Below are 905,856 nucleotides of genomic sequence, written 5' to 3'. Positions count from 1 at the left end.
CTGAACGATATCGGTTCGGTGCAGATCTCGCTGCAGAAGCCGATCGTGTGCGATGCCTACGGCGACAACCCGGCAACGGGCGCCTTCGTGCTGATCGACGAAGCGACCAACCACACGGTGGCCGCGGGCATGATCCGTGCGTTCTCCTGATCGGTAACGAACAGGATGGGGCAAGAGATGGACAAGCAGGCGCAGAAGACTTACGGCAAGGTGACCCTCATCGGGGCAGGCCCCGGTGCGGCAGACCTCATTACGGTGCGTGGTGCACGGCTTTTGGGCGAAGCCCAGGTGGTGCTGCACGATGCACTGGTGTCGCCGGAGATGCTGGCCTGGTGTCCGCAGGCGGAACTGGTGGAGGTGGGCAAGCGCTGCGGCCAGCGCTCCACCGCGCAGCTGTTCATCAACCGGCAGATCGTCGACCTGGCCAGCAAGTACGAGCGCGTGGTGCGCCTGAAGGGCGGCGACCCGATGCTGTTTGGCCGTGCCGACGAGGAGCTGCAGGCGCTGGAAGCGGCCGGCATCGAGTATGAGGTGGTGCCGGGCATCACTGCCGCGCTGGCCGCTGCGTCGGCCATCGGCAAGCCGCTGACCAAGCGTGGCGTGTCGCGCAGCGTGGCGTTTGCCACGCAGGCCAAGGCCGCGGACGGCGAGGGCTCGCCCGATATCGAAGCCGCGGTCAAGGCCGATACGCTGGTCTACTACATGGGCCGCGACCAGGCCGCCTCGATTGCCGCGCAACTGATCGCGCACGGCAAGCCCGCGTCGACGCCGGCATGGGTGGTCGAAGCCGCCACCACGCCGCAGCAGCGCAGCCGCGAATTCACGCTTGGCCAGATGGCGGCGGGGGAAGCGGCGGCCTGGATCGATCCGGTGCAGCCGAGTCTGCTGATGATCGGCGCGGCACTGGCCGCACGCGCGACGGAAGCGCCGCGCGACGAAGCCGGCGAGACCATCGACCGGACGCCGCGCGCCGCCTGACTCTGCACGATCCCCGAAAAACAAGAAGCCCTGTGACGGCATGTCGCCGTCACAGGGCTTTTGTCATTGGGAGGCCGGGTCAGGCCTGTCCGGTAGCGGCGCCCGGCAGCGAGGCGATGCAGTAGGCTGCGATCGCATCCAGCACCGCATCCGCTTCGCCCACCGCGGTGGCGCAATGGATGCGCAGGCGGGGATGGGTTTGCCGGCATTGGTCGAGCAGCGCGGGCAGGTCGCGCCGCAGGTGGCCGCCCTGGCCGAAGAACACTGGCACCACCGTAACCTCGGTCACGCCGTTTGCCGCAAGATCGGCCAGCGATTCCGGCAGGCTGGGCGACATCAGTTCGAGGAAGGCCAGCCGCACCTCGCACTGGGGCAGGGCGGTGGCCAGCTTCTGCTGCAGGCGGTCGAATGGTTCACGCCAGCGTGCATCGCGCGCACCGTGCGCGAACAGTACCAGGGCCTGGGCGGAGGCGGTCATGGCAGTGCGTCCGTCAGTGCCGGCTCAGTGACGATCCACCCAACGCAGCGCCAGCAGCGCCACCATCAGGTAGAGCGTGCCTGGCACCAGCGCCGAGATAATCGGCGGCCACGTATGCAGCAGCCCCACGTGCGAGAACAGCGTATTCGACAAGTGGAACGACAGCCCCAGCATGATGCCGCCGAACACCTTGACGCCGACCGCGCCGGCACGGGCGTGCAGATAGGCGAAGGGCAGGGCCAGCGCCACCATCACGAACAGCGTCAGCGGATAGATCACCTTCTTCCAGAACGCGATCTCGTAGCGCTGCGTGTCCTGCTTGTTGTCGCGCAGGTGGCGGATATAGCGGAACAGGTCCACCGTCGACATGCGCTCGGGCGTCACCAGCAGCACCGACAGGATCTGCGGCGTCAGCTCGGAATGCATGGTCACGCGCGGGAATTTCAGTTGCTCGGCACGGAACACCGGCGCCAGCGCGTCGCTGCGCGCGGCGGGCTGTGCCGCCTGCGTCGGTTGCGCCGTCTTGGCCAGCTCGGCAAAACGCGTTTCGCTGACGTTCTGCAGCTCCCACGACTGGCCGCCCTGGTAGCGCCCTTCCTGCGCCACGCGGATCACGCGCAGGCGGTACTGGGGATCGAATTCGTAGATCGTGATGCCGGTGATGGTCTGGTCCGGACGCAGCCCCGCCACGTTGACGAAGCGGGTGACCTCGCCGCCGTCGGTGGCGTCCTTGTCGCGGTCCTTGACCCAGACCCCGGAGCGGAAGCCCGCGGACACCGTCGCGCCGATCGCCTCGAGCTTGACCTTCTGCGCATACTGCTCCGCACGCGGGCCAATGAATTCCCCGAAGATAAACGTCACCAGCGCCAGCGGCACCGCCAGCTTGAACAGCGAGAACAGCGCCTGGCGCGTGTTCAGGCCGGCCACGCGGAAGATGGTGTACTCGGACTGGCTGGCGAGCTGCGAGAACACGTAAATCGCGCTAATCAGCACCGCGATCGGCAGCACCTCGTAGACCCGCGTGGGCGCCTGCAATAGTACGTGGAACAGCGCCACCAGCGAGGTGTACTTGCCGTTGACGCTCTCCAGCTCGCTGAGCATGTCGAAGAACACGAACAGCGACAGCACCGCGAACAGGATAAAGGCGAACACGCCATAGACCAGCCGGCCGAAGTAGCGTTCGTAGACGTGCAGGATCCTCATGCCCGGCCTCCGGTGGCTACGGCACGGCGGCGCAGGCCGAACACGGCCCTCCAGCCGCCCAGGCTGCGGTTCTGCCGGTAGCGGAACAGCATCAGCGCCCCCAGGAACACCACCAGGTGGATCGGCCACCACGCCAGCCAGAACGGGATCGCGCCCGAGCGCACCCATGACTGCGACAGGTTGATCAGGTTGCTGTAGGTCAGGTAGATCAGCACCGCGAACACCAGCGGCGTGTAGCGGCCCAGGCGCGGGTTCACGTAGGCCAGCGGGATCGCGATCATCACGAAGTTGAAGGCCAGGATCGGCAGCGACATGCGCCACACCAGCTCGCCCAGGTTCTCCGGCGTCGGATTGCGGATCAGGTCGATGGTGTCGCGGCTCTTGGGCGGCAGGCTGGCCTCCGACTCAGGCGGCTTGCTGTCCACCTTGACCGCATAGCGTTCGAACTCGACGATGCGGTAGTCGATCTGGCCGGGCGTGCCGGAGTAGCGGCGGCCGTTCTCCATCACCACCAGCCGGTCGCCGTTGGGCATGGTCTCGAACTTGCCCTGGTGCGCCAGCGCCACGCCGATCTTGTCGGCCTCGGAATTGGCCACGAAGACATTGCGCGCATGCTTCATGTCGGCGTCGATGCCCTCGATGAACAGCACGTAGTTGGCCTTGGCGGGCTCGATAAAGCGCCCGGCGGCGATCATCGAGATCACGCCGCGCTGCTCGAAGCGGTCGCGAAAGAGCGCACTCTGCTGGTTGGCCCACGGCCAGGCGAACACGCCCAGCAGCAGCGACAGCACGATGAGGGGCGCGGCGAACTGCAGCACCGGCTTGATAAGGTCGCGCAGCGAGATGCCGGCCGAGAACCACACCACCATCTCCGAATCCTTGTACCAGCGCGTGAGCACGATCAGGGTGGAGATGAAGAGCGTGGCCGACAGCAGGATCGACAGGTAGCCGATGGTGGCCAGGCCGATCAGCATCAGCACGTCGTTGGGGCTGGCCTTGCCGTTGGCGGCCAGGCCCAGGATGCGGATCACGAGCGACGTGAGCATGAAGGTCAGCATCACCAGGAACACCGCCCCGGCGGTGTAGGCGAGCTCGCGTCGCAGGGCTTGTTGAAGGATCATGCGGGTTCGGTTCCGGTCTGCCGGCCGGAGCGGGCGATGTGCCGTGCAAGATGTGCCTGGGAGAACAGCTGACAAGACAGCGGGCTGTCAGCGGGACGGATCAGCAGCGGCAGGTCGCGGGTGAAAATCGCGGATAATGGAGGCTTTCGTGTCTAACGAGCCCCTGGAAGGAAGCGCGATGGAATTTAGCACAAAAGCCCTGGATTGGAGCAAAGCCGGCCAAAATGGTTTCCTGGCGACCAAGACCGACTGCCTGGTCGTCGGCCTGTTCGAAGGCCAGAACCTTGCCGGCGTGGCCAAGGCGCTGGACGTGGCGACGAAGGGCTTGGTGGCGCGGCTGGTCAAGCAGGGTGACTTCGAGGGCAAGCGCGGCACGCACCTGATGCTGCACGAAGTCGCCGGCGTGGGCGCCGCGCGCGTGCTGCTGGTGGGCCTGGGCAAGGAAGCCGAGTTCTCGGACAAGGCCTTTGCCGATGCCGTGCGCACCGCGGTGCGTGCCTTGTCGTCCACGCGTGCGGCCTCGGCGCTGTGGTGCCTGGCGCAACAAGCCCCGCAGCAGCGCGATGTCGCCTGGTCGGTCATCACCACCATCACGCTGGTGCGCGACGCGGGCTATCGCCTGCTGGAGCGCCACCCCGGCCTGAAGCGCGCCAATGCCCACAATGCCGCCAACGGCAAGCCCAACGGCACTGACAAGTCCTCGCTGCGCAAGGTCGTGATCGCGGTGGACAGCGACGACGCCCGCGCCGCCACGCAGGCCGCGGTGCGCGGCACCGCCATCGCCAACGGCATGGAACTGACGCGCGACCTGGGCAACCTGCCGTCCAATATCTGCACCCCAACCTACCTGGCCAACACCGCGCGCGGCATCGCCAAGCGCCACAAGCTCAAGGCCGAAGTGCTGGGCCGCAAGCAGATCGAGGCGCTGAACATGGGCGCCTTCCTCGCCGTGACCAAGGGCAGCGAAGAGCCGCCACAGTTCATCGTGCTGCGCTATGACGGCGCCGGCGCCAAGCACGCACCGGTGGTGCTGGTGGGCAAGGGCATTACCTTCGACACCGGCGGCATCTCGCTCAAGCCGGGCGAGGGCATGGACGAGATGAAGTACGACATGTGCGGCGCGGCTTCGGTGCTGGGTACCATCCAGGCCGTGGCGGAAATGGGACTGAAGCTCAACGTGATCGCCGTGGTGCCGACCTGCGAGAACATGCCCAGCGGCATCGCCACCAAGCCGGGCGATGTCGTCACCAGCATGTCGGGCCAGACCATCGAGATCCTGAATACCGACGCCGAAGGCCGCCTGATCCTGTGCGATGCGCTGACCTACGTGGAACGCTTCAAGCCGGCCGCGGTGATCGACGTCGCCACGCTGACCGGTGCCTGCATCATCGCGCTGGGCCATGTCAACAGCGGCCTGTACGCGCGTTCCGACCTGCTCGCCGACCAGCTGCTGCAGGCCGGCCGCCGCGCTATGGACACCGCCTGGCGCCTGCCGCTGGACGACGAGTACCAGGACCAGCTCAAGTCCAACTTTGCCGACATGGGCAATATCGGCGGCCGTCCGGCGGGCAGCGTCACCGCGGCCTGCTTCCTGTCGCGCTTTACCGAGAAGTACGACTGGGCCCACCTGGACATCGCCGGCACCGCGTGGAAGAGCGGCGCGGCCAAGGGCGCCACCGGCCGCCCGGTGCCGATGCTGGCGCAGTTCCTGATGGACCGCGCGGCCTGACCGCGGCGCGCAACACAGGCATCGACAGTCCATGACGCGCATCGACTTCCACAGCAACGTGCCGGACGTGCTCGGCTATGTCTGCCGGCTGGTCCGCAAGGCCTACGGCGCCGGGCAAAAGGTGGTGATCCACGGGGCGCCGGCGCAGCTGGCGGACCTGGACGCTCGCCTGTGGACATTCTCGGCGCTGGACTTCCTGCCGCATTGCGGGCTCGAGAGCCCCAATGCGGCCGTCACGCCAATCCTGCTGGCCGCCACCACCGAGGGCGTGCCGCACCACCAGCTGCTGATCAACCTGGCCGACGAGGCGCCGGCACAATTTGCCAGCTTCGAACGCCTGATCGAGGTGGTGGGCGCCGGCGATGCGGCCCGCGAGGCCGGCCGCCAGCGCTACCGCTTCTATCGCGAACGCGGCTATCCGCTGACGCACCACGACATCGGCCAGCCCAAGGGAGACGCCACATGAGCGAACGCACCACCTCGCGGGTGATCCCGCGGCCCGGGCCCAACGACAGCATTCCGTTGCTGACCGAGGTTGTCGACCTGCCGGATGTGGAAAAAACGGGGGAAACGGCGGCGCCGGCCGCCGCTGCGCAGGAGGGGGTGATCGATACCTTCGGCATGGCCGAATCCGGTCTGGTCATGCATGTCGGCGATACGGGCGATGCCGTGGAGGACGAGGGCGTCGCACCGGCATCGGCTGCAGATACGGGCGAGCCGGGCGAGGACGACTTGCGTGCCGTCCGCACCGAGTTGCTGACGCGCGTGATGATGCGCTTTCGCACCGAGTGGCCGCAGGTGGTGGCTGCTCACACCGAAGCCACGTTGCAGTCGCGGCTGGCACCGCTGACGGCGCAACTGGCGAGCGAGCTGACGCAGTCGCTGGAAGCGCGGCTGGTGGAGTGGCTGGATGCGACGCTGGAAGAGATCGAGAGGACGCCGGGCGGGGATTGAGCCTACGGGTCATTTCCAAGAAAAAAGCCTGCGAGCGATCGCAGGCTTTTTTGCATCAGCGCGGACGAAGATCAGTCCGTCACCGCCCCCTTGCTCGCCGTCGAAGCCAGCTTCGAGAACTTGGCCAGCACCCCACGGGTATAACGCGGCGCCGGCTGCTTCCAGTTGGCGCGGCGCTTGGCCAACTCTTCGTCGGCCACGTTCAACTGCAGCAACAGCTTGTGCGCATCGATGGTGATCGAGTCGCCTTCCTGCACCAGCGCGATAGTGCCGCCCACGTACGCTTCCGGCGCGACGTGGCCAACCACCATGCCCCAGGTGCCGCCCGAGAAGCGGCCGTCGGTGATGAAGCCGACCGACTCGCCCAGGCCCTTGCCGATGATGGCCGAGGTCGGGGCCAGCATTTCCGGCATGCCGGGGCCGCCCTTGGGGCCGAGGTAGCGCAGTACCAGGATGTCGCCGGCATTGATCTTGTCGGCCAGGATGGCTTCCATCGCGCTCTGCTCGTCCTCGAACACGCGCGCCGGGCCGGTGATGACCGGGTTCTTCAGGCCGCTGATCTTGGCGACCGCGCCTTCTTCGGACAGGTTGCCCTTCAGGATGGCCAGGTGGCCCTCGGCGTAGAGCGCCTTCTCGATCGGCAGGATTACGTCCTGGTCGGCACGCGGGGTGTCGGGCACGTTTTCCAGTTCTTCAGCCAGCGTGCGGCCGGTGATGGTCAGGCAGTCGCCGTGCAGCATGCCGGCCTTGAGCAGGATCTTCATGACCTGCGGAATGCCGCCTGCCTTGTGGAGGTCCGTTGCCACGTACTGGCCCGACGGCTTCAGGTTGCAGATCACCGGCACCTTGCGGCGGATCCGCTCGAAGTCGTCGATGGTCCATTCCACTTCGGCGGCATGGGCGATCGCCAGGTAGTGCAGCACGGCGTTGGTCGAGCCGCCGGTGGCCATGATCAGCGCCACGGCGTTCTCGATCGACTTGCGCGTGATGATGTCGCGCGGCTTGATGTCCTTCTTGATGGCTTCCACCAGCACGCGCGCCGATTCGGCGGCGCTGTCGACCTTCTCCTGGTCCGGGTTGGCCATGGTCGACGAGTACAGCAGCGACATGCCCAGTGCCTCGAACGACGAGCTCATGGTGTTCGCGGTGTACATGCCGCCGCACGAGCCGGTCGACGGGCAGGCATTCTTTTCCACGCCTTCGAAGTCTTCTTCGCTCATGCGCCCGGCGGTGAATTCGCCCACGGCCTCGAACGACGACACGATGGTCAGGTCCTTGCCCTTCCAGTTGCCCGGCTTGATGGTGCCGCCGTAGACATAGATGCCAGGCACGTTGGTGCGAGCCAGCGCGATCATGCCGCCCGGCATGTTCTTGTCGCAGCCGCCGATCACGACCACGCCGTCCATCCACTGGCCCTGCGCGGCGGTCTCGATGCAGTCGGCGATGACTTCACGCGAGATCAGCGAGTACTTCATGCCCTCGGTGCCCATCGACATGCCGTCCGAGATGGTCGGGGTGCCGAACACCTGCGGGTTGGCGTCCGATGCCTTGATGGCGTCGATGGCCGCATCGGCCAGGCGCTGCAGGCCGGCGTTGCAGGGGGTGATGGTCGAGTGCCCGTTGGCGATGCCCACCATCGGCTTGTCGAAGTCTTCCTTCTTGTAGCCGAGTGCGTAGTACATCGAACGGTTGGGGGAACGCGCCACGCCTTGCGTGATGTTCTGCGAGCGTTTGTTGAATGCCATGGTGGGGAATCTCCGGGGGATCTTCAGTGCCGCCCTGCGCGGGTCGCATGTGCAAATGGCGCACGGCGGCGATGTTGTGGCCGAAAGGATGCCGCTTGCGTTTTGGTGTGTCAAATATATTATTTGACCTTTATTGAGTCGAAAAACATATCAGGAGCCGGATTGGACCTGCGCCAGCTGCGTTACTTCGTCACAGTGGCCGAAGAGTTGCATTTCGGCCGTGCGGCCCGTCGCCTGTCGATGACGCAGCCGCCGCTGTCACAGCAGATCCAGGCGCTTGAAGAGGAAATCGGCGTGCAGCTATTCGTGCGCACGCGCCGCTCGGTGGTGCTGACGCCGGCCGGCCAGCAATGGCTGCCTGAGGTGCGCCGGGTGCTGGCCGACGCCGCGGCGCTGCCCGGGCTGGCGCAGCGGCTGGCGCGCGGCGAGGTGGGGTCGCTGTCGCTGGCCTTCGTCAGTACGGCCGACTACGGCATCCTGCCCGATCTCTTGCGGAGCTTCCGCGCTCGCCACCCGGAAGTGCAGTTGCAGTTGCGCGAGGCCACCAGCGACGTGCAACTCGAAGCGCTGATGGAAGGCGCGATCGACGCCGGCCTGGTGATCCGCCCCCAGCTCCCGACCATGCCGCACGGGCTTGCCTACCTGCCGCTGGTGAGCGAACCGCTGGTGCTGGCCGTCCCGGACGGCTGGCGCCCGGCGGGCGGGGTGTTCGCGGCGAATGGCACTGTCTCGCTGCGCGAGGCGGCCCACGAGCCGCTGATCATCTTCCCGCGCCGAAGCGCCCCGGCGTTTTATGACATCATTACGGGCTACTATGCGCGCGAGGGCCTGGCGCCGGTGATCGCGCAGGAAGCCATCCAGATGCAGACCATCGTCAGCCTGGTGTCGGCCGGCATGGGTGTGGCGCTGGTGCCGTCGTCGCTGTGCAACCTTCGCCGCACCGGCGTGTCATACCTGGCGCTGCGCGAGACCGGCCCGCAGATCGAGACCGGCCTGGTCTGGCGCGATGGCGCGCCCACTGGTGCGGCCGGCGCCGCCGGCGTGGCGCCGGTGCTGCGTTCCTTCATCGAGATCGCGACCGCGCTCGCGCACGAGGCGGCCGCCGCTGCCGGGCCCGAGCGACGCTGACTACGTGCGGGCCCAGGCCCGTCCCCAACTCCATTCACGCCAACATGCTGATTCATCCCCAGTTCGACCCGGTTGCCATCCACCTGGGCCCGCTTGCCATCCGCTGGTACGGGCTGATGTACCTGGCCGGGTTCATCATGTTCCTGGGCTTCGGGCGCCTGCGCATCCGCCAGCCGCATATCGCGGCCAAGGGCTGGACCACGCGCGACCTGGACGACATGCTGTTCTTTGGCGTGCTGGGCGTGATCCTGGGCGGGCGGCTGGGCTACGTGCTGTTCTACAAGCCGTCGTACTACCTGGCGCACCCGCTGGAGATCTTCAAGGTGTGGGAAGGTGGCATGGCCTTCCATGGCGGCTTCCTGGGCGTGATCGTGGCAATGTGGCTGTTCGGCAAGCTGCGCCGGCGCCACTGGATGGAGGTGACCGACTTCATCGCGCCGATGATCCCGTGCGGGCTGGCCGCCGGGCGCATCGGCAACTTTATCAACGGCGAACTATGGGGCCGTGCGACCGACCTGCCGTGGGGCATGATCTTCCCGCAGGCGGGCGACAACATCCCGCGCCATCCGTCGCAGCTCTACCAGTTTGCAGGCGAAGGCGTGGCGCTGTTCATCATCCTGTGGCTGTTCGCGCGCAAGCCGCGGCCGATGGGCGCGGTCTCGGGCGTGTTCCTGATCGGCTATGGCGTGTTCCGCTTTGCCGCGGAGTTCGCGCGCGAGCCCGACAACTTCCTCGGGCTGCTGGCGCTGAAGATGTCGATGGGCCAGTGGCTGAGCCTGCCGATGATCCTGGCCGGCATCGCCATGGTGATCTGGGCCTATCGCCGCCAGCCCGGCGCGGACGCGCCGCAGCCGGTGGCCTGAGCGGCCGGCGCCGCAGCGCTTACTTGCCGGCGCGGCGCAGGGCCTCGATCCGGGCGCGGGTTTGCGGGTGCGTCGACAGGAAGTCCTGGCGGTGCTCTGCCTCGGTGTCCGACGCCGCACCGCGACGGTTCTCCAGCCTGACCAGCACATCGGCCAGCGCCGCGGGCGGCAGGCCGTTGCGCTGCATGACCGCGATCGCAAAGTCATCGGCTTCGCGCTCGTGGTTGCGTGAATAGCGCAGCGTCAGCATGGCGGCCGGCACGCCGGCCAGCACCGTCGAGATATCCCCGAACAGGTAGGCCGACAGCACGCCCAGCGCGGATGCCTGGATCACCTGCTGCAGCCCGTGGCGCAGCGCCACGTGGCCGGCCTCGTGCGCCAGCACGCCCATCATGCCGGCGCCGGTGCCGGCCAGGCTGACCAACTCGTCGGTGACCACGATGGTGCCGCCGGGCAGCGCCAGCGCATTGGCACCGAGTTCTCCGCCTTGGCGGAACAGGATCTGGTAATCGTGCCCGGCATCGTGCGGACGCACCAGCGCGGCGAAGCCGGAACGGATGCGCTGCTGCTCGGCAGCCGGCAGCTGCGACGGCTTGACGATGCCATTGTCCAGGCTCGCCAGTGTCAGCCTGCCGAGGTGGGCCTCGACCTGCGCCGGCACCGCACGCGCCATCACGCCCGCCCCCCACGGCAACAGCACGTAGTAGCCCAGCACCAGCACCGCCAGCAGCGTGGCCAGCGCCAGCCCGGCCACGCGCCAGCTGTTTTGCGCGCGCGACACCAGCCCTTCGCGATGGCCGCTCGCGGCCAGCATATGGTCGAAGGCGGCGTGGTCGGTGATTTCGCAGAAGGCGCCGTCGGCAAAGGTGACCAGCCGCGGCGCGCGGCGCACGCGTTCGGACACGCGCACGTCCGACAACGGCGCACGGCGCAGCTCGGCGCCGGTGTCGTCGCGCAGCACCGCCTGCTGCGCCTCCACCGCCAGCGTGGCGGGGTGCGCGCGCGAGGTGCGGCCGTCGAAGAAGGTGACGGAAATCATGGTGCTGGCGATGGGGCGCCCGGGTTCAGAGCGCGATGTCGATGTCGTACCAGTCTACCGCCGCCTCGCCCAGCGCCCCGACTTGCTCGGCCTCGCCGGCGATGAAGCTGTCGAGCGGGCCCGCTGCCAGCATCGTTACACATTCGAGCCGGTAGCGCGCCGCGCGCACCCGGGCAAAAGGCAGGTACAGGCCCAGCGTCAGCGCGATGGCGAGCAGGTTGGTGACAAAGATAAAGACCATGCGCCCGGCCCTGACCTCGCTGCGGAACGCGTGCGGCGCCAGCGTGGTGTGGCTCCACACGATGTTCTGCAGGCGCGCCATCAGGTAGGGGCTGACCGCCAGCAGCGCCAGGTAGAAGCCTGCGATGCCGATGCCGAACGACAGCGCCGCGCCGAGTCTGCCTGACGCGCTCGCGCCCAGCACCAGGCTGCCCACCGCCGCGATGGCGACCACCGCGACCATCATGCCGAAGGCGCGCAGGTAGACGCCGTAGAAATCGCCCGCGTCCGCGCTGAAGGCAAACGGCGCCGTGCCGAAGCGCGTATGGTTGTGCTGGTAGCGTTTGAAGCGCTGGTGCGCCAGCGGGCCTAGCAGGCCCAGCGTGAACACCGCCGCCAGCGGCCACAGCACGAACACCTTGTAGGCCTCGGCATCGCGCCCGGCAAAGGCGAAGCGCAGGCCGCGGTAGCTGGAGTTGGCCATGCGGAAGCGCAGCGAGCGCACCAGCAGCAGGGGGAACACCGCCAGCAGCGCGACCAGCATCGCCAGCGAAAGGAAGGGCGACACATTGGTCGCGACCTGGAACGCGAACGCCAGCGCAACCACGATGGCCCGGCCCTTCAGGATGGCCGAGGGCTTGCCGTGGTAATCGAAGCTGGCGCCGTCGAGCCGGGTATTGCGATAGAAATACTGCAGCGTGCGCACCTTGGCCCAGGCCGAATAAAAGCCGAAGGTGACGATGCTCAGCAGCACATTGACGATCCAGATGCGGAAATACTCCGAGCCGCTGCCGGTAAAGGAAAGGCTCAGGGGCCGTAACGCGCCATCGTGCGGATCGGCGGGGGCCGGCGGGGCGGAGAGGGTGAAATCGCTACTGCCAGCGTGCATGGCGCAAGCTCCGGATGTGTTGGAAAAGCGACGGCAAGAGAAAAGAGGCGTTTGCTCCGCTTCATTTATGAAACAAAATAATTTGGTACCTTTGCGGCGTGCCGCACACATTCTCGCATCGATAAACAAAGGCTACGGCACATTCTGCATATGCATTTGCCGCCAGTCGATTTCTCTCGTCGGCGCTGTGGGAAAACCCTCGTAACATGCCGGAAACATCCTGTTACACTAGACGTATCCTGTAACAAGTTTCGGATAGTAGTCATCAATGGAATCAGGGACTTAGCATCCCTGGCACGTTAATCGCTAACTATCCTGTTACAAGATGAGCGGCATGCCACAGGCCGCCAAGGGGGAGCGCGAGGGAGGATCCAGGCATGGCCCGCAAGGGCGGCACAGCCAGCGCGCTTCACGAAAATACAAGGGCAAAAGGGAAAATCCGCGCGTCAGCGCGTCTTCAAAGGGGTGGCGCCGGGCCAGCGCCAGGTTGTTCAATGACCCACGCGGCAGACACTGCTATCAGTGCCTGCCTGCGATGAAGCAGTCTGGCAGTTCTTTCAGGCGCGGGCGTTTCCTTGCAGGGAGGCTGGGAAACGTCCGCCGCACCTCTCCCGCCGGTGCATTCTCCGGCAGCCAAAATCCCCACGCCGAATACCGCAATCCCCGTCCGGGCTGGTTTGCGCCGCAACATCGAAATTGCTTGTATCGTTCGCGGCCTAATCCATAATTATGAATTATGACGACCGGGGCGCATTCGCGTGGCCGGCGCAGAAGGGGATTGGGGTCCCTCGATCCTCGCATTCATCCCGGGGTTGGGCATGCGCATCATCCAGCAGGCGTTGTACCTGGAAGTGGCGGACCGGCTGCGCGCCATGATCGACGCGCACACGCTCGCGCCCGGCGCCTGGATCGACGAAAGCGCGATGGCCGAAGCGCTGGGCATCTCGCGTACGCCGCTGCGCGAGGCGCTCAAGGTGCTGGCCGCCGAAGGACTGGTGCGGCTGGAGCCGCGCCGCGGCTGCTTCGTCAACGAGCTGTCCGAGCAGGACCTGGACGAGATCTTCCCGCTGATGGCGCTGCTGGAAGGCCGCTGCGCCTTCGAGGCCGCCCAGAACGCCACGCGCGCCGACCTGGACGCGCTCGAGGGGCTGCATGCCGACCTGGCGCGCTATGCGCAGGCCGGCGACATCGACGCCTACTACGAGACCAATGCCCAGATCCATGAAGGGATCCAGCGGCTGGCGGGCAACCGCTGGCTGTCGGGCCTGATCAGCGACCTGCGCAAGGTGCTGCGGCTGTCGCGCCACAAGAGCCTGAAGCTGCCAGGCCGGATCCACGAATCCTGCGCCGAGCACCTGTCCGTGTTCGCCGCGCTCAAGGCGCGCGACGCGGAAGGCGCCGAGGCGATGATGAAGACCCACCTGCTGCGCCAGCGCGTCGCGCTCAAGGCGCTCGATGCCGGCGGCGCCGATGCGCAGGCCGGCCGCGCGCCGCCCGCGCTTCGCGTGGCGGTTGGCGAGGAGTAAGGGCAGGGCACGCACGCCGCAATGGAAACAGCCAGTTCCTTCACGTTCCGATCGATGCACCAAGGCAGGCAAGGCATGAATTCCTTCGACACGGTTGACCAGAAAATCAGCGCACCGCTGGGCGAGAGCGAGCCGGCGGGCACGAATTTCCTGTCGCGGCTGGGCCGCTGGTGGGGGCGCAAGGGCGAGGGCGAAAACAAGGCGCCCACCGCCACGCCTGCCGATGGCGAGGCGCCGCTGGCGCCGCGCGTGGCGCGCCGCCAGCGCGAGCAACTGCGGCTGTGCTTCGATGCGCGCCTGACCGATGGCGCCGCCAACGCCGCCGCGCACGCCTGGCAGGCGGAGTATGAAGCGGCCGGGGAGGCCGCGCGGCGCGGCATGCTGGCGGTGCTGGCCGAGGTGGCCAGCGGCAGCGGCAGCGACGACGCTGCGGCCGACGGCGACAAAGGTGCGCGCAGTGCCCGCGTGCACACGGGAAATTCCGGCCTGACCCAGGCGCTCTCCAACGCCCGCATCCGCTTCTTCAAGCGGCTGGCGGCGCTGCACGGCCAGCGCGGCAACAGCGCCTGCGGCCTGCACTTCTTGATCCAGCTGCGCGCCGACATGCTGCGCTGGCAGCGCCGCGTGCCGGGCCTGCGCGCGCTCGACGACGACCTCGAGGCGCTGTTCTCCAACTGGTTCGACGTGGGCCTGCTGGAGCTGCAACCGATCACCTGGGACTCGCCGGCGTCGCTGCTGGAAAAGCTGATCCGCTACGAAGCCGTGCACGAGATCGCCTCGTGGACCGACCTGCGCAACCGGCTCGACTCGGACCGCCGCTGCTATGCGTTCTTCCACCCGCGCATCCCGCGCGAGCCGCTGATCTTTGTCGAGGTGGCATTCGCGCCGGAGATGGCAGCCAATGTGCATACATTGCTCGACGAGGCCGCGCCGCTGGAAGACCTGCGCCGCGTCAAATGGGCGATCTTCTACTCGATCAGCAATACTCAGGCGGGCCTGCGCGGCGTCAGCTTCGGCAACTTCCTGCTCAAGCGCGTGATCGAGGAGGTGCAGCGCGAATTCCCGAAAGTGAAGCAGTTTGCGACGCTGTCGCCGATCCCCGGGTTTGCCGACTGGCTGCGCAAGCAGGACGGCGCGGCCGTGTCGCGCGTGCTCGGCGACAAGCGCGTGGCGCGCTGGAGCGAGCGCCACGGCAACGCGCCAGCGGACGGCGCGGCATGGCTGGAGGCGCTGGCGCCCGATGCCGCCGACGCGGTGACGCGCGATACCGCCATGACCCTGGCCGCGCACTACCTGGTGCGCGAACGCAACCAGGCCATGCCGGCCGACCCCGTGGCGCGCTTCCACCTGGGCAACGGCGCCTGCGTCGAGCGCCTGAACTGGGCCGCCGACCTGTCGCGCAAAGGCCGCAGCCAGAGCTGCGGCATGATGGTGAATTACCTTTACGTGCCCGAGGCGCTGGATGACAATCTGGCACGCCTGGGCGCAGGCAACCCGCGCATCAGCCGTAGCGTCGGGAAGCTGCTGTGACCCTGGTCCGGTCACGGGGATCGCCCCCGCACAGGCGGCGCCTGGCGTGCCGTGTTCTTTTGTCGGGATTCAAGCAGTACTCGGATTGACTTTCCGGAAGAGAGAGAGGAGACATTAGATGAATCGTCGTCAGTTCAGCCTGGCCGCGTGCGCGCGGGCAGCAGGCATGGCTGTGGGTCTGGCAGGCATCAGTGCCGGTGCAATGCTTGCGGCACCCGCCGCACATGCGGACACCTGGCCGTCCAAGCCCGTCACCGTGATCGTGCCGTTCCCCGCCGGCGGCGGCACCGATGCCTTTGCGCGGCCGCTGACCGCGCAGCTGTCCAAGCAGCTCGGCAAGCAGTTCGTGATTGACAACCGCGGCGGCGCCGGCGGCACGGTCGGCGCGAGCATCGCGGCCAAGGCCGCGCCGGATGGCTATACGGTGTTTATCGGCGGCGCCCACCACGCGATTGCGCCGTCGTTCTACAAGAAGCTGGACTACGACATCGAGAAGGATTTCATCCCCGTCACGGTGATCGCCCAGCCGCCGCAGGTGGTGGTGGTCAACCCCAACCGCGTCAAGGCCAACACGCTGCAGGAGCTGATCGCCAACGCGAAGGCCAATCCCGGCAAGCTCAACTACGGCTCCGCCGGCAACGGCTCGGCCCACCACCTGGCCGGCGAGCTGTTCAAGATCCAGACCAAGACCTTCATCACCCATATCCCCTACAAGGGTGCCGGCCCGGCGCTGTCCGACCTGATCGCGGGCCAGGTCGACCTGATGTTCGACGGCCTGGGCTCGTCGGCGCAGCATATCCGCGCCGGCCGCATCAAGGCGCTGGCGGTCGCTTCGAACAAGCGCTCGGCAGCCTTCCCCAATGTGCCGACCGCGGCGGAGGCGGGCGTGCCCAACTATGAAGTGTCGACCTGGTATGCGATGTGGGTGCCCAAGGGCACGCCCAAGGAAATCGTCGACCGCCTGTACGCCGAGACCGAGAAGGCGCTGAACACGCCGGATATGAAGCAGGTCTGGCTCAACAACGGCTCCGAGACGCCGGCCTTCACCCAGGAACAGTTCGCGCAGTTCCTGCGCGCGGAGATCCGCCGCTGGGCGCAGGTGGTGCAACAGTCCGGCGCCAAGATCGACTGAGCAAGATGAGCGGCACCGTCATCTTCGCCACCGCGGACAGCATCGCCACCGTCACGCTGTCGCACGCCGGCAAGCTCAATGCCATCTCCGCGCAGATGTGGCGCGAGCTGGCCGCGGGCTTTGCGCGCCTGTCGGCCGATACCGCGCTGCGCTGCGTGGTGGTGCGCGGCGCCGACGGCAATTTTGCCGCCGGTGCCGACATCGCCGAGTTTCCCGCCGAGCGCGGCGACGCAGCCGCAGTGCGGCACTACCATATGGCCACCATCGCGCCGGCGCTGGCGGCGATCGCCCAATGCCCGCACCCGACCGTGGCGATGATCGAAGGCGTGTGCGTGGGCGGCGGGTTGGAGATCGCCTGTCACTGCGACCTGCGTATCGCCGCTGCGGACAGCCGCTTCGGCGTGCCGATCAACCGGCTGGGCTTCCCGATGGCGCCGGGCGAGCTGCAGGGCCTGCTGGCGCTGGCAGGCCGGGCGGCAACGCTGGAGATCCTGCTCGAGGGCCGTGTCTTCGACGCCGCCGAGGCGCGCGACAAGGGCCTGCTCACGCGCGTGGTCGCGCCCCGTGTGCTGGCGGCCGAGGTCGATGCCACCGTGCGCCGCATCACCGCGGGTGCGCCCGCGGCGGCCCGCATCAACAAGGCCACCATCCGGCGCCTGGCGCCGCTGCCCGCACCGCTGTCTCCCGCCGAACTCGACGCCCACTTTGCCTATGCCGAGGGCGCCGACCACGCGGAAGGGGTGGCCGCCTTCCTCGCGCGCCGCCCGCCGCAATTCCGGGGAGCCTAGCGCCACCCGGTAAGATGCTGCCTTGCCGCGGTTGCCGCCCGAGGGGTGGTGACCGCTTATCCCGTTTATCCCCGAATTCCGCAGTCTTTCGTTCGATCCCCACCATGAACGCCAACCTGTTCGCCCTGTTCGAATCCCGCTTTCCCGCCGACCGCACCGCCTGCTGCATCGAGACGCATGACGGCCTGTACTACAGCTGGGACGACCTCGACCGCGCCACCGCCAAGCTGGCCAACCTGCTGGCCTCGCTGCACCTGCCCGAAGGCGCGCGCGTGGCGGTGCAGGTGGAGAAGTCGCCCGAGGCGCTGTTCCTGTACCTGGCCACGCTGCGCGCGGGCTACGTCTACCTGCCGCTGAACACCGCCTACCAGGAGGCCGAGATCGACTACTTCGTCGGCAACGCCGAGCCGTCGGTGGTGGTGTGCAGCGGCAAAAATTTCGCCTGGGTGTCCAAGGTGGCGTTCCGCCATGGCGTCAACCACGTATTCACGCTGGACGACGACCGCAGCGGCTCGCTGCTGGCACGCGCGGCCGCCAAGTCCGACGACTTCACCACCGTCGAGCGCGCGGACGACGACCTCGCCGCCATCCTCTACACCTCCGGCACCACCGGCCGCAGCAAGGGCGCGATGCTGACGCACCGCAACCTGGCTTCCAACGCGCAGACGCTGCACGAATACTGGGGCTGGCGCAGCGACGACGTGCTGCTGCATATGCTGCCGATCTTCCACGTGCACGGCCTGTTCGTGGCTTCGCACGGCGCATTGCTGGCCGGCGCCAAGATGATCTGGGCGCCCAGGCTCGACATGGCGCAAGTGCTCAAATTCCTGCCGCGCTCGACCGTGATGATGGGCGTGCCGACCTATTACGTGCGCATGTTGCAGGAGCCGCGCTTCGACGACGACACCTGCCGCCGCATGCGTCTGTTCGTGTCGGGCTCGGCGCCGCTGCTGCTGGAGACCTTCGACGCCTTCCGCGAGCGCACCGGCCATACCATCCTGGAGCGCTACGGCATGAGCGAGACCGTGATGCTGGTGTCCAACCCGTACGATCCGGCGCTGGGCGAGCGCATCGGCGGGACCGTCGGCATGCCGCTGCCGGGCGTGTCGGTGCGCGGGGTCGATGGCGAGGGCAAGGCGTGTGCGCCGGGCGAGATCGGCAATGTCGAGGTCAAGGGCCCGAACGTGTTCAAGGGCTATTGGCGCATGCCGGAGAAGACTCGCGAAGAATTCACCGAAGACGGCTGGTTCAAGACCGGCGACGTGGGTCGCTTCGGCGGCTCCATCGTCAGCCAGTCGGGCGAGCGCCCGGTGCCGGACAACTACCTGACCATCGTCGGGCGCAGCAAGGACCTGATCATCTCGGGCGGCTACAACGTCTACCCGAAGGAGATCGAGAGCTTTATCGACGAGATGCCGGGCGTGGCCGAGAGCGCCGTGATCGGCGTGCCGCATGCGGATTTTGGCGAGGCGGTGGTGGCTGTGGTGGTGAAGAAGCCGGGTGCGGAGATCGATGAGTCGGCGCTGATCGGCACGCTCAAGGACCGCATCGCCAACTTCAAGGTGCCCAAGCGCGTGCACGTGGTAGAGGAGCTGCCGCGCAATACGATGGGGAAGGTGCAGAAGAATGTGTTGCGGGAGCAGTTTGCGGTGCTTTGAAGGACGCTGCTGGCCTTTCAGGCGCTGCGGGTTTGCTCCCCTCTCCCGCTTGCGGGAGAGGGGCCGGGGGAGAGGGCAGGAGTGTCAAGGGCTGACGCCCGTGGGTTTAAACCGTTGGGCCCCGCTTGATGTGGCTCCTTGCTAGCGCTAGCCCACCCCTCTCCCCGACCCTCTCCCCCTGAGGGGAGAGGGAGAACACCTTGCTTAGGCCAGCTCGAGCGGCTTTGGAGCACCCAAAACCGCGCGCCTCTTCTACGTTGGCGCCTTACTTCAACATCTGTACCGACCCATTCACCGACACCGTCACCTGCGTCTTCCCGCCTTCAACCGGCACCGGCGCAGCCGCATCGGCCATCATCGCCTTGGCAGCCCCATACATCCGCGGCACCGGCGGCACCACGCCAGTCTCGTTCAGGTTCACTTCCCGGATGGTATAGCTGTTGTAGCCGAACAGCTTGGTAGTCGCCTGCGCCTTGTTGCGGAACGAAGCAGTGGCCTGCTCGGCCAGCTTGGTCTCGGCCGCCTCGCGCGCTTCGCGCGACAGCGAGAAGGCGATGTTCTGCACCTGCATCTGGTTGGCCACTTCGCCGGCCAGCTTCGATACCGCGGCGAAGTCGCGCGACTTCAGGATGACCTCGGAACGCCCGCGCCAGGTGCTGATGCGGCCGTTGCGGTCGGTGCTCGGATGGATGGTGAAGCCGCCCGATTCCGCGGTCACGCCTTGCACGCGGCGCGCCTGCGCGATCACCGCCTGCGTGCGCGTCGACAGCGCCGACGAGATCGCACCGGGCTCGGCGCCTTCCTGTTCCGCGGCCAGCGTCAGGTGGACGATATCGGTCGGTACTTCGGCGACGGCCTGTGCGTTCAGCGACAGCACGCCCGAGGGCGTTTCGGTGGGGCCGCCATGCGCGGAGGCGACGATGGCGGTGGTACCCAGCAGGGTGGCGGCAAGCCATTGCTTCATATTGTTCTCCCATTTAAACGTGATGGGTATCAGACGGAGCAGGCCGGCGAAACGTTCCGCGACAATGCAAACGATTGTTACGAAACCTCCGGGGGGTGAATCAGAACGCCTGCCACGCCTTCCACAGCATGTACGACGCCAGGCACAGCAGCAACACCGCAAAGACCTTGCGCAATTGGCCGACATCCATCCCGTGCGCCGTGCGCGCACCCAGCGGCGCGGTCAGCACGCTGGCCCCGGCGATCACCACCAGCGCCGGCAGGTAGATATAGCCGAGCGAGCCCGCGGGCAGGCCGGGCATCTGCCAGCCACTCCAGATGTAGCCGGCCACGCTGGCCGCGGCAATCGGGAAGCCCAGCGCGGCCGAGGTGGCCACCGCGTTGTGGATCGGCACGTTGCACCAGGTCATGAACGGCACCGAGACAAAGGCGCCGCCCGCACCCACCAGGCTCGACAGGAAACCGATGAACCCGCCCGCGCCCGCCATCCCGGCGAATCCGGGCAATTGCCGGCCAGGGGTAGGGCGCCGGTTGCGCAGCATCTGCAGCGCCGAGAAGCCGACGAAGACGGCAAAGGCCAGCGACAGCCAGCTGGTCTTCAGCGCCGCGAAGACCTTGCCGCCGCCGATCATGCCGCCGACCACAATGCCCGGTGCGAGTGCCAGCACTACCGGCCAGCGCACCGCGCCGCGCTGGTGATGCGCGCGCACGGACGATAGCGAAGTGAACAGGATCGTGCCCATCGAGGTGGCGATCGCCATATGGACGATGGCTTCGGCGGGAAATCCCAGCGACGTGAACAGAAGCGTCAGGAACGGCACCATCATCATGCCGCCGCCTACGCCGAGCAGGCCGGCGCAGAAGCCGGTGAAGGCGCCGAGTGCGAGCAGCGCGGGGACCAGGAACAGCAGGCTGTGGAGCTGCATCAGCGCATCAGCTTGCCGGTGATAAAGCGCCATTCGGCCGGCGTCACCGGCGTAATCGACAGCCGGTTGCCGCGACGGAGCACCACCATGTCGGCGAGCTCCTCGTGCTCGCGCAGCTCCGCCAGCGAAATCAGCTTGCTCTTGCGCTCGAAGCGCACGTCGACCAGCAGCCAGCGCGGGGCGTCCGGCTTCGAGGCCGCGTCATGGTAGGGGCTCTTGGGATCGAACTGAGTCGGGTCGGGGTAGGGGGTGGAGCAGACTTCCGCCAGCCCGGCGATACCCGGCTCGGGACACGACGAGTGGTAGAACAGCACGCCGTCGCCGATCTGCATGGCGTCGCGCATGAAGTTGCGCGCCTGGTAGTTGCGCACGCCGGTCCACGGCAGCGTGCCTTCGCGGGACAGGTCGTCGATGCTGGCCTCGTCCGGTTCGGATTTCATCAGCCAGTACTGGCGGGCGCGTTTGTTCTGGTTCGGGCTCACGGCGCGGCTCAGGATGCAAGGCAGCTCAAGGCACCGGGTGCGCAGGGTCGGCACGGGTGCAGACAACAAAGAAAAAAGGCGATGGTTCAGAAAACCACCGCCTTTTTAGGGGGTCCCCGCCTCGGCCGCTGGGTCGGCATCCTGAACCCAAGTGAGGTTCAGAGTGGCTGCGGAAGTCGCATTTCGGGTACATCATCCACTCAGGGAGTCCAAGCCAGGCCCAGACTGTGAGTGCGACGACGCGCTCGCCCACGCGACATAATCCCGCACCATGCAATGCATATCGGTTCAAGGAGTTTATGACCCTCACGAACCAGGCAGGGAAACTGTCAAACGTCTGACGCTCTGACCACATCATCGTGCCGGAAAACCGGTCCGCGTGCGGGATGTCAGACGTTTGCCGTTTCTAACTAGGATGGGATGAGAACGGCGGCCGGGCGCGATAACCCAACCTGTCAACTGCACATCTGTGGTGCCTCGCGCAGTCTGGCTACACTATACACCGCGTTGCAGGCCATACCAAGTCCACTCGCGCGTACCGTTACATTTTGCGCGACAGCGCGGCATCCACTGCACATCCACCACATATCGGCATATCGGTGGTGCCGCGCACGGACGCCGTCAGCCGCGCGTGCCAGTGCCCACGTGCGCGTACTGCCGCAGCGCCTCGTCGGCGCGCTCGTTCAGTTCGCGGATGCGTGCGCGGATCGCCTCCACGGGAATCGTGCCGTCGGCCTGCTGCTTGCGCTGCAGGGACAGCAGGTCAGAGGCGATGCTGATCGCGGCCATCACCGCGACGCGCTCCACGCCCTTGGCGGCGCTGCCGTTGCGCAGCTTGTTCATCTGCGTGTCGACCAGCGCCACCGCGTCGAGCAGTGCAGCCTCGTTCTCGGGGGCGATGGCAAAGCGGTACGGCTGGCCGGCGATATTGACTTCGACTTGCTTGTTGCTCATGCGTGTTCTCCGGGGGCCTTGTGCGGCTCCGCGCCCTCGCCAAGCAGGTCGAGCTGGCGCGTGTCGCTGGCGGTCGGCAGCTTGTCAAGGATGGACTGGATGCGCAGCTGCGCTTCCTCGATCTTGATATTGAGCAGCTCGCGGTCGGCAGCCATGGCCTCGCGCTCGCCGCGCAACTGCGCGGCTTCGCCCTCCAGCCGGGCGATCTCGTCGCGCAGCCGCTGGTTCTCCGCCGCCAGGGTGTCCGCATGGTGCAGCACGCGCCCGATCTTGGCGGCCAGTTGTTCGAGTTCGGTGAGCATAGGGCCTGTCATGATGGGAGTAGTGTCAGGTAACGCGATTCTAGCCGATGCGAAGCCGCGCACAATGCGAAGGGAAGCGTTTGTGACCCGTCAGCGGTGCGGAAGTTGCAGTCTTCTGCACCCAAAACCCCGCGAGAGTTGTGACAAAAGCCTACGGAGGCCCGCGTTGACGCGGGGTGCGAAACTGCCTACACTCGCGCACGTCTCAGGTGCTCGCCCTTTTCGTCCCTGGCGAAAGGGCAGTTCAACGGGAAACAGGGAGCCGGGCCGGCAGCGTGCCGGAGAGGTCAACCTGTGCTGCCCCCGCAACGGTAAGCGACCGCGTGCGCATCTGCCAGCCCGATCAATTCCGGGTGCTGGCAATGCCGGGATCCGTTCCCGGCTCCATGCCGCGCAGGACCGGCCACACGCCACTGAACCGCAGGTTCGGGAAGGCGCCGGCCCCGTGTCGCCAGCCCGGATACCGGCCTGAACGCGGGCTGCCGCCCGTGCGCGGCACGCCTCATCGCCATATGGTCCGCGGGGGAACGGGCCCGGCCGTTCTATCCAGTCCTGCATCATGCGTTCATCGCTTCACAGGTCGACCCGCCCGGCAGTCCCGGCGGTGCGTCCGTCCGTGCCCGCCATCCTGGCGGCCATCGCCTCGTTCACCCTGGTTCCGGCCACCTCGTTCGCGCAAGCGGCCGACAGTGGCACCGCGCAGCTCGCGCCCGTGGTGGTTACTTCCACCCGTACCGAGCAAGCCATTACCGAGGCGCTGCCGCACACCACGGTGGTCACGCAGCAGGACATCCAGAACTCGCAGGCGCCCGACCTGCGCTCGCTGCTGCGCAACCAGGCCGGCGTCGAGTTCTCGACCAACGGCGGCATGGGCAGCAACACGACGCTGTTCATGCGCGGCGCCAACTCGAACCAGACGCTGATCCTGATCGATGGCGTGCGTGTGTCGTCCGCCAGCAGCGGTACCGCGCAGCTGGCCAATATCCTGCCCGACCAGATCGACCATATCGAAGTGGTGCGCGGCAACGTCTCGGCGCTGTACGGCTCCGATGCGATCGGTGGCGTGGTGCAGATCTTCACCAAGAGCGGCGCCGGGCAGGCACCGGCGGCCAATGCGGCGGTGGAGTACGGCAGCAACAATACGCGCCAGGGCACGGTCGGCTATGGCGGGCAGATCGGCGATACCTCGTTCAACCTGACCGGCTCGGCATTCAAGACCGACGGCTTCTCGTCGATCAATACGCAGCAGGCGCCGCGCGCCAACCCCAACGACAACCCGTACGAGAACCAGAGCGTGTCGGGCCAGGTCAAGCACCGCTTCACGCCGAACTGGGATGCGGGCATTACCGGCTATTACTCGAAGAGCAAGGTGTCGTTCGACAGTGCCTTTGGCCGTCCCACCGACGACAACCGCACCAACAGCGAGCTGTACACGCTGTCGGCCTTCGTCAACGGCAAGGTGGGCGCGGACTGGACCACGCATTTCAAGCTGGCGCAGAGCGAGGACCGCAGCGACACCTTCCTCAACGGCAATCCCAACGGCACCTTCAATACGCGCAACCGCCAGTTCAACTGGCAGAACGAGTATGCGCTGGCCGCCAGCCACACGCTGCTGTTCGGCACCGACTACCTGCAGCAGGAGCTGGACTCGACCACCTACGGCGCGCCTACGCGCAATGTGTTCTCGGTGTTCGGCGGCTATGACGGGCGCTTCGGCAAGCACCAGCTGCAGCTCAACGCGCGCAACGATCATTACTCGGACTTCGGCAACCAGGGCAGCTTCTTCGCCGGCTACGGCTACAACCTGACCGATGCGCTCAAGCTGATCGCCAACGTCAGCAACGCCTTCCGCGCGCCGACCTTCAACGAGCTGTACTTCCCCAACTTTGGCCAGCCCAACCTGCAGCCCGAGCGCGCCAAGTCGGTCGAAGCAGGCGTGCAGTACAGCACCGCCAGCGCTGGCCTGCTGCGCGTGACCGCGTTCGAGACGCGCTACAACGATCTGATCGTGGCGGCGCTGCAACCCAGTGGCCTGTTCCTGGCGCAGAACGTCAACAAGGCTAAGGTGCAGGGCATCGAGGCTTCGTGGCGCGCCACCGTGTACGGCACCGACATCGGCGCCAGCGTGACCTTCCAGAACCCGGTGGACGAGCAGTCCGACACCCAGCTGCTGCGCCGCGCCCGCCGCCACGCCGCGCTGGACGTGGGTCGCAACTTCGGCAACTGGCGCTTCGGCGGCGAATGGCTGCTGTCGTCATCGCGCATGGATGCCGGCTCGCGCCGGCTGGGCGGATACGGTATCGTCAACCTCAACGCCCGCTACAACATCGACAAGCAATGGTTCATTGGCGCCCGCGTCGAAAACCTGTTCGACAAGGACTACCAGCTCGCCTTCCCCTACAACACGCAGGGGCGCGCGGGCTTTATCACGCTGGGCTGGCGCCAGCGATGAGCGCACGGGCGCGCCATGTCTGAGCTGCGGCGCGCCCTGGCGGTCTGGCTGGCGCTCGCGCTGGCGGCGCTGTTCGTGTTCGCGGCCTCACTGGCGCTGGGCAGCGTCTCGCTCGATGCGCGCGAGCTGTGGCTGGCGCTGAGCGGCGCGGACACTGGCACCGCCGGTGCGATCGTGCGCGAGCTGCGCTTGCCGCGCGCGGCCGCGGCCTTTGCCTGCGGCGGGCTGCTGGCCCTGTCCGGCGCGCTTATGCAGGTGCTGCTGCGCAATCCACTGGCCGAACCTTACGTGCTGGGCGTATCGGGCGGCGCCTCCACCGCCGCATTGCTGGCCATGCTGCTGCTGGCGCCGTGGTGGGGCGTGCAGGCCTCCGCCGCCGTGGGGGCGCTGCTGTCGATGGTGCTGGTGGCGTCGCTGGCGCGGCGTGACCTGCTGCATCCGCAAGTGCAGGGCGGCCACCGCGAGGCCGGCGCGCGGCTGCTGCTGACCGGCGTGATCCTGGCCGCCGGCTGGGGCGCGATGATCACGCTGATCCTGGCGGTCGCGCCGGAATCGCGCCTGCGCGGCATGCTGTTCTGGCTGACCGGCGACCTCAGCGGCACCGCCAGCTACGGCGGCGCGCTCGCGATGCTGGTCGTGGCGCTGCTGCTGGCGATGCCGATGGCGCGCGCGCTCAACGTGATGCTGCTGGGCGAGACCGTGGCGCAGTCGCTGGGCGTGCGCGTCGGCCGCGTGCGGCTCGCGACCTTCATGCTGGCGTCGCTGTGCATTGCGGCTGCGATTACCACGGCCGGCTCGATCGGTTTTGTCGGGCTGGTGGTGCCGCACCTGGTGCGGCTGGCGTGGGGCAACGACCAGCGCTTGCTGCTGCCGGCCGCGGTGCTGCTGGGCGGTGCGCTGCTGATGGCCGCCGACCTGATCGCCCGCTCCGTGATCGCGCCGGCGCAGTTGCCGGTGGGCGTGATCACCGCGCTGCTGGGCGTGCCGACTTTCCTTTACTTGCTGCTGCGGAGGCCGCGATGACGTCGGGCGCGCCCTGGTCCCATCCGCTGACCGCGTGCCCGGCGCTCGCGCTGCGCGATGTGCGGCTGCGCGCCGGCCAGCGCGTGCTGGTGGAGCGCCTGACGCTGAGCATCGGCGCCGGCCAGCTGTGGTGCATCGCCGGGCCCAACGGCGCCGGCAAATCCACGCTGATGACGGTGCTGGCCGGCCTGCGCCATGCCGATGGCGGCAGCGTTGAGATCGACGGCATCGCACCGACGCAGGTTGCGCCCGCGGTACTGGCGCGCCAGCGCGCCTACCTGCCGCAGGCGGTCCATGACACCTTCTCGATGTCGGTGCTCGACGCGGTACGCGTGGGCCGCCACCCGCACCTGTCGGGCTGGGGCTGGACCGGTCGCGAGGACGAGCGCATCGTCCACGACGTGATCCGCGCGATGGATATCGAAGCGCTGGCCGCGCGCGATGTGCTGACGCTGTCCGGCGGCGAGCGCCAGCGCGCCTCGCTGGCCGCGGCGCTGGCGCAGCAGGCGCCGCTGCTGCTGCTGGACGAGCCGGTATCGCACCTGGACCTGCGCCACCAGATCGTGGTGCTGGAGCAGCTCGCCGCACTGGCCCGTGCCGGGCGCCACGCCATCGTGGTGATCCTGCACGACCTGACACTGGCGCTGCGCTACGCCACCCACGCGCTGCTGATGGCCGAAGACGGCACCGCACTGCACGGTCCGGCCGCTGAAGTCCTGACCCCCGAGCGTTGCTCGCGTGCGCTGCGCACCCCCATCGTCAGCGTGACCGACGGCGTGCATACTGCACTGATTCCCGATGGCGCCGCGGCGCCACGTACCGATAGGCAAGACCCCTCCCTATGACCGATTCCAACAATCCCTCCACCGAAGACGCGGACCGCGACGCCCGCCACAAGGCGCGCATGGTGCGCAAGAAGGAAGTCGTCGACGCAAAAATCGCCGCGGCGCAGGACGAGCGCGGCGTGATCGTGATCACCACCGGCAACGGCAAGGGCAAGTCCAGCTCCGGCTTCGGCATGGTGGTGCGCGCGCTCGGCCACGGCATGCGCACTGGCGTGGTCCAGTTCATCAAGGGCGCGCAGCCCACCGGCGAAGAGATGTTCCTGCGCCGCTTTCCCGAGGAATGCGCCTTCCACGTGATGGGCGAGGGCTATACCTGGGAAACCCAGGACCGTTCCCGCGACGTGGCCAAGGCCGAAGCCGCCTGGGAAGTGGCGCGCGGCATGCTGCGCGACCCGGCGATCGGCCTGGTGCTGTTCGACGAACTCAACATCGCACTCAAGCTGCACTATCTTGACGTGGAGCAGGTCATCGCCGACCTGCGCGCGCGCCCGCCGATGCAGCACGTGGTGATCACCGGCCGCGGCGCGCCGCCGGCGCTGGTGGAGGCGGCCGACACCGTCACCGACATGACGCCGGTCAAGCATGCCTTCCAGCAGGGCATCAAGGCGCAGCGCGGCGTGGAAATGTAGCCGCAACTTCAACACACGGAGCTAAGCTATGCAGTTTCCGGAAATCGCCCCACTCGACGAGACCCTGCGCCCCACGTTGCAGGCCGCCATCGACGACAAGACCAAGCCGCTCGGCGCGCTGGGCCGGCTCGAGTCGCTGGCGCTGCAACTGGGCCTGATCCTCGGCACGCAACGCCCCGCGCTGCAGCGGCCCACGGTGATCGTGTTTGCCGCCGACCACGGCGTGGCCGATGCAGGCGTCAGCGCCTACCCGGCCGAAGTCACCGCACAGATGGTGCAGAACTTCCTGAAGGGCGGCGCGGCGATCAATGTGTTCTCGCGCCAGCATGGCATTGCGCTGGAGATTGTTGATGCAGGCGTGCGCCTGCCGCTGCCGGCGGCGCCGGGGCTGGTCAACTGCCGCATCGCCGACGGCACGCGCAACTTCGCGGTCGAGCCCGCGATGACGGCTGAACAGGCCGCCGCCGCGATGACGGCCGGCATGGCGCGAGTGTTGCGCCATGCGCAGCAGGGCTGCAATGTGATCGGTTTCGGCGAGATGGGCATTGCCAATACCTCCGCAGCTGCCTGCCTGATGCAGCGACTCACCGGGCTGCCGCTTGACGACTGCATCGGCCGCGGCACCGGCCTCGACGATGCCGGCCTGGCGCGCAAGCGCGAAGTGCTGGAACGCGCGCTCGCGCTGCATGCCGGCGCCCAGTCGCCGCTCGAGGTGCTGGCCACCTTCGGCGGCTTCGAGATCGCGATGATGGCCGGCGCCTTCCTGGCCGCCGCTGCCAGCCGCATGGTGATCCTGGTCGACGGCTTTATCGCCTCGGCCGCGCTGCTGGTGGCGCAGCGCCTCGACCCCAACGTGCTGCAGTACTGCGTGTTCACGCACTGCTCGCACGAGCGTGGCCATCGCGCGCTGCTCGCGTATTTCGGCGCCGAGCCGCTGCTGGCGCTGGACCTGCGCCTGGGCGAGGGCACCGGCGCCGCGCTGGCATGGCCGCTGGTGGCGGCCGCGGCCGCCTTCCTGAACGAGATGGCGACCTTCAGCGGCGCCGGGGTCAGTACCGCATCGCCATGAGTGTGCCGTCCGACCCGGTGCCCGCGCCAGGCGCCCCCACGGGGCTGGCAGGCGAGCTTCGCTTCTTCCTGACAGCGCTGGGCTACTTCACGCGCGTGCCGTTGCCCGGGTGGCTGGCGCGCTGGGTCGGATTCGAACCGCATTACCTGCACGCTGCCGCGCGCTATTTCCCGCTGGTCGGGTTGCTGGTCGGTGGCGTGGGAGCACTGGTCACCTGGGGCGCGATGCTGTGGTGGCCCGTCGGCGTCGCCGTGCTGCTGGGCATGGCCGCCACGCTGCTGCTGACTGGCGCCTTCCACGAAGACGGGCTCGCCGACTGCATCGATGCCTTCGGCGGCGCGTGGCAGCGCGAGGATGTGCTGCGCATCATGCATGACTCGCGCATCGGCGCGTTCGGCGCGATCGCGCTGGTGGTGGCGCTGCTGCTCAAGTGGCAGCTGCTGGTGGCGATCGGCGCGCGCGGCGGGCTGGCGGTGCTGCTGATGGTGATCGTGGCCGCGCATGCCGCCAGCCGCGCGATGGCTGCGAGCTATCTCGCCACGCTCACTTACGTGCGGCCCGAGGGCAAGGCCAAGCCGGTGGCACAGCGTCTGGCCGGCGCGGGACTGGTGTTCGCGCTGCTGTGCGGGCTGGTGCCGCTGTGGCTGCTGTCGCCGCTGTTCTGCGCCGCGGCCGTTGCCGCGCTGCTGGTGCTGCGGTGGCTGCTCGGCCGCTATTTCGTGCATCGCATCGGCGGCTATACCGGCGACTGCCTGGGCATGGCCCAGCAGTGCGCGGAAATCCTGCTCTACCTGGTGGCCGCGGCATGGATGTGGTCCTGATCCGCCACGCGCAGCCGGAGGTGCCCGCGGGCACCTGCTACGGCTGTCTCGACCTGCCGCTGGTGTCGCCGCTGACGCCCGCGGTGGCGCAGATCGCGGCGGGACTGCCGGCGCCTGCGCGCATCGTCACCAGCCCGTTGGCCCGCGCGAGCGGGACCGCGCAGGCACTGGCGCAGACGGCCGGGGTGTCCGCTATCGACAGCGAGCCGCGGCTGCGCGAGATCGACTTCGGTACCTGGGAGGGCATAGCGTGGGATGCGATCGATCGCGATGCGCTCGACCAGTGGGCGGCAGACCTGCTGCATGCCCGTCCGCACGGCGGCGAATCGCCGGCGCAGGCGATGGCCCGTGTCGCCGGCTGGGCCGGATCGCTCGATGTGGACAGCGGTGACTGCATCTGGGTGGTCAGCCACGCCGGCCCGATGCGCATGCTGGCCGCGCACTGGCTGGGCGTGCCGCTGGCGGTCACCGTCAACTGGGCGCTTGGCTTCGGTGCCAGCTGCCGCTTCCGGCTTGGCGCGGGCGGCGTGCGGCTGGACTGGTGGAACCGCGGCGGTTGATCAGCGCGCCGGGCGTCGTTTGCGGGCCGTGTCGAGGTCTTTGCAGATCTGCTCGGCACCTTGCACCACGCGTGGACCGGCGCGGTTGACGAGGTCGCCGTCGATCACGAACAGGTTGTTGCGCGCGACCGCGGTGACCTGCTTCCAGCGCTGCCACATCTCGAAGTCCGGCAGCGGCTGGTCCGAACGCGTGGCGCCCATGCCCGCGGTCAGCATCGCTTCAGGATTGCCCGCAATCACAGCTTCCACCGATACCGTCGGCACCAGCGGCGCCTCCGCCGCGAACAGGTTGCGCCCGCCGCACAGCGCCAGCATGTCGCTGACCAGGTGCTGGCCGTTGAGCGTCATCAGCGGCTGCTGCCAGACCTGGTAGAACACTGTCACCGGTGGGCGCGCCGCGTAGGTCTTGCGCAGCGTCTCCACCTGCTGGCGGAAGCTGTCGGCCGCGCGCCGCGCCGTGGCCTCGGTGCCCAGCAGCGTGCCGAGCTTCTCCAGGTTCTCCGGGATCGACGCCAGCTTGCGCGGCTCGCTGTAGAACAGCGGCAGCCCGAGCGAGCGCAGCCGGTCGGTCTGCTTCTGCGCATTGCCGTGGCGCCAGACCACGATCAGGTCCGGCTTGAGCGCGGCGATGCGCTCCAGGTCCAGCGCCTTGTTGTCGCCCACGCGCGGGATCTCGCGCGCCTGCGGCGGATAGTCGCTGTAGCTGACCGTGCCGACGATGCGGTCGCCGCCGCCCGCGGCGAAGATCATCTCGGTCACGTGCGGCGCCAGCGAGATCACGCGGCGCGCGGGCTGCGCCAGTGTCACGGTCTGGCCTGCATCGTCGACGACCGACACCGCGGCTTGCGCGGGCAGGGCAGCGGCCAGTGCGAGGACGATGGCGGACTTCAGGAGGTTCAGCATGGATGTAGGGGCTGCGTGGATCAGGCAGTGACGGCGGCCAGCGCTGCATCGAGACGCTGCCAGGCTTCCGGCTGGTCAGGCGGCAGGCCCAGGCGCAAGCTCGGCGGGCAGCCGCCGGCCGCGTCGAACAACCGGGTCCAGACACTGTGTAATGCCAGGGCTTCATGCAGCCGTGCGGCATCGGCATGCGGCACCCAGCAGAACAGCGGGTGCATCACGGGCGCGAACCCGCGGCGCCCCAGCAGCGCGGCGAGCCGGGGGCCTGCCGCGCACAGCCGTGTGCGGGTCGCCTGCTGCCAGCCTCGGTCCGTCAGGACATGGCGCGCAACTTCGCGCGCCGGGCCCGATACGGTCCAGTGTCCTAGTCGCTCGCGCAGCGCGTCCAACAGCTCCGGTTGCGCCAGCACGAAGCCGCAGCGGATTCCGGCGAGGCCATAGAACTTGCCGATCGAGCGCAGCACCACCAGCCCGGCCTCGCCGCAGTGCGCGGCGACCGATGACGCAGGCATGCAATCGATAAAGGCTTCGTCGACCACCAGCGTGCCGCCGCGCGCCGCCAGCAAGGCATGCCAGCGCAGCAGCGTAGCGGGCGGCAGCAGCCGTGCGGTCGGGTTGTTCGGGTTCACCACGACGAGATGGTCAAGTTCGTTGGCGAGGTCTTCCCGCGCGAAGTCCGCTTCGTCCAGCGGCACCACCGTGTGGCCCGCCGCGGCAAAGGCGGGCGCATATTCGCTGTAGCCCAGCGCGGCGATGCCCACGCGGCCCGCGCGCAGCAAACATGGCAACATGCGGATCGCAGCCTGCGAGCCGGCGACGGGCAACGCCTGCGGCGCACCGCAAGCCTGCGCCGCCAGTTCGGCCAGCCCGTCATCATCCTGCGGTAGCCGTTGCCACGCCTGCGCGGGCAGCGCCGGTACCGGATAAGCGTCGGGATTGATGCCGGTGGACAAGTCGAGCCAGTCAGCGGCAGGACGGCCGTAGCGGCGCACCGCGGCCAGCAGGTTGCCGCCATGGCGGATCGGGGGAAGGGCGGTACTCACGTCGGCGTGGAAACGGCAAGGATGGCCAGCGCGCTGGCGCCTGCCAGCGCGAGCCACAGCCACAAGGTGCGCTCGACCAGCCGCAGGCAGGCCATCACATGCGCGGCCTGCGGCGCGGTGCCTGCGCCCAGCGGCGGGCGTTGTTCGATTTCACCGTGATAGCGCGCCGGACCGCCCAGCTGAACACCGACCGCGCCCGCGCCCGCGGCCATCACCGGGCCGGCATTGGGGCTGGACCACGCCGGCGCCTGCGTGCGCCAGCAGTGCAACGCCTGCGCGGTGGCGCCGAGCAGCGCGTAGGACAGCGCTGTCAGCCGCGCGGGAATGAGGTTGAGCAGATCGTCGATGCGCGCCGCGGCCCAGCCGAAATAAAGCAGCCGCGGCGTGCGGTAGCCCCACATCGCATCGAGTGTATTGGCCAGCCGGAACACGATCACCGCGGGTGCGCCGCCGACCAGGAACCAGAACAGCGCGCCGAAGATCGCGTCATTGCCGTTCTCCAGCGCAGATTCGCAGGCGGCGCGCGCCAGCGCTTCGGCATCCGCATCGGCGGTGTCGCGCGAGACGATGCGCGCGGTTAGCGTACGCGCCGTCAACAGGTCCGCGGCGGCGAGGGCGGCGGCAATCGGGGCGATATGCTGATGCAGGCTGCGCGCGCCGAGCGCGGCATACAGTGCCAGCGCATGCAGCGCCAGCGCGACAAGCGGATGCCAGCGCGCGGCAGCTTCGACCAGCCACCACGCCAGCGCGGCCGGCACCAGCACCAGCGCGCACCAGCCGGCAAGGCCGGCCAGGCGCTGCCGCCACGGCGAGCCGCGATGCGCGGGATCATTGATGCGTCGTTCGAGTGCGTTGGCGACGCGGCCAAATCCCACCAGCGGATGCCAGCGGCGCGGCTCGCCCAGCCAGCGGTCCAGCAGCACGCCTGCCAGTGCAGCGGCAACGCAGGCCGGCCAGGCCTGCATCAGCATGCGGGATCGGCGCCCTTGACCGCAACCGGGATGCCTGCCACCAGCAGCCGCACGCGGTCGGCGGCAGCGGCCAGCTTCTGGTTCAGGCGGCCCAGTTCATCGACATAGAAGCGGGTGATCGCGCCCATCGGGATCACGCCGAAGCCGATCTCGTTGGAGACCAGGATCACGTGGCCGGGCAGCGTGGGCAGCGCGGTGAGCAGCGCTTCGATTTCCTCGGAGAAGGGATCGGGCGGCGTGATCACGCCATGTTCGGGATAGCTGCGGCCGTCGGGAAAGAGCAGATTGTTCAGCCACAGCGTCATGCAATCCACCAGGATGCAGCCGTCGTGGCGCGCGTTGGCATAGAGCGCGTCGGCCAGGTGCACCGGCTCTTCGACCAGGCGCCAGTCGGCCGGGCGGCGCGCGCGATGCAGCGCGATGCGGACTTCGAGTTCCTGGTCGGCGTGCGCCGGGTCTTGCCGCGCGGTGGCGACGTAAGTGATCGGGCCGCCGATGACGGTGGCGTGGTCGGTGGCGAGCTGTTCAGCGTAGTGGCTCTTGCCGGAACGCGCGCCGCCCAGCACCAGCGTGAGCTGGCGCGCGCCGTTCCCGCTGGTGGCGGCTCGCGGCTGGGTAGCGGCGGCCGTGCCGGGCGCGGAGGCGGGTGCGATGGCCGGGGTTTCCATCCGCGTATTGTAGCCGCCGCATCCGACCCTCGCATCCTGCTCTTGCAAGGCCCCGGTGAGATAATCCGCCGATGCAATCCGATTCCCCGCAAACGATACTGCCGGGTGCCCTGCGCGGCACGCTGATGATCCAGGGCACGACCTCCGATGCCGGCAAGAGCACCGTGGTGGCCGGCCTGTGCCGCGTGCTGGCCAGCGCCGGCACCCGCGTGGCGCCGTTCAAGCCGCAGAACATGGCGCTGAACAGCGCGGTCACCGCCGACGGCGGCGAGATCGGCCGCGCACAGGCGCTGCAGGCGCAGGCTGCGGGGCTCGCGCCGCATACCGACATGAATCCGGTGCTGCTCAAGCCCAGCAGCGACACTGGCGCCCAGATAATCATCCACGGCCGCGCGCGGCTCGACCTGGATGCGCGCGCCTACCACGCCTACAAGCCCGAGGCGATGAAGGCCGTGCTGGCCTCGCATGCGCGCCTGGAACAGGCGTATGACGTGGTGCTGGTCGAAGGCGCGGGCAGCCCGGCCGAGATCAACCTGCGCGAGCGCGATATCGCCAACATGGGCTTTGCCGAGCGCGTCGACTGCCCGGTGGTGCTGGTGGCCGACATCGACCGCGGCGGTGTGTTCGCGCACCTGCTCGGCACGCTCGACTGCCTGTCCGAGAGCGAACGTGCGCGCGTCACCGGCTTCATCATCAACCGCTTCCGTGGCGATATCACCCTGCTGGAGCCCGGGCTCGACTGGCTCACCACGCGCACCGGCAAGCCGGTGTTCGGCGTGCTGCCCTACCTGCACGGCCTGCACCTGGATGCCGAGGACGCGATCATCGGCACGCAATCAGACAAGGCCGGCACGCCGGCGCAGCGCCTGCGCGTGATCGTGCCGGTCATGCCGCGCATCGCCAACCATACCGACTTCGACGCGCTGCGCGCGCATCCGCAGGTCGACCTGCAGTTCGTCGGGCCCGGCATGCCCATCCCGCCTGCCGACCTGGTGGTGCTGGCCGGCAGCAAGAGCGTGCGCGCCGACCTGGTGTTCCTGCGCGAGAACGGCTGGGAGCCGGCACTGCGCCGCCACCTGCGCTATGGCGGCAAGCTCATCGGCATCTGCGGCGGCATGCAGATGCTGGGCCGGCAGCTGCACGATCCCGATGGCCGCGAAGGGCCGGCCGGCAGCAGCCCGGGCCTCGCCTTGCTGGACTACGAAACCACGCTGGCCGCGGAGAAGCAGCTGCGCCAGGTCGGCGGCAGGCTGGCGCTGGACGATGCCGACGCGCCGGTGCGCGGCTACGAGATCCATCTTGGCGTCACCACCGGCGCGGGACTCGAACAACCCGCGCTGTGGCTCGACCGCGGCGACGGCACGGTGCGGCCCGACGGCGCGCGCTCCGACGACGGCCAGGTGCTGGCCACCTATGTCCACGGCCTGTTCGACGACCCTGCCGGCTGCCAGGCGCTGCTGCGCTGGGCGGGGCTGGACGGTGCCCAGGCGGTGGACCTCGATGCACTGCGCGAGGCCTCGATCGAGCGGCTGGCCGACACCATGGCCGCGCACCTTGACCTCGGTGCGATGCTGGCGCCGCTGCGGCGCTGCGGCGCTGAGGCACATCTCACGGGCCACGGGGCAGGGCCCTGTTAGAATCGCGAATCCTTCGCATTTGCATTCTGCGTGGATGTGGCTGATACGTCATATCTCGCGCTTTGCAGCGCCCGCTCAACGCACTTCCACCCCGTCATGGTCACCGGCCGCCTGCGCGTCGTCCTCGTCAAGCTGCACCTGTATATCGGCCTGAGCCTCGGCCTGCTGTTCGTCCTGATGGGGCTCACCGGCATGGCCATCGCGTGGCGCGAAGAACTGGACGCGTGGCTCAATCCCGACCTGCTGGTGGCCTCCGCGCCAATGGTGGAGGCGGTCTCGCCGGCTACCGTCCAGGCCGTAACCGAACGGCTGGCCGCACCGCCGTATGGCAAGCCCAACCTGCTGATGCTGCCGAACCATGCCGATGGCGTATTCATCGCGTGGTACCCGGTGAAGGGGCCGGATGGCGTCGTGCCGGGCCGCTCGCGCCAGGTGATGGTCGATCCGGTGACGCTGGACGTGAAGGGCGAGCGCGTCTGGGGCGAGGCGGGCGTGTCGCGCCGCCTGCTGCTGCCGACGCTGTTCCACCTGCACCGCTACCTGCTCTCCGGCGACACCGGCAAGACCATCACCGGCGTGGCCGGCATGCTGCTGCTGCTGACGACGCTGGTCGGCATGGTGGTGTGGTGGCCCAAGATGAAGCTGCGCTCGGTGGTACAGGCGTTCCGCATCACCCATGGCGGGTCGTGGTCGCGCTTCAACTATTCGCTGCACCGCGCCGGCGGCATCCTGGCCGCGCCGGTGCTGGCCATCATCGCCTTTTCGGGCTGGTACCTGAACCTGCCGAAATGGGTGACGCCCATCGTGGCGGGGGTGATGACCGTGACGCCGCCGGCCAAGCATGTGTCCGCCCCGGCGCCCGCCGGGGCCCGCCCGCTCAGCGCGGCCCAGATCATGGCGGCCGCGCAGGCGCAGTACCCGGATGCGCAGGTGACCCGCATCAGCTTCCCGCGCAAGCCTGGTGACGCCTTCGAGGTGCGGCTGCGCCAGCCCGACGAGGTGCGCAAGGACAGCGGCGCCACGCGGCTGTGGCTGGACGCCTGGACCGGCCAGCGCCTGGGGGCGCGCGACCCGCACGATGCGCCTGCCGGCGACACGCTGCTGAACTGGCTGTTCCCCCTCCATACTGGCGAGGCCTTCGGCCTGCCGGGCCGGTTGTTCATCACCCTGTTCGGGCTGGCGCCGCTGACCTTTGCCGTGACCGGCGTGCTGATCTGGTGGAAGCGGCGGCGCGGCCACCAAAGGCATGTGATAAAGACCGCACAGCGCTCCAGTATGCGCGGGGCATGAAAAAAGCAGGCCGCGGCCCTAGCCGTTAAGAAAAATCGGCTGAGACCGGCTGGGATCCCTTGCCCAGCCTAAGGCTTCTTTGCCGACCGTGCCGACGAATTCTTCCGGTGATCTCGCTGATGAGCCGTGTGATTAATAAGGTACACCAACACGCCCCGGTTTGTCTCGCACCTTGCCCCCAAGACACAATTTGTCTATGTTTACGTTAACAGATTCTGTAAAGGATAAGCAATGTCGATTCGTGCTCAAGATGTTGTTCCCATCAGCGAGGCCCGCTCGCGGTTGACAGAGCTGGCCGAGGACGTGGTGGCAGGTGCCGAGAAGTTGCTGACAAAGAATGGCACCGCCTTCGTCGCCCTTGTCGATGCCAAGAAGCTGGACTACTACCACAACCTCGAACGCAGAGAACGGGGGCGACTGCTGATGTTGGCCGACGCCGAAAGGGGTATCAAGGACGCACTTGAAGGTCGCGTTAAGTCTCTAGAGGAGATCCAAGAATCCATGCGTCGACGAAATGGGTCTCGCAAATGACATGACGCGAGTCGACTTTGCGGATACTTTCCAGGAGCGGATGGAGACCATTGAAGAGTTCATGCTGCTCCAGGACGTGAGTTCAGCGCCGGAGCGAATGGATGCGCTATGGGAACAGATGTTCCGTGATTTAGTGATGACGCATCCCCAGCTTGGCCGTCCCGCTGAGATCCTCGCCGCAGGCTCCGATCGGGAATCGGCGCGACTCAACGATCTGCTCCGACTGGCCGTTGAGGCGGGGGTGCCAGATTTTCGGGAGTACGTCCTTCATTCGCATGTCATTCTGTATGCGCACTCCGACTCACGTATCCTCGTACTCTCGATTCGACATCAGCGAGAGCTGGGATACGCACCGGACGACGAGTGACCCCAAGCGCCGGCGCCCTGCGTGCTAGGGCTCCAATCGGAGGGGGCAGCGCCGCATCCGACCCTATAGTACCCACAGCAGCAGACGGGATTCAGTGCAACTCTTGCAAGAGCCGGGCGTGCCAGAACATCGGCGTTCCCGTGCCCGAGACGACGATCACGGGCGCGGCGGATAATTTCAGAGACGTTCCGCAAGCCACGGGGAGCGCTGCGCCCCCCAAACAAACCGCGCCAGTTACTAAGACTGGCCCCGTTTGACCTTTCAACACTTTTTGTTAACGGCTAGGGCCGCGGCCTGCTTTTTCTTTACCTCGGACGCGGCGGCTGCCGCGTGCCTCAGATCTCCAGGTTGTCGATCAGCCGGGTCGCACCCAGCTTGGCCGCCGTCAGCACCACCAGCGGCTCGCCCGCGGCGAATTCCTCGCGCGTCGGCGGCTGCAGGTCGACGCGCTTGCGGATCGACACGTAGTCCGGCTTCCAGCCGCGCTTGGCCAGCGATTCCTTGGCGCTGGCCTCCACCGCCAGCAGGTCGGCCGCGGCGCGGTCGCTGCCCAGCACGGTGTCACGCACGTCATGCAGCGTGCGGTACAGCACCGGCGCCTCGGCGCGCTCGTCCGGGCTCAGGTAGCGGTTGCGCGACGACAGCGCCAGGCCGTCTTCGGCGCGTATGGTCTCGGCGGGAATGATGTCGATCGGCAGCGCGAACTGCTGCACCATGCGGCGCACGATCATCAGCTGCTGGTAATCCTTCTTGCCGAACACGGCCACACGCGGCTGTGCGCACGAGAACAGCTTCATCACCACCGTGCATACGCCCTTGAAGAAGCCGGGGCGGAACTCGCCTTCCAGGATGTCGCCGAGGTCGTGCGGGGGCTCGACGCGGTATTCCTGCGGCTCGGGGTACATGTCACGCTCGGAGGGCGCGAACAGCACATAGACGCCTTCCTTTTGCAGCTTTTCGATATCGTCCTGCAGCGTGCGCGGGTATTTGTCGAAATCCTCGTTCGGGCCGAACTGCAGGCGGTTCACGAAGATCGACGCCACCACCGGGTCGCCGTGCTGGCGCGCCAGGCGCATCAGCGACAGGTGGCCTTCGTGCAGGTTGCCCATGGTGGGGACGAAGGCAGCGCGGTTCTGGCCGCGCAGCTGGTCCCGCAGCTCTTGGATGGAGGAAATGACTTTCATCTGGCTAGGTGTGCTGGTCGTGGTGGCGGTGACCCGGCGCCGGTATCAGGGGCGGCGCATGGACAAACCGGTCTCGGCCTCTGTCGGGCGTTGGACCCTCAGGCGCTTGCCGTCGGGGCATGTAAAGCCGGCTGTCGGCGGATTGTAGATCAACTGGGGCGGGGCCGGACCCCGCGCCATGGGTGGGTCAGGTGGGGCTGTACGCCAATCGCACATAAATTGGCGCGAACGGCTCGGCCTGGGTGATCTCCACCAGCGACTCGCGTGACAGCTCCAGCATGGCGATAAAGTTCACCACCACCACCGGCACGCCCTTGCCGGAGCGGATCGCGTCCTCGAACAGCTCGCTGAACTCCATGAAGCGCGCATGCTGCAGCCGGCGCAGGATCTGGCTCATGTGCTCGCGCACCGACAGTTCCTCGCGCGAGATCTTGTGGTGCTGGTTGAGCTTGGCACGCTTGAGCACATCGGCCCAGGCGGCCTTCAGGTCGATCGTCTCCACCTCCGGGAAACGCGGCGCCAGGCTCTGCTCGATATAGACCTGCGAGCGCAGGAAGTCGCGGCCCAGCTGCGGCACCGTGTCCAGGCGCTGCGCGGCCAGTTTCATCTGCTCGTACTCCAGCAGGCGGCGCACCAGCTCGGCGCGCGGGTCCTCGGCCTCATCGTCGCTGTCGGCCTTCTTGACCGGCAGCAGCATGCGCGACTTGATCTCGATCAGCATCGCCGCCATCAGCAGGTATTCCGCCGCCAGCTCCAGGTTGGTCTTGCGGATCTGCTCGATGTAGGACAGGTACTGCCGCGTGACCTGCGACATGGGGATGTCGAGGACGTTGAAGTTCTGCTTGCGGATCAGGTACAGCAGCAGGTCCAGCGGGCCCTCGAACGCTTCCAGGAAGATCTCGAGCGCATCCGGCGGGATATACAGGTCCTGCGGCAGCTTGAACAGCGGCTCGCCGTACAGGCGCGCGAACGCCATCCCGTCGACCATGTCGGCGGGGCCGGCCGGATTGGCCGTGCCGGGTGGCACCGCCGCGGGCAGCTCGACGGGCAGTGGCAGCTTGTCCTGTTCGGCGCTCATGGCCGGGTTTTGGACGACGCGGCGGGACGACGGGGCGGCGGGGATCAGTCGTCCTGCGAGTAGACGTAAGGCTTCTGCGCCACGCGCGAAGCCTCGGCGCGGGCGCGCTCTTCCAGGTTGATCGGGGACTTGTCCCACAGCAGGGCGCGGCCGTCGCGCTGCTCGGCTTCCAGCGTCGGGCGCTCTTGCTTGAGCTGCTTCAGGAACTGGGTGATATCGGATTCGTAGATGGCCATGGTGAAACCGTGATGCGCCGGGCGGGCGCTGATTGGATGCGGTGGGGCAGGATTTTACAGTATCGGCCCGGCCCGGTAAGCATTTAGGCCGGGGCAGCGCCATCGCGCGACCGGAAAGTTCCGGCAGCAAGGCCGTGTGTGGTCAAATACCGACTTCGTATGTGTGGACAAACGGCGATGCCGAAAGACACCGCTAGCACTGCTAACACCGCTCCCGACGCTCCAGGCGACATCAACGGATGAGGACCGATCTGGCAAGGATGGCAGGCCACCCGGCCAGCGCCGCTATGCCGAAGGCAGCACCCGCAGGCCGCGCGCCCTGGTGGGCGCGTGCGGCCGCGGCCGTGCTGTTGACCTTGGCCGCCATCCTGGCGCTGCCCGCGGGCGCCGCCTACAAGGTCGAAGTCGAGGCCCCCAAGCCGATCCGCGAGATGCTGGAAGAGCACCTCGACCTGGCGCGCTACAAGGACCGTACCGACCTGTCCCCGGACCAGTTCGACTACATGGTCGAGACTGTCGGCGAGCAGGTGCGCCAGTTCACTTCCACCGAAGGCTATTTCGACCCGACCACCACCACCCGCGTGGAAGGCGAGGGCGACAAGCGCGTGGTCCACCTGATGGTCGATCCCGGCGCGCGCACGCTGATCCGCAATGTCGACGTCCAGGTGACCGGCCCGGCGGCCACGCGCTCGCCCGCGCAGGTGGCGGAACTGCGGTCCAAGTGGGGGCTGCCTGTGGGCGACCCGTTCCGCCAGGCAGACTGGGACAAGGCCAAGGAAGACGCGCTGGTCACGCTGCAGAGCCATAATTACTACGGCGCGCGGCTGGCAGCGTCGCAGGCGCGCGTGGAGCCGGACGAGCTGCGCGCCGACCTGTCGGCCCACTATGTCAGCGGGCCGGCCTACCTGATTGGGCCGCTCAAGGTGACTGGCACGCGCCGTTATCCGGAACAGATCATCTATAACGTCAACCCGCTCAGCGAGGGCGAGCCGTACCGCGTGGAGCGGCTGCTGGAGCTGCAGCGCGCGATCCAGAACCAGCCGTACTTCTCCAACGTGCAGGTCGACCTGGAGCCGCCCCCGGATGCCGACAAGGCGCCCGACGGCGTGGTCACCGCGCCGGTGTCGGTGCGCGTGCGCGAATATCCGGTGCACCGGCTCAACAGCGGCGTGGGCTTTACCACTGATACCGGCGCGCAGGTGGAAGGGCGTTACTCGTACTACAACATGTTCAACCGCGGCTGGACCTTCGACTCGCAGGCGCGGCTGGAACAGAAGCGTTCCTACCTGTTCGCCGAGACCGCGATGCCGCCGGACAGCCGCAACTACCGCAACAGCGTGTACAGCAGCTACGAGCGCACCATCGATATCGAGAACACCGATACCACCAGCCTGCGCGCTGGCCTGAAGCGCTCGCGCTCGCGCGAGCGGTATGACATCACGACCTCGCTGGACTTCTACTACGACAAGCTGGAGCCGGAGGGCCAGCCCAGCCAGATCAGCAAGGCGCTGGTGCCGGCCTTTGCCTGGACACGGCGCGACGTCGACAACCCCGTGTTCCCGCGCCGCGGTAACGTGATCAACACCCAGATCGGGGTGGCCGCCAGGGGCTTTGTCAGCGATGCCACCTTCCTGCGGCTGTACGGCCGTATCCGCCAGTACATACCGGTGGGCAAGCGCGACCTGGTGGTGGCACGGCTGGAGCTCGGCGCCGACCTCACCGGCGACAGCTCGAGCCAGATCCCGGCCACGCTGCGCTTCCGTGCCGGCGGTACCGATTCGATCCGCGGCTATACCTACCAGTCGATCGGCACGCGCAGCGGCGCCAGTGTCCTGCCCGCCAAGTACCTGGGCACCGGCAGCCTGGAGTACCAGTACTGGTTCAAGCCGGACTGGGGCGTGGCGGTGTTCTGGGATCTCGGCACGGCCGCCGACAACCTGCACGGCGTGAAAATCTACAACGGCGTGGGCGTCGGCGTGCGCTGGCGCACGCCGGTCGGCCCGCTGCAGCTGGACGTGGGCTACGGCATCCAGGAGCAGCAGTTCCGTCCGCATATCTCGTTGGGGGTGGCGTTCTGATGGCCGCCCGCGCGCACCAGATGCCGGCATGAGCATCCCCGACCAGCCCGGCCTGCCCGGCGAGGGCACGCCCACGCAACCGACACCACCCGCGCCGCGCAAGCGCCGGCGCGTCTGGCGCGTGCTCGCCTGGCTGGTGGGCGTGCTGCTGGTGCTGGTGGTTGGGCTGCTGGCCACCGGCGTGGCGGCACTGAGCACCGAGACCGGCACGCGCCACCTGTGGACGCTGGCCACGCGGCTGTCGGCCGGCATGCTCAGTGGCACGCTGGACGGGGGCACTGTGGCGCACGGCCTGCGCCTGCGCGACGTGGTGTTCACCAGCGGCCAGACGCGCGTGGCGGTGGACCGCGTCGACGCCAGCTGGGCGTTGAGCTGGCAGCCGCGGCGGCTGCATGTGGAATGGCTGCGCATCGGCAAGGCCGAGGTGAAGCTGGGCCCGTCCGAGCCGAGCACCGAGCCGATGCAGATGCCGAAGTCGCTCGAACTGCCGCTGGTCATCGATGTCGATACGCTGACGCTGGAGCGGCTGTCGCTGCTGCAGGGCACGGCGCCCACGGCCGAGCCGATGGTCTTCAGCAACCTGTCCGGTGGCGTGCACAGCGACGGCCAGCACCACCGCGTCAGCGTCGACAAGCTCGAGACGCCATATGGCAAGCTCGCGGCCAACGCCCAGATCGGCGCGCGCGCGCCGTTTGCGCTCAGCGCCGAGGCGCTGCTCGAGGCGAGCTGGCAGAAGGAATCGTTTGCCGTCAACGCCACTGCCGACGGTACGCTCGAAGCCTTGCGCGCCGAACTGCAGGCCAATGGCGACCGTATCCACGCGCGCGCCGGCGCCGACGTGACGCCGTTCGGCAAGGTGCCGTTCACGCACCTGCTGGTCGATGGCGAGCGCATCAACCCGCGGCTGTTCAGCCCGACGGCGCCACAGGCCAACCTGACCGTGCATGCCGAGCTGCGGCCGGTGGACGGCGTGGCGGCGGGCGCGCCGCCGCAGGCGGCAAGCGCACCCGCGGCCTCGGCTCCGCCAGCGGCTTCGGTCCCCGCGGCCTCGGCCCCCGCGGCGGCACCGCCCCCCGCACCGCTGGCCGTGGCCGGCGACGTCGAGATCCGCAACCTGGAAGCCGGCCCGCTCGACAAGGAACGGCTGCCGGTGCACTCGGTGCGCGCCCATGTCGAACTCAGCGAAATGGCGCAGGCCATCAGCGACCTGCGCGTGGCGCTGACCGGCAAGGCCGAGATCACCGGCGGCGGCACGCTGCGCGGCGGGCGTGGCGGCTTCGACCTGGACGTGCACCGGCTCGACCCGGCCGCGCTGCATGGCTCGCTGACCAGCGCCAGCCTGTCGGGTCCGGTGGTGGTGCGCCTGGAGCCGGGCCGGCAGAGCCTGGCGCTGGACCTGTCGGGCGCTGCGCTCAAGCTGTTTGCCGATGCCGATATCGACGCCGAGGCGGTCACGCTGTCCACGCTGCGCGCTACAGTCGGCCCCGGCGTGCTGACGGCCGAAGGCAAGCTCGGCCTCAAGGACAAGCAGCCGTTCAGCTTCAAGGGCAAGCTGGCGTCGTTCGACCCGTCGCGGCTGGCCAAGGTGGCAGCCGGCCGCATCAATGCCGACTTCACCGCCACCGGCGAGATCGCCCCCGTGCTTGGCGTCGCGCTGGACTTCGCCGTGCATGAAAGCGAATACGCGGGCCTGCCGATGACCGGCGGCGGCAAGGTGCGCCTGGCCGGCGAGCGGCTGCTGCCGAGCGAGGCCTCGCTGAACATGGCCGGCAACCAGGCTGACCTGCGCGGCAGCTTCGGCGCGCGCGGCGACCAGCTCAAGCTGGCGGTCAATGCGCCGCAGCTCGACCGGCTCAAGTTTGGCGTGGCCGGCAAGCTCAAGCTCGACGCCACCATCACCGGCACGCTGAAGAAGCCTGAGGTGGTGGCCGACTACAACGCGCAGGCGCTGGAGGTGGGCCCGCACAAAGTGGCCACGGCCAGCGGTCGCGCCGAAGTGCGCGGCGGCCTGGACGGGCCGCTGTCGGTGCAGCTGGCCGCGCGCGACTATCGCGGGCCGCAGGCGAGCCTCAGCACCCTCGATGCCACGCTCAACGGCACCCAGGCCAGCCATGTCTTTGACGTCAAGGCGGCCGGCAGCCTGCACCGGCGGCCGCTGCAGCTGGCGCTGTCGGGCCAGGGGGCGTGGAAGGGCAAGGACGGCTGGAACGGCACCATCCGCACGCTGGAGGAACGCAGCACCGTCAACCTGCGGCTGGCTGCGCCCACGCAGCTGCTGGTGGCCGACCAGCACGTGCGCCTGGGCGCCGCGCGGCTGCTGCTGGACCGCGCCACGCTCGCCATCGACAGCCTGGACTGGGATCACGGCCGCATCCGCACGGCGGGCAGCCTGGACGGCGTGCAGGTCGGCCACATCCTGGAACTGATGGAAACCATCACCGGCGAGAAGCCGCCAGTGCGCTCGGATCTGGTGCTCGACGGCCGCTGGAACCTGGCGCTGGCGGAGACCGCGACCGGGTTTGCCGAGCTGCGCCGGCGCAGCGGCGACCTGTCGGTCAATGCGGGCCGGGGCTTCACCACGCTCGGCCTGGGCGAGACCAGCTTGCGTGCGGACGCCGGCGGTAACCGTATCGCCCTGCGCGGCGGCATGGTGTCGGGACGCATCGGCAAGGTGGTGGTCGATGCCTCGGCAGGGCTGGTGCAGGAGCAGGGGCTGCAGACGGTGGGGCCGGCCTCGACGCTGGGCGGCACAATTACCGTGGACGTGCCGCGCCTGAAGTCGCTGGAGGCATTTACCGGGCCGCAGTACGCCTTCGAAGGGCGCCTGGCCGCGGCGATGCGCCTGGCCGGCACGGTCGGTGCTCCGCTGCTGACCGGCACTGTCAACGGCGACAACCTGGCGGTCACGCTGTATGACCAGGGGCTGCGCCTGACCGACGGCACCGTGCGCGTGGTGCTGGACCAGAACACGGTCGAACTCAGGCACGTGGAGTTCCACGGCGGCGACGGCAAGATCGTCGCCACCGGCAACGTCAAGCTGGGCGAGGCCGATCCCAACCTGACCGGCAAGATCATCGCCGAGAAGCTGCAGCTCTTTGCCAGCCCGGAGCGCACGCTGATCGTCTCGGGCGATGCCACCATCGCCAACGAGAACAAGCAGATCGTGATCCGCGGCAAGTTCCGCGTCGACCGCGGCCTGTTCGATTTGCCCAAGGCAGGCGCCCCGGTGCTTGGCGACGACGTGGTGGTGATCCGCCGCAAGGACCAGCGCGCGGTGAAGACCGCCGCCACGCCGGTGCCCGAGACCAAGCCTGCCAGCAAGTTCAGCCCGGTGATCGACCTGACGGTGGACCTTGGCAACGACTTCCGCTTCCGCGGCGCCGGCGCCGACCTGCTGCTGGGCGGCCAGATGGGCGTCAAGAGCGAACCGCTGGTGCCGATGAAGGCCACCGGCACGGTGCGCGTGACCGACGGCACCTACGAGGCCTTCGGGCGCAAGCTCAATATCGAACGTGGCATCATCAACTTCAACGGGCCGATCGACAATCCCAACATGAATATCCGCGCCATGCGCCGCAACCAGGAAGTGGAGGCGGGCGTGGAGGTGACCGGCACGGTGCGGCTGCCGCGCGTGCGGCTGGTGTCGGAGCCCAATGTGCCGGACGAGGACAAGCTCTCCTGGCTGATGTTCGGCTACGGCGCGGAAAGCGCGGGGGCCGGCCAGCAGCGCCAGCTGAGCGGCTCGGCACTGGGCGGCGCGGCGCTCGGCATGATCGGCAGCAAGACCGGCAAGGGCATCGTGCAGCATTTCGGCATCGACGAATTCTCGATCGGGCCCAGCACCGCGGGCCTGAACGACCAGCAGGTGGTCAGCATGGGCAAGGCCATTTCCGAACGCATGTCGGTTGGCTATGAGCAGAGCCTGACCTCGGCCTCGAACGTGGTGAAGCTGACCTGGCAGTTGTCGCGGCGCTGGTCGCTGATTGCCAAGGGTGGCTCCATCAACGGTTTGTCGGTCTTGTTCAACCGCCGCTTCGACAGCTGGGCGACCCTGTTCAGCGGGACCTCGGGTCGCAGCGGCACCAGAAGGAGCCAGGATGACAGTCAGCCACTCGATCCCGAAAGCGCCGCGCAGGCAGCCTCGGCAGTCATCGCCGAGCCTGTGCGCCGCTGACGGGCGCCCCTCCACTTTTGCGTCGCCGCGACGCCTTGCCGCCATGGGACTGATTGCCTCCTTGCTTGCGCTGTTCGGCTGCGACCAGCAGAAGGTCGATGAAGCGATGAAGAAGGCGGGCGAGACCGCCCGCAATACCTGGAATGCGATCAAGCCCGACAGCGAGCTGTTCAAGGGTATCGTGCCGGGACAGTCCACCGAGGAAGAGCTGCGGCGCCAGGCCGGCAAGCCGGAGATCGTCTGGGAAGAAGCCGATGGCGGCCGCCGGCTGGAATATCCGCGCGGGCCGGAGGGCACGACCACCTGGATGGTCACCATCGGCGCGGACGGCAAGGTGGTCAAGATCGAGCAGGTGCTGACGCCGGAGAACTTTGCGCGCGTGCGTGCCGGAATGAGCAAGGACGATATCCGGCGGCTGCTGGGCAAGCCGACCAAGGTGGAGGCGTTCAGGTTGAAGAAGGAGGAGGTGTGGGGCTATCGGTGGATGGAGAGCTCGACCGACAAGGCTTTCTTCAATGTGCATTTCAACAGCGAGGGCACGGTCACGACCACCTCGCGCAGCGACGATCCGTCGAAGATGCAGGGTGGTTGAGGCGCGACCGAATCGGCGGGCGTAAAAAAACGGCGGTCGCCCGAAGGCGCCGCCGTTTTTTCATCCCGGGCGGGATCAGCGGATCCGCATGCCCGGCACCGCGCCGCTGTGCGGCTCAAGGATATAAAGCCCCGGCTCCGCCTTCTCATCGGCAGCCGAAGCCGCCAGCACCATCCCTTCCGACATCCCGAATTTCATCTTCCGCGGCGCCAGGTTGGCCACCACCACCGTCAGCTTGCCCACCAGCTGCTCCGGCGTATAGGCCGACTGGATCCCCGAGAACACATTGCGCGTCTTGCCTTCGCCCAGGTCCAGCGTCAGTTGCAACAGCTTGTTCGAACCTTCCACCTTCTGGCATTCCACGATCTTCGCCACGCGCAGGTCCACCTTGGCGAAGTCGTCGATGGTGACGGTGTCAGCGATCGGCTCGATCGACGATGCCGCGGCGGCCGGCGCGGCAGTCGCCTGCAGCGACTCGCGGTTGGCGGCCAGCAGTGCATCGACCTGCTTGGCATCGACGCGCGTCATCAGGTGCTGGTACGCCTGCACCGGGCTGGCGGCCGACAGCTGCCTGTCGATGGCGCGCCAGTCCAGCGGCTCGATGTTCAGGAAGCGCTCAACGCCCGCGGCCACGTTCGGCACCACCGGCTTCAGGTAGATCGTCAGCAGGCGGAAGGCCTCCAGCGATACCGAGCACGCCGCATGCAGCGCCGCGCGCTTGCCTTCATCCTTGGCCAGGTCCCAGGGCTTCTCGGTGTCGACGAAGGCGTTGACCGCGTCGGTCAGCTCCATCACCAGGCGCAGCGCCTTGCTGTACTCACGCGCCTCGTAGAGATGCGCCACCTGCGGCGCGGCCTGGCGCAGCTGCTCGAGCAGCGGATGGGCCAGCGCGGCTTCATCTACCTTGCCCTCGAAGCGCTTGACCAGGAAGCCGGCCGCGCGGCTGGCGATATTGACGTACTTGCCGATCAGGTCGCTGTTCACCCGGGCAATGAAGTCGTCCAGGTTCAGGTCCAGGTCTTCCATGCTCGCGTTGAGCTTGGCCGCGAAGTAATAGCGCAGCCATTCCGGGTTCATGCCGGTGTCGATATAGCTCTGCGCGGTGATAAAGGTGCCGCGCGACTTGCTCATCTTGGCGCCGTCAACGGTCAGGAAGCCGTGGGCGAACACATTGGTCGGGGTGCGGTAGCCCGAGAAGCGCAGCATCGCCGGCCAGAACAGCGTGTGGAAGTACAGGATGTCCTTGCCGATGAAGTGGTACTGCTCGGCGGTCGAATGCGGGCCGACCCAGGCGTCGAAGTCGATGCCCCGCTTCTGCGCCAGGTTCTTGAAGCTCGCGTAGTACCCGATCGGCGCGTCCAGCCACACGTAGAAGTACTTGCCGGGGGCGCCGGGGATCTCAAAGCCGAAGTAGGGCGCATCGCGCGAGATGTCCCAGTCGGACAGCGTCGAAGTCTCGCCCTCGCTGCCCAGCCATTCCTGCATCTTGTTGGCGGCTTCGGGCTGCGCCAGGTCGGCCACCCACTCGCGCAGGAAGGTCTCGCAGCGCGGGTCGGACAGCTTGAAGAAGTAGTGTGCAGACGACTTGCGCACCGGGGTCGCGCCGGACACGACCGAGTACGGGTTCTTCAGGTCGGTCGGCACATAGGTGGTGCCGCATACCTCGCAGGAATCCCCATACTGGTCCTTGGCGCCGCACTTGGGGCACTCGCCCTTGATGAAGCGGTCCGGCAGGAACATGTTCTTGACCGGGTCGAAGAACTGCTCGACCTCGCGCTCGGCGATCAGGTCCTCGGCCTTCAGGGCCAGGTAGATCTTCTCGCACAGCTCGCGGTTTTCTTCCGCGTCGGTGCTGTAGTAATTGTCGAACGACACCAGGAAGCTGTCGAAATCGCGCTTGTGCTCGATCCACACGCGGTCGATCAGTTCCTTGGGCGTGATGCCTTCCTTCTCGGCGCGCAGCATCACCGGCGTGCCGTGAGTGTCGTCCGCGCCGACGTAGTAGACCTCGTTGCCCATCATGCGCTGGAAACGCACCCAGATATCGGTCTGGATGTATTCCACCAGGTGGCCGATATGGATCTGGCCGTTGGCATAAGGCAGGGCGGATGTGACGAGGATGCGACGTGCGGTCATAGACAGGGCCGGTCAGGAGCGGGGAAATATCGTGGGGACGGCGCCAGCCAGAAAGGCGAGCGCGTGCCGGGAAAGGGCTATTTTAGCAACTGGGCGCGGCGCACGCGCCGGTTCCGCATGGCGGAATAGTCTGAAAGACCTCTGCTTAGCGCAAACCTTCCGGGCAAAAAAAAAAGCGCCGGTCAGTGCCGGCGCAGCTTTCCACAACGGAAAAGGAGGAGAAATCAGGTACCGCCCGGGAGGTCAGCCACCCATCGCGAGCCAGCAACGGTGGCAAGCGGCACCTGTTTCTATGACCGGGTCACCCCTGAATTGGTTTCAAAAAAATTTCGACGCGGCGATTTTGTGCCCGGCCGGCCTCGGTAGCGTTGTCCGCCACGGGCTGGGATTGCCCGCGGCCCTCGGCCGATAGCCGGTTGCGTGCGACGCCGTGGTCACCCAGGTAGCCGGCCACGCTCTGGGCGCGGCGCTGCGAGAGCTGCATGTTGTAGTTGGAGTTGCCGGTGCTGTCGGTATGGCCGACGACACTTGCGCTCACGTCCTGGTGCTGGCCCAGCGTCTGCGCAACCTGGTCGAGCACCGAGCGGAACGACGGCTTGATCGTGGCGCTGTCGGTATCGAAGGTCACCTGGCTGGGGATATTGACCTTCAGCGAGCCGTCCGGCTGCTCGGTGATCTGGGTGCCCGTGCCGGCGGTGTCCTTGCCCAGCTTGCCGCGGATGGTGTTCCAGTTGTAGCCGGTCGCACCGCCAACGGCACCGCCCACGGCCGCGCCGACCAGCGTGCCCGTGGTATTGCCGCCGATCAGGTTGCCAAGCCCGGCGCCAACTGCGGCGCCCACGCCGGTTCCGACCGCTGTATGGGTCTGCTGTTCGGTGGCGCAACCGGCGGCCAGCAGCGTGGCGGCGGCGAGCGAGACGGTGACAAGCTTGATCTTCATGCTTTCTCCTTCTGATGTTCCCGTAAATGTTCTGGGTACCGAATCGCGATGGTACCCCCAGGGCGGTGCTCAGGTAACCCTTTGTGCGCCTTTGTGCGCGTCGGGTCCCGTGCGGCGGCGATGTGCCATGCCGGGCCGCCCAACCGCACTACAATATGGATATGACGGCGCGCGCACAAGTGCAAGGTTGTGAGATTTGTAATTGTCTGTAATCCCCCACCCCGCGGAGGGTATTGCGCGCGGATTACCGCCCTCATGGCCGGTGCTGCATACTTTGATACATTACGCGCCAGTCGTGACGCGTGTTAAGCGTCCGTCCCCACATCCAATCAAAGCGGAGTTTGTCTTGAGCGTCAGCACTGAGCAGGTCACCGAAATCCTGCGCACCGTCATCGACCCCAACACGGGCAAGGATCTGGTGTCCACCCGCTCGGCCAGGAATATCCGTGTCGACGGCGGCGATGTGTCGCTGGAAGTCGAACTCGGCTACCCCGCGCGCAGCCAGTTCGACCCGATCCGCAAGCTGGTGGTTGCCGCGTTGCGGGAGCTGCCGGGCGTGACCAATGTCAGCGTGGCCGTGACCATGAAGATCGTTGCGCACGCGGTGCAGCGCGGCGTCAAGCTGCTGCCGGGCGTGAAGAACGTGATCGCGGTGGCATCGGGCAAGGGCGGGGTGGGCAAGTCGACCACCGCGGTCAACCTGGCGCTCGCGCTGGCTGCCGAAGGCGCGCGCGTGGGCATGCTCGACGCCGATATCTACGGCCCCAGCCTGCCGATGATGCTGGGCATCGACGGCCGACCGGAATCCGCCGACGGCAAGACCATGGAGCCGCTGGAAGGCCACGGGCTGCAGGCCAACTCGATCGGCTTCCTGATCGAGCAGGACAACCCGATGGTGTGGCGCGGCCCGATGGTGACCTCGGCGCTGGAACAGCTGCTGCGCCAGACCAACTGGCACGACCTGGATTACCTGATCGTCGACATGCCGCCGGGCACCGGCGACATCCAGCTGACGCTGTCGCAGAAGGTGCCGGTCACGGGTGCCGTGATCGTGACCACGCCGCAGGACATCGCGCTGCTCGACGCCAAGAAGGGCCTGAAGATGTTCGAGAAGGTGGGCATCCCCATCCTCGGCATCGTCGAGAACATGGCGGTCTACTGCTGCCCGAACTGCGGCCACGTCGAGCATATCTTCGGACACGGCGGCGGCGAGAAGATGTGCGCCGACTACGGCGTGGACCTGCTCGGCAGCCTGCCGCTGACCCTGCAGATCCGCGAGCAGGCCGACTCCGGCCGCCCGACCGTGGTGGCCGAGCCCGACAGCCCGGTGGCCGAGATGTACCGCGGCATCGCGCGCAAGGTGGCGATCAAGGTCGCCGACAAGGCGCGCGACATGACCAGCAAGTTCCCGAGCATCGTCGTGCAGAACACCTGAGCGCGCGGCTCGCCGCGCCGGCAGACCATGGAAACCGAAGTCATGCCCGTGCCAGAGACGCCACCCCCGGGCGCCCGCCCCGCCGTCACGATGGCGGTGGTGATGCGCAAGGTGGCGCTGGCCAACCGCTGGCAGCCATGGAAGTGGCAGCTCGATGCGGTGCTGCCGGACCTGGGCGAGTTCGGCACGCACCCGGTTTGCCTGGAGCACGATGAACACGGCGCGCGCTGGCTGTACCCCGGTTTCGAGGTCGAGCTGTTCCGCGACCAGGGCGAGGGCTACTACCTGAACCTGACCTCGACCACGCCGTGCTGGTTCGTGCTGTGGCGCACGCCCGAGGACGAGGATGGCGGTGGCACCGGCGAAGACGCACACCCGGTGCCGATGACCGTCACGCTGTCCTACAACGAAGCCGGCCGCTGGCTCGACGCGGGCGAGATCGTCGAAAACGTGCCGCTCGCGCCCGAGCAGCGCGAATGGCTGCAGGCCTACGTCAACGAGCACTACCGGCCCGAGCCCAAGCAGCGGCGCCGGCCCGAATCCTTCAAGGCGCCGCAGGACCGCGCGCGCTACTGAACCGACCTCGCGCCAATGAGTGATCCGTCCTTCCTGTCACGCTGGTCGCGCCGCAAGGCCGCGGTGCGGGAGGGCGTAGCCGTGCCGCCAGAGCCAGCGCCAGAGCAGGTCCCGGTGCCGGCCGAAGCCGCCGTGACCGCAGCCCCGGCCACCGAAGCGGTGCCTGAGGTGCCCGCGCCGACGCTGGACGACGTGGCCGCGCTGCGCCCCGGCGATAATATCGCGCGCTTTGTGGCCCGCGGTGTCGACGACTCGGTCAAGCGCGCCGCGCTCAAGACGCTGTTTGCCGATCCGCACTTCAACGTGATGGACGGCCTCGACACCTACATCGACGACTACAGCAAGCCCGACCCGATCCCGCCGGAGATCCTGCGCCAGCTGCGCCAGGCTGAGACGCTCGGGTTGTTCGAGCCGACCGACGAGGAGCGGGCCGCCGCGCAGGCCGCTGCCGCAGCCAGGGCCGAGCCTGCAGATGTACAGCCGACGGCGCCCGCCGACGCGGGCAACACCGCCGACACCAGCGCCGACACTACGGACATACCCGCACCAGTCGAAACGCCGCAGCAAACAGCAAGTCAAAGCGCAAGACAAAGCGAAACAGCAAGCGAAGAACAGGGCCCGCGAGACCCGGATAAATGCGCGTAGCCCCAAAAGTGCACCGCAGCCTACAATAGGCATCCTCACAATCCGCTGGCCCGCAGACCCCTCGCCAAGAAGGACGTCCGGGCCGGTCAGCCGCATTCGCCATGCCGACGCTGATCTGCAATTGCAACGACACCATGCCGCTTGACGGGGCGGCACTGTCCGAAGCGAACCAGGGCCCGCTCAAGGTCCACCGCCTGCTGTGCCGGCGCGAGATCGGCGACTTCACTGCCGCGCTCGACGGCACCGACGACGTGATCGTCGCCTGCACGCAGGAGCGCCAGCTATTTACCGAAGTGGCCGCCCAGGCCGCGCGCGGCGAAGATGGCCGCGCGGTGGTGACCGCGCCGGTGCGCTTCGTCAATATCCGCGAGACCGGCGGCTGGTCGCAGGGCGCCCGGCGCGACCCCAAGACAGCCAATGCCAAGGTCGCCGCGCTGCTGGCCGTGGCCGCGCTGCCCGAACCGGACCCGGTGCCGGTGGTGGACTACCGCTCGGACGGCGCGGTGCTGGTGATGGGCCCGGCGCAGCGCGCGCTGCCGTGGGCCGAGCGCCTGGCCGCGATGCAGCTCGAAGTCACCGTGCTGCTGACCGGCGTCGACAAGCCCGAAGCGAATGGGACCAACCCGGCGGCGCAGCCCGCCGCGCGCAACTATCCGGTCCACAGCGGCCGGCTCGCTTCGTTGACGGGCTGGTTGGGCGCCTTCGAGGCCAGCTGGGAAACCGGCGCGGGCCGCAGCAACCCGATCGACCTGGACCTGTGCACGCGCTGCAACGCCTGCATCGAGGCCTGCCCGGAAGACGCGATCGACTTCACCTACCAGATCGACCTGTCGCGCTGCCGTTCGCACCGCGAGTGCGTGCGCGCCTGCGGCGCCGCCGCGGCGATCGATTTCGACCGCCCGCAGGGCAGCACGCAGGGGCGTTTCGACCTGGTGTTCGACCTGAGCGATGCGCCGGCCTTTACCATGCACCAGCCGCCGCAGGGCTACCTGCACGCTGGTGCCGACACGGCGCGCCAGCACGAACTCGCGCTGACACTGGCGGGACTGGTGGGCGAGTTCGAGAAGCCCAAATTCTTCCGCTACAAGGAAAACCTGTGCGCGCACGGCCGCAACCAGACCACCGGCTGCACCGCCTGCATCGACATCTGCTCGACCCAGGCGATCACTTCGCGCTGGCATGACGGCAAGGGCCGCATCGAGGTCGCGCCCAACCTGTGCATGGGCTGCGGCGCCTGCACCACGGTCTGCCCGAGCGGGGCCATCAGCTATGGCTACCCGGGCCCGGAAACGATGGGATCGCGCCTGCGCACGCTGCTGTCCGCCTACCGCCAGGCCGGTGGACGCGATGCGGTGCTGCTGCTGCACGGCGAGGAATACGGCACGCCCGCGCTGCTGGCGCTGGGCCGCGCCGCCCGCGGCGGGAAGGCGAAGGGCGTGCCCGCCAATGTGATGCCGCTGTCGCTGTTCCATCCGGCCTCGGCCGGGCTGGAGTTGTGGCTTGCCGCGCTGTGCTGGGGCGCCAGCCGCGTGGCCGTGCTGCTGACCGGCGACGAGGCGCCGCAGTACCGCACCGCGCTGCTGGAGCAGATGGAAGTCGGCGGCGCCATCCTCGCGGGCCTGGGCTATGACGGCGAAGTGCTGTCCCTGGTCGAGGCCGCCGATACCGCCGCGTTGGACGCCGGCCTGTCAGCCCTGCGCCCCGGCCGCAATGTGCTGCCGCCCGCGCCCTTTGGCGCGGTGGCGGCCAAGCGCGAGATGCTGGACTTTGCGCTGGATCACCTGGCACGCCACGCTCCGGTTCCGGCGGAAATCGTGCCGCTGCCACACGCCTCGCCGATCGGCGCGATTGCCGTGGATACCGGCAAGTGCACCCTGTGCATGGCCTGCGTGGGCGCGTGCCCATCGCAGGCGCTGCGCGACAACGTCGAGCGCCCGGTGCTCAGCTTTATCGAACGCAACTGCGTGCAGTGCGGGCTGTGCGAAAAGACCTGCCCGGAAGACGCCATCACGCTGGTGCCGCGCCTGCTGGCCGGCGACGCGGCGCGCCAGCCGGTCACGCTCAACGAGACCCAGCCCTTCCACTGCGTGCGCTGCGGCAAGCCGTTCGGCACCGCACAGATGGTGGAGTCGATGCTGGTGCGGCTGGCCGGGCACCCGGCCTTTGCCGGCGCCGCGGCCGCGCGCCTGAAGATGTGCCAGGACTGCCGCGTGATCGACATGATGGAAAAGGACATGGGCACAGTCAGCGGCGGCACGCTGCGTTGAGCCTGGCCGAGCCGAGCCGGGCCATTAATCAGCACAATTCATCACGACATGACAGATTTCCAGCCGATCCAGCTTACCGCCATGCCGCCGGCAGACGACGCCGAGGACACCGCCCGCGCCGACCTGTATGGCCTGCTGGCCACGCTGTTCTATAGCGCACCCGATGCCGCTTTGCTGCACCAAATCGCCGCCAACCGCGCGGTGGGTGACGATGCCAACACCGTGCTCGGCAAGGCGTGGAACGGGTTGTGCGACGCAGCATCCGAAACCACCGCGGCCGAGGCCGAAGAGGAATACCGGCAGCTGTTCGTCGGCGTGGGCCGCCAGGATGTGTTCCTGTATGGCTCCTTCTACATGACGGGCTTTCTCAACGAGCGCCCGCTGGTGGCATTGCGCGAAGACCTGGCCCGCTATGGCCTGGAGCGCCACGAAGGCGTGATGGAGACCGAGGACCATATCGCCACGCTGTGCGAGGTGATGCGCTTCCTGGTGGCGGGCGACGACCTATCGGTGTCCAACCTGGGCGAGCAGCAGCGCTTCTACGCGCAGCACTTGCAGCCATGGGTGGAGAAATTGTGCGATGCAGTGAGGGCGCACCCGCAGGCGCGCTTCTATCGCAGCGTGGCCGGGTTGCTCAGCGCCTTTGCCGGCGTGGAGGCGGTCGCGCTGGAGATGAACTGAAGGCGAACCGGAGCGGGGCGACTTATTCAGGGTGTCGCGCCCGGTCCGACACATCTATCTCAAATTTAGTTCGAAAGTCAGGAAAAACCCGTGCATATCATGGTCTTTCCTGCCAGTTGTTTCTAGAATATGCATAACAACGCATAACGGCTAACACCATCGGGCTTGGACAGCCGAGGAGCCCCCACATGACAGTGAAGCAAACCAGGGTCGCGCGCCGCACGTTTCTCGCGGGCGCTGGAGTTGTGGCTGCCGCTACGGGTGCGGCAGCACTGACAGCGCGTGGACCGGCCATGCCGGGCCCGACCGCCGCGCTACCGGAACCCTCCGACACCCCGTCGGACAGCAAGGGTTACCGCGTAACCGACCACATTCGCAAGTACTACCGGACCACGCTGGTGTAAATGCCAGGGCGGTGTGGTCAGCCGCGCCGCCTGCAACCGGACGCAACCATCGTCCGCATCTGAGGTGAGACATGATCTTGACCCGCAAACGCGCGGCGCAGGGCGCCTCCGCCCGCCTCGCTGACGGCCTTGCCAACCATGCCGGCACGTCTGCCGCGTCCGGCAGCCCTGGCCGCCTCTCCCAGCGGCTCGCGACCAGCCTGGCCGGCGCCATGCCGACCATGGACCGCCGCAGCTTCCTCAAGCGTTCAGGTATCGGCGTCGGCGTCGGCCTGGCAGCCTCGCAGCTGTCGCTGATCCGCAAGGCCGATGCGGCCGACGACAAGAAGGCGGCCGCCGACGGCAAGACCGGCATCGTCGTCAGGCGCACCGTGTGCGGCCACTGCTCGGTGGGCTGCGCCGTTGACGCCGTGGTGCAGAACGGCGTGTGGATCCGCCAGGAGCCGGTGTTCGATTCGCCCATCAACATGGGCGCGCACTGCGCCAAGGGCGCGGCGCTGCGCGAGCATGGCCACGGTGAATACCGGCTCAAGTACCCGATGAAGCTGGTCGACGGCAAATACCAGCGCATCAGCTGGGACAAGGCGCTGGACGAGATCACCGCGAAGATGAAGGAGATCCGCCAGCAGACCGGCCCGGACTCGATGTTCTTCGTCGGCTCGTCCAAGCACAGCAACGAGCAGGCCTACCTGATGCGCAAGTGGGTGTCGTTCTTCGGCACCAACAACACCGACCACCAGGCGCGCATCTGCCACTCCACCACCGTGGCGGGCGTGGCCAACACCTGGGGCTACGGTGCGATGACCAACTCGTATAACGATATGCAGAACTCGAAGGCAGCTCTGTATATCGGCTCCAACGCGGCCGAGGCGCACCCGGTGTCGATGCTGCACCTGCTGCACGCCAAGGAGAACGGCTGCAAGGTGATCGTGGTCGATCCGCGCTACACGCGCACCGCGGCCAAGGCGCACCACTACGTGCGCATCCGCTCGGGCACCGACATCGCGTTCCTGTTCGGCATGCTGTACCACATCTTCCAGAACGGCTGGGAAGACCAGAAGTACCTGCAGGCTCGCGTCTACGGCATGGACAAGGTCAAGGAAGAGGTGCTGGCCAAGTGGACCCCCGACAAGGTCGAGGAAGTCACCGGCGTGCCCGAGGCGCAGGTCCGCATGGTGGCCGAGATCATGGCCAAGAACCGCCCCAGCACGCTGGTCTGGTGCATGGGGCAGACCCAGCACACCATCGGCAACGCGATCGTGCGCGCCTCGTGCATCGTGCAGCTGGCGCTGGGCAATATCGGCGTGTCGGGTGGCGGCGCGAACATCTTCCGCGGCCACGATAACGTGCAGGGCGCCACCGACGTGGGCCCCAACCCCGACTCGCTGCCGGGCTACTACGGCCTGGCCACCGGCGCGTGGAAGCACTACGCCGCGGTCTGGGGCGTGGACTACGAATGGATCAAGAAGCAGTTCGTGTCGCAGACGATGATGGAGAAGTCCGGCACGACGGTGTCGCGCTGGATCGATATCGTCACCGAGAAGAACGAGCTGATCGACCAGGACAACAACGTGCGCGGCGTGTTCTTCTGGGGCCATGCCCCGAACTCGCAGACGCGCGGCCTGGAAATGAAAAAGGCGCTGGACAAGCTCGACCTGCTGGTGGTGGTCGACCCGTACCCGTCGGCCACCGCGGCCATGGCCAACATGCCGCCGGCCGAGGGCGACAAGGTCAACCCGAAGCGCGCCGTGTACCTGCTGCCGGCGTGCACGCAGTTCGAGACCTCGGGTACGTGCACCGCGTCCAACCGCTCGCTGCAATGGCGCGAGAAGGTGATCGAGCCGCTGTTCGAATCGATGCCCGACCAGACGCTGATGCAGGCGTTCGCCGACAAGCTCGGCTTCGGCAAGGAACTGTCGAAGAACTACAAGATGATCGAGGTCAAGCGCGCCGGCCGCACCTGGATGGAGCCGGAGCCGGAATCGATCCTGCGCGAGATCAACGCCAGCAACTGGACCATCGGCTACACCGGCCAGTCGCCGGAGCGGCTGAAGTCGCATATGCGCAATATGCAGATGTTCGACGTCAAGACGCTGCGCTGCAAGTCGGGCAAGGACCCCATCACTGGCTACGACCTGACCGGCGACTACTTCGGCCTGCCGTGGCCGTGCTATGGCACGCCGGAACTGAAACACCCGGGCTCGCCTAACCTCTACGACACCAGCAAGCACGTGATGGACGGCGGCGGCAACTTCCGCGCCAACTTCGGCGTGGAGCGCGACGGCATCAACCTGCTGGCCGAGGACGGCTCGTATTCGCAGGGCGCGGAGATCACCACCGGCTATCCGGAGTTCGACCACGTGCTGCTTAAGAAGCTGGGCTGGTGGGACGACCTCACCGACGCCGAGAAGGCCAAGGCCGAGGGCAAGAACTGGAAGACCGACCTGTCGGGCGGCATCCAGCGCGTGGTGCTGAAGAACCATGGCTGCCACCCGTTCGGCAATGCCAAGGCGCGCGCGGTGGTGTGGAACTTCCCCGACCCGATCCCGCAGCACCGCGAGCCGCTGTACTCCACGCGGCCCGACATGGTCGCCAAGTATCCGACCCACGACGACAAGATGGCGTTCTGGCGGCTGCCGACGCTGTACAAGTCGGTGCAGCAGCGCAATATCGAGAACAAGGTCTACGAGAAGTTCCCGATCATCCTGACCTCCGGGCGGCTGGTCGAGTACGAGGGCGGTGGCGAGGAAACCCGCTCCAACCCGTGGCTGGCCGAGCTGCAGCAGGAGAACTTCGTCGAGATCAACCCGCGCGCGGCGTCGGACCGTGGCATCCGCAACGGCGACTTCTGCTGGGTGAAGACGCCGACGGGGGCCAGGCTCAAGGTGCGTGCGCTGGTGACCGAGCGCGTCGGGCCCGATACCGCCTTCATCCCGTTCCACTTCTCGGGCTGGTGGCAGGGCAAGGACCTGAGGGACTACTACCCCGAGGGCGCGATGCCGGTGGTGCGGGGCGAAGCGGTCAACACCGCGACAACCTACGGCTATGACTCGGTGACGATGATGCAGGAAACCAAGACCACCGTTTGCCAGATCGAGCGGTTCGCCTAAGGGCAGGGGAACATCATGGCACGCATGAAATTTATCTGTGACGCCGAGCGCTGCATCGAGTGCAACAGCTGCGTCACCGCCTGCAAGAACGAGCACGAGGTGCCCTGGGGCGTGAACCGGCGCCGCGTGGTCACCATCAACGACGGCATGGTCGGCGCCGAGAAGTCGATCTCGGTGGCCTGCATGCACTGCTCCGACGCGCCCTGCATGGCGGTCTGCCCGGTCGACTGCTTCTACCGCACCGACGACGGCGTGGTGCTGCACGACAAGGATGTGTGCATCGGCTGCGGCTACTGCTCGTATGCCTGCCCCTTCGGCGCGCCGCAGTTCCCGTCGGCCGGCACCTTCGGCGTGCGCGGCAAGATGGACAAGTGCACCTTCTGCGCCGGTGGTCCGGAAAAGAACGGCAGCGAGGCCGAGTTCGAGAAGTACGGCCGCAACCGGCTGGCCGAAGGCAAGCTGCCGCTGTGCGCGGAGATGTGCTCGACCAAGGCGCTGCTGGGCGGCGACGGCGACGTGATTGCCGACATCCTGCGCAACCGCGTGACCAAGCGCGGTACCGGCGGCGACGTGTTCGGCTGGGGCACGGCCTACGGCGTCCCCAAGACCGCGCCCGGAGCGCCCGCTGCGCCAGCCGGGCCCACTGCGCCGGACGCCCCAGGTGCACGCACCGCACCCGCCAAACCGGGAGGACAGGCATCATGAACCGCGCCCGCGTGATTGCCCTGCTGTCGCTGTGCGGCGTGCTGCTGGCCGCCTGCGGCGAAAAGCCGCAGACCATCGGCCCGTCGCACCGCAAGGCCGACGCCCAGGCGTTCCAGGGCGCGCCCGACGATCCGTTCGTGGCCAAAGGCTGGACGGCCGGCGACAAGACCAGCTGGCATAACCAGATCCGCCAGCGCAACCAGTACCAGAACGAGTACAACCGGGTGCAATGAACGCGCCGCTGCGAATCCCGGGACGGCGAGTTCCGGGAATGCGGGCATATGTGCCCGCTGAGCTGAAGGAGGGCCTATGACGCCGTCTCACAATCGATGCCAGGCGCGTGCCGCGGACTGGCGTGGCTGGCTGGCCGCCGGCGCGCTCGCGCTGATGGCCGTGGCCGGCGGTGCCGCCGCGCAGGCGCCCACACCCGCACCCGGGCCGTCGACCGGTCCGGCGGCATCTTCGGCCAATGCCGACGCCAACAACCCGGCCACGCACCCGGCGCAGCCGCTGGCCGGCATTGCGTCGGAGAACATCTTCAACGTCCCGCGTCGCGACGTTGCCGCCGAGGCGCAGTCGCAGCAGCAACGCACCGTCACGCAGCCCGGCAATAACGCGCCGGTCTGGCGCGAGGTTAATTCCGACCAGCGCCACTACAGCAGCCTGCCCGACAAGGAAGCCGGCGTACTGATCCAGCGCACCGGGCAGAAGTGGCGCCTGTTCCGCAACGGCGTGATCACCGTCTGGGGCGGCTGGCTGCTGCTGGTGGTGCCGGTGGCCATCCTCGGCTTCTTCCTGTGGCGCGGCACCATCCCGCTGCGCACACCGCGCACCGGCCGCATGATCGAGCGCTTCACGCCGCTGGAACGCATCGTGCACTGGACCATGGCGATCTCGTTCGTGGTGCTGGCGGTGTCGGGCATCGTGATGCTGCTGGGCAAGCATTTCCTGCTGCCGCTGATGGGGCACATGCTGTTCGGCTGGCTGACCTACCTGCTGAAGAACCTGCACAACGTGGCGGGGCCCATCTTTACCCTGTCGGTGATCGTGGCCTTCGTCGTGTTCCTGCGTGACAACCTGCCCAGCCGCGACGACATGCGCTGGGTGACCAGCCTCGGCGGCCTGGCCTCCGGCAAGCATGTGCCGAGCGGGCGCTTCAATGCCGGCGAGAAGTTGTGGTTCTGGGTCGGTGTGTTTATCTTTGGCGTGGTGCTGTCGGCCTCGGGCTGGGTGCTCGACATGATCGTGCCGGGCATGGACTACTACCGCTCGACCATGCAGATCGCCAACGTGATCCACGGCATCTCGGCCGTGCTGATGATCGCGATGGCGTGCGGCCATATCTACATGGGCACCATCGGCATGGAAGGCGCCTACCGCGCCATGCGCGACGGCTGGGTGGACGAGGCCTGGGCCAAGGAGCACCACGAGCTCTGGTACGACGACATCAAGTCCGGCAAGATCCCGGCGCAGCGTTCGACCGGGCCGGATGCAGCGGCGGGGCGCCCCACGCGGCACAGCCCTGGCGAAGCCTGATGCCGGCGCCAACCAGATAACGCGGGAACAATCGACGATGACACGCATCCTGACGCTGATCGCCGTGGCCGCCGGCGCCACCTTCACCACCGGCGCGCTGGCCAGGTTGCCGGCGCCGACCGAAGCCCAGCAGGCCAAGGCGGCCGAGACCAGGGCGCGCGCCGCCTGGTCCGACAAGGTCGCCGCTTACCAGCTGTGCCTGGCACAGGACAAGACCGCCTCGCATTACTACGCCGAAAGCAAGGCCCACGGCAAGGAAACCCGGGCGCCGTCGCAGACCGCGGCATGTGCCGATCCGGGCCCGTTCGTAGCGCCGACGGCCGCCACGCCGGCGGCTCCGGCGCCTGCCGTGGCGGCCACCGCGGGCACCGCCAAACCGTCCACTCCCGGCGCGGTACAATCGTCCGCGAAGGCGCCGTAACCGCAGCCCCGATGCACGCCTGGACGGCGCGGGGCCCTCACCAGCAGTCCCCGATCCCTCCCGTCATGACCTTGCGTCCCGAACTTACCCAGGCAGCCGTTCCCCTGATCGAAGAGGTTGAAGTCGTCGACGAGCAGGGGCGCGTGCGCGCGGCCTTCCTGCCGGGAGAGCGGCCGCTGACGGTCTACCTCGACAAGCGCGAACTGGTCACGCTGATGACGCTGGGCGGCGCGCCCGAGCACCTGGTGCTGGGCTACCTGCGCAACCAGCGCCTGGTGGAATCGATCGAGGACATCGCCGCGGTGCAGGTCGACTGGGAAACCGAGTCGGCCGCGGTGACCACGCGCACTGGCGTGGACCGCATCGAGGAACGCACCGCGCACCGCGTGGTGACCACCGGCTGCGGGCAGGGCACAGTGTTCGGCTCGCTGCTGGACGAGGTGGACAGCATCCGCCTGCCGGTCGATACGATCCTCGACCAGGACACGCTGTACGGCATCATCGACACCATCCGGCTGCAGCAGTCGGTCTACAAGCAGGCCGGCTCGGTCCATGGCTGCGCGCTGTTCAAAGGGACCGAGTTGCTGATGTTCGTCGAGGACGTCGGCCGCCACAACGCGGTGGACGCCATTGCCGGGCGCATGTGGCTGGAAGACATGCGCGGCGACGACAAGATCTTCTACACCACCGGGCGGCTGACCTCCGAGATGGTGATCAAGGGCGCGCAGATGGGCATCCCGTTCCTGCTGTCGCGCTCGGGCGTGACGCAGATGGGCTACCAGATGGCCCGACGCGTCAACCTGACGCTGTTCGCGCGCTGCACCGGCAAGCATTTCCTGCTCTATACCGGGCGCGAGCGCTTCCGCCACCGGCTGCCTGAAGTTGCGGTGGCGTAAGCACCACTTTAGTACTTGCGGCAGTGCAACGGTGATGGGGCGGAATGGTTGTACAATGCGGCGCACTCCGAGCAAGTGTGTCTACCTCCCAACCCTATGAGCATCAAATCCGACAAGTGGATCCGCCGCATGGCGGAACAGCACGGCATGATCGAGCCGTTCGAGCCAGGCCAGGTCCGGGAGGCCGACGGGCGCAAGATCGTGTCCTATGGCACCTCGAGCTACGGCTACGACATCCGCTGCGCCGACGAATTCAAGATCTTCACCAATATCAACAGCACCATCGTTGACCCGAAGAACTTCGACGAGAAGTCGTTCGTCGACTTCAGGGGCGAGGTCTGCATCATCCCGCCGAACTCGTTCGCGCTGGCGCGCACGATGGAATACTTCCGCATCCCGCGCAGCGTGCTGACCATCTGCCTGGGCAAGAGCACGTACGCGCGCTGCGGCATCATCGTCAACGTGACGCCGTTCGAGCCGGAATGGGAAGGTTATGTGACGCTGGAGTTTTCCAACACCACGCCGCTGCCCGCCAAGATCTACGCCGGCGAGGGTTGCGCCCAGGTGCTGTTCTTCGAGAGCGACGAAGTCTGCGAGACCTCGTACCGCGACCGGGGCGGCAAGTACCAGGGTCAGCACGGTGTCACACTGCCGAAGACCTGAGCGCATTACAATGCCGGCGTTTGCCGGAACGGCTGGCCCCCTTCGATGTCGATTGTGGCCGCCATACCTGACGTCAGAGCCACATGTCGCCGCTGCGGGGAACCTCCCGCCGGCCATGTGGCTCAAGTCCTTTATGTCCTGCTTTCCATCAAGGATGCCCGATGAAATTTCGCTTCCCCGTCATCATCATTGACGAAGACTTTCGCTCCGAGAACATCTCCGGCTCGGGCATCCGCGCGCTGGCCGAGGCGATCGAGAAAGAGGGCATGGAGGTCATGGGCCTGACCAGCTACGGCGACCTGACGTCGTTTGCGCAGCAGTCCAGCCGCGCATCGACCTTTATCGTGTCGATCGACGACGACGAGTTCGTGCGCGACGGCGACCAGCCCGAAGCCGCCGCGATCGAGAAGCTGCGCGCCTTCGTCGCCGAAGTCCGCCGCCGCAACTCGGACCTGCCGATCTTCCTGTACGGCGAGACCCGCACCTCGCGCCATATCCCCAACGATATCCTGCGCGAGCTGCACGGCTTCATCCACATGTTCGAGGACACGCCGGAATTCGTGGCGCGCCACATCATCCGCGAAGCCAAGGTCTACCTCGACACGCTGGCGCCGCCGTTCTTCAAGGCGCTGATCGACTACGCGCAGGACAGCTCGTATTCGTGGCACTGCCCGGGCCACTCGGGCGGCGTGGCGTTCCTGAAGAGCCCGGTGGGCCAGGTGTTCCACCAGTTCTTCGGCGAGAACATGCTGCGCGCCGACGTCTGCAACGCGGTGGATGAACTGGGCCAGCTGCTGGACCACACCGGCCCGGTGGCGGCGTCCGAGCGCAACGCGGCGCGGATCTTCAATTCCGACCACATGTTCTTCGTCACCAACGGCACCTCGACGTCGAACAAGATGGTGTGGCATGCCAACGTGGCGCCGGGCGATATCGTGGTGGTGGACCGCAACTGCCACAAGTCGATCCTCCACGCGATCATGATGACGGGCGCGATTCCCGTCTTCCTGATGCCCACGCGCAACCACTACGGCATCATCGGCCCGATCCCGAAGAGCGAGTTCGATCCCGAGACCATCAGGCGCAAGATCGCCGCGCACCCGTTCGCCAGCAAGGCCAAGAACCAGAAGCCGCGCATCCTGACGATCACGCAGGGCACCTACGACGGCGTGCTGTACAACGCCGAGCAGATCAAGGAGATGCTGGCGGCCGAGATCGACACGCTGCACTTCGATGAAGCCTGGCTGCCACACGCGGCCTTCCACGACTTCTATCACAACATGCACGCGATCGGTAAGGACCGCCCGCGCAGCAAGGACGCGCTGGTGTTCGCCACGCAGTCCACGCACAAGCTGCTGGCCGGCCTGTCGCAGGCTTCGCAGATCCTCGTGCAGGATTCCGAGACGCGCAAGCTGGACCGCTATCGCTTCAACGAGGCGTACCTGATGCACACCTCGACCAGCCCGCAGTACTCGATCATCGCCTCGTGCGACGTGGCCGCGGCGATGATGGAAGCCCCTGGCGGCACCGCGCTGGTGGAGGAGAGCATCCAGGAGGCGATGGACTTCCGCCGCGCCATGCGCAAGGTCGAGGGCGATTATGACGACGGCAAGAACGGCGACTGGTGGTTCAAGGTGTGGGGCCCGGACGCGCTGATCGAAGACGGCATCGGCGATCGCGACGAGTGGATGCTCAAGGCCAACGAACGCTGGCACGGCTTCGGCGACCTGGCAGACGGCTTCAACCTGCTCGACCCGATCAAGGCCACCATCATCACCCCGGGCCTGGACGTGGACGGCGAGTTCAGCGAACGCGGCATCCCGGCGGCGATCGTCACCAAGTACCTGGCCGAGCACGGCATCATCATCGAGAAGACCGGGCTGTACTCGTTCTTCATCATGTTCACCATCGGCATCACCAAGGGCCGCTGGAACTCGCTGGTGACCGAGCTGCAGCAGTTCAAGGACGACTACGACCAGAACCAGCCGCTGTGGCGCGTGCTGCCGGAGTTCGTTGGCAAGTACCCGCAGTACGAGCGCATGGGCCTGCGGGACCTGTGCGATGCGATCCACAGCGTGTACAAGGCCAACGACGTGGCCCGCGTGACCACCGAGATGTACCTGTCGGACATGGAACCGGCGATGAAGCCGTCGGACGCGTGGGCGATGATGGCCCACCGCGAGATCGAGCGCGTGCCGGTGGACGAACTGGAAGGCCGCGTCACCGCCATCCTGCTCACGCCGTACCCGCCGGGCATTCCGCTGCTGATCCCGGGCGAGCGCTTCAACCGTACCATCGTGCAGTACCTGAAGTTCGCGCGCGAGTTCAACAAGCTGTTCCCGGGCTTCGAAACCGATATCCACGGGTTGGTCGAGGACGAGGTCGACGGCAAGAAGGCGTACTTTGTCGACTGCGTAAAGCAGGGCGCCTGAAGCTCGGTAGGAAACGCCAGTATGAAGAGCCCCCGCGCAATGCGGGGCGTTTCTTCGTCCGGCCGGCCTTATGTATGAGTTGGGCCAAGGGGTGAGTTCTGCGGAAATGCAGATGAGAACCCGCATGCGACGGCTGCCTTCTGGCAGCCGTTGGTTTTTCTGCCTTCAAGATTCCAGAAAAGGAAGAGGTTTCAGAGAAAATGTCGTTTTCCAGCGAAGTAAAGCCAGTCCAAAGAGGAATTTGTCGTGCAGGAGCGAAGTAGTTGACAGTTTTGTCGCGCAGCAGCGAAAACCAGCTTGAGGGTCTCATGGGCGACAACCCTGGCGGGCGCCTCACAAGAGACATGGGTGTGAGGCGGTAGCTAGGACCATCGATTTTGGAACTCCTAGACAAAGCTTCGTCTTGGACTACCCCGCTCGCGCTTGCGCAGTTCGCTGATGACATTGGTGTCAATCAAATACACGCGCCGCCTTTCCGGAGTCTTCCGTCCGCTCGAAATCCGGCGTCTTCGCCCACATCCGGAATGCAGGTGAGGACCTCCGCGAACGTCTTGCGGCTGGTGGTGCGCAGCGCCTGCGCGAGGATCTCGCGATGTTCGGCCTCGGCACTGCGGCCGTGCGCGGCCGCCTGCTCGCGCAACCTTTGGACCAGGGATTCATCAATGCCACGGACGAGTAGTGTTGCCATTCTTCGCTCTTCAGCATCGGATGGCGGAATGACGGCATTGATGTCACCTCGGCGCTCAAGCCCAGGAAGCTTGCCGTGAACCCGCTTGGCGCCAGGGATGATTGTTGTCGTGGCTTGCATGTCGAATGCACTCGCGTTGAACCGGGATATCCCAAGTCTGGTCCGTCACCGACGGAGGGGCGATGAGGCAATTCGCAAACGGCGGGAAGACAGTCGCGCAGACGCTAGGCGTTGCGCCCTTCAAATACCACCCGCAGTCCGGTCGGCGTCATCGTGAAGCCAAATGACTCGTCGACCGGCCCCGACCCCGGCGCATGGCTGAGCGTGAATTGCCGGCAGACCATCGATAGCGCGGCCTTGATTTCCAGCAGCGCCAGGCTGCGCCCCGGGCACAGGCGCGGGCCTGAGCCAAAGGGCACGAAGCCGCTGCGGTGATGGGCGGCGGCAGAGTCCTCCAGCCAGCGCTCCGGACGGAACTCGCGGGCCGCGGCGAAACTGCTCTCCCTGAGCGCGCCGGGCCGGGTCAGCAGCATCATGAAGGTGCCCCGCGGCAGCCGGTATCCGCCGATCTCGACGTCTTCGTTGGGTTCGACAAAGAAGAGCGGCGCGACCGGCTTGACGCGCAGCGATTCCTGCGCCACCGCGTCGATGTAGGCGAGCCGCGCGGCATCCCCGATGTCCCCCAGGACGTCGCCCTCGCCCAGCACCGTATCTGCCTCCTGCTGCATCTTGCGCTGGACCTCGGGATGGAGGCACATGAAATGCATCATCCAGGCGATGGTGTTGGCCGTCGTGTCTTCGCCCGCCAGCAGCATGGTGAAGATATTGGCGTACAGCTCGTCATCGCTGAGCGGGGCTTCGCCAGCGGCCTGCGCGGCGATCATGGCTTCCAGGAAATTGCTGGGATGCGCGGCGAGTGCCGGGGATTGCGCCAGCCGCTGGCGTGCCGCCGCGATGAACTCGCCGATCGCCTCGCGCACGGCTGCCACGGCCCGGTCGTATGCGCGGTCGGCCGGCAGGCGGAAATAGTGCCAGTATGGAAAGGGCGCGTTCACCCGCCGGTCGATCATCGGCAGGATCCGCACCAGATGTTGCTGAATGTCGCCGCCCTCGCGCTCCAGCGTGTTCATGTCGTAGCCGAAGGCAAGGTTGGTGGTGACATCGACCGTGTATCGCATCAGGTCGTGCTGTACGTCGACCGGCCGTTTTCTGGCGGCCGCCTTTTCCCAACGCTGCTTCAGCCTCAGGGTGACGATGGCCAGGGTGGGAAAGAAGTCGCGCAGATGGCGTGCGTCGAGTGCCTGCGCAACCGGGCGGCGCTGCCTGCGCCAGTCCGCACCTTCCGCGGAGAATACGCCCACGGAGCCAATTTCGCGGGATAGCGCCTCGATGGCTCTCGCGCGGCGAAAGGTTTCCGGCCGGTCATGGAGGATGCGGTCGATCCATTCGCCATGCGCGACCACCACGACCGGACGTCGCATCAGGTTGATGCGGTAGATCGGGCCGTACGTTTCGCACCAACGTTCGAGATCGACATGCATCTGCGCCTTGTGCAGTTGCAGCACGTTGCCCAGCCAGGGCAGTCCCCTGGGGCCTGGCAGCTGCGACAGCGAGCGTGCCGGGGCGCCGGTCGCTGCCCGCGGCTCGTGGCGGCCACTGTCAGCCGATTCGCGCTTCCACGCGAGAACCTCGGCACGATCCAGCAACACTTCTGCGCTTGCCACCGAGGCCGTGAAGCGCCGCAGGCAGACCTCAGGCTGGTCGACTTTCACGCCCGAGGCACAGTCGAAGCGCCAGCCGTGCCCGCGGCAGGTCAGGATGCCGGCTTCGAGCGTACCCTCCGCCAGCAGCGTGCCCCGATGCGGACAGCGGCCCTGGTAGGCAGAGACCGCGCCGCGGTGGCGCACCAGTACGATTTCGACGCCCTCGGCCTGAACCGGCAGCAGACAGCCCTCCTTGAGGGAGGCCGCGGACGCCACGCGCACCCTGTCGCCGGCGCTCACTGCTTCATGCTGTCCGCCCATGTTCGCCCCCTCGTCGGCACGACAGTTCGGCTTTCCCGATGTCATCGCTTGCCTGAAGGATCATCCTTGGGGTCCAGGTAGTTGATATCAAGCGGGCCCATGCCGTGGATCTGGACGACGGTCGGCACCTTGGAGAAGGCAAAGTGGTGCGCCTTGCCCGGCAGGTAGTGGAAGCCACCTGCCTTCAGCGCGTGCGCCTGGGAGGCGTCCATCTTGTCTCCGCCGCCCAGGTAGAGCGCTCCCGAGATGACGGTCAGGTACTCAGATTGCGTGTGCCAGTGGGGCGGCACCTTGTACCCGCCTGGTGTCTTGAGCCGGATCACGAACGGGCCTTCCTTGCCGGGATCGCCATAGAGCACGGCAAGCTTGGCACCCTTGGGCAGTGACGCGGGCGCGTCGCCCCATTTCATGGCGGCGGGATTGACCATTTCCATGCCGGCCGTGGTGGGCTCTTCGGCGCCAGCCGGCGGGGATGCGGCGAGCGGGGTAAGCAGGACTGCGGCTGTGAGCGCAAGCCGCGGCGCAGATTGCAGGATGTGCGTGTTCATCGTCTTCTCCTTCTTGTCTCAGCGCCTCTTGTCAGGGGCGCCTTGCAATCATCGTAGTGAGGCGCGCGCGGCTTACAAGCATGCAATGGCTCGATGAAGGCAGCGTTGGTGTCCCGTACCGAATTCGCCCCAGACCCTGGCGGAAAGTCACGGTTGCGCCATTCCGGCCAGGCGCGCACCAATGAAAAAGCCCCGCATCGCTGCGGGGCTCGTGTTGCATCCAATATCGATGGGTGCAGCTCAGTTCTTCTTCTCGAACTCGAACTGCGGCGCGGCCGGCTCGCTCGGCTCGGCAGCGCCAGGCAGTTCCAGCGTACCGGGCGCGGAGGCCTCACCCGGCCCCGGCCGTGTGGCTGGCTTCTCCGGCTCGCCGCCGAGCGGGATGCTCACCTCCGCCGAACCGCTGTGCTTGAGCGCACCCTTGTCCAGCAGCCCCGTCACCATGCCGGGCAGGAACATCACCATGACCACCATCACCATCTGCAGACCCACCCAGGGCAGGGCGCCCCAGTAGATGTCCGAGCTCTTCACTTCCTTCGGCGCAATGCCGCGCAGGTAGAACAGGGCAAAGCCGAACGGCGGATGCATGAACGAGGTCTGCATGTTCACGCACAGCATCACGCCAAACCACACCAGCGCCGCCGTAGCCGCGGCTTCCGGGTTGCCGCCCATCGAGTCGGCCACCACCGGCGCCAGCACCTTGACCGCCACCGGCGCCAGCATCGGGACCACGATGAAGGCGATCTCGAAGAAGTCGAGGAAGAAGGCCAGGAAGAAAATGAACAGGTTCACCACAATCAGGAAGCCGATCCAGCCGCCCGGCAGCGAGGTGAACAGGTGTTCCACCCACGCACCGCCGTCGACGCCCTGGAACACCACCGAGAAGCAGGTGGAGCCGATCAGGATGAACACCACCATCGCGGTGAGGCGTGCGGTGGACTGGTAGGCATCGACGATCAGCAGGCGCAACTCGGTCATCTGGCCGGCGCGCACCAGCAGCCAGAGGATGACCAGGTACACCACCGCCAGCGGGATACGGAACACGTGCGAGCCGAAGGCGAAGATGCCGACGGCCGCGGCCACCAGTGCGGCGGCGATGCCGACGCGATAGACCTGGCGGTCGATGCGGCTGAAGGCCTTGTCGCGGATCACGGCCAGCACCAGCGCGCCGACTGCGCCCATGGCGCCGGATTCGGTCGGCGTGGCAATGCCCATCATGATCGTCCCCAGCACCAGGAAGATCAGCACCGCGCACGGGATGATGCCGCGCAGACATTTGCGCCACAGCGCCCAGCCGCGCAGCGTGCGCGCCTCCGGCGGCACCGGCGGCAGCCAGTCGGGCTTGAAGCGGGCCAGCATGAAGGTATAGAGCGCGAACAGCGCGATCTGCACCACCGACGGGCCCCACGCACCCAGGTACATGCTGCCCACGTCGGCGCTGCCCAGCGGGGTCTTGAGCTGGTCGGCCAGCACCACCAGCACCAGCGACGGCGGCACCAGCTGCGTGATGGTGCCCGATGCGGCCAGCACGCCGGTGGCGTACTTCATGTTGTAGCGGTAGCGCATCATCACCGGCAGCGAGATCATCGCCATCGCGATCACCTGTGCCGCCACCGTGCCGGTAATCGCGCCCAGGATGAAGCCGACGATGATCACCGAATAGCCCAGGCCGCCGCGCACCGGGCCAAACAGCTGGCCCATGGAGTCCAGCATGTCCTCGGCCAGCCCGCACTTCTCCAGGATGGCGCCCATGAAGGTGAAGAACGGGATCGCCAGCAGCAGCTCGTTGGCCAGCACGCTGCCGAACACGCGGCTCGGCACGGCCTGCAGGAAGCTGAGCGGGAAGTAACCCCATTCGATCGCCAGGAAGCCGAAGGCCAGGCCCACCGCCGACAGCGAGAATGCGACCGGGAAGCCGATCAGCATGAATACCACCAGGCCGCCGAACATCAGCGGCGGCATATATTCCAACGGAATCATTGAACCGGCCTCTCGTACTTGGATTCGATGCGCACCAGGCCCTTGAGGGCGGCGAAGCGCTTGATCAGCTCGGACACGCCCTGCAGCGTCAGCAGGGCGAAGCCGATGGGCACCACCAGCTTGATCGGGTAACGCGGCAGGCCGCCGGAATTGCCCGATTGCTCGAGGATGCGCCACGAGGGCAGGAACAAGGAATCCCACGACAGCCAGGTGAACAGCAGGCACGAGGGCAGCAGGAACACGACGATCCCGAAGATGTCGATCCAGTGCTGCGCGCGTTCCGAGACGTTGCCGTAGATCAGGTCTACGCGCACGTGCTCATTGCGCTGGAAGGTGTAGGAGGTGCCGAACATCACGGCGATGGCAAACATGTACCACTGCAGTTCGAGTGGCCAGTTATCGCTCAAGTTGAAGCCATAGCGCAGAAGGGCGTTGCCTGCGCTGATCAGGCACGACAGCAGGATCATGATGTTTGCAAGCCTGCCCGTGTGCTGATTCAACCTGTCGATCTGTCGTGACAGACCAAGCAAGTAATACATGGGTTGTCTCCCCGGTTTTTGCGGCGCTTAGTTTATCTGTAACAAAATTTGGCGGCGCTAGGGGCTACTACCTACAGGGATCGACGAGATTGCGCCAAAGTGGGGAACATCCAAGAAAAAAGCCACCGGGCTCGCGCCGCGGTGGCTTTTTCTTGCGCAAACTTACGCGAAACTTACAGCGCTGTCCGGGATTACAGGGCTGCGCGCGCGGCCGCGATGGCAGCGCGCACCTGGTCCGGCGCGGTGCCGCCGATATGATTGCGCGCGGCGACCGAGCCTTCCAGGGTCAGCACGGTGTGCACGTCGTCGCCGATCAGCGCGGCCTTGTCACCCAGGCCGGAGACCTCGCGCAGCTCGGCCACGGTCAGGTCGGCCAGGTCGCACTGGCGGCTGTCGCAGGCGCGCACCGCGTGGGCCACGGCCTCGTGGGCGTCGCGGAAGGGCAGGCCCTTCTTGACCAAGTAGTCGGCCAGGTCGGTGGCGGTGGCGTAGCCCTGCAGCGCAGCGGCGCGCATGGCTTCCGGCTTGACGGTGATGCCCGGCACCATGTCGGCAAAGATGCGCAGCGTGTCGACCACGGTATCGACCGTATCGAATAGCGGCTCCTTGTCTTCCTGGTTGTCCTTGTTGTATGCCAGCGGCTGGCCCTTCATCAGCGTCAGCAGGCCGATCAGGTGGCCGTTGACGCGTCCGGTCTTGCCGCGCGCCAGCTCGGGCACGTCCGGGTTCTTCTTCTGCGGCATGATCGAGCTGCCGGTGCAGAAGCGGTCGGCGATGTCGATAAAGCCCACGCGCGGGCTCATCCACAGCACCAGCTCTTCCGAGAAGCGCGACACGTGCGTCATCACCAGCGCGGCGGCGGCACAGAATTCGATGGCGAAATCGCGGTCCGACACGGCGTCGAGCGAGTTGCGGCACACGCCGTCAAAGCCCAGCTGCTGCGCCACAAACTCGCGGTCGATCGGGTAGCTGGTGCCGGCCAGCGCGGCGGCGCCCAGCGGCAGGCGGTTGACGCGCTTGCGGCAGTCGGCCATGCGCTCGGCGTCGCGCGTGAACATTTCCACGTAGGCCAGCAGGTGGTGGCCGAAGGTGACCGGCTGCGCCACCTGCAGGTGGGTGAAGCCCGGCAGGATGGTGTCGGCGTTCTGGTCGGCCAGGTCCAGCAGCGCGCCACGCAGCGCGCCCAGCAGCGCGATGATGTTGTCGATCTCGCTGCGCAGCCACAGGCGGATGTCGGTGGCGACCTGGTCGTTGCGCGAGCGGCCGGTGTGCAGGCGCTTGCCGGCATCGCCCACCAGCGCGGTCAGGCGTGCCTCGATATTCAGGTGGACGTCTTCCAGGTCCAGCTTCCATTTAAAGCCGCCGGCCTCGATCTCGCCACGGATCTGCGTCATGCCGCGCTCGATCTCGGCGCGGTCGGCCTCGGCGATGATGCCCTGCTTTGCCAGCATGGCCGCGTGGGCCAGCGAGCCCTGGATGTCGAACAGGGCCAGGCGCTTGTCGAAGAACACCGAGGCGGTGTAGCGCTTCACCAGGTCGGACATCGGTTCGGAGAAGCGGGCGGACCAGGCTTCGCCTTTCTTGGCAAGTTGGGAGGTGGACATGGACGTCAGCGGCAGTGGCTCGCGGCAGGCGGGCGCCGTGGGGACGGCGGCGGGCGCGAGAAATTGGAGAATTTGGGAAAAGGGCGATTATATCGCCGGCCGGCCGGCTGGCGGCGCTGGCCGGCACGACGGCGCCGTTCGTCAGAGCCGGCTGTGGATCACAGGTCCCTTGAACACCACCGGGCCGCTCGGCCCGTCGGCATTGGGCGAGCCGCCGGGCGGCTCGATGCTGACCGCCAGCGCGGGCACGGCCTCGGGCAGATGCGCCAGCGCCAGCCGCACTTCCGGCGCCCGCCCGATCACGCCGAGCGACCTTGGCTTGCCGCCGGCCGGCAGCGCCCAAAGCTGCAGCACCTGCCGCTCGCTGAGTTCCATGTGATCCAGGCGCCTCACGATCAGGCTACGCGCGCCGGCATCCCAGGACACCAGCATGGCCGGCTGGGCGCGGTCGTCGTTCAGCACGGCGACCACCTCGGCCGGCGCCGCTTCGCCCTGCTGCGCCAGCCGCACGCCAATGCCGATGGCCAGTACCGCCACCAGGGCCATCGCCGCCGCCGCGCCACGCCAGAAGACCGGGGTCGACCACAGGCGCTGCCACCAGCCGCCGGCGGGGTCGGCAGGGCGGAGGGGGCGCGCGGGCTGGGCGTGAGCCTCAGCGGGCTTCCAGCCAAGCCGCTCCTCGATGCCGCACCAGACCTTGTCGACCGGCTCGGCGGCCGCCTGCAATTCGGCCACGCCCGAGAGCCTGGCCTGCCAGCGGTGGATTGCCGCGCGCACCGCGGGATCTTCGCGCGCCAACTGTTCCAGGCGCCGGCGCGCGCCGCCGCGCAGCACGCCCAGCGCGTACTGGGCGGCGACGCGGTCGAGCAGTTCGGGATGGGCGGCCAGCTTCATGTTGCCGCCTCCATGCAGCTGCGCAGCCGCTCCAGGCCGCGGCGCACCCATGATTTGACCGTGCCCAGCGGCACGCGCAGCCGCGCGGCCAGCTCGGCGTGGCTCAGGTCCTGCAGGTAGGCCAGCACGATGGCCTGTCGCTGCGACTGCTCGAGCCGCTGCAGGCAGCGGTTCAGCGCGCGTGCCTGCTGGCTGGCGTCGGCCAGCTCGGCCGGGCCGGCGGCGTCGTCGGCAAGCCATTCGCCCAGGTCTTCCTCCAGCTCAACCGTCTGCGACACGCGCGCGGCCGCGGCGCGGCGCAGGCAGTCCAGCGCCCGGTTACGCACGATCGTGGTCATCCACGTCATCGGCGCGGCGAGGTGCGGCCGGTAGTCGCCGGCGTGGTGCCAGATGCTGACAAAGCTCTCCTGCACGACATCCTCCGCCCAATCGCGCCTGCCAGTAATACGCAGCGCGAGGCCAAACAGTTTCGTTGCGGTGAGGTCATAGATGCCGCGCAGTGCCTGGCGGTCGCCCAGGGCCACGGATTGCAGCAATGCCGCGAGCCGGTCGGGATCGGCCGGCATGGCATAGGACGGCTGGGTAGAAGGGGGCACCGGGACGGGTCCTCGCAGGGGCTCTGCGGGATTATAGGTAGCTATGCATCCAAACGCGCGGCGCGTGCGTAGAAGTGACAGGCGCAAGCCAGGCACCCCGGACCGGGGCGCCACGTCTTCATCCCTCACAGGAGATCATCATGGACCGCATGTCACAGATGCCCGCGCGCGAGCCTGAAACCATCGTCACGCTGCCGGATGCCCGCCGGCGCGGGCTGCTCAAGGCGCCGGGCTTGTTCGCGCTCGGCTCGCTGGCCGTCATCACCCTTGGTGAGTCCATGCCCGCCTGGGCGCAGACGCAATCAGGCAGCACCAAAGACGACATCAATATCCTGAATACCGCGCTGGGGCTGGAATACCAGGCGATCGCCGCCTACCAGGTCGGCGCGGAAAGCGGGCTGCTGCAAAAGCCAGTGCTGGATACCGCCGTGAAATTCCAGGGCCATCACAAGGCCCATGCGCAGGTGCTGGCAGGCACGGTATCGAAACTGGGTGGTTCGCCGGTGATGGCGAAGAAGCCGTCGGAATATTCTTTCCCGACCGACCAGCTCAAGACGCAGGCCGATGTGCTGCGCTTTGCCGCCGGGCTGGAGAAGGGCGCCACCGCGGCCTACCTGGGCGTGCTGCCAAACTTCTACAACCGTGAGCTGACGCGGGCCGCCGGCAGCATCCTTGGTGACGAGGCCATGCACTGGGCCGTGCTGCTGCATGCGCTGGGTGAGGACCCGGTGCCGGGCGCGTTTGTGGGGTGAGAAGGCGCAAGCCTGCCGCCGGTTTGCTCCCCTCTCCCGCTTGCGGGAGAGGGGCAGGGGGTGAGGGCAGGCGTTGGCAGTACTGCAGGGGTCGAAGTTCCGGCAGAGCCGGGCCCGGCGCAGGGGAGGCCGTCGCCCGTTGCAGGCGCCAGCCCTCACCCCCAACCCCTCTCCCACTGGCCCGGGAGAGGGGAGAGACCCGGCCGCAGTGCGCGCCGATCAGCCCGTATTGCGCAACCCGGCCGCCACCCCGTTGATGGTCAGGTGGATACCCCGCCGTACCCGGATGTCATCCCCATCCTTGCCCGAGCGGTAGCGCTTCAGCAACTCCACCTGCAAGTGATTCAGCGGATCAAGATAAGCAAAGCGGTTCTTGATCGAGCGCGCCAGCAGCGGGTTGTCCGCCAGCCGTTCCTGGTGGCCGGTGATCAGCGCCAGCATTTCGCAGGTGAGGTGCCATTCCTTGCTGATGCGGTTGAACACATTGCGGCGCAGCGCCGCGTCGTCGCACAGCTGCGCGTAGCGCGAGGCCACCGCCAGGTCGGTCTTGGCCAGCACCATGTCCATATTGGACAGCAGCGTCGAGAAGAACGGCCAGGTCTTGACCATGCGGCGCAGCGTGGTGACGGCCGACTTGCGTGCCTTCTCGTCCGGCGCGGTGTCCAGCAGCGCCTTGACCGCGCTGCCGAAGCCGTACCAGCCCGGCAGCAGCAGCCGGCACTGGCCCCACGAGAAGCCCCACGGGATCGCGCGCAGGTCTTCGATGCGGCGGTGCTTCTTGTCCATCAGCTTGCGCGAGGCCGGGCGCGAACCCAGGTTCAGGTCGGCAATCTCGGTGATCGGCGTGGTGGCGAAGAAGTAGTCCTTGAAGCCCGGGGTCTCGTACACCAGGTCGCGGTAGGACGTAAAAGCGCGGTCCGACAGCTGCTGCATCACCGCCTCGAAGATGTCGAGGTCCTTGGGCGCGTTCTGCTGCGGCAGCAGCGACGCTTCCAGCGTGGCCGCGACCACCGTCTCCAGGTTGCGCCGGCCGATCTCGGCGTTGGCGAACTTGCTGTTGATGATCTCGCCCTGCTCGGTCAGGCGGATCTGGCCGTTCACGGTGCCCGGCGGCTGCGACAGGATGGCCTGGTAAGTCGGGCCGCCGCCGCGGCCGACGGTGCCGCCGCGGCCGTGGAACAGGCGCAGCTTGACCTTGCGCTGCTCAAAGAGCTGCACCAGCGCCAGTTCGGCCTTGTACAGCTCCCAGGTCGAGGTCAGGAAGCCGCCGTCCTTGTTCGAGTCCGAGTAGCCGAGCATCACTTCCTGCTCGACGCCATGGTGCGCGATCACCGATTCGAAGCCCGGCAGGTCCAGCAGCGACTGCATGATGCCGGCGGCATTGCGCAAGTCTTCGATGGTCTCGAACAGCGGGATCACCATCAGTTCCATGCGTGCCGGGTCGGTCTTGCTGCCCAGCGTGCCCTGCAGCATGCCGGATTCCTTCTGCAGCAGCATCACTTCGACCAGGTCCGACAGCGTCTCGGTGTGCGAGATGATGTAGTTGCGTGCGATGCGCTTGCCGTAGCGGCCACGCAGCTCGCGTGCGGCGGCGAAGATCGCCAGCTCCTTGCGGGTCTGCTCCGAGTACTCGTGCCAGGGCAGCGTCAGCAGGCGCGGCTGGCGCAGTTCGGCCAGCAGCAGTTCCAGCTTGCGTTGCTCGGGCAGCTTGGCGTAGTCGGCGGCGATGCCGGAGGCGGCGAACAGCTCGGCGATGACCGCCTCGTGCACGTCCGACACCTGGCGCATGTCCACCGAAGCCAGGTGGAAGCCGAACACGGCGATCGCGCGCGCCAGCGCGTCGATGCGGTTGCTGGCCAACGCCTGGCCGTGGTGGGCGCGCAGCGAATCGATCACTACCTGCACGTCGGCGGCAAAGGACTCGGCGCTGTCATACGGCTCGGCAGGCGCCACCGGGCGGCGCGGCGCGGCGTGGCCGGTCAGCGCTCTGCAGGTCGCGGCCAGGCGCGCGTAGATGCCGATCAGCGCGCGGCGGTAGGGTTCGTCGGCGCGGTGCTCGGAATGGTCGGGCGAGCGCTCGGCCAGCGCCAGCAGCTCGGGGCTGGCGTCGACCATCAGCATGGACATCGACAGCTCGGCGCCGAGCGCATGCACTTCGTCCAGGTACCAGTCCAGGATCAGCTGGGCCTGCTGGCTGGCGGCATGCTCGAGCGTCTGGGCGGTGACGTTGGGATTGCCGTCACGGTCGCCGCCGATCCACGAGCCCATCTGCATGAAGGGCGCGAGCGGCGTCGACGCGGCGCCTGCGGGCGTGCCCTTGCGCTTGCGCATGGCCGGGAACACCGCGGCGATGTCTTCTTCCAGCTCGCTCATCAGCTGCGGGATGCCGCGCAGGAAGGTGGTGCGGTAGTACGACAGCGCGTTCTCGATCTCGTCGGCCACCGTCAGGCGCGCGTCGCGCAGCATGCGGGTCTGCCACAGCGTGGTGACCTTGGCGCGCAGCTGCGCGGTGTTGTGCTCGCGCTCGCGCGCCGTCATCGGCAGGTCGCGCTCGGCCAGCAGGCGGGCGATCTCGCGCTCGGCGTCGAGAATACTCTTGCGCTGGACTTCGGTCGGGTGCGCGGTCAGCACCGGCACGATCAGCGCCTCGTCCAGGAACTTGCGCAGCTGCTTGCCGGTCACGCCGGCGGCGTCGATGGCCTCCAGCGCGTGCGGCAGGCTGCCCGCCTGCGGCGGCGAGCCGGCCAGCGCGTGTACGCGGCGGCGGCGGTTGTGGTGCTGGTCCTCGGCGATATTGGCCAGGTGCGAGAAATAGCTGAACGCGCGCACCACCTGGTTGGTCTGGTCCCGCGACAGGCGCTTGAGCAGGCGGTCCAGCTCGGCGCCGGCGGCGCGGTCGTTCTCGCGGCGGAAGCGCACCGCGGTCTGGCGGATGGTCTCGACCACCTCGAAGGCGGCGTCGCCTTCCTGCTCGCGCAGGCAGTCGCCCAGCAGGCGGCCCAGGAAGCGGATGTCCTCGCGCAGCGGCAGGTCCTTGTCGGCAGTGCGGCGCGCGGGCGCGGCGAGGGTGGTTCCGTTGCTCGACACGATCGAAAGCTGTGGCTGGGTAGCGCGCTTGGCGCCTTTGCCAGGAGCCGAACGGGGGGATTTGGGGGGGGATGCGCCTTCTGCGCCACTATGGCCGGAGGCCGTGACTGGGGTCTGGTCTTTGGCGGCCGAACCGGTCCGCCGGCCACCGGGGCGCGCAGCATGCTGCGTCATGCAATCTCCTCGTATGCTTATCTCTAATGGGGCGGAGGGGCTATTGGGTCGCGTGCTACCATTGACAGATGCAAGCACCCGTCGTTTTGTCTGCCACCTCTTCCTCTACCGCTGTCGTGTCTCGCAATCTTCCGCAAACGCTCGTCATCGCCTCCCGAGAGAGCCGCCTGGCCATGTGGCAGGCCGAACATGTGCGTGCTGCGTTGCAACAATACTATCCCGCGTGCGACGTGTCCATTCTTGGCATGACCACGCGCGGAGACCAGATTCTAGACCGTACGCTGTCCAAAGTCGGCGGCAAGGGTCTGTTTGTCAAAGAACTGGAATTCGCGATGGACGAAGGCCGGGCGGACCTGGCGGTGCATTCGCTCAAGGATGTGCCGATGGAGTTGCCCGCCGGCTTCGCCCTGACCGCGGTGATGGAGCGCGAGGACCCGCGCGACGCGCTGGTGTCTTCTACCTACGCCTCGCTGGACGAGATGCCGGCCGGCACCGTGGTCGGTACCTCCAGCCTGCGCCGTGAGGCGGCGCTGCGCAGCCGCTACCCGCACCTGGTGATCAAGCCGCTGCGCGGCAACCTCGATACCCGGCTCGGCAAGCTCGACCGCGGCGAGTACGGCGCCATCATCCTGGCTGCCGCCGGGCTCAAGCGCCTGGGTCTGGGCGAGCGCATCCGCGCGCTGATCCCGATCGAGGCGTCGCTGCCTGCCGCGGGGCAGGGCGCGCTCGGCATCGAGATCCTGGCCAAGCGCCCCGAACTGGCCGAATGGCTAGCGCCGCTGAACCACCAGCCGACCCTGCTGGCGGTGACCGCCGAGCGCGCCGTGTCGCGCATGCTGGGCGGTTCGTGCCAGGTGCCGCTGGCCGCCCACGCCCGCTGGGACGGCGACCAGCTGAAGCTGGACGCCTTTGTGGCGCTGCCCGACGGCACCCGCGCCATCCGCGCTTCGGCCACCGGACCCGCCGCGGACGCGGCCGCTGCCGAAGCGCTCGGCCAGGCGTGCGCGCGCGAACTGGTCGCGCAGGGGGCCGAGGCCATCCTCGCGGCGCTTGCCGATCCCGCCGGCTCCCAAGCTCCTGCCTGAGGCCCGCCCGATGCCCCGCCCGACCGTCGTTGTGACACGACCCGCCGGGCAGTCCCGGCAACTGACCGAGGCGCTGCAGGCCGCGGGTCTCGACGTACTCAGCTTTCCCTTACTGGCAATCGGCCCCGCCGCCGACAACGTGCCGCTGCGCGCGGCGCTGGCGCGGCTGCCCGAGTTTGCGCTGGTGGTCTTCGTCAGCCCCAACGCGATTGCCTATGCGCTCGATGCGCTGGCGGCCGTGCACGGCCTGCAGGGCAGCAGCGTGGCCCAATGGCCGGCGCAGGTGCCCGTGGCCGTGGTCGGTCCGGCCAGCGTGGCCGCACTGGCCGACCGCGGGATCGCGCCGCCAGCCTTCCACGTGATCGCGCCGGCCGGCGCTGCCACCAACGGCAACGGCACCGACGAGGGCAGCCACGATGCCGACGCGCCGCGTTTCGATTCCGAAGCCCTGTGGGCGCGGCTCGAACCCGCCGCGCTGGCCGGCAAGCCAGTGCTGATCATTCGCGGCAACGGCGGGCGCGACTGGCTCGGCGACCGGCTGCGTGAAGCCGGTGCACGGGTCGAGGCGGTCGAGGCCTACCGCCGCACGCTGCCCGAGCCCACCGCGATGCAATGGCAGGCCGTGCGCGAGAGCCTGCGCCCCGGCGCGCCACCCTACGCCTGGCTGCTGACCAGCTCCGAAGCGGTGCGCAACCTCGATGCGCTGGCGCGGCAACACCTGTCTGCGGAGGAAGCCGCCGACCTGCGGCAGGTGCAGTGCATCGCGCCGCATGCGAGAATCGCCGAACAGGCGCAGGCGCTGGGTTTTACCCATATCCTGCGTGCCGCGCCCGGCGATGCCGGCCTGCTGGCGGCGTGCCTGCAGTGGGCCGATGCCCATGCCGGCCCGGCACCGGCCGGCACGCCAGCCGAGGCCGGGCCGGCCCCAGCCGATGCCGGCGCGCCACCGCTACCCGTGCCGGCCGCCACCCCGGCACCAGCGGCAGTACCTACAGCAGTCCCTGCAACGTCAACGAAGGTCGAACGCGTGACGCAAGAAACCACGTCCTCCTCCGCTACGCCGCCGCCTACCGCGGCCTCCGCGCCCGCACCGGGCCCAGGCAATTCCGCCGTCAACGGTGCTCCCGGTTCCGCCGCGCGCCGTCCCGCCGCGCTGTGGGCGCTGGTCGCCATACTGGTGGTGGCCACCGCCGGCGGCTTCTGGTGGCTGCAGCAGCGCGTGGACCACCTGACCGGGGAGCTGGCCCGCCGCCAGCAGAGCAACGATGCGCTGGTGCAGGAGTCGCGCGTGCTGACGCGCAACGCGCAGGACACCGTCAAGGAACTGCAGGCCAAGGTCGGCGCGCTGGAAAGCCAGGTCGGCGAGACCCGCGACAAGCAGGTGGCACTGGAGCAGGTCTACCAGGACCTGATGCGCAACCGCGATGACTGGGAAATCGCCGAGATCCAGCAGCTGCTGACCAATGCCGGCCAGCAGCTGCAACTGACCGGCAACGTGCAGGTCGCGCTGGCCGCGCTGCAAAGCGCCGACACCCGCCTGGCGCGCACCGACAAGCCGCAATACAACCTGCTGCGCCGCGCGATCGGGCGCGATATCGCGCGCATGAAGGCCGTGCCCGACACCGACCTGACCGGCGCCGCGATCAAGCTGGACGAGGCCATCAACCAGGTCGACGTGCTGCCGCTGCTGTCCAGCGAGCGCATGCTCGAGCGCAGCGAAGCCGACGCCCGCAAGGGCGCCGCGCGCAACGGTGCAGGCGGAGCCAGCGCGCCGGCCGCCAACGGCAATGGCGCCACCGGCGGCTGGTTCACGCGCCTGTGGGACTACCTGCGCGAAGAACTTGCGCAGGTAATCCGCATCCGCAAGGTCGACGACGCCGAAGCGCTGCTGCTTTCCGGCGACCAGGGCTGGTTCCTGCGCGAGAACGTCAAGCTGCGCCTGCTCAATGCGCGCCTGGCGCTGCTGTCGCGCAACGAGCCGGTGTTCCGCAACGACCTGGCGGCGGCGCAGGCCATGATCAGCCGCTATTTCGACACCAAGTCGCGCCGCGTGCAGGGCGTGCTGACCCTGCTCAAGCAGGCGCAGGCGGGCGCGGTCACGGTGCAGCTGCCGACCATGTCCGAAAGCCTGGGCGCGCTGCAGGCCCTGAAGAAGGAGTAAGCCCATGCGCCTTCTGTTCTGGGTTGCGGTCCTGTTTGGCGGTGCCGTCGGGCTGGCGCTGTTCACGCAGTTCAACCACAGCAATGTGGTGCTGTTCTATCCGCCATATCGCGTCGAGCTGTCGCTGAACCTCGCGCTGGCGTTGCTGCTGCTGGTGTTCTTTGTGGTGTGGACGGTGATGACCACCATCCGCCACCTGTCCGAGATGCCGCGCCGCGCCGCCGCCTACCGCGAGCGCAGCCGCATGAACAAGGCGCAGGCGGCGCTGCGCGAATCGATCGAAAACCTGTTCGCCGGCCGCTTCGCCCGCGCCGAGCGTTGCGCACGCGAGGCCCAGTCCTGGGAGGACCAGGCCCAGACCGCCGCGCTGATCGGCGCCCGCGCCGCGCACCGGATGCAGGAGACCGACCGGCGCGACGCCTGGATGTCGCAGGTCACGGATCCCGAGCGCGAACAGGCGCGGCTGGTATCGATGGCCGAGCTGCTGGTCGATGCCCGCGACGCCGACGGCGCGCTGGAAACCATCGCCCAGCTGCAGGCACAGGGCGCGCGCCAGATCCACGTGCAGCGCATTGCGCTGCGCGCGCACCAGCACCTGAAAAACTGGTCCGAGGTGCTGCGCCTGGCGCGCTCGCTGGAGAAGCGCAACTCGCTGCACCCGGTGCTGGCGTTGCGCCTGAAGCAGATGGCGGTCGAAGCCATGCTCGAAGAGCGCCGCCACGATGCCGACGCGCTGACCGAGTTCTGGCGCTCGCTGTCCGCCGACGAACGCCGCGCCACGCGCATCGCCGAGCCCGCGGCGCGCTACTTTGCCGCGCTGGGACGCCAGAACGAAGCCCGCCGCATCGTCGAGGACGCGCTCAAGGTCAACTGGGACAGCCGCCTGGTGCTGCGCTACGCCGATTGCGCCGTGCCCGGCCACGCGCTGCCGCAGATCCAGCAGGCCGAGAAATGGCTGGCCGCGCATCCCGCCGACGCCGACCTCTACTACACGCTGGGCGTGCTGTGCCTGGGCGAGAAGCTGTGGGGCAAGGCCCAGTCCAGCTTCGAGCGTGCGCTGAAGTATGCCGATCCCGACCAGCAGCGCCGCCTGCGCGTGCGCACGCACCTGGCGCTGGCGCGGCTGTTCGAGGAAACCGAGCGCTTCGAGGAGGCGCAGCGCCACTATCGCGAGAGCGCGATGCTGGCGGCCTGAGCCGCCGGCATTTCTTCCATCCCGAGGTGCCTCAGTCCTCCATGATGCCGGCCGCGTCGCGCTTGCCGGCTTCCTTCACCACCCCATAACGCGCCAGCGTCTGCCTGCGCGCCACGTCATGCTGCACCAGCGGGCGCGGGTAGTTGTCGCCCAGGCGCACGCCGGCAGCCGCCAGCACGTCCTCCGGCGCCGCCCACGGCGCATGCAGGTACTTGTCCGGTAGCGCCGCCAGTTGCGGCAGGTACTTGCGGATAAAGCGCCCCTGCGGATCGAACTTCTCCGACTGCGTCACCGGGTTGAAGATGCGAAACCACGGCTGCGCATCGCAGCCGGTCGAGGCCGCCCACTGCCAGCCGCCGTTGTTGGCGGCGAAGTCGAAATCGTTGAGCTGGTCGGCAAAGTACTGCTCGCCGCGGCGCCAGTCGACGCCAAGGTCCTTGACCAGGAAACTCGCCGTGAGCATGCGCAGCCGGTTGTGCATATAGCCGCTCTGCCGGATCTGCAGCATGGCCGCATCGACCAGCGGATAGCCGGTGGCGGCATCGCACCAGGCGAGGAAATAGCGCTCCCCGGTATCGCCGTCCTGCCAGCGGATCGCGTCGTAGGCGGGATGGAAGGCCGCGCCGTCCGCCACGCGCGGATGGTGGTCCAGGATCATGAAATAGAAATCGCGCCAGATCAGCTCGGATAGCCATACCGCGGCGCCCGCGCTGTCGGCGCCGCCGCGCAGCACGGCTTCATGGGCGGTGCGCGCGAACGTGCGGATCGAGATCGTGCCGAAGCGCAGGTGCACCGACAGGTAGCTCGGGCCGCGCAGGGCAGGGTAGTCGCGCCGGCGGCCGTAGTCGCCGATGCGGCTGGCGAATTCCTCGAACAGAGCCAGCGCGCCCGAGGCGCCCGTGGGCATGGCGATCTCTGCGAGGTTGCTCTCGCGGAAACCGAGCTGTTCGAGCGTCAGCACGGGCTTGCGGTGCGCCTGCGGCAGCGGCGCCAGCGCCTGCAGATACGGGTCGATCGGATAGGGGCGCAGGTCGAACGGCTGCACCGTACGCAGCCAGGCATTCTTGTAAGGCGTGAACACCGAGAACGGCTTGCCCTGGCCGGTCAGAACCTCGTCGCGCTCGAACACCACCTGGTCCTTGAAGCTGAAGAACACGCGCGCCTGCGCCGCCAGAGCGCGCCGCACGGCGTCGTCGCGGGCGTTGGCGGCGGGCTCGTAGTCGTGGTTGGCGAAGACGGCCTGCACATCGAGCTCGCGCGCCAGCGCCGGGATGGCGTCTTCGGCGCGGTCGTGCAGTACGATCAGGCCACCGCCGGCCGCAGTGAGTGTGTCGGCCAGCTCCAGCAGCGATTGCCGGATGAATTCGACGCGCCGGTCGGCTTGCAGGCCGCGTGCCAGCAGCGGATCCAGGATGTCGCGGTCGAATACGAACACACACCACACCCGGGCACAGTGCCTGAGGGCATAATGCACCGCCGCGTGGTCGGCGGTGCGCAGGTCGCGCCGGAACCAGACCAGCCCGCGCTCGAAATGCTGGCCGATCCGGTACGGTTTGCGCGCCGATGCCGGAGTGTCTGCTGCCTGCATGCTCGCTTGTCGATTGACGGAAACGGGGACAATGGGAAGTCGCGCGAACGCCGGGGCGGTCGCCGCGATACCCTAACATAGCGGTACGGCGAAGCAAGGCGGCAACGGCAAGCCGCCGCGCTGCCACCCCGGACACCACTGCAACTTTCTCACCGAAGCACACATGACACTCGACCGAATCCTCCAATCCCAGGGCTTTGGCACGCGCCGGTACTGCGGCGACCTGATCGCCGCCGGCCTGGTCGAGGTCAACGGCGAACTGTGCGAAGACCCGCGCGCGCAGTTCGAGGTGGACAGCCTGCGGCTCACCGTCGATGGCGAGGAATGGCTTGCCTGCACCAAGGCCTACCTGATGCTGAACAAGCCGGCGGGCTACGAGTGCTCGCAGCGCCCGCGCCACCATGAGAGCGTGTACAACCTGCTGCCGGTGCCGCTGCGCCAGCGCGAAGTGCAGGCCGTGGGCCGCCTCGACCACGACACCACCGGCCTGCTGCTGCTGACCGACGACGGCCAGTTTATCCACGCCCAGACCTCGCCCAAGCGCAAGGTGCCCAAGGTGTATGAAGTGACGACTGCCGAGCCGGTCACGCAGGCGCAGGCCGAGGCGCTGTGCACCGGCGTCCAGCTGATCGACGAACCCGTCCCGATCGCCGCAGAAGCCTGCGAGATCACCGGCGAACGCAGCCTGCGCCTGACCCTGCTACAAGGCAAGTACCATCAGGTCAAGCGCATGGTGGCCGCGGCCGGCAACCACGTCGACGCGCTGCATCGCAGCGCGATCGGCGGGTTGCAACTCGATCCCGCCCTGGCCGAAGGCGAGTGGCGCTGGCTGACGGCGCAAGACCTGGCGCTGCTGAGCGGCAAGGAATAAGGCGAACGGCAGTTTGATGACAAGCGAACAGCGTGGCCGGGCGCTCATTGCTGCACTGCAACGCCCGCCAATCTTTTCCGGAAGACCCCCGGCGATTTGATAAAATGCAAGGCATGGCGAAGCCCGAAGCACCCATCAATCTGACCAATCAGTTCCTGATTGCCATGCCTGGCATGGCCGATCCGACCTTTTCGGGTTCCGTCGTCTACATCTGCGAACACAACGAGCGTGGCGCGCTCGGGCTGGTGATCAACCGGCCCATCGATATCGACATGGCCACGCTGTTCGACAAGATCGACCTCAAGCTCGAGATCCAGCCCGTGGCGCACCAGCCGGTCTACTTCGGCGGCCCGGTGCAGACCGAGCGCGGCTTTGTGCTGCACGACCCGGTCGGCGTCTACGTCTCGTCGCTGGCGGTGCCGGGCGGACTGGAAATGACCACCTCCAAGGACGTGCTGGAGGCCGTGGCCAACGGCAGCGGCCCGCACCGCTTTTTGCTGACGCTGGGTTATTCCGGCTGGGGTGCCGGCCAGCTGGAGGAAGAGCTCAGCCGCAACGGCTGGCTGACCGTCCAGGCCGATCCCGAGATCATCTTCAGCGTGCCGCCCGAAGGGCGTTTTGCCGCGGCCATCGGCCTGTTGGGCGTCGACGTCAACATGCTGTCGGGCGAGGCCGGGCATGCCTGACGCCGTGGGGCGCGAACTGCCCCGCGACGGCACGGTCCTGGCATTCGACTATGGCGAAAAAAAGATCGGCGTCGCGCTGGGCAACTTCATCACGCGCGAGGCGCGTGCGCTGACCATCCTTCCCAATATCACGGTTGAAGGCCGCTTCGAGGCCGTCGGCGAGCTGATCCGCGAGTGGAACCCGGTGCAGCTGATCGTCGGCATGCCAGTCAACCCGGAAGGCGGCGAGCAGCCGATGATGCGGCTGGCGCGGCGCTTTGGCAATCAGCTCAACGGCCGCTTCAACCTGCCGGTGGAATGGGTGGACGAACGTTATTCCTCGCGCGCCGCCTCGATGGCCGGCGCCCGCCGCGGTGAGCTGGACGCCGAAGCCGCCCGCATCATCCTGCAACAGTATTTCGACCAATTCCCGCTATGACGCAGATTTCCGTTCCCGACGCCGAGTCGCTGTACCGCAAGCTGCTGGACCAGGCCCGGGCGCTTATTCCCGACGCCGAGCGCGCGCGCTGGTCGGTGGCCGGCATTCATTCCGGCGGCGCATGGATCGCCGCGCGACTCGCCGCCGACCTGAATCTGCCCGATCATGGCGTGATCAACGTCGCCTTCCATCGCGACGACTACGCCAAGAAGGGCCTGCACAGCCAGGCCCAGCCGACCACGCTGCCGTTTTCGGTCGAAGACCGCAACATCCTGCTGATCGACGATGTGCTGGCCACCGGCCGTACCATCCGCGCCGCCGTCAACGAACTGTTCGACTACGGCCGCCCCGCGCGCGTGGCGCTGGGCGTGCTGGTCGACCGCGGCGGGCGCCAGCTGCCGGTTGCCGCCGACCTGACCGCCGCCGAGATGGCGCTGCCGCCCGGCACGACGCTGGTGCTGTCGCGCCAGGGCGAGGGCGCCGCGGCGCGCTTCGCCTTCGCCACCGAACCGACCGCCGGCAACTGAGCCGGCTTGCATGCCAGATTGCCTGACGCGCACCCGGCGCGCCTGACACCACGCCCTGAGACCAGATCACTCCGTTTTTTGCCCGCGCCCGACCAGCCATGACCAAGACGTTCCGCAACCCGCAGCTCACCAAGAACGGCGAACTGAAGCACTTGCTGTCGATCGAGGGGTTGTCGCGTGACATGATCACGCACATCCTCGACACCGCCAGCCAGTTCGTATCGCTGTCCGACTCAGACCGCGATGTCAAGAAGGTGCCGCTGCTGCGCGGCAAGAGCGTGTTCAACCTGTTCTTCGAGAACTCCACCCGCACCCGCACCACCTTCGAGATCGCGGCCAAGCGGCTGTCGGCGGACGTGCTCAACCTGAACATCAACGCCTCGTCGACCAGCAAGGGCGAGTCGCTGCTGGACACCATCAACAACCTGTCGGCCATGTCCGCCGACATGTTCGTGGTGCGCCATGCCAGCTCGGGTGCGCCTTACCTGATCGCCGAGCACGTCGCGCCGCACGTGCACGTGATCAACGCCGGCGACGGCCGCCACGCGCACCCGACGCAGGGCCTGCTGGATATGTACACGATTCGGCACTTCAAGAAAGACTTTACCAACCTGACGGTGGCGATCGTCGGCGACATCCTGCACTCGCGCGTGGCACGCTCCGACATCCACGCGCTGACCACGCTGGGCGTGCCGGAAGTGCGCGCGATCGGGCCGCGCACGCTGCTGCCGACCGGGCTGGAGCAGATGGGGTTGCGCGTCTTCCACAACATGGAAGAGGGCCTGAAGGGCGTGGACGTCGTCATCATGCTGCGGCTGCAGAACGAGCGCATGAGCGGCGCGCTGCTGCCGTCGGCGCAGGAATACTTCAAAGCCTACGGCCTCACGCCGGAGCGCCTGGCGCTGGCCAATCGCGACGCCATCGTGATGCACCCGGGCCCGATGAACCGAGGCGTGGAGATCGACTCCGCCGTAGCCGACGGCCCGCAATCGGTGATCCTGAACCAGGTGACCTTCGGCATTGCAGTGCGCATGGCCGTGATGGGCATCGTGGCCGGGAACAGCGACGAATGACGATGCCGTCGAGCCAGAACATACCGAACACGCCAAGCGACACGACAAGCCAAGCTATGAAGATTCACATCCAGGGCGGCCGCCTGATCGATCCGGCCAGCAACACTGACGCAACGAAGGACCTCTATATCGCCGCCGGCAAGATCGTCGGCGTGGGCAGCGCCCCGGCGGACTTCACCGCCAACAAGATCATCGACGCCAAGGGGCTGATCGTGTGCCCGGGCCTGGTCGACCTGTGCGCGCGCCTGCGCGAGCCCGGCTACGAATACAAGGCCACGCTCGAATCCGAAGTCGCCGCGGCCGCCGCCGGCGGCGTCACCAGCCTGGTATGCCCGCCCGACACCGACCCGGTGCTGGACGAGCCCGGCCTGGTCGAGATGCTCAAGTTCCGCGCCCGCACGCTGAACCAGACCCATGTCTACCCGCTGGGTGCGCTGACGCTGGGCCTCAAGGGCGAGATCCTGACCGAGATGAACCAGCTGACCGAGGCCGGCTGCGTCGGCTTCAGCCAGGCTGAGCAGCCGGTGCGCAACACCCAGGTGCTGCTGCGCGCGTTGCAGTACGCGCAGACCTTCGGCTTTAGCGTGTGGCTGCGCCCGGAAGACCCCTTCCTCGGCGGCGGCGTGGCGGCGAGCGGTGCGGTGGCGTCGCGCCTGGGCCTGTCCGGCGTGTCGGTGATCGCAGAAACCGTGCGCCTGCATACCATCTTCGAACTGATGCGCAGCACCGGCGCGCGCGTGCACCTGTGCCGCCTGTCGTCGGCCGCGGGGCTGGAACTGGTGCGCCAGGCCAAGCGCGAAGGCCTGCCGGTGAGCTGCGACGTCAATATCCACCACGTCTCGCTGACCGACATGGATATCGGCTACTTCAATTCGCAAATGCGCTTCTCGCCGCCGCTGCGCAGCACCCGCGACCGTGACGCCATCGTCGCCGCGCTGGCCGACGGCACCATCGACGCGCTGTGCTCCGACCACACCCCGGTAGACGACGACGAAAAGCTGCTGCCGTTCGCCGAAGCCACGCCCGGCGCCATCGGCCTTGAACTGCTGCTGCCGCTCACGCTGCGCTGGGCCAGCGAGCACAAGGTGCCGCTGGCGCAGGCGCTGGCGCGCATCACCTCAGAACCCGCGCGCGTGATCGGCCTGAAGGCCGGGACGATTGCCACCGGCAGCGCCGCCGACATCTGCCTGTTCGATCCGAAGCAGGTGTGGAAGGTCGACCGCCGCTCGATCAAGAGCCAGGGCAAGAACTCGCCGTGGCTCGGCTACGAGATGGAAGGCAAGGTGCGCATGACGCTGGTCGGCGGCCAGGTCGTCTACGGAAACCACGCAAACGCATGATCTGGCTGCGCAAGATCGCGCTGGTGCTGCACCTGCTGCGCGGGCTGCTGACCTGCGCCGTGCTGTTCCCGTGGCTCGGCGTGCGCTCGCGCGAATGGCATATCCGGCGCTGGTCGCGCCGGCTGCTGCGCATCCTGGGCGTGGAACTGGAAGTGGTCGACGCCACCGGCACCGCGGTGCACGGCGCGGCGCGCCAGGGCGCGATGGTGGTCTCCAACCATATCTCCTGGCTGGATATCTACGTGATCCACTGCTGGCAGCCGGTGCGCTTCGTGGCCAAGTCCGAGATCCGCGGCTGGCCCGTGATCGGCTGGCTGTGCGACAAGACCGGCACCATCTTTATCGAACGCGGCCGCAAGCGCGATGCCCACCGCGTGCTGCACAACATCACCGATGTGATGTTGCAGGGCGACCTGGTCGGGGTGTTCCCGGAAGGGACCACCACCGATGGCACCGCGGTGCTGCCGTTCCACGCCAACCTGATGCAGGCGCCGATTTCCGGTGGGTTGCCGGTGCAGCCGCTGGGGCTGAATTATCTCGATGCCGCGACGGGCAAACCGACGCTGGCAGCCGCCTATATCGGTGACACCACGCTGCTGCAATCGCTAGAGGCCGTCCTGCGCGCGCCGGGGATCAAGGCCCGGCTGGTGATCGGGCCGGCGCTGGTGCCGGTCTCGGGGGATCGCCGCGAACTGGCGGGTTCGGCCAGGGAAGTGGTGGTCCACCTCAGCCAGGGCGCGGCCGAGCAGGCCCTTGACGCGGCCCGCAGGCTAAACCAACCTGTATCGGCCATCGAGCCCGAGCCCGCCACCGCTGCCATCAGCTAGCCATCCTGTCGTCCCCGCCAAGGCGGGATTGCGAATCAGGCGAGCGGATCACAATATAGCGGGCAATCGACTTGGATAACCGTCCGCTGCGCCGGATTCGGCGCCAGCCGAGCCGCGGTCAGCTTGCCGCCCCAGACGCAACCCGTATCCAGCGCCATCAGGTCCGGCCGCATCACCAGCCCCAGTGTCGACCAGTGCCCGCACACCACGGTCACATCCGCCGTGCGTCGTCCCGGCACGTCGAACCACGGCATGAATCCGTCCCGCGCCTTGCCCGGGCCTTCCTTGGTCTTGAAGTCCATCACACCATCGACCGTGCAGTAGCGCAGCCGGGTGAGGGCATTGACCACCACTCGGTGCCGCTCGATGCCGCGCAGGCCATCGTGCCAGCGATCCGCGGCATTGCCGAAGACGTCGGCCAGGAAGCCTTGCCAGTTTGGGCCTTGCAGTTGCTCTTCGACTTCGCGGGCGAGGTCGATAACCTGGGCGGCAGTCCACTGGGGGAGGACGCCGGCGTGGATGAGCAGGAAGTCGTTTTCCAGCAGGGCCAGCGGGCGGTGGCGCAGCCAGGTGAGCAAGTCCTCACAGTCGGGGGCGGCGAGGATGTCGTCGAGCGTGTCCGACTTGCCCGGCTTGCGCACGCCGGCGGCGACGGCAATCAGGTGGATATCGTGGTTGCCCAGTACGGTTTCGGCCCGGCTGCCCATGGCGCGGACGGTGCGCAGCGTCCGCAGCGCGGCGGGGCCGCGGTTGATCAGGTCGCCGACGAAGCGCAGCGGTGTTTCGGGGTGCAGCTGCGCGAGGAGAGTGTCGAGGGAGGGGGCACAGCCCTGGAGGTCGCCGACGGCGTGAGGTGTTGTAAGGGGCACTTTGGTGTTGGGCATCAGCGGGTGGGAGAATTATTTCGCTTCTATTTGTAGTTTTGTGACCGATATACCGAGGCACGGTTACATGAGGCTACAAAATGAGGGGGGGTGGACGTAGGTTAGGGCATTCCGTCGGATAGAATACCGCCACTTCTGCAGGCACTTAACGCCCCGCCCGTCCTGAAGGGGACAAGGTGGGCGCTCGGCTTTTGTCGGGTCATCGAAACATATCGAGGCAAGGAGCAAGTTTTGTCGCATATTTTGGTCACAGGCGGCGCCGGATTCATCGGTGCCAATTTCGTTCTGGCATGGTTGGGCGACAAGTCGGCTGACGGGGTCATTAACGTCGACAAGCTCACCTATGCGGGCAACCGGAAGACCCTGGCGTCGGTGGAAAACGATCCGCGCCACGCGTTCTCGCAAACGGATATCTGCGACCGCGCCGCCCTGGACGAGCTTTTCGCCACCTACAAGCCGCGTGCAGTCGTGCACTTCGCGGCGGAGAGCCACGTCGACCGGTCCATTCACGGGCCGGCGGAATTCATCGAGACCAATATCGTCGGCACCTTCACGTTGCTGGAAGCGGCGCGCGCCTACTGGGGCAGCCTGGAAGAACCGGCCAAATCCGAATTCCGCTTCCTCCACGTCTCCACTGACGAGGTGTTCGGCTCGCTGAGCGAAACCGACCCCCAGTTCTCCGAGACCACGCCGTACGCGCCCAACAGCCCCTATTCCGCCTCGAAGGCAGCATCGGACCACCTGGTGCGCGCCTACCACCATACTTATGGCCTGCCGGTCCTGACGACGAACTGTTCGAACAACTACGGCCCGTACCACTTCCCGGAAAAGCTGATCCCGCTGATCATCGCCAATGCGCTGGCGGGCAAGCCGCTGCCGATTTATGGCGATGGCCTAAACGTGCGCGACTGGCTGTACGTGCGGGACCACTGCTCCGCCATCCGCGAAGTGCTGGCACGGGGCCGCCTGGGTGAAACCTACAACGTCGGCGGCTGGAACGAGAAGACCAACCTTGACGTGGTGCACACCCTGTGTGACTTGCTGGATGAACTGTCTCCCAAGGCAACCGGTTCGTACCGCGACCAGATCACCTTCGTGACGGACCGTCCTGGCCATGATCGCCGTTACGCAATCGATGCCCGCAAGCTGGAGCGCGAGCTTGGGTGGAAGCCGGCCGAGACGTTTGAATCCGGCCTGCGCAAGACGGTGCAGTGGTATCTGGACAACCAGGCATGGGTGCAAGACGTAATGTCCGGCGAATATCGGCACTGGGTGGCCAAACAATATGCAGCGTAAGTTGGCGGCCCCCACCATCCTTGTGACCGGCAGTAATGGCCAGGTCGGCTTCGAGTTGCGCCGCAGCCTGGCGCCGCTTGGCCGGGTCGTGGCGCTTGACCGCGCCAGTCTGGACCTCTCTCGCCCAGATGGAATCCGGCGCGTCGTGCGCGAATGCCGCCCCGATGTGATCGTCAACCCGGCGGCCTACACCGCAGTCGACAAGGCAGAGACAGAAGCCGAACTGGCTTTTGCCGTCAATGGCACGGCAGCAGGAGTGCTTGCGGAAGAAGCGAAGGCGCTCGGCAGCCTGCTGGTCCACTATTCGACCGACTACGTCTTCGATGGCAGCAAGGCTGATGCATACGTTGAAGATGACCCGGTCAACCCCCAGTCGGTGTATGGCAAGAGCAAGCTGGCCGGGGAGCAGGCCATCGCAGCGGCCGGTGGCTCAGCCTTGATTCTCCGGACCTGCTGGGTAGCCGGTGCTCACGGTGGCAACTTCGCAAAAACCATGCTGCGGCTGGGTCGCGAGCGCGACAGTCTGCGTGTGATTGCAGATCAGTTCGGTGCGCCTACCACGGCCGCGTTGATTGCTGATGTGACCGCGCAAATTGTGGCGCGGCACTGGTGGTTTGGTGACAGGCAGGCCTTCGCCTCCGGCATCTACCATCTCGCCGCTGCCGGCGAGACCACCTGGCACGCCTATGCCACCGAAGTGCTGCGCTATGCCGCCGCCAAAGGCATAGCGCTGAAGGTAGATCCGACGCGCATCGAAGCGATCCCGACCACGGCATATCCACTGCCAGCACCGCGCCCGGCCAACTCTCGCCTGAGCACCGCCAAGCTGCGCCAGACCTTCGGCATCCATCTTCCAGACTGGCAGCAAGGTGTGCACCACCTGCTGGACCAGATCTATTCCTGAGCTAGACATCATGCGCAAGGGCATCATTCTCGCCGGGGGCTCCGGCACTCGGCTTTATCCGATCACGCGATCGGTCTCCAAGCAGCTGCTGCCGGTCTATGACAAGCCGATGATCTACTATCCGCTGTCCACGCTGATGCTGGCAGGGATTCGTGACATCCTGATTATCTCGACACCGGAAGACACGCCGCGCTTTGCCGACATGCTTGGCGATGGCAGCAAGTGGGGGATCAATCTGCAGTATGCGGTGCAGCCTTCGCCGGATGGGCTGGCGCAGGCTTTCATCATCGGCCGCGACTTCATTGGCAATGATCCGTCCACGCTGATTCTGGGCGACAACATCTTCCATGGCCACGACCTGGTCAGCCAGCTCACGCGTTCCGCCAAGCAACAGGAAGGTGCGACCGTCTTCGCATATCACGTGCATGACCCGGAGCGTTATGGCGTAGTGGAGTTTGACGAGAATTTTCGCGCGCTGTCGCTGGAAGAGAAGCCGGCCAAGCCGCGTTCCCACTATGCAGTGACCGGCCTGTACTTCTACGACAACCAGGTCTGTAACATTGCTGCCGATATCAAGCCTTCGGCGCGTGGCGAACTGGAGATCACCGACGTCAACAAGCGTTATCTGGAGATGACGCAGCTGGAAGTGGAGATCATGGGCCGCGGTTATGCATGGCTGGATACCGGCACGCACGACTCGCTGCTGGAGGCCGCCAGCTTCATCGCCACGTTGCAGAACCGGCAGGGGCTGATGGTGGCGTGCCCGGAGGAAATTGCCTACCGCAGCAAGTGGATTGATGCGGAGCAGGTAGCCGCGCTGGCGGCGCCGCTGGCGAAGAATGGTTACGGCAAGTATCTGCAGCAGATTATTTCGGAAGCGATCAAATGAGTCTTACCGTCATTCCTACTGCACTGCCGGAAGTCTTGATCATCGAGCCAAAAGTCTTTGGCGACGCACGAGGCTTCTTTTTCGAGAGCTACAACGAGCGAGCGTTCGAAGAGGCAACTGGAATCAAACGCAGCTTCGTCCAGGACAACCACTCGCGCTCGGCGCGCAATGTGCTACGCGGCTTGCACTATCAGATCCAGAATCCGCAGGGCAAGCTGGTGCGTGTGACAGCCGGTGAGGTATTTGATGTGGCTGTGGATATCCGCCGGAGCTCCCCCAATTTTGGAAAATGGGTCGGCGTCAGCCTGTCGGCAGAGAACAAGCGCCAGCTCTGGATCCCGGAGGGATTCGCGCACGGTTTCCTGGTGGTTTCAGACTCGGCGGAGTTTCTCTATAAGACGACTGACTACTATGCGCCGGAATTCGAGCGGAGCCTGCTTTGGAATGATCCGGACATTGGTATCCAGTGGCCGCTTGACGTTACCCCGCTGCTTGCAGCGAAGGACCAGGCCGCGAGCCCGCTGAGCCACGCCGAAGTGTTCGCTTGAGGCAGGTGACTGAGAAGAGGGGGCGGCAGGTTAGTGAAAGGGCATTCAGGAGTGCATATGCAGTGTGATCTATCTGTTCTGATTCCGTTCAAAGACAAGGCGGAAATGACACTGCAGTGTGTCGACTCGCTGTACAGTTTTGGCCCGGGCTGCCGGGAGGTTCTGCTGGTCAGCAATAATTCCTGCAAGTCTGAACTCGACGCAGTCAGGGCTGGATTGGCAAAGTACGACAATGCCAGCGTGCTTGTGTACGACGAGCCGTTCAACTACCAGAAACTGAACAACTGGGCAGTCGATCATTCGAGCGGCAGTGATCTGCTCTTCCTGAACAACGATACCGAACTGGTAGAGCGATCCAGGGGACTGCTGGAAACCATGGTCACGCGAGCCCATGACCCGGCGGTGGGCGCTGTGGGCTGTGTACTGCTGTACGGTGATGCCAAGACGATCCAGCATGGCGGCGTGTATCTGGTGTCGGGCGGGCTTGCCGATCATCTTTTTGTCGGCCAACGCCTGTCAGATGTCGTCAAGCGCTGCGCCGATGGGTCACTACACCCGGACATTCGCAGCGAAGTTGGCCTGAGTGCGGTGACCGGCGCGGTAACCGTCGTGCAACGGGACAAGTTCGCGGCCGTGGGTGGATTTGACGAGAGATTCATCATTTGCGGCGGCGACGTGGACCTGTGCATCCGACTGGAGAAGGCCGGTTACGCAACCGTGATGGCGGGTGCCGATTCTGGTTTCATCCTTCACAAGGAGAGCCAGTCGCGGGCGCATAAGCCAATCCCCTATAACGATTTCTACCGCTCGTACCTGTCATACCTGGAAAGCTATGACCCGGAAAGAGGGGATCGCTTCGTCCACGTAGATTCAAAGATTTCTCATCAATGAGCAAAAAGACATTCCTGCTGCGTGTCGTACGACGCCTGGTTTTTATCGGCCGTAAAGGGCTGCACAAGCTCTATCAGGCGGCGTCCGAGACGGAGCATCGCCTGAGTGCCGTGATCGAGGGACGCCCTGTGGTGGCAGGGGACAAGAGCGTCACCCGAGCCAGGCAATTTGCCGAGGTCTACTACTCGGCCAATCCCTCCGTGACCCCCGTAATGCCCGCCCTGCCGCAGGCCGGGCGCCGGCCAGCCGTGGTAGTCCTGGTGCCGACGCTATCGGATTCTTCGCTGTTCGGCGGCATTGCTACAGCATTGATCTTTGGCGCGCTGCTGAGCCAGAAGACTTCGCGGGGCCTGCGCATTGTGCAGACGGTAGTGAATGGCAAGGCTACGCGGCTGCAGGGGCTGTTCGATAAATACAACATCAGTATCGATGCTTCTGCCATTGAAGTTCTGAGTGTCGCCGAGCGTCGCCATAACTACTATGGCTATCTGGACCTGCATCCTGCCGACCAGCTTGTCGTCAGTGCCTGGTGGGACGCGGCACTCGCCGCCGAATTTCCGCTGCGCCGCAAGTTCATCTACCTTGTGCAGGACTACGAGCCGATCTTCTATGCGAATAGTGATGCGCGCCTGCTTGCAGAGCAAAGTTACCAGTCCGCCAACTTTGTCGCGGTCTGCAATACCGAGTTGATGGCGCAGTGCATCACCGAAAGCGGAATGCTTTCGCCCGATACGCCTGTCCTGCACTTCGAGCCCGCAGTGGCTCGCATGGCAGGCCGGCGCTCTCCTGGCTCGCCCGGCAAGGCAAAGCGGACGCTATTTTTCTACGGTCGCCCCAACGTCGAGAGGAACCTGTTCCATTTCGGCTTGCGAATCCTTAACGAAGTCTTCGCGCGCAATCTGCTCAGCGGAGCTGAGTGGGATGTTGTGATGGCGGGCGAGACGACGGCTCCGAACATTCAGCTCGAGTCAGGCGTGGTCATTCGTAATCTGGGTAAGCTTTCGCTCGATGAGTACGACGAAGTCAAGTTGAAGACAGACGTCGCCTTGTCTCTGATGATGGCTCCCCATCCCAGCTACCCGCCTCTCGAACTGGCTTTGGCGGGGGCTGCGGTCGTTACTTCAAGATATGGTCCTAAGCAGGACCTGACCCGTTATTCCGAGAACATTCTTTGCGTGGCCCCGGACCTGGAGTCGATGATTGACGCCATCGTCCACGCAGCGCAAATGACTGAGGCGGAGCGGGTCCGCAATGCTGCGCGCACGGTCCTTCCGGTCGACTGGCAAAGCGCGTTCGCACGATGCCTTGATCAACTCGATCCGTTACTCGAAGGCAAGAGCCTCGCCGTGCCAGCTGCAAAGGCCGAGTCACCTATTGCGGCCACACCGACTTCATAAGTCTCTGGTGGCAAGGGGCACGGCTACCTGAGCTGCACGCAGCAGCAAGAGCTTCACTGCCGGGAATACCGGTAATTCCAACCCGAACTAACACGATCCGTCATTCAACGCATGCCTCCAGAATTTTCCGCCCTGGCATCGCTTTCGGGCACTAGGCCCGAAGGCAACCGCCTCGTCAGCGGGGTAGCCATGTGCACCTGCAATGGAGGCAGGTTTCTCATCCCGCAACTCGAATCCATCGTTGCTCAGACACGGAAGCCTGATCACATCGTGGTCAGCGACGATCTCTCGACCGATGATACGTGGACGAAGCTGCAGGACTGGGCGTCGGCGGTGCGAGCCGCGCACGGCATCCGCGTCACGCTCATCCAGAATGTTGTCAGGTTGGGGGTCACCAAGAATTTCGAGCAGGCGATTCGGGCGCTCGATACTGATATCGTGTTTCTGGCTGACCAGGATGATGTCTGGTTGCCGAACAAGATCGAACTGCTGCTTGCCCGCTTTGCGGATCCGGCGACGATGCTGGCACATTCCGATGCGACCCTGATCGACGAGAACGGCAAGGATCTAGGCAAATCCTTGTTCGAGGCATTGCGTTTGTCCGACCGTGAGAAGGAGTTGGTTCAGCGCCAACACTTTTTCGAGATCTATTGCCGCAGGAATCTCGTTACCGGTACCACTGCGGCGTTCCGCCGGGAATTGCTTGGCATGGCGCTGCCGTTTCCGGAAGACTGGATCCACGATGAGTGGCTTGCCGCTTGCGCGGCGGCCGAATCCAAAGTGGCCATGCTGACGGACAAGCTGACGCAGTATCGCCAGCATGGGACCAATGCGATCGGTGTACCTGTTACCGCCGTGTCGCGCCTGACTCTGTACGCGATGCGCGTCGCCCGTACCCCCCGCGACGAACACCTGCGGTATAAGTTGCGCCGCCTGGATGCCTTGCGCGAGCGGGTGGTGAACGCGAATGCAGTCGACGGCGACAAGCTTGCGCTGCTTGACGAAGCGAGGGCTCATTTTGAGCGCCGCATACGATTCGGGCGTTCGCCCACCTCCCGGGTCACCAGCATCCTGCGGGAATACAAGGCGAGCGGATATCATCGGTTCGCCGATGGCTTCGCGGGGATGGTGCGTGATGTCATCCACCTCTGAGGAGGCGCGCATGCTCGCCTCCCCCCTCCGGGGCCCGCGCCTGACCGTGTCGGTGGTCAGTCATGGCCAGGGACAACTGCTGGCGCCTTTACTGTTGCAATTGCAAGAGGCGTCCGCTTTGCTGCCGATGCAGGTCATCGTCACGCTCAATCTGCCAGAGGCTGCGCCGCTTATCGATGAGGACGACAATTTCCGGCTCACCTTGATCGTCAACAAGTCGCCGCAAGGGTTCGCAGAAAACCACAACGCTGCCTTTCGCCATGCGTCTGCCCCATTTTTCTGCGTGATGAATCCGGACGTCAGGATAGAGCCTGAAAGCTTGCTGCCCTTGCTCGATTGTGTGGAACACCTGCCGGGCGTCGCAGGTCCGCGCGTACTGGCGCCGGATGGCGATGTCGAGGACAGTGCGAGGCGCGTTCCATCCGTACTTCGGCTGGTGGGACGGCGCTGGCGCAGGCGATCGACCCCGGACTATTCGACCAGACGGATGATCCAGCGGGTGGATTGGATGGCAGGCATGTGCCTGGTTTTCCAGGCGCAGACATTCCGGGATATCGGCGGGTTCGATGAACGTTTTCATATGTACTGCGAAGACGTCGACATATGCCTGAAAATACATCTTGCTGGCGGTCACGTTTCGTGGGTGCAGGATTCCGTCATCGTCCATGATGCGCAACGCACCAGCCACCGCAACTGGCGATACCTCGCTTGGCACATTACCAGCCTGATGCGCCTGTTTGGGTCGAGTACATACTGGCGCTACAGGCTCTCCGGCTCAGGTCACGATAAGAAGGCCATGCATGTTTGATTTCTTCTGGGTACCGTCCTTCGTGTTCCTCGTGAGCGTGTTGGGCATTGTGATGCTGCGGCCCGTGGCCAGGACGATAGGACTGGTCGATCGCCCCGATGCGCGTAAGCGGCATTTGGGCGACGTGCCGCTCGTGGGCGGCATTGCAATTACGCTGGCCGTGTGGACCGGTGCGCTACTGTTTATGCGAACCCAGGGCTACTACGTTGCGTTGCTGGCAGGCCTCACGGTGCTGGCCTTGGTCGGCATGCTGGATGATCTCAAGGGGATGTCGCCCCTGGCGAAACTGGTCGTGCAACTGCTCGCCGCCATCCTGATGACCTCCTGGGGCGGCGTCTATCTTTCCTCACTTGGCGACCTGTTCGGCCGTCGCGAGATCGAGCTGGCCAACTGGGGCATACCGCTGACGCTTTTTGCGGTGGTGGCCGTGGTTAATGCCATGAATATGTGTGATGGCATGGACGGCCTCGCAGGCGGGCTTGCGTTCTTTATCTTTGGATGGCTGGCGTTTGTCGCCGGGGAGCTGGGAAACAACGCGGCGCAACGAATCTGCGTCATCTTCTGCGGTGCGATTCTCGGTTTCCTGGTGTTCAACATGCGCAATCCGCTGCGGGGCAAACGGCAGGTCTTCCTTGGCGATGCGGGCAGCCTTATGCTCGGCTTCGGCATAGTCTGGTTTGCGGTGGAACTGTCGCAACCGGTCTACAATTCCGGCCGCAGCGCGCCGCCCGTGATCATGCTTTGGATCGCAGGATTCTTGCTGATCGACCTGCTTGCCGTGGTGATCCGGCGCGCACTCCAGGGCAAGAATCCGCTTTCCGCCGACCGGACCCATCTGCATCACATTTTGCTCAGGCTGGATCTTGGCCATGGCTCTATCGTGTGGATCCTGCTGCTCAGCAACGCGCTGATGGGAATGGTCGGTGTAATTGGGTGGAAAATGGGCGTTTCGGAGCAGGTGCTGTTCCTGACGTTCCTTGCGGTAACGGCAGTCCATTTGCTGGTAATGCGCAATGCATGGCGCTTTATCCGTTTCGGACGCCGTGTGTTGAAAGTGCGGAGACTGAAGCGTGGCTGAAGGAGGCGCCGTTTGCGCTGACCCCGGCGACGCCCGCGTGCTCCCGGTCATATTCATCGGAGCATTCTCGCCGCCTGCTGAAAGGCTGTCCGCAGCGGCTTACCTTTGCTGAAGTACCTTTTATGTTATCGATTGCTATCACAGACCTCAGAGCCAGCCTTTCATCGTGGCGCCTCTGGTCCTTGCTTGGATGGATTGAAATCCGTCAACGTTATGCTCGCTCGGCCGTGGGACCGTTCTGGCTGACTATCAGTATGGCGGTGATGATCGCCTCGATCGGCGCCGTGTACGGCACCCTGTTCGGCCAGGAGCTGCGCGAATATCTGCCGTTCCTGAGCGTCGGGCTGGTCATGTGGTTTCTGCTCGCCCAGATTGTCAATGAGGGATCGACGGTCTACATCCACAGCGCGCATTACATTAGGCAGGCGGCAACGCCGAAGCTTCTTTATGTGCTACAGGTGGTCTGGCGCAATCTGATCATCCTCGCCCACAATTTCGTCATCGTGATTGCGCTGCTGGCGATTTTTGGTGTGAAGAACTGGGCAGTTCTGCCCCTGTTCATACCGGCGTTCATTCTGTTTGTCCTCAATGCGATGTGGATGGCAATGATCTCGGGTCTTCTTTCCGCCCGATTCCGCGACCTGCCGCAGATTATTGCGTCCCTGTTCCAGGTGGCGTTCTACGTCACGCCGATCATGTACCGGCCGGATTCGCTCGTCAGATTCTCCTGGATCGTCAATCTCAACCCGTTGTCCTATCTGTTGCACCTGGTACGGGGGCCGCTGATGGGCGAGGTACCCACGCTGCTGACCTGGGGAGTCAGCGCCGGCATGGCTGCGATTGGCTGGACCGCGGCCATGTGGCTGACCGGTCGCTACCTCAAACGTATCCCGTATTGGGTCTGACGGAAAGGAATTGAAGCATGGCGTACATTGAACTGCGGAATGTCGGCCTGGAGTTGCCGATCTATGATGTGCAGGGGCGGTCTCTGAAGAAGCGAGTCCTTCGCCTTGGGCGCAAAAACAAGCTCGCGGAGGAAGCGAACGGCGTGGTGGTGGTGAAGGCGCTGGACGGAATCGATCTGCGCCTGGAGGCTGGCGATCGCATCGGTCTGATCGGACACAACGGCGCCGGCAAGTCGACCCTGCTGCGTCTGCTCGCCGGCATCTATGCCCCGACTTCGGGAACCTATGAACGGCAAGGAAAGGCCGTGCCGCTGCTGGATATCAGCCTCGGCATGGACGAGAACTCGACGGGTTACCAGAACATCCGGCTGCGGGGCCTCCTGCTCGGGATGAGCGATGAAGAGGTGCGCAGGAAGGAAAGGGACATTGCCGAGTTTGCCGACCTTGGCGATGCGCTCGACCTGCCGTTGCGGACCTATTCCAGCGGCATGCGCATGCGGTTGGCGTTCGCTGTGTCGACGGCAATTGATGCGGATATCCTGTTGCTGGATGAGGTGATCGGCGTCGGCGATGCCTCTTTTCAGGATAAGGCGAACGAACGGTTGCATGACTTGCACAACCGTGCACAGATCGTCGTGTTGGCGATACACTCCAACGAAGTGATCCGCCGGATGTGCAACAAGGTGGTCTGGCTTGAGCACGGGCGAATTCGAATGGCCGGCACGGTCGAGGAAGTGCTGCCAGTTTACGAGGCACACCACTGATCGCGAGGTTGGGCCGGAGGCAGGACGCGATGCCACTGGCTTGCGGCCCCGTGCGGCCACCCTGCACACGGACAGTCCCATACTTAAGAGCGGAATGTAGAAGCGGGTCATGACAGTTGATATCTCGTGCGTAGTCACCTTTCATGCGGAAGGCCTGCTTGCCCACAAGACCTTGGCAAGTATCGCCCGGGCGATCCGCTTCGCCAGCGATGCCAGCATCAAGGTTGAATTGCTGGTAGTGGCTGACCGGGCGAATCAGGAAACCGTAAGCTACCTTGAGCGATGCAAATGGCTGCCCGCTGGAACCCGGATTCTGCATACGCAGCATGGCGATCCCGGATTGGCGCGCAATGAGGGGATTCAGGCCGCATGCGGCGAATATGTCGCGATCCTGGATGGCGACGATCTCTATTCGCAAGACTGGTTGCTTGAGGCGCTGCGCCTTAATCGCTCCAATCCCTCCTTTGTCGTTCATCCCGAGTACAACATCTATTTTGGCGCTAAGCGCTGGATTTCGCGGCATCCAGATCAGCGCGATGCTGGCTTCCGCTCTTGGCAACTACTGACTGAGAACGCTTGGACCGCACTAAGTTTTGCACGCCGGGAAATCTTCCTTACCCAACCCTACGCGCCTACACCAGCGTCGGCCGGTTTCGGATATGAGGATTGGCATTGGAACTGTGATGCTATTGCAGCAGGTCTTGTCCACGTGGTAGCTCCTGGTACTGCGCATTTCATCCGCTTGAAGTCATATGGGAGCCGTAATGCCGAAGCTCTCGAACAGGGTAAGGTGCTTCGCCACTCGTCGCTCTTCGACAGTGAACAGTTGATGGCTCTCAATCGGCCGCTCAATCTGCCGGTTGCATCGCAGGCGTCTGGGGCGGCGGACAAAGACTGGGACGAAGATGCCTATCTGACAGTGCACGCGGACGTGCGGGCCGCGGTCCGCAGTCGAGCATTCCGTTCCGGCAAACTCCACTGGGAAAGGTTCGGGCGCGCCGAAGGCCGGCTACTGCCGACGTCCGAACAACGGCCGGTCGTCCATGCGTGGAACGAAGAGGCATACCTGGCTTGCAACGAGGATGTGAGGGACTCTGTAAGCCGGGGGCTGTTCGAGTCAGGTCTCCAGCATTGGCTGCGCTATGGGCAGGCGGAGGGCCGCGAGTTGCGCGAGCGACCCCTTCCATCCGAGATTGTGAGCGAGATGCTTGCGCTCGCCGGCTATGAACTGCAACTGTTTCCCTCGAGTCAGTTCTTTAAGGGTGCCTCGCGCCACACTTACCGGCCATCCTCGTCCCTTGGCGAAGCATACGGCTCTATGCTGCATGCAATTGGGGAGGGCGAAGTAACCCATGTTTTCCTGCTGCCTTGGCTGAAGCGAGGTGGCGCTGATCTTGTGGCACTGCAACATATCACTTACCTCGTGAGGGAGTTTGGTGCGAAAGTGCTCCTAATTTCAACGGAAAATTCGGATTCGCCGTGGTTGTCTCGCCTTCCGGAGCAGGTGCGAGTGATTGACTTCGGCAGATTCGCTCCCCTCCTAAATGCTGAGGCGCTGAGGCTCTTGCTGATGCGACTCCTGCTTAGGTTGGCCCCGCAGGTAATTCACAATATTAACAGTCCCATTGGTTGGGACATCTATGCGCGGTACGGACGTGCCCTATCCCAAGGATCCGGGCTATATGCCTCGTTGTTTGGTTTCGACTACACGGACGAACAGGAACCATATGGCTATGGAGGCGCTCTGGAACTGTCATATCGCTATCTCGCGAAAGTAATGACAGATACCGATACATTCGTCGAGCGGCTGATTGACATGTATGGCTTCGAGCGCGAATTGTTCCAGCGTCTTCGCTATCCACAGGTCCCAAATCGCCGCTTCCTCTTCGACAGCGCGCGCCCAGCGCGCATCTTGTGGGCTGGCCGGTTCGATCGCGAGAAGCGGCCGGATTTGTTGCTAGCCATCGCGAAGCGGCTACCGGAATGCCACTTCGACGTGTATGGCGAGCCGACGCTTTCCACACCGCCGGAGATTCTGGCGATTCGGGACGAGCTAGCAGCGATGAGAAATGTGTCTGTACTGGGCGCCTACGGGGGGTTCGAGAACCTGCCGGCTGCCAACTATGCCTTGCTGCTCTACACGACGCAGTGGGATGGCTTGCCCAATGTCATCCTCGAAGCCCAGGCGTCGGGGTTGCCGGTACTGGCCCCTGATGTCGGCGGGATTAGCGAGGTGATCCCGGCTGAGAGTGGATTTTTGCTCGAACGGTTCGATGACATTGAGGGCTACGTGCGCCGCATAAAGGGGCTGCTACGCTTACCGGAGCAGCTCTTGTCGGAGCGAAAACGTGCACTCGCTATGATCGAGGACATGCACTGCCCGGAGCAGTTCAGAAACGCACTCTCACAAACCGAGCAGTATGTGCAAGCGAGCGCGCCTCAAGGATTGTAACTGCCCATACATGCCCGAAGCAGGACCTTCAGCACCGAAAGGTTACCTCTTACACTGCTAATTTTTGTCGGTACTTCGCCCTTGGGGTAGCGCCTCGTCGTTGGGAGTTCTACGCAACGGTGGCCGAGTCTTGGTACGCGGTATGAGAGGTAGGCAAGTAGCTCATATGTGGCGAAGATATTTCTAAAAGGCGCCACCCTTGGGTCGAGCAAGACCTTCTTGCTGTACGCTCGGAATCCTTGGGTGGTATCTGTCCAGCGGAAGCCAGATGAAACGCTCAACAATGGTGCATGGATAAGGCGTATAGCAAAATCACGAGACTTCGGCGTATTTTCGGCAATACCTCCCGGCACATAGCGAGAGGCCTGGACGAAGTCATAACCTTGCTCCAGGGCTTCAATAAAACGTGGTATGGCTTCAGGGTCATCCTTATCATTTCCGTCGATCGTAATGATTCCCTCGTAGCCTTGGTCCATCGCAAAGGCGTAAGCGCAACGCAACTGTGCGCTCAGTCTTCCCGGCCCGGTCTTCAGCAGTAAGCCCCGTACACCTGTCTTCTCAAGAAAGTCGAATGCAAGGGAATCGTCTGAACTTCCGCCATCCACAATGATGATGTCGGCGATTGCTTCAATTTTCAAACTCGCCATCCGATCGAGTAGGTTCCGAATACGGTCGCCCTCATTAATGACTGGAATCGCTACACACCATCGATGGCTGCGCCCGAGAAACATCAGTGACTCAAAGTTAGGTACCTGCCATTTGGCTCGTGCTTCGGGAGAGATATGCAAGGTCATGATCGATTGTCTATTGTCCGTTAGCCAACGCGTATTGTGATCAATGCGACGCCTGCGATGACCAGTAGAATGCCTGCGCCGGTAGTCCACTGGAATGGCTCGCGGAAAATAAAAAGCGAGCACAGCGCTACCGATCCGATTGCGCCGGCGGTGAGAACCGGATGAGCGACATTAAGCGGTAGGCGGGAGAGCGCTGCTGCGTAAAGAAGAAATGCGGCACCATAGAGCGAGAGGCCCGCCCAGAATGGCCAGTTAGCAAGTGCCGCCATCGGCTCGCTGAGGCTAGGAAACCGGCGCGGTGGCAGCATCGCAATCTTCACAAGAACACTGGCCGATGCGTTGGAGATAATTCCCAATGCGAGGATCAACCACTTCATGCGGGATTTCCTCTAATTTCGCGATATTGTGCGACGGCAAAGTCAAGCGCTCGGTCCACTGCCAACAACGCCGGCTCGCGTTTTGAAATAACCATTTCGACAGCTACTATCTGATTCGGCATAACAGAGCGCAGGGCAGCTGCAGCACTAGCATGATCTGAGTGGCCATCACCCAGTGTTACAAGATCGGGCTCGCTGGCGTGTACATGCCCGATTAGTTGCGAATGGGTCTCGACGACCTCTTGAGCGTCTTCACCGTTTATTGCGACGGCACCGGTATCGAACTGCATACGGATAGCTGGATGTCCTACCGCCGCGACGACCGAGGCTGTCTCGTCGCTATTTGTCATGAAATTTGCTCCATAGCGCGGCGGATTGGGCTCGAGACAAACGGTCACTCCATATGTGCTCGCGATTTGGCCAAGTCGGTAGAAAAATGCCACTGCTATCTCATGGGCCATTGCATCGGATAAGCCAGAACGATCACGATTCTTGGGCGACCCAAACACAAGTCTCGTTGCGCCAAGCTCGGCAGCGATACGACATACAGAAATCAAATGATTCATCATGCCGGCCCGTGACTCCGTTGAGCCGAAAACGTTAAGGCCTGTTGTACCGAACAGCAGGGCCTGCATGCCTACAATGCCTATGCCCCGACTCTCCCACCATCGGCGCACAATGGCTATTTCGTCAGTGGTGGCCGCCGTTGGATGAGGGAAGTATTTCCCTGGCGCGATATCGATTGCATCAACGCCGTGCTTCTGAAGCAATGCAACAACGTGTGCATCGTCTGCAACTTCCCATGCAATATTGGAGATCGAGATTCTCATGACTCGTCTAAAGGTCGGTTTCATTCACTTTGCAGCGGCTCGGATTGCGCGTACGCGCGTATGGCCTGAAGCGTTTCACGTCGACTGTACTGATAATAGCCGTGACCACCGAAGAGGCTCGCGTATTTCGTCCTGAAGTCATAATTTGAGACAGCACCGGTCAATGCATGCTCGAAGTGCTTGCCAAATCCTTGACTCGCAACGTCGAAGACGCTGACCGGCTCTGCGGTCAAATGAACGAGGCTGAGACCGGCAGAGATCGCCGTCTGAATGTCCGCCCACAGGTTCACCATGGGGTAAAATTGGAAAACTCCGCGGCTATCAATCGCCTGGACATTGTTATTGTTGAGAAGGTCAAAAATAACATTCTTGCGCAGACCGGGACCAACGAGCCCGGGAAGCCTCACTATCAGGTGCCGAGGGAATTTCTCTTCAATGAACCTCTCGAGCAGTCTGCGATGCAGGCCATAGGGATGTAGCTCTTCTTCGTCGATAGGGGTGGCTTCGTCGACATTCCGCGGGGTCTTGAAAACATCGACGGTGCTGACCAGGACAAACTGTTCGCATTGCACGGTACGGAGCTGCGTGATCAGGCTTTCCACCTTTTGACGATCCTGCATGGGGTCGCGATTCGCGATCCATTTCTGCGCTGGCGCGCCAGCGCAGACCAACAGCCTATATCGCTTTCCCCCGATGGCTCCGATATTTGAGGATCGATACAGGTCGTCAAAGTGCGTCTGGCGCATAAGTGTGCTGCCGACGTAGCCTGAGTGACCGATGAGTGCGGTTTTGATATTTATCATGTCCTAATAGTCCAGTTCATTTGCTGCTCGCAGCCAAGCGACGGCCCTGATAACCAGGATACGAACACCATTGTAAGTGACGAAAAGGCATGCTGCCACGAATCCAAAGTACCAGAGTGCATAATTAAGGTGCGTATGGATGAAGGAGTGGCCCTTTGCAAGAATGAACCAACTCAATGGCCCTAATGCGAATGCCAAGAGAACACCCAGGTCACGAAATCGACTCAAATGCTTTGAAGAGAATTTATAGATTACTGTGGCCACAGACGTTGCCACCAGCAGTACAAAATACTTCCCGCTGACCCCTTTGATTACCTCTGTGTCCCAATCAACTAGATAGATCTTTACAACCTGCCATGGGCTCGCCAAGAGCGATTGGGCGAAAGCTGGTGGAAAAGACGCAGGATCGGCATACGTTCGCCTCTTCACGTCCTGCTCATAAATCGCAGCCAGACCTTTAAGTATGGTGTCTCCACGCATACCAGCATGCAATAGTAAGGCAGTCATGAATCCGAGCACACCAACTATGCATACCAGAAGGAATTCTTTTAAGGCCTGTGTCTTGTCGGTGCGAGATTTGGAGGCAATTAATGTGAATCCGAAGGTTGAGGCAGCAAATAGGATAACGGACGAAATGTACTCGTATCCAGATAAGCATTTGATCACAAACGAAAGATACAATAGTGCAAGAAGCGCAACTCGGACGATCGGTTTCGTTGTCAAATGGTACATTGCCGCAATCAATGCCGGGAGAAACCATGTAAAAGGAACCCAATAGAGATTCCTTGCGTAAGATGTCATCCAGGGTGAGAGAATCACTGATGCGAAGAACAGAATGGAGAATTCGAAACTCACTATTCGCGCATAACAGAAGGCAAGTCCAGTGATAATCAATGCCAATAATGCAACATTAAGCTTGTAAAGATCCCGGATTTCGAACGCGGCCGTATTATGAAGAGCCGAGAATAACTTGCCCTGTAAGCCGTACTGGCTGACGTAGGGGTAGGCAGCCAGAATGTTATGAGGTGCCGGGTGACCTGAGATCTTAATGCGATTCGGGAAGCCGATCGCTGCGCCATCGATCTTTGGGCCGAGCAACTTGACATTCACATACTGGCCTTCATCCTCCACGCTCTCGACCCTGCGATCGATTCCATCCCCAACGGTTATCGTGTGGCCAACATATTTCTTGATTCCTTTCTGACTCGCTGGAACGACCAAGCCTGCCGAGGAACGCAGGAAACCATGAATCCAGTTGTTATCGCTGAGATCCAGGGTGGAGATTTCCAGGTCTGGCAGGGGACTGTCATCTAGCAATTCGTATGCTTGATAGACGTGGGCCGGGTCATAGCTGAATTCGCCGACAGTGACATAACTAAGGTTGGCTCCGTGCGCAATCTTCAGGCCAGCCTTGTCCGCAATTATCTTTCCTAGCACTAGCGACTCGGAATCGTGTTGGAAATCGTTGAAGTATTTCGGTGGGGCGATCGATAGAGTATTCTTATAGAAGACAAAAAAGCATAGCAGGACGCCACCTAACCATAGGTGGAGATTGCTTATATGCCTCCGCTCAAAGAGTTTCGGCATCTAATTTCTCCAGCACGTCGTAAATATTGTCGATTTTTCCACCGAGGATGGAATAACATCCAGGCAAGTTCGGGTGCGCCTCGAACAGTATCGGTCGGCCGTCGTCGACTTCGTTTTTCACAAGCACCGTTTTCACCTCGAACAGAGAGTCTACATACTTGGCTTCTTGTATGGCCGGTAGGTAGCGGGCTACATCCCTAACCATACGGTCCACGCGAGTATCATGGCGGTATTCATCCATGCGTTGGTAGGGATCGACACTAGGTTGATCTTCCCATGAAAGATGAGGCGTGTATCGTACGTGCGAAAACGTATGGAGGTCCCGAGCCGGAAAGGGCATGATGGAGAAGAACGGGCCGTCCATCACGGTAATGCCCATCTTGGATAGGGCCGGTGGCGGCTTGATCAGCGCCATTTCTGTGATCTCATGCTTCAATGACGCATTCGTGCCTGGAAAGTCGCCCCCAATTCGATTGAGGCCACTATAGGTACAGTTAAAGATCCGTCGTGTGAGCACAGTCTGTTCCGAATTGCCGTGCCTGAGGCTGACCGCTAACATGCCATTTCTTGCCTTGACGATATCGATCACCTTTGTTTGGAATCGTACATCAATGCCACAGTTTTTTAGTTCCCCTTGCCCCCAAGCCGCTAGTTTGGTGGAATCAAATGCGTATTCCTCTACCAGAAACACACTTTCGATAAGCCTCGGTTCAAAAAGTGAGTGCAGCGACGTATCGGCCAATTGGATGCGTGCGCCAATTTGATGACAAAAGCGCTCGAACTGCCTTGCGTTGACTTTGGAGTTACGGCGGGCAATAGCGTATAGTTTGGTGAAATCCTGTTTCACCGCATCTGGCCAGTCGCGAACAAAGTGCGGCAAATTGATCCGGCTGCGATACGCTGTGGTGAAGCTGCGAGGGTAGTGATATCCGTTATGCACCCGCGCTTGATTACTGTATGAGGCACGCGTCATTAGGGACGCCTCTTGCTCTATCAGCGCTATGGAACCCATGCCGCGGTGCCGATTAAGGTAGATCGCGATAGTGCAGCCGTAGAAGCCCCCGCCGATAACAAGAGCATCTAAGCCAGAATCATTAGTTAGCATCGGCACGTCCTGGCGCCCTGAAATTACTGGCTCTTTCTTGTGCCACCGACTCCTCAATATTGAGTCGTTCATATTTAGTCATGCGTGCGCTGTTAAACTCTTGCGCTACGTGGTAGAGCGGCCCCTCGTTGCTTAGTCTCGACATGTGTAATATGTATTCTCCAAGCACAAGTAATACCAGAGAAATCAGAAAGAACATGCCCGACTGCTGCAGTGACAAAGTGACCCATCCCGGCGCAACGTCCGCCTTGAAGACCCCAATCGCGATGACGTATGCGGAGTAAAGCAGGTTTGACATCGCACCGAGGAGCGAAAGCGATGTCACTAATCGCATCGGCCCGCGTGTGCTAGAAACAAGGAGGCGCATTCCCCTATCGAAGCTTTCGCCGAGGTGCTTCGTTTGATTTGCCTTTGGACTAGAACTGTAGATTAGGTTTGCCCGTGCAAAGCCGCCGGTTACCGGTAAATGTCGGTAAGTCATCGAGGGCATCGGATGCTGCAATATGAAATTGATCACGCGTTTGCTAAGCACTCGATAAGGTGGCGCTTCCTTTGCCAGATGAACGTCGTTAAAGGTCTTGTATAGTGCGTTGAACGCAGAGAAACAGGCTCGGTATGCCATGCTCCGCTTGGGCTTTTGCGTATTCGTTGCAAAAACGACATCTGCGCCCTCGACGGCGGCTTCTAGCATGGAAGGCAAGAAGGTGACGTCATCGGCATTGGGATCGAGCACAGCCACGAAATCACCTAATGCGTTCTCGAGTCCGACCCAAGCCGCGGTATCCGAATCAACTTCCTTGGTTAGCGCATAGACTTGTAAATTGGGTAGTCCATTGACACTAGTCAATTCCTTAAGGACTGTGATGCTGTCGTCTTGCGAAGCGTTGTCAACTACAATTAGCTCGTAGTCAGCTGCGAGAGGCGCAATGCTGGCGCTTGCGTCAGCGAGTGCCTGAGGAAGTTCTTCGGCGCTATCACGAACGACGAAAACTACCGACAAGAAAACTGGAAAGAACGCCATCTAGCCCCCATAGCTGCCCATGGCAGCTATTAGTTGGAAAATCCCGTATTTTAACCGCGGAAGCAACATGACACCACCATTGCATGGCCCGGATTGGCTGCCGAGCGCGGCGCCGTTGACAGGCGCGTGCCAAATGTGGTTTTCGTCGCGGTGTTGGATCGACCATTTGGATGGTCGGACGAGATTTCTAGTCATTGCGGAATGCATGCAGGTCGGCCGTGTAGCACAGCCGGTCAACGCTATGTGGAGAGAGGCTCCGAATTACTACAGCGTTAGTGAATTTCGTCCGGTAGGTTCAAGAATGCCCTTTGATGCGGCCTGCACAGTTTGGCATGCCCAACAGCACGGAGGGCGGGGCTGCAAAGCCGGGGAGCTTTCCGCCTAAGGCGAAGCGTGGAGCGTCTTGATGGCGGCGAGTGGTCGCAATGATTAAGTTTGCCGAGCATATCCGGTGCAGATATCTGTACCGCGGTGCTTCTCACGCTAGAGCGCTCTCGGATACTCCCAGTCAGCTACTGCCAAATGCTCGCGGATAATTCAAGAAAAAGCTGCTATAACGGCTCACGAGCCACCTATTCGGCTGGTTTTTGGGTGATGCTTTTTTTTAACTCCTCAAAAGCATTCTCCCAATTCTTCGCCTGCGTCCTGTGCCACTGAGTAGTTTCAACTGATTCTCGATAGACATTTTCCCAATTCCTTGCTTGCGTCTTATGCCACTGAGCGCTTTCTGCGGCAGTGCAGTCGGAGTGCCATAATTGAATAAGGCGATTTATTAGACTTGTGCTGTATGCGTTCTGAAGCAGGAGTGGGAGTGCAAGTACCCGTTCTGGAGTTGATTGAAACGAGTGGATGACATTATATGAGAGATTGAGAATAATCTCGTCATTATTCAGATCATTGAGGTTGTTTTGCCTCATGATCTTAAATAGATGCTCTAATTTTGAAAATGTCATGGCGCTACGGGTCACGGCGCCTATATATGTCGAGCTGTACCCTTCTATTTCAGATTCAAATCCTAGGTGGAAGAGGTCGCCTGTATTGGATAGCAGCGCCTCTACACTCTGCACTGTTGGGTAATAAATATGTTCATAGGAACCATGAAGCCAATCTTTGTTATCACGTACTTCGGAGATAAGAGGTACCTCGAAAATTAGCGCGCCGTCGGGCTTGAGGGCGTCCACGCAAGCCGAAAATGCGCTGCGCAAGTCTAGAACATGCTCAAATGTTGCGATGGATGTGATGATATCGAACGAATTGCGGAAGTTCTGTTTGAATGCGTCGGTAAGCACATCGCTCGCGATTATTTGTACCCCATATTCTCTCGCGCGAGTAGCTGCCTGCGAATTCATTTCAATGCCATATCGCTCAAAGTTTGAGCCGAGCTTACGAAGCAGAAAGCCATCAGCACAGCCAACATCCAGCACGCGCCCACCGGTTACCAGGGCTTCGATCAAAAACTTTACCCATAACAGACTGTGCTCTGCTGTATAGGCGTAATCACTATAACCAAGCTCGCCACCGGATTCGCTGCCATAATAACCATCTTCATAGAAGGTGCTGGTATCCGTGGGTGGTGACTCAATTATGCCCATTCCACAATTTTCGCAAAACAGGACGCGTTTCCCATCTCCTCGCATTAGGATGCGGGAGACGCGGGAATGTGAGCATACGTTGCAAAGAAAATTCGCATTAGCGTCGTTTGTCATCATAAGGGCTCAGAATATCGGATCGGTCAATCCTTCCAAAGGAAATTAGCACTGGCCAATTTGCAGTTAGCTAAGGAACGGAAGTCGCGAGGTTCGTGATGTCAAGAAGGTTGGCATCGCTCTTGTGCTCAGTGCGCCGAAGTTGCGAATGCAGCTATCTGCGCAATATATTCGTGTTGTTTGTTTGGATCCAGAGGGATTAAAGTCATCACCAGCAGGAAAACGCCACATTGGTTCTCATAGCTTGATTGAGGGGGCGTTCGCGGACGCAAGTGCGCTAGGTGAGTCTGCGCGCCGTTGTGAGTCCGCAGAACTTCCGCCGCACGATGTCCGCAACCTCTGCAAGAGCACCTTGCCTATCGCCTGCGAATTTGATCTCAAAGAGTGGCACATGACATCCCTTGAGTGACGTCGGTGGCATCTGACGGACGACTTGCGGCGGTGGCGCCGACGCCGTATGTGTGCGAATATACTGCCCATTTTGTAGCCATGAGGATGTGATGGTAACAGGTCGCAAGTACCTTGTAACGGGCGCGGGTGGTTTTATCGGCAGCCACCTTGTGGAAGCGCTTGTCCGCCGTGGAGCCGATGTCACGGCCATGGTTCGCTATGGTTCGTCTTCGAGCTGGGGCCATCTAGAGACGGTCAGCGATGATGTAAAAGGGCAGTTCCGCGTCATCTCCGGCAACGTGGATGATGGCGACTTCGTTATGCATGCCATGCAGGGGATCGAGGTGGTGTGTCATCTAGCCGCGCTGATCGCCATTCCGTATTCGTACGTCGCGCCGCGCAGCTATGTGCGCACCAATGTCGAAGGTACGCTCAACGTGCTGGAGGCTGCTCGTCGCCTCTCAGTAAGCCGAGTTGTGCACACCAGTACCTCCGAAACTTATGGGACCGCACTGCGCGTGCCCATTGGCGAAGAGCATCCTCTGCAGGGCCAGTCGCCGTATTCGGCATCAAAGATCGGCGCCGACAAGATCGCCGAAAGCTACTATCGCTCCTTCGATACTGGCGTGGTGACGCTCCGTCCCTTTAACACTTACGGTCCGCGACAGTCTGCCCGCGCATTTATTCCTACCATTATTTCGCAGGCTCTAACGCGTGATGAGATTGAGCTCGGCTCGCTGACGCCGGAGCGCGACATGACTTTCGTGTCGGATACCGTGGAGGGCTTCATCGCCGCCTCGACCACTGAAGGCATCGAGGGGGAAACGATCAACCTCGGCACAGGCGAAACCTTTACCATCGGCCATTTCGCTGAGCGCATCCTCAGGCTAATGGGAGTGGATAAGCCGATCGTGCAAAGCGCAGTGCGCATGCGTCCGGACAAGAGCGAAGTGCTGAAGCTCGTGTCCGATAACTCCAAGGCGGCAAGGTTGATGGGCTGGTCGCCGGTGGTCAGTGTAGACGATGGCCTACTTCAGACTATCGAGTACGTGCGCCGCAACATCCATCTTTACAGACCGAACGTCTACAACGTGTAAGCCCGATTTGGCCGCACACGGTATGGAGAACACATGCAAGCAGTGATCATGGCCGGCGGGAAGGGCACTCGCCTTCAACCCTACACGGCACTCTTTCCTAAGCCGCTGATGCCGCTTGGCGACATGCCTGTGCTGGAGTTGCTACTGCATCAGCTGCGCGAAGCCGGAGTGACTGAGGTGTTCCTCGCGGTCAACCATCTCCATCACCTGATCCGCGCGTTTTGCGGAGATGGCTCGCGTTTTGGGTTGAAGGTGGAGTACAGCCTCGAGAACACTCCGCTGGGCACGGCGGGCCCATTGGGCAGCCTGATGGGGAACCTAGAGGGCGATTTCATCGTGACCAATGGCGATCTGCTAACTACGCTGGACATTCGGCGCATGATTGCTGAGCACCGGGCAACTGGTGCCGCCGCCACTGTGGGAACGTACGAGCGCGAAGTCAAGATCGACTTCGGCCTGTTGCAGACGGATGCCAATAATCGGCTGCTGGGATATCTCGAAAAGCCTGTGACTCGCCATCTTGTGAGCATGGGGATCTATGTACTGAGGCGCGACGCAGTCCAGTCGCATTTGAAGCCAGAGGTGTATCTGGACATGCCCGACTTGGCCAGGCTATTGGTTGCGGAAGGCAAGACCGTGCTTTGCCACAAGCAGGACAACAGCTTTTGGCTGGATATCGGTCGCCCCGATGACTACGCGCTGGCGCAGAAGATGTTTGATGAACAGCGCGAACTTTTCCTGAGGACTTGACTGATGCGAGTGCTGGTGACGGGAGCTAGCGGCTTTCTTGGGCGACATGTGGTAGCCCAACTTCGGGCTAGCGGCGCAGACGTCATTGCGCTTAGCCGGCAGCCCCGCGTCTCCATGCACGGAGAAGTCTGTACGACACTGATGCGACCTGACGACGCAGTTGAGGTTGTGCGTGTCGTTGAGCAGGCCGCACCACAGTTGATCCTGCATCTTGCGGGTCTCTCGAGCGCGACAACTGTTGCCGAACTATATGTGGCGAACGCTGTGTTTGCATCTCACTTGTTAGACGCTGCGGCGGCGTTGAAGCCATCGCCGACGGTGGTGCTGGCGGGAAGCGCGGCTGAGTATGGGCCGGTACAGGATGCTGAGCTTCCTGTCTCCGAATCGTATGCTTGCCGACCGGTATCGTCTTACGGCATCAGCAAGTACGCCCAGACCTTGCATGGCCTGGCCGCTGCTTCGCGGGGGTTGCCGGTGGTTGTCGCGCGGATCTTTAATCCCATCGGGCCGGGAATGTCGGCAACGCTTGCGCTGGGTAGCTTCGCTCGCCAAGTTGCGGGAATCGGTGACACGGGCGGGGTGCTTCGCACAGGTGATCTGGATGTCGAGCGAGATTTCATTGAGGCGGGTGAAGCTGCCCGTTTGCTGATCGGGCTGGGCGGCGTAGCCGGCGCTTCAGGAGAAGTGGTCAATATCTGCACCGGCCGCGGCTGGAATCTTGGCGATGTCACGCGTCGGCTTATCGAGCTATCTGGTGTCCCGATCCACCTGGAGTTTGACATCGCTCGCAAGGGTAACAGTACCTTTTCCCGCTTTTGTGGTGACCCGGCCAAGCTGAAGAGACTTGGTTTTGAACCCGCGCTCCCCGATATGGACGCGGTTCTGGCAGCCATGCTGGCCGATGCCCGGAGCCAACTCGACGTGGTTCCGGCTCCTTGATTCCCGCAAGGCGTACGAGGTTGGCAAAGAACCGCGGACTGCACAGCTCCGTCCATGACGGGATTCCTTCTACATCGGCATCGTAGTAGACAGCGAGTACACGTGAAACAGGTTGAGCAAAAGTCTCAGGGCAAAATGTCCCTGATCGAGGGGAACAAGCTGTTCTCGTCTGAACGCCGTACCACGTACGACACCGTCGATCCTGACGCAGCAGTGGAGGGCGAACTGCCCTTACAAGCGCCAGAGGCTATTGAGTTGCAGGGACGGCTTGAGGAAATCCGTGTACTGAAGGCCGAGCTCGAACTCTGCCGTAACGATGCCCGTCTGAACACAGCCCAGGCTGCGCGGGCCATTGCTCGTGAGATTGAACGTGCGGCAATGTTCGAGACACTGGCTGCCAAGGCCAATGCGAGGGCGGCTAGCGTCAATTCCCGCGTTGAGCAGGCCGAGGCAGCGCGAGCTGCCATTGAGCAGCATTTGCATGCGATTACCAATAGCACTGCTTGGCGTCTGACGTCGCCACTGCGGCGCTTCGGCACGCGCCATCCGTATATTGCGCGCCGTCTACGCCAAGTCCTGAAGCTGGTTTGGTGGAGTCTAAAGCTGAAGCTGTTTGCAAACCTACGTGAGGTTAGCCGCCGCCGAAAGGAGGCTGCCGCTGCCCAGGCGGCAGCGGTAGCCGCGAAGCTGCGCGCCCCGGCAGCATTGCTGCCCTCAGCCGGCATATTCGAGGGCGCAGCGGACAGCATCGATCTTGAGGAGTGGCCGGTTGATCGTCCGCTCGTTAGCATTGTCATCCCTTGCTTCAACTATGGGCACCTGGTTGCCGAAGCAATCGAGTCGGTAGAAATGCAGACGCTGAAGGATGTCGAAATTATCGTCGTGGAGGGAGGCTCGAGTTCTATCGCTTCGCGGCAACAGTTCGCAGAACTGGCCGAACGGGTCTCGTCTCGAGTGCGCATCCTGCTTCAAGACAAGCCTCATCGCGCGGGTGCCAATCGCAATTTCGGCATCAGTCACGCGCGCGGCAAGTACATCTGTTGCCTTGACGCGGACGATCGCCTTATGCCGACCTACGTGGAGAAGGCTGTTTTCCTCCTCGAGCATTATGGCTACGACGTCGTCTCGACAGGTCTACAGTTCTTTGGCGAGAGAAGCGATCGCTGGATTCCCCTGGAGCACCCGAATGTCGATGTGCTGATGGAATCCAATCAGGTGTTGACCTGTGCCGTATATCGGCGCCGGCTGTGGCACGAGGCAGGGGGGTATCGCGACTCGGATCCCGCTACCGGCCATGTCCATGAAGATTGGTTGTTTTGGACTCGCCTGGCCGCGCTGGGCGCCCGCTACATTAACATTACGGGCGAGCCGCTGCTGCTATATCGCAGTCATGGTGTCACACTCAGCAACAGCGACTCGGTGCTTGATATGGAAACGCAGCGCGCAGCAGTGCTCGCGTTCAACGCCGACGTGCTGACACCGGAAGCCATCCACAAAGCCCGGCATCGCGCCGAGACGGCGTACCGAGAACCTCGCCCATTACGCAATCTCGCACGTCGTCATATACCCGACGGACGGGCGCCCATACTGCTACTGGCCGTACCGTTTCTTGTCCTTGGCGGGGCGGAGCGGCTGCTGAGTGCGATCGTTACCCACTTGTCAAGATGCGGGTGGCGCGTAATTATTGTCAGCTCGATTCCGACCAACGAAGCAAACGGGGAAACCACTTCTTGGTTCGCGGAAGCGACCGATGAGATTTATCATCTGCCGCGTTTCCTTTCACCGGAACGCTGGCATGACTTTGTCGACTACCTGTTTGCCACCAGGAATATTCAGTTGCTTTGGATCGTAGGCAGTGCCTTTTTCTACGATCGTCTACCGGCACTGAAGATGTCATATCCCAATCTACGCGTAGTCGACCTGCTATTCAATACAGTGGGTCACACGGGTAATAATCGCCGCTACGCGAAGCTGATTGATCTCAATCTCGTGGAGAACAATGAGGTAAGGGAGTGGCTGCTGGCAGCCGGCGAGACGGCAGACAAAATCAAGGTCATTGAGAGCGGTGTGGACCTCATGGTGAACGCGCCTGGGCCAAAGGATGCCAGTTTGTTCGCTAAACACGATGTCGTGCCAGGCACGGTGGTCGTAGGTTTCTCCGGCCGATGGTCGTCCGAGAAGGACCCGCTTGGTTTCGTTGAAATCGCAAAGCGTGTGCCAGCCCATATGCCCGTGACTTTCATGATGACGGGTACAGGCCCCTTGGAAGCCGCGCTGCGCCAGGCTATTGATGATGCCCATTTTGCGCCTGGCCGCTTCGTCATGTGTGGATCTGTGCCGGACGTTGGCCCTTACCTGCGGCTGTATGACATGCTGGTGCTCCCGTCACGCCTTGATGGACGACCAAATGTCGTCATGGAGGCGCTGGCTAATGGTTGTCCGGTGTTGGCGTCGCGCGTCGGTGCGCTACCCGACATGCTTGAAGAAGGGTGTTCCGGCTTTTTATTCGAGCCAGGCGACTACGATGGGTTTGCCAAGAGCATTATGGAATTGTGCAGCGCTCCCCAGCGACTCGCAGATTTGAAGCGCGAGGCTCGCAGTTTCGCGGAGCGCCGACTAGACGTTAGACGCATGCTCGAAACATATGAGTACACGCTTAGGGAGCGCTTGCTGATTTCAGGGGCATGCTCGACTTGGGACGGTGGCCGAGTGAGCTAGATATGAACAGGCTGCGGGTCAGACGGGGTCACACACGTTCGTGTCTCGCAGCAATGAACCAGTTTTGGTGCCTGCCCCCGACGTACGCCGAATAATTCGAATGCTAGTCGAACCTGCCGCACGTGGGGAGCGCTGCCGATCCGACCTTCGGGTGTCCAGTCGGTAAGTTCCGGTGTGAGAGCCAATAGCAATGTGCCCTGGCATGTCACCGACCTGTCATTTCCCCCCAATTGGGAGAGCGGCGACAAAGGCAATACAGAGTACGCGCTTGCGCCACCCTAAGACTTAAGCTTTTTGAAACAGTAGGAACCTGGATGAGACATAATTGACACTCAAACCCGCCAGGCTTCCAATGGCGACCCCGATAATAGGGTGAGCTGCGACTCTCGTGCTAATCGATATGCTTACAGCGTAAGCCCCATAGTTGACAGCTCCTCCGCCGCACATTAGCAATAGATAGCTTAAGTACTCACGAAGCATCGACTGACCGGAATGTCGACCGCTAAACGTCATAGATCTGTTAATTATCCAGGTGATCGATGCGGCGCACAAAAATGAAGCGGCTCGACCCCAATAGAGACCGAGTTGAGCTTTAAGGAGATAGAGAACGCCAGCATCCACTAAGAAACCGAGGACGCCGACAAATGCGAAGCTGCAAATCTCGGTTGCGACTTTCTTCACTGGATTGACTTCCGCGTTGCCGGTATCGACAGGTAAATAAGTCTCTTATATTCATGGCGGCCCCGTGTAACGGTGTCCAGCACAAACCCGCACACGAATGAAAGCAGCCCCGAAAGCATAATGCCGGTGGACAGCACGGCCAGCGGCAAATGCGTCACCTTGCTGGTCTCGACATATTCGAGGATCACCGGTGTCGCGCAAAGAAGGGATAATAGTACAGATATGGTTCCAATCAGCCCGAAGAACGAAAAAGGGCGCTCGGTCATATAAAGCTTGATGATGGTTTTCAGAATCCTGAAGCCGTCGCGATACGTAGAAAGCTTGCTGGTGGAGCCTTCCGGCCGCTCGCCGTAATTGGTGCTGACCTCGCCATAAGGCATCCTGAGTTCCAGTGCGTGCACCGTGAGTTCTGTTTCAGTCTCGAACCCGACCGCCAGCGCGGGGAAGGACTTGGCGTAGCGCCGTGAGAATGCCCGGTATCCGGACAGCATATCGGTGAAGCGGCCATTGAAGATCCGCATAACAGTGCTCGTCAGCAGCCAGTTCCCGAAGCGGTGACCCTGACGATAGGCGCCCTTGCACTGATCGACGCGGCAGCCAACCACCATGTCGAGCCCCTCGTTGAGGAGCTTCGCTATCAGCTGAGGCGCGGCAGCGGCATCGTAGGTGGCGTCTCCGTCGGCCATCACATAAACGTCGGCTTCGACATCGGCGAAAATCCGGCGGACCACATTTCCCTTGCCTTGCAGCCCGACGTAGAACACCTCCGCTCCGGCATTTGCCGCGACCTCCGAAGTCCGGTCGGAAGAGTTGTTGTCGAACACGCAGATGCGCGCGTGCGGCAGCGTGGCCCGGAATGAGGAGACCACGCTGCCAATGGCGACCTCTTCGTTATAGCAGGGGAGCACAACAGCAATTTTGAGATCGGGCGGCACTGTGGAATACATGTTTGGCGGTTCCGACATCGGTCGGACGCATCAGTTACGGTTTGGCGTGGATTGGAAAGTGCGCGGAAGCGGTGCTGCTGTAATCGAACAAATGTCGGGGTACGCCGACATTGTCCGGGCCCAGTAATTTTGGCGTATCGGATGCTATCAAAGTGATATGGGAATACCGGTTGAATATGCCGTCCACTTCGCTGCCGGGAAGATTGGCGAAACATTGTCGCCACAAATCCAGGGCGGGTACCGGCGTGACATGCGAAGCGGATCGGTAACCCAGCCCGTTCAGCGTGGCGCCGGGAAAACCTTCAGCGGCGAGGACTCCGCCATTGGCCTGTGCCTGTTGAGAGAGCCGCTCCAGCACCACCGTATCGGGAAGGTTGAAAATTGGCCAGGCCGATTGCACCGGGTTGAACGGAAAGAACGTCACGGCGGCCCCAAGTGCCGCCAGGCCGGAAATGCTGGTCAGCGGATTCAGTCTGCGGGCCTTCTGCACCAGGATGCAGAGCACGACCGCGGGAACGATGTACAAGTCATTCCAGTACCTGGGGTGGTAGCCGTTTTTTGACGCCTTGAACAGCAGCCACGCGGCGACCACGACGCCGATGAAAACCAGTGCGCGCCTGGTTGACCAGGCCAGGCCCACGACGCGCACAACGGCCAGCGCGAACATCAGCAGCAGCACGCCGGCAGCGAACACCATTCGCTCGGGTTGGACGTGGTTCCAGAGCAATGGCTTGCCAAGGGCGGCCGGCACAGGAAGCATCATCCAAGCCGTTACTAACACCAGGGCGGCCAGAAAGATGGCCGGATGCATCCACTGGCGTTTCGCGGCAAGCGCAGTGCGCGCATTGCGGTAATCAAGGAAACACAGGCAAAGCACGACGAACCACGTTCCTGCTACGCCAATCTCGGAGATATTTGCTCCGATCAGGGAGTTGTATGACCGGTCGAACGTGCTTGCAGGAAAAAACTGCGAGAGCCAGCGCTCCACAGGCAGCGCCCCGCCCGAGAAGTTGCGCTGGCCCGGATAGAGGGTCTGCATGGTGCTCAGCAGGTAGTCCTTCAGGTAAAGGACCGCTGTCGCCGCAGCCAGCACCGCAGCGCCGGCAAGACCTGCCAGACGGGCCGGACGCCACCACTCCCGGCCGTAGCAGAGGAAGAAAACGGCCCCCACGAAGGCCAGCGATATGAACAGTGGCGGATAGAAATCGGTTACCAGCCAGCTTGCCGCCAGCCAATAGAAGAGAACCAGCCGCAGTGCGATCGGGGCCTCGATGAAGAGCACGGCCAGGGCGCCAGCGAACAGCGCGATGATTGGCCCTTTCTCATTCCACCAGAATTGCGAGAACCCGGTGAAATAGAGAGACAGCGCAAGCAGCAAGGATTGTGGCCGCGTCGCCCCGGCAACGCGGAACAGCTTGGCGTAGCCGACGATGAAGACCGCGAATATCGCAAACCAGTGAAACGAATACGCGTACGCCGCATTCACGAACGGGTACAGCCACATGGTCGGCTTGAACAGCAACCCCCAGTCCGCAATCGGCAGGCCATAGTTGATGCGCAGGTCCTCGCCATACAGAGATGTGGAATTGAAGCGTTGCAAGCCGTTGCGCACGGTGGCCTGGGTGAGCGGCGTGACCACCGACCACTCATCGCTGCGAATCGGGCGCGGCGTGCCAAAGTGCAGCCCGTCGCCCTTTGCGCCGATGCGTTCCAGCACCACGCCATACGAGGATGGCGACCAGGTATTGCCGACATAGATCAGGCCCAGCAGCAACAGCATGAAACCGACCAGGTGTTTTCGCATCAGCGCGGATAAACGCATATTTGGCTTGTGACGTTCGCGGCGAACAAAGGCCGGATTTTACCTGCCGCCCCGCGTCAGGCGCAGCGCGTCGGCTGACTTAGGCGGAGGCGGTGGCGGCTGCCGTTTTCCGGCTTGAGAGAAGCACAAGGGTGATCCCGAAAACGACGGCAACCGCATTTCCCACCGCGTATCCCAGGACTGCGCCTCGGGTGCCAAGGCGTGGCACGGCGATGGCGTCGACAACCACTGTCGTGGCGAGTACAAGGGCCCACTTTGCCGCGACCCAGCGTGGCTTGCGCAAGTAGATCGGCAACAGGCCCAGGCCGACGTCTGCAAAGATCAGGGCCGATGCCAGGGCGGCGAGTTGCAGCAGGACAACCGTTTCCCCGAATGCTTGGCCATAGAGAAAGTGGACGATCCATTTGGAACAGAGCCCAATGAGAATGGCGCCGCAAAGTCCGACTGCCGCCATCCCGCCGGTGGCGCGTAGCACATTGCGGCGCGCAGCCGCGATGGATTCTTGTGCAAACACGTAAATCGGGGCGACGCCCGCCGCCAGAATGGTCGCAATGGCGGTGAAGTTGTCGAGCACCTGCATGGTGGCCGCGTAGGCGCCCAGCTCGGCAAGCGGTACGGCGGGCTTGAGGATCAGTTGATCGGCGCGGCGCGCGGCGACCATCAGCATGAAGCTGAGCCAGAACAGTGCGCCGTCGCGGATCAGTTCGCGCCTGAGCGACGCATCGTTGGCCGGCACGGCGCGCGGGGCGCGAGACAGGTAATACCAGCTCAGCAATACCGCGGCGATCAGCGGCTCGATCGCGAAGGCGGCGGCATACGCAGGCAGGAGTTGGGTGCCGGAGAGGAACAGTGCCGTGACAAGACCGGCCTTCGCCGTAAGCCCAACCAGATTGAAGACGACATTTGGCCGGTTGTGGGTGCGAGCCTGCATCCACGCGATGACAATGCCGAACGGCTCGCGCAGCACGACCGCGGTTCCCAGTATGGCTGCTGGAACCCAGGTGTCAGCAGGCTGTTGCGTCAAGGCCAGGTAGGCGCACATCAGCGCATAGCCCCCGAGACCGGCCGACAGCCGGATCGCGAACGCATGGGCGATCAGCTTGTGCCTGGCCTCGGGCGTTGGAAGGGCGACCAGGCGTGGCACTACCACCTCGGCGGCGCAGATCAGCGGGACCGATGCCGCGATGAAGACCAGCGACTGCGCGTACTGGAAATGCCCGAAGCCTTCGGCCCCAAGCGCACGCGCCAGCATGCCAACGATGACGATGCCGATCACCACCTGCAAGCCACGATCGGCGAGCATCCACAGCAAGTTGCCGGCAACTCTGCGCCGCATCAGTGGCTGTCCCTCAGTTTTTGGTAATTGACCAGCCATTGCCGTGCGACGGCAGACACGTCGAAGCGGCTGACAATCTGCTGCCTGCGCCGGTCCCGTTGGGCCTGCGTGCCAGGCAGTTGGCGGATTGCTTTCTCGAGCGCGGATGCCAATGCTGCGGCGTCGCCGATGGGGGTGATGGTGGCCGTGTCACCCGCCAGCTCGGCCACGCCTGCGGCGGCGGTCGCCACCACGGGCAGTCCGGTCGCCAGCGCTTCGCCAACGGCGAGCGGCATGCCTTCAATCCGCGACGAGAGCGCGAATACATCGGCTGCGCGCAGCAAGTCCGGAATATCGCTTCGTGCGCCGGCGAGGGTCGCCAGCGTTGCCAGACCGCCCTGTACGATCCGGTCTTGCAGCGTCGGACGCAGCGGACCTTCGCCAGCGATCACCAGCCTGGCATTTGGCACAGCCCTGGCAACAAGCCGGAACGCCTCGATCAGCGTGGCCTGGTCTTTCTCGGATACCAGCCTGCCCACATTCAATACCAGTATGTCCTCCGCATCGAGGCCAAGATCGCGCCGCGCTCGCTCGCGCACCGCGTCATCCGGCCGGAATCGGGTGGTATCGATGCCGTTGGGCATCACGATCACGCGCTGGGCCGGCGCGGCCCCGCTTTCCACCATCGCCTGCCGGCCGGCCTCGCTGACATGGGTGGTCAGCGCGCACCAGCGGTCTGTCAGGCGATAGGCGAGGGTGCGCAGCGTGCCGCCTTCCCGTGCGCTATGCGCGGAGCAGACGACCGGTGGCATGCGGCCGGTCCGGGTCAGTGCCCGTGCAAACAGGTTGCCGTGGACCATATGCGAATGGATGACGTCCGGGCGCCATTGGCGGACGACCTGCCGGGTCTTTCGCAGCGCTGCCAGCATCGACAGCGGGGTCTTGCGCATGCCCAGTTCGGTGATCGCGATGCCGGCAGGAAGATCGATCTCCTGTCCTTCGGTCAGGCTCACGATGGCCACGCTGTTGCCCAGCGCGACAAAGGCGCGGGCGAGTGCGGCGATCTGCTGTTCCGCGCCGCCTAGCCTGAGGCCAGTGGTGATGACAAGGATGCGCAAAGGCTGTGCCACGGTGGCCGGTTCTTCGGCCGCCATCAGCGCGCCCCGTAACCGGTTGCCAGCGTCCGCAGCGTCTTCACCGCAATCAGCAAATCCAGCGCAAGCGAACAGTGCTTGACGTAGTACAGGTCGTAGCTCAGCTTGGTCACGGTTTCCTCATGGCTGCCGGCATAGCCCTGCTGCACCTGTGCCCACCCCGACAGGCCCGGCCGCACCAGGTGGCGGTACGGATAGTAGGCGATGGTCTCGGAGAACTGCTCGACCATCGGCGCCTGTTCGGGTCGGGGGCCGATCAGGCTCATATGCCCCAGGAGAACATTCCACAGCTGCGGGATCTCGTCCAGGCGGTACTTGCGGATGACTCGCCCAACGCGCGTGACACGCGGATCGCGGCGTGCGGCGAACATGGCGGGCGCGCTGCCGTCCACGCCCATGCTGCGGAACTTGAGCATCACGAAGGGCTTGCCGAAGAGGCCGACGCGCTGCTGGCGGAAGATGGCGCCGCCAGGCGTTTCCAGCCGGATCGCGAGCGCGACGGCCAGGCCCAGCGGCACGGCGATCGGCGCCAGGCACAGGACGGTGACGATATCGACCACACGCTTCAGATAGCCGTACAGGTAATGGGCCGCGTAGTCGTCCAGGAAGTTCTCGTCGATATGTGCCAGGCCGACCCGGCCGGTCAGCATTTCGCCAACGCGCTCCACCGAATACATCCGCACATGGCTCATCTTGTAGTGCGCGAGCAGGCGCGTGCGTTCTGGATCGCCGGTGACGCTGCGCTCGACCATCAGGCCGTCGAAATGCCCGGCGTCCTCCAGCGAGCCAACCGGCTCGAAGCGGATGCGGGCTGCCGGCGCGGCGCCGGGCATGGCGAGTATGGCTTCGAGCTGCGTCAATGTGCGCGGATCGGTATACCCGAACAATGGCACATAGTTCTGCACGAAGCGGCGGTACCCGGCCCAGACCCAGGTCAGCGTGATGATATAAGCCAGCAGCAGGGCGCCTCGTGAATACTCGATGTGGAACGCGGCAAAGGCAAAAAGCAGCCCGCAGAAAGGCAGCGTGACCGCCAGCCCTGCCAGGCTGTTGCCTTCCATGGCCGGCAGGTGCAGCGAGCGGTTGAGCAGCATGAACGCGAACAGGTACGGCACCACCGACCACAGCAACGTGCGCGTAAATACGTAGGTGACAAAGCCCGCACGATGGGCCATCTCGGCGAATACCGCGCTGATCGCGAACAACGCCAGGCCGAGCACCGCCCAAGTCAGCATCCGGCTCACCCGGCGCACCGTCTCGGAGCCGCCGATGTGGCGGCGCAGGGCGTGGCGGCGCAGGCTGTCGGATTTTGTGTCCATCATGTCGGCACCCGAGCGGCGCGAGGCGTGCGCGCCAGTGCATCGCGATAGACGGACCAGGTCGCTTCGGTCATCCGTTCCAGCCCATAATGTTGCTCCCAGCGCTGCCGTGCGGCACTGCCGAGCGCGCCGCGCAGCGCGGCGTCTGAGGCAAGGCGTTCCAGCGCTGCAGAAAACCCGGGCTCGTCATTGTGGTCGACCAGCAGCCCATGCTTGTTGTGCCCGATCTGTTCGCGGATGCCGGGCAGGTCCGACGCGATCACGGCGAGTCCGGCCCGCATGGCTTCGAGCACCGACAGCGGCAAGCCCTCATGGTCCGAGGCCAGCACAAAGGCCTGCGCGGACGCCAGCAGGGCGGCAATGTCCGCTACATTGCCCGGGAAACGTATGCGCCCGGGCGCGAGCTGTTGTGCGAGCTGCTCCATGGCTTTGCGCTGCGGGCCGTCGCCTGCCAGCACCAGTTCGCAATCGTGCAGATTTGCTCGCGCAACGGCGCGGATGACCGCGTCGGGTCGCTTTGGCGCGGCAAAGCGCGCGACCATCACAATCCTGCGCAGCGGCGCTTGCGGCGCCGCGCGATGAGCGGTGTCCGGAATGCCATTGGCAATCACCGCGATGCGATCGGCGGGAACCGGCAGTGACCGGGCCAGCTGGCGCTCGGCCTCGGCAACGCAGATCACGCGCGACGCCAGCGGCGCCAGCAGCCACTCCGCCGCGCGCGCGGCAAGACGTTGGCGCCATGGCGCTTCGGGCTTGAAGGCAAAACCGTGCACCGTGTAGACCACGGGGATTCTCAGCAGCAAGCCGGCGATGCGGCCAAGCGCGCCTGCCTTGGCGCTGTGCGCATGGATCAGGTCAGGGGCCGCCGTCTTCAGCGCTTGCACCAGCTCGCGCAAGGCGGTAACGGCGCGCCAGGGAGAAAGGGCGTTGTCGAGCCGAGAAAGCCGCATGATCTTCGCCCCCGTACGGGTGGCGATATCGAACAGCGGCCCCTCGCCGCCCGCCAGCAAGACGGTCTCGGCGCGGCCCTGCATTGACTGCAGCAGGTCACCGACATGCGACTGCGCTCCCCCAATCTCCGAATTGGTGATCAGATAGGCGATGCGCAGGCGCGGCGAGGGCTGTGCGGTGGACGTCAAGTGTGCGTACGAAATTAGCTAGGTCGCAACCGCCACTTGGCCGGAAAGTGCCGGCAAGTTATGGCAGCTTCTGGATGTCGGGCAATCGCAGCCGGAACCGACGGGACCGGACGGCGAAAGGCGGCGCGCCTGGCGGGCGGTAAAGTGTAGCCTCGGGTGTAGGACAGACGCTGAAAATTGCGCCCGTCCGGTATATTGCGGCGATTATACCGCCCGCCAGTCGCGCAATCCGGCAAAATAGCCCCTTTGATTCGTTCCAAGAGCCCGATCTGGCGTCGTCGTCCATGCCTTGGCAGTGTGCGTCGCGCCCGACAGACTGACAGGAAGCCATATGCAAATCGAACCTTCTATTTTCAAAGCCTATGACATCCGCGGCATCGTAGGCAAAACGCTCACCCGAGACGTCGCACGCCTGATTGGCTTGTCGTTCGGTTCGGCCGCGGCAGAACTCGGCGAAAAAACCGTCGTAGTCGGCCGCGACGGTCGCCTCTCCGGCCCCGACCTTATCGCCGGCCTGGTAGAAGGCCTGCGCGCCGCCGGCCTGGACGTGATCGACATCGGCCTGGTCGCCACCCCGATGGTCTACTTCGCCGCCAACATCGAGATCGACGGCGTGCGCGCCACCTCCGGCATCATGGTGACGGGCAGCCACAACCCGCCCGACTACAACGGCTTCAAGATGGTCCTGGCCGGCCAGGCGATCTACGGCGAGCAGATCCAGGCGCTGCGCAAGCGCATCGAGGCCAGCGCATTCGCCAGCGGCAGCGGCGCCTACAAGCAAGTCGATGTGCGCCAGAAGTACCTCGACCGCATCATCGGCGACGTCAAGCTGGCCCGTCCGATGAAGATCGCGCTGGATGCCGGCAACGGCGTGGCCGGCGCCTTCGTCGGCGACCTGTTCCGCGGCTTGGGCTGCGAAGTGACGGAGCTGTTCTGCGACGTCGACGGCAACTTCCCCAACCACCACCCCGATCCCGCGCATGTGGAGAACCTGCAGGACCTGATGCAGTGCCTGCGCGAGACCGACTGCGAGCTGGGCCTTGCCTTCGATGGCGATGGCGACCGGCTGGGCGTGGTGACCAAGGACGGGCAGGTGATTTTCCCGGACCGCCAGCTGATGCTGTTCGCCGAGGAGATCCTGTCGCGCAATCCGGGCGCGCAGGTGATCTACGACGTCAAGTGCACCGGCAAGCTGGCGCCGTGGATCCGCCAGCACGGCGGCGAGCCGCTGATGTGGAAGACCGGCCATTCGCTGGTGAAGGCCAAGCTGAAGGAAACCGGTGCGCCGATCGCCGGCGAGATGAGCGGCCACGTGTTCTTCAAGGACCGCTGGTACGGCTTTGACGATGGCCTGTACACCGGTGCGCGCCTGCTGGAAATCCTGTCGCGCCACGCCGATCCGAGCGCGGTGCTGAACGCGCTGCCCAACGCCAACAACACGCCCGAGCTGCAGCTCAAGTGCGCCGAGGGCGAACCGTTCACGCTGCTGGACAAGATCAAGGCGAACGCCAAGTTCGAAGGCGCTCGCGAGGTGATCACCATCGATGGCGTGCGCGTGGAATATGCCGATGGCTTTGGCTTGGCGCGTCCATCCAACACCACGCCGGTGGTGGTGATGCGCTTCGAGGCTGACAACGACGCGGCGCTCGCGCGCATCCAGGCGGAGTTCAAGCGCGTGATCCTGGCCGAGAAGCCGGATGCTCAGCTCCCGTTCTGAGCGCACGGCGGTGCCACAGGCATCGCCGGACGCGTCCGGGGTGGTGCAACCCATGCCGGTGGCGGCGCCGTTTCCGTTGCCGGAGCGGCCGCGCATCCTGCTGGTCAAGGTGTCGTCGCTGGGGGACGTGGTCCACAACATGCCGCTGGTTCACGACCTGCGCATGCGCTGGCCGGACGCCGAGATCGACTGGGTGGTGGAAGAAGGCTACGTCGAACTGGTGCGCCTGTTGCCGGAAGTGCGCCGCGTGATCCCGTTCGCGCTGCGGCGCTGGCGCAAGCGCATCCTGCAGGGCGGTACCTGGCGCGAGATCGGCGCGGTGCGCGATGCACTGCGCGCCGAGCGTTACGACGCCGTGATCGAAAGCCAGGGTCTGCTCAAGACCGCGGTGGTCGCGCGCGTGGCGACGCGCGCGCCGGGCGCGCCGATCATCGGGCTGGGCAATGCCACGCAGGGCTCGGGTTATGAGCCGGCGGCACGGCTGCTGTACACCGACCCGGTGTGCGTGCCGCGCCAGACCCATTCGGTGCGCCGCTCGCGCTTGCTGGGCGCGGCGCTGACCGGGACGGCGCCGGCGGAGCCGCCGCGATTTTTCGGGCCGGCCGCGCAGTCCTTGCATGTCGACGATCCGTTGTGGGCGGACCTGCCCGCGCGCTATGCGGTGTGCTTCCATGCGACGGCCGGCGCGCGCAAGAAGTGGGCGGTGCAGAACTGGCACGCGCTGGGCAACCGGCTGCGCGCCGAGGGCCTTGCCATGCTGCTGCCGTGGGGCAACGACAAGGAGCGCCAGGCCGCCGAAGAGATCGCCGCCGGCGTGCCGCAGGCGCAGGTGCTGCCGCGCTTCTCGGTGATGCAGGGCTTCGGGCTGATCAACCGGGCCGAGGTGGTGATCGGCGTCGATACGGGTCTGGTCCATATCGCCGCGGCGCTGTGCCGCCCCACGGTGGAAATCTACACCGCCACTTGGCGCTGGAAGACCGAGGGCTACTGGTCCGATCGCATCGCCAATGTCGGCGACGACGGCGTGGTGCCGTCGGTCGATGAGGTCTACGAGGCCGCCTGCCGCGTACGCGGGGTGCCTGCCTGATGCTGCGCCTGATCTACAGCCTGTTGTGGCTGGCCGTGTTGCCGCTCGCGCTGCTGCGCCTGGCATGGCGTGCGCGCAAGGAGCCGGGCTACGTGCAGCACGTCGGCGAGCGCCTGGGCATCTACGGCAACCTGCCAAGGAAGGGCCCGTGGCTCTGGGTCCACGCCGTGTCAGTCGGCGAGACCCGCGCCGCGCAGCCGCTGATCGAAGCCCTGCTCGGTGCCTATCCGCACCACCGCCTGCTCCTCACGCACATGACGCCGACCGGCCGCCAGACCGGCGCGCAGCTGTTCGGCAAGGAGCCGCGCATCCTGCAGTGCTACCTGCCGTATGACCTGCCGTGGCTGGTGAGGCGGTTTATGCGGTATTTCCGGCCGGAGGCGGGAGTGCTGATGGAGACCGAGGTGTGGCCCAATGTCGTGCACGGTGCGCGCAAGGCGGGGGTGCCGCTGTACCTGGTCAACGCGCGCCTGTCGCCGCGCAGCTTCCGGCGCACGGCACGCTTCGGGCGCGCGGCGGCGTCGATGTACCGGGACTTTGCGGGCGTGCTGGCGCAGACGGCCGGCGATGCCGAGCGCTTTCGCGCGCTGGGCGTGCCGGCGGTGCAGATCACCGGCAACCTGAAGTTCGACATGCAGCCCGCACCGGCGGGCGTGGCGCTGGGCGAACGGCTGCGCAAGGCGTTCGGCGCACGCAAGGTGCTCGCGGCCGCCAGCACGCGCGAAGGGGAGGAGCCCCTGCTGCTCGACGCCTTCTCGCGCTGGCAGGCGTTGGCTGGCGACGTACCGCGTCCGGCCTTGCTGCTGATCCCGCGTCATCCGCAGCGCTTCGATGAAGTGGCGGCGATGGCGGCGCGGGCGGGGTTTTCGGTCGAACGCCGCAGTGCGCTGGATCTCGACAAGGTGCAGGCCCCGATCACGGCGGATATCGTGCTGGGCGATTCGATGGGCGAGATGGCGATGTACTTCGCCGCGTCGGACCTCGCCTTTATCGGCGGCAGCCTGATGCCGCTGGGCGGGCAGAACCTGATCGAGGCCTGCGCGGTCGGCACGCCGGTGCTGATCGGCCCGCATACTTTCAACTTCGCGCAGGCGACGGAGGATGCGATTGCCGCGGGTGCTTGCCTGCGCGTCGGCAATGCCGATGAGCTGGTACGTACCGCCGCCGGTGTGCTGGCCAAGCCGGCGCGCCTGGCCGACATGCGTGCGCATGCGCAGACCTTTGCCGGCCTGCATCGCGGCGCGACCGTCCGCACGCTGGCCGCGCTGGCGCCCGCGCTGGAAGACTGAGCTGACGACTAAGGCGCCGCGCTGGATGGCGGCGCCTTGACCAGCCCATCCCACTGCGCGGAAATCCGCTCCAGCGCAAATCCGTTCGCCTTGGCTCGGCCCCTGGCGGCAAGCCGGCTTGCGGTTTCCGGCTCCCGGATCACCGTCAGCAGCGCCGCGGCCAGCGCCTCGGCGTTGTCCGCCGGAACGACCAGTGCGTCCTGTCCCGGCGCAAGCAGTTCGCGCGGCCCGGTCTCGCAATCGGTCGATACGATCGGCAGGCCGAAGGCCATGGCTTCGATCAGCACCAGGCCAAAGCCTTCATAGCGCGAACTCAGGCAGAACACCGACGCACGCCCATAGGCCTGCTCCGGATCGTGGCAGACGCCCGGCAGGCTGACCCGGTCTTCCAGGCCGAGCTGCGCGGCCAGCGCGGTCAGGGCAGCGCGCTCCTCGCCTTCGCCGTGGATGAGCAGTTGCCATTCCGGCTCCTGTGCCGCGACCTGCTGCCAGGCGTGCAGTAACACATCGAAGCCCTTTGCCGCCACCAGCCGCCCCATGGCAAGCACGGTCTTCTGCGTGCGCGGCGCGGGCGCGGCGGGCATGGGAAAGGGCAGCGGATTGGGCAGGCAAACCACGTCGCAGCGCGGGCGCAGGGCTTCCAGCCAGCGGCTGCGGTCCCGTTCCGTCAGCACCACCACCTGCCGGCAGAAGCGCGCCGCCAAGCGCCTGGCGAGCTTGCGTGCCGGCTTGCCGAGATCCTCGTCGAAATGGCAATGCTCCCAGGCGATATGGTGCAGTCCCATGCCGGCGGTGGCCGGCAGCACGAACAGCGCGAGCATGGTGTCGACCTGTACCAGCACCTCGGTCCGGTGCGCGGCGCAATGGCGGCGGATGCCGGCCACGGTGGCGAGATATTCGCGCCGGAACGACGGCCTCTGCGCGAACAGCGCTTCATGGCGGATGGCCGGATGCAGCGGGAACTGGCTGGCCGCATCCCACAGGCTCAGGATGGTGACGTGGTGGCCGAGCGCCGCGAGCGCGTTGGCGATGGTCGCGGTCATGCGCTCGGCCCCCGCCATCGCGTTGAGCGTGCCGGTCAGGAAGCAGATACGGCGTCCCGTCATGGGTGCGGCTGTGGCGCGGCGTAGCGGCTGGCTGCGCGCGGGTTGTGGCGATGCATGGCTACCAGGGCGATAGAGTCGGAGGGCAGGGCCGGGCCTGCAATTATCCTTGGCTTTGCGCCGCGATGGTGGCGATCGTGGTGTGAAATGCCAGCGCGGTACACTACGCGCAGCATTGTGCAGCCGGCAATGCTGAACTTGCATGAATCCGCCAGGCTCTAAGCCAGCATGAAGCGCCGATGGCCGCAAATGGCCCCGGCGCCTTGTCACAGGAGCTTACCCCTATGCAGACATCCCTTCGCGGTACCTGTCGGACGATCGGCCTGCGCAGCGCCGCCTTTGCCCTCGTCACCGTTGCCGCCACACTTGCCGCCTGCACCACCGGCCCGGCGCCGGGCCTGCCCAGTGCCGGCGCCAGCCTGAACCAGACCCAGCCCTCCGGCCCGAGCCGCTGGGAACTGGTGCGCTGGCAGCAGGCCGACGGCACGCTGCGCGACATCCCGCATGGCGACAACGGCCAGCCCATCATCTTCGAGTTCAACGACGGCATCGATGCCGCGCAGGGCACGGTCAGCGGCACCAGTGGCTGCAACCGCTTTACCGGCAGCTATGGCAAGACCGACACCGGCATCCGCTTCGACCGCATCGCCGGCACGCGCATGGCCTGCCCGCCGCCGCGCATGGAACTGGAATCCGCGCTGCTCAAGGCCATGCAGACGCCGTTCGCCACCATCGGCACGCAGCCGTCGGCGGGCAGCACCGGCCGGCAGATCGTCTGGAAGACCGTCAGTGGCGACCTGCTGCAGTTTGTCGAGCGTGAAGGCGTGGGCAAGCGCGGCGCGCGCATGGATGCGGGCGGCGTGGAGAAGACCGTCTATATCGATGCGCAGCGCGTGGAGTGCACGGGCGTTGGCAAGACGATGTGCTACCGCTGGCGCGAATCGCCCGATGCGCCGTGGCAGCTCTGGTATGGCCCGATCGAAGGGCTGGACTTCGAGCAGGGCGTGTCCTACAAGCTGCGCGTGCGCGAGTACCAGGTGCCGAACCCGCCGGCGGATGCGTCGTCGATCCGGTGGCAGTTGCTGAATGTGGAGTCGCGCACGCGGGCACGGTAGGGTAAGCCGTCACCAAAGCAAAACGGGCCAATCGCGGCCCGTTTTGTTTTGTGCCCGCCGCTCAGGAGCGCGGCGTGCCTGCCGCAATCGCGTCACGCCGCCCGCCCCGGCGTTCGGCCGCGGACGCGGGTTTTGCCGGCACCTTGCCGTTCGCCTGCGCCGGCAGCTTGTACAGCGCCCCCGGCGCCGAGGTCAGCAGCGTATTGATCTGCACCACGTCCGACTCCTGCAGCACGCCGGTGGAAGCCTTCAGCCGCAGCCCGTTCATGATGGTGTCGTAGCGCGCCCTGGACAGGTCGCGGCGGGTGGAGAACAGCTGCGCCTCGGCATTGAGCACGTCGATATTGATACGCACACCCACTTCGTAGCCGAGCTGGTTGGACTCCACCGCGCTCTGCGCCGAGCGTTCCGCCGCTTCCAGCGCCTTCACCTGCGCCAGCCCGTTGGACACGCCCGAGTAAGTCTGCCGCGCCGTCTGCGCGGCGGTGCGGCGGGCAAATTCCAGGTCGCTGGCGGCCTTGTCGGCGAGCGCCAGCGTTTCGCGCACGCGCGACTGGATCTGGCCGCCGGCAAAGATCGGCATGGTCAGCTGCACGCCGATCTGCGACGCGTTGTAGTGGGTCGAGATCGCCTGCGTGGCGCTGCCGGTCTGGTTGGTGAAGCCATACGACGCCACCAGGTCGACCGACGGCAAATGCCCGGCCTTGGCCTTGTTGGTCTCGCGCTGCGCGGTCTCGAGGTTGTAGCTGGCGAGGTTGACTTGCAGGTTGCTGCTCTCCGCCTGCGCGGCCCACGCGTTGACGTCGGGCGGCTGCGGGCCGGGAAGAGGGGCTTCGGGGCGCAGACCGAGCAGTTCGTCGACCGGCTTGCCGGTGATCTGCTGCAGCGTGGCGCGCCGGATCTCCAGGTCGCTCTGCGAGGCGATCTCGGTCGAGGTCGCCAGGTCGTAGCGGGCCTGGGCGTCGTTGGTATCGGTGATGGTGGCGGTGCCGACCTCGAAATTGCGCTTGGCCTGCTCCAGCTGCTCGCCGATGGCCTTCTTCTGCGCGCGCGCCAGGTACAGGTTGTCCTGCGCCGCCAGCACGTCGAAGTACGCCTGCGCTGCGCGCGTGATCAGGTCGAGCTCGGCCTGGTGGAAGGTGACTTCGCCCGCCAGCGCGGCCAGTTCGCCCTGCTTGTAGGTTTCCCAGCGGTCCCAGCGGAACAGCGGCTGGCTCAGCTGCAGCTGCCAGTTGTTGTTGTTGAAGAAGCGCGTGCCGGAGGCACTGGCGCCGGTGCCGAGCGGCAGCGACGCGGTCTGGTCAAGCTTGGTGCGCGACGCGCCAGCGGTGCCGATGACCTGCGGCAGCAGCCCGGCGCGCCCCTGCGGCAGCCTCTCGCGCGTGGCCAGCAGCTGCGAGCGGGCGCTGGCGAACTGCGCGTCATTGGCTTGCGCATCGCGATAGACCTGCAGCAGGTCGGCCGCGCTTGCCGGTGCCGCGGGCAGCACGGCCAACAGCGGGGCAAGCAGGGAAACCGCGATCGCCAGGCGTGTCCGGATCGCTCCGGGCAGGGCGTTGGGCGCAAACGTCATGACACCTCCAGGTTGCCGGGCACAGCCACGGCCTACGGTCGTTTCTTCTTCGGATTGCTGCCTGGGTGCCTGCCCAGGACTGCCGCGGTCGCGGCCGGCCCGCCGGTTGGTTACCGGCGGGCCGCGGCTGGCTTCAGTACTTCGGCATGGCCGGGTCGATCTCGCTGGCCCACGCGTCGACGCCGCCGGTCAGGTTGTAGACCTTGCTGTGGCCCTGGCGCTCCAGGTAGGCGGCCACCTGCATGCTGCGCATGCCGTGGTGGCAGATGCAGACGATGTCGGCGTCCTCGTCCAGCTCGGCCGCGCGCGCGGGGATGTCTCGCATCGGGATGTGAGTGATGCCGGGCATGGCGCAGGTCTGCACCTCCCAGCCTTCACGCACGTCGAGCAGGACCGGTTTGGCGCGGCTGGCGTCGGCCAGCCACTGGGCCAGTTCGGTCGGCTTGATGACCTGCATGATGACTCTGTCCTCAGAACTGGAACTGCGAGGGCCGGGCCGCGCCCTGCAGGGGCTTGACCGCGGTCTCGAACAGGTTGACGACCTGGTATTCGGTCTCGGACAGGCGCGTGATCAGACGCGCTTCCATCACCGGCAACTCGCCCACAAACGCGGCGATGCGCCCGCCCACCTTGATCTGCGACAGGATCGACTGCGGGATGGCCGGCAGCGAGCCCGAGATGCAGATCACGTCGTAAGGCGCGGCGGCGCTCCAGCCGTCGGCGGCGTTGCCTTCGGCCACGTCGACATTGGTGACGCCGGCATTGGCCAGGTTGGTGCGGGCCAGCTCGACCAGCTCAGGCACGATGTCCACGGTCAGCACGTGGCGGGCGCGGTTGGCCAGCAGGGCGGCCATGTAGCCGGAGCCGGCGCCGATTTCCAGCACGTTTTCATGCTTGCGCACGGCCAGGTCCTGCAGGATGCGGGCTTCCACCCGCGGCGGCAGCATGTTCTGCCCGGCGGGCAGCGGAATCTCCATGTCGACGAACGCCAGCGAGGCGTACGCGGTCGGGACGAACTGCTCCCGCTTGACCACCGCCAGCAGGTCCAGGATTTCCTGGTCCAGCACGTCCCACGGGCGGATTTGCTGTTCGATCATGTTGAATCGGGCTTTTTCGAGATCCATCTTGCCATTCCTTACCAAGGCCAACCGCTGTCGTTCTGTGCGCCGGCCGCGCGGTGCCCACGGCCGGACAGTCTTATCAAACTCTCTATTTTAACCTTGCGAACGCCGCCAGGCTCATTCCGCGCTGGCCTCCCTGGGCGCCGGCAGTTCCGGGGCCGCGGGCTGGCTGGAACTTGCCTGCGGAAGTCCTGAGGGGGGCGCCGCAGGCTGCACCGCGGCCGTGCCGAACCACAGCCGCCGCAACCACGCCGCCAGGTCGTCCAGATACGTATAGATCACCGGCACCACCACCAGCGTCAGGATCGACGAGGTGATGATCCCGCCGATCACGGTCTGGCCCATCGGTGCGCGCTGCTCGGCGCCTTCGCCCAGGCTGAAGGCCAGCGGCACCATGCCGAAGATCATCGCCAGCGTGGTCATCAGGATCGGGCGCAGCCGCACGCGGGCCGCCTCCACCAGGGCCGCCTCCCGCGACAGCGGCTGCCGGCCGTCGGCGCCGTCCACATGGCCGTGCCGGGCCTGGTTGGCAAAGTCCACCAGCAGGATCGCGTTCTTGGTCACCAGCCCCATCAGCATGATGAAGCCGATGATCGAGAACATGTTCAGCGTCGAGCGGAACAGCAGCAGCGCCGCGAACACCCCCACCAGCGTCAGCGGCAGCGAGGTCATGATGGCGACCGGCTGGAAGAAGCTGGCGAACTGCGAGGCCAGGATCATGTAGATAAAGACCACCGCCAGAGCCAGCGCCGACACGGCGTAGCCGAAGGACTCGTTCATCGACTTGGTCGAGCCGCCGAAACGGTACTTGTAGCCGGCCGGCCAGGTCATGCCGTCGAGCGTGCCCTTGACGTCGCGCGCCACCTCGCCGGCCGAGCGCCCGGCGACGTTGGCGGTCAGTTCGACCTCGCGGTTCAGGTCGCGCCGGCTGATCTGGTTGGCGCCGGTGGTGGGCACCAGCTCGGCGATCTGGCGCAGCGGCACCATCTTCGGCGAGCCGTCGCTGTTGGTCTGGCTGCTGGCGATCATCAGGCCGTTCAGGTCGGCCATGCCGGTGCGCGCGTCCTTGGGCAGGCGCACGCGTACGTCGTAGTTCTCGTCGTTCGGTGCGCGCCACGAGCTGATGGCGTCGCCGGCCAGCAGCGGGCGCAGGGCGTTGCCGATCTGCGCCACGCCGACGCCCAGGTCCGAGGCCAGTTCGCGCCGGATGCGGACCTCGATGGTGGGGCGGTCGTCCTTCATGCTCGAATCCAGGTCTGCCAGTCCCTGGATCGCCCGCATGCGGCGGCTGGCTTCCTGAGACAGCCGGCGCAGTTCGTCCAGGTTGTCGCCCTGGATCGATACCTGGATCGCCTTCTGGCCGCCGGCGCCGTCGGGCATGCCGACCATGGTCAGCGTGATACCGGCGATGCTGGCCAGCCGCTCGCGGATCAGCGGGTTGAGTTGCGCGGTGGTCAGCTTGCGCGCGCGCCGCTCGGTCAGGCGCACCGACACCAGCGCGTTGTTGCGGCCCGAGGCGTTGCCCGAATTGATGGTGGCGTAGGTGTAGGCGACTTCCGGGAAGGACTTGAGCGCCGCCTCCACCTGCCGCACCTTGGCCTCGGTGACTTCGATCGACGTGCCGACCGGCGTGGTGAAGCCGACCTGCGTCTCGCCAAAGTCCGCATTGGGCACGAACTCCGTGCCGATCAGCGGCACCAGCGCAAAGCTGCCGAAGAAGGTCGCCACCGCGATCATCGCGGTCGCCAACCGGTGCTTCAGCGCCCAGCCCAGCATGGCGGCGTAGCCGTTGCCGAGGCGGTCCATTCGTGCGGAGAACCAGTCGAGCAGCCGGCCGATGGTGCGTCCGTACCAGCTCTTCTTGTTGCCGGTGCCGTGCAGGTCAGGATCGTGCCAGACCGACGACAGCATCGGATCGAGCGTGAACGAGACGAACATCGAGATCAGCACCGCCGCTACCACGGTGATGCCGAACTGGTGGAAGAAGCGCCCGATGATGCCGCCCATGAAGCCCACCGGCAGGAACACCGCCACGATCGAGAAGGTGGTGGCCAGCACTGCCAGCCCGATCTCGTTGGTGCCGTCCAGCGCCGCCGTGCGGTGGTCCTTGCCCATCAGGTTGTGGCGCACGATGTTCTCGCGAACCACGATGGCATCGTCGATCAACAGGCCCACGCACAGCGACAGCGCCATCAGCGTGATCACGTTGAGCGTGAAGCCGCACATATACATCACGCCAAAGGTACCGATCAGCGCGATCGGCAGCGTCAGGCCGGTGATCACCGTGCTGCGCCAGGAGCCGAGGAACAGGAACACGATCGCCACCGTCAGGAATGCGCCTTCAAGCAGCGTCGATCGGACTTCCTTCACGCTGCTGCGGATGCCGCGCGCGGTGTCGTTGACCACGTTGAGCTGCACGCCGGCCGGCACCAGCTTGCGCACCTCGTCGGTCATGCGCACCAGGCCGTCGACGGTATCGACGGTGTTCTGGCCCTGCGCCTTGACCACGGAGAGGAAGAGGGCGCGCTTGCCGTCGAGCAGCGCCAGGCTTTCCTGCTCTTCCTGGCCGTCGCGCACGTCGGCGATCTCGCCCAGCGTGACCGGCTGGCCGGCGCGGCGCGCCACGATGATCTGGCGGAAGGCGTCAGGCGTGGGTACGCGGCCCTTGATCTGCACCACCGTTTCCGTCGCCGAGGAACGCAGCTCGCCCGCGGGCAGCTCCTGGTTCTCACTGCGGATGGCGTTCATCACCTGGTCGACGCCGATGCCCAGCGCCTCCAGCTGCGCCGGCCGGATGCGGATCTCGACCTCGCGCCTGGTGCCGCCGACGATATTGATCGCACCCACGCCGCGCACCGTCTCCAGCCGCTTGCGCACGATCTGGTCGGCAATGGTGGTCAATTCGCGCTGGCTGCGGCTGGCGCCGGGCGCATTGGACACCGACAGGTAGAAGATAGGCGCGTCGGACGGGTCATAGCGCAGCACGCGCGGTTCCTTGACCTCGTCGCGGAACTGCGGGCGGATCAGCGCGATCTTGTCGCGCACGTCCTGCGCGGCCTGGCCGACATCGACGCTGAGGTCGAACTTGATGACGACGACCGAGGTGCCCTGGTACGAGTGCGAGAAGATCTCATCGATACCCGAGATGGTGTTGACGATCTCCTCGACCTTGCGCGTGACGTCGGACTCAACCGACTCCGGCGCGGCGCCCGGGTATTCGGTCTGCACCACCACCACCGGGAAGGTGATGTCGGGAAACTGGTCGACCGGCAGCCGCTGGTAGGAGAACAGCCCGACCACGATGAAGGCCAGCATCATCATGGTGGCCAGCACCGGGTTGCGGATGGACAGGCGGGTGAACCACATGGCGGCGTCAGGCCTTCACACGCCTGACCTGGCTGCCGCTGCGCAGCGTGCCCAGGTTGTTGCGCACGATCTCCGCGCCGGCGTCGAGGCCGGAGACGATCTCCACCAGTCCGCTGGCCTCATCGCGGATGCCCAGCTGCACCGGGCGTTCGGCCAGCGTGTCCTTGTCGATGGCATAGACGAAGGCGCGCTCGCCTTCCATGCGCACCGCCGACACCGGCACCGCCACCACGCCCGCGCGCTCGCCCAGCACCAGCGCGCCACGCGCGAACATGCCGGCGCGCAACCTGGCGTCGCCATTCTCCACGCGGATATAGACCATGATGCTGCGCGTGCCCTGGCTGACCGCAGGGTTGATGCGCACCAACTTGCCGGTAAAGCGGCCGGCGCCTTCCACGTCGAGCTCGACCGGCTGGCCGACCGCGGCGCGCGCGACGTCCGCCATGGGGATCGGCGCTTCCAACTCCAGGATGCGCAGGTCGACCACGTCGACCAGGCGCGTGTCCGGCGACACCTTCTCGCCCGGCTGCACCGCGCGCGCGGAGACCATGCCGTCCAGCGGCGCCTTCACCACCGTGTCGGCCAGCGCCTTCTGCGCCACGGCCAGCCCGCCCTGCGCGGCATCGAGGTTGGCGCGCGCCACGTCGAGGTCGGACTGGAACTTGTCGAACGCGGTCTTCGAGATAAAGCCCTTGCCGACCAGCTCGCGGTTGCGCTCCCAGGTCTGGCGCGAGTTCTGGAGCTGCCCGCGCATGGCCAGCATCTGCCCGCGCGCCTGCGCCACCTTGGCCTCGTACTCGGTCGGATCGATGCGCACGATCACCTGGCCGGCGCGCACGGGCTCGCCTTCGCGCACCAGCACCTGCTGCACCTCGCCGGAGACCTTGGCCTTGACCGACGCCTGGTTCAGCGCGCGCAGGCTGCCCGACAGCGGCAGCGAGGCTTGCAGGTCCTGGCGGCCGGCGCTGACCAGGTCGGTCTGCAGGAATTCCACCACGTTCACCGCAGCCTGCGCCGGCGGCTGCGGCCGGCGCGCGCTGCCGGCCTTGCGCACGGCGAGCGTGGCGCTCAGCGCAATGACGGCACAGGCGGCGGTGATCAGCAGGGTCTTTCCCTTCATGTTCTGGGGGTGGGCTCGGGCTCGGCGGCGCGCTGCGCCAGCATTTCGTCGCGGACGCGTTCCCAGACATAGGGGCCGTTCTGCGGCGGCAGCGGGCGATCGCGCGCTTCGCCGGCGGTCAGCCCGAACAGCAGCGTATCGAGCAGGTTGTCGAGGAAGGCTTCCGGATCGATGTCCTTTTCCGCGGTGGCGCGCAGCGCACGCTGCCACAGCATCAGGAACACCAGCGGCGCGCAGATCAGCGTGGTGGTGGGGTTGGCCGGCATCGGGCGGAATTCGCCACGGGCCACCCCGCGGGCCAGCACTTTGGCGAACAGCTCGTCGCCCGGCACCATCACTTCCTCGTTGTAGAAGCGCGCGATGTCCGGGAAATTGCCCGACTCGGCCATGATCAGCTTGGTCAGGCCCGCCACCGTGGTGGCACCGATCAGGCCCCACCAGCCGCGCAGCAGCTCGCGCAGCAGCTCAGGGGTGCTGCCCTCATAGCTGTCGACCAGGTCCGTGCCGCGCGCCAGTGCCGGCCCCAGGTTCTCGCGCACCACCGACTTGAACAGCTCTTCCTTGTTGGCGAAATACAGGTAGACCGTGCCCTTGGACACGCCCGCCGCGGCGGCCACGTCTTCCAGGCGCGTGGCGGCGTAGCCGCGCTCCACGAACAGTTCGAGCGCGGCGGCCACCAGCTCCTGCGGGCGGGCGGCCTTGCGGCGGCTCCAGCGCGGGGCGTCGGCGTCTTTGTGCGGATCGGCGGGCGTTTTCACGGGTGTGTTGCGGATACTGCGGGGCACGGGGGAGGTAATGGTTGTTAATAACTTGTGGGTCAGTAATGTAGAGTAGCGCTATGGGAGGGTCAAGCGCCCGGCAGCCGCCTCCGGGTACACACCGAGGCCAATGTGATACATGTGATGCTGGATGCCCTTAATAAGGGGGTGAGCGCGCTGGCTTGCACGGCGCTTGCCTTTTCTTACAGGACGCCAGGGGCCCTTCGGGCACAATGGCGACTTCAAGCGCGCCGCCGGTTCCCTTTTTCGTGCGGCCGTTCCCCTGAACCATTGCGATGAGTTGTCGGTCAGACCACCCCTGCCGCGCGGGCTGCGGCGCCTGTTGCATTGCCCCGTCGATCGCCTCGCCGCTGCCCGGCATGCCCGACGGCAAGCCGGCCGGCGTGCCCTGCGCGCAGCTGTTGCCGGATATGCGCTGCGCGGTGTTCGGCAGGCCCGACCGGCCCGCGTTCTGTGCCGGCCTGAAGCCGTCGGCCGAAATGTGCGGCGACACGCGCGAAGCGGCGCTGCACTGGCTGACCCGACTCGAAATTCTGACCGCGCCGCAGGCCACGTCCGCCCGGCCCGGTCCGCGCGTGTGACGCCCGCCGCCGTGCCGGCGCGCACGCCCGACATCCTTTAATCGGAGGCGATATGATCCGGACTTCCCGACGGCGCTGGCTTGCCGCGTCGGCCGCGGCCACACTGGCGCTGGGGCTGGCCGCCTGCAGCGCCTTCCGCAACGAGTACACCTTCTCGCAAAGCCAGCTGCAGGCGGCGCTGGAGCGCAAGTTCCCGTTCAACAAGCGCTATATGGAGCTGTTCGACATCCAGCTGACCAACCCGCGCCTGACGCTGGACCCGGCGCGCAACCGCGTCAACGTGCAGTTCGACGCCACTGTCGACAACAAGCTGTTCTTCCCCCGTGCCCTGAGCGGGCGCTTCGCGCTGGACAGCGGCCTGCGCTATGACGAGCCCACGCGCTCTTTGGTGCTGCAGGATCCCGAAGTGCAACGCTTTGACGTGCAGGGCATGCCCGCGCAGTTCTCGCGCCAGCTCAATTTGCTGGGCGGCATCCTGGCCGAGCAGCTGCTGCAGGGCTATCCGCTCTATACCTTCCGCGAAGATCAACTGCGGGTTGCCGGCACGCAGGTGGAGCCCGGTACAATCACGGTTTTGCCTGACGGCATCAACGTCAAGATCAACCGTCCCTGACCGGGGCGCTCAAACAACAATACAGGCGGCCCGGCACGCATCCCGGGCAACGCCCATGACAACGTCTCTCTCCGTTCCGCATGGACATCGCACTTGCCCTGAAAGCCGTGATACTCGGCATCGTCGAAGGACTGACCGAGTTCCTCCCCATCTCGAGCACCGGCCACCTGATCCTGGCGGGCCAACTGCTCGACTTCAACGACGAGAAGGGCAAGATCTTCGAGATCGTGATCCAGTTCGGCGCAATCCTGGCGGTCTGCTGGGAGTTCCGCGCGCGCATCGCCAGCGTGGTGCGCGGCCTGGGCTCCGACCCGCAGGCACAGCGCTTTGCCGCCAACGTGGTGATCGCCACCGTGCCCGCGATCGTGCTGGCCCTTGTCTTCGGCAAATGGATCAAGGCCCATCTGTTCAACCCGATCACGGTGGCGCTGGCCTTTATCGTCGGCGGCGTGGTGATCCTGCTGGCCGAATGGCGCGACGCGCGCCGCGGCACGGTCTCGCACCCGCAGGGCAATGCACTGCTGGAAGCCGCCAAGGCCGGCGCGCCGCGCATCGAATCGGTCGACGATCTTAACTGGCGCGACGCGCTCAAGGTCGGCCTGGCGCAGTGCTGCGCGCTGGTGCCCGGCACCTCGCGCTCGGGCGCCACCATCATCGGCGGGATGCTGTTCGGGCTGTCGCGGAAGGTGGCGACCGAGTTCTCGTTCTTCCTGGCAATCCCGGTGATCTTCGGCGCCACGGTCTACGAGCTGTACAAGGCGCGCTCGGTGCTCAATGCCGATGACCTCGGTATTTTCGCGGTGGGCTTCGTCTTTGCGTTCCTGTCCGCCTTCCTGTGCGTGCGCTGGCTGCTGCGTTTTGTTGCCACGCACGACTTCAAGCCGTTTGCGTGGTATCGCATCGCCTTCGGCATCGTGGTGCTGGCGACGGCGTACTCTGGCCTGGTGACCTGGCACGCCTGAGCGGCCAAGCCGTTCGGGCAACGAAAAAGGCGTGGCCGGTGCCACGCCTTTTTTGTCGGTCCCGTCTGGACTCAGCCGCGCTTGCGGAACACCACGTCCCACACGCCGTGCCCGAGGCGCACGCCGCGCCGCTCGAACTTGGTGACGGGCCGGTAGTCCGGCCGCTCGGAAAAACCGTCCGGGGTGGTGGAGGTGTTTTCCAGCAACGGCTCGCCCGACAGCACTTCCACCATCTGGTGCGCGTACTCTTCCCAGTCGGTCGCACAGTGGATATAGCCGCCCGGCTTCAGGCGCGCGGCCAGTAGCTTCACCAGCGGCGGCTGCACCAGCCGGCGCTTGTTGTGACGCTTCTTGTGCCACGGGTCGGGGAAGTAGATATGCACGCCGTCCAGGCTGTCGTCGGTCAGCATATGGGCGATCACTTCCACCGCATCGTGCTGGAGGATCCGCACGTTGTTGAGACCACGCTCGTCGATCAGCTTGAGAAGCGCGCCCACGCCGGGCTCGTGCACCTCGCAGCCGAGGAAGTTGTCCTGCGGACGCAACCCGGCGATATGCGCGGTGGTCTCGCCCATGCCGAAGCCGATCTCCAGGATCGCCGGCGCCTTGCGGCCGAACACCGCCTCCCAGTCCAGCGGCTGCGGCGCATAGGGCACCATCATGCGCGGCCCGACTTCATCGATGGCACGCTGCTGCCCCGTCGACGTCCGTCCCGCGCGACGCACGAACGAACGGATCCGGCGCGGATGCGCCACGCCTTCAGGATCGGCAGGGGAAGGAGCGGACGCTTGTCCGGCGCTGTCTACCGGCGCTGCGGCATCGGCCGGCGTCGGTTCGGTGCTGGGGTCTTGGGGAAGCATGGCAACAAAAAAGCCGCCGGGCAGATCACCATGACGGTGGCAAAGGCGGCTTGTCTCGACTGGAGGTGGGGCGGGTGATGGGAACATAACACTGCCCAACCCATGGATTAAAAACAGCTACTTTTTTGCTTGCCCAATGGGGGCAAGGCCACATTATGTACCGCTCCGTCCTTCTTCGGCAAGTCAAGCTGTCTGCCCACATCTTTTGACGTCCACCTACTACCGCCAAGGCTTGAGTCACTGAGCGACTTGCCCAGGACGCTCACTGTGCTCGATAGGCAGAGCCATGGTTTGTTCCGGAAGACCTCCCACCGAAATTCTTCGCGAAGCAATCGATCACCTCTGCGGCCTGCGTACCTTGCCGGAACCACTTCTGCTCATCGAAGTCGAGCGATGGCAGCAAGAGTGGATGAGCTGATGGACAATCTTTACGCAATCCTGACAAAGCGCTAACACTCTCCTAGCCCAACGAACCTCTTCCTTCAGATCCAATACAACGCAATCAGTTCTTACGGGCACTTTTGCATGATTTGCCAATGAGAAGATCTTTGTCGGAAGCTGTAGGCGCTGCCGTGGACGGCATCCTGGGTCATCGCCGCGGGGGCAGTCGGTACCCAGATAGCTTCGCACATCGACAGCGCGATGAACCAGCGACACAAGGTATCGGCTCCGCACCTGGGATGTCAGAGGCTGAGTCGTGTCGAGTTTTCATATCAACCCGATCCGCTGACTCGTGTTCGCGGTACTTCAGTAACGTGCCGCATGGTGTTGATCAGCAAACTTGTGGTGAGTCCGCAATTAAGAATCCAGGCGCAACAACTCTTGCAAAATGAGTCCTTGTTAAGCCCCCGCAGAGCGGGTCTACTCGCGCAGGTACGCACACCGCATATGTCGATGTTACTGCTGCGCACCGCCCGCGCAGCGGGACCTGACCCAGTATCGGTGATTGCAGACAAGCGGTCTTGGGGGATCCTGCGTACGACAAGTTCAAGACGCCGAAGGCAACAGGCGATAAACAGCCGGGCGGGAGGTCTCCGCCGCACGGGAGCGAACCAGGAGACAAGGACTGGAGCGAAGATGCGAATCCATAGGCGACTTCGTGTTCGGCGCAGGACGTCTTAGCGCCATTGATAGTACTGATGACGCCGGGGAACACTGCTCGGGTGGATCCGGTCGAGGAAAGCCAGGCATCGTTGTAACAGAATCGCTCCCGAGAAACACGGAGGTGCTTTGAAATCTGGCAGCGTGTCAACGTGGATGGACCCGGCCATGGCATTCACCACCCCGAATCAATATCCAAAGTTTGGTCGGATCCGTCGTGCTGATCGCGAGGCGCGTTGCACCCTCGATGACGAGGCGAAGGAGGGTAGTCGTGGTTGAGATGAACCCTCGGAACAAGGCGGACAAGTTGCTCGCCGCCGGGTTTCAGCGAGCTGGCCCTTCTGCGACGGCTTTGACCGATCCCATTGCCGACACACCAATGATCGTGACGCTGGACCAGTTGCGCCCGTATGACCACGATCCGCGCGTCAAGCGCAATCCGGCTTATGAGGAAATCAAGGCGTCCATCCGAGAGCGCGGTTTGGATGCGCCACCGGCGATCACGCGGCGCCCAAGCGAAGCGCATTACATCATTCGCAACGGTGGCAATACGCGTCTGGCAATTCTTCGCGAGCTGTGGGCTGAGACCAAGCAGGAACGGTTCTTTCGCATGTCCTGCCTATTCCGCCCCTGGCCGGAACGGGGCGAGATCGCCGCCTTGACGGGCCACTTGGCGGAAAACGAGCTGCGCGGCGGATTGACTTTCATCGAGCGCGCCCTGGGGGTCGAGAAAGCGCGCGAATTTTACGAGCAGGAAACGGGTAGCACACTGACCCAGTCCGAACTCGCCAGGCGCCTGACGGCCGATGGGTATCCGGTGCAGCAATCGCGCATCAGCCGCATGCAGGACGCGGTGTGTTATCTGCTGCCAGCGATTCCAACCGTGCTGTACGGCGGGCTCGGCCGGCATCAGGTGGAACGGCTCGCAGTGCTGCGCAAGGCGTGCGAGCGCACCTGGGAACGCAGAGCGCTGGGCCGTCACCTCGCCGTGGACTTCGCCTCGCTGTTCCAGGATGTGCTGTCGCAGTTCGACGCGCAACCGGATGGCTTCTCGCTCCAGCGGGTGCAGGACGAACTGGCGGGCCAGATGGCCGAGTTGCTGGACACAGACTATGACACACTGAGCCTGGAGATCGACGACAGCGAAAGCCGGCAGCGCGCGCTGAGCAGCGAGCCCTTGCCGGTGAGGCCAACAGCCTCTACCGTGTCTGCGACGCCAAGGCCTGCATCGCCACCTCCGGCGGCAACACCGGCACAGCAGGCCGGCGTACCGACTGGACCCGTTGCCGCGAGGCCCTCGACACGGACTGCTATGGCGCCTGCGGCTGGCAGCGGACAAGCCGGGGAAGTAGGCGCCGAGCCAGTACGGGCCGACCGTGATGCGCAGCGCCTGCAGGGACACATCGTGTCCCCGGCGCCGACCACCGAACGCCTGCAATCCATTCAGCGCCTGGTAGCGGACCAGTTGGGCGACAGGCTACCGGACTTCGAGACCAATGCCTTGCGCGCGATCCCCGTGCAGGTCGGTGGCCTCTACCCCGTCTCGGATGTCTGGTATATCGAGCCAGGATTGGACGTGCCGGACCGGCTTCGGGTGCATATCGCACAGTTCGCCCGCGAGGTCGCCGAAGAGGCGGCGGTCGGCGAGCAGATCGAGCCCAGTGACGATGGTATCGGCTTCGTCTGCGTGACTCCGCCCGTTGCGCAGGCGAGGGCCATGCCTGACTTCGCTCGTGCCGTGCTGGCGCTGTTGCATGCGTTGAGCACCGCTCAGCCAACCGCGACAGGACCGGATCGTGCGCGACTGGCTGACGACCTGGCGCCGCTGCTGCACGGCAGAGGCCGAACGTCCATGCGCCTGAGCGACACTGGCCTGGTGAAGTTGTTCCGGCTGCTGCGCCTGGCGCGACGGCTGCTGGATCTGGAGAACGGTACGGCGTTCGCCGACCCGGGCCACGATTCCTGAGGGCGGGAGGCCACCATGTCGTCACCTCATCCGCTCAACCAGGCTGTCATCGCCCAAGCGCTGCACGATCTGCGCAATGGCCAATTGCGTCGCTGCAAGGCGATGGGCTTCGGCGAGGAGGAGCTGGAGGCGCTCAAGCATCCGGCGCTGGTCAGTGTGCTGGTCAATGCCGCGGTGTCGTGGTGTTCGGTCTCGGTCAACCGCGAGGTACTGAAGCGGCTGCTGAGCCAGGTACATGACGTGGAGCAGGAAATCGCCACGGTGGATCGCATGCTGCGCCTGGGCGCGAGCACGGAGATGGTAAGCCGCTTCTACGGCCTCACGCATCAGGAAGTCGCACTGCGTCGCGACATTCTCGGGCTGCCCAAACGCAAGGGTCGGCACCCGGTGCTGGACGAGGCACAGGGCACCATCCTGTGGAAGCGTTGGAAAGCCGGAGTCAGCGAGCGTCATATCGCGCTGGACGACGATCTGGCCATGCTGGGCCTGACGATGGACCTGGCCGAGACCCTGACGTTGCCGATGTCGGTGGTCTGGGCGGCGATACGGAATTGGATCGACGAGGGGCTGGTGTAGACCATGGCGACGGGCGGCGCACCACGGCGCGATGGTCCCATAGCGCTGTCGGCGTTGTTCGGCGCTGAGAGAACTGGCATCGGACCAAGTACCGACCCAAGCGGTCGGACCGGGCAGTGACGGCTTCCTCTACAACGGTAACCGCCACGAGAGCGTGCCACGTGCGCGATTCCTCGACCGGCGCCTGACGCCGCTGGAACGCAATGCCTAGGAGGTGTTCCGCCGGCAGCTCAACGACAGCGGTGTGAGCGCGTTCCCGACCTACGATCAGCTCCGCCCCTACCTGGCGCTCGATGCCGTGCGCTGCCCAGGCCTCAGGGTCGCTATCCCCAGGGGATAGTTGGAACAGACGTCCTTCCACTGCATTCGATTGCTGCCTGTCGTATTGGCCGGTGGCCGGCATCGTTCGCGTTTTGCGCGAGGTGGCCGGGGAACTTGCCGTCGATGGATGGACGCGCCGAGCAACTGCCCGCCAAGTACGGATGCAGCAGTTGGCGGCGGTGGTACATGAGTGACGGCTGTTCGAGCTTCGCTACCGAGACGTGGATGGTCAGCGGGCCGCCTGGTACTGGGCACGAGAGGTATAGCGCCCACTGCGCGCATGGCGCTGTGCGAGCGCTCCATGAACTGGCCGGGTGTGCCAGCTATCCCCAGGGGATAGCTGGCACACCCGGCCCTCCGCGTCGAACAATGCGGGCAGGCTCGGGCTGCGGTTTGTTGACTGACGGCCTTCCGGCCGACGCCGATGCTGGCGACTCGTTCCTTCTTCTCGAGTCGTCCCCATGGCTAATGAACCCCTGCAACTGAATCTCGGATCGTTGCGCAGCGCGATGTCGCTGACGCTGCACACCCACCACGCGTCCCGCGTCTGGCATGGCCGCGCCGCCGCCGAGGGGCGTCCCGGCATCATCGGCCTCAACGGCTACATCAGTATGATGAACAAGATGAAGCGCGGCGCCGAGCAGGACGATCCCTACTCGGACTGGTGGATGCTGCGCATCGAGGACAAGCTGGCCGACACCAAGACGCGTCTGCAGACGCTGCGCGAACAGGTGGACCAGGCGCTCGCCGGCGTGCCTCCGGCGCTCAGCCTGGGCGAGAACCTGAACGTGCAGCCGGTGAAGCTGCCGCTGTTCATCAACGCCCAGCTCGGCTTCGCCGCCGTCTACTTGCTGGCCGACTACGATGACCTCGCGCGCAAGCTGATCCTCGCTCACCACACGGCGCTGATCGACCGCAGCACGCTGGAGCGCTGGCTCAACGATGGCGCGCACGCAATGCGCAGCCTGTTTTCGCTAGCCCAGCAGTATCGCTACTCCGGCACGACGCGCGATGATTTCGCGGCGAAGAACGAGGCGGCGCGTGCGGCGGTGGAGAAGTTCGGCGAGCTGCCGCAGGACGTGCTCGAAGGCACGCGCCGCTCGCGCTTTGCGCCACCCGTCGCGCGCCGGGACGGTCGCTCCGAATCCTCGGCCGCGCCCACCGCGGTGGACCCGACTTCCAACACCATTGATGGCCCAGCCGACGCCGTTGCACGCGACGAGGATGCGACGGAATGACGGCACCCACCATTCCCGTCCAGCCGACGCGCTTCACGGCGCTGGAACAGGCGGACTTCCAGCGACTGGAACACGCAGGCTACCTAAAAGGCCTTTTACAACCTTTTAAAGGTAAGGGGAGTCTGGAGGCCTGGGCCAGCCAGTGCCTGGCGCTGCGCGATAGCTTGATCGTCCTGGCACAGCGGCGCGTGCTGCCCCAGGCGAGAGCCTATCCATTCAGCCTCCTCGATGTGCAACTGGCCCAGCAAACCACTGGAGCAGGGACGACCTTCCTGCGCTGGCGCAATCTCGACCGCTCATCCATGGGCGTGGCCTTGTGGGAATCGCTGCTCGGCCGGCCCGCAGTACCGGCCTCGCTGATCGACGACCTGTATGCGATGGAGCTGCAGCGCATCGCGCTGAACATGCAGATCAGCCTGACCCATAGCATCGCCCGCCACGCCCTGGAATGCGCCAACAAGATGGCCCAGGCCGAGGCGATTCACCTGCGGCGTATCCATGGCCATGCCGCGTTCGCTGCCATCATTCCCAAGGATTCACCATGAGCACACACTTCGTCGGCGAGGGCAACATCGGTTCTGCGCCGGACGACCGCGAATTCCCCAATGGCAATCGCGAGCTGCGCCGGCTGCTGCGCCTGAACGTCTATTTCGACAACCCGATCCCACGCAAGGACGGCGAGGAGGGCCGCGGCGGCTTCTGGGCGCCGGTGGAACTGCGGCACCGCGATGCCGAGCACTCGAAGACGCTGTACCAGAATGGCATGCGGGTGCTGGTCGAGGGTCGTACGGTTCGAGACAAAGGGGAGGATGCCAACAAGAACGAGCGCGTCACGTTCAAGGTCGACGCCCGGCGCGTGGGCATCCTGCGGTACCGCGTCGACGCCGTGACGCTGAGCGCCAAGCCCGCCGGCCGCCAGTCGTCGCTGTTCTCGACAACCGCGACGCCTTTGTCGCCCAAGCAATCCGCCTGGGTGGCGCAGCTCGTGCAGCAGTACAGCGGCGCGACGCTCGCCATCATGTTGGCGCCATCGCCGCCGTGTCCTCAGTGTGGCGCGCCCATGCGCCAGCGCACCGGCAAGAGCGGCGGCTTCTATCCATGCAGCCGCTACCCGGACTGCAAGGGAACGCAGCCGATCGAGACCTCGGAGGGGCAGCGCGGCGCATCGCGCAGGCGGTGTGCATCTTCCAGGTCGTCATAACAGGGCACGCTGACGCCCACGAATCCCTGCGCCACTCCGGCCGCATTCGACGGTGGGGCCAAGCTCCCGCATCCCGCGGGATATCCCAGCGCATGTCACCTTCTGCAACGGTGCGCGCGCCTCGCGGTGCTGTCATGGACATGCGAGGCGAGAAGGCCATTCTTCGGCAGACCGCGCTCGGCGCGGTTCCATTGATCCAGGTGCTTCCGTCGATGGCGGTGGGTCTCCTGGCGGCTGGCCGGCCTGTGCCGCAGCGAGCCGCCAGGAGACCCATCGGGTCGCCGGTATTCGTTGCCGGTGCCCGCCGGTGGAACAACGGGCTCCCTTTGTGCGCGGATGTGTGCCGAAGGATGTCGACCCCAGCCACGATACGGGTCGAGTGCGACTGCTGGTGCAGCACACGGCTTTGACAACGGCCAGGACTGCGACAGCCCACAGGTGGTCTCTTCGTCCAAGGCTGAAGGCTTCGTGCTTTCGGCCTGTTGTTCTTTGCCTGATCAGAAAAAAAGGCGCCGCGCCGGCACAAAGCGGCACGAACACGATGCGGTTTGGCGCGCGACCCGGGCATGGCTTCGCGACCATGCTGAGGCCATGCGCTGCTGACCACCGTCAGCGCCATGCCCAGGCAGCTCCGATCTTCAAGGCTGCAACGCGTGATCGCCGCGTGGATCGAACCAGCCCGCATCGCATCGCCCACCGCGGACGAGCGTCTTCCCGACGCCGATGCTTCTTTCCTCAACCCTTCGGGACGTTTCCGCTCCCGTCAGGGCGTGGGGCTCCCGGTCCTTCCGCCAGTAGAAGCCATGTCCCTTGCTATCGCATCGGCGCCCCTGAGCGCCGGCACAGGCCCGTGCCGCGTCTATCGGCTATCTGGCCAGGCCCTACACGGGCAAGCGCCTGCCCCTGCCCCTGCAGGTGCTCCTCAGCGCCGCCGGCTACTACATCGGCACTGCCGACCGTGAAGGGCCGGTATCGTGTGAGTCCGTCGAGTATTTCCGCTCGCAGCAGGCGGCAGACCTCGCCCTGGCGACGGGTCGCTGGCAACAGCGGACCCATCCCTGATCCCGATCACCTGGAGGGGTGTCATAAACGAGTCTTTGCATCAAGACGTGCTTGATCGGCTCGCGCCGGAAGAACGGCGCTTCGCCAATGCGCCACAGGCATTCTTCGAGGCCTGGAAGCGCAGCGTGGACATCGATGGTTGCGGCAGCAGCATCGCAAGAAGCGGATGCCGGAATCCCTCGTGGAGGCGCTGCATCTGGCTGACGCCGCCGACGTGCGCATGCTGATCTTCGATGCAGACGCGCAGGTGCTGGACGGACTGCCCTTGTACGACGATGAATAGGGCCTTTCCCCTTTGAGCCCCGCACGGGGCTCCTTCTATTCTAACGAGGTGGCGGCGGGGTGCCGATTTTGTCGCGACACGCGCGGATGCTTGCCGCAGGCTGGTCCGATGTCCGCTGGTGTTGCCAGCAGCATGCCCAGGCAGTCGAGACCTTAAAGACTGCGGTCCGGCTCGCCGTTCCGGTCTTCTTCTATCGTCGGACGCATCCAGCGTCCATTCACCTGCAAGGGACATACCTCCCTTGCGGGCGGGAGTCCCTTGGTTGCTACAAGGAGTTCACCCATGGATACCCAAGCCATCCGCGCACAGATGCCGACGCTGGTGCGCGGCCACGTGCCTTCCAACGTCCGCAGCTTCAAGTTCAACATCTTCGATGGCCAGCCCAAGGTTTCGACGCTGGGCTTCCATATCGATCCGAAGCCCTTTGAGGGCAAGGTGATCGCCAAGACCGACGAGGTCATTGTTGTCAAGACGGGTCGGGCTGAGTTCGCGGTACTCGATCGATCGCTCGTGACCGAGGAGCCCGACGAGGGCGCCAAGGTCCAGGTCGAGCCCTACGCCAGACGCCGTTTCGACGGCCTGCGCGCGGATACGCCCGAGGAGAGCACGGAGTTCACCGCCGAGGGCCAACCCTACACGGTTAAACGATACGTGCTCGGCTGCGCGCTGGCGAAGCTGCCGATTCCCGAGCCGCGCTGCTCCGAGCTGCAGGCGCTGATCCAGCAACTGGAACAGTTGCCAGCACCCGACGGCTTTCGCCGCATCACCCACATGCTGGTGGATGCCGGCGCGCGGGACTTTACCTGGGTGGATCCTCTACCCGACGACATCGCGACGCCACCGGCCATCGGCTTCACCGTGTCCTCGGCGAAGTTCCAGGGGCATGTCACTGTGCTCTACGAGCGCGGCGACGACCTCTACGCGGTGGAGCTACGCCGCGACGGCGAGCTGGTCGAACGGGTCGACGAAGTGTTCTTTGACACCCTGGGCGAGACGTTGGAGCAGCTGATCGACGACGGGAACTGGCGTCTCATCCGCGTGCATTGCCTGTCCGCTCGCAAACCTGTCCAGAACTGACTGCCATGCGCCCCCGTCCTCGCGACGGGGGCTTCTCATTCCTTTCTCTGGAGATCACACCCATGTCTGTTCGATTCAAAGGCTCGGACCTGCGGCCCGTGCTCGCCGAAGCGGTGGTCAACCATGTCGCATCATCCTGGTCAAGGACCAGGGCGTGTACTTCCTGGCCGAGCGCGGCGAGCGTCGGCCCGATGGGCGGCAGAAGGCCGTCGCCTATGCCATTGGCTGCAACCCGGACGTCGATGCGTTCGATGACTGGTGGGAGCTGGGGCGCGCCGAGTTTGGCGGTGACGATTTCGCCGAGTTCTTCGATCCGCAGGATCGGGTCTTCGCCATCATCCAGCACGGCGAGGGCGACCTTGAGGTGTCCGCTACCGCCACGCATCTGTCGTTGCAGGCAGTGGCTTCCACGTCCAACGGTGGCTGACCGTATCATCCGCGGCCCCCGATCGGGGGCCCATTTTTTCTTGCCGCTGTTGTTGCCCAGATCGATCCAGTGGATCGCATCTGCGCATCACCAGAGGAGATCACCACGGTTCCAGCGACGACGTCTCGCACGTGTGTTTCGACACGCGCGCAACGGGTTCGTGAAGCGCAGCTCCGGGGGCGTCGCCGTCGCTGCATCCAAGCGGTCGACGCCGAGAAGAAAGTGATGATCGGTTTGCGCCTGGGCGACCTGTGGACCGACACCTCCACCTACTCCAAGGAGAAGCGTGCCGGCGAGGGTGTTCAGCCTCGATGCCGCCTGCTGGCATCGCCAATCCGGTGGCAGTGTGTTTCCCATTTGGTGCTGCCATTGGCATCGAGTGAGGCGAAGGTAAAGGCTCCATGTTTCGGGGAGCCGATTCAAATGCGACTGTCCACCTGTTCCCTTCGCCCTCTTACCTGTCTCGCCGGGCTGGCAGGGGCCATCCTCGCCACGGGCTGTGCGACCACGGTACCACCGCCGGATCTGACGCAGACGCCCAGCACACGCGAGCGGCCCCAGGCGCCGATGTCCGCTATGGAGACGCCAGCCGGCCCGGTGCCCGTCTACCGCTACGGGCGCTACACCTTGGTCGAACTGGTGCCGGAGCCGGCGCAGCGCGACCTGATGCAGCAGGTCGTGGAAATCACCATCCCGCCTGCGCTCGACACCACGGTTGGCGACGCCATGCGCCACGTCCTCCAGCGCTCGGGCTACCGGCTGTGCGAGGACTTGGAGGCTGCAAGGCTGTACACGCTGCCGTTGCCTGCTGCCCATCTGCGGTTGGGGCCGCTGGTCCTGCGCGATGCGCTGCTGACCCTCGCTGGTCCGGCGTGGGATATGGCGGTCGATGACACCTCCCGCCAGGTCTGCTTCAAGCACGAGGTGGCGCCCATTACCACCCCCCCGGCGGGGCACCGGCTGTGAATCGCGCCGAATACGTCGAGCGCACCGACACTCCGCAGGTGCAACCATGAACGTCCCGAACATTCCGGCCCCGTCCGACCGCGAAGGGCGGGCACGCTGGCCCTGGATCGCCGCGGGCGTCTGGCTGCTGTTCGTCAGCGCGCTGACGATCGTCAACAGCGTCGGGTTGTCGCGTCTCACCGATCAGAGCCGCGACAGCGCCCGAGATGCCCATGTCCAGGCATTGGCGAGCCGCGTCGACGATCTGGAAGCGCAGGCCGAGGCCGTCAAGCGTCAGCCCAAGCCCGTCACCCAGGCCGACCTCGACGCCACGCGCCAAGCGCTGGACGAGCGCCTGGCGCGTGTCGAGCAGGCTCATACCGCCGATGACCGCGCCAGCGAGGTGCAGGCGTTGCAGGCGCGCGTCGGCGCCATCGAGGATCGCCTGAAGAGGGCCGCACCCACCGTGGCCGTGGCACCCAGGCGCGCCGCTGAACCTCCCAAGCCCAAGGTGCCCGAGCCGCCGTTCAACGTCGTCGGCCTGGAGCTGCGCGGTGGAGAGCGCTTCCTGTCCGTCGTGGCGCGCGGCGCAGCTTCGGTGCGCGACGTGCGGCTGCTTCGCGAGGGCGACACCCTGGGCGCCTGGCGCCTCCAGTCCATCGAAACGCGTGACGCCGTGTTCCGCATCGACGGCCACACGCTGCGCATCGCGATTCCGTAGGAGCGGGCCATGAAGCAAGATTGGCTGCCTGGGGCTGTTCTTGCCATGTTCCTGGCTGCCGGCTTACCCCGCGCATACGCACAGGCGGCGCCGCTGGCGACCTCCCGCGTAGTCCAGAGCCAGGTACTGAACAGCGCCGACGCCGCGCTCAACGAGCGCCAGGCCAAGGATTGGGGGCTGCGTCCCGAGGAATGGGCGCGCTACCGGCAACTGATGCATGGGCCGCTGGGTATCTATTCCCCCAACCTTGATCCGCTCACGGCCCTGGGCATCGAGGCGCGCAGCGCCGAGGAGCGCGACCACTACGCCGAGCTGCAGGTTCAGGCCGAGTCACGGCGCGTGGATAAGACGCTCGCCTACCAGCGGGCCTACGACGCGGCTTGGAAGCGCCTCTACCCGGGCCAGCAGCGCGTCAATCTGCCGGGTGCACAGGCACCTAGCGCCGGCAACAGGGGCTCCGGTCGCCTGGCCGTCTTCGTCAAGGCCGACTGCGCGCCGTGCGACCAGCGCGTGCGCCAGTTGCAGGCGGCGGGCACGGCCTTCGATGTCTATATGGTCGGCAGCCGCCAGGACGATGTGCGCATCCGCCAGTGGGCGACCCGGGCCGGCATCGACCCGGCCCGGGTGCGCGCACGCACGATCACGCTCAACCATGATGCCGGGCGCTGGCTGTCCCTCGGCGTGCCGGGCGGGCTGCCGGCCGTGGTGCGTGAGGTGAAGGGCGAATGGCAGCGGCAGTAAGTGCGCCATCCGCGTTGCGTGCCGCGCTCCTGCTTGGCGCCTGCCTCTGGGCATCGGTTGCTTGCGCGCAAGAGATGCCACCACCGGCCTACCAGATTGCCGCGCAGCACGCGGGCGTGCCGTCGCCGGTGCTGTACGCGGTGGCCTTGCAGGAGAGCGGCACCAGGCTGCGTGGCCGTTTGATCCCTTGGCCGTGGACGCTCAATGTCGCTGGCAAATCCGAGCGTTATGCCACGCAGGCCCAGACCTGCGCCGGCTTGCGCAGGGCGCTTGCCCGCATCCCGGCCAACCGGATCGACGCCGGCCTCGGGCAGGTCAATCTCGGCTACCAGGCGCACCGCTACAGCCACCCCTGTGAGCTGCTCGACCCTTACCGGAATCTCGCGATCGCCGCGGAAATCCTCAAGGAGCAGCACATAGAGGGCGAGGACTGGCTGGTCGCCATCGGGCGCTACCACCGTCCAGCCGGCGGCGCACCGGCCGCCCGCTACCGCCGCAGCGTGCGCCAGTACCTCGTCCGCGTGCTGGGGCCGCGCACAACCCTTTCCGTCACCAACGTTACCACGCCATGAACCGCATGCTCTTCATTACCGCCCTGGGGCTGCTCATTGCCACCACCGCCACGGCGCAATCGACCACCGAACCGCTGATCGTCGTCGAGGACCGCGGCGGCGCTTCGGCGCTGCCGTACTACCAGGCATTCAATTCCCAGGACGCGGGTCTGGCCAGGCCGGCCGCGCCGATGCCGGCACCCCGCATCGCAGGTCCGGCCGAAGCCGAGGCGGCCATGCTGCCGGTGCGCTCGGCACGGCTGTCGCCGGGTGATGAACCGCGCCGCGTCATCCGCGCGGCGGGCCTCACACCGTTGTTCCTGATCGGCGACGATGACCGCTCCCGCGCTTGGCTACTGCAGCGCCGGGGGGCGTTGCAAGAGCTGCGCGCGGTGGGGCTGGTGGTCAACGTGGCCTCGCCCGAGGTGCTGGCCGCGCTGCGCCGCCTCGTGCCGGGCCTGATGCTGTCGCCGGCCTCGGGCGACGACCTCGCTCAGCGGCTGGGCATCCGTCACTACCCGGTACTGATCACCTCCACCGGCATCGAGCCGTGACGTGAAACGCCGACCATGGCCCAGTCCCAGACCATCGAGGTTTTGCTGCGGCCAGCGGTGGAGCTATACACCGTCGCGGTCTGTGTGGGCGCCGCACTGCTGTGCCTGGTGGCACCGTGGTCGCTCGCGCTGAGCCCCTTGCTGGGCCTGGGCAGCGCGCTGGCGTTCCTCTCCTTCGGCGCCATCCGGCTGCGGGACGCCTGGGCCATCCTGCGCTACCGGCGCAACATCCGCAGGCTACCGCGCTACGTGATGACCAGCCGCGACGTGCCCGTCAGCCAGCAGCGGCTATTCGTCGGCCGGGGTTTTCGATGGGATCAGCGCCACACCCATAGGCTCCTGCAGACCTATCGGGCGCAGTTCCGTCGCTACGTGGAACCGACGGTAATCTACAAGGTGGCACGGCGGATCGAGGAGCGGCTGGAGTTCGCACCGTTCCCGGTGTCCAGGCTGGCGAAGGCTCTGGCCTGGGACAGCCCACTCAATCCGGCGCGGCCGCTGCCGCCGGTCGGCGGCCTGCCACGCCTGCACGGTGTCGAGCCGCACGAGGTCGACGTCACCCTGCCGCTGGGCGAGCGGGTCGGCCACACGCTGGTGCTGGGCACCACGCGCGTGGGCAAGACCCGCCTGGCCGAACTGTTCATCACCCAGGATATTCGCCGCAAGGCGGGCGGCCAGCACGAGGTGGTGATCGTCTTCGATCCCAAGGGTGACGCCGATCTGCTCAAGCGCATGTACGTGGAGGCCAGGCGTGCCGGGCGGGAGGGGGAGTTCTACGTCTTCCACCTGGGCTGGCCGGACATCTCGGCGCGCTACAACGCCGTGGGCCGCTTCGGCCGCATCTCCGAGGTTGCCACGCGCATTGCGGGCCAGCTTTCGGGCGAAGGCAACAGCGCTGCGTTCCGCGAGTTCGCATGGCGCTTTGTCAACATCATCGCGCGCGCTCTGGTCGAGCTGGGGCAGCGTCCCGACTACCTGCTGATCCAGCGCCACGTCATTAACATCGACGCACTGTTCATCGAGTACGCCCAGCACTTCTTCGCCAAGAGCGAGCCGAAGGCTTGGGAGGTCATCGTCCAACTCGAGGCGCGGCTGAACGACAAGAACATTCCGCGCAACATGATCGGGCGCGAGAAGCGGGTCGTGGCGCTGGAGCAGTATCTCTCGCAGGTTCGCATCTACGATCCCGTGCTCGATGGCCTGCGCAGCGCGGTGCGCTACGACCGCACCTACTTCGACAAGATCGTTGCGAGCCTGCTGCCGCTGTTGGAGAAGCTGACCACCGGAAAAATCGCGCAACTGCTCGCGCCGAACTACTCGGACCTGAACGACCTGCGGCCCATCTTCGATTGGATGCAGATTATCCGCAAGCGCGCAGTGGTCTACGTCGGCCTGGACGCGCTGTCGGACGCGGAGGTCGCCGCTGCCGTGGGCAACTCGATGTTCAGCGACCTGGTATCAGTCGCCGGCCATATCTACAAGTTCGGCATCGACGAAGGTCTGCCGGGCGCATCGACTGGCGTGAAGGTGCCAATCAACGTTCACGCCGACGAGTTCAACGAGCTGATAGGCGACGAGTTCATCCCGATGATCAACAAGGGCGGAGGCGCCGGGGTCCAAGTGACGGCCTACACGCAGACGCTCTCTGACATCGAGGCGCGTATCGGCAACCGCGCCAAGGCCGGGCAGGTGGTCGGCAACTTCAACAACCTGTTCATGCTGCGCGTGCGCGAGACCGCCACGGCCGAACTGCTGACGCGGCAACTGCCCAAGGTCGAGGTGTATGCCACCACGGTGACGAGCGGCGCGACCGACAGCTCCGACCCGAGCGGCAACACCGCGTTCACGTCCAACACCCAGGACCGCATCAGCAGCACCAGCGTGCCGCTGATCGAGCCAGCGCACGTGGTCGGCCTGCCCAAGGGGCAGTGCTTCGCGCTGATCGAGGGCGGCAATCTGTGGAAGATCCGCATGCCGCTGCCGGCACCCGCCCCCGACGAGGCCATGCCCAAGGATCTGCAGGAGCTGGCCGGCTACATGCGGCAGCACTATGCCGAGGCCGGCGACTGGTGGGAGAGCCAAGGCGTCCCCGACTTGCTGGACCAGGCGCTGCCGGACGATCTGCTGGCGAACTTCCAGCAGATGGCCGCGGCCGATGAGGCTGGCCACGAAGGAGACCTAACATGAGCGATCCGGCCGTCGCAGCGCAGCGCCAGCAGGTCCACCAACAGGGACTGATCGCGGGCCTCATCACCTTGCCGTTCCGCTTCTTTGGCGTGCTGTGCGGCTCGCTGCTCCTCTGCATCGTGATCGAGTGCATCGGGTTGCACTTCTTCTGGCCGCAGGAGGGCTGGCGTCACGCCCAGGGCATGCTCAACCACGAGCTGGCCCTGGTATCGGAGAGCTTTACGCGAAGCGTGCTGGTGCAGGAACCCGGCCGCACCGCCCGGCAGCTTGTCGAGCTGACCTACGACTGGGTCTTCGAAAAAAGCGGACTGCTCGACTGGATACGCGATGCCGCCACGCAGGCCAGCGCCGGTGTCCGCAGCCAGGCCCATGACTTGCGCTACTACCTGGGGATGGTCTATGTGCATGTGGAGAGCTACCTGATCGCCTCGGCCTACACCGCGCTCGTGTTTCTCGTGCGGCTGCTGGTGCTGACGCTGACCTTGCCGCTGTTCCTGATGGCCGCCTTCGTCGGCCTGGTGGATGGGTTGGTTCGGCGCGACGTGCGCAGCTTCGGAGCCGGCCGAGAGTCGGGATTCGTCTACCATCGAGCGAAGGCCAGCCTGATGCCGCTGGCCATTCTGCCCTGGGTCACGTACCTGGCACTGCCGGTGAGCGTCCATCCGCTGCTGATCCTGTTGCCCAGCGCAGCTATGTTCGGCGTAGCCATGTGCATCGCAGCAGCGACGTTCAAGAAGTACCTCTAGGCGGTGGCGAGGTCGGGCAGCGCTACGCGAAGACGTTGTCTGGCTTTGCCTACAGCACGTTCATCAAGCTCGTCACCCGCTGCGCCGCCAGGCGCGGCGTGAAGGTCATCACCGTCAATCCGGCGTTCACCAGCGTGCTGGGTTGGGTGAAGTTTGGCGTCGATCGTCTGACGGTCGACGAATAAGTGGGCCGCTGGCGGGGCATGGCGCCATCAATCCGGTCGCACAGAAGTTCTTTTTCTCTACTGCGCCTGATCGGCGCGCGCCGCAGCATCGACGCCATTCACTTCACCGGGGAATGGCACGATGAAACAGACCTGCCGACGCACTGGCGCGTGCCCGCGCGCAATGGTCATGCTGCTGCTGGCGCTGGCCCTCTCGTTTTCGGTCGTGCGTGTGGCCATTGCCTCCGATGGCGCCCTGGAGCGTGAGCAGCTCTGCGCTCTGGCACGCCAGATCGAACTGGCTGACCGCTTGGCCGAGCACGCCGCCAACACCGCGCTGAATGAACGAGCCCGCTACCACTTCGATTACGCCCGGCTGCGTGCGGACCTCAAGCGCGTGCGCGCAGGCGTGCAGGACCACCTCGTCCCGCAGCGCGCCCAGCCGCGCGATCCCGTTCCCCTGGCCGGCGACTACGTGCACCGCGATGAACGCCAGGAGTCAACACCATGACGCCTTCCGCCGATCAGGTCGCCGCCTTCCAGGCCAGCGGCGGTTTCACGCCCGCGAGCGTCTCCACCGTTGTCCTCGGCTTCGTCTTCGCCGTCCTGCTGCTGTGGGGCGTGTGGGCGATGCGTACCGCCTATGTCGGTTGGGCCGAGAACCGAATAACCCAGCGCCAGTTCCTCGGCGTGGTCGTACGCTTCGTCGCGATATACCTGGTGCTGAGCTTCTTCCTCCTGTCCTGACCACCACGAAAAATTGAACGCCATGAACACTTGTTCGACTTCCCATCGCGCCACACGCATTGCCGCCGTGCTCGTTTTGCTGGGCATCACGGCCACGCCGCTGGCCTCGTTCGCTGCCCTGCCGACCATGGAAGATCCATCGCGCGGCGCGGGTAAAGGCATCCTGCAAACGCTGCAGAACTACGGCTACGACATCGTGCTGCTGGTCGCGCTACTCGTGGTTGCCTCGATGTTCATCGGAGTCTGCTACCACGCTTATACGCGTTACGCCGAGATCCACACCGGCCGCGCTACCTGGGGCCAGTTCGGCCTCACTGTGGCGGTGGGCGCCATGCTGCTGGTCATCGGTATCTGGCTGGTGACCAAGGCCACCGGTGTGCTCTGAGGGCCGGCACCGATGGTCGGCTACCCGCGGATCCCGAGGCAGGCCCCAGATGATGGCCCCGGTGATGGGCTCGTGACCTTCCTGCCGCATCGCTTGAACCGCCATCCGGTGGTGGTGCGCGGATTGACCGCCGATGAGCTGTGGGCCTGCGCCGGCCTGTCAGGTGTGGCCGGCTTCCTGGCCGGTTTGCCGGTTGCCTGGCTGACCCACAGCATCGCCATGGTCCCGACGCTGATCGTCGTCGGCATCGGAATCGGCGTCTTCGCAGGTGGCGCCTTGCTGCGCCGGCAGAAGCGCGGTCGGCCCGACACCTGGCTGTACCGCCAGCTCCAGTGGCGGCTCGCGCTGCGCTACGCCGCGCTTGCGCCCCACGTGGGGGGACGACAGCTGATCACCTGCTCGGGCTGGTGGACCACGCGGCGCCAGCGGTCTTCCACGTCCGGCCGTCGAGGTGCCGGATGAGTCGGTTCAAGAACGAAGTCAAGCACCTGCAGGCGCACGTCAAGTCCCTGCGCTTGGGTGCCGCCGCGCTTTTCGTCGTGGCGCTGCTGCTCGGCTTCGGCTGGTGGAGTTCGCCGAAGAGCCTGACCATCCATGTGCCCCCGGACCTGCGTTCGGGTAGCACCCGTAAGTGGTGGGACGTGCCCCCGGAAAACGTCTACGCCTTCACCTTCTACATCTGGCAGCAGGCCCAGCGCTGGCCGGCAAATGGCGAGGAGGACTATCCGCGCAACCTCAAGGCGCTGTCCGCTTACTTAACGCCGCGATGCCGGTCCTTCCTACAACAGGACTACGAATTGCGGCGCAACAACGGCGAACTGCGCCAGCGCGTGCGCGGCATCTACGAGATTCCCGGCCGGGGCTACGGCGACGATCCCACGTCGCGCGTGCAAGCCGTGTCGGCGAACGATTGGATCGTCACGCTCGAGGTGAGCGCCGACGAATACCTGGGATCCGAGCAGGTCAAGCGCGCACTGGTGCGCTACGCCTTGAAGGTCGTGCGCATGGATGTCGACCCGGAGCACAACCCCTTCGGCCTGGCCCTGGACTGCTATGCGAGCGCGCCACGGCGCATCGAACCGGCGCCAGCACCTGCGTCGGCCAGCCAGCCTGCCGCTGCCACCCATCTGCAAGGAGGAGCCCCATGAAGCGCCTTGTCCTGCCAGCCCTGGCTGGCATCCTGCTCGGCATGGGGCTCGTCTGCACTGGCCACGCCGTGGAGATCCTGCGCTGGGAGCGCTTGCCCCTGGCCGTGCCGCTCGTGGTCGGCCAGGAGCGCGTGATCTTCATCGACCGCAACGTGCGCATCGGCCTGCCGGAGAGCATCGGATCGCACCTGCGCGTGCAGAGCGCGGGCGGTGCGATCTATCTGCGCGCAAGCGAGCCGATTCCGCCCTCTCGGCTGCAACTGCAGGATGTGGACTCCGGGGTGCTGATCCTGCTCGACATCGCTGCCGAGCCGGCCAAGGCGGGCCAGCCGGCGCTGGAGCCCGTGCGCATCGTCGAGGGCGATGGGGCGCCGCTCCGCGCTGACGACTCAGCCGGTACCAGCGCGAGCGAGGGCGAGCGTCGCGACACGGCCAGCGCGGCCGCCCGGCGCGCGACCCCGGTGCCTGTGGTGCTGACACGCTATGCGGCACAGAACCTCTATGCGCCGCTTCGGACTGTGGAGCCGTTGACCGGCATCGGCCGCGTGAACCTGCACCGGCATCTCAAACTGGATACCTTGCTGCCCACACTCCCGGTGCGCGCGCAGGCGCTGGCTGCGTGGCGGCTCGAAGACCAGTGGGTGACGGCCGTAAAGCTCACCAACACGTCGGCACGGCGCTTGGCGCTGGACCCGCGCGTACTGCAAGGCGATTTCGTCGCGGCAACCTTCCAGCATGCGACCCTGGGGCCGGCCGGCCAGTCGGCCGACACCACCGTGGTCTACTTGGTTACCCGTGGCCATGGCCTGGCCGAGTCGCTGCTGCCGAAGGTGGCACCCATCGACGCCGCCGTGAACCTGCCGGCGGCAGCCGCGGCCGGCCAGGCCGAAGGAGGAGGTGCCCGTAATGAAAAGTAACCCCCTCCTCAAGTGGTTGCTGATACCGATGGTGCTACTGGTGGTCTTCGTCGGTATTAAGCTCTTCTCGGGTGATCGTGGCGCCAAGCCCGGTCAGCCCGGTGCTGCCAACCCGCTCACGCCTGAAGAGATGAAGGCCTTGGGTATCGAGGGCGACACGGCGCGCGACACCGTTGCCACGCTGGTCGCCCAGGTCAAGCAGTTGCGCAACGAGCTACAAGCCGCGCTCAACGACAACAAAGACCAGAAGGCCGAGAACGAGCGCATGCGTGCCCGCGAGAGCGCGATCGACCAACGCATCCAGACCGCATTAGATGGCGAGCGCGGCCGCCAGCAGCAGGACCGCGATCAGATTGCCAACGATCGCCAGCAGACGCAGGGCCTGTTGCAAGACCTGCAGCGGCGCCTCGACGGGCTTTCCGGCAAGGGCGCGCAGTCCGACCTGCCCATCGGGCTGGGCCTGGAGGAGGGCGATGGCAAGAATTTCGGCGGCGGCCACGGCAGCGGTGCTCGCAGCAGCGGCGGCACGCGCTGGGTGGAGCCGGACGATGCCAAGCCCGCCAAGAACGGCGGTGCAGGTGGCGGCCTGAACTTCCCCACCAGCTTCGGACCCGCGCAGAAGACCCTGACGAATACGGCCGACCGCGTTGCGATCACCGTCGCCGATGCAGGCAGCCGTGCCGTGGGGGCTTCGGTCAAGCCGGTCTACACGGTGCCGTCCAACTCGACACTGATGGGGTCAATTGCCATGACGGCGCTGATCGGACGCGTGCCGATCGACGGCACGGTGAACGACCCGTATCCCTTCAAGGTGCTGATCGGTCCGGACAACCTCACCGCAAACGGCATCGACATCCCCGACGTGGCCGGCGCCGTGGTCAGCGGTACCGCCTCGGGCGACTGGACGCTTTCGTGCGTGCGCGGCCAGATCCGCAGCGTGACCTTTGTTTTCCAGGATGGGACCATCCGCACCGTGCCGGAGAACAGCTCGCGCAGCCAGGGCGCCAACGGTGGCCAGGCAGGCAGCAACGGCGCGGACGGCAGTGCCGCACGGGGCGGCTTGGGCTGGATCAGCGATCCCTACGGCATTCCCTGCGTTTCCGGCGAGCGGCGCAGCAATGCGCAGCAGTACCTCGGTTCGCAGGCGCTGATTACCGCCGCCGGTGCCGGCGTGGCCTCGCTCATCAAGTCCGACAACGGCAGCGTGGCAGTGGTCTCCAACAGCAACGGCTCGCTCGGCACGGTGGGCATCTCCGGCAACGAGGCCATGGGTCGCATCCTGGCCGGTGGCGTGCGCGACATGGCCGATTGGGTCAACAAGCTCTACGGGCAGGCGTTTGCCGCCATCTACGTGCAGCCTGGTGCCAAGGTCGCCGTCCACCTGGAGCAGCCCCTCAACATCGACTACGACGCCAAGGGGCGGCGGGTCAATCACCGCATCGGAGAAGCTCATGCGTCGGATCTGGACTGAAGCGGCCGCAACCCTGATCGCAGTCATGGTGCTGGGAGGGTGTGCCACCAGCAAGGACAAGCTGCTGGCGCAGGGCGATCACACCATGCTCGATGTCTGGAACCAGGAGACCGGCGGCAGTGCGGGCGGCGGCCAGCCCGCCCGGCAACTGCTCGATGCGCGCCAGGGCTTGCGCCGGCCGCTGACCGAAGCCGAGGTACAGGGCATGCCCGCGACCAATGCGGCCTACACCCGCACCGCCGCCAACGAGATCTATCGCCAGTTCCACCGACTGCCGAACCCGGACCTGGTGATGTACGTCTTCCCGCACCTGGCAGGCAGCGATCCGGTGCCGGTGCCCGGCTACACCACGGTGTTCCCGCTCTACCAGCGGGTGCCGTACGCCATGCCGGGCGAACGCCTGGAGGACTACTGATGATCCGGTCCGTTCCCTTCCTTCGGGCACGCCAGGCCGAGACGCCAACGGGCGCCGACGCGCCGGCCGACGACACCTGGACCCGGCATGTGTCGTCGCTGGCCGCGCAAGGCATTGCCGAGCCCGGCAGCGCGTTGGCCGCCGGCCGCCGCAACCCGGCCACCGAGGCGGAAGTCCAGGCGCTCTACGACGTGGCCCCGTCCTTCGCGGACTTGCTGCCTTGGGTCGAATACCTGCCCGAGTCGAAGAGTATGCTTCTGGAAGACGGGCAGTCCGTCGCCGCCTTCTTCGAGCTCGCGCCGGTGGGCACCGAGGGGCGCGAGATGGCTTGGCTGTGGCAAGCGCGCGATGCGTTGGAGAACGCGCTGCAGGACTCGTTCGACGAACTCGACGAGAACCCCTGGGTGGTCCAGCTCTACGCCCAGGACGAGGCGACCTGGGATGGCTACCTGCGCAGGCTGGCCGGCTACGTGCGGCCGCGCGCCCAGGGCAGTGCCTTCAGTGAGTTCTACCTGCGCTTGTTTGCGCACCACCTGCGCGCGATCGCCAAGCCCGGTGGCCTCTTCGAGGACACCACGGTGACGCGCCTGCCGTGGCGTGGCCAGGTCCGGCGGGTGCGCATGGTGGTCTATCGGCGCGTACCAACGGCTACCTCGACGCGCCGAGGCCAGTCGCCCGAGCAGGCACTGACGACGATCTGCGACCGCCTCGTCGGCGGGCTCGCAAACGCGGGCGTGAAGGCTCGCCGCCTGGATGCCGCCGACATCCACGACTGGCTGCTGCGCTGGTTCAACCCCCATCCGACCATGTTCGGCCCGAGCGACGAGGATCGGGAGCACTTCTACGCGCTGACCCGTTATCCCGACGAGCCGGAAGAAGGGGAAATCGAGCTGGCCGGCGGCGACTTCGCACAGCGTCTGTTCTTCGGCCAGCCGCGCTCGGATGTGGCGAACGGCACCTGGCTCTTTGACGGCATGCCGCACCGAGTCATTGTGATGGACCGGCTGCGCACGCCGCCGGCGACGGGCCATATCACCGGCGAGACCCGCAAGGGAGGCGATGCGGTCAATGCGCTGTTCGACCAGATGCCGGAAGACACGGTGATGTGTCTCACGCTGGTCGCTACGCCGCAGGACGTGCTGGAAGCGCACCTGAACCACCTGAGCAAGAAGTCGGTGGGGGAGACGCTCGCCTCGGAGCAGACTCGCCAGGACGTGCAGCAAGCGCGCAGCCTGATCGGCAGCGCGCACAAGCTCTACCGCGGCGCGCTGGCCTTCTACCTGCGCGGGCGCGACCTGCAGCAGCTCGACGCCCGCGGCCTGCAACTGGTCAACGTCATGCTCAACGCCGGTCTGCAGCCGGTGCGCGAGGAAGACGAGGTGGCGCCACTCAACAGCTACCTGCGCTGGTTGCCCTGCGTCTTCGACCCGGCCCTGGACAAGCGGCAGTGGTACACCCAGCTCATGTTCGCGCAGCACGCTGCGAACTTGGCGCCGGTGTGGGGCCGCAGCCAGGGCACAGGACATCCGGGCATCACCTTCTTCAACCGTGGCGGCGGACCGATTACCTTCGATCCATTGAACCGCCTCGACCGGCAGATGAACGCCCACCTGTTCCTCTTCGGCCCCACCGGCTCGGGCAAGAGTGCCACCTTGAACAACATCCTGAACCAGGTGACGGCGATCTATCGGCCGCGGCTCTTCATCGTCGAGGCGGGCAACAGTTTTGGTCTGTTCGGCGACTTCGCCACGCGCCTGGGCCTGTCGGTGCACCGCGTCAAGCTCGCTCCCGGCGCCGGGGTGAGCCTGGCCCCGTTCGGCGACGCCTGGCGCCTGGTGGACACGCCTGGCCAAGTGCAAACGCTGGATGCCGACGACCTGGACGAGGACCGCGACGAGACAGCGCAGGTCACGGACGCTGATGAGCAGCGCGACGTGCTTGGCGAACTGGAAATCACCGCGCGGCTGATGATCACCGGCGGCGAGGACAAGGAAGAGGCCCGGATGACGCGCGCCGACCGCAGCCTCATCCGCCAGTGCATCCTCGATGCGGCCCAGCGTTGCGTGGCCGACAAGCACACTGTGCTCACGCGCGACGTGCGCGACGCGCTGCGCGAGCGCGCCCACGACATGACGCTGCCCGAGGTGCGCCGCGCCCGGCTGCTGGAGATGGCCGACGCGATGGACATGTTCTGCCAGGGCGTGGACGGCGAGATGTTCAACCGGCCCGGCACGCCCTGGCCTGAGGCCGACATCACGATCGTCGATCTGGCGACATTCGCCCGCGAGGGCTACAACGCCCAGCTCTCGATCGCCTACATCAGCCTCATCAACACGGTGAACAATATCGCCGAGCGCGACCAGTTCCTCGGCCGGCCGATCATCAACGTGACCGACGAGGGCCATATCATCACCAAGAACCCGCTGCTCGCGCCCTACGTGGTCAAGATCACCAAGATGTGGCGCAAGCTCGGCGCCTGGTACTGGCTCGCGACCCAGAACATCGACGATCTGCCCAAGGCGGCCGAACCGATGCTCAACATGATCGAGTGGTGGATCTGCCTGTCGATGCCGCCCGACGAGGTGGAGAAGATTGCGCGCTTCCGCGAGCTGAATGCGGCGCAGAAGGCGCTGATGCTGTCGGCACGCAAGGAGGCCGGCAAGTTCAGCGAGGGCGTGATCCTGTCCAAGTCGATGGAGGTGCTGTTTCGCGCAGTGCCGCCCAGTCTCTACCTTGCGCTGGCCCAGACCGAGCCGGAGGAGAAGGCCGAGCGCTTCCAGTTGATGCAGCAGTACGGTATCGGTGAACTGGATGCAGCCTTCAAGGTGGCTGAGAAGATCGACCGCGCCCGCGGCATCGAGTCGCTTGCGCTCGATGCGCTGGCGCCGTAAGGAGCGCACGATGCAGCTACCTGGCTTTGCCCGCTCCCGGACCTTCCTTGCCGCGCTGCTCGCGGCCGTCTTGCTGGTGGGCGTGTCCGCCTGGCTGGCACTGCCTCCCCAAGCCTCGGCGCCGGTCACCGTTCAACCTGAGTCCCATACCGACGCGAAGCCTGCGGCACGGCCTCCGGCGGTGCCCGGACCGCCCTGGCGCTACGGCCGTTCTGATGCGCGCTTCACCGTAGTCGAGTATGCGGACTTGGAATGCCCGTTCTGCCGGACCTACTTCCCGGTCCTCAAGCGTTGGATCGATAAACACCCAGAGGCAGTCTTGCAATGGCACCACCTGCCGCTCGCGATGCACGAGCCGGCTGCTTCCGCCGAAGCCCGCCTGGTCGAATGTGTCGGTGTTGCCGGCGGCCACGCCGCGTTCTGGCAGGCGGTCGAATGGGTCTATGCCCATACGCGCGGCGACGGGCAGGGCCTACCGGAGGGGCTGCGCTATCCCGACCTCGCGCCGGCCGTGCAGCAGTGCTTGGCTTCCGAGCGGCCCGGTGCATTGATCCACGCCCAAGCCGAAGAGGCGGCCAAGAGCGGCGTCACCGCGACGCCAGCCCTGCTGCTGCGGGACCGTGAGACCGGTAAGACTGTGCTGCTGCACGGGCCTGTCGAAGGCGATGCCTTGCTTTCGGCTCTCGATCTGCTCGCCGCGGGTGGCCAGGCCGCCGCCGAACCGTCCCGCTCTCCAGACATGCCCGCCGCATCCGTCGGCGTCATGCCCAGGTAGTCCTCGATCTTCAAGGCTACGGCGCGGCTCGACCGCGCTGATCGAAACCCCGTTCGCATCGCATCCCTGGCCGCGAACAACCATTGCTCCTGCGGTGGCGGATGCCTGCCGGTCCCCTGTCTTATCCCGTCGTCCCCTGGAGGGTTTGCCCTCCTGGGCATGCGCCCTCCGATCTCAGCCCATAGGAGGTTTGCCATGTCGTTCGTCGTTGCCGATTCCAGCCCGGAGTCGCTTACCCTGATCGCCGCCCAGCACGAGGACTGGATTATCCAGCAGGCCATCACCTTGCTGGAAAAGCGTGTCTTCAAGGCCGGTCCGGCGCTGAACGGTCCCGCCGCCGTGCGCGACTACCTGCGCCTTAAACTGGTTGCGGAGCCCAACGAAGTCTTCGCCGCCGTGTTCCTCGACAGCCAGCACCGGGTACTCGCCTACGAGCCGCTGTTCAAGGGCTCGGTCAGCCAGACCACGGTGTATCTGCGGGTGGTTGTCCAGCGCGCCTTGGCCCTCAACGCCTCGGCGCTCATCCTCGCGCACCAGCACCCGTCCGGCATGACCGAGCCCTCGATGGCCGATTGTGCGCTCACGGACCGGCTTAAAGCCGCCCTGGCGGTGGTGGACGTCCAGGTGCTGGACCACCTCATCATCGGCAAGGGCACACCGTACTCGTTCGCCGAGTCGGGGCTGCTGTAACCGGTCGCCACGCCAGCGCGTATGTTCCACCCCAGCGGGAGCTTCGGCTCCCGCCTTTCTTCTCGCCGTTCCAGAGGACTTCGGTGCTGACCCAACAAACGGAGCGCGCGCAGTGCGCTTTGTTTGTCGAGGCAATGCCGCCTTCAACGTTTGACTATGGCCTTGATCAACTCCAAGGGCGCCTGACATGCCGGTCTTTCTCTTCAAGTCCATGCCGGGGTGGCCGGCCCTCAGCATCGCCGCCGTACTGCCAGCCATGCTGCTTACGTTCAGCACGGCCACCTTCGCCGCCGACGTGCTTGTCGTTACCGACAGCCGCCATCCAGTGCGAGCCATGGGCGGTGAGAGGGTCATCGAACTGGACCTTCCCTCCCGGATCGAGGCCGAGCTGTCTGCGGGCCTGCCCGCAGATGCCAGCCTGGCCGCCGACCTCGTGCGTCAGCGCATGAGGGAGGGCAAGGACGAACTTCAGCGCCGGATTGGCCGAGCCTACCAGGGCGTCGCCGATGCCTGGGGGCTGGGCATTGTCAAGGTGCCCGCCGTAGTGGTCGACCGCCGCTATGTGGTCTACGGCGACCCGGACGTCGCGCGCGCCGTAGCATGCATCGAGGCCCATAGGAGGACACAGCCATGAACCGCCTGCTATCGGTGTCTTATCGCCGGGTTCGGCTCGCCATCGTGTCGGTGCTCCTGGGCGGTGCCGCGTCAGCATTCGCCTTGAACACAGCCACCATCGTGGCCTCTGCCGCGTCGCCCGACTGTCTGGAGTACCGCGTCGTCGGCATCTGCTACTGGCTGTATTGCTCCTGGTCGGGTTGCAGGGTGCGCACGTCGGTGAAGGTGCGCCACTACGTCCCGGATGCGGTGGTGTCGAGCTACTCGAACACTGGCGAGAACCCGTGGATCGAGGTGCGCGCGATGAGCATGCCGAATCCCACGGCCCAGGCCGGCGGCGATGGCACCACCAACCACGACAACGAGAACAATCTGGGGAAATTCAAGAACGCTGACGTGATCGGGCATCCCGCGGGCTCGGTGTTCAGCCAATTCGCCAGCGCGTCTGGCTACGCGTGCCAGGGCGCGGGCACGGCCTTCATGCCGTACCTCCTGAGCACGCTCGACACGCTGGCCTGGCGCTACAACGTGCCCGAGATGGCCTACCCGGAGGCGCTGATCCCCGGCATGCGTGAGATCGGCGGGCGCACGACGCGGAACCTGTGGGGCAACGTCTATCCGCGCGGCGGTTTCATGCATCAGACCGACGACTACAAGAGCGGCGCCGTCGTCGTGCAGCGTGCGGGCGACATCGTGACCCGGCGCACCCAGCCCCACGTCTATCAACCGCTGCTGGCCAATCCCCGCGGTGGTTACTGGCCGGCCGGCGCCCTGATGGAAGGCGATGCCTCCACCGGCAAGTGGCAGGAGCTGACGCCGACCCTCTCAAACTCCTGTGCGGTATTTCCACACAACAGCCGGCGCGTGCAGGCCCAGCGGGGCGACTACGCCTGGGCGCTGTGGCGACCCTATGCCTGTTGCCAGCGCCGGGGGCAGGTCTTCCTCGGTAGCGTCGATTTCATGTGAGGTATTCCCGGCCAACTACCCCGGCCTAAAGGCCGGAGCTTGAAAGGCAACTGACAAGCTCGGGTTGACCAGGCAAAGCGGTAACCAACCCGCTACGTTGCGAATAGGTGCAAGACCGACGTTGGGATGCTTCACTTAGTCCCAAACTCTCGAAGCCCCGGTTGCAGACAAGCGACAGGGTAAGCACGAAACGGACAGGGGCAGATCGCCGGTTCGCAACCTTGCCGAAGGGAGACGCCCCGCAAGGGGCGCGTAACCAGGCCCGTAAGGGCAACCATATAGGAGAGATTGCCATGGCAGTCTTTGTGTTGGACAAGCACGGCAAGCCGTTGATGCCGTGTAGTGAGAAGCGAGCGCGGTTGCTGCTCGAGCGTGGCCGCGCTCGCGTGCATCGGCTGATGCCGTTCGCGATCCGGCTGATTGACCGGTGCCTGAACGACAGTGAAGTCCCGCCCCTGCGCCTTAAGCTGGATCCGGGCAGCAAAGAGACTGGTGTCGCTATCGTCCGCGAGGCGACCTTTGGCGCAGACGGAGCCCGCAGGGCTTACGTTCTTTCGCTGGCCGAGATCATCCACCGTGGCCGGCAGATCAGCGAGGCGTTGACTGCCCGCCGTTCGATGCGGCGCGCCCGCCGCGGGCGCAAGACGCGCTACCGCGCAGCGCGATTTGACAACCGCCGCCGGCCCGAAGGCTGGCTTGCGCCTAGCCTTCGCCACCGCGTCGTCACCACCGAAGCGTGGGTGCGCCGCTTCATCAAACTCGCTCCCATCACTGCTCTGAGCCTGGAATTGGTCCGCTTTGACATGCAGGCGATGGAAAATCCGGAGATCTCCGGGGTCGAATACCAGCAAGGGACACTCCTTGGCTATGAGGTCAAGGAGTATCTCCTGGCGAAGTTCGGGCGAACCTGCTCCTACTGCGACGCGGCCGATCGTCCCTTGGAGACTGAGCACATTGTCGCCAAGGCTTGCGGCGGCTCGAACCGCGTTTCCAATCTCACGCTCGCTTGCCGGCCCTGCAATGAGAAGAAGGGAAAGTTGCCGCTGGAGGTATTTCTGCGCAAGGATCCAGCGCGCGCCAAGCGAATCCTGGCGCGCGCGAAAGCACCATTGCGGGATGCCGCTGCGGTGAACGCCACCCGCTTGGCCCTCCTGGACGCCCTCAAATCCTTCGGCCTGCCGGTCGAAACAGGATCAGGCGGCCAGACCAAGTACAACCATCGGCGCCTCGAAATCCCCAAGTCGCATGCGCTCGATGCAGCCTGCGTTGGGCAAGTGCATTCCGTCCTGGACTGGCAACGACCCGTGCTGCGTATCCAATGCACTGGCCGCGGGAGCTATCAGAGGACCCGGCTGAGCGCCAACGGCTTCCCGCGCGGCTATCTAATGCGAAGCAAACGCGCATTTGGGTTTCAGACCGGCGACATGGTCAAGGCAATCGTTCCTACTGGCAAGAAGGCCGGCACGTATGTCGGCCGGGTCGCCATCAGGGCGACTGGCTTCTTCAACATCCAAACTGCTGCTGGCGCTGTGCAGGGCATGCACTGCAAAGTGATCCAGCGCGGCGACGGATACGGATACCAACTCGTAGTGCAAACAGCAAAGGAGAGCGAGAACAGGGGCGACGCTTCGCGTCGCGCTCTATCCCTCCCCGGCCTGAAGGCCGAGGTTTCTCGCGCAAACTGATGAAGGCGTCCCATTCCCGTATGACAGAGCGTGCCAAGCCCTACGCGCTAGCCATCGCGCTCGTTTGCGCCGTCACGGCCGCAACTGGTATCGCCTGGGCGCAGACCCGTATCGACCGCAACGGCGCGAGCGTGAGCGGCAGCGTCATTGGCGACGACGTGCTCTACAGTGTGGGCGGCGGCCGGGCCGTGTCCATGGGCGGGGCCGGCAACATGCAGAGCATCGGCGTCGGGGCCGGCTGGAACAGCAACCTGATCTGCGGCGACATGAGCATCACGACGACGCTGCAGAACCAGCTCAACGGCATCACCAACGGCTTCCAGGCCATCATGTCCTCGGTAATCCAGAACGCCACCAGCGCCGTGGCGTCGCTGCCGGCGCTGATCATCCAGCGCGCTGATCCGGGCCTCTACAACCTGCTGACAAACGGCGTGCTGCAGGCGCGGCTGGATTTCGATCGCTCCAAGATGACCTGCCGCGCCATCGCCAACCGCATGGCGGACATGGCAGGCGGCCAGGCTGGGTGGGATCAGCTCGCCGAGGGCATGGCACTGCGCAATGCGGTCAGCAGCGCCGATGCCGTGTCGGCCATCGAGCAGGCCGAATCGAACAAGGGCAACAACGGCGTGCCTTGGGTCGGCGGCGGCAATGCGGGCGGCTCGGGCCAGAGTTCGATCAAGGTGGTGAGCGACGTAACCCGCGCGGGCTACAACCTGCTCAATGGCCGAAGCGTCACGGATACCTCATCGATTCCGCGTGCTTCCTGCGGCAATCGGCTGACCTGCCTCACCTGGTCCTCGCCGCAGGCCGCTACCAACTTCGCCACCCGTGTGCTGGGCGAGCGCGAGCAACGCACTTGTGATAGCTGCACCAAGACGCAGACGACGCCGGGCGTCGGCCTCACGCCGGTGATTCAGGAAGAGTACGAAGCCAAACTGCAGGCGCTGCAGGAGCTGGTGACAGGAGCGAAGCCGACAACCGTCGCGAATCTCGAGGCGGCCGGCAGCGATTCGCTGCCGATCACCCGCGGCGTGATCGAAGCCCTGCGCGACGAGCCCGACCAGGATTTACTGGGCAAGCGGCTGGCTTCCGAGGCGGCGCTGTCGAGTGTGTTGGAGAAGGCCTTGCTGTTGCAGCGCACGCTGCTGACCGGCAAGAAGGAGCCGAACGTTGCAGCCAATGAGCTGGCGGTGAAGGCTGTCGACCAGGAGAACAGCACGCTGGAGCAGGAGATCAACAACCTCAAGACCGAGCTGGAGCTGCGGCGCACGCTGGCCGGCAACTCCGCCATGGCGATCATGCAGCGCCACGACGCCCGCGCCGGCGGTTCGCGCGGCATCTTCGAGGGCGACACCATGCGCGATCGGCTCAAGGAAGTGCAGAAGCCTCGGAGCACGCCGTGACCACCCGGAACTGGCTGCGGCCGGCCTGGCTGCTCAACCGCCGCGTGGGCATTGCGCTGCTGTGGCTACTGGTGGTAGCCGGCATCTCCGCGGTTGTGAATGTGACCGGCATCCACGTCCTCGGCAGCATCGACGGCTGGGAGCGCTGGCTGCGTGCTCACGCGGCCCACTTCTTCATCTGGCGGCTGCTTCTCTACGCGGCGACGGCCTATGGATGGTGGTGGATGCGCGGGCGCCTGCGGCAGCGCGAGCCGTCGCGCGAAGCGCATCAACGCCTGCTGCGAGTCGAGATCGCGGCCGTGATCACCATCGTGCTGCTCGAAGGCAGCCAACTGCTGCGCCATGGCTGAAGCTGGGAGGACCTCATGACCCTCTACACGACCGACTACCTGGAGTATTACCTGACCCTGGTGGGGTGGGTGGTCAACAACGGCATCTGGAACATCCTCGTGGCCAGCGGCCTGTTCGCGCTGCCGTTCGTTGCCATCGTGATCCACGAGTGGCTGCGCGCGAGGGCCGAAGGCGCGGACGAGGGCAACAAGGGTGTGTTGTCCTCGATGCGTATCGAGAACCGTGTGTGGGTAGCGATCGTGGTCATCCTGTTCGCCGGCATCCCGTTCATTCCGGTGGACCTGAGCACGATCAAATTTGACACCACGCGCTCTGCACAGTGCCAGATCAGTGTTCCGCAGGCGAGCTCTACGGGCTGGTCCAACGCCTACACCACGCTCAACAACCAGAGCGCGCTGGTGCCTGTGTGGTGGTTCTTCATGCACGCCATCTCGAAGGCCGTCACGGGCGCGGCGGTCGCCGCGATCCCCTGTGGAACGGACCTGCGGCAGATGCGCATGGATGTCAATGCCACGCGCATCGATGACCCGGTGCTGGCTCAAGAGGTGGGTGACTTCGTGCACGACTGCTATGGCCCTTCGCGCGCCAAGCTGTTCATGAGCCGGCCAACGCTCTCCGAAGAGCAGATGAACGACGTGACCTGGATCGGTTCGGGTTACTTCCTCAACACTGCAGGCTTCTACGACACCTACCATTCGAGCACGCCGCGCACGGCCTGGCCTTACGACGCGGCCCGCGATGCGGGACTGGCCCAGGTGGACAGCGGCGGTGGTTATCCGACCTGCCGGCAGTGGTGGTCCGATGGCAGCAGTGGGCTGCGTGCACGCCTGCTGGCCCAGGTCGATCCCGATCTGCTCTCTCGCATAGGGCGATGGGCGGGGTTCCTCTCGCAGAATGAGGTCAACGACTCGGTGATCCGCGCCGTCGTCTCGCCCCGGCAGCAGAAGATGAACCAGGGTGCCGTCTATACCGACTACGGTGGCCAGATCGAGAAGACGCTGCCAAACATCGTGACGCGCGGTGCTGGCGATCTCGGCCTGGCCGCCGGGTCGCCTGGTTTCTTCCCGGCCATGGACGTGGCGCGCCAGGCGCTGCCGATGGTGCTGTCGCTGCTCAAGATGGCACTTGTCATCTGCATCCCGCTGGTGCTGCTGTTCGGCACCTACGAGCTGAAGGCCGTGGTCGCCGTGAGCTGCGTCGAGTTCGCGCTGTTCTTCGTGGATTTCTGGTTCCAGCTTGCGCGCTGGCTGGACAGCACGATCCTCGATGCGCTCTACGGCTGGGGGTTCGGTGCGAACCGGCCGCACTCGAACTTCGATCCCTTGATCGGTCTGAACAACGCCTTCGGTGACATGCTGCTGAACTTCGTCATGGCGACGATGTTCATCATCTTGCCGACATTCTGGGTGGCCGCACTCGGGTGGGTAGGCGTGCAGGCTGGCGCCGTGCTTCAGTCATTGAGTGTGGGATCTAAGGAGGCGCAGGCTGCAGGTGGGAAAGGCTCTGGTATCGCCATGAAGACTTTTAAGTGACCTGCTTCGTCTTGTTCGTCTTCAGGATCGTGAGGATCGATTCGATGATCATCATAAGAATACAAGCCATACCCGGCAGGACCGTGCCTCCATTCTGCCTTGTGTTCCTCATCATAGCTTCCATCATCGTTCCGAATGATCCAGGCGCCGGCCAGAGCGAATGCAAGCAGCAAGGCTAGCCATAATGTGGTGTAGAGCAACACGCCGAGCGCGGCGAGCTTGAGCGCCATCAGCAAAGCCATCGCGACGCCAGGCGCCGATCCTCGCGCCACCAGCCAATTCGTCGCCTTCCGATCCAGCCGCACACAACGCTGCCACAGCCGGCCCAGGGTCCGGCCCACGCGCTCCGCAAAGGTTGTCTGTACAATGGGTTTCATTTTGGCTACCTCATGCTTGTCCTGCCGTGTCCCTCGATTCGTTTTTTGGTTCGCTTGATTGAATCCTGCACGGTTTTTCAACCGAGGGGCTGATTTTCCTGCAACATCCAATCAGACTTCGTGGCGTGCCCAAAATTCCGCAGGCGTGAGGCTGGGGTACTGGCTGGCCAGCGCCGGCAGCTCCTTGTCGCCGGTGGTCACCGCCAACAACGTGAGCAGCAGGGGGCTGGTCGGCGGGGTCGCGCAGGTTCGTCCTTGGCGCCCTCCGGCTCGACGACTTCGGCGATATGCTGCTGAACTTCGTCATGGCGACGATGTATATCGTGCCGCCACCCTTTTGGGTTGGCGCCCTGAGCTGGGTCGGCGTCCGTGCCGACAGCATGATCAAGCCTGTTGGAAGGAACCAAAGGGGGGCTGCGAGCGCCGGAGCAATAGATCCTGGAGCAATATCGGGGAAGATGAAGTAGTCGGCGGAATAAGTTGCGCGTCAGTTGCCCTTTTCATCAGGAAAATCAGGGTGTTCGATGTCGTTGTAGGGCACAGGGTCGTATCCCGGAGTCTTCTGCAGTTCGTCTAACGTCGAGAAAGACCAGTCATCCCTCGTCATCTTGGCGATCTTGCCCTGCCACCCAGGCCGCGATTACAGCGAAGACGAGCAAGAGCGCCACCCACAACGCCGCGTACAGCAGCACCGCCAGCACCAGCAGCTTGAGTACTCAAGGCAGTGCCTGCCGCATCGGTGGGGACTCCCCGTCCGACCATCCAGCGCACGGCACGCGCCTCCTGACGCAACCCTTCCCGCCACGCGCGACCGAGCGCGGCTGAGCCGCCAGCCATGCCGGAACGCGGGCATCCGGTGTCGGACGCAGCAACTCCGACAACACATTGGTGTCGAGGACGATCATGTACCCAGATCCACGGGTTCGCGCATCGGCTCGCGTGCCGGCAATTCCAGTTCAATGCCGCCCAGCCGGTCGATCCGGGCACGAATGGTCTCCACGAGAGTTTTGCCTTGGACCGGTTCGACCGACAACGCGGCGCGCAGGATATCGCGGGCCTCGCCCTCCATGGACCGGCCATGGACTGCAGCCTGTATCCGCAGACGTGCCTTGAGCTCGTCGTCGATGTTTCGGATGGTCATGGTTGCCATTCGAACCTCCGTTAGTCATTGACTGCATTTTAGTCAATGACTGCAAACATCATCCCAGCCGCTCTTTACCTCGCTGCGGCTCCAAATACCGTCGCCTACAGCCAGACTACCGGCCATGTCGGGACCAGAACCCCGTTGGCGTGACGATGGGGGGTACCTGGCTGGCCAGCGCCGGCAATTCCTTGTCACCAGTGACAAGGTAATCGGCTTTCGCGGCCAACAGCGTAAAAGCAGCACAGGCTGATCAGCAGGGTCACGCAGGTTCGCATCCTGCGCACCCTCAGGCTCGGCGATATCGGCCAGGAACATGATGCTGTCGGCCAGATCTCAATCCGACCTGGTCCAGGCCCGCATTGGTTGTGGCCTGAGAGGAGCCGTTGCCCTATATCCAAAGGTCCGAAGACAAGAAAGGGCTGGGAAGGGCAAGGGAATGGGTCTTACTCAGCAGTCCGAAATATAGGCGACAGATGGGGCGTCGAAGAATGAGCGCACAAGCCGGCGGTTCTTCTTCACCTCGTGCAGGTGCTGCTCAACGCGGATTTCCAGTTTCTCGCCCGCTCGCAACGGATTGCGCGCCACACCAGTTCGCTTGAGATGACTCCACACGAACTCGTCGGGATTCAGGTCGGGCGCGTAACCCGGCAGCACATGCATCGTGAGCTTTCCCTTGGTCGATTCGATGTACTCGCGCACATTGGCCTTCTTGTGTGCTGGCAGTCCGTCAACGATCAGATGCACTGGGCGGTTGCGGCCCTTCATCATCTTCTTGAGCAATTCGATGAATAGCTCCGCGGTCAAGGCCCCTTTGTAGGTCGCAAACCAGAAGGCACCTTTGGCGTTCACCGCGGACGCGGCGGAAATCGATTGGCGCTGCCCGGGGCGCTCAATCACCGGTGTCTCGCCTTTGACCGCCCAGGTCTTGCCATGCACCGCGTCGGCTCGAAATCCTGATTCGTCCCAGAAGTAGATGTCCGCACCGCTTTGCTTGGCCGCAGCCGCAATACCCGGAAATGATTCACGCTGCCAGCGCTCGACGGCCTGCGGATCTCGTTGGTACGCCCGCTGCAATGGCTTTTGCGGGCTCAAGCCCAGTCCCGCCAGCAGCCTGCCCACCGCTGTGACACCCATCTTCACACCAAATTTCTCATCGATGAGCGTGGCCACAATCTGTCGTGTCCACAGCCCGAAGTCCAGACCGTACTGCCGAGGATCCCGCCCGTTGATCCACCGAAAGACCTGCGCCTGTTGCGCTCGCGTGAGCTTGCGTGGCCGGCCTGTCGCTGGACGCGATGCCAGCGCCCGCGCGCCTTTGCCCGAGCCCGAGGCCGCCTTGAGCCAACGGTAGATTGACGTTCGGTTCATGCCCAGCGACTTCACCACCACCGATGGTTTCTCGCCTTCGCGAACCCGGCGCAAGGCAAGCCGGCGGAATTCCTCTTGCGTCGCGCGATCGAGTGTACGGCCATCTCGTTTCATGTTGAATGAGACTAAACGGTCGTCACGAGGTTCCAATTTTTGTCGCTTTATTTACGGACTGGTGAGTAAGGTGAATGGCCATCCCGAAAAGGCCAAAAGGCGTCCCTGATCTGCCCATCATCCGGGATTCGCCATGCTCTCGTTGTTCTTACGCAGAAGAGTGCCGCCAAACACCGACACTCCGTCCACGCCCACCATCGAGCCTCCTAAAGGGCTGACGCGACCGGAATCGGCCGCGTCCCTGCTGGCGACGCCTCGCCGGCAGAAGCTGCTGGAGCACATTTGGCAGCGCACGTCCGTCTCCCGTGACCTGTTCGCGACGTTGTACCTCGCACCGTTGGAACGCTACGCCGAACTGGTCCAGCAGTTCCCCGCCTCGGAAAGCCATCACCATGCCTACCCAGGAGGCATGCTGGACCACGGCCTGGAAATCGTGGCCTACGCACTGAAGTTGCGACAATCCCATCTCCTGCCGGCCGGCGCCACGCCGGAAGCCCAAGCCGCGCAGGCCGAGGCCTGGACCGCAGGGACCGCCTACGCGGCACTGCTGCACGATGTCGGCAAGATCGCCGTGGATCTGCATGTCGAGTATGGGGACGGCACTGTCTGGCACCCCTGGCATGGCCCGCTGCGGCGGCCGTACCGCTTCCGCTACCGCAAGGATCGCGAGTATCGGCTTCACGGTGCTGCAACCGGGTTGCTGTACGCACGCGTGCTCGATACGGACATCTTCGACTGGCTGAGTGGGTATCCCGACTTGTGGTCCGCCTTGCTTTACGTCCTGGCCGGCCAGTACGAGCGCGCCGGCACGCTGGGCGAGCTGGTGGTTCAGGCCGATCAGGCCTCGGTCGCGCAGGAACTCGGCGGCGATCCGAGCAAGGCTCTGGCTGCGCCCAGGAACGCGCTACAGCGCAAGTTGCTGGACGGCCTGCGCTACTTGCTCAAGGAGGAGTTCAAGCTGAACCAGCCTCAGGCTTCGGACGGCTGGTTGACCCAAGACGCGCTCTGGCTGGTGAGCAAGACTGTTTCCGACAAGCTGCGCGCGCACCTGTTGTCGCAGGGCATCGACGGGATTCCGGCCAGCAACACGGCTGTGTTCAACGTGCTGCAGGATCACGGTATCGCCTTGGCCACGCCGGACGGCAAGGCGATCTGGAAGGGAACTGTTACGAGCGACGCCGGCTGGTCCCATACCTTCACGCTCCTGCGCCTCGCGCCCTCCCTGGTCTGGGAAGGTGATGATCGGCCACCATCGTTCACCGGTACGGTGACGGTGGTGCAGGAAGAGGGGGAGGGAGAGGCAATGATTCTCGCATCCCTGCCAATCGCTGCGAGTTCGCCCGCATCTGGGCCGTCGTCAGCCAGCCAGCCAACGGGCGATGGCGTCGAAGCGTTGCTGGATCTGCTCGTCGCTCCCGGCGCGGCGTCGGCTGCTTCCTTATCAGCCACCGAATTCCATCCCCCGGCTCTGGACGACCGGACCCTCGAGTCCGGAGAGTCGAGGGCGCCGACCGGCTCGGTGCCGCTCGCGCCCGCGTTGACTTCGGGGCAGGAGGAAACGCCGTCAGGCGAGCATTTTGTTGCCTGGCTGCGGCGGCGCATCGAAGAGCGCGCGCTCATCATCAATGACGCCAAGGCATTGGTGCATACGGTCGCCGATACCGTCTATCTGGTCAGTCCCGGTGTGTTCCAGCGCTATGCCCAAGAACATCCCAAGACCGCTTTCCTTACCAAGCAAGACCAATTGGCAGATTGGCAATGGGTGCAGAAACGGTTCGAAAAGCTGCAACTGCACCGCAAGCAGCAGGACGGCCTGAACATCTGGACTTGCGCAGTCACGGGGCCGCGGAAGTCGCGGAGACTTCACGGCTACCTGTTGGAAGACCCGCGAGTCCTGTTCTCCGATATGCCGCCGAACAACCCTTACCTGTCGCTATCCCCGTCCGCCGGTTCTGGGCAGGAGTCACCGCGTGTGGTCCCGACCTAAACAGCATAAGCTTGCGCAGTGGGCATCTTCCATGGTGCTGCCGCGCTTTCCGAGCCGTACCGCACGAATTGGAAGGTCTGCTTCCTCTTTCAAGTACAAGTCAATCCGGCAAGGCTGAAACGCCCCGCCCAGCGGCGACGAGCTGTAGCATCAGGTCCGTCGCTTCCGCGGTCCTGTGAGTTCTCGGTCTGCAATGGGCAGGTGTTCTTCCACGACGCTGGAACGCGACGACATAGGCGCAGCCCAGACCGATCCGCTCATGATTGCGATGCGCCGCGTCTGCCCGCTACATGGCATGGCGCGAGACGACTATGACATCTTCTGCGGCCTATTAAACCGACTCGGAACGCTTGACGCCTTCAACGAAGGCCGCGACACGATCGGCTGGCTGCGCCATTTGTAAATGCGGGCGCGCTGATATTCAAGGGTAGCGGAAGTGCCAAGCCTTGGCGCCGTTGGCCGATACGGGAGTGGCCGTCGAAATCGGCGATGGTGTACGGCTTGCTGGTGGCCTTGGCCTGCCGGACCGTCCTGTCTGTGAACATGAGTCCAACTCCTGGAAAGCGAGATGGGTACCATGTTCGTTACCGGACCCCCTGGCTTCTCCAGCAACCATGCGCGAAGGCTGCTCACCGCATTGATGTACCACCAAATGTACCGGTCAGGGCCCGGCTGTCAGTGGATTTCGCTGGACGTCACTGGATCAAAATCTTAACGAGATCAGTGACTTACAAGACCTTCCAATGGAAGTTTTTGGAAAGTTGAAGTGGAGCGGGCGATGGGAATCGAACCCACGTCTTTAGCTTGGGAAGCTAAGGTAATAGCCATTATACGACGCCCGCTATGGCTTACTGGGAGCGGATTCTAGCACGATTCGGCGGACCGCCAAATTTCCGCAATCCGGCCCCAGTTCCGCAATTCACTATGTTGGCGCTACCCGCTTGGCGCGCCGTAGTTGTGCCGCTTCGCCGTCAGGACGTCTGGTCGCCGCCAAAGGGGCAGTAGCCGTAAACGTCCGTGCCCGGGTCGATGGTGTCATCGCGGCATCTCGCTCTGCTGATCAGAGTAGGGCCGCTGACACCCGGAACCTCACCGGGGCGCCCAGTATATGAACCGCCTTATCTGTTGTGCCATCCGGATAGCTGATAAGGCGGGGGATGACAACCGCATCGGGTACAAGCTTTTCCGTGCGGTCTCCAGACCAAGAGCACGTCCTTGCGGAGATTGTGAGCGAACACTTCGGGTCTGACCTTTCCTATGGCAATTTTTTTAGACCGACCTGTGCGAGATATTGCCGGCTTCGAGGCGGGCAGCCTTGCTGGCGAAATGGTGCGTCGAATCTGGAATGCTTAAGGTCGGCAAGGTCAGTAGCATCTGCTCGCTATTGCATGTGAGCGTCACTTGCGCCGTGGACTGCGCAAGGAATGTTTGGACCGCAGGAGATCAGTGAACTGCTGAACAAAGCTGATCACAAGCGCTCGTTCGTCCGGCTCTAGGTCCTTCAAGGCATCTGACACCACAGCAGTCTGGTCATCAACATGCCTTGAGCCCCGACGCAATAGATCATCTACCGTGCATTCCAGTGCATCGCTGAGTTGCTGGAGGCGATATAGCGTTGGAACACGAGTGCCGCGTTCCCAGCGGCTGACCGCTTCCTGTTCCAGGTTGATCATCTCCGCCAGCTTCGCCTGAGTCAGGCCGCGAGCACGTCGTTGCTCGGCAATAGCAGATCCAACACGGGCCGCAATGGCTGCGTCCTGTGCATCTTCGCCAAATGGTGTTGATCGAATAGGCATAGGACACAATGGTGGTTTCTATTCCATTTGCGATGAACATCCTAAATGGAATAAAGCAGGCCAATATGGTTGATTTTTCGCTCGGCTTAGGATAAGGTGGAGTACCGATGCCGCCACCAACGGTGGCGGCCGGGGGACTGAAGCTACGGAACATCGAGCGGGGCCGACATTGCTACCGCCGAGGCAGCAGTAGTGGAGGCTGCCTTTGAGAAGGCAGTCTGGTTGTCCGTGCATACGGGATGCGTGGATCCTGCTTGGCACTCCTGTGAGGCCCCGGCAAGCTCATCCGCGTTTGCTGGGTTTCGTGCCGGTAATGACCGCCATTACGATTCACTCCACCGCGTGAAAGTGCTCAACGCTGGCGCACGCCGCTTGCCGTCAACGCCGGCCCGCACCGGCCCGCACCGGCCCGGTTTGGGGGGTGACGGCCCGCGCTAAGGGCATGCCCCAGTTCTCCTCGCTCCGCCGTGGAGCGGACCTTTCAGGAGGCAACGACCATGATCCAACCCCTTATTACCGCGGAACAACGCGCGCATTGCTCGCAAACGGCAAAGTGTACGCAGCTGGCCACGCTAGCGACCCGCTCCCTGTGGTGCGGCTGTTTACCCCGGATGCGCATGCGACCTGGCTACTGGCCGCGCTCGACCCGGCCGATGGTGACACCGCCTACGGCCTGTGCGACGTGGGTATCGGTATGCCCGAGCTCGGCCATGTAAAGCTGTCCGACCTTGCATCCATCGTGGGGCCGCGCAAACAACCGATTCTTCGTGATCGGTACTTTCGGCCAACGCGGTCGTTAGGCGAGTACGCTCGGCTGGCACAGTCCAGTGGGTCGATCGTCGATTGATCGAGTGGGCAATCTGCAGAACCCCCGTTGTTCGCGTCAATGCGATGCGGCATACCGCATTTGAGGTCAAGCAACCGCTGCATGCTGCAACGCGAGCGCGGGGAATTTCCATGTCAAAGGGGCACCGAGGTAGCGGCTCATGTGGGTCGCGCTTCACCGAGGAGAGAGACATGAACCCGTCAGGGAAAGGGCTGAGCCATGGACTCAAGCCGCGTCACGTCACGATGGTTTCGATTGCAGGCGTCATCGGCGCCGGACTGTTTGTAGGCTCCGGGCGAGCTATCGCCGAAGCCGGCCCGGCCGCGCTGCTGGCCTATGCCGTTGCCGGGCTGCTGGTGGTGCTGGTCATGCGCATGCTGGGCGAGATGGCTGTGGCACAGCCGGATACCGGATCGTTTTCGACCTACGCGGACGGCGCCATCGGACATTGGGCCGGTTTCACGATTGGCTGGCTGTACTGGTGGTTCTGGGTCCTGGTGATCCCGATTGAAGCGACAGCGGCGGCGGCAATTCTGAACGGCTGGTTGCCTGCCGTACCCCAGTGGATGTTTGCGCTGGCGATCACGCTCGCGCTGACCGGCACCAATCTGTTCTCGGTCAGGAACTACGGCGAGTTTGAATTTTGGTTCGCGCTCATCAAGGTGGTCGCCATCGTGGCGTTCATTGCCGTAGGCGGTCTGGCGGTGCTGGGTTTGCTTCCGGGGGCTCAGGTATCGGGCGTGGCGCGGCTGGTTGACTATGGCGGGTTCATGCCGAATGGCGCAAATGCTGTCATCGCTGTCGTCCTGACAACGATGTTCGCATTCATGGGGGCGGAGATCGTCACCATTGCGGCGGCCGAAGCGGAACACCCGGCCCGGCAAATCGTGCGCGCGACGCGATCGGTGGTGTGGCGCATTTCGCTGTTCTACCTGGGCTCGATCTTCATTGTTGTTGCACTGGTGCCGTGGAATGACCCGCTGCTCGTCACCCATGGGGCGTACCAGCGCGCGCTGGAGATCCTCGGCGTGCCGCACGCCAAGGCTATTGTCGACGTCATTGTTCTGATAGCGGTAATGAGCTGCCTGAACTCGGCGCTCTACACTGCCTCCCGCATGCTGTTCTCGCTGTCGACGCGGGGCGATGCCCCGAGCGGCCTAAGCCGGACTGCCGCGTGTGGCACACCGCGCGCTGCGGTACTGGTTTCCACCGCATTCGGCTTCGTGTGCGTGCTGGCGAACTACCTGATGCCAGAAGGCGTCTTCGCGTTCCTGCTGGCTACCTCAGGCGCCGTGGCGCTGCTGGTGTACCTCGTGATCGCGATATCGCAGTTGCGCATGCGCGCAGTACTAGAACGACGCGCGGCAGAGCTGCCGCTGCGTATGTGGTGCTACCCGTGGTTGACGTGGTCGGTTGTCGTGGTGATTCTCGGTGTCCTCGCGGCCATGGTCTGGCATCCCGCCCATCGCATGGAAGTTCTCGCGACAGCGACGCTGCTTGCGGGTGTGCTGGCTGGCGCTTGGCAAAATGCGCGTAACCGAAGCGCAGTCGGGCGTGCATTTGCGATCGATGACAGCCTCTGAACCGGTACCTTCTTCGGCCCACGCGGGCGTTAGGTGAGTACACCAGCCTGGCACGGGCCAATGGCTCGAAAGTCGACTGAGCGAACCGCTGAGCGAACCGACTTGCCCACTGTGGCGGCCCGCAAGACCCACACGAAGCCGGGTACTGACCGGCGGCGTACAAACCACTATGCAAGGAGACCTGAACGTGACCACACTCGGAGAGCTCAATGAGATTTCCCTGGACGCACCGGACGGCACTGCACCGCCACGCAGGCTAAATGCTCGCGACTACAAGACCCTGGCCCTTGCCGCCCTCGGCGGCACGCTTGAGTTCTACGACTTCGTCATCTACGTCTTCTTCGCCACTGTGCTGGGGGCGCTATTCTTCCCGGCCAACATGCCAGACTGGCTGCGGCAACTGCAGACGTTCGGCATCTTCGCCGCTGGTTACCTGGCACGCCCGCTGGGCGGCATCGTGATTGCACACTTTGGTGACCGGCTCGGCCGCAAGCGCATGTTCACCCTCTCGATCTTGCTGATGGCCGCGCCCACGCTGATTATCGGCCTGCTGCCCACCTACGCCAGCATCGGCGTAGCGGCGCCGCTGCTGCTGCTGGCGATGCGCGTGCTGCAGGGCGCGGCCATCGGTGGCGAGATGCCCGGTGCCTGGGTGTTTGTCGGCGAACACGTGCCGAGCCGGCATTACGGTTTCGGCATCGGCACGCTGACGTCTGGCATCACCGGCGGCATTCTGCTGGGTTCGCTCGTTGCCGTCGCCATCAATCGCCATTACTCGCCTGCGCAGGTGAGCGATTTCGCCTGGCGCATTCCCTTCATCCTGGGCGGCGTGTTCGGACTGGTGTCCGTGTACCTGCGCCGGTTTCTGCACGAGACACCCGTGTTCCGCGAGTTGGCTAGCCGCAGCAACCTGGCGCGCGAATTGCCAATCCGCACCGTGCTGCGCGAGCACCGCTCGGCCAGCCTGTTCGTCGCCCTGCTGACCTGGGTACTTTCTACCACTATCGTCGTGGTGGTGCTATACACGCCCGCCTACCTCCAGAAGGTGCACCACATTCCCGCCGCGCTCGCGCTCGAGACCAATGCTTTCGCCACCCTGACGCTAACCATCGGCTGCGTGATCGTCGGTTGGGCGAGCGACCGCATCGGCACCCGCGCCGTCATGCTTATCGGCTGGGGCGGCCTGTTCGCGGCCGCTTACCTTTTCTACAGCAGCCTGCCGGGCACGCCTGCCACGTTGTTCTGGCATTACGGGCTGCTGGGCCTGTTTGTCGGCACCATCGCCACCGTGCCGATTGCCGCAGTGCGCGCCTTTCCCGCACCGGTGCGCTTCACTGGCCTCTCGTTTGCCTACAACATGTCGTACGCCGTCTTTGGCGGCCTCACGCCGATTCTCCTCACGCTCTGGCTACAGCACGACACCATGGCACCTGCTCACTACGTGGCAGGTCTGGCAGCTGTCGGGTTCTCGCTAGCGCTCTGGCCACTAACCAAGTGCGGCCATGCCATGCGCAATGGCGTGGCTAGCACGGGTCGGTGACTGTTTCCGGGCTGGTCGGCTGGCTGTCGGCTTCCTGTCGCCTTGCCTCTGGCTCGCCATACCTGGCCACGTCGGTCGATAACGATGGAGCTACGAAATGAACGCTACTGAAAACACGCAACAAGTCCGCCTGCTGACGCCCGCCGAGCTGGCTGTGTGCATCACGGTGTTCCGCGATGCGCGGCAATGGTCACAGGAGCAGTTGGCCGCCATCTCCGGGCTCAACGTGCGATCCATTCAGCGCGTCGAGCAAGGTTGGTCCGCCTGCCTCGACACCCGCCGCGCCCTTGCCAGCGCGTTCGAGTTCGCGGACATCGACGCGCTCAACAAGCCATTCGCCATTCCATCCGAAGACGAACTCAAGGCTGCGCAAGAACAGTTCGACCAAGAGCACGACACCTTCGCGGCGATTCCGCTGACCACGGGTAAGCAGTTGGCCAAGCTGGCGGAGACCTGCCCAATGGTCATGTCGGAACTGGCTTTCGAGATGAGCCGCGAAGTGGACGAACGCTTCGCCGCGCTGATGGAATATTTCCGCAACTACAGGGATTGCGCCGATGCCTACACCGAAACGCAGAAGTTAGAGGTGTACGACGAGATGCAAGCCAACATCGACGTGCTCAAGACGCTTGGCATCTCGCTACGCTACGCCGAGCGCGCGGTGCTGGTGAAGTGGGGATCCGACCCGGACAGCACGCCTATGCCAGTTAATGTCCTCTACGTGATCGGCTTTCCGCTCGGCAAGGAACCCGAGCTATTCGCAACGCCAGAGTCTGCCGGCATCCGCCTGTAGGCAGGAGGCAACGACCATGATCCAGCCCCTTATTACCGCCGAACAACGCGCGCAACTGCTCGCAAACGGCCAAGCGTACGCAGCCGGCCATGCTGGCGACCCGCTGCCTGTGGTGCGACTGTTTACTCCGGACGCGCATGCGACCTGGCTACTGGCAGCGCTCGACCCGGCTGATGGTGACACCGCCTACGGCCTGTACGACGTGGGTATCGGCATGCCCGAACTCGGCCATGTGAAGCTGTCCGACCTTGCATCCATCGTCGGGCCGCTCAAACAGTCGATTCTTCGCGATCTGTACTTCCGGCCAACACGGCCGTTATCGGCGTACGCGCAGCTGGCTCAGCTCAACGGTTCGATCATCGACTGATCGAACCGGCTGGCCCAGGTGGGCCGGCCTGACACAGGCTGCTGCGGCGCCCTATGTCTCTTCTCTTCTGTGGTGCGGTATTACCGCGTCACGGGGCGGCATTGCGCCTGCCATGTCTGTCAGATGCAGATCAGACGACGCCTTCGCCAGCGTAGGTGGATATCAGGCAGCGTATTACGTGATCCCTGGATGGTAGAAGTTCGACGCGAGCGGATGCCTTTTTCAGGGTCCCGATGTGGGCAATTTTTGCTATGCAGTTCGTGAAGAGCCTTAGGGCGGGAAGCGGGATAACCGGTATGCAAAGCCGGAAATTTCCAGCGGGAATTTACCGGAGAACCGCACCAGTGCCAGATACCTTGAAAGCTTGGGAAGCTAAGGTAATAGCCATGATACGACGCCCGCCAACCCGGGATTCTATGCGGATTTCTGGGGAAAGCGCTGGCGGTATGTGTGCCCATTACCAGAATAAGTGGCATATAAGGCACTAAAAATGCAGTGTCTTACCAGGTGGAAATCGCCTTTGGCGTAAAGACCGGCAATCCGATCCCGGCCGCCGCGTCCGTCAGCGGCTCGATCTCTACCAACGGCCGCTCGGATTCCACCTTGCCGAATATGGCGGCAAACGGTATGTCCGCGGCATCCCGGCCGGTGCCGATGCGAAGCAGTCCCGTGGGGATGGAAATCCCCGAAGGATCCAGCAGGTACCAGCGGTGCGACAGGTAGATCTCCACCACCGCATGGAAATCCGGCGCCCCCATGCGCACATCCGCGCCGTAGTCGAGGCTGCTGGACATGCGCGCCGGGATGCTCAGCGCACGGCACAGGGCGATCATCAGGTGGGCGAAATCCCTGCAGACCCCGGTGCGCTCCACGATGGTATCGGCCGCGGAGGTGCGTTCGTTGGTGGAGCGCGACAGGAAGCGCACGTGATTGCGTACCCACTCGCGGATGGCGTAAACGCGTGAATAGCCCGGGTGCATGCCGCCGAACTCGCGGTTGGCGAATTCCATCAGGCGGTCGGATTCGCAGTAGCGGCTTGGCGCCAGGTATGGCAGGACATCGGAGGGCAGCTCGGCGATGGGCACCTCCGACAGCTTATTGCCATCTTCGAGGTGATGAGCGATGTCGACGATCGCCTCATAGCGGATGCCGAGACGCCCCTGTGGCGCGCGCAGCCTGAGCAGCCGGTTGGCCAGTACCGGGTCGGTGTAGCGGGCAGCCTCGATCGCGGGCGGAATCGTCAGATGCTCCGAAACGATGGACTGCCTGGGCGTGCTCGCGGCTTCGATATTGAGCAGGAAGTCTGCCATAGGATCGAGGACCTCGTAGGACAGGCTTACCGCATACCTGAGTCGGTTCATCTGGTGGTCCGGTTGGCGAGGACTGCCACAAGAAGGCGGTTCCCCGGGATGAGGAAAACGGCGCTGTGTGCGTTTCCAGTGTAGTGCTGCCGTACGCGCGGCAAGGGCGCGTTGCGCCAGTCCGGGTGCGGGCCGGGCCTCATGCCGGCATCTTACTGGTGGCCGGAAAGGCCATGGCGGGCACCTATACTGCCGATGGCGGCAGCTCGCTGCCAAGCTTTTTCCGCCGGGCAACGACCTGTCCCATGGAACGGAGGTAGCCATGCAAAGAGAAGTTGTCGTTGGCCAGTATCTGGTTTCGATCCAGGCGCAGCCAAAATGCGAGGCCGGCGAGTTCGGCAAGGTCACGGGATACTCTGTGCGGTACACCCTGGCGCGCACCGACGGTACCCCGGTACGCCCGGGTTTTCTGACGGTGAACTCCTATGAGCTCAACGTGGGTACGGACCTTTTCCCGACCGTGGAATCCGCCCTTGACCATGGACTCGCCAAGGCTCGCGACGATATCGCGACATTCGATGCACAGCAGCAGGCTGCCAGCCGTAGTGGCGAGGCCAACCAAGGTTGAAGTACTGGCCGCGGCCACAGGCGTCGATTGACACTGCGGGCCAGCGTATAGTTGCTGGCAATCTGGCGCACGGCAGCGTGATGCCATAGCCCAACCCGCAACGTCAGGACGCCCACACCTTGACCACGGATCTTTTCGCCCGCTTTGAAGCGGAATGTCTGCCGCGCATTGCCGAGACCATCGGCAAGCTGCATCGGCGCGTGCAGCTCCACACCTTGCCGGCCGATGGCCCAAACCGGCCCGCGCGCCTGCGCCTGACTGGCGACGGGCCGGCCGACCTGCGGCGCCATCCATTTGCCCTCGACATCACCCTGGCCTGGGACGGGCTCGAAGTGCAGCGGTTGTTCGCGACCGGTGGCGAGGCGCGCTTTGCTGGCTATCTCGCGGCGCTGCCGGGCAAGCTGCGCGCGTGGCAGGAGCCGCGCGGCATCGACTTTGGCTCGCTGTCGCAGGTGGACCCGGCGATCCTGATCGGCGGGCTGGATTTCGAGCACTGAAGCGCCACGCAGGCGCGGTTTGTCAGGCCGATACCCGCAGCCGGCACACCGCGCTTTCCGTTTGCCCCGGTTCGATCCACCGCAGCCCGTGGCCGTGGTGGATGGCATCGGGCAGTCCCACCCACGGTTCCACACAGTAGAAGTCCGAAGCCTCGCTCTCGGACCACGTCGTCACGGCATGCCACGATGCGCTGCCGGGGAGGTCGAGTTCGAAGGCGATGGTGCGAGCGGGCATCGCCAGCGTGGCGGCGGGGCCGTCGGTAAAGACGTGGAAGGTGTCCTGCAGGCGTGGATCGTCGAGCCGGTATGTCGTCTCGCCGGCTTCGGCGGGGCCAGGCTTGCCATCGGGCAACTGGCGCACGCGATCGGCGCGGGCCAATCCCAGGGACGCGGAGGCGCGCTGCGTGTGCGGCAAGGCGAAATAGAAATGATGGCCCGGGTAGCAGGGCAGGCGCCGCTCGCCGGTATTGGTGGTGCGCAGCGTGACTTCCAGCCCGTCAGGCAGCAGAGCGTAGACCGCGTCGAAGACAAACGCGTACGGGTAGCCCGCCCGCGTCGCATCGCCCTCGCGCAGCGTCATGGTGATCGCCTGTGCATCGATGGCGCTGATGTCGAAGGGTAGGTCGCGTGCAAAGCCATGCTGCGCCAGCGTATGCACGACACCGCTCTCGTCCCGCCATTGTCCGGCATTGCCCTCGACGAAATGCCTGCCGATAAACGGGAACAGCAGCGGGTTGCCCCCGCGCACCTTGGCCGGGCGGCTCCAGTCGGCGTTGCCGGGCCAGTGGAGGATGTCTTGCCCGCGATGCACCCAGCGGACCAGGCGGCCGCCGTGTCGCGGGGCCAGCAGCAGGAAGGAGTCGGCATCGCCGACCCGGACCAGCGGCTGGCCCTGGAAGTCTTGTGTCGGAAGCAATGGCATGTTGATCGTTGGCGCAGCGCCGGTCGCGTGCCGCCCGGCGCAGCCGCCATGATAAGCCAGCGCGCTGGCGGCAGCGGTCTCAGCTGGTGGTGTAGATGGTGCTGCGCACCAGCGGATACACCTGCGTCTCCCACCGCCTGCCGTTGAATACCCCATAGTGCCCGACCCCGGTCTGCACGTGATGCATGCGCATGTAGGGAGGCAGGTCGGTGCACAGCTCCTGCGCGGCCACGGTCTGGCCGATCGCGCAGATGTCGTCGCGCTCGCCTTCGACGGTGAGTAGCGCGGTGCGGTGGATGGCGCGCGTGCTCACACGGCGCCCGCCCACGTCGAGCAGGCCCTGCGCCAGCAGGAAGCGCTGGAAGATCAGGCTGACGGTTTCCAGGTAGAACTCCGCCGTCAGGTCCATGGTGGCGAAGTACTCGATGTAGAAGTCGCGGATGGTGTCGGCCTTGTCGTGCTCGCCGCGCTCGCGCAGCGCGTAGAGCTCGCGCAGCGCCTGTTCGTGCCGCTCCAGGTTCATGCTCATGAAGGCCAGCAACTGCACGTGGCCCGGGTAGACGCGCCGCGCCGCGCCGGCAAAGCGCAGCGGCACCATGCCGATCAGCGTGCGCTCGAACCAGTCGAGGGACCGGCTGGTGGCCAGCTCGTTGACCTTGGTTGGGTTGACGCGCGCGTCGATGGGGCCGGCCATCAGCGTCAGGCTGGGCGGCTGGGCGGGGTCGCCGTCCTCGGCCATGATGGCCGCCGCCGCCAGCGCCGCCACGGTAGGTTGGCAAATGGCCACCACGTGTGTTCCGCCGCCCAACGCTTGCAGGAAGCCGATCAGGTGTTGCACGAATTCATCGAAGCCGAAGCGCCCGGCCAGCAAGGGAATGTCGCGGGGGTTGTGCCAGTCGGTGATATAGACGTCGTGGTCGGCCAGCATGGTCTGGACCGTGCCGCGCAGCAGCGTGGCGAAGTGACCGGACATTGGCGCCACCAGCAGCACGCGCGGCTGGCCGACGATGCCGTGGCGGCGGAAGTGCAGCAGCGAGCAGAACGGCGTGCGCGCGACGACCTCCTCGGTGACCTGCACCGGCCGTCCACCAACAGTTGCGCTGTCGATGCCGAAGGCGGGCCGGTGGTGCGTGAGCCGCGCCAGCGCGATGAGCTCGCAGACCGCGTGCAGGCGGTGCGCGGCGTCGAAACCGGCTGGCCTGGGGCTCGCCGCCAGCGTCGCGGCAGCCAACTCCGCCACCGTGCACGCCGGCAGTATCATGTCCGCGTAGGTCTGGTACGCCTGGTACAGCATCGCTCGGCCCCCGTCATTCTGGTTTCCGTATGCCGCAATATATATGCCATCGGCACGCGCTTGGCACGCGCTTTGCGCGGTGCCACGCGAAAGGCGGGCACGAGCGTGCACAAGTTGTGCAAGATGCGCCTGCGGCAGCTGTATCGCGCCGCATTGTGGCACGAACCGGGCCGCCGCGTCAGACTGGTGCCGCATGAGCGCACCGCATAGGTGCGCGGCGCGCTGGCCTCAGGATGCGACACCGATATCGCGAACGCGCCGGCGGGCTCCGAGGCGCGGCTAAGGAGGCGTGATGAGCAAGACCACACTCACAATCAGCAGCAAGACCTATTCTTCGTGGTCGTTGCGCGGCTGGTTGCTGGCGCGCTTTGCCGGCCTGGAATTCGAGGAAGTGCTGGTGCCGCCCGACGACGCCGCGGCGCGTGCCGAGATCCTGCTGCTGTCCCCGTCGATCCTCGTTCCCTGCCTGCGCCACCAGGGCGTGACGGTGTGGGACACGCTGGCGATCGCCGAATACCTGAACGAGATCCGCCCCAAGGCCGGCCTGCTGCCGGAAGACCGCGCCGCGCGCGCTCACTGCCGCGCCATTTGTGGCGAGATGCACTCAGGGTTTGCCGCGATGCGCTCGGCGCTGCCGATGAACCTGAAAGGGCATTTCCCGGGGATGAAGGTGTGGTCGCGTGCGCAGGCGGACATCGACCGCATCACGGCGATCTGGACCGAATGCCTGACGCGCTACGGCGGGCCTTACCTGTTCGGCACGCGCACCATGGCGGACGCCATGTACGCGCCGGTGGTGACGCGCTTTGTCACGTACGGCGTGATGCTCGATCCGGAGCCGGTCGCCTATTGCAAGCAGATCCTGGCGATGCCGGAGCTGCAGGAATGGATTGCGGCGGCGCGCGAGGAACCCGACGAAATCAGCGAACTGGATGTGGAGTTCTAGCGGCCGCGCGCTAACGCTACACCGTGGTGGATTCGGCTTGCCGCGCCTTCAGGAAACGCGCGGCGTAGTCGAAGTACCAGTCGAGCGTATCCGGGTTGGCCATCGCGTCGCGGTTGGCGATGCTCTGCGGCGCATGGCCGAGCAGCAACTTCTTGATCGGCACTTCCATCTTCTTGCCCGACAGCGTGCGCGGCACGCCTGGCACCTGCACGATTTCGTTGGGCACGTGGCGCGACGACAGTGCGTCGCGGATGCGCGCGCGCAGTGTGTCGCGCAGTGCATCGTCCAACACCAAGCCTTCACGCAGCACGACGAACAGCGGCATATAGGATTCGCGGCCCAGGTATTCCAGGTCGACCACCATGCAGTCGAGCACTTCCGGCAGGTCTTCCACCACGCGGTACAGCTCGCTGGTGCCCATGCGGATGCCGTGCCGGTTGATGGTCGCGTCCGAGCGCCCGTAGATGACCGCGCCGCCTCGCTTTGTGATCTTGATCCAGTCGCCATGCCGCCATGCGCCGGGATAGGTGTCGAAATAGCTGTCGCGATAGCGCTTGCCATCGGTGTCGCCCCACAGGAACAGCGGCATCGACGGCATCGGCTCCGTGCACACCAGTTCGCCGACCTCGTCGATCAGCGGCTGGCCGCTGTCGTCGAAGGCCTGCACCTTGGCGCCCAGGCAGCGGCACTGCATCTCGCCGGAGTAGACCGGCAACAGCGGGCAGCCGGCGACAAACGATCCGGCGAAGTCGGTGCCGCCCGACATCGGCACCAGCCAGATGTCTTCGCGCACATGGCGGTAGATCCAGTCGTAGGCCTCCACCGGCAGCGGCGAGCCGGTCGAGCCCAGCCCGCGCAGGCGCGACAGGTCGGCAATGCGCGCCGGCTCGATGCCGGCCTTCATGCAATTGGTGAAGAACGCCGCGCCGCCGCCGAACATGGTCACGCCGGCATCGTCGACGAAGCGCCACAGCACGCCCGCATCCGGGAAAGCCGGGTTGCCGTCATACAGCGCGATGGTGGTGCCCAGCAGCAGCCCGGCCACCTGCGCGTTCCACATGATCCAGCCGCTGCTGCTGTACCAGTGGAAGACGTCGTCCGGGCCGAGGTTGTTATGGAAGGCCATCAGCTTGAGCTGCTCGATGACGATGCCCCCATGGCCGTGCACGATCGGCTTGGGCATGCCGGTGGTGCCGGACGAATAGACGATCCACAACGGATGGTCGAACGGCACCGGCTCGATCGCCAGCGGCAGGTCGTGCGCCAGCACGTCCGGCCAGGCATGCATGCGCACACCGGCGGGGGGCGGCGCGGTGCTGCCGATCTGCGGCACGAGCACCAGGTCGGTCAGTGAGGGCAGGGCGGCGACCAGTTCGGCCACCACCGGGGTGCGGTCGAAGGCCTTGCCGCCGTAGCGGTAGCCGTCGACGGCGATCAGGACCCTGGGTTCGATCTGGCGGAAGCGGTCGGTTACCGCCACCTGGCCCATGTCGGGCGCGCAGCCGGACCACACCGCGCCGAGGCTGGCCGTGGCGAGGAAGGCGACGATGGTGGCGGGGATATTGGGCAGGTAGCCGGCCACGCGGTCGCCGCGCTGCACGCCCATCTGGCGCAGCGCATGCGCGACCGACGCGACCTGGGCTTCGAGCGTGGCCCAGCTCACTTCGGCCAGCGGCTGCGCCTCGGCGGCGTAGCGGATCGCGGCGCGCTGGCGCGCGTCGCCGCTGCCGGCGTGGCGGAACACCTGTTGCACGTAGTTCAACGTCGCGCCTTGGAACCAGCGCGCGCCCGGCATGGTGCGGCGATCCAGCACCCGCGCCGCGGGCGTGTCGAAATGCACGTCGAAATAGGCGTGCACGGCGTCCCAGAAGGCTTCCAGCTCGGTAACCGACCACTGCCACAGGCCGTCGTAGTCGTCAAAGGCCAGCCCGCGCTCGGCCCGCAGCCAGCGCATGAAGGCGGCGATCTGGCTGCTGTCGCGGAACGCCTCGGAAGGCGTCCACATCAGGTTCCCTTCGGTGAGAGGGGCGGGGGTGCTCATGTCTCCTCCTCCTTGGGCCCGTCTGGCGCGGGCATTGGATGGTGGCGATGGTTATTCCGGGCGCCTGTGGCGGCACCCGGCATCAGCCTGCCATGATAACGGCGCTTGGGCTCGGCTGCCCGTCAGTTCCCTGCCGGCCGCTCGAACAGCGATTCCCACATGGTGTCGACCTTTGCCTTGACCGCGGCATCCATCCTGATGGGCGTGCCCCATTCCCGCGTGGTCTCGCCGGGCCACTTGTCGGTGGCGTCGATGCCCATCTTGGAGCCGAGGCCGGACACGGGCGAGGCGAAGTCGAGGTAGTCGATGGGCGTGTTGTCGACCAGCACCGTGTCGCGGCTCGGATCGACGCGGGTAGTGATGGCCCAGATCACTTCCTTCCAGTCGCGTACGTCGATATCGTCATCGACCACCACGATGAACTTCGTATACATGAACTGCCGCAGGAAGCTCCACACGCCGAACATCACGCGCTTGGCATGGCCGGCGTACTGCTTCTTCATGCGCACCAGCGCCATGCGGTAGCTGCAGCCTTCGGGCGGCAGGTAGAAGTCGGTGATCTCCGGGAACTGCTTCTGCAGCAGCGGCACGAACACCTCGTTCAGCGCCACGCCCAGCACCGCCGGTTCGTCGGGCGGCTTGCCGGTGTAGGTGGAGTGGTAGATCGGGTCGCGCCGCATGGTGATGCGCTCGATGGTGAACACCGGGAACCAGTCCTGCTCGTTGTAGTAGCCGGTGTGGTCGCCGTACGGGCCTTCCAGCGCATGCTGGTAGCCGGAGGGGTGGTTCGGGTCGGGCTGGATATGGCCTTCGAGCACGATCTCGGCCGACGCGGGCACGCTCAGCTCGGACAGCGTCGGCGTGAGGCAGCCGGCCAGCGCGGTGCGGCTGCCGCGCAGCAGGCCGGCGAACTGGTATTCGGACAGCGTATCCGGCACCGGCGTCACCGCGCCCAGGATGGTGGCCGGGTCGGCGCCCAGCGCCACCGCGATCGGGAAGGGCTTGCCGGGGTTGGCCAGCGCATGCTCGCGGAAGTCGAGCGCGCCGCCGCGGTGCGCCAGCCAGCGCATGATGACCTGGTTGCGACCGATCACCTGCTGGCGGTAGATGCCCAGGTTCTGGCGCTTCTTGTGCGGGCCCTTGGTCACCACCAGGCCCCACGTGATCAGCGGCGCCGCATCGCCGGGCCAGCACGTCTGGATCGGCAGCTTCGCCAGGTCGACGTCGTTGCCTTCCCATACCACCTCCTGGCAAGCCGGGCTGCTGACGCGCTTTGGTGCCATATCCCACACAGATTTGGCGAGCGTGAAGAGCTTGCCGGCCTCGCGCAAACCGCGCGGCGGCTCCGGTTCCTTCAGCGCTGACAAGACCCGGCCGATGTCGCGCAGGTCGTCCATCGATTCGGCGCCCATGCCGAGTGCGACTCTGTGTGTCGTACCGAACAGATTGGCCAGCACGGGGACGCTATAGATACCTCCATCGGTGCCGGCACCCGAGGGTTTCTCGAACAGGACCGCGGGGCCACCGGCGCGCAGCAGGCGGTCGCAGACTTCGGTCATCTCCAGGTTGGGCGCGACGGGCCGGGCGATGCGCCGCAGCTCGCCGATGCCTTCGAGCTGGCCGATGAAATCGCGCAAGTCTTTGTATTGCATAGTGAATTCTGTTGTGGTGCGGGGCCGGGGGAAGGCGTCCGCAAGACGGCGTCCAAGTCGGTGACGATACACATTCACCGGCGCCGCGGCAAAAAAAATCGTCAAAGCGAAGCCGCGTAAATTGTAAGTTTTTTGTCTCTGACAGCGTACTTTTCCCGGCGACCAGCCAAGGCCAGGCCTGCGTTTGCGGGCAATCGGGTGATCCGATGCCGACATGGTGACCATTGTTACAAATAACTAAAAGTAGTATAAGACGTAGTTTTTATTCTTGACGAGATATAACAGCGTTCCTACAATCCGGTCTTGCTCAAGGAGTGTTGCGTTGCAACATGGATTTTCCCCCTGTGTCAAGGGGTGCACATAAAGAAAACGTGCTTGAAAGTCCCTCCAGCAAGGACCGATGTCTGGACCCGAGCGGGCCGACCGGTCGCCTCCGGCGGCGTGCCGGAGTAGTGAGTTTGTCGTGGCAGGGTGCGCTCCCCCAGAGCGTACGCTGTTTCCAGTTGGGCGCACGGGGAGCGCCTGCCAACAGATGCTTGGTCGTCACTGCTAGACGGCGCGGCATCCTTACTTGAGTACGTTGAGATCGGGCGCTTGCCGCAGTCTGGCATGCGAAGCGGGCAACGGATGGAGGTAAGCATGAGCGGTTGGAAAACCCTTCATCTTCCCGGCATCGGGCGTGCCTTGCAGGTTCGCCTCCGACAGCCGGTACCCGGAGTGAGGCGGGCATTGCAGGTCCGTCTCGCGCATCCGGTCGCGGGCCGCGCGTTGCGCGGTGGCCGCACAACATTGAAGTACGCGCTGAACGGCCTCGGCGTGATGGCGGTGGTCTCGGCCATCTCGCTGTCGCTGAGCCAGGAATGGCGCACCACGCTGGCTGCCTTGCTGGCTGGCGACGAGGCTCCGGCCGTGCTGGTCAGCGCTGCCGTGCCAGCCGCGCCTGCCGTGGCGGCCGCCGCTGCGCCCAGCCATAGCGTGCCGCCGAGTTCGGCGGACGTTGCCGCGACCAAGCTCGGCCTGGGCAGGGCCGGCCTGCCGACGGTGTCGGGCGTGGACGAACACAGCCTGGCGGCATCCGGCAAGGTGCCGTCGGTCGCGCACCTCGCCGCGCAGATCCCGGTCACGCGCGTGGCGCAGGACGCCCGCAACACTGCCACGCTCGGCTCCGCGCGCGAGCAGGCGGCCGTGGCCGACTATATCGCCCGCAAGTACCGCGTGGCGGCGCAGGCCACCGCGCAACTGGTCAAGGCGGCCTACCTGACCGGCCGCGAGGTCGGCATCGATCCGCTGCTGATCCTGGGCGTGATCGCGATCGAGTCCAGCTTCAACCCGTACGCCGAGAGCGGCGTGGGTGCGCAGGGCCTGATGCAGGTCATGACCAAGGTGCACCGGGACAAGTACGAAGCCGTCGGCGGCGTGGCCGCGGCGCTCAATCCGTACGCCAATATCAAGATCGGCGCGCTGGTGCTGAAGGACTGCATCGCCCGCGCTGGCTCGATCGAGGGCGGGCTGAAGTACTACGTCGGCGCCACCACCAGCACCGACGGCGGCTATGGCGCCAAGGTGCTGGCCGAGCGTGCCCGCCTGCGCCAGCTGCTCGGTGTGCGCGGCGCGCCCGCCAATGCCGACAAGCCCATCGAGGTCAAGGCCCCGGCCGAGCACCAGGCACCGACCGAGAAGCTGGAAGCCAACAACGGGCCGCACAACGCCTGACGCCAAGCTCCACTGGCAGCGCCAATAAGAAAAGCACCCTGCGGGGCTAGCCGTTAACAAAAAATGTTGAAAACGTAGAAAAAACACCCTGGGATCCTTGTCAGGCCTAGGGTCGCTCTTCCCAAGCTGCCAACGAATTTGTCGGCAGCTTTCTTCTGAAGCCTCCCCCTCAAGTCTGGCTCGCCGGAGGAGACGTCCATGTCCTTTCCGCCTTGACCGCCGACCAGATCCGCGCCGGGCTGGCCGCGAAACACGCCGAGAAGACGAAGGCACGATGAGGACCTATCCCGTCGAATTCACGCCAGAGTTTCGGGAGCAGATTGAAAACCTCTACGACTACATCGCCGAGGAGGCTTCGCCGGACATTGCGGAGAGGTACACCGGCGCGATCGTCAGCTATTGCGAGAGCCTGTGCACGTTCCCGCATCGAGGCACGATGCGGGACGACCTGCTGGTTGCGTATCACCCACTACAAGGGCAGAGCCGCGATCGCCTTCGCTGTCGATGAAGATTCCGCCAAGGTTTCTATCATTGGTCTTTTCTACGGTGGCCAGGACTACGAATCGATCCTGCGCGACACCGACTGATCGAGCCCCACCCACTGCCTGCAAAGAGCCAAAAACTGGGGCACCAGCCAGCCTTAATTGCCTGGCGCCCCAGTTTTCAACACTTTTTGTTAACGGCTAGCCTGCGGGGTGCTTTTCTTTTGCCTGCCTGGCGCGTTGTGCCGCTCAGGCGAACAGCTTGCCCAGCCGCGCCATCGCCTCCTCGATATTCTCGCGCGAGGTCGCATACGAGATCCGGATGTAGTCCCTGGCCGTATGCGGCCCGAAATCCTGCCCCGGCACCATCACCACGCCCGCGTCGTACAGCATCGCCTGCGTCAGCCGGTCGGCATCGCCGGCGGCGGGGTGGTTGACGCCGCGGCAGTCGGCGTAGACGTAGAAGGCGCCGTCCGGGCGCACCGGCACGCGCAGGCCGAGCGACTCCAGCGCCGGCACGATCAGGTCGCGGCGGCGGCGGAATTCGGCCTTGCGTTCGTCGTAGATCGCCAGCGCTTCCGGGGTAAAGCAGGCCAGCGCCGCGTACTGCGCCACGGCCGATGCGCAGATAAACAGGTTCTGGGCGACTTTCTCGAAGGCCTCGACCAGCGCCTCCGGCACCACCAGCCAGCCCAGGCGCCAGCCGGTCATGTTGAAGTACTTGGAGAAGCTGTTCACCGTGACCACGTCGTCATCCAGGCTCAGCGCCGAGACCGGCGGGGCGTCGTATGACAGGCCCTGGTAGATCTCGTCGACAATGGCAAAGCCGTTGCGGGCGCGCACGGCCTGCAGGATGCGGGCGAGCTCGTCCGGCAGGATCGAGGTCCCGGTCGGGTTGGAGGGCGAAGCCAGCAGCACGCCGCGTGTTTGCTCGCGCCAGTTGGCCTCGACCTGTGCGGCGGTCAGCTGGAAGCGCTCGGCCGGGCCGCTCGGGATCATGCGCGCGGCGCCGTCGAAAGCGGCGACGAAGTGCCGGTTGCACGGATAGCTGGGGTCGGGCATCAGCACCTCGGCGCCGATCTCGACCAGCACCGCGCACGCCAGCAGCAGCGCGCCCGAGGCGCCGGCGGTGACGATTACGCGCCGCGCCGGGATATCGAGCCCGTAGGTGGTCTTGTAATAGCCGGCGATGGCCTCGCGCAGCGGGTGGATGCCGAGCGCGCCGGTGTATTGCGTGACGCCGCGGCGCATGGCAGCTTCCGCCGCCCGCACCACGGGCTCGGCGGCGGTGAAGTCAGGCTCGCCGATGCCCATGTGCACGATGTGGCGACCGGCGCGCTCCAGTTCGGCGGCCTGCTTGGCCAGCTCCATCACGTGGAAGGCTTCGATATTGGCGAGGCGGGAGGCGGTGGCAAGGCGCTGCAGGTCCATGGTGATCCGGGGTTCAGCAAAAGTGTTGGTAGGAACGAAAACACCCGCCTGGGCGGGTGTCGTCTTCATCCGGGGCGCGCGGGCGCCCCGTGATGCATCGGCCGGCCGCGCAGGCCCGGCCTGGGTCCGGCTGCTTGCGGCTCAGCGGCGCGCCGCGACCTCGGCCGCGCGCACCTGGGCGGCGAGCTTGTCCAGCACGCCGTTGACGTACTTGTAGCCCTCGACGCCGCCGAAGGTCTTGGTCAGCTCAACCGCTTCGTTGATCACAACCTTGTACGGGATGTCGGTGCAGTGCACCAGCTCGTAGCTGCCGACCAGCAGGGCGGCGCGCTCGACTGGCGACAGCTCGTCCACGGTGCGGTCCAGGAAGGGCTCGAACGCAGCGGTCAGGCGGGCTTCCTCGCGCACGGCGCCGTTGAGCAGCGCGTCGAAGTGCTCGCGGTCGGCTTTGTTGAAGCCCTGGGCGTCATGCAGGTGGGCCTGGATCGCGCCGATATCGTTGCGGTTCAGCAGCCACTGGTACAGGCCCTGCAGCGCTAGTTCGCGTGAGCGGCGGCGCGCGCTCTTGGGCGGCGCCTTGGCTTCGGTGCGGGCCGCGGCCTTGCCGCCGGCCGGCTTGCCGGCGTCATTGCTGGACGTATCACTCATCGTCGTCCTCGTCTTCGTCCTGGCCGCGCAGCGAATCCAGCGCGACGACCAGGTTGGCCATCTCCACCGCGGCGCGGGCGCAGTCGCGGCCCTTTTCGCGGGTGCGGGCGTGGGCCTGCTCGTCGGTGTCCACGGTCAGGATACCGTTGGCGATGGGCACGTTGAAGTCCAGGCCGACGCGGGTAATGCCGGCGCCCGACTCGTTCGAGACCAGCTCGAAGTGGTAGGTCTCGCCGCGCACCACGGCGCCCAGGGCGACCAGGGCGTCAAACTGGCCGCTCTCGGCCATCTTTTGCAGCGCCAGCGGCACTTCCAGCGCGCCGGGGACGGTCACCACCAGGGTGTCCTCGCCTTCGACGCCGAGCTTGTCCAGCTCGGCCACGCAGGCTTCCAGCAGCTCGGTGCAGACCGGCTCGTTGAAGCGGGCCTGCACGATGCCGATACGCAGGCCTTCACCGTCGAGGTTGCTGGGGTAGAAGCCGTGATCCATTGTTCAGTTCTCCAGTTTTCGGGTTCGGCAGGGGCGCCGTTGCGCCGCTGCAGGTGTGTTCGGGTGGCCCGGGCTCAGTCGGCCTGGCCGGTCATCGGTTGGTAGCCGGTCACTTCCAGGTCGTAGCCAGTCATGCTGGGCATGCGCTGCGGCGAGGCCAGCACGCGCATCTTGCCCACGCCCACGTCCTTGAGGATCTGCGCGCCCATGCCGTAGGTGCGCAGGTCCGGCTTGCGGCGCGGGCGCGACTGCGGCGTGTCCAGCGCGCTGAACTGCGTGAACAGCTGGTCGGCCGAGTCGCCGCAGTTCAGCAGCACGATCACGCCGCTGTCGGCCTCGGCGATGGCTTTCATCGCCGCCGGAATGCTCCACGAATGCGTGGTGCACTTCACTTCCAGCAGGTCCAGCACCGAGAAGGGCTCGTGCACGCGCACCAGCGTCTCCTGCTCCAGCACCGGCATGCCCTTGACCAGCGCCAGGTGCGCCTGGCCGGTGGGCTTGTCGCGGTAGGCGATGCTGTGGAAGGTGCCGTAGGGCGTCTGCATGGCGCGTTCGCCGACGCGCTCGATGATGCTCTCGGTGCGGCTGCGGTAGTGGATCAGGTCGGCGATGGTGCCGATCTTGAGGTTGTGCTCTTGCGCAAACTCGACCAGGTCCGGCAGGCGGGCCATGGTGCCGTCATCCTTCATGATCTCGCAGATCACGGCGGCCGGCGTCAGGCCGGCCAGCGCGCCCAGGTCGCAGCCGGCTTCGGTATGACCGGCGCGGATCAGCACGCCGCCGGGCTGGGCCGTCAGCGGGAAGATATGGCCGGGCTGGACCAGGTCGGAGGCCTTGGCGTCGCGGGCGACGGCGGCCTGCACGGTGCGGGCGCGATCGGCGGCCGAAATGCCGGTGGTCACGCCCTCGGCCGCCTCGATCGACACCGTGAAGTTGGTGCCGTGCTGGGTGCCGTTGCGGCTGACCATCGGGTGCAGGTTCAGCTGGCGGCAGCGGTCGGCGGTCAGCGTCAGGCAGATCAGGCCGCGGCCGTGCTTGGCCATGAAGTTGATGGCTTCCGGCGTGACGAAATCGGCAGCCAGGACCAGGTCGCCTTCATTTTCACGGTCTTCCTCATCAACCAGGATAACCATGCGGCCGGCACGGATGTCGGCAATGATGTCTTCGGTACGGGCGATTGTCATGGCGTGCTGGACGGCAAATTGAAGCGAAACGGGCGAATGAAGCGAAGCGTAAGCGGGCAGGGTGGCCGCTTTTGAATGCAGCCGGACTGAGGCGGGGCGTCGGGGCCGGGCCGGCCAGGTCATATACGCCCGGCAGGTTGCCCAGTCAAGCCGGCTATTGTACGCCAAGGCAGGCAAGGCAGGAGCGGACGGCGCCGGAAAGTGCGGCGCCTGCCCGAAGCGGGTGGGGCGGGGAGGGGTAATGCCGGGTTGTGCCGGGTTGTGCCGGGTTGTGCCGGGTTGTGCCGGGTTGCCCGGCAAGCGGCAGGCCGCCGCCGGGCCATGCCGGTGACTACGCGGCGGCAGCCAGCGGCGTGTTGCCAGCGGAGCTCGCGCGCAGGCGCGAGGTCCTGGCGATGCGCGACTTGGCCGCGCGGGTCGCGTCGGCCAGCGCCAGTTCGCGTGTCAGGAAGCCGGCGTCGCGCCGGGTGAACCTGGCATGCGCGTCCAGCGCATAGGACCACTCCCAGCTACCGAACGTAACTTCGGACAGCGTCACGACGACGTGGCATTTCTGATAGAAAAAGCTCTCATTCATTGTCAATTCCGGTTGGTGACGGCACGTTGGCCGTGGCCGAAGGGCCATGCGGGCCAGTGGCGGTCCGCCAGCCAGCCGCGGTTGGGCAGCAGGCCATTGTGTGGGGCGTTGTGCGGGTCGATGTTCGGGGCCGCGCTGGCCGCGCCCAGCTCCTTGGCGGCCTCGCACAGCTGTTCCCTGGCATCGCTTGCGCAGGCGCAGATCATCAGCATCTGGCCCTCCGCCATTTGCCGGTACTGCCGCCGCAGAGGGGCGCGCGTGACTTTGGCACCGAGCACGCCGCCAAGCCAGCCTCCAATCACGGCGCCCAGCGCCATGGCGCCGACACACGCCACGACACCCGCCGCCACGCTCGCCGGTGTGCCATAGCGGAACACCACCCACGCTGCCAGCAGCGCTCCGATGACGAGGCCGCCCATCGTGGCGCCATCGCGGTACGTGGTCTGGCCGGCGTCCGGTGCAGGCAAGCCGTCGACGGGCTGGTGGTCGACCCGGGAGAACCATGGCCCCGTGATGCGGTCAGGCGCATCCGCCAGTTCGCCCAATCGCGTCTGCGCGCGCCTGGCCGTATCGATGTCGTCCAGCCGGAAATAGAGCAGCGTGCGCATGGTGGTACCTCACTTCGGGTCAGTTGAACTTGCCGTGGAACCACGGAAAGCCGGCGTAGCGCCTAGTGCCAGGACGCCGGAATTGCCTGGGTAATGGCAGGGATGGTGTCTGCAGCCGGGGCCAGCCCTGGTCGACGGCGCTATCCCAGTCGATCAGCAGCGTGACGGCGCGGTGCATGCGGGTGGCGGTCAGCCGGACCAGGCCCGCGCTGGTGTGCGTCCGGGTAGTCGGGTGCCGGCCGCGCAGCAGGCGCATGGCCGGAACCATCCGGTAAATGATCTTGGTCGCGTGAACTGGCACGGTGCCTCCTTCAAGGGTGGCCGGGCCGGCCGGCGGATGCGCGCAGCGGGGCGGCATGAGGGTGGGCGGGATGCCACTGCGACCAGCTCAGCGCAAGCATCCGGGTCCCGTTGCCGAGGATCAGCAGGGCATCCGAATCCGCGCGCCATCCGGGCGCCAGCCTCCACGGCCGGGCCAGGCCGCCGAAGACGGCGCGGATCAACGCGGCGATCGGCTTGCGCAGGGCGGTGGGCGGGAACCTGACCAGTTCTCCGGCGAGGTCGCCGGCAAACGAAAATAGCGGCGGAAGCGTCAGTTCGCGGGCGAACGGGGGACGCGGCAGGGCAGCTTGCATGGAGGTTCCGGAAGTCCCCGTGAGTGACTTCAGGAGTCACCGGTCCTAAGACGTTGTCGAGGGGGAAGCCCGGAAACGAGTTGCGTGCGCCTGGGGGCATACATGCCCTGACGGCGGAGCCTAACCAGTGTAGGCCCGGGCGGGCCACGAACCCAGCACACTTACAACAAAGGGGCACAGGCCCCGTATTGCGCACCCCGCTGCCGGTCGGGGGCGTGGATTGCTCAGCCTGCGCAAGGGCCCTTGCCGGGCGGCAGAGGAAGTTAATCGCCACAGAGGCGGGCTGCCAGCGTATGCTCAGGGAAGAAGGGAACGAGGCCTGTCCCGGATCCGCCGGATCAGAGATCCGGCGCTACGTTCTTCGAATCAAGGCGCCAGCCTGACCGCGCCCGCAGGCTTTGCATAACCAAGGGAGGCAAACATGTCGGAAGCAACCATTTCGAGGCAGATCAAGAACAAGGCCGAAATCCGCGCCATGGTGCGCGCCGAGCAGGCGAAGATCCCGGCCTGCGAGGGCACCTGCTTTGGCGATGTGGTCTGTCACGCGCCAGACGCCAGCGGCTGCAACTGGAGCCTGTCGACGATGGAAGGCGGCAACAGTGCCGCCTGTGTCGAAGCGATCCGCCCGTTCACTGACCAGCTGCGCGCGTTGTACAACGTGCCGGACGAAGGCAAGTAGCCGCCTCGTTCTTCGCTGCCCTGGCCGCTTACGACGCGGCCTGGCCTGCCGACAGCATCCGTTCCACGTACCGGGCGATCAGGTCGATCTCCAGGTTCACGCGCGCGCCCGGCTTGAGCTCCTGCAGCGTGGTGACTTCCACGGTGTGGGGAATCAGGTTGATGGAAAACACGCAGCCGTCGGCTTCATCGCTGACGCGGTTGACCGTCAGCGACACGCCGTTGACCACCACCGAGCCCTTGTAGGCCAGGTAGCGCGCCAGTTCGCGCGGCGCGCGGATGCGCAGTTCATGCGATTCGCCAACCGGCGCGAAGTGCACGACTTCGCCCAGGCCGTCGACATGCCCCGAGACCAGGTGGCCGCCCAGGCGGTCGGCCAGGCGCAGCGCCTTTTCTAGGTTGACGCGGCCGGCGCGCTCCAGCCCGACGGTCTTGTCGAGCGATTCGCGCGAAACCTCCACGTCGAAGCTGTCGGGGCCCATGGCGATCACCGTCATGCAGGCGCCCTGGATGGCGATGCTGTCGCCGATGATCACATCCAACAGGTCCAGCCCGCCGGCGGCGATGCGCAGGCGCACGCCGGCATCGGTGGCGCCCAGCGGGGTAACGGATTCAATGCGGCCGACCGCCGCGACAATGCCTGTAAACATGATGGTGTCTTCTGCTTTCGTGAATCTTGGGTATCTGGTGGATAGGCGCAGTCCGATGCAAGGCCTCACGCATCGTTGCGCCGCGCGATCAGCCGCAGGTCGTCGCCGATCTGCCGGATCTCGTGCCAGCGGAACTGGGCTGCGTCCTGCAGCCGCGCCAGCGGCGGCAGGTTGAACATGCCCTGGGCGTCGCCCAGCAGCTTGGGCGCCAGGTAGATCAGCAGCTCGTCGGCACAGTGCTCGCGCACAAGCGAGCCGTTGAGCTTGAAGCCGGCTTCCACGTGCAACTCGTTGATGCCGCGCCGGCCGAGTTCTTCCAGCATCTTGCGCAGCTCGACCTTGCCGTGGGGATTGGGCAGCACCACCACTTCGGCGCCGCGCGCGGTCAGCGCCCGCTGGCGTTCGCGGTCTTCCACCGCGCAGAACACGAGCACCGGCTTGGCGAACTCGCCGGTGTCGGGCGTCAGGATCTGCGCGTCGAGCGGCACTTCCAGGCGCGAATCGACAAGCACCCGCTGCGGCTGACGCGGCGTGGCGATTGCGCGTACGGTCAGCGCCGGGTTGTCGTCGCGCACCGTGCCGATGCCGGTCAGGATGGCGCAGGCGCGCGCGCGCCAGGCATGGCCGTCGTCGCGCGCGGCCTTGCCGGTGATCCACTGGCTGGTGCCGTCGTGCAGCGCGGTGCCGCCGTCCATCGACGCGGCCACCTTGACGCGCACCCACGGCAGCCCGCGCGTCATGCGCGAGACAAAGCCGATGTTCAGGTCGCGCGCTTCCTTTTCCAGCAGGCCGCAGCGCACGTCGATGCCGGCGTTGCGCAGCCGCTGCAGGCCGCGCCCCGACACCGAAGGGTTGGGATCTTCCATCGCCGCCACCACGCGGGCCACACCCGCTCGCACCAGCGCATCGGCGCACGGCGGCGTGCGCCCGAAATGGCTGCACGGCTCGAGCGTGACATAGGCGGTGGCGCCGGAGGGGTCCAGGCCGCGCGACAGCGCATCCTTTATCGCCTGGATCTCCGCATGGTCCTGGCCTGCAGGCTGGGTATAGCCCTGGCCGATGACCTGGCCACCCTTGACCAGCACACAGCCGACGCGCGGATTGGGCGTGGTGGTGAACATGCCCCGCGCGGCGAGCGCGAGTGCCTGTTGCATGGCGGCGTGGTCGGTATCGGAAAACATTGCGCCTGTAGCTCTTGGCCGGTTTGCTGTCGATCGGAGGGTGTCTTTCCAGGGTCACGGCGGCTCCGGGCCGTCCGCTGCGTCGCAATCGCTGTCGCGCTCCGGCGTGCAGAGCCGGATGCGCCCCTGCGCGCCAAGACGGACCTGGCGCTGCGCGCCGCGACAACTGAGCGAGAAGGTGGCAGCCTGGAAGCCGCCCTGCTCCGACCGTGAGTATCCCACAGCTGTGAAGCGCACCGCATGGCTGCCACGCGCGGTCTGCCGCAGCGCAACCCGCAGGCATGGCGCGGCGGGCTCGACCACGGACAGCACGGTTGCGGCCGCCCCGGCCGCTCCGGCCTCGCTTGCCGCCACCACCTGCCAGCCCTGGTCCAGGTCCTGCCGTCCGTCCAGCGGCTGAAGCGCCACATCGACGCGCCGTGCCATCGCCATCGAGCGCGCGAGCGCCAGAGACGCCGCCAGCCGGTCGACGGCCTGGTCGACGGTCTGGCGGGCGAGCAGGCCGGTGTAGGCCGGCCAGCCGGCTGCGGCCAGCACGGACAGGATAGCCAGGCTTGCCAGCAGTTCGGCCAGCGTCAGGCCGCCGCAAACGGGCAGGGCGTTAGTCCGCACGTCAGCACTGCGCCGGCAGCCGCCGGGGGCTGTCTTTGCCCTCCGGCCGGGACAGCCACTGGCCGGTGCTGCGCAGGATCAGCACGCCGCAGCGCGGGTCCGCGAACAGCGGCGCGGTATGCAGTTCGACGCAGACATCGAGGCTGGTGGCCGGGCACGGGCCGGCAGAGACAGCATGGCGCGCGGCCGGCCGCCGGCACCAGGCGCGGCCAGTCGCCCGCGACGGCGTCGCCGCCGGCCTGGGTGGCGAAGCTCATCGCGACTGCGGCATGCCGTTCGAGCTCGATTAGGGCGCCGGCCAGTTCCGCCCGCGCCTGGGCGCGCCAGCCGCGCATCAGGTGCTCGGTCCAGGCCGGTACGGCCAGCGTTGCCAGGATCGCCAGCACGGTGAGTACGAGGATGTGGCGGACGCGTGCGGCATCTACCTGCTCGCCCAGGCGGGCACGCGCCTGAACACGGTCGGGGCCAACCCGGCCGTGTACCTGCAGAACTGCTGGGAGCGGTAAGAAGCGAGGGGGAAGGGCTAGCGCTTGCTGTTGCCCGCGGTCACTTCCGCGAGCACGTCGGAGAACTCCGACACATCCTCAAAACTCCGGTACACCGAAGCAAAGCGGATATACGCAATCTTGTCGAGCTTGCGCAGCTCGCGCATCACCAGTTCGCCGACCTGGCTGCTGGGGATTTCCTTCTCGCCCAGCGACAGCAGTTTCTCTTCGATCCGGGTGATGGCTTCATCGATGGCCTCGGCCGAAACCGGGCGCTTGCGTAGCGCCAAGCGCATCGAATCCTTCAGCTTGGCGCGCGTGTAGTCCACGCGCGAACCGTTTTTCTTGACGATGGCGGGGAAGAACAGCTCGATCCGCTCATAGGTGGTGAAGCGGCGGTCGCAGGCCTCGCAGCGGCGGCGCCGGCGCACGGCATCGCCGTCTTCCGACATGCGCGTGTCGAGTACCTGGGTATTGGAATGACCGCAAAAGGGACATTTCATGCCGGACCACCTTCAGTTGAACCCCGTCGCCTTGTCCGTGTTGTCGTTCTTCGGTGGCGGGGGCGGGTTGGCCAGGCCCGCAAGCCGGGCGCCGGATGACGGCGTGGCTTGCGGGGCTGCCGGCCGCCCCCACGACATGCGGGGGCGGCCTCGATGCATCAGCCGTAGACCGGGAAACGCTTGGTCAGGGCGGCCACCTGCTCGCGCACGCTGGCGATGTTGGCGGCGTCGTGCGGGTTGTCCAGCACATCGGCGATCAGGTTGCCGACGACGCGGGCTTCTTCTTCCTTGAAGCCGCGCGTGGTCATGGCCGGCGAGCCCAGGCGGATGCCCGAGGTCACGAACGGCTTTTCCGGATCGTTGGGGATGGCGTTCTTGTTGACGGTGATATGCGCCTCGCCCAGGATGCGCTCGGCTTCCTTGCCGGTGATGTTCTTGGCGCGCAGGTCGACCAGCATCACGTGGCTTTCGGTGCGGCCCGAGACGATGCGCAGGCCGCGCGCGATCAGGGTCTCGGCCAGCACGGCGGCGTTCTTCACCACTTGCTGCTGGTATTCCTTGAACTCAGGCGTCAGCGCTTCCTTGAACGCCACCGCCTTGCCGGCGATCACGTGCATCAGCGGGCCGCCCTGGATGCCGGGGAAGATGGCCGAGTTGATGGCCTTCTCGTGCTCGGCCTTCATCAGGATCACGCCGCCGCGCGGGCCGCGCAGGCTCTTGTGCGTGGTGGTGGTGACGAAGTCGGCGTGCGGCACCGGGTTCGGGTAGACGCCCGCGGCGATCAGGCCGGCGTAGTGGGCCATGTCGACCATGAAATAAGCACCGATCGACTTGGCGACCTTGCTGATGCGCTCGAAGTCGATGCGCAGCGCGAAGGCCGAGGCACCGGCGATGATCAGCTTGGGCTTCTTCTCTTGGGCCAGCTTTTCTAGTGCGTCGTAGTCGATGTCTTCGCGGGCGTTGAGGCCGTAGCTGACCACGTTGAACCACTTGCCGCTCATGTTCAGGGCCATGCCGTGGGTCAGGTGGCCGCCTTCGGCCAGGCTCATGCCCATGATGGTGTCGCCCGGCTTGAGCACGGCGAAGAACACGCCCTGGTTGGCCTGCGAGCCCGAGTTGGGCTGCACGTTGGCGGCGTCGGCGCCGAACAGCTGCTTGACGCGGTCAATGGCGAGCTGCTCGACCATGTCGACGTATTCGCAACCGCCGTAGTAACGCTTGCCGGGGTAGCCCTCGGCATACTTGTTGGTCAGCTGCGAACCCTGCGCGGCCATCACGGCCGGCGAAGTGTAGTTTTCGGAGGCGATCAGCTCAATGTGATCTTCCTGGCGCTGGTTTTCCTTCTGGATGGCGGCAAAGACCTCGGGGTCGATCTGGTCGATCGTAAAACGGCTGCGTTCGAACATGGCGAAACTCGTCTGAAAAAGGGAATCCGATTAGCGCATCGGGGGTAGGGCGCGCGGGGAAGGCTGATGGCGTCCGGTACCGGCGGTTCTATATATGACCGTCGCTACAGGGCGCACCCTGCTTCCCATTCGCTGCCCAGGCGAGCGGCAGGCATGACTCACGTCAACGCCAAGGCGTAAGGAACTTCACGCCAGAGAACTTGCGCTTCCTCGTGGTAGTACCCACTGACATCGCCAGTCGCGCAAGGTGGAATGGTTGCGCGCAGTGTAGCGCGGAGAGTGCGCCCGCCGCAAGCCGTCGGCCCGCCAGCCAAGCCCTGGCAAGGGCTGGCCAGCAACTTGCTGTTGCAAACTAGTCGTGCGGGTTTACACGAAGCGCCAGCGCTCTCCGTTACAATCGCGGCCATGACAAACTTTGTCTGGACCCTGCGGGTGTACTGGGAAGACACCGACGCGGGCGGCGTAGTGTTCTACGCCAACTATCTGAAGTTCTTCGAACGAGCCCGCACCGAGTGGCTGCGCTCGCTCGGCATCGAACAGCAGGCGCTCGCCGACGAGGCGGGCGTGGTGTTTATCGTCCGCAGCACGACGGTGGACTACAATGCGCCCGCCCGGCTGGACGACCAGCTCGATATCCGCACCCGCATCGACCGGGTCGGACCGGCCTCGGTCCAGTTCGCCCAGGAAGCGTGGCGCGACGAGCTGCTGCTGGCCACCGGCGCCATCCGTGTTGGATGTGTCGATCGAAGCACTTTTCGTCCCGCCCCGATTCCCGCCCCCGTCCTAGCTACCATCAAGTCCGCCCGATGAATCCCGTGACCGTCACACAAGACCTGTCGATCGTAACGCTGGTACTCCACGCCAGCCTGCTGGCACAGGCCGTCATGGTGCTGTTGCTCGTCATGTCGCTGTTTTCGTGGACCTACATCTTCCGCAAGCACCTGGCGGTGCGCTCGGCGCGCACTCAGACCGAGGGGTTCGAGCGCGACTTCTGGGCCGGCGGCGACCTGCAGGCGCTATATAACAGTGCCGTCAATAATCGCCACAATACCGGCGCGCTGGAACGGATCTTCGAATCCGGCATGGGCGAGTTCCTGAAGGCGCGCGAGCGCGGCAACGAAGCCGGCGCGCTGCTCGACGCGGCCCGTCGCGCCATGCGCGCGGCCTACCAGCGCGAGATGGACGTGCTCGAGTCGCACCTGCCGTTCCTGGCTTCGGTTGGTTCGGTCAGCCCGTATATCGGCCTGTTTGGTACGGTGTGGGGGATCATGAACGCGTTCCGCGGCCTGTCGAATGTGCAGCAGGCGACGCTCGCATCGGTGGCGCCCGGCATCGCCGAAGCGCTGGTGGCCACGGCCATCGGCCTGTTCGCGGCCATCCCGGCGGTGATCGCCTATAACCGCTACGCCACGGAGATCGACCGCCTGGCGATCCGGTTCGAGAGCTTCATGGAAGAGTTCCTGAACATCCTGCAACGCCAGGCCCGCTAACCAAATCCAATGCAAACGGCCCGGGCGCAAGCCCGGCCGGTGTTTCCAGGAGTCCTGCAATGGCAGCCATTCAGCGCCGCGGCGGCTCGCGCCGCCGGGCAAGCGCCGACATCAATGTCGTGCCCTATATCGACGTCATGCTCGTGCTGCTGGTCATCTTCATGGTGGCGGCGCCGATCGTGAGTCCCGCCACCGTGGACCTGCCCACCGTGGCCAACGCCACGCCCCAGCAGAAGGCGCCGCCAATCGTCGTCACCGTGCACGAGAGCGGCCAGCTCACCGCGCGCGGCAAGGACAACGCCGGCAATGCCTTCGAGCGCAAGCTCGACAACCAGGGCCTGCTCGAGTTCGTGCGCCAGCGCCAGAACGAGAATCCCGACCAGCCGGTGGTGATTGCCGCCGACCGCTCGGTCAAGTACGAGGCGGTGCTCGACGTGATGTCGGTCCTGAAGGCCGACGGCATCAAGCGCGTCGGCCTGATGGTCAAGTCCAAGACCTCCTGAAGCATTGAAGCGCCTATCTGATTGCCACTGCGATTGCCGTTGCGCCCGATGAATACCGTCGCCGCCTATCCCTACCAGCCGGTCAAGGAGCGGGGAACCCTGCGTTCCTTCCTGCTCGCGCTCGTCATGCACCTGCTGCTGGGTATCGTGCTGTATTACGGCGTGCGCTGGCAGAGCAGCACGCCGGTCGGCGCCGAGGCCGAGCTGTGGGAAGAAATCCCCGCTACCACAGCGGCGCCACCGCCGCCGCCCCAACCTGAGCCGGTGGTGCAGCCACGCCCGGTGCCGCCGCCGCCCCAGGTGAAGAGCAAGGTCGAGGAAGAGGCCGACATCGCGCTGGAACGCCAGAAGCGCCGTGCCGAAGCGGCCGCGCGTGAAGAGGCCGAGCGCAAGGAAGCCGCCGCCCGCAAGGAAGCGGAGCGCAAGGAGGCCGAACGCAAGGAAGCCGCCCGCAAGGAGGCCGAGCGCAAGGAAGCCGCCCGCAAGGAAGACGAGCGGCGCGAGGCCGAGCGCAAGGAAGCGCAGCGCAAGGACGACGCGAAGAAGAAGGCCGCGCAGCAGGGGGAGCAGCAGCGCAAGGAACTGGCCGAGCGCAAGGAAACCGAACGCAAGGAAGCGGACGCCAAGGCCAAGGCCCAGGCGGACGCGAAGGCGAAGAATGAGGCCGAGGCAAAGGCCAGGGCCAAGGCGGATGCCGACGCCAAGGGCAAGCGCGAGGCCGCGGCCAATGCACAGCGCCAGAGCGAACTGGCGCGCCTGCAGGCGCTGGCCAGCGGCTCGAGCGCGGGTGGTGGCGGAGTCGGCAGTTCGGCCGGCGCGGGCGCCGGTGGTGGCGGCAAGGCGTCGCCGGGCTATGCCGACCGCGTGCGCCGCCGCGTGAAACCGAACATCGTCTTTACCGACGACGTGCAAGGCAATCCGACCGCGGTGGTGTCGGTGCGGCTGGCGCCGGATGGCTCGCTGATGTCGGCGCGGCTGTCCAAGTCCAGCGGCAATTCGGACTGGGACAACGCCGTGCTGCGCGCGGTCGAGCGTTCCGACCCGCTGCCGCGCGACGAGGATGGCAAGGCGCCAGGCAGCTTTACCATCACCTTCCGGCCGAAGGACTGAGTGACCCGGGCGTCATGATTTGCAACATAATGCAACCATCATCGCCGGGGTCCGGTCCCACCGCTACCATGGCAGGTTGCCTGACGCAGCCGGCAGTGTGCAACACGCACGCAGAACGGGAGTGCGCCATGCGCAGCGCCCGACCTGCCCGTGTTGCCGATTGCCTGCCGTGCCCGACGAATCTTGAAATCGACTGAGGAGCAGCATGCGAAAGCTTTGGGCCCCCAACTGGCTGTCCGCGAGGCGGCACAACGCAACTCAACCCGCAACCCTACCCGCATTTTCCGCCAGTCCCCTGGTGGGCCGCCGCGCGCTGATGGCGTGGCTGACTGCGGCGCTGACGATGGCGGCAGGCGCCGCGCACGCGCAGCTCAACGTTGAGATCTCCGGCGTCGGCTCCAGCCAGATCCCCGTCGCCACCGCCAACTTCCAGGGCGAAGCCCAGGCCCCGCAGAATCTGACCGCCATCATCCGCGCCGACCTGGCGCGCAGCGGCCGCCTGCGCAACGTCGATCCCGGCGGCGCCACGGTGGCGGAATCCGCCAACGTCGACCTCGGCAGCTGGAAGTCGCGCGGCGCCGACGCCTTCGTCGCCGGCAGCGTGACCCCGGCCGCCGGCGGCCAGTATGAAGTGCGCTTCCGCCTGTACGACACCGTCAAGGGCCAGAGCCTGGGCGGGTTGGCCTTCACCGTCAACCAGGGCCAGCTGCGCGTGACCGCGCACAAGATCGCCGACTACATCTATGAAAAGCTGCTGGGCGAGCGCGGCGTGTTTGCCACGCGCCTGTCCTACGTGTCGCGCGTGGGCGGCCGCTACCAGCTGCTGATCTCCGACTCCGATGGCCAGAACTCGCAGGTGGCGCTGACCAGCAACGAGCCGATCATCTCGCCGTCGTGGTCGCCGGACGGCCGCCGCGTGGCCTATGTCTCGTTCGAGGCCAAGAAGCCGGTGGTGTACGTGCACGACCTGGCTACCGGCAAGCGCACGCTGGTATCGAACCAGAAGGGCAACAACAGTGCGCCGTCGTGGTCGCCTGACGGCCAGCACCTGGCACTGGCGCTGTCGCGCGATGGCAATACCCAGGTCTACCAGGTCAATGCTGACGGCTCCGGCATTCACCGCCTGTCCCGCAGCAGCGCCATCGACACCGAGCCGCAGTACTCGCCCGACGGCAAGAGCATTTACTTCACCAGCGACCGCGGCGGCGCACCGCAGGTCTACCGCATGCCCGCCGGCGGCGAAGAAAGCGGCGCGGCGCAGCGTGTCACCTTCAAGGGCAGCTATAACGTAAGCCCGCGCATCTCGCCGGACGGCAAGTACCTGGCGTACATCTCGCGCGCGGGCGGCTTCAAGCTGCAACTGCAGGACCTGAGCAACGGCGACGTGACCTCGCTGACCGATACGGCCAACGACGAGGCGCCGAGCTTCGCCGCCAACGGCAAGTACATCCTCTATGCCACCCGCGTGGGCGGTCGCGCGGTGCTGGCGGCGGTTTCCACTGACGGGCGTACCCGGCAGGTTCTGTCCCTCCAGTCCGGCGATGTTCGCGAGCCGTCCTGGGGTCCTTTCATGCAATAACAGGAGTCATTCACCATGCCCCAACTGATGAGCAAAACCCTTGCCGTTGCCGCACTGCTGGCCCTTGGCGCCTGCAGCTCCGGCGTCAAGCTGGACGACACTGCCAATGCCGGCGCCGGCAAGGGCGGTGCCGGCACGGATCCGCGCGCCGTCACCCCGGTGACTGCCGCCGACCCGCTGAACGACCCGAACAGCCCGCTGGCCAAGCGCAGCGTGTACTTCGACTTCGACAGCTACTCCGTCAAGTCTGACTACCAGGGCATGCTGACCGAGCACGCCAAGTACCTGGGCGGCAACAAGGGCCGCAAGATCCTGATCCAGGGCAACACTGACGAGCGCGGCACCAGCGAGTACAACCTGGCGCTGGGCCAGAAGCGCGCCGAAGCCGTGCGCCGTTCGCTGGGCTCGATGGGCGTGCCCGACACCCAGATGGAGGCCGTGAGCCTGGGCAAGGAAAAGCCCAAGGCCACCGGCCATGATGAAACCTCGTGGGCTGAAAACCGCCGCGCGGACATCAACTACTGATCTGCGGATTGCCATCCATGAAAGCACGCGTTTCCACCTTGTTGTGGCTCGCCGCCGTCGCCGGCGGCGGCATGCTGCCGCTCACGCAGGCGCATGCCGGAGTGTTCGACGATGACGAGGCGCGCAAGGCGGTCATCACCCTGCGCGACCAGTTCAACGGTTTCCAGGCGACCGCGACCCAGCGCATCGAGCAGAACAGCCGCACCACGCTCGACATGGAGAACCAGCTCGAGGGCCTGCGCCAGGAAGTGGCGCGGCTGCGCGGCCAGAACGAAGTGCTGCAGAACACGGTGGACACGCTGCAGAAGCAGCAGAAGGACTACTACGCCGACCTGGACGCGCGCCTGAAGAAGTTCGAGCCGCAGCAGGTCACGGTCGAAGGCCGCGAAGGCGTGTCGCAGCCGGGCGAAAAGCCCGAATACGATGCCGCGCTCAAGCAGTTCCAGGCGGGCGACTTCAAGAGCGCCGGGAGTTCGTTCTCGGCCTTCGTCAAGAAGTACCCGCAGAGCCCATACGTGCCGCTGGCGCAGTACTGGCTGGGCAACTCGCTGTATGCGCAGCGCGACTACAAGGGGTCCACCTCGGTGCTGCAGACCATGATCAATAACAATCCGACGCACCCCAAGGTGCCGGATGCGATGATCGCGGTCGCCAACAACCAGCTCGAGTCCGGCCAGAAGGCGGCCGCGCGCAAGACGCTGGAGCAGGTGGTGGCCAAGTATCCAGGCACCGAAGGCGCCCAGGCGGCGAGCAACCGGCTGAAGACGCTGAAGTAGGGCGTGTGAGGGGCGAGCGGTTTTGGGTGCTCCCAAGCCGCCCGAGCTAGCCTAGGCAAGGTGTCTTCCTCTCCCCTCATGGGGAGAGGGACCGGGGTGAGGGGTGGTCTAGCTAGGAACCACATCAAGCGGGGCCAACGGTTTTAACCCACGGGCGTCAGCCTTTGACACTCCTGCCCTCTCCCCCGCCCCTCTCCCGCAAGCGGGAGAGGGGCGCAACCCCTCGGTCTGCAAACGTAGCCGGTCCTCAAAGGCCCGCCATTCAGGCGGGCCTTTTCCTTTGGTCGCGCGCTAAAATATGCGATTCGCCTGAATGTCTTGCGCGTCGCAAACCGCGCCCCCGATCATGACCAAACGCGCCATCGTCCTGCTTTCCGGCGGACTCGACTCCGCCACCGTACTCGCCATGGCCCGCGCCCAGGGCTTCGAGACCTATGCGCTGTCGATGCGCTATGGCCAGCGCCATTCGTCCGAACTGGAAGCCGCCAAGCGCGTGGCAGCGGCGCTGGGCGCCACCCGCCATGAGATCGTCGACCTGGACCTGCGCCGCTTCGGCGGCTCGGCGCTGACCGACGATACGCTCGAGGTGCCGACCGACGGCGCTTCCACCGGCATCCCCATTACCTACGTGCCGGCGCGCAACACCATCATGCTGTCGCTGGCGCTTGGCTGGGCCGAGGCCGTCGGCGGGCGCGACCTGTTCTTCGGCGCCAATGCGGTCGACTACTCCGGCTATCCGGACTGCCGCCCGGAATACGTCGCCGCCTACGAGACCCTGACCAACCTCGCCACCAAGGCCGGGGTCGAGGGCGACCGCTTCCGCGTGCACGCGCCCATCATCGACCTGACCAAGGCCGAGATCATCCGCGCCGGCATCGGCCTGGGCGTGGACTACAGCCTGACGGTGTCGTGCTACCAGGCCGACGACGACGGCCGTGCCTGCGGCGTGTGCGATTCGTGCCGCATCCGCCGGGCCGGCTTCGAGGCCGCCGGCGTGCCCGATCCCACGCGTTACCAGGGCGCCGCCTGAGCACCCAGACCGCCTGATCATCCGCCGCCGTTCCGTCCAAGACACATGCCCGATATCGACCTCGCCGCGCTCTCGCGCACCGTGCTGCTGAGCACCTTCGTCCTGACCTTCCTGTTCGGCGCCGTGCTGCAGCGCACGCACTTCTGCACCATGGGCGCGGTCTCCGACGTGGTCAACATGGGCGACTGGACCCGCATGCGCATGTGGGGCCTGGCGATCGGCGTGGCCATGATCGGCACCGGCGCGCTGGCCTGGACGGGCGCGGTCGACCCGACCAAGACCATCTACACCGCCAGCAAGCTGGGCTGGCTGTCGGCGCTGGCCGGCGGGCTGATGTTCGGCTTCGGCATGGTGCTGGCGTCGGGTTGCGGCAGCAAGACGCTGGTGCGCATCGGCGCGGGCAACCTGAAGTCGCTGGTGGTGTTCGTGTTCCTGGGGCTGTCGGCCTATATGACGCTGCGCGGGCTGTTTGGCGTGGTGCGTGTGAACACCGTTGATGCTGTCGCGGTAACGCTGCCGACCACGCAGGACCTGCCTTCGGTGCTGGCGCAGGGCACGGGACTGGCGCGCGGCGCGCTGCAGCTCGGCCTGGGCCTGCTGCTGGGCGGCGTGCTGGTACTGTGGGCGCTGGCGGGCCGCGGCTTCCGCTCGTTCGACAACCTGCTCGGCGGCATCGGTGTCGGCCTGATCATCGTGGCGATGTGGTACGTGTCGGGCCATCTCGGCTATGTGTCGGAAGACCCGAACACGCTCGAAGAACTGTTTGTGTCGACCAACAGCGGGCGCATGGAAAGCCTGAGCTTCGTCGCGCCGTATGCCTATACGCTCGACTGGCTGATGATGTTCAGCGACAAGAGCAAGGTGCTGACCATCGGCATCGTCAGCGTGTTCGGCGTGATCGCCGGTGCGGCGGTCTATGCGCTGGCCACCCGCACCTTCCGCTGGGAAGGCTTCGGCAACGCCGAGGACGTCGCCAACCATATGGTCGGCGGCATCCTGATGGGCGCCGGCGGCGTGACCGCGCTGGGGTGCACGGTGGGGCAGGGGCTGTCGGGCGTGTCGACGCTGGCGATCGGCTCCTTTATCGCGCTGGGGGGTATCCTGTCTGGGGCGGTGCTGGCGTTCCGCTACCAGATATGGCGGCTGGAGCGCATGGCCTGAGCCGCCTTGCGCTTGACACATCGGGAATCGTGTCACTATAATCGCGGTTCTGTTTTTTCGGGTCGTTAGCTCAGTCGGTAGAGCAGCGGACTTTTAATCCGTTGGTCGCGTGTTCGAGTCACGCACGACCCACCAGCATTACGAAGGGCCTGTGGCGCACGTCACAGGCCCTTTTTGCATTGGCGCGCAGCCGCTTTAACTTGTTCGAGGTAGAGACTTAGGGACGGACGCACAGGACAATGGGGCAACTGCGGCTGTGTCGGCTGCATACTACAGAGGGGCCGGCAAGACACGGCCCCCAACGTCCCAACCAGTCCCTATGCGGCGAGCAGGCCTTTCCTTGCCGGCCAGTGGGCACGTGCTGCGCATCATCTGGCCGTTCGTTCCGGTTGTCGTCGCGCTGGCCTTGTTCAGCATCGCCAGCCTGGACCTGCTTTCGGCCGCGCGTGCGTTCGTGGCGGGGGAGAGCCAGTGGTCCAAGGGCCAGAAGAACGCCGTGCTGCACTTGCTGCGCTATGGCGAGGACCGCAACCCCGAAGACTTTGCCTCTTACCTGGCGGCCATCGCCGTCCCGCTGGGCGACCATCGCGCGCGCCTGGAACTGGACCGCGCCGAGCCTGACCTGGAGCGCGTGCGCGAGGGGTTGCTTGCCGGCGGCAACCATCTGGAAGACATTCCGCGGATGGTCCGGCTCTACCGCAATTTCCGCAATATCCAGGAGGTCGATGCCGCGATCCGCGTGTGGGCAGCGGGCGACCAGGAAATCTTTGCCTTGCACGAGCAGGCGCTGGCGCTGCGCCGTCTCGTCGAGCAGCCGGGATGCGGCGACGAATGCGTGGCGCCGGTGCTGCGCAATATCGCCCGCATCGATGCCAGGCTGTCGCCGCTCGAGCGAGCCTTCTCCGAACACCTCGGCCAGGCCTCGCGCCGGGTGACACGGCTGTTCACGACCGGCAGCGCGGTGATGGCGACCTTGTTGCTGATGTCGGCGATCGTGCTGTCACATGGGCCGCTGCGCCGTGAGCGCCAGCTGCGCGAGGCGCTGGCGCAGCGCGAGGAGCAGCTGCAGCTGGCGGTGGAGGGCAGCAACGACGGCTTGTGGGACTGGCACCTGGGCCGCGGCGAGCTGTATTTCTCGCCGCGCTGCGCGCAGATGCTGGGCTACCAGGCCGACCAGCTGCCGCATGCGCGCGAGACCGTGCTGGGCCTGCTGCATCCGTCCGACCTGGTCGCCTTCGAGGACAAGCTCGCACGCCACCTGCGCAGCGGCGAGCCCTATGACGCCGAGTTCCGGCTGCGCACGCGCGCCGGCCATTACCTGTGGGTGCGCGCACGTGGCCGGCTGGTGCGCGGGGCGGGGCGGCGGCGTGCCCGCATGGCGGGATCGCTGACGGATATCTCGGACAACAAGCGCTACGAGACACAGCTCTTTGCCGAGAAGGAGCGCGCCCAGGTCACCTTGCAGGCCATCGGCGACGCGGTGGTGACCACCGATGTATGGGGGCGCGTGCAGTCGCTCAACCCGGTGGCCGAAGCGCTGACCGGCTGGCGCGAAGCCGACGCCCGCGGCCTGCCGCTGGCCCAGGTCTGCGTGCTGCGCGACGAAGACAGCCAGGCGCCGCTGCCCGATATCGTCACGCTGGCGCTCAGGGAGCGCTGGCACGGCCAGCCGGCGCAGCTGGTGCAGCGCGCGGCGTTCGGACAGCCCGGGCAGCCCGGGCAGGTGGTGGCGGTAAAGCCTTCGGTAGCGCTGATCCGCGACCGCGGCGCGCAGGCCATTGGCGTGGTGGTGGTGCTGCACGATGTCAGCCAGGAACGCGCGCACGCCGCGCGGCTGGCGTACGAGGCCAGCCATGATGCGCTGACGGGGCTGGTCAACCGCGCCGAGTTCGAGCGCCGCGTGGGCGCGGCGATCACGCGCGCGCGGGCGCAAGGCACCCCCCATACGCTGATGTACCTGGACCTGGACCAGTTCAAGGTGGTCAACGATACCTGCGGGCATGCCGCCGGCGACGAGCTGATCCGGCAGATGGCGGAAGTCATGGGCAGCCAGTTGCGCAAGAGCGATACGCTCGCCCGGCTGGGCGGCGACGAGTTCGGCATCCTGCTGGAGCACTGCGCCGGGACCGATGGCGAGCGCGTGGCCGAGGCGCTGCGCTGCGCGATTGCGTGCTTCCGCTTTGCCCATCGCCAGCGCACCTTCGCGCTGGGCGTCAGCATCGGCCTGGTCACGCTGGACCGCCAGACCGGCAGCGTGGCCGAGGCCCTGAGCGCGGCCGACGCGGCCTGCTACGTGGCCAAGGAGGGCGGTCGCAACCGCGTGCAGGTCTACCATCCGCTGGACAGCGTGGTGCAGGCGCGCCACGGCGAGATGGAGTGGGTCAGCCGCGTGCATGCGGCGCTGGCGGCGGGGCGCTTCTGCCTGTTCGCGCAGGAGATCGTGCCGGTGCAGCCCGGCGCGGGCGCTGCAGCGGCCGGCCGCCACATTGAGCTGCTGCTGCGCCTGGTGGACGAGCGCGGCCGGCTGGTGCCGCCGATGGCATTCGTGCCGGCCTGCGAGCGCTACAACCTGATGCCGATGATCGACCGCTGGGTGGTGGAGACCGCCTTTGCCACGCTGGCGGGGCGGCAGGGCAGCGCTGGCGAGGGGGCCATTGCCACCTGCGCGATCAACCTGTCCGGCTCGTCGCTGGCGGATTTCCATTTTCCCGAGTTCGTGCGCGAGCAGGCGCAGCGCTTCGGCATCGCGCTGGAAGGGATCTGCTTCGAGATCACGGAAACCGCGGCCATCGCCAACCTGGCGCAGGCGGGATCGTTTATCCAACAGCTGCAGCAACTGGGCTGCAGCTTCGCGCTGGACGACTTTGGTGCCGGCATGTCGTCGTTCACCTACCTGAAGCACCTGCCGGCGGCCTACCTGAAGATCGACGGCAGCTTTGTGCGCGACATGTTGGCCGACCCGGTCAACCTGGTGATGGTGGAGGTGATCCAGCGCATCGGCCATGCGATGGGCAAGAAGACCATTGCGGAATTCGTTGAAAGCGAGGCGATGCTGGAGCGGCTGCGGGAGCTGGGCGTGGACCTGGCGCAGGGCTACCATCTGGCGCCGCCGGTGCCATTCGCGCCGGCCGAGCCGGCGGCCGGCGACGAACCGGCGGTGGCGCTGGCGGGCTGAACTGCCAGCCCGCCAGCAAGCCAGCACCATGGAGATCAGGGAACGAGCGGGTCGCGAAAGCCGGTATCGGTGGCGGGTGGTGCCGCGTTGCCGGCCGTCGATGGCGGGGCAGGCGGCGCGGCAGGCGCCGGCACGATCGCGGGCGGGATGGCCTGCCGCCTGGCATCGCGCCAGGTGTTGTAGACCCAGTACGCCGCGCCGGCGACAGCGCCGATCTTGCCCAGCTTCCAGGTCCAGCGCAGCACCGGCGTGCGCTTGACCAGCGGCAATGCCAGCGTGATCACTGTGCTCAGCAGCGGATATTCCTTGGTCATGCCGACCACCTTCATCCACGAGCCGGGCCGCGCAATGCGCGGCAGCCAGTGGGCGACGGTGCCCAGGCGCCGGGCGCCGCCACGCACCTCGTGCAGCGCCTGCAGGCAGTCATAGCGTTCCAGCGCGGCGCGCGTGAGCAGCAGCTCCTTGCGCACGGCCAGCGGCAGGCGCACCTCGTGGTTGAATCGGACCGGCCGCGGGTGTTCGCGGCGGTTGCGCCCGCTGGCGCCTTCCTCGGGTTCCAGGGTGCTCATCGGCGCAGGATCTCCCGGTCTTTGTCGAGTTCGGCGAGCGTGGCCTCGAACATCGGCGGGGCGTTGCGCACCAGGTTGCGTGCGTACGCCAGGCAGCCGGCGCACAGCAGCAGGTAGAGGACAGCCAGCACGCCCAGGGCCTGCCAGCCATAGGCATTCCAGAACAGGATGGCGATCAGCGCGGTGAAGGTGACCAGCGCAATGCCGAAGAAGACCAGGCCGAAGCAGGCCAGCAGCGCGACCTTCATCAGGCGCGAGCGCTCCTCGGAAAACTCGACGCTGGCAAGTTCCAGGCGGGTCTGGACCATGGCGACCACCGAGTTGGCGAGGTTGCGCACGGATTCCAGGAATTTGGGAGAGGGAGTGGGTTCGCTCATGGATTCGCTCGACGGCTCCGGCGTGAAAGAGCGGCGCGCCGGCATGGCCGTGCGCGCCTTTCCTGCGGGCGGGGCCGGGTGGCGCCGATGTGCGGGCTCCCGGGCCACTGGCAACCCGCGCAGCGCGCCGGGTTGCCGCTCTGACGCGGCTCCAGCGGGCCGCGCCGGGACTTCAAGCGCTGGCTGGCAGCGCTTACTTGCGGTTCAGCAGCAGACCGATCAGCAGGCCCACGCCGGCGGCCACGCCCACGGCGCGCCACGGGTGGTCATGCACGTAGTCGTCGGTGGCGCGTGCAGCGGCCTTGCTCTTGGTCACGACGGCATCTTGCAGGTCCTGGGCCTTTTCTTTGGCTTGCTTGAGCAGACCCATGCCGCGCTCGCGCAGTTCGGCGGCCTTTTCGCCGGTGGTCGAAGCCGCTTGCTTAAGCAGTTCTTCGGCGTCGGACAGAACGGTCTTGACATCGCTCATCAGTTTCTCCTGTTTGCGGGCGGTTGGTTCGGTTTGTGCGGATTCTGACATTTTCTTACGCTCCGAGGCTAACGGCAATTGTCGGTCTGTTACTTAGCATATGTGGCGAGCGGCCGTGGTTTCAAGGCCACGCGCCGGAGCCAGCAATCGGCGATGCCGATGATGACAGCATGCCGTAAAGCCCGCGCGATGAATGTCGGAAAAAGTCTTTATGACTTGGAGTGATTTTGTAGTGACTTTATATTCGTTTGGGTTGGATATCAATCCGGATACTCTGGTTCCACCCAGAAATAAGGAGAACAGAGCATGGCATTGCGTCTTGGCGACATCGCCCCGGACTTCGAACAGGATTCGAGCGAAGGTCGGATCCGCTTCCATGAATGGCTTGGCGACAGCTGGGGCGTGCTGTTCTCGCACCCGGCGGACTACACCCCGGTGTGCACCACGGAACTTGGCCTGACCGCGAAGCTGAAGGACGAGTTCGCGCGCCGCGGCGTCAAGGCGATCGCGCTGTCGGTGGATGGCGTGGAGTCGCACCATGGATGGATCCGCGACATCAACGAGACCCAGTCGACCACGGTCAACTTCCCGATCCTGGCGGACGGCGACCGCAAGGTCTCGCAGCTTTACGACATGATCCACCCGAACGCGAACGAGACCCTGACGGTGCGCTCGCTGTTCATCATCGACCCGAAGAAGAAGGTGCGGCTGATCATTACCTATCCGGCCAGCACGGGGCGCAACTTCAACGAAATTCTGCGCGTAATCGACTCGCTGCAGCTAACCGACAACCACAGCGTGGCTACGCCGGGCAACTGGCAGGACGGCGACGACGTGGTGATTGTGCCCTCGCTGAAGGACGAAGCGGTGATCCGCGAGAAATTCCCGAAGGGCTACAAGGCGGTACGGCCGTACCTGCGGCTGACGGCGCAGCCGAACAAATGAAACGCGGCCCCGCTTGAAGGCGGGGCCGGCGTGAACGACAGGTGTTTTATCGACGGGGGCAGCCTCGTCGTCTCCTTGGTAGTGTGCTTGGCCCGGCTTCGCAGCCGGGCTTTTTTATGGCGCAGAGCCTGTCCGCAAGTCGTTTATTTCGGTCAGAAGAAGGCCTGGATGCCGGTCTGGGCGCGGCCCAGGATCAGCGCGTGGATATCGTGCGTGCCTTCGTAGGTGTTGACCACTTCCAGGTTGACCACGTGGCGGATCACGCCGAACTCGTCCGAGATGCCGTTGCCGCCCAGCATGTCGCGCGCCACGCGGGCGATGTCCAGCGACTTGCCGCACGAGTTGCGCTTCATGATCGAGGTGATCTCGACCGCGGCGGTGCCTTCATCCTTCATGCGGCCCAGGCGCAGGCAGCCTTGCAGGCCCAGCGTGATCTCGGTCTGCATGTCGGCCAGCTTCTTCTGCACCAGCTGCGTGGCGGCCAGCGGGCGGCCGAACTGCTTGCGGTCCAGCGTGTACTGGCGGGCGGTGTGCCAGCAGAACTCGGCGGCGCCCAGCGCGCCCCAGGCGATGCCATAGCGGGCCGAGTTCAGGCAGGTGAACGGGCCCTTCAGGCCGCTCACGCCCGGCATGATGTTCTCTTCGGGCACGAACACCTGGTCGAGCACGATTTCACCGGTGATCGAGGTGCGCAGGCCGACCTTGCCGTGGATGGTCGGTGCCGACAGGCCCTTCCAGCCCTTTTCCAGGATAAAGCCGCGGATCTCGTCCTTGCCGTTGTCCTCTTGCAGCTTGGCCCAGACCACGAACACGTCGGCGATCGGCGAGTTGGTGATCCACATCTTGGCGCCGGTCAGCTCGTAGCCGCCGTCGACCTTCTTGGCGCGGGTGACCATCGAGCCCGGGTCGGAGCCGTGGTTCGGCTCGGTCAGGCCGAAGCAGCCGATCCATTCGCCGGTGGCCAGCTTGGGCAGGTACTTCTGCTTCTGCGCTTCGGTGCCGAATTCATAGATCGGAACCATCACCAGCGACGACTGCACGCTCATCATCGAGCGGTAGCCGGAATCGACGCGCTCGACTTCACGCGCGATCAGGCCGTAGCTGACGTAGTTCAGGCCGGGGCCGCCGTATTGCTCGGGGATGGTGGGGCCGAGCAGGCCCAGTTCGCCCATCTCGCGGAAGATCTCGATGTCGGTCTTTTCATTGCGGAACGACTGAAGCACGCGCGGCATCAGCTTGTCCTGGCTGTACGCCGCGGCGGCGTCGCGCACCATGCGTTCTTCGGCGGTCAGTTGCTGGTCCAGCAGCAGGGGGTCGGCCCAGTGGAATTCGGCGTTGGCAGCCATGCAGGTCTCCTTCGGTAGCGCGGGGGAAGCATCGGGGGCGGGGCGAATGGTCGCTTGCCGCACCGGCGCTTCCGGGAATCATGATGGGTTCGGTGATCGTCGCGGAGGGTTTTTGTGGTTCCGCATTGCGGAACTGTGTTCCGTTGAATTAGTATATCGCAATGGGTTTGCCGTGCAACAGGCAAAACCCGGAGCTACCGATGCCGTGTGCGATGAGCGGACAGCCGCCGACCTGACAGGAGCCGCCTTGACCAATTCGTCACTTTCTACCGATATCGCGCCACCGTCCGCGGTGCGCGACAGCGATCCCAATTTCGTTACGGCGCTGGCGCGCGGGCTGGAGCTGCTGCGCTGCTTCCGCACCGGCGAGGCGATGCTGGGCAACCAGGACTTCGTGCGCCGCACGGGTTTCCCGAAGGCGACGGTGAGCCGGCTGGCGGGCACGCTGGTGCAACTGGGGTACCTGCGCTATGACGAAAGCCTGGGCAAGTACGCGCTCGACGCCGGCGTGCTGGCGCTGGGCTACTCCTACCTGTCGGCGTCGGACGTGGTGGCGCTGGCGCGGCCGCATATGCTGGCGTTCGCGCAGTCGTACGGTGTCTCGGTGTCGCTCGGCAAGCGCGAGCGCATGGAGGTGATCTACCTGGAGTCGATCCGCAACGATGCCGGCGTGATGTTGGGGCTGGGGGTTGGCTCGCGGCTGTCGCTGGTGTCGAGTTCGATGGGGCGGGCCTATCTGGCCGCGTTGCCTGCGGCGCGGCGCGAGCGCGTGCTCGCCGAGTTCAGCCAGGCCTTCCCGGAGCAATGGAAGCAGCAGGAGGCGCCCACGCGCGTGGCGCTGGCCGAGGCGCAGCAGCGCGGCTATGCGGCGTCGTTCCGTGACTGGCACCCGGCCATCCATGCCTGTGCGGTGGCGTTCCGGCCGGTGGGGGAGAAGGAGCTGCACATGCTGAGCTGCAGTGCATCGTATGGCGCGGTGGAGGAAGCGGTGTTCCACCAGACGCTGGCGCCGGCGTTGCAGGCGCTGGCGTCAAGGTTGTCGGACCCGGCGGGCTGACAGCCAGGTCCGACGTGCGCAGGCGTTACAGGTCCGTGCGCAGCTTCCACAGCTCCGGGAACAGCACCACATCCAGCATCTTGCGAAGATAGCTGACACCCTCGGTGCCGCCGGTGCCACGCTTGAAGCCGATCACGCGTTCGACCGTGGTCACATGGCGGAAGCGCCATTGACGGAACGAATCCTCCAGGTCAACGAACTTCTCGCCCAGCTCGTACAGCTCCCAGTGCGCCGTCGGATCGCGATAGACCTCCAGCCACGCCGCCTCGACTGAGGCGTTGTACGCAGTCGGCTGCGTCCAGTCGCGCTCCACGCAATCGGCATCGACCGCAAAACCACGCCGCGCCATCAGCCGGATCGCCTCGTCATAAAGCGACGGCGTCTTCAGCGCGGTCTCCACCAACGCAAGATGCTCTGGCCGGTGCGCGTGCGGCTTCAGCATGGCCGCGTTCTTGTTGCCGAGAATGAACTCAATCTCGCGATACTGGAACGACTGGAAGCCCGACGACATCCCCAGGTAAGGGCGCATCGCGGAATATTCCGGCGGTGTCATCGTCGCCAGCACGTTCCACGCCTGCACCAGCTGGTCCATGATCCGCGACACCCGCGTCAGCATCTTGAACGCCGGCGGCAGGCTGTCGGCCTTGACCGACTCGCGCGCCGCGCGCAGCTCGTGCAGCATCAGCTTCATCCACAACTCGGTGGTCTGGTGCTGCACGATAAACAGCATCTCGTTGTGATCCGGCGACAGTGGGTGCTGCGCATTCAGGATCTGGTCCAGGCCGAGATAGTCGCCGTAGCTCATCTCCCTGGCGAAATCCATTTGCGCGCCGTGCCAGCCATCGCCCTGTGCTGTCGTGCCAGCCTCGCTGGCAGTTCCGGAGAAGGGGCATCCCTTGAATTCACTCATGATGCGCTCCCGATCAGGTCACCTGGCCGCGCGTCTGGAAGCGCGCGTCGCGATAGGCGCCGCTGTCCAGCACATCGCGCAGGATTTCCACAGCATCCCATACATCGGTGAAGCTGGTGTACAGCGGCGTGAAGCCGAAGCGGGCGATGCGCGGCTCGCGGTAATCGCCGATCACGCCACGCTCGATCAGGGCCTGCACCAGCGCATAGCCTTCCGGATGCTCCAGGCTGACCTGGCTGCCGCGGCGCGCATGCTCGCGCGGCGTGATCAAGGTCAGCGGGTGGTGGCCGCAGCGCGCCTCCACCAGTTCGATGAACAAGTCGGTCAGCAGCAGGGACTTGGCGCGCAGCACCTGCATATTGGTCTGGGCGAAGATGTCCAGCCCGCACTCGACCATCGCCAGCGAAGTCACCGGCTGCGTGCCGCACAGGAAGCGGCGCACGCCGTCGACCGGGCGGTATTGCGGCTCCATCGCGAACGGCGCGGCATGGCCCCACCAGCCCGACAGCGGCTGCCAGAAGGCATCGCGCAGCGCCGGCGCGACCCAGACGAAGGCGGGCGAACCCGGGCCGCCGTTCAGGTATTTGTAGGTGCAGCCGATGGCGTAGTCGGCGCCGGCCGCCTTCAGGTTGACCGGCACCGCGCCGGCGGAGTGGCACAGGTCCCACACCGTCAGCGCGCCGCGTGCGTGGGCGAGCTCGGTCAGCGAGGCCATGTCGAGCATCTCGCCAGTCTTGTAGTTGACGTGCGTGAGCATCAGCACGGCGGTGTCGGCGCCGACGGCGGCATTGAGCTCGGCCGGTGAATTGACCAGGCGCAGCGAATAGCCCTGCTGCAGCAGGTCGGCCAGGCCCTGCGCGATATACAGGTCGGTCGGGAAGTTGCTGGCCTCGGACACGATCACCTTGCGCGCCGGGTCGCGCGTCTGCTGCACACGCAACGCCGCGGCCAGCACCTTGAACAGGTTGATCGAGGTGGTGTCGGTGACCACCACTTCATCCTGTCCGGCACTCACCAGCGGGGCGAGCTTGTTGCCCAGCCGCTGCGGCAGTTCGAACCAGCCGGCGGTGTTCCAGCTGCGGATCAGGCCTTCGCCCCATTCCTCGGCCACCACCTGGGCGGCGCGCGCGGCGGCGGCGCGCGGGCGGGCGCCGAGCGAGTTACCGTCGAGGTAGATCACGCCCTCGGGCAGTGCGAACTGGTCGCGCAGCGGGCGCAGCGGGTCTTGCTGGTCGAGCCGGATACATTGCTCGCGGTCAGTTGTCGTCATGTCGTGATGCGTTGTCATGGGTTGTTGTTCAGGCCAGGCTGCGCAGCACCGCGCGTACCGGGCTGGCGTCGAGCCCGGCAAAGCGCAGCGGCAGCGCGATCAGTTCGTAGTCGCCTTCGGCGACCTCATCCAGCACGATGCCTTCCAGGATGGCGAGGCCGTGCCGGCGCACGGCGTTGTGCGCATCCATGGTCTTGGATTCCTGCGGGTCGAGCGAGGGCGTGTCGATGCCGACCAGCTGCACGCCGTGCGAGGCCAGCAGCGCGATGGTGTCGGCGGCGACCGCGCAGAAGCCCGGGTCCCACTGCGCCAGCGGCGCCTGCGCGTAGGTGCGCAGCAGCACGCGCGGCGGCAGGTCGGCCAATGCGTGTTCGATATGGCGCGGCTCCACCACCGGCGAGGCGCCGATGCAGTGGATCACGCGGCAGGTGCCGAGATACGGCGTCAGCGGCACGGCGCCGATCGGCGCGCCGTCGGCCGCGTAGTGCAGCGGCGCGTCGGCATGGGCGCCGGTGTGCGGCGACAGCGTGATGCGGCCGACATTCACCGGGCAGTGCTCGTCCATCTGCCACGCGGGCTCCTGCCGGAACGGCGTGTCGCCGGGCCAGACCGGGGTGGCGGGGGAGAGCGGCGGGCTGATGTCCCACAGCCGGCGCGGGTCGTGATTGGGGGCGGTCATCTGGGTGCGCGGCGTCTTTGCAAAGCGCCGTCCTTGTCTGCCTCGATGTCGGGAATCATAGTCAAAATCGGCAGGAAGAGGCTTGCGAAATGGGCCGTCGGCGGCGTCATCTTTCGCATAAAATGCGAAGAATCACCGATTCATCGAAGGAAATTCGAATGACCCTCGATCCCACCGATTTACGCATCCTTGCGTGCCTGCAGGAGAACGGCCGCATCAGCAACCAGGACCTGGCCGACCGCGTGGCGCTGTCGCCTTCGGCATGCCTGCGGCGCGTGCGCCTGCTGGAAGAGTCGGGGGTGATCGGCGGCTACCGCGCCTGGTTCGATGCCGAGCAGCTCGGGCTGGAGCTGGAGGCGATCGTGCAGGTGTCGATGCGCCATGATGTCGAAGGCTGGCACGACACTTTTATCGCCGCGGTGCAGTCGTGGCCGGAAGTGCTGTCGGCGTACATCATCACCGGCGACAGCAACTACATCCTGCGCGTGCAGGCGCGCAACCTGAAGCACTACTCGGACTTCATCGTGAACCGGCTGTACCGCACCAAGGGCGTGATGGACATCCGCTCGAATATCGTGCTGCAGCGGATCAAGGTGGACAGTTCGCCGCTGGCGATCCTGAAGGCGGGCGCGGAGGACGCCTAGCGCTGGGTATGCAGCGCAATCAGCTGGCGCAGCGTTTCCTTGAGCAGCGCGCCCTGCTGCGGGCCGAAGTCGTCCAGCACCGCACGTTCATGCTCGGCGGCGCGTTCCAGCAGCGGCTGCGCCAGCGCGCGCCCGCGCGGCGTGATCGAGATCAGCGCCTGGCGGCGGTCTTCCTTGCCGGTGCTGCGCTTGACCAGCCCGTCGGCGGCCATGCGGTCGACCAGCTTGGTCAGCGTCGGCTGCTTGGTCAGCGTGATCTCGGCGAGCATGCCGATGGTGCAGTCTGGGCGGTCGGCAAGCGTGGCCAGCACGCGCCACTCCGGTACTGACAGGCCGCTGGCTTCCACCTCGCGGTGGAATTCGCCCGACACCAGATGGCTGGCGCGGGCCAGCAGGTAGGCCAGGTAGCCGTCGACGAAGGGCAGGGCATCCTGCGCGGACTGGTCAGCCATGATGGGCCGGGGCTGCTCAGGGCTCGAGCGGGACGGTGGTGGAGAACTGCCCGCCCTGGAACACCAGCGGGCCGTCGGGGCATTCGAGCACGCCGCAGCGTTCCACTTCGCCGACGAAGATCACGTGGTCGCCCTCGTCGTAGCGGCTGCGGTTATGGCATTCGAACCACGCCAGCGCACTGGACAGGATCGGCAGGCCGGTGGCCGAGAGCCGGTAGTCCACGCCCGCGAAGCGGTCGCCCTTGAGCGTGGCGAAGCGCTGGCACAGGTCCAGCTGCGAGGCCGACAGCACGTTGATGATGTAGTGGGTGCCGTCGCGGAACATCGGCAGGCTGTTGGCGCGCGTGGCCATGCTCCACAGCACCAGCGGCGGGTCCAGCGATACCGAGTTGAACGAGCTGGCGGTAATGCCGATGAACGGCGGCGCGCCCGCGGCCACGGAATGGTCGCTGGCGCGCGTGGTGATCACCGTGACCCCGGTCGCGAACTGCGACAGGGTGCGGCGGAAGTGCTGCGTGTCGAAGTCGGGGGCGGCGGCGCTGGTGATCCGTGGCTGGGCCTCAGGCATGCCCATGGGGGCTCCACTGGAGTTCATGAAATTTCATATATATTATTCGCGCCAGGGACAGTGAGTACAAGTCCGGCGACGAATGCCCGCGCGGCAGGCGCTGGGTGGCGCACAAAACCAGGCGGTCCCTGCCGCCATACAAGAACAAGCAGGAGACAAGACATGCTCATCGAGCAGATCGAACACCGCTGGCTGGCGGCGTTCCGGCGCACCCTCGAACTCTGTGCCCTCAAGGGCGGCGAAGTTGTTGGAATTGTAACGGAGTCGCAATCCCGCCCTGTCAACGTGGCCTTGGCCGAGCTGGCGGTGCAGTCGCTGGGCGCCACCCCCGTACGCATCCAGGTGCCGACACCGGCACTCAGCGCGCCCGCGCCGGTGCGCTCCACCGGCGCCAGCGATGCCCTGCAGGAACTGCCGCCGGTGGTCGCGGCGCTGTCGCGCTGCCAGCTGGTACTGGACTGCACGGTGGAGGGCCTGCTCCATGCGCCCGAACTGCCGCAGATCCTGCGCGGCGCCGACGGCGTCGTGCCGCGCCTGCTGATGGTCAGCAACGAACACCCCGAGATCCTGGAACGCTGCCAGCCCGACCCGGCGCTGGAAGGCGCCGTGCGCGCCGCGATGAAGCGCCTGCGCGGCGCGCGCGAGATGCGCGTGCATTCGGCCGCCGGCACGGAACTGCGCATCGGCCTGGCCGATGCGCGCGTGGGCGGCGTCTGGGGCTACTGCAACAAGCCCGGACAGGTCTCGCACTGGCCCGGCGGGCTGTGCCTGGCCTTCCCCGCCAGCCGCCAGGTCAACGGCACGCTGGTGCTGGCGCCGGGCGACGTCAACCTGACCTTCAAGACCTACCTGCGCGATACCGTGGTCTGCCATATCGAGGACGACTACATCGTCGGCGTGGAGGGGCAGGGCGTGGACGCTGACATGATGCGCGGCTACTACCAGGCCTGGGCCGACCGCGAGGGCACGCGCGACGCGTATGCGGTCTCGCACGTGGGCTGGGGGCTGAACCGGCTGGCGCGCTGGGATGCGATGACGTTCTACGACAAGCGCGACTGCAACGGCACGGAGCTGCGCGCGTTCGCCGGCAATTTCCTGTTCTCGACCGGCGCCAATGAGGTGGCGGGGCGGCATACGCTCGGCCACTTCGATCTGCCGCTGCGCAACTGCACGGTGTCGCTCGACGGCCGCAACGAGGTCGACGCCGGCACGCTGGTGGAGGTGGCGGCATGAGCGCGATCCCGACGACGCAACGCCGCGCCAGCGGCATCGCCACGCTCGCCTGGGGCGACGGCCCGGTCGCGGTGGTGATGCTGCACGGCATCGGCGGCGGCAAGGCCGCGTGGCCCGCGCAGGGCGAAGCGCTGGCGCAGGCCGGCTACCGCGCGCTGGCGTGGGACATGCCGGGCTACGGCGACAGCGCGCTGATCGACCCCTACGGCTTCGACGGGCTGGCGCGCGCCCTGGCACCGCTGCTGCAGGCCGAGCGCGACGCGGGCCGCCGCGTGGTGCTGCTCGGCCACAGCATGGGCGGAATGGTCGCGCAACAGGCCTATGCCGCCACCCCGGCGCTGGTCGACGGCATGGTGCTGTCCGGCACCTCGCCCGCCTTCGGCAAAGGCGACGGGCCGTGGCAGCGCGAGTTCATCGCCGCGCGCACCGCGCCGCTGGACGCGGGCAAGACCATGGCGGAGATGGCCGCCGGGCTGGTGCGCACGATGGTGGCGCCCGCTGCCGATCCGGATGCGGTGGCCTTCGCCACCTCGGTGATGGCCGCGGTGCCGGCGCCCACCTACCGCGCCGCGCTGGGCGCGCTGGTGCGCTTCAACCAGCGCGACGCGCTGCCGCGCGTCGCCGTGCCGGTGTTGGCGCTGGCCGGGCAGCACGACACCAATGCCTCACCCGAAGTGATGGAGCGCATGGCGCAGCGCATTCCGGGCGCCGAATACCGCTGCCTGCCCGATGTCGGCCACCTGGCGTGCATGGAAAAGCCGGCGGCCTTCAACGACGCCGTGCTCGATTTCCTGCGCAGGCATTTCCCCGTGCGCTGAGCCCCACCGCACGTCTGGCATCAACACCGCTGCACCAGAACAACGCCGCGCGCTCCCCCGTCCGGCACAAAAGGAGACTGCGACATGCCATCCGGCCAGCTCGACTTCATCCCCGCCGTCGGTACGGCGGATTTCACCCCGCGCCAGGCGCGCCTGCTGACGCTGGCCAACCGCCTCGGCCGCGAACGCTTCGCGGCGCGCGCGTCCACCTGGGACCGCGAGGCCAGCTTCCCGTTCGCCAACTATGACGACCTGCGCGACGCCGGGCTGCTGGCGCTGTGCGTGCCGGAGGCCTTTGGCGGCGAAGGCGCGGACTTTGCCACCTACTGCATGGTGGGCGCGGAGATCGGGCGCTTCTGCGGCGCGACCGCGCTCACGTACAACATGCATATCTGCTCGACCATGTGGACCGGCATGCTGTCCGATGGCATCGACATGACCCCGGAGCAGCGCGCCGAACACGAGGCCCGGCGCGCGCTGCATTTCGCACGCGTGGTGCGCGACGGCGCGGTCTACGCGCAGCCGTTCTCCGAAGGCTCGGCCGCCGCGGCGGGCAAGGCGCCGTTCGGCACCACCGCACGCAAGGTCGAGGGCGGGTGGGTGCTGAACGGGCGCAAGATCTTTGCCTCGCTGTCGGGCGCCGCCGACTACTACGGTATCCTCTGCACCGAAGACCGCGGCGACCACCATCCCGACATGCGCGACACGCTCTATATCGCGGTGCCGGGCAAGGCGGACGGCCTGACCGTGACCGGCGAATGGGACCCGATGGGCATGCGCGGCACGGTCTCGCGCACGCTGCTGCTCAAGGACGTGTTCGTGCCCGACCACGAGCAGCTGATGCCGCGCGGCGTCTACTACCGCGCCGCGCAGACCTGGCCGGCGATGTTCTTCACGCTGTCGCCGACCTACCTGGGCGTGGCGCAGGCGGCGTACGACTTCACCGTGCAGTACCTGCGCGGGGAGGTGCCGGGCCAGCCGCCGGTCAAGCGCCGCATGTATCCGACCAAGCAGATCGCGGTGGCGCAGATGCGCATCCAGCTGGAATCGATGCGCTCGCTCTTCTGGCGCGCGATCCATGAGGCAAAGCCCAACCCGTCCAAGGACGAGCGGCTGCGCCTGTACGCCGCGCACTACACGGTGATGGAAGGCGCCAACGATATCGCGCGGCTGGCGATACGCACCTGCGGCGGCCAGTCGATGCTCAAGGACCTGCCGCTGGAGCGGCTCTACCGCGACTCGCGCTGCGGCGCGCTGATGCTGCCCTGGACCGCCGAGCTGATCCTCGACCGGATGGGCCGCGAAACGCTGTATGAAGCCGGCGAGCGCGACGAATGAGCGCCACCCCGCGTCCCGGCGCCGCCGGGCTTGGCGCGCTGCCGGCCATGCTGTATGGCCATGCCGCGGCAACGCCGCAGTGCCCCGCGCTGCACTACCTCGGACAGGCCTTCTCCTACGGCAAGCTATGGCGGCGAGTGGAGCGTGCCAGCGCGCATCTTGCTGCGACGTGGGACGTCCGTCCCGGCGACCGCGTCGGCACGCTATGCCTGAACCACGAGTTGCAGCTGGTGCTGCTGTTCGCCTGCGCGCGGGTGGGTGCGATGTTCGTACCGCTGAACTACCGGCTCGCCGCGGCAGAGCTGCAGGCAATCGCCACGCATGCGCAACTGGCGCTGCTGTTCCACGACGACGCGCACGCCGCGCTGGCACAGGAAGCCTGCGCCAGCGGCTGCCGGCTGGCGCATCTCGATCGCGTGCTCGACCATCCCTCGCCCTACGGCATCGACTTCCCTAACGTGCCGGACGATGCGCCGCTGCTGCTGGCCTACACCTCCGGCACCACCGGCAAGCCCAAGGGCGCGGTGCACACCCAGGCCGGCCTGCTGGCCAATGCGCGCGCCAGCTGGTGGGCCCATGGCATGACGCCGGACGACCACGTGCTGTCGGTGCTGCCGATGTTCCACGTCGGTGGCCTGTGCATCCAGACGCTGCCGGCCTTGCTGGCCGGCGCGCAGGTCACGCTGCACGACCGCTTCGCGCCGGGCGCATGGCTGGATGCGGTGGCGCAGGCGCGGCCGAGCCTGGCGCTGATGGTGCCTGCCACGCTGCGCGCGGTGCTGGCGCATCCCAGCTGGCCGGATGCGGATCTGTCGTCGCTGCGCGGCGTGATGGCCGGCTCGTCGACCATCCCGCTGTCGTACATCGAGGCTTTCCATGCGCACGGCGTGCCGCTCGGGCAGGTCTACGGCGCCACCGAAACCGGCCCGGTGTCGGTGGTGCTGAAGCTGGAAGACGCCATGGCGCGTCCCGGCTACGCCGGCTGGCCGCAGCCGGAGGCTGAAGTCCGCCTCGCCGGCCCGGACGGCGCCGAGGTGCCGCCGGGCGAGGTCGGCGAGCTGTGGGTAAGCGGCGCCAACGTGATGGCCGGCTACTGGGGCCAGCCTGACAATGGCCTGCCCGGCGGCTGGTTCCATTCCGGCGACCTGGCGCACCGCGACGCCGACGGCTGCATCGAGGTGGTCGGGCGCAGCAAGGACATGATCATCTCCGGCGGCGAGAACATCTACCCGGCCGAGATCGAAAACGTGCTGGTCGGCCTGCCTGGCGTGCAGGAATGTGCGGTGGTGGGGGTGGCCGACGCGCGCTGGGGCGAGGTGCCGGTGGCGGTGATCGTGCCGGCGCCGGGCGCGCCGCGTGACACGCTGGCGCCCGGGCCGGTGCGCGAGGCGCTGGCCGCGCGCATCGCCCGCTTCAAGCTGCCGCGCGAGGTGCTGCTGCTGGACGACCTGCCGCGCAGCGCGCTGGGCAAGGTGCTCAAGCCGCGGCTGCGGGCGATGCTGGAGGCCCGGCGCCAGCCTGGCTGAATCCACTGCAAGGGCGCCGATCTGCGCTTATGCTTGAGGCCGTGACACGACACCACACAAGGGAGCGGCGCAAATGGAACATGAATTTGAAACCGCCACGCTGGGCGGCGGGTGCTTCTGGTGCCTGGAGGCGGTCTACCAGCAGGTCAAGGGCGTGGTGGCGGTGGAGTCCGGCTATACCGGCGGCTATGTGGATCACCCGACCTACCAGCAGGTGTGCGAGGGCAATACCGGCCACGCCGAGGTGGTGCGCGTGACCTTCGACCCGTCGGTGATCAACTTCCGCGAGATCGTTGAGATCTTCTTCGCCATCCACGACCCGACCACGCCCGACCGGCAGGGTAACGACGTCGGGCCCCAGTACCGCTCGGTGATCTTCACGCATTCGGAAGCGCAGCGCGCCACCGCCGAATACGTGATGCGCCAGCTCACCACGGCCAAGGTCTTCGACGCGCCGATCGTGACCCAGGTTGAGCCCGAGCAGCCGTACTGGCGCGCCGAGGAAGGCCACCAGAACTACTTCCAGGACAATCCGAGCCAGGGCTACTGCGCCTTCGTGATCTCGCCCAAGCTGGCCAAGTTCCGCAAGCAGTTCGCCAGCAAGCTGCGCGTGTAAGGACGGGCTAACGCGGCGCCGCGTCCAGCCGTGCGGCGATGGCCTCGGCCAGCCGCACGCAACTGATCGGGGCGCAGCCTTCGGCGTTGTTGCTGACGATGACGATGGCGGGCTGGCCGGCGCGCAGCGTGCGCACGACCACGTCGGCGATGGCGTGGCGCGTGCCGGGATCGTCGTCGACGATGCGGTCGAAGGGCGCATAAAGCTTTTCAGCATATGCGTACGGGCGGCCCGCATGCAGCATCCAGCGCAGCACCAGCGGGCCCGGCGTCTCCTCATCCATCAGCGCCTGCGCCGCGGCCTGGCGCGGCACCGGCGGCAGCCGGTCGCGCGCCGCCAGGCAGAAGCGCGCGCCGTGGCGGCGCAGCAGCCGGATATAGCGCGGCGTCAGCAGCGCCGGGTCGCGCAGTTCCACCGTGTAGCAGGCGTGCGGCGTGAGCGATGGATCCAGCGGCGGCAGCGCACCCAGGAAGGCGTCGAGCCGCTCCAGGAACACCGCGCTGTCCGCGAGCGCGCCCATCGGCGACAGCTGGAACAGCAGCGGCCCGCACTTGCTGCCCAGGCCGCTGGTGGCCGGCGTGATGAAATCGCGCACAGCGATCTCCGCATCCAGGAACGCCGTATTGGCCAGCCGGCCGGCGCCGTCCGAGCCGCGCAGCCAGGCATCGCAGACGCCGGCCGGCGCCTTGACCAGGAAGCGGAAGCCGTCAGGCACCTGCGCCGCGTAGGACAGGTAGTCCGCCAGCGGGATCGGGCCATAGAAGCCGCGGTCGATGCCGGCAGCGTGCAGCAGCGGATGGCGCGAATACGCGGCCAGTCCCTTGCGCGACAGCAGGCTGTCGCCGTACTCGCCGTCATAGACCATGCCGTTCCAGCCGGGGTAGGCCCAGGAGGATGTGCCGAAGTACAGGTTCGTCGGCAGCCGCGCGGCCAGCGCCTGCAGCGCGTCGTCCGCGCGCGTGGGCTGCACGCTCTGGGCGCGCGCGGGTTTGCCGGAGGGGGTGGGCGAAGCGGGCCGTTCCTGCTGAGCGGGCACGGCGGGCAGGGGCAGCCCGCCAAACAGATCTTCAGTCAATCGCGAGGGGCGCCGTCAGTCATTGCGGCCGATGGGTTGGTCGTAGATGTAGTGGCGTGACCACGGCAGCGTGCCGGAGGGCAGCTTGGCCTTGTGGCAGACCACCTGGTAGATCGACATCTTGTCGGTCTCGAAGGCGTGCGCGCAACCGGCAAGGTAGACACGCCAGATCCGGTATTTCTTCTCGCCGACCAGGCTGAGGATGGTCTCGCCCTGGGCTTCGAAATTCTCCGCCCAGTGGCGCAGCGTCTGCGCGTAATGGCGGCGCAGCAACTCGACGTCATACGCTTCCAGCCCGCCTTTCTCCAGCGTGCTCAATACCAGCCCGATATGCGGCAGTTCGCCCTGCGGGAACACGTAGCGGCCCATGAATTCGGCGCCGTCCATCGGCGTCTCGCCGTTGTCCGGGTCGGGCGAGGTGATGCCATGGTTCATCGCATAGCCGTCGTCGGCCAGCAGCTCGCGCATGCGCGCGAAGTACCCGGTGAGGTTGTCCTTGCCCACGTGCTCGAACATGCCGACGCTGGTGATGCGGTCGAAGGTGCCGGCGGTGTCGCGGTAGTCCTGCAGCCGGATCTCGATGCGGTCCGACAGGCCCGCAGCCCTGACGCGCTCGGTGGCCAGGTCGAACTGGTTCTGCGACAGCGTGATGCCCACGCAGCGCGCACCGAACTTCTGCGCGGCGCGCAGCACCAGCGCGCCCCAGCCGCAGCCGATGTCGAGCAGCGTCTGGCCCGGCTGCAGCCGGATCTTGGTCAGGATGTGGTCGATCTTTTTGAGTTGCGCGGTCGCCAGGTCCTCGTCGCCGTTCTCGAAGTAGGCGCAGGAGTAGACCATGTTGGGGTCGAGCCAGAGCTTGTAGAAGTCGTTGGAGACGTCGTAGTGGTACTGGATCGACTCCTTGTCTTTCTGCTTGGTGTGCGAGAAATGCTGCGCCACCTTGGCCAGCGCGCCGCCGGCGTGGCGCGTGGCTGCGGCCGACAAGCCGTAGCCGACCTTGATGATGTCCGCCAGCCTGCCCTCGAAGTCGATCTTGCCCTGAACGTACGCTTCGCCCAGGTTGTCCAGGCTAGGTGTCAGCAGCAGCGGCAGCGCCGCGGCCTCGCGCACCGTCAGCGTGACTTCCGGCTTGTCGAAATGCCCGAGCGGGTATTCCGTGCCATTCCACAGGCGCAAGCTGACCGGCAGGTTGGCATTTTCACGCAGGTCAGCGATCCAGTTGTCGAGTTGCTTTTCCAGGGCTTGCTTGAAAAACATGCGCTTTACCTCCCGATGGGTTGCGGCACACGCTTCGCACGACGCATCGGGCAAGGCTGGTACTGCCTGCTTCACCGGACTAGCCTTGCCCAGGTCCGTCGCGAGCGCTTGCGAAAAAGTCACCAAGCGACGCCAGTCTCACTTTAGTCGAATTCCGCATCCTGTGCAGCGCACTGCTCCGAAGGCTCCGGCACAGAGCCTTGCGTGTGCATCCGGGCACTTGCGCCAGCCTCTTCAGGGCGACAGGCGCACGATCTGCCAGCTACCGGCCGGCTGGACCCGGTAGGCGATGCGGTCGTGCAGGCGCGAGGGGCGTCCCTGCCAGAACTCCAGCGCCGTGGGCACCAGGCGGTAGCCGCCCCAGTGCGGCGGGCGCGGCGGGTTCTCGCCGAACTTGCTGCGGTATTCCAGTTCGCGCTGCTCGAGCACGTCGCGGCCGGGCACTTCGCGGCTCTGTTCAGAGGCCCACGCGCCCACGCGCGAGCCGAGCGGGCGCGAGGCGAAATAGGCATCGCTCTCGTCGTCGGAAACCTTCTCGACGTAGCCTTCGACGCGCACCTGGCGCTCCAGCTGCACCCAGTGGAACAGTAGTGCGGCGCGCGGGTTGGCGGCCAGGTCCAGGCCCTTGCGGCTTTCGTAGTTGGTAAAGAAGGTGAAGCCACGGTCGTCGATACCCTTGAGCAGCACGATGCGCGCTGACGGCTGGCCCGTGGCGTCCACGGTGGCCAGCGTCATGGCATTGGGTTCGGGCAGCTTGGCCGTGACCGCCTCGTCGAACCAGCGCTTGAACTGGCTCAGCGGATCGGGGGCCACGTCGGTTTCGGACAGCGAGCCCAGGACATAGGTACGGCGAAGGTCGGCGAGTTGAGTCATGTCGCAATCATCAGGAAATCGGTCGGGATGCGCGGTGCGCCCGGGGGCGGGGGCCGCAGGTCCGGCTGATTTGAGTATAGCGAATGCGTCGGGAGTCGCATTTGTGTGGCGACAAGGCGCGGCGCACGCACCACCCTGCGTGCGTGGCGCATGGTGTACGTAACTCAGGCCGGCGGCGGCAGCGCCTTGCGCCCCTGGCGGCGCGAATAGTAGCCGGCCGCGCCCATCGCACCCGCCATCGACAGGAAGATCGGCAGCATCCCGAGCGCCGTGCCGACCACGCCGAAGGTCAGCGGCCACACCACCTGGCTGGTATTGAGCACCGCCGAGCGCAGTCCCAGCGCCTCGCCGGCGCGGCCGTGCGGCGAGGCCCGGTGCAGCAGATTCATGACATTGGGCTGCGCACTGCCGAGTGCCAGGCCCAGCACGAAGGCCAGCCCGCACATCAGCCAGAAATGCGCGACGAAGGGGTAGACCAGGTAGGCCAGCGCGCCCACCAGCAGCGCGGTGCGGATGATCTTCCACTCCGAAAGCCGGCGCGACACCATCGGCATTGCCACGCGGATGGCGAAGGTGGCAATGGCAAACGCGCCCAGTACCCAGCCGATCGAAGACGGCGACAGGCCGATGCGCGAGCCCTGGATCGGGATCAGGAAGGCGTGCAGGTCCCACGCCGCCGACAGCACCGCACTGGCGACGAAGACCGCGCGCAGCTCGGGATGCTGCAGCAGGTCCAGCGTGGAATGGCGGCTGCCGTCTTCGATGGCGATGCGCCCGGCGTTGCCGCCGTGCGCCGGCAGCCGCGGGCGCACCCATTGCAGGCCGGCCTGGCCGACCAGCGCCACCGCCACCAGCACCATGAAGGCGGGGCGGAAGCCCGCGTGCTCGATCACATAGCCCATCGCCACCGGCCCGAGCGTGCCCGAGACCGACAGCCCGAGCGCATGCCAGGTGTAGTTGCGCAGCCGCGTCTCATTGGTGGAGACCAGGCCGATCAGCAGCTGCATCGCCACCTGGACCAGCATGAAGCCCACGCCGATCAGCGCGCACGACAGGTACAGCGCGCCGATGTCATGCCAGACCGCCGGCAGCAGCGTGCCCGTCACCACCATCAGCGAGCCCGCGGTCATCGGCTTGCGCGGGCCGATCTCGTCGATGCGCTTGCCGGCGCGGATCGCCAGCAGCATCGGCAACAGCGCATACAGCGACATCAGCACGCCGAGCGTGACGGTGGAAGCCTTGAGGGAAATTGCGAACAGCGACACCACCACGCGGCTGGCGTTGTAGGCCACGTGGTTGCACACCGTCAGCGCGATCAGCCAGGTGATCGGCGGGACGGCGGCGTGCGGCAGCGACATGGCGGGGGCGGGCGAGTGGCGTCGTGTGGCCGCGCTCGTGGCGGCCGGCGGCCGTGCCGAGGCGGGAAAACAAGGGCGGCCGGAGCCGCGCCTTCCGAAGGATGCAGACGGGCGAGCCCGCACCGCATCCGATGCTTGCCATTGCTTAAGTTTCTTGTAAATGGCCGTTTAATTATGCGCCTGGCGCGGGCGGGGCACAACGGCAAAGTGCGGCAGGATGACGCAGGGGCGCAACGTGTTGCGAATTTGCTTCAGACAACCTTGATGACATTTCATGGCCGCCGGGGCATTGCGGCCATCGCTGGCGGCTGGTCGCAACGCCGCAGGGGATGGCAGGGATGGCAGGGGGTCAGCCGCCCTTGTGCAACGCATCGCTGTCCGTGCGCGCCGGCGCGCGCTGGTCAGCCGCACGCGCGGGCTTGCCCGGCTGGGCCGCGGCTTCGGCCGGCGTGCCCGGCGTGGCGCCCGGGGCCGGCTGGCCGGCGACCGCGCTGGCAGCCTTCGGATCCTTGTAGGTCTTGCCCGGCGGCGGCGCGGTCGGGCGCTTGCGCAGTTCGGCCAGCAGTTTGGCGCACTGGGTGTTCTCGCTGCCGGGCGAGATGTCCAGCAGCGGCAGCACCGCGGTCGCCACCGGCGCCAGCAGCGCCAGCGACAGCGCGCCGCCGGCGCGCAGCGCCAGCACGCCGATGTCCGGGCTCACGGTCGGCTTTTTCATGGTGCCGCCCACGTACAGCGGCGAGCGCAGCGAGAACACACGCAGCCCCTTGGAGTCGGGGTGGATGGTCAGCGCCAGCCGTTCATCGCGCAGGTCGATGCCGCCGGTGGTCTCGATCACCGCATCCTGGGTATCTAGCACGAAGGTGCGCGCCCGCGCGATGCCGTCGGTAAACGCAAAATCGCTGACGCCACAGTGGATCTGCACTGGCTTGTCGCCGAACAGCTTGGAAATCACCAGGCTGCCCACGTTCAGGCCGATGGCTTCGAGCAGGAACTTGCTGACGGTGCCGTTCTCGACCAGCAGCCGCGCCTCGCCGTTGGACGAGCCCAGCAGCGCCGCCACCGAATTGCCGGTGGCCGACAGCTTGGCCTTGCCATTGAGTTCGCCGATGCTGGCGCGCATCAGGTCGAAGGTTGGGAACAGCTGCTTGAGCTTCATGTGGCGCGCGGTCATGTCGATCATCGCCCCCATCGGCTCGCGCTTGCCGTCCAGCCGCACGGTCGACACCAGGTTGCCGCCGGCGACGCCGAAGTTGAGCGGGTCGAGCAGCAGCACGCCGTCCTGCAGCTTCAGGTGGGTGACCAGGTCCGTGATCGGCAGCTCGGCGTCGCGGATGATGCGCTTGCCGGTGAAATGCACGTCGGCGTCGATCTCGTCCCAGCGCTCAGTGCGGAACGGCGCCACCGGCAGCACCTTGGCGGGCGGCTGCGTCACCGGGCTGTCCTTGGCCGGCCGGCCCGGCTTGGCGTCGGCGCCGATCAGCGGCGCGAGGTCGACGAAGCGCAGCTGGTTGGACACCAGGCTGCCGGCCAGCAGCGGGCGTGGGTCGCGCTTGGTGAAGGTCAGCGTGCCGGACAGGTCGCTGCCGCCGACGCGGCCGGTGAACTTCTGGTACTCGTAGATCGAGCCTTCCTTGCGCAGCGTCGCCATCAGCCGGCCGCGGGTCTGGTACGGCGGCGTCGACGGCAGCACCACGCCGGTCAGCGCATAGAGCTTGGACATGCTGTCGCCGGTCAGCGTCAGGTGCATATCGAGCGCGGCCAGGTGGGCGGGATTGGTGACCGTGCCTTCGATCACCGCGCGCGTGGTGCCCACGCGCACGTCGGCCAGGATCGGGAAGGGCACGTCGGTATTGCGCAGGCTCAGCACCGTGCCGGCCTTGCCGGTGGCGTTGATGGTGGCGTCGTTGTAGCGGCCGGTGGCTTGCCAGCGCACCCCGTAGCGGCCGTTGGCGCCCTTGGCCGTGGCTGCCGGGGTGGAAGCGCCAGGCGCCGAGGCCGGCGGCGCGGAAGCTGCCGCCACCGCGCTGGCGGGCGGCCCGGGCGGCACCGCGGACGCCTCGGGCGCGACCAGCGCGCCGTCGCGGGCCTTGTCGTACAGTGCGCTGTCGCCGATGGTGTCGAGCTCGGCCTGCAGCTCGATCTTCTTGAACTGGTCCGACAGCGCCAGGTTGCCGCGCGCCAGCACCACCTCGCCGATATCCAGCTCCCATGCGGAGGGGCTTTTCTTGGGGCCGAACTCAAGGGTCCAGTTGTTGCGGGCGTCCTCCAGGCGCTCCAGCCACACCGCCGGGCTGTCGACGACGATGGTGGGCACCGCGATCTGGTGCGCCAGCAGCGGTATCGGGCGCAGCACGAAGATCAGCTCGCGCACGGTGGCGAGATTGGGCTGCTTGGCCCAGTCGGGATTGCCGATGGTGATGTCGCGCGCCGCCAGCCGCGGCCACGGCACCAGCGTATGCCAGCCTCTTTCGCCCTCGCCGCGGCGCCAGGTCACGGTCAGGTCGCCGTTGATGGCAAAGGGGCGGCCGATGGCCTCGGAGACGCGGTCGTTGAGCCAGGGCTTGAGTCGGTTCCAGTCGAAGGTCAGGATCACGACCACCAGCAGCGCGATCAGCGCGATCGGTGTCAGGACACTCCACAGAACGACCTTGCGGCGCACGGGCATGAGGCGGGCTCCAGTCTGGCGGGCGCGGGCCCGGAGCTGCCGACCGGCACGCGGGGCGGCGAACGGACCACTGCACGTCTATTGTATAGTTGCGCGCTTCCCGTCTTTGTCGGGGATTGGCTGACATCGCCGCCGGAGAATGCCGGATTTTTGCGCCGGATTTTTGCGGCGGATTGAGCGCGGCGGCATGCCCGCGCGACGCGTCCGCCAGCCCTTCGAACCGAATTCCAGCATGAACGATGCCGCACACGACCTGGCTAGCCTGCCCGAGCCGCTGACCCACGAAAGCCCGGCCGATGACGACTACCATCGCCGCTTTGGCGGCGTGGCGCGGCTCTACGGCGCCGCCGGGCTGGCGCGGCTGGAGGCGGCGCATGTTTGCGTGATCGGCATCGGCGGTGTCGGCAGCTGGGCCGCCGAGGCGCTGGCGCGCAACGCGGTCGGCCGCATCACGCTGATCGACCTCGACCATATCGCGCTGTCCAACACCAACCGCCAGATCCACGCGCTGGGCGACGCCTACGGCCTCGCCAAGGTCGAGGCCATGGCCGAGCGCATCATCGCCATCAACCCGCGCTGCCGGGTGACACAGGTCGATGACTTCGTCACCCCGGACAACGTGCCCGAGTTGCTCGGCGCCGGCTATGACTACGTGATCGACGCCATCGACTCGGTCCGCGTCAAGACCGAGATGCTGGGCTGGGCGCGGCGCCAGGGCGTGCCGGTGATCACCTGCGGCGGCGCCGGCGGCCAGCTCGATCCCACCCGCGTGCGCATCGACGACCTGGCGCGCACGATCCAGGATCCGCTGCTGTCCAAGGTGCGCGCCAACCTGCGCAAGCAGTGGGGCTTTACCCGCGACCCGAAGAAGAAGTTCGGCATCGCCGCGGTGTATTCCGACGAGCCGCTGCAGTATCCCGAGCCGGAGCAGCAGGCGTGCGAGATCGACGAGGCGCCGCCGCCCGAAGGGAAGTCTACTGCGCACGGCCCGCAGGGGCTGGCCTGCGCGGGCTTCGGCTCGTCGGTGGCGGTGACGGCGGTGTTCGGCTTCGTGGCGGCGTCAGCAGTGATCGGGGAGATCGCGCGCGGCTGAAGGGCTCAGGCGCTCATGCAGGCGCTCATTCAGGCGCTCAGTGCGCGCAGCAGCCCGTCGAGCTCGGCTTCGCCCGGGGCGAGATTGTCGAAGAAGATCAGTTCCGGGTATTCCGCCGCGGTCGGCATGAAGCGCCGCGTGCGGTAGGCCTCCCAGTGGTGCAGCTTGTAGGCATCGTTGGGATTGCCGCGCTTGATGATGCGCGCATGCGCCTCGTCTTCCAGCAGGTGGACCCACACGATGCGCACCGTGGTGCCGTCGGGCACGTGCAGCCAGTCCGGATCGTGCAGCAGGTGGGCGCGCACTTCGCGCGACAGCGGGCCGATCACCAGCACGCTGATGCCCAGCATCAGGTTCTCGCGCGCGGTATCGAGCAGCCCCTGGTATTCCGGGTCGCGCAGGTTGTCCAGGTAGGCCGGGCTGTCGCGGTCGTTGGGATCGCCGGTGATGGCGGCCATCGCCGCGGCGCTGTAGCGGCCGTACAGGGTGTCCTTGTCGAGCAGGCAGAAGGGCTCGCCGGTGGCCTGCATCAGCGGGCCGATCAGGCGGTGGGCGAGGGTGGTCTTGCCAGTGCCGGCATGGCCGCAGAAGAAGATCAGTCGTGGCATGGGATCCTGGGGTGGCGGGCGGGGCGCATAGCCCACAGCATACCGCCCGGCTTGCGCGAGATCAGGTCCGGGCCGCGGCGATTGGGTATCCTTGCCGTTTTTCCTACGTTTGCAGCCGATCCCATGGACGCCAAAGACCAGCTTTCCTCCGCCGGCCTCCCGGACCACCTCCACCTGGGCGAGCCGGTCACCGATGCCACCCATGCCGAATTCGTGCAGCTGCTGGCGGCCGTGGCCAGCGCCGACGACGCCGGCTTCCTGGCGGCGATGGACGAGTGGATCGACCACACCCGCCATCATTTCGCGCAGGAAGAACAGTGGATGGAAGCGATGGGCTTCGGCCCGCGCCATTGCCACGCGGGCGAGCACCAGCAGGTGCTGGCCGTGGCCGTCGCGGTGCGCGACAAGGTGCACACCGATGCCGAGTTCGGGCTGGGTCGGCGCCTGGTTGCCGAGCTGTCAGGCTGGTTCGACCATCACGTCAAGTCGATGGACGCGATGATGGTCGAACATATGCGCGAGAACGGCTTTACGCTGGTCGAGGGGCCGGCCACCACGGCCTGAGCGTGAGCCCGGCAGCGTTCAGAGCGGCCGCGCCGCGTCGCGGTCGATCACCACGAAATACTTGCGCACCGGCTCCAGCACCTGGAACAGCCCGGTAAAGCCGGCCGGGATCACGCAGGCGTCGCCCGGGCCGAACTCGCTGGCCTGGCCGGCCTCGTCGCTGATGCGGATGCGGCCGCTGATCACGTGGAAGAACTCTTCCTTGCCGGCCGGGAAGGCAATGCGCCACGCGCCCGGCTCGCAAGCCCAGATGCCGCAATCGAAATCGCCATGCTGCGCGCTGTAGTGCGTCCAGGTAGTGCGGTCGGGGTTACCTGACACCAGCCGGTCTTCGCGCGGGCGGTCGTGGGTCGGGGCGGGGTCGGTCTTGAAATCGATCAGGCGGGGAGCGGGCATGGCGGGGACGTAAAAAAACTGGCGGGTCTGAGCCCGCCAGTTTACCGCGCCAGGGACGTAGCCCTGCCGCTCAGTTCAGCGACGTGCTGAGCTGGCGGCGCCAGTGCGATACCACCTCGGGCCGGTCGGCCAGCATCTCGAATACCGACAACATGGTCTTGCGGCCGATATCGTCCTCATAGCCGCGATCGGTGCGCACGATCTCCAGCAACTGCTCCAGCGCCGGCTCGTACTGCTGGCGCGCGATCAGCAGCCGCGCCAGGTCCAGCCGCGCCGCCAGGTCGCGCGGGTCGGCGTCGATCCGGCGCGTGAGGGTGGCCTGGTCGGGCAGGCCGGACAAGTTTTCCATCGCTTCCATACGCGTGCGCAACGCGGCGTAAGCGTCCAGCTGCGCGGCGCGCGGCGGCAGCGCTTCGAACTGCGCCTTGGCCTCGTCGATCGCATTGCCGTCCAGCAGGAAGGCGATATAGGCCAGCCGTGCCGTGTCGGCCGCTTCCGGGTCGAGCGCGATGGCTTCCGCGAACTTGGCCTCGGCGCCGGCGCGGTCGCCTGCGGCGGCCAGCTCCTGCGCCTCGTACAGCGCCAGCTGGGCGGGCTTGGGCATCAGCCGGCCCAGGAATTCGCGCAGGCCGGATTCCGGCAGCACGCCGATGAACTGGTCCACCGCCTGGCCTTCGGCGATCGCCACCACATGCGGGATGCTGCGCACGCCGAAGTGTGCGGCCAGGTCCTGGTTCTCGTCGACATTGACCTTGACCAGCTTCCACTGGCCGTCGGCCTCGGCTTCGAGCCGTTCCAGCATCGGGCCCAGCGTGCGACACGGGCCGCACCAGGGCGCCCAGAAATCGACCAGCACGGGCGCGTGGCGCGAGGCGTCGATCACTTCGGTTTCGAAATTCTGCAAGGTGACGTCGCTCATGGGGTATCCCGGTGAGGAAAAAGGGGCGCGAGCAACCCGGCGATACCGGGCCGCCCGGAAGAGGCATTCGATAGCCCTATTGTGAGGGCAAAGGCGCCGAATGCAACCGCTCGCCCCAATTACTGCCGGACGAGGTTCGGGAAAGCCTGCGGTTGAAAATAGAACGATCGTTCGGTTATAGTCCTTGACCATACCGACAGACCCGGTCCCGAGACCGACGCACAGGAGACGTTCCATGCAGACCCCAGCCCGCCCGCATTTCCAGTTCTGGCCGAAGCGCCTGCCGACCGCTATCGTGCTGCCCGAGACGTCGCTCTGGTACAACCTGGAAGTGTCGGCGCGCCGCTACGCCGACAAGGCGGCGATCCGCTACTTCGGCAACGCGGTCACCTTCCGCGAGCTGGAGGCGCAGGCCACCGCGCTTGCGGGCTGGCTGCAGCAGAAGGCCGGCGTGACGAAGGGCGACCGGGTGCTGCTGTACATGCAGAACTGCCCGCAGTTCATCGTCAGCTACTACGCCATCCTGCGTGCCGACGCGGTGGTGGTGCCAGTCAACCCGATGAACCGCGCCGAGGAATTCAAGCACTACGTCACCGATGCACAGGCGCGCGTGGCGATCTGCACGGCGGACCTTGCAGCGGGCGTCGAACAGGCCGTGTCCGAACTGGCGCCGGCCGAGCGCCTCCAGCACCTGCTGGTGACGCAGTACGCCGACGCGCTGCCGCCCACGCATGTGCATCCGGAAGACGCCCCGCCGGCCTGGCTGACCACGCCGCACCCGCTGCCCGCGGGCGCTACCGCGTGGACCGAGGCGCTTGGCGCCGGCCTGCTGCCCGGCCCGCACATTGCCGGGCCGGATGACATGGCGGTGATGCCCTACACTTCCGGCACCACCGGCTTCCCCAAGGGCTGCATCCATACGCATCGCTCAGTGATGCACAACATCGTCGGCGGCGCGACCTGGTCGGGCTCGGGCGCCGAGTCCGTGATCCTGTCGGTGCTGCCGCTGTTCCACGTTACCGGCATGCAGTACGGCATGAACGGGCCGATCTACAGCGGCGCTACCGTGGTGATGCTGCCGCGCTGGGATCGCGAGGTGGCCGGCCGCCTGATCTCGCGCTACCAGGTCACGCACTGGACCAATATCCCGACCATGGTGATCGATTTCCTGGCAAGCCCCAACCTGGCGCAGTTCGACCTGTCGAGCCTGCGCTATATCGGCGGTGGCGGTGCGGCCATGCCGCAGGCCGTGGCCGAGCGGCTGCGCGAGCAGTTCGGGCTCAGCTACCTGGAAGGCTACGGCCTGTCCGAGACCATGGCGCCGACGCACGGCAACCCGTCGGACCGGCCCAAGCTGCAGTGCCTGGGCGTGCCGACCTTCAACACCGATGCGCGCGTAATCGACCCGGTCACGCTCAAGGAACTGCCGCCCAACGCGATCGGCGAGATCATCGTCAGCGGCCCGCAGGTGTTCAAGGGCTACTGGGGCAAGGAAGACGCCACGCGCGACGCCTTTATCGAGTTCGAGGGCAAGACCTTCTTCCGCACCGGCGACCTGGGCCGCATGGATGAAGAGGGCTATTACTTCATCACCGACCGCCTCAAGCGCATGATCAATGCGTCGGGCTTCAAGGTCTGGCCGGCCGAGGTGGAGAACCTGCTGTACAAGCACCCCGACGTGCAGGAGGCCTGCATCATCGGCACGCGCGACCCGTACCGCGGCGAGACGGTCAAGGCGGTGGTGGTGCTGCGCGCGCATGCCAAGGGCAAGACCACGCCGGAAGCGATCATCGAATGGGCCAAGGAGAATATGGCCGCGTACAAGTATCCGCGCGTGGTGGAGTTCGTGGACGCGCTGCCGAAGTCGGGCACCGGCAAGGTGATGTGGCGGCATCTGCAGGAAAGCGAGAATGCGCGCAATGCGCAAGGGGAGAAGCCGGCGGCTTGAGGAAGTAGTAAAAGGAAGCCAACGGTTTTGGGTGCGCCAAGGCCGCCCGAGCTAGCCTAAGCAAGGTGTTCTCCCTCTCCCGCATGCGGGAGAGGGGTGCCTGCTGCGCGCGGCATCGCGAGACCTCAATGCCCCCGCACCCGCATCAGCATCTTCACCATCGTCTTATACCCCCGCTCCCGCGCATGGCGCGTCGGCGTCACGCCTTCGCGGTCAGCCAGGTTGGCATCCGCACCCGCATCCAGCAGCAACTGCACCGTCTCCTCATAACGCGCGCTGCCATCGCCCAGCACCACCGCCTCCAGCAGTGCAGTCCAGCCCAGGTCGTTGACATGGTCGATCGCAACGCCAGCCTTCAGCAGCAGCTTCACCACCTCCACATGCCCGTGCTGGCTGGCGGCGATCAGCGCGGTACCGTGATAGCGGTCGGTGCTGGCAAGGTCGGCGCCATGCGCCAGCGCTAGCTGCACCATCTCGGGCTGCCCCGTGGCGGCGGCCAGCAGGAAGGGACTGTTGGCGTCGGCGTCCTTGCAATTGACATCGGCACCGGCCAGGAGCAGCATGCGCGCGACCTCGAGATGCCGGTTCTGCACCGCCGCCAGCAGCGCGCTGCGCCCGCGTTCGTCAATCGCGCGCGCCGTCGCACCCGCGGCCAGCAGGCGCGCCACCATGTCCTGGTCGCCGATCCCGGCGGCCGTGATCAGGTTGCGGTCCAGTGCGCTGATGCCGTCGCTGTGCACCGGCGCGCGTGCAGTGGTATTGCGCGGCGGGCGCGCCGCGCCGGGCTGGCTGGCCGCGCCGCCGGCGGGGCGGGCCAGGGTCTGGCTGCCCTGGGCCGCCAGCAGCCCACCGCCCACCAGCATGCCCATTAGCCCCAGCAGCTCATTGAGGGCCTGTCTGCGGGTGCGGGCGGCGGGGCGCATCATGGCGGCTGCTCCTGGGCTCAGACGGTTTCGCGTGATGTGGCCGGCAAGGGCGGCGGCGCGACATCCTCGGCCTCGGCGCAGTCTGCGGGGTGCGTCGAGCGTTCCGCATCGGCGGCGTCGCCGGCCTGCAGCTGCCGCCACAACCGCCCGAGATAGGGATCGTCGACGCCGTTGGTGGCCAGCCCCAGCAGGGTTTGCTGCAGGTACTCGCGCGCCGGACCGTACAGCCCGGCGGCATGGCGCAGGCGTTCGACCACGTCGGCATCCGGCAGCCGGCCGGCGTAGGCCTCGTGCGCCCGGTTCATGACGAAGGCGAGGGCGCGCTGTTCGGGACCGTCGCCGGTGCGGATGCGCAGCCAGCGCGGATGGTAGGCGCCGGTCAGCATCTCGCGCCGCCACAGCACGCGAAACTCCTGCTCGACCACGTGGCTGGGGATGCGGAACACCATGCCGTGGCAGCAGCCGCCGCGGTCCAGGCCGAGCACCAGCCCCGGGTTGTCCCAGGTGCCGCGGTTGATGCGGGAATAGAGATAGAAGCCGCGGTGATAGCCATGCACCGTCGCGCGCCGGCGGTCGGTGTGCACCACCATCGGGTTCCAGATCAGGGAGCCGTAGCCGAATACCCAGACATCACCGCCGAGCGCGGGATCGTCCGGCCGGCACGCCAGGGTGTCGCAGAGGGACTGCTCGAGCACGTCTTCGGGCAGCAGCGAGGACGCGACCGGCGTACTGCACAGCGAGGTGCGCAGCCGGTCGGATTCGAGGTCCTGTCGCGTGATGGCCATGGTGCAAGCATAAATCAAAGCCGCGCCACGGGCAGGTGGGGGAAATGACATAAGTGCCAGTTTTTCTCGGAATTACCTGAGCAACCGGCGTGGGTGTGGGCGCCTGACAACGGTTCTCGCGGCGTGCCGCCTGTGCCACGCGCGCGGGCGCGGTCTGGCGCACGCTTGTCCGCGATCAGGCGCCCGCGATTCGCTCGCCCGCGGGGCGGCCATGTCTTTACAATGGGAGCCTCAACCTGACCAAGAGGAACCTGCGATGGCGCGTACGCTTACGGTGGTGTTCGGCAGCGGCAAGGAATATGACTTCACGATCGGCACGGACGAGCTTGCCGCGGTCAGCGAGGATGCCGCGTGGCGCTGGTTCGACCATGAGTACACCGAGCTGGACTGCCAGGCGTCGAGCCCGGTCGGCAAGGTGCTGGTGATCGACAAGATCCTGAATGTCGCCAAGTTCTCGGGAGAAGCCCGCTTCTCCGGCGATCCTGCCTGGGCGCAGGACTATGCGCGCCATGCGGCGCGGCTGCTGGACCGCGACAAGGTCCGCGTCGATGTCGGCAACGCCGCCATCGGGTTCTGAGGCGCGGAGGGCGCCTGACAGCTTGCGATTCGCTTCCTCGTCGTCCCCGCGCCAGCGGGGACGACAGCCAGGCCTTTAGACGGCCAGCAATTCCACTTCAAACAGCAGCGTCGCGTTCGGCGGGATCACGCCGCCGGCGCCGCGCGCACCGTAGCCCAGGTCGGCCGGGATCACCAGGCGGCGCACGCCGCCGACCTTCATGCCCTCCACGCCTTCGTCCCAGCCGCGGATCACATGGCCGGCGCCCAGCGGGAACACGAACGGGTCGTTGCGGTCCTTGCTCGAGTCGAACTTGCGGCCGGCCTGGCCGTTCTCGTACAGCCAGCCGGTGTAGTGCACGGTAACGTGCTTGCCGGCGGTGGCTTCGGCGCCGGAGCCGACGGTGGTGTCTTCGTATTGCAGGCCAGAGGGCGTGGTTTGCATGGCGTATTTCCTTCCGATGGGAAAAGACGGGGTTGGGGAATGCAGCGCTGAGGCCGCGTTCAGGCTTGGGCGCGCTGGAGCACGTCCAGCCGCAGTTGCACGTTGTGGTCGTCGTCGGCGACCCAGATATCGCCGTCCTGGATCGTCACCGACAGGCGCATCGCGCGCTGCGCCAGCGCGGCCAGCGCTTCGACCGCTTCCGTCGGGACATTGTAGACGGTGACGTTGCGCAGCTTGCCGGCCTTGCCCGCCATGCCCTTCCACCATTCACGCGCGCTCGGGCCGTTGTAGGTGTAGACGTTCACACGCTCGGCGCGGGCGGCGGCGCGCTTCAGGCGCGCTTCATCGGGCTGGCCCAGTTCGACCCAGTTGGCGATGTCGCCGGTCAGGTGCTTGTCCCACAGGTCGGGCTCGTCCGGCTCGTCCAGGCCGCGCGTGAAGGCCAGCGTCTCGGTGGCTTCGCAGGCGAAGGCCAGCAGGCGCACCATCATGCGCGCGTCGTTCTCGGACGGATGCTGGGCGATGGTCAGGCTGTGGCTGCCGTAGTAGGGCCGGTCCATGTCGGACACGGCCAGTTCGGCTTTGAAGATGGTGGATTTAAGCGCCATGAAGTGAAGTGAGCAGCAGGCGCCCCGGCGCGGGAGGGCGGCGCGGGAGACGCAAAAGGCCGCATCATACGCGATTCGATGGTGGGGCCGTGCGCATGGCGGCGCAGGGAACGTGGGCAAGGCGGCACAGCGGGCGTTCCGCCGCGCGCCGCACGTATCAGCGCTTGCGGTATTCCTTCAGGTAGAAGCGCAGCAGCGCCGACAGCAGCAGCGTGGCCAGGAAGGCCGCCGCCACCACTAGCGCCTGTCCGGCGGGGGTGTCCAGCTGGCCGGCCATCCCGAGGCGGAACAGCCACGTGCCGACCATCATCACCAGGAACGGCATCAACAGCGCGCCGCGGCCGTAGGTGCGCACCGCCCACAGCGGGAAACGGCGCAGGAAGTCGCCGGGGATGCTGCAGGCCAGGCAGGCGCCGGCAGCCGCCAGCGCGGCGGCCACGATGTCGCCGGATGTGATCTCGAACATGTTCTCTGTCTCGCGTCGCCGCACACGCAGGCGCGCGTGGCAGGGAATTGGCAAAGCGCTGATTCTACAAGAGAAGTTCGTGCCGAAGGTGACGCTTCGGGGACGCTTCGGGTTATTGCGCGGGGCTGCCCGCGGGCGATGCCTCGACCGCCACTTGCAGCGTGATGGTGTCACCCACATCGGGCAGGAAGCGGGTTATGCCGAAGGCACTGCGCGCCACTTCGGCGCGGAAGTCGCCGCCGCAGGCCTGGCGGCTGACGCCGAACAGCGTGACCTCGCCACAGCGGAAGCGCTCGGCCTGCAAACGCAGCGGCTGCGTCACGCCGTGCACGGTCAGTTCACCCTCGACCGCGATCAGCCGGCCGCCCTCGACGATAAAGCGCTGCGCGCGCACTCGCGCCACTGGAAACTGGGCGACATCGAAGAATTGTGCGGAACGCAGCACACCGTCTAGCGTGCGATTGCCGGTGTCGACCGAGGCCAGGTCGACGGTCACGTCGAACGCGCCGGCGCCGCTGTCGGCGTCATAGAGGATGCGCCCGTCGATCTTGCCGAAGCGCCCGCGCACCGAGCTGCGTTCGAAATGGCTGGCGGCGAAATAGACGGTGGTGTGGGCCGGGTCGATGGTGTATTCGACCGGCGCGGCCTGTGCGCCCAGGGCACAGGACATGGCGACGGCAAGGGCCAGCGTGCGTACGGTCATGGTTCAGTAGAAGAAGACCGGCAGCAGGAAGATCCCCACCACCGACAGGTACCCGATGGTCCAGCACAGCGTACGCAGCGTGGCGCGGTCGGCCAGGTAGCACACCGTGTAGAGGATGCGGGCGATGATGAAGACCACCGACAGTTCGTCGATGCGGGCCTGCGGCGCCTCCAGGTAACTGGCGGCCAGCACGGCCACGGCAAAGAACGGGAAGGCCTCGAAGTGGTTGCGGTGCGCCATGTCAGCGCGGCGTGCGCGGCCGGTCTGGCGGTCCAGCCAGCCGCGTGGGTCATGGTTGTCAAAGCCCGGCGCGCTGGACTTGGCGATCGCCACTGTCACCAGCGGCAGCACGCCGGCCAGCAGTACGCACCAGAACGCGATCGGCATGGTCCCAGTCCTTTCGGTTGCTACGCCGGCGCGCTTGCGATGGCCGGCCCGGCCCGTGCGGTCAGGCGGCGACCACGCGGATCTCGATACCCGCCAGGCCCACCACCTGCCCGGCGCGAATCTTCGCAGTCTTGCGCGATTCGGGCGCGCCGTCCACCGAGACCTCGCCCGCGGCGACCAGCGCCTTGCCGGCGCCGCCGCTGTCGCACACGCCCGCCAGCTTGAGCAGGTCATTGAGGGCGATGAACTCGCCCTCGAGCGGGAAGGTAATGGTCTGCATGCCTGGCTTGGCCATTACTTGCCCCAGCTGTCTTTCAAACCGACGATGCGGTTGAAGACCGGCTTGCCCGGCTGCGAATCGGTGCGGTCGGCGACGAAGTAGCCGTGGCGCTCGAACTGGACGCGGTCTTCCGGCTGGGCCTCGCGCAGTCCTGGCTCCAGGTAGGCGGTAATTACCTTCTTGGAATCCGGGTTGAGCGCATCCAGGAAGTTCTTGCCGCCGGCATCCGGATTCGGGTCGTTGAACAGTCGGTCGTAGAGGCGCACCTCGGCCTCATACCCGTGCGCCGCGCTGACCCAGTGGATCACGCCCTTGACCTTGACGCTGTCGGCGCCCGGTGTGCCGCTCTTGGTATCGGGCAAGTAGTCGGCATGCACGGCAATGATGTTGCCGTCGGCGTCCTTTTCCACGCCGGTGCACTCGATGACGTAGCCGTATTTCAGCCGCACCTTGTTGCCCGGGAACAGGCGGAAATAGCCCTTGGGCGGGTTCTCGTTGAAGTCCTCGCGCTCGATCCACAGCTCGCGCGACAGCGGGAACACGCGGCGGCCGAGTTCCGGCTGCTTCGGGTGCACCGGTGCCGAGCACTCTTCGCTCTGGCCTTCGGGGTAGTTGTCGATCACCAGGCGCAGCGGGTCCAGCACGGCCACGCCGCGCGCGGCACGGCCGTCGAGGTCGTCGCGCACCGCGCCTTCGAGCGTGCTCATGTCGATCCAGCTGTCGGCCTTGGCCACGCCGACGCGGTCGCAGAACAGCTGGATGGCCTCCGGCGTGTAGCCGCGGCGGCGGATGCCGACGAGGGTGGGCATGCGCGGATCGTCCCAGCCGTCGACGCGCTTATCGTCGACCAGCAGCTTGAGCTTGCGCTTGCTGGTGATGGCGTAGGTGAGGTTCAGGCGCGCGAACTCGTACTGGTGCGGCAGCGGATCCTGGAACACGCCGCAGTCGCGCAGGTGCTCCAGCACCCAGTCATACAGCGGGCGGTTGTTCTCGAACTCCAGCGTGCACAGCGAGTGCGTGATGTTCTCGATCGCGTCCGAGATGCAGTGGGTGAAGTCGTACATCGGGTAGATGCACCACTTGTCGCCCGTGCGGTGGTGATGCGCATGGCGGATGCGGTAGATCACCGGGTCGCGCATCACGATGTTGGGCGCGGTCATGTCGATCTTGGCGCGCAGCACGTGTTCGCCGTCGGCGTACTTGCCGGCACGCATGTCGCGGAACAACTGCAGATTCTCTTCGACGCTGCGCTCGCGGTACGGCGAGGGCTTGCCCGGCTCGGAGAAATTGCCGCGGTTGGCGGCGATCTGCTCGGCGCTCTGGCTGTCGACGTAGGCGGCGCCGCGCTCGATCAGCTTCTCGGCAAATGCGTAGAGCTGGTCGAAGTAGTCGCTGGCGTAGTACAGGTGCGCGTGCTTTTCGCCGTCCTTGCCCTGGCTGTCCCAGGAAAAGCCAAGCCAGTGCACGGCGTCGATGATCGAATCGACGTATTCGGTGTCTTCCTTGACCGGGTTGGTATCGTCGAAGCGCAGGTGGCAGCGGCCGCCGTAGTCGCGCGCCAGCCCGAAGTTCAGGCAGATGCTCTTGGCGTGACCGATATGCAGGTAGCCGTTGGGCTCCGGCGGGAAGCGGGTGATCACGGTCGGCAGCGGTTCGCCGGCCTTGTCCTGGCGGCCGGCATAGGTGCCGGCGGCGAGGTCCTGGTCGATGATGCTCCGCAGGAAGTTGGAGGCGGCGGGGGTGCTGTCGGTAGGCTTGTTGTCGTGGCTCATGGTGGCGCCGGTTGGCCGGTCGTCGTGTAGGGCGACCGGGTCGTCAGATTGCGTGGCGGAATGCCAATACCGGGATTTTACCGTGCCGGCGGCGCCGCACGCCGCGAGCAGCCGCGGATTTCCGGCCATATCCCGGGTTTGCGCTGCGCCGAAGCATGCCGGTGCGACGAAAGTGATGCGTGGGAGTAGCATAAAGGCCCATGCCGGCTGACCCCTGGCGGCCGGTTTCCGACCCATCGCTGCTGGAACGCTCATGACCACCCATCCTGATGCGGCACCCACGCCGCCCGAGCCCTCCGAGGTTGTCGCCGCGCTGTGGCGCGACGCCGGCCTGCCGGCCGAGGCGCTGGCTCACCTGAACCTGGACGGCGCCGAGCCGGTGCTGCCTTCGAGCTTCGCCGTCGGCACCGCCGCCCAGGCCAGCCTGGCAGCCTCCGCGCTGGCCGCGGCCGCGCTGTGGCACAGCCGCACCGGCCGCTGGCAGCAGGTCGGCGTCGACATGCGCCATGCCATCACCGAATTCCGCAGCGAGCGCTACCTGCGCGTCGACGGCGGCGCCGCGCCCGAACTGTGGGACAAGATCGCCGGCACCTACCGCTGCGGCGACGGCCGCTGGGTCCGGCTGCACACCAACTTCCCGCATCACCGCGACGGCGTGCTGCGGCTGCTGGGCTGCGCCAACGACAAGGCGGCGGTGCAGGCCGCGCTGGAGAAACGGGAAGCGGAAGCCTTCGAGACCGCGGCGTCCGACGCCGGCATGGTGGTCGCCGCGATGCGCAGCTTCGACGAATGGGACCGCCATCCGCACGCGGCTGCGTTGCGCGGGTTGCCGCCGCTGACGCTGGAGCGCATCGGCGACGCACCGCAGCCGCTGCCGGCGCCTGCGTCACTTGACGCGCAGCCACTGTCGGGCGTGCGCGTGCTCGACTTCACCCGCATCATCGCCGGGCCGGTGGCGGGGCGCACGCTCGCCGCGCACGGTGCCGACGTGCTGCTGGTCACCGCCGCGCACCTGCCGTCGATCCCGCCGCTGGTGATCGACACCGGCCGCGGCAAGCGCAGCTGCCAGCTCGACCTGCGCGATCCCGACGACAAGCGCACATTGCACAAGCTGCTGCACGGTGCCGACGTGATAGTGCAGGGTTACCGCCCCGGCGGGCTGGCCGAGCTGGGCATGGGTCCGGAAGCCGCGGCGCGGGCGCGGCCGGGCATCGTCTATGTGTCATTGAGCGCATATGGCCACGTGGGGCCGTGGGCGCACAAACGCGGCTTCGATTCACTGGTGCAGACCGCGACCGGCTTCAACCATGCCGAAGCCGGGGCCGCCGGCAGCGATACGCCACGGCCGCTGCCGGCACAGGTGCTGGACCATGCCGCGGGCTACCTGCTGGCATTCGGCGCGATGGCGGCGCTGCACCGGCGCGCCATCGAGGGCGGGAGCTGGCATGTGCGCGTGTCGCTGGCGCAGGTCGGACAGTGGTTGCGCGGATTGGGAAGGGTGCAGGACGGCTTGAAGGCGCCCGAGCAGAAGATCGACGACATCGCAGACCTGCTCGAAGCGGTGCCTTCCGGTTTTGGCATGCTGACGACGGTGCGGCATGCGGCGCGGCTGTCAGAGACGCCGGCGCGCTGGACGCTGCCGTCCGAGCCGCTCGGCACCCACGCGCCGGAGTGGCTGCCGCGCGGGTAGGCGGAATCAGGCGCCCCGCGCGTGGACATGGCGCTTTGCGGTAACGGGTTAGTAGAGGGTGGTGCGCTGCCGTTCGGGCAGGTCGCGGTCGTAGGCGGCGCCGTCGATGGCGTTCCCGCTCAGCGTGGCCAGGATCTCGCCGTCGCTGGGCAGCGTCCGGCGCGCGACCTGCGCATCGACGGCCCAAAGCCGCGAGCGGATCAGCGCGCGGGCGCACTGGAAGAACACCGACTGCACCGTCACCACCAGCACCGTGGTCGGCGCCTTGCCATCGACCACGCAGCGCGCGATCAGCGCAGGATCGACGCTGATCTGCGCGGTGCCGTTGACGCGGATGGTCTCGTTGACGCCGGGGATCACGAACAGCAGGCCCACGCGCGGATCGGCGACGATATTGCGCAGGCTGTCGATGCGGTTGTTGCCGCGCCGGTCCGGCAGCAGCAGCGTGCGTTCGTCCAGCACCTGCACGAAGCCGGGCGCATCGCCGCGCGGCGAGCATTCGGCCCATTGCTCGCCCACGGTCGACAGCAGGCAGAACGGGGCCGCCTCGATAAAGGCGCGGTAGTGCGGGTGCAGGTGGTCGACTTCCTTGGCCAGCGACGGGGCGGCGGGCTGCGCATAGAGCGCTTCCAGTTCGGCCAGGGTAGTGATGGCGTGCGAGGTCATGGCGGTTCGGGCGTTGGACGTTGGGCGCAAGCCGTCAATGTAGCGCAGGTGCGCTCACAGGGTGACGGACCCGCGGCCGATCTCGATCACGCGGCCGCCGACGCGGATCGCGCCGTCCGCGTCGACCGCCAGCCGCAGCCGGCAGGGGCGGTCCACGGCCTCGCCCTGGTCGATCGCGTATTCCGCCGGCAGTGCGTGGCCGGTGGCCAGCAGCCAGCCGCCGAGGTTGGCGCAGGCCGAGCCGGTGCCCGGATCCTCGGCCACGCCGCCGCCTTGCTTGGTGAAGAAGTAGCGCGACAGCACCCGGCCCGGTCGCTCGGGGTCGAAGGCAAAGACATAGGCGGTCTTGCGGCCCAGGCTGCTCTGCGGCCAGATTGCCAGGCGCGAGCTGTCCGGGCTGGCACGGCGCACGGCCTCGGAGCTGCGCACCGCGACCAGCAACTGGTCGGCGCCGGAATCGACCCACATCGGCGACGCCAGCAGGTCGCGTTCTTCCAGGCCGAGCAGGCTCGCCATTTCGGAATCGGGCAGGCCGGTCGGTGCGGTCCTGGGCTTGCCGCTGTGCGGGGCGGTGAAGGTCCAGACATCGCCCTGCGCGGTGACCGGCACGATGCCTGCGAGGAATTCCAGCGTCAGTGCGTCGCCGGTGCCGGCCAGTTCGCGTACCACGTGCGCGGTGCCCAGCGTGGGATGGCCGGCAAAGCGCATCTCGTAGCCGGGGGTGAAGATGCGCACACGCGCGCTGGCGTTGTCGGACGGCAGGATGAAGGTGGTTTCCGACAAGTTGAACTGCAGCGCCAGCGCCTGCATGCTGGCATCGTCCAGGCCGCGCGCGTCCTCGAACACGCACAGGGGATTGCCGCCGAAGGTGGATTCGGCAAACACGTTGAGCAGGCGGAAGGCGTAGGTGTTCATGGCGCGGGGGCTCCGGAGGCTTGTTGATCACAAGTGTACGGAGGCAGGGCGAGCGCGCCATGCACAGTTGGGGCGATCGCGGGCGGGCCAGTTGTATCGGTCGACCGACGGGACAAAAACAAACGCCCGGGGTGTCCCGGGCGTCCTCGGTACCGCAGGTGCTGCAGTCAGGCTGGATCAGAACCCCACCGCCTGCCCATCACGCCGGCTGTCGCTGGCAGCGACGTAACCATGCTCGGCATCCTCCGACATGCGCCAGATGAACTGCCCCGAGCCGAAGTCCATATACGGATCATCCACCGACTTGAGCTGGTGCCCGCGCGCCTTCAGTCCCTCGACCGTCGCCGCGTCCATCGTGCTCTCCACATCCAGCGTGAAGTCGCGGTTGACCTTCCAGCGCGGCGCGCAGCACGCGGCCTGCGGTTGCTGATTGTAGTCCAGCATGCGCACCACGGTCTGCAGGTGCCCCTGCGGCTGCATGTCGCCGCCCATCACGCCGAAGCTCATCACCGGCTGGCCGCCCTTGGTCAGGAAGGCCGGGATGATGGTGTGGAACGGACGCTTGCCGCCGGCTACCACGTTGGCCGACTTGGGGTCCATCGAGAAGCCCACGCCGCGGTTCTGCAGGCTGATGCCGGTGCCCGGCACCACTACGCCCGAGCCGAAGCCCATGTAGTTGGACTGGATGAACGAGATCATCATGCCGTTCTCGTCGGCGGCGGTCAGGTAGATGGTGCCGCCGACCTTGGGCATGCCGAAGCTGAAATGCGTGGCGCGCTGCATGTCGATCAGCTTGGCGCGCGACTTCAGGTACGCGTCATCGAGCATGGCCTCCGGCGTGACTTCCATGCTGCGCGGATCGGCCACGTAGCGGTAGAGGTCGGCAAAGGCCAGCTTCATCGCCTCGATCTGCAGGTGCTGCGAATCGACCGAATCCACCGGGATCGACGCCATGTCGAACTGGTCGAGGATGCCCAGCGCGATCAGCGCGGCGATGCCCTGGCCGTTGGGCGGGATCTCGTGCAGCTCGTAGCCGCGGTAGGACTTGCTGATCGGCTTGACCCAGTCGGGGCGGTAGTTGCGCAGGTCGTCCAGCGTCATGGCGCCGCCGCATTGCTTGCTGAACGCCGCGATCTTCTCGGCGATCTCGCCTTCGTAGTAGGCGCGGCCGCGCGTTTCACCGACCTTGCGCAGCGTTTCGGCGGCGGCTTTCATGGTGAACTTTTCGCCGACCAGCGGCGCGCGGCCGTTGGGCATGAAGGTCTCGGCATAGCCGGGCTGGTCCTTCAACTCAGGCACCGCAGCAGCCCACTTGTGCGCGACCACCGGCGGCACGGCGTAGCCGCGCTCGGCGATCTCGATGGCGGGCTCCATCAGGTCGGCGAACGGCAGTTTGCCGAAGCGCTCGTGCAGCGCGGCCCAGCCGGCGATCACGCCGGGCACGGTGACCGAATCCCAGCCGCGGACCGGGCGGTTGGCGAGGCCGTTGGCGTCGGTGCCGTATTTGTTCTTGAAATACTCCGGATTCCACGCGGCCGGCGCCACGCCGGACGAGTTCAGGCCATGCAGTTCCTTGCCGTCCCACAGGATCGCGAAGGCATCGCTGCCAAGGCCGCACGACACCGGCTCGACGATGGTGATCGCGGCCGCCGCGGCGATCGCGGCATCGACGGCATTGCCGCCCTTGAGCAGCATGCGCAGGCCCGCCTGCGCGGCCAGCGGGTGGGAGGTGGACACCACGTTGCGCGCAAACAGCGGGATGCGCACTGAGGGGTAGGGGTTGGTCCAGTTGAAGTTCTGCATGCTTGTCTCTGTCCTGGTGATCGCTGCACGACGCCGCGACCAAAGCCGATTGTGTTCCCCTCGCCCCTCATGGGGAGAGGGTAGGGTGAGGGGTGGTTTAGCAAGGCATCACGCCTGATCAGGCTCCTGCCCTCACCCCGGCCCCTCTCCCGCGCGGGAGAGGGGAGCACACACAAGGTGTGATTATTCTGCCGTGATCTTGCGATCCTTGATCAGCTTGCCCCAGCGGGCGCTGTCCTTCTTCACCATGGCGGCGAACTGCGCCGGCGTGCCGCCGACCGGCTCGGCGCCCAGCTTGCCCAGGCGTTCCTTCACCTCGGGCGACTGGATCGCCTTGTTGAACTCGGCATTCAGGCGGTTGATGATATCGGCCGGCAGGCCCTTCGGACCGTAGATGCCGAACCAGGTATCGGACTCGAAGCCGGGCAGGCCCGACTCGCTGGCGGTCGGGATTTCCGGTGCCAGCGGCGAGCGCTTGGCGCTGGTCACCGCCAGGGCCTTGAGCTTGCCGTCCTTCACATGCGGCAGCCCCGACACGATGCTGTCGAACAGCACCTGCACCTTGCCGGAGATCAGGTCCGGCACGGCCAGCGCGGTGCCGCGGTAGGGGATATGGGTGATAAACACGCCCGCCTGCGCCTTGAACGCTTCCGCCGTCAGGTGCACCACGGTGCCGTTGCCGCTGGAGGCGTAGTTGAGCTCGCCGGGATGCTTTTTGGCGTAGTCGATCAGCTCGCGCACGTTCTTCACCGGCAGGCCGTTGGGCACTACCAGCACGTTGGTGGCGATCGCGACCTGGCCCACCGGCGTGAAATCGGTCTCGGTGTTGTACGGCAGGCGGGTGTTGATATACGGCCCGATCGAATGCGTGCTGGTGGTGGCGATCAGCAGCGTATAGCCGTCGGGCGCGGCCTTGGCGGCCATGTCGGAGCCGATCGCGCCACCCGCGCCGGGGCGGTTGTCGACCACGATCTGCTGGCCCATGTTGGCGCCGACCTTTTGCGCGATCGCGCGCGCCAGCAAGTCGGTGGCACCGCTGGCCGGGAAGGGCACGATCAGGCGGATGGGCTTGCTGGGATAGTTGTCGGCCAGTGCGGGCGTGGCGGCCAGGCACAGGCCGGAGGCAAGGCCGATGCCGAGAAGGCGCAGCCAGGATTTCATACTCATCTCCGGTGTCAGGCGAAAGGAAAAGCAGGAAGACCGTTGCGGGGCAGGCGGCAGTCATGCCGGCAGTAATGCCATGGGCCGCCGCTTGTGGCGGCCGGCCCCGCTCGCCCGGGCCCAGATTCATGAGCCGGCCTTCATTATTCCGCGCCGCCGGTCACAAAGAAAGCTAATATTCCTTTCCGATGTCACAAGGAAAACTTAAGTGTCACACTCTTGTCGGCATCGTCATTTCTACCCTCCACGGGTGCGCCACGATGAGCACTATCCGCTTCCTCCGAACCCTCGTCGCCGTGGCCGAACACGGCTCCTTCGCCGCTGCCGCCGGCCAGGTGGCGCTGACCCAGGCCGCCGTCAGCCTGCAGATGCGCGCGCTCGAGAATGAGCTGCGCCGCGAACTGTTCGACCGCAACGGCCGCGTGGCGGTGCTCAATGCAGACGGCCGCGCCTTGCTGCCGCAGGCGCGCAAGCTGCTGGCGCTGTATGACGAGATGCGCCTGCCGCTGGCCTCGGCCGAGGCCATGGCTGGCGCCGTCGCGGTCGGCGCGGTGGTGTCGGTGATGGGCGGGCTGTCGCACGCGGTGGCGCATATGAAGCGCACCTATCCGGCGCTGGACGTGCGCCTGGTCGGCGCCAAGTCGATCGAACTGGCCGCGCAGGTGGAGGCGGGCGAGCTCGACGCCGCGATCCTGGTCGAGGGCACCGCGCGCGTGCCGGGCTCGCTGCGATGGACGCCGCTGTATCAGGAGCCGCTGGTCGCCATCGCCGCGCGCGGCAGCCCTGGCCGAGATGCGCGCGAGGCACTCGCCGGCAATCCCTACCTGCGCTTTGACCGGACCCAGCGCACCGGCGTGCTGATCGAGCGCGCATTGCGGCGCGCGCACCTGAAAGTCAATGAATTCCTGGAACTGAATGCAATCGAGGCGCTGGTCGAACTGGTGCGGCAGGAGGTGGGGGTGACTGTGGTGCCGCTGCTGCGCCGCGCCCGCTGGCGCGACGACGAGGCCCTGCGCGTGCTGCCGCTGCTGGTTAATGGCGAGCCGGTGATGCGTCACATCGGCATGCTGGAGCGGCGCGACCACGGGCGCGGGCAGGTGACCGCGGCAGTGCGGGCCGCTTGCAGCGAGCTGTTCGGCGCCTAGTGCGCGTTGCGTCCACGCCATAACCAGGGTCTATCGGGAGGATAGTAAGAAACGCATTCTCCTGGCGTCCGCCTGTGCATATATTTGGGTTGCGGACAGCCGCTCACGCGGCCGCATTGCCATGGGCGCCCGGCCTACCGCGTCGGGGCGTGCCCGCGCGCGTCCGCGCACCGGCAGTAATAAGCCGGCATGCTTTTGAAGGAGATTCCCGGCGTTGATCCGCAAGATCCGCCGGAGCGGGATCGCCGACCAGCGAACCCCCGCGCCATAGCTGCAGGCGTGTTCAGTACGTCCCCACAAGGAGAGAACGCATGTCTAACGAAGCAAAGTGTCCCTTCACTCATACCGCCGGCGGCGGTACGACCAATCGCGACTGGTGGCCAAAGCAGCTACGCCTGGACCTGCTCAGCCAGCATTCCAGCAAGTCCAACCCGCTGGGCGCGGACTTCAACTATGCGGAAGCCTTCAAGAGCCTCGACCTGGCGGCGGTGAAGAAGGACCTGGCGGCGCTGATGACTGAATCGCAGGACTGGTGGCCGGCGGACTTCGGCCACTACGGTCCGCTGCTCATCCGCATGGCCTGGCACAGTGCCGGCACGTACCGCATCGGCGATGGCCGCGGCGGCGGTGGGCGCGGCCAGCAGCGTTTCGCGCCGATCAACAGCTGGCCGGACAACGCCAGCCTGGACAAGGCTCGCCGCCTGCTATGGCCGGTCAAGCAGAAGTACGGCCAGAAGATCTCCTGGGCCGACCTGATGATCCTGAGCGGCAACGTCGCGCTCGAGACCATGGGCTTCAAGACCTTCGGCTTCGGCGGTGGTCGCGAAGACACCTGGGAGCCGGACCTGGATGTGTACTGGGGCAATGAAAAGACCTGGCTGGGCGGTGACTTTCGCTACGGCAAGGGTGCCGCCGGCAAGGACGACGACGAGGGCGTGATCGTCGCCGACGAGGAATTGCATGGCGCCGAGGCCAGCCGCACCGAACAGGAACGCAACCTGGAGAACCCGCTGGCCGCCGTGCAGATGGGCCTGATCTATGTGAACCCGGAAGGCCCGGAAGGCAACCCGGACCCGCTCGCGGCGGCACACGACATCCGCGAAACGTTCGCGCGCATGGCCATGGACGACGAGGAGACCGTTGCGCTGATTGCCGGCGGGCATGCCTTCGGCAAGACGCACGGTGCCGGTCCCGCGGACAACATCGGGGCCGAGCCCGAGGGCGCCGACCTTGAACTCCAGGGCCTGGGATGGTCAAGTACCTATGGCACCGGCAAGGGCGCCGACACCATTACCAGCGGCCTGGAGGTGACCTGGAGCAATACGCCGACGAAGTGGGGCAATAGCTATCTGGAAAACCTGTTCGGCCACGAATGGGAACTGACCAAGAGTCCCGCAGGCGCCAACCAGTGGGTGGCCAAGGATGGTGGGGAAACCATCCCGCACGCGTACGATCCCTCGAAGAAGCTGCGGCCAACGATGCTGACCACGGATCTCTCGCTGCGTTTGGACCCGGTTTACGAGAAGATCTCGCGGCGCTTCCTGGAGCATCCTGACCAGCTCGTCGATGCCTTTGCCCGCGCCTGGTTCAAGCTGACCCACCGCGACATGGGCCCGCGCGCCCGCTACCTCGGCCCGGAAGTGCCGGCCGAAGAGCTGATCTGGCAGGATCCCATCCCGGCGGTCGACCATCCGCTGGTCAGCGAGCAGGACGTCGCCGCGCTCAAGCAGAAGATCCTGGCGTCGGGGCTGCCGGTCTCGCAACTGGTGCAGACCGCCTGGGCCTCGGCATCCACCTTCCGTGGTTCGGACAAGCGTGGCGGCGCCAATGGGGCGCGCATCCGCCTGGCGCCGCAGAAGGACTGGGCCGCCAACGAACCCGAGCAGTTGGCCAAGGCGCTGAAGGTGCTCGAAGGGATCCAGGCTGAGTTCAACGGCGCGCAGTCCGGCGGCAAGAAGATTTCGCTCGCCGACCTGATTGTGCTGGCCGGTGGTGCCGGGATCGAGCAGGCGGCGCAGAAGGCCGGCCAGCGCGTGACCGTGCCATTCACGCCGGGCCGCATGGATGCCTCGCAGGAACAGACCGACGTGCAGTCGGTCGGCGCGCTCGAGCCGAAGGCAGACGGCTTCCGCAACTTCCTCAAGCAGAAGTACAGCATCCCGGCGGAAGCGCTGCTGATCGACAAGGCGCAATTGCTGACCCTGACCGCGCCCGAGATGACGGTGCTGATCGGCGGGCTGCGCGTGCTGAACGTCCATACCGGGCAGGATGCGCACGGCGTCTTCACCGACCGGCCGGAAACGCTGACCAACGACTTCTTCCGCAACCTGCTCGACATGCGCATCGAATGGAAGCCGGTGTCCCCGGAAGCCCGGGACGTGTTCGAAGGGCGTGACCGCAAGACCGGTGCGAAGAAGTGGACCGGCACCCGCGTCGACCTGGTGTTCGGCTCGCATGCCCAGCTGCGGGCGCTTGGCGAGGTCTACGCAAGCGAGGACGCGCAGGAGAAATTCGTCCGGGACTTTGTCGCTGCCTGGGTCAAGGTGATGAACCTCGACCGGTTCGACGTCGCTTAAGCGGTCGCCTGGTCCCGTCAGGGCTGTCATTCCCCTGACGGGGCCTGGTCCGCGAGGTGAAAGAAGATTCTTCGCCGGTCGGCGTGACCGGCGGCGACAGCTTTTGCCATCCGCGCGTGAGCGGCTTGGTGAAGCGATCGCGAACGCAAAGACAAGCGGCCGGCAAGCGCCGGTCGCTTGGCCTGTCAGGGCATGATTTCCTACATCATCCGGTGCGCGAAATGCCCGCGCCGCGCGTCGGCCATCAGCTCGAGGAACTGATCGGTGCTCATGTGCACCAGTTCCTGGTGGTCGCCCGCCTCGAAGTAGACGTCGGGATGCGTCAGCAGGCTGTCGTCGAGCCAGGTCTGCGTGCCGTACGCCATGCCGACCGGTGGGATCGCGCCGTGGTCGCAGTCGCTAAACACTTCGCGCACGCCATCCTCATGCGCCAGCGACAGCTTGCGGCCGGTCTGCTCGCAGATCTCCGCCAGTTTCAGGTGGTGGGTGGAAGGAATCACGGCTGCGACGTAGCCGCTGCCGTCTTCCAGCAGGACGGTCTTGGCCAGTCGGTCTCCGGGAATGTTCGCAGCCTGCGCAGTGGCTATGCTGCTGCTGGGGCTGTAGGGGTGCCGGACGGTGTCGAACCGGCTCTGCTTCTTGCTCAGGCATCTCGCCAGCGTGGTAGCCATGGTCATGATATTTAACCTCCGACGCGCTCATCGCGACAATTGTCCACGTGTCAGTAATATAGGTCGTGGCGCGCCGGGCGGCGGTCGCGCAGGGCCAACCTCCACCTACCGGATTTTTGTTGTGTTGCAACGTCAGGATAACAGCCGTGTGCGGCTGGCCCTTTTTGTTCCTGAACGGTCACGCAGATCGGCGAAGAAATAAAAAAAGGGCACCTCGCGGTGCCCTCAGTCTTGCGTTGAGCCGCCGGCGCAAGCGCCGGCGTAGTTCTTCCCTGCTTATTCTTCCTGGAACGCCTCTTCGCGCTTGGCCTTGATCGACGGCATCGCCACGATCAGCACCAGCACCGCCGCGGCGATCAGCAGCCCCAGCGACAGCGGACGCGTCACGAACACGCTGAAGTCACCACGCGAGAGCAGCAGCGAACGGCGGAAGTTCTCTTCCATCATCGGTCCCAGCACGAAGCCCAGCAGCAGCGGCGCGGGTTCGCAACGCAGCTTGATGAACAGGTAGCCGATCACGCCGAACGCGGCGGTCTGGAACACGTCGAAGGTGGTGTTCTGGACCGAGTACACGCCGATGCAGCAGAACGTCAGGATGGCCGGGTACAGGTAGCGGTAAGGCACCTTCAGCAGCTTCACCCAGATACCGATCAGCGGCAGGTTCAGCACGATCAGCATGAAGTTGCCGATCCACATCGAGGCGATCAGGCCCCAGAACAGCGCGGGGTTGCTGGTCATCACCTGCGGCCCGGGCTGGATATTGTGGATGGTCATCGCACCGACCATCAGCGCCATCACCGCATTGGGCGGGATGCCCAGCGTCAGCAGCGGGATGAACGAGGTCTGCGCCGCGGCGTTGTTGGCCGATTCCGGACCTGCCACGCCTTCGATTGCGCCCTTGCCGAATTCGTGCGCGAACTTGGAGGTTTTCTTCTCCAGCGAGTACGCGGCGAACGAGGCCAGCGACGCACCACCGCCCGGCAGGATGCCCAGCGCCGAACCCAGCACGGTGCCACGCAGCACGGCGGGGATCATGCGCTTGAAGTCGGCCTTGGTCGGGAACAGGTTGGTGATGTGGTCGGTGAAGGTCTCGCGGTGTTCCTTCTGCTCCAGGTTGGCGATGATTTCAGCAAAGCCGAACACACCCATTGCCACCGAGACGAAGTTCAGGCCGTCGGTCAGTTCCGGCACGTCGAATGAGAAGCGGGCGGCGCCCGAGTTCACGTCGGTACCCACCAGGCCCAGCAGCAGGCCCAGCACGATCATGGCGATCGCCTTGACCAGCGAACCCGAAGCCAGCACCACGGCGCCGATCAGGCCCAGCACCATCAGCGAGAAGTACTCGGCGGGGCCGAACTTGAACGCCAGTTCCGACAGCGGCGCGGCAAACGCGGCGAGGATCAGGGTGGCCACGCAGCCGGCGAAGAACGAGCCCAGGCCCGCTGTCGCCAGCGCCACCCCCGCTCGCCCTCGTCTTGCCATCTGGTAGCCATCGATGGTTGTCACCACCGAGGACGATTCACCAGGCAGGTTCACCAGGATGGCGGTGGTGGAGCCGCCGTACTGGGCGCCGTAGTAGATACCGGCCAGCATGATCAGCGCCGCCACCGGCGGCAGCGTGTAGGTCACCGGCAGCAGCATGGCGATGGTGGCCAGCGGCCCCAGGCCCGGCAGCACGCCGATGAGCGTACCCAGCACGCAGCCCAGGAAGGCGTAAAAGAGGTTCTGGAAGGTCAGGGCGGTGGAGAAGCCCAGACCCAGGTTTGCGAGTAGTTCCATGTTGGCGGGCTCCTTAGCTTGCCAGGAAAGCCGGCCACACCGGCATCTGCAGGTTGATGCCGTACACGAACGCGCCCAGGCTGATCAGCACCAGGATGATCGAGTTCAGGATCGCGCCCTTCCAGCTGAACTCGTGGCTGGCCATCGACGACACCAGCACCAGCACCAGCACCGACAGCACCATGCCCAGCGGCTTCAGCAGCAGGCCGAACAGCACCACCGAACCGAGGATCCACAACAGCGTCTTGATATCCCAGCGGGCCAGGCTGTCTTGTTCCATCTTGGACGACAGCGAACCCCACAGCACCAGCACGCCCAGCAGGGCGAGCACGATGCCGAGCCAGAACGGGAAATACCCCGGTCCCATTTTTGCGGCAGTTCCCATGGAATAACCGCGTGCGACCCAGGAAAAGCCGAATCCGACCAGGATGAACAGCAGGCCGGAGGCGAAGTCCTTTTGGCTACGTATGCGCAAAGTGAATCTCCTCGAAAAGACGCTTGAAATCTGTGGCGGGTCCCTTGCTGCACTGCGTCAATGCGCGATGAAGAAGGGGGGCCCTCCTGCGGGCAGGGTGGAAGTTAAGGGCGCGACCTTTCAGCTACCTTTCAGATGTCTGCAAACAGGGTCATGCTGAGGGTATCCCCTAGTGAATCAGCGCTTAAAAGCGCCGCCGGGCCAGACTGGAGGCGGCTTCGCGGGCAGATAGGCGGGGCTGCGTCGGGGCGCTGCGCTATCATCCGGGGCAGCCTGCGCGGACCTGCCGCGCGGCGCAAGGGTGGCGTGCTGTCAGGTTTGTAAGGTTCCGCAAGGCATCTCAATGCAACGAAAGGAGCGCTTTGGAGAGCATCGACCACGTCATCCTGATCGGCGCCGTCGTGATGTCCCTGGGCATCGTGCTGGGCGCCTTCTCGGCACGCCTGGGCGTGCCGTTCCTGCTGGTCTTCCTGGCCGTGGGCATGCTGGCCGGCGTGGACGGGCCGGGCGGCATCCGCTTTTCCGACACCTGGCTGAGCTTCCTGGTGGGCAACCTGGCGCTGGCGATCATCCTGCTCGATGGCGGGCTGCGCACGCGCTTCGCCACCTTCCGGGTGGCGCTCCGGCCATCGCTGTCGCTGGCGACCGTGGGCGTGCTGGTGACGGCGGCGCTGGTGGGGGTGTTCGCTGCGTGGCTGCTGGGCATCGACTGGCGGCTCGGGCTGCTGCTCGGCGCCATCGTCGGCTCGACCGACGCCGCGGCGGTGTTCTCGATGCTCCACAGCAGCGGCATCCGCCTGAAGGACCGGGTGGCGAGCGTGCTCGAGATCGAGTCGGGCATCAACGACCCGATGGCGATCTTCCTGACCCTGACGCTGATCGAATGGCTGACCGCGCCCGGTGGCCTGACGCCGCTGGGCCTGGTCACGCGGCTGCTGGTGCAGTTCGGCGTGGGCGGCGTGCTTGGCCTGGCGCTGGGCTATTGCCTGGCGCGCGTGCTGGAGCGCATCCAGGTCGCCGAAGGGCTGCAGGCGATCATGCTGTGCTCGGGCGGCGCGATGGTATTCGCGCTGGTGCAGAGCGCCGGCGGCAGCGGCTTCCTGGCGGTGTACCTGACCGGCATGCTGGTCGGCAACCGCGAACGCGCGGTCACGCCCGACACCATGCGCGCGATGGACGGCATGGCCTGGCTGGCGCAATCGGGGATGTTCCTGCTGCTCGGCCTGCTGGTGTCGCCGCACCGGATCTGGGAAGTGGCCGGCGCGGCGGCGGCGGTGGCCGCCTTCCTGATGCTGGTGGCGCGCCCGGTGGCGGTGTGGGTGGCGCTGCTGCCGTTCCGCTTTAATGCGCGCGAGCAGGGCTTTATCGCTTGGATGGGCCTGCGCGGCGCGGTGCCGATCGTGCTGGCGCTGTTCCCGCTGCTGCGCGGGGTGCCGGAATCCGGGCTGCTGTTCCGCATTGCCTTTGCCGTGGTGCTGGCCAGCCTGCTGTTCCAGGGCACCACGGTGTCGGTGGCGGCGCGGCTGGCGCGCGTGCGCCGGCCGGGCTACCCGGAGCCGGTCGCGCGTTCGCGCCTGCGCGGCACGCGCGCGCCGATCCTGGAAGTGATGCAGTTCTGCGTGGGCCCGAACGCACCGGTGGAGAACGTGCGCGCCGACCAGCTCGAACTGCCGCCGCACAGCCGGCTAATGACGGTGGCGCGCGACGACGCGCTGGTGGCGCCTGAACAGACCATGCTGCGCGCCGGCGACAGCGTCTGCGTGCTGGCGCCGACCACGACGCTGCCGATGCTGTCGGCGATGTTCCAGACGCCGGGACGCGCGCCGACCTGGGAAGAGGTCTCGCACGATTTCCTGCTGTCGGGAGATGCGCCGCTGCGGGACGTGGCGGCGATGTATGGCACGCGTGCACTGACGCCAGAAGAAGAACCGCTGACGCTGGAATCGGCGATGCAGCGGGTGTTCACCTCGCCGCCGGTGGAGGGCGACAGTGTCGAGATTGCGGGGTTGCCGTTGACGGTGATGCGGATGGAAGGGCCGCAGATCCTGCAGGTCGGATTGCTGTTGCCGCGGCTGGAAGGGGATTCTGGGGGGCGGTTATGGAAGCGGCGCAAGGCTGCGCAGGCGCGGGGGGCGGAGTAGGGCGCCCCTTGTGCAAAGACGCAGGCGCAAGGAAAAAGGTGGCCGCGGCCACCTTTTTCCTTGCGTGAAAGACTCTCTGGCTCAGTCGACCTTCGCCCCGGACACCTTCACGATCTGCGCATACTTCTTCAGCTCCCGCTGGATCAGCGCGGCAAACTGCTCCGGCGTCGTCGGTGCCGGTTGTGCCCCGATGCGCGCCAGCCGCGCCTTCATATCGTCCGTCTTCAGGATCGCCACGATCTCGTGGTTAAGCCGCTCGACAATCTCCCGCGGCGTATTGGCCGGCGCGAACACGCCGAACCAGGTCGAGATATCGAAGCCCTCCAGCCCCAGGCCCTTGCCCGCCTCGGCAATGGTCGGCAACTCCGGGAACGCCGCCGCACGGCTCGCGGTGGTCACGGCAAAGGCCTTGAGCTTGCCTGCCTTGATATTCGCCGACGCCGAAGCGAGGTTGTCGAAGATCAGGTCCGTCTGGCCCGACAGCACCGACAGCTGCGCCGGTGCGGCGCCGTTGTACGGGATATGGACCATGCTGACCTTGGCCATGCTCTTGAACAGCTCGCCCGACAGGTGGCCGGCGCTGCCGTTGCCGCCGGAGGCGTAGTCCAGCTTGCCCGGGTTCTTGCGCGCATACGCAACCAGGTCGCGCACATTGTTGATATGCAGCTCGGCCGCCTTGCCGGGGTGCATCACCAGCACGTTGGGCACGTCGGCCACCAGCGTGATCGGCGCGAAGTCTTTCACCGGGTCGTACGGCATCTTGCTGAACAGCGTCGGGTTGATGGCATGCGTGGCCACCGCGCCCATGACGATGGTGTAGCCATCGGCCGGCTGCTTGGCGACGTAGTCCGCGCCCAGGTTGCCGCCGGCGCCCGGCTTGTTCTCCACCACCACCGGCTGGCCCAGGCTGTCGCGCAGCTTCTCGCCGATGGCGCGCGCCACGGTGTCGAGCGGGCCGCCGGCCGGGTAGGGCACCACGAACCGCACCGGCTTGGTCGGGTAGGCATTGGTCGCTGCCACGGCAACGGTTGCGGGCAGCAGGGCCGCGATCATGGCGGCGGCAAGCAGTTTCTTCAGCATGTCGGGACTACAGCGGGATTGGAATTGTTATCGGGCACCGATGCCGCGCGCCATCATCACGGCGCATAACGGCAGCAGGATCAGCAGGTGGGCCTCGATCATGACCCAGCGGCGCGCCGCCTTCAGCTCCGACGGCGGCGGCACGTAATCGGGCAGCCGGCGCGCCTGCTTGCGCCAGCGCGCAATAGCAAAGGTCGGCGGCAGCGAGCACAGCGCGATCAGCACGAACACGCCCACCTTGGCGTGGAACCACGGATTGTGCAGGTAGAAGTCGAGACCCTTGGCGCCGTAGAACAGCCGCAGCAGGCCGGTGCCCAGCACCACCATCGCGGACAGGAAGTAGAACAGGTCGTACAGCGACAGGCGCCGCACCGCGGCCGGCGTGATTTCTGGGCGCAGCACCACCGCCTCGGCGGCCATCAGGGTGATCAGGACAAAGATGGCAAGGAAATGCAGGAAAGCCAGAATGGCATCGGTCAGCATGGTTTCTCCTTGGCTTTGCGCGGGCCGGCAGGGCGCCAGCCCGGGGAAGGGATTTCGGTCGGGGACAGAACGGCTTCCGGAAAGCGCCGACGGCAAGACGTTGCCGCCGGCAGGAGGAGAATCTTACAGCACACCCTTTGCACGTAGTGCTTCGATCTGCTCAGCACTGTAGCCCAGCGTCTCGGTTAGCACCGTGTCGGTGTGCTCGCCCAGCAGCGGCGGATGGCGCAGCGCCTCGGGCGGCGTCGCGCTCATCTTGATCGGGCTGCCGACCAGCTTGACTTCTCCGGCGCTCGGGTGGGGCAGGTCCACGCGCAGGCCGCGCGCCTTGACCTGGTCGTCCTGGAACACATCGTCGAGCGAATTGATCGGGCCGCACGGCACGCCGGCCGCCTCCAGGTCCTGGATCCACTGGGAGCGGGTGCGCGGGCGCACCATCTCGGCCAGGATCGGCACCAGCACGTCGCGGTTGGCCACGCGCTGCGGGTTGGTGGCAAAGCGCGGGTCGTCGGCCAGTTCGGACTTGCCGCCGTCGGTGACGAACTTGCGGAACTGGCCGTCATTGCCCACCGCCACGATGATCCAGCCGTCGGCGGCCTGGAAGGTCTGGTAGGGGACGATGTTGGGGTGCGCGTTGCCCCAGCGGCGCGGCGCGGCGCCGCTGGCCAGGTAGTTGGTGTTCATGTTGGCCAGCATCGCCACCTGCACGTCCAGCAGCGCCATGTCGATGTACTGGCCCTCGCCGGTGCGGTCGCGGTGCGCCAGCGCCGCCAGTACGGCGATGGTGGCGTACTGGCCGGTCATCAGGTCGGAGATGGCCACGCCGGCCTTCTGCGGACCGCCGCCGGGCAGGTCGTCGCGCTCGCCGGTCAGGCTCATGAAGCCGCCCATGCCCTGGATGATGAAGTCGTAGCCGGGGCGCGCGGCGTACGGGCCGGTCTGGCCGAAGCCGGTGACCGAGCAGTAGATCAGGTCGGGCTTGACCTGCCTGAGCGATTCATAGTCCAGGCCATATTTCTTCAGCTGGCCGACCTTGTAGTTCTCCAGCACCACATCGCTCTGCGCGGCCAGTTCGCGCACGATCTGCTGGCCTTCCGGCGTGCTGATGTCGCAGGTGACCGAGCGCTTGTTGCGGTTGGCGGCCAGGTAGTAGGCGGCCTCGGCGGTGTCGCGCCCGTCCGCGTCCTTGAGCCAGGGCGGGCCCCAGGTGCGGGTGTCGTCGCCCGCGCCGGGACGCTCGACCTTGATCACATCGGCGCCGAAGTCGGCAAGGTTCTGGGCGCACCAGGGCCCGGCAAGGACGCGGGTCAGGTCGAGGACGCGGAGATGGCTTAAGGCTCCCATGGCGGTAGGCGAAGGCTGAGGTAGGGCGGGGGAAGAATCGGATATCCGGCTGCCGGCGCTGCGACGCAGATGGGGTCGGCGCGGGTTGCCTGCAATGTACCACCGGGGCTGGGCGAGGCGCGGTGTCGGGTGGCGCATCAGGCGCTTTGCCGCGTGGGATTTGGGCGATAGCCGGACGAGCCCGAGGCGCCGGCGCCGGTGTGCCTTGCGGGCTGGCTTGCCCGTATAATCAACGGTTTGCAAATCCAACATCGACTCGTCGCGCCCTGCCATGCAGCAGCGGCAAGCGTCCGCCATCCCATGAAAGTCTCAGACATTCGCAGCAAGTTCCTGCAGTTCTTCGAATCGAAGGGCCATACCGTGGTCCGCTCGTCCAGCCTGGTGCCGGCGAACGACCCGACGCTGCTGTTCACCAATTCCGGCATGGTGCAGTTCAAGGACGTGTTCCTGGGCACCGACAAGCGTCCGTACACCCGCGCCACCTCGGCGCAGCGCTCGGTGCGCGCCGGCGGCAAGCACAACGACCTGGAGAACGTGGGCTACACCGCCCGCCACCATACGTTCTTCGAGATGCTGGGCAACTTCTCGTTTGGCGACTACTTCAAGCGCGACGCCATCCTGTACGCGTGGGAACTGCTGACCAAGACCTACCAGCTGCCGGCCGAGAAGCTGTGGGTGACGGTCTACGCCGAAGACGACGAGGCTTACGACATCTGGGCCAAAGAAGTAGGCGTGCCGGCCGAGCGCATCGTGCGCATCGGTGACAACAAGGGCGCGCGCTACGCCTCGGACAACTTCTGGCAGATGGCCGACACCGGCCCGTGCGGCCCGTGCTCGGAAATCTTCTACGACCACGGCCCGGAAGTGTGGGGCGGCCCGCCGGGATCGCCCGAGGAAGACGGCGACCGCTACATCGAGGTCTGGAACCTGGTGTTCATGCAGTTCAACCGCGACGAGCAGGGCAACATGACGCCGCTGCCCAAGCCGTGCGTGGACACCGGCATGGGCCTGGAGCGCATTGCCGCGGTGCTGCAGCACGTGCACAGCAACTATGAGATCGACCTGTTCCAGGCACTGATCAAGGCCGCCGCGCGCGAGACCCATATCGACAACCTGAACCAGAACTCGCTGAAGGTCATCGCCGACCATATCCGCGCGTGCTCGTTCCTGATCGTCGACGGCGTGATCCCCGGCAACGAAGGCCGCGGCTACGTGCTGCGCCGGATCATCCGCCGCGCCATCCGCCACGGCTACAAGCTGGGCCAGAAGACCCCGTTCTTCCACAAGCTGGTGTCGGACCTGGTCGGGCAGATGGGCCAGGCCTATCCCGAACTGGCTGAAGCCCAGTCGCGCGTGACTGAAGTGCTGAAGGCCGAGGAAGAGCGCTTCTTCGAGACCATCGAAAACGGCATGTCGATCCTGGACGCCGCGCTGGCCGACCTGAAGCTCAAGGGCGGCAAGACGCTGGACGGCGAGCTGGCCTTCAAGCTGCACGACACCTTTGGCTTTCCGCTGGACCTGACGCAGGACGTGTGCCGCGAGCAGGAAATCGGCGTGGATGAAGCGGCGTTCGACGCCGCGATGAACCGCCAGCGCGAGCAGGCGCGTGCTGCCGGCAAGTTCAAGATGGCTGCAGGCTTGGAGTACACCGGTGACAAGACCGTGTTCCACGGCTATGAGAAGCTGGAACTGCCGCAGGCCAAGGTCACCGCGCTGTATGTGGACGGTGCCGCGGTCGACGCCATGCAGCCGGGCCAGACCGGCGTGGTGGTGCTCGACAACACCCCGTTCTACGCCGAGTCCGGCGGCCAGGCTGGCGACCAGGGCGTGCTGAAGGCAGGCAATGCAGTCTTTGCCGTGGCTGACACGACCAAGATCCAGGCCGACGTGTTCGGCCACCAGGGCACGCTGGCAGGCGGCGCGCTGACGGTGGGCGATGCCGTGACGGCACAGGTCGATGCGCAGCGCCGTGCGCGCACGGTGCGCAACCACTCGGCCACCCACCTCATGCACAAGGCCTTGCGTGAAGTGCTGGGCAGCCACGTGCAGCAGAAGGGCTCGCTGGTGGATGCGGACAAGACCCGCTTCGACTTCTCGCACAATGCGCCGCTGACCGACGAACAGATCCGCCGCGTGGAAGAGATTGTCAACGCCGAGATCCTGCGCAACGAAGACACGCATGCCGAGATCATGCCGTTCGATGATGCGGTCAAGAGCGGTGCGATGGCGCTGTTCGGCGAGAAGTACGCGGATGATGTGCGTGTGCTGTCGATCGGGACGTCGAAGGAACTGTGCGGCGGTACCCATGTGCACCGCACCGGCGATATCGGCCTGTTCAAGATCGTGATGGAAGGTGGTGTCGCTGCCGGCATCCGTCGCGTGGAAGCCATCACCGGCGATAACGCGCTGCATTACCTGCAGAAGCTGGATGCGAAGCTGAATGAAGCTGCGGCGGCGCTGAAGGCTCAGCCGTCGGAGCTGGTGCCGCGTATCGGCCAGGTGCAGGACCAGGTGCGTGCGCTGGAGAAGGAGCTGGAGCGCCTGAAGAGCAAGTTGGCGGCGTCGCAGGGCGACGAACTGGCTGCGCAGGCGGTCGACATCAAGGGCCTGAAGGTGCTGGCTGCCCAGCTCGACGGCGCCGACGTCAAGACGCTGCGCGAGACCATGGACAAGCTCAAGGACAAGCTGCAGAGCGCGGCCATCGTGCTGGGTGCGGTGTCCGATGGCAAGGTCAGCCTGATCGCTGGTGTGACTGCCGATGCGACGGGCAAGGTCAAGGCCGGCGAGCTGGTCAACTTTGTGGCGCAGCAGGTTGGCGGCAAGGGTGGTGGCCGGCCGGATATGGCGCAGGCTGGTGGTACCGAGCCGGCCAAGCTGCCGCAGGCGCTGGCTGGGGTTAGTGAGTGGGTGGCTTCTAAGGTTTGAATGCCTTGGGATGTTGGATGAATGAGGGGCGCTTCGGCGCCCCTTTTTTTCGGATAGGCATTTGGGTGATGATCGACCGACGGCCCGGCCCGGCGCGGCTGGTGACATGTTGTCGTTGTTTGAGAGCCGTCGAGCCCAGCAACGCGGGCCCTCGATCATCGACAAGATACAACCCGCACCGCGTGGCCTCCCCCATCCCCTTCATCCCCCTTGATCCACCTTCTTCCCTAACACCGTCAACAACTCCATCGGCAACGGAAACACGATCGTAGAACTCTTATCCCCCGCAATCTGCGTCAACGTCTGCATATAGCGCAGTTGCATCGCCTGCGGCTGCCGCGCCAGCATCTGCGCGGCTTCGAGCAGCTTCACGGAAGCCTGCAATTCCCCCTCGGCATGGATCACCTTGGCGCGCCGCTCGCGTTCCGCTTCGGCCTGCCGCGCAATCGCGCGGATCATGGTTTCGTTCAGGTCGACATGCTTGATCTCGACGTTCGATACCTTGATGCCCCAGCCGTCTGTCTGCGCGTCCAGCGCCTGCTGGATGTCGAGATTGAGCTTCTCGCGCTCAGCCAGCATTTCATCCAGTTCGTGCTTGCCCAGCACCGAGCGCAACGTGGTCTGCGCCAGCTGGCTGGTGGCTTCGAGGAAATTCGCCACCTGGATGATGGCGCGTTCCGGGTCGACCACGCGGAAGTACACGACCGCGTTCACCTTCACCGAGACGTTGTCGCGCGAAATGACGTCTTGTGGCGGCACGTCCATCACCACCGTGCGCAGGTCCACCCGCACCATCTGCTGCACGGCCGGGATGATCAGCACCAGGCCCGGCCCCTTGACCTTCCAGAAGCGTCCCAGCATGAACACCACGCCGCGTTCGTACTCGCGCAGCACGCGGAATGCCGTGATGACGAGCAGTGCCAGCAGGAAGATCAAACCGCCGAAGCTGAATCCGAATGCCATGGTCAGGCTCCCTTGTCTGGAGTCGGTTGGGGTGGAGTTGGAGAGAGCGGGGCGCTGCCGGCGGCGACCACGTCAAGCACCAGGCCGTGCCGGGCGGTGACCAGCACCGGCGTGCCGCGCGCCAGCGGGGTGGCGCTGCGCACGCGCCAGTTCTCGCCGTGCACCGAGGCCCAGCCTTCATCGCGCAGGTCGTCCAGCAGTTCGCCGCGGCTGCCGACCAGCGTGTCGGCGCCGCTGACCACTGGCCGCTTGCGCGAGCGCACCAGCACCGCCGACATGCCGAACACGAAGATCGCCGACATCGCCGACAGCGCCGCCACCATCGGCAGCGGCACGCCGAAGCCCGGCACGTCGGTGTCGATCAGCATCACCGCGCCGAAGGCAAAGGCGATGATGCCGCCCACGCCCAGCGCGCCGAAGGTGGGCAGGAACAGCTCCGCCACCATGCAGCCGATGCCCAGCGCCACCAGCGCCAGCCCGGCGTAGTTCACGGGCAGCATGTGCAGCGCAAACAGCGCCACCAGCAGGCAGATCGCGCCGGCGATGCCGGGCACCACCATGCCGGGGGTGGAGAACTCGAAGATCAGTCCGTAGATGCCGATCATCATCAGCATCAGCGCGACGCTCGGTTCGGTGATCACGGCCAGGAAGCGGCTGCGCCAGTCGGGCTCAAGCTGCACCACCGGCGCATTGTGCGTGTGCAGCTCGCTCGTCTTGCCGCCGGCGGCGATGAGCTTGCGGCCCTCGACCTGGCGCAGCAGGGAGGGCAGGTCGGGGGCGACGATGTCGATCACGCGCTGCGCCAGCGCCTCGTTGGCGGACAGGCTGACCGATTCGCGTACCGCACGCTCGGCCCACTCGGCATTGCGCCCGCGCAGCTGCGCCAGTCCGCGGATATAAGCCGAGGCGTCGTGCATCTGCTTGCGCGCCATGGTGTCGGTGCTGGCCGGTTCGCTGGCCGGGGCGGAAGCGGGGCTGGCGCCGGGCAGGGCGTCGGGCCGCTGCGGTCCGCCGATGCCGACTTGCACCGGGGTCGCGGCCCCCAGGTTGGTACCGGGCGCCATCGCCGCGATGTGGCTGGCGTAGAGGATGTAGGTGCCGGCGCTGGCGGCGCGCGCGCCGCCCGGGTAGACGTAGCTGGCGACCGGCACCGGCGAGGCCAGGATCGCCTGGATGATCTCGCGCATCGACGCATCCAGCCCGCCGGGGGTGTCCATTTCCAGCACCACCAGCTGGGCGCCGGCCTCGCGGGCGCGCACCATGCCGCGCAGAACAAAGCTGGCGCTGGCGGGGCCGACCGCGCCTTTGAGCGGGATCACGTAGACCGGCGCCGTGGCCGTGGCGGCCGGTGCCGAAGCAGGGCCGGACGGCGGTGCGGCGCGCGCGAGGAAACTGGCGAGCGCGGCGGCGCAGCACGCGAGTGCCAGGCCGGTCAGCAGGCGGCCGTGCAGCAGCCGAAGGGCCCGCGCGAGCGCGGTGGCAGGTTTCATCAGGAGGGCGTGGCACGCAGGGTGCCGTGGTGGCGCCACTTCCAGTGTAGGCCACCGGGCACATCTTGCACGGGGACGTGCCGCTGCGCTCAGGCTGCCGCCAGTTCAGGGTTGCCGGCCGGGCCCGGCGCTTGCGCGGTCAGGGCATCGACCAGCGCATGCAGTGCCGCGCTGGCCATGGCCGGATGCCACGCCAGCATGGTGCGCACGCAGCCCGCCGCGCCCAGGCTGTGCTGGCTGATGGCCGGCAGGTCGCGGTAGAGCCCCAGCACCGAGCGCGGCACGATTGCCGCGCCGATGCCGGCCGCCACGCAGGCGACGATGGCGTGATACGAGCCCAGTTCCAGCACGCGCGGCGGCGGCGCATCGCCGGTGGCGTACCAGGCTTCGACCCGCGCGCGGTAGTTGCAGCCCGGCTCGAACGCCAGCAGTGTCGGCACTTCCAGGTCGGCGGCGGTGCGGATCGGGCGATGGCACTCGCGCGCGATCACCACCAGTTCTTCCTCGAAGGCCGGGATGGTGGACAGCGCCGGGTCGGGGATCGGCTCGGCGACAAAGGCGCAGTCGACCTCGAAGCGCGCCAGCGCATCCAGCGCCTCGCGCGTGACGAGCGTCACCAACTCCAACTGCACCTCAGGCCAAGCCTTGTGGTAAGCGGCGAGCACATTGGGCAGGCGGCTGGCCGCCGTGCTTTCCATCGAGGCGATGCGCAGCCGCCCATGCGGACGCGCCGGCAGCACCGCTTGGCGGGCCTCATCGCTAAGCCTGAGGATGCGGCAGGCGTAGTCGAACAGGGTCTGGCCGGCGGGCGTCAGCACCATGCGCCGGCCGTCGCGAACGAACAGCTCGACGCCCAGCGACTGCTCGAGCTGGCGGATGCGGGTGGTCACATTGGACTGCACCCGGTGCAGCCGCTCGGCCGCGCGGGTGATGCCGCCGGCTTCTACAACGGCACGGAAGATTTCCAGGGCAGCGAGATCCATGGCCGGCGGCTCCTTGAGATTACATCTCGTATCAGGATGCTTGGCATCTTGATAATTCATTTTTCGGGATGGTTTCCAAAGCGTAGCATACAGAGACCGCAATGCAACCGCTGCCCTAAAGCCCCCGACATGCCCAACCTGCACAGCATCGATCCTGAACACGCCGCGGCCACCGGCGCCGCCCCTGCCGCACGCAGGATGGCGCGCAAGGCCGGGCCGGTGGCGGTAGCAATGGCCGGGTTGGTGTCGCTGGCGGTCGTGATGGGCATCGGCCGCTTCGCCTTTACGCCGCTGCTGCCGATGATGCTGCACGACGGCAGCGTCACGCTGCACCAGGGCGGATGGCTGGCCACGGTCAACTACATCGGCTATTTCCTTGGTGCCGCCGTGTGCATGTTTATCCGGCCCGACGCGGTGCGCATGCTGCGCTGGGGGCTGGTGGCCACGGTGCTGCTGACGCTGGGCATGGCACTGCCGGGCGGCATGCCGGCCTGGTCGCTGTGGCGCGCCGCGGCGGGCGTGGCCAGCGCGGTGGTGATGGTCTACACCGCCGGCTGGTGCCTGCAGCGGCTGGCAGAGCTGGGCAAGCCTGAACTCGCCGGGCTGATCTTCTGCGGGCCGGGGCTGGGCATCGTGGTCACCGGGCTGGGCACCTCCGGCATGGTTGGCGCGGGCTGGCATGCCGATTACGGCTGGCTGGCGTTCACGGCGCTGGCCGCGGTGCTGGTGGCGGCGGTGTGGCGGGTGTTCGTGTCGGAGCCGGCGCCGGTGCCGGGCGCCGCCGTGCAGGAAGACGTTCCGGCAGACAGCCACGCCGCCCGGCTCGACGCACAGACCTGGACCCTGACGCTGGCCTACGGCCTGGCCGGTTTCGGCTACATCATCACCGCGACCTTCTTGCCGGTGATCGCGCGTGAAGCGCTGCCGGGCACAGTCTGGGCCGACCTGTTCTGGCCGATCTTCGGCGCCGGCGTGGCGGTAGGCGCCTTGCTGGCCACCCGGATCGGCATGGCGCAAGACAGCCGCAAGCTGCTGACGATTGCCTACGGCATGCAGGCGCTGGGCGTGGCGCTGGCGGTGGTGTTGCCGACCGTAGTGGGCTTCGCCCTGAGCAGCCTGCTGGCGGGCCTGCCGTTCACCGCGCTGGTGGCGTTTGCGATGCGCGAGGCGCGCCGGCTATGGGGCCCGCACGCGCCACGGCTGATGGGCCTGATGACGGCGTCCTACGGCCTCGGCCAGATCGCCGGGCCACCGCTGGCGACCGGGCTGGTGGCGCGCACCGGCGGCTTCGCCAGCTCGCTGGCGTGCGCGGCGGCGTCGCTGCTGCTGGGGGCAGTGGTGTTCGCCTGGATGCGCCGCGCCTGGCCGCTGGAAGGCGCCCGGAGCTGACCCGGCAAGGTGCGCTACAGTATTGCCTTTGCCGCCTGAAGCGCCACGCTTTGCGGCTGCGCCCCGCAGCCGCGCGGCCGGTGGCGCGGCACAGAAGGCCGGGGGCGTACCCGGCACGCGAGACCGGGCGGCGCAGGAGCGACCCCCATGTCTTTTGCCTTGCAGCCCGCGCGTGCCGCGGGCACCGCCCAGCCCGTTTCCGCCGAAGAGCAGCGCGTGCGCGTGGATCTTGCCGCCGCCTACCGCCTGGCCGCGCGCGAGCTCTGGGATGACCTGATCTACACCCACATCTCCGCCACGGTGCCGGGCGAGCCCGACCACTTTCTGATCAACCCCTTCGGCTTTGCCTTCGACGAAATCCGCGCCAGCGACCTGGTCAAGATCAACGGCCGCGGCGAGGTCGTCGGCGAAACGGTGCATCCGGTCAATGTGACCGGCTTCGCGCTGCATGCCGCGGTGCATGCGGCACGCCCCGACGCGATGTGCGTGATGCACCTGCATAACACCGCCGGCATCGCGGTGTCGGCACAGGCCGCGGGGCTGCTGCCGCTGTCGCAGCACGCGATGCGCTTCCACGGCCGCATCGCCTATCACGACTACGAAGGGCTCGCCTTCACCCCGGCCGAAGGCACGCGCCTGACCGCGTCGCTCGGCGAGCATCCCGCCATGCTGCTGCGCAACCACGGCACGCTCACAGTGGGCCGCACCGTGGCCGAGGCCTATGTGCTGATGGCGACGCTGATCAAGGCGTGCGAGATCCAGATCGCCGCACAGGCGGGCGGCGCGCTGGTCCAGCCCGATGCCGCGGTGGCGCACAAGGCGTCGGAACAGCTCTACGACAACGGCGCGGTCGAGGGCGTGATGGAGTGGCCCGCGTTGCTGCGCAAACTGGATAGAATCGATCCCTCGTACCGGGACTGATCCCCGGCGACAAGATCAATCAAGCACAGGAGCATTGCATGCCGACTTTCCACGTAGAAATGTTTGAAGGCCGTACCATCGAGCAGAAGCGCAAGTTCGTCGAGGAAGTGACGCGCGTCAGCTGCGAAACCCTGGGCTGCTCGGCCTCGGCCGTCGACATCATCATCACCGACATCAAGCGCGAGAACTGGGCCACCGGCGGCGAGCTGTGGGCCGACAAGAAGTAGGACCCGACCCAGCTTCGCACCGGACACCATGCAGCACTTCGCCTCTGACAACTACGCCGGCTTCTGCCCGGAATCGCTGAAGTATTTCCTGGAAGCCAACGCCAGCGGCCACGAACAGGCTTACGGCGACGATACGTGGACCCAGAAGGTCTGCGACCGCATCCGCGACCTGTTCCAGACCGACTGCGAAGTGTTCTTCGTGTTCAACGGCACGGCGGCGAACTCGCTGGCGCTGTCGGCGCTGTGCCAGTCGTACCACTCGGTGATCTGCCACGAGCTGGCGCATATCGAGACCGACGAATGCGGCGGCCCGGAGTTTTTCTCGAACGGCTCCAAGCTGCTGACCGCGCCCGGCGCCGACGGCAAGCTCACGCCCGACGCGGTCGAGGCGCTGGTGACGCGCCGCTCGGATATCCACTATCCCAAGCCCAAGGTCGTGTCGCTGACGCAGTCGACCGAAGTCGGCACGGTCTACACGGTGGAAGAGGTGCGCGCGATTGCCGCCATCGCCAAGCGCCGCCAGCTGCGCGTGCATATGGACGGCGCGCGCTTTGCCAACGCGGTGGCGTCGCTGGGCGTGCATCCGTCCGAGATCACCTGGCGCGCCGGCGTCGACGTGCTGTGCTTCGGCGGCACCAAGAACGGCCTGCCAGTGGGCGAGGCGGTGGTGTTCTTCGACCGCCGCCTGGCCGAGGACTTTGCCTATCGCGTCAAGCAGGCCGGCCAGCTGGCGTCGAAAATGCGCTTTATCTCGGCGCCGTGGCTGGGTTTGCTCGAGAACGACGTATGGCTTGCCAACGCGCGCCATGCCAATGCGATGGCACAGCTGCTGCAGCAGCGCATCGCCGATATCCCGGGCGTGAGCATCATGTTCCCGACGCAGTCCAACGCCGTTTTCGCCGAGCTGCCGCTGCCGGCGATCGAGGCGCTGCGCGCGAAGGGCTGGCGCTTCTACACCTTTATCGGCGCCGGCGGCTGCCGCTTCATGTGCGCGTGGGACCTGCAGCCGCAGACGGTGGAGGCGCTCGCCGCCGACATGCGCGCGGCCTGCACCGCCTCAGCCTAGTAATCCCGCCAGATCCATACCTATAACGACGAGACCCCTTCAGGAGCCCCCAAATGCAATACCGATTCTGCCCGCAGTGCGGCGCGCCGCTGGAGGTGCTGCCGCTGTCCGGGCGCGAACGCCACGCCTGCGTGCAGCAGGACTGTGGCTTCGTGCACTGGAACAACCCGCTGCCGGTGCTGGCGGCGGTGGTGGAGTACCAGGACAAGCTGCTGCTGGCGCGCAATGCCGCCTGGCCGGAGAAGATGTTTGCGCTGGTGACGGGTTTCCTGGAGCGCGACGAGCCGCCCGAACTGGGCGTGGCGCGCGAGCTGAAGGAGGAGACCAACCTCGATACCGAGTCGGTGTCGCTGATCGGCGTCTACGAGTTCATGCGCAAGAACGAGCTGATCATCGCGTACCACGTCAAGGCGACCGGCACCATCGCGCTGTCGGAGGAACTGGCCGAGTACAAGCTGGTGGCGCCGGAAGACGTGCGCGTGTGGTCGGCCGGCACCGGCTTCGCGGTGGCCGACTGGCTGGCTGCGCGCGGCTACCCGGTGCGCTTCTTCGATCGCCAGACTGGCGAAGACATCCCGGATCCGCGGCACCCGCACGACTTCAGCCTGCTCGGGGCTTCGCTACAATACCGGTTGTAGACCAACCAAAGTCCCCGGACATCGAAGGAAGAGACGAATGGAGTTCCAGAAAGAAGTGGATGCGCGCGGCCTGAACTGCCCGCTGCCGATCCTGCGTACCAAGAAGGCACTGGCCGACATGGCCAGTGGCGACGTGCTCAAAGTGCTGGCGACCGATCCCGGCGCCACGCGCGATTTCCAGGCTTTTGCCAAGCAGACCGGCAATGAGCTGCTGTCGCACTCGGAAGTCGACAAGGTGTTCGTGTTCTACATGCGCCGCCGCTGACCCGCGCGCCGCAGGGTTGCCCAGACAGAAAAAGCCGCTCGAAAGCGGCTTTTTCTTCGACTGCGCGATACGCCGGGATCAGGCGGGACCCGTCAGGTGCTCGCGCGATTCCAGGTAGGCGCTGAACTCCTCGCCGACTTCCGGGTGCTTCAGCGCAAACTCCACGGTCGCCTTCAGGTAGCCCAGCTTGCTGCCGCAGTCATAGCGGCGGCCCTGGTAGCGATAGGCCAGTACCTGCTCCTGGCTTAGCAGGGACTGGATCCCGTCGGTCAGCTGGAACTCGCCGCCGGCACCCGGCTTCAGTTCGCGCAGGTGGTCGAAGATGCGTGGCGTCAGGATGTAGCGGCCGACCACGCCGAGGTTGGACGGCGCGTCTTCCGGCGCCGGCTTCTCGATGATGTTCGACACCTTGATCACGCCCGGTTCCCACTCGCGGCCCTCGATCACCCCGTACGAACGGCTCTGCTCCGGCGTGATTTCCTCGACGCCCAGCACCGAGCAGTTGTAGTGGTTGTAGGTATCCACCATCTGCTTCATCACCGGCGGGTTGCCGTCGATCAGGTCATCGGCCAGCATGACCGCGAACGGGGTGTCGCCGACCAGCTTGGCCGCGCACAGCACCGCATGGCCCAGGCCCAGCGCCTCGGGCTGGCGCACGTAGTAGCACTCCACGTTGGCGGGCTTGATCGAGCGCACCACGTCCAGCAGCGCCTGCTTGTTCTTGGCCTCGAGTTCCACCTCCAGTTCGAAGGCCTTGTCGAAATGGTCCTCGATGGCGCGCTTGGAGCGGCCGGTGACAAAGATCATCTCGGTAATGCCGGCGGCCATGGCTTCTTCCACCGCGTACTGGATCAGCGGCTTGTCCACCACCGGCAGCATTTCTTTCGGGCTGGCCTTGGTGGCTGGCAGGAAGCGGGTGCCCAGTCCCGCAACCGGGAAGACGGCCTTGGTGACGCGATTTTCCATATCTTGTGTACCTCTCGGATTCTGGTTCATAACCCTGCCAGCCATTGCCGGCGCCGTCTGTCCGGTTCCGTCCGACGAAGCGGACGGAATCACGGCCTGGCAGGGGCGTCCCGGCTGCCCGTTAGGCTGGCAGCCGTTGCAGCTGGCCCTGCAGCTTGGCCAGCGTCTGCTCGAAATCGGCGAGGCGCTGCGTCTCTTGCGCCACCACGGCGGGCGGTGCCTTCGCCACAAAGCTCTCGTTGGAGAGCTTAGCGCGGCACTTGCCGATTTCTCCACCGATGCGCTCGACTTCCTTCGACAGGCGCGCCCGCTCGGCGGCCACGTCGATCTCGATCTTCAGCAGCAGGTGGTTGCCCCCGGCGATGGCGACCGGCGCGCCGGCGCCTTCCGCCTGCAGGGACACTTCATCTTCGAAGACCTGAACCTCAGAAAGTTTCGCCAATGCCTGGATATGTGCGCTTGCCGCCTTCAGGAAGGCGCTGTCGCCCTCGGCGTAGAGCGGGATGCGCTGGGCCGGCGAGATGTTCATTTCGCCACGCAGGTTGCGGCACGCATCGATCACTTCCTTCAGGCGCGCGACCCATTGCTCGGCTTGCTCGTCGATCTTGGCGACGGCCGGCAGCGGGTAGGGCTGCAGCGCGATGGTCTCGGAGCCATCCCCCTTGGCGCGGCCAGCCAGCGGCGCAACCTTCTGCCACAGCTCTTCGGTGATGAAGGGGATGATCGGATGCGCCAGGCGCAGCACCGTCTCCAGCACGCGCAGCAGCGTGCGGCGGGTGGCGCGCTGCTGGGCGTCGGTGCCATTCTGGATCTGCACCTTGGCCAGTTCCAGGTACCAGTCGCAGTACTCGTCCCAGACGAACTTGTAGATCGCGTTGGCGATATTGTCGAAGCGGTACTCGGCGAAGCCCTTTTCGACGTCGGCCTCCACGCGCTGCAGCAGCGACACGATCCAGCGGTCGGCCTGCGAGAAGTCGAGGTAGCCGTCCGGGCCGCAGTCGTTGTTGCACGGGCCCATGCCGCAGTCATGGCCCTCGGTGTTCATCAGCACGAAGCGGGTCGCGTTCCACAGCTTGTTGCAGAAGTTGCGGTAGCCCTCGCAGCGGCCGGTGTCGAAGTTGATATTGCGGCCGAGCGTGGCCAGCGACGCGAAGGTGAAGCGCAGCGCGTCGGCGCCGAAGGCGGGAATGCCTTCAGGGAATTCCTTCTTCGTCTTCTTCTCGATCTTGGGCGCGTCCTTGGGACGGCGCAGGCCGGTGGTGCGCTTCTTCAGCAGCGTGTCGAGGTCGATGCCGTCGATCAGGTCCACCGGGTCGAGGGTGTTGCCCTCGGACTTGCTCATCTTCTTGCCTTCCGAATCGCGCACCAGGCCGTGCACATAGACGGTGTGGAAGGGCACCTTGCCGGTGAAGTGCTTGGTCATCATGACCATGCGCGCCACCCAGAAGAAGATGATGTCGTAGCCGGTGACCAGCACCGACGACGGCAGGAAGTGCTGCAGCTCGGGCGTTTCCTCGGGCCAGCCCAGCGAGGAGAACGGCACCAGCGCCGACGAGAACCAGGTGTCGAGCACGTCTTCCTCGCGGCGCAGCGCGCCGGTGCTGCCGGCGGCCCTGGCCTTGGCGACAGCTTCCTCTTCGGTGCGGGCGACGAAGCAGTTGCCGGCATCGTCATACCACGCCGGGATCTGGTGGCCCCACCAGAGTTGGCGCGAGATACACCAGTCCTGGATATTGCCCAGCCACTGGTTGTAGGTGCTGATCCAGTTCTCCGGCACCAGCTTGATCTCGCCGCTCTGCACGGCTTCGAGCGCCACCTCGGCGATCGAGCGGCCGGGGTAGAAGGTGCCTTCCGGCGCCGGCTTGCTCATCGCGACGAACCACTGGTCGGTCAGCATCGGCTCGATCGCGCTGCCGGTGCGCTCGCTGCGCGGGGTCATCAGCTTGTGCTTCTTGACCTCGACCAGCAGGCCGCGCTTGTCCAGGTCCTCGACGATGGCCCGGCGCGCGTCGAAGCGGTCCAGGCCGGCGTAGGCGGCCGGGGCGTCGGCAACGATTTTGGCGTCCAGCGTCAGGATCGACAGTTGCGGCAGGTCATGGCGCTGGCCGACGGCATAGTCATTGAAGTCATGGCCCGGGGTCACCTTGACCACGCCGGTGCCGAATTCGCGATCGACATATTCGTCGGCGATCACGGGGATCTGGCGGCCGGTCAGCGGCAGGTGCACGAACTTGCCGATCAGGTGCGCGTAGCGCTCATCTTCCGGGTGGACCATCACGGCTACGTCGCCGAGCATGGTTTCCGGGCGCGTAGTGGCCACGGTCAGGTCGGTCAGGCCGCCCTTGGAGTCAGCCTCGACCAGCGGATAGCGGATATGCCAGAGCGAGCCTTCTTCCTCGACGCTGTCGACTTCCAGGTCGGACACGGCGGTGCCCAGCACCGGGTCCCAGTTGACCAGGCGCTTGCCGCGGTAGATCAGGCCCTGCTCGTGCAGGCGCACGAAGACTTCGGTCACCGCCTGCGACATCTCCGGCGACATGGTGAAGTACTCGCGGCTCCAGTCGATCGACGCGCCCATGCGCCGCACCTGGCGGGTGATGGTCGAACCCGACTCTTCCTTCCAGGCCCACACCTTCTCGGTGAACTTCTCGCGGCCCAGGTCGTGGCGCGACACGCCTTCGCCTTCCAACTGGCGCTCCACCACGATCTGCGTGGCGATGCCGGCGTGGTCGGTGCCCGGCACCCACAGCGTATTGGCCCCTGCCATGCGCGCGTGACGCGTCAGCCCGTCCATGATGGTCTGGTTGAAGGCGTGGCCCATGTGCAGCGTGCCGGTCACATTGGGCGGCGGCAGCTGGATCGCAAAGTCCGGGCGGGCAGGGTCGAAGGTCGGCTTGGCGATGCCGCGCTTCTCCCACTCGGGGCCCCATTTCGCCTCGATGGCGGCGGGTTCGAAGCTCTTGGCAAGCGATTGGTCTTGGGCGGTCATGCTGGGATGTCGATGTTGGCGTCTGGGTGCGTCGCAGGGTTCAGCGCGGGGCTGCGGCCTGCGCCTGGCGGCCGGCGCCGGCCCGCGGGCCGGCCTTGCGCCAGTGAAACGCCAAATTATACGGGGGCAGGCCGGGCGGTGCCTATTTTGTGGACGGCGGGCCCGGCCGGCCAGAGGTTGCCGGCGCTGGTTCCCGGCTCGGGCCAAGATGGTTTTCGTCCAGCGGATGTGACGGATCGGGCAGGGCCGACCGGTATAATCGACGCCATTCCACAAGGCCCCTCCGATGTCCGACCTGCTTGCCAACCTGAACGCCGAACAACTAGCCGCCGTGACCCTGCCTGACGAGCCGGCGCTGATCCTGGCGGGCGCTGGCAGCGGAAAGACCCGCGTGCTGACCACGCGCATCGCCTGGCTGATCCAGAACGGGCATGTCTCGCCGGCCGGCATCCTGGCGGTGACCTTTACCAACAAGGCCGCCAAGGAAATGCAGACGCGCTTGTCCGCGATGCTGCCGATCAACACCCGCGGCATGTGGATCGGCACCTTCCACGGCCTGTGCAACCGCTTGCTGCGCGCGCATTTCCGCGACGCCGGGCTGCCCCAGACCTTTGCCATCCTGGACAGCCAGGACCAGCTCTCGGCAATCAAGCGGCTGCTCAAGTCGCTCAACGTCGACGACGAGAAGTACCCGGCCAAGAACCTGCAGTACTTCATCAACAACGCCAAGGAACAGGGCCTGCGCCCGGCCGATGTCGAGGCCAACGACGACTTCAACAAGCGCTTCGTCGACCTCTACGCCGCCTACGACACGCAGTGCCAGCGCGAGGGCGTGGTCGACTTTGCCGAGCTGCTGCTGCGCTGCTACGAGCTGCTGCGCTATAACGACGCGATCCGCCAGCACTACCAGCACCGCTTCCGCCATGTGCTGGTCGACGAGTTCCAGGACACCAACGTGCTGCAGTACCGGTGGCTCAAGCTGCTGGCCGGCCATGGCACGCAGAACCCGGCCGCGGTGTTTGCCGTAGGCGACGACGACCAGAGCATCTACGCCTTCCGCGGTGCCAACGTCGGCAATATGCGCGACTTCGAGCATGAATTCCGCGTGCGCCGGATGATCAAGCTGGAGCAGAACTACCGCTCGCACGGGCATATCCTGGATTCGGCCAACCACCTGATCTCGCACAACGCGCGCCGCCTGGGCAAGAACCTGCGCACCGACGCCGGCCATGGCGAGCTGGTGCGGGTGTTCCACGGCGGCTCGGATGGCCAGGAGGCCGCCTGGATCATCGACGAAATCCGCGACCAGATCGCGCAGGGCGCCAGCCGCGCCGAGATCGCGATCCTGTACCGCAGCAACGCGCAGTCGCGCGTGATCGAGCATGCGCTGTTTTCCGCCGGCATCCCGTACCGTGTGTACGGCGGCCTGCGCTTCTTCGAGCGCGCCGAAATCAAGCACGCGCTGGCTTACATGCAGTTGCTGGAGAACCCGCGCAACGATGCCGCCTTTGGCCGCGTGGTCAATTTCCCGGCGCGCGGCATCGGCGCGCGCTCGCTTGAAGTGCTGCAGGACATGGCGCGCCAGTACGACTGCGCGCTGGCCGAGGCGGTGGCCTACGTGCCCGGCGCGGCCGGCAGCAAGCTGGCGGCGTTCACGCGGCTGATCGAGCGGATGCGCGACGAGACCCGGCGCATGACACTGGCGGAGACCGTCGAGTACGTGATCAACACCAGCGGCCTGATCACCCACTACCAGGGCGAGAAGGAAGGCCAGGACCGCATCGAGAACTTGCAGGAACTGGTGACCGCGGCGCAGGCCTTCGTGGTCGAGGAGGGTTACGGGCTGGATGCGCTGGCCGCCGCGATTCCCGTGGACCGCGCCGCGCCGACCCCGACACTGGCCCAAGGCGACCAGTCACAACAGGTGCTGGATCCCGAGGCGCTGCCGGTGGTGATGACGCCGCTGGTCGCGTTCCTGACGCATGCCTCGCTGGAGGCTGGCGACAACCAGGCCCAGGCCGGCCAGGACGCGGTGCAGATGATGACCGTGCACGCGGCCAAGGGGCTGGAGTTCGACGTGGTGTTTATCACCGGGCTGGAGGAAGGGCTGTTCCCGCACGAGAACAGCATGATGGACCCGGACGGTCTGGAGGAAGAACGGCGGCTGATGTACGTGGCGATCACGCGCGCGCGCCAGCGGCTGTTCCTGTCGTTCGCGCAAAGCCGCATGCTGCACGGCCAGACGCGCTACCACGTGCGCTCGCGCTTCTTCGAGGAACTGCCCGAGGCCTCGCTCAAGTGGCTGACGCCGCCGGCGCAGAGCTACGGCGGCGTGCGCAAGCAGGAGCGGGACAACGCGTGGGGCAAGGACTGGTTCCGCAAGCCCGAAGACGTGCCCTACACCGGCACGCGCCCGACCGGCGGCATGGACAACGGCAATGGCTACGCGGATGCCAAGCGCGAGGCCGGCACCGGCTTCCGCGTGGGCCAGTCGGTGTTCCACAACAAGTTCGGCGAAGGCGTGATCACCGCGCTGGAGGGCGAGGGCGCCGATGCGCGCGCCAATATCAACTTCAAGCGCCACGGCGCCAAGTGGCTGGCGCTGTCGGTGGCGAAGCTGGACGCGATCGACTGACCGGTCCCGCTTCGCGGGCAGGCGCACCGCATTCAGGCGCCTCGGGTTGCGCCTCAGCCTGCTTCAGGGCAGGGCATGGCGCACCTCGCTGTCCTCCTGCTCGGGGCTGTCCACCGTCTGCAGAGGGTTGATAAACAGCGAAGCCAGCGCGCCCACGCCCAGCAGCGCTGCCGAGATCATGAAGGGCAGGTCATAGCTGCCGGTGCGCTCGATCAGGTAGCCGAACACCACCGGCGACACCATGCCGGCCAGGCCGAAGCCGGTGTTCATCATGCCGCCCGCGGTGCCGGCGTACTTGCCCGCGATGTCCAGCGGCAGGCTCCACAGCACGGCATTGGTCAGCTCCAGGAAGAAGAACGACAGCGACAGCAGGATCACGGCGTTGACGGCATCGGCCGTGGCGGTCATCGGCACGATAAACATCAGCGAGCCGGCCAGCCCCAGGAACAGGATCGCGCCGCGCGCCAGCCGCAGGTTGCCGGTGCGCCGGAAGATGCGGTCGGACAGCACGCCGCCAAGGGTGTCGCCCACCACGCCCGCCATCAGCGGCAGCGCCGTGAACAGCGCCAGCTGCTTCAGGTCGAAGCCGCGCGCTTCCTTCAGGTACGACGGCAGCCAGGTCAGGTAGACCCATAGCGACCAGCCGTAGCAGAAGTCGACGAAGGTCACCAGCCACATGCGCCGGAACAGCCGCCGCCAGGGCGTGGCCGCCTTGGCCGCCTGCTGGCATTCGCCGCGCTGGTAGCCGATTTCCTGCAGTTCCTGTGCGCTCACGCGGCTGTGCTGGTCGGGCGAATCCTTGAACACGAAGGCGTATAGCACGGTCCAGCCCAGGCTGACCGTACCCAGCACGATAAACGCTTCGCGCCAGCCGGCAGCTGCGACGATGGCCAGCACGACCGGCGGCGTGATCGCGCCGCCCAGCCGCGCAAAGCTGTGCGTGATGCCCTGCGCGAAGCCGCGCTCGGCCACCGGCATCCAGTAGGTGAAGGCGCGCGTCGCGGTCGGGAACGCGCCGCCTTCGCCGATACCGAGCGCAAAGCGCAGCACCACCAGCATCAGCACGCTGCCGGCGAAGCCGGTCAGCACCGTGGCCACGCCCCAGATCAGCGACAGCGCGATCAGCACCTTCTTGGGCCCGAACTTGTCCGACATCCAGCCGCCGAGGATCTGCATGGCGGCATAGGGATAGGCAAAGGCCGAGAACACCAGCCCCAGCTGCGACGAGGTCAGCCCCATTTCCTCACGGATCAGCGGGGCGGCGACCGAAATGTTGACGCGGTCGATATAGGCGATGAAATACATCAAACACATGACGCCCAGGATCATGTGCCGGGTCTTGAATCGTTGCTTCATACCACCTCCTTTGCGCGGTGCGTGCGCGTGGCGATAACGGGGCGGGCGGCCGGCGCTGGTCCATAGCCATGCGCCTTCGGCTCGCCGGGGGCGCGGCGTTTGGCCGCGCTGCCCCGTCCTTGAGCAAACTGTCTGGTGTTGAGTCGTGTATCGGTCGGCAGGCTCCTTCGCAAGGGTTGTGGAAAGGCAGGCGGGACGCTCAGGCGTGGTCCAGCAGCCTGAGCCGCTGCACCTTGCCCGACGGGCCGCGTGGCAGTTCGGCGATAAAGCGGAACTCCTTCGGCGTCTTGTAGCGGCCCAGCTCGCGCAAGCAGTGCGCGCGCAGCGCCGCGTCATCGCAGGGCGCCGCCTCGCGCATCACCACGTAGGCGACGATCTCCTGCCCGTAGGCGGGGTCCGGCACGCCCACTGCCGCGGCTTCGAGCACGGCCGGGTGGCGCAGCAAGGCCTCGTCGATCTCGCGCGGGGCGATGTTCTCGCCGCCCTTGATGATCAGTTCCTTGGCACGGCCGGTGATGTAGAAGTAGCCGTCGGCATCGCGGTAGCCGAGGTCGCCGGTGCGCAGCCAGCCATCGGCGGTGAAGCTCTCGAGCGTGATCTCCGGCGCCTTGTAGTAGCCCGCCATCACGTTCTCGCCCTGCAGCACGATCTCGCCGACCTCGCCGTCGGGCAGCGGCTGGCCGTCGCGCCCGAGCACGCGCGCCCGCGTGCCGGAGGGCCGGCCGATGCTGCCGATGCGCCGCCGCCGCGGATCGAGCGGATTGCTGAAGGCCGGCGCGGCGGTCTCGGTCATGCCCATGGTCTCGATCACGCCGATGCCGAAGCGCGCCTCGAAGGCGCGGTGGTGCTCGGGCGGCAGCGCGGCCGAGGCCGAGCGGCAAAAGCGCACGCCACCGGGCGCCTGGCCCTCGGGATCGTTCAGCAGGTAGGCGATGATGGTCGGCACCACGTTGAGCCAGGTGCAGCCATGGCGCGCAATGTCCTTCCAGAAGCCGCTGGCGGAGAAGCGCATCGGCATCACCACTGAGCCGCCGTGCACCAGGGGCGCGATCGCCGTCACGACCAGGCCGTTGATGTGGTACAGCGGCAGCGTCGCCAGCACGCGGTCGTCCGGGCCGAGGCAGTGCTCGCGGCTGACGTTGGCGCCGTTGGTCACCAGGTTGTGCTGGGTGAGCAGCACGCCCTTGGGCGTGCCGGTGGTGCCGGACGTGTACATCAGCAGCGCCGGGGCATGGGGCTGTGGTGGCGACAGCGGCGCTGTTGCTTCGCGCATGGCGGGCAATGGCGGCAGGCTGTCGCCGTCCGGCTTGGTGACGACCACCGGCACGTCCAGCCCGGCTTCGCACAGCGCCGCGCGGATGGCTGCTTCACCGTCGGGCCAGGTGAAAACCAGCCGCGTGTCCGAATGCGCGAGGATGTAGCGCAGCTGGGCCGGCTGGCACAGCAGGTTGATCGGATTGACGACCAGCCCGCAGGCCATGGTGCCGAGCAGCAGCCGCGCGGTCTGCTCGCCGTTGGGCAGGTACACCGACACCGTCTGGCCGCTGGCGAGGCCGGCTGCCGCATAGCGGCGGCGCAGCGTGTCGGCGTCGGCAGCCAGCGCGCTGAAGGTGAGTACGTTGCCGCTGTCCGGGGACAACAGGTACGGCTTGTCGGGCCATTGCGCGGCACGCGTGGCCAGCAGCCCGGCCAGGGTGTCGACTCGGGGATCGGTGCGCGCGTTCATTTGCCGACCCTCGCGAAGTAGTCGCCCAGTAGCTCGGCTTCATCGGGCACGCGCTCGGCAATCGGCACGGCGATGCGGGTGATGTTGAGGTACTGGCGCCAGCCGAGGTTGTCCGAGAAGTTGTTGCCGCCCCAGGTGCCGCAGCCCATCGACAGCGAGAACGGCAGGCCGTTGTCGAAATTGCCGCCGGTGGCGAAGCAGTGAGCCTGGTTGACGATCACGCGCGCGACCGGCAAGTCCTGCCCCAGCTGCAAGGCCTGGCGCGGATTGGACGAATGCAGGCCGACCGAATGCCCGGCGCCCATATAGGCATAGAGGCGCGCCACGCATGCGACTGCCGCGGCAAAGTCGGCGGCGCGGTAGAGCGTCAGCACGGGCGAGAGCTTTTCGCCGGAGAAGGGATAGTCGCTGCCGACTCCGGTTTCCTCGACCAGCAACATGGTTGGCTGCAGCGCGCGCACGCGCTCCAGCCCGGCGAGTTCGGCGATGCGCGTCGCGCTCTGCCCGGTGAAGGCTCCGGCCAGCTTGCCGTCGCGCCACATCAGCGCCTGCAGCCGCGCCTTTTCCGTGGCCGTGAGCAACACGCCGCCGACTGCGGCAAGCGCTTCGAGCATGGGCGTGTAGATGACGTCGAGCACGACCAGGCTGTTCTCGGACGAACAGCTGGTGGCGTTGTCAAAGGTCTTGGAGCGCACGATCCTGGCCGCGGCGTCGGCCGGCGCGGCGCTCGCGTCGATGACCGAGGCCACATTGCCGGCGCCCACGCCGAAGGCCGGCGTGCCGCAGGTGTAGGCCATGCGCACGTTGGCCTGCGAGCCGGTCGCGACCACCAGGTCGGCCTGGCGCATCAGCGCCGCGGTGGCGGCCTTGGAGACCGGTGCCGGCAGCATCTGCACGAGGTTGGCGGGCAGGCCGGCGCGGGCGAACTCGGCATGGATGAACGACAGCAGCAGCTCGCACGTGCCCTGGCCCTTGGGCGACGGCGCCACGACCACGCTGTTGCCGCACTTGAGTGCGTTGATGATCTTGTTGGCGGGCGTGGCTGCGGGATTCGTCGACGGCGTGATGGCCGCGACCACGCCTACCGGCCGCGCGATCTCCGTGATGCCTGACGCGGCATCCTGCGCGATCACGCCCACGGTCTTGCGGCCATGCAGGTCGCGCAGCAGCCCCAGCGTCTTGCGGTGGTTCTTGCGCAGCTTGTCGTCGATGTTGCCCAGCCCGGTGTCGGCTACGGCACGCTCGGCCAGCGCGCGGTTGCGCGCGGGCTCCATGATGGCCCACGCCGCGGCGGCGACGGCTGTGTCAACGGTGGCCTGGTCGGCACGCGCGAACTCGCGCTGCGCTTGCCGCGCCCTGGCCACGATCGCTGTGACGGCTTCGGCTGCCTGGTCGGGCAGTGAGGCCTGCGGTAGGGGCAAATCGGAATTGTTGGACTGCCGGGGATGCAGTAATTGCACACTCATGGATCGACTCCGCGGTTTGGACGGGTGGGGTCGTCGCGGCTGCTGTGTCGTGCACTTCGCGGCAGGTGAGCCGCGGTGCGTCGCGGTGAGTAGCAGGTTTGGCCGGCCCCGCATCGAATCTAGTGAAGCTGGCCGGACAGTCAGTCCCAATTTGTGCGCTTTCGCGAGCGCGCAGCGGGCGTGCGAAGGAGTTATCAGTTTTCGGGACGCGCAGGCGTCCCGGAATCTTCTAAATTCAATCCATGAGCAATCATTCGAACGCCGCCGCGGTGCGCGCTTTCCGCATTCTCGAGATCCTGTCCGCTGCCGATGCACCCATGTCGCTGTCGGCCATCGTGCAGGCCATCGGGCTGCCCAAGCAGACCGTGCACCGCCTTCTCAAGCAGCTGGAAAGCACCTGGCTGGTGTCGCGCACGGCCGGCAACCGCCATTACGAGTGCTCGTCGCGGGTGCGCCAGCTCGCTGTCAACGTGCTGATGCAGGCCGGGCCCGCAGCCGCGCGGCACGCGATCCTTCAGCAACTGGTCGACAAGGTCGGGGAGACCTGCAACCTGACCATGCTGTCGGGCGACGACGTGGTGTACCTGGACCGGGTGGAAACACAATGGCCGCTGCGCATGCACCTGCAGCCGGGGTCGCGGGTGCCGCTGCACTGCAGCGCCAGCGGCAAGCTGTTGCTGGCGTTCCTGCCCAGCGCGCAGCGCGAGCGCCTGGTGGCCAGCCTGCCGTTGCGCGCGCACTCCGCGCACACCATCACCAATGCCGAGGCGCTGCACGCGGAGTTGTCCGAGACGCGGCGGCGGCGCCTGGGCGTCAATAATCAGGAAAACCTGGAAGGGATGATTGCGGTCGCGGTGCCGGTGATGCGTGACCGCAACCGTGCCTGCGCGGCGATTGCCGTGCAGGTGCCGCTGGCGCGCATGTCGATGGACCAGCTGATGACGTTTGTGCCGGACCTGCGCCAGGCGGCAGAAGCGATGGTGAAGACGTTCAGTGAATAGGGGGCGGCGCGAAAGGGAATCACGTGCCGCTGGTTTGCTCCCTCTCCCGCTTGCGGGAGAGGGAGCACACACTCAGCGAGTGGGAGGCTCTCAGGCGCCCGGCGCCATCGGCGCCGAAGGTTCGACCCCCGGCGGCGTCACGTTGAAGCAGCCGCGGTAGGTAGCGTAAAACGAGCAGTACAGGATCGCCAGCATCAGCAGCGAATACGGTGTGACCAGGAACGACAACACCGTCTCCGCTCCAAACGCGCTGAACACCGCCTCCAGCAAGAACGGAATCGCCACCAGCAGCATCGCGAACAGCACGGCATAGGTGAAGAACGCCCCGCGATTGCGCCAGCACGCAGTCCAGCTGAAGAACAGCGCCTTGACCGGCGGCACGCCGTGCCAGGCGGCCAGCAACGGCGCGAACCAGAACATCATCGCGATCGGCGTGTACAGCAGCGCGCCGATCATCATCGCGTAGTAGAGCTGGCGCACGGCCTCGGCCGACGGCGCCTCGTCCTTCAGCACGATCGGCACCAGCGCGCTCATGTCCACCACCGAGCCCGCGACCAGGCCCAGCACGAACACCAGCCCGGCATAGATGCCACCCAGCACCAGCAGGTTGCGCGTGGCTTCCTTGCCGTTGGTGCGAAAGCCCGCCAGCAGCACGGTTGGCATCACGCGCTTGTTCTGGATCACGTCGCGGCACGCGGTCATCACGCCGACCGACAGGCCGGGCGTGAACACCAGCAGCGCGATGATGCCGATCAGCGGCACCACGATCGCCAGTTGCGCGGCGATCAGGTAGACGAACAGCAGCATCAGGAACGTGAGCGGATTCTTGCGGAACAGCCAGATGCCCTGGCGGAACCAGACGTAGCCTTCCTTGGCAGGGACTTCCAGTAATTGCATTGATCAGATCCAGGGGAGCGGGGCGTGCGCGGGGTTCGCGTCCAGGCGCCGGCGCAGGATACGTTCGAAATGGGTCGGATCGTGCGGCTGCAGCATGTCGGCCTCGCGCGGCAGGTAGAAGTCCCACAGTCGCGATACCCAGAAGCGCAGCGCACCCGCGCGCAGCATGTCCTGCCAGTGCGCGGCCTCGGTGCCGGTCAGCGGCCTGACCGCATGATAAGCCCGCAGCAGCGCCTGCGCGCGCTCGTGGTCGAGTTCGCCGCTGGCCAGGTCGATGCACCAGTCGTTGACCGTGACCGCCAGGTCGAACAGCCACTTGTCGTTGCCGGCGAAGTAGAAGTCGAAGAAGCCGCCCAGCCGGTGGCGCCCGCTGCCGTCCTCTTCGAACAGCACGTTGTCGCGGAACAGGTCGCAGTGGCAGGGGCCTTCGCCCAGGCCGGCGTAGTCCGCGCTGGCGAAGAACGCGGCCTGGTGGGCGATCTCCTGCTGCAGCAGCGCGCGCTGGCCGGCATCGAGGAAGGGCAGGATCTCGGCTTCCGTCTTCTGCCACCACGGCAGGCTGCGCAGGTTGGGCTGGCGGCGCGGGTAGTCCTGGCCGGCCAGGTGCATGCGCGCCAGCATGTCGCCCACTTCGGCGCAGTGCTGCGCGTCGGGCGCCAGCTGCGATGCCCCGGGCAGCCGCGTGACGATGGTGGCGGGCTTGCCCTTGAGCGGGCGCAGGATCTCGCCGTCGCGCGCCGGGATCGGCGCCGGCACGCGGATGCCGCTTTCGGCCAGGTGCGCCATCAGGTGCAGGTAGTAGGGCAGCTGCGCGAACGTCAGGCGCTCGAAGATGGTCAGCACGTACTGGCGCGTCTGGCCCTCGTGCTCCATGGTGAGGAAGAAATTGCTGTTCTCGATGCCAGTGGCGATGCCGCGCAGTTCGCGCACTTCGCCAAGGTCGAAATCCAGCAGCCAGCGGGCGATCTCGTCCTGCGAGACCGTGGTGAATACGGCCATACTCGTTGTGTGAAGCAAATCGGAAAGCGGCGGAGGCAGTTGCGGACAAAACGCGGTCCGCCGCCGCGGCATGACTGCCGGAGGGCCGGCGCGGCCTGGCTCTACGCCAGGCCGTGGGTAAGGGGGTTCAGAACTTCAGGTTGACCGACGGCACGCGGTTGACGTCGTGCTCGCGGATCCTGGGCGAGCTGTCTTCCGGCTTGCTCATCTCATACTTGGTGCCGAAACCCGATTGGACCTGGATATCGGTGGCCCGGCCCTTGTTGCGGTACTCGCGTACCTGCGTGCCGTCGCGCTCGTTGAGCTGGAAGCTCGGCTGGCGCGGCTGGTTCAGCTGCGACTTGGCCGCCGGGGCGATCGGCTGGTTGTTGATCTGGTTCAGCTCCTGCTGGGTCAGCGCGTTGCTTTGCTGACTTTCCTGGGCCAGCGCCAGGCCGGGGGCGGCCAGCGCCAGCGCGGCGGCCGCGATGGCGGCGATCCGGGCCAGGGACAGCCTGGCAGGTTCAGGTTCGTCAGCCACGGCGACGAACCGGTTGGACCGGACGGGTGAAGGGGAGGTCATCAGGTGCTCCTGTGCAGCGCTGTGGCGTATCGGGCGCGCAGCGCCGCGGCATGCGGCAGTTTGACTGGCGGTGGGTCTGCGCCCCGGCGGCGCCGGGACTGGCAGACGGACAAGTTCCATTCTAGCAATTCCTGCCGTGCGCAGGCCGCCGCCGTGCCCCGTGGGGCACCTGCGCAACGGCGCGGTGTGCCGGGAACGCGCCTTGCGGCAGGGCGTCGCGCGCCGCGTCCGGCCCGCCGGCCTTACAGGTAGAACATTTCTTCCTTGGGCGGAATCGGCTTGTCGCCGCCGCGGCGCTCGTAGTAGTCGTAGACCGCTTCCAGCACTTCATGCGGTTCGTCCACGATCTTCATCAGGTCCAGGTCGTGCTCGGCGATCAGGCCCATCGGCAGCAGCGTGAAGCGGAACCAGTCGAGCAGGCCCTTCCAGAAACGGCTGCCGAACATGATCACCGGCACCGAGCGCGACTTGCCGGTCTGCACCAGCGTCAGCACCTCGGCCAGCTCGTCGAGCGTGCCGAAGCCGCCCGGCATCACGATAAAGGCGTCCGAGTTCTTGACGAAGGTGACCTTGCGCGTAAAGAAGTGGCGGAAGCGCATGGCAATGTCCTGGTACGGATTGCCCTGCTGCTCGTGCGGCAGTTCGATGTTCAGGCCCACGCTGGCGGATTTGCCGGCATGCGCGCCCTTGTTGGCCGCTTCCATGATGCCCGGGCCGCCGCCCGAGATCACGGCAAAGCCGGCATCCGAGAACAGCCGCGCGATCTCGATGGTGCGCTGGTAGTACGGCGAATCCTCGCGCAGGCGCGCGCTGCCGTAGATCGACACGGCCGGGCGGATCTCGGAGAGGTACTCGGTCGCCTCGATGAACTCTGCCATAATCGTGAACATTTGCCACGAAGCGCGCGCCTTCTTTGCGGTAGCGCGGTCTTCGTCGGCCAGCGCACGCAGGCTGGGAATCATCTTGCGCGGATTGGCACGCGCGGCCGCCGCGGCGGCTTTTTCAGCCGCCACTTCGGGCGGATGGCCCGCGGCGGCGGCATCGGCTGCGGCGGCTATGGCCGCGGCGTGTTCGGAAGCAGCCTCCGGCGGGGGTTGTACGGTATCGCCGGAGATATCGGAAACATCCGGATCAGCAAGGGGGGCGGTCGAAGCACCGCCTGCAGCGGCACCAGTCAATTTTGAGTCCATGGGAATGTCGGATAGTCCAAAAACACTCTTGCTCGTCGATGGATCGAGCTATTTGTATCGCGCTTATCACGCTCTGCCGGACCTGAGGAATGGAGAGGGTCTGCCCACAGGGGCAATCTACGGCATGATCAACATGCTGCGCAAGCTGCGCAACGATTACCCGGCAGAGTATAGCGCCTGCGTATTCGACGCAAAGGGCAAGACCTTCCGCGACGATATGTATCCGGCCTACAAGGAACACCGCCCGTCCATGCCGGAAGACCTGGCGCGCCAGATCGAGCCGATCCACGAAGCCGTGCGCGCGCTGGGCTGGCCGATCGTGGTGGTGGACGGTGTCGAGGCCGACGACGTGATCGGCACGCTGTCGCGCCAGGCCGCCGAGCAGGGCGTGCGCACGGTGGTGTCCACCGGCGACAAGGACCTGGCGCAGCTGGTCAACGACCAGGTCACGCTGGTCAACACCATGAGCGGCGAGGTGCTCGATCCCCCCGGCGTGGTGGCCAAGTTCGGCGTGCCGCCCGAGCGCATCATCGACTACCTGTCGCTGATCGGCGATGCGGTCGACAACGTGCCGGGCGTGCCCAAGGTCGGCCCCAAGACCGCGGTCAAATGGCTGGCCGAGCATGGCTCGCTCGACGCCGTGATGGCCTCCGCGCCCGGCATCAAGGGCGTGGTCGGCGAGAACCTGCGCAATACGCTGGAGTGGCTGCCGATGGCGCGCAAGCTGGTCACGGTCAAGACCGACTGCGACCTGAGCGCGGCGGTGGCGGACTTCCACGCGCTGCGCGAAACCGGCGAGGACAAGGAAAAGCTGGTGGCGTTCTTCTCGCGCTACGGCTTCAAGAGCTGGCTGCGCGAAGCGACCGGCGAGAGCCTGCCCGATGCGCGCGCCCAGGCGCGCGCCCGCGCGGCCGCGGCGCCGGCGCAAGGCGGCCTGTTCGATGCGCCGGCAGCCCCGGCCGGCAGCGAAGCGCAGCAGCCCGAGGAAGCCGCGCCCACGGAGATCCGCTACGAGACCGTCACCACCCAAGGCATGCTCGAGGACTGGATGCGCCGCATCGAAGCCGTGCCGCTGGTGGCGATCGATACCGAGACCACCTCGCTGGACCCGATGCAGGCGCAGCTGGTGGGCATCTCGCTGTCGGCCGAGCCGGGCGTGGCCTGTTATATCCCCGTGGCGCACCGCGGCCCGGACGTGGCCGGGCCGCCCGACCACGGCCAGCTCTCGCGCGAGTTCGTGCTGGAGCGCATGCGCGCATGGCTCGAGGATGCCAGCCGCCCCAAGCTGGGCCAGAACCTCAAGTACGACATCCATGTCTTCGCCAACCACGGCGTGACGCTGCGCGGCGTGCTCCACGACACCATGCTGCAGAGCTACGTGCTGGCCTCGCACCGCAACCACGGCATGGACAGCCTGGCCGAGCGCCTGCTCAACCTGAAGACCATTACCTATGAAGAGGTGTGCGGCAAAGGCGCGGGCCAGATCTGCTTTGACCAGATCGACCTGGCGCGCGCCACCGAGTACGCCGCCGAAGATGCCGATGTAACGCTGCGCCTGCACCGCAAGATGTTCCCGCAGGTCGAGGCCGCGGCCGGCCTGCGCCACGTGTATGGAGAGATCGAGATGCCGGTCTCGGTGGTGCTGCAGAAGATCGAGCGCAACGGCGTGCTGATCGACGCCGAGCGCCTGGCCGCGCAGAGCGCCGAGCTGGGCCAGCGCATGCTGGCGCTGGAGCAGTCCGCCTACGAGGCCGCGGGCCAGCCGTTCAACCTGGGCTCGCCCAAGCAGATCGGCGAGATCCTGTTCAGCCAGATGAAGCTGCCGGTGGTGAAGAAGACCGCCAGCGGCGCGCCTTCGACCGACGAAGAGGTGCTGCAGAAGCTGGCCGAGGACTACCCGCTGCCCAAACTGCTGCTGGACTATCGCGGCCTGTCCAAGCTCAAGTCCACCTATACCGACAAGCTGCCCAGGATGGTCAACGCGCGCACCGGGCGCGTCCACACCAGCTACGGCCAGGCCACCGCGGTGACGGGCCGGCTGGCGTCGACCGAGCCCAACCTGCAGAACATCCCGGTGCGCACCGAGGAAGGCCGCCGCATCCGCGAAGCCTTTATCGCCGAGCCGGGCAGCGTGATCGTGTCGGCCGACTACTCGCAGATCGAGCTGCGCATCATGGCCCATATCTCGGGCGACGAGAACCTGCTGCGCGCCTTTGCCAACGGCGAGGACATCCACCGTGCCACCGCCGCCGAGATCTTCGGCGTGGAGCGCGACGCGGTCAGCAGCGAGCAGCGCCGCTATGCCAAGGTGATCAACTTCGGGCTGATCTACGGCATGAGCGCGTTCGGGCTGGCCAGCAACCTGGGGATCGAGCGTGAGGCCGCCAAGCACTATATCGACCGCTACTTCATGCGCTACCCCGGCGTGGCCCACTACATGGAAGAAACCCGGCAGACCGCGCGCGACCAGGGCTATGTCGAGACCGTGTTCGGCCGCCGGCTGTGGCTGCCCGACATCAAGGGGGGCAGCGGCCCGCGCCGCCAGGCCGCCGAGCGCGCCGCCATCAACGCGCCGATGCAGGGCACCGCCGCCGACCTGATCAAGCTGTCGATGATCGCAGTGCAGGGATGGCTGGAGCGTGACGGCTTGCAGACGCGCCAGATCATGCAGGTCCACGATGAACTGGTGCTGGAAGTGCCGGAGCACGAACTGGAGCTGGTCAAGGTGCGGCTGCCCGAACTGATGTGCACGGTGGCGGAGTTGCGCGTGCCGCTGGTGGCCGAGGTCGGCAGCGGCGCGAACTGGGAGGAAGCGCACTGAAGGCCACCCGGGCCACCTGCCTCCTGCCTGGCGGTATCGAATGTAGCGACTGCTGAGTCGGGCTTTGCGGCTTGCAAGGCATGCTGCGATGCAGCAGACTGTGGAAATGCCTCAGGCAAAGATTTCACAAAACGCATCGGGTAGACCATGACAGAAGCAAAGGCGCACCGCATCGTTGTTGTCGGCGGCGGGGCAGGAGGGCTGGAACTGGTAACCAGGCTGGGCGACAAGCTCGGCCGCAAGGGCGCGGCGCAGGTGGTGCTGGTGGACCGCCTGCCGACCCATATCTGGAAACCGCTGCTGCATGAAGTGGCTGCCGGCAGCATGGATCCCAACACGCACCAGCTGGAATATGCAGCGCAGGCGCGCTGGCATCATTTCGAGTTCCAGCAGGGCGAGCTGACCGGCATCGACCGCACCCGCAAGACCATTGCGGTCTCGGCCTGCTTCGACCAGGACGGCGCCGAGCTGCTGCCGGCGCGCGAATTGCCTTATGACACGCTGGTGCTGGCGATCGGCTGCGTCACCCATTTCTTCGGCGTGCCCGGCGCGGCCGAGAACGCCATCGCGCTCGACACCGTGGCGCAGGCCGAACGCTTCCGCAAGCGGCTGATCGCGGCCTGCGTGCGCGCCCAGAACGGGCGCGGGCGCATGGGCGAGGACGGCCGTCCGCGCGTGGACGTGGCCATCATCGGCGCCGGTGCCACCGGCGTCGAGCTGTCGGCCGAACTGCGCAACACCGCCCACGTGCTCAGCGCCTACGGCCTGCACCGGCTCGACCCGCGCCGCGACGTGCGCATCCACGTGATCGAGGCTGGCCCGCGCATCCTGCCGGCGCTGTCCGAACGGGTGTCGGCCGAGACCGCCAAGCTGCTCCACAAGCTCGATGTCAGCGTATTTACCAGCGAGCGCGTCACCGAGGTCACGCCGCAGGCCGTGCTGACCGCCAGCGGCAAGCATATCGATGCCGACCTGACGGTGTGGGCGGCCGGCATCACCGCGCCGCAGGTACTGGCCAACCTGGACCTGCCGGTCAGCCGCCAGGGCCAGATCGTGGTCGGCCCGACGCTGCAGAGCGAGGGCGACCCTGATATCTTTGCCTTCGGCGACTGCGCCAGCTGCCCGTGGCCGGAAAAGCAGACGAGCGTGCCGCCGCGCGCGCAGGCGGCGCACCAGCAGGCCACCTTCCTCTATGAGGCGCTGCGCGCGCGGCTGGACGGGCGGCCACTGCCGAAGTTCGGGTTCAAGGACTTCGGCTCGCTGGTGTCGCTCGGGCATTTCAGCGCGGTGGGCAGCCTGATGGGCGGGCTGATCGGCGGCTCGATGTTTATCGAAGGGCTGATGGCGCGCTTCATGTACACCTCGCTGTACCGGATGCACATCATGGCGTTGCATGGCGCCGTGGGCATGGCGCTGGATACGGTATCTCACTGGCTGCGCAGCAAGACCAGCCCCCGGGTCAAGCTGCACTAAGGCGATCGCGCCCCTTGCGCATCCGGCTTGCCACCATGGCAGCCGGGTGTGCGCCCGGTGCCATGTTTTCTCCATGTCTGCTTAAAATCGGCGGCTGGCGCCGCACATCGGCCCAGCCACCAACGATCCTTGGAGACACGCATGCTCAAACCGGAAGTGGAAAGCCTCGTCCCCGGCCAGACGTTCGACCGCCGCGGGTTTGTCAAGACGGCGCTGGGTTCCGCCTTTGCGGCGGCCGCGTTGCCGGTGATGGCGCAGCAGGCCATCAAGACCGACTTTGCCGGGCTCACCGCCGGTGAGGTCACGATCCCGTCGGGCGGCTTCAACATGCCCGCCTACCGCGCCCAGCCTGAAGGCAAGAAGAACCTGCCGGTGGTGCTGGTGGTCAGCGAAGTCTTCGGTGTGCACGAACATATTGCCGATGTATGCCGGCGCTTCGCCAAGCTCGGCTACCTGGCGATTGCGCCTGAGCTGTTCGCCCGGCAGGGCGATCCGCAGAGCTTCGGCACCGTCCAGGAGCTGCTGCGCGAGGTCGTTGGCAAGGTGCCGGACGCGCAAGTCATGGGTGACCTGGATGCGGCAGTGGCATGGGCCGGCGCCAACGACGGCGATGCCTCCCGGCTGGCGATCACCGGTTTCTGCTGGGGCGGGCGCATCACCTGGCTCTACGCCGCGCACAGCAAGCGGCTCAAGGCCGCGGTGGCCTGGTATGGGCAGCTGGTCGGCGTGCCCGACCCGCTCAAGCCGAAGAACCCCATCGATATCGCCGGCCAGCTGAATGCGCCGGTGCTGGGTCTGTACGGCGGCAAGGACACCGGCATCACGCACGAGCATGTGGAGAAGATGAAGGCCGCGCTGGCAGCTTCGCCCAATGCCAATGCCAAGGCGTCGCGCTTTATCGTCTACCCCGAGTCCGGCCATGCCTTCCATGCCGACTACCGGCCCAGTTACCGCGAGGCGGATGCGAAGGACGGCTGGCAGAAGTGCCTGGCCTGGCTGAAGCAGCGCGGCGTGGCCTGACTCGCCCCGGCCTGTCCCAGGGCCCTCCGGCCAATCGCAGGATTGCAAAGTCCCGGCGGATACGTACAATGCGGCCTTTGAGTAATTGCAACATTGTTGCGTTAGCCGCCCGGCGCAATGCGGGCGGAACGGCGGGGCCGCGGCACCGTCACCCCGGGAGCCCATCATCCATTCGACGCTTTTGTACATCCTGCTTGCCGCCACGATCTCGGGCGTGGGCAGCATCTTCGGGGCGGCGCTGCTGTCGCTGACGGTGGCGTCCCGCGTGGTCGAGCGCATGGTGAGCTTTTCGGTAGGCGTGCTGCTGGCCACGGCGCTGCTGCATTCGCTGCCGGAGGCGTTCGAGTCCGGCGCCGACCCGCGCGCGCTGTTCGGCACGCTGTTGGCCGGGCTGCTGGGCTTCTTCCTGCTGGAAAAGATCTCGCTGCTGCGCCACTCGCACCACCACGAGGGCGACGGGCACCACCACCATCACGGCCATGACCGCGAGGAAGCAGGCCGCAGCGGCCTGACCATCCTGGTCGGCGACACCTTCCACAACTTTGCCGACGGCATCGTGATCGCGGCGGCCTTCCTGGCCGACCCGCATATCGGCGTGGTTACCGCGCTGGCAATCGCGGCGCACGAAATCCCCCAGGAAGTGGGTGACTTTATCGTGCTGCTGAATGCCGGCTTCTCCAAGGCGCGCGCCTTCGCCTTCAACCTGCTGTCGAGCCTGGCGGCGATCGCCGGCGGCGTGGTCGGGTATTTCCTGCTCGACCAGCTGAGCGGCTGGATCCCTTACGTGCTGGTGATCGCGGCCAGCAGCTTCGTCTATATCGCCGTCAGCGATCTGATGCCGCAAATGCAGCGCAAGCCGCGCTGGCGCGAGTCGGCGATCCAGGTGGTGCTGGTGGCCGCGGGTATCTCGGCGATCGTCTTCATCACCAACGGCGTGCACGAGCGGCACAGCCACGGGCACGGCCAGGCCGCGCCCGTGGCCACATCCCACTAGGTTCAGGCGGCGCCGGTGGCGACCGGCCGCGCCGGGTCGCTGCACCATTCGCTCCACGAACCGGGGTAGAGCGCCGCGCCGCCCAGGCCCGCCGCTTCCAGCGCCAGCAGGTTGTGGCAGGCCGTGACGCCTGAGCCGCACTGCATCACCGCCTGCGCCGGCGCACGCTCGCCGAGCACGGCGCCGAATTCCGCGCGCAGCGCCTCGGCCGGCTTGAAGCGGCCGTCGGCCTGCAGGTTGTCCTTGAAGAATCGGTTGACGGCGCCGGGGATATGGCCGCCGACCGGATCCAGCGTCTCGTTCTCGCCGCGGAAGCGGTCGGGCGCGCGCGCATCCACCACCAGCAGCGCGGCGCGGCCCAGGTTGTCGACCAGCGCGGCCGCATCGACGGTCGGCACCAGCGACTCGCGGCGCGTGATCTTGCCGGGGAATTCCGGCTCCGGCGTGGCCTCGTGCTCCAGCGGCAGGCCGGCCTTGACCCAGGCATCCTTGCCGCCATCGAGCACGGCCACGGCATCGTGGCCGATCCAGCGCAGCAACCACCACAGGCGCGCGGCGTACATGCCGCCCTGCGCATCGTAGGCCACCACCGGGGTATCGTCGTCGATGCCCAGCGCCTGCAGGCGCGCGACGAAGTCATCGGCGTCGGGCAGCGGGTGGCGCCCGTTGCGGCCGGTCTTGGGGCCGGACAGTTCGTTGTCCAGGTGCAGGTAGAAGGCGCCGGGCAGGTGGCCGACGTGATAGGCCTCGCGGCCGGCGGCCGGGTTGGCCAGGTCAAAGCTGCAGTCGATCATGACGCAGCGGCCGGGGCCGGCCAGCAACGATTGCAGCGCGGTGACGGAAATCAGCGGTTTCTGCATGGGAATCCTGTAGCGATCGATGGACGGGCAGGGTGGGATCAAAGGGATGCTACACCTCGGGATGCACTTCCGCCTCGGCCGACTTGACTGGCGTGGCGGGCGTGGGTTTGGCACTGGTGCCTTCACGCGCGCGCATCAGCGTGGTGGCGATGCCACTGGCGACGATCAGCGCCATGCCCAGCCACGACAGCCAGTTGAGCTTGTCGGACCAGATCAGCATGCCCCACACGCTGGAGAACACGATGCCAGCGTACTGCAGGTTGGCCGTCAGCAGCGTGTTGCCGCGTTTGTAGGCGCGCGTCATCGCGGTCTGGCCGAGCGTGGCCAGTATGCCGATGGTCAGCAGCAGGCCCACGCCGTACCAGGTATGCGTGCTGGTGCCCCCCAGCAGCATCCACACCAGGCCGGCTACCATGCCCACCAGCGAGAAATAGAACACGATGCGGCCCTCGGGCTCGCCCAGCTGGCCGAGCTGGCGCACCTCGACATAGGCCAGTGCGGTGAACACGCCCGAGATCAGCCCGACCAGGCCACCGGTGAGCTGGTCCTTGCCGACCGAGGGCTGCAGCAGGCAGATCACGCCGGCGAAGGACATCAGGATCGCCACCACCAGGCGCCGGTCGGCGGTGCCGCCGGTGCCGGCCAGCGTCGCGCTCGCGCCCAGGATCAGCGCCATCCACACCGGCGACATGTAGTTCAGCGTCATCGCTGTGGCCAGCGGAAGCAGCGAGATCGAGGTGAACCACAGCATCAGCGAGGTCACGCCGAACACGCTGCGCTTGATATGCGACAGCATGTGCGGCGTGCGCACCGAGACGCCGCGCGAGGACAGCAGCACCCATATGATCACGACGCTGATCAGGCCGCGGTAGAAGACGATCTCGCCCGTGGTGTAGAGGTCGGATGCCAGCTTGACGCCCACCCCCATCAACGAAAAGGCGAAGGCGGCGAGCAGCATCCAGAGCGATTGCATGGCGAGGGCTTGGTGAAGCGAAAGGTGCGTAAGAAGAGAGGTACTGCGCGCGAGCGGGGCTTCATCGCGGCCCCGCGCCGCGGAACGAACTGGTGCGGCAGCATGCGCTGGCCGTCGTCGGACGATGATTCTAGCAGCGCACATCGGCCCGCAATGCAAAACGGACCGCAGGCGCGGTCCGTCGTTGCGTGCGCCGTGCGGTTATCGCACTAGCCCGCGTACGCCATGGCGCGGCGGTACCACTCGTGGAAGTGCTGCATGCCATCTTCCATCGGCGACTGGTACGGGCCGACCTCGCTGGTGCCCCGCTTGAGCAGCGCCAGCCGCCCGGCGTCCATGCGCTCGGCGATCTCATCGTCCTCGACGCAGGTTTCCATGTAGGCGGCGCGCTCGGCCTCGACGAATTCGCGCTCGAACAGCGCGATTTCCTCGGGGTAGTAGAACTCGACGACATTGCGCGTCTTGCGCGGGCCGATCGGGTGCAGCGTCGAGATCACCAGCACGTTCGGGTACCACTCCACCATGATGTTGGGGTAGTAGGTCAGCCAGATCGCGCCGTGCCTGGGCAGTACGCCGTTATTGAAGCGCAGCACCTCGTCGTGCCATTTCTGGTACGTCGGGCTGCCGGGCCGCTTCAGGCCGGCATGCAGGCCCACCGTCTGCACGCTGTGCCACTCGCCGAACTCCCACTTCAGGTCATCGCACGACACGAAGCTGCCCAGCCCCGGATGGAACGGCACGACGTGGTAGTCCTCGAGGTAGACCTCGATAAAGGTCTTCCAGTTGTAGTCGCACTCGTGCACCTCGACGTGGTCCAGCATATAGCCGTCGAAGTTCAGGTCCTTTGCCACGCCCAGCCTGGCCAGGTCGGCGCGCACGTCGCGCTTGCCGTCGAACAGCAGGCCGTTCCAGTTCTGCAGCGGCGAGCGCTTCAGGTGCAGGCAGGGTTGCTGGTCGAAATGCGGCGCGCCGAGCAGGTCGCCCTTGAGGTCGTAGGTCCAGCGGTGCAGGGGGCAGACGATGTTCTGCGCATTGCCGCGGCCATTGAGCATGATGGCCTGGCGGTGGCGGCAGACATTGGACATCAGTTCGACACTGGCGGCATTGCGTACCAGCATGCGGCCTTCGTCCTCGGCCTTGAGCGTGTGGTAGTCACCGACTTCGGGAACCATCAGCTCGTGGCCGACGTAGCCCGGGCCATTCCTGAACAGCAGTTCGAGTTCTTGTTGATGCAGCGCTTCGTCGAAATAGACGCCGACGGGCAGTTGCGTATCAGCCGGCGCCAGATTGAGCGCGGTGCTGAGATTGGACATTATCCCCACTCCCAGATGAACAGGTGAAAGCAGTGAACAACCCAACCATCGAAAATTGAATCGATTTGGGAAAGACTTCCGCCAGGTCAGCAACGTCCGGTAGCCCCCTGGCGGCGAGGGGGAGATTGTACCCGACCCAAAAAGTTAAGGGACTGATTTTTTTGCCTTTTTAGCGAAAAAGTCGACCCGGGTCGTCATCGGGGTGCCGTACCGGGCGCATTCGGAAAGACGACCCGAGCGCACAAGTCACATATGCCCCAAAGGCACTCATCGGAGGCTGCCCCGCGGATGCGCAAGGATGGGGCAAGGGCCCGCTTTGGCGTAAAATCCGGGCTTCACCATCCGGGTTTCCTTATGATTCGACCGGATTCCATATTTCCAGGGCCAGACATGCCAAAAACGATGACCGCTCCGGTCCAGACCGACGACACCACCGCGGCCTCGGCCCCGCCCGCTTCCTACGAAGCGGCAATGGCCGAGCTCGAGACCTTGGTGGCCAGCATGGAGAGCGGCGAACTGCCGCTCGAGGCATCGCTGGCGGCCTACCGCCGAGGCGCCGAGCTGGTGCGCTATTGCCAGCAAAAGCTGGAGCGCGTGGAGCAGCAGGTCAAGGTGCTGGAGGGCGACGTGCTCAAGCCGCTGGCCGGCGAAGGTAGTGGTGCAAACGGTGGCAATGGCGGCGCGCTGGGGGCGGACGACGAATGACCGACTTCGCCCAATGGATGCAGGCGCAGGGCGCCCGGACCGAAGCCGCGCTGCAGGAAGCGTTGCCCGATGCCAACACCGTGCCGCATACGCTGCACGAGGCGATGCGCTATGCTGCACTGAGCGGCGGCAAGCGCGTGCGGCCGCTGCTGGTGCATGCCGCCGGCGAGGTGAGCGGGGCCGATCCCGCCGCCTGCGATGCGGCGGCGTGTGCGGTGGAGATGATCCACGCCTACTCGCTGGTGCACGACGACATGCCCTGCATGGACGACGACGACCTGCGCCGCGGCCGGCCCACCGTGCACAAGGCCTATGACGAGGCCACTGCGCTGCTGGTGGGCGACGCGCTGCAGACCCAGGCCTTTATCGTGCTGGCCGGCGCCGTGGCCGTGGCGCCCGCGGCGCGGCTGAAGCTGGTGGCCGAGCTGGCGCTGGCGTCGGGCTCGACCGGCATGGCCGGGGGCCAGGCGATCGACCTGCAGAACGTGGGCCGCGCGATGACGCGCGACGCGCTCGAGGCGATGCACCGCATGAAGACCGGCGCGCTGTTGCGCGCGAGCGTGCGCATGGGCGCACTGTGTGGTGAAATCGACGCGCAGGGATTGGCCGCGCTGGACCGGTACGCGGCGGCGGTGGGATTGGCGTTCCAGGTGGTTGACGATATTCTGGACGTCACCGCGGATACGGCCACGCTGGGCAAGACCGCCGGCAAGGACGCCGCCCACGACAAGCCGACCTACGTGTCGCTGATGGGGCTGGCAGCGGCACGCGAACTGGCCGGGGCATTGCGCGCCGACGCCCACCAGGCGCTGGCTGGCTTTGGGGGACGCGCGGCCCGCCTGGCGGACCTGGCGGACCTGATCGTGCTGCGCACACACTGAAATGACGAGCCGGACGCAAGAAACCGGCGGCCGAACGGACATCATGACCTACGCACTCCTCAAGAAGATTGACGCCCCCGCAGACCTGCGCAAGCTCGACCGGCGCGAGCTCCAGACCCTGGCGGAGGAATTGCGCGCCTATGTGCTGGAGTCGGTTTCCCAGACCGGCGGCCACCTGTCGTCTAACCTCGGCACGGTCGAGCTGACCATCGCGTTGCACTACGTCTTCAACACCCCGGACGACAGGCTGGTGTGGGATGTGGGCCACCAGAGCTATCCGCACAAGATCCTGACCGGGCGCCGCGAGCGCATGGGCACGCTGCGCCAGTGGGGCGGCATCTCGGGCTTCCCGCGCCGCAGCGAGAGCCAGTACGACACCTTCGGCACCGCGCACTCGTCGACCTCGATCTCGGCCGCGCTGGGCATGGCGCTGGGCGCGCGCACGCTGGGCGAGCAGCGCGTCTCGGTGGCGGTGATCGGCGACGGCGCCATGACCGCGGGCATGGCCTTCGAGGCCCTGAACAACGCCGGCGTCTACAAGGACCTGCCGCTGGTGGTGGTGCTCAACGACAACGACATGTCGATCTCGCCGCCGGTGGGCGCGCTCAACCGCCACCTGGCACGGCTCCTGAGCGGCCAGTTCTATGCCGCCACCAAGAAGGGCATCGAGAAGGTGCTGTCGGTGGCGCCGCCGGTGCTGGAGTTCGCCAAGCGCTTCGAGGAACATGCCAAGGGCATGATGGTGCCGGCGACGCTGTTCGAGGAATTCGGCTTCAACTACATCGGCCCGATCGACGGCCATGACCTGAATTCGCTGGTGCCGACGCTGCAGAACATCCGCCAGCGCGCGCTGGAGGGTGCCGGCCCGCAGTTCCTGCATGTGGTCACCAAGAAGGGCCAGGGCTACAAGCTGGCCGAGGCCGACCCGATCCTGTACCACGGCCCGGGCAAGTTCAACCCGGCCGAGGGCATCCGCCCGGCAGCCAAGCCGGCGCGCAAGACCTACACGCAGGTGTTCGGCGAATGGCTGTGCGACATGGCCGCCGCCGACAAGCGCCTGGTCGGCATTACCCCGGCGATGCGCGAGGGCTCGGGCATGGTCGAGTTCGAGAAGCGCTATCCGGACCGCTACTACGACGTCGGCATCGCCGAGCAGCACGCGGTGACCTTTGCCGGCGGCCTGGCCTGCGAAGGCCTGAAGCCGGTGGTGGCAATCTACTCGACCTTCCTGCAGCGCGGTTATGACCAGCTGATCCACGACGTGGCGCTGCAGAACCTGCCGGTGGTGTTCGCGCTCGACCGCGCCGGGCTGGTTGGCGCGGACGGCGCCACGCACGCCGGTGCCTACGATATCGCCTACCTGCGCTGCATCCCCAACATGATGGTGATGGCGCCATCCGACGAGAACGAATGCCGGCAGTTGCTCACCACGGCGTTCCACCAGAATTGCCCCACCGCCGTGCGCTATCCGCGCGGCTCCGGCCCGGGCACGGCCATTGCCGCCGAACTGACCGGCGTGCCGGTCGGCAAGGGCGTGGTGCGCCGCGAAGGCGCAGCGCGCGCGGGTCATCGCGTCGGCTTCCTGGCGTTCGGCTCGATGCTGCATCCGGCCATGGGTGCGGCCGAGGCGCTGGACGCCACCGTGGCCGACATGCGCTTCGTCAAGCCGCTCGACGTGGAACTGGTCAAGCGCCTGGCCGCCGAGAACGACTTCCTGGTGACGGTGGAAGAGAGCAGCGTGATGGGCGGCGCCGGCAGCGCGGTGCTCGAAGCGCTGGCCGAAGCCGGCATCGACACGCCGGTGCTGGTACTGGGCCTGCCCGACCGCTTCGTCGACCACGGCGACCCGGCCTACCTGCTGCAGCAATGCGGGCTGGACGCCGCTGGCATCGAGCGTTCTGTGCGCGAGCGCTTCGGCCTGGACCAGCCCAAGGTCACGGTCGCTTCGCGCGTGGCGTGACCCACCGCTTGCAGGTGACGCCGGTGCGCCGGTGATCACCTGCTCCGCAAGGGGATTCTGGGCGCCGCACCACGAGTGCGTCCGAATTCCCTTAAACTCCCCCTTTTTGTGTTCGCAGCTGCGGGTCGGCGTGCCATATGCCGGGGCCCGTGGTTTCACACTCGTTGCGCGGCATGGATGGACTGCGAAAATGCCGCGACCGTAAGGAACTGTGCCGCCCCCCTGTGGCGCAGCCCTGGAGGAAACCGTAGATGAATGACATCAATCCCGCCTTCGTGATGCCCGACGTCCAGTCGAGCCTCGACACCCGCCAGATCCCCATCCAGCGCGTCGGTGTCAAGGGCGTGCGATATCCCGTGACCCTGAAGACCCCGACCGGCGTGGTGCCGACCGTGGGCACCTTCAACCTCGACGTGCACCTGCCGGCGGACCAGAAGGGCACGCATATGTCGCGCTTCGTCGCGCTGCTGGAAGAAGAGCGCGAACCGCTGGAGCTGGCCAGCTTCCGCCTGCTGCTCGACAAGATGCTGGAAAAGCTCGAAGCCGAGGCCGGCCGCATCGAGGTCACCTTCCCGTACTTCATCAGCAAGATCGCGCCGGTGTCGGGCGTGCAGTCGCTGCTGGACTACGAGGTCACGCTGACCGGCGAAGTGCGCAACGGCGTCACGCGCGTGTTCCTGAAGGCGCTGGTGCCGGTGACCAGCCTGTGCCCGTGCTCGAAGAAGATCTCGCAATACGGCGCGCACAACCAGCGCTCGCATATCACCATGAACGTGGAGCTGGCCGATGATCTGCCGGTGGAAGCGCTGGTGCGCATGGCCGAGGAAGAGGCTTCGTGCGAGCTGTGGGGTTTGCTCAAGCGCCCGGACGAGAAGTTCGTGACCGAGCGTGCTTACGAGAACCCCAAGTTCGTCGAGGACCTGGTGCGCGATATCGCGATGCGGCTGAACGCGGACGACCGCATCGTCGCCTATGTGCTGGAGGCAGAGAACTTCGAGTCGATCCACAACCACAGCGCGTATGCGGTGATCGAGCGGGATAAGCGGGTGAACTGATCCCGTTGTCGCTGCTATGGAAAAAGCCACCGCATGCGGTGGCTTTTCCTTTATCGTGAGCCTCAGCGTACTTTGCTCCCTCTCCCGCACGCGGGAGAGGGAGCACCCAAGCGCTCATTCGACACGCTTGGGTATGCCAACGGTCAGGCCGCCGACGGCAACCGGATATCCGCCAGATCCCACCGCGGCGTCACCCCATAGCCATACTCATGCCGCGCCAGCTCCGGTGCTGCCTGCAACCGCATCGCCCCGGCAAACGCAATCATCGCGCCGTTATCCGTGCAGAAGGCCAAATCCGGGTAATACACCTCGATCCTGCGCTGCTTGCCGAGTTGGTCCAAGCGCTCGCGCAACTGCCGGTTGGCACCCACGCCGCCGGCCACCACCAGCCGCTTGTGCCCGGTCTGCTTGAGCGCCGCCATCGACTTGGCGGCGAGCACGTCGACAATCGCATCGACAAAGGCACGCGCCAGGTTGGCCCGATCCTGCTCGCAGGTATTGGAGAGCTTGCGCGTCTGCGTCAGCACCGCGGTCTTCAACCCCGCGAACGAGAAATCCAGGTTGCCTGAATGGAGCATCGGCCGCGGCAGGGCGAACGCACCGGGCGTGCCGAACTCGGCCAGCCGCGACACTTCCGGGCCGCCGGGATAGCCCAGGCCGAGCAGCTTGGCAGTCTTGTCGAAGGCCTCGCCCGCGGCGTCGTCCAGCGTCTCGCCCAGCAAGGTGTAGTCGCCGATGCCGCGCACTTCCATCAACTGCGTATGCCCGCCGGACACCAGCAGCGCCACGAACGGGAAGGGCGGCGGTTCGCGCGTCAGCAGCGGCGACAGCAGGTGGCCTTCCAGATGGTGCACGCCGACCATCGGCACGTTCAGCGCAAAGCCCAGCGCATTGGCCACCGAGGCGCCAACCAGCAGCGCGCCGGCCAGTCCCGGGCCCTGGGTGAAGGCGATGGCGTCGATGTCCTTGCGCGTGCGGCCAGCCTCGGCCAGCACCTGCTCCAGCAGCGGCAGCACGCGCCGGATATGGTCGCGCGAGGCCAGTTCGGGGACCACGCCGCCATAGTCGCGGTGCATGGCGATCTGCGAGTGCAGCGCATGCGAGAGCAGGCCGGCCTCGGTGTCGTAGAGGGCCAGCCCGGTTTCGTCGCAGGAAGATTCGATGCCGAGGACAAGCATGGGTGAGGAGCATACGGCCGTCCCGGTCAAGGAAACGGCTGTGGAAACAACAGGTTGCAGGAAGCGCGCAGGGTAGCACAGCGGCGCGCCGCGTGCTTTTCGCTACAATCTGCCCTTTCTCTGGCGGTGGCAACACAATGGATTTTCGAGGCGGGCAATGAGCGGGGTGGCAACGACCCGGACGGGCCGGTATGACGTGGCCGTGCTGGGCGCGGGCGCGGCCGGCATGATGTGCGCCGCCGTGGCCGGCCAGGGCGGCGCGCGCGTGGTGCTGATCGACCATGCCACCAAGCTCGCCGAGAAGATTCGCATCTCCGGCGGCGGGCGCTGTAATTTCACCAACGTGCAGGCCGGCCCCGCCAATTACCTGTCGTCCAATCCGCACTTCTGCCGCTCGGCGCTGGCGCGCTACACGCCGCAGGATTTCCTCGACCTGATGCGCCGGTACGGCATCGCCTGGCATGAGAAGCACCGCGGACAGCTGTTCTGCAACGACAGCGCCGAAGACGTGATCGCCATGCTGCGTGCGGAATGCGACACCGGCCATGTGCGCTGGCAGACCGGCTGCACCGTGGCCGAGATCCGGCGCGAGGGCGACGACTTCCTGCTGCTGACCTCGACTGGCACAGTGCGCGCCGGGGCCGTGGTGGTGGCCACCGGCGGGCTGTCGATCCCCAAGATCGGTGCCACCGACTTCGGCTACCGCATTGCCCGGCAATTCGGCCTGGGCATCGTCGAAACGCGGCCCGCTCTGGTTCCGCTGACCTTCGACGGCAAGGACTGGGCGCCGTTCGCGCCGCTGGCCGGGGTCTCGCTTGAAGTCGATGTCGCCACCGGCAGCGGCACGACGGCCGGCGCCTTCCGCGAGGATCTGCTGTGGACGCACCGGGGCCTGTCCGGCCCGGCCGTGCTGCAGATCTCCAGCTACTGGCGCCCCGGCACGCCGATCGCCATCGACCTGTTCGACGGCGAGGACGCCGCCGCCTGGCTGCTGGAGCAGAAGGGCGGCAGCCGCAAGCACCTGGGCAACCTGCTGGCGCAACGGCTGCCGGCGCGGCTGGCCGATGCCTGGTGCGCAGCGTCGGGCGTGGATGCCACGCTGCCGCTGCACGATATTACGGACAAGGCGCTGCGCAAGCTCGGCGCCACGCTCAATGACTGGCGCATCGTGCCGTCCGGCACCGAGGGGTATCGCAAGGCCGAGGTGACGATCGGGGGCGTGGATACGCGCGCCTTGTCCTCGACCACGATGATGGCCCGCGACGTGCCGGGGCTGTATTTCATCGGCGAGGTAGTCGACGTGACCGGGTGGCTGGGCGGCTACAACTTCCAGTGGGCGTGGGCGTCCGCGGTAGCGGCCGGGGAGGCGGTTGCCGAGGCGGCACGGACGTCGGCCGCGGGGCAATCGGTGGCCTAAGCAGCCGTGGGCCGTCTGGTGGAAACGCGGCGCAAACGGCACGGGGTCAGTGTCCGTTGTGCGCCACTTCCGTGGCAGATCGTTGGTGCTACAATCCAATGCTTCGTAAAGCCGTTATCCCGAAAATTCCCTTATTTTCTGGCCAAATGACCACGATCCGTCTCAAGGAAAGCGAGCCTTTTGAAGTCGCCATGCGCCGTTTCAAGCGCACCATCGAGAAAAACGGGCTGATTCCCGAACTTCGGTCCCGCGAGTTTTACGAAAAGCCCACCGCCGCGCGCAAGCGCAAGAAGGCTGCCGCCGAAAAGCGCCACTACAAGCGCATCCGCAGCCAGATGCTGCCGAAGAAGCTCTATTGACCAGCCTCTTTCCGCCTGCATCCGACCCGCTGTGGCGTACGCTTCGGCGGGTTTTTGCGTTCTGGGCCTTGCAGTGCGCGGCCACCGCCGCAACCTGTGAGTGTCCACCCACTTTCTGGAAGATCACGATGTCCCTCAAAGCCCGTATTAGCGAAGACATGAAGACCGCCATGCGCGCCCGCGAAACGGATCGCCTCGGCACCATCCGCCTGCTGCTGGCCGCCATCAAGCAACGCGAGGTCGATGAGCGCGTCGAACTGGACGATACCGCCGTGCTGGCCGTGGTCGAAAAACTGATCAAGCAGCGCAAGGACTCGATCTCGCAATTCCAGCAGGCGGGCCGCAACGACCTGGCCGACAAGGAACTGGCAGAGGTCGAAGTGCTCAAGGTCTACATGCCCGCGGCGCTGTCGGATGAGGAAGTCGCCGCCGAGGTGCAGCAGGCCGTGGCCGCCACCGGTGCCGCCGGTCCGCAGGACATGGGCAAGGTCATGGGCGTCCTCAAGGGCAAGCTGGCCGGGCGCGCCGACATGACCGCCGTGTCGGCCCTGGTCAAGGCCGCGCTGGCTCCGAAGTAAATGCTGATTTAATCGGTTGTAAGCGCGATGAGTGTCGGATCGGCGAGATTCGGCGCAGATGCACGGAGTTGAAAACAAGTCCGGGCGGCCTTATCGTCGCTGCACTACAATAATCCGATAGCAACCGGGCGCGCACCGGTCACGCATTCCTAGAAAAACGCCGCCCGCCGCGGGACGGCCATGCCTCAGGACGGTCAGTCGGGTGATTCCGCAATCCTTTATTCAGGACCTGCTCAACCGTGTCGACATTGTCGATGTGGTGGGAAAGTACGTACAGCTGAAGAAGGGCGGCGCCAATTTCATGGGGCTGTGCCCCTTCCATAACGAGAAGTCCCCGTCATTTACGGTGTCGCCGACCAAGCAGTTCTACCACTGCTTCGGCTGCGGCGCCCACGGCTCGGCCATCGGCTTCCTGATGGAGTACTCGGGCCAGTCTTATCCGGAGGCGGTGCGCGAACTGGCCCAGTCGGTCGGCATGTCCGTGCCGGAAGAGCGCGACCGGCTGCCGCCGGGCCAGCGCGCCGAACAGCAGGCCCGTTCGGTGGCGCTGTCCGATGCCATGAGCCGCGCGACCGACTTTTACCGCCGCCAGCTTCGGACCGCCCCGCAGGCGATCCAGTACCTGAAGGGGCGCGGGCTGACCGGCGAGATCGCCGCGAACTTCGGCCTCGGCTATGCCGCGGACGACTGGCAGGGCCTGGAGGCCGTGTTCGGCAGCTATCGTGACGACAATATCGCCGGCCCGCTGGTCGAGGCCGGCCTGCTTATCGAGAGCGACAAGCGCGATGCGGACGGCAAGCCACGCCGTTATGACCGCTTCCGCGACCGCATCATGTTCCCCATCCGCAACACCAAGGGGGCCGTGATCGGCTTCGGTGGCCGCGTGATGGGGCAGGGCGAACCCAAGTACCTGAACTCGCCCGAGACCCCGCTGTTCAGCAAGGGCACGGAACTGTACGGGCTGTTCGAGGCTCGTCATGCCATTCGGGAAACCGGCTACGTGCTGGTGGTCGAAGGGTATATGGACGTCGTGGCGCTGGCCCAGCTCGGTTTTGCCAATGCCGTTGCCACCCTCGGCACGGCGTGCACTCCTGTGCACGTGCAGAAGCTGCTGCGCCAGACCGACGCGGTGGTGTTCTCGTTCGACGGTGACGCGGCCGGGCGCCGCGCCGCGCGGCGCGCGCTGGAAGCCTGCCTGCCGCATGTAGCGGACAACAAGACCATCCGCTTCCTGTTCCTGCCGGCCGAGCACGACCCGGACAGCTATGTACGCGAAGAGGGCACCGAGGCCTTTGCCACCCAGGTGCGCAATGCCATGCCGCTTTCGCGATTCTTGCTGCAATCGGTGACGGAAGAGCTCGACATGCGCCAGCCCGAAGGCCGCGCTCGTGCCCAATACGACGCCAAGCCGCTGCTGCAGGCGATGCCCTCCGGCGGCCTGCGGCTACAGATTGTGCGCGAACTTGCCGATGCCACGGGTACGACACCCGCGGAGATCGAGGCGATCTGCGGCCTGCGTAGCGACCCGGCCCGGGTCGGCCGCTTTGAAAAACCGCGCCCGCGCGCGCGGCGCCAGGCCCCGACCGGCCTCGAGCAGCGAGTGATCCAGCTGCTGATGTGCTATCCGGCGCTGTCGGCCCGGCTCGACGAGGATGCGCGCGCGCTGCTGCTCGATGGCGAGAGCGGCGGTGAAAGCGAAGTGCTGGCTCACCTGGTGTCGGCGTGTGACGGGATCCAGGGTGAGGTCAACTTTGCGGCCTTCAGCGAACATCTGGCACAGTCGCCCTACGCTGAGATGTATGCCGGGGCGCGCACCTCGGTGTTGCGGGAAGAGATCGAAGAAGAACCAGCGACCCATGAATTCGACGCGGCCATCACCAAGCTGCTGGCCGAGCCGCTACGGCGCGAACTCGACGGCCTGCAGGCGGAAGTGGTGGCCGGCACGGCCGATGAAGCGGCCAAGCAGCGCATGCGCTGGCTGGTGAGTGAAATCCACCGGCGGCGCCAACTTGGCTGAGGCGCCGCTGGGCGCACTGGCTATCACACTGGCTATCAACCAGGAGGCGGCAGTAAGCGTTGATTGAGGGGCTTGGGCCGGCACCGCCGAGCTTAAGCCTTGATTTTTCAGGTGAAAACCTCACCTGACCGGAAGCTGGCTATCTGTGGCGTGCTACAATAGCCGGTTTGGATTGCGAAATCTTTCTTCCCAGTTCTGGTGAAAGTGAGCGTGCCAATGGCAAAGGCCAAAGCAACCGAAACGGTTACCTCGAAAGCTCCCCAATCAGGGGGCGGCAAGGCGTCTGTGAAAACAACGGCGGCGAAGACATCGACCGCGTCAGTCAAGACACCAGCCCGGTCTGCGCCATCAAAGTCCGCGCGTAGCGTTGCAAAGACGCCCGCCGAGACGACTCACACCAGGACTCGCACATCCAAGGAAACACAGGCCTCGACTTCGGCACGCGAGACCGGCAAGAGCGCCAGTACGAGCGGCAAGGTCGCCGCATCTGCACCAGTGAAAGGCAAGAGTATCACCGTGGCGAAACAGCAGAATACCGAAGTCGAGAGCAAGCGAGCGGCAGCAGCCGGCGCCAAGAGCGGAACCGCCAAGGCGGACACCACCGCGACGGCGTCCAAGGCGCGCGCCGCGACACCTGCATCCGTTGCATCCGAGCGTCCCGCTGCGCCGGCAATCAAGCCGGAGCCGAAAAAGCGTGGCCGCAAGCCCAAGGCCGAGATGCAGCACGACGACAGCACAACAGACGACGTGACTGAAGAGTTTTACGAGAACGATACGCCGGCGGCGACCCCCACCGCGGCACCGAAGACCGAAAAGCAGAAGGCCAAGGACCGCAAGGCCAAGGAAAAGGCCCTGCTCAAGGAATTCGCTTCGACCCAGCAGGGCACCGAGGAAGAGCTTGAACTGCGCCGCCAGAAGCTCAAGGCGCTGATCAAGCTGGGCAAGTCGCGCGGCTACCTGACCTACGCGGAAATCAACGATCACCTGCCGGACGACATGGTCGATTCGGAAACGATCGACACGCTGGTCGCCACGCTGAACGACATCGGTATCGCTGTCTACGAACAGGCGCCGGATGCCGAGACGCTGCTGCTCAACGACAACGCCCCGTCGGCCACCAGCGAGGAAGAAGCCGAGGAAGAGGCCGAAGCGGCCCTGTCCACGGTGGACTCCGAGTTCGGCCGCACCACCGACCCGGTGCGCATGTACATGCGGGAAATGGGCACGGTCGAGCTGCTCACGCGCGAAGGCGAAATCGAGATCGCCAAGCGCATCGAGGCCGGCCTGAAGGACATGGTGATGGCGATTTCGGCTTGCCCGGTCACCATCTCCGAGATCCTCGCCCACGCCGAGCGCGTCGCCAGCGACGAGATCAAGATCGACGAATTCGTCGACGGCCTGATCGACCCGAACGCCGATGAAGCCCCTGAAGCGCCCGCAGCCCCGGCTGCAGCGGCCGACGATGAGGATATCGAGTCCGACGACGAAGAGGAAGGCGACGAGGACGATGACGACGAAGGCGGCGCCGGCGCCGGTGCCTCCGCGCGTCAGCTCGAAGAACTGAAGCAGAACGCGCTGGAGAAATTCCGCGTGATCGCCGAGCAGTTCGACAAGATGCGCCGCGCGTTCGAGAAGGAAGGCTACAACTCCAAGCCCTACGTCAAGGCGCAGGAAGCGATCCAGGCCGAACTGATGGGCATCCGCTTCACCGCCCGCAATGTCGAGCGCCTGTGCGACACACTGCGCGGCCAGGTGGACGAAGTGCGCAAGCTCGAGCGCTCGATCCTGAATATCGTGGTCGACAAGTGCGGCATGCCGCGCTCGGAATTCGTCGCCCGCTTCCCGGGCAACGAGACCAACCTCGAGTGGATCAACACCGTGGTGGCCGACGGCAAGGGCTACAGCGGCATTGTCGAGCGCAACGTGCCGGCCGTGCATGAACTGCAGCAGAAGCTGATCGACCTGCAGTCGCGCGTAGTGCTGCCGCTGAAGGAACTGAAGGGCGTCAACCGCAAGATGGCCGAGGGCGAGCGTCGTGCCCGCGAAGCCAAGCGCGAGATGACCGAGGCCAACCTGCGCCTGGTGATCTCGATCGCCAAGAAGTACACCAACCGCGGCCTGCAGTTCCTCGACCTGATCCAGGAAGGCAATATCGGCCTGATGAAGGCGGTGGACAAGTTCGAATACCGCCGCGGCTACAAGTTCTCGACGTACGCCACGTGGTGGATCCGCCAGGCCATCACGCGCTCGATCGCCGACCAGGCGCGCACCATCCGTATCCCGGTGCACATGATCGAGACGATCAACAAGATGAACCGCATCTCGCGCCAGATCCTGCAGGAAACCGGCAATGAGCCGGATCCGGCAACGCTGGCCGAGAAGATGGAGATGCCGGAAGACAAGATCCGCAAGATCATGAAGATCGCCAAGGAACCGATCTCCATGGAAACGCCGATCGGTGACGACGACGACTCCCATCTGGGCGACTTCATCGAGGACACCAACACGCTGGCCCCGGCCGAAGCGGCGCTGCACGGCTCCATGCGCGACGTCGTCAAGGACGTACTGGACTCGCTGACGCCGCGCGAAGCCAAGGTGCTGCGCATGCGCTTCGGCATCGAAATGAGTACCGACCATACGCTGGAAGAGGTCGGCAAGCAGTTCGACGTCACGCGTGAACGGATCCGCCAGATCGAGGCCAAGGCGCTGCGCAAGCTGCGCCACCCGAGCCGCTCGGACAAGCTTAAGAGTTTCCTGGAAGGCAACTAAACGCTTCCAAGGGCCTCTAGCTCATGCCTGGTTAGAGCAGCGGACTCATAATCCGTTGGTGCCGTGTTCGACTCACGGGAGGCCCACCAATGCAATTGAAAAAGGGGTTACGGTGAACGCCGTAACCCCTTTTTTAATAAGCTGCGCAGATGTCGGCGTTGTCAGTGTTCGGCGTCATTGAATGCCTTGAACGTCTTCACGTCTGCCCACCTTGTAGAACAGTTCCAGCCCGGAACCCGGCGGCTGCCAGCGAGCAACCAGGCTCAGCGCCGATCCCCCAGCACCGTCGCCCGCGTGAAATCCTCGATATTGTCCAGCAGCGCATCCAGCGCCTTGCCAGCCCCGTCGATATCGCCCTTGGCAATGGCTGCCGCCACATTGGCATGCAGCTTGGCCATCTGCGGCAGGTCTGCCGCTTCCTTGTAGTGCAGGTACCAGAAGCGCCGTGACAGCCCGTGCATCAGCCGCATCGCGCCTTCGGCAAACTCGTTGCGCGCGGCGGCCAGGCATAGCTCATTGAACTCGCGGTCGGCGCGTACGAAGGAGACGTCGTCGCCATTCTTGGCCGACTGCGCGAATTCCGTGGCGAGGCGCTTGAAGTGCGCGCGCTCGTCGGCGTTGGCGCGGCGCGCGGCGCTGCGGCAGATTAGTCGTTCGACTTCCCGGCGGGTTTCCAGCAGCCGCAGTTGTTTGCCCACGTCGATGGGCGGCACCAGCAGGCCGCGCTGCGGCAGCACGACTACCAGGTGTTCGCGCGCCAGGCGTTGAATGGCCTCGCGGATCGGCGTGCGACCGATGCCGGTCATCTCGCTGAGTTGCAGTTCCGAAATCGACGAGCCTGGCGCCAGCCGCAGCGTGACGATGGCTTCCTCGATCTGTTCGTAGGCGAGGTCGGTCAGCCGGCCACGCAGTCCGGGGGTCTGCTCGGCCGCTTCGTTCTCGGCCGGATGCGGGGCTGCCTTGTTGCGGGTTGCCATCTTGCCAGTCATTGCGGTCGGTAGTGTGCGCAGATCGCCAATTGTATATGACGCGCCGGGCAGTTCAGCCGCGGGGAGAGCATGGCCGGCGTTCGTATTCTTCATTGCCATATTCCCGCCTGCTGCTATGATACAACTAATATATTAGATGTACGGAGGAGCGATATGGATATTTTGCGAAGCGGCGAAGGGCCGGTGCGCGTGGTGGCGGTGCACGGCATCCAGGGTACCAATGCCGCGTGGCTGCCGCTGGCGCAGGCGCTGCGGCGCGAATGCCGCTTTGTGCTGCCGAACCTGTGGGGACGCGGGGACGCGCCCCGACCTGTGTCGCCGGCCGATTGCACGCTAGAGGGCTATGCGGCCATGGTGCGCGCGGTGATCGAGGCCGAGGCGGGTGACGAACCCTACGTGCTGGCAGGCTGGAGCATGGGGGTGTCGGTGGTGCTGTGCCTCGCGGCGCAGTTCCTTCGCGACGGACCCGGTCCCAGCGGCCTGCTGCTGCTGTCCGGTTCGCCGCAACTGACCGCAGCGCCGTGGTTCCATGCCACCGACGAGCCGCATTTGCTGGCCGAGATCGCGGCGCGCGAGCGGCGCCTGGGGCTGGCGCAGGCGGCCGACCACCAGACCGTGGCGTGGACCTGGCAGGCACTGCGCACAACCGACCAGCGCTGCCTGCTGCCATCGCTGCGCCTGCCCGCGCTGGTCGTGCATGGCGAAGGCGATGGCGATTGCCCAGCGCAACATGCGCGTGCTCTGGCCGCGGGCTTGCACCAGGCCAGCCTGGTGATGCTGCCAGGCGCCGGTCACGGCATCCTGGCCGCCAGTACCGCAGATGTCGCCGCAGCCGTGCGTGCGCACTTGCCGCGCCTCACCGCTGCGACAGCCACTGCCGCCTGAACGTTTCCCAAGGAGTCATTGATGAGAGTTGAAGACCTGGTGTTCTTCTGCGCGCCCTCGCGCCTGATCGTCGGCCCTGGCACCCGTGCCGGCCTGCCAGCGCTGCTCGCGCAGCTTGGCTATCGCAGCGGGGTGCTGGTGACGGACACGTTTTTCACGGACCAGACCCCATGGGTGAAGGAGTACGTCGAGGCCGCGCAGGCTCTCGGCATCGAGACCGTGGTCTACGATGGCGGCATCCCCGATCCCACCACCACGCAATGCGACGAGGCCACGGCCTCGGTGCGTGCGCGCCTCGCCGGCCGCACGCCGGACCACGTGATCGCGCTGGGCGGCGGCAGCAATATCGACCTTGCCAAGGCACTGTGCCTGACGTTGCCCGCAGGCCGTGCCATCGGCGATTTCGCCGGCGCCATCGACAGCGCCATGCCGGTGCTGCCGCTGGTGGCGTTGCCGACCACCGCCGGCACCGGCTCCGAAGCGACACCCGGCGCCATCCTGGTCGATCCCGCCAACGCTACCAAGATCGCCGTGATGGACAACCGGCTGCGCCCGGGCATTGCGCTGGTCGATCCCGAATTCACCTACACCTGCCCACCGCGCGTCACGGCGGACGCCGGCATCGATGCGCTCACCCATGCGATCGAGTCCTACCTGACCATCGATTCCTCCGCCTATGACCGCGCCGGCAATCCCGATCCCGGCTACAGCGGGCGCAACGGCATCACCATGTTGTTCGCGCGCGAGTCGATCCGCCTGTGCGCGCGCTACCTGCTGCGTGTGTACCGGGACGGCAGCGATACCGAGGCGCGCGTGGGGATGGCCTACGCCAGCCTCTATGCGGCGCTCTCGTACGGCAGCGCCGGGCTCAACGCGGTGCATGGCATTGCTTACGGCGTGGCGGGCATTACGCACAAGTCGCACGGCAGCACCAATGCGGTGGTGCTGCCCTATGTGCTCGACGCCCTGGCGCAGCAACGGCGTGCCGAACTGCTGGAAGTAGCGGACCTGTTCGGCATCGTGCAGGGTAGCGAAGTCGAGCGGGTGGCGCGCCTGCCGGTGGTGATCCGCGAGCTGGTGGAGGCGCTGGGCATACCGGGCACCCTGGCTGACTTCGGCATTGCGCAGGAACAACTTCCTGCACTGGTGCGCGACGCGCTGGGCGTGGCGCGCCTGGCCAAGGCACTCCCGGTGGCGGACGTGCCGCAGTGCTACGGCAAGATCATCCACAACGCCTGGCATGGCACGCTGCACGCCGAGGCGGGCAACGCGCGACAGGCGGCCTGAGCGGCACGCGGGCCGGCCTTGCATGGGCCTGCCGTCACATCCCCCCAAAAATCCCTTCGCTGCCTGTTACGGGGTTTTCCCTGAAATCCAATGTTTATCACTTGCATGCTTCTACGATACATCTAATATATTAGCCAGATGGCGCCCCCGATGCCGTCATAGACCACACAGGAGACAGACATGGATATGTCGGCAGGCAGCCTCAGGCTGAGCGCCGGGATCGCTGCCCGGTTGGAACGCTTGCCCATGACGGGCTACCAGCGTTCGTTGTTCGGCATCATCGCCACGGCGTGGTTCTTCGATTCGATGGACCTCGGCCTGATGACCTTCGTGCTCGGCTCGATCAAGGCCGAGTTCGGGCTCAGTGCGGCGCAGGCCGGCCTGCTGGCCAGCGCCAGTTTCCTCGGCATGTTCGCCGGCGCCGCCTCGGCCGGTATGCTGGCGGACCGCTTCGGGCGCAAGCCGGTGTTCCAGATCAGCATGATCTTCTGGGGCGTGGGCAGCCTGATGTGCGGGCTCGCTGATAGCGTGACGGCGCTGATGCTGTACCGCGTGCTGCTCGGTTTCGGCATGGGCATGGAATTCCCGATCGGGCTGTCGATGGTGTCGGAGATCGTGCCGGCGAAAAGCCGGGGCAAGTACGTTGCGATCCTCGAAGGCTTCTGGCCGATCGGCTTTATCGCGGCGGGCGTGCTGACCTATTTCCTGCTTCCGGTGATCGGCTGGCGCGGCATCTTCATTGCCCTGTCGGTGCCCGCGGTCTTTGTCTTCGTGGTACGCCGCCGCGTGCCCGAGTCGCCGCGCTGGCTCGAGGAAGTGGGGCGTGACCGCGAAGCCGACCACGTCATGGCGAACATCGAGCAGCACGTGCAACGCGCCAGCGGCAAGCCGCTGCCGCCGGTTGACGATACCTTCGCCCCGTCGCAGCGGCGTGCGCGCAAGGCGCTGTTCGCCGAGCTCTGGCACGGCCCCTACGCAAAGCGCACGCTGATGCTGTGGGCGGTCTGGTTCTTTGCGCTGCTCGGCTACTACGGCCTCACCACCTGGCTCGGCGCGCTGCTGCAGCAGGCCGGTTATGCCGTCACCAAGTCCGTGCTGTACACGGTCTACATCTCACTGGCGGGCATTCCCGGCTTCCTGTTCTCGGCCTGGCTGCTGGAGAAGTGGGGGCGCAAGCCGACCTGTGCCCTGATGCTCATCGGCAGCGCGCTGGCGGCGTATGCCTATGGCCAGGCCGCCGTGCACCGGCTGCCGGTCGAGCAACTGATTGCCGCCGGGCTGTGCATGCAGTTCTTCCTGTTCGGCATGTGGTCGGTCCTGTACGCCTATACGCCGGAGCTGTATCCCACGCGGTCGCGCGGCACCGGCTCGGGCTTTGCCTCATCGATCGGTCGGGTGGGATCGCTTGCCGGCCCCTACCTGGTAGGCGTGCTGCTGCCGGTTGCGGGGCAGGGCGGCGTGTTCACGATGGGGGCGCTGTCGTTTGCGGTCGCGGCCGTTGTCGTGCTGCTGTTCGGCGTCGAGACCAAGGGCAAGGCGCTGGAGGAAGTCTCGTACTAGCGCGCGGCAGTCCCCGCGAGATGGCCCCTGGCGCAAGGCAGGGGCCTTTTCTTTTGGGGCGCTGGCCACGGTCTGCGAGCGCCAGCATATCGGCCCAGCAAAAGCATCCACGCACCTTGACATGATATGATATCCGACTAATATATTAGTTACGTATCACCAACGAGGAGACGACCATGATGACAGAACGCCAGCGCAAATTCCGCGAACAGTACAAGGCCGATATCAGCCCGCTCTACAACGGCCTGCTGCATATCGCGGTGATCTACGGCGTCGGCGCCGCCGCGCTGTATTACGGCTTCGGGAAGCTGCAGCACGCCACCTGGGAATGGGTGCTGGTGCTGCCGGTGTTCCTGGCCGGCAACTTCGTCGAATGGGCGATGCACAAGTACGTGATGCACCGCCGGATCGATGTGTTCGCGCTGCGCGCCATCTATGAGCGCCACACGCGCCAGCACCACCAGTACTTCACCGATGAAGAGCCGACCATCGATACCACCCGCGAATTCCGCATCGTGTTCTTCCCGTGGCGCGTGCTGGCCACGCTCGGCGTAGGCGGCGGCGCGCTCGGCTACCTGGCCTCGGTGCTGCTGAACAGCAATGCCGGCTGGATCGTGTTCATGACGATGGTGGCGCAGTACCTGGTCTACGAGACCTTCCACTACTGCTGCCACGTGCATGAGAACTGGTTAGTGCGCAACATGCCCTTTGTCAACACGATTCGCCGCCACCATACCGCGCATCACAACATGGGCATCATGATGAAGTACAACATGAACCTGACCTTCCCGATCGCCGACTGGTTCATGGACACCAGCGACCTGCGCCGCGGCCTGGTTGGCCACCTGTTCAACGGCTACAGCGAGAAGCACGTCAAGGAGGAGCTCAAGCCCATCATCCGCAAGTTCCGCCACGACCATTCGCGCGTCACGCTGGATGGTCCGGAGCTGACCGATGACGAACGCAGCGTGATGGCTGCCTGAGCGCCGACACGGAAACGGGCTTCCGGACCTTGCGCCGGAAACCCGCACTGCCTGGGCAGCGTGCTTACTTCCAGAATCCCACGTGCGGCTTCGCCGCTTCCTCCTCCAGCACTGGCCCCACCACCGCCACTTGCCGTTGTCCGCGCGCAAATACCTCACGGCACGGCAGGGAAAGCGTCGGGTTCTCCGGATGGTTTCCGGTCAGCCCCAACAGGGCGTGTTCCGACAACGCATAAACGACGCGTCCGATGCCGGTCCAGTAGATCGCGCCGGCGCACATGCAGCACGGTTCCGCGCTGGTGTAGAGCGTGCATTGGGCAAGTGCTTCCGGCGGCAGGGCGCGGGCGGCCATGGCGGCGGCGACCAGTTCAGCGTGCTGCGTGGGATCGCCTTCCGGGGGCATTGAGTTATTGCCTGCGCTGGCGACGATCTTGCCGGCCTCGTCCGCGACCAGTGCCGCGAACGGGTGTCGGCCGCGTGCCTTGGATGTTTCGGATAGCGCAATCGACTGGCGCAGGAGGTCGAGATCGCGTCGCGAGAGCGCCGTGCCGGCCGGGTCTGATTGGCGGGTCATGCTGTGATCTCCGTTTGAAAGGGAAGGAGCAGACGGTATGCCGTGAAGGAGGAAGCATCATTCGGGCCACGTCCACGGCACTGGCGCTCGGGCAGCCATGCACTATCGTAGTCAGACGCGGGCGGTGGCCCCTGCGTTGCCGCCGCTCAGTCATTCAACCCGATCAGGAGGCAGTCAATGTCATATATCGACGGATTCTTGCTGGCCGTACCGCAAGCCAATCGCGAGACCTATCGCCAGGTGGCGCAGAAGGCGGCCGCTGTGTTCAAGGAACACGGCGCGCTGAAGGTGGTGGAATGCTGGGGTGACGATGTGCCGGAAGGCAAGGTCACGTCCTTTACGATGGCGGTCAAGCGCAAGGACGATGAAGCGGTGGTGTTCTCGTGGATCCTGTGGCCGTCGCGCGAAAAGCGCGATTCGGGGATGAAGGCGGCGATGGCGGATCCGCGCCTGAAGGAAAGCATGGACAATATGCCTTTCGATGGCCAGCGGATGATCTTCGGCGGCTTCGAAGTGATCGTCGACGAGTAGGGCCGTCGGCGGAATTTGCCGCGCCGGCGCTGCGACGCCGGCGCGGCTGCAAGTCAGTTCAGATCAGGTGGAAGACCATGCCGAGGGCGATCGCGCCACCCAGGGTTTCCACTGCTGCGAGGGCAAGGAGGTTCTTCAGTACGAACGCCTCTTCTTTCTTCGTCACCATGGTCTGTCTCCCGGTCATTGGAATATTTCTGGCGCCATCGACTGCAGCATCGCGCGGCTTCGGCGGATGCCAGGCTGTCGATGTGATTCCAGTAGACCGCAAGCGCAGGCGGGCCGGAAGCTGGCGAAAACCCGCTCGGAGAAAACCCGGATACCGTGCTGGCCAGGCAAAGGTGATGATTGACGGGCTTTGCAGGGCGCGGCGCGCGGGATGCGCCGGCCGTTCAGCAGTGTTGCGGCGGCCCGCAATTGGGTGATGCCGGCCGCGGCGCGATGCGCCAAGATCGAAGCGCGGGTGGTCGAATGATTGCCCCGCTACCATTTGAGCCCCGCTGCTTCCCCGCACGCGGGGCTTTTCTACGTCTGGGCGCGGCGGGCTCGGTGAGCGGAGTCAGTGCGCCCGCGGCGCTTGCCGGCCTGGTCGCGCAACGGCGCCGAAATGCCAGCGTAGGCGTCCCCCCTGTTCGGCCCCCCTGGCAGGGAGCGAGACCACAAAATCCGGAGACAGCGATGAAGGTGATCACCGCACGCGAAGCGGCCGCCCTGGTGCAGGACGGCTGGACCGTGGCCAGCGCGGGCTTTGTCGGCGCCGGCCATGCCGAGGCCGTGACCGAGGCGCTGGAGCAGCGCTTCCTGCACGGCGGGCTGCCGCGCGACCTGACGCTGGTGTATTCCGCGGGACAGGGCGACCGGGGCGCGCGCGGCGTGAACCACTTCGGCAATGCCGGCATGACCGCCAGCATCGTCGGCGGCCACTGGCGCTCGGCGACGCGGCTGGCGGCGCTGGCGATGGCCGAGCAGTGCGAGGGCTACAACCTGCCGCAGGGCGTGCTGACGCACCTGTACCGCGCCATCGCGGGCGGCAAGCCCGGCGTGATGACCAAGATCGGACTGCACACCTTCGTCGACTCGCGCACCGCGCAGGATCCGCGCTACCACGGCGGCGCCGTCAACGAACGCGCGCGCCAGGCGCTGGCCGAGGGCAAGGCGTGCTGGGTCGAGGCAGTCGATTTCCGCGGCGACGAATACCTGTTCTACCCGAGCTTCCGCATCGACTGCGCACTGATCCGCTGCACCGCGGCCGATACGCGCGGCAACCTCAGCACGCACCGCGAGGCCTTCCACCACGAACTGCTGGCGATGGCGCAGGCCGCGCACAACTCGGGCGGCATCGTGATCGCGCAGGTGGAAAGCCTGGTCGACCACCACGAGATCCTGCAGGCCATCCATGTGCCCGGCATCCTGGTCGATTACGTGGTCGTTTGCGACAACCCGGCCAACCACCAGATGACGTTCGCGGAGGCCTACAACCCTGCCTATGTGACGCCGTGGCAGGGCGAGGCGGCAGCGGCCCAGGCCGAGGCGGAGGCGGAGGAGGCAGCGGCGACCACGGGTGCGCTCGACGCGCGCACGATCGTGCAGCGCCGCGCGGTGATGGAGCTGGCGCGGCGCGCACCGCGCGTGGTCAACCTCGGCGTCGGCATGCCGGCGGCGGTCGGCATGCTGGCGCACCAGGCCGGGCTTGGCGGCTTCACCCTGACGGTCGAGGCAGGCCCGATCGGCGGCACGCCCGCTGATGGCCTGAGCTTCGGCGCATCGGCCTATCCGGAGGCCGTGGTCGACCAACCCGCACAGTTCGATTTCTACGAGGGCGGCGGCATCGACCTGGCCATCCTCGGCCTGGCCGAGCTCGATGGCCACGGCAACGTTAATGTCAGCAAGTTCGGCGAAGGCGAGGGCGCGCTGATCGCCGGCGTCGGCGGCTTTATCAACATCACGCAGAGCGCGCGCGCGGTGGTCTTCATGGGCACGCTGACCGCAGGCGGGCTGGAAGTCCGTGCCGGCGACGGCCAACTGCAGATCGTGCGCGAGGGCCGCGTGAAGAAGATCGTGCCCGAGGTCTCGCACCTTAGCTTCAATGGTCCCTACGTGGCGTCGCTGGGCATCCCGGTGCTGTACATCACCGAGCGCGCGGTGTTCGAGATGCGCGCGGGCGATGACGGCGAGGCCCGCCTCACGCTGGTGGAGATCGCGCCGGGCGTGGACCTGCAGCGCGACGTGCTCGACCAGTGCGCCACACCGGTGGCGGTGGCGCCCGACCTGCGCGAGATGGATGCCCGGCTGTTCAAGGCCGGGCCGATTCGGCTGTAAGCTGCTGGGCGCCGGGACGGTGGCCGCCTGCATGCCGCCCGAGCAGCTGGCCGCGCGCACGAAGAGGATGACTAACAGCAAAGTGGGGCAAGGTGATCCAGGACAACGGCATCCGCGGCGACTGAGTCACCTGGATGTCGTCCGGGCAGCGCCGAAGCGGGCGCTGCCTGAGGATCCAGACGAGGGTCAGGCCGGCTGCTGTCCGGGCTGGCCCGGCTGGCCGGGTGGGAGCACCGGCAGCGGCATGGCCGGCTGGCGCGCGGCGGCGGCCAGGCCAAGGAACTGGCTCGATGTGCGCAGGAACTGCTGGCAGGTCTGGCGGAAAAGCTCGAAGTCCATATGGTTCTCGGTTGACTCAGGCTGGCGCGGACCGGCAAATAGCCGCCGCGCCGCCGGCATCATCCGTTGCCGATGTGACAGTTTCTTGAAAATCAGCCGGTAGCGCCGGCTTTGTCGCGCCAGGCGTACGGCCCCGCCGTACTGGTCACTGTGCGGGCAGAGGTGCTAAAATGTAAGTCTTTGATTCTCTTGGCCAAATGCTGCAAGCAGCATGGCCGCGCCGGAACCCCCTCCGGCGCAGGCGAGAGCCAGGGCGAGATGAGTTCCAGACGCGTATCCGTTTGTGCCGGGTTCGCCTCCCGCCAGACAACGATACCCATGACCACTACGACCGCACCAGAACCAATTAACGCCGATCAGGCGGCTGTGCAGACGTTCGAAAGCTTCGGCCTCGACGCACGCATCCTGCGCGCCTTGTCCGACCAGGGCTACACCACGCCCACGCCGATCCAGGCGCAGGCGATTCCCGTGGTGCTGCTCGGCAAGGACGTGATGGGCGCCGCCCAGACCGGCACCGGCAAGACCGCCGGCTTTGCGCTGCCGATCATCCAGCGCCTGCTGCCGCTGGCCAATGGCAGCGCGTCGCCAGCGCGCCACCCGGTGCGCGCGCTGATGCTGACGCCCACGCGCGAACTGGCCGACCAGGTCTACGACAACGTCGCCCGCTACGCCAAGCACACCGACCTGCGCAGCACGGTGGTGTTCGGCGGCGTCGACATGAACCCCCAGACGGATGCCCTGCGCCGCGGCGTTGAGATCCTGGTGGCCACGCCGGGCCGCCTGCTCGACCACGTGCAGCAGAAGTCGGTCAACCTGTCGCAGGTGCAGATGCTGGTGCTGGACGAAGCCGACCGCATGCTCGACATGGGCTTCCTGCCGGACCTGCAGCGCATCATCAACCTGCTGCCGGCGCAGCGCCAGACGCTGCTGTTCTCGGCGACGTTCTCGGCGGAAATCAAGCGACTGGCTGCCAGCTACCTGAAGCAGCCGGTCACCATCGAAGTCGCCCGCAGCAACTCGACCGCCGAGAACGTGCGCCAGATGGTGTACCAGGTCGAAGACGGCCACAAGCAGGCGGCGGTCGTGCACCTGCTCAAGCAGCGTGCGGAGCAGGGGCTGTCACGCCAGTGCATCGTCTTCGTCAACAGCAAGATCGGCTGCTCGCGCCTGGCGCGGCACCTGGAGCGCGAGGGCATCAACGCTGCCGCCATCCACGGCGACAAGACCCAGACCGAGCGCATGCAGACGCTGGACGGCTTCAAAAGCGGCACCATCGACGCGCTGGTCGCCACCGACGTGGCCGCGCGCGGGCTCGATATCCCCGACATGCCGTGCGTGGTCAACTTCGACGTGCCGTACAGCGCCGAAGACTATGTGCACCGCATCGGCCGTACCGGCCGTGCCGGCGCCAGCGGCGACGCGCTGTCGATCTACGTGCCCGGCAATGACGAGCGCCTGCTGTCCGATATCGAGAAGCTGATCAAGCGCAGCATCCCGCGCGGCAAGCTGGAAGGCTTCGACCCGACCGGCGAGCGTGCGCGCCAGGGCGATACCGAGCGCCGCCGCGAGCGTGGCGACGTGCGCCGCACGCGCGGCAACGGCGAGGGCGAAGAGCGCCCGCGCCGCCACGAACACGCCGGCAGCCGCCAAGTGTTCCGCCCTTCGGACGATCCGTTCTTCTCGCGCCCGTACGAGCCCAGCGCCAACAGCGCGCAGATCAAGGCATCCGAAGAAGTCGCCGCCGCGCTGAGCCGTGGCCGCCAGGCGCCCAAGCGGCCGGTGGCCGCGCTGCTGGGCGGCGTGCCGCGCAAGTCGTGATCGAGCGGTAGTTTTGCGATGGCCCGCGGCGCGGGCCATCAGTCCGGTGCGGCGCCCTGGCCGTGCCCCGGCTGCGGCGGTGTCTCCAGTCGCTGGCGCCACCCTTCGGTGGCGCTTGCCAGCCAGTCCTTTACATTCCCCGCGTTGTTGAGCAGCCCCAGGTGGCTGCCTGCCTCGCGCAGCGCGTCCAGCGGCGCGCCGGTGTCGATCGCCAGCGCGCCGCTCTGCTTGCTGAGCTTCTCGCCGATCTCGTTGACCACCACCGGCACGTGCAGATAGGCCGGCGTGGGCAGGCCCAGCAGGTGCTGCAGGTGGATCTGCCGCGGCGTGGAGTCGAGCAGGTCGGCGCCGCGCACGATATGTGTGATGCCCTCCAGGCCGTCGTCCACCACCACCGCCAGTTGATACGCCCATAGCCCGTCCGCGCGGCGCAGCACGAAGTCGCCCAGCTCAGTTTCCAGGTCCTGGCACTGGCGGCCCTGCCAGCGGTCGCTGAAGCAGATGGTGGCGGCCGGGCCGTCCGGCACGCGCACGCGCCAGGCGCGCGGCAGCTTGCCGTTCAGGCCGTGGCGGCAGGTGCCCGGGTAGGCCAGCGTCTGGTGGCGCTCGCGCACGTGCACCAGCGAATCGGCGATCTCCTTGCGCGAGCAGCCGCACGGGTAGAGCTGCCCGGCGGCATCGAGCCGGCGCAGGGCGTCGGCGTAATGCGGTTCGCGCCGGCTCTGCCACGCCGGCGGCTCGTCCGGCGTCATGCCAAGGCGTTCCAGCGTATGCAGGATGTCTTCGTCGGCGCCGCGCACGCAGCGCGGCATGTCGATGTCTTCAATGCGCACCAGCCACTGGCCGCCATGCGCGCGCGCATCGAGCCAGCTGGCCAGCGCCGTGACCAGCGAGCCCATATGCAACGGCCCGGTGGGCGAGGGGGCAAAGCGGCCGCGATAGCCGCCCGTGATGACTGCCATGCGCCTGCCCTCAGCCGGCGAAATCCGGTTGCTGCAGCAGCGCCTGCGCCAGGCGCGGGTCTTCCAGCTTGCTCGCCCACCATTGCAGCGCCTTGCCGCGGTTGCTGGTGCGCCAGGCCACCTTGAAGTGGCCGGGCGCGCGCACTTCCACGGTCTCGCGCGCCTGCAGCACGCCGCTTTCGATATGCGGCTGCGCCATGGGTGCCGGCAGCCAGCCGCAGCCCAGGCCGCGGATCTGCGCTTCCAGCTTGTCACGCATGGTCGGCACCACCAGCACGTCCTGGCCGGCCAGCACGCCGTGGGTGCGCGCCGGCAGGTTGCGCGAGGTATCGCCGACCGCGACGATGCGGTGCCTGGCGATCTGGATGGTGGTGAGCGGGCCGTCCTCGGTCGCCAGCGGATGGTGCGCCGCCACTGCGAACACGAACGGCATCGCCCCCAGCGGCCGGATCTGGAAGCCCTGCGTGCTGGGCGCATCGTAGGCGCCGCCGATCACCAGGTCGGCGCGGTTGCTGACCAGCGCGTCCCACGCGCCGCCCAGCACCTCCTTGGCAAAGCGCAGCCGGGTGGCGGTGTTCTCGGCGTAGAAGTCGTGGATCACCGGCAGCAGCGCGCGAAAGTTGATCAGGTCGTCGACCACGATGGTCAGCGTCGCCTCCCAGCCGGTGGCCAGGCGCTTGACGCGGCGCGCGAGGTCGTCGGCCGCATGCAGCAGGTGGCGGCCCTCATCGAGCAGGGCGCGCCCGGCCGGGGTCAGTTCGGCGCGGTGGCGGCGGCGGTCGAATAGCAGCACGTCCAGGTCTTCTTCCAGCTTGCGCACCACGTAGGTCAGCGCTGAGGGAACCTTGCCCATCTCGTGGGCGGCAGCGGCGAAGCTGCCCTTGCGTTCGATGGCGTCGAGGACTTCGAGGGATTCTAGCGAGAGGGCCATGTTCAGAAATTCTGAATGACTGCTTCTAAGGCGGACCCCGTAAATATACGCCTCAGGCCCTAAACTGCCTAGCATCAACAGCGCAACACATGCCGCGACACGGGATACACAGCTAGTGCTGACGGCGAAACGGGCCAAGGAGGGCCATCAAAATGATTGAAATCAGAAAGTCTGCAGAGCGCGGTTACGCCGACCATGGCTGGCTGAAGTCCTTTCATTCGTTCTCGTTCGCCGACTACTACGATCCGCAGCATGTGCAGTTTGGGCCGCTGCGGGTGATCAACGAGGACCGCGTCGCGCCCGGTATGGGCTTCGGCACGCATGGCCACCGCGACATGGAGATCATCAGCTACGTGCTGGAAGGCGAACTGGCCCACAAGGACAGCATGGGCAATGGCAGCGTGATCCGCCCGGGCGATGTGCAGCGCATGAGCGCAGGCACGGGCGTGCGCCACTCGGAGTACAACCATGCCCAGCACGATACGACGCACTTCCTGCAGATCTGGATCATGCCTGACCAGAACGGCATCGAGCCCGGCTACGAGGAAAAGCACTTCGACGCTGCCGACAAGCGCGGCAAGCTGCGCCTGGTGGCCAGCGCCGACGGCGCCGAGGGTTCGGTGGTGGTGCATCAGGACGTGCGCCTGTACGCCGGCCTGTTCGACGGCGACGAAGCCGCCACGCTGGCGCTCGCACCGGGCCGCCGCGCCTATGTCCACGTGGCGCGTGGCCGCGTGACGATCAACGGCAAGGCGCTCGAAGCCGGTGACGCGGCCAGGCTGGCGTCGGTCGGTGAAGTCGCGCTGTCCGGCGGCGATAACGCCGAGGTGCTGGTGTTCGACCTGCCCTGAGCCGCGCCCGGCAAACGTAGTCGCTGAAGTCCGCAAAAGCTCGCCCGCCCGGCGGGCTTTTTGCATTTTGCGTCGCGCTCCGGGGCCCGGCAGGTACCGCTGTGCTATCTTCTCGCTATGCATTGCGCCTGCACCGGCACATCGCCGGCAGGCCAGCACGGGTCTATTCCCCGGATCACGACAGGGGGGCGTCCCCGTGCCGACGCCCCCTTGGAACACCCAGTACCAAGATGACCTTTGTTTCCATTCTCCTGGCGCTGATCGCAGAGCAGTTCCGCGCCCTGGGCCGCAACAACCCGATCCACGAGATCGTGCGCGCGCTCGGCGAACGTGCCGAACACGCCTTCGACACCGGCCGGCCGCGCGATGCCGCGTTGGCCTGGCTCACCGTGGTGCTGCCGCTGACGCTGGCGGTGATCGTGGTGCACTACCTGCTGGCCTCGATCAGCGTGGCGCTGACGCTCGCCTGGAACGTGCTGGTGCTGTACATGACGCTGGGCTTTCGCCAGTTCAGCCACTACTTCACCGACATCCATGAAGCGCTGAACCGCGACGACCTGCATACCGCGCGCACGCTGCTGCACGAGTGGACCGGGCTCGACACCGTCGAGATGCCGGTCACCGAGATCGTGCGGCATACGCTGGAAGCGGCGATCGTGGCCGTGCACCGGCATGTGTTCGGCGTGTTCTTCTGGTTCCTGGTGCCGATCGGGCCCGGCGGCGTGGTGCTGTACCGTACCGCGGAATACCTGGGCCGCCACTGGAACCTGCCCTCGGCCGAACGCAGTCCCGCCCTTGGCCGCTTCGCGGCGCGCGCCTTCTATGTGCTCGATTGGATTCCCTCGCGGCTGACCGCGATCGGCTTTGCCATCGTCGGCAATTTCGAGGATGCGGTCTATGCCTGGCGCAACCACGCGCGCAAGTGGAACGATGCGGTCAACGGTATCCTGCTTGCCAGCGGCGGCGGGGCGCTCGGCGTCAGGCTGGGCACGCCGCTGGCCGAGGACGACTCCACCGTGGTGCTGCGCGCCAGCGTGGCGGGCCCGGCGGTGGACTATGCCCCCGGCATGGAAGAGGACAACGGCGGTCCCGAGCCGGCCGCGCCCGAATTCGGCACCGAGCCCGGCGTGCGCACGCTGCAGTCGGCCGTCGGCCTGGTGTGGCGCGCGGTGGTGCTGTGGATGCTGCTGCTCGCCATGCTGTCGCTGGCGCTCTGGGTAGGCTGATCCAGGGGTTTGAAGGCGGGCCGGCGCGCTAGTCGCCGCGCGCCGCGCCGCAGCGCCAGCAAGCGCCGAACTGCGCCTCGTGCCATTCGTGGCAATGGCGGCATTGCCAGCTGGGCCCCGGCACCGGGTTGGCGGCGACATTGAGCACCGCCCACGCCTGCGCTTCCATCTCGTCATCGACCAGCCATACCTGCGGCGCGCTTTCCCGGAACGGGATCTCGCCGGTCGCGCCGGCCAGCCAGGTATTGCGCAGTTCGGCGCGGATGCCGGCCGCCCGCAGCACGTTCTGGCAATGGGCCGCATGGACCAGCGAGGTGGCGGACAGTAGCAGTTTCATGGCAGCGCACCGGGAGAGCAGGTGCGCTTACCTTACCACGGCTTCTGCTGGCTGGATTCGTGCAGCAGCTGCGTGTAGAGCTGGTGGCGACGCTCGGAAATCGCGCCGGATTCCACCGCGGCCAGCACCCCGCACCCCGGCTCGTTCACATGGTGGCAGTTGTAGAAGCGGCACTCGGTCAGGCGCGGCCGGAATTCCGGGAAGGCGCGCTCGAGCATGCCCTCGCTCAGGTGGTACAGGCCGAATTCCTGGAAGCCCGGTGAATCGATCAGCGCACCCTGGCGGCCGTCGGCTGTGCCCCAGTCTGCCGGCAGGTGGTAGAGCCGCGTGAAGGTGGTGGTGTGCTTGCCGGAATCGAGCTTGGCCGAGATCTCGCGGGTCTGGGCATCGACGCCGGGGATCAGCAGGTTCAGCAGCGACGACTTGCCCATGCCCGACTGGCCGATCAGGATGCTGGCCAGCCCCGCCAGGCGCGGCTTGAGCGTGGCCAGCGCCTGCGCCGGGTCGGCGCGCACCGACAGCTCCAGCGTGTCGTAGCCCAGCTCGTGGTACAGCGCCAGGCGGCCACGCGCCTCGTCCAGCCGGTCGGGCAGGTCGGTCTTGTTGAGCACGATCAGCGGCCGGATTTCCATCGCCTCGGCCGACACCAGCGCGCGCCCGAGCAGGTCTTCCGAGAAGCCCGGCTCGGTCGCCAGCACGATGATGACCTGGTCGATATTGGCGGCCAGCAGCTTGGACTTGAACTGGTCGGAGCGGTGCAGCAGGTTCTTGCGCGGCGCGACCTTGGTGATCACGCACTGGTCGGCGGCGGCGCGTTCCACGTTGACGTGATCGCCCACCGCGCAGTCGCTTTTCTTGCCGCGCGGGAAGGCATGCATGCGCGTGCCGTCGCCCAGCTCGACCACGTAGTGGCGGCCGTGCGCGGCGATGATCAGCGCGGACTCGTGGCTGGTACCGGCATGGCTGCCGCCGCCGGCGTTGCGGTGACGCGTCGCGCGGCTCATGCGTGCGCCAGCAGGCGGTCGATCCGCTGTGCGGCGGGCGGATGCGAGTAGTAGAAGGCGCTGTAGAGCGGATCGGGCGTCAGCGTCGAGGCATTGTCCTTGTACAGCTTCACCAGCGCCGATACCAGGTGCCCGGCATTGGTCTGGTCCGCGGCAAAGGCGTCGGCCTCGAACTCATGGCGGCGCGACGACTGGCTCGCCAGCGGTCCCAGCAGGAAGGTGAACACCGGCAGCGTCAGGAAGAACAGCACCAGCGCCAGCGCATTGTTGGGCACGCCCAGGTTGGGCACCACGCCCAGCCCGGTGTAGAACCAGCTGCGCGTGGCCAGCCACCCGAGCAGCGCCAGGAACACCAGGCTCAGCGCAAAGGTGACGGCGATGCGCTTGGCCACATGGCGGCGCTTGAAGTGGCCCAGCTCATGCGCCAGCACCGCCTCGATCTCGTCGCCCGACAGGCGCGCCAGCAGCGTATCGAAGAAGACGATGCGCTTGGCCGCGCCAAAGCCGGTGAAGTAGGCGTTGCCGTGGGCGCTGCGCTTGCTGCCGTCCATCACGAACAGGCCCTTGCTGGCAAAGCCGCAGCGCTTCATCAGGGCCTCGATGCGCTCGCGCAGCGATTCGTCGGTGAGCGGCTCGAACTTGTTGAACAGCGGCGCGATGAAGGTCGGAAAGATCACCAGCAGGAACAGGTTGAACGCCATCCACACCAGCCAGGTCCACAGCCACCACAGCGAACCCGCGCGCTCCATCAGCCACAGCACCGCCAGCAGCAGCGGCAGGCCCAGCGCGCACGCCACCAGCAGCATCTTGACCATGTCGGCCAGCCACAGGCCGAAGGTCATCTTGTTGAAGCCGAAGCGCTCTTCGATGCCGAACTGGCCATACAGCGAGAAGGGCAGGTCGACCAGCCCGCCGATCAGCGCCACGCTGGCCACCAGCGCCACGCCGTAGGCATAGCCGGGCCCGAAGATATCGAGCCAGAACTGGTTGAGCCACTGCAGCCCGCCCAGCATGGTGAAGCCGATCAGCACCGCGGCGCCGGCCAGCACTTCCAGCATCGACAGCCGGGTGCGGGCGATGGTGTAGTCGGCGGCCTTCTGGTGCGAGGCCAGCGTGATGGTGTCGGCAAAGCGCGCCGGTACCGCATTGCGGTGCTGGGCCACATGCCGGACCTGGCGGGCGGCCAGCCAGAGCTTGGTCAGCACCATCAGCACCAGCGCGGCGAGGAAGATAATCGTGAACATCGGCAAGAGCCTTGTGGGTTCGGGCGCCCGGCATCGTGCGCGGCGGGCGTCCGTTGGGACCGCGAAACCCGGGGCAGGATTGTCGGCGGTCCGGGATATCCGGGAAGGCCGGCAAACTGTGCGCCAGCGGGCATCCCGGACGGATATGCGAGAATTATAAATTGTTCGCGCCCGGCCCCGCCGCGGCCGCATCCCCGAAATCCCTATCTTCCGCAGTCCCGATGACAACCCACGCCGCCGCCAAATCCGTAAAAAGTGAAAACAACCTGATCTGGCTGGACATGGAAATGACCGGCCTGTCGCCGGACACCGACCGCATCATCGAGGTGGCGATCGTGGTCACCGACTCCGAACTCAATATCCTGGCCGAAGGCCCCGTGCTGGTGATCCACCAGAGCGATGCCGTGCTCGACGGCATGGACAACTGGAACAAGGGCACCCACGGCCGTTCCGGCCTGATCGACAAGGTCAAGGCTTCCACGCTGACCGAAGAGCAGGCCGAGGCCGAGCTGCTGGCCTTCCTCAAGCGCTGGGTGCCGGCCAACAAGTCGCCGATGTGCGGCAACTCGATCTGCCAGGACCGCCGCTTCATGGCGCGCTACATGCCCAAGCTGGAGGCGTTCTTCCACTACCGCAACCTGGACGTGTCCACGCTCAAGGAGCTGTGCAAGCGCTGGGAGCCGGCCATCCACAAGGGCTTCGTCAAGCGCCAGCTGCACACGGCGCTGGCCGACATCCTGGAGTCGGTCGAGGAACTGCGCTACTACCGCACGCACTTTATCCGCCACACGGCGCCCGGCGCAGCGCCCGCGGCTGACGCGACGGCCCCGGCGGCCCCAGACACGCCGGCCGCCGGCACGCCTGCCCAATAACCCGGGCCACCCGCCACCACCCAGAACAACAACTCACCACCAGCGACGGGCCGCACGCATTGCCGGGCCTTGTTGCCGCTGCCGGGCGCCGCGCGGTACCCGGCGCGAGCCCCGTCCCGCCCGCCCATGCTCGAGCGCATCGTCTCCATCATCACCCCGGTCATCCTGATCATCCTGGTCGGGTGGCTGTACGGGCGCAAGGCGCATCCGGACATGGCCGGCATCAACCGCGCCACGCTGGACGTGATTGCGCCGCTGCTGGTGGTGTCGGCTTTCGTCAGCAAGGACTTCGTGCTGGCCGACCAGGTGGAGCTGCTGGGCTGCGCGGTGGCCGTGGTGCTGGGCTCCGGCGTGCTGGCGTGGGGGCTGGCGCGGCTGCTCAAGGTTGATCCGCGCACCTTCGTGCCGCCGATGATGTTCAACAACTGCGGCAACATGGGCCTGCCGCTGTCGGTCTTTGCCTTCGGCCCGGCCGGGCTGGCGCCGGCGGTGGCGCTGTTCGCGGCGTCCAACCTGATGCACTTCACCCTTGGCATGAAGATCGTCAACCGGCATGCGTCGATGGCGCAGATCGCGCGCAATCCGATGGTGCTGGCCACCGTGTCTGGCGTGGGATTGTCGCTGGCGCGGCCGTGGTTCACGCTGCCCGACCCGGTCTACCAGTCGGTCAAGCTGCTGGGCGACGCCACCGTGCCGCTGATGCTGTTCGCGCTGGGCGTGCGCATGAAGGATGTGAGCCTGCGCAACTGGGGCATGGGGCTGGTCGGCGCGGTGGCTTGCCCGCTGACCGGCATCGCGGTGGCGTTGCTGCTGGCGCAGTGGGTGCCGCTGACGGAACTGCAGCGCGGGCTGCTGTTCGTATTTGCCTCGCTGCCGCCGGCGGTGCTGAACTTCCTGGTGGCGGACCACTTCCGGCAGGAGCCGGACCAGGTGGCGTCGATCGTGTTGCTGGGCAATATCGCCGCGGTGGTGTTCGTGCCGGTGGGGTTGTACCTGGGGTTGCGCTGAGGCGCAGGGGAGGGTGCCCGCGCGGCGTGCGTCGGCGGGCCGGGTGGCGGCTGGGTGGAGTCCGGGTGGATTAAGTGGCGGGTTTGGCGCGCACGGCGTTCTTCGGGCGCCAGGCCTTGACGATCGCCTCGTCGGTTTCCATGTACGGGCCGCCGATCAGGTCGATGCAATACGGCACCGCAGCAAAGATCCCTTGCATCACTGCCTTGCCGTCGGCGTCGCGCAGGCCTTCCAGCGTTTCGCGGATCGCGCGCGGCTGGCCCGGCAGGTTGATGATCAGCGCGGCGCGGCTGGCGGTTTCACGGATCACCGCCACCTGGCGCGACAGGATCGCGGTCGGCACGAAATGCAGGCTGACCTGGCGCATCTGCTCGCCAAAGCCCGGCATTTCCTTGGTCGCCACGGCCAGCGTGGCTTCGGGCGTGACGTCGCGTCGCGCCGGGCCGGTGCCGCCGGTGGTCAGCACCAGGTCGCAGCCGGCCACGTCGACCAGGTCGATCAGCGTGCGCGAGATCTGCGCCTGCTCGTCGGGGATCAGCCGCTCCACCGCCTGCCAGGGCGAGGTCAGCGTGCGCCCGAACCACTCGCGCAGCGCCGGGATGCCCTCGTCCTGATAGGTGCCGGCCGAGGCGCGGTCCGAGATGGAAACGAAGCCGACGACCAGTTCGTCGGGATGGTTACGGACAACCGGCTGCGTGGTCTGGGTCATGCCTCGGGCTCCGGGGTCGGGGGTTGGTCCTGCGCGGCGGCCTTGCCATCCTTTTCGTCGAGCGCCGTCTTGATCGCCTGGAACAGCTCGCGGAAATAGCGCGGCGGCTTGCCTTGCTCCTTTTCCTTGCGCGCGTTGCGGATGGTGTTGCGCAGCGCCTGCACGTCGATGCCGGGATGCTCGCCGAGGAAGCGCGTCAGCGCCGCGTCGTCGGCCAGCAGCAGCTCGCGCCAGCGCTCGATCAGGTGCATGCGCGCGGTCTCGGCCTTGCTGGTGCCCTTGAAGCCTTCCAGCGCGCGGCGGATGGCCTCGACCTCGTCGTCGTCCAGGCCGCGCATGACCTTGCCGACGTACTGCATCTGGCGGCGCTTGCCTTCGTGGCTGGTGATGCGGCGTGCCTGGTGAATGGCGTCGGCCAGCGCTTCGGGCATGGGCACGCGCGCCAAACGGTCCTTGGCCAGGCCTTCCAGCTCGGCGCCAAGGTCCTGCAGGGCGGTCATGTCGCGCTTGCGCTGCGACTTGCTTTTCGGTTCGTCGTCTTCCGGTTCCGGCGCAAAGCCTCCAGGAAAGCGCGAGCCGTTCGGATTACGGGAATTTCGCGTCATGCCCGGCATTTTATCTTGCTATGATTGCCGCTTGGACTTTTGATGACACCCGCCCAGCATGGACCCCATGGACCATATCGCAGAACAGACCGCGCACTTCACCTACACCCAGGCCCAGCTCAGCGAGATGGCCGCCGATGTGCTGCGTGTGGCACGCGAACTGGGGGCGACCGATGCCGCCACCGAGATCTCCGAGGGCAGCGGCCTGTCGGTGTCGGTGCGCAAGGGGCAGGTGGAAACCATCGAGCAGAACCGCGACAAGGTGGTCGGCGTCACGGTGATGATCGGCAAGCGCCGCGGCAACGCCAGTACCTCTGACTTCTCGCCGGCGGCACTGCGCGCCACGGCCGAGGCGGCCTACAACATTGCCCGCTTCACCGCCGAGGACGAGTGCGCCGGCCTGGCGGAAGAAGAACTGCTGGAGCGCTCGCCGCAGGACCTGAACCTGTTCCACCCCTGGAACATCGACGCCGAAGCCGCGATCGACATCGCCACCCGCGCCGAGGCCGCGGCCTTCGCGGTGTCGCCGCGCATCCGCAACAGCGACGGTGCCAGCGTGTCGGCCCAGCATTCGCAGTTCGTGCTGGCCACCACGCGCGGTTTCGTCGGCGGCTATCCGTATTCGCGCCACTTTATCTCGTGCGCGCCGATCGCCGGCAGCGGCAGCGGCATGCAGCGCGATGACTGGTACTCGTCCAAGCGCTCGCCAAAAGCGCTGGCGGCGCCGGAAGACATCGGCAAGTACGCCGCCGAACGCGCGCTGGCGCGGCTGCAGGCACGCAAGCTGTCGACGCGCCGCTGCCCGGTGCTGTTCGAGGCGCCGCTGGCCGCGGGCCTGCTGGGGGCCTTCGTGCAGGCGGTGTCGGGCGGCGCGCTGTACCGCAAGTCCACCTTCCTGTGCGATTCGCTGGGCAAGACCGTATTCGCCCCGCACGTGCAGATCCACGAGCAGCCGCATACCCCCGGCGCCATGGGCAGCGCCCCGTTCGACGAGGAAGGCGTGCGCACCCGCGAGCGCGACGTGGTCCTGGACGGCGAGGTGCAGGGCTATTTCCTGTCGACCTACTCCGCGCGCAAGCTCGGCATGCAGACCACCGGCAACGCCGGCGGCTCGCACAACCTGACGCTGTCGAGCTCGCTGACCGAGCCGGGCGACGACTTCCCGGCGATGCTGCGCAAGCTCGGCACCGGCCTGCTGGTGACCGAGTTGATGGGGCAGGGCGTCAACTACGTGACCGGCGACTACTCGCGCGGCGCCTCGGGCTACTGGGTCGAGAACGGCGTGATCCAGTACCCGGTCGAGGAAATCACCATCGCCGGCAATATGGCGGAGATGTTCAAGCAGATCGTCGCCATCGGCGCGGATGCGCTGGTGCGTGGCACCAAGGAAACCGGCTCGATCCTGCTCGAGCAGATGACCATCGCCGGTGCCTGAGCCGACGGCCATCTGCGTGGTTCGCCTTCTCAGGCAAGAAACAGGCGATACGCCGAATTGGCGCTGACCTCCTGGTACGGATAGCCGAGCGTGGCGAGGCGTTCTTCGAACGCAGCGCTTTGCGCCTCGGCCACCTGGATGCCGGCCAGCACCGAGCCGGTATCGCCGCCCTGGTTGCGATAGTGGAACAGGCTGATGTTCCAGTCCGGCGCCAGCGCCGACAGGAACGTCATCAGCGCCCCGGGCCGTTCCGGGAATTCAAAGCGGAACAGGCGTTCGCCACGCGCCAGCGGCGAGCGCCCGCCGATCATATGCCGCACATGCTCCTTCGCCACTTCATCGGCCGTCAGGTCGATGGTCGGGAAGCCATCCTGCTGCAGCGCCTTCACTAGCTGTTCCGACTCTCCCGACGCCCCGAGCTGCATGCCGACAAAGACGTGGGCCGTCTGCGCATCGGCAATCCGGTAGGTGAACTCGCTGATCTGCCGGTCGCCGACCCGGCTGCACAGGCGCCGGAACGCACCGCAAGCCTCCGGCAGCGTCACGCCGAACATGCCTTCGCGCGCATTGCCCAGCTCGGCCCGATCCGCCACGAAGCGCATGCGCTCGAAGTTGATATTGGCGCCGGAGGTGACCGCGACCAGCGTCTTGTCGCGGATGCCGCCCCGCGCTGCATACTGCTTGGCAGCGGCGACGGCCAGCGCGCCGGCGGGTTCGAGCACGCTGCGGGTGTCTTCGAACACATCCTTGATCGCGGCGCATAGCGCATCGGTATCCACGATGATGATCTCGTCCAGGTAGCGGCGGCACAGGCGGAAGGTTTCTTCGCCCACCAGCTTGACCGCGGTGCCGTCCGAAAACAGCCCCACCTCGGCCAGTTCCACCCGCCGGCCGGCGCGGATCGACTGGGCCATCGCGCACGAATCTTCCGTCTGCACGCCGATCACCCGGATCTCGGGGCGTACCGCCTTGACGTAGGTCGCCACGCCCGCGGCCAGGCTGCCCCCGCCGATCGGGACGAAGATCGCATGGATCGGGCCGCGATGGGCGCCGAGGATTTCCGCCGCTACCGTGCCCTGGCCAGCGATGACGTCGGGATCGTCGAAGGCGGGGATAAAGGTCAGCCCTTGCTCGGCTTGCAGCGTCATCGCGTGGCGATAGGCGTCGGTGTAGGAGTCGCCGGCCTGGATCACCTCGACGGTGGGGCCGCCGTGCGCACGCGCCGCGTCGACCTTGACCTGCGGTGCCGTGGTCGGCACCACGATCAGCGCGCGCACACCGAGGCGTGCCGCGGACAGCGCCACGCCCTGGGCATGGTTGCCGGCCGAAGCGGTGATGACGCCGCGCCGCAGCGCTTCGGGGCTGAGGTGCGCCATCTTGTTGTAGGCGCCGCGCAGCTTGAAGGAGAACACCGGCTGGGTGTCCTCGCGCTTGAGGTAGACGCGGTTGCGCAGCCGCGCTGACAGGTGCCTGGCGAAGTCGAGTTCGGTCTCGCGGGCCACGTCGTAGACGCGCGCGGTCAGGATGCGTTTCAGGTAGCCGCTCTGGTCGGCCGCATGGTCGGTGGCGCGGTCGATGCTTTCAGTGGTAGGTTCGGCATTTGCCTGCATGGAAGGGCTCCGGGGTGGTTTTCTTGGTGCCCTGGAGCCGGAAACAAAAAACCCGCCTTCAGGGCGGGTTTTCTGCGAAAAACTGATCTGGACGCGCGCTAACCCACCATTCGAGGAATGGTGCGAATAATCTGCGCGAGGTCGAGGTGACGGCGGTCCATGTGCGTGAGATTGGGCGATGCGGCGGGCTTTGTCAATCCCGGCGTCGCCCGCGACAGGTCGAAATGGTCGAAATTGGCGCTCGGCTCAGGATTCATCCGAAGGCGGCCGCTCGTACGTGACGAAGGCATAGTCGAAACCGTTGGCCTCCGAATGATGCGTCTCGCGCGAGGTCTCGATCCATTGCGTGCGGTCGATCGGCGGGAAAAAGGCGTCGCCCTCCACATCCGCATCGATCTCCGTCACCACCAGCCGGTCCGCGCAGGGCATGGCCTCGGCATAGAGCTGCGCGCCGCCGATCAGGAAGATCTGCTCGACGCCCACGCACAACCGCTGCGCATCTTCCAGCGAGGCAGCGACCTCGGCGCCTTCGATGCGCAGGTCCGGGTTGCGGCTCACGACGATATTGCGCCGGCCCGGCAGCGGCCGCCCGATCGAGTCCCAGGTCTTGCGGCCCATCACCACGGGCGCGCCCATGGTGGTGCGCTTGAAGTGCGCCAGGTCTTCCGGCAGGCGCCACGGCAGCGTGTTGTCGCGGCCGATGGTGTGGTTGCGCGCCTTGGCAACGACCAGTGTCAGCAGCGTCATACGGCCACCGGTGCCTTGATGGCGGCGTGTGACTGGTAGCCCACCAGTTCGAAGTCTTCGTAGCGGTAGTCGAAGATGCTGTCGGGCTTGCGCAGGATCTTCAGCTGTGGCAGCGGCTGGGGCTCGCGCGCCAGCTGGGTCTGCACCTGCTCGAAGTGGTTGTTGTAGATATGGCAGTCGCCGCCGGTCCAGATAAAGTCGCCCACTTCCAGCCCGGCCTGCTGCGCAATCATGTGCGTGAGTAGCGCATAGCTGGCGATATTGAACGGCACGCCCAGGAAGATATCGGCGCTGCGCTGGTAGAGCTGGCACGACAGCTTGCCGTCGGCCACGTAGAACTGGAAGAACGCGTGGCAGGGCGGCAGCTTCATGCGCGGGATGTCGGCCACGTTCCAGGCCGACACGATCAGCCGGCGCGAATCCGGGTTGGCCCGGATCTGCGCCATCAGTTCGGTGATCTGGTCGATATGGCGGCCGTCCGGTGCCGGCCACGAGCGCCACTGCGAGCCGTACACCGGGCCCAGTTCGCCGTTCTCGTCGGCCCATTCGTCCCAGATGCTGACGCCGTTTTCCTGCAGCCAGCGCACATTGGTCGAGCCCTGCAGGAACCACAGCAGTTCCAGGATGATGGACTTCAGGTGCAGCTTCTTGGTGGTCACCACCGGGAAGCCTTCGCGCAGGTCGAAGCGCATCTGGTAGCCGAACACCGAGCGCGTGCCGGTGCCGGTGCGGTCGGCTTTGTCGGTGCCATGCTCGTACACATGGCGCATGAAGTCGAGATACTGTTTCATCGGCGCGGGGCGGGTGGGATGTGACGCGGGCGGTAGACCCGCAAAGCTGGCATTTTAAAGCAAAAGGGCCACCCCTCTGGGTGGCCCTCGGTTGGTCCTTGCCTGGCAGCCGGGACGCCTGCCCCGGCTGCGCCTGGCACCAGCCTTAGTGGCTGCCGGCCGGTTCCTGTTGCACGCGGCGCTTCTGCACCAGGTAGCCGCCACCGAGCACGCCGCCGATGATCAGCACATACAGGCCCCAGTTGACCAACGGGTTGGCCTCGAAGAAGGCCTTGACCAGCGGCTCGTGCACGATCATCTTGACCGCCGTGAAGGCCAGCACGCCAGCGCCGAGGTAGATGATGACCGGGAAGCGGCTCATCAGCTTGAGCACCAGGCTCGAGCCCCACACCACGATGGGGATGCTGATCAGCAGGCCCAGCACCACCAGCAGGAAGCTGCCGTGCGCGGCGCCAGCCACGGCCAGCACGTTGTCCACGCCCATCACCGCGTCGGCGATGATGATGGTCTTCATCGCGCCCCACAGGGTCGAGGCGCCCGAGCCGTGCCCCTCGCCTTCGCCTTCGTCGGAGAGCAGCTTGTAGGCGATCCATACCAGCGCCAGGCCGCCGACCAGCAGCAGGCCAGGAATCTTGAGCAGCCAGACCACGCCGATCGTCATGGCCGAGCGCACCACCACGGCACCGACGGTACCCCAGACAATGGCTTTCTTCTGCAGGTGGGCGGGCAGGTTGCGCGCCGCCAGCGCGATCACGATGGCATTGTCGCCGGCCAGCACCAGGTCAATGACGACGATGGACAGCAGCGCCGTCAGGAACTGCATCGTGAACAGATCGGTAAACCACTCCATGAACTCTCCTCAGGGTACGTATCAGCGCAAGCGCGCGTTGGGTTCGCCTGGATTCACGGAGCACGGGAGGGTGGGGCCGCCTTTGCAAACCATGAAATGCCAGGTTGCAAAGGTCTTGCTCGACCAACGGCGCGGTATGCGCACCGGTTAGTCAGCACAACCGGGGACACCGGTCCCGGAATGACGATTGTGCTAAGGGCATGGCCCCGGAGCTACTCCCCTTTGAGGGACGCAGCCCACCAAGGGGCCGCGTTGGGCCGGATTATAAACGAACTGCGCGCAAACTGGCCCATTGGGGTAGATACTGAGTAAAAGTTCTTGAGGTGCCGCATGCGCCACATATGGGCATTCGGCACTGCACAATCCGGCGGATGGGCTTATCCTTGAATTTCGGCTCTGCCCGATGCGTCCCGGACGGCACAGGGAATGCGTTGCGGAGACCGGCGCGCACGACATGCACAGCGCGGCCTTGGGGAATACGCAGTGAAGCAGTGAACATTCGCGACCACACAAGGAAACGTCATGCCGGCTGTCCCGAACTCGCCGAACGCCTCCCCCCTCCAGCACAAGACCCAGCAGAACGCCCTCCGCCACAACCACCACCACAACGGCCATGCCAGCGCCACGCCGGCTGGCGAACAACCGGCGCTGGTCGCGCTGGCCAATGGACACGCCCATCGCGCGCCGCTGCAGCCGGAATTCGTGCAGCAGTACCGTGAAGACAGCGGGGCGCTGCGCGAGCAGGTGCTGAGCGGGCTGCGCGCCAGCCAGGCCGCGATCAGCCCCAAGTTCTTCTACGACGTGCTCGGATCGCGCCTGTTCGAGGCCATCACCGACCTGCCGGAGTACTACCCGACCCGTACCGAGGCCACGATCTTTGCCAGCGCGGCGCCAGCCATTGCGGCGCGCGCCGGCAGCGGCTGCGTGCTGGTGGACCTGGGCGCCGGCAATTGCGAGAAGGCGGCGCGGCTCTTTTCCAGCCTGCGCCCCGCGCAGTACGTGGCGCTCGATATCTCGATCGAATTCCTGCGCGCGACGCTGTCGTCGCTGCAGCGGCAGCACCCGGACATCCCGATGCTGGGCCTGGGCGCGGACCTGTGCGCGCCGTTCGACCTGCCGTCCAACGTCAGGCGCGGCCGGCGCCTGTTCTTCTATCCGGGATCGAGCATCGGCAATTTCGCCCCGATGGAAGCGCTGGCGCTGCTGCAGCGCATGCGCGGCGCGGCCGGGCGGGGCGACGGCGTACTGATTGGCGTGGACCTGCACAAGGACGAGACCACGCTGGTCTCCGCTTACGACGATGCGCTGGGCGTCACCGCCGCTTTCAACCGCAACGTGCTGCGCAACCTGAACCGGATCGTCGGCACGGACTTCGAGTTGTCCGACTGGCGCCACCTGGCGAGCTTCGACCGCGAGGCCTCGCGCATCCAGATGCACCTGCAGGCCTGCCGCGACGTGCGTGTGCGGTGGGACGACGGCGCGCGCGAGTTTGCCGCGGGCGAGCGCATCCATACCGAGGATTCCTACAAGTACCGCCCGGAGGATTTCGCACTGCTGCTCGAAGCCGCCGGGTTTGACGACCCGGTGTACTGGACCGATCCGCAAGGCTGGTTCGCCGTGTTCCACGCGCGCGGCTGACGGCGCGCCTCCGGCGGGCCCGCGGGAGGCGCCGGGGAGGGCAGGCAGGTAGTGTCATAATGGCCGCAACGGGCGTGCCGCGTGCTGCGCACGCCCGGTGGCCGCTGCGGCCACAGCCAATCCCTGTTCCCCAGCGCGGACCTTCCCAATGAGCGGCTTCCCCATGCTTCCCGATCTCTATTTCACCGGCGGCAAGGCGACCTGGTCCGACCCGCGCCGGCTGCTGCGCGAAGGCCTGGCGCAGGCGCTGGTCGAGGCCCGCAGCCGCACGCTGGCCTGGCTCGCGCCGTTCGGTCAGACGCGCCGCGCCTGGGGCGTGCCGCGCCAGTACGATGCCGATCCGCCGCTGTGGACGCTGGGCCATGTCGCCTGGCATGCCGAGTGGTGGTGCCTGCGCGGCGTGCGCCAGGTGGACCGCGGTGGCGTGCCGGTGCCGGTGGCGAGCGAACCCGCGCTGCTCGACGGCGCCGACGAATGGTTCGACCCCGACCGCATCGGTCCGGACGAGCGCTGGGATGTCACGCTGCCCGACGTGGCCGTGGTCAAGCGCTATGCCGCCGAGGTGCTTGACGGCGTGCTGCGCCGGATCGCACTGCTGCCGGATGATGACGACCTGACGCTGTACCCGTTTCGCCGCGCGCTGCTCCATGAGGATGCGCAGGGCGAGGGGGTGGCGGCGCTGCTGCAGGCGCTGGGCATGGCGCCGGCCGAGGCCGTGGGCACCGGCATGGCCCAGCCCGCGGGGCACGGCGGCACGCTGCATTTCCCGGGCGGGCGCTTCACGCTCGGCTGGAACGACCCTGACGGTTTTGCCTGGCCCGACGAGTTGCCGCCCCAGCCGACCTATGTGCCGGCCTTCGAGATGGACATGGCGCCGGTCAGCAACGCGCAGTTCCTGGAATTCGTCGAGGACGGTGGCTACGAGCACCCGGCCTGGTGGTCGCCCGCGGGGCGCCAGTGGCTGATGACGCAGGAACGCTCGGCGCCGCGCTACTGGTCGCGCCATCCGTCGACGCGCGCGTGGATGGTGGAGCGCTTCGGCACGCTGCGCACGCTCAATCCCGACGAGGCGGTGCGCCACGTGACGCTGTTCGAAGCGCAGGCGTGGTGCCTCTGGGCCGGCCGGCGCCTGCCGGCGGAATCGGAATGGGAGCTCGCCGCCACGCAGAACCGCGGCCTGCAGTGGGGCGCGCTGCGTGAGTGGACGGCGACGCCGTATGAGCCCTATGCAGGCTTTGCCGCGGCGCCTTCGGACGGCGAGCTGGTGAGCCACTTCGGCACGCATCAGGCGGTGCGTGGCGTCTCCTTCGCCAGCCCCGCGCGGCTGCGCCATGTGCGCGCACGCTGGGCGCTGCTGCCGGAGGACGATCTTGCCTTCGTCGGCTTCCGCACCTGCGCGCTTTAGCAGACTGCGCCATGCAAAGGAAAAGGGCACCCGAGGGTGCCCTTTCTTCTGTCTGGCAGGTGCGCTCAGCGCACCGTCCGATCAGCGCTCGTAGCGCGAACGGCTGTTGCGGTTGCCGTTGCTGTTGCCATTGCTGTTGCCGTTGCCGCCGTAGCCGCCGCCAAAGCTGCGGTTGCCGTCGCGGTTGCCGTCACGATTGCCGCCGAAGCTGCGGCCTTCGCTGTTGCCGCGGTAGCCGCCGCCACCGGTGCGATTGCCGTCGGCAAAGGTGCGCGCAGCACCCTCGCGGTTGCCGAAACCACCACGGTTGTCGTCGCCGAAGCTGCGGCCGCCTTCGCGGTTGCCGAAACCACGTGCGCCGTCGTTGGCGCCGCGGTAGCCGGCACCCTGGCCACCTTGGCCACCTTGACCACGGTAACCGCCTTCACGGTTGCCGAAGCCGCCGCGGTTGTCGTCACCGAACGGGCGCGCGCCTTCTGCGCGGTTGCCGAAGCCACGGCTCTCGCCACTGAACTTGCGCTCGCCGAAGCCGCCGGCGCCACCGCCATTGCCGCCGAACTTGCGGTCGCCGAAGCTGCGCTCGCCACCACGGTAGCCGCCGCCATTGCCGCCGCCGTTGCCACGGAAATCACCACGGCCGCCCGGCTTGCCGCCGAAATTCGAACGGGGCTTGGGCGAGCGGCGCGGCTCCAGGCCATCGATCACCGACGCGTCCACGCGCTGGTTGGTGAAGCGCTCGATGCGGCGCCACTGGAACATGTCGTTGTGGTTGACCAGGTTGATGGCGATGCCCGAGCGGCCCGCGCGGCCGGTACGGCCGATGCGGTGCACGTAGTCCTCGGCCTGCTTGGGCAGGTCGAAGTTCACCACGTGGGTGATATCGGGCACGTCGATGCCGCGCGCGGCCACGTCGGTGGCCACCAGCACGCGCAGGTTGCCGCGGCGCAGCGCGGTCAGGGTGCGGTTACGCGCGCCCTGGGTCATGTCGCCGTGCAGCGCGCCGGCCGAGAAGCCGGTGTCGGACAGGCGCTCGGCCAGCGAATCGGCATCGCGCTTGGTCGCGGTGAAGACGATGGCTTGCTTGAGCGTCGCGTCGCGCAGCAGGTGGTCCAGCAGGCGCTCCTTGTGCGACATGTCGTCGGTGAAGTGCAGGCGCTGCTCGATATGGCTCTGGTCGGCGCGGGCCGCGGCGATCTCGATGCGCTGCGGATCGCGCAGCTGGCGCGAGGCGAGCTGGCCGATGCGCGCATCCAGCGTGGCCGAGAACATCAGCGTCTGGCGCGAAGCCGGCGTGGCGTTGACGATGGCGTCGATGTCGTCGGCAAAGCCCATGTCGAGCATGCGGTCGGCCTCGTCGAACACCAGCATCTGCAGCGCCGACAGGTCGATGCGGCCGGCGTCGATATGGTCGAGCAGGCGGCCCGGCGTGGCCACTAGGATGTCAGGCATCTTCGCCAGCGCGGCCAGCTGCTTGGGGTAGGGCATGCCGCCCAGGATGCTGGCGCAGACGATGCGGCGCAGATTGCGGCCGTACTTGGCGGCGGCCTCGGTCACCTGCAGCGCCAGTTCGCGCGTCGGGGTCAGCACCAGCAGTGCGGGCTGGGCCGGCGACGGGCGGGGGCGCTTGCCCTTCATGCGTTTGGCGGGCTCGGTCGCGCGCTGCGGCGCTGGCATTTCGCTGATGCGCTGGATCGCGGGCAGCATGAACGCGGCGGTCTTGCCCGAGCCGGTCTGGCTCGAGACCAGCAGATCGCGGCCGGCCAGGAAGGCGGGGATGGCCTGGGCCTGCACCGGGGTCGGCGTGTTGTAGTTCAGCTCGGAGAGCGCGCGCAGGATGGCGGCGTCCAGGCCGAGCGTGGCAAATCCGCTCTCAGTCTGGATCGTAGCGGCCGGGGCTTCGGCTGCCGGGCTGCCGTTGAGCATGGCGTCGAGCTTGTCGAGCGGGCTCTCGATAATCTGGGCAGCGTCGGAAGTGATCGAAGCGTCGGTCGCGGAGGCAATAGCTTGCTCCGCACGAATGTCGTGCTGGGTCATGTCGTAATGGTCAAATAAATGCATGGCACCCCGGCAAAGCAAATGGGGTGGGCGCAGTGCAAAGTCTTAAAAAGGCTTCGGCGCCAATCGGTGAGGCCGTTACGACAGACACAGCTGGCAGTACGGCGGCAGGCAGGGCTTTGGCTGGTCCCGCTAGGCGGTCCGGCCATGTCCCTGGCAGGCAAACAGCTCAGGTTTCAGGCTGTTCAACAGGATCGGAGACGAGGCGACGTCAGGTGAGCGATGCGTTCTGCTGGGCGGCTGGCGCTTAGGTGATTAACCAGGCGTCCTGCAGCGAGGAAACAGAGCTTGGGAGGGCAGCGGATTCGCCGCGGCAGGAAGGTGAAGCAGTGCCGGGCGGTTGGCGGATCTCACAGTTGCGAAACTCACGCGGCGGATTATAGCAGAGTGCGGAATTTTTGTTGCACTGCGAAAACGTAACCGGATATGTCAGCCAGCGATCACCCGGCGCGAGCCCCGCATCGCGCCGGCGCTGGCGCGGGTTGAAAGGGCGCGGCACCCGCCTATACTGGAGGCGCGGGCACACAGGATGCCCGCACGGGGCGGACGAAAACGTTCCCGCTTGACCTCCTCCAGCGGCATTGGGCCGCTGTTCGCGGCGAGCAATGCGGTCATTGCCCCCAGTGCCAGACTTTCTGCGACTCTCCGGGTGGTCCGGATGGGCGTCCGCGTCATGGGCGGAATCATGGGAAGCCTGCCTGGCCAATAGAATGACCGAACTGCTGACCGCGTGGACCCAGGATGTCCGGGCCCGTCCGCAACCAAGCCCGCCATTGACTGGCGGGCTTTCATTTTGCGGCTTTCGTTCATGCTGCAGCTCAGTCCTCGGCATCCTTGCCCGCTGCCTTGCGCGGCAGCCGGCCGAGCGGCTGCTCGCGCGGCATCACGTAGCGGTTCCCAGGCAATCCGCCCGGGTAGTCGACGATGCGCGCGGCGCCCTGGCGCCGCAGCCCATGCCATGCCTGCCCGCCGGCGGTGCGCCCGCCGCCCAGGATGGCGGACATTGCCTGCCGGTCGAGATCCATGCTGTCGGGCAAATCCTTGATGACGATCACTGCCATGGCTGTCTCCGTCATGCGGGACCGCGGCCGCATGGCCGCGGCCCCCGGTAGGGAACCCCAGCCATGCGGCCGCGGGACCGCTTCAGTATAGGCGAGACGGTCCGCGGTCCTCCCTGGCCGCAGTTGCGCCCCGCACCTCGCTCAGACGGCGGCGAAATTGCCGCCCCATTGCGACGGGTCCACGTTGACGCGCACCGGGCCGAAGCCGGGGGCCGATGCTGCCGACGTTGTGGAGCACCATCATGTCAACAATCCTCGTCCGCGATCTTGCCCTGAGCAAGGGTTCAGGGTATTCACGTTGACGCTCTGCAGCTGCGCGATGTTCTGGTTGACGTTGACCGTGACGTTGGCCAGCGGACCGACGTTGCCGATGCCGCGGCTGAGCCACGAATTGCCGCCGCGTACGGCGCACAGCGAGGCACGGTCGAGGTCCCCTTGATGGTCAGCGTGGTCATGATGGTCTCTGGTAGAGGAAGGTATTGCCTTGGGGTTGGTTTCGAGCATCGGATGTCGCGCTCGGGAGGTACTCACGCAGGGAGTGTGCCAACGCCGTTGCCAGTCGCGCCGGGCACGCGCAACTGCCTGAAAACATGAGGGATTTATTTGCGATGTCGGCTCGCACGCACTGGCTGCAGATCCTGCCGGAGATCATGGGTGACGGGCCCGGGCCAACAGTTGGCACGCCGGTGTTGGCGCCGCGGCGGCAGTGGGGCTCAGCAGCTACCGCGATTGGCGACGACCGGGCGCGCGATGCGTTGCGTGCTGAATGCGGATGGATTGCGCATGCCTTGGGTGCGCACTAGTATCCATCGAAGGCAGGGTACTTCCGCACGGTGGGTCGGCCCTGTCAGCAAACCATGTCGGGGCATGCCGTGGCCAGTCTCAAAGACCTGATCCGCAAGTTCCAGAACGGCGGTCTCTCCGACGACGAGTTCGTCGCGTCGTTCGAGACGGCCCTGGCGCAGGACCCCACCACGCCCAGCCAGGCGGCGCGCGTGATCATCGAGGAAAACACGCGTTTCCCGTTCCCGCCCGCGGTCTATGCCGAAGTGATGCGGCGCATCGAGCGCCAGAGCGCCACGCAGTACGGTGCTGCCACGGAGGCCACGCGCCTGGCCAGCGGGCCGCATACGGGCTCGCTGTACGCGACCTCGCCCGAGGCGGGCACGCTGCCGCAGGCGGCGCACACCAAGGGCGTCGGCGATACCCTCAACGGCCGCTTCGTGCTGGAGGAGTGCTTGGGCGTGGGTGGCATGGGCACGGTCTACAAGGCGCTCGACCTGCGTAAGCTGGAAGCGTCTGACCGCAAGCCGTACATCGCCATCAAGGTGCTGAACCTGCAGTTCAGCGGCCATCCCAAGTCGCTGATGGCGCTGCAGCGCGAGGCGCGCAAGGCGCAGACGCTGGCGCACCGGAACATCGTCACGGTCTATGACTTCGACCGCGACGGGCCGGTGGTCTTCCTGACCATGGAATACCTGTCCGGCACCTCGCTGAACCATGTGCTCAAGGCGCCGGGCTTTGCCGGCATGCCGATGGCGCGCGCCATGTCCATCATCAATGGCATGGGCAACGCGCTGGCCTACGCGCACGAGCGCGGCTTCGTGCATTGCGACTTTAAGCCCGCCAACGTCTTCCTGACCGACAGCGGCGAGGTCAAGGTAATCGACTTCGGCATTGCGCGCGGCTTCCTGCCGCCGGCGGACGAATCCGACAGGACCGTGTTCGATCCCGGCTCGCTGGGCGGCATGACGCCGGCCTACGCCAGCCCCGAGATGTTCGAGCACCGCGAGCCCGATCCGCGCGACGATATCTTCGCGCTGGCCTGCGTGACCTATGAACTGATGACTGGCAAGCATCCGTACCAGCGGCTGGGAGCCAACCAGGCGCGCGAGGCCGGGCTCAAGCCGGTTCAGCCGCCGCAGCTGAGCCGCACCCAATGGAAGACGCTGCGCGAGGCACTGTCGCTGGACCGCGAAACCCGCACGCCGACGGTCGCGCTGTTCCTGAAAGGCATGAGCGCGGTGCCGATAGCGCCCACGCCGCGCCCCTCGCCGCTGATGGCAGGTGGCGTGCTGGCGGTGCTGGCCGGCGTGTCGGCGATCGGCTACTACGCCTGGCATGCGCAGCGGCAGGCCGGAGCGCCGGCGGGCGACACACGGGTCGAGGCGCCGGCCACGCCACCGGCTCCGGCTCCGGCACCCGCCACGCCCGCCCCCACACCCGCACCCGCGCGTTCGCCAGTGCTGTCGATGGCCGATGTCCGCAAGGTGCTGGCCGCCGTGCCGTGCTCACTGCTGAGCGCCAGCGAGCAGGCGCAGACGGTGCGCGTGCGTGGTTTCCTTGCCGAGAGCGTTGGGCCCGCACGGTTGCGCGAGCAGCTCGGCGCGTTGCCGGGGGTGACGGGCGTGTCGATCGACACCCAGCCGCTGGCCGCCGACAAGTGCGACGTGGCCACGCTGGTCGCCCCATACTGGTCGGGCAACCGCGAGGGCGGCACCGCGTCTTCGCTGCGGCTGCGCGGCCAGGGTACGCAGCTGACCGAGGGAAAGCCGCTGGTGCTGGACCTGCGCACGCCGGCGCAGGACTCCTATGTCTATGTCGATTACTTCGCGGCTGACGGCAAGGTGGCGCACATGGTGCCCAGCGCACGCGTGCCCGCGCACCAGGCGCCGCCTGGCCACACTGCCACCATCGGCGATAGCGGTGACTGGATCGTCTCCGGTCCGTTCGGTACCGAACTGGTGGTGCTGCTAACCACGCCGGCGCCGCTTTTCGAAGGGCGCCGCACCGAGGTCGAGTCGCGGCAGGACTATGTCCGCGCACTGGAGAAGCCGCTCGCGCAGATGGCGCACACCTATGGCCGGGACCGCATCAGCGCGGACCTGGTGCAGATCTCGACGCGCGCGCGGTGAGCGCGAGCCTCATGACGCCCGGCTTGCCGTTGGCGCCAGCCGCTACTTCATGTCGCGCGCCACGCGAAAGCCGTTCTGCGACTGCCGCACGCTCGGGCTGTACTTGAAGCGCGTGGACGACACCATGTAGCTGGCCCCTTCGCGCCACGAGCCGCCACGGATCACGCGCGAGCCGCAGGCGTTCTCGTTCCACGCGCGCCCGTCGGTCGGTGCGTTCTTGTACGAGCTGTGCCAGCAATCGGCCACCCATTCCCACACGCTGCCGTTGACGTCGTGCAGGCCATAGGGGTTGGCCGCGAACGAGCCCACCGGCGCCGGCGCGTCCTGGCTCCACGGCTCGCCGCAGTCCTTGCAGTTGGCATTGCCCTTGCGCATCTGGTCGCCCCACCAGAACGCGCTGGCGGTGCCGCCGCGCGCCGCGTATTCCCATTCTGCCTCGGTCGGCAGCCGGTAGGTCTTGCCGGTGGTCTTGCTGAGCCAGGCCACGTACTGCTGCGCATCGTCCCAGCTGACGTCGCGCACCGGCGCGTTCTTCGCGCTTTCGGCGACGGTGGGGATGTTCTGGCAGCCGCCGGCGGTGGCGCAGGCGTTCCATTGCTCGACCGTGACCTCGTAGCGGCCGATCGCGAACGGCTGGCCGATGGTGACATGATGCGGGGGCTTCTCGGCGGGGTCGCTGGCGTTACTGCCCATGGTGAAGCTGCCGGCCGGCAGGGAGACCAGCACCGGGCAGGTCGGGCAATCGCGGATCTCGCCGGCGCGCAGTGTGGTGCTGACCGCACCGGCTGCTGCCGCGCCCGGTTTTGACGTTGCCGCCGCCGGCGGCGCCGCCGGTGGCGATGCCGGACGCGCCGCTGCCGGTGGGGATGCCGCCGGTGGCCGCGTAACCTGGCCACCGGCAGTCGCGCCAGAGCGAGGGGGCGGCGATGGCGGCTGAGCCTTCGGTGCCGAGGCGGCGGCGAGCCGCTCCAGACGCGCCTTGGCCAGCACCGCGAAGCGCCCGTTGGGATACTGCTTCAGGTAAGCCTCGTAGTCACCGGCGTAGTTGCTGTTCTTGATCGATTCCCAGAAGCTCAGCTCGTACTGCTCGTCGGTGTTCTTGGGCATGATGCCGGCCAGCAGCAGCGGTTCCGTGGCCGGTGCAGCGCTCGCAGCGGTGGCAGCGCCGGCCGCCTGCGCGGGCAGCGGCGCGGTGGCGAGGAACCCGGCCATTGCGGCCAGGCGCACGACTGGTAGATTGCGCCACATCTTCACACCTCATTGGGGCCGCGGCGAACCCGTTGCATGCGGCAAGCATGCCCTGGGGGCGCATTGTGGTGTTGCCGAGACGTCGACCGGCTTGCTTCAAGATAGCACAGCGATTGTGTCTCCGGCGGAGCATTGCCATAGGGCCACGACGCGCCGGGTTCGCTTTTTCCGGGGTTGCATCCTAACCTGAAGGACGAATCGCCGAGCGCTGACCAACAAGCAACAAGAATGGGCTTTCGGGACAACGTGATCGGGTTTCGGACAGTCTTCCGGGAGGCGCCGCGTATGTCCAGACGATTCCTGTTCCGCCTGCTGGCGGCCGCAACCCTGGCCGCTGCCCCGTCGTTGTCGCTGTCGACGGCGGCCCCGCCCAATGCCGAGGTCTACATTATCTGGCCGCACGATGGCACCGTCATTAGTGGCGGCAAGTTCTGGGTGCGCATGGGCCTGCGCAATATGGGCGTCTGCCCCAAGGGCGTCGAATCAGCGCGCTGCGGGCACCACCACCTGCTGGTCGACACCGAGCTGCCGCCGCTGGACAAGGAAATCCCGTCGGACAAGAACCACCTGCACTTCGGCGCGGGCGAGACCGACGCGCGCGTTGAGCTGCCGCCCGGCAAGCACACGCTGCAGCTGCTGCTGGGCGATGCCAAGCACGTGCCGTTCGAGCCGCCGATCTATTCGAAGAAGATCACGATCACGGTGCGCTAGCCGCGCGCAGGCCGATCAGCAAACAGGGGAGAGCGCCATGTTCAGACTACTTGCTGCCGCTGCCTTCGCCGTCAGCGTGCTGCTGTCCGCGGCGGTCCAGGGCGGGTCGACGCCGGCCCCGCCCAATGCCTATCTCTATATCGGCTGGCCCAACGATGGGCAGACGATGCCCGCGGGCAAGCCATTCAAGGTGTGGTTCGGGTTGCGCAACATGGGGGTGGCGCCCAAGGATGTGAAGTATCCCAACACCGGGCACCATCATTTGCTGATCGATGTCGATCTGCCGCCGATGGATAAGGAAATTCCCAATGACCGGAACCATCTGCATTTCGGCACGGGGGAGACTGAGACCATGGTTGAGCTGCCGCCTGGCAAGCACACGTTGCAGTTGCTGATGGGGGATGACAAGCACATTCCTACCAACCCGCCGGTTTATTCGAAGAAGATTACGATTTATGTGAAGTGAGGGGTGGTGGTGGTTTCTGGTCGATGCTCGACGGCTCGCGCTGCTGGTGACATGTTGTCGCTGTTGAACCGCTTGGTTCCGTCCTCCTGGGCGGGTCACTTTCATGGCGGCCTTCCAGTCATGCGTTGAACTGCCCCACTTCCCGGTGATGTTGCGTAGGGCCAGCCACAGCAGCTTGGTCGCCGCCTCATCGCTGGGGAAGTGACCCCGTGCCTTGATGATCTTGCGCAGCTGCACATTGATGCTCTCGATCGCGTTGGTCGTGAAGATGATCTTGCGGATCGCCGGCAGGAACGTAAAGAACGGGATCACCTGGTCCCACGCGCGACGCCAGGACGCGGCGATCGGGGTGTACCGCTTGCCCCATTCCCCTTGCTCGAAGGCCGCCAGCTCGGCCAGCGCCGCCTCCACGGTGGGCGCGTCTACACGGGCTTGAGCGCCGCAGCCACAGCCCGGCGCTCCTTCCAACTGGCGTATTCCAAACTGTTCCGGATCAGATGCACGATGCAGGTCTGCAGCGTGGTGTTCGGGAACACCGCGGCCAGGGCCTGTTCCATGCCCTTAAGGCCATCGGTCACCGCGATCAGGATGTCCTGGATGCCACGGGTCTTCAGGTCGTTGAACACCTTTATCCAGAACTTGGCGCCTTCGGTGCTCCCGATCCACAGGCCCAGGATGTCGCGCGTGCCGTCTGGCAGCACGCCAAAGGCCAGGTAGACGGCCTTGTTGCGCACCACGCCGTCCTCACGCATCTTGACCCGCAGCGCGTCGAAGAACACGACCGGATACATCACCTCAAGCGGGCGGGCCTGCCTGGCGGTGACCTCGTCCATCACTGCGTCGGTCACCGAGCTGATGAACTCGGGCGAGACTTCGGTGCCGTACTGTTCGGCCAGAAACGTCTGGATCTCGCGCACGGGCGGTTCAACAGCGACAACAAGTGTCACCAACAGCCAAGGCCGTCGAGCATCGACCAGATGTAACCCACAGCGAGCCCCGCCACCCCAGTGTCACCCGCCCCCCAACACATACCCACTATCTGTTGGCCGCGATCCACCATCCCGACCCGCCGACAGCCAGCGCCCCATCGCATCCGACCACTATCACAAACGCAAAAACCCCATGTTTACAGGCATTTACGCAACAACAACAAAGCTAACCCACCCCCTGGCACGCTCCCTGCAGTATCCCCTCCGAGCGCGACACCAACCTTGGCAACACCTTCCTCTACCGGAGCCCATCATGACCATGCTGACCATCGACGACCTGACCACCCTCGACACCCTGGACCGCAAGGGCATGCTCGCCGTGCGCGGCGGCCTGTCCTACCTGCCCTTCGCCGCCGTGTACGCCCCGATCATGCTGGCGTTCGACAGCAGCATCAATAATGCCAAGCAGGAAATCGTGCAAATGAGATCGTAACGAATCTGAACGGCAATGGCTCGGCCTTCTTCGACCATGTCCGTTCGCATGTGGATACCAACCAGAACGCCAGCAACAATATCTATCGTTGAGAAGGTTGTTGAGATGGCGCCGCGCCGCGGGGGCGTCCCCGCGGCGCTTTTCTTGACCCCGCGTAGATCGGGATTGGAGCGCGCGCCAGCGCGCACCACAATACAGACAGACATCGCGGCCCGGGCGCACGCCAGGGCGTTATCCCCGAACACGCCCCGACACGTCCCCGCTGTCGCACGCAGGAAGCTATCGTGCCCGAATCCCTTATCGCCTCGCCAACCCTGTTGCCGCGCTGCTGGCTGACCGCACTGGCCGCCTGTGCGGCATTGCTGGCAGGCTGCGCCGACTTCCGGCCGCCGGTGTACCAGCGCCCGGAAACGCCAGCCAAGGCCGAATGGACGCGCCAAGACTCGATCACGGTATCGCCGGCCGACGCCGTGCAGCCCAACTGGTGGCATGGCTTCAACGATCCCTACCTGAACAAGCTGATCGAGCAGGCACTCAGCGGCAACTACGACATCAAGGTGCTGGCGGCGCGCATCCGCGTGGCCAACGCGCAGATCGGCGAGGCGCGTGCCGGCGCGCTGCCCGTGATCGATATCGGCGCCGGCGCAAGCTTCGAAAAGACCACCGGGCAGAAGTCCACCTGGACCTATAACGCCGCCGCCCAGCTGAACTGGGACATCGATATCTGGGGCAAGGTCGAGAAGGGCGTGCAGGCCCAGACCGCCGAGTTCCGCGCGACCGAGGCCGACTGGCGCGCCGGCTACCTCACGCTGGTGTCCAATGTATCGACCACTTACTTCCAGATCCTGCAGTTCGACGAACAGATCGAGCAGCAGACGCGCACCGTCGCCAAGAACGGGCAGATCCTGTCCACCTACCAGGCCATGTACCAGAACGGCCTGGTGCCCAAGATCCGCGTGATGCAGCAGCAGGCGGAAATCAACCGTCTCAACAAGGACCTGCTGGAACTGCGCCGTTCTCGCGACGTGGCGGAAAACGCGCTGGCCACGCTGGTCGGCGTGCCCGCGGGCAATCTCAAGGTGCCGGCCGGGCGCCTGCAGGACCGCGTGCAGCCGCCCGCGGTGCCGGCCGGGCTGCCGTCGCAGCTGCTGGCGCGCCGCCCGGATGTCGTGGCCGCTGAATACCGCGTGCTGGCGGCCTACAACATCGTCGGCCAGGCACGCCTGGCGCAGCTGCCCACCATCAGCCTGACCGCGCGCGGCGGCACCGCCAGCTTTGCCCTGAGCGACCTGCTCAAGTCCTTCACCTTCGGCTTCATGCCCAGCATCAACCTGCCGATGCTCGACCCGAACGTACGCGCCCGCGTGAAGACCACCGAGGCACAGGTGGGCGTGGCGGAAAACGAATATGGCCGCACCGTGATGACCGCCTTCGAAGAGGTGGAGAGCGCACTGGTCAATGTCGACGCGCACAAGAAGCAACGCATCGAACTGCAGCAGCAGGTCGAGCAGCTGCGCGTCGTGTCCGCGCAGATCGAGGCGCAGCTCAGGGAGGGTGTGGTCTCGCAGCTGGAAGTGTTCGAGACCGAGCGTTCGCTGCTGACCGCGCAGCTGCAATTGTTGGCGGTCCACCAACAGATCCTGGCCGACACCGTCACGCTGTACAAGGCGCTTGGCGGCGGCTGGCCAGACGCGGATGTGCGCAACACGGCCTCGAATCCCCCGCAATAAGTGCGGTCCACGGTGCCGGCCCGATATCCACGTGATGCCGGCGTACGCAAAGGGTTGCGCACCGCGCCCGTTATCCCCGCCACTTGTTATGCCGAATGTGTCGCTACGGTGCCACCGGCGCGTCCTGCGGCCGATTGACTAGCCTAAGCCGTCGCCTACTATGTTCTTAGTCGCTTCACCCCCCCTGGCCGGCCGCCGCGGCAGCCGTGCTGTTGGCTCGCTGGAAACATGGCTCCTGACGAAGCACTGATCATGGAAATGCCGGTGAAAATGGCCCAGGGATTCACGCGGGAGTTCTCCCAGGATTTCGCGCAGGAATTCGATGTATTCCTGACGCCCGTGTCGCGCCCGGAGCTCGGCGAGATCCGCATCGACGAAGAGCTCTTCGCCGTTGGCCGCACCGAGCGGCCGTTTGCCGCCTACCCGGAAGACCTGGCAGCGCCGCTGTCGCGCCGCCATGCGCGCATCTTTGCCGAGCATGGCGCGGTCTACGTGGCCGACCTCGGCAGCAAGAACGGCACGCGCGTGAATGGCACCGCGGTGGCGCGCCAACCGGCGCGGCTGTGCGATGGCGACGAAGTGGCCTTCGGCCCCGCCCTGTCGTTTCGGGTTCGGCTGTCGCCACGCGCGCCGCAGCCCGAGCCGCCACGCGTGGCGGTGACACTGATGCCCGAACGCGGCGACGTCGGGCTGCAGCCGATTCACGTGGACGGCTTCCCGTACTTGATCAGCAAGGCCGACGACGCCTTCGCGCGCTACCGCGACAGCTATCCGCGGCAGGTCAATTACCTGTCGCGCCGCCATGCGCACGTCTACCTGAAGGGCGGCGTGCCGTTCGTCGAAGACCTGGGCAGCACCAACGGCACCTTCGTCAACGGCAAGCGGCTGACGGACCACGGCGTGCCGCTGGACGACGGCGACCTGATCGCCTTCGGCGGCAGCCACTTTGTCTACAAGGCACAGGTCCAGCGCACGGACGATGGCGATGCCACCGCCACGCACGCGATACTTCAGCCTGTCGCCGCTGCACCAGACGCGCCACCCGCATCCCCGACATCGGCCGCAGGCGACGACGATGACCACACCACCTTTGTCGGCGCGGCCGATTCCTTCCTTGATATCTTCTGCGTCGACTACGCCGCGCAGCAGGACGACGAAGTCAATGCCGATGCTGAAGCGCAAGCCGCAGCCGCCACTGCGGCGCCCGACGGTGCACATGCGCGCCGCAAGCGCGGACGCACGGCGCTGCTGCTGGCGGAAGGGGCAAGGCAGTTCGGCCTGGACGATCCCGTGCGCACACGGCGCGCGGCGCGGTGGGGCGGCGCGTTGCTGTTGGTGGCGGTCCTGGCGGGTGCGGCCGTCTACTGGCGCGGCGCAGCGGAGCGCGAAGTGCAGGCGCTGTTTGCCGCCGGCGACCACCTCCGCGCGGCGCAGGCCGCCGACGACTACCTGGCGCGCCATCCCGGCGATGCCCAGGTGCAGGCCATCGGCACCGAGGCGCTGCTGCGCGGCTACGTGCCCGCGTGGACAGCAAAGCTGAAGGCGGGCGATTTCAGCGGCGCCGACGCCGCACTGGCGCAGATGCGCAAGCTCAGCGCGCACAACGCCGACGCGCGCCCGCTGGTGGAAGAACTCGACTGGATCGGCCGGCTCGAGCGCTTTACCGCGCAGCGCGGCGCTGACGCGCCGATCCGCCTTTACACACATGAGGCGCCGATCCGGCAACTGCTGGCGTACTGGAACCAGGACACCATCGCGCACCAGCGCGCGCTCGGCCGCATCGCGGGCGATGTACCTGCATTCCGCGACCTCTATGCGGATGCATTGAGCGACGTGCGCCGGCTGCAGAATGATGCGTCCGTCTACCTGGCGGCGATCGACCGGCTCAACGCCACCATCGCCGCCGAACTCGGCCGCGACCGCCCGGAGGCCTTGCAGCCAGTCATCGCCGAATACCGCGAGAAATACCCGCGCCTGGCGGGCCTCGATCGGGTGCAGTCTGACCTGGACCGTTATACCGCGCTGATGCAGGCGCTGCGCGCGCGCCGGCCCGGGGCGCTGGTGGCACGCCTGGCCGACAGCCGCTTTGCCACGCCGCCGTTCCAGGCGCAATTCGCCAGCCTGGCAGCGCGGCTGCCGCCCCCGGAAATGGCGCGCCAGTACGCCAGCGGGGCCAAGGCGTGGCAGCAGGGCGACACCACCGGCGCGCTCGCCGGGCTGAAGCAGATCAACGGCGGCTCGTGGGCCGATGACCTCGCGCGCGACCTCGCGCACAAGCAGAAAGTGGCCTCGCAATATGCCGAGCTGCAGTCCGCGCGCGGCGACAAGGGTTACGAGGATCGGCTGCTGGGCTTCTACGCCATGCTCGATGCCGATGAAGACCGCTACTTCGCGAAGGCGGTCGAGGCCGATGTCAACGGCGTGCGCGATAGCGCGCTGCGGCGCGCGCGTGAACTGATGACAAGCGCCGTCGCCGCATGGAAGCAGTACCGCAGCAACGGCGTGATCGGCAGCGAGCAGCGGCTCGAACCGGGCATCTCGGCCAGGTTCCGCGCGCAAGCCAGGCTGCTGTCGCAGGCGCAGGAAGACGCGCGCCAGGGGATGCGCATCTTCACGCAGCTGCGTGCCGGTGAAAGCGCCGACCTGGCGCAACTCGCCAAGGTCGAGGAAGAAATCCGCACCGAGGCCGACCAGCAGCGCCAGGCGCTGCGCGAGCTGCGCAGCGTGCTCGATCCCGCGGTGCTCAAGACCAAGCTGGAGCTGATCGGCGGTGAGGAAAGCGGCAAGGCGCCGGCCCGGGACGCAGCGAGCAGCGCGGCGCCACAGCAAGCGGGGCAGCCATGAAAGACGACTCCCGCCAAGGCGGTCTCAAGCCGCTGACCGAGGCGCTGGAAGACCACAGCGCCGAAGGCATCGGCCTGCTTACCGCCGAGCCCTCGCGCCTGGGCCTGCTGACCATCGTGACCACCTTCGCGTTGGTGCTGTGCGGGCTGATATGGTCCTTCGTCGGGCATGCCGATGTCATCGTCACGGCGCAGGGCACGCTGGCGCCGGAATCCGAGGTGCGGCGCTTCTATGCGCCGGTGGACGGCGAGCTGGCCGACCTCTACGTGGCTGAAGGGCAGCCGGTATCCAAGGACGACGTGCTGGCGCGCCTGAATGCGCGCGGCGCGATCGAGGCCGCGGCCAAGGCGCTGGAAGCGCAGCTCAAGCTGGAAGACTCCGAGCGCGAATGGAAGCAGTTTCCCGACAAGAAGGCGCTGATGGAGCGCAGGGCGGCCGCGCTCAAGCAGCAGATCGACGTGGCCACGCGCCAGCATGAGAACCGCCTTGCGGAGGGCACCGCGCGCCTGGCCGAGCAGCAGCGTGCGCAGCTGCAGGAAGCGCGCAGCAACCTGGAAAACGCCCGGCGCGCGCGTGAGTTCGCGCGCCAGGAGCAGGACCGCTATGCGCGGCTGCTGGCGCTGCCCGGCGGCGGCGGGGTGTCGCAGTCGCAGGTCGATGCCAAGCGCGCGGCGGCGCAGGATTCGGAAAACAACCTGCGCGTGGCGCAGTCGCGGCTGGCCGAGCTGGATGCGCGGCTGGGCCGGGAGCTGACCGAGGCCAGTTCCCAGCTCGAAAGCAGCGGCCAGGACCTTGCCGGGCTGCGCGTGCAGTATGATGCCGCGCTGCGCGAGATCGCCAATACCGAGGACAAGCTGCGCCTGCAGGTGCAGACCGCGCGGCTGGTGGCCGACGCCGCGGCGCGCATCCGCTTCGAGAATATCGACAAGGACAACTTCCTGCTGATCCTGGCGCCGGTGTCGGGCGTGATCACCGATGTCACCTCCACCCAGCGCGGCGACAAGGTACAGGCCAACACGCCGCTGGGCGGCATCGCACCCAAGGATGCGCGCCCGGTGGTCAAGATCGTCATTGCCGAGCGCGACCGCGCCTTCCTGCGCGAAGGCCTGCCGGTCAAGCTCAAGTTCAGCGCCTTCCCGTACCAGCGCTACGGGATCATCGAAGGCACGCTGGAATTCATCTCGCCCGCGACCAAGCCGGGCGGACCCGACAAGCAGCCGGTCTACGAGGGCCGCGTGCGCCTGGCACGCGACTACTACGCCGTGGCCGACAACAAGTATCCGTTGCGTTACGGCATGACCGCCACGGCAGAGATCGTGGTGCGCGAACGCCGCCTGATCGACCTGGGGCTAGACCCCTTCCGCGAGGTGGCCGGGTAGCGCAGCCGGGGGAAACACGAAAACAGCCGATGTAGACAGCCTGGTGCGCAAGCACGGGGGGCCGTCAAAGGAGCCGAGAAATGACTGGGATTGTGCGTATCGACGACGAGGTGCTCGGCGTCGAGGAGTTCGTGCGGCTGCTCAAGCTGACCGGGCAGTTCGAAGGCCTGGTCGAGCAGATGGTGCGCGACAAGCTGGCCGTGCACGCCGCGAAACGGCAGGGCCTAGTGGTCACGCCCGAGGAAATCCAGGAGCGCGCCGACCAGTTCCGCCGCGTGCAAGGCCTGCACCGCGCGGCCGACATGAACCACTACCTGGATGCGCTGAACATCAGCCTGGACGAGTTCGAGGCCTTTATCACCGACAGCCTGTACCAAGAACGGATGATGGAGCAGGTGTGCAGCGAGGCCGCGGTGCAGGAGTACTTTGCGCTCAACTCGCCGCGCTTCGACAGCATCGAGGTCAGCCATATCGTGGTCGACAGTGAGGGCAAGGCCAAGGAGCTGATCTCGTACCTGCAGGACGATCCCGACGCCTTTGCCGAGATGGCGCGCGAGCATTCTATTGCCGACACGCGCGAGCGCGGCGGCGAGATCGGCAAGGTGCTGCGCGGCTCGCTCAAGACCGATATCGAGGCCAAGGTCTTCAATGCCGAGCCGGGCGACCTGCTGGGGCCGTTCCCGGCCGCTGACCGTTCCTTTTTCGAAGTCTTCCTGGTGCGCGACAAACACCCGGCCACGCTCGACGGCGACGTGGCGGTGGAAGTGCGCCGCCTGCTGCGCGAGGACTGGCTGATGGCCAGGGCGCAGGAACATGTCATCGAAGCCCGCTAGCGAGGCCGGGGAGCCCGCCGCCCCGGCTGCCCCGGAAAAGCCGGAGGCAGCGTCGGCGCTGGCCGCTTTCCTCGCCACCGTCGAGATCCTGTCGGTGCTGACGCCGGAGGAGCTGGCGCGCTTGGCCGACGCCGCGCAGGTGCTGACCTTCGGCTTCGGCGACACCGTCTGCAACGCGGGGGATGCGGCGCCGGGCCTGCTTATCGTAAAGTCGGGTTCGGTACGCGTGTTCAACGAGGAGCACGGCAAGGAAATCAGCATGGGCGTGCGCAAGGCCGGCGAGGTCTTTGCCGATATCGCGCTGCTGCGCGAGTACCGGCATGAGTCGTCGGTGCGCGCCTCGGGCAAGACCGAGCTGCTGATGATCCCGCGCAGCGTGGGCGAGCCGGTAGTGGCCGGCAACCCGGCGGCGCTTGCCTTTATCACCAGCTATGTCGCGATCAGTTCGGCCGGCGGCTTTGTCGCGCGGCTCTTCGACCTGCGCGGCAAGCTCGACAAGCAGGAGCTGGAGGACGCCGTGCGCAGCGTTGGCGTCAAGCGCGTGGCGGCCAGCAAGGAGATCCTGAAGCAGGACGGACGCGAGGACCGACGCCTCTACGTGGTGCGCCAGGGCACCGTGCGCATCGTGCGCAGCGAAGAGGGCAGCGAATTCCCGCTGGCGACGCTGGGGCAGGGCGATATCTTCGGCGAGCGCGCCTGCGTGATGCGGCAGGAGCAGCTTGCATCGGCCATTGCCGAGACCGATGTGCGCTTGCTGGTGATTCCCGAGAAGACGGTGCAGCTGATCCTGGAGCGCAACCCGCGCCTGCGCGAGGTGCTGGAAGAGCGCATCCGCGCACTCGACCGCGAACTTCATCGTCAGAAGAAGCTGGCCGAGCGGCGCAAGCGCCCGGTGCTGCTGGACCTGCATTCCAAGCCCGAGCTCGGCGAAAAGCTGATCCGCCGCTTTGCGCTGGTGGAGCAGGCCGAGGAGATGGACTGCGGCGCCGCGTGCCTGGCGATGATCTGCCGGCACTACGGCATCCCGATGACGCTGGGCAAGCTGCGCGAGCTGGCCAACGTGACCACGCAGGGCGCCACGCTCGACAGCCTGGCGCGCGCGGGTGAATCGCTCGGCTTCACCACGCGCGGTGTGCAGTGCACGCGCGACTCGCTGATGGGCTTCGAGCTGCCCTTTATCGTGCACTGGGAGGGCTATCACTACGTCGTGGTGTACGGGATCTCGTCGCGCTGGGTGTGGGTGGCCGATCCCGCCATCGGCTTCCGCAAGATGAGCGCGGAGGAGTTCGAGCGCGGCTGGAGCGGTACCTGCCTGCTGTTCTCGCCGGGCGAGAGTATGACGCAGCTGTCGGTGTCGCGCTCGCCGTGGCTGCGTTTCATCGGCTACCTGGCGCCGTACAAGAAGATCCTGGCGCACCTGTTCCTGGCGACCTTCGTGATCCAGATGCTGGGCGTGGTGCCGCCGCTGATCATCCAGAACATCCTGGACGGCGTGGTGGTGCACCAGAACGTGGGGCTGCTGCACCTGCTGATCGCGGGGCTGATCATCTCCAGCGTGTTCTCGCAGCTGATGGCGACGATCCGCGCGTATCTCGCAAATTTCATGGTGCGCAACATGGACTTCGCCATGATGTCGCACTTCTTCAAGCACACGCTGTCGCTGCCGCTGTCGTTCTTTGCCAAGCGCAAGACCGGCGACATCTTCGCGCGCTTCCAGGAGAACCAGACCATCCGCGCCTTCCTGACCGAGTCGACGGTGACCACGGCGCTGAACCTGCTGATGGTGTTTATCTACTTCACCATCATGTTCCTCTACAACGTCAAGCTGACGCTGCTGCTGATCGCCTTCGTGATCCCGATCGCGGTGCTGACGGTGGTGGTGACGCCCAAGGTCAAGACCTATGCGCGCGAGGTGTTCGCCGCCTCGACCGATGCCAAGGCCTACCTGATGGAGACGCTCGGCGGCGCCGAAACCGTCAAGGGCATGGGCATCGAGCGCCCGGTGCGGCTGCGCTGGGAACGCAAGTACACCAAGGCGCTGGAGGCGCAGTACAAGGCGCAGGCCTTCCATATCCTGGTGGGGCTGGTTAGCCAGCTGCTCAATGCGGCCACCACCATCGCGGTGCTGTGGGTGGGCGCGACGCTGGTGCTGGAGCGCGAGCTGACCATCGGCCAACTGATCGCCTTCAACGCCTTCATGGGCAGCGTGCTGGCGCCGCTGATGGGGCTGGTGGCGTTGTGGGGCCAGCTCAACGATGCCGGCGTGGCGATGGAGCGCCTGGGCGACGTGCTCGACCTGGAGCCCGAGCAGAAACCGCAGGACGTGCTGTCGCGCGTGATGCTGCCGGACCTGCAGGGCGAGATCGTGATGAAGGACCTGTACTTCCGCTACGGCGGCGAAGACACGCCCTACGTGCTGGAGAACATCAGCTTCACCATCCGCCCGGGCGAGATGGTCGCCATAGTCGGGCGCAGCGGCTCGGGGAAGACCACGCTGGCCAAGCTGCTGGTGGGCTTCTACAAGCCCACCGAGGGCGCGATGACGGTGGATGGCTATGACCTCAACGTGATCGACGCGGCGTTCTACCGCGCGCAGGTGGGCTACGTGATGCAGTCCAACCTGCTGTTCTCGGGGACCATTGCCGAGAACATCGCCTGCGGCGACGACAGCCCCGAGCGGCGCCGCATCGAGGAGGTGGCGCGCATGGCCGACGCCCATGCCTTTATCAGCAAGCTGCCGCTGGGCTACGAGCAGGTGGTGGGCGAGCGCGGCATCGGGCTTTCCGGCGGGCAGATCCAGCGCCTGTGCATCGCCCGCGCGCTGTACCACGACCCGCGCCTGCTGGTGTTCGACGAGGCCACCTCGGCGCTGGACACGCAGTCCGAGAGCAACATCCTGGCCAATATGCAGGAGATCCTGCGCGGGCGTACCGCGGTGATCATCGCGCATCGGCTCAGCACCATCATGCAGGCCGACAAGATCCTGGTGCTGTATGAAGGCGCCATCGTCGAGCAGGGCCGGCACGAGGAGCTGCTCGAGCGCAAGGGCATGTATTTCCAACTGGTGCAGAAGCAACTGAGCGCAGCATGAAGCTATACAACCAGGGTGCCACCCCCCCCTCGGTCACGTCCGCGGTGTCGTTCGCCGGGCTGATCGAGAAGATCGAGATCCTGCGCTCGACGCTGCGCTGGGCGTCGCGGCTTGATCGCCCGGAAATCGAGAAGCTGCTCAAGCAGGCCACCACGCTGCGCGACGAGGTGATGGGGCTGTCGCACAAGGAGCGCTTCGTGCAGGCGGCCTCGGCGACCGAGGCGGCGCCGCCGCAGGAAGAAGTCGAGCGCATGCCGCGCGAGCGCCGCCAGGCATTGATGGAGCGCAGCTTCATTTTCGAAGGCACCTTTGGCGACAACCCCAAGCTGCTGGAAGCACTGGAGATCGCCGAGAAGGCCGCGCCGACCGACCTGCCGGTGCTGATCGATGGCGAGAGCGGCACCGGCAAGGAGCTGATGGCCAAGGTGATCCACGCCAACGGCGCGCGCACCGACAAGCCATTTATCTCGGTCAACTGTGGCGCGATCCCCGACAGCCTGCTTGAATCCGAGCTGTTCGGCCACAAGAAGGGCGCCTTCACCGGTGCCAGCAACGACCGGCGCGGCAAGTTCGAGAGCGCGCATACCGGCACCATCTTCCTGGACGAGATCGGCGAGCTGCCGCTGACCGGCCAGGTCAAGCTGCTGCGCGTGCTGGAAGCGCACGAGATCCAGCGCGTGGGTTCGGACGAGGCGATCTCGGTGGATACGCGCATCGTCGCGGCAACCAACAAGGACCTGCGCAGCATGAGCCAGGCCGGCACCTTCCGCGAGGACCTGTTCTACCGCCTGAGCGTGATCCACGTCAGCCTGCCGTCTCTGCGCGAGCGGCGCGACGAGATCCCGCTGCTGGTGTCGTACTTCAGTGACGAGGCCGCCGGCATGCTCAAGCGCCTGCCGCTCAAGCTGACGCCGCGGCTGCGCGACTTCCTGCTGCACTACGACTACCCGGGCAATATCCGCGAACTGCGCAACCTGATGTACCGGCTGTCGTGCCTGGCCGGCGATACGGCCGACCTGGCGCACCTGCCGCAGGATATCCGGCCCAAGCCGGCCACGCTGGCGGTGGTGGGCAGCGGCACCGCGACCGCCGACATCACCATGGCGACTTCCCTCAGCGAAGCCAAGCGCGCCGCCAGCGACGAGGCCGAGCGGGCGTTTCTCGAACGGGGCTTGCAGGAGGTGGGTGGCACCGTTGCCGAACTGGCGCGGCGTTTCGACATGAACCGCTCGCACCTGCAGATGCTGCTGAAGAAGCACGGCATCCACTCGAAGGATTTCCGCGCCAACCGGCAAGCCGAAGGCGGCAAGGGCTAGGGACGCCGCTGCTGCGGCTAGGTGTCCAGCTCGGGATTCACCAGGGTCTTGTCCGAGCCGTAGGGATCCGCGGCGCGGATGACCACCACCGATATGTTGTCGCGGCCGCCGGCATTGAGCGCCATCTGCAGCAGTGTCTGCGCGGCCTGCGCAACGTCCTGCTGCGCCAGCACAGTGGCGATGTCGTCATCGTCGACTTCGTTGCTCAGGCCGTCGCTGCACAGCAGGAAGACATCGCCGTCCGCCACCTCGGTCAGCAACTGCTCCGGCACCAGCGTTGCGGCCGCACCCACTGCGCGCGTGATGGTGTTCTGGGCGGGATGGTGGCGCGCTTCTTCCGGGGTGATCAGCCCGCGCGCCAGCAGGCGCTCGACCTGGTTGTGGTCGCGTGTGAGGCGGGCGAGTTGGCCGCCGCGCAGGCGGTACAGCCGGCTGTCGCCCGCCCACAGGCAGGCACAACGGCGGTCGCCGGCCAGCAGCACCACCACCGTGCTGCCGATGCAGCGCACGCCCAGGCGCGCGGCTTCATCGACCAGCGCCAGGTTCACGCCCAGCATCGCCGTGCGCGTGGCGTCGAGCCGGTCTTCTAGGCGGGCCTGCGCCGGCAGCGCGGCCAGCGCCTGCACCACCGCCTGGCTGGCGAAGTCGCCGATGGCATGGCCGCCCATGCCGTCGGCCACCGCCCAAAGTTGTTGCCCGGGCAGGTCGAGGCAGGCATCCTCGTTGCGCTCACGGACCCGCCCGACGTCCGTACACGCCGCCGAGGTCCACTGAAAATGCGAGTCGAAGCCCAATCTTGTCTCCGGTCCGCGAAAAGCCCCGGCGCGGCCGGGGCGCAGCCACGACGGGGCTGACGTTCAGATCAGCCTGCCGTCGTTCCTCGCGCCCTGGTCGGCCTGGACATTGATACTGGCGTTGGGCGCGTTGTTGCGTATGTCGATGTTCTGAAACTGGTTGTTCATCTGATCAGCATAGAAGCTGTAGTTGATCTCGTAAAAGTTGATCACAGTGCCGAGCGGCAGCGGCGCCTGAACACCCACTGCCCGCCGGCGCCGCGCACGCGGGCCATGGCGGCGGGAGCAAGTTCGCGGCAGGTGGCGAGGTCGTTGATTGCGAGGGTGGCCATATTCGGTCTCCGGTGAAAAAAAACGGCGGGACGCCGGGGGCGGTACCGGTATCGAGCAAGGGGCGTGCCACGGGGTCGGCCGGGGAAGCGGGTGGCAGGAATCCGTGGGCTGGCGCGGCCTGCGAGGCGGGTGGGGGCAATCGCGCCCGCGGCGGAAGGCCGTGTTGGCTGCTACCCGACACCTGCGGCGGCCAGTGTTGGGATGCGCCTACCACGGCGCAATGCGGCGCAAGCCCTCGTGCCGGCCTTGCTGAGGATGGCCGTGCGGCCGCGACTGATGGTGGCCGACCAACAGATCGGCCGTCGCGAGGTTGGCCGGCGCCCGACAGCTGACCCCCGCCAAAACCCTCGCATTTCCCGGAACCCCTTGTCCCGCCGTCCTGCCCGGCCATTGGCATGATTGATGCGGTTTACCTGCACGAAGCAGCAATGCCTGCAGCAACCAGACAGACCGAGGCCAGCCATGAACACCCAGGACCCACAACCCGAATACGGCAGCGAAGATCGCCTCGCCGACCTGCTGCCGCTCGGCGCCCACCTGGTGACCGAACGCCATGGCTACGTCCACCATGGCATCTATGCCGGCGCTGGACGCGTCATTCATTACGCCGGTTTCGCCCGCGCGCTGCAAGCCGCCCCAGTCGAAGAAACCACGCTCGAAGGTTTCGCCGCCGGCCACGGCATCGCCGTCACGCCGGAACCCTGCGCACGCTTCGTCGGCCCGCAAGCTGTCGAACGCGCCCGTTCCCGCCTGGGCGAAAACGCTTACCACCTGCTGACCAACAACTGCGAGCACTTCTGCTCATGGTGCCTGTCCGGCGAGAGCCGCAGCGAACAGGTGGAAACCTGCATGCGCCGCCCGCGCGCCGCGCTGCAGATTGGCTGGCTGCTGCTGGGCGCGCTGCTGCAAGTCCACCTGGGCGGCCTGAACCTGGGCCTCGCCTGAACCGCGCGGCCGCCACGAGCCAAGGAGCCTGCCATGTCCGGACTGATCGACTGGGAACTACGCTGCAACCTGCGCGGACAAGCCTGCCACCGCAGCTGCACCACCGCCGCCAACTGCGCCCGCGGCCGCCACCGCCCGGGGCGCCGTGCGTTGCGGCGCGCCGCCCAGCCGGCCCGGCTGGCGTCGTCCGGGCGTCTCGCCGGGGGGCACCGACGCCACTGATCGTCATTTGCGACATGAAATGGCCGCCGAAGTGGGGAAATTGGTCCCCCAGGGCCAGAAAACGCCTATGTGTTGCAAACTACCGATGCACCTGCGTGCGGCCGGGACACTGATGTCTCACGCATCACTGCGAGGGGCGTCATGCTGACCCTGCTGACCACAGTCGAGCCCTTGAACCGGCTCGGACTGAGCATCGTTCGCAACTCGAGCTGCGGGCACCAGGAAATATGCGTGACGGACGACTTTGGCAACCTCACCGAGTGCGAGTCGCTAGGGCAGGCGCTGGCGTTCGCGGCTGATATCCAGATGCATTGATGCCGACGGCCCGAGCGGCTCCGCAATTCCTCGCCGGCGACATAGGCCCGGGCTTGTGGCTGTTCGCATGAGGTTTTTGATATACTCCCAGCCTGCTTCCGGGTCCCCTCGCCGTAGTTCAATGGATAGAACGAGCGCCTCCTAAGCGCTAGATACAGGTTCGATTCCTGTCGGCGGGACCATCCACTCTTCCACGTTTCCCTGCACTCCTTTGCGAGCGCAAGATCATCCCATCCCGCACTTGGTCGGCTGGCACTGTGAGGTCGGGTACGACGGCTAGCAGCTTCTCTGGAACTCGACGGCTTTAATCATCATCGTGCCGACGGTGCCACTCGCGATGCCGCTCCCTCCATTCGCGCTCTCTCCACCGCTGCTCACGCCACTGTCGCTCACGCCATGCGCGTGCTTCCCAATCGTCGTAATAACCAGGTGCTACTACCACTGGGCGCGGCGCAACATAGACCGGGGCCGGCTCGTAATAAACGGGGGCTGGCTCGTAGTAGACCGGCGGCGCAGGCGCTGCCACTACCACACCTGGAATGCCAATGCCGATTCCGACGTCCACTCTTGCCTGAGCGGCGCCCGATGCAAGCGTGGAAGCGGCGGCAATTGCAAAAACTGCCAAGGTCTTCTGCATGATGCTGTTCCGTCGAATGGTGCCAATAACTTAGGACGTTCTCGCTCTGGTGTGAGGAAAACCTAAAACTGGTTAGCTGGTGTAACGGTAGGAGTTTGTGGCCGTTGACCTTTGGCGCAAACGTCTTGTAAGGCTTTGTATCCGCTCTTTGAGTCGGCTCCGTTCACGGCCTGTTTCGGCAGATCGCGAGCCCTGTGACCGATCGCGCGTATGCGCGTATGGCTGGAGTCGCGGATGGGCTGCATGGCAAATGCATGGTCGGCCTTTGCGCGCCCCGCGTCCCTGGCAATACTGAGTTTTTCTTAAAAATCATAAGGTTAGCCAGGATCTGTGGATCTGGTGGTATCAGATGATCTTGGTCGCTCTTCAGAGGCTTGGCACTTCCGCAGCTACGGACGGACGACCACTGTGGATGGGCGCAGACGCCGTCAACGAGAATTGTTCTCAAAACGTTACCGAATCTTACTGAGGTGATACAGCCGGCCCAGTCCCGTATGGGGCTGCCGCCGCTACTTGCTGCGGAGTGATGCACGTTTCACCAGAGTTTCGACCACTTCCCGGGCAGAAGCCGGAAAAGTTGATCAACGCACACTTGCCCTCTGCGCGGTTCGGGCCAGTACCAATAGGTAGTCCTGTAATCTTCTGTAATGATTGAGCGCTAATCCGGCAACAACGAATTGCCGGTGGTGGAGGAAAAATTGCGAGTGCTGTTCACGAACTTCCATCATGGCAATGGTGGAGGGCACGACACGTATGTACTTAACTTGCTGGCAGGGCTGGCGTCAACGCACGAAGTGACCGTGGCGGCTCCGCGGACCAGTCGTCTGTTCCGGCTCGCCAGCGGCCGCGCAGGCGTCAAGGTGGCCGCGGTTGACTTTTCGCCGCGGGGATTACGCTGGCTGCGCGAGTTGTGGACGATCTGGCGAATCATCAGCCTTGGGCGCTTCGACATCATCCATGTCAACGGTTCAGCCGACCACAAGCTGATCATGCTCGTTCGGCTGGTTGCCCTGCGCCGGCCGTGCATCGTCTATACGAAGCACAACGATCATCGCAGCAGCAGTGTGGGCAACTGGCTGCGCGCACGGCTTGGTACCCATCATGTGATTGCGGTCAGCGACTACGTCGCGCGCAAGCTGCGCACCTCTTCGTACAGCCGTGTGCCGGTCACCACCGTTTCTCACGGCATCGACATCGATCACTTCGCACCGCCGGCACCGCAGGAGGTCAATGCGCTGCGGGCGCGATACTTCGGGGCCGGGGCGGCATGCACGGTCTTCGTCAGTACGGCGGGCACCCATCACGAGAAGGGTTGGACCGACTTGGTTGAAGCCGTTGCACAATTGCCCGCTCACTTGCGTTGCCGGATACGCTTGATCCTGGCTGGCGAAGCGCCCTTGCCTTGCATGACCCGCAAGGTTGAGTCACTGGGACTGAGCGATCAGGTCGTATTTACCGGCTTGCTTGACGATGTCCGCTCAACCCTGGCGGCAGGGCACGCCGCCTTTGTGCTGTCGCGGCGCGAGACTTTGTCGTTTGCCTGCCGCGAGGCCATGGCGTTGGGCCTGCCGGTACTGGTTTCCGATGCCGGCGGCTTGCCCGAGAACGTGAACGACGGGCTGGACGGATGGGTGGTGCCGTGTGCCAACATCTCGGCACTACGGGCCCGGCTGGAGCAAATCCTGTCCGCGCCCGAGCGGCTGGCCGAGATGGGTGAGGCTGCCCTGTCAAAGAGTCGGGCGTGCTTTAGCCTGGATACCTTTGTCGCAGGCACACTCGCCGTGTACAAGGCAGCCCTTGATGCGGCGGCGCCTGAATCCCTGCAGGCCGCGCTGACCCAGAGCCCTAGCCAGTAATCGCGAACCTTGCACCCATGTCGATCCCGATCCTGACCTATCACCAGATTGATATCGTGCCGCCCCATGGCACGCCGTTTCGTGGCCTGACCGTTAGCCCCGCGCAGTTCCGTCAGCAGATCGCCTGGATGCGCCGGCTCGGCTATCGCGGCCTGTCGATGCGCGAACTCATGCCCTATATCCGGGGCAAGGCCACTGGCAAAGTGTTCGGGATTACGTTTGACGACGGTTTCCGCAATGTCCACCGGTATGCCCTGCCTGTCCTTGTAGAGTTCGGATTCAGTGCCACCAATTACTTCGTGTCCGGCCAGATCGGCGGCAGCAACGTCTGGGACGCCAGCCATGGCGTACCGCCTGCTGCGCTGATGAATACCGCGGAGATGCGCGAATGGGCACGCCTCGGGAATGAAGTCGGCGCCCATACGGTCGACCACGTGCACCTGCCGGCATTGCCGCCCGCGGAAGCCCGCCAGCAGATTGAAGCCTCCAAGGCAGCCCTGGAGGACTTGGTGTCCATGCCGGTCACGGCGTTTTGCTACCCCTACGGCGAACAGCAGTCGGTACACAGGGAAATGGTGCGCGAGGCTGGCTACGACAACGCCACGCTGACGCAGCGCGGCCTGGCGCGCGCCGATGACAATCCCTTCGGGCTGCCGCGCATCCACGTGCATTGCGGTACCAACCTTTTCCGCTTCTTGCAGAAATGCCTGACGCGGCACGAGGACAAGCGGCGGAGCCATTGACCTCGGTGATGCATCGTTACCGTTGCGGTACCTCCGCAGATCGGTGGTATATCCTTGGAGGTTCAATGAGGCAGAAGGAAGTGGTGTTACGCCAAAATTGCGTCATTCTTGCTTAACAGGTTGATGTCTAACGGAATGTGGTTCCTTTCGGCGGGACCACGGAATAGTTCTCGGCAGTTCGCCAAAGTTCTCCTCTCCCAAGTAAATCAAGGCTTCCCGCGAAATCGAAGTTCGCGGGGTTCGCATTGGGCCGTTGGTATCCGTCACTTTTTGGGGCATCCTTAGGGCATCTTCGAATACCCCAATTTTCAGTGCCCCGCACGGTCGAGTCGGTTGGTCAAAGTGGCGTGGGACTCGTGGAACCTGTGATGTACAAAGGGTGTTTCGGGCTGCCGTTCTGGTTCAGTCCGAGGTGGTAGAGCAGTTTCCCGCGCCCGCACATTCGGATGATTTGCAGCACTTCGGCTGCGCGTGTCGGCGCCGCTTTGTGTGCGCCCCAGGCACAGATCGCCATCGAGCAGCGATCCAGAGCATCCATGATCGAGCAGTTGGCCGTGTCCTCGCGCCCGAGAGGCGCGGGATGCGTCAGCAGACCATCCGGGTCGGTCGAGCGAAGCGGGAATAGGTTGACGACCTCCAGTCGACCATATCTGCCTGCGAGCGCGCGCTGTAGGCACCGCGTGATCGTCGGGTCGTTGACCCGGTGGTCGGCGGTCGACGGATTGAGCATGATGAAGCCAAGCGCCGGCAGGCTGGCATCCCACTCTCGCCAGAGGCGGTAGCGGTACTGCTCGCAGTCCGAGAGGATGCAACCGGCCTCGCCGTCGAGGGTCTGGGTGGTCATGTGCTTCATGCTACGATCCTCCAAACTCCGGAGAACTCGCCATGGAATTGAAATACAAAGGCCGAGAGATCTCAATCCAAACCAAAAGGGACGCGAGCGGCCAGTGGGACTGGTCGTATGGCATCCGCGGTCACGGACATCGGCACAACACAGGGGCGCTCGCTCCTTCGGAATCGGCCGCGATTGATAACGCTTATGCGGCCGCGAAACGAGAGATTGACCAAGCCACTTCGGGCGACGCGAACGACTAGCACTTCCTGAACTCCACTGGTGGAGAAAGACATGGATCTCCAAGGGTTCACGTATTACCGCGACCACTGGTATGAGGTGTCCGCAACGTCTCTTGGCGTTGGAGGGCCTTGGCAAGGTGAGGTAACCATCTGCGCGAAAGCGGCAGATGGAGCGCCACTCAAGATCTTCGATCACCGTCTTGTTCCGGGCCAGTTCTTCAGCGAAGGCGAGGCATGGCAGCACGCCTCGGAGTGGGCCAGGAAGCAGATTGACGCGCGCTTTGCTTAGCACGCGGCGCATGGTTCATTTACGACGAGGCCCAGTTCCCGAATGCCGTGCCTTTCAGTCAGATGTGCAATCTGCCAGAGCGCTTTCCTTCGCTGTCCGCCGCGCGCTTGCTGTTCAATGCGCGCTGGTCTTGGAAAATAACTGGATCACCGCTACGCCCGCAATGATCAGCCCAATCCCCAGGCAAGCCGCCAGGTCAGGAATCTGCCGGTACAGCACCACGGCGATCAGAGACACCAGCACAATCCCGGCCCCGCTCCAGATCGCGTAAGCGATCCCCACTGGCACCGTCCGCATCACCAGCATCAGCAAATAGAACGCCGCGACATAGCCCGTGACGACCAGCACGCTGGGCACCAGCCGCGTAAAGCCCTGCGACGCCTTGAGGCTGCTGGTGGCAATGACTTCGGCAATGATGGCGAGGGCGAGGAGCAGGTATCCGTTCATGGGGTTCGCAGAAGAGGCGGGCCGAGACAGGCCGGAGCCGGCATCTTAGCGCTCCCGTCATGTTGCGCCAAAGCCGCGTCCCTCCGTCACGGTGGTTGTGCAAAGCGGCGAGGCGGTTTTGAATGGAGCCCATACAGAAAAGAAAAAGCGGGCCCACGGGGGGCAGCGGCACAAGACAGTCATACCAGGCAGTCGCGGTATTACGCCCGATCAAGCCGGCACGAACCTCACGATGCCGGCGGCGGGCAGGGGGCAAGGGGAGCGGTATGCATCACACTGGCATCGACGATATGGCCGTCTGGCCATCATCGCAGTTTGGGGAAACGGAGCCTGCGGCGGACGTGAGCCCGTGGCAGGACACCATCGCCGCGGCGGATCAAGCGCTGGAGGAGGCCACCCGCATCCAGCGCGGCGTGCAGAACAACCTGAAGCTGATGCAGGAAGTGCGGTCGCTGCGCGAGGAATTGCGCAAGGCGCATGCGGAGGTCGATCGCTACCGGGGCATGCATGCCCGCGTTGTGGTCGGCATGCGCCAGCTGGAAGACGACCACACGGCGGCGATGAGCCGGCTCCAGGCGGACCACGAGATGCTGATGGTGCGCCATCGCGTCTACAGGCTGATGGCCGAGCACTATGCGCGCACGGCGCTGGGGCTGGATCCGGAAACCTTTGTCGCGCACCGCGAGCGCGTGCTGCAGCACGTGCTGTTCCAGCGCCGCAGGGGCGTGCCGCCTGAGGCAATCAGCGCCGCGGACGTGGCCGTCCTGATGCTGTAGCGGCGGGCGGGGAGGGCTCAGGCGCCACGCGGCCGCAATTTGCCCGCCCCCGCGGCGGGGCTGTCAGTCCGCGACCTTGTCGCTCGGAAACTTGAACGAGTCGCGCAGCAGGTAGCTCATCGGGATATCGAGCCGGGTGCCATGCGGCGGGATCGGCGCCTGGAACCACTTGCGGTAGAGCTTCTGCGTTTCCTGGTCGTAGATGGACGCCACCAGCGTCTTGTCGACGATCTGCCTGAAGGCCGCGTCCTGGCGCGACAGCATGATGGCGTAGGGCTCGATGGTGAGCAGGTCGCCGGTGATGCGGTAGTCAGCCGGCTGGGCGGCGTTGGCGCGCAGGCCGTACAGCAGCACGTCGTCCATCACGAAGGCGTCGGCCTTGCCCGCTTCAACCATCGCGAACGCCTGCGCATGGTCCTTGGCCTCCACCAGGCGCAGCTGCATGGCGCCGGATTCGTCCATCTTGCGCAGCGTCGCGAGCGGGGTCGTGCCCGTGGTCGAGACCACGGTCTTGCCGCGCAGGTCCTGCCACCTGGTGATGCCCGACGACGCCTTGACCAGCATGCGGCTGCCGGCGATGTAGTGGGGGATGGTGAAGGCCACCTGCTCGCGCCGCTCGCGGTTGTTGGTGGTCGAGCCGCATTCGAGGTCGGCCTTGCCTTCGACGATGGCGGGGATGCGCGAGGCCGGCGTGACCTGCACCCACTCCACACGCAGCGACGGCAGCTTCAGTGCGCCGCGCACGGCGTCGGCCACGCGCAGGCACAGGTCCACGGCGTAGCCCACGGGTTTGCCATCCGCCAGGAAGGAGAACGGCACTGAGCTTTCGCGGTGGGCGATGCGGATCGCGCCGGTCTGGCGGATGCGGCGCAGCACCGGTGCGCTGTCGGCATCGGCCACCGTGTCGGCGCTGGCGTGGGTGCTGGCGGCATGCGCCGCAGGCAGGGCGCCGCCACAAAAGGCGGCACAGGCGAGCAACGAAAAGACAGGCGCAAGCTTTCGATAGGAAGGCAGGCCCTGCAGACCCGGATCGATCATGTAACCCCCGTACAGAAATGACTGGAACCGGCGCGGGCAGCGGCCGGCGGCCAACCACCCGTTCCCGTTCCATTTTTGGCCGGCTGTGGCGCCGGCTTTGCCTTTGTCTGTATTGTCGTGCCGGCACCGGCGGGTGCAGGGCGAGCCATTGTTCCATGCGCCGCCGGGTGCCGACAACTACTGTCGGAGTGGGCGTACTCGGCAAGCAACGGTGGCGGGTGGAGGCGGTTGCTGGAGGGTTGACGGGATTTTCCCTTACGGACTTGTCCGACTGGAGCGGGCACGGGCGCATTGATATTCTGTTGCCGTGCCTTGCGAGCAGGGCACCGAGGAGAGACTCTTGGGCCCGCAATGCGCGGGCCCTTCTTTTTTTGGGCCCGCCTTGCGCGTGCGTCCAGTCGTCTACAATGCGGGCTGCCGTGCCACGCCAGCCCTGGCTGGCCGCCCCGTCCTTTCTTCGCCTTTCCCTCGTCGCCTTCCTTCCCATGGCCCTGTTTTCCATCACCGACGCCCAGCTTGCCTTTGGGCACGTGGCCCTGCTCGATCACACCGACTTTTCGCTGGAGGCCGGCGAGCGCGTGGGCCTGATCGGGCGCAACGGCTCGGGCAAGTCCTCGCTGCTGAAGATCGTGGCCGGGCTGGCGGCGCCGGATGACGGCCTGATCGCGCGCCAGAGCGGCGTGACCACCGCCTACGTGCCGCAGGAGCCGCAGTTCGAGCCGGGCATCACCGTGTTCGACGCGGTTTCGCAGGGCATGGGCGATGCGCACGACCTGCTGGTCCGCTACGAGGCCGCCGCCGACCGCGTGGCCGAGAACCACGATGACGAGGCCGCGCTGGCCGAGCTGCACCGGCTGCAGTCCGAGCTCGACGCCGCCGGCGCCTGGCAGCTGCGTACCCGCGTCGAAACCACGCTGGCACGGCTTGGGCTGGATTCGCACACGCGCGTCGAGGCACTGTCCGGCGGCCTGCAGAAGCGGGTGGCGCTGGCGCAGGCGCTGGTGGCCGAGCCCGATATCCTGCTGCTGGACGAGCCCACCAACCACCTCGACGTGGAAGCGATCCGCTGGCTGGAAGACCTGCTGCTGGGCTTTCGCGGCAGCGTGCTGCTGATCACCCATGACCGCGCCTTCCTCGACCGCGTGGCCACCCGCATCATCGAACTGGACCGCGGCCGCCTGGTGTCCTTCCCCGGCAACTTCGCCGCCTACCAGGCGCGCAAGGAAGAGATGCTGGCCGCCGAGCAGGTCGAGCAGGCCAAGTTCGACAAACTGCTGGCGCAGGAAGAAGTGTGGATCCGCAAGGGCGTGGAGGCGCGGCGCACGCGCAGCGTGTCGCGCATCCAGCGGCTGGTGGCGATGCGCAACGAGCGCGCTGCGCGGCGCGAAGTACAGGGCAACGTCAAGCTGGAAGTGTCGCAGGCCGACCGCTCCGGCAAGATCGTGTCGGAGCTGACCGACGTCAGCAAGGCCTATGGCGACAAGGTCGTGGTGCGGGACTTCACCGCCACGATCATGCGCGGCGACAAGGTCGGCCTGATCGGACCCAACGGCGCCGGCAAGACCACGCTGCTGCGGCTGATCCTGGGCGAACTGGCGCCGGACAGCGGCACCGTGCGCAACGGCAGCAACCTGCAGGTGGCGTACTTCGACCAGATGCGCACCGCGCTGGACCTGGAGCGCTCGCTGGCCGACACCATCAGCCCGGGCAGCGACTGGGTCGAGGTCAACGGCCAGCGCAAGCACGTGATGAGCTACCTGGGCGACTTCCTGTTCGCGCCGGAGCGCGCGCGTTCGCCGGTCAAGTCGCTGTCAGGCGGCGAGCGTAACCGGTTGCTGCTGGCGCGCCTGTTCGCGCGGCCGGCCAATGTGCTGGTGCTGGACGAGCCGACCAACGACCTCGACATCGATACGCTGGAACTGCTCGAAGAACTGCTGCAGGACTACAGCGGCACCGTGTTCCTGGTTTCGCACGACCGGGCGTTCCTGGATAACGTGGTGACCTCGACCCTCGCCGCCGAGGGCGACGGCGTGTGGCGCGAGTCGGTGGGCGGGTATTCCGACTGGGTCGAGCAGTCGGCCCGCAGCGCCGCGCTGCAGGCTGCGCGCAAGCCGGAACAGAAGGCGGCGGAGCCGGTAAAGGGCAAGGATTCACGCGAGGCGCGCGGTGCCAACCGGACCGTCAAGCTGTCGTACAAGGAGCAGCGCGAGCTGGACGGCCTGCCGGAGCGCATTGCCGCGCTGGAAGCCGAGCAGAAGACGATCTCGGCACAGCTCGAGGATGGCTCGCTCTATGTCAGCGACGCGACCAAGGCCGCGCAACTGGCCACGCGGCATGACGAGATCGAGATGGAACTGCTGGAAGCTCTGGAGCGTTGGGAAGTGCTGGAGGCGAAGTCGAAGGGCGAGGGTGCCTGAGGGCCTACCTCAACTGCACCAGGCCAGCACCATATTGGTCAGGTCGACCATAAACCCCGGCCGCAGATAACCCACGAACCCAAGCGCCAGCACCCCGGCCAGCACCGCCAGCCCGGCTGCCTTCGCCACGCGCGCCTGGGTCGTCATCATGCCGCCGCCGGCTGCGCGCGCACCAGCGCCTGCTCGCGGATCGGCAGGTTCACCAGCGCGGCCATCACGCCCAGCGCAATGGCGATCATCCACACCGTGTTGTAGCCACCGGTGCGGTCGTAGAGGAAGCCGCCCAGCCAGGCGCCCAGGAAGCTGCCAATCTGGTGCGAGAAGAACACCACGCCGGACAGCATCGACAGGTATTTCACGCCGAACACCTGGGCGATGATGCCGTTGGTCAGCGGCACGGTCGACAGCCACAGGAAGCCCATCAGCGCCGCGAACACCCAGGTGCTGGCCACCGTCAGCGGCAGCAGCAGGTAGCCTGAGATCACCACCGAGCGTGCCAGGTAGATGAACGCCAGCAGGTAGCGCTTGGGCAGTCGCTGGCCGATCGCGCCAGCGGTATAGGTGCCGAATACATTGAACAGCCCGATCAGCGCAAGCGCCACGACGGCGACTTTCGGGTCGGTCAGGCCCTGGTCCTTCAGGTACGGCGCCAGGTGCACGCCGATAAACACCACCTGGAAGCCACACACGAAGTAGCCCAGCGTCAGCAACTGGAAATTGCGGTTGCCGAAGGCTTCGTGCACGGCCTGGCCGATGGTCTGATGGTGGCCGGCCGTGTGGGCCGCCTCGCGCGGTTCGCGCAGCGTCAGGGCCAGCGGCAGCATCACGCAGGCCATCAGCGCCATCACGTAGAGCGCGTTCTGCCAGCCCAGGCCGGAGATTAGCCCCTGCTCCACCGGGATCATCAGGAACTGCCCGAACGAGCCCGCCGCGGCGGCAATGCCCATTGCCCAGACGCGCTTCTCGGGGCTGGCAATGCGGCCGATCACGCCGTAGACGATGCTGTAGGTCGTGCCGGACTGGGCGATGCCGATCATAACGCCAGCGCCGGTGGCGAAGGCGGTGCCGCTGGTGGCCAGCGCCATCACCACCAGGCCGGCCACGTAGAGCGCCACCCCGATCAGCATGATGCGCAGCGCGCCGAACTTGTCGGCCAGCGCGCCGGCGAAGGGCTGGCTGGCGCCCCACATCAGGTTCTGCAGCGCCAGCGCGAAGGCGAAGGTCTCGCGGTTCCAGCCGTGGGCCTGCGTGATCGGCAGGTTGAACAGGCCGAAACCGTGCCGGATACCCATGGAAAGTGTGACGAGCAGGCCGCCGCACACCAGCACGGTGGTCAGGGAGAGTTGTCGGTTTTGCATTGTCTTGGCTCGGTGTACGGCAGTCCCGCCGGGTGATGCGGCGCCGACATGGATTGTCTGTGCTTGTTGTTGTGTACCGCGCCGCGACGGCAATCAGGCTTGCCGGGGCCGGGTGGTGGCGAGTTTACTCCGGCTGGGGAAAACGCGTGCGGGAGCGCCCGCGTTGCCGGCGCCCCGGCAAGAAGTGGCGGTGGGCCGGCAAAGTGGTGCTGGCGCCGGGAGTCAGGGCAACCTTTTTTCGCGGGATTGCCGCCGCCCGCTTCCATTACAATGCAGTGCCCGGTGCCCCGGCGCGTGCACAGTTGTGCGCCCGGTGCAGCCGGGACCATCACTTTCGTAGCGACTCCATGGCGAGCAAAACCAGTCAGTACAGCGAATCCTCCATCCGGGTCCTGAAGGGCCTGGAGCCGGTCAAGCAGCGCCCCGGCATGTACACCCGGACCGACAACCCCCTGCATATCGTGCAGGAGGTGATCGACAACGCCTCGGACGAGGCCCTGGGCGGCCACGGCTCCGAGATCCTGGTGACCCTGCATCGCGACGGCAGCGTCAGCGTGGAGGACGACGGCCGCGGCATCCCGGTGGGCATCCACCCGGAAGAAGGCGTGCCGGTGGTCGAGATCGTCTTTACCCGGCTGCACGCCGGCGGCAAGTTCGACAAGGGCAAGGGCGGCGCCTATGCCTTCTCGGGCGGCCTGCACGGCGTGGGCGTGTCGGTAACCAATGCCCTGTCGACGCAGCTGGACGTGACCGTCTGGCGCGACAGCATGTGTTCCACGCTGACCTTCTCCGGCGGCGACGTGACCGTGCCGCTGGCCTCGCGCAAGTTCGAGCGCGGCGAAAAGAAGAACGGCACCCGCGTGCAGGTGTGGCCGGACGCCAAGTATTTCGACTCGGCCACGATCCCGCTGCCCGAGCTGCAGCGCCTGCTGCGTAGCAAGGCCGTGCTGCTGCCCGGCGTCAAGGTGACGCTGGTGACCGAGAAGACCGGCGAGCGCCAGACCTGGCAGTACGACCAGGGCCTGAAGGGCTACCTGGTCGAGGCGCTGGCCCAGGGCAGTGGCGCCGAGCTGGTGATCCCGATGTTCGAGGGCGAGCATTTCGCCGACCCCGACGCCAATCCGGGCGAGGAAGGCTTTGCCGACGGCGAAGGTGCGTCGTGGGTGGTGGCCTGGACCGAGGACGGCGCACCGGTGCGCGAGTCCTACGTCAACCTGATCCCCACGCCCGCCGGCGGCACGCATGAGTCCGGCCTGCGCGAAGGCCTGTTCCAGGCGGTCAAGAGCTTTATCGAGATGCACGCGCTGCAGCCCAAGGGCGTCAAGCTGATGAGCGAAGACGTGTTCGCGCGCGCCTCGTTCGTGCTGTCGGCCAAGGTGCTGGATCCGCAGTTCCAGGGCCAGATCAAGGAACGGCTGAACAGCCGCGACGCGGTGCGGCTGGTGTCCACCTTCAGCCGCCCGGCGCTGGAGCTGTGGCTGAACCACCATGTCGAGTATGGCAAGAAGCTGGCCGAACTGGTGATCCGCCAGGCCCAGGCCCGCACGCGCGCGGCACAGAAGGTCGAGAAGAAGAAGGGCTCCGGCGTGGCCGTGCTGCCCGGCAAGCTGACCGACTGCGAGTCCACCGACTTGACCCGCAATGAGCTGTTCCTGGTCGAGGGCGATTCCGCCGGCGGCTCGGCCAAGATGGGCCGCGACAAGGAATTCCAGGCCATCCTGCCGCTGCGCGGCAAGGTGCTCAACACCTGGGAGACCGAGCGCGACCGCCTCTTTGCCAACAACGAGGTGCACGATATCGCCGTGGCGATCGGCGTGGACCCGCACGGCACCAACGACGAGCCCGACCTGTCCAACCTGCGCTACGGCAAGATCTGCATCCTGTCCGACGCGGACGTGGACGGCGCGCATATCCAGGTGCTGCTGCTGACGCTGTTCTTCCGCCACTTCCCCAAGCTGATTGAGACCGGCAACGTCTGTGTGGCGCGTCCGCCGCTGTTCCGCGTCGATGCGCCCGCGCGCGGCAAGAAGCCCGCGCAGAAGCTGTACGCGCTGGACGAAGGCGAACTGGAAGCCATCCAGGACAAGCTGCTCAAGGACGGCGTCAAGGAAAACTCGTGGCAGATTTCGCGCTTCAAGGGCCTGGGCGAAATGAGCGCCGAACAGCTCTGGGAAACCACTATGAACCCCGACACGCGGCGCCTGCTGCCCGTGACGCTGGGCGAATACGACCTGCCGCAGACTGTCGAGATGATGAACATGCTCATGGGCAAGGGCGAGGCCGCGCAGCGCCGCAGCTGGCTGGAAGAAAAGGGCAACGAGGTCGAGGCCGATATCTGACCGGGAAGCGCCCGCCGGCGAATGGGTAGATAATCGCCCAGTTCGCTTCCACGTCGTTCCCGCCTGCGCGGGAATGACGGTAGATCCGGCAGTTGCTCACCTAATCAGTGGAACGCACATGACGACGAGACTCCCCGGCAAACCATGGCGCAAGGCGGCAGCAGCCGTCCTGGCGCTGGCCGGGCTCGCCTGTGCGCCGGCGGCGCATGCCGAGCTGTGGGGCTATATCGATGCCGAAGGCGTGGCGCACTTTGCCGACCAGAAGCTGGACGAGCGCTACAAGCTGTTCATGAAGGACGGCGGCACGCTCGACAGCACGCGTCTGGCAGCGATCCAGCGCGGGCGTTCGCAGGCGGCCGTGGCCGCCGGGAACGACATCGACCTGGAGCAGCACAAGCTCTACCGCTACGTCGTCAACCATCCCAATATCAAGACCGTCGAGCCGTTGATCCACCAGATCGCCGGCAAGCAGGATGTCGATCCCGCGCTAGTCAAGGCGGTGATGGCGGTGGAGTCGGGCTTCAATCCCGGCGCGGTGTCGCCCAAGGGTGCGATCGGCCTGATGCAGGTGATCCCCGACACCGGCGCGCGCTTTGGCGTCAGCGCCGATGCGCGCCGCACCGTCGAGCAGAAGCTGGCCGACCCGCGCACCAATATCACCGCGGGCGTGCGCTACCTGCGCTGGCTGATGCAGCTGTTCCCGAACAACCTGGAGCTGGTGCTGGCCGCCTACAACGCGGGCGAGGGCGCGGTGCAGCGCTACAACAACCGGATTCCGCCCTACCCCGAGACGCAGCAGTACGTCAGCACCGTGCTGCAGTTCTATCGGCTGTACCAGCCGCAGCAGGGCGCGGTGCTGACGCGCGCCAGCGCCAGCGCGGACGGCCCGCGCGTGAAGATGGTGATCGGCGGACGCCGCAACATGCCCTGACCGGCATGACCGAACAACAAGCAACCCGGCGCGCCGGCAGTTCAAGATGGCGCGCCGAATTCTTGCCTATCCATGGAACAACAAGACATCACGTTTCAACCTGAAGAGCCGGCGGATTCGCTGACGCTGGCGCGCTACGCCGAGCGGGCCTACCTGGACTACGCGGTCAGCGTGGTCAAGGGCCGCGCGCTGCCCGAGGTGGCCGACGGCCAGAAACCGGTGCAGCGCCGCATCCTGTTCGCGATGCACGAGATGGGCCTGCGCGCCGATGCCAAGCCGGTCAAGTCCGCGCGCGTGGTCGGCGACGTGCTGGGCAAGTTCCACCCGCACGGCGACCAGTCCGCGTATGACGCGCTGGTGCGGCTGGCGCAGGACTTCTCGCTGCGCTACCCGCTGATCGACGGCCAGGGCAACTTCGGCTCGCGCGACGGCGACGGCGCGGCGGCGATGCGCTACACCGAAGCGCGCCTGACGCCGATCTCGCGGCTGCTGCTGGATGAGATCGACGAAGGCACGGTCGACTTTGCCCCCAACTACGACGGCTCGATGCAGGAGCCCAAGCTGCTGCCGGCGCGGCTGCCGTTCGTGCTGCTCAACGGCGCCTCGGGCATCGCGGTGGGTATGGCGACCGAAGTGCCGCCGCACAACCTGCGTGAAGTGGCCGCGGCCACGGTCGCGATGATCCGCAACCCCAATATCACGCTGGCCGAGCTGCTGGCGCTGATGCCGGGGCCGGATTATCCAGGCGGCGGCCAGATCATCTCGCCCGCATCCGATATCGCCCAGATCTACGAAGGCGGCCGCGGCAGCCTGAAGGTGCGCGCGCGCTGGACCATCGAGGAGATGGCGCGCGGCCAGTGGCAGCTGGTGGTGACCGAGCTGCCGCCGAACACGTCGGCGCAAAAGGTGCTGGAAGAGATCGAGGAAATCACCAACCCCAAGATCAAGACCGGCAAGAAGGCGCTGACGCAGGAACAGCAGCAGCTCAAGGCCACCGTGCTGGCGGTGCTGGACGCGGTGCGCGACGAATCGGGCAAGGATGCGCCCGTTCGGCTGGTGTTCGAGCCCAAGAGCAAGAACGTCGGCCAGCAGGAGTTCATCCACACGCTGCTGGCGCACACCAGCCTGGAGTCGGGCGCGCCGATCAACCTGGTGATGATCGGCACCGACGGCCGGCCGCGCCAGAAGGGCCTGCGCGAGATCCTGGCCGAGTGGATCGCGTTCCGCTTCGAGACCGTCACGCGGCGCACGCGCCATCGCCTGGCCAAGGTCGAGGACCGCATCCATATCCTCGAAGGCCGGATGCTGGTGCTGCTCAATATCGACGAGGTGATCCGCATCATCCGCGAGAGCGACGAGCCCAAGCCGGCGCTGATCGAGGCCTTCGGCCTGAGCGACCGCCAGGCCGAGGACATCCTCGAAATCCGGCTGCGCCAGTTGGCGCGCCTGGAAGCGATCCGGATCGAGAAGGAACTGAAGGAGCTGCGCGAGGAGCAGGCCGAACTGGACGTGCTGCTCAAGTCCGAGACCATGATGCGCCGACGCATCATCAAGGAGATCGAGACCGACGCCAAGCAATACAGCCCGGAAGACAAGGACCCGCGCCGCACGCTGATCCAGGAAGAGCGCCGCGCCGCGGCCGAAGTGCGCGTGATCGACGAGCCGGTGACAGTGGTGATGTCGCAGAAGGGCTGGGTGCGCACGCGCCAGGGCCACGGCCACGACGCGCAGCAGTTCACCTTCAAGGCCGGCGACGCGCTCTATGACACCTTCGAATGCCGCACCGTCGACGTGCTGCTGGTATTCGGCACCAATGGCCGGGTCTATTCCGTGCCGGTCGCCAGCCTGCCGGGCGGGCGCGGCGACGGGGTGCCCATCACCACGCTGATCGAGCTGCAGTCCGGCAGCCAGGTCGCGCACACCTTTGCCGGCAGCGTCGAGCAGCGCATGCTGATCGCCACCGCGGGCGGCAATGGCTTCCAGACCAAGGTCGGCGACATGATCAGCCGGCAGAAGGGCGGCAAGTCGTTCCTGACGCTCGATGACGGCGACACGCCGCTGGCGCCGGCGCCGATCGGCGACGAGGCCACGCATGCGGCCTGCCTGTCCGGCAACGGTCGCCTGCTGCTGGTGGCGCTGGACGAGGTCAAGGTGCTGTCCGCCGGCGGGCGTGGCGTGATCCTGATCGAGCTGGAGCCGAAGGAAAAGCTGCTGCAGGCGATTGCTGTCGGCGCGCCGGGTCTGGTGCTGTCCGGCGCCGGCCGCGGCGGCAAGCCGTCGTCGCAGAAGCTGGCCGGGCAGTCGCTGCTGCCGTATGTCGGCAAGCGCGCGCGCAAAGGCAAGGCGATCGAGGCGAAACTGAAGGAACCGCGTATCGATCCGGTGCGCGTGGAACCCCCGGCCGGCGGCAACTGATGCCGGCCGTCGCGGCTGCCCTGGCCTGCAGGGCGGCCGCGAACCTGGGCCCGGCCTGCGTGCCGGGCTTTTCCCCAGTGCCCGGCCATTGACCGGAACGGGGCGCAGGCCGGAAGCAACAAGAACAGCAATCTCCGCTACACAGCGCCCTCCCTCATGTCGGTCCCCCCACTGCCTGAACTTGCGCGGCCGCCCGGCCCCCGCAAGCTGTTCCTCGAATTCGCCCGCATGGGCCTGTCCGGCTTCGGCGGCGTGCTGCCGTTCGTGCGGCGCGCGGTGGTCGACCGCAACCGCTGGCTGGACGACCGCGACTTCGTCGAACTGCTGAGCCTGGGCCAGGTGCTGCCCGGTCCCAACGTGATCAACCTGGCGCTGATGCTGGGCCTGCGCTTTGCCGGCTGGCGCGGCGCGCTGGCCGCGTTCAGCGGGCTCGTGATGGTGCCGATGGGGCTGGTGCTGGGTTTGATGCTGCTGTACCAGCACTACCAGGACGTGGCCGCGGTGCGGCGCATGCTGACCGGCATGACGGCGGTCTCGGCCGGCCTGATGCTGGCCACTGGCTTCCGGCTGGCGCAGAGCCTGTCGATGACCGTGCGCAACGTGCTGATCGGCGGCGTCGCCTTTGTCTCCGTCGGCCTGCTGCGCTGGCCGCTGGTGCCGGTGATGGCCGTGCTGGTGCCGCTGGCGCTGGTGTGGGAGTGGCAAATTGGCAAGGCAGCGGGCAAGGAGGCTCAGGCATGAGTCTGGGCGAAATCCTGGGCAGCCTGCTGGCCCATTTCGGCGTGCTGTCGCTGTTGGCGATCGGTGGCGCCAGTAGCACGCTGCCCGACATGCACCGCTATCTGGTGGAAGCCAACGGCTGGCTGACCGATGCGCAGTTCTCGGCGATGTACGCGATCTCGCAGGCGGCGCCGGGGCCGAACATCCTGTTCGTATCGCTGTTCGGCTGGCAGGTGGCGGGGCTGGCCGGCGCGCTGACGTCCATGCTCGGCATTTGCGGGCCGTCGAGCCTGATCGCCCTGTGTTTCGAGTATTTCTCCGGGCGCTCGCCGCATGCACGCTGGCCGGGGCTGATCCGGCGCGCTCTGGCGGCGCTGACCATCGGCCTGATGTTCGCGTCGGGCTGGGTGCTGGCGTGCAGCGTCAACCTGCACTGGGCGGCAATGCTGGTCACCGCCGCCACGGTGCTGCTGATGCTGAAGACGCGGGTGCATCCGCTGGTGCTGGTGGCGATCGGCGGCGCGGCTGGCCTGCTGGGGCTGGTCTAGCCCCGCGGTCCGGTCAGTCGACGCCGACGAAGCCGCCTGTCTGGTGCGCCCACAGCCGCGCATACAGCCCGCCTTGCGCCAGCAGTTGCGAATGCGTGCCGCTTTCCACGATATGGCCGTTGTCCAGCACCACCAGCCGGTCCATGCGCGCGATCGTCGACAGCCGGTGCGCGATGGCGATCACGGTCTTGCCCTGCATCAGGGTTTCCAGGCTCTCCTGGATCGCCGCTTCCACTTCCGAGTCAAGCGCCGAGGTTGCCTCGTCGAGGATCAGGATCGGCGCGTTCTTCAGCAGGACGCGCGCAATCGCAATACGCTGGCGCTGCCCGCCTGACAGTTTCACGCCACGCTCGCCGACCTGCGCCTCCAGCCCGGTGTTGCCATGGGCGTCGACCAGGTGCGGGACGAACTCGTCCGCGCGGGCGCGATGCAGGGCTTCAGCCAGTTCGGTCTCGGTGCTGGAGGGCTTGCCATAGAGCAGGTTCTCGCGGATGGAGCGGTGCAGCAGCGAGGTGTCCTGCGTGACCATGCCGATCTGCGCGCGCAGGCTTTCTTGCGTGACCCCGGCGATGTCCTGGCCGTCGATCAGGATGCGGCCGCGTTCGACGTCATAGAGGCGCAGCAGCAGGTTGACCAGCGTCGACTTGCCGGCACCGGAGGGCCCGACCAGTCCGATCTTCTCGCCTGGCCGCACGGTCAGCTCCACGCCTTCGATGACGCCGGAACCCTTGCCGTAGTGGAATCCCACTTGCTCGAAGCGGACCTCGCCCTGGCTGACGCGCAATGGCTGCGCTTCGGCGCGGTCGGTCACCCGGCGCGGCACGGCGATCGTCTTCATGCCGTCCTGCACCTGGCCGACGTTCTCGAAGATGCCGTTGACCACCCACATGATCCAGCCGGACATATTGTTGATGCGGATCACCAGCCCCGTGGTCAGCGCGATCGCGCCCGTGGTGACATGCCCAGTGCTCCACAGCCACAGCGCCAGCCCGGTGGTGCCGGCGATCAACGCGCCGTTCATGGCGGTGATGGTGATATCCATGCCGCTGACCATGCGCCCGGCCAGCCGCACCTTGTCGGTCTGCTCGGCCATGGCGTCGCGCGCGTAATCCTCCTCGTGCCGGGTATGGGCGAACAGCTTGAGCGTGGTGATGTTGGTATAGCCGTCGACAATGCGCCCCATCAGCCGCGAACGCGACTCGGTAGCGACCACCGAGCGCTGCTTTACGCGCGGCACAAAGTAGAGCAGGGCGGCCACGTAGCAAACGATCCACAGCAGCAGCGGGATCATCAGCCGCCAGTCGGCCTGTGCAAACAGCACCAGCGAGCTGATCGCGTAGATCACCACATGCCAGAGCGCATCCACCGCCTGCACCGCGGAATCGCGCAGCGAGTAGCCGGTCTGCATGATGCGCTGCGCGATGCGCCCGGCGAAGTCGTTCTGGAAGAACGACAGGCTCTGCTTGAGCACGTAGCGGTGGTTCTGCCAGCGGATCAGGTTGGCCAGGCCGGGGTTGATGACCTGGTGGACGAGCACATCGTGCAGGCCGAAAAAGATGGGGCGCAGCAGCAGCGCCACCACGCCCATCCACAGCAGTTCGTTGCGATGCCGGCTGAAGAACTCCGCGCCGGGCGTGGTCTGCGCCATGTCGACCAGCCGGCCGAGGAAGCTGAACAGCGCGACTTCGATCAGCGCGCCGACCAGGCCCACCAGCAACAGCAGCACGAACACGCCCCATACTTCCCGCAGGTACCAGGCATAGAAGCGCCAGACCTGGCCGGGCGGCTCGTGGTCGGGCATGCCCCGGAAGGGGTCGATCAGTCTCTCCAGGCGACGCAACATGGTGGATTCCCATTTTGCCCGGCGTGCCCCGGCTTCCTTGTGGGAACCAAGGCACGCGTGCGGCGGATCAGACGCACCATGATACGCGCCTTGCCCAATGGAAAAGCCCCGCCAGCGGCGGGGCTTCGTCTGAACCGTAGTGCGGAAACCGCTTAAGGGTCAGGGATGGTGGATCACCATATGCGTGAACGGCGGCACATACGCCTGCAGCGTCACGAACAGGCCCACCAGGATCGCCAGCACGATCGAGTGGAAGAACACGTAGCGCAGGATGTCGCCCTCGTGCCCGTACCACTTGGTGGCGGTCGAGGCCACCACGATCGACTGCGCGTCGATCATCTTGCCCATCACGCCGCCCGAGCTGTTGGCCGACGCCATCAGCACCGGCGACAGCCCGAGCTGCTCGGCGGTAGTCTTCTGCAAGCCGCCGAACAGCACGTTCGAGGCCGTGTCCGAACCGGTCAGCGCCACGCCCAGCCAGCCCAGCATCGTGCCGAACAGCGGGTAGAACACGCCGGTGTGGGCAAAGGCCAGGCCCAGCGTGGCATCCAGGCCCGAGTAGCGGGTCAGGTAGCCGACGCCGAACATCGCGCAGATGGTCAGCAGCGAATAGCGCACCAGCTTGATGGTTTCCCAGTACTCCTTGAACAGGCGCGGCACCGAGTAGCCCATCAGCAGGCCGCCCAGCAGCGCCGAGACAAAGATGCCGGTGCCGGCCATTGACAGCACGTTGAAGTTGAAGACGGCGCCTTCGATGACTTCTTTCGGCACCACCGGTGGCACTTTGATGACGGCCTTGTCGAGACCCGGGATCGGGAATTTCCAGGCCCACAGGCTATCCATCAGCTTCTTGAACTCGGGGATGCCCCAGACAAAGACGAAGATCGTCAGGATCACCCACGGCATCCAGGCCTTGGCCACCGAGATGCCGACCGAGGCGGCGCTGGCGCGCGCATCGGCTTCCAGCGCTTCGGGGTGGTCGACCTTGGAGTCGTCGTGGCGGCCGAGGATCTTGGCCGAGGTCCAGATCTCCTTCGGATGCCAGACCTTCAGGAACAGCGTCAGCGAGCCCATCGACACCAGCGCGGCGATCACGTCCACCAGCCAAGGGCCGTGGAAGTTCGACACCAGGAACTGCGGCACGGCGAAGCTCACGCCCGCCACCAGGACCGCCGGCCAGATCGCCAGCATGCCGCGGAAGCCGGCAAAAGCCCAGATCAGCCAGAACGGCACGATCACCGAGAAGAACGGCAGCTGGCGGCCGATCATGGCCGACAGGTCGAGCAGGTCCAGGCCGGTCACCGAGGCCAGGCCGATAATCGGGGCGCCCAGCGCGCCGTAGGCCACCGGCGCGGTGTTGGCGATCAGCGCCAGGCCCGAGGCCGCCAGCGGCGAGAAGCCCAGGCCGATCAGGATGGCACCGGTCACGGCGACCGGCGTGCCGAAGCCGGCTGCGCCCTCGAAGAAGGCGCCGAAGCTGAACGCCACCAGCAGCAGTTGCAGGCGGCGGTCTTCGGTGATGCCGGAGATCGAGGTCTGCAACACCTTGAAGGATCCGTTCAGGGTCGTGAGCCGGTGCAGGAAGATGATGTTCAGCACGATCCAGCCGATCGGGAACAGGCCGGACACGATGCCAAGGCCGGCCGCTTTGCCGGCCATTGCCGCAGGCATGCCGAACACCGTGGAGGCGACGACGATGCCGATCAGCAGTGCCAGCCCGGCCGCCAAGTGCGCCTGCATATGAAAGAACGCCAACGCTGCCAGCAGCACGACGACGGGAACGCCCGCGGCAATGGTCGACAGCGCCATATTGCCTAGCGGGTCATAGACTTGACTCCACACGATTGAATCCTCCTCAGGTTGGCTCGGGCGCCCGGGCAATCTGCGAGCCCTGGGCGTCCCCTATCACTTCAGACCGGCGTGCGAAGAGCCGCGCGAGCACCAATGCATCCGGTAAAAACAGGGATTCTAGGAACGGGTTCCCGGTTCGCAGTCGTACATTGCGTCATGTCTACCATGAGCTACATTCACGGATCAGGGTTTCCCTGGGGGGGCGCGTGGCGCACATGGGCCGTGCAGGCACACCGGCCAGAGTACTCTAAACGGCGCCTGTTGCAAAAGTCTGCCTGCTACGCGCCGCGCCGGATGCCTGTTGCTGCGGTCAAGCCCGGAGGGCCGCGCGGTGCTGGCGCAAGGGCCGCGTCGCGGCCATACTTCCAATCTTCGTACCGTGGGCGGGATGCCCCGGACAACTTGCCGAGCGAGGATCCCCATGACTGAATTCCTGCCTCCGGGGCCATTGCTGACCGCCTTCGTGCTGGCCAGCCTGGCGCTCGCCATCACGCCCGGCCCGGCCGTGGTCTATATCGTCACGCGCACGCTGGCGCAGGGCCGGCGGGCCGGGCTGGCCTCGATCGGCGCGGTGGCGCTGGGCAACCTCGGCAATGCCATCGGCGCCTCGCTGGGGCTGGCGGTGCTGTTCTCGGTGTCGGCGCTGGCGTTCTCGGTGGTCAAGTACGCGGGCGCGGCCTACCTGATCTGGCTGGGCATCCGCGCGCTGCGCGCGGGTGGGGCGGCCGCGAACGGCGACACCCCGGAGGTGGCGCCGCGCAGCCTGCGCCAGGTGGTGCGCGATGGCTTCGTGGTGGCGCTGCTCAACCCCAAGACGGCGATCTTCTTCGCCGCCTTCCTGCCGCAGTTCATGAACCCGGCCGGTTCGGCGCTGACGCAGAGCCTGGCGCTGGGCGTGGCCTTCGTGCTGATCGCGGCCACCACCGACGCGTGCTATGTGATGGCCGCGGCCGCGGTGATGCCGGCGCTGCGCCGCGCCGGGCGGGCGCGCGCCGTCGGCCGCTACCTGACGGGGGCGGCGTTTATCGGGCTGGGGGTATTTACCGCGGCGTCGGGTTCGCGCGCCGCGAAGTAGGAAAAAAACTGCCGCGGCTCAGCGCAGCGGCAGTTCCAGGATGCCGTCGGCCGCAGGGCGGGCGCGCATCGCGTTCAGCCAGCGCTCCAGCTCGGGGCGCGGCTGGTGTTTCACCGGCAATCCCATCCAGCGGTGCGCGGCGCAGGCCAGCGAGATATCGGCCATGGTGAAGCGGTCGCCGCCGATAAACTCGCGCCCGGCCAGCGCCTTGTCGAGCAACGCGGCCAGTGGCTCGGTGCGCTCGCACGACGCCTTGATGGCTGCCTGGTCGCGCTGTGCCGCGGGCGTGCGCACCAGGTTCAGGAACGCCGTGACCATGGCGGGGCTGAACGCCGTGGTCTGCCAGTCCATCCAGCGGTCGGCCGAGGCGCGCGCCTTGACGTCTTCGGGCCACAGCGTGCCCTCGCCGTAGCGCGCGCACAGATAGCGCACGATCGCATTGGACTCCCACAGCACGAAGGGCTCGCCGCCCACATCGGTGCCGCGGAAATCCTCGATCACCGGGATCTGGCGGTTCGGGTTCAGGCGTACATAGGCCTCGGTGTCGAGATCGCCCTTGGCCACGCCGATGTCCACGCGCTCATGGTCCAGGTGCAGCTCGCGCGCGCACCAGACCACTTTCTGCACGTTGATGGAGGAGAGTCGGCCCCAGATACGCAGCATGTCGGCTCCTGTGGTGGTGCGCGCCCGTGTGGCCTCAGGCCGCGCGCGGTTGCCTGGCGGCGATGGCTTCGCGGAACAGTTCGCCCAGGGTCTTCACCCCCTGCTCGATGCGCTCGGCCGGCACCGTGACGAAGGCCAGGCGCAGTGCGTTGCGCTTCGGGTTGCTGGCGTAGAACGGCGCGCCCGGCACGTAGGCGACGTTGCGCTTCACCGCCTCTTCCAGGATCACCATGCTGTCCAGGCCCTCGGGCAGTTCCATCCAGATGAACATGCCGCCTTCGGGCGCGTTCCAGGTCACGCCCTCGGGCATGTGGCGCTTGAGGGCGTCCAGCATGAAGCTGCACTGCTTGCTGTAGAGCTCGCGGATGGTCGGGATGTGCGTGTCCAGCAGGCCGTCGCGCACGGTCTCGTAGGCCACGCGCTGGGTGAAGGTGGGCGTGTGCAGGTCCGAGGCCTGCTTGGCCTGGCACAGCTTGAAGTGCAGCTCGGGCGGGGCGATCACGTAGCCCAAGCGCAGGCCAGGCGCCAGGATCTTCGAGAACGAGCCCATGTAGATCACGCCGTCCGGATTCATCGACAGCAGCGTCGGCAGCTGGTCGCCGGTATAGCTCAGTGCGCCGTAGGGATCGTCCTCGACCAGCAGCACGCCCAGCTCCTGCGCACGCGCCACCAGCGCCTTGCGGCGCTCCAGCGGCAGGCGGCGGCCGGTCGGGTTCTGGAAGTTGGGCAGCGCGTACAGGAAGCGCGCGCCGGCGGTCAGTTCGGGCGTCAGCGCCTCGGGCAGCAGGCCCTTGTCGTCGGTGGGGATCGAGACGAACTCCGGCTCGAACAGCGAGAAGGCCTGCAGCGCGCCGAGGTAGCTGGGGGTTTCCACCATCACCTTGCTGCCCGGGTCGATCATCACCTTGGCGATCAGGTCCAGCGCCTGCTGCGAGCCGGTAACGATCAGCACGCGTTCGACGGCCACGTCATGGCGCTTTGCGATGAACTCGCGCAGCGGCAGGTAGCCTTCGGTCGCGGCGTATTGCAGCGCCGCCTGCGGGTTGTCGGCGAATACGCGGGCCGTCGCTGCCTCCATGGCCGCTACCGGGAACGACGCCGGCGACGGCAGGCCGCCGGCGAAGGAAATGACTTCCGGGCGCTCGGTGACCTTGAGGATTTCGCGGATGGCCGAGCTGGTCAGTTGCTGCGCCCGGCGGGAGATGGCCCATTTCATGATGTGTCTCTTTTGGTCTGGGGGAAATCTGGAGAGAGCGGCTAACCCTGCCGCTCAGTCAACGATAAAAAGTCGTGCGCCCGTCGGCGAGGACGAACGGTGCGCTTCCGCCTGGTCGGCTACCTGGTAGCTGGTGCCCGCGGTGAGCACGAACTGCCGGCCGTCTTCCAGTTCGGTATGGAGTTCGCCTTCCAGCACGAACAGGATATGGCCCTTGCTGCACCAGTGGTCGGCGAGGTAGCTGGGCGAGTATTCGACCATGCGCACGCGGATATCGCCGAACTGGCGCGTGCGCCAAGTGGCCTCGCCCTGTTCGCCGGGATGGCGGGTCGGCGCGATGGCCGACCAGTCGGTTGTGCCGAAGGGCAGGTTGTCGATGCGCATGTTGCGAGGCTCAGCCCTGCACTTCGACGATCATCTCGATCTCGACGCAGGCGCCCAGCGGGATCTGCGCCACGCCAAAGGCGCTGCGCGCGTGCTTGCCCTTGTCGCCGAACACTTCGGCCAGGAACTCGGAGGCACCGTTGGTGACCAGGTGCTGCTCGGTGAACTCGGGGGTCGAGTTGACCAGGCTCATCACCTTGACGATGCGGGTGACGCGGTTCAGGTCGCCCACGTGCGCGTGCAGGGTGGCCAGCAGGTCGACGGCGATGGCGCGCGCGGCGGCCTTGCCGGTTTCGGTGTCGATGTCCTTGCCCAGCTTGCCGGCCCAGACCTTGCCGTCCTTGCGGGCGATATGGCCCGACAGGAACACGGTATTGCCGGTTTGCGCGGCCATTACATAGGCGGCGGCGGGGGCGTTGGCGGCGGGCAGTTCGACGCCGAGGCGGGCAAGGGTATCGTAGACGGACATGCGTGGGACTCCTGTCAGTGAATGCGTTCTGGAAGGATACGGGGCGTTTCTGGGGCGGGGGCGGGTGCGGTTTGCCGCACGGCAGCGCGGCGGCCAAGCGCCACCACGGCGATCACCGCCACCGCGAAGGCGATGGTAGGGGCGTCCAGCGGCTCGGCCAGCATCAGCGCGCCACCCGCCAGCGTCAGGAACGGCTGCAGCAATTGTATCTGCCCGACGCGGGCCACGCCGCCTTTTGCTAGGCCGGCGTACCAGAAAAGGAAGCCGACGAACATCGAGAACACCGAAACATAGGCCATGCCGCCCCAGGCGCGCGGCGACGCGGCGGTGATCTGCGGCAGGTCGCGCAGCATCAGCCAGGCCACCACCGGCACCAGCACCGGCAGCGATATCACCAGCGCCCAGCTGATGGTTTCCAGCCCGCCCAGCTCGCGCGACAGCTTGCCGCCCTCGGCATAGCCCAGCGCGCCCAGCACCACCGCGGCAAACAGGTACCAGTCGGCATGCTGCAGGCCGCCGGCGCCTTGCCAGACGGCAAAGCCGGCCACCAGCGCGCTGCCGGCGACGGCCGACAGCCAGAACCCGGCTGACGGTCGCTCGCGCCCGAACCAGGCGGCGAACACCGCGGTCGCCAGCGGCAGCAGGCCGATCACGATGGCGCCGTGGCTGGCCGGCACCTCGCGCATCGCCAGCGAGGAAAACAGCGGGAAGCCCACCACCACGCCCAGCGCGGTCACGCCCAGCCGCGGCCACTGGCCACCGCGCGGACGGCGTGCGGCCGACAGCGCACCGCGCAGGGCGAGAAGTGCCAGCGCCAGCAGCGCGGCGAGGATGGCGCGGGCCAGCGCGACAAAGATCGGGTCCAGCTCCGCCACCGCCATGCGCGTGAACGGCAGCGTCTGGCTAAAGATCGCCACGCCGATAAGGCCAAGCAGCATGCCGCCGGAGGCGGGGTGGTGGGAGGAGGGCGATGAAGCGGGCATGATTGTCATCGGTGGAATTCGGAGGCGTTCACTGCACGCCCGGCCGGGCACCGACGGCAATCCACAGCGCGGCCAGCGCCAGCGCCGCGCCCATGGCGCGGTTGAACCAGCGCACGCGCTGGCCATGTTTCAGCCACTGGCGCAGCGACGCGCCCAGCACGCCGTACACGCCGTTGCTGACAAAGCCCAGCACCGCAAACACGCCGCAGACCAGCAGCATGCGCTGCGCGGGCGAGGGCGCGCCAGCCATGTACGAGGCGGCGACCGCCAGCGCCAGCATCCACGCCTTGATGTTGGCGTACTGCAGCATGGCCGACTGCCACACGTTCAGCGGGCGCAGCACCTGCTTCTCGGCCAGCGCCGTGCTGCGCGCGACCTTCCACGCCAGCCACAGCAGGTAGGCCACGCCGGCCAGGTGCACCACGGCCGCCAGCGCCGGCTCGCCCAGGATCAGCGCACCCACGCCCACCGCGCACAGCGCCAGGATGCTGGCAAAGCCGAACGCGACGCCGATGCAGTGCGGCAGCGTCGCGCGCAGCCCGAAGTTGGCGCCGGTGACCGCGGCGATGGTGGTGTTGGGGCCGGGCGTGAACAGGCCGACCGTGAGCAGGGTCAGCAGGGCGAGAAACTGCGCGGCGGTCAGGCCGGTGAGCAAGCCGGATGTCATGGCGCTCAAGCGAAAGCGACGACCACGCGCCGGTTGGTGCGGCTCTTCTTCTCGATCTTCGTCACCACCACCGTGCCGATCTCGCTGGTGTTGGCGACATGCGTGCCGCCGCAGGGCTGGCGGTCCACGCCGGGGATCTCGATGATGCGGATGCTGGCTGTACCGGCCGGCGGCGCCGCGCCGATGGTGCGCACCAGCGCGGGCTCGGCGGCCAGTTCCTGCGGCGTGATCAGCGTGGTGCGCACCGTGGTGTTGGCACGGATCAGCGCGTTCAGGCGCTCGGTCAGGTCGGCCTTGTCCAGCGTCGATTCCGGCAGGTCGAAGTCGATCCGCGCCGATTCCGGCGAAATGCCGCAGCCGGTCACCGGCACCGGGATCAGCGAGCCCAACAGGTGCAGGCAGGTATGCAGGCGCATCAGCTTGTGGCGGCGTGCCCAGTCGATGGTGACGGTGACGCGCTCGCCCACGCGCGGCAGCGCTGCGTCCGGTGCCGGCACGTGCAGGATGCGGCTGCGATCGTCCGCGTAGACCGTGTCGACGATGGCCATGGTGCGCCCGTCCGGCAGCGCCAGCGTGGCGGTGTCGCCGGCCTGCCCGCCGCTGCGCGCGTAGCAAACGGTTTCGTCGAGTTCGATCCCTTCGGCGCTGGCGGCCACCACGGTGGCAGTGCAGTGGTCGAGGTAGGGGTCGTCGTCGAAGCGTTTGCGGGTGGCGGACATCGGGGGTCTCCTTCGGGGGATCTTTATAGGAAATGGCTAGCGCAGGGAGCGGACGCCCTGCGGGGTCTCGATTTCAGCGAACAACTCCGGCGGGCCGTCGGACTGCTCCAGCGTGATCAGATGGTCTGCGCCCAGCCACGCCAGCCCCTGGCGCAGCAGCTCGGCGCGCGGATGGCGCCCGGACAGCTTGCGCAGCGCCAGGTCCTGCCGCAGCAGGCTCACGCCCGGGTAGCTGGCCACGTCCCACTGGATCAGGCTGGGCAGCAGGCCGTCGCCGGCGCGGTCGGCCTCACCCTGCCAGGCGGGCAGGCTGCCGTCTTCCGGCACGGTGATGCGCCAGCGCAGGTCGCCGCGGGCCATCGGGATGACGGGGGCGATCCGCTCGGGATACTGCATCGAACACACCGTCAGGTCGGCCGGGCGCTCCACGCGCGCGGCCCAGTGCAGCAGGAAGGGGCCGTCGCGCAGGCGCTGCTGCACGGTTTCCGTGTCCAGGCCGAACCAGCGGGGCCGTTCCGGCGCCGGCGCGGCCGGATCAACCGCGATCACTTCCAGGTAGACACCGCCGAACATGCCCAGCACGCGGTTATGCGTGCCCATGGCGGCATGCGCACCGCCGCCCTGCGGCGCAATGCCCAGCAGTTCGGCGACATGGCCGGTGCCGGCGTCCAGGTCGGGCGCGGCGACGACGAGGTGATCGAGGACGAGCTTCATGTTGGCTTGATGGTAGACAAGGTAGTCGGTACAGTACCGGTACAGTTCAGCGGATCGTATTCAGTACAGTTGCAGGAGCAGCACATGGATGCCCACACCAAGGACGGCGACACCGGCACGGATCGCGCCGTCGCGACCCGCAAGAAGGATGGCGGAGGCGACGCCCAGAGCACGTCTTCGTCGCCCGCGGGGCAACCCTCCAGCCGTTCGCTGCGCCTGGTCGTGCCGACCACCGAGCGCCTGCCCGACCCGATCCCGTCAGCCCAGATGACGCTGGTCGAGCAGCTCACCGAATGGGCCCGCATGCGCATCGACGAGCGCGTCTTCCGTGCCGGCATGCGCATGCCGTCGATCCGGCAACTGGCGCAGGAGAAGGGCATCTCGCGCTTTACCGTGGTCGAAGCCTATGAGCGGCTGGTGGCGCTGGGCTACCTGGAATCGCGCCGCGGTTCGGGTTTCTACGTGCGCGAGCGCGCGCTGGCAGCGCCCGCGGCGCCGGTATCGTCCGGCGTGGCGGTGGCGCGCAATATCGACGTGACCTGGCTGCTGCGCAGCATGTTCCACACCGCCGAGGCGCACAAGGCGCCGGGGCTGGGCTTCCTGCCCAACGACTGGCTCGACGGCGAGCTGATCGCCAGCGCGCTGCGCGGACTCGGCCGCCAGCCGGGCAACCACTTCCTCGCCAGCGGCACGCCGCAGGGCTTCCTGCCGCTGCGCCAGCAATTGCGCACCCGGCTGGAAGAACTGGAAATCCGCGCCAGCGCCGAGCAGATCGTGCTGACCTCGGGCATCACCCAGGCGCTGGACCTGATCGCGCGGCTCTACCTGCAGCCCGGCGACGCGGTCCTGGTGGGCGACCCGGCCTGGTTCGTGATGTTCGGCCGCTTTGCCGCGCAGGGCGCGCAGGTGATCGGTGTGCCCTACACCGCCGAGGGGCCGGACCTGGAGGCGCTTGAACGCATCGTGCAGGCGCGCCGTCCCAAGCTGTTTGTGATCAACTCGGTGCTGCACAACCCGACCGGCACCTCCCTGTCGGCGGCCAAGGCCTTCCAGCTGCTACGCATGGCCGAGCAGTACGACTTCCTGATCGTCGAGGACGACATCTACTGCGACCTGTGCCCGCCCGGGCACGCCGCCACGCGGCTCGCGAGCCTGGACCAGCTGCGCCGGGTGATCTACCTGGGCAGCTTTTCCAAGACGCTGGCCGCCAACCTGCGCGTGGGCTTTATCGCCGCACACCTGGAAATGGCCTCGACGCTGACCGACAGCAAGCTGCTGGCGGGCTTGGCGACGCCCGAGATCAACGAACGCGTGCTGTACAAGGTGCTGACCGAGGGGCACTACCGCAAGCACGTCGAGCGCGTGCGCACCCGCCTGGATCGCGCCCGCGACGACACCCGGCGCAAGCTGGAGGGCCTCGGGCTGCGCTTGTTCCCGGGCCAGCACGCCGGCATGTACCTGTGGGCCGATACCGGCCGCGACACCAACGCGATCGCCACCGCCGGCCATGAGGAGGGCTACCTGTTCGCCCCGGGTAGCCTGTTCTCGCCGTCGCAGATGCCGTCGGGCTGGATGCGCTTCAACGTCGCCAGCAGCGGCGACCCGGACATGTTGCACTTCCTGGCGCGCCAGCTCGAACGCCTGTAAGCCATGCCGCCGTCACGCCCCGGGCCTTGAAAAATGGCCCGGGCGGCCCTATTTCTGGGAGCATCGGCCGATGACCCGGCCAGACCCATATTCCAGATTCGCCTGTTTTCAAGAGGAGAACCATGACCGCACCGCACGAGACGATGAGCTTCCAGGCGGAAGTGAAGCAACTGCTGCACCTGATGATCCACTCGCTGTACAGCAACAAGGAAATCTTCCTGCGCGAGCTGGTCTCGAATGCTTCGGACGCCACTGACAAGCTTCGCTTCGAGGCGATCGCGAACCCGTCCCTGCTGGAGAACGACGCCGACCTGGCGATCCGCATCGAGGCCGACGCCAAGGCGCGCACGCTGACGATCACCGACAACGGCATCGGCATGAGCCGCGACGAGGCGATCCGCAACCTCGGCACCATCGCCCGCTCGGGCACGAAAGAATTCTTCCAGCAGCTCTCCGGCGACCAGCAGAAGGACGCCGCGCTGATCGGCCAGTTCGGCGTGGGCTTTTATTCGGCCTTTATCGTCGCCGACAAGGTCACCGTGGAAACCCGCCGCGCCGGCCTGGGCGCCGAAGAGGCGGTGCGCTGGGAAAGCACTGGCGACGGCGAGTTCAGCGTCGATGCGATCGCGCGCGCCGAGCGCGGCACCACCATAACGCTGCACCTGCGCGAGGGCGAGGATGACTTCCTGTCGGCCTGGCGCCTGAAGAGCATCATCCATAAGTACTCGGACCATATCCCGCTGCCGATCCGCATGCCCAAGGAGATCTGGGACGCCGAGTCCAGCACCTACAAGCGCACCGACGAATGGGAGAGCGTCAACCAGGCCAGCGCGCTGTGGACCCGCGCCAAGTCGGATATCACCGACGAGCAGTACACCGCGTTCTACCAGCACATCGCGCATGACAACGAGACGCCGCTGGCGTGGACCCACAACCGCGTGGAAGGCCGCAGCGAATACACCCAGCTGCTGTATATCCCGGCGCGCGCGCCGTTCGACCTGTGGGACCGCAACCACAAGGCGGGCCTGAAGCTCTATGTGAAGCGCGTCTTCATCATGGACGACGCCGAGCAACTGCTGCCGGGCTACCTGCGCTGGGTCAAGGGCGTGGTCGATTCCGCCGACCTGCCGCTGAACGTGTCGCGCGAGCTGCTGCAGGAAAGCCGCGACGTCAAGGCGATCCGCGAGGGCTGCACCAAGCGCGTGCTGTCGATGCTGGAATCGCTGGCGGACAGTGAGGACGAAGCGGAACGCACCAAGTACTCGACCTTCTGGGAGCAGTTCGGCCAGGCGCTCAAGGAAGGCGCCGGCGAAGACCAGGCCAACCAGGAGCGCGTCGCCAAGCTGCTGCGCTTTGCCTCGACCCACAACGACACCGCCGAGCAGAACGTGTCGCTGGCCGCCTATGTCGGCCGCATGAAGGAAGGCCAGGACAAGATCTACTACGTCACGGCCGATACCTGGGCCGCTGCCAAGAACAGCCCGCACCTGGAAGTCTTCCGCAAGAAGGGCATCGAAGTGCTGCTGCTGACCGACCGCGTCGACGAATGGATGCTGTCGTTCCTGCGCGAGTTCGACGGCAAGGAACTGGTGTCGGTCGCGCGCGGCGACCTGGACCTGGGCAAGCTCGCCGATGAAGCCGAGAAGGCCGAGCAGGAAAAGGCCGAGGCCGACTGGAAGGACGTGGTCGAACGCGCCAAGGGCGTGCTGGACGGCAAGGCCAAGGACGTGCGCGTGACGCTGCGCCTGACCGCGTCGGCTTCGTGCCTGGTCTCGGACGAGGGCGACATGAGCGGCTACCTTCAGCGCCTGCTCAAGCAGGCCGGCCAGAAGGCGCCGGACGCGCAGCCGATCCTGGAGCTGAACCCGGAACACGCGCTGGTGAAGAAGCTGCGCGACCTGCAAGGTGAGGAATCGGGCGACGCCTTCAGCGACCGCGTGCAGGTGCTGTTCGACCAGGCGCTGCTGGCCGAGGGCGGCATGCTGGAAGACCCGGCCGCCTACGTGCAGCGCGTCAACAAGCTGCTGGCCTGACGGCCCCAGGCGACCGACGGTGCGGCCCCCGCGGCGGGGCCGCACCGTTTCTGCCATGCCAGACACCATTCTCCCTCAGCCGGACCTCCACCAGGGCCTGCCGCCTGTCATCGACGCCCACACCCGCGTGCTGGTGCTGGGCAGCTTCCCCGGCGCCGCCTCACTGGCAGCGCGCCAGTACTACGCTCACCCCCGCAACCAGTTCTGGCCGCTGCTGGGCGCGCTGACAGGCGAGCCGCTGGCTGACTTGCCTTACGCTGATCGGCTGGTGCGGCTTCTGTCCCACCGCATCGGCGTGTGGGATGTGCTTGGTGCCTGCGTGCGTGAAGGCAGTCTCGATAGCAATATCCGCTATCCGCAGGCTAATGATTTCGCGCGGCTGCATGCGCTCGCGCCTGAGTTGCGCCGTGTCGGTTTCAACGGCGGTACTTCGGGGCGTTTCGCTGCGCAGTTCGCGGCTGCAGGTTATGAGACGGTAGTGCTGCCCTCGTCGAGCCCGGCGCATGCGGCCCGCAATTTTGAGCAGAAGCTGGTGCTGTGGCGTGCGCTCCTGTCGTAAGCGCTGAAGCGCTTGGCGGCGGGCACGCAATTGCCAACCAAGCCAGATCGCGGGGCCAGATTTTTGTTGCCCATGTCCAAGTGCAGAACCTATTGTCTATTGTCAGCATTGCTCAGTGATGGGAAGGCCATTCTTCGCTCAGTTTCTTCGTAAGGAATTCAGCGAAGACCGCTACCGCGGGCGGCACCGGCGGGCGGCTTGTGTAGACGAGTTGCAGGCCGAGGTCGGTGCTCGCGCGCTGATAGTTCGGCAGGACGCGCACGAGTTGCCCTTGAGCGATGGCTTGCTCAGTCATTAACTGCGGCAGGAACGCAATACCCAGTCCAGCCTTGCAAGCCTGCATCAACACGCGCATGTCGTTGGCCGCGAACCGGCCGTTGATCGACACCTCCTGACTACCGCGCGGGCCTTGCAGACGCCACGTGTTGCGGCCTTGGCGATTGGAGATCGTCAGGCAGTCGTGTTCGGCCAGTGCGCGTAGCGTGCGCGGCGCAGGATGCCGTTCCAGATAGGCCGGACTCGCCGCGAGGATCATCGCATTCGGCGCCAGCCGACGTACTCTAAAGCCGCTACCGGTCTCGATGCCGATGCGCAAGGCTAGATCGATGCGCTCGGCGATCAGGTCGGTCGCCGCATCGTCGAGCAGAAAATCGATGCTGATGTTTGGATAGCGCGCGTAGAACTCTGCCAGCCATTCCATGCGGAAGAGTTCGAACAGGGCGGCCATCGCGGTGACGCGAACCGAGCCGGACGGCGCCTGCCTATCGACGTTGTGCCGTTCGATCTCGAAGATTTGGTCGAGCGCTGGCGCACAGCGTTCGAACAGCGCCTGGCCGTCCGTGCTCGGTGCGAGCTTGCGTGTTGAGCGATGCAGCAGGCGCGTGCCGAGTTGCCCTTCGAGTTGATCGATGCGCCGGCTCAACGTATTCGCCGGCATGCGCAGACGCCGCGCCGCCTCTGAGAAGCTGCCGGCGCGGACAACGTGGACGAACATCGCCAGATCATTCAGGTCGAGCATGGGATTTCTTCCAAAAATGGATGAATCCAATCCCACTTTACCATCTAGTCTCGGGCGCTTTCAATCCCCATACTTGATTTATCACACAGCAGGCGGTCGTTTCTAGGTCACCCGCATGGCAAGTCAAATACTTGGAGAGCGCCGCATGAATGCCATTGTCCAAACTCTGTCCGCCCCCGTCGTTGGGGCCGGGCGCAGCGTAGTTTTCCGCACGCGCGGCCACGCGCACGGGCCGGTCGTCCGCATGGTCAGCCCCTCCGACGTCGGTCAGATGATCAAGCCCTTTGTGTTTCTCGATCTCATCGATACGCAACATGCGATTGGCCAACAGGGTTATGGCTGGCACCCGCATTCCGGCATCGCCACGCTGACTTTGCTGATGGACGGGCAATGTCACTACGCCGAATCCACCGACCACGAAGGAACGATGGAGGCAGGCGACATTGAATGGATGAGCGCCGGACGCGGTGTCTGGCATACCGGTTTTGGCATCCCCCCGATCAAGGCCTTCCAGTTGTGGATTGCCTTGCCGGCGGAGCGCGAACTGGCTCCCGCGTTCAGCCACCATCTTTCCGTCAACGAAATCCCATCCGACGGCCCCGTGCGCGTGCTGCTTGGACGCAGCGGCGAAGCGGTCAGCCCGATCAATGCACCTTCGGGCATCAACTATTTCGTTGTGGAGCTCAAGGCCGGGCAGCGCTGGACCTACCAGCCGCCGCAGGGCTATCGGGTCGGTTGGATCGCGGTGATGGACGGCAGCCTGCACACGCCCGAACCGGTCGACAAAGGCGAGCTGGCCGTGTTCGATCACTCCGATGCGGCGATCGAATTCGAAGCCACGGCCGATGTGCGCTTCGTGCTCGGCACGGCAATCCCGCATCCACACGATCTCCACCTCGGCTCCTACTCGGTGCACACCAGCAGCGCTGCGCTGATGGAAGGCGAGTGCGAGATCGCGCGCATCGGCAGCGAGCTGCGCGCCAAGGGCGTGCTGCGCTGATCCGCCCGCGCGAGTGCCGAAATGCAGCTCGCGCCAATCCGATCGGCGGTCCATGTTCCGGCTGCGGCGCTGTTCGCACATTTTCAGGGGCAGGACATCACCCCGCACCTGGCCGAGCTGGATGCTGTCGCCGAACAAACGATCGACGACTTGCTGTGGTGGACCAACGCGGTGACGACCGCGCGGTCAGGCTGACCACGCTCGAATGATTCATGCGAGTCGGTCCCCGACGATCGTCCCCCTTCATCAAAGGAGAAATACCATGTCCGAAGCAATCAGCACTACTCGGCCGCAAACGCCACAAGGCTGGCGGCGCACTGCGCTTTGGGCCGTCAAGATTTTGGTCGCCCTTGCGTTTTTGGCCGCTGGCCTGGCCAAGCTCGCCGGCGTCCAGACGATGATCGACATCTTCAACGTCATCGGTCTCGGTCAGTGGTTTCGCTACGGCACCGGGGCTATCGAAGTAACTGGCGCGATTCTGATGCTGATTCCGTCCCTGGCAGTATTCAGTGCTTTGCTGCTCGCTTGCACGATGGTCGGCGCGGTGATCACCCATCTGACCGTGCTGCCGGCTTCGCCGATTCCCGCTTTGATCCTGTTCGCGCTCAGCGCAGCGATCGCCTGGGTGCATCGCGATCAGGTCGTGAACCTGCTCCCAAAAAACGATGCCGACCGCAACTGACAAAGCCAAGGATCAGGTTTGACGCCGCACCACTCAGGAGATATTCAATGAGCATCACCATCAAGCAATCATTCACGCCCATCCGTGTTGGACGCCACACGCTGCCGAACCGTCTGGTCATGGCCCCGATGACCCGCAGCCGCGCGGAGTTCGACGGCACGCCAGGAGATCTGGCGGCGGAATACTACGCCCAGCGCGCCAGCGTCGGCCTGATCGTCACCGAGGGAACTCAACCCTCGGATGACGGACAGGGCTATCTTGCGACGCCGGGGATCTACACCTCCAAGCACATCGCCGGGTGGAAGAAGGTGACGGAGGCCGTACACGACAACGGCAGCCATATTTTCATCCAGATGATGCACGCTGGGCGTATGTCGCACCCCGACAACACGGTGCATCATCGTCAAGGCGTAGCACCCTCCGCGATCGCGCCAGGGACGCAGACGTTTACCGCAACAGGGTTGCGGGACGTTCCCACGCCGCGCGCGCTGACGACCGAGGAAGTGCGACAAACCGTCGCCGACTTTCGATTTGCGGCGCGTGCCGCCATTCTGGCCGGTGCCGATGGTGTCGAGATTCACGGTGCAAATGGCTATCTGGTCCAACAGTTCCTTGCCTCAAACGCCAACACGCGCAGGGATGAATACGGCGGTTCCATCGAGAACCGCGCCCGGTTCGCCATCGAAGTCGCCGCGGCGATTGCCGAGGAAATCGGCGCGGACAGGACGGCCATCCGTCTATCCCCTGGCTCAGCTCTGAATGGAATCGACGAAGGTGTGGAAGGCCCGGCGCTCTACCGCTATTTGGTCGCCGAGCTGAGCAAGCTGGGTCTCGCTTATGTGCACATCATGCATAGCGGTAACGAGCAGCTTCTGGGAGACATCCGCAAGCTCTGGAAGCAAGCGCTAATCCTGAACCGACCCGGCCGTCCACGCGATCAGATCGGCTCTGACATCGCTTCGGGGTTGGCCGATCTGGAAGCCTACGGCGCGATGGTCCTTGCCAACCCGGATTTCGTCGCACGGCTGAAGACGGGGGCGCCGATGAACGAAGCGGATCGCGGCAGCTTCTTTGGCGGCACCGCGCAGGGCTATACCGACTATCCCGCGCTTAACGCGGTCTCGTTCGCGTAAGGCGCACGGCGATGCTGTGGGCAAAGTGCGCCGCCGCGCTCCTCTGTGTCATTCTTGCTTCTGCGTGCACGAACGGGCGCCACGAATTTAGTGGCAGCAGTAGTATGGGCGGCCGGGCAGAGCCGACTCGTTGATGTCAAATTAACCAAAACATCAACCAGTTCTGGCCACTGATGGCCGCGCTCACCGGCGAGCCGCTGCCCGCGCTGCCCTATGCCGAGCGGCTGGTGCGGCTGCTGGCGCATCGGATCGGCGTCTGGGGCGTGCTGGGCGCATGCATGCGCGAAGGCAGCCTGGACAGCAATATCCGCGACCATGCGGGCAACGACCTGATCGGTCTGATCGAGGCGTTGCCCGGTCTCGAGGTGATCGCGTTCAATGGTGGCACGGCGGCGCGTATCGGCAAGAAAGCGCTCGCGCATCATGCGGATCGGCATCGGATCGTCATGCTTCCCTCCAGCAGCCCTGCCTACACATTGTCGTACGCGTAAAAGCTGCGCGCCTGGCAGTCGCCCTATAGGGCGGGTTATGCAATCCAAGTCTCCGGGATCATCGTCCTAGGGCACCACCCCTAGGCCTAGGGACCACCACGACGAGCCGTTCAGATTTGGCCGGAGAAGGCAGTGGAAGATAGCGTAGGTGGTATCTTCCACTGCGGACTCCGAGGTGCGTCGCCACCCGTTGAAGCAGGGGCGACGCATCTCGATCCCGTTACAGCGCGGCCAACTGGGTGCCGTTGCCAAAGTTCTGCAGGGTAGGGATCTTCAGGTTGAGGTGCGAGCTCGCGTCGATCGTGTTCACGGTCGGACCGACCTGCACGCCGATGGTCGGGCTGGCAAAGCCGCCGCCGCCGATGACGTTCTGATAGTTACCGCCGACAACAGAGAAGGCGCTGCCGCCGCGCACACCGGACATGGTCTTGCCGTCGAGTTCCTTGTCGAGCGGCAGATCCTTGATCATGAGGGTCGATTGCATGGTAAGTCTCCTTGGGGGTTCGGTTGAGGGGAGTCCCGCCTCGGCGGGACTCCCGCATGCAGCGTTACAGTGCGGCCACCTGGGTGCCGTTGCCAAAGTTCTGCAGGGTGGGGATCTTCAGGTTGAGGTGCGAGCTTGCGTCGATCGTGTTCACGGTCGCCCCGACCTGCACGCCGATGGTCGGGCTGGCAAAGCCGCCGCCGCCGATGACGTTTTGAGCGTTGCCGCCGACAACAGAGACGGCGTGGCCGCCGCGCACAGCGGACATGGTCTTGCCGTCGAGTTCCTTGTCGAGCGGCAGATCCTTGATCATGAGGGTCGATTGCATGGTAAGTCTCCTTGGGGGTTCGGTTGAGGGGAGTCCCGCCTCGGCGGGACTCCCGCATGCAGCGTTACAGTGCGGCCACCTGGGTGCCGTTGCCAAAGTTCTGCAGGGTGGGGATCTTCAGGTTGAGGTGCGAGCTTGCGTCGATCGTGTTCACGGTCGCCCCGACCTGCACGCCGATGGTCGGGCTGGCAAAGCCACCGCCGCCGATGACGTTTTGAGCGTTGCCGCCGACAACAGAGACGGCGTGGCCGCCGCGCACAGCGGACATGGTCTTGCCGTCGAGTTCCTTGTCGAGCGGCAGATCCTTGATCATGAGGGTCGATTGCATGGTAAGTCTCCTTGGGGGTTCGGTTGAGGGGAGTCCCGTCTCGGCGGGACTTCCGCATGCAGCGTTACAGTGCGGCCACCTGGGTGCCGTTGCCAAAGTTCTGCAGGGTGGGGATCTTCAGGTTGAGGTGCGAGCTCGCGTCGATCGTGTTCACGATCGGCCCGACCTGCACGCCGATGGTCGGGCTGGCAAAGCCGCCGCCGCCGACGACGTTCTGAAAGTTGCCGCCGACAACAGAGAAGGCGCTGCCGCCGCGCACAGCGGACATGGTCTTGCCGTCGAGTTCCTTGTCGAGCGGCAGATCCTTGATCATGAGGGTCGATTGCATGGTAAGTCTCCTTGGGGGTTCGGTTGGGGGAGCACGTTGTTGCGCTCGAAGGGTATAGAGCATGGGCCGTGCCATGCCCGGGAGGGCGCTGCAGAAAAATCCGTAACATGTTGAAAAACAAAGGTTTTTCATGGAATCCTGGCGTTATTCGATATCCGCGAGGCGAAAATTTGTTAGGTGTGGTGTTGGGCATAGGCCAACTCATTTCATGACACTGTTTGCTGAATGAATACAGTTGCCCCTCCGTGCTTGCGCCAGGCGGCGGAGGTTGCCCGTCGATGGGTGGGCAAGGGAGGCGACGATGTCAGTGACGCATTGGCGGTCTCTACGCGACAGCTCCGGACACCGCGTTGTCAGATAGTGTTCTGGCATTGGCAGAGCGCAAGCTCACTTCCCTGCTGAATTCGACCAACTCACTACCGTGCCGGCCGAGGCCGAGTGGATCGCCAACCTGGAACAGGCGACGTGTGTGCAATACCTCTGCCGGAGCCTGGCGCGTCGATGGTGGGCTTCGCCGATCAGAGAGGGGTAGTGGTGCCGTGAAACGCTACGCGGAGCTGACTGCGTTGAGCCAAGCCGACTTGAAGCAAATGACACTGGGCTTCGGCGGGTCAGTTCTCTGCCTGGATGCGCGCGATTTACATGTCTCGACTACGGCCTAGTACAACATCCCGTAAATAGGTTTAATAATTTTCGGGCCGCAAATATGGCTCCAATAGGGTGACAATCAACTCGGCCATCTCGGCGAGTGTACCGGCGCCTGGCAGAGGTCCCCAACGCCCACTATGGCTACGAAAGGCGGCGCCATAACGATCTGCTCGTGGCCGAGCAGGGTGCGTAGTTGCCGCTGCAGTTCTGCAGCGTAACGTCGCGCAAGCCTACGGGCGTCATCTGCTGATCAAACGTCTGGACGACGAGGAGCCGACGGTGGTGGCTCGGCTGACCGAGCTCAGCCGCAATCCGTCCTGGGTGCGCCGCTCGCGGCATTCTGCCAAGAGCGCGCCACTGATGGCGAGATGGCCGCCCCCGTGATGGCACGTAAATATCCGCGCTTGCCCTGTCCTACCGTCGTGTCAGCTCCGCAGGCCCATGCGCTTCTTCATGTGGCGCAGCGAGACGACGATTGCGCCGCTGCGCGTTTCGCCGCCCCAGCTTGCCGGTCGATCGACGTTTGAGAGAGAGGGCGTGCTCAGCGCGCAGGATGCCAGTTGTTGGGATCAGCTCGTCGATGCGGCTGTTCAGGTGTGTGGGCAGGCGGGCAACACATTGTTGAGGTAGGCCCAAGGTTCATGCCCGTTGAGCTTGGCTGATTGCAGGCTCATCACGACCGAAGCGCGGCCCCAAAGTCCGATGAAGAAAAAAACCCGCCCTATAGCGCAGCGCGCCTGGCAGGCATTGCAGCCGTGGCTGCCTGTAATGCCGCCTCTGGCATAGCCCGTTCACGCTACCACGTTACTTGGCCTCCCTCCCATACATGCCGGTGACGTCAAGAGGTAACGGTTTCAAGGGTGTCTCCACATCAATGTCAGCTTGAACTTTTGGACGCATTGGCCGGGCCGACGACGGGGGCGGATCAGTTGATCCATCTCCTTGATGATGCCAGCAAGCACCTGCGTGATCACCGAGAACTCCCTGCCGTACTCTCCCGCCCGTGCCGCCGAGATGCGCGCATTCATCGCGACGATGTTCGCCTGCATCGAAATACCGCTGAGGCGCTCGACGAGGTCGGTCTGGCGTTTGCGCACCGCGACCTCGCAACGGTGCATTTCCTCCTGGTAGGCCTGCGTAACGGCCTGCAGCAGTTCAAGTATTGGCGTGGCCTGCGCCACGAGCACGTCGAGGGATGATGCTCGCCGGCTGGTGTCGGCCAGTGGTGCGTCTATCGCTATTCTGACCTGGGCGATGAATTCACGGATACGCGCGTTAGCACGCGGATTGCCAAAGTACAGCTGCTGCAGGGCGCCGGAGAATGCGCCGGGCAAACGCTCATTGCCCGTCACGAGATCCGAATGCGCCGACTCGAACATTGACAGGCACTTGCGTGCGAGATCGAGCGCGGCAGTGCCCACCGCGAAGCAAGCAACATCTGGAGGACGATCCGTTGCGACAGCATGCGCTGCCTTCCGGAAAGGTTGATCAATGCGCCGATGGTCTCGGCGAACACTTCGCCGGCAAAGAAAAAGCGCCGCGAAGCGAGATGCCTGCAAGTCGGTTGTCCGGTTCGCGGTCATTTCGCTTCGGGGCGCCGTTGCCCGGGATGCTCCGTTTCGGAGCATGTCATCGCGACTTGCCAGCTTGTTTCGGTCTGTGTGTTCCCTGCGCAATATGTATGCCATGGCTCACGCAAGTTGCATCAAGCCGTGGGCGCCGGGAAATGGCACGGCGGGACTGGCCCGCGCACTGATAGTGCCAGATGCGTCATCACGACGCGTGCGTTGGGGCGCCCCGGCCGCTCCGATCCTGGCTCGACTGATCAGCCGAAATCCGGCTGTGTGGCTCCGTAGCTTGGCCGCGCGCGCATGACTGCGTGACCACGCCGGATGTTCGGCCGCGTCTCCAGCATCGCCGCGCTTTCCGGGAATCGCGCCAGATATTCGACGATCGGCGCGAAGAACAGGTCGGCCATCGACAACGTATTCCCGACCAGGAAATCGCGCCCGCCGTATGCCTGCTCCAATGCATCGAGCTGCTTCGCGATCTCGGGCAGGGCTGCCTCGATGGTGGCTCGATCGGGCTGGCCGTCCTGGCCCTTCGGGAACACGTAGTGCAGCACGTAGCGGCGCACCATCGCATCGTAGCCGTGGCAGTTGATCAGGCTGATCCACTGCTCGCAGCGTGCGCGGGCAGTGGGGCCGGTTTGCGGAATCAGGTTCGGGCCGCCAAAGACGTCGTTGATGTAGCTCAGGATGGCGCGCGTTTCGTAGATTTCGATCGGACCGTCGGCGAATGCCGGAATGCGGCCGAACGGGTTGTGGGCCAGCAGTTCGTCGTTGTGCGGCGCAAGTGGCTTGAACGTGTAGGGCACGCCTTTCTCTTCGAGCGCCAGGCGCACCGTGCGAACGTAGGTGCTGCGCGCATCGCCGTAGACGGTCAGCGTGCCGGCGCTGCCTTCGGCATCCACATAGTCGCTAAGGTTGTTGAAGACCGATTGCCAGCCGCTGACGTGCGAATCGCGCGTGGCGGTGTCGGGGAAGCCACTATGGCGCATGTGCAGGTGCGTGCCGCCATCCTTGTCGGTCAGCGTGATCTCGATGAGCGTGCGCACGCCGGCGGGTGGCTCGCTGCCTTCCCATTGCCACGTGTAGGCCAGAAAGTCCGCGCGATCGATCTTCTGATACTCGCCACCGACGATGTGTTGCTCGCCGTCCTTCGCACCCATCACAAGTCGATAGCGGCCGCCCACGCGCGCATCGGCGCTGGCTTCCAGCACTTGCATGCCACGCGGGCAATGCCAGACGGCCAGGGCGGCCTGGTCGGTAAACGCATCAAACACCCGCTCGCGCGGCGCGCGGATCTGGCGGGTCATCTCCAGATGAAACGTTGCAGCTTCGCTCATGACTTGATCCCCTTTTTCCGATGGGTGACAGTGGGCTCGCTTTGCGTCTGCTCGACAAAGGCCACCAGCCTGTCGAGATTGCCTTCCCAAAGCCGGCGATAGGTCTCCAGCCAGCCATGCGCATCGCGCAATGCGCCAGGGCGCAAATGGCAGATACGCCAGCGTGCGTTGACTTCCCGCTCGATAAGTCCCGCGTCGGCCAGCACACGCAGATGCCGGGAGATGGCCGGCGCGGAGATATCGAACGGGCGCGCCAGTTCGCTGACCGGGGCGTCGCCCTCGGACAACCGCGCAAGAATCGCGCGGCGCGTCGGGTCGGCCAGGGCAGCAAAGATGGTGGAGAGGGGGTCGCCGGTATTTGGCATGACGTCATTTAACTCATTGGTTAAATGAAGATCAAGCTCTGTTACATCTGGTGGTTCGGGGCGCAGGCGATACGGGAGGGGGAGATACGCGCCGGCCAGTGAAGGCCCGGCCGGCGTGAAGGGCGTCTCGGAGGAGGGAAGTGCCTCAGGCCGTCGTGTTGACGATGTTTCCAGTGGTGCTGCCGCCGGCTTCCTGAACCGCCTCGGACAGCTTGGCAATGGCCTGCTGCAGGGCCGCCGATGTGGCGGTGACCTGGGCTTGCAGGCCGGCCACGGTGCTGGCTTTGGCGCTGTCATCCGCGCCGCTGTTCTGCGCCGCCTGCAACTCCTGCACCGACCGCGCAGAACAGCGGCGACCAGCGACATGATTTCAACCGTCGTCGAGAACAATAACTCCAGCGTTTACTGCGTTTCACGCTCTTGCTCGAACAACTCGTCGATCCAGGCCGGATCGAGGGCGCGTTGCAACCCCAGGCGCGCCATCACGCTGATCGGGCTGTGTTCGATAAAGCGTTCCACCACTGCGTACAGTACCACGCCATTGACTCCGGTTTCTGTTCGAGAACACGGAGGGTGCCTTAATTCTCGTCACCTTGAATGGGGTGGCTGTAATAGCCAGTCGCGAGTCGCCGTCGAGCCGGTCGGTCTTGGAACGTCGTGAACGCCGGTTGACTTCGATACTGGCCGAGTCCACCACCAAGTTATCAATGCCTTGTTCGGTCAGCCAGCGGTGCAACCAGAAGCCATCGCGGCCAGCCTCGTAACAACAACTGCGGACCGGCACCTGCGGTGCCAATCCGCAGCGTGCTGTCGCTCGGCGACGGCGTACGCGGGCCGAGCCGGTATACGCTGGCAGCCGGTGATAAGGCCGCGATCCTGCAAGCGATTGCCAAGGCCAAAGCTTCCAGCCCTTCCATATCTGGGATCGTACGTTTCTAATGGGTCCGGCCCGATGTGATGCTTGCCAGATTGCCGTGGGCCATGGCGCACCTATACTTCAAGCGAGTGGCGAATGATTCGAAACCGGGTGTATCGGTCGCTGCTTGTTGTGCGCCTTGCGGCTCACACTTTCGGACGCAAGGCGATGACGCATCGAAAGTGAGCGCAATGAGCAGGCAAGGAGGCAATTATGTTCAGGCATCTCCTGCTGGCGGTCGATGGCTCCGAACTTTCCGAATCGGCCTTCCACAAGGCACTCATGCTGGCGCGGGAAATGGACGCAAAGACCACGCTGGTGCGCGTCTGTCCGAACTACCACGTGCTGACCTACGAGGTAGAAATGCTGGAAGGCACGCGCGAAACCTACGTGAAGCAGGCCTGGGAAGACGCGATCCGCTACCTGCGCGGACTGGCCGACGAGGCCGGCGCGGCGGGCGTGGCCTGCGACACGGCCTACGCGGTCAATGACCATCCCTACGAGGCCATCATCAAGACGGCCGAGGACAAGGACTGCGACCTGATCGTGATGGCATCGCACGGGCGGCGCGGCCTCCAGGGCATGCTGATCGGCAGCGAAACCCTCAAGGTGCTGACCCACAGCAAGATCCCGGTGCTGGTCTACCGGTAGGCCCGAGGGTAGGCATGAGGCGTCGCGGCCGAGGTCCGTGTCGGCGCATGCGCCGGCTGCGCAGCCGGCGCCGGGCGGACCGTATTTTTGCCGGGCGTGGGTCGCTTCTGGCATCCTGATGGCCTGTCCCAATGCCAGGTCCCCGTGCCCGCAAGACGCCATGCCACTCTCCGACTGGACCCATGAAGCCATCCGCAAGATCGAAGCGGACTTCAACCGCTCCGCAGACACCCACCTGATTCCGCTGGACCTGCCGGGCTATCCCGATATCCACTTCTATTTCAAGGACGAATCCAGCCACCCGACCGGCAGCCTGAAGCACCGGCTGGCGCGCTCGCTGTTCCTGTACGCGCTGTGCAACGGCTGGCTGCACGAGGGCAGCATGGTGGTGGAAGCCTCCAGCGGCTCGACTGCGATTTCCGAGGCGTATTTCGCCAGGTTGCTGGGGCTGCCGTTTGTGGCGGTGATCCCGGCGGGCACCTCATGCGCCAAGATCGAGGCGATCGAGTTCTACGGCGGACGCTGCCACCTGGTGGCCAACCCGGCGGAGATCTACACCGAGTCGCACCGCATCGCGCAGGAAGCCGGCGGGCATTTCATGGACCAGTTCACCTATGCCGAACGGGCCACCGACTGGCGTGCCAACAACAATATCGCCGAGTCGATCTTCAAGCAGATGGCCGAGGAAGAGTACCCGGTGCCGGCCTGGCTGGTGTCCAGCGGCGGCACCGGCGGCACCATCGCCACGCTCGGGCGCTATGTGGCCTACAGCCGCCACAAGACCCGCGTGCTGTGCGCGGATCCGGAAAACTCGGTGTTCTTTGACTACTTCCGCAGCTGTCTCGATGGCAAGCCGCAGCCTGAGCTGGGCCTGACGGTCGGCTCGCGCATCGAAGGCATCGGCCGGCCGCGGGTGGAGCGCTCATTTATCCCGAGCTGCATCGACGCCATGCTGAAGGTGCCGGACGCGCTGTCGTTTGCCGCCATGCGCTACCTCTCCGCACGCTTCGGCCGCCGCGTGGGCGGCTCGACCGGCACCAACTTCGTCGGCGTGCTGTACCTGGCGCAGCAGATGCGCGCGGCGGGGCAGGGCGGCGCCATTGTCGGCCTGCTGTGCGACAGCGGCGAGCGCTACGGCAATACCTATTACGACGACGCCTGGTATGCCGCTCAGGGCATCGCCATCGAGGCGGCCGATGCGCTGGTGACGCGCGCGGTGAACGGCGAGGCCGTGCTGACGCCGCAGGCGGTGGCGGGCCTGCAGGCAGCCGGCGCCGGCCTGGCGGCGGGCGGCTGAAACTTGCCCAGGGGCTTTCTGTCACAATGCCGGCGGCCGGCGCTGCACCGCCGCCGCGGCCATTGTTTCCAAGGTGACTACCCTATGCGTATCTTCGGCATCAGCATCCATATCATCGTTGCACTGTTCTTCGCGGTGCATGCGGTGCGCACGCACCAGAACATGTACTGGCTGCTGATCCTGTTCCTGTTCCCGGGGCTGGGCAGCCTGGTGTATTTCTTTGCCATCTTCCTGCCCGAGCTGCGCCAGTCGCGCGGCGCCCGCGTGGCCACGCGCGCGATCACGCAGCTGGTCGACCCCAACCGCGCGGTGCGCGAGGCGCGCACCGACTTCGACCGCGCGCCGACGGTGCAGCACCGGATGCGGCTGGGCGCGGCGCTGCTGGAGGCCGGCGAGCCGGCCGAGGCGCTGCAGCACTACCAGGCCGCCGCCAACGGCCCGTTCGCATCCGACCCGGCGCTGCTGCAAGGCCTGGCGCAGGCGCAGTTCGCCACTGGCGATGCGGCGGCCGCGCTGGCGACTCTGGAAAAGCTGTTCGCGGCCGATCCGCAAGCGCGCCAGCAACCCGATCCCGCCTTGCTCTATGCACGCGCGCTGGCGGCCACCGGCGCGCCGGGCACGCGCGCCGCGTTCGAGCAGGCGCTGACCAGCGCCAGCGACGCCGCGCCGCGCTGCCTGTTCGCCGACTGGCTGGCGGCGCAACCCGATGCCGCCGACCGCGAACGCGCAAACCAGCTCTACGGCGAAATTGTCCACGACGCCCGCCACTGGCCACGCCACGCCCGCGAACACAACCGCGAATGGCTGCAGCGCGCGCAGGTGGCGCTGGGCAAGTAATCCGCGTTCCGCGCCTCCATGCTGCATCGGATGCTGAACGCCTTTTTTGACAACATGACCCTACTGAAACGCAAATCGATTGAAGCCGTGGCCTCGCGCCGTCCGGCCCGTGGTACCCGCAACCGTGGCCAGGCGCCGGCGCGCGAGGAGAAACGCATGACCCCGCGCTTTGCGCCGGTGACCTTCTCGGAAATGGAGGGAGTGCGCTACCTGCATTTCGGCACCGAGTGGGTACAGGGCGCGATGCGCCTGCGCAAGCCCGATGCCATCGAGCTGGAATACGCCCAGCAGATGATGGCGTGGCTGCTGTTCCTGTCGCCGTCCGTTGAAGAGTTCCACGTGGTGCAGCTTGGCCTGGGCGCCGCGGCGCTGACCAAGTTCTGCCACCGCCAGTTCAGCCGTGCGCGCGTGACCGCGGTGGAACTGAACCCGGCTGTGATCGTCGCCGGCCGCAGCATGTTCGGTTTGCGCGAGGACGATGCTCGCCTGACCGTGCGCGAGCAGGACGCCTGGGACTACGTGATGGACGGCGCCCACGCCGGCGCCATCGATGTGCTGCAGGTGGACCTGTACGACGCCACCGCGCGCGGGCCTGTGCTCGATACCACCGCGTTCTACCGCGCCTGCCGACGCACGCTGAAGGCGCCGGGGGTGATGACCATCAACCTGTTCGGCGACCACGACAGTTTCCCGAAGAATATCGAGCGCATCTGCGACGCCTTCGACAACCGCGTGCTGGTGTTTCCGGAAGTGCATGACGGCAACGTCATTGCGCTGGCTTTCAATGGGCCGGAGATTGATGCGTCGTGGGAAGTGCTCGAGGCGCGCGCCGATGTGGTCGAGAAGACTACCGGGCTGCCGGCGCGTGACTGGGTGGAGAAGCTGCGCGCCGCGAATGCCCGGCAGGAGGAGCGGTTGAGGATCTGAGGGGTAACGGCCCGGAAGGGGAGCACGGTTTTGGGTGCTCCCAAGCCGCCCGAGCTAGCCTAAGCAAGGTGTTCTCCCTCTCCCCTCAGGGGGAGAGGGTCGGGGAGAGGGGCGGACTAGCAAGCAGCCACTCCGAGCGGGGCCAACGGTTTTAACCCACGGGCGTAAGCCTTTGACCCTCCTGCCCTCTCCCCCGGCCCCTCTCCGGCAGGCGGGAGAGGGGAGCAAACCGCTAGCGTGCCTGACGCTTAGCGCCGCATCACTCCTTGTGGAAAAACTGCGCCAACGACCACTCGTCCGTCCGCGCCTCGTACTTCAGCCCCTTCTTCATCGCCCACATCGCCAGCTGGCTATGCGACGGAATGATCGCGTGGTCGGCCAGCGCGAACTTCGCCGCGGTGCGGGCATTCTCCTCGCGCGCCTTCTCGCTGCTGACCGTCGTCAGCGATTTCTCGATCAGCTGGTCCAGTTGCAGGTTGCTGTACTTGCCCCAGTTCCAGGTGCCGTAGCCGGTCTTGGGATTGGGCGTGCCGGTGATCGAGCGCAGCGCCACGTCGGCGGCGGCCGAGCCCCAGCCCAGCATCTGGAAGGCGAACTCGCCCTGGCGCGCGCGCGTAAAATACGCCGCCACCGGCATCGTCTCCACCTTGGTCTGGATGCCGATGCGCGTCAGCATGCTGGCGGTGGCCTGCGCCACCGCGGCGTCGTTCAGGTAGCGGTTGTTGGTGGCGTGCAGCGTCAGCCCGAAGCCGTCCGGGTAGCCCGCGTCGGCCAGCAGTTTCTTCGCGCCTTCGGGATCATAGGCCTCCGGCTTGGTGCCCGGATGCCCGAAGATCTGCGGCGACACGATCGACGACGCTGGCACCGCCAGCCCTTCCATGATGCGGTTGACGATGGCGTCGCGGTTCAGCGACTTGCTGATCGCGGCACGCACGCGCGCATCCTTGAACGGGTTCTTGCCGAGCGGCTTGCCGGCCTTGTCGGTGACGAAGGGCGGGTTATCGCGCGACTGGTCCATCTGCCAGAAGATGGTGCGCCACGACACCTGTTGCTCGATCTTGAATTTCGGGTTCTGCTTGAGCTTGGCGACGTCCGCCGACGGCACGCTCTCGATCACATCGACGTCGCCCGCCAGCAGCGCGGCCGAGCGCGCGCCGTTGTCGGTGATGATGCGGAAGATGGCGCGGTCCCACTCGGGCTTGGGGCCCCAGTAGTTGGGGTTGCGCTCCATCACGATTTCCTGCCCGCGCGCGAAGCGTACGAGCTTGAAGGGGCCGGTGCCGATCATCGCCTTGCCTGAGTCGAAGTCCGCCTGCGTCAGCGTGGCGGCGACCTTCTTCGGCATGATCGGCACGCTGTTCAGGTCATTGGCCAGGTTGGCGTAGTTGGGCACGCTCATGGTCAGGCGCACCGTCAGCGGGTCGGGCGTGTCGATGCGCGCGATCGGCTTGGTGTAGCTGGTGAACGAGCCCGGGCTGTTGACCAGCTTCTCCGGGCGTTCCAGCGACGCCTTGACGTCCTCGCTGGTAAAGGGCGAGCCATCTTGCCACTTCACGTTGGGGCGCAGCTTGATTTCCCAGGTGATGGCGTTGACCGGCTTCCACGACAGCGCCAGGCCGGGAATATAGCGGGCGTTCTTGTCCATGAACACCAGCGACTCGAAGATATGCAGCGCGATCGCGTTGTTGGGGCCGGAGTTGTTCCAGTGCGGGTCCATCGAGGTGACGTCGGCCGACAGCCCGATACGCAGGTCCTCGGCATGGGCGGCGCCTGCCGGCAGCAGCGTGAAGGCGGCGCTGCCCAGCACCAGCGCGGCAGCGGTGTGGAGCAGGGCGCGGCGGGCGGGCAGGCGGGGCGAACGTTGCCGGTCGGGCGTGGCGTGAGTCGGTTTCATCGGACTGGCTCCTCGTACGGGTCCGCGCGGGTGCGGACGGGTTCTCAGGCGGGTTTGTCCCGCATTGTGCCGCTAAAGTGGCATGGTTGCAGCCATATTGCTGCGAGGGCCGTCGCCGGCGCCGTTAAAATGGCGGCCATGTTTGCCAATTCCCGCACCATCGTTTCGGCGCAGTCCGATGTCCACGAACACTTGGCCGCGCGCGTCGCGCGCCACCTCGCCGAGCCGTTCCGCAAGCCCATCGGCGAGGCCAGCCGGCGCGAGCTCGCCGCGGCGCTGCAAAGCTGGCAGCAGGCCGGCGGCGCACCGCTGATCCTCGATGCGGGCTGTGGCGTGGGCGAAAGCACGCTGCGACTGGCCACCGCATTCCCGGACCACTACGTGATCGGCGTCGACCAGTCCGAAAAGCGCCTGGCCGCCGGCAAGGACTGGTGGGGCGAGGCACCGATGCCTGGCAACTTCTGCTGGGCACGGGCCGACCTGGTCGATGTCTGGCGCATGCTGCAGGCCGATGCGGTGCCGGTGGCGCGCCACTACGTGCTGTACCCGAACCCGTGGCCCAAGATCGGACACCTGGGGCGGCGCTGGCAGGGCCACGCGGTGTTCCCGGCGCTGGCCGCCTGCGGCGATTACCTGGAGTGCCGCAGCAACTGGCAGGTTTATATCGAGGAATTCGCGCAGGCGCTGGCGTTGGTGGGCCGCCCGGCGCAGGTTGAGGCATGGCACCCGGCGCAGGCGATGACGCCGTTTGAGCGCAAGTATGCGGCGTCGGGGCATGGGTTATGGCGGTGTCTGAGTGAGCGCAAGGCTGCCTGAGCGAGGACCAATGAAAACGGCCCGCAATGCTGCGGGCCGTTTTGTTTTGCTGCTGGACTCAGCCTGCTGCCGGGTTGCTCCCTCTCCCGCGTGCGGGAGAGGGAGCACACAAGCGGCAAGTGGAAAGATCAGTGGAACAGCGGCTGCTGCGTCGGCGCATCCTCGGGCAGCTCGGCGTGCACGATCTCGCCATTGCGGTCCGCATACAGCGGCGTGCCGCAATCCTCGCAATACTCCGGATCGAACAGCGCGGCGTGCCGGAAGATATCTTCCACGCCCGCGTTGCGCAGCTCTTCGCAGATCTGCTCGAGCGGGTTGCCTTTCTCGTCGGCGTCGACCTCGCCGGCTTCGCGGCCGTAGACCGGCCAGACGATGCCGTAGATCACGTCCTTTTCGCCGCGCATGGTAAAGCCCACACGGTATTCCTCGACCACTTCCTCGCCGAACGCCGCCACGACCGCGGCCAGCTGGCCGGCGGAGATATCGAGCGTGCCGCACAGGTAGTTGACCGCGGCGCGCACCGTCAGCGGGCGGATGCTCTTGTCGGACTCGCGGCAGGACAGGAAGAAGGCGTCGGGGAGCAGCAGCTCGAACTCGCAGCCCGGCAGCAGCAGCGCTACCGAAGGCTGGACCTGGCTGCGCCATTGCTCCAGGCAGATCGAACGCTCGGCATGGTGATCCTTGGCGTCTTCCTGCCAGCGGAACAGCCCTTGCTCGTGCGGGGCGACCACCACCGCCAGCAGGTAGCGCGGGTCGGCCAGGATCGGCGCGGTCTCGGGCAGGTCGCGCAGGTCGACCTTGGGCACCGAGCCGGCAAGCGCGGCCGCGGCCAGCTTGTGCGTCAGCGCGAAGGTGTCGCTGTGCGTGCGCGGCAGCTGGTCGATGCTGTACAGGTACGGTGACAGCGAGACCTTGGTGCCGGTGGCCAGCACGTGTGCCTGCAGGTGCACCGCCAGCGTCTGCGCCAGCTCGGGCTTGAGCGAGCCGGAGGGAATGGCGTAGCGCGTATGCGCCAGGATCGGGGCGGCGATCAGCAGCGCATCATAGCGCTGGCCGTCGACCTCGATGGTGGCCGACTCGGCCAGGGTCTCGGCCTGTTCGGCGAGCACGTCGGAGGCGTCTGCGTTGTGCTTGAACAGGTGTTCCAGCGCCGCGTCGAGCGCGGTCTGGCTCCCGTTCTTCAACAGGCGGCCCAGGCGCTGCGACAGCCGCCGTTCCCAATACCCGTCCTCCATGCGGCTGCCCGAGGCGTCGAGGGCGAGCGCATCGGCCACCAGACGCTCGGCGTCAGGCGAAAGACGTGGGGAAGTCTTGGGGCGAAAACCTGCCATAGAAAGAAACCGTCCGTTTATGCGTAAAACGGTATTCTACTCGCTGCGTTGACAAGCAGGCCGCTTCATGCGGAGCGGCGGTGCTTATCGGTGCGCGCGCGCTGGTCGTCCGCGTTATTCGTCCGCGTTATTTCTGGGCCGGTGCGGCGGAAGCGGCGGGTGCGGCAGGGGTGTGGGTTTCGACGCCGTGCTGTTCGCCGGAGATGGACACGTCGCTTCCGCCCTTGGTTAGCAGGTAAAGGGCCGCGCCGGCGATGATAATGAATGCGATGAGGATCTTTGCCATGCTGTTGTCTCCTGTTTCTGGCGGATGCCGGGCGGGGCCCGGCCGGGTCCGTCGCAGGGGGGCTGGGCCGGTCCCTGTCGTCCTGACCATTGTTTTAGTGAAACACAGTGTGGCAGGGCTGGCTTGCATGGAACTTACACGCGCGCGGCCGGCGTCGGGGGTGATGCCGGGGACGCAAACCGTGCCCCGATGAAAAACGCCGCCTGCCGCGGCCCCTCAAGCAGGGCTCAGGCAGGCGGCGTCAGCCGTTGCAGGCGTACGGGCGCGCTCAGGCGGCCAGCAGCTGGCGCAGCACGAACGGCAGGATGCCGCCGTGGTTGTAGTAGTCGACTTCGATCGGCGTATCGATGCGCAGCAGCACCGGCACGCGCTGCACGTCGCCGTTGGCGCGTTTGATCACCAGCACCACGTCCTGCTGCGGCTTGAGGTCGCCCTCGATGCCTTCGATATCGAAGGTCTCGTTGCCGGTGATGCCCAGCGTCTGCGCGCTGTCGCTGCCCTTGAACTGCAGCGGCAGCACGCCCATGCCGACCAGGTTGGAGCGGTGGATGCGCTCGAAGCTGCGTGCCACCACGGCCTTCACGCCCAGCAGCTGCGTGCCCTTGGCGGCCCAGTCGCGCGACGAGCCGGTGCCGTACTCCTCGCCGCCGAACACCACCGTGGGCGTGCCCTCGGCAATGTACTTCATGGCCGCGTCGTAGATCGACATCTGTTCGCCGGTGGGCTGGTGGATGGTGAGGCCGCCTTCCACGCGCGCGCCGTCCGCCTTGGGCGGGATCATCAGGTTCTTGATGCGCACGTTGGCGAAGGTGCCGCGCATCATCACTTCATGGTTGCCGCGGCGCGAGCCGTAGCTGTTGAAGTCGGCCTTGAGCACGCCGTGCGCCAGCAGGTACTTGCCCGCGGGCGAGGTGTCCTTGATCGAGCCGGCCGGCGAGATGTGGTCGGTGGTCACGGAATCGCCGAAGATGCCCAGCGCGCGCGCGCCGCGCACGCTGGACGCGGTGGCCGCCGGTTCCATGCTGAAGTCCTGGAAGAAGGGCGGCTCGGCGATGTAGGTGGACTTGGGCCAGTCGTAGACCTGGCCCTTGGTGCCCTGGATCGCGCCCCACAGCTTGCTCGGCTTCTTGACCTGCTCGTAATTGGTCTTGAAGGTGCCGGCATTCATCGCGAACTTCATCAGCGCATTGATTTCTTCCGAGGTCGGCCAGATGTCACCCAGCCAGATATCCTTGCCTCCCTTGCCCTTCCCGACGGGTTCGGTCATCAGGTCGCGCTGGATATTGCCAGCGATGGCGTAGGCCACCACCAGCGGCGGCGAGGCCAGGAAGTTGGCGCGGATGTTCGGGTGGATGCGGGCTTCGAAGTTGCGGTTGCCCGACAGCACTGCGGCCGCCACCAGGTCGTTGTTGGTGATGGCCTCGTTCAGCTCAGGCGTCAGGTCGCCGGCGTTGCCGATGCACGTGGTGCAGCCGTAGGCGGTCACGCCGAAGCCCAGCTTCTCCAGGTACGGCAGCAGGCCGGCGGCCTGCAGGTACTCGGTCACCACGCGGCTGCCCGGGGCCAGCGAGGTCTTGATATGCGGCGCGACTTCCAGGCCGGCTTCGACGGCCTTCTTGGCCAGCAGGCCGGCCGCCAGCAGCACGCTCGGGTTGGAGGTGTTGGTGCACGAGGTGATGGCGGCGATCAGCACGTCGCCGTTCTTCACTTCGATGCCGTCGGCGGTGGTGTAGCTGCGATCCAGGTCGGCCGGATCCTTGTTGAAGCCGTTCTCGGCCACCGGCTTGCTGAACAGCGAGGCAAAGGTGCTCTTGACGTTGCCGATCTCGATGCGGTCCTGCGGGCGCTTCGGGCCCGCCAGCGACGGCGCCACGGTGGACAGGTCCAGTTTCAGCGTCTTGCTGTAGTCGATCTCGCCCGCCTGCGGGATGCCGAACATATTCTGGGCACGGAAGTAGCCTTCGAACGCGGCGATTTCCTCGTCGGTGCGGCCGGTGCCGCGGAAGTAGTCGATGGTCTTCTCGTCGACCGGGAAGAAGCCCATGGTGGCGCCATATTCAGGCGCCATGTTGCCGATGGTGGCGCGGTCCGGCACCGACAGGCTGGCTGTGCCTTCGCCGAAGAATTCGACGAACTTGCCCACCACCTTTTCCTTGCGCAGCATCTCGGTGATGGTCAGCACCAGGTCGGTGGCGGTGACGCCTTCGCGCAGGCGCCCGGTCAGCTCCACGCCGACCACGTCCGGCGTCAGGAAGTACACCGGCTGGCCCAGCATGCCGGCTTCGGCCTCGATGCCGCCGACGCCCCAGCCGACCACGCCGATGCCGTTGATCATGGTGGTGTGCGAGTCGGTGCCGACCAGCGTGTCAGGGTAGTAGACGCCGTCCTTCTTGTGCACACCCCGCGCCAGGTATTCCAGGTTGACCTGGTGCACGATGCCGAAGCCCGGCTGCACCACGCCGAAGGTATCGAAGGCCTGCATGCCCCACTTCATGAACTGGTAGCGCTCGTTGTTGCGCTTGAATTCCAGCTGCATGTTCAGGTCCAGCGCCTTCTTCTCGCGGAAGTGGTCGATCTGCACCGAGTGGTCGACCACCAGGTCCACCGGCACCAGCGGCTCGATCTGCTTGGGGTTCTTGCCCATCTTCTCGGCCACGTTGCGCATCGCGGCCAGGTCGGCCAGCAGCGGCACGCCGGTGAAGTCCTGCAGCACCACGCGGGCCACCACGAAGGGAATCTCGTCAATCCGCTCGGCGGTCGGCTTCCAGCTGGCCAGCTGCCTGACGTGCTCTTCGGTGACTTTCTTGCCGTCGCAGTTGCGCAGCACCGATTCCAGCACCACGCGGATCGACACCGGCAGGCGCCCGATCGCCAGGTCCAGCTCCTCGCCCAGCTGGGGGAGGGAATAAAACTGGCCCTTTGCGGAAGGGCCGATCTTGAATTCTTTTAGCGTGTTTTCTAGGTTATGGGGCATTGCCGTACTCCGATCGAAGGATGATGCGATGGCATTTGGCTCGGACCTGAATCTAGACCCCGGTGCGCTGCCGCGGCGATGACCGCGGTCCGAGGTCGGCAGCGCACTGCAACTGCATACTCTAACCGCCGCGCGGCTTTGCCGCCACCCGGTTCGGATCGGCCGGGCCCCGGCGCAGCCCCTGCGCTGGCACGACAACTTGCCTTTCCGGGCGGATTTTCCCGCCCGGAAAGGCAAAAAGGGCGCCGCCGGCCGGAATTCAGTCGGCCGCCGGCGCCCTGTACGGACTTACTGCTTGGGTGCGGCGGACTGCTGGCTGGCGTCGGACGGCTGCTGCGGCTGGCCGCCGGCGGGCGCGACCAGCAGCGGGCTGGTCACCGGCGCGCGCAGGCCGCCGGCCTGGGTCGGGGCCGCGGCGCCGGCCTGCATGGCGGCGCTCTGGCAGTCGTCGGCCAGGCGCTGGCCCAGGTTCTTGTTGAACAGCATGGCCTTGCTCGGGATCACAACCAGGTCCAGGCCGGTGCGGGCGTCGTAGTAGCGGTCGGCGCCGGTCACGGTGGACTGGCGCGGCAGCTTGTAGTCCTTGCCCTGCCAGTGCACGGTCAGGACTTCGTCACGTAGCATGTCGCCGGAGATATACAGGCTGTTGCCCAGTTCGCACTGCCACTTTTCGCCGGTCGGGGTGGCCGCGGCAGCGGTCTCGGCGGCGGCAGCCTTTTTCTTGGTCGAAGCCTTCTTCTTGGTGGTGGTGGTCTTCTTGGCCGGTTCCTGCGCCATGACGGCGGTAGCGGTGGTCAGGGTGAAGGCGCCGATGCAGGCGGCAAGGACGAGATGTTTCATTTTGTGAGTACCTTTCGGATTCCGAAATCTGATTTGTGTCATCGCCGCCGTCACATCCGGCGGCGGCCTGGGATGGATTTCCGCCGCTATTCTCTACGATTTGCCTGGAGCGGCGTAGTGCTCTGGCCTTTCGTTACATTATTGGGACGCCTGGTCGGTCCGGGTTCACTTGCGCTTGCCGATGGTGACGAATTTGCGGTTTTCAGGGCCCACATAATTGGCGCTCGGGCGGATGATCTTGTTGTCGATGCGCTGTTCGATCACATGCGCGGCCCAGCCGGAAGTGCGCGCGATCACAAAGAGCGGCGTGAACATCGCCGTCGGCACGCCCATCATGTGGTAGCTCACCGCACTGAACCAGTCCAGGTTCGGGAACATCTTCTTGATGTCCCCCATTACCGTTTCCAGGCGTTCGGCGATGTCGAACATCTTCATCGAACCGGCGTCCTTCGACAGCTTCTTCGCCACTTCCTTGATTATCTGGTTGCGCGGGTCGCTGATGGTGTACACCGGGTGGCCGAAGCCGATCACGACTTCCTTGTTCTCGACGCGGCGGGTGCTGTCGGCCTGGGCCTCGTCGGCATTGTCGTAGCGATTCTGGGTCTCGAACGCCACTTCATTGGCGCCGCCATGCTTGGGGCCGCGCAGCGCGCCGATCGCGCCGCAGATGGCCGAGTACATGTCAGAACCGGTGCCGGCGACCACGCGCGCGGCGAAGGTCGAGGCGTTGAACTCGTGCTCCGCGTACAGGATCATCGACGTGTGCATGGCGCGCTCCCACAGCGCCGACGGCTTCTCGCCGTGCAGCAGGTGCAGGAAGTGGGCGCCGATGGAGTCGTCGTCGGTTTCCACTTCGATGCGGCGGCCGTTATGGCTGTAGTGGTACCAGTACAGCAGCATCGAGCCGAGGCTGGCCATCAGGCGGTCGGCGATATGGCGCGCGCCCGGGGTGTTGTGGTCTTCCTTTTCCGGCAGCACGGTGCCGAGCACCGACACGCCGGTGCGCATCACGTCCATCGGGTGGGCGCTGGCGGGAACCCATTCCAGCGCGGCCTTGACGTTGGCGGGCAGGCCGCGCAGGGACTTGAGCCTGGCCTTGTAGGCGGCCAGCTCGGTCCTGGTGGGCAGCTTGCCGTGCACCAGCAGGTGGGCGATTTCCTCGAATTCACAGGTGTCGGCGATATCGAGGATGTCGTAGCCGCGGTAGTGCAGGTCGTTGCCGGTACGGCCGACCGTGCACAGCGCGGTATTGCCGGCGGTCACGCCCGACAGCGCGACGGATTTCTTGGGCTTGGGCGCAGGCGTCGGTTCAGCCGGCGTTGGTGCAGCGGTCTTCGAAGCGGCCATCCGTGTCTCCTTCGGGGCGCGTCCTTGATTTTGTGTTGGTCTTGTTTCAGGCGAAGAACAGCGCTTCCACGTTGGCCGGCAGCGGCGTGCCGGTCGCCTGCGCGCGCTGCAGCAGCGACCAGTAATAGCGATAGCTGGCGCGGTCGTGCAACTGGCCATCGTGGCGGATCGGGGCCCAGTTGTTTTCATGCGCCGCCAGCAGGATCTGGCTGGCGGCGCCGATTTCCTCCGCACCGGGGCGGAATGCCGCGACGATCGGCGCGATCTGGCCCGGATGGATGCTCCACTTGCGCAGGTAGGCGAACTCGCTGCGCGCGCGCAGCGCATCGTCGCCGGCTCGCTGCGGCGCCTGCACGTCGGTGCTGACGTTGTGCGACGGCACCTTGCCATGGCGGTGGCAGGCGGCGGAGATCTCCAGCATGGCGCGGCGGATCAGCGGATGCTCGAACTGCTGCGGCGAGCGCATGGCCTCGCCCGGGATGGCGCCGTGGTGCGCCGAAACAAAGTCCATCAGGCCGAAGCTCAGGCACTCCACCTGCACCAGCGCGGCGATATCGAAGGCCTGTTCGAGCGCGGCATGGGTCTCGATCAGCGCATGGATCGGGATATGGCGGGCGATGCCGGCATTGCGCGCCACCTGGTTGACATGGTCGGTCACGCGCGCAACTTCGACCACGTCGGTGACCTTGGGCACCACCACATAGGCCAGCCGGGCGCCGGCGGCGCGCACCAGCACGTCGACGTCCTGGCGCCAGTGCGGGTGCGACGGATCGTGGATGCGCACGCCCACGCGGTTGTGCGCATTCAGCGGGCTGCTGATCAACTGCGCGCACAGCTCGGCGTGCTCGCGCTCCTGGCCGACGGCGGCGCCGTCCTCGCAGTCGAAGGTGATGTCGAAGATGGCCCCAAGCTCTTGCTGCAGGGCAAGCGATTTGCGCATCAGCTTTTCGCTGCCCGCATAGTGGTCACACACCGGCAGCTGGACCGGGATGGCTTCGCCCTGGAACAAGACCTCGGAAGGATGCACGTTGGTTCGGATCGTTGGTTGAAGGGAAGGGGCAGACACTAGCGTAACGCCCCAATATGAAAAACCGGGGTCCGCACCGATTGAATCGTTGCGGAACCCCGGTCTTTGCCCTGGTCTTTCCTCGAGCGGAAGATCAGCCCAGCAGGTGCTGCACGCCGGCCTTTTCTTCTTCCAGTTCGTTCAGGGTGATGTTGATCTTTTCCTGGCTGTAGGCGTCGATCTCCAGACCCTTGACGATTTCGTACTTGCCGTTGGCGGTGGTCACCGGGTAGCCGAACATGGTGTCGGCGGGGATGCCGTACTCGCCGTTCGACGGGATGCCCATGGTGACGACCTTGCCGTTGGTGCCCAGCACCCAGTCGCGCACGTGGTCGATGGCGGCGTTGGCGGCGGAGGCAGCCGACGACAGGCCACGGGCCTCGATGATGGCGGCGCCGCGCTTTCCGACGGTCGGCAGGAACACGTCGTTGTTCCACACCGGGTCGTTGATCAGGTCCTTGACGCTCTTGCCGTCGACGGTGGCGTAGCGGTAGTCGGCGTACATGGTCGGGCTGTGGTTGCCCCACACGAACAGCTTCTCGATCGACGACACCGGCTTGCCGGTCTTGGCGGCGATTTGCGACAGGGCGCGGTTGTGGTCCAGGCGCAGCATCGCGGTGAAGTTCTCGCGCGGCAGGTTCGGGGCCGACTTCATGGCGATGTAGGCATTGGTGTTGGCCGGGTTGCCGACCACCAGCACCTTGACGTTGCGGCTGGCGACTTCGTCCAGTGCCTTGCCCTGCACCGTGAAGATCTGGGCGTTGGCTTCGAGCAGGTCCTTGCGCTCCATGCCCTTGCTGCGCGGACGGGCGCCCACCAGCAGGGCGACGTCGGCGTCCTTGAAGGCAACCTTGGGATCATCGGTGATGACCACGCCGGCCAGCAGCGGGAAGGCGCAGTCTTCCAGTTCCATCACCACGCCCTTGACGGCTTGCTGGGCTTGCGGGAGGTCGAGCAGTTGGAGGATGACCGGCTGGTCTTTGCCCAGCATGTCGCCATTGGCGATGCGGAACAGCAGGGAGTAGCCGATCTGGCCAGCGGCGCCGGTCACTGCGACGCGCATTGGGGCTTTAGCCATGAGTAAATCTCCAAACGATAGATGGGGGGAAACCGGTCGGTTGCGCGCTGCCGTGGTACAAGTGGCGGCACGTCACCGGGTGCTGGTTGTCGCCACAGCGGGGAGCGGCCGTCCGCCGGAGCCAGGTGGCGAGGCCACGGGGCGGAACCGGTGAGGGAGAGCCACAACGGGTCATGGTGATGCAACGAAGCGTAAGTCTACTGCGAAGCGTGGCGCCATTTCCAGACCGAATTCCAGGGCGGAACGCAGACCGGGCCGGCTTGCACCGGGGCTGGGCCCGATCTGGCGGGCACCGGCGGGCACTGGCAGGCCTCCACGGGCGTGGACCAGCGCGAGTGTAGGCCGCGCCTCCCTTACTGTCAATTCATATGTCTTATATAAGACATAAGACAATTAAGATCAGGCTGGACGCCTCTCGCCGTTTTGTGGTGAAATCCCGCTATGTCCTCCCTGCCTACGTCCCTGACCGGCGCGACCGCCCCCGGCGCACAGGAATCTGGCGCCGCCACGCCCGGCGCCGGGACGCAGCCGCCTCCGTCATCTTCGCCGGCGCAGCCGCTGGTTTCGCAAACCGCCCCGCAAGCCGCCAACGCCGTGCCATCGCCCACCTTCAGCCCGCTCTACCAGCAGATCAAGGCGCTGATTACGCGCAGCCTGCAGTCCGGCGAATGGAAGCCGGGCGAGATGATCCCCAGTGAAATGGAGCTGGCCTCGCGCTACAAGGTCAGCCAGGGCACAGTGCGCAAGGCCATCGACGAGCTCGCCGCCGAGAACCTGGTGGCGCGCCGGCAGGGCAAGGGCACCTTCGTGACCACGCACCATGAAGACGTGGTCAAGTTCCGCTTCCTGCGCCTCGTCCCCGACGAAGGCGAACCCCATTATGGCGCCAGCCATGTGCTGGAATGCAAGCGCCTGCGCGCGCCCGCCGAGATCGCCCGGCTGCTGGATATCCGCACCGGCGACAGCGTGGTGCAGATCCGCCGTGTGCTGACATTCTCCGGCGAGTCGACCGTGCTGGACGAAATCTGGCTGCTCGGCGCCAACTTCAAGGGCCTGACGGCTGAAAAGCTGACCGAGTGGAAGGGCCCCATGTATGCATTGTTCGAGGCCGAGTTCGGCACACGCATGATCCGCGCCTCGGAAAAGATTCGCGCTGTGGCCGCCGACGAGACGGCGGCCGAGTTGCTGTCCGTGCCGGTGGGCTCGCCGCTGCTGTCGGTCGAGCGGGTGTCATACACGTATGGCGACCGTCCCGTCGAGGTGCGCCGCGGCCTGTATGTCACCGCCCGGCACTATTACCAGAACGACCTGAGCTGACTCCGGCGCACCGCGTGATCCCCGCGCCGGTGCGCATTATTGCGGCTTTTGTCATGACGGTGAGGGCTGTTGCGCCGTTGCGGTGAATGTTGCGCCGCATTGGCGGCACATGTGGATTGTGTGCGATTGTCGGGCGGCCCATGTTGGTGCCCGATAGGCGAAAATTATTGGTGCAGCGCGCAACAAAGGCGCTAAAATCTCATGGATTTGCCCTAATGCATCCCGTTGCATGCAGGGCAATGGCAGTTTCGTTTCTTTGTTTACCGCTAATGGGGTCTCGCATGGCTGAAGCCGTCAAACAAGCCAGGCCGGAGTTCCGGAATATCGGTATCGCGCAGATTGCGCGCTACCGGTTGCCCTGGGCCGGCAAGGTATCCATCCTGCATCGCGTCAGCGGTGCGCTGATGTTCCTCCTCCTTCCCTTCGTGCTGTACCTGTTCGAGCAGAGCATCACTTCGGAACTGAGCTTCGCAAAGTTCTCGGCCCTCCTGTCCGGCGGCTTCGTCAAGCTGGTTCTGCTGGCCCTGATCTGGGGTTATCTGCATCACTTCTGCGCCGGTATCCGTTTCCTGCTGCTGGATGTGCACGTCGGCGTCTCCAAGCCCGCTTCGGCTAAGTCTGCCATCGGCGTGCTGGTTGTCAGCCTGCTGCTTACCCTGATTTTCGGCCTGAAGCTGTTCGGCCTGTTCTGAGGAGAATCAAGGTGGCAAATAACAATATCGGTCCCAAGCGTCTTGTCGTCGGTGCCCACTACGGCCTGAAAGACTGGCTCGCGCAACGCGTCACGGCCGTGATCATGGTGGTCTTCACCGTGGTCCTGGCCATTGCCTTCCTGCTGTCGAACGGCGCTTCGTACGAAGCGTGGGCAGGGCTCTTCTCCAACCAGTGGATGAAGATCATCACGTTCCTGACCATCCTGTCGCTGCTGTATCACGCCTGGATCGGCGTGCGCGACATCTGGATGGACTATGTGCGCCCGATGGCCGTGCGCCTGGTGCTGCAAGTTCTTACGATTCTGTGGCTCGTCGGTTGCGCGGGCTACGCTGCTCAGATTCTCTGGAGGGTGTAATAAATGGTCGCAGTCAAGACTGGATTGCCGCGTCGCCGCTTTGACGTGGTCATCGTCGGTGCTGGCGGCGCCGGGATGCGCGCATCCCTCCAGCTCGCGGAAGCCGGCCTGAACGTGGCCGTGCTGTCCAAGGTGTTCCCGACCCGCTCGCACACCGTGGCGGCGCAGGGCGGTATCGGTGCTTCGCTGGGCAACATGAGCGAAGACAACTGGCACTATCACTTCTACGACACCATCAAGGGCTCGGACTGGCTGGGTGACCAGGACGCCATCGAGTTCATGTGCCGTGAAGCCCCGAAGGTCGTGTACGAGCTCGAACACTTCGGCATGCCGTTCGACCGCAACGCCGACGGCACCATCTACCAGCGCCCGTTCGGCGGCCACACCGCCAACTACGGTGAAAAGCCCGTGCAGCGCGCCTGCGCTGCGGCTGACCGTACCGGCCACGCGCTGCTGCACACGCTGTACCAGCGCAACGTGCGCGCCAAGACTCACTTCTTCGTCGAGTGGATGGCGCTGGACCTGATCCGCGACCAGGACGGCGACGTGCTGGGCGTGACCGCGCTGGAAATGGAAACCGGCGAGGTCTACATCCTCGAAGCCAAGACCACGCTGTTCGCGACTGGCGGTGCCGGCCGCATCTACGCTGCTTCCACCAACGCCTTCATCAACACCGGTGACGGCCTGGGCATGGCCGCACGCGCTGGCGTGCCGCTGGAAGACATGGAGTTCTGGCAGTTCCACCCGACCGGCGTGGCCGGCGCGGGCGTGCTGATCACCGAAGGCGTGCGCGGCGAGGGCGGTATCCTGCGCAACAAGGACGGCGAGCGCTTCATGGAGCGCTATGCCCCGACGCTGAAGGACCTGGCGCCGCGTGACTTCGTCTCGCGCTCGATGGACCAGGAAATCAAGGAAGGCCGCGGCTGCGGCCCGAACGGCGACTACGTGCTGCTCGACCTGACCCACGTCGGTGCCGAGACCATCATGAAGCGCCTGCCGTCGATCCGCGAAATCGGCCTGAAGTTCGCCAACGTCGACGCGATCAAGGAACCGATCCCTGTGGTCCCGACCATCCACTACCAGATGGGTGGCATTCCGACCAACTACCACGGCCAGGTCGTGGTGCCGAAGAACGGCAACCCGAACGAAGTGCTCAACGGCTTCTACGCGATCGGCGAATGCTCGTGCGTGTCGGTGCACGGCGCCAACCGCCTGGGCACCAACTCGCTGCTCGACCTGGTGGTGTTCGGCCGCGCGGCTGGCAACCACATCATCGCGCAGAACCTGAAGCAGAAGGAACACAAGCCGCTGCCGGCCGACGCCGCCGACCTCGCGCTGTCGCGCCTGGCCAAGCTGCAGTCGTCGTCGTCGGGCGAGTACACGCAGGACGTCGCCAACGACATCCGCAAGAACATGCAGTCGCATGCCGGCGTGTTCCGTACCCAGAAGCTGATGGACGAAGGCGTCGACCGCATCCTGGAAGTGTCCGAGCGCGCCAACAACATCCACCTCAAGGACAAGTCCAAGGTCTTCAACACCGCGCTGGTGGAAGCCCTGGAAGTGGCCAACCTGGTGGAAGTGGCCAAGGCCACCATGATCTCGGCGGCCGCCCGCAAGGAATCGCGCGGTGCCCACGCGCACAGCGACTTCCCGAACCGCGACGACCAGAACTGGCTCAAGCACACGCTGTTCTACAGCGAAGGCAGCCGCCTCGACTACAAGCCGGTGAAGATGGAACCGCTGACGGTGGAAAGCGTGCCGCCGAAGGCCCGTACGTTCTGAGCACCGCATCGTAGAGACAACAGGACCCACAGAGATGAAGCGTATTTTCGAAGTCTACCGCTACGATCCGGACAAGGATGCGGCACCGCGCATGCAGACCTACGAGGTCGAGCTGGACGGTCACGAGCGCATGCTGCTGGACGCGCTGGTCAAGCTGAAGAAGCTGGACGAGACCATCTCGTTCCGCCGTTCGTGCCGCGAAGGCGTGTGCGGCTCGGATGCGATGAACATCAACGGCAAGAACGGCCTGGCGTGCCTGACCAACATGCGCGAGCTGCCGGACCGCATCGTGCTGCGTCCGCTGCCCGGCCTGCCGGTGGTGCGCGACCTGATCGTCGACATGACGAACTTCTTCAAGCAGTACAACTCGATCAAGCCGTTCCTGATCAACGACGAGCCGCCGCCCGAGAAAGAGCGCCTGCAGTCGCCGGAAGAGCGTGACGAGCTGGATGGCCTGTACGAGTGTATTCTCTGCGCCAGCTGCTCGACGTCGTGCCCGTCGTTCTGGTGGAACCCGGACAAGTTCGTCGGCCCCGCCGGCCTGCTGCAGGCTTACCGCTTCATTGCGGACAGCCGCGACCAGGCCACCAGCGAGCGCCTGGACAACCTGAACGACCCGTACCGCCTGTTCCGCTGCCACAGCATCATGAACTGCGTCGACGTGTGCCCGAAGGGTCTGAACCCGACCAAGGCCATCGGCAAGATCAAGGAGCTGATGGTCCGCCGCGCGGTCTGATCCTGCGGCTGTCTGCAGTAGTAAGCGGCGCGTCAGCCAGAGCGGCTATATCTGGCTGGCGCGCCGAAAGTAGGAAGCCATGACTGAGAGTCCTGCCACCAACTTCTCCCATCAGGCCGATCCGCACAAGCGCGCACGTTTGCGCTGGCGCGCCCGCCGCGGCCTCCTGGAGAACGACATCATCGTCGAACGTTTTTTCAACCGTTACGAGGAGAGCCTCTCCGACGAGGACGTGGCTTCGCTGAGCGTGCTGTTCGAACTCAGCGACAACGAGTTGATGGACCTGCTCCTTGCCCGCAAGGAACTGGACGGTGAGCTCGACACGCCCCCGATGCAGCGAGTGATGCACCTGCTGCGTACGGTCTGAGTTTTGGTCAACATTATTATTCACAGCATTTGAAGGATCCGACATGACGCCGTCCGATGTGAAAGCCACGCTATCGTTCTCCGATGGTTCCCCCAGCGTTGAGCTGCCGATTTATACGGGCACCGTTGGCCCGGACGTGATCGACATTCGCAAGCTGTACGGACAAACCGGTAAGTTCACCTACGACCCCGGTTTCATGTCGACGGCTTCGTGCAATTCCAAGATCACCTATATCGACGGCGACAAGGGCGAGCTGCTGTACCGCGGCTACCCGATCGAGCAGCTGGCACAGAAGTGCAACCACCTCGAAGTCTGCTACCTGCTGCTCAAGGGCGAGCTGCCCAACGCCAAGCAGAAGGATGAATTCATCGGCCACGTGATGAACCACACGATGGTCCACGAGCAGCTGCAGTTCTTCATGCGCGGCTTCCGCCGCGATGCCCACCCGATGGCCGTGCTGACCGGCCTGGTGGGTGCCATGAGCGCGTTCTACCACGACGCCATGGACATCGACGATCCGCACCAGCGCGAGATCTCGGCCATCCGCCTGATCGCCAAGATGCCGACCCTGGTCGCCATGGCGTACAAGTACAACATCGGCCAGCCGTACATCTACCCGCAGAACGACCTGTCCTACTCGGGCAACTTCATGCGCATGATGTTCGGCACGCCGTGCGCCCCGTACACCGTGAACCCGGTGCTGGAGCGTGCGCTGGACCGCATCTTCATCCTGCACGCCGACCACGAGCAGAACGCGTCGACCTCGACCGTGCGCCTGGCCGGTTCGTCGGGCACCAACCCGTTCGCAGCCATCGCCGCCGGCGTGGCCTGCCTGTGGGGCCCGGCCCACGGCGGCGCCAACGAAGCCGCGCTGAAGATGCTGGAAGAGATCGGCAGCGTCGACAACATCAACGAGTTCATCAGGCAGGTCAAGGACAAGAACTCGGGCGTGCGCCTGATGGGCTTTGGCCACCGCGTGTACAAAAACTACGATCCGCGCGCCAAGCTGATGCGCGAAACCTGCCACGAAGTGCTGGAAGAACTGGGCCTGCACAACGACCCGCTGTTCAAGCTGGCCATGGAGCTGGAAAAGATCGCGCTGGAAGACGAGTACTTCGTCAGCCGCAAGCTGTACCCGAACGTGGACTTCTACTCGGGCATCGTCCAGCGCGCGCTGGGCATCCCGACGTCGCTGTTCACCTGCATCTTCGCGCTGGCCCGCACCCCGGGCTGGATCTCGCAGTGGGAGGAGATGATCACCGATCCGGAATACAAGATCGGCCGTCCGCGCCAGCTGTTTAACGGCGCCGCCACCCGCGACGTGCCGGACTTGGCCAAGCGCTAAGCGCCAGGTCTCCCGTCCCGCTGCGCAGCGCAGCAATTGCAAACGCCCCGGCCCGCCGGGGCGTTTGTCTTTGAAGCGTCAGCAGTCTTGTGCAGTGCAGCGCCGGCAAGGGCAGGAAATTGCACCCCGAATGGTTTGAGACGCGATTAGTGGAAATTTGTGTCGCGTTCTCCCAAATCAGTTCCGCATTTATTGTGCAATTCTCGCTTGCCGCAGGGAATTTGACCCTATAATGCGGGCTGCTTTGCCGACGGCAGCCGGGCCACCCTTCCGGCATGCGGTGCGGCAAGCGGGGCAGGCGAATCGCTTGCGCAATAGAGAACGCATCAAACGTTGTCTTTCCGAACCTTGGTCCCCATACCTCAGCGGGGACTGACACACGCCGGGCCCCGCATACGCTGTCTCTCCTTGCAGGCCCGCCTTCCGCGTCTCGGGCGTCTTTCTCTGTAGTCCGCGGGTGTTGTTCGATTGCGCAGGTCATACCGTTTCTGCCCGGTTGACCCAACAAAAATCGAGGAGCTCCTGATGACGCTGTCCCGTCTTAAGTCCATCTCGCTGGCCGCCGTGCTGGCAACCCTTGGCGCCGCCGCCAACGCCGAAACCGTGAAGATCGCCATTGCCGGCCCGATGAGCGGCTCGGTGGCGCAGTATGGCGACATGGTCAAGGCCGGTGCGCTGACCGCGATCGAACAACTCAACGCCAACGGCGGCGCCGGTGGCAACAAGTTCGAAGTGGTGATGATGGACGACGCCTGCGAACCCAAGCAGGCCGTGGCGGTTGCCAACAAAATCGTCAGCCAGAACATCAAGTACGTGATCGGCCACGTGTGCTCGGGCTCGACCATCCCGGCTTCCGACATCTACGAGAACGAAGGCATCGTGATGGTCACGCCGTCGGCCACCGCGCCGCAGCTGACCGAGACCAAGAAGCGCAAGTACATCTTCCGCACCATCGGCCGCGACGACCAGCAGGGCCCGGCCGCCGCCCAGTACATCATCACCAAGGTCAAGCCGAAGAAGGTCGCCGTGCTGCACGACAAGCAGTCGTACGGCCAGGGCATCGCCAGCTCGGTCAAGAAGGACCTGGAAGCCGCCAAGATCCCCGTCGCCGTGTTCGAAGGCATCAACGCCGGCGATTCGGACTACTCCGCCGTCATTACCAAGCTCAAATCGCAGGGCGTGGACTTCGTCTACTTCGGCGGCTACCACCCGGAAATGGGCCTGCTGCTGCGCCAGGCGCGCGAGCAGGGCGTCAAGGCCGCCTTCATGGGCCCCGAGGGCGTGGGCAACAAGGAAGTGACCGCGATCGCCGGCCCGTCCTCGGAAGGCATGCTGGTGACGCTGCCGGCCGACTTCTCGGCCGACCCGGCCAACGCCGCGCTGGTCAAGGCCTTTGCCGACAAGAAGCGTGACGCCAACGGTCCGTTCCAGATGCCGGCCTACGCCGCCGTCAAGATCATCGGCGACGCCATCGCCGGGGCCAAGAGCACCGACCCGACCAAGGTCGCGGCGTACATGCACAAGAACGCCTTTACCACCCCGATCGGCAAGGTCGAGTACGACGACAAGGGCGACCTGAAGTCCTTCAAGTTCGTGGTCTACACCTGGCACAAGGACGCCAGCAAGACCGCCGCCAACTAAGGCATTCGCATCCCGACGGGGTGCCCCCCTCTCCCCGCTTGCGGGAGAGGGGCCGGGGGTGAGGGCGGGCGCTGGCCGGAGCCATCGTGCTGGATAAGACCGTTGGCCCCGCTTGAAGTGGCTCCTAGCTAAACCACCCCTCACCCCAACCCTCTCCCCATGAGGGGAGAGGGAGAACACCTTGCTTTGGCAAGTTCGAATGGTTTTGGCGCATCCCTGCTGAGGCCAGTTCTGGCGCCTTCGAGGCTTCCTCCATGAATGAATTCCTTCCACAGTTCACCCAGCAGCTGGTCAACGGCCTGACGCTGGGTGCGATCTATGCGCTGATCGCCATCGGCTACACAATGGTCTACGGCATCATCGGCATGATCAATTTCGCACACGGCGAGATTTACATGATCGGTGCCTACGTCGGCCTGGTCACGCTCACCGCGATCGGTGCCCAGGCAGGCTACCCGCTGCCGCTGGTGCTGGGCGCCGCATTGCTGGTCTCGGTGCTGGTCACCGGGGTCTACGGCTATGCGGTCGAGCGGGTGGCATACCGGCCCCTGCGCGGCGGGCCGCGGCTGGTGCCGCTGATCTCCGCCATCGGCATGTCGATCTTCCTGCAGAACTATGTCCAGATCGGGCAGGGCGCGCGCGACGTGTCCGTGCCGATGATGATCTCGGGCGCCATCGAGTTCCAGATGGGCGGCGACTTCACCGTGACGGTGCCGTATTCGCGCCTGCTGATCGTGTGCGTGACGCTGGTGCTGATGATCGCGCTGACCATGTTCATCGGCCGTTCGCGCATGGGCCGCGCCTGCCGCGCCTGCGCCGAAGACATGCGCATGGCGAACCTGCTCGGCATCGACACCAACAAGGTGATCTCGTTCACCTTCGTGCTGGGCGCGATGCTGGCCGCGGTCGGCGGCGTGCTGATCGGGCTGACCATCGGCAAGCTCAATCCTTTCATCGGCTTCATTGCCGGCATCAAGGCCTTCACCGCGGCGGTGCTGGGCGGCATCGGCAGCATCCCGGGCGCGATGCTCGGCGGCGTGCTGCTGGGCCTGGCGGAAACCTTCGCCTCGGGCTACATGCCGGCCGAGTACAAGGACGTGGTCGCGTTCAGCCTGCTGGTGCTGGTGCTGCTGTTCCGTCCGACCGGGCTGCTGGGCAAGCCCGACGTGGAAAAGGTCTGAGGGGAGCACGACAATGACAAACGAAATTTCTGCGCTGCCTGCCGGGCAAGCCGCTTCCGCGCGCGGTGCCGCGCCGGGGCAGACGCTTAAGAACGCGATCACGGCCGCCGTGATGACGGCCATCCTGACCATCCCCATCCTGGGCCTGCAGCTCAAGCTGGAAGGCTACAAGGTCGTGCTGGAGCCGCACTGGCGGCCGGTGTGGATCGCCGTGGCGGCGGTGTTCCTGTTCCAGCTGTTCAAGCCGCTGCTGTCGCGTGCCGGCAGCGCGGTGCGCCTGCCGGCGCTGCCTGCACTCGGCGCGCGCGAGCAGCGCACGGCGGTGTGGGTGCTGCTGGCGGTCGGGCTGGTGTGGCCGTTCTTCGGCTCGCGCGGCGCAGTCGACGTGGCCACGCTGGCGCTGATTTACGTGATCCTGGGGTTGGGCCTGAACATCGTGGTGGGCTTTGCCGGCCTGCTCGACCTGGGCTATGTCGGCTTCTACGCCATCGGCGGCTATACCTATGCGCTGCTCAACCAGTACTTCGGGCTGGGCTTCTGGGAATGCCTGCCGATCGCCGCGGCGATGTCGGCGACCTTCGGCTTCCTGCTGGGCTTCCCGGTGCTGCGCCTGCGCGGCGACTACCTGGCCATCGTGACGCTGGGCTTTGGCGAGATCATCCGCCTCCTGGCCAACAACCTGACGAGCCTGACCGGCGGTCCGGACGGCGTCTCGGGCATTCCCAAGCCGTCGGTGTTCGGCATCGAGATGGCGCGCAGCGCGAGCGTGGAGGGTGCCAAGACCTTCCATGAGCTGATCGGGCTGGACTACAGCGGCCAGCATATGGTGATCTTCCTGTACCTGCTGGCGCTGCTGCTGGTGGGCTTCACATTGTTCGTCACCGGCCGCCTGATCCGCATGCCGATGGGCCGTGCCTGGGAAGCGTTGCGCGACGACGAGATCGCGTGCCGCTCGCTGGGCCTGAACCCGACCCGCATCAAGCTGTCGGCGTTCACGCTGGGCGCATCGTTCGCCGGCATCGGCGGCGCGTTCTTCGCGGCGCGCCAGGGGCTGGTCAACCCGGAATCGTTCACCTTCATCGAGTCGGCGCTGATCCTCGCCGTGGTGGTGCTGGGCGGCATGGGCTCGCAGCTGGGCGTGATCCTGGCGGCGATCCTGCTGACCGTGTTGCCCGAGGTGGCGCGCGGCTTTGCCGAATATCGCATGCTGATCTTCGGCCTGGTGATGGTGCTGATGATGATGTGGCGTCCGCAGGGCCTGCTGCCCGCGAGCCGTCCCCACGTGGAGTTGCCGCGATGACTAGTGTGCAAAAAGCGGTGCAACAGGCAGAACTGCTCAGAGTCTCTGGCCTGCAGATGCGCTTCGGTGGCCTGCTGGCCGTCGACGGCGTTGAATTCGATGTGCGCAGCGACGAGGTCTTCGCCATCATCGGCCCCAACGGGGCCGGCAAGACCACGGTGTTTAACTGCGTGGGCGGTTTCTACAAGCCCACCGCGGGCGACGTCACGCTGGACGGCCACGCCATTGCCGGCCTGCCCAGCCACCAGGTGGCGCGCAAGGGCCTGGTGCGGACCTTCCAGAACATCCGCCTGTTCAAGTCGCTGACGGTGGTGGAAAACCTGCTGGTGGCGCAGCACCTGCAGGTGCAGTCCGGCATCCTGCGCGGGCTGTTCGCCACGCCGGCCTACCGCCGCGCCGAGCGCGAGGCGCTGGAGCGCGCCGCGGTGTGGCTCGAGCGCATGGGCCTGACCAAGGTGGCCAATCGCGAGGCGGGCACGTTGTCGTACGGCCACCAGCGCCGGCTGGAGATCGCGCGCTGCATGATCACCAAACCGCGCCTGCTGATGCTGGACGAGCCCGCCGCGGGCCTGAACCCGCAGGAGAAGATCGAACTGCAGCAGTTGATCGACCAGCTGCGGCGCGAGTTCGGCATCTCGGTGCTGCTGATCGAGCACGACATGAGCCTGGTGATGGGCGTGTCCGACCGCATCCTGGTGATGGAGCACGGCAAGCCGATCGTGATCGGCAAGCCGGAAGCCGTGCGCAACGACCCGCGCGTGATCAAGGCCTACCTGGGAGAGGACTGATGCTGAAGCTGGAACAGGTCCATACCCACTACGGCGCCGTCGAGGCGCTGTCGGGCGTATCGATCGAAGTCAACAAGGGGGAGATTGTCACCCTGATCGGCAGTAATGGTGCCGGCAAGACGACGCTGATGATGACCGTGTGCGGCACGCCGCGTGCTTCTAAAGGCCGTGTGCTGTTCGAAGGGCAGGACATCACCAACCGCTCGACGCACGAGATCATGCGGCTGGGCATGGCGATCTCGCCCGAGGGCCGGCGCGTATTCCCGAGCCTGACGGTGCTGGAAAACCTGAAGATGGGCGCCTTCTTCCTCAAGCGCGACGAGATCGAAGCGGGCATCGAGCACGTGTTCAAGCTGTTCCCGCGCCTGAACCAGCGCGCGGGCCAGCGTGCCGGCACCATGTCGGGCGGCGAGCAGCAGATGCTGGCGATCGGCCGCGCGCTGATGAGCCGGCCGCGCCTGCTGCTGCTGGACGAGCCCACCCTCGGCCTGGCGCCGCTGATCATCGCGCAGATCTTCGACATCATCCGCACCATACGTGACGAAGGCGTCACTGTGTTCCTGGTCGAGCAGAATGCCAACAAGGCGCTGCAGGTGGCGGATCGGGGGTATGTGCTGGAGACCGGCAAGGTGGTGCTGGCCGACACCGGTGCGAACCTGCTGGCCAACGACCGGATCAAGGCGGCCTACCTGGGCGGCTGATCCCGAAAGGCCGTCGTCCCGCCTCGGGCAGGGCGACGGCCTCCTCCTTTTCGTCAACGACGAAATCCCCCTTTCGCCAATCACATTACATTCCAGCCGCCGCCTGGGCCGGGCAGGGGGCTGATCGCCATACCCCCTGTGGCATAATCGATTGCGAAGTCAAGCATCGCAGTAACGCTTGAAATATCGCTCGCATAACGCTCGCTTCTGGCAGCTTCCGGCGCGATCATCGCCATCGTCGCCCACCGCTCGCCACCGCGACCGAAGCGAACAAAAAACCCCTGCAAACTACTGCGCGGTCACCGCGGACCTCTCCTGCAAAGGACCCGTCCTCCGGCCCGCCATCGCATCATGGCCAAGACGCTCTACGACAAACTCTGGGATGACCACACCGTCCACGTCGAGGAGGACGGCACCACGCTGCTCTACATCGACCGTCACCTGCTGCATGAAGTGACCAGCCCGCAGGCGTTCGAAGGCCTGAAGATCGCGCAGCGTCCAGTGTGGCGCATCAGCGCGAACCTGGCCGTGTCGGACCACAACGTGCCCACTACCGACCGCAGCCAGGGCATTGCCGACCCCGTGTCGAAGCTGCAGGTCGATACGCTGGACGCCAACTGCGACAGCTTCGGCATTACCCAGTTCAAGATGAACGATCACCGCCAGGGCATCGTGCACGTGATCGGGCCGGAGCAGGGCGCCACGCTGCCGGGCATGACGGTGGTGTGCGGCGACTCGCATACCAGCACGCACGGCGCCTTCGGCGCGCTCGCGCACGGCATCGGCACCTCGGAAGTCGAGCACGTGCTGGCCACGCAGACGCTGCTGGGCAAGAAGGCCAAGAACATGCTGGTCAAGGTGGAAGGCAAGCTGCCGCGCGGCTGCACCGCCAAGGACATCGTGCTGGCCGTGATCGGCAAGATCGGCACCGCTGGCGGCACCGGCTTCACCATCGAGTTCGCCGGCTCGGCCATCCGTGACCTGACCATGGAAGGCCGCATGACCGTCTGCAACATGGCCATCGAAGCGGGCGCGCGCGCCGGCCTGGTGGCGGTGGACGACGTCACGCTGGAATACGTCAAGGGCCGCCCGTATGCGCCGCAGGGCGTGGAGTGGGAGCAGGCCGTTACCTACTGGCGCACGCTGCATTCCGACGCTGGTGCGCACTTTGACCAGGTGGTCGAGTTGCGCGCCGAAGACGTCCGCCCGCAGGTCACCTGGGGCACGTCGCCGGAAATGGTGGTCAGCATCGAAGACCGCGTGCCGGATCCCGAGAAGGAAAAGGACCCGAACAAGCGCAACGCGATGGAGCGCGCGCTGGAGTACATGGGCCTGCAGCCCAACGTGCCGGTCGAGAGCATCAATATCGACAAGGTCTTCATCGGCTCGTGCACCAACAGCCGCATCGAGGACATGCGCGCTGCCGCGTGGGTGGTGCAGAAGCTGGGCCGCAAGGTTGCTGCCAACGTGAAGCTGGCGATGGTGGTGCCGGGTTCGGGCCTGGTCAAGGAACAGGCTGAGCGCGAAGGCCTGGACAAGGTCTTCAAGGCCGCCGGTTTTGAATGGCGCGAGCCGGGCTGCTCGATGTGCCTGGCCATGAACGCCGACCGCCTCGATCCGGGCGAGCGCTGCGCGTCGACCTCGAACCGCAACTTCGAAGGCCGCCAGGGCGCCGGTGGCCGCACCCACCTGGTGAGCCCGGCGATGGCAGCGGCCGCCGCCATCGAAGGCCATTTTGTCGACATCCGCAAGCTGGGCTGAAGCGGAGCACGGCATATGAAAAGGACCCTGATCGCACTGCTGGCATGCCTGGGCATGCTGCAGCTTGCCGGCTGCAACACCATGGCCGGCCTGGGCAAGGACACGCAGGCCGCCGGCAGCTCGCTCGAGCGCGCGGCGAAGAAGTAAGGAAAGAGAACATGGACAAGTTCACCGTACACAGCGGCCTCGTGGCGCCGCTCGACCGCGAGAACGTCGATACCGACGCCATCATCCCGAAGCAGTTCCTGAAGTCGATCAAGCGCACCGGCTTCGGCCCCAACCTGTTCGACGAATGGCGCTACAAGGACGTTGGCCAGCCCGGCATGGACAACAGCAAGCGTCCGCTGAACCCGGACTTCGTGCTGAACCAGCCGCGCTACCAGGGCGCGTCGATCCTGCTGGCGCGCCGCAACTTCGGCTGCGGCAGCTCGCGCGAGCACGCGCCGTGGGCGCTGACGCAATACGGCTTCCGCGCCGTGATCGCGCCCAGCTTTGCCGACATCTTCTTCAACAACTGCTACAAGAACGGCCTGCTGCCGGTGGTGCTGACCGAACTCCAGGTCGACCACCTGTTCAACGAGACCAATGCGTTCAACGGCTACAAGCTGACCATAGACCTCGACAAGCAGGTCGTGGTGACGCCGGGCGGCGAGTCGTATTCGTTCGATATCGCGCCGTTCCGCAAGTACTGCATGCTCAATGGTTTCGACGACATCGGCCTGACCCTGCGCCATGCCGACAAGATCAAGGCCTACGAGGCCGAGCGCGTGGCCAAGATGCCGTGGCTGAACAACCGCCTGGTCGGCTGAGCCCGTACCGTCATAACAAGGAAGACACAGCATGAAAATCGCAGTCCTGCCGGGTGACGGCATCGGTCCCGAAATCGTCGCGGAGGCCGTCAAGGTCCTGAACGCGCTCGACGAGAAGTTCGAACTGGAAACCGCCCCGGTGGGCGGCGCCGGCTACGAGGCCGAAGGCCATCCGCTGCCGGAGAACACGCTGAAGCTGGCCAAGGAAGCCGACGCCATCCTGTTCGGCGCCGTGGGCGACTGGAAGTACGACAGCCTGGAGCGCGCGCTGCGCCCCGAGCAGGCCATCCTGGGCCTGCGCAAGCACCTGCAGTTGTTTGCCAACTTCCGTCCGGCGATCTGCTATCCGGAACTGACCGGTGCCTCGAGTCTGAAGCCCGAGCTGGTGGCTGGCCTGGACATCCTGATCGTGCGTGAGCTCAACGGCGACATCTACTTCGGCCAGCCGCGCGGTGTGCGCGAAGCGCCGGATGGCCTGTTCAAGGGCGCGCGCGAAGGCTTCGACACCATGCGCTACAGCGAGCCGGAGATCCGCCGCATCGCCCACGTGGCCTTCCAGGCCGCGGCCAAGCGCGGCAAGAAGCTGTGCAGCGTCGACAAGGCCAACGTGCTCGAGACCTTCCAGTTCTGGAAGGACATCGTGATCGAGGTCAGCAAGGAGTACCCCGAGGTCGAGCTGTCGCACATGTACGTAGACAACGCGGCCATGCAACTGGTCAAGGCGCCCAAGAGCTTCGACGTGATCGTCACTGGCAATATGTTCGGCGACATCCTGTCGGATGAGGCCGCCATGCTGACCGGCTCGATCGGCATGCTGCCGTCGGCGTCGCTGGATGCCAACAACAAGGGCCTGTACGAGCCGTCGCACGGCTCGGCGCCGGACATCGCCGGCAAGGGCGTGGCCAATCCGCTGGCCACCATCCTGTCGGCGGCGATGATGCTGCGCTACTCGCTGAACCGCGCCGACCAGGCCGACCGCATCGAGAACGCCGTCAAGAAGGTGCTGGCCCAGGGCTACCGCACCGGCGACATCCTGACGCCGGGCTGCAAGCAGGTCGGCACCCGCGAGATGGGAGACGCGGTGCTGGCGGCACTGTAAGTCACACGTGAAAGGGCACCGCAATCGCGGTGCCCTTGGTTTTATTTGTCCCCGATTTCCACGCTGCGGCGGCGCCGCAAAATCGTGTAGACTCTGCCGATGGCCCGATTTTCCCAGTCCACCCTGACTGCTGTTGCTGCCCTGACCGCTACCCGCGGCCCGGTCGGCACGATTTCGCTCGGCCAGACTGCAACGACGATTAAAACCATTATTAAAACCGCGATCGCCTAGATCCGTTCGTCGTGCCTGCCCGTCTTCCCCGCGCAGCCACGCCGGGCGAGGAAAATGGCGGGGAAGTAAAAATCACATCCGAGGTAAATCATGATTGTAGGTCTCGTCGGTTGGCGGGGAATGGTCGGCAGCGTCCTGATGCAGCGCATGCAGGAAGAGCGTGATTTCGACCATATCGAGCCCGTCTTCTTCAGCACGTCCAACGCCGGCGGCAAGGCGCCCGCCATGGCCAAGAACGAAACCACGCTCAAGGATGCCAACGACATCGACGCACTGAAGAAGTGCGACGTGGTGCTGACCGCGCAGGGCGGCGACTACACCAACGAGGTCTTCCCCAAGCTGCGCGCAGCCGGCTGGAAGGGCTACTGGATCGACGCGGCGTCCTCGCTGCGCATGAAGGACGATGCCATCATCGTGCTGGATCCGGTCAACCAGGGTGTGATCAAGGACGCGCTGTCCAAGGGCGTCAAGAATTTCATCGGCGGCAACTGCACGGTCAGCTGCATGCTGATGGGCCTGGGTGGCCTGTTCGAGGCCGACCTGATCGAGTGGATGACCTCGATGACGTACCAGGCCGCCTCGGGCGGCGGCGCGCAGCATATGCGCGAGCTGCTGACCCAGTTCGGCACGCTGAATGCGTCGGTGAAGTCGCTGCTGGATAACCCGGCGTCGGCCATCCTGGAAATCGACCGCACCATCCTGGCGACCCAGCACGGCCTGTCCGCCGAAGAAACCAAGCAGTTCGGCGTGCCGCTGGCCGGCAACCTGATCCCCTGGATCGACAAGGACCTGGGCAACGGCCAGTCCAAGGAAGAATGGAAGGGCGGCGCCGAGACCAACAAGATCCTGGGCCGCGGCGAAGGCTTCCTGGGTGCGACCGGCGCCACGCCGATCGCCGTGGACGGCCTGTGCGTGCGTATCGGCGCGATGCGCTGCCACTCGCAGGCGCTGACCATCAAGCTGCGCAAGGATGTGCCGCTGGATGAGATCGAAGGCATGCTGGCCGCCCATAACCCGTGGGCCAAGGTGGTGCCGAATACGCGCGAGGCCAGCATGACCGACCTGACCCCGGCTGCCGTGACCGGCACGCTGACGATTCCGGTCGGCCGCCTGCGCAAGATGCAGATGGGCGGCGAGTACCTGTCGGCCTTCACGGTCGGCGACCAGCTGCTGTGGGGTGCGGCCGAGCCGCTGCGCCGCATGCTGCGTATCCTGATCGAGTCCTGATCTCCGCCTGCCTGGTTGCGTCCGTTGCGGCCAGGCAACAGAATGGACCGCTTTACCGACAACGCCGCGCCCATGCGCGGCGTTGTTGTATCCGGGCGCCTATTTTTCCGGGCGATGCGTCACAATACGCCGGCATGCGCCCGGGCCCGCAGGGGTCAGCGCCTGCGTGCAGGCTGGTCAAGGGGTGCGTATAGAATGTCCCGCCAGCCTGCCGGACCTGGTTTATGGGGTCGGTCTGTCGATTTAATATCGCTACTAAAACATAACGGAGCATAAGGTGAGTGTGAGCCAACATCGCCGGAAAGATGCGCCTACTGCCCGTCAGCGCTGGTCAACGCTGGCCGTCACGGCACTGGGTCTGCTGCTTGCGCAGCCGGCCGCATATGCCGCGGGGTTCGGGCAATTGCGGGTTCAGTCAAATCTGGGGCAGCCGCTGCAGGCTGAGATCGACATCAGTGGGGTCACTGCCGAAGAGGCCAGCGGGCTCAGCGTCAAGCTGGCGCCACCGTCGGCCTACGCCGCGGCCGGGCTGACCTATATGCCGGCCGTCAGCAGCATGAAGCTGGACATCGAGCGCCGGCCCAACGGCAGCTACGTGGCGCGGGTCAGGTCGACCCAGCCGATCAGCGAGCCGTTCGTCGATATCCTGATCGACATGAGCTGGGCCAGCGGCAAGGTCTCGCGCGCCTACACCTTCCTGCTTGACCCCGCCGGGGCCAAGCCCTCTAACCAGACATTCTCGCCTTCGGCGGTGGTGCCGGCTGCGACGCCAGATGCGTCGCCCGCCGCGGCGCCTGCCGCGACGGCGCCGCAGCCTGAAGCCGCACCCGCTGCGGCCGAGGCGCCACGTCCTGCCGCGCCCGCCCGCCCTGCCCGCCAGAGCGCGAAGCGCGCCCCGGCGCCGGCCGCCAGCACCGAGATGACCCCCGGCGGCGGCTACACCGTGCAGCGTGGCGACACGCTCTACGCCATCGCCGGCGAAGCCGTACAGGGCCAGGAGTCGGTGTCGCTTGACCAGATGCTTGTCGCGCTCTATCGCAACAATCCCAACGCCTTTATCGGCGGCAATATGAACCGGCTGCGCAGCGGCGCGGTGCTCCAGGTGCCGACCGCGCAACAGGCGCAATCGGTCACGCCCAAGGCCGCCCGCCGCGAGGTGGTGGCGCGCACGCAGGGCTTTGACGCGTACCGCAGCCGCCTCGCCAGCGCGGCGGCAGCCAAGTCGGTCGAACCCGACAGCGGCCGCCAGCAGTCCGGCAACGTCACCGCCCGCGTGCAGGAGCAGGCCGCGCCGGCTGCCGCGCGCGACGAGCTCAAGCTGAGCAAGGCCGAGCGCGCCGGGCAAGCCGACGCGGCGGCCAAGGCCGAGGCCGCCATCGCGCGCGAGCGCCAGTTGAAGGAAGCCGAAACGCGCCTGGCGCAGCTGGAAAAGAATGTCGGCGACATGCAGAAGCTGCTCGAGCTGAAGAACGCCGAGATCGCCAAGCTGAGCCAGGCCAACCAGGCCGCGCTGGCCGAGAAGGACAAGGCGGTCGCCAAGGCTGACGCCGCGGCCAAAACAGCCGAAGCGGCGGCGCCTGCCGTGGTGGCCGCCCAGCCGCCGAAGGCGGATGCTGCGGCCGCCCCGACGACGCCCGCGACGGCCACCAGCGCTGCAGCACCGACAACCGCCGGCGCCAGTGCCGCCGACGCCGCGGCACCTGCTGCCGTGGCGGCTGCCACTGCCGCGGCCGCCGCAGCTTCAGCGCCGGCCGCCGCCCCGGCCAGCACCGCGCAGGTGGCTGCGCCTGCATCGGCCCCGGCCGCCAAGCCGGTACCGCCGGTGGTCGCCCAGCCGCAGCCGGTGCCCGAACCTTCGTTCCTCGACGGCTTGCTCGCCAACCCGATGCTGCTGCCCGGAGGCGGCCTACTGGTGGCGCTGCTCGGCGTCTATGCGATCTATCGCCGCCGCCAGCAGCAGAAGGCAGGCGAGGCCACCGGCTTCGGCGACAGCATCCTGTCGCAGGAAAGCACGGTGATGGCCGGCGCCAATTCGCTGTTCGGCGCGGCCGGCGGGCAGAGTGTCGATACCTCGCAGCACAGCGTGTTCGGCGCGGACTTCCGCATCGGCAACAACACGCCCGAAGCCAACGAGGTCGACCCGATCGCCGAGGCCGAGGTCTATATCGCCTATGGGCGCGATGTGCAGGCAGAAGAAATCCTGCGCGAAGCCCTGGAGAAAAACCCGGAGCAGCAGCCGGTGCGGCTCAAGCTCCTGGAGATTTACAGCAACAGACAGGATGTGGAAGGTTTCCGCGTGATTGCAGAAGAAATGTTCGCCCAGACCGGCGGACACGGTGCGGAATGGCTGAAGGCAGCAGAAATGGGGCGCGCGCTCGAACCGGGCAATGCGCTTTACCTGGCGGTAACCGCCGACGCCGCGGGCCCGGATACGGCCTCGCCGGCAACGGACCAGTGGCGCACCCAGGATCCGTCGCATGATTTGTCGCAAGGTCCGGCCTCGATCCCGAGGCTCGAGCCCTCGCTGGGCGACCTGGCGCTGCCGCTCGATGCCTTCCCGGCACCGGCGGCGGGCGATCCCATCGTCGCCCCGGCTTCCGCCGCGATGGTATTCGGCGCTGACGCGGACCAGACCGAGACGGCGCTGCGCCTGGACGCCGGCCTGGACCTGCCGGCAAGCGGCGCCGACCCGCTGGCGGATGACATCCCCAGCCTGGACACGCCGACCCGTGGCCGCCCGCTGGAGTTCGACATGTCGGGCCTGTCGCTCGACCTGGGTGGCGGCATGCAGCAGGACACCCGTGGCAAGGATGTTCTCGACGAGGCCACCATGCCGCTGCCGGTGACCACGATGCTGCGCGACGGCAAGCTGGCCGAGCCGATCGACCTGTCGCGCGTCTCCGCCGAAACCGGCGGCGGCGTCTCGCCCAGCACGCTGTCGTCCGATGGCGTGGATGGCGGGCGCGACATGCAGATCAAGCTCGACCTGGCCCGCGCCTATATCGAGATCGGCGACAAGGAAGGGGCCCGCGAGCTGCTGCAGGAAGTGGTCGAGCAGTCGCAGGATCCGCTGCAGGCCGAGGCCCGTTCGCTGCTCCTCGAAGTGGCCTGAGCTATCATTGACGGTCCGGCCGCGGCACGCGCTGCCGCGGCACGAAGCGATGCGCCGGAAGCGTCCCTTCCGGCGCATTTGCTTTTCCGGCGGGCCATGCGTTCATCGCACCCCGCCGCCTTGCCTGATCCCCTGACATGAACCGCATCGCAATCGGTCTGCACTACGACGGCGCCGCCTTTTCCGGCTGGCAGTCGCAGCCGCACCGCAACACCGTGCAGGACCACCTGGAAGACGCCATCGAGCGCTTTGCCGGCGTACGCCTGCTGACCACCGTGGCGGGGCGTACCGATACCGGCGTGCATGCGCTGGGCCAGGTCATCCACCTCGACACCATGCTCGAGCGCGAGCCTTTTTCCTGGGTGCGCGGCGTCAACGCCTTCCTGCCGCCGTCGATCGCGCTGCAGTGGGCGCGTCCGGTGGAAGAGGGCTTCCACGCCCGCTTCCTGGCGTTCGAGCGCATGTACTACTACGCGCTCTACACCGGCCCGCACCGCGTGCCCCTGGTGCACGGCCGCGCCGGCTACCAGATGCTGCCGCCGGGCCAGCGGCTCGATGCCGACGCCATGCGCGAGGCCGCGGCCTGCCTGGTCGGCGAGCACGATTTCTCCGCCTTCCGCGCCGCCGAATGCCAGGCCAAGTCGCCGGTCAAGACCATGTATGACGTCACAATCAAGGACGACGGCAACTGGCTGTTCCTGCGCTTTCGCGCCAGCGCCTTCCTGCACCATATGGTGCGCAACCTGATGGGCTGCCTGGTGGCGGTGGGACGCAAGCGCTACCCGCCGGAGTGGCTGGCGCAGGTGCTGGCCGGGCGTGACCGCAAGCTGGCCGCGCCGACCTTCATGCCCGACGGCCTCTACCTGGTGGACGTCAAGTATCCTGATGCTTACCAGATCCCCGCGGCCGACCCGTCCGCGAGCCTGTTCCATGGAGTCTTCGATGACGCAGCCTGAGGGCACTGCCGCGCACATGCAGCCGGCCCGCACCCGCATCAAGATCTGCGGCCTGACCCGTGAGGAGGACGTGCGCGCCGCCGTGGATGCGGGCGCCGATGCGATCGGCCTGGTGTTCTACCCGAAGAGCCCGCGCTACGTCGACGTGGCCCGCGCGGCGGCGCTGGCAGAAGCCGCCGGCCCGTTCGTGGCGGTGACTGGCCTGTTCGTCAATGCCGACCTGGAAGACATCGCCCACGTGGCCGAGCGCGTGCCACTCACGCTGTTGCAACTGCATGGCGACGAGACCCCGCAGTTCTGCACCCAGGCCGCGCAGCGCTGCCGGCTGCCCTTCATGCGCGCCGCCCGTGTGCGCGCGGGGCTTGATTTGGTAGAATTCGCCGATCAATACCGTGATGCCGCTGCCTTGCTGCTCGATGCCTTCGTCGAAGGCTACGGCGGTGGCGGCCACGTCTTCGACTGGACCCTGATTCCTCCGGCATGGCTTCCGCCCACTCCTCAGGCAAGCGGCAACCCGAACGCAAGCGGCGCTCCTCGCATCGTTTTGAGTGGTGGGTTGAACGCGCAAAACGTCGCTGGCGCGATTGAACGCGTGCGGCCTTACGCTGTGGATGTGAGCAGCGGGGTAGAGGCCGCCAAGGGCGTGAAGGACCACGCCCGCATCGCCGCGTTCGTGCGCGCAGTCCGCAGTGCCGAGGCAGGATGAACCGGGCCCGGGTCGTATCCCGACCTCCCGACCCCACTTCATGCCGCCTGTGCGGGCACCGCGCATCGCAGTCAACCAAGCGTCCTTGCCAGGTGAGGCAAGGCCGCTGTTCCGAAGAGCCTAGACATGTACGACCTGCCCGATTCCCGTGGCCATTTCGGCCCCTATGGCGGCACCTTCGTTTCCGAGACGCTGGTCCACGCGCTGGATGAGCTGCGCGAAGCCTATGCGCACTACCAGAAGGACCCCGAGTTCGACGCCGAATTCCGCCGCGAGCTGAAGCACTTTGTCGGCCGCCCGTCGCCGATCTATCACGCGCAGCGCTGGAGCGAGACGCTCGGCGGCGCGCAGATCTACTTCAAGCGCGAAGACCTGAACCACACCGGCGCGCACAAGATCAACAACGTCATCGGCCAGGCGCTGCTGGCCAAGCGCATGGGCAAGCCGCGCGTGATCGCCGAGACCGGGGCAGGGCAGCATGGCGTGGCCACCGCCACCATCGCCGCGCGCTTCGGCATGGAGTGCGTGGTCTACATGGGCGCCGAGGACGTGCGCCGCCAGGCCGCCAACGTCTACCGCATGAAGCTGCTGGGCGCCACCGTGGTGCCGGTGGAAAGCGGCTCGCGCACGCTCAAGGACGCGCTTAACGAGGCCATGCGCGACTGGGTCACCAACGTCGAGACCACCTTCTACATCATCGGCACCGTGGCCGGCCCGCACCCGTACCCGATGATGGTGCGCGACTTCCAGTGCGTGATCGGCGAGGAGGCCAAGGTGCAGATGCCGGAGATGACGGGCCGCCAGCCGGATGCCGTGATTGCCTGCGTCGGCGGCGGCTCCAATGCGATGGGCATCTTCTATCCCTATATCGAGCACCAGGACGTGCAGCTGATCGGCGTCGAAGCCGCCGGCGACGGCCTGGACACCGGCCGCCACGCCGCCGCGCTGATCGGCGGCACGCCCGGCGTGCTGCACGGCAACCGCACCTACCTGCTGCAGGACGCCAACGGCCAGATCATCGAGACGCATTCGGTGTCGGCCGGCCTGGACTACCCCGGCGTCGGTCCCGAGCACGCCTGGCTCAAGGACAGCGGCCGTGCACAGTACGTGCCGATCACCGACGAGGAAGCCCTCAAGGCCTTCCACGACTGCTGCCGCATCGAGGGCATCATCCCGGCGCTGGAATCCAGCCACGCCATCGCCTACGCCTGCAAGCTGGCCCCGACGCTGCCCAAGGACAAGCTGCTGCTGGTGAACCTGTCCGGCCGCGGCGACAAGGACATGCACACCGTGGCCGAGCGCGCGGGGCTCAAGCTCTGATGCGCGCGCTGCCTCATACCGCCGGCCTGGCCGTGGGCGGGGCCGATGCCCTGCCTGCGCATCCCGAAGCGCCGCCGCTGCAGCTGTTCCAGGAAGACATGTTCGAGGGCATCGCGCGCCTGCCGGACGGCTCGGTCGACCTGATCGTCGCCGATCCGCCCTACGGGCTGGGCAAGGACTACGGCAATGATTCCGACCTGTTGTCGGGCCAAGCTTACCTGGACTGGTCCGAGCGCTGGATGGACGCGGTCGTGCCCAAGCTCGCGCCCAAGGGCACGCTCTACCTGTTCTGCACCTGGCAGTATTCGCCGGAGCTGTTCGTGATGCTCAAGCGGCGCCTGACGATGATCAACGAGATCATCTGGGACCGCCGCGTGCCCAGCATGGGCGGCACCACGCGCAAGTACTCGTCGGTGCACGACAACATCGGCTTCTTCGCCCGCGCGCGCGACTACTACTTCGATCTCGACCCGGTCCGCATCCCGTACGATCCCGAGACCAAGAAGGCGCGTAGCCGCCCGCGTTTCGAGGGCAAGAAGTGGCTGGAGGTCGGCTACAACCCCAAGGACCTGTGGAGCATCTCGCGCATCCACCGCCAGGACCCGGAGCGTGCCAACCACCCGACGCAGAAGCCGCTGGAGATTGTCGAGCGCATGGTGCTGTCGAGCTGCCCGCGGGGCGGCCTGGTGCTGGATCCGTTTGCCGGCAGCGGCACCACCGCGGTGGCCTGCCTGCGCCACGGCCGGCGTTTTGTCGGCTACGAGATCAACCCGGAATACGTGCAGGTGGCGTGCGCACGCGTGTCAGCCGCCGCGCTGGCGATGCCGGCCATCGAGCCCGACGCCACCCCAACCCTGGCCGCCGCCAATGACGATGCCTCGCCGGCGTCGCGGCCTCACCTGATTCCCTGATATGTCCCGTATCCAGAAGACGTTCGCGGCGCTGGCCGCGCAGCAGAAGAAGGGCCTGATTCCGTTTATCACCGCCGGCGATCCCGAGCCCGGCCTGACCGTGGCGCTGATGCATGCGCTGGTGGCCGGCGGCGCCGATGTGATCGAGCTGGGCGTGCCGTTCTCCGACCCGATGGCCGACGGCCCGGTGATCCAGCGCGCCTCGGAGCGCGCGCTGGCGCAGGGCGTGTCGCTGACGCAGGTGCTGCAGTGGGTGCGCGAGTTCCGCCAGACCAATGCCGATACCCCGGTGGTGCTGATGGGTTACGCCAACCCGATCGAGCGCATGGGCGAGCAGGCCTTTGCCACGGCCGCGCGCGAGGCCAGCGTGGACGGCGTGCTGGTAGTCGACTATCCGCCCGAGGAGTGCGAGTCCTTTGCCACGCTGATGCGCGACAACGGCATGGACCCGATCTTCCTGCTGGCGCCGACCTCGACCGACGCGCGTATCGAAGCGGTGGCCCGCGTCGCCAGCGGCTATCTTTACTACGTGTCGCTCAAGGGCGTGACCGGCTCGGCCGCGATCGACCTGGGCAGCGTGGCGGCGCGCCTGCCGCTGATCAAGCAGCACGCGAACCTGCCGGTGGGTGTAGGCTTCGGCATCCGCGACGCGCAGACCGCGCGTGCGATCGGCAGCGTGGCCGATGCCGTGGTGATCGGCAGCCGGCTGGTGCAGTTGCTGGAAGACACGCCGCGCGAGCAGGCGGTGGCGACGCTGCAGGCGTTTATCGCCGAGATCCGCCAGGCGCTGGACAGCTGAAGTGATGCATTCCCGGCTCGATGGCTTCTTAAAAGTGATGCGCCGTTCGCAATCGGCGTGTTCCGCTTAGAGGTCACCGGGCCGGCGTGGTAAATTTGCGGGTTGATTCCCTGCCGTCTGCCGAGGTGCGTCCCGTAAAGGGGTTTGCCGGCGGACCGCAGCTATCCGAAAGGAGCTTTCATGAGCTGGTTGGATAAACTCCTGCCTCCCAAGATTCAACAGACCGACCCCCGTACCCGCAAGGGCATCCCGGAGGGGTTGTGGGTCAAGTGCCCGTCGTGCGAGTCCACCCTGTACCGGACCGACGTCGAGGCCAACCTGCACGTCTGCCCGAAATGCGACCACCACATGCGCATCAACGCGCGTGCGCGCCTGGACGCGCTGCTGGACGCCGAGGGCCGCTATGAGATCGGCCAGGAGATCGTGCCGGTCGACGCGCTCAAGTTCAAGGACTCCAAGAAGTACCCGGACCGCATCAAGGCGGCCATGGACGAGACCGGCGAGACCGACGCCATGGTGGTGATGGGCGGTGCCATCCACACCATCCCGGTGGTCGTGAGCTGCTTCGAGTTCGAGTTCATGGGTGGTTCCATGGGCTCCGTGGTGGGCGAGCGTTTCGTGCGCGGCGCGCAGGCCGCGCTGGAGCAGAAGGTGCCGTTTATCTGCTTTACCGCCACCGGCGGCGCGCGCATGCAGGAAAGCCTGCTGTCGCTGCTGCAGATGGCCAAGACCACCGCCATGCTGAACCAGCTGAGTGCGGCCAAGCTGCCGTTTATCAGCGTGCTGACCGACCCGACCATGGGCGGCGTGTCGGCTTCGTTCGCCTTCCTGGGCGACGTGGTGATCGCCGAGCCCAAGGCGCTGATCGGCTTTGCCGGCCCTCGCGTGATCGAACAGACCGTGCGCGAGAAGCTGCCGGAAGGCTTCCAGCGCTCCGAATTCCTGATCCAGAAGGGCGCCATCGACATGATCGTCGACCGCCGCAAGCTGCGCGCGGAACTGGCGCAGCTGCTGGCGCTGCTGCAGAAGCAGCCGGCCGACGCGGTGGCATAACGCCACCTGCATGGCAGCAAGGAGGGCGCGGGTGGTTGACGCGCCTTTCGCATTTCTGGGCCTGTCTTTTGGCCCGTTTTTCCTGTCGGCGCCGCGGCTGCCCTTGACTTTGCGGGCTCCTGGCCGAATCTGGTAGCAATAGCTTTCCTCGCATCCCGTACATGCCTGTCTTCCACACGCTCCCCGAATGGCTCGCCCATCTCGAAACTGCCCATCCCGTGGGCATCGACATGGGCCTGACGCGCATCACGCGCGTGAAGGAGGCCCTCGGGCTGCGCATCGACGCGGTGGTGTTCACCGTGGGCGGCACCAACGGCAAGGGTTCCACCTGCGCCATACTCGAGCGCATCCTGCTGGAGGCCGGCTACAAGGTCGGCTGCCATACCTCGCCGCACCTGATCTCGTTCAACGAGCGCGCGCGCATCAACGGCGAAATGGCCACCGACGCGCAGCTGCTGCCGCATTTCGAGGCGGTCGAGCATGCCCGCAACAGCTTTGCCAATCCCATCAGCCTGACGTACTTCGAGTTCACCACGCTGGCGATCATCCACGCCTTCGCCGCGGCGGGCCTTGACGCGATCATCCTGGAAGTGGGACTGGGCGGCCGGCTTGACGCGGTCAATGTGATCGATACCGACTGCGCCATCATCACCAGCGTCGATATCGACCACACCCAGTACCTGGGCAATACCCGCGAGGAAATCGGCTTCGAGAAAGCCGGCATCTTCCGCCCGGGCGTGCCGGCAATCTGCGGCGACCCGGTGCCGCCCAAGTCGCTGATTGCGCACGCCGAGGCCATCGGTGCGGAGCTGTGGCTGGTGGGCCGGGATTTCCATTTCCAGGCCGCCAAGGGCCAGGAGCGCCAGCAATGGGACTGGAGCGGCGGTGACCGCAAGCTCAATGGCCTAGGCTACCCGGCGCTGCGCGGAGCCAACCAGCTGCTCAACGCCGCCGCAGCACTGGCCGCGCTGCAGGCGATGCGCCCGCGGTTGCCGGTGAGCGCACAGGAGGTGCGCAACGGGCTGGCCTTCGTCGAACTGCCGGGGCGCTTCCAGGTGCTGCCGGGACGGCCAGCGGTGATCCTCGACGTGGCGCACAATCCGCATGCCGCCGCCACGCTGGGGCAGAACCTGGAGAACATGGGCTTCTTCCGCTACACCTATGCGGTGTTCGGCGCGATGCAGGACAAGGACATCGCCGGGGTGCTGCAGCACGTGGCCGATAAGGTGGACCACTGGTGCCTGTGCGACCTGCCCACCGAGCGCGCCGCCAGCGCAACCGACATCCTGGCCAGGCTGGAAGCAGGCGGTTTCCGCCCCGGCCCGGACGCCACCGCGGCCTGCTTTTCCAGCCCGGAGGCGGCATTCCGCGACGCCATCGAGCGAGCCACCGAGAATGATAGAATTCTGGTCTTCGGATCGTTCTATACCGTCGCCGGCGTGATGGCCTACCGGGCCACGCAGGCGAACTGAGGCGCCAGGTCATCCTGCGCTGAAGGACCAACCCCGGTGGTCATGGGCGCTCCCTGAGCGGCAAACGCAACGACCGGCCCCCATGGCCGTCGCACCGAACCAATCTATGGGCCTGCTTTCGCTGTTTTCTTCCCGCAAGGGCAACGACCCCGCACCAGAGCGTGCGCGGCGCCAGCGCACCGACCCGGGTGCAGGCATTGCCTCGTCGCGCCGCCTGGCCGAGGAATATGCCGACGACACGCTCGACCCTGAATTCCCGCAGAAGCAGCGCGCGCGCCGTCGCCTGATCGGCGCCGTGGTGCTGGTGGTGGCCGCCGTGATCGTGCTGCCGATCGTATTCGAGACCAAGCCGCGGCCGGTGTCCGAGGATGTCTCGGTAAAGGTCGCCAACGGGGTGTCGCAGAAGCCCCGCGTGGAGCCGCGCAAGGCCGATCCGCTGCCGCCCGCGCCGGCGGCGCGAAATGATGCCGCGGCACTGGATGCCGGCGAGGAAATCGTCAGCGCGCCGCAGAAGCCCGCGGCCACTGCACCTGCAGACAAGCCCGCACAAAAAGCCGAGGCCAAGGCGGAAGCCAGGCAGGGCAGCGGCAAGTACCTGATCCTGATCGGCGCCTTCTCGTCCGAAGAGCGGGCGAAGAACTGGCTGGCCAAGCTCAAGGAGAGCAAGGTCCCGGCCTATGTCGAAAAGAAAGTGCTGGCCGATGGCGATCGCATCCTGCTGCGCGCCGGCCCCTTCAGCGACCGTGAAGCCGCCGACGCCGCCGACAAGCGCGTGCGCGCGGTAGGCCTGACCTCCCGGATCGTGGAACAGTAAAGGGCCAGCGCGGCCGGCGCCCGGTGTGGTACCTGGCGCAGCCGCAAGCAACGATGCAGCCGACTTTCTTCGATTACGCCGTGGTCTTCATCCTGCTGGCCTCCGCCATGCTGGGCGTGCTGCGTGGCCTGGTGCGCGAGGTGCTGTCGCTGATCGGCTGGGTGGTGGCGTTCTGGGTGGCGTTCCGCTACGGCGCGGTGGCCGCGGGCTGGATGCCCGAGTCGCTGCCCGGCGGCGAACTGGCCCGCCATGCGCTGGCCTTCGTGGTGCTGCTGATCGGCACCGTGCTCGGGGCCTCGCTGGCCGGCATGGTGGTCGGGCAGCTGCTGGAGAGCACCGGGCTCAAGCCGGCCGACCGCGGGCTCGGGCTGGTATTCGGATTGATGCGCGGCGCGCTGCTGGTGATGGTGATGGTCACGCTGGCCAGCCTCACCAAATTGCCGGAAGAACCGTTCTGGCGCGACGCGGTAAGCCGCCCGTATGTGATGCAGGCCATGGATTCCGTCAAGCCATGGCTGCCGCCGGAGCTGGCGAAGTACGTCAAGACATGAAGCCGGGCATGGTGCCCGGTCGGTAGTACGCAGGCCTTTGGGTCCGGGGGATTTCCGGACCCGGCTGCGCCCCCTGATTCAAAGCCTTTCCTGGGAGCTTGGCAATGTGCGGTATCGTCGGTGTGGTTTCAGCCACGCCTGTCAACCAATTGATTTACGACAGCCTGCTGTTGTTGCAGCATCGCGGACAGGATGCTGCCGGCATCGCCACCGCCAACGGCAGTACCTTCCACATGCACAAGGCCAACGGCCTGGTGCGCGATGTCTTCCGTACCCGCAACATGCGCGGCCTGCCGGGTGCCGCCGGCATCGGCCAGGTGCGCTACCCGACCGCCGGCTCGGCGTCGAGCGAGGAAGAAGCGCAGCCGTTCTACGTCAACGCGCCGTACGGCGTGATCCTGGCGCATAACGGCAACCTGACCAACTGGCAGCAGCTGCGCGAAGAGATGTTTCGCCGCGACCGTCGCCACATCAACACACACTCCGATACCGAAGTGCTGCTGAACGTGCTGGCCGACGAACTGCAGCGTGCCAGCAGCGGCATGGCGCTGGACCCGGACACCATCTTCACGGCAGTGAGCGGCCTGCACCGCCGCGTGCGCGGCTCGTACGCGATCGCCGCGCAGATCGCCGGCTACGGCATGCTGGCCGTGCGCGACCCGTTCGGCATCCGCCCGCTGTGCCTGGGCAGCATCGAGACCCCGACCGGCAAGGAATGGATGGTGGCGTCGGAGTCGGTGGCGCTGGAAGGCATCGGCTACAAGCTCGAGCGCGACGTGGCGCCGGGCGAGGCGATCTTCATCGACCTGGACGGCAAGCTCTACAGCAAGCAGTGCGCCGACAACGCGGTGCTGACGTCGTGCATTTTCGAGTATGTCTACCTGGCCCGCCCGGATTCGTGCATCGACGGCGTACCGGTGTACGACGCGCGCCTGCGCATGGGCGACTACCTGGCCGAGAAGATCCGCGAGGAAGTGTCGGCCGGCGACATCGACGTGGTGATGCCGATCCCCGATTCCAGCCGTCCGGCCGCGATGCAGGTGGCCAACCGCCTGGGCGTGAACTACCGCGAAGGCTTCTTCAAGAACCGCTACGTCGGCCGCACCTTCATCATGCCCGGCCAGGCCGTGCGCAAGAAGTCGGTGCGCCAGAAGCTCAACGCCATGGGCGTCGAGTTCAAGGGCAAGAACGTGCTGATCGTCGATGACTCGATCGTGCGCGGCACGACCTCGTTCGAGATCGTGCAGATGGCGCGCGACGCCGGCGCCAACAAGGTGATCTTCGCCTCGGCCGCGCCGCCGGTGAAGTTCCCCAACGTGTACGGCATCGACATGCCGACCCGCAGCGAACTGGTGGCGCATGGCCGCACGCACGAAGAGATCGCGAAGATCATCGGCGCGGACAAGCTGGTGTACCAGGACGTGGAAGCGATGAAGCAGGCGGTGCGCGATATCAACCCGGCGCTGAAGGACTTCGACGCGTCGTGCTTCGATGGCCGCTATATCACCGGCGATATCGACGAGGCCTACCTGGACCGCCTGGAAACGGCGCGCAGCCTGGCCGACCGCGAAGGCAACGGCGGCGATACCGAGCGCTCGCAACTGCACCTGCAGCGCTCCGGCGGCAACGAGTAAGCCGCGCCGCCGCTGTCCGCGCGCGTTGACGAATGCGGAGCCCGGCCGTAACATGGCCGGGCGTCGATTTGATAGTCAGCTTGCGGACGCGGGTCCAGCCCGAAACAGCTAAAGAGATGGTGGTCAGCAACGTTTGCCGGTTTGCGCAGTGCCTGCGCAATTGGCCGGCCAACCACCACAGCCTGCCGAAGGCCCCCGCAGAACAGCAAGCCCGTCGATCCGACTACCCGATCGCACGGGCTTTTTTCATGGCCGGCCGCTTGTCCCCCGCACAGGCGGTGGCTTGTCGAAACCATTGCACTCGCGCGGGTACGACCGCGCCACCAGCATGAACGAACCGCTCAATCCCGAATCGCTCGGCATCGATACCCTTGGCGTGCGCGCCGGCACGCTGCGCAGCGAATTCATGGAGCACTCCGAGGCGATGTACCTGACCTCGAGCTTCTGCTTCAAGAGCGCCGCCGAGGCCGCCGAACGCTTCGCCAACTCGGAAGAGGGCTTCACCTACTCGCGCTTCACCAATCCGACCGTGTCGATGTTCCAGTCGCGCCTGGCCGCACTGGAAGGCGCGCAGGCCTGCATGGCCACCGCCTCGGGCATGAGCGCGATCCTGTCGGTGGTGCTGTCGTCGATGCAGGCGGGCGACCACCTGGTCAGCTCGCGCGCGATCTTCGGCTCGACCATGACGCTGTTCGGCAGTATCTTCTCGAAGTTCGGCGTCGAGACCACCTTCGTCGATCCGAGCGACCTGAACGCATGGCGCGCCGCGGTGCGTCCGAACACGAAGCTGTTCTTCCTGGAAACGCCGTCGAACCCGCTGACCGAGGTGGCGGACATCGCCGCCGTGGCCGATATCGCCCACAACGCGAACGCGCTGCTGGTGGTCGACAACTGCTTCTGTTCGCCGGCGCTGCAGCAGCCGATGAAGTTCGGCGCGGACATCGTGGTGCATTCGGCCACCAAGCATATCGACGGCCAGGGCCGCGTGCTGGGCGGCGCGGTGCTGGGCTCGCACGACTTCATCATGGGCAAGGTATTCCCGTTCGTGCGCACCGCGGGCCCGACGCTGTCGGCGTTCAACGCCTGGGTGCTGCTTAAGGGCCTGGAGACGCTGGCGATCCGCATGGAGCGCCATTCGGCCAGCGCGCTGGCGCTGGCGCAGTTCCTGGAATCGCACCCAGCCGTGGCGCGCGTGTTCCACCCGGCGCTGAAGTCGCACCCGCAGCACGAGATCGCCATGCGCCAGCAGAGCGGCGGCGGCGCGATTGTGTCGTTCGAGCTCAAGGGCGCAACGCCCGAGCAGCAGCGTGCCAATGCCTGGCGCGTGATCGACAGCACGCGGCTGTGCTCGATCACCGGCAATCTGGGCGACACCCGCACCACCATCACGCACCCGTACACCACCACGCATGCGCGCGTGAGCCCCGAGGCCAAGGCGGCCGCGGGCGTGGGGGAAGGGCTGATCCGGCTGGCGGTGGGGCTGGAGTCGGTCGAGGACCTGAAGGTCGACCTGCTGCGCGGCCTGGGCGAGTGAGGGGGCGCTGACTTCCCTTATTGTGAGGCCTGTGCAGCCTGTGCAGCCTGTGCGGGCTGCGACGGCTGCGCCGCCTGGGGCGGCGGGTCGTCGCTGCCCGCCACGGCCTTCACACCCGCTGCGGTCACGTCATAAGTGGTCGAGGCCACGCTGACCGCGGCCGAGCCCACGGTGGCCACCGTCGACACCGCTGCACTGCCGACGGCCATGGTCGCTCCGACCACCATGCATCCAGACAGGGCGGCAGTCGCCAACGCGGTTACCAGCGCGAGGGCGATGCGCTGCAAGGTGGCGGATTCTCCGCTATCGTTGCGCACGGAACGACGCAAGGGGAAGTTTCGGTATGGCATGGACACTGCTTGCCCTCGCGGGGCTATTCGAGGTGGTCTGGGCGATCGGGCTCAAATACACCGACGGATTCACGCGGCTGGTGCCCAGCGCCATCACGCTCGCCGGCATGGCGATCAGCGTGATACTGCTGGCGTTGGCACTGCGTCACATTCCGGTGGGCACCGGCTATGCGGTCTGGACCGGCATCGGCGCGGTCGGCACTGCGATCCTCGGCATCATACTCTTCAACGAGCCGGCCACTGCCGCGCGGCTCGGCTGCATTGGCCTGATCGTGTGCGGGATTGCCGGGCTCAAGCTGGTGGGCAGCGCCTGAATCCGGCGGTTTTCACTCAGCGCAGCAGGCGCCTGCGCAGCAGGATCAGCGAGGCGACCAGCGCCACCACCGCATAGGCGGCCAGCACGCCGACATGCAGGCCGACGTCGTCGAGCGGCCGGCCCAGCATCAGCGGCCGGATCAGCGCCACCGCATGCGACAGCGGCAGCATCTTGGTTGCCGCCTGCACACCTTCGGGCAACTGCTCCAGCGGGAAGAACACGCCCGACAGCAGCAGCATCGGCGTCATCACCAGCGTCTGGTAGAACATGAAGAAGTCGTAGCTCGGTGCCAGCGCGGTGACGATCATCGCCAGCGCGGCAAAGGCGATGCCGGCCAGCACGATCACCGGCAGCGCCAGCAGCGCGCCGGGCATTTGCGCATAGCCGAGCGCGCCCGCCACCAGCATGATCGCCAGCCCGGACAGCACCGCCTTGCTGGCGGCCCAGAAGATCTCGCCCAGCACCACGTCGCCCAGCGTCAGCGGCGCGTGCATGATCGCTTCCCACGTGCGCTGCACGTGCATGCGCGAGAAGGCCGAGTACATCGACTCGAAGCTGGCCGACATCATTACGCTCGATGCGGTGGTGCCCGCGGCGAGGAAGGCGATATACGACACGCCGTTGACCTGGCCCACCATCAGCCCCAGCCCGAAGCCGAGGCCGAACAGGTAGATCATCGGGTCGGCCAGGTTGCCGATCATCGACGGGATGGCCAGCTTCTTCCACACCATGTAGTTGCGGTACCAGACCATCATCCAGTTGCGCAGGTTGCGCGGCAGCAGCGGCTGCGGATAGGTCTGGCGCACGCCTGTGGCCACGGTGCCGCGTGCGCTCACGGCAGGGGTGCTATGGGAGGCATCCGTGGAGGTATCCGCGCGGGGATCCTGTTCGCTCATTTCAGTCCCTCGGTTCAGTCCCGCATCTCGCGGCCGGTCAGCTTGAGGAACACGTCCTCCAGGTTGGCCGGGCGGTGCAGGTAGCGCACGCCGTTCCTGCCGTGCAGCGCCGCCAGCAGCGGGGCGGGCTCGCGCACGTAGCAGAACAGCGTCTCGCCGCTCATTTCGGTGCGCTGCGCCAGCGGCGTCAGGCTGCCGCGCAGCGTGTCCAGTTCATCGCCATAGACTTCCACCACATCGCAGCCGATCTGGCTGTCGATCAGTTCGTGGGGCTTGCCTTCGGCGATCTTGCGGCCGCCGTCGATCACGCACAGGTAGTTGCACAGGCGTTCGGCCTCTTCCATGAAGTGCGTGGTCAGCAGGATGGTCTTGCCGCTGGCCATCAGCGACTTGAGCCGCTCCCAGATCAGGTGGCGCGCCTGCGGGTCCAGGCCGGTGGTCGGCTCGTCCATCACCAGCAGGTCGGGATCGTTGATGAGCGCGCGCGCCACGGTCAGGCGCCGGCGCATGCCGCCGGAGAGGTCGCGCACCTGGGCATCGGCACGGTTCTCCAGTCGGGCGAATTCCAGCAGCATCGGCACGCGCCGCTCGATCTCCGCCGACGACAGCCCGAAGTAGCGCCCGAAGATGCGCAGGTTCTCGATCACCGAGAAGTCCGGGTCGAGGTTGTCGAACTGCGGCACCACGCCCACGCGCATGCGCGCCTGCGGCGCGCGCTCGGGGATGGGCTCGCCGCACAGCGTCAGCGTGCCGGCCATGGGCGTGGTCAGGCCCAGCAGCAGGCGCAGCGTGGTGGTCTTGCCGGCGCCGTTGGGGCCGAGCAGGCCGAAGCACTGGCCGCGAAACACCTGGAGGTCGAGGTCGTCGACCACGACCGTGTCGCCGTATTGCTTGCGCACCTTGCGCAACTCGAGGATGGCAGTCAAGGCAGGGTCCCGTCAGGGTCAACAAGGGGTCAAGGCGCCGTGAAGGCGCTATATCCGCCATTATGCCGGTCATCGGCGCAACGCTCAGGTGGCGCAGTGCAGCAAAAGCCGCGAGGGTAGGGGCATGCCCTGCGCGCGGGCATAAAAAAACCGCCAGCGAACTGGCGGTTTTTTTATGAAGCTTGCCCGAATCAGTACATCTTCTTCGGCAGCATCTGCATGCGCAGGCGCTTGCGCAGGCGTGCTTCGGCGGCCTTCTTCTTGCGCTTGCGCTCGGTCGTCGGCTTCTCGTAAGCGGTACGGCTCTTGAGTTCAACGATCAGGCCAGTCTGCAGAATGGCACGACGGAAACGCCGCATTGCAACTTCAACGGGCTCACCAGGTTTCAAGACGATCTTAGTCAATTCAGTCCTTTAGGGGGTTGCCGCGGTAGCGGCTGGTTCACACGGGGGGAAACTGCGGTCGCCGGAGCGACTGGTATTGCACGCTGGGCTAGGCCCGGGTGCGCCCCCGCGAACCTGAAAGATGTGGACGTTTCAGTCCGTGCAGCCAGTGTCAGGGGTGATAGCGCCAGGTCCGAATACAACTGGAGCCTGACAGTACCGGTTTCCATGAATGCTATACGCCCGTAACTATGGCATGTATACGACGGCACTGTCAAGAATGCTGTGCAATGCGCAACGGCGGCTGCAGTGACGGTCGGAGCAAATAGTCGCCTTCAGGCCACATCGCTCGTATTCCCAACCGCCATTCTGCCAGCGTGCCACGGCCAGCGCGACCAGTGTGCGGCGCCCGCCGCCTGCGTGGCACAATCTGGCTGCGTCCGTGCCGCCGCCAGGCAAGGATGCTCACCATGCCTGAGCCGCGCCAATCCGATCACCGCCCCGACCCCGACCACCTGCTGCAGCGTATGCCGGCCGCCGGCGAGCGCGCCGCGCGCGGCAGGTTGCGGATTTACTTCGGCGCCTCGGCCGGGGTGGGCAAGACCTTCGCCATGCTGGCCGCTGCACGCGCCCAGCGCGAGCTGGGCACCGACGTGGTGGTCGGCGTGGTCGAATGCCATGGCCGCGCCGAGACCGAGGCGCTGGCCGAAGGCATCGAGCGCGTGCCGCTGCGCAGCGTCGCTTACCGCGGGCACGCGCTGCAGGAATTCGATCTCGACGCGGCACTCCCACGGCATCCCGCGCTGATCCTGGTGGACGAACTGGCGCATAGCAACGCGCCCGGGAGCCGTCATCCAAGGCGCTGGCAGGATATCGGCGAGCTGCTGTCGGCCGGCATCGACGTCTGGACCACGGTCAACGTCCAGCAACTCGACAGCCTCAACGAGGCGGTGGCCGGCATCACCGGCATCCGCGTGCGCGAGACCGTTCCGGATGCGGTCTTCGACGATGCCGACGAAGTGGTGCTGGTCGACCTCCCGGCCGACGAACTGCTGCGCCGGCTGCGCGAAGGGCGCGTGTACGTGCCCGAACAGGCGCGCCACGCGGTGCACAACTTCTTCCGCAAGGGCAACCTGATCGCACTGCGCGAGCTGGCGCTGCGCCGCACCGCCGACCGTGTCGACGACGACGTGCGCGCCTACCGGCAGGAAGCGTCGATCGAACCGGTCTGGCGCACGCGCGAAGCGGTGCTGGCCTGCATCGGCCATGGCAGCGACGCCGCACAGGTGGTGCGCAGCGCGCGCCGGCTGGCGGGGCAGCTCGACTGCGAGTGCCATGTGGTGACGGTGGCGGTGCCGCGACTCGCGCCGGTGCCCGAGGCGCAGCGCGAAGGACTCGACCAGGCGATGCGGCTGGCCGAGGCACTGGGCGCGCGCACCGAGACGCTGGCCGGCAGCGATATGGTTGCTGCGGTGGCCAGCTATGTGCGGCGGCACAACCTCACTAAAGTGGTGATCGGCCGCACGCCGGGGCGTTGGCCTGCTGACGATGTTTCGCTGCTCGGACGCGGCCGCACGCTGCTGGCGCGCGCGCTGGCGCCGTGGCTGGGCGCACGCGCGTGGCTGTTCGGGCGGACCAGCTTTGCCGATGCGCTCGCCAGCGCGTGTCCCGAAATCGATGTGATCCGCGTAGCGGCGGACAGTCGCCACCATGACGCGCCGCCCGAAGCGCACGCGTTGCCGGGCACCGAGCCGCCGCAGGACGTAGCCCGGCCCTCGCACCTGCCCGGCCTGCTGTGGGCCGTGGTCTGGTGCGCCGGCGCCACCGCGCTGTCGGCACTGGCGCGTCCCTGGTTCGACCTGGTCAATATCGCCATGCTGTTCCTGCTGGCGGTGGCGGGCGTGGCGCTGCGGCACGGCCGCGCCGCCGGGGCGTTCGCATCGGTGCTGGCAGTCGGGGCCTTCGATTTCTTCTTCGTGCCGCCGAAGCTGTCGTTCGCCGTCAGCGACGTGCAGTACCTGGTGACCTTCCTGGTGATGCTGTCGGTCGGACTGGTGATCGGCCAGCTGACGGCCGGCCTGCGCGAACAGGCCCAGGTCGCGGTGCAGCGCGAGACCGACGCGCGCACGCTGTACGAGCTGGCGCGCGAGCTGTCGGCGGCGCTCACCGACACGCAGATCGTCGCTATCGCCAGCCGCTTCCTGCGCGCGGCATTCGATGCGCGTGCGGCGTTCTTCCTGGTCGGCGCGGACGGCCGGCTGCGGCCGGGGGTAGTCGATGCCGAGGCGGGCGGCGCGGGGCAGAGCGATGCGATCGACCACGTGCTGGCGCAATGGGTGTTCGACCACGGCCAGCCCGCCGGCACCGGCACCGACACGCTGCCCTCCGGTACCGTGCTGTACCTGCCGCTGAAGGCGCCGATGCAGGTGCGCGGCGTGCTGGCCGTGGAACCGCGCACGTGGCGTGCGTTTGCCGAGCCCACGCTGCGCCGGCAGGTCGATGTCTTCGCCACGCTGATTGCGATTGCGATCGAGCGGCTGCACTATGTCGAGGTCGCGCAGCAGGCGCTGCTGACGATGGAATCCGAGCACCTGCGCAGCTCGCTGCTGGCCGCCGTATCGCATGACCTGCGCACGCCGCTGACCAGCCTGATCGGCATGGCCGAGACCCTGCAGCGTGGCACGACGCCGCCGCTGTCCTTTGAAGTGGCGGACACCGTGGCCGCCATGCGCGACCAGGCGCGGCGCATGCATGCGATGGTCGCCAACCTGCTCGACATGGCGCGGCTGCAGGGCCGCAATGTGGCGCTGCGCAAGGAGTGGCAATCGTTCGAGGAGCTGGCCGGCGCGGCGCTGGCGTCGTTGCGCGATGCGCTCGCACGCCACCGTGTGGTGATCGCCGACCTGTCCGCGCTGCCGCTGGTGGAATGCGACGGCGTGCTGATGGAGCGCGTGCTGTGCAACCTGCTGGAGAATGCGGCCAAGTACACCGCGCCTGGCACCGAGATCCGCGTGCGCGGCGATGTCTCCGACGACGCCGTACACCTGGTGGTCGAGGACGAAGGCCCCGGCGTGCCGGCCGGCATGGCGCGGCAGGTGTTCGAGAAATTCACGCGCGGCGAGCGCGAATCCGCCACCGCCGGCGTCGGCCTGGGGCTGGCCGTGTGCGAAGCCATCGTGCACGCGCACGGCGGCAGCATCCGGGTCGAGCCGGTGCATCCGCAGGCGGAGAGCGCCAGCCCGGGCGCCCGTTTCGTGGTGACGCTGCCGCGCGGCAATCCCCCGGTGCTGGAGCCGGAAGCGGCCGGCATGCCGGCCTGACCTCACAACCCTTCAAGGACCCGACAAGCGATGCCCTTCGAGTTCGCGCCCACGGTGCTGCTGGTGGAAGACGAGCCCCATATCCGCCGCTTCGTGCGCGCGGCGCTGCAGGACGAGGGCTGTACCGTGCATGAGGCCGAATCGCTGCAACGCGGCCTGATCGAGGCCGGCACGCGCCAGCCCGACCTGGTGATTCTGGACCTCGGCCTGCCTGATGGCGACGGCGTGTCGATGATCGGAGATCTGCGCACCTGGACCGAGGTGCCGGTGCTGGTGCTGTCCGCGCGCACCGACGAGTCCGAGAAAATCCGCGCGCTCGACGCCGGCGCCGACGACTACCTGACCAAGCCCTTCGGCGTGGGCGAGCTGGTGGCGCGCCTGCGCGTGCTGCTGCGCCGGCATGCGCGCAGCGGGGCGCAAGGCAAGGCGCAGGTGGCGTTCGGCGAGATTGCCGTGGACCTGGCCAACCGGCAGGTCACGCGCGCCGGCGAGCCGGTGCACCTGACGCCGATCGAATACCGGCTGCTGGCGGTGCTGCTGGCGCATCGCGGCAAGGTGATGACCCACCGCGAGCTGCTGCGCGAGGTGTGGGGGCCGTCGCATGCCGAAAGCAGCCAGTACCTGCGCGTCTATATGGGCCACCTGCGCCACAAGCTTGAGGCGGACCCCGCCCGCCCGGCCTACCTGTTGACCGAGATCGGCGTGGGCTACCGCTTCGCCGGCTAGCCCCGGCGTTACGCTCCGACCACTTCTTTGCCGATCACGCCGCGCGTGAGGCCGGCGCTCGCGCTGCCGCCCCTCCCGGTAAACCCGCAACGGGCCGGAAATCGTTTGACGGATGAATTCACATGTATAAACTGTTATTCATAAATATGAATTCATCGCCGTCCGATGGCGACCCCTGACAGGAGAGCTGCGATGCAGGACCGTCCGGTTTATTTCATCTCGACCGACGAGGTCGAGGGCTACCACCCCGCCAACCATGTCGGCACGCTCAACCGCCGGCTGATCGGGCCCGAGACCGTAGGCTCACGCCATCTCGAGGTGATCCACGGCACCATCGAGAAAGGCAAGGGCGCGCTGCCGCACGCGCACCCCGGCATCGAGCAGGTCTGCTACGTGCTGGAAGGCCGCGCCGTGGCCGAGGTAGGCGGCCAGCGCAAGGAACTGGGCCCGGGCGACTGCTGTTTCTTCCCGCCGGATGAGATGCACGTGTTCACGGTGGTCAGCGACGAACCGGCCAAGATTCTCGTCATCTATTCCCCGCCGTATGAGGAATCCCCCGACCGTGTGATACGGCCCGCCTGAGACGCGGCCGGCCACGGTATGGGTTCATATAACTACAGGAGACAACGACCGTGAAGTCCATCAAGAACGCCTTTGCCAGCCTGGTGCTCGGGTGCACCGCCGCGCTGGCGCCGCTGGCTGCCACGGCTGCCGACGAATTCCCGTCAAAGCCGCTGCGCCTGGTGGTTCCGTTCGCCGCCGGCAGCGGCACCGACGCCGTCGCCCGCCTGACCGCCAGGTACCTGGGCGAATCGCTGCATCAGCCGGTGGTGGTGGACAACAAGCCGGGCGCCAACGGCACCATCGCCGCCGAGTTCGTGGCCAAGGCCCCGGCCGACGGCTACACGCTGTTCATGACCACCAACACTACGCACTCGGCCAACCCCTCGCTGATGAAGCAGCTGCGCTACGACCCGGTCAAGGATTTCACCCCGGTCTCGCGCATGGGCAACCTGCCGTTCATGCTGGTGGTCAATCCGCAGCTGCCGGTGAAGACGCTGCGCGAATTCATCGACTACGCCAAGGCGCACCCCGGCATGAGCTACGCCAGCGGCAACAGCACCGGCATCGTCGCCGGCGCCACGCTGTCGAAGATGGCCGGGCTGAAGATGCTGCACGTGCCGTACAAGAGCACGCCCCCGGCCATGACCGACGTGATGGGCGGCCAGGTGCAGGCGATGTTCGTCGACTTCGCCGCCGGCATCGCCAACGTCCGTGCCGGCAAGCTGCGCGCGCTGGCGGTGACCACGGCGCAGCGCAGCGCACTGCTGCCCGACCTGCCGCCGGTGGCCAGCGCAACCGAGCTCAAGGGATTCGACATCACCTCCTGGAACGGCGTATTCGCCCCGGCTGGCGTGCCCGCGCCGGTGGTGGAGCGGCTCAACCGCGAACTGGTCGCCATTGCCACCAGCAAGCAGCATGCGGCGCAGTTCCACGCGCTGGGCTTCGAGCCGTTCGGCAGTACGCCGGCTGAGCTCAGCCAGTTTGTCGTGGCCGAACTGCAGAAGTGGTCGCGCCTGGTGAAGGACGCGGGCATCCAGCCGGAATGAGCACGCAACTGACCAACAAGATTCCACAGTCAACGCATATGAATTTCGATCTCTCCGAAGACCAGGCATCGATCGTCGAGGCCGTGCAGCAGGTCTGCACGCAATTCGACATGGAGTACTGGGACCGGCTCGACAAGTCCGCCACCTATCCGCATGAGTTCTACAAGACGCTGTGCGAAGGCGGCTGGCTGGGCGTGGCGATGCCCGAGGCGTTCGGCGGCGCCGGGCTGGGCATCCTCGAGGCGGCGCTGGTGATGCAGACCATCTCGCAGTCGGGCGCGGGCATGACCGGTGCCTCGGCCGTGCACATGAACGTGTTCGGCCTGAACCCGGTGGTGGTGTTCGGCACCGACGAGCAGAAGGGCCGCTTCCTGCCGCCGCTGATCGCCGGCAAGGAGAAGGCCTGCTTCGGCGTGACCGAGCCGGACGCGGGCCTGGACACCACCAAGCTCAAGACCTTTGCGCGCAAGGTGCCGGGCGGCTATTCGGTGAGCGGGCGCAAGATCTGGATCTCGACCGCGCAGGTGGCCGACCGCATGCTGCTGCTGGCGCGTACCACGCCGCTGGAGTCGGTGAAGAAATCGACCGAAGGGCTGTCGTTGTTCTACACCAAAGTCGATCGCAGCAAGATCGAGATCCGCGAGATCGACAAGATGGGCCGCGCCGCCGTCGATACCAACATGCTGTTTATCGACGACCTGTTTATCCCGGACGAAGACCGCATCGGGGAAGAGGGCAAGGGCTTCGAGTACATCCTGCACGGGCTGAACCCCGAGCGCATCCTGATCGCCGCCGAGGCCATCGGGCTGGGCCGCGCGGCGCTGGCGATCGCCACGCAGTACGCCAAGGAGCGCGTGGTGTTCGGCCGCCCGATCGGCATGAACCAGGGCGTGCAGCATCCGCTGGCGCAGGCGTGGATGCAGCTCGAATCGGCCAACCTGATGATGCTCAAGGCCGCCGCGCGCTATGACGCCGGCCAGTCGTGCGGCGCCGAAGCCAACGCGGCCAAGTACCTCGCCGCCGAGGCCGGCCACAACGCCTGCCAGACCGCGATCCTGACGCTGGGCGGCATGGGCTATTCGCGCGAGTACCGCGTGGAGCGGCTGCTGCGCGAGTCGTATATCCCGCGCATCGCACCGGTCAGCCCGCAGCTCATCATGTGCTTCATCGCCGAGCGCGTCCTGGGTTTGCCCAAGTCGTACTGAACGGGAGCGACGACGATGCCAGACGAGCAAGCGCAGGCTCCCGCCGCCACCGGGCCGCTGGCCGGCATCCGTGTGATCGACATGACCTCGGTCGCGATGGGACCGTATGCGACTCAGATCCTCGGCGACATGGGCGCCGAAGTCATCAAGGTCGAACCGCCCGCCGGCGACGTGTTCCGGCATGCCGAGCCGGCGCGGCATGCCGCGATGGGCGCCAGCTTCCTGAACCTGAACCGCAACAAGCAGTTCGTCGTGCTGGACGTGAAGCAGCCGGAAGACCTGGCCGCGCTGAAGGCGTTGATCGCCACGGCGGATGTCTTTGTCTCCAACGTGCGGCCGCAGTCGCTGCGCAAGCTCGGGCTGGACTATGCCTCGCTGCGCGCGGACCATCCGCGGCTGATCTACTGCGGCGCTTACGGCTATTCGGAGGAGGGCCCCTACGCGGGCGCGCCGGCATTCGACGACATCATCCAGGCGCGCAGCGGCATGGCGCAGTTCCAGGGCGCCAACTCAAACGAGGGGCCGCAGTACGTCAACACCATCCTGGCCGACAAGGTAGCCGGGCTGACCGTGGCCTACGCGATCCCGATGGCACTATACGAGCGCGAGCGCTCCGGCCAGGGCCAGGCCATCGAGGTGCCGATGTTCGAGACGCTGGTGTCCTTCCTGGCCACAGAGCAGCTCGCCGGCCAGACCTTCATCCCGCCGCTGGGGCCGGCCGGCTATCCGCGCGTGATGTCGGCGCACCGCAAGCCCTATCGCACGCGCGACGGCCATATTGCGCTGCTGCCCTATACCAGCGCCCAATGGCTGCGTTTTTTCGATGTGTCAGGCCATGCGGAACTGGCGCACGATCGTCGCTATGCCACGCCGGCCGCGCGCAGCGCCAATATCGACGCGCTTTACGCCACGCTGGCCGAGATCGTCGCGCAGCGCACCACTGCAGAGTGGCTGGACCTGCTGCGCGATGCCGATATCCCGCACAGCGAAGTGCCGGACTTCGACAGCCTCGCCGACGATCCGCACCTGCGCGCCACCGGCATGATGTTCGAGTACGACCATCCGAGCGAAGGCCGGCTGCGCGGCGTGGGCATCCCTACGCGCTTCTCGCGCACACCGGGCAATATCCGCAGCTGGCCGCAGGCCTTGCCGCAAGCCGAAGACGGGGAGGGCTGACCCCGCGTTGCCGAACGGCGCCGCCGCGTACAATCCCGGCCAACGGATACTGAAGTCGAGGAAGCCAAACGATGGCAGAAAACGAAGCGGCCGAGAAATCCGGTTACGCCAGCGTCAAGACCGCGCTGCGCGTGATCGAGATCATGGAGATCTATGCGCGCGAAGGGCGCTCGCTGACGCTGACCGAGTTGGCCAAGCTGCTGGGCGCGCCCATGTCGAGCTGCCTGGGGCTGATCCGCACGCTGGCCTCGCTCGGCTACCTGTACGAGACCGGCCGCCGCCAGGGCTACTACCCGACGCGCCGGCTGCTCGATATCGCCCAGCGCATCGCCCGCAACGACCCGCTGCTCGAACGCGTGCAGCCGGTGCTGGAATCGCTGCGCGACACCACCGGCGAAACGGTGATATTCGGCAAGCTGCAGGATGACGGGCGGGTGCTGTACCTGGAGGTGCGCGAGTCCGCCAATCCGGTGCGCTATATCGCCGCGCCGGGCGAGCTGCGCGATGCGCATGTGAACTCCATCGGCCGCGCCATCCTTGGTGCGATGCCAGCCGATGCCCGCGCCGAACTGCTGGCCGGCGTGTCGTTTGCCTCGCGGACGGGGCGCACCGTGGACTCGCTGCGCGTTTTCGAAGCCGCCATGCAGCAATGGCAGGCGCAAGGGTGGTATCCGAACCTTGGCGAATCCTTTCCTGACCTCGGCGCGATCGCTATCCCGGTGGCTATCGGTGGCGTGACCTATGGCATGTCCGTAGCGGGGCCGCTGCATCGGATCGAAGCCAATGCTGACGCCATTGTCGTGGCGCTGAAGGCCGCTGGCAGTTCGCTGCAGGGATAAGAAAAGAGGGGAAGACGTTGCGGCGGCCCGCAGGCTGTCGTGACGGCTGTCGAGGCGGGACAACGTTGAAGCGCATTGCACGAATCGAAGCCCAAAACGAAAAAGCCCGGTGCATATGCACCGGGCTTCCGTATCGGTTGGCTCCCCGACCTGGGCTCGAACCAGGGACCTGCGGATTAACAGTCCGTCGCTCTACCGACTGAGCTATCGGGGAACAGCTGAGAAAGAAATTATAGCCAGTTTCTCTTTTCTTCGTCAATACCTTTTCGACGTTTTGTTCGTGTCGCCAGGTGTCTGGAAGCTTCCGGCTTGCTGCGTTTGACGATGTTGAAGGGCATCTCTGCCGGCTTCAGGGCGTCGTGTTCAACAGCGAGGCCGCATTATAGCCACGCTTTCTGATTTGTGCCAGAAAAAAACCGCCTCGCGGCGGTTTTTTTCTTCAGCGCATGAAGCCGATCAGTCGAACACGGGCGATTCCACACCGAGGATCTTGTGCAGCTTCGGCGAGGTGGTCGTGTACTGCATGTGGATCTTCTTCTCGGGGAAGATATACGGCGCAGCACCGAACGCGGCCAGCGCGGCCTCGTGGAAGCCCGACAGGATCAGCTTCTTCTTGCCGGGGTAGGTGTTGATGTCGCCCACCGCGAAGATGCCCGGGATGTTGGTCTCGAACTTCTCGGTGTCCACCTTGATCTGCTTGCGCTCCAGGTCCAGGCCCCACTCGGCGATCGGGCCGAGCTTGGGCGACAGGCCGAAGAACACCAGCAGGTCGTCGAGCGGCAGGCGGCGGGTCACGCCGTCGGCGCCGGTCACCTTGATCTCGGTGAGCACGCCGTCCTTGTCTTCATAGCCGCCGATCTGGCCGACCAGGAACTGCATTTCCATCTGTTCGCACAGTTCCTTCATCTTGGCGACCGAGGCGGGCGCGGCACGGAAGCCATCGCGACGGTGGATCATCACCACCGACTCGGCCTTGCCGACCAGGTCCAGCGTCCAATCCAGCGCGGAGTCGCCGCCACCGACGATCACCAGGTTGCGGCCGTGGAAGCGGCTCGGGTCCTTGACGCGGTAGAACAGCTGCTTGCCGTCGAACCTGTCCAGGCCCTCGACCTTCAGCGTACGCGGCTGGAACGAGCCCACGCCGGCGGCGATGAAGATGGTCTTGGTGATAAAGCGGGTTCCGAGCGAGGTCTCGACGAAGAAGCGGCCGTCTTCACGGCGCTCGACCACGGCGACTTCCTGGCCCAGGTGGAAGGTGGGCTCGAACGGCTCGATCTGCTTGAGCAGGTTGTCGGTCAGTTCCTGGCCGGTGCAGATGGGCACGGCCGGGATGTCATAGATGGGCTTGTCCGGATACAGCTCGACGCACTGGCCGCCGACCACCTTCAGGGAATCGATGACGTGCGCCTTGATTTCAAGCAGGCCCAGTTCGAAGACCTGGAACAGGCCCACCGGACCGGCACCGACGATCAGCGCGTCGATCTCCAGCGGCTGGCCGCCGGCGGGGTTGCCGCCTTCGACCTGCCTGGTCGTGTCGGCAACGGGATTTGGAATGCTCAAGTCCATATTCGTCCTGATACGTTGGTGGGGCACCGTGTGCCCGGTATTGCGGAAAGCGCGTGGGGACGGCTTTCTTTTTTGTTCAGCGCTGCAGGTACTGCAGCTTGTCGGTGGCGTCCTTCCATTCCTCGGCCTCGGCCAGCGGGGCCTTGGTCTTGGTGATGGAGGGCCATGCGCGCGCCAGCTCGGCGTTCAGGTCAATGAACTGCTGCTGGTCGCCCGGGACGTCTTCCTCGGCGTAAATCGCGTTCACCGGGCACTCGGCCACGCACACGGCGCAGTCGATGCACTCATCCGGGTCGATGGCCAGGAAGTTGGGGCCTTCGCGGAAACAATCGACCGGACACACGTCAACGCAGTCTGTGTAGCGGCAACGGATGCAGGATTCGGTGACAACGTGAGTCATTTCGGTTCCAGGAAAACAGGTCGGCTTTTAATGGGAAACTTGTTCGGGCCGCTTCTTGCCGGCGGACACGCTCCATCCGCAACGTTGCAGAATGGGCTGGACGAGCGCCGGCCGAGGCCTTTCGGAAGCCGATATTGTAGCCGAGCCTTCCGACAACGATAGCGGGTCTATATAGCCGGATCAGATAGTTTTCTTATTTCTTTATGTGCTTTTGATCCAACGCATGGCGGCCGGCTGGCGTGCCGGCGTGTCCCGGCGCATGATGGAGGCCGCCTGCATGTCACATGTATCCGGCCGGGAGACCCATATGCCACGCCAGCCTCGCCGTTTTCATCCTGCCCGCCTGCGGCGCCATGTCGCGGTCCTGGCTGTAGTTGTGCAGTGGACGGCATTTTTCTTGCACTTCGATCCCGTTTCTGCGCAGACCCTGGCCCAGCCCGGCATGGCCGACAGCGTGGTGTCGCGCCTGGTGGCGTGGCGCGCCCGTTCCGATGCGCCAGTCGCGCTGCCGGCGCTGACCGCGTTTGACTGGGACCACTTCAGCGTGACCGACTCGCCCGCGGGCGACGCGATCGCCCATTGCGGCCGCGCCGGCCTGATGCCGTGCGGGCCGGAGTTGCAGCCGCAGCCGGGCGATCGGGTCCAGATGCTGCGCTTCGAGCGCGCGGGCACGCCGGTCTATACCGAGCGCATCCTGGCCGGCGACGGCGCTTTTGCCGAGCCGCTGCCGCAGCAGGTGCCACGCGACGCCGCCACGCTGGTGTCGTGCGCCGGTGCGGACGGCCGCCAGCTCTGGTGCCTGCAGGGCAAGGCCAGGGGCAGGGCGGCGCCGCGGCCGCCGCAGCCGTTCCTCGACGGCGCCTGAGCGCCACGCGCGCAGGTAGACTTCGGTTAGCATGTCGGACTGACCCGGCATCGCCGTCTGGCTCGCTATGATCATCCAGTCTCTGCTCGACACCGACCTGTACAAATTCACGATGATGCAGGTGGTGCAGCATCAGTTTCCGCAGGCGCAGGTCGAATACCGCTTCAAGTGCCGCAACGCGGGCGTCGACCTGACGCCGTATATCGACGAGATCCGCGCCGAAGTGGCACACCTATGCCAGCTGCGCTTCACCGACGACGAACTGACCTACCTGCGCGGCCTGCGCTTTATCAAGAGCGATTTCGTCGACTTCCTTGGCCTGTTCCACCTGAACGAGAAGTACGTGTCGGTGCGGCCGGCGCCGCAGGGCAACGGCGAGATCGAGATCTCGATCATCGGCCCGTGGCTGCATACCATCATGTTCGAAGTGCCCGTGCTGGCGATCGTCAACGAGGTCTATTTCCGCCGCACCCAGCCCCGGCCGGACCTCGCCGAAGGCCGCCGCCGGCTGGAAGACAAGCTGGCGCTGCTGAAGACGCCGGAGGTCGCCGATTGCGTTATCGCCGACTATGGCACGCGCCGGCGCTTCTCGCGCGACTGGCAGGAAGAGGTGCTGCTGACCATGCGGCGCGTGCTTGGGCCGCAGCTGGCCGGCACCAGCAACGTCCACTTTGCCCACCTGCACAATATGGTGCCGCTCGGAACGATGGCGCATGAATACCTGCAGGCGTGCCAGGCGCTGGGTCCGCGGCTGCGCGATTCGCAGGTGTACGCGCTGGAGCGGTGGGCGCGCGAGTATCGCGGCGACCTGGGCATTGCGCTGTCCGACACCTATGGCTTCGATGCCTTCCTGCGCGACTTCGACCTGTACTTCTGCAAGCTCTTCGACGGCGTGCGCCATGATTCCGGCGACCCGATGCTGTGGGGCGAGCGCATGGTCGCCCACTATGCCGCCAACCGCGTCGACCCGCGCACCAAGACGCTGATCTTCAGCGACAGCCTCGACATCCCGCGCGTGATCGAACTGTACGAGCGCTTCCATGGCCGGTGCCGGCTGGCCTTCGGTGTCGGCACCAACCTGACCAACGACCTGGGCTACACGCCGCTGCAGATCGTCATCAAGATGGTCCGCTGCAACGGGCAGCCGGTGGCCAAGCTGTCGGATACGCCGGAGAAGACCATGTGCGACGATGCTGGCTACCTTGCCTACCTGCGGCAGGTGTTCTCGGTCAAGGCGGCGCCGTAGCCGACTCGGCGCACGGCGGCCAACACTATAATCGGCGCATACCAGCCGCGCCCCGCGACAAGAACAACCAGGCCATATGGAAACCAACGACGCCCGCGACCGCATCTTTGCCCGCATCCGTGCCGCCCAGGGCAGGCCGGCCAGGCCGACCTCCGGCGAGCGCGAGGCGGTGGCCGACTACCTCGCGCGCCATCCGCAGGGCCCGCGGCCGATGTCCGCTGCCGACCTGACCGAGCACTTCCTGGCGCAGGCGCAGCGCATGTCCTCGACCGTCGACCGCGTGGCGACCATGGACGAGGTGCCCGCCGCCATCGTGCGTTTTCTCGACAGCCTGAACCTGGTGCATCGCGCGGTGGCCTGGGATGCGCTGGGCGCGCTGCCGTGGCAGGCCGCGGGAATCGAAGTGGAATGCCGGCCGCCGGTACGCGAAGTCGAGGCCGACCACGATCATGGCGACCTGGTCGGCATCACCGGCTGCTTTTGCGCGATCGCCGAGACCGGCTCGCTGATGCTGCTGTCGGGGCCGACCACGTTTGCTTCGGCCGCGCTGCTGCCCGAGACCCATGTGGCGGTGGTGCCGCGCTCGCGCATCGTCGCCGGCCTGGAAGACGCCTTCGCGCTGGTGCGCAGCGAACGCGGCGAACTGCCGCGCGCCACCAATATCATCAGCGGCCCGTCGCGCACGGGCGATATCGAACAGACCATCGTGCTGGGCGCACACGGCCCGTACCGCGTGCACGTGATCCTGGTGGAGCAAGCCTGAGCGCTTGCTGACCCGCCGCAAGAAAAGTGGCGTCAGGCGCGTAGCCCAAGGGCGGCGCGCAAGGTGGTTGAATTACACTTGCAGGTTTGCCTTTGCGCACAGCCCCGGCGCGGCGGTAATGCGCAATGCGCTGATCAATGCTGCATTCCCGAGCCAAGGAGATCCTGCCTGATGCGACTTGCCACCGCGCTGTTGCCACTGCTGGCCATGCTGGCCGCCTTTCCCGTTGCCGCCCACGCGGCGGACCTCGACGGCGCCTCGCTGTCTGCGCTGTGGGGGCTGCCGTTCGCCGGCATCCTGCTGTCGATCGCGCTGTGGCCGCTGCTCGCGCCGAAGTTCTGGCATCACCACTATGGCAAGATCGCCGCGGGCTGGGGGCTGCTGTTCCTGCTGCCGTTCGCGCTGGTGTTCGGCGCGCATGCGGCAACCGCCAGCGCGGTCCACGCGCTGCTGGCCGAGTACATCCCGTTTATCGTACTGATCGCAGCGCTTTACATCGTCGCCGGCGGCATCTGCGTGCGCGGCAACCTGCACGGCACGCCAAGGCTCAATACCGGCATCCTGGCGCTGGGCACGTTGCTGGCCAGCTTCATGGGCACCACCGGCGCGGCCATGCTGCTGATCCGGCCGCTGCTGCGCGCCAACGACAACCGCCGCCATGTGGCGCACGTGGTGGTGTTCTTTATCTTCCTGGTGGCCAATGCCGGCGGCGCGCTGACGCCGCTGGGCGACCCGCCGCTGTTCCTTGGCTTCCTGAAGGGCGTGGAGTTCTTCTGGACCATGCGCAACATCTACCTGGAGACGCTCTTTATCTGCGTGGTGCTGCTGGCGCTGTTCTACCTGGTTGACCGGCACTACTACCGCAACAAGGAAGAGGAACTGCCGGCCCGCAGCGACCCGACGCCGGATTCGGGCGGCATCGCCATCGAAGGCAAGTCCAACTTCGTGCTGCTGCTGGCCGTGATCGGGCTGGTGCTGATGAGCGGGCTGTGGAAGCCCGGCATCTCGTTCGACATCCTGGGCACCGAAGTGCCGCTGCAGGCCGCGGTGCGCGATGTGCTGCTGGTGGTGGTGGCGGTTGTGTCGCTGCTGGTCACGCCGCGATCCGCGCGCGCCGGCAACGAGTTCAACTGGGAGCCGATCCTGGAGGTGGGCAAGCTGTTCGCCGGCATCTTCCTGACCATCATCCCGGTGATCGCGATGCTAAAGGCGGGCACCGACGGCGCGTTTGCCGGCGTGATCCGCGCGGTCAGCGACAGCAATGGCCAGCCGGTCGACAGCATGTACTTCTGGGCCACCGGGGTCCTGTCCTCGTTCCTGGACAACGCGCCGACCTACCTGGTGTTCTTCAACACCGCCGGGGGCGACCCCGTCACGCTGATGACGCGCGATGCCTCGACGCTGGCGGCGATCTCGGCGGGTGCCGTGTTCATGGGCGCCAATACCTATATCGGCAACGCGCCCAACCTGATGGTCAAGGCCATCGCCGAGAACCGCGGCGTGCGCATGCCGAGCTTCTTCGGTTATATGCTGTACTCGGGCATCTTCCTGGTGCCGCTGTTCGTCATCATGACCTTCCTTTTCTTCCACGTGTGATGCCATGAAGCCGTCCGTACTTGTCACCCGCGCCATCTACCCCGAAGTCATTGCGCACCTGGCGCAGTATTTCGATGTTGACGACAACCAGCAGGACGCGGTGCTCGATGCCGCCGCGCTGCAGGCGCGCCTGGCCGGCAAGGCCGGCGTGCTGGCCAACGCCGCCGACCGCATCGACGGCGCGGTGATCGCCGGGCTGCCGTCGCTGCGCGCCGTCTGCAACATGGCGGTCGGCTACAACAACCTGGACGTGCCGGCGCTGACGGCTACCGGGATCGTCGCCACCAACACGCCGGACGTGCTGACCGAGACCACCGCCGACTTCGGCTGGGCGCTGCTGATGGCGACCGCGCGCCGCGTGACCGAGGCCGAGCACTACCTGCGCGCTGGCAAGTGGCAGCGCTGGAGCTACGACATGCTGGTCGGCGTGGACCTGTACGGCAGCACGCTCGGCATCCTGGGCATGGGCCGCATCGGCCAGGCGCTGGCGCGTCGTGCTGCTGGGTTTGGCATGAGCGTGCTGTACCACAACCGCAGCCAGCTGCCGGCGGACACTGAGCGCGCGCTCAACGCGCGCTATGTCAGCAAGGAAGACCTGCTGCGCCAGTCCGACCACCTGGTGCTGGTGCTGCCGTATGGTCCGCAGAGCCACCACGCCATTGGCGCGGCGGAACTGGCGCAGATGAAACCGACCGCGACGCTGGTCAACCTGGCGCGCGGCGGCATCGTCGACGACGCCGCGCTGGCGCAGGCGCTGCGCGACAAGCGCATTTTCGGTGCCGGGCTGGATGTGTTCGAGGGCGAGCCCAGCGTCCATCCGGACCTGCTGACCGTGCCGAACGTCGTGCTGACGCCGCATATCGCCAGCGCCTCCGAGAAGACCCGCCGCGCGATGGCGATGCTGGCCGCCGAGAACCTGATCGCCGCGCTCGACCAGGGCCCGCAAGCCGGCCATCCGCCCACCGTAATCAATCCTGAAGTGATGCCGCATCGCCGCTGAGCCGGCCGGCCCGTCGCCAACCTGATTCCTGCTGATGTCCCTGATTCCGTTCCTGACGCTGGCCGTGGCGCTGCTCGCGGTCGTTTTGCTGGTAGTGGTGCTGTTGCGGCAGCAGGCGGCTTCGCCGGGCGCCGACGTGATGCGGCAACTGGCCGAGGTGCGCGTGGAAAACCTGCGCGGCATGGAGCGGCTGGAGCGTGAGGTGCGCACCGAGGTGGGCGAGGCCGCGCGCGGCAACCGCGACGAGTCGGCACAGCAGATGCTGCGCTTCCAGCAGGCGTTGTCGTCGCAGCTGACCGGCATCGCCACGCTGCAGAACAACCAGATCGACACCTTTGCGCAGCAGCTGGCCAAGCTGACGGAGTCCAACACCCAGCAGCTCGAGCAGGTGCGCCAGCACCTGATGCTGCAGGGCCAGCAGGCGCGCGACGAGCAGGCCGGTTCGCTGCGCCGCTTCGGTGACGGGCTGCAGCAGCAGCTGGCGCAGATGTCGGAGGCCAACGAGCGGCGGCTGGCCGAAGTGCGCGCCACGCTCGAGCAGAAGCTGCAAGCCATCGAGGCCAACAACGCCGCCAAGCTGGAGGAGATGCGCCGCACCGTCGACGAGAAGCTGCACGCCACGCTGGAACAGCGCCTGGGCGAATCGTTCCGGCTGGTGTCGGACCGCCTGGAGCAGGTACACCGCGGCCTGGGCGAAATGCAGGTGCTGGCGCAAGGCGTGGGCGACTTGAAGAAAGTGCTGACCAATGTGAAGTCGCGCGGCACCTGGGGCGAAGTCCAGCTGGAAATGCTGCTGGAGCAGATGCTGACGCCGGAGCAGTACGGCAAGAACGTCGAGACCGTGCGCAACTCCGGCGCGCGGGTGGAGTTCGCGATCCGGCTGCCGGGCAAGTCGGCGGGTGGTGACAATGCGCCGGTCTGGCTGCCGATCGACGCCAAGTTCCCCAAGGAGCAATACGAACGCCTGGTCGACGCGCAGGAGCGCGGCGACGCGGATGGGGTGATCGCCTTCGGGCGTGAGCTGGAAGTGGCGCTGCGGCGCGAGGCCCAGACCATCGCCGAGAAATACCTGTCGCCGCCGCAGACCACGGATTTCGCGATCCTGTTCCTGCCGACCGAAGGGCTGTACGCCGAAGTGCTGCGGCGCCCGGGCCTGACCGACCTGCTGCAGCGTGATTACCGCGTGACCGTGTCAGGGCCGACCACGCTGACCGCGCTGCTAAACAGCCTGCAGATGGGCTTCCGCACGCTGGCGCTGGAAAAGCGTTCGAGCGAGGTGTGGGAGGTATTGGGGGCGGTCAAGACCGAGTTCGGCAAGTTCGGCGACGTGCTGGCCAAGACCCGCGATACGCTGGAGCGCGCCGCGCGCAATATCGAGCAGGCCGAGGTGCGCACGCGCCAGATGGCGCGCAAGCTGCGCACGGTGGAAGCGCTGCCGGGCGATGCCGCCCAGCAGCTGCTGGGCCTCAATGCGGCGGATGCCGAAACGCCGGAAACGCTGGAAGACAACGGCGGCTGAGTGACGCAGGTCAGGAAGGAAAGAGGCCTCGCAGGAGGCCGTTCGGCGGCGGCCAGCGTGCTGCCGGCCACGACTTCAGTCGCGCTGCTCAGTCTTCTTCGGGCGCGAGTTCGCGCACGTGGACCTGAATGCCGCCAAAGCGCGCGGCCACCCAGTTGTAGGCCTTGCACGCCAGCCACAGCAGCCCGAAGCCGATCAGCGCATTCAGGATGATCGCGCTGAAGACCGTGATCGCCGGCAGGTCGCCATAGCGGACGAAGGTCACGAACAGCCCGAGCGATACGATCGGCAGCGAGAAGCACAGGTAGACCAGCACCAGCGCGCGGGCGGTCTTGACGGGGTGGAGGTAGGCGATCTCCTGATTCATCACGGGGAATAACTCGAATAATTCTGAATCGTGCGCCAAGTGTAACGATTGGACCGTCACCCGCATAGCCCGCCGCCCGCAGGGCAGCCGAAAGCACTGCGCCCGGCGCGCCGCCGCTGAAAATGTGCGGCGCAAATACGACACATCGCGACAAAGGGCTGGTGGCAGCCGGCCCTTTGCCGGCTCGGATTGGCCTCAGCCTGAACTCAGACCAGGCCGTCGAACAGCATGACCTCAACCGGGTCGCCGGCCCTGACCGAATCATGCTCGTGGCCAAGCACGATAAAGCAGTTGGCTTCGCTCATCGAGCGCAGCACCCCCGAGCCTTGCTGGCCGGTGATGCGCACTTCCCACTGTCCGTCGGCGGCCCGCGCCAGGATGCCGCGCTGGTACTCGGTGCGGCCGGGCTTCTTGCGGATCGCCTGCGCGCTGCGCACGCGCAAGAGCGGCAGCGGGGGCACGCTGGCGCCCATCAGCCGGTGCAGCGCGGCGCGCACGAAGTGGTAGAAGGTGACCATCACGGCCACCGGGTTGCCCGGCAGGCCGAACAGCAGCGCGTCGCGGCCGTTGGAGTTGATGCGCCCGAATGCCATCGGCCGGCCCGGGCGCATGGCGATCTTCCAGAACGTGACGTCGCCAAGCCGCGCCATGATCTGCTTGGTGTAGTCGGCCTCGCCGACCGAGACGCCGCCGGAGGTGATGACCGCGTCGGCGGTCTCGCAGGCGGTGCGGAAGGCGGCCTCGAGCGCGTCGGGGTCGTCGCGCACCACGCCCATGTCGAGCAGCTCGACATTCATCCGCCGCAGCATGCCGTGCAGCGTGTAGCGGTTGGAGTCGTAGACGCAGCCGGCATCGAGCGGCTCGCCGATCGAGCGCAGTTCGTCGCCGGTGGAGAAGAAGGCCACGCGCAGGCGCCGGCGCACGCGCACCTCGGCCACGCCCAGCGAGGCCAGCAGGCCCAGGTCGGCGGGCTGCACCACGCGCCCGGCCTGCAGCGCGGCCTGGCCGCGCGCCAGGTCTTCGCCGCGCAGGCGGCGGTTGTCGCCGGTGCGCACGCAGTCGGCGGCAAAGCGGATACGCGCACCGTCAGCCAGGGCCTCGACGAATTCCTGCGGCACCACGGTGTCGCAGCCTGCGGGCATTACCGCGCCGGTCATGATGCGCACCGCCTGCACCGCAGTGGGGGCGAGCTCGCCCGCGCCGCCGGCGAAGGCGGTGCCGATCACTTCCAGTTCGACCGTGTCCGTCTGCGCGGCGGCGAGCGCCTCGCCCCGGAAGGCGTAGCCGTCCATGGCCGAGTTGTCATGCGCCGGCACGTCGATGGGCGAGACGATATCCTCGGCCAGCACGCGGTCCAGCGCGCTGCGGATCGGCACCTGTTCGACGCCGAGTACCGGCTCCACCACCTCGCCGATGATGCGGTTGGCCTGGTCCACTGGCAGGGCGGTGGGGTCGTAGTCGGAAAGGCAGGAGATGACGGATTGCAGGGAGGGCATGGTGGCTCGGCGGCGGTTTAGCGGCTTTCGTGCGTACGCAGTTCGTCCAGGGTGTTGATATTGGCAAAGGCCGCGGCGTCTTCGAACAGCACTTCGGCCAGCCGGTGCGAGGCGGCCCAGGTCTCGATCTTGCGGCCGCCGCCGAAAAGATAAGCCACCAGGCTGTCGAGCGCACTGACCGGCATCAGGCAGAACACGGGTTGGGTCTGGCGCCGGCCGTCTTCATCCAGCGTCACCGGGATCGCCAGTTCCGCGCCTTCGGCCTCGAGCGCCTGTGCCAGCCGCGCCACCAGGTCGGTCGGCAGGAAGGGCGAGTCGCACGGCGCGGTCACCATCCACGGCGTCGGGCACTGTTCCAGTCCGGCCAGCATGCCGGCCAGCGGGCCGGCGAAGTCGGGCACCGAGTCGGTGTAGACCGGCACGCCGAACGATTCATAGGCGGCCAGGTTGCGGTTGGCATTGATCATCAGCCCGCCGACCTGCGGCGTGAGCCGCATCATCGTGTGCATCGCCATCGGCGTGCCGCGCAGCGGCTGCAGTCCCTTGTCGGTGCCGCCCATGCGGCTGCCCCTGCCGCCTGCGAGGATCAGGCCGGTGATGTCGTCGCGTGCAATCATGAAGGAGGGTAGGGTCTGGCGGCGGGATCAGCCGCCGATGTAGGACATCTCGATCTTGCGCTCGGCGCGGGCCTGGCGCACGGCCGGATTGCCGCGCTGCTCGGAATAGTTGTCGGTGCGGGCCTGCCATACCTGGGCGATCGCGTTGGAGATCTCCAGGTCGCTGTAGCCGCCGCGCAGCAAGGCGCGCAGGTCATAGCCCTCGGTCGCGAACAGGCACAGGTAGAGCCGGCCTTCGGTGGACAGGCGGATGCGGCTGCAGTCGCCGCAAAAGGCGTGGGTGACGCTGGAGATCACGCCGATCTCGCCGCTGCCGTCGCGGTAGCGCCAGCGCTCGGCGGTCTCGCCGGAATAGTTGGCCTGCATCGGCTCGAGCGGGAATTCGGCATCGATGCGGCGCACCACCTCGGCCGAGGGCAGCACCTCGTCCATCTGCCAGTGGTTGCTGGCGCCTACGTCCATGAATTCGATAAAGCGCACGATGATGCCGCTGTGGCGGAAGTGGCGCGCCATCGGCACGATTTCCTGATCGTTGGTGCCGCGCTTGACCACCATGTTGACCTTGATCGGCGCCAGCCCGACCGCCTGCGCGGTCTCGATGCCATGCAGCACGTCGGCGACGGCGAAGTCGACATCGTTCATGCGGCGGAAGATGGCGTCGTCGACCGCGTCGAGGCTGACGCTGACGCGGGTCAGGCCGGCATCGCGCAGGGCGCGGGCCTTGCGTGCCAGCAGCGAGGCATTGGTGGTCAGCGTCAGGTCCAGCGGCTTGCCCGAGACGGTCTCGATCTTCGCCAGCATCTCGACCAGGTGCTCGATGTTCTTGCGTAGCAGCGGCTCGCCGCCGGTCAGGCGGATCTTCTCCACGCCCTGGCCAACGAACAGGCGGGCGGTGCGCTCGATTTCCTCGAAGCTCAGCAGTTCGGAGTGCGGCAGGAAGGTGTAGTCCTTGTCGAAGACTTCCTTCGGCATGCAGTAGACGCAGCGGAAATTGCAGCGGTCCGTCACCGAGATGCGCAGGTCATGCAGCGGCCGGCCGCGGGTGTCGGCCACCAGGCCGGTGGGCGCAACCAGCTTGCCGGGAATGCTGGGCGTCATCGAACGGTAGCGATGATCGCGCAGGTCGAAAATCGGAATGACGGATTCGGTCATGGCCTGTGGGTGGGCGCTGCTTCCGGGGAGCGGCGCTGCGGGGCAGGGCGCCCGGGGGGCGGATGCATTCTGCTGCCATTCTAGCTGAGGCGGGGGTTGGGCATCCGTATTCCCTTGATGCCGGTATCAGGGGAGGGAATGGCGCGGGCATGAAAAAAGGGACGGCCAGGCCGTCCCTTGGTTTGCAGCTGCTAGCAGAGTGACCCCGCCGCCGGTTTGGTTTGCTTCCCTCTCCCCCTGAGGGGAGAGGGAGAACACCTTGCTTAGGCTAGCCCGGGCGGCTTGGGAGCACCCAAAACCGCGCTCCCCTTCGGGGTCGGGGGCGCTTACTGCTGCGACATCTCCACCTCGCGGCCACCGGTCTCGACCAGGATCATCGGACCTTGCGGCAACGGCGGCAGCGGCTTGCGCTCGCGCGGCACGCGCGGGGCGGGTGCGACGCGGGCAGCAGCTTCCTGGGCCGAGCGCAGCTTGTCGCTGTCGGTATGGACCCACTGCAGGCCGACGGAGGCGAGCATCGGCTCGAGGCTTTCCATCGCTGCCGGGGCGGCGGCCACGGCTGGAGCGGCCGGTGCTGCAGCAACCACCGGGGCGGCCGGTGCGAATGCCACGGCGGGCTCGGCTGCCGGTGCCGGCGTGACCACCGGCTCGGCAACTTCCGCCACGGCCGGGGCGGTCTCGACGGCGGCGCTCACGACCGGCTCGACCGCGGCTTCGGCAGCGATGGCTTCCGTCACGGCGGCGGCGGTCACCGGGGCAGCCTGCTCGGCCGCGGGTGCTGCCACCGGTGCAGTCTCAGCTGCTGGCGCCGGCGTCACCCCCTCCGGCACGGCGATGCGGATCGCTTCGACGGCTTCGGCGGCGGCAGCGACGGCCACCGCAGCTTGCGGTGCGGGTTCGGCTTGCGGGACAGCCTGGGGAGCTGCCTCGGCGGTCACCGGGGCGGCGCCTTCAGCAGCTTCCTGGGCGAATTCGCCTTCGCCCTCGCCTTCGCCTTCGCCTTCGCCTTCGCCTTGCTTACCTTGCGCCGTCTCGTCGCGTTCGCGGCGATAGCGGTTGCGGCCACGGCGGTTGCGGCGGCGGCGCTCTTCACCTTCCGCGGCGGTCTCGGCCACGCCCTCGGCGCCTTCCAGCAGTTCGGCACGGCCGGCCTGCGACTCTTCCGCGAAGGCCTGCGGCAGCACGCCCAGTGCCTGGGCGGCGGCTACGGCTTCCGGCTGCGGCGCTTCGCCGGCTTCGGCTTCACGCAGGTCGCTGCGCTCGCGCTGGCGGTCACGCTGGCGCTCGCGGCGCTCCTGGCTGCGCTCGCGGCGGCCTTCCTGGCGGGCTTCGGCGCGTTCGCCCTGGCCACGCTCGGCCTGCGCTGCTTCGCCCAAGCGGGCCACGGCCGGGGTGGCCTGGCCTTCACCTTGCTGGCGCGGCTGGCGGCCCTGGCGTTCGCCACGGGTCTCGCGTTGCTCGCCACGTTCACCACCCTGGCGCTCGGCACGTTCCGCGCGCTCGCCGCGCTGGCCGCGGGGCTGGCGCTCGCCACGTTCCCCGCGCTCACCACGTTCGGTCCGCTCGCCGCGCTCGGCACGCTCACCGCGCTCGGCACGCTCACCGCGTTCGCCGCGCTCACCACGCTGGCCACGGCCTTCGCCACGCGGGCCGCGCTCGCGGCGGCCTTCGGCGCCGCGGGTTTCTGCGGCTGCCGCCGGCTTGGCGGGTTCCACCACCGGCGGGGTCGCCGGACGGGCGCCGAACAGGCCCTTCAGCCAGGCGATAAAGCCGCCGCTGACCACCGGCTGGGTGGCCGGCACGGGCGGGGCGGCCGGGGTTTCCGGCTTGGGCGCGCGCTCGGGGCGCGGCACCGATACCGGCGCCGGCTGTTCCGGGGTGATGCCCTTGACCGCGGCTTCCTGGCGCGGCTTGGCTTCTTCCTTGCGGCGGCTGCTGTAGCTGGTGTCGGCTTCCAGTTCCTTGGCGGCAGCCTCGGCCATGCGGTAGCTGGCGGTGCTCTCTTCCAGGCGCGGATCGTCGTGGCGCAGGCGCTCCAGCTTGTAGTGCGGCGTTTCCAGGTGCTTGTTGGGGATCAGCAGCACATTGACCTTGAAGCGCAGCTCGATCAGGTTGATTTCCTGGCGCTTCTCGTTCAGCAGGAAGGCGGCGACCTCCACCGGCACCTGGCAGTGGATGGCGGCGGTGTTTTCCTTCATCGCCTCTTCCTGAATGATGCGCAGCACCTGCAGGGCGGAAGATTCGGTATCGCGGATATGACCGGTGCCGTTGCAGCGCGGGCAAGTGATGTGCGAGCCCTCCGACAGCGACGGGCGCAGGCGCTGGCGCGACAGCTCCATCAGGCCGAAGCGGCTGATCTTGCCCATCTGCACGCGCGCGCGGTCGTGGCGCAGCGCGTCCTTCAGGCGCGTTTCCACGTCCTTCTGGGCCTTGCCCGACTCCATGTCGATAAAGTCGATCACGATCAGGCCGCCCAGGTCGCGCAGGCGCAGCTGGCGGGCGATCTCGTCGGCGGCCTCGAGGTTGGTGCGCAGCGCGGTTTCCTCGATGTCGGCGCCCTTGGTGGCGCGGGCCGAGTTCACGTCCACGGAGACCAGCGCCTCGGTGTGGTCGATCACGATGGCGCCGCCCGAGGGCAGCATCACCATGCGCGAATAGGCCGACTCGATCTGGTGTTCGATCTGGAAGCGCGAGAAGAGCGGCACGTCGTCCCGGTACTTCTTCACGCGGTTCATGTTGTCAGGCATCACCACGCTCATGAAGGCGCGGGCCTGTTCGTAGATCTCGTCGGTGTCGATCAGGATCTCGCCGATATCCGGCTGGAAGTAGTCGCGGATGGCGCGGATGACCAGGCTCGATTCCAGGTAGATCAGCAGCGGGGCCTTATTGTCGCCGGCGGCGCCGTCGATGGCCTTCCACAGTTGCAGCAGGTAGTTCAGGTCCCACTGCAGTTCCTCGGCCGAGCGGCCGATGCCGGCGGTACGGGCGATGATGCTCATGCCATCGGGCACGGTCAGCTGCGCCATGGTCTCGCGCAGTTCCTGGCGGTCCTCGCCCTCGATGCGGCGCGACACGCCGCCGCCGCGCGGGTTGTTGGGCATCAGCACCAGGTAGCGGCCGGCCAGCGAGATAAAGGTGGTCAGCGCCGCGCCCTTGTTGCCGCGCTCTTCCTTCTCGACCTGGACGATCAGTTCCTGGCCTTCATGCAGGGCATCCTGGATGCGCGCGTTGCGCACGTCAATGCCTTCCTTGAAGAAGGCGCGGGCCACTTCCTTGAACGGCAGGAAGCCGTGGCGCTCTTCGCCGTAGTTGACGAAGCAGGCTTCCAGCGACGGCTCGATGCGGGTGATGACACCCTTGTAGATGTTGCCCTTGCGCTGTTCGCGCCCGGCAGTCTCGATGTCGATATCGATCAGTTTCTGACCGTCGACGATGGCGACGCGCAATTCCTCCTGTTGCGTCGCGTTGAACAGCATGCGTTTCATCGCAATACCTCACTCCAGTGTCGCGGGTGGCACCGTCTGGGCGGTGTCCGCGGCGATCCCATGGAGCACGCGAGGGAGCGAGCGAGGCGCGAGAATTGCCGGAAAGCGCCGCTTCGCGAGAAATGCGGGCGGCTGGGCGCGGGTGAAAGAGAGGCGATGACGTCGGGGTAACGTCCGCGGGGCAGGAGAGAACGCCGGTGGCTGCTCTTGCGCAGACATCCGGCGCGTTCCCGTGCCGGAGGCGATGCGGTACGCCGGCGCAACCGGCGTCGACGGCATCGCGGCCGGCCGCGGAAGGCCTAGACGCGTCAAAGAGCAAGTTTTTCGGACTCGGCATAGCCGCCGTTGCAGCCTGACATCTCCTGGCGGGCGCACCTACTACTTCTTGGAGTTCTGCGACCGGGCGCCAATATTTCCAGTCAGGCGGCAGGCAAGCCTGCCGGCCGGCACCGTTTCCCGGTGCGGGCGGGACTTCTCTCACCGAAGCGGATGCCGGCAGGGGCATCCGCCTTTAAATTCTGTTTTACCTGAACACTCTGTTCCCACGTCACCGCCTGCCGCGCCGAAGCCTCCTATGGGCGGCTTCCTGCGTGCCGGCGGCACCGTGCGTGCTGCTTTTACTGCCATTTGCCCGTCTGGCGCTCGCGGATCACGCGAAGCGGGACAAAGAACCGGGGAGACGGGCGGGGTTGGCGGTGACCCCAAGTGTAGAATGCGATAAATCGCTTACACAGGTCTTGCGCTGCCGGCCCCAGGCCGGGACAGCGAGGAAATTATATTGAAAATGAATGAGTTACGCCATCAAATTGAAAAGGTTGCCGAGGCCGCACCGGCAAGCCCACAGGTGGCGTATGTCACGATTGACGAAGGCTCCGAAGGCCAGCGCATCGACAACTTCCTGCTGAAGGTGGCCAAGGGGGTGCCCAAGAGCCATATCTACCGGGTGCTGCGTTCGGGTGAAGTTCGCGTCAATAAGGGGCGGATCGATGCGACTTATCGGCTGCAATCGGGCGATGTCGTGCGCATCCCGCCGATGCGGGTGGCGGCATCCGCACAATCCGACAAGTCCCATGTCCCCGCCAGCGAATTCCCGGTGCTGTTCGAGGACACCCACCTGCTGGTGGTCAACAAGCCTGCGGGCGTAGCCGTACACGGGGGCTCGGGTGTTGCTTTCGGTGTGATCGAGCAGTTGCGCCAGGCCCGGCCACAGGCCAAGTTCCTGGAACTGGTGCACCGGCTCGACCGCGAGACCTCCGGCATCCTGGTGCTTGCCAAGAAGCGTTCGGCGCTGGTCCACCTGCACGAACAGATTCGCGGCAACGCCATGGACAAGCGCTACTACGCCTGTGTCGCCGGCGAATTCCAGAACGCGCGCCAGCATGTGAAGCTGCCTCTATATAAATACAGCACGCCCGACGGCGAGCGGCGCGTGCGCGTCCAGGCCGACGGCCTCGCCTCCCACACGGTCTTTAACCGCGTGGAGGCATTCCCGGGCTTCACGCTGCTTGAAGCGGAACTGAAGACCGGCCGCACCCACCAGATCCGGGTGCACCTGGCGCACTCGGGATTCCCAATCGTCGGCGACGAGAAATACGGAGACTTCTCCCTGAACAAGTCGCTCGCGCGTTCCGGGGCGAACCCGGGCATCAAGCGGATGTTCCTGCACGCCCACCGGCTGGTCTTTATTCATCCGGCCACGGGCGAGCCACTGGCCGTGGAAGCGCCGCTGCCCGACGAATGCGTCGGATTCCTGCAACAATTGCGTCATCTGCACGCCCCGGAGTAGGGTAGTGCATGAAACATCACAAGGATTACCATGGCCAGGCAACAGTTTGACCTGATCGTTTTCGACTGGGACGGGACGCTGATGGATTCGACCCCGACCATCGCCAAGTGCATCCAGCTTGCCAGCCGCGACCTGGGCCTGCCCGTGCCTGACGACAGGGCGGCCAGCCACGTCATCGGGCTCGGCCTGAAGGACGCGCTGTCATATGCCGTGCCAACGCTCGACCCGGCCGACTACCCCCGCCTGGCCGAACGCTACCGCTACCACTTCCTGACCCGTGACGCCGACCTGGTGCTGTTCGATGGCGTGCGTGAAATGCTCGAGACCCTGCGCGGCGAGCACTATTTCCTGGGCGTGGCCACCGGCAAGACCCGGGTCGGCCTGCAGCGCGCGCTGGCCACCAGCGGCCTGACCCGGCTGTTCGACGCCACGCGCTGCGCTGACGAGACCTTCTCCAAGCCGCACCCGGCCATGCTGCAGGAACTGGCCCGCGAACTGGGCCAGGACATGGAGCGCACGGTGATGGTCGGCGACACCACCCATGACCTGCAGATGGCGGCCAATGCCGGCGCGGCAGGCATTGGTGTCTGCTACGGCGCACATCCCGGCGATTCGCTGCGGGCGATGGCGCCGGTGCACTGCGCCACCTCGATCGCCGACCTGACCGACTGGCTGCTGGCCCATGCCTGAAGCGGCATCCGGCCAGGCGCCGGTGCGGCTGTGCGCCGCCGGGGAACTCGAGGAAGGCGGCCTCGGCGTGCGCTTTTCGGTGGCGCTGGAGAGCCGCGAGATCGGCGCCTTCGTGGTGCGCTTCGACGGCGCCGTGCATGGCTACCTGAACCAGTGCGCGCATGTGCCGATGGAGCTGGACTGGCAGGAAGGCCGGTTCTTCGATGCCTCGGGCCTATACTTGATGTGCGCCACTCATGGCGCGGTCTATGCGCCGGATAGCGGCGAGTGCGTTGGCGGGCCCTGCCGCGGCGCGTCGCTGGCCAAGCTGCGCATCGAAGAGCGCGACGGCCAGGTCTATTGGGTGCCCGAGGCCCCGTTCCGGATCGCACAGACGATGCCTGACTGACGGCCAGCCAGGCCCACCGCGTATTTCCAAGCCTTTCCACGAGCGATTTGCATGACAGAACAACAGAAACCGCCTTTTGGCGAATCGGGTGAATCGGGTCAGCCGGACGAGCGCAAGGCGGCGGGCGAGGGCGCCCCGGGCAGCGATTCGCAGCCGCCGGGATCCGAGCGCCTGGTTACCGCACCGCACGCGGACTACCCGTTGGAAAAGGAGTTGCGCGCCGGCGACGACGCCGCGCGGCGTGAAGCAGGCGAGCGCAAGGCGCGCCTGGCCGGTGACACCGCCGGCGGCCCCGTGGGCGGCTCGGGCTGGGAACGCGATTTGCTCGAAAAGGTGCTGACCGCATCGCTGCGCGAGCAGCGCGCGGCGCGCCGCTGGCGCATCTTCTTCCGCCTGGTTGGGCTGGCGCTGCTGGCGCTGATCTTTATTGCGCTGTTCGACTTCAAAGGCGACGGCATCAGCACTTCCGGCCGCCATACCGCGATGGTCACGCTCGAAGGCGAGATCGCCGCGGGCACGCCGGCCAGCGCCGAATCGATCAACGCCTCGCTGCAGGCGGCGTTCGCCGACACCAACGCGGCCGGGGTGATCCTCAAGATCAACTCGCCAGGCGGCTCGCCGGTGCAGGCCGGCATCATTAACGATGAGATCCACCGGCTGCGTGAGCTCTATCCGTCCAAGCCGTTCTATGTGGTGGTGGAGGAGATCTGCGCCTCGGGTGGCTATTACGTGGCCGCGTCGGCCGACAAGATCTATGTCGACAAGGCCAGCATCGTCGGTTCGATCGGGGTGCTGATGGACGGCTTCGGCTTTACCGGGCTGATGGACAAGCTCGGCGTGGAGCGCCGGCTGTACACCTCGGGCGCCAACAAGGGCATGCTCGACCCGTTCTCGCCGCAGGTGCCCCGGCAAAAGGCCTATGCCGAGACGATGCTCAAGGAAATCCACCAGCAGTTCATCGACGTGGTGAAGGAAGGTCGCGGCGACCGGCTCAAGAACGATCCGGAGCTGTTCTCGGGCCTGTTCTGGTCGGGCGAGCGCAGCATTGAACTGGGCCTGGCCGACGGCCTGGGCACCGCCGATTCCGTTGCGCGCGACGTGCTCAAGGCCGAGGACATTGTCGACTACACGGTCAAGGAGAACATCGCCGAACGCGTCGCCAAGCGATTTGGCGCGGCCGTGGGCACCGCGGCGATGAAGACCATGCTGTGGAGCACGCGCATGCAGGGCATGCACTGAGCTTTGCGGCAGGTCAGGCGTCTACAACGAGGGGGCTCGCGGCCCCCTCGTTGTCTTGCTACACCGCCAGCATTGAGAAAATCGCCGGTCGCTTGTGCAACTCGAGCCGGTCAGGCCGCCAGTCCGACAGCGGCAGCGTGACGATGGTCTCGCCCGGCAGCGTCAGGTCCACTGCCACCGACAGCAGCGTGGTCCCCGCGCAGTGCTGGCGCATGGCGTCGAGCAGCGCCGCGTTGCGGTAGGGCGTTTCAATGAAGACCTGCGTCTGGCTGGCCTTGCGCGAACGCTGCTCCAGCTCGCGCAGCCGCTGCGCGCGCTCGCCGGCATCGACCGGCAGGTAGCCGTTGAAGGCAAAGCTCTGGCCGTTCAGGCCCGAGCCCATCACCGCCAGCAGGATCGAGCTGGGCCCGACCAGCGGGCGCACGCGGATGCGGCGCCCATGCGCCAGCCGCACCAGCTCCGCGCCGGGGTCGGCCACGGCGGGCACGCCGGCCTCGGACAGCAGACCGCCGTCGCGCCCGGCTGCGATCGGGGCGAGCAGGTCGGCCAGCGCATCGGCGCGCGTGTTGACGTTCAGCTCGCGAATCTCGATCTGCTGGATCGGACGCGCCAGCGGCGTGGTTTCGGCCAGCTTCTTCAGGAAGGCGCGCGCGGTCTTGGCGTTCTCGGCGACGAGGTAGTCGAGCCCGGCCGCGATATGCTGCACGCCGGCCGGGATCACGTCAGCCAGCGGATCGGCTTCGTCGCGCTTGCCGAGGGTATTGGGGATCAGATAGAGGATGCCGCTCATGGTTGGCTCGCCCGTCTTATATAGATAGCAGCGGGTAACCGGCCTGGCGCAGCATGCCGGTCAGTGCGATCAGCGGCAGGCCGACCAGCGCGGTGGGATCGTCCGACTCGACGCGTTCGAGCAGCGTGATGCCCAGGCCCTCGGACTTCGCGCTGCCGGCGACGTCATAGGGGCGCTCCAGCTGCAGGTAAGTCTCGATTTCGGCATCGGTCAGCTCGCGCATGGTGACGCGGGTCTGCACGTCAGCGAGCTGCGCGGCCCCGGTGCGCGCGTCCAGCAGGCACAGCGCCGAGTGGAAGGTGGCGGTGCGCCCGCGCATGCGGCGCAACTGCGCCACGGCCATGGCATGGGTGCCGGGCTTGCCCATCTGCTCGCCGTCCAGCGTCAGCACCTGGTCCGAGCCGATCACCAGCGCGCCGGGATGGCGTACGGCGATGGCTTCGGCCTTGCGCTGCGACAGCCGCAGCGCGGTTGCCTCGGGGGCTTCGCCGGCCAGCGGCGTTTCGTCGATGTCGGGCACGGCCACTTCGAACGGAATGCGCAACCGCGCCAGCAGCTCGCGCCGGTAGGGCGAGCCGGAACCAAGGATCAGCTTGGGACGGGAGTCTGAAGACATAAGTGATTGAAACGAAACAAGAAGACGTGTGGCCAATGGAGCAAGACCTTTGACCTCGAAAAGGTTTGCGTCGTATAATCGCGCGTTTTGCCGCATCCGCACCCGGGCGCTGTGCCGCCAATGTGCGCGGCCCGTAGTCCCGCAGGCGTGGATTGTGGCGAACCAGTCATTGGATTGCGACCGGAGCCACGCACATGACCCAGCCGACCCAGCCTGTTGACTTGCGCGCGCTCGATCTCTTCGCGTTTTGCCGGAAGGGTGAAAGCCTGGCCGGCAACGTGGCGGTGCGGGATTTGCCGCGCATCTTAGCCGAGACGGCTGCGCAAGCGCCAGCCTCGGCACCCGATGAGACGTTTGCCTTTGCGGCCACCGGCTTCGTGCGCGAAGAGGCGGCCGAGCCCGGCGCCCCGGTGGCGCAGCGGCTGTTCCTCGACGTGACCGTGCAGGGCCGGGTCTGGCTGGAATGCCAGCGCTGCCTGGACCCGTATGCCGAGTCGATCGACACGGCCACGCGTTTCGAGGTGGCGGAAAGCGACGAAGCGGCCGACGCAGCGCCGATGGACGACGATGAAGTCGACGTGATCGCCGGCTCGAAGCGTTTCTCGATGCTGGACCTGATTGAAGATGAAGTGCTGCTGGCGCTGCCGGTGGCACCCAAGCATGACGTCTGTCCGACGGTACACGAAAGCCTCGTGACCGGCTCGGACGGCGAGGCGCAGCCCGAGGCTGAGCCTGAGGAAGAAAAGCGGCCCTCGCCCTTTGCGGCGCTGGCCGGCCTGAAGAACAAGCACTGACGCCGGTCGCGGCCGAGGGCAAGCTCTTGAGGTGTCGTTGCAGCATCCGGCCGGGCCCCGGCTACGCCTTGGGCGGGATGCGTGTGTTAATATTGAAAAATTCTCGAAGGAGTCATCATGGCTGTTCAACAGAACAAGAAGTCGCCGTCCAAGCGCGGCATGCACCGTTCGCACGATCACCTGTCGGCAGCGCCGCTGGCAGTTGAGCCGACCACCGGCGAAACCCACCTGCGTCACCACGTGAGCCCGAACGGCTACTATCGTGGCCGCAAGGTCATCAAGACCAAGAACGACTGATAGCTTCGTTCGGCGTGACATTGCGTCTCGCTAGCGCATGCCTGTAGGTCGGACAAAAAACGGTCAGACACAAAAAAGCGGCAAGATCGTTGCCGCTTTTTTGTTGGGCGCTCGGGATTCCCGCCGGGCGTGGCGCGCGCTGCTGCGCTATCCGTACCAGGAACAATGACGATCAAAATCGCTATCGACTGCATGGGCGGCGATCACGGCGTGGCCGTGACGGTGCCTGCGGCGATCAGTTTTCTCTCCCGCCATGACGATGCCGAGATGGTGTTGGTCGGCTTGCCGGATGCCATCCGGGCGCAGCTGAAAAAGCTGCACGCGCTGGACCACCCGCGCGTGAGCATCGTCGAAGCCACCGAAGTCATCACCATGGATGACCCGGTCGAGGTGGCGCTGCGCAAGAAGAAGGACTCTTCCATGCGTGTCGCCGTTACCCAGGTCAAGGAAGGCCAGGCCGGCGCATGCATCTCCGCCGGCAATACCGGCGCGCTGATGGCGGTGTCGCGCTATGTGCTGAAGACCCTCGAAGGCATCGAGCGGCCGGCCATCGCCACCACCATCCCGAACCAGCAAGGCTGGGGCACCACGGTGCTGGACCTGGGCGCCAATGCCGACTGCGAACCCGAGCACCTGCTGCAGTTCGCCCGCATGGCCGAAGCCATGGTCGCGGTGGTGGACCACAAGGACCACCCCACGGTGGGCCTGCTGAACATCGGCGAGGAAGTCATCAAGGGCAACGAGGTGGTCAAGCGCGCGGGCGAACTGCTGCGCGCCTCGGAGCTGAACTTCTACGGCAACGTGGAAGGCAACGACATCTTCAAGGGCACCACCGACATCGTGGTCTGCGACGGCTTTGTCGGCAACGTGGCACTCAAGAGCACCGAGGGCCTGGCCAAGATGATCGGCAGCATGATCAAGGAAGAATTCACCCGCTCGTGGTTCACCAAGCTGCTCGCGGCCGTGGCCATGCCGGTGCTGTCGCGGCTGGCCAAGCGGCTCGACCCGGCGCGCTACAACGGCGCGTCGCTGCTGGGGCTGCGCGGGCTGGTGATCAAGAGCCACGGTTCGGCCGATGCCCATTCTTTTGAGTGGGCTATCAAACGCGGGTATGATGCCGCCAAGAATGGCGTGATTCCCCGTATCGCACGGGCCTTCGCCGACAAATCCAGCGCCAACGGCGCTGCACAGTCCGCCCCGGAGACAGAGGCGCCGAGCACGCATCCCAGCCCCCACGTCGCCTGAGCGCCACGCGCCGGCCGCCGCGGTTTGTAGCGGGCGCCCCGCGGGATATACGATCCGACACTACATGACCAAGTACGCAAAAATCATCGGTACCGGGAGCTACCTGCCTCCGCGGCGCGTGACCAACCATGATCTGGCGGCGCAGCTAGCCGAGAAGGGCATCGAGACCAGCGACGAGTGGATTGTCTCGCGCAGCGGCATCTCGGCGCGCCACTGGGCCGATCCCGACGTGACCAGCAGTGATCTTGCGGTCAAGGCTGCCGAACAGGCCATCGAGGCCGCCGGCATCGACCGCCAGAGCATCGACCTGATCATCGTCGCCACGTCCACGCCGGACTTCGTGTTCCCCAGCACCGCCTGCATCGTGCAGGACAAGCTGGGCATCACCAATCACTGCGCGGCGTTCGACCTGCAGGCGGTGTGCTCGGGCTTCGTCTACGCGCTGGCCACGGCCGACAAGTTCATCCGCAGCGGCTCGCACCGCAACGTGCTGGTGATCGGCACCGAGGTGTTCTCGCGCATCCTGGACTTCAACGACCGCACCACCTGCGTGCTGTTCGGCGATGGGGCCGGCGCGGTGGTGCTGAGCGCTTCCGAGGAGCCGGGCATCCTGTCGAGCGCGATGCACTCGGACGGCAGCCACGTCGACATCCTGTGCGTGCCGGGCAACGTCTCGGGCGGCAACATCACCGGCAACGCTTTCCTGCGCATGGATGGCCAGGCCGTGTTCAAGCTTGCCGTCACCGTGCTCGACAAGGTCGCGCGCGAGGCCCTGGAGGCCGCGGCCATGTCGTCGGAACAGGTCGACTGGCTGATCCCGCACCAGGCCAATATCCGCATCATGCAGGGCACGGCGAAGAAGCTCGGCCTGCCTGCCGAGCGCATGGTCGCCACCGTGCACGAGCACGGCAACACCTCGGCCGCGTCGATCCCGCTGGCGCTGGACGTCGCGGTGCGCGACGGCCGCATCCGCCCGGGCCAGACCGTGCTGATGGAAGGCGTCGGCGGTGGCTTCACCTGGGGTGCGGTGCTGCTGCGCATGTAATATGCGGCCGGCGCCATGGCATGCCGGGCTGCGGCCCGGCACGCGCGAGATCTCGCGGCGCTGGCTACCGATTCTTATTAGGGTTCCAATCCGATGAAATTCGCTTTCGTATTTCCCGGCCAGGGTTCGCAGTCGGTCGGCATGCTCAATGCCTTTGCGGATAACGCCGTGGTGCGCGCCACCGTGGAAGAAGCCTCGGCCGCACTCGGCCAGGACCTCGGCCGCCTGATCGCCGAAGGCCCTGCCGAAGAACTGAACCTGACCACCAACACGCAGCCGGTGATGCTGACCGCCGCCGTGGCGGTCTATCGCGCCTGGCTGGATGCCGGCGGCCCGGCACCGGCACTGGTTGCCGGCCACAGCCTGGGCGAGTACTCGGCGCTGGTAGCCGCGGGCGTGATCCCGTTCGCCGAGGCGGTGCCGCTGGTGCGCTTCCGCGCGCAGGCGATGCAGGAGGCCGTGCCGGTGGGCGAGGGCGGCATGGCCGCGATCCTGGGCCTGTCCGACGACGACGTGCGCGCCGCTTGCACCGAAGCGTCGGCTACGGGCGTGGTCGAGGCCGTCAACTTCAACGCACCGTCGCAGGTGGTGATCGCCGGCCACAAGGGCGCGGTCGAGAAGGCCTGCGAGATCGCCAAGGCCAAGGGCGCCAAGCGCGCGCTGCCGCTGCCGGTGTCCGCGCCGTTCCACTCTTCGCTGCTCAAGCCCGCCTCGGATCGCCTGCGCGAGCGCATGGCCGGGCTGGCGTTCGCGGCGCCGTCGATTCCGCTGGTGAACAACGTCGACGTGGCCATCGTCAACGAGCCGGACGCGATCAAGGACGCGCTGGTGCGCCAGGCCGCGGCGCCGGTGCGCTGGGTCGAGTGCGTGCAGAAGATGGCCGCCGAGGGCGTCACGCACGTGATCGAGTGCGGCCCTGGCAAGGTGCTGGCCGGCATGACCAAGCGCATCGACGGCAACCTGACCGGCGGCGCGGTCTTCGATCCGGCCTCGCTGCAAGACACGCTGGCACTGCTGAAGTCAGCGTAAGGACGAAAGGACACTCCGCATGACCAAACTTCTCGAAAACCAGGTTGCGCTGGTGACCGGCGCCTCGCGCGGCATCGGCCGTGCCATTGCGCTGGAACTGGCCCGCCAGGGCGCCACCGTGATCGGCACCGCCACCAGCGAAGCCGGCGCGGCCGGCATCACCGATTACCTCGGCACCGAAGGCCTGAAAGGCAAGGGTGCCGTGCTGAACGTCAATGACGCGGCCGCTTGCGACGCGCTCATCGACGAGATCGTCAAGACGCATGGCGGCATCGGCGTACTGGTCAACAATGCCGGCATCACGCAGGACCAGCTGGCAATGCGCATGAAGGACGAGGACTGGCTGGCGGTCATCCAGACCAACCTGACCTCGGTGTTCCGCCTCTCGCGCGCGGTGCTGCGCCCGATGATGAAGGCGCGCCAGGGCCGTATCATCAACATCACCTCGGTGGTGGGCTCGGTCGGCAACCCCGGCCAGATGAACTACTCGGCCGCCAAGGCCGGCGTGGCGGGCATGACCCGTTCGCTGGCCGCGGAAATCGGCAGCCGTAGCGTGACCGTGAATTGCGTCGCGCCGGGCTTTATCGACACCGACATGACCAAGGCACTGTCCGAAGAGCAGCATGCTTCGCTCAAGGCGCAGATTCCGCTGGGGCGCCTGGGCCAGCCGGAAGATATCGCCAATGCGGTGGCCTTCCTGGCCGGCCCGCAGGCCGCGTACATCACCGGCACCACACTGCATGTAAACGGCGGGATGTACATGAATTAATGGGTTTTTGGGTGGCAGAATTCGGGGAAAAAGCCGGAAGAAGCCACCTGAAGTCGTAGTTTTCCGAACCAAACGGGCGCAATTCTTGCAAAGCTTGGCAGGCGGCATTTCTGTCGCCCCAAACCTGCTAAAATGCGGCCACTTTTTGTCGAACTTCCCTGGAGGGTTACATGGACAATATCGAACAACGCGTCAAGAAAATCGTGGCAGAACAGCTTGGCGTGGCCGAGGCAGACATCAAGAACGAATCCTCGTTCGTGAACGATCTCGGTGCGGACTCGCTGGACACGGTTGAACTCGTGATGGCGTTGGAAGATGAATTCGGCATGGAAATTCCCGATGAGGAAGCCGAGAAGATCACGACCGTGCAACAGGCTATCGACTACGCCACCGCGCACGTCAAGGCCTAAGCCGTCGTCTCTGAATTCCGAGCCACAGAAGGCAGGTGGGCGGGCCGTCGCGGCCTCGCCTGCTGTTTTCTGTGGCTTTCGTCTGTTCGAAGAAGCAGAATGGAACGTGCCATATGGTGCGAGCCTCAGCGCGGCCAGCCGTCCGGGCCGCAGGCTGATCCAACGTTCCGCTCCCGCTTCATACACCCGTAGGAAAACATAGTGAGCCGTCGTCGCGTCGTCGTCACTGGGCTTGGCCTTGTGTCTCCGGTCGGAAACACGGTTGCCGAAGGTTGGGCCAACCTAGTAGCCGGCAAGTCCGGCATCGCCACCATCACCAAATTCGATCACTCCGCGCTTTCCGTGCACTTCGCCGGTGAAGTGAAGGGCTTCAATCCGGAGGACTACATCCCGGCCAAGGAAGCCCGCAATATGGATGCCTTCATCCATTTCGGCATCGCGGCGGGTACGCAGGCCCTGAAGGACAGCGGCCTGGAAGTGACTGAAGCCAACGCCGAGCGCATCGGCGTGCTGGTCGGTTCGGGCATCGGCGGCCTGCCGATGATCGAAGATACCCACGCCGTGCTGACCGAACGCGGTCCGCGCCGGATTTCGCCGTTCTTCGTGCCGGGCTCGATCATCAACATGATCTCCGGGCACCTGTCGATCATCCACGGCATCAAGGGCCCGAACCTGGCCGCGGTGACGGCCTGCACCACCGGCCTGCACAGCATCGGCCTGGCGGCGCGCTTGATCCAGGCCGGCGATGCCGACGCCATGCTGGCCGGCGGCGCCGAGTCGACCGTGTCGCCGCTGGGCATTGGCGGCTTTGCCGCGGCCCGTGCGCTGTCGACCCGCAACGACGATCCGGCTGCGGCCTCGCGTCCGTGGGACAAGGACCGCGATGGCTTCGTGCTGGGCGAGGGCGCCGGCGTGATGATGCTGGAAGAGTACGAGTCGGCCAAGGCGCGCGGCGCGCGCATCTATGCCGAGCTGATCGGCTTCGGCATGAGCGGCGACGCGTTCCACATGACCGCGCCCAACATGGACGGCCCGCGCCGCTGCATGGTCAATGCGCTGAAGGACGCCGGCATCAACGGCGATGAGGTGCATTACCTGAACGCCCATGGCACCTCCACGCCGCTGGGCGACAAGAACGAATCCGATGCGATCAAGGCCGCGTTCGGCGACCAGGCCTACAAGATGGTGGTGAACTCGACCAAGTCGATGACCGGCCATCTGTTAGGCGGCGCCGGCGGGCTGGAATCGATCTTCACCGTGCTGGCGCTGCACAACCAGGTAGCGCCGCCGACCATCAACATCGACAACCAGGATCCCGAGTGCGACCTGGACTACGTGGCCAACACGGCGCGTGACATGAAGATCGATGTGGCGGTGAAGAATAACTTCGGTTTCGGCGGCACCAACGGCACGCTTGTCTTCCGCCGCGTCTGACCCGTGGCTAAGGCGGGCCCTTCGCGGGCTGCGCCAGGGCAGGGTCCATCCGTTGCGGTGGGCCCTGTTCGTGTTTTGCGCTGGCGAAGTGGCGGCGCTCGGCCTGCTTGCGCTGGCGCTGGCCGATGCGGTCGCCGCCAGCCAGGCGGGCTTTCAATGGCTGCATGCCGCCATGGCGCTCGCACTCGTGCTGGCCAGCGCGGTGACAGCGCGGGCATGGCGGGGCTGGTGGCTTGCCTTGCGCTGGCGCTGTGTGGCCGTGCTGCCAGCCACCGACGGCAGGGGGCCGCTGCGGATCCGGCTGGAAGGGCCGGGCGGTGTCGGGCACGAGACCGTGGTCCGCGCCGGCTGGCACGCCGGTGGTGCTGCTGTCGTGCGTTTCGCTCCCGGCGCGCCCGGGATGCCGGGCGCCATCTTCCTTCCCTGGCAAGCTGCCTCGGCCGACATGGTGCGGCGGTTGCACCGCGCCGCCAGAGTTGCACTGCGGGTGCAACCAGAATCGCCGGGTGGGGAACGATTTTGTTAGCTTGCGGTCACAGGAGGCGCGGCTTCACCGGGCGAGTCCTGAATCGTAGGTAAAATACAACGTTTGTCGTGACGACCAAACCAAGAGATACACTGCAGGTGAGCCATACGTGAGCGAACGCGAAGCCGATCAGCTCCTAGTTGAACGCGTCCAGCAGGGCGATAAGCGGGCCTTTGAACTTCTGGTGACCAAATACCATCGGAAGATCATTCGCCTGATTTCGCGCCTGGTCAGGGACCCCGCCGAAGTCGAGGATGTGGCGCAGGATGCCTTTATCAAGGCATACCGTGCCTTGCCCCAGTTTCGCGGGGAGTCGGCCTTCTATACGTGGCTGTACCGGATCGCCGTCAACACGGCCAAGAATTATTTGGCCACCCAAGGCCGCCGCCCGGAAGCGTCCAGCGATATCGATGCAGAAGAGGCTGAAACTTTTGCGGACGGTGAGCAACTAAGGGATATCAATACGCCGGAGTCGATGCTTCACACGCGCCAGGTCGCCGAGACGGTGAACCGCGCGATGGAAGCACTACCGGAGGAATTGCGGACCGCCATCACGCTGCGCGAGATCGAGGGCCTCAGCTATGAGGAGATCGCCGAAGCGATGGGATGTCCGATCGGCACCGTACGCTCGCGCATCTTCCGTGCGCGCGAGGCGATTGCCGAGAGATTACGCCCGCTGCTGGGAACGGCAGAAGGCAAGCGGTGGTAGTTGAAGAAGAATGTCGTGCGGCCAGCGTTGCAGCCTATTCCTGCATCGATAAGCGACAGAAGTGACGGGATTATCGGTGTTCAATGGAATGTCTTGGGGTGGGAAATGGGTCAGGCTCATAAGCAGTCGGTTCATGTAGTGGAAGCAGCGGAGCAGATCTCCGTACTGATGGACGGCGAACTGTCGCCGCACGAAGTCGATGCCGTGCTGGCCCTCGCGAAAAGCGACACCGGCCTGTCCGACTGGACCGCATACCAGTTGATCGGTGACACGTTGCGCTCGGAAGACCTGACGCACGCGGGCTCCACCGCCGCTTTTCTCGCCAAATTTTCCGCACGCCTGGAAGCCGAGCCGCACGTGCTGGTGCCGGCCGTGGCGCAGGCCAGCGCTCGCCATCGCCTGCTGGTCAGGCCGTCGTGGGTGCGCCGCGTGATGCCGGGTACCGCGATCGCGGCCGCCGTGGCGGCGGTCAGCTGGGTGGTCGTGCCGCAGATGCGCGGCCCCGCCAGCCTGGGCACGCCGGATGCCGTGGTGGCGCGCGCCGACCAGCCCGCGCAGCCGAATGGCATTGTCACCGTGGCGGCGGAAAACACCCAGATGATTCGCGATCCCCGCCTGGACGAATACCTGCGTGCCCATCGCACGTCGGTGGCAACGGATGCTGTCGTTCCGACCATGCGCACGGTTGCCAACGGTGCAAGCTTCTCTCAGGAAAATACGCAGGAATAATGCCGGACATGCATAAAGGATGGTCGCCCGCCTACGTAGCGGGCGCCCAGAAAATCAGGGCCGTGCGTAGGTCCTTTTTTCTGGCCTTGTGTCTGACTGCTGCCGCGGCCACCGCGCAGCCTTCGGACAGTACGCTGAATCGACGCGACGCCACCGCCTGGCTCAACAAGATCCACAAAGCCGCGCAGCGCGAGAATTATGTCGGCACGCTGATCTATCAGCGCGGCAGCGTCATGCATGCGTCGCGCATCCAGCATTACAGCGATCTCGTCCACAACGAATACGAACGCCTGGAAACGCTCGACGGCAAGCCGCGCGAGGTGCTGCGGCAGAACGACGTCGTGCACAGCCTGATCCCCGAGGCCAAGCTGGTGGTGGTGGAGAAGCAGGAAGCCAAGGACCGCTTCCCGGCGCTGCTCGCCACCAACAAGAGCGACGTGCTGGAGCTGTACGACATGCGCAAGATGCCCGCGGAGCGGGTCGCGGGCATGGAGTGCGAGGTCTTTGCGCTGGAACCGCACGATGCCGCGCGCTACGCGGTGCGGCTGTGGGCCGAGAAGAGTTCCGGCCTGCTGATGCGTGCGCAGACCATCGGCGACGGCGGCAAGGTGCTGGAGCAGGTCGCGTTCTCGCAGGTGCAGATCGGCGTGCCGTCGGAGAAGCAGCGCATTCTCAGCGCGATCAAGAGTGCCAGCAGCTGGAACCACTACGAGGTCAATTACCAGCCGACCAATATCGCCGACGAGGGCTGGTCGATCGCGGTGCCGCTGAAGGGCTTCCAGAAGATTCGCGAAGTCCGCCGCCCGCTGGGCGAGCTGCGCGCATCGGCGCAGAACAACGGCCGCAGCCAGGTTTTCGAAGTGCTGCAGATTGTCTACAGCGACGGGCTCACCGGCCTGTCGATCTTTATCGAGCCGGTTTCCGAGCAACGTGTGCGCCGCGAAGGCGTGGCCGCGCTCGGGGCGACCCAGGTCGTGGTGCGCCGGATCTCCGATTTCTGGATTACCGTGGTGGGCGAGGTGCCGGCGAGCACCGTCAAGCAGTTTGCGACAGCCGTGGAATACCGCCCGCCCAAGGCGGTACACTAAGCCAAACGCAGGTGCAGCCGGCGCCGCGGGACCCTCCGTCCCCAGTGCCGGCTCCATGAAACCTGTGCAGGGGTCCCCGCCAAAGGATCACATCCAGCTTTACCTTCTTTCCCTGAATCCCGGGAGTTGTCGATGACTTTCAGATCTCCAGCCCTGGCGCGGGCCATGGTCATGGCTGCCATGTTGGTGCTCGGCCCGACCGTGGCCGAAGTCAGCCATGCCCAGGCTGCCGCCGCCAACTACAACCTGCCCGATTTCACTGACCTGGTGGAAAAGGCGAGCCCGGCCGTGGTCAATATCCGCACCACGGAGCGCGTGCGCCAGCGCAGCGGCGCGCCCGGCGACGATGACGAGATGGCCGAATTCTTCCGCCGCTTCTTCGGCGTGCCCATGCCCGGCGCGCCGGCGCCCGGCACCCCTCCGCGCCGCGGCCAGCCGCAGCCGCAGCCGCCGCAGCAGGAAGAGCAGAGTCGCGGCGTGGGCTCGGGCTTCATCATCAGCCAGGACGGCTATGTGATGACCAACGCGCACGTGGTGGCCGATGCCGAAACCATCTACGTGACCCTGCCGGACAAGCGCGAGTTCAAGGCCAAGCTGATCGGCTCGGACAAGCGCACCGACGTCGCGCTGCTGAAGATCGAGGCCAGCGGCCTGCCGCGCCTGCCACTGGGCGATTCCGACAAGGTCCGCGCCGGTGAATGGGTGCTGGCGATCGGCTCGCCGTTCGGGCTGGACAACAGCGTCACCGCCGGCATCGTCTCGGCCAAGGGCCGCGACACCGGCGACTACTTGCCGTTCATCCAGACCGACGTGGCGGTCAACCCGGGCAACTCCGGCGGTCCGCTGATCAACCTGCGCGGCGAAGTGATCGGTATCAACTCGCAGATCTACAGCCGCAGCGGTGGCTATATGGGCATCTCGTTCGCGATCCCGATCGACGAGGCGATGCGCGTGTCCGAGCAGCTCAAGACCGCTGGGCGCGTGACGCGCGGCCGCATCGCCGTGGCGATCGGCGATGTCACTAAGGAAGTGGCCGATTCGCTGGGTCTGGGCCGTGCGCGCGGCGCGCTGGTCGGCAGCGTGGAGCCGGGCGGTCCGGCCGAGAAGGCGGGCATCGAGGCCGGCGACATCATCCTGAAGTTCAACGGCCGCGATATCGAACGCGCTTCGGACCTGCCGCGCCTGGTGGGCGATACCAAGCCGGGCACGCGCGTGCCGCTGCAGCTGTGGCGCAAGGGCGGGACCCGCGAGGTCACCATCACCGTCACCGAGCTGGAGCCGGACGGCAAGGCCCGCGCCAGCAGCAGCGCCAAGCCCAAGGACGAGGGCGCGCAGGCGAGCAAGCCCAACGCCCTGGGGCTGGTGGTCAACGACCTGCCCGACGCACGCCTGAAGGAGCTCAAGCTCAAGTCCGGCGTGGAGGTCGAGTTGGCCGACGGCCCGGCGGCGCGTGCCGGCATCCGTCCGGGCGACATCATCCTGCGCCTGGGCGACACCGACGTGACCAACGCGCGCCAGTTCAACGAGCTGGTGCGCAGCCTGGACAAGAGCCGGATCGCCGCGGTGTTCGTGCGGCGCGGCGACGCCACCCAGGTACTGACGCTGCGTCCGGGCGCTACGTCCGCCCGCTGATCGACACCTGGATCCGGTATGCCTGCGCTGACGCTGTACGGCCGGGCATACTGCCACCTGTGCGATGACATGAAGGTCGCGCTGGAACTGCTCCGGCGCGATTTTTCTTTCGAACTGCATGAAGTGGATGTCGATGCCGATCCCGGCCTCGAAGACCGCTTCGGCGAACTGGTGCCGGTACTGATGCCCGGCACGCCGGCCGAGCTGGAAGGGAAGGCGACGCAGCTTTGCCACTATTTCCTTGACGAAGCAGCGGTGAGGGTGTGGCTTGCCGCACATGGCGCCGCCAACGCCAGCCGCTGACGGACGCTGACAGCGGCCGGCAGCCGTGCAGCGCGACCATTTCACGACCCGGAAGCCGTTGAAAATCCGGTAAAATTCCAGATTGGCGCAAAAATTGCACCTCCAAACCTTGCGGCACGCCCGCGCACGCCTCGCGGCGCGCGGCGCCGGGCCGTTCACGAACGCTTGAAGCTGCCTGGGCCCTCTTGCCGGCGCTCCCCTGAAGACTAGATGGACCATATTCGTAATTTTTCGATCATTGCCCACATCGACCATGGGAAGTCCACCCTGGCCGACCGGATCATTCAGCTTTGTGGAGGGCTGTCGGATCGGGAGATGGAAGCGCAGGTCCTCGATTCGATGGATATCGAAAAGGAGCGCGGCATCACCATCAAGGCGCAGACCGCCGCACTCAGCTACAAGGCGCGCGACGGCCAGGTCTACAACCTGAACCTGATCGACACGCCGGGACACGTCGACTTCAGCTATGAAGTGAGCCGCTCGCTGTCGGCCTGCGAAGGTGCGCTGCTGGTGGTCGACGCCTCGCAGGGCGTCGAGGCGCAGACCGTGGCCAACTGCTACACCGCGATCGAGCTGGGCGTGGAAGTGGTGCCGGTGCTGAACAAGATCGACCTGCCGCAGGCCGATCCCGACAACGCGATCCAGGAAATCGAGGACGTGATCGGCATCGACGCGCAGGACGCCACGCCGTGCTCGGCCAAGACCGGCCAGGGCGTGCAGGACGTGATCGAGGCCCTGATCGCCAAGGTGCCGCCGCCCAAGGGCGACGCCAACGCGCCGCTGCAGGCGCTGATCATCGATTCGTGGTTCGACAACTACGTCGGTGTGGTGATGCTGGTGCGGGTGGTCAACGGTACGCTGCGCCCAAAGGACAAGGTACTGCTGATGGCCAACGGCTCGCAGCACCTGGTCGAGCAGGTGGGCGTGTTCACGCCGAAGTCGATTCCCCGCGATGCACTGACGGCGGGCGAGGTGGGCTTCGTCATCGCCGGCATCAAGGAGCTGAAGGCGGCCAAGGTCGGCGACACCATTACCACCGTGCAACGCAAGGCAGAGGGGCCGCTGCCAGGCTTCAAGGAGGTCAAGCCGCAGGTGTTCGCCGGCCTGTACCCGGTTGAGGCCAACCAGTACGAGGCGCTGCGGGAATCGCTGGAAAAGCTGCGCCTGAACGACGCTTCGCTGATGTTCGAACCGGAAGTTTCGCAGGCGCTGGGCTTCGGCTTCCGCTGCGGCTTCCTGGGCCTGTTGCACATGGAAATCGTGCAGGAGCGCCTGGAGCGCGAATTCGATATGGATTTGATCACCACCGCGCCGACGGTGGTCTATCAGGTCGAGATGCGCGACGGCACCATGGTCACGGTGGAAAACCCGGCCAAGATGCCCGACCCAAGCAAGATCGAGGCGATCCTGGAACCGATCGTCACGGTCAACCTGTACATGCCGCAGGAATATGTCGGCTCGGTGATCACGCTGTGCACGCAGAAGCGCGGCACGCAGATCAATATGAGCTACCACGGCAAGCAGGTGCAGCTGACCTACGAGATCCCGATGGCGGAAATCGTGCTGGATTTCTTCGACCGCCTGAAGTCGGTATCGCGCGGTTATGCGTCGATGGATTACGAGTTCAAGGAATATCGCCCGTCCGACGTGGTCAAGGTCGACATCCTGATCAACAGCGACAAGGTCGATGCGCTGTCGGTGATCGTGCACCGGTCCAACTCGCAATACCGTGGGCGCGAAGTGGCGGCGAAAATGCGAGAGATCATTCCGCGCCAGATGTACGACGTGGCGATCCAGGCCGCGATCGGCTCGAATATCATTGCCCGCGAAAACGTCAAGGCACTGCGCAAGAACGTGCTGGCCAAGTGCTACGGCGGCGATATTTCGCGCAAGAAGAAGCTGCTGGAAAAGCAGAAGGCCGGCAAGAAGCGCATGAAGCAGGTGGGTACGGTCGAGATTCCGCAGGAGGCCTTCCTGGCCATCCTGCAGGTGGACGACAAGTAAATCGCGTGTGGGCGTGGCCGCAGTCGCGCCCGGTCGCCAATAACAAAGGCTGTACCAGGATTTCCAAGAACCAGAAGCCGTCATGAATTTTGCACTGATCCTTTTTGTGCTGGTGGTGATTACGGGCGTCGCATGGGTAGCGGACAAGCTCGTGTTCGAGCGGCAGCGCCGCTCTTCGGCGCGGCTGGCGCTGGCGGAATTCGATTCGCGCCAGGGCGACCTGCAGGGCCGCTTCCGCGCCGCGGATGCGGATGCCACGCGCAAGCGCCTGGCCGAGGAAAAGCTGCGCCAGCCGTGGTGGCTGGAGTATTCGGCCAGCTTCTTCCCGGTGATCCTGGCGGTGTTCGTGCTGCGCTCGTTCGTGGTCGAGCCGTTCAAGATCCCGTCCGGCTCGATGATCCCGACGCTGCTGATCGGCGACTTCATCCTGGTCAACAAGTACGAGTACGGCATCCGCCTGCCGGTGGTGAACAAGAAGGTGATGGAGGTGCGCGAGCCCCAGCGCGGCGACGTGATGGTGTTCCGGTACCCGAAGGACCAGTCGCTCGATTACATCAAGCGTGTCATCGGCGTGCCGGGCGACGTGGTGCAGTATTCCAACAAGCGCCTGACCATCAACGGCAAGCCGGCGGAATACACTGTGCTGCCCGACTTCCTGGACGAGGAGCGGCTGGCCTATTCCAAGCATTTCCGCGAGAAGCTGCCGGGCAGCGTCGATCATGGCATCCTGAACGACGTTGACCGCCCGGCGTTCGTGGCGGGCGCGGACCCGGATTTTCCGTACCGCGAGAACTGCACATACAATCAGCTAGGTGTGACTTGCAAGGTACCTGCGGGTCACTATTTCGTCATGGGTGACAACCGGGACAACAGCCTCGACTCCCGTTACTGGGGGTTCGTGCCGGACCAGAATATCGTCGGCAAGGCGTTCGTGATCTGGATGAACCTGGGCAATTTCGGACGCGTGGGATCGTTTAAATAAGAATCTCCGCGGCGCAAGAACACTCAACACAAAACGAGGGAAGCGCGATGGGTCGATTGAGGAAGGTGGGGGAAATGGTTCCGGCTTTGCGCGGGGCATACCGGGGGCAGCGGGCCCGGGCGGGCGGTTTTTCCGTCTGGACGCTGCTGGTGATCGTGGTGTTCGTGATCGGCGTGGCCCTGCCCGCCGTGCGCTCGATCCCCAGCCTGGTGGAGTATTTTTCGGTCAAGCGCGCGGCCACTTATGCGAAGCAGCGCGCAGTGAACAAGCGCGAAGTGGTCGAGTATTTTGACAAACAGGCAATCATCGACCGGATTGCCGCAGTAAAAGGCGAAGACCTGCTGATCCGCGAGGACGACAATGGCGCCATCCAGTCGGTCGATTTTTCGTACCGGACCGAAGTGCCCGTCTACGGACCCCTGAGTCTTCTGATCACCTATTCGGGAACGCAGCACTGATATGAACTTCGACGCCTTGCAGCAACGACTCGGCTACCGATTCAGCAAGCCCGAATTGCTGCAACAGGCGCTGACGCACCGCAGCCACAGCGCCCAGCACAACGAACGCCTTGAATTCCTGGGCGATTCGGTGCTCAACTGCGCCGTGGCCGACATGCTCTATGGCATGTTCGGCAAGCTCGACGAGGGCGACCTGTCGCGCGTGCGGGCCAACCTCGTCAAGCAGCAGGCCCTGTACGAGATCGCCCAGATGCTGCAGCTGTCCGACACGCTGCGCCTGGGCGAGGGCGAACTGAAGAGCGGTGGCTTCCGCCGTCCGTCCATCCTCGCCGACGCGCTCGAAGCCATCGTCGGTGCGGTGTTCCTCGACGCCGGCTTCGACGCCGCGCGCGCGCTGATCCGCAAGCTCTATATCCCGATCCTGGAGCAGGTCGATCCGCGCACGCTAGGCAAGGACGCTAAGACCCTGCTGCAGGAATACCTGCAGGGCCACAAGATCGCCCTGCCGCAATATAACGTAATCGCCACACACGGGGCCGCGCACAGCCAGCAGTTTGAAGTCGAGTGCACGGTGCCTAAACTGGAAGTCCGGGTGTTCGGCACTGGCGCCTCGCGGCGCGCGGCCGAGCAGGCTGCCGCCAAGCTGGCACTGGACGAGGTCCAGAAGCTGGTGCCGCAGCTGCTCAAGCGCAGCCGCGCCGAGCGTACCGGCAAGACCCGCAAGCAACCCGTGCCGCAGGACCCACAGCTGTCTCTCAGGTTGAAGGAATGACCGAATCTACCCATCCGCAGCAAGACGCGGCGGATACCCCGGCCGCGGCGTTTCGCTGCGGCACCGTGGCCATCGTCGGCCGCCCCAACGTGGGCAAGTCCACGCTGATGAACGCGCTGGTCGGCCAGAAGATCAGCATCACCTCGCGCAAGGCGCAGACCACGCGGCACCGCATCGTCGGCATCCAGACCACGGATGACGCGCAGTATGTGTTCGTCGATACGCCAGGCTTCCAGACCCGCCATGCCAGCGCGCTGAACCGCTCGCTGAACCGCGCGGTCACGTCGACGCTGTCGTCGGTGGACCTGATCCTGTTCGTGGTCGAGGCCGGCTACTACGGCGCCGACGACGAGAAGGTGCTGTCGCTGCTGCCGACGAACACACCGGTGCTGCTGATCGCCAACAAGCTCGACCGCGTTACCGGCGAGAACCGCTCGGAAGTGATGATGCCCTTCCTGGAAAAGATGGGGCAGCTGTTCCCGTTCCGCGAAGTGGTGCCGATGACGGCCAAGACCCGCGACCATATCGCGCGCCTGTTCGACATCATCCGGCCCTACCTGCCGGAAGGCGAGCCGATGTACGACGCCGACGCGATGACCGATCGCAGCGAGCGCTTCCTGGCTTCCGAGATCATCCGCGAAAAGGTGTTCCGCTGGACCGGCGACGAACTGCCGTACACCAGCACCGTGGTGATCGACAAGTTCGAGACGGAAGGGCGCCTGCGCCGCGTCTTTGCCACCATCCTGGTCGAGCGCGACGCGCACAAGGCCATGATCATCGGCAACAAGGGCAGCAAGCTCAAGCAGATCTCCACCGAGGCGCGCCTCGACATGGAAAAGCTGTTCGACGGCAAGGTCTACCTCGAGATGTGGATCAAGGTGAAGAGCGGCTGGGCCGACAACGAAGCAGGGCTGCGGGCTTACGGCTACGAGTGAGCAACCGGTGAGCAAGACGGCTGACATCGCGCGCGCGCCGGCGCCCCGCGCCCGCCGCGCCGACCCCGTGGTCGACGAGGCGGCCGAACTGCTCGACAGCAAGGCGCTGCCCGGCATGGCCGATGCGGCCGCGCGCGCGATGATGGACCGCGCCATGCGCATCGTGCCGGCGCGCCCCGAGTCGCGCGTGGCCGACCAGCCCGGCTTCGTGCTGCACGCCTGGCCCTACCGCGAGACCAGCTTGATCCTCGACGTCTTCACGCGCGACCACGGCCGCATGTCGATGGTGGCCAAGGGCGCCAAGCGCCCGCATTCGGCGCTGCGCGCGGTGCTGCAGCATTTCCACCCGGTTTCGGTATCGTGGAGCGGGCGCGGCGAGGTCAAGACGCTGACCAGGGCCGAATGGGTTGGCGGCATGCCGCCGCTGGACGGCGATGCGCTGTTGTCGGCGTTCTACCTGAATGAATTGCTGATGCGCTTCTGTCCACGGGAAGACGCGCATCCCACACTGTTCCGCCATTACCTGACGACGCTGACGCGGCTCGCGCACGGCGAGCCTGCGGGCCTTGTGCTGCGCAGCTTCGAACGCGTATTGCTGCAGGAGACCGGCTTCGCGGTGGCCTTCGACCAGTGCCTGAGCACCGGCGAGCGCGTCCAGCCGGGACTGGACTACGTCTACCAGCCCGAGCGCGGCGTGCGCCGCGCGCAGCCGAGCGATCCGTCATCGTGGCCGGTGGTGTCGGGACAGACGCTGCTCGACATGGCGCAGGACGATTACAGCCGCGCGCAGACCGCGGCGCAAAGCCGGGCGCTGATGCGTTTCCTGCTGCATTATTATCTGCAAGGCGCGCCGCTGAAGACGCGCCAGATACTGATCGACCTGCAGTATCTCTGAACGATACAAGCACACACTCCGAATCACTCCTGCACCTGCTCGCATGATCTTCCACGCAAATCCGGGCGTCATCGACCTTGGCGTCAATATCGACCACGTCGCCACGCTGCGCAATGCGCGCGGCACCGTCTATCCCGATCCCATCCGTGCCGCTCTGCAGGCGGAAGAGGCCGGCGCCGACCTGATCACGCTGCACCTGCGCGAAGACCGCCGCCATATCCGCGATGCCGACGTGCGCGCGCTGCGCCCGCAACTGGCTACACGCATGAACCTGGAATGCGCGATCACGCAGGAAATGCTCGACATCGCCTGCGAGATCCGTCCGCAGGACGTGTGCCTGGTGCCCGAGCGCCGCGAGGAGGTGACCACCGAGGGCGGCCTCGACGTGGCCGGCCGCTTCGAGCAGGTCAAGGCTGCCTGCGCGCAGCTGGCGGGCGTCGGTATCCGCGTGTCGCTGTTCATCGATGCCAACCCTGACCAGATCGCCGCCGCAGCTGCCTGCGGCGCGCCGGTGATCGAGCTGCATACCGGCGCCTACGCCGACGCGCACACGCCGGACGAGCTGGCCATCGAATACCGTCGCATCGCCGACGGCGTCGACGCCGGCATGAAGCATGGCCTGGTGGTCAACGCCGGCCATGGCCTGCACTACACCAATGTGCAGCCGATCGCCGCGCTGCCTGGCATCAAGGAACTCAACATCGGCCATGCGATCGTGGCCCATGCGGTGTTCGCCGGCTGGCAGAACGCCGTGCGCGAGATGAAGGCCATCATGGTGGCCGCACGCCTGGGCACGCGCTATCCCGCCGCGAGCGAGCCGGCGTGATCTACGGCGTCGGCACCGATATCATCCAGATCGCCCGCGTGCAGGGCGTGATGGAACGCACCAACGGCCGCTTTGCCGAAAAGGTGCTCGGCCCCAATGAGCTGGCCAAGTACCACGCGCGCAAGGCACGCTCGGAGAAACGCGGGCTCGCCTTCCTGGCCACGCGCTTCGCCGCCAAGGAAGCTTTCTCCAAGGCGATCGGCCGGGGCATGCACTGGCCGATGACGTGGCGCGCGATGGAACTGATGAACCTGCCCTCCGGCGAGCCGACGCCGGTGTGCCACGGCGAACTCGCCGCATGGCTGGCGGAACGCGGGATCACCGTGCGGGTCAGTGTCAGTGACGAACACGACTATGCGGTCGCCTTCGCGATAGCCGAGCGTACGGACGCGCCGGCTTCCCAACCTACAGCTTTGTGAATTTAACAACTTCCATGCCCAAGAAGAATTCCGGCAAGCGGCCGGGCCCGGTCGTCCTCGACGTCGTCGGCAAGCAGCTCGACGCGCAAGATGCGCGCCGCATCGCGCATCCGCTGACCGGCGGTGTGATCCTGTTCGCCCGCAATTTCGAGTCGCGCTCGCAGCTGCAAGGGCTGACGCGCGCGATCCGCGCGGTGCGCGACGACGTGTTGATCTGCATCGACCATGAAGGCGGGCGCGTGCAGCGCTGCAAGACCGACGGCTTTACCCATCTGCCGGCAATGCACCGCCTGGGCGAGCTGTGGGACCGCGATGTGCTGGCCGCGACCAAGGCGGCGGTGGCCTGCGGCTACGTGCTGGCTGCCGAGCTGCGCGCCTGCGATATCGATTTCAGCTTCACTCCGGTGCTCGACCTGGGCTATGGCCGCAGCGCCGTGATCGGCGACCGCGCCTTCCACGCCGACCCGCGCGTGGTGAGCATGCTGGCCGGCCACCTGAACCATGGCCTGTTGCTCGCGGGCATGAGCAATTGCGGCAAGCACTTCCCCGGCCACGGCTATGTCGAGGCCGATTCGCATGTGGCGATTCCGGTCGACGAGCGCTCGCTGGACGAGATCATCGGGCAGGATGCGCGCCCGTATGAATGGCTGGGCCTGACGCTGTCGTCGGTGATGCCGGCGCACGTGATCTACCCCAAGGTCGATCCGAACCCAGCCGGCTTCTCGCGCTACTGGCTGCAGGACGTGCTGCGCACGCAGCTCGGCTTCGAGGGCGTGATCTTCAGCGACGACCTGAGCATGGAAGGCGCCAGCGTCGCCGGCAACGTGACCGAGGCCGCGCGCGCGGCGCTGACCGCCGGTTGCGACATGGTGCTGATCTGCAACCATCCGGACCGTGCCGACCAGCTGCTGACTGAGCTGGATGTCGGCATCGACAAGACCTCGCAGCGCCGCATCCGCAAGCTGTTCCCGCGCCGCAAGCCGATGGACTGGAACAAGCTGCAGCAGGAAGGGGAATACCGCGCCGCGCTGCGCACGCTGAAGGAGCACGCGCTGATCGCCTGATCGGAGCGTCGTGCAGAAATGCAAAAAGGCAGCCGAGGCTGCCTTTTTTCATACCGGCCCCGCTGAGAAGGCAGGGTCAAGCGAACGCCTTAGTTGGCGCGGCTGCGGTATTCGCCGGTGCGGGTGTCGATTTCGATCTTGTCGCCGATGCTGCAGAACAGCGGCACTTGCAGTTCGAAGCCGGTGTTGATCTTGGCGCCCTTGAGCACCTTGCCCGACGAGGTGTCGCCCTTGACGGCCGGCTCGGTGTAGACGATTTCACGGACCAGCGTGGTCGGCATTTCAACCGAGATGGCCTTGTCGTTGTAGAACACCACTTCCACGGTCATGCCGTCTTCGAGGTAGTTCAGCGAGTCGCCCATGCTGTCCTGCTCGACTTCGTACTGGTTGTAGTCGGTGTCCATGAACACGTACATCGGGTCAGCGAAGTACGAGTAGGTGCATTCGCGCCGCTCCAGCACCACGACCTCGAACTTGTCGTCGGCCTTGAACACCGACTCGCCCGGGGCGTCGGTCAGCAGGTTCTTGTACTTCATCTTGACCACGGCTGCGTTGCGGCCCGACTTGTTGTACTCGGCCTTCTGCACGACCATCGGATCGCCGCCGATCATGAAGACGTTACCGACGCGGAGTTCCTGTGCGATTTTCATCTGAACTGATTTCCTGAAATAGAAAGTAGGAATTTGGAATGGCGAAGGCGCGCTGCCGGCATCACCTGCGGTGAGCCTGTGAGCCCCAGCGAGAGGCATTCACGCGCTCGCGACCCCGTGCTCAGCTTGCATTCAGGTCTTCGCCCAAGGTCGTTTTGACGCTTGGGAGAGGCCCTGGTTCTCCGGCCCGGTCGCCATTTGGATCAACCGGTTATTTTACCTGATTTTCGCAAAACGCCACCATGTTGGCGGCAAGGTCGCCGGGATGCTGTATGCGCCGCTCCCAACGCGGTGCGACCGCGACAAGTGCCTGCAGGTGCGCACGCAGCCGCGGCCAGTCGAGAGCGGTGCCAAAGCCGTTCCAGGCGTGCCAGAAGTCCGTCAGCGCGCCGACCGCGTCGGGTTCAACGCCGCTCTGGCGGAACAGGTCGAGCCACGCGTCGAGCTTGGCACGATGTGCGGCATCGTCCTGGGGGTAGATTTGCCAGACCAGCGGCCGCGCCGCCCACTGCGCGCGCACGAACGAATCCTCGCCACGCACGAAGTTCAGGTCGCAGGCCCACAGCAGTTCGTCATAGTGCTCCTGGCGTACGAAGGGGATCTGCTGCACACACAGGCTGCCGCGCACTACCGGGTCGCCAATCCGCAGCGGGGCGCCTAGCCATTCGGCGACCTGGTCCGCGGCCAGGCCGGCGGGCACCAGGCAATGGACCGCCTCGGCGGTATCGCGCCATTGCTCCAGCAGCGCGGGCAGAGCCGGGTTGCGGTATGCAAACAGGCTCACGCGCAGCGTGCCGGGTCGGGGCGTCACGCTCAGCCGGTGCCACAGGGTCGCCTGGGTGGCCGTGCCGCCGAGGAAGGCGGCACGCTGCGCGCCCAGCATCGATTCCCGCAGCAGGCCGCCGGTGCCGGGTTCGAAACCGGGGAAGAAGAAATGCTTCACCAGCGGCAGTCGCGGATGGGGCGAGGGCATCGCATGGTGCTCCCGTACCCAGGGCTCGGCACTCATGTATTCCAGGTTGATCCAGGCGGGTTTGGGATGGCGCGCGGCCATGCGGGCCAGGAAGGCTTGCGGCACGTCACAGGCGAAGGCTTCGATGACGGCATCGTGCGGCTCGACCCCTGCAGTGTCATCCACGTCGCTGTCGGCATCCGGCCGCCACGGACGAATCTCCACGCCCGCCAGGCGCTGCACGGTGGCGCCGGTATCGAGTTCCGGCGCCAGCCGCGCGAAGCTCGCCAGGTCATCGACCCACAGCCGTACCGCGTGGCCGTGCTCCTGCGCGAGCTGGCGCGCCAGCCGCCAGCAGACGCCGATGTCGCCGAAATTGTCGATCACGGTGCAGAAGATGTCCCAGGAGCGGATAGGCATGGCAGGTGAGGGGAGCACGGGCGGGGCACCCGCTGAATTGCTCTAAACTTGCGATTTTAGAGGCCATGCCGCTTTTGGTGCGTGCAGGCCGTGTAGCGGTCACCGTCCCCCAATGTCCGACCAGCAACCCGATTCCCCGAAAAGCGCCGACGAAACGCCGGCCGAGTCACCGGCCGCCCAGCCTGCCGAGTTGAATGCCGAGGTGACTGCCGAGGTGACTGCCGAGGCGACACCTGAAGCCCAGCCGGAGCCGTTCGACCCCCGCCCGGTCATTTCCCGGCTGCCCGGCCTGCCGGGCGTGTACCGCTATTTCGATGCCGCCGGCAATGTGCTCTATGTCGGCAAGGCGCGCGACCTGAAGAAGCGCGTCTCCAGCTACTTCAACAAAACCCAGCTGTCGCCGCGCATCGCGATGATGGTGGCGCGCATCGCCCGTATCGAGACCACGGTGGTGCGCACCGAGGCCGAAGCGCTGCTGCTCGAGAACAACCTGATCAAGGCGCTGGCGCCGCGCTACAACATCCTATTCCGCGACGACAAGTCGTACCCGTTCCTGAAGCTGACCGGGCACCGATTCCCGCGCATGGCGTACTACCGAGGCGCGACCGACCGCAAGCACCAGTATTTCGGGCCGTTCCCCAGCGCCTATGCGGTGCGCGAGAGCATGCAGATCCTGCAGAAGGTGTTCCAGCTGCGCACCTGCGAAGACACTGTCTTCAACAACCGCACCCGGCCGTGCCTGCTGCACCAGATCCACCGCTGCACCGGGCCCTGCGTCAACGCCATCAGCGAAGAGGACTACGCGCGCGACGTCGCCAACGCGGCGCGCTTCCTGCAGGGCCGCCAGAACGAAGTGCTGGAAGGCCTGCAAGGCAAGATGGAGCAGCACGCGGAGCGGCTGGAGTTCGAGCAGGCGGCGGCGGTGCGCGACCAGATCGCGGCGCTGTCGACCGTGCTCAAGCGCCAGGCCGTGGAAGAGGTGGGCGGACAGGCGCGCGACATCGACGTGCTGGCCGTGGCCGTGGAGGGCGGGCGCGCCTGCGTCAACCTGGCCATGGTGCGCGGCGGCCGCCACCTGGGCGACAAGGCCTACTTCCCGGCGCATGCCGACGAGGCGGCGATGATCGTCGAGGATGCGGACGAGCGCGAAGCGATTGGCGACGAACAAGCCAGCGCCGCCGAAGCCGCGCAGCCGCTGACCGTCGATCGCATCGCCACGCGCGTGCTGTCGGCCTTCATGGTGCAGCACTACCTGGAGCAGCCCGCGCCGCCGATCATCGTGGTCAGCCACGTGCCGGACGACAGCGCGGTGCTGGAGGCGCTGACGCTGCACGCCGGCCGCAAGGTCGCGCTGGTGCGGCAGCCGCAGGGCCAGCGCAAGGTCTGGCTGGAGATGGCACAGCAGGGCGCGGCGCTGGCGCTGGCACGCCGGCTGGCCGAGCAGGGCAGCCAGGAGGCGCGCACGCGCGCGCTGGCTGAAACCATTGGGCTGGACCTGGAAGACCTGGCGCTGCTGCGCGTGGAGTGCTTCGACATCAGCCATACCGCCGGCGAGGCCACCCAGGCGTCGTGCGTGGTCTACCACCGCCATGACATGCAGAACAGCGAGTACCGCCGCTACAACATCCAGGACATTATCCCGGGCGACGACTACGCGGCCATGCGCCAGGTGCTGACCCGGCGCTACCAGAAGCTGGTTGAGCAGATCCAGGAAGACGGCGGGCTGGAAGCCGGCGGAGAAGCCGCGGCGCTGCTGCCGCAGATCGTGCTGATCGACGGCGGCAAGGGCCAGGTCGAGGTGGCACGGCAGGTGTTCGAGGAACTCGGCCTGGATATCGGCCTGCTGGTCGGCGTGGCCAAGGGCGAGGGCCGCAAGGTCGGCCTGGAGACGCTGGTGTTCGCCGATGGCCGCTCCTCGCTGGAACTGGGGCAGGGCAGTGCGGCGCTGATGCTGGTGGCGCAGATCCGCGACGAGGCGCACCGTTTCGCCATCACCGGCATGCGCGCGCGCCGCGCCAAGACGCGCACCACCTCGCGGCTGGAAGAGATCGAAGGCATCGGCGCGCGTCGGCGCCAGAAGCTGCTGACCCGCTTTGGCGGCCTGCGCGGCGTGATGGCGGCCAGCATCGATGAACTGGCCAGCGTGGAGGGCATTTCACGCGGCCTGGCCGAAGAGATCTACAGGCAACTGCACTGAGCGGGCCCGGCGGCCGGGCGGGAATATGGCCAATGATGGTCGATTGGTCCTGAAATCGGCGACAATCGCGGGATTGGTCACCGTTCCCCCGCCGCCGAGTTCCATGCCTTTCAATATCCCGATCCTGCTGACCTGGCTTCGCGTTGCCATGATTCCACTGGTGGTAGGGGTCTTCTACCTGCCCGATGCATGGCTGCCGATGCACACCAAGAACCTGACGGCGGCGTCGTTCTTCATCATCGCCGCGGTGACCGATTGGCTGGACGGGTTCCTGGCGCGGCGCTGGAACCAGACTTCGTCGTTCGGCGCCTTCCTGGATCCGGTCGCGGACAAGCTGATGGTGACGGCGGCACTGCTGTCGCTGCTGGCGCTGGACCGGGTTACGGACCTGATCGCGCTGGTGATCATCGGCCGGGAGATCACCATCTCGGCGCTGCGCGAATGGATGGCGCAGATCGGCGCGTCCAAGAGCGTGGCGGTGAATTTCCTCGGCAAGCTCAAGACCACGGTGCAGATGGTCGCGATTCCGCTGTTGCTCTTCAGCGGCCGCGTGTTAGGTTTCGACGCCTATGTGCTCGGCACCTGGATGATTTATGTGGCGGCGGTGCTTACGCTGTGGTCGATGATCTATTACATGAAACTCGCGTGGCCGCAGATCCGCGAACGCAGCAGTGCAGTGGCAGGGGCCGGCGCACCAAAGTGAAAAGAAATTCGAAAAAGGTGTTGACGACGAGAACAGTTCTTTGCATAATCTCATTCTCGTTGCTGACGACACAAACGAAAGCAGCGAAATGAGGGGTAAATAACGCAAGATGTTGCTCGATAGCAGCGAAATGCGGAATAAATAGCCTCAGAAGTTTTTGTGGTGGTAGCACCCTGCGGGAGTAGCTCAGTTGGTAGAGCGCAACCTTGCCAAGGTTGAGGTCGCGAGTTCGAGACTCGTCTCCCGCTCCAGGTTATCGAAGGTTTGATTTCGTGTTCGTACGCGGTCAGGCCGGCAGTAAAAGTTGTATGCGGGAGTAGCTCAGTTGGTAGAGCGCAACCTTGCCAAGGTTGAGGTCGCGAGTTCGAGACTCGTCTCCCGCTCCAATCCCCAGAGGGAAGCAACGCTTCCCTTTTTGTTTGGGTTGAATCGCCGTACGGTGCGCTCCGGCAGCATCGGCTGAATGCGGCTACAATCCAGCAGCACGTCACCTGGCGGGGTGGCAGAGTGGTTATGCAGCGGCCTGCAAAGCCGTGTACGCCGGTTCGATTCCGACCTCCGCCTCCAGTACCATGCAGAACGGCGCCTTGCGGCGCCGTTTTTGTTTTCCGGCGCCCGTTTGGTGCGCCACACATCCCGGCAACACAAAACGCCTGCCATTTCCGCGCATTGAGCGAGTGGCGGGCATGTTACATTACTCCTGTCGTACGCTTTTCGGGGTGCTCCGCCCGATGGACAGCGGAGCAGCATGTCAAACGCCATTCCCGATTCCGTGACGCGCCGCCAGGTGTGTCCGGGGCCGCTGCGGCACTTCCCGTTCTTTCCCCGCTTGCCCGGTTCCGACGCTGCCGATCGTTCCGCGCCGACCGCTGGTGCGCGCCGGACGCTGTGTCGTGGTGGCCGCGGAAAACAAACGGGTGGGATCCAGCCATCGCCGTTCAGCCCCTGACACGAGGAACCCCGCACGCATGCATCACGCCACCCCGCTTATCAGCACCATCGTCGGCGGTATCGTCCTGGCCTTCATCCTTGGCGCCATTGCCAGCCGGCTGCGCCTGCCGCCGCTGATCGGCTACCTGTGTGCGGGCATAGTGGTGGGGCCGCATACGCCCGGCTATACCGCCGACCAGGCGCTGGCGCCTGAGCTGGCGGAGCTTGGCGTGATCCTGCTGATGTTCGGCGTGGGACTGCATTTCTCGATCAAGGACCTGATGGCGGTGAAGCGCATTGCCATCCCGGGCGCGGTAGTGCAGATCGGCATCGCCACCATGCTGGGCATGCTGGTGGCGTGGGGCTTTGGCTGGTCGTGGGGACAGGGGCTGGTGTACGGGCTGGCGCTGTCGGTGGCCAGCACCGTGGTGTTGCTCAAGGCCTTGCAGGAACGCGACCTGGTGGAGTCGCCGCAAGGCCGCATCGCAGTCGGCTGGCTGATCGTGGAAGACCTGGCGATGGTGCTGGCGCTGGTGCTGCTGCCAGCCATGGCCGGCCTGCTGGCTGGCGCCGGCGAAGCGACAGGCGAGAGCGCGCCCGGCACAGGTGAAGTGGTGCTCGCGATCTTCGCGACGCTGGGCAAGGTGGCCGCATTCGTCGCGGTGATGCTGGTGATCGGGCGTCGATTCATTCCCTGGATGCTGGAGCGCATCGTCTGGACTGGCAACCGCGAGATGTTCCGCCTGGGCGTGCTCGCCACCGCGCTGGGCGTGGCCTACGGCGCGTATGCGCTGTTCGGCGTGTCGTTCGCGCTGGGTGCCTTCTTTGCCGGCATGGTGCTGGCGGAGTCTGAATTCAGCCATCGCGCGGCCGAGGAATCGCTGCCGCTGCGCGACGCCTTTGCCGTGCTCTTCTTCGTCTCGGTCGGCATGCTGTTCGACCCGATGGTGCTGGTCAATGACCCGTGGGGCGTGCTGTCGACGCTGTTCATTATCGTGGTGGGCAAGTCGCTGGCGGCGATGGGGATCGTGCGCGCGTTCGGCCATTCGGGCCAGACCGGCATGACCATCGCCGTGAGCCTGGCGCAGATCGGCGAGTTCTCGTTCATCCTCGCCAGCCTCGGCGTCTACCTGAAGATCCTGCCCGAGCGCGGCCAGGCGCTGATCCTGGCCGGCGCGCTGCTGTCGATCATGCTCAATCCGGTGCTGTTCCACCTGCTCGACCTGTACACGGCGCGGCGCAAGCGCAGCAGCGACCCGCAGCCGGCCTAAGCCCGGCAGTCCGGCAGTCCGGCGGCTCAGGCGCCGAGGCGCGGCGCCATGGTGCGCAGGTACTCGGTAAAGGCCAGCAGGCCCTGGGTCGGGAACTTGTCCTGGTGCACCACCAGCTGCAACGGCCGCACGATGCGCGGCAGGCCGTCGCGGATCGCGACCAGCGTGCCGCGTGCCAGTTCGTCCTGCACCACATGCAGCGACAGGCAGCTGACGCCGAAGCCGCTCATCACGGCGCGCTTGATCGCCTCGGCGTTGCCCAGCTCCAGCGCGAAGCGCAGCTCGCCCAGCAGCGGCACCAGCCTTTCCTCGATGACCTCGCGCGTGCCCGACCCGGGCTCGCGCACGATCCACTCGGCATCGCGCAGCGCCACGAGGTCGTGCGGCGCGGCCGCGAGCGGATGCGAAGGCCCGACCACCACCACCATCTCGTCATCGCACCAGGGCACGCTGCGCAGGTCGCGTTCATGGCTGGCGCCCTCCACCAGGCCAATGTCGGCCTCGAACTGCAGCAACGATTGCAGCACCTCGCGCGTATTGCCGATGCGCAGGTCCAGCGTGCACGGACCGCTGCGCGAGTGGCGGAAGCCCGCCAGCAGCGGCGGCAGGATATAGCTGCCGATGGTGTTGCTGGCCGCGATGCGCAGCTGAACCCCGGTCTGGGTGGCGAAGCGCTCCAGCTCCTGCGCCTGGTCCAGCAGCGACAGGGCGCGCGGGAAGAACTGGCGGCCGGTCTCGTTGATGCTCAGGCGGCGGGCGACGCGGTCGAACAAAGGGCTGTCCAGGGCACGCTCCAGTTCGGCCAGCGATGCGCTGACCGCCGACTGCGACATTGCCAGTGCCTGCGCCGCCGCCATGGTGCTGCCGTGCTGGGCCACGGCGACGAATACGGAGAGCTGGCGCAACGTCAGCCGCAGGGGGCGTTGGTCCGGGCGGGGTTCTGGGCGGTGTTCCATATCGAAAGAATCAATAACGCATAACGATATTACCCGTTTTACGGGTTAATGGCGCGACAGTACGCTTGAGGCACTAAAGAACACAACCCGAGCCTGCCATGTCTTCTGTCTCCGCTTCCCGCACTGCCCAGGCCGCCGCACCGGCCGCCTTGCCCGCGCCCTGGTCGCAGCGGCTGCTGACGCTGGTCCCGCTGGGCGGCATCGCCTGGCTGGCGATCGCGCTGGCGGAGCACCCCGCCGTGTCGCGCTACGGACTGAGCGCACTGACGCTGGCCATGTGCGCCGGCATGGTCGCGGCCAATACGCTGCCGCGCCACTGGCTGGCCCCGCTGGCGCCCGGCATGCAGGTCGCGCGCCACTATCTGCTGCGCCTCGGCGTGGCGCTGTACGGGCTGCGGCTGACGTTCGCGTCGATCGTCGCGCTGGGGCTGCCGGGCATCGTGGTGCCGCTGACGATGCTGGTCGCCACGCTGCTGTTCGGTACCTGGGTCGGCACCAGGTTTTTCGGGCTGAGCCGCCGCGAGGCGATCCTGGTCAGCTCGGGCAGCGCCATCTGCGGCGCGGCCGCGGCCATTGCCGTGTCGTCGGTGGTGCGCACCGATGACAAGCAGACCGCCGTGGCGGTGGCAACGGTGGTGCTGTTCGGCACCGTCGGCATGCTGCTCTATCCCTACCTGTACGAACTGGCGACCGGCCACTGGCACTGGGCCGTCAGCGAGCGCATGTTCGGCATCTTCACCGGCGCGACGCTGCATGAGGTGGCGCAGGTGATCGCCGCCGGCAAGATGATCAGCGAGCCGACCGCCGATGCTGCCGTGGTGGCAAAGATGGTGCGCGTGCTGGCGCTGGGACCGCTGCTGCTGGTGATGGCGCTGTGGCCGCAGGGCGGCGGCGCGCAAGGGGAAAAGGCGTCGGCCGGCGGCAACCGCCTGCGCGGCATCATGAAGTCGGTGCCGTGGTTCGCGGTCGGGTTCGTCGCGGTGATGGCGGTCAACTCGGCCGGCGCCGTGCCCACGGCCTGGAAGGCGCCGCTGATTGCGCTGGACAACTGGCTGCTGGCATGCGCGATGCTGGCGATCGGCCTGCACACCCGCATCGGCGACCTGGTGCGTGCCGGACGCAAGCCGCTGGCGCTGGCCGGTGTGCTGTTTGTGTTCCTGATGGGGCTGGGCGCGCTGCTGTGCTACGCGATGGCCTGAGGCGGCAAGCGGGGAGTGACTGGGGAGGGGGCGATCGCCCTCTCTTTTCTTTTGGAGGCTGGGCGGCAATGTGCCTGGTGCGGCCGACGGGACTCGAACCCGTAAGCCCGGAAAGGCGGCAGATTTTAAGTCTGCTGAGTCTACCAATTTCTCCACGGCCGCACGGCAAGCCCGGTATTGTGGTGGCTCCGCAATCCGGATGCAAGCGCGCAACAGTCGTCCTTCGTCGCAACCCTCCAAACTACGCGCGCGGAGCCCAAAAGTGACGGGGCTGTTACCGCCGGTAACAATGTCGTGCCGTCCGTTTCACCTGGAAATTTCCCAACCTCTACAATACCGATTAAGAGAAATCTCATTTTGAGAGGCGGATATGAAACGTTGGTGGCTCGCAGCATTCGGTGTCGCAGCCGGGTTTGCGTCTGGGGCGGCAATGGCCCATGTGAGCGTCGGCGTGGCGGTCGGCGTCCCGGGCGTTGTGATCGGCGGTCCGGCCTACTATCCGCCCGCTCCTGTGTATTATGCGCCCCCACCTCCGGTGGTGGTGGCACCGGCGCCGGTCTACTATGGCCCGCCGCGTCCGGTCTACTACGGTCCGGGTTACTATGGCCCACCGCGCTACTACGGCCACGGCTACCGCGGCTACTATGGCCCGGGATACCACGGCCACGGCCACGGCCATGGCCACGGTCGCTGGCGCGACTGAGCGGCGTAAGCAAGCTTTTTGAAAGACAGGGCCCTTCGGGGCCCTTCGCTTTTTCGCTTGCCGCACTGCGACATGCGCCTCTGAAGCCGGTTCCCGGAAATTCGCCCCTGTCTTTAGCGCAGTCAAAATATTTGAACGGACTGCTCAAAGCGTCACTTCATCCGCATAAGGGTTTTCCCCTAGACTAATAGAATGACATCGTGATGACGCCGCCAACTCGCGTCGCGCCGATGCCTGTACCAATCAAAAGGCAAGGGGAATCTCATGACACTCAAACAAACCATTGCTGCCGCCTCCGTACTGGCCGCGCTCTGCGCTGCGTCCACCACCGCGTTCGCGGCTGTCGGCAAGGTCGACCCATACCTGGATGGCGCCAAGATCGGCGCTGTGGATCCGTACACCGACGGCGCCCGGATGGGCAAGCCTGACCCGTTCACCGATGGTGCCCGCATCGGCAAGCCTGACCCGTACACCGACGGCGCCCGCGTCGGCAAGACCGACCCGTTCACCGACGGCGCACGCATGGGCAAGCCGGATCCGTTCTCGGACGGCGCCTGATACAAATTTTGCCCGAACGACAAATGGCCCGCTTCCCGCGGGCCATTTTGCTTTGGCGCGCGCCGCCTGCAAAGCCGGCGGGGGAGCGCCTGGGCAAGACGATGGCAGGGGTGCGGCGCTATACTTCGACCTTCAACCAAATGAATGACCAGGAGAGTGGCATGCAGCAAAAGACGGTTCTGACGGCAGACGACGTGAAGAAGATCATGGCCGCAGCGGAAACCGAGGCAAAGAACCATCACTGGGCGGTGTCCATCGTGGTGGTGGATGACGGCGGCCATCTGCTGGCCATGCAGCGCCTGGACGGTGCCGCGCCGATCTCCGCCTACATCGCTGGCGAGAAGGCCCGTACCTCGGCACTGGGCCGTCGTGAGTCGAAGATCTACGAAGACATGATCAACAACGGCCGCTACTCGTTCATGACCGCGCCGGTGCTGCAAGGCATGCTGGAGGGCGGCGTGCCCATCGTCTGTAACGACCAGGTGGTCGGTGCCGTGGGCGTGTCGGGCGTAAAGTCGACCGAAGACGCGCAGATCGCGCGCGCCGGCATCGCCGCGCTGGGCCTGTAAGGTCCCTGCCGGCCAACGCGCCGGCCCATGAAAAAGCCCCGCAGGCCTGGCCTGCGGGGCGCAATAAAAGAGGGCATGGCTGGATCCGACCGGCCTGGCGAGGGGTCTGAAATCCCGCCGGCGGCACGCACATCTGGCTACTGCCCAACACCTCGTTCCGAGGTGGTCCCCACAAAAGTCTTTACTGCCACGTTCGTGGCGCCCGCGCCGAACGCGGGTCTCAAATCCTTCCCATCGGCTTCAGCGCAACGGCATCGCCGCCGGGACGTGTCATTTCGTCAGGATCAGCTTGCCGTAGCGCGTGACGCGCAGCGTGTAGACCTCGCCGTTGTGCACGATCGGCAGGGTGCTCGCGCCGCGCATGATCGCGTCCAGCGCCACCGGTTCGCCCATGGGGGCGGACGACAGGCTGTCGCGCACCAGTGCCTCGATGCGGGCGGGCAGGGCGGCAACGGCAGACTTGACGGAGGCAATGGTCGACGGGGCTGTCTTCGCGGCTGCCGTCTCGCGGCGCGGCTGGGCGGCCACCTCGACGCGGCGCAGCGACAGCCGGCGGCGGGTGACTTCACGCGGTTGCGACAGCGGCAGGGAAAGTGTGCTCATCATCTGGCTCCGTTCTGCAATGAGAGGGTGCGCCGGTGGCGGCGCGTCAATGGAAGGATATTAAATGAGAATTGTTATCATTACAATAGGGTTTGGCTAAGATTCGGAAACCGACGATGCGGCTTGGCCGCGGCTGTTGGGGCGGGGCTAATCGTCCCGGTTCGGGCAACGGATCGAACCCGTAAACGAAAAAAGGGCATCCCGAGGGATGCCCTTTCTGGCCGGGATGCCTGGCGGCACCCGCTTACTGCTTGGGTTCGGTGATAAAGCCGATCTTGCCCAGGCCGCCATGCTGCGCGGCGGCCATCACCTCGGCCACGCGCTCGTAGCGCACCTCGCGGTCCGCGCGCAGGTGCAGCTCAGGCTGCGGCTGCTGCTTGGCGGCCAGCGAGATATTATTTTCCAGCGTGGCCTGGTCCACTTCCACCTGGTTCCAGAAGACCTTGCCGCTCGCGTCGATGGTGACGTTGATGTTCTGCGGCTTCGGGTCGTTCGGAGTGTTGGTGGCGCGCGGCAGGTCGACCTTCACCGCGTGGTTGATCACGGGGATGGTGATGATGAAGATGATCAGCAGCACCAGCATGACGTCGACCAGCGGCGTCATGTTGATCTCGCTCATCACCTCGTCGTCGTCGCTGTCGAGAGTACCGAATGCCATGATGACTTCCTTGCTTGCGGTTTAGCGCTGTGCCGCGGCCAGGCGCACGGTGCCGTCCTCGGTCCGGGCACCGGTCGGGCGCACACGGGCACCGGTCACGAAGTAGGCATGCAGGTCGTGCGCAAAGCGGTTCAGCTTCGAGATCACCGACTTGTTGCCGCGGGTGAGTGCGTTATAGCCCAGCACGGCCGGGATTGCCACGGCCAGGCCGAAGGCGGTCATGATCAGCGCCTCGCCCACCGGGCCGGCGACCTTGTCGATGGTCGGCACGCCCGAGGCGCCGATACCGATCAACGCGTGGTAGATGCCCCACACCGTGCCGAACAGGCCGACGAACGGCGCGGTCGACCCCACCGAAGCCAGCACCGCCAGGCCCGACTGCATGTGCGCCACCGAGTCGTCGATGGAGCTCTTGAGCGAGCGCGTCAGCCAGTCGGAGATATCCATCACGTCGTGCAGCTGCGGCTGGCTCGCGCGGTGGTGCTGGGTGGCTTCCTTGCCGGCGACGGCCAGCGTGCGGAACGGGTTGGCGTCGCTGGCGCCCAGGGTTTCGAGCGCGTGGTCGAAGTCGTCAGAGTGCCAGAAGCGCTTTTCCGCGCCGTGCGCCATCTTCTTCAGGCGGAACAGATCCCACGCCTTGGTAAGGATCACGATCCAAGAGGCGAGCGACATGATCAGCAGAATGATGGCGGTCGCACGCATGACGAAGTCGCCTTGCGTCCAGAGGTGGGAGAGTCCGAGGTCCTGCATGTGTTGGTTCCTGGTGAGTTCGCTAGGGTTAGGTCAGATCAGAGATCAGAAACCGGATCGCGCGATCGGTTCAGTGGGTTCAGTGATTCAGTTCAGTTCGAAGCCGATCGGCTGCTGCGCCGTGACGGCGACGGCACGGCCGTTGTCCATGTAAGGCTTGCAGCGCATCGCCTGCACCGCTTCCACCGCGGCCTGGTCCAGGCGCGACGAGCCGCTCGACGATACCACCGCGGTCTTGATGACCTTGCCGCTCTCGTCGGTGGTCAGCCGGATCACGGCCTTGCCGGTTTCGCCCATGCGGCGCGACTGGGAAGGATACTTCGGCTGAGGCGACGAGCACTGGATTTCGCCGATGCCGACCGCGCGCGGCGCGGTTGCCACCGGGGCCGGTGCGGGCTCAGGCGCCGGTGCCGGCGGAGCGGGAGGTGCCGGTGGCGCCTCGGGCGCGTTCGGTGTGGGCGGCAGGTCGGCCACCGGTTGCGGCGTCGGCCGGGGTTGCGGCGGCGTTGGCTTGGGCGTGGTGATCTTCACCTGCTTGGACGGCGTTTCCTGCTTGGGTTTGGGCTTGGGCGGCTCGGGCGGGGCTTCCTGCTTTGGCTGCTCGAGCGGGATGATGCGCGCGACGATCTCGGGCGCGATCACGGCCTCGGTCAGCTTGCGCCCCAGGCCGCTCTGGATCAGGTAAAGCAGGCCGGCGTGGAACAGCAGGACGGCGAGCGTAATCTTGAAGAAGCGTTGGTCGAACATGTGTCAACAACAAAAGTCTGCCGGCAGGCGCGAGGACGCCTGCAGCGGTGCACGCAGCGGCACTGGCGCACCGTCACTTGCGATAGAACAGGATCAGCGAGATGCCGCAACCGACCAGCAGGCTGAGCAGCAATTCCATGATAAACGCTCCTTCAACAGGGTTGCCGTGGGAGCGCCACTCTGGGGTAGCGGGTCAGCGGGGTAGTATAAACGATAATGATTCTTATTTGTTGTGATTTGTGCGTCGCAACTGGAATTTTCTGCCACGACACGTTATACCCCCAAATCCAGGCAGCGTTTTGGAACGCTTAGCGCAATCTCACGCGGGTTTGCGCGCCCGCAACCAGCCAGATGCTTCGGTGGCCCAGGCCACAGTCGCTGGCGCCTGACCTTCCCGTGCGTGCGCGGAGGGGGGCAAAGCGCGCTAGCATAGGAAGAAACTGCAGACGAGGCGGTGCGCCGGTCGCGCCCCCGCCACGGCGCGCTCGGGGAACCCGTCCATGGACTTCACACGTTCCGCTGAAGATGACCGCTCGACGATTCTGCGCTCCATGCCCGGGACGTCGTCCAGCTCCGCGCTGGACTGGATGTGCGCCCAGTTTGCCCTGCGCGTGGTGTGCGCGCTGGGCCCGCGCTTCAATTTGCGCAGCAATATCAATGACGTCCTGACCGTCAGCGCGCAGGAAATGGTGTGGCCGTACGGCGTGGTGCTGCGCGTGCAGCGCTTTCTGGCCGCGCGCTGCGCCGACATGCCCGCCTGGAAGGGCGCCTCGCGCCTGACCCCTGAAGAATTCCTGGACCGCCACGGCCAGTGGAACAGCGCCTTCGATGAAAGCGCGCTGTTCTATTACCTGGACGAGTACGTCAAGCATCACGCCAAGGACATGTTCGCGGTGTTCGACGCCTCGGCCGCGGCCATCGCCCAGCGCCTGGAAGGCGAGCGCGTGCTGCTGGTGCGCAATATCGACATGCTCAGCCACGTGCTGGACCTGCCCGAGCACGAGCGCAAGCTGCTGCTGTACGCGGCGCTGGCCAAGTACAAGCGCGACTTGCGTGCGGTAATGGTCGACTGCAAGGTCGCGCACAGCCAGGAAGCGTTCCAGATCCTGGCCGGGCTGACCGGCGCCGGCGCCGCCGACGTGGCTGCCTCGCTGCGCCCGGGCTCGCGGCTGGAGACCCTGAACCTGATCGAACAGCCGCTCCCGGAAAACAGCGTGACCGACCTGGGCGACCTGATGCGGCTGTCCGACCGGCTGCTGCACGTGCTGCTGGGCAACTACGCCAACGAAGCTGAGATGATGGCGGTCTTCACCCGCCCGGCCGCGCCGCCCACGCTGACCACCGCCGACTACCCGCATGTCGAGACCGACGCCCGCTACCTGTGCGCGCTGCTGGCTAATGCCACGCGCCAGCATGCCAGCGGCGTCAACGTGCTGATCTACGGCCCGCCCGGCACTGGCAAGACCGAGTTCGCGCGGCTGCTGGCGCGCGAGGCAGGTTGCGAACTGTACGAGGTCGACTGCCTGGACCGCGACGGCAACAGCCTGTCGGGCAAGGACCGCTATCGCTCGCTGCAGGTGTCGCAGGCCTTCCTGCGCGGCCGTGCGCATACCGCGCTGCTGTTTGATGAGGTGGAAGACGTCTTCCCCGGCAGCGCGCGCGAGCTGATGAGCCTGTTCGGCCAGGAAGACACGCGCGCCTCGGTGAACGGCAAGGCCTGGGTCAACCAGACGCTCGAGCAGAATCCGGTGCCGGTTATCTGGATCTCCAACTCGATCCGCCAGATCGACCCGGCCTACCTGCGCCGCTTCCAGTTCCACCTGGAACTGAAGATCCCGCCGCCGCTGGTGCGCGAGAACATCATCCGCAAGCATTTGGGCGGGCTGGACGTCAGCGACGCCTTTATCACCGGGCTGGCCGCACGCAAGACGCTGACGCCGGCACAGGTACAGTCCGCAGCGCGCTTCGTCGAGCTGGCGCGGCCCGATGTGGAAGAGCCGGTGGAAGCGCTGATCCTGCGCCAGCTCGAGCACGCCGACCGCGCCATGGGGCTGCGCCCGGAGGCCGAGGCCCGGCCGGTGGTCACGCACTACCGGCTGGAGAACCTGCATCTCGAAACCCGCTACGAGGTGGTGAAGATCGTCGAAGCCCTGCGCGTGCGCCAGCGCGGCACGCTGTGCTTCTACGGCCCGCCCGGCACCGGCAAGACCGCACTGGCCGAGCATATCGCCGCCGAGCTGGACCTGCCGCTGATGATCCGGCGCGCCTCGGACCTGATGAGCAAGTATGTCGGCGAGACCGAGCAGCAGATCGCCGCCATGTTTGCGCGCGCCGAGGAAGACGGCGCCGTGCTGCTGCTGGACGAGGCCGACAGCTTTATGCAGAGCCGCCAGCAGGCGGTGCGCAACTATGAGATCTCCGAGGTCAACGAGATGCTGCAGGGCATGGAGCGCTTCAACGGCATCTTTATCTGTACCACCAACTTGTTCGACCGCATCGACGAGGCCGCGCTGCGGCGGTTTTCATTCAAGATCCGTTTCCTGTCGCTGAAGCCCGCGCAGCGTGCGGCGATGTTCGTCGACGAGGCACTGGACGGGGATACCGCGCGCCTGACCGATGCCATGCGCCGGGAGCTCGATGCGATGGATTGCCTGACGCCGGGCGACTTTGCCACCGTCAAGCGCCAGTGCGTGCTGCTGGGCGAGGCGCTGACGCCGGATGAATTCCTGGCGCAGCTGCGCCAGGAGCATGCAATCAAGCCCGAGGTGCGGGAGCACCGGCCGCTGGGCTTTCTGCAGTAGGGGCCGGCGCCGGCTAGAACACCGGCGCCGGCTCGATCACCACCGTCTCGGCATCGGCCTGCACCTGCAGCAGCGTGGCTGCCATGGCGCGCAGGTGCGCGGCGTCCTTGGTGGAGGCAAAGCGGTCGTGCGGCGCGGCATCGGGCGCGGCGGCCATGCCGTGCTCAGCGAGTTTGCGTGCGAGCTGGCGCGCGATCGCGCTGCCGGTGTCGACCAGCGCCAGCTGGTCGCCCACCATCGCGCGGATGGTGCCGGAGAGGAAAGGGTAGTGGGTGCAGCCCAGTACCAGCGTGTCGGCGCCGGCTTCGAGCATGGGCGTGAGGTAGGCATCGAGCCGCTCGCGTACGGCGGGGCCGTCGACATCGCCTTGCTCGATCAGCGACACCAGGCCAAGGCCGGCTTCGCAGATAAAACGGCTCTCGCCATCCAGCGACGCCAGCAGCCGCGCGAATTTGGCGCTCTTGAGCGTGTTGGCGGTCGCCAGCACGCCCACCACCTTGCTGCGGCTGGCCGCGGCGGCCGGCTTCAGGCCCGGTTCCACGCCGATGATCGGAAGCGGCAGTTGCTTGCGCAGCAGCTCCACGGCATGGCCGGTGGCCGTGTTGCAGGCGATCACCAGCGCCTTGCAGCCCTGGGCGATCAGCCACTCGCAGGCCTGCAGGGTGCGCGCTTCGACAAACTTCTCGGGCTTCTCGCCGTACGGCGCGTATTTCGAATCGGCCAGGTACAGCAGCGATTCATGCGGCAGCAGCGCGCGGATCTCGCGCAGCACGGACAGGCCGCCAAGGCCGGAATCGAAGACGCCGATGGGTGCGGGGTTCACGGGGATGCGGGTTGCAACAGGAATGAGAGGCAGAAAAAAGCCGGGTCGGAACCCGGCTTTTTTCGAGCGCGACGGCAGATTCTACCGCCTCGCCAACCTTACAGCGCGGCGACCGGGATCTTGCCGATCTTGGCTTGCCATTCGGCGGGGCCGGTCTTGTGCACCGAGGTGCCTTCGCTGTCCACGGCGACCGTCACCGGCATGTCCTTGACGTCGAACTCGTAGATGGCTTCCATGCCGAGGTCTTCGAAGCCGACCACCTTGGCTTCCTTGATCGCCTTGGCCACCAGGTAGGCGGCGCCGCCCACGGCCATCAGGTAGGCCGACTTGTGCTTCTTGATGGCCTCGATCGCCACCGGGCCGCGCTCGGCCTTGCCGATCATCGAGATCAGGCCGGTCTCGGCCAGCATCATCTCGGTGAACTTGTCCATGCGCGTGGCGGTGGTGGGGCCGGCCGGGCCGACCGCCTCGTCGCGCACCGGATCGACCGGGCCGACGTAATAGATCACGCGGTTCTTGAAGTCCACGGGCAGCTTCTCGCCCTTGGCCAGCATGTCGGCGATGCGCTTGTGCGCGGCGTCGCGGCCGGTCAGCATCTTGCCGTTGAGCAGCAGGGTCTGGCCCGGCTTCCACGAGGCGACTTCTTCCGGCGTCAGCGTGTTCAGGTCGACGCGCTTGGAGGTCTCGGTGTTCGGTGCCCACTCGACCTTCGGCCATTGCGACAGGTCAGGCGCTTCCAGCTTGGCCGGGCCGCTGCCGTCCAGCGTGAAGTGCACGTGGCGGGTGGCGGCGCAGTTGGGGATCATCGCGACCGGCTTGGACGCGGCGTGCGTCGGGCAGGCCATGATCTTGACGTCCAGCACGGTGGCCAGGCCGCCCAGACCCTGCGCGCCGATGCCGAGCGCGTTGACCTTCTCGTACAGCTCGACGCGCAGTTCCTCGACCCAGTCCTTCGGGCCGCGGGCGATGATGTCCTGGATGTCAATGGACTCCATCAGCGATTCCTTGGCCATCACCATGGCCTTCTCGGCGGTGCCGCCTATGCCGATGCCTAGCATGCCCGGCGGGCACCAGCCGGCGCCCATGGTCGGCACGGTCTTCAGCACCCAGTCGACGATCGAGTCGGACGGGTTCAGCATCACGAACTTGGACTTGTTCTCCGAGCCGCCGCCCTTGGCCGCGACCTGGATGTCGACGGTGTTGCCCGGCACCACTTCGTAGTGGATCACGGCCGGGGTGTTGTCCTTGGTGTTCTTGCGGGCGCCTTCGGGCGGGCTGACGATCGAGGCGCGCAGTACGTTGTCGGGGTGCGTGTAACCGCGGCGCACACCCTCGTTGATCATGTCAGTCAGGCCCATCGTCGCGCCGTCCCAGCGCACGTCCATCCCCACCTTGACGAAGATCGTGACGATGCCGGTGTCCTGGCAGATCGGGCGCTTGCCCTCCGCGCACATGCGGCTGTTGGTCAGGATCTGCGCAATCGCGTCCTTGGCCGCCGGACTCTGTTCCAGCTCATAGGCGCGGCCCAGGCTGGTGATGTAGTCCATCGGGTGGTAGTAGCTGATGTACTGCAGGGAGTCGGCGACGCTCTGGATGAGGTCTTCTTGCTTGATGACAGTCATTTTGTGGGGGTGGGCAGCGGTGAAACACAGCGCGAAATCATACACTGAGCCGCGGCCTTCTGCCCGGGTGCATACATCGGTCTACATGCATGGATGTGGCGCTAGCGCCTCAAAACAAAAACCGCGGCACATGGCCGCGGTCCTGTGTGAAGCCAACGCTCACCGTCGTCTCAATGTGTTCCTGACTTCGCATGGGTGCCGGCGGGGTGCGACACCATCCGGTCAACCCAGGCCATTGCCAGTGCAGAGGCGAGGAAGGCAACGTGGATCGCCACCTGCCACATGATGGTGTGGGTGGTGCGCTGCTCCGCATCGATAAAGGTCTTCAGCAGGTGGATCGACGAAATCCCGATCAGCGCCATCGACAGCTTGACCTTGAGCACGCCGGCGTTGACGTGGTCCAGCCACTCCGGCTCGTCCGGGTGGTTGTCGATGCCCAGGCGCGACACGAAGGTCTCGTAGCCGCCCACGATCACCATGATCAGCAGGTTGGAGATCATCACCACGTCGATCAGGCCCAGCACCACCAGCATGATCTTGTTCTCGTCGAACTCGGTCACATGCGCCAGCAGGTGCCAGACTTCGATCAGGAAGTGGTAGACATAGACGCCCTGGGCCACGATCAGGCCGAGGTAAAGCGGCAGCTGCAGCCAGCGCGACGCGAAGATGATGCTCGGGATCGGCCGCAGCGTCGACTGCGGCTTGGTGATGGGATTGGATGCCATGGGCGGTGCGGTGTCGGCGAGTTGAAAGTCGGCGGGGATTGTACCAAGCGCCGATGGCACGACTGTGTTACCGACCGTAACGTTGCCGCTCATCCAAATCTAAGCAAGCCTACGCATCGCTGATGGCGACGTCTTTGCAGATTTGGACGCGCGGTCACCAACCCGAGCGCGCGGTAACGCGCGCATTCGCTGCCGGTACTCCGGCAGGCGCATTGAATTCACATTGGCGCCCCCTCTCGGGACTCCCGTCCATCCTTGCGGATGGAATCGCCAATCACACCGCCCGATAATCTGAACGGGGCCCGAGCAGGGCAGATGGGAGCAGTCCACAGCCTCGCCGACTTGCGTCAGCAGCCGCCGCAGACCGTTTTGACAGGCATTCTCGTCGCGCAGGTGGCAGGTGCCGCAGCCCGGGCAATCCCACTCCCGAATTGCGGGCGCTATCCCGCCCTCGACAACGTGACCACACGCATGGCATGTTCGCGTGGTGCCGGTTTCATCCAGCACCAGCGCATGCTTTCTGGAGCGCGTCGCGACCCACGAGAGAATGTCCTTGAATGCACCGTGCATCGTTCTGTTTCTTACCGCGCGGTTGTATTTGCGGCCCTTGCCGTGGTTGGTGTTCTCCGGCACGTAGTTGCCGATCCCAATCACGTCGTAGTGCCTGCAGAGCTGGTTCGCCAGCGAATACATGAAGTGCTTTTTCTGTTCTCGCACTTTGGTTTGCATTCGCTCCACAGCGTCGTCCAAACCCTTCCAGCGGCGACTGGGACGCCAATGCGTCGACACCGTGCCATCGCCGTGGACGGTATCTACCCACAGCGACTTTGCTATGCACCGGTCACGCAGACTCGTTAGCCGATCGAGAATGCGCTCCGACTCCTTCAACTTCTCAAGATTGGACAATTCGAAGGCGCGCCCCTCAGTATCCAGAGCGTAGCCAAAGTTCTTCAGGTTCGGATCGATGTAGACCACGCGCGTGCCGCGTTGCCTGGCCTTCTTCTGCCCCTTGAACGTGAACACAGCGAAATAGCGGTCGCGGCCCTCGCGGACGATCCGGCAAGTGCGAGCGCTCGCGATCTCCTTGGGTGTCTTCTCCATCTTCAGGCGCAGCGACAGCCGCTGTCCTTGCGCGTTCGCGCCGAACGATAGGTTGAGCCAACCGAACTGGGAAACATTCCAGCCTTTGCCTGGCTCGTCGTATTCCAGGCTCAACCAGTGCTTGGCCCATGCCTTGTACTTGACCCAGCCCACGTCTGGGCCGCAGCGCTGTCCATTCTTCGACTTTCGATGCGAGGCAATGGCCTTGGCCATGCGCAGCGCGACATTCTTCAGCGGTGAAGAAAACACGCAGCGCAAGAACGGATGACGCTCCTTGAGCGGCGGCACGAGGTTGCGAAGCCCGATCTCGGAATAGACCTCCGACAGGAGCTTCTTGGTTCGCGCCTCATCAAGATAGCCATAGCCGCCGAGGATGGACAACTCCGCCATGCGCGTCTCGACTTCGTCCTTGAGTCGATTCCATAGCCAGTTGCAGATTTTGGATTGCCCGTCGAGCTTGCCCGCAGCATCAGCGTCCACCACCAGACGGACCTTCCTCGCGAACTGGATAGTGGTGGGATCAGCCCTCTTGAATGGCATCTGCAGCCTCTTTCAGGGCTTTCATGGCGTGACGATTCTCGTGGGAACGGCTGCCATAGAGGCGCGCCGAAAAGACGCTAATGATCTCAAGCACGTCGCAGGCAAGATCCTCCTCATACGTCGAATCGCCTTTGGCATTGATGATGACGACTTCCGTTCCGAATTGCTCGCACAGAGCAAAAACGAGCTCTGCACCAAATCGCAAGAGCCGGTCCTTGTGTGTGATGACAAGCCGATCAACGCCTCCGGCACAGATACGTTTGAGCAGTTGCTTGAGGCCCTTCATCTCATAGTTCATGCCGGAGCCGAGTTCCCGGATGAGTTCGAAGGGCCATCCCTTCGCAGCGCAGAACGACTCCAGCACCTGGCACTGACGCTCCAGATCGGCCTTCTGGTCGTGGCTGGAAACGCGCGCATAGGCGAGCGTAGTACGCCCGCGCTCTGCTTCCTCGACCTTCTTGCCGGCCAACTCCATTAGAGCGGTCAAATTATAGCGACGATGACCACCCGGAGTCCGATCGGCGGAGATCTTCCCGTCGAGCTCCCATCGGCGAAGCGTGCCAGGGTGGATGCCCAGCATCGCGCACGCCTCCTTCATCGTAACTTTAGCAAGTATGCTCATGGGTGATAATAATTGCACACCTATAAGCAGTTTACAAGGGGCTGCTCACTTGCCCCGCCGGCGTGGCTCAGCCCGCCGCGCCGGGATCCGCGCTGGCCGGCTTGCCGCGCAGGGCGCTGCGAGTGATCCGGCCCGGCCAGCTCGCCAGTACGATCCCGGCCAGCACGCACGCCAGCGCCACGCCGTGCGGCCAGCCCGGCTTCTCGCCCAAAAAAACGATGCCGTAGGTGGCCGCTGCCACCGGCAGCACCGAGGTGAACACGCCCGCCACTTGCCCCGGCACATGCCGGATGCCCTTCATCCAAAACCAGAACGAGAACACGCTGGCGGACAGCGCGTACCAAAGCAGCATCAGCCAGGTCTGCGTGGGCACCGTCGACGCATCGAAGGTCAGCAGCGGCACCAGTCCCAGCGGCAGCATCAGCAGCCCGCCGATCAGGTGCGTATAGGCGCAAATCTCGATCGCGGCCAGCGTCTGCGTGAGCCGGCGCGACAGGATCACGTAGATCGATTCGCACACCACCGCGCCCAGGATCATCAGGTTGCCCAGCCACGCCTGGCTGCCGCTGCCGGCGCCATGCGAGTCGCCGCGGGCGATATTGAGCACCGCGATACCGGCCACCGCCAGCAGCACGGACGCCACCGTGCGCCGCGACAGCCGCTCGCGCAGCAGTAGCCAGGACAGGATCGCCACTGTGGCGGGGATGGTGCTGGTGATCACGCCAGCGGCCATGGCGCTGGTCAGCCGCACGCCGTTGAGCATCAGAAGCGTAAACAGGAAGGTGCCGAAGAACGCCTGCAGGAACAGGTTCAGCCATTCGCCGCGGGAGACCCGGCGCATGCGCGCCGGCCGGTACCACGGCGCCAGGCAGACGATGGCGACGACAAAGCGCAGCAGCGCGAACAGCAGCACCGGCACATGCGCGATGATCGATTTGCCCAGTCCGACATTGCTGCCGACCAGCGCCATCGAGGCGATCAGGAAGAGGGCGTAGGCGGGGGTGTAAGCGGGGGTCTGGACGGGAGGGGTGGCGGACACAGGTACTGCCTCGGTCGTCCGGCGGGCGGGCCGGCGCGTGGCACGGCGGGCTGGTGGCCGGGGGAGCGCGGCAAGGGTCGCCGCCGCGTTCAGGTATAGGGCTCGCGGCATTATAGCTGTGCTAGCCTAATGGAGAAGGCCGCACTTTCGCCCCCGATGGCTGGACTGTTCCCGCTGCGTTGCAGCATACGCGCCGGGAGCCGGCCCTGACCGTACCGCGGGCGCGCAGCCGCCGACCGTCAGGTTTCAGTAAGGCGTCGGGCGTAACGTGGCAGCTAAAGCCATTCCAAAATCAGGAGACATCCATGTCCGCCATCGAATCGGTGATGCACGAGCACCGCGTCTTCAACCCGCCCGAGGCATTGGCCAGCCAAGCCGCGATCCCCAGCATGGAGGCCTACCAGGCGCTGTGCGACGAAGCCGAGCGCGACTATGAGGGCTTCTGGGCCCGCCACGCGCGCGAACTGCTGCACTGGAACAAGCCCTTCACCAAGGTGCTGGACGAGAGCAACGCGCCGTTCTACAAGTGGTTCGAGGACGGTGAGCTCAACGCGTCGTACAACTGCCTGGACCGCAACCTGCAGAACGGCAATGCCGACAAGGTCGCGATCGTGTTCGAGGCCGACGACGGCACCGTCAGCCGCGTGACCTACCGCGAGCTGCATGGCAAGGTGTGCCGCTTCGCCAACGGCCTGAAGTCGCTTGGCATCAAGAAGGGCGACCGTGTCGTGATCTATATGCCGATGTCGGTCGAGGGCGTGGTCGCGATGCAGGCCTGCGCGCGCTTGGGCGCCACGCACTCGGTGGTGTTCGGCGGTTTCTCGGCCAAGTCGCTGCAGGAGCGGCTGGTCGACGTCGGCGCGGTGGCGCTGATCACCGCCGACGAGCAGATGCGCGGCGGCAAGGCGCTGCCGCTGAAGGCCATCGCCGATGACGCACTGGCGCTGGGCAGCTGCGAGGCCGTCGAGCACGTGGTGGTCTATCGCCGCACCGGCGGCAACGTGCCCTGGACCGAAGGCCGCGACCTCTGGATGGAAGACGTCAGCGCCGGCCAGCCGGACACTTGCGAAGCCGAGCCGGTGAGCGCCGAGCATCCGCTGTTCGTGCTCTACACCTCCGGCTCCACCGGCAAGCCCAAGGGCGTGCAGCACAGCACCGGCGGCTACCTGCTGTGGGCGCTGATGACGATGAAGTGGACCTTCGACATCAAGCCCGACGACCTGTTCTGGTGTACCGCCGACATCGGCTGGGTCACCGGCCATACCTATATCGCCTACGGCCCGCTGGCCGCTGGCGCCACCCAGGTGGTGTTCGAAGGCGTGCCCACGTACCCCAACGCCGGCCGCTTCTGGGACATGATCGCGCGCCACAAGGTCAGCATCTTCTACACCGCGCCGACCGCGATCCGCTCGCTGATCAAGGCCGCCGAGGCCGACGAAAAGATCCATCCGAAGCAATACGACCTGTCCAGCCTGCGCCTGCTCGGCACCGTGGGCGAGCCGATCAACCCGGAAGCCTGGATGTGGTACTACAAGAACATCGGCAACGAGCGCTGCCCGATCGTCGATACCTTCTGGCAGACCGAAACCGGCGGCCACATGATCACGCCGCTGCCGGGCGCGACGCCGCTGGTGCCGGGCTCGTGCACGCTGCCGCTGCCGGGCATCATGGCCGCCATCGTCGACGAGACCGGCCATGACCTGCCCAACGGCAACGGCGGCATCCTGGTGGTCAAGCGCCCGTGGCCGGCGATGATCCGCACCATCTGGGGCGATCCGGAACGGTTCAAGAAGAGCTACTTCCCCGAGGAACTGGGCGGCAATCTCTACCTGGCCGGCGACGGCTCGATCCGCGACAAGGACACCGGCTACTTCACCATCATGGGCCGCATCGACGACGTGCTGAACGTGTCGGGCCACCGCATGGGCACGATGGAGATCGAGTCGGCGCTGGTGGCCAATTCGCTGGTGGCCGAAGCCGCGGTGGTGGGCCGCCCGGACGACATGACCGGCGAAGCCATCTGCGCCTTCGTCGTGCTCAAGCGCGCGCGTCCGACCGGCGAAGAGGCCGTGAAGATCGCCACCGAGCTGCGCAACTGGGTCGGCAAGGAAATCGGCCCGATCGCCAAGCCCAAGGACATCCGCTTTGGTGACAACCTGCCCAAGACGCGCTCGGGCAAGATCATGCGGCGCCTGCTGCGGTCGCTGGCCAAGGGTGAGGAAATCACGCAGGACACCTCGACGCTGGAGAACCCGGCGATCCTGGAGCAGCTCAAGCAGGCGCAGTAATCCCGTAGCCGTGCATCTGCCGCCGAACCCGCCGCCGCGTTTCCGCGCGCCGGCGGGTTTGTTACGATAGCGCCCCACCGACCACGGACCGCCGCCCCATGCCCGATGCCCAGTCGCGCTTTCGCCGTCGGCTGCTGCTGTACTACGGCCTGTTCACGCTAGGGTTGTTCGGCTTCGTCGCCATGATGGGGCTGCTGGAGCGCTCCAATGCCGATGCGCTGTGGCTCGGCTATGTCTTCCTGTTTGTCACAATCGCGATCTATGCATGCATCGGGCTGATCTGCCGCACCTCGGACCTGAACGAGTACTACGTCGCGTCGCGGCGCGTGCCGGCCATGTTCAACGGCATGGCAATCGCGGCTGACTGGATGAGCGCCGCGTCTTTTATCGGCCTGGCCGGCATCCTGTTCTCCTCCGGCTATGAAGGCCTGGCCTACGTGATGGGCTGGACCGGCGGTTACTGCCTGGTGGCCTTCCTGCTGGCGCCATACCTGCGCAAGTACGGCGGCTATACCATCCCCGATTTCCTTGCCGCGCGCTACGGCAACGGCAAGCCCGGCGGCAACCTGCCGGTGCGCGCCATCGCCGTGCTGGCGGCCTCGCTGTGTTCGTTCGTCTACCTGGTGGCGCAGATCCAGGGCGTGGGCCTGGTGGTGACGCGCTTTATCGGCGTGGAGTTTGCCGTCGGCATCTTCTTCGGGCTGGCCGGCATCCTGGTCTGCTCGTTCCTCGGTGGCATGCGCGCGGTCACGTGGACCCAGGTGGCGCAGTACATCATGATGATCGCCGCCTTCCTGGTCACGGTGTCGATGATCGCGTGGAAGCACCACCAGGAACCGCTGCCTCAGCTGAGCTACGGCACGCTGCTGGCGCAGCTCGACGCGCGCGAGCAGCAACTCGAACGCGAGCCCGCCGAGCAGGCCGTGCGCGAGTACTACAAGCAGCAGGCGATCCTGCTGCAGGAACGCATCGCCCGGCTGCCGGATTCCTTCACGCAGGAGCGCGACGCTCTCGACGCGCGCCTGCAGGACCTGCGCGCGCGCAACGCCCCGCTGCGGGAGATCAAGGCACAGGAGCGGGAGCGGCTGGAGTTCCCACGCGATGCGGGTTCCGCGCAGCAGCAGTGGAACCAGCAGCGCGAAGATGCGCTGGCGCGCAGCCGCCATTCGCTGTCGTCCACCGAGCCTTATCCCGCGGAGTCGGAGCAGGAGCGCAAGACGAAGCGGCTCAATTTCGTGCTGCTGGTGTTCTGCCTGATGGTCGGCACCGCCAGCCTGCCGCATATCCTGACGCGGCTCTACACCACGCCCTCGGTCAAGGAAACGCGCAACTCCGTAGCCTGGGCGGTGTTCTGCATCGCCTTGCTCTACGTGTCCGCGCCCACGCTGGCGGCGCTGGTCAAGTACGAGTTCTTCACGCACCTGGTCGGCACCTCGTATGCCGAGCTGCCGCAGTGGGTGGTGCAATGGCGCAAGGTCGACCCGCCGGTATTCGGCATCCGCGACGTCAACGGCGATGGCATCGTGCAGTGGGCCGAAATCCTGCTGCAGCCCGACATGATCGTGCTCGCCGCCCCGGAAATCGCCGGGCTGCCGTACGTGATCTCCGGTCTGATCGCGGCCGGGGCGCTGGCGGCGGCGCTGTCCACCGCCGACGGGCTGCTGCTGACGATCGCCAATGCGCTGTCGCATGACGTCTTCTATCACATGGTCGACAGGCAGGCGAGCCATCAGCGGCGGGTGACGACCGCCAAGATCGTGCTGCTGGGCGTGGCGCTGTTTGCCTCTTACGTCACCTCGCTGCGGCCGGGCAATATCCTGTTCCTGGTGGGCGCGGCCTTCTCGCTGGCCGCATCCAGCTTTTTCCCGGTGCTGGTGCTCGGCATCTTCTGGCGCCGCACCACCGCCGCCGGCGCCGTGGCCGGCATGGCTGCCGGGCTGGCCGTGGCGGTGTACTACATCTTTGTCAACTATCCGTTCTTCACGAAGATGACCGGCATTTTCGGCAACCGCTGGTTCGGCGTGGACCCGATCGCCTCCGGCGCCTTTGGCGTGCCCGCGGGGTTTGCCGTGGCCATCATCGTCAGCCTGATGTCGCCGCGCAATGCGCCGGTGATCGACCGGCTGGTGACCTACCTGCGCAAGGGGTAGGGCAGGCAAGGGGTAGGGCAGGGTAAGGCGAGATTCCGCGACGAAGCACTGGATTCGTGCGACGACTCTGCTATAATCGCGGACTTCCCGGAGAGATGGATGAGTGGTTTAAGTCGCACGCCTGGAAAGCGTGTATGGGTTAATAGCCCATCGGGGGTTCGAATCCCCCTCTCTCCGCCAGATTTCAGACAAGACCCGCACGGCGCAAGCCCTGCGGGTTTTTGTTTGCTTTACGGGTTTGTGTGCCCCATGGATTCGCGCGCCGTGGACCGCCGCCCCGTCATGCGAATCTTGCATAAGCCCCCGGGGAGTGGTGTGGAACAATCACTTCATTCCCCCCATTTCTTCCGTTCACTCCCACCATGACCGACCCCGTCGTCCACCTCAACGGCACCCTGACCCCGCTTTCCGAAGCCCGCATCCCTGTCCTCGACCGCGGCTTCATCTTCGGCGACGGTATCTACGAAGTCATCCCGTACTACGGCGGCAAGCCGTTCCGCGGCGCACAGCACCTGGCGCGGCTGCATCGCAGCCTGGAGGCCATTGGGATTCCCGATCCGCACAGTGCAGGTCAGTGGATGGAACTGATCGGCGAGGTGGTGGAGGCCAACGGCATGTCAGACCAGATGGTCTACATCCAGGTGACGCGCGGCGTGGCCAGGCGTGCTCATGCCTTCCCGAAGGAAGTGGTGCCGACGGTGCTGATCATGACCAACCCCATGGCATTGCCGTCGGCGCAGATGCGCGAGCACGGCGTGGCGTGCGTGACGATGGAGGACCGGCGCTGGCTGAACTGCCAGATCAAGTCGACCTCGCTGCTGGGCAACGTGCTGGCCGCGCAGCATGCGGCGGAGCATGGTGTGACCGAGGCGATCCAGTTCCGGGATGGCTGGCTGACCGAGGCGTCGTCGTCCAACGTCTGGGTGGTGCGCGACGGCCGCGTGCTGGCGCCGCCCAAGGACAATCTGATCCTGGAAGGCATCCGCTACGGCTTCATGGAAGAGATCTGCGCGGCGCTGGAGATTCCGCTGGAAGCGCGCCGGACTGCGAAGGAGGAGGTGTTTGCCGCCGATGAAGTGCTGCTGTCCTCGGCCAGCAAGGAGCTGTTGCCGGTCGTGACGATCGACGGCCGCACCATTGGCAAAGGGGTGCCGGGCCCGGTCTTTGCACGCCTCTACGCTGCCTACCAGGCGGCCAAGGCAGTCCTTTGAGCCCACCCGTACCCCCGTGCTAGGATGGCCCCGGATCCATCGAGGAGTCGGTCATGGCCAAGCGCGAGCGCGGCCGGCGTGCCCTGCAGGATGAGGTGAGCCGGCGCATCCAGGAAATCTATGAAATCGGTGAGGACGGGGCCAAGGTTCGGGTACCGGCCCCGCTGCCGCATCCCCGGGATGCCCGTGGCCGCAACTGGAATATGACCGGCTTCGGCAACGCTACTGGCTATGAGGCCAGCATCCGGGCTGTGGTGGACAAGGTGCGCGACGAGTTCGACCTGAACGAAGCGCTGGAGAACCGCGCGCCCAATCCGTTCGGGGATTGAGGGCTTCTTGTTCGACTGACACAGGCTGAGCCAGCACAGACTTCAACCGGGCAGCGCAGAACGTCCAGTCATGCGGATTCTCACAGCGTGTCGTCCAGGCGCGGCTCGGCGCTTTGCCAGATAGCGCCGGAGCGCCGCTTGGCGCCGTACATGGCGGCGTCGGCCGCATGCAGCAGCGCCTGGCTGCCTTGCGCGTGGAAGGGGAAGACGGCCAGGCCGATGCTCAGCGACGCTCGCACCGTGCTGCCGTCGGGCAGGGCGATCGGGGCGGCCATGGCCTGCAGGATATGTTCGGCGATATGGATGGCGTCGCGGGGCGCGCGCAGCGCGGCGACCAGCACCGCGAATTCGTCGCCGCCGATGCGTGCCACGGTGTCACCGGCGCGCAGGCTGGCGCGGATGCGCTGGGCCACGGCCACCAGCACCGCGTCGCCGGCGGCATGGCCGTGGTGGTCGTTGATGCGCTTGAAATCGTCGCTGTCCAGGTACAGCACCGCCGCGTACTCGTCGTTGGCGGCGGCATGGCGCACGGCGCGCTCGAGCGCCTCGACGAAGGCCGCGCGGTTGAGCAAGCCGGTCAGCGCATCGTGGTTGGCACGGTGGGCGAGCGAGCGGTTTTCGTGCTGCAGCTGGTTCTGCCAGGTCTGCAGCTCGTCGAGCAGGCCGTTGAAGTCCTCGCTGAGCGCATTGAGTTCCTCGATGCTGGCGGGCGGCGTGCGCTGCGCGAAATCGCGCTCGGAGCGCACCGCGTGTGCCACCCGCATCAGGTTGCGCAGCGGTTCGACGATCTGCACCAGCAGCCGGCTTGCCAGGTAGTGCGCGCCGACCGCGGTAAGCAGCAGGCAGCCCAGCAGGCCCAGCGCGCCCTGCAGCAGGAAGTGCAGCAGGTTGCGCGGGTCGCCGCTGACGCGCAGCACGCCGACCTGCTGCGCCTGGTGCAGGATCGGCTGGTCGACGGCGCCCATGCTCAGCCACTCGCCCAGCGCGTGGCGCAGGCCAGTCAGCTGCGGCTGGCCGGGGCGCCGCCACTCGGCCAGCATGCGGTTGTCGCGGTCGTAGACGGTGGCGCACGCGATGTCCTCGGAGGCGGCGATCACCGCGAGCGTTTCGCCGGTGGCTGCCTGGTCGTGGAAGACCACCGGCGCCTCCAGCGTATAGGCGATCGAGCGGGCCACCAGCCGCACGTTGTGGTCGGCATAGACGCGCAGCGCGGTCATGCCGAGCGCGGTAAGGGACACGCCCGCGGTGAACACGGCGATCAGCGCCACCCCCAGGTGGATGCGGCGCAGCACGCTGTAGAGGGTAGGGCGGGCCAGGGTGCCGGGCGCCGGCTTGCGCGCGCTCATGACGGCGCTCCCTTGCGGCGGCCCAGTTGCAGCACGCCGGGGTGTACATGCACGCCGCTGCGGGCCAGCGTGTCGAGGTTGACGCGGAACGAGACCTGGTTGTCGCGGATGTTCAGGCAGAACATGCTGCCCACCTCGCACTCGAAGTCTTCCTCGGTGACCACCAGCACCGGACGGCCGGTCAGCTCGGCCGACAGCCGCTTGCGCCGGGCGTCGTTCATCACGCCGACATAGAGCGCATCGCAGGCCGGGTGCAGCATGTCGGCCAAAACGTCAACCTGGCGCGTCTGCACCGGCCGCCCGCTGGCGAGCGTGCCGCCCTCCATCAGCCGCGCGGAATAGCGGCTGGCGTTGTCGACGCACAGGCGCACCGTGTCGCGCTCCACGGGCCAGCGCGCGTAGCCAAGCAGGCTGAAGACCACGCGCGCGACCAGGTCGGTGCGCTGCGGCGCGGGCTGCGCGGTCACCGCCGGCGGCAGCATCGCGGGCAGCACGGCCAGCGTCGCGGCGAGCAGGGCCGGCAGGCAGCGGCGCAGCAGCGGGCGTCGTTGCGCGCGATCGGCACGGGAAGGGGCGCTGGCTGGGGCAGGAGCCATGTCAGGGATGGGTTTGCGTTGCGGCTGAGGCGTGCTGGCTGGCTGCGGCCGCGGGGATTGTCCGGGCACGTGTTCCGGGCGGTCAGGCATTCAAAAATGACGCGCGCGGGACCAAAAACGGGCTTTGGAAGCAGCGTTTCCGTGTAGCCCGCATGCGGCGCTGGGTGTTACGGAATCTTTATCGGTTCCGGGAGGTTTTCCTGAAGTGTGGCGGCGCGAAGCGCAGGCCTTCGCCGTGGCGGACACAACACATAGAATGTGGCTTCGTTCCCCTTCATTTCCCAAACGCGCCTCGCCGCCGCATGCCGTCATGATCGCCGACCCTTTACTCCGCTTCCTGCACGTTGCCAGCGTCACCATCTGGGTGGGGGGCATGTTCTTCGCCTACCTGTGCCTGCGGCCCGTGGCCGGCAGCGTGCTGGAGCCGCCGGCGCGGCTGCGGCTGTGGCGCGGCGTGTTCGGCCGCTTCTTCCCCTGGGTCTGGGCTGCGGTGATCGTCATCGTATTGAGCGGCGTGGCGATGATGGCCGCGGTGGGCATGGCCGGTGCCCCACGCAACTGGCACCTGATGGCGGGCATCGGCATCGTCATGGCGGTGGTTTTCTGCTATGTCTGGTTCGGTCCATACCGCGTGCTGGGCCGGGCCGTGGATGCCCAGGACTGGCCGGCCGCCGGTGCCGCGCTGAACCGGGTCCGGCAGGCCGTGGGGACCAACCTGGTACTCGGGCTGGTCAATATCGCGGTGGCCACGCTGGGACGCTGGTTGGCCTGAGCGGTACCGGACGGTTCCGCCACGTTGTGTCACGCCAAGGAAAGGGAGAACCCATATGCGCGCCATCGCCTGCCTTGCCATCCTCACCCTCGCTGCGGCGTTCGCACCGGCCAGCGCCACGGAAAGCAGCGGCCTGAGCGCGGAATACGAGCGCTGCATGGCCAAGGCCGTGTCCACGGCCGACATGCTCGGCTGTACCTCGGCCGAGCTGCGGCAACAGGACACGGCGTTGAACACCGCCTACCAGGGTTTGTTGCGGCGGCTGGTCGCGCCGCGCACGGGGTTGCTGCGGGTGGCGCAGCGCGAGTGGCTGCGGTTCCGCGAGGCCAATTGCGCCTATATGGCGGATCCGGCCGGCGGCACGGCGGCGCGGGTGACGGGCGCGTCTTGCATGGCTCGGATGACGGCGGCGCGGGCGCGCGAATTGCGTGCCTACGGCGACGAGGCCGGTGCCCGGTAAGGGCGCCAGCCATGTGCTAGAGTTTCCAGCACACCTGTGCTTCGGCAATGTCCCAAGCTCGTCCTCAAGCAAGGAGATGGATCATGGCAAGTGAATCCCGGCCCAACCTGAAAGCTTTCGTGCAGACCGCGCCCCAGGCGGGGCGCTATGTGTGGATCATTGCACTGGTGGACTTCGGCGCGCAGCAGATCCGCCGCGCCATCGTTTCGGATGACACCTTTACCACGGCTGATGCCGCCCGCGTCGCGGGCGAGGCCCAGCTCAAGGCGATGGCTGAAGATCACTAGTCCGCCGCCGGCGCGCGAGACACCGTTGCGCGTCGGCGTCGTTGTGATAATCGGAAACCCTTTCTTACATTGCGCGCCAAGGCGTGCGCGCTAGACTGTGCGCATGTTCCTCCACAAGAAAGGGCTTCCATGAAACATCGCGTGCTCCGGCCTGCCAGGGCCATCCTGGTGGCGGCCGTGCTGGGCTCGGGCCTGACGTTCAGTGCCGCGTCGATGGCCCAGGTGTCGGTCAATATTGCCATCGGCGTGCCGCCACCGGCCCCGATGTATGAGGTCGTGCCCGCGCCGCGCCCGGGCTATGTCTGGCTGCCGGGCTACTGGGACTGGGACGACGGTCACCACAAGCATGCCTGGAAGAAGGGCCGCTGGGAGCGCGAGCGCCCCGGCTATGTCTATGAGTCGCCGCGGTGGATCCAGTCGCGCGACGGCTGGGTGCTGGTGCCTGGCCGCTGGGACCAGGGCGGGTACAAGGACCACAAGGATAAAGGCCACAAGGACAAGGGCTACCACTGCCCGCCTGGCCACGCCAAGAAGGGCGAGTGCTGATCCCCCCGCCGGCCGGCGCCGCAAGGTGACGCCGGCCGGTACTGCCATGCTACGATCCCCGCCATGACACCCGCGCCCGCACGGCGCATCGGTAGTGGCTCCGGAGGTAGCAATGGCAAAGCACGTCTTCACGCGCGCGCAGTATCTCGACATCCTCAATGACAGCCTGCGCAAGCATCCCGGCTGGCAGCCCGGCATGGCATTCGTGTTCCTGCCTCCCGGCGCGGATGCCAGCCAGGCCACGGCCGTGGGCTGCACCGGGCCGATGGACGCCATCGCCATCTATGCGGAAATCCAGCGGGTGGCCGCCGAACTGATCGAGGTGAGCAACGACTAGGGACCGGCCATGGCGCCGGTGCGTGCCGGGGGTGCGTACAATACCGGCCTCGACAGACTTTCGGATAACGCCGTGAAAAAAACGGACCTGGAAAAAAACAAGGGCCTGAAGATCGCCAACAGCCTGAAGCAGACTGTGGCGGGCCGGGGCGGTATCCCCGGTGGCGCCGCCGCGCGCCCGGACCGGCGCGAACAGCGCCGGCTGGATCAGGAGCAGGGCCTGGTGCCCTTTGCGTGCAAGCTGGACGGCGCGCTGGTGAAGCGCCTGCAGGCGCTTGCCGCCGAGCACCCGGGCGGCATGACCGGGGTGCTCAATGAACTGCTGGGCGGCGCGCTGCCGCCGGAGCAGGGCGAGGCCTGATTAGCGGGCGGCAGCCTCGGCCGCCGCCTGCTCGCGCCGCCTGCCCGCGCCTCCTGCAGCGTCAGTCCTCTTCTTCCTCGTCGAGGAATTCGCGGCGCAGCATCCAGTTGGCGATGGCCTCGTCGCAGATGCGCTTGAACTTCTGCTTGTCCGGCATCTTGTCGAACAGGTGGAAGTTGACCAGCGCCATGCCGGCATCGGTGATGTAGAACATCCGGCTCGGGTCGTCGTCGTGGACGATGCGGCCGTCGATGGCGTCTTCCTCGCTTTCCGCGGGCATGTCTTCAAGCTCGACGACCCGGCAGGTGAAGCGCGGGCTGCGGGTATGGGTCAGATACTCGAACTCGTCGTGCATGACCTCGCCGCCTTTGCCTGCGATAACGGCGAAGCCCCAGATAAAGCGGGGCATCGGCAGATCGGACAGATCTTCAATCTCGTCCATGGTGTTCTCCCTGATTCAATCTCCGCATTATCGCCCGGAACGCCGCTGCATCAAAAGATGATGCAGTGCGGCAGCGCCAGCCGCTAGGGTTTGGCGTGGCAGCCGCCCAGCGCGGGCGCGGCATTCTCGCCCTGCATCAGGTCGCGCAGCGTGCCTTCCTCGCCCTTGGTCCACCATTCGTAACGCCCGCCGATATAGCGCGCGCCGGACGCCGACACGGTGGTGACCGCCAGCACCGGCTTGCCGTCGAGGCGGAATACAGCCGCCTGGTTGTCGGGGCTGTTGAAGTAGCGCACCGACAGTGTCTTGCCGCCGTCGCACTGGTATTGCACCGTGCGCACGTCCTGGAAACGCACGCCGTCGATGCCGGGGGCGCGCGCGGCGTGGGCGGTGGCACAGGCGCCAACAGTTGCCAGCAGCGCGAGGTGGCGAGCGAGGGTCAGGGTCGGGCGAGTGGTCATCGGGTTGCCTTTGCGGATGGGATGCGTGCCAGGCAGGTCAGACGGGTGCCGGAGGCGGCAGTTCCGCCGGCAGCCCGCTCAGCCCAGCATGTAGCCGGCGGCAAGTGCGCGGAAGCTTTCGATCTCGCGCGCCTGCCAGGCTTCGTTCTCGCCGAGTTCCTCGGCCAGGATCGCGGCCACGGCCGGCGCCGCTGCCACGGCGGCGCGCGCGTCCAGGAACAGCGCGCGGTTGCGGCGCGCCAGCACGTCCTCGACGCGCCGGGCCAGCTCGTGCCGGGCGGCGAAGCGCACATGGGCCTCGGTCAGCCCGGACGCGGGCGCCAGCATCCGGTCGTAGCCGGGCAGGGCGCGCAGCGTTTCCAGCTCGTTGCCGTAGTAGCGGTCCGGCGAAACCGAGTCTGGCGGCGGCAGGTCCGCCGGCAGGCCCGCGGCGCCGTGCAGCGGCAGCTCGGCGGTCACGCAGGGCGCGGCGCGCACCATCTGGCGCTGGATCGCGGTCTCGATCACGTCCTCGGCCATTTTGCGGTAGGTGGTCCACTTGCCGCCGGTGACGGTGATCAGCCCCGCCCTGGACACCACGATCGTATGCTCGCGCGACAGCGATGCGGTCGACGCCTCGCCGGTGGCCTTTACCAGGGGCCGCAGGCCGGCCCAGACGCTGGTGACGTCGGCGCGGGTGGGATCCTTGGCCAGGTAGCGCGAGGCGGTCTCCAGGATGAAATCGACATCGTCGGCGCCGGCGTCCGGCTCCAGCGGCAGGTCGCGGCGCGGCGTGTCGGTGGTGCCGACGATGGTGTGGCCGTTCCACGGCACCACGAACAGCACGCGCCCGTCGTCGGTCTTGGGGATCAGGATGGCGCGCCCGCCGGGATTGAAGCTGCGCGGCAGCGTCAGGTGCACGCCCTGGCTGGGCGCGACCATGGTGCGCGCGTGGCCGTCTTCCATCTGGCGGATGGCGTCGACCCAGACTCCGGTGGCATTGATCACGCAGTCCGCGCGCAGCCGGAAGGTGGCGTCGCCCAGCACGTCCTGCACCGTGACGCCGCTGATCACGCCGCCTTGCTGGCTCAGCCCGGTCACGCGCATATAGTTGACCGCGGTGCCGCCGACGTCGAACAGCGTGCGCATCAGCGCCACCGCCAGCCGCGCATCGTCGAACTGGCCGTCGAAGTACAGGTTACCGCCGCGCAGCGGACGTCCGCCGACATGCTCGGCCAGGTTGGGCGCCGCGGCCAGCACCTCGCGGTGGTTCAGCCAGCGACTGCCGGCCAGGTTGAGGTCGCCGGCCAGCATGTCGTAGACCTTCAGGCCAATGCCGTAGAAGGGCTGGTCGAACATCTGGTAGGCCGGCACCACGAAGCCCAGCGGCCACACCAGGTGCGGGGCGTTGCGCGCCAGCAGGCCGCGCTCGTGAAGTGCCTCGCGCACCAGGCTGATATTGCCCTGGGCCAGGTAGCGCACGCCGCCATGGACCAGCTTGGTGGCCTTGCTGGAGGTGCCTTTGGCAAAATCGGCGGCTTCGACCAGCAGCGTGCGATAGCCGCGCGAGGCGGCGTCGACCGCGGTGCCGAGGCCGGTGGCGCCGCCGCCGATGACGATCACGTCCCAGCGCGGCTCGCGCTCCAGGGTTGCGAGCAGGGCGGCTCGGTCGGGGGGCTCGATCGGTGTTGTGATTCTCTGCATGACGCTTATCGGGGGTGTGTGCTGGTTGGCTGGCGTTATGGCGAAGAAGGGAAAAGGCGGCCGTCAGCCGTGGCCGCCGCCGCGGTCGACCTCGTCCTCGCGCGCCCAGTCGCGCGCGCGGTCCACGGCGCGATGCCAGCGCGCCAGCCGGTGGCCGCGCTCGTCGGCCGAAAGGTGCGGCTCGAAGCGCTGTTCCACCTGCCATTGCTGCGCGATCTGCGCGGGGTCGCTCCAGTAGCCGGTGGCCAGGCCCGCCAGGTAGGCCGCGCCCAGCGCGGTGGTCTCGGTCACGCGCGGGCGTACCACCGGGGTGCCGAGCAGGTCGGCCTGCATCTGCATCAGCAGGTCGCTGCGCGAGGCGCCGCCGTCCACGCGCAGCTCGGCCAGCGAGATGCCGGCGTCCTTCTGCATGGCCTCGAGCACGTCCACGCTCTGCAGTGCGATCGACTCCAGCGCCGCGCGCGCGATCTGCGGCCGGCCCGTGCCGCGCGTCATGCCGACCAGCGTGCCGCGCGCAAAGGCGTCCCAGTGCGGCGCGCCCAGGCCGGCAAAGGCGGGCACCAGCACCACGCCGCCGGTGTCGTCGCACTGGCGCGCCAGCGGCTCGACCTCGGGCGCGCTGTTGATGATCTTGAGCCCGTCGCGCAGCCACTGGATGGTGGCGCCGCCCATGAACACGCCGCCTTCCAGGCAATACTGGGTCTGGCCGCCGAACTGCCAGCCGATGGTGGTCAGCAGCCGGTTGTGCGAAGTCACCGGCTGCGACCCGGTGTTCATCAGCAGGAAGCAGCCGGTGCCATAGGTGTTCTTGGCCATGCCGGGCGACAGGCAGGCCTGGCCAAAGGTCGCGGCCTGCTGGTCGCCGGCGATGCCGGCAATCGGGATCTCCACGCCGAACAGCCGCGCGGAGGTCCGCGCCACCTCGCCGCTGGACGGCACCACCTCGGGCAGCAGCGCGTGCGGGATGTCGAGCAGCGCCAGCAGCGCGTCGTCCCACTCGAAGGTGTGGATGTTGAACAGCATCGTGCGCGACGCGTTGGAGGCGTCGGTGACATGGCGCGCACCGTCGGTGAGCTGCCAGATCAACCAGCTGTCGACCGTGCCGAAGGCCAGCTCGCCGCGCTGGGCGCGCTCGCGCGCGCCCTCGATGTTGTCGAGCATCCAGCGCAGCTTGGTGCCGGAGAAGTAGGCGTCGATGACCAGGCCGGTCTTTTCGCGGAACAGCTCGCCGTGGCCGGCGGCCTGCAGCGCCTCGCACATCGGCGCGGTGCGGCGGTCCTGCCAGACCAGGGCGCGCCCGACCGGCTCGCCGGTCTTGCGGTCCCACAGCACGGTGGTTTCGCGCTGGTTGGCGATGCCGATGGCGCGCACCTGCGAGGCCGAGATGCCGGCATCGGACAGCACTGCGTGCGCTACCGCCAGCTGCGACTGCCAGATTTCATACGGGTCGTGCTCGACGTGGCCGGGATGTGGGTAATATTGGCGGAACTCGCGCTGCGCCAGCCGCACCACGCTGCCGGCATGGTCGAACAGGATGGCCCGCGAGCTGCTGGTGCCCTGGTCGAGCGCCAGCACGTACTGCGACTCGGCGGACTGGGGCGGGGCGGGGCGCTGTGCCTGGGCTTGCGCTGCTGGCTGGTTCATGCGTTCAATCCTGAAAATGACAAGGCGCGCCGGCACGGCCGGCGCCTGGATTCGTGATGGCCAAAATGACTTCGATGCAGCCTGAGGACCTCGCCGGCGACGGTGCCGATGCCGGCCACGCCGCGCGGATCGCCGCGTCGCTGGCGGCGCGCAGCCGCTTCGATGCCGCCGGCAAGCTGCGCCTGATGGTGGCCGGACAGCAGGTCGGCTGGCTGCCGCGCGCGCACGCCGGCATCCTGCGCGGCATGGGCTGCATCCTCGGAGCTGAAGACGACGCTGCCGCCGTGGAGCTGCTGCCTGGTCGCAATGATTTCGACGTGCGCAGCGCCGCGCTGGAAGCGCTGGCGCACCGGCTGGCCGATGCCGGCCATGTGCGCGGCTGGCGCCATGAACTGTTCGCGGTCACCCCGGCACTCGACGCGCCCGCGGTCGCGGCGGTCGAGCGTGCGGTGGCGCGTTTTCTGGGGCTGCTGACCTTCGCCTCGCACTTGAACGGTATCGTCGATGGCCCTGGGGATGGCGGCCCGGCGCTGTGGATTTCGCGGCGCAGTCCAAGCAAGTCGGTCGACCCCGGCATGTGGGACAACCTGGTCGCCGGCGGCATGCCGCATGGCAGCGACCCGCTGGAGACGCTGGTGCGCGAATGCGAGGAAGAGTCGGACATCCCGCCCGCGCTGGCGCGGGGCGTGGAGGCCCATGGCGTGATCGAGGTGCTGCGCGACCTGCCCGAAGGGGTGCAGTGGGAGCAGGTCTACGTCTATGACCTGCTGCTCCCTCCCACTTTCACGCCGCGCAACCAGGATGGCGAGGTTAGCGAACACAGGCGCGTCGACCTGCCCGCATTGCTTGCTATCATGGCGGGCGGCGCCATGACGGTCGATGCGACACTGGTGACGCTGGATGCCCTTCGCCGGCGCGGCTGGCTCGGCGACGACGACCCTCACGCCTGAGCCGGCGCCGCGGTTTTCTTCCTCGCCGAACTCGCTGACCTGGGTTTCCCGGCCCCGCGCCGCGCCCCCCCGACAGAACAACACACCATGAGTAACACCGGATTTATCCTGACCCTTTCGTGCCCCGACCAGCCGGGCATCGTCCACGCCGTCTCGGGCCTGCTGTTCCAGCATGGCTGCAATATCGTCGATTCGGACCAGTACGGTGACGAGTACACCGGCCGCTTCTTCATGCGGGTGCACTTCATGCCGGCCGCAGGCGGACCAAACCTGGACACGCTGAAGGCCGCGTTTGCGCCGGTGGGCGACCAGTTCGGCATGCAGTGGGAGCTGAACGACGCCGCGGTCAAGCCGCGCGTGATGATCATGGTGTCCAAGATCGGCCACTGCCTGAACGACCTGCTGTTCCGCGCCAAGGTGGGCGGCCTGCCGGTCGAGATCGCGGCCATCGTCTCGAACCATCGCGACTTCTACCAGCTGGCGGCGTCGTACGACGTGCCGTTCTTCCACCTGCCTCTGATGAATGCCTCGGACGAGCAGAAGGCCGCGCAGGAAGCGCGTGTGTTCGAGGTGGTGGAAGAGCAGAAGATCGACCTGGTGGTGCTGGCCCGCTACATGCAGGTGCTGTCCGACAACCTGTGCCGCAAGCTGGCCGGGCGCGCGATCAATATCCATCACTCGTTCCTGCCCAGCTTCAAGGGCGCCAAGCCGTACTACCAGGCGCACGACCGCGGCGTGAAGCTGATCGGCGCCACCGCGCATTACGTTACCGCCGACCTGGACGAAGGCCCGATCATCGAGCAGGAGATCGAGCGCGTGGACCACAGCATGGATCCGGAGCAACTGACTGCCGTGGGCCGCGACGTGGAATGCGTGGCGCTGGCGCGAGCGGTCAAGTGGCACGCCGAACGCCGCGTTTTGCTGAACGGCCACAAGACCGTGGTGTTCAAGTAAGCATATACCTTTGTTCCTCTGCCGGTTTGGCCCCCTCTCCCGCATGCAGGAGAGGGGCCGGGGGGGAGGGCAGGCCTGTCGCAAGGCCGGGGCGCCACGCTGAGCCCCGACGTCACGGATCAACAACAGCTCCGCCCCCGCCAGCGCGGCAGCGTCAAGTCGGCTCCCGCCACGCTCACTCCCGCCCCGCCACCACACACTTCACCCCACTGTCGGCCAGGATCTGGTCGAACGGCGCCGCCAGCGGCTCGTCGGTAAAGAGCCGGTCGACCTGCGACACATGCGCCAGCTCAACCATTGCCTGGCGGTTGAACTTGCTGGCGTCCGCCGCCAGCCACACCTCGCGTGAATGCTCGATGATGGTCCGCGCCACCTTGACCTCGCGGAAGTCGTAGTCGCGCAGCGTACCGTCGGTCTCGATCCCCGAGATGCCGATCAGCCCGATATCCACCTTGAACTGCCGGATGAATTCCAGCGTGGCCTCGCCCACGATGCCGCGGTCGCGCGAGCGCAGCACGCCGCCGGCGACGATGACCTCGCAATCGGGGTTGTCGGCCAGGATGTTGGCTACGTTCAGGTTGTTGGTGATCACGCGCAGCCCGCGATGGTGCATCAGCCCGCGCGCAATCTCTTCCACCGTGGTGCCGATGTTCAGGATCAGCGAACAGCCTTCGGGCACTGCCGCCGCCACCGCGCGCGCAATGCGCACCTTGCCTTCCGCGTTGAGCACCTGCCGCTGCCGGTAGGCGATGTTCTCGGTGGTGGAGCCTTCCACCCGCACGCCGCCGTGAAAGCGCGCCAGCATGCCGTTCTCGGCCAACAAGTTGACGTCGCGGCGCACCGTCTGGAGCGTCACGCCGAACTTGCGCGCAAGTTCGTCGATGGAGGCAAAGCCCTGGCTGCGGACTTCTTCGAGCAGGGCGGTCTGGCGGGGATTAAGGGTCATGCCGGGATTCTAGTTCAAACAGAAACGAAAACAAATGATGCGGTGCACTATTGTTTTGTGTTCGTTTTTTTGCTAAAACGAGCGCAAAGCCAAGATTTGTGCGCATGCATCATGCGAAAGCTGTGATGCTTGACGCATTATCGAACATGGAGACCGCGGATGCAGCTGAGTTTGGAAGGCGTCGCACAGCAGGTGGGTTCGCAGGCGTATCTCTATCCGATGACGCTCGCGCCGGTTCCCGGCGCGGTAACCATCCTGCTGGGCGCCACGCAGGCGGGCAAGACCTCGCTGATGCGTGTGATGGCCGGGCTGGACCGTCCCAGCGCGGGCCGCGTGCTGGTGGACGGCGACGACGTGACCGGGATGGCGGTGCGCGAGCGCAACGTTTCGATGGTGTACCAGCAGTTCATCAACTACCCGTCGATGAAGGTATTCGACAACATCGCCTCGCCGTTGCGGCTGCGGCGCCGGGCCCCGGCTGCCGACATTGCCGCGCACGTGCGCGAATTGGCGACGCGGCTGCAAATCGACCATCTGCTTGACCGCTACCCGGCGGAACTCTCCGGCGGCCAGCAGCAGCGCGTGGCGCTGGCACGCGCGCTGGCCAAGGCGGCGCCGCTGATGCTGCTGGACGAGCCGCTGGTCAACCTCGACTACAAGCTGCGCGAGGAATTGCGTGAAGAGCTGGCGCAGCTGTTCGCGCACGGCGACGCCACCGTGATCTACGCCACCACCGAGCCGGGCGAGGCCCTGCTGCTGGGCGGCCATACCGCGGTGCTGGACGCCGGCGAGCTGCTGCAGTACGGCCCGACCCCCGAGGTCTTCCACTATCCCGACTCGCTGCGCGTGGCGCGCGCGTTCAATGATCCGCCGATGAACCTGGTCGAGGGCACGCTGCGGGGCGGGTGGGTCATGCTGGCCGGTGACATCTCGGTGCCGGTGCCCGGTGTGGGCGGCCATGACGGCCCGGTGACCCTGGGCGTGCGCGCCTCGGCGCTGCGGCTCGCGGGCGAGCCCGGTTCGGTGCCGGTGCCCGGGCGCGTGGCGCTGGCCGAGCTGTCCGGCTCCGATACCTTTGTCCATGCCGATACGCCGGTGGGCAACCTGGTCGCGCAGTTCGCCGGTGTGCTTGACCTGCAGTTGGGCGAGCCGATCTTGCTGCACCTGCTGCCGGAGCAGATCTACCTGTTCGACGCGGGCGGGCGCCGCATCCATGCGCCGCGCCGGCCCGGCGGGCTGGCGGTCGGCCTGCCGGGCGGCGGTGCCGCAGCCGGTGCGGCTCGTGCTGCGGCAGGGGGCTGACATGGCACGCATCGATCTGGACCTCGCGCATTCCTACGTGCCCGATCCGCGCACGGACGAAGACTACGCGCTGCTGCCGCTCAAGTTTACGTTCGAAGACGGCGGCGCCTACGCACTGCTGGGCCCGTCGGGCTGTGGCAAGACCACGCTGCTGAACTGCATCTCCGGACTGCTGCGGCCCTCGCACGGCACCATCGCCTTCGACGGCCGCGACGTCACCGCCGCCACGCCGCAGGCGCGCAATATCGCCCAGGTGTTCCAGTTCCCGGTGATCTACGACACCATGACCGTGGGCGAAAACCTGGCTTTCCCGCTGCGCAACCGCGGCGTGCCCGAGGCACAAGTGCGCGAGCGGGTAGGGCGCGTGGCCGAGATGCTGGACCTGTCGTCCACGCTCGACCGCCGCGCCAGCGGCCTGGCCGCCGACGCCAAGCAGAAGATCTCGCTCGGCCGCGGGCTGGTGCGGCACGACGTGTCTGCCATCCTGTTCGACGAGCCGCTGACTGTGATCGACCCGCAGCTCAAATGGCAGCTGCGGCGCAAGCTCAAGGAGATCCACCACGAATTCCGCCTGACGCTGATCTACGTGACCCATGACCAGACCGAGGCGCTGACCTTTGCCGACCAGGTGGTGGTGATGTCGCGCGGCAAGGCGGTGCAGGTGGGGCCGGCCGATGCGCTGTTCGAGCGGCCGGCGCATACCTTCGTCGGGCATTTCATCGGTTCGCCGGGCATGAACTTCCTGACCGGCCAGTGGCGCGACGACGCGGTCGAGCTGGCCGGGCGCCACTACACCCCGACGCTTACGCCTTCGGTAGAGGCCGCCCTGCGCGCAGCGGGCAGCTTCCGCATCGGCGTCCGGCCGGAATACCTGCACCTGGCACCGGAGCGCGACGCGCAGGCGGTGCCGGTGCGCGTGGAGCGCGCGCAGGACATCGGCACCTACTGGCTGCTGACCGGCACCGTGCAGGAGGCCGGCGCCCAGGCCGGCACGCTGCGCGCGCGGCTCGGCACTGAGGCGGCCAGCCTGCGGGCGGGTGATACCGCCTGGCTGTCGGTGTTCAACCGGCATACCTGCTACTACGTCAACGAGGAACTGGTGCCATGAAGCCCGTCAACCAGAAGGCCTGGCTACTGGTGTTGCCGGTGGTGGTGTGCGTGGCGTTCTCCGCCATCCTGCCGCTGATGACCATCGTCAATTACTCGGTACAGGACATCATCTCGCCGGAGCGGCGCGTGTTCGTCGGCACGGAATGGTTCCGCACCGTGCTGCGCGACGGCGAGCTGCACGATGCGCTGCTGCGCCAGCTCGGTTTTTCGCTGGCGGTATTGCTGGTGGAGATCCCGCTCGGCATCCTGCTGGCGTTGTCGATGCCGGCCAAGGGCTGGAAGGCGTCGGCGGTGCTGGTGATCATCGCGCTGTCGCTGCTGATCCCGTGGAACGTGGTCGGCACCATCTGGCAGATCTTCGGGCGCACCGATATCGGCTTGCTCGGCGCCGCGCTCGAGGCGATGGGCTTCGATTACAACTACACCGGCAGCGCCTTCGACGCCTGGGTCACGGTGCTGGTGATGGACGTCTGGCACTGGACGCCGCTGGTGGCGCTGCTGTGCTACGCCGGCCTGCGCGCCATCCCCGACGCCTACTACCAGGCCGCGCAGATCGACGGCGCGTCACGGCTGGCGGTGTTCCGCTTTATCCAGCTGCCCAAGCTGCGCGGCGTGCTGATGATCGCGGTGCTGCTGCGCTTCATGGACAGCTTCATGATCTATACCGAGCCGTTCGTGCTGACCGGCGGCGGGCCGGGCAACGCCACCACGTTCCTGTCGCAGTACCTGACGCAGAAGGCCGTGGGCCAGTTCGACCTGGGCCCGGCTGCTGCGTTCTCCATCGTCTATTTCCTGATCATCCTGCTCATGTGTTTCATCCTCTATAACTGGATGCAGCGCGCGGGCACCGCCGGCAGCGAGGACATACCCCATGGCTGATATGCGCACCCCCGCAAACCGCGCCACCTGGTGGCGCGCCGGTTTTCTGCTGGTCTACCTGCTGTTCGCCATCGTGCCGATCTACTGGATGGTGAACATGTCGTTCAAGACCAACGAGGAGATTGTGTCCACGCTGTCGCTGTGGCCCGCGGAATTCACGCTGCAGCACTACAAGACCATCTTTACCGATCCGTCCTGGTACTCGGGCTACGTCAACTCGATGATCTATGTGGCAATGAACACGGTGATCTCGATCTCCGTGGCGCTGCCGGCGGCCTATGCCTTCTCTCGCTACCAGTTCATCGGCGACAAGCATGTGTTCTTCTGGCTGCTGACCAACCGCATGACGCCGCCCGCGGTGTTCCTGCTGCCGTTCTTCCAGCTCTACAGCACCATCGGGCTGATGGACGCGCACTTGGGCGTGGCGCTGGCGCACCTGGTGTTCAACGTGCCGCTGGCGGTGTGGATCCTGGAGGGCTTCATGTCGGGCGTGCCGCGCGAGATCGACGAGACCGCCTATGTGGACGGCTACTCGTTCCCGCGCTTCTTCCTGACCATCTTCCTGCCGCTGATCAAGGCTGGCGTGGGCGTGGCGGCGTTCTTCTGCTTCATGTTCAGCTGGGTCGAGCTGCTGCTGGCGCGCACGCTGACCTCGGTCAACGCCAAGCCGATCGTGGCCACCATGACGCGCACGGTGTCGGCCTCGGGCATGGACTGGGGCGTGCTGGCGGCGGCTGGCGTGCTGACCATCGTGCCGGGCGGCATCGTGATCTGGTTCGTGCGGCACTACATCGCGAAGGGCTTTGCGATGGGCCGCGTGTGAGCACATGGATTAACGCTAGTCACAACACAAGGAGACGGCGCAATGCTGAGCTGGATGGTCTGGACGACGCCGGTAGCGGTGTTCTTCGGCTGCATCGTGGTCATGCTGATCGGCATGACCATCTTGGAAATACGCGCGCCATCGGTGCTGCGCAAGGGCTTTCTCCCGATCGCTACCACGCGCGGCGACCGCTTGTTTATCGGCCTGATGTGCGCGGCCTGGGTCAACCTCGCGTGGGTCGGGCTGGGCGAGAAAGTCACCGCGTGGCTGTCGCTGGCCGAAGAGCCGTCGGTCTGGATCAGCTTCGGGGTGTCGATGCTGGTGCTGGCGCTGGTCATGCGCAAGGGCTGAGGGTTGCCAGGGTTTGATGGAAGGTTGTTTGCAGGATGGGAATTTGCGGCTTATCCCTGCCCCGGGGCCGCCACCCAGACCAAAGCCGGGGAGGGGAAATCATGAGGAGACGTCGATGAGAGTGCACGTGAAGTTGGGGATGTCAGCCCTTGCCTGCGCGGCGGCGCTGGCTTGCGGGTCCGCGTGGGCGGGTGAGGCGGAAGCGAAGAAGTGGATCGACAACGAGTTCCAGCCCTCGTCGCTGGCCAAGGACAAGCAGCAGGCGGAAATGAAGTGGTTTATCGATGCCGCCGCCAAGCTCAAGGCCAAGGGTGTCACGCAGATCAGCGTCGTCTCCGAGACCATCACCACGCACGAATATGAATCCAAGACGCTGGCCAAGGCGTTCGAGGAGATCACCGGCATCAAGGTCAAGCACGACCTGATCCAGGAAGGCGACGTGGTCGAGAAGCTGCAGACCTCGATGCAGTCCGGCAAGTCGATCTATGACGGCTGGATCTCGGACTCGGACCTGATCGGCACGCACTACCGCTACGGCTCGATCCTGCCGCTGACCGACTACATGAACGGTGCCGGCAAGGAATGGACCAACCCCGGGCTGGACGTAAAGGATTTCATCGGCACCAAGTTCACCACCGCGCCGGATGGCAAGCTGTACCAGCTCCCGGACCAGCAGTTCGCCAACCTCTACTGGTTCCGCGCCGACTGGTTCGCGCGCAAGGACCTGCAGGACAAGTTCAAGGCCAAGTACGGCTATGACCTGGGCGTGCCGACCAACTGGTCCGCCTACGAAGATATTGCCAACTTCTTCACCAACGACGTGAAGGAACTCGACGGCAAGAAGGTCTACGGCCATATGGACTACGGCAAGAAGGACCCGTCGCTGGGCTGGCGCTTCACCGACGCCTGGCTGTCGATGGCGGGTACCGCCGACAAGGGCCTGCCCAACGGCATGCCGGTCGACGAGTGGGGCATCCGCGTGGCCGACGACAAGTGCACGCCGGTCGGTGCGTCGGTTTCGCGCGGCGGCGCCACCAACAGCCCGGCGGCGGTCTATGCGCTGACCAAGTACATCGACTGGATGAAGAAGTACGCGCCGCCGCAGGCGATGGGCATGACCTTCTCCGAGGCCGGCCCGGTGCCGGCCCAGGGCCAAGTCGCGCAGCAGATTTTCTGGTACACCGCTTTCACGGCGGACATGACCAAGAAGGGCCTGCCGGTGGTCAATGCCGACGGCTCGCCCAAGTGGCGCATGGCGCCGTCGCCGTACGGCCCGTACTGGAAGCAGGGCATGCAGAATGGCTACCAGGACGTGGGCTCGTGGACCTTCTTCAAGAACACTGACCCCAACAAGCTGGCGGCGGCCTGGTTGTACGCGCAGTTCGTCACGTCCAAGACGGTGTCGCTGAAGAAGTCGCTGACCGGGCTGACCTTTATCCGCGACAGCGACATCCACCACGACTACCTGACCAAGAATGCGGCCAAGTACGGCGGACTGGTCGAGTTCTACCGCAGCCCGGCGCGCGTCGCCTGGACGCCGACCGGCACCAACGTGCCTGACTATCCGAAGCTCGCCCAGTTGTGGTGGAAGAACGTCGCCACCGCGGTCACCGGCGAGAAGGCCCCGCAGGCCGCGATGGACACGCTGGCCGAGGAAATGGACCAGGTAATGGCCCGGCTGCAGCGCGCCGGCATGAGCAACTGCGCGCCCAAGCTCAACGCGAAGGGCGATCCGGCCAAGTGGCTGTCGAGCGAGCACGCGCCGTGGAAGAAGCTGGACAACGAAAAGCCGAAGGGAGAAACCATTCCCTACGACAAGCTGCTGCAGGCGTGGAAGGAAGGGCAGGTGCGCTAAGCTGGCCGGAGCGGGCCCTGCGGTCCGCTCCGCACACCTGATCGACTGCAACGGGCGCCGCTGGCGCCCGTTGACTTTCGGTGCTGTCCTGCGCCTTGGCCTAGGCCGAACTTTGGCTTCTCAAATAGCCGGAATCCGCATCAGCAGTGGGTTCCGGCTATTTTTTGAGGCTATTATGTAGCCATGTAAATTAGTATTTATCTATTGTGTTTCGGTAGCTTTGTGCTTGAATACGTGTTCATGTATATCGAACACGTCCCCAACCGCAACTCGCCCCCCCGCGATCCTGCTGCGCGAGTCCTATCGCGACGGCAACACGGTCAAAAAACGCACCCTCGCCAACCTCTCGTCGCTGCCCGCCGAGGTCATCGAAGGCTTGAAGGTGCTGCTACGCGGTGGCGTCGCGGTGTCGTCCGCCGATGAGGCCTTCGTGATCGAGCGCAGCCTGCCACACGGACATGTGGCCGCCGTGCTCGGCGCGGCGCGCGCCTGCGGCGCCGAGCAGTGGTTGTCCTCAGCGCCGGCCGCGCTGCGCTCGGTGGTGATGGCACTGCTGGTGGCGCGGGTGGTGTCCCCCGCCTCCAAGCTCGCCACGCATCGCATGTTGCGCGACGAGACCGCGACCCACTCGCTGTCGCGACTGCTGAAGTTGGGCGACGTCGAACTCGAGCAGGTCTATGCCGCGCTCGACTGGCTGGGAGACGCTCAGGAAGGCATCGAGAAGCGGCTTGCCAGGCAGCATCTGAGCGGCAGTACGCTGGTGCTCTATGACCTCACTTCCACGTGGGTGACGGGACGCTGCTGCGAGCTTGCCGCCCACGGCTACAGCCGCGATGGCAAGCGCGACGATCCCCAGATCGTGTTCGGTCTGGTTTGCACGCCTGAGGGCTGTCCGGTGGCAGTCGAAGTCTTCGCTGGCAACACCGCCGATCCGGCAACCGTGGCCTCGCAGGTGGACAAGCTCAAGAATCGCTATGGCATCGAGAAGCTCGCGTGGGTGGGCGACCGGGGCATGCTCACGCAGGCGCGCATCGACTCGGTCTTGCGCCCGGCTGGCCTGGACTGGGTGAGCAGCCTGCGCGCGCCGCAGATGGCCGCGCTTGCTCACGAGAAGGGCCCCTTCCAGCCCTCGCTGTTCGATGAGCGCAACCTGCTGGAGGTGACCAGCGAGGCGTTCCCCGGCGAGCGGCTCATCGTGTGTCGCAATCCGCTACTGGCCGAGGAGCGCAGCCGCAAACGCGAGGCGCTGCTGCAGGCCACCGAAGCCGAGTTGATGAAGATTACCGACGCGACCACGCGTGCCCGCAATCGCCTCAAGGGCACCGAGGCGATTGCCCTGCGCGTAGGCCGCGTCATCGATCACTTCAGGATGGGCAAGCACTTCGAGCTGAGCATCACCGACTCGAGCTTCACGTGGGGGCGCAAGGCCGAACAGATTCAGCAGGAGGCTGCACTCGATGGCCTGTACGTGGTGCGTACGAGCCTGCCGGCAACGGACCTGTCAGCTGAGGCGGCCGTGACGGCCTACAAGGGGCTGGCAGTGGTGGAGCGGGCCTTCCGTTCGCTCAAGACGGTCGATCTGCAGGTGCGCCCCGTGTTCCATTGGAACGCCGCGCGCGTGCGCGCTCACGTCTTTCTGTGCATGCTCGCTTATTACGTCGAGTGGCACATGCGCGAGACGTTAAAGCCGATGCTGTTTGACGATGAATACGTCGAGCTCGCGCGTGCGGCCCGGCCTTCGCCAGTGGCCAAGGCACGACGCTCGGACCAGGCGAAAGCCAAGGACGCCACCAGGCTTGGCGAGGACGGCTTGCCGGTGCACAGCTTCCGCACGTTGCTCGATGATCTGGCCACGCTCGCGTACAACGTCTGTCACACCCCCCTGAACCCGCAGGCAAAGATCGTCATGATCACGCGGCCGACCCCAGTTCAAGAAAAGGCCTTCCGCCTCCTCAACATCAGCCCCGTCGCCTGTACCCAGTAATCGACTCGCTCGCGAGCACATAACCGCGAGGAATCAAAGCGTTATGCGCGCCGCGTGCTCAAAGTTCGGCCTAGGTTGTCAGGCCGGATGGCTCGGGGGAGGGGGCCGCCTTCTCGGCCGCTTGCGCTTCGGCCAGTACCTCGGCCAACGCTTCGGCCTGCGCCGCATGGCACGCCTTGCCGTGCCGCTTGGCATCGTACAGCGCCATGTCGGCGTGCATGAACAGCTCGCTGACGGTCATCGCATGCCTGGCACTGTGCAGCGCCGAGCCTACACTAGCCGTGGCTGCCAACGTATGTCCGTCGACCTGGAACGGCATGCGCGCGGCCTGCACGATGGCGTTGGCCACGGCCTCCAGCGCATGCCGGTCGGCAACACCGTCAACGATCACCGCAAACTCGTCGCCGCCGATGCGCGCCACCGCATCGCCCTTGCGCACGCACGCGCGCAGCCGTTGCGCGAAGGCCACCAGCAGCCGGTCGCCGACCGGGTGGCCGTAGTTGTCGTTGACGGCCTTGAAGTCGTCCAGGTCGACCAGCAGCAGCCCCAGCGGCCGCCCGCCGGCGCTGGTGCGCCCCATGCATTCGGCCAGGCGGCGGTCGAAGCCCTTGCGGTTGAGCAGGCCGGTGAGGTAGTCGGAGACGGTCTGCGCCTCCAGGTTGCGTAGCTTTTCGCGCTCGTGGGTGACGTTGCGCCCGAACATGTGCAACCCGATCATCGTGTCCTGCGCATCGTTCCAGGCAGGCTGGTAGGTGACCTCCATGCATTCGTTGCCGTCGGCGCTCTCCCGCGTGAAGGTCACGGCGCGGCCGGCGCAAGCCTGGTCCAGATAGGGCTGGCACGCCAGGTACTCCTGCGTGCCCCACAATTCGCGCAGCGACAGCCCGACGATCTGCTGCGCCGGCAAGCCATAGTGCCGCGCGTACGCCTGGTTGACGAAGACAAAGCGCTGCTGCATGTCGATGAACGAGACGAAATCCGGCACATGGTTGGCGATCGCCTCGATGCGCTTCTCGCTCTCCGCGGCGCGGTCCTTGGCCGCCTTCAGCGCGGCTTCGCGCTCGGACAGTTGCGCCACCACTTCGGCGAAGGTGGTGGCGAGTTCGCCGATCTCGTCCGGGCGGCCGGTGGGCAGGTCCGCCAGCGCGGCCGGGTTGGTGGCGATCTGGCGCACGGCCCGGTGCAGCCGCTGCAGCGGTTCGAGCAGGTGGCGCATCACCAGCCACATCAGCGCGGCGGCCATTAGCAAGGACGCGGCGGCAACGATGAAGGTGCGCTCGCGCACGTTGATCAGCGGCGCATAGGCTTCGGCCGCCGGCAGCACCGCGACCACTTCCCAGCCGTTGGACGCCAGTAGGTAGCGCGCCACGATCGGCTGTCTTGGCCGCAGCACCTCCGAATACGAGGCGGGCTGCTCGGCACCGCAGGCTTCGCCGACCGCCAGCGCCGGCGTCAGCACGCGGGCGGGGTCGGGGTGCATCGCATAGCGGGGGGTGGATCCCGCGGAGACCAGGCAAAAGCTGCCGGTGATGCCCACGCGGGCGTGCGCCAGTTCGCGCAGGAAATTGTTTGCCGACAGGTTCAGCACGCCGCCGACCACGCCGCGCAGTTCGCCGCCAGGCCCAAGCAACGGCACTGAGAGCACCACGCCGGGCGCGTTGGTCAGCTTGCCCTGGAGCAGGTCCGACACGGCAAACTGCTGGCCGCGCCGGATATCGCGGAAGTAGTCGCGGTCGTCCAGCCGCAGGCGCACGCCGTCCGGCACGGCGGTGCTGAACACCATCTGCCCGTCCGGGGTGGCCAGGAAGACGGCGTTGAAGGTGTCGGGTATGTCGATCACGCTTTCGGCAGCGCGGCGCAGCTCGGCCGGCCTGGCGGAAAGCATCGGGGAGAGCTGGCGCGCCAGGCGCCGCAGCGCCGTGGCGCGGCCTTGCAGCTTTTCGTCGAGTTGTTCGGCCACCAGCCGGACCAGCGTGTCCTGCTGCTCCTGCAACAGGCCTTTCAGGCTGTCGTAGGCGTAGTACTGGGCGTAGAGGGCGCGCAGCACGATGATCAGCGTCACCACACCCGCGGTGGCGAACGCCATCCGGTACTTCAAAGAGTGCTGCATGATTGACTTCTTTCTTCTGCGCACTGACCCGACTTATCCGTTTCCCGATCCTGGGGCATTCTGTTGCCGACCCCGCCCATTGCCGGGAGTTGGTTTGGAGATTAGCAGATGTCAAGGTCGAATTCGCAACTGTTTGCAACATAAGCTGCGCGCGCTCGCCAATGTGCCGGGAACTCCGCAGCATTACGCTCAGAGGGTGGCCGCAGCGCCACGGCGGCTCGTGGCAGGGATCGGGTCTTGCCATTAGCATGCAAGGCTCAGCCCCGTGCGACCTGGCGGGCCCGTCACCCGATTTCTCCAAGCCCAAACGCAGATGACAACACCGACAACCCTGCTCGACATGGCCGGCGCCAGCCGCATTCCCTCCGCGTGGGACGCCGCCGTCCTGGTCCTGATCGACCACCAGCGCGAATATGTCGACGGCAGCCTGCCGCTGGTCGGCATGCCCGCAGCCGTGGCGGCCTGTGCCGAACTGCTGGCGCTGGCGCGCAGCCACGGCACGCCGGTCATCCATGTCGCGCACCACGGCCGCCCCGGCAGCCCGGCGTTCGACCCGACCGGGCCGTACGCCGTCTTTATCGAAGGCCTGGCGCCGCAGGCGGGGGAGCATACCGTCACCAAGGGCCTGCCGAACAGTTTCGCCGGCACGACCCTGGCTGCAGAGCTGGCCGCCATCGGCCGCAAGGAACTGATCGTGGCCGGTTTCCAGACCCATATGTGCGTCAGCGCCACGGCGCGCTCGGCGCTCGACCACGGCTACCGCACCACCGTGGTCGCCGCCGCCTGCGCCACGCGCGACCTGCCGGATCCGCTGGGCGGCCCGCCTGTGGCTGCAGCGGATCTGCACCGCAGCACGCTGGCCGCGCTGAACGACCGCTTTGCCACGGTCGTGGCCGACGCCGGAGCCTGGCGCCGCTAGCCGGCGCGGCTGGGTTGCGGCGGCGCTCATGCCGCCGCTCCCGCGACCGGCCAGGTGCGTACGCGCAGCACGGTGTGGTCGCCAGGGCGCAGCGTCAGCTCCAGCACGGCCGCCGCACCGCGCCGCGTGATCGGCGCGATAAAGCGGGCGGCATCGGCCGCGGCCATGCCGCCGGCGGTGAGCCGCGTGCCAGCGGATTGCCAGGCGCAGGATATGCAGCGGCACAAAGCGCTCCGGCTCCTGCATTTCCGCCAGCGCCGACAGCGTGAAATGCAGCGGCTGCCCGCGCCAGCGTGATAAAGCGGCCGCGCAGCCGGGTCAGCGTCGTAGCAGGCGCCGCCAGCCCTTCGCCTTCGGCGCCGCTGCGCGTGATGCCGCGCACGCGCGGTCGCCACAGCGCGCCGGCGACAAGCAGCGATGCGGGCGCGCCACTATCCTCGTCTGCGCATTCACTGAGCGCCACGACATCACCCGCCAGGTCATAGGTCGACGCCCCCGACGCAAAGCTGCGGTGGTAACCGATGATGCAATCCATGTCTTCGTCATAGACCGGCCGCGCATCGCGCGGCACGCGGGCCGGGCGCATTTCGAACCAGCCGGCGCAGGCCGGGCTGCGGCCGGTCCAGGGCAGGCCGGGTTCCCTGCTCTGCTGGCGTGAGCGGAAGAGCGATTGGCATGTCGGGCTCCGTTGGCAGTCGGAGCCATCAAGGTAGCGGGCACGCGCCGGACGGGAAATGAGATGAACCTTGTCTGCGGGAACGCGAGTGTTTCGGCGGGGAAAGGGGAAGGGCGAGGCAGAAATGAAGAGGCAGAAATGAAAAAAGCCAGCGCAAGGCTGGCTTTTTCCGAATCTGGTGGGTGGTACAGGGATTGAACCTGTGACCCCTGCCGTGTGAAGGCAGTGCTCTACCGCTGAGCTAACCACCCCTGCTGCTGCGTCGTCGTTGCCGTCGTGCAGCGGAGAAATGAGATTATGCCGAGGCTCCTGTATCTTGTAAAGCCCTTTTTTGAATTTTCTCAGGCAGCGAGGCTGCCCGGCTCGTCCGCGATGGCTTCCTGCCAGACCGTCTTGCCGCCGCTGGCCTTGTCCAGGCCCTTGAGCAGCGCAAGGTGAGCCTCTTGTTCGGCTTCGCTGGCGCGCAGCACGGGCAGCACCAGGCGTGACAGGTCGGCCGAAGCGATTGCGTTGCCGTTGGCGGCGCTGCTGTCGAGCATGTCGATCACCAGTGAATCCTGGCCGCGCGTCATCGCGAGGTAGACCTCGGCCAGCAGCTCGGCATCGAGCAGTGCGCCGTGCAGCGTGCGGTGGGCGTTGCTGATGCCCAGACGGTCGCACAGTGCATCGAGCGAGTTGCGCTTGCCGGGGAACATCTGGCGGGCTTCGCGCAGGGTATCGATCACATTGCCGACATGCTGGCGGAATGGCGGCAGGCCCAGCAGCTGGAATTCCATGTCGAGGAAGCCCAGGTCGAACTGTGCGTTGTGGATGATCAGCTCGGCATCGGCGACGAATTCGCGGATCTCGTGGACGACGTCGGCAAAGCGGGGCTTGTCGGCCAGGAACTCGAGCGTGATGCCGTGCACGGCGATCGCGCCTTCGTCGATGTCGCGTTCCGGGTTGACGTAGAAGTGGAGGTGGCGCCCCGTCAGGCGGCGGTTGAGCAGCTCGACGCAGCCGATTTCGATCAGGCGGTCGCCGGTGGCGGCATTCAGGCCGGTGGTTTCGGTATCGAGAACGATTTGTCGCATGGCGGGCATTCTAGCGGAGCGGCGCGTGCGCCCCGCGGTTGTTGTTGTAGCGAGGCGTCAGCGTCCGATCGATTCGACGCCGCGGTTGGCCAGCGCATCGGCGCGCTCGTTGCCGGGGTGGCCGTTGTGGCCGCGCACCCAGTGCCAGGAAATCTGGTGTTGCTGCGCCAGCGTGTCCAGCACCTGCCACAGGTCGGCGTTCTTGACGGGCTTCTTGTCGGCGGTCTTCCAGCCGCGCGCCTTCCAGCCTGGCAGCCATTCGCTGATGCCTTTCTGGACATATTGCGAGTCGGTGTAGACGCGCACCGTGCAGGGCCGCTTGAGCGCGCGCAGCGCTTCGATCACCGCGGTCATCTCCATGCGGTTGTTGGTAGTGTTGGGCTCGCCGCCGAACAGTTCTTTCTCGTTGGTGCCGGCGACGAGCACCGCGCCCCAGCCGCCGCGGCCGGGATTGCCCTTGCAGGCGCCGTCGGAGTAGATCGTGACTTCTTTCGTGACTTCTTCCATGTGTTTCCGTAGTGGCCGCCCGCGTGGCGGGCGGCGCATTGAAGGCGAATCAGGCGAATGAGGCAAAAAGGCGTGCGCGCAGCGTCAGCGCTCTTTGCCGTGCGTTCCGGTGGGCGTGGCCACGGGCGACGCCACTGGCGACAGCGCCGGCTTGCTCTTCCAGGCCGGGCCGACCAGGCGCACGTTGCGCACGCGCTTGATGGCCGAGATCATATAGACCGCGCCGAAGATCGGCCACCAGCGATCGCCGGCCTTTTCCATGAAGGCGGCGCGCTGCAGCCAGCGATCGGTGCGGTAGGGCGGGCAGTAGCAGCCGAAGCGGCCGCGGATGATATCGAAGCCGAGAAGCTTGAGCCAGTCCTTGATGCGCACGAAGCCGATCTGCTGCGCGTCCGTGGGCAGGAAGGACGTGGCGCCGAGCCGGTTCATGCCCTGGCGTGCGCCCCACAGGCTCATCGGGTTGAAGCAGGTGACCACCACGCGCCCCTCGGGCATCAGCACGCGCGAGACCTCGCGCAGCACTTCGTGCGGGTCTTCGGTGAACTCGAGGATATGGGGCAGGGTGACCAGGTCGATGCTTTGCTCGTCGAATGGCAGCTCGTCGAAGCGGCACAGCAACTGGCGCGCGTCCGGATGTGCCGCGCGCGGCCCGTGCGGGCCGCTGGACGGGTCCAGCGCCAGCGCCGAGAACGGCATCCGGTTCTCGCGCAGGGTGTCGATGTAAGGCAGGCCTAGCTGCACGGCGTGGTAGCCGAAGACGTCGGCCACGGTCCGGTCATACTGCTGGGCTTCCCAGCGCAGCATGTACTCACCGGGAGGCGAGGCCAGCCAGTCTTCCCAGCTTACAATCGGGCGAGTGGGACGATTGGACATAGGAGCACGCGCATGTTGAAGGTTGAGCCGATCCCGGCATTCCAGGATAACTATATCTGGGCCATCCACGACGGGCGTTGCGCCGCCGTGGTCGATCCCGGCGAGGCCGCGCCGGTGGAGCGTTTCCTGGCGCAAAAGGGGCTGGCTCTGGGCGCTATTGTAATCACCCATCACCACGGCGATCACCAGGGCGGCGTGGCGGAGCTGCTGGCGGCACACCCGCGCACGCCGTCGGGCGAGGCGATGCCGGTGCTGGGACCGGTCCGCGAGCGCATCGGCGGGCGCACCCAGGCCTTGCGCGAAGGCGATGTAGTGACGCTGGCCGAGCCGGCGCTGACGCTGCGCGTGCTGGACGTGCCCGGGCACACCGCCGGCCACATCGCCTACGTGGGCGACTTGGGCGAGGCCGGTACCGCGGTGTTCTGCGGCGATACCTTGTTCGCGAGCGGCTGCGGGCGGCTGTTCGAAGGCACGCCGGCGCAGATGCTGGCGTCGCTCGACAAGCTGGCGGCGCTGCCCTCGGATACCCGCGTCTATTGCGCGCACGAGTACACGCGCAGCAACGTACGCTTTGCGCGGGCGGTCGAGCCCGGCAATGCCGCGCTAGCGGCGTGGGAAGACCGGGTCGCAGCGCTGCGCGAGGCGGGCGAGCCGACGCTGCCGACCACCATCGGCCACGAGCGCATGGTCAATCCCTTTTTGCGCTCGCGCGAGCCGGCGGTGCGTGACGCGGTGGCGGCGCAGGGCGGAAGTACCGATAGCGACGCCGCAGCCTTCGGCGCGCTGCGCGGCTGGAAGGATAACTTCCGCTGAATATAATGCGGTCCCGGCCGCCAACCCTTGCCAGGCAAGGGATCGCCGTCGGCTATGTAGAAAATCTGATTGACGCGATAGGCCGTTTTTTTTAGCATCACGCAACCTTTTAGCGTCACGATTCGAGAACTTAATGAAAATTGGTCGATTACTGGCGGTAGTGGCCTGCGCGGCGCTGCTTGCAGCCTGCGCCAGCACCCCCACGCCGCCTGACGCCGATGCCGACGGCGCCCCGACCGCCCAGACTGCCAAACGCCAGGATCCGCTTAACTCCCTCAGCGACAAGTCGGCGCTTTCCTCCAAATCCACCATCAATGTCGAGGAGGGCGGCCTGAACTGGATGCGCGGGCCGTCCACCGATATCTGGGACCGTATCCGGCGCGGCTTCGCCATGCAGGATCTCGAGGGCACGCTGGTCGATGACCGCACCCAGTGGTATGCGCAGCGGCCGGAATACATGGAGCGGATGGTGGGGCGGTCGAGCCGCTACCTGTACCACATCGTCGAGGAGCTGGAGCGGCGCAAGATGCCGACCGAGCTGGCCCTGCTGCCCTTTGTCGAGAGCGCGTTCAACCCGCAGGCGCAGTCGACCGCCAAGGCGGCCGGCATGTGGCAGTTCATCCCGAGCACGGGCAAGTCGTACAACCTCAAGCAGAACATGTTCCGCGACGAGCGCCGCGACGTACTGGCCTCGACCGACGCCGCGCTGGACTACCTGGCGCGGCTTTATGACATGTTCGGCGACTGGCACCTGGCGTTGGCGGCGTATAACTGGGGCGAGGGCGCGGTGTCGCGCGCGATCGCGCGCAACCAGGCGCGCGGGCTGCCGACCGACTACGCCAGCCTGACCATGCCCAACGAGACGCGCTACTACGTGCCGAAGCTGCAGGCGGTCAAGAACATCATCGCCAACCCGGCGGCGTACGGGGTCAAGCTGCCCGAGATCCCGGACCACCCGTACTTCGTCACGGTGACCACCTCGCGCGATATCGACGTCAACCTGGCGGCCAAGCTGGCGGATATGTCGGTGGAGGAGTTCAAGGCGCTCAACCCGTCGTTCAACCGGCCGGTGATCCTGGGCGCGTCCAATCCGCAGATCCTGCTGCCGTTCGACAATGCCGAGCGCTTCCAGTACAACCTGAACACCTACCGCGGCGGACTCTCGAGCTGGACCGCGGTGACGGTGGATGGCCGCGAGCGCGTCGAAGCTCTGGCGGCGCGGCTGAACGTCGACGCCGATACGCTGCGCGAGATCAACAGCATCCCCAAGGGCATGCGGCTGAAGGCGGGCTCGACCGTGATGATCCCGCGCTCGGGGCGCCACGACCAGGACATCAGCGCGACCCTGGCCGACAGCGCGATGCTGGCGATGGAGCCTGACCTGCCGGACGCGCGCCGCGTGGTGGTACGCGCCGGCCGGCGCGATACGGTGGCCTCGGTGGCGCGGCGCTATGGCGTGTCGGCGCGGCAGGTGCAGTCATGGAACAAGCTGTCCGGCACCAAGCTGGTGGCCGGGCAGAGCCTGGTGCTGATGGTGCCGGTGCGCGGCGCCGGCGCGGTGCGGGCGGCGCGGGCCGAGCAGGCCGACCGGGCCGACCGCGATGAGCGCTCCGAACGCGCGGAACGGGGCGGCAAGGGCGGCGTGGTCCGTGTCTCGGCCAAGGGCAAGGCCGAGCCGCGCAAGCGCGTGGTGGTCGAGGCCTCGCCGCGGCGCCCCGCCAAGGCGGCGCCGGCGCGCGTGCCGCACGAGTCCAAGTCCGGCCCCGCGGTGAAGGCTTCGGCCAAGACCGGCAGCAAGGCTTCCAAGGCGCGCTGACGCAAGCCAGGGCGCTGGCGTGAGCCGGCCGGTGCAAGGAAAGAGGGCGATGCCGGCGGCACGCCCTTTTTTTGTATCCGGGGGATGGCCCCGGGTTTGTGCCGGCAACGGACCTTGGCGCGGCCCCCTCCCAAAGTCCATCCCCGCGCGCCCGCGCCGGTGGCAAACTACCGCCATCATCACAACAACCGCTGACGCGGAGGAGACAGCCATGACGGCAAGCCATGCCGTGCATGCCCGTTCGCTGGCCGACCCCGAGGGGTTCTGGGCCGAACAGGCGGCGCGCATCGACTGGGAAACCCCGTTCGACCAGGTACTCGACAACAGCCGCGCGCCCTTTACGCGCTGGTTTGTGGGCGGGCGAACCAACCTGTGCCACAACGCGGTCGACCGCCACCTGGCGGCCCGCGCTAGCCAGCCCGCGCTGCACTGGATCTCCACCGAGACCGACCAGTCCCGCAGCTACACGTATGCCGAGCTGCACGACGAGGTCAACCGCATGGCCGCGATCCTGCAGGCGCTGGGCGTGCAGAAGGGCGACCGCGTGCTGATCTATATGCCGATGATCCCGCAGGCCGCGTTCGCGATGCTGGCGTGCGCGCGCATCGGCGCGATCCATTCGGTGGTGTTCGGCGGATTCGCCTCCGTCAGCCTGGCGGCACGCATCGACGACGCGCAGCCGCGCGTGGTGATCAGCGCCGACGCCGGCTCGCGCGGCGGCAAGGTGGTGCCGTACAAGCCGCTGCTGGATGAGGCCATCCGGCTGTCGTCCCATCAGCCGGAGAAGGTGCTGCTGGTGGACCGCCAGCTCGCCGAAATGCCGCGCACCGCAGGCCGCGACGAAGACTATGCCGCCTGGCGCGAGCGCATGGCCGGCGCGCAGGTGCCGTGCATGTGGCTGGAATCGAGCGAGCCGTCCTACGTGCTCTACACCTCCGGCACCACCGGCAAGCCCAAGGGCGTACAGCGCGATACCGGTGGCTACGCGGTGGCACTGGCCACGTCGATGGAATACATCTTCTGTGGCAAGCCCGGCGACACCATGTTCACGGCGTCGGACATCGGCTGGGTGGTGGGGCACAGCTATATCGTCTACGGCCCGCTGCTGGCTGGCATGACCACGCTGATGTACGAAGGCACCCCGATCCGCCCCGACGGCGGCATCCTGTGGCGGCTGGTGGAGCAGTACAAGGTCAACCTGATGTTCAGCGCGCCGACCGCGATCCGCGTGCTGAAGAAGCAGGACCCGGCCTGGCTCACGCGCTCCGACCTGTCCAGCCTACGCCTGCTGTTCCTGGCCGGCGAGCCGCTGGACGAGCCCACCGCCCGCTGGATCCAGGACGGCCTGGGCAAGCCGGTGGTCGACAACTACTGGCAAACCGAATCCGGCTGGCCGATCCTCGCGATCCAGCGCGGCATCGAGCCGTTGCCGCCCAAGCTGGGCTCGCCCGGCGTGCCGGCCTACGGCTACGACCTGAAGATCGTCGACGAGAACACCGGCGAGGAATGCCCGCCCAACCAGAAGGGCGTGGTCGCCATCGATGGCCCGCTGCCCCCCGGATGCATGAGCACGGTGTGGGGCGATGACGACCGCTTCGTGCGCACCTACTGGCACGCGGTGCCGAACCGGCTCTGCTATTCCACCTTCGACTGGGGCGTGCGCGACGAGGACGGCTATGTCTTTATCCTGGGCCGCACTGACGACGTAATCAACGTGGCGGGGCACCGGCTGGGCACGCGCGAGATCGAGGAGAGCCTGTCTTCGAACGCCGCCGTGGCCGAGGTAGCGGTGGTCGGCGTGCAGGACGCGCTCAAGGGCCAGGTGGCGATGGCTTTCTGCATCGCCCGCGATCCCGCGCGCACGGCAACGCCGGCGGACCGGCTGGCGCTGGAAGGTGACCTGATGAAGACGGTGGAGCAACAGCTCGGCGCCGTGGCGCGGCCGGCGCGCGTATTCTTTGTCAACGCGCTGCCCAAGACGCGCTCCGGCAAGTTGCTGCGGCGCGCCATGCAGGCGGTGGCGGAAGGGCGCGACCCCGGCGACCTGACCACGATCGAGGATCCGGGGGCGCTGGAACAGATCCAGTCAGCGCTGAAGGGCTGAAGCGGCCGGCGGTGCGGGGTGTCTTGTCGGGCACTCCGCATCGCGTACTTGCCATGTGTCGTGATGCAGTCTAATATTTGAAGCATAAAATATTTAGACGTGATCTACATGGCGGCGCGGCCGGCAGGAGACGAAACGATGCGAGTGATTTGTATTGGCGGCGGCCCGGCCGGACTGTACTTCGGCCTGCTGATGAAACTGCAGGATCCGGACAACGAGGTGATCGTGGTCGAGCGCAACCGGCCCTACGATACCTTCGGCTGGGGCGTGGTGTTTTCCGACGCCACCATGGACAACCTGAAGGAGGCCGATCCGGTCAGCGCTGCCGAGATCAATGCCGCCTTCAACCACTGGGACGACATCGATATCCATATTGCCGGGCGCACCATCCGCTCCGGCGGCCATGGCTTTATCGGCATCGGCCGCAAGCGCCTGCTCAATATCCTGCAGGCCCGCTGCGAAGCGCTGGGCGTCAGGCTGGTGTTCGAGACCGACGTCAGCGACGACCAGGCGCTGGCGATGCAATACCAGGCCGACCTGGTGATCGCCTCAGACGGTCTCAACAGCCGCATCCGCACCCGCTACACGCAGACCTTCCAGCCCGACATCGACACGCGCCAGTGCCGCTTTGTCTGGTTGGGCACGCACAAGCTGTTTGACGCCTTCACCTTTGCCTTTGAGAAGACCGAGCACGGCTGGTTCCAGGCGCATGCCTACCGCTTCGACGACAACACTTCGACCTTTATCGTCGAGGCGCCGGAATCCGTCTGGCGTGCCGCCGGCATCGAGGAGATGAGCCAGGAAGAGGGCGTGGCCTATTGCGAGAAGCTGTTCGCACGCTATCTCGACGGCAACAAGCTGATCACCAATGCGGCGCACCTGCGCGGCTCGGCGATCTGGATCCGCTTCCCGCGCGTGATCTGCCGGCAGTGGGTGCACTGGAACACCTTGCCGGACGGCCGGCGCGTGCCGGTGGTGCTGATGGGCGATGCCGCGCATACCGCGCATTTCTCGATCGGCTCCGGTACCAAGCTGGCGCTGGAAGATGCAATCGACCTGGCGGAGGAGATCCGCGGCAGTGGCCACGACGGCCTGCCCGATGCGCTGGCGCGCTACGAAGCCACGCGCGGCGTTGAGGTGCTGAAGATCCAGAATGCGGCGCGCAACTCGACCGAGTGGTTCGAGAACGTCGAGCGCTATGCGGGCAGCCTGCCGCCAGAGCAGTTCGCCTATTCGCTGCTGACCCGCTCGCAGCGCATCTCGCATGAGAACCTGCGCGTGCGCGATGCCGATTACGTGGCCCAGTTCGAGCACTGGCTGGCGCAACAGGCCGGAGGGCCGCAGCAAAGCCTGCAGCTGCGCGAGCACGAGCTGCTGCCGCCGATGTTCACGCCGTTCCGCCTGCGCGGCGTCACCTTGAAGAACCGCGTGGTGGTGTCGCCGATGGCGATGTACTCATGTACCGACGGCGTGCCGGGCGACTTCCACCTGGTCCACCTGGGCTCGCGCGCGCTGGGCGGTGCTGGCATGGTGGTGGCGGAGATGACCTGCGTGTCGCCCGATGCGCGCATCACGCCGGGCTGCCCGGGTTTGTGGAGTGACGAACAGCGCGACGCCTGGCGGCGCATCGTCGACTTCGTGCATGCCAACAGCGATGCGCGCATTGCCATGCAGATCGGCCACTCGGGCCGCAAGGGGTCGACCCAGCTCGGCTGGGAGGCGATGGACCATCCGCTGCCGGAGGGCAACTGGCCGGTGATCTCGGCCTCGCCGCTGCCCTACCTGCCGGGCGAATCGCAGACGCCGCGCGAGATGACGCGTGCCGACATGGATCGCGTGCGCGCTGACTTCGTGGCCAGCGCACGGCGCGCCGCCGAAGCCGGCTTCGACTGGCTCGAGCTGCACTGCGCGCACGGCTACCTGCTGTCGAGCTTTATCTCGCCGCTGACCAATACGCGTGAAGACGAATACGGCGGCTCGCTGGCGGCGCGGTTGCGCTTTCCGCTGGAAGTGTTCAGGGCGGTGCGTGCGGTGTGGCCTGAAGCCAAGCCCATGTCGGTACGTATCTCCGCGCACGACTGGGTCGAAGGCGGCATCACGCCCGACGATGCGGTGGAAATCGCGCGCGCCTTCAAGGCCGCCGGCGCCGACATGATCGACTGCTCGTCCGGACAGGTCAGCCCCGACCAGGCCCCGGTCTACGGCCGCATGTACCAGACTCCGTTCGCCGACCGTATCCGCAACGAGGCCGGCATTGCCACCATCGCGGTGGGCGCGATCTTCGAGGCCGACCACGTCGACTCGATCATCGCCGCCGGCCGTGCCGACCTGTGCGCGATCGCGCGCCCGCACCTGGCTAACCCGGCCTGGACGCTGCAGGAAGCGGCGCGGATCGGCTACCGCGATATTGCCTGGCCCAAGCAATACCAGGCCGGCAAGCGCCAGCTGGAAACCAATCTCGAACGCGCGGCTGCGCAGGAGAAGCAGGGATGACAGGCAGCACAGCTTCACTGGCCGGGCGCCACGCGCTGGTCACCGGCGGCGGGCGCGGCATCGGCGCCGCGATCGCGCGGCGGCTGCTGGCCGACGGCGCCAGCGTCACGCTGCTCGGCCGTGATGCCGGTACGCTGCAGGCGACGGTGCAGACGCTGCGCGAGCATGCCCCCGCAGGTGCCGTCGTGTCTTTCGTCACCGCCGATATCGCCGATGCCGACAGCGTGGCACGCGCCTTCGCCGCGGCCGCGGAACAGGCCGGTCCCGTGTCGATGCTGGTCAACAACGCGGGCCAGGCCCACAGCGCCCCGTTCCTGAAGACCGATGCCGCGCTGTGGCAGCGCATGCTCGACGTCAACCTGACCGGCACCTTCTTGTGCACGCAGGCAGCACTGCCGGCAATGCTCTACGCCGGCTGGGGCCGCATCGTCAACGTGGCCAGCACGGCGGGGCTGATCGGCTATGGCTACGTCAGCGCGTACTGCGCGGCCAAGCATGGCGTGATCGGCCTGACCCGCGCGCTGGCGCTGGAGACCGCGGCCACGGGCGTCACCGTCAACGCCGTTTGCCCTGGCTATACCGAAACCGATATCGTGCGCGATGCCGTGGCCAATATTGTCGGCAAGACCGGCCGCACTGAAGAGCAGGCGCGCGCCGAACTGGCCGCGCGCAATCCGCAGCGCCGGCTGGTGCAGCCCGAGGAAGTGGCCGACGCCGTGGCCTGGCTGTGCCAGCCGTCCGCCGCCGCGATCACCGGGCAGGCCATCCCGGTGGCCGGCGGCGAGGTGATGGCCGGCTGACAACGACAGAACAAAGACCTGAGAGAGAACCCATGACAGAGATCGCACTCGACATGCGCCACCACAAGCGCAGCTTTGCCGGCTACCAGCCCAAGCACTTCCTGTGGTCGGTGTCGGATGACGGCAAGGTCGGCACCGTGACGCTGAACCGGCCGGAGCGCAAGAACCCGCTGACCTTCGATTCCTATGCCGAGCTGCGCGACCTGTTCCGCGGCCTGTGCTATGCCAGCGATATCAAGGCGGTGGTGGTGACCGGCGCCGGCGGCAACTACTGCTCGGGCGGCGACGTGCACGAGATTATCGGGCCGCTGACGCGCATGACCATGCCGGAGTTGCTCGACTTCACGCGCATGACCGGCGACCTGGTCAAGGCGATGCGCGCCTGCCCGCAGCCGGTGATCAGCGCGGTCGACGGTATCTGTGCCGGCGCGGGCGCGATGATGGCGCTGGCCTCGGATATGCGCTTGGGCACGGCGCAGGCCAAGACCGCTTTCCTGTTCGTGCGCGTCGGCCTGGCCGGCGCCGATATGGGCGCGTGCTCGCTGCTGCCGCGCGTGATCGGGCAGGGGCGTGCCAGCGAGCTGCTCTATACCGGCCGCTCGATGAGCGCGGAGGAGGGCCTGCAGTGGGGGTTCTTCAACGCACTGCATCCGTCCGAGGCGGTGCTGGCGCAGGCGCAGGCATTGGCCGCGCAACTGGCCGCCGGCCCGACCTTCGCTCACGGTGTGACCAAGAAGCTGCTGCACCAGGAATGGAACATGGGACTGGACGAGGCCATCGAGGCCGAGGCCGAAGCCCAGGCCATCTGCATGCAGACGCGCGACTTCCGCCGCGCCTACGAGGCCTTCGTCGCCAAGTCGAAGCCTGTGTTCGAAGGCGACTGAGCCCCGGGGAACTGCATGTCAGACAAGACCTATCTCGACCTGCCGCTGTTCGACGACGCCCACCGCACGCTTGAGCGCGAGCTCGACGCCTGGTGCGCGCAGCACCTGCATGTCGACCACAGCGATACCGACGCCGCCTGCCGCGCGCTGGTGCGCCAGCTCGGCCAAGCCGGCTGGCTGCGCTACTGCGTGCCGGCTGCGCACGGCGGCGCGCTGCCCGCGCTGGATTCGCGCTCGCTGTGCCTGCTGCGCGAAACGCTGGCGCGCCACGATGGACTGGCCGACTTTGCCTTTGCGATGCAGGGGCTGGGCTCGGGCGCGATCTCGTTGGCCGGCAGCGATGCGATCCGTGCGCGCTACCTGCCGCGCGTGGCGCGCGGCGAAGCGATCGCTGCCTTTGCGCTGTCCGAGCCGGATGCCGGTTCCGATGTTGCCGCGATGCAATGCAGCGCGCGGCTGGCGGAAGACGACAGCCACTATGTGATCGACGGCGCCAAGACCTGGATCTCCAACGGCGGCATTGCCGACTTCTATTGCGTGTTCGTGCGCACCGGCGAGGCGCCGGGCGCGCGCGGCATCTCCGCCTTCGTGGTCGATGCCGACACGCCGGGCCTGACCATCGCCGAGCGCATCGACGTGATCGCGCCGCACCCGCTCGCCACGTTGCGTTTCGATAACTGCCGCGTGCCGGTCGGGAACCGCCTCGGCGAAGCGGGGCAGGGCTTCAAGGTGGCGATGATGACGCTCGATATCTTCCGTGCCTCGGTCGCGGCGGCAGCGCTGGGCTTCGGCCGCGCCGCGCTGGACGATGCGCTGGCGCGTGCCTGCGAGCGCCCGATGTTCGGTGGCGTGCTGGCCGACCTGCAGCTGACGCAGGCCGCCATCGGCGACATGGCCACGGCGATCGATTCGGCGGCGCTGCTGACGTACCGCGCCGCATGGCTGCGCGACGTGAAGGGTCAGCGCACCACGCGCGAAGCGGCCATGGCCAAGATGGTGGCCACCGAGAACGCACAGCAGGTGATCGACCGCGCAGTGCAGATGTTCGGCGGGCTCGGGGTCAAGGTCGGCACGCGGGTGGAAAGCCTGTACCGCGAGATCCGCTCGCTGCGCATCTATGAAGGCGCCACCGAAGTGCAAAAGCTGATCATCGCGCGCGAGACACTGGCCGAGCGCAAGGCCTGAACCGCCAGCGCCAGCCACCCAGCGACCAAGAACTGCCGTATCGACACAGAGAGCAGACCGGAGACAAGTCATGGCGACCACAGCCCACCTCGATACCTTCGCCCGCGACCGCCTGCCGCCCCCGGACATGTGGCCGGTGTTCCGCTTCAATGCCGACACCGACTACCCGGAGCGGATGAACAGCGCGGTGGAACTGGTCGACCGCCATGTGCGCGAGGGCCGCGGCGAGCGCATCGCCATCCGCCACCGCCGCGACGGCAAGATAGAGACGATCACCTACGCGCAGCTTGCGGCGATGGTGAGCCGCATCGCCCATGTGCTGGTCGAGGACATGGAGCTGGTGCCGGGCAACCGCGTGCTGCTGCGCGGCCCCAACAACCTGATGATGGCCGCGAGCTGGCTAGCCACGATCAAGGCGGGGCTGATCGCGGTGCCGACCATGCCGCTGCTGCGCGCCAAGGAACTGAAGCAGATCATCGACAAGGCGCAGGTGACCGCCGCGCTGTGCGATGCGCGCCTGCGCGACGACCTCGATGCCAACCAGCGCGCCGGCGGCGAATTCCATTGCCCAAGCCTGGCGCGCGCGCTGTACTTCAACGGCGAAGGCGAGGGCTCGCTGGAAGGCGCGATGACGGGCAAGCCCGATACCTTCGACGCGTGCGATACCGCCAGCGACGATATCTGCCTGATCGCCTTCACCAGCGGCACTACCGGCCAGCCCAAGGGCACCATGCATTTCCACCGCGACGTGCTGGCGATGTGCGACCTGTTCCCGCGCCACGTGCTGCGCCCGCAGCCGGACGATATCTTCTGCGGCACGCCACCGATCGCCTTTACCTTCGGGCTGGGCGGCATGCTGTGTTTCCCGCTGCGCGTCGGCGCCAGCACCGTGCTGGCGGAGAAGCTGACGCCGGAAACGCTGCTCGAACTGATCCACGATTTCCGCGCCACCATCGTCTTCACCGCGCCGACCTTCTACCGCCAGATGGCCGCACTGGCGCCGCGCTTCGACCTCGGCAGCCTGAAGAAGAGCGTGTCGGCCGGCGAGGCGCTGCCCGACGCCACGCGGCAGAGCTGGAAGGCGGCCACCGGCATCGAGATGACCGACGGCATCGGCGGCACGGAGATGATGCATATCTTTATCTCCAGCGCCGGCGCCGAGGTGAAGCCCGGCGCGATCGGGCGCGTGGTGCCCGGCTATGTCGCGCAGATCGTCGACGACAACATGCAGCCGCTGCCGCCCGGACAGGTCGGCAAGCTGGCGGTGCAGGGGCCCACCGGCTGCCGCTACCTGGACGATCCGCGGCAGGCCAACTACGTGAAGGCCGGCTGGAACCTGCCGGGCGACACCTTCGTCGTCGACGAGGACGGCTATTACTTCTACCAGGCGCGCTCGGACGACATGATCATCTCGGCCGGCTACAACATCGCCGGCCCGGAAGTGGAAAGCACACTGATGCAGCACGAGGCGGTGGCCGAATGCGGCGTGGTCGGCGCGCCCGACGACGGGCGCGGCCAGGTGGTGATGGCCTATGTGGTGCTGCGCGAGGGCGTGGCAGCGGACGACGCCACCCGCACCGCGCTGCAGGATTACGTCAAGCGCCAGATTGCGCCCTACAAGTACCCGCGCCGCATCGAGTTCGTGCCGGCGCTGCCGCGCACCGAGACCGGCAAGTTGCAGCGCTTCCGCCTGCGCCAGATGGCGGAGCAGGGCAAGGGCGGCGCTGGCGGTAACAACAACGGCGCGGGGAAGCCATGAGCCACGTCTTCCGCAACACGGTGCTGGTGCGCTTCAAGCACTGCGACGCCGCGGGCATCGTGTTCTACCCGCGCTATTTCGAAATGCTCAACGACCTGATCGAAGACTGGTTCGGCGAGGCACTGGGCTGGCCCTTCGATGCCATGCATGGCGAGGGCCGCGCCGGCGTGCCGACCGCCGAGCTGGAGTGCCGCTTCCTGGCGCCGAGCCGGCTGGGCGAGGTGCTGACGCGCGAGCTGCGCGTGCTGAAGCTGGGCCAGTCCAGTTTTACCCTCGCGATCCGCTTCGCCGGCCCGCATGACGATACCCGCATGGAAGTGACGCAGCGGCTGGTCTGCGTCGATACCGGCTCGATTGCTCCCCAGCCGTTGCCCGATGCCGTGCGCGAGGCCATGTCGGCCTACCTGGTCGATACGGCCTGAATCCCTAATTCCATCCACTCATATAGATATCAACAGGAAGAAGCACCATGAAGATCCTGCAGCCGCCCGACTGGGCCCCCCCGCGTGGCTACGCCAACGGCATGCTGACCGAAATGCAGGTCGGCAGCCGCCTCGTCTTTGTCAGCGGCCAGATCGGCTGGAACGGCAAATGCGAGTTCGAGACCGACGATTTCGGCCTGCAGGTCGCGCAGGCGCTGCGCAACGTGGTAGACGTGCTGGCCGCGGGCGAGGCGCGCCCCGAACATATCATGCGCATGACCTGGTATGTGAAGGACAAGGCGGAATACGTCGGCGCCTATGGGGCGATTGGTGAACATTACCGGGCCATCATCGGCCGGCACTTCCCGGCGATGACCGCGGTCGAGGTGTCGGATCTGGTCGAGCCGCGTGCCAAGGTGGAAATCGAGGTGACAGCCGTAGTGCCCCCGCAGGCTTAGTCGACAGCGAGCGACGGCACTCGGCGGCGACATTTACCGCCGAGTAGCATGCCGGGCGGGGTGGCGACGGCACCCCCGGCGCGCGCAAGTCCTTGAAAACTTGAGAAATTGGGTGGCGCGGGATATAATTCGAAAGTTTCGCTTTCAGAACCCTTCACCCTAGCGCCTACCGCTTTCCACCTTCCGCCGCCCCCATCCGCGCCGCCTTTGCCCGCCGCTTTCAATGTGACGCAAAGAGCATGCTGCGACCGGATCCGACCGCATCGGCGCAATGCCGCTGCCGCCGTTACGGATCCAGCCTGGGAGGCACGAGGCGTCGATTGGTCGGTCCCGGGGTGAGTCCAGCAGGAGCCTACCCGTGTTACCGTCTTTTCCGTCCGCCATTCTCGCGCTAGCAGACGGCACGGTCTTTCGTGGCTATTCCATTGGCGCTTCCGGCCATACCATCGGTGAAGTGGTGTTCAACACCGCCATCACCGGTTACCAGGAAATCCTCACCGACCCGAGTTACTCCCGGCAGATCGTCACGCTGACGTATCCGCATATCGGTAACTACGGGGTCAACCCTGAGGATGTCGAAGCCACGAAAGTCCATGCCGCCGGCCTGATCATCAAGGATCTGCCGATCCTGGCCTCGAACTTCCGCAAGGAGCATACCCTCGCGCACTACCTGAAGCAGGAAAAGGTGGTGGCGATCGCCGGCATCGATACGCGCAAGCTGACGCGTATCCTGCGCGAGAAGGGTGCCCAGAACGGCTGCATCCTGGCCGGCGAAGACAACGTCCAGAAGGCCATCGACCTGGCCCGCTCGTTCCCCGGCCTGGCTGGCATGGACCTGGCCAAGGTGGTTTCGGTCAAGGAACCGTACGAGTGGACCCAGTCCGAATGGAAGCTGGGCGAGGGCTACGGCAAGCAGGATCAGCCGCAGTTCCACGTGGTCGCCTATGACTACGGCGTCAAGTTCAACATCCTGCGCATGCTGGCCGAGCGCGGCTGCAAGGTGACGGTGCTGCCCGCGCAGGCGAGCGCCGCCGACGCGCTGGCGCTGAATCCGGACGGCGTGTTCCTGTCCAACGGCCCCGGCGACCCCGAGCCGTGCGACTACGCCATTGCCGCCACGCGCGAGTTCATCGAGCGCGGCATCCCGACCTTCGGCATCTGTCTGGGCCACCAGATCATGGCCCTGGCGGTCGGCGCCAAGACCCTGAAGATGAAGTTCGGCCACCACGGCGCCAACCATCCGGTCAAGGACCTGGACGATGGCCGCGTGGTGATCACGTCGCAGAACCACGGTTTCGCGGTCGACGCCGACACGCTGCCGTCGAACGTGCGCATAACGCACAAGTCGCTGTTCGACGGTTCGCTGCAGGGTTTCGCGCTGACCGACAAGCCGGCCTTCTGCTTCCAGGGCCACCCGGAAGCGTCGCCCGGCCCGAACGACGTGGCTTACCTGTTCGACCGCTTCATCAAGCTGATGACGGACGCGCGCAAGTAAGCGGGCGCAGGAAGAACAGCGCAGACCTCAGGGACATCTCATGAACGCCTTCATGCATACCGCCATTGGCATCACCGATTTCTGGACCTATGTGCTGGGCACGATCTTTATCGTGCTGCTGCCGGGGCCGAACTCGATGTACGTGCTGTCGGTCGCGGCACAGCGTGGCGTGCGCGCCGGCTACAAGGGCGCCTGCGGGGTGTTCCTGGGCGACTTCGTGCTGATGGTGCTGTCGGCGGCGGGCGTGGCCTCGCTGCTGAAGGCCAGTCCGGCGCTGTTCTACGTGGTGAAGTACATCGGCGCGGCCTACCTGGCGTGGATCGGCTTCAACATGCTGCGCGGCGCGGTGCGCAACTGGGCCGCGCGCGGCGATGCGGCCGCGGCCGCCACCGTGCCGGCGAGCACGGCCGACCAGTCCGACCCGTTCCGCAAGGCGCTGCTGATCAGCCTGCTGAACCCGAAGGCGATCCTGTTCTTCATCTCGTTCTTCATCCAGTTCGTCGACCCGGCCTTCGCTTACCCGGTGCTGTCGTTCGCAGCGCTCGGCGTGGTCTGCCAGTTCTTCAGCTTCGCCTACCTGACCACGATCATCTTCGTGGGCGCGAAGCTGGCGGACGCATTCCGGCGCCGCCGGCGCCTGTCGGCCGGCATGGCGAGCGGGGTGGGCGCAATGTTCATCGGCTTCGGCGCCAAGCTGGCGACCGCCACCATGGGCTGAACGGGCAGTACCAGCTGACATTTTCGAATCCGGACGGATTCCCTGATTACCGGTGCGGCCCGCATGCAAGCGGGCCGGCCAACAAAGAGAGCGTGCAATGCCAAAACGCACAGACATCAAGAGCATCCTGATCATCGGCGCGGGCCCCATCATCATCGGCCAGGCGTGCGAGTTCGACTATTCCGGCGCCCAGGCCTGCAAGGCGCTGCGCGAGGAAGGTTTCAAGGTCATCCTGGTCAACTCCAACCCGGCGACCATCATGACCGATCCCAACACGGCCGATGTGACCTACATCGAGCCGATCACCTGGGAAGTGGTTGAGCGCATCATCGAGAAGGAGCGCCCGGACGCGATCCTGCCGACCATGGGCGGCCAGACCGCGCTGAACTGCGCGCTGGAGCTGCATCGCCACGGCGTGCTGGACAAGTACAAGGTCGAGCTGATCGGTGCGTCGCCCGAGGCCATCGACAAGGCCGAGGACCGCCAGAAGTTCAAGGACGCCATGACCAAGATCGGTCTGGGTTCGGCCAAGTCGGGCATCGCCCACTCGATGGACGAAGCCATGGCCGTGCAGTCGCGCATTGCCCAGGAAACCGGCTCCGGCGGCTACCCGATCGTGATCCGCCCGTCGTTCACGCTGGGCGGCAGCGGCGGTGGCATCGCCTACAACCGCGAAGAGTTCGAAGAGATCTGCAAGCGCGGCCTGGACCTGTCGCCGACGCGCGAGCTGCTGATCGAAGAGTCGCTGCTGGGCTGGAAAGAGTATGAGATGGAAGTGGTCCGCGACAAGAAGGACAACTGCATCATCATCTGCTCGATCGAGAACCTGGACCCGATGGGCATCCACACCGGCGACTCGATCACCGTGGCCCCGGCCCAGACCCTGACCGACAAGGAATACCAGATCCTGCGCAACGCATCGCTGGCCGTGCTGCGCGAGATCGGCGTGGACACCGGCGGCTCCAACGTGCAGTTCTCGATCAACCCGAAGGACGGTCGCATGATCGTCATCGAGATGAACCCGCGCGTGTCGCGTTCGTCGGCTCTGGCCTCCAAGGCCACCGGCTTCCCGATCGCCAAGGTCGCGGCCAAGCTGGCCGTGGGCTACACGCTGGACGAGCTGAAGAACGAGATTACCGGCGGCGCGACCCCGGCTTCGTTCGAGCCGTCGATCGACTACGTGGTCACCAAGGTGCCGCGTTTCGCCTTCGAGAAATTTCCGCAGGCCGACAGCCACCTCACCACCCAGATGAAGTCGGTGGGCGAGGTGATGGCCATGGGCCGCACCTTCCAGGAATCGTTCCAGAAGGCCCTGCGCGGCCTGGAAGTGGGCGTGGACGGCCTGGACGAGAAGTCCACCGACCGCGACGAGATCGTCGAGGAGATCGGTGAAGCCGGTCCGGACCGCATCTGGTACGTGGGCGATGCGTTCCGCCTGGGCATGTCGCTGGAAGAGGTCTATGCCGAGACCGACATCGACCCCTGGTTCCTGGCCCAGATCGAAGACATCATCAAGACCGAAGGCCTGGTCAAGACGCGCACGCTGGACAGCCTGTCGACCGCCGAGCTGCGTTTCCTGAAGCAGAAGGGCTTCTCCGACCGCCGCCTGGCCAAGCTGCTGAAGACCGACGCCAAGGCCGTGCGCGAAGCGCGCATCGCCCAGAACGTGCGCCCGGTCTACAAGCGCGTGGACACCTGCGCGGCCGAGTTTGCCACCAACACCGCCTACATGTACTCGACCTACGAGGCCGAGCATGGCGAGTGCGAGGCGCTGCCGACCGACAAGAAGAAGATCATGGTGCTGGGCGGCGGCCCGAACCGGATCGGCCAGGGCATCGAGTTCGATTACTGCTGCGTGCACGCTGCGCTGGCGCTGCGCGAAGACGGGTACGAGACCATCATGGTCAACTGCAACCCGGAAACCGTGTCGACCGACTATGACACCTCGGACCGCCTGTACTTCGAGCCGCTGACGCTGGAAGACGTGCTGGAAATCGTCGACAAGGAAAAGCCGGTCGGCGTGATCGTGCAGTATGGCGGCCAGACCCCGCTGAAGCTGGCGCTGGACCTGGAAGCCAACGGCGTACCCATCATCGGCACCAGCCCCGACATGATCGACGCGGCCGAAGACCGCGAGCGCTTCCAGAAGCTGCTGCAGGAGCTGGGCCTGCGCCAGCCGCCCAACCGCACCGCGCGTGCCGAGGACGAAGCGCTGCGCCTGGCCGAAGAGATCGGCTACCCGCTGGTGGTGCGCCCGTCGTACGTGCTGGGCGGCCGCGCGATGGAAATCGTGCACGAGCCGCGCGACCTCGAGCGCTACATGCGCGAGGCCGTCAAGGTGTCGAACGACTCCCCGGTGCTGCTGGACCGCTTCCTCAACGACGCTATCGAGTGCGACGTCGACGCCTTGAGCGACGGCAAGCGCGTGTTTATCGGCGGCGTGATGGAGCATATCGAGCAGGCTGGCGTGCACTCGGGCGACTCCGCCTGCTCGCTGCCGCCGTACTCGCTGTCGGCCGAGACCGTGGCTGAACTGAAGCGCCAGACGGCCGCCATGGCCAAGGCCCTGAACGTGGTCGGCCTGATGAATGTGCAGTTCGCGATCCAGCAGAACAACGGCGTCGATACCGTCTACGTGCTGGAAGTGAACCCGCGCGCCTCGCGCACCGTGCCGTACGTGTCCAAGGCCACCGGCCTGTCGCTGGCCAAGATCGCCGCGCGCTGCATGGCCGGCCAGTCGCTGGACGAGCAGGGTATCGGCGACGAGGTCATCCCGCCGTACTACAGCGTCAAGGAAGCGGTGTTCCCGTTCAACAAGTTCCCCGGCGTCGACCCGGTGCTCGGACCTGAAATGCGTTCGACCGGCGAGGTGATGGGCGTGGGCAAGGCGTTCGGCGAAGCACTGTTCAAGAGCCAGCTGGCCGCGGGTTCGCGCCTGCCGGAGAAGGGCACCGTGCTGATCACCGTGAAGGACAGCGACAAGCCGCGCGCCGTCGGCGTGGCCCGCATGCTGCACGACATGGGCTACCCGATCGTCGCCACCCGCGGTACCGCGTCGGCCATCGAGGCCGCCGGCATCCCGGTCAAGACGGTCAACAAGGTCAAGGACGGCCGTCCGCATATCGTGGACATGATCAAGAACGGCGAACTGGCGCTGGTGTTCACCACGGTGGACGAAACCCGCACCGCAATCGCCGATTCGCGCTCGATCCGTACCTCGGCGCTGGCCAACCGCGTGCCGTACTACACCACCATCGCCGGTGCTCGCGCCGCGGTGGAGGGGCTGAAGCATATGCAGAGCCTGGAGGTCTATGACCTGCAGGGGCTGCACGCTTCGCTGGCCTGAGGATTTTTCCAGGTAAGGCAGGCGGCACATCGCCACCGGCCGGGCGCTTGCGCCCGGTCAGATGTCGGAAGCCCGCCGGAGTTGATGCCGGCGGGCTTCTTGGCCTAAACTACGTCAAATTCGTCGATCGAACCGGCGTGCCCGCGTTCGATCCTGTCTGAAAGCCGCGGTTGAGCGGAAGTGCCCTGGCAGTATTGCCGGGGATGGCTCCAGCTCCGCTGCGGCTCATTTTTTTGTTGAACGAGACATGAGCACCATTCCGATTACCAAGCGTGGCGCCGAGCTCCTGAAGGAAGAGCTCCAGCGCCTCAAGGCTGTCGAGCGTCCGGCGGTGATCAATGCCATTTCGGAAGCCCGCGCCCAGGGCGATCTCTCGGAAAATGCCGAGTACGACGCCGCCAAGGAAAAGCAGGCCTTTATCGAGGGTCGCATTCTGGAAGTGGAGTCGAAGCTCTCCGCTGCGCAGGTCATCGACCCGACCCAGCTCGACACCGACGGCCGCATCGTCTTTGGCGCCACCGTTGACCTGGAAGATCTCGAGTCGGGCAGGCCCGTCAGCTACCAGATCGTGGGCGATGACGAGGCCGACCTCGACACCGGCAAGATCTCGGTCAGTTCGCCGATCGCGCGTGCGCTGATCGGCAAGTTCGAAGGCGACGTCGCGACCGTGCTGGCCCCTGGCGGCGAGCGCGAGTACGAAGTCATTACTGTCCGCTATATCTGACGCCGGTCCGGCCGGCTCGCTTCGCGCTTGCCTGGCCACCGGAAAGACCGGCTCGTGTTCTCATCTTCCTATAACAGCCTGCCACCGCTGCCGCACCGCATCTTCCTGCTGCTGACGGTGGTATGGGCGGGCAGCCTCTGGACGGTCGGCTACATGGTGGCGCCGATCCTGTTTGCCGTGCTGCCCAGCCGCGAGATGGCGGGCATGATTGCCGGTCACCTGTTCCATACCGAGGCCATCGTCGGCGTCACCATCGGCGTGCTGCAGCTGGTGCTGTGCAACGTGATGATCCGGCGCGGCGCCAATCGCTACCGCGCGCTGCGCTGGCTGGTGCTGGGCATGCTGTGCTGCGTACTGGTCGGCTACTTCGGCACCCAGCCGTTCATGGGCAGCCTGAAGGAAAAGGCGCAGGCGCTGGGCGTCGGGGTCTCGGAATCGCCTTACAAGTCGCAATTCGGCATGCTGCACGGCGTGTCGAGCGCCTTCTACCTGGTGCAGAGCCTGCTGGCGCTGGTGCTGGTGTGGCGCGCTTCGGCGCCGCGTTCGGCCGGGGAGTGAACCCGGCCTGTCGGCACGGCCACGTGGTGGCGCGCCGCATCAGGGCCGCCGGGCGGCGGACCTGTCCTGCATGGGCTGGGGGTGATCAGCCCAGCGCCTTCTTCTTCTGGCTGGTCGGGCGTGCGCGCGAACGCTTCACATTGCCGCCGGCGGTAACGCGCTCGTTGCCGAGCACCGTGACTTCCTTGCGGGTCGGGCGGCGGTTCGGCGCGGCGCTGGGCTTCTTGACCGTCACCGTGCGCGGGGCGGCGCCACCACGACGGACTGGCGCGTGGCGGCCCAGGTCGTCCGGCTGGTTTTCCTTCAGGCGCGCTTCGCCCGGGCGCCAGATCACCAGCAGCTTGCCGATATGCTGGATCGGCGCGGCGCTCAGCGCGTCGCAGATCTCTTCGTAGATGGCGACGCGGGCTTCGCGGTCGTCGCCGAACACGCGGATCTTGATCAGGTCATGGGCAGCCAGGCTGCGGTCGATCTCGGCGAGCACGTTGCGGGTCAGGCCTTCGGCGCCGATCATCACGACCGGATTCAGGGCATGGGCACGGGAGCGCAGGTCGGAGCGCTGGGCAGGGACTAGTTGTAGAGCGGGCATAGGTTGGCGCTGATGTTATTAGGCGCTTGAAATAGGGATAGAGCGCTGAGGCGCTGGAAATCTGGCGCTGCAGCCCGCGCTGGCAGTCATGAACACGGCGGCCGGGCAAGGGCAGGCTTCCGACGGCCGCCCGGGGGCGGCAAACCGGCGGGGCCCAGGGGGCTCGCCGGCGGTCGGGATGCGGATTGGCGCGTATTATCCGTCAATCCGGCACTGTCGGGCGGCAAAATCATCAAAACAGTAGAAAAACCTTCGGCGCGCGGCGTTGGCAGGCAACGGGGGCAGGGAACAGGGCTGGTATTAGGCATGGCAAAAAACAAGTTCAACCATTCGTGGCTGCACGACCACATTAACGATCCGTACGTAAAGATGGCGCAGCGCGAGGGCTACCGGGCCCGCGCGGCGTACAAGCTCAAGGAGATCGACGAGCAGGACAAGCTGATCCGGCCGGGGCAGGTGATCGTCGACCTGGGCGCGGCGCCGGGCAGCTGGAGCCAGTACGCGCGCAACAAGCTGGCGGCATCGCCGCGGGCCAAGGACGGCAAAATCGACGGCGCCGTGGTCGCGATCGACCTGTTGCCGATGGAGGCCGTCGCCGACGTCACTTTTATCCAGGGTGATTTTCGCGAGGAGGCGGTTTTCCGCCAGCTGGAAAGTGTAGTGCTGGACGCCTCCGGCGGCGACAAGATCGACCTTGTTTTGTCCGACATGGCCCCCAACTTGTCGGGTGTAGCCTCCGCCGATTCGGCCCGGATCGAGTATTTGTGCGACCTGGCCCTGGAATTTGCGCAGGCCCATCTGAAGCCGGAAGGGGCATTGCTGGTAAAGTGTTTCCACGGGAGCGGCTACAGCCAGATCGTGGAAAAGTTCAAGCGGCAGTTCAAAGTGGTCGCGAAGCGCAAGCCCAAGGCGTCGCGCGACAAGTCCTCAGAGACTTTTATCCTTGGGCGCTATCTGAAGACGGTGGATTGACCGATCCCGATCGAGGTCAGGGCGAAATAAAAAGGGGAAAGTGCCCCACCCGCTGCTATCGGCGTCATAGTTTCGCTGTTTCCCCCCGAGGGCGGGCGCTGCATTACAATGCAGCTATCCGTTGGCAAGGCAATTGCAAAGGAGTTCGGCCTTGAATAACAACCTGTTTCAAAAGGCGGCAATCTGGCTCGTGATCGCGCTGGTTTTGTTTACCGTCTTCAAGCAGTTCGACAAGCCCCGTGCGCAGGACAGCGTCACCTATTCGCAGTTCATGGATGACGCCAAGAACGGCAAGGTGTCGCGTGTCGACGTGCAGGGCCGCAACCTGGTGGTCTCGCCTAAGGAAGGCGCCAAGTACACCATCATCTCGCCGGGCGACATCTGGATGGTCGGCGACCTGATGAAGTACGGCGTCCAGGTGACCGGCAAGGCGGACGACGAACCCAACGTGCTGGTCCAGGCCCTGTATTACCTCGGGCCGACCCTGCTGATCATCGTGTTCTGGTTCTACATGATGCGCCAGATGCAGGGGGGCGGCAAAGGCGGCGCTTTCTCATTCGGCAAGTCGCGTGCGCGCCTGATCGACGAGAACCAGAACGCCGTCACGTTCCAGGACGTGGCCGGCTGCGACGAGTCCAAGGAAGAAGTGGTCGAGCTGGTCGACTTCCTGAAGGACCCGCAGAAATTCCAGAAGCTGGGCGGCCGCATCCCGCGCGGCGTGCTGCTGGTCGGCCCTCCGGGTACCGGCAAGACGCTGCTGGCGCGCGCCATCGCCGGCGAGGCCAAGGTGCCGTTCTTCAGCATCTCGGGTTCCGACTTCGTGGAAATGTTCGTCGGCGTGGGCGCGGCCCGTGTCCGCGACATGTTCGAGAACGCCAAGAAGCAGGCCCCGTGCATTGTGTTCATCGATGAAATCGACGCGGTCGGCCGCCATCGTGGCGCCGGCATGGGCGGCGGCAACGACGAGCGCGAGCAGACCCTGAACCAGATGCTGGTCGAGATGGACGGCTTCGAGGCCAACTCGGGCGTGATCGTGATCGCCGCGACCAACCGTGCCGACGTGCTGGACAAGGCGCTGCTGCGTCCGGGCCGTTTCGACCGCCAGGTCTACGTGGGCCTGCCGGACATCCGCGGCCGCGAGCAGATCCTGAAGGTCCATATGCGCAAGGTGCCGATCGGCAACGACGTCGACGCCTCGGTGATCGCGCGCGGTACCCCGGGCTTCTCGGGCGCCGACCTGGCCAACCTGGTCAACGAGGCCGCGCTGTTTGCCGCCCGCCGCAGCAAGCGCGTGGTCGACATGCAGGACTTCGAGGACGCCAAGGACAAGATCTACATGGGTCCGGAGCGCAAGTCGACGGTCATGCGCGAAGAAGAGCGCCGGGCCACGGCTTACCACGAGTCCGGCCATGCAGTGGTGGCCAAGCTGCTGCCCAAGGCCGACCCGGTGCACAAGGTCACCATCATGCCGCGTGGCTGGGCACTGGGCGTGACCTGGCAGCTGCCGGAGCATGATAAGTATTCGAAGTACAAGGACAGCATGCTGGAAGAGGTCGCGATCCTCTTCGGCGGCCGGGCGGCGGAAGAGGTCTTCCTCAACGCCATGAGCACCGGTGCGTCCAACGACTTCGAGCGCGCCACCAAGATCGCCCGCGATATGGTGACCCGCTTCGGCATGAGCGATTCGCTCGGCGCCATGGTCTACGTGGATACCGAGCAGGATGGCATGTTCGGCAAGCTGTCGTCCAAGACCGTGTCGGAAGCCACGCAGCAGAAGGTCGACGCCGAGATCCGCCGCATCATCGACGAGCAATATGCGCTGGCCAAGCGCCTGCTCGAAGAGAACCGCGACAAGGTCGAGGCCATGACCAACGCGCTGATGGAGTGGGAAACCATCGATGCCGACCAGGTCAACGACATCATGGCCGGCAAGCCGCCGCGTCCGCCGCGCAGCGCGTCGGGCCCGAACGGTGGCGGCAGCACGCCTTCGGGCGGTTCGCCGGTGGCGCCGACCAACGCGCCTGCCACGGCCTGATCCCCCAGACTTCGTCTGGCTGACGACGTAGTGGTGGAGGCTGTGTAGTGGCTGTATCCGAAGCCGGTGCTTGGTGCACCGGCTTTTCCTTTTGCGCGACGGGTTCGCGCACAGACTTTCCTCAAGTATTCCGACCTTGCAGCAGACTCTTCAGACCCGGTACTTCCAGTGCGGACGTTTCCGCTTTGCGCTGGACCAGCGCCCGCTGGTGATGGGCATTCTCAATGTCACGCCCGATTCGTTCTCCGATGGCGGCCAGCACGCCAGCCGCGATGCGGCGCTGCGCCATGCCGAGCAGATGATCGCGGAGGGCGTGGACATTATCGATATTGGCGGCGAGTCCAGCCGCCCGGGCTCGGCCGCGCTGCCGCTGGAAGACGAACTGGCCCGCGTGATCCCCATGGTCGAAGCGCTGCGCGACTGCGGCAAGCCGCTATCGATCGACACCTACAAGCCCGAGGTCATGCGCACCGCGCTTGCGGCCGGAGCCGATCTCATCAACGATATCTGGGGTTTCCGCATGCCGGGCGCGGTCGAGGCCCTGGCGGCGCCGGAAGCCGGCCAGGCCGGCCTGTGCGTGATGCACATGCAGCGCGATCCGCAGACCATGCAGGAAGACCCGCACTATGACGACGTGGTCGCCGAGGTGGCCGAGTTCCTGGCCGAACGCATCGCCGCGCTGCGCGCTGCCGGTATCGACGACGCCCGACTATCCCTCGATCCGGGGTTTGGCTTCGGCAAGACGCCCGATCATAATCTGCGCCTGCTCAGGCAACTGCCGCGGCTGGCGCTGGAGGGCCTGCCGGTGCTGGCGGGCATCTCGCGCAAATCCACGCTGGGTGCGATCCTCGGCGGGCGCCCGCCGCAACAACGGATCGCGGCCAGCATTGCCGCGGCGGTGTGTGCGGTAGAGCGCGGTGCATTTATCGTGCGCGTGCATGATGTCGGGCAGACGGTGGATGCCGTCAAGACCTGGTGGGCGGTGCGCAACGAAGCCGTCGGCGGGGCCTGAGGCGCGTCGCCGGGAAGTGCAGGGCAGAGCGCCAGAGAGCGTCTGACGGAGCAACGAACAGAGAAAGGGAATCAGCGAATGACACGCAAGTACTTTGGGACGGATGGCATACGGGGCAGGGTTGGCGAGGCGCCGATCACGCCGGACTTCGTGATGCGCCTGGGCCATGCCGCCGGCAAGGTGCTGGCCCACGGGGCCAAGACCGGACAGGGTCGCCCGACCGTGCTGATCGGCAAGGACACGCGCATTTCCGGCTATATGCTGGAAGCGGCGCTGGAAGCCGGCTTCACCTCGGCCGGCGTGCATGTGCTGCTGACCGGGCCGCTGCCCACGCCCGGCATCGCCTACCTGACACGCGCGCTGCGGCTGTCCGCCGGTGTAGTGATCTCTGCCAGCCACAATCCCTACTACGACAACGGCATCAAGTTCTTCTCCGCCGATGGCGACAAGCTGCCCGATGAGGTCGAGGCCGAAATCGAGGCCGCCATGGAGGAGCCGATGGTTTGCGCGCCGTCCGAGGAACTGGGCCGCGCGCGCCGTATCAACGATGCCCCCGGCCGCTATATCGAATTCTGCAAGAGCACTTTCCCGCACGAGCAGGACCTGCACGGGCTCAAGCTGGTGGTCGACTGCGCCCACGGCGCGGCCTACCACATCGCCCCGCACGTGTTCCATGAACTGGGCGCCGATGTCGTTTCCATCGGCAACCAGCCGGACGGTCGCAATATCAACGACGGCTACGGTGCCACCGCGCCGGCCAAGCTGATCGAGGCGGTCAGGGCCAACGGCGCGGACCTGGGCCTGGCCTTCGACGGCGACGCCGACCGGCTGCAAGTGGTGGACGCGAGCGGACGCCTCTACAACGGCGACGAACTTCTGTACCTGATCGTGCGCGACCGCCAGGCCGTTGGCCAGTCGGTGCCGGGCGCCGTCGGCACGCTGATGACCAATATGGCGGTGGAACTGGCGCTCAAGCGCCAGGGCGTCGAGTTCGTGCGCGCCAAGGTGGGCGACCGTTATGTGCTGGAAGAGCTGAACAAGCGCAAGTGGACGCTGGGCGGCGAGGGTTCCGGCCACCTGCTGTGCCTGGACCGGCACAGCACCGGCGACGGTATTGTGTCGGCGCTCCAGGTGCTGGCGGCGCTGCGCCGCAGCGGCAAGACGCTGGCGCAGCTGCTGGAAGGCGTGGACTTGTTCCCGCAAACGCTGATCAACGTGCGCGTGCAGAAGGGCTTCGACTGGCAATCGCATGCCGGCCTGCAAGCCGCGCGCGCAACCATCGAGCCGCAGCTGGAAGGCCGCGGCCGGGTGCTGATTCGCGCTTCGGGCACGGAGCCGGTGGTGCGCGTGATGGTCGAGGCCGAACAGGCCGAGATGGCCGAGCGCGCAGCCAAAACCCTGGCAGACGCGCTCGGCGCCTGATACGCCGCATCCTCACGTAGAACGCCGGGGTCAGCCTCGGCGTTTTTTTACACCAGAACGCAATTAACCGCCGTCACATTTCGAGGCCGTGACAACACGATGGCAACCGTGATCCCTTGCTGGCAGCGGGTTTCAAGAAGATTTAAAGATGTCACGGAATTGTCATATGGGGAGCATAGAGTTCGTCTTGTCAAAAATTTGTCATTCCCAACCAATGTTCTCTGGAGGACATATGAAACTGGTCAAGACTGCCGTGGCAGGCATCGTTTCGATGGTGGTAGCAGGCACTGCGTTCGCGGCGGAAATTACCGGTGCAGGCGCTTCTTTCCCGGCGCCCGTGTATTCCAAGTGGGCCGACGCATACCAAAAAGCAACGGGCAACAAGGTCAACTATCAATCCATCGGCTCGTCGGGCGGCATCAAGCAGATCGGCGCCAAGACGGTCGATTTCGGCGCCTCGGACGCGCCGCTGAAGGACGAGGAGCTGAACAAGCAGGGCCTAGTCCAGTTCCCGACCGTGATCGGCGGCGTGGTGCCGGTGATCAACCTGCAGGGCGTGAAGCCGGGCGACCTGACCATCACCGGCGAGGTGCTGGCCAATATCTACCTGGGCAAGATCAAGAAGTGGGATGACCCCGCGATCAAGGCGCTGAACCCGCAAGCCAAGCTGCCGAACCAGGACATCCTGCCGGTGCGCCGCGCCGACGGTTCGGGCACCACCTTCATCTTCACCAACTACCTGACCAAGGTCAGCCCCGACTGGAAGAGTGCGGTGGGCGAGGGCACCACGGTCAACTGGCCGGGTGGCGGCACCGGCGGCAAGGGCAATGAAGGCGTGGCCGCCTTCGTGCAGCGCCTGAACGGCGCCATCGGCTACGTCGAGTACGCCTACGCCAAGCAGAACAAGATGACCCACGTGAACATGAAGAACGCGTCGGGCGCCGTGGTCAAGCCGGGCGACGATGCCTTCAAGGCCGCCGCGGCTGGTGCGGACTGGAGCAAGAGCTACTACCAGATCCTGACCAACCAGTCGGGCAAGGATGCCTGGCCGATCGCCGGCGCGACCTTCATCCTGGTCCACAAGAACCAGGAAAAGGCAGCGCAGGGTGCCGAAGTGCTGAAGTTCTTCGACTGGGCCTACAAGAGCGGCGCCAACATGGCCGCCGACCTTGACTACGTGCCGCTGCCGGAGAACGTGGTGAACCAGATCCGCTCGACCTGGAAGACCAGCGTCAAGGACGCCTCGGGCAAGGCGCTGTACTGATCTGACGGTATCGCCGGCCCCGCGTGACTGCGGGGCCGGTGTCCGGGCAGCCCGAATCCCGCCAGGACACCGGGCTTCCGCCCAGGCGGAAGCGGCGATCCACCCTGAATTCCCGACATGGCGACTACCCCCTCCGAAATCCGCAACGTCCAGCCTCCAAGCCGCACCGGCGACATCCTGTTCGGCGGCCTGACGCGCGGCGCCGCGATCCTGACGTTGCTGCTGCTGGGCGGCATCATCGTCTCGCTCGCGATCAGCGCCTGGCCTTCGATCCAGACCTTTGGCGCGCGCTTCCTGTGGACCGCGGAGTGGGATCCTCCCGCCGATGTCTATGGCGCGCTGGTGCCGATCTACGGCACCGTCGTGACCTCGCTGATCGCACTGATCATCGCGGTGCCGGTGAGCTTCGGCATCGCGCTGTTCCTGACCGAGCTGTCGCCGGCGTGGCTGCGCCGCCCGCTGGGCACCGCCATCGAACTGCTGGCTGCAGTGCCGTCGATCGTCTACGGCATGTGGGGCCTGCTCGTGTTCGCGCCGATCTTCGGCGAGTATTTCCAAAAGCCCCTGGCCGCCACGGTCGGCCAGCTGCCGGTGGTCGGCAAGCTGTTCCAGGGCGCGCCGCTGGGCATCGGCCTGCTGTGCGCGGGCGTAATCCTGGCGATCATGATCATCCCGTACATCGCCTCGGTGATGCGCGACGTGTTTGAAGTCACCCCGGTGCTGCTCAAGGAATCCGCCTACGGCGTGGGCTGCACCACCTGGGAAGTGATGTGGAACGTGGTGCTGCCGTACACCCGCGCCGGCGTCATTGGCGGCGTCATGCTCGGCCTGGGCCGCGCGCTGGGCGAAACAATGGCCGTGACCTTCGTGATCGGCAACACCAACCTGCTGGACAGCGCTTCGCTGTTCTCGCCGGGCAACAGCATCACCTCGGCGCTGGCCAACGAGTTCGCCGAAGCCGGCGCCGGCCTGCACACCGCCGCGCTGATGGAGCTGGGCCTGATCCTGTTCTTCATTACCTTCGTGGTGCTGGCGCTGTCCAAGCTGTTGCTGCTGCGACTGGCAAAAAATGAGGGTACCAAATGAGCCACGCGAGCCAAGCCGTGTCTACCTCTACCGTATCGATCCCGGCGGTCCGCCCCGACGCGGATGCCATCCGCGCCCGGCTTCAGGCGCGCCGCCGCCGCACCAACCTGTATGCGCTGACCGCCTCGCTGGTGGCGATGGGCTTCGGCCTGTTCTGGCTGGCGTGGATTCTGTGGACTACCGTCACGCTGGGCGTGGGAGGCCTGTCGCTGGACCTGTTCACGCAGATGACGCCGGCCCCCAACACCGCCGGCGGTGGCCTCGCCAATGCCATCTTCGGCAGCTTCGTGATGGTCGGCATGGCCACGCTGTTCGGCACGCCGCTGGGCATCCTGGCCGGCATCTACCTGGCGGAGTATGGCAAGAGCTCGCCGCTGGCCAGCCTTATCCGCTTTATCAACGACATCCTGCTGTCGGCGCCGTCGATCGTGATCGGCTTGTTCGTCTACGCGCTGGTAGTGACTCGCATGGGCCACTTCTCGGGCTGGGCCGGGGTCTGCGCGCTGGCGCTTCTGCAGGTGCCGATCGTGGTGCGCACCACCGAGAACATGCTGAACCTGGTGCCCAACGCACTGCGCGAGGCCGCCTTCGCGCTGGGCACGCCCAAGTGGAAGATGGTGATGTCGATCACGGTGAAGTCATCCTACGCCGGGATTGTGACCGGGGTATTGCTGGCAGTGGCCCGTATCGCCGGCGAAACCGCGCCGCTGCTGTTCACCGCGCTGTCCAACCAGTTCTGGACCAGCGACCTGAACAAGCCGATGGCCAACCTGCCGGTGACGATCTTCCGCTTCGCCATGAGCCCGTTCACTGAATGGCAGCAGCTGGCCTGGGCGGGTGTGTTCCTGATTACGCTCGGCGTGCTGGCCCTGAATATCCTGGCGCGCATCCTGTTCAAGAAATAAGCGGCCGGACCACGCAACCCGTCCGCCCCAAAGACTGCAAGCGAGAAACGCAATGACTTCCACCGTCATCGACATTCCCGATTCGGTACGCGCCAAGATCGACGTGCGCAACCTGAACTTCTACTACGGCCAGTTCCATGCGCTGAAGAACATCAACATGTCGATCCCCGACCGCAAGGTCACGGCCTTTATCGGGCCGTCGGGCTGCGGCAAGTCGACGCTGCTGCGCACCTTCAACAAGATGTATGCGCTGTACCCCGAGCAGCGCGCTGAAGGTGAAATCAACATGGACGGTGACAACCTGCTGACCGCGCGCCAGGACATCGCGCTCTTGCGCGCCAAGGTCGGCATGGTGTTCCAGAAGCCGACGCCGTTCCCGATGTCGATCTATGACAACATCGCCTTTGGCGTGCGCCTGTTCGAGAAGCTGTCGCGTTCGGAGATGGATGACCGCGTGGAGTGGGCGCTGACCAAGGCGGCGCTGTGGAACGAGGCCAAGGACAAGCTGAACCAGTCGGGCTACGGCCTGTCCGGCGGCCAGCAGCAGCGCCTGTGCATCGCGCGCGGCATTGCCATCCGCCCGGAAGTGCTGCTGCTGGACGAGCCATGCTCGGCGCTGGACCCGATCTCCACCGGCCGCATCGAGGAACTGATCGCCGAGCTGAAGGACGAGTACACGGTCGTGATCGTCACCCACAACATGCAGCAGGCGGCGCGCTGCTCGGACTACACCGCCTACATGTACCTGGGCGAGCTGATCGAGTTCGGCGAGACCGAGAAGATCTTCATCAAGCCGCACCGCAAGGAAACGGAAGACTACATTACCGGCCGCTTCGGTTGATTCGGCTGATCGTCACCGCAGGGCGTAGCATACCAACAGCGGCCAGGAGAAACCCATGACAGACAAGCACCTGTCGACCCAGTTCGACGCCGACCTCAACGCGATCAACACCAAGCTGCTGCAGATGGGCGGCCTGGTCGAGTCGCAGATCGAGCTCGCCATGCGCGCGCTGACCGACTTCGACGGCGAGGTCGCCGACCAGGTCATCGCCCGCGAACAGCAGCTCAATGCGCTGGAAGTCGAGATCGACGCCGACTGCGGCAATATCATCGCCCGGCGCCAGCCGACCGCGCGCGACCTGCGCCTGGTGATGGCCATCTCCAAGACCATCACCAACCTCGAGCGCGCCGGCGACGAGGCCGAGAAGGTCGCCAAGCGCACCAAGCACATCATGGAAGACGCGTCGGCACATAGCATCAATTACGCCGAGGTCAAGCTTTCGGGCGAGATGGCGATCTCGCTGCTGCGCCAGGCGCTGGACGCCTTTGCCCGCCTGGATACCGTGGCGGCGGCGCGCATCGTCAAGGACGACAAGGCCATCGACGAGGAATTCCGCGGCTTCGTGCGCAAGCTGATCACGTACATGATGGAAGACCCGCGCACGATCTCGGTCGCGCTGGACTTCCTGTTCATCGCCAAGGCGATCGAGCGCATCGGCGACCATGCCAAGAACATCGCGGAATTTATCATTTACATTGTCAAGGGGACGGACGTCCGCCATGTCTCGCGCGAGGACATGGAGCGCGAAGCCTTGAGCTGAGCGGCTGCCTGATTGCGGAGAACGATACACATGCCAAGCAGTATTCTCGTTGTCGAAGACGAACCGGCGATCGCCGAACTGATCGCCGTCAACCTGCAGCACGCGGGGCACTATCCGATCCGGGCCTACAACGCCGAGCAGGCGCTGTCGCTGATGAGCGACGTGCTGCCTGACCTGGTGCTGCTGGACTGGATGCTCCCGGGCAAGTCGGGCGCGAACTTCGCCAAGGAGTTGCGGGCCAACGACCGCACCCGCCAGATCCCCATCATCATGCTGACCGCGCGCGGCGAGGAGCAGGACAAGGTGATGGGGCTGGAGGCCGGCGCGGACGACTACGTCACCAAGCCGTTCTCGCCCAAGGAATTGCTGGCGCGGATCAAGGCCGTGCTGCGCCGCCGCGCGCCGCAGCTGACCGACGACGTGGTCGCGATCAACGGCCTGCGGCTGGACCCGGCCACGCACCGCGTCACCGGGCAGGACGACAGCGGTCCGATCAAGCTGGACCTGGGCCCCACCGAGTTCCGCCTGCTGCACTTCCTGATGACGCATCCGGAGCGTGTGCACAGCCGGTCGCAATTGCTCGACCAAGTCTGGGGCGACCATGTCTTTGTCGAGGAGCGCACCGTCGACGTCCATATCAAGCGCTTGCGGGCGGCGCTTACGCCGGGCGGCTACAGCAATATGATCGAAACCGTGCGCGGCAGCGGCTACCGGCTCGCGCGCACCCCCGGCGCCTGACGCTTCCGGCCGGGCAGGGCGCGCGGCGCCCGGTCCGGCCACCGATCCCCACGCTGCTGGCAGGGCGCGGCGAAATCGTGGCACACTCCGTCGCAACCAAGCGGCCCTTTGCTCAATCCGGGTCGCGAGCCTGAACCCTGCGCATGAATGTCATCTGGGCCCGTTCCGCGGCCATCCTGATCGGTCTGCTGGTGCTGTCCGCCGGTATCTACCTGGCCTTCGGCCCGGTGCCGGCGCTGGCGCTTGCCTGCGCCTCGCTGTTCTGGCTGCTTTGCTATTACCTGTACCAGATCAACCGCCTGTGGAAGGTGCTGGACGCGCCGGTCTACGGCGAGATCCCGAGCGCGCTCGGCCTGTGGGGCGAGGTCTATTACCGGCTGCACCGGCTGGTCAAGCGCTGGCGCACCCAGGTGCTGCAGGTCGAGCAGCAGCATACGCGCTTTATCCAGGCGATCCAGGCCTCGCCCAACGGTGTGCTGATGCTGGACGACGCCGACCAGATCGAATGGTGCAACGACGTGGCCGAGCAGCACTTCGGCCTGAATGCGCGGCGCGACGTGCGCCAGCGCATTACCCACCTGATCCGCCGGCCCGAGTTCGTCCACTACCTGACGCGGCAGCGCTTTGACGAGCCGCTGGTGATGCGCGACATGGGCGAGCACAAGCACAGCGTGATCGCGGTGCAGATCCTGCCGTATGGCGACAACCGCAAACTGGTGATCACGCAGGACATCACCAAGCTCGAGAACACCGAGGCCATGCGCCGCGACTTCGTCGCCAACGTCTCGCACGAGCTGAAGACGCCGCTGACGGTACTGACCGGCTTCCTGGAGACCGTGCGCGACCTGCCGGTATCGGAGGAGGATCGCCGTCGCTATATTGACCTGATGCTGGTGCAGTCGGTGCGCATGCAGAGCATCGTCGAAGACCTGCTGGCGCTGGCCAAGCTGGAAAGCGATGAGCAGGCGCCGGGCAACGACATCGTGCCGGTGCAGGCGATGGTGGCGCACCTCAGGCACGACGCCGAGGCGCTGTCGCAAGGGCGGCACCAGGTATCGGCCGAAATCGACACCACCGTGGGCCTGCGCGGCGCGGAAACCGAATTGCTTTCCGCGCTGGGCAACCTGGTGTCCAATGCGGTGCGCTATACGCCGGACGGCGGGCGCATCACGATGCGGCTTGGCTGGGAGGACGGCCATGCGGTGTTCTCGGTCGCCGATACCGGACTGGGTATCGCGCCGGAACATATTCCCCGGCTGACCGAGCGCTTCTACCGCGTTGACCGCAGCCGCTCGCGCGATACCGGCGGCACCGGGCTGGGACTGGCCATCGTCAAGCACGTGCTGTCGCGCCATCATGCCGATCTGCGCGTGACCAGCGAGGTTGGCCGTGGCAGCGTGTTCCGGGTGATCTTCCCGCTCGAGCGCAGCTTGCGCACAGCGGGCGGTGACGGCACGGCAGCCGCGGTACCTGCCACGGGCGTCACGACCTCGCCGCAGGCGCCGGATTCCTCGCGGCGCGCTGCCTGAAAGCTCCTTCTTGTTCTCCCAAGCGCTGGTCATTCTGGTGCGAGGACCATATTTAGTCTATATTTAGTCCTCAGACATGTTGCGTAAGCCGGGAGCCCAGTCGTGAAGTTCTCAACCCAAGTCAAGCCCATTAGCTACCTCAAGAGCCACGCGGCCGAGATTGTCAAGGAGATTTCCGAGTCCCGCGAGCCGATGCTGATAACCCAGAATGGCGAGGCAAAACTTGTGGTGATGGATGTTCGTTCGTACGAACAGCAGGAAGAGGCCCTTGCCCTTCTGAAGCTTCTTGCCATGGGCACCCTTGACCTTGAGCAAGGTCGCTTACGTGATGTCGAGGACGTCTTTGCCGATCTGGCCAAGGAAGACCGCGAGTGAGGGCCGTTTTCCTTGCAGGAGCGGAAGAGGACTTGAAAGACCTTCGCCGCTACCTGATCAAGAGCTTTGGCAAGCCCGCCTGGCAAGAGGCCTTCCAGAAGATCAAAGACTCGGTTCAGACGATTCAGACCCTCCCGCAAGGCGGCGCCGTCCCTGATGAACTTGCAGACCTGACCCTTCAGCAGTACCGCCAGGTTATCTCAGGCATGAACCGCATTATCTACGAGGTCAGGGAGGAAGTTATCTACATCCACATCGTTTGCGACGCTCGCCGCGACATGAGGACACTTCTCTCCCGCAGGCTTCTACGAATGATTCCCTAAAACCCTGAGTGCCGGCGGGATTCTTCATTTCATTCCGCTGGCCTTTCACGGCGTGCCGCCGAACATCTCCAGCATGTCGTTCTGGCTGACATGCGGATGCTTGGAGCGGGTCTGCCTGCGCATGTAGTTGCCGTCCGGCTGCATGATCCACGCCGACGCGTTGTCGCGCAGGTGCACCTGCAGGCTTTCCTTGATCACGCGCGCCTTCAGCGCCTTGTCCAGAATCGGGAAGGCGACCTCCACGCGACGGAACAGGTTGCGGTCCATCCAGTCGGCGCTGGACAGGTACAGCACCTCATCGCCGCCGGCGAGGAAGTAGTAGACCCGGTGGTGTTCCAGGAAGCGCCCGACAATGGAGCGCACCGAGATGTTTTCCGACATGCCCGGCACGCCCGGCGTCAGCGCGCACACGCCGCGCACGATCAGGTCGATCTTCACGCCCGCGCGCGAGGCCTTGTAGAGCTCGTCGATGATCGATGACTCCAGCAGTGCGTTCATCTTGGCGATGATCCGCGCCGGCTTGCCGGCGCGCGCATTGCGGGCCTCGGCGCGGATATGGTCGACTAGGCTGCTCTGCATGGTGAAGGGCGACTGCCACAGGTGGTTCAGCCGGATGGTGCCGGCGGTGCCGGTGAGCAGCTGGAACACGTGGTGCACGTCTTCGCAGATCGCCTCGTTGGCGGTCAGCAGGCCGAAATCCGTGTACAGGCGGGCGGTGCGCGGATGGTAGTTGCCAGTGCCAAGGTGGGCGTAGCGGCGCAGCTTGACCTGCTTGGCCTTGGGGCCGGTGGGTTCGCGCCGCACGATCAGCAGCATCTTGGCGTGGCACTTGTGGCCGACCACGCCGTAGATCACGTGCGCGCCGGCCGATTCCAGCCGCTCGGCCCAGTTGATATTGGTTTCCTCGTCAAAGCGCGCCAGCAGCTCAACCACCACCGTCACTTCCTTACCGTTGCGCGCGGCCGTCATCAGCGCTTCCATCACCAGCGACTCGTTGCCGGTGCGGTAGACCGTCTGCTTGATCGCGACCACGTTGGGGTCGGCCGCGGCCAGCTGCAGCAGGTCGAGCACGGAGGTGAAGCTCTCGTACGGGTGGTGCAGCAGCACGTCCTGCTGGCGCATCACGTCGAACATCGACGCGCCGGTGGCAAAGGCCTTGACCGGCGCGGGCACGTACGGCGGGTACTTGAGCGCGGGCCGGTCCACCATGTCGGGGATCTGCATCAGGCGCACCAGGTTCACCGGGCCGGACACACGGTACAAGTCCTGCTCTGTCAGCCCTGATTCCAGCAGCAGGCGGCGCGCCAGCGGGCGGGGGGTATCGGACGAGATTTCCAGCCGCACGGTGTCGCCGAAATGGCGCGTGGGCAGTTCACCCTGCAATGCCTCGCGCAGGTCGGTAATCTCGTCTTCCGACACAAACAGGTCGGAATTGCGCGTGACGCGGAACTGGTAGCAGCCGTGCACCTCGATCGCCGGGAACAGCTCGTGCACGAAGCCCTGCATGAAGGAAGACAGCATCACAAAGCCGAACGGGTACCCCGACAGCTTCTCCGGCATCTTGACCACGCGCGGCAGCGCGCGCGGCGCCTGCACGATGGCGAGGTCGGCCGCGCGGCCGAAGGCGTCCTTGCCGGACAGTTCCACCACGAAGTTCAGGCTCTTGTTGAGCACGCGCGGAAAAGGGTGGGCCGGGTCCAGCGCGATCGGGGTCAGCACAGGCGCCAGCTCGCGCTGGAAGAACTCGCGCGCCCATTCGCGCTGGGCGTCGGTCCAGGTGGTGGTCAGGTGGAAAAAGACCCCTTCTTTTTCAAGAAGTGGAAAAATGGTGTTCTGCAGCATGTCATACTGCGAAGCAACAAGCCGTTGCGTGCGCTCGGTGACAAGCTGGTAGGTCTGCTGGAAAGAGAGGCCGTCCGGCGTCAGGCCCGACGCGTTGTCGCGCATCTGTTCCTTCAGGCCTGCCATGCGGATTTCAAAAAACTCGTCCAGATTGCTGGACACGATGCAGATGAACTTCAGCCGCTCCAGCAGAGGGACCTTCGGGTCTGCGGCTTGCGCCAGCACGCGAGCGTTGAATTCCAGGATGCCCAGTTCGCGATTGAGCAGCGTACTGGACGGAGTCGTCGACATGAGCATGGGCTTTCTTTTGGTAATGTGGCGACTTTTCCATAGCAACGTGTCATTTTCATGACAGTTTGATTTTGTCATGATGTGGACATGACAACGACATATTTTTCCCGGGCGCGAGCGCCGGCCGGAGGCACTACCATGCACCCGCCACCATCGCATGAACGCGCAACGCCAACGCGAACCAGCCCTCCAATCACACGATGAACGATTCCCCACGCCTGCTGGCCGCCGTCGACATGGGCTCGAACAGCTTCCGCCTGATGATCGGGCGGGTGGACGAAACCCCCACCGCCAGCGGTCCGGCCAGCCAGATCTTCCAGGTCGACGCGCTGCGCGAGCCGGTGCGCCTGGCAGCCGGCCTGACACCCGACAAATACCTGGACCAGCCCGCGCGCCGCCGTGGCATCGACGCGCTGCGGCGCTTCGGCGACCGGCTGCGCGACTTCGCGCCCAACCAGGTGCGCGCCGTGGCGACCAACACCCTGCGCGTGGCCAAGAACGCGTCGGAATTCCTGATCGAGGCCGAAAGCGCCCTCGGTTTCCCGATCGAAGTCATTGCCGGGCGCGAAGAGGCGCGGCTGATCTACCTCGGCGCCTCGCATGACGCGCCGGTGTGCCAGGGCAACCGGCTGGTGGTCGATATCGGCGGCGGCTCGACCGAGTTCATCATCGGCAGCGGCTACCAGTCCAAGCTGATGGAGAGCCTGTATATCGGCTGCGTCTCGCACAGCCGGCAGTTCTTCCCCAGCGGCAATGTCGATGACTACGCGATGAAGCAGGCCGAGCTGGCCGCGCGCCGCGAGATCCAGGTGCTGGTGCGCCAGTACCGCGCCGCCGGCTGGGAGCAGGCGGTGGGCTCGTCAGGCACCGCGCGCGCGCTGGCCGAGCTGATCGAGCTCAACGGCATGAATGACAACCCGTCTGAGCACGGCATCACGCGCGAAGGGCTGGAGCGGCTCAAACGCGCGCTGATCAAGGCCGAAAACACCAACCGCGTCAAGCTGACCGGTCTCAAGCCGGACCGCATCCCGGTGCTGCCAGGCGGCCTGTCGATCATGCTCGGCGTGTTCGCCGAACTCGATATCGACCGCATGGACGTGACCGACGGCGCGCTGCGTCTGGGCGTGCTGTATGACCTGCTCGGGCGCAGCCACCACGAGGACATGCGCACGGTCACGGTCGACCAGTTCATGCGGCGCTATGGCGTGGACCGGGCCCAGTCCGCACGCGTGCGCGGCACAGCGCAGGCGCTGCTGGCACAGTTCCCCGAGCCCGCCAACGAACGCCGCGAGGACAACCTGCTGTTGCTGGGCTGGGCCGCCAGCCTGCACGAGATCGGCATGTCGATCTCGCACAGCGGCTATCACAAGCATTCGGCCTACATCTCCACGCATGCGGACATGCCGGGGTTTTCCAAGACCGACCAGGCGCGGCTGGCGACGCTGCTGCTGGGCCATGCGGGCAAGCTCGGCAAGCTCTCTGGCAGCGGCAAGTTCGTCGACTGGCGCATGCTGTTCAGCCTGCGGCTGGGCTTCGTGCTGTGCCGTCGGCGCTCGGACGTGGCCTTGCCCGATATCCGCGTGAGCCAGCTGGCCGAGGCGCTGGACGAAGGCTTCACGGTGAAGCTGCCGAAGGCGTGGATCGAGGCCAATCCGCTGATCGAATACAGCCTTGCGCAGGAGGCCGACGAGTGGCAGCGGATCGGCAAGCGCTACAAGGTTGTCTACGACTGAGGCGACTGAGCGCGGGGAGGGCGGCCGCCGCGGAGGCGGCCGGAGGGATGCCGCCGCTCAGGCGGCGTTGTTCAGGCCCAGGAAGTGGCGGGCGTAGCGCGGGTTCATGTCGTTCACGCGTAGCAGCGTCAGGAAGTCCGCCACGTTGAAGTCGGGGTCCCAGGCCGGCTGGCCGCAGATCTTGGCGCCCAGGCGCAGGTAGCCCTTAATCAGCGCGGGCGGCTCCACCTCCAGCTGCTGGTTCAGGTCCTCGACCGGCAGCGGCAGGCGCGGGAAGGCGTGGTACTCGATCGGCGCCAGCGAGCGCTCGCTGAACAGGCGGTGCAGGCTGGCCGCGTAGTGGCCACCATCGCTCATCGGCACGCTGGCGCAGCCCAGCATGGACTCGATGCCCCAGCGCTGCAGGTACTCGCCCAGGCCTCCCCACAGGGCCATGATCACGCTGCCCGAGCGGTAGTCGCGGTGCACGCACGAGCGGCCCAGTTCGAGCATCTTGGGGCGCAGGTGCGCCAGGCGCACCAGGTCGAATTCCGATTCCGCGTACAGGCAGCCCAGGCGCTTGGCCTGGTGCGGCGGCAGCACGCGGTAGGTGCCGACCACGCGCAGCGTGGCTAGGTCGCGCACGATCAGGTGGTCGCAGTAGGCATCGAACATGTCGATGTCCAGTTCGGGCACCGAGGACGTCAGGCGCGCGCCCATCTCCTCGGCAAACACCTTGTAGCGCAGGCGCTGCGCTTCGACTACTTCGTCCTGGTGGCGCGCCCACGCCACGCTGAGAGCAGGCGACTCATTTGCCGTATCCGATTGACGAGGAAGACGCCTCCGCGCCGTCTGGCCGCCGAGGCCATTGGGCAGAGAGTCGAAGAGCGGCTGGGTAGGCGTCGGGAGGTCTCGCATCAGTATGTCCTTTTGGTGACGAAACTGTTGCGATGCAATGTAGTGAGCCCCGGTGACAAGGCCGTGACCCGTCGATGACGCTTCCGTGACGGCGCACGCCGCGGGGGGAGGCTGGGGATCTTCGTGTGATGGATCCGCCAGTGGTGCTGAGGGCCTCGTGGCGGGGCTGGCGGTGGGGCGGGCGGTTCATGGGGGAATCTCCGTGACACCTGCGGTCGGCGCCCATGCACGGGGCAGGGCGGGCACGGCACCGCGCAGGCGGCACCGTAGCGACTCTAGGGACGGGAGATTCCGCCTGCTATCAGCTATTTCTGATTTTGTGGGATAGCGATGGGGCGCGAGGTGACGCGGCTGCGCCGCGTGGAATTGGCGTGGCCGGCATTTGACGGGCTTGAGGCACTGTCGCCCGGCGTCAGAAACGCCTGAGCCAGCCCTCAGAGGAATTCGGGATTCACCACCGCGCGCAGCACGGTCTGCGCTTCGCTTTCGCGGGTGCGGCCGGTGAGCCACCACACGCCGCTCTTGCGCACGCTCCAGTCCATCTCGGTGCCGGCCAGCAGCAGGCTGGCCACGCGGCCGATCCAAGGCTGGTGCCCGACCACCACCACGTGCTCGGGCCGCTCGGGCCATTGCACCGCGGCCAGTATCGCGCTGACATCGGCGCCGGGCGAGAGCGCCTCGACAATCTCCGGCTCGCCGGTCAGCGCGGCCGCCGTCTCACGCGCGCGCACCGCGGGACTGCACAGCACGCGGGTATCGGCGGGCAGATGCGCGCGCAGCCATCTGGCCGAGGCTTCCGCCTGCTTGCGGCCGCGACGAGTCAGCGGGCGCTGCAGGTCGGCATTGCGGCTCAGGCTGAGCGCGTCGGGGAGGGCTTCGGCTTCGGCGTGGCGCCACAGGATCAGGTTCATGTCGGGCTGGGCAAGGGGGGTGCTTCGAGTATGGTGAAGCGGCCCGACCGGCGCAAGCGACAGGCTTCCGTAGCGCCATCGGCGCTGGCGCGAATGACGGCACGGAGCGAAGGCACGTCAGCACGTAAGCAGAACGTAAACGAAAACAGGCTGCCGGTGGGCAGCCCCAAAAGTGTGTCCGGGCGCGGTGTCAGCGATGTGACAGCGCGTCGGCGTGCAAGCGCAGCCGGCCCGGCGGCGCCTTCAGCGCCGCCGCGGCCGTGCAAAACTCAGGACTTGTGGCGGAAGTTGATGCGTCCCTTGGTCAGGTCGTAGGGCGACATTTCCAGGGTGACACGGTCGCCGGCCAGGATGCGGATGCGGTGCTTCTGCATCTTGCCCGAAGCGTATGCCCAGATTTCCACGCCGTTTTCCAGCGTGACACGATAGCGGTTGTCAGGCAGGGCTTCCGACACCACGCCGCCAAATTCAATGAGTTCTTCCTTAGCCAATCTGTCTTCCTTTTCGGCAGCCAGCGAAGGCTGCATGGTTGCGTTATCAAAAATTCCTGTCGGCTCGTCCGGCGCATTGGCGCGGCACAGGGCCGGGGCACATATCGCCGCTGGCGGCGAAGCGTGCCTCTGGGGTGGTTCGGAGCAAGCTCACGCGGCTTGCGGCGCGCGCGGCCTGATGCTCGGTCCTGTCAGCGGTATCGCCTGGCTGGCGCGGATTGCGTGGGCGCCGGCCTTTGCCGGTGACGGCCGGGCGGCCGTGCGCTACGCAGGATGGGCGGGCAGGTGTACCCGGTGGTTCGCCAGTTTGGATGTCGTCGCGGATGGGCCCGCGCCGGCGGCTGCTGTGCGCTCGCGAAAGCGCGCTGGTGAGAACGCCCGGTTACAGGGATGCACGGACACCCCGGGGGCTACTACGACAGTATACCACGTACGCAGTTGCAGCATTGCCGGCGCAGGTCGGCAGCGCAGGTTTGGGCAACGCAACATGGGTGGGCTGTGGTGGTGATGTACGGCGCACTTGAGGGCGAGGTGGCCGCTTGGTATTTGCGTCGTATGAGCTAGAACTAACTCGTACGGCCTGCCGCGCCGGATCTCGCAAGGAGACTGCCATGGAACTCCATCTGGAATCGCACCGCTATGTCCGCTGCAAGCCGGACTGGCGGGCCGCCGTGATGGCGGGCCTGATCGCCGGCGCGGTCTACATGGTGCTTGAGTTGCTGACTGCGCGCTTCCTGCTGTACCAGGGCGCCTGGGGGACGGTGAAGATGGTGGCAGCCATCATCCTCGGGCGTGAAGCGCTGTCGGCCGATGCCTTCAACTGGACCATCGTGCTGTCGGCGGGTACCGTGCACTTCGCATTGTCGATCATCCTGGCGGCGGTCCTGGCCCTGATCCTGGCGTCGTTCCGGCTGGATTCCAGCATGGGCCTGGCCTCGGTGGTCGGCATCGTGTTCGGCGTGGTGGTGTACCTGGTCAACTTCTACGTTTTGGGACGCTATTTCAACTGGTTCGACGAGGCACGCGGCTGGGAGAGCCTGTTCGCCCATGCGCTTTTCGGGCTGGTGGCGGCGGATGTGTACTGCAATCTCGAGCGACGGCGCAACGACACGTCGGACCAGCAGCCGGCCTGAACGGCGCGGCCGGCAGTGGGCGCCAGCAGGCATCCATTCGGCTGGCACCCTTGGCTAGCCCATCTGGTTGATATGACGTTTGGCGCGCCCGCACTAACCTAGAGGCAAACGATCAGAGCGGCCGCCGCCAACAAGCCTTGCGGACGGCCAACCGGAGTACCCATGCGGGTGGCAATCGTCAGTACGGAAACCACGGGGCTCACGCCAGCGGACGAGCCCGTCAGCATCGGCCTGCTGCTTGTCGAAGTAGCGCCGCGTGCGGGCAGCCTCGTGCGGGAGATTACCGACTACTACGGTTCGCAGGAGCCCACCGTGGCAATCAGCGAGGCCGCCACCGGCGTGCACGGCCTGACCACCGAGATGCTGCGCGGCCAGCGTTTCGACGTCGATGCCATCCGCGCCATCGTCGACGACGCTGATGTGCTGGTGGCGCACGGCGCCGAGTTCAACGCCCGCATGCTCGAAAAAGTGGTGCCCGACATACAGCGCAAACGCTGGCGCTGCTCGGTCCGGCAGCTGCGCTGGTCCCAGTACTTCCACGCCCCCAACCACAAGCTCGATACACTGTGCGAGCACCTGCGCATCTTCCGGCCCCGCCCGCAGATCGCGCTGGACGACTGCCTGGCGCTGTCCAAATTGCTGTTCCAGCACATAGGTGCGGTCACCCAGTCGACCCCGATGGGTTTCCTGCTGGCCCAGCCGGATTTCGTGCCGCGTGCCGCGAAGCACGCCCCAGCCGCGGGCGCTGAGCCGCCGCCCCCACCTCCGGCGCACGCGCAGGCAGGCGCTCCACCGCCGTGGGTGCCCGAGGGCGAAGCCCGCAACGATGGCCCGATGCGGGGCCTCATCCTGGTCGCGATAATGCTGATACTGACCGCGGCGGCGCTGATCTGGCCCGAGTTGTTGCCGCGGTGGTGAGGATGCGGCTGCGCCGCAAAAGGAGCGTGCCAAAGAAAAACGGCCCGGACATTGCTGTCCAGGCCGTCATTCTCAAAGCTTAAAACTGGTCGGGGCGACATGATTCGAACATGCGACCCTCTGATCCCAAATCAGATGCGCTACCAGGCTGCGCTACGCCCCGAAGCCAAGCATTGTAGCCCGCTCCAAGGATCGTGGTCAATCCGATGTGGTGATGTACACCACGCCGCGGTGTTGCGTGGCAGGTGTTCTCCCCCTTCTGGCGGGGGCGCTTTGGCTTGACTTGGGTTTGCGCGCTGCGATAATCCGTGCACCGCTCCAGTCCGACCGGCGTGCTATTGGGAACGCCCGGTTTGCGTTTTCCTTCCGGACTGACCTGATCACCACAACAAGAACAGCGCTCCCGCCCCCCCCCGGAGAGTGCGTCGGCGCGTCTGCGCCTGCCGGCCGGCAGCCGCCGGGATGGCCTGATCCAGGATGCGGGAATCTAAATCAACGGTCCGGCACAGGACCGGTACAAGAAAGGGAAGGGTGGCGCCATGCGGAGCGCCGCTGTCGCCTTGGACGGGATAAAGATGTTTCAGTCGCACATAGTTGTGCTCATCGCGGGGCTGTTTGCCCTGCAGATGGCGGTGGTTTGCGTCGTATTGCGCCGGTCCGCCGGCATGGACCGCAGCGGCCTGACGTCGTGGGCGCTGGGGAATGTGGCGGCGGCGATGGCTTCGGTGCTGTCCGCCGTGCAGGAACTGCGGCCGCTGTGGCTGGTGCCGGAGGCGACCGACCTGGCGCTTCTGGCGGCGCTGTCAGTGATGGCGGTGGGTGTGCGGCACTTTGCGGGGCGGCCCGGCCGCACCGCGCCGATGCTGGCGCTGAACCTGGCGGCGGGCGCCGGCGTGGCGTGGCTGGACCTGGCGCCGCAATACATGGCCGCGCCGCCGGCGCTGCCGGCAATGGCGCCGCTGCTGACGGCGTGCCATATCCTGCTGCTGCTCGACCTGGCGCGCAGCATCGTGCCATCGGTGCCGTCCACGCGCGGCACGGGCCGGCTGGCGGCGCTGTCCCTGGTGCTAATCGTCATCGCCGCGGCGGGCATCAATGTGTGGACGCTGGCGCTGCCGCTGGCCACGGTGGTACAGGGCGGGGCCTGGCCGCGGCCGATGCCGTGGGACGGCGAACTGGCCATGCTCAATGTCTTTGCGCTGGTGGGCGCCTCGGTCAGCTTTGCGCTGATGGCGCACGACCGGCTGCGACGCATGCTGGAGAGGCGCGCCCGGCATGACGACCTGACCGACGTGCTGCTGCGCGGCGCGTTCTGGGAAGAACTCGAAGCGGCGTGCCTGCAGGCCGAGCGGCAACGCCAGCCGCTGACGGTTGCGTTCGTCGACCTGGACCATTTCAAGGCGATCAACGATGTCTACGGGCACCTGGCCGGTGACAGCGTGCTGCGGCACTTTGCCGGCCTGCTGCGCAAGGCCTGCGGTGCGCGCGACGTGGCGGGGCGCCTGGGCGGGGAGGAGTTCGCCATCGTGATGCCCGATACCGCGCTGGAGAATGGCAGGTTGACCTGCATGCGGCTGGCCACATCGGTGCGAGCCACGCCGTGCCCGTCAGAGCCCGATCCGATCGCCTACACAGTCAGCATCGGCCTGGCTGCGCGCCACGCCGGCGAGGGCGCCGACGCGCTGATGCGCCGTGCCGATCGCGCCCTCTACGATGCCAAGCTGAAGGGGCGCAACTGCGTGTCGATGCACCCCGCGGCAAGCTCTGCGGGCAGCGACGCCGCCGTGGCCGAGGGCCGCTACGTCACGCGCAGCCAACCGCGCGTCGCTTCCTGATGCGTGGCGCCTGTCACTCCGCTTGTCACCGGGCGGCGGCGCTGCGGTAGAATGCACGCCTTCGCGTCCTTAGCTCAGTTGGATAGAGCACTCGCCTTCTAAGCGAGCGGTCAGAGGTTCGAATCCTCTAGGACGCGCCAGCGTCTGGTTGACGCCCATTTCTCTGGCCCCAGCGGCCGCCTCGCTGCAATCGCACGGCGCCGCGCCGCCCGCAAGCGCCCGGGCCACCCCCCAAATCAATCGGATCGCGCCGTGGCGCCGTATGCGCACTTGCTCGCGCGCTACCAAGTGCAGCATTGAGCGCCGTAGCAGCAACGGCGTAGCCGGGGCAGGCGCCGGCACGTTTCGCCGTTTTGCCGCACAATACGACCTGCGCGCCGCACAGGAGCACGCTGGAGCATCAGAGGCGAGGGCCCGGACCCCGCCCGTCAGCGGGCGGCAATCCGAAGAACACCTTGCGATCCTGTACATGGCCGCCCCACATGCACAATCCGCCGCGGATTCGGTCCGCGGCGCCCAGTCTTCCCTTTCCCCCGTCGCAGAATCTGAAGCGCCCGGCAACACCGGCCGGCTGCCGCTGCTCGCGCTTGGTGTCGGCAGCTTCGCCATCGGCACCGGCGAGTTCGTCATCATGGGCCTGCTGCCAGATGCCGCGCGCGACCTTGCCATCTCGATCCCGGAAGCTGGCCATCTGATCAGTGCCTATGCCCTGGGCGTGGTGATCGGTGCGCCGCTACTTGCGGTGCTGGGCGCGCGCTGGCCGCGGCGCAACCTGCTGATCGCGCTGATGGCCATGTTTGCCGCCGGCAATATCGCCAGCGCGCTGGCGCCTTCCTACCTGTCGATGCTGGTCGCGCGTCTGCTGACGGGCTTTCCGCATGGCACGTACTTCGGCGTGGCGGCGCTGGTCGCCGCCAGCCTGGTGGCACGAGAGCGGCGCGCACAGGCGGTGGGGCTGGTGATGCTCGGCCTGACCATCGCCACGCTGGTGGGCGTGCCGATCGCGGCCACGGTTGGGACCTGGCTAGGCTGGCGCTCCGCCTTCCTGATCGTCGGCGCCATCGGCGCGCTGACTGCGCTACTGGTGTGGCGCTGGGTGCCGTTCGTGCCGGCCGACCGGCATGCCAGCCCGCTGCGCGAGCTGTCGGCGCTCAGGCGCAAGCAGGTATGGCTGACGCTGGGCATTGGCGCGATCGGCTTCGGCGGCATGTTCTCGGTGTTCAGCTATATCAAGCCGACCATGCTGGAACTCGCGCATATGCCGGCGGCTGGCATCCCGATCGTGCTGGCGCTGTTCGGCGTCGGCATGGTGGCAGGCAACCTTGCCGGCGCGCGCCTGGCGGACAAAGCGCTGATGCCGACCATTGGCGGCGTACTGGTGTGGACGGCGCTGGTGCTGGCGGCCTTCACCTTCACCGCGCCGCATGCGTGGCTGGCGTCATTCAACGTACTGCTGGTGGGCACGGCGGTGGCGCTCGGCCCGGCGCTGCAGATCCGGCTGATGGACGTGGCGGGCGATGCGCAGACGCTGGCGGCCGCGCTCAATCACTCTGCCTTCAACATGGCCAATGCGCTGGGTGCGTGGCTGGGCGGCGTGACCATCGCGGCCGGCTATGGCTGGACGTCGACCGGCTGGGTGGGCCTGCTGCTGGCACTGGGCGGGCTGGGGATTTATGCCTGGTCGATGCTCGACATGGATCGTCGCGGCGCCACTGCGGCAGCGTAGCGCAACAAACAGCGCCGGCGCCGCACGCTGCCGGCCTCGCGGCAATAAAAAAAGGTGCCCGGACGGACACCTTTCTCATGCAGGCTGGCGGGCCGGCTTATTCTGCGTCCGCCACGCTCGCGCCGACCACGTTGAAGCCGCCGTCGACATAGGTGATCTCACCGGTCACGCCGCTGGCCAGGTCGGACAGCAGGAAGGCGGCCACGTTACCGACTTCTTCGATGGTCACGTTGCGGCGCAGCGGCGCGGCTTGCTCGAAGTGGCCCAGCAGCTTGCCGAAGCCCTTGATGCCCGAGGCGGCCAGGGTCTTGATCGGGCCGGCCGAGATGCCGTTGGCGCGGATGCCGCGCGGGCCCACCGACGAGGCCAGGTAGCGCACGCTGGCTTCCAGCGAGGCCTTGGCCAGGCCCATGGTGTTGTAGTTGGGGACCACGCGCTCGGCGCCCAGGTAGGTCAGCGTCAGCAGCGAGGCCTTGTCCGACAGCAGCGGCAGCGCGGCCTTGGCCAGCGCCGGGAAGCTGTAGGCGGAGATGTCATGGGCGACGCGGAAGCCTTCGCGCGACAGGCCTTCCAGGAAGTCGCCGGCGATCGCCTCGCGCGGCGCAAAGCCGATCGAGTGCACCAGCCCGTCGAACTTCTCCCAGCGCTGGCCCAGCGCGGCGAAGGTCGCGGCGATCTGCTCGTCGCTGCCGACGTCGCATTCGAATACCAGGTCGGTGCCGAATTCCTTGGCAAAGTCGCTGATCCGGTCCTTGAACCGTTCGCCGACATAGGTGAAGGCGAGCTCGGCGCCTTCGCGTTTGCACGCCGACGCGATGCCGTAGGCGATCGAGCGGTTCGAGAGCAAGCCGGTGATAAGGATCCGCTTACCTGCCAGAAATCCCATAAGTTCTCCAAGGTGGTGTATCAGGCACGCTTCCTGCGTCCGCGGTGCGGCCGTGCGCATGCCTTTGCTGTCCTGCGGCCGTTTTATTGCGCCGCGCAGAGGGAATGTCCGGATGGCTGGGGCCACCCCGGACGCATGTAAAATTGTCTCATACTTGGCCCGGCCGCAGAACGCCGGGACCCCAGAGGTCATAGTGGAGGAATCCAACGGGATGCCTATTCAAGCACGTTGGCCGCTTCAGGCGGCATGGCAGTGCTTCCGGCGGGATGCGGTACTGCGGTATTGGCTGGCGATGGTGCTGGCGGCGGGGGGCTTCCTATGTCCCGTTTCGGCAATGGCGGCGCATGGCTTTGCGCTGCACGGGGATCTGAAGTACAGCGCGGATTTCCGGCACTTCGACTACGTCAATCCGAATGCACCGGCCGGCGGCACGCTGACGCTCGCCAATCCGGACCGGCGCACCAGTTTCGACAAGTTCAACCCGTTCACGCTGAAGGGCACCTCGGCGCCCGGGCTCAATGCGCTGATGTTCGAGTCGCTGCTGGTCAGCAGCGCCGACGAGACCGCCAGTGCCTACGGCCTGCTGGCGGAGGACGTCACGGTGGCGCCGGACGAGATGTCGGTCACGTTCCGTATCCGGCCGCAAGCGCGCTTCTCCAATGGCGACCCGGTGCTCGCGTCAGACGTCAAGTATTCCTATGACATGCTGATGAGCAAGGCCTCGAGCCCCGGCTATCGCAGCATGTGCACGGACGTGAAGGACGTGGTCGTGACGGGCGAGCGCACGCTGCGCTATGACTTCAAGCAGCGCAATCGCGAGCTGCCGCTGATCGTCGGCGCGCTGCCGGTGTTCTCGAAGAAATGGACGGCCACGGTGCCGTTCGCGAAGCTGACCTTCGAGCCGCCGATTACCAGCGGTCCCTACCTGATCGAGCGTTACGACGCCGGCCGCGGCATCATCTTCAAGCGCGACCCCAACTACTGGGGCAAGGACCTGGCGGTGCGTCGAGGTACCTTCAATTTCGCGCGCGTGGTCTACCGCCTGTACAAGGACGAGACCGCCAAGCTGGAGGCCTACAAGGCGGGCGAGTTCGACGCCATCGTCGAATATCGCGCCAAGAACTGGGCCAAGAGCTACCAGGGCACGCGCTTCCGCAACGGCGAGCTGATCAAGACCGACTTCCCGCACCGCAACGGCGCGGGCATGCAGGGCTTCGTGATGAATATGCGCAAGCCGGTGTTCCAGGACGTGCGCGTGCGCCAGGCGTTGATCCTGGCGCTGGACTTCGAATGGCTGAACCGGCAACTGTTCTACGGCGCCTACAAGCGACTGGACAGCTGGTTCTCCAACAGCGAGCTGGCGGCCAGCGCCACCCTCGACGGCCGACCCGGCCCCAGCGAGCTGGCACTGCTCGAGCCGCTGCGCGCCCAGTTGCCGCCGGAGGTGTTCGGCCCGGAAGTGGTGCAACCGAGCACCGCGGCGCCGCGCTCCTTGCGCGACAACCTGCGCCTGGCGCGGCGCCTGTTGGCCCAGGCCGGCTGGACCTATGCCGACGGCGCGTTGCGCAACGCCAAGGGCGAGCCGCTGGTGTTCGAGTTCCTGGACGACGGCGGCGCCATGAGCCGCGTCATCACCACCTATGTGCGCAACCTGGAAAAGCTCGGCATCCAGGTGCACCAGCGCACCACGGACTTTGCGCTGTACCAGAAGCGGCTGGAAGACTTCGACTTCGACATGGTGTCGATCCGTTTCCCCGACTCGCAAAGCCCCGGCAACGAGCTGCGCGACCGCTTCGCTGCCGAGGCCGCCGGCACGCCCGGCTCGGACAACCTATTCGGGCTCAAGTCGCCGGCGGTCGACCAGCTGGTGGACAACGTGCTGCACGCGCATACCCGGCAGGAGCTGATCACCGCCGGGCGCGCGCTGGACCGCGTGCTGATGCATGGCCACTACATCGTGCCGAACTGGTACAGCGCGTCGCACCGGGTGTCCTACCGCAAGGAACTGGGGTACCCGGAACGGCTTCCCTATTTCTATACGGCCGAAGGCTGGATCCTGAGCCAATGGTGGCGCAAGGACGTCAAGCCGCAGGGGCGCTGACGCGCCCGGCGACCCCAAGCACAAGGAAGAGGACCGGCCGATGCTTGCCTACCTGCTCAAGCGCATTCTGCTGATGATCCCGACGCTGATCGGGGTCATCACGCTGACCTTCGTGGTGATCCAGTTCGTGCCGGGCGGCCCGGTCGAACAGATGATGATGGAACTGAAAGGGCGGGGCGGCGCCGGCGAAGCCAGCGGCGGCGGTGCCGAATACCGCGGGCGCCGCGGCGTCGATCCCGAGAAGATCAAGGAGATCCAGGCGCTGTACGGCTTCGACAAGCCGCCGCTGGAGCGCTACTTCCTGATGCTCAAGCGCTTTGCCCAGTTCGACCTGGGCCAGAGCTATTTCCAGCACCGCAGCGTGTGGGAGCTGGTCAAGTCCAAGCTGCCGGTCTCGATCAGCCTGGGTTTGTGGACCTTCTTCCTGACCTACCTGATATCGGTGCCGCTCGGCATCTCCAAGGCGATCCGGGCGGGCAGCCGTTTCGATGTGGTGACCAGCATCATCGTGCTGGTGGGCTATGCCATTCCTGGCTTCGTGCTGGGCGTGCTGCTGCTGGTGCTGTTCGGCGGGGGCACCTTCGTGCAGTGGTTCCCGCTGCGCGGCCTGACCTCGGACAACTGGGACCAGCTGTCGCTGATGGGCAAGGTGATGGACTACCTGTGGCACCTCGTGCTGCCGATTACGGCGTCGGTGGTGGGCAGCTTCGCGGTGGTCACCATGCTGACCAAGAACGCCTTCCTGGAGGAAATCCGCAAGCAGTACGTGCTGACCGCGCGCGCCAAGGGCCTGGGCGAGCGCCGTGTGCTGTGGAAGCATGTGTTCCGCAACGCGCTGATCCCGCTGGTCACCGGGTTCCCGGCGGCATTCATCGGCGCCTTCTTCACGGGCTCTCTGCTGATCGAGACGCTGTTCTCGCTGGACGGGCTGGGTTTGCTGTCGTATGAGGCGGTGCTGCGCCGCGACTATCCGGTGGTGCTGGGCACGCTCTACCTGTTCACGCTGATCGGGCTGTTCACGCGCCTGATCTCCGATGTCTGCTACGTGCTGGTGGACCCGCGCATTCATTTCGAGGGCTTGCACCGATGAAACCGTTCACGCACGCGGTGCCCAACGGCCTGCCGCACTCGCCCTCGCCGCGCCAGCGCGCCTGGCAGCGCTTCCGCCGCAACCGGCGCGGCTACTGGAGCCTGGTGATCTTCGTGATCATCTTCGTGCTGAGCCTGGGCGCCGAGGTGCTGTCCAGCAACCGGCCGCTGGTGGTGCGCTACAAGGGCGAGTATTTCTTCCCGATCGTCAAGGTCTACCCCGAGACCGCCTTCGGCGGCGATTTCCCGACGCCGGCCGACTATCTCGATCCGTTTATCCGCGATCGCATCACCACCGACGGGAACTTTGCGGTCTTCCCGCTGAACCGGTATTCGTACGACTCGCTCAACTACTTCGCCAAGGAACCAAACCCGGCGCCGCCGTCGGCCGAGAACTGGCTGGGCACCGACGACCGCGGCCGCGACATCCTCGCGCGGCTCTTGTATGGCTTTCGCGTGTCGGTGCTGTTCGGCATGGCGCTGACGGTGATCGGCGTGCTGGTCGGCACGCTGACCGGGGCGCTGATGGGCTTCTTCGGCGGGCGCTTCGACCTGTTTTCTCAGCGGGCCATCGAAATCTGGAGTTCGATGCCAGAGCTGTACCTGCTGATCATCTTTGCCTCGATCTTCGAGCCCAGCCTGGCGCTGCTGATCATCCTGCTGTCGCTGTTCGGCTGGATGGGCCTGTCCGACTACGTGCGCGCCGAGTTCTACCGCAACCGCTCGCTCGACTACGTCAAGGCCGCGCGTGCGCTGGGCCTGTCCAATGTGCAGATCATGTGGCGCCATATCCTGCCCAACAGCCTGACCCCGGTGATCACCTTCCTGCCGTTCCGCATGAGTGCCGCGATCCTGGCGCTGACCAGCCTGGACTTCCTCGGCCTGGGCGTGCCGCCCACCACGCCCAGCCTGGGCGAGCTGCTGGCGCAGGGCAAGGGCAACCTGGACGCCTGGTGGATCTCGCTGTCGACCTTCACGGTGCTGGTGGTCACGCTGATGCTGCTGACCTTCATGGGCGATGCGCTGCGCGATGCCTTCGACACCCGCCTGGGCCTGGCTGCGCTGCGCGGCCGGGTCGAACCCAAGGTCCCTGCCGGCGCGCCGACCGGGGCGGCACCGGAGGTCACGCCATGACCGCGCTGTCTCCTGTGCTCCAACCCGAGATGAGCCCGGCGACGGCGGCCCCGGCTCCTGGCTCCACGCTGATGTGTGTGGACAAGCTGTCCGTCACCTTCGGCCACGGCGAGCATGCCACGCGCGCGGTGCGCGAGGTCAGCTTCGACCTGCGCGCCGGCGAGCGCTATGCGCTGGTTGGCGAGTCCGGCTCGGGCAAGACCGTGACCGCGCTGGCGATGCTGCGGCTGGTGGAAGATGCCTACTACGATGGTGCGATCCGCTTCAAGGGCAAGAACCTGCTGGATGTATCGGACCGCGAGATGCGCGCGATCCGCGGCGCCGACATCGCGATGATCTTCCAGGAGCCGATGACCGCGCTGAACCCGCTGTATACGATCGGCAACCAGATCGTCGAGACGCTCGCGCTGCACGAAGACCTGGACCGCCGCGCCGCGCGCGAACGCGCCATCGCGCTGCTGGAGCGCACCGGCATCAGCGACGCCGCGCACCGCTTCGACAGCTTTCCACACCAGCTATCCGGCGGCCAGCGCCAGCGCGCCATGATCGCCATGGCCTTGGCCTGCCGCCCCAAGCTGCTGCTGGCGGACGAGCCGACCACGGCGCTGGACGTCACCATCCGCGCCCAGATCCTGGATCTGCTGCGCGACCTGCAGGCCGAGTTCGGCATGGCGGTCATGCTGATCACCCATGACCTCAACCTGGTGCGTGCCTTTGCCCAGCGCGTGGGCGTGATGGAGAAGGGCGTGCTGGTCGAGACCGGCGAGACCGCGCAGGTGTTCGCCGCGCCTCAGCACCCGTATACCCGCAAGCTGATCGACAGCCGCCCCAAGCGCGAGGTGCTGCCGCTGGTGCCGCTGGCACCGGTGCTGCTGGAGGCGCGCAACCTCAGCGTCAGCTACGCGCGCAAACGGCGCGGGCTGGCCGGCTGGTTCGGCAAGGACCAGTTCGCGGCGGTCAAGGACGTGGACTTCCAGTTGCGCGAGGGTGAGACCGTCGGCATCGTTGGCGAGTCCGGCTCGGGCAAGACCACGCTGGCGCATACGGTGCTGGCGCTGCAGCGCAAGAGCGGCGGCACCATCCATTTCCTCGGCCGCAGTTTCGACGACGCTACCCGCAAGGACCGTTGCCAGCTGCGTTCGCGCATGCAGGTGGTGTTCCAGGATCCGTTCGGCTCCCTGGCGCCGCGCATGACCATCGAGCAGATCGTGGGCGAGGGCCTGGCGTTGCACCAGCCCGGGCTTTCGCGCGAGGCCACGCGCCAGCGTGTGATCGAGGCGCTGCGCGAGGTCGGCATGGACCGCACCGCGCTGGGCCGCTATCCGCACGAGTTCTCGGGCGGGCAGCGCCAGCGCATCGCGATCGCGCGGGTGCTGATCCTCAAGCCCCAGATCCTGGTGCTGGACGAGCCGACCTCGGCGCTGGATGTCTCGATCCAGCAGCAGGTGCTGGCGCTGCTGTCGCAGTTGCAGCACAAGTACAACCTCAGCTACCTGTTTATCAGCCACGACCTCGCCGTGATCCGTGCGATGGCGCACCGCGTGCTCGTGATGAAGGCAGGGGAGGTGGTCGAGGCGGGCGAAACCGAGGCGGTGCTCGGTGCGCCGCAGCATCCGTATACCCGCAAGCTGATGGCCGCGGCGCAGGTCGGGGCGGCCTGATCATGGGTACTGCGCAACAACGTCGCAGGCCCGTTCGGATAGCACCGTTTGATATGCGCAATCCAATAAACAAGATGCGAAATTCGGCCTATATCGTTGATTCGCAAGCCAAATCCGTGGAATTTGTAACGGACTTTGACATGTGAATGACAACCCTTTACCATCCCGCGAGAACTAGTTTTGGGGGTGGTCTGTCCGACGCATTGAATCGTGCGAGGCACGTTTCTGGTGCGGTTGCCAGCGAAATGCCTGGCGCGGATGTTGCGTAGGTTCGCTCCCGGAAGTTCACACGAATTTCACAGATAGCCCTAGCCGCCCCGGTCTTGTGCCGGGGCTTGCTTTGGAACGATCAACGGGAGAACCAATGCAGCGATCGGTACTTCATTCCCTGGCGCGCGCCGCCGTGGGGATTGCCATTGCCTGCGGTGCGACTGTGTCGAATGGAGTGCTGGCGGACACGGTATTCAAGGATGCCGACGCCCGTATCGATGCCACGGCCCCGGCCGCGGACTCGCATACGGAAGGCAAGCGCGGCTTGCTGTCGTCGGTGGTGAATTCCACCAGCAACGTTGCCAGCAAGGCTGGCGACCTGGTCATGAATGCGCTGGGCCTGATCGGCGTGCGTTACCGCTTCGGCGGCAACAGCCCCGAATCCGGCCTGGACTGCAGCGGCTTTGTCCGCTACGTGTTCCATGACACCTTCGGCTTCATGCTGCCGCGCCGCTCTGTCGAAATCAGCCGTGTCGGCACCAACGTCGCGGCGACCGACCTGCGTCCGGGCGACCTGGTGTTCTTCAACACCATGCGCCAGACCTTCTCGCATGTCGGCATCTATATCGGCGACAACAAGTTCGTGCATGCCCCGTCCACGGGCAGCAAGATCCGTGTCGACGACATGCGTGCGGCGTACTGGGTGACGCGCTACAACGGCGCCCGCCGTATCGACGACAAGGAAGGCGGCAGCCGCAGCGAAAGCTTGGGCGACATGGTCGAGACGCTCAAGCGCTACGATCCCAAGGCCAGCCGCGCCACGCTGTACGGCGGCTGAGCTTTCGGTACGTCCCAAACAAAAAGGACTGCTGCGGCAGTCCTTTTTGCTTTCCGCAGGCAACGCGAGCCTATTGTGCGGCGACGGTGCCCGCCGGCTGCAGCCGCGCCTGTTCCAGCTTCTGGCGCAGCGTAGCCATCACCGCCGAGACGGCCTGTTCGCCGGCCAGCACCGCGCGGTTGCGGGCGTTGAAGTCGCTGCCGCCCATGTCGGGCAGTTCGGGGCGGATCACCACGTCGGCGCGCGCCAGTGCCATCTTGTTGATCGACTGGCCCATGATCGCCGTGGTCTGCAGCAGCACGCCGCTCTGGCCGGCATTCTTCTGCGCCGACGGATCGGCCGAGATATTGACCGCGATAACGAAGTCCGCGCCCATGCTGCGTGCGGAATCCACCGGTACCGGCTCGACCAGGCCGCCATCGACATAGTCGTGCTCCTGGATCGATACCGGCTGGAACACGCCCGGCACGCTGCTCGAGGCGCGCACCGCCTGCCCGGTATTGCCGCGGCGGAACAGGATTTTCTCGCCGGTCTTCAGGTCGGTGGCGACGATGCCCAGCGGCAGCTTCATCGCTTCGATCGGTCGGTTCTGCACCAGCCGGTTCACGTAGTTCTGCAGCGCCTCGCCCTTGAGCCAGCCACCGAAGCGGGTGCCGAAGGGCAGGGCCCAGTCGGCGATGGCCGCTTCGTCCATGGTCAGCGCCAGCTTGTTCAGCTTGAAGCCGTCCAGGCCGCTGGCGTACAGCGCGGCGACCACCGCGCCGGCGCTGGTGCCGGTTACCAGGTCGGCATGGATGCCCTGGGCTTCGAGCGCCTTGATCACGCCGATATGCGCAAAGCCGCGCGCGGCGCCGCCGCCGAGTGCGAGGCCGATCTTGACCGGGCGAGGCGTGGGCGGGGTGGCTGCTACCGGCGGCGCCGGGCGCGGGCCGAACGAGCACCCCGCCAGCAGGGCGGCCGCGGATATGCCGAGGAAATGACGTCGTTGCATGAAGCGGTATCAGGAACCAGGTGGGACCGGCATGCGGTGGCATGTGATGCGGGCGCGGCTCACGCGCGCCTGACTTCGCGTTTCTTCGCGGCAGGCACGATCTCAGACCGGCGCAAGCATAAATGATTCCGCGCGCGCCCGGCACGGCGGGGCGGGGAGGGGGAACCGCATTGGTATAATGCAAAGCCTGCACATACCAGCCCGCGCGCCGCTGAGCGCGGGCTTTCTTGTTTCTGCCCCTGACCATGACCCAACGCGTCCGCACCCGCTTTGCGCCGAGCCCGACCGGTTTCATCCACCTCGGCAATATCCGCTCCGCGCTCTACCCCTGGGCCTTCGCCCGCCGCATGAAGGGCGACTTCATCCTGCGCATCGAAGACACCGACGTCGAGCGTTCGTCGCAGGAAGCGGTCGACGTGATCCTCGAGAGCATGGCCTGGCTGGAGATGGATATCGATGAGGGCCCCTTCTACCAGATGCAGCGCATGGACCGCTATCGCGAAGTGGTCGCGCAGATGGTCGAGGCCGGCCTGGCCTACCGCTGCTACATGAGCACGGCAGAGCTGGACGCACTGCGCGAAGCCCAGCGCGAGCGTGGCGAGAAGCCGCGCTACAACGGCTTCTGGCGCCCCGAGCCGGGCAAGGTCCTGCCCGAGCCGCCGGCCGGCGTCGATCCGGTGATCCGCTTCAAGAATCCGATCGGCGGCAGCGTGGTGTGGGATGACGCGGTCAAGGGCCGCATCGAGATCTCAAACGACGAGCTCGATGACCTGGTGATCGCGCGCCCGGACGGTACGCCCACGTACAACTTCTGCGTGGTGGTGGACGACCTCGACATGAAGATCACCCACGTGATCCGCGGCGACGACCACGTCAACAACACCCCGCGCCAGATCAACATCATCCGCGCGCTCGGCGGCACGCCGCCGGTCTACGCCCACCTGCCGACCGTGCTCAACGAGCAGGGCGAGAAGATGAGCAAGCGCCACGGCGCCATGGCCGTGACGGGCTACCGCGACGAGGGCTACCTGCCGGAAGCCGTGCTGAACTACCTGGCGCGCCTGGGCTGGGCCCACGGCGATGCCGAGATCTTCTCGCGCGAGCAGTTTATCGAGTGGTTCGACCTGGAGCACCTGGGCAAGTCGCCCGCCCAGTACAACCCCGAGAAGCTGGCCTGGCTGAATAACCACTACATCAAGGTCGGCGACAACCAGCGCCTGGCCACGCTGACGCAGTCGTTTATCGAGGCGCTCGGCGGCAAGGTGGAAGGGGCGGACCTGGTCGGCGTGGTGGCGCTGGTGAAGGACCGTGCCAATACGCTGAAGGAAGTCGCGCAGGCCGCGCTGCTGTTCTATCGCGGCGAGCCGCAGCCTGACGCCGCCCTCAAGGCCGAGCACCTGACGCCGGAGATCCAGCCTGCGCTGGCGGCACTGGCCAGCCAGCTCGCCGCGCTGCCCGAGTGGAAGCGCGAGGCTATCAACGCCACTTTCAAGGCCGTGCTGGCCGAGTTTGGCCTGAAGATGCCCAAGCTTGCGATGCCGGTGCGCCTGCTGGTGGCGGGGCAGTTGCAGACCCCGAGCATCGACGCCGTGCTGGAACTGTTCGGCCGCGACACGGTGCTGCGCCGCCTGGCCGCCGCCGCGTAAAAAATCGTGCAAAAGTCCGCGCCGGGGGCTTGCGCTCCGGGCCGGTCTTGCGCATAATCTCGTTCTCCCTGCAGCGCGGTCCCTGACCAAGCGGGCTGGCGGATCCGCAACGATCCTCGCGAATCGCCGAGCAGCTTTAATGTGAAGAGATAGCGAAAAAAGTCAAAACGGGAGCTTGCAAAGATTAGTGGTTCATATATAATCTTGGCTTCGCTTGAAACGGTAGTTAAATCAGGCGAAAACAAAGCAAGTTGCAGTAAATGGCAGTACCATGGGGCTATAGCTCAGCTGGGAGAGCGCTTGCATGGCATGCAAGAGGTCAGCGGTTCGATCCCGCTTAGCTCCACCAAGATTTCGGAGTCATCTAGGTTGTTTCGGGTGACCCAGACGGAACGTGTTGAAAAACAAGTTTCTGTCCCCTTCGTCTAGAGGCCTAGGACATCACCCTTTCACGGTGAGTACAGGGGTTCGAATCCCCTAGGGGACGCCAAAACAGCCGGGCGTAATCAGACGTCCAGCATGTCGTCTCAAGCGTTTGCTTGAAGCGGCAGCCGACTAAGGAGTGGTAGTTCAGTCGGTTAGAATACCGGCCTGTCACGCCGGGGGTCGCGGGTTCGAGTCCCGTCCACTCCGCCAAAACTAAACCCGCATGGTTAATCGCCATGCGGGTTTTTCTTTTAGGGTGAGGGATTATGTCGTTAATCGCCGTGGAAGCAATGAAAAGTGTTGCATTCGTTGCGAAAATCGCTATATAATTCTGTCTTCGCTGCAAATGCTGCTCTTGGCAGCAGCGCGGTGAAGGTGTTCCGGTAGTACCGGATACGGGGCTATAGCTCAGCTGGGAGAGCGCTTGCATGGCATGCAAGAGGTCAGCGGTTCGATCCCGCTTAGCTCCACCAAGGATTCGGGAAGCATCGAAAAGAAGCTTCCCAGGCGCGAAAAAGCCTGCTAAAATGGCGGACTTTCCAGCGCAAGACAGAAAACGCGTTGAAAAACAAGTTTCTGTCCCCTTCGTCTAGAGGCCTAGGACATCACCCTTTCACGGTGAGTACAGGGGTTCGAATCCCCTAGGGGACGCCAAAACAAGCCGGGCGTAATCAGACGCCCAGCCAGTCGTCAAAAGCGAATGCTCGAGACGGCGCCGACTAAGGAGTGGTAGTTCAGTCGGTTAGAATACCGGCCTGTCACGCCGGGGGTCGCGGGTTCGAGTCCCGTCCACTCCGCCAAATCTGAAACGCCCGCGCAAGCGGGCGTTTTTTTATTTCCCGCCGGCTGGCCGTATGTGAGCCCTCTGCCAAAAGAAAACCTGCACTGTTAACACCATGCGGGTTTCTCCTTTCGTACCTCGGTTCTACGGATTTTTGCTGACCCGGTTGAAATACCGCACCAACAGCGCCCCCGCGAGCGCCAGGCTGACGCTGTTGGCCAGCCAGAAGCCGCTTGCACCGCGCGTGAACGCCGGCATGCCCTCGATCAGTCCGAATCCCAGCACATAGCCGCCGCCCAGCCCGACGCCCCACAGCGACCCGGCATAGATCAGCGTTGGAATCAGCGCGATCTTGTACGCACGCAGGATAAAGGCGGTCATCACCTGCACCGCGTCGAAGGCTTGGTAGAACGCGACGAACAACACCAGCGGCAGCGCCGCCGCGACCACCGCAGGGTCGCTGGCGTAGGCGTGCAGCACCGGCTCGCGCAGCAGCCACAGCAGTGCGCCGGTCAGCATGGCCAGCCCCGCGGCCAGCCGGATGCCGCGCCAGGCAAGGCGGCTGGCACCGGCCAGGTCGCGCGCGCCGATATGCTGGGCCACCAGCGTCGAGGTCGCGATCGCCAGCGACAGCGGCAGCATGTAGGCCACCGCGCCCAGGTTGGCGATGATCTGGTGCCCGGCGAGCGTAACCGTGCCCAGCCGTGTGATAAAGATCGACATCAGCGTGAACGAGGTGATCTCGATCAGGTAAGTCAGGCCCATCGGCACGCCAAGGCGCAGCATCGCGCGCAGCGGTGCGGCCGCGGGCCAGCTCCAGGTATCGAAGATCCGCAGTGGACGATAGGCGCCGCTGTAGCGCAGGATCAGCAGCCCGGCGATGCACCAGCCCCAGCTGATCAGCGTCGAGGCCAGCCCGCAGCCGGGCCCGCCCATCGCCGGCACGCCCAGCCCGCCGTGGATAAACCAGGCATTGAGCGGCACCTTCAGCGCCAGGCCGCCGATCTGCAGCACCGTGACCATGATCGGGCGCGACAGCGCATTGTTCAGCGCAGAGTAGATGCGAAAGCCCAGCGCCGCCGGCAGGCCGAAGGCGCCGAAATGCAGGTAGGCGGTGGCCTTGTCGACCAGTTCCGGCGGGGCCTTGGCAAAGGCGAGCAAGGGCGCGGGGAAGGCCAGCAGCAGCACGCCGGGAATCGCCAGCGCGGCGCCCAGCCACGCGGCCTGCCGCACCTCCGCGCCGATCGCCTCGACCCGGCCTGCGCCATAGAGCTGGCCGGCAATGGGCGCGAGCGCCTGCAGCACCCCCATCAGGCTGATATAGATCGTGATGTAGATCGAGCCGCCCAGGCCCACGGCCGCCAGGTCGGTGGCCGAGGCGCGGCCCGCCATCACGGTATCGATGACGCCAAAGGCGATAACGGCCAACTGGCCAGCCAGCACCGGCGCGGCCAGGCTGGCAATGCGGCGGAGGTCTTGGAGCAGGGGCATTCAGGCTTGGCAGGCTTGGTCAGGGCACGATCCCGGGCCCCGCGGCCGCCTGCGGCCTGAATGGTTCGATGGCGCTACTGGTGCTATTGGCGCTACAGGCGCTGCGGGACGTGTCGTGCGAGTCGTGAATCAGGGCTGGCGCGGCAGGCGGCGCCGCGGCAGGTCAGGGCGCGGATGCACGGCGCGCGCGGTATCGACCAGGCGATACATGCGGAAGCGCTCGTCGCGGTCCGCGGGGCGGCGGCCTTCCCAGATCAGCCGCCATTCAAAATGCGAGAGATTGCCCGGCTCGCCATAGTCCACCGAGTCATGGCGCAGCAGCACATCGCAGCCATCGCCCGGCCCGCCGAAGCGGATATGGCCGAAGTAGGCAAACGAAGCCAGCTGCGCGTCGCCCATGCGGATCGGCTGCACGCACTGGTACGCGGGCGGCAGCGCCATCGCCGCGGCCTGCGCCACGTCGCGATAGGTCTTGCCATAGTTGATCGAGGGCAGCCACAGCGTCATCGCCATCACCCACATCAGCGTGGTGCCCGCGGCGGAAATCACCACCGGGCGCCAGATCTGCTTGGGCGCGCGCGACAGCCGCCAGCGCACGATCAGCACCCAGGCGGCGGTCGCGACCAGCGCGAACAGCACCGCCGCGATGGTGAACTCATGCTGGTAGCCGGGCAACTGGCGGAAGATGTTGCGCGCGATGCGCGGCGGCCAGCCGGTGGTCTTGGCGAGCCACATAAACCATACCGTGCCGCCGAAGATGGTGAAGAACAGCAACGCGAACCAGTCGATCGCGTTGATCACGCCGCGCGCCAGCGTGGGCAGTGCGAACGCGGCCAGTACCGCCATCGGCGGCAGCAGCAGGATGAACTGCACGTCGCCGGCGCTGCGTTGCAGGAACAGCAGCACCAGCACCGGCAGCAGCAGCGCCAGCGGCATCGCCACGTGGGGCGCGCGGCGCATGCCGGCCCATGCGACCCAGGCCCAGCCGGCGATCGGCCACACCGGCCACGCGTACAGGAACAGGTTGCGCATGTTGAAGCCGAAGGTCTGCATATTCGGCGAGCCATAGCTGCGGCGGTCGTAGCGCGACCACTCGCGGATATAGGTGACCGCCTCAGTGCGGTCGGCCGCGCCGAAGTAGGCCGCGGCCACCCATGCCAACACGATCAGCAGGGCGAGCGGGATGCCGAGGGCGAACAGGCGCCGCCACGGCAGCGGCCGGCACACCAGCGCGCAGACCACGGTGCCGCCGAGCAGCGCCAGCGGCAGCAGCGGGCCGCTCGCCAGCGCCAGGCCGCCGAGTGCAGCGCCATAGATCAGGCTGCCCTGGATCGGCTTGTCGAGGCTGCGCACCATGCCATACAGCGCCAGCGCGATAAAGGCGACCTGGCCGACCTGGGGCGTGGTCTCGTGGCCGCGCATGGCCAGGCCTACGCAGGCGAGGAATATCAGCAGCGCACCGTCGGCCAGCGTGCGGCCGTAGTCGCGGGCATTGGGCTGGCCGCCGAAGGCATAGGCAAAGGGCTGGACCTCGTCGCGCCGGCCCAGCAGGTAGGTCGTGTACCAGATGCAGGCGCAGGTTGCGAAGAAGAACAGCGCGGTGGCTAGCCGCGCGGCATCGGCCGCGCCCAGCCAGCCGCCGAAGCCGCGGATCATGATTGCGCCGATCCAGAACACCAGCGGGCCGTCCTCGCTGTACGGGCGCCCGGCGATATTGGGCATCAGCCAGTCGTGCAGGCCGCCGGTGGCCAGCTGCCACATCACGCCGAAGCCGGCGGCATCCTCGTTCTTCCACGGGTCGCGGCCGAACAGGCCGACCAGGCCGTAGATGATGCAGATCGCCAGCAGCAGGGCGCGCGGCAGGGCGCCGGTCGCGGCAGCGGTCAACTGGACGGGTGAGGTGTTGGCTTGACGCATCGATGCTCAGGTCGGGCCGTGGCGCAATGGCGCGAAGGCCACAGTATCGCGCATGCAGCGGCCTGGCGGGACGGGGCATGGCTTGGAAGCCTCACGGGAGTGAGGGAAGTCTGATTGGTACGACGGTGCCGTAGATGACTGGCACAAAAGCAAAGAGGCAGCCGATGCTGCCTCTTTGCTGGTTCGCGCGGGGCCGGAACAATCTGTCCGCAGGCGCCGCGCGAAGCGGGGTTCGCCGAAAGCGATTTACTTCGCAGCCTTGCCCAGCTTGTTGCCGAACTTCTGGCGGAACTTCTCCACGCGGCCGGCCGTGTCCATGATCTTCTGGGTGCCGGTGTAGAACGGGTGCGATTCCGACGAGACTTCGATCTTGGCCAGCGGGTATTCCTTGCCGTCCTTCACGATCTTGTCCTTGGTCTGGATGGTCGAGCGGGTGATGAAGCTGAAGTCGCTGGACATGTCCTGGAACACGACTTCGCGGTAATTCGGGTGAATGCCTTCTTTCATGGTGAGTCCTTTCTGGTTGGGTAGCCAGTCCGTTGCAATCCGCTGATTCTCATGCCAGGGACATGACGCGGCGACGAACGAACCACTTGCCGGTAACGGGCAAACTGGAATTATGGCAGAAAAACAAAGGCTTGGGGAAGGGGCTTGAGCATATTGCAACACCCTCCCAAGCCCATGGAACGTAGCTTAAGCCTCACGTCGAGGCGGGGTCTTGCCGGTAGAACGACGCCAGTGACTGGTATACCACTGGCCAGTGCCGCGCCAGTCCGGCAGGCTCGACAAAAAACGCCTCAGACGTCACTGCAAAGAACTCGCTCGGCGCCTCGGTGCCGTATGGGTCGATGATGCGAAGCGCCGGCGGCAGCCGCTCGGGATGCTCCCAGTCGGACTCCTTGCGTGCATCCCAGGCTTCGGCAAAGCGGTCATATTCGTTCAGGAAGGTTTCCGCCCACGCCTCGGCATCGATGTCCGGATGCAGCACGCGCGAGAAGGGCGGCACGCCGTCGGGCTCGCCGTCGAGCATGTCGAGCTTGTGGGCGAATTCGTGGATCACCACGTTGTAGGTGTCGGCCGGCAGGTCATGCTCGCTGTCGATGCCGGCGCCGGGCGTGTGCACATCCTGCCAGGACAGGATCACCGGCCCATGCTCCCATGCTTCGCCGCTGGCCTCTTCCACCACGCCATGCACCAGCCCGATCTCGTCCTGCACGGTCCGGCGAATGATGAACTCGCCCGGGTAGAGCACGATGCCGTGCCAGCCGCGATACCACGGCAGCCCCAGCTTCAGGATCGGCACGCAGGCCTGCACCGCGACGCTGACCACCATGTCGTCGACCAGCGGCAGGTCGTGCGCGGTGGAGTATTCCTTCTCGGCGATAAACAGCGTGGCCAGCTCGCGCAGCGCTGCCAGGTCTTCGCTGCCATAGCGCTGCACGAACGGGAGTGTGGCGACCGTGCGCGTCCACAGCGCGTCGGGGATCGCGTAGTGCTCCAGCTTGCGGGCCCGGGAGCGGGTGCGCAGGAATGAGGTCAGTTTGCCGAGCATGGTCCAAGCGCCAGTGCGGCCGGGCGCGCAGGGAAATCATCAGGCAACAAAAAAGGCGCGCCGTGGCACGCCTTCCTGTCCGCCTTAAGGCGATGCTGCAGCGAGGGCGTTAGCCGCCTCTGCGCATCATATCGAAAAACTCGGCGTTGTTCTTCGTGGCCTTCATCTTGTCCATGATGAATTCCATTGCCTGCACTTCGTCCATGTCGGAGATGAACTTGCGCAGCACCCAGATCTTCTGCAGGATTTCCGGCTTGATCAGCAGTTCTTCGCGGCGTGTGCCGGACTTGTTCAGGTTGATCGACGGATAAACGCGCTTCTCCGCGAGGCGGCGTTCCAAGTGCACTTCCATATTGCCGGTGCCCTTGAATTCTTCATAGATCACGTCGTCCATGCGGCTGCCGGTTTCGATCAGCGCGGTGGCGATGATGGTCAGCGAACCGCCTTCTTCCAGGTTGCGCGCCGCGCCGAAGAAGCGCTTCGGACGCTGCAGCGCGTTGGCGTCGACACCGCCGGTCAGCACCTTGCCCGAGGCCGGCACCACCGTGTTGTAGGCGCGCGCCAGGCGGGTGATCGAGTCCAGCAGGATCACCACGTCGCGCTTCAGTTCGACCAGGCGCTTGGCCTTCTCGATCACCATTTCGGCAACCTGCACGTGGCGGATGGCCGGTTCGTCGAAGGTAGACGCGACCACTTCGCCGCGCACCGAGCGCTGCATCTCGGTCACTTCTTCCGGACGCTCGTCGATCAGCAGCACGAACAGGTCGGCTTCCGGATGATTGTTGGCGATCGCGTGTGCAATGTGTTGCAGCATCACGGTCTTGCCGGACTTGGGCGAGGCCACCAGCAGCGCGCGCTGGCCGCGGCCAATCGGCGCGATCATGTCGATGATGCGGCCGGTGATGTTTTCTTCCGCCTTGATATCGCGTTCGAGCGTGAGCGGCCGGTTCGGGTGCAGCGGCGTCAGGTTCTCGAACATGATGCGGTTTTTGACCGCTTCGGGCGGCTGCCCGTTGACCTTGTCCACCTTCACCAGCGCAAAGTAGCGCTCGCCGTCCTTGGGCGTGCGTACTTCGCCTTCGATCGAATCGCCGGTGTGCAGGTTAAAGCGGCGGATCTGCGACGGGCTGATATAGATATCGTCCGTGCTGGCCAGGTACGAAGTCTCCGGCGAGCGCAGGAAGCCGAAGCCGTCGGGCAGAACTTCCAGCGTGCCGTCTCCGAAGATGGTTTCGCCCATCTTGGCGCGCTTCTTCAGGATCGCAAACATCAGTTCCTGTTTGCGCATCCGCTGTGCGTTGTCGATCTCGAGCGTAGCCGCCATTTCGAGAAGCGCAGACACGTGAAGCGATTTGAGTTCTGTCAGGTGCATAGACGAGGGGTACAGATGGCCCGGACGGGCGAGACCTAAAGAGAAGGGGGGAAAAATGAGCGAACGCTCGGGGAGTTGTTGGTGGCATCTTAGCACAATCCGACCGGTGCGCCAGGGTGTGGCGCACGCACGTCGGATCGTGACAAAACCGGAAGCCCGCTCGGGTTCCGGCGCGCAGCTTACAGGTTGCCGTCGAGGAAGGCAGTCAGTTGCGACTTGGACAGCGCGCCGACCTTCTGGGCGGCGACCGCGCCGTTCTTGAACAGGATCAGCGTCGGGATGCCGCGGATGCCGAACTTGGCAGGCACCTGCTGGTTTTCATCGACGTTGAGCTTGGCGACCTGCAGCTTGTCGCCGTAGTCCTTGGCGACTTCGTCCAGGATCGGGGCAATCATCTTGCAGGGGCCGCACCATTCGGCCCAGAAATCGAGCAGGACGGGCTTGTCGGACTGGAGGACGTCAGCGTCGAAGGAGGCGTCGCTCACATACTTGATTTGTTCGCTCATGGCGGAAAACCTCTGGTTTCGCTTTTATGTTGAAGGCTGGGCCGAACCGTTACCTTACACGAGATTGCGCGGACCCGTCGGCGACCCCTTTGCCGCCTGCTGGCAGGCTATGGAGGCCGCTGCCGCGCCCGGTGCTGTCGATATGTTACCAGTTTGCCGATTTTCAAGACGGCCCTGGCAAGGCGGCTGAAAAACCGCCGGCAACGGGATGGATTCTGCTGTAATCCGGCAATTCGTTGAAATGCTTATTTTCAATGGCGCCGAGAGATTCGGGCAATCGGGCCAGGTGTGCCATGGGATGCACTTGGCGGGGACACCACGTTGTGACGAATCCACGTGGCGGGCGCGTAGAATAGAAGCGGTCCCAGGCGCCCGTGGCCGCATGGCGCGCGCTGCGGATCAATCTTGCGCCCCGCGTTACTGACAAGGTCATCGATATGAACACCGATCCCCGCAAGCCTTTGCAGCAGCCCGAGCCCGAGTCCGAGTCCGGCCAGGCGCCGGACGTAGACCACCTGAGCGATGCGCTGGAACATCTCAGCAGTGCCGTCGAGACCAACAGCATCGCCAGCGGTGCGGCCAAGGGCCTGGTCTACAGCATCATCGAAACACTCGGCACGCTGGTGGGCGACCCCGACCTGCCCGAGCATGCGCGCTCCGGTTATGAGGGGCTGCTCGAGACCGCGCGCGAGATCCGTGCGCGCCTGGAAGGCGGCCCCCACTGAGCGTGAGCGCCGGGCGCTTGCTTCGCATTGTTTTTGCCGTCTGCCGCGCAGGGCAGGCGGCGACCCGTATTTTTCCGCTGTTGCCTGATACCTTCTCCGACCGACGCAGTCCCCGCAGCCATGCCGGACTGCGGCCCACGCGCCCCGCTTGCGCCAAATGACGTCGCTAAGCTTTCGCCCTGGCCCTGATTTCCTCGACCAGGCGGCTGCCGCTGCCTGGTATTTCCTCGACCGCTGCGGCGCGCCCGAGGCCGCCGCGCACGTGGTGGTGCCGACCGCCGCACAGATCCCCGGCGTGCGCCAGGCGCTGGATGCCGCCGCGCGCGCCGCGGGCCGTCCGCGGCTGCTGCCGCGCGTGCTGACGCTGGGCCACTGGCTGCTTGACCTGCCGCCCGACGGCACGCCGGTGCGCAGCCATGCCGCGCGGCTGCTGGCGGTGCAACAGGCGGTGCGCGGCCAGGACTGGCTGCGCCGTGCCTTCGGCGCGCAGAACGAGACCGCGGCGTGGGGGCTGTCGCAGACACTGCTTGCGATTTGCGACGAACTCAATGCGCGCTGGCTTGAGGACGCCGCCATCCGCGACGATGACGAGATCGACGGCGACGACCGCGCTGGCCTGCTGCAGGGCGCGCTGGAACGGACCTATTCGCACCTGTCGGAGCGCTTCCTCGGCGAAGAGGCGCGCATCGTGCTGGCATTCTGGCAGGCGCTGTCCGGGCCGGACGATCCGCTGCCCGCGCGGCGCCGTGCCTTGCGCGAGCTGTCGCAGCAGCTGCGCGGCCCGGTGATCTGGATCGCCCCGACGCCGCCCACGCCCCTGGAAGCCGCGTTCCTGCGCGATGCCGGCGAGCTGGTGCCAGTGATGCAGGTGGGCTATGACTGGACCGGGCAGGGCGAGACGGATGCCGACTGGTACCAGACGCTGCTGGCCCTCTGGCCGGAAGCGCGAATCGCCAACGACAACGACGACGCCGAAGCCGAAGCCGAAGCCGCATCACCGCTCCCCGCCATGCCCGCGCTGCCACCGCAACGCCCCGCCATTCGCGTGGTCGGCAGCGCGCGTTTCGAGGACGAGGCCGCCGCCGCCGCCGCGCAGCTGGTGCAGTGGCTCAACGAAGGCCGCCGCAACGTCGCGCTGGTTGCGCACGACCGCGTGGTGGCACGGCGCGCGCGCGCCTTGCTGGCGCGCGCTGGTGCGCCGGTGCGCGACGAGACTGGCTGGAAGCTCTCCACCACGCGCGCCGCCGCCGCGCTGATGCGCTGGTTCGACCTGCTGGTGCGTGACGGCGATACCGCCGCGCTGCTCGACCTGCTCAAGAGCCCGTTCTGCCTGCCCGATGTTGCCGAGCGCGGCGCGGCCATCGCGCTGCTGGAACGCCAGGTGCGGCGCGAGGGCATTACCGGCGGCTGGGCAAGGCTGCGCCAACTGTTCGGCAGCGAACCGACAGCCGTGCGCCAAGCTTCTGCCGAAGAGGACGACGCGGGTGAAGTGCCACGCCGCGCGGCACGCGGGGTGATCGCCTTGCTCGCGGATGAGGCCGCACGCTGGCCGCGTGGCCTGGCACAGCATCCGCTGGCGACGTGGCTGGAACGGCTCGACGGCATGCTCGACACACTCGGCATGCGCACCGCGCTGGCCGCCGACGATGCCGGCAGCCAGCTGCTCGATGCGCTGGCGCGGCTGCAGGAGCTGCCGCAGGACGAGACCGGCGGCCATGCCACGCTGTCGCAGGGCGAATTCCGCGCGATGCTGGCGGCGCTGCTCGAATCGGTCGCCTATAAAGAGCCCTCGGCTAGCGGCCCGGCGCGCATCACCATCCTGCCGCTGAACGGCGCACGCATGCGCCGTTTCGAGGGCGTGGTGATCGTCGGCTGCGACGACGCGCAGCTGCCGTCCAGTGCCGCCGAGCTGATGTTCTTCTCCAACCAGATGCGGCGCGAGCTGGACCTGGAAGACCGCGAGGCCCGCTTTGCGCAACAGGCGCGCGACCTCGCCGAAGTGCTGTTGAACAACGCCGATGTGGTGATGACGTGGCAACGCTATGGCAGTCGCGGCGAACCGCACCATGTGTCAGGCTGGATCGAACGGCTGGCGGCGTGCTGCACGCGCAGCGGCGTCAGCATCGAGGCCAACGCCGCACCGCAGGCGCACGAGACCTTTGCCGATGTCCGCGGCATGCCGGCGCCCGAGGCCGCGGCGGAGCTGGTGCCGGTGCGCTGGAGCGCGCAGGCCTACAACATGCTGCGCCGTTGCCCGTACCAGTTCTTTGCCGGGCGCATGCTGGGCCTGGCCGGCCTGGAAGCGGTCAGCGACGAGCTGGAGAAGCGCGAGATCGGCGAACACCTGCATCGCGTGCTGCTGCGCTACCACAAGGATCTGCAGGCGCGGCGCGAGCGCGGCGAGACGCTCTCTGAAGAGCAGCGCATCGCGCGCCTGCGCGAGATCTCCGACGATGTGTTCGGCGCGCTGATGGCCGAGGACGGCAATGCCATTGCCTACTACCGGCGCTGGCGCGAGGTGATGCCGTCCTACGTCGCCTGGCAGTCCGCGCGCGAGGCCGAGGGCTGGTTCTGGCGCGGCGGCGAGCTCGACGCCGGCATCGACCTGCCAATGCCCGACGGCCAGCCGCTGCGGCTGACCGGCCGTATCGACCGGCTCGACCAGGGCCCGGACGGCGCGCACGCCGTGCTCGACTACAAGACCCAAAGCGCCACCCGGCTCAAGCGCAAGCTGGCTGAAGTCGAGGAAGACTGCCAGTTGCCGTTCTACGGCCTGCTGCGCGCTGACGCGGTCGGCGGCAGCTGGGTCTCGCTGGAGGGCGCGCGTGAAGGCGCACCCGCCGCGCAGCGCGAAGTCGGCCTGCCCGATTTCGAAGCCGCGGTCACGTGGCTGGAACGGCAGATGCGCAACGACGTGATGCGCCTGCGCCAGGGCGCGAAGCTGCCCGCGTTCGGCGATGCCTCCGCCTGCCTGTATTGCACCGCCCGCGGCCTATGCCGCAAGGGCTTTTGGGAATCCACCGCCGTGCCGGTGCTGACATCATGATGGTCCACGATCCACTCCACGCCCAGGTCCAGCCCTACCAGCGCGACGGCAATCCGGTTTCCGAGGCCGAGTTCACACGCGCCGCCTGCGATCCCGCGCGCTCGGTCGTGGTCGAGGCCTGCGCCGGCAGCGGCAAGACCTGGCTGCTGGTGGCGCGGCTGGTGCGCCTGCTGCTGGCCGGCGCCGCGCCGCACGAGATCCTGGCGATCACCTTCACGCGCAAGGCCGCCGAGGAAATGCGCGACCGCCTGCTGGAAGTGCTGGCGCAACTGTCGCGCGACAGCGATGAAGACGTGGTCGCCGCGCTGGTGCAGCGCGGCCTGAACCCGGATGCCGCGCGCGAGGCATTGCCGCGCGCGCGCCGCCTCCACGCGCAGGTGCTGGCCGCGCCCGGGCGCATGGCGATCGACACCTTCCACGGCTGGTTCGGCACACTGCTGCGCGGCGCGCCGCTGGCGTCGGGCATCGTGCCGGGCGCGGCATTGCGCGAAGACGCGCTGCGCATGAAGCGCGAAGCCTGGGCCCCGGTCTGGCGCGCGCTGGCCACGCCGCAATACGAAGACCTGCGCGCCGCATGGGAAACGCTGGTCGATACCGTCGGCGACTTCCAGGCGCGCGCGCTGCTAGACGCCATGTTCCACGCGCGCAGCGAATGGTGGGCGATGCAGGAGGGCGGCGACCCGCTGCAGGCGCTGTCCGATTGCCTCGGCGAAGACGCGCAGGGCGATGTCCTGCTGCAGGCGCTGGCCGACGAAGGCTGGCGCGATGCCTGCGAGACGCTGGCGCTGCGCCTGGGCGCCGGCGGCAAGACCGAACAGACCCACGCCACCCGCATCACCGATACGCTGATGGCGATCACCGCCTGGCGCGAAAGCGGCGCCCAGCCCGGCAAGGCGTGCGAGCGCGTGTTCGCGCAACTGCGCGCCGCGTTCTTCACCACCGCGGGCGAGCCGCGTTCGTTGCGGCGCACCGCCGCGCTGGTCAAGGCCGCAGGCGGCGAAGGCATGGTCGATGCACTGATGGACGAGCATGCGTCGATCTGCGCGATGCTCGACGATATCAGCGCGCGTTGCTGCGAGGGTGCGGTGCTGGCGATCAACAAGGCGCTGTTCTGCATCGGCGATGCGCTGCTGACGCGCTACCAGCAGCACAAGCACGACCAGCGCGCGATGGACTTCGCCGACCTCGAATGGCAGGCCGCGCGGCTGATGTCCGACGAAGAGACCGCCACCTACCTGCAGGTGCGGCTCGATGCGCGCTACCGCCACCTGCTGCTCGACGAGTTCCAGGACACCAACCCGCTGCAATGGCGCATCCTGCAGGGCTGGCTGGCCGGTTACGCCGGTTTGGGCGAGCGGCCGACGGTGTTCCTGGTCGGCGACCCCAAGCAGTCGATCTATCGCTTCCGGCGTGCCGATGCACGGCTGTTCGGCGCGGCCGGCGAGATGCTGCGCAGCGCGTTCGGCGCCACCGTGCTGCGTACCAACCGCACGCGGCGCAACCGTGCTGAAGTGCTGGACTGGGTCAATGCCGTGTTCGATGCGGCGCGCACCGAGGGACGCTATCCGCTGTACGAGACCCAGACCTCGGCGCTTGCCGACGGCGGCGGCCCGGTCTGGCTGCTGCCGCTGGTGGAACCGGAGGAAAAGGCGGAAGCGTCCGTGGACGACGCCGGCGACGCGCAAGCCGAAGAGGCATCGGCCCATCGCGACACGCTCCTGCAGCCACGCCGGCAGGCCGGCGATTCGCTGCGCCTGGAAGAAGGTCGGCGCGTGGCCGCGTGGCTGCGCCAGGTGCGAGACAACGTCCCGGTTCACGAAGGCGGCACGACCCGCCCCGCGCGCTGGAGCGACATGCACCTGCTGGTGCGCCGCAAGGCCCATCTGGCCGACTACGAGCGCGCGCTGCGCGAGGCCGGCATTCCGTGCCTGAGCCCGCGCCGCGGCGGGCTGCTGGCCACGCTCGAGGCGCTCGACCTGTCGGCGCTGCTGGCGTTCCTGATGACGCCGGAATCGGACCTCGACCTCGCGCACGTGCTCAAGAGCCCGCTGGTCGGCGCCACCGATGATGACCTGGTCGCGCTGGCGCAGATCGAAGGCGAGGGCAGTTGGTGGTCGCGCATCGAGGCAGGCGGACTGCCTGAACACGTGTCGGACGCCCTACGCGAAGGTGTGCCGCGGCTGCGCCAGTGGCTGCGCATCGCGCCGCACCAGCCAGTGCATGACCTGATCGACCAGATTTTCCACGGCGGCGAAGTGCGGCGGCGCTATGCCGAGGCTGCGCCGCCCGATATCCGCGAGCAGGTGCTGGCCAATCTCGATGCCTTCCTGAAGCTGTCGCTGGACCTTGACGGCGGTCGTTATCCGAGCCTGCCGAAGTTTATCGACGAACTGCAGGAAATCCGCCGCGGCGACGAGGGCGAAAGCCCCGATGAGGGCGGCATGGGCGAAAGCGCGGAAGACGTCGAGCCGGCCGAGGACGATCCCGCCTATGCCGGCCTCGATGCGGTCCATATCCTGACCGTGCACGCGGCCAAGGGGCTGGAGGCGCCATTCGTGGTGCTGCTCGACGCCAACCACAGCGAGCCCGCCGCGGACAAGGGCGGCATCCTGGTCGACTGGCCGCCGTCGTCGCCGGTGCCGCGGCATTTCTCCGCTTACGGCAAGCGCAGCGAGCGCGGGCTGGCGCGCATGCCGCTGTTCGAGGACGAGGCCGCGCTCTCCGAGCGCGAGAACTGGAACCTGCTGTACGTGGCCATGACGCGCGCGCAGCAGGGCCTGCTGGTCAGCGGCGTCAAGGGCCGCGCCAGCCGCAGTAGTTCAGGCGATGCCAATGCCGAAATCGCAGGCAGCTGGTACGTGCGGCTGCAGGCCGCCGGTGTCGGCGAGATGGTGCCGGCCTATCCCAGCGAGGAGATCGATGCGCAGGACCGCGCTCCGACGCTCGCGCGCCTGAGCGAGCCGGTGCGCTTCACCGATTTCCGGCTGCGCTACCGCGATGCGGTCGACGAGGGCCAGGCGATTGCATTTGAGGAAGAGGGCACGCCTGAAGCCGAGGACGACGGCATCGTCTTCAACGCCGCGGCCGCGCGCCACGGGGAACTGGTGCACGCACTGCTCGAGCGCCTGACCCGCTATCCGGAAGCCTTTGCAGGGGTTCCGGACATGGATACGGTGTTGCGCTGGTTCCCTTTGTCGGGCGCGCATACCGGGCAAGCACGGCAGGCGTGGCGGCAACAGGTGGAAGAGGCGGTCCAGGCGGTAGGCGCAATGCTGCAAGCACCTGCGCTCGCACCGCTGCTGACGGCGGGCGAGGCGCGCAACGAAGTCGAACTCTATGACGCACGCGGCCGGCTGCTGCGTATCGACCGGCTGGTGGAATTCGAAGACCGCGTGGTGATCGTCGACTACAAGCTGCGCTTGCTGCCGCAGGAGCATGCCGCCTATCGCGCGCAGCTGGGCCGCTATGCGGCAGCGGTCGCGCCGATGTTCCCGGGCAAGCGCATCGAGGCCGGCGTGGCCACGGCGGACGGCGAGTGGATTCCGGCCGAGCGCTTGGTGCAGCCCGTACTGGCACAGCAAGGCTCGCTGTTCTGAACGGATTGTGCGCCGGACAGGGTGGAAAAATCGGCGCAAAATGGGCCTTGCGGCGCGCACGGCTGCCGGCCCGCTGTACTAAAGTGACAGGGACTGCGCTGCAAGCGACGGTCGCGTGCCGGATCCGATGGGTATGACGTAAGTGGGGAAGGGTACAGCGGAGGGGGAAGTGGAGGTGGACGAGCCTGACCCTCGGCACTGGCGGAAAACGGCTGTGGCTGCTTCGTTCCCGACCTGACCAGGTTGACCGCGCCACCATGCGAGGAGGCCCGTCCGAGCGGCATTGTAACCCAGACCGGCATTCCCCGTCGAATTTGCTTTTGCCTCGGCGGGTCATTGCTCGCGGCGAGGCATCGGCTTGATCTTGCGCAGGCGCGCCAGGCCACTGTGGCCTGACCATGACAGGCCGCCGCGGGTGTCGCGGCGCAGCGCGCAGGCAAGTGCGTGCAGGAGCCAACGATTCACCCAACCCGCACAGCGTGGTGAGCCAAGACATGAACGCAAACGACCAGATCATTCGCGGTGCCATGGCGCCGCAGGAAATCTCCACCGAAGTCCTGATCGAGAAGTACGCCAAGGGCGAAGAGCGCACCAATTCCGATGTCAGGCAGCGCGTTGCGCACGCACTGGCACAAGCCGAGCCGGAAGACCAGCGCGAGGCCTGGAGCGCGCGCTTCCTGTGGGCGCAGGAAAACGGCTTCGTGCCGGCCGGGCGCATCAATTCGGCGGCCGGCACTGGCATCCAGGCCACGCTGATCAACTGCTTCGTGCAGCCGGTGGGCGATTCGGTGTCCGAGCCGAGCGACGGCCGGCCCAGCATCTACACCGCGGTGGCGCACGCCGCCGAAACCATGCGCCGCGGTGGCGGCGTGGGCTACGACTTCTCGGCGATCCGCCCGGCCGGTGCACTGGTGCGGGCCACGCATTCGCGCGCGTCGGGGCCAATCTCGTTCATGAAGGTATTCGATGCCTCGTGCGCCACGGTGGAGTCCGCCGGCGCGCGCCGCGGCGCGCAAATGGGCGTGCTGCGCTGCGACCATCCCGATATCGAGAGCTTTATCCACGCCAAGGACAAGGGCGAGCTCAGCAACTTCAATATCTCCATCGGCGTCACCGACGAATTCATGCAGGCGGTACAGGCCGACGGCGAAGTCGAGCTGGTGCATGAGGCCGAGCCCGGCGCGGACCTGATCGCCGCCGGCGCCTATCGCCGCGACGACGGCCAGTGGGTCTACCGCCGCGTGCCGGCGCGCCACCTGTGGGACCAGGTCATGCAGGCGACCTACGACCATGCCGAGCCCGGCATCCTGTTCCTGTCGCGCATCAATGCCGACAACAACCTCTATTACTGCGAGCGCATCGAGGCCACCAACCCCTGCGCCGAGCAGCCGCTGCCGCCTTACGGCTGCTGCTGCCTGGGCTCGATCAACCTGACGCGCTTCGTGCGCCAGCCGTTCTCGCCGCAGGCCGAGTTCGATTTCGATGCCTTTGCCGAGGTGGCGCGCGTGTCCACGCGCATGCTCGACAACGTGCTCGACGTGACCTTCTGGCCGTTGCCTGAGCAACAGGCCGAAGCCCACGCCAAGCGACGCATCGGCCTGGGCTTCCTGGGCCTGGGCAGCGCGCTGGTAATGCTGGGCCTGCGCTACGACACCGAACCGGCGCGCAAGCTGGCGGCGCAGATCGCCGAACGCATGCGCGACGAGGCCTACCTGGTGTCGACCGAACTCGCGGTCGAGAAGGGCGCCTTCCCGCTGTTCGATGCCAACGCCTACCTGCAGAGCGGGTTTGCCAGCCGGTTGCCCGAGACCGTGCGCGACGCCATTGCGCGCCGTGGCCTGCGCAACTCGCACCTGCTGTCGATCGCGCCGACCGGCACCATCACGCTCGCCTTTGCCGACAACGCCTCCAACGGCATCGAGCCGGCGTTCTCGTGGACCTACAACCGCAGGAAGCGGATGCCGGACAACAGCTACCGCAGCTTCGAGGTGGCGGACCATGCCTGGCGGCTCTACCGTCACATGGGATCCGACATGGCGCAGCTTCCGGACGCGTTCGTCACGGCGCTGCAGATGTCGGCGCTCGACCATATGCGCATGCTGGAGGCGGTGCAGCCCTATATCGACACCAGCATCAGCAAGACCGTCAACGTGCCGGAGGACTATCCGTACGAGGCCTTCCGCAATCTCTACCTGGAGGCCTGGCAAGCCGGCCTGAAGGGCCTGGCGACCTATCGCCCCAATCCGGTGCTGGGTGCGGTGCTGTCGGTGGAGGCGCCGGCGGCGCCCGGCGCGGCCGTGGCCGACGACAACCCGCTGGTGCGTCCCTTCAACAGCCGGCCGGTCGGCGACCTGGAAGGCGTGACCTCCAAGGTCGAGTACCTGACCTATGAAGGCCACAAGACCGTCTACCTGACCGTCAATTTCATGCGCGTGGCCGGCGTCGTCGAGGGCAGGCCGGTGGCGATCGAGCGCCCGGTGGAGTTCTTCATGCCGGCAGGCCAGCGCAGCGAGGGCCAGCAGTGGATCACGTCGACCATGCGGCTGCTGTCGATGGTGGCGCGCTCGGGCGGCTCGGTGGCCAAGGCGCTGGCCGACATGCGCAACGTGGTGTGGGACAAGGGCACGGTGCGCTACGGCACGCTGGTGCGCCAGGATGGCACCGAGGTGCCGCGTTTCCATGACTCGGAAGTGGCCGCGCTCGGCTATGCGCTGCAGCGCATCCTGATCAAGCGCGGCTTCCTCGATGCCGAGGGTGGGCAGGTGCCGGTGGCGGCGCTGGCGGCGCGGCTGGCACAGCGCGAGGGTGGCGGGGCGGCGCTTGCCGCGGAAGTGGACGCTGGCGTCCAGGCCGGCGCCGGGGTGGTCACGCCCGGCGTCGGCACCGGCAAGCCGTGCCCGGAGTGTGGCGCGCACGCCCTGCACAAGGTCGACGGCTGTGCGAAATGTGCGAATTGCGGCTACGTGGGCGAGTGCGGCTGAAGCCTGCGGCGGGGCCCTGGTGGCGGGCTTCCCTGGCAAGCCGCAAAGTCCCGGGGCCCGGCAGGCTCCGGGCGGTCGCCATTTGCTACAATCGCCGCCATGAGTTATCAAGTTCTAGCGCGCAAATGGCGCCCCAGGGATTTCACCACGCTGGTCGGCCAGGAGCACGTGGTCCGCGCGCTCACGCACGCGCTGGAACAGCAGCGGCTGCACCATGCCTACCTGTTCACCGGCACGCGCGGGGTCGGCAAGACCACGCTGTCGCGGATCCTGGCCAAGGCCCTGAACTGCACCGGCCCTGACGGCAACGGCGGCATCACCGCCCAGCCGTGCGGAGTGTGCAAGGCCTGCACCGAGATCGACAGCGGCCGCTTCGTCGACTACATCGAGATGGACGCGGCCTCCAACCGCGGCGTCGACGAGATGGCGCAACTGCTCGACAAGGCGGTCTACGCCCCGGGCACCGGGCGCTTCAAGGTCTACATGATCGACGAAGTGCACATGCTGACCAACCACGCCTTCAACGCCATGCTGAAGACGCTGGAGGAGCCGCCCGGGCACGTCAAGTTCATCCTCGCCACCACCGATCCGCAGAAGATTCCGGTCACGGTGCTGTCGCGCTGCCTGCAGTTCAACCTCAAGCAGATGCCGCCGGGGCATATCGTCTCGCACCTGGACCATATCCTGGCGCAGGAAGGCATCGGCCATGACGGCAACGCCCTGCGGCTGCTGGCCCAGGCCGCGCATGGCTCGATGCGCGACGCGCTGTCGCTGACCGACCAGGCCATCGCCTACAGCGCAGGCCAGGTCTCGGAAGAGGCGGTGCGCGGCATGCTGGGCGCGATCGACCAGGGTTACCTGGTCCAACTGCTCGATGCGCTCGCCGCCGAGGACGGCGCCGCCATGCTGGCGATTGCCGATGCCATGGCCGACCGCAGCCTGTCGTTCGCCGGCGCGCTGCAGGACCTGGGCTCGCTGCTGCACAAGGTGGCGCTGGCGCAGGCCGTGCCGGCCTCGGTGCAGGAGGAATGGCCCGAAGCGGACGATGTGCGCCGCCTGGCCGGCGTGTTCGACGCGCAGGAAGTGCAGCTGTTCTACCAGATCGCCAACCTTGGCCGCAGCGAGCTGGCGCTCGCGCCGGACGAGTACGCCGGCTTCACCATGACGCTGCTGCGCATGCTGGCGTTCCGGCCGTCGTCGGCGCCGGAGCCGTCGCCGGTGTCGGCACAAGGGCAGGGCGGCGGCGCCGCGCCGTCGCGTCCGCGCAGCGCGGCGCTGGCGGCCGGGCCTGCCGAAACCCGTCATGCGACCGCCGCGGCAAGTCCCGTCACGGCGGCCCCGTCAGCCCCGGCGACGGCAGCGGCGATGCCCGCCGCGGCAAAACCAGCCGCGCCGGCACCCGCCGCACAGCCGCAACCGGCCACCGAACCCGCAGCGCCGGCACGCCCTGCGCCTGACGCTGCCATGTCGCCGGCACGCGCCGCGCTGGCCGCCGCACGCCAGGCCTCCGCCGCCCGGGGTGGTGCCCGCAACGCGCCGCCGCCGGCCATGCCGGCAGCGCCCGCCGCCGCGCAGCGCCCGCCGGCCCAGCCCTTGCGCGCGCCCGGTGCCGCGGCAGTAAGCCGCCCGGCAGCGCCGCCCGCAAGGCCGCCGGCCCAGGCATCTGCACAGCCTGCCCCGCAACAAGCGTCCGCGCCGGCTGCAAGGCCCGCGCCGAAGGCTGCCGCACGCCAGCCCGAGCCGGAGTCGGTGCCGCCGTGGGAAATGGCAGGTGGCAGCGACGTGCCACCGTGGGAAGACCTGCCGCCCGACCTGCCGGTCATCGGTCCCTATGACAGCGACCCGGGCTACAGCGACAACGGCTTCAGCGAACCTGTTTCGCGTGCCGCCCCGCGCAACGGCGCGGCCCGGCCTGCAAGCCCGGCCGCGCGTGAAGCCGAGCCAGTTCGCGAAGTCGCCCAAGCCGCGCCGGCGCCGTATGCCGCTCCGTCCGAGCCCGCCAAGTACGTCGCCCCCCGCCCGCCCGCAGCCGGCGAAGACGGCACGCCGCCGGTCTTCACCGGCGAATGGCCGGTACTGGCAGCCGGCCTGCCATTGAAGGGCCTGGCGCAGCAACTGGCCTACCAGAGCGAACTGACACAGGTGGTCGGGCGTACCTTCCACCTGCGCATCCCGGTCGCGGCCCTGGGCGAGAACGGCGTGGCCGAGCGGCTGCAGCAGGCGCTGTGCGACCACTTCGGCGAGTCGGTGCGCGTGGCCTGCGAAGTGGGCGGGGTCTCGGTCACCGCGGCGGCCGCCGATGCCGAGGCCCGTGCCGAGCGCCAGCGCCAGGCCGAAGCCGTGATCGAGGCCGATCCCTTCGTGCAGGGGCTGCTGCGCGACTTCGGCGGCCAGATCGTGCCCGGTTCGATCCAGCCGCGCGCGGCCTGACCGGGCCCGCGCAGACCGCCGCAGGCACTTGCCTTACCGAATTTCCACCACCGAATTTCTTACCGAATCCAGGAGCGTCCCATCATGATGAAAGGTCAACTCGCCGGGCTGATGAAGCAAGCCCAGCAGATGCAGGAAAACATGAAGAAGATGCAGGAGCAGCTGGCCCAGATCGAGGTCGAGGGCCAGTCCGGCGCCGGTCTCGTCAAGGTGGTCATGACCTGCAAGAACGACGTCAAGCGCGTGAGCATCGACCCCAGCCTGCTGGCCGAGGGCGAAGACAAGGAGCTGCTGGAAGACCTCGTCGCCGCCGCCTTCAATGACGCCGTGCGCAAGGCCGAGGCCACCACGCAGGAAAAGATGGGCTCGATGACCTCGGGCCTGCCGCTGCCGCCGGGCTTCAAGCTGCCGTTCTGAAAGCAACCGTGAAAGCTTCGTCGCCCACCTCGCTGCAGGCGCTGGTCGAGGCGCTGCGGGTGCTGCCCGGCGTTGGGCCCAAGTCCGCCCAGCGCATGGCCTACCACCTGCTGCAACACGACCGCGAGGGCGCGCGCAAGCTGGGCGACGCACTGCGCGGCGCGGCGGACCATATCCGCCACTGCCAGCGCTGCAATACCTTCACCGAGCAGGAGATCTGCGAGACCTGCCTGGACGATCGCCGCGACGCCGCGCTGCTGTGCGTGGTGGAAACACCGGCCGACCAGGTCATGATCGAGCAGACGCTGACCTACCGCGGCAAGTACTTCGTGCTGATGGGGCGGCTGTCGCCGCTGGACGGCATCGGCCCGCGCGAGATCCACCTGGACCGGCTGCTGGCGCGCGCCACCGAGCCGGAACTGGGCGGTCCCGTCGGCGAAGTCATTGTCGCCACCAACTTCACCAGCGAAGGCGAGGCCACCGCCCACTACATCGGCGAAATGCTGAAGGCACGCGGGCTCAAGGTATCGCGCCTGGCGCGCGGCGTGCCGGTCGGCGGCGAGCTGGAATACGTCGACGCCGGCACCATCGCGCGCGCGGTGATGGACCGCCGCAACCTCTGAGCCGGATCGCGCGGGGCTGCACGCCCGCGCGCCGATCGACCGGATCTTCTCTCCGCTCCCTGCCTGCCCCATGAACCTGGCCCGCTTCGATCTCGTCACGCTTGGCTTGTTCGTGGCCGTGGCCCGGCAAGGCAGCATCTCGGCCGGCGCGCGCCAGTCGCACCTGGCCGTGGCCGCCGCCAGCAAACGCATCTCCGACCTGGAGACCGCGGTGGGCGCGCCGCTGTTCTTCCGCCATGCCGCCGGCGTGCAGCTGACCGAGGCCGGGCAAGCTTGCTTCCACCACGCGCTGACCATCCTGCAGGACGTCGAGCGCATGGCCGGCGTGATGTCGGACTACGCCTCCGGCGTGCGCGGGCAGGTACGCGTATGCGCTAATACCTCTGCGATCACGCAGTTCCTGCCGGACGACCTGGCGTCGTTCATGCAGCACCATCCGACCATCCGCATCGAGCTGGAAGAGCAGAACAGCCGCGATATCGTCGCCGCGCTGGTCGAGAACCGCGCAGACGTCGGCATCTTTGCCGACCGCACCCCCGCGGCCGGGCTGATGACGATCGAGTACCGGCAGGACGAGCTGGTCATCATCACCCCACCCAACCATCCGCTGGCCGCGCGCGGCCCCGTGCGCTACGCCGATACGCTGGAATTCGACTTCGTCAGCCTGCCGCAGGAGACCTCGCTGGCCGCGCGCCTGCTCGAGGAGAGCAGCCGGCTCGACCGGCCGTTCCGCCTGCGCATCCAGGTGCGCAGCTTCGACGCCATGTGCCGCATGGTGATGGCCGGGCTGGGCGTGGGCGTGCTGCCGCGTATCGCGGCCGAGCCGCACGTCAAGTCGATGGGCTTGTCGCTGGTGTCGCTGCAGGACGCCTGGGCGCGCCGCTCGCTGCTGATCGGGCTGCGCGACCCGGCCGGGCTGACGGTGTCTGCGCGGCTGCTGATCAGCCACCTATGCGGGGACCGGGCGCCGTTCTGACGCCCCCGCGCTGAGGCGCCTCCGGAGCCTTTCGCGTTCCGAGAAAGCCCGCTTCTCCGATTGCCGATTCCAGGCGGGCCCCTGCTGGGGCACACTCCGTTCGAACGCAATGTATGACAAGCCAGTCATTGGGCTTGCCGCACTGCAACATAACATCGCATCGCACGGAGACACCCCATGGCGCAACAGATCCTCGAGGGCATTCGCGTCCTCGAACTCGGACAACTCATCGCCGGCCCCTTCGCCGCCAAGACCCTGGCGGATTTCGGCGCCCACATCATCAAAGTGGAGCCGCCGGGGCAGGGCGATCCGCTGCGCAAATGGCGCATGCTGCATGAAGGCACTTCGGTCTGGTGGGAAGCGCAGTCGCGCAACAAGGAATCGATTTGCATCGACCTGCGCCAGCCGGAAGGCCAGGCGCTGGTGCGCAAGCTGGCCGCCGAGGCCGATGTGCTGATCGAGAACTTCCGCCCCGGCACCATGGAAAAGTGGGGCCTGGGCTGGGATGTGCTGCATGCCGACAACCCGCGCCTGATCATGCTGCGCGTGTCGGGCTACGGCCAGACCGGCCCGAAGAAGGACGAGCCGGGCTTTGCCGCGGTGGCCGAAGCCATGGCGGGCCTGCGCCACCTGACCGGCGAGCCGGGCCGCGCCCCGGTGCGCGCCGGCCTGTCGCTGGGCGACACCATCGCCGGCCTGCACGGCGCCATGGGCGTGCTGCTGGCGCTGTACCAGCGCGATGCGCGCGGCGGCGAGGGCCAGGTCATCGACGTGGCGCTGTACGAGTCGCTGTTCAACCTGAGCGAAAGCCTGCTGCCGGAATACTCGGCCTTTGGCGCGGTGCGCCAGCCCGCCGGCGGCGCGCTGCCAGGCATCGCCCCGTCCAATGCCTACCCCTGCGCCAGCGGCGAATACGTGCTGGTGGCGGCCAATGGCGACGCCATCTTCAAGCGCATGATGCTGGCCATCGGCCGGCCCGACCTAGCCGACGATCCGTCGCTGGCGCAGAACGATGGCCGGGTGAAGCGCGTCGACGAGATCGATGCCGCCATCGCCGCCTGGAGCCGCACGCAGACGGTGGACTCGGCGCTGGCGCTGCTGCGCGAGGCGCAGGTGCCGTCGGGCCGCATCTATACCGTCAAGGACATTGCCGAAGACCCGCACTACCGCGCCCGCGGCGTGATCGAGTCGGTGACCTCGGCCGGCGGGCTGACGGTGGAAGTGCCGGGCGTGGTGCCCAAGCTGTCGGCCAGCCCCGGAGAAATCCATGACCGTGCGCCGACGCTCGGCGAGCATACCGATGCGGTGCTGAAGCAGGCGGGCTTCGATGACGCCGCTATCGCCGACCTGCGCGCGCGCAAGGTGATCGCATGAGCGCCGCCACCAACCTGCGCGGTCCCGCCCGCGTCGAGATCAATGAAGTCGCGCCGCGCGACGGCCTGCAGATCGAGCCGGTGGTGGTGCCGACCGACGCCAAGGTCGCCTTCCTCGACGCGCTCTCGGCCTGCGGCTTTGCCCGCATCGAAGCCACCTCGTTCACCTCGGCCCGCGCCATCCCCGCGCTGGCCGATGCCGAGGCGCTGATGCACCGCATGCAGCGCCACCCGGGCGTGCGCTACACCGCGCTGGTGCCTAACCTGCGCGGGCTGGAGCGCGCGCTGTCGTGCCGGCCGGACGAGGTCAACCTGGTGATGTCGGTCAGCGAGACCCACAACCGCGCCAACCTGCGCATGACGCGCCAGCAGTCGCAGGACCAGTTGCTGGCGATGATCGATGCCGCGGGCGCCGCCGGCGTGCCGGTCAACGTCTCGCTGTCGACGGTGTTTGGCTGCCCGTTTGAAGGCGAGGTCGATGCCGGCGCGGTGATGGCACTGGCCACGCGCTTCGCCGCAGCCGGCGCGGCCGGCATCACGCTGTGCGACACGACCGGCATGGCCTACCCGAACCAGGTCGCCGCGCTGTGCGAGGCGTTCCAGGCCGCGCTGCCCGATGCCGGCCTGACCATCCACCTGCACAACACCCGCGGCATGGGCCTGGCCAATGCCGTGGCCGCGTGGCAGACCGGCGTGACGCGCTTCGACGCGGCCGCCGGCGGCCTGGGCGGCTGCCCGTATGCGCCAGGTGCCAGCGGCAACGTCAGCACCGAAGACCTGGTCCACATGTTCGACTGCATGGGCGTCGAGACCGGCGTCGACCTGGGCGCGCTGCTCGACGTGGTGGCCGGCATGCCGGCACTGGTCGGGCGCGACATCCACAGCCAGTTGCTGAGCGCCGGCCCGCGCCTGCGCACGCACCAGCCGCCAGCCTGGCTGGCGGAGCATTTCGCCGGGCAGCCCTAGCCTGTCGATTCCCTGTGGCGACATCGCCGCGTCAATACAAGAACAACGCATCTATCTCTAAGAGATAACGGAGACCCTCATGAAGCAAGCCCTTCAACTCATCCTCGCTATGCCCGCGCGGCGCAAGGCCGTGGCCGCCACGCTGGCGGTGCTGGGTACGGCCTGGCTCGCGCCCACCGCGCTGGCGCAGGACGGCAGCTATCCCAATCGGCCGGTGACGCTGGTGGTATCGGCCGCGGCAGGCGGCACCACCGACCTGGCGGCACGGATGATTTCCGAGCCGCTGGCCAAGGCACTGGGCCAGGCAGTGGTGGTGGACAACCGCCCCGGCGGCAGCGGCAGCATCGCCGCGCAGGTGGTGGCGCGCGCCAAGCCGGACGGCTACACGCTGATGGTGCAGTACTCGGGCTACCACGTCATCACGCCGCTGCTGATCAAGAACCTGTCGTGGGATCCGGTCAAGGACTTCGCGCCAGTGGCCAATATCCTGTCGGCGCCGCAGGTGCTGGTGGTGCGCCCAAGCCTACCGGTCAAGACGCTGAAGGAACTGGTGGCGTATGCCAAGGCCCATCCGGACAAGCTCAACTACGCCTCGTCAGGCAACGGCTCGCTGCAGCACGTGTCGACCGAGCTGCTGAACCAGATGGCCGGCACGAAAATCACGCACGTGCCGTACAAGGGCACCGGCCCGGCCCTGACCGACCTGCTGGGTGGTTCGGTCGACCTGACCATGACCACGCCGCCGCCGCTGATGGGCCATATCGCCGCCGGCAAGCTGCGCCCGCTGGTGGTCACCAGCAAGACCCGCCTGCCCAGCCTGAAGGACGTGCCGTCGGCGCCCGAGGCCGGCTACCCTGACCTGGACGTGTCGTCGTGGTTCGCGATGTACGCGCCGGCGGGCACGCCCAAGGCGGTGATCGACAAGCTTACCGGTGAGATCGAGAAAATCGTGCGCACCGATGCCTTCCGCAAGAAGGCCGAGGAACTGGGCGCCGAGGCCAAGTACATGAACCCGCAGCAGCTGGCGCAATACCAGAAGGCTGAGCTGGAGCGCTGGGCCAAGGTGATCAAGTCCGCCAACATCCACGCCGAATAAGGAAGAGCACGGCAAGGTGATCGAAAGGTCAGGGCGCTAAGCTCGCGGGTTTCGCTAGGTATTGATACCGATGCGGACCCGCGATCCGTCCGGTAGCATCGCAACTTGCCGCACGGCGGCGCGCCCCCTTGCCACGGCTTCGGCCGCGTTGCCGTTCCAGTCCAAACGGGTAGGAGATACGCATGTATAACAAGAAATTCTGGAAACAATTCCTGATCGCGCTGGCGCTGTTCCTGGCCGGATGGTTCACCTTCGGCTATGCGCAGGCGCAGGGCAAGCCGGAGAAGAGCAAGGTCACCATCGCGGTGGGCGGCAAGAACCTCTTCTACTACCTGCCGCTGACCATCGCCGAGCGCCTGGGCTACTTCAAGGAAGAAGGCCTGGACGTCGAGATCGTCGACTTCGCCGGCGGCGCCAAGGCGCTGCAGGCCGTGGTGGGCGGCAGCGCCGACGTGGTCTCGGGCGCGTACGAGCACACCATCAACCTGCAGGCCAAGGGCCAGCGCTACCAGGAGTTCGTGCTGCAGGGCCGCGCCCCGCAGATCGTGCTGGTGGTGTCGAACAAGACCATGCCCAACTTCAAGTCGATCGCCGACCTGAAGGGCAAGAAGATCGGCGTGACCGCACCGGGCTCGTCGACCAATATGATGGCCAACTTCGTGCTGGCCAAGTCCGGCCTGAAGCCGTCGGACGTGTCGTTCATCGGCGTGGGCGCCAGCGCCGGCGCGGTGGCCGCGATGCGTTCGGGCCAGATCGATGCGATGGCCAACCTGGATCCGGTGATCTCGATGCTGACGCAGAAGAATGAAGTGCGCGTCGCCTCGGACACCCGTACGCTCAAGGACACCCAGGCGGTCTTCGGCGGCAATATGCCGTCGGGCTGCCTGTATGCGTCGCAGGCCTTTATCCAGCAGAACCCCAACACCACGCAGGCGCTGACCAATGCCATGGTGCGCGCGCTCAAATGGCTGCAAAAGGCGGGTCCGTCGGATATCGTCAAGACCGTGCCGGAAAGCTACCTGCTGGGCGACCGCGCGCTGTACCTGGCCGCGTGGGAAAAGGTCAAGGAAGCGATCTCGCCGGACGGCACCATGCCGGCCGATGGCCCGCGCACCGCACTGAACGCGCTGAGCCAGTTCGACGCTGAGCTGAAGGGCAAGTCGATCAAGCTGGAAGAGACCTATACCAACGCCTTCGTGCAGAAGGCCAACGCCAAGTACAAGTAATACCCTTGCCGTCGATATCTTCGGCCCGCTGCCCGCAGCGGGCCTTTGCTTTGCGGCATTGACGGCCAATCCATCATCACTCGCCCGCGCCGCGCCCCTCGGCGCCGCCACGGCGGGACCGAGACGTACACCATGAGCATTCCCGCACTTGCCCTCGACAAGGTCACCTGCACCTTTGTCTCGCGCGAAGACCGCAGCCAGCGCTATACCGCGGTCAAGGACGTCACGCTGTCGATCCAGCCCGGCGAGTTCGTTTCCGTGGTCGGCCCGACCGGCTGCGGCAAGTCCACGCTGCTGAATGTCGGCGCCGGACTGCTGGGGCCCTCCAGCGGCGACGTGCGCGTGTTCGGCGAGCCGCTGCGCGGCATCAACCGGCGCGCCGGCTACATGTTCCAGACCGAGGCGCTGATGCCCTGGCGCAGCGCGCTGGATAACGTCGTCGCCGGCCTGGAGTTCCGCGGCGTGGCGCGCGCCGAGGCCGTGCAGCAGGGCGAGGAATGGCTGCGCCGCGTCGGCCTGGGCGGTTTCGGCGACCGCTATCCGCACCAGCTTTCGGGCGGCATGCGCAAGCGCGTCGCCCTGGCGCAGACGCTGGTGCTGGATCCGGACATCATCCTGATGGACGAGCCGTTCTCGGCCCTCGATATCCAGACCCGCCAGCTGATGGAAAACGAGGTGCTCGAACTGTGGGCCGCCAAGCGCAAGGCGGTGCTGTTCATCACCCACGACCTCGACGAGGCCATCGCCATGAGCGACCGCGTGGTGGTGCTGTCGGCCGGCCCGGGCACGCACCCGATCGGCGAGTTCGCGATCGACCTGCCGCGCCCGCGCGACGTGGCCGAGATCCGCAACCACCCGCGCTTTGTCGAACTGCACGCCGCGATCTGGGACGTGCTGCGCGAAGAAGTGCTCAAGGGCTATGCCCAGCAGCTCAAGGTGGCCTGAGCCTTCCCATCACAACAAGACCTGAATTCACGATGGCATTCCGTAACGACTCCAAGGGCATGCTGCGCGTGTGGCAGCTGCTCGTCCTGGTGGTGATCCTCGGCGTGTGGCACCTGGCCACGCGCTCGCAGCAGGTTGCCTTTTTCTTTGGCGAACCGCTGATGGTGGCGCAGCGCATCTGGAACTGGTTTATCGTCGAGCGCGATATCTACCTGCACCTGGGCGTGACGCTGATCGAGACTGTGCTGGCCTTCGGCATCGGCACGGTGGCGGGGCTGGGCGTGGGGCTGTGGCTGGCGCTGAGCCCGCTGACCTCGGCCATCCTCGATCCCTACGTGAAGGCGATGAACTCGATGCCGCGCGTGATCCTGGCGCCGATCTTCGCGGTGTGGTTCGGCCTGGGCATCTGGTCCAAGGTGGCGCTGGCGGTGACGCTGGTGTTCTTTATCGTGTTCTTCAACGTCTACCAGGGCGTCAAGGAAGTGAGCCCGGTGGTGCTGGCCAACGCGCGCATGCTGGGGGCCAACCAGCAGCAGCTGCTGCGCCACGTGTACCTGCCGAGCGCAACCAGCTGGGTGTTCTCGTCGCTGCATACCTCGGTGGGCCTGGCATTTGTCGGCGCGGTAGTGGGCGAGTACCTGGGCTCGGCGCGCGGCGTGGGCTACCTGATTCTGCAGGCCGAAGGGACCTTCGACATCAATACCGTGTTTGCCGGCATCGTGGTGCTGACGGCGTTCGCGCTGGTGCTGGACTGGATGGTGGGGATGGGCGAGAAGCGGCTGATGAGGTGGCAGCCGACGAGCGGGGAGACGGAGAAGCTCTGAGCAATCGATCTGACAGGAAGGGCTGCATGGCTGCTGGCGAGCCCAGTGAACCGGGCGGTTTGCTCCCCTCTCCCGCAACCGGGAGAGGGAGCACACAAACAGCGGTTTGAAAGCCTGAGGCTCGGAACTCAGGCGGCTGCCAACTGCTCGGTCTCTTCCTCGGCCGCTCCAAAGCACACCGACACCGTCAGCCCCCCACCCGGCGTATCCCCCAGCACCACCGTCGCCGAGTGCAACCAATCTCGCGCACGATCGACAACCCCAGCCCGGTGCCTTCCAGCGCCTGCCCGCTTTCGCCCCGATAGAAACGCCGGAACACCGCATCGCGTTCGTCCGGCGCGATGCCGGGGCCGTTGTCCACCACCTGCAGCAGCGGCATGCCGCCCGCGAGCGCCACGCGCACGGTGACCACCGCGCCGCGGCCGGCGTAGCGGATCGCGTTGTCGATCAGGTTGCCGGTCAGTTCCTGCAGCAGTTCGGCCTGTCCCGCGATCTCCACCGGCCCTTCGTCTTCGAAACCAAGATCCACCTCGCTGCCGCGCGCCACCGGCGCCCATTCCAGCGCCACGCCCTGTGCCAGCGTATCGAGCCGCAGCGCCCTGAGCGCGGGGGCATACCCCGCGTCGGGTTCCAGCCGCGACAACGACAGCAGCTGCTGCACGCCCTTGGACGCATGGCGCACGGTGCCGTGCAGCAGCCGCATACGCTCGCGCACGCGTTCGCCGTCACGCTCGCGCAGCGCCAGTTCGGATTGCGCCTGGATGATTGCCAGCGGCGTCTTGAGCTGGTGCGCGGCATCGGCAAAGAAGCGCTTGCGCGCCTGCACCATGCGGTAGAGCCGGTCCATATACTGGTTCAGCGCCTGCACCAGCGGCTTCATCTCGGCGGGCAGGTCCTTCTGCTCGATCGGGTCGAGCTGGGTGCCGCGGTGCGCGACGGTATCGGAGAGCCGGTTCAGCGGCCGCAGCCCGCGGCGCACGCCAAACCAAACGATGCCCAGCGCCAGCGTCACCAGCATCAGCTCCTGCAGCAGCGAGCCGACCAGGATGTCGCGCGCCACCAGCTGGCGCGGCTCGATGGTTTCGCCGACCAGCACCCAGACCAGCCGCGTGCGCGCCGAGCCCACGTCGTGCACCGGCAGCGGTTGCGCCGCCATGCGCAGCGGCTGCTCGCGGAACATGGTGTCATAAAATACGGTGCGGTACAGCTGCGTCGGCGCCTGCCCCGGCATCGGCAAATCGTCGTAGCCAGTCACGGTGGCGCCATCCTCGTCGCGGATGCGGTAGTAGATATGCGGGCCGGCCTTGTCGTCGAAAAGCTCCAGCGCCAGGTTGGGCAGGTCGACGTCGAGCCGGCCTTCGCGCAGGCGAATGCCTTCGCGCATGGCGCGCAGCGACGCTTCCAGCGTGCGGTCGAAGGCGGTATGCGCGGCCGACATGGCGCGCTCGTAGGTGAGCCACCCATCGAAGGCGAGCAGGCCCATCAGCGGCAGCAGCAGCCACAGCGACAACTGCAGCCGCAGGCTGGGTGTCTGGCGCGGGAGCTTCATGGCGCGATGGCGGCGGCGTGAATAGTCAGGCCGCCACCGCGCGCGTTTCGAGCAGGTAGCCCAGCCCGCGCAGCGTGACGATGGCCACGCCGCTGCCGTCGAGCTTCTTGCGCAGCCGGTGCACATAGATCTCGATCGCGTCCGGGTTGACCGACTGGAATACGCCGGCGCATAGCCCATCGGATCGAACGGCAGCATGAAATCGTAGGTGGTGGTGAAGGTACGGCCCAGCACCACCTGGCCATACTTGCTGGCCAGGCCCACGGTGGCGCGGCGGTCGAACAGCGTGTTGTCGGTGTCGAGCCGGCCGGTGTCGATGGCGATGCCGCTTTCCAGGTTGAAGATCGCCTTCAAGAGGGCGACCTCGTCGACCGCGATCGGCGGCCGCAAGGACGGGCTGTTCTCGCGCGCATCGAATGCGATCCGCTATGACGGCAGCTTCGGCGGCCTGAAGCTGGGCGCGACGGTGGCGCTGGGCGAAGTGGCGGGCGATTTCAAGAGCTCGTCCAAGTACTCGCTCGGCGTGGGCTACAGCGCCGGCAAGTTCGCCGCGGCCGCGACCTGGGATCGCCAGAACGGCGCCGGCAGCAGCACCACGCCGGCCGACAGCACCGACTACATCCAGGGCATCCACGCCGGCGCCAGCTACGCCTTCGGCGACCTGAAGCTGTTTGCCGGCTATCGCAACTACAAGAAGACGTTCACGACCGCCGCTGCGGAAGAGCGCAGCGACATGTACTGGGGCGGCGCCAGCTATGACTTCACGCCGGCCTTCACGCTGTACGGCGCCGTTTACAAGCAGAACATCAAGGGCGGCAGCAACGCCGACCCGATCCTGTTCTCGCTGCGCGGCCAGTACGCGCTGTCCAAGCGCACGCTGGCCTACCTGTCGGTGGGTTATGCGGAGGCGCGCAACGGCCAGAACGTCAGCGTGTCGCGCGATTTTGTCGGTTTCGCCAACAACCAGACCGGCGTGATGGCCGGGCTGCAGCACCGGTTCTGAGCCGGACGCAGAGGCTGTTTGGGAACTGCCTGTCGCCTGGCGTAGGGGGTGCGCCGACAAGAAGGGCAGGCAGCTTGGGGCGTGTTGCCCCAGCCGGGCGCAGGGCGTTGCCGCACGCTCTGCGCCATTCTTTTATCGGCGCACGCCTGGCGCGAGCCGATGCATCAAAGCCCCTCAGGGCACGATCACGATCTTGCCGGTGACCTTGCGCGCTTCCATGTCCTTGAGCGCCTGCGGGGCCTGCTCCAGCGGATAGCGCGCCGAGATATGCGGGCGGATCTTGCCTTCCTTCATCCAGCCCAGCATCTGCGCCATATTGGCCTGGTTGGCCTTGGGCTCGCGCCGCACGAAGTCGCCCCAGAACACGCCCACCAGCGATGCGCCCTTGAGCAGCGCCAGGTTCAGCGGCAGCTTCGGGATCTCGCCGTTGGCAAAACCCACCACCAGGTAGCGGCCGCGCCAGCCGATCGAGCGGAAGGCTGGTTCGGCATAGATGCCGCCCACCGGGTCATAGATCACGTCCGGGCCCTTGCCGTCGGTCAGCGCCTTGATGCGCTCGCGCAGGTCTTCGGTGCTGTAGTTGATCAGCGCATCGGCGCCGTGCTCCTTGCACACCGCCAGCTTTTCGTCGGTCGAGGCCGCCGCGATCACGCGCGCGCCGATGGCCTTGCCGATCTCGATCGCCGCCAGGCCCACGCCGCCGGCGGCGCCCAGCACCAGCATGGTCTGGCCGGCCTTCAGCTCGCCCCGGTCGATGACCGCGTGGTGCGAAGTGCCGTAGGTCAGCGTGAAGGCCGCCGCGGTCTCGAAGTCGATGCCGGGCGGCATCGGCACCACCGACGCCGCCGCCGCCTTGGCCTGGGTGGCGAACGCGCCGTTGCCCAGGTAGGCGATCACATTGTCGCCCGGCTTGACGTGGGTGACGCCTTCGCCGACCGCATTGACCACGCCTGCCAGTTCGGAGCCCGGGCTGAACGGCAGTTCAGGCTTGGCCTGGTATTTGTTCTGGATGATAAGCACATCCGGGAAGTTGACGGCCGCCGCCTTCACGTCGATGACGACTTCGCCCTTGCCGGGCACCAGGTCGGGCAGGGTTTCGATGGTCAGCGAATCGGGCGGGCCCCAGGCTTTGCACAGTACGGCTTTCATCATGTCTCCGGTGATATAGGTAGCGTCCCGCACCAGTTGAGCGCGTGCGGTGCGGCAGGGCAAGTGTAGCGCAGAAATAGCACGATCGTTCTGTTCCGCGCCGGCCGTTGCCAATGGCGCATCGTGGCACAAGAAACGCGCATTCTGAGGCGGCCCGCGGGCCGCTTGCGACGTTCCGCTCAGGTACAATCGCGCCATGCACATCCTTCTCGCTAACGATGACGGTTATCTCGCGCCGGGACTCGCCGTTTTGCATGCCGCGCTCGCGCCGCTGGGCCGTATCACGGTCATTGCGCCGGAGCAGAACCACAGCGGCGCCTCCAATTCCCTGACGCTGCAGCGGCCGCTGTCGATCTATGAAGCGCGCGAAGGCGTGCAGAAGGGATTCCGCTTCGTCAATGGTACGCCGACCGACTGCGTGCATATCGCGTTGACGGGCCTGCTCGACGAGAAACCCGACCTGGTGGTGTCCGGCATCAACCAGGGACAGAACATGGGCGAGGACGTGCTGTATTCCGGCACGGTCGCCGCCGCCATCGAAGGCTACCTGCTGGGCATCCCCTCGGTGGCCTTCTCGCAGGTCGACAAGGGCTGGGAACACCTGGACGCCGCCGCGCGCGTGGCACGCGCGGTGGTGGAGCGCATCATCGCCAGCCCGCCGGCCGAGCCGTTCCTGCTCAACGTCAATATCCCGAACCTGCCGTTCGAACATATCAAGGGGCATCGCGCCACGCGGCTGGGCAAGCGCCATCCGTCGCAGCCGGTGATCACGCAGGTCAACCCGCGCGGCGACACCAACTACTGGATCGGTCCGGCGGGCGATGCGCGCGATGCCAGCGAAGGCACGGATTTCCATGCCACCGCGGCCGGCTATGTCTCGCTGACGCCGTTGCAGCTCGACCTGACCCACCGCGGGCAGCTCGACGCGCTCGACCAGTGGCTGAAGTAGGCCACCGTCCCGCTGTGTCGCGCCCCCGATGAGTTCCACGCCCCCTCGCAACAAGTTTCCTCTGCCGCTGGACGCGGTCGTCGAACGCAAGCCTGCACCGGCGCGCACCGCCGGCATGCCCGCGGTCGGCACGCCGCGGCCGGCCGCGCCGGCTCCCGCGCCCAAGCCCGCCAAGCCGCGGCTGCCGCGGACCGCGGCGCCGGCGCCCGTGCCGGCTCCCGCGAGCAAGGTCGAGCAGCGCGCCTCGGCCGCAACGGCCGGCGGTGGCGGCATGGCCTCGGCGCGCGCGCGCGTGGCGCTGGCCGGGCGGCTGCGTGCCGCGGGCATCCGCGACGAGCGCGTGCTGTCGGCTATCGCCACGGTGCCGCGCCACCTGTTCGTCGAGCCGGGGCTGGCGTCGCAGGCGTATGAGGACGCCGCGCTGCCGATCGGCCACCAGCAGACCATTTCCAAGCCTTCGGTGGTGGCGCGCATGATCGAGCTGTTGCGCGAAGGGCTGGCGGCCGACGCGCCGCTGGAGCGCGTGCTGGAGATCGGCACCGGCTGCGGGTACCAGGCCGCGGTGCTGAGCCAGGTGGCGCGCGAAGTCTTCTCGATCGAGCGCATCCGGCCGCTGCACGAGCAGGCCAAGGCCAACCTGCGCCCGCTGCGCGTGCCCAACCTGCGCCTGCACTATGGCGATGGCATGCTCGGGCTGCCCCAGGCGGCGCCGTTCTCGGCCATCATCCTGGCCGCCGCCGGCATGGAGGTGCCCGAGGCGCTGCTGGAGCAACTGGCGATCGGCGGGCGGTTGATCGCCCCGGTGGCGGTGGTGCCGCCGGCGGGCGGGCCCGGCCAGACCGTCACGCAGCAATTGCTGCTGATCGAGCGGCGCAACCGCCATCGCTTTCACCGAACCGCGCTTGAAGCCGTTTTCTTTGTGCCCTTAAAATCGGGCACCATCTGAGTCGAACTATGCACAACATCGTGAAATCGCAATATTTCGCACGCGCCGGACAACTTTTTGCCGCTTCCGCGCTGACGGCCCTGCTGGCCGCCTGCGCCAATTCGCCGATGCCGGCCCCCGTGGTTGACCGTACCACCATTTCCGGCACCGCCACCGCGTCGCAGGAGCCGGCGCCGCCCGGATACTATCGGGTCAAGCGAGGCGATACCCTTTACCGTATCGCGCTGGAAAACGGCCAGTCGTATCGCGATGTGGCGGCGTGGAACAACCTGAGCAACGTGAACCAGATTGAAGTCGGGCAGCTGTTGCGCATCGTGCCGCCAGGTGCCGACGTCAACACTGCACCCGGCGTGACCACCATGCCGGTGGCGCCGGGCACGGTGCAGGGGCAGCCGATCGACCAGGCGCGGCCTGTGGGCACGCCCGCTGCCACCCCGGTGCCGTCACCCACGGGGGCTGCCCCGGCGCCCGTCGCGCCGGCTGCGGCCGCCACCGCGCCGTCCGCCGCGGTGGCTGACGGTTCCATGAAGCTGGCCTGGCCGGCGACCGGCCAACTGGCTGCAAAATTCGATGACAAGGCCAATAAAGGCATCGATATTGCGGGCAAGAAAGGTGACGCGGTGCTGGCAGCGGACGATGGGCGGGTGATTCACGTAGGCCCCTTGCGCGGCTACGGGAATCTTGTCATCATCAAACATAACGAGACATTTCTTACTGCGTACGGGCACAACGACAAGGTGCTTGTGACAGAGCAATCCACGGTCCGGAAGGGCCAGAAGATTGCTGAGATGGGCAACAGCGATACCGACCGGGTGAAGCTTCACTTCGAAGTTCGCAAGAACGGAAAACCGGTTGATCCGATGCGGTACCTGCCGCCACAGTGAGGGTTCATGCCACGCCAGAAAACCGTCTCCTCCGGAACCGTCAGCAGGGCTCGCCGTCCCAAGCAGCCGGAAGTGAAGGCTGGTGTGGCACATTCCGCCGAGCGCGCCGATGCGGAAGCCTTCGAGCCCGATCTCGCTGCTGAACTGATTCCCGTTACCGACGAGCCAATCGCCACCACTGCTTCGGTGGGCCTGCGCGAAGCGGATCTGCTCGCCGACGACAACGAACGCCATCTGCGCGATGACGACGATGACGACGCGGAAGACGAGGAAGAGAGCGAGGCAGAGAACGGTACCGACGGCGCGGCCGCCGAGCATGACGACTTCCGCTCGGTGCTGCATACCGAGTTGGCCGCCGACACCGTCCAGCATTACCTGAACCGCATCAGCATCAAGCCGCTCCTGTCCGCGCCGGAAGAACTGCATTTCTCCACGCTGGCCAAGGACGGCGACTTTGCCGCGCGCCAGGTCATGATCGAGCGCAACCTGCGGCTGGTGGTCAGCATCGCCAAGGGCTACCTCAATCGCGGCGTGCCGCTGCTGGACCTGATCGAGGAAGGCAACCTCGGCCTGATGCACGCGATCGAAAAATTCGATCCGTCGCGCGGTTTCCGCTTCTCGACGTATGCCACGTGGTGGATCCGCCAGAGCATCGAGCGCGCCATCATGAACCAGGCGCGCACGGTCCGCCTGCCGGTCCACGTGATCCGCGAACTGAACCAGGTGCTGCGCGCCAAGCGCCATCTGGAGAAGGGCGGCACCGACGGGCGCGACGCCAGCCTGGAAGACATCGCCCACCTGCTGGGCAAGACGCCGGACGAAGTGCAGGACGTCCTGGCACTCAACGAACACACCACCTCGCTCGATACGCCGTTCGATCTCGATCCCGGCTCGAGCCTCCTGGATTTCCTCTCCGACGAGCACAACGCCGCCCCTGACCAGGAGGTGGCGCACCGCGAGCTGGAAGGGCTGATGAAGCTCTGGCTGGCGCGCCTGTCGGAAAAGCATCGCTACGTGGTAGAGCGCCGCTTCGGGCTCAACCATATCGAGCCCGCCACGCTGGAAGAGCTGGCCGAGGAGATGGGCCTCACGCGCGAGCGCGTGCGCCAGATCCAGCAGGAGGCGCTGGTCAAGCTCAAGCGGCATTTCGCTTCGCAAGGTGTCAGGAAGGACGCCGTTCTATGACCCCTGTGCTGGTATTCGACATCGAGACCATTCCCGATGTCGCCGGCCTGCGCCGTTTGCATGACCACCCCGATGCGATGAGCGACGCCGAAGTCGCCGAGCATGCGTTCTCCGCCCGCCGCGAAAAGACCGGCAGCGATTTCCTTCCGCACTACCTCCAGCGCGTCGCCGCGATTTCCTGCGTGCTGCGCCGCACGCATCGCGACGGCTCGGCGGTGTTCCACGTCGGCTCGCTGGGCACCACGGAAGACAACGAAGCCACGCTGATCCAGAAGTTCTACGAACTGATTGCGCGCTACAGCCCGCAACTGGTTTCATGGAACGGCGGCGGCTTCGACCTGCCGGTGCTGCATTACCGTGGCCTGGTGAACGGCGTCACCGCGCCGCGCTACTGGGAAATGGGCGAGGGCCGCGAGGACGACAGCCGCGACTTCAAGTGGAACAACTACATCAGCCGCTACCACATGCGGCACCTGGATCTGATGGACCTGCTGGCGATGTACCAGCCCCGCGCCAGCGCGCCGCTGGATGACCTGGCAAAGCTGTGCGGCTTCCCGGGCAAGATGGGGATGGACGGCAGCAAGGTCTGGCAGGCCTACCAGGCTGGCCAGCTCGACGAGATCCGCGCCTACTGCGAGACCGACGTCGTCAACACCTACCTGATGTACTGCCGCTTCCAGCTGATGCGCGGCGGGCTGTCGCCGCGCGAGTTCGACGTCGAGATGGAATTCGTCCAGGAATCGCTGGCCGAGCTGCCGGGCGAGCAGTGGATGGAATACCTGCAGGCGTTCCGGCTGCAGCGTCTCACCCCGGAAGCGGAAGACCTCGAAGACTGAAGGTGCCAGCGCCGCCGGCACCCGCAGTCACGACGTCCAGCGTTACTGATGCAGCGACAGCAGGATCGGCTGGTGGTCCGAGTCGGCGGTATCCGCATCGACCTCGCAGCGCCGGATGCGCGCGGTGAGGTCCTCCGTCACCAACATGAAATCGCAGGTAAACGGCGGCTCCGGCCATTGCTCCTTATCGTACATCGCGCAGGTCGGCGCGTGCGGCTGACCGGGATGCGCGTGCAGCCAGGCATCGCGCCATGGCTGGGTGGCGTCGTCGAACGGCTCCAGCATGCGGCGATAGGCGATATCGTCGGGTTTGCTGTTAAAGTCGCCGCACAGGATGGCTTCTGTCGGGCGCGGCTCGGGCGTAAACGGGCCCGGCCGATTCTCGCTGCGGCCGGGGCGGCGCGCGTGGGCGCAAGCCTGGGCGTGCCAATCGCGCAAGGCTTCGGCCTGGGCGGCGCGCTGGAGTGCCGAGTAATATTCCAGGTGCGTGCAGATCACGCGCAGCCGATGTGCGCCGGCCTCGACCGTCACTTCCAGCGCCACGCGCGGCATTGACGCTACCTGCGGGTCCGCCGGCCACGGCAGGGCATGGCGGAAGACTTCGCGCACCGGCAGGCGGGTGGCGATCAGGTTGCCAAATTGCTTCAGGCCGCCGCTGCTCGTGCGGCGGTCCACGCCAGGTGCATAGAGCATGTGATAGCCTGGCAGCAGGGCGGTCAGTTCCGCCACCTGGTCCTCGCCCGGGGCGCCGCGCAATTCGCCGAAACCGCGTGTGACTTCCTGCAGGCAGATCACGTCGGCGTCGGCGATGCCACGCATGGTCTCGATTTGTCGGGACAGGTCCACGCGTCCGTCGGCGCCGCGGCCCCACTGGATATTCCACGAAATCAGTTCCATTTGCCGTCTCCTTCGGATCGTCGGGACGCTGCCACCGGCACGGACCCGGACTGGCATACAATCCCGCTTTCGCAAAACAATACGTCAGGTTTTATCTGGTGTCCCAAGTCGTGTCCTCCCCACAAGAAACGCCTGCAGTGGCGCCCGCCGCTGCCGAGGCAAGTGCGGCTCCCGTCGCAAATGAGTCCCGTGGCCGCGCTGCCGCTAACACTGGCACGCCAGCAGCGGACCCAGTCGTGTCGATCGAGAGCCTCGACATGGAAGCCCGCGGCGTCGGCCGCCTGGTGAACGAGGACGGCACGCCCGGAAAGGTGATCTTCGTCGAAGGCGCGCTGCCCGGCGAAACCGTCAGCTATCGCAGTTTCCGCCGCAAGCCCAGCTACGAACAGGCCCATCTCGTCGAGATCCGGCAGGAATCGGTGATGCGCGTCAAGCCGGGCTGCCAGCATTTCGGCGTCTGTGGCGGGTGCTCGATGCAGCATCTGGATTCGCGCGCGCAGCTCGCGATCAAGCAGCGCGTGCTGGAAGACAACCTGTGGCACCTGTCGAAAGTGAAGCCGGACGTGGTGTTCCGCCCGATCGCCGGGCCGGACTGGGGCTACCGGTACCGCGCGCGGCTGACCGTGCGCCATGTGGTCAAGAAGGGCGGCGTGCTGGTCGGCTTCCATGAGCGCAAGAGCAGTTACGTGGCCGACATGACCCGCTGCGAGATCCTGCCGCCGCATGTATCGGCGATGCTGGTGCCGCTGCGCGAGTTGGTGGCGGGGCTGTCGATCCGCGACCGCATGCCGCAGATCGAGCTGGCCGTCGGCCAGGAAGTGACCGCGCTGGTGCTACGCATCCTGGAACCGCTGACCGATGCCGACAAGGACCTGCTGCGCACCTTTGCCGACGAATACAAGGTGCAGTTCTGGCTGCAGCCCAAGGGCCCGGACACGGTCTACCCGTTCTACCCGACCGACGTCGAACTGGCCTACACGCTGCCGGAATTCGGCATCCGCATGCCGTTCAAGCCGACCGACTTCACCCAGGTCAACCACCAGATCAACCGCGTGCTGATCGGCCGCGCGCTGCGCCTGCTCGACGCGCAGCCGCAGGACCGGCTGCTCGACCTGTTCTGCGGCATCGGCAACTTCACGCTGCCGCTGGCAACGCAGGGCAAGTCGGTGACGGGCATCGAGGGCAGCGAGGCGCTGACCACGCGCGCGCTGGCCAATGCCGGATATAACGGCCTGGCCGACAAGACCGAGTTTGCCTGCCGTAACCTGTTCGAGGTCACCGCCGAAGATATCGCGGCGCTGGGCCGCTTCGACCGCTGGCTGGTGGATCCGCCGCGCGAGGGTGCGCTGGCGGTGTGCAAGGCGCTGGGCGAACTGGCGCAGCAGGGCAGCGATGTGCTGCCGCAGCGCATCGTCTATGTCTCGTGCAGCCCTGCGACGTTGGCGCGCGATGCCGGCCTGCTGGTGCACGAGGCCGGCTACCGGCTGAGCGGCGCGGGCGTGGTCAACATGTTCCCGCACACCTCGCACGTGGAGTCGATCGCGGTGTTCGACCGCAGCTGATCCGGCCCATCCGCGAGCGGGCGCCCAAAGAAAAACCGGCCAACAGGCCGGTTTTTCATGCTGCGGCGTTTGCCGTCACTCGCGGCTGCCGCCGAAGATGCCCAGCAGCGCCAGCAGGTTGACGAAGACGTTGTACACGTCCAGGTAGATCGCCAGCGTGGCGGTGATGTAGTTGGTCTCGCCGCCGTTCACCACGCGCTGCACATCGAACAGGATGTACGCCGAGAAGATACCGATGGCGATCACCGACACCGTGATCATCAGCGAGGGCAGCTGCAGCCAGATATTGGCGACGCTGGCCAGGATCAGCAGGATCACGCCGACGAACAGGAACTTGCCGAGGCCCGAGAAATCACGCTTGCTGACCGTGGCGATGGTGGCCATCGTGCCGAACACCGCCGCCGTGCCGCCAAAGGCATACATGATCAGCGCCGGCCCGTTCGAGAACTGCAGCGTCGCGCCGATCAGGCGCGACAGCATCAGCCCCATGAAGAACGTGAAGGCCAGCAGCAGGACCACGCCCATGCTGCTGTTCTTGGTCTTCTCGATGCCGTAGAAGAACCCGAACGCAATGCCCAGGAACAGGATCAGCGACAGACCGGGGCTGCCCGCCATGAAGCTGAAGCCGGTGGCCACGCCGATCCACGCGCCGAGCACGGTGGGGATCATCGAGAGGGCCAGCAGCCAGTAAGTGTTGCGCAAGACCCGGTTGCGAACGACGACGTCAGTGACGGTCGACGCACTGTTGCCGAAACCGTAGGTATTCAGCTTGTTATCCATGGTGACTCCTGTCTCAAAACGGTGAGGCGCCGGGAATCCGATCATTCGGATCGACTCCGGACGGAACCATCGTCAATGTGGCATCTGGGCGGGCGAATTGCAAGGGTGGGGTAACCCAGAAGACACCCCAACCGTGCTTCGCGCGACTTGGCCGCCGCTCACGCTGGACGCGCCCAGGCCCGTCGCGTTCCAGACATGACAAGGATGTAATGTGCGCTTCGTGTTACTTGATGCCGCCCGGCGCCGCCACACCGGCAAGACTCGCGCCAGAGCGGGGAAGACCCTCGAAAGCGTCATAGTCTTCGTGGTAGAATCGCATGTTTAATCCATTTGTAACCCCTTCATTTTTCGGAGTTTTTCATGGCGATCGAACGCACCCTGTCGATTATCAAGCCGGATGCCGTGGCCAAGAACGTTATCGGCCAGATCTACGCCCGTTTCGAGGCCGCCGGCCTGAAGATCGTTGCTGCCAAGATGGTGCACCTGTCGCGCGGCGAAGCCGAGCAGTTCTACGCTGTCCACAAGGAGCGTCCGTTCTTCAAGGACCTGGTGGACTTCATGATTTCCGGCCCGGTCATCATCCAGGCCCTGGAAGGTGAAAACGCCATCGCCAAGAACCGTGACCTGATGGGCGCCACCGACCCGAAGAAGGCCGACAAGGGCACCATCCGCGCCGACTTCGCCGACAGCATCGACGCCAACGCCGTGCACGGCTCGGACGCTGCTGAAACGGCTGCCGTGGAAGTGGCATTCTTCTTCCCGGCCATGAACGTCTACAGCCGCTGATTGTCTGGCATTGCTGCCACGTCTAGACTGACACCGAAGCTGAGTTTGCCATCATGAACGATCTCGTCAACCTGCTCGACCTCGACGCGGACGCGCTCACCGCTTATTGCGGCGAGCTCGGCGAGAAGCCGTTCCGTGCGCGGCAACTGCAACGCTGGATCCACCACTACGGTGCCAGCCGCTTCGACGCCATGTCGGATCTCGCCAAGTCGCTGCGCGAAAAGCTCGCGACGCGGGCCGAGATCCGCGCGCCTGCCGTCATCACCGACAACCTGTCGGCCGACGGCACGCGCAAGTGGCTGCTCGACGTGGGCCAGGGCAACGCGGTGGAAACGGTCTACATCCCCGAGGAAACGCGCGGCACGCTGTGCGTTTCCTCGCAGGCTGGCTGTGCCGTCAACTGCCGGTTCTGCTCGACCGGCAAGCAGGGCTTCTCGCGCAACCTCAGCACCGGTGAGATCATCGGCCAGCTGTGGATGGCCGAGTTCGCCATGCGCGAGCAGCTGGGCCGCGGACCCAAGGATGACCGCGTCATCTCCAACGTGGTGATGATGGGCATGGGCGAGCCGCTGCTGAACTACGATGCCGTCGTGCCGGCCATGCGCCTGATGCTCGACGACAACGCCTACGGCCTGTCGCGCCGTCGTGTGACGCTGTCCACCTCCGGCGTGGTGCCGATGATGGACCGGCTGTCCCAGGATCTGCCGGTGGCCCTCGCCGTGTCGCTGCACGCGTCCAACGACGCCCTGCGCGACGTGCTGGTGCCGCTGAACAAGAAGTACCCGCTGGCCGAACTGATGGCGGCATGCGGCCGCTACCTGGAATTCGCGCCGCGCGATTTCATTACTTTCGAATACTGCATGCTGGATGGCGTCAACGACGGCGTCGAGCATGCACGGGAACTGCTGAAGCTTGTGGCCGACGTGCCGTGCAAGTTCAACCTGATCCCGTTCAATCCCTTCCCGGAATCGGGCCTGAAGCGCTCCAACAACGAACAGATCCGGCGCTTCGCGCAGGTGCTGATGGACGCGGGGATCGTGACCACCATCCGCAAGACCCGCGGCGACGATATCGACGCTGCCTGCGGCCAGCTGGCCGGGGAAGTGAAGGACCGCACCCGCCTGGCCGAGCGCGGCAAGTTCGGCAAGATCACGCCACTGGTGCCGGTCACTGCCGCCGGCCAGTCTCGGGAGGCTCGCCCTGCATGATCCGTCTGATCGCTGCGGCCCTGTTCGGGCTGCTGATGTTGTCCGGCTGCCAGCTGCCGCATACGCCGGCGCAGGATCTGCAGACCGCTTCCGACCAGACCGATGCAAGGCGCCGCGCCGGCATCCGGCTGCAGCTGGCCACCAACTATCTCGAGGCCGGTCAGAACGCGGTCGCGCTTGACGAGATCAAGCAGGCCATCGCCGTCGATCCGTCGTTGGCCGATGCCTACCATGTGCGCGCGCTGGTCTACATGAACATGAACGAACGCGCGCTCGCCGACGACAGCTTCCGCACCGCGGTGTCGATGCGCGGCAACGACGGTGACCTGCTTAACAACTACGGCTGGTTCCTGTGCCAGGAAGGCCGTTATGCCGAGGCCGTGCCGATGCTGCAGCGCGCCGCGTCGGCGCCGTCCGCCGGCGGCCCGGGCAAGCCGATGATCAGCCTGGGCGCGTGCGAGCTGCGCCGCGGCAACAGCGCCGAAGCGGAAAAGAACCTGAAGGCCGCGCTCGGCTACGACCGCAACAACCCGGTGGCCAACACCAACCTCGCGCTGGTCTATTACCGGCGCGGCGACTTCGCGCAGGCGCGGCAGTATGCGCAGCGCGTCAACAGCAGCCAGTTTGTCAGTGCGCAATCCCTCTGGCTGGGAGCGCGCATTGCCCACCGTCAGGGCGACAGCCGCACGCAGGATGCGCTGGGGGCGCAACTGCGCAGCCGTTTCCCCGATTCGCGTGAGTTGACCGCCTACGAACAAGGAGCATGGGATGAGTGAGCACGACCGCGCCGCAGGCCAGGCCGTACCGACGCAACACGTCGGCGGGGGCGCGCACGAAGGAGACCGCGAAGCCGCCGCGCGCGAGATCGGCGCGGCACTGGCGCGCGAGCGCGAGGCGCAGCGGATGTCGGTGGAAGACGTCAGCGCGCGCCTGAAGGTGGCGGCGACCAAGCTGCGCGCGATCGAAGCCGGCGATCTCCAGGCGGTGCCCGACGTGACCTTCGCCAAGGGCGTGATGCGTGCCTATGCGCGCATGCTGCATGTCGATATCGACCCGCTGCTGGCGCGCTTCCAGCCGCGCCCGGTGGTGCAGGTGGCGGAAATCGCACGCCAGCGCGAGGGCGGCATCAACGCGGCCTTCGACGACCGCAACCGATTCCGCTCCGGCGGCACGGGCGGGCGCTGGATCTGGCTGGCGCTGGTGGCGGTGGGGCTGGCCGCGGGCGGCTGGTTCGGGCTGGACCATATCCGCCACTGGATCGAAACGCGCAGCGCCGCGGCCGAGACCCCGGCGGCGGAAGAACATGCAGCCGCGCCGGGCACGGAGCCCGGCACGGTCACGGCGGCGCTGCCGCCGGTGATGGCCGGGGCCGATTCGCCGGCGCCGTCCGCCGAGACAGTGCCCGCCAGCGCCGTGGCGGCGCCGGTCCAGGCGGCTCCTGCTGCAACGGCATCGGCGGCCATTGCGTCGCCTGCCGCTGCGCCGGCCCCCGTGGCGCCGGTAGCGGCGGCGGCACCGGCGGCCGCAGCAGGCGCGGGCGAACTGCAGATCCGCTTTGCTGCCGACACCTGGTATGAGATCCGGGACAAGAACGGCAAGGTGGTGCTGGGCGGTAACGCCAAGGCCGGCCAGTCCGTGGCCGGCGGCGGTACGCCCCCGTACAAGGTGGTGATCGGCAACGTCAAGGGCATCGAGTCGATGACCCGCAATGGCGAGCCGGTCGACCTGAAGGCAGCCAACCGCAACAACGTGGCGCGCCTCACGCTGCCCTGACGCGGGCGCGCAAGGTGCGGCGAGGTGCGTCTTTGCAAAGTGGTAACGCTATGAACCAACAGCTCTGTCTTCCTGTCCTGCCCGGTCCGCTGCCGCGCCGCCAGACGCGCCAGGCGCGCGTCGCGTGGGGCGATAACGTGGTGACCATCGGCGGCGGCACACCGGTACGCGTGCAGTCGATGACCAACACGGATACGGTCGATGCCATCGGCACGGCGATCCAGGTCAAGGAACTGGCGCGCGCGGGTTCGGAAATCGTGCGCATCACGGTGAACACGCCCGAGGCGGCCGCCGCGGTGCCGTCGATCCGCGAGCAGCTCGACCGCATGGGCGTGGATGTGCCGCTGGTGGGCGACTTCCACTACAACGGCCACAAGCTGCTGCAGGACTTTCCGGCCTGCGCCGAGGCGTTGTCGAAGTACCGCATCAACCCCGGCAACGTGGGCCAGGGCGCCAAGCGCGACACGCAGTTCGCGCAGATGATCGAGATGGCGTGCCGCTACAACAAGCCGGTGCGCATCGGCGTGAACTGGGGCAGCCTGGACCAGGACCTGCTGGCGCGCATCATGGACGAGAACGCGGGGCGCGCCGAGCCGTGGCCGGCGCAGAGCGTGATGATCGAGGCGCTGATCACCTCGGCCATCGATTCGGCAAAGAAGGCCGAGGAGATCGGCCTGCCGGGCGACCAGATCATCCTGTCGTGCAAGGTGTCGCAGGTGCAGGAGCTGGTCGCGGTGTACCGCGAACTGGCGCGGCGCTGCGACTACGCGCTGCACCTGGGCCTGACCGAGGCCGGTATGGGCAGCAAGGGCATCGTGGCCTCGACCGCGGCGCTGTCGGTGCTGCTGCAGGAAGGCATCGGCGACACCATCCGCATCTCGCTGACGCCGGAACCCGGCGCGCCGCGCGAGAAGGAAGTGTACGTGGGGCAGGAGATCCTGCAGACCATGGGCCTGCGCAACTTCACCCCGATGGTGATTGCATGCCCGGGCTGCGGCCGCACCACCAGCACGGTATTCCAGGAGCTGGCGGCCAGCATACAGGCCTACCTGCGCGAGCAGATGCCGCAATGGAAGACCGCCTATCCGGGCGTCGAGGAAATGGACGTGGCCGTGATGGGCTGCATCGTCAACGGCCCGGGTGAGAGCAAGCACGCCAATATCGGCATCTCGCTGCCGGGTTCGGGCGAATCGCCGGCGGCGCCGGTGTTCGTCGACGGCGTCAAGGTGAAGACGCTGCGCGGCGAGCGTATTGCCGAGGAATTCCAGGCGATCGTAGACGAATACGTTCGCACGCATTACGGCCCGGGCGCTGCGCGGGCCGACAAAGAAGTGGCAGCCTGAGCCGGACCGGCCGGGTGCCAGAAGCCTGACAAGAACAGAATGACGCAATCCGAGAACGTGGCCGCCGCAGGCGGTGAGAAGACCGAACTGAAGGCCGAGCAGAAGGCCGGGGAGAAAGCGCGCCCCGCCAAGGCCCTGCAGGGCGTGAAGGGCATGAACGACATGCTGCCGGCGGACGCGCCGCTGTGGGAGCATTTCGAGAATGCCGCGCGCGCCATGCTGCGTGCCTACGGCTACCAGCAGATCCGCACGCCGATCGTCGAGCACACGCAGCTGTTCGTGCGCGGCATCGGCGAGGTCACCGACATCGTCGAGAAGGAGATGTATTCCTTCACCGATTCGCTCAACGGCGAGCAGCTCACGCTGCGCCCGGAAGGCACCGCCGCGGCCGTGCGCGCCACCATCGAGCACAACCTGCTGTACGACGGCCCCAAGCGCCTGTGGTACACCGGCCCGATGTTCCGCCACGAGCGCCCGCAGCGCGGCCGCTACCGCCAGTTCCACCAGCTCGGCGCCGAGGCGCTGGGCTTTGCCGGCCCTGACGTGGACGCCGAGATCATCCTGATGTGCCAGCGCCTGTGGGATGACCTGGGCCTGACCGGCGTGCGCCTGGAGATCAATTCGCTGGGGCAGGCCGATGAGCGCGCCGCCCACCGCGAGCAGCTGATCAAGTACCTGGAAGGGTTCCGGGACATCTTGGATGACGACAGCAAGCGCCGCCTGTACACCAACCCGCTGCGCGTGCTGGACACCAAGAACCCGGCGCTGCAGGAAATGGCGGCCAACGCGCCCAAGCTGATCGATTTCCTGGGCGAAGAGTCGCTGGCGCACTTCGAGGGCGTGCAGCGCCTGCTCAAGGCCAACAACATTCCGTTCAAGATCAACCCGCGCCTGGTGCGCGGCCTGGACTACTACAACCTGACGGTGTTCGAGTGGATCACCGACAAGCTGGGCGCGCAGGGCACCATCGCCGGCGGCGGGCGCTATGACCCGCTGATCGCGCAGATGGGCGGCAAGTCCGCGCCGGCATGCGGCTGGGCCATGGGCATCGAGCGCATCATCGAGCTGATCCGCGAAGAGGGCGTGGTGCCCGAGGCGGTGGGCTGCGACGTCTACCTGGTGCACCAGGGCGAGGCCGCCGCGCAGCAGGCGATGATCGCCGCGGAACGCCTGCGCGACGCCGGCCTGGACGTGGTGCTGCACGCCAGCGCCGACGGCAAGGGCGGCAGCTTCAAGTCGCAGATGAAGCGCGCCGACACAAGTGGCGCGGCCTATGCCGTTATCATTGGCGAGGACGAAGTTGCCGCCGGCGTGATCCAGGTCAAGGAACTTCGCCAGCGCGAGCAGGCCGAAGGCGGTGGGCAACAGGCCACCGTGCCGGCCGAGCAACTGGTCGATTACCTGATCGACGCCATGGTCGGCGCCAGCGAATAAATCGCGCGCTGGCCAGCCGGAAAACCCCAGTACACGAGTACCCAACCCAACGCAGGTGATTGCCTCGACATGGCTTACGATCTAGAAGAACAGGAACAGCTTGAGAATCTGAAGGCCTGGTGGCGCCAGTACGGCAATGCGCTGACCTGGGTGCTGATCGTCGCGCTGCTGGCGTTCGCCGGCTGGAACGGCTGGAAGTACTGGGAGCGCAGGCAGGCCGGCGAGGCCGCGGTGCTGTACGAGCAGGTGCTCAAGGCCGCCGAGGCGCGCGACATCGAGCGCATCAAGCGCGCCGCGACGGACCTGGAAGACAAGTACGGCCGCACCGCCTATGGCCAGATGAGCGCGCTGGTCGCAAGCCGCGTGCTGTATGACGCGGGCGACCTGGCCGCGGCCAAGAGCCAGCTGCAATGGGCTATCGACCACGGCGACGAAGCATACTCGCACCTGGCGCGCGTGCGCCTGGCCGGCGTGCTGCTGGACGAGAAGGCCTACGACAAGGGCCTGGCGCTGCTCAAGGATGAACCGCCGGCAGCGTTCGTGGCGCTGTATGCCGACCGCCGCGGCGACCTGCTCGCCGCCCAGGACAAGCGCGACGATGCGCGCGTGGCCTACCGCAAGGCGCTCGACAAGCTGGGCGAGGCCGAGCCGGCGATGCGCCAGATCATTCAGTTCAAGCTCGATGCGCTGGGCACGGCCTGAGCGGGCCGCCCTCGACTTGAGCCAATCACCGTAAAACCAGCGGACCGTAAAACCAGGATCGAAACCTTATGACGTCAGTGCTTTCCCGTGCCGTACATCGCCAGCCTGCCCGCACCATGGCCCGCGCGCTGGTGGCTGCCGCCTGCCTGGCCGCGCTGGGCGGCTGCGCGCTGTTCAGCAAGGAAAACAAGCACCCGCCCGCCCAACTCAAGCCGGTGTCGGGCACGCTGACGGTGCGCCAGGCGTGGAAGGCCGATGTGGGCAAGAGCGGCCCGTATTCGATGCAGCCGGCCGCGGCGGGCAACAACGTCTACGTGTCGTCCAACAACGGCAACGTGATGGCGCTGGAAGGTGCCTCCGGCCGCGTGCTGTGGAAGGCCAAGACTGACCTGGACCTGACCTCGGGCCCGGGCAGCGACGGCTCCGTGACCGCAGTCGCGGGCGAGAAGGGCGCGGTCTACGCCTTCGACGCCAGCGGCAAGCAAGTCTGGAAGAAGCAGGTCAATGGCGAGGTGCTGTCGGCGCCGCTGGTCGGCAACGGCCTGGTGGTGGTGCGCACCACCGACACGCGCGTGTTCGGCCTGGATGCCGAGACCGGCGAGCGCCGCTGGATCTACCAGCGCTCGCAGACGCCGCTGAACCTGCGCGCGGCGATGGGCATGGTGTTCGCCGGCGACGGCATCGTGATGGGGTTCCCCGGCGGCAAGCTGGGCGTGCTGACGCCGGGCAACGGCGTGCTGCGCTGGGAAAGCACGATTTCGTACCCGAAGGGCGTTTCGGAGATCGAGCGCCTGAACGACGTCACCGGCCAGCCGATGGTGAATGGTCGCCAGGTCTGCGCCACCACCTTCCAGGGCCGCGTCGCCTGCCTGGAGCTGTCCAGCGGCCAGCCGCAGTGGGGCAAGGATTTCTCGTCGCCGAGCGGTCCCGCGCAGGATGACACTGCACTTTACGCCAGCGACGAACAGTCGGTGGTGCATGCTTTCGACCGCCAGAATGGCAACGAACGCTGGAAGAACGATGAGCTGCGCAACCGCCGTCTGGGCGCGCCGCTGGCGCTGGGCCGCTCGTTGGTGATGGGCGACTTTGAAGGCTATGTTCACTTCCTGTCGCGCGAAGACGGCCAAGTCATCGCGCGCATGAAGACCGATGGCAGCGCCATCACCGCCGCGCCGGTCGTGGCGGGCCAGACCCTGGTGATCCAGACCCGCGACGGCGACGTCTACGGGTACCAGCCTGGCTGACAGGCATCCAATGCGCGCTGCCGTACACCTGTCGGTACGGTCGGCGCCGAATCCGGTAGCATGATCCTTGGTCGTGCGGCAAATTGCGCAGCGGGTCTCGTGACCGGCGGCGCGCGCGACAGGACAAGCGGCAGTCCGCGCCGGTAAGGCGCGGACTGCCGTCGGATCCATTGACTCCGGAGCTACCGGGGGGCGGCATGTGCCGGCCCCCGTTTCCGTTTATTGCATGAAACCAGTTATCGCACTAGTCGGCCGCCCCAATGTAGGGAAGTCGACGCTATTCAACCGCATGACCCGCTCGCGCGACGCCCTCGTCGCCGACCTGCCGGGCCTGACGCGCGACCGCCATTACGGCGAAGGGCGCATCGGCGAGCGGCCGTTCATCGCCATCGATACCGGCGGCTTCGAGCCGGTGGTCAAGGAAGGCATCGTCGCCGAGATGGCCAAGCAGACCAAACAGGCGGTGGTCGAGGCCGACGTGGTGATCTTCATCGTCGACGGCCGCCTGGGCCTGGCGCCGCAGGACCGCGCCATCGCCGACTACCTGCGCAAGACCGGCCGGCGCATCATGCTGGCGGTGAACAAGGCCGAGGGCATGAAGTACACCTCGGTGGCGGCCGACTTCTACGAGCTTGGCATGGGCGATCCGTACGCGATCTCCGCTGCCCATGGCGACGGCGTGAGCGAGCTCGTCGATGAAGCGCTGGAGCTGGCGGTCCAGGAGCGGCCCGAGCTGGCCGAGGAAGTGCCCGATGGCGGCAAGGGCGTCAAGATCGCCATCGTCGGACGCCCGAATGTGGGGAAATCCACGCTGGTCAACACGCTGATCGGTGAAGAGCGCGTGATCGCGTTCGACATGCCCGGCACCACGCGCGACGCCATCTATGTGGAGTTCGAGCGCGGCGGCAAGCCCTATACGCTGATCGATACTGCGGGCCTGCGCCGGCGCGGTAAGGTGTTCGAGGCGATTGAAAAATTTTCAGTGGTCAAGACGCTGCAGTCGATCGCCGACGCCAATGTCGTGATCCTGCTGCTCGATGCGCAACAAGACATTTCTGACCAGGACGCGCATATCGCCGGGTTTATCGTCGAGTCCGGGCGTGCACTGGTGGTCGGCGTCAACAAGTGGGACGGGCTCGACGGCCATACCCGCGACCGCATCAAGCACGACCTGGAGCGCAAGCTGCAGTTTCTGAATTTTGCGAATTTCCATTTTGTGTCGGCGCGCGAGCGCACCGGCATCGGCGCGCTGCTGCGCTCGGTCGACGATGCGTACGCCGCGGCGATGGTCAAGCTGCCGACGCCGCAGCTGACGCGCGTGCTGCAGGAAGCCGTCGAATTCCAGCAGCCCAAGCGCGTCGGCGCATCGCGGCCCAAGCTGCGTTACGCGCACCAGGGTGGCTCGAATCCCCCCATTATCGTGGTCCACGGCAATGCGCTGTCAGGCGTTGCCGAAACCTACCGGCGCTACCTGGAAAACCGTTTCCGTGCGGCCTTCAAGCTCAAGGGCACACCCCTTCGCATCGAATTTCGCACGAACAAAAATCCGTATGCGGACTCGAAGGATTGAGTCCGGAATCGGATCCTTTGCGGGGCAAGTTTTCGTTTGCGTTCGTTTGGAACTGCGGCTAAATTCACGGTAGCAGGGGGTTCCCTGTGCATTGACGCCGACTTGGTACCGTTTTGATCTTTTTTCTGGCGCGTTTTTGCGCTGACTGACTTGAACCGGGGGCTTCCGTCCCCATCATCCATCACTAAACCTATAAATTTGGAGTGTGCCATGAGCAACAAAGGGCAACTGCTACAAGACCCGTTCCTGAATGCGCTGCGCAAAGAGCACGTACCGGTGTCCATCTACCTCGTCAATGGCATCAAGCTGCAAGGCAATATCGAATCGTTCGACCAGTACGTCGTCCTGCTGCGCAACACTGTGACGCAGATGGTCTACAAGCATGCGATTTCCACCGTCGTTCCGGCGCGCGCGGTCAATTTCCGCGTGGATGACTCTGCCGAGGCCTGAACTGCCTCGCGGCCGCCACAGCGTGCGGCCGCCGACTGACGGCATCGACCGGGCGCCACGCGGCGCCGTTTCGATGCCCGGCACCGGGTTGCCCTTGCGCCCGGTGCATCGCGGCCCGGCGGCCGCGCACTCAGCCGCCGCCGCTGCCGCAACCTCCGGCATCACCTTGCGCCTCGCGCGTTGGCCTGACCTGGCAGGGGCCAGGGCAGTGCCGGACCTCCGCAAGACATTCCCCTGAACCCGTATTCCCCAGCGCCTTCGCGCCCTCCCTTGGATCCCAGAGCCACTTCCAACACCGCACCCTCGCGCGCCATTCTCGTCGGCGTCGATTTCGGCAAGCATGACTTTCAGGAAAGCCTCAGCGAACTCGCGCTGCTGACCTCCACAGCCGGCTCGTTGCCGGTGCACACGCTGACGGGCCGCCGTTCGCGGCCCGACCCGGCGCTGTTCATCGGCTCGGGCAAGGCCGAAGAACTGAGGGAGGCCGCCGACGCGCTCGACGCCGACGTGGTCGTGTTCAACCACGCCCTGAGCCCGGCGCAGCAGCGCAACCTGGAGCGCTTCCTGAACCGCCACGTGATCGACCGTACCGGCCTGATCCTGGATATCTTCGGGCAGCGCGCGCAGAGCCATGTGGGCAAGGTGCAGGTGGAACTGGCGCAGGTGCAGTACCGCGCCTCGCGGCTGGTCCGCGCCTGGAGCCACCTGGAGCGGCAGAAGGGCGGTATCGGTATGCGCGGCGGCCCGGGTGAGCGCCAGCTCGAGCTGGACCGCCGCATGCTGGACGAGCGCGCCAAGCGCCTCAAGTCCGATCTGTCGCGGCTGCAGCGCCAGCACAGCACGCAGCGGCGTGCCCGCGCGCGCAACGACACGCTCAGCATCTCGCTGGTGGGCTATACCAACGCGGGCAAGTCGACGCTGTTCAACGCGCTGACCAAGGCGCGCGCCTATGCGGCGGACCAGCTGTTTGCCACGCTAGACACCACCTCGCGCCGGCTGTTCCTGGACGGGCTGGGCAACGTGGTGCTGTCCGACACGGTCGGCTTTATCCGCGACCTGCCCACGCAGCTGGTGGCGGCGTTCCGCGCCACGCTGGAAGAAACCGTGCACGCCGACCTGCTGCTGCATGTGGTGGACGCATCGAGCCCGGTGCGCCACGAACAGATTGAGCAGGTCAACCGCGTGCTGGCGGAAATCGATGCCTCGGATATCCCGCAGATCGTGGTGATGAACAAGATCGATGCGGCGCCCGAGCTGATGGATCAGGGCCCGCGCATCGAGCGCGACGAGGACGGTATTCCCACCCGCGTCTTTCTCAGCGCGCGCGAAGGCATCGGCCTCGATGCGCTGCGTGAGTCCTTGGTGGAGGTGGCGCAATGGCTGGCGAGCCGGCCATCTGAGCCGCCGCCTTACGATCTCCGACTAGCCGACGTCCCGCTGTATGGCGATGCGGACCAAGGCGAGGAGGGCGAGGAGGGCGAGGAGGGCGTCGGGTACGATGACGATGACCAGAGCGGCCATGCCGGCGAGAGCGGCGATGGCAGCGAAGCAGGCGCGGGGGAATCGCGCAGGCCCTGACCGTTTTCCGTCCATTGGCGCTGCGATTGCGCGAATTGGCGAAATGTGGCGCAGATGACTGCTAGAATCCCCCTGTTACAAACTTCCCCGGACCCGTGCACTTCATGCCCCAGTTTCCCCGGAATGCCGACTCGAGCCTGACACCAGGCAGCCGCCCCGCGCTGCGCGCGGGCTGGCAGCGCCTGCGCGCCATCTTCTCGCTGAACGATCCGCGCTGGGGTCGGAACGGGGACGACGATGACAAGAAGGATGGCCGCGACGACAACCGTCAGCAGAACCAGCGTCCGCAGCAGGACGGCGGCCCGCCCGACCTTGACGAGTTGTGGCGCGACTTCAACCGCCGCCTGAACGGCCTGCTGGGCCGCAAGGAAAACGGCGGCGGCAACCAGGGCTTCGGCGGCCCGCGCACCCCGGGCAAGAGTTCGAGCGTGGGCGTCGGCGTGATCGTCGCCGCAGTGGTCGGCATCTGGCTCGCCAGCGGCTTCTTCATGGTGCAGGAAGGCCAGACCGCGGTGATCCTGCAGTTCGGCAAGTTCAAGTATTCCGCCGGTCCCGGCATCAACTGGCGCCTGCCCTGGCCCGTCCAGTCGGGCGAGATCGTCAACCTGTCGGCGGTGCGTTCGGTCGAGGTGGGTCGCTCCACGTCGATCAAGGACAGCAACCTGAAGGACTCGTCAATGCTGACGCAGGACGAGAACATTATCGACGTGCGCTTCACCGTGCAGTACGTGATCCAGGATGCCACCGAATTCCTGTTCTTCAACAAGACCGACCGCGGCGGCGACGAGGAACTGGTGACGCAGGCCGCCGAGACTTCGGTGCGCGAGATCGTCGGCCGCAACAAGATGGACGCGGTGCTGTACGAGAGCCGTGAGGAGATCGCGCAGGGGCTGGCCAAGTCGATCCAGGCGATCCTGTCGGCGTACAAGACCGGCATCCGCGTGCTTTCCGTGAACGTGCAGAGCGTGCAGCCGCCCGAGCAGGTTCAGGCCGCGTTCGACGACGTCAACAAGGCCAGCCAGGACCGCGAGCGCGCCATCAGCGAAGGCCAGGCCTACGCCAATGACATCATCCCGCGCGCCAAGGGTGCGGCCGCCCGCCTGAAGGAAGAGTCCGAAGCCTACCGCTCGCGCGTGGTGGCGCAGGCCGAGGGCGATGCCTCACGCTTCCGCTCGGTGCAGACCGAATACGCCAAGGCGCCGCAGGTGACGCGCGACCGCATCTATCTCGAAACCATGCAGCAGATCTACACCAATTCGACCAAGGTGCTGGTGGACGCGCGCCAGGGCAACAATCTCCTCTACCTGCCGCTGGACAAGCTGATGGCGCAGGGCCAGGCGGGCGCGCCGGCAACGCCGGGCCAGCCGGGTGCCGCCACGCCGGCGCCCGCGCCGGACGCCTCGCCGGACACCCGGTCGCGCGAAGCGCTGCGCAACCGCGACCGCGACTCGCGCTGAGGAGACCGTCATGAACCGACTGATTTCCTTCACGATCGGCTTTTTCATCCTGCTGGCCGTGGCCTCGTCCATGCTGTTCGTGGTCGACCAGCGCCAGTACGCCGTCGTGTTCGCCTTCGGCGAGATCAAGCAGGTGGTGCGCGAGCCCGGCCTGCACTTCAAGCTGCCGCCGCCGTTCCAGAACGTGGTGTTCATGGACCGCCGCCTGCAGACCATCGACGGGGCCGCCAGCGAGCGTTTCCTGACCGCCGAGAAGAAGAGCATGGTGGTGGACTGGTTCGTCAAATGGCGGATCACCGATCCGCGCAAGTTCTTTGTCGCCTTCGGCGGCAACGTGCGCGGCGCGCAGGACCGCATGACCCAGCGGATCGACTCCGTGGCGCGCGAGGAGTTCGGCAAGCGCACCGTGGCCGACGTGGTCGCCGGCGAGCGCGAGCAGGTGATGCAGGCCATCCGCAACGCCATGAGCGAATACGCCAAGTCGGTGGGCGTGGAGATCCTGGACGTGCGCCTCAAGCGCGTCGACCTGCTGCCCGCGATCAGCGAATCGGTGTACCGCCGCATGGAAGCCGAGCGCAAGCGCGTGGCCAACGAGCTGCGCTCCACCGGCGCCGCCGAGGGCGAGAAGATCCGCGCCGATGCCGACCGCCAGCGCGAAGTGGTGCTGGCCGAGGCCTACCGCGATGCGCAGGTGATCAAGGGCGAGGGCGATGCCAAGGCTTCGCAGATCTATGCCGACGCGTTCGGCCGCGATCCGCAGTTCGCGCAGTTCTGGCGCAGCATGGAGGCCTACCGCAACACCTTCCGCGACAAGCGCGACGTGCTGGTGCTGGAGCCCAACTCCGACTTCTTCCGCTATATGCGTTCCAGCGGCGGCGCCGCGGCGGGCGCCGCCGGTGGGTCCGGAGCCAAGCGCTAGCGCACTCGCTGGTCCGTGTGGCGAAAAGACGAAACCCCGGCTTGCCGGGGTTTTGTCCGGCTGGGGCCCTCATGGAACCATCGCCGCGGAGTGATGGCGCGGTCGCGCGGAGGGCGCAACGATCGCAACGACCGCGGCAACAATGATCCCGGGCGAGGCCCGGCACCCGAAGGGCGCTGCGCCCGCGGGACAACCGAATGACCGAGAAGAGATTCACCATGTCCAACCATTGGCTGTTGCCAGAAAACATTGCCGACGTGCTGCCGTCGGAAGCGCGCAAGATCGAAGAACTGCGCCGCCGCATGCTGGACCTGTTCCGCACCTACGGCTATGAGCTGGTGATGCCGCCGATGCTGGAATACCTGGAGTCGCTGCTGACCGGCACCGGCCATGACCTGGACTTGCGTACGCTCAAGCTGGTCGACCAGCTCTCGGGCCGCACCATGGGTCTGCGCGCCGATATCACGCCGCAGGTCGCACGCATCGATGCCCACCTGCTGAATCGCCCCGGCGTGACCCGCCTGTGCTACGCCGGCAACGTGCTGCACGCGCGCCCGGCGGGCTTCCATGCCACGCGCGAGCCGATCCAGATCGGCGCCGAGATCTACGGCCATGCCGGCCTCGAGGCCGACGTCGAGATCCAGGAGCTGATGCTGGCGGCGCTGCACGCGGCCGGGCTGTCGGAGATCCGCATCGATCTTTGCCACGCCGGCATCCTGGAAGCACTGCTGGCCGGGCTGCCGTCGATCCGCAAGATCGAGGACGCGCTCTTTGCCGCGCTGGAAACCAAGGATGTGCCGGGGCTGCGCGAGCTGACCGTGGGCCTGCCGCAGACCGAGCGCGATGCGCTGCTGGCGCTGCCGACGCTGTATGGTGGCGTGGACGTGCTGGACCGCGCCCGCGCAACGCTGCCGGCCAGCCCCGCGATCGGCCGCGCGCTGGACGAGCTGGCCGCGCTGGCGATACAGGTGCGCGGCGCCAGCGTCAATATCGATCTGTCGGATTTGCGCGGCTACCACTATCACAGCGGCGTGATGTTCGCGGCCTACGTGGCGGGCCTGCCCAACTATGTGGCGCGCGGCGGGCGTTATGACAAGGTGGGCGAGGCCTTCGGCCGTGCACGGCCTGCGACCGGGTTTTCGCTGGATCTGCGCGAAGTGGCGGCCTTGTCGCCCGTGGAAGTGCGCGCGCAGGCGATTTTCGCGCCCTGGGATGCGGATCCAGCACTGCGTGCCGCCATTTCCACGCTCCGTGCCGCGGGCGAGATCGTGATCCAGTCGCTGCCCGGCCATACCCACGAGCTGGACGAGTTCAACTGCGACCGGCAACTGGTACGCCAGGACGACGGCTGGGCCGTGGTGCCGCGCTGACGCACCGACGCCAGGGCGGCCCAAAAATCGGGAATCGCCCGGCAACAAGAGTAGAATACGTTTTTAACCTATTGACCAAAGCAATATGTCCGCATCCGCAGTAGGCCAGGGACGCAATGTCGTCGTGATCGGCACCCAGTGGGGTGACGAAGGCAAAGGAAAAATCGTCGATTGGCTTACCGACCAGGCAAAGGGCGTGGTGCGGTTCCAGGGCGGCCACAACGCCGGCCACACCCTGATCATCGGCGGCAAGAAGACCATTCTGCGCCTGATCCCCTCGGGCATCATGCGCGACGGCACGATCTGCTACATCGGCAACGGTGTGGTGCTGTCGCCCGAAGCGCTGTTCCGTGAAATCGAAGAACTCGAAGCCGCCGGGCTGCAGGTGCAGAGCCGCCTGCGCATCTCGGAAGCGGCAACGCTGATCCTGCCGTACCACGTCGCCATCGACAAGGCGCGCGAAGCCCGCCGCGGCGCGGCCAAGATCGGCACCACCGGCCGCGGCATCGGCCCGGCCTATGAGGACAAGGTCGCCCGCCGCGCGCTGCGCGTGCAGGACCTGTTCGATCCCAAGCAGTTCGCCGAGCGCCTGCGCGAAAACCTCGATCTCCACAACTTCATGCTGACCCAGTACCTGGGCGCCGAAGCGGTGGACTTCCAGCAGACCCTGGACGATGCGCTGGCCTTCGCGCCGCGCCTTGCGCCGATGGTGGCCGACGTCTCGGCCGAGCTGTACGCGGTCAACGCCGCCGGCGGCAACCTGATGTTCGAAGGCGCGCAAGGCACGCTGCTGGACGTGGATCACGGCACCTATCCGTACGTGACCTCGAGCAACTGCGTGGCCGGTGCGGCCGCCGCGGGCGCTGGCGTCGGTCCGGGCCGCCTGAACTACATCCTGGGCATCACCAAGGCGTATTGCACGCGCGTGGGTTCGGGTCCGTTCCCGAGCGAGCTGTACGACAACGACAACCCCACGCGCCAGGATCCGGTGGGCGTGCGCCTGGCCAACGTCGGCAAGGAATTCGGCTCGGTGACAGGCCGTCCGCGCCGTACCGGCTGGCTCGATGCCGCCGCGCTCAAGCGTTCGGTGCAGATCAACGGCGTATCGGGCCTGTGCATGACCAAGCTGGACGTGCTCGACGGCCTGGAAACCATCAAGCTGTGCGTCGGCTACGCGCTGGACGGCAAGACCGTCGACATCCTGCCGCGCGGCTCGGATGCCGTGGCGCGCTGCGAGCCGGTGTATGAGGAATACCCCGGCTGGAACGAATCGACCTTCGGCGTGAAGGCATGGGACGCGCTGCCTGAGGCGGCCCGCGTCTACCTGAAGCGCGTGGAAGAAGTGGTCGGCATCCCGATCGACATGATCTCGACCGGCCCGGACCGCGACGAGACCATCCTGTTGCGTCACCCTTACAAGGCCTGACCCGGCACTACGCTACGCAAGGCCACGGCGCAATGAGCGCCGCGGCCCGCTACAGACAATCGGCCCGCGCAAGCGGGCCGAGCCATATCGGTCAACCGGACCACGAAGATACAAAGAGTAAAGCGATGAACCTGCCTACGAACGATGACGAGAACCTGTGGGTTTCCTGGGACGAATACCATCGCCTGATCGCACGCCTGTCGCTGAACGTGCATGAGTCGGGCTGGAAGTTCGACAAGATCCTGTGCCTGGCGCGCGGGGGGCTGCGCGTGGGCGACCAGATGTCGCGCATCTTCGACGTGCCGCTGGCCATCCTGGCCACCAGCAGCTATCGCGAGGCAGCCGGCACGCAGCAGGGCGACCTGGATATCGCGCAGTACATCACCATGACCCGCGGCGAGTTGACCGGCAAGATCCTGCTGGTCGACGACCTGGTCGATTCGGGCATCACGCTCGAGCGCGTGGGCCGCCACCTGAAGGAACGCTACCCGGCGGTGACCGAGGTGCGCTCGGCGGTGCTGTGGTACAAGGCGTGCTCCAAGATCGAGCCGGACTACCACGTGACCTTCCTGGAGTCGAACCCCTGGATCCACCAGCCGTTCGAAGAGTACGACACGCTGCGCCCGCACAACCTGGCGGCCTGGCTCAAGCGCGGCAAGCGCGCCAGCCTGCTGGACGACGGCACGCGCGACTGAACGCCGCGGTCTGTTGGCATGCCGTGCCCGCGATGATGGCATCGCCGGGCACGGCGCGGTGGGCTTCAGTAGCCGACCGTGAAACGCTGGCGCGAATGCGCCGGCTTCTCGATCTCATCGAGCATCGCGATGGCGTAGTCTTCCATCGAGATCCAGCTCTTGCCTGCTGCGTCGCTCAGCAGGTTTTCCTGGCCGATACGGAATTTGCCGGTGCGCTCGCCCGGCTCGAACAGTGCCGACGGCGACAGGAAAGTCCAGTCGATCTGTTGTTCACCGCGCAACGTATTGAGGAAGTCGCGACCGGCGAGGGCCTCGGCCTTGTAGGCGTCAGGGAAGGTCGGGGTGTCGACCAGTTGCACGCCCGGGGCGACGTAAAGGCTGCCGGCGCCGCCGACGACCAGCAGGCGTGGCATGCCGGCCTGGCGCAGGGCGGAGGTGACTTGCGGTGCGTTCAGCTGCGCGAAGCGCGCCGTGCTGATGACGACATCGTGGCCCGACAGGGCCGCTGCCAGCGCGGCGGTGTCGGTAGCATTCACGTCCCTGGTGGCGAGGCCGTCGCGCGCCGGTAGGCTGCTGGCCTGGCGCGAAAGGGCGGTCACCTGATGGCCGCGGCGCAGCGCTTCGTCGATCAGGCGCGTGCCGACGCGGCCGGTGGCGCCGATGATTGCGATCTTCATGCTCACTCCTTTTTTACTCGGTTGCTGACCTCAGCAAGGTCTTGAGATACTCGATGTGAAACCAATCTGGTTACATATCGAGGTAAAAAAAATCAGCGCTTGCGGCGCTGGGTGGCCCCTTCGACATCGGCGAGCATGCTTGCAATCGTGATGCCGGCGAGAGCATCGTCCATGGCTGCCTGCGCGTGGTCCGCGACCTTGCGCAACGCGCCGGTGATCTCGCGGCCCACCGCGCACGCCGGATTGGGTGCGCTCTGGTGCAGCGTGATCAGCGCGGTGGTCTCCACCACGCGGAACACGTCCAGCAGCGTGATCGACGCCGCCGGGCGGGCCAGCGTGGCGCCGCCGGTGCTGCCCATGGTGGTGGTCACCAGTCCCGCTTCAGCCAGCTGGCCGACCAGCCGGCGGATCAGCGCCGGGTTGGTGCCGACGCTACCGGCGATCAGCGACGACGGCATCGGCTCCGCCGAACTGGCGAGCAGGGTGAGGATATGGACCGCCACGGCGAACCGGCTGCTTGTGCTCAATGCTTGTTTGCCCAGGATGTCAGGAACAATATGCAACCATGGTAGTTACACATGAATGTGGCTGTCAAGGGTATCGGATGGCGAGACGTTAAAGAGGAGGAGGCGGGGAGGTGAATTGGGGGGGGAAAGCAGCGCTGCAGCGATGTACCAATATGGCGGCAAGTGGCTGCAAGTGGCCGCCGGAATGCCGGAATCGCCACTGAAGCTGTTACACTCCTCGACATTGCCGTTCCGTTGTGGTTCGGCTGCCGCGCGGGGTACGGTGCGCGGTTTCGCGGACGGGAAAAACCCCGTACGCTCACAGGTATGACACCGCGGCACGTAGTGCCGCCAAGCAAGGAGTGCAAGTTGCCGGATCTGGTACGCGAACCAAGCGTCAAAAACAAAAAACCCGCAGGGCTTGAAAGCGCTGCGGGTTTTCCGGTGATCTGGTGCCCAGGAGAGGACTCGAACCTCCACAGTGTTGCCACCGCTAGGACCTGAACCTAGTGCGTCTACCAATTCCGCCACCTGGGCAGGTGTCGAAACAACCGAAGCGCTCATTATAGAGAGTGCGAGAATTTTGTCAAATAGTTTCCAGAAAAAATTGAATCAGAACAGCTATCCGATCCCCAGCCGGGAAGAAATCCTGGGCGTGCTGAGAACCTCGGGATCCCCTCTGTCTGCCGGCGATATCGCCAAGTCGCTCGCGGTCACGCGCAAGGAGCATGACGGCTTCCAGAAGCGCCTGGCGGCGATGGAACGCGATGGTCAGATCGAACTGAACCGCAAGGGCCGCTATGAGCTGGCCCACCAGCCCAACTTCGTCACCGGCCGGGTGCAGGGCCACCGCGACGGCTTTGGCTTCCTGATCCGCGACGACGGCGAGGACGATATCTTCCTGCCCGAGCGCGAACTGCAGAAGGCCATGCACAACGACCGCGCGCAGGTGCGCGTGGTGGGCTACGACCGCCGCGGCCGGCCCGAAGGGCAGATCGTCGAGATCATCGAGCGCGCCAACCGGTTCGTCATCGGCCGCCTGCTCAGCGAGGGCGGCGTGCTGGTGGTGGCGCCCGAGGACAAGCGCATCAGCCAGGACATCCTGATCCCGCCCAAGGCGCAGGGCAAGGCGCGCGTGGGGCAGGTGGTCAGCGTCGAGCTGATCGAGTATCCCGACCGCTATGTGCAGCCGGTGGGCCGCGTGGTGGAAGTGCTGGGCGAGATCGACGATCCCGGCATGGAGATTGAGATCGCGGTGCGCAAGTACGGCGTGCCGCATGCGTTCTCGCCCGCAGCCGCCCAGGAAGCCGCCGCGCTGCCCGACGAGGTGCGCCAGGCCGACCTGGACCACCGCATCGACCTGCGCGATATCCCGCTGGTGACCATCGACGGCGAAGACGCGCGCGACTTCGATGACGCGGTCTACTGCGAGCCGGTCAGGATCGGCCGCGCCAAGGGCTGGCGCCTGATCGTGGCGATCGCCGACGTGTCGCACTACGTGCGCCCCGGGACGCCGCTGGATGCCGATGCGCTGGATCGTGCCACCTCGGTCTACTTCCCGCGGCGGGTGATTCCGATGCTGCCGGAGAAGCTGTCCAACGGCCTGTGCTCGCTCAACCCAACCGTGGACCGGCTGTGCATGGTGTGCGATGCGGTGATCACCGCCAAGGGCGAAGTCAAGGGCTACCAGTTCTACCCGGCCGTGATGCACTCGACCGCGCGCCTGACCTACAACGAGGTCTGGTCGGTCTTGTCCAATACCAAGGGTCCCGAGGCGCACAAGCGCAGCGAACTGGTACCGCACCTGCAGAACCTGTACGAGCTGTTCCAGGTCCTGCTCAAGGCGCGGCGCGCGCGCGGCGCGATCGACTTCGATACCACCGAGACCTATATCGTCTGCAACGCGCAGGGCAAGATCGAGCAGATCCTGCCGCGCACGCGCAACGACGCGCACCGGCTGATCGAGGAATGCATGCTGACCGCCAACGTGTGCGCGGCCGACTTCCTCGAACGCTTCAAGCACCCGGCGCTGTACCGCATCCACGCCGGCCCCAGTGAAGAAAAGCTGAAGAATCTGCGCGAGTTCCTGCGCACCGCCGGCCTGTCGCTCGGCGGCGGCGACAAGCCGCAGGCGTCGGACTATGCCGAGGTGATGGACAAGATCAAGTCCCGCCCCGACGCGCCGATGCTGCAGACCATGCTGCTGCGCTCGATGCAGCAGGCGGTGTACAGCCCGGACAATATCGGCCACTTCGGCCTGTCATATGAAGCCTATGCGCACTTCACCAGCCCGATCCGCCGCTATCCGGACCTGCTGGTGCACCGCGCGATCAAGGCGGTGCTGGCGCATACCAAGTACCAGCCGGCCTTCGCCCACGGCACCGAACTGAATACGGCGATCTCGCCCAAGGCGCGCAAGCTGCAGGCCAGGGACGCAGAGCAGAAGGCCGAACTGACGGCGGCGCGCGCCAAGCGCAACGAAGCGATCTGGGACGAACTCGGCCTGCACTGCTCGGCCAACGAGCGCCGTGCCGACGAGGCCTCGCGCGATGTCGAGGCCTGGCTCAAGTGCTACTTCATGCGCGACAAGCTCGGCAGCGACTTCGCCGGCACGGTCAGCGCCGTGACTTCGTTCGGCATCTTCGTGCAACTCGACGAGTTGTACGTGGAAGGCCTGGTCCACGTGACCGAACTGGGCAGCGACTACTTCCAGTACGACGAGGCCCGCAACGAGCTGCGCGGCGAGCGCACCGGCATCCGCTACCGGTTGACCGACCGCGTGCGCGTGCAGGTCTCGCGTGTGGACCTGGATGCACGCAAGATCGATTTCCGCCTGGTGCAGGAACCGTCGGCCAAAACCCTGCGTGCCCGCGTGCCCGGCACTGAGACCCAGCCGCGCGTGCCCGCCGCCCATGCGGTGCCGGCGCGCAAGAAGGGCCGCCAGCTGGCGGCGCTGCTGGGTGGCTCGTCCAAGCCTGAGGAATCGTTCGACGAGACGCTGGACCGCGTGATCGAGGAGCAGCCGGTATTCGAGGCCGTGATCACGCCGCTCAGGCCGCACGTCAAGACCGGTGGCAAGCCGGCCAAGCGCGCGGCCAAGCCCAAGCCCTCGCACCTGGAAAAGCCGCACAAGCCGGCCTCCAAGTCGCGCACGGCCAAGCCGGCGGGCAAGGCGCCCGCCAAGAGCCTGCGCACCCCGCGCAAGCGCTGAAGCCTGCGGCGGCCGCAATGGCCGCCGCCACCCCGCCGCCGTGCCTTGCGCGGCGGTGCGGGCCGGGGCGAGTACAATCGCGCCCATGGCTAAAAACAAACTCCTGATCGGCTTTCACGCCGTGACCGCACGCCTGCGCCAGGACGCAAAGGGCGTATCCGACGTCTATATCGAATCCGCCCGCCGCGACCGGCGCATGCAGGACTTCGTCCGCCTGGCCGAGAGCCTGGGCGTGCGCCTGCATCCCGTCGATGCCGAGCGCCTGCGCGGCATGGCCGGCACCGACCGCCACCAGGGCGTGGTGGCGCGCGCCGAAGACGTGGCGCTGGCGCTGAACCTGGATGAACTGCTCGACGGCATCGAGGGCACGCCGCTGCTGCTGGTGCTCGATGGCGTCACCGATCCGCACAACCTGGGCGCCTGCCTGCGCGTGGCCGATGGCGCCGGCGCGCACGCGGTGATCGCACCCAAGGACCGCAGCGTCGGCCTCAATGCCACCGTGGCCAAGGTCGCCAGCGGCGCGGCCGAGACCGTGCCCTACATCACCGTCACCAACCTCGCGCGCACGCTGCGCGAACTGCAGGAACGCGGCATCTGGGTGATCGGTACCGCCGACGATACCGAGAAGTCACTGTACGAGATCGACTTCAAGGGCCCGACCGCGATCGTGATGGGGGCCGAAGGCGAGGGCATGCGCCGCCTGACGCGCGAGACCTGCGACGAGCTGGTCGGCATTCCGATGGCGGGTGGCGTGGAAAGCCTCAACGTCTCGGTGGCCAGCGGTGTGTGCCTGTACGAGGCGGTACGCCAGCGGCGTCTGCCGCGCTGAGCCGATGGCAGGCGATTCCGACCACTCCGCTGTGCCAGGACTTGAGGAAGCGCGCCGGCTGATCGCGGGCGCGAAGAACATCTTCGTGCTGACCGGTGCCGGAATTTCGGCCGAGTCCGGCGTGCCGACCTTCCGCGACGCCATGACCGGGCTGTGGGAACAGTTCGATCCCGAAGAGCTCGCCAGCGAAGACGCCTACCGCCGCCAGTCCGCGCTGGTGTGGGAGTGGTACCTGCACCGGCGCGAACTGGTCGCGGCCGTGCAGCCCAATCCGGCGCACCACGCGCTGGTGGCGCTGGCCGCGCAGAAATCGATCACGCTGATCACGCAGAACGTCGACGGCCTGCACCAGCGCGCCGGCAGCGATCACGTGATCGAGCTGCACGGCAATCTGTTCGCCAACAAATGGCTGGACGGTTGCGGGCGCTGCAACGAGGCCACCGCGCTGCCCGGCAAGCCGCCACGCTGCAACCTGTGCGGCGCGCTGATGCGTCCGGGCGTGGTGTGGTTTGGCGAGGATTTGCCGCGCGTGGCGCGCTACCGCGCCGAGCATGCGGCGCAGACCTGCGACCTGTGCCTGGTGGTCGGCACCTCGGGGCTGGTGTATCCGGCGGCGGGGTTTCCCGGCGTGGCCAGCGAGCATGGCGCGCCGGTGATCGTGGTGAATCCGCAGCCGTCGGTGCTGGACCAGACCGCGGATATCGTGCTGTCTGCGGCGGCAGGGGAATGCCTGCCGCTGCTGTGGCCGCAACCGGCACCCTCGGCCGGCTGAGCCTGCGTCCGGGCGTTGCCGCCCGGACACCTCTTACTTCGCGATCTCCCCGATCAGCTTTTCCAGCTTGACCGCATCCGCCGCGAACAGGCGGATGCCTTCGGCCAGCTTCTCGGTGGCCATCGCATCTTCATTGAGCTGCCAGCGGAAGGACGGCTCGTCGGCCGCGATGCGGGCGATATTGGCGGCCTGCGCCTGGTCCACGGAGAGCTTGCGCTCGACCGGGCCCTGGCCGGCGGCCAGTTGCTCGAGCAACTCGGGGCTGATGGTCAGCAGGTCGCAGCCGGCCAGCGACAGGATCTGCGCGGTGCTGCGGAAGCTGGCGCCCATCACCTCGGTCGGGTAGCCGAACCTCTTGTAGTAGTCGTAGATCTGGCGCACCGAGCGCACGCCCGGGTCGTTGTCGCCGCCGTTGGCGACCGGGTCCCACTGCTCGCCCGCCTGCTTCTTGTACCAGTCGAAGATGCGCCCGACGAAGGGCGAGATCAGCTGCGCGCCGGCCTCGGCGCAGGCCACCGCCTGCACCAGCGAGAACAGCAGCGTCATATTGCAGCGGATGCCGTCGCGCTGCAGGATCTCCGCCGCGCGGATGCCTTCCCAGGTGGAGGCGATCTTGATCAGCACGCGCTCGCGTGCGATGCCACGCTGCTCGTAGAGCTGGATCAGGTGGCGCGCCTTGGCCACGGTGGCCTCGGTGTTGAACGACAGGCGCGCATCGACCTCGGTCGACACGCGGCCCGGCACGATCGCCAGGATCTCGCAGCCGAAGGTCATCAGCACTTCGTCCATCACCGCATCCACACCGCCGTTGCCGTGGTGGTCCCGCACGGCCTGTTCCAGCAGGTGCCGGTATTCGGGTTTCTGCACCGCCTTCAGGATCAGCGATGGATTGGTGGTCGCATCCTGCGGGGTGTACTGCTTCATCAGCTGGAAGTCGCCGGTATCGGCCACCACCGTGGTGAACTGCTTGAGTTGTTCGAGCTGGTTCATGGTCGCTATGTCGTGGGCTGAATCGTCTGCGGGCATCCGAGGGGCTACAGGCTGCCCGGGTCTGGTCCATTGTACCGTCGCCCGCGAGCCATGCCGCCGCAATCCGCTACACTACGCGTCTTCTCCCCAACGCAATCTGGCTGTTGTCATGACTCAGGATGAACTCAAGGCGCTGGTGGCGCAAGCCGCCGCCGACTACGTGAAGCAGGAAGTTCCCGAAGGCGCCGTGCTCGGCGTGGGCACCGGCTCCACCGCCAACCTCTTCATTGACGCCGTGGCGGCGTTCAAGGAGCGTTTCGCAGGTGCGGTGTCGAGTTCCGAGGCCTCCACGCGCCGCCTGCAGCAGCACGGCTTCAAGGTGCTGGACCTGAATGAGGTCGATGAGATTCCCGTGTACGTCGATGGCGCCGACGAGATCGACGCCAGCGGCGCCATGATCAAGGGCGGCGGCGGCGCGCTCACGCGCGAAAAGATCGTGGCCTCGGTGGCAAAGCGCTTCGTCTGCATCGCCGACGGCAGCAAGTTGGTCCAGACCATGGGCACGTTCCCGCTGCCGGTCGAGGTGATTCCGATGGCACGTGCCGCGGTCGCGCGCAAACTGCAGGCCCTGGGCGGCCAGCCGCGCCTGCGCATGACCAAGGAAGGCGGCATCTACAAGACCGACAACGGCAATGTGATCCTGGATGTGGCCGGGCTGAAGATCGACGACCCGCGCGGCCTGGAGTCGGCCATCAACCAGGTGCCGGGCGTGGTCACGGTGGGCCTGTTCGCGCTGCGTGGCGCGGATGTGCTGCTGCTGGGCACCGGCGACGGCGTGCAGCGTACGGACTACTGAGCGCAGTCGTCCGCTACACAGCAAAAAAAAAGGGGTGCCTGAGGCACCCCTTTGTCTTGGATGGCGGTCCGGATCAGGACTGCGGCGGCACGTAGCCTTGCGCCTGGTCGGCGCCTTCGCCGAAAAAGTACTTCTCGGTCTGCTTGAGCAGGTACTGGCGCGCGCGCGCATCGGCCATGTTCAGGCGGTTTTCGTTGATCAGCATGGTCTGGTGCTTGAGCCAGCCGGCCCAGGCTTCCTTCGACACGCTTTGCCAGATCTTCTTGCCCAGTTCGCCGGGCAGCGGCGGGAAGTCGAGGCCTTCGGCTTCCTTGTTCAGCTTGATGCAATGGACCGTGCGGGCCATGGGGACTCCTTGTACGTTCGTTAGACTTTGCTGAGGCGCTGGCGCTATTGTAGCCAAGCGGGGCGACCGGTCGCGACTAGGCGCAGATTGCCCCTACGGCGTTACAGCTTTTTCATCAGCACCATGGACTTGCGCTGCCAGTTGTAGAGCTTGCGCTTGTCCTCGGGCAGGTCGTCGACGGTAGCGTGCACGAAGCCGCGCTTGAGGAACCAGTGCTCGGTGCGGGTGGTGAGCACGAACAGCTTGTCCAGGCCGAGCGCGCGGGCGCGGCGCTCGATGCGCTTGAGCAGGCGCTCGCCGTCGCCGGTGCCCTGGGCTTCCTGCGAGACCGTCAGGCACGCCATCTCGCCCATGTTCTCGCGCGGGTAGTCGTACAGCGCGGCGCATCCGAACAGCACGCCGTCGTGCTCGATCACCGAGAAGTTGCCGATATCGCGCTCGATCAGGTGGCGTCCGCGCGGCACCAGCGTGCCGTCCAGCTCCAGCGGCTCGATCAGCTGCACGATGCCGCCGACGTCGTCGAGCGTGGCTTCGCGCAGGCTTTCCAGGTCGGTGTCGGACAGCATGGTGCCGACGCCGTCGTGCAGGAACAGCTCCAGCAGCACCGAGCCGTCGAGCGAGTAGGGGATCAGGTGCGCGCGCGGCACACCGCCCTTGAGCGCCTTGACCAGGTGCTGCAGGTAGTTGGCGACGTCCCGCGGCAAGTGGTTGTTCTGCAGGCGCTCGACCGCGGTACGCAGCGACATTTCCTGCATCAGCTTGCCGACCGGGTCGGGCACGCCCGGCACCTCGGTGATAAAGATCAGCTTGTCGGCCTTCAGTGCCGTGGCGGTGGCGCTGGCCACGTCTTCCATCGACAGGTTGAAGGCCTGACCGGTAGGCGAGAAGCCCAGTGGCGACAGCAGCACCACCTTGCCGTGCGACAGCGACATGCGCACAGACTCGGCGTCGATCTTGCGCACCAGGCCGGTGTGCTGGTAGTCCGTGCCGTTGACGATGCCGACCGGGCGCGCGGTGACGAAGTTGCCGGAAATCACCGAGAGCTGGGCGCCGGCCATCGGTGTATTGGGCAGGCCCTGGCTGAAGGCGGCCTCGATATCCAGGCGCAGCTCGCCGGCGGCTTCCTTGGCGCATTCGAGCGCCGCGTTGTCGGTGATGCGCACGCCGTCGACAAATTGCGACTCAACCTGGCGCAGCGCCAGCTGTTCCTCAACCTGTGGGCGCGAGCCGTGCACCAGCACGATCTGCATGCCCATCGCGTGTAGCAGTGCGACGTCGTTGACCAGCGCGTTGAGCACGCCCGACTTGACCAGCTCGCCAGCAAAGGCAATCACGAAGGTCTTGCCGCGGAAGGCGTGAATATACGGCGCCACCATGCGCAGCCAGTCGACGAACTGCTGGTGGTCGGGGCCGCTGCGGTCGATGGCGTCGGCGCTGGCGACCACCGGCGCGGTGGCGGGCACAGGGGAGGCCGGGGCGGGCGGGGGCAGTTCGGCCGTGGCGGGCGGCTCCCCCGGCGCGGAAGAGGAGGGCGCCGGCTGGGGCGCGTCGGTTCTGGCGTTCATGTCGCGGATTATAATCCCGGCCAATGTCAGAACAACGTCCCATCAAGCCGCCCCTCAAGCCCGCCAGGCCCGCCGCGCCGCGCCAGAGCGCCGGTGCCGGCCAGTCCGCGTCCCCAGCCCAGTCGCCAGTCCAGTCCCGGCCGGCCAGAGGCCAGGCCCGGAGCCCGGCAAAACAACCCGCCGGCCGTCCCGAACCCGCTGCCGCCCGTCCTGCCGGCGAGCCCGGCCAGCGGCCGCCGCGCGGGCCCCGCGAGGCGCGCCCGCCGCGGCCAGCCAACCCGCTGCCGCCGATCGCCTTCCCCGAGGCCCTGCCGGTCTCGGCCCGCCGCGACGAGATCGCCGCGACGCTGCTGGCCAACCAGGTGGTGATCGTGTCGGGCGAGACCGGCTCGGGCAAGACCACGCAGCTCCCCAAGATCTGCCTGTCGATCGGGCGTGGCCCGGGTCGCGAGGGCGGGGGACTGATCGGCCACACGCAACCGCGGCGTATCGCTGCCACCTCGACGGCCAAGCGCATCGCGCAGGAACTCGGCACGCCGCTGGGCGAGCATGTGGGCTACCAGGTGCGTTTCAACGACACCATGTCATCGGGCGCGTCGGTCAAGCTGATGACCGACGGCATTTTGCTGGCCGAAACCCAGAACGACCCGCTGCTGCGCGCGTACGACACCCTCATCATCGACGAGGCGCACGAGCGCAGCCTGAACATCGACTTCCTGATTGGCTATTTGCGCCAGATCCTGCCGAAGCGGCCGGACCTGAAGGTGATCATCACCTCGGCGACGATCGATGCGCAGCGCTTTGCCCAGCATTTCGCGTCGAACGGCAAGCCGGCGCCGGTGATCGAGGTCAGCGGCCGCCTCTACCCGGTGGAAGTGCGCTACCGCCCGATCACCGAGGACGTGCCCCCCGGTGGCGCGCCGCGCAATGCTCAGGCCCGCGAGCGCGACCTCTACGATGGCATCGTCGATGCCGTCGACGAACTGTGCCGCGTGGGCCCCGGTGACGTGCTGGTATTTCTGCCCGGCGAGCGCGAGATCCGCGAAGCCGCCGAGGCGCTGCGCAAGCACCATCCGCCGCATACCGAGATCCTGCCGCTGTTCGCGCGGCTGTCGGTGCAGGAGCAGGAGCGGGTGTTCAAGCCGTCGAACGCGCGTCGCATCGTGCTGGCGACCAACGTTGCCGAAACCTCGCTGACGGTGCCGGGCATCCGCTACGTGGTCGATACCGGGCTGGCGCGCGTCAAGCGCTACTCCTACCGCAACAAGGTCGAGCAACTGCAGGTCGAGGCGATCTCGCAGGCTGCCGCCAACCAGCGCGCCGGCCGTTGCGGCCGCGTGGCGAACGGCGTGTGCGTCCGGCTGTATGAAGAGACCGATTTCGCCGGCCGGCCGCGCTTCACCGACCCCGAGATCCTGCGCTCGTCGCTGGCCGCGGTGATCCTGCGCATGAAGGCGCTGCGGCTGACCGATATCGAGGCCTTCCCGTTTATCGAGCCGCCGCTGGGCCGCGCCGTCGCCGACGGCTACCAGCTCTTGCAGGAACTGGGCGCGGTCGACGACGCCAACCAGCTCACCGGCACCGGCCGCCAACTGGCCAAGCTGCCGCTGGACCCGCGCGTGGCGCGCATGATCCTGGCCGCGCGCGAGCACCATTGCCTGCGCGAGGTGCTGGTCATCGCCAGCGCGCTGTCGGTACAGGACCCGCGCGACCGCCCGCAGGAAGCGCAGGAAGCCGCCGACCAGGCGCATCGCAAGTTCATGGACGAGAAGTCCGAGTTCCTGGGCTGGGTCAGGCTGTGGAAGTGGTTCGAGGACGCGGTCGCGCACAAGAAGTCCAATCGCCAGCTGCAGGATCAGTGCCGGGCTAACTTCCTGTCGCACCTGCGCCTGCGCGAGTGGCGCGATGTCCATTCGCAGTTGCTGACCACGGTCACGGAGCAAGGCTGGCGGCTGAACGACAGCGAGCCCACCTACGAGCAGGTCCACAAGGCCCTGCTGACGGGTTTGCTCGGCAACGTCGGCTGCCGCATCGAGGACGGCGACGGCAAGGGCCGCGAATACCTGGGCGCGCGCGGCATCAAGTTCCACCTGTGGCCGGGCTCGCTGATCGCGCGCAAGGTCGGCCGCTGGATCGTGGCCGCCGAGCTGGTCGAGACCAGCCGGCTGTTCGCACGCACGCTCGCGCGCATCGAGCCCGAGTGGCTCGAGCAGATCGGCGGCCACCTGCTCAAGGTGAGCTGGAGCGACCCGCACTGGGAAAAGAAGGCCGGCCAGGTGCTGGCGCTGGAACGCGCCACGCTGTACGGCCTGGTGGTCTACCAGCATCGCCGCGTCCACTACGGGCCGATGAACCCGAAGGAAGCGCGCGAGCTCTTTATCCGCCGCGCGCTGGTCGAGGGCGAGTTCGACACGCGCCTGCCGTTCTACGCCCACAACCAGCGTCTGGTGCGCGAGATCGAGAACCTGGAGCACAAGTCGCGCCGCCAGGATGTGCTGGTCGACGACGAGCTGATCTACGCCTTCTACGATCGCGCGATCCCGGCGGATATCAACCAGCAGACGACCTTCGAGCAGTGGTACCAGGCCGAGAGCGGCAGAGACCGCAAGCTGCTCTACCTGAACCGCGACGAGCTGATGCGGCACGAGGCGGCCGGCATCACCACCGACCTGTTCCCCAAGACCATGAGCGTGGCCGGGGTCGACATGGGCCTGACTTACCACTTCGAGCCAGGCAGCCACCGCGACGGCGTGACGCTGACCGTGCCGCTGTACGCGCTCAACCAGGTGCGACAGGAGCGGGCCGACTGGCTGGTGCCGGGCATGATCAAGGAGAAGGTCCACCTGCTGCTCAAGTCGCTGCCGCAGAAGCTGCGCCGCCACTGCGTGCCGCTGCCGGAGTACGCAGCGGGGTTTGTTGCGCGCCAGCCGCTCGGAGAGGGCGAGTTGCTCGACGTGCTGATTGCCGATGTCCGCGAACAGACCGGCACTATGGTCAAGCGCGCCGACTTCAAGCTCGAAACGCTGCCCGCGCACCATTCGATGAACTTCAAGGTGATCGACGAGCACGGCCGCCAGCTCGATATGGGCCGCAACCTGGCCCAGCTCCGTGCCGAGCTGGGCGGGCAGGCACAGCAGTCGTTCCAGCGGGTCGCGGCGCAAGCCGCGGCACAGGCCGCCACCCAGTCTCCGGAACAGGCGGCGCCGCTGGCCGCGGCCGAGCCTGGCAAGTACGAGAACCTGACCGGCTGGAGCTTCGGCGAACTGCCCGAGCTGCTGGAGATCCGCAAGGGCAGCCAGACCCTGTTCGGCTACCCGGCGCTGGTCGACCGCGGCACGCACTGCGACGTGGAAGTCTTCGACGATCCGCAGGAAGCGGCACGCATCCACTACCTGGGACTGCGCCGGCTGTTCGCGCTGCAGCTGCGCGATCAGGTCAAGTTCATCGAGAAGAACATCCCGGGCCTGCAGCAGATGGCGATGCAGTACATGACGCTGGGCACGCAGGAGATGCTGCGCGACCAGATCGTGATGCTGGCCCTGGAACGCGCTTGCCTGCAGGCGCCGCTGCCGCGCAACGAGGCCGAGTTCAATGCCCGCAAGGACGAAGGGCGCACCCGGCTGTCGCTGCTGGCGCAGGAAATCGCGCGGCTGGTAGGCGCCATCCTTGCCGAATACGCCAGCCTGCCGCGCAAGCTGCTGCAGGCCAAGCCGTTCCCCGCGGCCTACGCCGATATGGAAAGCCAGCTCGGCCGGCTGATGGGCAAGCGCTTTATCGACGAGAATCTGTACAGCCAGTTGGTCCATTTCCCGCGCTACCTGAAGGGCATCGCCATGCGCGTGGACAAGCTCAAGGGCGACCCGGGGCGTGACAGCCAGCGCATGCAGGAGATGGCGCCGCTGGTGCAGCAGTGGCTGCGGGCGGAAAAACAGCTCCGCACCCAGGGCCGGGGCGGCGAGGACGCGCGGCTGGAGGAATTCCGCTGGATGCTGGAGGAGTTGCGCATCGCGCTGTTCGCCCAGGAGCTGCGCACGCCGGTGCCGATGTCGGTCAAGCGGCTGCAGAAAGTGTGGGAATCGATGCAGCGTTGACGGGTAAGGCGCCGGTGCCGGCCGCCGTTGGTCGTGCCGGCGCAACAATCTGCTGATTCTTGTCCGTCGTCAGTCGCGACGTCAGCGGATTGCCGCGCCCAAACGTTAGAATCGCCGGTTCGGTATTCTTTTTAGCGGGTCTTATGTTCGCATTGCGTCGTGTTGTGGCTGGTGGATTGACGGTGGGCGCCCTGGCGCTGGGCCTGCTGGCCGCACCGGCATCGGCGGAAGTAGTGGTGATCCTGAATTCGGGTGATGCAACGGTCACGCTGATCGACAAGGATTCGCAGAAGGTGCTGGAGACATATCCGATTGGCAAGGAACCGCACCACCTGATCGCCACGCCGGACGACAAGTCGCTGATCGTGGCCAATGCGGTCGGCAACGACCTGGTGTTCCTGGATCCCGTCAGCGGCAAGGTCCAGCAGCGCGTGCCGAATGTCGACGACCCGTACCAGATCGGCTTTTCGCCGGACCAGAAGTGGTTCGTCGCCACCGGCAACCGGCTCGACCGGGTCGACCTGTATCGCTGGGACGGCAAGGCGCTGAAGCTGGCCAAGCAGTTCCCGCTGGCCAAGACGCCCAGCCATATCGCCTTTACCGCCGATAGCCGCATCGCCTTTATCACGCTGCAGGATTCCAACGAGGTGGTCGCCATCGACCTGGTCACGCAGAACGTGATGTGGCGCATGGAGACCGGCTCGGCGCCGGCGGGCATCTGGGTCACGCCGGACCAGAAATACCTGCTGGTCGGCATGACCGGCGCCGACTATGTGGCCGTGATCGACTGGCGCACCCGCACCGTCGTCAAGCAGATCCAGACCGGCAAGGGCGCGCACAACTTCCGCGCCGTGGGCGACAAGCGCCACCTGTTCCTCAGCAACCGCGTGACCGGCAGCATCAGCATCATCGACCAGCAGACGCTGACCAAGATAGGCGATATCACCGGCCTGCCGCCGGGCCCGGACGACATGGAACTGACCGCCGACGGCAAGACGCTGTGGGTCACCTTCCGCTGGGCGCGCTCGGTCGGCCTGATCGATGTGGCAAATCGCAAGCTGGTCAAGACCGTGCGCGTCGGGCGCTCGCCGCACGGCATCTATTTCCGCACGCGCGCGCCGCTGTATTGAACGAGGCAGGGCAGGGACCATGCGCGACACCAAGGCTTCGCGATCCGGGCGTCTCAGGAAAATCCTGGCTGCGCTGGCGCTCGCCTGCGCGTTGCCGTCCGCGCTGCACGCGGCCGACGCAGGCCAGCCTGCGGCAAAGTCCTGCCCGGCCGGCACGCTGTACCTGACCTTCGATACCGGCAGCATGAGCCAGGCGCAGCTGATTGCCGACACGCTGCGCCGCCACCATATCCGCGCGACCTTCTTCCTGGCCAACGAACCGACGGTGCGACAGGACAGCTCGCTCGATCCGTCCTGGGCGCCGTACTGGAAAGCGCTGGTGGCCGACGGCCACGCTTTCGGCACGCATACTTTCGACCACGTCTACCTGCGCAGCGTGCGCGCTGGCCAGGTGACCATGCGGCCGCAGTTCGGCGCGCAGGCGGGCAAGGACATGGCGATGGACGCCGCCGGCTTTTGCCGCGAGCTGCGCCGCAGCGCCGAGGCCTTCCGCGGCATGACCGGTGCCGACATGGTGCCGCTGTGGCGCGCCCCGGGCGGCCGCACCGCGCCGCAGACGCTGCAGTGGGGCGAGCATTGCGGCTTCCGCCACGTCGGCTGGGCGCCGGCGGGTTTCCTGGGCGATGAGTTGGCCTCGGAGCGCTATCCGAACACGATGCTGCTCGAACGCGCACTGGACAAGCTGCGCGACGGCGACATCACCTTGGCGCACCTGGGCATCTGGTCGCGCAAGGACCCCTGGGCGCCCGGCGTGCTGGAGCCGCTGCTTGCCGGCCTGGAGCGCAAGGGCTTCTGCTTCGCGACGCTGCGCGAGCATCCGGCCTACCGTGACTGGATTGCCCGCCACGCAGCAAGCACGGCCAACGGACAACAGGAGGGCAGGCGGTAATGTGGGAGACGCTCAACGGTTGGATCGGCATGGTCGAAGGCACGCTGTTCCAGGACGTGGTGCTGCCCGTGGTCTACGACCTCGGGTTTGGCCGCTATGCCGAGGAGGCCTTCACCGGCACGGAGTGGCTGCTGGTGGGACTGGTGCAGATCGTCGTGATGGCGCTGATCCTGGGTCCGCTGGAGAAGTGGCGCCCGGTCGAGCCGGTGTCCGACCGCGCCGCGATCCGCACCGACATGTTCTATACGGTGATCCATCGGCTCGGGCTGTTCCGGCTGGCGATGTTCTTCCTGCTGGCGCCGCTGACCGACGCCATTGAAGGCCACGTCCGGCTGCTGGGCTGGCACCGCATCAACGTCGAGGACTGGTGGCCGGGCGTGACCTCGGTGCCACTGGTCAGCTTCTTCGTCTACCTGCTGCTGTTCGACCTGCTCGACTACTGGTACCACCGCCTGTCGCACACGTTCCGGTGGTGGTGGCAGCTGCACGCCGTGCACCACAGCCAGCGCCAGATGACGCTATGGAGCGACAACCGCAACCACCTGCTCGACGACATGCTGCGCGACTTCGTGTTCGCGCTGGTGGCGCTGGGCGTCGGCGTGGAGCCGTCGCAGTACGTGCTGCTGGTGGCGCTGTCGCAACTGCTGCAGAGCCTGCAGCATGCCAACGTGCGGCTGCATTTTGGCGCGCTCGGCGAGCGCCTGCTGATCTCGCCGCGTTTTCACCGCACCCACCACGCGGTAGGTATCGGGCATGAAGCGGACGGCGCCCCGACGCGCCTGGGCGGCTGCAACTTCGGCGTGATCTTCCCGTGGTGGGACATGCTGTTCGGCACCGCGGTCTTCACCGAGACCTACCACCCGACCGGCATCCGCGATCAGCTGCCACCGCCGGTGGGCAAGGGCTACGACTACGGCGCGGGCTTCCTGGCCCACCAGTGGTACGGCATCAAGCGTCTGCTGCGGCTGCGCTGAAGCGGGGCGGTTTTGAGGCAGTCCTCCACCTGCGGCGCCCGATGGCGCGCCGCGGCGGCAAGTGGCGTATGCTAGTGTTCCGGCTCGCCGCCGGTCCGGCACATCTGGACCTCCATACGGACTTCCGCCGCGCCCGGCGCCTTTCCTCCTGTTTGCCATCGATTGCATGAACGATATTTTCCGCTCGTTTGGCCGCGCGCTTGTCAGCCAGCTGCATCCCCGCATGCTGATGCTGACCGTGCTGCCTTTCGTCCTGGCCACGCTGCTGTGGGGCGGCCTGCTCTGGTGGGGCTGGGACCCCATCATGACCGCCACGCGCGGCTTCCTTGAAACCTCCATCCTGACCAGCTGGATCTACAGCGCGCTGGACTGGTTCGGTCTGCAGTCGATGCGGGCCGTGGTCGCGCCGCTGTTTGTCGCTGCGCTGGCGATCCCGCTGGTGATTGCCTCCATGCTGATGTTTATCGGCGTGTTCTCGGTGCCGGCGGTAGTGCGTCATCTCGAGCGCAGCTATCCCGGGCTGGACAAGGCCCATGGCGGCAGCGTGCTCGGCAGCGTGTTCCACTCGCTCGGCAGCACCGTCGTCTTCCTGTTGCTGGTGCTGGTGACGCTGCCGCTGTGGCTGATCCCGCCGTTCTTCGCGCTGATCCCGCCGGTGCTGTGGGGCTGGCTGACCTACCGCGTGATGACCTATGACGCGCTCGCCGACCATGCCAGCGCCGAAGAGCGCAAGACGCTGGTGCGCCGCCACCGCACGCCGCTGCTGGTGATCGGTGTGGCGGTGGGGCTGCTGGGCTCGGCGCCGACGCTGCTGTGGGTGTCGTCGGCGGCGGTGATCTTCCTGTTCCCGTTCGTGCTAACTGGCACGCTGTGGCTCTACGTGCTGATCTTTATTTTCTCGGCGCTGTGGTTCGGCCACTTCTGCCTGCGCGCGCTGGCGCAACTGCGGGCCGAGCGTGCCGCGACGTTGGCCGAGCAGTCGGCCCCGCAGCCGGCCGGCCCGTCGCCCGACGGCGATGTGATCGACCTGGCGCCGTCGGACGTGCGCCGCATCGAAAATTCCTGAAGCGAGGGCAATATGGGTTTTGGCCTGATCGTCATTGGCGACGAGATTCTGTCGGGGCGGCGCGAAGACAAGCACATGCGCCGCACCATCGAACTGCTGGGCGCGCGCGGCCTGGCGCTGGACTGGGCGGAGTATGTCGGCGACGACCGCGCCCGCATCACCGCCACGCTGGGGCGCACGTTCGCCGGCTCTGACGTGGTCTTCTGTACCGGCGGCATCGGCGCCACGCCGGATGACCACACCCGCCAGTGCGCCGCTGCCGCGCTGGGCGTGCCGCTGGCGCTGCATCCCGAGGCGCGCGAGCAGATCGCGTTGCGCATCGCCGAGACTGCCAACGGCGACCCGATCAAGGCCGACCTGAACCTGCCGGAGAACCAGCACCGCTTCAAGATGGGCGAGTTTCCCGAGGGCGCGCGCATCATCCCCAACAGCTACAACCGCATCCCCGGCTTCTCGGTGGCGCATCACCACTTCATGCCGGGCTTTCCGGTGATGGCGTGGCCGATGATGGAGTGGGTGCTGGACCACGAGTATGCGCACCTGTTCCACCAGGTACAGCAGCAGGAGCGCGCCTTCTATGTGTTCGAGGCGCCCGAGTCCACGCTGACGCCGCTGATGGAGAAGGTCGAGGCGGCGCATCCCGGCGTGCGCGTGTTCAGCCTGCCGTCGGTGGGCGACGTGCAGCGTGGCGACCGCTTCGCGCGCCGGCATATCGACCTGGGCGTCAAGGGTCCGGCCGAGCTGGTCGCGCCGGCCTATGCAATGCTGCTCGAGGGTGTGCAGGCGATGGGTTTCGAGACGGTGGAGCAACCGGCGCGGGAATCCGCGCAGGCATAGGCGCAGGCCTGAGCACGGCGCGCTGCGGAGCAAAAACAAAGGGGCAGCCCAGGCTGCCCCTTTGTTCAATCACGCCGCGGCGGCGCTCAGGCGCCGTGCCACGGCAGGCCGCGCACGCACCAACCCTCGACGGTCTTGCGGTGGTGCTGCGCATCGCGGTTGCCCTCGAAGCCCTCCAGCACGTCCATGGCGAAGTGGTAGCCGGCTTCGGTGGCCACGCGCGCGGCGTGCTTGGAACGCGCGGCGCTGCGGCACAGGAACAGCACCGGCACATCGGCCGGCACGCGTGCTTTCAGTTCGTCGAGGAAGCGGCCGTTCTGCGCGCCACCCGGATAGGTCATCCACTCGACGTGCGCAAACTGCGCGTCGGGCACGTCGACGCCGCCCACCCAGTCCAGTTCGGCCTGGGTGCGCACGTCGACCAGCACGGCGGAAGGGTCGTTCTGCAGCAGCGCATAGGCTTCCTGCGGCGACAGCGCGCCGAAATACGGGAGCTGGTTTTGTTGCTGGCGCTGGCTGGCAGCCTGGAGGAGATCGTCTCGGGTGGTCATCTGCGTGACAAATTTCAGGGATGGAATAGGGGCAAACCGGGGCGGACGGAAGGACCGCAGCACACTATTCTATAGCGCTACGACCGCCCGGCGACTGATTGCTCGCGGGAGCGCGCCACCGGCGGGCAGGCTTCGACCGATTTTGGTGCATACGCACTGATTCGGTGCGACAACTTGCTGATTGCACCATTATGGTGTTTTATAGGGAGGCACCACACATTTTCGCGTGTTATTGGTGCGCCACCCGGCAAGGAGTCGTTCTCGCTCCACGTCACTCGCCAACCCCGACACGGTGCGCGGTTCGCCGGAATTGCACATTTTTCGGGCTGGGCGTAGCAGAGGGGCGTTTGCTTGGCATGCTTTCTGCTAACATTCCTCGTCCTTTCGTGGCTGGTCGGATCGGCGCGGCAACTATGCAGCGGCGCCGGTGGCGACAGGCCCAAGAATTGGCTTTCTCAGACTTCCGCCGAATATCCAGGAGATTGGCATGGCCCACAGCGTTGCAGACGTGATGAAGCTGGTGAAGGAAAACGACGTCAAGTTCGTCGATTTCCGTTTCACCGATACCAAAGGCAAGGAGCAACACGTGTCCGTGCCCGTGTCGCACTTCGATGAAGACAAGTTCGAAAGCGGCCACGCCTTCGACGGTTCGTCGATCGCCGGCTGGAAGGGTATCGAAGCTTCGGACATGCTGCTGATGCCGGATCCGAATACCGCCAACGTCGATCCGTTCTACGAAGAACCGACGCTGGTGCTGACTTGCGACGTAGTCGAGCCGTCGGACGGCAAGGGCTATGACCGCGACCCGCGCTCGATCGCCAAGCGCGCCGAAGCCTACCTGAAGAGCACCGGCCTGGGCGACACCGCCTACTTCGGCCCGGAACCCGAATTCTTCATCTTCGACGGCGTGACCTGGAACGTCGACATGCAGGGCAGCTTCGTGAAGATCCACTCCGAAGAAGCCCCGTGGTCGTCGGGCAAGGAATTCGAGCACGGCAACACCGGCCACCGTCCCGGCAAGAAGGGCGGCTACTTCCCGGTGGCCCCGATCGACACCTTCCAGGACATGCGTTCGGAAATGTGCCTGATCCTGGAATCGCTGGGCATCCCCGTTGAAGTCCACCACCACGAAGTGGCTGGCCAGGGCCAGAACGAAATCGGCACCAAGTTCAGCACGCTGGTGCAGCGCGCCGACTGGACCCAGCTGCAGAAGTACGTGATCCAGAACGTCGCCCACACCTACGGCAAGACCGCCACCTTCATGCCGAAGCCTGTCGTCGGCGACAACGGCTCGGGCATGCACGTGCACCAGTCCGTGTGGAAGGACGGCCAGAACCTGTTCGCTGGCAACGGCTACGCCGGCCTGTCGGAATTCGCGCTGTACTACATCGGCGGTATCATCAAGCACGCCCGCGCGCTGAACGCCATCACCAACCCGGGCACGAACTCTTACAAGCGCCTGGTGCCGGGCTTCGAGGCTCCGGTGAAGCTGGCTTACTCGGCCCGCAACCGTTCGGCTTCGATCCGCATTCCGTATGTGGCCAACCCGAAGGGCCGCCGTATCGAGACCCGCTTCCCGGATCCGCTGATGAACCCGTACCTCGGCTTCTCGGCGCTGCTGATGGCCGGCCTGGACGGGGTGATGAACAAGATCCACCCGGGCGAAGCAGCCGACAAGAACCTGTATGACCTGCCGCCGGAAGAGGATGCAAAGATCCCGACCGTCTGCTCGAGCCTGGACCAGTCGCTGGAGTACCTGGACAACGACCGCGAGTTCCTGACCCGCGGCGGCGTGTTCTCGAACTCGATGATCGATGCCTACATCGAACTGAAGATGGAAGAAGTCACGCGTTTCCGCATGACCACGCACCCGATCGAGTTCGAGATGTACTACTCGCTGTAAGCGGCCCTTGCCCGGGAATGACGCAGGTTGTGACCGGGCAACAGTTGCACCAGAAAGGGGCGGCTTCGGCTGTCCCTTTTTGCTTTGCTCGCTAGAATGGGGAATCCGATCCTATCCCGATCCCACCCCCCTGTTCAAACCTCAAGCCATGTCCATGGACGCCACTTCGCGCACGACCTGCCGGGCCACGTCATTGCACCAAATTCGTATCGGAATTCCTGTTCTGGTGAGTGCCGTGGCGCTGGCGCTGGGCACCTGGGCGGGGCAGCCACGTGCGCAGTCCTCCGATGTCTATGTCTGCACCGGGCCCAACGGCGTGCCGGAGTACCGAAACGGCAATGCCGGCAAGGGCTGCAAGAAGCTGAACCTGCCCGAGGTGGTGACCGTGCCGGGTGGGCGCGTGGCGGCGCCGTCCAAGAGCGCTGCCGGCACCAGCAACACCAGCTTTCCGCGCGTGGACAGTGCCACGCAGAAAAGCCGCGACAGCGAGCGCCGCGCGGTGCTCACGCAGGAGCTGCAGGCCGAAGAGGCCAAGCTCCAGGGGCTGCGTGCCGAATACAACAACGGCCAGCCGGAGCGCCAGGGCAACGAGCGCAACTATCAGAAATACCTCGATCGCACAGCGGCGCTGCGCGACGACATCGCGCGCAGCGAGGCCAATGCGGCGTCGCTGCGGCGCGAGCTTGGCAACCTGAAGGACTAGTCTTATGCGTCGTCTGATTCGCGGTGTGTCGCGCAAGGTCAGCGGTGCCGACGGCGCCCGTGGCGATACGCCGGCACCGGACCTGGCCCAGCCCGAGGCCAGTGCCCAGGTGCTGAGCATGGGGGCAGTGGCCTACCATGCCGGCCTCGACGTGGTGGCCAACCCGGTGCTGCTGGTACGGCAGCCGGGGCTGCAGGTGGTCTACGCGAATCCGGCCGCCGAGGCGACCTTCGGCGTGTCGCGCAAAGGCATGGTCGAGCTGAAGCTGCCCGACCTGTTTGGCCGCTCCGACGAGCTGCAAAGCATGCTCGATACCGTGGTCACGCGGCAGTTCGACGTGCGCCGGCAGGACCTGGTCCTGCATCCGCCGCTGCAGGAGCCGCTCCACGTGCACGTGGTGATCGCCGCGCTGGAAACGGTCGGCGACACCGTGGTGGTGGAGATCCTGCCCAACGAACAGAAGGTGCGCAGCGACCGCGAAGAGCGCATCCTCGACCTCACCGCCGCCAACAAAGAACTGATCCGCAACCTGGCCCACGAGATCAAGAACCCGCTCGGCGGCATCCGCGGCGCGGCGCAGCTGCTGGAGTTCGAGCTGCCCGAGCGCTCGCTGCGCGAGTACACGCAGGTCATCATCAAGGAATCGGACCGGCTGCAGACGCTGGTGGACCGGCTGCTCGAGCCGCACCGGCATCCGCATATCGTGTCGAGCCTGAATATCCATGAGGTGCTCGAGCGCGTGCGCTCGGTGGTGTTGGCGGAGTTCCCGAACGGGCTGGACATTGTGCGCGACTACGACGCCAGCCTGCCCGAGCTGCAGGGCGACATGGAGCAGCTGATCCAGGCGGTGCTTAACATCGTGCACAACGCCGCGCAGGCGCTGGCCGACCACATCGCGCGCGGTGATGCGCAGATCGTGCTGCGCACGCGCGTCGCACGCCAGGTCACGATTGCGAAGCGGCTGTTCAAGCTGGCATTGGACTTGCATGTCATCGACAACGGCCCGGGAATCCCCGAAGACATTCGCGAACGCATTTTCTATCCACTGGTATCGGGTAGGGATGGCGGCAGCGGTCTCGGTCTCACACTCGCTCAAACCTTCGTGCAGCAGCACGAGGGCTTGATCGAATGCGAGAGCAGGCCGGGCTGTACCGACTTCCGCATACTGCTGCCGCTGCACTAGCTCGTTGCACCAGCCGCTTCGCTGGCGTCCGCGAGTGATCGTGTACCCGCCGTGGGCGGGCATGCGGAAGACCAAATGACACCGAGCAGACAAGCGACGCACATGAAGCCGATCTGGATAGTCGACGACGATCAATCAATCCGCTGGGTCCTGGAAAAGGCCCTTGCCCGTGAAAGCCTGCTCTCGCGCAGCTTCACCAATGTGCGGGACGTGCTGGCCGCGCTGGAGGAAGACCAGCCGCAGGTGCTGATCTCCGATATCCGCATGCCGGGCGGCTCCGGCCTGGACCTGCTGCAGGCCCTCAAGGCGCGGCATCCGGGACTGCCGGTCATCGTGATGACCGCCTACTCGGACCTGGACAGCGCCGTGGCCGCGTTCCAGGGCGGCGCCTTCGAATACCTGGCCAAGCCCTTCGATGTCGACAAGGCCGTCGAACTGATCCGCCGCGCGCTGGAGGAAAGCCTGCGCGAGGAAGAGCTGGACGACCGCCTGGTCGACGCGCCCGAGATCCTCGGCCAGGCGCCGGCCATGCAGGACGTGTTCCGCGCGATCGGGCGCCTGTCGCAGTCCAACGTGACGGTGATGATCACCGGCGAGTCTGGCACCGGCAAGGAACTGGTTGCGCGCGCGCTGCACAAGCACAGCCCGCGCGCCAACGGGCCTTTTATCGCGCTCAATACCGCGGCCATCCCCAAGGACCTGCTGGAATCGGAACTGTTCGGCCATGAGCGGGGCGCGTTCACCGGCGCGCAGACCATGCGGCGCGGCCGCTTCGAGCAGGCCGAGGGCGGCACGCTGTTCCTCGATGAAATCGGCGACATGCCGTTCGACCTGCAGACGCGCCTGCTGCGCGTGCTGTCCGACGGCAACTTCTATCGCGTCGGCGGCCACAACCCGCTGCGCGCCAATGTCCGCGTCATTGCTGCAACGCACCAGAACCTGGAGCTGCGCGTCAAGGAAGGGCTGTTCCGCGAGGACTTGTTCCACCGCCTGAACGTGATCCGGCTGCGCCTGCCGCCGCTGCGCGAACGCCCGGAAGACATCACGCTGCTGGCCCGTCATTTCCTGCAGAAGAGTGCCAAGGAACTGGGCGTCGAACCCAAGCGCATGTCCGACGAGGCGCTGGCCTACGTCAGCACGCTGCCGTTCCCCGGCAACGTGCGCCAGCTTGAGAACCTGTGCAACTGGCTGACCGTGATGGCGCCGGCGCAGACCATCGAGGTCAAGGACCTGCCGCGAGAGATGCTGGAAGCGGGGACGTCGGAGCCCATCAATGCGCCGCGGCCGGAGCGTGCTGCCGAGGTGCGTGCCGCCGAATACGAAGGCGCGCACGAGCTGGCTGACTATGGCGGGTTTGCCGTGCCGGTGGCGGAGGGCGACACCGCCACCGCGGTCCGGCCCGCGCCGGTCGTCACTGTCGCGCCGGTTTCGGCCGCGGCCGGTTGGGAAAGCCTGCTGGCCGGCGAGGCCCGCGCGATGCTGGAGTCCGGCCAGCCGGAGGTCATGGACGCGCTGACGCGACGCTTCGAGAAGGCGGTGCTGGAAGCCGCGCTGGGCGTCACGCGCGGCCGCCGCGTCGAGGCTGCGACCCGGCTCGGGATCGGCCGCAACACCATCACTCGCAAGCTGCAGGAACTGGGCTTCGACTGAGCGGGCGAACTACTCAGGCTTCTACCAGTGCCCCTTGTGTACTCCCTCTCCCGCTTGCGGGAGTGGGTTGGGGTGAGGGCCGGCGTATCAACGAAGTCATTCGCTGCGGTATGCCAAGTCCTGCCCTCACCCCCGGCCCCTCTCCCGCAAGCGGGAGAGGGGAGCAAACCGGCCATTCTTCTTTGGCGCGCTCGCTTCAGCCACGCGCCTCGACCAGCCGCTGCGCCATCTCGGCAAAGCCCTCACCGCCCGCAGCAGCCGTGATATAAGCCGGCGGCACCGGCAGCTGCGGCAGGATCTCCCGCACATTGGCCACCCCGACCGACAGCGGAAAATGCGCGAACATGCTCGCATCGTTGGCCGAATCGCCGATGAACAGCCATTCGTCGTGGCGTGCGTCCAGGTCTTCGCCAAGCAGCTCGGCCACACACAGCTTGCTCATCGATAGCTTGTCGTGCCGGCCGAACCAACCATTGACGTGGATCGAACTGACGGTGGCGGTCATGCCGGCTTCGCGCATGATTTCGGCAATGCGCGCCACGGCGTCCTCAGGCAGCGGCTTGACGTCTTCCGCATGATCGATCGCCAGGTCGGCAGCATGCCAGGCCTGGTCTGAAGCCAGCGCGCAGCCTGGCACCTCGCGCAGGATCCGCTCGCCCAGCGCATGGATTCGCTCCAGGTTGCGCGCGCGGGTCTCGGCATCGTCGAGGAAACGGGTTTGCAACCGGCCGTTGTGCAGGTGCGAATAGAAGGCCCCGTTTTCGCCGACGATCGCGTCGACCGGCCACAGCCGGGTCAGGATTTCCGCCCAGGCGATGCAGCGCCCAGTGACCGGGATCACATGCAGGCCGGCCCGGCGCAGCCCGTCGAGCGCCAGGTAGGTGGAGGCGGGCAGGCGCCCGTCGGTGGTCAGCGTGCCGTCGATATCGGTCAGCACGCCGCGCACGCGCTGCAGCACGGAATTAGAGAGCTTGTTCAGGGATTGCATGGCGGGCCATTGTAACTGCGCTCCCGCAGTCTTCGTCTGTTATTGCACTGCAAAATGCCGTGTACTGGTGAAGTTGCTGATTTGCTTGCGCAGGTGCGACAGGCGTAACATGCCGCTGTCATAAAAGAATCACATAGTGTCGGGATTTTCGACCGACCACCAGACAACACCAGGAGCCACTGATGTCCTTTTCCCGTACCGTGCTCAAACTTGCAGCGCTGGCCGCCCTGACCGGGGCCGGCAGCGCTCACGCCGCCGTTGAAATCCAGTGGTGGCACGCCATGCAGGGCGCGCTGAACGACAAGGTGAACGAAATCGCCAACAAGTTCAACGCCAGCCAGTCCGACTACAAGGTCGTGCCGGTCAACAAGGGCAACTACGACGAGACCATGGCCGCGGGCATCGCCGCCTTCCGCGCCGGCGGCGCACCGGCCATCCTGCAGGTGTTCGAGGTCGGCACCGCCACCATGATGAGCGCCAAGGGCGCGATCAAGCCGGTCTCGGCGGTGATGAAGGACGCCGGCGAGAAGTTCGACCAGAAGGCCTACATCCCGGCGGTGGCGGGCTACTACACCTCGTCCAAGGGCGAGATGCTGTCGTTCCCGTTCAACAGCTCGACCACGGTGTTCTACTACAACAAGGACGCCTTCAAGAAGGCCGGCCTGGATCCGGAAAAGCCGCCCAAGACCTGGCCGGAAGTGATGCAGTACTCGGCCAAGCTCAAGGCCTCGGGCACCAACTGCGCATACACCACCGACTGGCAGGGCTGGGTCCACCTGGAGAGCTTCTCGGCGTGGCACAACACGCTGTACGCGACCAAGAACAACGGCTTCGGCGGCACCGATACGCGCCTGGTGTTCAACAGCCCGCTGCACGTCAAGCACATCACCAACCTGCAGGACATGGTGAAGAAGGGCTACTTCAGCTACGGCGGCCGCAAGGCGGAATCGCAGGCCAAGTTCTATAACGGCGAATGCGCGATGTTCACGGGTTCGTCGGCATCGCTGGCCAATATTCGCAAGAACGCCAAGTTCGCCTTCGCGGTGGCGCAGCTGCCGTACTACCCGGAGGTGCAGGGCGCGCCGCAGAACACCATCATCGGTGGCGCTTCGCTGTGGGTGATGGGCGGCAAGAAGCCGGACGAGTACAAGGGCGTGGCCAAGTTCTTCAATTTCCTGTCGCGCCCCGAGATCCAGTCTGACTGGCACCAGGCCACCGGCTACCTGCCGGTGACGATGGCCGCCTACGAGATGACCAAGAAGTCGGGCTACTACGACAAGAACCCGGGTGCCGACGTGTCGGTGCAGCAAATGGTGGTCAAGACCACCGACAAGTCGCGCGGCGTGCGCCTGGGCAACATGGTGCAGATCCGTACCGTCGTGGACGAAGAGCTGGAAGCCGTCTGGGCCGGCAAGAAGGAGCCCAAGGCAGCGCTGGACTCGGCCGTTGCCCGCGGCAACGACCTGCTTGAACGCTTCCAGAAGACCGCGCGCGAATAACGCCGGGTCTATTGTCATCAAGCTGATGTGACAGGCGGGCGGCGGCGAAACCTCCGCCCGCTTGCATTGTGGCCGTCTCCATCGGGCTGGCCGCAGCTCCGTACCTAGTCCGATGCCGCAACCCGCGGCATCCGTCGGAATCCGTTTATGGAAAAACGCGTTGTTTTCCGCTCGCCGTGGCTGCCGTATCTGCTGGTCTTGCCGCAGATCGCCATTACGCTGATCTTCTTCTTCCTGCCCGCCGGGCAGGCGCTGTACCAGTCGATGCTGCAGCAGGATGCCTTCGGCATCAACCTGGAGTTCGTCGGCCTCGACAACTTCCGCATGCTGTGGAACGACCCGCTGTACGTGGAGTCGTTCCAGACCACGGCGATCTTCGCCATCGGCGTCACGGTAGTGGGGCTGTCCACCGCGCTGGCGCTGGCCTACTTTGCCGACCGCGTGATCCGCGCGGCGGTGGGCTACAAGACCCTGCTGATCTGGCCGTACGCGGTCGCGCCGGCGGTGGCGGGCGTGCTGTGGATGTTCATGTTCAACCCGACGCTGGGGGTGGTGTCCTTCGTGCTGCGCAAGATGGGTGTCGAGTGGAACTTCCTGCTCAACGGCAACCAGGCCCTGCTGCTGGTGGTGCTGGCCGCGGCCTGGAAGCAGATCAGCTACAACTTCCTGTTTTTTTTGGCCGGGCTGCAGAGCATCCCGCGCGCGCTGATCGAGGCCGCCGCCATCGACGGTGCCGGCCCGTGGCGCCGCTTCTGGTCGATCATCTTCCCGCTGCTGTCGCCGACCACGTTCTTCCTGATGGTGATCAACGTGGTCTACGCGTTCTTTGACACCTTCGCGATCATCGACGCGGTCACGCACGGCGGCCCCTTCAATTCGACCAACACGCTGGTGTACAAGGTCTTCCATGACGGCTTCCGCGGCATGGATATCGGTGGCTCGGCCGCGCAGTCGGTGGTGCTGATGGTGATCGTGATCGCGCTGACCGTGGTGCAGTTCCGCTACGTGGAACGCAAGGTCCAGTACTAACGGAGACAGCCATGGTAGAACGTCGTCCCTTACTCGATTTCCTGACCCACGCGGTGCTGATCCTCGGCATCGTGGTGGTGGTGTTTCCGGTGTACCTGACCTTTGTGGCGTCGACGCTGACCGCCGAAGAGGTGCTGGATGCGCCGATGACACTGATCCCCGGCAGCCACCTGATCGAGAACTATCGCACCGTGCTGTTCCAGGGCGTGGGCGAGGCCGCTTCGCCGGTCTCGACCATGATGAAGAACAGCCTGATCATGGCGCTGGGCATCGCGCTCGGGAAGATCGCGATCTCGATCATCTCGGCCTTCGCCATCGTCTATTTCAAGTTCCCGCTGCGCAAGACCTTCTTCTGGCTGATCTTCATCACGCTGATGCTGCCGGTGGAGGTGCGGATCCTACCGACCTACAAGGTGGTATCCGACCTTGGCCTGCTGGACAGCTACTTCGGCCTGACCATCCCGATCATCGCCTCGGCCACCGCCACTTTCCTGTTTCGCCAGTTCTTCCTGACGATCCCGGACGAACTGGCCGAGGCCGCGCGCATCGACGGCGCCGGGCCGCTGCGCTTCTTCTGGGACGTGGTGTTGCCGCTGTCGCGCACCAGCATCGCGGCGCTCTTTGTGATCCAGTTTATCTACGGCTGGAACCAGTACCTTTGGCCGCTCCTGATCACCACGCAGAAGTCGATGACGCCGGTGGTGGTGGGCGTGACGCAGATGATCTCGCGCTCGGGCGATGCCGCCACCGACTGGAACCTGGTGATGGCCACCGTGATGCTGGCGATGATCCCGCCGGCAGTGGTGGTGGTGCTGATGCAGAAGTGGTTCGTCAAGGGCCTGGTCGAAACGGAAAAATAAGGCGATGCGACATGGCGTCTGAGGACGCCGGTCGCCCGCAGGAAAACAGCAATGGCAAATCTGTCGCTTCGCAACGTTCAGAAAACCTACGCCGGCAGTGTCCAGGTCGTGCACGGCATCGACATGGAGATCGCCGACGGCGAGTTCATCGTCATCGTCGGCCCCTCGGGCTGCGGCAAGTCCACGCTGCTGCGCATGGTGGCGGGGCTGGAAACCATCACCGACGGCGAGATTTATATCGGCGAGAAGGTCGTCAACGACCTGGAGCCGGCCGAGCGGGACATCGCCATGGTGTTCCAGAACTACGCGCTCTATCCGCATATGAGCGTGTACGACAACATGGCCTACGGCCTGAAGATCCGCGGCATGCCCAAGGCCGAGATCGAGCAGCGCGTGAAGCACGCCGCCGGCATCCTGGAACTGGCGGCGCTGCTGGAGCGCAAGCCGCGCCAGCTCTCCGGCGGGCAGCGCCAGCGCGTGGCCATGGGCCGCGCCATCGTGCGCGAGCCGGCGGTATTCCTGTTCGATGAGCCGCTGTCCAACCTGGACGCCAAGCTGCGCGTTCAGATGCGGCTGGAACTGAAGGAGCTGCACCGGCGCCTGGGTACCACCAGCCTGTATGTGACCCACGACCAGGTCGAGGCGATGACGCTGGCCGACCGCATGATGGTGCTCAACGCCGGCCGCGTGGAGCAGATCGGCACGCCGCTGCAAGTCTATTCGCGCCCGGCCAGCACCTTCGTCGCGGGCTTTATCGGCTCGCCGCCGATGAATCTGATCCCGGTGGTGCGCAACGCCGCAGGCGACAGCAGCGCGCAGATGCGCGTGGTGGCGAAGGAGGGCAGCGATGCGGCCACGGCCACGCTTGGGCACCTGCCGATGGGCCTGCACCTGCCGGAGCAGGCGCTGCTCGGGCTGCGTCCCGAGCACATCGAGCCGTGCGCTGCGCATGAGGCTATTGCCGAGGTCGACGTGCGTGTGGTCGAGGCCCTCGGCGCGGATTCCTTCGCCTATGGCTCGCTCGGCGGCCAGCCGGTGGTGGTGCGGCTGGAAAGCCATGCGCGCGTGCGCGCCGGCGACCGGCTGCCGGTGACGTCATCGGCAGACCACTTGCATTTCTTCGCGCCGGACACCGGCAAGCGCATCGAGGACTGAGATGGCACACGCAGCAGACACCCAGCAAGCGGCGCGGGCCTGGCCGTATCCCCGCTACATCGCCCACCGCGGCGCCGGCAAGCTCGCGCCCGAGAACACGCTGGCCGCGTTCCGCCATGGCGCGGGCTTCGGCTACCGGATGTTCGAGTTCGACGTGAAGCTGTCGGCCGACGGCAAGCCGGTGCTGATGCACGACGCCACGCTCGACCGCACCACCAGCGGCAAGGGCAGGGTGGATGCGCTGACGCTGGGCGAGCTCGCGCAGCTCGACGCCGGCAGCTGGCACAGCGCGGCCTACGCCGGCGAGCCGGTGCCGACGCTGGCGGCCATCGCGCGCTATACGCTGGCCAACGGCTTCATGGTCAATATCGAGATCAAGCCGGTGCCCGGTACCGAGGACCGCACCGGCGCGGCGGTGGCGCTCGATGCGCAATCGCTGTGGGCGGACGCCGCAGTGCCGCCGCTGCTGTCGTCCTTTTCCGAGGAGGCACTGGCCGCCGCCGCGCGTGTGGCGCCTGACCTGCCGCGCGCGCTGCTGCTCGACAAGCTGCCCGCGGACTGGCCCGAGCGGCTGCGCCGGCTGGGCTGCGTGGCGCTGGATGCCAACCACCGCGAACTCGATGCCGGCATCATCGCCGCCGCGCATGCGGCCGGTTATCGGGTGCTCAGCTATACCGTGAACGACCCGACGCGGGCGGCGCAATTGCTTGAATGGGGGCTCGACGGACTGATCACCGACGCGGTGGACCAGATAGAGCCGCGATTCTGATTGTTGTGCGGATGTTACTAAAGCGCCGATGGCGCGGCGAATTGTCGTGCCACAGGGTTTCGCATCGCGAAAAGTCAACATGCCTGCAAAGCAAACATGCTATGCTTACCGCCGTGAAGACTTAGGTCCTTCCCCGCACAACTTGCCCTTTCGGGCCTTGTGAGGACGCCAGCACATCCGGCACCTAATGGTGCCGTTTGCGTAAGCGCCTCAGTTGGGCTCCCAAGAGTTGTTTGCAATCCGCTAACCGGTCAAGCCGTGTCGCGGAAGGTTGAATAACCCGCTGAACTCCGGCATTCCCGGAGAATAGTGAGCGTCCCATGATGCAGCAGTATCAGAGCAATTCGTACCTCTTCGGCGGTAACGCCCCGTATGTCGAAGAACTGTACGAAGCCTACCTCCAGAACCCCGCCTCGGTTCCCGACAACTGGCGTTCGTATTTCGACGCCATGCAGAACGTTCCCGCCGTCGACGGCTCGAACGGTCGGGACGTTGCCCACGCTCCCATCGTTGCCTCGTTCGCCGAGCGCGCCAAGCAAGGCCCCATCAAGACCATCGTTGCCTCGGCCGATTCCGACATGGGCCGCAAGCGCGTCGCTGCCACCCAGCTGATCGCCGCCTACCGCAACATCGGTTCGCACTGGGCCGACCTGGATCCGCTCAAGCGCCAGGAGCGTCCGCCCCTGCCGGATCTGGACCCCGCGTTCTACGGTTTTTCCGAAGCTGACCTCGACATCGTCTTCAATGCCAGCAATACGTACTTTGGCAAGGAGTCGATGAGCCTGCGCGATCTGCTGAACAACCTGCGCGAAACCTACTGCGGCACCATCGGCGCCGAATTCATGTACGTGAGCGACCAGGCGCAGAAGCGCTGGTGGCAGGAGCGCCTGGAAACCACGCGTTCCAAGCCGGTCTTCACGCTGGAAAAGAAGAAGCACATCCTCGACCGCCTGACCGCGGCCGAAGGCCTGGAGCGCTTCCTCCACACCAAGTACGTCGGCCAGAAGCGCTTCTCGCTGGAAGGCGGCGAAAGCTTCATCGCCGCCATGGACGAACTGGTCCAGCACGCCGGCAGCAAGGGCGTGCAGGAAATCGTGATCGGCATGGCCCACCGCGGCCGCCTGAATGTGCTGGTCAACACCCTGGGCAAGATGCCCGCCGACCTGTTCGCCGAATTCGAAGGCAAGCACGTCGACGACCTGCCGGCCGGTGACGTCAAGTACCACAAGGGCTTCTCGAGCGATGTCTCGACCGACGGCGGCCCGGTCCACCTGTCGCTGGCATTCAACCCGTCTCACCTGGAAATCGTCAACCCGGTGGTCGAAGGCTCGGCCAAGGCCCGCCAGGAACGCCGTGGCGAAGTCGGCCACAAGGAAGTGCTGCCGGTGCAGGTGCACGGCGACGCCGCCTTTGCCGGCCAGGGCGTGGTGATGGAGACGCTGAACCTCGCGCAGACCCGCGGCTACGGCACGGGCGGCACGATGCACATCGTCATCAACAACCAGATCGGCTTCACCACCTCCGACCCGCGCGACGCCCGCTCGACGCTGTACTGCACGGACGTGGTCAAGATGATCGAGGCCCCGGTGCTGCACGTGAACGGCGACGATCCCGAAGCGGTGGTGTACGCCATGCAGCTGGCCGTTGATTTCCGCATGGAATTCAACAAGGACGTCGTGGTCGACATCATCTGCTTCCGCAAGCTGGGCCACAACGAGCAGGACACCCCGGCGGTCACGCAGCCGCTGATGTACAAGAAGATCGGCCAGCACCCCGGCACGCGCAAGCTGTACGCCGAAAAGCTGGCGGCGCAGAAGCTGGTCCCGGCCGAGTTCGGCGACGAGAAAGTCAAGGAATACCGCGCCGCGATGGACGCCGGCAAGCACACCGCCGACCCCGTCCTGTCGAACTTCAAGAACAAGTTCGCCGTGGACTGGATGCCGTTCCTGAACCGCAAGTGGACCGACGCCGCCGACACCGCCGTGCCGGTGACCGAACTGAAGCGCCTGGCCGAACGCATCACCACCACGCCTGAGACGCTGAAGCTGCACCCGCTGGTGGAGAAGGTCGTCAGGGACCGCGCAAACATGGGCCGCGGCGACCAGCCGCTGGACTGGGGCATGGGTGAGCACCTGGCCTTCGCTTCGCTGGTGTCGTCGGGCTATCCGGTGCGTATCACCGGCCAGGACGCCGGCCGCGGCACCTTCACCCACCGCCACGCCGTGCTGCACGACCAGGCCCGTGAGCGCTGGGATGCCGGCAGCTACGTGCCGCTGCAGAACGTGTCGGAAAACCAGGCACCGTTCACGGTGATCGACTCGGTGCTGTCCGAAGAGGCCGTGCTCGGCTTCGAATACGGTTACTCGGCCGCCGAACCGAACGCGCTGGTGATCTGGGAAGCCCAGTTCGGCGACTTCGTCAACGGCGCCCAGGTGGTGATCGACCAGTTCATCTCGTCGGGCGAAGTGAAGTGGGGCCGCGCCTCGGGCCTGACCCTGATGCTGCCGCACGGCTACGAAGGACAGGGTCCGGAACACAGCTCGGCCCGTATCGAGCGTTTCCTGCAGCTCTGCGCGGACCACAACATGCAGGTCTGCCAGCCGACCACGCCGGCCCAGATCTTCCACCTGCTGCGCCGCCAGATGATCCGCCTGTTCCGCAAGCCGCTGGTGATCATGACGCCGAAGTCGCTGCTGCGTAACAAGGAAGCCGTGTCGTCGCTGTCGGAGCTGGCCAAGGGCCACTTCGAGACCGTGATCGCCGACCAGGAAGAACTGAACGCGAGCAAGGTCAAGCGCATCATCATGTGCTCGGGCAAGGTCTACTACGACCTGGTCAACACGCGCAAGGAACGCGAGGCCAACGACGCCGCGATCATCCGCCTGGAACAGCTGTACCCGTTCCCGCACAAGGCCGTGGCCGCGGAACTGAAGAAGTATCCGAACGCCACCGAAATCGTGTGGTGCCAGGATGAGCCGCAGAACCAGGGCGCCTGGTTCTTCGTGCAGCACTACATCATGGAAAACATGACGGAAGGCCAGAAGCTCGGTTATGCCGGTCGTCCTGCCTCGGCTTCGCCGGCGGTGGGCTACTACGCAAAGCACAACGAGCAACAGAAGGCGCTGCTGGATGCTGCCTTCGCCAAGCTCAAGGGCTTTGTTCTGACCAAGTAAATCAAGCGGCAGCCACGGCGACGCGCGCAGGTGTTCGCCGTGGCACTGCCAGCATAAAGACAACACGCATAACACGAGGAATTCACAACCATGGCTATTGTTGACGTCAAGGTTCCGCAACTGTCCGAATCGGTCGCCGAAGCGACCATGCTCAACTGGAAGAAGAAGCCTGGCGAAGCCGTCGCCCAGGACGAGATCCTGATCGAAATCGAAACCGACAAGGTCGTGCTGGAAGTGCCGGCCCCGTCGGCTGGTGTGCTCTCGCAGATCGTCAAGAACGACGGCGACACCGTCGTGGCCGATGAGATCATCGCCAAGATCGACACCGAAGCCACCGCTGGCGCCGCCGCACCGGCTGCTGCCGCTCCGGCTCCTGCCGCCGCTGCCCCGGCACCGGCCGCCGCCGCCGCTCCGGCCGCCGCTGGCGGCGTGGCCATGCCGTCGGCTGCCAAGCTGATGGCCGAAGCCGGCCTGTCGGCTGGCCAGGTTGCCGGCACCGGCAAGGACGGCCGCATCACCAAGGGTGATGCGCTGGCCGCCGCCGCCGCTCCGGCCGCCAAGGCTGCCCCGGCTCCGGCCGCGGCCAAGCCGGCACTGCAGCAGGTTTCGGTTCCGGTCGACTTCGCCGCGCTGGGCGACCGCCCGGAAGAGCGCGTGCCGATGAGCCGCCTGCGCGCCCGTATCGCCGAGCGCCTGCTCCAGTCGCAAGCCACCAACGCCATCCTCACCACCTTCAATGAAGTGAACATGAAGCCGGTGATGGACCTGCGCAACAAGTACAAGGACCGCTTCGAGAAGGAACACGGCGTGAAGCTGGGCTTCATGTCGTTCTTCGTCAAGGCCGCGGTGCACGCGCTGAAGAAGTTCCCGCTGATCAACGCCTCGATCGACGGCAACGACATCGTCTACCACGGCTACTTCGACATCGGTATCGCCGTGGGTTCGCCGCGCGGCTTGGTGGTGCCCATCCTGCGCAATGCCGACCAGATGAGCCTGGCCGACATCGAGAAGAAGATCGCCGAGTTCGGCGTCAAGGCCCGTGACGGCAAGCTGTCGCTGGACGAACTGAGCGGCGGTACCTTCTCGATCTCCAACGGTGGCGTGTTCGGCTCGATGCTGTCGACTCCGATCATCAACCCGCCGCAATCGGCCATCCTGGGCGTGCACGCCACCAAGGACCGCCCGGTGGTGGAAGACGGCCAGATCGTGATCCGCCCGATGAACTACCTGGCGATGTCCTACGACCACCGCATCATCGACGGCCGCGAAGCCGTGCTGGGCCTGGTCGCCATGAAGGACGCGCTGGAAGATCCGGCCCGCCTGCTGCTGGACCTGTAATCACCGGTCCCCCCGCGCGCCTGCCGCGCGGGGCGCATCCCGCATCTCCAGTGTTGACGGCGCGCCGGCACATGCTGCCGGCGCCCACAAAGGAAATCCATGAGCAAACAATTCGACGTGCTGGTGATCGGCGCCGGCCCCGGCGGCTATATCGCCGCGATCCGTGCCGGCCAGCTGGGCCTGAACGTGGCCTGCTGCGAAGGCAACGCCTACGACGATCCCAAGAGCGAACCGCGCCTGGGCGGCACCTGCCTGAACGTGGGCTGCATCCCCTCCAAGGCGCTGCTGGCTTCCTCGGAAGAGGTCGAGAACGTCCAGCACCACCTGGGCGACCACGGCATCACCGTGGGCGACGTCAAGGTCGACGTGGCCAAGATGCTCAAGCGCAAGGACGACGTGGTCGGCAAGATGACCAAGGGCATCGAGTTCCTGTTCCGCAAGAACAAGGTGACGCTGCTCAAGGGCTACGGCAAGTTCGTCGGCAAGACCGCCGAGGGCTTCCAGGTCGAGATCGCCGGTGAAGTCGTAACCGCCAAGCAGGTCATCATCGCCACGGGCTCGAAGGCGCGCCACCTGCCGGGCATTCCCGTCGACAACGACCTCATCAGCGATAACGAGGGCGCCCTCAAGTTCCCGTCCGTGCCGAAGAAGCTGGGCGTGATCGGCGCCGGCGTGATCGGCCTGGAGCTGGGCTCGGTGTGGCGCCGCCTGGGTGCCGACGTGACCGTGCTGGAAGCGCTGCCGGCCTTCCTGGGCGCCTGCGATGAAGGCGTGGCCAAGGAAGCGCAGAAGCTGCTGACCAAGCAGGGCCTGAAGTTCAGCCTCGGCGTCAATGTCACCGAAGTCAAGACCGGCAAGAACGGCGTCACCGTCGGCTACACCGACAAGGACGGCGCCGCGCAGACGCTGGAAGTCGATCGCCTGATCGTGTCGGTCGGCCGTGTGCCCAACACCGACAACCTGGGCCTGGAAGCCGTGGGCCTGGGCGTGGACCAGCGCGGTTTCATCGAGGTCGACGACCACTGCGCCACCAAGGTGCCGGGCCTGTGGGCCATCGGCGACGTGGTGCGCGGCCCGATGCTCGCGCACAAGGCCGAGGACGAAGGCGTGGCCGTGGCCGAGCGCATCGCCGGCCAGAAGCCGCACATCGACTACAACTGCATTCCGTGGGTGATCTACACCTTCCCGGAAATCGCATGGGTCGGCAAGACCGAAGCCCAGCTCAAGGCCGAAGGCCGCGAGTTCAAGGCGGGCCAGTTCCCGTTCATGGCCAACGGCCGTGCGCTGGGCATGGGCCATCCGGAAGGCTTCGTCAAGATGCTGGCCGATGCCAAGACCGACGAGATCCTGGGCGTGCATATCGTGGCTGCCAACGCTTCGGACCTGATCGCCGAAGCCGTGGTGGCGATGGAGTTCAAGGCCGCCAGCGAGGATATCGGCCGCGTCTGCCATCCGCACCCGTCGATGTCGGAAGTCATGCGTGAAGCCGCGCTGGCCGTCGACAAGCGTCAGCTTAATATGTAAGGCGCATGCTTCGCATTGCCTGTGTACCGGCGCGCCGCATCCGCGGCGCGCCGTTTTCACTTGCGGGCCGTCCCGCAGGGACCCCTTAGCATGAACGTCACCGAGTACTACGAGAAGGAACTGAAGGAGCGCGGCTACCAGTCCGACGAAGCGCAATTGCGCGCCGTGGCCCGGCTGCAGCAGTGCTACGACGAGTGGGTGGCCTACAAGAGCCGCCGCAACAACGCGCTGAAGAAGCTGCTGGTTCGTCCCGAGGTGCCCAAGGGCGTCTACCTGTGGGGCGGGGTGGGACGCGGCAAGTCCTTCCTGATGGACAGTTTCTATACCTGCGTGCCGGTGGTGCGCAAGACGCGGCTGCATTTCCACGAGTTCATGCGCGAGGTCCATCGCCAGCTCGAGGAGCTGCGCGGCCGTCCCGATCCGCTGGATGAGCTGGCCAAACGCATTGCGCGCCGCTTCCGGCTGATCTGCTTCGATGAGTTCCACGTCAGCGACGTCGCCGACGCGATGATCCTGCATCGCCTGCTGCAGCAGATGTTCGAGAACGGTGTGCAGTTCGTGATGACTTCCAACTACCGCCCGGACCTGCTGTATCCGGATGGCCTGCACCGCGACCGCGTGCTGCCGGCCATCGCGCTGCTGCAGCAGAAGCTTGACGTGCTCAACGTCGACGCGGGCATCGATTACCGCAAGCGCGCGCTGGAGCAGGTGCAGGCGTACCACACGCCGCTCGGCGCCAAGGCCAGTTCCGCCCTGCGCGACGCCTTTACCTCGATTGCCGGCGTGGCCGACGAGTCGCCGCTGCTGCATATCGAGCACCGCGAGCTGCGTGCGCTGCGCAAGGCCAACGGCGTGGTGTGGTTTGACTTCGCCACGCTGTGCGGCGGCCCGCGCTCACAGAACGACTACCTGGAGCTGGCCTCCCAGTTCCATACCGTGATCCTGTCCGACGTGCCGCGCATGACGCCGCGCATGTCGTCGGAGGCGCGCCGCTTCACCTGGCTGATCGACGTCTTCTACGACCATAAGGTCAAGCTGCTGATGTCGGCTGAAGTGCCCGCGGACGAGCTCTACACTGAGGGCCAGATGGCCAACGAGTTCCACCGGACCGTGTCGCGCATCATCGAGATGCAGTCGCGTGAGTACCTGGAGTCCGAGCGCCGCATCATGGACACCTCGCTCACCTGAGTGGTTTTTCCGGCCCGGCGCGACGATAGCCGGGCCGCATTGACCTATATCAAGGTCGATGCCGGGACCTCCCTATACCCTGCACCGGGTAGAAAAGGTCCCCATGTCGTCCCCAGCCACCAGCCCCCCTGCCAGCCTGCTGGCCTCCAACTCCTCGCCAGCGCTCCGCGACCCGGCGGGTAGTGCCCTGGCCAGCACCGGCGCGCAGCTTGCGTGCTTCCATTGCGGCCTGCCCGTGACCGATCCGGAGCCGCTCGCCGCCGAGCTGGACGGCACCCGCCGCGTGTTCTGCTGCGGCGGATGCCAGGCCCTGGCCCAGACGCTGCACGCCGCCGGCTTTGCCCATCTCTACGGCGACGAAGCCCGTTTTGCCCGCCCGATCGATGACGATGCCCGGCGCGAGGCCGAGCCGATCTGGGCCGCCTACGACACCCCTGAGCTGCGCAGCCAGTTCGTGCGGCCGCTGGACGGCGGCCGCGCCGAGATCACGCTGGCGCCGGAGAACATCCGCTGTGCCGCCTGCGCGTGGCTGATCGAACAGCACCTGAGCCGGCAGCCGGGCGTGGAATCCGCAGTCGCCAACGTCGCCACCCGGCGCGTGGTGGTGCGCTGGCGCGACGGCGCCCAGACGGTGGCGGGGCTGCTGGCCGCGCTGGCCGGCATCGGCTACATGGCCTGGCCGTTCGAAGTCTCGCGCACCGACCAGCAGGACCGCCGCGCCCGCCGCGGCCTGCTGATGCGCATGGCCGTGGCCATGCTCGGCATGATGCAGGTGATGATGTACGCGTGGCCGATCTACACTCATGAAGCCACCATCGACCCGGGCCAGCTGCAGCTGATGCGCTGGGCCAGCTTCGCGCTGACGCTGCCGGTCGTGTTCTATGCAGCCTCGCCGATCTTTGCCGGCGCCTGGCGCAGCATGCGCCAGCGGCATATGGGCATGGACGTGCCCGTGGCCATCGGCATCGGCGCGGGCTTTGTCGCCAGTGCGCTGGCCACCGTGCGCGGCATCGGCGAAGTCTATTTCGATTCGGTGACGATGTTCGTCGCCTTCCTGCTGCTGGCCCGCTACCTGGAACTGCGCGTGCGGCAGGCGTCGCGCAGCGGCGCCGAGATGCTGGCGCGCCAGCTGCCTGCCACCTGTGAACGACTGCCCGGCATGGGCGCCACGGGCGAGCGCGTGCCGGTGGCGCGCCTGCGCGTGGGCGACCTTATCCGCGTCAAGGCGGGCGAGATCGTTCCCGCCGACGGCACCGTGGTGGCGGGCGCGAGCGAGCTCGATGAATCCATGCTGACCGGCGAGAGCCGCCCGGTGCGCCGCTGCGCCGATGAAACCGTGCTGGCCGGCTGCTACAACACCGCAAGCCCGCTGGAAGTGCGCGTCACGCGCGTCGGCGCCGGCACGCGCCTGGCCGAGATCGTCGCCGTGCTGGACCGCGCGCTGGCGGAGAAGCCGCGCCTGGCGACGCTGGCCGACCGCGTCGCGGGCTGGTTCGTGGCGACGCTGCTGGTACTGGCGGCGCTGACCGGCGTGGTGTGGGGCCTGTGGATCGATCCTTCGCGCGCGCTGCTCGTGACGATTGCGGTGCTGGTGGTCAGTTGCCCATGCGCACTGTCGCTGGCTACGCCGGCGGCGCTGGCCGCGGCCGGTGCGGCGCTGTCGCGGCGTGGGGTGTTGCTGACGCGCGGCCATGCGCTGGAGACGCTGGCGCGCGTGACCGACGTGGTGCTCGACAAGACTGGAACGCTGACCGAAGGGCGCTTTGCGGTCGCAGTGGTTGAGCCACTTGCTGAACTGGATCAGGCGCAATGCCTGGGGCTGGCTGCGGCAATGGAACGCGGCGGCGAGCATCCGATTGCGCGAGCGTTGGTGGCAGCGGCAGACCACGCTGGATCGTCCTTACAGGTCACTGGCATGCGCAATGTGCCTGGACAGGGTCTGGAGGCGATCGTGGATGGCCGCCGGCTTAGGCTTGGCCGCGGCGATTTCGTGGCTCAGATGCCGGAGGTTTGCTCCCCTCTCCCGCCTGCGGGAGAGGGGCCGGGGGTGAGGGCAGGAGGTGGCATACCGCACTGCCTCACTTCGTCGACACGCCTGGCCCTCACCCCAACCCTCTCCCGCAGGCGGGAGAGGGAGCACACAATCGGCAAGCGAAAGAGCGCGCACTACTTCAAGCCGCCAGATGTGGATACCTGCGAGCCGGATCATCCTGGTGCGACGGTGGTGTGGCTCGGGTCGGAATCCGGCCCGCTAGCGCGCATCGTGCTGGCCGATGTCGAACGGCAGCAGACCTCTGAATTGCTCGCCCGCTTGCGCGAACTAGGCGTGCGCTGCCACCTGGTCTCCGGCGACAACGCCGCGGCCGTGCACTGGTGGGGATCGCACTTCGGCATCGACTGCGTGGCCGGCGAAGTGACACCCGAAGGCAAGCGCGATTACGTCGCGCGCCTGCAGCAGGGCGGGGCGGTGGTGCTGGCCGTGGGCGATGGCATCAATGACGCACCGGTGCTGGCGCAGGCGCAAGTATCGATTGCGATCGGCAGCGGTGCGCCGCTGGCGCAGGCTGGTGCGGATGCGGTGCTCACTCATGGCGGCGTGGCCGAGATCGCTACCGCGCTGGCGATGTCGCGCAAGACGCGTCGCGTGGTGCGCCAGAACCTGGGCTGGGCCTTCTTCTACAACGTGGTCGCCATTCCGCTGGCGGCGACAGGCTTTGTCACGGCCTGGATGGCCGGCATCGGCATGTCCCTGTCGTCGCTGCTGGTGGTGGCCAACGCCTGGCGCCTGCTGCGTGCCGGGGGCAAGGGAAGCTGACGATGGAAACACTCTACCTGCTGGTGCCGATGAGCCTGGTGCTGGTCGTGGTGATCGCTGGCGCGCTGTGGTGGGCGTTGCATGCGGGGCAGTACGACGACCTGGACCGGCCCGCCGAGTCAATTTTGCTGGACAACGACAAGCCGTGAGCGCGCCGCCGTGCGCCTCCGACCCGGCATTGCCGGCGAGGTTCACCAGGCGTCCTGAACGACTTGATAAAGATCAACGCACCGACAGCACGGTTTTTCTAAAGTCACACCGTCAGTAGGTTTTTTCTCTTCTCTAAGCTTGGGGGTCTGAATGGATGTCACTGCCGCGTCTTCACGCGTCGACACCTTCAATTACGGCGTCGTAAGACAGTTCGCTGTCATGACAGTAGTCTGGGGGATCGTCGGCATGGCCGTCGGCGTGCTGCTGGCAGCACAGCTGATCTGGCCCGAACTCAACTTCAACACGCCCTGGCTGTCGTTCGGCCGCCTGCGGCCGTTGCATACCAATGCGGTGATCTTTGCTTTTGGCGGTAGCGCGCTGTTCGCCACGTCGTACTACGTGGTCCAGCGTACCTGCCAGGCCCGGCTGTTCTGCGGCCCGCTCGCGGCCTTCACGTTCTGGGGCTGGCAGCTGGTCATCGTCGCCGCCGCCATCACGCTGCCGCTGGGCATCACCAGTTCCAAGGAATACGCCGAACTGGAGTGGCCGATCGACCTGCTGATCACCGCGGTCTGGGTCGCCTACGCGATCGTGTTCTTCGGCACCATCGTCAAGCGCAAGACCAAACACATCTACGTGGCCAACTGGTTCTTCGGCGCTTACATCCTGACCATCGCACTGCTGCATATCGTCAACAACATCGAGATGCCGGTGTCGCTGTGGAAGTCCTACTCGGCCTACGCCGGCGTGCAGGACGCCATGATCCAGTGGTGGTACGGCCATAACGCGGTGGGCTTCTTCCTGACCACCAGCTTCCTTGGGATGATGTACTACTTCATCCCCAAGCAGGCCGAGCGCCCGATCTACTCCTACCGCCTGTCCATCGTCCACTTCTGGGCGCTGAACTTCACCTACATGTGGGCCGGCCCGCACCACCTGCAGTACACCGCGCTGCCGGATTGGGCGCAGTCGCTCGGCATGGTGTTCTCGCTGATCCTGCTAGCGCCCTCGTGGGGCGGCATGATCAACGGCATCATGACCCTGTCGGGCGCGTGGCACAAGCTGCGCACCGACCCGATCCTGAAGTTCCTGGTGGTGGCGCTGTCGTTCTACGGCATGGCCACGTTCGAAGGCTCGATGATGTCGATCAAGACCGTCAACGCGCTGTCGCACTACACCGACTGGACCATCGGCCATGTGCACTCCGGCGCGCTGGGCTGGGTGGCGATGATTTCCATCGGTTCGCTCTACTACCTGATCCCGCGCCTGTTCGGCGAGAAGCAGATGTACAGCGTGCGGCTGATCGAGTGGCACTTCTGGGTCGCGACCATCGGCGTGGTGCTCTATATTGCCTCGATGTGGATCGCCGGCGTGATGGAAGGCCTGATGTGGCGCGCCACCCAGCCTGACGGCACGCTGACCTACGCCTTCGTCGAAGCGGTCAAGGCCAAGTACCCGTTCTACCTGATCCGTCTGCTCGGTGGCATCTGCTTCCTGTCCGGCATGCTGCTGATGGCTTACAACATGGTCAAGACCATCGTCGGCAAGCGTGCCGTGGATGCCCCGATCCCGGCCAGCATTCCTGCCTCTGCCCACTGACCAATCCAGGATAGAAAGATGTCCGACAAACAAAGATTCTTTTCCCACGAAACGCTGGAGAAGAACATCGGCTGGCTGATCATCTGCACGATCCTCGTGGTCAGCATCGCGGGTCTGGTCCAGATCGTGCCGCTGTTCTTCCAGCACTCCACCACCGAACCGGATCCGGGTATCACCCCGTATTCGCCGCTGCGATTGATGGGCCGGGATATCTATATCCGCGAAGGCTGCGTCGGCTGCCACTCGCAGCAGGTGCGCACGCTGCAGGCCGAGACTGAGCGCTACGGCCATTTCTCCACCGCTGGCGAGTCGGTCTTCGACCATCCGTTCCTGTGGGGCTCGAAGCGTACCGGGCCTGACCTGGCGCGTGTCGGCGGCCGCTATTCGGATGACTGGCAACGCATCCACCTGCGCAATCCGCGCGATGTGGTGCCTGAATCGGTGATGCCGTCTTACCCGTGGCTCGAAAAGGCAGAGCTGCCCACCAACGATATCCAGGCGCGCATGCGCGCACTGGTCAGGCTGGGCGTTCCCTACAGCGAAGCCGAGATTGCCAAGGCGCCGGACGCGCTCAAGGGCAAGACCGAGGAAGACGCGCTGGTGGCCTACCTGCAAGGGCTGGGCACCAACCGCCGCAACGTGCGTGTGGAAGCCGCCGCTGCCCCGGCACCGGCCAAGGAGTAAGCCATGGCCATGATCACTGCCATTGCGACCGTCGTGTCGATGGTCGTCTTCCTGGGGATCTGCTGGTGGGCGTGGTCCGCCGGCCGGCAGGCCGCCAATCGGGAATCCGCCATGCTGCCGTTCGCGCTGCCTGACGAACCCACGACAACATCGAGCCGGAACACCTAGCCATGAGCGATTTCTTTTCCGATTTCTGGAGTTACTACATTGCCGCGATCGCGCTCGTCGGCATCGTCTGGTGCGTCTGGCTGCTGTTCTCGCAACGCAAGATTACCAAGACCGCCGGCGCCACCGAGGACACCGGCCACGTCTGGGACGGCGACCTGCGCGAGCTGAACAACCCCCTGCCGCGCTGGTGGATGTGGATGTTCCTGCTGACCTGCATTTTCGGACTGGCCTACCTGGTGCTCTACCCCGGGCTGGGTTCGTACGCCGGCGTGCTGAAGTCCTCGACGCAAGGCGAACTGGCCGCCCACCGCGCGGCGCAGGAGCAGATGCAGAAGGAGATCTACGCCAAGTACCTGAAGATGGACGTCAAGCAGGTGGCGGGCGACCCGCAGGCGCGCGAGATCGGCCAGCGCCTGTTCCTGAACTACTGCGCGCAGTGCCATGGTTCCGATGCACGCGGCAGCCGCGGCTTCCCGAATCTGACCGACGGCGACTGGCTCTATGGCGGCGAGCCGGAGACGATCCAGCAGACCATCACAAAGGGACGCAATGGCGTGATGCCGCCGTTTGCCGCGACCATCGACGCCAAGCTGGCAGGGGACGTAGCGCAGTACGTGCGTTCTCTGTCGGGCCTGTCGTCGGATCCGATCCGCGCCTCGCGTGGCGAGGGCACCTTCAAGTCGACCTGCGCGGCTTGCCACGGTGCCGGCGGCAAGGGCAACCAGGCGCTCGGTGCGCCGAACCTGTCCGACAAGGTCTGGCTCTATGGCAGCGCGGAAGCCAGCATTGTCGACGCCATCCTGAAGGGCCACAACAACCATATGCCCGCGCATGAGGAGATCCTGACGCCCGAGCGCATCCGGATGCTGACCGCCTATGTCTGGGGGCTGTCCAATACCGGCGGAGGTGCCAGGCAATGACAGGCGACTCATGTGAGCGGGCGCTGGCCGCCCGCGGGAGACCACGCCCATGAACGCACCCGGGAGGCAAGAGATGGCCCGGGCGGCCGACCCACAGCGGTCGGCGGCTGTGCCTGGCGAATCCTCTGACGAAACATTGTACGAGGTCCGCCGCAAGATCTATCCGCGCTCGGTGACCGGCGCGTTTTCCAGCTGGCGGGTCTGGCTGGTGATCCTTACCCAGCTGGTCTACTACGGCACGCCCTGGCTGCAATGGAATGGCCGCCAGGCCGTGCTGTTCGACCTTGGGGCGCGCAAGTTCTATATCTTCGGAATGGTGCTGTGGCCGCAGGACGTCATCTACCTGGCGGTGCTGCTGGTCATTTCGGCGCTGGCGCTGTTCCTGTTCACGGCGATCGCGGGGCGGCTGTTCTGCGGCTATGCTTGTCCGCAGACGGTCTACACCGAGATCTTCATGTGGATCGAGCGGCGGATCGAGGGCGATCGCATCGCGCGCATCCGGCTGGACGGCGATCCCTGGAGCTTGCGGAAGTTGCGCCTGAAAGCGACCAAGCACTTCCTGTGGGTACTGATCGCGCTGTGGACCGGCTTTACCTTCATCGGCTATTTCGCGCCGATCCGCGAGCTGGGCGGTGAGGTGCTGGCCCTGTCGCTCGGGCCATGGCAGGCGTTCTGGATGCTGTTCTACGCATTCGCCACCTGGGGCAACGCCGGCTTTATGCGCGAGCAGGTGTGCAAGTACATGTGCCCGTATGCACGCTTCCAGAGCGTGATGGTCGATCGCGACACCTACGTCGTGACCTACGACGTCGGCCGCGGCGAGCCGCGCGGCAGCCGTTCGCGCAAGACCGACCACTACAAGGCGGGCCTGGGCGATTGCGTCAACTGCAGCATCTGTGTGCAGGTGTGCCCGACCGGGATCGATATCCGCGACGGCCTGCAGTACGAGTGCATCGGCTGCGGCGCCTGCATCGACGCCTGCAACCAGGTCATGGACAAGATGGACTATCCGCGCGGCCTGATCCGGTACACCTCGGAAAACGCGATGCGCAAGGCCCTGTCCGCGGCGGCGTCGCGCAAACGGCTGCTGCGCCCGCGCGTGATCATCTATTCGGTGATCTGGCTCGCGCTGATGGCGGGCTTCGTGGCCTCGATTGCGCTGCGCACGCCGCTGAAGGTGGACATCATCCGCGACCGCGGCGCGCTGGGCCGCGAAGTGGAAGGGCGCTGGATCGAGAACGTCTATCGGCTGCAGCTGATTAACACGACCGAAGGACCGATGCGCATCAGCGTGCGCGCCGACAGCGACGAGCTGAAGAACCTGACGGTCGAATACGACAAGCAGGCCGAAGCGCTGGCGCCGACCTCCAACCGGCTGTTGCCGATCCGCATCCGCGTGCCAATTGAGAACGCGGCGCAGGGTACGCACAAGATCAGCGTGACGGTCACGAGCGAACGCACGGAGCGGGGGAGTGCCGAAATCCGGCAATCCACCAGTTTTATCGTGCCGCGCGATTTGTAAAGCTAGGATGGTGCGGCGCAGCCATGAGCCTGCGCCGCACCGCTACAGATGAAGGGGGCAAGATGAATCAGCAAGGCAATCCGTGGTGGAAGGAACCGTGGCCGTGGCTGTTGATGAGCGGCCCGCTGGTGGCGATGGTGGCGTGCGGCGTGACCATCTGGCTGGCGTCCTCGCATCCTGACCTGCCGGTGCAGGGTGCGACGCGGCATGGACTGGTGGTCGAGAGGGTCGGGACCGCGCCGCCCAAGCCTGCCGCAGCGAGGCAGCCATGAGGCTGCGCTGGCTGATGTGGGTACTGTGGCCCGGGTTCCTGATGGCGGGCTTTGCAACCGCGACGGTCTTTTCGGTCGTGGATCCGGGCGACCTGAAGTTCTTCGGCCACCCGGTCGATGCGTCGCGCGAGTCGGTCTACACGATCGGCTTCCTGCTGGCGTGGGCGTTCTGCGCGCTGTCCAGCGGGCTGACGCTCTACACCATGCCGACCCGGCTCAGCGATACCGACGAACTGGAATGACGAGTGGAATTGCCATCGCCGCACCGGCGATGGCAGTGCGGTGCCTGCTCAGCAGGAGCGGCTGTAGAGTTGCTTGATCCCGTCGATGTCCACTAGCTTGACGTGGCGCTGGCGGATCTGGATCAGGCCCGCTTCGGCAAAGCGCGAGAACAGGCGGCTGACGGTTTCGAGCTTCAGGCCCAGGTAGCTGCCGATCTCTTCGCGGCTCATGCGCATGACGAATTCGGAGGCTGAATAACCGCGCGCCGACAGGCGCTCGGACAAGTTGATCAGGAAGGCGGCAAGTCGTTCCTCGGCGCGCATCGAGCCCAGCGTCACGAGCATCAACTGGTCGTGCGTGATCTCCTTGCCCATCAGGCGCAGGAACTGGTGCTGCAGCGACGGCAGCCCGGCGGACAAGATCTGCAGTTCGTTCATGCGCACCACGCAGACTTCGGTATCTTCCAGCGCCGTGGCATCCGATGCGTGCTGCATTTCGCCCAGCCCGTCGAGGCCGACGATTTCGCCGGGCAGGTGGAAGCCGGTAATCTGCGAACGGCCGTCTTCGGTTGTGACGTGCGTCTTCAGCGTGCCGAAGCGGATGGCATAGACAGCGGTGAGTGGATCGCCCATGCGATACAGGGTCTCACCTTTATGAACACGAATGCGCTCCTGCACCAGCGTGTCCATCTTCGCAAGGTCTTGCTGGGACATGCCTACCGGAAGGCACAGTTGCCCCATCGCACATGTGGAGCAACGGGGCGACATCTCGGTAACGGGAATGGAGTTGAGCAATTGGAACCTGCAAGAATGGCTGCGAGGGCGCGACCCCAACATTTTACCGTGCGATGTGATGCGGCAGGGAGTCAGAATTGACATTTGGTGTGCTTATTAGCGTTTTTCTGCTGGCGCTGCTTGGCGGGGTGCATTGCGCGGCCATGTGTGGCGGCCTTGCTCTGGCGATAGAACAACGCCGCGGCGCCGCCGCCACGATGAGCTTCGTGCAAAGCCGGGCCGCGTGGTTCGGTGAGTTGCTGGCAATGCACATCGGCAGGATCTCGACCTATATATTGCTGGGTGCGTTGCTGGGCGCGGTCGGCGCCACCGCATGGAAGCAGGACTACCTGCCGGTGCAGCGCTGGCTGTTCGGTGCGGGCAGCGCCATGCTGCTGTGGTCGGGCTGGCGGCTGCTCCAGGGCAATGCGTTCACCGTGGCCTGGCTCGAGCGCCTGGCGGCACGCGCCAGCGCTACGGTGGCTGCCCGGCTGGGCCGCCTGGCCGGCGGTATGCCGGCATTCGTGCGGGCCCGTGGCGGGCTGGTGCGGCGCTATGGGGTGGGGCTGGCCTGGGGCCTGGTGCCGTGCGGCATGGTCTATGGCGCGCTGACGCTGGCGCTGCTGGCAGGCAGCGCCGGCTCGGGGGCGCTGGTGATGGGCGTGTTCGGGCTGGGCACGCTGCCCAACCTGCTGGTGCTGTCAGGCCTGTCGGGCTACCTGCGCACGCTGTCCAGGCGGCGTGGCATACGCTTGGGGGCTGGGGTTGCGGTGATGGCGTTCGGCGGGCTGGGCATCGCCCGAGCGGTGCTGCTGCCACATTCCCTGGCCGAGCAGGGTTTCTGCCTGGTGTTCTGAGGCGCCGGCGCCGCACGACGCAACGGATGATGGTTGCAGGCGGGGGCGTGAATGCCATACAATCGCCAACATTGCGGTATCGCGCGGCGCGATGTGGCGAGCAGCGCCAGGCGGCTTTCATACCAGAAGGCGCTCAGGGGCTACGGGAAGCGGAAGGTTTTCGAAGCCCGGCCCGGCCCGCGGTCCATCCGGTTCAAAAGATCTGGCTCAAAAGTCCGGCTGGCACCGCGGTGTTGGAGATGCCGGCCTTGCTCCCGATATCCGTTTTTTCTTGCGTCCGAGGCGTTCAGTTCGCCGACAGCATCGTCCGTTGAGTGCGGGCGCGCGACGCAAGGGGTTCGCTGACCGGCCCATGACGGCCTGCGAACGATCTCCTGCCGGACCGACCCGGCACTCGATGCAAAGAAAGGGAAGTGCACGGCTTGGATGCAGCAGGCATCCGGGTTAGCTGCGCAATGAGATGGCGATGGCATTCGGCATCGCTGTATCCAAAATCTCCGGTGCCCCGGATCCGTCCGGGAGCAGGTGCAAAGACAGGCTGCACACCATCAACATGAATACCCAAGAGGCGAAGATCGTCCTCGAGACGGCGCTGATCTGCGCGCAGGAGCCCTTGCGCGTCAATGATCTGCGACGGCTGTTTGACGATGACGTCGGTGCGGACACGATCCGCGTGCTGCTCGACGAGCTGCGCCAGGACTGGCGCCAGCGCGGTGTGGAACTGGTGGCCCTAGCCAGCGGCTGGCGTTTCCAGAGCCGCCCGGAAATGCGTGAATACCTTGATCGCCTCAATCCGGAAAAACCGCCAAAGTATTCGCGCGCGGTGATGGAAACGCTGGCGATCATTGCCTACCGGCAGCCGGTGACCCGCGGCGATATCGAAGAGATCCGCGGCGTGACCGTCAGCACGGAAGTGATCAAGAAGCTGGAAGACCGCAGCTGGATCGAGGTCATCGGCCACCGCGACGTGCCGGGCCGGCCGGCGCTGTACGCGACCACCAAGGCGTTCCTGGACGATCTCGGCCTGCGCACGCTGGATGAGCTGCCGCCGCTGGAGGATGCCCAGGCGCAGGCCCAGGCAGCCCTGCTGGAACAACAGGCCATCGATTTCGAGGAGCTGGCCGCGATCAAGCCCGCCAGCGCCGACGAGGAGGCGTTTGCCGATCCCGCGGCGGTTCCGGCGCCGGCCGCGGAACAGCAAGCCGCCGAGGTACAACCGCCCATGGCGCAGGGCGTTGCAGGCCAGCCGGAAGGGCTGGCGGCCGAGGCTGGCGAGGTGGTATCCACGCCGGTCGCCGGTGAAAGCACTGAAGGCACCGAGAGTACCGAAAGAAGTGAAGGCGCCGAAACCGCCAATGGTTTCGACGTCCAGCCGCGGCAGCAGGGCAGCGAAGGCGCTGACCCCGCGGATGCCCTGATCGAACCTGCCGAGGCCGAACCCAATCCGGACGGGGCGCGCAGCGAACTGCCAGAAGATGGTACGCCGCCGCACCCGAGCGAGCACGACGAGCGCGTGCCGAACTGAACAACATGCAACATCCGATAGTGAATACCTTGTCTGATTCCGTAGAGCAAGACGCCCGCCATGCGGGCGCATCCGCCGATACCGGCGCCGCAGAACCCGGATCGGGCAGCGAAGCCGCGCCCCGTCGCAAGGGGCTGCGCCGCGGGCTGAGGAACCTGGTGGCATCGCGCCGCCAGGCCGCGCAGGACCGCGACGCCGGCCGCGCAGAAGGTGCCGAGGCACCGGCGCAAGGCGAGGCCGGCGAGCCGGGCGCCGCGTCTGCGGCGGCGCCTGCGGGCGGGCGCGGTGGCCAGCGTGGCCGCGGTAAGCGCAAGACGGGTCAGGGAGAGGGTGGCCAGGGCGGGCACGCCTCGACCACCAAGGCCGAGAAGATCGACCGCGCAGCCAAGGGTGAAGGCGCCGACAAGCCCGAGCAGGCCGGCCGCAAGCGCAAGCTGGGCCAGCAGCGCGCCGGCAAGGGCGCGGCGGCGCCCGCCGAAGCGCAGGGGGCTGGCGCCCGCCAGCAGGGCCGCCGCAAGGACGGCGCCAAGCCGCAGGCGCAGCGCAAGGGGCAAGGCCAGGCCCAGCCCGGCACGGAAAAGACCGCGGCGAGCAGCGAAGACCTGTTCCGCTTCGTGATCTCCGAGCAGTACGACAAGGACGACACCGTCATCCCGCGCACCAAGGCCAAGCCGGTGCGCGAGCTGTCGGCCGAGGACGACGCTCCCAAGCTGCACAAGGTGCTGGCCGAGGGCGGCCTGGGCTCGCGCCGCGAGATGGAAGAGCTGATCCTGCAGGGCCGCGTCTCGGTCAACGGACTGCCTGCCCATATCGGCCAGCGTATCCTGCCGGCCGACCAGGTTCGCGTGAACGGCAAGCTGATTCACCGCAAGGTGTCGACCAAGCCGCCGCGCGTGCTGCTGTACCACAAGCCGGCCGGCGAAATCGTCAGCCAGTCCGATCCGGAAGGCCGTCCGACCGTGTTCGACAACCTGCCGCGCATCAAGACCGGCAAGTGGGTCGCCGTGGGCCGGCTGGACTTCAATACCGAAGGCCTGCTGATCTTCACCACCTCGGGCGATATCGCCAACCGTTTCATGCATCCGCGCTACGGCGTGGAGCGGGAATACGCGGTGCGCACGCTGGGCGAGCTGGCCGAGGCCGATCGCCAGCGCCTGCTGCACGGCATCAAGCTGGATGACGGCGAAGCCAACTTCCTGCGCATTGCCGATGGTGGCGGCGAGGGCGTCAACCAGTGGTACCACGTGGCGCTGACGGAAGGCCGCAACCGTGAGGTGCGCCGCATGTTCGAGGCGGTCGGCCTGACCGTGTCGCGCCTGATCCGCACTCGCTACGGTCAGTTCCTGCTGCCGCGCGGCCTCAAGCGCGGCCGCTGGCAGGAAGTCGAGCCCAATGACGTCAAGGCGCTGATGGCCGGTGTCGGCCTGAAGGTGCCGGGCAAGAGCGAGCAGCCCAGCAAGGGCGCGACCAAGGTCGGCGGGCGCAAGCAGCGCACCGAAGCCGCCATCGCCGGCATGCCGATGCATACCGGCATGGATGGCCTGCCGCGCTACGAACAGGGCGGTGCGCGTGGCGGCGCCCGCGGCGGCCAGCCGGATCCGATGAAGACCTCGATGGGCTACATCAGCCACGGCCCCACGCTGCTGACCTCGCACGCGGCCAATCTGGGCGGCGGGCGCGGCACCGGCGCGCGCCAGGCGCGCGGTGGTGGCGCCGGCCTGGGTGGTCAGGGCAAGGCGCCGCCGCGTCGAGGCGGCGGTGAAGCCAACGGAAATGTGATGCCGAAGGCGGCAAAGCCAGGCGGAAACCGCAACCCGCGCGGTGGCGGCGGTGGTGGCGGTAACCGTGGGGGCAACCGCGGCGGCAATCGCTGAGTGCCCAATGCTGCGCACGGCGGGCAGAGCACCCGCCGGCGCAGCGCAAAGTGTGCGACTATGTCTGGCTTTTGCCTTTTCGACATAATCAGCGTATAATTCAAGTCTATTCAAAAAGCCATCCTCACCGGGGATGGGCGAATGATGGGCATTGCGCCCATTTTTTTTTGGTTCGCCCGTTTTCGGCCCCGCGCTCCGGCGCGAGGCGCGGATGGCGGACAGGCAGGGCTGCAGCAGGGTCGTCCCGGACGGCACCGGCGGGTTTGCCTGCCACGGTGTTGATAGCCATTACTCGGGATAACAGTGCATCTGGCAGATTTGATCGAAACCACCCTTAACGGCATGGGATATGAGCTGGTTGAGCTCGAGCGTGCCCCGGCCGGATTGCTGCGTGTCTATATCGATCAGCCTGAAACCGGCATTGCCATCGAGGATTGTGAAAAGGTGAGCCGCCAGCTCACTCACGTGTTTACGGTCGAGAACGTCGACTATGAACGCCTCGAGGTCTCGTCGCCCGGACTTGACCGGCCGCTGAAGAAGCTGGCCGATTACGCCCGCTTTGTCGGCGCGGAGGCGCGCATCACGCTGCGCCTGCCGGTCAACGGGCAAAAGAACTTCACAGGGATCCTGCAGGCGCCCACCGGGGAGGCGGACGCGGAGAAGGTCGGCCTGGAGTTCGAGGGCAAGGATGGCCCGGCGCTGCTGGAGTTTGCCGTATCCGATGTCGACAAGGCCCGCCTGGTGCCGGTGATCGACTTCAAAGGAAATCAAAGAAAAGGGAACAAGCAATGAGCCGCGAAGTTCTGTTGCTCGTCGATGCGCTTGCGCGTGAGAAGAACGTCGACAAGGATGTGGTATTCGGTGCCCTGGAGGCGGCGCTCGCCTCGGCCACCAAGAAGCGTTTCGAGGAAGACGTGGATATCCGGGTCGCGATCGATCGCGAGTCGGGCGAGCATGAAACTTTCCGCCGCTGGCTGGTCGTTCCCGATGAACAGGGTCTGCAGGAGCCGGACAAGCAGATCCTGCTGTTCGAAGCCCGCGATGAGAACCCCAGCCTCGAGCTGGGCGACTACATCGAGCAGCAGATCGAGTCGGTCGAGTTCGGCCGCATCGGCGCGCAGGCTGCCAAGCAGGTGATCCTGCAGCGCATCCGCGACGCCGAGCGCGAGCAGATCCTGAACGACTACCTGGATCGCGGCGAAAAGATCATGACCGGCACGGTCAAGCGTGCCGACAAGAAGGGGCTGATCGTCGAGTCCGGCCGCGTGGAAGCGCTGCTGGCCCGCGACCAGATCATCCCGAAGGAAAACCTGCGCACCGGCGACCGCGTGCGTGCCTACATCCTGAATGTGGACCGCGCTGCGCGCGGCCCGCAGATCGAGCTGTCGCGCACCGCGCCCGAGTTCCTGATCAAGCTCTTCGAGAACGAAGTGCCGGAGATGGAACAAGGCCTGCTGGAGATCAAGGCCGCTGCCCGCGATCCGGGCGTGCGCGCCAAGATCGCGGTGGTGGCGCATGACAAGCGCATCGACCCGATCGGCACCTGCGTCGGCGTGCGCGGTACCCGCGTCACGGCGGTGCGCAACGAGATCGGCGGCGAGGCCGTGGACATCGTGCTGTGGTCGGAAGACCCGGCGCAGTTCGTGATCGGCGCGCTGGCACCGGCACAGGTTCAGTCGATCGTGGTCGATGAAGAGAAGCACAGCATGGACGTGGTGGTCGACGAGGAAAACCTCGCCGTCTCGATCGGCCGCAGCGGTCAGAACGTACGCCTGGCGTCCGAGCTGACCGGCTGGCAGATCAACATCATGACCCAGGAAGAATCGGCGCAGAAGCAGGCCGAAGAGAGCGATGTCGTACGCAAGCTGTTCATGGCCAAGCTGGACGTGGACGAGGAAGTTGCCGACATCCTGATCGAGGAAGGCTTCTCCACGCTGGAAGAAGTGGCCTATGTCCCCATCAGTGAAATGATGGAGATCGAGGCCTTTGACGAAGACACCGTCAACGAGCTGCGCAATCGCTCGCGTGATGCGCTCCTGACGATGGAACTGGCCCGGGAAGAAAAGGTGGAAGAGGTGTCGCAGGACCTGCGCTCGCTCGACGGCCTGAACCCGGAACTGATCGGCAAGCTGGCCGAAGGCAATATCCACACGCGTGACGACCTGGCCGAACTGGCCGTGGACGAGCTGGTCGAGATGACCGGCGTCAACGAGGAAGAAGCCAAGGCGCTGATCATGAAAGCACGGGAACATTGGTTTAACTGAGGGACACGGCCGGGCCGGCCAACAACTGGCCCGGGCGCGCTTTCCGCATACGATTGTCCCGACGAAGAAACCAAGCATTGAAAGGGTTTGAATGGCAAGCACAACAGTTGCCCAACTGGCCGCAGAACTGAGTCGCAGCGCAGCTGCCCTGCTGGAACAATTGCAGGCGGCTGGGGTGGGCAAAGCTGCGCCAGAAGACGTCATCACGGAATCGGATAAGACCAGGCTGCTGGACTATCTGAAGCGTTCGCACGGCCAGGCCGATGACAGCGCCCGCAAGAAGATCACACTGACCAAGCGCGAAACCTCCGAGATCCGTCAATCGGACTCCACCGGCAAGACCCGTACGGTCCAGGTGGAGGTGCGCAAGAAGCGCGTGCTGATCAAGCGCGACGAGGCCCAGCCCGACGCACAGGCTGACGCTGCCGAGGCCCAGGCCCCGGTCGTCGACGCCGCCGAGCAGGCACGCCGCGACGAGGAAGAACGCCGCCAGGCCGAACTGCTGGCGCGCCAGGAAGCCGAAGCCAAGGCCGCCCGCGAGGCAGCCGAGCGCGAGGAAGCCGAGCGCCGCGCCCAACAGGAAGCCCTGGAAGCGGAGCAGCGCCGCCAGTCCGAACTTGCCGCCAAGAAGGTGGAGGAAGAGGCTGCCGCGTCGCGCGCCGTGACCGAGGCCGCGGAAGACTCCTCGCGCAAGAAGGCCGAGGACGAGAAGGCCCGCGTCGCCGCCGAACGCGCCGAGGCGCAGAAGGCCGCCGACGATGCCAAGGCTGCCGCCGACAAGGCCCGCGCCGAGCAGGAGGTCGCCGCGCGCAAGCGCCGCGAGGCTGCCGAAGCCGAAGCCCGCGCCATCCAGCAGATGCTGAATGCGCCGGCACGCGTGCTGAAGGCGCCGTCCGAGCGCAAGGCCGAGGAAAAGAAGGCCGAGCAGACCGGCACGCTGCACAAGCCGGTCAAGCCGGTTTCCGCGACCGCTGCCGAAGCCAAGCCGGGTGACAAGAAGCCGGCTGCCACGACCACCACCGCCACCGCCGACAAGAAGGGCAAGGTCGTCAAGGCCGGCACTTCGTCGACCTGGCAGGACGAAGGCTCGCGCAAGAAGGGCAGCGGCCTGAAGACGCGCGGCGATTCGTCGGGCGGCGTGGGCGGCTGGCGCGGTGGCCCGCGTGGCCGCGGCGGCAGGCAGCAGCAGCATGACGACAGCCGCAGCAGCTTCCAGGCGCCGACCGAGCCGGTGGTGCGTGAAGTGCATGTGCCTGAAACCGTCTCCGTGGCCGATCTCGCCCACAAGATGGCGGTGAAGGCGTCCGAGGTCATCAAGCAGATGATGAAGCTCGGCCAGATGGTGACGATCAACCAGGTGCTGGACCAGGAAACCGCCATGATCGTGGTGGAAGAAATGGGCCACAAGGCGTTTGCCGCCAAGCTGGACGATCCGGAAGCGCTGCTGGTGGTGGATGGCGAAGACCACACCGACGCCGAGCTGCTGCCGCGTCCGCCGGTGGTGACCGTGATGGGTCACGTCGACCACGGCAAGACCTCGCTGCTGGACTACATCCGCCGCACCAAGGTTGCCGCGGGCGAAGCCGGCGGCATTACGCAGCACATCGGTGCCTACCATGTGGAAACCGACCGCGGCGTGATCACCTTCCTGGATACCCCGGGTCACGAGGCCTTCACGGCCATGCGTGCCCGCGGTGCCAAGGCCACCGACATCGTGATCCTGGTGGTCGCGGCCGACGACGGCGTGATGCCGCAGACCAAGGAAGCGATCGCGCACGCCAAGGCTGCCGGCGTGCCCATCGTGGTGGCGATCAACAAGATCGACAAGCCCGAAGCCAACCTGGACCGCGTCAAGCAGGAGTTGGTGGCCGAGCAGGTGGTGCCGGAAGAATACGGCGGCGACTCGCCGTTCGTGCCGGTGTCCGCCAAGGCCGGTACCGGTATCGAAGACCTGCTGGAGCAGGTGCTGCTGCAGGCTGAAGTGCTGGAACTGACCGCCCCGGTGGACGCCCCGGCCAAGGGCCTGGTGGTGGAAGCCCAGCTCGACAAGGGCAAGGGCCCGATCGCGACCATCCTGGTCAGCAGCGGCACGCTCAAGCGTGGCGATGTGGTCCTGGCTGGCAGCGCCTACGGCCGTGTGCGTGCGATGCTGGACGAGAACGGCAAGCCGACCAAGGAAGCCGGCCCGTCGATCCCGGTGGAAATCCAGGGTCTGTCGGAAGTGCCCGCCGCCGGTGAAGAAGTGCTGGTGCTACCGGACGAGCGCAAGGCGCGCGAAATCGCGCTGTTCCGCCAGGGCAAGTTCCGCGACGTGAAGCTGGCCAAGCAACAGGCCGCCAAGCTGGAGAACATGCTCGAGCAGATGGCCGAAGGCGAAGTGCAGTCGCTGCCGCTGATCGTCAAGGCCGACGTGCAGGGTTCGCAGGAAGCGCTGGTGCAGTCGCTGCAGAAGCTTTCGACCGACGAAGTGCGCGTGCAGATCGTGCACGGCGGCGTGGGTGGCATCTCCGAGTCCGACGTCAACCTGGCGACGGCCTCGAAGGCGGTCATCATCGGCTTCAACGTGCGTGCCGACGCTGGTGCGCGCAAGCTGGCCGAGCACAACGGCATCGATATCCGCTACTACAACATCATTTACGATGCGGTAGACGAGATCAAGGCGGCGATGTCGGGCATGCTGGCGCCGGAGAAGCGCGAGACCACGATCGGCCAGGTGGAGGTGCGCCAGGTGTTCCGCGTGCCGAAGATCGGCGCGGTGGCCGGCTGTATGGTTACCGACGGCCTGGTCAAGCGCAACTCGCTGGTGCGTGTGCTGCGCAACAACGTGGTCATCCACGATGGCGAGCTGGATTCGCTCAAGCGCTTCAAGGACGACGTCAAGGAAGTAAAGCAAGGCTTCGAGTGCGGTCTGTCGATCAAGAACTTCAACGATGTTCAGGAAGGCGACCAGCTCGAAGTGTACGAAATCACCGAGGTGGCGCGTACGCTGTAAGGCGTCGCAAGCAACGGCAGGCTTCGGCCTGCCGTTGTCATCTCGACTAGACAGTATTGAATGGCCAAGAAAGGCAGCATCTCCTCCCGCAATCTCCGCATCTCCGACCAGATCCAGAAGGACCTGGCCGAGATGATCCAGCGCGAACTGCGCGACCCGCGCCTCGGCCTGGTCACGCTGCAGTCCGTTGCGCTGACGCCCGACTACGCGCACGCCAAGGTGTACTTCACCGTGCTGGGCGCCGAGGCGGCAACGGCCGAAGCCATCCTCAACGAGAAGTCCGGCTTCCTGCACTCGCTGCTGTACAAGCGCCTGCACATCCATACCGTGCCGACGCTGCGCTTCCTGCACGACACCTCGGTCGAACACGCCATCGAGATGTCCAAGCTGATCAACGAAGCGAACGCCACGCGTTCGAAAGACGACTGAGCCGTCGCCCGTGCCGCCAGGCATGGGCGCATGGACTGACCGATGTGGCCCTCAGGGCCGCATCGCCGTCGCCCCCTGTTTCCCTCCGATGACCGATTCCAACGCCAACCGTCCGCCGCGCCTGCCGCGCCGCGAGGTGCATGGTGTGCTCTTGCTCGACAAGCCGCTGGGCCTGTCGTCCAACGATGCGCTGGTGCGCGCCAAGCGCCTGCTGCGCGCGGCCAAGGCCGGGCATACCGGTACGCTCGATCCGCTCGCCACCGGCCTGCTGCCGTTGTGCTTTGGCGAGGCCACCAAGTTCTCGCAGGACCTGCTGGAAGCCGACAAGACCTATGACGCCGTGGTGCGCCTCGGCGCCCGTTCCAGCACCGGCGACGCCGAGGGCGAGCTGCTCGATGTGCGCGAGGTCACCTGCGACCGCGCCGCGGTGGAGCAGGCGCTGCAGCGATTCCTCGGCGAGATCGAACAGGTGCCGCCGATGCATTCGGCGCTGAAGAAAGACGGCCGCCCGCTGTACGAATACGCGCGCGCCGGCCAGACCGTGGAGCGCGCGGCGCGCCGGGTCACCATCCGCTCGATCGTGCTGCTCGACTGTGCCTTGCCCGACGAGCCCGCATTCAGCATGCGCGTGACCTGCAGCAAGGGCACCTATATCCGCACCCTGGCCGAGGATATCGGCGAAGCGCTGGGCTGTGGCGCGCACCTGACGGGGCTGCGCCGGATCGCCGTCGGTGACCTGACGCTGGACGGCGCAGTCACGCTGGAACAGATCGAACTGCAGGACGATGCGCGGCGCCCGTCCATGCTGGCGCCGGTGGATGCTTTGCTGCAGAAGTGTGTGCTGGTGCATCTGGACGACGCAGCGGCGGGGCGCTTCCTGCAAGGCCAGCGCATCGCCCTGCGCGATTTGCCGGCAGGCACCGAACTGGCCGAGGAAGCGCTGGCGCGCGTGTATGCCGGTGAGCCCGCGCGGCTGCTGGGCGTGGCGCGCATGCGTGAGGGTGCATTGCGGCCTGAGCGACTGGTAAAGCTATAGCCGCCACAGGAACGCGGCAGCGTCCTGCCGGCATCAGCAAGGAGGCCACGTGAGCCCGCACCGACCGGGGGCACGTGGCCTCTTTGTTCTTCTGCGGCCCTCGGATTAATCCGGTTCTGCATCGACTGATGCGCCAGTTGTGGTCTGGTCAAAGGTTTCCGCTGAGGCCAGGCGCAAGCTCGCTATGTTTACTTGGCAAACAGGGAGCAAAAGATGTTGTTCTGCAAGAACGTTGGTGTCGCGGATCGTCTGATCCGGATCGTGGTTGGCGCAGCGCTGATCGCACTGGTCTTTGTCAGGCCCGGGACGCTGTGGGGCTGGATCGGGCTGGTGCCTTTGCTGACCGGCGTGATGGGCTATTGCCCGGCCTATCAGTTGTTCGGGAAGAGCTGCTAGCGGAGGCAGCGCTGGGCAAGCAAGAAAACGGGGCCCCCTTGCGCCCCGTTTTCCTTGCAGGGATTACTCGAGCGTGATCTTCGCCGACTTGATCACGTCGGCCCACATCTTTCTATCCTGCACCAGGAAACTGGCGAAGTGCTCCGGCGTATCGCCCACGGGCTCGGAGCCGAATTCGGCCATCTTCTTCCTGACTTCCGGGTTCTCCAGCGCCTTGGTCAGCGCCTGGTTGTAGCGGGTCACGATGGTCTTGGGCAGGTCCTTCGGTCCGAAGATGCCTTGCCAGGTTGGCATGTTGAAGTCCTTCAGGCCGCTCTCGGCGAGCGTCGGCACGTCCGGCAACAAGGGCGAACGCTTGCTGCTGGTGACAGCAAGGGCCTTGACCTTGCCGGTCCTGGCGAGCGCCGCCGCCGTGGTGATGTTGTCGAGCGTCATGGCAATATGGCCACCCATCAGGTCGGTAATGACAGGCGTGGCGCCCTTGTACGGAGCGTGAACCATGTCGATGCCCAGCCGGTGCAGCATGGTTTCGGCAATCAGGTGATTCGAGGTGCCGACCCCGGCAGTGCCATAGGTGACCTGCGGCGTCTTTTTCACATACGCGACGAACTCGGCCATCGTCTTTACCGGCAGGGTCGGGCTGACGATCACCACGTTCGGCTGCGTGGCGAGCATGGCGACGGGCGTAAAATCGTCGGCCTTGTACGGCGTGCCTTTAGGGTTCAGCATGTGGGTCACCGCCATCGCGCCGGCTGCGCCCATGCCGATGGTGTAGCCGTCGGCCGGCGACTTGGCCAGCTTGTCGGCGGCGATATTACCGCCCGCGCCTGGCACGTTTTCCACCACGACCGGCACGCCCAGGCTTTCCGACAGCGGTGCCTGTACCAGGCGCGCCAGCAGGTCGGCCGAGCCACCCGGCGCAAAGCCCACCAGCAGGCGTACCGGCTTGGTCGGTTTCCACTCCTGCGCCTGCGCGCTCGTCATCGCGGCTGCGCCCACGCCGATCAACATCATGCCGCGCACCAGCGGCCCAATCCACTTCGCCAGCTTTTCCATGTTACTTCCACTCCAGCATTGTCATGGGCAATCTGTCAGCGGGCTTGCCCTTACCCAAAAAAGGAATATCGTCTCGCCCTGATTCAGGCGCCTGCACCACTCAGCACCTGGCCCAGCAGCGTTGCCACCATGCGGTTGGAGAGTAGTACCGGGGCGCTTGCATGGCGCGCGACTTCGGCCCGCATGGCTTCGGTGTAGCCCATGCAGTGCATTACCACCAGGTCACAGCCGCGCAGCGTTGCGCCTGCCTGCGCGAAGCGGTCGGTGCTGGCGTCGGTATAAGGCGATGCATGCGTGACGCGCACTTCGCAGGGCACCGGCTGGATCAGATGGAAGCCGCTCACCTGGGCTTCGAGCGGCAGCACGATGCCGAGCCGCCTGCACCCTTGGGCGAGCGCCACGGTCAGGTGGTCGACCACCTGTTGCGGCTCGATGACCAGCGTCTGCATCGGCGGCAGCGCGGTGCCGGTGCACAGCGGCACCAGCGCGTCGAAGCGACCGTCATCCAGCGAGGTCATCAGCCGGGCCAGCATTGCCTCGGCCACCGGCTTGCCCATCACCGCCTGGTTGCCGTCGCGCAGGCGACTGGCAAAGCGGTATTCGCCGGGTGCGGGCGCCAGCGCCGAGATCTCGTCGGGACTCAACCTGTCCAGGATGCCGAATTCCTCAACCGAGACCGGCAGGCCCAGGTCGGCAATCATCTGTGGCACCACGTCTGTCCTTGGGGACTGTCCGATGGTGACGAATGCCACGCGCAGCTGGCGTGCGGCAGCCGCGCTCATGCCTCGGTTCCCACGGTCTGCAGATGGGCCAGTGAGCCATAGCGTCGCTGCAATTCGGCCCACTCGGCCTCGTCATAGAAGTTGCACTGGCCCTGGCCGAACAGCTTCGCTACCTCGATGCAGAAGCGCGTGGCGACATCGAGGTCGAAAGCGTTGGTCACGCCGGTCGCGCAGCCCGGCACCGTGGTCTGCGCGGTCAGCGCAACGCCTACCACCGGGGCAGGGGTCACGATGGCCGGTTGCATGATCGAATTGACGTGCCACAGGCCGTTCTCATACGGCGTGATGTCCTGGGTGGTCAACGGCAACACCACCGGCAACTCGCCGCTGACCCATCCCATCAGGTCCAGCATCCGCTCCGGCAGGCGCAGCAGCCAGCCTTGCCTGGCCACCGGCGTCAGCGCCACGCCGCGGCGGTTGACGAAGCGGTTGCCGCGCGTGGTGTCGACCGACAGGATCGCCGCCATCTTCGGGTGGACTTCGTGCGACATCATCTTCCGCATCGCGAACGGCGACTTCATCATCGGCACGGGCTGGTGCGGCCGCGTGGCGGCATGCGGGCAGATATGGGTGTGGATGCGCACCGGCCCGGCCAGCACGTCGCCGCCGGCTGCCATGTCGGCCAGCTTCAGCGCGCTGGCTACCGCCACGATAGCGCCGTCGGCGTCGGAAACCAGGCCCGTCACGGCAGGGCGCGCGCCGACGCCGCCGAGCCGGCCCACCACGCCCAGCGCGGGCGCGTCCGGATTTTGCCCGGGAAGCGTGCAGGCGAGGAAATCGGTGTAGAGGCCGTTTTCTTCCACGCGGGTCACGGTGACATCGGCAACGCCACGCGCACGCAGCAGTGCGGCCACGGTTTCGCCGTCGACATTCGCTGCCGACAGCAGCTCGATCGATTCAATAACCTGCTTGATGGACATGTTGCTTCACTTCCTGAGGCTTGGATGAGGTCGGTGCGCGGCCGGGTCAGCCCGGCAGTGATAGCGCGCCGGGCTGTACGTCAGCGATGTCCGGGCCCCGGAACCACCGCGCGGGATGCGCGCCGCACATCTCGATGCGTTGGTTCGAGACGCGCACCCAATTGCCTTCGGGCAGGCCCAGCACCGGTACTTCAGGCTTCAGCGTGGTGAACTCGGCCAGGCGCTGGTCGCGCGTTTCGCCGCGGAAGCCCGGCACCACCACGCTGAGGTAGTGCGGATTAATCTGGAAGGTCACCAGCGCCAGCGCATCCAGGCCGCCAGGGTCCGCCACCGGCATGTCATTGGTGGTGCAGATCGTCGGGCAGGCCAGGTTGGTGCCGGCGCTCCAGCCGAGATAGCGCGCGGCTCCCGACCGCACCTGCCGTGCAATGGGCGCCAGCAAGCCGCGCTCGCGCAGGCATTGCAGCAAGCGGAAGGTATTGCCGCCACCGACGACGATCAGGTCGGCCGCCTCGATGGCACGGACGGCCGAAGTCGGCTCGGCCAGCCGATGCAGCGAATGCACGTCGATACCGACCGGCGCCAACGCGTCGCCGACCAGGGTCTCGTAGGTGTCCCAGTCGCGTGTTACGCCGGCGAAAGGGATGAAGCATGCGGTCTTGCGGCCCGCGGCCAGCTCGCTGATCGCCGTGTGGGCATGGACCAGGTAGCCGGCGTCGCTGCTGGAGTTGCTGAGTAAGAGAAGTTCCATGGGTATCGGGCGATGATTTAGAGGAGCGGGGCCGTGTCGGCGGCATGGAGCCACACCGGATCGCCGATGCGCTGTCCTAAGGGCGCTACCGCGCGTACCAGCGTGTCGCGCAACGCCTGCGCCTGCGCCTGGCTCACCTGCATCGCGGTGAACGACAGGCACAGGCCGCGCACGTCGCCAGAGAGCGGGTCAGCCAGCGTGGTGGCCACGGCGCCGATGCCCGGCATGCCTTCGTTCACGGCAATGGCACTGCGTTCGCGGCGGGCAATCGCCACGCGCTCGCGCAGTTCAGCGACGGTGGCGGGACAGCCTGCCGGCGCTTCCGGCAGATTGCAGTCCGCGTCGCCGTACCGGGCGCTGAATTCAGGCTCGGGCAGGCGCGACAGCAACACCCGGCCCATCGCGGTGGTGAATGCCGGCCGACGCGCGCCGGGCGGTGACAGCACTTGCACAGGGTTGCTGCCGTTCAGGCGTTGCAGGACCACGGTGTCGATGCCGTCGAGCATCGAGAGATAGGCGGTGAACCCCGTGGAATCCGATAACGCAGCCAGGATCTCGCGGCATTGCTCGTCGAACGGATGCGCCTGTGTGGCGGCCTGGGCTGCGCGGATCAGCAGCACGCCCGGGCGGTAGCGCCGCGTGGACGGCTGCAGTTCCAGCAGGCGGTAGCGCACCATCTGGGCGAGCAGGCGCGAAGCCGAGCTCTTGGCCAGGTCAAGTTCGTCAATGACGTCGTTGAAGGTGATTTCGTGCCGGCCCTGTTCGAACATGGCCAGCACGCCTTCCACGCCTTCAAGAATGCTCACACCGTCACTCCACCCTCTGGTTTCTAAGTCGGTTCCGTTTTTCGGAACCGTGGTTCCGTAAATTGGTTTTCAAATCATAGGGGGAGGATGAAAGGAATACAAGCAGGGATTTCCGCAGGTTCGCCCGTTGCGAGCGTCTGCGCATACCGGCCCAAGGAATGAAAAAAAATGGCCCCGAACAGGGGCCATTCCTCAAGAACAGGGGATTCGGGTCAATGCGCCGCCATCGCATCCGCCGACCCGCCACCGCCCTTGGCCGGCCGCGTCAGCCAGACAAAGCCAATCAGCACGAAGAACAGCATCCCCGAGATCCAGAAGATATCGTTGGCGCCCAGCATCGCCGCCTGCTGGCTGATATTGCGCTCCATCACGCCAACCGCCTGCGCCTGGCTCATGCCCATCTGCGTCAGGTGGCTGAGCTGGTTCTGGTAGACCGGGTTGTAGGGGTTGACCTGCTCCACCAGTTGCGCGTGGTGCAGGGCGGAGCGGTTCTCCCACACCGTGGTCGAGATCGACGCGCCGATGCCGCCAAACGTGATCCGCACGAAGTTCGACAGCCCCGAGGCCGCCGGGATCTTCTCGGCCGGCTGGCCCGACAGGATGATCGACGTCAGCGGGATAAAGAACATCGCCATGGCCGCGCCCTGGATCAGCGTCGGCACCATCAGCGTCCAGGTATCCACCTGCGTGGTGAAGCCCGAGCGCATCAGGCTGACGATGCCGAAGGTGATGAACGCCGCGGTGGCGACCCAGCGCGCGTCCATCTTCGGCAGGTTGCGCCCGATCAGCGGCGACAGGAGGATGGCGAAGATGCCGACCGGCGCCATCACGATGCCCGCGTCGGTCGCGGTGTAGCCGACGATGGTCTGCAGCCACAGCGGCAGGATCACCAGGTTGCCGAAGAACAGCCCGTACGCCACCGAGATCGCCACCACGCCCGAACTGAAGTTGCGGCCCTTGAACAGGCTGATGTCGACGATCGGGTGCTTCTCATAGGTTTCCCAGGCCAGGAAGAACAGGAAACCGACGATCGCCACCAGCGTCAGTACCACGATCTCGGTCGAGTGGAACCAGTCCAGCTCCTTGCCTTTGTCGAGCATCAGCTGCATCGAGCCCACCCAGATCACCAGCAGCGCCAGGCCGATGCGGTCGATCGGCAGCACCCTGGTCGGCGTCTCGCGGTCCTTGTAGATGGCCCAGGTAGCGTAGGCGGTGATGATGCCGACCGGCACGTTGATGTAGAAGATCCACGGCCAGCTCATGTTGTCGGAGATCCATCCGCCCAGCAGCGGGCCCATGATCGGCGCCACCAGCGTGGTCATGCCCCACAGCGCCAGCGCCATGGTGCTCTTCGCGGGCGGGTAGCTCGACAGCAGCAGTGACTGCGATAGCGGGATCATCGGGCCGGCCACGGCACCCTGCAGGACCCGCGCGGCGAGCAGCGTTTCCAGGTTGGGCGCGACGCCGCACAGCCACGACGACAGCACGAACAGCAAGATCGACGTGATGAACAGCCGCACCGCGCCGAAGCGCGTGGTCAGCCAGCCGGTCAGCGGCACCGAGATCGCATTGGCCACCGCGAACGAGGTGATGACCCAGGTGCCCTGGTTTGGCGCCACGCCCAGGTCACCGGAGATCGCCGGGATCGACACATTGGCGATCGACGAGTCCAGCACGTTCATGAACGTGGCCAGCGACAGCGCGATGGTGCCGATCACCAGCTTGCCGCCGGTCAGCGGCTGCGGCTGCTGCGGCACCGGCCGTGCCGGCGCCTGGCTGCCGCCAGCCTGCGCGGCGGTGAGGGAGTTGGCCATGATCAGGTGTGGGCGGGCTTGGCGTTGGCGGAGGCAGTGGGCAGGCCGGTGCTGTGTCCGCCGTTGTTGGCGCCGATGATGCGCGAGATCAGCTGGTCGGCGTCCTGTGCGACCTTTTCATAGACGTCGGTCTGCATCGGCTTGGCCGGCGCGGCGCTGACCATGGCGGCGCCTTCTTCGCGGCGCACGTCGACGGTCACATTCATCGACAGGCCCACGCGCAGCGGATGGTCCTTGAGCTGCTGCGCGTCAAGCGCGATGCGCACCGGCAGGCGCTGCACCACCTTGATCCAGTTGCCGGTCGCGTTCTGTGCCGGCAGCAGCGAGAAGGCCGAGCCCGTACCGGCCGAGAAGCCGGCCACCTTGCCGTGGTACTCCACCTTGGAGCCATACACGTCGGCTTCCAGCGTCACTGGCTGGCCGATGCGCATGTGAGTGATCTGCACTTCCTTGAAGTTGGCGTCGACCCAGACCTGGTCCAGCGGCACCACCGCCATCAGCGGGGCACCGGCGGCCACGCGCTGGCCGACCTGCACCGAGCGCTTGGCGACATAGCCGGTCACCGGCGCGGGCATGGTCGAACGCGCGAACGACAGGTACGCCGAGCGCAGGTTGGCCGCGGCGCGCTGCACGTTGGGGTGCTGCTCCACCGTGGTCTGGTCGGTCAGCACCTTGTTCGAAGCGAGTTGCTCGCGCGCGGCGAGCAGCGCCGATTCCGCTGCCTTGAGCGCGGACTGCGCGTGCGAGATCTCTTCATTGGAGACCGCGCCCGAGCCGGCGATGGCCTGGCGGCGGCGCAGGTCGTCGCGCGCCTTGGCGACGTCGGCCTCGCGCATCGCCACATTGGCAGCGAGCGAGCCGTTGTTGACGTAGAGCGTGCGCACTTCGCGCACGGCCTGCGCCAACTGCGCCTCGGCCTGTTCCATCGCTACCTGCGTATCGGCACGGTCGAGCTGGATCAGCGGCTGGCCGGCGGTGACCAGTTGCGTGTCGTCGGCGGCGATCGACACCACCGTGCCGCCCACCAGCGGCGTGACCTGGACCACGTTGCCGGCGACGTAGGCATCGTCGGTGGTTTCGAAATGGCGCGCATACAGGCCCCAGTACACGCCGTAGCCGATGCCCGCGACCACGACCGCCGCGGTCAGCGACAGCAGCATGCGCTTGCGCTTGCCGTTGGTGTTGGGGGTGGCCGGTGCCGGTTGGGGGGCGTTGGTGCCGGCCGCTTGCTGGTTATTGCTCATGGTGTTCTCTGGTGAATCTTGTCTGCAATCACTGGGTGCGCGGATCAGCCGCGGGCGCCCGCCTGGGTGTTGTTCTGTTGTTGCGCGTGGCTCGCTTGACCCTCGTGGCCCTCATCAGGCTCCTGGTAGCCGCCGCCGAGCGCCTTCATCAGGCCCATCTGCAGGTCCAGCCGGCGCGCCTGCAGGTCAGTCGCAAGCCGGCGCTGCTGCAGCACGTTGCTCTCCGCGTTGAGCACGGTCAGCTGCGTGCCCAGCCCGGCTTTGTAGCGCGTAGTTGCCAGCGCGTAGGCGTGCTCGGCCAGGTCCAGCGCCTCACGCTGCGTCTGGATCTGCTGGTCGACGCTGCGGATGCTGGTCATGGTGTCGGCGGTTTCCCGCAGCGCATCGACCAGTGCCTGGTTGTAGTTGGCCACGGCGATGTCGTAGCCCGCGTATTTGCCCTTCAGGTTGGCGCGCAGCTTGCCGCCTTCGAAGATCGGCAGGCGGATGGTCGGGCCGATGCCGAAGGTGCGGCTGATACCCATCAGCAGGTTGGACGGATCCAGCGCGGCCAGGCCGGCGAAGGCGGTCAGGCTGACGTCCGGCAGGAATTCCTTCTTGGCGACGTTGATGTCCTTGGACGCCGCTTCCACGCGCCAGCGTGCCGCGACCAGGTCAGGGCGGCGGCCCAGCAGGCCGATGGTCAGGTTGTCCGGCAGCGTCGGCGTGGGCTGCGCCAGCAGCACCGGGCGCTGGATCTGCAGGCCGCGGTCCGGGCCCTTGCCCAGCAGCGCGGCGAGCTGGTTGCGCGCCAGCGCGATTTCTTCGTCGACGCGCTGCAGGTCGGTTTGCGACGCGGCCACCGTGCCGCGAGCCTGCGTGGTTTCGACCTGGGTATCCAGGCCGGCGGCCAGGCGCTGGCGCGACAGGTCGGTCAGGTCGCGGCGCTGCGCGATGGCGCGCTCGGCCACGTCGCGCTGCGCGTACAGCGCAGCGAGGCGGGCGTAGTTGCGTGCGATCGAGGTGGCCAGGATCAGGCGCGAGGCTTGGCTTTCCGCCTCGGCGGCGCGGTCGTCGGACAGCGCCGCTTCGAGCGCATCGCGGTTCTTGCCCCAGAAGTCGAAGTCATAGGACAGGCCCACCTGCAGGCGTGACTGGTTCTGCCACGAGCCCGCCAGCGGCGTGCCCATGAACAGGTCGTTATTGGAGAAGCGCTGGCGGATCAGGCTGCCTTCGAATTCCAGGTGCGGGTAGAGGGCGCTGCGGGTGGCGTCGGCCATCGCGCGCGACGCCTCCACGCGGGCAAACGCGGCCTGCAGGCTCGGGTTGTCCTTGACGGCTTCATCGACCAGCGCGTTCAACTGCGGATCCTGGAACTGTGCGACCCAGTCCTGCGAGGGCCACTGGCCGTGCTCGTCAGGCAGGGTTTGCGAACTCGCCATGGCGGCCGGGTCGGCCATGGTCTGGGTGCTGTGCGAATTGCCGAGGGCCGCGCAGCCGGCCAGCGCAGCGGCGGCGATGGCAGTCAGCGCGAGCGTGCCGGCGCGCCGCGCCAGCCGGCGCGAGCGCGTCGGCGTGGGGGCTTGGGAAGAGAGGGCTTGATTCATGATGTTGCTCCGTTGTCGGAGCCATGCTTTTTTTTACGGGTGTATGCGGAGTACGGTTGACCGGGCGGTCTGGCTTGTGCATTCACTACCCGCTGTTGTTGTCGATGACCCGGCGCAGCATGCTGCGCAGCAATTGCACTTCGTCCTCGGAAAACCCGCGGAAGTGGTGGGCGAGTACCTTGCAGAAGATCGCCGGCAGGCGCTCGACCAGCTCCTGGCCTTGCGCGGTCAGCGACAGGTCCACCACGCGCCGGTCGGCGTCGCGGCGGCGGCGCTCGATCAGGCCGCGCTTTTCCATGCGGCTGAGCAGGCGCGTGACCGAGCCCATGTCGGTGTTCAGCTCGCGGCCGAGGTCGGTCACCGTGGAGGCGCGCCCGGTGGCGAGCATCATCAGGCAGCTCGCCTGGGCGTGGGTGATGTCGAGTGCGCAGACTTCCTGTTCGACCGCGTGCGCCAGCCCGTTCTTGGCGCGCTGCATCAGGTAGCCGACGCTGTCGCTCATCTGATATCTGGCGGGATCGAACGGGCCGCCGGTATCCGGGGCTGGCCGATCCGGGGAAAGGTCCTGTGACATCTTTGCCTTTGCAATCTTTGCTGCGGCAAATATATGTCTGTGTTTAACGATAAGCAAGAACGGAAATTGGTTATTCCAATTTCCGCAATGATAAACACAGTATAAGTGGCGGGCCCGGTCAACGCGTCTTGCGCTGCAACATGCTAGAATCTTGGGTTACCTCAGATTCTCCAAGCGAGACGCAGCAATGACCCGCGCCATCCGAAATATCGCCATCATCGCCCACGTCGATCATGGCAAGACCACCCTGGTCGACCAGCTCCTGCGCCAGGCAGGCACCTTCCGCGACAACCAGCAAGTCGCCGAGCGGGTGATGGACTCGAACGACCTGGAAAAGGAACGCGGGATCACGATTCTCGCGAAGAACTGTGCCGTCGAATACAACGGCACCCATATCAATATCGTCGACACCCCGGGCCACGCCGACTTCGGCGGTGAAGTGGAGCGCGTGCTGTCGATGGTCGACGGCGTGCTGCTGCTGGTCGATGCGGTCGAAGGCCCGATGCCCCAGACCCGCTTCGTCACGCGCAAGGCGCTGGCGCTCGGCCTGAAGCCGATCGTGGTGGTCAACAAGATCGACCGCCCGGGCGCGCGTCCGGACTGGGTCATCAACCAGACCTTCGACCTGTTCGACAAGCTGGGCGCCACCGACGAGCAGCTCGACTTCCCGGTGATCTACGCTTCGGGCCTGAACGGCTTTGCCGGCCTGACCGAAGACGTGCGCGACGGCGACATGAAGCCGCTGTTCGAAACCGTGCTCGACAAGGTGCCGGTGCGTAGCGACGATCGGGACGGCCCCCTGCAGCTGCAGATCATCTCGCTGGACTACTCCAGCTACGTCGGCAAGATCGGCGTTGGCCGCATCTCGCGTGGCCGCGCGCGTCCGCTGCAGGACGTGGTGGTCAAGTTCGGCCCCGAAGGCAACCCGATCAAGGGCCGCATCAACCAGGTGCTGAAGTTCCAGGGCCTGGAGCGCGAGATCGTGTCCGAGGCCGAAGCCGGCGACATCGTGCTGATCAACGGTATCGACGAACTGGGCATCGGCTGCACCGTGTGCGCGCCGGACGCCCAGGACGCACTGCCGATGCTGAAGGTGGACGAGCCGACGCTGACCATGAACTTCTGCGTCAACACCTCGCCGCTGGCCGGCCGTGAAGGCAAGTTCGTGACCAGCCGCCAGCTGCGCGAGCGCCTGGACCGCGAACTGAAGTCCAACGTGGCGCTGCGCGTGGCCGATACCGGCGACGACACCATCTTCGAAGTGTCGGGCCGCGGCGAACTGCACCTGACCATCCTGCTGGAAAACATGCGCCGCGAAGGCTACGAGCTGGCCGTGTCGCGTCCGCGCGTGGTGTTCAAGGAAATCGACGGCGTCAAGCACGAGCCGTACGAACTGCTGACTGTGGACGTTGAAGACGGCCACCAGGGTGCCGTGATGGAAGAGCTGGGCCGCCGCAAGGGCGAACTGCTCGACATGGCTTCGGACGGCAAGGGTCGCACCCGCCTGGAATACCGCATCCCGGCCCGCGGCCTGATCGGCTTCCAGGGCGAGTTCCTGACGCTGACGCGCGGCACTGGCCTGATCAGCCATATCTTCGACGACTACGCACCGGTGCGCGAAGGCGGCCTGGGCGAGCGCCACAACGGCGTGCTGATTTCGCAGGACGACGGCGACGCCGTGGCCTATGCGCTGTGGAAGCTGCAGGACCGCGGCCGCATGTTCGTCAAGCCGGGCGATGCGCTGTACGAAGGCATGATCATCGGCATCCACAGCCGCGACAACGACCTGGTGGTCAACCCGATCAAGGGCAAGCAGCTGACCAACGTGCGTGCTTCGGGTACCGATGAAGCCGTGCGCCTGGTGCCGCCGATCCAGATGTCGCTCGAATATGCGGTGGAATTCATCGCCGACGACGAGCTGGTCGAGCTCACGCCCAAGAGCATCCGCCTGCGCAAGCGCCACCTGAAGGAGCACGAGCGCAAGCGTGCCGCGCGCGAAGCCGTGTAACTCGCGGCAAGCCGTACAAAGAACCGCGCCTCATGGTGCGGTTTTTTTTCGCCGCCATCGGGCGCAGGAATCACCATGCGTACTTCATCCCTGCACGCACCGCGTACTGGTAATAGCGCTGCGCGCCCCATGCGCCGCCCACATTGGCCCAGCCGGTCCAGCGCTTGCCGAAGTCGGCATTGATGCCGAGCTTGAGTTCGTAGCGGTTGGGCGGGTACAGGCTGCCCAGCGGCAACTGGTTGAACGAGATATTGCTGTCGGTGCTGGTGTGCCACCAGTTCAGCGTCGCGTACGGCTGTACCTTGCGGCCATCGTCGCGCACGAAGGTGCGATGCGCGCGCGCTCCCACGCGTGTGATCATGCCGCTGGAGTCGGCGCCGGTGATGCGCGTGCCGTTGCTTCGGTAATGTCGTCGGCGCGGTAGTCCAAGTAGATAAGCTGAGCCTGCGGCTCGACCACCCAGCCGCCGCGCACGGGGATGGCGTAGCCCGCCTCTCCGGAGATGGCCCAGCCGTTGGCGTTGTACGTGACCGTGGGCAGTTGCTCGCTCTCGACCTTGTTGTCGAACCAGCCGTATTGCAGCCAGGTATCGACATAGGCGCCGAGCCGGTTCGCGTCGTTCTGAACCAGGTGCCATAGGCGCCCACGCTCCAGCCCTGCACGCTACCTTTCGCGCGGGCCGGGTTGCCATCGGCTTCGGCATGGCTGCCGGCGTTGCCGTAGCTGCCCATCGCACCCAAGTGCAGGCGGTCGGTGTCGCTGGCCAGGTTCCAGCGCGCCAGTTCCGCGCCGCCCTGCAGCAGGAAGGTGTCGGTGCTGACCTTGAAATTGTCGTCGCGGCTCTTGCTGCCTTCCCATTCGCCGGCTGCGCGCAGCCAGCCTGCGCGGGCCTTGTCCGGAGCGGGGCGGAAGCGCTGGCCCTCAACATACTGCGGCTCGCCCAGGCGGTCGTGCAGGCTGTGCACGAACATCTGACCGACCAGCCGTTGGTTGGCGAGGTAGGCGGCGATTTCGGGGCGGTACATCGGTGCGGGCGGAGCGGGAGGATTCGGGGGCGAGGGCGGAGTCGGCTGCGGCGGTTTTGCCGTGCGCAGGTACGAGGCCTGCGGATTGCTGCCGTCAGTGCCGCCACGGAACAGGCGGTACTCGTAAGCGCCGGCCACCGCACGGCCGTCCAGCGCGAACGCAGTGGGCGCCGTGGTGCCGCCGTTAGCGGTATCGATCACCAGGATGCCGCTGGCCGCGGTCAGTGCGCCCTGGCCGCCGGCATTGGTGATGCGCACGCCGGTGGTTCCGGTTGCCGTGCCGCCGTCGATGACGAGGCGGTCCGATGCGGCGCCGTCGGCAGCCAGCACCGTCTTCAGGCTCAGCGTGCCGCCGCTGCCGGCGTAGTTACGCGTGGTCAGCGTCTGGCCGGCGCCGCCCGTGGCCGAGGCCAGGTCCACCAGCCCGCCATTGGCAAGCATGCCTGTCAGCTGATAGATGCCAGCGCCGGATGTCTACCCTCCCGGAGGTGCCGACAATCGTATCCCGGCATGGCCGTTGCCCTCGATCGTACTGCTGGCATGGTTGATCACGGTGCCGCCGCTGGCGCCAATCCACAGCCCGTAGGTGCCACCGCTGATCCGCGCGCCTGGCGTGATCGTGGTGCCACCATCCGTTGAGCCGTTGACAACGTTGCCGCCGGTATCCAGCAGTACACCGATCAGGCTGCCGGAAATCGTACCGGCATTGGCTACGCTACCGCTCTGGTTCACGATGTTGACGCCGTGGCCAGCGCTGGCCCCGATCGCGGCGTGAGACAGGTTTGTCACCGTACCGCCGAGCCCCAGCAGCACGCCGTTGGTGCCGCCCTGGATGTTCCCCTGGTTCCAGACCGCAGCGCCAGGCCCCTGGATCCGAATGCCATCGCCGTTGCTGTCCCCGACGATGAGGCCGTTATTGATCACCGTGCTGCCTGTGGCGGCGGAGCTCAATGAGACCCCGGCTGCCATGGCACCAGTGGTGTGGATCGTGCCAAGGTTGTTCAACGTATAGGCATTGGCTGAGCCGCCGTCTGTGACCGCGTCGATCAGGGGAACCGATGCGGTCCCCACAAAATTGACGAACGTGGAGGCCGGGTCGCCGGTGACGGTGTATGTGCTGAAAGAAGCGGGCTGCTGCAGGTTGACCTGTGTTGTGCCATCACCAGCGATGGTCTTTTGCGCGTGTGCGGCGCAGGGCTGCAGCTGCGCCATCATCAGGACCGTGAGCGAGCCCGTCCTTACGGTGAATCTTGACCATGCGCTCGCCATTGCCGCAACCTCCGCACCCGACGCTTCGTTTGCCCTTGCCGATGATGGCTACGATCCGTAGAAGTGCGATGCATCCGCAGGGCCGCCGGAGGGAAGTAAAAGCCGGCACGACCGGCTGGTCAATTTCGTATTTTCAGTTCAGAAATTAATGGTTTAATTTTATTCTTGGACACATATCCGCGGGGCTGCGAGGTGGCCTCTGTACGCGTGTTCCTGGGATGTTCATTGCGCTCCCGGTATGGCCTGCGGCGCCGCCGGCGCACGCGGGCTGCGCCATTCGGGCGGCTTCCACAGGTAGCGCAGATCGCGGTCGCGCCAGGCATCGGCGAACATGTCGCGCCATTCATGAAAGGTCAGCACCAGCGGGTTGTGGGTGCGAACCTGGCGCGTGATGCCGTACACCGGCGCGTCGTGTTCCGGCACGAAGGTGCCGAACAGGCGGTCCCAGATGGTCAGCACGCCGGCATAGTTGCGGTCGATGTATTGCGTGTTCTTCGCGTGATGCACGCGATGGGCCGAGGGCGTGTTGAGGATCGTCTCCACCAGCGGCCAGCGCCGCCCCAGCCGCGTATGCACGAAGAACTGGAACGCCAGGTTCAGGCCCACCGCCAGGATCACCCAGCCCGGCGTAAATCCGATCCACGCCAGCGGGATCCAGAATAGCCACATGCCCGACAGCGGATACGTCAGGCTCTGCCGGAACGCCGTCGAGAAATTCATGCCTTCCGACGAATGGTGGGTCACGTGCGAGGCCCACAGCCAGCGCACACGATGGCTGGCGCGGTGGAACCAGTAGTAGAGGAAGTCCTGCAGCAACAGCAGCAACGCAAATGACCACAGCGTTTCCGGCATCTCGCGCAAGCCATGCTGGTAGCACCAGGTGTAGACAGTGCGGATCATCAGCCAGAGGAAGAACGCATCCGAGGCCTGGTGCATCAGCGCCAGCGCCGCGTTGGAGATGGTGTCGCGCAGGCTGTACACGGTCGGGTCGCGGCGCGCCCAGTACCGGGCTTCGGCACCGATGGTCAGCAGGAAGACTGGCGCAAACGCCAGCAGCACGAGGCCGGGGTCGATCGATTCAGGGTTCATGCCGCCAGTGTGCACATTCCGGCCGGAATTGCCACGAGGGGTCACTCCAAACGGGCTGCGCGCAGGGCTGTCGCGCCGCATTCGCCACATTGCCGATTGATGTACTGGTACGCAATTCTGTCGCGCATGCGAGGGCGGTCAAAGCGGGTAAAGGACGCGCCGGGGGCGCCGTAGTTGAGCGAGGGCGGCGGCGCGCCGCATGCCCCGATTCCTTTATCCCTCCGGAGCCTCAATGTTCAGGAACACTACCATCGGAGCCAGATTGTGGTTCCTCACTATCGTCACCAACTTGTTGCTGCTGATTGTCGGCGCGGTCGGGGCTCGGCATGTCGCGCAGCAACGACGCCACGCACCAGATCTACGAGCAGCAACTGTCGGCCGCGGTCAACCTCGCCGAGGCGCGCTCGAACCAGCTGCTGGTGCGCGTGCTGCTCGATCAGGCGGCGTTGGCCACCGACCCCGCCGATGCCAGGTCCCGCGCCGCGACCGCCGAAGGCTTTGCGCGCGATTCCGACAGGGCATGGAAGGCCTATCTCGCGTTGCCGCGCTCGGCTGAGGAAGCGAAGGTGGTGGAGGACGTCACCGCCAAGCGCGACGCGCTTTTCCGCCAGGGCGTGGCGCCGACGATTGCCGCGCTGCATGCGGGCGACCGCGAGACCATGATGAAGGCCGTGCTCGAAACCATCCCGAAGCTCGATATCGCCTTCACTGCCGTCAATTCGGCGCTGAGCCAGCTGCAGGTGGCCAGCGCGAAGCAGGTCTACGAAGCGTCGCAGCAGCGCTACCGCAGCCTGTTCACGCTGTCGGTGTGCGTGCTGTTGCTGGGGCTGGCGTTCAGCACCGTGGCGGCATGGCGCCTGCGCCGTTCGGTGGTGCAGCCGCTGGATATTGCGATCGCGCGCTTCGAGAAGATCGCCGGTGGCGACCTAAGCGCCGCGGCGGTGTCCGGCGGCGAAGCGCAGGCCGACGAGTCGGCGCGCAACGAGGCCGCGCGCATGCTTGGCATGCTGGGCCGCATGCAGCAGAGCCTGGTGGCGATGGTGGGCGAAGTGCGTGGCGGCGCCGATTCGATCGCCTCGGCAAGCAAGCAGATCGCCAGCGGCAACGCGGACCTGTCGCAGCGCACCGAGCAGCAGGCCGCGTCGCTGGAGGAGACCGCGTCCAGCATGGAAGAGCTGACCGGCACCGTGCGCCAGAACGCCGACAGCGCACGCGAAGCGCGTGCGCTGGCCACCGATGCGACCGCGCGCCGTATCGCGCGTGGTGAACACCATGCAGTCGATCGACGCCAGCGCCGGCAAGATCGTCCACATCATCGACGTGATCGAGAAGATCGCCTTCCAGACCAACATCCTTGCGCTGAACGCCGCCGTGGAAGCCGCGCGTGCCGGCGAGCACGGTCGCGGCTTCGCGGTGGTGGCGGGCGACGTACGCGACTTGGCGCAGCGCTGCGCCAGCGCGTCTAAGGAAATCCGCACGCTGATCGGCGCTTCGGTGGCCAATGTGCGTGAGGGCACCGGGCTGGTGGATGACGCGGGCGGCGCGATGCAGGACATCGTCGACGCGGTGCGCCGCGTCAGCGCGATCATCGGCGATATCAGCGCGGGCCTCGGACGAGCAGTCCAACGGCATCGAGCAGGTCAATGTGGCGGTGTCGCAGATGGATAGCATGACGCAGCAGAACGCGGCGCTGGTGGAGCAGGCCGCTGCCGCGGCCGCTTCGCTCGAAGACCTCAGCGCCTGACTTCGCTAGTGGCGACGTTCATGCTGGCCTGACGCGGGAGGGCGGGCGCATGCGCACAGCCCTGCGTATGCGCCGCAAGCTGCCCACGTGGGTGTGCCTGCCGGTGTGACTGGCGTAAAATTCCCAGTTGCATTGGAGGAGTAAGACATGACTGATTTCGTCACGACAGAGGTCCGCGGTGGCATCGGGTACCTGACGCTGAACCGCCCCCAGGCGTTCAATGCCCTGTCGCTCGACATGATCCGCGCCATCACGCAGGCGCTGCAGGACTGGGCCGCGGCGCCCGAGGTGGTGGCGGTAGTGGTGGCCGGTGCCGGCGGCAAGGCGTTCTGTGCAGGCGGCGATATCCGCTATTTCCACAAGGCTGCGCACGAGGGCGATCCGCTGCTCGACCAGTTCTTCGTGGAAGAGTACGCGCTCAACTTCCTGGTCCACCGCTACGCCAAGCTTTATATCGCGCTGATGGACGGCGTGGTGATGGGCGGCGGCATGGGCATCTCGCAAGGCGCGCGGGTGCGCCTTGTCACCGAGCGCACGAAGATGGCGATGCCGGAAACCAATATCGGCCTGTTCCCCGACGTGGGCGGGGGCTGGTTCCTTGCGCGCACGCCGGGCCGCATCGGCGAATACCTGGGGCTGACCGGCACCGTGATCGGCGCAGCGGATGCGCTTTACGCCGGGCTGGCCGACGCCTACCTGCCGGGCAATCGGCTCGCGGAGCTGGTCGATTCGCTGCGCGCGCAGCAGTTCGCCAGCGGCGATGCGGTGCTGGCGCATATCGAGGGCTTCACGGCGCCGCACCGCGCAGACTGCGTGCCGGCGCAAAGCACGCTGGCAGACCTGTCGGCACAGATCGACGCCTTGTTCGCCGGCAACACTATGCAGGAGATCCTGGCCGCCGTCAGCGACGCGCCGGGCGACTGGGCCGCGCAGACCGCCGCCATGCTGCGCAGCCGCTCGCCGTTGATGCTGTGCGTGACGCTCGAGCAGATCCGCCGCGCGCGCAGCATGTCGCTGGAGGACGAGTTGCGCATGGAGCTCGACATGATGCATTACGTGTTCCGCAAGGGCGACGGCGTGGAAGGCATTCGCGCGCTCGCCATCGACAAGGACCACAAGCCGCGCTGGCAGCATGCGCGCCTCGATGATGTGAGCCGCGAAAAAATGCTGTCGCTCTTCGACAGCCCCTGGCGCGCGGATGATCATCCGCTGGCGGCGCTGGGCAAGGCAGCCTGACAGGTCTTCAGCCAGCCGTCTGACAGCAGGCCGGTTCCGGGTGGGGTAGAGTGGTACCTGGGCCGGCGCAGACAACCATGCCACCCATGGGTGCTGCGTCGGCCGTGCCATTCCGTCCACACAGACAAAGGAGCCGTGATGAGTAATCCTCGTGATGTCGTTGTACTGGTGGGAAGCTTGCGCAAGGAATCGTATAGCCGCAAGCTGGCCAAGGCGCTGATCGCGCTGGCGCCGGCGCAGCTCAAGCTGGAGATTGTCGAGATCGGCGAACTGCAGCTCTACAACCAGGACCTGGACGACAAGCCGCCCCAGGCCTGGACCGCGTTCCGCGACCGCGTGCGCCGTGCCGATGCGGTGCTGTTCGTGACGCCGGAATACAACCGCTCGGTGCCCGCACCGCTGAAGAACGCCATCGACGTGGGCTCGCGGCCCTATGGCAGCAGCGTCTGGGACGGCAAGCCCGGCGGCATCATCAGCGCCTCGCCCGGTGCGGTCGGCGGGTTTGGCGCCAACCATCATCTGCGCCAGTCGATGGTGTTTCTCAATGTCCCGATCCTGCAGCAGCCCGAGGCCTATATCGCCGGCGTTGACAAGCTCTTGGACGAGCAGGGCGGCATCGCCAACGAATCGACCAGGGACTTCCTCGGAAAATACCTGACGGCGTTCGCCAGTTGGATCGAACGGACTGCGCCGCGCTGACGAGCGCTGCCGCGCGGGACTGCTGTCCCGGCGGTGCAGGGCGGTTAGAATGACTTGCTGAGTTCAAGGCCGCCGTAGAACGCCCGCGGGTCGCCGGCAGTCTTCTTCACGCCGCCAAAAAAGCCCAGGCTCACGGTTCGGGTGACCGGGATCCCGGTCACCACCACGCCGCCCTGGGTGGAGTGGTAGTACGGGTCGCCGTGCTTGATCAGCTCCAGGCCGGCCCACGCCTTGCCGAACACCTTGTACAGGACGCGTCCGCGCGCCCAATAGGCCTTCGGCCCGAAGTTGTACGTGGCCAGCCCGTTGGCCAGCCAGCGCTGCGCGAACTCCTGCTGCCCGAGCACGGTCAGCGCCAGGCCCCATTCGCCGCCGTCGCTGCGGTTGTCGGCGCCTTCGGGCGAGACGCGGTTGTAGCGGTAGCGGGCGCCAGCCGTGATTTCTGCCCATCCGGTTTCCCAGCCCTTCTGCAGCCCCAGCGCGGCTTCGGCCGCCTGCCCGTTGACCGTGACGCGGGTGCCGTTCGAACCGTAGCTGTAGTGGTAGTCGCTGACCACGAATTTCTGCGTCAGGTAGGGCACCGGCAAGGCGCTGCCGGTCACGCCGGCATACTCGCTGCGCTCACCGCCGCCGGCGAAGCTGGCCCCGCCAAACAGCGTGCCTGCATGCGCCGGCATCCACACGGAGGTGGCCAGGCTTGCCAGCATGGCGATGATTGCGATGCGGGTCAGGCTGGCATGGCCCGTGAGCTGCTTGCGCGTGTACCGCGTCATAGAAGGAGTTCCTTGTCAGGCCGCGGCCATGTGCGGCGCGATTTGATAGAGATGGAAGTCGCCGGTGGGCGTGGTCAGCTTGCCGGTGGGGGTCAGGTTGACGGCCCGCTCTGTCTGCTGGCCGGCCATCGGCTGGCGCAGCAAGGTGCCGGGATTCAGGTCGAGTTCGATGCTGCTGAACAGCAGCGGCGCAGTGCCCTCGATGGTGGCAATGGCGACGGGCAGCATGCCGGAGCGCAACGGCTGCATCAGCAGGCCGGCGGCCCAGCTCTGCGCCAGCGACGGCCCACCGCCTTCGCGGCGCAGCAGCTCGGCCAGGCGCGTCAACGGCGGCGTCTCGGTCTCGGTCAGGTTGCCCATGTCGAGCTGCAGCCGGCTGCCATACAGGAATGTCTCAAGCGCGCCGGTATTGCCGGCCTTGTCCCACTGGAATTGCAGGCCTATCTGTGTCTGGGCACCGGTATTGGCGGCCGGGGCCTTGACGAACGTCGCCTGCGCGACGTCGCGCACAATCAGGTTGGGCAGGTGGATGGCGATATCCACCATGCCGCCGCGCGAAAGGCCTGGGACACCTTCACCGATATACAGCGCGCCGTTGGGGGAAAGGTCTGAGGTCAGGCCAAGGCGGGTATCGCCGTCCAGGGTCAGCGTGACCGGCACCCGCAACGGGAACCGGTATTCCGTGCGCCGGTTGCTGGCATGGCGGTGCGCGAACACGGCCACGATCACCGCGGTCAGCAGCGTGACGAAGGTCCAGATAAAGGTCACGACGCCGGCGCCGAACGGGATGCTGCCGGTGTACATGCGGTACACCCCGACAGGCACGCTGGCCGCGGTCACGGCAGCGAGGAACAGTAGCGGCGACAGCCACAGCCACATCTTGCCGGTATCGGACAACTGCTTGTCGGTTACCGCGAACGGGATGTTGCGCCGGAACAGGCCGACACTGGTTGACATAAAGGCAAAGAGCCGCGCCATCGCGTACTGCTCGCTGAGGAACAGCGAGTTATAACCCCGGCCCAGCTCCAGGTGCACCAGCATCGACAGCAGGTAGTACAGGCAGAACAACATCAGAAACAGGTCGAGCGGCGCGACGATCGGCATCTGGCCGGACAGGAAGACCGCGGGAGGCGTGAGGAAGAAGACCAGCTTCTGCCAACCCTCGAAGAAAAACAGCGCCGAGGCGAAATAGTTCAGCCGCTGGCCCAGCGTCAGGCCGCGCGCAAACAAGACGTTCTCGCGCCGGAATACCTGCATCGCGCCCATCCCCCAGCGCATGCGTTGCTTCAGGTAGGTATCGATGCTGTGCGGGGCCAGGCCGAAGGCCAGTGACTCGGCAAAATAGACGGAACGGTAGTCGCGCTTGTGCAGCTTGATCGCGGTATGCACGTCCTCGGTCACCGTTTCGGTGGCGAAGCCACCGATTTCCTGTATCGCCGAGCGCCGGATCACGGCACAACTGCCGCAGAAGAAGGCGGCATTCAACGCATCCTTGCCGCGCTGGATGACCTTGAAGAACAGCGCCTGCTCGTCCCAGACACGCTTCTTTCCCAGCCGGTGGTTGAAGGAATCGATATTGAAGAAATCTTGCGGCGTCTGCACGAAGGCGACGCCGGCATCGCGAAAGAAACCGAGCGTCTTGACCAGGAAATCCTTGCGCGGCGCGTGGTCGGCATCGAAGATGGCGATGAAATCGCCGCTGCTGAACTGCAGGGCATTGTTGAGGTTTCCGGCCTTGGCGTGGGCGTTGTTGTCGCGCGCCAGGTAGCGGCAGCCAAGCTCTTCGGCCAGCCTGCGCATGCAATCGCGGCGGCCGTCGTCGAGCAGCCAGGTTTCGTGCGGGTAGTCCATCCGCTTGGCCGCCAGCAGCGTGCGGCGCAACAGGTCAACGGATTCGTTATAGGTCGGCACGTACACGTCGACCTTCAGCCCGGGATCGGGCGGCTGCGCTTCGCGCACGCTGAGCCGGTAGGTCATCAGGACGAACAGCAGCCCGCTCAGGTAGCCATACAGCTCCGCGGCGTAGAGCGGGATGGACAACCACGGCACCGCCGCGTTCATGGTGCCGATCCGCCAGATCATATAGATGAGGCCGCAGGCCACGTAGATGGCGACAAGCCAGGCGACATAGCGTTTGGGCAGTTCGGTCTTCATGTTGGCGTCAGGTCCGTAGTGCGATGTTGATTGGCGACTGCGGCAACTGCTGTCCAGCATTGCGACGCCCGCATTGCCGACTAACAACGTGCTATGCGTAGTTCGGATGACATCGCAATCGAGTACTGCATGCTGGGTCCGAAAATGGCGCCCGCACAGGGTCACGCGACAAACAGCAAAAACTACGAAGCTCCGTAGTCCGGATCGGCTCACCGGGGCGAGGCATGGCATGTACGGTAGACCTCGCACTTTTAGCATAGAAGACGTTTTGGTTCGTGTGACGGTCTCAGTGCATTTTTTGTCGGTGTCGACAGGAAGGCTGAAGATGGGTTGAGCAAATGTCCGCCGCACGATATCGCAGGACGTTAAGAATTCTCCACATCAGGGTGGCGCCCCGAGCGCTCCAGCTTCAAATTGATGCGGGGGTGGTAAACTCGGCCAGCTTCCGGCTGGCGGCGCAACCGCGCGCTTCGCCGCCGGACCCTATCTTGTGCCGGATAACCGGCTCGCGCATGCCCAAGGCGTGTTGTGCTCTAGTGGTAAGGATCGGCGCAGCCGATCCGATCTGAAATGACCGATCTTCAAGGTAAAGTTCCCGCGGCGGGCCGTCGCCGGATCTCGGTGGCCCCGATGATGGACTGGACGGACCGTCATTGCCGCATGTTCCATCGCCAACTCAGCCGCCACACATGGCTGTATACCGAGATGGTGACGACTGGCGCGTTGCTGCATGGCGACGTGCCGCGGCATCTGGATTTTGACGCAGCCGAACATCCAGTCGCGCTGCAACTGGGCGGCAGCGAGCCGGCGGACCTCGCCATGGCGGCAAAGCTTGGCCAGCAGTGGGGCTACGCCGAGGTCAACCTGAACTGTGGCTGCCCGTCCGAACGTGTGCAGCGCGGTGCATTCGGTGCCTGCCTGATGTCCGAGCCGCAACTGGTGGCCGACTGCGTGAAGGCGATGCGTGATGCGGTCAGTATCCCGGTGACCGTCAAACATCGCATCGGCATCGACAAAATCGAGCATTATGATTTTGTTCGGGATTTTGTCGGCACCGTGGCCGATGCTGGCTGCGGCACCTTTATCGTCCACGCGCGCAATGCCATCCTGAAAGGCCTGAGCCCAAAAGAGAACCGCGAAATCCCGCCGCTGCGCTATGAAGTTGCGTACCAGCTGAAACAGGAGTTTCCTGAGCTGGAAATCCTGATCAACGGCGGCATTGGCAGCTATGACGAAATGGCAGGCCACCTGCAGCACGTCGACGGCGTGATGATTGGCCGCGAGGCCTATCACCAGCCGTATGTGCTGGCAGAAATGGATGCACGTTTCTACGGTGACACCAGTTCGCCGTTGCCTTCACGCCTGGATGTCGAGCTGTCGATGCAGCGCTATATCGGCGACCTGGTGGAGCGGGGCGGTTATATGGGTGCCGTCACGCGGCATATGCTCGGCCTGCACCGCGGCATTGCCGGCGGGCGGGGCTGGCGCCGCGTGCTGTCGGATGCAAAGCGGATGAATGCGGCACGCACGCGCGCGGATGTGGATGCACTGTTCCAAGAGGCCCGGGAGCATTTGCGTTCGCCGGCCTCCGAGCCCCTGGCGGCGTAATGCATGATGTCGGCAGCCCCTGCTCCGTGGGGATGCCGAGCCTTTGCTCTAAATCCGAATCGCGAAATTGTGCATGCTTGCCAGAGGGTAGCGCGCGCGGCACCTGAGATGCCCCTCGCCCGGAAACTGGCGTCCGCAAAGGGATTCCCCTAATTCGCCGAGGCAGGGCACTTTCATACACTGTGCCTGCCCTCGAATACAGGGCTTTCTTCAACTGATTATTCAGCCCGCTTCGGCGGGCTTTTTTTTGTCGGCTTTGTTTGGCGCCGTTCGCCGACGCGCTTCGCGCTCTTCGTTTACCCGAATGGCGCAGTTCCCGGATGACAGGTACATTGCGACTGCCTTCAGGGCATTTGAGATCGCTAAAGTTAAGAGTCCGCGCTGCGGACTCTTTTTTTTGCGCTCAGTATTCCTGCGCCAGACGCCGGGGTTTGACGGCAACTGCGCACTAGAGTTCCATCGATCACCCGCTCGCGCTAGCGCGTATGGCTCACGCCGACATCCAGCGTGCCGTATGTCGTAATGCCGGATTCCCGCCCGTCCGCCACGCCGCCGCCGGCGCAACCGCCCAGCGCGGCCGCCAGTGCCATCATCGCCACGATTCCCGACATCCGCCAGAACAGCTTTCGCATTCCCATTCCTTCTTGTACTAACGATGGTTGGGCCGTGGCGCCGCCCCGAGGTTCCGACTCGACGCATTGCCGGCGCGGAAGGAGCGAGGAGGGAAAAGAGGCAGGCAGCCCGCTGGGGAGCGGGCCGCCTGACGGGAAGTCGAGGGGGGTCAATGTCCCTCAGGCGAAAGTATCGCTTCGAGCATGTCCGCCAAGAACCCTGCCGAGGAGGGGGCCGCGCACTAGTCCCGCGATTGCTGATATGCCGCAAGGGTGCCGCGCGTCGACTCGCTGAGCGGCCCGCCTGCCAGGTTGATGAGCGTGATACGATCTTTCGCATCGCCACAGGCGAAGCGAATTCAGGTACGCGGACCGATGCCGAGGTCGGGGCGCCAGTGAACTACCCGCTGGCGGCTGCGCGACAGCACGGACGGTCCGGGAAGGCGGCAAGCGTGGAAAAATCGGAAGTGGAAAAGGAAGAGCCGTTCGGCGAAGTCTTCGAGGACTTCCGAGTGGTATGGGTTGCCGAGCGGCTGCAGGATGGCAAATGGACGGCACGCTACTGCTGGCAGCACGGCACGTCTGACGCAGCCGGCAAGGCGCTCCAGGAAGCGGTATTGAACGGCAAGTCGCGCCGTCTGCTCGGTCAGTTCGACACCGAAGTCGACACCATCGCCGCAATCAAGGAAGCCGTGCTGCTCGAGGCAAAGTGGGTCCCACCCCGGGCGTGACCCCTCTCAAAAAAAATTGTGCGGGATACTAGCCATCTCGCAAAACTGTTTGTATAATCTTGTTTTTCGTCGATCAGCGCTTCGCTGATGACCTCTACGGTGGCTGTAGCTCAGTTGGTAGAGTCCAGGATTGTGATTCCTGTCGTCGTGGGTTCGAGTCCCATCAGCCACCCCAAGTATTTATTAGGTTCCAAGGTTAAGGGTCACTGACTTAGGAAGATTTTTGGAAGATGATCTTCCAAATTTTGGAACTTGATTCTTGAAAAGCCCACCCGTTGAGGTGGGCTTTTTCATTTCAACCGCATAGCGAGCGGTCGGTCGAGGGAGGGGGAGATGAAGTTTTCTGGGAACAATCTGGAAACCGAAAGGTGCCCACACTGCGGAATTTCTGCCCCCAACTTGGTCCTGGTGGGAAATCCATTCATCGGAGCCACGGCGGGAGGCGGGGTCCCAAAGGAATACTGGCGGGTCTTTCAGTGCGCGCGCTGCCGCGCTGGGGTGATGGTGCGCTCCAATCCTGCGAATTCGGGGTTGCAGGCATGGCCGGCTGCGACGACCTACTCTGAGGACATCCCGGCCAAGGCCCGGAATGCGTTGCGGGAGGCTAGATTGGCTTTGGGCACGCCCTCACTGAGCATCGTTGGCTCGGCGCGTGCAATCGATCACATGCTGAAGGCGCGTGACTACAAGGAAGGCAGCCTTTATGTACGCATCAACAAGGCTGCTGAAGACCATGTCATCACTGAGGACATGAAAGCATGGGCGCACGAGGTACGGCTAGAAGCAAACGATGAACGTCACGCGGACGAGGACGCCCCTGACGCAACGGAGGAAGAGGCAGCGCGGATCCTCCGGTTTGCTGAGGCGCTGGCAGAGCTACTTTTCGAACTGCCGGCTCGCGTGAAACGAGGCCGTCAACTAGCGCCTGGCGCTAAAGCCTAAGCGGTTGGCCGCACCTTCCGGACCCTGCGCCTGTCATAAACCTTGGCCACCATCTTGCCGTCGGCGTGGCCGGTGGCGTCCGTGATGCGGTCGTCGCCTTCCTCCATCCGGTCAGTCACGGCGCTGGGGCGCATGTCGGCCAGAGTGAACGGGCTGAACTCAATTTCGCGCTCAGTGGCAGCTGCCTGGCAGTAGCCCATCAGCCGTTTCCAGATCGTGTTCCAGCCGCTGCGGCTGTACACCTGTCCCGACGTATTGCCGAACACATAGACGCTCGCCGTTCGCTGCAGGGCCAGAGCCTCGTTCACGGCGCTCCGCAGGGCAGGCGACCAGCGAACGAGCTTCGTGCGCTGGATCTGGCCGCCCTTTCGCTTGCCAACGGGAACCACGAGACCCTCTTCGGTCGAGGACTGCCTAACGAGGGTGCGCATCTCTTCCGGTCGGCTGACAGTCAGGTAGGCCACGTGCACGCAGAGCGCGAGTACCAGGTAGCTGCCGCCGCGGGCCCGGCCAATCTCTAGCGCGAGAGCGATCTCATGAGGCTGGACATACTTTTGCCGTGGCCGAGTCGGGTTGTACTTGATGCCGCGGCAGGGGTTGATCTGCAGCTCACCCAAGCGGCGCCCGTACTCGAGCACAGCAGACAGCAGGGCGATCTCTTTGTTGGCCTTGGCCGGAGCACCGAGCTCGGCTCGCCGATCCAGATACCGGTAGATGTGGTGGGGCTTGATCGACGCAGGCTTGACCTTGCCGAACACCTTGATCAGGTTTTTGGCCTCAACGCGATTTTCGGTCAGCGTGATGTCCGCCTTTCGCATTTCGCTGTCAGCGGGCAGACGGGTTTGCCATTTGAAGTACTCGTTGATCAGGGCTTCGGTGGTTCCCGCCAGCACGAAGTTGCCGTTCAGTTCATCGGCGCGCCGGCGCGCTTCCTGGTCGATCTCGGCAACAGCATCGGGGTTGTTGCGCTGAGCGGTCAGGCGGAATGCCCACGTTCCGTTCGGCAACTTGTACCCATAGCTGACCTTGAATTTCCCCTCACGCCGGTACAAGCGAAACGGCAGGCCATCAGGAGTCTTGCGGCGGGAAATCATGCGAGCAGTGCTTCAAAGTTTGGTTCGTCTTCGGCGCCATCGTTGGCGCTCTGGTTGGCGGCCCCGGTCATGCGGGCCGCGTAGTATGCGCGGCTCACCTGAGGCACCCCGGCTATATTCACTGCGAAGGGCCAGCCGTGCTTCTTGAGCCAGCGCTTCATGCAGCTGTGGCTGGTCGGCTGGCAGCCGACCAACTCTGCGAGCTCGGCCATCGTGAGATAGGTGCCGACGCCGAGGCCGTTCATTTCGTCACCCCGCGCCAGACATAATCGCCCTTGTCCTCCCGAATGGCCGGCTCGCCGTCGGCGCAGGGGCATTCATAGCCAGACAGGTTATCGGCCACCGCCCGCCAGAAGTTGCGCACCAGGCCGTGAGGCACGTGGTTGTCTTCCTTGGCGTCGATCAGGTCGAATTGCGCCAGGCACCAGAGCGCCTCGGCGCTGGTCGTGCGTCGCGTCCCGCCGCGGCCATCGTTCTTGCTGATGCTCAGGTGGTATTCGGGGCCGAGGTCAGGCTGACCGGGGTCGTGCGCCACCTCGACTGCACTGAACGTCGCAATGCCAGATTCAGGGTGCAGCCAAGCCTCGCAGGCGAAGCCCATCGCAGCGGCGCGCATGATAGCTTCGATTTCCGCTCCCGTCTCGCGAATCCAGCCTGGGCCGGTCGGGCGCTTGGGTTTGATGATGGATTCGATCATGAGCGCTCCGGATCTGGCTGCCGCGGCCGCCAGTCATTGAAGGGGAAGCCGAGCTTGGTGTGGAAGCGTTGAGCGGCGTAGGGGTTGCGGTCCAGCTCGCTGCGTGAATCGATGCCGCACACGGCTCGGACCACGGCGGCAGCGCGCTCGGTGTCGCGCAGCGCGCCGAACTGCGCCCAGGCCTCCGGGTAGCAATCGGCCAGGAAGCGTCGGAAGTCTGCGTTGCCGCCGAGGATGGCGGCAGTGCGGGCGAGGGCGGGGCGCGTCATGCTTCCACCCGCTTGAATTCGACCACCCAGACCCACGGGTTGGCATCCCATGCGCCGGCGCCGTTGATGCTGTCCCATAGCCAGCGGTAGTGCTCGTGCGGCGTGGCGCTGTATGGGTAGGCTGGGATCGAACCGTGGCCGCCGGCGCAGCCCTCGGCGATCGCATCGGCGTCGCTACAGTCGTTCAGCCGCTCGCCGCGCACACCACCGACATCCAACAGAATCCGCGATGCTGCGCGGGGCATATGGATCGCTGGCCGTTTCCACCATGCCGGCGTGACGCTGGAGCGATGGCGCGCGTTGTCGGGCGTCGGGTCGGCGTACTGGTAGATCCGATCCATATTCAGCGTCATGTCGACGAAATGCCATTCGTCGCGGCCCTTCTTCTCGCTGAATCGCGTTTCCCAGCGTCCGAAGGCGAAAAACGTCTCGCGGACCCACAGGCGGTCGCCCGGCTGTCCGTGGGGGCATGGGATCTGCTCTGATCCATCGCCATCGGACTTGAGGAGCCACCAGATAGCGGTGTTCAAGTCCTCGAATCCCCAACAGGCAGGGTCGTTCCAGTCCGGGCCGCCCACAGGGCCGCCACCGACGAAGTCGATTGGCCAGCCGCGCTTCGGCTTCACCACGCGCCGCGTCTGGGTCTTCCGGCCGTCGAGGATGGCGCGTACCATCGCGCCAGAAAACAAGATCGGGAGTTCACGCATGGCATGCATCCTTCAGTGGATTGAGTCCCACCAAGCCCTCGCGGGATGGGCGCAAGCCGTCGCGTCGGTTGCTGCTATCTGGTGGGCGGGCCGCACAGGAACGCGACTTCAGCGGTCGGATCGCCTGCATGCTCGGAAGACATTGGCCGGCGCAGTCTTGGAAATTGCCACAGCAGCTCAGCAAAGGCTTGGGCACGCGGCCAGCGAGATCAAGGACAGGGAAGCCCTCTACCTGATTGGCGTTGGCGATAAGCACTTCGATCAGCATGGGCTGGGTGAGATTGAGAAAGCTGTCACGGCTATCCCGCTTCATGAGCTGAATACACCCGAACTCGTCAGGTTGGTCCTCATGTTGAGCGGCACCGTGCGCCAATTCCGAGAGAACGTCGAAGCTGCTATTCGTCTCTACAGCAGCATGGATGCAGCTCAGCACGATGCCTTTTTCACTGGGCTCCGTGAAATGTGCGATGGTTGCGAAGACATCAAGAAACGAATCTCGGCCCAACTGGCCGCGATCAAGTAGGCCTTTGGAATGAGTAGGTGAAGCTCTCAAGCTGCCTCCCCAGCCGTAGCTACCTGCTCGAACATATCGATGGTGCGGGTGTCGCGCACCGGCTCGGTCTCGGGCAGCAGGTCTTTCAGGCGCGTCTCGCCGTCGCCGCCGTACGGCAAGCACATCGGATCCCATTTGGACGGCAAGCGGTTCAGGCCCTTGATTTCGCCGAGCACATCGATTTCCGGCTCGGCGTCGCTGACGATGTCACGAAGCTCATAGCTGGCCACCGAACGCGCTTCCTTTTCGCTGTCCGCGATCACAACGGCGGTCACGCTCACTTCTACGGTGAAGAGTTTCATGCTGCTTCTCCCGGGAATCCGTCGTGCTGCACGCCGTCGAGCAGGCGGCCGGCGGCCTTCTTGCCAACGCGACGCGCGAGCAGCCTGCAGGTTTCGTCTCGGTGCCAGTCACCGCAGCTCTCGCCGCTTTCGAAGTCCGGCAGTCCATGTCCATCGAAGAAGTCGCCATGCTGCGAAGTCAGGAAGGGCGGCTGGGCATCGTGCTCGTAGGGGACAAACTCGCCCCACTGCTTGAGCAAAAACGGCACGCCGGCCCGCCGGCACTGGTCGCGCAGGGAACGCGCCCAGTCTGGGCTCATAGGCCGCGCGCCGGGTCCGCTTTCGCCGCCGACAATCACCCAGTCGATTGCAGGCAAATCAGGGGCTGCATTGCCTTCGACGTCCTCGCAGCCGGCGGTGCCCTTGAGTGGGTAGATTTCCGAATGCCCATCGATGTCGATCACGCCCAGGTCTACCGGCCCCAGCAGCGGCTCCATCGATAGGAACCGAACGTGTGCCGGCACAGCCAGCAGCTTCGGGATGTCGCGGTCGGCCTCAGCCTGATTGACGATCGTCGCGCCCAGCCAGACATTTGGAAGCACCTCCGGCACAACCAGCCGAGTCGAGCCGACTAGGGAAATGCGCGCCTCCCTGATCATGCGATCGGCATTCCCGATCCGCTTGGTCAGCAGCAGCCAGTCCAGATTCGGCGTTTGCTCGATGAGATGGAATAGGTCGGCACGCCACGCCGGATCGACGGCGTTGTCGAACACGTCAGCCAGGCTGGCGCAGAAGACGCGCTGCCGCCGGCCGTGCTCGCCGAAGAAGGCGTCATGGTTCGCGTTCCACGCCAGCGGCTTGCGCCAGTTGGCCGGCGAGGTGCGCCGGCGCGGCGCGCCCGGGCCCCAGTTCACGGCCACGCCTCCACCGAAGCGCGCATTGCGCGTCTCCGCGTAGCAGTGGTCGCAGCCGGGGCCGACCTTCTGGCACCCCTCCCACGGGTTGAAGGTGTGGTCAGTCCACTCGATCTTGCTGTTCTCGCTCACGCTGCCTCCTTGATCGCCTTCGATTCCTTCGCCGTCCAGCTGGCCATCTCAGGCACGTTGGCACGAACCAGTGCGGCAGCCATCGGCGGGCTGACACTGTTGCCACACATACGGACCTGAGCGTGCTGCGGCAGGCGGTAAGCCTTCATCTTCCCGATGCGCATCAGGGCTTCGCGTACGAACGCCAGCAGCGGATCGGCTGGGTCGATGGTTGGGGCAAAGATGTATGTGCTGGGGAAGCCTTGGGCCCGGTACAGCTCAGGCGGGACCAGCATGCGCATGCCGATGTCGGCGATCTGGTACTGCTCGCCTGCCACGGTCACCAGGCCGAGTCGGTCCTTGGTCGGGATGGTGTGCATCGGGTCGCGGCAGTCCTGATCCTGGCCGCCCTCGCTGTAGTACTTCACCAGGAAGGCGCGAACCTCGCCGATGTGCGTACCACCGGCGGTCACAGTCGTTGCCGGCGCGTCGGTCGAGCTGCCGGTGCACTCGCCGCGCAGCTTCACCAAGTGCGACGTGGCGATGGCGGTGTCACCCTTGGCAGTGATCGTCTGCATCGGCTCGCCCGCGTCGCGCGGCCTGCTCTGGCCGGCGCGGCCTCCGCAGCCCACGAGCTGGGCCGTCACCAGAGCGTGATGATCCTTGGCGGTGATGGTGCTGGTCGGGTCGCGTAGGTCTGCGCCGGGCGTCTCGTTGCCGCCGTAGTGCTTGGCGAGGAAGGCTGAAACCAGCGCATGCTTAACGCCGCCGGCGACGGCCGTGCCCAGCGGCTTGTCCAGCCCCGGCGCGCGCGGCGCTTGGCCGGGACGTTCGCCATAGCCGGTCTGCACCAGAGTCGCGGACGCCAGCGCGAAGTGCCCGCCCTTGACCTCGGCGCACTGCGTGCGCAGCGGCTCGTCGGCGCGGAAGCTGCGCTGGCCGGACGCGTTGGCGCACTCGGTCAAGATCGGCGCCGCGGCGCTGGCAGGCAGCTTCACAACATACGGATCGGCGGCACCGATGACATACCGGCGCAGGCCGCGCGCGATCCGGCGCTCCGTGGCCTCAGCCAGCGGGCGGGCGCGCTCGAAGATCGACGGGCAAGGGATCGACCAGTCGATGCACTCGGCGGCCGTGCGCCACGGCTTGCGCTGCCTCGCCTTCACCGCGGCGCTGTCCGGTGCACCGTGCGTCGGCTCCGGCCAGACGATGGGTTTGCCATCGCAACGGGCGATCAAGAACAGGCGTTTCCTGATTGTCGGCGCGCCATAGTCGCAGGCGCGCAGTTCGCGCCATTCGACGGCGTAGCCCTTCTCATGCAGCTGGCGCACGAAAGAGCGGAAGGTGTCGCCCTTGCGCTTCGGGCACGGGTTCCCGTCGGCCAGCACCGGGCCCCACGTCTGGAACTCTTCCACGTTCTCTAGGATGATGACGCGCGGCCGTACCAGCGCCGCCCAGCGCATTGCCACCCAGGCGAGGCCCCGGATCTTCTTGTCGCGCGGCTTGCCGCCTTTGGCCTTGCTGAAATGCTTGCAGTCCGGGCTGAACCAGGCGAGGCCGACCGGCCGCCCCTTCACCAGGTCGAGCGGGTCCACATCCCACACGCTTTCGCAGTGGTGCTCGGTTTGGGGGTGGTTCATGGCGTGCATCGCCACGGCCTCAGGGTCGTGGTTGACCGCGATGTCGACGTGGCGGCCGAGGGCCAACTCAATGCCGCAGCTGGCACCACCGCCGCCGGCGAAGTTGTCGATGATGAGCTCAGGTGCAATGTCGAGCAGGAACTGGTCGCGAATCATGCTGGCTTGCTTCCTTCATTGTTGGGGTTGTCAGAACCAGGCCGCAGCGGGGTCACGGCGGATCAGCTTGCCGGTCTTTTCCGCATAGCGCAGACGTCGGGTTTGCTCATCTCGAAGGCAGAATTCCGGGTCCTTTCGCATGCGTCGGTTGTAGTCGCGGTTGACCTCGCGCTTGCTTTTGCGGGTGGGAGGCGGCGCATCCGGGCCGCTACCGAGCCTCCAGAGCCGGGGCGCCGGCGCGCGTGTCACCACGGGGCCATAGCCAGCTACGCGGACCGCGGTGCCGTGCCTGAGGGTCAGGTTCTTAAGTACCGCGCGCGGCGTGACCTTCAGACGCCTAGCGAGTTCGTCGGCGCTGAGCATGCGGCCCTTCGCCAACTCAAGCTTGATTCCCTCCCAGACGGGGTAGTACTTCGGTCGCCGCACATTCCCGCGCGCCGGCAGCCCGATATCGATGGCGTGCTTCTGGACCGCTGCTGGCGAGCGGCCGGGGAACTCGCGTGCAATGTCCTTGACAGGGGCGTCTGTCTGCCAGTGCTGGCGCAGCAGCGCGTCATCCGCCTCGGTCCATGCCTTCCAGGTCCTTTTCATTGGGCACCTCCCTTGCGGCCGGCGGCGTCGCGGCCTTTAGGCGCATTGATCCACCACTTGGCAGGCTTGCCTGCCGGGCCATAGTCGAAAGGGGTGAAGACTTGGCCGAGTTGCCCCTTCGAGCGAAGGAAGCCCCAGGGTTTGACGTCCCTGGCCGGCACAATGAACAGCGACCAGACCTCGGCAGGCGTGCAGAAGTCGAACACATCGGTGCTCTCGTTCTCCGGGGACAGGATCACGCGGTGGAAGCTGTCGCCGGTCAGGAAGTTGAACCAGCGCACCGGGCGCGGCTCGCCATATTGGCGCGTGGCCTCGTAGTACCAGCCAAGCAGGATCAGCGACAGGGCCCAGCGCCAGGGGTGGTCATGCAGGCCCCGGTCCGGATCCGAGCCGACGAAACGGTGCAGATACACACGGATCCCGAACACGGCGCAGACGAAATAGCGCTCGAGGTAGGGCCGATTGCCATCCGAAATGATCTTGACGGGCCGGCGGGCGGAGTAGGCGAGCAGGAGTCGGCGGATCATGCTGCCACCTCCGCCTGGGGGGCGAGTTTGGCGGCGTCGTACTGGCGGATAGCCCAGGCGATCGCGTACAGGTTCCAGATGAAGTGGAACGTGTACTCCTTGCAGTGCCACTCCCAGCAGTCCTCGAAGAGGCGAGGATGGTCCTCGTCACGGAATGCCATGAGCGAATCGAAGGCGGGAGTCGCATCACCTTCGTCGGCCGTTTCCAGCACGTCTTCGCGGAGCGCTTCCCACATCTCGCGTCGCTTCGCGTGGTCCACCTCACGGTCGCTGCAGTAAGCGCGGAACCGCTCCACCACGCGACGCTTGAAGATTTCCGCGCTGAAGCGTTCGGCGCTTCCACGTCCGTACCCGTCGCAGTCCACGGCCTGCAGCTTCTCGGCCCAGTAGCCCTTGTTGATGTAGATCTTCTTTGGGTCGCCGCGGTCGTCGGTGCGGAAGAATTGGAACATGTCCTGCAGACGCGAGAACACGTAAGTGCCCATGTCGCCCTTGATGCAGAGCGTGCCCGGCCACGTCAGGATCTCGAACCAGTAAGGGCTGTTACCCGGCTCACGGAACATCAGGTGCCGGTGCGCGCCGACGTCATGGATCACCGTCATCTGGTGCTGGGCCACGTCGCGCTCGAAGTGCTGCTGAGTGCAGGTCATGCGAAGTGCCTCCCGTGCAGTTCGTCGAGTTTGTCGACCTGGGCGCCGGTGAGTCCGGTGACCTGGCCGGAGGCGGCCTCAGCGGCAAGCTTTCGGACGAAGTCCTGCTCCCACTCGCTCAGGTCGCGAGTGCCAAGCAGACCCTCCAGTCGCTTGATCATGGTGGTGGTGCTGACCAGTTTCATTGCGATCCCCCCGTCAGTGATGCGCTTGATGAATCGGTAGTTGGTGTAGGCGCCCAGCGCCATCAAAGCCATGGCAGCGGGCAGGAAAAAGGCGGCGGCTTGCCAGGTCACTTGGCATCCCCAACCGGGTGACCCAGACATCCCGACTTCGGGTCGAAGTTGTCGCACTTGCCGAAGGGAATGAAGAGGTTTCCCTTTGCGAGCTCGTCGAGGAGGTGGTACTTCGCTTCGTCGGGCGTCATCGTGCGGCCGTCGTCATGTTTGAACATGCCGCGGTACCGGCTCTTTGGCGCATTGGCAAGGAAGCCTTTGACGTCCAGGCAAAGATGGATGCTTTGTGCGCCCATGGTCATTCCCCTTTCATGGAAGCGGCGAACTGCTCGCGCACGATCACCAGGCGGGCCAGCGCATCCTGAGCCGCCGCGGAGTAGAAGTTCTCGCACTGCAGGACGCCGTCGATGGCGGTGACAACTTCCTGCGCCGACGGCAGCCCGGGCGGGATGGCGGCCTTGCCGACGCGGCTGACGCGTTCGGCGAAGGCCTTGTTGTTCTCCGCGGTGCGCACGCGGAAGCCGGGGATGCTCATGCCCGCACCTCGCCCTCTTTGGAGGTCAGAATGGTGACCAGGCAAGTAAGCCTCGGATGGGTGAGGCGGTTGTGTACATAGCGGTCGGATGGATCCGCGGCCTTGAGGCTGAAGCCGCTACGCAGCATCCAGGCGAGAACAGCCTCATCCCTGGCGCCGCAGGTCAACAAGATCGAGTCCCCTTGTGCATAGATGCGCTCGGGCTGGATCTCCAACCCGGCGTAGTGTGCGGACGCCAAGATCTCTCCCAGCGCATCAATGTCTGGCGCTTGGGCGCTGATCTGTTCGCGCTCGGCCGCGACCTTGGCGTCGAAGATTTCGAGAAGACGTTCGGAGAGTTTCATGCCGCTTTCACCTGGACGTTTCGGGCTCCGCACAGCAAGCCGCGGTTGATGGCAGCGTCATGGGCGTCCCACCAACTGGCGAACAGGCCCGTATAGACGCACTGATGGTTGATGAAGATGCGAAACATCACGACTGCCTCCAGATCGGGGTAACACTGGGCGCCTCCGGGTTGAGGGCCGCATAGAGGCCAGTCAGGCCGATAACGCCGGCAGCCATCGCGAACCAGAAGAGCAAGGCGCGGACGATCTTCATTGCCGCTCCCTCGCAGCGAGCATCGCGTCGGCCCACGCGGCGGGCCACTGGACATAGCGCTGTTTGTCGCGTTCAGCGTTCCAGGCGTCTTGCGCCTTCGCGTGGACGTTGATGAAGCAGTCGCCGCACGCGCGCTCGGCGTCGATCGCGTTGGCGTAGGTGGTCGTGCGCTCCTCGTCCATAAACACGGTGGACGGGCACTCCGTCGGCATCACCGGCTGGAACCACGGCTGCGGCTCGGCTGGCGCGTGCGCGATGAAGTAGTCGCGCAGGGTCATTCCGGTGTTGTCGGCATACATCGTGGGAGACATTCCGCCTGCCACGTAGTCTGGGGCGAGTGAGCTATACGGGAACGCCGGGCCACCATCCTTAATCTGGTCGTTCATGCCACACCTCCTGCGCGCTTGATGACAGCCTCGCGCTCATGGGCGCGGGTAATACCCTCCCCGTCGACGCCGTCGCGCGCATTGCGCTCGGCGAGCACTGCCTTCTGGCTGACGGAGAGAATCCCGAGCGTGTTCCGAATGATCCGGTGGGCTGCCTGCAGCTCGCGGAGCAGTTCCTCCTGTTGGTTGGCCGCAATGGCCTGGCGGACGGCGGCTTGATCGGCGTTCATGCCACACCTCGTGCCATCAAGACGTCTTGCTGAACCTGACGGCTGACAGCCAGCAGGGAGGCCTCACGGGTGCGGCAGATCAAGGGTTGCTCCGCGGCGTCCGCGAGGACGTACTTGACGTTGGCGCCGACCAGCACCTGCCCGATCGCGTCGAGCATGTCTGTCAGCAAGGAGCCGACCCGAACTGCATAGGCGGCATCGGATTCGCCGGCGCGGCGGCGGGTGTTCCGCACGATGAAGAGCTTGCTGAGGTGGCGGATGGCGTCATCGCCTTCGCAGAAGGATTCGACATTGCCGAGCGCGATCTGCGCGGCGATGTCTGCCCGGGCCTGTTGGTGGTTCATGGCCGGGGGCTCCTCAGTGCACGGAAATGTCGGTGCAGCCGTCGTTCTCCGCGCGGACGGCGAAGATGAGGGCGTCGGTCAGCTTGTCGAAGCGGGTGACGCAGCGGCAGCCGAGCAGCGTGTAGACAACGGCGTAGGCGGGCAGGGTGGTGGGCATGGCCGGCTCCTTACTTAGTGACGGAAAGGGTGGCGGTCAGGACGTGCTGCAGTTCCGCCATGGTCGGCAGGAGCACCAGGGCGACGGCACCAACCACGAGGATCGCGGTGATGCAGGTGAGAAGGAGGGTGCTGGGTCGCATGGAGTTCTCCCGGATGTGGTGCGCTGTTGGGAGAACTTTAGTCAAGCACTAAAGTAAATGCAATAGTAATTTGCTAAATATTTAGTGTGCTTGCGCGCGGAAGCGGCGGACGTCAGCCGGACGGGGCGGGTGAAGGGGGTAGATCGTTTGGCCTATATGACGCTTACCGTCCACGGTCTACGCTTGCCCAGCAAAGACGGGCCAGGGGGAGCCCGCGGGCGGGTCAGCCTAGCAGACCGGCCTCCGTCCGCTCAGGCGGGCTGCCTGCGAAAACAAACAGCCAAGGGGGCACTATGAGAAATTTCGCTCGCGCAATAATGCCGCTCGTCATGGTGGGGATGATGCTGTCAGTCGCATCCCACCTTATTGCCGGCGCGCTATCTATAGGGCTGCTGACCCTGCATCACATCGTCGCGGCGGCCGTCTACACATTTTGCTTTCTGCTCCTGCTGTCACTGCTGGTCGTTATCGAATCGGTCTTGCTGGTGCGCAAGTACATCGACAAGGACAGTGGCCATGTAGATCTGGCGGCGCTATGGCGGGCGGTCGTGAAGCCTTCCAGCATCGTGGTCGGCAGTGTCGTGGTGTACCTCGTCGTTCTGGCCATCAGCGGGAATGCGAACTTGGTCGAGGTGTACCGCACCACGTCGACAGTCTGGTACGACAAGGCCCTGTGGGACTTGGAGGAACCCCTGTTTCGGCTCGTCATCGCCTCCAATGCCTTGCCCGTGGCCTTTTGGGAGGCCATTTATTACATGATGTGGGTGTTCGTTCTATTGGTTGTCGCTGCGCTGGTCAAAACCGAAAAGGTGAGCAGCTACATGGAGCTCGCCATTGCGATCGTCCTGGCTTTCTATGCCACCACGATTATTGCGATGGTGTTTCCGGTCGCAGGCCCCGAGTACTATCACCCGGAGTTGTTCGGGTACCTCGATGGCTCCCTGAGCAGGGAGCTACAGGAATATCTCGGGCGGCACCAGGCGGGTGAGGTTCGACAGAACGGCTTGCTCTACGGAACTATGGCCACGCCCAGCCTTCATGTCGCGCTTACCGCGATGGCAACCTGGCTTGTGGCTCGTCACTGGCCGAAGGCGCTTTGGGCTGCAATTCCCTGGACGATCCTCATTTGGATATCGACCGTTGTGCTGGCTTGGCACTACGCCGTCGACGGCCTTGCTGGCATCGCTATGGGCTGGGTTTGCATTGCGCTGGCGGAGCGGATTGTCCGGCTATCGCAGGGGAGGTGGTCAGCTGGCGAGATTCGTGGGCCGCAGCTGGAGCACGCGCCTGCTGCCGCTCGCGACCAGATGTTCGAACAGCAGCTCTAGAACCCGGGAAGGAGGGCACGGTCGCACGGCCCGTAAGGACATTCCCTATACCCCTTGTGTGGGTGCTGCGAAATCGCAACAGGTCCGCCGCTGGTGACTGCTAGAGGCGCTCAATGGCTTGCTGCTCGGCCAACGTGCCCAGCAATCCGGCCGCCCCGGCCGCTTCCAAGGGGTTTGCCTTGAAATTGCCTGTCAGAACGAATTCGTATCCCCGGTGTACTGTCCTCGCCACAAACGCAAGGCCACAGAGTTCCCCCGCTGTGGCTTTGCGCAACAACTCCTGCGCGATTTCGACAGCCTCCCTATCCACCACCAGATTTGTGACGTGTGCCTGCACGGTTGACCCCACCTTCGAGCGTGCTCTTTAGCCTTTGTCTTTGTTTTGAGACATTCTCGGCATAAGTGCGTGAGGCAACGGTATCACGTTCCGTGGCGTTTTCGGCAGGTGCTGAATTAAGCTTTTCTGAATCCAGATCTGCGAGCGCCTTAATTTGGGCAATGGCGACGCGCTTTGCGCCTTCGGAGAGAGCCCGGAGGAGGGCAAAGGCTTCGAGTAGATCGTCCTCCGTGATCGCGCGGCGAACAGGCGCCGGTGGTACATCCACCCGGGCCGCTGTCTCCCGGTCCTCTAGCGTCCCAATCTGATCCATCCAGCCGCGCGGCTTTCCATAGGCGCGTTCGATCCTGCGGGCCAGGTCGTCCCCGACGTTGGCCTTCGTCGTCTCGCTCAGCACCTGGCTGATGTATGCAGGGGACGATTCGGAAAGCTTAGCCAGCTTGGCCTTGGAGCCTCTCTCCCTCGTCAGTTCGCGCAAATGCGCCCTGCGGATCTCGTGGATGTCCATGGCGGCATTCCAACATGCTTTAGTGCTCAGCGAAATGCGTGGATCACTAAAGATCCCTTGCCTGATATTTAGTAATGAACTAAAGTTACGGTGACCGGGTTCACATAGAGGCACGAAATGACCCTCGCCGAATACATGAAAACGCTGTCGCCTGAGCAGAAGGAAAGCTACGCGCAGCGATGCGGAACCACCGTGGCATATCTCTTCCAGCTCTCCGGCGGCCACTCGAAGGCAAGCGGGCCCCTGGCGCGCAATCTGGCGGCGCAGAGCGGCGGGCTCGTTCGGCTCGAAGCCCTGCGCCCCGACATCTTCGGCGAATTGAAGGCCGCATCCGCCAGCGCGGTCCGAGCCGCATCACCTGCGTAAAGACTGAAGCGACCACCGACACGAGTGGTCGCGGGCATGACTGCCAAGAAAGGCGGCATGCCTGGGTTTGACAAGAGCCTGCGGAATCGATCAGCGGGCAACGGGTTTGGTTCACCAACGGGGATTTCGGGATGACAGACCGGGACGACGGCATGGCGCGCAGCGGACGTAGCAACCTCTTCGGAAAGATGGCGGCCGAGATTCCCAAGGTGAAGGTGCCTTGGGAAACCCGCGAGGCTTTGGAAGCCAGGGCATGCGAAGTGGGCATGTCGCTCTCCGAATTCGTGCGTGAGCTGCTGATGATCAGCGCTCATGGCGAGGAAGTTATGAAGAGCATATACGCCGACCGCATCGGCGTCGTGGCGAGAAAGGGGTGAGAAAGGGGTGTGAATGGGGTGCTCTCGCACCCCCGCAGTTCACGCCATGCACTCACGGCCAGGCATTGGGAAGGGAGACGCAGTGATTCACGAACTTACACCCCGGGCGCACGTGCGTTCGGCCGGCGCCGAGGCTTTCCGCCGCGGCAAGCAGGCCGACGAGAACCCGCACATGCCCGGCACCGATGCGCACCTGGAATGGCTGTCCGGCTTCAAGGGTGAGCAGTACCGCCCCGCGGAATCGGCGCTCCCACGCGCCGGCCGGCGTCGCTGAGGTTGCAGACATGGCCCGCATCCGCAGCATCAAGCCCGAGTTCTGGACCTCCGAGCAGGTAATGGAGCTGTCGCGCGACGCGCGCCTGCTGTTCATTGGCCTGTGGACGTTCTGCGACGACGGCGGCAACCATCCTGCCAGTGCGAAGACCATCAAGGCGGAGGTGTTCCCTGGCGATGATGACGCCACGGCGGAGCGGGTTATGCAGTGGATTGACGAGCTGATTGAGGTCCAGCTGGTGAGAGAGTATGAGGTCGACGGCAAGGAATTCTGGCACGTCACCGGCTGGCATCTACACCAGCGGATCGATCAGCCGACGCTGCGTCACCCGACGAGTGGTGACACCGGTGACACCGGTGACGCGGGTGACACAGGTGACGCGCGTCACCCGCGTCACCAAAAAAGGCTCGGCGGAAAGCAACGCCAACTGCTCTTGAAGAAATTGCGCGAGCGAGACGGTGACGCGTGTCACCTTTGCGGTGACGCATCGAGTCTGACGATCATCCGAGTCACCTCGGAATCCACGGAAAACTCGCAAGAAATCGCGGGTTTCCGGCTGATTTGCCCCTCCTGCAAGCGAAAACTTCGGAGCGGTGACGCGGTGGTGACGCAAGGTGACTCGATGGTGACGCGCGGGTGTCTCGATGGTGACTCACCCCCGGAGTCGAGTCGAGTCGAGTCGAGAGGAGTCGATCTAAAACCCTCAGTATCGTCAAACGTTAACGTAGAACCCGCGCGCGAAGCCCTGGACGACAACGTCCCGACGACGGCGATTGAATGGGCAAGATTCTTTTCCAACGAGCACGGCATCGAGATCGACACGTACTCGATCCAAGGCCGCTCCAAGCTCTGGCCGCTGGCTAGCGGTTGGATCGACGCCAAGGTCTCGATCGGCCAAATGCGCGCCGCGATCACGAAGGCCAAGGCCGACGCCACCGAGCCGATCATGAACCTGCCGGCCTACGTCGACCGCGTGCTGCAGAACGAGCAGCTCGCCAAGGTCACGAAGCCGAAGCCGGTGCCGCTGCACTCGATGACGGATGTGCAGCTCAACGAAGCGGCCCATAGCGTTGGCTTGGAGCTTCGGCCGGGCTGGTCCCGCCCCGAATGCATTTCCCGCATTCAGACCGCGCAAGCAGCCAAGCAGGGGAGGGCTGTCGCATGACGCTCCACCGCACGCCGCCGAATGCACCGGACACCCCGGCCCAGCGCCCGGGCCAGTGCGTGGCCTACGGCTGCCCGATGTGGGCAGAGGTCAAGACCGGCCCGGACTGGACCTGCTGCTGCCATGCCTTCGCGCCGGCGAGCGCCTGGCAGGACATCACACAGCGCCTGAACCAGCGCCGGCAGCTGCTGCGGACCATCCACCGCGCGCTGCACGTGAACCCGGCGGAATGGAAGCCGGACGTGGCGGCGGGATACATGGGCAAGATTGGCCGGCCGGATCTCGCGCCGGCGCGCATCACGCTGACGCACCTGGCGCGCGACCGGTTCACCGGTCAGACCGTCGAGGTCCAGATCGAGCGTGACGAACGTGACCATCCGCAGCTGTGGGTCGCCCGGCTGCTCAGGACGCTGGTCCGGGAATGCGCGGAAGGCGCGCCCGAGCCGGCAAAGCCTGTGGCCACCGCGGCGGTTCCGATGCCGACGGCGGTCCGCGACCTCATTCCCAACTTTGGAGGGGACGGGAGATGAAAGTGATTCGCCACCTGATCGCGCGCCTGCTGCGCCAGTCGGCCATGCCTGCAACACCCGCCACAGTGGCCAGTCCGGCGCCGTCGCGCATGGCGCGCGCCTGGGCGGTTGCCTCGGTACCGCGCCGTGCCCGGCCGGCCGCCGCGGCGCCGGCGGCAGACGAGGGCGTGTCACCGATGCACGCCGCAATGCTCCTGTCCCTGCTCAGCGCGGAAGGGGATTCGGCGGACGCCGGTTCGTTCGGCTCCGGCTGGGATATCCCGGCCAGCTTCGAGTGAGGCTGCCATGACCGTGACCGTGAGAGAGCAGGTTTGCGCGGCATTGCTCAGGGGCGAGAGCGTCATCGCGACGGAATTTGCGAAGACGGCCGGCTGCACCGGCGGGGCGGTGGCTGACGTCCTCGGGCGGCTCCAGGCCCTGTCGCTCGTCAAGGCCAAGACGCTCAAGCGGGGGAAGTTCTACCTGAAGATCTGGACGGCGACCGACCTGGCAGCGCTGGCCGCATACCGGCCGCTCAGGCCGGGCCAGCACGTCCGCTCGGGCACCGACATCACGCCGCTGATGGAAGCCTGGGGCATGCCGCTTAAGGCGCCGAAGCTGAAGTTGCCGGCCTACAGGCACGTCTGCTACGACGAACCCGAGGGAGCCACGGCATGACGACCGCACGTCATCAACTGATCGAAGCCTTCCGCCGCGGCGAGGAGGTGATCGCAGCCCGCTTCGCCGAGAAGCTCTCCGTGTCGCGCCAGCTGGTGCACAAGAACCTGTCGCTGCTCGAGCAGGCGGGGGCGATTGCTCAGCAGGCGCGCGGCATCTGGGTGCTGGTGGATCCGGACGCGCTGCCGCAGAACGCCGAGCGGGAGCCCGCCCAGCCGCAGCCCCAATCGCGGGACATCACCGCACCCGTGGCGCAGCTGCTCGCCTACTTCGGCATTCGCCTCGCAGAGATCGACCTGCCCGCCCGCCGCCACCTCCGTTTCGACCAGGTACCCGCATGAAGCTCATTCTCAACGCCATTGGTGCGCTGCTGGCTCTGCCCCTCGGCGCCGCCGCCGTGCACAAGCCGAAACCCCAGACCAGCAAGCCGGGCCGACTCACCCAGGCAGACCGTGACGCCATCGCCGCCGCAGAGGCAAAGCGGGAGCGGAAGGCCAAGAAGTTGCGGAGGGCAGCATGAAACCTCGTTGCAAAGTTGGAGATGTCGCCTACATCGTGCGCGACAGCTACCCCGAGAACATTGGCCGCGTGGTGCGTGTGGTTGCGCCGGCGCTCTGGCTCGACGACGGCCCGGCCTGGCATTGCAAGGTCGAAGGTGGTCCGATCCGCGTGCAGGAGCTAGACCGGCCGTGGGAGTCCTCCTTTGACACCAAGGGCGACTGCTACGACGCCGACCTGCGTCCGATCAGCGGCGTGCCCGTGCATGACGAGCAGCTCGACGAGGTGACGGCATGAGCGAACAGAACAAAGCGGCCAGCACGCCGGCCGCAACCTGGCGCGTGAATGGCGAGGACGATCCGCACGGCGACTACTACGACCGCGAGCGCGCGGCGCTGACGCTGGGCAATCTGACCGACGACGAGCTGGCGAACGGCGCCTTCATGAATTACGACCACCGGCCGAGCCTGGACGATCTGCTCGCGGGCAAGGCATTCATGCCGATCGTATGGATGACGGCGGTGAAAGACCGCATCCGCTGGCTTTCGCGCGCGCTGTTCAAGGCCCAGGCCGCCAGTGCCGCCCTGGCGCAGCAACCGCAAGGCGAGGCGCCGCAAAAGTTGTTCGGGTTCGACGTGGTGGTGGACGGCAGCATGCCGCCTGGCACCATGGAATTTCGAGCCGCCGCGCCTGCCGTTCCCGTGGCGCAGGGGCTGGACGTTGACGCCGTCATGACCAAGATTCAGGAGTTCGCCAGCACATGGGCTGTTGTCGGCGGCCGATTCGATGATGGCAGCGCAATGGAGCGTGCAGAGGAATGCAAGGCGGAAATTCGCGCCATCCTCTCCCGCGCATCATCCTCGCGGGCGGAGGTGGAGAAGAGCAGCGAGCGGTATCAGTTCCTGCGCCGCTGCCGAGGCATGGAGCATGACCCGCCATTTACGGTGCAGCACGAATTGGACGGGACTCTTTGGGGCGGTGACTTGGACGCCGCCATTGACGATTACCGGGCCATGCTCGCCGCCGCTGAGGCGACCAATGATCAGCGCGCCAGCAAGGAGGTCAAATGAAAGCGATTCGCAAGCTTTTCGCGCGCCTGTTCGGCAACGCGCAGCCGAGCTCCGGTACGTTGCCGCCAACGCGCATGCCACGAATCCTGAAAGGCGTTGGCAAGATCAATGGCGACGGATGGAAAGACACAACGCGCATCGGTGAAATCGTGTACGTGTGGGATTTGGAGCTTCCAAAGCCGTACATGCCTGGGCAGTACCCACGTATCGGCAATGAGATCTGGTCGGCGAGCACCAGGCAATACGATTTCACCGACGTTCCGGAGAGCGAGTACCGTGAAGTTCTCGACAGCATCATCGAATCAGTGCGATTCGAGCGAAGCGAAATCAAGTTCGAGCGCGATCGACTAAAGGCCGCCGCAGCCTCGCGAGCAGCACCCCAATCTCGAGCCCAGAAAGGGATTGCTGGCAATTCGACCCGCTCCGAGCAGCGCCCCGCGGCCGGGCAAGTGACGGCCGCCGGGGCGTCGCCGACGGCGAGCAGCTCGAGCAATGCCGATGACGGTATGTCCATGCTGCTGCCGGCGGCGATGCTGCTGGCTTCCCGTGACGATTCCCCCGCGCCGGCCAGCTGCTCGCGCTGGGATGCCCCGGTTAGCGGCGGCGGTTCCTTCGATGGGGGCGGCGCCTCGGGCAACTGGGATAGCGGATCCAGCTCGTCCTCGGACAGCTACTCCTCGTCGGACAGCGGTAGCTCCAGCAGCTGCGACTGACTCAAGGACAACTGACATGCCGATCTGGCTTCATATCCAAGGGATTGACGACATGGTTGCGGCCCCCTCCCGAGAAGAGGCTGAGCGTGTGGCTGCGGCATACAACCGGTTTTGGACCGTCGAGACGGCGCGGCGCAAGGCAGAGATAGCAGCTGAAGGGCGTAACCCGGACTTCTACCCCACGTGCGTCGCAGTGGTAGTAGAGGACGACGATGAGGGCCACGCCGAATCGCTTGCGGAAGAGTGGCCCGACTACTTGGTGTATTACGACATTGCACCAACCGAGGGAGCTAAGAGCCATGACTGACAAACTGCTGCCTTGCCCGTTCTGCGGCAGACAGGACACCGGGACGAAAGCAATTGATGGTCCCCTCTATGTTGCCTGGTGCTACAGCTGCGGCGCTGAAGGGTCACCCCGTCGCACTGGGGGCCAGGCTATCGACGCCTGGAACAAGCGCGCCCAGCCCACCGTCGGGAAGGTGGTCGATGCGCAGTGGTGGCTGGCAGAGGTGGATCAATACGGCACCGGTCGCCCGGTTGATGGGCCGCATAGCGAACGGGCCGGCGCAGACAAGGCCATGTACCTGTTCAATGCTCTCGGTCTCGCCAAGGGCAAGCGCTACGCCGTGGCCAGGATCGAGCTGTCCGAGCCGAAGCCCTCGGCCGATGGCGTGAACCATGAAGCCATTGCGGAGTGCAACAAGGCCCGCGCCGCCATGAGCGCACCTGAAGGGGGCGCATGACGGGCCAATCGATCTCCCTGCGGGTTTGCGACTGCCTGAACCACTGCGGCGATGACGATGGCATCCGAAGGCTCGAAGCGCGAAAGTGCGAGGCGACCATTGCTTGGGAGGCCGCGCGCCGAGCCGAAGCTTGGCAAGCATTTGAGACCTGGTTTCGCACGCCAACTTGGCCGACCGATGTCGCGCCGTGCCAGTGGATGGACGAAACGAGCGCCCGTTGTGGGTGGTTCGCTGCGCGCCGGAGGCATGGGGCATGACGACCCGAATTGCCTTCACCATCATCGGCGAAGCTGCCAGCAAGGCCAACAGCCGCAAGATCGTCACGATCAGGCACCGGCCCGCCAGCATCAAGTCGGATAAAGCTCGGAAGTTCGAGCGCGATGCCCTGCGCCAGATTCCGCCAGCCGCGCGCCAGATGCTGGAGGGACCGGTGCGGGTGACGCTGCACCTGTTCTACGCCAGCGAGCGGCCCGACCTGGACGAATCCGTGCTGCTTGACGTGATGCAGGCACGGTACTCGGGGAAGGGGGACAAGCGGCTGCTGGTCCAGCGCGGCGTCTACGTCAATGACCGGCAAGTCCGGGAGAAGCACGTATTCCATTCCATAGACCGCGCCAATCCCCGCGCCGAGATCGTCGTGGAGCCGCTGCACGCGCAGCAGACCGGCTTGTTCCCAGGGGAGGCTGCATGAGCAAAAAGGCACCGACCAAGGCGGAACTTGCCTACATGGGCCGGATTAAGAAGATGGCTTGCATCTGCTGCACGCTGCTGGACCGGCGGCAGGAATCATCCACCGACGCGCACCACATTCGCACGGGTCAGGGTGGAGCGCAGCGGGCCGGAAATCACCTAGTCATCCCGCTTTGCCACTTGGATTGCCACCAGGGCAAGAACGGGGTGCATGGAGACAAGACATACCTGCGGATCCTCAAGATGACGGAACTGGATCTGCTCGACGCAACGCTGGCGCAGCTCAACGGAGGCTGACGCTGGCTGGCATTGACGGTTTTGCAACGGGGAACAAAGTGAAAGCACCGGGGAATCTTTCGCTCTGCCACGCCGCTTCTGGGGCGCGTGCACGCGCGCCGCAACCTGTGTCTCCTCCCACGATGTGGGCTTTGCCTGTCCGAGGCGACTCGGCGGGCTTTTTCTTTTCGAGGTGATGACGATGTACGTATGGATTCTGGTCTCTGTGGTCATCGGCATCATGGTCTGTGTCTGGCTCGACGTGCGGCCTATGCCGCGGGTGGGCTGACGGATGGCCGACAAGCTGAGCATCAGTGGTAATGCAGGCGCTGTCATACGTGACATCGACCGGCTGATGAACCGCGATCTGCCGTTCGCCAGCGTCGTCGCGTTGACGCAGACCGGGCGACTGATTCGCGATGCAGAGCGCGTTGAGATCCAGCGCGCCTTTGACAGGCCCACCCGATACACCATCAACAGCGTGTACCTGCAGCCGGCCACGCCGGCCAAGCCAGAGGCAGTAGTGGGTCTCAAGGCGGACACCAGCAAGGGGACGCCTGCTGTGAAGTACCTGGCGCCCGAGGTCTCAGGCGGAGGCCGGGGCTGGAAGCGTTTCGAGAAGGCGCTGCAGCGCATCGGCGCCATGCTGCCAGATGAGTACGCAATCCCTGCGGCCGGGGCCAAGCTAGACGCCTACGGCAACATGAGCCGCGCCCAGATCGTCCAGATCCTGAGTTACCTCCGAGCCTTCGGCGAACAGGGGTATCGCGCCAATGCCACAGACAAGAGCCGCAAGCGACGTGAGCGGGTAGGGCGCAGTGCGAACGGGTTCAAGACTATCAACGGCGTGGCCTACTTCGTGGCGCGGCGCGGGCACCGAATAGGCGCGCGCAGCTGGATGCATGGGCGCATGCAGACCCTGCCGTCTGGGGTCTATGCCAAGCGTGGCATTCACGGCAGCGACATTGTGCCGGTGCTCGTGTTCGTGCGTGCGCCAGGCTACCAGCCGCGCTTCCGCTTCTTCGAGGTGGCCGACCAGATCGCACGTACCGCGTTCGAGGGTGAGATGACGCGTGCGCTGGCCAAGTACTCGAGGGCCTTTCGATGACAGCGCCCCGTCCATTCTCGTCGAAAGGTGACATATCCGTCACGCAGACGCCCAGCGATCGCCCGGCGGACGCACAGGCTTGGTGCAAACGTCGAAAAGTGACGAAAGGTACTCCCAAGAGGAGTGCTGTAAGGGTAATTCGAGCCTCGCGCGCTCTCTAGTCACGACGCGGCCATAGGGGGGTTATGTGATAAATCTCGACGCGAAGATGAGGCAAGCAGAGTTCGCTGGCCTGGTCGGCATTAGCCAGCCAGCGGTCAGTAGCCTCGTTGCGCGCGGGATCCTGGTAGCTGGCATGACCGGTCGCCAGATGCTGCTCGCCTATTGCGGGCACCTCCGCGAGACTGCCGCCGGTCGCGCTTCGGAAGAGGAAGGTCTGGACCTGATTGCGGAGCGTGCGCGCCTGGCGAAAGAACAGGCTGACCGCATTGCCTTGCAGAACGAGGTCACCCGGCGCGAGCTGGCTCCGGTTCATCTCATCGAGCAGGTTCTGTCGCAGGCTGGCGCGCGTGTGTCCGGGATCCTTGAAGCAATACCCGGCATGCTCAAGCGGCGGCTGCCGAGTCTGTCCGCCGACGATGTGGAGCTGATCACCCGGGAGGTGGCCAAGGCGCGAAATATTGCCGCTGCCGTGACGCTGGATGATCTGGGCATCGAAGCGCCCGACGAAGAGGAGCCCGCCTGATGCTGGCGCCTCAGTATCGCCCCATCATTGCGCACCACCTCGGCCGAGGCCTGGCAGGGTTCGGCACGCCGGAGCCGATGACGCTCGAGGAATGGGCGGCCGCGCACTTCTACCTGTCGGCCGAATCCTCCTATGTCGAGCAGGCATGGAGCGCGTGGCCGTTCCAGCGCGCCATCCTCGCGTGCATTGGCAATGACGCCATCCGTGAGGTCGACCTGCAGAAGTCGGCCCGGGTGGGCTACACGAAGATGATCCTCGCCGCGGTGGGCTACTTCGCCCATCACCGGCGCCGGAACCAGGCGCTCTGGCAGCCGGCCGACGATGACCGCGACGAGTTCGTCAAGACCGAGCTGGAGCCGATGCTGCGCGATGTGGCGGTGATGCGCGAAATCTTCCCGGCCTTCCTCGCCAGGCACAAGGACAACACGCTGCAGGCCAAGAAATTTCTCGGCTCCATGCTCCACCTGCGCGGCGGGAAGGCGGCAAAGAACTACCGCCGGATCTCGGTGGACGTGGCGTATCTCGACGAGCTCGACGCGTTCGACAGCGATGTCGAGAAGGAGGGCGACCCGGTCACGCTGGCAGCCAAGCGTACCGAGGGCGCTACCTTCCCAAAGCTGGTGTGCGGCTCTACCCCCAAGCTCAAGGGCCTGTCGCTGATCGAGCGCCGGGTGGAGCTTGCCGAGAAACGGTTCCGGTACCACATCGCCTGCCCGGAATGTGACACCTTCCACCCGATCACCTGGGGCGGGAAGGAAGAAGCGCACGGGTTCAAGTGGACAAACGACGACCCGGAGACCGTGCGCCACCTGTGCCCTCACTGTGGCGCGCTGATTCAGCAGGCCGACTACTTGCGCGTCTGGGAGCAGGGTCGGTACCAGTCGGATGACGGCACCACCATCAGCCACGATGGTGTGTTTCGCAATGCGAAGGGCAAGGTGGTACGGCCGCCCCGTCACGTCGCATTTCTCGGGGTCTGGACCGCCTATAGTCCGGCCGTGGCCTGGTCAGATATCGTGCGCGAGTTCCTGGCAGCGAACGAGAAGGCCCAGACAGGCGACATGTCGAAGCTGAAGGCGTTCGTCAACACCACCCGCGGCGAGGCATGGGAGCAGGAAGTCGAGCGCACCGACGTCGACGAGATCAAGCAGCGCGCCGAGCCCTATGCACTGCGGTGGGTGCCGCTCGGAGGTCTGCAGTTGCTCGCAGGCGTGGATACGCAGGATAACCGGCTGGAGGTGGTGGTGTGGGCCTATGGCCGCGGGTGCGAGAAATGGGTGGTTGATCACCAGGTGTTCTTCGGGAATCCGGCGCAGGACAAGGTCTGGGATGACCTGACAGAGTACCTGTTCGACACCCCGTTCACCCACGAGTCTGGCGCCACGCTCTACATAGAAGGCGCTGCCATCGACTCTCGCGGTCACAATACGCATGCGGTCTATGCCTACGCAGCCAAATATGCCCGCCGCAAGGTGTTTGCCGTCGCCGGTCGTCCTGGCCGGGAGAAGCACATCAAGGACGGCGTGGCAAAAGTGGACATCGACTGGCGCGGCCGCGTGAAGCGCAACGGCGTGCAGCTCTGGCACGTTGGCACGAACCACGCCAAGGACCTGATCTACAACCGCCTCCACATTCCCCGGCCTGGCCCGGGCTACATGCACTTCTCGCACGAACTCTCGGACGAGTTCTTTCGCCAGATGGCCGGCGAGCAGCGCACCACGAAGATGACGGCCAGGGGCGAGGAATCCAAATGGACGGCGACCCGGAAGCGGGTCGAGGCTTGGGACTGCACCGTGTACGCCGTCTGGCTGGAGACCCACTTCGATCTGGCCCGTAAGGCGGCGAAATACTGGGATCAGCTGGAACAGCGCCTACGGTCCCAGCCAGCTGGCTCGTCGGCGCGCACCGCGACGCCTTCCGTGGCGGCCGCGCCGGCAGCACCTCGACCACCTGCCAGAAGAACTGCCATTGCCTCAGACGACTGGAGCAGCCGCCTATGACCGACCCCCTCAAGAACGAAGACGCCTCGCAATCTGACGCCGCGATCGACCTCACCGGAGCACTGACGACAATCGTGCGGGAAGAGATCACGCCGCTCGAGCACCTTGCCAGGCCGATCATTGAGGGGCTCGAACGCGGGCTGCGCCGGCTTCTGGGTGGGCAGGAGGTCTATATCCCGGCGCCAGACCGGCGCGAACGGGATGAGGCCATCCGCGCCGCCTTCAATGGCCGGAATCGCGATGAGGTTTGCCGTCAATTCGGGATCAGCAAAACCACCTTCTACGAGGTGATCAACCGGACCTAATCCCCGACGAGTGCAGATATTCCGCTTTTTCCCCTAAAAACCGGACTCACTTTCCCATAGATTGGACGCCATGACGACCGCCACTGACATGCTCGCGAAGTACTTGGCCGCCGAGCAGGCCATTCTCGAAGGCAAGGAAGCCCGGCTGGGCGACCGTGTGCTGCGCATGGAGGACCTTTCCGAGATCCGGAAGGGGAGGCAGGAATGGGAGGCTCGTGTGGCCAACGAGCAGGCCCAGGCCGCCGGCGTGCCGGGTTCCGGCGGCATCCGTTTCCTGAACGCCAGACTGGATCGCTGACCATGAACCTGATCGACCAGCTCGTTGCGTATTTCGATCCGACTGCCGGGCGACGCCGTCTATTTGATCGAGCGGCTCTCCGGGCGAGCTATGAAGCCGCACAGCCAAGCCGGCTGCGCAAGTTCCATCGCAATCAGGCATCGCCAGACCAGCTGGTGCGGCAGGGTGCAGTTTGGCTGCGTGCGCAGGCGCGCCATCTAGAGCGGAATCACGACATCTCGCGCGGAATGCTGCGCACGCTGGTGAACAACGTCGTCGGGCCGGGTGGAATCGGGGTCGAGCCCCAGCCACGCCGTCCGGATGGCACCATCCACGAGCAGTATGCCGCTGACTTGCGCGCTGCCTGGCGTGACTGGCAGAAGCTGCCCGAGGTCACTCAGGAACACCACTGGGCTAAGGTCCAGCGGTTAGTCGCGAAGACGTGGTTTCGCGACGGGGAGGCGTTCTCTCAGCTGCTGCGCGGCACAGTGCCGTACCTCCAGCATGGCAGCCAGGTGCCGTTCTCGCTCGAGTTGTTCGAGCCGGACATGGTTCCGATGGATTATGAGGACCCGGCGGCCAACATCCGCCAGGGTATCCAGCGCAACGCTTGGGGGCGTCGTACCGGCTACTACGTGTATAAGGCGTTTCCGGGCGATAGCACCTTCCTCGCGCGCGCCTCCGACGTCAAGCGTATCCCCGCCGAAAACATGCTCCAGGTGGCGGCTATCGACCGCATTGGCCAGCTGCGTGGCGTCTCTGAATTCGCGAGCGTCATCACCCGGATCGAGGATATCAAGGACTACGAGGAGAGCGAACGGGTAGCCGCCAAGCTGGCCGCACGGTTGACCGCCTACATCAAGAAGCTGTCGCCGGATGGATTCAACCCGGAGAACGTCCAGCGGGATGATCAGGGCAACCCCATCCCCCGCGAGATCGGGTTCGATCCCGGCACGATCATCGACGGCCTGCAGGTGGGCGAGGAAATTGGTCTGGTAGACACCAAGCGCCCCAATCCCAACGTCCTCACCTTTCGGCAGGGCCAACTTCGCGCGGCATCAGCCGGCATCGGCGCCAGCTACTCGAGCATCAGCCGCGACTACGACGGCACCTATTCGTCTCAGCGGCAGGAGTTGGTGGAGCAGTGGGTCAACTATGCCGTGCTGACCGACGAGTTCACTGGCATGTTCGTTCAGCCAGTATGGGAGGCTTTCGTCGCGATCGCCGACCTGTCCGGAGTTGTGCCGCGGCCGAAGGATGTGGCGTCAGATCTGGCTGACGATGCAATGTTCGTCGGCCAGGCCATGCCATGGATCGACCCCATGAAGGAAGCGCTCGCCTGGCAGCTGCTGGTGCAATGCGGCTTCGCATCCGAGGTCGAGGTCATGCGCAAGCGCGGCGTCAATCCGTACGACGTGCTGGAAAACATCACGAAGTTCAGGAAGGAAGCTGCCGACAAGGGGCTGGTGCTGGCCTCAGATTTCGCCAACACTAAAGGAGGTGCGCCTGCTGCCGCCGATGCGCCACTAGAGCCTGTGCCTCCAGCTTGAGGAGCTGGAGCTATGATTTGGGTTAGGGATCCGAAAAGGTGACGACGATGATCAAGCAAATGGTAGAGCAAGCTCAGCTGGTGGGGGCGGCCCTGGTGGCCATTCCGGCCCTGCGGCCAATGGTAAAGCAGGCTCAGCTGGGTGAGACGGCCGTGATGGCCATCTTGGCCCGGCGGCCGGAGCTCAGCCGGGAGCAGATTCTGCAGGGCGCCCAGCGCCTGTCGCAGACTTCGATCACCCACAACACGGTCCAGGTCCTGCTGGTCGGCCAATCGCTGGCGATGACGGGGAAACCGCTCCCCTGGGAATGAAGTTCCCCTCGGAATCAAGAAAAAGCCCCGGTTTTCGGGGCTTTTTTTGTGGGTACGGGGGAAACCGCTCCCCTGGGAATGAAGTTCCCCTCGGAATCAAGAAAAAGCCCCGGTTTTCGGGGCTTTTTTTGTGGGTACGCATGCACGGCCCGATGCTACATCAAGGCAAGAATCCATCGCCGCTGAAAATATTCCGGTTTTACCCCTAAAAACCGGAATCGCTTTTTGCCAGACTTGCTGCATACCAAATGCACAGGTCTTGGCGATGAGCAAGTCTCCCCAAAAGTGGTACAGCATTCGCGCCCGCGCTGCCACGGCCGCAGCCGCCGCGGCGGTCGCTGCCGGCGGCGTGGCCGCAAGCTCCGCCGAGATCTTCATTTACGGCGATATCGGGGAATCCTGGTGGGGTGAGTCCGTGGCGGCCGCTGACTTCGTCAAGGAAGTGGCGGCGCTGAACGTCGACGAGCTTACCGTACGCATCAACAGCTTCGGCGGCTCGGTCTCCGATGGCATCGCCATCTACAACGCGCTCAAGCGGCACCGCGCCGCGGTCACGGTCAGCATTGATGGCACCGCCATGAGCATCGCCAGCCTGATCGCTATGGCCGGCGACACCGTCGAGATGGCCGAGAACGCCATCCTGATGATCCACGCACCGTGGGTCTACGCCTCGGGCAATGCCGTCGCGCTGCGCGAGGTCGCCGACTACCTCGATACCTGGTCGCAGGCCATGTCGAACAGCTATGCCGCCAAGACTGGTCGGCCCGCCGAGGAGATGCTGGCTCTGCTCACCGATGGCGTCGACCACTACTACACGGCCGAGCAGGCTCTGGCCGAGAAGTTCGTCGATACGGTCACCACGGCGATGCCGATTGCGGCCTCCCACGACCTTTCTCGCTTCCGCGCCATCCCGGCGGCGGCAGCCGCTTTCAACTTGAAGGAGAAGCACATGCCTCATCCGAACCCGGCGGCCGCTGCACCGGCGCCCGCAACTCCGGCCGATTCTGCGGCCCAAGCCAGCCAGGCGGAAGCCGTTGCGCGCGGCGTGCAAGCCGAAGCTCAGCGTCGTACCGATATCCGCGCGGCCTTTGCCAGCTTTGGCGCCCGCGAAGGCGTCGCCGATCTGATGGCTGCCTGCGAGGCCGACACCCAATGCAGCGTGCAGGGCGCCCGCGAGAAGCTGCTGGCACACCTCGGCAAGGAAGGCACGCCGGTGGCCGGCAACATCGTCACGGTCGAGGATGAGCAGGACAAATTCCGGGCGGCCGCGACGGAGGCAATCCTGGCCCGAGCCGCCGCCCGTGATGACAAGGGTTCGCCGGTGCGCGCCAACGCAGCCAATCCGCTGCGTGGCTACAAGCTGCTCGATCTGGCGCGTGCATGCCTCGTCCGGGCTGGCGTCAAGGTTGACGGCATGGATCAGATGAAGATCGTAGCGGCTGCGTTCACGCAGTCCACCAGCGATTTCCCGATCCTGCTCGAAAACACGATGCACAAGACGCTGCAGCAGGCCTACGCGCTCGCTCCGGATACCTGGAGCCGCTTCTGCTCGATCGGCAGCGTGTCGGACTTCCGCGCACATCCGCGCTACCGTGTCGGCAGCCTCGGCAACCTGGACGTGCTGAACGAACTCGGCGAGTTCAAGAACAAGACCATCCCGGATGGCGAGAAGGCCTCCATCACGGCCGGCACCCGCGGGAACATCATCAATCTGAGCCGCCAGATGATCATCAATGATGATCTGGGCGCGTTCATCGGTCTTGCCAGCATGCTTGGCCGCGCCGCCAAGCGCACCATCGAGGCGGCCGTGTATGCCCGCCTGGCGGAAAATTCCGGCGCCGGTCCGACGCTGGAAGACGGCCTGGCCCTGTTCCATGCCAGCCACGGAAACATCGCTGGCACCGCGGCGGCGCCGGCAGTGGCCTCCTTCGAGGCCGGCCGCGTGCAGATGGCGCAGCAGAAGGATGTCAGCGGCAACGACTATCTCGACCTGCGCCCCGCGATCTGGCTGGGCCCGATTGGCATCGGCGGTACCGCGCGCGTGACCAACGACGCCCAGTACGACCCGGACACCGCCAACAAGCTGCAGAAGCCGAACCTCGTGCGCGGCTTGGTGCGCGACATCGTCGATACCCCGCGCCTTTCTGGCACTGCCTGGTACTTCTTCGCCGATCCGGCGGAGGCCCCGGCGCTGGAGGTCGCGTTCCTGGACGGCGCACAGGACCCGTACCTCGAGCTGCAGAACGGCTTCGACGTGGACGGCGCCCGCTACAAGGTCCGCATCGATTTCGGTGTGGCGGGCATCGATTACCGCGGCGCGCACAAGAACCCAGGCGCGTAACCCGCCGATTCCACCCACTGATTTCGAAAGGATCGGATCATGAAGAACTTCATTCAGTACGGCGAGACCCTGACGCTGACCCCCGCCGCCGATGTGGCGGCCGGTATCGGGTACCTATTCGGTGCCGGCCTGTTCGGCGTCGCGGTCAACGATGCCAAGAATGGCGTCGCCAATGAGTTCCGCACCGAGGGGGTGATCGAGATCGCCAAGACCTCGGCCCTGGCCATCAGCGTCGGTGACCGGGTGTTCTGGGATGCGACCAACAAGGTGGTCAACAAGACCAGCACCGCGCAGCAATGTGTGGGCGTGGCGGTCGAAGCTGCGGCGAACCCGAGCGCGACCGTCAAGATCAAGCTCGGCGCCTACCTGCCGGTGGCAACCTGACGAGCCGGTAAGTCATGGCCGCACCGTACTCCCTTGATCAGCGCATTGCCAGGTCGGTCATTCGCCGCCTGGCGAACGCGCGCCTGCGCGCCGGCAGCGTGGTCTTCGACGCCGTCGTCGAGCGCCGGCCGCGCATCAGTGGGGAGTACGGCGATCGTACCGAGGTCGGTACGCGGATCACCGTGCTGCGCGAGGACATTGCGTCTCTGCCGCGTGGCACCACGATTATTTACGACGGCACGCCGGAAGAGCTCGGCGAGCTGGCCTCGGTGACTTACACCATCGACGAACGCGACGAGGATGACAGCTTCGTCGCTGCCTACTGGGTCAACAAGGCATGAGCAAGGCCCTCGACATCCTCCTGGCGCTCAAGGAGCGGCTCCAATCGATCCGCACGGCCGATGGCTACGCGACCGACATCGGCGCGCGAGTCTATCTCGGCAGAGAGTTTGGAAACGACGAGCAGGATCCGGTGCCGTTGTCCTCGTTGCATGACGGCTCCGGCGAGAGCAAGGACGCTACCCGGCCGCATGCGGGCACCAACACCTGGGCGCGGTCGTTCGTGATCGAAGGCTTTGACACCTGTGATCCCGACAACCCCCTGATCAAGGCGCACGCCATGATCGCGGATATCAAGCGTGCTGTGTTCAAGGATGGTGGCTTGGATGGTCGCGTCATGAACCTGCGCATTGTCGGCGACAGGGCGATGCCCCGTGGCGCAGGCACGAAAACGGTTTGCGCCCAGGTGCTGGGCGTCGTCGAGTACTTGGAAAAACCCACGGCCCCGTAACGGCCAAAACTGGAGATCATCATGGATTACTTCTCGGGGCAGGGAAAGCTGTTCTTCGGCCAGCGCGACACCGCCGGCAATCCGAAGGCGCTGCGCTGGGTCGGCGACGCCGCTGACGTCTCGTTCTCGGCGGAGCCCGATGTGCTGGAGGCCAAGGAAAACTATTCCGGCAACCGGCAGACTGTTGTGCGTATCACGCGCGAGCTCAAGATGAGCTTCAAGGCTTCGCTCCGCCAGATCAGCACCGAAAACATCCAGCTGCTCACGCAGGGCGACGCGGTGGCCCAGTCGTCCGGATCGGTCACCAACGAAATCATCTCGCCGACTACCGGCACGCTCGCGGTCGGCAATGTCTTCATCCTGGCTGCTCAGGATCTGTCGGCCGTCACCATCAAGGACAGCTCCGGAACGCCGAAGACCCTGGCGGCCGGCACGAACTACGATCTGGACTCGAAATCTGGTCAGATCGAGATTCTGGACGCGACGACCGGCGGCCCGTACACGCTGCCTCTGAAGGCCGACTACACGAAGGCCGCTCTGAGTCGCGTGAAGATGTACACGGCCGCCAACGTCGAATACTGGGTGCGCTTCGTTGGGCTCAACACCGCAGTGTCTGGCTTTCCGAAGGTGGTGCTCGATATCTACCGCACCCGCCTGGATCCGGCGAAGGACTTCTCGATGATCAGCGACGACCTCAACACGTTTGAGCTGGCCGGGTCGTGCTTGAGCGACCAAACCAAGACCGCGGCCAGCGACTACGGCCAGTTCGGCCGCTTGGTCCAACTGACGTAATCCATGAGCACCCCTGCACCCGTTGCCGAACTGACACAGCTCGCCGGCGGCCCCTCGATCGAGAGGGGCTTCGGCGAGCGTCAGGTTCGGATTACCCCCCTCAAGGTGAAGGAATTCGGCCCCATGCTGTCAGCTCTGGAGCCCGTCTTCGCCGACATCGGCGTGCTGCCGGATGCAATGGTGGCCGGCGACATCGTGCACCTGTTCACGCGGCATGCGGAGGCTTTGCTTACTGTCATCTGCATTGGTGCGCGCGTGGAGCGGGACTGGCTGGACGAGCAGGAGCTGGACGTGCCGGTCAATCTGTTCGCGGACGTGCTTAGCGTGAACCGAGATTTTTTCGAGCAACGTCTGAAGCCAGTAGCCAGCCAGCTTCAGGCGATGTTCCCGGGTGGTTCGACATCGCCCAACAGCTCGTCGGGGCCGGCCACAGTCTGAGAGAAGTGCTGGGCTACACCATGGCCCAGCTGAGGGGCTTCTCGGATGCCATTGCCAGGCAGGCGCAGGAGCGTAGCCGGGAGCAGCTCCTGATCGCGCGTGGCGGTCAAGCCGATGAGAAGGGCTGGAAACAACTCTGGAAAGCATTCAGCGCACCACTTAGACGCCCATGACCGAACGTGAGATCAGCTACCGGATCAATCTCGCAAACGAGCGGGCCTTGGCCGCTCTGCGCGACTTTGCGTCCGCGCTGAAGAAGACCGACGACGCAGGCAAGAATCTCACCGGCGTGCAGTCAGGCCTGCAGGGCGTCCAGACGACCGCCCGCTCAACGGCTGGAGAGCTGGCGAAGGTCGGCGACGAAGTCCGATCGATCGGTCAGAGCGTCGCGGGCCTGAAGAGCATCGGCACTGTTGCTGCCGGAATCTTCATCATCGGTCAGGCGTTGCAGGCCGTGAAGGCGGCTTTGACTGGCCTGCCGGAAGCGGGCATCAAGTTCTCTGCCAGTATGGAGACGGCTGAGCTTGGGATGGCCGGCATCCTGTCCTCGATGATCACGATCGACGGCAAGGCTGTCAGCCTGAACCAGGCTCTGGGCATCTCGCGCAAGATCATCGCGGACCTGAACAACGACGCGCTGGCCACAGCCGCCAACAGCGAGGAACTCGTTCGCGCTTTCCAAGCGATCCTTGGGCCGGCGCTGGCCGCCAAGCTGACGCTCGAGCAGGTGCGCCAGTTGACCGTGACCGGTGTCAACGCGGTCAAGTCGCTCGGCTTGAACTCGAACCAGGTGATTCAGGAGTTGCGTGATCTGGTGCAGGGCGGCATCACGCCGTCGGGCTCCACCCTGGCCACTGCGCTGGGCATCAAGGACGAGGACATCAAGCGCGCCAAGGCTTCGAGCGAAGGCCTGTTCAAGTTCCTGATGGACCGGCTGCAGGGCTTCGAGGCCGCGTCCGCGCGCTTCGGTGACACCTTCGACGGCCGGCTCTCCAGCCTGAAGGAGGGGGCGACGCGCGCGGCGGCCGAGGGTTTCAAGCCGCTCTTCGATGCCATCAAGGAAGGGCTGGGGGAGGCGGCCGACGCCTTCGTCACAATCGAGCGCGAGGGAGACAAGGTCAAGTCGATCCAGCTCAATCCGCAGACCGTGCAGACGATGCGGAGCTTTGCGGAGGGTCTGGTCGACCTCGGGCAGGGCCTGCGCCGGGTGGCTGGCTTCCTGCTCGAGCATCGCGAAGCCGTGGTTGCGCTCGGGCAGGCATACGCGGCGCTCAAGGTATTCCAGGTGGTGCGTGGAGTGCTGGAGGGCGTTGCCGGCGCTATCACCGCGGCGACCAGTGCAACCCTCGGCGGCGATGCTGCCACTCGGGCGGCTACCGCTGCCACGCTGGCGGATCTGCGGGCGAAGGTGGCGCATGCGGATGCCGTTCGGATCCATACCGGTTTGCTGCTTGCCGAGGCTGAGGCCGCGGTGGCGGCCGCTGCAGGTATGCAGCGGCTGGCGCTGGCGGAGACGGTGCTCGTGCCCGCTCAGCAGCGTGCGGCGGCTGCTGCGTCAGCGCATGCCGCAGCCCAAACAGCACTTGCGACGGCCATGGGGCCGACCGGCGCCGCAGGCGTGCTTTCGCGCGTCGCCGGCCTGCTGGGCGGTCCCATCGGGATCGTCGCCTTGCTGATCACCGGCGTGGCCGCTTGGGCGTCGTTCGGCAGTGCGGCGAAGGACTCGCTCAATGGCATCGACGTGTCGGTGCAGACTACCCGTGACAAGATTGCCCGCATGAAGCGGGAGCTGAAGTTCGGGGCGGGGGATATCGGGGAGAACAAGGCGGGACAGGATGCACTCCGCAACAGGATCGCGTTGCTCGAAGGCGCTGCGCAGCAGCCGGGCCCGAGCGGCATGCGGCCGTTCATCCTGAGCAACGGCGAAAAGCTCTCCCGTGGCTCGCGAGATCGGGAGCTGAACCAGGCGAGGCAGCAGTTGGCGGCCCTCGAGGAACTTGGAAAGCTGCAACAGCAGGCAGTCGACAAGCAGGCTGCAGAGCAGGAAAAGGCCGTCGGCAAGATCGGTCTCAAGAACAGCGGCGCGTTGCAGGACTTCACGGACCTGGTCAAGAAGCACCGCAGCACGTCCCAGAAGGCGGCCGACGACATCAAGGAGATCAACTCCGCTTTCGCCAAGGCTGTGTCGGAGACGCCTGAGCTCCAGAAGGACAACCCGAAGTTCGATCCGAAGCGCCTGGCCGAGGTCACCAAGGCCCGAAATGACGCGATCGCGGAGGCGCGCCGGCAGGGCGCCGGCGCCTCAGGGCTTGGCACGCAGAATGCCGCAGCGAAGGCCGATTTCGATCAGTTGAAGGCGACGCTCGATCAGGAATTGACGCTCAAGAAAGACGCTCTGGCGTTCGACCAGGCGGAGAACGAGCGCGCCTACAAGGACAGCCTCGTTGGTATCAGCGCCTACTATGACCAGCGCCTGAAGATCGTCACCGACGGCATTGATGCCGAAGAGTCTCGCAACCGGAAGCTGATCGAGAAACTTCAGGCCGAGCAGGGGAGCTTGGGCGGCCAGAACCCCAAGAACCCGAACGAGCGGGTGCAGATTTCCACCCAGAACAAGAAGCTGGAGACAGAAATCCAGCAGCTGAACACGCGCAACCTCAAGCTGGAGCAGGATCGCACACAGGCGATACGCGAATCCAATACTGAGCGTGATCGGGCGAAGCGCTTGCTGGAGGCGCAGGCCACTGGCGTTCAGACTGAGGTTGATTCCGCCACCGGCACCCTCACTCGCGAGCAGATCGAAAAGAACGTGCGTGCGCGCAATCGGGATCTGATGGAGATGTCCAAGGCCAACCCCGAACTGCTGTCGCCGGACGTGGTCGAGCAAAAAATTCGCCTGGAGGTGGATCAGGCAGATTTCCAACGCATCAAAGGTCAAATTGACGAAATCCTGGGGCGCCTGCAACGGTCTAGCCAGCTGCTGCAGGGTCAAGGTTTCGAAGGCGATTCTTTGGAGAGGGCGTTCCGCCCAATCAGGGACCAAGCGCTACCGGATCTTGAGCGGCTGCAGCAAGAACTCGATAAGCTTGCCGCAGCGTCCCCATCAATCCAGATCAAGTCCAATGCGGAGCAGGTCAGAGTAGAAATCGAGGGGCTCAAGAAGGCATCCACCGATGTCCAGCAGGTGGCGAAGACGTCGTTCATTACTGGCTTCGGAACGATGTTTCAAGACGTCGTGACCGGCGCAAAGAGCGCGTCGAAGGCGGTGAACGAGTTTGCGAAGGGGGTCGTCAACTCTCTACTGAATACCATCGGAAAGAAGCTGGGCGAGAAGCTGTTCGATTCGTTGTTTGGGAACATGGGGGGCACCATAGACACGGTGCTGTCCTTTGTCGGGATCGGGGGTGGGGGTGGTGCTGTAAAGAAGGCGGACGGCGGCTACATTCGCGGCCCTGGCACCACCACCAGCGACAGCATCCCGGCGCTGCTTTCCGACCAGGAGTACGTCGTGCGTGCCTCGGCCGTGCGCGATGTCGGTGTCGGCTTCCTGAACTGGGTGAACCGCGGTGGTTCGGCGGTGCGATCGGCGGCATCGCAATTCCGGGGCGCGGTCCATCCGGCGGCGTTTGCCCGATCGAGCGCGGTGGCGCGATTCGCCGGAGGTGGTCTGGTGTCCGCGCCCGCCGCGTCCGGCGCACCGCACCTGCAACCGGCGCCAACCAGCTTCCAGTTGCAGATCCCGGACAACGCCCTCCACTGGACGCTGCAAGACTGGCTGGGTGGCGAGCTTGCCCGGATGGCGGCAACGCGATGAGCCTGCGCGTGCTATCCAATCCCTTGCGCGCGGATGCGACCGCCATAGTGGTGTTCGATGGGCCGCCCAACGTTGCCGTCTTGTGGTCGGTGGCCAGCGGCCCCGGCGTCGTGACGCCTTTGGGTGGGCGTACGGACGCGCAAGGGCGCGCCTGGGCGAAATACGATCCCGCGGGACTCTCCGGCGCTGCTGTCATCGAGGCCGAGCATGGCACTTGAACTGCTGGCGGGTCCTTTCAATATCGTGGCGAACGGTTCGTTGGTCACAGACCCATCGGCGGGTGGTTCTGCGCTTTACGACGATGACATTGGCCTCTACACGTTCAGTTTCGCCAAGGGCGGCTTGCACGTGGTTCAGTTGGATGGCCACGCCTACCTTCGAGCAGCTCAGGCACGTGCCAATGCATTTGCACTGGACCTGCAGAATCCCGGTGAGTACCTGGTCCACGATTCCTCCGAAGAAAGCAGGCTCTACAAGTTCAACAAGCGAGCTGCCACTTTTGGCGATTTGGTCCTTGGCTCGGAAGCCACGGGCTATGTAGTCGGAGCGCAGGTGCGCACGCCGGATCGCTACCTCCACTTCGCGGGCACGAACGTGCAATCGAAGCCCCTCACGCTCGTTGGCTCTTGGGCATACGAGGCCAGTCTCAGCGGCGCCGCTATCGGTGACAGCGCGACGATATCCCGTACTCGCGATACCAACGTCCTCGCAGTCGCGTTCGGCAACGGCACGGTGGTCTTCTACGATTGGGTCAAGAAGACGCAGGTCGGTGGTGTCGCATTCATCGGTGCCAATGTAGGTGCTTGGTATAGCCCACGGCATGACATCTTCGTGGCGCTGGTTGGTGCTCAGCTCACTGTGTTCGCCAGCTCCCCGCGCCCGGCGACGATCTCCGATCCGGTTGCAGTCACGCCGCTGGCAAAGGGTCGTGCAAGCTCCATCAAGACCCGCGTTCTCGGCTCGAACAGCGAGCCGTGCAAGGACGAGACCGTCGATTGGGCACTGATCGGCCCGGGCGCGTTGGAGCTTCTGCAAAGCGCGACGGACAGCAATGGGTGGGCGTGGAATACCTATATCGCGCCAAATGCCGCCGGTGGAATGCCGACGATTACGGCGGAGGTGAAATTCTGATGTTTCGCCAGATATTTCAATCGAGCCCCATCCGCTATCGGCTGCCGGCAGAGTGGGCGGGTATACCGAGCGGGTCAGGGCTCGGAGCGCTATACAACGGGCATCTCGTAACGCCTCCAAGAATCTATGCCGAGACATTGGGCGGCGTATATGGGATGTTTGTGACTCAAGAGAAGACAGCGACAGCTGATGCAGTCATCGTGGTGGTCGGCGTGACTGGTCGGATTTACTGGCCGGGCTTCGAAACCATGTGGTGGAAGTTCAATGCGGTGACCGGCGAGTTCATGGGCCGAGGGGCTAACCCTGGGAGTCTCTTCGACTACGGGTTCGTCCAGGCGCGTGATGGCTCGCTCTGGCAGCACTCCATCACGGGAAGCTTCTTTGAGGTGGACGGCATCAGCTATGCAGAGATTCCTGGCACGCGACGCGATCCCGCCGATTTCGGGGCGTTTGGCGTCCACGTTGCCATGGTTGACCGGCAACAGAACCTAGCTGTGCTCTATACCAGCAGCGAGGGCGGGGCCAATAAGATTGGCGTCTATAACTGGACGACTGGCGCGCTGATTCGCCACATCAATGTTGCCGGGACGCCGACGGATATCCTGCCGGAGGACGAGCGCCGCTGTTATGTGGCAACAGCTAATGGGCTACTGAACCTTGTGGACTACGCCACCGGAGAGGTTCTGCATACGGTGCGATCGCCCGCCCCAGCCGGTAGCGACGTCGTCTACGCTTGGGATCGCATATATCGCCGACTATTGGCATTTCAGGTGGTCGACGACGCGGTTGATGGCGCTTGCCAGTCGGTGATTCGAGGCTGGTATCCGGTGCCGCTTGGCACTCACCTGACAAAGCCGCTACCGCTGAAGGCCCCGCGAAAAGACCGAAACGTGCCGGTGCTGGTACGTGTGGTGGGTGACGCTGGTGAGCCAGTTTCGGGCGCCTCAGTGGTTCTGTCCGTAGTTGGAGACGCCTCGATCGTACGGCATCCCGCTGGCTCAGATGGGCATGGGGAAGCTGCTGCAACGATTCACTGCGACGCCCCGGGGTCGATGGACCTGAGCGCTAGCGCAACGGTGGAGGATGCACTATGACCGTCCTGACCAGCTCTGCGAGCTTCACTATAGGCGATGCGTCCACCGGGACCGAGCAGATCACGATTTCAGTGTTGCCGGCGGTCGGCGCAGCAGTCGGTAATGGTCGGCTTGTGCATCCAACACTCGGCACCTACGACTACGCGCGGGCGCCCGATCAGTGGACCAATATGGATGGCGACGCGATCATCGCGCCGACCTGGGCAAGCACGCGCACCCTCGGCGGGGCCTCGAATACGCTTTGGCAAGGCAAGCTGCGCGACGTTGAGGTGGTCGAGCGCTGGAATGCCGATGGCGGCCTATCGATGACGGTCGATCAGCTGCGCATGCTGGTTGCTCACTGGTCGAATCCGCCCGATCCCGCGGTAGCGCGGGTGAATTGGTATCCCAGCTACGTCAACGCCAACGGTTACGAGGTGGCGTTGGTGTCGCTGACTGTAGGGGGCGGGGACGGCATCTCGCTGAACCACGTGATCTTCAATGAGGCAGGCTACATCAATTTCGACGTTGAACTGCGCTTGCGCATCCTGGGGAAACTGTAATGGACGGGCGCTGGTCTCCGGTCGACAAGGACGCGCTGCGCACGGTGGCGCTGATTCTCCACCCGACGGCATCCATCCGTGATGTGCGCACCGGTGCTGCCACCGATGCCATCGACCTGTCGGCCTACGTTTCCGAGACGCTGCGCCAGTCGCCGCGCGAGCTTTCCGCCTCGCTGACCTGGCATCTTGAGCTGTACGGCGCCAGCCAACCAAAGGCCGGGCAGATTCTCGAGTTGAAGCTGGATGGCCAGATCCTGTGGCTGGGGATCATCGAATCAGTCAACGACTATCGGATCGAGCGTGGCACGCGCCGGCTCACGCTGACCGCCCGTAGTCCAGATGCCACGCCGGCCTGGCGTAGCGTGCGGCGGGTGACGGACTTCTTCCCCGTGGCGACGCCGCTGACCGAGATTGCGCGACAGATCGGACGGGCACTCGGGCTCAACGATGACGAGATCATCCTTCCCCCATCGCCAGTCACGACGATGCATAGCAATACCCAGCTCGCGGACCTGACCGCCTGGGACATGCTTGAGCAGCTGCTGCTGCCCCTCGGGCTCGCACCGCGCTTCGACGGACTGGGGCGTCTAACGACTCAATCTCGCGAGCTTGGGCGCGCAACGGACATCGTGCTCGATGAGGCACGCATTGTCGCGGTCAGCGGTGGCCGCTCAGTGCCCGCACTGTCAAGCTTGCGGCTCAAGTGGCTGGATCCTCAACTGACAAAGGTGGCGCAGCAGGATGCCAAGCTGGCTGACGCGACCATCACGGCTGGGTTCTTTCAACTGCATCAGCGCAAGAGCATCTCGTTCTCCGATGACGCTACCCAGCGAGCGGAGAACACCAGGCTGGTGATCAAACAGTCCGCCAATGGCGGGTTGCTGCCCGTCTGCGACGAGGAGTACAAGCAGCTCACGACCACCAGTGGCGAGATCCTGCTGACCACGGTGGCATGGGCGCCGACCCTCGTCGGGCTGATTCTCGCCATGAAGGTGTACAGCGCGCTGCCGGACATTGCGCCGCCGTTTGGCGGGCCGACGGCGCCGGTCGGCAAGATTGTCCACGGCGCGGCCGAGCTGGTGGTGCTGCTGATTCTGGCTTCCATCGGCACCGGGATCTATGAGGTCTGGGGCACGCCATACGACTTCGTGCACGGCCGCAATACCACTGAGGCGAAGAACAGCGCTGCGTCGATTTGGACCGAGAACGTCGAGGACATCGAGAATGATCTGATCGTGAATGAGGCCCACGCCCAGGCAGTGGCGGTGCGTGAGCTGGCGTACCGAGCGCGCAGCGCGACGTCGTGGGGCGCCTCTATCGTCGACGATCCTCGCATCGAGCCGGGCGACATCCTGCAGCTTCCGGACGGTACGTGCTTTTGCGTCACTGACTACACCCGCAACCTGGCACGCAACGCGCCAGCGGTTCTTGAGCTACAGGGGTTTGTCGCATGAGCATCCTCACCAATCTGGTCTCGGCGCAGATCCGTGATGCCAGGGCCGAGATGGACGGCAAGATCCTGACCCGGCCAGCGCTGCTGGTAACGGACGGCCTGAACACCATCTATGCCGTTGACGTCGATATCGGCGAGAAGGATCCGCTGCGCAATGTGCCGATCGCACGCGGCAACGATGAACTCCTCTATGCCGACACCGGCAACGCCTGCCGGCTGAGACGATCTGCCACCGGCCAGTATGAGGTGGTGGGCTTCTCGAAGGAGCTTCCCGGTACCTACACGGTGGTCAACGTCAATTTGGCGGACCTGTCGGTGGGCTCCATCGTTGATCTCACGATCGATGGTCGGCCGCTGTCCTATGGTGAGCTGGCCACCTACGGTGGCTATGGCGTCGTGCCTTATGGTTCCTCGGCGATCTTCCGGGGCGGCGTTCTTCAGGAGATTCGCTAAGTGACCATTGAACTCGCAACCTTTTCCATCGGTGATGCCAACTACATCTCCAAGCACAACGGCAACTACGGGATCATCAAGGCCGCCGTGGACGCGCTGCAGGCCGCCACACAGGGCGGTGCGTCCAGCGCTGCCACTGCGGTCACGGCGTTTGAGGGCATGTTCGGGTCAACGGCTCTGATTGGCTACGGCAGCTTCGCTCCGTCGACAAGCGGGTCGAACCTGACGATGCAGCCGGGCTATACGTGGCGCATCTCGCTCTCGAAGGTGCTGCAGTTGGTGAGCGCGGCCACCTTGAGTTTCTCCGGCAAGTCGGCCGCCACCTACTACGTGGAAGTGGACGCCGGTGGCCAGCCGAATGTGGTCACGTCCTCGGCAGAGCCTATTTACTCGGTGGTCTGGACCGGCTCAGCGTTCGGCGCCATTACCCGCGTGGCACCGGTGTTCCCGAATGCGGCGGACTTCCTGGCTGCTCTGATAAGCACCGCCCTTGGAACAACCTACAACTCGCTCGACGAGCGGCTTGAAGCCGGGGAGGGCAAGGCTGTCCTTGGAGAACTTGCGCGGATATTCCTGACGGGAAGACTGAACAAGGACGTTGCCGGTGGAGTCGATGTGACGTTGACCGCGACTGAGGCAAACAATCAGGTGATAAACCTGACGGGCGCTATCACCGCAAACATCAACGTCATTGTCCCGCTGGGTACCGGTCCACGGGCGTGGATTGTCACCAATAACACCACCGGGAGCTTCACGGTAACCATCAAGGGGGCCACCGGAACCGGTGTGGCAGTGGCGCAAGGGAGCGTTGCCCAGTTGTACCAGGACGGGACCAATGTGAAGGCGGCGGGAAATGTTGGCGCCACGACTTTCACAGGCTTGAGCGATGCGCCTGCCAGCTATTCGGGAAAGGCTGGCAAGTCGGTGCGGGTGAAATCCGACGAGACTGGCATCGAGTTCTACGATCCGCCCTACGACGTGGGCGGAACCTACAACGGCGTACCGGCGGCAAGCGCGGTGCTCGTGCGCTTGCCATTCCCGCGCCAAGTCATTTTCCCCGCGGGCCTGACGAACAGCCGAGGCGCTGCGGGCACGGCCGCTACGGCCCAGACGGACTTCGATATCCAGAAGAACGGCGCATCCGTGGGAACTATGCGATTCGCAGCGGGCGCCACGACCGCGACTTTCATCATGGCGTCGCAGACGACCTTCGCTGCCGGCGACATCCTCAGGGTGGTAGCGCCAGCAACGCCCGACGCGACGCTGGCAGATATCGGCTTTTCGCTAGCAGGAACTCGATAGGGGCAATGGAATGTCACTGATCTTTATGGATGGGTATGACCACTACGCGACGGCGGATATCACGAAGAAGTGGACCTCTTTGTTCGGTGCGGTATCCATCGGTGCAACGTCAGGACGGCGCGGCGGCGGCGCGATGTCGGTCCCTGGAACATCGCATGCCATCAAGACTCTTCCTCCGAGTGCCAGCTTTGTAGTTGGCAGCGCCGTAAATTTTAGTGCCCTCGCTTCGCAGGTAATATTTACGTTGCTGGATGCTGGCAACGTACAGTGCGACTTGCGATTGAATTTGGATGGGACGTTGTCTGTGACGCGCAATGGCACGGCGCTTTCTGGGGGAACGTCAACTTCTGCGCTTACAACTGGCAATTTCTACTTCATCGAGTTCAAAGTCACCATTGCCGACTCTATCTCGGCCAACTCGTGCAAGGTGCGCGTGAATGGAGTCGATTGGATAACCGTGGCAACTGGCCAAGACACAAAGAGTACAGCCAATGCTTCGGCAAATCAGATCCGATTAGGGGCGGTCGGCAACAACAACGCTATGACGTTCGATGACCTCTATGTCTGCGACCAGAGTGGATCGAGCAACAATAACTTCCTGGGCGACGTCCGCATCGACACCTTGTATCCGACATCGGATGGCGCCAACGCTGCATGGGCGACGAGTTCGGGCTCCACGCATTACACGCTGGTCGACGATGCGACGCCGAACACTACCGACTACGTGGAAAGTAGCACCGTCACGCAGAAGGACACCTATGGATTCAGCGATATTTCGCACACTCCGGTCAATATTTTCGGGGTGCAACTGAGCATTGCTGCCCTGAAGGATGATGCCGGGGACCGATTGGTGAAGGCTGTGACCCGCTCGGCCGGCACAGACTATTCGGGTACCGCGCAGGCGCTCGGCACTTCGCAACTCTACTACAGCGAGATTCGCGAAACAGATCCGGCTACCAGCGCAGCTTGGACCAAAACCAATCTCAATGCTGCCGAGTTTGGTGTGGAGTGCGCGTAAATGACTGCAGCCCGCAATTCCCAGACTGTTGTCGAGGTCATATCGATTCCGAACCCGAAGGGGCGCGTAAGCCAGGAGATAGCGGAGGTGCTGTCAATCAGCAATCCGAAGGGGCGAATCTCTCAGATTGCAATTGAGGTGCTCTCGTTGGCGCCAGCGGTATCGGTCGCGCAGCAACCTGTAGTGATGATTTGCACGTGACCATTTGATGAAGTACCGCCGGGTTGGCGGCTTATGACGGGGATCAACACCATGAACGAAGAAAACTTTCAGGCGTTGGTAGCACGGGTCAACACGATCGAGTCAGAGCTGAAGCTCAACACCGAGGCAACCGCCCGAGTGGAGTCGAACACTGCCGACATTGTCGAGGCGTTCCAGGCGGCGGCCGGGGCATTCAAGGCGCTGAACTGGATCGGCAAGGCCGTGCGGCCAATCGGCTATATCGCCGCGGCTGTGTCGGGCATCGTGGCCGCCTGGTCGACGGTCAAGGGAATTTGGAAATGAACCCCGCGCTGCGCAACCGGCTGGTGGCCATCGTCGGGGTGGTGGCCGCTGCAGTGCTGATGAAAGTGGTGCCAGCGAACGAAGGCACCGTTTACAAAACCTACCGCGACATTGGCGGCGTGCTCACCTACTGCACCGGCGCGACAGAAGACGCGATCTGGGGCAAGACCTACACGCCGAACGAGTGCGCCGCCAAATTGGACGCCGATCTCGCGCGGCATGCCGAGGGCGTCATGGGGTGCGTGCATGTGCCGCTGACCGATGGGCAGAAGGTGGCGTTCGTCGATACCGCCTACAACATCGGCGTGGAGGCGTTCTGCAGCAGCAGCATGGCACGCAAGGCGAATGCAGGCGATATGGCCGGCGCGTGTGCGGCGCTGTCACTCTGGGTCAACGTCAAAGGCAAGGTGGTGCGTGGGCTCGTGGCGCGGCGCCAAATAGCCCGTGCGTTCTGCGAAGGGAGGCAGGTATGAGCAAGGCCAAGATCGTCCGCGACAGCGAAGGGAAGTTCTACGGCATCCGGTTCAATTGCCCGGGCTGCTTATGGCCGGACGGTACGCCCATCGGCAAGACGATTCCTGTTGGCTGGCTCCCTCCTGGCGAAACGGAGGCGTCGCCCCACGTGGCCAACAAACCGAAATGGGGATTCAATGGTGATTTTGAGCGTCCTGTCCTGACCCCGAGTGTGTTGCAGGACTGGGAGAGCTCCAAGGGTAGGCGATGCTGCCATTCGTTCGTTGGATGCAATGGCGCGCAGCCCGGCCAGATCACCTTCCTCGGTGACAGCACGCACCACCTGAGCGGGCACACCGTCGACCTGCCTGACGTGGACGAAGCATGATCCCGATCCCGACCAACATACCGTGGCGCGCGATCGGGGTCGGGGCGCTGGCCGCGCTGCTGTTCGCCGCCGGCTGGGTCACCAACGGCTGGCGCCTGGGCGGCCAGATCGAGGAAATGAAGACCGATCGGGAGAAGGCCGCCAGGTTGGCCGCCTTCGACCAGGTCAAGGCTGTCGATGCCGCGCGCCTGGAGGAACAACGCCGCACGGCGGCGCAAACGGAGATTGCTAATGCCGCAACGAAGGAACTTGAGGCTGCGCGCAACGACGCTCGCAGTGCTGGCGACGCTGCTGACCGGCTGCGCGCCCGCGTTGCCGACCTACTCGCCGCCAGCCGAGCCGGCCAGAATCCCGCCGCTGCCGGCGCAGGCCAGACAGCCTTCGATCCCATCGGAATGCTTGCCGACGTGCTTGAAAGGGCTGACCGCCGCGCGGGAATCTTGGCTGAATACGCAGACACCGCCCGTATCGCCGGCCAAGCCTGCGAGCGGTCATACGACGCCCTGACGGGTGGGACGAAGCCGGCGGAGGGATCATGAAGCGCTACCTTTGGAACCTGCTCATATCCTTCGACCAGCTCGTCAACACCATCGCGGGCGGCAGTCCCGATGAGACGATCTCAAGCCGGGCCGGCAAGGCCATGCAGCAGGGCAGGAGATGGGGCTGTATCCTCTGCCGATTCCTGAACTGGATTGATCGCGATCACTGCGCAAAGTCCATTGAGCCGGACGAGGGCACCGATGCGGCGGTGGCGGACTAATCGACAAAGCCCAGCGTTTCACGCCCTCCACTACACTGGATGCGCGGGTGGACCCAATACTGCGCAGCGCCAGTCCGCCCGTACCAGTCAAGCGAGAGGTTCACGCTGGAACTTGCCTAGGCGGTGGTAGCCAGGCACCTTGATCTTGCGCCAGTCGTCGGATGCGCCGCCCCGGTACAGGCTGCCGGCGCGCTTGGCGACGATGCCCTCCATGCCGAGGGCCCGCACATGCTGGTAGAGCCATTCACCATCGTCCACGGCGCTCACGTACAGCAGGCCAACGGTCACCCCGCCTAGCAGCTTCTGCAGCGCCGCTTTGCGTTTCTCTATGGGCCAGTCTCGGATGTCCCGCCCGCGCAGGACCAGGAGGTCGAAGGCGGCGAGGGCGACAGGGGGCGCGCCGCGATACCAGCGCCTGCGCAGGGCCCGCGCATGGAAGGCGTTGAAGTCGGGGCGGCCGATGTCATCGAACACCACGCCCTCGGCGTCGAGCACGCAGCCCGCGGGCAGGGCCGCCAAGGGGATGTGCAGTTCAGGGAACCAGCTGGTAGCGTCGCCACCTTCACGCAGGCGTACCGCCGGGTCGCCCGTCCGCGCCAGCAGGCGATACCCGTCGTATTTCAGTTCGTAGAGCCAGTCGTCACCGTGCGGCATCACGCCGCGCTTGGCCAGCATCAGCGGGAAGCTGGCCAAGTTCAGGGGCGGGGCCTCGCGCCGCCCAGGCATGGCGTCAACCCTTCACGTCGCGCGGGTCGTTGCCGAACGTGTTGCGCTCTCGAATCTGGCCGTCCAAGCCATGGATGAACAGCTCGACCTTTTTCGCCTTGGCCCTCTCGGTGCCGGCGGCGATGGCCTCTGCTTGGGTGTCGAACGTCTCTCGGCCGTGGCCGCCCTCGGTCTCAACGGCCCAGCGGCCATCGGCGGGTACTACGTGGATGTCTTGTCCTGGCATGGCAGTCTCCTGATGGTTATGCCGCCAGTCTCCGCGCGCCGCTTGGCCGTCGCTATCAGGCGCCGTCCGACACGCCGGGCTTCCGCGACATCGTGCGGCGGACCTTCTCGATCACCCGGCGGTGCTTGTCTTCGGCTTCTTCCCAGGTGAGCGAGCGAAATGTCTTGTCGAGCAGCGGCCCCCTGACCGTAGTCCGGAAGACGGGCGGCTCGTCATCCCGCAAGCTGCCCCAGCCCGAGAAGTAGGTCCAGACCTCCACGCCATAGTCGGTGAGCATGTCCCTGATCTGGAAGGCTTTGCCTTCGAAGGACTCCCAGCGGGCGTGCACGCCGTAGTCATAGACGCGCACCGGCTGGCCGGCCTCATCCAGGATGTAGTAGCGGTCGTAGTTAGGGTCGATGGGGCAGGGGTCGTAGCCGTCCGGCGGGGCGGGCGGTCGCGGCATCGGCTGTAATCTTGGCATGGCTGGATACTGTACGGATATACAGTATCTGGGTCAACTTTCTTTGGAACTTGGTAAAAGCGGCCTAGACAGGGTGCGGGTCGCAGACCATGGTGGTTTCCAAAGAAACGCGCTAGTGCTTTGATTTCAATGGATATTGAACAAGGATTGTGATTCCTGTCGTCGTGGGTTCGAGTCCCATCAGCCACCCCAAAATTCTCTTTCGCATCAATGGTTTACGGGTTTTATGACCGTTTCACGATGCGGAATTTCCCGCGGAAATGGGAGTTTTCCCACGGCGCCATCGGCGCCGTTTCTGTTTTCTGCTCCCCTTATTCTGTAGCCGCCGCCCGTTTGACCTTGCGCCGGTCATAGTGGCGATGCGTTGTTGACGGGTTCGCGTGCGCAGCGAAGTCATAGGCGTCCGCTGAACGCTGCTCGAGCTTTGTCGTGATCGCAGCCGGACGGATGTCGAGCGTCGAGAAATACGCCTCGTGCTCGGCAATCGAATATCCGGACGTCCAGGCGCCCGCGCTTCTGTCCTTTCGCCGCGCGGCGGATTGCTCTCGCTCGGCGCGCAGTGCCTCTGCTGCCTCGACATCAAACGTTGAGATCCATTCCCACATCGCATCCTGCCAGACCGACCCCCAGCCGCTCTTGCTGTAGGGCTGGCCCCTCCTGTTCGGGAACAGGTAGAGGCTCTTGACCACCACCTTTTTTGTGGAAGTCTCGGCGGCGGTCTGCTTCGCCCGCTCGACGACCGCGCGCAGGCGAGGGGACCAGTCACGAACCTTGACGACCTCGGCCTCGCCCTTTTTTCGCTTGGCGCCGACCACGCGCACGCCGTCATCCGATAGCCCGGACAGGTGGAACGGGCGGACCTCGGCGGCGCGGAAGCCGGTCAGGTAGGTGAACATCGCGGCGCATCCCATGGTCCGGTAGGCCTGGCCTTGCCGTACGGCCCACAGGTAGAACCGCACCACCTGGCTTCGGGTGACCGTCCGGACGTCCTTGTCGGTCTTGTTCAGCATCATGCCGACGAAGGGGTTTGCCTCCATCAGCCCCCAGCGGACGCCATAGTTGCAGATCGTCGACATTTGGGACAGCTCCTTGTTGGCCTTGATGGGCGCACCTGTCTTCGCCCGCGCATCGAGGTACTGGTAGCCGTGCACGGTCTTCAGCCCTGCCGGCGCCATCTTGCCGAAGAACTTCGTCAGGTTCTCGAATGCGCTGTCTCTGACCGCCTTGCCTTCTTTGGACTGGTCACGGTAGTGCGTTTGGGCGACCTCAGTCCTGAAGCGATCAATCAGGTCCGCCACCGACCCGGCGATGATCTGACCGGCCTGAATGTCCAGGGCCTTCCGCTTGGCGACGCGCTCCGCCTCGGCGATTGCCTTGCGGTCGCCAAGCGGGGCGGAGGCCAGGGTCTCGCTCTTCCCGTCAGGGTGCTTGTAGTAGAACGAGACCTTCTTCGCGCCGATGTACTTGACCAGCCGATCGATGCCAGTGGCTTCTTTACGCAAACGCTGCGAGGTTCGGCGCGTCGTCATACTTCGCTTGCCCCTTCGAATCCTCGATCCCGAGTTTTCGCTTGTAGTACGCCTTGGCGACCTTGGGTAGGCCGTTCTTGTCCATGACGTAGCGCCAACGCTCCCGGTCCAGCCATTTGACCATTTCGTGACGCTGGTTCTGCTTGCATCCGACCAGGTCGGCCAGTTGCGCCGTTGATAGGAAGTCGCTCACCCCGTACTCCAATCCGCCAGGTATGGCGGGTGATAGCTATAACCCGGTTAATAGTGTTCTGCATCTGTTGTTATGTCGCACACCCGCTAATGTCTTACTCTCCGGCTGGCCTCGTGCTCGTTGCCGGTGTCGGCAAAGACGAAGCGGCAGGCATCTCGGCCATGTTCCTCAAGCGCGAAGATCGCCATGGCCGTGCTGACCTTGCCACCAGAGAGGGAGATGACGTTGATGAGGCTCATGCTAGGATCTCGACGAAGGAGGAATAGACAACATGCCTGATCCAAAAGACTCACCAGCCGGGAATATCGCGTCCGCGTTCGAATTGACGCTACGCCAACGAGATTTCGAGATCTCGCAACTGACGCAGCGAAACAATTTCTTTATGATTTTCCAGGGCGTAATAATCGCTGGGCTTGTGCAGTCGAGTGGGCAAGCTGCACCAATCCTTACCTTTGCCATTTGCGGACTTGGCTTGGCGGTATCGATTTGGCAAATGCTTATGGCAGCCGGGGCGAAGTTCTGGCAAATGCGTTGGGAGCGCGCCGCTCGACAACTCGAGGTATGGTTGTTGGACGATCTGAAGGACCATAAGAAGGTCTTCCAGGTCTTTTCATCAGACACAAACTTCCTAACCGCTGCCGAACAGAAAGCGCTAGACGACGTCAACAAGACTGGAGCGAGGGTCAACGATCCACTCACGATGGGTCCAGACCAAATAAGAAGTTGGGTGGCGGAGGACCTTGGGGTAAATGCCAGCCGTGGCTGGATCGAGCAAGCTACTTCCAAGCTGATTCTCTGGAAGCCTTCCGTTAGCCGGATTCCCATATACGTCAGTGCTGCACTCGCAGTTTTCTGGATGGTTTTGCTATCGCACACAATGGCTTGGGGAGGGTGGTCATTGGAGGGACTTCTCCATCTCGTTCCCTTGAAAAGATAGGGATGCCGCGTCCTTATCATTGCGATTTGGAGCAGAAACTGGTCGCGGATCATTCCTCGGTTCCCTTCTTTTTTGTCAAAATCTGCCATCCGTAGCGTCAGGCGGTACTGCGCATAGATGCCGATTGCCAGGTGAACGATGGACACGGCGGCAGTCACAATAGGGCGGCATTGCAGGTCATGGTGTCGTGTGGTTTGGTGTGGTGCGACTGAGCAAGCCCTTGCCGGCGATAGGGAAGAACGCGGCGCGCGGATGGCATTCACCTTGGCGGGCGATCCCCATCTTGATCGGTTGCTCGTCGTGCTGTGGCGCCTGCTGCATCCACTGAACGGCCGCGTCCGGGCGGATCAGCTTTCCCATCTTTTCGGCGTAGCGCGGCCGGGCCAGTAGGTTCTGCCGCGCGCAATACTCGGGGTCTTTGCTCATGCGGCGGGAATATTCGCGGTTGACCTCCTTCTTGGTCTTGCGCGGAGGTTGGGGCGCATCCGGACCCGGGCCCAGCTTCCAGCGGTTGACCCGCGGGGAGTGCGCGGCCACCTTGATATAGCCGCCGACGTGCACTTCCTTACCGTGGCGATCGCGCATGCACTCCTGCACAGCGTGCGGCGTGACCTTCAGCGCCTTGGCCAGTTCTTTGGACGTCATCATCTTTCCGCCGACCAGCAAGCCCTTGACGCCCTCCCAGACCGGGGAAAAGCTCTCGCGGCCGCAATTGCGCGGGCCGAGCCCCAACGCGACATAGCCATGCTTCAGAACTGCTGCAGCGGACCGGCCAGGGAAGCGCGTGGCGAGGCGCTTTGTGGATTCCTTGTTGCCCCAGTGCTTGCGCAGGAGCGCATCTTCCTCTGGCGTCCAAGCCATCCAGTTCTTTGCCGTCATGCTGCCGCTCCCGCCAGAACCGAGCGACTGCCGTCAGACCCCATCGCTGAGACGATCCGGCCGCCCTCCATCTGCTCGAGTAGGCGCGCCGCGCGGTTGTACCCAATCCGCAGGTGCCGCTGGACCAACGAGATACTGGAGCGCTTGGCTTTCTGAACCACCTCCACGGCCTGCGGGTAGAGCGGGTCGGGTTCCCCGCTCGCCGGCGAGACCGCATCCTCGGCAGCGGATACCAGGTCGTCTGGCGCCTCGGGCACCTGTTCGCCGCCCAGTGCGTCGATAAGGTCAGCCAGCATGCGGGCGAGTTCACCGGCCATCAGCAGGAAGTCGCCGTCGAAAGCCTCGTCTGCCGTCTGCTCTGCCGGGCTGGCCGATTCCTTCAGGACATCGAGCGCCGCAACGCGCTTGAGCGTCAGCCCGTCGGTCAGCACGAAGGAGACGCGGTCGTTCCACGTCATGGCCAGATGGGTGCAGCGCTTGCCGGCGGCGATGTGGCGGCTCACGTCTTCCGCTTCCAGCGTGTGCTGCACATAGCGCACTGTGGCGCGGCCCTCGCCAGTGGCGCGCAGTTCCGCATCCTGGTCGATCGTGAAGCCGGCCGGGGCCGAATCCGTGGCGAGCCATTCCGTCATAGCGGCCACCGGAGCATGCTTAACTCGCAGGGCGACCAATTCCAGCCCGTCCACGGACTTGAACAGGTAGCCGAGGAGGGCATCAGCCTTCGCGCTGCTGGATGCATCGATCGCCAGCCAGCCATTGGCAGGATCGATCCATGCGGAAATCTTGGTGCGGATGCTGAATGCCTTGGGCAGAAGTTCGTCAGTGACGGCGTCCTTGATCTCGCGCAGCTGCTTGCGGCCGGGCTTGTAGCCTTGCTGCTCTTCGATCTCCGCGGCGCGCTCCTGAGCAGCTTCCTTGACCACGGCGGCAGGCAACAGCTTCTTCTCGATGCACAAGGTGATCAGCATCTGGCCGTTGACGCTGTGGACGAGGCTGCCGCCGTCGCGCGGCGAGATCCAACCCTGCGAGGACATTTCCAGATCCGTGCACGAGGTGTATGCGTGCTTTTCCAATGCCTCGGCCAGTTCCTCGGCGCGCAGTTGGAAGTCTGTGAGGCGGTAGAGGGTGAGATTGCGAAACCACATATTCTGTTCTCCGGAGTGGATCAGGCGGCCAGCTTGCGCAGCTCGGCCAGATTGCTTTGCACCAGCTTCTCGAACTCCATCAGATCCGCCACCATGGCGTCGATGTAGTCGTCGTCGCGCTTGAAGCGCCAGCGGAAGAATTCCTTGCCGGTCGCCGCCTTCATGGCCGGGCAGTACACCCCGAGGTCCCACCAGGCGCGGCCGGACAGCCACATGTTTCCCTGCACCTGGTCCATGTACTGCTGCAGGTCGTGGTTGATCAGGGTCGTGCGCAGTTCCTTGGTCGAGACGAGGCACTTGTATTCGGCGCCGCCGTCGTTGCCGATCCAGCCATCGGCGCTGGCGCCGAAGATGCGGTCATCGGTGAGCACCATGCCAACCGGCTTCACGTAGACGCCGATGTCGGCCTGGTGTGCGATGCGCGCGTCCGATTCCATTTCACGGCCGCGGCGCATCTGCCAGGTTTCGTGCCCCTCGTTCAGCGGGAAGCCGCTCTCCCGCTCGATTGCGGTGCCGAATGCGAGGTTCAGCGCGTCCTCTGACCAGTCGCCGCCCTTCTTGCGGGACCGGGCGATCTTGAAATTGCTGGCGGTGTTGACCCCGGCGCGGGCCTGTAGCCAGGCATCACTGCCTTGCTCGCACTCCACGATCAACATTTACGCCGCCTCCTGCGCCACGCGCAGTTCCTGCATGCGCTGGTTGAAGTAGTCGTGATACTTGGCCTTTTCCGACTTCTCCAGCCCGCCCATGAGCTTGCTCAGCTCGCTGATGGTCGTCGCGTCGCGCATGCCGGTGTGCACTTCGGGCGCCACGGGTGACAGGCCGACACCGGCGTCGGGATCTGGGCTGTCGTCAAGGTCCGCTTCGCCTGCAACATTCAGCATGGCCGCCACGATGTAGCGACGCAGGATCGTAATTGATGCCCCGAAGCTCTTGAGGTCGGCATCGCCGCGAACGAGACTAAGCGACGACTCGATGCGGGCCGCGGACTTGTGAGCGATGATTGTGCGGATGTGCGTGCCCCCTTCGGGCTTGTCCGAGACGATCTGCATGAGCGCCAAGGCGTGCCTCGACAGGGCCGGAGTGGTCTTGCTCCGGATCTCCTCCATGTCGGCATAATCGAACGTGTACGGTGCTTTTCTCGGGTCTTCGGGCTGCACGTACGCGGTGCGGCTCTTCGCGATGGGCTGGAACTCGCCTTGAGCGGTCGCCAGCGCCTCGAACAGTTGGCCGAGGCTTTCCGGGGCCGGGCCCGAAATCAGATTCACGTCCATCTGCTGCACGGCTTGTGTCGCGAATTGCTCCGGACTGTTCATTGCTTGGCTCCGGTGGCTGCGTTGATGGTGGTGTCGATGCGGTCGGCCAGGTCGCCGGCCGGCACATGGGCGCGGGCTTCGACCAGTAGGGCCAGCAGCGTTTCTGCCTGCTCGCGCACGCGCTTGGCGGCGGCCGCAGCGGCCTCTTGCTCGCGGCGGCGGACGGCGGCTTCCTCGCGCTGGCGCTTTTCCTCGGCGGCGCGGGCATCGGCCTGGCGCTTTGCCTCGGTTTCACGCTCGGCACGCTCGGCGACTTCCTTGGCTTCCTGCTCTTCGCGTGCCTTGCGGGCGACGGTTTCGGCTTCTTCGCGCTCGCGGCGGGCCTTGTCGGCGCGCAGCTGGGCCAGCTCCTCGGCATCGCGAGCGGTTTCCAGCATGGCGTTCAGATTGCCCAGCGCGGCTTCGATCGCGGCGCCGGCCTCGGCCTGAAACTCGGCGAAGTCGTCGGCGGCTTCGGCGGCCAGCGCGGCGATCCGCTGCTGGATCTGCTTCACGCCCAGACCGATGCAGGTCGACGGGGAAGTCTCGATCGCGTGGATGCGTTCCTTGATGCGGGCTACGCGCTTGCGCTCAGCCTCTGCCTTGGCGTCCTCGGCGCGGCGGGCCGCGGCTTCGGCTTCCTGCTTCGCCTTCATGGCCGCCAGCTCCTCGCGTGCCTTGGCGTTCTCCAGGTGCACGCGCAGGGTGGAAAGGGCTGTATCGACCGTCCCCTTGGTCTGGTCAGCGTATTCCTCCCAGTTGCGCTGGCCAAGGTATTCCGGCGATTCCAGATCGCGGATGGCAGCAGCCACGTCGGCGACGGAAGCGCTCAGGTATTCCTTCGGCAGGGTGGCGATCGCGTTCAGGCAGGCTTGATGCGCGCTAATACGAGCGCTTTCGGCGCGGGCCTTAGCAATGCGTTCCTCGTCCTTGCGCTTCTGCTCGGCGTCGATCTGATCCTTGACCGGCTGCTCGATCTCCTTCACGGCTGCCAGGATCTCGTCGCGCTTCTCGCGTACCCGTTTCTGCGTGTCCAGAATCGGGCGATTCCAGTTCGTGTAGGCCTCATCCGTTGCGGTGCGGGTGGCCACGCAGCGCTGCACGAACTCGCGGGCGGCCTTGTTGCCGGCCGTCGATTCCACGTCAAAGGCCTCGGCGCCGGCCTCTCGCAGCTCGGCAAGGCCGGCCATGATGGGGTCATACAGCGCAAGGGCGAGGGCCGGCTCTGCCCGAGCCGGATCCAGAACTTCGATTTCGGGTGCTCCCATGGATTCCTCTTTGAATGGCGGGGCTGTCAGGCCACCTTGATGTACGCGAAGGCGCGGGCCACTGCGGCGGGCACGTGCGCGCTCCCGATCGCGACGCGCGGGGAGATGCCGCGGCGCGAGTTCTCAGCCTTGCGTTGCTGCCGCTGGGCATGGTTCGACGCAACCATGTGACGCAACTGCGCTTCCATGCGCTCTATGCGGGAGAGCTTCACGCCGGTCACGACGTGGCGCAGATCTGTGTTTTTGGTGATCATGTTCAGCCTCCGAGATAGAGAGTGATTTCGTGCGCTGCGGCGACGACCGCGAACAAGCCGAGCACGTAATAGAGGAGGGCGCGGCTTCGGGTCTGGGCTTCGCGCAGCTTGTCTTGTGTCACGTTGCGCTCCCAATGGCTTTGGCGATGACTGCCGCGCGCTCGTGGGCGCGGGTGGTGCCTTCGCTGTCATTGCCGCTCAGGATGTTTCTGGCGGCCCACTCCGATTTCTGCGCGGGGGTCATGACTGCCAGGGCGTTGACGATGATCCGGTGCGCCAGCTGGAGCTCGCGCAACAGTTCGCGCTGCAAGTTTTCGCGCATGGCCTGGCGCATTGCCGCTTGTTCTGCGGTCATTGCTGCTCTCCGGTGGTTTGGGCGATGGCGGCTCGTGCAGCAGCAAGTAGCCGGCTCTCTGGGTCCAACCCGTCGACGATCCACTTCTGTTTGGTCAGCAGGCGATCCACCTCGATGGCGACAGCAAGTAGGTCAGGACCGCAGCCATTGCCCGCGCATTCACCAGCGCTTGAGCCTCGGATTCGACATAGCAAATCCGCTGCTGCTCGTCGGATGCATACGAGGTCTGGGGCAGGATGAGGCCGCGCGCGTTATCGTCCCTGGCGGGGCCGCGCACTTGAATGGAGACGGTTTTGCCGTCGACGATGAATGGCTCGACGCGCCAGGGCCCCTTTGTGATTGTTGGCTTCATACCGCCACCCCGAAGGCAAAGCGACGCTCTTCTCGCTGACGGTCAGCCGCCTCGCAGGCCTCTGCCGCCTCGTTGTCCAGATGCGCTTCCAGCGCCAGGCCGGCGATCTCTTTCAGGTCGTGCAGGTGCGTGACATCGACGTCGCTGTCGGTGACGGTGTCCACGTAGAAGGCGTCGGGCTCGCCAGGCTGCTCGAGCGTGGCGTCATAGCCGCGGCAGTAGCTGCCGGACACCAGCAGGGAGGTGCCGTTGTGGGTGATCGTGACGGTGGTAGCCATAACGTTCCCCCTCAAAGACCGTAGTACCGGACTTCGACGATGTGATCGCCGCTGGCGGTGTCCATGCGCGGCAGGCCCATGGAGGGGCTGCGCATGGCATCTATCGCGCTGACGATGGCGCGGGCCCGCTGCTCAACGGCTTTCAGGTCCTTGCCACGGAGGATGTGGATGCCGCCCGAGCCCTTGGAGCGGTGGCGCTCCCTGACCGCTGAAACCATGTCGCTCTCCATCTTGTGACACGCACCGGGTGGTGTGTTGTGTATTGCGGTTGGTTTATGCTTTGCTGCGCAGATCGAACAACACAGACAAGCAGAGGGCGGCGTTGATGAAGACCATCAAGACCAAGATCCAGGAGGGGATTGCCCGGTTCTGGCAAGCAACGAAGATCCCGGCGTTAATCAGCGCAGCAACCCAGGCCGCAGTCAGACGGCGCTGCTTCCACTTGGCCGCCTTCATCAAGACGCTGTCTTGGTTCGTTTCGTTGGTGCTTGTGGTCATTGCTCTCACTCGTCCGTTGCCAGCAGAGAACGCCGTGCTGGTTGCTATCAACAAATTCCTCGCCTTCCTGCTTGCAGCGTCCAAGTACTTCTTCGAGTTCATGGACGCCTACCGGGACCTGCGCCGCTGATTCCTTGGCTGGCATCTGCGGTCCATCTCAAGCATCCAACAGGTCGGCGGCGTGCACGACGGTGTGCGACTGGTCAGCGCGCGCCGGCTGGCGGCGGAAGATCCTGGCTTAGGTGGGACGGGACATCTGTGACTCCATCGGTGAGCTGATGGAGAAATACTAGCAACGCTAGTCTGTTAATTCAATAGCTACGCTAGTTGTTTTGCATTTATTGTTTTAATAGCTTCGCTAGTGTTGATAGCAACGTGCGTAAAAAAGCCGCCACAAGGGCGGCTCAGGTGTGTGGTGCGGGCGACAAAAAGCCCGCCGGGTGGCGGGCTTTGACTACGCGGCTAGCTGGGTCAGTGACGATCCGCGCTTTCTTGGCATCTCGTCATATGTTCTGCCGTTCAACTCGCGACCCGTTCGGTCTTTCCGGACACCTCCCCACTGCTTGAAGAAGAAGGCGACACGAGCAGCTCGACATTGGCGGCGGATCGATTGAACCCACGCTTCTTCCATTGGGCGAGCGCCTTTCCCTGACTCTCCGCCGACAATGACCCAGTCGATCCCAGCGAGAGGCAGCTTTTCAAGAGGTCCGATCAGTGGTTCACAAGAGAGGAATTTGACTTGGGCAGGCGTGGACGCAAGGTCCTTGATCCGATGCACTACCCGATCATCTTCGACACTTACGCCCATCCACACGTTCGCAGGCCAAGGCAGCTGATCAGCGACCTGCGCCAGTCGGTCTGCACGCTTAGTCAGGACCTGAAAGGTATGCTGTGGGCATTCGACCATGGTCTTGAAGACGGCTTGGATGAAATCGAGAGGCACGTCTTCCTGAAACAGGTCGCTCATCGAATTGACAAAGACAACACGCGGCTTCTTCCAGCGGCGGGGAGTATCAATGAGATCGTGATGCAGTGTAGGGGCGAAGCCATTCTCGTATCGCGCGCTACCCATTGCATGAAGGCGCTTTGCCATCCGTTCGGCATAGCAGTGCTTGCAGCCTTGACTGATCTTGATGCAGCCCGTGACCGGGTTCCACGTCATATCAGTCCATTCGATCGTGGTGGTAGTGGCCATGGTATGAGGTACTGTTTAAACGTACAGTACTATAGACGCGTTCGGAGGAGATCGGAAGCGATTCTAATGGCGGTCTTAGCACCAGCCTTGTTCGCGGCTGCAAAGCAAAGGGCATACAGTGGGCTACCCTTCGAGTTCTCCAACATCATGACGTCGGATGCAACGCCAGCAAACACACTCGAAAGGCGTTCTTTTAGGAACTCCACCATATTTTCGAATGTGGCAGTTTTCAAGCTGCTCTCCGACTCGATGCCAAAGAGATCCGTCTGTGTTTGGCTACTGTAGAACCGCGTCTTCCATTCGTCAGTGCCGAGCACTGCAGTGAGCTTCGCGCTATGACCTGGATTCGGAAGATGATCGCGACTAAGTAGCCGATTCATACCTTGGCCAAGCGGGAAAAGGAGCCACATATCGATTGCTTGCGTGGCAGCGATGCGCTGGATCAGATCCCAGTGGATGTTCATTCCGTAGGGGTCGATGAACAACACAGCCCGAGTTCTCTTCCAGTCATGTCCATATATCAATTGCTCGCGGACAATCTCCACGCCATCGCCTGTGAGAATGCGGCACCGTGACCTAAGGTTCGGAAAATCATGCTCGATCATTTCCGTCAAGCCAGCAGTATGCTTGGGATTCTTGTCGATGAAGACGTATTGATCGAACGGTGACTCAAGCTCGAGTGCAATGCGAGCGCTTCCTTTGTGCAGGCCGGTGGCCTGTGGTGCATCTATGTCGGTGTTGTCAAAGAGGGTTGGCTTCTCGGAAGCCGGCGCTTTGTCGCTGCGCTCGCCGGTACCGGCAAACGCATCAATATAGACGGTTCGGAAGTACCGGGCTTTTTCATTGATCGTGAAAATCTTCCGATAGGCCTCCAGATACTTCTTCAAGGCCACGAGCTTTTGTTCCGTCCATTCACCGCCGAATACGTGGGTCACCCGTGCTCTCCCTTGATGGGACTATGTTGTTGGTATGTAAGCCACTTCTAGATGATCGACTCGATCCGAGCCACGACTGCGCTGCCATATATCAATCCGGCCGCCAGGCCGATGGCTTCACAGCTGCGGAAGCTCAAGCGTTCCCCAGGCTACTCGCCAGTCGCACGTTGTAGTCTCGAATCACACCTGGAAGAAGTACCCCATCAATCAGCACCCATATGCTGACCGCACCGAAAATGAAGAGGCCGACGCCCCATGGGACGAGGAAGCCAAGGATGCTGAGCGCCATTTGGCCGAAGCCAATCGCGTTGGACCCCGCATAGAAGCGGTGGGCCCCAAACATGCCCAAGAAGAACCACAGTGCATAGGCGACGCCGACGCTCTTCTTTTGGGCGTCATACAGCATCATCTCTTTGGCTGAATCGTTCATTGGTCCTTCTCCCCATGGGATGTGCCCGCAGCCCCATGGCGGCCGGCATCCAAACCTTCTGCGGTCCCAACTGAGGGCGACGTGCGCGCATAAGGCTAAATTTCCGAGATAACTTTCGCTTTAATCGTCTCGTACTCGGAATCGCTGATCAGACCGCTATCGAGCATCTCTTTTGCGCGCTTGAGGCGCGAAGTGAGATCTCCCTTGCCAGAGTTGGATTCGTCGTTCCCGAACGACACGTCGCGCGGCGATGATGCCTGGAAGCCGCCCGACTTGGCTCGCAACTCTTCCAACTCGCGAAGCCGCCGCTTTTCGCGCCATGCTTGTTCCTGCGCCTGGCAGGCACGATATACCGCCTGCGCGTCGGCCTTCCTGAGCCCGGTAAATTGGAACGTGCGTACGGTCCCGCCGCTCGCTAAGTCAGGCTGGGTGAGGGCGGTGATCGTAATGTCGCTGCCAAAGATTCCCGCTTTGACGTTTGCCGTTTTGACGTCTTGCCAGCGGATGTCCACTGGCGTGAATCCGCCGATCAAGCCCCGGCTGATGCCGATCAGCCTCCCCGAGGTCGCCGCCACCATGACCCGGCGATGGAGAAGTGCGAAGAGTCGGCGCTGCACGGCGTAGCATTTCGCGACCTCGTTCGGGACCAGCATGGAGTCGAGGTGGGAAAGGGCCTTCCTAATACCGGGTTCAGACGAAGTTATTGGACTTTCCATTCTTAGGTCGCGTTTTTGTGTGAGCTGTGGGTGAGTGGCGCATAAGCTTTCGTCTTCGCCAACACGTATCGGCGATCAATCCGGCCGCCAGACCGAGGACTTCACGATGCCGGCTACGTACTGCAGGCGGACGATCTGTTCCTGAGGAATCCGCAGCATGCCGTGGCGCTCGTTCACGGACGACAGGTGCACGACGCCGTCGCGGACGTAGGCCAGTTCCTTCACCATGACACGGCCGTCTTGGGCCTTTACCAGGACCTCGTCGCCATTGGTTACGGCGCGATTGGGTTCGACAACTACAAACTCTCCGTGCTTGACCCGCGGTCGCATGGACTCACCATTGCAGCGCAATCCGTACGCATCAGGGTCGGCAGTGGGGAAATAGAGGTATCCATCCCCGTGCCCGACTGGATATTCAATATCGACAAAGTGTCCGTTGTCTCCCAACTGCGCCATGCCCCTAACCGGAATCCGTTTGAAAACACTCTGTGGAATTGGGAATGTGTCCTCGGGCAGGCTGGGCTCGTCCAGCTCGGCCTCCTGGAGGTTCGATAGCCGCGCTTCCCCTTTGCCATTGATCAGCCACGCAGGGCTGTAGCCATAGGCCTCTTGCAGCTTGACTGCGTGGTGCAGATGCAGTTTTGGCGCATCCTGCTCAAGCCATGAACGCACGACGGCCGATTCAACGCCCAAGAGCTGCGCCACCCCGGGAATGTCGAGATGCTGCTCCGCCATGACGATGCGCAATCGATCCGATGGCTTCCCGCCAGCCTCGGCGCCAGAAGGGACGGTCGGAACCGTGTCGGTGACGGTACTAGAGGCCCTGCGGATCTCCTCAGCCAGCCGCAGGCTGAACGCATCGACTTCGACACCTAGGCCACGCGCAAAGCCGGTGGCCGCCTTGATATTCAGAGGACGGCGGGCGTTCAGATACTGCCAGACCATGCCCTGGCTGCCGATTTCGAACCGGCTGCCGAATTCCTCCTGGCTCATCTTGCCCTTGCGCTCGCCATAGAGCGCCTTCAGACGCGCGGCGTCTTCGGCTTGCCAGGCTTCGAGAGTTTTGCTTGGTCGCGACATGCGCGCGAGTGTAGCAATGCTATTTGTTTGCACAACAAGCATAGCTATTGACGATTTAACTAGCTATGCTAGTATTTGGTTCATGAAGCTCGCCGAATATCTCGAAACCACGAAGACCAGCCAGGCCGCCTTCGCAAAGCGACTTGGGGTCTCCCAAGGACTCGTCTACCAGTGGATCTCTGGCAAGCGGCCGGTGTCGGCCGAGCAGTGCCCAGTAATCGAGCGGCTCACCGAAGGTGCCGTCGCCTGTGAAGAACTCAACGACAAAGTCGATTGGGCCTTCGTGCGCGAATACTGCTGCAAGAGCAAAAGGTGCAGCAACGGGAAGTAAGCGCAGTTCGCGGTTCATAGAGGCGTCCGAAGTGACGCCTTCATTTGACGCCGCTTGGTACGTGGAACGCTAGGCGGAACAAGTGGAACAACTGTTAGGGAGCGAACAGATGCAACGGGAGATGCCGTTTTTCGAAGTCGTCGGAGAGCCGGAGATGGTTGCGGACTTTCTGATCGCACGCCTGCGCCACGAGGCAGACGCGACAGTCCTCTGCTGGGCGAAACGCCGCGTTCGCTATTCGATCTCGGATGCGGCAGCAATCCTGGGCATGCCCAAGTCGCACCTCTCCAACATCCTGAGCGGGAAGAAGTACCTGCCGTTCGACTTCCGCATCAAGTTCCAGGCTCTCTGCGGCAACTGGGCCATCCGCCAGTACGAAGACAGCGTCTGCGGTTTCGTGACCAGCCGCGAGACAAACGAGCAGCGCCGCATCCGCGAGTTGGAATCCCAAATCGAGGCAATGAAGGCTGCCTGATAACAGCGCGCCGATACAAGGCGCCGCGTACCCAAGTCATTTACCGGAAAGCCGGGGAGAAACATGGAACAAATTTACAGCACCCCCTCGGACCGCCGCATGTCTGAAACGCAAGCGGCCTCGCACGATGCAATCACGAACGCAAAGCGAGTCGTCCAGAACGACATGGTGATGTCCCACTTCACCGGGCCGGCCGTCAAACTGACCCGATGGGATCTCTTCTACCGAACCAATCTCCCTATGGGATCCGTCTGCCGAGTGGCGCGCGGTCTGCTTGATGCTGGCCGCCTGACGGTTTCTGGCGAGCGGAAGTGCGAAGCGACGGGCGCCTGGCAGGAACTGCTGAGCTTGGCTGACGAACCCTCGAGTGCTGCGGCGGCTATGGCCGCAGCGCAGTAACGAGGGCGACAGCATGATCCGCGACCAACTCCTGCTCGACATCGCACCAGAGATCATCGGCGGCAAGCGCCTGCCGAAGCATGCCCAGGTGCGCATGTGCGGCAATAGCGTCAGCCCGCCTATGGCGGCCGCACTGGTTCAGGCGAACGTGCCTGAGATGGGAAGCTGGTCGACCCGCGAGCGAAAACGGCTGGAGGCCGCATGAGTCCTGGCCTCCAACATACTGGTACTAGTAGTACGCAGACTTCTAGATCACTGCTTATCCAGACCCTCCGCCCAGTCCTGGAACATCTTCACTGCATCTGCTTCGGCAGCTTCATGCGAAGGATAGATGGGCTTCGTGCGTGCCGAAGGGGTAGCTGCATTTTCGGGGTAATACATCTCGGTATAGATAAGCCCGGTTGCGGGATCGGTGACCGTTTCAATGCGGAATCGTGCCATTGTTGTCCTCTCGAAATTGTTGAGCTAGCGATGCTGGCATACAAGGCTTCCACTTTCAATCGTACTTCGGTGGGGGTAAAGCCCGCGCAAAATCTGTCGACGACGGATTGGGTTGCGTCATGCTAAAGCGTCGCACCCAACTTCGTCGAAGAACGCCACTGCATTCAACTATTTGGCTGAGACAGACCGCAGGCTTGGTTCCCAGCCCCTTCAAGAAGAAGGGGAAGACGCGCGCGAAGAAGGCGGAGCGCATCTACCTTGATCACGTCGCCGCGCTCGGCTGCGCCTGCTGCCGTCGGCTGGGCCTGGGCGCCACGCCGGCGGAGATCCATCACCCGCGCAAGGGTACCGGCATGGGCCAGCGCGCCGAGCACCGAGACGCCATCCCGCTTTGCCCGGAGCACCACCGCGGCAACACCGGCGTGCACGGTCTGGGCGTGAAGCGCTTTGCTGCCGTGTATGGCTTTGATGAGGCCGAGTTGACCCGTGAGACGCAAACCTTGCTGGCGGCGTACCTGCCGCCCCTGGAGGTATCGAAGTGAGCAAGGCCAAAGACAAGGCGGACGTCTGGATGCCGCTGTTCATCGGCGACTACCTGGCGGACACCACGCGCCTGACCACTGAGCAGCATGGGGCATACCTGCTGCTGCTCATGGACTACTGGCGCAATGGGCCGCCGCCCCACGACGACGCGACGCTGGCGCGCAGATCACGCGCCTTACGGCTGCCGCATGGAAGAGGGCGAAGCCTGCTGTGATCCGATTCTTCAAGGAAGAGAACGGATTGCTGCACCAGAAGCGCGCCGATGAAGAGCTTCGGGCAAGCCAGACGCGGAAAGAAAGTGCCGTAGCAAAAGCCACACTAGCAGCAGAAAAGAGGTGGGGCAGGAAGTCCCCCGGGCATGCCGCAAGCGATGCTCCAAGCATGCTCGAAGCACAACCCGAAGCAGTGCCCGATGGACTGCCCGATGGACTGCCCGGAGCTGTGCCTGAGCAATGCCCTTCACCATCACCATCACCTACTACTTCAAAGGTTAGTGGTGATGTGAACCTCAGCGGCAACGCGGGGGCAGCAGCCCACGCCACATCACACCCGCTGAACCAGACGACCGGCGAGGAAAACCCGCGGCCCGTGCAGTTGGCCATCCTGCTCCGCAAGACCTACGGCATGGCGGTGACCAGCAATCACGCCGACGTCACCGAGATGGTCCGCCTGGCCGTGTCTGACCAGGAGATCGCAGAAGCGGTCGAGGTGTTCGGCATGAAGAAGCCCAACGAGAGGCCGAACGCCGGCTACATCCTGGGGATTATTCGCTCGGCGCGCGAGCAGGCCGCCAAAGCCGCGGCGGCTGTGGCCGGCAAGCCGGCTGACCCAGCTACGCCGACGCAGACCGCCGCCGAGTGGTGGAACAGCATCGAGGGGATCAAGGCGAAAGCCGCGGAACTGAGCGTCGCCTGGAAGGTAGAGGAGGGCGAGCTTTTCATGTCGTTCAAGGTTCGTGTATTCAAGCGCGCAGGGGAAGGCCCGTGGCGCCAGCAGCTCCTGCGGGAGACAGAGCGCGACGAGGCCATGCATGCCCGGATCCTCGCCTTCTTCTATCCATCAGAGCAGGAGGCGGCATGAGCGACCACTGCATTACGTGCCGGCACTTCACTGTGAAGCCTCGCACCGCTGCCGGAGAGGCGCACTTGGAGGCCAGCGACCGGGCCCATGCCCGGGTTGGGATGGGCCGGTGCCTGAAAGAAGCGCTGACGCTGCGCTGGATCGGCGCCGAGGTGCAGGCCTGCGGTAAGCACGCGGCTGTATCGGAGGAACAGGCGGCCCAGCGCCGCGAGTGGATCAAGGGGAGAGGGGTATGAATATCTATCGTCACCAGTTCGTGTGCAAGTGTCCAGCCAACGGCGCGATGATCGTCTACGCGCTGGAGATCGCCAGCAGCACGATGATCCACGCCGAGCACATCATCGCGGCATGCGCGCAGCACCGCAGCGCCTACCACGAAGCCATCGCCGACGGGCTGCACCAAGCGCTGGGCGGCCAGCAGACGTTGCGTGCCCACCATCGCGGCGTCGACATCGAAACGCGCCGCGGCGAACCGGGCGCCCAGGCTGACAGCCAGAAGCGACTGGCCTACATCAGTGCCGTGCATCGCCGCATCCTGGAGTCTGGCGTCTCGGTAGTGGCACAGATCGGCCCGAAGACCAGCGACGACGACGTCGCCCTCCTCGTGGGAGTGTCGGTGTGATCCATTACCACGGAACTCCCATTACCCCGACGACGGCCGCAGCCAAGGCGGTCTTTGCCGGGCACGCCTTCGTGTCGTTCCACCGCCCTGACCAACTCGGCATCGTCCTCGAGGTGGCGCAGTCCTTCGCCGTAGACAACGGCGCCTTCTCCGCCTGGCGCTCTGGCAAGCCGATTACCGACTGGAACCCGTTCTATGAATGGGTGGCCGAGCTTCATCGGTACCCCTCTTTTGACTTCGCCGTGATCCCGGACGTGATCGACGGCGACGAGGAAGCGAACGATGCCCTGCTGGCTGAGTGGCCGTGGCGCGAGCGTGCCCCGTGGGTCGGCGCCCCGGTCTGGCACCTGCACGAAAGCCTGGAGCGCCTGGAACGACTGGCGATGGCATGGCCGCGCGTGTGCCTTGGCAGTTCTGGCGATTACGCGCAGGTCGGCACGGCGGCATGGTGGACGCGCATGTCCGAGGCGATGGATGTGGTGTGCGACAAGCACGGCCGGCCGGTCTGCAAGCTGCACGGCCTGCGCATGCTGGACCCGGAAGTCTTTAGCCGTTTTCCCTTTGCCAGCGCCGACAGCACGAACATCGCCCAGAACGTGGGCATCGACTCGAAGTGGAAGGGCGCCTACACGCCGGCCAGCAAGGAATCGCGAGCTCAGGTCATGCGCGAGCGGATCGAGTCGCGCCAGTCTCTGGTGTTCTGGGATCGCCGCGCCAATCCAATCCAGACCAGCATGTTCATGGGAGCCGCGGCATGAGCAAGATGCTCCGATGGACCGCAGAGCAGCTGGCCGCGCTCCAGGCACGCCAGCCCAAGCCGGCGCCGGCCAAGAAGGCCGACCCGATGGCGCGCTTCCATGCGCTGGGCCGCCTGCCCAAGGACCAGATGAACAAGACCGAGCGCGCCTATTCCATCCTGCTGGACGAAGAGAAGCGCCAAGGGCTTGTCCTCGACTGGAAGTTCCACCCGATGCGTGTGCGCCTGGCTGACAACACGTTCTACGAGGTGGACTTCCTGGTGCTCCCAGCCGACACGCGACTGGAGATCCACGAAACCAAGGGCGGATTCGTGACGGCCCACGGGCAAATGAAGATCAAGTTGTGCGCGGAGGTGTTGCCGTACTTCCGCATGGTGAAGGCAACGAAGCTGCCCATGAAGAAGGGCGGCGGATGGGTGAGGGAGGTTTTCTGAGATGGCCACCAAGAAGAAGCGGGACAAGGCCTACCGGCCGCGCCAGGTGCGCACGAACATCGCCGCGCTGCTGTTCGACAGCGACAAGCCCCTGCAACAGTCTGACCGCGAATCCATCCTCGGCGCCGCGCACTGGTCCGTGCAGGCGCTGGCGCGCGGGGAGGCCACGAAGGACGACTGGCACACCATCGTCAACGCCTTGAACTGCTCTCAGGTGCTGTGTGAGAAGGCCGGCAACCGAGAGGTGGGCTTGGCCGTGATTTATGCCGCGCAGAACGCCATGATCAACATTGGCGAGCGGTGCAAGGCGCTCCGCGCGCTCCGGCTCGGTGTCGGCGACCTGCCGCGGCTCAACGAGGCGATGTCCCTGTACGAGGTCTGCTGGCCACCGTCACGAAGCAACAGCACGCCGCGGCGATCTTCGAGGCAGACCGGCGGATCCGTTCCGGCAACGTCGTGCGGCTGAAGAAGGAGGGCACGCGCCGCATGCCGGCCGCCGGCCTGGACGAAGACCGGGAGGCGGCGTGATGCGCATCAAGATCCGCGGGCTCAACCCGCTCCGCTGGGGATTGGGGTACTGGCGCGCGCCTCGCGGTCGCGCCGTACTCGAGCTCGGTCCAATCGATGTCTACCTGCAGCAGAGATGAAAACAGACCGAAACCGCGCCATCCACCACATGCTGGTCATTGATGGCAAATCCTTGGCGGTCGCAGCCGCCGCTTACGGAATCAGCCGGATGCGCTGCCAGCAGATAGCGTGCGCCGTGGCAAAGACGCGCACGCTGACTGAGGCCCGTGCCAAACAGGAAGGAAGCAAGAATGCCTGACAGCGCCGAAAAATTCTGGATCGTCTGGTCGCCCACCGGGATGACCCCGCCAAAGTACCACCACCCGGGCTATGAGTCCGCCGTGACGGAGGCGGAACGGCTGGCGCGCGAACATCCCGGCCAGGAGTTCATCGTGCTGGGCGCCGAGACCGCGCGCAAGGTCGACAACATGAAGCGCACCGATTTCGCCGTCGGTATGTCGTTCTGACGTGGCAGAGGTCTACCGGGAGTTCACCCTCCGGGGCCGGGCGGACTGGCAGGCGGTGATAGCCACCGTCAAGGCGGCGGCGCCGGCGATGGCTAGCGACGGCCGCCCCCTCAGGGTGATCCTGGTGGACGACGGTGCTGACCGCACGGAAGAGCAGGTCCGCTTCTACTGGGTGGCGGTGATCGAGCCGATCGCCGAGCAGGCGGTGGTCGTTGGTTGCCGGTTCAGCAAGGCGACGTGGCACAAGCACATGAAGGAGCGGTTCCTGCCACCGGAGGAACATCGCCTGCAGGACGGCCGAGTAGTGCTGGTCGAGCCATCAATCGCCCGCGGCGAGATCACTGTCGGCGCCATGGCGGAATACATAAGGCAGGTCGAGGCTCACGCCGCTTCCACCTACGGGGTTGTCTTTGACTGAGCGGGGACATGATGGACAGAATCAAGGCAAACGGAGTGCTGGAGGATGTGAGTGCTGAGATTGGCTACACGGCCACCTCACTGCTGGTGGCTTGGTTCGGTGGCGCCAACGTATATATCCCTGCCACGGCCGACAAGAGTCACCCGGTCGCCCGGCTGATCGGGCATGCCGCCTTCCGCCGCTTGGTTGCCGCATACGGCAGCGAGACACTGTGGATTCCCGGCGGACACCTGGAAGCGATGGACCGGCGCGACCGCCTGATCGCGGAACGCCTGGCACATGGTGCGGGTACGCGCGAGATCGCCGCGGAGTTCGGTATCACCGAGCGCCGGGTACAGCAACTCCGCACCCATGTCGAGAGCAAGGGGCTGATCCCAATGATCCTGCGGGCCCGAGGGCGAATACCGCGCAGCACAGCCCAAGCCGAGCGACCCGACCAAGCCAGCCCCGCCGCTCAACTGACTCTGCCACTCTCCTAAGTCCTGCGCCCTACCTGACGCAATTCTCCAGCCCACCAGTCAGCGGCCTTTATGGATCTTCGCCAAATTGCGGGACGGGAAGGAAAGGGCTGTCTGGGTGCCGGCGTTGCGCAGGAACGGGGCCGACTGCCGCCGAGCAGCAAACTCCGCGGATTGCCGTCGCGACGGAAGCAACAAGAATAGCGCAACCATCTATACATAGCTGGAGACCGCTCCGGCAGAGTATTTCAGCGACCTGCTGCTAGGCCGCTGTAAAACATACGTCGGTCGCCTCCCCGCGGCTAGTGTTGACAGATTGGAAATCTGCGCCGCTCTTCTATATTTATTACAGAATTAAGTAATTTTCAGAGTGTTCCATTTTTGAAAATCCAATGAAAATTTATCGACTACCGTGCACAAATTTCTGGTTCATTGGCGCCAACTATCGCACCAACGTCAATTCGAGATAGAAACGAGTGTGAACTGGCCCTTGAAGTACGTATAGGTGGCAACTATATTGAGTCTAAATTTTGGATGCGGCGCTAAATGTGCAGGAATCTAGTTTTAGCCCGAAGCTTAACGACCTAAACAAATACGGGGAATTCAAGAAGAGGGGCCGTATGTCGCCGCCTGCAAGTTGCGGTGTGATTTCCCCATGGTTTGATTTGCGCGACGCGTACACGTTAGCACGGTTTTGAATGTTCATGGAGGAGGTAATTATGCGGCGGCGAAGGAAGGTATAGAGTCGACCGAAGAGGTCGCGTTTGTCGATGCAATACTCGCAGCGAGGGGCGCTGGGCACGCTCCATCCGGGATGGGCCTGCGCAAACCGATGAGACAACTGTCCGGATTTCAGGGAAAACGGAGACAAAGCCATGCCGCTAACGTTCACTAGCAAACTTTCTATTTGTTCAACCCCACATCTTCAGCTTGGGCAGAGACTCGGTGGCGGCAAACTTGACCTAAAGGGTTGCGGCACAATAACGATTCTGTTTGAGCCTACCTTACATTCTCCCCTGACCCCCATCCGTTTGGCAGATGTAGATTTGCAATGGGACCCGTTTCAGATCGCGCTGCCACAAGGAAGTGTGGTTGAGGTTAAAGATCTGGTAACGACCAGGGAGGACTTCGATTTGCCCGCCTGCACCGGTATTTTGAATCGGGAGACGGAGGAGTTTCACCTGACATTCGCGTTTACGCTGCACCCAGCGCGAATTCATCAAATGGCCCGACTCGGCATTACCCGCCCGATTAGAGTTTCAATCATCGAGCGAGGGCAGTTAAGCATGAAGGAGGGGCGTCTCGTTGAAGCCCACGGGGATCCTTTCACGCTGCGATCGAACCTTCCTGCAGGAATACTCGCGGAACCGATGGCCTCGGGGCATAATAGCAAACACAGTTGCTCCGCGACTGCTCACTTGTATGTCACTTTAGCCGATATTACAGCAGGCGAGCGGGAGCAGGCACGCTATTACATGCCGAAAGAAGCTTGGGTCTGTCCAAAAGATCAGTTTGCGCTATATTGGGTTATCGATAATCAGCAAAGTGCAGTTTCGGCAGAGATTAGTGCTCCCGGCCTCCAAAATATCACAGGTTTTCTTGGGAAAAATCCACCCGTGCTTGCAGGTGTAACTGCATCCCCCGCCCCGCCAGATGTAGATTACACTTTAAGCGTCGTGGACAACGCGGATTGCACGTCTAAAGACAGCGTGCACATCCACCGAGTTGATACCGGCAGTACGCGACTGCTAAGTGCCACGGGCTCAAGCGAAACGAATTTCATTTGGTCTCTTGATATTCCTAAATTCACTAACAGCTCATCGATAATTGTGACATCTATTAGGACTGTCGAATGTTTTACTGGTGGTGGCTATGCTGACTGGGCCTGCCAAAAAACTGATCCAGATGGCCAAGTTCGAAATTTTCCAGTGCACGTCAATCCGACAACTCCTTTTTTATTTCCTCTGGTTGGATCGTATCTCTTTCAGCCCACAAATCTGAATAATTTCGTGGGGAGTGGGCAGCATATTAACGCGAACAATGCTTGCTTCTTAGTTACCCTTAAATGCTCATGAGCATGGAAGATAACGGAACGCCAGTCGGCCCTTGGAATCCGATGCTGCCGCTGTCGCGCGGAATGAAAGACTTGATTCTTGCGGCAATCACTGGGAACTCGCCTCACTGCTGGGCGACAGGACCTTGCCTCACGTCTGCGCAGGGCGCGTCTGGAGCGACATCCGCGGAAGCCAGTTCGGTAGCGTTCATTATGGTTGAAATTCGAATGACCGGAAATGACCGATTCTGTTGAGAAACTCGACAGAATCGGTTTCCGACGGGATTTCGGGGGTACCCAACCCCCTCAACCGATCAACGATCATTCAATACAGGCCGATCTGAGAGGTCAAGTTTTGACAGGTCTGGCCTTCTGAAGGGGCGGATCGAGTTTTTCAACAGAATCGGTCTGGAAGGGTCGGCTGTAAGCCGTCGGTCGTTACCACCCACTTCGGTCAAGCGTGTGTCGAGCACGCGCAACCGCTACTGAGGTAGCCAGTCTGCTGCCGCCAGAAATCTGGGGTGCCGTCGCCCCGCCTCAGACATCGGCCCCTGTTAGCTCTTCGGGCGGCTATTTTGAACCAGGGCACGGCCAATCGCTGGGGTCCCTATAGGGGAAATGCTACGTGCGGGGCCAAAGAGCCGCGGCCTGCGGGGGTTTTTCGGGTTTTCAAACTTGATTCGGGCAGCAATTCCCATGGCTTAACCGTGAAACGGGCGCCGCAGCCCCGAAACATTCTCTCTAGCCCCCGAAATCCAGCCGCAGGACGCCCCAGCACTGAAAATCGCACCATGCGGGCATGGAAATTAATCAAGTCGCGCCGTCCGCGCCACCTGGCCTCTACCGGCTCGCCGCAGCCGCAGCCGTGGTCGGCATTTCCGTTGACCTGCTGGAGGCGTCGATCAAGCGGGGAGACATTCCCGTCAATCTGGTAAAGCTGGGCGAACGCGGCCTTGCCTTCGTGCGCGCGACCGAGTTGCATGCCTGGCTGACCGGTCCTGTGGCCAGCGTTTCCCCGGCTGACGGCACTGGCGCAGGGGGCGGGAGCTAATGAGCGAGACGATGCAGCCCCGTGCCGCCAAGGGTAATGGCCACGGGGGCGCCCGCCCTGGCGCTGGCCGGAAGCCGAAAGAATACGTGAAGCCGGAGGCTATCGAAGACTTCGAGGAAGCCAGGGCGCGTAACGAATCGGCAAAGGCCGACCTGAACGAGCTGGAGTTCAAGATCAAGAGTGGCGAATACGTCGCGAGATCTGCGGTCATTCAGGCGACCGCGACCGCTTACGCCACCATTGCCCAGACTCTGCGCTCGCTGCCCGATCACCTCGAGCGCCGCCTCGCTCTGGCGCCGGAAGTCGCGGAGGAAGTGGGGCGACAGATTGATGAGGCGCTTGGCGAGCTGGCTGCCGTCTTTGAGCGGATGGAGTCCAACGATGCTTGACGACTTCCAACACTACGACGTGGCGCTAGCCGATGTCATCAGCCCCTATGCCGCCTTCCGGCCGCCGAAGCGGGTGTCGGTGAGCGAGGGCGCGGCGCAGAACCTGATCATCAAGCAGACCGGCGGCCCGGCGACACCCTGGTCGCCCGACGAGACGCCGTACATGGTCGAGCCGATGAACATGCTCGCCAGCCGGCGTCACGAAGCCCTGGCGTTTGTTGGACCTGCGCGGACCGGGAAGACCGCGGCTCTGCTGCTGGGATGGATGGCGCATGCAGTCGTCAACGACCCGGGCGATATGCTGTTCGTGCAGATGTCACAGGACAAGGCCCGCGAGTTCAGTAAGACGGATATTGACCGGGCGCTGCGGCATTCGCCCAGCCTGGCCGAGATGAAGTCCGGGGCGAGCCAGGACGACACCGTGCATGACAAGCAGTTCAAGCACGGCATGTGGCTGAAGATTGGCTGGCCGACCGTCTCAAACTTGTCGGGCTCAACCTACCGATACGTGGCCTTCACCGATCTCGACCGCATGCCGGACGACATCGGTGGGGAAGGCGCGCCGTTTCCGCTAGGGCTGAAGCGGACGACCACGTTCATGTCCCGCGGCATGGCGCTGGCCGAGTCGTCCCCGGGCCGGGATCTCACCGACCCCAACTGGCAGCCGGCCACGCCGCACGAGGCCCCTCCAACGAACGGCATTCTCGGCCTCTACAACGGTTCCGACCGCCGCCGCTGGTACTGGAAATGCCCCGACTGCCGTGAGTGGTTCGAGGCCGAGCCCGGCATGGGTTTGTTCCATCTGCCGCCGCTCGACCAACTCGGGCAGATGGTGCGGGAAGACAGTCTGGACCTGCTGGCAGACCAGTACAACCGCATCATTTGCTCGCACTGCGGTGCCATGCACGCGCCGAAACTGAAGCCCATGCTGAATCGTTGCGGGCTTTGGCTACCCGAAGGGGTGCGCCTGACTATCGACGACGATCCTGTTGGCGAGGCGGTCGTCGCCCCAACAGCGGGCTACTGGGTCGGAGGGGTGGCTGCGGCGTTCCAGTCCTGGAAATCCCTGCTGCTGCGCTACTTCACGGCGCTGCGCCAGTATGAGCTAAGCGGCGACGAGGAACCGCTGAAGAACACAGTGAACGTCGACCAGGGCATGCCTTATATGTCCCGACTGCTGGCCGAAGCCGCTCGAAACAGCGCGGACCCGTCCAGTCGCAAGGAAGACGACTTGCAGCGGTATGTCATCCCCGACGAGGCACGCTGCGTGATGGCGTCGGTCGACGTCCAGGGTGGCGCAAATGCCCGGTTCGTGGTGCAGGCGCACGCTATCGGCCCTCACATGGAGCAATGGCTGATCGACCGCTACTCCATCACAGAGTCCGCGAGGCCGGGCGTGGGGGAGGAGTTCGCGCCAATCGACCCCGCTTCCTATGCCGAAGACTGGGATCTGCTCACAGAGCGGGTCGTGCGCGCGACGTACCGCACGAGCATCGAGGGCAAGGAACTCCAGATCAAGCTCGCCATCGTCGACTCTGGCGGCGAGGACGGCGTTACGGACAAGGCCTACGATTGGTACCGTCGCATCCGCATTCAGGGTTACGCCTCCCGAGTCATGCTCGTGAAGGGCGCCTCCACCAAGACTGCGCCCATCATCCGCGAGTCGCTGGTGGGCGGGAAGAAGGGGAAAGAGGGGGACATCCCGCTCTACATGCTGAACCCGAACCTACTGAAAGACGCGGTTTCCACCGGTTTGAAGCGGCAGAAAGCGGGCGCCGGATACATCCACCTGCCGAGCTGGCTGTCGCCGGCCTTCTACGATGAGATGTTCCGGTCGGAAGTGCGTCTGCCGAATGGGGTTTGGAAGCAGGTGCGCAAGCGGAATGAGGCGTTCGACCTGGCCGGCTACATCCGCGCCGGCTGCCTTCGCCTGTCGCTCGACAAGCTAAAGGATTGGGACAAGGCCCCGCCGTGGGCACGGCCGTTGGCCGAGAACAGCGATCTGATTACCCGGGAAGATCGGCGGGAGATGCAGGAAAACACCCCTATCGCGCCGGCCGTCGCTCCAGCCCCGGCGCAACAGCCTCGGCGTCGCCGCGTCTCACGTTCGCCGTACATGGGGTGAGACGAAATCTGACCGCAGGCGCATGGATGGTGTGCCGCCGAGAATCGGCGTGCATCCATCCAAGGTCACCCCATGCCGGTCACCCAATCCGAAATCGACGTGCTGAACAAGGCCATCGCCGCAGGCGAGCGCCGGGTGACGCTCGGCAGTCAGAGCATCACCTACGCCTCGATCGGCGAACTTATCCAGGCACGCGACGACATGCGGCGGCAGCTGGTTGAGCAGACGCCCACGCCGCCGCGCCGACGTACGCAGATGTACTACGGCGGCCGGGGGTACAAGTGATGTTTGATCGATTCCGCAACGGCGTTTCCCGCGCTATCTCGTCGATCGTCGCTCAGTACGACGCAGGCGGAAACGGACGTCGCATGCGCGGGTGGCGCCCGCCGTCTTCTGGCCCCAATCGGGCAATCACCTCGGCACCGAAGGTACGCGACCGAGCGCGCGACGCCGCGCGCAACGACTGGACAGCCAGCGCCGGCGGTCAGCGGTGGGTGACAAACCTGGTCGGCACCGGCATCGTGCCACGCGCCAAGCGCATCAAGGACAACGCACTCAAGGAGATGGTTACCGGCCTATGGGATAGGTGGGTGGCACAGTCCGATGCCGACTGTGTGCTGAACTTCTATGCGCAGGAGGCGCTGGTCACACGCTCGTGGGTCGAGTCGGGCGAGGTGTTCGGGCGCAAGCGGTGGCGCCGCAAAGGATCGATGGAGGTGCCGTTCCAGGTTCAGGTCATCGAGTCGGACTACTGCCCGCAATTCGACACTGACTCGTGGCCGGGTCTGCCGACGGGCAACAAGATCCGCCAGGGCATCGAACTGGATCGCCTGGGCGCCCGCGTCGCCTACTGGCTCTACAAAGCTCACCCGACCGACTTTGTTGCCGGGAACATCGACAAGTCGCAACTGATCCGCGTGCCGGCCGACGAGATCCTGCACGTTTTCGAGCCGAAGCGCCCCGGCCAGCTCCGCGGTGTTCCTGAGTTCGCGTCTGTCCTGGCACGTCTGCGGAACGTTGCTGACTTCGACGACGCAGTACTCGAACGCCAGAAGCTCGCCAACCTGTTCACGGTGTTCATCGAAAAGCAGGTGCCCACGAGTCCTGATGGCATCGACCCGCTCACGGGCGAGGCGATCAACTATGAGACGGACGGCACGCCGGTCGCGGCCTTGCAGCCCGGGATCTCGCAGGAGCTTCTGCCAGGCGAGAAGGCGGTGTTCAGCGACCCGCCCGAGGCCGGTACGACCTACGCGGACTATATGCGCACGCAGCACCTTGCAACTGCGGCAGGGCAGGGCGTGCCGTATGAGCTGCTGTCGGGCGACATCATCAACGTGTCTGACCGGACGCTGCGCGTCGTCATCCAGGAATTCCGCCGCTTTGTCGAGCAGCGGCAGTGGCATGTGCTCATTCCCATGTTCTGCCAGCGGGTTCGCGACGCTTGGGTTGACCAGGCTGTGCTCGTCGGCGCGTTGCCGACGTCCGTTGCCGAGGACGCCAAGGCAGTCGAATGGGCCCCACACGGCTGGCAATACATCCATCCCGTTCAAGACGTGCAGGGCAAGCAGATGGAAGTCACCGCGGGCTTCCGGTCGCGCTCCAGTGTCATCTCCGAGCGCGGCGACGACCCCGAGCAGGTGGACGACGAGCGTGCGGCCGATAAGAAGCGGGAAGAAGAGCTCGGCCTGCCAACGGCCCCGCTGCCCGCCAATGGAGCACCAGACGGCAATGCACCAAGCGAATACCCCGACTCCAACAAGGCGAAAAAATGACACTGACCGAACTTCTCACGGACCTGTGCAAAGCCGGTGCAGCTGCCGTCGTCGGCGTCACTCAGATCATCACGAATGCACTGCCTGCCGCGCTGCTGTGGGTGACGTTCATCCTCTCGTGCCTGCAGTTGTATGTCTTCATCCGGGACAAGTTGCGGCGCAAGGTCGCGCCTGAAAAGGGCGGTGAGGACTGACCCGAAATCTAACCGCAGGCGTGATTGCTTGCGGATGCCGAGAATCCGCAACATCAAAAAGGACTGCCATGAGAGACTGGTACAAGATCATCGCAAAGGCCGACAGCCAGCCCGCTCAAATCTCGGTGTTTGACGAGATCGGCGCGTGGGGCGTCACGGCCAAAATGTTCATCGACGAGCTGAAGGCGCTTGGCACGGTCAAAAAGATCGACATGGACATCAACAGCCCGGGCGGCTCGGTATTCGACGCCTTGGCGATGTACAACGCGCTGCGAGCTACCGGCGCTGAGATCACCGTGAAGGTGCTGGGTGTGGCCGCCAGCGCGGCGAGCCTGCTGGCGATGGCTGGTGACAAGATCATCATGCCGGAAAACGCCTTCATGATGGTGCATAACCCCATGAACGGCATCTATGGCAACGCTGATGAGATGCGCGACATGGCCGACGTGCTCGACAAGATCGGCGCCTCGCTCATTGGCACCTACGTCGCGCGCACGGGCCGCACCGAAGACGAAGTCAAGGCACTGCTCGCCGCCGAAACGTGGCTGAGCGCCGCAGATGCCGTCGCTCAGGGCTTTGCCGACGAGATGGAGCCGGCTCTGAAGGTGGCCGCAGCCGTGTACGACTTCGACCGCCTGCCGCAGAACGTGCAGGCGTTGTTCAAGGCAGCCGCAGACCCTGCCGCCGCTGAAGCCGCTGCTGCCGAAGCCGCTGCCGCCGCTGCTGCCGCTGCGCCCGTCGCGCTGGCCGATCAGGTGCTCGCGCTGGCGACCGAGGCTGGCCTGGCTGACTTCGCCGCGCACTGGGCGCTGCAGGTCACTGCCATCGAGGACGTGCGCCCGATGATCGCCAACGCCAGCGAGATCCGCGCGCTGTGCGCCGTCGCCAAGCGCCCCGAGGATGCCGCTGCGTTCATTCGTGCCAACACCTCGATCGAGAAGGTGCGCGAGACGCTATGCGCCCGCCTGGCCGCGAAGTCCGAGACCAAGCCGATCGACACGACCCCGCCGGTTAAAGGTTCGACCGCCAATGATGCGCAGTCCAAGGCGGTTTCGTCCACCAGTATTTGGGCTGCGCGCCAAAAAGCCAAACAAGGAGCTTAAGTCATGCCTCAAATCTTCACCGAAGGCTTGCACACGGCGGAATTCCTGCTCTCGGAAGCCGAGGGCTCGTACAGCCGTGAACAAGTCACCCTCGCCGCCAGCGCCGGCGCTCTGTCGTCCGGGCAACTGCTCGGCAAGGTGACCGCAACGGGCAAGTATGTCCCCTACGCCGACGGCGCGACCGACGGCTCGCACGTTGCCGCGGCGATCCTCTACGCACCGGCACCGGACCTGACCGTCGATCAGGAGGTTACCGTGATCGTCCGCGCTTCGGAGGTCGCATCGTACGCGCTGGTCGGCCTGGATGCCCCGGCCCGCGCAGATCTGGCAACGGCCGGCATCGTCGTCCGCGACTAAGCGGAACCCCACCACACCACAGGAGATCTGCAAATGCCGGCACTCGATATTTTCCAAGGCGACGCTTTCGGCGTCGTCTCGCTGACCAAGGCCATCAACGACGTGCCTTTCCAGCCGAAGCGCCTTGCCCAACTGGGCTGGTTCGCTGAGGAAGGCGTCTCGACCACCTCCATGATGATCGAGCGTCAAGGCACGAACATCAGCCTGGTAGCCGCAGGTTCGCGCGGAGCCCCCGCCAAGCCGGTCGGTGCCGACAAGCGCCAACTGGTTGCGGTGCCGTCGGTCCACCTGCCCCAGCGCGCCACCATCAACGCCGATGAGGTGCAGAACGTTCGCGCGTTCGGCAGCGAGACGGACGAGGAATTGGTGACCAATATCGTCAACAAGCGCCTGTCGAAACTGCGCCGTAATATCGACGCCACGATCGAGTATCAGCGCATGGGCGCCCTCAAGGGCCAAGTGCTCGATTCCGACGGCTCGCTGCTGCTCGACCTGTTCCAGGTCTTCGGCTTGAGCAAGACTGCGCTAGCCCTCGCGTTGAACGTCGATGCGACGAAGCTGCGTTCGAAGGTCGTCGGGGCGAAGCGCACGATGGAACAGAAACTCGGTGGCCTGGAGTACAGCGGCATCCGCGTGCTGTGCTCGGCTAGCTTCTTCGACGCCTTCGTCGACCATCCGGCCGTGCAGCGTGCGTACGACAACTTCCAGGACCGTGCGATGCTGCAACAGGACTTGCGCGGCCCTGGCGCCAATAACGGCGCAGGCGGCGGCGGCGGCGCTCCGAGCGGCGGCTTCATGTGGGCTGGCGTGGTGTGGGAGGAATACCGCGGCAAGGTCGGCTCCACCGACTACATCGCCGACGGCAAGGCCCACATGGTGCCGGAAGGCGTGCCGGAACTGTTCAGCACCACGTTCGTGCCCGCCGACTACATGGAGACGGTGAACACGCTGGGCCTGCCGTACTACGCGAAGCAGGAGATGCTGGATTTCAACAAGGGTGTGGAAGTCGAGGCGCAGTCCAACCCGATCCACCTCTGCACCCGCCCCGACGCGATCGTCGAGCTGTCGATCTCGTAACGTGGCACTGAGCGCGTTCCAACGCCTCTCGGACCGCATCCTCGCTCGACTGGGTGAGGATGCGGTTCTGCGTGGTACCGATCCGTGTCGCGTCAACATCGAGTTCAACGTTGAGGTGGTCGGTACGGACGGGCAGATGTCGTTCGCCCGAGCGGTGGTGACATGCCAGCGTTCCCTGCGCCCTCAACGCAACGAATCACTGGCCCTTGTCGACGCCGACGGGGTGCCCATTCCAAACCAGTCCTACCTCATCGACTCCCCAGCGTTCGAGGACAACGGCTACACCGCGCGCTACGTACTGCGGAGGGCGTGATGGCTGGCCGTTCATCCGCTTTCTCCGTCACGGTAGATACCGTCAGGTTGGACGAGGTTGCCAGTTCGCTGTCCCGCCTGGACGATGCCACGCTCGGCCGCGCGGCTGTCACGGCGGTGAACACGGTCGTGCAGACGGCGTTCGCCGACGCCAAAGCGAAGATGAACGCTGGCATAAACCTGCCGGACAGCTATCTCGATGAGCGCATGGCGATCGAGCTGGCCACCGACCCGGCGAAGCCGACAGCGCGGATCCTCGCGCGCGGGCGCCTGACGACGCTGACGCAGTACGGCGCGCAGCAGTTGACGCGGCCCGTCAAGTTCTCGAACGACTCAATCGCGCCCGGGAAGATGGGGCGCAACCCCCGCAAGGCCGGTTCGCTGCTGCCGTGGAAGCTCCGCGTGGGCAACCCGGCGCTCGGCATTCCGGTCGGCATGAAGCAGGACGGGATCTCGGTCGAGGTCACGCGCGGCGGGCGCAAGCCAATCACCAGCGTGCAGTCGTTCTTCGTCCGGGGGCGCAGCGGCAACCTGCTCGTGATGACACGCAAGCCCGGCACCTCCGGGAAGAAGCGGGGCGACCTGAAGGCGCTGTATGGCCCGTCCGTCTATCAGTTGTTCCGTGCGGCACTGGACGAGACGTTCCTGAACGACGTTGCGGACCGCCTCGGAAAGACGGTGGTCACGCTCACGGCAGACGAACTGAAAAAGGCTCTTGGAAATGAGTAAGGCAAGCGACATCGCGCTCGAACTTAGCAACCGCGTCGCCCGGATCACGAAGGCGAACGGGTTCAACACCGACATCGGCCAGCGGGTGTTCCGCGGGAAGCGCGCGTTCAGCGAGGAAGACTTGCCGTGCCTGGTGCTGGTCGAAGGCAACGACACGCCGCAGGACGACGCATTGACTGCAATGGTGGTAAGCCAGCGGTACGTGTTCGAGGCGCATACCGAATGCGACCCGGATCACCCGAATGACGCCGCGCACCTGGTCATTGCGGACCTGAAGCGTGCCATTTTCACCGGCGAGCCGAAACACGGGATGCGCCTGAATGGCAAAGCAAAGGGCATGACTTACAAGGGGCGTGTGATCGGTGCCCGCGAGGACGGAGCACCCACCGTATTCGCAGGCATCCATATTGACGTGCTCTACGTCGAGGATCTGACGAGCCCTTAACGAAATTCATCCGCAGGCACGGCACGCTGCGAATCGCCATAGTGCTGACGTGCCAGTGCTGGCCCAACTCTCTGGAGAACATTTATGTCCGCAGCTCGTGGCTTTATCGGCGCTGGCGACCTTTACATCGCGCGCTACAACACCACCTCCGCTATATTTGACCCCTTCAAGGGCCCGTATGAGGCGAAGAAGTTCGAGATCAAGCCTGCCGTCGACATCAAGGACAACACGTCCCGCGGTCGTAACACCTACGGTCAGATTCTCGAAACCGTCACGCTCCCGAAGCCGACCGAGTTCACCCTGGAACTGGCGGAGGTGAACCGCGAAGGTCTGACGACTGCGCTGCTCGGTACTGACAGCGACATCAACACCGCCGCAGGCAGCATCGCTGACGAAGCGATCACCGCCAAACTCGGCGCCTGGGTGGAACTGTCGAAGCAGAACTTCCAGCAGGCCGGCTTCCTGGTGAAGAACACCGCCGGCTCGACCACCTACGTGCTCGGTACCGACTACGAAGTGAACTGGCGCATGGGCTGGATTCGCGCGCTGGTTGGCGGTGCCATCACCGACGCTCAGGCGCTGAAGGTTACCGGCAATACCAACGCCGTGACCGGCACGCTGATCCGCGGCTCGACCAATGCGCAGATCCGCGCTCGCCTGCGCCTGGATGGCATCAACTTCGCCGACAACCTGCCGGTGATCGTTGACGTGTACGAAGCCGTGATCGCATCGAACTCCGCGTTCGACTTCCTGCAGAACGACTTCGCCACCGTCAATCTGCCGGGTCGTCTGAAGACTCCGGTGGGCAAGACCGAGCCGTACACCGTCAAGCTGCTCGACAGCGCCGCCTAATAGCGCGCTGCGCTCGCCCCGGCGCGTTCGCTGCCGGGGTGCTCAGGGGAGGGCGCTGACGCTCCCCTGTCACCACTCCACATCTCGCGTAGGGCCCACATGGCAGATAATAACCGCGACGTTTCCCTCCAGGTTACTGCCACAACGGTTGGCGGCGAGGAAATCCGAAAGCTGTCCGGCATCGTTCACGACCTTGCAAAGCAGGGTGGGGACGCTGCGCCCGAATTTGAGAAGCTGGCGGCCGAGATCGACAAGCTCGCGGGCCAACAGGCCGCGATCGAAACCTTCACCGAACTGAAGGTTGCCGTCGACGAACTGGCGACGGACCAGCAGAAGGCGAAAGACGCCGCAGGCGCGCTTGGCAAGGAACTGTCCGACCTGGCTGGCACGACCGCCAAGTTCAAGGAAGCCGAGCAGCAGGCCACGGTAGAAGTGCGTGCGGCGCAGCAGGATCTCGCCGCCAAGCGCGACGCGCTGGCCCGGCTCAAGGTTACGACCGACGACGCTGCCAAAACCGAAGCCGAGTACAAACTGGCGGTGAAGGACGCGCAACTGGCCGTGCTTGATGCACGCGCCGCGCTGAACGAGAAGCGCGCCGCGATGCAGGCAGCGCACCAGGCTGCCCGTGATGCCGCCGAAGGCGAGAAGCAACTGGCGTCGCAGTCGAAGCTCGCCAACGCCGAGGCCGCTGCCGCGACGAAGGAGCTCACCCGCCGCACCGCCGCGCTGAGTGAGTCGCGCGAGGCGCTGCAGGCCGCCGGCGTCGCTACAGAGGACATGGCGCAGGCGCAGGGCACGCTCGGGCGCGCGTTCGCGGAGACGGTCGGTGCGATCGAGCAGCAGCAGGCCGCCGTGGTCGCGCTGCGCCAGGCTGAAGCAGACGCCGCAGAGCGTAAGCGCGCCGCCCTGGCTGAAGAAGATCGCCTGACCACTCTACAGATCAACAACCGCTATAAGCTGGGAGCCGCAGCGCGCGAGCAACTGGATGCCGAGCGGCGCCAGTACGCCGAGTCTCAAGCCTTGGCGAAGCAGGCCACCGACGCCAAGATCGCTACGGAGCAGCGGTACCAGCAGTTCGTTCAGAGCTCCGCGCAGGCGCGTAAGGCGCTCGATGATGCGTTTGCCGTGACCGGCGTGCGGTCTGCGCAATCAGTGCGGCTGGAGATTGATCGGGTCACTGCGGCCCTGCACCTGCTGGCGAACGACGCTTCGGTGTCTGGCGAGGAGTTCGATCGCGCGTTCACATCCGGTAAGCGCCGCATCGAGGAACTGAAGAAGTCGCTGGAGGACACCAGCGAGGCCGCCACCAAGACGGGGGGCGCGACGAAGTGGGTGGCTGATGGGATCAAGCAACTGGGCGCGGCCTACGGCACGTTCGAGCTCGCAAAGCGGTTCCTCGACGCGAACACCCAACTGGAGTCGATGCGCCGCACTCTCGCCATCACGACGGGCAGCCTCACGGAAGCTGCCAGGCAGATCGAGTTCCTGCGCGAGACGGCGAACAAGTCGGGCATCGCCGTCGGCGAGATCTCCAATTCCTATCTGCGCTTCTCGGTGTCAATGCAGCAGGCCGGCATCGCGGCCAGCACGACCGAGGCTGTGTTCGCCGCAGTCATCCGCGCAACAGGCCAGATGGGGCAGGGGAGCGAGCGCGCCGCCCTGGCACTGGAAGCCCTTTCGCAGATGGCCGGCAAGGGTACCGTGTCGATGGAAGAACTGCGGCAGCAGCTCGGCGACAGCCTACCCGGCGCGCTGAAGGTGGCTGCCGACGGCATGGGCCTGTCGGTCAAGCAACTGACCAAGATGACTGAGGCCGGTCAGATCATGGCCGCCGACATGCTGCCCGCCCTTGCTGAGCAGTTGACCAAGACGATGGCCAAGGGTACCGAGGACGTCGAGGGGTTCCAGGCGACGTGGGCGCGCCTGAAGAACACGATGACCCTCGCGTCGCAGACCATCGGCGACACCGGGGCGATGACGGTCCTGACGACCGCGCTGCGTGCCCTCGGGGTGGTGGCCGGCTCGGTGATGATGGGTGTCTCGACGACGCTCGACCTGGTGTTCACGGCGGTCAAACAGACTGCGACTCTCACCGCGGGGGTCATCAACGGCGACATCAAGGGTGCGTACAAAGAATCGGGCGTGCTGTTCGATCAGATGATCGACCGGCAGGCGAAGCTCGGCCGCGCCCTGGAGCAACTAGCCGGCGGTGGCGACCAGGTGGCGGACTCGCAGCGCAAGGTGGGTACGGCGGCACAGCAGGCCGGCTCGCAGGCGCAGGGGGCAGCGACTGGCATGGCCGCGAACGCCAAGGCCCACACCGACGCCGCTGCGGCTGCCGGCGGGAACGCACAAGCCCAATCTGGAGCGGGCTCGGCCGCTGTTCAGGCGGGGCAGCAGGCCGCCGGCGCGGCACAGGGCTGGTACGCGATTCAGGCTGCTTACGTCGACGTGAACAAGCAGGCTGAGGCCAATACGCTCATCTCGGAAAAGCTCGCCCAAGCGAAGAAGCACGAGGGCGAGGCTGCCGTGCAACTGGCCCACATCGCCGGCAACGAGATCGAGATGCGGCAGGTGGCAGTGCGCGCTGCGGAGGGTGATGAAGTCGCGCTGCAGCGGCTCTCAGCAGCACGCCAGCAGGAGGTGATCTACCTCAAGGCGCAGGCCGAGTCCCTGATTATCGCTGCTGGCGGGTCCGAGAAACTGCGCGACGACCAGAAGGAGCAGATCAAGACCCTGCAAGACCTGATCGACAAGAAAACCGCCGAAGCCGAGCGCGCGAAGGTGGCCGGAGACGCCGCAGCGATCGAGACGCAGGCCCGGCGCCTGGCCGCTGAGACGTACAAGGACAACGCTGCGCGCTTGGGGGAACTAAAGACCGCCGCCGAGGCAGCCGCTTCCGAACTGTCCCGGATGCGGTCGCAGGAGGTCGACACTGCCGAGTCGCACGCGAACGTCGCCAAGGCCGCCGCCGACGCTGCCTACGCCGAGGGTCTGTACCGGGATGCCCTGTCGGACACCGCCCGTTCGGCCGAGCGCAAGGTCGCCGTTCTGCGCCAGGACGCCGCTGAGACGGAGATCGGCATCCGCGCAAACCTCGCGCACTACAAGACGATGGAGCAGCAAGCCCTGATGTACGGGCGTATCGGCGAGGCGCAGGAGTACCAGATCCGCCAGAAGCAGATCCAGATCGACGGGGTGCGCAAGCACATTGAGGCGGTCGAGGTCGAGACGAAACAGACCATCGCGGCTGCCGAGGCGGATCGCACCGCCCTGGACGCGACCGGTCAACTGACGCCGGCCAAGCAGCAGGAGATCGAACTGCGCATCCGCAATGCTCAGGCCAAGCTCCAGGAGGCGCAGGCTGGCGAGGAACAAGTGCGGCAGTTGCAACTGGAAATCGACGCCATCCGCATGCGCAACACCGAGGCGACGAACGCACAGCGCGTTGACGCGGCAGGCGGCTCGCGCCAGGGCGGCGGCAACGCGAACCCTCACATGGTGACTGCCTCGCAGAACGACGCCATTGCGTCGCTCGTGGAGAAGCAGACCCGCGGCACGCTCGGCGCGGATGACCTGAAGACGGCGCAGGCCGCGTTCGACGCAGCCAACTTCAACCGCAACGTGATGCAGCAGTACAGCGGCAAGGGTATCTACAGCTTCGAGGGTATCCGCAGCATCGAGACGGCATACAACCAGTCTCGCAACATCCTCGAAACCGTGCAAGGGCTGCAGAAGAAGCAGGATGCCGGCACTCCGAAGGCGGCTGCCGCCAAGACCGTCAATATCAACCTGAACGGCAAGAATACCCCCGTCAACGTCGCAAGCGATGGTGACGCGCAAAACCTGACCGCAGTCATGCGGCAACTCGAAAGCCTCTCGGGGAGGTCCAACACATGAGCATCACCCTGGCGGTCGGCGCCACGTCCGTCGACCTGTCGCCTGACTTGTACTGGTCGGACGAGAACATGTGGGCGCCGGTCGAGCAGACTGCGCAGCGCACGATCACCGGGGCGCTCATTGTCAGCGCCGCCACCCGCATCGCCGGCCGCCCGATCACCCTGGAGCCGGCGGACGACGCGAGCGGCTGGATGAACCGGGACGTGATCGACCAATTGCGAAATTGGGCCGCAGTCGCCGGACAGCAGATGACTCTTACACTGCGCGGGCAGGCTCGCCTGGTGATTTTCCGGCACCACGACGGCGCCGGGCTCGAAGCCCACCCGGTCGTCCACTACAGCGACGTGGTTGACGCGGACTTCTACCTCGCCACCCTGCGGCTAATGGAGATTTAAGTGCCCATCCAATCCGGCGACATCAAACTAATGCAGTCCGAGGTTCTGCTTGACACTGATAACGGTGGCGGGCGGATCACGGCGAACGAGGTTGTCGACGGTGCCTCGAACAACCTGTTCCCCGACGTGTCGGAGCTGGACCGCACGTACGGCCGGATCTCGCTGCGCAAGGCTTTCCCGTCGGTGCAGGTGACTGGCACCGATACCTACCTCGGCGCGCATGCCATCGTGCTCAAGGCACCTGACGACCCCAGCGTGTCGGTGACGATGTTCAGCACCAAGAGCTGGACCGACCACCGCAGCGACGCGGCCAACAACGTGCAGTCGTACCTGGCGAAGTCGGTGAAGTGGCCGGGCCAACTGCTCGGCAATCAGTTGCAAGGCCAGCGCAGCATCCAGTTGCTGCTGAAGATCGGCGATGCTACGCCCAAGGTCGGACAAACGCTGGTCCTGGTGCAGAACGAGGGCCTGACCACCGAGTTCAGCCAGTACGTGCGCGTGCAGACCGTGACCAGCGTCAACCGTGAGTTCACACTGCCGTCGGGCTACAAGTGGACCGGCGTGATGGTGACCTGCACGATCAGCTCCCAGTTGCTCTACACGTTCAACGGCCCCGATCCGAGCCCCTACGACACCACGGCGTCCAACCAGGCGATCTGCCGCGACACCATCGTCGCCAACGCGGCCAACTATTACGGCGTGGCGCCGCTGACGCAGCAGGCCAACCCCGGCGACGTGTCGGTGACGGCCAGCACGATCTTCTCGCAACTGGTACCGAGCGCGCAGCAGCAGATCCCGCTGACCAACCTGAACGCGGCCGGCAACACCAATCCGGCAGTGCAGTCGGGCACCACGCTGCAGCAGCAGACTGTATCGGTGTCGGGCTCCTACCCGCAGACGATCTACGTGCCAACCGCGATCAAGCCGGGCACGCTGGTGTTCGGGCCCACCAATGACGACGGCACCGGCAACTTGGTGCTCACGGCGTCGGGCGTGGTGGTCGGAACGGTGTCGTATGCGACGAACACGGTGCTGCTGTCGCAGAGCATGGGGCAGACCGGCAACGTGACGATGACCTGGATGCCGGCTGGCGTGCCGATCATGGCGATGAACACCGCTACCATCGACATCGACCAGACGAACCGGGTCAACGTGTTCGTGCAGCGGCTGTACCCGGCCCCGGCGCCACGCCGGCTGCAGGTCGCCTATATGTCGCAGGGTAACTGGTACACCCTGACCGACGTGGGTGGCGGCAGCATTGGCTCGCTCAAAGGTAGCGACCCGAGCATCGGCGTCGGCACGGTCAACTACGCGACCGGCGACGTGACGCTGACGCTGGGCAGCCTGCCGGATGACTCATCGGCGATTCTGTTCGCCTGGGCCAGCGCGCCGCAGTATTTCAACCGCTCGAACACCGCACCGCTTGCGCCGTACGTGAGTTTCCTCATCACGCCGAGCGACAACACGCAGCAACTGGTGATGAGCACGGTGACCGTGACCTGGCTCAAGCTGCCGTCGGGCACGAATACGGCCACGCTGAACGTGAGCACGCAGCAATTCTCGGGCGACGGCACCGGCTACATCCGATGGGTCAACGGCCAGTACGAGATCCGTCTGACGCCCAATGCGGTGCCGGCCGGCGGCACGGTGTTCACGCTGAACTACAACCTGGGCGCCAAGAAGACGCAGCACTTCACCGCGCCAGCGCGCGACGGCAACGGCAACCTGAACCTGACGCTGAACGACCAGAACATCGTGCCCGGCACGGCCAAGGTCACCTGGAACGTCGTCATCAGCGACTACAGCGTGATCTCGCAGGTGCCGGCGCAGATGCAGTACTTCAAGATTGACCCGTACATCACCGCGCAGGCCGACGGCGCTGGCAACCTGAAGCGTTACAACGCGGACGGCACCAGCACGGCTGTGCCCAATGGCGCGGTGAACAACACGGCCGGTACGATCACGTTCAAGCCGGATATGACGGTCAGCCTGCCGCAGCCGCAGTATTCATCGCAGCGTATTGGCTACATGAAGAACGCGAACGGCTTCGGCATCAACATTGCCGAGCCGGTCTATCAGAACGCGATGACCGGCATCACGTACTACAACGCCGCAGCGACCTACCCGAACGACCTGAGTGGTTCGGTGGACGTGGAGTACATGACCAGCCAGGGCACGGCACAGCAGCAGCAAGTGACGCTCGCGCAGTGGGGTTGTGACCTGACCTACCTCTACAACGAGCCAGTGGTGCCGGGCTCGGTGATGTTCACCTGGGGCGGCAAGACGTTCTACGACGGCAACGGCAACGGTTCGCTCTACACGGACTTCAACCCGAGCACGAACGGGGGCACCCTGGCCGGTACGATCAACTACGCCACGGGCGAGATGGTGCTGACGAACTGGACGCCTGGTGCCAGCAACGCCATCGTGCTTGCGTCGCTGCTGACCAAGGTCACCGGGCAGCCGGTGGACTTCGTGAGCTTCCGTATCCCGCAGGCGCCGGTGGTGACCGGCTCGCTGCAGATCCAGTACAGCCCGCTGACCGGCGGCACGGCGACCGTAACAGCCAACGCCGACGGCACCATCACGGGCACGAACGTGCTCGGCTCGGTCAACTACCAGACCGGCGTGGTCAACCTGCGCTTCGGCCAGCGGGTGACCGCTGCGGGCAACGAGAGCGCGATCTGGTACAACGCGGCGGCGGTCGGCACCGACGGCAAGATCCTCAAGCCGTACCCGGTGTTCGCCGACACGATCACGTTCAATGCGGTCGCCTACAGTTACCTTCCGCTGGATAGCTCGATCCTCGGCCTGGACCCTGTGCGCTTGCCGTCCGATGGCCGCGTGCCGATCTTCCAGAAGGGCTACGTGGCGGTCATCCACCACACGGCCAAGCAAGCGGCCACGCCGAGCAACGGCCTGGTGGTCAATGTCGGCCGCGTGCGCGTCGCCGCGATGCGCGTGATCGACAGCAGCACGCCGAACCCGGTCGTGATGGACCCGACGATGTACACGACCGACCTGGACGCCGGCACGCTGACGTTCGGCCCGACCGTGAGCACGGCCGGCATGGTCGCACCGATCTACGTCGAGAACCGCGTCGAGGACATGGCGCTGCTGTCGGACGTGCAGATCACCGGCAAGCTGGCGTTCACCAAGCAACTGACGCACACCTACCCGGCCACCGAGTCGAAGGTCAGCTCGGCGCTGATCTTTGGCGATCTGCAGGCGCGGGTGTCGCTGAACTTCACGCAGCCCACCTGGGCCTCGGCGTTCGCCGACACGGTGTCGGGCGGCTCGCCCAGCTCGAACTACAACCTGACCAGCTACCCGATCCTGCTGACCGACAAGTCGGCGATCCAGGAGCGCTGGGCGCTGGTGTTCACCGATGCCAGCAGCTTCCGCATCATCGGCGAGTCGGTCGGCCAGATCGGCACGGGTTCGGTCAACGCCGACATCGCTCCGGTCAATCCGGCGACCGGACAGCCGTATTTCACGCTGCGTTCAGCCGGTTGGGGTGGTGGTTGGGCGGCCGGCAACGTGCTGCGGTTCAACACCGGTGCGGCGAACTACCCGATCTGGTTGGCGCGTACGGTTTTGCAATCTAGTGCAACGGGCCAGTCGGACAGCTTCCGCCTGCAGATCCGTGGCGACGTTGACGCATAAGAGGACACGATGCCAGGCGTATTCCCGAAACTACTGACCTCGCAGGACTACGGCGCACCGACGCTGGGCGCGACCGCCGGCAACCTGCTCGCGGTGCTCGACGCCTGCCTGCTCAACGGCTATGGCAGCCGGCCGGTGTCGTCTATCTCGGTGTCGGGAACCACCGCGCAGGTGTTCGTCGGCAGCGGACACGGCCTGATGGCAGGTCAGGTGATCCTGATTTCCGGCGCCAACGAGAGCCAGTTCAACGGCGAGTTCAAGATCACGGCGATTGGCCAGACCAGCGTCACGGTCACCGTGGCGTCGGGCTTGCCCGCCAGTGCCACCGGCACCGTGGTGTTCAAGATGGCGCCGCTGGGCTGGACCAAGCCGTTCTCGGGCACCAACAAGGCGGTGTACCGTACCGCCGCGACGATCAATACGGTCGGGTTGTATCTGCGGGTCGACGACAACCCGACCGCGCTGGGGTTCGCCAACCGCGTCGCGCAGGTCACGGCCTACGAGATGATGACCGACGTGGATACTGGCTTCTACCCGGTGCCGCGTCCGGCCCAGAATGTGCTGAACTGGCCCAAGTCGGACGGCACCGTGACCAACGGCGGCCTGCGCAACTGGGCGATCTACGGCGACGACCGCTTCTTCTACTTCTGGGTCAATCCCTGCGCCGTTCAGAGCCTGACCATGAATGGCGTGACGATGGGCTTCGGCGATCTGGACGCCCAGCAGACCATGGACGGCTACGGCGCCATCCTGTCAGGATTCACCATTGACATGTCGAGCTATAGCTCGATCAACTCCGGTGACCTGGCCTACTCAATACCCAGTGGCACGACCGGCTATGTGCCGCGCCCACCCAACGGCATCGGCTCCCCCCAGCAGATTGGGCACGTGTCCCCCGGAACGGTCTCGGCCAGTGTCTCTGGCAGCCTCACCGGCCCGTTTGGCTGGCCGGATGCCTGTACCGGGGGTTTCTTTCTGAACAACGTGATGGTCCCCGCCGGTAGCGGGCTGCGGGGGTGGCTGCCGGGGATGTACCACATCCTACAGCCTCTGCCGACGGGCTCGGCCAACGCGGTGATCCAGCATCTTGCACAGATTGACGGCATGCGCCAGTTGGTCGGCAAGAAGCTGGCCTTCATGTCCGCTGGTAGCCCGAACGCCGCCACCTATATCGGATGCGGCTACTTCTTCGACCTGACCGGCCCGATTCGGTCCTTCAACTGAGCGAGCATCATGTCCAACGTAGTGAGGTTCATGCACGGCGATATGGCGGGGGCGTCCACCGTGTACGGCAACGCCGGCGGGTTGATTCCGATGCTCGACGCTTGCCTGAAAGACGGTTGGGGTCAACAGACCTTGTCGTCGTTGGTGGTCGCAGGCGGCGTCGCCACGGCCACCTTCGGCACCGCCTTCCCGTTTGAGGTTCAATCGGTGGCCCTGATCGCCGGCGCCACGCCGGCCGGACTCAATGGCGAAAAGAAGGTGCTGTCGATCACCGGCAACACGGTCACGTTCGACGCCACCGGCATCTCGGACCAGACCGCAACCGGCACCATCACCGCCAAGATGGCACCGCTGGGCTGGTCGAAGGTATTCTCGGGCACGAACAAGGCGGTGTACACCTCGACCGCCCCCGCCTATTCGGGCGGCTACCTGCGTGTCGATGACACCGGAACGCTGAATGCCCGGGTAGTGGCCTACGAGGGGATGTATGACGTGGACACCGGCGTGAACCCGTACCCGACCGCCGCGCAGGTGTCTGGCGGCCTGTACTGGGGCAGGTCGAGCGCCGCCGATGCCACCACGCGCAAGTGGTTCCTCGCCGGGGATGATCGAGGGTTCTACCTGTGGCTGGCGCCGCAGACGGTGGTCGGTGGTGTCAACGGCATCTCCCAGTATTTTGGTGATCTGCTCGCCAAGAACACCACCGACAAGTTCATGTCAACGATTAATGGCGGGGTGGCCAGTAATGTAGCCATGGCCTCGTCAGTGTTGTCTGATCTGGGGTACAGCAACACCAATGCCGCTTCGACCCCGAACGGTATCTTCATGCCACGCGCCACCACCGCACTGGTAGGGGCACTCGCCATGACCAAGCAGTGCGCGTTGACGCCGATCAACGCTAACTACTCTGGCCTGAACATCAATGGCTTCCTGACGTACCCGAACGGCGGGGACAACGGCCTGCTGCTCAGTCCAACCGTGGTGTATGGCGGCAACTCGCTGCGGGGCACGCTGCCCGGGTGGTATATGTCGCCACAGAACATATCCGCTTATTTCTCGCACCGCGACGTAGTACCCGGCACTGACGACTACCCGAACAAACGGTTCGTCGCGCTGCGGCACGCGCCGCCCGGGGACGGCGGCTCGAACTTCGGCTTCGTGTTCATCGACGTATCTGGACCTTGGCGCTAAGGAGTCACTGTGGCAGATCCATACATCGACAATGTGGCGTTGCTGTCCCACTTCGAGAACGTCTACGGCAGCGCCACCGCTATTTGGGACAGTTCCAAGTACCTTACCGGCATGTTTTCGGGCTGCGTCGGTACGACCGCCATGAGCAGTGTGCAGGCCAAGTTCGGCACCACATCGCTGAAGACCGGCAGTGCCAACGGCAACTACTGGCGCTACCCGCCCGGCAGACTGCTGGACTTCGGCAGCGCCGACTTCACCGTGGAGTGCTTCGTCTGGCCGGTGTCACAGGGCACCGACTACGGCGCGATCATGGGGCGGTGGGATGACGCCACGCCGGCCAATCAAGACTGGCTGGTAGCGCGGGCCGCCAACGGGGCGGTCAATGTTTCAGTCGGCGGCGTGCAATTGATTGCAGGCAGTGCAGGCGACCTGCCCACCGGGGCCTTCGCTCACGTCGCCCTGACGCGGCAGGGCAACACGCTGACGGTGTGGATCAACGGCGTCGCCAAGGGCACGGGCACGATTTCAAGTGCAATCAGTTGCAGCTTGACCCAGCCCTTTACGCTGGGGCAGTCGAACTTTACCGCCGGCTCCACTTTCTTGGAGGCGTACTACGACGAACTGCGCCTCACTTTGGGGGTGGCGCGCTATACCAGTGGGTTCTCGGCACCCTCCACGCAGTTTGACGACTGGTTGTTTGTTGCCGTGCTGCTGCACTTCGATCAGAAGACGGCGGGCAACAGCCTGCAATGGATCGACTCGTCACGTTCCGGTCGGCTCATGACCAGTTCCACCGCCACCCCGGTAGCCCTGTCCGCCTCCCCGGCCAAGTTCGGCTCGTCAGGGTTCTTCGGCGGCAACACCTACCTGAACACCCCTGACGCCCCGGAACTGGCAGTCTCGAACTACGATTTCTGCGTCGAGGGGTGGTTCTACCCGACTACGGTTGCGGCGGGCACGACGGTGCTGGTGTCGAAATACAATGCGAGTGGGGCGGCCGCCTTTCGGATTCTCCGTGTCGGCAATCAGGTGCAGGGCCAAGCGTCTACCAACGGCTCCAGTTACACGCAAAGCATTGGGCCGGCAGGCACGCTGGTGGCCAACACTTGGTATCACGTCGCGCTGGTGCGCTACGGCACGACCCTCACTTTGTACCTCAACGGGGTGTCCGTGGGCACGGCAACGTTCACCGCCGGGCAGCAGGTATGGGGCACCGCCAACCCCCTGTATTTCGGGGGAGAGCCGTCTACCTTCTTCTTCACGGGCTACCTCGATGAATGGCGCATGGTGGTCGGCTCGCCGGTGTACTACGGCGCCTTCACCCCGCCGTCCGCCCCCTTTGCCGACCCTGCGTTCTCGCGCCGTACGTACAGCAACGTGCTGCCGATGTATGCCTACACCAAGCTGCCGTCCTCCCCTGTAACCGGGCCGCAATCCGTCAAGGGACACAAGGGCTACGCAGGCCAGACCGACCAGACCTGGGGTGGCAGGGGCCGGGTCGCCGGACAGACCACAGTGAACAACACCCCGACGCCGCAAAAGGTTCGGCTGATCGAGGAAGGCAGCGGACTGGTGCAGAGCGCTTGGTCTGACGCCAGCGGCAATTACGTGTTCGATAACGTCAACGAGAGCTACAAGTATCAGGTGCTGGGCCGCGACTACTCGAAGACCTACAACGCGGTAGTGCAGGACATGGTGACGCCGGTGCTGATGCCGCTATACAGCAGCTACCCGTCCGAGACCATCGCCAAGCTCCGCCGCAAGATCACCATGCCGCAGGCGGTGGGGTTGGGCACGAACCACGCGGTGCTGGTGCGCATCGGCGAGAGCCCACTGGCGATGAGCCAGACCTTCCAAGGGACTAACACCGCGCTGGCGGCGGATGTGGCACTGATGCTGAAGACGTTCCCGACCGCGAAGGGCGACTACACCGCCGATATTGCCTTCACCGACCTGGCCGGCAACAGCCTGCCGTACTGGCTGGAGCGGGTGGTCGGCACCACGCCGAACCGTACCGCGTTCTACTGGGTGAACCTGGGCGGCCAGAACCTGGACAGCGGCAATGCGCAGTTCTCCGTGGTGTACAACACCGTGACGCCGGTGGCGAGCAGTGGTGCGGCGGCGTTCCCGCTGCTGTTCGATGACTTCGATCTGGCTAACGGGGCGGTGCCCGACTCCAAGTGGCTGCGTTACAACGATTCCGGCGGCTTCGTCACCTGCAATGGGGCCTCGGTAGTGGCCGTACAAGGCCGTTCGGCTTTTGTGGAACTGCGTTCGTCCGCCTCGTTTAATTCCGGCGTGGAGGTCATTGCGAGGTACAACAACATCGCCACTTCTGGCGGCAATGGAGCCGGCAACACCGACCGGGCCTTGGGTTTTGTTACCGGCACGCAGGCAAGCCCCTCCTTCGAGTTGGTGCTGGACTCGCCGCAGCCACGCCTGACTCAGTCCCGTTTGGCGATCAATAATGAGGCAGACAGTGCCACCACCGGCGACTTCTCCCCGAAGAAGGCCAGCGGTCGGGTGCAGTTGGGTTGGGGAGCCGACGGCAATGCGCAACTCATCATTGACGACGTACTGCTGAAGACCCGGACTGGAGTGTCTGCGTCGTCAGCGCAACTGCTCATGGCCCGCACTTGGGAAAGCAACCAAAGCAGCACCATCGACTACGTGATGGTGCGCAAGTATGTCGCCAACGCACCGGCCCTGATCATCGGCTATGAGGAACTCGCCCCATGACGCTCGCCCTTTCGACCACGGTGATCGCCAACCGCCTGAAGGCACTGACCACCGCCATCGACGGCGGTGGCGCGGCGGGCGTGCTGAACATCTATAGCGGCACCCGGCCGGACACCGGCGCGGCGGTAACCACGCAGGTCAAGCTCGCGGCGCTGCCGTTCGCCTACCCGTCGGCCGGCACGATCTCGGGCATGACGCTGCCGATCTTGGTCGGGGCGTCGCAGCTGGCGCTGAAGACGGGTAACGCTACCTGGGGCCGGATCGTCGCCAGTGACGGAACATTCGTCGCTGATATGGACGTAGGCGCTGAAGTAGTGTTGACCTCAAACGGGCAGCCTACCACCCAACTCTATGAGGGCGGCGATGTGTCAATGTCGGTCGGATCGCTGGTTGAGGCGTGAGCAACGATCTGAATTTTCATAAGGCTTACACCCCGCCTGCGGGCGGGCATGTAGACCTTAATTTCTCTCTGAACCCCGACGGCGTTCCGACGATCATCGCGGTTCAACTAACCACGCACGCGCCGACGCTGCAGATTGCCGTCACGGCAGAGAAGGCCAAGCCGGTCGAAGCTGCCCTGACGATGACACTGCACACAACGCAGACGCTGCACGTTCAGGCCAACTACGACAACCGCGTGTTCCGCGGGCCGAGCCACGCCACGAACGCGGCCTACCAGGACGGGGCGCACCTCAAGCCTGGTAAGACACAGCGCTACGAGAACGCGATCAGCCTGAAGCCCGTGCGCGCCGAGCCGTGGCAGGACGGTCGCCGCCTGGAGGCAAGCAAACTGCAGGACTGGCAGCAGGCAGCCAGGCAGCGCGCCATCACGAAGCTGCCGTACCAGGCGGCCGCGCCGCTTGACCGCGCCCTGAAGTCGCCTTTTGAGTACGCGCCGCACATCAAGGTCAGCGCCGGAAACCGCTGGCAGGAGGCCGCGCCGCTGAAGCGGATGGAAGTCTCGCCGTTTGAGAACGGCCGACCGGTCAAGCCCGTGGTGAAGGAGCGCCATCAGGAGGCCAAATCGGTCTATCGCCGCATCAGTGGCTACTTCCAGCCGGGTCGGCGTGCCCCGCACACGACTAAGGTGCCTTGGCAGGAGGCTAAGCGCCCGGCCTATGGTCACGAGCAGATCGTGGTTCCGCCGTTCACTCCGCCGTTCGAGGGTGATACGGACCTGAACTTCGTTTGCCCGTGGCTGGATTACGCCGGCGACGACATCCGCCTGAATTTTGCCAAGTATCAATGTGACGAGGAAAAGCCGCCGGAGCCTGGCGAAACCGTCATCGTTCCCGTCAAGAGGGTCTATATCGTGTTGAACACTGTGATGCTGCGCCGCGTTGACGGCAATGTCGAACTCCCGACCTTTTCGCTCTCACTGAGCATCGACGCCGACTCCTGGACGTGGGGATTCAACGCGGCGCTGCCACCAGAAACACTGGGCGCTATCGAGCCCGGATCTGATGGCACGCCGGTTGAACTGGAGGCCGTCATCAACGGCACTGGCTACCGCGTGCTGGCCGAGCAAATCAGCCGTGATCGCACGTTCGGGCGCTCGGCCATCCGTGTGAGCGGCAAGGGTAAATCGGCCATCCTCGGCGCCCCGTACGCGCCTGTGCAGAACTTCAGCAACTCGACCGCGCGCACGGCGCAGCAACTGATGAACGATGCGCTCACCATCAATGGGGCAAGCATCGGCTGGACCGTCAACTGGGCGCTCACCGACTGGCTGGTACCGGCGGGCGCCTGGTCGCATCAGGGCACCTACATCACGGCGCTGAACCAGATTGCGGGCGCGGCCGGTGCCTATATCCAACCGCACCCGAGCCAGAAGGCGCTGACCGTGCTGGCGCGCTACCCGACGGCGCCGTGGAACTGGAGCTCGGTTACGCCGGACTTCGAACTCCCTGCCGACGTGACGACGCGCGAGTCGATCGAGTGGCTGGAGCGGCCCCGCTACAACCGCGTGTTCGTCAGCGGTGAGGGGCAGGGCGTGCTCGGCCAGGTGACCCGCGGCGGCACGGCTGGCGACATCCTCGCCCCGATGGTGACCGACGCGCTCATCACGCACGTCGATGCCGCGCGTCAGCACGGGCTGGCAGTCCTCGGCGACACCGGGCGCCAGGCGCATCTCGCGCTGCGGCTGCCGGTACTGGCCGAGACGGGCGTGATCACCCCGGGCAAGTTCGTGCGGTACGTCGATGGCGGCTTCACGCGCCTCGGCATCGTGCGCAGCACCAGCGTCGACGTGAGCATGCCCGAAGTGTTCCAGACGATCGGAGTGGAAACCCATGTCGCTACTGCGTAACCCCTACAAGGTACTGCTCGGGCTGCTGCCCGACCCGCCGCTCCAAGTCGGTACCGTCCTCTCCATCTCGAACGGGGTGGCGACCGTCCAACTGCCTGGCGGCGGTCTGTTGCAAGCCCGCGGCGCCACGTCGCAGGGCGCGACAGTGTTCGTGCGCGACGGCGTGATCGAGGGTGCCGCCCCCTCTCTCCCTGTTCAAGTGATCGACGTCTAAGCGCAATTCGTCCGCAGGCGACAGCGCGCCGCCCAGACTTACGGTGTCACCTGGACAACAACCGGAGGACACCATGTTCAGCGCAATCCTTTCCTTTCTCGGCGGCTCAGCCTTCCGGCTGATTTGGGAACAGATCAGTCAGATGTGGACCGCTCATCAAGAGCAGAAGCACGAACTGGAGCGCATGCGGCTGCAGGGCGAGCTAGACGCCGCAGCGCACGAGCGCAACCTGGCGTCGATCAAGCTGCAGGCCGATCTCGGCGTGAAGACGATCAACGTGCAGGCTGAAGCGGATCTCGCTCGCCTCGATGCGGCATCCTGGGGTCAGGCTGTCACCGCATCCATGAAGCCGTCCGGCATCTACATCGTCGACCTGTGGAACGGCATCATTCGCCCCCTGGCCGCCTCGATTGCCATCTACCTTTGGGTCGTCGCTCTGAACGCGCAGGGCTTCAAGATGGGCGAATGGGATCGTGAACTGGTCGGCGTGATCCTCGGCTTCTTCTTTGCCGTGCGCGTCATTGCGAACCGGGGTCGGGTATGAGTCTGCTGACCCGGTTCCTCTCGCTGTTCGAGCCGTCGGTCGTCGCAGCGCCCCCGCCCGGCATCCTGCCACCCCCGGTACCGGAACCCGTGCCGGCTCCGCGCGACTTCAACGCGGTTGCGATCGAGGTGGCGGCTGCGCTGGCCCGGCGCTTCGAGGGGCTATACCTGCGCCCCTACCTGTGCCCGGCAGGCGTACCGTCGATCGGGTATGGGGCGACCTACTACCCTAACGGGCGCCGGGTCACGCTGAGCGACGCACCGATCACCCGGGAGCAGGCCGAGGAAATGCTGCTGTGGATGGTGCGCACGGTCTACCTGCCGGCCGTGCTGAAGCTATGCCAGGGCATCGACACGCCCGAGCGCCTGGCCGCGATCATCGACTGGACGTTTAATCTCGGCGCGGGCAACCTGAAGGCCAGCACGCTGCGCAAGCGCGTGAACGCTGGTCGGTGGGCCGACGTGCCGGCTGAGATCCGGAAGTGGAACCGCGGTGGCGGGCGCGTGCTGCGCGGCTTGGTGCTGCGGCGCGAGGCAGAGGCTGTGCTGATCTAAAAGTGCCTTAAAGTGCACTCTGCGGAAAGGCGTATCATGAGTGCTCCGCGCACAACTTTGAAGAAGGATCGGCTATGGCAAGCGTCACTGTGCATGTGAAACTGAAGTATGAGGATCGCGTGAAGGAAATCGCAGCGATCGAAGCTGCGGAAGAAGGCACCGAACTGGTAATTAGGGCGGACGACGAACGGGTCGTTGCCCGCTTTTCACGAGGTCAGGTCGAGCACTGGTGGACGGAGCCGGGCGCTGAGTAGAGGTCTAAGACCTTGCCCCGGCCGCGCGCCGGGGTTTTGCTACGCTCGCCGTTCAAAGAACAAAAATGGGGTCAAACGTGCGAAAGATTGCGGGTTCGAGTGCGGTAGCCTTGCTGCTGGCCGCCAGCGCGTCGGCGCAGGTCAACCGCTGCGAGGTCGGTGGGCGCGTCGTATATCAAGACCAGCCGTGCGCCGGGAGAGGGGGCGCACTGGAAAAGCCGCAGCCCGTCGAGAAGGTGGACCCATCGTATGAAGGTCCGGGAAAGGCACTGTGCCTGGCCGATGCGCCGCGTCACTTCAAAGACCCCGACAGCCTGAAAATCGGCATCGTCTTCTACAGCGGCATCTTTCCCAGTCCGCAAGGGACGAGCCGGCGGTACACCTTGGCGATCAATGGCAAGAACAGCTACGGGGGCTACGCGGGCGAGAAGTTCTACCACTGCTACGTCAGTCTGGACGAGTCGCGGCTGCACTCGTTCGGGCAGTGACCAGCGCGCCCGAGTCGATCTTCACGCCGATCGCTCACGAACAAGCAACTGGTGGGCAAGGTGAAGCAGATGTCGACGCCGAGTGCGGACCGGATGTTAAAGGCGGAGCCGACGGGATTGCGCGGAGGGCTGGCAAACCAACTATCGAACGGGGGCGATGACTGATAGCCCTCAGTCCCACCCGACTAAACAACGCCGAGCCTTTGCCGCCAAAAGGCAATCACTAGGCGGGCCAATTCCAGCACATCAATCCTATCCGCATTGGTGAGGCCATTGTTTGGCTCCAGGAGGATGTGCACATCTTGCTCGACATATCCTGGCTCAAAGTAGCCATCGTCAACATAGCTCTCGTCCACAACACCCGAGACTAGGTTGTGGTGCTTTGCCGTCAACTCAAAGTGTTTGACTCCATCTGCGATGTGTCGGCATATCTTCAAGAGGGGGTGTTGATCGCGGCTATCCAACGCTCCCGCCCAGTCGGCGATGTGGTGTGCAGTGACGAAGAAATTGAAGGCAGCGTCCGCGCTTTGTGGGTTGTATTCGAGTGCCGCAAGGTCTCGCTCCGCCTTCGCGAACAAGTCCTGTGCTGTTCGGAGAGCAAGAAATCCGGTTTTCGATGGGGAGTAATGGGGAATGACTGGCTTGCTCATTAATTTTCCTTTCTGATTGGACTTCTCAGGGCTGGGGCGGCATCCATTAGCGTAGCAGGATAGGGCTGCATGAAGCTGCGCGCCCGCTCCGGATCCCGGCATGTCAGCCAGTCATCCCATTCCCCGCGCGGCACGATCACGACCGACCGCTTCTCCTTGCCTGGGGCGTGCATCCGGTTCATCAGCGGGTGCTTGTCCGCGTTCACCGTCAGCATGGTGAACGAGTAGGTTCCATCCGGCCAATCCCTCCACAAGCCGGCAATCCCAAACGCCGGCTCTCCCGGCAGCCAGATTTTGTACCGCGTGGACTTGGGCCCGGCCTCGTAGTTCGGCTCGTAGACGGCCGTGGCCGGTAACGGTAAGGTGCAGCCCATGGACGCGCACACCTCAAGGTACAACGTATGGACATCAGGGATGGATGGAGTTAGATCCCCCGACAGGCTCTTGCCGACCCACTACCGTCATTCGAAATGGCTCACTTTATGTGACAGCTTCAGTGCAGCAATCGGACGCTGGGAGCGATCCTTCAGCAGTGGCGGCGCATCCGTGCTCACGCGCGAAAACCGACGTGAGCATTGTCGTCCCGCTTGCCCTCCAAATAGATGCCATTGGCACGTCGCTGGAGGAAGTGATCGCACGCTGAATAGATGCCCCCCGGTGAGGGGCGGCCATCTATTCGAGCACCTGCGCAAAGCGCCAACGTTATTTCTTTACGGCAATAGGCGCGTCATCGCTTCCGGTCAGTTCGATCCACTTATCAGAGATGATCTTATTCTTCACAGTGGCGATGTTCGCAGCTGTATTTGGAGCCAAGCCCACGACCTTACGTTCGCCGGTACTCTTGAGCACAAACGTCTTTCGGTTGCCTGATTTGTCAACATTTGAATTGGTAATATTAATCCAGTGCCTGCGGTACCGGAGCCAGTCGATAGCCAGCAACCGCTTCTTAAGTTCTTCAAATGAAATGACCGGCTCTTTCTCTGGGTTTTCAGCTGCCGCCAAGGCCTCCGCAAACACAACCTCCTGAGATTTGAGCGCATTCTTAACAGTCATTGCGGCAAGGATGGGGGTAAGTTTGTCCGCTCGACTTTCAAAGTACGCAAATGCAATCGCTTTCAGTGCGAACGGCCACCCATGAACGTATAGGCGCCGGAATGTGTCCTGTTTGGGAGGTGTTGTGGCCGGCCATTGCGACGCGAAAACCTCATCGAGCAACTCAGTGAATTCACGGGCGAATGGTAACAAAGGTTCGACGTGGTAATGTTTCAGTTGCTCGGGCTTGAACCGATTGTTGGTAAGTGCCCCGAGGAGCATTTGCTCCATCGTGCTCAGGTCTACGATATTCGTGGTTGCCGTTTCCGATGTGCCGGTCGTTCGCCCATCCGCGATGCGGTTTTCGAAAACTGTATCCTTCGTCGCACGCAGTCGCAGGTCGCTAATCGGCTCAGCAGTATTCAAGCCAATTACGAGATTTCGATTTTTCTTGGATCCACGCCCATTCCGATCTGCAAAACTTTGCCCGGCCTTGCGCGCATCGACATTCAATTCGATTTCAAGTGTCAGGGACAGTCGATCGAGTGCACTCTTTTCGATCGCATCTGCTGTGTTTGCCACCGCAAACAGTGCCGCAGTTTGTGTTTGCCCGTCAGATTGCATTACGGGCGACTTGGGAAGGTACAGCGTACCGTACATTGCATTCGGATCTTCTTCATCAAAGGCAACGAAAACCGTTTTTGAAAATACCGCCTTCGATTGCCAACCGCTGATTATCGGCAAAAAGATTGGGCGAACCCCACTAATACCTTCGAGGATATATGTTTTAAACATCTCCTTGTTGGCAGCCTTTTGCCCTTTAAAATCGCTCTGGGTGAGCTTGTGGGCTTCCAGCATTTCAAGCGCATAGTAATTTTCTTTAGGCGGCTCTGCTGGATCGTATTTGACAATTTCGGTGAACAACTTCAGCGACGGATGGATCATTACGGTAATCCTCTGCTTCTCCGCTACTTCGGTCGCGACATAACCCTTGCGGCAGAGCGTGGCTCGGACGACAGTGTAGTCGCCATGTTGATGTTGGAACTCGTACTTATTATCATAATAGGCTTTATTCGCGTCCTTATCTGTTTGAGCACGGACGATTTTAAGGCCTTGATAATCAGGATCCGCGAAAATTTCATCGTTTTCGATGATGCTCGACTTGACTTGTGGGATATTGAGCATATTTAAGACTCCACGAAATTTATTTCAGACTTGGTATTTCAAGCACTGCCGGGTTGGTCAACAGAGATGGGACGTGTCCTGCGTTCCTTATCGCCCCCGGTAAACGGACCATCTCAATTCCAAGGTTATTCACCTCAATTGCCATTCGAATTTCATCCGGGAACTCGAACGCCGCGATAACTGAGCGCACCGTTCTATTGAAATTGAACTCAACTTTGGCGTGAGCCGTATACGCCATTATTTGTCCAATCGAACTGTAATCGGCTTCAATTTTGAATTCCCATTCGAAGATAACGTCGTGCTGATCCACAGTACGCAGATCTGCTCTTATCCTGCTCGTCTTATACGTTACTTCCCGTTGGGAAACCAAATGTCCTGGTTTATAGCGCTTCAGGTTTGCTGCGTAAAAATCCCGAATGTGGCATTCGAAGGCAAAGCCTTCCCTCGCATCTAGGTCGTTCATTTTTCTTCTTCGTTGTTCGAGTGAATGCAGTCTACGGAACTCCACATGAGATTGCAAGCGGAATCTTCGAGATTTCATTTTCCATCTCGAAAGCGACCGCGGTGTGCACGTGCCAGGTTGCGCCGGTTGGAAGACTTTTGTCCGCTGCCGCGGCGTAACAGCCATCGGCGTGTGGGCGGGGGGCTATGCCGGCGAGTGTCGGAAACTGGCCGGTCTCGGCCGGCTTGGGCCTGCGCGCCGAGCGGGGATCTTGTTCAAGGCATTGTCCGCGCTCACAGTCGGCACGGTCGAGTTGCTCGCGCCGATTGTCCAAGCGTGCTACAGGCTGGCCGTGGCGAACGCCGCCCGCGAAGTCAGCGCCAGCGCGCGAAGGACCTTGAGGTATGGACGCCATCATGGAATCCCCCTGCAAAAACCGATGGCGCTATGGACAGCGTCATTTCAGATCAAGGCCGCGCCAGCACTGCGAATTTTGGATGTCCATGCCATGGCAACTCGCCGGTAGGCCGGCACCAGGCAGAGCTGGCCATTCTTCCACGGCCCGCTGAAGCTGCGCTTCTCGCCAACTGTCTCCGAGCGGGCGTTCATGGTCGCGAAGGGGCGAACGTTCTCAGGCCAGCGGTCGCGGGGGATCATGCCGAAGGCGGCCAGGACGCTGTCGCGCCGGCCATCACCATCGGCGCGCACGATCGGCGTGGCATAGTCCGGCCAGGTCTCTGGCTTCCACTCGGCTGCCGGCGGCTCGACGCCGAAGATGTCCCGCAGGACCAGGCGCTGCACTGGGGCGTAGTTCGTGCACATGGTGCCTCCTGTCTTGGCAAAGTCTACAGTCCCTTCGGGGGGAAGGGCGCAGGAGCGCACCCCATGAGCCGCGACCTTACGGCTCCCGGTGAAACTTGGCCGCCAGGACAGCGCCGGGCCGCTTGATCTTGAGCCAATTCGACGACCGTCCCGCGGCGTACTCACTGACGGCGCGCTTGGCCACCACGCCCTCCAGACGTAAATCCAGCGCGCACTGATAGAGCCAAGCCCCATCCTCCTCGCTCTGCACAAACAGGACGCCATCTGGCTGTCCGCTCAATAGCTGGGCCAGCCGCCGCTTGCGCGCCTCGATAGGCTCGCCTCGGATGTCCTTCCCGCGATAGACCAGCAGATCGAAGACGCAGTAGACCACCGGATCCGCGCCGGGATACCAGCCGCGGCGCCGCGCGCGGGTGTGCAGACGATTGAAGTCAAATCGCCCGATGTCATCCAGCACGCAAACCTCGCCATCGAGGATGTGGGCGCCCAACGGTAGCGCGGACAAGGCTGAGACCACTTCCGGGAACCAGGTCGTCGCATCGGCACCGTTGCGCGTCTTCAGCGCCCGGGGCGAGGTGCCCGCCAGCATTCGATAGCCGTCATATTTGATCTCGTAGTGCCAGCTCCCGAGGGTCGGCAGGAGTTTGCGGTCCTCGGCCAGCATCGGCTCGACATCGCGCAAGGATAGAGGGGCATCACCCATCGCCAGGCTCCTTCTGCCGTCGAGTGTATTCGCTCACCCGGCGCGGCCCAAAGAACTCCAGATCCCAGGCCTGACGCTCCTTTATGCACGGCTCGCCCTCGATCTCACGTCGAAAGATGTCAAGAATGAACTGAGTCGTGGGTGCGTTCGCGCCCGTCATCGCCTCTTGCAACTGGTTGGCGCGGAGCAGCAGGAGGCGCAGCCGGTGGATCTCCCACAGCAAATCGCGCACTTCCGGGCACGGCCTTCGGAAGAAGAAGGCCCGCAGCTGGGCGGCTGTCAGCTTGGGGATCTGGTACCGACCGTCAGGGCCGACAGGGAAGTCTGGCATGGACGGATACTGTATAAATATACAGTATCGTAACCCAGCAAGCTCCACCGCGCGCCAGAAATTGAGGTGGCGCATGGCGCTCGCGCGGGGTACAATTTTTCCCACGGCACCCCTCAGACCCGCATGACTGCTTGTGAAAAATCTAGCTCTCGTGGGAAAAAATGAGGGAAAAGGTTTTGATTTTAAAGGGAAAAATGGCGATTGATGCCGGGATTGTGATTCCTGTCGTCGTGGGTTCGAGTCCCATCAGCCACCCCAAGTATTCATTAGGTTCCAAGGTTAAGGCCCACTGACTTAGCCGGATTTTTGGAAGATGATCTTCCAATTTTTGGAACTTGATTTTTGAAGGCCCACCCGCTGCGGTGGGCTTTTTCGTTTCCGGCGAACCTGTCAGGCCGTAGGGCGCACCTTGCGAACGCGCCGCCGGTCGTAGACCTTGGCCACCATCTTTCCGTCCGCGTGACCGGTGGCGTCCGTGATGCGGTCGTCGCCTTCCTCCATCCGGTCAGTAACGGCACTGGGCCTCATGTCGGCCAGTGTGAACGGGCTGAACTCAATTTCGCGCTCAGTGGCAACTGCCTGGCAGTAGCCCATCAGCCGCTTCCAGATCGTGTTCCAGCCGCTGCGGCTGTACACCTGTTCCGACGTATTGCCGAACACATAGACGCTCGCCGTGCGCTGCAGGGCCAGAGCCTCGTTCACGGCGCTCCGCAGAGCGGGCGACCAGCGGACGAGCTTCGTGCGCTGGATCTGGCCGCCCTTTCGCTTGCCAACGGGAACCACGAGACCCTCTTCGGTCGAGGACTGCCTAACAAGGGTGCGCATCTCTTCCGGTCGGCTGACAGTCAGGTAGGCCACGTGCACGCAGAGCGCGAGTACCAGGTAGCTGCCGCCGCGGGCCCGGCCAATCTCTAGCGCGAGAGCGATCTCATGAGGCTGGACATACTTTTGCCGTGGCCGAGTTGGGTTGTACTTGATGCCGCGGCAGGGGTTGATCTGCAGCTCACCCAAGCGGCGCCCGTACTCGAGCACAGCAGACAGCAGGGCGATCTCTTTGTTGGCCTTGGCCGGAGCACCGAGCTCGGCTCGCCGATCCAGATACCGGTAGATGTGGTGGGGCTTGATCGACGCAGGCTTGACCTTGCCGAACACCTTGATCAGGTTTTTGGCCTCAACGCGATTTTCGGTCAGCGTGATGTCCGCCTTTCGCATTTCGCTGTCAGCGGGCAGACGGGTTTGCCATTTGAAGTACTCGTTGATCAGGGCTTCGGTGGTTCCCGCCAGCACGAAGTTGCCGTTCAGTTCATCGGCGCGCCGGCGCGCTTCCTGGTCGATCTCGGCAACAGCATCGGGGTTGTTGCGCTGAGCGGCCAGGCGGAATGCCCACGTTCCGTTCGGAAGCTTGTACCCGTAGCTGACCTTGAATTTCCCCTCGCGCCGGTACAAGCGAAACGGCAGGCCATCAGGAGTCTTGCGGCGGGAAATCATGCGAGCAGTGCTTCAAAGTTTGGTTCGTCTTCGGCGCCATCGTTGGCGCTCTGGTTGGCGGCCCCGGTCATGCGGGCCGCGTGGTATGCGCGGCTCACCTGAGGCACCCCGGCAATATTCACTGCGAAGGGCCAGCCGTGCTTCTTGAGCCAGCGCTTCATGCAGCTGTGGCTGGTCGGCTGGCAGCCGACCAGCTCCGCGAGCTCTGTCATCGTGAGATAGGTGCCGACGCCGAGGCCGTTCATTTCGTCACCCCGCGCCAGACATAGTCGCCCAGGTCCTCCCGCATGGCCGGCTCGTCGTCGGCGCACGGGCATTCATAGCCAGACAGGCTATCGGCCACCGGCCGCCAGAAATTGCGCACCAGACCGTGAGGCACGTGATTGTCTTCCTTGGCGTCGATCAGGTCGAATTGCGCCAAGCACCATAGGGCCTCGGCACTGGTAGTGCGTCGCGACCCGCCGCGGCCATCGTTCTTGCTGATGCTCAGGTGGTATTCGGGGCCGAGCACAGGCTGACCGGGATCCTGCGCCCACCTCGACCGCGCTGAACGTGGCAATGCCGGATTCAGGGTGCCCCCAGGCCTCGCAGGCGAAGCCCATCGCAGCGGCGCGCATGATAGCTTCGATTTCCTGTCCCGTCTCGCGAATCCAGCCAGGGCCGGCGGGGCGCTTGGGCTTGATGATGGAATCGATCATGCTACGATCCTCCGAAACAGGGGGCTACCATGGGCATTGAGAGCTACAAGGACTACACAGTTCGTGGCTTTGCGAAGCAATTGTCGGATGGTTCGTTCGAAGCCTTTGGCACCGTGCAACAGGACCATCTCGTTCTGGAGGCGTCTGAGCCTCTGGGCTACTACGCAACGTTCGACTTTGCCGTCGCGGCAGGCATCGCATGGGCGAAAGCGTGGGTCGATGATCAACGCTGAACCCTCCAAAACTCCACCACCCACACCCATGGGTTGGCATCCCAGGCGCCGGCGCCGTTGATGCTGTCCCACAGCTTCTCGTAGGCATCGCGCCCCATGCGCTCGGCGTGCCTCGGATGGCACGGCTGCAGCGTCACGCCTTCTGCAAGCGCGTCTTCCTCGCTGCAGTCGTTCAGCCGCTCGCCGCGCACGCCGGTGATCTCCAGCTCGATGCGGCAGGCCCAGCGCGGCATGTGGATGCTCGGCCGCCAGCGGAATGGGACATGCACGCCGCTCTCTGGGCTGTAGATCCCGCGCACGCCGTCGCGCACTTCAATGTCGTGGCGGCGGTCATCATCGGCGGCATACCAGACGCGGTCATGCGGATAGTGGTTGGCGAAGTCCGTGCTCCACGTCTCGCGCACCCACAGGCGGTCGCCGGAAAGGCCGTAGGGGCAACGATAGGTGTCGTGGACGAACACATCACCCGCGCCATCGGGGACGTATCGCGTGTGAGCGAGATGGGATTCCTTTACCACCCGGCGTGTCTGCGTCTTCCGGCCGTCCAGGATGGCGCGCACCATGGCGCCGCTGAAGAGGATGGGGCGTTCTTTCATTGGATCACGCTCAAGGTTTCCGGCAGGCCGCCGATATGGCGCCCATGACCAAGTTTTTTGATAAGAAGCTCGAAGTCGAGCTCGGTACCGGCGCCGCCGTCCAGGTCGCCGCGCTGGCAAATGACCTGCGCACCTTCATGGATACCGCCAATGCCATCCGCATCGCCCAAGGCAAGCCCACGCTCGAGCAGGAGATGGCCGAGTACGACGCCTGGGTAGAGGAAGAGATCCGATCTGGTCGCGCTAAGCCCGAAGACTTCGAGTGGGAGCCGCCGCTGGCCGCAATGGCCTGGCGGACAGTTCGCACGTCATGCCCATCGAGACCTTGAGGCGCCCCTTCTGCAAGCGCACGATGCGGTACCCGCCTTCACCGCGGTCGACCAGCTTGAAACCTACTGCGATAAGCGCGCGGTAGGCGTCGGCAGTCGATTTCACGATGGCATGCGGCATGAAATGGAGGCCTCCGCGCAGAGGTCGGCATCGATCTCGGCGCCCGAAATGGTGTAGCCGGCCGCCTTAATGGCGGCGTGCTTTACCTCGAGCAGCGCCAGTTGCGCGTCGATCTTCTTTAGCTCACGCAGTCGCGCCGCGTGACGAAGTTCCTCGAACTTCAGCGCCTGCTGGCGCAGGGGGAGCTTCCAGATGTCCAGGGGGGCGATACGGCGAGTCATGCCACACCTCGCGCAAGCAGCACGTCGCGGGCCACCTCCCTGCTGACAGCCAGCAGGGAGGCTTCACGGGTTGCGCAGATCATGGGCTTCTCCGCGGCGTCCGCCAGGAGGTGCTTGACGTTGGCGCCGATCAGCACCTGGCCGATCGCGTCGAGCATGTCTGTCAGCAAGGAGCCGACGCGGACTGCATAGGCGGCATCGGACTCGCCGGCGCCGCGGCGGGTGTTCCGCACGATGAAGAGCTTGCTGAGGTGGCGGATGGCGTCGTCGCCTTCGCAGAAGGATTCGACCTGGCCGTGCGCGAGCTGGGCGGCGATGTCTGCCCGGGCCTGTTGGTGGTCCATGGCGGGGCTCCTCAGTGCACAGAAATGTCAGTGCAGCCGTCGATCTCAGCGCGGACGGCGAAGGAGACGGCGTCGGTCAGCTTTTCGAAGCGCGTGACGCAGCGGCAGCCGAGCAGCGTATAGACGACGGGGTAGGCGGGCAGGGCGGTATCCATGGCCGGCTCCTTACTGAGCCACCGCCAGAGCGGCGGTGAGGGCAACGTCAAAGGCAAGGTGGTGCGTGGGCTTGTGGCGCGGCGCCAAATAGCCCGAGCGTTCTGCGAAGGGAGGAAGGCCACATGAGCATACTGGATTCGCGTCTCTGGCTTGCCGCCATCATGGCGCTTGCGCTCGCTTTCGGCGGCGGCCGGCTCGTCCAGTCCAGAGCAGACGCCAAGCATTACGAAGCCGCGCGTACGAAGGCCGCATTGTCCGCGGCGCTTGACCAGATCAAGGCCGCCGATCTCGCGCGCGCCGAAGAGCAACGCCGCACCGCGGCGCAGACGGAGATTGCCAATGCTGCAACGAAGGAAGCTGAATCTGCGCGGGCCGATGCTCGCGACGCTGATGCTGCTGCTGAGCGGCTGCGCATACGAGTTGCCCAGCTCATCGCGGCCGCCCGCGCCGGCAATACCGCCGCTGCCGGCACAGGCTCGGCAGCCGGCGATCCCCTCGATGTGCTTGCCAACATGTTCAGCCGGCTTGACCGCCGAGCGGGAGAACTTGCTGGGTACGCGGACTCAGCCCGTATCGCCGGCCAAGCCTGCGAGCGGTCATACGACGCCCTGACGGGTGGGGCGAAGCCAGGAGAGGGATCCCAGCAACTCCGGCAGGCTCGACCGTTCGGATGACCCCTTTTAGCCGATATCGCGACGTCGAGCCGTGAATTAAGGTGTCTCCCAAGGCTCTTCGTCCGGCCCGCCAGGGGCTGGCCTGGAGCCTGTAAAATCAGGGAGGGGTCGATGGAGCTGAGCAACGAGGCAGTCCCCGCCGGGCAGGAGGTGGAAAATGCGGCAGGCTCGTCTGGGTTGCCGGGCGACAAGGCATTGCTTTGGCGCCGGGCACTCTGTGTCCTGTTCTTCTTCTCGGGATTCCCGGCGCTGATCTACCAGCTGGTGTGGCAGCGCTCGTTGTTTCGCATCTTCGGTGTCAACATCGAATCGGTCACGATCGTCGTCACGGCGTTTATGCTGGGGCTCGGCCTTGGCAGTCTTGCCGGAGGGATGCTCTCCAGGCGCCGAGGTCTGCCGTTGCTGCCGCTGCTGGCTGCTATTGAGCTGCTGACCGGCGCTTTCGGCCTGGTATCGCTAGGCATTTTCGATCGGGTCGGCACACTCGCGCTCGGCCTGCCACTGGGCGTGACGGCGGCCGTCACGCTGATGCTGGTGTTGGTGCCGACGCTGCTGATGGGCGCGACGCTGCCGGTGCTGGTCGGCCACCTGACCCGCCGGTTTGGCAACGTGGGCAGTTCCGTTGGGTTGCTTTACTACGTCAATACGCTGGGCGCCAGCGCAGCGTGCATCGTCTGCGCTGTGCTGCTGTTCCCGTTTCTTGGCATGCAGGCCTCTGTTTATGTGGCGGTGGCGATCAATGCAACCGTAGCGGCAGGGGCTTTGCTGGCCCACTGGCGTATGGACGCGCATGCCGAAGCGGACCCGGTCCGGGCGCAGCGGACTGGGACGAATGCACCGACGCTCCGCTTTGCCGTGGTTCTAGCACTCGCCAGTGCTGGCGGGGCGGTTTCTCTCTCCTACGAGATCTTCTTCTTCCGGACGGTCTCCTATGCGTCCGGCGGGAACGCCTCGGTCTTCGCCATCACGCTGGGCGTGTTCCTGGCAGGTATAGCGTCCGGCTCGCGTCTGGCGGGTGAGTGGTGCCGTGACGCTGCCGGGCACGGGATGCGCCGGCTGGCCGGTGCCTTGCTGGTCGCGAACGTCTCCGGCTTGCTGTTCCTGCCCATCGTGGCCCATGGGGACATGTCAGTCAAGATGATGCTTGGCATCGTGCTTGCACTGGTGTTCTTCATTGCGTGCAGCTGGGGTGCGCTCTTGCCTTGCCTTGCCCACTGGGGCGTTGCAGCCGATCATCAGGCCGGGATGCATACCGCACAGATCTACCTTGCGAACATCCTGGGCTCGGCCACGGGCAGCATTCTCACTGGCTTCGTCCTGATGGACCACCTTAGCCTCGTCGGGACCGCCGTCGTACTGGTGTGCGCAGGCCTTGCGTGTTCCCTGGCGCTTGACGCATGGCTGCCGATACCAGCCAGGTCCAGGCGGTGGCATCTCGCGACCACTTGCGTGTTGGCGGCGCTGGCTGTTGCGGGGCTGCCGGCATTGAGCCAAGGGGCGCTGGAGGCTTTGCTTTGGAAGGATTCAGCCGGCACCAAGAAGCCGTTCGCGCATGTGGTCGAGAACCGCAGCGGCATCATCACGGTGGATAGTGACGGCGTCGTTTACGGCGGCGGAATGTATGATGGCCGCTTCAACGTCGAGCTGCAGCACGACACCAACGGAATCATCCGACCCTACGCGCTGAATCTTTTCAGGAGCCATCCACGCGACGTACTGATGATCGGCCTTTCGTCCGGCTCGTGGGCGCAGGTGATCGCCAACAATCCAGAGGTGCGCTCGCTGACCATCGTCGAGATCAATCCCGGTTACATGAAGCTGGTGGCAAGGATGCCGGACGAGGCGTCGCTGTTGAGCAACCCGAAGGTGAGGATTTTTGCCGATGATGGGCGTCGCTGGCTGCGCATGCATCGCGACCAGCGTTTCGACGCGATCGTGTCGAATACGACCTTTCACTTTCGTGCCAATGCTTCCAATTTGCTGTCCACGGAATTCCTGAACCTCATTGACGACCATCTGAAGCCTGACGGCGTCTTCTATTTCAACACGACGGATTCGGCACGTGTACAGCGCGAGGCCTGCCAGGCATTTCCGTATGGAGCCCGGTTCATGAATCACATCGTGGTGTCGCGCGCGCCGCTCTCATGGGATTTCGAGCACTGGCGCAGGACGCTGGCGGCCTATCGGATCGACGGTCGCCAGATGCTCGATCCTAGTTCAGGGCAGGACCGTGCTATTGCGGACAGCATTCAGAACGAGTGGAGCGCGGCGCAGCATGGCGATGGCCCTTCCGAGAAGGGCATGGTCGAAGCGTGTCAGGCTATTCTGGCCCGCACCCCCGGCCTGGTGCCGATCACCGATGACAATATGGGGAGCGAATGGCGAGTGTTGTTGGGACTCAGTTGATCGGTGTTAGGCCGAAGGTGCCCAGGATGCTATTGCGCCGCCCATTCGGGTCCACTCGCACGATCGGCGCGGCATAGTCCTGCCAGGTCTCGGCCTTCCACTCTGCTGCCGGCGGCTCGACGCCGAATATATCCCGCAGCACCTGGCGATAGATGGGAGCGTAGTTCGTGCACATGGCTACTCCTTCTCTTTTGTCCGTCGAGTGTATTCGCTGACGCGCGGCGGACCAAAGAACTCCCGCTCCCAGGCCTCGCGCTCGGCCACGCATGGCCCCCCGGCCAGCTCGCGCCGGAAGATCTCGAGATCAGCTGAGTGGAGTTGGCGCAGCCCCCGGACATTGCCTGTTGGAGCTGGTTGGCCCGCAGCAGCAGCAGCTGCAGCCGGTGGATTTCCCATAGCAGCTCCCGCACCTCCGGGCAGGGGTTCCGCTCATAGATGGCGCGCAGCTGGGCCGCGGTGTGCTTGGGATATTCGTAACGGCCGTCTGGGCCAATGGGGAAGTTGGGCATACCAGTACTGTATGGATATACAGGCTGTACGACCACTGTATTTTAGGGAGCCCCGAAATTTTAATTAGGGAAGCCGTTAGGGAATGAAAAAAGCGGCTTAGACGTCACCGTCTAAGCCGCTGTTTCAATTGGGTTTTTCTGGTCGGGGCGACATGATTCGAACATGCGACCCTCTGATCCCAAAGCAGATGCGCTACCACGCGGCTGGAGTTGTCGCCGAAGCTTGGGAGCGCCACCCTATCTTTATCCGCACCAGAGCCAGGCATATGGCCAAGGGCGGTCCGAGTAGACAAACGTGGCGCCCGCAAATCCATCCTGCGGCCGCTGGGCTAATAGAAGCATCATGATGCGACCGTTCGCCATGCAATATCTGGCGTTTAAGGTTTCAGCCGCTCGGACGCCCGGGGAGGAGTGGGTCTCATGGCGCTGATAGTCTTCGGCAGGGTGCGTGCAAAGGGGGCAAGTTTCACGGCCGGCCGCCCGCCCTGCAGCCCAGCAGCCAGCCGCCATCCAAGCCCCGGACTTGCCGTCGTGCCTTTCCAGCAATCGGACAATTCTGAGTTGATGCGCCTTTCGGGGAATCGGCTCGTAGGACATAGGACATGGTTGCTGTCGGGATTGAACGGGTTGTCCATCGGTCAAAAGGCCTACTTCTCCAGATCACTTTTGTATTCCAATACGGCCCGCTACCATCATCGCAACACGACTAGGTGTTCGCGTGCGCTACGAATCAGATAACGTGGCGGCAAAATCCTTCTTCGAGGGGACTCGCAGATTGATTTGCTTCTGGCCAGGGAACCAGCTCGCGATGTCGTGAACTTCAGCACTGAAAATTGCTGCGCAGTGCGGGCGACCTGAAGAAAGACAAAATTGACCAGAATACAAGGGGGAGGGAATGAGCGAAATCGAAGTCGCCCAATATCCGACCACCCTGAATGTCCCTATCGCCGCCCGCGTTCCGCTTTCGGCGTCCGCGTGCCTTAATATCGCCGCCTGGGCGACCCTCACCGTCGTCGCCGCGGTCGATTACGTCTGGATGCAACGAGCCGGATTCGCGGTGGCAACCGGGGCGATTGCGCAGCAAATATCAGGTTTGCTGATAATGGCCGTCTCAGTGCTTATTCTTCGTGGCATCTCTCGCTCATCGCGTTATTCGCAACTCGCGCTGCGCTTCCATTTTCGCGAAGGTTGCGCGCTCGTAGACGCGCTGGCAGTAATGATGCTGTTCACATTTGCAGCTCTCATCCTGCAAAACCTCTGCGTTTCTCTCGCCCCGCCGGTGATAGACAAAGAACTGATCGCGCTAGATGCGATGGTCGGATTCCACTGGCCAGATCTGTACACGTGGCAGACAAAGCATCATTTCGCCAGCGTCGCGCTCAGCAAAGTCTATCTGTCGTACACCTATCAGGTTGTGTTTACAATTATCGTGCTCGGGATCACGAAGCGTACCGATGACCTGGCCGACTTTGTGTTGTTGTTCATGGCGGCTGCTGTTACCGTCATCTTGATTTCTGCGCCGTTCCCGGCATCCAACCCGATGATCCACTTCGGTTTCTCTGAGCCGGAATCGCCGTGGTCGCAGTTCTACGCTCTGCGCGAAGGCGAGATGACCGTTTTCGATCTGGACAGGGGGCAGGGGCTTATATCGATGCCTTCCCTCCACGCTGCTGATGCTGTATTGTTCGCATATGCAGTGCGGCACGTCCGATGGGTCTTTCCGGCTTCCGCGGCGCTGAATATCGTAATGATCTACTCGGCGATTCCGTTTGGCGCCCATTACCTTGTCGATATTTTTGCGGGAATCATGCTCGCAGGGCTTCTGATCGTTCTATTGCGCCGCTGGCGGGGATACGTGTCACAGCAATCCGAACAAGGGCGTCCCAATGACAAAATACTGGCGTCGAACATTTCGCGCTAGTTGCGCGCGATTTTCGCTGTCTGGCATCAGGGATGAAGCCCCCGACCATGCCGCAACTTCCACTGCTCCGCACAACTCATGAGCCTGTGCTCCGCCCCGGCTCAGCGAGGGAAGCCTCCCTCGGCAGAGTGCCGGCCGGCAGCAGTCCGAGGAAGCCTTCGAAAAACGCCGTTCTTCGCCAAAATTCGGAGTGGACTCGTAATGAAAACCCGCTTAGCTTCAAAAGCTTAGGTGGCACCAGTTCCGATCGGGCACGAATTGGTTCCCGCTTGTGTATTCGCTGACCCGCGGCGGGCCAAAAAACTCCCGCTCCCAGGCCTCGCGCTCGGCCACGCACGGCTCGCCGGCCAGCTCGCGGCGGAAGATCTCGAGGATCAGCTGTGTGGAGTTGGCGCACCTCCGGACATCGCCTGCTGGAGTTGGTTGGCGCGCCGCAACCGGTGGATTTCCCACAGCAAAAGCGGCTTAGACATCACCGTCTAAGCGGCTGTTTCAATTGGGTTTTTCTGGTCGGGGCGACATGATTCATGATTCGAACATGCGACCCTCTGATCCCAAATCAGATGGGCTACTAGGCAGGCTCTCCCGATCCCCGGACTCGACAGGTACGGCACGGGCATGGATACGCCCCTCGGTTTGGTGGGAATACTCGACCTCGAAGCCTTGATTTAGATGGGTTTGACGACGTCGAGTATTCCCATCAACTACCCGGAAAGCCGCGCCGTTATTGGCTTGAGATTGTGATTCCTGTCGTCGTGGGTTCGAGTCCCATCAGCCACCCCAAAATTCCTTTGCAAAACAGCCGCTTACCAAAGCGGCTGTTTTGCTTTCCGGGCTCTTGTTACGACTTTCGGAAGATGAGATTCCAGTTTTGGAAGATCATCAATGGGTCGCCTCCACTTTCCGCTCTCTCCGGCGGTCGCAATTTTCTTGGCCACCATGCGGCCATCCGCGTGGCCTCTGGCGTCCACGATTCGTTCGTCGCCTCGATTTCGTGCTGCTGCTTCGTTCATGCTGTGTATGGCTGCGGCCGGACTTTGGCCGCGATGTAGAGCGGGTGTTTCGGGCTGCCGTCCAGATTCAGCCCAAGGTGATAGAGCAGGTTGCCGCGCCCGCACATCCGGATGATCCGCAGCACCTCTGCCGCGCGCGCCGGCGCGGCCTTGTGTGCGCCCCATGCGCAGATGACTAGCGAGCAGCGGTCGATTGCGTCCATGATTGAGCCGTTGTTGCGGTCAGTTCGGTCGCCGAGTGGCGCCGGGTGCGTCAACAAGCCATCCGGATCAGTCGAACGCAGCGGGAACAGGTTCACCACTTCCAGCCGCCCGTACTTTCCCGCCAGCGCTCGCCTCAGGCACCGCGTGATCGTCGTTGACCCGGTTGTCGGCGGTCGACGGGTTGAGCATGATGAAGCCCAGTGCTGGCCGGCTGGCATCCCACTCGCGCCAGAGGCGATAGCGGTAGTGCTCGCAGTCCGAGAGGATGCAGCCGGCCTCGCCGTCGAAGGTCCGGGTGGTCAGGTGCTTCATGCTAGGATTTGCCGTCTCGATCGGAGGTCGTCATGACAATCGAAAGCTACCAGGGCTACACCGTCCGCGGCTTTGCAAAGCAGCTTGGCGACGGATCCTTCGAGGCTGCCGGTGCAGTTGAAAAGGATGGGCGCCTCGTGGAAGGCTCGGATCCCTTGGGATACTACCCCTCGTTCGAGCGTGCTGCGGCAGCCGGGATCGCTTGGGCGAGAGCGTGGGTAGATGATCACGGCTGAGCCCTCCGAAACTCCACCACCCACACCCAGGGATTCGCCTCCCACGCGCCGGCGCCGTTGATCTGGTCCGGCGAAGAGTATGGGGAGGGCGTTCTTTCGTCATGCTAGGATTCCTCGGAAACGATGGGAGGGCGCCATGTCGAGCCATGCCTGGGTCGAAGAAGGGGAGTACTACTGCCACTGCACGGTCTGGAAGTCGAAATCTGGGGCTTGGGAGGCATCGGTATTGTTCGAGCGAAGAATCGATCACGCAAACGAGTTTGTCCCAGGCTTGCGACACAAGATCAAAGCCACGTTCAATAGCGAGGTAGAGGCAATGACCGAAGCAGTTGCTTACGCAAAGGCTTGCGTCGAGAACACCAAGACCGGCTTGTAGCCTCATGCGGCTACTCCAAATCGTTTCGATTCCTTCGCCGACCAGCTCGCCATCGCAGATCTTCCAAGGGAGGCGTTCGAGGTGGAGGCCGACGACGGCGCGTTCGGCCGCCGCGTTCGGGTGCACGAGTACCGGCAGCGCGATGGCGAGGACCTGGGCAGGGCAGCGCGTGAGTTCACCACGGGGGCGGCGACATGCCATAGGCATGGCTTTATGTGTATGCCGACGAATTAACGCCTGAACCGCTCCGCAGGTACGGCGGCGGGCTGGCACGGCGTTACTGCTGGGGTTCTTCCTGCTCGTCGTCGCATGCACTGCGCAGGCAAACATCCCCGTCGTGGCGATGTATATGCAGTTCGGCTTTCTCTCGTCTGGCCAAGGCCCAACCCGCAGCGATTGCCGCTTCCATCGTTGCAAATTTCTGAGGCTGCATGTTGAGGCTGACGAGTTCCAGTGCCCAACCATGGTCTGCAGGCAGAACGCGAATGATTCGCGCTTGCATAATGGTTCCTAAAAAAGTGCCCGCTACGTAAAGCGGGCATTCGCGAAAGCCGAATGGGTGAACGCATTCGACGAGAACGATTTTGCCCACCTATGTTTTCCGTAGCATATCCCCACTAAAGAGGGTGCGTGGCACCAATGCATCATCCCTTGATGTTTCGTGGGTCGTTTCTGCACAGGTTGATGGCGGCGTCGTAACGCTTTGATACAGCGACCGAGGATGCCCGTTGCTATGCTCCGCCATCTTCCTGTGCGACTCAATCTCATGTCCCGAAACTTCCCAGCGGCCGCTCTTGTGCTCCTGTGTCTTATCGCTTCGTCTGCCGCGCGCTCTGATGAGCGTGACGTTTATCGCGGCGGCGGTGAGTACAAGGAGAAATTCCGTAGCGGCCCTTGCAAGATCGAACGCGAGCAAGAGCGTGATGGCGAATACAAGGAGGAGCGCAAGTGCAAGGGCGGCCCGCGCGGTTATGAGCAGAAGCAGAAGTACCGCGAAGGCCCTTGCCTGATCCAGCGTGAGTGGAAGAGCAATGGAGACTACGAAGAGAAGGTCGAATGCAGGCATTCATGACATGTGCATGCCGCTTGCGACCCTCTGCTATGGTACGCAAGCTCAGCCCGGATTGCTGGCTCGCCTGTGAGCGCGCCTACGAACCTTGATTGAAACCTACCGACGCGCGGAACGATTCGGGTCGTGGGCGAAGCCGTCAATCACTTGACCCGCGAGACTGTCGAATCCGGTGCTGGCTGTGTGGTCTGGAGACGGCCAGTGCCAATTCGCTTTCCATACTGGAGTATGGGGTGCTCGACGTATTTGTAGAAGAATCGAGCCAGGCAGAAGACTACTGCTAGTGTTAGTAGGTACTGAGCAGTTTGAACGTAGTGCTGGCCAGGCATTGTCACATATATGAACTTTGCCGCGACCAACACAAATGGATGTGTCAAGTAAACGCTATATGATATCTCGCCGAGATAAGAAAGCCGATGAGGTATCGAAAATAGCTGATATCGCTCGGCTACCAGGAAGCCGGCCACGAGGGACGCACAGGGTAGACCCCTGAAAAGAATGCTCATGCGAGGCTCGTAGAGGAAGAAGGCTGTCATAAAAACAACGACGGTTCTAGTTCGATCTTGCGGAGATCACTAAGCATCGCGAAGTAGAGCGTGGCAACCCAGTAGGGCGGCGCTACCCTGAGTACTCGCTTAAGCAGGAACTGTGTGGGCGCATCGTGAGGCCCGGGCTTGTACAAGGCGGTCCACGCAATCACAAAGCCGCTGATCACAAAGAAGAGGTCGACCCCAATATATCCCTTGCGCAGCAGCTCAGATGCGCTGAACGGCAATGCTGTGGCAAGCGGGTCGAAGTGGCCCTGCATGTGGTAAGCGACAACCCACATGGCCGCAATCCCCCGGAGCATTTGCAGTGATTGGAATCTCATTATGTGAGGCTCTAGTTGGCCTGGTACGGCATACCTGCGGCATATTGGCGCGACAAAGCAAAACGGCGCTCTTGCGAGGCGCCGTTTTGGAGAAATGCTTTTGGGGTGGCTGATGGGACTCAAAGCCGATCCGCGCAGCCCTCGACCACTCGGTTTTGCCAGAACGGCTAACTCATACTCCCTTGGGCTCTCTGCGAGTCTGGTGGCCCCGGATATTGAGCGGATCGTTACCGAAGAAATTCCTTTCCCGAATCTCCCCATCGCGTCCATGCCACCATGTGGCGCTTGCATCAGGCGATGCGCAGGCCGTGCGCAGCCCCGCGCGAAACCCGTGTGCCTCCTGTACCATACGCGCCTTGCATTCCCAAGGGGTTGGTATGTCTGTTCGAGCGAAGGTGATTGGCTGCAGCGTGGCGATCGCGGCAATGATGGCCGGGTGCGCCAGCAGTACGTCCGAAAAGGATATTCGCGCGCGTCCTCCGATGCGCTTGTTCACGCCCGCGCAGATGGGCGATGTGGCGAAATGCCTGCGCAATAACCTCGGCGATGAGGCCACGGTGGTTAGCTATCCGGCGAAAAGCCAGACTGAGATCCGGATTGGCCAGGTAAACGCCACCGGCCAGTTCGAGTACGCCTACCTGATCTCACTGACGGCCAAGCCCGACGGCACGGCGCTGGAACTGCGCAAGAGCGACACATGGTTCCCGCAGCTGACGCCGCAGGAGCTGGAAACCGAAGCCAAGGCCTGCGCACGCAGCTAAGCAGCAGCCAAGGCGCAACGAAATGCATGGCGGCCGCAAGCCCGGGATGCGCCGGCGCGCGTTGTCGCTCAGGCAACGAGCTTGTCGGAGGTTTCGAGTTCCAGCATCCGGCAGATGGCGGCCATGCTGCCGACCATAGTGCGGCGCTGCGCGCCCTGGTAGACGCGCACGCCCTTGCACTGGCGGAACGGCACGGGCTTGACCGGACGGCGGACGGCGGCGTGGTGGATTTGCGGCATGGCTGCACCTCTTTTTCAGGCAAAAGCGGGGTCAACACCCGGCGAACCGGGCGGCGTCTGCAAAGCAATGGAAGCGGGGGAGGGCCCGCGCAGGCCTGTGGCCTGCGGTGCCCGGCTAGAAGCCGGAAGAGCGGATTAGGCCGACTGCAATGCCTTCCAGCGAGAACTCCTCGCGGCCGGGCTCCACGATGATGTTGGCGAAGTCCGGGTTCTCTGCAATCAGTTCGATATGGCCGCCGCGCCGTTGCAGGCGCTTGACCGTCACGTCGTCACCGAGGCGCGCCACCACGATCTTGCCGTTGGGGGCTTCGCTGGCGCGCCGCACGGCGAGCAGGTCGCCGTCAAGGATGCCGGCGTCGCGCATGCTCAGGCCGCGTACGCGCAGCAGGTAATCGGGGCGTTCGTCAAAGACCGAGGCGTCGACCTGGTACTGGCGGTCGATATGTTCCGCGGCGAGGATGGGGCTGCCGGCTGCAACGCGTCCCACCAGCGGCAACGTTAGCTGCATCACGCCGGGGATCGGCAGCGAGAACTGATCCGGCATTTCCGAATCGCTGCGCGACACCTTCAGGCGGATGCCGCGCGAGGCGCCCGGCGTCAGTTCGATCACGCCCTTGCGGGCCAGCGCGCGCAGGTGTTCTTCTGCCGCGTTGGGGGATGAGAAGCCGAACTCGGCGGCAATCTCGGCGCGGGTGGGCGGGAAGCCGGTACGGCGGATCGTGTTGCGGATCAGATCGAAAATCTGCTGCTGCCGGGGTGTCAGGGTCGCCATGGGATCGCCGTTCCGTGCAGGGCCGCGCAGGGATTCAGGAGCATCGGATCCAGTCGGGATCGAAGGGGTCGAGACGATCGGAAATCCTGCATCCGGCGGGCCGGGCACTGTATGTTTAAACAGTATGCTGTGATTTTATACAGTATCGGTCTGAGCGCAAGCAGAATTTTTCGGGGCTGTCGTATGGATAGGCATGCCGGTTGACCCCTTCGGGCCGCGGCCCTCGGCAAGTCCGCCGTTACAATCGGCCATTCGCAATCCTCCTGTACTTTTTTTCCTGAGCCCCCATGACCCAACTGCCTCGCATCGTCGTACTGGCCACCGGCGGCACCATTGCCGGTGCGTCCGGTAATCCCGCCAGCAGCGCGCGCTACCAGGCGGCGACCGTGCCCGTGTCCTCGCTGCTGGCCGCGGTGCCGGCGCTGCAGTCCGTCGCTCGCATCGAGGCCGAGCAGGTGGCGCAGGTCGACAGCAAGGACATGACCTTCGCGCTGTGGGTAACGCTGGCCGCGCGGGTGGAGCACTGGTCCGCGCAAGCCGATGTGGCCGGCATCGTCATCACGCACGGCACTGACACGCTGGAAGAAACCGCGATGGCGCTGCACCTGACGCAGGCGTGCCCGGTGCCCGTGGTGATGACGGCGGCAATGCGCCCGTCGACCTCGCTGTCCGCCGACGGTCCGCTGAACCTGCTGGACGCGGTCCGCATAGCCGCGCACCCCGATGCGCGCGGCAAGGGCGTGCTGGTGGTGCTGAACCAGCAGATCCACGCCGCACGCGACGTGGCCAAGTCCCACACCTCGGCTGTGGACGCCTTTGTTTCCGCCAGTGGGCCGCTGGGTTTCGTGCAGGACGACTATGTGCGCTTCGCCCGCGCGCCGCGCGCTGCTTGGGCGATTGGCCCGATGCCGGAGGCGTGGCCGACGGTGGAGATCGTGGCGAGCTACGCGCAGCCGGGCAGGGTTGCCGTCGATGCGCTGGTCCAGGCCGGCGTCGATGGGCTGGTGGTGGCCGCCGCCGGCAATGGCTCGGTGCACGAGGATCTCGCGGCCGCGCTGGCCGATGCCGCCGATGCCGGCGTGGCCGTCGTGCGCAGTTCGCGCACCATGGCAGGCCATGTGTCGATTCCGCCGCAACCCAATCCGGCGGATGGCTTATTCGTCTCTGCTGCCGACCTCAACCCGTACAAGGCGCGGGTGCTGCTGGCGCTCGCGCTGGCGGCGGACCCCGGCCTCGCGCGCGACCCGGCGCGCCTGCAGGCGGTCTTCGCCCGCGCCTGAGCCGGGCGGCCCCAGCTATGGACAGGCAAGCGGCTTGCAGGTCCGGACGCTTCCGGGCTATACTTTAAGGCTATTCAACCTTGCCACACCGGACTCGTGACGCCCGGGTGGCTAATCCCAAAAGGAGCGTCAATGCGTCATTACGAAATCGTCTTCATCGTCCACCCGGACCAGAGCGAACAAGTGCCGGCCATGATCGAGCGCTACAAGCAGCTCGTGACCTCGCAGAACGGCAACGTTCACCGCGTGGAAGACTGGGGCCGTCGCCAGATGGCCTACATGATCCAGAAGCTGGCCAAGGCTCACTACGTTTGCCTGAACATCGAATGCGGCAAGGACACCCTGGCTGAACTGGAGCACGCGTTCAAGTTCAACGACGCCGTCCTGCGCCACCTGATCGTGCAGACCAAGAAGGCCGAGACCGCTCCTTCGCCGATGATGAAGGAAGTGCAGCGCGAAGAAGCCCGCAAGGCCGCGCAAACGACCACCGAAGGCCAGCCCGCCTGAGTGCGGACTGCGGTGCGTGCCACGGCTGACAGCGTCGGCCACGGCGGCACCGATGGCAAACAGCGAGAGGCCCCGCGTTGAACCAGCTTCGGCTTGCCGCCACCCTGGCGGAACGCGATGCCCTGCGCTATACCCCGGCCGGGGTGCCCGTCGTGAACTGCATCCTGCAGTACAGCGGCGAGGCCGTCGAGGCGGAAACGCCGCGCCAGGTCGAGTTTGCCATCGCAGCGATGGGGATCGGGCCGGTCGGCCAGCGGCTTGAGCGACTACCGCTCGGCACGCTGCTCGACTGCGAAGGATTCCTCGCCCGCAAGCACCGCAACAGCAAGGCTCTCGTCTTTCACATCACCGGATGTAAAGCATTCGAAAAGGATTGAATCATGGCATTCGTCAAACGTGACAACAAGAACAAGAAGCGCTTCCAGCAACAGAACCCGCTGTTCAAGCGCAAGCGCTTCTGCCGCTTCACCGTGGCTGGCGTGGAACAGATCGACTACAAGGATCTGGACACCCTGAAGGACTTCATCGGCGACAACGGCAAGATCACGCCGGCCCGCCTGACCGGTACCAAGGCCCACTATCAGCGTCAGCTGGATACGGCGATCAAGCGTGCGCGTTTCCTCGCGCTGCTGCCGTACACCGACCTGCACAAGAACTGATAGGCCCTAGGTCCGTAACGGAGAAAACACGATGCAAGTCATTCTGCTGGAAAAAGTCATCAACCTGGGCAACCTGGGTGACATCGTCAAGGTGAAGGACGGTTACGCCCGTAACTTCCTGATCCCGTCGAAGAAGGCGCGCCGCGCCACGCAAACCGCGATCGCCGAGTTCGAAGTCAAGCGCGCCGAGCTGGAAAAGGCCGCTGCCGAGAAGCTGGCCGCCGCGCAAGCCGAAGGCGAGAAGCTGAACGGCCTGACCGTCCAGATCAGCCAGAAGTCGGGTGTGGACGGCCGCCTGTTCGGTTCGGTCACCAACGCCGACGTCGCTGAGGCCCTGGAAGGCCAAGGCTTCAAGGTCGAGAAGTCGCAGGTTCGCATGCCGAACGGCCCGCTGAAGACGGTGGGCGACCACCCGGTCAGCGTTGCCCTGCACACGGACGTCGTGGTCGACGTGACCGTGTCGGTGCTGGGCGAGCAGGTCTAAGACCCGCTGCAGCCTCGCCTGCGCCCCTGCGCGCGGGCCGAAGCACTGCAAGCAAAAAAGGCAGGAGCCCTGGCTCCTGCCTTTTTTGTTGCCGGCAGCTCTATCGCGCCACGGCTGCGGTACCCCCCGCGGCACTCCGCAGGCCCTGCCTGCGCTGATACCGGAATGTAATCCGACCGGAAGCGCCGAATGTCCGGCGAAGTGCGTCCGCCCGCCGTTATAATCCCTCCCCATGAACGCGCCCGTCGCCGATCCCCAACTCGAGAACCTCAAGGTCCCGCCGCATTCCATCGAAGCCGAGCAATCGGTGCTGGGTGGCCTGCTGCTGGACAACGCCGCCTGGGACCGCATCGCGGACTTCCTGTCGGAGGCGGACTTCTACCGCTTCGACCACCGGATGATCTTCCAGAGCATCGCCCGGCTGATCTCGGCCACCAAGCCGGCCGACGTGATCACGGTCTACGAAATGCTGCAGGTCGCCGGCAAGGCCGAGGAGGTGGGCGGGCTGGCGTACCTGAATTCGCTGGCACAGAACACGCCCAGTGCGGCCAATATCCGCCGCTATGCGGAGATCGTGCGCGAGCGCTCGGTGCTGCGCAAGCTGGTGACGGTGGCCGACGATATCGCCTCGGCGGCCTTCGCGCCGAAGGGCCGTGAAGTCCGTGAGCTGCTCGACGAGGCCGAATCCAAGGTCTTCGCGATTGCCGAAGAAGGCTCTCGCGGCCAGAAGGGCTTCCAGGAAATCCAGCCGCTGCTGACCCAGGTGGTCGAGCGCATCGACGAGCTGTACCACCGCGATTCCACCACCGACGTCACCGGCGTGCCGACCGGCTTCATCGACCTGGACAAGATGACCAGCGGCATGCAGCCGGGTGACCTGGTCATCGTGGCCGGCCGTCCCTCGATGGGTAAGACGGCCTTCTCGCTGAACATCGGCGAGCACGTGGCGGTGGAGCAGGGCCTGCCGGTGGCAGTGTTCTCGATGGAAATGGCGGGCACCCAGCTGGCCATGCGTATGCTCGGCTCGGTGGGCCGCCTCGACCAGCACCGGCTCCGTACCGGCCGCCTGCTGGACGAAGACTGGCCGCGGTTGACGCATGCGATCCAGCGCATGAACGACACGCAGTTGTTCATCGACGAAACGCCGGCGCTGAACCCGATGGAGCTGCGTGCCCGTTCGCGGCGCCTGGCGCGCCAGTGCGGGCAGCTTGGCCTGATCATCATTGATTACCTCCAGCTGATGTCAGGTTCCGGCGGCGGCGAGAACCGCGCGACGGAAATTTCCGAAATCTCCCGTTCGCTCAAGGGCCTGGCCAAGGAACTGAACTGCCCGGTGATCGCACTGTCGCAGCTCAACCGAAGCCTGGAACAGCGCCCCAACAAGCGTCCGGTGATGTCCGACCTGCGCGAATCCGGCGCTATCGAACAGGATGCCGACGTGATCCTGTTCATCTACCGCGACGAAGTCTATAACCCGGACTCGCAGGACAAGGGCACGGCTGAAATCATTATCGGCAAGCAGCGTAACGGCCCGATCGGCACCGTGCGACTGACCTTCCTCGGCCAGTTCACGAAGTTCGACAACTTCAGCGGCGGCCCGGCTTTCTTCGACAACGACACCTGACGAAGTCAAGCCTGCGCGCAATAGTCGCGGCGGCGCCGTCTCGTTTGTGCCAAATCAGCGGGCAATATCCCCGTAACCCTGTAAAATATTGCGCTTTGATGACAGCCGCCTACCCGGCGGCTGTCATGCAATGCGTCCGCCCAATCTGCAACACAAAAGCAGCGTCTCTCCCGCTGCAACAAGGAACATTCCATGTTCGGCCGATTCATGCCCACTGAGGGCAAGTTCTTCGAATATTTCAACCAGCATGCCGACTGCGCGGTGACCGCCGCCCATGAACTGCAGGCGCTGGTCAACGACTTGCCCAACGCCGAGGCGCATGCCCGCCGTGTCCAGGCCACCGAGAAGAAGGCTGACCGGATCACGCACGACACCATCGACCTGCTGCACAAGACCTTTATCACGCCGCTGGACCGCGACGAGATCCACAAGCTCATCACGACCATGGACGACATCCTGGACCTGATGGAAGACGTGGCCGAGACCATCTCGCTGTATGACGTGACCAACCTGACCGACGAGGCCCTGCGCCTGGCGGCGATCTGCGTGCAGTGCTGCGACCAGGTCAAGATCGCGGTCGGCCTGCTCGAGGACATGGGCAACGCCAGCACCATCCTGAAGACCGCCCAGCAGATCGACCAGCTCGAGTCTGAGGCGGATCGCGTGATGCGCTCGGCAATGTCCAAGCTGTTCCGCGACGAGACCGACGTCAAGCGCCTGATCAAGCTGAAGGCCATCTACGAACAGCTCGAGACGATCACCGACAAGTGCGAGGACGTCGCCAACATCATCGAAGGCATCGTCCTGGAAAACGCCTGAGGCGGCAATCGGCATGCAGACCATTCAAATGAGCCTGTGGGTGATCGCCCTGCTGGTGGCGCTCGCGCTGCTGTTCGACTTTATGAACGGCTTCCACGACGCGGCCAACTCGATTGCCACGGTGGTGTCCACGGGCGTGCTCAAGCCGCACCATGCAGTGGCGATGGCGGCGATGTGCAACGTTGTCGCAATCTTTATCTTTCACCTGAAGGTGGCCGCCACGGTGGGCACCGGCACCATCGACGTCGGCATCGTCGACCATTACGTGATCTTCGGCGCCCTGGTGGGGGCGATCGCGTGGAACGTCATCACCTGGTACTACGGCATCCCGTCGTCGTCGTCGCACGCGCTGATCGGCGGGTTGGTGGGCGCGGCGGTGGCCAAGGCCGGCACCGGCGCACTAGTGGGGAGCGGCCTGCTGAAGATCGTGGCCTTTATCCTGATCTCGCCGTTCCTGGGCTTCCTGCTGGGTTCGCTGATGATGGTGATGGTGGGCTGGACTTTCTTCCGCACGCCGCCCTCGCGCGTGGACCGCTGGTTCCGCCGGCTGCAGCTGGCGTCGGCGTCGCTGTACAGCCTGGGGCACGGCGGCAATGACGCGCAGAAGACCATCGGCATTATCTGGATGCTGCTCATCGCCAGCGGCCACGTTGCGTCCGGCGGTGAGCCGCCGGTGTGGGTGATCGTGAGCTGCTACGTGGCCATCGGCATGGGCACGCTGTTCGGTGGCTGGCGCATCGTGCGCACCATGGGACAGAAGATCACCAAGCTCAAGCCGGTCGGCGGTTTCTGCGCCGAGACGGGTGGGGCGCTGACGCTGTTCTTCGCCTCGGCGCTGGGCGTGCCGGTGTCGACCACGCATACGATCACGGGCGCCATCGTCGGCGTCGGTTCGGCGCAGAAGATGTCGGCGGTTCGCTGGGGCGTGGCCGGCAATATCGTCTGGGCCTGGGTGCTGACGATTCCGGCGTCGGCCTTCATGGCTGCGATTGCATGGTGGATCGGCCGGCATATCCTGTAACGCGGGATCGGCCAGCACAACAAAAAGCCAGGCAGATGCCCTAGGCGGTCGCTTAAAGTGTTGATGTAATTCTCAATGGCCATCTCTGGACTAGCAGAGATGGCCATTCTCTTAGGCAAAATTTCTTCCACAAGAGAACACGGCGACAAAACGCAGTTTTCACTGCGCCGCTCGAGGTCCTAGTGTCCTGCGTCAGAAATTCGTAGACAAAATCGCCTGATGCTGGCGAGGATGTCATCGGCGGACTTCGTCCACGCGAAAGGCGTGGGGTTGGCGTTGTTCAGGTCAAGGTATTGATGGATGGCTTGCTCAAGTTGTCGGGTTGAGCGATGCGTGCCGCGGCGGATGTATTGTTCGGTGATGGTTGCAAACCAGCGTTCCACCTGATTGATCCATGAGGCGGAGGTCGGTGTGAAATGAACATGGAAGCGCGGATGGCGAGCGAACCAAGCCTTGATCGACGGCGTCTTGTGCGTGCCGTAGTTGTCCATGACGAGATGCACATCAAGCTTGGGTGGCACGTTGGCTTCGATCGTGCGTAGAAACTGCAGGAACTCACTGCTGCGATGTCTGCGATGCAATTCACCGATAACTTTTCCTGTGGCGATGTCCAGCGCGGCGAACAACGTTGTCGTGCCATGGCGCATATAGTCGTGCGTGCGTCGCTCGGGGATGCCTGGCGCCAGCGGCAGCATGGGTTGCGTGCGGTCCAGTGCTTGAATCTGGCTCTTCTCGTCAACGCACAACACCATGGCCTTGAGCGGTGGGTCGAGGTACAACCCCACGATATCGCGCACCTTCTCCACGAACAATGGGTCGGTGGAGAGCTTGAAGGTCTCCTGTCGATGAGGCTGCAGTCCAAAGGCACGCCAGATACGCGTCACGGTCGACGGCGATAGATTCGCCGCGCGAGCCATACTGCGCGTGCTCCAGTGGGTGGCGGCGGCTGGCACGGATTCGAGCGTCTTGGCAATAATCGCATCCACCTGTGCATCACCGATGGTCCTCGGTGCCCCTGGTCGCGGCGCATCGAGCAGTCCATCGAGCCGATGCGCCACGAAGCGCGCACGCCATTTCGATACGGTTTGCTGAGTGACACGCTGCTTTGCCGCGACGGTCTTGTTGTCCAGGCCTTCAGCGCTAGCCAGCACAATGCGCGCTCGTAAGGCCAAAGCCTGTGCGGTCTTGCGCCGCATCGTCAGCGCCTTGAGCTGCTCACGTTCGACCTCACTCAACACAAGTTCCGCCTTTGGTCTTCCTCTCATCACCGTCTCGCCGTTTGCGTGCCTTCAACGCAGACTACTACGTGGTGTTAATAATGCAAGGAACTTCTGACGCAGGACACTAGAGGTCTCGAGCTGAAAACCACACTTCTATCCCGTTGGCAATGACGCCACACCAGGCTCGCAGACGGTCTGCGGGGAAGGGTTTCGACCTGGCAGAGGAACCAATTGCGGAGGTTTTCACCCCATCGCTTCCGGTTCTTGCCTAGAGCCCGAGCGACATCTCTCCATTGAGCCCCTGCCAGGGCCGTCTTGCTCTGCTTCGGGGTGGCTGGCAGGTGCGAAAAGACGAGTCGCTCGTTGTGCCTCTTGACGAAGCACTGGGCACCCACTGTCTTCCAGGGGATACCGTACAAAGCTTGCCGGCCCAACCAAAGAGCGGCGGACTCATCCGCGCCGATTCGATTGGGACGGCCATATTTGGTGAAGCCTCCGACCGAACTGTACGAAGGGTTCACCAAATAGAGCCGAACATGAGCTTTTTCACAGGCACGGGTCATCAGCTCTGCGAACTGTGAGCTTGCAAACGAGCTCAGCATCTCGTTGTATCGCTTGTTGACGCCGCCGGCGCGCAAGCCGGCCTTCTTCGTCGCGAAATCCAGGTTCTCGATGGCCACTGCGAGGCCTAGGCGCTTGCCCAGGCGGGCAAGCTCTGCAACGGTTGTTCCGATGACTTGCTTGCGTACAGCGTCGGAAAGGCCTTTTAGGTCCCAGCCGAGAAAGCCGCTCTGCGGATGACCCTCCCGCAACCGGTTCCCATCGGGCTTCACCACAGCCCAGGCAACGCCCCGGGCATTCAAATCCAGTCCAAGGACACCAGCCTCTCTAGTGCGAGCGGTCTCTGGGTTGAAACCGGTGGGAACGTGACGCGTTTGGAAAGCGGCCTGTCACAATGCGGCTCTTGCAAAGGCTATCACCGGCCGGCGAGCGCATTTGGTATCTGCAAGCGAGCGTTGACGGACGCTTTGGGCATTCCTCGCAGCGGAGGGCCGCAAAAGGTGATGCCCCTTCGCATGAAATGCCGATTCATTGTGATTGACGGGGTCGACTTTGCCTCGCATCGGGGCGCGGCCCGCGCAGCGCTGATTGCTATTGCCGCTGGGCTTAGCCGTATGTCCTATCGACCAGACCTGACCGTTTCGGGCTGTGTCCCAGGCCTCGTGCCAATCCTCGACAGAGGCGAATGGAGTGGTCTCGGTGTTGTGTTCGCCGGGCCGCTGCTGAAGCAGCTTCTTCGAGCCAAAACAGAGACTGTAGCGGCCTTCATCAATAGCTTTAAGCAGCGCGGACAGCTTGCCGCGCTTGGCAGTAAGAACGCGTTCTTTTTGTGCGACCCAGTTGCGGCAAAATTCGAGTTCGGTATCGACTTCCCGTAGGCGGGCTAGCGTCGTAAGGTAGCGGTTTGAACGGGCTTTCCCCGGCTTCGGTGCTACTTTATCGCGTTGAGCGCGTAGCTTGGCTTGCCGTTTTGACAGGGCCTGAATTTTCTTGCCTTTGTCGGCTAGTGCGCATTCGCGTCGCTGAATGGCCAGCTCAAGCTGACCTCGTTCGTACTTTTTGAGTTCGACCAAGCCTGCATGGCGCATTTCAGCTTGCGTCAGCATGGAATCGACTTGATGCGAGGTAAAGCCTTCCCTCGTTAAGGTGGCGTAGGCGGTCGTTCGAGTGAGGTTTTGTCGATACAGAAGACTCCAAGCCTTACGCGCGCCCCACGACCAGCGTTCCGAGTTAGCCGCCAACAAGGCGGCTAACTCGGGGGTCAGATTGAGGCGGGCTTCAAAGGTGTGGAGCAAAGGCCTACCTAGAGCACTGTATGGATATACAGCACTCTATGCTTTTCTCGTTACCCCCGTCAACACTTTAAGCGACCCCCTTGGACAGATGCCTGGCTTTTTGTTTGGGGGTTGGCTTCATTGGTTGGCGAAGGCGGCGATGGGATCGTCGTCGTCCGGCAATGGCGCGGGCGCGGGGGCAGGTATGGGAAGCGGCGGCGCGACCGGCATTACCGATGGTGCCGGCACCGGCGGTGAAGCGGGTTCGGGCGGCTGGATGATCTCCGCCACCACGCGGCGCGCGCCGTTGTAGCGCGACGCCCAGTAAGGCTTGCCCATGTCCTCCAGCCGCACCGTGCCACCGGACGAGGGCGCATGGACGAAGCGGTTCTGCCCGACGTAGATGCCCACGTGCGAATTGGCTCGGCCGGTGGTGTTGAAGAACACCAGGTCGCCGGAGGCCACTTCGCTGCGGTCCAGCGCGCTGCCGCGCGTGCCCATTGCCTCGGTAGTTCGCGGCAGGTTCAAGTTGGCCGCGCGCGAGACCACGTAGCGCACCAGCCCACTGCAGTCGAAACCGGCATCGGGCGTGTTGCCGCCGTAGCGATAGGGCGTGCCGACCAGCGACATTGCCTGGATCGAGATCTCTTCCAGCCCGGCGCTGGGATCGACCATGGGCTTGCCCGGCGTACGGGGCAGGCCGGCATGGCGCGAAGGCGGGGAACTGGCGCAGGCTGCGAGCAGCAGTGCGGTGGCGCAAAGCAGCGGCAGGCGGGCGCTGGCGAACAGGCCCTGTCGACGCAAGGAGTCGGAGAAAAGACGGGTACGGCGCAATGGCATCCTGTGGCTCCGGTCGCCGGCCTGCCGGCGCACCGGAGAGGCTTGCCGCTACCAGCGTAGCTGGGCGTTGCGCGTACCGGTGCTGACCTTGATGGACTTGGCCTGGCCCTTGTAACTGGCCTCGATATTGTAGCTGCCTTCTGGCGCACGTATCAGGCAACGCGGGCCCTCGGCGCGAAAGCTGGCAACTTCCTGTTCGTCGCGCACCAGCTTGACCGCGACGTCGGACAGGTATTCGCCGGCAGTGCCCTGGGTGAACACGATGCCGATATTGAAGTCTTTCTCCTTGGCCGCCAGCGCCTGGCGTTCGTCTTCGGCAACGCCGCCGCAGACGTAGCTGACCGGACCCATGGTGCGGATCACCATGTCCTCGGGCGCGGCGCGCGCCGGGCGCGAGCCGATGGCCACAGCCATGCCGGCCGCGGCCAGCAGGGCCCAGGTGAAGCGCTGCCGAAGCCGGCTGCGCGCGGCGGCAGCACCAGCGCGACGCTGGTCGGCAGGCGCATGCCTGCCTGGCAGATGCTGTTGGTTCATCGACGCCTCCAGTGGGGGTGCGGGACTACACGCGGAACAGCGCGCAAACATGCGGACATGATAGCCGCAATGTGCTTGCCGTTGACGACAGCGGACCGGCGCGCCCGGCCCGAAGGCAAGGCACGCCGGATGCTGCCAGCGTCAGAGCACGTCGCCCGCGTGGTCAGCCAGGCGCGAGCGCTCGCCGCGCGCCAGCGTGATATGGCCGCTGTGGCTCCAGCCCTTGAAGCGGTCGACAACGTAGGTCAGGCCCGACGAACCCTCGGTCAGGTACGGCGTGTCGATCTGCGCGATATTGCCCAGGCAGATGATCTTGGTACCCGGGCCGGCGCGCGTCACCAGCGTCTTCATCTGCTTGGGCGTGAGGTTCTGCGCCTCGTCGATGATGACGAACTTGTTGACGAAGGTGCGGCCGCGCATGAAGTTCATGCTCTTGACCTTGATGCGCGAGCGGATCAGCTCCTGCGTGGCGGCGCGGCCCCAGTCGCCGGCGCTATCGTCGCTCTTCTGCAGCACTTCAAGGTTGTCGTCGAATGCGCCCATCCACGGCTGCATCTTCTCTTCCTCGGTGCCGGGCAGGAAGCCAATGTCCTCGCCCACCGGCACGGTGGCGCGGGTGACGATGATCTCGTTGTAGAGCTTCTGGTCGAGCACCTGCTCCAGGCCCGCCGCCAGCGCCAGCAGGGTCTTGCCGGTACCGGCCTGGCCCAGCAGCGTGACGAAGTCGATGTCCGGGTTCATCAGCAGGTTGAGCGCGAAGTTCTGCTCGCGGTTGCGCGCGGTCACGCTCCACACATTGTTCTTGTGGTGCGTGTAGTCCTTCAGCGTCTGCAGCAGCGCGGTCTTGCCGTTGATCTCCTTGACCTGCGCGTACAGCGGCAGGCTGCCGTCGACCGGCTCAAGATAGACGAACTGGTTGACCAGGAAGGACGGCACCAGCGGCCCGGTCAGGCGATAGAACATGGCGCCGGACTTCGGATCCTGCCAGCTTTCCACGCCCTTGCCGTGCCGGGTCCAGAAGTCACCGGGCAGCTGCATCACGCCGGCGTAGAGCAGGTCCTTGTCTTCCAGGACCTGGTCGTTGAAGTAGTCCTCCGCCGGCAGGCCAAGCGCGCGCGCCTTGATGCGCATGTTGATGTCTTTCGACACCAGCACCACCTGGCGCTCCGGATATTGCTGCTGCAGCGCGCTGACCACGCCCAGGATCTGGTTGTCGGCCTTGCCCTGTGGCAGGCCCTCGGGCAGCTTGATGTCGTTCAGGCGCGTCTGGAAGAACAGCTTGCCCTGCGCGTCGCGGTTGCCGAGCTTTTCCAGCGGCAGCCCTTCGTCGAGCACGCCGTCGGTGCCGCCCACCAGCGAATCGAGCGTGCGGCTGACCATGCGCGCGTTGCGCGCGACTTCGCTCATGCCCTTCTTGTGGTTGTCCAGTTCTTCGAGCGTCATCATCGGCAGATAGATGTCGTGTTCCTCGAAGCGGAAGAGCGAGGCGGGGTCATGCATCAGCACGTTGGTGTCGAGCACGAACAGCTTGCTCGGCCCTTCGGACTTGCGGGCGCGGCGGGTCGGGCCGGCGGACGCTTTGACCAGGCTGACCGGCGCGGCGCTGACGGCCGGCGCGGGCGCGGTCGGGGTTTCGGTACTGCGGGCGCGGGTGCCACCGGCGGCGCGGGCCTGGACTTCAGGCACCTGGGTGTCGCCGGTTTCCAGCAATGCCACGCGCTCGAGTGCCGGCACAGGTTTCTTGCCCTGTGTGGCGGACTTGGCCTTGGGCACCGCGGTAACCGGAGCGAATTCGCTCGGATCCAGCAATTGGGCAGGCTTGGCGGGCATGGTAGGCAGCGGCATGCTTGGCTTTCCTTTCAGGGGGACAAGAAGGGGGCGATGAGGTCCGGGCCGCGGCGCGCAGCGGCGTCGCGGGCCATGGCCGGGGCATGCATGCGCGAGGCATCCGGCGCGGACAGGGATGAGTGCAAACAAAAAAGCCGCCATGCCTGCATAACAGGTGTGGCGGCTATCTTGCGGACCGGCGACACGGCAGGTCCGCTACCGGCCTGTGGCGCGAACCGCCTGGGCCGGGAAGTCGAAGCAGCGTGGCATCCGGAATCTGAACTCATTACGGGCCAATGTATCCGAAGGTTTTGGGTTTGGCAATCGCTTGCAACACCACCCGGATGCAGTGTCGCGGCAACGCCAAATAACCCGCGGCGTTATGTGCAAGGACTCACAGTCCGCGCACGATCTCCAGCACTTCGTCGACGTGGTTCGGCACCTTGATGCCGCGCAGTTCGTGGCGCAGGATGCCCTTGCCGTCGAGGATGAAGGTGCTGCGCTCGATGCCCCGGTACTCCTTGCCATAAAGCTTTTTCATCTTGATGACATCGAACAGCGAGCACATGGCTTCATCGGCGTCGGAGACCAGTTCGAAGGGCAGCTCCAGCTTGGCCTTGAAGTTTTCATGCGAGCGGATGCTGTCGCGCGAGACGCCGAAGACCTGCACGCCGGCCTTGGTGAAATCGTCGTACTGGTCGCGGAAGTTCATGGCCTCCGTGGTGCAACCCGGCGTGTTGTCCTTCGGGTAGAAGTACAGCACCACCGTCTTGCCGCGGTAGTCGGCAAGACGGAAGGTGGCGTCGCCGGTCATCGGCGCGCTGAAGTCGGGTACGGCCTTGCTGAGACTGACGGTCATGCTTGTGGCTCCTGGGCGAGGGGCAGAGGGATCAGGAAGGAGGGGCTGCCACCTTAGCGGGGGAAGATTGGGGCGCGCGGCCAGACTTCAAGCGTGGCGCCGGCTCAACTTTCGCAATCGCGCCCGGCAGGGCGCGCCGAATCAGGCAGCGCCGGTCTCGGGCTCCAGCAGCAGCACCGCAGCCACCTTGCGGCCCTCGGCCATCAGGATGTTGTAGGTGCGGCAGGCGGCCTGCATGTCCATGGCGTCGACGCCGACATGGCGGCGCGACAGCGAGGCGGTCAGGCGCGGGTGCGGGAAGCGCAGCCGGGCGCCGGTGCCAAGCAGCACCACTTCCGGGCCGAGTTCGGCGAGCTGCTCGAAATGCGCCGGCTCCAGGTCTTCGAAGCGGCTGACCGGCCACGGCTGGACTTCGCCTTCGGGCATGACCAGCAGCGAGGTGGTGTGACGGACGAGATTGATTTCGATATATCCCGGCCCATAGGCCGTGACGGTATTGAGCGACTGGGGCTGGTCGGCGTGGAGTTTCACTTGGAGGCCTCTGCGGCGGCCGCCGCGGGCTGGTTGGCCGGCCCGTGGGACGGATGGCCGGCAGCGCGGACGGGCATGGTGTGAAGGACAGGACAGGCGACAGGATCGTCGACGGGATGGGCATCCACCCGCAGGCGGTTGCCGTGCGCGCCGCTGGCGCACGCTGCAATGCAAGAATCCCTGCCGAAGTCTGTCATAATCCGATAAATTATAGCTTTTGCCTCCCTGTCTGCCACGTTCGCGTTGCATTGCAGCGGACGGCACGTCCGCATTCGCCAGATTCGCCCGGATTCCCTGTTCGGTGCCGCCGACGCGGCACACCTATCGCCAG

The 905,856-nt window shown here is 65.7% G+C and carries 872 protein-coding genes, 21 tRNA genes, 2 other RNA genes, 23 pseudogenes and 2 riboswitches (1 of these 920 running past the window's edge); of the genes and pseudogenes, 568 read left to right on the top strand and 350 right to left on the bottom strand.

The window, feature by feature from the left end; all coding sequences use genetic code 11:
- Both K307_RS42510 and cobA read left to right on the top strand, forming a co-directional pair.
- Positions 1-150, top strand: the 3' end of a protein-coding gene (locus K307_RS42510) for a sulfate adenylyltransferase subunit 1 (RefSeq protein WP_042887025.1). Its footprint begins 1,155 nt before the window's first position; only the last 150 of its 1,305 coding nucleotides appear in the window; the start codon falls outside the window, past its left edge; the stop codon is at positions 148-150.
- A gap of 27 nt (positions 151-177) precedes the next feature.
- Positions 178-978 (top strand): uroporphyrinogen-III C-methyltransferase, encoded by an 801-nt coding sequence (gene cobA / locus K307_RS42505; RefSeq protein WP_042887024.1) that lies wholly within the window; start codon positions 178-180, stop codon positions 976-978.
- A gap of 79 nt (positions 979-1,057) precedes the next feature.
- On the opposite strand, the gene K307_RS42500 is transcribed toward cobA, so the two are convergent.
- The 3 genes from K307_RS42500 to lptF are packed head-to-tail and all read right to left on the bottom strand — an operon-like array spanning position 1,058 to position 3,780.
- Positions 1,058-1,456 carry a sirohydrochlorin chelatase gene (locus tag K307_RS42500; RefSeq protein WP_042887023.1) on the bottom strand — a complete coding sequence of 133 codons (399 nt, stop codon included), beginning with the start codon at positions 1,454-1,456 and terminating at the stop codon, positions 1,058-1,060.
- A gap of 24 nt (positions 1,457-1,480) precedes the next feature.
- Entirely contained in the window at positions 1,481-2,659 is a 1,179-nt protein-coding gene (lptG, locus tag K307_RS42495; RefSeq protein ID WP_042887022.1) for an LPS export ABC transporter permease LptG, read from the bottom strand.
- A complete protein-coding gene (gene lptF / locus K307_RS42490) occupies positions 2,656-3,780 on the bottom strand; it encodes an LPS export ABC transporter permease LptF (RefSeq protein ID WP_042887020.1) in 1,125 nt (374 codons plus the stop codon). The genes lptG and lptF overlap by 4 nt, the downstream gene beginning before the upstream one ends.
- A 178-nt stretch (positions 3,781-3,958) precedes the next feature.
- Between lptF and K307_RS42485 the strand changes: the two genes are divergently transcribed.
- The 3 genes from K307_RS42485 to K307_RS42475 are packed head-to-tail and all read left to right on the top strand — an operon-like array spanning position 3,959 to position 6,463.
- The gene (locus K307_RS42485) at positions 3,959-5,509 is read left to right on the top strand and encodes a leucyl aminopeptidase (protein ID WP_042887018.1); all 1,551 of its coding nucleotides are present in this window, start codon (positions 3,959-3,961) and stop codon (positions 5,507-5,509) included.
- A 31-nt stretch (positions 5,510-5,540) separates the two neighbouring features.
- Positions 5,541-5,975: a DNA polymerase III subunit chi gene (locus K307_RS42480; RefSeq protein WP_042887017.1), complete on the top strand. Its 435-nt coding sequence runs from the start codon at positions 5,541-5,543 to the stop codon at positions 5,973-5,975.
- Complete coding sequence (locus K307_RS42475) at positions 5,972-6,463, top strand: hypothetical protein (RefSeq protein ID WP_042887016.1); 492 nt, start codon at positions 5,972-5,974, stop codon at positions 6,461-6,463. The genes K307_RS42480 and K307_RS42475 overlap by 4 nt, the downstream gene beginning before the upstream one ends.
- Before the next feature lie 71 nt (positions 6,464-6,534).
- On the opposite strand, the gene ilvD is transcribed toward K307_RS42475, so the two are convergent.
- The gene (gene ilvD / locus K307_RS42470) at positions 6,535-8,208 is read right to left on the bottom strand and encodes a dihydroxy-acid dehydratase (RefSeq protein ID WP_042887015.1); all 1,674 of its coding nucleotides are present in this window, start codon (positions 8,206-8,208) and stop codon (positions 6,535-6,537) included.
- Positions 8,209-8,370: 162 nt separating this feature from the next.
- On the opposite strand from ilvD, the gene K307_RS42465 reads away from it, so the two are divergent.
- Positions 8,371-9,336 carry a LysR family transcriptional regulator gene (locus K307_RS42465; protein WP_042887014.1) on the top strand — a complete coding sequence of 322 codons (966 nt, stop codon included), beginning with the start codon at positions 8,371-8,373 and terminating at the stop codon, positions 9,334-9,336.
- A 44-nt stretch (positions 9,337-9,380) separates the two neighbouring features.
- Complete coding sequence (gene lgt, locus K307_RS42460; RefSeq protein ID WP_042887013.1) at positions 9,381-10,199, top strand: prolipoprotein diacylglyceryl transferase; 819 nt, start codon at positions 9,381-9,383, stop codon at positions 10,197-10,199.
- A 19-nt stretch (positions 10,200-10,218) separates the two neighbouring features.
- Here lgt and K307_RS42455 read toward each other — a convergent pair whose 3' ends face one another.
- The gene (locus tag K307_RS42455; protein WP_042887012.1) at positions 10,219-11,238 is read right to left on the bottom strand and encodes a M48 family metallopeptidase; all 1,020 of its coding nucleotides are present in this window, start codon (positions 11,236-11,238) and stop codon (positions 10,219-10,221) included.
- Between the two features lie 25 nt (positions 11,239-11,263).
- Complete coding sequence (locus K307_RS42450) at positions 11,264-12,346, bottom strand: YjgN family protein (protein ID WP_042887011.1); 1,083 nt, start codon at positions 12,344-12,346, stop codon at positions 11,264-11,266.
- A gap of 818 nt (positions 12,347-13,164) precedes the next feature.
- On the opposite strand from K307_RS42450, the gene K307_RS42445 reads away from it, so the two are divergent.
- The 5 genes from K307_RS42445 (at position 13,165) to K307_RS42425 (ending at position 18,980) form a co-directional block, all read left to right on the top strand.
- Entirely contained in the window at positions 13,165-13,872 is a 708-nt protein-coding gene (locus tag K307_RS42445; protein WP_042888122.1) for a GntR family transcriptional regulator, read from the top strand.
- A gap of 75 nt (positions 13,873-13,947) precedes the next feature.
- Complete coding sequence (locus tag K307_RS42440; protein ID WP_042888120.1) at positions 13,948-15,402, top strand: malonyl-CoA decarboxylase domain-containing protein; 1,455 nt, start codon at positions 13,948-13,950, stop codon at positions 15,400-15,402.
- 118 nt (positions 15,403-15,520) lie between these two features.
- Positions 15,521-16,534 carry a Bug family tripartite tricarboxylate transporter substrate binding protein gene (locus tag K307_RS42435; protein WP_042887010.1) on the top strand — a complete coding sequence of 338 codons (1,014 nt, stop codon included), beginning with the start codon at positions 15,521-15,523 and terminating at the stop codon, positions 16,532-16,534.
- Between the two features lie 5 nt (positions 16,535-16,539).
- A complete protein-coding gene (locus tag K307_RS42430) occupies positions 16,540-17,322 on the top strand; it encodes an enoyl-CoA hydratase/isomerase family protein (protein WP_042887009.1) in 783 nt (260 codons plus the stop codon).
- Positions 17,323-17,426: 104 nt separating this feature from the next.
- The gene (locus K307_RS42425) at positions 17,427-18,980 is read left to right on the top strand and encodes a malonate--CoA ligase (protein ID WP_042887007.1); all 1,554 of its coding nucleotides are present in this window, start codon (positions 17,427-17,429) and stop codon (positions 18,978-18,980) included.
- A 265-nt stretch (positions 18,981-19,245) separates the two neighbouring features.
- Here the strand turns inward: K307_RS42425 and K307_RS42420 are convergent, their stop codons facing one another.
- From K307_RS42420 to K307_RS42400, 6 genes are all read right to left on the bottom strand, one after another.
- Positions 19,246-19,944 carry an SIMPL domain-containing protein gene (locus tag K307_RS42420; RefSeq protein WP_042887006.1) on the bottom strand — a complete coding sequence of 233 codons (699 nt, stop codon included), beginning with the start codon at positions 19,942-19,944 and terminating at the stop codon, positions 19,246-19,248.
- Positions 19,945-20,044: 100 nt separating this feature from the next.
- Positions 20,045-20,869, bottom strand: a complete 825-nt coding sequence (locus tag K307_RS42415; protein WP_042887005.1) for a sulfite exporter TauE/SafE family protein — start codon at positions 20,867-20,869, stop codon at positions 20,045-20,047.
- Positions 20,869-21,351: an EVE domain-containing protein gene (locus K307_RS42410; protein ID WP_042887004.1), complete on the bottom strand. Its 483-nt coding sequence runs from the start codon at positions 21,349-21,351 to the stop codon at positions 20,869-20,871. Before K307_RS42410 ends, K307_RS42415 begins: the two co-directional genes overlap by 1 nt.
- A 109-nt stretch (positions 21,352-21,460) precedes the next feature.
- Positions 21,461-21,678: non-coding RNA, 6S RNA (gene ssrS / locus K307_RS44930), on the bottom strand.
- A gap of 294 nt (positions 21,679-21,972) precedes the next feature.
- The gene (locus K307_RS42405; RefSeq protein WP_042887003.1) at positions 21,973-22,305 is read right to left on the bottom strand and encodes a cell division protein ZapA; all 333 of its coding nucleotides are present in this window, start codon (positions 22,303-22,305) and stop codon (positions 21,973-21,975) included.
- Entirely contained in the window at positions 22,302-22,607 is a 306-nt protein-coding gene (locus tag K307_RS42400; RefSeq protein WP_041681139.1) for a hypothetical protein, read from the bottom strand. Before K307_RS42400 ends, K307_RS42405 begins: the two co-directional genes overlap by 4 nt.
- A 190-nt stretch (positions 22,608-22,797) precedes the next feature.
- Positions 22,798-23,094, top strand: a riboswitch (cobalamin riboswitch).
- A 72-nt stretch (positions 23,095-23,166) separates the two neighbouring features.
- Between K307_RS42400 and K307_RS42395 the strand changes: the two genes are divergently transcribed.
- The 7 genes from K307_RS42395 to K307_RS42365 are packed head-to-tail and all read left to right on the top strand — an operon-like array spanning position 23,167 to position 30,006.
- Positions 23,167-25,059, top strand: coding sequence for a TonB-dependent receptor plug domain-containing protein (locus K307_RS42395; RefSeq protein WP_042887001.1), 1,893 nt, complete (start codon positions 23,167-23,169; stop codon positions 25,057-25,059).
- 15 nt (positions 25,060-25,074) lie between these two features.
- Positions 25,075-26,082, top strand: a complete 1,008-nt coding sequence (locus K307_RS42390) for a FecCD family ABC transporter permease (RefSeq protein ID WP_022536385.1) — start codon at positions 25,075-25,077, stop codon at positions 26,080-26,082.
- Entirely contained in the window at positions 26,079-26,927 is an 849-nt protein-coding gene (locus K307_RS42385; RefSeq protein WP_042887000.1) for an ABC transporter ATP-binding protein, read from the top strand. The genes K307_RS42390 and K307_RS42385 overlap by 4 nt, the downstream gene beginning before the upstream one ends.
- Positions 26,924-27,556, top strand: coding sequence for a cob(I)yrinic acid a,c-diamide adenosyltransferase (gene cobO / locus K307_RS42380; RefSeq protein WP_042886999.1), 633 nt, complete (start codon positions 26,924-26,926; stop codon positions 27,554-27,556). Before K307_RS42385 ends, cobO begins: the two co-directional genes overlap by 4 nt.
- A gap of 28 nt (positions 27,557-27,584) precedes the next feature.
- Positions 27,585-28,625: a nicotinate-nucleotide--dimethylbenzimidazole phosphoribosyltransferase gene (gene cobT, locus K307_RS42375; RefSeq protein ID WP_042886998.1), complete on the top strand. Its 1,041-nt coding sequence runs from the start codon at positions 27,585-27,587 to the stop codon at positions 28,623-28,625.
- Positions 28,622-29,446, top strand: a complete 825-nt coding sequence (locus K307_RS42370; RefSeq protein ID WP_051975424.1) for an adenosylcobinamide-GDP ribazoletransferase — start codon at positions 28,622-28,624, stop codon at positions 29,444-29,446. The genes cobT and K307_RS42370 overlap by 4 nt, the downstream gene beginning before the upstream one ends.
- Entirely contained in the window at positions 29,431-30,006 is a 576-nt protein-coding gene (locus tag K307_RS42365; protein ID WP_042886995.1) for a histidine phosphatase family protein, read from the top strand. Before K307_RS42370 ends, K307_RS42365 begins: the two co-directional genes overlap by 16 nt.
- On the opposite strand, the gene K307_RS42360 is transcribed toward K307_RS42365, so the two are convergent.
- The 4 genes from K307_RS42360 to cobU are packed head-to-tail and all read right to left on the bottom strand — an operon-like array spanning position 30,007 to position 33,588.
- Complete coding sequence (locus K307_RS42360; RefSeq protein WP_042886994.1) at positions 30,007-30,909, bottom strand: cobalamin-binding protein; 903 nt, start codon at positions 30,907-30,909, stop codon at positions 30,007-30,009.
- 20 nt (positions 30,910-30,929) lie between these two features.
- Positions 30,930-31,949, bottom strand: coding sequence for a threonine-phosphate decarboxylase CobD (gene cobD, locus K307_RS42355; RefSeq protein WP_042886993.1), 1,020 nt, complete (start codon positions 31,947-31,949; stop codon positions 30,930-30,932).
- Positions 31,946-32,920, bottom strand: a complete 975-nt coding sequence (gene cbiB / locus K307_RS42350; RefSeq protein WP_042886992.1) for an adenosylcobinamide-phosphate synthase CbiB — start codon at positions 32,918-32,920, stop codon at positions 31,946-31,948. The genes cobD and cbiB overlap by 4 nt, the downstream gene beginning before the upstream one ends.
- Positions 32,914-33,588: a bifunctional adenosylcobinamide kinase/adenosylcobinamide-phosphate guanylyltransferase gene (gene cobU / locus K307_RS42345; RefSeq protein ID WP_230626353.1), complete on the bottom strand. Its 675-nt coding sequence runs from the start codon at positions 33,586-33,588 to the stop codon at positions 32,914-32,916. The genes cbiB and cobU overlap by 7 nt, the downstream gene beginning before the upstream one ends.
- 71 nt (positions 33,589-33,659) lie before the next feature.
- Here cobU and K307_RS42340 point away from each other — a divergent pair, with 71 nt between their 5' ends.
- The 4 genes from K307_RS42340 (at position 33,660) to K307_RS44745 (ending at position 37,413) form a co-directional block, all read left to right on the top strand.
- Positions 33,660-35,225, top strand: coding sequence for a cobyric acid synthase (locus K307_RS42340; RefSeq protein ID WP_051975423.1), 1,566 nt, complete (start codon positions 33,660-33,662; stop codon positions 35,223-35,225).
- A 96-nt stretch (positions 35,226-35,321) separates the two neighbouring features.
- Entirely contained in the window at positions 35,322-36,515 is a 1,194-nt protein-coding gene (locus tag K307_RS42335; RefSeq protein ID WP_042886991.1) for a PepSY-associated TM helix domain-containing protein, read from the top strand.
- A gap of 231 nt (positions 36,516-36,746) precedes the next feature.
- The gene (locus K307_RS42330; protein ID WP_042886990.1) at positions 36,747-37,046 is read left to right on the top strand and encodes a type II toxin-antitoxin system prevent-host-death family antitoxin; all 300 of its coding nucleotides are present in this window, start codon (positions 36,747-36,749) and stop codon (positions 37,044-37,046) included.
- Between the two features lies 1 nt (position 37,047).
- Positions 37,048-37,413: a type II toxin-antitoxin system RelE/ParE family toxin gene (locus tag K307_RS44745; RefSeq protein WP_051975422.1), complete on the top strand. Its 366-nt coding sequence runs from the start codon at positions 37,048-37,050 to the stop codon at positions 37,411-37,413.
- Positions 37,414-37,748: 335 nt separating this feature from the next.
- On the opposite strand, the gene panC is transcribed toward K307_RS44745, so the two are convergent.
- The 3 genes from panC to K307_RS42310 form a co-directional block, all read right to left on the bottom strand.
- Positions 37,749-38,597: a pantoate--beta-alanine ligase gene (gene panC, locus K307_RS42320; protein WP_042886989.1), complete on the bottom strand. Its 849-nt coding sequence runs from the start codon at positions 38,595-38,597 to the stop codon at positions 37,749-37,751.
- Between the two features lie 187 nt (positions 38,598-38,784).
- A complete protein-coding gene (locus K307_RS42315; RefSeq protein WP_042886988.1) occupies positions 38,785-39,675 on the bottom strand; it encodes a segregation and condensation protein A in 891 nt (296 codons plus the stop codon).
- Between the two features lie 44 nt (positions 39,676-39,719).
- Positions 39,720-39,911: a DUF3460 family protein gene (locus tag K307_RS42310; protein ID WP_042886987.1), complete on the bottom strand. Its 192-nt coding sequence runs from the start codon at positions 39,909-39,911 to the stop codon at positions 39,720-39,722.
- Between the two features lie 239 nt (positions 39,912-40,150).
- Here K307_RS42310 and K307_RS42305 point away from each other — a divergent pair, with 239 nt between their 5' ends.
- The 3 genes from K307_RS42305 to bamE are packed head-to-tail and all read left to right on the top strand — an operon-like array spanning position 40,151 to position 46,755.
- Positions 40,151-41,989, top strand: a complete 1,839-nt coding sequence (locus tag K307_RS42305; protein ID WP_419187199.1) for an autotransporter assembly complex protein TamA — start codon at positions 40,151-40,153, stop codon at positions 41,987-41,989.
- Between the two features lie 28 nt (positions 41,990-42,017).
- A complete protein-coding gene (locus K307_RS42300) occupies positions 42,018-46,163 on the top strand; it encodes a translocation/assembly module TamB domain-containing protein (protein WP_042886986.1) in 4,146 nt (1,381 codons plus the stop codon).
- A gap of 43 nt (positions 46,164-46,206) precedes the next feature.
- Positions 46,207-46,755: an outer membrane protein assembly factor BamE domain-containing protein gene (gene bamE, locus K307_RS42295; protein ID WP_042886985.1), complete on the top strand. Its 549-nt coding sequence runs from the start codon at positions 46,207-46,209 to the stop codon at positions 46,753-46,755.
- A 75-nt stretch (positions 46,756-46,830) separates the two neighbouring features.
- Here the strand turns inward: bamE and metG are convergent, their stop codons facing one another.
- Positions 46,831-48,891, bottom strand: a complete 2,061-nt coding sequence (gene metG, locus K307_RS42290; protein ID WP_042886984.1) for a methionine--tRNA ligase — start codon at positions 48,889-48,891, stop codon at positions 46,831-46,833.
- A 301-nt stretch (positions 48,892-49,192) separates the two neighbouring features.
- The gene (locus tag K307_RS42285) at positions 49,193-49,831 is read right to left on the bottom strand and encodes an OmpA family protein (protein WP_042886983.1); all 639 of its coding nucleotides are present in this window, start codon (positions 49,829-49,831) and stop codon (positions 49,193-49,195) included.
- 346 nt (positions 49,832-50,177) lie between these two features.
- Between K307_RS42285 and apbC the strand changes: the two genes are divergently transcribed.
- The 14 genes from apbC (at position 50,178) to K307_RS42215 (ending at position 65,602) form a co-directional block, all read left to right on the top strand.
- Positions 50,178-51,266: an iron-sulfur cluster carrier protein ApbC gene (apbC, locus tag K307_RS42280; protein ID WP_042886982.1), complete on the top strand. Its 1,089-nt coding sequence runs from the start codon at positions 50,178-50,180 to the stop codon at positions 51,264-51,266.
- Positions 51,267-51,308: 42 nt separating this feature from the next.
- Entirely contained in the window at positions 51,309-51,842 is a 534-nt protein-coding gene (locus tag K307_RS42275; RefSeq protein WP_042888112.1) for a DUF3305 domain-containing protein, read from the top strand.
- A gap of 15 nt (positions 51,843-51,857) precedes the next feature.
- Positions 51,858-52,487 carry a DUF3306 domain-containing protein gene (locus K307_RS42270; RefSeq protein WP_042886981.1) on the top strand — a complete coding sequence of 210 codons (630 nt, stop codon included), beginning with the start codon at positions 51,858-51,860 and terminating at the stop codon, positions 52,485-52,487.
- A 101-nt stretch (positions 52,488-52,588) separates the two neighbouring features.
- A complete protein-coding gene (locus tag K307_RS42265; RefSeq protein ID WP_042886980.1) occupies positions 52,589-54,754 on the top strand; it encodes a 4Fe-4S binding protein in 2,166 nt (721 codons plus the stop codon).
- Positions 54,755-54,802: 48 nt separating this feature from the next.
- Positions 54,803-55,435, top strand: coding sequence for a TorD/DmsD family molecular chaperone (locus K307_RS42260; protein ID WP_042886979.1), 633 nt, complete (start codon positions 54,803-54,805; stop codon positions 55,433-55,435).
- A 188-nt stretch (positions 55,436-55,623) separates the two neighbouring features.
- Entirely contained in the window at positions 55,624-55,839 is a 216-nt protein-coding gene (locus K307_RS42255; protein ID WP_042886978.1) for a formate dehydrogenase, read from the top strand.
- Between the two features lie 71 nt (positions 55,840-55,910).
- Positions 55,911-58,949: a molybdopterin-dependent oxidoreductase gene (locus tag K307_RS42250; protein ID WP_042886977.1), complete on the top strand. Its 3,039-nt coding sequence runs from the start codon at positions 55,911-55,913 to the stop codon at positions 58,947-58,949.
- Between the two features lie 15 nt (positions 58,950-58,964).
- Positions 58,965-59,654, top strand: coding sequence for a formate dehydrogenase FDH3 subunit beta (gene fdh3B, locus K307_RS42245; protein ID WP_042886976.1), 690 nt, complete (start codon positions 58,965-58,967; stop codon positions 59,652-59,654).
- Positions 59,651-59,887 carry a hypothetical protein gene (locus K307_RS42240; protein WP_042886974.1) on the top strand — a complete coding sequence of 79 codons (237 nt, stop codon included), beginning with the start codon at positions 59,651-59,653 and terminating at the stop codon, positions 59,885-59,887. The genes fdh3B and K307_RS42240 overlap by 4 nt, the downstream gene beginning before the upstream one ends.
- Positions 59,888-59,963: 76 nt before the next feature.
- Complete coding sequence (locus K307_RS42235; RefSeq protein ID WP_042886973.1) at positions 59,964-61,190, top strand: formate dehydrogenase subunit gamma; 1,227 nt, start codon at positions 59,964-59,966, stop codon at positions 61,188-61,190.
- Positions 61,191-61,227: 37 nt separating this feature from the next.
- Positions 61,228-61,611 (top strand): hypothetical protein, encoded by a 384-nt coding sequence (locus tag K307_RS42230; RefSeq protein WP_042888111.1) that lies wholly within the window; start codon positions 61,228-61,230, stop codon positions 61,609-61,611.
- 65 nt (positions 61,612-61,676) lie between these two features.
- The gene (locus K307_RS42225; protein WP_042886972.1) at positions 61,677-62,507 is read left to right on the top strand and encodes a formate dehydrogenase accessory sulfurtransferase FdhD; all 831 of its coding nucleotides are present in this window, start codon (positions 61,677-61,679) and stop codon (positions 62,505-62,507) included.
- A 96-nt stretch (positions 62,508-62,603) separates the two neighbouring features.
- A complete protein-coding gene (gene dcd / locus K307_RS42220) occupies positions 62,604-63,170 on the top strand; it encodes a dCTP deaminase (protein ID WP_042886971.1) in 567 nt (188 codons plus the stop codon).
- A gap of 161 nt (positions 63,171-63,331) precedes the next feature.
- Positions 63,332-65,602 (top strand): arginine/lysine/ornithine decarboxylase, encoded by a 2,271-nt coding sequence (locus tag K307_RS42215; protein WP_042886970.1) that lies wholly within the window; start codon positions 63,332-63,334, stop codon positions 65,600-65,602.
- A 450-nt stretch (positions 65,603-66,052) separates the two neighbouring features.
- On the opposite strand, the pseudogene K307_RS42210 reads toward K307_RS42215, so the two are convergent.
- The 8 genes and pseudogenes from K307_RS42210 to K307_RS42175 all read right to left on the bottom strand — a co-directional run bounded on the left by K307_RS42210 (position 66,053) and on the right by K307_RS42175 (position 74,475).
- Positions 66,053-66,290 (bottom strand): annotated as a pseudogene (locus K307_RS42210) (FitA-like ribbon-helix-helix domain-containing protein).
- A 224-nt stretch (positions 66,291-66,514) separates the two neighbouring features.
- Entirely contained in the window at positions 66,515-68,314 is a 1,800-nt protein-coding gene (locus K307_RS42205) for a cytochrome P450 (protein WP_042886969.1), read from the bottom strand.
- A gap of 41 nt (positions 68,315-68,355) precedes the next feature.
- On the bottom strand, positions 68,356-68,862 hold the full coding sequence (locus tag K307_RS42200; RefSeq protein ID WP_042886968.1) for a cupin domain-containing protein: 507 nt from the start codon (positions 68,860-68,862) through the stop codon (positions 68,356-68,358).
- 240 nt (positions 68,863-69,102) lie between these two features.
- Positions 69,103-70,842, bottom strand: coding sequence for a TRAP transporter large permease (locus tag K307_RS42195; protein WP_042886967.1), 1,740 nt, complete (start codon positions 70,840-70,842; stop codon positions 69,103-69,105).
- On the bottom strand, positions 70,839-71,381 hold the full coding sequence (locus K307_RS42190; protein ID WP_042886966.1) for a TRAP transporter small permease subunit: 543 nt from the start codon (positions 71,379-71,381) through the stop codon (positions 70,839-70,841). Before K307_RS42190 ends, K307_RS42195 begins: the two co-directional genes overlap by 4 nt.
- Positions 71,382-71,572: 191 nt before the next feature.
- Positions 71,573-72,985 carry an argininosuccinate lyase gene (gene argH / locus K307_RS42185; RefSeq protein ID WP_042886965.1) on the bottom strand — a complete coding sequence of 471 codons (1,413 nt, stop codon included), beginning with the start codon at positions 72,983-72,985 and terminating at the stop codon, positions 71,573-71,575.
- Positions 72,986-73,126: 141 nt separating this feature from the next.
- A complete protein-coding gene (locus K307_RS42180; protein WP_042886964.1) occupies positions 73,127-73,879 on the bottom strand; it encodes an anti-sigma factor in 753 nt (250 codons plus the stop codon).
- Positions 73,876-74,475 (bottom strand): RNA polymerase sigma factor, encoded by a 600-nt coding sequence (locus tag K307_RS42175; RefSeq protein ID WP_042886963.1) that lies wholly within the window; start codon positions 74,473-74,475, stop codon positions 73,876-73,878. Before K307_RS42175 ends, K307_RS42180 begins: the two co-directional genes overlap by 4 nt.
- Before the next feature lie 140 nt (positions 74,476-74,615).
- Between K307_RS42175 and K307_RS42170 the strand changes: the two genes are divergently transcribed.
- Entirely contained in the window at positions 74,616-75,227 is a 612-nt protein-coding gene (locus tag K307_RS42170) for a ferritin-like domain-containing protein (RefSeq protein WP_042886961.1), read from the top strand.
- Between the two features lie 219 nt (positions 75,228-75,446).
- On the opposite strand, the gene ppc is transcribed toward K307_RS42170, so the two are convergent.
- Positions 75,447-78,488 (bottom strand): phosphoenolpyruvate carboxylase, encoded by a 3,042-nt coding sequence (gene ppc / locus K307_RS42165; protein WP_042886960.1) that lies wholly within the window; start codon positions 78,486-78,488, stop codon positions 75,447-75,449.
- Between the two features lie 68 nt (positions 78,489-78,556).
- Here ppc and hemC point away from each other — a divergent pair, with 68 nt between their 5' ends.
- From hemC to K307_RS42150, 3 genes are read left to right on the top strand one after another with little or no spacing between them, the layout of a single operon-like run.
- Positions 78,557-79,573, top strand: coding sequence for a hydroxymethylbilane synthase (gene hemC, locus K307_RS42160; RefSeq protein ID WP_080745408.1), 1,017 nt, complete (start codon positions 78,557-78,559; stop codon positions 79,571-79,573).
- A 10-nt stretch (positions 79,574-79,583) separates the two neighbouring features.
- Positions 79,584-81,734 (top strand): fused uroporphyrinogen-III synthase HemD/membrane protein HemX, encoded by a 2,151-nt coding sequence (gene hemDX / locus K307_RS42155; RefSeq protein ID WP_042886958.1) that lies wholly within the window; start codon positions 79,584-79,586, stop codon positions 81,732-81,734.
- A gap of 4 nt (positions 81,735-81,738) precedes the next feature.
- Complete coding sequence (locus K307_RS42150) at positions 81,739-82,929, top strand: heme biosynthesis protein HemY (RefSeq protein WP_042886957.1); 1,191 nt, start codon at positions 81,739-81,741, stop codon at positions 82,927-82,929.
- A gap of 31 nt (positions 82,930-82,960) precedes the next feature.
- Here K307_RS42150 and K307_RS42145 read toward each other — a convergent pair whose 3' ends face one another.
- A complete protein-coding gene (locus K307_RS42145) occupies positions 82,961-84,517 on the bottom strand; it encodes a cryptochrome/photolyase family protein (protein WP_042886956.1) in 1,557 nt (518 codons plus the stop codon).
- Between the two features lie 163 nt (positions 84,518-84,680).
- Between K307_RS42145 and K307_RS42140 the strand changes: the two genes are divergently transcribed.
- The 7 genes from K307_RS42140 (at position 84,681) to K307_RS42110 (ending at position 90,259) form a co-directional block, all read left to right on the top strand.
- Positions 84,681-85,388 carry a 16S rRNA pseudouridine(516) synthase gene (locus K307_RS42140; RefSeq protein WP_042886955.1) on the top strand — a complete coding sequence of 236 codons (708 nt, stop codon included), beginning with the start codon at positions 84,681-84,683 and terminating at the stop codon, positions 85,386-85,388.
- Positions 85,389-85,501: 113 nt separating this feature from the next.
- The gene (locus tag K307_RS42135) at positions 85,502-86,074 is read left to right on the top strand and encodes a YqgE/AlgH family protein (RefSeq protein ID WP_041681585.1); all 573 of its coding nucleotides are present in this window, start codon (positions 85,502-85,504) and stop codon (positions 86,072-86,074) included.
- Positions 86,067-86,492, top strand: coding sequence for a Holliday junction resolvase RuvX (gene ruvX / locus K307_RS42130; protein ID WP_042886953.1), 426 nt, complete (start codon positions 86,067-86,069; stop codon positions 86,490-86,492). Before K307_RS42135 ends, ruvX begins: the two co-directional genes overlap by 8 nt.
- Positions 86,489-87,019 carry a bifunctional pyr operon transcriptional regulator/uracil phosphoribosyltransferase PyrR gene (gene pyrR / locus K307_RS42125; protein WP_022536336.1) on the top strand — a complete coding sequence of 177 codons (531 nt, stop codon included), beginning with the start codon at positions 86,489-86,491 and terminating at the stop codon, positions 87,017-87,019. Before ruvX ends, pyrR begins: the two co-directional genes overlap by 4 nt.
- A gap of 98 nt (positions 87,020-87,117) precedes the next feature.
- Positions 87,118-88,092 (top strand): aspartate carbamoyltransferase catalytic subunit, encoded by a 975-nt coding sequence (locus K307_RS42120; RefSeq protein WP_022536335.1) that lies wholly within the window; start codon positions 87,118-87,120, stop codon positions 88,090-88,092.
- 56 nt (positions 88,093-88,148) lie between these two features.
- On the top strand, positions 88,149-89,432 hold the full coding sequence (locus K307_RS42115) for a dihydroorotase (protein WP_042886952.1): 1,284 nt from the start codon (positions 88,149-88,151) through the stop codon (positions 89,430-89,432).
- Complete coding sequence (locus K307_RS42110) at positions 89,429-90,259, top strand: lysophospholipid acyltransferase family protein (RefSeq protein WP_042886951.1); 831 nt, start codon at positions 89,429-89,431, stop codon at positions 90,257-90,259. Before K307_RS42115 ends, K307_RS42110 begins: the two co-directional genes overlap by 4 nt.
- Positions 90,260-90,294: 35 nt before the next feature.
- Here K307_RS42110 and K307_RS42105 read toward each other — a convergent pair whose 3' ends face one another.
- Complete coding sequence (locus K307_RS42105) at positions 90,295-91,143, bottom strand: symmetrical bis(5'-nucleosyl)-tetraphosphatase (protein ID WP_042886949.1); 849 nt, start codon at positions 91,141-91,143, stop codon at positions 90,295-90,297.
- Positions 91,144-91,374: 231 nt separating this feature from the next.
- On the opposite strand from K307_RS42105, the gene rfbB reads away from it, so the two are divergent.
- The 12 genes from rfbB to K307_RS44740 all read left to right on the top strand — a co-directional run bounded on the left by rfbB (position 91,375) and on the right by K307_RS44740 (position 104,227).
- A complete protein-coding gene (rfbB, locus tag K307_RS42100; protein WP_042886947.1) occupies positions 91,375-92,439 on the top strand; it encodes a dTDP-glucose 4,6-dehydratase in 1,065 nt (354 codons plus the stop codon).
- Positions 92,429-93,343: a dTDP-4-dehydrorhamnose reductase gene (rfbD, locus tag K307_RS42095; protein WP_042886946.1), complete on the top strand. Its 915-nt coding sequence runs from the start codon at positions 92,429-92,431 to the stop codon at positions 93,341-93,343. The genes rfbB and rfbD overlap by 11 nt, the downstream gene beginning before the upstream one ends.
- 10 nt (positions 93,344-93,353) lie before the next feature.
- Positions 93,354-94,232, top strand: a complete 879-nt coding sequence (gene rfbA / locus K307_RS42090) for a glucose-1-phosphate thymidylyltransferase RfbA (RefSeq protein ID WP_042886945.1) — start codon at positions 93,354-93,356, stop codon at positions 94,230-94,232.
- Entirely contained in the window at positions 94,229-94,780 is a 552-nt protein-coding gene (gene rfbC / locus K307_RS42085) for a dTDP-4-dehydrorhamnose 3,5-epimerase (RefSeq protein WP_042886944.1), read from the top strand. Before rfbA ends, rfbC begins: the two co-directional genes overlap by 4 nt.
- Before the next feature lie 57 nt (positions 94,781-94,837).
- On the top strand, positions 94,838-95,671 hold the full coding sequence (locus K307_RS42080) for a glycosyltransferase (protein ID WP_042886943.1): 834 nt from the start codon (positions 94,838-94,840) through the stop codon (positions 95,669-95,671).
- Entirely contained in the window at positions 95,668-97,068 is a 1,401-nt protein-coding gene (locus tag K307_RS42075) for a glycosyltransferase family 1 protein (RefSeq protein WP_042886942.1), read from the top strand. Before K307_RS42080 ends, K307_RS42075 begins: the two co-directional genes overlap by 4 nt.
- A 111-nt stretch (positions 97,069-97,179) precedes the next feature.
- On the top strand, positions 97,180-98,220 hold the full coding sequence (locus K307_RS42070; protein ID WP_230626350.1) for a glycosyltransferase family 2 protein: 1,041 nt from the start codon (positions 97,180-97,182) through the stop codon (positions 98,218-98,220).
- Positions 98,221-98,230: 10 nt separating this feature from the next.
- On the top strand, positions 98,231-99,028 hold the full coding sequence (locus K307_RS42065) for a glycosyltransferase (protein WP_042886940.1): 798 nt from the start codon (positions 98,231-98,233) through the stop codon (positions 99,026-99,028).
- On the top strand, positions 99,021-100,106 hold the full coding sequence (locus K307_RS42060) for an undecaprenyl/decaprenyl-phosphate alpha-N-acetylglucosaminyl 1-phosphate transferase (RefSeq protein ID WP_042886939.1): 1,086 nt from the start codon (positions 99,021-99,023) through the stop codon (positions 100,104-100,106). The genes K307_RS42065 and K307_RS42060 overlap by 8 nt, the downstream gene beginning before the upstream one ends.
- Before the next feature lie 122 nt (positions 100,107-100,228).
- Positions 100,229-101,011, top strand: coding sequence for an ABC transporter permease (locus tag K307_RS42055; protein WP_042886938.1), 783 nt, complete (start codon positions 100,229-100,231; stop codon positions 101,009-101,011).
- A 17-nt stretch (positions 101,012-101,028) separates the two neighbouring features.
- Entirely contained in the window at positions 101,029-101,775 is a 747-nt protein-coding gene (locus K307_RS42050; protein ID WP_042886937.1) for an ABC transporter ATP-binding protein, read from the top strand.
- A gap of 109 nt (positions 101,776-101,884) precedes the next feature.
- Positions 101,885-104,227 carry a glycosyltransferase gene (locus tag K307_RS44740; protein ID WP_051975420.1) on the top strand — a complete coding sequence of 781 codons (2,343 nt, stop codon included), beginning with the start codon at positions 101,885-101,887 and terminating at the stop codon, positions 104,225-104,227.
- Here the strand turns inward: K307_RS44740 and K307_RS47140 are convergent.
- The 8 genes from K307_RS47140 to K307_RS47130 form a co-directional block, all read right to left on the bottom strand.
- Positions 104,215-105,021 carry a glycosyltransferase family 2 protein gene (locus tag K307_RS47140; RefSeq protein WP_080745407.1) on the bottom strand — a complete coding sequence of 269 codons (807 nt, stop codon included), beginning with the start codon at positions 105,019-105,021 and terminating at the stop codon, positions 104,215-104,217. The genes K307_RS44740 and K307_RS47140 overlap by 13 nt on opposite strands.
- A gap of 20 nt (positions 105,022-105,041) precedes the next feature.
- On the bottom strand, positions 105,042-105,398 hold the full coding sequence (locus K307_RS42030; RefSeq protein WP_042886935.1) for a multidrug transporter: 357 nt from the start codon (positions 105,396-105,398) through the stop codon (positions 105,042-105,044).
- Positions 105,395-106,252: a sugar phosphate isomerase/epimerase family protein gene (locus K307_RS47135; RefSeq protein WP_230626349.1), complete on the bottom strand. Its 858-nt coding sequence runs from the start codon at positions 106,250-106,252 to the stop codon at positions 105,395-105,397. Before K307_RS47135 ends, K307_RS42030 begins: the two co-directional genes overlap by 4 nt.
- Positions 106,249-107,031, bottom strand: a complete 783-nt coding sequence (locus K307_RS42025) for an NAD-dependent epimerase/dehydratase family protein (protein ID WP_042886934.1) — start codon at positions 107,029-107,031, stop codon at positions 106,249-106,251. The genes K307_RS47135 and K307_RS42025 overlap by 4 nt, the downstream gene beginning before the upstream one ends.
- A gap of 3 nt (positions 107,032-107,034) precedes the next feature.
- The gene (locus K307_RS42020; RefSeq protein ID WP_042886932.1) at positions 107,035-108,618 is read right to left on the bottom strand and encodes a hypothetical protein; all 1,584 of its coding nucleotides are present in this window, start codon (positions 108,616-108,618) and stop codon (positions 107,035-107,037) included.
- Entirely contained in the window at positions 108,602-109,723 is a 1,122-nt protein-coding gene (locus K307_RS42015; protein ID WP_042886930.1) for an FAD-dependent oxidoreductase, read from the bottom strand. Before K307_RS42015 ends, K307_RS42020 begins: the two co-directional genes overlap by 17 nt.
- Complete coding sequence (locus K307_RS42010; RefSeq protein WP_042886929.1) at positions 109,713-110,744, bottom strand: glycosyltransferase; 1,032 nt, start codon at positions 110,742-110,744, stop codon at positions 109,713-109,715. The genes K307_RS42015 and K307_RS42010 overlap by 11 nt, the downstream gene beginning before the upstream one ends.
- A 572-nt stretch (positions 110,745-111,316) precedes the next feature.
- On the bottom strand, positions 111,317-112,336 hold the full coding sequence (locus K307_RS47130) for a class I SAM-dependent methyltransferase (RefSeq protein WP_080745405.1): 1,020 nt from the start codon (positions 112,334-112,336) through the stop codon (positions 111,317-111,319).
- A gap of 614 nt (positions 112,337-112,950) precedes the next feature.
- Here K307_RS47130 and K307_RS42005 point away from each other — a divergent pair.
- The 4 genes from K307_RS42005 to K307_RS41990 all read left to right on the top strand — a co-directional run bounded on the left by K307_RS42005 (position 112,951) and on the right by K307_RS41990 (position 118,344).
- On the top strand, positions 112,951-113,937 hold the full coding sequence (locus K307_RS42005; protein WP_080745404.1) for a GDP-mannose 4,6-dehydratase: 987 nt from the start codon (positions 112,951-112,953) through the stop codon (positions 113,935-113,937).
- Positions 113,938-113,970: 33 nt separating this feature from the next.
- Positions 113,971-114,687, top strand: coding sequence for a nucleotidyltransferase family protein (locus tag K307_RS42000; RefSeq protein WP_042886927.1), 717 nt, complete (start codon positions 113,971-113,973; stop codon positions 114,685-114,687).
- Between the two features lie 3 nt (positions 114,688-114,690).
- Complete coding sequence (locus K307_RS41995) at positions 114,691-115,626, top strand: NAD-dependent epimerase/dehydratase family protein (RefSeq protein WP_042886926.1); 936 nt, start codon at positions 114,691-114,693, stop codon at positions 115,624-115,626.
- 102 nt (positions 115,627-115,728) lie between these two features.
- On the top strand, positions 115,729-118,344 hold the full coding sequence (locus tag K307_RS41990) for a glycosyltransferase (RefSeq protein ID WP_196251662.1): 2,616 nt from the start codon (positions 115,729-115,731) through the stop codon (positions 118,342-118,344).
- Positions 118,345-118,629: 285 nt separating this feature from the next.
- Here K307_RS41990 and K307_RS47125 read toward each other — a convergent pair whose 3' ends face one another.
- The 7 genes from K307_RS47125 to K307_RS41960 all read right to left on the bottom strand — a co-directional run bounded on the left by K307_RS47125 (position 118,630) and on the right by K307_RS41960 (position 126,721).
- Positions 118,630-119,025, bottom strand: coding sequence for a GtrA family protein (locus tag K307_RS47125; protein WP_080745402.1), 396 nt, complete (start codon positions 119,023-119,025; stop codon positions 118,630-118,632).
- Entirely contained in the window at positions 119,022-119,972 is a 951-nt protein-coding gene (locus K307_RS41985; protein WP_042886924.1) for a glycosyltransferase, read from the bottom strand. Before K307_RS41985 ends, K307_RS47125 begins: the two co-directional genes overlap by 4 nt.
- Positions 119,973-120,006: 34 nt before the next feature.
- Positions 120,007-121,794, bottom strand: a complete 1,788-nt coding sequence (locus K307_RS41980; protein WP_155301378.1) for a DUF7657 domain-containing protein — start codon at positions 121,792-121,794, stop codon at positions 120,007-120,009.
- A gap of 79 nt (positions 121,795-121,873) precedes the next feature.
- Positions 121,874-123,130 carry a lipopolysaccharide biosynthesis protein gene (locus K307_RS41975; protein WP_042886923.1) on the bottom strand — a complete coding sequence of 419 codons (1,257 nt, stop codon included), beginning with the start codon at positions 123,128-123,130 and terminating at the stop codon, positions 121,874-121,876.
- The gene (locus K307_RS41970; RefSeq protein ID WP_042886922.1) at positions 123,130-124,263 is read right to left on the bottom strand and encodes a glycosyltransferase; all 1,134 of its coding nucleotides are present in this window, start codon (positions 124,261-124,263) and stop codon (positions 123,130-123,132) included. Before K307_RS41970 ends, K307_RS41975 begins: the two co-directional genes overlap by 1 nt.
- Positions 124,263-125,582: an exopolysaccharide biosynthesis polyprenyl glycosylphosphotransferase gene (locus tag K307_RS41965; RefSeq protein ID WP_042886921.1), complete on the bottom strand. Its 1,320-nt coding sequence runs from the start codon at positions 125,580-125,582 to the stop codon at positions 124,263-124,265. Before K307_RS41965 ends, K307_RS41970 begins: the two co-directional genes overlap by 1 nt.
- Entirely contained in the window at positions 125,582-126,721 is a 1,140-nt protein-coding gene (locus K307_RS41960; RefSeq protein ID WP_042886920.1) for a glycosyltransferase family 4 protein, read from the bottom strand. Before K307_RS41960 ends, K307_RS41965 begins: the two co-directional genes overlap by 1 nt.
- Before the next feature lie 331 nt (positions 126,722-127,052).
- Between K307_RS41960 and K307_RS41955 the strand changes: the two genes are divergently transcribed.
- The 3 genes from K307_RS41955 to waaA are packed head-to-tail and all read left to right on the top strand — an operon-like array spanning position 127,053 to position 130,814.
- Positions 127,053-128,438, top strand: a complete 1,386-nt coding sequence (locus tag K307_RS41955) for a phosphomannomutase/phosphoglucomutase (protein WP_042886919.1) — start codon at positions 127,053-127,055, stop codon at positions 128,436-128,438.
- Positions 128,419-129,525, top strand: a complete 1,107-nt coding sequence (gene waaC / locus K307_RS41950; protein ID WP_042886918.1) for a lipopolysaccharide heptosyltransferase I — start codon at positions 128,419-128,421, stop codon at positions 129,523-129,525. The genes K307_RS41955 and waaC overlap by 20 nt, the downstream gene beginning before the upstream one ends.
- Positions 129,525-130,814 carry a lipid IV(A) 3-deoxy-D-manno-octulosonic acid transferase gene (gene waaA, locus K307_RS41945; RefSeq protein ID WP_042886917.1) on the top strand — a complete coding sequence of 430 codons (1,290 nt, stop codon included), beginning with the start codon at positions 129,525-129,527 and terminating at the stop codon, positions 130,812-130,814. Before waaC ends, waaA begins: the two co-directional genes overlap by 1 nt.
- An 8-nt stretch (positions 130,815-130,822) precedes the next feature.
- On the opposite strand, the gene K307_RS41940 is transcribed toward waaA, so the two are convergent.
- Positions 130,823-131,920 (bottom strand): glycosyltransferase family 4 protein, encoded by a 1,098-nt coding sequence (locus tag K307_RS41940; protein ID WP_042886916.1) that lies wholly within the window; start codon positions 131,918-131,920, stop codon positions 130,823-130,825.
- A 281-nt stretch (positions 131,921-132,201) separates the two neighbouring features.
- Between K307_RS41940 and K307_RS41935 the strand changes: the two genes are divergently transcribed.
- Positions 132,202-133,032: an META and DUF4377 domain-containing protein gene (locus K307_RS41935; protein ID WP_051975417.1), complete on the top strand. Its 831-nt coding sequence runs from the start codon at positions 132,202-132,204 to the stop codon at positions 133,030-133,032.
- A 61-nt stretch (positions 133,033-133,093) separates the two neighbouring features.
- Here the strand turns inward: K307_RS41935 and K307_RS41930 are convergent, their stop codons facing one another.
- From K307_RS41930 to K307_RS41905, 6 genes are all read right to left on the bottom strand, one after another.
- Complete coding sequence (locus K307_RS41930; RefSeq protein WP_042886915.1) at positions 133,094-134,605, bottom strand: TolC family outer membrane protein; 1,512 nt, start codon at positions 134,603-134,605, stop codon at positions 133,094-133,096.
- Between the two features lie 133 nt (positions 134,606-134,738).
- Positions 134,739-135,062 (bottom strand): rhodanese-like domain-containing protein, encoded by a 324-nt coding sequence (locus K307_RS41925; protein WP_042886914.1) that lies wholly within the window; start codon positions 135,060-135,062, stop codon positions 134,739-134,741.
- A gap of 13 nt (positions 135,063-135,075) precedes the next feature.
- Positions 135,076-135,729, bottom strand: coding sequence for a protein-L-isoaspartate O-methyltransferase family protein (locus K307_RS41920; protein WP_042886913.1), 654 nt, complete (start codon positions 135,727-135,729; stop codon positions 135,076-135,078).
- Between the two features lie 114 nt (positions 135,730-135,843).
- Positions 135,844-139,092, bottom strand: a complete 3,249-nt coding sequence (locus K307_RS41915) for an efflux RND transporter permease subunit (protein ID WP_042886912.1) — start codon at positions 139,090-139,092, stop codon at positions 135,844-135,846.
- Between the two features lie 7 nt (positions 139,093-139,099).
- On the bottom strand, positions 139,100-140,212 hold the full coding sequence (locus K307_RS41910) for an efflux RND transporter periplasmic adaptor subunit (RefSeq protein WP_042886910.1): 1,113 nt from the start codon (positions 140,210-140,212) through the stop codon (positions 139,100-139,102).
- Complete coding sequence (locus K307_RS41905) at positions 140,209-140,997, bottom strand: TetR/AcrR family transcriptional regulator (RefSeq protein ID WP_042886909.1); 789 nt, start codon at positions 140,995-140,997, stop codon at positions 140,209-140,211. Before K307_RS41905 ends, K307_RS41910 begins: the two co-directional genes overlap by 4 nt.
- Before the next feature lie 269 nt (positions 140,998-141,266).
- Between K307_RS41905 and K307_RS41900 the strand changes: the two genes are divergently transcribed.
- The 3 genes from K307_RS41900 (at position 141,267) to K307_RS41890 (ending at position 143,147) form a co-directional block, all read left to right on the top strand.
- Positions 141,267-141,572, top strand: coding sequence for a hypothetical protein (locus K307_RS41900; protein ID WP_042886907.1), 306 nt, complete (start codon positions 141,267-141,269; stop codon positions 141,570-141,572).
- Positions 141,573-141,624: 52 nt separating this feature from the next.
- Positions 141,625-142,185, top strand: coding sequence for a DUF1439 domain-containing protein (locus tag K307_RS41895; protein WP_042886905.1), 561 nt, complete (start codon positions 141,625-141,627; stop codon positions 142,183-142,185).
- A gap of 80 nt (positions 142,186-142,265) precedes the next feature.
- Positions 142,266-143,147, top strand: coding sequence for an undecaprenyl-diphosphate phosphatase (locus K307_RS41890; RefSeq protein WP_042886904.1), 882 nt, complete (start codon positions 142,266-142,268; stop codon positions 143,145-143,147).
- A 71-nt stretch (positions 143,148-143,218) separates the two neighbouring features.
- Here K307_RS41890 and trmB (K307_RS41885) read toward each other — a convergent pair whose 3' ends face one another.
- Positions 143,219-144,007 carry a tRNA (guanosine(46)-N7)-methyltransferase TrmB gene (gene trmB, locus K307_RS41885; RefSeq protein ID WP_042886902.1) on the bottom strand — a complete coding sequence of 263 codons (789 nt, stop codon included), beginning with the start codon at positions 144,005-144,007 and terminating at the stop codon, positions 143,219-143,221.
- 1,381 nt (positions 144,008-145,388) lie between these two features.
- Between trmB (K307_RS41885) and K307_RS41880 the strand changes: the two genes are divergently transcribed.
- The 18 genes and pseudogenes from K307_RS41880 (at position 145,389) to K307_RS41815 (ending at position 159,704) form a co-directional block, all read left to right on the top strand.
- The gene (locus K307_RS41880; protein ID WP_419187213.1) at positions 145,389-147,074 is read left to right on the top strand and encodes a ParB family protein; all 1,686 of its coding nucleotides are present in this window, start codon (positions 145,389-145,391) and stop codon (positions 147,072-147,074) included.
- A 15-nt stretch (positions 147,075-147,089) separates the two neighbouring features.
- On the top strand, positions 147,090-147,650 hold the full coding sequence (locus K307_RS41875) for a DUF2857 domain-containing protein (protein ID WP_042886900.1): 561 nt from the start codon (positions 147,090-147,092) through the stop codon (positions 147,648-147,650).
- A gap of 3 nt (positions 147,651-147,653) precedes the next feature.
- Positions 147,654-147,967: pseudogene (locus tag K307_RS47120) on the top strand (hypothetical protein); the annotation flags it as partial.
- A gap of 465 nt (positions 147,968-148,432) precedes the next feature.
- Positions 148,433-149,209, top strand: a complete 777-nt coding sequence (locus K307_RS41870; protein WP_042886898.1) for a PFL_4669 family integrating conjugative element protein — start codon at positions 148,433-148,435, stop codon at positions 149,207-149,209.
- Positions 149,206-149,754 carry a DUF3158 family protein gene (locus K307_RS41865; protein WP_042886896.1) on the top strand — a complete coding sequence of 183 codons (549 nt, stop codon included), beginning with the start codon at positions 149,206-149,208 and terminating at the stop codon, positions 149,752-149,754. Before K307_RS41870 ends, K307_RS41865 begins: the two co-directional genes overlap by 4 nt.
- Positions 149,751-150,128 (top strand): annotated as a pseudogene (locus tag K307_RS50205) (single-stranded DNA-binding protein); the annotation flags it as partial. The gene K307_RS41865 and the pseudogene K307_RS50205, both read left to right, overlap by 4 nt.
- 39 nt (positions 150,129-150,167) lie before the next feature.
- Positions 150,168-150,410, top strand: a pseudogene (locus tag K307_RS50200) (topoisomerase DNA-binding C4 zinc finger domain-containing protein); the annotation flags it as partial.
- A gap of 1,207 nt (positions 150,411-151,617) precedes the next feature.
- A pseudogene (locus K307_RS47100) lies at positions 151,618-151,755 on the top strand (ABC transporter substrate-binding protein); the annotation flags it as partial.
- A gap of 282 nt (positions 151,756-152,037) precedes the next feature.
- Positions 152,038-152,832, top strand: coding sequence for a hypothetical protein (locus K307_RS41855; protein WP_042886895.1), 795 nt, complete (start codon positions 152,038-152,040; stop codon positions 152,830-152,832).
- Positions 152,833-152,894: 62 nt separating this feature from the next.
- A pseudogene (locus tag K307_RS41850) lies at positions 152,895-153,259 on the top strand (DUF3085 domain-containing protein).
- 104 nt (positions 153,260-153,363) lie between these two features.
- Positions 153,364-153,583, top strand: a pseudogene (locus K307_RS50190) (DUF3577 domain-containing protein); the annotation flags it as partial.
- Positions 153,584-153,682: 99 nt separating this feature from the next.
- Positions 153,683-154,225, top strand: coding sequence for a PilL N-terminal domain-containing protein (locus K307_RS50185; RefSeq protein ID WP_051975504.1), 543 nt, complete (start codon positions 153,683-153,685; stop codon positions 154,223-154,225).
- A 46-nt stretch (positions 154,226-154,271) separates the two neighbouring features.
- Positions 154,272-154,925, top strand: a complete 654-nt coding sequence (locus K307_RS41840; protein WP_042886893.1) for a hypothetical protein — start codon at positions 154,272-154,274, stop codon at positions 154,923-154,925.
- A 45-nt stretch (positions 154,926-154,970) separates the two neighbouring features.
- Positions 154,971-155,666 (top strand): TIGR03759 family integrating conjugative element protein, encoded by a 696-nt coding sequence (locus K307_RS41835; protein WP_051975503.1) that lies wholly within the window; start codon positions 154,971-154,973, stop codon positions 155,664-155,666.
- Positions 155,651-156,238, top strand: a complete 588-nt coding sequence (locus K307_RS41830; RefSeq protein WP_042886889.1) for a transglycosylase SLT domain-containing protein — start codon at positions 155,651-155,653, stop codon at positions 156,236-156,238. Before K307_RS41835 ends, K307_RS41830 begins: the two co-directional genes overlap by 16 nt.
- Positions 156,235-156,771: an integrating conjugative element protein gene (locus tag K307_RS41825; protein ID WP_042886888.1), complete on the top strand. Its 537-nt coding sequence runs from the start codon at positions 156,235-156,237 to the stop codon at positions 156,769-156,771. Before K307_RS41830 ends, K307_RS41825 begins: the two co-directional genes overlap by 4 nt.
- Before the next feature lie 15 nt (positions 156,772-156,786).
- Complete coding sequence (gene traD / locus K307_RS41820) at positions 156,787-158,958, top strand: type IV conjugative transfer system coupling protein TraD (RefSeq protein WP_042886886.1); 2,172 nt, start codon at positions 156,787-156,789, stop codon at positions 158,956-158,958.
- Positions 158,955-159,704 (top strand): TIGR03747 family integrating conjugative element membrane protein, encoded by a 750-nt coding sequence (locus tag K307_RS41815; RefSeq protein ID WP_042886884.1) that lies wholly within the window; start codon positions 158,955-158,957, stop codon positions 159,702-159,704. Before traD ends, K307_RS41815 begins: the two co-directional genes overlap by 4 nt.
- A gap of 49 nt (positions 159,705-159,753) precedes the next feature.
- Here the strand turns inward: K307_RS41815 and K307_RS48725 are convergent, their stop codons facing one another.
- Entirely contained in the window at positions 159,754-159,987 is a 234-nt protein-coding gene (locus K307_RS48725) for a hypothetical protein (protein WP_196251660.1), read from the bottom strand.
- Positions 159,988-160,010: 23 nt separating this feature from the next.
- Here K307_RS48725 and K307_RS41810 point away from each other — a divergent pair, with 23 nt between their 5' ends.
- The 17 genes from K307_RS41810 to K307_RS41730 all read left to right on the top strand — a co-directional run bounded on the left by K307_RS41810 (position 160,011) and on the right by K307_RS41730 (position 175,859).
- Positions 160,011-160,379 carry an RAQPRD family integrative conjugative element protein gene (locus K307_RS41810; protein ID WP_042886883.1) on the top strand — a complete coding sequence of 123 codons (369 nt, stop codon included), beginning with the start codon at positions 160,011-160,013 and terminating at the stop codon, positions 160,377-160,379.
- Positions 160,376-160,615 carry a TIGR03758 family integrating conjugative element protein gene (locus tag K307_RS41805; protein WP_042886882.1) on the top strand — a complete coding sequence of 80 codons (240 nt, stop codon included), beginning with the start codon at positions 160,376-160,378 and terminating at the stop codon, positions 160,613-160,615. Before K307_RS41810 ends, K307_RS41805 begins: the two co-directional genes overlap by 4 nt.
- A 22-nt stretch (positions 160,616-160,637) precedes the next feature.
- A complete protein-coding gene (locus tag K307_RS41800) occupies positions 160,638-161,000 on the top strand; it encodes a TIGR03745 family integrating conjugative element membrane protein (protein WP_042886881.1) in 363 nt (120 codons plus the stop codon).
- A gap of 12 nt (positions 161,001-161,012) precedes the next feature.
- Positions 161,013-161,462: a TIGR03750 family conjugal transfer protein gene (locus K307_RS41795; RefSeq protein ID WP_042886879.1), complete on the top strand. Its 450-nt coding sequence runs from the start codon at positions 161,013-161,015 to the stop codon at positions 161,460-161,462.
- Entirely contained in the window at positions 161,459-162,148 is a 690-nt protein-coding gene (locus K307_RS41790; protein ID WP_042886878.1) for a PFL_4703 family integrating conjugative element protein, read from the top strand. The genes K307_RS41795 and K307_RS41790 overlap by 4 nt, the downstream gene beginning before the upstream one ends.
- Positions 162,145-163,065, top strand: a complete 921-nt coding sequence (locus K307_RS41785; protein WP_042886877.1) for a TIGR03749 family integrating conjugative element protein — start codon at positions 162,145-162,147, stop codon at positions 163,063-163,065. Before K307_RS41790 ends, K307_RS41785 begins: the two co-directional genes overlap by 4 nt.
- Entirely contained in the window at positions 163,055-164,536 is a 1,482-nt protein-coding gene (locus K307_RS41780) for a TIGR03752 family integrating conjugative element protein (RefSeq protein WP_042886876.1), read from the top strand. Before K307_RS41785 ends, K307_RS41780 begins: the two co-directional genes overlap by 11 nt.
- A complete protein-coding gene (locus tag K307_RS41775) occupies positions 164,517-164,951 on the top strand; it encodes a TIGR03751 family conjugal transfer lipoprotein (RefSeq protein WP_042886875.1) in 435 nt (144 codons plus the stop codon). The genes K307_RS41780 and K307_RS41775 overlap by 20 nt, the downstream gene beginning before the upstream one ends.
- The gene (locus K307_RS41770) at positions 164,951-167,842 is read left to right on the top strand and encodes a conjugative transfer ATPase (RefSeq protein WP_042886874.1); all 2,892 of its coding nucleotides are present in this window, start codon (positions 164,951-164,953) and stop codon (positions 167,840-167,842) included. The genes K307_RS41775 and K307_RS41770 overlap by 1 nt, the downstream gene beginning before the upstream one ends.
- Positions 167,826-168,617, top strand: coding sequence for a DsbA family protein (locus K307_RS41765; RefSeq protein ID WP_419187212.1), 792 nt, complete (start codon positions 167,826-167,828; stop codon positions 168,615-168,617). The genes K307_RS41770 and K307_RS41765 overlap by 17 nt, the downstream gene beginning before the upstream one ends.
- Positions 168,618-168,812: 195 nt before the next feature.
- The gene (radC, locus tag K307_RS41760; RefSeq protein ID WP_042886872.1) at positions 168,813-169,307 is read left to right on the top strand and encodes a RadC family protein; all 495 of its coding nucleotides are present in this window, start codon (positions 168,813-168,815) and stop codon (positions 169,305-169,307) included.
- A 187-nt stretch (positions 169,308-169,494) separates the two neighbouring features.
- Positions 169,495-169,941 (top strand): TIGR03757 family integrating conjugative element protein, encoded by a 447-nt coding sequence (locus K307_RS41755; protein WP_042886871.1) that lies wholly within the window; start codon positions 169,495-169,497, stop codon positions 169,939-169,941.
- Positions 169,938-170,888 carry a TIGR03756 family integrating conjugative element protein gene (locus K307_RS41750; protein ID WP_042886870.1) on the top strand — a complete coding sequence of 317 codons (951 nt, stop codon included), beginning with the start codon at positions 169,938-169,940 and terminating at the stop codon, positions 170,886-170,888. The genes K307_RS41755 and K307_RS41750 overlap by 4 nt, the downstream gene beginning before the upstream one ends.
- 293 nt (positions 170,889-171,181) lie before the next feature.
- Positions 171,182-172,573 (top strand): RNA-guided endonuclease IscB, encoded by a 1,392-nt coding sequence (iscB, locus tag K307_RS41745; protein WP_042886869.1) that lies wholly within the window; start codon positions 171,182-171,184, stop codon positions 172,571-172,573.
- Positions 172,573-173,976: an integrating conjugative element protein gene (locus tag K307_RS41740; protein ID WP_042886867.1), complete on the top strand. Its 1,404-nt coding sequence runs from the start codon at positions 172,573-172,575 to the stop codon at positions 173,974-173,976. The genes iscB and K307_RS41740 overlap by 1 nt, the downstream gene beginning before the upstream one ends.
- On the top strand, positions 173,973-174,326 hold the full coding sequence (locus tag K307_RS41735) for a hypothetical protein (protein ID WP_042886866.1): 354 nt from the start codon (positions 173,973-173,975) through the stop codon (positions 174,324-174,326). Before K307_RS41740 ends, K307_RS41735 begins: the two co-directional genes overlap by 4 nt.
- A 15-nt stretch (positions 174,327-174,341) precedes the next feature.
- Positions 174,342-175,859 (top strand): conjugal transfer protein TraG N-terminal domain-containing protein, encoded by a 1,518-nt coding sequence (locus tag K307_RS41730; RefSeq protein ID WP_042886865.1) that lies wholly within the window; start codon positions 174,342-174,344, stop codon positions 175,857-175,859.
- On the opposite strand, the gene K307_RS47095 is transcribed toward K307_RS41730, so the two are convergent.
- The 4 genes from K307_RS47095 to K307_RS41710 form a co-directional block, all read right to left on the bottom strand.
- Complete coding sequence (locus K307_RS47095; protein WP_080745397.1) at positions 175,778-176,236, bottom strand: DUF3742 family protein; 459 nt, start codon at positions 176,234-176,236, stop codon at positions 175,778-175,780. The genes K307_RS41730 and K307_RS47095 overlap by 82 nt on opposite strands.
- 593 nt (positions 176,237-176,829) lie before the next feature.
- The gene (locus tag K307_RS50180; protein WP_230626398.1) at positions 176,830-176,904 is read right to left on the bottom strand and encodes a hypothetical protein; all 75 of its coding nucleotides are present in this window, start codon (positions 176,902-176,904) and stop codon (positions 176,830-176,832) included.
- Positions 176,905-177,137: 233 nt separating this feature from the next.
- Positions 177,138-177,386, bottom strand: a complete 249-nt coding sequence (locus K307_RS41715; RefSeq protein WP_042886863.1) for a FitA-like ribbon-helix-helix domain-containing protein — start codon at positions 177,384-177,386, stop codon at positions 177,138-177,140.
- A gap of 441 nt (positions 177,387-177,827) precedes the next feature.
- Positions 177,828-178,862, bottom strand: a complete 1,035-nt coding sequence (locus K307_RS41710) for an IS630 family transposase (protein ID WP_042876560.1) — start codon at positions 178,860-178,862, stop codon at positions 177,828-177,830.
- Between the two features lie 133 nt (positions 178,863-178,995).
- On the opposite strand from K307_RS41710, the gene mobH reads away from it, so the two are divergent.
- On the top strand, positions 178,996-180,849 hold the full coding sequence (mobH, locus tag K307_RS41705; protein ID WP_042886862.1) for a MobH family relaxase: 1,854 nt from the start codon (positions 178,996-178,998) through the stop codon (positions 180,847-180,849).
- Positions 180,850-181,108: 259 nt separating this feature from the next.
- Positions 181,109-181,252, top strand: a complete 144-nt coding sequence (locus K307_RS48350; RefSeq protein ID WP_155301375.1) for a hypothetical protein — start codon at positions 181,109-181,111, stop codon at positions 181,250-181,252.
- Positions 181,253-181,616: 364 nt separating this feature from the next.
- On the opposite strand, the gene K307_RS41700 is transcribed toward K307_RS48350, so the two are convergent.
- Both K307_RS41700 and K307_RS47070 read right to left on the bottom strand, forming a co-directional pair.
- A tRNA-Gly gene (locus K307_RS41700) sits at positions 181,617-181,691 on the bottom strand.
- A gap of 555 nt (positions 181,692-182,246) precedes the next feature.
- Positions 182,247-182,645 (bottom strand): helix-turn-helix domain-containing protein, encoded by a 399-nt coding sequence (locus K307_RS47070; protein WP_080745395.1) that lies wholly within the window; start codon positions 182,643-182,645, stop codon positions 182,247-182,249.
- 497 nt (positions 182,646-183,142) lie between these two features.
- Between K307_RS47070 and K307_RS41695 the strand changes: the two are divergent.
- From K307_RS41695 to K307_RS41675, 5 genes and pseudogenes are all read left to right on the top strand, one after another.
- Positions 183,143-183,492 (top strand): annotated as a pseudogene (locus tag K307_RS41695) (DUF2958 domain-containing protein).
- Between the two features lie 170 nt (positions 183,493-183,662).
- Entirely contained in the window at positions 183,663-185,054 is a 1,392-nt protein-coding gene (gene gabP / locus K307_RS41690; RefSeq protein ID WP_042886859.1) for a GABA permease, read from the top strand.
- A 169-nt stretch (positions 185,055-185,223) separates the two neighbouring features.
- Positions 185,224-186,594, top strand: a complete 1,371-nt coding sequence (locus K307_RS41685; RefSeq protein ID WP_051975416.1) for an MFS transporter — start codon at positions 185,224-185,226, stop codon at positions 186,592-186,594.
- Positions 186,595-186,691: 97 nt separating this feature from the next.
- Positions 186,692-187,387, top strand: a complete 696-nt coding sequence (locus K307_RS41680; protein ID WP_042886858.1) for a helix-turn-helix domain-containing protein — start codon at positions 186,692-186,694, stop codon at positions 187,385-187,387.
- A gap of 16 nt (positions 187,388-187,403) precedes the next feature.
- Positions 187,404-187,754, top strand: a complete 351-nt coding sequence (locus tag K307_RS41675) for a DUF2958 domain-containing protein (protein ID WP_042886857.1) — start codon at positions 187,404-187,406, stop codon at positions 187,752-187,754.
- 500 nt (positions 187,755-188,254) lie between these two features.
- Here K307_RS41675 and K307_RS41670 read toward each other — a convergent pair whose 3' ends face one another.
- A complete protein-coding gene (locus K307_RS41670; RefSeq protein WP_042886856.1) occupies positions 188,255-189,115 on the bottom strand; it encodes a transglutaminase-like domain-containing protein in 861 nt (286 codons plus the stop codon).
- A gap of 262 nt (positions 189,116-189,377) precedes the next feature.
- On the opposite strand from K307_RS41670, the gene K307_RS41665 reads away from it, so the two are divergent.
- The gene (locus tag K307_RS41665; RefSeq protein ID WP_051975415.1) at positions 189,378-189,683 is read left to right on the top strand and encodes a hypothetical protein; all 306 of its coding nucleotides are present in this window, start codon (positions 189,378-189,380) and stop codon (positions 189,681-189,683) included.
- Between the two features lie 119 nt (positions 189,684-189,802).
- The gene (locus tag K307_RS41660; protein ID WP_042886855.1) at positions 189,803-190,180 is read left to right on the top strand and encodes a DUF5594 family protein; all 378 of its coding nucleotides are present in this window, start codon (positions 189,803-189,805) and stop codon (positions 190,178-190,180) included.
- A 22-nt stretch (positions 190,181-190,202) separates the two neighbouring features.
- Here the strand turns inward: K307_RS41660 and K307_RS41655 are convergent, their stop codons facing one another.
- Both K307_RS41655 and K307_RS41650 read right to left on the bottom strand, forming a co-directional pair.
- Positions 190,203-191,102 carry an aldose epimerase gene (locus K307_RS41655; RefSeq protein ID WP_042886854.1) on the bottom strand — a complete coding sequence of 300 codons (900 nt, stop codon included), beginning with the start codon at positions 191,100-191,102 and terminating at the stop codon, positions 190,203-190,205.
- Between the two features lie 79 nt (positions 191,103-191,181).
- Entirely contained in the window at positions 191,182-192,396 is a 1,215-nt protein-coding gene (locus K307_RS41650; protein ID WP_042886853.1) for a polyhydroxyalkanoate depolymerase, read from the bottom strand.
- Between the two features lie 292 nt (positions 192,397-192,688).
- Here K307_RS41650 and K307_RS41645 point away from each other — a divergent pair, with 292 nt between their 5' ends.
- On the top strand, positions 192,689-193,342 hold the full coding sequence (locus K307_RS41645; RefSeq protein ID WP_042886852.1) for a glutathione S-transferase family protein: 654 nt from the start codon (positions 192,689-192,691) through the stop codon (positions 193,340-193,342).
- 16 nt (positions 193,343-193,358) lie between these two features.
- On the opposite strand, the gene K307_RS41640 is transcribed toward K307_RS41645, so the two are convergent.
- A complete protein-coding gene (locus K307_RS41640; protein WP_051975414.1) occupies positions 193,359-195,383 on the bottom strand; it encodes an acetoacetate--CoA ligase in 2,025 nt (674 codons plus the stop codon).
- Positions 195,384-195,505: 122 nt separating this feature from the next.
- Positions 195,506-197,035, bottom strand: coding sequence for a 4-hydroxy-3-polyprenylbenzoate decarboxylase (ubiD, locus tag K307_RS41635; protein WP_042886850.1), 1,530 nt, complete (start codon positions 197,033-197,035; stop codon positions 195,506-195,508).
- Positions 197,036-197,674: 639 nt separating this feature from the next.
- Between ubiD and K307_RS41630 the strand changes: the two genes are divergently transcribed.
- Positions 197,675-198,748, top strand: coding sequence for a transglycosylase SLT domain-containing protein (locus tag K307_RS41630; protein WP_042886849.1), 1,074 nt, complete (start codon positions 197,675-197,677; stop codon positions 198,746-198,748).
- A gap of 274 nt (positions 198,749-199,022) precedes the next feature.
- Positions 199,023-199,335, top strand: a pseudogene (locus K307_RS41625) (type II toxin-antitoxin system RelE/ParE family toxin).
- Between the two features lie 144 nt (positions 199,336-199,479).
- Here the strand turns inward: K307_RS41625 and K307_RS41620 are convergent.
- From K307_RS41620 to K307_RS41585, 8 genes are all read right to left on the bottom strand, one after another.
- Positions 199,480-200,661: a pyridoxal phosphate-dependent aminotransferase gene (locus tag K307_RS41620; protein WP_042886847.1), complete on the bottom strand. Its 1,182-nt coding sequence runs from the start codon at positions 200,659-200,661 to the stop codon at positions 199,480-199,482.
- Positions 200,662-200,802: 141 nt separating this feature from the next.
- Complete coding sequence (nusB, locus tag K307_RS41615) at positions 200,803-201,309, bottom strand: transcription antitermination factor NusB (protein ID WP_042886846.1); 507 nt, start codon at positions 201,307-201,309, stop codon at positions 200,803-200,805.
- Positions 201,302-201,799, bottom strand: a complete 498-nt coding sequence (gene ribH, locus K307_RS41610) for a 6,7-dimethyl-8-ribityllumazine synthase (protein WP_022536225.1) — start codon at positions 201,797-201,799, stop codon at positions 201,302-201,304. Before ribH ends, nusB begins: the two co-directional genes overlap by 8 nt.
- 74 nt (positions 201,800-201,873) lie before the next feature.
- Positions 201,874-202,983 carry a bifunctional 3,4-dihydroxy-2-butanone-4-phosphate synthase/GTP cyclohydrolase II gene (gene ribBA, locus K307_RS41605; RefSeq protein WP_042886845.1) on the bottom strand — a complete coding sequence of 370 codons (1,110 nt, stop codon included), beginning with the start codon at positions 202,981-202,983 and terminating at the stop codon, positions 201,874-201,876.
- 331 nt (positions 202,984-203,314) lie between these two features.
- The gene (locus K307_RS41600) at positions 203,315-203,560 is read right to left on the bottom strand and encodes a hypothetical protein (protein WP_042886844.1); all 246 of its coding nucleotides are present in this window, start codon (positions 203,558-203,560) and stop codon (positions 203,315-203,317) included.
- Positions 203,561-203,562: 2 nt separating this feature from the next.
- The gene (locus K307_RS41595; protein WP_042886843.1) at positions 203,563-204,168 is read right to left on the bottom strand and encodes a hypothetical protein; all 606 of its coding nucleotides are present in this window, start codon (positions 204,166-204,168) and stop codon (positions 203,563-203,565) included.
- 19 nt (positions 204,169-204,187) lie between these two features.
- Complete coding sequence (locus K307_RS41590; protein ID WP_042888097.1) at positions 204,188-204,469, bottom strand: hypothetical protein; 282 nt, start codon at positions 204,467-204,469, stop codon at positions 204,188-204,190.
- A 10-nt stretch (positions 204,470-204,479) separates the two neighbouring features.
- Complete coding sequence (locus K307_RS41585) at positions 204,480-204,803, bottom strand: hypothetical protein (protein ID WP_042886842.1); 324 nt, start codon at positions 204,801-204,803, stop codon at positions 204,480-204,482.
- Between the two features lie 436 nt (positions 204,804-205,239).
- Here K307_RS41585 and K307_RS41580 point away from each other — a divergent pair, with 436 nt between their 5' ends.
- Complete coding sequence (locus K307_RS41580) at positions 205,240-205,482, top strand: hypothetical protein (protein ID WP_041681567.1); 243 nt, start codon at positions 205,240-205,242, stop codon at positions 205,480-205,482.
- Between the two features lie 28 nt (positions 205,483-205,510).
- Here K307_RS41580 and K307_RS41575 read toward each other — a convergent pair whose 3' ends face one another.
- From K307_RS41575 to glyA, 5 genes are all read right to left on the bottom strand, one after another.
- Complete coding sequence (locus tag K307_RS41575; RefSeq protein ID WP_042886841.1) at positions 205,511-206,131, bottom strand: riboflavin synthase; 621 nt, start codon at positions 206,129-206,131, stop codon at positions 205,511-205,513.
- 65 nt (positions 206,132-206,196) lie between these two features.
- Positions 206,197-207,312 carry a bifunctional diaminohydroxyphosphoribosylaminopyrimidine deaminase/5-amino-6-(5-phosphoribosylamino)uracil reductase RibD gene (ribD, locus tag K307_RS41570; protein ID WP_042886840.1) on the bottom strand — a complete coding sequence of 372 codons (1,116 nt, stop codon included), beginning with the start codon at positions 207,310-207,312 and terminating at the stop codon, positions 206,197-206,199.
- A gap of 54 nt (positions 207,313-207,366) precedes the next feature.
- On the bottom strand, positions 207,367-207,924 hold the full coding sequence (locus K307_RS41565) for a GspH/FimT family pseudopilin (protein ID WP_042886839.1): 558 nt from the start codon (positions 207,922-207,924) through the stop codon (positions 207,367-207,369).
- 523 nt (positions 207,925-208,447) lie between these two features.
- The gene (gene nrdR, locus K307_RS41555; RefSeq protein WP_022536207.1) at positions 208,448-208,912 is read right to left on the bottom strand and encodes a transcriptional regulator NrdR; all 465 of its coding nucleotides are present in this window, start codon (positions 208,910-208,912) and stop codon (positions 208,448-208,450) included.
- A 158-nt stretch (positions 208,913-209,070) separates the two neighbouring features.
- On the bottom strand, positions 209,071-210,318 hold the full coding sequence (glyA, locus tag K307_RS41550; protein ID WP_042886836.1) for a serine hydroxymethyltransferase: 1,248 nt from the start codon (positions 210,316-210,318) through the stop codon (positions 209,071-209,073).
- Positions 210,319-210,445: 127 nt separating this feature from the next.
- Positions 210,446-210,570, bottom strand: a riboswitch (ZMP/ZTP riboswitch).
- Between the two features lie 153 nt (positions 210,571-210,723).
- On the opposite strand from glyA, the gene ybgC reads away from it, so the two are divergent.
- From ybgC to K307_RS41495, 11 genes are all read left to right on the top strand, one after another.
- Positions 210,724-211,128 (top strand): tol-pal system-associated acyl-CoA thioesterase, encoded by a 405-nt coding sequence (ybgC, locus tag K307_RS41545; protein WP_042886834.1) that lies wholly within the window; start codon positions 210,724-210,726, stop codon positions 211,126-211,128.
- A complete protein-coding gene (tolQ, locus tag K307_RS41540) occupies positions 211,125-211,808 on the top strand; it encodes a protein TolQ (protein ID WP_042886833.1) in 684 nt (227 codons plus the stop codon). Before ybgC ends, tolQ begins: the two co-directional genes overlap by 4 nt.
- A 59-nt stretch (positions 211,809-211,867) precedes the next feature.
- Positions 211,868-212,311 carry a protein TolR gene (gene tolR / locus K307_RS41535; RefSeq protein ID WP_042886832.1) on the top strand — a complete coding sequence of 148 codons (444 nt, stop codon included), beginning with the start codon at positions 211,868-211,870 and terminating at the stop codon, positions 212,309-212,311.
- Positions 212,312-212,359: 48 nt separating this feature from the next.
- Entirely contained in the window at positions 212,360-213,421 is a 1,062-nt protein-coding gene (gene tolA / locus K307_RS41530; RefSeq protein WP_051975412.1) for a cell envelope integrity protein TolA, read from the top strand.
- Positions 213,422-213,626: 205 nt separating this feature from the next.
- Complete coding sequence (gene tolB / locus K307_RS41525; protein ID WP_042886830.1) at positions 213,627-215,000, top strand: Tol-Pal system beta propeller repeat protein TolB; 1,374 nt, start codon at positions 213,627-213,629, stop codon at positions 214,998-215,000.
- A gap of 15 nt (positions 215,001-215,015) precedes the next feature.
- Positions 215,016-215,525 (top strand): peptidoglycan-associated lipoprotein Pal, encoded by a 510-nt coding sequence (gene pal / locus K307_RS41520; protein ID WP_042886829.1) that lies wholly within the window; start codon positions 215,016-215,018, stop codon positions 215,523-215,525.
- A gap of 17 nt (positions 215,526-215,542) precedes the next feature.
- Positions 215,543-216,301 (top strand): tol-pal system protein YbgF, encoded by a 759-nt coding sequence (gene ybgF, locus K307_RS41515; protein WP_042886828.1) that lies wholly within the window; start codon positions 215,543-215,545, stop codon positions 216,299-216,301.
- Between the two features lie 346 nt (positions 216,302-216,647).
- Positions 216,648-217,331: a 7-cyano-7-deazaguanine synthase QueC gene (gene queC, locus K307_RS41510; RefSeq protein ID WP_042886827.1), complete on the top strand. Its 684-nt coding sequence runs from the start codon at positions 216,648-216,650 to the stop codon at positions 217,329-217,331.
- A 45-nt stretch (positions 217,332-217,376) separates the two neighbouring features.
- On the top strand, positions 217,377-218,492 hold the full coding sequence (locus K307_RS41505) for a YeeE/YedE family protein (protein WP_042886825.1): 1,116 nt from the start codon (positions 217,377-217,379) through the stop codon (positions 218,490-218,492).
- A 59-nt stretch (positions 218,493-218,551) separates the two neighbouring features.
- Positions 218,552-218,627: transfer RNA gene (locus K307_RS41500), tRNA-Lys, on the top strand.
- A gap of 184 nt (positions 218,628-218,811) precedes the next feature.
- Positions 218,812-221,667 carry an EAL domain-containing protein gene (locus K307_RS41495; RefSeq protein WP_080745394.1) on the top strand — a complete coding sequence of 952 codons (2,856 nt, stop codon included), beginning with the start codon at positions 218,812-218,814 and terminating at the stop codon, positions 221,665-221,667.
- A 35-nt stretch (positions 221,668-221,702) separates the two neighbouring features.
- Here the strand turns inward: K307_RS41495 and K307_RS41490 are convergent, their stop codons facing one another.
- From K307_RS41490 to K307_RS41480, 3 genes are all read right to left on the bottom strand, one after another.
- Complete coding sequence (locus K307_RS41490) at positions 221,703-222,236, bottom strand: DUF3318 domain-containing protein (RefSeq protein WP_042886823.1); 534 nt, start codon at positions 222,234-222,236, stop codon at positions 221,703-221,705.
- Positions 222,233-222,613, bottom strand: coding sequence for a phage holin family protein (locus tag K307_RS41485; RefSeq protein ID WP_042888096.1), 381 nt, complete (start codon positions 222,611-222,613; stop codon positions 222,233-222,235). The genes K307_RS41490 and K307_RS41485 overlap by 4 nt, the downstream gene beginning before the upstream one ends.
- A 193-nt stretch (positions 222,614-222,806) precedes the next feature.
- A complete protein-coding gene (locus tag K307_RS41480) occupies positions 222,807-223,133 on the bottom strand; it encodes a DUF883 family protein (protein ID WP_010813729.1) in 327 nt (108 codons plus the stop codon).
- Between the two features lie 255 nt (positions 223,134-223,388).
- Here K307_RS41480 and K307_RS41475 point away from each other — a divergent pair, with 255 nt between their 5' ends.
- Positions 223,389-224,027 (top strand): peroxiredoxin, encoded by a 639-nt coding sequence (locus K307_RS41475; protein WP_042886821.1) that lies wholly within the window; start codon positions 223,389-223,391, stop codon positions 224,025-224,027.
- Positions 224,028-224,179: 152 nt separating this feature from the next.
- On the opposite strand, the gene K307_RS41470 is transcribed toward K307_RS41475, so the two are convergent.
- The gene (locus K307_RS41470) at positions 224,180-225,373 is read right to left on the bottom strand and encodes an acyl-CoA dehydrogenase (protein ID WP_042886819.1); all 1,194 of its coding nucleotides are present in this window, start codon (positions 225,371-225,373) and stop codon (positions 224,180-224,182) included.
- Positions 225,374-225,620: 247 nt separating this feature from the next.
- Between K307_RS41470 and K307_RS41465 the strand changes: the two genes are divergently transcribed.
- Positions 225,621-226,430, top strand: a complete 810-nt coding sequence (locus tag K307_RS41465; RefSeq protein ID WP_042886817.1) for an IclR family transcriptional regulator — start codon at positions 225,621-225,623, stop codon at positions 226,428-226,430.
- Positions 226,431-226,455: 25 nt separating this feature from the next.
- Here the strand turns inward: K307_RS41465 and kynA are convergent, their stop codons facing one another.
- Genes kynA through kynB form a run of 3 tightly spaced genes read right to left on the bottom strand, consistent with a single transcriptional unit; the run spans position 226,456 to position 229,289 of the window.
- Positions 226,456-227,340, bottom strand: coding sequence for a tryptophan 2,3-dioxygenase (gene kynA / locus K307_RS41460; protein WP_042886816.1), 885 nt, complete (start codon positions 227,338-227,340; stop codon positions 226,456-226,458).
- 13 nt (positions 227,341-227,353) lie between these two features.
- Entirely contained in the window at positions 227,354-228,610 is a 1,257-nt protein-coding gene (gene kynU / locus K307_RS41455) for a kynureninase (protein WP_042888094.1), read from the bottom strand.
- Positions 228,611-228,638: 28 nt separating this feature from the next.
- Positions 228,639-229,289 carry an arylformamidase gene (gene kynB / locus K307_RS41450; RefSeq protein WP_042886815.1) on the bottom strand — a complete coding sequence of 217 codons (651 nt, stop codon included), beginning with the start codon at positions 229,287-229,289 and terminating at the stop codon, positions 228,639-228,641.
- Positions 229,290-229,447: 158 nt separating this feature from the next.
- Between kynB and K307_RS41445 the strand changes: the two genes are divergently transcribed.
- Positions 229,448-229,933: an Lrp/AsnC family transcriptional regulator gene (locus K307_RS41445; protein WP_022536167.1), complete on the top strand. Its 486-nt coding sequence runs from the start codon at positions 229,448-229,450 to the stop codon at positions 229,931-229,933.
- On the opposite strand, the gene K307_RS41440 is transcribed toward K307_RS41445, so the two are convergent.
- Together K307_RS41440 and K307_RS41435 are read right to left on the bottom strand one after the other, a co-directional pair.
- Complete coding sequence (locus K307_RS41440; protein WP_042886814.1) at positions 229,930-230,385, bottom strand: MarR family winged helix-turn-helix transcriptional regulator; 456 nt, start codon at positions 230,383-230,385, stop codon at positions 229,930-229,932. The genes K307_RS41445 and K307_RS41440 overlap by 4 nt on opposite strands.
- 16 nt (positions 230,386-230,401) lie before the next feature.
- Positions 230,402-230,959 carry a flavin reductase family protein gene (locus tag K307_RS41435; RefSeq protein WP_042886813.1) on the bottom strand — a complete coding sequence of 186 codons (558 nt, stop codon included), beginning with the start codon at positions 230,957-230,959 and terminating at the stop codon, positions 230,402-230,404.
- A 156-nt stretch (positions 230,960-231,115) separates the two neighbouring features.
- On the opposite strand from K307_RS41435, the gene K307_RS41430 reads away from it, so the two are divergent.
- The 5 genes from K307_RS41430 to msrA all read left to right on the top strand — a co-directional run bounded on the left by K307_RS41430 (position 231,116) and on the right by msrA (position 236,484).
- Entirely contained in the window at positions 231,116-232,186 is a 1,071-nt protein-coding gene (locus tag K307_RS41430; protein WP_042886812.1) for a hypothetical protein, read from the top strand.
- A complete protein-coding gene (locus tag K307_RS41425; RefSeq protein ID WP_042886811.1) occupies positions 232,183-233,004 on the top strand; it encodes an alpha/beta fold hydrolase in 822 nt (273 codons plus the stop codon). The genes K307_RS41430 and K307_RS41425 overlap by 4 nt, the downstream gene beginning before the upstream one ends.
- A gap of 84 nt (positions 233,005-233,088) precedes the next feature.
- Entirely contained in the window at positions 233,089-234,342 is a 1,254-nt protein-coding gene (locus tag K307_RS41420; RefSeq protein WP_042886809.1) for an acyl-CoA dehydrogenase family protein, read from the top strand.
- Positions 234,339-235,868, top strand: coding sequence for a class I adenylate-forming enzyme family protein (locus K307_RS41415; RefSeq protein WP_051975410.1), 1,530 nt, complete (start codon positions 234,339-234,341; stop codon positions 235,866-235,868). The genes K307_RS41420 and K307_RS41415 overlap by 4 nt, the downstream gene beginning before the upstream one ends.
- A gap of 73 nt (positions 235,869-235,941) precedes the next feature.
- Positions 235,942-236,484 carry a peptide-methionine (S)-S-oxide reductase MsrA gene (gene msrA, locus K307_RS41410; RefSeq protein ID WP_042886808.1) on the top strand — a complete coding sequence of 181 codons (543 nt, stop codon included), beginning with the start codon at positions 235,942-235,944 and terminating at the stop codon, positions 236,482-236,484.
- A 7-nt stretch (positions 236,485-236,491) separates the two neighbouring features.
- On the opposite strand, the gene K307_RS41405 is transcribed toward msrA, so the two are convergent.
- The 5 genes from K307_RS41405 to K307_RS41385 form a co-directional block, all read right to left on the bottom strand.
- On the bottom strand, positions 236,492-237,559 hold the full coding sequence (locus K307_RS41405; RefSeq protein ID WP_042886807.1) for a DUF72 domain-containing protein: 1,068 nt from the start codon (positions 237,557-237,559) through the stop codon (positions 236,492-236,494).
- A 15-nt stretch (positions 237,560-237,574) separates the two neighbouring features.
- Entirely contained in the window at positions 237,575-238,816 is a 1,242-nt protein-coding gene (locus tag K307_RS41400; protein WP_042886806.1) for an SAM-dependent methyltransferase, read from the bottom strand.
- Positions 238,817-239,050: 234 nt separating this feature from the next.
- Entirely contained in the window at positions 239,051-239,689 is a 639-nt protein-coding gene (pdxH, locus tag K307_RS41395) for a pyridoxamine 5'-phosphate oxidase (protein ID WP_042886804.1), read from the bottom strand.
- 164 nt (positions 239,690-239,853) lie between these two features.
- Positions 239,854-241,047 carry an MFS transporter gene (locus K307_RS41390; RefSeq protein ID WP_042886803.1) on the bottom strand — a complete coding sequence of 398 codons (1,194 nt, stop codon included), beginning with the start codon at positions 241,045-241,047 and terminating at the stop codon, positions 239,854-239,856.
- A 349-nt stretch (positions 241,048-241,396) separates the two neighbouring features.
- A complete protein-coding gene (locus tag K307_RS41385; protein WP_042886802.1) occupies positions 241,397-243,712 on the bottom strand; it encodes an AsmA family protein in 2,316 nt (771 codons plus the stop codon).
- Between the two features lie 232 nt (positions 243,713-243,944).
- On the opposite strand from K307_RS41385, the gene tcdA reads away from it, so the two are divergent.
- Positions 243,945-244,805, top strand: coding sequence for a tRNA cyclic N6-threonylcarbamoyladenosine(37) synthase TcdA (gene tcdA, locus K307_RS41380; protein WP_080745455.1), 861 nt, complete (start codon positions 243,945-243,947; stop codon positions 244,803-244,805).
- 29 nt (positions 244,806-244,834) lie between these two features.
- On the opposite strand, the gene K307_RS41375 is transcribed toward tcdA, so the two are convergent.
- Complete coding sequence (locus tag K307_RS41375) at positions 244,835-245,413, bottom strand: AAA family ATPase (RefSeq protein WP_042886801.1); 579 nt, start codon at positions 245,411-245,413, stop codon at positions 244,835-244,837.
- A gap of 123 nt (positions 245,414-245,536) precedes the next feature.
- Here K307_RS41375 and K307_RS41370 point away from each other — a divergent pair, with 123 nt between their 5' ends.
- The gene (locus tag K307_RS41370) at positions 245,537-245,977 is read left to right on the top strand and encodes a bacteriohemerythrin (protein WP_042886800.1); all 441 of its coding nucleotides are present in this window, start codon (positions 245,537-245,539) and stop codon (positions 245,975-245,977) included.
- 18 nt (positions 245,978-245,995) lie between these two features.
- Here the strand turns inward: K307_RS41370 and K307_RS41365 are convergent, their stop codons facing one another.
- Positions 245,996-246,373, bottom strand: coding sequence for a cupin domain-containing protein (locus K307_RS41365; RefSeq protein WP_042886799.1), 378 nt, complete (start codon positions 246,371-246,373; stop codon positions 245,996-245,998).
- A gap of 70 nt (positions 246,374-246,443) precedes the next feature.
- Positions 246,444-247,292, bottom strand: a complete 849-nt coding sequence (gene trxA, locus K307_RS41360; protein WP_042886798.1) for a thioredoxin — start codon at positions 247,290-247,292, stop codon at positions 246,444-246,446.
- A gap of 235 nt (positions 247,293-247,527) precedes the next feature.
- On the opposite strand from trxA (K307_RS41360), the gene K307_RS41355 reads away from it, so the two are divergent.
- Positions 247,528-249,240, top strand: a complete 1,713-nt coding sequence (locus tag K307_RS41355) for a long-chain fatty acid--CoA ligase (RefSeq protein ID WP_042886797.1) — start codon at positions 247,528-247,530, stop codon at positions 249,238-249,240.
- A gap of 125 nt (positions 249,241-249,365) precedes the next feature.
- Here the strand turns inward: K307_RS41355 and K307_RS41350 are convergent, their stop codons facing one another.
- Both K307_RS41350 and K307_RS41345 read right to left on the bottom strand, forming a co-directional pair.
- Entirely contained in the window at positions 249,366-250,166 is an 801-nt protein-coding gene (locus K307_RS41350) for an ankyrin repeat domain-containing protein (protein WP_080745393.1), read from the bottom strand.
- A gap of 17 nt (positions 250,167-250,183) precedes the next feature.
- The gene (locus K307_RS41345) at positions 250,184-250,951 is read right to left on the bottom strand and encodes a gamma-glutamylcyclotransferase (protein WP_042886796.1); all 768 of its coding nucleotides are present in this window, start codon (positions 250,949-250,951) and stop codon (positions 250,184-250,186) included.
- A 256-nt stretch (positions 250,952-251,207) separates the two neighbouring features.
- On the opposite strand from K307_RS41345, the gene K307_RS41340 reads away from it, so the two are divergent.
- Positions 251,208-251,528 (top strand): hypothetical protein, encoded by a 321-nt coding sequence (locus K307_RS41340; protein WP_042886795.1) that lies wholly within the window; start codon positions 251,208-251,210, stop codon positions 251,526-251,528.
- 75 nt (positions 251,529-251,603) lie between these two features.
- On the opposite strand, the gene K307_RS41335 is transcribed toward K307_RS41340, so the two are convergent.
- From K307_RS41335 to K307_RS41305, 7 genes are all read right to left on the bottom strand, one after another.
- Positions 251,604-251,951 carry an FKBP-type peptidyl-prolyl cis-trans isomerase gene (locus tag K307_RS41335; RefSeq protein ID WP_042886794.1) on the bottom strand — a complete coding sequence of 116 codons (348 nt, stop codon included), beginning with the start codon at positions 251,949-251,951 and terminating at the stop codon, positions 251,604-251,606.
- Between the two features lie 59 nt (positions 251,952-252,010).
- Complete coding sequence (locus tag K307_RS41330) at positions 252,011-252,559, bottom strand: YaeQ family protein (RefSeq protein WP_042886793.1); 549 nt, start codon at positions 252,557-252,559, stop codon at positions 252,011-252,013.
- Between the two features lie 157 nt (positions 252,560-252,716).
- Positions 252,717-253,025, bottom strand: coding sequence for a hypothetical protein (locus K307_RS41325; RefSeq protein WP_042886792.1), 309 nt, complete (start codon positions 253,023-253,025; stop codon positions 252,717-252,719).
- A 112-nt stretch (positions 253,026-253,137) separates the two neighbouring features.
- Entirely contained in the window at positions 253,138-253,728 is a 591-nt protein-coding gene (locus tag K307_RS41320) for a YceI family protein (RefSeq protein ID WP_051975409.1), read from the bottom strand.
- A gap of 3 nt (positions 253,729-253,731) precedes the next feature.
- Positions 253,732-254,115 carry an MAPEG family protein gene (locus K307_RS41315; RefSeq protein WP_042886791.1) on the bottom strand — a complete coding sequence of 128 codons (384 nt, stop codon included), beginning with the start codon at positions 254,113-254,115 and terminating at the stop codon, positions 253,732-253,734.
- 61 nt (positions 254,116-254,176) lie between these two features.
- On the bottom strand, positions 254,177-254,395 hold the full coding sequence (locus tag K307_RS41310; protein ID WP_042888086.1) for an RNA-binding S4 domain-containing protein: 219 nt from the start codon (positions 254,393-254,395) through the stop codon (positions 254,177-254,179).
- Between the two features lie 14 nt (positions 254,396-254,409).
- A complete protein-coding gene (locus tag K307_RS41305) occupies positions 254,410-256,167 on the bottom strand; it encodes a glutamine--tRNA ligase/YqeY domain fusion protein (RefSeq protein WP_042888085.1) in 1,758 nt (585 codons plus the stop codon).
- Positions 256,168-256,420: 253 nt separating this feature from the next.
- Between K307_RS41305 and K307_RS41300 the strand changes: the two genes are divergently transcribed.
- On the top strand, positions 256,421-257,857 hold the full coding sequence (locus tag K307_RS41300; RefSeq protein WP_042886789.1) for a CoA transferase: 1,437 nt from the start codon (positions 256,421-256,423) through the stop codon (positions 257,855-257,857).
- 48 nt (positions 257,858-257,905) lie between these two features.
- Here the strand turns inward: K307_RS41300 and K307_RS41295 are convergent, their stop codons facing one another.
- The 4 genes from K307_RS41295 to K307_RS41280 form a co-directional block, all read right to left on the bottom strand.
- A complete protein-coding gene (locus K307_RS41295; RefSeq protein WP_042886788.1) occupies positions 257,906-258,523 on the bottom strand; it encodes a pyridoxamine 5'-phosphate oxidase family protein in 618 nt (205 codons plus the stop codon).
- 54 nt (positions 258,524-258,577) lie between these two features.
- Positions 258,578-259,438, bottom strand: coding sequence for a PhzF family phenazine biosynthesis protein (locus tag K307_RS41290; RefSeq protein ID WP_042886787.1), 861 nt, complete (start codon positions 259,436-259,438; stop codon positions 258,578-258,580).
- A gap of 177 nt (positions 259,439-259,615) precedes the next feature.
- Positions 259,616-261,241, bottom strand: coding sequence for a gamma-glutamyltransferase (ggt, locus tag K307_RS41285; RefSeq protein ID WP_042886785.1), 1,626 nt, complete (start codon positions 261,239-261,241; stop codon positions 259,616-259,618).
- 183 nt (positions 261,242-261,424) lie between these two features.
- A complete protein-coding gene (locus K307_RS41280) occupies positions 261,425-262,402 on the bottom strand; it encodes a Bug family tripartite tricarboxylate transporter substrate binding protein (RefSeq protein ID WP_042886783.1) in 978 nt (325 codons plus the stop codon).
- A gap of 260 nt (positions 262,403-262,662) precedes the next feature.
- On the opposite strand from K307_RS41280, the gene K307_RS41275 reads away from it, so the two are divergent.
- Positions 262,663-263,547 carry a LysR substrate-binding domain-containing protein gene (locus tag K307_RS41275; protein ID WP_042886782.1) on the top strand — a complete coding sequence of 295 codons (885 nt, stop codon included), beginning with the start codon at positions 262,663-262,665 and terminating at the stop codon, positions 263,545-263,547.
- Between the two features lie 311 nt (positions 263,548-263,858).
- Positions 263,859-266,123 (top strand): catalase/peroxidase HPI, encoded by a 2,265-nt coding sequence (gene katG / locus K307_RS41270; protein WP_042886781.1) that lies wholly within the window; start codon positions 263,859-263,861, stop codon positions 266,121-266,123.
- A gap of 200 nt (positions 266,124-266,323) precedes the next feature.
- Here katG and K307_RS41265 read toward each other — a convergent pair whose 3' ends face one another.
- From K307_RS41265 to K307_RS41255, 3 genes are all read right to left on the bottom strand, one after another.
- Positions 266,324-266,800 carry an aminoacyl-tRNA deacylase gene (locus K307_RS41265; RefSeq protein WP_042886780.1) on the bottom strand — a complete coding sequence of 159 codons (477 nt, stop codon included), beginning with the start codon at positions 266,798-266,800 and terminating at the stop codon, positions 266,324-266,326.
- A 270-nt stretch (positions 266,801-267,070) separates the two neighbouring features.
- A complete protein-coding gene (locus K307_RS41260) occupies positions 267,071-268,573 on the bottom strand; it encodes a tripartite tricarboxylate transporter permease (RefSeq protein WP_042886779.1) in 1,503 nt (500 codons plus the stop codon).
- Between the two features lie 13 nt (positions 268,574-268,586).
- Positions 268,587-269,048, bottom strand: a complete 462-nt coding sequence (locus tag K307_RS41255; protein ID WP_042886778.1) for a tripartite tricarboxylate transporter TctB family protein — start codon at positions 269,046-269,048, stop codon at positions 268,587-268,589.
- Between the two features lie 362 nt (positions 269,049-269,410).
- Here K307_RS41255 and K307_RS41250 point away from each other — a divergent pair, with 362 nt between their 5' ends.
- Complete coding sequence (locus K307_RS41250; protein ID WP_042886776.1) at positions 269,411-271,189, top strand: potassium/proton antiporter; 1,779 nt, start codon at positions 269,411-269,413, stop codon at positions 271,187-271,189.
- Between the two features lie 81 nt (positions 271,190-271,270).
- Here K307_RS41250 and K307_RS41245 read toward each other — a convergent pair whose 3' ends face one another.
- The 3 genes from K307_RS41245 to K307_RS41235 form a co-directional block, all read right to left on the bottom strand.
- Complete coding sequence (locus tag K307_RS41245) at positions 271,271-272,269, bottom strand: tripartite tricarboxylate transporter substrate binding protein (RefSeq protein ID WP_042886775.1); 999 nt, start codon at positions 272,267-272,269, stop codon at positions 271,271-271,273.
- 27 nt (positions 272,270-272,296) lie between these two features.
- Positions 272,297-272,752, bottom strand: coding sequence for a DUF2214 family protein (locus tag K307_RS41240; RefSeq protein WP_022536123.1), 456 nt, complete (start codon positions 272,750-272,752; stop codon positions 272,297-272,299).
- Between the two features lie 123 nt (positions 272,753-272,875).
- Positions 272,876-274,096, bottom strand: a complete 1,221-nt coding sequence (locus tag K307_RS41235; protein WP_042886773.1) for a CaiB/BaiF CoA transferase family protein — start codon at positions 274,094-274,096, stop codon at positions 272,876-272,878.
- 300 nt (positions 274,097-274,396) lie between these two features.
- On the opposite strand from K307_RS41235, the gene alaS reads away from it, so the two are divergent.
- Positions 274,397-277,021, top strand: a complete 2,625-nt coding sequence (alaS, locus tag K307_RS41230) for an alanine--tRNA ligase (protein ID WP_042886772.1) — start codon at positions 274,397-274,399, stop codon at positions 277,019-277,021.
- Positions 277,022-277,222: 201 nt separating this feature from the next.
- Here alaS and K307_RS41225 read toward each other — a convergent pair whose 3' ends face one another.
- From K307_RS41225 to K307_RS41215, 3 genes are all read right to left on the bottom strand, one after another.
- The gene (locus K307_RS41225) at positions 277,223-277,984 is read right to left on the bottom strand and encodes a slipin family protein (RefSeq protein ID WP_042886770.1); all 762 of its coding nucleotides are present in this window, start codon (positions 277,982-277,984) and stop codon (positions 277,223-277,225) included.
- A gap of 2 nt (positions 277,985-277,986) precedes the next feature.
- On the bottom strand, positions 277,987-279,474 hold the full coding sequence (locus K307_RS41220) for an NfeD family protein (protein ID WP_051975408.1): 1,488 nt from the start codon (positions 279,472-279,474) through the stop codon (positions 277,987-277,989).
- A gap of 89 nt (positions 279,475-279,563) precedes the next feature.
- The gene (locus K307_RS41215) at positions 279,564-280,457 is read right to left on the bottom strand and encodes a LysR family transcriptional regulator (protein WP_042886769.1); all 894 of its coding nucleotides are present in this window, start codon (positions 280,455-280,457) and stop codon (positions 279,564-279,566) included.
- Between the two features lie 129 nt (positions 280,458-280,586).
- Between K307_RS41215 and K307_RS41210 the strand changes: the two genes are divergently transcribed.
- The 6 genes from K307_RS41210 (at position 280,587) to K307_RS41185 (ending at position 284,963) form a co-directional block, all read left to right on the top strand.
- Positions 280,587-281,846, top strand: a complete 1,260-nt coding sequence (locus K307_RS41210; protein WP_042886768.1) for a YbfB/YjiJ family MFS transporter — start codon at positions 280,587-280,589, stop codon at positions 281,844-281,846.
- A 147-nt stretch (positions 281,847-281,993) separates the two neighbouring features.
- Positions 281,994-282,767 (top strand): class II aldolase/adducin family protein, encoded by a 774-nt coding sequence (locus K307_RS41205; protein WP_042886767.1) that lies wholly within the window; start codon positions 281,994-281,996, stop codon positions 282,765-282,767.
- 38 nt (positions 282,768-282,805) lie between these two features.
- Positions 282,806-282,994, top strand: a complete 189-nt coding sequence (locus tag K307_RS41200; protein ID WP_010813672.1) for a 4-oxalocrotonate tautomerase — start codon at positions 282,806-282,808, stop codon at positions 282,992-282,994.
- Positions 282,995-283,022: 28 nt separating this feature from the next.
- Complete coding sequence (locus K307_RS41195; protein ID WP_042886766.1) at positions 283,023-284,060, top strand: threonine aldolase family protein; 1,038 nt, start codon at positions 283,023-283,025, stop codon at positions 284,058-284,060.
- Positions 284,061-284,113: 53 nt separating this feature from the next.
- The gene (locus K307_RS41190; protein WP_042886765.1) at positions 284,114-284,698 is read left to right on the top strand and encodes an NUDIX domain-containing protein; all 585 of its coding nucleotides are present in this window, start codon (positions 284,114-284,116) and stop codon (positions 284,696-284,698) included.
- 37 nt (positions 284,699-284,735) lie between these two features.
- Positions 284,736-284,963: a sulfurtransferase TusA family protein gene (locus tag K307_RS41185; RefSeq protein ID WP_010813669.1), complete on the top strand. Its 228-nt coding sequence runs from the start codon at positions 284,736-284,738 to the stop codon at positions 284,961-284,963.
- A gap of 78 nt (positions 284,964-285,041) precedes the next feature.
- Here the strand turns inward: K307_RS41185 and galU are convergent, their stop codons facing one another.
- Positions 285,042-285,929, bottom strand: coding sequence for a UTP--glucose-1-phosphate uridylyltransferase GalU (gene galU, locus K307_RS41180; protein ID WP_042886764.1), 888 nt, complete (start codon positions 285,927-285,929; stop codon positions 285,042-285,044).
- Between the two features lie 121 nt (positions 285,930-286,050).
- Positions 286,051-288,918: a valine--tRNA ligase gene (locus tag K307_RS41175; RefSeq protein WP_042886763.1), complete on the bottom strand. Its 2,868-nt coding sequence runs from the start codon at positions 288,916-288,918 to the stop codon at positions 286,051-286,053.
- A 286-nt stretch (positions 288,919-289,204) separates the two neighbouring features.
- Between K307_RS41175 and K307_RS41170 the strand changes: the two genes are divergently transcribed.
- The gene (locus K307_RS41170; protein ID WP_042886762.1) at positions 289,205-291,553 is read left to right on the top strand and encodes a UvrD-helicase domain-containing protein; all 2,349 of its coding nucleotides are present in this window, start codon (positions 289,205-289,207) and stop codon (positions 291,551-291,553) included.
- A 63-nt stretch (positions 291,554-291,616) separates the two neighbouring features.
- Here K307_RS41170 and K307_RS41165 read toward each other — a convergent pair whose 3' ends face one another.
- The 3 genes from K307_RS41165 to sauS form a co-directional block, all read right to left on the bottom strand.
- Entirely contained in the window at positions 291,617-292,909 is a 1,293-nt protein-coding gene (locus K307_RS41165; protein WP_042886760.1) for an MFS transporter, read from the bottom strand.
- Between the two features lie 199 nt (positions 292,910-293,108).
- Positions 293,109-294,635 carry an acyl--CoA ligase gene (locus K307_RS41160; RefSeq protein ID WP_042886758.1) on the bottom strand — a complete coding sequence of 509 codons (1,527 nt, stop codon included), beginning with the start codon at positions 294,633-294,635 and terminating at the stop codon, positions 293,109-293,111.
- Complete coding sequence (gene sauS / locus K307_RS41155; RefSeq protein WP_042886757.1) at positions 294,632-296,101, bottom strand: acylating sulfoacetaldehyde dehydrogenase; 1,470 nt, start codon at positions 296,099-296,101, stop codon at positions 294,632-294,634. Before sauS ends, K307_RS41160 begins: the two co-directional genes overlap by 4 nt.
- A gap of 242 nt (positions 296,102-296,343) precedes the next feature.
- On the opposite strand from sauS, the gene K307_RS41150 reads away from it, so the two are divergent.
- Entirely contained in the window at positions 296,344-297,102 is a 759-nt protein-coding gene (locus K307_RS41150; protein WP_042886756.1) for an IclR family transcriptional regulator, read from the top strand.
- A gap of 90 nt (positions 297,103-297,192) precedes the next feature.
- Here the strand turns inward: K307_RS41150 and K307_RS41145 are convergent, their stop codons facing one another.
- The 4 genes from K307_RS41145 to K307_RS41130 form a co-directional block, all read right to left on the bottom strand.
- Positions 297,193-297,999 carry a BPSS1780 family membrane protein gene (locus tag K307_RS41145; RefSeq protein WP_042886755.1) on the bottom strand — a complete coding sequence of 269 codons (807 nt, stop codon included), beginning with the start codon at positions 297,997-297,999 and terminating at the stop codon, positions 297,193-297,195.
- Positions 298,000-298,002: 3 nt separating this feature from the next.
- On the bottom strand, positions 298,003-298,998 hold the full coding sequence (locus tag K307_RS41140; RefSeq protein WP_042886754.1) for a homoserine kinase: 996 nt from the start codon (positions 298,996-298,998) through the stop codon (positions 298,003-298,005).
- A 127-nt stretch (positions 298,999-299,125) separates the two neighbouring features.
- On the bottom strand, positions 299,126-299,560 hold the full coding sequence (locus K307_RS41135; protein ID WP_042886753.1) for a membrane protein: 435 nt from the start codon (positions 299,558-299,560) through the stop codon (positions 299,126-299,128).
- 242 nt (positions 299,561-299,802) lie between these two features.
- Positions 299,803-300,750, bottom strand: a complete 948-nt coding sequence (locus K307_RS41130) for a TIGR00730 family Rossman fold protein (protein ID WP_230626348.1) — start codon at positions 300,748-300,750, stop codon at positions 299,803-299,805.
- Positions 300,751-300,754: 4 nt separating this feature from the next.
- Between K307_RS41130 and polA the strand changes: the two genes are divergently transcribed.
- The 4 genes from polA (at position 300,755) to K307_RS41110 (ending at position 307,058) form a co-directional block, all read left to right on the top strand.
- On the top strand, positions 300,755-303,571 hold the full coding sequence (gene polA / locus K307_RS41125; RefSeq protein ID WP_042886752.1) for a DNA polymerase I: 2,817 nt from the start codon (positions 300,755-300,757) through the stop codon (positions 303,569-303,571).
- Positions 303,572-303,718: 147 nt separating this feature from the next.
- On the top strand, positions 303,719-305,044 hold the full coding sequence (locus tag K307_RS41120; protein ID WP_042886751.1) for an NAD(P)/FAD-dependent oxidoreductase: 1,326 nt from the start codon (positions 303,719-303,721) through the stop codon (positions 305,042-305,044).
- A 141-nt stretch (positions 305,045-305,185) separates the two neighbouring features.
- Positions 305,186-306,064 (top strand): dienelactone hydrolase family protein, encoded by an 879-nt coding sequence (locus tag K307_RS41115; protein WP_042886750.1) that lies wholly within the window; start codon positions 305,186-305,188, stop codon positions 306,062-306,064.
- A 181-nt stretch (positions 306,065-306,245) separates the two neighbouring features.
- Positions 306,246-307,058 (top strand): ZIP family metal transporter, encoded by an 813-nt coding sequence (locus tag K307_RS41110; RefSeq protein ID WP_230626347.1) that lies wholly within the window; start codon positions 306,246-306,248, stop codon positions 307,056-307,058.
- 2 nt (positions 307,059-307,060) lie between these two features.
- On the opposite strand, the gene K307_RS41105 is transcribed toward K307_RS41110, so the two are convergent.
- From K307_RS41105 to K307_RS41095, 3 genes are all read right to left on the bottom strand, one after another.
- Positions 307,061-307,918, bottom strand: coding sequence for a sulfurtransferase (locus K307_RS41105; RefSeq protein WP_042886749.1), 858 nt, complete (start codon positions 307,916-307,918; stop codon positions 307,061-307,063).
- Positions 307,919-307,967: 49 nt separating this feature from the next.
- Entirely contained in the window at positions 307,968-308,891 is a 924-nt protein-coding gene (locus K307_RS41100; protein ID WP_042886748.1) for a DMT family transporter, read from the bottom strand.
- 209 nt (positions 308,892-309,100) lie between these two features.
- Complete coding sequence (locus K307_RS41095; RefSeq protein ID WP_042886747.1) at positions 309,101-310,204, bottom strand: aromatic ring-hydroxylating oxygenase subunit alpha; 1,104 nt, start codon at positions 310,202-310,204, stop codon at positions 309,101-309,103.
- 390 nt (positions 310,205-310,594) lie between these two features.
- Here K307_RS41095 and K307_RS41090 point away from each other — a divergent pair, with 390 nt between their 5' ends.
- The 4 genes from K307_RS41090 (at position 310,595) to folE2 (ending at position 314,805) form a co-directional block, all read left to right on the top strand.
- Positions 310,595-310,909 carry an exodeoxyribonuclease VII small subunit gene (locus K307_RS41090; RefSeq protein ID WP_042886746.1) on the top strand — a complete coding sequence of 105 codons (315 nt, stop codon included), beginning with the start codon at positions 310,595-310,597 and terminating at the stop codon, positions 310,907-310,909.
- Complete coding sequence (locus tag K307_RS41085) at positions 310,906-311,790, top strand: polyprenyl synthetase family protein (protein WP_042886745.1); 885 nt, start codon at positions 310,906-310,908, stop codon at positions 311,788-311,790. The genes K307_RS41090 and K307_RS41085 overlap by 4 nt, the downstream gene beginning before the upstream one ends.
- A 43-nt stretch (positions 311,791-311,833) precedes the next feature.
- The gene (gene dxs, locus K307_RS41080; RefSeq protein ID WP_042888082.1) at positions 311,834-313,750 is read left to right on the top strand and encodes a 1-deoxy-D-xylulose-5-phosphate synthase; all 1,917 of its coding nucleotides are present in this window, start codon (positions 311,834-311,836) and stop codon (positions 313,748-313,750) included.
- A 251-nt stretch (positions 313,751-314,001) separates the two neighbouring features.
- Entirely contained in the window at positions 314,002-314,805 is an 804-nt protein-coding gene (gene folE2, locus K307_RS41075; RefSeq protein ID WP_042886744.1) for a GTP cyclohydrolase FolE2, read from the top strand.
- Between the two features lie 143 nt (positions 314,806-314,948).
- Here the strand turns inward: folE2 and tsaD are convergent, their stop codons facing one another.
- Positions 314,949-315,983: a tRNA (adenosine(37)-N6)-threonylcarbamoyltransferase complex transferase subunit TsaD gene (gene tsaD, locus K307_RS41070; protein ID WP_042886743.1), complete on the bottom strand. Its 1,035-nt coding sequence runs from the start codon at positions 315,981-315,983 to the stop codon at positions 314,949-314,951.
- 157 nt (positions 315,984-316,140) lie between these two features.
- Here tsaD and K307_RS41065 point away from each other — a divergent pair, with 157 nt between their 5' ends.
- From K307_RS41065 to K307_RS41040, 6 genes are all read left to right on the top strand, one after another.
- Positions 316,141-317,400, top strand: coding sequence for an NAD(P)/FAD-dependent oxidoreductase (locus K307_RS41065; protein WP_042886741.1), 1,260 nt, complete (start codon positions 316,141-316,143; stop codon positions 317,398-317,400).
- 146 nt (positions 317,401-317,546) lie between these two features.
- Positions 317,547-317,759, top strand: a complete 213-nt coding sequence (gene rpsU, locus K307_RS41060; protein ID WP_042886740.1) for a 30S ribosomal protein S21 — start codon at positions 317,547-317,549, stop codon at positions 317,757-317,759.
- A gap of 128 nt (positions 317,760-317,887) precedes the next feature.
- Complete coding sequence (locus K307_RS41055; RefSeq protein WP_042886739.1) at positions 317,888-318,337, top strand: GatB/YqeY domain-containing protein; 450 nt, start codon at positions 317,888-317,890, stop codon at positions 318,335-318,337.
- A 202-nt stretch (positions 318,338-318,539) separates the two neighbouring features.
- Positions 318,540-320,354 (top strand): DNA primase, encoded by a 1,815-nt coding sequence (gene dnaG, locus K307_RS41050; RefSeq protein ID WP_042886738.1) that lies wholly within the window; start codon positions 318,540-318,542, stop codon positions 320,352-320,354.
- Between the two features lie 495 nt (positions 320,355-320,849).
- Entirely contained in the window at positions 320,850-323,123 is a 2,274-nt protein-coding gene (gene rpoD, locus K307_RS41045) for an RNA polymerase sigma factor RpoD (protein WP_042888081.1), read from the top strand.
- Positions 323,124-323,133: 10 nt separating this feature from the next.
- Positions 323,134-323,212 (top strand) — tRNA-Ile (locus K307_RS41040).
- A gap of 174 nt (positions 323,213-323,386) precedes the next feature.
- Here the strand turns inward: K307_RS41040 and K307_RS41035 are convergent.
- Positions 323,387-324,100: a GntR family transcriptional regulator gene (locus tag K307_RS41035; protein ID WP_155301372.1), complete on the bottom strand. Its 714-nt coding sequence runs from the start codon at positions 324,098-324,100 to the stop codon at positions 323,387-323,389.
- A gap of 165 nt (positions 324,101-324,265) precedes the next feature.
- On the opposite strand from K307_RS41035, the gene K307_RS41030 reads away from it, so the two are divergent.
- From K307_RS41030 to K307_RS41015, 4 genes are all read left to right on the top strand, one after another.
- Positions 324,266-324,997 carry an alpha/beta fold hydrolase gene (locus K307_RS41030; RefSeq protein ID WP_042886735.1) on the top strand — a complete coding sequence of 244 codons (732 nt, stop codon included), beginning with the start codon at positions 324,266-324,268 and terminating at the stop codon, positions 324,995-324,997.
- Positions 324,998-325,018: 21 nt separating this feature from the next.
- Complete coding sequence (locus K307_RS41025; RefSeq protein ID WP_042886734.1) at positions 325,019-326,284, top strand: iron-containing alcohol dehydrogenase; 1,266 nt, start codon at positions 325,019-325,021, stop codon at positions 326,282-326,284.
- 180 nt (positions 326,285-326,464) lie between these two features.
- Positions 326,465-327,844, top strand: coding sequence for an MFS transporter (locus K307_RS41020; protein WP_042886733.1), 1,380 nt, complete (start codon positions 326,465-326,467; stop codon positions 327,842-327,844).
- 176 nt (positions 327,845-328,020) lie between these two features.
- Positions 328,021-328,827 (top strand): hypothetical protein, encoded by an 807-nt coding sequence (locus K307_RS41015; RefSeq protein ID WP_042886732.1) that lies wholly within the window; start codon positions 328,021-328,023, stop codon positions 328,825-328,827.
- Positions 328,828-328,891: 64 nt separating this feature from the next.
- On the opposite strand, the gene K307_RS41010 is transcribed toward K307_RS41015, so the two are convergent.
- Entirely contained in the window at positions 328,892-329,401 is a 510-nt protein-coding gene (locus K307_RS41010; protein WP_042886731.1) for a nucleoside deaminase, read from the bottom strand.
- 177 nt (positions 329,402-329,578) lie between these two features.
- Here K307_RS41010 and K307_RS41005 point away from each other — a divergent pair, with 177 nt between their 5' ends.
- A complete protein-coding gene (locus tag K307_RS41005; protein WP_042886730.1) occupies positions 329,579-329,932 on the top strand; it encodes a DUF1428 domain-containing protein in 354 nt (117 codons plus the stop codon).
- A gap of 58 nt (positions 329,933-329,990) precedes the next feature.
- Here K307_RS41005 and K307_RS48345 read toward each other — a convergent pair whose 3' ends face one another.
- Positions 329,991-330,422 (bottom strand): hypothetical protein, encoded by a 432-nt coding sequence (locus tag K307_RS48345; protein WP_155301371.1) that lies wholly within the window; start codon positions 330,420-330,422, stop codon positions 329,991-329,993.
- Between the two features lie 188 nt (positions 330,423-330,610).
- On the opposite strand from K307_RS48345, the gene K307_RS41000 reads away from it, so the two are divergent.
- Positions 330,611-332,251, top strand: coding sequence for an acyl CoA:acetate/3-ketoacid CoA transferase (locus K307_RS41000; RefSeq protein WP_042886728.1), 1,641 nt, complete (start codon positions 330,611-330,613; stop codon positions 332,249-332,251).
- A gap of 186 nt (positions 332,252-332,437) precedes the next feature.
- On the opposite strand, the gene K307_RS48720 is transcribed toward K307_RS41000, so the two are convergent.
- The gene (locus K307_RS48720; protein WP_196251657.1) at positions 332,438-332,590 is read right to left on the bottom strand and encodes a hypothetical protein; all 153 of its coding nucleotides are present in this window, start codon (positions 332,588-332,590) and stop codon (positions 332,438-332,440) included.
- A 258-nt stretch (positions 332,591-332,848) separates the two neighbouring features.
- On the opposite strand from K307_RS48720, the gene K307_RS40990 reads away from it, so the two are divergent.
- Positions 332,849-334,408, top strand: coding sequence for a DEAD/DEAH box helicase (locus tag K307_RS40990; RefSeq protein WP_080745391.1), 1,560 nt, complete (start codon positions 332,849-332,851; stop codon positions 334,406-334,408).
- A gap of 38 nt (positions 334,409-334,446) precedes the next feature.
- Here K307_RS40990 and gluQRS read toward each other — a convergent pair whose 3' ends face one another.
- Positions 334,447-335,370 (bottom strand): tRNA glutamyl-Q(34) synthetase GluQRS, encoded by a 924-nt coding sequence (gene gluQRS, locus K307_RS40985; RefSeq protein WP_042886726.1) that lies wholly within the window; start codon positions 335,368-335,370, stop codon positions 334,447-334,449.
- 10 nt (positions 335,371-335,380) lie between these two features.
- Positions 335,381-336,301, bottom strand: a complete 921-nt coding sequence (locus K307_RS40980; protein WP_042886725.1) for a LysR family transcriptional regulator — start codon at positions 336,299-336,301, stop codon at positions 335,381-335,383.
- 152 nt (positions 336,302-336,453) lie between these two features.
- Here K307_RS40980 and K307_RS40975 point away from each other — a divergent pair, with 152 nt between their 5' ends.
- Together K307_RS40975 and K307_RS40970 are read left to right on the top strand one after the other, a co-directional pair.
- Complete coding sequence (locus K307_RS40975; RefSeq protein WP_042886723.1) at positions 336,454-337,152, top strand: pirin family protein; 699 nt, start codon at positions 336,454-336,456, stop codon at positions 337,150-337,152.
- A gap of 230 nt (positions 337,153-337,382) precedes the next feature.
- On the top strand, positions 337,383-338,378 hold the full coding sequence (locus K307_RS40970; protein WP_042886722.1) for a CobD/CbiB family protein: 996 nt from the start codon (positions 337,383-337,385) through the stop codon (positions 338,376-338,378).
- 28 nt (positions 338,379-338,406) lie between these two features.
- On the opposite strand, the gene K307_RS40965 is transcribed toward K307_RS40970, so the two are convergent.
- Genes K307_RS40965 through K307_RS40955 form a run of 3 tightly spaced genes read right to left on the bottom strand, consistent with a single transcriptional unit; the run spans position 338,407 to position 340,963 of the window.
- On the bottom strand, positions 338,407-338,715 hold the full coding sequence (locus tag K307_RS40965; protein WP_042886721.1) for a putative signal transducing protein: 309 nt from the start codon (positions 338,713-338,715) through the stop codon (positions 338,407-338,409).
- A gap of 32 nt (positions 338,716-338,747) precedes the next feature.
- Positions 338,748-339,719, bottom strand: coding sequence for a ribosome small subunit-dependent GTPase A (gene rsgA / locus K307_RS40960; protein ID WP_042886720.1), 972 nt, complete (start codon positions 339,717-339,719; stop codon positions 338,748-338,750).
- Positions 339,716-340,963 (bottom strand): M48 family metallopeptidase, encoded by a 1,248-nt coding sequence (locus K307_RS40955; protein WP_042886719.1) that lies wholly within the window; start codon positions 340,961-340,963, stop codon positions 339,716-339,718. The genes rsgA and K307_RS40955 overlap by 4 nt, the downstream gene beginning before the upstream one ends.
- A gap of 221 nt (positions 340,964-341,184) precedes the next feature.
- On the opposite strand from K307_RS40955, the gene orn reads away from it, so the two are divergent.
- Positions 341,185-341,835, top strand: a complete 651-nt coding sequence (gene orn / locus K307_RS40950; protein ID WP_042886718.1) for an oligoribonuclease — start codon at positions 341,185-341,187, stop codon at positions 341,833-341,835.
- Positions 341,836-341,961: 126 nt separating this feature from the next.
- A complete protein-coding gene (locus K307_RS40945; RefSeq protein WP_042886716.1) occupies positions 341,962-342,843 on the top strand; it encodes an AEC family transporter in 882 nt (293 codons plus the stop codon).
- Between the two features lie 70 nt (positions 342,844-342,913).
- Here the strand turns inward: K307_RS40945 and mog are convergent, their stop codons facing one another.
- Together mog and yjgA are read right to left on the bottom strand one after the other, a co-directional pair.
- Complete coding sequence (gene mog / locus K307_RS40940) at positions 342,914-343,552, bottom strand: molybdopterin adenylyltransferase (RefSeq protein ID WP_051975406.1); 639 nt, start codon at positions 343,550-343,552, stop codon at positions 342,914-342,916.
- Positions 343,549-344,157 (bottom strand): ribosome biogenesis factor YjgA, encoded by a 609-nt coding sequence (gene yjgA, locus K307_RS40935; RefSeq protein ID WP_329955951.1) that lies wholly within the window; start codon positions 344,155-344,157, stop codon positions 343,549-343,551. The genes mog and yjgA overlap by 4 nt, the downstream gene beginning before the upstream one ends.
- Positions 344,158-344,224: 67 nt before the next feature.
- Between yjgA and pmbA the strand changes: the two genes are divergently transcribed.
- Positions 344,225-345,592 carry a metalloprotease PmbA gene (gene pmbA, locus K307_RS40930; protein WP_042888077.1) on the top strand — a complete coding sequence of 456 codons (1,368 nt, stop codon included), beginning with the start codon at positions 344,225-344,227 and terminating at the stop codon, positions 345,590-345,592.
- Between the two features lie 29 nt (positions 345,593-345,621).
- Here the strand turns inward: pmbA and ilvA are convergent, their stop codons facing one another.
- The 5 genes from ilvA to K307_RS40910 all read right to left on the bottom strand — a co-directional run bounded on the left by ilvA (position 345,622) and on the right by K307_RS40910 (position 349,590).
- The gene (ilvA, locus tag K307_RS40925) at positions 345,622-347,202 is read right to left on the bottom strand and encodes a threonine ammonia-lyase, biosynthetic (RefSeq protein ID WP_080745390.1); all 1,581 of its coding nucleotides are present in this window, start codon (positions 347,200-347,202) and stop codon (positions 345,622-345,624) included.
- 98 nt (positions 347,203-347,300) lie between these two features.
- A complete protein-coding gene (locus K307_RS48715) occupies positions 347,301-347,459 on the bottom strand; it encodes a hypothetical protein (RefSeq protein WP_196251656.1) in 159 nt (52 codons plus the stop codon).
- Positions 347,449-347,949 carry a dihydrofolate reductase gene (locus K307_RS40920; protein WP_042886714.1) on the bottom strand — a complete coding sequence of 167 codons (501 nt, stop codon included), beginning with the start codon at positions 347,947-347,949 and terminating at the stop codon, positions 347,449-347,451. Before K307_RS40920 ends, K307_RS48715 begins: the two co-directional genes overlap by 11 nt.
- Entirely contained in the window at positions 347,946-348,740 is a 795-nt protein-coding gene (locus tag K307_RS40915) for a thymidylate synthase (protein WP_042886713.1), read from the bottom strand. Before K307_RS40915 ends, K307_RS40920 begins: the two co-directional genes overlap by 4 nt.
- A 145-nt stretch (positions 348,741-348,885) precedes the next feature.
- On the bottom strand, positions 348,886-349,590 hold the full coding sequence (locus K307_RS40910; RefSeq protein WP_042886712.1) for a TerC family protein: 705 nt from the start codon (positions 349,588-349,590) through the stop codon (positions 348,886-348,888).
- 522 nt (positions 349,591-350,112) lie between these two features.
- Here K307_RS40910 and egtD point away from each other — a divergent pair.
- Positions 350,113-351,228, top strand: coding sequence for an L-histidine N(alpha)-methyltransferase (egtD, locus tag K307_RS40905; RefSeq protein WP_042886711.1), 1,116 nt, complete (start codon positions 350,113-350,115; stop codon positions 351,226-351,228).
- 148 nt (positions 351,229-351,376) lie between these two features.
- Complete coding sequence (locus K307_RS40900; protein WP_042886710.1) at positions 351,377-352,633, top strand: SUMF1/EgtB/PvdO family nonheme iron enzyme; 1,257 nt, start codon at positions 351,377-351,379, stop codon at positions 352,631-352,633.
- A gap of 81 nt (positions 352,634-352,714) precedes the next feature.
- On the opposite strand, the gene K307_RS40895 is transcribed toward K307_RS40900, so the two are convergent.
- The 3 genes from K307_RS40895 to K307_RS47060 all read right to left on the bottom strand — a co-directional run bounded on the left by K307_RS40895 (position 352,715) and on the right by K307_RS47060 (position 356,253).
- A complete protein-coding gene (locus tag K307_RS40895) occupies positions 352,715-354,667 on the bottom strand; it encodes a DEAD/DEAH box helicase (RefSeq protein WP_042888075.1) in 1,953 nt (650 codons plus the stop codon).
- Positions 354,668-355,506: 839 nt separating this feature from the next.
- Entirely contained in the window at positions 355,507-355,749 is a 243-nt protein-coding gene (locus K307_RS40890) for a hypothetical protein (protein ID WP_042886709.1), read from the bottom strand.
- Between the two features lie 240 nt (positions 355,750-355,989).
- Positions 355,990-356,253, bottom strand: coding sequence for a hypothetical protein (locus K307_RS47060; RefSeq protein ID WP_230626345.1), 264 nt, complete (start codon positions 356,251-356,253; stop codon positions 355,990-355,992).
- Positions 356,254-356,606: 353 nt separating this feature from the next.
- Between K307_RS47060 and K307_RS40885 the strand changes: the two genes are divergently transcribed.
- Positions 356,607-358,664 (top strand): serine/threonine-protein kinase, encoded by a 2,058-nt coding sequence (locus tag K307_RS40885; protein WP_042886708.1) that lies wholly within the window; start codon positions 356,607-356,609, stop codon positions 358,662-358,664.
- Positions 358,665-358,706: 42 nt separating this feature from the next.
- On the opposite strand, the gene K307_RS40880 is transcribed toward K307_RS40885, so the two are convergent.
- The gene (locus K307_RS40880) at positions 358,707-359,771 is read right to left on the bottom strand and encodes a formylglycine-generating enzyme family protein (protein WP_419187211.1); all 1,065 of its coding nucleotides are present in this window, start codon (positions 359,769-359,771) and stop codon (positions 358,707-358,709) included.
- 426 nt (positions 359,772-360,197) lie between these two features.
- Between K307_RS40880 and K307_RS40875 the strand changes: the two genes are divergently transcribed.
- Both K307_RS40875 and K307_RS40870 read left to right on the top strand, forming a co-directional pair.
- Complete coding sequence (locus K307_RS40875; protein WP_042886706.1) at positions 360,198-360,623, top strand: DUF4399 domain-containing protein; 426 nt, start codon at positions 360,198-360,200, stop codon at positions 360,621-360,623.
- Positions 360,624-360,660: 37 nt separating this feature from the next.
- The gene (locus tag K307_RS40870; RefSeq protein ID WP_042888074.1) at positions 360,661-361,089 is read left to right on the top strand and encodes a DUF4399 domain-containing protein; all 429 of its coding nucleotides are present in this window, start codon (positions 360,661-360,663) and stop codon (positions 361,087-361,089) included.
- A gap of 102 nt (positions 361,090-361,191) precedes the next feature.
- Here the strand turns inward: K307_RS40870 and K307_RS40865 are convergent.
- Positions 361,192-362,006, bottom strand: a pseudogene (locus tag K307_RS40865) (IS256 family transposase); the annotation flags it as partial.
- A gap of 325 nt (positions 362,007-362,331) precedes the next feature.
- On the opposite strand from K307_RS40865, the pseudogene K307_RS40860 reads away from it, so the two are divergent.
- From K307_RS40860 to K307_RS40830, 7 genes and pseudogenes are all read left to right on the top strand, one after another.
- Positions 362,332-362,603 (top strand): annotated as a pseudogene (locus tag K307_RS40860) (hypothetical protein).
- A 192-nt stretch (positions 362,604-362,795) separates the two neighbouring features.
- Positions 362,796-364,241 carry an efflux transporter outer membrane subunit gene (locus K307_RS40855; protein WP_042886704.1) on the top strand — a complete coding sequence of 482 codons (1,446 nt, stop codon included), beginning with the start codon at positions 362,796-362,798 and terminating at the stop codon, positions 364,239-364,241.
- A gap of 228 nt (positions 364,242-364,469) precedes the next feature.
- On the top strand, positions 364,470-367,085 hold the full coding sequence (locus tag K307_RS40850) for an FHA domain-containing protein (protein WP_042886703.1): 2,616 nt from the start codon (positions 364,470-364,472) through the stop codon (positions 367,083-367,085).
- Positions 367,082-368,464 carry an HlyD family efflux transporter periplasmic adaptor subunit gene (locus K307_RS40845; protein WP_042886701.1) on the top strand — a complete coding sequence of 461 codons (1,383 nt, stop codon included), beginning with the start codon at positions 367,082-367,084 and terminating at the stop codon, positions 368,462-368,464. The genes K307_RS40850 and K307_RS40845 overlap by 4 nt, the downstream gene beginning before the upstream one ends.
- A gap of 80 nt (positions 368,465-368,544) precedes the next feature.
- The gene (locus tag K307_RS40840) at positions 368,545-369,297 is read left to right on the top strand and encodes a peptidylprolyl isomerase (RefSeq protein WP_042886700.1); all 753 of its coding nucleotides are present in this window, start codon (positions 368,545-368,547) and stop codon (positions 369,295-369,297) included.
- Positions 369,278-372,388 carry a peptidase domain-containing ABC transporter gene (locus K307_RS40835; protein ID WP_051975405.1) on the top strand — a complete coding sequence of 1,037 codons (3,111 nt, stop codon included), beginning with the start codon at positions 369,278-369,280 and terminating at the stop codon, positions 372,386-372,388. Before K307_RS40840 ends, K307_RS40835 begins: the two co-directional genes overlap by 20 nt.
- Positions 372,385-373,704, top strand: coding sequence for a sigma-54 interaction domain-containing protein (locus K307_RS40830; RefSeq protein WP_042886699.1), 1,320 nt, complete (start codon positions 372,385-372,387; stop codon positions 373,702-373,704). Before K307_RS40835 ends, K307_RS40830 begins: the two co-directional genes overlap by 4 nt.
- A gap of 17 nt (positions 373,705-373,721) precedes the next feature.
- Here K307_RS40830 and K307_RS40825 read toward each other — a convergent pair whose 3' ends face one another.
- Entirely contained in the window at positions 373,722-374,498 is a 777-nt protein-coding gene (locus tag K307_RS40825; RefSeq protein ID WP_042886698.1) for a PP2C family protein-serine/threonine phosphatase, read from the bottom strand.
- A gap of 209 nt (positions 374,499-374,707) precedes the next feature.
- On the bottom strand, positions 374,708-374,830 hold the full coding sequence (locus K307_RS50535) for a hypothetical protein (protein WP_268989250.1): 123 nt from the start codon (positions 374,828-374,830) through the stop codon (positions 374,708-374,710).
- Between the two features lie 463 nt (positions 374,831-375,293).
- On the opposite strand from K307_RS50535, the gene K307_RS40815 reads away from it, so the two are divergent.
- From K307_RS40815 to K307_RS40810, 3 genes are all read left to right on the top strand, one after another.
- Positions 375,294-375,776: a lecithin retinol acyltransferase family protein gene (locus tag K307_RS40815; RefSeq protein WP_042886697.1), complete on the top strand. Its 483-nt coding sequence runs from the start codon at positions 375,294-375,296 to the stop codon at positions 375,774-375,776.
- A gap of 363 nt (positions 375,777-376,139) precedes the next feature.
- The gene (locus tag K307_RS48340) at positions 376,140-376,313 is read left to right on the top strand and encodes a hypothetical protein (RefSeq protein WP_155301369.1); all 174 of its coding nucleotides are present in this window, start codon (positions 376,140-376,142) and stop codon (positions 376,311-376,313) included.
- 107 nt (positions 376,314-376,420) lie between these two features.
- A tRNA-Arg gene (locus K307_RS40810) sits at positions 376,421-376,495 on the top strand.
- A gap of 122 nt (positions 376,496-376,617) precedes the next feature.
- Here K307_RS40810 and K307_RS47050 read toward each other — a convergent pair.
- Complete coding sequence (locus tag K307_RS47050) at positions 376,618-376,950, bottom strand: hypothetical protein (protein ID WP_080745388.1); 333 nt, start codon at positions 376,948-376,950, stop codon at positions 376,618-376,620.
- Positions 376,951-377,648: 698 nt separating this feature from the next.
- Here K307_RS47050 and K307_RS40805 point away from each other — a divergent pair.
- Both K307_RS40805 and K307_RS40800 read left to right on the top strand, forming a co-directional pair.
- A complete protein-coding gene (locus K307_RS40805; RefSeq protein WP_051975499.1) occupies positions 377,649-378,806 on the top strand; it encodes a glycosyltransferase family 4 protein in 1,158 nt (385 codons plus the stop codon).
- 17 nt (positions 378,807-378,823) lie between these two features.
- The gene (locus K307_RS40800; RefSeq protein ID WP_042886696.1) at positions 378,824-379,549 is read left to right on the top strand and encodes a polysaccharide deacetylase family protein; all 726 of its coding nucleotides are present in this window, start codon (positions 378,824-378,826) and stop codon (positions 379,547-379,549) included.
- Between the two features lie 337 nt (positions 379,550-379,886).
- On the opposite strand, the gene K307_RS40795 is transcribed toward K307_RS40800, so the two are convergent.
- On the bottom strand, positions 379,887-380,402 hold the full coding sequence (locus tag K307_RS40795; RefSeq protein ID WP_042886695.1) for a DUF1643 domain-containing protein: 516 nt from the start codon (positions 380,400-380,402) through the stop codon (positions 379,887-379,889).
- A 32-nt stretch (positions 380,403-380,434) separates the two neighbouring features.
- Here K307_RS40795 and K307_RS40790 point away from each other — a divergent pair, with 32 nt between their 5' ends.
- A complete protein-coding gene (locus K307_RS40790) occupies positions 380,435-380,644 on the top strand; it encodes a hypothetical protein (protein ID WP_042886694.1) in 210 nt (69 codons plus the stop codon).
- A gap of 31 nt (positions 380,645-380,675) precedes the next feature.
- Positions 380,676-380,912 carry a hypothetical protein gene (locus K307_RS40785; RefSeq protein ID WP_042886693.1) on the top strand — a complete coding sequence of 79 codons (237 nt, stop codon included), beginning with the start codon at positions 380,676-380,678 and terminating at the stop codon, positions 380,910-380,912.
- Positions 380,913-381,026: 114 nt separating this feature from the next.
- Here the strand turns inward: K307_RS40785 and K307_RS40780 are convergent, their stop codons facing one another.
- The gene (locus tag K307_RS40780) at positions 381,027-381,359 is read right to left on the bottom strand and encodes a DMT family transporter (protein WP_042886692.1); all 333 of its coding nucleotides are present in this window, start codon (positions 381,357-381,359) and stop codon (positions 381,027-381,029) included.
- 266 nt (positions 381,360-381,625) lie between these two features.
- Between K307_RS40780 and K307_RS40775 the strand changes: the two genes are divergently transcribed.
- The gene (locus tag K307_RS40775; RefSeq protein WP_042886691.1) at positions 381,626-382,135 is read left to right on the top strand and encodes a hypothetical protein; all 510 of its coding nucleotides are present in this window, start codon (positions 381,626-381,628) and stop codon (positions 382,133-382,135) included.
- Between the two features lie 63 nt (positions 382,136-382,198).
- Here the strand turns inward: K307_RS40775 and K307_RS40770 are convergent, their stop codons facing one another.
- Positions 382,199-383,173, bottom strand: coding sequence for an amino acid ABC transporter substrate-binding protein (locus K307_RS40770; RefSeq protein ID WP_042888071.1), 975 nt, complete (start codon positions 383,171-383,173; stop codon positions 382,199-382,201).
- A 485-nt stretch (positions 383,174-383,658) separates the two neighbouring features.
- On the opposite strand from K307_RS40770, the gene K307_RS40765 reads away from it, so the two are divergent.
- Entirely contained in the window at positions 383,659-385,590 is a 1,932-nt protein-coding gene (locus K307_RS40765) for an ATP-binding cassette domain-containing protein (protein ID WP_042886690.1), read from the top strand.
- Between the two features lie 9 nt (positions 385,591-385,599).
- On the opposite strand, the gene K307_RS48710 is transcribed toward K307_RS40765, so the two are convergent.
- On the bottom strand, positions 385,600-385,740 hold the full coding sequence (locus K307_RS48710; RefSeq protein WP_196251654.1) for a hypothetical protein: 141 nt from the start codon (positions 385,738-385,740) through the stop codon (positions 385,600-385,602).
- The gene (locus tag K307_RS40760; RefSeq protein ID WP_042886689.1) at positions 385,737-386,948 is read right to left on the bottom strand and encodes an MFS transporter; all 1,212 of its coding nucleotides are present in this window, start codon (positions 386,946-386,948) and stop codon (positions 385,737-385,739) included. Before K307_RS40760 ends, K307_RS48710 begins: the two co-directional genes overlap by 4 nt.
- 347 nt (positions 386,949-387,295) lie before the next feature.
- Between K307_RS40760 and K307_RS40755 the strand changes: the two genes are divergently transcribed.
- The 5 genes from K307_RS40755 to K307_RS40735 all read left to right on the top strand — a co-directional run bounded on the left by K307_RS40755 (position 387,296) and on the right by K307_RS40735 (position 393,901).
- Positions 387,296-389,287 carry a DNA topoisomerase IV subunit B gene (locus tag K307_RS40755; RefSeq protein WP_042886688.1) on the top strand — a complete coding sequence of 664 codons (1,992 nt, stop codon included), beginning with the start codon at positions 387,296-387,298 and terminating at the stop codon, positions 389,285-389,287.
- A 118-nt stretch (positions 389,288-389,405) separates the two neighbouring features.
- Positions 389,406-390,218, top strand: a complete 813-nt coding sequence (locus K307_RS40750) for a lytic transglycosylase domain-containing protein (protein ID WP_042886687.1) — start codon at positions 389,406-389,408, stop codon at positions 390,216-390,218.
- Positions 390,219-390,290: 72 nt separating this feature from the next.
- Positions 390,291-392,633 (top strand): DNA topoisomerase IV subunit A, encoded by a 2,343-nt coding sequence (gene parC, locus K307_RS40745; protein WP_042886686.1) that lies wholly within the window; start codon positions 390,291-390,293, stop codon positions 392,631-392,633.
- 156 nt (positions 392,634-392,789) lie between these two features.
- Positions 392,790-393,374 (top strand): chromate transporter, encoded by a 585-nt coding sequence (locus tag K307_RS40740; RefSeq protein WP_042886685.1) that lies wholly within the window; start codon positions 392,790-392,792, stop codon positions 393,372-393,374.
- Positions 393,371-393,901: a chromate transporter gene (locus K307_RS40735; RefSeq protein ID WP_042886684.1), complete on the top strand. Its 531-nt coding sequence runs from the start codon at positions 393,371-393,373 to the stop codon at positions 393,899-393,901. Before K307_RS40740 ends, K307_RS40735 begins: the two co-directional genes overlap by 4 nt.
- A gap of 13 nt (positions 393,902-393,914) precedes the next feature.
- Here K307_RS40735 and K307_RS40730 read toward each other — a convergent pair whose 3' ends face one another.
- Both K307_RS40730 and K307_RS40725 read right to left on the bottom strand, forming a co-directional pair.
- Complete coding sequence (locus tag K307_RS40730) at positions 393,915-395,744, bottom strand: ABC transporter ATP-binding protein (protein ID WP_042886683.1); 1,830 nt, start codon at positions 395,742-395,744, stop codon at positions 393,915-393,917.
- 159 nt (positions 395,745-395,903) lie between these two features.
- Positions 395,904-397,586, bottom strand: coding sequence for an L-lactate permease (locus K307_RS40725; RefSeq protein ID WP_042886682.1), 1,683 nt, complete (start codon positions 397,584-397,586; stop codon positions 395,904-395,906).
- 430 nt (positions 397,587-398,016) lie between these two features.
- Here K307_RS40725 and K307_RS40720 point away from each other — a divergent pair, with 430 nt between their 5' ends.
- The gene (locus K307_RS40720; RefSeq protein WP_042886681.1) at positions 398,017-398,670 is read left to right on the top strand and encodes a LysE family translocator; all 654 of its coding nucleotides are present in this window, start codon (positions 398,017-398,019) and stop codon (positions 398,668-398,670) included.
- 18 nt (positions 398,671-398,688) lie between these two features.
- Here the strand turns inward: K307_RS40720 and K307_RS40715 are convergent, their stop codons facing one another.
- From K307_RS40715 to K307_RS40680, 8 genes are read right to left on the bottom strand one after another with little or no spacing between them, the layout of a single operon-like run.
- A complete protein-coding gene (locus K307_RS40715; protein ID WP_042886680.1) occupies positions 398,689-399,333 on the bottom strand; it encodes a glutathione S-transferase family protein in 645 nt (214 codons plus the stop codon).
- Between the two features lie 34 nt (positions 399,334-399,367).
- On the bottom strand, positions 399,368-400,549 hold the full coding sequence (locus tag K307_RS40710; RefSeq protein ID WP_042886678.1) for a PLP-dependent aminotransferase family protein: 1,182 nt from the start codon (positions 400,547-400,549) through the stop codon (positions 399,368-399,370).
- A gap of 54 nt (positions 400,550-400,603) precedes the next feature.
- Positions 400,604-400,933: a DHCW motif cupin fold protein gene (locus K307_RS40705; RefSeq protein ID WP_042886677.1), complete on the bottom strand. Its 330-nt coding sequence runs from the start codon at positions 400,931-400,933 to the stop codon at positions 400,604-400,606.
- 10 nt (positions 400,934-400,943) lie between these two features.
- Positions 400,944-401,402 (bottom strand): RidA family protein, encoded by a 459-nt coding sequence (locus tag K307_RS40700; protein WP_042886676.1) that lies wholly within the window; start codon positions 401,400-401,402, stop codon positions 400,944-400,946.
- A gap of 14 nt (positions 401,403-401,416) precedes the next feature.
- Positions 401,417-402,385, bottom strand: coding sequence for a DMT family transporter (locus tag K307_RS40695; protein WP_419187198.1), 969 nt, complete (start codon positions 402,383-402,385; stop codon positions 401,417-401,419).
- Between the two features lie 28 nt (positions 402,386-402,413).
- Positions 402,414-403,052 (bottom strand): LysE family translocator, encoded by a 639-nt coding sequence (locus tag K307_RS40690; protein ID WP_042886674.1) that lies wholly within the window; start codon positions 403,050-403,052, stop codon positions 402,414-402,416.
- Positions 403,053-403,057: 5 nt separating this feature from the next.
- Complete coding sequence (locus K307_RS40685; protein WP_042886673.1) at positions 403,058-403,771, bottom strand: alanyl-tRNA editing protein; 714 nt, start codon at positions 403,769-403,771, stop codon at positions 403,058-403,060.
- 36 nt (positions 403,772-403,807) lie between these two features.
- Positions 403,808-404,485, bottom strand: a complete 678-nt coding sequence (locus K307_RS40680) for a VOC family protein (RefSeq protein ID WP_042886672.1) — start codon at positions 404,483-404,485, stop codon at positions 403,808-403,810.
- Between the two features lie 84 nt (positions 404,486-404,569).
- Here K307_RS40680 and K307_RS40675 point away from each other — a divergent pair, with 84 nt between their 5' ends.
- From K307_RS40675 to K307_RS40665, 3 genes are all read left to right on the top strand, one after another.
- Complete coding sequence (locus K307_RS40675; protein ID WP_042886671.1) at positions 404,570-406,132, top strand: PLP-dependent aminotransferase family protein; 1,563 nt, start codon at positions 404,570-404,572, stop codon at positions 406,130-406,132.
- 122 nt (positions 406,133-406,254) lie between these two features.
- Complete coding sequence (gene htpG, locus K307_RS40670; RefSeq protein ID WP_042886670.1) at positions 406,255-408,165, top strand: molecular chaperone HtpG; 1,911 nt, start codon at positions 406,255-406,257, stop codon at positions 408,163-408,165.
- Between the two features lie 55 nt (positions 408,166-408,220).
- A complete protein-coding gene (locus tag K307_RS40665) occupies positions 408,221-408,724 on the top strand; it encodes a DNA-deoxyinosine glycosylase (protein WP_042886669.1) in 504 nt (167 codons plus the stop codon).
- Positions 408,725-408,836: 112 nt separating this feature from the next.
- Here K307_RS40665 and K307_RS40660 read toward each other — a convergent pair whose 3' ends face one another.
- Positions 408,837-409,742, bottom strand: coding sequence for a LysR family transcriptional regulator (locus K307_RS40660; RefSeq protein ID WP_042886667.1), 906 nt, complete (start codon positions 409,740-409,742; stop codon positions 408,837-408,839).
- A 145-nt stretch (positions 409,743-409,887) separates the two neighbouring features.
- Here K307_RS40660 and K307_RS40655 point away from each other — a divergent pair, with 145 nt between their 5' ends.
- The 5 genes and pseudogenes from K307_RS40655 to K307_RS40640 form a co-directional block, all read left to right on the top strand.
- Positions 409,888-410,742: a pirin family protein gene (locus K307_RS40655; protein WP_051975404.1), complete on the top strand. Its 855-nt coding sequence runs from the start codon at positions 409,888-409,890 to the stop codon at positions 410,740-410,742.
- 21 nt (positions 410,743-410,763) lie between these two features.
- Positions 410,764-410,937 (top strand): hypothetical protein, encoded by a 174-nt coding sequence (locus tag K307_RS47045; RefSeq protein ID WP_196251653.1) that lies wholly within the window; start codon positions 410,764-410,766, stop codon positions 410,935-410,937.
- 67 nt (positions 410,938-411,004) lie between these two features.
- A complete protein-coding gene (locus K307_RS40650; RefSeq protein ID WP_051975403.1) occupies positions 411,005-411,424 on the top strand; it encodes a DoxX family protein in 420 nt (139 codons plus the stop codon).
- Positions 411,425-411,471: 47 nt separating this feature from the next.
- A complete protein-coding gene (locus K307_RS40645; protein WP_042886665.1) occupies positions 411,472-412,557 on the top strand; it encodes an alkene reductase in 1,086 nt (361 codons plus the stop codon).
- A gap of 155 nt (positions 412,558-412,712) precedes the next feature.
- A pseudogene (locus tag K307_RS40640) lies at positions 412,713-413,048 on the top strand (DNA-deoxyinosine glycosylase); the annotation flags it as partial.
- A gap of 220 nt (positions 413,049-413,268) precedes the next feature.
- On the opposite strand, the gene K307_RS40635 reads toward K307_RS40640, so the two are convergent.
- The 4 genes from K307_RS40635 to K307_RS40620 form a co-directional block, all read right to left on the bottom strand.
- A complete protein-coding gene (locus K307_RS40635; RefSeq protein ID WP_042886664.1) occupies positions 413,269-413,532 on the bottom strand; it encodes a hypothetical protein in 264 nt (87 codons plus the stop codon).
- Between the two features lie 64 nt (positions 413,533-413,596).
- Positions 413,597-413,860, bottom strand: coding sequence for a hypothetical protein (locus K307_RS40630; RefSeq protein ID WP_042886663.1), 264 nt, complete (start codon positions 413,858-413,860; stop codon positions 413,597-413,599).
- Between the two features lie 64 nt (positions 413,861-413,924).
- Positions 413,925-414,188, bottom strand: a complete 264-nt coding sequence (locus K307_RS40625; RefSeq protein ID WP_042886663.1) for a hypothetical protein — start codon at positions 414,186-414,188, stop codon at positions 413,925-413,927.
- Between the two features lie 64 nt (positions 414,189-414,252).
- Positions 414,253-414,516, bottom strand: a complete 264-nt coding sequence (locus tag K307_RS40620; protein ID WP_042886662.1) for a hypothetical protein — start codon at positions 414,514-414,516, stop codon at positions 414,253-414,255.
- Between the two features lie 1,089 nt (positions 414,517-415,605).
- Between K307_RS40620 and K307_RS51280 the strand changes: the two genes are divergently transcribed.
- A complete protein-coding gene (locus K307_RS51280) occupies positions 415,606-415,794 on the top strand; it encodes a hypothetical protein (RefSeq protein WP_042886661.1) in 189 nt (62 codons plus the stop codon).
- 247 nt (positions 415,795-416,041) lie between these two features.
- Here the strand turns inward: K307_RS51280 and K307_RS40610 are convergent.
- The 5 genes and pseudogenes from K307_RS40610 to K307_RS50530 form a co-directional block, all read right to left on the bottom strand.
- Positions 416,042-416,680: pseudogene (locus K307_RS40610) on the bottom strand (methyl-accepting chemotaxis protein).
- Positions 416,681-416,989: 309 nt separating this feature from the next.
- On the bottom strand, positions 416,990-418,072 hold the full coding sequence (locus K307_RS40605) for an SRPBCC domain-containing protein (protein ID WP_042886659.1): 1,083 nt from the start codon (positions 418,070-418,072) through the stop codon (positions 416,990-416,992).
- The gene (locus tag K307_RS40600; RefSeq protein ID WP_042888066.1) at positions 418,069-418,437 is read right to left on the bottom strand and encodes an ArsR/SmtB family transcription factor; all 369 of its coding nucleotides are present in this window, start codon (positions 418,435-418,437) and stop codon (positions 418,069-418,071) included. Before K307_RS40600 ends, K307_RS40605 begins: the two co-directional genes overlap by 4 nt.
- Before the next feature lie 145 nt (positions 418,438-418,582).
- Complete coding sequence (locus K307_RS44925; RefSeq protein ID WP_063771737.1) at positions 418,583-418,771, bottom strand: hypothetical protein; 189 nt, start codon at positions 418,769-418,771, stop codon at positions 418,583-418,585.
- A 68-nt stretch (positions 418,772-418,839) separates the two neighbouring features.
- A complete protein-coding gene (locus K307_RS50530; RefSeq protein WP_268989271.1) occupies positions 418,840-418,974 on the bottom strand; it encodes a hypothetical protein in 135 nt (44 codons plus the stop codon).
- Between the two features lie 592 nt (positions 418,975-419,566).
- On the opposite strand from K307_RS50530, the gene K307_RS40585 reads away from it, so the two are divergent.
- From K307_RS40585 to K307_RS40570, 4 genes are all read left to right on the top strand, one after another.
- A complete protein-coding gene (locus K307_RS40585; protein WP_042886658.1) occupies positions 419,567-420,004 on the top strand; it encodes a universal stress protein in 438 nt (145 codons plus the stop codon).
- Positions 420,005-420,164: 160 nt separating this feature from the next.
- Complete coding sequence (locus K307_RS40580) at positions 420,165-421,301, top strand: PLP-dependent cysteine synthase family protein (protein ID WP_042886657.1); 1,137 nt, start codon at positions 420,165-420,167, stop codon at positions 421,299-421,301.
- Positions 421,302-421,385: 84 nt separating this feature from the next.
- Complete coding sequence (locus tag K307_RS40575) at positions 421,386-422,138, top strand: tetratricopeptide repeat protein (RefSeq protein ID WP_042886656.1); 753 nt, start codon at positions 421,386-421,388, stop codon at positions 422,136-422,138.
- Positions 422,139-422,192: 54 nt separating this feature from the next.
- Positions 422,193-423,065, top strand: a complete 873-nt coding sequence (locus K307_RS40570; protein ID WP_196251652.1) for a spermidine synthase — start codon at positions 422,193-422,195, stop codon at positions 423,063-423,065.
- Positions 423,066-423,324: 259 nt separating this feature from the next.
- Here K307_RS40570 and K307_RS40565 read toward each other — a convergent pair whose 3' ends face one another.
- Positions 423,325-424,959 carry an ABC transporter substrate-binding protein gene (locus tag K307_RS40565; RefSeq protein ID WP_042886654.1) on the bottom strand — a complete coding sequence of 545 codons (1,635 nt, stop codon included), beginning with the start codon at positions 424,957-424,959 and terminating at the stop codon, positions 423,325-423,327.
- Between the two features lie 129 nt (positions 424,960-425,088).
- Between K307_RS40565 and trmB (K307_RS40560) the strand changes: the two genes are divergently transcribed.
- Complete coding sequence (gene trmB, locus K307_RS40560) at positions 425,089-425,775, top strand: tRNA (guanine(46)-N(7))-methyltransferase TrmB (RefSeq protein ID WP_042886653.1); 687 nt, start codon at positions 425,089-425,091, stop codon at positions 425,773-425,775.
- Positions 425,776-425,903: 128 nt separating this feature from the next.
- On the opposite strand, the gene K307_RS40555 is transcribed toward trmB (K307_RS40560), so the two are convergent.
- The 7 genes from K307_RS40555 to K307_RS40530 form a co-directional block, all read right to left on the bottom strand.
- Entirely contained in the window at positions 425,904-427,106 is a 1,203-nt protein-coding gene (locus K307_RS40555) for a DUF2863 family protein (RefSeq protein ID WP_042886652.1), read from the bottom strand.
- Positions 427,107-427,233: 127 nt separating this feature from the next.
- On the bottom strand, positions 427,234-427,392 hold the full coding sequence (locus tag K307_RS48705) for a hypothetical protein (protein ID WP_022535993.1): 159 nt from the start codon (positions 427,390-427,392) through the stop codon (positions 427,234-427,236).
- Positions 427,393-427,660: 268 nt separating this feature from the next.
- Entirely contained in the window at positions 427,661-430,366 is a 2,706-nt protein-coding gene (gene acnA, locus K307_RS40550; RefSeq protein WP_042886650.1) for an aconitate hydratase AcnA, read from the bottom strand.
- A 288-nt stretch (positions 430,367-430,654) separates the two neighbouring features.
- Entirely contained in the window at positions 430,655-431,206 is a 552-nt protein-coding gene (locus tag K307_RS40545) for a hypothetical protein (protein WP_042886649.1), read from the bottom strand.
- Positions 431,207-431,371: 165 nt separating this feature from the next.
- On the bottom strand, positions 431,372-432,553 hold the full coding sequence (gene prpC / locus K307_RS40540) for a bifunctional 2-methylcitrate synthase/citrate synthase (protein ID WP_042886648.1): 1,182 nt from the start codon (positions 432,551-432,553) through the stop codon (positions 431,372-431,374).
- A gap of 46 nt (positions 432,554-432,599) precedes the next feature.
- Complete coding sequence (locus K307_RS40535) at positions 432,600-433,580, bottom strand: HpcH/HpaI aldolase/citrate lyase family protein (protein WP_042886646.1); 981 nt, start codon at positions 433,578-433,580, stop codon at positions 432,600-432,602.
- 133 nt (positions 433,581-433,713) lie between these two features.
- Positions 433,714-434,697, bottom strand: a complete 984-nt coding sequence (locus K307_RS40530) for a malate dehydrogenase (protein WP_010814614.1) — start codon at positions 434,695-434,697, stop codon at positions 433,714-433,716.
- A gap of 441 nt (positions 434,698-435,138) precedes the next feature.
- Here K307_RS40530 and K307_RS40525 point away from each other — a divergent pair, with 441 nt between their 5' ends.
- From K307_RS40525 to K307_RS40470, 12 genes are all read left to right on the top strand, one after another.
- Positions 435,139-436,014 (top strand): GntR family transcriptional regulator, encoded by an 876-nt coding sequence (locus tag K307_RS40525; protein ID WP_042886645.1) that lies wholly within the window; start codon positions 435,139-435,141, stop codon positions 436,012-436,014.
- A 281-nt stretch (positions 436,015-436,295) separates the two neighbouring features.
- A complete protein-coding gene (gene sdhC, locus K307_RS40520; RefSeq protein WP_042886644.1) occupies positions 436,296-436,706 on the top strand; it encodes a succinate dehydrogenase, cytochrome b556 subunit in 411 nt (136 codons plus the stop codon).
- A gap of 11 nt (positions 436,707-436,717) precedes the next feature.
- The gene (gene sdhD / locus K307_RS40515; RefSeq protein WP_010814617.1) at positions 436,718-437,083 is read left to right on the top strand and encodes a succinate dehydrogenase, hydrophobic membrane anchor protein; all 366 of its coding nucleotides are present in this window, start codon (positions 436,718-436,720) and stop codon (positions 437,081-437,083) included.
- A 3-nt stretch (positions 437,084-437,086) separates the two neighbouring features.
- Positions 437,087-438,865 (top strand): succinate dehydrogenase flavoprotein subunit, encoded by a 1,779-nt coding sequence (gene sdhA / locus K307_RS40510; RefSeq protein ID WP_042886643.1) that lies wholly within the window; start codon positions 437,087-437,089, stop codon positions 438,863-438,865.
- A gap of 34 nt (positions 438,866-438,899) precedes the next feature.
- Entirely contained in the window at positions 438,900-439,601 is a 702-nt protein-coding gene (locus K307_RS40505; RefSeq protein ID WP_011298473.1) for a succinate dehydrogenase iron-sulfur subunit, read from the top strand.
- A gap of 79 nt (positions 439,602-439,680) precedes the next feature.
- Complete coding sequence (locus tag K307_RS40500; RefSeq protein WP_042886641.1) at positions 439,681-439,968, top strand: succinate dehydrogenase assembly factor 2; 288 nt, start codon at positions 439,681-439,683, stop codon at positions 439,966-439,968.
- A 43-nt stretch (positions 439,969-440,011) separates the two neighbouring features.
- Positions 440,012-441,313: a citrate synthase gene (gene gltA, locus K307_RS40495; RefSeq protein ID WP_042886639.1), complete on the top strand. Its 1,302-nt coding sequence runs from the start codon at positions 440,012-440,014 to the stop codon at positions 441,311-441,313.
- A gap of 525 nt (positions 441,314-441,838) precedes the next feature.
- Entirely contained in the window at positions 441,839-442,954 is a 1,116-nt protein-coding gene (locus tag K307_RS40490) for a branched-chain amino acid ABC transporter substrate-binding protein (protein WP_042886638.1), read from the top strand.
- A 254-nt stretch (positions 442,955-443,208) separates the two neighbouring features.
- Positions 443,209-444,135 carry a high-affinity branched-chain amino acid ABC transporter permease LivH gene (gene livH, locus K307_RS40485; RefSeq protein ID WP_042886637.1) on the top strand — a complete coding sequence of 309 codons (927 nt, stop codon included), beginning with the start codon at positions 443,209-443,211 and terminating at the stop codon, positions 444,133-444,135.
- 13 nt (positions 444,136-444,148) lie between these two features.
- The gene (locus K307_RS40480; protein WP_051975402.1) at positions 444,149-445,435 is read left to right on the top strand and encodes a high-affinity branched-chain amino acid ABC transporter permease LivM; all 1,287 of its coding nucleotides are present in this window, start codon (positions 444,149-444,151) and stop codon (positions 445,433-445,435) included.
- A complete protein-coding gene (livG, locus tag K307_RS40475) occupies positions 445,432-446,223 on the top strand; it encodes a high-affinity branched-chain amino acid ABC transporter ATP-binding protein LivG (RefSeq protein WP_042886636.1) in 792 nt (263 codons plus the stop codon). Before K307_RS40480 ends, livG begins: the two co-directional genes overlap by 4 nt.
- Complete coding sequence (locus K307_RS40470) at positions 446,223-446,924, top strand: ABC transporter ATP-binding protein (RefSeq protein WP_042886635.1); 702 nt, start codon at positions 446,223-446,225, stop codon at positions 446,922-446,924. Before livG ends, K307_RS40470 begins: the two co-directional genes overlap by 1 nt.
- 80 nt (positions 446,925-447,004) lie before the next feature.
- Here the strand turns inward: K307_RS40470 and K307_RS40465 are convergent, their stop codons facing one another.
- Positions 447,005-447,160: a hypothetical protein gene (locus K307_RS40465; protein WP_155301368.1), complete on the bottom strand. Its 156-nt coding sequence runs from the start codon at positions 447,158-447,160 to the stop codon at positions 447,005-447,007.
- A 115-nt stretch (positions 447,161-447,275) separates the two neighbouring features.
- Here K307_RS40465 and leuC point away from each other — a divergent pair, with 115 nt between their 5' ends.
- The 18 genes from leuC (at position 447,276) to K307_RS40380 (ending at position 466,913) form a co-directional block, all read left to right on the top strand.
- Positions 447,276-448,685 carry a 3-isopropylmalate dehydratase large subunit gene (gene leuC / locus K307_RS40460; RefSeq protein WP_042886632.1) on the top strand — a complete coding sequence of 470 codons (1,410 nt, stop codon included), beginning with the start codon at positions 447,276-447,278 and terminating at the stop codon, positions 448,683-448,685.
- 15 nt (positions 448,686-448,700) lie between these two features.
- Positions 448,701-448,832, top strand: a complete 132-nt coding sequence (locus K307_RS40455; RefSeq protein ID WP_022535977.1) for an entericidin A/B family lipoprotein — start codon at positions 448,701-448,703, stop codon at positions 448,830-448,832.
- Between the two features lie 11 nt (positions 448,833-448,843).
- Positions 448,844-449,494: a 3-isopropylmalate dehydratase small subunit gene (gene leuD, locus K307_RS40450; RefSeq protein WP_042886631.1), complete on the top strand. Its 651-nt coding sequence runs from the start codon at positions 448,844-448,846 to the stop codon at positions 449,492-449,494.
- A 31-nt stretch (positions 449,495-449,525) separates the two neighbouring features.
- Positions 449,526-450,593, top strand: coding sequence for a 3-isopropylmalate dehydrogenase (leuB, locus tag K307_RS40445; RefSeq protein WP_042886630.1), 1,068 nt, complete (start codon positions 449,526-449,528; stop codon positions 450,591-450,593).
- 99 nt (positions 450,594-450,692) lie between these two features.
- Positions 450,693-450,824 (top strand): hypothetical protein, encoded by a 132-nt coding sequence (locus K307_RS50525; protein ID WP_013957414.1) that lies wholly within the window; start codon positions 450,693-450,695, stop codon positions 450,822-450,824.
- A 90-nt stretch (positions 450,825-450,914) separates the two neighbouring features.
- On the top strand, positions 450,915-452,051 hold the full coding sequence (asd, locus tag K307_RS40440) for an aspartate-semialdehyde dehydrogenase (RefSeq protein ID WP_042886629.1): 1,137 nt from the start codon (positions 450,915-450,917) through the stop codon (positions 452,049-452,051).
- Between the two features lie 277 nt (positions 452,052-452,328).
- Complete coding sequence (locus tag K307_RS40435) at positions 452,329-455,163, top strand: FimV/HubP family polar landmark protein (protein WP_042886627.1); 2,835 nt, start codon at positions 452,329-452,331, stop codon at positions 455,161-455,163.
- Between the two features lie 137 nt (positions 455,164-455,300).
- Positions 455,301-456,119 carry a tRNA pseudouridine(38-40) synthase TruA gene (gene truA / locus K307_RS40430; RefSeq protein WP_042886626.1) on the top strand — a complete coding sequence of 273 codons (819 nt, stop codon included), beginning with the start codon at positions 455,301-455,303 and terminating at the stop codon, positions 456,117-456,119.
- Positions 456,106-456,825 carry a phosphoribosylanthranilate isomerase gene (locus K307_RS40425; protein ID WP_042886625.1) on the top strand — a complete coding sequence of 240 codons (720 nt, stop codon included), beginning with the start codon at positions 456,106-456,108 and terminating at the stop codon, positions 456,823-456,825. Before truA ends, K307_RS40425 begins: the two co-directional genes overlap by 14 nt.
- A gap of 126 nt (positions 456,826-456,951) precedes the next feature.
- Complete coding sequence (gene trpB / locus K307_RS40420) at positions 456,952-458,145, top strand: tryptophan synthase subunit beta (protein WP_022535970.1); 1,194 nt, start codon at positions 456,952-456,954, stop codon at positions 458,143-458,145.
- Positions 458,145-459,056: a DNA-methyltransferase gene (locus tag K307_RS40415; RefSeq protein ID WP_042886624.1), complete on the top strand. Its 912-nt coding sequence runs from the start codon at positions 458,145-458,147 to the stop codon at positions 459,054-459,056. Before trpB ends, K307_RS40415 begins: the two co-directional genes overlap by 1 nt.
- A 1-nt stretch (position 459,057) precedes the next feature.
- Positions 459,058-459,855, top strand: coding sequence for a tryptophan synthase subunit alpha (trpA, locus tag K307_RS40410; protein ID WP_042886623.1), 798 nt, complete (start codon positions 459,058-459,060; stop codon positions 459,853-459,855).
- Positions 459,856-460,035: 180 nt separating this feature from the next.
- Positions 460,036-460,908, top strand: coding sequence for an acetyl-CoA carboxylase, carboxyltransferase subunit beta (gene accD, locus K307_RS40405; protein ID WP_022535967.1), 873 nt, complete (start codon positions 460,036-460,038; stop codon positions 460,906-460,908).
- A 161-nt stretch (positions 460,909-461,069) separates the two neighbouring features.
- Complete coding sequence (gene folC / locus K307_RS40400) at positions 461,070-462,380, top strand: bifunctional tetrahydrofolate synthase/dihydrofolate synthase (RefSeq protein WP_042886621.1); 1,311 nt, start codon at positions 461,070-461,072, stop codon at positions 462,378-462,380.
- 106 nt (positions 462,381-462,486) lie between these two features.
- A complete protein-coding gene (locus K307_RS40395) occupies positions 462,487-463,194 on the top strand; it encodes an SPOR domain-containing protein (RefSeq protein WP_042888062.1) in 708 nt (235 codons plus the stop codon).
- Positions 463,195-463,247: 53 nt separating this feature from the next.
- Positions 463,248-463,745 (top strand): CvpA family protein, encoded by a 498-nt coding sequence (locus tag K307_RS40390; RefSeq protein ID WP_022535964.1) that lies wholly within the window; start codon positions 463,248-463,250, stop codon positions 463,743-463,745.
- Positions 463,746-463,849: 104 nt separating this feature from the next.
- Positions 463,850-465,379 carry an amidophosphoribosyltransferase gene (purF, locus tag K307_RS40385; protein ID WP_042886620.1) on the top strand — a complete coding sequence of 510 codons (1,530 nt, stop codon included), beginning with the start codon at positions 463,850-463,852 and terminating at the stop codon, positions 465,377-465,379.
- 328 nt (positions 465,380-465,707) lie between these two features.
- Positions 465,708-466,913, top strand: a complete 1,206-nt coding sequence (locus K307_RS40380; RefSeq protein WP_042888061.1) for an O-succinylhomoserine sulfhydrylase — start codon at positions 465,708-465,710, stop codon at positions 466,911-466,913.
- Positions 466,914-466,930: 17 nt separating this feature from the next.
- Here K307_RS40380 and K307_RS40375 read toward each other — a convergent pair whose 3' ends face one another.
- On the bottom strand, positions 466,931-467,263 hold the full coding sequence (locus K307_RS40375; RefSeq protein ID WP_230626343.1) for a hypothetical protein: 333 nt from the start codon (positions 467,261-467,263) through the stop codon (positions 466,931-466,933).
- Between K307_RS40375 and sugE the strand changes: the two genes are divergently transcribed.
- Positions 467,257-467,577, top strand: coding sequence for a quaternary ammonium compound efflux SMR transporter SugE (gene sugE, locus K307_RS40370; RefSeq protein WP_042886618.1), 321 nt, complete (start codon positions 467,257-467,259; stop codon positions 467,575-467,577). The genes K307_RS40375 and sugE overlap by 7 nt on opposite strands.
- Positions 467,578-467,593: 16 nt before the next feature.
- Here sugE and K307_RS40365 read toward each other — a convergent pair whose 3' ends face one another.
- The 3 genes from K307_RS40365 to rpsU (K307_RS40355) all read right to left on the bottom strand — a co-directional run bounded on the left by K307_RS40365 (position 467,594) and on the right by rpsU (K307_RS40355) (position 469,805).
- On the bottom strand, positions 467,594-468,475 hold the full coding sequence (locus K307_RS40365; RefSeq protein WP_042886617.1) for an ABC transporter permease: 882 nt from the start codon (positions 468,473-468,475) through the stop codon (positions 467,594-467,596).
- Between the two features lie 14 nt (positions 468,476-468,489).
- On the bottom strand, positions 468,490-469,401 hold the full coding sequence (nodI, locus tag K307_RS40360) for a nodulation factor ABC transporter ATP-binding protein NodI (protein WP_026200447.1): 912 nt from the start codon (positions 469,399-469,401) through the stop codon (positions 468,490-468,492).
- Between the two features lie 191 nt (positions 469,402-469,592).
- Entirely contained in the window at positions 469,593-469,805 is a 213-nt protein-coding gene (rpsU, locus tag K307_RS40355; protein WP_010814647.1) for a 30S ribosomal protein S21, read from the bottom strand.
- 449 nt (positions 469,806-470,254) lie between these two features.
- On the opposite strand from rpsU (K307_RS40355), the gene K307_RS40350 reads away from it, so the two are divergent.
- From K307_RS40350 to K307_RS40320, 7 genes are all read left to right on the top strand, one after another.
- Positions 470,255-473,104 (top strand): DUF4118 domain-containing protein, encoded by a 2,850-nt coding sequence (locus K307_RS40350; RefSeq protein WP_042888059.1) that lies wholly within the window; start codon positions 470,255-470,257, stop codon positions 473,102-473,104.
- A 30-nt stretch (positions 473,105-473,134) separates the two neighbouring features.
- Entirely contained in the window at positions 473,135-473,830 is a 696-nt protein-coding gene (gene kdpE / locus K307_RS40345; protein ID WP_042886616.1) for a two-component system response regulator KdpE, read from the top strand.
- 192 nt (positions 473,831-474,022) lie between these two features.
- Positions 474,023-474,412: a cupin domain-containing protein gene (locus K307_RS40340; RefSeq protein WP_042886615.1), complete on the top strand. Its 390-nt coding sequence runs from the start codon at positions 474,023-474,025 to the stop codon at positions 474,410-474,412.
- A 50-nt stretch (positions 474,413-474,462) separates the two neighbouring features.
- Positions 474,463-475,440, top strand: coding sequence for a Bug family tripartite tricarboxylate transporter substrate binding protein (locus tag K307_RS40335; RefSeq protein WP_042886613.1), 978 nt, complete (start codon positions 474,463-474,465; stop codon positions 475,438-475,440).
- 38 nt (positions 475,441-475,478) lie between these two features.
- Entirely contained in the window at positions 475,479-476,645 is a 1,167-nt protein-coding gene (locus K307_RS40330) for an acyl-CoA dehydrogenase family protein (protein WP_042888058.1), read from the top strand.
- Between the two features lie 15 nt (positions 476,646-476,660).
- A complete protein-coding gene (locus K307_RS40325) occupies positions 476,661-477,821 on the top strand; it encodes a CaiB/BaiF CoA transferase family protein (RefSeq protein WP_042886611.1) in 1,161 nt (386 codons plus the stop codon).
- Between the two features lie 71 nt (positions 477,822-477,892).
- Positions 477,893-478,660, top strand: a complete 768-nt coding sequence (locus tag K307_RS40320; protein WP_042886610.1) for an IclR family transcriptional regulator — start codon at positions 477,893-477,895, stop codon at positions 478,658-478,660.
- A 138-nt stretch (positions 478,661-478,798) separates the two neighbouring features.
- On the opposite strand, the gene K307_RS40315 is transcribed toward K307_RS40320, so the two are convergent.
- From K307_RS40315 to fdxA, 3 genes are all read right to left on the bottom strand, one after another.
- A tRNA-Asn gene (locus K307_RS40315) sits at positions 478,799-478,874 on the bottom strand.
- 242 nt (positions 478,875-479,116) lie between these two features.
- Positions 479,117-480,226 (bottom strand): NAD(P)/FAD-dependent oxidoreductase, encoded by a 1,110-nt coding sequence (locus tag K307_RS40310; RefSeq protein ID WP_042886609.1) that lies wholly within the window; start codon positions 480,224-480,226, stop codon positions 479,117-479,119.
- Positions 480,227-480,302: 76 nt separating this feature from the next.
- Positions 480,303-480,626: a ferredoxin FdxA gene (fdxA, locus tag K307_RS40305; RefSeq protein WP_022535951.1), complete on the bottom strand. Its 324-nt coding sequence runs from the start codon at positions 480,624-480,626 to the stop codon at positions 480,303-480,305.
- Positions 480,627-480,933: 307 nt separating this feature from the next.
- On the opposite strand from fdxA, the gene K307_RS40300 reads away from it, so the two are divergent.
- The 6 genes from K307_RS40300 (at position 480,934) to rmuC (ending at position 487,615) form a co-directional block, all read left to right on the top strand.
- A complete protein-coding gene (locus K307_RS40300; RefSeq protein WP_042888057.1) occupies positions 480,934-481,491 on the top strand; it encodes a hypothetical protein in 558 nt (185 codons plus the stop codon).
- A 67-nt stretch (positions 481,492-481,558) separates the two neighbouring features.
- A complete protein-coding gene (pncB, locus tag K307_RS40295; RefSeq protein ID WP_042886608.1) occupies positions 481,559-482,737 on the top strand; it encodes a nicotinate phosphoribosyltransferase in 1,179 nt (392 codons plus the stop codon).
- A 76-nt stretch (positions 482,738-482,813) separates the two neighbouring features.
- Positions 482,814-483,500 (top strand): LutC/YkgG family protein, encoded by a 687-nt coding sequence (locus K307_RS40290; RefSeq protein WP_042886607.1) that lies wholly within the window; start codon positions 482,814-482,816, stop codon positions 483,498-483,500.
- 171 nt (positions 483,501-483,671) lie between these two features.
- Positions 483,672-485,096, top strand: coding sequence for a sodium:proton antiporter (locus tag K307_RS40285; protein WP_042886606.1), 1,425 nt, complete (start codon positions 483,672-483,674; stop codon positions 485,094-485,096).
- A gap of 4 nt (positions 485,097-485,100) precedes the next feature.
- Positions 485,101-486,096 carry a 2-hydroxyacid dehydrogenase gene (locus K307_RS40280; protein WP_042886605.1) on the top strand — a complete coding sequence of 332 codons (996 nt, stop codon included), beginning with the start codon at positions 485,101-485,103 and terminating at the stop codon, positions 486,094-486,096.
- A gap of 34 nt (positions 486,097-486,130) precedes the next feature.
- Positions 486,131-487,615 carry a DNA recombination protein RmuC gene (gene rmuC, locus K307_RS40275; protein WP_042886604.1) on the top strand — a complete coding sequence of 495 codons (1,485 nt, stop codon included), beginning with the start codon at positions 486,131-486,133 and terminating at the stop codon, positions 487,613-487,615.
- Positions 487,616-487,703: 88 nt separating this feature from the next.
- On the opposite strand, the gene K307_RS40270 is transcribed toward rmuC, so the two are convergent.
- The 5 genes from K307_RS40270 to K307_RS40250 all read right to left on the bottom strand — a co-directional run bounded on the left by K307_RS40270 (position 487,704) and on the right by K307_RS40250 (position 494,732).
- Positions 487,704-487,982: a hypothetical protein gene (locus tag K307_RS40270; RefSeq protein ID WP_042886603.1), complete on the bottom strand. Its 279-nt coding sequence runs from the start codon at positions 487,980-487,982 to the stop codon at positions 487,704-487,706.
- Between the two features lie 206 nt (positions 487,983-488,188).
- Positions 488,189-489,478 carry a gephyrin-like molybdotransferase Glp gene (glp, locus tag K307_RS40265; RefSeq protein ID WP_042886602.1) on the bottom strand — a complete coding sequence of 430 codons (1,290 nt, stop codon included), beginning with the start codon at positions 489,476-489,478 and terminating at the stop codon, positions 488,189-488,191.
- Positions 489,479-489,495: 17 nt separating this feature from the next.
- Positions 489,496-490,095 carry a molybdenum cofactor guanylyltransferase MobA gene (mobA, locus tag K307_RS40260; RefSeq protein ID WP_042886601.1) on the bottom strand — a complete coding sequence of 200 codons (600 nt, stop codon included), beginning with the start codon at positions 490,093-490,095 and terminating at the stop codon, positions 489,496-489,498.
- A 27-nt stretch (positions 490,096-490,122) separates the two neighbouring features.
- The gene (moaA, locus tag K307_RS40255; protein ID WP_042886600.1) at positions 490,123-491,247 is read right to left on the bottom strand and encodes a GTP 3',8-cyclase MoaA; all 1,125 of its coding nucleotides are present in this window, start codon (positions 491,245-491,247) and stop codon (positions 490,123-490,125) included.
- 326 nt (positions 491,248-491,573) lie between these two features.
- Complete coding sequence (locus tag K307_RS40250) at positions 491,574-494,732, bottom strand: Rne/Rng family ribonuclease (RefSeq protein WP_042886599.1); 3,159 nt, start codon at positions 494,730-494,732, stop codon at positions 491,574-491,576.
- Positions 494,733-495,516: 784 nt separating this feature from the next.
- On the opposite strand from K307_RS40250, the gene K307_RS40245 reads away from it, so the two are divergent.
- From K307_RS40245 to K307_RS40230, 4 genes are read left to right on the top strand one after another with little or no spacing between them, the layout of a single operon-like run.
- Positions 495,517-496,518 (top strand): RluA family pseudouridine synthase, encoded by a 1,002-nt coding sequence (locus tag K307_RS40245; protein WP_042886598.1) that lies wholly within the window; start codon positions 495,517-495,519, stop codon positions 496,516-496,518.
- A gap of 30 nt (positions 496,519-496,548) precedes the next feature.
- Positions 496,549-497,208 carry an HAD-IA family hydrolase gene (locus K307_RS40240; RefSeq protein ID WP_042886597.1) on the top strand — a complete coding sequence of 220 codons (660 nt, stop codon included), beginning with the start codon at positions 496,549-496,551 and terminating at the stop codon, positions 497,206-497,208.
- On the top strand, positions 497,201-497,596 hold the full coding sequence (locus tag K307_RS40235) for a Rieske (2Fe-2S) protein (RefSeq protein ID WP_042886596.1): 396 nt from the start codon (positions 497,201-497,203) through the stop codon (positions 497,594-497,596). Before K307_RS40240 ends, K307_RS40235 begins: the two co-directional genes overlap by 8 nt.
- A gap of 51 nt (positions 497,597-497,647) precedes the next feature.
- Positions 497,648-498,835, top strand: a complete 1,188-nt coding sequence (locus tag K307_RS40230; RefSeq protein ID WP_042886595.1) for a S49 family peptidase — start codon at positions 497,648-497,650, stop codon at positions 498,833-498,835.
- Between the two features lie 58 nt (positions 498,836-498,893).
- Here K307_RS40230 and K307_RS40225 read toward each other — a convergent pair whose 3' ends face one another.
- Complete coding sequence (locus K307_RS40225; RefSeq protein WP_042886594.1) at positions 498,894-499,625, bottom strand: SAM-dependent methyltransferase; 732 nt, start codon at positions 499,623-499,625, stop codon at positions 498,894-498,896.
- A gap of 16 nt (positions 499,626-499,641) precedes the next feature.
- Positions 499,642-500,241 (bottom strand): Maf-like protein, encoded by a 600-nt coding sequence (locus K307_RS40220; RefSeq protein ID WP_042886593.1) that lies wholly within the window; start codon positions 500,239-500,241, stop codon positions 499,642-499,644.
- Between the two features lie 194 nt (positions 500,242-500,435).
- Here K307_RS40220 and K307_RS40215 point away from each other — a divergent pair, with 194 nt between their 5' ends.
- The 23 genes from K307_RS40215 to nagZ all read left to right on the top strand — a co-directional run bounded on the left by K307_RS40215 (position 500,436) and on the right by nagZ (position 520,606).
- Complete coding sequence (locus K307_RS40215) at positions 500,436-501,035, top strand: DUF177 domain-containing protein (protein ID WP_042886592.1); 600 nt, start codon at positions 500,436-500,438, stop codon at positions 501,033-501,035.
- A gap of 117 nt (positions 501,036-501,152) precedes the next feature.
- Positions 501,153-501,332 (top strand): 50S ribosomal protein L32, encoded by a 180-nt coding sequence (rpmF, locus tag K307_RS40210; protein WP_010814675.1) that lies wholly within the window; start codon positions 501,153-501,155, stop codon positions 501,330-501,332.
- Positions 501,333-501,497: 165 nt separating this feature from the next.
- Positions 501,498-502,577 (top strand): phosphate acyltransferase PlsX, encoded by a 1,080-nt coding sequence (plsX, locus tag K307_RS40205; RefSeq protein WP_042886590.1) that lies wholly within the window; start codon positions 501,498-501,500, stop codon positions 502,575-502,577.
- A 64-nt stretch (positions 502,578-502,641) separates the two neighbouring features.
- Positions 502,642-503,622: a beta-ketoacyl-ACP synthase III gene (locus K307_RS40200; protein WP_042886589.1), complete on the top strand. Its 981-nt coding sequence runs from the start codon at positions 502,642-502,644 to the stop codon at positions 503,620-503,622.
- 93 nt (positions 503,623-503,715) lie between these two features.
- Positions 503,716-504,651, top strand: a complete 936-nt coding sequence (fabD, locus tag K307_RS40195; protein WP_042886588.1) for an ACP S-malonyltransferase — start codon at positions 503,716-503,718, stop codon at positions 504,649-504,651.
- A 19-nt stretch (positions 504,652-504,670) separates the two neighbouring features.
- Positions 504,671-505,420 (top strand): 3-oxoacyl-ACP reductase FabG, encoded by a 750-nt coding sequence (gene fabG / locus K307_RS40190; protein WP_042886587.1) that lies wholly within the window; start codon positions 504,671-504,673, stop codon positions 505,418-505,420.
- 170 nt (positions 505,421-505,590) lie between these two features.
- A complete protein-coding gene (acpP, locus tag K307_RS40185; protein WP_008644813.1) occupies positions 505,591-505,830 on the top strand; it encodes an acyl carrier protein in 240 nt (79 codons plus the stop codon).
- A 201-nt stretch (positions 505,831-506,031) separates the two neighbouring features.
- Complete coding sequence (gene fabF, locus K307_RS40180; RefSeq protein ID WP_042886586.1) at positions 506,032-507,264, top strand: beta-ketoacyl-ACP synthase II; 1,233 nt, start codon at positions 506,032-506,034, stop codon at positions 507,262-507,264.
- A gap of 52 nt (positions 507,265-507,316) precedes the next feature.
- Entirely contained in the window at positions 507,317-507,790 is a 474-nt protein-coding gene (locus tag K307_RS40175; protein ID WP_230626342.1) for a hypothetical protein, read from the top strand.
- Positions 507,791-507,899: 109 nt separating this feature from the next.
- A complete protein-coding gene (gene rpoE, locus K307_RS40170) occupies positions 507,900-508,499 on the top strand; it encodes an RNA polymerase sigma factor RpoE (RefSeq protein ID WP_012353313.1) in 600 nt (199 codons plus the stop codon).
- Positions 508,500-508,604: 105 nt separating this feature from the next.
- Entirely contained in the window at positions 508,605-509,228 is a 624-nt protein-coding gene (locus K307_RS40165) for a sigma-E factor negative regulatory protein (RefSeq protein ID WP_042886585.1), read from the top strand.
- 8 nt (positions 509,229-509,236) lie between these two features.
- Complete coding sequence (locus K307_RS40160; RefSeq protein WP_042888054.1) at positions 509,237-510,316, top strand: MucB/RseB C-terminal domain-containing protein; 1,080 nt, start codon at positions 509,237-509,239, stop codon at positions 510,314-510,316.
- 132 nt (positions 510,317-510,448) lie between these two features.
- Positions 510,449-511,948: a DegQ family serine endoprotease gene (locus tag K307_RS40155; RefSeq protein ID WP_042886584.1), complete on the top strand. Its 1,500-nt coding sequence runs from the start codon at positions 510,449-510,451 to the stop codon at positions 511,946-511,948.
- A gap of 18 nt (positions 511,949-511,966) precedes the next feature.
- Positions 511,967-512,251: a glutaredoxin family protein gene (locus K307_RS40150; RefSeq protein ID WP_042886583.1), complete on the top strand. Its 285-nt coding sequence runs from the start codon at positions 511,967-511,969 to the stop codon at positions 512,249-512,251.
- A 210-nt stretch (positions 512,252-512,461) separates the two neighbouring features.
- Positions 512,462-514,255, top strand: coding sequence for a translation elongation factor 4 (gene lepA / locus K307_RS40145; RefSeq protein ID WP_042886582.1), 1,794 nt, complete (start codon positions 512,462-512,464; stop codon positions 514,253-514,255).
- Between the two features lie 82 nt (positions 514,256-514,337).
- Entirely contained in the window at positions 514,338-515,237 is a 900-nt protein-coding gene (gene lepB, locus K307_RS40140; protein WP_042886581.1) for a signal peptidase I, read from the top strand.
- Positions 515,238-515,284: 47 nt separating this feature from the next.
- Positions 515,285-515,695, top strand: a complete 411-nt coding sequence (locus K307_RS40135) for a DUF4845 domain-containing protein (protein WP_042886580.1) — start codon at positions 515,285-515,287, stop codon at positions 515,693-515,695.
- A gap of 1 nt (position 515,696) precedes the next feature.
- Positions 515,697-516,467, top strand: coding sequence for a ribonuclease III (rnc, locus tag K307_RS40130; RefSeq protein WP_042886579.1), 771 nt, complete (start codon positions 515,697-515,699; stop codon positions 516,465-516,467).
- On the top strand, positions 516,464-517,402 hold the full coding sequence (gene era, locus K307_RS40125; protein ID WP_042886578.1) for a GTPase Era: 939 nt from the start codon (positions 516,464-516,466) through the stop codon (positions 517,400-517,402). The genes rnc and era overlap by 4 nt, the downstream gene beginning before the upstream one ends.
- 7 nt (positions 517,403-517,409) lie before the next feature.
- Positions 517,410-518,297 carry a DNA repair protein RecO gene (gene recO / locus K307_RS40120; RefSeq protein ID WP_051975401.1) on the top strand — a complete coding sequence of 296 codons (888 nt, stop codon included), beginning with the start codon at positions 517,410-517,412 and terminating at the stop codon, positions 518,295-518,297.
- Positions 518,298-518,340: 43 nt separating this feature from the next.
- On the top strand, positions 518,341-519,123 hold the full coding sequence (gene pdxJ, locus K307_RS40115; RefSeq protein WP_042886577.1) for a pyridoxine 5'-phosphate synthase: 783 nt from the start codon (positions 518,341-518,343) through the stop codon (positions 519,121-519,123).
- Positions 519,120-519,542: a holo-ACP synthase gene (acpS, locus tag K307_RS40110; protein ID WP_042886576.1), complete on the top strand. Its 423-nt coding sequence runs from the start codon at positions 519,120-519,122 to the stop codon at positions 519,540-519,542. Before pdxJ ends, acpS begins: the two co-directional genes overlap by 4 nt.
- Before the next feature lie 14 nt (positions 519,543-519,556).
- A complete protein-coding gene (nagZ, locus tag K307_RS40105; RefSeq protein WP_042886575.1) occupies positions 519,557-520,606 on the top strand; it encodes a beta-N-acetylhexosaminidase in 1,050 nt (349 codons plus the stop codon).
- An 89-nt stretch (positions 520,607-520,695) separates the two neighbouring features.
- Here the strand turns inward: nagZ and efp are convergent, their stop codons facing one another.
- Together efp and earP are read right to left on the bottom strand one after the other, a co-directional pair.
- Entirely contained in the window at positions 520,696-521,256 is a 561-nt protein-coding gene (gene efp / locus K307_RS40100; RefSeq protein ID WP_042886574.1) for an elongation factor P, read from the bottom strand.
- A gap of 211 nt (positions 521,257-521,467) precedes the next feature.
- Positions 521,468-522,628, bottom strand: coding sequence for an elongation factor P maturation arginine rhamnosyltransferase EarP (earP, locus tag K307_RS40095; RefSeq protein ID WP_042886573.1), 1,161 nt, complete (start codon positions 522,626-522,628; stop codon positions 521,468-521,470).
- Positions 522,629-522,740: 112 nt separating this feature from the next.
- Here earP and uvrC point away from each other — a divergent pair, with 112 nt between their 5' ends.
- The 6 genes from uvrC (at position 522,741) to K307_RS40065 (ending at position 527,729) form a co-directional block, all read left to right on the top strand.
- Positions 522,741-524,825 (top strand): excinuclease ABC subunit UvrC, encoded by a 2,085-nt coding sequence (gene uvrC / locus K307_RS40090; protein ID WP_051975400.1) that lies wholly within the window; start codon positions 522,741-522,743, stop codon positions 524,823-524,825.
- Between the two features lie 103 nt (positions 524,826-524,928).
- Positions 524,929-525,528 (top strand): CDP-diacylglycerol--glycerol-3-phosphate 3-phosphatidyltransferase, encoded by a 600-nt coding sequence (gene pgsA / locus K307_RS40085; RefSeq protein ID WP_042886572.1) that lies wholly within the window; start codon positions 524,929-524,931, stop codon positions 525,526-525,528.
- Positions 525,529-525,703: 175 nt separating this feature from the next.
- A tRNA-Gly gene (locus K307_RS40080) sits at positions 525,704-525,779 on the top strand.
- A gap of 59 nt (positions 525,780-525,838) precedes the next feature.
- Positions 525,839-525,914, top strand: a tRNA-Gly gene (locus K307_RS40075).
- Between the two features lie 107 nt (positions 525,915-526,021).
- Positions 526,022-526,095 (top strand) — tRNA-Cys (locus K307_RS40070).
- 401 nt (positions 526,096-526,496) lie between these two features.
- On the top strand, positions 526,497-527,729 hold the full coding sequence (locus K307_RS40065) for a cation:proton antiporter (protein WP_080745386.1): 1,233 nt from the start codon (positions 526,497-526,499) through the stop codon (positions 527,727-527,729).
- Between the two features lie 26 nt (positions 527,730-527,755).
- Here the strand turns inward: K307_RS40065 and K307_RS40060 are convergent, their stop codons facing one another.
- Positions 527,756-528,685, bottom strand: coding sequence for a LysR family transcriptional regulator (locus K307_RS40060; RefSeq protein ID WP_042886571.1), 930 nt, complete (start codon positions 528,683-528,685; stop codon positions 527,756-527,758).
- Between the two features lie 98 nt (positions 528,686-528,783).
- On the opposite strand from K307_RS40060, the gene K307_RS40055 reads away from it, so the two are divergent.
- The gene (locus K307_RS40055; RefSeq protein WP_042886570.1) at positions 528,784-529,884 is read left to right on the top strand and encodes a YeiH family protein; all 1,101 of its coding nucleotides are present in this window, start codon (positions 528,784-528,786) and stop codon (positions 529,882-529,884) included.
- 75 nt (positions 529,885-529,959) lie between these two features.
- Here K307_RS40055 and K307_RS40050 read toward each other — a convergent pair.
- A tRNA-Leu gene (locus K307_RS40050) sits at positions 529,960-530,046 on the bottom strand.
- Positions 530,047-530,254: 208 nt separating this feature from the next.
- Here K307_RS40050 and K307_RS40045 point away from each other — a divergent pair.
- From K307_RS40045 to K307_RS40035, 3 genes are all read left to right on the top strand, one after another.
- A complete protein-coding gene (locus tag K307_RS40045) occupies positions 530,255-530,587 on the top strand; it encodes a hypothetical protein (RefSeq protein ID WP_042886569.1) in 333 nt (110 codons plus the stop codon).
- A 264-nt stretch (positions 530,588-530,851) separates the two neighbouring features.
- Entirely contained in the window at positions 530,852-531,145 is a 294-nt protein-coding gene (locus K307_RS40040; protein ID WP_042886568.1) for a hypothetical protein, read from the top strand.
- Between the two features lie 161 nt (positions 531,146-531,306).
- Entirely contained in the window at positions 531,307-531,714 is a 408-nt protein-coding gene (locus tag K307_RS40035; RefSeq protein ID WP_041681105.1) for a heme-binding protein, read from the top strand.
- A 270-nt stretch (positions 531,715-531,984) separates the two neighbouring features.
- Here the strand turns inward: K307_RS40035 and K307_RS40030 are convergent, their stop codons facing one another.
- The 4 genes from K307_RS40030 to K307_RS40015 form a co-directional block, all read right to left on the bottom strand.
- Positions 531,985-532,317, bottom strand: a complete 333-nt coding sequence (locus tag K307_RS40030; RefSeq protein ID WP_042888050.1) for a hemin uptake protein HemP — start codon at positions 532,315-532,317, stop codon at positions 531,985-531,987.
- Positions 532,318-532,561: 244 nt separating this feature from the next.
- Positions 532,562-532,975 (bottom strand): ExbD/TolR family protein, encoded by a 414-nt coding sequence (locus K307_RS40025; RefSeq protein ID WP_042886567.1) that lies wholly within the window; start codon positions 532,973-532,975, stop codon positions 532,562-532,564.
- Positions 532,976-532,996: 21 nt separating this feature from the next.
- Complete coding sequence (locus K307_RS40020) at positions 532,997-533,725, bottom strand: MotA/TolQ/ExbB proton channel family protein (RefSeq protein ID WP_042886566.1); 729 nt, start codon at positions 533,723-533,725, stop codon at positions 532,997-532,999.
- A gap of 87 nt (positions 533,726-533,812) precedes the next feature.
- A complete protein-coding gene (locus tag K307_RS40015; RefSeq protein WP_042886565.1) occupies positions 533,813-534,472 on the bottom strand; it encodes an energy transducer TonB in 660 nt (219 codons plus the stop codon).
- Between the two features lie 500 nt (positions 534,473-534,972).
- Between K307_RS40015 and K307_RS40010 the strand changes: the two genes are divergently transcribed.
- Positions 534,973-537,273, top strand: a complete 2,301-nt coding sequence (locus K307_RS40010; RefSeq protein WP_042886564.1) for an AAA family ATPase — start codon at positions 534,973-534,975, stop codon at positions 537,271-537,273.
- Between the two features lie 13 nt (positions 537,274-537,286).
- Here the strand turns inward: K307_RS40010 and murI are convergent, their stop codons facing one another.
- The 6 genes from murI to K307_RS39980 form a co-directional block, all read right to left on the bottom strand.
- Complete coding sequence (gene murI / locus K307_RS40005; RefSeq protein WP_042886563.1) at positions 537,287-538,096, bottom strand: glutamate racemase; 810 nt, start codon at positions 538,094-538,096, stop codon at positions 537,287-537,289.
- 98 nt (positions 538,097-538,194) lie between these two features.
- Complete coding sequence (locus tag K307_RS40000; protein ID WP_042886562.1) at positions 538,195-539,718, bottom strand: fumarate hydratase; 1,524 nt, start codon at positions 539,716-539,718, stop codon at positions 538,195-538,197.
- A gap of 170 nt (positions 539,719-539,888) precedes the next feature.
- Entirely contained in the window at positions 539,889-540,443 is a 555-nt protein-coding gene (locus tag K307_RS39995) for a TIGR00645 family protein (RefSeq protein WP_042886561.1), read from the bottom strand.
- A gap of 99 nt (positions 540,444-540,542) precedes the next feature.
- The gene (locus tag K307_RS39990) at positions 540,543-542,084 is read right to left on the bottom strand and encodes an RNA-guided endonuclease InsQ/TnpB family protein (RefSeq protein WP_051975399.1); all 1,542 of its coding nucleotides are present in this window, start codon (positions 542,082-542,084) and stop codon (positions 540,543-540,545) included.
- Positions 542,065-542,706 carry an IS607 family transposase gene (locus K307_RS39985; RefSeq protein WP_042886560.1) on the bottom strand — a complete coding sequence of 214 codons (642 nt, stop codon included), beginning with the start codon at positions 542,704-542,706 and terminating at the stop codon, positions 542,065-542,067. Before K307_RS39985 ends, K307_RS39990 begins: the two co-directional genes overlap by 20 nt.
- A 67-nt stretch (positions 542,707-542,773) precedes the next feature.
- Positions 542,774-543,745 carry a DMT family transporter gene (locus K307_RS39980; protein WP_042886559.1) on the bottom strand — a complete coding sequence of 324 codons (972 nt, stop codon included), beginning with the start codon at positions 543,743-543,745 and terminating at the stop codon, positions 542,774-542,776.
- Between the two features lie 305 nt (positions 543,746-544,050).
- Here K307_RS39980 and acs point away from each other — a divergent pair, with 305 nt between their 5' ends.
- The 5 genes from acs (at position 544,051) to K307_RS39955 (ending at position 549,723) form a co-directional block, all read left to right on the top strand.
- Positions 544,051-546,033, top strand: coding sequence for an acetate--CoA ligase (acs, locus tag K307_RS39975; protein WP_042886558.1), 1,983 nt, complete (start codon positions 544,051-544,053; stop codon positions 546,031-546,033).
- Between the two features lie 98 nt (positions 546,034-546,131).
- Positions 546,132-548,183, top strand: a complete 2,052-nt coding sequence (locus K307_RS39970; protein WP_042886556.1) for a sodium:solute symporter family protein — start codon at positions 546,132-546,134, stop codon at positions 548,181-548,183.
- Positions 548,184-548,272: 89 nt separating this feature from the next.
- Positions 548,273-548,363: transfer RNA gene (locus tag K307_RS39965), tRNA-Ser, on the top strand.
- A 182-nt stretch (positions 548,364-548,545) separates the two neighbouring features.
- Positions 548,546-549,394 (top strand): D-amino acid aminotransferase, encoded by an 849-nt coding sequence (locus K307_RS39960; protein ID WP_042886555.1) that lies wholly within the window; start codon positions 548,546-548,548, stop codon positions 549,392-549,394.
- Positions 549,395-549,447: 53 nt separating this feature from the next.
- Entirely contained in the window at positions 549,448-549,723 is a 276-nt protein-coding gene (locus K307_RS39955; protein WP_042886554.1) for a hypothetical protein, read from the top strand.
- Between the two features lie 80 nt (positions 549,724-549,803).
- On the opposite strand, the gene K307_RS39950 is transcribed toward K307_RS39955, so the two are convergent.
- Together K307_RS39950 and K307_RS39945 are read right to left on the bottom strand one after the other, a co-directional pair.
- Positions 549,804-551,069 carry a diguanylate cyclase domain-containing protein gene (locus K307_RS39950; RefSeq protein WP_042886553.1) on the bottom strand — a complete coding sequence of 422 codons (1,266 nt, stop codon included), beginning with the start codon at positions 551,067-551,069 and terminating at the stop codon, positions 549,804-549,806.
- Positions 551,066-551,665: a YfiR family protein gene (locus K307_RS39945; protein ID WP_042886552.1), complete on the bottom strand. Its 600-nt coding sequence runs from the start codon at positions 551,663-551,665 to the stop codon at positions 551,066-551,068. The genes K307_RS39950 and K307_RS39945 overlap by 4 nt, the downstream gene beginning before the upstream one ends.
- 310 nt (positions 551,666-551,975) lie before the next feature.
- Between K307_RS39945 and K307_RS39940 the strand changes: the two genes are divergently transcribed.
- The 6 genes from K307_RS39940 to K307_RS39915 all read left to right on the top strand — a co-directional run bounded on the left by K307_RS39940 (position 551,976) and on the right by K307_RS39915 (position 554,427).
- Positions 551,976-552,437: a CopD family protein gene (locus K307_RS39940; RefSeq protein ID WP_042886551.1), complete on the top strand. Its 462-nt coding sequence runs from the start codon at positions 551,976-551,978 to the stop codon at positions 552,435-552,437.
- A gap of 55 nt (positions 552,438-552,492) precedes the next feature.
- Positions 552,493-552,897 carry a lysozyme inhibitor LprI family protein gene (locus K307_RS39935; RefSeq protein ID WP_042886550.1) on the top strand — a complete coding sequence of 135 codons (405 nt, stop codon included), beginning with the start codon at positions 552,493-552,495 and terminating at the stop codon, positions 552,895-552,897.
- Between the two features lie 83 nt (positions 552,898-552,980).
- Positions 552,981-553,184 carry a hypothetical protein gene (locus K307_RS39930; protein WP_022535883.1) on the top strand — a complete coding sequence of 68 codons (204 nt, stop codon included), beginning with the start codon at positions 552,981-552,983 and terminating at the stop codon, positions 553,182-553,184.
- 129 nt (positions 553,185-553,313) lie between these two features.
- Positions 553,314-553,730: a YXWGXW repeat-containing protein gene (locus K307_RS39925; RefSeq protein WP_042886549.1), complete on the top strand. Its 417-nt coding sequence runs from the start codon at positions 553,314-553,316 to the stop codon at positions 553,728-553,730.
- 112 nt (positions 553,731-553,842) lie between these two features.
- Entirely contained in the window at positions 553,843-554,067 is a 225-nt protein-coding gene (locus tag K307_RS39920; protein WP_042886548.1) for a hypothetical protein, read from the top strand.
- A 9-nt stretch (positions 554,068-554,076) separates the two neighbouring features.
- Complete coding sequence (locus K307_RS39915; RefSeq protein WP_051975398.1) at positions 554,077-554,427, top strand: hypothetical protein; 351 nt, start codon at positions 554,077-554,079, stop codon at positions 554,425-554,427.
- Between the two features lie 61 nt (positions 554,428-554,488).
- On the opposite strand, the gene K307_RS39910 is transcribed toward K307_RS39915, so the two are convergent.
- The 4 genes from K307_RS39910 to glpK all read right to left on the bottom strand — a co-directional run bounded on the left by K307_RS39910 (position 554,489) and on the right by glpK (position 558,657).
- Complete coding sequence (locus tag K307_RS39910) at positions 554,489-554,869, bottom strand: hypothetical protein (RefSeq protein ID WP_042886547.1); 381 nt, start codon at positions 554,867-554,869, stop codon at positions 554,489-554,491.
- Positions 554,870-554,952: 83 nt separating this feature from the next.
- The gene (locus K307_RS39905) at positions 554,953-555,330 is read right to left on the bottom strand and encodes an MliC family protein (protein ID WP_042886546.1); all 378 of its coding nucleotides are present in this window, start codon (positions 555,328-555,330) and stop codon (positions 554,953-554,955) included.
- 78 nt (positions 555,331-555,408) lie between these two features.
- Entirely contained in the window at positions 555,409-557,013 is a 1,605-nt protein-coding gene (locus tag K307_RS39900; RefSeq protein WP_042886545.1) for a glycerol-3-phosphate dehydrogenase/oxidase, read from the bottom strand.
- A 63-nt stretch (positions 557,014-557,076) separates the two neighbouring features.
- Positions 557,077-558,657 (bottom strand): glycerol kinase GlpK, encoded by a 1,581-nt coding sequence (gene glpK, locus K307_RS39895; protein WP_042886544.1) that lies wholly within the window; start codon positions 558,655-558,657, stop codon positions 557,077-557,079.
- Positions 558,658-558,722: 65 nt separating this feature from the next.
- Between glpK and K307_RS39890 the strand changes: the two genes are divergently transcribed.
- Both K307_RS39890 and purU read left to right on the top strand, forming a co-directional pair.
- On the top strand, positions 558,723-559,607 hold the full coding sequence (locus tag K307_RS39890) for a DUF4743 domain-containing protein (protein ID WP_419187210.1): 885 nt from the start codon (positions 558,723-558,725) through the stop codon (positions 559,605-559,607).
- A gap of 87 nt (positions 559,608-559,694) precedes the next feature.
- Positions 559,695-560,561 (top strand): formyltetrahydrofolate deformylase, encoded by an 867-nt coding sequence (gene purU, locus K307_RS39885; RefSeq protein WP_042886542.1) that lies wholly within the window; start codon positions 559,695-559,697, stop codon positions 560,559-560,561.
- 175 nt (positions 560,562-560,736) lie between these two features.
- Here the strand turns inward: purU and K307_RS39880 are convergent, their stop codons facing one another.
- Complete coding sequence (locus K307_RS39880) at positions 560,737-561,507, bottom strand: DeoR/GlpR family DNA-binding transcription regulator (protein ID WP_042886541.1); 771 nt, start codon at positions 561,505-561,507, stop codon at positions 560,737-560,739.
- A gap of 159 nt (positions 561,508-561,666) precedes the next feature.
- Here K307_RS39880 and K307_RS39875 point away from each other — a divergent pair, with 159 nt between their 5' ends.
- From K307_RS39875 to K307_RS39845, 7 genes and pseudogenes are all read left to right on the top strand, one after another.
- Positions 561,667-562,809 carry an ABC transporter ATP-binding protein gene (locus K307_RS39875; protein WP_042886540.1) on the top strand — a complete coding sequence of 381 codons (1,143 nt, stop codon included), beginning with the start codon at positions 561,667-561,669 and terminating at the stop codon, positions 562,807-562,809.
- 1 nt (position 562,810) lies between these two features.
- On the top strand, positions 562,811-563,917 hold the full coding sequence (locus tag K307_RS39870; RefSeq protein ID WP_042888047.1) for an ABC transporter ATP-binding protein: 1,107 nt from the start codon (positions 562,811-562,813) through the stop codon (positions 563,915-563,917).
- Positions 563,914-564,798 carry a carbohydrate ABC transporter permease gene (locus K307_RS39865; protein ID WP_042886539.1) on the top strand — a complete coding sequence of 295 codons (885 nt, stop codon included), beginning with the start codon at positions 563,914-563,916 and terminating at the stop codon, positions 564,796-564,798. The genes K307_RS39870 and K307_RS39865 overlap by 4 nt, the downstream gene beginning before the upstream one ends.
- Complete coding sequence (locus tag K307_RS39860) at positions 564,791-565,621, top strand: carbohydrate ABC transporter permease (RefSeq protein ID WP_042886538.1); 831 nt, start codon at positions 564,791-564,793, stop codon at positions 565,619-565,621. Before K307_RS39865 ends, K307_RS39860 begins: the two co-directional genes overlap by 8 nt.
- A gap of 42 nt (positions 565,622-565,663) precedes the next feature.
- Positions 565,664-565,972, top strand: a complete 309-nt coding sequence (locus K307_RS39855; protein ID WP_042886537.1) for a DUF2160 domain-containing protein — start codon at positions 565,664-565,666, stop codon at positions 565,970-565,972.
- Between the two features lie 127 nt (positions 565,973-566,099).
- The gene (locus K307_RS39850; protein WP_042888046.1) at positions 566,100-567,827 is read left to right on the top strand and encodes an ABC transporter substrate-binding protein; all 1,728 of its coding nucleotides are present in this window, start codon (positions 566,100-566,102) and stop codon (positions 567,825-567,827) included.
- Between the two features lie 240 nt (positions 567,828-568,067).
- A pseudogene (locus tag K307_RS39845) lies at positions 568,068-569,811 on the top strand (IS1634 family transposase).
- Between the two features lie 70 nt (positions 569,812-569,881).
- On the opposite strand, the gene K307_RS39840 reads toward K307_RS39845, so the two are convergent.
- Complete coding sequence (locus K307_RS39840) at positions 569,882-571,921, bottom strand: diguanylate cyclase domain-containing protein (protein WP_051975397.1); 2,040 nt, start codon at positions 571,919-571,921, stop codon at positions 569,882-569,884.
- A 313-nt stretch (positions 571,922-572,234) separates the two neighbouring features.
- Here K307_RS39840 and K307_RS39835 point away from each other — a divergent pair, with 313 nt between their 5' ends.
- The gene (locus K307_RS39835) at positions 572,235-572,840 is read left to right on the top strand and encodes a cysteine hydrolase family protein (protein WP_042886536.1); all 606 of its coding nucleotides are present in this window, start codon (positions 572,235-572,237) and stop codon (positions 572,838-572,840) included.
- A 94-nt stretch (positions 572,841-572,934) separates the two neighbouring features.
- Here the strand turns inward: K307_RS39835 and K307_RS39830 are convergent, their stop codons facing one another.
- The 5 genes from K307_RS39830 to K307_RS39810 form a co-directional block, all read right to left on the bottom strand.
- Positions 572,935-573,426: a hypothetical protein gene (locus K307_RS39830; RefSeq protein ID WP_230626341.1), complete on the bottom strand. Its 492-nt coding sequence runs from the start codon at positions 573,424-573,426 to the stop codon at positions 572,935-572,937.
- A 266-nt stretch (positions 573,427-573,692) separates the two neighbouring features.
- Positions 573,693-573,767, bottom strand: a tRNA-Val gene (locus K307_RS39825).
- Positions 573,768-573,857: 90 nt separating this feature from the next.
- Positions 573,858-574,589 (bottom strand): DNA polymerase III subunit epsilon, encoded by a 732-nt coding sequence (dnaQ, locus tag K307_RS39820; RefSeq protein WP_042888041.1) that lies wholly within the window; start codon positions 574,587-574,589, stop codon positions 573,858-573,860.
- Between the two features lie 57 nt (positions 574,590-574,646).
- Positions 574,647-575,096: a ribonuclease HI gene (rnhA, locus tag K307_RS39815; protein WP_042886535.1), complete on the bottom strand. Its 450-nt coding sequence runs from the start codon at positions 575,094-575,096 to the stop codon at positions 574,647-574,649.
- 84 nt (positions 575,097-575,180) lie between these two features.
- Positions 575,181-575,969, bottom strand: a complete 789-nt coding sequence (locus K307_RS39810; RefSeq protein ID WP_042886534.1) for a class I SAM-dependent methyltransferase — start codon at positions 575,967-575,969, stop codon at positions 575,181-575,183.
- A gap of 12 nt (positions 575,970-575,981) precedes the next feature.
- On the opposite strand from K307_RS39810, the gene gloB reads away from it, so the two are divergent.
- The 15 genes from gloB (at position 575,982) to K307_RS39735 (ending at position 595,544) form a co-directional block, all read left to right on the top strand.
- Positions 575,982-576,782, top strand: a complete 801-nt coding sequence (gloB, locus tag K307_RS39805; RefSeq protein WP_042886533.1) for a hydroxyacylglutathione hydrolase — start codon at positions 575,982-575,984, stop codon at positions 576,780-576,782.
- Between the two features lie 133 nt (positions 576,783-576,915).
- A complete protein-coding gene (locus K307_RS39800; RefSeq protein WP_042886532.1) occupies positions 576,916-578,598 on the top strand; it encodes a transglycosylase SLT domain-containing protein in 1,683 nt (560 codons plus the stop codon).
- Positions 578,599-578,809: 211 nt separating this feature from the next.
- Positions 578,810-580,702, top strand: a complete 1,893-nt coding sequence (locus K307_RS39795; RefSeq protein ID WP_042886530.1) for a propionate--CoA ligase — start codon at positions 578,810-578,812, stop codon at positions 580,700-580,702.
- A gap of 138 nt (positions 580,703-580,840) precedes the next feature.
- Positions 580,841-583,195, top strand: coding sequence for a bifunctional salicylyl-CoA 5-hydroxylase/oxidoreductase (locus tag K307_RS39790; RefSeq protein ID WP_042886529.1), 2,355 nt, complete (start codon positions 580,841-580,843; stop codon positions 583,193-583,195).
- On the top strand, positions 583,192-583,995 hold the full coding sequence (locus tag K307_RS39785; RefSeq protein ID WP_042886528.1) for an SDR family NAD(P)-dependent oxidoreductase: 804 nt from the start codon (positions 583,192-583,194) through the stop codon (positions 583,993-583,995). The genes K307_RS39790 and K307_RS39785 overlap by 4 nt, the downstream gene beginning before the upstream one ends.
- Before the next feature lie 32 nt (positions 583,996-584,027).
- On the top strand, positions 584,028-584,879 hold the full coding sequence (locus K307_RS39780) for an enoyl-CoA hydratase family protein (RefSeq protein WP_042886526.1): 852 nt from the start codon (positions 584,028-584,030) through the stop codon (positions 584,877-584,879).
- Between the two features lie 15 nt (positions 584,880-584,894).
- Positions 584,895-586,064 (top strand): acyl-CoA dehydrogenase family protein, encoded by a 1,170-nt coding sequence (locus K307_RS39775; RefSeq protein ID WP_042886525.1) that lies wholly within the window; start codon positions 584,895-584,897, stop codon positions 586,062-586,064.
- A gap of 70 nt (positions 586,065-586,134) precedes the next feature.
- Complete coding sequence (locus K307_RS39770; RefSeq protein ID WP_042886524.1) at positions 586,135-587,823, top strand: AMP-binding protein; 1,689 nt, start codon at positions 586,135-586,137, stop codon at positions 587,821-587,823.
- A complete protein-coding gene (locus K307_RS39765) occupies positions 587,820-588,245 on the top strand; it encodes an acyl-CoA thioesterase (protein WP_022535830.1) in 426 nt (141 codons plus the stop codon). Before K307_RS39770 ends, K307_RS39765 begins: the two co-directional genes overlap by 4 nt.
- A gap of 47 nt (positions 588,246-588,292) precedes the next feature.
- Positions 588,293-588,703, top strand: a complete 411-nt coding sequence (locus K307_RS39760; RefSeq protein WP_042886523.1) for a RidA family protein — start codon at positions 588,293-588,295, stop codon at positions 588,701-588,703.
- A gap of 358 nt (positions 588,704-589,061) precedes the next feature.
- Positions 589,062-590,198 carry a glutamine-hydrolyzing carbamoyl-phosphate synthase small subunit gene (carA, locus tag K307_RS39755; RefSeq protein ID WP_042886522.1) on the top strand — a complete coding sequence of 379 codons (1,137 nt, stop codon included), beginning with the start codon at positions 589,062-589,064 and terminating at the stop codon, positions 590,196-590,198.
- Positions 590,199-590,238: 40 nt separating this feature from the next.
- A complete protein-coding gene (leuE, locus tag K307_RS39750; protein WP_042886520.1) occupies positions 590,239-590,916 on the top strand; it encodes a leucine efflux protein LeuE in 678 nt (225 codons plus the stop codon).
- Positions 590,917-591,013: 97 nt separating this feature from the next.
- Entirely contained in the window at positions 591,014-594,262 is a 3,249-nt protein-coding gene (gene carB, locus K307_RS39745; RefSeq protein ID WP_042886519.1) for a carbamoyl-phosphate synthase large subunit, read from the top strand.
- Positions 594,263-594,509: 247 nt separating this feature from the next.
- On the top strand, positions 594,510-594,986 hold the full coding sequence (gene greA / locus K307_RS39740) for a transcription elongation factor GreA (protein WP_022535825.1): 477 nt from the start codon (positions 594,510-594,512) through the stop codon (positions 594,984-594,986).
- 54 nt (positions 594,987-595,040) lie between these two features.
- A complete protein-coding gene (locus K307_RS39735; RefSeq protein WP_042886518.1) occupies positions 595,041-595,544 on the top strand; it encodes a DUF4149 domain-containing protein in 504 nt (167 codons plus the stop codon).
- Positions 595,545-595,629: 85 nt separating this feature from the next.
- On the opposite strand, the gene K307_RS39730 is transcribed toward K307_RS39735, so the two are convergent.
- A complete protein-coding gene (locus tag K307_RS39730; protein WP_042886517.1) occupies positions 595,630-596,133 on the bottom strand; it encodes a YhbY family RNA-binding protein in 504 nt (167 codons plus the stop codon).
- Between the two features lie 306 nt (positions 596,134-596,439).
- Here K307_RS39730 and K307_RS39725 point away from each other — a divergent pair, with 306 nt between their 5' ends.
- From K307_RS39725 to K307_RS39665, 13 genes are all read left to right on the top strand, one after another.
- Positions 596,440-597,105, top strand: a complete 666-nt coding sequence (locus tag K307_RS39725) for an RlmE family RNA methyltransferase (protein ID WP_042886516.1) — start codon at positions 596,440-596,442, stop codon at positions 597,103-597,105.
- Positions 597,106-597,256: 151 nt separating this feature from the next.
- A complete protein-coding gene (gene ftsH, locus K307_RS39720) occupies positions 597,257-599,140 on the top strand; it encodes an ATP-dependent zinc metalloprotease FtsH (RefSeq protein ID WP_042886515.1) in 1,884 nt (627 codons plus the stop codon).
- A 136-nt stretch (positions 599,141-599,276) separates the two neighbouring features.
- Positions 599,277-600,152, top strand: coding sequence for a dihydropteroate synthase (gene folP / locus K307_RS39715; RefSeq protein ID WP_042886514.1), 876 nt, complete (start codon positions 599,277-599,279; stop codon positions 600,150-600,152).
- 78 nt (positions 600,153-600,230) lie between these two features.
- Positions 600,231-601,574 carry a phosphoglucosamine mutase gene (gene glmM / locus K307_RS39710; protein WP_042886513.1) on the top strand — a complete coding sequence of 448 codons (1,344 nt, stop codon included), beginning with the start codon at positions 600,231-600,233 and terminating at the stop codon, positions 601,572-601,574.
- A 232-nt stretch (positions 601,575-601,806) separates the two neighbouring features.
- Positions 601,807-602,838, top strand: a complete 1,032-nt coding sequence (pstS, locus tag K307_RS39705) for a phosphate ABC transporter substrate-binding protein PstS (RefSeq protein WP_042886512.1) — start codon at positions 601,807-601,809, stop codon at positions 602,836-602,838.
- Positions 602,839-602,955: 117 nt separating this feature from the next.
- On the top strand, positions 602,956-603,924 hold the full coding sequence (pstC, locus tag K307_RS39700; protein ID WP_042886511.1) for a phosphate ABC transporter permease PstC: 969 nt from the start codon (positions 602,956-602,958) through the stop codon (positions 603,922-603,924).
- Positions 603,921-604,829, top strand: a complete 909-nt coding sequence (gene pstA / locus K307_RS39695; protein ID WP_042886509.1) for a phosphate ABC transporter permease PstA — start codon at positions 603,921-603,923, stop codon at positions 604,827-604,829. The genes pstC and pstA overlap by 4 nt, the downstream gene beginning before the upstream one ends.
- Positions 604,830-604,881: 52 nt before the next feature.
- The gene (pstB, locus tag K307_RS39690; protein WP_022535815.1) at positions 604,882-605,670 is read left to right on the top strand and encodes a phosphate ABC transporter ATP-binding protein PstB; all 789 of its coding nucleotides are present in this window, start codon (positions 604,882-604,884) and stop codon (positions 605,668-605,670) included.
- A 55-nt stretch (positions 605,671-605,725) separates the two neighbouring features.
- Positions 605,726-606,430 (top strand): phosphate signaling complex protein PhoU, encoded by a 705-nt coding sequence (gene phoU / locus K307_RS39685; RefSeq protein ID WP_042886508.1) that lies wholly within the window; start codon positions 605,726-605,728, stop codon positions 606,428-606,430.
- Positions 606,431-606,460: 30 nt separating this feature from the next.
- Positions 606,461-607,168 carry a phosphate regulon transcriptional regulator PhoB gene (gene phoB, locus K307_RS39680; RefSeq protein WP_022535813.1) on the top strand — a complete coding sequence of 236 codons (708 nt, stop codon included), beginning with the start codon at positions 606,461-606,463 and terminating at the stop codon, positions 607,166-607,168.
- Between the two features lie 143 nt (positions 607,169-607,311).
- Positions 607,312-608,697 (top strand): phosphate regulon sensor histidine kinase PhoR, encoded by a 1,386-nt coding sequence (phoR, locus tag K307_RS39675; RefSeq protein WP_042886506.1) that lies wholly within the window; start codon positions 607,312-607,314, stop codon positions 608,695-608,697.
- 102 nt (positions 608,698-608,799) lie between these two features.
- Positions 608,800-609,072: a type II toxin-antitoxin system Phd/YefM family antitoxin gene (locus K307_RS39670; protein ID WP_042886505.1), complete on the top strand. Its 273-nt coding sequence runs from the start codon at positions 608,800-608,802 to the stop codon at positions 609,070-609,072.
- Entirely contained in the window at positions 609,069-609,395 is a 327-nt protein-coding gene (locus K307_RS39665) for a type II toxin-antitoxin system RelE/ParE family toxin (protein ID WP_042886504.1), read from the top strand. Before K307_RS39670 ends, K307_RS39665 begins: the two co-directional genes overlap by 4 nt.
- 45 nt (positions 609,396-609,440) lie before the next feature.
- Here K307_RS39665 and ppk1 read toward each other — a convergent pair whose 3' ends face one another.
- Positions 609,441-611,528, bottom strand: a complete 2,088-nt coding sequence (ppk1, locus tag K307_RS39660) for a polyphosphate kinase 1 (protein WP_042888040.1) — start codon at positions 611,526-611,528, stop codon at positions 609,441-609,443.
- Positions 611,529-611,728: 200 nt separating this feature from the next.
- Here ppk1 and ppx point away from each other — a divergent pair, with 200 nt between their 5' ends.
- Positions 611,729-613,261 carry an exopolyphosphatase gene (ppx, locus tag K307_RS39655; protein ID WP_042886503.1) on the top strand — a complete coding sequence of 511 codons (1,533 nt, stop codon included), beginning with the start codon at positions 611,729-611,731 and terminating at the stop codon, positions 613,259-613,261.
- A gap of 57 nt (positions 613,262-613,318) precedes the next feature.
- On the opposite strand, the gene K307_RS39650 is transcribed toward ppx, so the two are convergent.
- The 3 genes from K307_RS39650 to infA form a co-directional block, all read right to left on the bottom strand.
- Positions 613,319-614,158 (bottom strand): GNAT family N-acetyltransferase, encoded by an 840-nt coding sequence (locus K307_RS39650; protein ID WP_042886502.1) that lies wholly within the window; start codon positions 614,156-614,158, stop codon positions 613,319-613,321.
- Between the two features lie 434 nt (positions 614,159-614,592).
- Complete coding sequence (locus tag K307_RS39645; protein ID WP_042886501.1) at positions 614,593-615,069, bottom strand: SixA phosphatase family protein; 477 nt, start codon at positions 615,067-615,069, stop codon at positions 614,593-614,595.
- A gap of 269 nt (positions 615,070-615,338) precedes the next feature.
- Positions 615,339-615,560: a translation initiation factor IF-1 gene (gene infA / locus K307_RS39640; protein ID WP_008641674.1), complete on the bottom strand. Its 222-nt coding sequence runs from the start codon at positions 615,558-615,560 to the stop codon at positions 615,339-615,341.
- A gap of 611 nt (positions 615,561-616,171) precedes the next feature.
- Here infA and K307_RS39635 point away from each other — a divergent pair.
- On the top strand, positions 616,172-616,693 hold the full coding sequence (locus K307_RS39635) for a hypothetical protein (RefSeq protein WP_042886500.1): 522 nt from the start codon (positions 616,172-616,174) through the stop codon (positions 616,691-616,693).
- A 162-nt stretch (positions 616,694-616,855) separates the two neighbouring features.
- The gene (locus K307_RS39630) at positions 616,856-617,611 is read left to right on the top strand and encodes an exonuclease domain-containing protein (RefSeq protein WP_042886499.1); all 756 of its coding nucleotides are present in this window, start codon (positions 616,856-616,858) and stop codon (positions 617,609-617,611) included.
- An 86-nt stretch (positions 617,612-617,697) separates the two neighbouring features.
- Here the strand turns inward: K307_RS39630 and K307_RS39625 are convergent.
- A tRNA-Pro gene (locus K307_RS39625) sits at positions 617,698-617,774 on the bottom strand.
- Between the two features lie 412 nt (positions 617,775-618,186).
- Here K307_RS39625 and K307_RS39620 point away from each other — a divergent pair.
- From K307_RS39620 to K307_RS39610, 3 genes are all read left to right on the top strand, one after another.
- The gene (locus K307_RS39620; protein WP_042886498.1) at positions 618,187-619,446 is read left to right on the top strand and encodes a GGDEF domain-containing protein; all 1,260 of its coding nucleotides are present in this window, start codon (positions 618,187-618,189) and stop codon (positions 619,444-619,446) included.
- Positions 619,447-619,509: 63 nt separating this feature from the next.
- Positions 619,510-619,586, top strand: a tRNA-Arg gene (locus K307_RS39615).
- 329 nt (positions 619,587-619,915) lie between these two features.
- On the top strand, positions 619,916-621,172 hold the full coding sequence (locus K307_RS39610; RefSeq protein WP_042886497.1) for an MFS transporter: 1,257 nt from the start codon (positions 619,916-619,918) through the stop codon (positions 621,170-621,172).
- Between the two features lie 97 nt (positions 621,173-621,269).
- On the opposite strand, the gene fabI is transcribed toward K307_RS39610, so the two are convergent.
- Positions 621,270-622,058: an enoyl-ACP reductase FabI gene (gene fabI / locus K307_RS39605; protein WP_042886496.1), complete on the bottom strand. Its 789-nt coding sequence runs from the start codon at positions 622,056-622,058 to the stop codon at positions 621,270-621,272.
- Positions 622,059-622,269: 211 nt separating this feature from the next.
- Here fabI and K307_RS39600 point away from each other — a divergent pair, with 211 nt between their 5' ends.
- The 5 genes from K307_RS39600 to K307_RS39580 all read left to right on the top strand — a co-directional run bounded on the left by K307_RS39600 (position 622,270) and on the right by K307_RS39580 (position 629,091).
- Positions 622,270-624,159, top strand: coding sequence for an extracellular solute-binding protein (locus tag K307_RS39600; protein ID WP_042886495.1), 1,890 nt, complete (start codon positions 622,270-622,272; stop codon positions 624,157-624,159).
- A 40-nt stretch (positions 624,160-624,199) separates the two neighbouring features.
- Positions 624,200-625,249 carry a microcin C ABC transporter permease YejB gene (locus tag K307_RS39595; RefSeq protein ID WP_042886494.1) on the top strand — a complete coding sequence of 350 codons (1,050 nt, stop codon included), beginning with the start codon at positions 624,200-624,202 and terminating at the stop codon, positions 625,247-625,249.
- The gene (locus tag K307_RS39590) at positions 625,246-626,382 is read left to right on the top strand and encodes an ABC transporter permease (RefSeq protein ID WP_042886493.1); all 1,137 of its coding nucleotides are present in this window, start codon (positions 625,246-625,248) and stop codon (positions 626,380-626,382) included. The genes K307_RS39595 and K307_RS39590 overlap by 4 nt, the downstream gene beginning before the upstream one ends.
- A 29-nt stretch (positions 626,383-626,411) precedes the next feature.
- Positions 626,412-628,043: an ABC transporter ATP-binding protein gene (locus K307_RS39585; protein WP_051975494.1), complete on the top strand. Its 1,632-nt coding sequence runs from the start codon at positions 626,412-626,414 to the stop codon at positions 628,041-628,043.
- Between the two features lie 364 nt (positions 628,044-628,407).
- Positions 628,408-629,091, top strand: coding sequence for a C40 family peptidase (locus K307_RS39580; protein ID WP_042886491.1), 684 nt, complete (start codon positions 628,408-628,410; stop codon positions 629,089-629,091).
- A gap of 70 nt (positions 629,092-629,161) precedes the next feature.
- On the opposite strand, the gene K307_RS39575 is transcribed toward K307_RS39580, so the two are convergent.
- On the bottom strand, positions 629,162-630,082 hold the full coding sequence (locus K307_RS39575) for a patatin-like phospholipase family protein (protein ID WP_042886490.1): 921 nt from the start codon (positions 630,080-630,082) through the stop codon (positions 629,162-629,164).
- A 245-nt stretch (positions 630,083-630,327) separates the two neighbouring features.
- Here K307_RS39575 and gltX point away from each other — a divergent pair, with 245 nt between their 5' ends.
- The 7 genes from gltX to K307_RS39540 all read left to right on the top strand — a co-directional run bounded on the left by gltX (position 630,328) and on the right by K307_RS39540 (position 632,954).
- Positions 630,328-631,728, top strand: coding sequence for a glutamate--tRNA ligase (gltX, locus tag K307_RS39570; protein WP_042886489.1), 1,401 nt, complete (start codon positions 630,328-630,330; stop codon positions 631,726-631,728).
- Positions 631,729-632,001: 273 nt separating this feature from the next.
- Positions 632,002-632,077: transfer RNA gene (locus K307_RS39565), tRNA-Ala, on the top strand.
- A 65-nt stretch (positions 632,078-632,142) separates the two neighbouring features.
- Positions 632,143-632,218 (top strand) — tRNA-Glu (locus K307_RS39560).
- Positions 632,219-632,287: 69 nt separating this feature from the next.
- Positions 632,288-632,364: transfer RNA gene (locus tag K307_RS39555), tRNA-Asp, on the top strand.
- Positions 632,365-632,551: 187 nt separating this feature from the next.
- Positions 632,552-632,627, top strand: a tRNA-Ala gene (locus K307_RS39550).
- Between the two features lie 105 nt (positions 632,628-632,732).
- A tRNA-Glu gene (locus K307_RS39545) sits at positions 632,733-632,808 on the top strand.
- 69 nt (positions 632,809-632,877) lie between these two features.
- Positions 632,878-632,954: transfer RNA gene (locus K307_RS39540), tRNA-Asp, on the top strand.
- 125 nt (positions 632,955-633,079) lie between these two features.
- Here the strand turns inward: K307_RS39540 and K307_RS39535 are convergent.
- The 7 genes from K307_RS39535 to K307_RS50520 form a co-directional block, all read right to left on the bottom strand.
- Complete coding sequence (locus K307_RS39535; RefSeq protein ID WP_042886488.1) at positions 633,080-634,426, bottom strand: MATE family efflux transporter; 1,347 nt, start codon at positions 634,424-634,426, stop codon at positions 633,080-633,082.
- Positions 634,427-634,555: 129 nt separating this feature from the next.
- Complete coding sequence (locus tag K307_RS39530) at positions 634,556-636,343, bottom strand: ArnT family glycosyltransferase (RefSeq protein ID WP_042886487.1); 1,788 nt, start codon at positions 636,341-636,343, stop codon at positions 634,556-634,558.
- 246 nt (positions 636,344-636,589) lie between these two features.
- Positions 636,590-636,850, bottom strand: coding sequence for a type B 50S ribosomal protein L31 (locus K307_RS39525; RefSeq protein ID WP_010814268.1), 261 nt, complete (start codon positions 636,848-636,850; stop codon positions 636,590-636,592).
- Between the two features lie 193 nt (positions 636,851-637,043).
- On the bottom strand, positions 637,044-637,895 hold the full coding sequence (locus tag K307_RS39520; protein WP_042886486.1) for a M90 family metallopeptidase: 852 nt from the start codon (positions 637,893-637,895) through the stop codon (positions 637,044-637,046).
- A 109-nt stretch (positions 637,896-638,004) separates the two neighbouring features.
- Positions 638,005-639,267 (bottom strand): transcription termination factor Rho, encoded by a 1,263-nt coding sequence (gene rho / locus K307_RS39515; protein ID WP_042886485.1) that lies wholly within the window; start codon positions 639,265-639,267, stop codon positions 638,005-638,007.
- Positions 639,268-639,446: 179 nt separating this feature from the next.
- On the bottom strand, positions 639,447-639,773 hold the full coding sequence (trxA, locus tag K307_RS39510; protein ID WP_022535791.1) for a thioredoxin TrxA: 327 nt from the start codon (positions 639,771-639,773) through the stop codon (positions 639,447-639,449).
- Between the two features lie 163 nt (positions 639,774-639,936).
- The gene (locus K307_RS50520) at positions 639,937-640,068 is read right to left on the bottom strand and encodes a hypothetical protein (protein ID WP_268989248.1); all 132 of its coding nucleotides are present in this window, start codon (positions 640,066-640,068) and stop codon (positions 639,937-639,939) included.
- Positions 640,069-640,210: 142 nt separating this feature from the next.
- Here K307_RS50520 and K307_RS39505 point away from each other — a divergent pair, with 142 nt between their 5' ends.
- The 3 genes from K307_RS39505 to K307_RS39495 all read left to right on the top strand — a co-directional run bounded on the left by K307_RS39505 (position 640,211) and on the right by K307_RS39495 (position 647,140).
- Positions 640,211-640,498: a hypothetical protein gene (locus K307_RS39505; protein WP_042888037.1), complete on the top strand. Its 288-nt coding sequence runs from the start codon at positions 640,211-640,213 to the stop codon at positions 640,496-640,498.
- A 157-nt stretch (positions 640,499-640,655) separates the two neighbouring features.
- Positions 640,656-643,544 carry a PD-(D/E)XK nuclease family protein gene (locus tag K307_RS39500; protein ID WP_042886484.1) on the top strand — a complete coding sequence of 963 codons (2,889 nt, stop codon included), beginning with the start codon at positions 640,656-640,658 and terminating at the stop codon, positions 643,542-643,544.
- Entirely contained in the window at positions 643,541-647,140 is a 3,600-nt protein-coding gene (locus K307_RS39495; RefSeq protein ID WP_042886483.1) for a UvrD-helicase domain-containing protein, read from the top strand. The genes K307_RS39500 and K307_RS39495 overlap by 4 nt, the downstream gene beginning before the upstream one ends.
- Before the next feature lie 175 nt (positions 647,141-647,315).
- Here the strand turns inward: K307_RS39495 and ffs are convergent.
- Positions 647,316-647,414: signal recognition particle sRNA small type (gene ffs, locus K307_RS44920), an RNA gene on the bottom strand.
- Positions 647,415-647,634: 220 nt separating this feature from the next.
- On the opposite strand from ffs, the gene K307_RS39490 reads away from it, so the two are divergent.
- The 11 genes from K307_RS39490 to K307_RS39440 all read left to right on the top strand — a co-directional run bounded on the left by K307_RS39490 (position 647,635) and on the right by K307_RS39440 (position 660,997).
- On the top strand, positions 647,635-650,121 hold the full coding sequence (locus tag K307_RS39490) for an adenosylcobalamin-dependent ribonucleoside-diphosphate reductase (protein WP_051975396.1): 2,487 nt from the start codon (positions 647,635-647,637) through the stop codon (positions 650,119-650,121).
- Positions 650,122-650,220: 99 nt separating this feature from the next.
- A complete protein-coding gene (locus K307_RS39485) occupies positions 650,221-652,551 on the top strand; it encodes a DNA polymerase III subunit gamma/tau (RefSeq protein ID WP_042886482.1) in 2,331 nt (776 codons plus the stop codon).
- Between the two features lie 84 nt (positions 652,552-652,635).
- A complete protein-coding gene (locus K307_RS39480) occupies positions 652,636-652,968 on the top strand; it encodes a YbaB/EbfC family nucleoid-associated protein (protein ID WP_039014878.1) in 333 nt (110 codons plus the stop codon).
- 8 nt (positions 652,969-652,976) lie between these two features.
- Positions 652,977-653,591 carry a recombination mediator RecR gene (gene recR, locus K307_RS39475; protein WP_042886481.1) on the top strand — a complete coding sequence of 205 codons (615 nt, stop codon included), beginning with the start codon at positions 652,977-652,979 and terminating at the stop codon, positions 653,589-653,591.
- Between the two features lie 70 nt (positions 653,592-653,661).
- Positions 653,662-654,567 carry a LysR substrate-binding domain-containing protein gene (locus K307_RS39470; protein ID WP_042886480.1) on the top strand — a complete coding sequence of 302 codons (906 nt, stop codon included), beginning with the start codon at positions 653,662-653,664 and terminating at the stop codon, positions 654,565-654,567.
- Positions 654,568-654,744: 177 nt separating this feature from the next.
- Positions 654,745-655,941: a CaiB/BaiF CoA transferase family protein gene (locus K307_RS39465; RefSeq protein ID WP_042886479.1), complete on the top strand. Its 1,197-nt coding sequence runs from the start codon at positions 654,745-654,747 to the stop codon at positions 655,939-655,941.
- Positions 655,938-656,906, top strand: coding sequence for a hydroxymethylglutaryl-CoA lyase (locus tag K307_RS39460; protein ID WP_042886478.1), 969 nt, complete (start codon positions 655,938-655,940; stop codon positions 656,904-656,906). Before K307_RS39465 ends, K307_RS39460 begins: the two co-directional genes overlap by 4 nt.
- 79 nt (positions 656,907-656,985) lie before the next feature.
- The gene (locus K307_RS39455) at positions 656,986-658,002 is read left to right on the top strand and encodes a Bug family tripartite tricarboxylate transporter substrate binding protein (protein WP_051975395.1); all 1,017 of its coding nucleotides are present in this window, start codon (positions 656,986-656,988) and stop codon (positions 658,000-658,002) included.
- A 182-nt stretch (positions 658,003-658,184) separates the two neighbouring features.
- Positions 658,185-659,228: an ABC transporter substrate-binding protein gene (locus K307_RS39450; protein WP_042886477.1), complete on the top strand. Its 1,044-nt coding sequence runs from the start codon at positions 658,185-658,187 to the stop codon at positions 659,226-659,228.
- Between the two features lie 132 nt (positions 659,229-659,360).
- Positions 659,361-660,173 carry an ABC transporter ATP-binding protein gene (locus K307_RS39445; protein WP_042886476.1) on the top strand — a complete coding sequence of 271 codons (813 nt, stop codon included), beginning with the start codon at positions 659,361-659,363 and terminating at the stop codon, positions 660,171-660,173.
- Between the two features lie 32 nt (positions 660,174-660,205).
- The gene (locus tag K307_RS39440; RefSeq protein ID WP_042886475.1) at positions 660,206-660,997 is read left to right on the top strand and encodes an ABC transporter permease; all 792 of its coding nucleotides are present in this window, start codon (positions 660,206-660,208) and stop codon (positions 660,995-660,997) included.
- Positions 660,998-661,125: 128 nt separating this feature from the next.
- Here K307_RS39440 and K307_RS39435 read toward each other — a convergent pair.
- From K307_RS39435 to K307_RS51275, 3 pseudogenes are all read right to left on the bottom strand, one after another.
- A pseudogene (locus K307_RS39435) lies at positions 661,126-662,546 on the bottom strand (sensor histidine kinase N-terminal domain-containing protein).
- 25 nt (positions 662,547-662,571) lie between these two features.
- Positions 662,572-662,703, bottom strand: a pseudogene (locus K307_RS50155) (winged helix-turn-helix domain-containing protein); the annotation flags it as partial.
- Positions 662,702-662,900: pseudogene (locus K307_RS51275) on the bottom strand (porin); the annotation flags it as partial. The pseudogenes K307_RS50155 and K307_RS51275, both read right to left, overlap by 2 nt.
- A gap of 4 nt (positions 662,901-662,904) precedes the next feature.
- Between K307_RS51275 and K307_RS39430 the strand changes: the two are divergent.
- A pseudogene (locus tag K307_RS39430) lies at positions 662,905-663,549 on the top strand (porin); the annotation flags it as partial.
- Positions 663,550-663,723: 174 nt separating this feature from the next.
- Here the strand turns inward: K307_RS39430 and K307_RS39425 are convergent.
- Positions 663,724-664,698 carry an NADPH:quinone oxidoreductase family protein gene (locus K307_RS39425; RefSeq protein WP_042888029.1) on the bottom strand — a complete coding sequence of 325 codons (975 nt, stop codon included), beginning with the start codon at positions 664,696-664,698 and terminating at the stop codon, positions 663,724-663,726.
- Between the two features lie 196 nt (positions 664,699-664,894).
- Between K307_RS39425 and surE the strand changes: the two genes are divergently transcribed.
- From surE to K307_RS39400, 5 genes are read left to right on the top strand one after another with little or no spacing between them, the layout of a single operon-like run.
- Positions 664,895-665,647, top strand: coding sequence for a 5'/3'-nucleotidase SurE (surE, locus tag K307_RS39420; RefSeq protein ID WP_042886474.1), 753 nt, complete (start codon positions 664,895-664,897; stop codon positions 665,645-665,647).
- 28 nt (positions 665,648-665,675) lie between these two features.
- Positions 665,676-666,593, top strand: coding sequence for a protein-L-isoaspartate(D-aspartate) O-methyltransferase (locus tag K307_RS39415; protein ID WP_042886473.1), 918 nt, complete (start codon positions 665,676-665,678; stop codon positions 666,591-666,593).
- A gap of 8 nt (positions 666,594-666,601) precedes the next feature.
- Positions 666,602-667,477: a peptidoglycan DD-metalloendopeptidase family protein gene (locus K307_RS39410; RefSeq protein ID WP_042886472.1), complete on the top strand. Its 876-nt coding sequence runs from the start codon at positions 666,602-666,604 to the stop codon at positions 667,475-667,477.
- A 6-nt stretch (positions 667,478-667,483) separates the two neighbouring features.
- Positions 667,484-668,662 carry an RNA polymerase sigma factor RpoS gene (gene rpoS / locus K307_RS39405; protein ID WP_042886471.1) on the top strand — a complete coding sequence of 393 codons (1,179 nt, stop codon included), beginning with the start codon at positions 667,484-667,486 and terminating at the stop codon, positions 668,660-668,662.
- Entirely contained in the window at positions 668,659-669,498 is an 840-nt protein-coding gene (locus K307_RS39400; protein WP_042886470.1) for a 3'-5' exonuclease, read from the top strand. Before rpoS ends, K307_RS39400 begins: the two co-directional genes overlap by 4 nt.
- A 42-nt stretch (positions 669,499-669,540) precedes the next feature.
- On the opposite strand, the gene K307_RS39395 is transcribed toward K307_RS39400, so the two are convergent.
- On the bottom strand, positions 669,541-670,395 hold the full coding sequence (locus K307_RS39395) for an endonuclease/exonuclease/phosphatase family protein (RefSeq protein WP_042886469.1): 855 nt from the start codon (positions 670,393-670,395) through the stop codon (positions 669,541-669,543).
- A 257-nt stretch (positions 670,396-670,652) separates the two neighbouring features.
- Here K307_RS39395 and rlmD point away from each other — a divergent pair, with 257 nt between their 5' ends.
- Complete coding sequence (rlmD, locus tag K307_RS39390) at positions 670,653-671,957, top strand: 23S rRNA (uracil(1939)-C(5))-methyltransferase RlmD (protein WP_042888028.1); 1,305 nt, start codon at positions 670,653-670,655, stop codon at positions 671,955-671,957.
- A gap of 75 nt (positions 671,958-672,032) precedes the next feature.
- On the opposite strand, the gene K307_RS39385 is transcribed toward rlmD, so the two are convergent.
- Positions 672,033-672,737: a Bax inhibitor-1/YccA family protein gene (locus K307_RS39385; RefSeq protein ID WP_042886468.1), complete on the bottom strand. Its 705-nt coding sequence runs from the start codon at positions 672,735-672,737 to the stop codon at positions 672,033-672,035.
- 360 nt (positions 672,738-673,097) lie between these two features.
- Here K307_RS39385 and ndk point away from each other — a divergent pair, with 360 nt between their 5' ends.
- The 16 genes from ndk (at position 673,098) to K307_RS39305 (ending at position 690,692) form a co-directional block, all read left to right on the top strand.
- Positions 673,098-673,523 (top strand): nucleoside-diphosphate kinase, encoded by a 426-nt coding sequence (gene ndk, locus K307_RS39380; protein ID WP_042886467.1) that lies wholly within the window; start codon positions 673,098-673,100, stop codon positions 673,521-673,523.
- Between the two features lie 53 nt (positions 673,524-673,576).
- Complete coding sequence (rlmN, locus tag K307_RS39375; protein WP_042886466.1) at positions 673,577-674,731, top strand: 23S rRNA (adenine(2503)-C(2))-methyltransferase RlmN; 1,155 nt, start codon at positions 673,577-673,579, stop codon at positions 674,729-674,731.
- Positions 674,728-675,507 carry a type IV pilus biogenesis/stability protein PilW gene (pilW, locus tag K307_RS39370; protein ID WP_042886465.1) on the top strand — a complete coding sequence of 260 codons (780 nt, stop codon included), beginning with the start codon at positions 674,728-674,730 and terminating at the stop codon, positions 675,505-675,507. The genes rlmN and pilW overlap by 4 nt, the downstream gene beginning before the upstream one ends.
- Positions 675,500-676,504, top strand: coding sequence for a RodZ domain-containing protein (locus tag K307_RS39365; RefSeq protein ID WP_042886464.1), 1,005 nt, complete (start codon positions 675,500-675,502; stop codon positions 676,502-676,504). The genes pilW and K307_RS39365 overlap by 8 nt, the downstream gene beginning before the upstream one ends.
- Before the next feature lie 50 nt (positions 676,505-676,554).
- Entirely contained in the window at positions 676,555-677,847 is a 1,293-nt protein-coding gene (ispG, locus tag K307_RS39360) for a flavodoxin-dependent (E)-4-hydroxy-3-methylbut-2-enyl-diphosphate synthase (RefSeq protein ID WP_042886463.1), read from the top strand.
- A gap of 39 nt (positions 677,848-677,886) precedes the next feature.
- Complete coding sequence (hisS, locus tag K307_RS39355) at positions 677,887-679,281, top strand: histidine--tRNA ligase (RefSeq protein WP_042886462.1); 1,395 nt, start codon at positions 677,887-677,889, stop codon at positions 679,279-679,281.
- Between the two features lie 69 nt (positions 679,282-679,350).
- The gene (locus K307_RS39350) at positions 679,351-679,983 is read left to right on the top strand and encodes a YfgM family protein (protein ID WP_042886461.1); all 633 of its coding nucleotides are present in this window, start codon (positions 679,351-679,353) and stop codon (positions 679,981-679,983) included.
- A gap of 68 nt (positions 679,984-680,051) precedes the next feature.
- On the top strand, positions 680,052-681,227 hold the full coding sequence (gene bamB / locus K307_RS39345; RefSeq protein ID WP_042886460.1) for an outer membrane protein assembly factor BamB: 1,176 nt from the start codon (positions 680,052-680,054) through the stop codon (positions 681,225-681,227).
- 226 nt (positions 681,228-681,453) lie between these two features.
- The gene (der, locus tag K307_RS39340) at positions 681,454-682,797 is read left to right on the top strand and encodes a ribosome biogenesis GTPase Der (RefSeq protein WP_042886459.1); all 1,344 of its coding nucleotides are present in this window, start codon (positions 681,454-681,456) and stop codon (positions 682,795-682,797) included.
- 210 nt (positions 682,798-683,007) lie between these two features.
- Positions 683,008-683,247, top strand: coding sequence for an RNA chaperone Hfq (gene hfq / locus K307_RS39335; protein WP_012353158.1), 240 nt, complete (start codon positions 683,008-683,010; stop codon positions 683,245-683,247).
- A gap of 270 nt (positions 683,248-683,517) precedes the next feature.
- Positions 683,518-684,825, top strand: a complete 1,308-nt coding sequence (gene hflX / locus K307_RS39330) for a GTPase HflX (RefSeq protein ID WP_051975394.1) — start codon at positions 683,518-683,520, stop codon at positions 684,823-684,825.
- A 104-nt stretch (positions 684,826-684,929) separates the two neighbouring features.
- Positions 684,930-686,282, top strand: coding sequence for an FtsH protease activity modulator HflK (hflK, locus tag K307_RS39325; RefSeq protein ID WP_042886458.1), 1,353 nt, complete (start codon positions 684,930-684,932; stop codon positions 686,280-686,282).
- A gap of 10 nt (positions 686,283-686,292) precedes the next feature.
- A complete protein-coding gene (hflC, locus tag K307_RS39320; protein WP_042886457.1) occupies positions 686,293-687,201 on the top strand; it encodes a protease modulator HflC in 909 nt (302 codons plus the stop codon).
- 218 nt (positions 687,202-687,419) lie between these two features.
- Positions 687,420-688,571, top strand: a complete 1,152-nt coding sequence (locus tag K307_RS39315; protein WP_042888026.1) for an ATP phosphoribosyltransferase regulatory subunit — start codon at positions 687,420-687,422, stop codon at positions 688,569-688,571.
- A gap of 85 nt (positions 688,572-688,656) precedes the next feature.
- Complete coding sequence (locus tag K307_RS39310; RefSeq protein WP_042886456.1) at positions 688,657-689,997, top strand: adenylosuccinate synthase; 1,341 nt, start codon at positions 688,657-688,659, stop codon at positions 689,995-689,997.
- Positions 689,998-690,122: 125 nt separating this feature from the next.
- Entirely contained in the window at positions 690,123-690,692 is a 570-nt protein-coding gene (locus tag K307_RS39305; protein WP_042886455.1) for a phosphoribosyltransferase, read from the top strand.
- Positions 690,693-690,757: 65 nt separating this feature from the next.
- On the opposite strand, the gene K307_RS39300 is transcribed toward K307_RS39305, so the two are convergent.
- The 3 genes from K307_RS39300 to K307_RS39290 form a co-directional block, all read right to left on the bottom strand.
- On the bottom strand, positions 690,758-691,369 hold the full coding sequence (locus tag K307_RS39300) for an NAD(P)-dependent oxidoreductase (protein ID WP_042886454.1): 612 nt from the start codon (positions 691,367-691,369) through the stop codon (positions 690,758-690,760).
- 92 nt (positions 691,370-691,461) lie between these two features.
- Positions 691,462-691,896, bottom strand: a complete 435-nt coding sequence (locus tag K307_RS39295; RefSeq protein WP_042886453.1) for an Rrf2 family transcriptional regulator — start codon at positions 691,894-691,896, stop codon at positions 691,462-691,464.
- A 429-nt stretch (positions 691,897-692,325) separates the two neighbouring features.
- Positions 692,326-692,412, bottom strand: a tRNA-Leu gene (locus tag K307_RS39290).
- A gap of 70 nt (positions 692,413-692,482) precedes the next feature.
- On the opposite strand from K307_RS39290, the gene rnr reads away from it, so the two are divergent.
- The 3 genes from rnr (at position 692,483) to K307_RS39275 (ending at position 696,687) form a co-directional block, all read left to right on the top strand.
- A complete protein-coding gene (rnr, locus tag K307_RS39285) occupies positions 692,483-695,086 on the top strand; it encodes a ribonuclease R (RefSeq protein ID WP_042886452.1) in 2,604 nt (867 codons plus the stop codon).
- 85 nt (positions 695,087-695,171) lie between these two features.
- The gene (gene rlmB / locus K307_RS39280) at positions 695,172-695,915 is read left to right on the top strand and encodes a 23S rRNA (guanosine(2251)-2'-O)-methyltransferase RlmB (RefSeq protein ID WP_042886451.1); all 744 of its coding nucleotides are present in this window, start codon (positions 695,172-695,174) and stop codon (positions 695,913-695,915) included.
- Between the two features lie 4 nt (positions 695,916-695,919).
- Entirely contained in the window at positions 695,920-696,687 is a 768-nt protein-coding gene (locus K307_RS39275; RefSeq protein ID WP_042886450.1) for an SIR2 family NAD-dependent protein deacylase, read from the top strand.
- A 33-nt stretch (positions 696,688-696,720) separates the two neighbouring features.
- On the opposite strand, the gene tal is transcribed toward K307_RS39275, so the two are convergent.
- Complete coding sequence (tal, locus tag K307_RS39270; RefSeq protein ID WP_042886449.1) at positions 696,721-697,677, bottom strand: transaldolase; 957 nt, start codon at positions 697,675-697,677, stop codon at positions 696,721-696,723.
- Between the two features lie 148 nt (positions 697,678-697,825).
- On the opposite strand from tal, the gene rpiA reads away from it, so the two are divergent.
- The gene (gene rpiA / locus K307_RS39265; protein ID WP_042886448.1) at positions 697,826-698,512 is read left to right on the top strand and encodes a ribose-5-phosphate isomerase RpiA; all 687 of its coding nucleotides are present in this window, start codon (positions 697,826-697,828) and stop codon (positions 698,510-698,512) included.
- Between the two features lie 73 nt (positions 698,513-698,585).
- Here the strand turns inward: rpiA and K307_RS39260 are convergent, their stop codons facing one another.
- Together K307_RS39260 and argA are read right to left on the bottom strand one after the other, a co-directional pair.
- Complete coding sequence (locus K307_RS39260; protein WP_012353145.1) at positions 698,586-698,858, bottom strand: oxidative damage protection protein; 273 nt, start codon at positions 698,856-698,858, stop codon at positions 698,586-698,588.
- Positions 698,859-698,959: 101 nt separating this feature from the next.
- Entirely contained in the window at positions 698,960-700,423 is a 1,464-nt protein-coding gene (argA, locus tag K307_RS39255) for an amino-acid N-acetyltransferase (RefSeq protein WP_042886447.1), read from the bottom strand.
- A gap of 23 nt (positions 700,424-700,446) precedes the next feature.
- On the opposite strand from argA, the gene hrpA reads away from it, so the two are divergent.
- The 6 genes from hrpA (at position 700,447) to K307_RS39225 (ending at position 709,410) form a co-directional block, all read left to right on the top strand.
- Positions 700,447-704,514: an ATP-dependent RNA helicase HrpA gene (gene hrpA / locus K307_RS39250; RefSeq protein WP_042886446.1), complete on the top strand. Its 4,068-nt coding sequence runs from the start codon at positions 700,447-700,449 to the stop codon at positions 704,512-704,514.
- 143 nt (positions 704,515-704,657) lie between these two features.
- Positions 704,658-705,644, top strand: coding sequence for a beta-propeller fold lactonase family protein (locus K307_RS39245; protein WP_042886445.1), 987 nt, complete (start codon positions 704,658-704,660; stop codon positions 705,642-705,644).
- 19 nt (positions 705,645-705,663) lie between these two features.
- Positions 705,664-706,533, top strand: coding sequence for a polysaccharide deacetylase family protein (locus tag K307_RS39240; protein ID WP_042886444.1), 870 nt, complete (start codon positions 705,664-705,666; stop codon positions 706,531-706,533).
- Entirely contained in the window at positions 706,533-707,507 is a 975-nt protein-coding gene (locus K307_RS39235) for a sterol desaturase family protein (RefSeq protein ID WP_042886443.1), read from the top strand. The genes K307_RS39240 and K307_RS39235 overlap by 1 nt, the downstream gene beginning before the upstream one ends.
- Positions 707,508-707,673: 166 nt before the next feature.
- A complete protein-coding gene (locus tag K307_RS39230; protein ID WP_042886442.1) occupies positions 707,674-708,573 on the top strand; it encodes an EI24 domain-containing protein in 900 nt (299 codons plus the stop codon).
- Positions 708,574-708,585: 12 nt separating this feature from the next.
- Complete coding sequence (locus tag K307_RS39225) at positions 708,586-709,410, top strand: competence/damage-inducible protein A (RefSeq protein WP_042886441.1); 825 nt, start codon at positions 708,586-708,588, stop codon at positions 709,408-709,410.
- Between the two features lie 86 nt (positions 709,411-709,496).
- Here the strand turns inward: K307_RS39225 and K307_RS39220 are convergent, their stop codons facing one another.
- Positions 709,497-709,961 (bottom strand): rhodanese-like domain-containing protein, encoded by a 465-nt coding sequence (locus K307_RS39220; RefSeq protein ID WP_042886440.1) that lies wholly within the window; start codon positions 709,959-709,961, stop codon positions 709,497-709,499.
- A 487-nt stretch (positions 709,962-710,448) separates the two neighbouring features.
- Between K307_RS39220 and K307_RS39215 the strand changes: the two genes are divergently transcribed.
- The 4 genes from K307_RS39215 (at position 710,449) to ntrC (ending at position 715,400) form a co-directional block, all read left to right on the top strand.
- Positions 710,449-711,864: a 3-hydroxylaminophenol mutase gene (locus K307_RS39215; protein WP_042886439.1), complete on the top strand. Its 1,416-nt coding sequence runs from the start codon at positions 710,449-710,451 to the stop codon at positions 711,862-711,864.
- A gap of 154 nt (positions 711,865-712,018) precedes the next feature.
- On the top strand, positions 712,019-712,567 hold the full coding sequence (locus K307_RS39210) for a hypothetical protein (protein WP_042888025.1): 549 nt from the start codon (positions 712,019-712,021) through the stop codon (positions 712,565-712,567).
- 4 nt (positions 712,568-712,571) lie between these two features.
- Positions 712,572-713,750 (top strand): nitrogen regulation protein NR(II), encoded by a 1,179-nt coding sequence (glnL, locus tag K307_RS39205; RefSeq protein WP_042886438.1) that lies wholly within the window; start codon positions 712,572-712,574, stop codon positions 713,748-713,750.
- A gap of 102 nt (positions 713,751-713,852) precedes the next feature.
- A complete protein-coding gene (gene ntrC, locus K307_RS39200) occupies positions 713,853-715,400 on the top strand; it encodes a nitrogen regulation protein NR(I) (RefSeq protein WP_042886437.1) in 1,548 nt (515 codons plus the stop codon).
- 196 nt (positions 715,401-715,596) lie between these two features.
- On the opposite strand, the gene K307_RS39195 is transcribed toward ntrC, so the two are convergent.
- A complete protein-coding gene (locus K307_RS39195; protein WP_042886436.1) occupies positions 715,597-716,388 on the bottom strand; it encodes an HAD-IIB family hydrolase in 792 nt (263 codons plus the stop codon).
- A gap of 182 nt (positions 716,389-716,570) precedes the next feature.
- Between K307_RS39195 and ugpB the strand changes: the two genes are divergently transcribed.
- The 18 genes from ugpB (at position 716,571) to K307_RS39105 (ending at position 737,295) form a co-directional block, all read left to right on the top strand.
- Positions 716,571-717,887 carry a sn-glycerol-3-phosphate ABC transporter substrate-binding protein UgpB gene (gene ugpB, locus K307_RS39190; protein WP_042886435.1) on the top strand — a complete coding sequence of 439 codons (1,317 nt, stop codon included), beginning with the start codon at positions 716,571-716,573 and terminating at the stop codon, positions 717,885-717,887.
- Positions 717,888-718,034: 147 nt separating this feature from the next.
- The gene (ugpA, locus tag K307_RS39185; RefSeq protein ID WP_042886434.1) at positions 718,035-718,916 is read left to right on the top strand and encodes a sn-glycerol-3-phosphate ABC transporter permease UgpA; all 882 of its coding nucleotides are present in this window, start codon (positions 718,035-718,037) and stop codon (positions 718,914-718,916) included.
- Positions 718,917-718,927: 11 nt separating this feature from the next.
- Positions 718,928-719,776 carry a sn-glycerol-3-phosphate ABC transporter permease UgpE gene (gene ugpE / locus K307_RS39180; protein WP_042886433.1) on the top strand — a complete coding sequence of 283 codons (849 nt, stop codon included), beginning with the start codon at positions 718,928-718,930 and terminating at the stop codon, positions 719,774-719,776.
- A 51-nt stretch (positions 719,777-719,827) separates the two neighbouring features.
- Positions 719,828-720,931 carry a sn-glycerol-3-phosphate import ATP-binding protein UgpC gene (locus K307_RS39175; protein WP_042886432.1) on the top strand — a complete coding sequence of 368 codons (1,104 nt, stop codon included), beginning with the start codon at positions 719,828-719,830 and terminating at the stop codon, positions 720,929-720,931.
- Position 720,932: 1 nt separating this feature from the next.
- A complete protein-coding gene (gene ugpQ / locus K307_RS39170; protein WP_042886431.1) occupies positions 720,933-721,700 on the top strand; it encodes a glycerophosphodiester phosphodiesterase in 768 nt (255 codons plus the stop codon).
- A 320-nt stretch (positions 721,701-722,020) separates the two neighbouring features.
- Positions 722,021-724,873, top strand: a complete 2,853-nt coding sequence (locus tag K307_RS39165; RefSeq protein WP_042886430.1) for a 2-oxoglutarate dehydrogenase E1 component — start codon at positions 722,021-722,023, stop codon at positions 724,871-724,873.
- Positions 724,874-724,963: 90 nt separating this feature from the next.
- Positions 724,964-726,211 carry a 2-oxoglutarate dehydrogenase complex dihydrolipoyllysine-residue succinyltransferase gene (gene odhB, locus K307_RS39160; RefSeq protein WP_042886429.1) on the top strand — a complete coding sequence of 416 codons (1,248 nt, stop codon included), beginning with the start codon at positions 724,964-724,966 and terminating at the stop codon, positions 726,209-726,211.
- A gap of 99 nt (positions 726,212-726,310) precedes the next feature.
- The gene (gene lpdA / locus K307_RS39155) at positions 726,311-727,735 is read left to right on the top strand and encodes a dihydrolipoyl dehydrogenase (protein ID WP_042886428.1); all 1,425 of its coding nucleotides are present in this window, start codon (positions 726,311-726,313) and stop codon (positions 727,733-727,735) included.
- A gap of 90 nt (positions 727,736-727,825) precedes the next feature.
- Positions 727,826-728,923, top strand: a complete 1,098-nt coding sequence (gene zapE, locus K307_RS39150) for a cell division protein ZapE (protein ID WP_042886427.1) — start codon at positions 727,826-727,828, stop codon at positions 728,921-728,923.
- A 103-nt stretch (positions 728,924-729,026) separates the two neighbouring features.
- Complete coding sequence (locus K307_RS39145; RefSeq protein ID WP_042886426.1) at positions 729,027-731,738, top strand: heavy metal translocating P-type ATPase; 2,712 nt, start codon at positions 729,027-729,029, stop codon at positions 731,736-731,738.
- 2 nt (positions 731,739-731,740) lie between these two features.
- Positions 731,741-731,887 (top strand): cbb3-type cytochrome oxidase assembly protein CcoS, encoded by a 147-nt coding sequence (ccoS, locus tag K307_RS39140; RefSeq protein WP_010809469.1) that lies wholly within the window; start codon positions 731,741-731,743, stop codon positions 731,885-731,887.
- Between the two features lie 151 nt (positions 731,888-732,038).
- Entirely contained in the window at positions 732,039-733,487 is a 1,449-nt protein-coding gene (gene ccoN, locus K307_RS39135; RefSeq protein ID WP_042886425.1) for a cytochrome-c oxidase, cbb3-type subunit I, read from the top strand.
- An 18-nt stretch (positions 733,488-733,505) separates the two neighbouring features.
- On the top strand, positions 733,506-734,171 hold the full coding sequence (ccoO, locus tag K307_RS39130) for a cytochrome-c oxidase, cbb3-type subunit II (RefSeq protein WP_042886424.1): 666 nt from the start codon (positions 733,506-733,508) through the stop codon (positions 734,169-734,171).
- A 3-nt stretch (positions 734,172-734,174) separates the two neighbouring features.
- The gene (locus tag K307_RS39125; RefSeq protein WP_042886423.1) at positions 734,175-734,339 is read left to right on the top strand and encodes a cbb3-type cytochrome oxidase subunit 3; all 165 of its coding nucleotides are present in this window, start codon (positions 734,175-734,177) and stop codon (positions 734,337-734,339) included.
- Positions 734,340-734,341: 2 nt separating this feature from the next.
- Complete coding sequence (gene ccoP / locus K307_RS39120; protein ID WP_042886422.1) at positions 734,342-735,259, top strand: cytochrome-c oxidase, cbb3-type subunit III; 918 nt, start codon at positions 734,342-734,344, stop codon at positions 735,257-735,259.
- Positions 735,260-735,332: 73 nt separating this feature from the next.
- Positions 735,333-736,781, top strand: coding sequence for a cytochrome c oxidase accessory protein CcoG (gene ccoG, locus K307_RS39115; RefSeq protein WP_230626395.1), 1,449 nt, complete (start codon positions 735,333-735,335; stop codon positions 736,779-736,781).
- A 62-nt stretch (positions 736,782-736,843) separates the two neighbouring features.
- On the top strand, positions 736,844-737,053 hold the full coding sequence (locus tag K307_RS39110) for a FixH family protein (RefSeq protein WP_042888022.1): 210 nt from the start codon (positions 736,844-736,846) through the stop codon (positions 737,051-737,053).
- Entirely contained in the window at positions 737,050-737,295 is a 246-nt protein-coding gene (locus K307_RS39105) for a hypothetical protein (protein ID WP_022535719.1), read from the top strand. Before K307_RS39110 ends, K307_RS39105 begins: the two co-directional genes overlap by 4 nt.
- A 48-nt stretch (positions 737,296-737,343) precedes the next feature.
- Here K307_RS39105 and fnr read toward each other — a convergent pair whose 3' ends face one another.
- On the bottom strand, positions 737,344-738,069 hold the full coding sequence (gene fnr / locus K307_RS39100; protein WP_042886420.1) for a fumarate/nitrate reduction transcriptional regulator Fnr: 726 nt from the start codon (positions 738,067-738,069) through the stop codon (positions 737,344-737,346).
- A 77-nt stretch (positions 738,070-738,146) separates the two neighbouring features.
- Here fnr and K307_RS39095 point away from each other — a divergent pair, with 77 nt between their 5' ends.
- The 9 genes from K307_RS39095 (at position 738,147) to K307_RS39055 (ending at position 749,421) form a co-directional block, all read left to right on the top strand.
- Positions 738,147-738,905, top strand: coding sequence for a sulfite exporter TauE/SafE family protein (locus tag K307_RS39095; protein WP_042886419.1), 759 nt, complete (start codon positions 738,147-738,149; stop codon positions 738,903-738,905).
- Between the two features lie 553 nt (positions 738,906-739,458).
- A complete protein-coding gene (scpB, locus tag K307_RS39090; RefSeq protein ID WP_042888021.1) occupies positions 739,459-740,430 on the top strand; it encodes an SMC-Scp complex subunit ScpB in 972 nt (323 codons plus the stop codon).
- 5 nt (positions 740,431-740,435) lie between these two features.
- Positions 740,436-742,304, top strand: a complete 1,869-nt coding sequence (gene rluB, locus K307_RS39085) for a 23S rRNA pseudouridine(2605) synthase RluB (protein WP_042886418.1) — start codon at positions 740,436-740,438, stop codon at positions 742,302-742,304.
- A gap of 303 nt (positions 742,305-742,607) precedes the next feature.
- Positions 742,608-743,096: a ribosome maturation factor RimP gene (rimP, locus tag K307_RS39080; protein WP_042886417.1), complete on the top strand. Its 489-nt coding sequence runs from the start codon at positions 742,608-742,610 to the stop codon at positions 743,094-743,096.
- The gene (gene nusA / locus K307_RS39075; RefSeq protein WP_042886416.1) at positions 743,093-744,568 is read left to right on the top strand and encodes a transcription termination factor NusA; all 1,476 of its coding nucleotides are present in this window, start codon (positions 743,093-743,095) and stop codon (positions 744,566-744,568) included. The genes rimP and nusA overlap by 4 nt, the downstream gene beginning before the upstream one ends.
- 91 nt (positions 744,569-744,659) lie before the next feature.
- A complete protein-coding gene (infB, locus tag K307_RS39070; protein WP_042886415.1) occupies positions 744,660-747,560 on the top strand; it encodes a translation initiation factor IF-2 in 2,901 nt (966 codons plus the stop codon).
- A gap of 60 nt (positions 747,561-747,620) precedes the next feature.
- On the top strand, positions 747,621-747,989 hold the full coding sequence (gene rbfA / locus K307_RS39065; protein ID WP_042886414.1) for a 30S ribosome-binding factor RbfA: 369 nt from the start codon (positions 747,621-747,623) through the stop codon (positions 747,987-747,989).
- Between the two features lie 88 nt (positions 747,990-748,077).
- Complete coding sequence (truB, locus tag K307_RS39060; protein ID WP_042886413.1) at positions 748,078-749,025, top strand: tRNA pseudouridine(55) synthase TruB; 948 nt, start codon at positions 748,078-748,080, stop codon at positions 749,023-749,025.
- A gap of 213 nt (positions 749,026-749,238) precedes the next feature.
- Entirely contained in the window at positions 749,239-749,421 is a 183-nt protein-coding gene (locus tag K307_RS39055) for a YgaP family membrane protein (RefSeq protein ID WP_042886412.1), read from the top strand.
- A 63-nt stretch (positions 749,422-749,484) separates the two neighbouring features.
- Here the strand turns inward: K307_RS39055 and K307_RS39050 are convergent, their stop codons facing one another.
- From K307_RS39050 to K307_RS39010, 9 genes are all read right to left on the bottom strand, one after another.
- Positions 749,485-750,477 (bottom strand): Bug family tripartite tricarboxylate transporter substrate binding protein, encoded by a 993-nt coding sequence (locus K307_RS39050; protein ID WP_080745382.1) that lies wholly within the window; start codon positions 750,475-750,477, stop codon positions 749,485-749,487.
- 83 nt (positions 750,478-750,560) lie between these two features.
- Positions 750,561-751,259: an AroM family protein gene (locus K307_RS39045; RefSeq protein ID WP_042886411.1), complete on the bottom strand. Its 699-nt coding sequence runs from the start codon at positions 751,257-751,259 to the stop codon at positions 750,561-750,563.
- Positions 751,256-752,179 carry a DUF1177 domain-containing protein gene (locus K307_RS39040; RefSeq protein WP_042886410.1) on the bottom strand — a complete coding sequence of 308 codons (924 nt, stop codon included), beginning with the start codon at positions 752,177-752,179 and terminating at the stop codon, positions 751,256-751,258. The genes K307_RS39045 and K307_RS39040 overlap by 4 nt, the downstream gene beginning before the upstream one ends.
- Positions 752,180-752,225: 46 nt before the next feature.
- Positions 752,226-752,930 (bottom strand): dipeptidase PepE, encoded by a 705-nt coding sequence (gene pepE / locus K307_RS39035; protein WP_042886409.1) that lies wholly within the window; start codon positions 752,928-752,930, stop codon positions 752,226-752,228.
- Positions 752,931-752,947: 17 nt separating this feature from the next.
- Positions 752,948-753,736 (bottom strand): IclR family transcriptional regulator, encoded by a 789-nt coding sequence (locus K307_RS39030; protein ID WP_042886408.1) that lies wholly within the window; start codon positions 753,734-753,736, stop codon positions 752,948-752,950.
- A 212-nt stretch (positions 753,737-753,948) separates the two neighbouring features.
- Positions 753,949-755,550, bottom strand: coding sequence for a DHA2 family efflux MFS transporter permease subunit (locus tag K307_RS39025; RefSeq protein ID WP_042886407.1), 1,602 nt, complete (start codon positions 755,548-755,550; stop codon positions 753,949-753,951).
- A gap of 2 nt (positions 755,551-755,552) precedes the next feature.
- Positions 755,553-756,794 (bottom strand): HlyD family efflux transporter periplasmic adaptor subunit, encoded by a 1,242-nt coding sequence (locus tag K307_RS39020; protein WP_042886406.1) that lies wholly within the window; start codon positions 756,792-756,794, stop codon positions 755,553-755,555.
- Positions 756,795-756,838: 44 nt separating this feature from the next.
- Positions 756,839-758,380: an AdeC/AdeK/OprM family multidrug efflux complex outer membrane factor gene (locus K307_RS39015; RefSeq protein WP_042886405.1), complete on the bottom strand. Its 1,542-nt coding sequence runs from the start codon at positions 758,378-758,380 to the stop codon at positions 756,839-756,841.
- An 85-nt stretch (positions 758,381-758,465) separates the two neighbouring features.
- Positions 758,466-758,954, bottom strand: a complete 489-nt coding sequence (locus tag K307_RS39010; protein ID WP_042886404.1) for a MarR family winged helix-turn-helix transcriptional regulator — start codon at positions 758,952-758,954, stop codon at positions 758,466-758,468.
- Between the two features lie 187 nt (positions 758,955-759,141).
- Here K307_RS39010 and typA point away from each other — a divergent pair, with 187 nt between their 5' ends.
- On the top strand, positions 759,142-760,962 hold the full coding sequence (gene typA, locus K307_RS39005; RefSeq protein ID WP_042886403.1) for a translational GTPase TypA: 1,821 nt from the start codon (positions 759,142-759,144) through the stop codon (positions 760,960-760,962).
- Positions 760,963-761,032: 70 nt separating this feature from the next.
- Here the strand turns inward: typA and K307_RS50150 are convergent.
- The 3 genes and pseudogenes from K307_RS50150 to K307_RS38990 form a co-directional block, all read right to left on the bottom strand.
- Positions 761,033-762,428 (bottom strand): annotated as a pseudogene (locus K307_RS50150) (autotransporter outer membrane beta-barrel domain-containing protein).
- A gap of 33 nt (positions 762,429-762,461) precedes the next feature.
- A complete protein-coding gene (locus K307_RS38995; protein WP_155301365.1) occupies positions 762,462-763,256 on the bottom strand; it encodes a hypothetical protein in 795 nt (264 codons plus the stop codon).
- Positions 763,257-763,478: 222 nt separating this feature from the next.
- A complete protein-coding gene (locus K307_RS38990) occupies positions 763,479-764,345 on the bottom strand; it encodes a sterol desaturase family protein (RefSeq protein WP_042886400.1) in 867 nt (288 codons plus the stop codon).
- Between the two features lie 232 nt (positions 764,346-764,577).
- On the opposite strand from K307_RS38990, the pseudogene K307_RS50745 reads away from it, so the two are divergent.
- From K307_RS50745 to K307_RS38975, 3 genes and pseudogenes are all read left to right on the top strand, one after another.
- Positions 764,578-766,121 (top strand): annotated as a pseudogene (locus K307_RS50745) (methyl-accepting chemotaxis protein).
- A gap of 115 nt (positions 766,122-766,236) precedes the next feature.
- Entirely contained in the window at positions 766,237-767,325 is a 1,089-nt protein-coding gene (locus tag K307_RS38980; RefSeq protein ID WP_042886399.1) for an enoyl-CoA hydratase/isomerase family protein, read from the top strand.
- 138 nt (positions 767,326-767,463) lie between these two features.
- Positions 767,464-768,024 carry an NADPH-dependent FMN reductase gene (locus K307_RS38975; RefSeq protein WP_042886398.1) on the top strand — a complete coding sequence of 187 codons (561 nt, stop codon included), beginning with the start codon at positions 767,464-767,466 and terminating at the stop codon, positions 768,022-768,024.
- A gap of 44 nt (positions 768,025-768,068) precedes the next feature.
- On the opposite strand, the gene bcsS is transcribed toward K307_RS38975, so the two are convergent.
- Positions 768,069-768,731, bottom strand: coding sequence for a cellulose biosynthesis protein BcsS (gene bcsS, locus K307_RS38970; RefSeq protein ID WP_230626394.1), 663 nt, complete (start codon positions 768,729-768,731; stop codon positions 768,069-768,071).
- A gap of 81 nt (positions 768,732-768,812) precedes the next feature.
- Positions 768,813-770,951, bottom strand: a complete 2,139-nt coding sequence (locus K307_RS38965) for a glycosyltransferase (protein WP_042886396.1) — start codon at positions 770,949-770,951, stop codon at positions 768,813-768,815.
- 570 nt (positions 770,952-771,521) lie between these two features.
- Between K307_RS38965 and dusA the strand changes: the two genes are divergently transcribed.
- Positions 771,522-772,559, top strand: coding sequence for a tRNA dihydrouridine(20/20a) synthase DusA (dusA, locus tag K307_RS38960; protein ID WP_051975393.1), 1,038 nt, complete (start codon positions 771,522-771,524; stop codon positions 772,557-772,559).
- Between the two features lie 476 nt (positions 772,560-773,035).
- Here dusA and K307_RS48700 read toward each other — a convergent pair whose 3' ends face one another.
- The gene (locus tag K307_RS48700) at positions 773,036-773,191 is read right to left on the bottom strand and encodes a hypothetical protein (RefSeq protein ID WP_196251651.1); all 156 of its coding nucleotides are present in this window, start codon (positions 773,189-773,191) and stop codon (positions 773,036-773,038) included.
- Between the two features lie 446 nt (positions 773,192-773,637).
- Between K307_RS48700 and K307_RS38955 the strand changes: the two genes are divergently transcribed.
- The 3 genes from K307_RS38955 to K307_RS38945 all read left to right on the top strand — a co-directional run bounded on the left by K307_RS38955 (position 773,638) and on the right by K307_RS38945 (position 774,843).
- A complete protein-coding gene (locus K307_RS38955; protein ID WP_042888017.1) occupies positions 773,638-773,901 on the top strand; it encodes a hypothetical protein in 264 nt (87 codons plus the stop codon).
- A gap of 99 nt (positions 773,902-774,000) precedes the next feature.
- Positions 774,001-774,076, top strand: a tRNA-His gene (locus K307_RS38950).
- A gap of 326 nt (positions 774,077-774,402) precedes the next feature.
- Entirely contained in the window at positions 774,403-774,843 is a 441-nt protein-coding gene (locus K307_RS38945) for a DUF4145 domain-containing protein (RefSeq protein WP_051975392.1), read from the top strand.
- Here K307_RS38945 and K307_RS38940 read toward each other — a convergent pair.
- From K307_RS38940 to K307_RS38920, 5 genes are read right to left on the bottom strand one after another with little or no spacing between them, the layout of a single operon-like run.
- Positions 774,840-775,937 carry a hypothetical protein gene (locus K307_RS38940; protein ID WP_042886394.1) on the bottom strand — a complete coding sequence of 366 codons (1,098 nt, stop codon included), beginning with the start codon at positions 775,935-775,937 and terminating at the stop codon, positions 774,840-774,842. The genes K307_RS38945 and K307_RS38940 overlap by 4 nt on opposite strands.
- Positions 775,934-776,182, bottom strand: coding sequence for a DUF4224 domain-containing protein (locus K307_RS38935; RefSeq protein WP_042886393.1), 249 nt, complete (start codon positions 776,180-776,182; stop codon positions 775,934-775,936). Before K307_RS38935 ends, K307_RS38940 begins: the two co-directional genes overlap by 4 nt.
- Entirely contained in the window at positions 776,179-776,634 is a 456-nt protein-coding gene (locus K307_RS38930; protein ID WP_042886392.1) for a hypothetical protein, read from the bottom strand. The genes K307_RS38935 and K307_RS38930 overlap by 4 nt, the downstream gene beginning before the upstream one ends.
- On the bottom strand, positions 776,631-776,903 hold the full coding sequence (locus tag K307_RS38925; protein WP_042886391.1) for a hypothetical protein: 273 nt from the start codon (positions 776,901-776,903) through the stop codon (positions 776,631-776,633). The genes K307_RS38930 and K307_RS38925 overlap by 4 nt, the downstream gene beginning before the upstream one ends.
- Positions 776,900-777,610: a hypothetical protein gene (locus K307_RS38920; RefSeq protein WP_042886390.1), complete on the bottom strand. Its 711-nt coding sequence runs from the start codon at positions 777,608-777,610 to the stop codon at positions 776,900-776,902. The genes K307_RS38925 and K307_RS38920 overlap by 4 nt, the downstream gene beginning before the upstream one ends.
- Here K307_RS38920 and K307_RS38915 point away from each other — a divergent pair.
- The gene (locus K307_RS38915) at positions 777,609-778,133 is read left to right on the top strand and encodes a hypothetical protein (protein ID WP_051975391.1); all 525 of its coding nucleotides are present in this window, start codon (positions 777,609-777,611) and stop codon (positions 778,131-778,133) included. The two genes, K307_RS38920 and K307_RS38915, sit on opposite strands and share 2 nt — an antisense overlap.
- 26 nt (positions 778,134-778,159) lie before the next feature.
- On the opposite strand, the gene K307_RS38910 is transcribed toward K307_RS38915, so the two are convergent.
- The 17 genes from K307_RS38910 to K307_RS50505 are packed head-to-tail and all read right to left on the bottom strand — an operon-like array spanning position 778,160 to position 785,660.
- Positions 778,160-778,465 carry a hypothetical protein gene (locus K307_RS38910; protein ID WP_042886389.1) on the bottom strand — a complete coding sequence of 102 codons (306 nt, stop codon included), beginning with the start codon at positions 778,463-778,465 and terminating at the stop codon, positions 778,160-778,162.
- A complete protein-coding gene (locus K307_RS38905) occupies positions 778,462-779,490 on the bottom strand; it encodes a phage Gp37/Gp68 family protein (protein WP_042886388.1) in 1,029 nt (342 codons plus the stop codon). Before K307_RS38905 ends, K307_RS38910 begins: the two co-directional genes overlap by 4 nt.
- Positions 779,487-781,265 (bottom strand): DNA cytosine methyltransferase, encoded by a 1,779-nt coding sequence (locus K307_RS38900; protein WP_042886387.1) that lies wholly within the window; start codon positions 781,263-781,265, stop codon positions 779,487-779,489. The genes K307_RS38905 and K307_RS38900 overlap by 4 nt, the downstream gene beginning before the upstream one ends.
- A gap of 30 nt (positions 781,266-781,295) precedes the next feature.
- Positions 781,296-781,856 carry a hypothetical protein gene (locus K307_RS38895; RefSeq protein WP_042886386.1) on the bottom strand — a complete coding sequence of 187 codons (561 nt, stop codon included), beginning with the start codon at positions 781,854-781,856 and terminating at the stop codon, positions 781,296-781,298.
- Complete coding sequence (locus tag K307_RS38890; protein WP_042886385.1) at positions 781,853-782,383, bottom strand: hypothetical protein; 531 nt, start codon at positions 782,381-782,383, stop codon at positions 781,853-781,855. The genes K307_RS38895 and K307_RS38890 overlap by 4 nt, the downstream gene beginning before the upstream one ends.
- On the bottom strand, positions 782,380-783,033 hold the full coding sequence (locus K307_RS38885; RefSeq protein WP_042886384.1) for a hypothetical protein: 654 nt from the start codon (positions 783,031-783,033) through the stop codon (positions 782,380-782,382). Before K307_RS38885 ends, K307_RS38890 begins: the two co-directional genes overlap by 4 nt.
- On the bottom strand, positions 783,030-783,329 hold the full coding sequence (locus K307_RS50135; protein WP_230626339.1) for a hypothetical protein: 300 nt from the start codon (positions 783,327-783,329) through the stop codon (positions 783,030-783,032). The genes K307_RS38885 and K307_RS50135 overlap by 4 nt, the downstream gene beginning before the upstream one ends.
- Entirely contained in the window at positions 783,326-783,571 is a 246-nt protein-coding gene (locus K307_RS38875) for a hypothetical protein (protein ID WP_042886383.1), read from the bottom strand. Before K307_RS38875 ends, K307_RS50135 begins: the two co-directional genes overlap by 4 nt.
- Positions 783,568-783,804, bottom strand: a complete 237-nt coding sequence (locus K307_RS38870; protein ID WP_042886382.1) for a hypothetical protein — start codon at positions 783,802-783,804, stop codon at positions 783,568-783,570. The genes K307_RS38875 and K307_RS38870 overlap by 4 nt, the downstream gene beginning before the upstream one ends.
- Entirely contained in the window at positions 783,801-784,148 is a 348-nt protein-coding gene (locus tag K307_RS38865) for a hypothetical protein (RefSeq protein ID WP_042886381.1), read from the bottom strand. Before K307_RS38865 ends, K307_RS38870 begins: the two co-directional genes overlap by 4 nt.
- A complete protein-coding gene (locus K307_RS50515; protein WP_268989247.1) occupies positions 784,145-784,276 on the bottom strand; it encodes a hypothetical protein in 132 nt (43 codons plus the stop codon). Before K307_RS50515 ends, K307_RS38865 begins: the two co-directional genes overlap by 4 nt.
- Positions 784,276-784,401 (bottom strand): hypothetical protein, encoded by a 126-nt coding sequence (locus K307_RS50510; protein ID WP_268989246.1) that lies wholly within the window; start codon positions 784,399-784,401, stop codon positions 784,276-784,278. The genes K307_RS50515 and K307_RS50510 overlap by 1 nt, the downstream gene beginning before the upstream one ends.
- On the bottom strand, positions 784,398-784,787 hold the full coding sequence (locus tag K307_RS38860; protein ID WP_196251650.1) for a hypothetical protein: 390 nt from the start codon (positions 784,785-784,787) through the stop codon (positions 784,398-784,400). The genes K307_RS50510 and K307_RS38860 overlap by 4 nt, the downstream gene beginning before the upstream one ends.
- A complete protein-coding gene (locus K307_RS38855; protein ID WP_042886380.1) occupies positions 784,784-785,017 on the bottom strand; it encodes a hypothetical protein in 234 nt (77 codons plus the stop codon). Before K307_RS38855 ends, K307_RS38860 begins: the two co-directional genes overlap by 4 nt.
- A complete protein-coding gene (locus tag K307_RS38850) occupies positions 785,014-785,361 on the bottom strand; it encodes a hypothetical protein (protein WP_042886379.1) in 348 nt (115 codons plus the stop codon). Before K307_RS38850 ends, K307_RS38855 begins: the two co-directional genes overlap by 4 nt.
- Positions 785,362-785,374: 13 nt before the next feature.
- Complete coding sequence (locus K307_RS48335; RefSeq protein WP_155301364.1) at positions 785,375-785,518, bottom strand: hypothetical protein; 144 nt, start codon at positions 785,516-785,518, stop codon at positions 785,375-785,377.
- 10 nt (positions 785,519-785,528) lie between these two features.
- Complete coding sequence (locus tag K307_RS50505; protein WP_268989245.1) at positions 785,529-785,660, bottom strand: hypothetical protein; 132 nt, start codon at positions 785,658-785,660, stop codon at positions 785,529-785,531.
- A 317-nt stretch (positions 785,661-785,977) separates the two neighbouring features.
- Between K307_RS50505 and K307_RS38845 the strand changes: the two genes are divergently transcribed.
- Positions 785,978-786,988 carry a phosphatase PAP2 family protein gene (locus K307_RS38845; RefSeq protein WP_042886378.1) on the top strand — a complete coding sequence of 337 codons (1,011 nt, stop codon included), beginning with the start codon at positions 785,978-785,980 and terminating at the stop codon, positions 786,986-786,988.
- Positions 786,989-787,290: 302 nt separating this feature from the next.
- On the opposite strand, the gene K307_RS44735 is transcribed toward K307_RS38845, so the two are convergent.
- On the bottom strand, positions 787,291-787,833 hold the full coding sequence (locus K307_RS44735) for a hypothetical protein (protein ID WP_051975390.1): 543 nt from the start codon (positions 787,831-787,833) through the stop codon (positions 787,291-787,293).
- Positions 787,834-787,950: 117 nt separating this feature from the next.
- Between K307_RS44735 and K307_RS38830 the strand changes: the two genes are divergently transcribed.
- The 44 genes from K307_RS38830 to K307_RS38620 all read left to right on the top strand — a co-directional run bounded on the left by K307_RS38830 (position 787,951) and on the right by K307_RS38620 (position 819,085).
- A complete protein-coding gene (locus K307_RS38830; protein ID WP_042886376.1) occupies positions 787,951-788,199 on the top strand; it encodes a hypothetical protein in 249 nt (82 codons plus the stop codon).
- A 131-nt stretch (positions 788,200-788,330) separates the two neighbouring features.
- Entirely contained in the window at positions 788,331-788,576 is a 246-nt protein-coding gene (locus K307_RS38825; RefSeq protein ID WP_042886375.1) for a hypothetical protein, read from the top strand.
- 82 nt (positions 788,577-788,658) lie between these two features.
- Positions 788,659-788,850 (top strand): hypothetical protein, encoded by a 192-nt coding sequence (locus K307_RS48330; protein WP_155301363.1) that lies wholly within the window; start codon positions 788,659-788,661, stop codon positions 788,848-788,850.
- A 10-nt stretch (positions 788,851-788,860) separates the two neighbouring features.
- On the top strand, positions 788,861-790,015 hold the full coding sequence (locus tag K307_RS44730) for a hypothetical protein (protein WP_051975389.1): 1,155 nt from the start codon (positions 788,861-788,863) through the stop codon (positions 790,013-790,015).
- Positions 790,012-790,545: a hypothetical protein gene (locus tag K307_RS38815; RefSeq protein WP_042886374.1), complete on the top strand. Its 534-nt coding sequence runs from the start codon at positions 790,012-790,014 to the stop codon at positions 790,543-790,545. Before K307_RS44730 ends, K307_RS38815 begins: the two co-directional genes overlap by 4 nt.
- Positions 790,542-790,823 (top strand): hypothetical protein, encoded by a 282-nt coding sequence (locus tag K307_RS38810; protein ID WP_042886373.1) that lies wholly within the window; start codon positions 790,542-790,544, stop codon positions 790,821-790,823. Before K307_RS38815 ends, K307_RS38810 begins: the two co-directional genes overlap by 4 nt.
- Positions 790,824-790,830: 7 nt before the next feature.
- A complete protein-coding gene (locus K307_RS38805; protein WP_042886372.1) occupies positions 790,831-791,202 on the top strand; it encodes a hypothetical protein in 372 nt (123 codons plus the stop codon).
- The gene (locus tag K307_RS38800) at positions 791,199-791,543 is read left to right on the top strand and encodes an HTH domain-containing protein (protein WP_042886371.1); all 345 of its coding nucleotides are present in this window, start codon (positions 791,199-791,201) and stop codon (positions 791,541-791,543) included. The genes K307_RS38805 and K307_RS38800 overlap by 4 nt, the downstream gene beginning before the upstream one ends.
- A complete protein-coding gene (locus K307_RS38795) occupies positions 791,540-791,722 on the top strand; it encodes a hypothetical protein (RefSeq protein WP_042886370.1) in 183 nt (60 codons plus the stop codon). Before K307_RS38800 ends, K307_RS38795 begins: the two co-directional genes overlap by 4 nt.
- Positions 791,719-791,997 (top strand): hypothetical protein, encoded by a 279-nt coding sequence (locus tag K307_RS38790; RefSeq protein ID WP_155301362.1) that lies wholly within the window; start codon positions 791,719-791,721, stop codon positions 791,995-791,997. The genes K307_RS38795 and K307_RS38790 overlap by 4 nt, the downstream gene beginning before the upstream one ends.
- The gene (locus tag K307_RS44725) at positions 791,994-792,770 is read left to right on the top strand and encodes a hypothetical protein (RefSeq protein ID WP_051975388.1); all 777 of its coding nucleotides are present in this window, start codon (positions 791,994-791,996) and stop codon (positions 792,768-792,770) included. Before K307_RS38790 ends, K307_RS44725 begins: the two co-directional genes overlap by 4 nt.
- Positions 792,767-793,483, top strand: a complete 717-nt coding sequence (locus K307_RS38780; protein WP_042886368.1) for a hypothetical protein — start codon at positions 792,767-792,769, stop codon at positions 793,481-793,483. Before K307_RS44725 ends, K307_RS38780 begins: the two co-directional genes overlap by 4 nt.
- 16 nt (positions 793,484-793,499) lie before the next feature.
- The gene (locus tag K307_RS38775) at positions 793,500-793,790 is read left to right on the top strand and encodes a hypothetical protein (protein ID WP_042886367.1); all 291 of its coding nucleotides are present in this window, start codon (positions 793,500-793,502) and stop codon (positions 793,788-793,790) included.
- Complete coding sequence (locus tag K307_RS47025; protein ID WP_196251649.1) at positions 793,783-794,226, top strand: Lar family restriction alleviation protein; 444 nt, start codon at positions 793,783-793,785, stop codon at positions 794,224-794,226. Before K307_RS38775 ends, K307_RS47025 begins: the two co-directional genes overlap by 8 nt.
- 253 nt (positions 794,227-794,479) lie before the next feature.
- Positions 794,480-794,917 carry an endodeoxyribonuclease RusA gene (locus K307_RS38765; RefSeq protein WP_042886366.1) on the top strand — a complete coding sequence of 146 codons (438 nt, stop codon included), beginning with the start codon at positions 794,480-794,482 and terminating at the stop codon, positions 794,915-794,917.
- A complete protein-coding gene (locus tag K307_RS38760) occupies positions 794,914-795,213 on the top strand; it encodes a hypothetical protein (protein ID WP_042886365.1) in 300 nt (99 codons plus the stop codon). The genes K307_RS38765 and K307_RS38760 overlap by 4 nt, the downstream gene beginning before the upstream one ends.
- A 271-nt stretch (positions 795,214-795,484) precedes the next feature.
- Positions 795,485-796,300 (top strand): hypothetical protein, encoded by an 816-nt coding sequence (locus K307_RS38755; RefSeq protein ID WP_230626338.1) that lies wholly within the window; start codon positions 795,485-795,487, stop codon positions 796,298-796,300.
- Positions 796,301-796,595: 295 nt separating this feature from the next.
- Positions 796,596-796,985: a terminase small subunit gene (locus K307_RS38750; RefSeq protein WP_051975386.1), complete on the top strand. Its 390-nt coding sequence runs from the start codon at positions 796,596-796,598 to the stop codon at positions 796,983-796,985.
- Positions 796,986-797,062: 77 nt separating this feature from the next.
- Positions 797,063-798,985, top strand: coding sequence for a phage terminase large subunit family protein (locus tag K307_RS38745; protein ID WP_042888003.1), 1,923 nt, complete (start codon positions 797,063-797,065; stop codon positions 798,983-798,985).
- A complete protein-coding gene (locus tag K307_RS38740; protein WP_042886363.1) occupies positions 798,982-799,290 on the top strand; it encodes a Mor transcription activator family protein in 309 nt (102 codons plus the stop codon). Before K307_RS38745 ends, K307_RS38740 begins: the two co-directional genes overlap by 4 nt.
- A gap of 70 nt (positions 799,291-799,360) precedes the next feature.
- On the top strand, positions 799,361-799,588 hold the full coding sequence (locus tag K307_RS38735) for a hypothetical protein (RefSeq protein ID WP_042886362.1): 228 nt from the start codon (positions 799,361-799,363) through the stop codon (positions 799,586-799,588).
- 2 nt (positions 799,589-799,590) lie between these two features.
- Positions 799,591-801,117 (top strand): phage portal protein, encoded by a 1,527-nt coding sequence (locus K307_RS38730; protein WP_051975385.1) that lies wholly within the window; start codon positions 799,591-799,593, stop codon positions 801,115-801,117.
- A gap of 47 nt (positions 801,118-801,164) precedes the next feature.
- Positions 801,165-801,428: a hypothetical protein gene (locus K307_RS38725; protein ID WP_155301361.1), complete on the top strand. Its 264-nt coding sequence runs from the start codon at positions 801,165-801,167 to the stop codon at positions 801,426-801,428.
- Between the two features lie 265 nt (positions 801,429-801,693).
- A complete protein-coding gene (locus K307_RS38720) occupies positions 801,694-803,769 on the top strand; it encodes a ClpP-like prohead protease/major capsid protein fusion protein (protein ID WP_042886360.1) in 2,076 nt (691 codons plus the stop codon).
- Between the two features lie 39 nt (positions 803,770-803,808).
- Positions 803,809-804,153, top strand: a complete 345-nt coding sequence (locus tag K307_RS38715; RefSeq protein ID WP_042886359.1) for a DUF2190 family protein — start codon at positions 803,809-803,811, stop codon at positions 804,151-804,153.
- A gap of 14 nt (positions 804,154-804,167) precedes the next feature.
- Positions 804,168-804,494, top strand: coding sequence for a hypothetical protein (locus K307_RS38710; protein ID WP_042886358.1), 327 nt, complete (start codon positions 804,168-804,170; stop codon positions 804,492-804,494).
- On the top strand, positions 804,491-804,943 hold the full coding sequence (locus K307_RS38705) for a hypothetical protein (protein WP_042886357.1): 453 nt from the start codon (positions 804,491-804,493) through the stop codon (positions 804,941-804,943). The genes K307_RS38710 and K307_RS38705 overlap by 4 nt, the downstream gene beginning before the upstream one ends.
- Positions 804,944-804,964: 21 nt before the next feature.
- Positions 804,965-805,735: a hypothetical protein gene (locus K307_RS38700; protein ID WP_042886356.1), complete on the top strand. Its 771-nt coding sequence runs from the start codon at positions 804,965-804,967 to the stop codon at positions 805,733-805,735.
- A 3-nt stretch (positions 805,736-805,738) separates the two neighbouring features.
- Positions 805,739-806,173 carry a hypothetical protein gene (locus K307_RS38695; RefSeq protein ID WP_042886355.1) on the top strand — a complete coding sequence of 145 codons (435 nt, stop codon included), beginning with the start codon at positions 805,739-805,741 and terminating at the stop codon, positions 806,171-806,173.
- A 169-nt stretch (positions 806,174-806,342) separates the two neighbouring features.
- Positions 806,343-809,987 carry a hypothetical protein gene (locus K307_RS38690; RefSeq protein WP_042886354.1) on the top strand — a complete coding sequence of 1,215 codons (3,645 nt, stop codon included), beginning with the start codon at positions 806,343-806,345 and terminating at the stop codon, positions 809,985-809,987.
- Between the two features lie 8 nt (positions 809,988-809,995).
- Positions 809,996-810,205 carry a hypothetical protein gene (locus tag K307_RS38685; protein WP_196251648.1) on the top strand — a complete coding sequence of 70 codons (210 nt, stop codon included), beginning with the start codon at positions 809,996-809,998 and terminating at the stop codon, positions 810,203-810,205.
- Positions 810,195-811,118, top strand: a complete 924-nt coding sequence (locus tag K307_RS38680; RefSeq protein WP_042886352.1) for a hypothetical protein — start codon at positions 810,195-810,197, stop codon at positions 811,116-811,118. Before K307_RS38685 ends, K307_RS38680 begins: the two co-directional genes overlap by 11 nt.
- Before the next feature lie 155 nt (positions 811,119-811,273).
- Positions 811,274-812,212, top strand: coding sequence for a hypothetical protein (locus K307_RS38675; protein ID WP_155301360.1), 939 nt, complete (start codon positions 811,274-811,276; stop codon positions 812,210-812,212).
- Positions 812,209-812,754 (top strand): hypothetical protein, encoded by a 546-nt coding sequence (locus tag K307_RS38670; protein ID WP_042886350.1) that lies wholly within the window; start codon positions 812,209-812,211, stop codon positions 812,752-812,754. Before K307_RS38675 ends, K307_RS38670 begins: the two co-directional genes overlap by 4 nt.
- On the top strand, positions 812,754-814,208 hold the full coding sequence (locus tag K307_RS38665; protein WP_042886349.1) for a hypothetical protein: 1,455 nt from the start codon (positions 812,754-812,756) through the stop codon (positions 814,206-814,208). Before K307_RS38670 ends, K307_RS38665 begins: the two co-directional genes overlap by 1 nt.
- Complete coding sequence (locus K307_RS38660; RefSeq protein ID WP_042886348.1) at positions 814,205-814,660, top strand: hypothetical protein; 456 nt, start codon at positions 814,205-814,207, stop codon at positions 814,658-814,660. Before K307_RS38665 ends, K307_RS38660 begins: the two co-directional genes overlap by 4 nt.
- A complete protein-coding gene (locus K307_RS44720) occupies positions 814,661-815,962 on the top strand; it encodes a hypothetical protein (protein ID WP_051975384.1) in 1,302 nt (433 codons plus the stop codon).
- Positions 815,963-815,972: 10 nt separating this feature from the next.
- Positions 815,973-816,980 carry a hypothetical protein gene (locus tag K307_RS48325; RefSeq protein ID WP_155301359.1) on the top strand — a complete coding sequence of 336 codons (1,008 nt, stop codon included), beginning with the start codon at positions 815,973-815,975 and terminating at the stop codon, positions 816,978-816,980.
- Positions 816,981-817,181 carry a hypothetical protein gene (locus tag K307_RS38645; RefSeq protein ID WP_042886346.1) on the top strand — a complete coding sequence of 67 codons (201 nt, stop codon included), beginning with the start codon at positions 816,981-816,983 and terminating at the stop codon, positions 817,179-817,181. It begins immediately after the preceding gene.
- Positions 817,182-817,232: 51 nt separating this feature from the next.
- Entirely contained in the window at positions 817,233-817,484 is a 252-nt protein-coding gene (locus K307_RS38640; RefSeq protein WP_155301358.1) for a hypothetical protein, read from the top strand.
- Entirely contained in the window at positions 817,481-817,957 is a 477-nt protein-coding gene (locus K307_RS38635) for a lysozyme (RefSeq protein ID WP_042886344.1), read from the top strand. Before K307_RS38640 ends, K307_RS38635 begins: the two co-directional genes overlap by 4 nt.
- A complete protein-coding gene (locus K307_RS38630) occupies positions 817,954-818,325 on the top strand; it encodes a DUF6527 family protein (RefSeq protein WP_042886343.1) in 372 nt (123 codons plus the stop codon). Before K307_RS38635 ends, K307_RS38630 begins: the two co-directional genes overlap by 4 nt.
- Positions 818,322-818,864 (top strand): DUF2514 family protein, encoded by a 543-nt coding sequence (locus tag K307_RS38625; RefSeq protein WP_042886342.1) that lies wholly within the window; start codon positions 818,322-818,324, stop codon positions 818,862-818,864. The genes K307_RS38630 and K307_RS38625 overlap by 4 nt, the downstream gene beginning before the upstream one ends.
- The gene (locus tag K307_RS38620) at positions 818,861-819,085 is read left to right on the top strand and encodes a hypothetical protein (RefSeq protein ID WP_042886341.1); all 225 of its coding nucleotides are present in this window, start codon (positions 818,861-818,863) and stop codon (positions 819,083-819,085) included. The genes K307_RS38625 and K307_RS38620 overlap by 4 nt, the downstream gene beginning before the upstream one ends.
- An 87-nt stretch (positions 819,086-819,172) precedes the next feature.
- Here K307_RS38620 and K307_RS38615 read toward each other — a convergent pair whose 3' ends face one another.
- The 6 genes from K307_RS38615 to K307_RS48320 form a co-directional block, all read right to left on the bottom strand.
- On the bottom strand, positions 819,173-819,760 hold the full coding sequence (locus K307_RS38615; RefSeq protein ID WP_230626337.1) for a hypothetical protein: 588 nt from the start codon (positions 819,758-819,760) through the stop codon (positions 819,173-819,175).
- 55 nt (positions 819,761-819,815) lie between these two features.
- Positions 819,816-820,037: a DUF2188 domain-containing protein gene (locus tag K307_RS38610; protein ID WP_042886339.1), complete on the bottom strand. Its 222-nt coding sequence runs from the start codon at positions 820,035-820,037 to the stop codon at positions 819,816-819,818.
- Between the two features lie 55 nt (positions 820,038-820,092).
- Entirely contained in the window at positions 820,093-820,482 is a 390-nt protein-coding gene (locus tag K307_RS38605) for a hypothetical protein (RefSeq protein WP_042886338.1), read from the bottom strand.
- Positions 820,483-820,811: 329 nt separating this feature from the next.
- Positions 820,812-822,029, bottom strand: coding sequence for a hypothetical protein (locus K307_RS38595; protein ID WP_155301357.1), 1,218 nt, complete (start codon positions 822,027-822,029; stop codon positions 820,812-820,814).
- Complete coding sequence (locus tag K307_RS38590; protein WP_042886336.1) at positions 821,995-822,222, bottom strand: DUF4224 domain-containing protein; 228 nt, start codon at positions 822,220-822,222, stop codon at positions 821,995-821,997. Before K307_RS38590 ends, K307_RS38595 begins: the two co-directional genes overlap by 35 nt.
- Positions 822,223-822,308: 86 nt before the next feature.
- Complete coding sequence (locus K307_RS48320) at positions 822,309-822,461, bottom strand: hypothetical protein (RefSeq protein WP_155301356.1); 153 nt, start codon at positions 822,459-822,461, stop codon at positions 822,309-822,311.
- Between the two features lie 32 nt (positions 822,462-822,493).
- Between K307_RS48320 and K307_RS44715 the strand changes: the two genes are divergently transcribed.
- A complete protein-coding gene (locus K307_RS44715) occupies positions 822,494-823,159 on the top strand; it encodes a hypothetical protein (protein ID WP_051975383.1) in 666 nt (221 codons plus the stop codon).
- 177 nt (positions 823,160-823,336) lie between these two features.
- On the opposite strand, the gene K307_RS38580 is transcribed toward K307_RS44715, so the two are convergent.
- The 11 genes and pseudogenes from K307_RS38580 to K307_RS38535 all read right to left on the bottom strand — a co-directional run bounded on the left by K307_RS38580 (position 823,337) and on the right by K307_RS38535 (position 829,203).
- Positions 823,337-824,038, bottom strand: coding sequence for a hypothetical protein (locus tag K307_RS38580; protein ID WP_042886335.1), 702 nt, complete (start codon positions 824,036-824,038; stop codon positions 823,337-823,339).
- Positions 824,035-824,295, bottom strand: coding sequence for a DNA translocase FtsK (locus K307_RS50500; RefSeq protein ID WP_268989268.1), 261 nt, complete (start codon positions 824,293-824,295; stop codon positions 824,035-824,037). The genes K307_RS38580 and K307_RS50500 overlap by 4 nt, the downstream gene beginning before the upstream one ends.
- Positions 824,296-825,183 (bottom strand): annotated as a pseudogene (locus K307_RS38575) (recombination-associated protein RdgC); the annotation flags it as partial.
- Between the two features lie 20 nt (positions 825,184-825,203).
- Positions 825,204-825,839: a lambda exonuclease family protein gene (locus K307_RS38570; RefSeq protein WP_042886333.1), complete on the bottom strand. Its 636-nt coding sequence runs from the start codon at positions 825,837-825,839 to the stop codon at positions 825,204-825,206.
- A complete protein-coding gene (locus K307_RS38565; protein WP_042886332.1) occupies positions 825,840-826,499 on the bottom strand; it encodes an ERF family protein in 660 nt (219 codons plus the stop codon). It lies immediately after the preceding gene.
- Positions 826,496-827,746, bottom strand: coding sequence for a hypothetical protein (locus tag K307_RS44710; RefSeq protein ID WP_051975382.1), 1,251 nt, complete (start codon positions 827,744-827,746; stop codon positions 826,496-826,498). The genes K307_RS38565 and K307_RS44710 overlap by 4 nt, the downstream gene beginning before the upstream one ends.
- Before the next feature lie 26 nt (positions 827,747-827,772).
- Positions 827,773-828,000, bottom strand: a complete 228-nt coding sequence (locus K307_RS38555) for a hypothetical protein (RefSeq protein WP_042886331.1) — start codon at positions 827,998-828,000, stop codon at positions 827,773-827,775.
- A gap of 118 nt (positions 828,001-828,118) precedes the next feature.
- A complete protein-coding gene (locus K307_RS38550) occupies positions 828,119-828,355 on the bottom strand; it encodes a hypothetical protein (protein WP_042886330.1) in 237 nt (78 codons plus the stop codon).
- 94 nt (positions 828,356-828,449) lie between these two features.
- Complete coding sequence (locus K307_RS38545; RefSeq protein WP_042886329.1) at positions 828,450-828,707, bottom strand: hypothetical protein; 258 nt, start codon at positions 828,705-828,707, stop codon at positions 828,450-828,452.
- A complete protein-coding gene (locus K307_RS38540) occupies positions 828,704-828,985 on the bottom strand; it encodes a hypothetical protein (RefSeq protein WP_042886328.1) in 282 nt (93 codons plus the stop codon). The genes K307_RS38545 and K307_RS38540 overlap by 4 nt, the downstream gene beginning before the upstream one ends.
- Before the next feature lie 11 nt (positions 828,986-828,996).
- The gene (locus K307_RS38535) at positions 828,997-829,203 is read right to left on the bottom strand and encodes a hypothetical protein (RefSeq protein WP_042886327.1); all 207 of its coding nucleotides are present in this window, start codon (positions 829,201-829,203) and stop codon (positions 828,997-828,999) included.
- A 107-nt stretch (positions 829,204-829,310) separates the two neighbouring features.
- Between K307_RS38535 and K307_RS38530 the strand changes: the two genes are divergently transcribed.
- Positions 829,311-829,613, top strand: a complete 303-nt coding sequence (locus tag K307_RS38530; RefSeq protein WP_042886326.1) for a hypothetical protein — start codon at positions 829,311-829,313, stop codon at positions 829,611-829,613.
- A gap of 324 nt (positions 829,614-829,937) precedes the next feature.
- Here K307_RS38530 and K307_RS38525 read toward each other — a convergent pair whose 3' ends face one another.
- From K307_RS38525 to K307_RS48315, 5 genes are all read right to left on the bottom strand, one after another.
- Positions 829,938-830,678: a DUF5131 family protein gene (locus K307_RS38525; protein ID WP_042886324.1), complete on the bottom strand. Its 741-nt coding sequence runs from the start codon at positions 830,676-830,678 to the stop codon at positions 829,938-829,940.
- A gap of 29 nt (positions 830,679-830,707) precedes the next feature.
- Positions 830,708-831,613, bottom strand: coding sequence for a three-Cys-motif partner protein TcmP (gene tcmP / locus K307_RS38520; protein WP_042886323.1), 906 nt, complete (start codon positions 831,611-831,613; stop codon positions 830,708-830,710).
- Between the two features lie 133 nt (positions 831,614-831,746).
- Entirely contained in the window at positions 831,747-832,043 is a 297-nt protein-coding gene (locus K307_RS38515; protein ID WP_042886322.1) for a TM2 domain-containing protein, read from the bottom strand.
- A gap of 95 nt (positions 832,044-832,138) precedes the next feature.
- A complete protein-coding gene (locus K307_RS38510; protein WP_230626335.1) occupies positions 832,139-832,696 on the bottom strand; it encodes an SHOCT domain-containing protein in 558 nt (185 codons plus the stop codon).
- Between the two features lie 138 nt (positions 832,697-832,834).
- A complete protein-coding gene (locus K307_RS48315) occupies positions 832,835-833,881 on the bottom strand; it encodes a S24 family peptidase (protein WP_155301355.1) in 1,047 nt (348 codons plus the stop codon).
- A 40-nt stretch (positions 833,882-833,921) separates the two neighbouring features.
- On the opposite strand from K307_RS48315, the gene K307_RS38500 reads away from it, so the two are divergent.
- The 4 genes from K307_RS38500 (at position 833,922) to K307_RS38485 (ending at position 835,249) form a co-directional block, all read left to right on the top strand.
- Complete coding sequence (locus K307_RS38500; RefSeq protein ID WP_051975381.1) at positions 833,922-834,170, top strand: transcriptional regulator; 249 nt, start codon at positions 833,922-833,924, stop codon at positions 834,168-834,170.
- Between the two features lie 82 nt (positions 834,171-834,252).
- Positions 834,253-834,645 (top strand): hypothetical protein, encoded by a 393-nt coding sequence (locus tag K307_RS38495; RefSeq protein ID WP_155301354.1) that lies wholly within the window; start codon positions 834,253-834,255, stop codon positions 834,643-834,645.
- 63 nt (positions 834,646-834,708) lie between these two features.
- Entirely contained in the window at positions 834,709-835,044 is a 336-nt protein-coding gene (locus tag K307_RS38490) for a hypothetical protein (protein WP_042886319.1), read from the top strand.
- A 13-nt stretch (positions 835,045-835,057) separates the two neighbouring features.
- Positions 835,058-835,249 (top strand): hypothetical protein, encoded by a 192-nt coding sequence (locus tag K307_RS38485; protein ID WP_155301353.1) that lies wholly within the window; start codon positions 835,058-835,060, stop codon positions 835,247-835,249.
- 47 nt (positions 835,250-835,296) lie between these two features.
- On the opposite strand, the gene K307_RS38480 is transcribed toward K307_RS38485, so the two are convergent.
- A complete protein-coding gene (locus tag K307_RS38480; protein ID WP_042886316.1) occupies positions 835,297-835,485 on the bottom strand; it encodes a hypothetical protein in 189 nt (62 codons plus the stop codon).
- Between the two features lie 194 nt (positions 835,486-835,679).
- On the opposite strand from K307_RS38480, the gene K307_RS38475 reads away from it, so the two are divergent.
- The 39 genes from K307_RS38475 (at position 835,680) to K307_RS38300 (ending at position 870,771) form a co-directional block, all read left to right on the top strand.
- Positions 835,680-836,027: a Ref family recombination enhancement nuclease gene (locus K307_RS38475; RefSeq protein WP_051975380.1), complete on the top strand. Its 348-nt coding sequence runs from the start codon at positions 835,680-835,682 to the stop codon at positions 836,025-836,027.
- Positions 836,024-836,242, top strand: coding sequence for a DUF1376 domain-containing protein (locus tag K307_RS38470; RefSeq protein ID WP_051975379.1), 219 nt, complete (start codon positions 836,024-836,026; stop codon positions 836,240-836,242). Before K307_RS38475 ends, K307_RS38470 begins: the two co-directional genes overlap by 4 nt.
- A complete protein-coding gene (locus tag K307_RS44705) occupies positions 836,239-837,108 on the top strand; it encodes a hypothetical protein (RefSeq protein ID WP_155301352.1) in 870 nt (289 codons plus the stop codon). The genes K307_RS38470 and K307_RS44705 overlap by 4 nt, the downstream gene beginning before the upstream one ends.
- The gene (locus K307_RS38465) at positions 837,105-837,344 is read left to right on the top strand and encodes a hypothetical protein (protein WP_042886315.1); all 240 of its coding nucleotides are present in this window, start codon (positions 837,105-837,107) and stop codon (positions 837,342-837,344) included. Before K307_RS44705 ends, K307_RS38465 begins: the two co-directional genes overlap by 4 nt.
- Entirely contained in the window at positions 837,341-837,730 is a 390-nt protein-coding gene (locus K307_RS48695) for a hypothetical protein (protein WP_063771734.1), read from the top strand. The genes K307_RS38465 and K307_RS48695 overlap by 4 nt, the downstream gene beginning before the upstream one ends.
- The gene (locus K307_RS38455) at positions 837,727-838,488 is read left to right on the top strand and encodes a hypothetical protein (protein WP_042886314.1); all 762 of its coding nucleotides are present in this window, start codon (positions 837,727-837,729) and stop codon (positions 838,486-838,488) included. Before K307_RS48695 ends, K307_RS38455 begins: the two co-directional genes overlap by 4 nt.
- On the top strand, positions 838,485-838,922 hold the full coding sequence (locus tag K307_RS38450; RefSeq protein WP_051975377.1) for a hypothetical protein: 438 nt from the start codon (positions 838,485-838,487) through the stop codon (positions 838,920-838,922). The genes K307_RS38455 and K307_RS38450 overlap by 4 nt, the downstream gene beginning before the upstream one ends.
- A gap of 1 nt (position 838,923) precedes the next feature.
- Positions 838,924-839,388: a hypothetical protein gene (locus K307_RS38445; protein ID WP_042886313.1), complete on the top strand. Its 465-nt coding sequence runs from the start codon at positions 838,924-838,926 to the stop codon at positions 839,386-839,388.
- A gap of 177 nt (positions 839,389-839,565) precedes the next feature.
- Entirely contained in the window at positions 839,566-839,748 is a 183-nt protein-coding gene (locus K307_RS48310; RefSeq protein ID WP_155301351.1) for a hypothetical protein, read from the top strand.
- The gene (locus K307_RS38440) at positions 839,741-839,956 is read left to right on the top strand and encodes a hypothetical protein (RefSeq protein ID WP_042886312.1); all 216 of its coding nucleotides are present in this window, start codon (positions 839,741-839,743) and stop codon (positions 839,954-839,956) included. Before K307_RS48310 ends, K307_RS38440 begins: the two co-directional genes overlap by 8 nt.
- Before the next feature lies 1 nt (position 839,957).
- Positions 839,958-840,374: a hypothetical protein gene (locus K307_RS38435; RefSeq protein WP_042886311.1), complete on the top strand. Its 417-nt coding sequence runs from the start codon at positions 839,958-839,960 to the stop codon at positions 840,372-840,374.
- A gap of 8 nt (positions 840,375-840,382) precedes the next feature.
- The gene (locus tag K307_RS38430; protein ID WP_042886310.1) at positions 840,383-840,853 is read left to right on the top strand and encodes a hypothetical protein; all 471 of its coding nucleotides are present in this window, start codon (positions 840,383-840,385) and stop codon (positions 840,851-840,853) included.
- Positions 840,854-841,707: 854 nt separating this feature from the next.
- Positions 841,708-842,907, top strand: a complete 1,200-nt coding sequence (locus K307_RS48305) for a hypothetical protein (RefSeq protein ID WP_155301350.1) — start codon at positions 841,708-841,710, stop codon at positions 842,905-842,907.
- A gap of 777 nt (positions 842,908-843,684) precedes the next feature.
- The gene (locus K307_RS38425; protein WP_042886309.1) at positions 843,685-843,936 is read left to right on the top strand and encodes a helix-turn-helix transcriptional regulator; all 252 of its coding nucleotides are present in this window, start codon (positions 843,685-843,687) and stop codon (positions 843,934-843,936) included.
- A complete protein-coding gene (locus K307_RS38420) occupies positions 843,936-844,325 on the top strand; it encodes a DUF1441 family protein (protein WP_051975376.1) in 390 nt (129 codons plus the stop codon). The genes K307_RS38425 and K307_RS38420 overlap by 1 nt, the downstream gene beginning before the upstream one ends.
- On the top strand, positions 844,318-846,450 hold the full coding sequence (locus tag K307_RS38415) for a phage terminase large subunit family protein (RefSeq protein WP_051975375.1): 2,133 nt from the start codon (positions 844,318-844,320) through the stop codon (positions 846,448-846,450). The genes K307_RS38420 and K307_RS38415 overlap by 8 nt, the downstream gene beginning before the upstream one ends.
- Positions 846,451-846,522: 72 nt before the next feature.
- Positions 846,523-846,735: a phage head-tail joining protein gene (locus K307_RS38410; protein WP_042886308.1), complete on the top strand. Its 213-nt coding sequence runs from the start codon at positions 846,523-846,525 to the stop codon at positions 846,733-846,735.
- Positions 846,735-848,225: a phage portal protein gene (locus K307_RS38405; RefSeq protein WP_063771733.1), complete on the top strand. Its 1,491-nt coding sequence runs from the start codon at positions 846,735-846,737 to the stop codon at positions 848,223-848,225. Before K307_RS38410 ends, K307_RS38405 begins: the two co-directional genes overlap by 1 nt.
- Positions 848,222-848,419, top strand: a complete 198-nt coding sequence (locus K307_RS38400; RefSeq protein ID WP_042886307.1) for a hypothetical protein — start codon at positions 848,222-848,224, stop codon at positions 848,417-848,419. The genes K307_RS38405 and K307_RS38400 overlap by 4 nt, the downstream gene beginning before the upstream one ends.
- Positions 848,420-848,544: 125 nt before the next feature.
- Positions 848,545-849,522, top strand: coding sequence for a head maturation protease, ClpP-related (locus K307_RS44700; RefSeq protein ID WP_196251647.1), 978 nt, complete (start codon positions 848,545-848,547; stop codon positions 849,520-849,522).
- A 3-nt stretch (positions 849,523-849,525) separates the two neighbouring features.
- The gene (locus K307_RS38390) at positions 849,526-849,879 is read left to right on the top strand and encodes a head decoration protein (protein ID WP_042886306.1); all 354 of its coding nucleotides are present in this window, start codon (positions 849,526-849,528) and stop codon (positions 849,877-849,879) included.
- Between the two features lie 33 nt (positions 849,880-849,912).
- Entirely contained in the window at positions 849,913-850,956 is a 1,044-nt protein-coding gene (locus K307_RS38385) for a major capsid protein (protein WP_042886305.1), read from the top strand.
- A gap of 1 nt (position 850,957) precedes the next feature.
- Positions 850,958-851,269 (top strand): hypothetical protein, encoded by a 312-nt coding sequence (locus K307_RS48690; protein ID WP_042886304.1) that lies wholly within the window; start codon positions 850,958-850,960, stop codon positions 851,267-851,269.
- Entirely contained in the window at positions 851,269-851,997 is a 729-nt protein-coding gene (locus tag K307_RS38375; protein ID WP_042886303.1) for a phage tail protein, read from the top strand. Before K307_RS48690 ends, K307_RS38375 begins: the two co-directional genes overlap by 1 nt.
- Positions 851,990-852,442 (top strand): hypothetical protein, encoded by a 453-nt coding sequence (locus tag K307_RS38370; RefSeq protein ID WP_042886302.1) that lies wholly within the window; start codon positions 851,990-851,992, stop codon positions 852,440-852,442. The genes K307_RS38375 and K307_RS38370 overlap by 8 nt, the downstream gene beginning before the upstream one ends.
- A gap of 84 nt (positions 852,443-852,526) precedes the next feature.
- Positions 852,527-853,294, top strand: coding sequence for a hypothetical protein (locus K307_RS38365; RefSeq protein WP_042886300.1), 768 nt, complete (start codon positions 852,527-852,529; stop codon positions 853,292-853,294).
- A 99-nt stretch (positions 853,295-853,393) separates the two neighbouring features.
- Positions 853,394-857,194 (top strand): tape measure protein, encoded by a 3,801-nt coding sequence (locus K307_RS38360; protein WP_042886299.1) that lies wholly within the window; start codon positions 853,394-853,396, stop codon positions 857,192-857,194.
- On the top strand, positions 857,191-857,589 hold the full coding sequence (locus tag K307_RS38355) for a hypothetical protein (protein ID WP_042886298.1): 399 nt from the start codon (positions 857,191-857,193) through the stop codon (positions 857,587-857,589). Before K307_RS38360 ends, K307_RS38355 begins: the two co-directional genes overlap by 4 nt.
- Positions 857,590-861,255, top strand: a complete 3,666-nt coding sequence (locus K307_RS38350; protein ID WP_042886297.1) for a hypothetical protein — start codon at positions 857,590-857,592, stop codon at positions 861,253-861,255.
- 9 nt (positions 861,256-861,264) lie between these two features.
- Entirely contained in the window at positions 861,265-862,479 is a 1,215-nt protein-coding gene (locus tag K307_RS38345) for a hypothetical protein (protein WP_042886296.1), read from the top strand.
- Between the two features lie 9 nt (positions 862,480-862,488).
- Complete coding sequence (locus tag K307_RS38340) at positions 862,489-863,670, top strand: hypothetical protein (protein ID WP_155301349.1); 1,182 nt, start codon at positions 862,489-862,491, stop codon at positions 863,668-863,670.
- Between the two features lie 9 nt (positions 863,671-863,679).
- Positions 863,680-866,409 (top strand): DUF2341 domain-containing protein, encoded by a 2,730-nt coding sequence (locus tag K307_RS38335; RefSeq protein WP_042886294.1) that lies wholly within the window; start codon positions 863,680-863,682, stop codon positions 866,407-866,409.
- The gene (locus K307_RS38330; RefSeq protein WP_051975372.1) at positions 866,406-866,810 is read left to right on the top strand and encodes a hypothetical protein; all 405 of its coding nucleotides are present in this window, start codon (positions 866,406-866,408) and stop codon (positions 866,808-866,810) included. The genes K307_RS38335 and K307_RS38330 overlap by 4 nt, the downstream gene beginning before the upstream one ends.
- Entirely contained in the window at positions 866,807-868,717 is a 1,911-nt protein-coding gene (locus tag K307_RS38325; protein ID WP_051975371.1) for a hypothetical protein, read from the top strand. Before K307_RS38330 ends, K307_RS38325 begins: the two co-directional genes overlap by 4 nt.
- Complete coding sequence (locus tag K307_RS38320) at positions 868,701-868,931, top strand: hypothetical protein (RefSeq protein ID WP_155301348.1); 231 nt, start codon at positions 868,701-868,703, stop codon at positions 868,929-868,931. The genes K307_RS38325 and K307_RS38320 overlap by 17 nt, the downstream gene beginning before the upstream one ends.
- A 73-nt stretch (positions 868,932-869,004) precedes the next feature.
- Positions 869,005-869,475 (top strand): hypothetical protein, encoded by a 471-nt coding sequence (locus tag K307_RS38315; RefSeq protein WP_042886292.1) that lies wholly within the window; start codon positions 869,005-869,007, stop codon positions 869,473-869,475.
- A complete protein-coding gene (locus tag K307_RS38310; protein ID WP_080745373.1) occupies positions 869,472-870,029 on the top strand; it encodes a lysozyme in 558 nt (185 codons plus the stop codon). Before K307_RS38315 ends, K307_RS38310 begins: the two co-directional genes overlap by 4 nt.
- 74 nt (positions 870,030-870,103) lie before the next feature.
- Entirely contained in the window at positions 870,104-870,283 is a 180-nt protein-coding gene (locus K307_RS38305; RefSeq protein ID WP_042886291.1) for a hypothetical protein, read from the top strand.
- A gap of 110 nt (positions 870,284-870,393) precedes the next feature.
- A complete protein-coding gene (locus K307_RS38300; RefSeq protein ID WP_196251646.1) occupies positions 870,394-870,771 on the top strand; it encodes a DUF4124 domain-containing protein in 378 nt (125 codons plus the stop codon).
- Between the two features lie 185 nt (positions 870,772-870,956).
- Here K307_RS38300 and K307_RS38295 read toward each other — a convergent pair whose 3' ends face one another.
- From K307_RS38295 to K307_RS50125, 10 genes and pseudogenes are all read right to left on the bottom strand, one after another.
- Positions 870,957-871,421 (bottom strand): hypothetical protein, encoded by a 465-nt coding sequence (locus K307_RS38295; RefSeq protein ID WP_042886288.1) that lies wholly within the window; start codon positions 871,419-871,421, stop codon positions 870,957-870,959.
- Positions 871,421-871,777, bottom strand: a pseudogene (locus tag K307_RS38290) (SOS response-associated peptidase family protein); the annotation flags it as partial. The pseudogene K307_RS38290 and the gene K307_RS38295, both read right to left, overlap by 1 nt.
- 346 nt (positions 871,778-872,123) lie before the next feature.
- Positions 872,124-873,638, bottom strand: coding sequence for a hypothetical protein (locus K307_RS38285; protein ID WP_042886286.1), 1,515 nt, complete (start codon positions 873,636-873,638; stop codon positions 872,124-872,126).
- Positions 873,639-873,657: 19 nt separating this feature from the next.
- Entirely contained in the window at positions 873,658-874,101 is a 444-nt protein-coding gene (locus K307_RS38280) for a hypothetical protein (RefSeq protein ID WP_155301347.1), read from the bottom strand.
- 441 nt (positions 874,102-874,542) lie between these two features.
- Entirely contained in the window at positions 874,543-874,902 is a 360-nt protein-coding gene (locus tag K307_RS38275) for an SOS response-associated peptidase family protein (protein ID WP_051975367.1), read from the bottom strand.
- A 76-nt stretch (positions 874,903-874,978) separates the two neighbouring features.
- Positions 874,979-875,605 (bottom strand): hypothetical protein, encoded by a 627-nt coding sequence (locus K307_RS38270; RefSeq protein WP_042886284.1) that lies wholly within the window; start codon positions 875,603-875,605, stop codon positions 874,979-874,981.
- Positions 875,598-875,936, bottom strand: a complete 339-nt coding sequence (locus tag K307_RS38265) for a hypothetical protein (RefSeq protein ID WP_155301346.1) — start codon at positions 875,934-875,936, stop codon at positions 875,598-875,600. Before K307_RS38265 ends, K307_RS38270 begins: the two co-directional genes overlap by 8 nt.
- Before the next feature lie 390 nt (positions 875,937-876,326).
- Positions 876,327-877,424: a hypothetical protein gene (locus K307_RS38260; protein ID WP_042886282.1), complete on the bottom strand. Its 1,098-nt coding sequence runs from the start codon at positions 877,422-877,424 to the stop codon at positions 876,327-876,329.
- The gene (locus K307_RS38255; RefSeq protein ID WP_042886281.1) at positions 877,421-877,669 is read right to left on the bottom strand and encodes a DUF4224 domain-containing protein; all 249 of its coding nucleotides are present in this window, start codon (positions 877,667-877,669) and stop codon (positions 877,421-877,423) included. The genes K307_RS38260 and K307_RS38255 overlap by 4 nt, the downstream gene beginning before the upstream one ends.
- Positions 877,666-877,935 carry a hypothetical protein gene (locus K307_RS50125; RefSeq protein WP_230626333.1) on the bottom strand — a complete coding sequence of 90 codons (270 nt, stop codon included), beginning with the start codon at positions 877,933-877,935 and terminating at the stop codon, positions 877,666-877,668. Before K307_RS50125 ends, K307_RS38255 begins: the two co-directional genes overlap by 4 nt.
- Positions 877,936-878,151: 216 nt before the next feature.
- On the opposite strand from K307_RS50125, the gene K307_RS38245 reads away from it, so the two are divergent.
- Positions 878,152-878,355, top strand: a complete 204-nt coding sequence (locus K307_RS38245) for a hypothetical protein (RefSeq protein ID WP_042886280.1) — start codon at positions 878,152-878,154, stop codon at positions 878,353-878,355.
- Here K307_RS38245 and K307_RS38240 read toward each other — a convergent pair.
- A complete protein-coding gene (locus tag K307_RS38240) occupies positions 878,346-878,951 on the bottom strand; it encodes a hypothetical protein (RefSeq protein ID WP_042886279.1) in 606 nt (201 codons plus the stop codon). The two genes, K307_RS38245 and K307_RS38240, sit on opposite strands and share 10 nt — an antisense overlap.
- 44 nt (positions 878,952-878,995) lie before the next feature.
- On the opposite strand from K307_RS38240, the gene K307_RS38235 reads away from it, so the two are divergent.
- Positions 878,996-879,280 carry a hypothetical protein gene (locus tag K307_RS38235; protein ID WP_155301345.1) on the top strand — a complete coding sequence of 95 codons (285 nt, stop codon included), beginning with the start codon at positions 878,996-878,998 and terminating at the stop codon, positions 879,278-879,280.
- Between the two features lie 102 nt (positions 879,281-879,382).
- Here K307_RS38235 and K307_RS38230 read toward each other — a convergent pair whose 3' ends face one another.
- Genes K307_RS38230 through K307_RS48300 form a run of 3 tightly spaced genes read right to left on the bottom strand, consistent with a single transcriptional unit; the run spans position 879,383 to position 880,121 of the window.
- Positions 879,383-879,622 (bottom strand): hypothetical protein, encoded by a 240-nt coding sequence (locus K307_RS38230; RefSeq protein ID WP_042886277.1) that lies wholly within the window; start codon positions 879,620-879,622, stop codon positions 879,383-879,385.
- Positions 879,619-879,966: a hypothetical protein gene (locus K307_RS38225; RefSeq protein ID WP_042886276.1), complete on the bottom strand. Its 348-nt coding sequence runs from the start codon at positions 879,964-879,966 to the stop codon at positions 879,619-879,621. Before K307_RS38225 ends, K307_RS38230 begins: the two co-directional genes overlap by 4 nt.
- Positions 879,967-879,977: 11 nt before the next feature.
- Complete coding sequence (locus K307_RS48300) at positions 879,978-880,121, bottom strand: hypothetical protein (RefSeq protein ID WP_155301344.1); 144 nt, start codon at positions 880,119-880,121, stop codon at positions 879,978-879,980.
- 123 nt (positions 880,122-880,244) lie between these two features.
- On the opposite strand from K307_RS48300, the gene K307_RS38220 reads away from it, so the two are divergent.
- Both K307_RS38220 and K307_RS38215 read left to right on the top strand, forming a co-directional pair.
- On the top strand, positions 880,245-880,796 hold the full coding sequence (locus K307_RS38220) for a DUF2514 family protein (protein ID WP_051975366.1): 552 nt from the start codon (positions 880,245-880,247) through the stop codon (positions 880,794-880,796).
- Positions 880,797-880,907: 111 nt separating this feature from the next.
- The gene (locus tag K307_RS38215; RefSeq protein WP_042886274.1) at positions 880,908-883,202 is read left to right on the top strand and encodes a fused MFS/spermidine synthase; all 2,295 of its coding nucleotides are present in this window, start codon (positions 880,908-880,910) and stop codon (positions 883,200-883,202) included.
- On the opposite strand, the gene K307_RS38210 is transcribed toward K307_RS38215, so the two are convergent.
- Positions 883,195-883,377, bottom strand: a complete 183-nt coding sequence (locus K307_RS38210) for a hypothetical protein (RefSeq protein ID WP_042886273.1) — start codon at positions 883,375-883,377, stop codon at positions 883,195-883,197. The two genes, K307_RS38215 and K307_RS38210, sit on opposite strands and share 8 nt — an antisense overlap.
- A 1,229-nt stretch (positions 883,378-884,606) precedes the next feature.
- On the opposite strand from K307_RS38210, the gene K307_RS38205 reads away from it, so the two are divergent.
- Positions 884,607-885,632: a phosphatase PAP2 family protein gene (locus K307_RS38205; RefSeq protein ID WP_051975365.1), complete on the top strand. Its 1,026-nt coding sequence runs from the start codon at positions 884,607-884,609 to the stop codon at positions 885,630-885,632.
- Positions 885,633-886,641: 1,009 nt separating this feature from the next.
- Here K307_RS38205 and K307_RS38200 read toward each other — a convergent pair.
- A pseudogene (locus K307_RS38200) lies at positions 886,642-887,038 on the bottom strand (DUF1643 domain-containing protein).
- Positions 887,039-887,193: 155 nt separating this feature from the next.
- On the opposite strand from K307_RS38200, the gene K307_RS38195 reads away from it, so the two are divergent.
- Together K307_RS38195 and K307_RS51270 are read left to right on the top strand one after the other, a co-directional pair.
- A complete protein-coding gene (locus K307_RS38195) occupies positions 887,194-887,397 on the top strand; it encodes a hypothetical protein (protein WP_042886272.1) in 204 nt (67 codons plus the stop codon).
- Between the two features lie 457 nt (positions 887,398-887,854).
- A complete protein-coding gene (locus K307_RS51270; RefSeq protein ID WP_419187197.1) occupies positions 887,855-888,007 on the top strand; it encodes a hypothetical protein in 153 nt (50 codons plus the stop codon).
- A gap of 43 nt (positions 888,008-888,050) precedes the next feature.
- Here K307_RS51270 and K307_RS38185 read toward each other — a convergent pair whose 3' ends face one another.
- Positions 888,051-888,365 carry a DUF2188 domain-containing protein gene (locus K307_RS38185; RefSeq protein ID WP_042886269.1) on the bottom strand — a complete coding sequence of 105 codons (315 nt, stop codon included), beginning with the start codon at positions 888,363-888,365 and terminating at the stop codon, positions 888,051-888,053.
- 174 nt (positions 888,366-888,539) lie between these two features.
- On the opposite strand from K307_RS38185, the gene K307_RS47010 reads away from it, so the two are divergent.
- Positions 888,540-888,845, top strand: coding sequence for a hypothetical protein (locus tag K307_RS47010; RefSeq protein ID WP_080745451.1), 306 nt, complete (start codon positions 888,540-888,542; stop codon positions 888,843-888,845).
- A 529-nt stretch (positions 888,846-889,374) separates the two neighbouring features.
- Here K307_RS47010 and K307_RS48685 read toward each other — a convergent pair.
- On the bottom strand, positions 889,375-889,692 hold the full coding sequence (locus K307_RS48685; protein WP_042886266.1) for an acyltransferase family protein: 318 nt from the start codon (positions 889,690-889,692) through the stop codon (positions 889,375-889,377).
- A gap of 398 nt (positions 889,693-890,090) precedes the next feature.
- Here K307_RS48685 and K307_RS38170 point away from each other — a divergent pair, with 398 nt between their 5' ends.
- Complete coding sequence (locus K307_RS38170; protein ID WP_051975364.1) at positions 890,091-890,474, top strand: hypothetical protein; 384 nt, start codon at positions 890,091-890,093, stop codon at positions 890,472-890,474.
- 68 nt (positions 890,475-890,542) lie between these two features.
- Here K307_RS38170 and K307_RS48680 read toward each other — a convergent pair whose 3' ends face one another.
- Both K307_RS48680 and lexA read right to left on the bottom strand, forming a co-directional pair.
- On the bottom strand, positions 890,543-890,713 hold the full coding sequence (locus K307_RS48680; RefSeq protein ID WP_196251644.1) for a hypothetical protein: 171 nt from the start codon (positions 890,711-890,713) through the stop codon (positions 890,543-890,545).
- Between the two features lie 115 nt (positions 890,714-890,828).
- Complete coding sequence (gene lexA, locus K307_RS38165; RefSeq protein ID WP_022535685.1) at positions 890,829-891,485, bottom strand: transcriptional repressor LexA; 657 nt, start codon at positions 891,483-891,485, stop codon at positions 890,829-890,831.
- A 287-nt stretch (positions 891,486-891,772) separates the two neighbouring features.
- Between lexA and K307_RS38160 the strand changes: the two genes are divergently transcribed.
- From K307_RS38160 to K307_RS38125, 8 genes are all read left to right on the top strand, one after another.
- Positions 891,773-892,765: an asparaginase gene (locus tag K307_RS38160; protein WP_042886265.1), complete on the top strand. Its 993-nt coding sequence runs from the start codon at positions 891,773-891,775 to the stop codon at positions 892,763-892,765.
- Positions 892,766-892,897: 132 nt separating this feature from the next.
- Positions 892,898-893,272 carry a 30S ribosomal protein S6 gene (gene rpsF / locus K307_RS38155; protein WP_042886264.1) on the top strand — a complete coding sequence of 125 codons (375 nt, stop codon included), beginning with the start codon at positions 892,898-892,900 and terminating at the stop codon, positions 893,270-893,272.
- A 77-nt stretch (positions 893,273-893,349) separates the two neighbouring features.
- On the top strand, positions 893,350-893,649 hold the full coding sequence (gene priB / locus K307_RS38150; protein WP_022535682.1) for a primosomal replication protein N: 300 nt from the start codon (positions 893,350-893,352) through the stop codon (positions 893,647-893,649).
- Positions 893,650-893,652: 3 nt separating this feature from the next.
- Positions 893,653-893,931: a 30S ribosomal protein S18 gene (gene rpsR / locus K307_RS38145; RefSeq protein WP_006575387.1), complete on the top strand. Its 279-nt coding sequence runs from the start codon at positions 893,653-893,655 to the stop codon at positions 893,929-893,931.
- A 31-nt stretch (positions 893,932-893,962) separates the two neighbouring features.
- Complete coding sequence (gene rplI, locus K307_RS38140; protein WP_042886263.1) at positions 893,963-894,415, top strand: 50S ribosomal protein L9; 453 nt, start codon at positions 893,963-893,965, stop codon at positions 894,413-894,415.
- 232 nt (positions 894,416-894,647) lie between these two features.
- Positions 894,648-896,039 (top strand): replicative DNA helicase, encoded by a 1,392-nt coding sequence (locus tag K307_RS38135; protein ID WP_042886262.1) that lies wholly within the window; start codon positions 894,648-894,650, stop codon positions 896,037-896,039.
- A gap of 192 nt (positions 896,040-896,231) precedes the next feature.
- Positions 896,232-896,858 (top strand): DUF47 domain-containing protein, encoded by a 627-nt coding sequence (locus tag K307_RS38130; protein WP_010809517.1) that lies wholly within the window; start codon positions 896,232-896,234, stop codon positions 896,856-896,858.
- A gap of 13 nt (positions 896,859-896,871) precedes the next feature.
- Complete coding sequence (locus K307_RS38125) at positions 896,872-897,879, top strand: inorganic phosphate transporter (RefSeq protein WP_042886259.1); 1,008 nt, start codon at positions 896,872-896,874, stop codon at positions 897,877-897,879.
- A gap of 179 nt (positions 897,880-898,058) precedes the next feature.
- Here K307_RS38125 and K307_RS38120 read toward each other — a convergent pair whose 3' ends face one another.
- From K307_RS38120 to K307_RS38085, 7 genes are all read right to left on the bottom strand, one after another.
- The gene (locus K307_RS38120) at positions 898,059-899,144 is read right to left on the bottom strand and encodes an IS630 family transposase (protein ID WP_042886256.1); all 1,086 of its coding nucleotides are present in this window, start codon (positions 899,142-899,144) and stop codon (positions 898,059-898,061) included.
- A 905-nt stretch (positions 899,145-900,049) separates the two neighbouring features.
- Complete coding sequence (locus K307_RS48295; RefSeq protein WP_155301343.1) at positions 900,050-900,955, bottom strand: hypothetical protein; 906 nt, start codon at positions 900,953-900,955, stop codon at positions 900,050-900,052.
- A gap of 117 nt (positions 900,956-901,072) precedes the next feature.
- Complete coding sequence (locus K307_RS38105) at positions 901,073-901,774, bottom strand: C40 family peptidase (RefSeq protein WP_042886251.1); 702 nt, start codon at positions 901,772-901,774, stop codon at positions 901,073-901,075.
- Between the two features lie 48 nt (positions 901,775-901,822).
- Entirely contained in the window at positions 901,823-902,308 is a 486-nt protein-coding gene (locus K307_RS38100) for a hypothetical protein (protein WP_042886249.1), read from the bottom strand.
- A gap of 141 nt (positions 902,309-902,449) precedes the next feature.
- The gene (locus K307_RS38095; RefSeq protein WP_042886248.1) at positions 902,450-904,153 is read right to left on the bottom strand and encodes a PhoH family protein; all 1,704 of its coding nucleotides are present in this window, start codon (positions 904,151-904,153) and stop codon (positions 902,450-902,452) included.
- A gap of 376 nt (positions 904,154-904,529) precedes the next feature.
- Complete coding sequence (locus K307_RS38090; RefSeq protein WP_042886247.1) at positions 904,530-904,994, bottom strand: peroxiredoxin; 465 nt, start codon at positions 904,992-904,994, stop codon at positions 904,530-904,532.
- A gap of 141 nt (positions 904,995-905,135) precedes the next feature.
- Positions 905,136-905,525: an Mth938-like domain-containing protein gene (locus tag K307_RS38085; protein ID WP_042886246.1), complete on the bottom strand. Its 390-nt coding sequence runs from the start codon at positions 905,523-905,525 to the stop codon at positions 905,136-905,138.
- Positions 905,526-905,856 lie beyond the last annotated feature (331 nt).

Origin of the sequence: Cupriavidus necator A5-1, from assembly GCF_000744095.1 — a bacterium.
In the GTDB taxonomy this organism is placed as follows: domain Bacteria; phylum Pseudomonadota; class Gammaproteobacteria; order Burkholderiales; family Burkholderiaceae; genus Cupriavidus; species Cupriavidus necator_A.
This window is presented reverse-complemented; position numbering and strand designations above follow the sequence as displayed.

Bases quoted from the DNA above. Each gene is read 5' to 3' on its own strand.
- K307_RS38480 (WP_042886316.1), bottom strand. From the start codon at position 835,485: ATGGCACGATTCCGCATTGAAACGGTCACCGATCCCGCAACCGGGCTT.
- hisS (WP_042886462.1), top strand. From the start codon at position 677,887: ATGACGCAATCCGAGAACGTGGCCGCCGCAGGCGGTGAGAAGACCGAA.
- K307_RS38690 (WP_042886354.1), top strand. From the start codon at position 806,343: ATGACCGAACGTGAGATCAGCTACCGGATCAATCTCGCAAACGAGCGG.
- K307_RS38195 (WP_042886272.1), top strand. From the start codon at position 887,194: ATGACAATCGAAAGCTACCAGGGCTACACCGTCCGCGGCTTTGCAAAG.
- pmbA (WP_042888077.1), top strand. From the start codon at position 344,225: ATGGACCATATCGCAGAACAGACCGCGCACTTCACCTACACCCAGGCC.
- kynA (WP_042886816.1), bottom strand. From the start codon at position 227,340: ATGAGTGAATTCAAGGGATGCCCCTTCTCCGGAACTGCCAGCGAGGCT.
- K307_RS39535 (WP_042886488.1), bottom strand. From the start codon at position 634,426: ATGCCCCTGCTCCAAGACCTCCGCCGCATTGCCAGCCTGGCCGCGCCG.
- K307_RS38220 (WP_051975366.1), top strand. From the start codon at position 880,245: ATGAGCATACTGGATTCGCGTCTCTGGCTTGCCGCCATCATGGCGCTT.
- K307_RS48310 (WP_155301351.1), top strand. From the start codon at position 839,566: ATGAAAACAGACCGAAACCGCGCCATCCACCACATGCTGGTCATTGAT.
- K307_RS41015 (WP_042886732.1), top strand. From the start codon at position 328,021: ATGATGACAGAACGCCAGCGCAAATTCCGCGAACAGTACAAGGCCGAT.
- K307_RS39920 (WP_042886548.1), top strand. From the start codon at position 553,843: ATGGCAAAGCACGTCTTCACGCGCGCGCAGTATCTCGACATCCTCAAT.
- K307_RS42025 (WP_042886934.1), bottom strand. From the start codon at position 107,031: ATGATAAATATCAAAACCGCACTCATCGGTCACTCAGGCTACGTCGGC.
- rfbA (WP_042886945.1), top strand. From the start codon at position 93,354: ATGCGCAAGGGCATCATTCTCGCCGGGGGCTCCGGCACTCGGCTTTAT.
- K307_RS41640 (WP_051975414.1), bottom strand. From the start codon at position 195,383: ATGAGCACCCCCGCCCCTCTCACCGAAGGGAACCTGATGTGGACGCCT.
- K307_RS41940 (WP_042886916.1), bottom strand. From the start codon at position 131,920: ATGACGGGACGCCGTATCTGCTTCCTGACCGGCACGCTCAACGCGATG.
- K307_RS38705 (WP_042886357.1), top strand. From the start codon at position 804,491: ATGAGCAAGGCCCTCGACATCCTCCTGGCGCTCAAGGAGCGGCTCCAA.
- K307_RS41935 (WP_051975417.1), top strand. From the start codon at position 132,202: ATGCAGACATCCCTTCGCGGTACCTGTCGGACGATCGGCCTGCGCAGC.
- K307_RS38090 (WP_042886247.1), bottom strand. From the start codon at position 904,994: ATGACCGTCAGTCTCAGCAAGGCCGTACCCGACTTCAGCGCGCCGATG.
- ppk1 (WP_042888040.1), bottom strand. From the start codon at position 611,528: ATGTCGACGACTCCGTCCAGTACGCTGCTCAATCGCGAACTGGGCATC.
- zapE (WP_042886427.1), top strand. From the start codon at position 727,826: ATGAACGTCACCGAGTACTACGAGAAGGAACTGAAGGAGCGCGGCTAC.
- tolB (WP_042886830.1), top strand. From the start codon at position 213,627: ATGCGAAAGCTTTGGGCCCCCAACTGGCTGTCCGCGAGGCGGCACAAC.
- rfbC (WP_042886944.1), top strand. From the start codon at position 94,229: ATGAGTCTTACCGTCATTCCTACTGCACTGCCGGAAGTCTTGATCATC.
- earP (WP_042886573.1), bottom strand. From the start codon at position 522,628: ATGCCTATCCGCTCCTGGGACATCTTCTGCACCGTGATCGACAATTTC.
- K307_RS38130 (WP_010809517.1), top strand. From the start codon at position 896,232: ATGTTCGGCCGATTCATGCCCACTGAGGGCAAGTTCTTCGAATATTTC.
- trmB (WP_042886902.1), bottom strand. From the start codon at position 144,007: ATGCTTCCCCAAGACCCCAGCACCGAACCGACGCCGGCCGATGCCGCA.
- K307_RS40955 (WP_042886719.1), bottom strand. From the start codon at position 340,963: ATGTTCACGATTATCTTCCTCGCCGCGCTGGTGCTGATGGTGCTGACC.
- K307_RS38280 (WP_155301347.1), bottom strand. From the start codon at position 874,101: ATGAACGACCTAGATGCGAGGGAAGGCTTTGCCTTCGAATGCCACATT.
- K307_RS40340 (WP_042886615.1), top strand. From the start codon at position 474,023: ATGCAGGACCGTCCGGTTTATTTCATCTCGACCGACGAGGTCGAGGGC.
- nusA (WP_042886416.1), top strand. From the start codon at position 743,093: ATGAGCCGCGAAGTTCTGTTGCTCGTCGATGCGCTTGCGCGTGAGAAG.
- K307_RS42150 (WP_042886957.1), top strand. From the start codon at position 81,739: ATGCGCCTTCTGTTCTGGGTTGCGGTCCTGTTTGGCGGTGCCGTCGGG.
- kdpE (WP_042886616.1), top strand. From the start codon at position 473,135: ATGCCCTTCGAGTTCGCGCCCACGGTGCTGCTGGTGGAAGACGAGCCC.
- K307_RS41140 (WP_042886754.1), bottom strand. From the start codon at position 298,998: ATGGCCGTATTCACCACGGTCTCGCAGGACGAGATCGCCCGCTGGCTG.
- metG (WP_042886984.1), bottom strand. From the start codon at position 48,891: ATGACCGCACGTCGCATCCTCGTCACATCCGCCCTGCCTTATGCCAAC.
- dxs (WP_042888082.1), top strand. From the start codon at position 311,834: ATGACCTACGCACTCCTCAAGAAGATTGACGCCCCCGCAGACCTGCGC.
- K307_RS40135 (WP_042886580.1), top strand. From the start codon at position 515,285: ATGGGTCGATTGAGGAAGGTGGGGGAAATGGTTCCGGCTTTGCGCGGG.
- K307_RS38355 (WP_042886298.1), top strand. From the start codon at position 857,191: ATGAGCATCACCCTGGCGGTCGGCGCCACGTCCGTCGACCTGTCGCCT.
- K307_RS42000 (WP_042886927.1), top strand. From the start codon at position 113,971: ATGCAAGCAGTGATCATGGCCGGCGGGAAGGGCACTCGCCTTCAACCC.
- K307_RS40280 (WP_042886605.1), top strand. From the start codon at position 485,101: ATGAAGCCGTCCGTACTTGTCACCCGCGCCATCTACCCCGAAGTCATT.
- K307_RS40365 (WP_042886617.1), bottom strand. From the start codon at position 468,475: ATGAGCGAACAGGATCCCCGCGCGGATACCTCCACGGATGCCTCCCAT.
- K307_RS39600 (WP_042886495.1), top strand. From the start codon at position 622,270: ATGCCTATTCAAGCACGTTGGCCGCTTCAGGCGGCATGGCAGTGCTTC.
- K307_RS41350 (WP_080745393.1), bottom strand. From the start codon at position 250,166: ATGATGCGCCCCGCCGCCCGCACCCGCAGACAGGCCCTCAATGAGCTG.
- K307_RS39025 (WP_042886407.1), bottom strand. From the start codon at position 755,550: ATGGCCAACTCCCTCACCGCCGCGCAGGCTGGCGGCAGCCAGGCGCCG.
- K307_RS51280 (WP_042886661.1), top strand. From the start codon at position 415,606: ATGCGCTTCTTCATGTGGCGCAGCGAGACGACGATTGCGCCGCTGCGC.
- K307_RS40970 (WP_042886722.1), top strand. From the start codon at position 337,383: ATGACCTTTGTTTCCATTCTCCTGGCGCTGATCGCAGAGCAGTTCCGC.
- K307_RS40765 (WP_042886690.1), top strand. From the start codon at position 383,659: ATGGCCCTGTTTTCCATCACCGACGCCCAGCTTGCCTTTGGGCACGTG.
- K307_RS41870 (WP_042886898.1), top strand. From the start codon at position 148,433: ATGGCTAATGAACCCCTGCAACTGAATCTCGGATCGTTGCGCAGCGCG.
- K307_RS41365 (WP_042886799.1), bottom strand. From the start codon at position 246,373: ATGCCCGCTCCCCGCCTGATCGATTTCAAGACCGACCCCGCCCCGACC.
- odhB (WP_042886429.1), top strand. From the start codon at position 724,964: ATGGCTATTGTTGACGTCAAGGTTCCGCAACTGTCCGAATCGGTCGCC.
- K307_RS40580 (WP_042886657.1), top strand. From the start codon at position 420,165: ATGCCACTCTCCGACTGGACCCATGAAGCCATCCGCAAGATCGAAGCG.
- K307_RS38680 (WP_042886352.1), top strand. From the start codon at position 810,195: ATGGCACTTGAACTGCTGGCGGGTCCTTTCAATATCGTGGCGAACGGT.
- K307_RS38285 (WP_042886286.1), bottom strand. From the start codon at position 873,638: ATGCTCAATATCCCACAAGTCAAGTCGAGCATCATCGAAAACGATGAA.
- K307_RS48345 (WP_155301371.1), bottom strand. From the start codon at position 330,422: ATGGTAGCGGGGCAATCATTCGACCACCCGCGCTTCGATCTTGGCGCA.
- K307_RS40815 (WP_042886697.1), top strand. From the start codon at position 375,294: ATGAACACCCAGGACCCACAACCCGAATACGGCAGCGAAGATCGCCTC.
- K307_RS40645 (WP_042886665.1), top strand. From the start codon at position 411,472: ATGAGCATCACCATCAAGCAATCATTCACGCCCATCCGTGTTGGACGC.
- accD (WP_022535967.1), top strand. From the start codon at position 460,036: ATGAGCTGGTTGGATAAACTCCTGCCTCCCAAGATTCAACAGACCGAC.
- K307_RS41840 (WP_042886893.1), top strand. From the start codon at position 154,272: ATGAACGTCCCGAACATTCCGGCCCCGTCCGACCGCGAAGGGCGGGCA.
- K307_RS50515 (WP_268989247.1), bottom strand. From the start codon at position 784,276: ATGTTTCGCATCTTCATCAACCATCAGTGCGTCTATACGGGCCTGTTC.
- K307_RS41305 (WP_042888085.1), bottom strand. From the start codon at position 256,167: ATGAGCCACGACAACAAGCCTACCGACAGCACCCCCGCCGCCTCCAAC.
- K307_RS39210 (WP_042888025.1), top strand. From the start codon at position 712,019: ATGGACGCCACTTCGCGCACGACCTGCCGGGCCACGTCATTGCACCAA.
- K307_RS38105 (WP_042886251.1), bottom strand. From the start codon at position 901,774: ATGCCATTGCGCCGTACCCGTCTTTTCTCCGACTCCTTGCGTCGACAG.
- K307_RS39450 (WP_042886477.1), top strand. From the start codon at position 658,185: ATGTATAACAAGAAATTCTGGAAACAATTCCTGATCGCGCTGGCGCTG.
- K307_RS40620 (WP_042886662.1), bottom strand. From the start codon at position 414,516: ATGCAATCGACCCTCATGATCAAGGATCTGCCGCTCGACAAGGAACTC.
- K307_RS42215 (WP_042886970.1), top strand. From the start codon at position 63,332: ATGAAATTTCGCTTCCCCGTCATCATCATTGACGAAGACTTTCGCTCC.
- K307_RS38550 (WP_042886330.1), bottom strand. From the start codon at position 828,355: ATGACCGCAGAACAAGCGGCAATGCGCCAGGCCATGCGCGAAAACTTG.
- cobT (WP_042886998.1), top strand. From the start codon at position 27,585: ATGCAGTTTCCGGAAATCGCCCCACTCGACGAGACCCTGCGCCCCACG.
- rpsF (WP_042886264.1), top strand. From the start codon at position 892,898: ATGCGTCATTACGAAATCGTCTTCATCGTCCACCCGGACCAGAGCGAA.
- K307_RS42135 (WP_041681585.1), top strand. From the start codon at position 85,502: ATGGCGAAGCCCGAAGCACCCATCAATCTGACCAATCAGTTCCTGATT.
- K307_RS41220 (WP_051975408.1), bottom strand. From the start codon at position 279,474: ATGAAACCTGCCACCGCGCTCGCGCGGGCCCTTCGGCTGCTGCACGGC.
- K307_RS40845 (WP_042886701.1), top strand. From the start codon at position 367,082: ATGAAAGACGACTCCCGCCAAGGCGGTCTCAAGCCGCTGACCGAGGCG.
- K307_RS40040 (WP_042886568.1), top strand. From the start codon at position 530,852: ATGACACTCAAACAAACCATTGCTGCCGCCTCCGTACTGGCCGCGCTC.
- pgsA (WP_042886572.1), top strand. From the start codon at position 524,929: ATGCCTTTCAATATCCCGATCCTGCTGACCTGGCTTCGCGTTGCCATG.
- K307_RS39630 (WP_042886499.1), top strand. From the start codon at position 616,856: ATGCGGGTGGCAATCGTCAGTACGGAAACCACGGGGCTCACGCCAGCG.
- K307_RS41910 (WP_042886910.1), bottom strand. From the start codon at position 140,212: ATGAAGGGAAAGACCCTGCTGATCACCGCCGCCTGTGCCGTCATTGCG.
- ccoS (WP_010809469.1), top strand. From the start codon at position 731,741: ATGGAAACACTCTACCTGCTGGTGCCGATGAGCCTGGTGCTGGTCGTG.
- K307_RS39305 (WP_042886455.1), top strand. From the start codon at position 690,123: ATGAACCTGCCTACGAACGATGACGAGAACCTGTGGGTTTCCTGGGAC.
- K307_RS40025 (WP_042886567.1), bottom strand. From the start codon at position 532,975: ATGGCATTCGGTACTCTCGACAGCGACGACGACGAGGTGATGAGCGAG.
- K307_RS41215 (WP_042886769.1), bottom strand. From the start codon at position 280,457: ATGGATCTCGCTGCCCTGGAAATCTTCCGTGCCGTTGTAGAAGCCGGC.
- K307_RS38405 (WP_063771733.1), top strand. From the start codon at position 846,735: ATGTTTGATCGATTCCGCAACGGCGTTTCCCGCGCTATCTCGTCGATC.
- K307_RS39040 (WP_042886410.1), bottom strand. From the start codon at position 752,179: ATGTCCATCAAGCAGGTTATTGAATCGATCGAGCTGCTGTCGGCAGCG.
- K307_RS41245 (WP_042886775.1), bottom strand. From the start codon at position 272,269: ATGCTGAAGAAACTGCTTGCCGCCGCCATGATCGCGGCCCTGCTGCCC.
- K307_RS38275 (WP_051975367.1), bottom strand. From the start codon at position 874,902: ATGTGCACGAACTACGCCCCAGTGCAGCGCCTGGTCCTGCGGGACATC.
- K307_RS42110 (WP_042886951.1), top strand. From the start codon at position 89,429: ATGATCTGGCTGCGCAAGATCGCGCTGGTGCTGCACCTGCTGCGCGGG.
- K307_RS40160 (WP_042888054.1), top strand. From the start codon at position 509,237: ATGCATAAAGGATGGTCGCCCGCCTACGTAGCGGGCGCCCAGAAAATC.
- K307_RS40790 (WP_042886694.1), top strand. From the start codon at position 380,435: ATGGAATTGAAATACAAAGGCCGAGAGATCTCAATCCAAACCAAAAGG.
- K307_RS38730 (WP_051975385.1), top strand. From the start codon at position 799,591: ATGAACCTGATCGACCAGCTCGTTGCGTATTTCGATCCGACTGCCGGG.
- gluQRS (WP_042886726.1), bottom strand. From the start codon at position 335,370: ATGGCAGTCATCACGGGCGGCTATCGCGGCCGCTTTGCCCCCTCGCCC.
- K307_RS47045 (WP_196251653.1), top strand. From the start codon at position 410,764: ATGCAGCTCGCGCCAATCCGATCGGCGGTCCATGTTCCGGCTGCGGCG.
- K307_RS41205 (WP_042886767.1), top strand. From the start codon at position 281,994: ATGTCTTTTGCCTTGCAGCCCGCGCGTGCCGCGGGCACCGCCCAGCCC.
- truA (WP_042886626.1), top strand. From the start codon at position 455,301: ATGAACCGCATCGCAATCGGTCTGCACTACGACGGCGCCGCCTTTTCC.
- alaS (WP_042886772.1), top strand. From the start codon at position 274,397: ATGAAAGTCTCAGACATTCGCAGCAAGTTCCTGCAGTTCTTCGAATCG.
- K307_RS38915 (WP_051975391.1), top strand. From the start codon at position 777,609: ATGGCATGCATCCTTCAGTGGATTGAGTCCCACCAAGCCCTCGCGGGA.
- K307_RS38635 (WP_042886344.1), top strand. From the start codon at position 817,481: ATGAACCCCGCGCTGCGCAACCGGCTGGTGGCCATCGTCGGGGTGGTG.
- purF (WP_042886620.1), top strand. From the start codon at position 463,850: ATGTGCGGTATCGTCGGTGTGGTTTCAGCCACGCCTGTCAACCAATTG.
- tolA (WP_051975412.1), top strand. From the start codon at position 212,360: ATGAATACCGTCGCCGCCTATCCCTACCAGCCGGTCAAGGAGCGGGGA.
- K307_RS41025 (WP_042886734.1), top strand. From the start codon at position 325,019: ATGAGAGTTGAAGACCTGGTGTTCTTCTGCGCGCCCTCGCGCCTGATC.
- K307_RS38500 (WP_051975381.1), top strand. From the start codon at position 833,922: ATGAAGCTCGCCGAATATCTCGAAACCACGAAGACCAGCCAGGCCGCC.
- K307_RS40965 (WP_042886721.1), bottom strand. From the start codon at position 338,715: ATGAAACTGCTACTGTCCGCCACCTCGCTGGTCCATGCGGCCCATTGC.
- K307_RS40635 (WP_042886664.1), bottom strand. From the start codon at position 413,532: ATGCAATCGACCCTCATGATCAAGGATCTGCCGCTCGACAAGGAACTC.
- K307_RS44730 (WP_051975389.1), top strand. From the start codon at position 788,861: ATGGCCCGCATCCGCAGCATCAAGCCCGAGTTCTGGACCTCCGAGCAG.
- K307_RS38660 (WP_042886348.1), top strand. From the start codon at position 814,205: ATGAGCATCCTCACCAATCTGGTCTCGGCGCAGATCCGTGATGCCAGG.
- ntrC (WP_042886437.1), top strand. From the start codon at position 713,853: ATGAAGCCGATCTGGATAGTCGACGACGATCAATCAATCCGCTGGGTC.
- K307_RS39865 (WP_042886539.1), top strand. From the start codon at position 563,914: ATGAAGCCCGTCAACCAGAAGGCCTGGCTACTGGTGTTGCCGGTGGTG.
- K307_RS38125 (WP_042886259.1), top strand. From the start codon at position 896,872: ATGCAGACCATTCAAATGAGCCTGTGGGTGATCGCCCTGCTGGTGGCG.
- K307_RS41095 (WP_042886747.1), bottom strand. From the start codon at position 310,204: ATGTCCAATCTCAGCACCGCGCTCAATCTGGCGCCGGCTGATACGCAA.
- K307_RS40245 (WP_042886598.1), top strand. From the start codon at position 495,517: ATGAATGAGTTACGCCATCAAATTGAAAAGGTTGCCGAGGCCGCACCG.
- glpK (WP_042886544.1), bottom strand. From the start codon at position 558,657: ATGAACCAGCCAGCAGCGCAAGCCCAGGCACAGCGCCCCGCCCCGCCC.
- K307_RS39225 (WP_042886441.1), top strand. From the start codon at position 708,586: ATGGGTTTTGGCCTGATCGTCATTGGCGACGAGATTCTGTCGGGGCGG.
- K307_RS38665 (WP_042886349.1), top strand. From the start codon at position 812,754: ATGGACGGGCGCTGGTCTCCGGTCGACAAGGACGCGCTGCGCACGGTG.
- tal (WP_042886449.1), bottom strand. From the start codon at position 697,677: ATGAACCAGCTCGAACAACTCAAGCAGTTCACCACGGTGGTGGCCGAT.
- K307_RS40850 (WP_042886703.1), top strand. From the start codon at position 364,470: ATGGCTCCTGACGAAGCACTGATCATGGAAATGCCGGTGAAAATGGCC.
- livG (WP_042886636.1), top strand. From the start codon at position 445,432: ATGACTAGTGTGCAAAAAGCGGTGCAACAGGCAGAACTGCTCAGAGTC.
- K307_RS38450 (WP_051975377.1), top strand. From the start codon at position 838,485: ATGAGCAAGATGCTCCGATGGACCGCAGAGCAGCTGGCCGCGCTCCAG.
- K307_RS42050 (WP_042886937.1), top strand. From the start codon at position 101,029: ATGGCGTACATTGAACTGCGGAATGTCGGCCTGGAGTTGCCGATCTAT.
- K307_RS38695 (WP_042886355.1), top strand. From the start codon at position 805,739: ATGAGCACCCCTGCACCCGTTGCCGAACTGACACAGCTCGCCGGCGGC.
- K307_RS41475 (WP_042886821.1), top strand. From the start codon at position 223,389: ATGGCATTGCGTCTTGGCGACATCGCCCCGGACTTCGAACAGGATTCG.
- rmuC (WP_042886604.1), top strand. From the start codon at position 486,131: ATGTCCCTGATTCCGTTCCTGACGCTGGCCGTGGCGCTGCTCGCGGTC.
- K307_RS39905 (WP_042886546.1), bottom strand. From the start codon at position 555,330: ATGACCACTCGCCCGACCCTGACCCTCGCTCGCCACCTCGCGCTGCTG.
- pncB (WP_042886608.1), top strand. From the start codon at position 481,559: ATGATCATCCAGTCTCTGCTCGACACCGACCTGTACAAATTCACGATG.
- K307_RS38975 (WP_042886398.1), top strand. From the start codon at position 767,464: ATGAGTAATCCTCGTGATGTCGTTGTACTGGTGGGAAGCTTGCGCAAG.
- K307_RS39785 (WP_042886528.1), top strand. From the start codon at position 583,192: ATGACAGGCAGCACAGCTTCACTGGCCGGGCGCCACGCGCTGGTCACC.
- K307_RS40920 (WP_042886714.1), bottom strand. From the start codon at position 347,949: ATGACGCTGCTGACACTGGTCGTTGCCAAGGCGCGCAACCACACCATC.
- K307_RS42120 (WP_022536335.1), top strand. From the start codon at position 87,118: ATGACCAAGACGTTCCGCAACCCGCAGCTCACCAAGAACGGCGAACTG.
- K307_RS41355 (WP_042886797.1), top strand. From the start codon at position 247,528: ATGCAGACCCCAGCCCGCCCGCATTTCCAGTTCTGGCCGAAGCGCCTG.
- K307_RS48710 (WP_196251654.1), bottom strand. From the start codon at position 385,740: ATGATGACGACCCAGGCGCGCGTGGCGAAGGCAGCCGGGCTGGCGGTG.
- K307_RS41630 (WP_042886849.1), top strand. From the start codon at position 197,675: ATGAGCGGTTGGAAAACCCTTCATCTTCCCGGCATCGGGCGTGCCTTG.
- hrpA (WP_042886446.1), top strand. From the start codon at position 700,447: ATGTCAGAACAACGTCCCATCAAGCCGCCCCTCAAGCCCGCCAGGCCC.
- K307_RS47095 (WP_080745397.1), bottom strand. From the start codon at position 176,236: ATGAAACCCATTGTACAGACAACCTTTGCGGAGCGCGTGGGCCGGACC.
- K307_RS39780 (WP_042886526.1), top strand. From the start codon at position 584,028: ATGACAGAGATCGCACTCGACATGCGCCACCACAAGCGCAGCTTTGCC.
- K307_RS38315 (WP_042886292.1), top strand. From the start codon at position 869,005: ATGTTCAGCGCAATCCTTTCCTTTCTCGGCGGCTCAGCCTTCCGGCTG.
- K307_RS40785 (WP_042886693.1), top strand. From the start codon at position 380,676: ATGGATCTCCAAGGGTTCACGTATTACCGCGACCACTGGTATGAGGTG.
- K307_RS39910 (WP_042886547.1), bottom strand. From the start codon at position 554,869: ATGGACGAGATTGAAGATCTGTCCGATCTGCCGATGCCCCGCTTTATC.
- K307_RS38780 (WP_042886368.1), top strand. From the start codon at position 792,767: ATGAAAGCGATTCGCAAGCTTTTCGCGCGCCTGTTCGGCAACGCGCAG.
- K307_RS38800 (WP_042886371.1), top strand. From the start codon at position 791,199: ATGACGACCGCACGTCATCAACTGATCGAAGCCTTCCGCCGCGGCGAG.
- K307_RS38670 (WP_042886350.1), top strand. From the start codon at position 812,209: ATGACCGTCCTGACCAGCTCTGCGAGCTTCACTATAGGCGATGCGTCC.
- K307_RS48315 (WP_155301355.1), bottom strand. From the start codon at position 833,881: ATGCTTGTTGTGCAAACAAATAGCATTGCTACACTCGCGCGCATGTCG.
- K307_RS41780 (WP_042886876.1), top strand. From the start codon at position 163,055: ATGAAAAGTAACCCCCTCCTCAAGTGGTTGCTGATACCGATGGTGCTA.
- livH (WP_042886637.1), top strand. From the start codon at position 443,209: ATGAATGAATTCCTTCCACAGTTCACCCAGCAGCTGGTCAACGGCCTG.
- pstB (WP_022535815.1), top strand. From the start codon at position 604,882: ATGACTTCCACCGTCATCGACATTCCCGATTCGGTACGCGCCAAGATC.
- K307_RS40350 (WP_042888059.1), top strand. From the start codon at position 470,255: ATGCCTGAGCCGCGCCAATCCGATCACCGCCCCGACCCCGACCACCTG.
- K307_RS42370 (WP_051975424.1), top strand. From the start codon at position 28,622: ATGAGTGTGCCGTCCGACCCGGTGCCCGCGCCAGGCGCCCCCACGGGG.
- K307_RS40585 (WP_042886658.1), top strand. From the start codon at position 419,567: ATGTTCAGGCATCTCCTGCTGGCGGTCGATGGCTCCGAACTTTCCGAA.
- K307_RS42140 (WP_042886955.1), top strand. From the start codon at position 84,681: ATGACACTCGACCGAATCCTCCAATCCCAGGGCTTTGGCACGCGCCGG.
- dnaQ (WP_042888041.1), bottom strand. From the start codon at position 574,589: ATGCGACAAATCGTTCTCGATACCGAAACCACCGGCCTGAATGCCGCC.
- K307_RS39765 (WP_022535830.1), top strand. From the start codon at position 587,820: ATGAGCCACGTCTTCCGCAACACGGTGCTGGTGCGCTTCAAGCACTGC.
- K307_RS39440 (WP_042886475.1), top strand. From the start codon at position 660,206: ATGGCATTCCGTAACGACTCCAAGGGCATGCTGCGCGTGTGGCAGCTG.
- lptG (WP_042887022.1), bottom strand. From the start codon at position 2,659: ATGAGGATCCTGCACGTCTACGAACGCTACTTCGGCCGGCTGGTCTAT.
- K307_RS48720 (WP_196251657.1), bottom strand. From the start codon at position 332,590: ATGGACTTCGAGCTTTTCCGCCAGACCTGCCAGCAGTTCCTGCGCACA.
- K307_RS48325 (WP_155301359.1), top strand. From the start codon at position 815,973: ATGTCACTGATCTTTATGGATGGGTATGACCACTACGCGACGGCGGAT.
- ugpQ (WP_042886431.1), top strand. From the start codon at position 720,933: ATGGCACACGCAGCAGACACCCAGCAAGCGGCGCGGGCCTGGCCGTAT.
- K307_RS40900 (WP_042886710.1), top strand. From the start codon at position 351,377: ATGAGCGGCTTCCCCATGCTTCCCGATCTCTATTTCACCGGCGGCAAG.
- K307_RS41170 (WP_042886762.1), top strand. From the start codon at position 289,205: ATGTCCGACCTGCTTGCCAACCTGAACGCCGAACAACTAGCCGCCGTG.
- K307_RS41165 (WP_042886760.1), bottom strand. From the start codon at position 292,909: ATGAAGCAACGATTCAAGACCCGGCACATGATCCTGGGCGTCATGTGT.
- K307_RS42170 (WP_042886961.1), top strand. From the start codon at position 74,616: ATGGACCGCATGTCACAGATGCCCGCGCGCGAGCCTGAAACCATCGTC.
- K307_RS39425 (WP_042888029.1), bottom strand. From the start codon at position 664,698: ATGAAAGCCGTACTGTGCAAAGCCTGGGGCCCGCCCGATTCGCTGACC.
- K307_RS39410 (WP_042886472.1), top strand. From the start codon at position 666,602: ATGCACAACATCGTGAAATCGCAATATTTCGCACGCGCCGGACAACTT.
- K307_RS48300 (WP_155301344.1), bottom strand. From the start codon at position 880,121: ATGGATACCGCCCTGCCCGCCTACCCCGTCGTCTATACGCTGCTCGGC.
- lptF (WP_042887020.1), bottom strand. From the start codon at position 3,780: ATGATCCTTCAACAAGCCCTGCGACGCGAGCTCGCCTACACCGCCGGG.
- gltA (WP_042886639.1), top strand. From the start codon at position 440,012: ATGACGCCGTCCGATGTGAAAGCCACGCTATCGTTCTCCGATGGTTCC.
- lexA (WP_022535685.1), bottom strand. From the start codon at position 891,485: ATGGCGACCCTGACACCCCGGCAGCAGCAGATTTTCGATCTGATCCGC.
- K307_RS41190 (WP_042886765.1), top strand. From the start codon at position 284,114: ATGCAATACCGATTCTGCCCGCAGTGCGGCGCGCCGCTGGAGGTGCTG.
- K307_RS41790 (WP_042886878.1), top strand. From the start codon at position 161,459: ATGAGTCGGTTCAAGAACGAAGTCAAGCACCTGCAGGCGCACGTCAAG.
- der (WP_042886459.1), top strand. From the start codon at position 681,454: ATGAAACCAGTTATCGCACTAGTCGGCCGCCCCAATGTAGGGAAGTCG.
- K307_RS41495 (WP_080745394.1), top strand. From the start codon at position 218,812: ATGCGGCGAGCAGGCCTTTCCTTGCCGGCCAGTGGGCACGTGCTGCGC.
- K307_RS38440 (WP_042886312.1), top strand. From the start codon at position 839,741: ATGCCTGACAGCGCCGAAAAATTCTGGATCGTCTGGTCGCCCACCGGG.
- tolR (WP_042886832.1), top strand. From the start codon at position 211,868: ATGGCAGCCATTCAGCGCCGCGGCGGCTCGCGCCGCCGGGCAAGCGCC.
- K307_RS38725 (WP_155301361.1), top strand. From the start codon at position 801,165: ATGATCAAGCAAATGGTAGAGCAAGCTCAGCTGGTGGGGGCGGCCCTG.
- K307_RS38710 (WP_042886358.1), top strand. From the start codon at position 804,168: ATGGCCGCACCGTACTCCCTTGATCAGCGCATTGCCAGGTCGGTCATT.
- K307_RS42455 (WP_042887012.1), bottom strand. From the start codon at position 11,238: ATGATTTCCGTCACCTTCTTCGACGGCCGCACCTCGCGCGCGCACCCC.
- K307_RS41770 (WP_042886874.1), top strand. From the start codon at position 164,951: ATGATCCGGTCCGTTCCCTTCCTTCGGGCACGCCAGGCCGAGACGCCA.
- lepB (WP_042886581.1), top strand. From the start codon at position 514,338: ATGAATTTTGCACTGATCCTTTTTGTGCTGGTGGTGATTACGGGCGTC.
- K307_RS40030 (WP_042888050.1), bottom strand. From the start codon at position 532,317: ATGAGCACACTTTCCCTGCCGCTGTCGCAACCGCGTGAAGTCACCCGC.
- K307_RS50185 (WP_051975504.1), top strand. From the start codon at position 153,683: ATGCGACTGTCCACCTGTTCCCTTCGCCCTCTTACCTGTCTCGCCGGG.
- K307_RS42485 (WP_042887018.1), top strand. From the start codon at position 3,959: ATGGAATTTAGCACAAAAGCCCTGGATTGGAGCAAAGCCGGCCAAAAT.
- K307_RS38805 (WP_042886372.1), top strand. From the start codon at position 790,831: ATGACCGTGACCGTGAGAGAGCAGGTTTGCGCGGCATTGCTCAGGGGC.
- K307_RS41340 (WP_042886795.1), top strand. From the start codon at position 251,208: ATGGCGCGTACGCTTACGGTGGTGTTCGGCAGCGGCAAGGAATATGAC.
- K307_RS41805 (WP_042886882.1), top strand. From the start codon at position 160,376: ATGACGCCTTCCGCCGATCAGGTCGCCGCCTTCCAGGCCAGCGGCGGT.
- K307_RS42205 (WP_042886969.1), bottom strand. From the start codon at position 68,314: ATGGGCGGACAGCATGAAGCAGTGAGCGCCGGCGACAGGGTGCGCGTG.
- hemDX (WP_042886958.1), top strand. From the start codon at position 79,584: ATGCCCCGCCCGACCGTCGTTGTGACACGACCCGCCGGGCAGTCCCGG.
- K307_RS38120 (WP_042886256.1), bottom strand. From the start codon at position 899,144: ATGAGAGGAAGACCAAAGGCGGAACTTGTGTTGAGTGAGGTCGAACGT.
- surE (WP_042886474.1), top strand. From the start codon at position 664,895: ATGCACATCCTTCTCGCTAACGATGACGGTTATCTCGCGCCGGGACTC.
- tsaD (WP_042886743.1), bottom strand. From the start codon at position 315,983: ATGCTTGTCCTCGGCATCGAATCTTCCTGCGACGAAACCGGGCTGGCC.
- K307_RS41665 (WP_051975415.1), top strand. From the start codon at position 189,378: ATGCAAAGAGAAGTTGTCGTTGGCCAGTATCTGGTTTCGATCCAGGCG.
- K307_RS38210 (WP_042886273.1), bottom strand. From the start codon at position 883,377: ATGTGCACGAACTACGCTCCCATCTATCGCCAGGTGCTGCGGGATATA.
- K307_RS38565 (WP_042886332.1), bottom strand. From the start codon at position 826,499: ATGAACAGTCCGGAGCAATTCGCGACACAAGCCGTGCAGCAGATGGAC.
- trxA (WP_022535791.1), bottom strand. From the start codon at position 639,773: ATGAGCGAACAAATCAAGTATGTGAGCGACGCCTCCTTCGACGCTGAC.
- K307_RS38410 (WP_042886308.1), top strand. From the start codon at position 846,523: ATGCCGGTCACCCAATCCGAAATCGACGTGCTGAACAAGGCCATCGCC.
- K307_RS38925 (WP_042886391.1), bottom strand. From the start codon at position 776,903: ATGACGCGCCCCGCCCTCGCCCGCACTGCCGCCATCCTCGGCGGCAAC.
- K307_RS48335 (WP_155301364.1), bottom strand. From the start codon at position 785,518: ATGCCCACCACCCTGCCCGCCTACGCCGTTGTCTACACGCTGCTCGGC.
- ybgF (WP_042886828.1), top strand. From the start codon at position 215,543: ATGAAAGCACGCGTTTCCACCTTGTTGTGGCTCGCCGCCGTCGCCGGC.
- K307_RS41200 (WP_010813672.1), top strand. From the start codon at position 282,806: ATGCCGACTTTCCACGTAGAAATGTTTGAAGGCCGTACCATCGAGCAG.
- K307_RS38790 (WP_155301362.1), top strand. From the start codon at position 791,719: ATGAAACCTCGTTGCAAAGTTGGAGATGTCGCCTACATCGTGCGCGAC.
- K307_RS41710 (WP_042876560.1), bottom strand. From the start codon at position 178,862: ATGAAACGAGATGGCCGTACACTCGATCGCGCGACGCAAGAGGAATTC.
- acpP (WP_008644813.1), top strand. From the start codon at position 505,591: ATGGACAATATCGAACAACGCGTCAAGAAAATCGTGGCAGAACAGCTT.
- K307_RS39460 (WP_042886478.1), top strand. From the start codon at position 655,938: ATGAGCGCCGCCACCAACCTGCGCGGTCCCGCCCGCGTCGAGATCAAT.
- K307_RS40235 (WP_042886596.1), top strand. From the start codon at position 497,201: ATGCCTGAAGCGGCATCCGGCCAGGCGCCGGTGCGGCTGTGCGCCGCC.
- K307_RS41655 (WP_042886854.1), bottom strand. From the start codon at position 191,102: ATGCCATTGCTTCCGACACAAGACTTCCAGGGCCAGCCGCTGGTCCGG.
- K307_RS38510 (WP_230626335.1), bottom strand. From the start codon at position 832,696: ATGCTGGTCCCGAACGAGGTCGCGAAATGCTACGCCGTGCAGCGCCGA.
- K307_RS41030 (WP_042886735.1), top strand. From the start codon at position 324,266: ATGGATATTTTGCGAAGCGGCGAAGGGCCGGTGCGCGTGGTGGCGGTG.
- K307_RS38330 (WP_051975372.1), top strand. From the start codon at position 866,406: ATGACGCTCGCCCTTTCGACCACGGTGATCGCCAACCGCCTGAAGGCA.
- K307_RS40570 (WP_196251652.1), top strand. From the start codon at position 422,193: ATGACCCTACTGAAACGCAAATCGATTGAAGCCGTGGCCTCGCGCCGT.
- truB (WP_042886413.1), top strand. From the start codon at position 748,078: ATGACCGATTCCAACGCCAACCGTCCGCCGCGCCTGCCGCGCCGCGAG.
- K307_RS48700 (WP_196251651.1), bottom strand. From the start codon at position 773,191: ATGCGAAAGCTGTTCTGGCGGATGTCGGGAATCGTGGCGATGATGGCA.
- K307_RS41370 (WP_042886800.1), top strand. From the start codon at position 245,537: ATGGACGCCAAAGACCAGCTTTCCTCCGCCGGCCTCCCGGACCACCTC.
- rlmD (WP_042888028.1), top strand. From the start codon at position 670,653: ATGGAAGCCCGCGGCGTCGGCCGCCTGGTGAACGAGGACGGCACGCCC.
- K307_RS39260 (WP_012353145.1), bottom strand. From the start codon at position 698,858: ATGGCCCGCACGGTCCATTGCATCAAGCTGAACAAGGAAGCCGAAGGC.
- K307_RS42075 (WP_042886942.1), top strand. From the start codon at position 95,668: ATGAGCAAAAAGACATTCCTGCTGCGTGTCGTACGACGCCTGGTTTTT.
- K307_RS38375 (WP_042886303.1), top strand. From the start codon at position 851,269: ATGGCTGGCCGTTCATCCGCTTTCTCCGTCACGGTAGATACCGTCAGG.
- K307_RS38875 (WP_042886383.1), bottom strand. From the start codon at position 783,571: ATGACCATGGGCGCACAAAGCATCCATCTTTGCCTGGACGTCAAAGGC.
- K307_RS38580 (WP_042886335.1), bottom strand. From the start codon at position 824,038: ATGACGGCAAAGAACTGGATGGCTTGGACGCCAGAGGAAGATGCGCTC.
- K307_RS47070 (WP_080745395.1), bottom strand. From the start codon at position 182,645: ATGCCTATTCGATCAACACCATTTGGCGAAGATGCACAGGACGCAGCC.
- K307_RS38815 (WP_042886374.1), top strand. From the start codon at position 790,012: ATGACGCTCCACCGCACGCCGCCGAATGCACCGGACACCCCGGCCCAG.
- K307_RS38215 (WP_042886274.1), top strand. From the start codon at position 880,908: ATGGAGCTGAGCAACGAGGCAGTCCCCGCCGGGCAGGAGGTGGAAAAT.
- K307_RS38715 (WP_042886359.1), top strand. From the start codon at position 803,809: ATGAAGAACTTCATTCAGTACGGCGAGACCCTGACGCTGACCCCCGCC.
- K307_RS38525 (WP_042886324.1), bottom strand. From the start codon at position 830,678: ATGGCCACTACCACCACGATCGAATGGACTGATATGACGTGGAACCCG.
- K307_RS41670 (WP_042886856.1), bottom strand. From the start codon at position 189,115: ATGAACCGACTCAGGTATGCGGTAAGCCTGTCCTACGAGGTCCTCGAT.
- acs (WP_042886558.1), top strand. From the start codon at position 544,051: ATGTCCGCCATCGAATCGGTGATGCACGAGCACCGCGTCTTCAACCCG.
- K307_RS40880 (WP_419187211.1), bottom strand. From the start codon at position 359,771: ATGCCCAAGAACACCGACGAGCAGTACGAGCTGAGCTTCTGGGAATCG.
- K307_RS41900 (WP_042886907.1), top strand. From the start codon at position 141,267: ATGAGTTGTCGGTCAGACCACCCCTGCCGCGCGGGCTGCGGCGCCTGT.
- K307_RS39530 (WP_042886487.1), bottom strand. From the start codon at position 636,343: ATGCGTCAAGCCAACACCTCACCCGTCCAGTTGACCGCTGCCGCGACC.
- bamB (WP_042886460.1), top strand. From the start codon at position 680,052: ATGACGTCAGTGCTTTCCCGTGCCGTACATCGCCAGCCTGCCCGCACC.
- K307_RS40010 (WP_042886564.1), top strand. From the start codon at position 534,973: ATGGACTTCACACGTTCCGCTGAAGATGACCGCTCGACGATTCTGCGC.
- K307_RS41240 (WP_022536123.1), bottom strand. From the start codon at position 272,752: ATGCTGACCGATGCCATTCTGGCTTTCCTGCATTTCCTTGCCATCTTT.
- ubiD (WP_042886850.1), bottom strand. From the start codon at position 197,035: ATGCAATACAAAGACTTGCGCGATTTCATCGGCCAGCTCGAAGGCATC.
- K307_RS42105 (WP_042886949.1), bottom strand. From the start codon at position 91,143: ATGCCCAACACCAAAGTGCCCCTTACAACACCTCACGCCGTCGGCGAC.
- K307_RS42425 (WP_042887007.1), top strand. From the start codon at position 17,427: ATGAACGCCAACCTGTTCGCCCTGTTCGAATCCCGCTTTCCCGCCGAC.
- K307_RS40675 (WP_042886671.1), top strand. From the start codon at position 404,570: ATGGATGCCCACACCAAGGACGGCGACACCGGCACGGATCGCGCCGTC.
- K307_RS38555 (WP_042886331.1), bottom strand. From the start codon at position 828,000: ATGATCACCAAAAACACAGATCTGCGCCACGTCGTGACCGGCGTGAAG.
- K307_RS38870 (WP_042886382.1), bottom strand. From the start codon at position 783,804: ATGAGCATCCCCGGCTTCCGCGTGCGCACCGCGGAGAACAACAAGGCC.
- K307_RS40500 (WP_042886641.1), top strand. From the start codon at position 439,681: ATGACTGAGAGTCCTGCCACCAACTTCTCCCATCAGGCCGATCCGCAC.
- prpC (WP_042886648.1), bottom strand. From the start codon at position 432,553: ATGGCCGCTTCGAAGACCGCTGCACCAACGCCGGCTGAACCGACGCCT.
- K307_RS42060 (WP_042886939.1), top strand. From the start codon at position 99,021: ATGTTTGATTTCTTCTGGGTACCGTCCTTCGTGTTCCTCGTGAGCGTG.
- parC (WP_042886686.1), top strand. From the start codon at position 390,291: ATGGAACAACAAGACATCACGTTTCAACCTGAAGAGCCGGCGGATTCG.
- phoU (WP_042886508.1), top strand. From the start codon at position 605,726: ATGACAGACAAGCACCTGTCGACCCAGTTCGACGCCGACCTCAACGCG.
- tolQ (WP_042886833.1), top strand. From the start codon at position 211,125: ATGAATCCCGTGACCGTCACACAAGACCTGTCGATCGTAACGCTGGTA.
- K307_RS38345 (WP_042886296.1), top strand. From the start codon at position 861,265: ATGCCAGGCGTATTCCCGAAACTACTGACCTCGCAGGACTACGGCGCA.
- queC (WP_042886827.1), top strand. From the start codon at position 216,648: ATGACCAAACGCGCCATCGTCCTGCTTTCCGGCGGACTCGACTCCGCC.
- K307_RS48705 (WP_022535993.1), bottom strand. From the start codon at position 427,392: ATGGCAAAGATCCTCATCGCATTCATTATCATCGCCGGCGCGGCCCTT.
- K307_RS40200 (WP_042886589.1), top strand. From the start codon at position 502,642: ATGACCAAGTACGCAAAAATCATCGGTACCGGGAGCTACCTGCCTCCG.
- K307_RS40780 (WP_042886692.1), bottom strand. From the start codon at position 381,359: ATGAACGGATACCTGCTCCTCGCCCTCGCCATCATTGCCGAAGTCATT.
- K307_RS38170 (WP_051975364.1), top strand. From the start codon at position 890,091: ATGTCTGTTCGAGCGAAGGTGATTGGCTGCAGCGTGGCGATCGCGGCA.
- K307_RS40240 (WP_042886597.1), top strand. From the start codon at position 496,549: ATGGCCAGGCAACAGTTTGACCTGATCGTTTTCGACTGGGACGGGACG.
- K307_RS41145 (WP_042886755.1), bottom strand. From the start codon at position 297,999: ATGCAATTACTGGAAGTCCCTGCCAAGGAAGGCTACGTCTGGTTCCGC.
- K307_RS38900 (WP_042886387.1), bottom strand. From the start codon at position 781,265: ATGATTCGCGACCAGTTCCTGCTCGACATTGCACCTGAGCTCATCATC.
- K307_RS38850 (WP_042886379.1), bottom strand. From the start codon at position 785,361: ATGAACCACCAACAGGCCCGGGCAGACATCGCCGCGCAGATCGCGCTC.
- K307_RS42115 (WP_042886952.1), top strand. From the start codon at position 88,149: ATGAAGATTCACATCCAGGGCGGCCGCCTGATCGATCCGGCCAGCAAC.
- K307_RS39635 (WP_042886500.1), top strand. From the start codon at position 616,172: ATGGAACTCCATCTGGAATCGCACCGCTATGTCCGCTGCAAGCCGGAC.
- K307_RS40530 (WP_010814614.1), bottom strand. From the start codon at position 434,697: ATGGCTAAAGCCCCAATGCGCGTCGCAGTGACCGGCGCCGCTGGCCAG.
- K307_RS38595 (WP_155301357.1), bottom strand. From the start codon at position 822,029: ATGACGACGCGCCGAACCTCGCAGCGTTTGCGTAAAGAAGCCACTGGC.
- greA (WP_022535825.1), top strand. From the start codon at position 594,510: ATGAGCACCATTCCGATTACCAAGCGTGGCGCCGAGCTCCTGAAGGAA.
- K307_RS40715 (WP_042886680.1), bottom strand. From the start codon at position 399,333: ATGCTGCGTATCTGGGGCCGACTCTCCTCCATCAACGTGCAGAAAGTG.
- K307_RS41335 (WP_042886794.1), bottom strand. From the start codon at position 251,951: ATGCAAACCACGCCCTCTGGCCTGCAATACGAAGACACCACCGTCGGC.
- K307_RS40470 (WP_042886635.1), top strand. From the start codon at position 446,223: ATGCTGAAGCTGGAACAGGTCCATACCCACTACGGCGCCGTCGAGGCG.
- nusB (WP_042886846.1), bottom strand. From the start codon at position 201,309: ATGAGTGATACGTCCAGCAATGACGCCGGCAAGCCGGCCGGCGGCAAG.
- K307_RS42010 (WP_042886929.1), bottom strand. From the start codon at position 110,744: ATGGCGTTCTTTCCAGTTTTCTTGTCGGTAGTTTTCGTCGTTCGTGAT.
- K307_RS48680 (WP_196251644.1), bottom strand. From the start codon at position 890,713: ATGCCGCAAATCCACCACGCCGCCGTCCGCCGTCCGGTCAAGCCCGTG.
- fabG (WP_042886587.1), top strand. From the start codon at position 504,671: ATGACCAAACTTCTCGAAAACCAGGTTGCGCTGGTGACCGGCGCCTCG.
- ugpB (WP_042886435.1), top strand. From the start codon at position 716,571: ATGTCCTTTTCCCGTACCGTGCTCAAACTTGCAGCGCTGGCCGCCCTG.
- K307_RS41195 (WP_042886766.1), top strand. From the start codon at position 283,023: ATGCAGCACTTCGCCTCTGACAACTACGCCGGCTTCTGCCCGGAATCG.
- tcdA (WP_080745455.1), top strand. From the start codon at position 243,945: ATGAACGATGCCGCACACGACCTGGCTAGCCTGCCCGAGCCGCTGACC.
- K307_RS38735 (WP_042886362.1), top strand. From the start codon at position 799,361: ATGACGACCGCCACTGACATGCTCGCGAAGTACTTGGCCGCCGAGCAG.
- K307_RS40605 (WP_042886659.1), bottom strand. From the start codon at position 418,072: ATGAGCGAAGCTGCAACGTTTCATCTGGAGATGACCCGCCAGATCCGC.
- K307_RS40710 (WP_042886678.1), bottom strand. From the start codon at position 400,549: ATGAAATGGGCCATCTCCCGCCGGGCGCAGCAACTGACCAGCTCGGCC.
- lepA (WP_042886582.1), top strand. From the start codon at position 512,462: ATGGACCATATTCGTAATTTTTCGATCATTGCCCACATCGACCATGGG.
- K307_RS48350 (WP_155301375.1), top strand. From the start codon at position 181,109: ATGATTGCGATGCGCCGCGTCTGCCCGCTACATGGCATGGCGCGAGAC.
- K307_RS39890 (WP_419187210.1), top strand. From the start codon at position 558,723: ATGACTTCGATGCAGCCTGAGGACCTCGCCGGCGACGGTGCCGATGCC.
- K307_RS47060 (WP_230626345.1), bottom strand. From the start codon at position 356,253: ATGCTCGAAACCAACCCCAAGGCAATACCTTCCTCTACCAGAGACCAT.
- K307_RS39955 (WP_042886554.1), top strand. From the start codon at position 549,448: ATGGCCAAGCGCGAGCGCGGCCGGCGTGCCCTGCAGGATGAGGTGAGC.
- K307_RS39215 (WP_042886439.1), top strand. From the start codon at position 710,449: ATGGCCCACAGCGTTGCAGACGTGATGAAGCTGGTGAAGGAAAACGAC.
- K307_RS42240 (WP_042886974.1), top strand. From the start codon at position 59,651: ATGAACCGCGCCCGCGTGATTGCCCTGCTGTCGCTGTGCGGCGTGCTG.
- K307_RS38570 (WP_042886333.1), bottom strand. From the start codon at position 825,839: ATGTTGATCGTGGAGTGCGAGCAAGGCAGTGATGCCTGGCTACAGGCC.
- radC (WP_042886872.1), top strand. From the start codon at position 168,813: ATGTCGTTCGTCGTTGCCGATTCCAGCCCGGAGTCGCTTACCCTGATC.
- K307_RS41300 (WP_042886789.1), top strand. From the start codon at position 256,421: ATGACCACCCATCCTGATGCGGCACCCACGCCGCCCGAGCCCTCCGAG.
- typA (WP_042886403.1), top strand. From the start codon at position 759,142: ATGACCCGCGCCATCCGAAATATCGCCATCATCGCCCACGTCGATCAT.
- K307_RS41330 (WP_042886793.1), bottom strand. From the start codon at position 252,559: ATGGCGCTTAAATCCACCATCTTCAAAGCCGAACTGGCCGTGTCCGAC.
- K307_RS39045 (WP_042886411.1), bottom strand. From the start codon at position 751,259: ATGAGCGCGGCTGCCGCACGCCAGCTGCGCGTGGCATTCGTCACCATC.
- pdxJ (WP_042886577.1), top strand. From the start codon at position 518,341: ATGATCTTCCACGCAAATCCGGGCGTCATCGACCTTGGCGTCAATATC.
- K307_RS41480 (WP_010813729.1), bottom strand. From the start codon at position 223,133: ATGTCAGAATCCGCACAAACCGAACCAACCGCCCGCAAACAGGAGAAA.
- K307_RS39220 (WP_042886440.1), bottom strand. From the start codon at position 709,961: ATGACCACCCGAGACGATCTCCTCCAGGCTGCCAGCCAGCGCCAGCAA.
- K307_RS39915 (WP_051975398.1), top strand. From the start codon at position 554,077: ATGGCGCCGGTGCGTGCCGGGGGTGCGTACAATACCGGCCTCGACAGA.
- K307_RS39315 (WP_042888026.1), top strand. From the start codon at position 687,420: ATGTCCAACCATTGGCTGTTGCCAGAAAACATTGCCGACGTGCTGCCG.
- rplI (WP_042886263.1), top strand. From the start codon at position 893,963: ATGCAAGTCATTCTGCTGGAAAAAGTCATCAACCTGGGCAACCTGGGT.
- argA (WP_042886447.1), bottom strand. From the start codon at position 700,423: ATGAACGCCAGAACCGACGCGCCCCAGCCGGCGCCCTCCTCTTCCGCG.
- K307_RS38360 (WP_042886299.1), top strand. From the start codon at position 853,394: ATGGCAGATAATAACCGCGACGTTTCCCTCCAGGTTACTGCCACAACG.
- K307_RS39870 (WP_042888047.1), top strand. From the start codon at position 562,811: ATGGCACGCATCGATCTGGACCTCGCGCATTCCTACGTGCCCGATCCG.
- K307_RS41985 (WP_042886924.1), bottom strand. From the start codon at position 119,972: ATGTATTCCACAGTGCCGCCCGATCTCAAAATTGCTGTTGTGCTCCCC.
- K307_RS42480 (WP_042887017.1), top strand. From the start codon at position 5,541: ATGACGCGCATCGACTTCCACAGCAACGTGCCGGACGTGCTCGGCTAT.
- K307_RS40690 (WP_042886674.1), bottom strand. From the start codon at position 403,052: ATGACATCCGGCTTGCTCACCGGCCTGACCGCCGCGCAGTTTCTCGCC.
- K307_RS41130 (WP_230626348.1), bottom strand. From the start codon at position 300,750: ATGGACTCAAAATTGACTGGTGCCGCTGCAGGCGGTGCTTCGACCGCC.
- K307_RS40250 (WP_042886599.1), bottom strand. From the start codon at position 494,732: ATGAAACGCATGCTGTTCAACGCGACGCAACAGGAGGAATTGCGCGTC.
- infB (WP_042886415.1), top strand. From the start codon at position 744,660: ATGGCAAGCACAACAGTTGCCCAACTGGCCGCAGAACTGAGTCGCAGC.
- K307_RS48305 (WP_155301350.1), top strand. From the start codon at position 841,708: ATGCCGCTAACGTTCACTAGCAAACTTTCTATTTGTTCAACCCCACAT.
- K307_RS38415 (WP_051975375.1), top strand. From the start codon at position 844,318: ATGCTTGACGACTTCCAACACTACGACGTGGCGCTAGCCGATGTCATC.
- K307_RS42260 (WP_042886979.1), top strand. From the start codon at position 54,803: ATGACAGATTTCCAGCCGATCCAGCTTACCGCCATGCCGCCGGCAGAC.
- K307_RS39960 (WP_042886555.1), top strand. From the start codon at position 548,546: ATGACCGACCCCGTCGTCCACCTCAACGGCACCCTGACCCCGCTTTCC.
- K307_RS44735 (WP_051975390.1), bottom strand. From the start codon at position 787,833: ATGGACATCCACGAGATCCGCAGGGCGCATTTGCGCGAACTGACGAGG.
- K307_RS39505 (WP_042888037.1), top strand. From the start codon at position 640,211: ATGAACACCGATCCCCGCAAGCCTTTGCAGCAGCCCGAGCCCGAGTCC.
- hemC (WP_080745408.1), top strand. From the start codon at position 78,557: ATGCAAGCACCCGTCGTTTTGTCTGCCACCTCTTCCTCTACCGCTGTC.
- K307_RS38630 (WP_042886343.1), top strand. From the start codon at position 817,954: ATGAGCAAGGCCAAGATCGTCCGCGACAGCGAAGGGAAGTTCTACGGC.
- K307_RS38610 (WP_042886339.1), bottom strand. From the start codon at position 820,037: ATGCCAGGACAAGACATCCACGTAGTACCCGCCGATGGCCGCTGGGCC.
- hflK (WP_042886458.1), top strand. From the start codon at position 684,930: ATGCCCCAGTTTCCCCGGAATGCCGACTCGAGCCTGACACCAGGCAGC.
- K307_RS38760 (WP_042886365.1), top strand. From the start codon at position 794,914: ATGAGCAAAAAGGCACCGACCAAGGCGGAACTTGCCTACATGGGCCGG.
- K307_RS41575 (WP_042886841.1), bottom strand. From the start codon at position 206,131: ATGTTTACAGGCATTGTCGCGGCGGTCGGCCGCATTGAATCCGTTACC.
- msrA (WP_042886808.1), top strand. From the start codon at position 235,942: ATGGAACATGAATTTGAAACCGCCACGCTGGGCGGCGGGTGCTTCTGG.
- K307_RS38370 (WP_042886302.1), top strand. From the start codon at position 851,990: ATGAGTAAGGCAAGCGACATCGCGCTCGAACTTAGCAACCGCGTCGCC.
- K307_RS40325 (WP_042886611.1), top strand. From the start codon at position 476,661: ATGCCAGACGAGCAAGCGCAGGCTCCCGCCGCCACCGGGCCGCTGGCC.
- K307_RS41035 (WP_155301372.1), bottom strand. From the start codon at position 324,100: ATGGCAACCCGCAACAAGGCAGCCCCGCATCCGGCCGAGAACGAAGCG.
- K307_RS40230 (WP_042886595.1), top strand. From the start codon at position 497,648: ATGACAGAACAACAGAAACCGCCTTTTGGCGAATCGGGTGAATCGGGT.
- K307_RS39110 (WP_042888022.1), top strand. From the start codon at position 736,844: ATGAATCAGCAAGGCAATCCGTGGTGGAAGGAACCGTGGCCGTGGCTG.
- K307_RS38640 (WP_155301358.1), top strand. From the start codon at position 817,233: ATGAACGAAGAAAACTTTCAGGCGTTGGTAGCACGGGTCAACACGATC.
- yjgA (WP_329955951.1), bottom strand. From the start codon at position 344,157: ATGACGCGAAATTCCCGTAATCCGAACGGCTCGCGCTTTCCTGGAGGC.
- sauS (WP_042886757.1), bottom strand. From the start codon at position 296,101: ATGAGTGTGCAATTACTGCATCCCCGGCAGTCCAACAATTCCGATTTG.
- K307_RS38270 (WP_042886284.1), bottom strand. From the start codon at position 875,605: ATGGGTGATGCCCCTCTATCCTTGCGCGATGTCGAGCCGATGCTGGCC.
- K307_RS41825 (WP_042886888.1), top strand. From the start codon at position 156,235: ATGAACCGCATGCTCTTCATTACCGCCCTGGGGCTGCTCATTGCCACC.
- pstC (WP_042886511.1), top strand. From the start codon at position 602,956: ATGGCGACTACCCCCTCCGAAATCCGCAACGTCCAGCCTCCAAGCCGC.
- K307_RS41650 (WP_042886853.1), bottom strand. From the start codon at position 192,396: ATGCTGTACCAGGCGTACCAGACCTACGCGGACATGATACTGCCGGCG.
- K307_RS38845 (WP_042886378.1), top strand. From the start codon at position 785,978: ATGCCGCTCGTCATGGTGGGGATGATGCTGTCAGTCGCATCCCACCTT.
- K307_RS41880 (WP_419187213.1), top strand. From the start codon at position 145,389: ATGAACCCTCGGAACAAGGCGGACAAGTTGCTCGCCGCCGGGTTTCAG.
- leuC (WP_042886632.1), top strand. From the start codon at position 447,276: ATGGCCAAGACGCTCTACGACAAACTCTGGGATGACCACACCGTCCAC.
- K307_RS42180 (WP_042886964.1), bottom strand. From the start codon at position 73,879: ATGAAGCTGGCCGCCCATCCCGAACTGCTCGACCGCGTCGCCGCCCAG.
- cobO (WP_042886999.1), top strand. From the start codon at position 26,924: ATGACCGATTCCAACAATCCCTCCACCGAAGACGCGGACCGCGACGCC.
- K307_RS38465 (WP_042886315.1), top strand. From the start codon at position 837,105: ATGAGCGACCACTGCATTACGTGCCGGCACTTCACTGTGAAGCCTCGC.
- K307_RS40375 (WP_230626343.1), bottom strand. From the start codon at position 467,263: ATGCCATACCGAAACTTCCCCTTGCGTCGTTCCGTGCGCAACGATAGC.
- K307_RS39860 (WP_042886538.1), top strand. From the start codon at position 564,791: ATGGCTGATATGCGCACCCCCGCAAACCGCGCCACCTGGTGGCGCGCC.
- efp (WP_042886574.1), bottom strand. From the start codon at position 521,256: ATGAAAATCGCACAGGAACTCCGCGTCGGTAACGTCTTCATGATCGGC.
- K307_RS41290 (WP_042886787.1), bottom strand. From the start codon at position 259,438: ATGAACACCTACGCCTTCCGCCTGCTCAACGTGTTTGCCGAATCCACC.
- K307_RS40165 (WP_042886585.1), top strand. From the start codon at position 508,605: ATGGGTCAGGCTCATAAGCAGTCGGTTCATGTAGTGGAAGCAGCGGAG.
- K307_RS38910 (WP_042886389.1), bottom strand. From the start codon at position 778,465: ATGAAACTCTTCACCGTAGAAGTGAGCGTGACCGCCGTTGTGATCGCG.
- K307_RS39875 (WP_042886540.1), top strand. From the start codon at position 561,667: ATGCAGCTGAGTTTGGAAGGCGTCGCACAGCAGGTGGGTTCGCAGGCG.
- K307_RS41440 (WP_042886814.1), bottom strand. From the start codon at position 230,385: ATGGCTGACCAGTCCGCGCAGGATGCCCTGCCCTTCGTCGACGGCTAC.
- K307_RS42430 (WP_042887009.1), top strand. From the start codon at position 16,540: ATGAGCGGCACCGTCATCTTCGCCACCGCGGACAGCATCGCCACCGTC.
- K307_RS40425 (WP_042886625.1), top strand. From the start codon at position 456,106: ATGACGCAGCCTGAGGGCACTGCCGCGCACATGCAGCCGGCCCGCACC.
- rpmF (WP_010814675.1), top strand. From the start codon at position 501,153: ATGGCTGTTCAACAGAACAAGAAGTCGCCGTCCAAGCGCGGCATGCAC.
- K307_RS42055 (WP_042886938.1), top strand. From the start codon at position 100,229: ATGTTATCGATTGCTATCACAGACCTCAGAGCCAGCCTTTCATCGTGG.
- glnL (WP_042886438.1), top strand. From the start codon at position 712,572: ATGCGTCGTCTGATTCGCGGTGTGTCGCGCAAGGTCAGCGGTGCCGAC.
- rpiA (WP_042886448.1), top strand. From the start codon at position 697,826: ATGACTCAGGATGAACTCAAGGCGCTGGTGGCGCAAGCCGCCGCCGAC.
- ccoP (WP_042886422.1), top strand. From the start codon at position 734,342: ATGAGCGATTTCTTTTCCGATTTCTGGAGTTACTACATTGCCGCGATC.
- K307_RS40330 (WP_042888058.1), top strand. From the start codon at position 475,479: ATGAATTTCGATCTCTCCGAAGACCAGGCATCGATCGTCGAGGCCGTG.
- katG (WP_042886781.1), top strand. From the start codon at position 263,859: ATGTCTAACGAAGCAAAGTGTCCCTTCACTCATACCGCCGGCGGCGGT.
- K307_RS40685 (WP_042886673.1), bottom strand. From the start codon at position 403,771: ATGTCCGCCACCCGCAAACGCTTCGACGACGACCCCTACCTCGACCAC.
- K307_RS40775 (WP_042886691.1), top strand. From the start codon at position 381,626: ATGCATCACACTGGCATCGACGATATGGCCGTCTGGCCATCATCGCAG.
- K307_RS41150 (WP_042886756.1), top strand. From the start codon at position 296,344: ATGAGCAATCATTCGAACGCCGCCGCGGTGCGCGCTTTCCGCATTCTC.
- pdxH (WP_042886804.1), bottom strand. From the start codon at position 239,689: ATGACTCAACTCGCCGACCTTCGCCGTACCTATGTCCTGGGCTCGCTG.
- K307_RS39105 (WP_022535719.1), top strand. From the start codon at position 737,050: ATGAGGCTGCGCTGGCTGATGTGGGTACTGTGGCCCGGGTTCCTGATG.
- K307_RS39830 (WP_230626341.1), bottom strand. From the start codon at position 573,426: ATGCGCCCGGCCCGCGTGCCGCGCGATGCGCGGCCGGTCTATGACGAA.
- K307_RS38305 (WP_042886291.1), top strand. From the start codon at position 870,104: ATGGCAAGCGTCACTGTGCATGTGAAACTGAAGTATGAGGATCGCGTG.
- K307_RS40225 (WP_042886594.1), bottom strand. From the start codon at position 499,625: ATGAGCGGCATCCTCTATCTGATCCCCAATACCCTCGGCAAGCGCGAC.
- K307_RS38430 (WP_042886310.1), top strand. From the start codon at position 840,383: ATGATGGACAGAATCAAGGCAAACGGAGTGCTGGAGGATGTGAGTGCT.
- K307_RS38810 (WP_042886373.1), top strand. From the start codon at position 790,542: ATGAAAGTGATTCGCCACCTGATCGCGCGCCTGCTGCGCCAGTCGGCC.
- K307_RS38755 (WP_230626338.1), top strand. From the start codon at position 795,485: ATGGCCGACAAGCTGAGCATCAGTGGTAATGCAGGCGCTGTCATACGT.
- K307_RS39165 (WP_042886430.1), top strand. From the start codon at position 722,021: ATGATGCAGCAGTATCAGAGCAATTCGTACCTCTTCGGCGGTAACGCC.
- K307_RS41085 (WP_042886745.1), top strand. From the start codon at position 310,906: ATGACCGACTTCGCCCAATGGATGCAGGCGCAGGGCGCCCGGACCGAA.
- K307_RS41920 (WP_042886913.1), bottom strand. From the start codon at position 135,729: ATGGATCTCGAAAAAGCCCGATTCAACATGATCGAACAGCAAATCCGC.
- K307_RS40310 (WP_042886609.1), bottom strand. From the start codon at position 480,226: ATGGACTTGAGCATTCCAAATCCCGTTGCCGACACGACCAGGCAGGTC.
- K307_RS42500 (WP_042887023.1), bottom strand. From the start codon at position 1,456: ATGACCGCCTCCGCCCAGGCCCTGGTACTGTTCGCGCACGGTGCGCGC.
- waaC (WP_042886918.1), top strand. From the start codon at position 128,419: ATGCTCAGCTCCCGTTCTGAGCGCACGGCGGTGCCACAGGCATCGCCG.
- K307_RS41055 (WP_042886739.1), top strand. From the start codon at position 317,888: ATGTCCCTCAAAGCCCGTATTAGCGAAGACATGAAGACCGCCATGCGC.
- ilvD (WP_042887015.1), bottom strand. From the start codon at position 8,208: ATGGCATTCAACAAACGCTCGCAGAACATCACGCAAGGCGTGGCGCGT.
- K307_RS39950 (WP_042886553.1), bottom strand. From the start codon at position 551,069: ATGAGCGCGCGCAAGCCGGCGCCCGGCACCCTGGCCCGCCCTACCCTC.
- K307_RS39775 (WP_042886525.1), top strand. From the start codon at position 584,895: ATGTCAGACAAGACCTATCTCGACCTGCCGCTGTTCGACGACGCCCAC.
- K307_RS42255 (WP_042886978.1), top strand. From the start codon at position 55,624: ATGACAGTGAAGCAAACCAGGGTCGCGCGCCGCACGTTTCTCGCGGGC.
- K307_RS42360 (WP_042886994.1), bottom strand. From the start codon at position 30,909: ATGCTGAACCTCCTGAAGTCCGCCATCGTCCTCGCACTGGCCGCTGCC.
- K307_RS40565 (WP_042886654.1), bottom strand. From the start codon at position 424,959: ATGAAACCGACTCACGCCACGCCCGACCGGCAACGTTCGCCCCGCCTG.
- K307_RS38750 (WP_051975386.1), top strand. From the start codon at position 796,596: ATGACCGGTCGCCAGATGCTGCTCGCCTATTGCGGGCACCTCCGCGAG.
- K307_RS40875 (WP_042886706.1), top strand. From the start codon at position 360,198: ATGTCCAGACGATTCCTGTTCCGCCTGCTGGCGGCCGCAACCCTGGCC.
- K307_RS50510 (WP_268989246.1), bottom strand. From the start codon at position 784,401: ATGAAGATCGTCCGCGCCTTGCTCTTCTGGTTCGCGATGGCTGCCGGC.
- K307_RS42310 (WP_042886987.1), bottom strand. From the start codon at position 39,911: ATGGCCATCTACGAATCCGATATCACCCAGTTCCTGAAGCAGCTCAAG.
- K307_RS50535 (WP_268989250.1), bottom strand. From the start codon at position 374,830: ATGGCCACCCTCGCAATCAACGACCTCGCCACCTGCCGCGAACTTGCT.
- K307_RS41955 (WP_042886919.1), top strand. From the start codon at position 127,053: ATGCAAATCGAACCTTCTATTTTCAAAGCCTATGACATCCGCGGCATC.
- K307_RS42005 (WP_080745404.1), top strand. From the start codon at position 112,951: ATGGTAACAGGTCGCAAGTACCTTGTAACGGGCGCGGGTGGTTTTATC.
- K307_RS41470 (WP_042886819.1), bottom strand. From the start codon at position 225,373: ATGGCTGCCAACGCCGAATTCCACTGGGCCGACCCCCTGCTGCTGGAC.
- K307_RS41750 (WP_042886870.1), top strand. From the start codon at position 169,938: ATGAACCGCCTGCTATCGGTGTCTTATCGCCGGGTTCGGCTCGCCATC.
- K307_RS41100 (WP_042886748.1), bottom strand. From the start codon at position 308,891: ATGCAATCGCTCTGGATGCTGCTCGCCGCCTTCGCCTTTTCGTTGATG.
- rho (WP_042886485.1), bottom strand. From the start codon at position 639,267: ATGCACCTGACAGAACTCAAATCGCTTCACGTGTCTGCGCTTCTCGAA.
- K307_RS41420 (WP_042886809.1), top strand. From the start codon at position 233,089: ATGCCATCCGGCCAGCTCGACTTCATCCCCGCCGTCGGTACGGCGGAT.
- ilvA (WP_080745390.1), bottom strand. From the start codon at position 347,202: ATGCAGGCAAATGCCGAACCTACCACTGAAAGCATCGACCGCGCCACC.
- K307_RS39480 (WP_039014878.1), top strand. From the start codon at position 652,636: ATGATGAAAGGTCAACTCGCCGGGCTGATGAAGCAAGCCCAGCAGATG.
- phoR (WP_042886506.1), top strand. From the start codon at position 607,312: ATGAATGTCATCTGGGCCCGTTCCGCGGCCATCCTGATCGGTCTGCTG.
- K307_RS40465 (WP_155301368.1), bottom strand. From the start codon at position 447,160: ATGGCGATGATCGCGCCGGAAGCTGCCAGAAGCGAGCGTTATGCGAGC.
- K307_RS40035 (WP_041681105.1), top strand. From the start codon at position 531,307: ATGCAGCAAAAGACGGTTCTGACGGCAGACGACGTGAAGAAGATCATG.
- K307_RS40395 (WP_042888062.1), top strand. From the start codon at position 462,487: ATGGGCCTGCTTTCGCTGTTTTCTTCCCGCAAGGGCAACGACCCCGCA.
- K307_RS39245 (WP_042886445.1), top strand. From the start codon at position 704,658: ATGTTCGCATTGCGTCGTGTTGTGGCTGGTGGATTGACGGTGGGCGCC.
- K307_RS39725 (WP_042886516.1), top strand. From the start codon at position 596,440: ATGGCAAAAAACAAGTTCAACCATTCGTGGCTGCACGACCACATTAAC.
- polA (WP_042886752.1), top strand. From the start codon at position 300,755: ATGTCGGATAGTCCAAAAACACTCTTGCTCGTCGATGGATCGAGCTAT.
- panC (WP_042886989.1), bottom strand. From the start codon at position 38,597: ATGAAAGTCATTTCCTCCATCCAAGAGCTGCGGGACCAGCTGCGCGGC.
- K307_RS39445 (WP_042886476.1), top strand. From the start codon at position 659,361: ATGAGCATTCCCGCACTTGCCCTCGACAAGGTCACCTGCACCTTTGTC.
- K307_RS41875 (WP_042886900.1), top strand. From the start codon at position 147,090: ATGTCGTCACCTCATCCGCTCAACCAGGCTGTCATCGCCCAAGCGCTG.
- K307_RS38615 (WP_230626337.1), bottom strand. From the start codon at position 819,760: ATGCTGGCCAAGCGCGGCGTGATGCCGCACGGTGACGACTGGCTCTAC.
- K307_RS40020 (WP_042886566.1), bottom strand. From the start codon at position 533,725: ATGCAGGACCTCGGACTCTCCCACCTCTGGACGCAAGGCGACTTCGTC.
- K307_RS40480 (WP_051975402.1), top strand. From the start codon at position 444,149: ATGACAAACGAAATTTCTGCGCTGCCTGCCGGGCAAGCCGCTTCCGCG.
- K307_RS42020 (WP_042886932.1), bottom strand. From the start codon at position 108,618: ATGCCGAAACTCTTTGAGCGGAGGCATATAAGCAATCTCCACCTATGG.
- K307_RS42340 (WP_051975423.1), top strand. From the start codon at position 33,660: ATGCAATCCGATTCCCCGCAAACGATACTGCCGGGTGCCCTGCGCGGC.
- moaA (WP_042886600.1), bottom strand. From the start codon at position 491,247: ATGACCGAATCCGTCATTCCGATTTTCGACCTGCGCGATCATCGCTAC.
- K307_RS42390 (WP_022536385.1), top strand. From the start codon at position 25,075: ATGTCTGAGCTGCGGCGCGCCCTGGCGGTCTGGCTGGCGCTCGCGCTG.
- K307_RS38100 (WP_042886249.1), bottom strand. From the start codon at position 902,308: ATGAACCAACAGCATCTGCCAGGCAGGCATGCGCCTGCCGACCAGCGT.
- K307_RS39900 (WP_042886545.1), bottom strand. From the start codon at position 557,013: ATGCAGAGAATCACAACACCGATCGAGCCCCCCGACCGAGCCGCCCTG.
- mobA (WP_042886601.1), bottom strand. From the start codon at position 490,095: ATGATTGCACGCGACGACATCACCGGCCTGATCCTCGCAGGCGGCAGG.
- K307_RS39610 (WP_042886497.1), top strand. From the start codon at position 619,916: ATGGCCGCCCCACATGCACAATCCGCCGCGGATTCGGTCCGCGGCGCC.
- K307_RS41345 (WP_042886796.1), bottom strand. From the start codon at position 250,951: ATGGCCATCACGCGACAGGACCTCGAATCCGACCGGCTGCGCACCTCG.
- K307_RS41325 (WP_042886792.1), bottom strand. From the start codon at position 253,025: ATGTTCGAGATCACATCCGGCGACATCGTGGCCGCCGCGCTGGCGGCT.
- pstS (WP_042886512.1), top strand. From the start codon at position 601,807: ATGAAACTGGTCAAGACTGCCGTGGCAGGCATCGTTTCGATGGTGGTA.
- leuB (WP_042886630.1), top strand. From the start codon at position 449,526: ATGAAAATCGCAGTCCTGCCGGGTGACGGCATCGGTCCCGAAATCGTC.
- K307_RS41115 (WP_042886750.1), top strand. From the start codon at position 305,186: ATGCTCAAACCGGAAGTGGAAAGCCTCGTCCCCGGCCAGACGTTCGAC.
- K307_RS39470 (WP_042886480.1), top strand. From the start codon at position 653,662: ATGAACCTGGCCCGCTTCGATCTCGTCACGCTTGGCTTGTTCGTGGCC.
- K307_RS40945 (WP_042886716.1), top strand. From the start codon at position 341,962: ATGCTCGAGCGCATCGTCTCCATCATCACCCCGGTCATCCTGATCATC.
- K307_RS41925 (WP_042886914.1), bottom strand. From the start codon at position 135,062: ATGCAGGTCATCAAGCCGACCGAACTGGCCCAGTGGCTGGCCGACGCC.
- rbfA (WP_042886414.1), top strand. From the start codon at position 747,621: ATGGCCAAGAAAGGCAGCATCTCCTCCCGCAATCTCCGCATCTCCGAC.
- K307_RS41585 (WP_042886842.1), bottom strand. From the start codon at position 204,803: ATGCAAGCTGCCCTGCCGCGTCCCCCGTTCGCCCGCGAACTGACGCTT.
- K307_RS38400 (WP_042886307.1), top strand. From the start codon at position 848,222: ATGACACTGACCGAACTTCTCACGGACCTGTGCAAAGCCGGTGCAGCT.
- K307_RS39415 (WP_042886473.1), top strand. From the start codon at position 665,676: ATGAGTTCCACGCCCCCTCGCAACAAGTTTCCTCTGCCGCTGGACGCG.
- K307_RS38535 (WP_042886327.1), bottom strand. From the start codon at position 829,203: ATGGTTTCAGCGGTCAGGGAGCGCCACCGCTCCAAGGGCTCGGGCGGC.
- K307_RS40975 (WP_042886723.1), top strand. From the start codon at position 336,454: ATGATTGAAATCAGAAAGTCTGCAGAGCGCGGTTACGCCGACCATGGC.
- K307_RS40990 (WP_080745391.1), top strand. From the start codon at position 332,849: ATGAGTTCCAGACGCGTATCCGTTTGTGCCGGGTTCGCCTCCCGCCAG.
- K307_RS38765 (WP_042886366.1), top strand. From the start codon at position 794,480: ATGACGACCCGAATTGCCTTCACCATCATCGGCGAAGCTGCCAGCAAG.
- glmM (WP_042886513.1), top strand. From the start codon at position 600,231: ATGACACGCAAGTACTTTGGGACGGATGGCATACGGGGCAGGGTTGGC.
- K307_RS40390 (WP_022535964.1), top strand. From the start codon at position 463,248: ATGCAGCCGACTTTCTTCGATTACGCCGTGGTCTTCATCCTGCTGGCC.
- K307_RS38980 (WP_042886399.1), top strand. From the start codon at position 766,237: ATGACTGATTTCGTCACGACAGAGGTCCGCGGTGGCATCGGGTACCTG.
- K307_RS39835 (WP_042886536.1), top strand. From the start codon at position 572,235: ATGACAACACCGACAACCCTGCTCGACATGGCCGGCGCCAGCCGCATT.
- K307_RS41430 (WP_042886812.1), top strand. From the start codon at position 231,116: ATGCTCATCGAGCAGATCGAACACCGCTGGCTGGCGGCGTTCCGGCGC.
- K307_RS38865 (WP_042886381.1), bottom strand. From the start codon at position 784,148: ATGAAACTCTCCGAACGTCTTCTCGAAATCTTCGACGCCAAGGTCGCG.
- K307_RS42405 (WP_042887003.1), bottom strand. From the start codon at position 22,305: ATGAGCAACAAGCAAGTCGAAGTCAATATCGCCGGCCAGCCGTACCGC.
- K307_RS38920 (WP_042886390.1), bottom strand. From the start codon at position 777,610: ATGCGTGAACTCCCGATCTTGTTTTCTGGCGCGATGGTACGCGCCATC.
- K307_RS40300 (WP_042888057.1), top strand. From the start codon at position 480,934: ATGCCACGCCAGCCTCGCCGTTTTCATCCTGCCCGCCTGCGGCGCCAT.
- K307_RS41445 (WP_022536167.1), top strand. From the start codon at position 229,448: ATGACCCTCGATCCCACCGATTTACGCATCCTTGCGTGCCTGCAGGAG.
- K307_RS39310 (WP_042886456.1), top strand. From the start codon at position 688,657: ATGTCCGCATCCGCAGTAGGCCAGGGACGCAATGTCGTCGTGATCGGC.
- leuE (WP_042886520.1), top strand. From the start codon at position 590,239: ATGAACGCCTTCATGCATACCGCCATTGGCATCACCGATTTCTGGACC.
- K307_RS38645 (WP_042886346.1), top strand. From the start codon at position 816,981: ATGACTGCAGCCCGCAATTCCCAGACTGTTGTCGAGGTCATATCGATT.
- lgt (WP_042887013.1), top strand. From the start codon at position 9,381: ATGCTGATTCATCCCCAGTTCGACCCGGTTGCCATCCACCTGGGCCCG.
- K307_RS38605 (WP_042886338.1), bottom strand. From the start codon at position 820,482: ATGCCGCGACCGCCCGCCCCGCCGGACGGCTACGACCCCTGCCCCATC.
- K307_RS42420 (WP_042887006.1), bottom strand. From the start codon at position 19,944: ATGAAGCAATGGCTTGCCGCCACCCTGCTGGGTACCACCGCCATCGTC.
- K307_RS44715 (WP_051975383.1), top strand. From the start codon at position 822,494: ATGCCTGATCCAAAAGACTCACCAGCCGGGAATATCGCGTCCGCGTTC.
- K307_RS39015 (WP_042886405.1), bottom strand. From the start codon at position 758,380: ATGAATCAAGCCCTCTCTTCCCAAGCCCCCACGCCGACGCGCTCGCGC.
- K307_RS41930 (WP_042886915.1), bottom strand. From the start codon at position 134,605: ATGACGTTTGCGCCCAACGCCCTGCCCGGAGCGATCCGGACACGCCTG.
- K307_RS38720 (WP_042886360.1), top strand. From the start codon at position 801,694: ATGAGCAAGTCTCCCCAAAAGTGGTACAGCATTCGCGCCCGCGCTGCC.
- K307_RS40695 (WP_419187198.1), bottom strand. From the start codon at position 402,385: ATGCCCGCTTCATCGCCCTCCTCCCACCACCCCGCCTCCGGCGGCATG.
- phoB (WP_022535813.1), top strand. From the start codon at position 606,461: ATGCCAAGCAGTATTCTCGTTGTCGAAGACGAACCGGCGATCGCCGAA.
- K307_RS39970 (WP_042886556.1), top strand. From the start codon at position 546,132: ATGCCCGATGCCCAGTCGCGCTTTCGCCGTCGGCTGCTGCTGTACTAC.
- K307_RS39175 (WP_042886432.1), top strand. From the start codon at position 719,828: ATGGCAAATCTGTCGCTTCGCAACGTTCAGAAAACCTACGCCGGCAGT.
- K307_RS38745 (WP_042888003.1), top strand. From the start codon at position 797,063: ATGACGCTCGAGGAATGGGCGGCCGCGCACTTCTACCTGTCGGCCGAA.
- ccoG (WP_230626395.1), top strand. From the start codon at position 735,333: ATGGCCCGGGCGGCCGACCCACAGCGGTCGGCGGCTGTGCCTGGCGAA.
- K307_RS38700 (WP_042886356.1), top strand. From the start codon at position 804,965: ATGGATTACTTCTCGGGGCAGGGAAAGCTGTTCTTCGGCCAGCGCGAC.
- waaA (WP_042886917.1), top strand. From the start codon at position 129,525: ATGCTGCGCCTGATCTACAGCCTGTTGTGGCTGGCCGTGTTGCCGCTC.
- K307_RS41775 (WP_042886875.1), top strand. From the start codon at position 164,517: ATGCGTCGGATCTGGACTGAAGCGGCCGCAACCCTGATCGCAGTCATG.
- K307_RS39930 (WP_022535883.1), top strand. From the start codon at position 552,981: ATGGCAAGTGAATCCCGGCCCAACCTGAAAGCTTTCGTGCAGACCGCG.
- K307_RS41755 (WP_042886871.1), top strand. From the start codon at position 169,495: ATGCCGGTCTTTCTCTTCAAGTCCATGCCGGGGTGGCCGGCCCTCAGC.
- K307_RS41830 (WP_042886889.1), top strand. From the start codon at position 155,651: ATGGCAGCGGCAGTAAGTGCGCCATCCGCGTTGCGTGCCGCGCTCCTG.
- K307_RS39300 (WP_042886454.1), bottom strand. From the start codon at position 691,369: ATGAAGATCGCAATCATCGGCGCCACCGGCCGCGTCGGCACGCGCCTG.
- K307_RS39365 (WP_042886464.1), top strand. From the start codon at position 675,500: ATGAGTGAGCACGACCGCGCCGCAGGCCAGGCCGTACCGACGCAACAC.
- K307_RS41915 (WP_042886912.1), bottom strand. From the start codon at position 139,092: ATGTGGTTCACCCGCCTGTCCATCCGCAACCCGGTGCTGGCCACCATG.
- traD (WP_042886886.1), top strand. From the start codon at position 156,787: ATGGCCCAGTCCCAGACCATCGAGGTTTTGCTGCGGCCAGCGGTGGAG.
- pstA (WP_042886509.1), top strand. From the start codon at position 603,921: ATGAGCCACGCGAGCCAAGCCGTGTCTACCTCTACCGTATCGATCCCG.
- K307_RS40630 (WP_042886663.1), bottom strand. From the start codon at position 413,860: ATGCAATCGACCCTCATGATCAAGGATCTGCCGCTCGACAAGGAACTC.
- K307_RS41965 (WP_042886921.1), bottom strand. From the start codon at position 125,582: ATGGACACAAAATCCGACAGCCTGCGCCGCCACGCCCTGCGCCGCCAC.
- K307_RS42330 (WP_042886990.1), top strand. From the start codon at position 36,747: ATGTCGATTCGTGCTCAAGATGTTGTTCCCATCAGCGAGGCCCGCTCG.
- rlmN (WP_042886466.1), top strand. From the start codon at position 673,577: ATGAACGATCTCGTCAACCTGCTCGACCTCGACGCGGACGCGCTCACC.
- K307_RS38340 (WP_155301349.1), top strand. From the start codon at position 862,489: ATGTCCAACGTAGTGAGGTTCATGCACGGCGATATGGCGGGGGCGTCC.
- K307_RS41485 (WP_042888096.1), bottom strand. From the start codon at position 222,613: ATGAGCGAACCCACTCCCTCTCCCAAATTCCTGGAATCCGTGCGCAAC.
- K307_RS38530 (WP_042886326.1), top strand. From the start codon at position 829,311: ATGAAGACCATCAAGACCAAGATCCAGGAGGGGATTGCCCGGTTCTGG.
- K307_RS40665 (WP_042886669.1), top strand. From the start codon at position 408,221: ATGCCAGACACCATTCTCCCTCAGCCGGACCTCCACCAGGGCCTGCCG.
- K307_RS47010 (WP_080745451.1), top strand. From the start codon at position 888,540: ATGTCCCGAAACTTCCCAGCGGCCGCTCTTGTGCTCCTGTGTCTTATC.
- K307_RS39985 (WP_042886560.1), bottom strand. From the start codon at position 542,706: ATGAGCATACTTGCTAAAGTTACGATGAAGGAGGCGTGCGCGATGCTG.
- K307_RS40915 (WP_042886713.1), bottom strand. From the start codon at position 348,740: ATGAAACAGTATCTCGACTTCATGCGCCATGTGTACGAGCATGGCACC.
- K307_RS48695 (WP_063771734.1), top strand. From the start codon at position 837,341: ATGAATATCTATCGTCACCAGTTCGTGTGCAAGTGTCCAGCCAACGGC.
- K307_RS40060 (WP_042886571.1), bottom strand. From the start codon at position 528,685: ATGGAACACCGCCCAGAACCCCGCCCGGACCAACGCCCCCTGCGGCTG.
- K307_RS38390 (WP_042886306.1), top strand. From the start codon at position 849,526: ATGCCTCAAATCTTCACCGAAGGCTTGCACACGGCGGAATTCCTGCTC.
- K307_RS42230 (WP_042888111.1), top strand. From the start codon at position 61,228: ATGACACGCATCCTGACGCTGATCGCCGTGGCCGCCGGCGCCACCTTC.
- K307_RS40735 (WP_042886684.1), top strand. From the start codon at position 393,371: ATGAGTCTGGGCGAAATCCTGGGCAGCCTGCTGGCCCATTTCGGCGTG.
- acnA (WP_042886650.1), bottom strand. From the start codon at position 430,366: ATGCCCCATAACCTAGAAAACACGCTAAAAGAATTCAAGATCGGCCCT.
- rfbD (WP_042886946.1), top strand. From the start codon at position 92,429: ATGCAGCGTAAGTTGGCGGCCCCCACCATCCTTGTGACCGGCAGTAAT.
- K307_RS40220 (WP_042886593.1), bottom strand. From the start codon at position 500,241: ATGTCTTCAGACTCCCGTCCCAAGCTGATCCTTGGTTCCGGCTCGCCC.
- K307_RS39995 (WP_042886561.1), bottom strand. From the start codon at position 540,443: ATGGCATCCAATCCCATCACCAAGCCGCAGTCGACGCTGCGGCCGATC.
- bamE (WP_042886985.1), top strand. From the start codon at position 46,207: ATGGGACTGATTGCCTCCTTGCTTGCGCTGTTCGGCTGCGACCAGCAG.
- K307_RS40720 (WP_042886681.1), top strand. From the start codon at position 398,017: ATGACTGAATTCCTGCCTCCGGGGCCATTGCTGACCGCCTTCGTGCTG.
- K307_RS39595 (WP_042886494.1), top strand. From the start codon at position 624,200: ATGCTTGCCTACCTGCTCAAGCGCATTCTGCTGATGATCCCGACGCTG.
- K307_RS42145 (WP_042886956.1), bottom strand. From the start codon at position 84,517: ATGCAGGCAGCAGACACTCCGGCATCGGCGCGCAAACCGTACCGGATC.
- K307_RS41175 (WP_042886763.1), bottom strand. From the start codon at position 288,918: ATGACCGCCCAAGACCAATCGCTTGCCAAGAGCTTCGAACCCGCCGCC.
- htpG (WP_042886670.1), top strand. From the start codon at position 406,255: ATGACCGCACCGCACGAGACGATGAGCTTCCAGGCGGAAGTGAAGCAA.
- K307_RS40015 (WP_042886565.1), bottom strand. From the start codon at position 534,472: ATGTTCGACCAACGCTTCTTCAAGATTACGCTCGCCGTCCTGCTGTTC.
- K307_RS44740 (WP_051975420.1), top strand. From the start codon at position 101,885: ATGACAGTTGATATCTCGTGCGTAGTCACCTTTCATGCGGAAGGCCTG.
- scpB (WP_042888021.1), top strand. From the start codon at position 739,459: ATGAATACCCAAGAGGCGAAGATCGTCCTCGAGACGGCGCTGATCTGC.
- rluB (WP_042886418.1), top strand. From the start codon at position 740,436: ATGCAACATCCGATAGTGAATACCTTGTCTGATTCCGTAGAGCAAGAC.
- gloB (WP_042886533.1), top strand. From the start codon at position 575,982: ATGTTGAAGGTTGAGCCGATCCCGGCATTCCAGGATAACTATATCTGG.
- K307_RS42440 (WP_042888120.1), top strand. From the start codon at position 13,948: ATGAATTCCTTCGACACGGTTGACCAGAAAATCAGCGCACCGCTGGGC.
- K307_RS38945 (WP_051975392.1), top strand. From the start codon at position 774,403: ATGGTGCGCTCCAATCCTGCGAATTCGGGGTTGCAGGCATGGCCGGCT.
- K307_RS41815 (WP_042886884.1), top strand. From the start codon at position 158,955: ATGAGCGATCCGGCCGTCGCAGCGCAGCGCCAGCAGGTCCACCAACAG.
- K307_RS42335 (WP_042886991.1), top strand. From the start codon at position 35,322: ATGGTCACCGGCCGCCTGCGCGTCGTCCTCGTCAAGCTGCACCTGTAT.
- K307_RS38385 (WP_042886305.1), top strand. From the start codon at position 849,913: ATGCCGGCACTCGATATTTTCCAAGGCGACGCTTTCGGCGTCGTCTCG.
- glp (WP_042886602.1), bottom strand. From the start codon at position 489,478: ATGCCCTCCCTGCAATCCGTCATCTCCTGCCTTTCCGACTACGACCCC.
- K307_RS38625 (WP_042886342.1), top strand. From the start codon at position 818,322: ATGATCCCGATCCCGACCAACATACCGTGGCGCGCGATCGGGGTCGGG.
- K307_RS41320 (WP_051975409.1), bottom strand. From the start codon at position 253,728: ATGACCGTACGCACGCTGGCCCTTGCCGTCGCCATGTCCTGTGCCCTG.
- K307_RS41000 (WP_042886728.1), top strand. From the start codon at position 330,611: ATGAAGGTGATCACCGCACGCGAAGCGGCCGCCCTGGTGCAGGACGGC.
- K307_RS42195 (WP_042886967.1), bottom strand. From the start codon at position 70,842: ATGATTCCGTTGGAATATATGCCGCCGCTGATGTTCGGCGGCCTGGTG.
- K307_RS48340 (WP_155301369.1), top strand. From the start codon at position 376,140: ATGCTGACCCTGCTGACCACAGTCGAGCCCTTGAACCGGCTCGGACTG.
- K307_RS39880 (WP_042886541.1), bottom strand. From the start codon at position 561,507: ATGACCCTTAATCCCCGCCAGACCGCCCTGCTCGAAGAAGTCCGCAGC.
- K307_RS41595 (WP_042886843.1), bottom strand. From the start codon at position 204,168: ATGCGCACGCTGCTCTATTTCCGGCTGGACGACATCGATACGGCCAGG.
- folC (WP_042886621.1), top strand. From the start codon at position 461,070: ATGCCTGTCTTCCACACGCTCCCCGAATGGCTCGCCCATCTCGAAACT.
- K307_RS38740 (WP_042886363.1), top strand. From the start codon at position 798,982: ATGACCGACCCCCTCAAGAACGAAGACGCCTCGCAATCTGACGCCGCG.
- K307_RS40660 (WP_042886667.1), bottom strand. From the start codon at position 409,742: ATGCTCGACCTGAATGATCTGGCGATGTTCGTCCACGTTGTCCGCGCC.
- pepE (WP_042886409.1), bottom strand. From the start codon at position 752,930: ATGGAACTTCTCTTACTCAGCAACTCCAGCAGCGACGCCGGCTACCTG.
- K307_RS41765 (WP_419187212.1), top strand. From the start codon at position 167,826: ATGCGCTGGCGCCGTAAGGAGCGCACGATGCAGCTACCTGGCTTTGCC.
- K307_RS38890 (WP_042886385.1), bottom strand. From the start codon at position 782,383: ATGATCCGCCGACTCCTGCTCGCCTACTCCGCCCGCCGGCCCGTCAAG.
- K307_RS38990 (WP_042886400.1), bottom strand. From the start codon at position 764,345: ATGAACCCTGAATCGATCGACCCCGGCCTCGTGCTGCTGGCGTTTGCG.
- K307_RS40700 (WP_042886676.1), bottom strand. From the start codon at position 401,402: ATGTCCGTCTACGATACCCTTGCCCGCCTCGGCGTCGAACTGCCCGCC.
- K307_RS40575 (WP_042886656.1), top strand. From the start codon at position 421,386: ATGCGTATCTTCGGCATCAGCATCCATATCATCGTTGCACTGTTCTTC.
- K307_RS41835 (WP_051975503.1), top strand. From the start codon at position 154,971: ATGTTCCTGGCTGCCGGCTTACCCCGCGCATACGCACAGGCGGCGCCG.
- K307_RS41375 (WP_042886801.1), bottom strand. From the start codon at position 245,413: ATGCCACGACTGATCTTCTTCTGCGGCCATGCCGGCACTGGCAAGACC.
- K307_RS41620 (WP_042886847.1), bottom strand. From the start codon at position 200,661: ATGGACCTGCAGCGCCTTGCCACCGCCTCCCGCCTCGCCAATATCGAA.
- galU (WP_042886764.1), bottom strand. From the start codon at position 285,929: ATGGAAAATCGCGTCACCAAGGCCGTCTTCCCGGTTGCGGGACTGGGC.
- rnhA (WP_042886535.1), bottom strand. From the start codon at position 575,096: ATGGAAGAAGTCACGAAAGAAGTCACGATCTACTCCGACGGCGCCTGC.
- K307_RS42030 (WP_042886935.1), bottom strand. From the start codon at position 105,398: ATGAAGTGGTTGATCCTCGCATTGGGAATTATCTCCAACGCATCGGCC.
- K307_RS40870 (WP_042888074.1), top strand. From the start codon at position 360,661: ATGTTCAGACTACTTGCTGCCGCTGCCTTCGCCGTCAGCGTGCTGCTG.
- ribD (WP_042886840.1), bottom strand. From the start codon at position 207,312: ATGTTTTCCGATACCGACCACGCCGCCATGCAACAGGCACTCGCGCTC.
- K307_RS39485 (WP_042886482.1), top strand. From the start codon at position 650,221: ATGAGTTATCAAGTTCTAGCGCGCAAATGGCGCCCCAGGGATTTCACC.
- K307_RS38515 (WP_042886322.1), bottom strand. From the start codon at position 832,043: ATGAACGATTCAGCCAAAGAGATGATGCTGTATGACGCCCAAAAGAAG.
- K307_RS41645 (WP_042886852.1), top strand. From the start codon at position 192,689: ATGAGCAAGACCACACTCACAATCAGCAGCAAGACCTATTCTTCGTGG.
- K307_RS40770 (WP_042888071.1), bottom strand. From the start codon at position 383,173: ATGATCGATCCGGGTCTGCAGGGCCTGCCTTCCTATCGAAAGCTTGCG.
- K307_RS48725 (WP_196251660.1), bottom strand. From the start codon at position 159,987: ATGGCGTCGATGCTGCGGCGCGCGCCGATCAGGCGCAGTAGAGAAAAA.
- K307_RS48685 (WP_042886266.1), bottom strand. From the start codon at position 889,692: ATGCTCCGGGGGATTGCGGCCATGTGGGTTGTCGCTTACCACATGCAG.
- K307_RS40730 (WP_042886683.1), bottom strand. From the start codon at position 395,744: ATGTTGCGTCGCCTGGAGAGACTGATCGACCCCTTCCGGGGCATGCCC.
- ugpE (WP_042886433.1), top strand. From the start codon at position 718,928: ATGGTAGAACGTCGTCCCTTACTCGATTTCCTGACCCACGCGGTGCTG.
- K307_RS39490 (WP_051975396.1), top strand. From the start codon at position 647,635: ATGAACGCAAACGACCAGATCATTCGCGGTGCCATGGCGCCGCAGGAA.
- K307_RS38235 (WP_155301345.1), top strand. From the start codon at position 878,996: ATGACCAAGTTTTTTGATAAGAAGCTCGAAGTCGAGCTCGGTACCGGC.
- K307_RS39385 (WP_042886468.1), bottom strand. From the start codon at position 672,737: ATGGATAACAAGCTGAATACCTACGGTTTCGGCAACAGTGCGTCGACC.
- rnc (WP_042886579.1), top strand. From the start codon at position 515,697: ATGAACTTCGACGCCTTGCAGCAACGACTCGGCTACCGATTCAGCAAG.
- K307_RS41400 (WP_042886806.1), bottom strand. From the start codon at position 238,816: ATGTTTTTCAAGCAAGCCCTGGAAAAGCAACTCGACAACTGGATCGCT.
- K307_RS42250 (WP_042886977.1), top strand. From the start codon at position 55,911: ATGATCTTGACCCGCAAACGCGCGGCGCAGGGCGCCTCCGCCCGCCTC.
- K307_RS42445 (WP_042888122.1), top strand. From the start codon at position 13,165: ATGCGCATCATCCAGCAGGCGTTGTACCTGGAAGTGGCGGACCGGCTG.
- K307_RS40045 (WP_042886569.1), top strand. From the start codon at position 530,255: ATGAAACGTTGGTGGCTCGCAGCATTCGGTGTCGCAGCCGGGTTTGCG.
- K307_RS41995 (WP_042886926.1), top strand. From the start codon at position 114,691: ATGCGAGTGCTGGTGACGGGAGCTAGCGGCTTTCTTGGGCGACATGTG.
- hflC (WP_042886457.1), top strand. From the start codon at position 686,293: ATGAACCGACTGATTTCCTTCACGATCGGCTTTTTCATCCTGCTGGCC.
- K307_RS41740 (WP_042886867.1), top strand. From the start codon at position 172,573: ATGAAGGCGTCCCATTCCCGTATGACAGAGCGTGCCAAGCCCTACGCG.
- K307_RS41235 (WP_042886773.1), bottom strand. From the start codon at position 274,096: ATGGGAGCCTTAAGCCATCTCCGCGTCCTCGACCTGACCCGCGTCCTT.
- K307_RS41160 (WP_042886758.1), bottom strand. From the start codon at position 294,635: ATGAACGCGCGCACCGATCCCCGAGTCGACACCCTGGCCGGGCTGCTG.
- dcd (WP_042886971.1), top strand. From the start codon at position 62,604: ATGAGCATCAAATCCGACAAGTGGATCCGCCGCATGGCGGAACAGCAC.
- K307_RS40625 (WP_042886663.1), bottom strand. From the start codon at position 414,188: ATGCAATCGACCCTCATGATCAAGGATCTGCCGCTCGACAAGGAACTC.
- K307_RS41975 (WP_042886923.1), bottom strand. From the start codon at position 123,130: ATGCGGCGCAGAGTTGCCGGCAACTTGCTGTGGATGCTCGCCGATCGT.
- K307_RS42300 (WP_042886986.1), top strand. From the start codon at position 42,018: ATGAGCATCCCCGACCAGCCCGGCCTGCCCGGCGAGGGCACGCCCACG.
- K307_RS41265 (WP_042886780.1), bottom strand. From the start codon at position 266,800: ATGACCATGGCTACCACGCTGGCGAGATGCCTGAGCAAGAAGCAGAGC.
- K307_RS47050 (WP_080745388.1), bottom strand. From the start codon at position 376,950: ATGCAGAAGACCTTGGCAGTTTTTGCAATTGCCGCCGCTTCCACGCTT.
- gabP (WP_042886859.1), top strand. From the start codon at position 183,663: ATGAACCCGTCAGGGAAAGGGCTGAGCCATGGACTCAAGCCGCGTCAC.
- ndk (WP_042886467.1), top strand. From the start codon at position 673,098: ATGGCGATCGAACGCACCCTGTCGATTATCAAGCCGGATGCCGTGGCC.
- K307_RS41685 (WP_051975416.1), top strand. From the start codon at position 185,224: ATGCAAGGAGACCTGAACGTGACCACACTCGGAGAGCTCAATGAGATT.
- trpA (WP_042886623.1), top strand. From the start codon at position 459,058: ATGTCCCGTATCCAGAAGACGTTCGCGGCGCTGGCCGCGCAGCAGAAG.
- K307_RS41105 (WP_042886749.1), bottom strand. From the start codon at position 307,918: ATGCAGAAACCGCTGATTTCCGTCACCGCGCTGCAATCGTTGCTGGCC.
- K307_RS38225 (WP_042886276.1), bottom strand. From the start codon at position 879,966: ATGGACCACCAACAGGCCCGGGCAGACATCGCCGCCCAGCTCGCGCAC.
- K307_RS42435 (WP_042887010.1), top strand. From the start codon at position 15,521: ATGAATCGTCGTCAGTTCAGCCTGGCCGCGTGCGCGCGGGCAGCAGGC.
- K307_RS40840 (WP_042886700.1), top strand. From the start codon at position 368,545: ATGACTGGGATTGTGCGTATCGACGACGAGGTGCTCGGCGTCGAGGAG.
- K307_RS38940 (WP_042886394.1), bottom strand. From the start codon at position 775,937: ATGATTTCCCGCCGCAAGACTCCTGATGGCCTGCCGTTTCGCTTGTAC.
- K307_RS38620 (WP_042886341.1), top strand. From the start codon at position 818,861: ATGAAGCGCTACCTTTGGAACCTGCTCATATCCTTCGACCAGCTCGTC.
- K307_RS40680 (WP_042886672.1), bottom strand. From the start codon at position 404,485: ATGAAGCTCGTCCTCGATCACCTCGTCGTCGCCGCGCCCGACCTGGAC.
- K307_RS41785 (WP_042886877.1), top strand. From the start codon at position 162,145: ATGAAGCGCCTTGTCCTGCCAGCCCTGGCTGGCATCCTGCTCGGCATG.
- ccoO (WP_042886424.1), top strand. From the start codon at position 733,506: ATGTCCGACAAACAAAGATTCTTTTCCCACGAAACGCTGGAGAAGAAC.
- uvrC (WP_051975400.1), top strand. From the start codon at position 522,741: ATGTCCGACCAGCAACCCGATTCCCCGAAAAGCGCCGACGAAACGCCG.
- K307_RS39590 (WP_042886493.1), top strand. From the start codon at position 625,246: ATGAAACCGTTCACGCACGCGGTGCCCAACGGCCTGCCGCACTCGCCC.
- K307_RS38095 (WP_042886248.1), bottom strand. From the start codon at position 904,153: ATGCCGCTGCCTACCATGCCCGCCAAGCCTGCCCAATTGCTGGATCCG.
- folE2 (WP_042886744.1), top strand. From the start codon at position 314,002: ATGAATGACATCAATCCCGCCTTCGTGATGCCCGACGTCCAGTCGAGC.
- K307_RS41680 (WP_042886858.1), top strand. From the start codon at position 186,692: ATGAACGCTACTGAAAACACGCAACAAGTCCGCCTGCTGACGCCCGCC.
- era (WP_042886578.1), top strand. From the start codon at position 516,464: ATGACCGAATCTACCCATCCGCAGCAAGACGCGGCGGATACCCCGGCC.
- K307_RS41120 (WP_042886751.1), top strand. From the start codon at position 303,719: ATGACAGAAGCAAAGGCGCACCGCATCGTTGTTGTCGGCGGCGGGGCA.
- K307_RS40055 (WP_042886570.1), top strand. From the start codon at position 528,784: ATGTCTTCTGTCTCCGCTTCCCGCACTGCCCAGGCCGCCGCACCGGCC.
- K307_RS41065 (WP_042886741.1), top strand. From the start codon at position 316,141: ATGAGCGGGGTGGCAACGACCCGGACGGGCCGGTATGACGTGGCCGTG.
- K307_RS42415 (WP_042887005.1), bottom strand. From the start codon at position 20,869: ATGCAGCTCCACAGCCTGCTGTTCCTGGTCCCCGCGCTGCTCGCACTC.
- K307_RS42400 (WP_041681139.1), bottom strand. From the start codon at position 22,607: ATGCTCACCGAACTCGAACAACTGGCCGCCAAGATCGGGCGCGTGCTG.
- K307_RS41600 (WP_042886844.1), bottom strand. From the start codon at position 203,560: ATGAATGAGAGCTTTTTCTATCAGAAATGCCACGTCGTCGTGACGCTG.
- K307_RS41010 (WP_042886731.1), bottom strand. From the start codon at position 329,401: ATGACCCGCCAATCAGACCCGGCCGGCACGGCGCTCTCGCGACGCGAT.
- K307_RS41855 (WP_042886895.1), top strand. From the start codon at position 152,038: ATGGATACCCAAGCCATCCGCGCACAGATGCCGACGCTGGTGCGCGGC.
- K307_RS39455 (WP_051975395.1), top strand. From the start codon at position 656,986: ATGAAGCAAGCCCTTCAACTCATCCTCGCTATGCCCGCGCGGCGCAAG.
- lpdA (WP_042886428.1), top strand. From the start codon at position 726,311: ATGAGCAAACAATTCGACGTGCTGGTGATCGGCGCCGGCCCCGGCGGC.
- ispG (WP_042886463.1), top strand. From the start codon at position 676,555: ATGAACCAACAGCTCTGTCTTCCTGTCCTGCCCGGTCCGCTGCCGCGC.
- K307_RS41715 (WP_042886863.1), bottom strand. From the start codon at position 177,386: ATGGCAACCATGACCATCCGAAACATCGACGACGAGCTCAAGGCACGT.
- K307_RS38885 (WP_042886384.1), bottom strand. From the start codon at position 783,033: ATGACCTGCACTCAGCAGCACTTCGAGCGCGACGTGGCCCAGCACCAG.
- K307_RS40740 (WP_042886685.1), top strand. From the start codon at position 392,790: ATGTCGGTCCCCCCACTGCCTGAACTTGCGCGGCCGCCCGGCCCCCGC.
- egtD (WP_042886711.1), top strand. From the start codon at position 350,113: ATGCCGGCTGTCCCGAACTCGCCGAACGCCTCCCCCCTCCAGCACAAG.
- K307_RS50525 (WP_013957414.1), top strand. From the start codon at position 450,693: ATGGCCCGATTTTCCCAGTCCACCCTGACTGCTGTTGCTGCCCTGACC.
- K307_RS42235 (WP_042886973.1), top strand. From the start codon at position 59,964: ATGACGCCGTCTCACAATCGATGCCAGGCGCGTGCCGCGGACTGGCGT.
- trxA (WP_042886798.1), bottom strand. From the start codon at position 247,292: ATGAGCGACGTCACCTTGCAGAATTTCGAAACCGAAGTGATCGACGCC.
- K307_RS39645 (WP_042886501.1), bottom strand. From the start codon at position 615,069: ATGAACCTGATCCTGTGGCGCCACGCCGAAGCCGAAGCCCTCCCCGAC.
- K307_RS39940 (WP_042886551.1), top strand. From the start codon at position 551,976: ATGATCGCCGACCCTTTACTCCGCTTCCTGCACGTTGCCAGCGTCACC.
- kynB (WP_042886815.1), bottom strand. From the start codon at position 229,289: ATGACCGCCCCCAATCACGACCCGCGCCGGCTGTGGGACATCAGCCCG.
- K307_RS38310 (WP_080745373.1), top strand. From the start codon at position 869,472: ATGAGTCTGCTGACCCGGTTCCTCTCGCTGTTCGAGCCGTCGGTCGTC.
- K307_RS40415 (WP_042886624.1), top strand. From the start codon at position 458,145: ATGCGCGCGCTGCCTCATACCGCCGGCCTGGCCGTGGGCGGGGCCGAT.
- K307_RS39125 (WP_042886423.1), top strand. From the start codon at position 734,175: ATGGCCATGATCACTGCCATTGCGACCGTCGTGTCGATGGTCGTCTTC.
- K307_RS39055 (WP_042886412.1), top strand. From the start codon at position 749,239: ATGTTGTTCTGCAAGAACGTTGGTGTCGCGGATCGTCTGATCCGGATC.
- K307_RS41275 (WP_042886782.1), top strand. From the start codon at position 262,663: ATGAGCACTATCCGCTTCCTCCGAACCCTCGTCGCCGTGGCCGAACAC.
- K307_RS41225 (WP_042886770.1), bottom strand. From the start codon at position 277,984: ATGGCATTCGGATTCAGCTTCGGCGGTTTGATCTTCCTGCTGGCACTG.
- K307_RS42475 (WP_042887016.1), top strand. From the start codon at position 5,972: ATGAGCGAACGCACCACCTCGCGGGTGATCCCGCGGCCCGGGCCCAAC.
- K307_RS40895 (WP_042888075.1), bottom strand. From the start codon at position 354,667: ATGACCCAGCACGACATTCGTGCGGAGCAAGCTATTGCCTCCGCGACC.
- K307_RS41730 (WP_042886865.1), top strand. From the start codon at position 174,342: ATGACCCTCTACACGACCGACTACCTGGAGTATTACCTGACCCTGGTG.
- K307_RS47025 (WP_196251649.1), top strand. From the start codon at position 793,783: ATGACTGACAAACTGCTGCCTTGCCCGTTCTGCGGCAGACAGGACACC.
- K307_RS40155 (WP_042886584.1), top strand. From the start codon at position 510,449: ATGACTTTCAGATCTCCAGCCCTGGCGCGGGCCATGGTCATGGCTGCC.
- K307_RS40890 (WP_042886709.1), bottom strand. From the start codon at position 355,749: ATGGCAGTGATCGTCATCAAGGATTTGCCCGACAGCATGGATCTCGAC.
- K307_RS41970 (WP_042886922.1), bottom strand. From the start codon at position 124,263: ATGGCGGCCGAAGAACCGGCCACCGTGGCACAGCCTTTGCGCATCCTT.
- K307_RS42305 (WP_419187199.1), top strand. From the start codon at position 40,151: ATGAGGACCGATCTGGCAAGGATGGCAGGCCACCCGGCCAGCGCCGCT.
- ppx (WP_042886503.1), top strand. From the start codon at position 611,729: ATGAACGATTCCCCACGCCTGCTGGCCGCCGTCGACATGGGCTCGAAC.
- sdhC (WP_042886644.1), top strand. From the start codon at position 436,296: ATGGCTGAAGCCGTCAAACAAGCCAGGCCGGAGTTCCGGAATATCGGT.
- K307_RS38825 (WP_042886375.1), top strand. From the start codon at position 788,331: ATGACAGACCGGGACGACGGCATGGCGCGCAGCGGACGTAGCAACCTC.
- K307_RS39800 (WP_042886532.1), top strand. From the start codon at position 576,916: ATGAAAATTGGTCGATTACTGGCGGTAGTGGCCTGCGCGGCGCTGCTT.
- K307_RS41895 (WP_042886905.1), top strand. From the start codon at position 141,625: ATGATCCGGACTTCCCGACGGCGCTGGCTTGCCGCGTCGGCCGCGGCC.
- K307_RS40000 (WP_042886562.1), bottom strand. From the start codon at position 539,718: ATGACTGTCATCAAGCAAGAAGACCTCATCCAGAGCGTCGCCGACTCC.
- K307_RS40980 (WP_042886725.1), bottom strand. From the start codon at position 336,301: ATGGCCCTCTCGCTAGAATCCCTCGAAGTCCTCGACGCCATCGAACGC.
- ribBA (WP_042886845.1), bottom strand. From the start codon at position 202,983: ATGACAATCGCCCGTACCGAAGACATCATTGCCGACATCCGTGCCGGC.
- K307_RS39500 (WP_042886484.1), top strand. From the start codon at position 640,656: ATGACGTCGCTAAGCTTTCGCCCTGGCCCTGATTTCCTCGACCAGGCG.
- hfq (WP_012353158.1), top strand. From the start codon at position 683,008: ATGAGCAACAAAGGGCAACTGCTACAAGACCCGTTCCTGAATGCGCTG.
- K307_RS38930 (WP_042886392.1), bottom strand. From the start codon at position 776,634: ATGATCGAATCCATCATCAAACCCAAGCGCCCGACCGGCCCAGGCTGG.
- K307_RS41795 (WP_042886879.1), top strand. From the start codon at position 161,013: ATGGTCGGCTACCCGCGGATCCCGAGGCAGGCCCCAGATGATGGCCCC.
- K307_RS39855 (WP_042886537.1), top strand. From the start codon at position 565,664: ATGCTGAGCTGGATGGTCTGGACGACGCCGGTAGCGGTGTTCTTCGGC.
- K307_RS42080 (WP_042886943.1), top strand. From the start codon at position 94,838: ATGCAGTGTGATCTATCTGTTCTGATTCCGTTCAAAGACAAGGCGGAA.
- K307_RS38295 (WP_042886288.1), bottom strand. From the start codon at position 871,421: ATGAGCAAGCCAGTCATTCCCCATTACTCCCCATCGAAAACCGGATTT.
- K307_RS38540 (WP_042886328.1), bottom strand. From the start codon at position 828,985: ATGGCTACCACCGTCACGATCACCCACAACGGCACCTCCCTGCTGGTG.
- K307_RS41890 (WP_042886904.1), top strand. From the start codon at position 142,266: ATGGACATCGCACTTGCCCTGAAAGCCGTGATACTCGGCATCGTCGAA.
- K307_RS44745 (WP_051975422.1), top strand. From the start codon at position 37,048: ATGACGCGAGTCGACTTTGCGGATACTTTCCAGGAGCGGATGGAGACC.
- K307_RS42395 (WP_042887001.1), top strand. From the start codon at position 23,167: ATGCGTTCATCGCTTCACAGGTCGACCCGCCCGGCAGTCCCGGCGGTG.
- K307_RS40065 (WP_080745386.1), top strand. From the start codon at position 526,497: ATGCATCACGCCACCCCGCTTATCAGCACCATCGTCGGCGGTATCGTC.
- rpoS (WP_042886471.1), top strand. From the start codon at position 667,484: ATGCCACGCCAGAAAACCGTCTCCTCCGGAACCGTCAGCAGGGCTCGC.
- ggt (WP_042886785.1), bottom strand. From the start codon at position 261,241: ATGCAGAACTTCAACTGGACCAACCCCTACCCCTCAGTGCGCATCCCG.
- K307_RS44725 (WP_051975388.1), top strand. From the start codon at position 791,994: ATGAGCGAACAGAACAAAGCGGCCAGCACGCCGGCCGCAACCTGGCGC.
- K307_RS41390 (WP_042886803.1), bottom strand. From the start codon at position 241,047: ATGTCGCTGCCGCACGCCGCCGTCCCGCCGATCACCTGGCTGATCGCG.
- K307_RS38490 (WP_042886319.1), top strand. From the start codon at position 834,709: ATGGAACAAATTTACAGCACCCCCTCGGACCGCCGCATGTCTGAAACG.
- K307_RS42015 (WP_042886930.1), bottom strand. From the start codon at position 109,723: ATGCTAACTAATGATTCTGGCTTAGATGCTCTTGTTATCGGCGGGGGC.
- ppc (WP_042886960.1), bottom strand. From the start codon at position 78,488: ATGACGCAGCATGCTGCGCGCCCCGGTGGCCGGCGGACCGGTTCGGCC.
- K307_RS42065 (WP_042886940.1), top strand. From the start codon at position 98,231: ATGCTCGCCTCCCCCCTCCGGGGCCCGCGCCTGACCGTGTCGGTGGTC.
- K307_RS48320 (WP_155301356.1), bottom strand. From the start codon at position 822,461: ATGAGCCTCATCAACGTCATCTCCCTCTCTGGTGGCAAGGTCAGCACG.
- K307_RS40505 (WP_011298473.1), top strand. From the start codon at position 438,900: ATGAAGCGTATTTTCGAAGTCTACCGCTACGATCCGGACAAGGATGCG.
- K307_RS38160 (WP_042886265.1), top strand. From the start codon at position 891,773: ATGACCCAACTGCCTCGCATCGTCGTACTGGCCACCGGCGGCACCATT.
- sdhA (WP_042886643.1), top strand. From the start codon at position 437,087: ATGGTCGCAGTCAAGACTGGATTGCCGCGTCGCCGCTTTGACGTGGTC.
- K307_RS38545 (WP_042886329.1), bottom strand. From the start codon at position 828,707: ATGAAGCCAACAATCACAAAGGGGCCCTGGCGCGTCGAGCCATTCATC.
- K307_RS42275 (WP_042888112.1), top strand. From the start codon at position 51,309: ATGCCCGTGCCAGAGACGCCACCCCCGGGCGCCCGCCCCGCCGTCACG.
- K307_RS40285 (WP_042886606.1), top strand. From the start codon at position 483,672: ATGCGACTTGCCACCGCGCTGTTGCCACTGCTGGCCATGCTGGCCGCC.
- K307_RS39400 (WP_042886470.1), top strand. From the start codon at position 668,659: ATGACCCCTGTGCTGGTATTCGACATCGAGACCATTCCCGATGTCGCC.
- K307_RS38260 (WP_042886282.1), bottom strand. From the start codon at position 877,424: ATGATTTCCCGCCGCAAGACTCCTGATGGCCTGCCGTTTCGCTTGTAC.
- pal (WP_042886829.1), top strand. From the start codon at position 215,016: ATGCCCCAACTGATGAGCAAAACCCTTGCCGTTGCCGCACTGCTGGCC.
- K307_RS38675 (WP_155301360.1), top strand. From the start codon at position 811,274: ATGTTTGTGACTCAAGAGAAGACAGCGACAGCTGATGCAGTCATCGTG.
- K307_RS40750 (WP_042886687.1), top strand. From the start codon at position 389,406: ATGACGACGAGACTCCCCGGCAAACCATGGCGCAAGGCGGCAGCAGCC.
- K307_RS39525 (WP_010814268.1), bottom strand. From the start codon at position 636,850: ATGAAAGAAGGCATTCACCCGAATTACCGCGAAGTCGTGTTCCAGGAC.
- cbiB (WP_042886992.1), bottom strand. From the start codon at position 32,920: ATGCTGATGCAGGCCTGGCCGGCCTGCGTTGCCGCTGCACTGGCAGGC.
- K307_RS42385 (WP_042887000.1), top strand. From the start codon at position 26,079: ATGACGTCGGGCGCGCCCTGGTCCCATCCGCTGACCGCGTGCCCGGCG.
- K307_RS41800 (WP_042886881.1), top strand. From the start codon at position 160,638: ATGAACACTTGTTCGACTTCCCATCGCGCCACACGCATTGCCGCCGTG.
- cobA (WP_042887024.1), top strand. From the start codon at position 178: ATGGACAAGCAGGCGCAGAAGACTTACGGCAAGGTGACCCTCATCGGG.
- K307_RS40755 (WP_042886688.1), top strand. From the start codon at position 387,296: ATGGCGAGCAAAACCAGTCAGTACAGCGAATCCTCCATCCGGGTCCTG.
- K307_RS39840 (WP_051975397.1), bottom strand. From the start codon at position 571,921: ATGCAGCACTCTTTGAAGTACCGGATGGCGTTCGCCACCGCGGGTGTG.
- K307_RS40600 (WP_042888066.1), bottom strand. From the start codon at position 418,437: ATGCCAAATACCGGCGACCCCCTCTCCACCATCTTTGCTGCCCTGGCC.
- purU (WP_042886542.1), top strand. From the start codon at position 559,695: ATGAGTAACACCGGATTTATCCTGACCCTTTCGTGCCCCGACCAGCCG.
- K307_RS47135 (WP_230626349.1), bottom strand. From the start codon at position 106,252: ATGAAACCGACCTTTAGACGAGTCATGAGAATCTCGATCTCCAATATT.
- K307_RS39760 (WP_042886523.1), top strand. From the start codon at position 588,293: ATGAAGATCCTGCAGCCGCCCGACTGGGCCCCCCCGCGTGGCTACGCC.
- K307_RS40455 (WP_022535977.1), top strand. From the start codon at position 448,701: ATGAAAAGGACCCTGATCGCACTGCTGGCATGCCTGGGCATGCTGCAG.
- K307_RS38965 (WP_042886396.1), bottom strand. From the start codon at position 770,951: ATGAAGACCGAACTGCCCAAACGCTATGTCGCCTGGCTTGTCGCCATC.
- K307_RS39935 (WP_042886550.1), top strand. From the start codon at position 552,493: ATGCGCGCCATCGCCTGCCTTGCCATCCTCACCCTCGCTGCGGCGTTC.
- K307_RS50505 (WP_268989245.1), bottom strand. From the start codon at position 785,660: ATGCGACCCAGCACCCTCCTTCTCACCTGCATCACCGCGATCCTCGTG.
- K307_RS38485 (WP_155301353.1), top strand. From the start codon at position 835,058: ATGATCCGCGACCAACTCCTGCTCGACATCGCACCAGAGATCATCGGC.
- K307_RS38895 (WP_042886386.1), bottom strand. From the start codon at position 781,856: ATGAAAAGGACCTGGAAGGCATGGACCGAGGCGGATGACGCGCTGCTG.
- pilW (WP_042886465.1), top strand. From the start codon at position 674,728: ATGATCCGTCTGATCGCTGCGGCCCTGTTCGGGCTGCTGATGTTGTCC.
- K307_RS41090 (WP_042886746.1), top strand. From the start codon at position 310,595: ATGCCAAAAACGATGACCGCTCCGGTCCAGACCGACGACACCACCGCG.
- K307_RS38205 (WP_051975365.1), top strand. From the start codon at position 884,607: ATGAGCGAAATCGAAGTCGCCCAATATCCGACCACCCTGAATGTCCCT.
- mog (WP_051975406.1), bottom strand. From the start codon at position 343,552: ATGACCCAGACCACGCAGCCGGTTGTCCGTAACCATCCCGACGAACTG.
- K307_RS39810 (WP_042886534.1), bottom strand. From the start codon at position 575,969: ATGTCCAATCGTCCCACTCGCCCGATTGTAAGCTGGGAAGACTGGCTG.
- K307_RS39465 (WP_042886479.1), top strand. From the start codon at position 654,745: ATGGCGCAACAGATCCTCGAGGGCATTCGCGTCCTCGAACTCGGACAA.
- fabI (WP_042886496.1), bottom strand. From the start codon at position 622,058: ATGGGATTTCTGGCAGGTAAGCGGATCCTTATCACCGGCTTGCTCTCG.
- K307_RS39650 (WP_042886502.1), bottom strand. From the start codon at position 614,158: ATGCGAGACCTCCCGACGCCTACCCAGCCGCTCTTCGACTCTCTGCCC.
- K307_RS38830 (WP_042886376.1), top strand. From the start codon at position 787,951: ATGACCCTCGCCGAATACATGAAAACGCTGTCGCCTGAGCAGAAGGAA.
- rpsR (WP_006575387.1), top strand. From the start codon at position 893,653: ATGGCATTCGTCAAACGTGACAACAAGAACAAGAAGCGCTTCCAGCAA.
- K307_RS41310 (WP_042888086.1), bottom strand. From the start codon at position 254,395: ATGCAGACCATTACCTTCCCGCTCGAGGGCGAGTTCATCGCCCTCAAT.
- K307_RS39580 (WP_042886491.1), top strand. From the start codon at position 628,408: ATGCAGCGATCGGTACTTCATTCCCTGGCGCGCGCCGCCGTGGGGATT.
- K307_RS38135 (WP_042886262.1), top strand. From the start codon at position 894,648: ATGAACGCGCCCGTCGCCGATCCCCAACTCGAGAACCTCAAGGTCCCG.
- K307_RS40795 (WP_042886695.1), bottom strand. From the start codon at position 380,402: ATGAAGCACATGACCACCCAGACCCTCGACGGCGAGGCCGGTTGCATC.
- rpsU (WP_042886740.1), top strand. From the start codon at position 317,547: ATGACCACGATCCGTCTCAAGGAAAGCGAGCCTTTTGAAGTCGCCATG.
- K307_RS39195 (WP_042886436.1), bottom strand. From the start codon at position 716,388: ATGCAATCCCTGAACAAGCTCTCTAATTCCGTGCTGCAGCGCGTGCGC.
- dusA (WP_051975393.1), top strand. From the start codon at position 771,522: ATGACCGATCTTCAAGGTAAAGTTCCCGCGGCGGGCCGTCGCCGGATC.
- nrdR (WP_022536207.1), bottom strand. From the start codon at position 208,912: ATGAAATGTCCCTTTTGCGGTCATTCCAATACCCAGGTACTCGACACG.
- K307_RS42365 (WP_042886995.1), top strand. From the start codon at position 29,431: ATGGATGTGGTCCTGATCCGCCACGCGCAGCCGGAGGTGCCCGCGGGC.
- K307_RS39395 (WP_042886469.1), bottom strand. From the start codon at position 670,395: ATGGAACTGATTTCGTGGAATATCCAGTGGGGCCGCGGCGCCGACGGA.
- K307_RS39145 (WP_042886426.1), top strand. From the start codon at position 729,027: ATGTCGTCCCCAGCCACCAGCCCCCCTGCCAGCCTGCTGGCCTCCAAC.
- K307_RS40650 (WP_051975403.1), top strand. From the start codon at position 411,005: ATGTCCGAAGCAATCAGCACTACTCGGCCGCAAACGCCACAAGGCTGG.
- K307_RS40760 (WP_042886689.1), bottom strand. From the start codon at position 386,948: ATGCAAAACCGACAACTCTCCCTGACCACCGTGCTGGTGTGCGGCGGC.
- K307_RS42285 (WP_042886983.1), bottom strand. From the start codon at position 49,831: ATGAAGATCAAGCTTGTCACCGTCTCGCTCGCCGCCGCCACGCTGCTG.
- K307_RS42190 (WP_042886966.1), bottom strand. From the start codon at position 71,381: ATGTATTACTTGCTTGGTCTGTCACGACAGATCGACAGGTTGAATCAG.
- K307_RS39925 (WP_042886549.1), top strand. From the start codon at position 553,314: ATGAAACATCGCGTGCTCCGGCCTGCCAGGGCCATCCTGGTGGCGGCC.
- K307_RS41295 (WP_042886788.1), bottom strand. From the start codon at position 258,523: ATGACCTCGCACGCCATCACTACCCTGGCCGAACTGGAAGCGCTCTAT.
- rsgA (WP_042886720.1), bottom strand. From the start codon at position 339,719: ATGAGCCGCGCGACGCGTCACCGCAACGCCGGCGGCGGCAGCCATGCC.
- K307_RS40290 (WP_042886607.1), top strand. From the start codon at position 482,814: ATGGAAACCAACGACGCCCGCGACCGCATCTTTGCCCGCATCCGTGCC.
- K307_RS39010 (WP_042886404.1), bottom strand. From the start codon at position 758,954: ATGTCACAGGACCTTTCCCCGGATCGGCCAGCCCCGGATACCGGCGGC.
- K307_RS41865 (WP_042886896.1), top strand. From the start codon at position 149,206: ATGACGGCACCCACCATTCCCGTCCAGCCGACGCGCTTCACGGCGCTG.
- K307_RS38445 (WP_042886313.1), top strand. From the start codon at position 838,924: ATGGCCACCAAGAAGAAGCGGGACAAGGCCTACCGGCCGCGCCAGGTG.
- K307_RS41020 (WP_042886733.1), top strand. From the start codon at position 326,465: ATGGATATGTCGGCAGGCAGCCTCAGGCTGAGCGCCGGGATCGCTGCC.
- ybgC (WP_042886834.1), top strand. From the start codon at position 210,724: ATGACAAACTTTGTCTGGACCCTGCGGGTGTACTGGGAAGACACCGAC.
- K307_RS41810 (WP_042886883.1), top strand. From the start codon at position 160,011: ATGAAACAGACCTGCCGACGCACTGGCGCGTGCCCGCGCGCAATGGTC.
- K307_RS40490 (WP_042886638.1), top strand. From the start codon at position 441,839: ATGACGCTGTCCCGTCTTAAGTCCATCTCGCTGGCCGCCGTGCTGGCA.
- K307_RS38255 (WP_042886281.1), bottom strand. From the start codon at position 877,669: ATGAACGGCCTCGGCGTCGGCACCTATCTCACGATGACAGAGCTCGCG.
- K307_RS39620 (WP_042886498.1), top strand. From the start codon at position 618,187: ATGTTTCAGTCGCACATAGTTGTGCTCATCGCGGGGCTGTTTGCCCTG.
- ruvX (WP_042886953.1), top strand. From the start codon at position 86,067: ATGCCTGACGCCGTGGGGCGCGAACTGCCCCGCGACGGCACGGTCCTG.
- K307_RS38240 (WP_042886279.1), bottom strand. From the start codon at position 878,951: ATGAAAGAACGCCCCATCCTCTTCAGCGGCGCCATGGTGCGCGCCATC.
- K307_RS39275 (WP_042886450.1), top strand. From the start codon at position 695,920: ATGGCAGGCGATTCCGACCACTCCGCTGTGCCAGGACTTGAGGAAGCG.
- K307_RS39050 (WP_080745382.1), bottom strand. From the start codon at position 750,477: ATGGAAAAGCTGGCGAAGTGGATTGGGCCGCTGGTGCGCGGCATGATG.
- K307_RS38795 (WP_042886370.1), top strand. From the start codon at position 791,540: ATGAAGCTCATTCTCAACGCCATTGGTGCGCTGCTGGCTCTGCCCCTC.
- K307_RS41505 (WP_042886825.1), top strand. From the start codon at position 217,377: ATGCCCGATATCGACCTCGCCGCGCTCTCGCGCACCGTGCTGCTGAGC.
- K307_RS38860 (WP_196251650.1), bottom strand. From the start codon at position 784,787: ATGAACGACCAGATTAAGGATGGTGGCCCGGCGTTCCCGTATAGCTCA.
- K307_RS40830 (WP_042886699.1), top strand. From the start codon at position 372,385: ATGAAGCTATACAACCAGGGTGCCACCCCCCCCTCGGTCACGTCCGCG.
- K307_RS39990 (WP_051975399.1), bottom strand. From the start codon at position 542,084: ATGCCATTCAAGAGGGCTGATCCCACCACTATCCAGTTCGCGAGGAAG.
- K307_RS41185 (WP_010813669.1), top strand. From the start codon at position 284,736: ATGGAGTTCCAGAAAGAAGTGGATGCGCGCGGCCTGAACTGCCCGCTG.
- fabD (WP_042886588.1), top strand. From the start codon at position 503,716: ATGAAATTCGCTTTCGTATTTCCCGGCCAGGGTTCGCAGTCGGTCGGC.
- rlmB (WP_042886451.1), top strand. From the start codon at position 695,172: ATGGCTAAAAACAAACTCCTGATCGGCTTTCACGCCGTGACCGCACGC.
- K307_RS42070 (WP_230626350.1), top strand. From the start codon at position 97,180: ATGCCTCCAGAATTTTCCGCCCTGGCATCGCTTTCGGGCACTAGGCCC.
- K307_RS47140 (WP_080745407.1), bottom strand. From the start codon at position 105,021: ATGACCTTGCATATCTCTCCCGAAGCACGAGCCAAATGGCAGGTACCT.
- K307_RS39350 (WP_042886461.1), top strand. From the start codon at position 679,351: ATGGCTTACGATCTAGAAGAACAGGAACAGCTTGAGAATCTGAAGGCC.
- K307_RS41415 (WP_051975410.1), top strand. From the start codon at position 234,339: ATGAGCGCCACCCCGCGTCCCGGCGCCGCCGGGCTTGGCGCGCTGCCG.
- K307_RS40885 (WP_042886708.1), top strand. From the start codon at position 356,607: ATGTCGGGGCATGCCGTGGCCAGTCTCAAAGACCTGATCCGCAAGTTC.
- K307_RS39020 (WP_042886406.1), bottom strand. From the start codon at position 756,794: ATGAGCAATAACCAGCAAGCGGCCGGCACCAACGCCCCCCAACCGGCA.
- pyrR (WP_022536336.1), top strand. From the start codon at position 86,489: ATGACGCAGATTTCCGTTCCCGACGCCGAGTCGCTGTACCGCAAGCTG.
- argH (WP_042886965.1), bottom strand. From the start codon at position 72,985: ATGTCCACCTCCCAACTTGCCAAGAAAGGCGAAGCCTGGTCCGCCCGC.
- K307_RS39585 (WP_051975494.1), top strand. From the start codon at position 626,412: ATGAGCCCGGCGACGGCGGCCCCGGCTCCTGGCTCCACGCTGATGTGT.
- K307_RS39730 (WP_042886517.1), bottom strand. From the start codon at position 596,133: ATGCCCGCTCTACAACTAGTCCCTGCCCAGCGCTCCGACCTGCGCTCC.
- K307_RS38995 (WP_155301365.1), bottom strand. From the start codon at position 763,256: ATGGCGAGCGCATGGTCAAGATTCACCGTAAGGACGGGCTCGCTCACG.
- K307_RS40270 (WP_042886603.1), bottom strand. From the start codon at position 487,982: ATGAATCAGGAGATCGCCTACCTCCACCCCGTCAAGACCGCCCGCGCG.
- asd (WP_042886629.1), top strand. From the start codon at position 450,915: ATGATTGTAGGTCTCGTCGGTTGGCGGGGAATGGTCGGCAGCGTCCTG.
- K307_RS50520 (WP_268989248.1), bottom strand. From the start codon at position 640,068: ATGGCACACCTGGCCCGATTGCCCGAATCTCTCGGCGCCATTGAAAAT.
- K307_RS40545 (WP_042886649.1), bottom strand. From the start codon at position 431,206: ATGAAACATCTCGTCCTTGCCGCCTGCATCGGCGCCTTCACCCTGACC.
- K307_RS40555 (WP_042886652.1), bottom strand. From the start codon at position 427,106: ATGGCAGGTTTTCGCCCCAAGACTTCCCCACGTCTTTCGCCTGACGCC.
- K307_RS39235 (WP_042886443.1), top strand. From the start codon at position 706,533: ATGTGGGAGACGCTCAACGGTTGGATCGGCATGGTCGAAGGCACGCTG.
- K307_RS38775 (WP_042886367.1), top strand. From the start codon at position 793,500: ATGCCGATCTGGCTTCATATCCAAGGGATTGACGACATGGTTGCGGCC.
- K307_RS41385 (WP_042886802.1), bottom strand. From the start codon at position 243,712: ATGCCCGTGCGCCGCAAGGTCGTTCTGTGGAGTGTCCTGACACCGATC.
- K307_RS39230 (WP_042886442.1), top strand. From the start codon at position 707,674: ATGAACGATATTTTCCGCTCGTTTGGCCGCGCGCTTGTCAGCCAGCTG.
- ribH (WP_022536225.1), bottom strand. From the start codon at position 201,799: ATGGATCACGGCTTCTACCCCAGCAACCTCGACGGTGAAGGCCTGCGT.
- K307_RS41315 (WP_042886791.1), bottom strand. From the start codon at position 254,115: ATGCCGATCGCGTTCTGGTGCGTACTGCTGGCCGGCGTGCTGCCGCTG.
- K307_RS40800 (WP_042886696.1), top strand. From the start codon at position 378,824: ATGTCGATCCCGATCCTGACCTATCACCAGATTGATATCGTGCCGCCC.
- K307_RS38365 (WP_042886300.1), top strand. From the start codon at position 852,527: ATGTCCGCAGCTCGTGGCTTTATCGGCGCTGGCGACCTTTACATCGCG.
- sugE (WP_042886618.1), top strand. From the start codon at position 467,257: ATGGCATGGACACTGCTTGCCCTCGCGGGGCTATTCGAGGTGGTCTGG.
- carB (WP_042886519.1), top strand. From the start codon at position 591,014: ATGCCAAAACGCACAGACATCAAGAGCATCCTGATCATCGGCGCGGGC.
- K307_RS40835 (WP_051975405.1), top strand. From the start codon at position 369,278: ATGTCATCGAAGCCCGCTAGCGAGGCCGGGGAGCCCGCCGCCCCGGCT.
- mobH (WP_042886862.1), top strand. From the start codon at position 178,996: ATGCTCTCGTTGTTCTTACGCAGAAGAGTGCCGCCAAACACCGACACT.
- K307_RS39575 (WP_042886490.1), bottom strand. From the start codon at position 630,082: ATGCAACGACGTCATTTCCTCGGCATATCCGCGGCCGCCCTGCTGGCG.
- K307_RS47130 (WP_080745405.1), bottom strand. From the start codon at position 112,336: ATGGGCATAATTGAGTCACCACCCACGGATACCAGCACCTTCTATGAA.
- K307_RS38855 (WP_042886380.1), bottom strand. From the start codon at position 785,017: ATGAACGCCGATCAAGCCGCCGTCCGCCAGGCCATTGCGGCCAACCAA.
- K307_RS41135 (WP_042886753.1), bottom strand. From the start codon at position 299,560: ATGACCTCCCCTTCACCCGTCCGGTCCAACCGGTTCGTCGCCGTGGCT.
- K307_RS38425 (WP_042886309.1), top strand. From the start codon at position 843,685: ATGGAAATTAATCAAGTCGCGCCGTCCGCGCCACCTGGCCTCTACCGG.
- K307_RS39520 (WP_042886486.1), bottom strand. From the start codon at position 637,895: ATGCTCGGCAAACTGACCTCATTCCTGCGCACCCGCTCCCGGGCCCGC.
- K307_RS41005 (WP_042886730.1), top strand. From the start codon at position 329,579: ATGTCATATATCGACGGATTCTTGCTGGCCGTACCGCAAGCCAATCGC.
- cobU (WP_230626353.1), bottom strand. From the start codon at position 33,588: ATGGAAACCCCGGCCATCGCACCCGCCTCCGCGCCCGGCACGGCCGCC.
- K307_RS40705 (WP_042886677.1), bottom strand. From the start codon at position 400,933: ATGCGCATCGACAACCTGCCCTTCGGCACAACCGACTGGTCGGCCATC.
- K307_RS40150 (WP_042886583.1), top strand. From the start codon at position 511,967: ATGCCTGCGCTGACGCTGTACGGCCGGGCATACTGCCACCTGTGCGAT.
- fdxA (WP_022535951.1), bottom strand. From the start codon at position 480,626: ATGACTCACGTTGTCACCGAATCCTGCATCCGTTGCCGCTACACAGAC.
- K307_RS42450 (WP_042887011.1), bottom strand. From the start codon at position 12,346: ATGCACGCTGGCAGTAGCGATTTCACCCTCTCCGCCCCGCCGGCCCCC.
- K307_RS42315 (WP_042886988.1), bottom strand. From the start codon at position 39,675: ATGAGCGCCGAACAGGACAAGCTGCCACTGCCCGTCGAGCTGCCCGCG.
- K307_RS41425 (WP_042886811.1), top strand. From the start codon at position 232,183: ATGAGCGCGATCCCGACGACGCAACGCCGCGCCAGCGGCATCGCCACG.
- K307_RS40525 (WP_042886645.1), top strand. From the start codon at position 435,139: ATGTCCTCCCTGCCTACGTCCCTGACCGGCGCGACCGCCCCCGGCGCA.
- ugpA (WP_042886434.1), top strand. From the start codon at position 718,035: ATGGAAAAACGCGTTGTTTTCCGCTCGCCGTGGCTGCCGTATCTGCTG.
- K307_RS39795 (WP_042886530.1), top strand. From the start codon at position 578,810: ATGACGGCAAGCCATGCCGTGCATGCCCGTTCGCTGGCCGACCCCGAG.
- K307_RS40910 (WP_042886712.1), bottom strand. From the start codon at position 349,590: ATGGAGTGGTTTACCGATCTGTTCACGATGCAGTTCCTGACGGCGCTG.
- K307_RS40655 (WP_051975404.1), top strand. From the start codon at position 409,888: ATGAATGCCATTGTCCAAACTCTGTCCGCCCCCGTCGTTGGGGCCGGG.
- K307_RS38245 (WP_042886280.1), top strand. From the start codon at position 878,152: ATGGGCATTGAGAGCTACAAGGACTACACAGTTCGTGGCTTTGCGAAG.
- bcsS (WP_230626394.1), bottom strand. From the start codon at position 768,731: ATGCTGGCAAGCCTGGCCACCTCCGTGTGGATGCCGGCGCATGCAGGC.
- K307_RS38320 (WP_155301348.1), top strand. From the start codon at position 868,701: ATGTCGCTACTGCGTAACCCCTACAAGGTACTGCTCGGGCTGCTGCCC.
- K307_RS41675 (WP_042886857.1), top strand. From the start codon at position 187,404: ATGATCCAGCCCCTTATTACCGCCGAACAACGCGCGCAACTGCTCGCA.
- K307_RS41435 (WP_042886813.1), bottom strand. From the start codon at position 230,959: ATGGGCATGCCTGAGGCCCAGCCACGGATCACCAGCGCCGCCGCCCCC.
- K307_RS42265 (WP_042886980.1), top strand. From the start codon at position 52,589: ATGCCGACGCTGATCTGCAATTGCAACGACACCATGCCGCTTGACGGG.
- nagZ (WP_042886575.1), top strand. From the start codon at position 519,557: ATGCCCAAGAAGAATTCCGGCAAGCGGCCGGGCCCGGTCGTCCTCGAC.
- K307_RS39790 (WP_042886529.1), top strand. From the start codon at position 580,841: ATGCGAGTGATTTGTATTGGCGGCGGCCCGGCCGGACTGTACTTCGGC.
- K307_RS41980 (WP_155301378.1), bottom strand. From the start codon at position 121,794: ATGCGTTTATCCGCGCTGATGCGAAAACACCTGGTCGGTTTCATGCTG.
- kynU (WP_042888094.1), bottom strand. From the start codon at position 228,610: ATGACGACAACTGACCGCGAGCAATGTATCCGGCTCGACCAGCAAGAC.
- trmB (WP_042886653.1), top strand. From the start codon at position 425,089: ATGGCGGCCATGTTTGCCAATTCCCGCACCATCGTTTCGGCGCAGTCC.
- K307_RS40320 (WP_042886610.1), top strand. From the start codon at position 477,893: ATGGCAGAAAACGAAGCGGCCGAGAAATCCGGTTACGCCAGCGTCAAG.
- K307_RS38420 (WP_051975376.1), top strand. From the start codon at position 843,936: ATGAGCGAGACGATGCAGCCCCGTGCCGCCAAGGGTAATGGCCACGGG.
- K307_RS42200 (WP_042886968.1), bottom strand. From the start codon at position 68,862: ATGAACACGCACATCCTGCAATCTGCGCCGCGGCTTGCGCTCACAGCC.
- K307_RS38935 (WP_042886393.1), bottom strand. From the start codon at position 776,182: ATGAACGGCCTCGGCGTCGGCACCTATCTCACGATGGCCGAGCTCGCA.
- iscB (WP_042886869.1), top strand. From the start codon at position 171,182: ATGGCAGTCTTTGTGTTGGACAAGCACGGCAAGCCGTTGATGCCGTGT.
- K307_RS39495 (WP_042886483.1), top strand. From the start codon at position 643,541: ATGATGGTCCACGATCCACTCCACGCCCAGGTCCAGCCCTACCAGCGC.
- plsX (WP_042886590.1), top strand. From the start codon at position 501,498: ATGACGATCAAAATCGCTATCGACTGCATGGGCGGCGATCACGGCGTG.
- K307_RS41490 (WP_042886823.1), bottom strand. From the start codon at position 222,236: ATGAGCACCCTGGAACCCGAGGAAGGCGCCAGCGGGCGCAACCGCCGC.
- K307_RS44710 (WP_051975382.1), bottom strand. From the start codon at position 827,746: ATGGGAGCACCCGAAATCGAAGTTCTGGATCCGGCTCGGGCAGAGCCG.
- K307_RS39770 (WP_042886524.1), top strand. From the start codon at position 586,135: ATGGCGACCACAGCCCACCTCGATACCTTCGCCCGCGACCGCCTGCCG.
- K307_RS39945 (WP_042886552.1), bottom strand. From the start codon at position 551,665: ATGGCTCCTGCCCCAGCCAGCGCCCCTTCCCGTGCCGATCGCGCGCAA.
- K307_RS40215 (WP_042886592.1), top strand. From the start codon at position 500,436: ATGACCCAGCCGACCCAGCCTGTTGACTTGCGCGCGCTCGATCTCTTC.
- orn (WP_042886718.1), top strand. From the start codon at position 341,185: ATGACAACCCACGCCGCCGCCAAATCCGTAAAAAGTGAAAACAACCTG.
- K307_RS38265 (WP_155301346.1), bottom strand. From the start codon at position 875,936: ATGCCAGACTTCCCTGTCGGCCCTGACGGTCGGTACCAGATCCCCAAG.
- K307_RS41260 (WP_042886779.1), bottom strand. From the start codon at position 268,573: ATGGAACTACTCGCAAACCTGGGTCTGGGCTTCTCCACCGCCCTGACC.
- K307_RS41210 (WP_042886768.1), top strand. From the start codon at position 280,587: ATGCCCAACCTGCACAGCATCGATCCTGAACACGCCGCGGCCACCGGC.
- K307_RS41280 (WP_042886783.1), bottom strand. From the start codon at position 262,402: ATGAAATCCTGGCTGCGCCTTCTCGGCATCGGCCTTGCCTCCGGCCTG.
- leuD (WP_042886631.1), top strand. From the start codon at position 448,844: ATGGACAAGTTCACCGTACACAGCGGCCTCGTGGCGCCGCTCGACCGC.
- K307_RS42270 (WP_042886981.1), top strand. From the start codon at position 51,858: ATGAGTGATCCGTCCTTCCTGTCACGCTGGTCGCGCCGCAAGGCCGCG.
- K307_RS48715 (WP_196251656.1), bottom strand. From the start codon at position 347,459: ATGAATCCTGAGCCGAGCGCCAATTTCGACCATTTCGACCTGTCGCGG.
- glyA (WP_042886836.1), bottom strand. From the start codon at position 210,318: ATGTTCGAACGCAGCCGTTTTACGATCGACCAGATCGACCCCGAGGTC.
- K307_RS39240 (WP_042886444.1), top strand. From the start codon at position 705,664: ATGCGCGACACCAAGGCTTCGCGATCCGGGCGTCTCAGGAAAATCCTG.
- K307_RS40380 (WP_042888061.1), top strand. From the start codon at position 465,708: ATGAACGAACCGCTCAATCCCGAATCGCTCGGCATCGATACCCTTGGC.
- gltX (WP_042886489.1), top strand. From the start codon at position 630,328: ATGACCCAACGCGTCCGCACCCGCTTTGCGCCGAGCCCGACCGGTTTC.
- K307_RS38230 (WP_042886277.1), bottom strand. From the start codon at position 879,622: ATGACTCGCCGTATCGCCCCCCTGGACATCTGGAAGCTCCCCCTGCGC.
- K307_RS42225 (WP_042886972.1), top strand. From the start codon at position 61,677: ATGACCTTGCGTCCCGAACTTACCCAGGCAGCCGTTCCCCTGATCGAA.
- ccoN (WP_042886425.1), top strand. From the start codon at position 732,039: ATGGATGTCACTGCCGCGTCTTCACGCGTCGACACCTTCAATTACGGC.
- fdh3B (WP_042886976.1), top strand. From the start codon at position 58,965: ATGGCACGCATGAAATTTATCTGTGACGCCGAGCGCTGCATCGAGTGC.
- trpB (WP_022535970.1), top strand. From the start codon at position 456,952: ATGTACGACCTGCCCGATTCCCGTGGCCATTTCGGCCCCTATGGCGGC.